Source organism: Micromonospora craniellae (assembly GCF_014764405.1).
Classification (GTDB): Bacteria; Actinomycetota; Actinomycetes; order Mycobacteriales; family Micromonosporaceae; genus Micromonospora; species Micromonospora craniellae.
On the sequence record NZ_CP061725.1, the window covers coordinates 2,473,372 to 3,396,117 of the forward strand.

At 70.2% G+C, this 922,746-nt stretch carries 795 protein-coding genes, 10 tRNA genes, 42 pseudogenes, 2 CRISPR repeat arrays and 1 riboswitch (1 of these 850 only partly in view); of the genes and pseudogenes, 418 read left to right on the forward strand and 429 right to left on the reverse strand.

All coding sequences use genetic code 11. The features are described 5' to 3' along the window. Nucleotides 1-33 precede the first annotated feature (33 nt). Nucleotides 34-837, forward strand: coding sequence for an HAD family hydrolase (locus ID554_RS10975; RefSeq protein ID WP_117229681.1), 804 nt, complete (start codon nucleotides 34-36; stop codon nucleotides 835-837). Between the two features lie 20 nt (nucleotides 838-857). On the opposite strand, the gene ID554_RS10980 is transcribed toward ID554_RS10975, so the two are convergent. After that, complete coding sequence (locus ID554_RS10980) at nucleotides 858-1,604, reverse strand: oxidoreductase (protein ID WP_117229680.1); 747 nt, start codon at nucleotides 1,602-1,604, stop codon at nucleotides 858-860. Nucleotides 1,605-1,849: 245 nt separating this feature from the next. Here ID554_RS10980 and acs point away from each other — a divergent pair, with 245 nt between their 5' ends. Both acs and ID554_RS10990 read left to right on the forward strand, forming a co-directional pair. Next, nucleotides 1,850-3,844 (forward strand): acetate--CoA ligase, encoded by a 1,995-nt coding sequence (acs, locus tag ID554_RS10985; protein WP_117229679.1) that lies wholly within the window; start codon nucleotides 1,850-1,852, stop codon nucleotides 3,842-3,844. Between the two features lie 193 nt (nucleotides 3,845-4,037). Then, complete coding sequence (locus tag ID554_RS10990; RefSeq protein ID WP_117229678.1) at nucleotides 4,038-4,970, forward strand: alpha/beta fold hydrolase; 933 nt, start codon at nucleotides 4,038-4,040, stop codon at nucleotides 4,968-4,970. Nucleotides 4,971-4,978: 8 nt separating this feature from the next. Here the strand turns inward: ID554_RS10990 and ID554_RS10995 are convergent, their stop codons facing one another. Then, nucleotides 4,979-5,344 carry a hypothetical protein gene (locus tag ID554_RS10995; RefSeq protein ID WP_117229677.1) on the reverse strand — a complete coding sequence of 122 codons (366 nt, stop codon included), beginning with the start codon at nucleotides 5,342-5,344 and terminating at the stop codon, nucleotides 4,979-4,981. Next, nucleotides 5,341-8,394, reverse strand: coding sequence for an SseB family protein (locus ID554_RS11000; protein WP_223884534.1), 3,054 nt, complete (start codon nucleotides 8,392-8,394; stop codon nucleotides 5,341-5,343). Before ID554_RS11000 ends, ID554_RS10995 begins: the two co-directional genes overlap by 4 nt. Nucleotides 8,395-8,545: 151 nt before the next feature. On the opposite strand from ID554_RS11000, the gene mycP reads away from it, so the two are divergent. After that, complete coding sequence (gene mycP, locus ID554_RS11005) at nucleotides 8,546-9,778, forward strand: type VII secretion-associated serine protease mycosin (RefSeq protein WP_117229676.1); 1,233 nt, start codon at nucleotides 8,546-8,548, stop codon at nucleotides 9,776-9,778. A gap of 65 nt (nucleotides 9,779-9,843) precedes the next feature. Here mycP and ID554_RS11010 read toward each other — a convergent pair whose 3' ends face one another. Continuing rightward, a complete protein-coding gene (locus ID554_RS11010) occupies nucleotides 9,844-10,137 on the reverse strand; it encodes a WXG100 family type VII secretion target (RefSeq protein WP_117229675.1) in 294 nt (97 codons plus the stop codon). A 27-nt stretch (nucleotides 10,138-10,164) separates the two neighbouring features. Further along, nucleotides 10,165-10,488 (reverse strand): WXG100 family type VII secretion target, encoded by a 324-nt coding sequence (locus tag ID554_RS11015; RefSeq protein WP_223884535.1) that lies wholly within the window; start codon nucleotides 10,486-10,488, stop codon nucleotides 10,165-10,167. 198 nt (nucleotides 10,489-10,686) lie between these two features. Here ID554_RS11015 and eccE point away from each other — a divergent pair, with 198 nt between their 5' ends. The 4 genes from eccE (at nucleotide 10,687) to rarD (ending at nucleotide 14,548) form a co-directional block, all read left to right on the forward strand. Further along, the gene (eccE, locus tag ID554_RS11020) at nucleotides 10,687-12,561 is read left to right on the forward strand and encodes a type VII secretion protein EccE (protein ID WP_117229674.1); all 1,875 of its coding nucleotides are present in this window, start codon (nucleotides 10,687-10,689) and stop codon (nucleotides 12,559-12,561) included. 45 nt (nucleotides 12,562-12,606) lie between these two features. Continuing rightward, on the forward strand, nucleotides 12,607-12,993 hold the full coding sequence (locus ID554_RS11025) for a phage holin family protein (RefSeq protein WP_117229673.1): 387 nt from the start codon (nucleotides 12,607-12,609) through the stop codon (nucleotides 12,991-12,993). Nucleotides 12,994-13,118: 125 nt separating this feature from the next. Further along, the gene (locus tag ID554_RS11030) at nucleotides 13,119-13,616 is read left to right on the forward strand and encodes a GNAT family N-acetyltransferase (protein WP_117229672.1); all 498 of its coding nucleotides are present in this window, start codon (nucleotides 13,119-13,121) and stop codon (nucleotides 13,614-13,616) included. Then, a complete protein-coding gene (gene rarD / locus ID554_RS11035; protein WP_117229671.1) occupies nucleotides 13,613-14,548 on the forward strand; it encodes an EamA family transporter RarD in 936 nt (311 codons plus the stop codon). The genes ID554_RS11030 and rarD overlap by 4 nt, the downstream gene beginning before the upstream one ends. 33 nt (nucleotides 14,549-14,581) lie before the next feature. Here rarD and ID554_RS11040 read toward each other — a convergent pair whose 3' ends face one another. Then, the gene (locus ID554_RS11040; RefSeq protein WP_117229670.1) at nucleotides 14,582-15,277 is read right to left on the reverse strand and encodes an anti-sigma factor family protein; all 696 of its coding nucleotides are present in this window, start codon (nucleotides 15,275-15,277) and stop codon (nucleotides 14,582-14,584) included. Continuing rightward, nucleotides 15,274-15,768, reverse strand: a complete 495-nt coding sequence (locus tag ID554_RS11045) for a sigma-70 family RNA polymerase sigma factor (RefSeq protein ID WP_233527450.1) — start codon at nucleotides 15,766-15,768, stop codon at nucleotides 15,274-15,276. Before ID554_RS11045 ends, ID554_RS11040 begins: the two co-directional genes overlap by 4 nt. Before the next feature lie 96 nt (nucleotides 15,769-15,864). On the opposite strand from ID554_RS11045, the gene ID554_RS11050 reads away from it, so the two are divergent. After that, nucleotides 15,865-16,002 (forward strand): hypothetical protein, encoded by a 138-nt coding sequence (locus ID554_RS11050; protein WP_158573793.1) that lies wholly within the window; start codon nucleotides 15,865-15,867, stop codon nucleotides 16,000-16,002. Between the two features lie 117 nt (nucleotides 16,003-16,119). Here ID554_RS11050 and ID554_RS11055 read toward each other — a convergent pair whose 3' ends face one another. Next, nucleotides 16,120-16,902, reverse strand: coding sequence for an IclR family transcriptional regulator (locus ID554_RS11055; protein ID WP_117229707.1), 783 nt, complete (start codon nucleotides 16,900-16,902; stop codon nucleotides 16,120-16,122). Nucleotides 16,903-17,056: 154 nt separating this feature from the next. On the opposite strand from ID554_RS11055, the gene ID554_RS11060 reads away from it, so the two are divergent. Next, on the forward strand, nucleotides 17,057-18,244 hold the full coding sequence (locus ID554_RS11060; protein ID WP_117229668.1) for an MFS transporter: 1,188 nt from the start codon (nucleotides 17,057-17,059) through the stop codon (nucleotides 18,242-18,244). A gap of 48 nt (nucleotides 18,245-18,292) precedes the next feature. On the opposite strand, the gene ID554_RS11065 is transcribed toward ID554_RS11060, so the two are convergent. From ID554_RS11065 to mqnC, 20 genes are all read right to left on the reverse strand, one after another. Further along, entirely contained in the window at nucleotides 18,293-19,363 is a 1,071-nt protein-coding gene (locus ID554_RS11065; RefSeq protein ID WP_117229667.1) for a polyprenyl synthetase family protein, read from the reverse strand. A 104-nt stretch (nucleotides 19,364-19,467) separates the two neighbouring features. After that, the gene (gene nuoN / locus ID554_RS11070; protein ID WP_117229666.1) at nucleotides 19,468-21,018 is read right to left on the reverse strand and encodes an NADH-quinone oxidoreductase subunit NuoN; all 1,551 of its coding nucleotides are present in this window, start codon (nucleotides 21,016-21,018) and stop codon (nucleotides 19,468-19,470) included. A 217-nt stretch (nucleotides 21,019-21,235) separates the two neighbouring features. Next, the gene (locus ID554_RS11075; RefSeq protein ID WP_117229664.1) at nucleotides 21,236-22,768 is read right to left on the reverse strand and encodes an NADH-quinone oxidoreductase subunit M; all 1,533 of its coding nucleotides are present in this window, start codon (nucleotides 22,766-22,768) and stop codon (nucleotides 21,236-21,238) included. A 79-nt stretch (nucleotides 22,769-22,847) separates the two neighbouring features. Further along, complete coding sequence (gene nuoL, locus ID554_RS11080; protein WP_117229663.1) at nucleotides 22,848-24,806, reverse strand: NADH-quinone oxidoreductase subunit L; 1,959 nt, start codon at nucleotides 24,804-24,806, stop codon at nucleotides 22,848-22,850. 12 nt (nucleotides 24,807-24,818) lie between these two features. Beyond that, nucleotides 24,819-25,136, reverse strand: a complete 318-nt coding sequence (nuoK, locus tag ID554_RS11085; RefSeq protein ID WP_013731028.1) for an NADH-quinone oxidoreductase subunit NuoK — start codon at nucleotides 25,134-25,136, stop codon at nucleotides 24,819-24,821. Beyond that, nucleotides 25,133-25,900, reverse strand: coding sequence for an NADH-quinone oxidoreductase subunit J (locus ID554_RS11090; protein ID WP_117229662.1), 768 nt, complete (start codon nucleotides 25,898-25,900; stop codon nucleotides 25,133-25,135). Before ID554_RS11090 ends, nuoK begins: the two co-directional genes overlap by 4 nt. After that, a complete protein-coding gene (nuoI, locus tag ID554_RS11095) occupies nucleotides 25,897-26,538 on the reverse strand; it encodes an NADH-quinone oxidoreductase subunit NuoI (protein WP_117229661.1) in 642 nt (213 codons plus the stop codon). Before nuoI ends, ID554_RS11090 begins: the two co-directional genes overlap by 4 nt. Before the next feature lies 1 nt (nucleotide 26,539). Next, nucleotides 26,540-27,892, reverse strand: coding sequence for an NADH-quinone oxidoreductase subunit NuoH (nuoH, locus tag ID554_RS11100; protein WP_117229660.1), 1,353 nt, complete (start codon nucleotides 27,890-27,892; stop codon nucleotides 26,540-26,542). A 31-nt stretch (nucleotides 27,893-27,923) separates the two neighbouring features. Further along, nucleotides 27,924-30,419 (reverse strand): NADH-quinone oxidoreductase subunit G, encoded by a 2,496-nt coding sequence (locus tag ID554_RS11105; protein ID WP_117229659.1) that lies wholly within the window; start codon nucleotides 30,417-30,419, stop codon nucleotides 27,924-27,926. 58 nt (nucleotides 30,420-30,477) lie between these two features. Then, nucleotides 30,478-31,794, reverse strand: coding sequence for an NADH-quinone oxidoreductase subunit NuoF (gene nuoF / locus ID554_RS11110; RefSeq protein ID WP_117229658.1), 1,317 nt, complete (start codon nucleotides 31,792-31,794; stop codon nucleotides 30,478-30,480). After that, on the reverse strand, nucleotides 31,791-32,837 hold the full coding sequence (gene nuoE / locus ID554_RS11115; protein ID WP_117229657.1) for an NADH-quinone oxidoreductase subunit NuoE: 1,047 nt from the start codon (nucleotides 32,835-32,837) through the stop codon (nucleotides 31,791-31,793). Before nuoE ends, nuoF begins: the two co-directional genes overlap by 4 nt. Further along, the gene (locus ID554_RS11120; protein ID WP_117229656.1) at nucleotides 32,834-34,159 is read right to left on the reverse strand and encodes an NADH-quinone oxidoreductase subunit D; all 1,326 of its coding nucleotides are present in this window, start codon (nucleotides 34,157-34,159) and stop codon (nucleotides 32,834-32,836) included. Before ID554_RS11120 ends, nuoE begins: the two co-directional genes overlap by 4 nt. Nucleotides 34,160-34,214: 55 nt before the next feature. Continuing rightward, nucleotides 34,215-34,949 carry an NADH-quinone oxidoreductase subunit C gene (locus ID554_RS11125; protein ID WP_117229655.1) on the reverse strand — a complete coding sequence of 245 codons (735 nt, stop codon included), beginning with the start codon at nucleotides 34,947-34,949 and terminating at the stop codon, nucleotides 34,215-34,217. After that, nucleotides 34,946-35,623, reverse strand: coding sequence for a NuoB/complex I 20 kDa subunit family protein (locus ID554_RS11130; RefSeq protein WP_117229654.1), 678 nt, complete (start codon nucleotides 35,621-35,623; stop codon nucleotides 34,946-34,948). The genes ID554_RS11125 and ID554_RS11130 overlap by 4 nt, the downstream gene beginning before the upstream one ends. 13 nt (nucleotides 35,624-35,636) lie before the next feature. Then, complete coding sequence (locus ID554_RS11135) at nucleotides 35,637-36,002, reverse strand: NADH-quinone oxidoreductase subunit A (RefSeq protein WP_117229653.1); 366 nt, start codon at nucleotides 36,000-36,002, stop codon at nucleotides 35,637-35,639. Between the two features lie 109 nt (nucleotides 36,003-36,111). After that, the gene (locus tag ID554_RS11140; RefSeq protein WP_117229652.1) at nucleotides 36,112-37,386 is read right to left on the reverse strand and encodes a geranylgeranyl reductase family protein; all 1,275 of its coding nucleotides are present in this window, start codon (nucleotides 37,384-37,386) and stop codon (nucleotides 36,112-36,114) included. Nucleotides 37,387-37,553: 167 nt separating this feature from the next. After that, entirely contained in the window at nucleotides 37,554-37,760 is a 207-nt protein-coding gene (locus ID554_RS11145) for a hypothetical protein (protein WP_117229651.1), read from the reverse strand. A gap of 74 nt (nucleotides 37,761-37,834) precedes the next feature. Continuing rightward, nucleotides 37,835-38,542, reverse strand: a complete 708-nt coding sequence (locus ID554_RS11150) for a demethylmenaquinone methyltransferase (RefSeq protein ID WP_117229706.1) — start codon at nucleotides 38,540-38,542, stop codon at nucleotides 37,835-37,837. A 150-nt stretch (nucleotides 38,543-38,692) separates the two neighbouring features. After that, nucleotides 38,693-39,874: an LPXTG cell wall anchor domain-containing protein gene (locus tag ID554_RS11155; RefSeq protein WP_117229650.1), complete on the reverse strand. Its 1,182-nt coding sequence runs from the start codon at nucleotides 39,872-39,874 to the stop codon at nucleotides 38,693-38,695. A 293-nt stretch (nucleotides 39,875-40,167) separates the two neighbouring features. Then, nucleotides 40,168-41,358 (reverse strand): cyclic dehypoxanthinyl futalosine synthase, encoded by a 1,191-nt coding sequence (gene mqnC, locus ID554_RS11160; protein ID WP_117229649.1) that lies wholly within the window; start codon nucleotides 41,356-41,358, stop codon nucleotides 40,168-40,170. A gap of 190 nt (nucleotides 41,359-41,548) precedes the next feature. On the opposite strand from mqnC, the gene ID554_RS11165 reads away from it, so the two are divergent. Next, nucleotides 41,549-43,297, forward strand: coding sequence for an ATP-binding protein (locus ID554_RS11165; RefSeq protein WP_158573792.1), 1,749 nt, complete (start codon nucleotides 41,549-41,551; stop codon nucleotides 43,295-43,297). A 152-nt stretch (nucleotides 43,298-43,449) separates the two neighbouring features. On the opposite strand, the gene ID554_RS11170 is transcribed toward ID554_RS11165, so the two are convergent. Continuing rightward, nucleotides 43,450-43,644, reverse strand: a complete 195-nt coding sequence (locus ID554_RS11170; protein ID WP_117229647.1) for a DUF397 domain-containing protein — start codon at nucleotides 43,642-43,644, stop codon at nucleotides 43,450-43,452. Nucleotides 43,645-43,651: 7 nt separating this feature from the next. Next, complete coding sequence (locus tag ID554_RS11175) at nucleotides 43,652-44,500, reverse strand: helix-turn-helix domain-containing protein (protein ID WP_117229705.1); 849 nt, start codon at nucleotides 44,498-44,500, stop codon at nucleotides 43,652-43,654. A gap of 132 nt (nucleotides 44,501-44,632) precedes the next feature. Between ID554_RS11175 and ID554_RS11180 the strand changes: the two genes are divergently transcribed. Continuing rightward, complete coding sequence (locus ID554_RS11180) at nucleotides 44,633-45,013, forward strand: hypothetical protein (RefSeq protein ID WP_117229646.1); 381 nt, start codon at nucleotides 44,633-44,635, stop codon at nucleotides 45,011-45,013. Between the two features lie 215 nt (nucleotides 45,014-45,228). Here the strand turns inward: ID554_RS11180 and ID554_RS11185 are convergent. The 6 genes and pseudogenes from ID554_RS11185 to paaA form a co-directional block, all read right to left on the reverse strand. Then, nucleotides 45,229-45,441 (reverse strand): annotated as a pseudogene (locus ID554_RS11185) (lipase); the annotation flags it as partial. Between the two features lie 107 nt (nucleotides 45,442-45,548). Further along, nucleotides 45,549-46,670: a 1,2-phenylacetyl-CoA epoxidase subunit PaaE gene (gene paaE / locus ID554_RS11190; protein ID WP_117229644.1), complete on the reverse strand. Its 1,122-nt coding sequence runs from the start codon at nucleotides 46,668-46,670 to the stop codon at nucleotides 45,549-45,551. Continuing rightward, on the reverse strand, nucleotides 46,667-47,143 hold the full coding sequence (gene paaD / locus ID554_RS11195) for a 1,2-phenylacetyl-CoA epoxidase subunit PaaD (RefSeq protein ID WP_117229643.1): 477 nt from the start codon (nucleotides 47,141-47,143) through the stop codon (nucleotides 46,667-46,669). The genes paaE and paaD overlap by 4 nt, the downstream gene beginning before the upstream one ends. Beyond that, on the reverse strand, nucleotides 47,140-47,865 hold the full coding sequence (gene paaC, locus ID554_RS11200) for a 1,2-phenylacetyl-CoA epoxidase subunit PaaC (RefSeq protein ID WP_117229642.1): 726 nt from the start codon (nucleotides 47,863-47,865) through the stop codon (nucleotides 47,140-47,142). Before paaC ends, paaD begins: the two co-directional genes overlap by 4 nt. After that, nucleotides 47,862-48,146 carry a 1,2-phenylacetyl-CoA epoxidase subunit PaaB gene (gene paaB / locus ID554_RS11205; protein ID WP_117229641.1) on the reverse strand — a complete coding sequence of 95 codons (285 nt, stop codon included), beginning with the start codon at nucleotides 48,144-48,146 and terminating at the stop codon, nucleotides 47,862-47,864. The genes paaC and paaB overlap by 4 nt, the downstream gene beginning before the upstream one ends. Continuing rightward, entirely contained in the window at nucleotides 48,143-49,198 is a 1,056-nt protein-coding gene (paaA, locus tag ID554_RS11210) for a 1,2-phenylacetyl-CoA epoxidase subunit PaaA (protein ID WP_117229640.1), read from the reverse strand. Before paaA ends, paaB begins: the two co-directional genes overlap by 4 nt. Nucleotides 49,199-49,561: 363 nt before the next feature. Here paaA and ID554_RS11215 point away from each other — a divergent pair, with 363 nt between their 5' ends. Further along, nucleotides 49,562-50,548, forward strand: a complete 987-nt coding sequence (locus ID554_RS11215) for a hypothetical protein (protein ID WP_117229639.1) — start codon at nucleotides 49,562-49,564, stop codon at nucleotides 50,546-50,548. Then, entirely contained in the window at nucleotides 50,548-51,486 is a 939-nt protein-coding gene (locus tag ID554_RS11220) for a serine hydrolase (protein ID WP_117229638.1), read from the forward strand. The genes ID554_RS11215 and ID554_RS11220 overlap by 1 nt, the downstream gene beginning before the upstream one ends. 89 nt (nucleotides 51,487-51,575) lie before the next feature. Here ID554_RS11220 and ID554_RS11225 read toward each other — a convergent pair whose 3' ends face one another. Next, complete coding sequence (locus ID554_RS11225) at nucleotides 51,576-52,427, reverse strand: menaquinone biosynthetic enzyme MqnA/MqnD family protein (protein WP_117229637.1); 852 nt, start codon at nucleotides 52,425-52,427, stop codon at nucleotides 51,576-51,578. A 71-nt stretch (nucleotides 52,428-52,498) separates the two neighbouring features. Between ID554_RS11225 and ID554_RS11230 the strand changes: the two are divergent. The 3 genes and pseudogenes from ID554_RS11230 to ID554_RS11240 all read left to right on the forward strand — a co-directional run. Then, nucleotides 52,499-53,155: pseudogene (locus ID554_RS11230) on the forward strand (AAA family ATPase); the annotation flags it as partial. A 354-nt stretch (nucleotides 53,156-53,509) separates the two neighbouring features. Beyond that, nucleotides 53,510-53,704 (forward strand): hypothetical protein, encoded by a 195-nt coding sequence (locus tag ID554_RS11235; protein WP_191088781.1) that lies wholly within the window; start codon nucleotides 53,510-53,512, stop codon nucleotides 53,702-53,704. Nucleotides 53,705-53,733: 29 nt separating this feature from the next. Then, nucleotides 53,734-54,576 (forward strand): DUF2637 domain-containing protein, encoded by an 843-nt coding sequence (locus ID554_RS11240; RefSeq protein WP_223884656.1) that lies wholly within the window; start codon nucleotides 53,734-53,736, stop codon nucleotides 54,574-54,576. Nucleotides 54,577-54,750: 174 nt separating this feature from the next. Here ID554_RS11240 and ID554_RS11245 read toward each other — a convergent pair whose 3' ends face one another. Together ID554_RS11245 and ID554_RS11250 are read right to left on the reverse strand one after the other, a co-directional pair. Further along, the gene (locus tag ID554_RS11245) at nucleotides 54,751-54,996 is read right to left on the reverse strand and encodes a DUF397 domain-containing protein (RefSeq protein WP_117229634.1); all 246 of its coding nucleotides are present in this window, start codon (nucleotides 54,994-54,996) and stop codon (nucleotides 54,751-54,753) included. Continuing rightward, nucleotides 54,993-55,937 (reverse strand): helix-turn-helix domain-containing protein, encoded by a 945-nt coding sequence (locus ID554_RS11250; protein ID WP_223884657.1) that lies wholly within the window; start codon nucleotides 55,935-55,937, stop codon nucleotides 54,993-54,995. The genes ID554_RS11245 and ID554_RS11250 overlap by 4 nt, the downstream gene beginning before the upstream one ends. 304 nt (nucleotides 55,938-56,241) lie before the next feature. Here ID554_RS11250 and ID554_RS11255 point away from each other — a divergent pair, with 304 nt between their 5' ends. Then, nucleotides 56,242-56,490, forward strand: a complete 249-nt coding sequence (locus ID554_RS11255) for a hypothetical protein (protein WP_117229633.1) — start codon at nucleotides 56,242-56,244, stop codon at nucleotides 56,488-56,490. Then, on the forward strand, nucleotides 56,487-56,867 hold the full coding sequence (locus ID554_RS11260; RefSeq protein ID WP_117229632.1) for a hypothetical protein: 381 nt from the start codon (nucleotides 56,487-56,489) through the stop codon (nucleotides 56,865-56,867). Before ID554_RS11255 ends, ID554_RS11260 begins: the two co-directional genes overlap by 4 nt. Nucleotides 56,868-57,532: 665 nt before the next feature. On the opposite strand, the gene ID554_RS11265 is transcribed toward ID554_RS11260, so the two are convergent. After that, nucleotides 57,533-57,700, reverse strand: a complete 168-nt coding sequence (locus tag ID554_RS11265) for a hypothetical protein (protein ID WP_191088782.1) — start codon at nucleotides 57,698-57,700, stop codon at nucleotides 57,533-57,535. A gap of 104 nt (nucleotides 57,701-57,804) precedes the next feature. After that, entirely contained in the window at nucleotides 57,805-59,055 is a 1,251-nt protein-coding gene (gene ltrA / locus ID554_RS11270; protein ID WP_223884536.1) for a group II intron reverse transcriptase/maturase, read from the reverse strand. A gap of 757 nt (nucleotides 59,056-59,812) precedes the next feature. Here ltrA (ID554_RS11270) and ID554_RS11275 point away from each other — a divergent pair. From ID554_RS11275 to ID554_RS11295, 5 genes are all read left to right on the forward strand, one after another. After that, the gene (locus ID554_RS11275) at nucleotides 59,813-60,637 is read left to right on the forward strand and encodes a transposase family protein (protein WP_191088867.1); all 825 of its coding nucleotides are present in this window, start codon (nucleotides 59,813-59,815) and stop codon (nucleotides 60,635-60,637) included. Nucleotides 60,638-60,941: 304 nt separating this feature from the next. Next, entirely contained in the window at nucleotides 60,942-61,613 is a 672-nt protein-coding gene (locus tag ID554_RS11280) for a hypothetical protein (protein ID WP_147333506.1), read from the forward strand. Between the two features lie 6 nt (nucleotides 61,614-61,619). Continuing rightward, on the forward strand, nucleotides 61,620-62,582 hold the full coding sequence (locus ID554_RS11285; RefSeq protein WP_117229299.1) for a phytanoyl-CoA dioxygenase family protein: 963 nt from the start codon (nucleotides 61,620-61,622) through the stop codon (nucleotides 62,580-62,582). Nucleotides 62,583-62,755: 173 nt separating this feature from the next. Continuing rightward, nucleotides 62,756-63,715: a hypothetical protein gene (locus ID554_RS11290; protein WP_158573782.1), complete on the forward strand. Its 960-nt coding sequence runs from the start codon at nucleotides 62,756-62,758 to the stop codon at nucleotides 63,713-63,715. Further along, nucleotides 63,702-65,405, forward strand: a complete 1,704-nt coding sequence (locus tag ID554_RS11295) for a non-ribosomal peptide synthetase (RefSeq protein ID WP_158573783.1) — start codon at nucleotides 63,702-63,704, stop codon at nucleotides 65,403-65,405. The genes ID554_RS11290 and ID554_RS11295 overlap by 14 nt, the downstream gene beginning before the upstream one ends. Before the next feature lie 45 nt (nucleotides 65,406-65,450). Here the strand turns inward: ID554_RS11295 and ileS are convergent, their stop codons facing one another. Further along, nucleotides 65,451-68,600 (reverse strand): isoleucine--tRNA ligase, encoded by a 3,150-nt coding sequence (gene ileS / locus ID554_RS11300; RefSeq protein WP_223884537.1) that lies wholly within the window; start codon nucleotides 68,598-68,600, stop codon nucleotides 65,451-65,453. Between the two features lie 521 nt (nucleotides 68,601-69,121). On the opposite strand from ileS, the gene ID554_RS11305 reads away from it, so the two are divergent. Further along, nucleotides 69,122-69,496 (forward strand): hypothetical protein, encoded by a 375-nt coding sequence (locus tag ID554_RS11305; protein ID WP_147333507.1) that lies wholly within the window; start codon nucleotides 69,122-69,124, stop codon nucleotides 69,494-69,496. On the opposite strand, the gene ID554_RS11310 is transcribed toward ID554_RS11305, so the two are convergent. After that, a complete protein-coding gene (locus ID554_RS11310; RefSeq protein WP_117229303.1) occupies nucleotides 69,422-70,390 on the reverse strand; it encodes a sigma-70 RNA polymerase sigma factor region 4 domain-containing protein in 969 nt (322 codons plus the stop codon). The two genes, ID554_RS11305 and ID554_RS11310, sit on opposite strands and share 75 nt — an antisense overlap. 786 nt (nucleotides 70,391-71,176) lie before the next feature. Between ID554_RS11310 and ID554_RS32390 the strand changes: the two genes are divergently transcribed. From ID554_RS32390 to ID554_RS11325, 3 genes are all read left to right on the forward strand, one after another. After that, nucleotides 71,177-72,913, forward strand: a complete 1,737-nt coding sequence (locus ID554_RS32390) for a replication-relaxation family protein (RefSeq protein WP_158573784.1) — start codon at nucleotides 71,177-71,179, stop codon at nucleotides 72,911-72,913. An 847-nt stretch (nucleotides 72,914-73,760) separates the two neighbouring features. Beyond that, complete coding sequence (locus tag ID554_RS11320; RefSeq protein WP_147333508.1) at nucleotides 73,761-73,970, forward strand: hypothetical protein; 210 nt, start codon at nucleotides 73,761-73,763, stop codon at nucleotides 73,968-73,970. Nucleotides 73,971-74,361: 391 nt separating this feature from the next. Next, complete coding sequence (locus ID554_RS11325; RefSeq protein WP_147333509.1) at nucleotides 74,362-75,417, forward strand: HupE/UreJ family protein; 1,056 nt, start codon at nucleotides 74,362-74,364, stop codon at nucleotides 75,415-75,417. A 108-nt stretch (nucleotides 75,418-75,525) separates the two neighbouring features. Here ID554_RS11325 and ID554_RS11330 read toward each other — a convergent pair whose 3' ends face one another. Continuing rightward, the gene (locus tag ID554_RS11330) at nucleotides 75,526-77,055 is read right to left on the reverse strand and encodes a recombinase family protein (protein WP_223884538.1); all 1,530 of its coding nucleotides are present in this window, start codon (nucleotides 77,053-77,055) and stop codon (nucleotides 75,526-75,528) included. 93 nt (nucleotides 77,056-77,148) lie between these two features. On the opposite strand from ID554_RS11330, the pseudogene ID554_RS11335 reads away from it, so the two are divergent. The 4 genes and pseudogenes from ID554_RS11335 to ID554_RS11350 all read left to right on the forward strand — a co-directional run. Further along, a pseudogene (locus ID554_RS11335) lies at nucleotides 77,149-78,567 on the forward strand (HelD family protein); the annotation flags it as partial. 73 nt (nucleotides 78,568-78,640) lie between these two features. Next, nucleotides 78,641-79,042, forward strand: coding sequence for an ATP-binding cassette domain-containing protein (locus tag ID554_RS11340; protein ID WP_223884539.1), 402 nt, complete (start codon nucleotides 78,641-78,643; stop codon nucleotides 79,040-79,042). Continuing rightward, nucleotides 78,976-79,467, forward strand: coding sequence for an ABC transporter permease (locus tag ID554_RS11345; protein ID WP_223884540.1), 492 nt, complete (start codon nucleotides 78,976-78,978; stop codon nucleotides 79,465-79,467). Before ID554_RS11340 ends, ID554_RS11345 begins: the two co-directional genes overlap by 67 nt. A 93-nt stretch (nucleotides 79,468-79,560) precedes the next feature. Continuing rightward, nucleotides 79,561-80,325 carry a VOC family protein gene (locus tag ID554_RS11350; RefSeq protein ID WP_117229371.1) on the forward strand — a complete coding sequence of 255 codons (765 nt, stop codon included), beginning with the start codon at nucleotides 79,561-79,563 and terminating at the stop codon, nucleotides 80,323-80,325. 161 nt (nucleotides 80,326-80,486) lie between these two features. Here ID554_RS11350 and ID554_RS11355 read toward each other — a convergent pair whose 3' ends face one another. The 4 genes from ID554_RS11355 to mqnE all read right to left on the reverse strand — a co-directional run bounded on the left by ID554_RS11355 (nucleotide 80,487) and on the right by mqnE (nucleotide 84,533). Continuing rightward, on the reverse strand, nucleotides 80,487-82,364 hold the full coding sequence (locus ID554_RS11355) for a M14 family zinc carboxypeptidase (protein ID WP_117229308.1): 1,878 nt from the start codon (nucleotides 82,362-82,364) through the stop codon (nucleotides 80,487-80,489). Between the two features lie 141 nt (nucleotides 82,365-82,505). After that, complete coding sequence (locus tag ID554_RS11360) at nucleotides 82,506-82,847, reverse strand: DUF4229 domain-containing protein (RefSeq protein WP_117229372.1); 342 nt, start codon at nucleotides 82,845-82,847, stop codon at nucleotides 82,506-82,508. 69 nt (nucleotides 82,848-82,916) lie between these two features. Beyond that, a complete protein-coding gene (locus ID554_RS11365; protein WP_117229309.1) occupies nucleotides 82,917-83,339 on the reverse strand; it encodes a hypothetical protein in 423 nt (140 codons plus the stop codon). 24 nt (nucleotides 83,340-83,363) lie between these two features. Beyond that, the gene (gene mqnE, locus ID554_RS11370; protein ID WP_117229310.1) at nucleotides 83,364-84,533 is read right to left on the reverse strand and encodes an aminofutalosine synthase MqnE; all 1,170 of its coding nucleotides are present in this window, start codon (nucleotides 84,531-84,533) and stop codon (nucleotides 83,364-83,366) included. Between the two features lie 273 nt (nucleotides 84,534-84,806). On the opposite strand from mqnE, the gene ID554_RS11375 reads away from it, so the two are divergent. The 4 genes from ID554_RS11375 (at nucleotide 84,807) to ID554_RS11390 (ending at nucleotide 90,175) form a co-directional block, all read left to right on the forward strand. Beyond that, nucleotides 84,807-86,363, forward strand: coding sequence for a C40 family peptidase (locus ID554_RS11375; protein ID WP_117229311.1), 1,557 nt, complete (start codon nucleotides 84,807-84,809; stop codon nucleotides 86,361-86,363). Between the two features lie 591 nt (nucleotides 86,364-86,954). Continuing rightward, nucleotides 86,955-87,758: a hypothetical protein gene (locus tag ID554_RS31555; protein ID WP_223884541.1), complete on the forward strand. Its 804-nt coding sequence runs from the start codon at nucleotides 86,955-86,957 to the stop codon at nucleotides 87,756-87,758. 191 nt (nucleotides 87,759-87,949) lie between these two features. After that, a complete protein-coding gene (locus tag ID554_RS11385; RefSeq protein WP_396888507.1) occupies nucleotides 87,950-89,488 on the forward strand; it encodes a DEAD/DEAH box helicase in 1,539 nt (512 codons plus the stop codon). A gap of 57 nt (nucleotides 89,489-89,545) precedes the next feature. Next, the gene (locus tag ID554_RS11390; protein ID WP_223884542.1) at nucleotides 89,546-90,175 is read left to right on the forward strand and encodes a putative glycolipid-binding domain-containing protein; all 630 of its coding nucleotides are present in this window, start codon (nucleotides 89,546-89,548) and stop codon (nucleotides 90,173-90,175) included. Nucleotides 90,176-90,188: 13 nt separating this feature from the next. Here the strand turns inward: ID554_RS11390 and ID554_RS11395 are convergent, their stop codons facing one another. Then, nucleotides 90,189-91,280, reverse strand: coding sequence for an L-cysteine desulfhydrase Cds1 (locus tag ID554_RS11395; RefSeq protein WP_117229314.1), 1,092 nt, complete (start codon nucleotides 91,278-91,280; stop codon nucleotides 90,189-90,191). 22 nt (nucleotides 91,281-91,302) lie between these two features. Further along, a complete protein-coding gene (locus tag ID554_RS11400; protein ID WP_117229315.1) occupies nucleotides 91,303-91,761 on the reverse strand; it encodes an Lrp/AsnC family transcriptional regulator in 459 nt (152 codons plus the stop codon). 269 nt (nucleotides 91,762-92,030) lie between these two features. Here ID554_RS11400 and ID554_RS11405 point away from each other — a divergent pair, with 269 nt between their 5' ends. After that, nucleotides 92,031-92,297 (forward strand): BldC family transcriptional regulator, encoded by a 267-nt coding sequence (locus ID554_RS11405; protein ID WP_117229316.1) that lies wholly within the window; start codon nucleotides 92,031-92,033, stop codon nucleotides 92,295-92,297. 32 nt (nucleotides 92,298-92,329) lie between these two features. Here the strand turns inward: ID554_RS11405 and ID554_RS11410 are convergent, their stop codons facing one another. Further along, a complete protein-coding gene (locus tag ID554_RS11410; protein WP_117229317.1) occupies nucleotides 92,330-92,959 on the reverse strand; it encodes a UbiX family flavin prenyltransferase in 630 nt (209 codons plus the stop codon). Nucleotides 92,960-93,133: 174 nt separating this feature from the next. Between ID554_RS11410 and ID554_RS11415 the strand changes: the two genes are divergently transcribed. Then, nucleotides 93,134-94,120 (forward strand): terpene synthase family protein, encoded by a 987-nt coding sequence (locus ID554_RS11415; protein ID WP_117229318.1) that lies wholly within the window; start codon nucleotides 93,134-93,136, stop codon nucleotides 94,118-94,120. 55 nt (nucleotides 94,121-94,175) lie between these two features. Here the strand turns inward: ID554_RS11415 and mqnP are convergent, their stop codons facing one another. Together mqnP and ID554_RS11425 are read right to left on the reverse strand one after the other, a co-directional pair. Beyond that, nucleotides 94,176-95,090 carry a menaquinone biosynthesis prenyltransferase MqnP gene (gene mqnP / locus ID554_RS11420; RefSeq protein ID WP_117229319.1) on the reverse strand — a complete coding sequence of 305 codons (915 nt, stop codon included), beginning with the start codon at nucleotides 95,088-95,090 and terminating at the stop codon, nucleotides 94,176-94,178. Next, a complete protein-coding gene (locus ID554_RS11425) occupies nucleotides 95,090-96,550 on the reverse strand; it encodes a menaquinone biosynthesis decarboxylase (protein ID WP_117229320.1) in 1,461 nt (486 codons plus the stop codon). The genes mqnP and ID554_RS11425 overlap by 1 nt, the downstream gene beginning before the upstream one ends. 97 nt (nucleotides 96,551-96,647) lie before the next feature. On the opposite strand from ID554_RS11425, the gene ID554_RS11430 reads away from it, so the two are divergent. Beyond that, entirely contained in the window at nucleotides 96,648-96,863 is a 216-nt protein-coding gene (locus tag ID554_RS11430) for a hypothetical protein (protein ID WP_147333510.1), read from the forward strand. A 76-nt stretch (nucleotides 96,864-96,939) separates the two neighbouring features. Here the strand turns inward: ID554_RS11430 and ID554_RS11435 are convergent, their stop codons facing one another. Together ID554_RS11435 and ID554_RS11440 are read right to left on the reverse strand one after the other, a co-directional pair. Then, nucleotides 96,940-97,131: a DUF397 domain-containing protein gene (locus tag ID554_RS11435; protein ID WP_117229321.1), complete on the reverse strand. Its 192-nt coding sequence runs from the start codon at nucleotides 97,129-97,131 to the stop codon at nucleotides 96,940-96,942. Further along, entirely contained in the window at nucleotides 97,119-97,568 is a 450-nt protein-coding gene (locus ID554_RS11440) for a DUF5753 domain-containing protein (RefSeq protein WP_147333511.1), read from the reverse strand. The genes ID554_RS11435 and ID554_RS11440 overlap by 13 nt, the downstream gene beginning before the upstream one ends. Nucleotides 97,569-97,750: 182 nt before the next feature. Between ID554_RS11440 and ID554_RS11445 the strand changes: the two genes are divergently transcribed. Beyond that, on the forward strand, nucleotides 97,751-98,035 hold the full coding sequence (locus ID554_RS11445) for a hypothetical protein (protein ID WP_117229323.1): 285 nt from the start codon (nucleotides 97,751-97,753) through the stop codon (nucleotides 98,033-98,035). A 43-nt stretch (nucleotides 98,036-98,078) separates the two neighbouring features. Here ID554_RS11445 and ID554_RS11450 read toward each other — a convergent pair whose 3' ends face one another. From ID554_RS11450 to hemL, 7 genes are all read right to left on the reverse strand, one after another. After that, nucleotides 98,079-99,560 carry an AAA family ATPase gene (locus tag ID554_RS11450; protein WP_117229324.1) on the reverse strand — a complete coding sequence of 494 codons (1,482 nt, stop codon included), beginning with the start codon at nucleotides 99,558-99,560 and terminating at the stop codon, nucleotides 98,079-98,081. Nucleotides 99,561-99,625: 65 nt separating this feature from the next. After that, nucleotides 99,626-100,687, reverse strand: a complete 1,062-nt coding sequence (gene ccsB, locus ID554_RS11455) for a c-type cytochrome biogenesis protein CcsB (RefSeq protein ID WP_117229325.1) — start codon at nucleotides 100,685-100,687, stop codon at nucleotides 99,626-99,628. Next, nucleotides 100,687-102,369 carry a cytochrome c biogenesis protein ResB gene (locus tag ID554_RS11460; RefSeq protein WP_117229326.1) on the reverse strand — a complete coding sequence of 561 codons (1,683 nt, stop codon included), beginning with the start codon at nucleotides 102,367-102,369 and terminating at the stop codon, nucleotides 100,687-100,689. The genes ccsB and ID554_RS11460 overlap by 1 nt, the downstream gene beginning before the upstream one ends. Next, complete coding sequence (locus tag ID554_RS11465; RefSeq protein ID WP_117229327.1) at nucleotides 102,369-103,229, reverse strand: cytochrome c biogenesis CcdA family protein; 861 nt, start codon at nucleotides 103,227-103,229, stop codon at nucleotides 102,369-102,371. Before ID554_RS11465 ends, ID554_RS11460 begins: the two co-directional genes overlap by 1 nt. Beyond that, on the reverse strand, nucleotides 103,229-103,807 hold the full coding sequence (locus ID554_RS11470; RefSeq protein ID WP_117229328.1) for a TlpA family protein disulfide reductase: 579 nt from the start codon (nucleotides 103,805-103,807) through the stop codon (nucleotides 103,229-103,231). Before ID554_RS11470 ends, ID554_RS11465 begins: the two co-directional genes overlap by 1 nt. Nucleotide 103,808: 1 nt before the next feature. Beyond that, entirely contained in the window at nucleotides 103,809-104,456 is a 648-nt protein-coding gene (locus ID554_RS11475) for a histidine phosphatase family protein (RefSeq protein ID WP_117229329.1), read from the reverse strand. A gap of 64 nt (nucleotides 104,457-104,520) precedes the next feature. After that, the gene (hemL, locus tag ID554_RS11480) at nucleotides 104,521-105,855 is read right to left on the reverse strand and encodes a glutamate-1-semialdehyde 2,1-aminomutase (protein ID WP_117229330.1); all 1,335 of its coding nucleotides are present in this window, start codon (nucleotides 105,853-105,855) and stop codon (nucleotides 104,521-104,523) included. A gap of 138 nt (nucleotides 105,856-105,993) precedes the next feature. On the opposite strand from hemL, the gene ID554_RS11485 reads away from it, so the two are divergent. Then, entirely contained in the window at nucleotides 105,994-106,329 is a 336-nt protein-coding gene (locus ID554_RS11485) for an STAS domain-containing protein (protein WP_117229331.1), read from the forward strand. 39 nt (nucleotides 106,330-106,368) lie between these two features. Here ID554_RS11485 and ID554_RS11490 read toward each other — a convergent pair whose 3' ends face one another. Together ID554_RS11490 and ID554_RS11495 are read right to left on the reverse strand one after the other, a co-directional pair. Then, the gene (locus ID554_RS11490) at nucleotides 106,369-106,929 is read right to left on the reverse strand and encodes a response regulator (RefSeq protein WP_117229332.1); all 561 of its coding nucleotides are present in this window, start codon (nucleotides 106,927-106,929) and stop codon (nucleotides 106,369-106,371) included. Continuing rightward, nucleotides 106,926-111,296: a hybrid sensor histidine kinase/response regulator gene (locus ID554_RS11495; protein ID WP_117229374.1), complete on the reverse strand. Its 4,371-nt coding sequence runs from the start codon at nucleotides 111,294-111,296 to the stop codon at nucleotides 106,926-106,928. The genes ID554_RS11490 and ID554_RS11495 overlap by 4 nt, the downstream gene beginning before the upstream one ends. Before the next feature lie 156 nt (nucleotides 111,297-111,452). Between ID554_RS11495 and ID554_RS11500 the strand changes: the two genes are divergently transcribed. Continuing rightward, entirely contained in the window at nucleotides 111,453-113,516 is a 2,064-nt protein-coding gene (locus ID554_RS11500; RefSeq protein WP_117229333.1) for a SpoIIE family protein phosphatase, read from the forward strand. Nucleotides 113,517-113,546: 30 nt separating this feature from the next. Here ID554_RS11500 and ID554_RS11505 read toward each other — a convergent pair whose 3' ends face one another. Further along, nucleotides 113,547-114,890, reverse strand: coding sequence for an FAD-binding oxidoreductase (locus ID554_RS11505; protein ID WP_117229334.1), 1,344 nt, complete (start codon nucleotides 114,888-114,890; stop codon nucleotides 113,547-113,549). Between the two features lie 82 nt (nucleotides 114,891-114,972). Between ID554_RS11505 and ID554_RS11510 the strand changes: the two genes are divergently transcribed. From ID554_RS11510 to ID554_RS11540, 8 genes and pseudogenes are all read left to right on the forward strand, one after another. Continuing rightward, nucleotides 114,973-117,069 carry a S9 family peptidase gene (locus tag ID554_RS11510; protein ID WP_117229335.1) on the forward strand — a complete coding sequence of 699 codons (2,097 nt, stop codon included), beginning with the start codon at nucleotides 114,973-114,975 and terminating at the stop codon, nucleotides 117,067-117,069. 546 nt (nucleotides 117,070-117,615) lie between these two features. After that, nucleotides 117,616-118,428, forward strand: a pseudogene (locus tag ID554_RS33020) (IS66 family transposase); the annotation flags it as partial. 19 nt (nucleotides 118,429-118,447) lie between these two features. Further along, nucleotides 118,448-118,843: an IS66 family transposase gene (locus ID554_RS31565; RefSeq protein ID WP_199489249.1), complete on the forward strand. Its 396-nt coding sequence runs from the start codon at nucleotides 118,448-118,450 to the stop codon at nucleotides 118,841-118,843. Nucleotides 118,844-119,164: 321 nt separating this feature from the next. After that, nucleotides 119,165-119,566 (forward strand): hypothetical protein, encoded by a 402-nt coding sequence (locus ID554_RS11520; RefSeq protein WP_147333512.1) that lies wholly within the window; start codon nucleotides 119,165-119,167, stop codon nucleotides 119,564-119,566. A 79-nt stretch (nucleotides 119,567-119,645) separates the two neighbouring features. After that, nucleotides 119,646-120,392, forward strand: coding sequence for an ATP-binding cassette domain-containing protein (locus ID554_RS11525; RefSeq protein ID WP_117229338.1), 747 nt, complete (start codon nucleotides 119,646-119,648; stop codon nucleotides 120,390-120,392). A gap of 50 nt (nucleotides 120,393-120,442) precedes the next feature. Continuing rightward, on the forward strand, nucleotides 120,443-121,684 hold the full coding sequence (locus ID554_RS11530) for a hypothetical protein (protein WP_223884543.1): 1,242 nt from the start codon (nucleotides 120,443-120,445) through the stop codon (nucleotides 121,682-121,684). Nucleotides 121,685-121,694: 10 nt separating this feature from the next. Further along, a complete protein-coding gene (locus ID554_RS11535; protein ID WP_117229340.1) occupies nucleotides 121,695-122,315 on the forward strand; it encodes a hypothetical protein in 621 nt (206 codons plus the stop codon). 340 nt (nucleotides 122,316-122,655) lie between these two features. Beyond that, the gene (locus ID554_RS11540; protein ID WP_117229341.1) at nucleotides 122,656-123,048 is read left to right on the forward strand and encodes a hypothetical protein; all 393 of its coding nucleotides are present in this window, start codon (nucleotides 122,656-122,658) and stop codon (nucleotides 123,046-123,048) included. A 57-nt stretch (nucleotides 123,049-123,105) separates the two neighbouring features. Here ID554_RS11540 and ID554_RS11545 read toward each other — a convergent pair whose 3' ends face one another. Further along, nucleotides 123,106-123,348: a flavin reductase gene (locus ID554_RS11545; protein ID WP_117229342.1), complete on the reverse strand. Its 243-nt coding sequence runs from the start codon at nucleotides 123,346-123,348 to the stop codon at nucleotides 123,106-123,108. A 188-nt stretch (nucleotides 123,349-123,536) separates the two neighbouring features. Between ID554_RS11545 and ID554_RS11550 the strand changes: the two genes are divergently transcribed. Continuing rightward, nucleotides 123,537-123,758 carry a helix-turn-helix transcriptional regulator gene (locus ID554_RS11550; protein ID WP_117229343.1) on the forward strand — a complete coding sequence of 74 codons (222 nt, stop codon included), beginning with the start codon at nucleotides 123,537-123,539 and terminating at the stop codon, nucleotides 123,756-123,758. Nucleotides 123,759-123,774: 16 nt separating this feature from the next. On the opposite strand, the gene ID554_RS11555 is transcribed toward ID554_RS11550, so the two are convergent. The 6 genes from ID554_RS11555 to ID554_RS11580 are packed head-to-tail and all read right to left on the reverse strand — an operon-like array spanning nucleotide 123,775 to nucleotide 129,360. Further along, nucleotides 123,775-125,310: a SpoIIE family protein phosphatase gene (locus tag ID554_RS11555; protein ID WP_117229344.1), complete on the reverse strand. Its 1,536-nt coding sequence runs from the start codon at nucleotides 125,308-125,310 to the stop codon at nucleotides 123,775-123,777. 1 nt (nucleotide 125,311) lies between these two features. Further along, the gene (locus ID554_RS11560) at nucleotides 125,312-126,661 is read right to left on the reverse strand and encodes an ATP-binding protein (RefSeq protein WP_117229345.1); all 1,350 of its coding nucleotides are present in this window, start codon (nucleotides 126,659-126,661) and stop codon (nucleotides 125,312-125,314) included. Further along, nucleotides 126,658-127,680 carry an ATP-binding SpoIIE family protein phosphatase gene (locus ID554_RS11565; RefSeq protein WP_191088784.1) on the reverse strand — a complete coding sequence of 341 codons (1,023 nt, stop codon included), beginning with the start codon at nucleotides 127,678-127,680 and terminating at the stop codon, nucleotides 126,658-126,660. The genes ID554_RS11560 and ID554_RS11565 overlap by 4 nt, the downstream gene beginning before the upstream one ends. After that, on the reverse strand, nucleotides 127,668-128,087 hold the full coding sequence (locus ID554_RS11570) for an ATP-binding protein (RefSeq protein ID WP_117229346.1): 420 nt from the start codon (nucleotides 128,085-128,087) through the stop codon (nucleotides 127,668-127,670). The genes ID554_RS11565 and ID554_RS11570 overlap by 13 nt, the downstream gene beginning before the upstream one ends. Then, complete coding sequence (locus ID554_RS11575; RefSeq protein ID WP_117229347.1) at nucleotides 128,084-128,500, reverse strand: STAS domain-containing protein; 417 nt, start codon at nucleotides 128,498-128,500, stop codon at nucleotides 128,084-128,086. The genes ID554_RS11570 and ID554_RS11575 overlap by 4 nt, the downstream gene beginning before the upstream one ends. Next, entirely contained in the window at nucleotides 128,500-129,360 is an 861-nt protein-coding gene (locus ID554_RS11580) for an STAS domain-containing protein (RefSeq protein ID WP_117229348.1), read from the reverse strand. The genes ID554_RS11575 and ID554_RS11580 overlap by 1 nt, the downstream gene beginning before the upstream one ends. 164 nt (nucleotides 129,361-129,524) lie before the next feature. On the opposite strand from ID554_RS11580, the gene ID554_RS11585 reads away from it, so the two are divergent. After that, nucleotides 129,525-129,881, forward strand: coding sequence for an STAS domain-containing protein (locus ID554_RS11585; protein WP_117229349.1), 357 nt, complete (start codon nucleotides 129,525-129,527; stop codon nucleotides 129,879-129,881). A gap of 10 nt (nucleotides 129,882-129,891) precedes the next feature. On the opposite strand, the gene ID554_RS11590 is transcribed toward ID554_RS11585, so the two are convergent. Next, the gene (locus tag ID554_RS11590) at nucleotides 129,892-131,208 is read right to left on the reverse strand and encodes an MFS transporter (RefSeq protein WP_117229350.1); all 1,317 of its coding nucleotides are present in this window, start codon (nucleotides 131,206-131,208) and stop codon (nucleotides 129,892-129,894) included. A 50-nt stretch (nucleotides 131,209-131,258) separates the two neighbouring features. Between ID554_RS11590 and ID554_RS11595 the strand changes: the two genes are divergently transcribed. The 4 genes from ID554_RS11595 to ID554_RS11610 all read left to right on the forward strand — a co-directional run bounded on the left by ID554_RS11595 (nucleotide 131,259) and on the right by ID554_RS11610 (nucleotide 133,282). Next, nucleotides 131,259-131,939, forward strand: coding sequence for a FadR/GntR family transcriptional regulator (locus tag ID554_RS11595; protein WP_117229351.1), 681 nt, complete (start codon nucleotides 131,259-131,261; stop codon nucleotides 131,937-131,939). A gap of 39 nt (nucleotides 131,940-131,978) precedes the next feature. Beyond that, a complete protein-coding gene (mscL, locus tag ID554_RS11600) occupies nucleotides 131,979-132,452 on the forward strand; it encodes a large conductance mechanosensitive channel protein MscL (RefSeq protein WP_117229352.1) in 474 nt (157 codons plus the stop codon). Nucleotides 132,453-132,533: 81 nt separating this feature from the next. Continuing rightward, the gene (locus ID554_RS11605) at nucleotides 132,534-132,773 is read left to right on the forward strand and encodes a hypothetical protein (protein ID WP_117229353.1); all 240 of its coding nucleotides are present in this window, start codon (nucleotides 132,534-132,536) and stop codon (nucleotides 132,771-132,773) included. Between the two features lie 134 nt (nucleotides 132,774-132,907). After that, complete coding sequence (locus ID554_RS11610; RefSeq protein ID WP_396888546.1) at nucleotides 132,908-133,282, forward strand: hypothetical protein; 375 nt, start codon at nucleotides 132,908-132,910, stop codon at nucleotides 133,280-133,282. Between the two features lie 22 nt (nucleotides 133,283-133,304). Here ID554_RS11610 and ID554_RS11615 read toward each other — a convergent pair whose 3' ends face one another. Then, entirely contained in the window at nucleotides 133,305-134,645 is a 1,341-nt protein-coding gene (locus ID554_RS11615) for a benzoate/H(+) symporter BenE family transporter (RefSeq protein WP_117229354.1), read from the reverse strand. A 60-nt stretch (nucleotides 134,646-134,705) separates the two neighbouring features. On the opposite strand from ID554_RS11615, the gene ID554_RS11620 reads away from it, so the two are divergent. From ID554_RS11620 to ID554_RS31580, 7 genes are all read left to right on the forward strand, one after another. Then, a complete protein-coding gene (locus ID554_RS11620; RefSeq protein ID WP_117229355.1) occupies nucleotides 134,706-135,248 on the forward strand; it encodes an XRE family transcriptional regulator in 543 nt (180 codons plus the stop codon). A 226-nt stretch (nucleotides 135,249-135,474) separates the two neighbouring features. Continuing rightward, entirely contained in the window at nucleotides 135,475-136,194 is a 720-nt protein-coding gene (locus ID554_RS11625; RefSeq protein ID WP_117229356.1) for a PP2C family protein-serine/threonine phosphatase, read from the forward strand. Nucleotides 136,195-136,287: 93 nt separating this feature from the next. After that, nucleotides 136,288-136,626, forward strand: coding sequence for a PadR family transcriptional regulator (locus tag ID554_RS11630; protein ID WP_117229357.1), 339 nt, complete (start codon nucleotides 136,288-136,290; stop codon nucleotides 136,624-136,626). Next, complete coding sequence (locus ID554_RS11635) at nucleotides 136,623-136,886, forward strand: hypothetical protein (RefSeq protein WP_199489250.1); 264 nt, start codon at nucleotides 136,623-136,625, stop codon at nucleotides 136,884-136,886. The genes ID554_RS11630 and ID554_RS11635 overlap by 4 nt, the downstream gene beginning before the upstream one ends. Further along, a complete protein-coding gene (locus ID554_RS33025) occupies nucleotides 136,844-136,969 on the forward strand; it encodes an ATP-binding cassette domain-containing protein (RefSeq protein WP_199489251.1) in 126 nt (41 codons plus the stop codon). Before ID554_RS11635 ends, ID554_RS33025 begins: the two co-directional genes overlap by 43 nt. Continuing rightward, complete coding sequence (locus tag ID554_RS31575) at nucleotides 136,966-137,244, forward strand: hypothetical protein (RefSeq protein ID WP_223884544.1); 279 nt, start codon at nucleotides 136,966-136,968, stop codon at nucleotides 137,242-137,244. The genes ID554_RS33025 and ID554_RS31575 overlap by 4 nt, the downstream gene beginning before the upstream one ends. After that, entirely contained in the window at nucleotides 137,245-137,658 is a 414-nt protein-coding gene (locus ID554_RS31580) for a hypothetical protein (RefSeq protein ID WP_223884545.1), read from the forward strand. Between the two features lie 90 nt (nucleotides 137,659-137,748). On the opposite strand, the gene ID554_RS11645 is transcribed toward ID554_RS31580, so the two are convergent. Further along, nucleotides 137,749-138,831 (reverse strand): NAD-dependent epimerase/dehydratase family protein, encoded by a 1,083-nt coding sequence (locus ID554_RS11645; RefSeq protein ID WP_117229358.1) that lies wholly within the window; start codon nucleotides 138,829-138,831, stop codon nucleotides 137,749-137,751. A 105-nt stretch (nucleotides 138,832-138,936) separates the two neighbouring features. After that, a complete protein-coding gene (locus ID554_RS11650) occupies nucleotides 138,937-139,356 on the reverse strand; it encodes an anthrone oxygenase family protein (RefSeq protein WP_223884546.1) in 420 nt (139 codons plus the stop codon). Between the two features lie 205 nt (nucleotides 139,357-139,561). Between ID554_RS11650 and ID554_RS11655 the strand changes: the two genes are divergently transcribed. The 4 genes and pseudogenes from ID554_RS11655 to ID554_RS11670 form a co-directional block, all read left to right on the forward strand. Next, a complete protein-coding gene (locus ID554_RS11655) occupies nucleotides 139,562-139,915 on the forward strand; it encodes a hypothetical protein (RefSeq protein WP_117229359.1) in 354 nt (117 codons plus the stop codon). Nucleotides 139,916-139,917: 2 nt separating this feature from the next. After that, nucleotides 139,918-140,567 (forward strand): annotated as a pseudogene (locus ID554_RS11660) (nucleotidyl transferase AbiEii/AbiGii toxin family protein). Between the two features lie 5 nt (nucleotides 140,568-140,572). Continuing rightward, the gene (locus tag ID554_RS11665; protein ID WP_158573786.1) at nucleotides 140,573-140,734 is read left to right on the forward strand and encodes a hypothetical protein; all 162 of its coding nucleotides are present in this window, start codon (nucleotides 140,573-140,575) and stop codon (nucleotides 140,732-140,734) included. Between the two features lie 25 nt (nucleotides 140,735-140,759). Continuing rightward, nucleotides 140,760-141,584 (forward strand): annotated as a pseudogene (locus ID554_RS11670) (IS30 family transposase); the annotation flags it as partial. Between the two features lie 418 nt (nucleotides 141,585-142,002). On the opposite strand, the pseudogene ID554_RS11675 reads toward ID554_RS11670, so the two are convergent. The 13 genes and pseudogenes from ID554_RS11675 to recD2 all read right to left on the reverse strand — a co-directional run. Next, nucleotides 142,003-142,146, reverse strand: a pseudogene (locus tag ID554_RS11675) (helix-turn-helix domain-containing protein); the annotation flags it as partial. 143 nt (nucleotides 142,147-142,289) lie between these two features. Continuing rightward, nucleotides 142,290-146,380: direct repeats of the CRISPR family, unit length 36 nt; unit sequence GCCTCAATGAAGGGCAGCTCCGTCGGGAGCTGCGGC. A 186-nt stretch (nucleotides 146,381-146,566) separates the two neighbouring features. Beyond that, nucleotides 146,567-146,869 (reverse strand): CRISPR-associated endonuclease Cas2, encoded by a 303-nt coding sequence (cas2, locus tag ID554_RS11680; protein ID WP_117229362.1) that lies wholly within the window; start codon nucleotides 146,867-146,869, stop codon nucleotides 146,567-146,569. Further along, entirely contained in the window at nucleotides 146,866-148,458 is a 1,593-nt protein-coding gene (gene cas1 / locus ID554_RS11685; RefSeq protein WP_117229363.1) for a CRISPR-associated endonuclease Cas1, read from the reverse strand. The genes cas2 and cas1 overlap by 4 nt, the downstream gene beginning before the upstream one ends. Further along, nucleotides 148,458-149,504: a hypothetical protein gene (locus tag ID554_RS11690; protein WP_117229364.1), complete on the reverse strand. Its 1,047-nt coding sequence runs from the start codon at nucleotides 149,502-149,504 to the stop codon at nucleotides 148,458-148,460. The genes cas1 and ID554_RS11690 overlap by 1 nt, the downstream gene beginning before the upstream one ends. Continuing rightward, nucleotides 149,501-152,245 carry a type I-G CRISPR-associated helicase/endonuclease Cas3g gene (cas3g, locus tag ID554_RS11695; protein WP_117229365.1) on the reverse strand — a complete coding sequence of 915 codons (2,745 nt, stop codon included), beginning with the start codon at nucleotides 152,243-152,245 and terminating at the stop codon, nucleotides 149,501-149,503. The genes ID554_RS11690 and cas3g overlap by 4 nt, the downstream gene beginning before the upstream one ends. After that, nucleotides 152,233-153,750, reverse strand: coding sequence for a type I-G CRISPR-associated protein Csb2 (csb2, locus tag ID554_RS11700; RefSeq protein ID WP_117229366.1), 1,518 nt, complete (start codon nucleotides 153,748-153,750; stop codon nucleotides 152,233-152,235). The genes cas3g and csb2 overlap by 13 nt, the downstream gene beginning before the upstream one ends. After that, the gene (gene cas7g / locus ID554_RS11705) at nucleotides 153,747-154,982 is read right to left on the reverse strand and encodes a type I-G CRISPR-associated RAMP protein Csb1/Cas7g (protein ID WP_117229367.1); all 1,236 of its coding nucleotides are present in this window, start codon (nucleotides 154,980-154,982) and stop codon (nucleotides 153,747-153,749) included. The genes csb2 and cas7g overlap by 4 nt, the downstream gene beginning before the upstream one ends. A gap of 330 nt (nucleotides 154,983-155,312) precedes the next feature. Further along, nucleotides 155,313-158,675 (reverse strand): ATP-binding protein, encoded by a 3,363-nt coding sequence (locus ID554_RS11710; RefSeq protein ID WP_223884548.1) that lies wholly within the window; start codon nucleotides 158,673-158,675, stop codon nucleotides 155,313-155,315. After that, nucleotides 158,672-159,337 (reverse strand): hypothetical protein, encoded by a 666-nt coding sequence (locus ID554_RS11715; RefSeq protein WP_117229368.1) that lies wholly within the window; start codon nucleotides 159,335-159,337, stop codon nucleotides 158,672-158,674. Before ID554_RS11715 ends, ID554_RS11710 begins: the two co-directional genes overlap by 4 nt. 1 nt (nucleotide 159,338) lies before the next feature. Then, the gene (locus ID554_RS11720; protein WP_117229369.1) at nucleotides 159,339-160,436 is read right to left on the reverse strand and encodes an endonuclease domain-containing protein; all 1,098 of its coding nucleotides are present in this window, start codon (nucleotides 160,434-160,436) and stop codon (nucleotides 159,339-159,341) included. Nucleotides 160,437-160,903: 467 nt separating this feature from the next. Then, nucleotides 160,904-162,184: direct repeats of the CRISPR family, unit length 36 nt; unit sequence GCCGCAGCTCCCACCGGAGCCGTCCTTCATTGAGGC. Between the two features lie 83 nt (nucleotides 162,185-162,267). After that, nucleotides 162,268-163,518: a group II intron reverse transcriptase/maturase gene (ltrA, locus tag ID554_RS11725; RefSeq protein WP_223884174.1), complete on the reverse strand. Its 1,251-nt coding sequence runs from the start codon at nucleotides 163,516-163,518 to the stop codon at nucleotides 162,268-162,270. A 747-nt stretch (nucleotides 163,519-164,265) separates the two neighbouring features. Further along, nucleotides 164,266-164,880, reverse strand: a complete 615-nt coding sequence (locus tag ID554_RS11730; RefSeq protein WP_191088785.1) for a hypothetical protein — start codon at nucleotides 164,878-164,880, stop codon at nucleotides 164,266-164,268. A 505-nt stretch (nucleotides 164,881-165,385) separates the two neighbouring features. Beyond that, complete coding sequence (gene recD2 / locus ID554_RS11735) at nucleotides 165,386-167,590, reverse strand: SF1B family DNA helicase RecD2 (RefSeq protein WP_223884549.1); 2,205 nt, start codon at nucleotides 167,588-167,590, stop codon at nucleotides 165,386-165,388. A 302-nt stretch (nucleotides 167,591-167,892) separates the two neighbouring features. On the opposite strand from recD2, the pseudogene ID554_RS11740 reads away from it, so the two are divergent. Beyond that, nucleotides 167,893-169,312, forward strand: a pseudogene (locus ID554_RS11740) (IS1380 family transposase). Nucleotides 169,313-169,423: 111 nt separating this feature from the next. Here the strand turns inward: ID554_RS11740 and ID554_RS32395 are convergent. Both ID554_RS32395 and ID554_RS11745 read right to left on the reverse strand, forming a co-directional pair. Beyond that, nucleotides 169,424-169,552, reverse strand: a complete 129-nt coding sequence (locus ID554_RS32395; RefSeq protein ID WP_263407332.1) for a hypothetical protein — start codon at nucleotides 169,550-169,552, stop codon at nucleotides 169,424-169,426. A 47-nt stretch (nucleotides 169,553-169,599) separates the two neighbouring features. Continuing rightward, nucleotides 169,600-169,878 (reverse strand): hypothetical protein, encoded by a 279-nt coding sequence (locus tag ID554_RS11745; RefSeq protein ID WP_147333591.1) that lies wholly within the window; start codon nucleotides 169,876-169,878, stop codon nucleotides 169,600-169,602. A 381-nt stretch (nucleotides 169,879-170,259) separates the two neighbouring features. On the opposite strand from ID554_RS11745, the gene ID554_RS11750 reads away from it, so the two are divergent. Beyond that, a complete protein-coding gene (locus tag ID554_RS11750) occupies nucleotides 170,260-171,765 on the forward strand; it encodes a TldD/PmbA family protein (RefSeq protein ID WP_117230873.1) in 1,506 nt (501 codons plus the stop codon). Continuing rightward, nucleotides 171,762-173,135, forward strand: a complete 1,374-nt coding sequence (locus ID554_RS11755) for a metallopeptidase TldD-related protein (protein WP_117230872.1) — start codon at nucleotides 171,762-171,764, stop codon at nucleotides 173,133-173,135. Before ID554_RS11750 ends, ID554_RS11755 begins: the two co-directional genes overlap by 4 nt. Here the strand turns inward: ID554_RS11755 and ID554_RS11760 are convergent. From ID554_RS11760 to ID554_RS11785, 6 genes are read right to left on the reverse strand one after another with little or no spacing between them, the layout of a single operon-like run. Then, nucleotides 173,119-173,901, reverse strand: coding sequence for a hypothetical protein (locus ID554_RS11760; protein ID WP_117230871.1), 783 nt, complete (start codon nucleotides 173,899-173,901; stop codon nucleotides 173,119-173,121). The genes ID554_RS11755 and ID554_RS11760 overlap by 17 nt on opposite strands. Continuing rightward, nucleotides 173,898-175,640: an ABC transporter substrate-binding protein gene (locus ID554_RS11765; RefSeq protein WP_117230870.1), complete on the reverse strand. Its 1,743-nt coding sequence runs from the start codon at nucleotides 175,638-175,640 to the stop codon at nucleotides 173,898-173,900. The genes ID554_RS11760 and ID554_RS11765 overlap by 4 nt, the downstream gene beginning before the upstream one ends. Continuing rightward, nucleotides 175,637-177,349 (reverse strand): ABC transporter substrate-binding protein, encoded by a 1,713-nt coding sequence (locus ID554_RS11770; protein WP_117230869.1) that lies wholly within the window; start codon nucleotides 177,347-177,349, stop codon nucleotides 175,637-175,639. Before ID554_RS11770 ends, ID554_RS11765 begins: the two co-directional genes overlap by 4 nt. A gap of 53 nt (nucleotides 177,350-177,402) precedes the next feature. Next, entirely contained in the window at nucleotides 177,403-178,623 is a 1,221-nt protein-coding gene (locus tag ID554_RS11775; RefSeq protein WP_117230868.1) for a DUF885 domain-containing protein, read from the reverse strand. Further along, nucleotides 178,620-180,308 carry an ABC transporter substrate-binding protein gene (locus ID554_RS11780; protein ID WP_117230867.1) on the reverse strand — a complete coding sequence of 563 codons (1,689 nt, stop codon included), beginning with the start codon at nucleotides 180,306-180,308 and terminating at the stop codon, nucleotides 178,620-178,622. The genes ID554_RS11775 and ID554_RS11780 overlap by 4 nt, the downstream gene beginning before the upstream one ends. Beyond that, complete coding sequence (locus ID554_RS11785) at nucleotides 180,305-181,642, reverse strand: aminotransferase class V-fold PLP-dependent enzyme (protein ID WP_117230866.1); 1,338 nt, start codon at nucleotides 181,640-181,642, stop codon at nucleotides 180,305-180,307. Before ID554_RS11785 ends, ID554_RS11780 begins: the two co-directional genes overlap by 4 nt. Nucleotides 181,643-181,778: 136 nt before the next feature. Between ID554_RS11785 and ID554_RS11790 the strand changes: the two genes are divergently transcribed. After that, on the forward strand, nucleotides 181,779-181,952 hold the full coding sequence (locus ID554_RS11790) for a hypothetical protein (protein WP_158573851.1): 174 nt from the start codon (nucleotides 181,779-181,781) through the stop codon (nucleotides 181,950-181,952). Nucleotides 181,953-181,997: 45 nt separating this feature from the next. Here the strand turns inward: ID554_RS11790 and ID554_RS11795 are convergent, their stop codons facing one another. The 10 genes from ID554_RS11795 to ID554_RS11840 form a co-directional block, all read right to left on the reverse strand. Further along, complete coding sequence (locus tag ID554_RS11795; RefSeq protein WP_117230865.1) at nucleotides 181,998-182,651, reverse strand: NHL repeat-containing protein; 654 nt, start codon at nucleotides 182,649-182,651, stop codon at nucleotides 181,998-182,000. A gap of 63 nt (nucleotides 182,652-182,714) precedes the next feature. Then, on the reverse strand, nucleotides 182,715-183,617 hold the full coding sequence (locus tag ID554_RS11800) for a homocysteine S-methyltransferase family protein (RefSeq protein WP_117230864.1): 903 nt from the start codon (nucleotides 183,615-183,617) through the stop codon (nucleotides 182,715-182,717). A 38-nt stretch (nucleotides 183,618-183,655) separates the two neighbouring features. Continuing rightward, entirely contained in the window at nucleotides 183,656-184,795 is a 1,140-nt protein-coding gene (locus ID554_RS11805; protein WP_117230863.1) for a trans-sulfuration enzyme family protein, read from the reverse strand. 22 nt (nucleotides 184,796-184,817) lie between these two features. After that, nucleotides 184,818-186,095 carry a cysteine desulfurase gene (locus tag ID554_RS11810; protein WP_117230862.1) on the reverse strand — a complete coding sequence of 426 codons (1,278 nt, stop codon included), beginning with the start codon at nucleotides 186,093-186,095 and terminating at the stop codon, nucleotides 184,818-184,820. A gap of 248 nt (nucleotides 186,096-186,343) precedes the next feature. After that, nucleotides 186,344-187,048: a winged helix-turn-helix transcriptional regulator gene (locus tag ID554_RS11815; protein ID WP_117230861.1), complete on the reverse strand. Its 705-nt coding sequence runs from the start codon at nucleotides 187,046-187,048 to the stop codon at nucleotides 186,344-186,346. Nucleotides 187,049-187,140: 92 nt separating this feature from the next. Beyond that, nucleotides 187,141-188,427: an ABC1 kinase family protein gene (locus tag ID554_RS11820; protein WP_117230860.1), complete on the reverse strand. Its 1,287-nt coding sequence runs from the start codon at nucleotides 188,425-188,427 to the stop codon at nucleotides 187,141-187,143. Nucleotides 188,428-188,431: 4 nt separating this feature from the next. Next, complete coding sequence (locus tag ID554_RS11825) at nucleotides 188,432-189,073, reverse strand: NHL repeat-containing protein (protein WP_117230874.1); 642 nt, start codon at nucleotides 189,071-189,073, stop codon at nucleotides 188,432-188,434. Beyond that, nucleotides 189,073-189,969: a 50S ribosomal protein L11 methyltransferase gene (locus ID554_RS11830; RefSeq protein WP_117230859.1), complete on the reverse strand. Its 897-nt coding sequence runs from the start codon at nucleotides 189,967-189,969 to the stop codon at nucleotides 189,073-189,075. The genes ID554_RS11825 and ID554_RS11830 overlap by 1 nt, the downstream gene beginning before the upstream one ends. A gap of 128 nt (nucleotides 189,970-190,097) precedes the next feature. Further along, nucleotides 190,098-191,300 carry a DUF6004 family protein gene (locus ID554_RS11835; RefSeq protein ID WP_117230858.1) on the reverse strand — a complete coding sequence of 401 codons (1,203 nt, stop codon included), beginning with the start codon at nucleotides 191,298-191,300 and terminating at the stop codon, nucleotides 190,098-190,100. Nucleotides 191,301-191,505: 205 nt separating this feature from the next. Then, nucleotides 191,506-193,410 carry a BTAD domain-containing putative transcriptional regulator gene (locus tag ID554_RS11840; RefSeq protein WP_117230857.1) on the reverse strand — a complete coding sequence of 635 codons (1,905 nt, stop codon included), beginning with the start codon at nucleotides 193,408-193,410 and terminating at the stop codon, nucleotides 191,506-191,508. A 116-nt stretch (nucleotides 193,411-193,526) separates the two neighbouring features. On the opposite strand from ID554_RS11840, the gene ID554_RS11845 reads away from it, so the two are divergent. Both ID554_RS11845 and ID554_RS11850 read left to right on the forward strand, forming a co-directional pair. Then, the gene (locus ID554_RS11845; protein ID WP_147333590.1) at nucleotides 193,527-193,730 is read left to right on the forward strand and encodes a hypothetical protein; all 204 of its coding nucleotides are present in this window, start codon (nucleotides 193,527-193,529) and stop codon (nucleotides 193,728-193,730) included. 49 nt (nucleotides 193,731-193,779) lie between these two features. Beyond that, nucleotides 193,780-196,263, forward strand: a complete 2,484-nt coding sequence (locus ID554_RS11850; protein WP_191088787.1) for an ATP-dependent Clp protease ATP-binding subunit — start codon at nucleotides 193,780-193,782, stop codon at nucleotides 196,261-196,263. Here the strand turns inward: ID554_RS11850 and add are convergent. Together add and ID554_RS11860 are read right to left on the reverse strand one after the other, a co-directional pair. Then, nucleotides 196,254-197,243, reverse strand: coding sequence for an adenosine deaminase (gene add, locus ID554_RS11855; protein WP_117230689.1), 990 nt, complete (start codon nucleotides 197,241-197,243; stop codon nucleotides 196,254-196,256). The two genes, ID554_RS11850 and add, sit on opposite strands and share 10 nt — an antisense overlap. Continuing rightward, a complete protein-coding gene (locus ID554_RS11860; RefSeq protein WP_223884550.1) occupies nucleotides 197,243-198,043 on the reverse strand; it encodes a helix-turn-helix domain-containing protein in 801 nt (266 codons plus the stop codon). Before ID554_RS11860 ends, add begins: the two co-directional genes overlap by 1 nt. A 358-nt stretch (nucleotides 198,044-198,401) precedes the next feature. On the opposite strand from ID554_RS11860, the gene ID554_RS11865 reads away from it, so the two are divergent. Genes ID554_RS11865 through ID554_RS11910 form a run of 10 tightly spaced genes read left to right on the forward strand, consistent with a single transcriptional unit; the run spans nucleotide 198,402 to nucleotide 211,819 of the window. Next, entirely contained in the window at nucleotides 198,402-199,373 is a 972-nt protein-coding gene (locus ID554_RS11865) for a DUF1702 family protein (protein ID WP_117230687.1), read from the forward strand. A 4-nt stretch (nucleotides 199,374-199,377) separates the two neighbouring features. Then, entirely contained in the window at nucleotides 199,378-201,330 is a 1,953-nt protein-coding gene (locus ID554_RS11870) for a CRTAC1 family protein (protein WP_117230686.1), read from the forward strand. Then, nucleotides 201,327-202,298, forward strand: coding sequence for an enediyne biosynthesis protein (locus ID554_RS11875; protein WP_191088788.1), 972 nt, complete (start codon nucleotides 201,327-201,329; stop codon nucleotides 202,296-202,298). Before ID554_RS11870 ends, ID554_RS11875 begins: the two co-directional genes overlap by 4 nt. Nucleotides 202,299-202,330: 32 nt before the next feature. Then, nucleotides 202,331-208,099, forward strand: coding sequence for a type I polyketide synthase (locus tag ID554_RS11880; RefSeq protein WP_117230684.1), 5,769 nt, complete (start codon nucleotides 202,331-202,333; stop codon nucleotides 208,097-208,099). A 1-nt stretch (nucleotide 208,100) separates the two neighbouring features. Continuing rightward, nucleotides 208,101-208,550 (forward strand): acyl-CoA thioesterase, encoded by a 450-nt coding sequence (locus tag ID554_RS11885; protein WP_117230683.1) that lies wholly within the window; start codon nucleotides 208,101-208,103, stop codon nucleotides 208,548-208,550. Next, the gene (locus tag ID554_RS11890; protein WP_223884551.1) at nucleotides 208,543-209,106 is read left to right on the forward strand and encodes a flavin reductase family protein; all 564 of its coding nucleotides are present in this window, start codon (nucleotides 208,543-208,545) and stop codon (nucleotides 209,104-209,106) included. The genes ID554_RS11885 and ID554_RS11890 overlap by 8 nt, the downstream gene beginning before the upstream one ends. Next, nucleotides 209,103-209,666 carry a hypothetical protein gene (locus tag ID554_RS11895; protein ID WP_158573832.1) on the forward strand — a complete coding sequence of 188 codons (564 nt, stop codon included), beginning with the start codon at nucleotides 209,103-209,105 and terminating at the stop codon, nucleotides 209,664-209,666. Before ID554_RS11890 ends, ID554_RS11895 begins: the two co-directional genes overlap by 4 nt. Continuing rightward, nucleotides 209,663-210,361 (forward strand): copper resistance CopC family protein, encoded by a 699-nt coding sequence (locus tag ID554_RS11900; RefSeq protein ID WP_158573831.1) that lies wholly within the window; start codon nucleotides 209,663-209,665, stop codon nucleotides 210,359-210,361. Before ID554_RS11895 ends, ID554_RS11900 begins: the two co-directional genes overlap by 4 nt. Before the next feature lie 26 nt (nucleotides 210,362-210,387). Beyond that, nucleotides 210,388-211,248 (forward strand): class I SAM-dependent methyltransferase, encoded by an 861-nt coding sequence (locus tag ID554_RS11905; protein ID WP_117230681.1) that lies wholly within the window; start codon nucleotides 210,388-210,390, stop codon nucleotides 211,246-211,248. Between the two features lie 28 nt (nucleotides 211,249-211,276). Continuing rightward, complete coding sequence (locus ID554_RS11910; protein WP_117230680.1) at nucleotides 211,277-211,819, forward strand: EF-hand domain-containing protein; 543 nt, start codon at nucleotides 211,277-211,279, stop codon at nucleotides 211,817-211,819. Nucleotides 211,820-211,874: 55 nt separating this feature from the next. On the opposite strand, the gene ID554_RS11915 is transcribed toward ID554_RS11910, so the two are convergent. The 5 genes from ID554_RS11915 to ID554_RS31590 form a co-directional block, all read right to left on the reverse strand. Beyond that, on the reverse strand, nucleotides 211,875-213,218 hold the full coding sequence (locus ID554_RS11915; protein WP_117230679.1) for a cytochrome P450: 1,344 nt from the start codon (nucleotides 213,216-213,218) through the stop codon (nucleotides 211,875-211,877). 85 nt (nucleotides 213,219-213,303) lie between these two features. Beyond that, nucleotides 213,304-213,849, reverse strand: coding sequence for a pyridoxamine 5'-phosphate oxidase family protein (locus ID554_RS11920; RefSeq protein WP_117230678.1), 546 nt, complete (start codon nucleotides 213,847-213,849; stop codon nucleotides 213,304-213,306). A 73-nt stretch (nucleotides 213,850-213,922) separates the two neighbouring features. Then, the gene (locus ID554_RS11925) at nucleotides 213,923-215,032 is read right to left on the reverse strand and encodes a DegT/DnrJ/EryC1/StrS family aminotransferase (protein WP_117230677.1); all 1,110 of its coding nucleotides are present in this window, start codon (nucleotides 215,030-215,032) and stop codon (nucleotides 213,923-213,925) included. Between the two features lie 955 nt (nucleotides 215,033-215,987). Then, nucleotides 215,988-216,194 carry a hypothetical protein gene (locus tag ID554_RS31585; RefSeq protein WP_199489289.1) on the reverse strand — a complete coding sequence of 69 codons (207 nt, stop codon included), beginning with the start codon at nucleotides 216,192-216,194 and terminating at the stop codon, nucleotides 215,988-215,990. Between the two features lie 327 nt (nucleotides 216,195-216,521). Continuing rightward, on the reverse strand, nucleotides 216,522-216,800 hold the full coding sequence (locus ID554_RS31590) for a hypothetical protein (RefSeq protein WP_199489288.1): 279 nt from the start codon (nucleotides 216,798-216,800) through the stop codon (nucleotides 216,522-216,524). A 24-nt stretch (nucleotides 216,801-216,824) separates the two neighbouring features. Here ID554_RS31590 and ID554_RS31595 point away from each other — a divergent pair, with 24 nt between their 5' ends. Continuing rightward, nucleotides 216,825-217,118 (forward strand): hypothetical protein, encoded by a 294-nt coding sequence (locus ID554_RS31595; RefSeq protein ID WP_199489287.1) that lies wholly within the window; start codon nucleotides 216,825-216,827, stop codon nucleotides 217,116-217,118. A 54-nt stretch (nucleotides 217,119-217,172) separates the two neighbouring features. Here ID554_RS31595 and ID554_RS11935 read toward each other — a convergent pair whose 3' ends face one another. The 5 genes from ID554_RS11935 to ID554_RS11955 all read right to left on the reverse strand — a co-directional run bounded on the left by ID554_RS11935 (nucleotide 217,173) and on the right by ID554_RS11955 (nucleotide 222,203). After that, entirely contained in the window at nucleotides 217,173-218,288 is a 1,116-nt protein-coding gene (locus ID554_RS11935) for a nucleotide disphospho-sugar-binding domain-containing protein (protein ID WP_117230676.1), read from the reverse strand. 101 nt (nucleotides 218,289-218,389) lie between these two features. Next, a complete protein-coding gene (locus ID554_RS11940; protein WP_117230693.1) occupies nucleotides 218,390-219,361 on the reverse strand; it encodes an NAD-dependent epimerase/dehydratase family protein in 972 nt (323 codons plus the stop codon). Continuing rightward, a complete protein-coding gene (locus tag ID554_RS11945; RefSeq protein WP_223884552.1) occupies nucleotides 219,358-220,110 on the reverse strand; it encodes a class I SAM-dependent methyltransferase in 753 nt (250 codons plus the stop codon). Before ID554_RS11945 ends, ID554_RS11940 begins: the two co-directional genes overlap by 4 nt. Next, the gene (locus ID554_RS11950; protein ID WP_117230675.1) at nucleotides 220,107-221,339 is read right to left on the reverse strand and encodes a class I SAM-dependent methyltransferase; all 1,233 of its coding nucleotides are present in this window, start codon (nucleotides 221,337-221,339) and stop codon (nucleotides 220,107-220,109) included. The genes ID554_RS11945 and ID554_RS11950 overlap by 4 nt, the downstream gene beginning before the upstream one ends. 39 nt (nucleotides 221,340-221,378) lie before the next feature. Beyond that, nucleotides 221,379-222,203 carry an SAM-dependent methyltransferase gene (locus ID554_RS11955; RefSeq protein WP_117230674.1) on the reverse strand — a complete coding sequence of 275 codons (825 nt, stop codon included), beginning with the start codon at nucleotides 222,201-222,203 and terminating at the stop codon, nucleotides 221,379-221,381. Between the two features lie 161 nt (nucleotides 222,204-222,364). On the opposite strand from ID554_RS11955, the gene ID554_RS11960 reads away from it, so the two are divergent. From ID554_RS11960 to ID554_RS11970, 3 genes are all read left to right on the forward strand, one after another. After that, entirely contained in the window at nucleotides 222,365-223,369 is a 1,005-nt protein-coding gene (locus ID554_RS11960; RefSeq protein WP_117230673.1) for an ATP-binding cassette domain-containing protein, read from the forward strand. Then, nucleotides 223,366-224,190: an ABC transporter permease gene (locus ID554_RS11965; protein WP_117230672.1), complete on the forward strand. Its 825-nt coding sequence runs from the start codon at nucleotides 223,366-223,368 to the stop codon at nucleotides 224,188-224,190. Before ID554_RS11960 ends, ID554_RS11965 begins: the two co-directional genes overlap by 4 nt. Before the next feature lie 70 nt (nucleotides 224,191-224,260). Then, a complete protein-coding gene (locus tag ID554_RS11970; RefSeq protein WP_117230691.1) occupies nucleotides 224,261-224,722 on the forward strand; it encodes an SRPBCC family protein in 462 nt (153 codons plus the stop codon). Between the two features lie 44 nt (nucleotides 224,723-224,766). On the opposite strand, the gene ID554_RS11975 is transcribed toward ID554_RS11970, so the two are convergent. Continuing rightward, nucleotides 224,767-226,158: an NDP-hexose 2,3-dehydratase family protein gene (locus ID554_RS11975; RefSeq protein ID WP_117230671.1), complete on the reverse strand. Its 1,392-nt coding sequence runs from the start codon at nucleotides 226,156-226,158 to the stop codon at nucleotides 224,767-224,769. Nucleotides 226,159-226,251: 93 nt separating this feature from the next. On the opposite strand from ID554_RS11975, the gene ID554_RS11980 reads away from it, so the two are divergent. Continuing rightward, on the forward strand, nucleotides 226,252-226,977 hold the full coding sequence (locus tag ID554_RS11980) for a DUF899 family protein (protein WP_199489286.1): 726 nt from the start codon (nucleotides 226,252-226,254) through the stop codon (nucleotides 226,975-226,977). 5 nt (nucleotides 226,978-226,982) lie between these two features. Here the strand turns inward: ID554_RS11980 and ID554_RS11985 are convergent. Both ID554_RS11985 and ID554_RS11990 read right to left on the reverse strand, forming a co-directional pair. Further along, nucleotides 226,983-227,708, reverse strand: a pseudogene (locus ID554_RS11985) (helix-hairpin-helix domain-containing protein); the annotation flags it as partial. 215 nt (nucleotides 227,709-227,923) lie between these two features. Then, nucleotides 227,924-229,240 carry an IS256 family transposase gene (locus tag ID554_RS11990; protein ID WP_191088637.1) on the reverse strand — a complete coding sequence of 439 codons (1,317 nt, stop codon included), beginning with the start codon at nucleotides 229,238-229,240 and terminating at the stop codon, nucleotides 227,924-227,926. On the opposite strand from ID554_RS11990, the gene ID554_RS11995 reads away from it, so the two are divergent. From ID554_RS11995 to ID554_RS12020, 6 genes are all read left to right on the forward strand, one after another. Next, nucleotides 229,230-229,676 (forward strand): AfsR/SARP family transcriptional regulator, encoded by a 447-nt coding sequence (locus ID554_RS11995; RefSeq protein ID WP_223884553.1) that lies wholly within the window; start codon nucleotides 229,230-229,232, stop codon nucleotides 229,674-229,676. The two genes, ID554_RS11990 and ID554_RS11995, sit on opposite strands and share 11 nt — an antisense overlap. Next, the gene (locus ID554_RS12000) at nucleotides 229,673-231,106 is read left to right on the forward strand and encodes a hypothetical protein (protein WP_191088789.1); all 1,434 of its coding nucleotides are present in this window, start codon (nucleotides 229,673-229,675) and stop codon (nucleotides 231,104-231,106) included. Before ID554_RS11995 ends, ID554_RS12000 begins: the two co-directional genes overlap by 4 nt. 88 nt (nucleotides 231,107-231,194) lie before the next feature. Beyond that, the gene (locus tag ID554_RS12005; RefSeq protein WP_113974894.1) at nucleotides 231,195-231,626 is read left to right on the forward strand and encodes a transposase; all 432 of its coding nucleotides are present in this window, start codon (nucleotides 231,195-231,197) and stop codon (nucleotides 231,624-231,626) included. A gap of 5 nt (nucleotides 231,627-231,631) precedes the next feature. Beyond that, nucleotides 231,632-232,648: an IS3 family transposase gene (locus ID554_RS12010; RefSeq protein WP_113974893.1), complete on the forward strand. Its 1,017-nt coding sequence runs from the start codon at nucleotides 231,632-231,634 to the stop codon at nucleotides 232,646-232,648. 28 nt (nucleotides 232,649-232,676) lie between these two features. Continuing rightward, nucleotides 232,677-235,523, forward strand: coding sequence for a WD40 repeat domain-containing protein (locus ID554_RS12015; protein ID WP_396888510.1), 2,847 nt, complete (start codon nucleotides 232,677-232,679; stop codon nucleotides 235,521-235,523). A gap of 140 nt (nucleotides 235,524-235,663) precedes the next feature. Further along, complete coding sequence (locus tag ID554_RS12020; RefSeq protein ID WP_191088791.1) at nucleotides 235,664-236,089, forward strand: hypothetical protein; 426 nt, start codon at nucleotides 235,664-235,666, stop codon at nucleotides 236,087-236,089. Between the two features lie 135 nt (nucleotides 236,090-236,224). Here the strand turns inward: ID554_RS12020 and ID554_RS12025 are convergent, their stop codons facing one another. The 7 genes from ID554_RS12025 to ID554_RS12060 form a co-directional block, all read right to left on the reverse strand. Next, a complete protein-coding gene (locus tag ID554_RS12025) occupies nucleotides 236,225-236,872 on the reverse strand; it encodes an ISAs1 family transposase (protein ID WP_223884658.1) in 648 nt (215 codons plus the stop codon). A 91-nt stretch (nucleotides 236,873-236,963) separates the two neighbouring features. After that, nucleotides 236,964-238,208 (reverse strand): IS110 family RNA-guided transposase, encoded by a 1,245-nt coding sequence (locus ID554_RS12030; protein ID WP_191088792.1) that lies wholly within the window; start codon nucleotides 238,206-238,208, stop codon nucleotides 236,964-236,966. 159 nt (nucleotides 238,209-238,367) lie between these two features. Beyond that, the gene (locus ID554_RS12035; protein ID WP_263407333.1) at nucleotides 238,368-238,880 is read right to left on the reverse strand and encodes a transposase family protein; all 513 of its coding nucleotides are present in this window, start codon (nucleotides 238,878-238,880) and stop codon (nucleotides 238,368-238,370) included. A 541-nt stretch (nucleotides 238,881-239,421) separates the two neighbouring features. Further along, nucleotides 239,422-240,225: a hypothetical protein gene (locus tag ID554_RS12040; RefSeq protein WP_191088793.1), complete on the reverse strand. Its 804-nt coding sequence runs from the start codon at nucleotides 240,223-240,225 to the stop codon at nucleotides 239,422-239,424. A 174-nt stretch (nucleotides 240,226-240,399) separates the two neighbouring features. Beyond that, the gene (locus ID554_RS12050; protein ID WP_113974893.1) at nucleotides 240,400-241,416 is read right to left on the reverse strand and encodes an IS3 family transposase; all 1,017 of its coding nucleotides are present in this window, start codon (nucleotides 241,414-241,416) and stop codon (nucleotides 240,400-240,402) included. 5 nt (nucleotides 241,417-241,421) lie between these two features. Then, nucleotides 241,422-241,853 (reverse strand): transposase, encoded by a 432-nt coding sequence (locus tag ID554_RS12055; protein WP_113974894.1) that lies wholly within the window; start codon nucleotides 241,851-241,853, stop codon nucleotides 241,422-241,424. Between the two features lie 58 nt (nucleotides 241,854-241,911). After that, on the reverse strand, nucleotides 241,912-242,427 hold the full coding sequence (locus ID554_RS12060; RefSeq protein WP_191088795.1) for an RNA polymerase sigma factor: 516 nt from the start codon (nucleotides 242,425-242,427) through the stop codon (nucleotides 241,912-241,914). 788 nt (nucleotides 242,428-243,215) lie between these two features. Here ID554_RS12060 and ID554_RS12065 point away from each other — a divergent pair. The 3 genes from ID554_RS12065 (at nucleotide 243,216) to ID554_RS12075 (ending at nucleotide 245,791) form a co-directional block, all read left to right on the forward strand. Then, nucleotides 243,216-244,109 (forward strand): IS982 family transposase, encoded by an 894-nt coding sequence (locus tag ID554_RS12065; protein WP_191088552.1) that lies wholly within the window; start codon nucleotides 243,216-243,218, stop codon nucleotides 244,107-244,109. 117 nt (nucleotides 244,110-244,226) lie between these two features. Continuing rightward, complete coding sequence (locus ID554_RS12070; RefSeq protein WP_191088796.1) at nucleotides 244,227-244,787, forward strand: GNAT family N-acetyltransferase; 561 nt, start codon at nucleotides 244,227-244,229, stop codon at nucleotides 244,785-244,787. An 86-nt stretch (nucleotides 244,788-244,873) separates the two neighbouring features. Next, nucleotides 244,874-245,791: an IS5 family transposase gene (locus tag ID554_RS12075; protein ID WP_191088674.1), complete on the forward strand. Its 918-nt coding sequence runs from the start codon at nucleotides 244,874-244,876 to the stop codon at nucleotides 245,789-245,791. A 34-nt stretch (nucleotides 245,792-245,825) separates the two neighbouring features. Here ID554_RS12075 and ID554_RS12080 read toward each other — a convergent pair whose 3' ends face one another. The 23 genes from ID554_RS12080 to ID554_RS12190 all read right to left on the reverse strand — a co-directional run bounded on the left by ID554_RS12080 (nucleotide 245,826) and on the right by ID554_RS12190 (nucleotide 270,301). After that, nucleotides 245,826-246,182 (reverse strand): hypothetical protein, encoded by a 357-nt coding sequence (locus ID554_RS12080; protein ID WP_191088797.1) that lies wholly within the window; start codon nucleotides 246,180-246,182, stop codon nucleotides 245,826-245,828. A 328-nt stretch (nucleotides 246,183-246,510) separates the two neighbouring features. Then, nucleotides 246,511-247,023, reverse strand: coding sequence for a flavin reductase family protein (locus ID554_RS12085; RefSeq protein ID WP_191088798.1), 513 nt, complete (start codon nucleotides 247,021-247,023; stop codon nucleotides 246,511-246,513). 4 nt (nucleotides 247,024-247,027) lie between these two features. Next, on the reverse strand, nucleotides 247,028-247,399 hold the full coding sequence (locus ID554_RS12090; protein WP_191088799.1) for a VOC family protein: 372 nt from the start codon (nucleotides 247,397-247,399) through the stop codon (nucleotides 247,028-247,030). 51 nt (nucleotides 247,400-247,450) lie between these two features. Then, nucleotides 247,451-248,371 carry a methionyl-tRNA formyltransferase gene (locus ID554_RS12095; protein ID WP_191088800.1) on the reverse strand — a complete coding sequence of 307 codons (921 nt, stop codon included), beginning with the start codon at nucleotides 248,369-248,371 and terminating at the stop codon, nucleotides 247,451-247,453. Then, nucleotides 248,368-249,594, reverse strand: a complete 1,227-nt coding sequence (locus ID554_RS12100) for an argininosuccinate synthase (RefSeq protein WP_191088801.1) — start codon at nucleotides 249,592-249,594, stop codon at nucleotides 248,368-248,370. Before ID554_RS12100 ends, ID554_RS12095 begins: the two co-directional genes overlap by 4 nt. A 5-nt stretch (nucleotides 249,595-249,599) precedes the next feature. Next, nucleotides 249,600-250,358, reverse strand: a complete 759-nt coding sequence (locus tag ID554_RS12105; protein WP_191088802.1) for a 2OG-Fe(II) oxygenase — start codon at nucleotides 250,356-250,358, stop codon at nucleotides 249,600-249,602. 12 nt (nucleotides 250,359-250,370) lie between these two features. Beyond that, nucleotides 250,371-252,800, reverse strand: coding sequence for a condensation domain-containing protein (locus ID554_RS12110; RefSeq protein ID WP_223884554.1), 2,430 nt, complete (start codon nucleotides 252,798-252,800; stop codon nucleotides 250,371-250,373). Then, a complete protein-coding gene (locus tag ID554_RS12115) occupies nucleotides 252,793-254,358 on the reverse strand; it encodes an amino acid adenylation domain-containing protein (RefSeq protein WP_191088803.1) in 1,566 nt (521 codons plus the stop codon). Before ID554_RS12115 ends, ID554_RS12110 begins: the two co-directional genes overlap by 8 nt. Before the next feature lie 10 nt (nucleotides 254,359-254,368). Next, a complete protein-coding gene (locus tag ID554_RS12120) occupies nucleotides 254,369-255,310 on the reverse strand; it encodes a hypothetical protein (protein ID WP_191088804.1) in 942 nt (313 codons plus the stop codon). After that, nucleotides 255,307-255,999 carry a 4'-phosphopantetheinyl transferase family protein gene (locus tag ID554_RS12125; RefSeq protein ID WP_223884555.1) on the reverse strand — a complete coding sequence of 231 codons (693 nt, stop codon included), beginning with the start codon at nucleotides 255,997-255,999 and terminating at the stop codon, nucleotides 255,307-255,309. Before ID554_RS12125 ends, ID554_RS12120 begins: the two co-directional genes overlap by 4 nt. Next, nucleotides 255,996-257,150, reverse strand: a complete 1,155-nt coding sequence (locus ID554_RS12130; protein ID WP_223884556.1) for an acyl-CoA dehydrogenase family protein — start codon at nucleotides 257,148-257,150, stop codon at nucleotides 255,996-255,998. Before ID554_RS12130 ends, ID554_RS12125 begins: the two co-directional genes overlap by 4 nt. Continuing rightward, complete coding sequence (locus tag ID554_RS12135; protein ID WP_191088806.1) at nucleotides 257,143-258,300, reverse strand: acyl-CoA dehydrogenase family protein; 1,158 nt, start codon at nucleotides 258,298-258,300, stop codon at nucleotides 257,143-257,145. Before ID554_RS12135 ends, ID554_RS12130 begins: the two co-directional genes overlap by 8 nt. Continuing rightward, on the reverse strand, nucleotides 258,297-258,539 hold the full coding sequence (locus tag ID554_RS12140; protein ID WP_089002193.1) for a phosphopantetheine-binding protein: 243 nt from the start codon (nucleotides 258,537-258,539) through the stop codon (nucleotides 258,297-258,299). Before ID554_RS12140 ends, ID554_RS12135 begins: the two co-directional genes overlap by 4 nt. A gap of 7 nt (nucleotides 258,540-258,546) precedes the next feature. Further along, nucleotides 258,547-259,797: a type III PLP-dependent enzyme gene (locus tag ID554_RS12145; protein WP_191088807.1), complete on the reverse strand. Its 1,251-nt coding sequence runs from the start codon at nucleotides 259,795-259,797 to the stop codon at nucleotides 258,547-258,549. Further along, nucleotides 259,790-261,289: a class I adenylate-forming enzyme family protein gene (locus ID554_RS12150; RefSeq protein WP_191088808.1), complete on the reverse strand. Its 1,500-nt coding sequence runs from the start codon at nucleotides 261,287-261,289 to the stop codon at nucleotides 259,790-259,792. The genes ID554_RS12145 and ID554_RS12150 overlap by 8 nt, the downstream gene beginning before the upstream one ends. Next, nucleotides 261,286-262,524, reverse strand: coding sequence for an acyl carrier protein (locus tag ID554_RS12155; protein ID WP_191088809.1), 1,239 nt, complete (start codon nucleotides 262,522-262,524; stop codon nucleotides 261,286-261,288). The genes ID554_RS12150 and ID554_RS12155 overlap by 4 nt, the downstream gene beginning before the upstream one ends. Nucleotides 262,525-262,534: 10 nt before the next feature. Then, nucleotides 262,535-263,866 (reverse strand): TrpB-like pyridoxal phosphate-dependent enzyme, encoded by a 1,332-nt coding sequence (locus ID554_RS12160; RefSeq protein ID WP_191088810.1) that lies wholly within the window; start codon nucleotides 263,864-263,866, stop codon nucleotides 262,535-262,537. Further along, a complete protein-coding gene (locus tag ID554_RS12165; protein WP_191088811.1) occupies nucleotides 263,863-264,132 on the reverse strand; it encodes a phosphopantetheine-binding protein in 270 nt (89 codons plus the stop codon). The genes ID554_RS12160 and ID554_RS12165 overlap by 4 nt, the downstream gene beginning before the upstream one ends. Continuing rightward, nucleotides 264,129-265,409 carry a glutamate-5-semialdehyde dehydrogenase gene (locus ID554_RS12170; RefSeq protein ID WP_223884557.1) on the reverse strand — a complete coding sequence of 427 codons (1,281 nt, stop codon included), beginning with the start codon at nucleotides 265,407-265,409 and terminating at the stop codon, nucleotides 264,129-264,131. Before ID554_RS12170 ends, ID554_RS12165 begins: the two co-directional genes overlap by 4 nt. Further along, on the reverse strand, nucleotides 265,406-266,146 hold the full coding sequence (locus ID554_RS12175; protein ID WP_191088813.1) for an SDR family NAD(P)-dependent oxidoreductase: 741 nt from the start codon (nucleotides 266,144-266,146) through the stop codon (nucleotides 265,406-265,408). Before ID554_RS12175 ends, ID554_RS12170 begins: the two co-directional genes overlap by 4 nt. Further along, nucleotides 266,143-266,868 (reverse strand): alpha/beta fold hydrolase, encoded by a 726-nt coding sequence (locus tag ID554_RS12180; protein WP_191088814.1) that lies wholly within the window; start codon nucleotides 266,866-266,868, stop codon nucleotides 266,143-266,145. The genes ID554_RS12175 and ID554_RS12180 overlap by 4 nt, the downstream gene beginning before the upstream one ends. Further along, nucleotides 266,865-270,056, reverse strand: a complete 3,192-nt coding sequence (locus tag ID554_RS12185) for a non-ribosomal peptide synthetase (protein ID WP_191088815.1) — start codon at nucleotides 270,054-270,056, stop codon at nucleotides 266,865-266,867. The genes ID554_RS12180 and ID554_RS12185 overlap by 4 nt, the downstream gene beginning before the upstream one ends. Further along, entirely contained in the window at nucleotides 270,053-270,301 is a 249-nt protein-coding gene (locus ID554_RS12190) for a phosphopantetheine-binding protein (protein ID WP_191088816.1), read from the reverse strand. The genes ID554_RS12185 and ID554_RS12190 overlap by 4 nt, the downstream gene beginning before the upstream one ends. 685 nt (nucleotides 270,302-270,986) lie before the next feature. On the opposite strand from ID554_RS12190, the gene ID554_RS12195 reads away from it, so the two are divergent. From ID554_RS12195 to ID554_RS12205, 3 genes are read left to right on the forward strand one after another with little or no spacing between them, the layout of a single operon-like run. Beyond that, on the forward strand, nucleotides 270,987-272,357 hold the full coding sequence (locus ID554_RS12195; RefSeq protein WP_191088817.1) for an MFS transporter: 1,371 nt from the start codon (nucleotides 270,987-270,989) through the stop codon (nucleotides 272,355-272,357). Then, complete coding sequence (locus ID554_RS12200; protein WP_191088818.1) at nucleotides 272,354-273,898, forward strand: amino acid adenylation domain-containing protein; 1,545 nt, start codon at nucleotides 272,354-272,356, stop codon at nucleotides 273,896-273,898. Before ID554_RS12195 ends, ID554_RS12200 begins: the two co-directional genes overlap by 4 nt. A 40-nt stretch (nucleotides 273,899-273,938) precedes the next feature. Next, entirely contained in the window at nucleotides 273,939-275,924 is a 1,986-nt protein-coding gene (locus ID554_RS12205; RefSeq protein WP_191088819.1) for an AfsR/SARP family transcriptional regulator, read from the forward strand. Here ID554_RS12205 and ID554_RS12210 read toward each other — a convergent pair. From ID554_RS12210 to ID554_RS12235, 6 genes and pseudogenes are all read right to left on the reverse strand, one after another. Then, nucleotides 275,893-276,288, reverse strand: coding sequence for a RidA family protein (locus tag ID554_RS12210; RefSeq protein WP_191088820.1), 396 nt, complete (start codon nucleotides 276,286-276,288; stop codon nucleotides 275,893-275,895). The two genes, ID554_RS12205 and ID554_RS12210, sit on opposite strands and share 32 nt — an antisense overlap. A gap of 830 nt (nucleotides 276,289-277,118) precedes the next feature. Next, a pseudogene (locus tag ID554_RS12215) lies at nucleotides 277,119-278,900 on the reverse strand (VirB4 family type IV secretion system protein); the annotation flags it as partial. Further along, on the reverse strand, nucleotides 278,897-279,868 hold the full coding sequence (locus ID554_RS12220; RefSeq protein WP_191088821.1) for a PrgI family protein: 972 nt from the start codon (nucleotides 279,866-279,868) through the stop codon (nucleotides 278,897-278,899). The pseudogene ID554_RS12215 and the gene ID554_RS12220, both read right to left, overlap by 4 nt. Then, the gene (locus ID554_RS12225; RefSeq protein ID WP_123111417.1) at nucleotides 279,865-280,779 is read right to left on the reverse strand and encodes a conjugal transfer protein TrbL family protein; all 915 of its coding nucleotides are present in this window, start codon (nucleotides 280,777-280,779) and stop codon (nucleotides 279,865-279,867) included. Before ID554_RS12225 ends, ID554_RS12220 begins: the two co-directional genes overlap by 4 nt. A gap of 5 nt (nucleotides 280,780-280,784) precedes the next feature. Then, nucleotides 280,785-281,165 carry a pilin gene (locus ID554_RS12230; protein WP_123111416.1) on the reverse strand — a complete coding sequence of 127 codons (381 nt, stop codon included), beginning with the start codon at nucleotides 281,163-281,165 and terminating at the stop codon, nucleotides 280,785-280,787. Nucleotides 281,166-281,905: 740 nt separating this feature from the next. Then, nucleotides 281,906-282,784, reverse strand: coding sequence for a hypothetical protein (locus ID554_RS12235; RefSeq protein WP_123111415.1), 879 nt, complete (start codon nucleotides 282,782-282,784; stop codon nucleotides 281,906-281,908). A 395-nt stretch (nucleotides 282,785-283,179) separates the two neighbouring features. On the opposite strand from ID554_RS12235, the gene ID554_RS12240 reads away from it, so the two are divergent. The 12 genes from ID554_RS12240 to ID554_RS12295 all read left to right on the forward strand — a co-directional run bounded on the left by ID554_RS12240 (nucleotide 283,180) and on the right by ID554_RS12295 (nucleotide 293,721). Then, nucleotides 283,180-283,611, forward strand: coding sequence for a transposase (locus ID554_RS12240; protein ID WP_113974894.1), 432 nt, complete (start codon nucleotides 283,180-283,182; stop codon nucleotides 283,609-283,611). A 5-nt stretch (nucleotides 283,612-283,616) separates the two neighbouring features. Beyond that, a complete protein-coding gene (locus tag ID554_RS12245) occupies nucleotides 283,617-284,633 on the forward strand; it encodes an IS3 family transposase (protein ID WP_113974893.1) in 1,017 nt (338 codons plus the stop codon). Between the two features lie 569 nt (nucleotides 284,634-285,202). Next, nucleotides 285,203-286,135, forward strand: a complete 933-nt coding sequence (locus tag ID554_RS12250; protein ID WP_117230774.1) for a hypothetical protein — start codon at nucleotides 285,203-285,205, stop codon at nucleotides 286,133-286,135. Next, nucleotides 286,119-287,009 carry a TRM11 family SAM-dependent methyltransferase gene (locus ID554_RS12255; protein ID WP_396824821.1) on the forward strand — a complete coding sequence of 297 codons (891 nt, stop codon included), beginning with the start codon at nucleotides 286,119-286,121 and terminating at the stop codon, nucleotides 287,007-287,009. The genes ID554_RS12250 and ID554_RS12255 overlap by 17 nt, the downstream gene beginning before the upstream one ends. Further along, nucleotides 287,006-287,872, forward strand: a complete 867-nt coding sequence (locus ID554_RS12260) for an adenine nucleotide alpha hydrolase family protein (RefSeq protein WP_117230775.1) — start codon at nucleotides 287,006-287,008, stop codon at nucleotides 287,870-287,872. Before ID554_RS12255 ends, ID554_RS12260 begins: the two co-directional genes overlap by 4 nt. Next, nucleotides 287,869-288,417 carry a DNA cytosine methyltransferase gene (locus ID554_RS12265; protein WP_117230776.1) on the forward strand — a complete coding sequence of 183 codons (549 nt, stop codon included), beginning with the start codon at nucleotides 287,869-287,871 and terminating at the stop codon, nucleotides 288,415-288,417. The genes ID554_RS12260 and ID554_RS12265 overlap by 4 nt, the downstream gene beginning before the upstream one ends. Further along, entirely contained in the window at nucleotides 288,386-289,162 is a 777-nt protein-coding gene (locus tag ID554_RS12270) for a hypothetical protein (protein WP_117230777.1), read from the forward strand. Before ID554_RS12265 ends, ID554_RS12270 begins: the two co-directional genes overlap by 32 nt. Then, nucleotides 289,155-290,330: a DNA-methyltransferase gene (locus tag ID554_RS12275; protein WP_117230778.1), complete on the forward strand. Its 1,176-nt coding sequence runs from the start codon at nucleotides 289,155-289,157 to the stop codon at nucleotides 290,328-290,330. Before ID554_RS12270 ends, ID554_RS12275 begins: the two co-directional genes overlap by 8 nt. After that, nucleotides 290,327-290,779: an XF1762 family protein gene (locus ID554_RS12280; protein WP_117230779.1), complete on the forward strand. Its 453-nt coding sequence runs from the start codon at nucleotides 290,327-290,329 to the stop codon at nucleotides 290,777-290,779. The genes ID554_RS12275 and ID554_RS12280 overlap by 4 nt, the downstream gene beginning before the upstream one ends. 209 nt (nucleotides 290,780-290,988) lie before the next feature. Next, nucleotides 290,989-291,465, forward strand: coding sequence for a hypothetical protein (locus ID554_RS12285; RefSeq protein WP_117230780.1), 477 nt, complete (start codon nucleotides 290,989-290,991; stop codon nucleotides 291,463-291,465). Between the two features lie 421 nt (nucleotides 291,466-291,886). Next, nucleotides 291,887-292,249, forward strand: coding sequence for a DNA-binding protein (locus ID554_RS31600; protein WP_223884559.1), 363 nt, complete (start codon nucleotides 291,887-291,889; stop codon nucleotides 292,247-292,249). Further along, nucleotides 292,246-293,721 carry a tyrosine-type recombinase/integrase gene (locus ID554_RS12295; protein ID WP_117230781.1) on the forward strand — a complete coding sequence of 492 codons (1,476 nt, stop codon included), beginning with the start codon at nucleotides 292,246-292,248 and terminating at the stop codon, nucleotides 293,719-293,721. Before ID554_RS31600 ends, ID554_RS12295 begins: the two co-directional genes overlap by 4 nt. Nucleotides 293,722-294,008: 287 nt before the next feature. Here the strand turns inward: ID554_RS12295 and ID554_RS12300 are convergent, their stop codons facing one another. The 5 genes from ID554_RS12300 to ID554_RS12320 all read right to left on the reverse strand — a co-directional run bounded on the left by ID554_RS12300 (nucleotide 294,009) and on the right by ID554_RS12320 (nucleotide 297,883). After that, nucleotides 294,009-294,464 (reverse strand): SitI3 family protein, encoded by a 456-nt coding sequence (locus tag ID554_RS12300; protein WP_117230782.1) that lies wholly within the window; start codon nucleotides 294,462-294,464, stop codon nucleotides 294,009-294,011. Between the two features lie 15 nt (nucleotides 294,465-294,479). Next, a complete protein-coding gene (locus ID554_RS12305) occupies nucleotides 294,480-294,881 on the reverse strand; it encodes a CdiA C-terminal domain-containing protein (protein ID WP_117230795.1) in 402 nt (133 codons plus the stop codon). Between the two features lie 161 nt (nucleotides 294,882-295,042). Beyond that, nucleotides 295,043-295,570: a DUF6244 family protein gene (locus ID554_RS12310; protein WP_117230796.1), complete on the reverse strand. Its 528-nt coding sequence runs from the start codon at nucleotides 295,568-295,570 to the stop codon at nucleotides 295,043-295,045. Nucleotides 295,571-295,743: 173 nt separating this feature from the next. After that, the gene (locus tag ID554_RS12315; RefSeq protein WP_223884560.1) at nucleotides 295,744-297,438 is read right to left on the reverse strand and encodes a hypothetical protein; all 1,695 of its coding nucleotides are present in this window, start codon (nucleotides 297,436-297,438) and stop codon (nucleotides 295,744-295,746) included. A 130-nt stretch (nucleotides 297,439-297,568) separates the two neighbouring features. Further along, complete coding sequence (locus tag ID554_RS12320) at nucleotides 297,569-297,883, reverse strand: hypothetical protein (RefSeq protein ID WP_147333581.1); 315 nt, start codon at nucleotides 297,881-297,883, stop codon at nucleotides 297,569-297,571. Between the two features lie 657 nt (nucleotides 297,884-298,540). On the opposite strand from ID554_RS12320, the gene ID554_RS33030 reads away from it, so the two are divergent. Beyond that, nucleotides 298,541-298,924, forward strand: a complete 384-nt coding sequence (locus ID554_RS33030) for a GNAT family N-acetyltransferase (protein ID WP_223884660.1) — start codon at nucleotides 298,541-298,543, stop codon at nucleotides 298,922-298,924. Between the two features lie 185 nt (nucleotides 298,925-299,109). Here ID554_RS33030 and ID554_RS12335 read toward each other — a convergent pair whose 3' ends face one another. The 13 genes from ID554_RS12335 to ID554_RS12395 all read right to left on the reverse strand — a co-directional run bounded on the left by ID554_RS12335 (nucleotide 299,110) and on the right by ID554_RS12395 (nucleotide 312,203). Next, nucleotides 299,110-300,234, reverse strand: a complete 1,125-nt coding sequence (locus ID554_RS12335; protein ID WP_117230785.1) for a tetratricopeptide repeat protein — start codon at nucleotides 300,232-300,234, stop codon at nucleotides 299,110-299,112. Nucleotides 300,235-300,263: 29 nt separating this feature from the next. Continuing rightward, nucleotides 300,264-300,995, reverse strand: a complete 732-nt coding sequence (locus ID554_RS12340) for a hypothetical protein (protein WP_147333582.1) — start codon at nucleotides 300,993-300,995, stop codon at nucleotides 300,264-300,266. A gap of 471 nt (nucleotides 300,996-301,466) precedes the next feature. Further along, nucleotides 301,467-302,258: a methyltransferase domain-containing protein gene (locus ID554_RS12345; RefSeq protein WP_158573845.1), complete on the reverse strand. Its 792-nt coding sequence runs from the start codon at nucleotides 302,256-302,258 to the stop codon at nucleotides 301,467-301,469. Between the two features lie 11 nt (nucleotides 302,259-302,269). Then, on the reverse strand, nucleotides 302,270-303,334 hold the full coding sequence (locus ID554_RS12350) for a hypothetical protein (protein ID WP_158573846.1): 1,065 nt from the start codon (nucleotides 303,332-303,334) through the stop codon (nucleotides 302,270-302,272). A 37-nt stretch (nucleotides 303,335-303,371) separates the two neighbouring features. Then, nucleotides 303,372-304,091, reverse strand: a complete 720-nt coding sequence (locus ID554_RS12355; RefSeq protein ID WP_117230789.1) for an ABC transporter ATP-binding protein — start codon at nucleotides 304,089-304,091, stop codon at nucleotides 303,372-303,374. Further along, on the reverse strand, nucleotides 304,075-304,872 hold the full coding sequence (locus tag ID554_RS12360) for an ABC transporter ATP-binding protein (RefSeq protein WP_199489294.1): 798 nt from the start codon (nucleotides 304,870-304,872) through the stop codon (nucleotides 304,075-304,077). Before ID554_RS12360 ends, ID554_RS12355 begins: the two co-directional genes overlap by 17 nt. Beyond that, complete coding sequence (locus tag ID554_RS12365; RefSeq protein ID WP_117230790.1) at nucleotides 304,869-305,945, reverse strand: ABC transporter permease subunit; 1,077 nt, start codon at nucleotides 305,943-305,945, stop codon at nucleotides 304,869-304,871. The genes ID554_RS12360 and ID554_RS12365 overlap by 4 nt, the downstream gene beginning before the upstream one ends. Next, complete coding sequence (locus ID554_RS12370) at nucleotides 305,942-306,805, reverse strand: branched-chain amino acid ABC transporter permease (RefSeq protein WP_223884561.1); 864 nt, start codon at nucleotides 306,803-306,805, stop codon at nucleotides 305,942-305,944. The genes ID554_RS12365 and ID554_RS12370 overlap by 4 nt, the downstream gene beginning before the upstream one ends. A 33-nt stretch (nucleotides 306,806-306,838) precedes the next feature. Next, complete coding sequence (locus ID554_RS12375; RefSeq protein WP_199489295.1) at nucleotides 306,839-308,047, reverse strand: ABC transporter substrate-binding protein; 1,209 nt, start codon at nucleotides 308,045-308,047, stop codon at nucleotides 306,839-306,841. 52 nt (nucleotides 308,048-308,099) lie between these two features. Then, the gene (locus tag ID554_RS12380) at nucleotides 308,100-308,711 is read right to left on the reverse strand and encodes a GTP-binding protein (protein WP_223884562.1); all 612 of its coding nucleotides are present in this window, start codon (nucleotides 308,709-308,711) and stop codon (nucleotides 308,100-308,102) included. Then, on the reverse strand, nucleotides 308,708-309,118 hold the full coding sequence (locus ID554_RS12385; RefSeq protein ID WP_117230793.1) for a roadblock/LC7 domain-containing protein: 411 nt from the start codon (nucleotides 309,116-309,118) through the stop codon (nucleotides 308,708-308,710). The genes ID554_RS12380 and ID554_RS12385 overlap by 4 nt, the downstream gene beginning before the upstream one ends. Next, nucleotides 309,115-311,364: a sensor histidine kinase gene (locus ID554_RS12390; RefSeq protein WP_191088823.1), complete on the reverse strand. Its 2,250-nt coding sequence runs from the start codon at nucleotides 311,362-311,364 to the stop codon at nucleotides 309,115-309,117. The genes ID554_RS12385 and ID554_RS12390 overlap by 4 nt, the downstream gene beginning before the upstream one ends. Before the next feature lie 473 nt (nucleotides 311,365-311,837). Further along, nucleotides 311,838-312,203: a helix-turn-helix domain-containing protein gene (locus ID554_RS12395; protein WP_117230799.1), complete on the reverse strand. Its 366-nt coding sequence runs from the start codon at nucleotides 312,201-312,203 to the stop codon at nucleotides 311,838-311,840. Nucleotides 312,204-312,516: 313 nt separating this feature from the next. Here ID554_RS12395 and ID554_RS12400 point away from each other — a divergent pair, with 313 nt between their 5' ends. The 4 genes from ID554_RS12400 (at nucleotide 312,517) to ID554_RS12415 (ending at nucleotide 316,038) form a co-directional block, all read left to right on the forward strand. Further along, nucleotides 312,517-313,023, forward strand: coding sequence for a DUF5919 domain-containing protein (locus tag ID554_RS12400; RefSeq protein WP_223884563.1), 507 nt, complete (start codon nucleotides 312,517-312,519; stop codon nucleotides 313,021-313,023). 92 nt (nucleotides 313,024-313,115) lie between these two features. After that, the gene (locus ID554_RS12405; protein ID WP_199489339.1) at nucleotides 313,116-314,543 is read left to right on the forward strand and encodes an IS1380 family transposase; all 1,428 of its coding nucleotides are present in this window, start codon (nucleotides 313,116-313,118) and stop codon (nucleotides 314,541-314,543) included. A gap of 366 nt (nucleotides 314,544-314,909) precedes the next feature. Continuing rightward, nucleotides 314,910-315,380: an NUDIX hydrolase gene (locus ID554_RS12410; protein ID WP_117231297.1), complete on the forward strand. Its 471-nt coding sequence runs from the start codon at nucleotides 314,910-314,912 to the stop codon at nucleotides 315,378-315,380. Between the two features lie 151 nt (nucleotides 315,381-315,531). Further along, a complete protein-coding gene (locus ID554_RS12415; RefSeq protein ID WP_117231296.1) occupies nucleotides 315,532-316,038 on the forward strand; it encodes an HD domain-containing protein in 507 nt (168 codons plus the stop codon). A 115-nt stretch (nucleotides 316,039-316,153) separates the two neighbouring features. Here ID554_RS12415 and ID554_RS12420 read toward each other — a convergent pair whose 3' ends face one another. Further along, nucleotides 316,154-317,038: a phosphotransferase gene (locus ID554_RS12420; protein WP_117231295.1), complete on the reverse strand. Its 885-nt coding sequence runs from the start codon at nucleotides 317,036-317,038 to the stop codon at nucleotides 316,154-316,156. 7 nt (nucleotides 317,039-317,045) lie between these two features. After that, nucleotides 317,046-318,413 (reverse strand): hypothetical protein, encoded by a 1,368-nt coding sequence (locus ID554_RS12425; RefSeq protein WP_117231294.1) that lies wholly within the window; start codon nucleotides 318,411-318,413, stop codon nucleotides 317,046-317,048. Nucleotides 318,414-318,948: 535 nt separating this feature from the next. On the opposite strand from ID554_RS12425, the gene ID554_RS12430 reads away from it, so the two are divergent. Then, nucleotides 318,949-320,022, forward strand: coding sequence for a hypothetical protein (locus tag ID554_RS12430; protein ID WP_117231298.1), 1,074 nt, complete (start codon nucleotides 318,949-318,951; stop codon nucleotides 320,020-320,022). Beyond that, complete coding sequence (locus ID554_RS12435) at nucleotides 320,000-321,616, forward strand: phosphoketolase family protein (RefSeq protein ID WP_147333638.1); 1,617 nt, start codon at nucleotides 320,000-320,002, stop codon at nucleotides 321,614-321,616. Before ID554_RS12430 ends, ID554_RS12435 begins: the two co-directional genes overlap by 23 nt. Nucleotides 321,617-321,620: 4 nt before the next feature. Here the strand turns inward: ID554_RS12435 and ID554_RS12440 are convergent, their stop codons facing one another. From ID554_RS12440 to ID554_RS12455, 4 genes are all read right to left on the reverse strand, one after another. Beyond that, complete coding sequence (locus ID554_RS12440; protein WP_191088637.1) at nucleotides 321,621-322,937, reverse strand: IS256 family transposase; 1,317 nt, start codon at nucleotides 322,935-322,937, stop codon at nucleotides 321,621-321,623. Nucleotides 322,938-323,078: 141 nt separating this feature from the next. Beyond that, on the reverse strand, nucleotides 323,079-324,095 hold the full coding sequence (locus ID554_RS12445) for an IS3 family transposase (protein ID WP_113974893.1): 1,017 nt from the start codon (nucleotides 324,093-324,095) through the stop codon (nucleotides 323,079-323,081). 5 nt (nucleotides 324,096-324,100) lie between these two features. Further along, nucleotides 324,101-324,532 (reverse strand): transposase, encoded by a 432-nt coding sequence (locus ID554_RS12450; RefSeq protein WP_113974894.1) that lies wholly within the window; start codon nucleotides 324,530-324,532, stop codon nucleotides 324,101-324,103. Next, entirely contained in the window at nucleotides 324,529-329,169 is a 4,641-nt protein-coding gene (locus ID554_RS12455) for a LamG-like jellyroll fold domain-containing protein (RefSeq protein ID WP_223884661.1), read from the reverse strand. Before ID554_RS12455 ends, ID554_RS12450 begins: the two co-directional genes overlap by 4 nt. Nucleotides 329,170-329,807: 638 nt before the next feature. Between ID554_RS12455 and ID554_RS12460 the strand changes: the two genes are divergently transcribed. Continuing rightward, nucleotides 329,808-330,119: a hypothetical protein gene (locus tag ID554_RS12460; RefSeq protein WP_147333657.1), complete on the forward strand. Its 312-nt coding sequence runs from the start codon at nucleotides 329,808-329,810 to the stop codon at nucleotides 330,117-330,119. Between the two features lie 266 nt (nucleotides 330,120-330,385). Next, nucleotides 330,386-331,888: a PIN-like domain-containing protein gene (locus ID554_RS12465; protein ID WP_147333658.1), complete on the forward strand. Its 1,503-nt coding sequence runs from the start codon at nucleotides 330,386-330,388 to the stop codon at nucleotides 331,886-331,888. A gap of 262 nt (nucleotides 331,889-332,150) precedes the next feature. Here ID554_RS12465 and ID554_RS12470 read toward each other — a convergent pair whose 3' ends face one another. Beyond that, nucleotides 332,151-333,308 (reverse strand): ISAs1 family transposase, encoded by a 1,158-nt coding sequence (locus tag ID554_RS12470; RefSeq protein WP_117230052.1) that lies wholly within the window; start codon nucleotides 333,306-333,308, stop codon nucleotides 332,151-332,153. 14 nt (nucleotides 333,309-333,322) lie between these two features. Between ID554_RS12470 and ID554_RS12475 the strand changes: the two genes are divergently transcribed. From ID554_RS12475 to tnpC (ID554_RS12510), 8 genes are all read left to right on the forward strand, one after another. Further along, nucleotides 333,323-335,290 (forward strand): non-ribosomal peptide synthetase, encoded by a 1,968-nt coding sequence (locus tag ID554_RS12475; RefSeq protein ID WP_117231406.1) that lies wholly within the window; start codon nucleotides 333,323-333,325, stop codon nucleotides 335,288-335,290. Between the two features lie 113 nt (nucleotides 335,291-335,403). Then, on the forward strand, nucleotides 335,404-336,321 hold the full coding sequence (locus ID554_RS12480; protein WP_113974896.1) for an IS5 family transposase: 918 nt from the start codon (nucleotides 335,404-335,406) through the stop codon (nucleotides 336,319-336,321). Further along, nucleotides 336,318-336,815, forward strand: a complete 498-nt coding sequence (locus ID554_RS12485) for a phosphopantetheine-binding protein (protein WP_117231300.1) — start codon at nucleotides 336,318-336,320, stop codon at nucleotides 336,813-336,815. Before ID554_RS12480 ends, ID554_RS12485 begins: the two co-directional genes overlap by 4 nt. Nucleotides 336,816-336,842: 27 nt before the next feature. After that, nucleotides 336,843-337,649 carry a phytanoyl-CoA dioxygenase family protein gene (locus ID554_RS12490; RefSeq protein WP_117231302.1) on the forward strand — a complete coding sequence of 269 codons (807 nt, stop codon included), beginning with the start codon at nucleotides 336,843-336,845 and terminating at the stop codon, nucleotides 337,647-337,649. Between the two features lie 252 nt (nucleotides 337,650-337,901). Then, a complete protein-coding gene (locus tag ID554_RS12495; RefSeq protein ID WP_191088825.1) occupies nucleotides 337,902-339,626 on the forward strand; it encodes an ABC transporter ATP-binding protein in 1,725 nt (574 codons plus the stop codon). Between the two features lie 113 nt (nucleotides 339,627-339,739). Continuing rightward, nucleotides 339,740-341,545 carry an ABC transporter ATP-binding protein gene (locus ID554_RS12500; RefSeq protein ID WP_117231299.1) on the forward strand — a complete coding sequence of 602 codons (1,806 nt, stop codon included), beginning with the start codon at nucleotides 339,740-339,742 and terminating at the stop codon, nucleotides 341,543-341,545. 350 nt (nucleotides 341,546-341,895) lie between these two features. Next, nucleotides 341,896-342,648 (forward strand): hypothetical protein, encoded by a 753-nt coding sequence (locus ID554_RS12505; RefSeq protein ID WP_147333639.1) that lies wholly within the window; start codon nucleotides 341,896-341,898, stop codon nucleotides 342,646-342,648. After that, nucleotides 342,617-344,065 (forward strand): IS66 family transposase, encoded by a 1,449-nt coding sequence (gene tnpC / locus ID554_RS12510; protein WP_191088826.1) that lies wholly within the window; start codon nucleotides 342,617-342,619, stop codon nucleotides 344,063-344,065. Before ID554_RS12505 ends, tnpC (ID554_RS12510) begins: the two co-directional genes overlap by 32 nt. Nucleotides 344,066-344,192: 127 nt before the next feature. On the opposite strand, the gene ID554_RS12515 is transcribed toward tnpC (ID554_RS12510), so the two are convergent. From ID554_RS12515 to ID554_RS12530, 4 genes are all read right to left on the reverse strand, one after another. After that, nucleotides 344,193-345,086 carry an IS982 family transposase gene (locus ID554_RS12515; protein ID WP_191088552.1) on the reverse strand — a complete coding sequence of 298 codons (894 nt, stop codon included), beginning with the start codon at nucleotides 345,084-345,086 and terminating at the stop codon, nucleotides 344,193-344,195. A 278-nt stretch (nucleotides 345,087-345,364) separates the two neighbouring features. Then, nucleotides 345,365-346,078: a hypothetical protein gene (locus ID554_RS12520; protein ID WP_223884662.1), complete on the reverse strand. Its 714-nt coding sequence runs from the start codon at nucleotides 346,076-346,078 to the stop codon at nucleotides 345,365-345,367. Between the two features lie 403 nt (nucleotides 346,079-346,481). After that, nucleotides 346,482-347,933 (reverse strand): APC family permease, encoded by a 1,452-nt coding sequence (locus ID554_RS12525; protein ID WP_223884564.1) that lies wholly within the window; start codon nucleotides 347,931-347,933, stop codon nucleotides 346,482-346,484. Next, a complete protein-coding gene (locus tag ID554_RS12530) occupies nucleotides 347,930-348,241 on the reverse strand; it encodes a hypothetical protein (RefSeq protein ID WP_191088827.1) in 312 nt (103 codons plus the stop codon). Before ID554_RS12530 ends, ID554_RS12525 begins: the two co-directional genes overlap by 4 nt. A gap of 829 nt (nucleotides 348,242-349,070) precedes the next feature. On the opposite strand from ID554_RS12530, the gene ID554_RS12535 reads away from it, so the two are divergent. Continuing rightward, nucleotides 349,071-350,414, forward strand: coding sequence for an IS701 family transposase (locus tag ID554_RS12535; RefSeq protein ID WP_223884565.1), 1,344 nt, complete (start codon nucleotides 349,071-349,073; stop codon nucleotides 350,412-350,414). Here the strand turns inward: ID554_RS12535 and ID554_RS31605 are convergent. From ID554_RS31605 to ID554_RS33040, 3 genes and pseudogenes are all read right to left on the reverse strand, one after another. Next, on the reverse strand, nucleotides 350,407-350,643 hold the full coding sequence (locus ID554_RS31605) for a DUF2220 domain-containing protein (protein ID WP_223884566.1): 237 nt from the start codon (nucleotides 350,641-350,643) through the stop codon (nucleotides 350,407-350,409). The genes ID554_RS12535 and ID554_RS31605 overlap by 8 nt on opposite strands. 57 nt (nucleotides 350,644-350,700) lie before the next feature. Further along, a pseudogene (locus ID554_RS33035) lies at nucleotides 350,701-350,946 on the reverse strand (DUF3322 domain-containing protein); the annotation flags it as partial. Next, nucleotides 350,832-351,347, reverse strand: a complete 516-nt coding sequence (locus ID554_RS33040) for a DUF3322 domain-containing protein (RefSeq protein WP_117231340.1) — start codon at nucleotides 351,345-351,347, stop codon at nucleotides 350,832-350,834. The pseudogene ID554_RS33035 and the gene ID554_RS33040, both read right to left, overlap by 115 nt. Before the next feature lie 198 nt (nucleotides 351,348-351,545). Here ID554_RS33040 and ID554_RS12545 point away from each other — a divergent pair, with 198 nt between their 5' ends. Both ID554_RS12545 and ID554_RS12550 read left to right on the forward strand, forming a co-directional pair. Beyond that, entirely contained in the window at nucleotides 351,546-353,222 is a 1,677-nt protein-coding gene (locus ID554_RS12545; RefSeq protein WP_117231339.1) for an Eco57I restriction-modification methylase domain-containing protein, read from the forward strand. A gap of 15 nt (nucleotides 353,223-353,237) precedes the next feature. Beyond that, complete coding sequence (locus ID554_RS12550; protein ID WP_223884567.1) at nucleotides 353,238-353,945, forward strand: PaeR7I family type II restriction endonuclease; 708 nt, start codon at nucleotides 353,238-353,240, stop codon at nucleotides 353,943-353,945. Nucleotides 353,946-353,984: 39 nt separating this feature from the next. On the opposite strand, the gene ID554_RS12555 is transcribed toward ID554_RS12550, so the two are convergent. Next, nucleotides 353,985-354,734: a YfbU family protein gene (locus tag ID554_RS12555; RefSeq protein WP_199489322.1), complete on the reverse strand. Its 750-nt coding sequence runs from the start codon at nucleotides 354,732-354,734 to the stop codon at nucleotides 353,985-353,987. Nucleotides 354,735-354,873: 139 nt separating this feature from the next. Next, nucleotides 354,874-356,190 (reverse strand): IS256 family transposase, encoded by a 1,317-nt coding sequence (locus ID554_RS12560; RefSeq protein WP_191088637.1) that lies wholly within the window; start codon nucleotides 356,188-356,190, stop codon nucleotides 354,874-354,876. Between the two features lie 502 nt (nucleotides 356,191-356,692). Between ID554_RS12560 and ID554_RS12565 the strand changes: the two genes are divergently transcribed. Together ID554_RS12565 and ID554_RS12570 are read left to right on the forward strand one after the other, a co-directional pair. Next, nucleotides 356,693-359,749, forward strand: a complete 3,057-nt coding sequence (locus ID554_RS12565; RefSeq protein WP_223884568.1) for a BTAD domain-containing putative transcriptional regulator — start codon at nucleotides 356,693-356,695, stop codon at nucleotides 359,747-359,749. 197 nt (nucleotides 359,750-359,946) lie between these two features. After that, on the forward strand, nucleotides 359,947-361,194 hold the full coding sequence (locus ID554_RS12570; protein ID WP_117231023.1) for a hypothetical protein: 1,248 nt from the start codon (nucleotides 359,947-359,949) through the stop codon (nucleotides 361,192-361,194). A gap of 502 nt (nucleotides 361,195-361,696) precedes the next feature. Here the strand turns inward: ID554_RS12570 and ID554_RS12575 are convergent. Genes ID554_RS12575 through ID554_RS12585 form a run of 3 tightly spaced genes read right to left on the reverse strand, consistent with a single transcriptional unit; the run spans nucleotide 361,697 to nucleotide 366,496 of the window. Next, nucleotides 361,697-363,757 (reverse strand): hypothetical protein, encoded by a 2,061-nt coding sequence (locus ID554_RS12575; RefSeq protein WP_147333601.1) that lies wholly within the window; start codon nucleotides 363,755-363,757, stop codon nucleotides 361,697-361,699. A gap of 34 nt (nucleotides 363,758-363,791) precedes the next feature. Then, nucleotides 363,792-365,789: a coiled-coil domain-containing protein gene (locus ID554_RS12580; protein WP_147333602.1), complete on the reverse strand. Its 1,998-nt coding sequence runs from the start codon at nucleotides 365,787-365,789 to the stop codon at nucleotides 363,792-363,794. 38 nt (nucleotides 365,790-365,827) lie between these two features. Continuing rightward, on the reverse strand, nucleotides 365,828-366,496 hold the full coding sequence (locus tag ID554_RS12585; protein ID WP_223884569.1) for a hypothetical protein: 669 nt from the start codon (nucleotides 366,494-366,496) through the stop codon (nucleotides 365,828-365,830). Between the two features lie 560 nt (nucleotides 366,497-367,056). Here ID554_RS12585 and ID554_RS12590 point away from each other — a divergent pair. From ID554_RS12590 to ID554_RS12605, 4 genes are all read left to right on the forward strand, one after another. Beyond that, nucleotides 367,057-367,599, forward strand: coding sequence for a Panacea domain-containing protein (locus ID554_RS12590; RefSeq protein WP_117231027.1), 543 nt, complete (start codon nucleotides 367,057-367,059; stop codon nucleotides 367,597-367,599). Next, entirely contained in the window at nucleotides 367,592-367,885 is a 294-nt protein-coding gene (locus ID554_RS12595; protein WP_223884570.1) for a hypothetical protein, read from the forward strand. The genes ID554_RS12590 and ID554_RS12595 overlap by 8 nt, the downstream gene beginning before the upstream one ends. Nucleotides 367,886-367,903: 18 nt before the next feature. Further along, entirely contained in the window at nucleotides 367,904-368,314 is a 411-nt protein-coding gene (locus ID554_RS12600; protein ID WP_117231028.1) for a hypothetical protein, read from the forward strand. A 92-nt stretch (nucleotides 368,315-368,406) separates the two neighbouring features. Further along, nucleotides 368,407-368,868, forward strand: a complete 462-nt coding sequence (locus ID554_RS12605) for a hypothetical protein (protein WP_147333603.1) — start codon at nucleotides 368,407-368,409, stop codon at nucleotides 368,866-368,868. A gap of 80 nt (nucleotides 368,869-368,948) precedes the next feature. On the opposite strand, the gene ID554_RS12610 is transcribed toward ID554_RS12605, so the two are convergent. Then, complete coding sequence (locus tag ID554_RS12610) at nucleotides 368,949-369,521, reverse strand: hypothetical protein (RefSeq protein WP_117231029.1); 573 nt, start codon at nucleotides 369,519-369,521, stop codon at nucleotides 368,949-368,951. Nucleotides 369,522-369,694: 173 nt separating this feature from the next. On the opposite strand from ID554_RS12610, the gene ID554_RS33045 reads away from it, so the two are divergent. Beyond that, nucleotides 369,695-369,835, forward strand: a complete 141-nt coding sequence (locus ID554_RS33045; protein WP_223884663.1) for a DUF5984 family protein — start codon at nucleotides 369,695-369,697, stop codon at nucleotides 369,833-369,835. 173 nt (nucleotides 369,836-370,008) lie between these two features. On the opposite strand, the gene ID554_RS12615 is transcribed toward ID554_RS33045, so the two are convergent. Beyond that, a complete protein-coding gene (locus tag ID554_RS12615) occupies nucleotides 370,009-370,518 on the reverse strand; it encodes a hypothetical protein (RefSeq protein ID WP_147333604.1) in 510 nt (169 codons plus the stop codon). Between the two features lie 251 nt (nucleotides 370,519-370,769). On the opposite strand from ID554_RS12615, the gene ID554_RS12620 reads away from it, so the two are divergent. Beyond that, nucleotides 370,770-371,657: a DUF5677 domain-containing protein gene (locus ID554_RS12620; RefSeq protein WP_117231031.1), complete on the forward strand. Its 888-nt coding sequence runs from the start codon at nucleotides 370,770-370,772 to the stop codon at nucleotides 371,655-371,657. 168 nt (nucleotides 371,658-371,825) lie between these two features. Here the strand turns inward: ID554_RS12620 and ID554_RS12625 are convergent, their stop codons facing one another. From ID554_RS12625 to ID554_RS12640, 4 genes are all read right to left on the reverse strand, one after another. Next, nucleotides 371,826-372,887 (reverse strand): hypothetical protein, encoded by a 1,062-nt coding sequence (locus ID554_RS12625; RefSeq protein WP_147333605.1) that lies wholly within the window; start codon nucleotides 372,885-372,887, stop codon nucleotides 371,826-371,828. Nucleotides 372,888-373,190: 303 nt separating this feature from the next. Beyond that, nucleotides 373,191-373,475, reverse strand: coding sequence for a hypothetical protein (locus ID554_RS12630; protein WP_147333606.1), 285 nt, complete (start codon nucleotides 373,473-373,475; stop codon nucleotides 373,191-373,193). Nucleotides 373,476-373,748: 273 nt separating this feature from the next. Beyond that, nucleotides 373,749-374,999, reverse strand: a complete 1,251-nt coding sequence (gene ltrA / locus ID554_RS12635) for a group II intron reverse transcriptase/maturase (protein WP_223884571.1) — start codon at nucleotides 374,997-374,999, stop codon at nucleotides 373,749-373,751. Nucleotides 375,000-375,608: 609 nt separating this feature from the next. Continuing rightward, entirely contained in the window at nucleotides 375,609-376,433 is an 825-nt protein-coding gene (locus ID554_RS12640) for a transposase family protein (RefSeq protein WP_191088888.1), read from the reverse strand. A gap of 56 nt (nucleotides 376,434-376,489) precedes the next feature. Here ID554_RS12640 and ID554_RS12645 point away from each other — a divergent pair, with 56 nt between their 5' ends. The 3 genes from ID554_RS12645 (at nucleotide 376,490) to ID554_RS12655 (ending at nucleotide 380,572) form a co-directional block, all read left to right on the forward strand. Then, a complete protein-coding gene (locus ID554_RS12645) occupies nucleotides 376,490-376,810 on the forward strand; it encodes a hypothetical protein (protein ID WP_191088828.1) in 321 nt (106 codons plus the stop codon). 379 nt (nucleotides 376,811-377,189) lie between these two features. Then, nucleotides 377,190-378,440, forward strand: coding sequence for a group II intron reverse transcriptase/maturase (gene ltrA / locus ID554_RS12650; protein WP_223884536.1), 1,251 nt, complete (start codon nucleotides 377,190-377,192; stop codon nucleotides 378,438-378,440). A gap of 773 nt (nucleotides 378,441-379,213) precedes the next feature. Beyond that, nucleotides 379,214-380,572 (forward strand): Hsp70 family protein, encoded by a 1,359-nt coding sequence (locus ID554_RS12655; protein WP_233527518.1) that lies wholly within the window; start codon nucleotides 379,214-379,216, stop codon nucleotides 380,570-380,572. Nucleotides 380,573-380,576: 4 nt separating this feature from the next. On the opposite strand, the gene ID554_RS12660 is transcribed toward ID554_RS12655, so the two are convergent. Then, on the reverse strand, nucleotides 380,577-381,893 hold the full coding sequence (locus tag ID554_RS12660) for an IS256 family transposase (protein WP_191088637.1): 1,317 nt from the start codon (nucleotides 381,891-381,893) through the stop codon (nucleotides 380,577-380,579). 845 nt (nucleotides 381,894-382,738) lie between these two features. On the opposite strand from ID554_RS12660, the gene ID554_RS12665 reads away from it, so the two are divergent. From ID554_RS12665 to ID554_RS12695, 7 genes are all read left to right on the forward strand, one after another. Further along, on the forward strand, nucleotides 382,739-384,955 hold the full coding sequence (locus tag ID554_RS12665; protein ID WP_147333570.1) for a hypothetical protein: 2,217 nt from the start codon (nucleotides 382,739-382,741) through the stop codon (nucleotides 384,953-384,955). Between the two features lie 579 nt (nucleotides 384,956-385,534). Beyond that, nucleotides 385,535-388,516: a BTAD domain-containing putative transcriptional regulator gene (locus ID554_RS12670; RefSeq protein WP_117230635.1), complete on the forward strand. Its 2,982-nt coding sequence runs from the start codon at nucleotides 385,535-385,537 to the stop codon at nucleotides 388,514-388,516. After that, complete coding sequence (locus ID554_RS31620; protein WP_223884572.1) at nucleotides 388,513-389,931, forward strand: hypothetical protein; 1,419 nt, start codon at nucleotides 388,513-388,515, stop codon at nucleotides 389,929-389,931. Before ID554_RS12670 ends, ID554_RS31620 begins: the two co-directional genes overlap by 4 nt. Nucleotides 389,932-390,314: 383 nt before the next feature. Beyond that, nucleotides 390,315-391,535 (forward strand): chymotrypsin family serine protease, encoded by a 1,221-nt coding sequence (locus ID554_RS12680; protein ID WP_147333571.1) that lies wholly within the window; start codon nucleotides 390,315-390,317, stop codon nucleotides 391,533-391,535. Nucleotides 391,536-391,592: 57 nt separating this feature from the next. Continuing rightward, nucleotides 391,593-392,171 carry a hypothetical protein gene (locus ID554_RS12685; RefSeq protein WP_223884573.1) on the forward strand — a complete coding sequence of 193 codons (579 nt, stop codon included), beginning with the start codon at nucleotides 391,593-391,595 and terminating at the stop codon, nucleotides 392,169-392,171. Between the two features lie 376 nt (nucleotides 392,172-392,547). Continuing rightward, the gene (locus ID554_RS12690; RefSeq protein WP_117230654.1) at nucleotides 392,548-393,933 is read left to right on the forward strand and encodes a hypothetical protein; all 1,386 of its coding nucleotides are present in this window, start codon (nucleotides 392,548-392,550) and stop codon (nucleotides 393,931-393,933) included. Beyond that, nucleotides 393,930-394,298: a hypothetical protein gene (locus ID554_RS12695; protein ID WP_117230637.1), complete on the forward strand. Its 369-nt coding sequence runs from the start codon at nucleotides 393,930-393,932 to the stop codon at nucleotides 394,296-394,298. The genes ID554_RS12690 and ID554_RS12695 overlap by 4 nt, the downstream gene beginning before the upstream one ends. A 319-nt stretch (nucleotides 394,299-394,617) precedes the next feature. Here the strand turns inward: ID554_RS12695 and ID554_RS12700 are convergent, their stop codons facing one another. From ID554_RS12700 to ID554_RS12725, 6 genes are all read right to left on the reverse strand, one after another. Beyond that, nucleotides 394,618-395,412, reverse strand: a complete 795-nt coding sequence (locus ID554_RS12700; protein ID WP_117230638.1) for a hypothetical protein — start codon at nucleotides 395,410-395,412, stop codon at nucleotides 394,618-394,620. A gap of 8 nt (nucleotides 395,413-395,420) precedes the next feature. After that, a complete protein-coding gene (locus tag ID554_RS12705) occupies nucleotides 395,421-396,683 on the reverse strand; it encodes an ATP-binding protein (RefSeq protein WP_147333572.1) in 1,263 nt (420 codons plus the stop codon). Nucleotides 396,684-396,832: 149 nt separating this feature from the next. Then, nucleotides 396,833-397,264 (reverse strand): DUF3085 domain-containing protein, encoded by a 432-nt coding sequence (locus tag ID554_RS12710; RefSeq protein WP_158573827.1) that lies wholly within the window; start codon nucleotides 397,262-397,264, stop codon nucleotides 396,833-396,835. Nucleotides 397,265-397,302: 38 nt separating this feature from the next. Next, the gene (locus ID554_RS12715; RefSeq protein WP_117230641.1) at nucleotides 397,303-398,475 is read right to left on the reverse strand and encodes an FAD-dependent monooxygenase; all 1,173 of its coding nucleotides are present in this window, start codon (nucleotides 398,473-398,475) and stop codon (nucleotides 397,303-397,305) included. 282 nt (nucleotides 398,476-398,757) lie between these two features. After that, nucleotides 398,758-400,350 (reverse strand): VWA domain-containing protein, encoded by a 1,593-nt coding sequence (locus ID554_RS12720; RefSeq protein WP_117230642.1) that lies wholly within the window; start codon nucleotides 400,348-400,350, stop codon nucleotides 398,758-398,760. Between the two features lie 22 nt (nucleotides 400,351-400,372). Then, nucleotides 400,373-401,527, reverse strand: coding sequence for an AAA family ATPase (locus tag ID554_RS12725; protein WP_117230643.1), 1,155 nt, complete (start codon nucleotides 401,525-401,527; stop codon nucleotides 400,373-400,375). 119 nt (nucleotides 401,528-401,646) lie between these two features. On the opposite strand from ID554_RS12725, the gene ID554_RS32405 reads away from it, so the two are divergent. Continuing rightward, nucleotides 401,647-401,781, forward strand: coding sequence for a hypothetical protein (locus tag ID554_RS32405; RefSeq protein ID WP_263407335.1), 135 nt, complete (start codon nucleotides 401,647-401,649; stop codon nucleotides 401,779-401,781). 148 nt (nucleotides 401,782-401,929) lie between these two features. Here ID554_RS32405 and ID554_RS12730 read toward each other — a convergent pair whose 3' ends face one another. The 22 genes and pseudogenes from ID554_RS12730 to ID554_RS12830 all read right to left on the reverse strand — a co-directional run. Next, on the reverse strand, nucleotides 401,930-403,030 hold the full coding sequence (locus tag ID554_RS12730) for a DUF4314 domain-containing protein (RefSeq protein ID WP_117230644.1): 1,101 nt from the start codon (nucleotides 403,028-403,030) through the stop codon (nucleotides 401,930-401,932). A 70-nt stretch (nucleotides 403,031-403,100) separates the two neighbouring features. Then, nucleotides 403,101-403,757, reverse strand: a complete 657-nt coding sequence (locus ID554_RS12735) for a hypothetical protein (RefSeq protein ID WP_117230645.1) — start codon at nucleotides 403,755-403,757, stop codon at nucleotides 403,101-403,103. 304 nt (nucleotides 403,758-404,061) lie between these two features. Then, entirely contained in the window at nucleotides 404,062-404,700 is a 639-nt protein-coding gene (locus tag ID554_RS12740; protein ID WP_117230646.1) for a hypothetical protein, read from the reverse strand. 143 nt (nucleotides 404,701-404,843) lie between these two features. Then, a complete protein-coding gene (locus ID554_RS12745) occupies nucleotides 404,844-405,884 on the reverse strand; it encodes a hypothetical protein (protein ID WP_117230647.1) in 1,041 nt (346 codons plus the stop codon). Nucleotides 405,885-405,927: 43 nt separating this feature from the next. Next, the gene (locus ID554_RS12750; protein WP_117230648.1) at nucleotides 405,928-406,284 is read right to left on the reverse strand and encodes a hypothetical protein; all 357 of its coding nucleotides are present in this window, start codon (nucleotides 406,282-406,284) and stop codon (nucleotides 405,928-405,930) included. Nucleotides 406,285-406,512: 228 nt separating this feature from the next. After that, nucleotides 406,513-407,091 (reverse strand): hypothetical protein, encoded by a 579-nt coding sequence (locus ID554_RS12755; protein ID WP_117230649.1) that lies wholly within the window; start codon nucleotides 407,089-407,091, stop codon nucleotides 406,513-406,515. Nucleotides 407,092-407,186: 95 nt separating this feature from the next. After that, on the reverse strand, nucleotides 407,187-407,822 hold the full coding sequence (locus tag ID554_RS12760) for a GGDEF domain-containing protein (RefSeq protein ID WP_117230650.1): 636 nt from the start codon (nucleotides 407,820-407,822) through the stop codon (nucleotides 407,187-407,189). A 95-nt stretch (nucleotides 407,823-407,917) separates the two neighbouring features. After that, nucleotides 407,918-408,745, reverse strand: a complete 828-nt coding sequence (locus ID554_RS12765; protein WP_117230655.1) for a MarR family transcriptional regulator — start codon at nucleotides 408,743-408,745, stop codon at nucleotides 407,918-407,920. Between the two features lie 152 nt (nucleotides 408,746-408,897). Beyond that, nucleotides 408,898-409,794, reverse strand: a complete 897-nt coding sequence (locus ID554_RS12770) for a ubiquitin family protein (protein WP_117230651.1) — start codon at nucleotides 409,792-409,794, stop codon at nucleotides 408,898-408,900. A 367-nt stretch (nucleotides 409,795-410,161) separates the two neighbouring features. After that, on the reverse strand, nucleotides 410,162-410,578 hold the full coding sequence (locus ID554_RS12775) for a hypothetical protein (protein WP_117230652.1): 417 nt from the start codon (nucleotides 410,576-410,578) through the stop codon (nucleotides 410,162-410,164). A 188-nt stretch (nucleotides 410,579-410,766) separates the two neighbouring features. Next, nucleotides 410,767-411,564, reverse strand: coding sequence for a hypothetical protein (locus ID554_RS12780; RefSeq protein WP_117230653.1), 798 nt, complete (start codon nucleotides 411,562-411,564; stop codon nucleotides 410,767-410,769). A gap of 491 nt (nucleotides 411,565-412,055) precedes the next feature. Next, the gene (locus ID554_RS33050) at nucleotides 412,056-412,334 is read right to left on the reverse strand and encodes a hypothetical protein (RefSeq protein ID WP_233527475.1); all 279 of its coding nucleotides are present in this window, start codon (nucleotides 412,332-412,334) and stop codon (nucleotides 412,056-412,058) included. Nucleotides 412,335-412,340: 6 nt separating this feature from the next. Continuing rightward, nucleotides 412,341-412,930: pseudogene (locus tag ID554_RS32755) on the reverse strand (replication-relaxation family protein); the annotation flags it as partial. A 206-nt stretch (nucleotides 412,931-413,136) separates the two neighbouring features. After that, nucleotides 413,137-413,970, reverse strand: a pseudogene (locus ID554_RS12790) (TraM recognition domain-containing protein); the annotation flags it as partial. Nucleotides 413,971-414,054: 84 nt separating this feature from the next. Then, nucleotides 414,055-415,305 (reverse strand): group II intron reverse transcriptase/maturase, encoded by a 1,251-nt coding sequence (ltrA, locus tag ID554_RS12795; protein WP_223884098.1) that lies wholly within the window; start codon nucleotides 415,303-415,305, stop codon nucleotides 414,055-414,057. A 379-nt stretch (nucleotides 415,306-415,684) separates the two neighbouring features. Then, nucleotides 415,685-415,903: a hypothetical protein gene (locus ID554_RS12800; protein ID WP_147333636.1), complete on the reverse strand. Its 219-nt coding sequence runs from the start codon at nucleotides 415,901-415,903 to the stop codon at nucleotides 415,685-415,687. Nucleotides 415,904-416,241: 338 nt separating this feature from the next. Then, nucleotides 416,242-417,927 (reverse strand): annotated as a pseudogene (locus ID554_RS12805) (helicase HerA domain-containing protein); the annotation flags it as partial. Next, a complete protein-coding gene (locus ID554_RS12810; RefSeq protein ID WP_191088829.1) occupies nucleotides 417,924-419,711 on the reverse strand; it encodes a VirB4 family type IV secretion system protein in 1,788 nt (595 codons plus the stop codon). The pseudogene ID554_RS12805 and the gene ID554_RS12810, both read right to left, overlap by 4 nt. Next, the gene (locus ID554_RS12815) at nucleotides 419,708-420,640 is read right to left on the reverse strand and encodes a PrgI family protein (protein ID WP_117231279.1); all 933 of its coding nucleotides are present in this window, start codon (nucleotides 420,638-420,640) and stop codon (nucleotides 419,708-419,710) included. Before ID554_RS12815 ends, ID554_RS12810 begins: the two co-directional genes overlap by 4 nt. A gap of 38 nt (nucleotides 420,641-420,678) precedes the next feature. Further along, a complete protein-coding gene (locus tag ID554_RS12820; RefSeq protein WP_117231277.1) occupies nucleotides 420,679-421,593 on the reverse strand; it encodes a type IV secretion system protein in 915 nt (304 codons plus the stop codon). 3 nt (nucleotides 421,594-421,596) lie between these two features. Beyond that, nucleotides 421,597-421,977: a pilin gene (locus ID554_RS12825; RefSeq protein WP_117231278.1), complete on the reverse strand. Its 381-nt coding sequence runs from the start codon at nucleotides 421,975-421,977 to the stop codon at nucleotides 421,597-421,599. A 594-nt stretch (nucleotides 421,978-422,571) separates the two neighbouring features. Beyond that, nucleotides 422,572-423,117, reverse strand: a pseudogene (locus tag ID554_RS12830) (hypothetical protein); the annotation flags it as partial. A 95-nt stretch (nucleotides 423,118-423,212) separates the two neighbouring features. Between ID554_RS12830 and ID554_RS12835 the strand changes: the two are divergent. The 9 genes from ID554_RS12835 to ID554_RS33055 all read left to right on the forward strand — a co-directional run bounded on the left by ID554_RS12835 (nucleotide 423,213) and on the right by ID554_RS33055 (nucleotide 431,278). Continuing rightward, nucleotides 423,213-424,645, forward strand: a protein-coding gene (locus tag ID554_RS12835; RefSeq protein WP_396888540.1) for an IS3 family transposase whose coding sequence is annotated in 2 segments (ribosomal slippage) — nucleotides 423,213-423,570 and nucleotides 423,570-424,645 — 1,434 coding nt in all. Because the reading frame shifts where the segments join, the coding sequence is not laid out codon by codon here. Nucleotides 424,646-425,106: 461 nt separating this feature from the next. Beyond that, the gene (locus ID554_RS12840; protein ID WP_117231147.1) at nucleotides 425,107-426,042 is read left to right on the forward strand and encodes a hypothetical protein; all 936 of its coding nucleotides are present in this window, start codon (nucleotides 425,107-425,109) and stop codon (nucleotides 426,040-426,042) included. Continuing rightward, nucleotides 426,026-427,018 (forward strand): TRM11 family SAM-dependent methyltransferase, encoded by a 993-nt coding sequence (locus ID554_RS12845; RefSeq protein ID WP_117231146.1) that lies wholly within the window; start codon nucleotides 426,026-426,028, stop codon nucleotides 427,016-427,018. The genes ID554_RS12840 and ID554_RS12845 overlap by 17 nt, the downstream gene beginning before the upstream one ends. A gap of 568 nt (nucleotides 427,019-427,586) precedes the next feature. Further along, entirely contained in the window at nucleotides 427,587-427,877 is a 291-nt protein-coding gene (locus tag ID554_RS31625; RefSeq protein WP_223884574.1) for a hypothetical protein, read from the forward strand. Further along, a complete protein-coding gene (locus ID554_RS12855; RefSeq protein WP_117231145.1) occupies nucleotides 427,874-428,425 on the forward strand; it encodes a DNA cytosine methyltransferase in 552 nt (183 codons plus the stop codon). Before ID554_RS31625 ends, ID554_RS12855 begins: the two co-directional genes overlap by 4 nt. Continuing rightward, nucleotides 428,394-429,167 (forward strand): hypothetical protein, encoded by a 774-nt coding sequence (locus ID554_RS12860; protein ID WP_117231144.1) that lies wholly within the window; start codon nucleotides 428,394-428,396, stop codon nucleotides 429,165-429,167. Before ID554_RS12855 ends, ID554_RS12860 begins: the two co-directional genes overlap by 32 nt. Then, nucleotides 429,164-430,336 (forward strand): DNA-methyltransferase, encoded by a 1,173-nt coding sequence (locus ID554_RS12865; RefSeq protein ID WP_117231148.1) that lies wholly within the window; start codon nucleotides 429,164-429,166, stop codon nucleotides 430,334-430,336. Before ID554_RS12860 ends, ID554_RS12865 begins: the two co-directional genes overlap by 4 nt. A gap of 328 nt (nucleotides 430,337-430,664) precedes the next feature. Further along, a complete protein-coding gene (locus ID554_RS12870; RefSeq protein ID WP_158573874.1) occupies nucleotides 430,665-431,111 on the forward strand; it encodes a restriction system modified-DNA reader domain-containing protein in 447 nt (148 codons plus the stop codon). Continuing rightward, nucleotides 431,015-431,278: an XF1762 family protein gene (locus ID554_RS33055; protein WP_325051155.1), complete on the forward strand. Its 264-nt coding sequence runs from the start codon at nucleotides 431,015-431,017 to the stop codon at nucleotides 431,276-431,278. The genes ID554_RS12870 and ID554_RS33055 overlap by 97 nt, the downstream gene beginning before the upstream one ends. A 291-nt stretch (nucleotides 431,279-431,569) precedes the next feature. Here ID554_RS33055 and ID554_RS12875 read toward each other — a convergent pair whose 3' ends face one another. The 3 genes and pseudogenes from ID554_RS12875 to ID554_RS32425 all read right to left on the reverse strand — a co-directional run bounded on the left by ID554_RS12875 (nucleotide 431,570) and on the right by ID554_RS32425 (nucleotide 434,997). Next, nucleotides 431,570-433,711, reverse strand: a complete 2,142-nt coding sequence (locus ID554_RS12875; RefSeq protein ID WP_147333614.1) for an ATP-binding protein — start codon at nucleotides 433,709-433,711, stop codon at nucleotides 431,570-431,572. Between the two features lie 240 nt (nucleotides 433,712-433,951). Continuing rightward, a complete protein-coding gene (locus ID554_RS12880; RefSeq protein WP_147333613.1) occupies nucleotides 433,952-434,323 on the reverse strand; it encodes a hypothetical protein in 372 nt (123 codons plus the stop codon). Nucleotides 434,324-434,603: 280 nt separating this feature from the next. Further along, nucleotides 434,604-434,997: pseudogene (locus ID554_RS32425) on the reverse strand (helix-turn-helix domain-containing protein). A gap of 80 nt (nucleotides 434,998-435,077) precedes the next feature. On the opposite strand from ID554_RS32425, the gene ID554_RS12890 reads away from it, so the two are divergent. Together ID554_RS12890 and ID554_RS12895 are read left to right on the forward strand one after the other, a co-directional pair. Continuing rightward, nucleotides 435,078-435,356, forward strand: coding sequence for a helix-turn-helix domain-containing protein (locus ID554_RS12890; protein WP_117231140.1), 279 nt, complete (start codon nucleotides 435,078-435,080; stop codon nucleotides 435,354-435,356). 92 nt (nucleotides 435,357-435,448) lie between these two features. After that, the gene (locus ID554_RS12895) at nucleotides 435,449-436,969 is read left to right on the forward strand and encodes a tyrosine-type recombinase/integrase (RefSeq protein WP_117231139.1); all 1,521 of its coding nucleotides are present in this window, start codon (nucleotides 435,449-435,451) and stop codon (nucleotides 436,967-436,969) included. A gap of 151 nt (nucleotides 436,970-437,120) precedes the next feature. Here ID554_RS12895 and ID554_RS32430 read toward each other — a convergent pair whose 3' ends face one another. Continuing rightward, on the reverse strand, nucleotides 437,121-437,252 hold the full coding sequence (locus tag ID554_RS32430) for a hypothetical protein (RefSeq protein ID WP_263407336.1): 132 nt from the start codon (nucleotides 437,250-437,252) through the stop codon (nucleotides 437,121-437,123). 263 nt (nucleotides 437,253-437,515) lie between these two features. Here ID554_RS32430 and ID554_RS12900 point away from each other — a divergent pair, with 263 nt between their 5' ends. Both ID554_RS12900 and ID554_RS12905 read left to right on the forward strand, forming a co-directional pair. Beyond that, complete coding sequence (locus tag ID554_RS12900; RefSeq protein ID WP_113974896.1) at nucleotides 437,516-438,433, forward strand: IS5 family transposase; 918 nt, start codon at nucleotides 437,516-437,518, stop codon at nucleotides 438,431-438,433. A gap of 870 nt (nucleotides 438,434-439,303) precedes the next feature. Next, nucleotides 439,304-440,227, forward strand: coding sequence for a hypothetical protein (locus tag ID554_RS12905; protein ID WP_147333618.1), 924 nt, complete (start codon nucleotides 439,304-439,306; stop codon nucleotides 440,225-440,227). 9 nt (nucleotides 440,228-440,236) lie between these two features. Here the strand turns inward: ID554_RS12905 and ID554_RS12910 are convergent, their stop codons facing one another. From ID554_RS12910 to ID554_RS12970, 13 genes and pseudogenes are all read right to left on the reverse strand, one after another. After that, entirely contained in the window at nucleotides 440,237-440,719 is a 483-nt protein-coding gene (locus tag ID554_RS12910; protein ID WP_147333619.1) for a hypothetical protein, read from the reverse strand. A 500-nt stretch (nucleotides 440,720-441,219) separates the two neighbouring features. Continuing rightward, complete coding sequence (locus ID554_RS12915) at nucleotides 441,220-442,041, reverse strand: GNAT family N-acetyltransferase (protein WP_147333620.1); 822 nt, start codon at nucleotides 442,039-442,041, stop codon at nucleotides 441,220-441,222. After that, nucleotides 442,038-442,919 carry a hypothetical protein gene (locus ID554_RS32435; protein WP_263407337.1) on the reverse strand — a complete coding sequence of 294 codons (882 nt, stop codon included), beginning with the start codon at nucleotides 442,917-442,919 and terminating at the stop codon, nucleotides 442,038-442,040. Before ID554_RS32435 ends, ID554_RS12915 begins: the two co-directional genes overlap by 4 nt. A gap of 15 nt (nucleotides 442,920-442,934) precedes the next feature. Then, entirely contained in the window at nucleotides 442,935-443,687 is a 753-nt protein-coding gene (locus ID554_RS12925; protein ID WP_117231162.1) for a class I SAM-dependent methyltransferase, read from the reverse strand. A 108-nt stretch (nucleotides 443,688-443,795) separates the two neighbouring features. Continuing rightward, nucleotides 443,796-444,224, reverse strand: a complete 429-nt coding sequence (locus tag ID554_RS12930) for a hypothetical protein (protein WP_117231163.1) — start codon at nucleotides 444,222-444,224, stop codon at nucleotides 443,796-443,798. 133 nt (nucleotides 444,225-444,357) lie between these two features. Then, entirely contained in the window at nucleotides 444,358-445,869 is a 1,512-nt protein-coding gene (locus ID554_RS12935) for an ATP-binding cassette domain-containing protein (protein ID WP_117231164.1), read from the reverse strand. After that, nucleotides 445,866-446,858 (reverse strand): branched-chain amino acid ABC transporter permease, encoded by a 993-nt coding sequence (locus ID554_RS12940; protein WP_117231165.1) that lies wholly within the window; start codon nucleotides 446,856-446,858, stop codon nucleotides 445,866-445,868. Before ID554_RS12940 ends, ID554_RS12935 begins: the two co-directional genes overlap by 4 nt. Continuing rightward, a complete protein-coding gene (locus ID554_RS12945) occupies nucleotides 446,855-447,733 on the reverse strand; it encodes a branched-chain amino acid ABC transporter permease (RefSeq protein WP_117231166.1) in 879 nt (292 codons plus the stop codon). Before ID554_RS12945 ends, ID554_RS12940 begins: the two co-directional genes overlap by 4 nt. A gap of 31 nt (nucleotides 447,734-447,764) precedes the next feature. Then, nucleotides 447,765-448,580, reverse strand: a complete 816-nt coding sequence (locus ID554_RS12950) for a class I SAM-dependent methyltransferase (RefSeq protein ID WP_117231167.1) — start codon at nucleotides 448,578-448,580, stop codon at nucleotides 447,765-447,767. Nucleotides 448,581-448,593: 13 nt separating this feature from the next. Continuing rightward, the gene (locus ID554_RS12955; RefSeq protein ID WP_117231168.1) at nucleotides 448,594-449,916 is read right to left on the reverse strand and encodes an ABC transporter substrate-binding protein; all 1,323 of its coding nucleotides are present in this window, start codon (nucleotides 449,914-449,916) and stop codon (nucleotides 448,594-448,596) included. After that, a complete protein-coding gene (locus tag ID554_RS12960; protein WP_223884576.1) occupies nucleotides 449,913-450,461 on the reverse strand; it encodes a GTP-binding protein in 549 nt (182 codons plus the stop codon). The genes ID554_RS12955 and ID554_RS12960 overlap by 4 nt, the downstream gene beginning before the upstream one ends. 41 nt (nucleotides 450,462-450,502) lie before the next feature. After that, the gene (locus ID554_RS12965; RefSeq protein ID WP_117231169.1) at nucleotides 450,503-450,919 is read right to left on the reverse strand and encodes a roadblock/LC7 domain-containing protein; all 417 of its coding nucleotides are present in this window, start codon (nucleotides 450,917-450,919) and stop codon (nucleotides 450,503-450,505) included. Beyond that, nucleotides 450,919-453,294, reverse strand: a pseudogene (locus ID554_RS12970) (nitrate- and nitrite sensing domain-containing protein); the annotation flags it as partial. The pseudogene ID554_RS12970 and the gene ID554_RS12965, both read right to left, overlap by 1 nt. Before the next feature lie 107 nt (nucleotides 453,295-453,401). Here ID554_RS12970 and ID554_RS12975 point away from each other — a divergent pair. Then, the gene (locus ID554_RS12975) at nucleotides 453,402-454,829 is read left to right on the forward strand and encodes an IS1380 family transposase (RefSeq protein WP_199489339.1); all 1,428 of its coding nucleotides are present in this window, start codon (nucleotides 453,402-453,404) and stop codon (nucleotides 454,827-454,829) included. Between the two features lie 984 nt (nucleotides 454,830-455,813). Continuing rightward, entirely contained in the window at nucleotides 455,814-457,274 is a 1,461-nt protein-coding gene (tnpC, locus tag ID554_RS12980; protein WP_117231431.1) for an IS66 family transposase, read from the forward strand. Between the two features lie 30 nt (nucleotides 457,275-457,304). On the opposite strand, the gene ID554_RS12985 is transcribed toward tnpC (ID554_RS12980), so the two are convergent. The 3 genes from ID554_RS12985 to ID554_RS12995 form a co-directional block, all read right to left on the reverse strand. Beyond that, the gene (locus tag ID554_RS12985; protein WP_191088831.1) at nucleotides 457,305-457,979 is read right to left on the reverse strand and encodes a hypothetical protein; all 675 of its coding nucleotides are present in this window, start codon (nucleotides 457,977-457,979) and stop codon (nucleotides 457,305-457,307) included. A gap of 267 nt (nucleotides 457,980-458,246) precedes the next feature. Beyond that, entirely contained in the window at nucleotides 458,247-459,128 is an 882-nt protein-coding gene (locus tag ID554_RS12990; protein WP_191088873.1) for an IS3 family transposase, read from the reverse strand. Next, nucleotides 459,125-459,418 carry a transposase gene (locus ID554_RS12995; RefSeq protein WP_191088698.1) on the reverse strand — a complete coding sequence of 98 codons (294 nt, stop codon included), beginning with the start codon at nucleotides 459,416-459,418 and terminating at the stop codon, nucleotides 459,125-459,127. The genes ID554_RS12990 and ID554_RS12995 overlap by 4 nt, the downstream gene beginning before the upstream one ends. Before the next feature lie 41 nt (nucleotides 459,419-459,459). Between ID554_RS12995 and ID554_RS33060 the strand changes: the two genes are divergently transcribed. Further along, complete coding sequence (locus ID554_RS33060) at nucleotides 459,460-459,786, forward strand: asparaginase domain-containing protein (RefSeq protein ID WP_396888515.1); 327 nt, start codon at nucleotides 459,460-459,462, stop codon at nucleotides 459,784-459,786. Here the strand turns inward: ID554_RS33060 and ID554_RS13000 are convergent. The 6 genes from ID554_RS13000 to fxlM all read right to left on the reverse strand — a co-directional run bounded on the left by ID554_RS13000 (nucleotide 459,683) and on the right by fxlM (nucleotide 467,432). Further along, the gene (locus ID554_RS13000; protein WP_223884577.1) at nucleotides 459,683-460,498 is read right to left on the reverse strand and encodes a hypothetical protein; all 816 of its coding nucleotides are present in this window, start codon (nucleotides 460,496-460,498) and stop codon (nucleotides 459,683-459,685) included. The genes ID554_RS33060 and ID554_RS13000 overlap by 104 nt on opposite strands. A 49-nt stretch (nucleotides 460,499-460,547) precedes the next feature. Continuing rightward, nucleotides 460,548-461,522 (reverse strand): thiopeptide-type bacteriocin biosynthesis protein, encoded by a 975-nt coding sequence (locus ID554_RS13005; RefSeq protein ID WP_117231156.1) that lies wholly within the window; start codon nucleotides 461,520-461,522, stop codon nucleotides 460,548-460,550. A gap of 80 nt (nucleotides 461,523-461,602) precedes the next feature. Continuing rightward, nucleotides 461,603-462,841 carry a lanthionine synthetase C family protein gene (locus tag ID554_RS13010; RefSeq protein WP_117231155.1) on the reverse strand — a complete coding sequence of 413 codons (1,239 nt, stop codon included), beginning with the start codon at nucleotides 462,839-462,841 and terminating at the stop codon, nucleotides 461,603-461,605. Continuing rightward, on the reverse strand, nucleotides 462,838-465,909 hold the full coding sequence (locus ID554_RS13015; protein WP_117231154.1) for a lantibiotic dehydratase: 3,072 nt from the start codon (nucleotides 465,907-465,909) through the stop codon (nucleotides 462,838-462,840). Before ID554_RS13015 ends, ID554_RS13010 begins: the two co-directional genes overlap by 4 nt. A gap of 66 nt (nucleotides 465,910-465,975) precedes the next feature. After that, a complete protein-coding gene (locus ID554_RS13020; RefSeq protein WP_117231153.1) occupies nucleotides 465,976-466,155 on the reverse strand; it encodes an FxLD family lanthipeptide in 180 nt (59 codons plus the stop codon). Between the two features lie 56 nt (nucleotides 466,156-466,211). Further along, nucleotides 466,212-467,432, reverse strand: a complete 1,221-nt coding sequence (fxlM, locus tag ID554_RS13025; protein ID WP_117231152.1) for a methyltransferase, FxLD system — start codon at nucleotides 467,430-467,432, stop codon at nucleotides 466,212-466,214. A 421-nt stretch (nucleotides 467,433-467,853) separates the two neighbouring features. On the opposite strand from fxlM, the gene ID554_RS13030 reads away from it, so the two are divergent. After that, nucleotides 467,854-468,723 (forward strand): phosphotransferase enzyme family protein, encoded by an 870-nt coding sequence (locus ID554_RS13030; RefSeq protein WP_117231157.1) that lies wholly within the window; start codon nucleotides 467,854-467,856, stop codon nucleotides 468,721-468,723. Here ID554_RS13030 and ID554_RS13035 read toward each other — a convergent pair. The 3 genes from ID554_RS13035 to ID554_RS13045 form a co-directional block, all read right to left on the reverse strand. Next, a complete protein-coding gene (locus tag ID554_RS13035; RefSeq protein ID WP_147333616.1) occupies nucleotides 468,717-470,087 on the reverse strand; it encodes a hypothetical protein in 1,371 nt (456 codons plus the stop codon). The genes ID554_RS13030 and ID554_RS13035 overlap by 7 nt on opposite strands. 465 nt (nucleotides 470,088-470,552) lie before the next feature. Continuing rightward, nucleotides 470,553-471,401, reverse strand: a complete 849-nt coding sequence (locus ID554_RS13040; RefSeq protein WP_117231150.1) for an endonuclease/exonuclease/phosphatase family protein — start codon at nucleotides 471,399-471,401, stop codon at nucleotides 470,553-470,555. After that, nucleotides 471,376-471,828, reverse strand: coding sequence for an aldo-keto reductase family protein (locus ID554_RS13045; RefSeq protein WP_117231149.1), 453 nt, complete (start codon nucleotides 471,826-471,828; stop codon nucleotides 471,376-471,378). Before ID554_RS13045 ends, ID554_RS13040 begins: the two co-directional genes overlap by 26 nt. Before the next feature lie 161 nt (nucleotides 471,829-471,989). Here ID554_RS13045 and ID554_RS13050 point away from each other — a divergent pair, with 161 nt between their 5' ends. After that, nucleotides 471,990-473,417: an IS1380 family transposase gene (locus tag ID554_RS13050; RefSeq protein WP_199489339.1), complete on the forward strand. Its 1,428-nt coding sequence runs from the start codon at nucleotides 471,990-471,992 to the stop codon at nucleotides 473,415-473,417. 109 nt (nucleotides 473,418-473,526) lie between these two features. Here the strand turns inward: ID554_RS13050 and ID554_RS13055 are convergent, their stop codons facing one another. Next, nucleotides 473,527-474,219 (reverse strand): aldo/keto reductase, encoded by a 693-nt coding sequence (locus ID554_RS13055; protein ID WP_117228323.1) that lies wholly within the window; start codon nucleotides 474,217-474,219, stop codon nucleotides 473,527-473,529. 529 nt (nucleotides 474,220-474,748) lie between these two features. Here ID554_RS13055 and ID554_RS13060 point away from each other — a divergent pair. After that, a pseudogene (locus tag ID554_RS13060) lies at nucleotides 474,749-476,256 on the forward strand (ISL3 family transposase). 476 nt (nucleotides 476,257-476,732) lie between these two features. Here the strand turns inward: ID554_RS13060 and ID554_RS13065 are convergent. Both ID554_RS13065 and ID554_RS13070 read right to left on the reverse strand, forming a co-directional pair. Then, a tRNA-Arg gene (locus ID554_RS13065) sits at nucleotides 476,733-476,805 on the reverse strand. A gap of 35 nt (nucleotides 476,806-476,840) precedes the next feature. Beyond that, a tRNA-Ser gene (locus tag ID554_RS13070) sits at nucleotides 476,841-476,931 on the reverse strand. Nucleotides 476,932-478,030: 1,099 nt separating this feature from the next. On the opposite strand from ID554_RS13070, the gene ID554_RS13075 reads away from it, so the two are divergent. Continuing rightward, on the forward strand, nucleotides 478,031-478,750 hold the full coding sequence (locus ID554_RS13075; protein WP_223884578.1) for a hypothetical protein: 720 nt from the start codon (nucleotides 478,031-478,033) through the stop codon (nucleotides 478,748-478,750). Nucleotides 478,751-478,902: 152 nt separating this feature from the next. On the opposite strand, the gene ID554_RS13080 is transcribed toward ID554_RS13075, so the two are convergent. Further along, complete coding sequence (locus tag ID554_RS13080) at nucleotides 478,903-479,673, reverse strand: CPBP family intramembrane glutamic endopeptidase (protein WP_117228322.1); 771 nt, start codon at nucleotides 479,671-479,673, stop codon at nucleotides 478,903-478,905. 155 nt (nucleotides 479,674-479,828) lie between these two features. Here ID554_RS13080 and ID554_RS13085 point away from each other — a divergent pair, with 155 nt between their 5' ends. Then, nucleotides 479,829-480,950, forward strand: coding sequence for a globin domain-containing protein (locus ID554_RS13085; RefSeq protein WP_117228321.1), 1,122 nt, complete (start codon nucleotides 479,829-479,831; stop codon nucleotides 480,948-480,950). Between the two features lie 148 nt (nucleotides 480,951-481,098). Here ID554_RS13085 and ID554_RS13090 read toward each other — a convergent pair whose 3' ends face one another. Further along, complete coding sequence (locus tag ID554_RS13090; protein ID WP_117228350.1) at nucleotides 481,099-482,613, reverse strand: peptide deformylase; 1,515 nt, start codon at nucleotides 482,611-482,613, stop codon at nucleotides 481,099-481,101. Nucleotides 482,614-482,890: 277 nt separating this feature from the next. On the opposite strand from ID554_RS13090, the gene ID554_RS13095 reads away from it, so the two are divergent. Beyond that, nucleotides 482,891-483,670 (forward strand): hypothetical protein, encoded by a 780-nt coding sequence (locus ID554_RS13095; RefSeq protein WP_117228349.1) that lies wholly within the window; start codon nucleotides 482,891-482,893, stop codon nucleotides 483,668-483,670. Nucleotides 483,671-483,673: 3 nt separating this feature from the next. Here the strand turns inward: ID554_RS13095 and ID554_RS13100 are convergent, their stop codons facing one another. Further along, a complete protein-coding gene (locus tag ID554_RS13100) occupies nucleotides 483,674-485,500 on the reverse strand; it encodes a hypothetical protein (RefSeq protein WP_117228320.1) in 1,827 nt (608 codons plus the stop codon). Between the two features lie 210 nt (nucleotides 485,501-485,710). On the opposite strand from ID554_RS13100, the gene ID554_RS13105 reads away from it, so the two are divergent. After that, nucleotides 485,711-486,421: a class I SAM-dependent methyltransferase gene (locus ID554_RS13105; RefSeq protein ID WP_117228319.1), complete on the forward strand. Its 711-nt coding sequence runs from the start codon at nucleotides 485,711-485,713 to the stop codon at nucleotides 486,419-486,421. Between the two features lie 94 nt (nucleotides 486,422-486,515). On the opposite strand, the gene ID554_RS13110 is transcribed toward ID554_RS13105, so the two are convergent. Continuing rightward, nucleotides 486,516-487,049 (reverse strand): YbhB/YbcL family Raf kinase inhibitor-like protein, encoded by a 534-nt coding sequence (locus ID554_RS13110; protein WP_117228348.1) that lies wholly within the window; start codon nucleotides 487,047-487,049, stop codon nucleotides 486,516-486,518. Between the two features lie 150 nt (nucleotides 487,050-487,199). Here ID554_RS13110 and ID554_RS13115 point away from each other — a divergent pair, with 150 nt between their 5' ends. After that, on the forward strand, nucleotides 487,200-487,355 hold the full coding sequence (locus ID554_RS13115) for a hypothetical protein (RefSeq protein WP_158573733.1): 156 nt from the start codon (nucleotides 487,200-487,202) through the stop codon (nucleotides 487,353-487,355). Nucleotides 487,356-487,461: 106 nt separating this feature from the next. After that, on the forward strand, nucleotides 487,462-487,590 hold the full coding sequence (locus ID554_RS13120; RefSeq protein WP_317985222.1) for a hypothetical protein: 129 nt from the start codon (nucleotides 487,462-487,464) through the stop codon (nucleotides 487,588-487,590). Nucleotides 487,591-487,684: 94 nt separating this feature from the next. On the opposite strand, the gene ID554_RS13125 is transcribed toward ID554_RS13120, so the two are convergent. Beyond that, nucleotides 487,685-487,771: transfer RNA gene (locus ID554_RS13125), tRNA-Ser, on the reverse strand. A 179-nt stretch (nucleotides 487,772-487,950) separates the two neighbouring features. Between ID554_RS13125 and ID554_RS13130 the strand changes: the two genes are divergently transcribed. Then, nucleotides 487,951-488,928, forward strand: a complete 978-nt coding sequence (locus tag ID554_RS13130) for an NAD(P)H-quinone oxidoreductase (RefSeq protein ID WP_117228318.1) — start codon at nucleotides 487,951-487,953, stop codon at nucleotides 488,926-488,928. Here the strand turns inward: ID554_RS13130 and soxR are convergent. Beyond that, nucleotides 488,925-489,377 carry a redox-sensitive transcriptional activator SoxR gene (gene soxR / locus ID554_RS13135; protein WP_117228317.1) on the reverse strand — a complete coding sequence of 151 codons (453 nt, stop codon included), beginning with the start codon at nucleotides 489,375-489,377 and terminating at the stop codon, nucleotides 488,925-488,927. The genes ID554_RS13130 and soxR overlap by 4 nt on opposite strands. Nucleotides 489,378-489,450: 73 nt before the next feature. On the opposite strand from soxR, the pseudogene ID554_RS13140 reads away from it, so the two are divergent. Beyond that, a pseudogene (locus ID554_RS13140) lies at nucleotides 489,451-489,762 on the forward strand (transketolase); the annotation flags it as partial. Between the two features lie 22 nt (nucleotides 489,763-489,784). Here the strand turns inward: ID554_RS13140 and ID554_RS13145 are convergent. Next, nucleotides 489,785-490,492 carry a glycosyltransferase family 2 protein gene (locus tag ID554_RS13145; protein ID WP_117228347.1) on the reverse strand — a complete coding sequence of 236 codons (708 nt, stop codon included), beginning with the start codon at nucleotides 490,490-490,492 and terminating at the stop codon, nucleotides 489,785-489,787. A 125-nt stretch (nucleotides 490,493-490,617) separates the two neighbouring features. Here ID554_RS13145 and ID554_RS13150 point away from each other — a divergent pair, with 125 nt between their 5' ends. Then, nucleotides 490,618-492,693: a phospholipid carrier-dependent glycosyltransferase gene (locus ID554_RS13150; protein ID WP_117228316.1), complete on the forward strand. Its 2,076-nt coding sequence runs from the start codon at nucleotides 490,618-490,620 to the stop codon at nucleotides 492,691-492,693. A gap of 67 nt (nucleotides 492,694-492,760) precedes the next feature. Here ID554_RS13150 and ID554_RS13155 read toward each other — a convergent pair whose 3' ends face one another. The 5 genes and pseudogenes from ID554_RS13155 to ID554_RS13175 form a co-directional block, all read right to left on the reverse strand. Continuing rightward, on the reverse strand, nucleotides 492,761-492,994 hold the full coding sequence (locus tag ID554_RS13155; RefSeq protein WP_117228315.1) for a hypothetical protein: 234 nt from the start codon (nucleotides 492,992-492,994) through the stop codon (nucleotides 492,761-492,763). After that, nucleotides 492,970-493,820 (reverse strand): annotated as a pseudogene (locus ID554_RS13160) (sensor histidine kinase); the annotation flags it as partial. The pseudogene ID554_RS13160 and the gene ID554_RS13155, both read right to left, overlap by 25 nt. Nucleotides 493,821-493,834: 14 nt before the next feature. After that, nucleotides 493,835-494,523, reverse strand: a pseudogene (locus ID554_RS13165) (response regulator transcription factor). 70 nt (nucleotides 494,524-494,593) lie between these two features. Continuing rightward, on the reverse strand, nucleotides 494,594-495,106 hold the full coding sequence (locus tag ID554_RS13170) for a hypothetical protein (protein ID WP_117228314.1): 513 nt from the start codon (nucleotides 495,104-495,106) through the stop codon (nucleotides 494,594-494,596). A 150-nt stretch (nucleotides 495,107-495,256) separates the two neighbouring features. Then, nucleotides 495,257-496,429 (reverse strand): thiolase family protein, encoded by a 1,173-nt coding sequence (locus tag ID554_RS13175; protein WP_117228313.1) that lies wholly within the window; start codon nucleotides 496,427-496,429, stop codon nucleotides 495,257-495,259. Between the two features lie 112 nt (nucleotides 496,430-496,541). Here ID554_RS13175 and ID554_RS13180 point away from each other — a divergent pair, with 112 nt between their 5' ends. After that, entirely contained in the window at nucleotides 496,542-496,976 is a 435-nt protein-coding gene (locus ID554_RS13180; RefSeq protein ID WP_117228312.1) for a PH domain-containing protein, read from the forward strand. A 40-nt stretch (nucleotides 496,977-497,016) separates the two neighbouring features. Here the strand turns inward: ID554_RS13180 and ID554_RS13185 are convergent, their stop codons facing one another. Together ID554_RS13185 and ID554_RS13190 are read right to left on the reverse strand one after the other, a co-directional pair. Next, nucleotides 497,017-497,928 (reverse strand): rhomboid family intramembrane serine protease, encoded by a 912-nt coding sequence (locus tag ID554_RS13185; protein ID WP_117228311.1) that lies wholly within the window; start codon nucleotides 497,926-497,928, stop codon nucleotides 497,017-497,019. Between the two features lie 142 nt (nucleotides 497,929-498,070). Next, the gene (locus tag ID554_RS13190) at nucleotides 498,071-498,601 is read right to left on the reverse strand and encodes a peptidylprolyl isomerase (protein ID WP_117228310.1); all 531 of its coding nucleotides are present in this window, start codon (nucleotides 498,599-498,601) and stop codon (nucleotides 498,071-498,073) included. 59 nt (nucleotides 498,602-498,660) lie between these two features. Between ID554_RS13190 and ID554_RS13195 the strand changes: the two genes are divergently transcribed. Then, nucleotides 498,661-499,473, forward strand: a complete 813-nt coding sequence (locus tag ID554_RS13195) for a hypothetical protein (RefSeq protein WP_117228346.1) — start codon at nucleotides 498,661-498,663, stop codon at nucleotides 499,471-499,473. Between the two features lie 54 nt (nucleotides 499,474-499,527). On the opposite strand, the gene corA is transcribed toward ID554_RS13195, so the two are convergent. Together corA and ID554_RS13205 are read right to left on the reverse strand one after the other, a co-directional pair. Further along, nucleotides 499,528-500,586, reverse strand: a complete 1,059-nt coding sequence (corA, locus tag ID554_RS13200) for a magnesium/cobalt transporter CorA (RefSeq protein ID WP_223884664.1) — start codon at nucleotides 500,584-500,586, stop codon at nucleotides 499,528-499,530. Between the two features lie 470 nt (nucleotides 500,587-501,056). Next, nucleotides 501,057-502,151: an aminotransferase-like domain-containing protein gene (locus ID554_RS13205; protein ID WP_117228308.1), complete on the reverse strand. Its 1,095-nt coding sequence runs from the start codon at nucleotides 502,149-502,151 to the stop codon at nucleotides 501,057-501,059. A 245-nt stretch (nucleotides 502,152-502,396) separates the two neighbouring features. Here ID554_RS13205 and ID554_RS13210 point away from each other — a divergent pair, with 245 nt between their 5' ends. The 5 genes from ID554_RS13210 (at nucleotide 502,397) to ID554_RS13230 (ending at nucleotide 506,170) form a co-directional block, all read left to right on the forward strand. After that, nucleotides 502,397-502,846 carry an NUDIX domain-containing protein gene (locus ID554_RS13210; protein WP_117228307.1) on the forward strand — a complete coding sequence of 150 codons (450 nt, stop codon included), beginning with the start codon at nucleotides 502,397-502,399 and terminating at the stop codon, nucleotides 502,844-502,846. Next, complete coding sequence (locus tag ID554_RS13215; RefSeq protein WP_117228306.1) at nucleotides 502,843-503,613, forward strand: hypothetical protein; 771 nt, start codon at nucleotides 502,843-502,845, stop codon at nucleotides 503,611-503,613. Before ID554_RS13210 ends, ID554_RS13215 begins: the two co-directional genes overlap by 4 nt. Nucleotides 503,614-503,686: 73 nt before the next feature. Continuing rightward, complete coding sequence (locus ID554_RS13220; protein WP_117228305.1) at nucleotides 503,687-504,418, forward strand: phosphocholine cytidylyltransferase family protein; 732 nt, start codon at nucleotides 503,687-503,689, stop codon at nucleotides 504,416-504,418. Further along, on the forward strand, nucleotides 504,406-505,473 hold the full coding sequence (locus tag ID554_RS13225) for an iron-containing alcohol dehydrogenase family protein (RefSeq protein ID WP_117228304.1): 1,068 nt from the start codon (nucleotides 504,406-504,408) through the stop codon (nucleotides 505,471-505,473). Before ID554_RS13220 ends, ID554_RS13225 begins: the two co-directional genes overlap by 13 nt. Beyond that, on the forward strand, nucleotides 505,457-506,170 hold the full coding sequence (locus ID554_RS13230; protein WP_117228303.1) for a CDP-alcohol phosphatidyltransferase family protein: 714 nt from the start codon (nucleotides 505,457-505,459) through the stop codon (nucleotides 506,168-506,170). Before ID554_RS13225 ends, ID554_RS13230 begins: the two co-directional genes overlap by 17 nt. Nucleotides 506,171-506,427: 257 nt before the next feature. On the opposite strand, the gene ID554_RS13235 is transcribed toward ID554_RS13230, so the two are convergent. After that, nucleotides 506,428-507,222: a GntR family transcriptional regulator gene (locus ID554_RS13235; RefSeq protein WP_117228302.1), complete on the reverse strand. Its 795-nt coding sequence runs from the start codon at nucleotides 507,220-507,222 to the stop codon at nucleotides 506,428-506,430. A 2-nt stretch (nucleotides 507,223-507,224) separates the two neighbouring features. After that, a complete protein-coding gene (locus tag ID554_RS13240) occupies nucleotides 507,225-507,755 on the reverse strand; it encodes a GntR family transcriptional regulator (RefSeq protein ID WP_199489192.1) in 531 nt (176 codons plus the stop codon). Nucleotides 507,756-508,178: 423 nt separating this feature from the next. On the opposite strand from ID554_RS13240, the gene ID554_RS13245 reads away from it, so the two are divergent. Further along, nucleotides 508,179-508,442, forward strand: coding sequence for a hypothetical protein (locus ID554_RS13245; protein WP_191088956.1), 264 nt, complete (start codon nucleotides 508,179-508,181; stop codon nucleotides 508,440-508,442). 53 nt (nucleotides 508,443-508,495) lie between these two features. Continuing rightward, a pseudogene (locus tag ID554_RS33370) lies at nucleotides 508,496-508,848 on the forward strand (helix-turn-helix domain-containing protein); the annotation flags it as partial. A gap of 351 nt (nucleotides 508,849-509,199) precedes the next feature. On the opposite strand, the gene ID554_RS13260 reads toward ID554_RS33370, so the two are convergent. Next, a complete protein-coding gene (locus tag ID554_RS13260; RefSeq protein ID WP_117228300.1) occupies nucleotides 509,200-510,480 on the reverse strand; it encodes a glycosyltransferase family 4 protein in 1,281 nt (426 codons plus the stop codon). 24 nt (nucleotides 510,481-510,504) lie between these two features. Between ID554_RS13260 and ID554_RS13265 the strand changes: the two genes are divergently transcribed. The 8 genes from ID554_RS13265 to ID554_RS13300 all read left to right on the forward strand — a co-directional run bounded on the left by ID554_RS13265 (nucleotide 510,505) and on the right by ID554_RS13300 (nucleotide 520,093). After that, entirely contained in the window at nucleotides 510,505-511,365 is an 861-nt protein-coding gene (locus ID554_RS13265; protein WP_117228299.1) for an Fpg/Nei family DNA glycosylase, read from the forward strand. Between the two features lie 324 nt (nucleotides 511,366-511,689). Continuing rightward, on the forward strand, nucleotides 511,690-513,201 hold the full coding sequence (locus ID554_RS13270; RefSeq protein WP_117228344.1) for a sugar transferase: 1,512 nt from the start codon (nucleotides 511,690-511,692) through the stop codon (nucleotides 513,199-513,201). A 39-nt stretch (nucleotides 513,202-513,240) separates the two neighbouring features. After that, a complete protein-coding gene (locus ID554_RS13275; protein WP_117228343.1) occupies nucleotides 513,241-514,467 on the forward strand; it encodes a sensor histidine kinase in 1,227 nt (408 codons plus the stop codon). Continuing rightward, on the forward strand, nucleotides 514,464-515,243 hold the full coding sequence (locus tag ID554_RS13280) for a LytR/AlgR family response regulator transcription factor (RefSeq protein WP_117228298.1): 780 nt from the start codon (nucleotides 514,464-514,466) through the stop codon (nucleotides 515,241-515,243). Before ID554_RS13275 ends, ID554_RS13280 begins: the two co-directional genes overlap by 4 nt. A gap of 244 nt (nucleotides 515,244-515,487) precedes the next feature. Next, complete coding sequence (locus tag ID554_RS13285) at nucleotides 515,488-515,856, forward strand: hypothetical protein (protein ID WP_117228342.1); 369 nt, start codon at nucleotides 515,488-515,490, stop codon at nucleotides 515,854-515,856. Next, nucleotides 515,857-517,497, forward strand: coding sequence for a sodium:solute symporter family transporter (locus tag ID554_RS13290; RefSeq protein ID WP_117228297.1), 1,641 nt, complete (start codon nucleotides 515,857-515,859; stop codon nucleotides 517,495-517,497). A 158-nt stretch (nucleotides 517,498-517,655) separates the two neighbouring features. Next, on the forward strand, nucleotides 517,656-518,420 hold the full coding sequence (locus ID554_RS13295) for an ABC transporter ATP-binding protein (protein WP_117228296.1): 765 nt from the start codon (nucleotides 517,656-517,658) through the stop codon (nucleotides 518,418-518,420). Further along, nucleotides 518,405-520,093 carry an ABC transporter permease gene (locus ID554_RS13300; RefSeq protein WP_117228295.1) on the forward strand — a complete coding sequence of 563 codons (1,689 nt, stop codon included), beginning with the start codon at nucleotides 518,405-518,407 and terminating at the stop codon, nucleotides 520,091-520,093. Before ID554_RS13295 ends, ID554_RS13300 begins: the two co-directional genes overlap by 16 nt. Before the next feature lie 972 nt (nucleotides 520,094-521,065). Here the strand turns inward: ID554_RS13300 and ID554_RS13305 are convergent. Both ID554_RS13305 and ID554_RS32760 read right to left on the reverse strand, forming a co-directional pair. Next, on the reverse strand, nucleotides 521,066-521,272 hold the full coding sequence (locus ID554_RS13305; protein ID WP_117228293.1) for a DUF397 domain-containing protein: 207 nt from the start codon (nucleotides 521,270-521,272) through the stop codon (nucleotides 521,066-521,068). Further along, nucleotides 521,269-521,741: pseudogene (locus ID554_RS32760) on the reverse strand (Scr1 family TA system antitoxin-like transcriptional regulator); the annotation flags it as partial. The pseudogene ID554_RS32760 and the gene ID554_RS13305, both read right to left, overlap by 4 nt. Before the next feature lie 46 nt (nucleotides 521,742-521,787). Between ID554_RS32760 and ID554_RS13320 the strand changes: the two are divergent. From ID554_RS13320 to ID554_RS13375, 12 genes and pseudogenes are all read left to right on the forward strand, one after another. Then, nucleotides 521,788-522,432 carry a flavin reductase family protein gene (locus tag ID554_RS13320; protein ID WP_223884665.1) on the forward strand — a complete coding sequence of 215 codons (645 nt, stop codon included), beginning with the start codon at nucleotides 521,788-521,790 and terminating at the stop codon, nucleotides 522,430-522,432. A gap of 216 nt (nucleotides 522,433-522,648) precedes the next feature. Next, nucleotides 522,649-523,021: pseudogene (locus tag ID554_RS13325) on the forward strand (DUF485 domain-containing protein); the annotation flags it as partial. Beyond that, entirely contained in the window at nucleotides 523,008-524,675 is a 1,668-nt protein-coding gene (locus ID554_RS13330) for a solute symporter family protein (protein WP_117228339.1), read from the forward strand. The pseudogene ID554_RS13325 and the gene ID554_RS13330, both read left to right, overlap by 14 nt. 116 nt (nucleotides 524,676-524,791) lie before the next feature. Beyond that, entirely contained in the window at nucleotides 524,792-525,766 is a 975-nt protein-coding gene (locus tag ID554_RS13335; protein WP_117228291.1) for an NAD-dependent epimerase/dehydratase family protein, read from the forward strand. 68 nt (nucleotides 525,767-525,834) lie between these two features. Next, entirely contained in the window at nucleotides 525,835-527,055 is a 1,221-nt protein-coding gene (locus ID554_RS13340; RefSeq protein ID WP_117228290.1) for an LCP family protein, read from the forward strand. A gap of 235 nt (nucleotides 527,056-527,290) precedes the next feature. Further along, nucleotides 527,291-528,484: an LCP family protein gene (locus ID554_RS13345; RefSeq protein WP_117228289.1), complete on the forward strand. Its 1,194-nt coding sequence runs from the start codon at nucleotides 527,291-527,293 to the stop codon at nucleotides 528,482-528,484. A gap of 76 nt (nucleotides 528,485-528,560) precedes the next feature. Next, a complete protein-coding gene (locus ID554_RS13350) occupies nucleotides 528,561-529,616 on the forward strand; it encodes an LCP family protein (protein ID WP_449560073.1) in 1,056 nt (351 codons plus the stop codon). A 48-nt stretch (nucleotides 529,617-529,664) separates the two neighbouring features. After that, entirely contained in the window at nucleotides 529,665-530,000 is a 336-nt protein-coding gene (locus ID554_RS13355; RefSeq protein WP_117228288.1) for a rhodanese-like domain-containing protein, read from the forward strand. A gap of 5 nt (nucleotides 530,001-530,005) precedes the next feature. Beyond that, entirely contained in the window at nucleotides 530,006-530,797 is a 792-nt protein-coding gene (locus ID554_RS13360; RefSeq protein WP_117228287.1) for a glycerophosphodiester phosphodiesterase, read from the forward strand. A 51-nt stretch (nucleotides 530,798-530,848) separates the two neighbouring features. Beyond that, the gene (locus ID554_RS13365) at nucleotides 530,849-532,306 is read left to right on the forward strand and encodes a PAS domain-containing sensor histidine kinase (protein ID WP_117228286.1); all 1,458 of its coding nucleotides are present in this window, start codon (nucleotides 530,849-530,851) and stop codon (nucleotides 532,304-532,306) included. A 36-nt stretch (nucleotides 532,307-532,342) separates the two neighbouring features. Continuing rightward, a complete protein-coding gene (locus tag ID554_RS13370; RefSeq protein ID WP_117228285.1) occupies nucleotides 532,343-532,789 on the forward strand; it encodes an ATP-binding protein in 447 nt (148 codons plus the stop codon). A 60-nt stretch (nucleotides 532,790-532,849) separates the two neighbouring features. After that, complete coding sequence (locus ID554_RS13375) at nucleotides 532,850-533,734, forward strand: DUF5926 family protein (protein WP_117228284.1); 885 nt, start codon at nucleotides 532,850-532,852, stop codon at nucleotides 533,732-533,734. Nucleotides 533,735-533,799: 65 nt separating this feature from the next. Here ID554_RS13375 and ID554_RS13380 read toward each other — a convergent pair whose 3' ends face one another. Next, a complete protein-coding gene (locus ID554_RS13380) occupies nucleotides 533,800-535,011 on the reverse strand; it encodes an arginine deiminase (RefSeq protein ID WP_117228283.1) in 1,212 nt (403 codons plus the stop codon). Between the two features lie 163 nt (nucleotides 535,012-535,174). Between ID554_RS13380 and ID554_RS13385 the strand changes: the two genes are divergently transcribed. From ID554_RS13385 to pheA, 5 genes and pseudogenes are all read left to right on the forward strand, one after another. Next, entirely contained in the window at nucleotides 535,175-535,915 is a 741-nt protein-coding gene (locus tag ID554_RS13385) for a hypothetical protein (protein ID WP_117228337.1), read from the forward strand. A gap of 165 nt (nucleotides 535,916-536,080) precedes the next feature. Continuing rightward, a complete protein-coding gene (locus ID554_RS31640) occupies nucleotides 536,081-536,539 on the forward strand; it encodes a hypothetical protein (RefSeq protein WP_223884580.1) in 459 nt (152 codons plus the stop codon). Between the two features lie 17 nt (nucleotides 536,540-536,556). Next, a complete protein-coding gene (locus tag ID554_RS31645) occupies nucleotides 536,557-536,697 on the forward strand; it encodes an ACT domain-containing protein (RefSeq protein ID WP_396888519.1) in 141 nt (46 codons plus the stop codon). Nucleotides 536,698-536,726: 29 nt separating this feature from the next. Beyond that, a pseudogene (locus tag ID554_RS13395) lies at nucleotides 536,727-537,344 on the forward strand (hypothetical protein); the annotation flags it as partial. Between the two features lie 118 nt (nucleotides 537,345-537,462). Next, nucleotides 537,463-538,419 carry a prephenate dehydratase gene (gene pheA / locus ID554_RS13400; protein WP_117228336.1) on the forward strand — a complete coding sequence of 319 codons (957 nt, stop codon included), beginning with the start codon at nucleotides 537,463-537,465 and terminating at the stop codon, nucleotides 538,417-538,419. Nucleotides 538,420-538,429: 10 nt separating this feature from the next. Here the strand turns inward: pheA and ID554_RS13405 are convergent, their stop codons facing one another. From ID554_RS13405 to ID554_RS13415, 3 genes are all read right to left on the reverse strand, one after another. Further along, entirely contained in the window at nucleotides 538,430-539,146 is a 717-nt protein-coding gene (locus ID554_RS13405) for an AIM24 family protein (protein WP_117228281.1), read from the reverse strand. Between the two features lie 66 nt (nucleotides 539,147-539,212). Further along, complete coding sequence (locus tag ID554_RS13410; RefSeq protein ID WP_117228335.1) at nucleotides 539,213-539,551, reverse strand: metallopeptidase family protein; 339 nt, start codon at nucleotides 539,549-539,551, stop codon at nucleotides 539,213-539,215. Between the two features lie 121 nt (nucleotides 539,552-539,672). After that, entirely contained in the window at nucleotides 539,673-540,104 is a 432-nt protein-coding gene (locus ID554_RS13415) for an OsmC family protein (RefSeq protein WP_117228280.1), read from the reverse strand. 160 nt (nucleotides 540,105-540,264) lie between these two features. On the opposite strand from ID554_RS13415, the gene ID554_RS13420 reads away from it, so the two are divergent. From ID554_RS13420 to ID554_RS13430, 3 genes are all read left to right on the forward strand, one after another. After that, the gene (locus ID554_RS13420) at nucleotides 540,265-541,002 is read left to right on the forward strand and encodes a hypothetical protein (protein WP_117228279.1); all 738 of its coding nucleotides are present in this window, start codon (nucleotides 540,265-540,267) and stop codon (nucleotides 541,000-541,002) included. A gap of 293 nt (nucleotides 541,003-541,295) precedes the next feature. Next, nucleotides 541,296-542,117 carry an HAD family hydrolase gene (locus tag ID554_RS13425; protein ID WP_117228278.1) on the forward strand — a complete coding sequence of 274 codons (822 nt, stop codon included), beginning with the start codon at nucleotides 541,296-541,298 and terminating at the stop codon, nucleotides 542,115-542,117. Then, on the forward strand, nucleotides 542,117-542,929 hold the full coding sequence (locus ID554_RS13430; RefSeq protein ID WP_117228277.1) for an HAD family hydrolase: 813 nt from the start codon (nucleotides 542,117-542,119) through the stop codon (nucleotides 542,927-542,929). The genes ID554_RS13425 and ID554_RS13430 overlap by 1 nt, the downstream gene beginning before the upstream one ends. A gap of 56 nt (nucleotides 542,930-542,985) precedes the next feature. On the opposite strand, the gene ID554_RS13435 is transcribed toward ID554_RS13430, so the two are convergent. After that, on the reverse strand, nucleotides 542,986-543,597 hold the full coding sequence (locus ID554_RS13435; protein WP_117228276.1) for a bacterial proteasome activator family protein: 612 nt from the start codon (nucleotides 543,595-543,597) through the stop codon (nucleotides 542,986-542,988). Nucleotides 543,598-543,693: 96 nt separating this feature from the next. Between ID554_RS13435 and ID554_RS13440 the strand changes: the two genes are divergently transcribed. Together ID554_RS13440 and ID554_RS13445 are read left to right on the forward strand one after the other, a co-directional pair. Beyond that, complete coding sequence (locus tag ID554_RS13440) at nucleotides 543,694-544,491, forward strand: alpha/beta hydrolase family protein (RefSeq protein ID WP_117228334.1); 798 nt, start codon at nucleotides 543,694-543,696, stop codon at nucleotides 544,489-544,491. 78 nt (nucleotides 544,492-544,569) lie between these two features. Next, nucleotides 544,570-545,775 (forward strand): ABC transporter substrate-binding protein, encoded by a 1,206-nt coding sequence (locus ID554_RS13445; RefSeq protein ID WP_117228275.1) that lies wholly within the window; start codon nucleotides 544,570-544,572, stop codon nucleotides 545,773-545,775. A gap of 51 nt (nucleotides 545,776-545,826) precedes the next feature. Here ID554_RS13445 and ddaH read toward each other — a convergent pair whose 3' ends face one another. Then, nucleotides 545,827-546,660 (reverse strand): dimethylargininase, encoded by an 834-nt coding sequence (gene ddaH, locus ID554_RS13450; protein WP_396888520.1) that lies wholly within the window; start codon nucleotides 546,658-546,660, stop codon nucleotides 545,827-545,829. A 59-nt stretch (nucleotides 546,661-546,719) separates the two neighbouring features. On the opposite strand from ddaH, the gene ID554_RS13455 reads away from it, so the two are divergent. From ID554_RS13455 to ID554_RS13465, 3 genes and pseudogenes are all read left to right on the forward strand, one after another. Further along, nucleotides 546,720-547,178 carry an Lrp/AsnC family transcriptional regulator gene (locus ID554_RS13455; RefSeq protein WP_117228273.1) on the forward strand — a complete coding sequence of 153 codons (459 nt, stop codon included), beginning with the start codon at nucleotides 546,720-546,722 and terminating at the stop codon, nucleotides 547,176-547,178. 45 nt (nucleotides 547,179-547,223) lie between these two features. Beyond that, a pseudogene (locus tag ID554_RS13460) lies at nucleotides 547,224-548,984 on the forward strand (beta-propeller domain-containing protein). Nucleotides 548,985-549,001: 17 nt separating this feature from the next. Beyond that, nucleotides 549,002-549,439, forward strand: coding sequence for a zinc-binding dehydrogenase (locus ID554_RS13465; RefSeq protein ID WP_158573732.1), 438 nt, complete (start codon nucleotides 549,002-549,004; stop codon nucleotides 549,437-549,439). Between the two features lie 8 nt (nucleotides 549,440-549,447). On the opposite strand, the gene ID554_RS13470 is transcribed toward ID554_RS13465, so the two are convergent. The 3 genes from ID554_RS13470 to mobA form a co-directional block, all read right to left on the reverse strand. Further along, on the reverse strand, nucleotides 549,448-550,530 hold the full coding sequence (locus ID554_RS13470; protein ID WP_117228271.1) for a T3SS (YopN, CesT) and YbjN peptide-binding chaperone 1: 1,083 nt from the start codon (nucleotides 550,528-550,530) through the stop codon (nucleotides 549,448-549,450). Between the two features lie 91 nt (nucleotides 550,531-550,621). Continuing rightward, the gene (locus ID554_RS13475; RefSeq protein WP_117228333.1) at nucleotides 550,622-550,879 is read right to left on the reverse strand and encodes a DUF6457 domain-containing protein; all 258 of its coding nucleotides are present in this window, start codon (nucleotides 550,877-550,879) and stop codon (nucleotides 550,622-550,624) included. After that, nucleotides 550,876-551,499, reverse strand: a complete 624-nt coding sequence (gene mobA, locus ID554_RS13480; protein ID WP_117228270.1) for a molybdenum cofactor guanylyltransferase — start codon at nucleotides 551,497-551,499, stop codon at nucleotides 550,876-550,878. Before mobA ends, ID554_RS13475 begins: the two co-directional genes overlap by 4 nt. 172 nt (nucleotides 551,500-551,671) lie before the next feature. On the opposite strand from mobA, the gene fdhD reads away from it, so the two are divergent. Further along, a complete protein-coding gene (gene fdhD, locus ID554_RS13485) occupies nucleotides 551,672-552,526 on the forward strand; it encodes a formate dehydrogenase accessory sulfurtransferase FdhD (RefSeq protein ID WP_117228269.1) in 855 nt (284 codons plus the stop codon). Nucleotides 552,527-552,534: 8 nt separating this feature from the next. On the opposite strand, the gene ID554_RS13490 is transcribed toward fdhD, so the two are convergent. From ID554_RS13490 to ID554_RS13505, 4 genes are read right to left on the reverse strand one after another with little or no spacing between them, the layout of a single operon-like run. Further along, complete coding sequence (locus ID554_RS13490) at nucleotides 552,535-553,245, reverse strand: GAP family protein (RefSeq protein WP_117228268.1); 711 nt, start codon at nucleotides 553,243-553,245, stop codon at nucleotides 552,535-552,537. 22 nt (nucleotides 553,246-553,267) lie between these two features. Continuing rightward, complete coding sequence (locus ID554_RS13495) at nucleotides 553,268-554,602, reverse strand: MFS transporter (RefSeq protein WP_117228267.1); 1,335 nt, start codon at nucleotides 554,600-554,602, stop codon at nucleotides 553,268-553,270. Continuing rightward, a complete protein-coding gene (locus ID554_RS13500) occupies nucleotides 554,599-555,174 on the reverse strand; it encodes a helix-turn-helix domain-containing protein (RefSeq protein WP_117228332.1) in 576 nt (191 codons plus the stop codon). Before ID554_RS13500 ends, ID554_RS13495 begins: the two co-directional genes overlap by 4 nt. A 48-nt stretch (nucleotides 555,175-555,222) precedes the next feature. Continuing rightward, the gene (locus ID554_RS13505; protein ID WP_117228266.1) at nucleotides 555,223-556,254 is read right to left on the reverse strand and encodes a DUF4192 domain-containing protein; all 1,032 of its coding nucleotides are present in this window, start codon (nucleotides 556,252-556,254) and stop codon (nucleotides 555,223-555,225) included. Nucleotides 556,255-556,449: 195 nt separating this feature from the next. Between ID554_RS13505 and ID554_RS13510 the strand changes: the two genes are divergently transcribed. The 7 genes from ID554_RS13510 (at nucleotide 556,450) to ID554_RS13540 (ending at nucleotide 565,561) form a co-directional block, all read left to right on the forward strand. Further along, a complete protein-coding gene (locus ID554_RS13510) occupies nucleotides 556,450-557,364 on the forward strand; it encodes a fructosamine kinase family protein (protein ID WP_117228265.1) in 915 nt (304 codons plus the stop codon). Continuing rightward, the gene (gene moaA, locus ID554_RS13515) at nucleotides 557,361-558,374 is read left to right on the forward strand and encodes a GTP 3',8-cyclase MoaA (RefSeq protein WP_117228264.1); all 1,014 of its coding nucleotides are present in this window, start codon (nucleotides 557,361-557,363) and stop codon (nucleotides 558,372-558,374) included. Before ID554_RS13510 ends, moaA begins: the two co-directional genes overlap by 4 nt. Continuing rightward, nucleotides 558,371-558,625: a MoaD/ThiS family protein gene (locus ID554_RS13520; RefSeq protein ID WP_117228263.1), complete on the forward strand. Its 255-nt coding sequence runs from the start codon at nucleotides 558,371-558,373 to the stop codon at nucleotides 558,623-558,625. The genes moaA and ID554_RS13520 overlap by 4 nt, the downstream gene beginning before the upstream one ends. A gap of 13 nt (nucleotides 558,626-558,638) precedes the next feature. Beyond that, nucleotides 558,639-559,931 (forward strand): metallophosphoesterase, encoded by a 1,293-nt coding sequence (locus tag ID554_RS13525; protein ID WP_117228331.1) that lies wholly within the window; start codon nucleotides 558,639-558,641, stop codon nucleotides 559,929-559,931. Between the two features lie 61 nt (nucleotides 559,932-559,992). Further along, a complete protein-coding gene (locus ID554_RS13530) occupies nucleotides 559,993-563,199 on the forward strand; it encodes a UvrD-helicase domain-containing protein (RefSeq protein WP_117228262.1) in 3,207 nt (1,068 codons plus the stop codon). Between the two features lie 178 nt (nucleotides 563,200-563,377). Then, complete coding sequence (locus tag ID554_RS31650) at nucleotides 563,378-564,175, forward strand: LppU/SCO3897 family protein (protein ID WP_117228261.1); 798 nt, start codon at nucleotides 563,378-563,380, stop codon at nucleotides 564,173-564,175. Between the two features lie 147 nt (nucleotides 564,176-564,322). Continuing rightward, entirely contained in the window at nucleotides 564,323-565,561 is a 1,239-nt protein-coding gene (locus ID554_RS13540; RefSeq protein WP_117228260.1) for an ATP-binding protein, read from the forward strand. Nucleotides 565,562-565,697: 136 nt separating this feature from the next. Here ID554_RS13540 and ID554_RS13545 read toward each other — a convergent pair whose 3' ends face one another. Beyond that, the gene (locus ID554_RS13545) at nucleotides 565,698-566,243 is read right to left on the reverse strand and encodes a GNAT family N-acetyltransferase (protein WP_117228259.1); all 546 of its coding nucleotides are present in this window, start codon (nucleotides 566,241-566,243) and stop codon (nucleotides 565,698-565,700) included. A gap of 150 nt (nucleotides 566,244-566,393) precedes the next feature. Between ID554_RS13545 and ID554_RS13550 the strand changes: the two genes are divergently transcribed. Then, nucleotides 566,394-566,939: a DoxX family protein gene (locus tag ID554_RS13550; protein WP_117228258.1), complete on the forward strand. Its 546-nt coding sequence runs from the start codon at nucleotides 566,394-566,396 to the stop codon at nucleotides 566,937-566,939. A gap of 225 nt (nucleotides 566,940-567,164) precedes the next feature. Then, on the forward strand, nucleotides 567,165-568,607 hold the full coding sequence (locus tag ID554_RS13555) for a glycosyltransferase 87 family protein (RefSeq protein WP_117228257.1): 1,443 nt from the start codon (nucleotides 567,165-567,167) through the stop codon (nucleotides 568,605-568,607). 47 nt (nucleotides 568,608-568,654) lie between these two features. On the opposite strand, the gene ID554_RS13560 is transcribed toward ID554_RS13555, so the two are convergent. The 5 genes from ID554_RS13560 to ID554_RS13580 form a co-directional block, all read right to left on the reverse strand. Beyond that, nucleotides 568,655-569,074 (reverse strand): molybdenum cofactor biosynthesis protein MoaE, encoded by a 420-nt coding sequence (locus ID554_RS13560; protein ID WP_117228256.1) that lies wholly within the window; start codon nucleotides 569,072-569,074, stop codon nucleotides 568,655-568,657. Continuing rightward, on the reverse strand, nucleotides 569,068-570,327 hold the full coding sequence (locus tag ID554_RS13565) for a molybdopterin molybdotransferase MoeA (RefSeq protein ID WP_117228255.1): 1,260 nt from the start codon (nucleotides 570,325-570,327) through the stop codon (nucleotides 569,068-569,070). Before ID554_RS13565 ends, ID554_RS13560 begins: the two co-directional genes overlap by 7 nt. 22 nt (nucleotides 570,328-570,349) lie before the next feature. Next, a complete protein-coding gene (locus ID554_RS13570; RefSeq protein ID WP_117228254.1) occupies nucleotides 570,350-570,820 on the reverse strand; it encodes a MogA/MoaB family molybdenum cofactor biosynthesis protein in 471 nt (156 codons plus the stop codon). After that, complete coding sequence (moaC, locus tag ID554_RS13575; RefSeq protein WP_117228253.1) at nucleotides 570,817-571,308, reverse strand: cyclic pyranopterin monophosphate synthase MoaC; 492 nt, start codon at nucleotides 571,306-571,308, stop codon at nucleotides 570,817-570,819. Before moaC ends, ID554_RS13570 begins: the two co-directional genes overlap by 4 nt. A gap of 64 nt (nucleotides 571,309-571,372) precedes the next feature. Next, nucleotides 571,373-572,521, reverse strand: coding sequence for an AfsR/SARP family transcriptional regulator (locus tag ID554_RS13580; RefSeq protein ID WP_158573731.1), 1,149 nt, complete (start codon nucleotides 572,519-572,521; stop codon nucleotides 571,373-571,375). A gap of 445 nt (nucleotides 572,522-572,966) precedes the next feature. Here ID554_RS13580 and ID554_RS13585 point away from each other — a divergent pair, with 445 nt between their 5' ends. Genes ID554_RS13585 through ID554_RS13600 form a run of 4 tightly spaced genes read left to right on the forward strand, consistent with a single transcriptional unit; the run spans nucleotide 572,967 to nucleotide 577,854 of the window. Beyond that, the gene (locus ID554_RS13585) at nucleotides 572,967-575,471 is read left to right on the forward strand and encodes a putative bifunctional diguanylate cyclase/phosphodiesterase (RefSeq protein WP_117228251.1); all 2,505 of its coding nucleotides are present in this window, start codon (nucleotides 572,967-572,969) and stop codon (nucleotides 575,469-575,471) included. 13 nt (nucleotides 575,472-575,484) lie between these two features. Beyond that, entirely contained in the window at nucleotides 575,485-576,810 is a 1,326-nt protein-coding gene (locus ID554_RS13590) for a glycosyltransferase family 87 protein (RefSeq protein WP_117228330.1), read from the forward strand. Continuing rightward, on the forward strand, nucleotides 576,807-577,439 hold the full coding sequence (locus ID554_RS13595; RefSeq protein ID WP_117228250.1) for a phosphoribosyltransferase: 633 nt from the start codon (nucleotides 576,807-576,809) through the stop codon (nucleotides 577,437-577,439). The genes ID554_RS13590 and ID554_RS13595 overlap by 4 nt, the downstream gene beginning before the upstream one ends. 19 nt (nucleotides 577,440-577,458) lie before the next feature. Beyond that, nucleotides 577,459-577,854 (forward strand): TFIIB-type zinc ribbon-containing protein, encoded by a 396-nt coding sequence (locus tag ID554_RS13600; protein WP_117228249.1) that lies wholly within the window; start codon nucleotides 577,459-577,461, stop codon nucleotides 577,852-577,854. Nucleotides 577,855-577,929: 75 nt separating this feature from the next. On the opposite strand, the gene ID554_RS13605 is transcribed toward ID554_RS13600, so the two are convergent. Continuing rightward, nucleotides 577,930-580,632: a replicative DNA helicase gene (locus tag ID554_RS13605; protein ID WP_117228248.1), complete on the reverse strand. Its 2,703-nt coding sequence runs from the start codon at nucleotides 580,630-580,632 to the stop codon at nucleotides 577,930-577,932. 371 nt (nucleotides 580,633-581,003) lie between these two features. Here ID554_RS13605 and ID554_RS13610 point away from each other — a divergent pair, with 371 nt between their 5' ends. Next, complete coding sequence (locus ID554_RS13610; protein ID WP_117228247.1) at nucleotides 581,004-582,638, forward strand: hypothetical protein; 1,635 nt, start codon at nucleotides 581,004-581,006, stop codon at nucleotides 582,636-582,638. Nucleotides 582,639-582,725: 87 nt separating this feature from the next. Here the strand turns inward: ID554_RS13610 and rplI are convergent, their stop codons facing one another. The 4 genes from rplI to rpsF all read right to left on the reverse strand — a co-directional run bounded on the left by rplI (nucleotide 582,726) and on the right by rpsF (nucleotide 584,375). Next, the gene (rplI, locus tag ID554_RS13615; RefSeq protein WP_117228246.1) at nucleotides 582,726-583,172 is read right to left on the reverse strand and encodes a 50S ribosomal protein L9; all 447 of its coding nucleotides are present in this window, start codon (nucleotides 583,170-583,172) and stop codon (nucleotides 582,726-582,728) included. 14 nt (nucleotides 583,173-583,186) lie between these two features. Beyond that, complete coding sequence (gene rpsR, locus ID554_RS13620; RefSeq protein ID WP_007073789.1) at nucleotides 583,187-583,426, reverse strand: 30S ribosomal protein S18; 240 nt, start codon at nucleotides 583,424-583,426, stop codon at nucleotides 583,187-583,189. 41 nt (nucleotides 583,427-583,467) lie between these two features. Further along, nucleotides 583,468-584,004: a single-stranded DNA-binding protein gene (locus tag ID554_RS13625; protein ID WP_191088832.1), complete on the reverse strand. Its 537-nt coding sequence runs from the start codon at nucleotides 584,002-584,004 to the stop codon at nucleotides 583,468-583,470. A gap of 80 nt (nucleotides 584,005-584,084) precedes the next feature. Beyond that, complete coding sequence (rpsF, locus tag ID554_RS13630; RefSeq protein WP_117228245.1) at nucleotides 584,085-584,375, reverse strand: 30S ribosomal protein S6; 291 nt, start codon at nucleotides 584,373-584,375, stop codon at nucleotides 584,085-584,087. Nucleotides 584,376-584,964: 589 nt separating this feature from the next. Between rpsF and ID554_RS13635 the strand changes: the two genes are divergently transcribed. Then, a complete protein-coding gene (locus ID554_RS13635) occupies nucleotides 584,965-585,756 on the forward strand; it encodes a deoxyribonuclease IV (protein WP_117228244.1) in 792 nt (263 codons plus the stop codon). Next, nucleotides 585,753-587,894 (forward strand): hypothetical protein, encoded by a 2,142-nt coding sequence (locus ID554_RS13640; protein ID WP_117228243.1) that lies wholly within the window; start codon nucleotides 585,753-585,755, stop codon nucleotides 587,892-587,894. The genes ID554_RS13635 and ID554_RS13640 overlap by 4 nt, the downstream gene beginning before the upstream one ends. Before the next feature lie 14 nt (nucleotides 587,895-587,908). On the opposite strand, the gene ID554_RS13645 is transcribed toward ID554_RS13640, so the two are convergent. The 3 genes from ID554_RS13645 to ID554_RS13655 form a co-directional block, all read right to left on the reverse strand. Next, nucleotides 587,909-589,423 (reverse strand): glycosyltransferase family 87 protein, encoded by a 1,515-nt coding sequence (locus ID554_RS13645; protein WP_117228242.1) that lies wholly within the window; start codon nucleotides 589,421-589,423, stop codon nucleotides 587,909-587,911. Nucleotides 589,424-589,576: 153 nt separating this feature from the next. After that, nucleotides 589,577-592,465 (reverse strand): transglycosylase domain-containing protein, encoded by a 2,889-nt coding sequence (locus ID554_RS13650; RefSeq protein ID WP_117228241.1) that lies wholly within the window; start codon nucleotides 592,463-592,465, stop codon nucleotides 589,577-589,579. A 196-nt stretch (nucleotides 592,466-592,661) separates the two neighbouring features. Further along, nucleotides 592,662-593,117, reverse strand: a complete 456-nt coding sequence (locus ID554_RS13655) for a DUF5318 domain-containing protein (protein WP_117228240.1) — start codon at nucleotides 593,115-593,117, stop codon at nucleotides 592,662-592,664. A 174-nt stretch (nucleotides 593,118-593,291) separates the two neighbouring features. Here ID554_RS13655 and ID554_RS13660 point away from each other — a divergent pair, with 174 nt between their 5' ends. Together ID554_RS13660 and ID554_RS13665 are read left to right on the forward strand one after the other, a co-directional pair. Further along, the gene (locus ID554_RS13660; protein ID WP_117228328.1) at nucleotides 593,292-593,930 is read left to right on the forward strand and encodes a PadR family transcriptional regulator; all 639 of its coding nucleotides are present in this window, start codon (nucleotides 593,292-593,294) and stop codon (nucleotides 593,928-593,930) included. Nucleotides 593,931-593,953: 23 nt separating this feature from the next. Further along, nucleotides 593,954-595,033: an inositol-3-phosphate synthase gene (locus tag ID554_RS13665; RefSeq protein WP_117228327.1), complete on the forward strand. Its 1,080-nt coding sequence runs from the start codon at nucleotides 593,954-593,956 to the stop codon at nucleotides 595,031-595,033. A 150-nt stretch (nucleotides 595,034-595,183) separates the two neighbouring features. On the opposite strand, the pseudogene ID554_RS32765 reads toward ID554_RS13665, so the two are convergent. After that, nucleotides 595,184-595,445: pseudogene (locus tag ID554_RS32765) on the reverse strand (hypothetical protein). Further along, on the reverse strand, nucleotides 595,445-595,759 hold the full coding sequence (locus tag ID554_RS13670; protein WP_117228239.1) for a hypothetical protein: 315 nt from the start codon (nucleotides 595,757-595,759) through the stop codon (nucleotides 595,445-595,447). Before ID554_RS13670 ends, ID554_RS32765 begins: the two are co-directional and overlap by 1 nt. Between ID554_RS13670 and ID554_RS13675 the strand changes: the two are divergent. After that, a pseudogene (locus ID554_RS13675) lies at nucleotides 595,746-596,096 on the forward strand (Scr1 family TA system antitoxin-like transcriptional regulator); the annotation flags it as partial. The gene ID554_RS13670 and the pseudogene ID554_RS13675 overlap by 14 nt on opposite strands. A 4-nt stretch (nucleotides 596,097-596,100) precedes the next feature. After that, a complete protein-coding gene (locus ID554_RS13680; RefSeq protein WP_117228237.1) occupies nucleotides 596,101-596,337 on the forward strand; it encodes a DUF397 domain-containing protein in 237 nt (78 codons plus the stop codon). A gap of 121 nt (nucleotides 596,338-596,458) precedes the next feature. On the opposite strand, the gene ID554_RS13685 is transcribed toward ID554_RS13680, so the two are convergent. The 3 genes from ID554_RS13685 to ID554_RS13695 form a co-directional block, all read right to left on the reverse strand. Next, nucleotides 596,459-596,938 (reverse strand): methylated-DNA--[protein]-cysteine S-methyltransferase, encoded by a 480-nt coding sequence (locus tag ID554_RS13685; protein ID WP_117228236.1) that lies wholly within the window; start codon nucleotides 596,936-596,938, stop codon nucleotides 596,459-596,461. A gap of 85 nt (nucleotides 596,939-597,023) precedes the next feature. After that, complete coding sequence (locus ID554_RS13690; RefSeq protein WP_117228235.1) at nucleotides 597,024-599,102, reverse strand: S8 family serine peptidase; 2,079 nt, start codon at nucleotides 599,100-599,102, stop codon at nucleotides 597,024-597,026. Nucleotides 599,103-599,351: 249 nt separating this feature from the next. After that, complete coding sequence (locus ID554_RS13695) at nucleotides 599,352-600,812, reverse strand: CCA tRNA nucleotidyltransferase (protein WP_117228234.1); 1,461 nt, start codon at nucleotides 600,810-600,812, stop codon at nucleotides 599,352-599,354. Between the two features lie 125 nt (nucleotides 600,813-600,937). Between ID554_RS13695 and murJ the strand changes: the two genes are divergently transcribed. The 7 genes from murJ to ID554_RS13730 all read left to right on the forward strand — a co-directional run bounded on the left by murJ (nucleotide 600,938) and on the right by ID554_RS13730 (nucleotide 609,401). Then, nucleotides 600,938-602,683, forward strand: a complete 1,746-nt coding sequence (gene murJ / locus ID554_RS13700) for a murein biosynthesis integral membrane protein MurJ (RefSeq protein WP_117228233.1) — start codon at nucleotides 600,938-600,940, stop codon at nucleotides 602,681-602,683. A 431-nt stretch (nucleotides 602,684-603,114) separates the two neighbouring features. Next, entirely contained in the window at nucleotides 603,115-604,713 is a 1,599-nt protein-coding gene (locus ID554_RS13705; protein WP_117228232.1) for a protein kinase family protein, read from the forward strand. 40 nt (nucleotides 604,714-604,753) lie between these two features. After that, the gene (gene sigM, locus ID554_RS13710; RefSeq protein WP_117228231.1) at nucleotides 604,754-605,470 is read left to right on the forward strand and encodes an RNA polymerase sigma factor SigM; all 717 of its coding nucleotides are present in this window, start codon (nucleotides 604,754-604,756) and stop codon (nucleotides 605,468-605,470) included. Continuing rightward, nucleotides 605,467-606,543, forward strand: coding sequence for a hypothetical protein (locus ID554_RS13715; RefSeq protein WP_117228230.1), 1,077 nt, complete (start codon nucleotides 605,467-605,469; stop codon nucleotides 606,541-606,543). Before sigM ends, ID554_RS13715 begins: the two co-directional genes overlap by 4 nt. A gap of 175 nt (nucleotides 606,544-606,718) precedes the next feature. Further along, nucleotides 606,719-607,669, forward strand: a complete 951-nt coding sequence (trxB, locus tag ID554_RS13720) for a thioredoxin-disulfide reductase (protein ID WP_117228229.1) — start codon at nucleotides 606,719-606,721, stop codon at nucleotides 607,667-607,669. A 31-nt stretch (nucleotides 607,670-607,700) separates the two neighbouring features. Next, nucleotides 607,701-608,024 (forward strand): thioredoxin, encoded by a 324-nt coding sequence (gene trxA / locus ID554_RS13725; protein ID WP_117228228.1) that lies wholly within the window; start codon nucleotides 607,701-607,703, stop codon nucleotides 608,022-608,024. 210 nt (nucleotides 608,025-608,234) lie between these two features. Next, nucleotides 608,235-609,401 carry an N-acetylmuramoyl-L-alanine amidase gene (locus ID554_RS13730; protein ID WP_117228227.1) on the forward strand — a complete coding sequence of 389 codons (1,167 nt, stop codon included), beginning with the start codon at nucleotides 608,235-608,237 and terminating at the stop codon, nucleotides 609,399-609,401. Nucleotides 609,402-609,418: 17 nt separating this feature from the next. Here ID554_RS13730 and ID554_RS13735 read toward each other — a convergent pair whose 3' ends face one another. Then, nucleotides 609,419-610,084 carry a GNAT family N-acetyltransferase gene (locus tag ID554_RS13735; protein WP_117228226.1) on the reverse strand — a complete coding sequence of 222 codons (666 nt, stop codon included), beginning with the start codon at nucleotides 610,082-610,084 and terminating at the stop codon, nucleotides 609,419-609,421. A 292-nt stretch (nucleotides 610,085-610,376) separates the two neighbouring features. On the opposite strand from ID554_RS13735, the gene ID554_RS13740 reads away from it, so the two are divergent. Beyond that, a complete protein-coding gene (locus ID554_RS13740; protein WP_117228326.1) occupies nucleotides 610,377-611,690 on the forward strand; it encodes an aminotransferase-like domain-containing protein in 1,314 nt (437 codons plus the stop codon). Between the two features lie 8 nt (nucleotides 611,691-611,698). Further along, on the forward strand, nucleotides 611,699-612,688 hold the full coding sequence (locus ID554_RS13745) for a D-alanine--D-alanine ligase family protein (protein WP_117228325.1): 990 nt from the start codon (nucleotides 611,699-611,701) through the stop codon (nucleotides 612,686-612,688). Between the two features lie 208 nt (nucleotides 612,689-612,896). Here the strand turns inward: ID554_RS13745 and ID554_RS13750 are convergent, their stop codons facing one another. The 9 genes from ID554_RS13750 to rpmH form a co-directional block, all read right to left on the reverse strand. Next, entirely contained in the window at nucleotides 612,897-613,952 is a 1,056-nt protein-coding gene (locus ID554_RS13750) for a hypothetical protein (protein ID WP_411710946.1), read from the reverse strand. A 1,804-nt stretch (nucleotides 613,953-615,756) separates the two neighbouring features. Further along, nucleotides 615,757-616,764 carry a ParB/RepB/Spo0J family partition protein gene (locus ID554_RS13755; RefSeq protein ID WP_117228225.1) on the reverse strand — a complete coding sequence of 336 codons (1,008 nt, stop codon included), beginning with the start codon at nucleotides 616,762-616,764 and terminating at the stop codon, nucleotides 615,757-615,759. Nucleotides 616,765-616,791: 27 nt separating this feature from the next. Next, nucleotides 616,792-618,090, reverse strand: coding sequence for a ParA family protein (locus tag ID554_RS13760; RefSeq protein WP_117228224.1), 1,299 nt, complete (start codon nucleotides 618,088-618,090; stop codon nucleotides 616,792-616,794). Between the two features lie 379 nt (nucleotides 618,091-618,469). Beyond that, nucleotides 618,470-619,222 carry a 16S rRNA (guanine(527)-N(7))-methyltransferase RsmG gene (gene rsmG, locus ID554_RS13765; protein WP_117228223.1) on the reverse strand — a complete coding sequence of 251 codons (753 nt, stop codon included), beginning with the start codon at nucleotides 619,220-619,222 and terminating at the stop codon, nucleotides 618,470-618,472. Nucleotides 619,223-619,303: 81 nt separating this feature from the next. Next, complete coding sequence (locus ID554_RS13770; protein WP_117228222.1) at nucleotides 619,304-619,891, reverse strand: Jag family protein; 588 nt, start codon at nucleotides 619,889-619,891, stop codon at nucleotides 619,304-619,306. Between the two features lie 212 nt (nucleotides 619,892-620,103). Beyond that, nucleotides 620,104-621,096, reverse strand: coding sequence for a membrane protein insertase YidC (yidC, locus tag ID554_RS13775; protein WP_117228221.1), 993 nt, complete (start codon nucleotides 621,094-621,096; stop codon nucleotides 620,104-620,106). Beyond that, nucleotides 621,093-621,386 carry a membrane protein insertion efficiency factor YidD gene (gene yidD / locus ID554_RS13780; protein WP_117228220.1) on the reverse strand — a complete coding sequence of 98 codons (294 nt, stop codon included), beginning with the start codon at nucleotides 621,384-621,386 and terminating at the stop codon, nucleotides 621,093-621,095. Before yidD ends, yidC begins: the two co-directional genes overlap by 4 nt. Further along, nucleotides 621,383-621,796, reverse strand: a complete 414-nt coding sequence (rnpA, locus tag ID554_RS13785) for a ribonuclease P protein component (RefSeq protein ID WP_117228219.1) — start codon at nucleotides 621,794-621,796, stop codon at nucleotides 621,383-621,385. Before rnpA ends, yidD begins: the two co-directional genes overlap by 4 nt. Before the next feature lie 31 nt (nucleotides 621,797-621,827). Further along, entirely contained in the window at nucleotides 621,828-621,965 is a 138-nt protein-coding gene (gene rpmH, locus ID554_RS13790; protein WP_067300964.1) for a 50S ribosomal protein L34, read from the reverse strand. Between the two features lie 627 nt (nucleotides 621,966-622,592). Between rpmH and dnaA the strand changes: the two genes are divergently transcribed. From dnaA to ID554_RS13815, 5 genes are all read left to right on the forward strand, one after another. Further along, complete coding sequence (dnaA, locus tag ID554_RS13795) at nucleotides 622,593-624,422, forward strand: chromosomal replication initiator protein DnaA (protein ID WP_117228218.1); 1,830 nt, start codon at nucleotides 622,593-622,595, stop codon at nucleotides 624,420-624,422. Nucleotides 624,423-625,201: 779 nt separating this feature from the next. Further along, the gene (gene dnaN / locus ID554_RS13800) at nucleotides 625,202-626,335 is read left to right on the forward strand and encodes a DNA polymerase III subunit beta (RefSeq protein ID WP_117228217.1); all 1,134 of its coding nucleotides are present in this window, start codon (nucleotides 625,202-625,204) and stop codon (nucleotides 626,333-626,335) included. Nucleotides 626,336-626,374: 39 nt separating this feature from the next. After that, a complete protein-coding gene (gene gnd, locus ID554_RS13805; protein ID WP_117228216.1) occupies nucleotides 626,375-627,247 on the forward strand; it encodes a phosphogluconate dehydrogenase (NAD(+)-dependent, decarboxylating) in 873 nt (290 codons plus the stop codon). Between the two features lie 15 nt (nucleotides 627,248-627,262). After that, nucleotides 627,263-628,396 (forward strand): DNA replication/repair protein RecF, encoded by a 1,134-nt coding sequence (recF, locus tag ID554_RS13810; RefSeq protein ID WP_117228215.1) that lies wholly within the window; start codon nucleotides 627,263-627,265, stop codon nucleotides 628,394-628,396. Beyond that, a complete protein-coding gene (locus ID554_RS13815) occupies nucleotides 628,386-628,976 on the forward strand; it encodes a DUF721 domain-containing protein (RefSeq protein ID WP_117228214.1) in 591 nt (196 codons plus the stop codon). The genes recF and ID554_RS13815 overlap by 11 nt, the downstream gene beginning before the upstream one ends. A gap of 58 nt (nucleotides 628,977-629,034) precedes the next feature. Here ID554_RS13815 and ID554_RS13820 read toward each other — a convergent pair whose 3' ends face one another. Further along, complete coding sequence (locus tag ID554_RS13820; RefSeq protein ID WP_117228213.1) at nucleotides 629,035-629,616, reverse strand: hypothetical protein; 582 nt, start codon at nucleotides 629,614-629,616, stop codon at nucleotides 629,035-629,037. Between the two features lie 538 nt (nucleotides 629,617-630,154). On the opposite strand from ID554_RS13820, the gene gyrB reads away from it, so the two are divergent. The 7 genes and pseudogenes from gyrB (at nucleotide 630,155) to ID554_RS13845 (ending at nucleotide 637,503) form a co-directional block, all read left to right on the forward strand. Further along, on the forward strand, nucleotides 630,155-632,101 hold the full coding sequence (gene gyrB, locus ID554_RS13825) for a DNA topoisomerase (ATP-hydrolyzing) subunit B (protein WP_117228212.1): 1,947 nt from the start codon (nucleotides 630,155-630,157) through the stop codon (nucleotides 632,099-632,101). A 127-nt stretch (nucleotides 632,102-632,228) separates the two neighbouring features. Continuing rightward, nucleotides 632,229-636,005 (forward strand): intein-containing DNA gyrase subunit A, encoded by a 3,777-nt coding sequence (gene gyrA / locus ID554_RS13830; RefSeq protein ID WP_117228211.1) that lies wholly within the window; start codon nucleotides 632,229-632,231, stop codon nucleotides 636,003-636,005. Nucleotides 636,006-636,009: 4 nt separating this feature from the next. Continuing rightward, a pseudogene (locus ID554_RS33075) lies at nucleotides 636,010-636,198 on the forward strand (DUF3566 domain-containing protein); the annotation flags it as partial. A gap of 174 nt (nucleotides 636,199-636,372) precedes the next feature. Continuing rightward, nucleotides 636,373-636,936, forward strand: a pseudogene (locus ID554_RS33080) (DUF3566 domain-containing protein); the annotation flags it as partial. Between the two features lie 208 nt (nucleotides 636,937-637,144). Beyond that, nucleotides 637,145-637,218: transfer RNA gene (locus tag ID554_RS13840), tRNA-Ile, on the forward strand. Between the two features lie 43 nt (nucleotides 637,219-637,261). Then, nucleotides 637,262-637,390 carry a DLW-39 family protein gene (locus tag ID554_RS31655; RefSeq protein WP_223884585.1) on the forward strand — a complete coding sequence of 43 codons (129 nt, stop codon included), beginning with the start codon at nucleotides 637,262-637,264 and terminating at the stop codon, nucleotides 637,388-637,390. 40 nt (nucleotides 637,391-637,430) lie between these two features. Then, nucleotides 637,431-637,503: transfer RNA gene (locus ID554_RS13845), tRNA-Ala, on the forward strand. Between the two features lie 175 nt (nucleotides 637,504-637,678). Here ID554_RS13845 and ID554_RS13850 read toward each other — a convergent pair. The 3 genes from ID554_RS13850 to ID554_RS33085 form a co-directional block, all read right to left on the reverse strand. Next, nucleotides 637,679-638,953, reverse strand: a complete 1,275-nt coding sequence (locus ID554_RS13850) for an ATP-binding protein (RefSeq protein WP_117231440.1) — start codon at nucleotides 638,951-638,953, stop codon at nucleotides 637,679-637,681. Between the two features lie 146 nt (nucleotides 638,954-639,099). Next, nucleotides 639,100-639,642, reverse strand: a complete 543-nt coding sequence (locus tag ID554_RS13855; protein WP_158573719.1) for a hypothetical protein — start codon at nucleotides 639,640-639,642, stop codon at nucleotides 639,100-639,102. Continuing rightward, on the reverse strand, nucleotides 639,575-639,859 hold the full coding sequence (locus ID554_RS33085; protein WP_117227908.1) for a TetR/AcrR family transcriptional regulator: 285 nt from the start codon (nucleotides 639,857-639,859) through the stop codon (nucleotides 639,575-639,577). Before ID554_RS33085 ends, ID554_RS13855 begins: the two co-directional genes overlap by 68 nt. Before the next feature lie 89 nt (nucleotides 639,860-639,948). Here ID554_RS33085 and ID554_RS13865 point away from each other — a divergent pair, with 89 nt between their 5' ends. The 3 genes from ID554_RS13865 (at nucleotide 639,949) to ID554_RS13875 (ending at nucleotide 641,149) form a co-directional block, all read left to right on the forward strand. Beyond that, the gene (locus ID554_RS13865) at nucleotides 639,949-640,425 is read left to right on the forward strand and encodes an ABC transporter transmembrane domain-containing protein (protein ID WP_325051132.1); all 477 of its coding nucleotides are present in this window, start codon (nucleotides 639,949-639,951) and stop codon (nucleotides 640,423-640,425) included. After that, a complete protein-coding gene (locus ID554_RS13870; RefSeq protein WP_147333445.1) occupies nucleotides 640,422-640,775 on the forward strand; it encodes an ABC transporter ATP-binding protein in 354 nt (117 codons plus the stop codon). Before ID554_RS13865 ends, ID554_RS13870 begins: the two co-directional genes overlap by 4 nt. 188 nt (nucleotides 640,776-640,963) lie before the next feature. Next, complete coding sequence (locus ID554_RS13875; protein ID WP_117227911.1) at nucleotides 640,964-641,149, forward strand: hypothetical protein; 186 nt, start codon at nucleotides 640,964-640,966, stop codon at nucleotides 641,147-641,149. 100 nt (nucleotides 641,150-641,249) lie between these two features. Here the strand turns inward: ID554_RS13875 and ID554_RS13880 are convergent, their stop codons facing one another. Beyond that, nucleotides 641,250-641,996 (reverse strand): VOC family protein, encoded by a 747-nt coding sequence (locus tag ID554_RS13880; protein WP_117227912.1) that lies wholly within the window; start codon nucleotides 641,994-641,996, stop codon nucleotides 641,250-641,252. A 171-nt stretch (nucleotides 641,997-642,167) separates the two neighbouring features. On the opposite strand from ID554_RS13880, the gene ID554_RS13885 reads away from it, so the two are divergent. Then, nucleotides 642,168-643,154: an L-threonylcarbamoyladenylate synthase gene (locus tag ID554_RS13885; protein WP_117227913.1), complete on the forward strand. Its 987-nt coding sequence runs from the start codon at nucleotides 642,168-642,170 to the stop codon at nucleotides 643,152-643,154. Between the two features lie 3 nt (nucleotides 643,155-643,157). Here ID554_RS13885 and ID554_RS13890 read toward each other — a convergent pair whose 3' ends face one another. Beyond that, nucleotides 643,158-647,552 (reverse strand): cation-translocating P-type ATPase, encoded by a 4,395-nt coding sequence (locus tag ID554_RS13890; protein WP_117227914.1) that lies wholly within the window; start codon nucleotides 647,550-647,552, stop codon nucleotides 643,158-643,160. Nucleotides 647,553-647,703: 151 nt separating this feature from the next. On the opposite strand from ID554_RS13890, the gene ID554_RS13895 reads away from it, so the two are divergent. From ID554_RS13895 to ID554_RS13920, 6 genes are all read left to right on the forward strand, one after another. Then, complete coding sequence (locus ID554_RS13895) at nucleotides 647,704-647,964, forward strand: hypothetical protein (protein WP_117228040.1); 261 nt, start codon at nucleotides 647,704-647,706, stop codon at nucleotides 647,962-647,964. Between the two features lie 113 nt (nucleotides 647,965-648,077). Next, a complete protein-coding gene (locus tag ID554_RS13900; RefSeq protein WP_117227915.1) occupies nucleotides 648,078-649,526 on the forward strand; it encodes an MFS transporter in 1,449 nt (482 codons plus the stop codon). A gap of 69 nt (nucleotides 649,527-649,595) precedes the next feature. Then, nucleotides 649,596-650,225, forward strand: a complete 630-nt coding sequence (locus ID554_RS13905) for a GAP family protein (protein ID WP_117228041.1) — start codon at nucleotides 649,596-649,598, stop codon at nucleotides 650,223-650,225. A gap of 69 nt (nucleotides 650,226-650,294) precedes the next feature. After that, the gene (locus ID554_RS13910) at nucleotides 650,295-651,074 is read left to right on the forward strand and encodes an SDR family oxidoreductase (RefSeq protein ID WP_117227916.1); all 780 of its coding nucleotides are present in this window, start codon (nucleotides 650,295-650,297) and stop codon (nucleotides 651,072-651,074) included. 37 nt (nucleotides 651,075-651,111) lie between these two features. Then, the gene (locus ID554_RS13915; protein WP_117227917.1) at nucleotides 651,112-651,306 is read left to right on the forward strand and encodes a hypothetical protein; all 195 of its coding nucleotides are present in this window, start codon (nucleotides 651,112-651,114) and stop codon (nucleotides 651,304-651,306) included. Nucleotides 651,307-651,407: 101 nt separating this feature from the next. Then, on the forward strand, nucleotides 651,408-651,956 hold the full coding sequence (locus tag ID554_RS13920; protein ID WP_117227918.1) for a YbaK/EbsC family protein: 549 nt from the start codon (nucleotides 651,408-651,410) through the stop codon (nucleotides 651,954-651,956). Nucleotides 651,957-652,009: 53 nt separating this feature from the next. On the opposite strand, the gene ID554_RS13925 is transcribed toward ID554_RS13920, so the two are convergent. The 4 genes from ID554_RS13925 to ID554_RS13940 form a co-directional block, all read right to left on the reverse strand. Further along, complete coding sequence (locus ID554_RS13925) at nucleotides 652,010-652,645, reverse strand: DsbA family oxidoreductase (protein WP_117227919.1); 636 nt, start codon at nucleotides 652,643-652,645, stop codon at nucleotides 652,010-652,012. 74 nt (nucleotides 652,646-652,719) lie between these two features. Then, nucleotides 652,720-653,148, reverse strand: a complete 429-nt coding sequence (locus tag ID554_RS13930) for a SufE family protein (RefSeq protein WP_117227920.1) — start codon at nucleotides 653,146-653,148, stop codon at nucleotides 652,720-652,722. A 349-nt stretch (nucleotides 653,149-653,497) separates the two neighbouring features. Beyond that, the gene (locus ID554_RS13935; protein ID WP_117227921.1) at nucleotides 653,498-653,923 is read right to left on the reverse strand and encodes a CBS domain-containing protein; all 426 of its coding nucleotides are present in this window, start codon (nucleotides 653,921-653,923) and stop codon (nucleotides 653,498-653,500) included. 56 nt (nucleotides 653,924-653,979) lie between these two features. Continuing rightward, a complete protein-coding gene (locus ID554_RS13940) occupies nucleotides 653,980-655,740 on the reverse strand; it encodes a proline--tRNA ligase (protein ID WP_117227922.1) in 1,761 nt (586 codons plus the stop codon). 105 nt (nucleotides 655,741-655,845) lie between these two features. On the opposite strand from ID554_RS13940, the gene ID554_RS13945 reads away from it, so the two are divergent. Further along, complete coding sequence (locus ID554_RS13945) at nucleotides 655,846-656,607, forward strand: HAD family hydrolase (RefSeq protein WP_396888522.1); 762 nt, start codon at nucleotides 655,846-655,848, stop codon at nucleotides 656,605-656,607. Between the two features lie 6 nt (nucleotides 656,608-656,613). Here ID554_RS13945 and ID554_RS13950 read toward each other — a convergent pair whose 3' ends face one another. From ID554_RS13950 to ID554_RS32770, 3 genes are read right to left on the reverse strand one after another with little or no spacing between them, the layout of a single operon-like run. Continuing rightward, on the reverse strand, nucleotides 656,614-656,802 hold the full coding sequence (locus tag ID554_RS13950; protein ID WP_117227924.1) for a DUF397 domain-containing protein: 189 nt from the start codon (nucleotides 656,800-656,802) through the stop codon (nucleotides 656,614-656,616). After that, nucleotides 656,787-657,338: a DUF5753 domain-containing protein gene (locus tag ID554_RS13955; protein ID WP_317985227.1), complete on the reverse strand. Its 552-nt coding sequence runs from the start codon at nucleotides 657,336-657,338 to the stop codon at nucleotides 656,787-656,789. The genes ID554_RS13950 and ID554_RS13955 overlap by 16 nt, the downstream gene beginning before the upstream one ends. Next, a complete protein-coding gene (locus ID554_RS32770) occupies nucleotides 657,339-657,596 on the reverse strand; it encodes a helix-turn-helix domain-containing protein (RefSeq protein WP_317985223.1) in 258 nt (85 codons plus the stop codon). Between the two features lie 168 nt (nucleotides 657,597-657,764). On the opposite strand from ID554_RS32770, the gene ID554_RS13960 reads away from it, so the two are divergent. From ID554_RS13960 to ID554_RS13970, 3 genes are all read left to right on the forward strand, one after another. Continuing rightward, nucleotides 657,765-658,067, forward strand: coding sequence for a hypothetical protein (locus ID554_RS13960; RefSeq protein ID WP_117227925.1), 303 nt, complete (start codon nucleotides 657,765-657,767; stop codon nucleotides 658,065-658,067). A 237-nt stretch (nucleotides 658,068-658,304) separates the two neighbouring features. After that, entirely contained in the window at nucleotides 658,305-659,072 is a 768-nt protein-coding gene (locus tag ID554_RS13965; protein ID WP_117227926.1) for an SGNH/GDSL hydrolase family protein, read from the forward strand. Nucleotides 659,073-659,331: 259 nt separating this feature from the next. Further along, nucleotides 659,332-660,222, forward strand: coding sequence for a sulfurtransferase (locus tag ID554_RS13970; protein ID WP_117227927.1), 891 nt, complete (start codon nucleotides 659,332-659,334; stop codon nucleotides 660,220-660,222). Between the two features lie 102 nt (nucleotides 660,223-660,324). Here ID554_RS13970 and ID554_RS13975 read toward each other — a convergent pair whose 3' ends face one another. Beyond that, nucleotides 660,325-660,927 (reverse strand): TetR/AcrR family transcriptional regulator, encoded by a 603-nt coding sequence (locus ID554_RS13975; RefSeq protein WP_117227928.1) that lies wholly within the window; start codon nucleotides 660,925-660,927, stop codon nucleotides 660,325-660,327. Nucleotides 660,928-661,036: 109 nt separating this feature from the next. On the opposite strand from ID554_RS13975, the gene ID554_RS13980 reads away from it, so the two are divergent. The 12 genes and pseudogenes from ID554_RS13980 to ID554_RS14035 form a co-directional block, all read left to right on the forward strand. Then, nucleotides 661,037-662,218, forward strand: coding sequence for an FAD-dependent oxidoreductase (locus tag ID554_RS13980; RefSeq protein ID WP_117227929.1), 1,182 nt, complete (start codon nucleotides 661,037-661,039; stop codon nucleotides 662,216-662,218). 75 nt (nucleotides 662,219-662,293) lie between these two features. Beyond that, nucleotides 662,294-664,081 carry an HSP90 family protein gene (locus tag ID554_RS13985; protein ID WP_117227930.1) on the forward strand — a complete coding sequence of 596 codons (1,788 nt, stop codon included), beginning with the start codon at nucleotides 662,294-662,296 and terminating at the stop codon, nucleotides 664,079-664,081. Nucleotides 664,082-664,086: 5 nt separating this feature from the next. Continuing rightward, the gene (locus ID554_RS13990) at nucleotides 664,087-666,975 is read left to right on the forward strand and encodes a hypothetical protein (RefSeq protein ID WP_117228042.1); all 2,889 of its coding nucleotides are present in this window, start codon (nucleotides 664,087-664,089) and stop codon (nucleotides 666,973-666,975) included. A 91-nt stretch (nucleotides 666,976-667,066) separates the two neighbouring features. After that, nucleotides 667,067-667,693: a TetR/AcrR family transcriptional regulator gene (locus tag ID554_RS13995; RefSeq protein ID WP_117227931.1), complete on the forward strand. Its 627-nt coding sequence runs from the start codon at nucleotides 667,067-667,069 to the stop codon at nucleotides 667,691-667,693. A 152-nt stretch (nucleotides 667,694-667,845) separates the two neighbouring features. After that, nucleotides 667,846-669,183, forward strand: a complete 1,338-nt coding sequence (locus ID554_RS14000; RefSeq protein WP_117227932.1) for an acetyl-CoA carboxylase biotin carboxylase subunit — start codon at nucleotides 667,846-667,848, stop codon at nucleotides 669,181-669,183. A gap of 137 nt (nucleotides 669,184-669,320) precedes the next feature. Next, nucleotides 669,321-670,232 (forward strand): hydroxymethylglutaryl-CoA lyase, encoded by a 912-nt coding sequence (locus ID554_RS14005; RefSeq protein WP_191088895.1) that lies wholly within the window; start codon nucleotides 669,321-669,323, stop codon nucleotides 670,230-670,232. A gap of 132 nt (nucleotides 670,233-670,364) precedes the next feature. Then, nucleotides 670,365-671,897, forward strand: a complete 1,533-nt coding sequence (locus tag ID554_RS14010) for an acyl-CoA carboxylase subunit beta (RefSeq protein WP_117227934.1) — start codon at nucleotides 670,365-670,367, stop codon at nucleotides 671,895-671,897. 83 nt (nucleotides 671,898-671,980) lie between these two features. Continuing rightward, nucleotides 671,981-673,135 (forward strand): acyl-CoA dehydrogenase family protein, encoded by a 1,155-nt coding sequence (locus ID554_RS14015; RefSeq protein ID WP_117227935.1) that lies wholly within the window; start codon nucleotides 671,981-671,983, stop codon nucleotides 673,133-673,135. A gap of 168 nt (nucleotides 673,136-673,303) precedes the next feature. Beyond that, nucleotides 673,304-674,311, forward strand: coding sequence for a helix-turn-helix domain-containing protein (locus ID554_RS14020; RefSeq protein ID WP_117227936.1), 1,008 nt, complete (start codon nucleotides 673,304-673,306; stop codon nucleotides 674,309-674,311). A 113-nt stretch (nucleotides 674,312-674,424) separates the two neighbouring features. Continuing rightward, nucleotides 674,425-674,628 (forward strand): hypothetical protein, encoded by a 204-nt coding sequence (locus ID554_RS14025; RefSeq protein ID WP_117227937.1) that lies wholly within the window; start codon nucleotides 674,425-674,427, stop codon nucleotides 674,626-674,628. Continuing rightward, nucleotides 674,625-674,828 (forward strand): hypothetical protein, encoded by a 204-nt coding sequence (locus ID554_RS14030; protein ID WP_117227938.1) that lies wholly within the window; start codon nucleotides 674,625-674,627, stop codon nucleotides 674,826-674,828. Before ID554_RS14025 ends, ID554_RS14030 begins: the two co-directional genes overlap by 4 nt. 209 nt (nucleotides 674,829-675,037) lie before the next feature. Beyond that, nucleotides 675,038-677,497, forward strand: a pseudogene (locus ID554_RS14035) (ATP-binding protein); the annotation flags it as partial. Between the two features lie 342 nt (nucleotides 677,498-677,839). On the opposite strand, the gene ID554_RS14040 reads toward ID554_RS14035, so the two are convergent. Beyond that, complete coding sequence (locus ID554_RS14040; protein ID WP_117227939.1) at nucleotides 677,840-678,364, reverse strand: MarR family winged helix-turn-helix transcriptional regulator; 525 nt, start codon at nucleotides 678,362-678,364, stop codon at nucleotides 677,840-677,842. A 103-nt stretch (nucleotides 678,365-678,467) separates the two neighbouring features. On the opposite strand from ID554_RS14040, the gene ID554_RS14045 reads away from it, so the two are divergent. Then, complete coding sequence (locus tag ID554_RS14045) at nucleotides 678,468-679,049, forward strand: YceI family protein (RefSeq protein ID WP_117227940.1); 582 nt, start codon at nucleotides 678,468-678,470, stop codon at nucleotides 679,047-679,049. 304 nt (nucleotides 679,050-679,353) lie between these two features. Continuing rightward, nucleotides 679,354-680,832: a glutamate--cysteine ligase family protein gene (locus ID554_RS14050; protein ID WP_117227941.1), complete on the forward strand. Its 1,479-nt coding sequence runs from the start codon at nucleotides 679,354-679,356 to the stop codon at nucleotides 680,830-680,832. Nucleotides 680,833-680,835: 3 nt separating this feature from the next. Here ID554_RS14050 and ID554_RS14055 read toward each other — a convergent pair whose 3' ends face one another. Next, the gene (locus ID554_RS14055) at nucleotides 680,836-682,179 is read right to left on the reverse strand and encodes a hypothetical protein (RefSeq protein ID WP_117227942.1); all 1,344 of its coding nucleotides are present in this window, start codon (nucleotides 682,177-682,179) and stop codon (nucleotides 680,836-680,838) included. A 122-nt stretch (nucleotides 682,180-682,301) separates the two neighbouring features. On the opposite strand from ID554_RS14055, the gene ID554_RS14060 reads away from it, so the two are divergent. Together ID554_RS14060 and ID554_RS14065 are read left to right on the forward strand one after the other, a co-directional pair. Next, nucleotides 682,302-682,982, forward strand: coding sequence for a PASTA domain-containing protein (locus ID554_RS14060; RefSeq protein WP_117227943.1), 681 nt, complete (start codon nucleotides 682,302-682,304; stop codon nucleotides 682,980-682,982). 99 nt (nucleotides 682,983-683,081) lie between these two features. Next, a complete protein-coding gene (locus ID554_RS14065) occupies nucleotides 683,082-683,780 on the forward strand; it encodes a PASTA domain-containing protein (RefSeq protein WP_117227944.1) in 699 nt (232 codons plus the stop codon). 30 nt (nucleotides 683,781-683,810) lie between these two features. Here ID554_RS14065 and ID554_RS14070 read toward each other — a convergent pair whose 3' ends face one another. Together ID554_RS14070 and ID554_RS14075 are read right to left on the reverse strand one after the other, a co-directional pair. Continuing rightward, complete coding sequence (locus ID554_RS14070) at nucleotides 683,811-684,245, reverse strand: hypothetical protein (protein WP_117227945.1); 435 nt, start codon at nucleotides 684,243-684,245, stop codon at nucleotides 683,811-683,813. 100 nt (nucleotides 684,246-684,345) lie between these two features. Next, nucleotides 684,346-684,633 carry a hypothetical protein gene (locus tag ID554_RS14075; protein WP_117227946.1) on the reverse strand — a complete coding sequence of 96 codons (288 nt, stop codon included), beginning with the start codon at nucleotides 684,631-684,633 and terminating at the stop codon, nucleotides 684,346-684,348. Nucleotides 684,634-685,198: 565 nt separating this feature from the next. Here ID554_RS14075 and ID554_RS14080 point away from each other — a divergent pair. From ID554_RS14080 to ID554_RS14090, 3 genes are all read left to right on the forward strand, one after another. After that, on the forward strand, nucleotides 685,199-686,074 hold the full coding sequence (locus ID554_RS14080; RefSeq protein WP_117227947.1) for a helix-turn-helix domain-containing protein: 876 nt from the start codon (nucleotides 685,199-685,201) through the stop codon (nucleotides 686,072-686,074). Further along, nucleotides 686,050-686,271, forward strand: coding sequence for a DUF397 domain-containing protein (locus ID554_RS14085; RefSeq protein WP_117227948.1), 222 nt, complete (start codon nucleotides 686,050-686,052; stop codon nucleotides 686,269-686,271). The genes ID554_RS14080 and ID554_RS14085 overlap by 25 nt, the downstream gene beginning before the upstream one ends. 178 nt (nucleotides 686,272-686,449) lie before the next feature. After that, nucleotides 686,450-686,851: a hypothetical protein gene (locus ID554_RS14090; RefSeq protein ID WP_117227949.1), complete on the forward strand. Its 402-nt coding sequence runs from the start codon at nucleotides 686,450-686,452 to the stop codon at nucleotides 686,849-686,851. Here ID554_RS14090 and ID554_RS14095 read toward each other — a convergent pair. After that, nucleotides 686,819-687,421 carry a hypothetical protein gene (locus tag ID554_RS14095; RefSeq protein ID WP_117227950.1) on the reverse strand — a complete coding sequence of 201 codons (603 nt, stop codon included), beginning with the start codon at nucleotides 687,419-687,421 and terminating at the stop codon, nucleotides 686,819-686,821. The two genes, ID554_RS14090 and ID554_RS14095, sit on opposite strands and share 33 nt — an antisense overlap. A gap of 220 nt (nucleotides 687,422-687,641) precedes the next feature. Between ID554_RS14095 and ID554_RS14100 the strand changes: the two genes are divergently transcribed. Then, nucleotides 687,642-689,513 (forward strand): S8 family peptidase, encoded by a 1,872-nt coding sequence (locus ID554_RS14100; RefSeq protein WP_117227951.1) that lies wholly within the window; start codon nucleotides 687,642-687,644, stop codon nucleotides 689,511-689,513. 58 nt (nucleotides 689,514-689,571) lie between these two features. Here ID554_RS14100 and ID554_RS14105 read toward each other — a convergent pair whose 3' ends face one another. The 3 genes from ID554_RS14105 to ID554_RS14115 all read right to left on the reverse strand — a co-directional run bounded on the left by ID554_RS14105 (nucleotide 689,572) and on the right by ID554_RS14115 (nucleotide 691,632). Further along, nucleotides 689,572-690,369: a WecB/TagA/CpsF family glycosyltransferase gene (locus tag ID554_RS14105; RefSeq protein ID WP_117228044.1), complete on the reverse strand. Its 798-nt coding sequence runs from the start codon at nucleotides 690,367-690,369 to the stop codon at nucleotides 689,572-689,574. After that, a complete protein-coding gene (locus ID554_RS14110; protein ID WP_191088833.1) occupies nucleotides 690,366-691,481 on the reverse strand; it encodes an NAD-dependent epimerase/dehydratase family protein in 1,116 nt (371 codons plus the stop codon). The genes ID554_RS14105 and ID554_RS14110 overlap by 4 nt, the downstream gene beginning before the upstream one ends. A gap of 65 nt (nucleotides 691,482-691,546) precedes the next feature. Continuing rightward, nucleotides 691,547-691,632 (reverse strand) — tRNA-Leu (locus ID554_RS14115). A 227-nt stretch (nucleotides 691,633-691,859) separates the two neighbouring features. On the opposite strand from ID554_RS14115, the gene ID554_RS14120 reads away from it, so the two are divergent. From ID554_RS14120 to ID554_RS31665, 9 genes are read left to right on the forward strand one after another with little or no spacing between them, the layout of a single operon-like run. Further along, entirely contained in the window at nucleotides 691,860-692,654 is a 795-nt protein-coding gene (locus ID554_RS14120; RefSeq protein WP_117227953.1) for an FhaA domain-containing protein, read from the forward strand. A gap of 6 nt (nucleotides 692,655-692,660) precedes the next feature. Next, nucleotides 692,661-693,149 (forward strand): FHA domain-containing protein FhaB/FipA, encoded by a 489-nt coding sequence (locus ID554_RS14125; protein ID WP_117227954.1) that lies wholly within the window; start codon nucleotides 692,661-692,663, stop codon nucleotides 693,147-693,149. Further along, nucleotides 693,146-694,618, forward strand: coding sequence for a PP2C family protein-serine/threonine phosphatase (locus ID554_RS14130; protein WP_117227955.1), 1,473 nt, complete (start codon nucleotides 693,146-693,148; stop codon nucleotides 694,616-694,618). The genes ID554_RS14125 and ID554_RS14130 overlap by 4 nt, the downstream gene beginning before the upstream one ends. Before the next feature lie 27 nt (nucleotides 694,619-694,645). Next, nucleotides 694,646-696,136 (forward strand): FtsW/RodA/SpoVE family cell cycle protein, encoded by a 1,491-nt coding sequence (locus ID554_RS14135; RefSeq protein ID WP_117227956.1) that lies wholly within the window; start codon nucleotides 694,646-694,648, stop codon nucleotides 696,134-696,136. Then, on the forward strand, nucleotides 696,133-697,638 hold the full coding sequence (locus tag ID554_RS14140; RefSeq protein WP_117227957.1) for a peptidoglycan D,D-transpeptidase FtsI family protein: 1,506 nt from the start codon (nucleotides 696,133-696,135) through the stop codon (nucleotides 697,636-697,638). The genes ID554_RS14135 and ID554_RS14140 overlap by 4 nt, the downstream gene beginning before the upstream one ends. Nucleotide 697,639: 1 nt before the next feature. Beyond that, on the forward strand, nucleotides 697,640-699,061 hold the full coding sequence (locus tag ID554_RS14145) for a serine/threonine-protein kinase (protein ID WP_117227958.1): 1,422 nt from the start codon (nucleotides 697,640-697,642) through the stop codon (nucleotides 699,059-699,061). Continuing rightward, the gene (pknB, locus tag ID554_RS14150) at nucleotides 699,058-700,893 is read left to right on the forward strand and encodes a Stk1 family PASTA domain-containing Ser/Thr kinase (protein ID WP_117227959.1); all 1,836 of its coding nucleotides are present in this window, start codon (nucleotides 699,058-699,060) and stop codon (nucleotides 700,891-700,893) included. The genes ID554_RS14145 and pknB overlap by 4 nt, the downstream gene beginning before the upstream one ends. Continuing rightward, complete coding sequence (locus ID554_RS31660; RefSeq protein ID WP_223884587.1) at nucleotides 700,890-701,354, forward strand: SanA/YdcF family protein; 465 nt, start codon at nucleotides 700,890-700,892, stop codon at nucleotides 701,352-701,354. The genes pknB and ID554_RS31660 overlap by 4 nt, the downstream gene beginning before the upstream one ends. A gap of 20 nt (nucleotides 701,355-701,374) precedes the next feature. Continuing rightward, a complete protein-coding gene (locus ID554_RS31665) occupies nucleotides 701,375-701,587 on the forward strand; it encodes a hypothetical protein (protein WP_223884588.1) in 213 nt (70 codons plus the stop codon). A gap of 77 nt (nucleotides 701,588-701,664) precedes the next feature. On the opposite strand, the gene ID554_RS14160 is transcribed toward ID554_RS31665, so the two are convergent. The 4 genes from ID554_RS14160 to ID554_RS14175 all read right to left on the reverse strand — a co-directional run bounded on the left by ID554_RS14160 (nucleotide 701,665) and on the right by ID554_RS14175 (nucleotide 705,695). Further along, entirely contained in the window at nucleotides 701,665-702,315 is a 651-nt protein-coding gene (locus ID554_RS14160) for an aminodeoxychorismate/anthranilate synthase component II (protein WP_117227960.1), read from the reverse strand. Between the two features lie 5 nt (nucleotides 702,316-702,320). Next, nucleotides 702,321-702,623 (reverse strand): hypothetical protein, encoded by a 303-nt coding sequence (locus ID554_RS14165; RefSeq protein WP_117227961.1) that lies wholly within the window; start codon nucleotides 702,621-702,623, stop codon nucleotides 702,321-702,323. A gap of 2 nt (nucleotides 702,624-702,625) precedes the next feature. Beyond that, nucleotides 702,626-704,368 carry a class E sortase gene (locus ID554_RS14170; RefSeq protein ID WP_396888547.1) on the reverse strand — a complete coding sequence of 581 codons (1,743 nt, stop codon included), beginning with the start codon at nucleotides 704,366-704,368 and terminating at the stop codon, nucleotides 702,626-702,628. A 526-nt stretch (nucleotides 704,369-704,894) separates the two neighbouring features. Then, the gene (locus tag ID554_RS14175) at nucleotides 704,895-705,695 is read right to left on the reverse strand and encodes a DUF881 domain-containing protein (RefSeq protein WP_117228046.1); all 801 of its coding nucleotides are present in this window, start codon (nucleotides 705,693-705,695) and stop codon (nucleotides 704,895-704,897) included. 224 nt (nucleotides 705,696-705,919) lie between these two features. On the opposite strand from ID554_RS14175, the gene ID554_RS14180 reads away from it, so the two are divergent. The 4 genes from ID554_RS14180 (at nucleotide 705,920) to ID554_RS14195 (ending at nucleotide 711,287) form a co-directional block, all read left to right on the forward strand. Next, entirely contained in the window at nucleotides 705,920-706,183 is a 264-nt protein-coding gene (locus ID554_RS14180) for a cell division protein CrgA (protein WP_117227964.1), read from the forward strand. A 266-nt stretch (nucleotides 706,184-706,449) separates the two neighbouring features. Beyond that, nucleotides 706,450-708,651 carry a (Fe-S)-binding protein gene (locus ID554_RS14185; RefSeq protein WP_117227965.1) on the forward strand — a complete coding sequence of 734 codons (2,202 nt, stop codon included), beginning with the start codon at nucleotides 706,450-706,452 and terminating at the stop codon, nucleotides 708,649-708,651. A gap of 253 nt (nucleotides 708,652-708,904) precedes the next feature. Continuing rightward, complete coding sequence (locus ID554_RS14190) at nucleotides 708,905-709,918, forward strand: C40 family peptidase (RefSeq protein WP_223884589.1); 1,014 nt, start codon at nucleotides 708,905-708,907, stop codon at nucleotides 709,916-709,918. A 179-nt stretch (nucleotides 709,919-710,097) separates the two neighbouring features. After that, nucleotides 710,098-710,233, forward strand: a riboswitch (cyclic di-AMP (ydaO/yuaA leader). A 13-nt stretch (nucleotides 710,234-710,246) separates the two neighbouring features. Further along, nucleotides 710,247-711,287, forward strand: coding sequence for a C40 family peptidase (locus ID554_RS14195; RefSeq protein WP_117227966.1), 1,041 nt, complete (start codon nucleotides 710,247-710,249; stop codon nucleotides 711,285-711,287). A gap of 55 nt (nucleotides 711,288-711,342) precedes the next feature. On the opposite strand, the gene dcd is transcribed toward ID554_RS14195, so the two are convergent. Beyond that, complete coding sequence (gene dcd / locus ID554_RS14200) at nucleotides 711,343-711,921, reverse strand: dCTP deaminase (RefSeq protein WP_117228048.1); 579 nt, start codon at nucleotides 711,919-711,921, stop codon at nucleotides 711,343-711,345. A gap of 79 nt (nucleotides 711,922-712,000) precedes the next feature. Here dcd and ID554_RS14205 point away from each other — a divergent pair, with 79 nt between their 5' ends. Continuing rightward, nucleotides 712,001-712,534 (forward strand): pyridoxamine 5'-phosphate oxidase family protein, encoded by a 534-nt coding sequence (locus ID554_RS14205; RefSeq protein ID WP_117227967.1) that lies wholly within the window; start codon nucleotides 712,001-712,003, stop codon nucleotides 712,532-712,534. Nucleotides 712,535-712,602: 68 nt separating this feature from the next. Here the strand turns inward: ID554_RS14205 and ID554_RS14210 are convergent, their stop codons facing one another. Then, nucleotides 712,603-713,607, reverse strand: coding sequence for a zinc metalloprotease (locus ID554_RS14210; protein WP_117227968.1), 1,005 nt, complete (start codon nucleotides 713,605-713,607; stop codon nucleotides 712,603-712,605). 213 nt (nucleotides 713,608-713,820) lie between these two features. On the opposite strand from ID554_RS14210, the gene ID554_RS14215 reads away from it, so the two are divergent. Further along, a tRNA-Gly gene (locus tag ID554_RS14215) sits at nucleotides 713,821-713,894 on the forward strand. 55 nt (nucleotides 713,895-713,949) lie between these two features. Here the strand turns inward: ID554_RS14215 and ID554_RS14220 are convergent. After that, nucleotides 713,950-714,402 carry a hypothetical protein gene (locus ID554_RS14220; protein ID WP_117227969.1) on the reverse strand — a complete coding sequence of 151 codons (453 nt, stop codon included), beginning with the start codon at nucleotides 714,400-714,402 and terminating at the stop codon, nucleotides 713,950-713,952. Nucleotides 714,403-714,632: 230 nt separating this feature from the next. Between ID554_RS14220 and ID554_RS14225 the strand changes: the two genes are divergently transcribed. From ID554_RS14225 to ID554_RS14235, 4 genes are all read left to right on the forward strand, one after another. Beyond that, nucleotides 714,633-715,499, forward strand: coding sequence for a GntR family transcriptional regulator (locus ID554_RS14225; RefSeq protein ID WP_117228049.1), 867 nt, complete (start codon nucleotides 714,633-714,635; stop codon nucleotides 715,497-715,499). Continuing rightward, nucleotides 715,496-716,191 carry an HAD family hydrolase gene (locus ID554_RS14230; protein ID WP_117227970.1) on the forward strand — a complete coding sequence of 232 codons (696 nt, stop codon included), beginning with the start codon at nucleotides 715,496-715,498 and terminating at the stop codon, nucleotides 716,189-716,191. Before ID554_RS14225 ends, ID554_RS14230 begins: the two co-directional genes overlap by 4 nt. A gap of 128 nt (nucleotides 716,192-716,319) precedes the next feature. Beyond that, on the forward strand, nucleotides 716,320-716,730 hold the full coding sequence (locus ID554_RS31670; protein WP_199489177.1) for a hypothetical protein: 411 nt from the start codon (nucleotides 716,320-716,322) through the stop codon (nucleotides 716,728-716,730). Continuing rightward, nucleotides 716,685-717,404 (forward strand): transposase, encoded by a 720-nt coding sequence (locus ID554_RS14235; protein WP_199489178.1) that lies wholly within the window; start codon nucleotides 716,685-716,687, stop codon nucleotides 717,402-717,404. The genes ID554_RS31670 and ID554_RS14235 overlap by 46 nt, the downstream gene beginning before the upstream one ends. Nucleotides 717,405-717,737: 333 nt before the next feature. Here the strand turns inward: ID554_RS14235 and ID554_RS14240 are convergent, their stop codons facing one another. Together ID554_RS14240 and ID554_RS14245 are read right to left on the reverse strand one after the other, a co-directional pair. Beyond that, nucleotides 717,738-718,673: an inositol monophosphatase family protein gene (locus tag ID554_RS14240; protein WP_199489179.1), complete on the reverse strand. Its 936-nt coding sequence runs from the start codon at nucleotides 718,671-718,673 to the stop codon at nucleotides 717,738-717,740. A gap of 17 nt (nucleotides 718,674-718,690) precedes the next feature. Further along, a complete protein-coding gene (locus ID554_RS14245) occupies nucleotides 718,691-719,719 on the reverse strand; it encodes a helix-turn-helix domain-containing protein (protein WP_147333446.1) in 1,029 nt (342 codons plus the stop codon). 790 nt (nucleotides 719,720-720,509) lie between these two features. On the opposite strand from ID554_RS14245, the gene ID554_RS14250 reads away from it, so the two are divergent. From ID554_RS14250 to ID554_RS14295, 10 genes and pseudogenes are all read left to right on the forward strand, one after another. Further along, on the forward strand, nucleotides 720,510-721,352 hold the full coding sequence (locus ID554_RS14250; RefSeq protein ID WP_223884669.1) for an FAD-binding oxidoreductase: 843 nt from the start codon (nucleotides 720,510-720,512) through the stop codon (nucleotides 721,350-721,352). After that, nucleotides 721,352-722,056 carry an N-acetyltransferase gene (locus ID554_RS14255; RefSeq protein ID WP_223884590.1) on the forward strand — a complete coding sequence of 235 codons (705 nt, stop codon included), beginning with the start codon at nucleotides 721,352-721,354 and terminating at the stop codon, nucleotides 722,054-722,056. The genes ID554_RS14250 and ID554_RS14255 overlap by 1 nt, the downstream gene beginning before the upstream one ends. 170 nt (nucleotides 722,057-722,226) lie before the next feature. Continuing rightward, nucleotides 722,227-722,541: a hypothetical protein gene (locus ID554_RS14260; protein ID WP_117227973.1), complete on the forward strand. Its 315-nt coding sequence runs from the start codon at nucleotides 722,227-722,229 to the stop codon at nucleotides 722,539-722,541. Continuing rightward, nucleotides 722,505-723,994 (forward strand): annotated as a pseudogene (locus tag ID554_RS14265) (APC family permease). The gene ID554_RS14260 and the pseudogene ID554_RS14265 overlap by 37 nt, the downstream one beginning before the upstream one ends. Before the next feature lie 212 nt (nucleotides 723,995-724,206). Continuing rightward, on the forward strand, nucleotides 724,207-724,968 hold the full coding sequence (locus ID554_RS14270; RefSeq protein ID WP_223884591.1) for a hypothetical protein: 762 nt from the start codon (nucleotides 724,207-724,209) through the stop codon (nucleotides 724,966-724,968). Continuing rightward, nucleotides 724,965-726,164 (forward strand): histidine decarboxylase, encoded by a 1,200-nt coding sequence (locus tag ID554_RS14275; RefSeq protein WP_117227974.1) that lies wholly within the window; start codon nucleotides 724,965-724,967, stop codon nucleotides 726,162-726,164. The genes ID554_RS14270 and ID554_RS14275 overlap by 4 nt, the downstream gene beginning before the upstream one ends. A gap of 126 nt (nucleotides 726,165-726,290) precedes the next feature. Continuing rightward, nucleotides 726,291-726,887, forward strand: coding sequence for a deoxynucleoside kinase (locus tag ID554_RS14280; RefSeq protein ID WP_117227975.1), 597 nt, complete (start codon nucleotides 726,291-726,293; stop codon nucleotides 726,885-726,887). A 56-nt stretch (nucleotides 726,888-726,943) separates the two neighbouring features. Beyond that, nucleotides 726,944-727,972, forward strand: a complete 1,029-nt coding sequence (locus tag ID554_RS14285) for a zinc-dependent alcohol dehydrogenase (RefSeq protein ID WP_117228053.1) — start codon at nucleotides 726,944-726,946, stop codon at nucleotides 727,970-727,972. Continuing rightward, entirely contained in the window at nucleotides 727,962-729,083 is a 1,122-nt protein-coding gene (locus ID554_RS14290) for a DegT/DnrJ/EryC1/StrS family aminotransferase (protein ID WP_117227976.1), read from the forward strand. Before ID554_RS14285 ends, ID554_RS14290 begins: the two co-directional genes overlap by 11 nt. Then, a complete protein-coding gene (locus tag ID554_RS14295; RefSeq protein ID WP_117227977.1) occupies nucleotides 729,080-729,535 on the forward strand; it encodes an NUDIX hydrolase in 456 nt (151 codons plus the stop codon). The genes ID554_RS14290 and ID554_RS14295 overlap by 4 nt, the downstream gene beginning before the upstream one ends. Before the next feature lie 437 nt (nucleotides 729,536-729,972). Here ID554_RS14295 and ID554_RS31675 read toward each other — a convergent pair whose 3' ends face one another. Next, the gene (locus tag ID554_RS31675) at nucleotides 729,973-730,182 is read right to left on the reverse strand and encodes a PIN domain-containing protein (protein ID WP_233527417.1); all 210 of its coding nucleotides are present in this window, start codon (nucleotides 730,180-730,182) and stop codon (nucleotides 729,973-729,975) included. Nucleotides 730,183-730,374: 192 nt separating this feature from the next. Continuing rightward, nucleotides 730,375-730,572, reverse strand: a complete 198-nt coding sequence (locus ID554_RS14305) for a hypothetical protein (protein ID WP_117227978.1) — start codon at nucleotides 730,570-730,572, stop codon at nucleotides 730,375-730,377. Nucleotides 730,573-730,845: 273 nt separating this feature from the next. Here ID554_RS14305 and ID554_RS14310 point away from each other — a divergent pair, with 273 nt between their 5' ends. The 4 genes from ID554_RS14310 (at nucleotide 730,846) to ID554_RS14325 (ending at nucleotide 733,000) form a co-directional block, all read left to right on the forward strand. Next, nucleotides 730,846-731,163, forward strand: coding sequence for an antibiotic biosynthesis monooxygenase family protein (locus tag ID554_RS14310; protein ID WP_117227979.1), 318 nt, complete (start codon nucleotides 730,846-730,848; stop codon nucleotides 731,161-731,163). Between the two features lie 66 nt (nucleotides 731,164-731,229). Then, nucleotides 731,230-731,550, forward strand: coding sequence for a hypothetical protein (locus tag ID554_RS14315; protein ID WP_117227980.1), 321 nt, complete (start codon nucleotides 731,230-731,232; stop codon nucleotides 731,548-731,550). 113 nt (nucleotides 731,551-731,663) lie between these two features. Continuing rightward, nucleotides 731,664-731,993 (forward strand): hypothetical protein, encoded by a 330-nt coding sequence (locus ID554_RS14320; RefSeq protein ID WP_199489180.1) that lies wholly within the window; start codon nucleotides 731,664-731,666, stop codon nucleotides 731,991-731,993. An 86-nt stretch (nucleotides 731,994-732,079) separates the two neighbouring features. After that, nucleotides 732,080-733,000 carry an LLM class flavin-dependent oxidoreductase gene (locus ID554_RS14325; protein WP_117227981.1) on the forward strand — a complete coding sequence of 307 codons (921 nt, stop codon included), beginning with the start codon at nucleotides 732,080-732,082 and terminating at the stop codon, nucleotides 732,998-733,000. A 58-nt stretch (nucleotides 733,001-733,058) separates the two neighbouring features. On the opposite strand, the pseudogene ID554_RS31680 reads toward ID554_RS14325, so the two are convergent. Then, nucleotides 733,059-733,385, reverse strand: a pseudogene (locus ID554_RS31680) (ASCH domain-containing protein); the annotation flags it as partial. A 105-nt stretch (nucleotides 733,386-733,490) separates the two neighbouring features. Here ID554_RS31680 and ID554_RS14330 point away from each other — a divergent pair. After that, on the forward strand, nucleotides 733,491-734,006 hold the full coding sequence (locus ID554_RS14330) for an alpha/beta hydrolase (protein WP_117228054.1): 516 nt from the start codon (nucleotides 733,491-733,493) through the stop codon (nucleotides 734,004-734,006). A gap of 168 nt (nucleotides 734,007-734,174) precedes the next feature. On the opposite strand, the gene ID554_RS14335 is transcribed toward ID554_RS14330, so the two are convergent. Continuing rightward, nucleotides 734,175-734,720: a phosphoribosyltransferase gene (locus ID554_RS14335; RefSeq protein WP_117227983.1), complete on the reverse strand. Its 546-nt coding sequence runs from the start codon at nucleotides 734,718-734,720 to the stop codon at nucleotides 734,175-734,177. Between the two features lie 428 nt (nucleotides 734,721-735,148). Here ID554_RS14335 and ID554_RS14340 point away from each other — a divergent pair, with 428 nt between their 5' ends. From ID554_RS14340 to ID554_RS14355, 4 genes are all read left to right on the forward strand, one after another. Then, nucleotides 735,149-735,802, forward strand: a complete 654-nt coding sequence (locus ID554_RS14340) for a septal ring lytic transglycosylase RlpA family protein (RefSeq protein WP_191088835.1) — start codon at nucleotides 735,149-735,151, stop codon at nucleotides 735,800-735,802. Between the two features lie 98 nt (nucleotides 735,803-735,900). Beyond that, complete coding sequence (locus tag ID554_RS14345; protein WP_117227985.1) at nucleotides 735,901-737,028, forward strand: PP2C family protein-serine/threonine phosphatase; 1,128 nt, start codon at nucleotides 735,901-735,903, stop codon at nucleotides 737,026-737,028. A gap of 189 nt (nucleotides 737,029-737,217) precedes the next feature. Beyond that, entirely contained in the window at nucleotides 737,218-739,074 is a 1,857-nt protein-coding gene (locus tag ID554_RS14350; protein WP_117227986.1) for an acyl-CoA dehydrogenase, read from the forward strand. A 328-nt stretch (nucleotides 739,075-739,402) separates the two neighbouring features. Beyond that, on the forward strand, nucleotides 739,403-739,672 hold the full coding sequence (locus tag ID554_RS14355; RefSeq protein ID WP_117227987.1) for a DUF6458 family protein: 270 nt from the start codon (nucleotides 739,403-739,405) through the stop codon (nucleotides 739,670-739,672). A gap of 127 nt (nucleotides 739,673-739,799) precedes the next feature. On the opposite strand, the gene ID554_RS14360 is transcribed toward ID554_RS14355, so the two are convergent. Continuing rightward, nucleotides 739,800-740,342 carry a SixA phosphatase family protein gene (locus ID554_RS14360; protein WP_117227988.1) on the reverse strand — a complete coding sequence of 181 codons (543 nt, stop codon included), beginning with the start codon at nucleotides 740,340-740,342 and terminating at the stop codon, nucleotides 739,800-739,802. A 114-nt stretch (nucleotides 740,343-740,456) separates the two neighbouring features. Here ID554_RS14360 and ID554_RS14365 point away from each other — a divergent pair, with 114 nt between their 5' ends. Continuing rightward, the gene (locus ID554_RS14365) at nucleotides 740,457-740,741 is read left to right on the forward strand and encodes a DUF6458 family protein (RefSeq protein ID WP_117227989.1); all 285 of its coding nucleotides are present in this window, start codon (nucleotides 740,457-740,459) and stop codon (nucleotides 740,739-740,741) included. A 66-nt stretch (nucleotides 740,742-740,807) separates the two neighbouring features. Here the strand turns inward: ID554_RS14365 and trhA are convergent, their stop codons facing one another. Continuing rightward, entirely contained in the window at nucleotides 740,808-741,485 is a 678-nt protein-coding gene (gene trhA, locus ID554_RS14370; protein ID WP_117227990.1) for a PAQR family membrane homeostasis protein TrhA, read from the reverse strand. Between the two features lie 106 nt (nucleotides 741,486-741,591). Between trhA and ID554_RS14375 the strand changes: the two genes are divergently transcribed. The 3 genes from ID554_RS14375 to ID554_RS14385 are packed head-to-tail and all read left to right on the forward strand — an operon-like array spanning nucleotide 741,592 to nucleotide 744,141. Beyond that, nucleotides 741,592-742,482 (forward strand): 5-oxoprolinase subunit B family protein, encoded by an 891-nt coding sequence (locus tag ID554_RS14375; protein ID WP_117228055.1) that lies wholly within the window; start codon nucleotides 741,592-741,594, stop codon nucleotides 742,480-742,482. After that, nucleotides 742,479-743,408 (forward strand): biotin-dependent carboxyltransferase family protein, encoded by a 930-nt coding sequence (locus tag ID554_RS14380; protein ID WP_396888526.1) that lies wholly within the window; start codon nucleotides 742,479-742,481, stop codon nucleotides 743,406-743,408. Before ID554_RS14375 ends, ID554_RS14380 begins: the two co-directional genes overlap by 4 nt. Then, nucleotides 743,392-744,141, forward strand: coding sequence for a LamB/YcsF family protein (locus tag ID554_RS14385; RefSeq protein WP_117227992.1), 750 nt, complete (start codon nucleotides 743,392-743,394; stop codon nucleotides 744,139-744,141). Before ID554_RS14380 ends, ID554_RS14385 begins: the two co-directional genes overlap by 17 nt. Nucleotides 744,142-744,209: 68 nt before the next feature. On the opposite strand, the gene ID554_RS14390 is transcribed toward ID554_RS14385, so the two are convergent. The 8 genes from ID554_RS14390 to ID554_RS14425 form a co-directional block, all read right to left on the reverse strand. Next, nucleotides 744,210-746,045 (reverse strand): NHL domain-containing thioredoxin family protein, encoded by a 1,836-nt coding sequence (locus ID554_RS14390; RefSeq protein WP_117227993.1) that lies wholly within the window; start codon nucleotides 746,043-746,045, stop codon nucleotides 744,210-744,212. A 116-nt stretch (nucleotides 746,046-746,161) separates the two neighbouring features. Next, complete coding sequence (locus tag ID554_RS14395; RefSeq protein ID WP_117227994.1) at nucleotides 746,162-748,756, reverse strand: hypothetical protein; 2,595 nt, start codon at nucleotides 748,754-748,756, stop codon at nucleotides 746,162-746,164. Between the two features lie 341 nt (nucleotides 748,757-749,097). Beyond that, nucleotides 749,098-749,235: a hypothetical protein gene (locus tag ID554_RS14400; RefSeq protein WP_162854370.1), complete on the reverse strand. Its 138-nt coding sequence runs from the start codon at nucleotides 749,233-749,235 to the stop codon at nucleotides 749,098-749,100. 211 nt (nucleotides 749,236-749,446) lie between these two features. Then, complete coding sequence (locus tag ID554_RS14405) at nucleotides 749,447-750,916, reverse strand: dihydrolipoamide acetyltransferase family protein (protein WP_117227995.1); 1,470 nt, start codon at nucleotides 750,914-750,916, stop codon at nucleotides 749,447-749,449. 5 nt (nucleotides 750,917-750,921) lie between these two features. Further along, nucleotides 750,922-751,911 carry an alpha-ketoacid dehydrogenase subunit beta gene (locus ID554_RS14410; RefSeq protein WP_117227996.1) on the reverse strand — a complete coding sequence of 330 codons (990 nt, stop codon included), beginning with the start codon at nucleotides 751,909-751,911 and terminating at the stop codon, nucleotides 750,922-750,924. After that, a complete protein-coding gene (pdhA, locus tag ID554_RS14415) occupies nucleotides 751,911-753,086 on the reverse strand; it encodes a pyruvate dehydrogenase (acetyl-transferring) E1 component subunit alpha (protein WP_117227997.1) in 1,176 nt (391 codons plus the stop codon). Before pdhA ends, ID554_RS14410 begins: the two co-directional genes overlap by 1 nt. A 637-nt stretch (nucleotides 753,087-753,723) precedes the next feature. Then, nucleotides 753,724-754,317: a hypothetical protein gene (locus tag ID554_RS14420; protein WP_191088958.1), complete on the reverse strand. Its 594-nt coding sequence runs from the start codon at nucleotides 754,315-754,317 to the stop codon at nucleotides 753,724-753,726. A 121-nt stretch (nucleotides 754,318-754,438) separates the two neighbouring features. Continuing rightward, on the reverse strand, nucleotides 754,439-754,771 hold the full coding sequence (locus ID554_RS14425; protein WP_396888527.1) for a hypothetical protein: 333 nt from the start codon (nucleotides 754,769-754,771) through the stop codon (nucleotides 754,439-754,441). Here ID554_RS14425 and ID554_RS14430 point away from each other — a divergent pair. Beyond that, nucleotides 754,727-754,945, forward strand: a complete 219-nt coding sequence (locus tag ID554_RS14430) for a hypothetical protein (protein ID WP_147333447.1) — start codon at nucleotides 754,727-754,729, stop codon at nucleotides 754,943-754,945. The genes ID554_RS14425 and ID554_RS14430 overlap by 45 nt on opposite strands. Before the next feature lie 55 nt (nucleotides 754,946-755,000). Then, nucleotides 755,001-755,882 (forward strand): hypothetical protein, encoded by an 882-nt coding sequence (locus ID554_RS14435; protein WP_117228056.1) that lies wholly within the window; start codon nucleotides 755,001-755,003, stop codon nucleotides 755,880-755,882. Nucleotides 755,883-755,887: 5 nt separating this feature from the next. On the opposite strand, the gene ID554_RS14440 is transcribed toward ID554_RS14435, so the two are convergent. The 3 genes from ID554_RS14440 to ID554_RS14450 all read right to left on the reverse strand — a co-directional run bounded on the left by ID554_RS14440 (nucleotide 755,888) and on the right by ID554_RS14450 (nucleotide 760,681). Further along, nucleotides 755,888-757,108, reverse strand: coding sequence for a hypothetical protein (locus ID554_RS14440; RefSeq protein ID WP_117227998.1), 1,221 nt, complete (start codon nucleotides 757,106-757,108; stop codon nucleotides 755,888-755,890). A 70-nt stretch (nucleotides 757,109-757,178) separates the two neighbouring features. Beyond that, nucleotides 757,179-758,855, reverse strand: coding sequence for a GTPase family protein (locus ID554_RS14445; protein ID WP_117227999.1), 1,677 nt, complete (start codon nucleotides 758,853-758,855; stop codon nucleotides 757,179-757,181). A 5-nt stretch (nucleotides 758,856-758,860) separates the two neighbouring features. Continuing rightward, complete coding sequence (locus ID554_RS14450; RefSeq protein ID WP_117228000.1) at nucleotides 758,861-760,681, reverse strand: GTPase domain-containing protein; 1,821 nt, start codon at nucleotides 760,679-760,681, stop codon at nucleotides 758,861-758,863. 219 nt (nucleotides 760,682-760,900) lie between these two features. On the opposite strand from ID554_RS14450, the gene dnaK reads away from it, so the two are divergent. From dnaK to ID554_RS14475, 5 genes are all read left to right on the forward strand, one after another. Continuing rightward, nucleotides 760,901-762,805: a molecular chaperone DnaK gene (gene dnaK / locus ID554_RS14455; protein WP_117228001.1), complete on the forward strand. Its 1,905-nt coding sequence runs from the start codon at nucleotides 760,901-760,903 to the stop codon at nucleotides 762,803-762,805. A gap of 48 nt (nucleotides 762,806-762,853) precedes the next feature. Beyond that, nucleotides 762,854-763,615: a nucleotide exchange factor GrpE gene (gene grpE / locus ID554_RS14460; RefSeq protein ID WP_117228002.1), complete on the forward strand. Its 762-nt coding sequence runs from the start codon at nucleotides 762,854-762,856 to the stop codon at nucleotides 763,613-763,615. A gap of 85 nt (nucleotides 763,616-763,700) precedes the next feature. Then, nucleotides 763,701-764,879 (forward strand): molecular chaperone DnaJ, encoded by a 1,179-nt coding sequence (gene dnaJ, locus ID554_RS14465; RefSeq protein ID WP_117228003.1) that lies wholly within the window; start codon nucleotides 763,701-763,703, stop codon nucleotides 764,877-764,879. A 28-nt stretch (nucleotides 764,880-764,907) separates the two neighbouring features. After that, nucleotides 764,908-765,345 carry a heat shock protein transcriptional repressor HspR gene (locus tag ID554_RS14470; RefSeq protein WP_117228004.1) on the forward strand — a complete coding sequence of 146 codons (438 nt, stop codon included), beginning with the start codon at nucleotides 764,908-764,910 and terminating at the stop codon, nucleotides 765,343-765,345. A 157-nt stretch (nucleotides 765,346-765,502) separates the two neighbouring features. After that, nucleotides 765,503-765,775 (forward strand): hypothetical protein, encoded by a 273-nt coding sequence (locus ID554_RS14475; RefSeq protein ID WP_117228005.1) that lies wholly within the window; start codon nucleotides 765,503-765,505, stop codon nucleotides 765,773-765,775. A 170-nt stretch (nucleotides 765,776-765,945) separates the two neighbouring features. On the opposite strand, the gene ID554_RS14480 is transcribed toward ID554_RS14475, so the two are convergent. The 3 genes and pseudogenes from ID554_RS14480 to ID554_RS31685 form a co-directional block, all read right to left on the reverse strand. Next, nucleotides 765,946-766,374, reverse strand: a complete 429-nt coding sequence (locus ID554_RS14480) for a hypothetical protein (protein ID WP_117228006.1) — start codon at nucleotides 766,372-766,374, stop codon at nucleotides 765,946-765,948. A gap of 187 nt (nucleotides 766,375-766,561) precedes the next feature. Further along, nucleotides 766,562-767,271: pseudogene (locus tag ID554_RS14485) on the reverse strand (cation:proton antiporter). Between the two features lie 7 nt (nucleotides 767,272-767,278). Next, nucleotides 767,279-767,431, reverse strand: a complete 153-nt coding sequence (locus tag ID554_RS31685) for a hypothetical protein (protein WP_223884593.1) — start codon at nucleotides 767,429-767,431, stop codon at nucleotides 767,279-767,281. Nucleotides 767,432-767,611: 180 nt separating this feature from the next. Between ID554_RS31685 and ID554_RS14495 the strand changes: the two genes are divergently transcribed. Beyond that, nucleotides 767,612-768,307, forward strand: a complete 696-nt coding sequence (locus ID554_RS14495) for a hypothetical protein (protein ID WP_147333448.1) — start codon at nucleotides 767,612-767,614, stop codon at nucleotides 768,305-768,307. A gap of 11 nt (nucleotides 768,308-768,318) precedes the next feature. On the opposite strand, the gene ID554_RS14500 is transcribed toward ID554_RS14495, so the two are convergent. Further along, the gene (locus ID554_RS14500; RefSeq protein ID WP_117228008.1) at nucleotides 768,319-768,537 is read right to left on the reverse strand and encodes a winged helix-turn-helix domain-containing protein; all 219 of its coding nucleotides are present in this window, start codon (nucleotides 768,535-768,537) and stop codon (nucleotides 768,319-768,321) included. A 304-nt stretch (nucleotides 768,538-768,841) separates the two neighbouring features. Here ID554_RS14500 and ID554_RS14505 point away from each other — a divergent pair, with 304 nt between their 5' ends. From ID554_RS14505 to ID554_RS14545, 9 genes and pseudogenes are all read left to right on the forward strand, one after another. Further along, the gene (locus ID554_RS14505) at nucleotides 768,842-769,180 is read left to right on the forward strand and encodes a DivIVA domain-containing protein (protein ID WP_223884594.1); all 339 of its coding nucleotides are present in this window, start codon (nucleotides 768,842-768,844) and stop codon (nucleotides 769,178-769,180) included. Beyond that, complete coding sequence (locus tag ID554_RS14510; protein WP_117228010.1) at nucleotides 769,177-769,428, forward strand: hypothetical protein; 252 nt, start codon at nucleotides 769,177-769,179, stop codon at nucleotides 769,426-769,428. The genes ID554_RS14505 and ID554_RS14510 overlap by 4 nt, the downstream gene beginning before the upstream one ends. A gap of 187 nt (nucleotides 769,429-769,615) precedes the next feature. After that, nucleotides 769,616-772,207, forward strand: a complete 2,592-nt coding sequence (clpB, locus tag ID554_RS14515; protein WP_117228011.1) for an ATP-dependent chaperone ClpB — start codon at nucleotides 769,616-769,618, stop codon at nucleotides 772,205-772,207. Between the two features lie 48 nt (nucleotides 772,208-772,255). Beyond that, a pseudogene (locus ID554_RS14520) lies at nucleotides 772,256-772,468 on the forward strand (DUF4178 domain-containing protein); the annotation flags it as partial. Between the two features lie 158 nt (nucleotides 772,469-772,626). Continuing rightward, nucleotides 772,627-773,352, forward strand: coding sequence for a hypothetical protein (locus tag ID554_RS14525; protein ID WP_223884595.1), 726 nt, complete (start codon nucleotides 772,627-772,629; stop codon nucleotides 773,350-773,352). A gap of 77 nt (nucleotides 773,353-773,429) precedes the next feature. Further along, entirely contained in the window at nucleotides 773,430-774,104 is a 675-nt protein-coding gene (locus ID554_RS14530) for a hypothetical protein (protein WP_117228013.1), read from the forward strand. Nucleotides 774,105-774,112: 8 nt separating this feature from the next. After that, the gene (locus ID554_RS14535) at nucleotides 774,113-774,922 is read left to right on the forward strand and encodes an SDR family NAD(P)-dependent oxidoreductase (protein WP_117228014.1); all 810 of its coding nucleotides are present in this window, start codon (nucleotides 774,113-774,115) and stop codon (nucleotides 774,920-774,922) included. A gap of 170 nt (nucleotides 774,923-775,092) precedes the next feature. Then, nucleotides 775,093-775,623, forward strand: coding sequence for an orotate phosphoribosyltransferase (locus tag ID554_RS14540; protein WP_117228015.1), 531 nt, complete (start codon nucleotides 775,093-775,095; stop codon nucleotides 775,621-775,623). 57 nt (nucleotides 775,624-775,680) lie between these two features. Continuing rightward, on the forward strand, nucleotides 775,681-776,058 hold the full coding sequence (locus ID554_RS14545; protein ID WP_007454255.1) for an ArsR/SmtB family transcription factor: 378 nt from the start codon (nucleotides 775,681-775,683) through the stop codon (nucleotides 776,056-776,058). A gap of 52 nt (nucleotides 776,059-776,110) precedes the next feature. Here the strand turns inward: ID554_RS14545 and ID554_RS14550 are convergent, their stop codons facing one another. The 5 genes and pseudogenes from ID554_RS14550 to ID554_RS14570 all read right to left on the reverse strand — a co-directional run bounded on the left by ID554_RS14550 (nucleotide 776,111) and on the right by ID554_RS14570 (nucleotide 779,515). After that, the gene (locus ID554_RS14550) at nucleotides 776,111-777,043 is read right to left on the reverse strand and encodes a DUF368 domain-containing protein (protein WP_117228016.1); all 933 of its coding nucleotides are present in this window, start codon (nucleotides 777,041-777,043) and stop codon (nucleotides 776,111-776,113) included. Between the two features lie 96 nt (nucleotides 777,044-777,139). Further along, a complete protein-coding gene (locus ID554_RS14555) occupies nucleotides 777,140-777,274 on the reverse strand; it encodes a hypothetical protein (protein WP_117228017.1) in 135 nt (44 codons plus the stop codon). Nucleotides 777,275-777,281: 7 nt separating this feature from the next. Next, a pseudogene (locus ID554_RS14560) lies at nucleotides 777,282-777,668 on the reverse strand (AAA family ATPase); the annotation flags it as partial. A 74-nt stretch (nucleotides 777,669-777,742) separates the two neighbouring features. After that, nucleotides 777,743-779,057 (reverse strand): annotated as a pseudogene (locus ID554_RS14565) (3' terminal RNA ribose 2'-O-methyltransferase Hen1). A gap of 245 nt (nucleotides 779,058-779,302) precedes the next feature. Then, a complete protein-coding gene (locus tag ID554_RS14570) occupies nucleotides 779,303-779,515 on the reverse strand; it encodes a hypothetical protein (RefSeq protein ID WP_117228018.1) in 213 nt (70 codons plus the stop codon). Between the two features lie 173 nt (nucleotides 779,516-779,688). On the opposite strand from ID554_RS14570, the gene ID554_RS14575 reads away from it, so the two are divergent. Further along, nucleotides 779,689-780,072, forward strand: coding sequence for a phage holin family protein (locus tag ID554_RS14575; RefSeq protein WP_117228019.1), 384 nt, complete (start codon nucleotides 779,689-779,691; stop codon nucleotides 780,070-780,072). Nucleotides 780,073-780,296: 224 nt separating this feature from the next. Continuing rightward, complete coding sequence (gene fbaA, locus ID554_RS14580; protein WP_117228020.1) at nucleotides 780,297-781,322, forward strand: class II fructose-bisphosphate aldolase; 1,026 nt, start codon at nucleotides 780,297-780,299, stop codon at nucleotides 781,320-781,322. Nucleotides 781,323-781,435: 113 nt separating this feature from the next. Here fbaA and ID554_RS14585 read toward each other — a convergent pair whose 3' ends face one another. Continuing rightward, nucleotides 781,436-782,686 carry an LOG family protein gene (locus tag ID554_RS14585; protein ID WP_191088836.1) on the reverse strand — a complete coding sequence of 417 codons (1,251 nt, stop codon included), beginning with the start codon at nucleotides 782,684-782,686 and terminating at the stop codon, nucleotides 781,436-781,438. Between the two features lie 250 nt (nucleotides 782,687-782,936). On the opposite strand from ID554_RS14585, the gene ID554_RS14590 reads away from it, so the two are divergent. Next, nucleotides 782,937-783,365 carry a DUF3151 domain-containing protein gene (locus tag ID554_RS14590; protein WP_117228021.1) on the forward strand — a complete coding sequence of 143 codons (429 nt, stop codon included), beginning with the start codon at nucleotides 782,937-782,939 and terminating at the stop codon, nucleotides 783,363-783,365. Nucleotides 783,366-783,428: 63 nt separating this feature from the next. Here the strand turns inward: ID554_RS14590 and ID554_RS14595 are convergent, their stop codons facing one another. Next, complete coding sequence (locus ID554_RS14595; protein WP_117228022.1) at nucleotides 783,429-785,552, reverse strand: MinD/ParA family ATP-binding protein; 2,124 nt, start codon at nucleotides 785,550-785,552, stop codon at nucleotides 783,429-783,431. Nucleotides 785,553-785,622: 70 nt separating this feature from the next. After that, nucleotides 785,623-786,621, reverse strand: coding sequence for a diacylglycerol kinase family protein (locus ID554_RS14600; RefSeq protein WP_117228023.1), 999 nt, complete (start codon nucleotides 786,619-786,621; stop codon nucleotides 785,623-785,625). 125 nt (nucleotides 786,622-786,746) lie between these two features. Between ID554_RS14600 and ID554_RS14605 the strand changes: the two genes are divergently transcribed. The 8 genes from ID554_RS14605 (at nucleotide 786,747) to ID554_RS14640 (ending at nucleotide 799,777) form a co-directional block, all read left to right on the forward strand. Beyond that, complete coding sequence (locus ID554_RS14605; protein WP_117228024.1) at nucleotides 786,747-788,036, forward strand: adenylosuccinate synthase; 1,290 nt, start codon at nucleotides 786,747-786,749, stop codon at nucleotides 788,034-788,036. A 211-nt stretch (nucleotides 788,037-788,247) separates the two neighbouring features. Then, a complete protein-coding gene (locus ID554_RS14610; RefSeq protein WP_117228025.1) occupies nucleotides 788,248-789,183 on the forward strand; it encodes a type IV toxin-antitoxin system AbiEi family antitoxin domain-containing protein in 936 nt (311 codons plus the stop codon). An 89-nt stretch (nucleotides 789,184-789,272) separates the two neighbouring features. After that, on the forward strand, nucleotides 789,273-790,523 hold the full coding sequence (gene purD, locus ID554_RS14615; RefSeq protein ID WP_117228026.1) for a phosphoribosylamine--glycine ligase: 1,251 nt from the start codon (nucleotides 789,273-789,275) through the stop codon (nucleotides 790,521-790,523). A gap of 136 nt (nucleotides 790,524-790,659) precedes the next feature. Next, entirely contained in the window at nucleotides 790,660-791,163 is a 504-nt protein-coding gene (locus ID554_RS14620; RefSeq protein WP_158573723.1) for a sigma factor-like helix-turn-helix DNA-binding protein, read from the forward strand. After that, complete coding sequence (locus ID554_RS14625) at nucleotides 791,160-791,759, forward strand: hypothetical protein (protein ID WP_117228028.1); 600 nt, start codon at nucleotides 791,160-791,162, stop codon at nucleotides 791,757-791,759. Before ID554_RS14620 ends, ID554_RS14625 begins: the two co-directional genes overlap by 4 nt. 120 nt (nucleotides 791,760-791,879) lie before the next feature. After that, complete coding sequence (locus tag ID554_RS14630) at nucleotides 791,880-792,512, forward strand: OB-fold-containig protein (RefSeq protein WP_117228059.1); 633 nt, start codon at nucleotides 791,880-791,882, stop codon at nucleotides 792,510-792,512. Between the two features lie 175 nt (nucleotides 792,513-792,687). Further along, the gene (locus ID554_RS14635; protein WP_117228029.1) at nucleotides 792,688-794,709 is read left to right on the forward strand and encodes a flotillin family protein; all 2,022 of its coding nucleotides are present in this window, start codon (nucleotides 792,688-792,690) and stop codon (nucleotides 794,707-794,709) included. Next, complete coding sequence (locus ID554_RS14640) at nucleotides 794,702-799,777, forward strand: DNA repair ATPase (RefSeq protein ID WP_223884596.1); 5,076 nt, start codon at nucleotides 794,702-794,704, stop codon at nucleotides 799,775-799,777. Before ID554_RS14635 ends, ID554_RS14640 begins: the two co-directional genes overlap by 8 nt. Before the next feature lie 135 nt (nucleotides 799,778-799,912). Here ID554_RS14640 and ID554_RS14645 read toward each other — a convergent pair whose 3' ends face one another. Further along, nucleotides 799,913-801,127: an acyl-CoA dehydrogenase family protein gene (locus tag ID554_RS14645; RefSeq protein WP_117228030.1), complete on the reverse strand. Its 1,215-nt coding sequence runs from the start codon at nucleotides 801,125-801,127 to the stop codon at nucleotides 799,913-799,915. Nucleotide 801,128: 1 nt separating this feature from the next. Then, nucleotides 801,129-801,581, reverse strand: a complete 453-nt coding sequence (locus ID554_RS14650) for an SCP2 sterol-binding domain-containing protein (protein ID WP_117228031.1) — start codon at nucleotides 801,579-801,581, stop codon at nucleotides 801,129-801,131. Nucleotides 801,582-801,647: 66 nt separating this feature from the next. Between ID554_RS14650 and ID554_RS14655 the strand changes: the two genes are divergently transcribed. Next, the gene (locus tag ID554_RS14655) at nucleotides 801,648-802,289 is read left to right on the forward strand and encodes a TetR/AcrR family transcriptional regulator (protein ID WP_117228032.1); all 642 of its coding nucleotides are present in this window, start codon (nucleotides 801,648-801,650) and stop codon (nucleotides 802,287-802,289) included. A gap of 45 nt (nucleotides 802,290-802,334) precedes the next feature. Here the strand turns inward: ID554_RS14655 and ID554_RS14660 are convergent, their stop codons facing one another. The 7 genes from ID554_RS14660 to ID554_RS14690 form a co-directional block, all read right to left on the reverse strand. Beyond that, nucleotides 802,335-802,964, reverse strand: coding sequence for a DedA family protein (locus tag ID554_RS14660; RefSeq protein WP_117228033.1), 630 nt, complete (start codon nucleotides 802,962-802,964; stop codon nucleotides 802,335-802,337). A 25-nt stretch (nucleotides 802,965-802,989) separates the two neighbouring features. Continuing rightward, the gene (locus tag ID554_RS14665) at nucleotides 802,990-804,258 is read right to left on the reverse strand and encodes an adenylosuccinate synthetase (protein WP_117228061.1); all 1,269 of its coding nucleotides are present in this window, start codon (nucleotides 804,256-804,258) and stop codon (nucleotides 802,990-802,992) included. Nucleotides 804,259-804,338: 80 nt separating this feature from the next. Then, nucleotides 804,339-805,298 carry a hypothetical protein gene (locus tag ID554_RS14670; protein ID WP_117228034.1) on the reverse strand — a complete coding sequence of 320 codons (960 nt, stop codon included), beginning with the start codon at nucleotides 805,296-805,298 and terminating at the stop codon, nucleotides 804,339-804,341. Between the two features lie 10 nt (nucleotides 805,299-805,308). Then, nucleotides 805,309-806,283, reverse strand: coding sequence for a serine/threonine protein kinase (locus tag ID554_RS14675; protein WP_117228035.1), 975 nt, complete (start codon nucleotides 806,281-806,283; stop codon nucleotides 805,309-805,311). After that, complete coding sequence (locus ID554_RS14680; protein WP_117228036.1) at nucleotides 806,280-807,032, reverse strand: NUDIX hydrolase; 753 nt, start codon at nucleotides 807,030-807,032, stop codon at nucleotides 806,280-806,282. Before ID554_RS14680 ends, ID554_RS14675 begins: the two co-directional genes overlap by 4 nt. An 85-nt stretch (nucleotides 807,033-807,117) precedes the next feature. Further along, nucleotides 807,118-807,984 carry a MaoC/PaaZ C-terminal domain-containing protein gene (locus ID554_RS14685; RefSeq protein ID WP_117228062.1) on the reverse strand — a complete coding sequence of 289 codons (867 nt, stop codon included), beginning with the start codon at nucleotides 807,982-807,984 and terminating at the stop codon, nucleotides 807,118-807,120. Further along, nucleotides 807,984-809,357, reverse strand: a complete 1,374-nt coding sequence (locus ID554_RS14690) for a 3-oxoacyl-ACP reductase (protein WP_117228037.1) — start codon at nucleotides 809,355-809,357, stop codon at nucleotides 807,984-807,986. The genes ID554_RS14685 and ID554_RS14690 overlap by 1 nt, the downstream gene beginning before the upstream one ends. 53 nt (nucleotides 809,358-809,410) lie before the next feature. Between ID554_RS14690 and ID554_RS14695 the strand changes: the two genes are divergently transcribed. From ID554_RS14695 to ID554_RS14705, 3 genes are all read left to right on the forward strand, one after another. Then, the gene (locus ID554_RS14695) at nucleotides 809,411-810,703 is read left to right on the forward strand and encodes an acetyl-CoA C-acetyltransferase (RefSeq protein WP_117228038.1); all 1,293 of its coding nucleotides are present in this window, start codon (nucleotides 809,411-809,413) and stop codon (nucleotides 810,701-810,703) included. Nucleotides 810,704-810,763: 60 nt separating this feature from the next. Further along, on the forward strand, nucleotides 810,764-812,188 hold the full coding sequence (gene purB / locus ID554_RS14700) for an adenylosuccinate lyase (protein WP_117228039.1): 1,425 nt from the start codon (nucleotides 810,764-810,766) through the stop codon (nucleotides 812,186-812,188). Nucleotides 812,189-812,434: 246 nt separating this feature from the next. Next, nucleotides 812,435-813,352 carry an IS5 family transposase gene (locus ID554_RS14705; RefSeq protein ID WP_113974896.1) on the forward strand — a complete coding sequence of 306 codons (918 nt, stop codon included), beginning with the start codon at nucleotides 812,435-812,437 and terminating at the stop codon, nucleotides 813,350-813,352. Between the two features lie 120 nt (nucleotides 813,353-813,472). On the opposite strand, the gene ID554_RS14710 is transcribed toward ID554_RS14705, so the two are convergent. Together ID554_RS14710 and ID554_RS14715 are read right to left on the reverse strand one after the other, a co-directional pair. Beyond that, on the reverse strand, nucleotides 813,473-814,036 hold the full coding sequence (locus ID554_RS14710; protein WP_117229994.1) for a YbjQ family protein: 564 nt from the start codon (nucleotides 814,034-814,036) through the stop codon (nucleotides 813,473-813,475). A 23-nt stretch (nucleotides 814,037-814,059) separates the two neighbouring features. After that, complete coding sequence (locus ID554_RS14715; protein WP_117229993.1) at nucleotides 814,060-814,740, reverse strand: S1 family peptidase; 681 nt, start codon at nucleotides 814,738-814,740, stop codon at nucleotides 814,060-814,062. 453 nt (nucleotides 814,741-815,193) lie between these two features. Here ID554_RS14715 and purS point away from each other — a divergent pair, with 453 nt between their 5' ends. The 4 genes from purS to ID554_RS14735 all read left to right on the forward strand — a co-directional run bounded on the left by purS (nucleotide 815,194) and on the right by ID554_RS14735 (nucleotide 819,739). Next, nucleotides 815,194-815,457 (forward strand): phosphoribosylformylglycinamidine synthase subunit PurS, encoded by a 264-nt coding sequence (gene purS / locus ID554_RS14720; RefSeq protein WP_117229992.1) that lies wholly within the window; start codon nucleotides 815,194-815,196, stop codon nucleotides 815,455-815,457. Next, entirely contained in the window at nucleotides 815,454-816,137 is a 684-nt protein-coding gene (gene purQ / locus ID554_RS14725; protein WP_117229991.1) for a phosphoribosylformylglycinamidine synthase subunit PurQ, read from the forward strand. Before purS ends, purQ begins: the two co-directional genes overlap by 4 nt. Nucleotides 816,138-816,204: 67 nt before the next feature. Then, entirely contained in the window at nucleotides 816,205-818,982 is a 2,778-nt protein-coding gene (gene purL / locus ID554_RS14730) for a phosphoribosylformylglycinamidine synthase subunit PurL (RefSeq protein ID WP_117229990.1), read from the forward strand. 4 nt (nucleotides 818,983-818,986) lie between these two features. Then, entirely contained in the window at nucleotides 818,987-819,739 is a 753-nt protein-coding gene (locus ID554_RS14735) for a 2-phosphosulfolactate phosphatase (protein WP_117230002.1), read from the forward strand. A 76-nt stretch (nucleotides 819,740-819,815) separates the two neighbouring features. Here ID554_RS14735 and ID554_RS14740 read toward each other — a convergent pair whose 3' ends face one another. After that, entirely contained in the window at nucleotides 819,816-822,062 is a 2,247-nt protein-coding gene (locus ID554_RS14740; RefSeq protein WP_117229989.1) for a carboxypeptidase-like regulatory domain-containing protein, read from the reverse strand. 132 nt (nucleotides 822,063-822,194) lie between these two features. Between ID554_RS14740 and ID554_RS14745 the strand changes: the two genes are divergently transcribed. The 5 genes from ID554_RS14745 to amcA all read left to right on the forward strand — a co-directional run bounded on the left by ID554_RS14745 (nucleotide 822,195) and on the right by amcA (nucleotide 826,962). Beyond that, nucleotides 822,195-822,527: a sterol carrier family protein gene (locus tag ID554_RS14745; RefSeq protein WP_396888548.1), complete on the forward strand. Its 333-nt coding sequence runs from the start codon at nucleotides 822,195-822,197 to the stop codon at nucleotides 822,525-822,527. A 163-nt stretch (nucleotides 822,528-822,690) separates the two neighbouring features. Beyond that, nucleotides 822,691-824,244, forward strand: a complete 1,554-nt coding sequence (gene purF / locus ID554_RS14750; RefSeq protein ID WP_117230000.1) for an amidophosphoribosyltransferase — start codon at nucleotides 822,691-822,693, stop codon at nucleotides 824,242-824,244. A 64-nt stretch (nucleotides 824,245-824,308) separates the two neighbouring features. Continuing rightward, nucleotides 824,309-825,463 (forward strand): phosphoribosylformylglycinamidine cyclo-ligase, encoded by a 1,155-nt coding sequence (purM, locus tag ID554_RS14755; RefSeq protein WP_117229988.1) that lies wholly within the window; start codon nucleotides 824,309-824,311, stop codon nucleotides 825,461-825,463. A 190-nt stretch (nucleotides 825,464-825,653) separates the two neighbouring features. Then, nucleotides 825,654-826,772, forward strand: a complete 1,119-nt coding sequence (gene amcB, locus ID554_RS14760; protein ID WP_317985228.1) for a cyclophane-forming radical SAM peptide maturase AmcB — start codon at nucleotides 825,654-825,656, stop codon at nucleotides 826,770-826,772. Continuing rightward, entirely contained in the window at nucleotides 826,726-826,962 is a 237-nt protein-coding gene (gene amcA, locus ID554_RS14765; protein ID WP_117229986.1) for a multiple cyclophane-containing RiPP AmcA, read from the forward strand. The genes amcB and amcA overlap by 47 nt, the downstream gene beginning before the upstream one ends. 142 nt (nucleotides 826,963-827,104) lie before the next feature. Here the strand turns inward: amcA and ID554_RS14770 are convergent, their stop codons facing one another. Both ID554_RS14770 and ID554_RS14775 read right to left on the reverse strand, forming a co-directional pair. Beyond that, nucleotides 827,105-827,317 (reverse strand): DUF3073 domain-containing protein, encoded by a 213-nt coding sequence (locus ID554_RS14770; protein WP_111244996.1) that lies wholly within the window; start codon nucleotides 827,315-827,317, stop codon nucleotides 827,105-827,107. A gap of 298 nt (nucleotides 827,318-827,615) precedes the next feature. Continuing rightward, complete coding sequence (locus ID554_RS14775; RefSeq protein WP_117229985.1) at nucleotides 827,616-828,698, reverse strand: Glu/Leu/Phe/Val family dehydrogenase; 1,083 nt, start codon at nucleotides 828,696-828,698, stop codon at nucleotides 827,616-827,618. A 274-nt stretch (nucleotides 828,699-828,972) separates the two neighbouring features. Here ID554_RS14775 and ID554_RS14780 point away from each other — a divergent pair, with 274 nt between their 5' ends. Beyond that, nucleotides 828,973-829,812, forward strand: coding sequence for a hypothetical protein (locus tag ID554_RS14780; RefSeq protein WP_117229984.1), 840 nt, complete (start codon nucleotides 828,973-828,975; stop codon nucleotides 829,810-829,812). A 251-nt stretch (nucleotides 829,813-830,063) separates the two neighbouring features. Continuing rightward, nucleotides 830,064-830,273 (forward strand): BldC family transcriptional regulator, encoded by a 210-nt coding sequence (locus ID554_RS14785; protein WP_007073996.1) that lies wholly within the window; start codon nucleotides 830,064-830,066, stop codon nucleotides 830,271-830,273. A gap of 101 nt (nucleotides 830,274-830,374) precedes the next feature. Here the strand turns inward: ID554_RS14785 and ID554_RS14790 are convergent, their stop codons facing one another. Further along, a complete protein-coding gene (locus ID554_RS14790; RefSeq protein WP_117229983.1) occupies nucleotides 830,375-830,755 on the reverse strand; it encodes a PPOX class F420-dependent oxidoreductase in 381 nt (126 codons plus the stop codon). A 55-nt stretch (nucleotides 830,756-830,810) separates the two neighbouring features. Between ID554_RS14790 and ID554_RS14795 the strand changes: the two genes are divergently transcribed. Beyond that, on the forward strand, nucleotides 830,811-831,590 hold the full coding sequence (locus ID554_RS14795) for a class I SAM-dependent methyltransferase (protein ID WP_117229982.1): 780 nt from the start codon (nucleotides 830,811-830,813) through the stop codon (nucleotides 831,588-831,590). A gap of 76 nt (nucleotides 831,591-831,666) precedes the next feature. On the opposite strand, the gene ID554_RS14800 is transcribed toward ID554_RS14795, so the two are convergent. Then, the gene (locus ID554_RS14800; RefSeq protein ID WP_117229999.1) at nucleotides 831,667-831,963 is read right to left on the reverse strand and encodes a hypothetical protein; all 297 of its coding nucleotides are present in this window, start codon (nucleotides 831,961-831,963) and stop codon (nucleotides 831,667-831,669) included. Between the two features lie 192 nt (nucleotides 831,964-832,155). On the opposite strand from ID554_RS14800, the gene ID554_RS14805 reads away from it, so the two are divergent. Both ID554_RS14805 and ID554_RS14810 read left to right on the forward strand, forming a co-directional pair. Next, nucleotides 832,156-833,088, forward strand: a complete 933-nt coding sequence (locus ID554_RS14805) for a 3-hydroxyacyl-CoA dehydrogenase family protein (RefSeq protein WP_117229981.1) — start codon at nucleotides 832,156-832,158, stop codon at nucleotides 833,086-833,088. Further along, on the forward strand, nucleotides 833,085-833,831 hold the full coding sequence (locus ID554_RS14810) for an enoyl-CoA hydratase/isomerase family protein (RefSeq protein ID WP_117229980.1): 747 nt from the start codon (nucleotides 833,085-833,087) through the stop codon (nucleotides 833,829-833,831). The genes ID554_RS14805 and ID554_RS14810 overlap by 4 nt, the downstream gene beginning before the upstream one ends. A gap of 65 nt (nucleotides 833,832-833,896) precedes the next feature. Here the strand turns inward: ID554_RS14810 and ID554_RS14815 are convergent, their stop codons facing one another. Then, a complete protein-coding gene (locus tag ID554_RS14815; RefSeq protein WP_117229979.1) occupies nucleotides 833,897-835,237 on the reverse strand; it encodes an ABC transporter substrate-binding protein in 1,341 nt (446 codons plus the stop codon). Between the two features lie 154 nt (nucleotides 835,238-835,391). Between ID554_RS14815 and ID554_RS14820 the strand changes: the two genes are divergently transcribed. Beyond that, a complete protein-coding gene (locus ID554_RS14820) occupies nucleotides 835,392-835,781 on the forward strand; it encodes a hypothetical protein (protein WP_117229998.1) in 390 nt (129 codons plus the stop codon). 18 nt (nucleotides 835,782-835,799) lie between these two features. Here ID554_RS14820 and ID554_RS14825 read toward each other — a convergent pair whose 3' ends face one another. From ID554_RS14825 to ID554_RS14865, 9 genes are all read right to left on the reverse strand, one after another. Then, entirely contained in the window at nucleotides 835,800-836,312 is a 513-nt protein-coding gene (locus tag ID554_RS14825) for an SRPBCC family protein (protein WP_117229978.1), read from the reverse strand. 142 nt (nucleotides 836,313-836,454) lie between these two features. After that, nucleotides 836,455-836,528, reverse strand: a tRNA-Phe gene (locus ID554_RS14830). Nucleotides 836,529-836,631: 103 nt separating this feature from the next. Beyond that, nucleotides 836,632-836,705 (reverse strand) — tRNA-Asp (locus ID554_RS14835). 33 nt (nucleotides 836,706-836,738) lie between these two features. Then, nucleotides 836,739-836,811: transfer RNA gene (locus ID554_RS14840), tRNA-Glu, on the reverse strand. A gap of 153 nt (nucleotides 836,812-836,964) precedes the next feature. Continuing rightward, nucleotides 836,965-837,747, reverse strand: coding sequence for a polysaccharide deacetylase family protein (locus ID554_RS14845; protein WP_117229977.1), 783 nt, complete (start codon nucleotides 837,745-837,747; stop codon nucleotides 836,965-836,967). 156 nt (nucleotides 837,748-837,903) lie between these two features. After that, on the reverse strand, nucleotides 837,904-838,839 hold the full coding sequence (locus ID554_RS14850; protein ID WP_117229976.1) for a MerR family transcriptional regulator: 936 nt from the start codon (nucleotides 838,837-838,839) through the stop codon (nucleotides 837,904-837,906). After that, nucleotides 838,829-839,407 (reverse strand): isopentenyl-diphosphate Delta-isomerase, encoded by a 579-nt coding sequence (gene idi, locus ID554_RS14855; RefSeq protein WP_117229975.1) that lies wholly within the window; start codon nucleotides 839,405-839,407, stop codon nucleotides 838,829-838,831. Before idi ends, ID554_RS14850 begins: the two co-directional genes overlap by 11 nt. A gap of 16 nt (nucleotides 839,408-839,423) precedes the next feature. Beyond that, nucleotides 839,424-840,905, reverse strand: coding sequence for a phytoene desaturase family protein (gene crtI, locus ID554_RS14860; protein ID WP_191088837.1), 1,482 nt, complete (start codon nucleotides 840,903-840,905; stop codon nucleotides 839,424-839,426). A 14-nt stretch (nucleotides 840,906-840,919) separates the two neighbouring features. Beyond that, complete coding sequence (locus ID554_RS14865) at nucleotides 840,920-842,071, reverse strand: polyprenyl synthetase family protein (protein ID WP_117229973.1); 1,152 nt, start codon at nucleotides 842,069-842,071, stop codon at nucleotides 840,920-840,922. A 65-nt stretch (nucleotides 842,072-842,136) separates the two neighbouring features. Between ID554_RS14865 and ID554_RS14870 the strand changes: the two genes are divergently transcribed. The 4 genes and pseudogenes from ID554_RS14870 (at nucleotide 842,137) to ID554_RS14885 (ending at nucleotide 846,265) form a co-directional block, all read left to right on the forward strand. Further along, nucleotides 842,137-843,048, forward strand: a complete 912-nt coding sequence (locus tag ID554_RS14870) for a phytoene/squalene synthase family protein (RefSeq protein WP_117229972.1) — start codon at nucleotides 842,137-842,139, stop codon at nucleotides 843,046-843,048. Then, nucleotides 843,045-844,367, forward strand: a complete 1,323-nt coding sequence (locus ID554_RS14875; RefSeq protein ID WP_117229971.1) for a cryptochrome/photolyase family protein — start codon at nucleotides 843,045-843,047, stop codon at nucleotides 844,365-844,367. Before ID554_RS14870 ends, ID554_RS14875 begins: the two co-directional genes overlap by 4 nt. A gap of 54 nt (nucleotides 844,368-844,421) precedes the next feature. Further along, a pseudogene (locus ID554_RS14880) lies at nucleotides 844,422-845,075 on the forward strand (FAD-dependent oxidoreductase); the annotation flags it as partial. A 338-nt stretch (nucleotides 845,076-845,413) separates the two neighbouring features. Continuing rightward, on the forward strand, nucleotides 845,414-846,265 hold the full coding sequence (locus tag ID554_RS14885; RefSeq protein ID WP_117229970.1) for a Rieske (2Fe-2S) protein: 852 nt from the start codon (nucleotides 845,414-845,416) through the stop codon (nucleotides 846,263-846,265). Between the two features lie 51 nt (nucleotides 846,266-846,316). Here the strand turns inward: ID554_RS14885 and ID554_RS14890 are convergent, their stop codons facing one another. The 12 genes from ID554_RS14890 to ID554_RS14945 all read right to left on the reverse strand — a co-directional run bounded on the left by ID554_RS14890 (nucleotide 846,317) and on the right by ID554_RS14945 (nucleotide 855,382). Beyond that, nucleotides 846,317-847,435 carry a LysM peptidoglycan-binding domain-containing protein gene (locus tag ID554_RS14890; protein WP_117229969.1) on the reverse strand — a complete coding sequence of 373 codons (1,119 nt, stop codon included), beginning with the start codon at nucleotides 847,433-847,435 and terminating at the stop codon, nucleotides 846,317-846,319. A gap of 15 nt (nucleotides 847,436-847,450) precedes the next feature. Continuing rightward, nucleotides 847,451-847,876: a pilus assembly protein TadG-related protein gene (locus tag ID554_RS14895; RefSeq protein ID WP_117229968.1), complete on the reverse strand. Its 426-nt coding sequence runs from the start codon at nucleotides 847,874-847,876 to the stop codon at nucleotides 847,451-847,453. After that, nucleotides 847,873-848,340 (reverse strand): TadE/TadG family type IV pilus assembly protein, encoded by a 468-nt coding sequence (locus tag ID554_RS14900; protein ID WP_117229967.1) that lies wholly within the window; start codon nucleotides 848,338-848,340, stop codon nucleotides 847,873-847,875. The genes ID554_RS14895 and ID554_RS14900 overlap by 4 nt, the downstream gene beginning before the upstream one ends. Beyond that, nucleotides 848,322-848,768, reverse strand: a complete 447-nt coding sequence (locus ID554_RS14905; protein ID WP_191088838.1) for a TadE/TadG family type IV pilus assembly protein — start codon at nucleotides 848,766-848,768, stop codon at nucleotides 848,322-848,324. Before ID554_RS14905 ends, ID554_RS14900 begins: the two co-directional genes overlap by 19 nt. Nucleotides 848,769-848,771: 3 nt before the next feature. Next, nucleotides 848,772-848,966: a hypothetical protein gene (locus tag ID554_RS14910; protein ID WP_117229996.1), complete on the reverse strand. Its 195-nt coding sequence runs from the start codon at nucleotides 848,964-848,966 to the stop codon at nucleotides 848,772-848,774. Nucleotides 848,967-849,064: 98 nt separating this feature from the next. Beyond that, on the reverse strand, nucleotides 849,065-849,928 hold the full coding sequence (locus ID554_RS14915) for a type II secretion system F family protein (RefSeq protein ID WP_117229966.1): 864 nt from the start codon (nucleotides 849,926-849,928) through the stop codon (nucleotides 849,065-849,067). Next, on the reverse strand, nucleotides 849,925-850,827 hold the full coding sequence (locus ID554_RS14920; RefSeq protein WP_117229965.1) for a type II secretion system F family protein: 903 nt from the start codon (nucleotides 850,825-850,827) through the stop codon (nucleotides 849,925-849,927). The genes ID554_RS14915 and ID554_RS14920 overlap by 4 nt, the downstream gene beginning before the upstream one ends. Before the next feature lie 3 nt (nucleotides 850,828-850,830). Further along, nucleotides 850,831-852,360, reverse strand: coding sequence for a CpaF family protein (locus tag ID554_RS14925; RefSeq protein ID WP_117229964.1), 1,530 nt, complete (start codon nucleotides 852,358-852,360; stop codon nucleotides 850,831-850,833). Beyond that, nucleotides 852,350-853,150 (reverse strand): P-loop NTPase family protein, encoded by an 801-nt coding sequence (locus ID554_RS14930; protein ID WP_117229963.1) that lies wholly within the window; start codon nucleotides 853,148-853,150, stop codon nucleotides 852,350-852,352. The genes ID554_RS14925 and ID554_RS14930 overlap by 11 nt, the downstream gene beginning before the upstream one ends. A gap of 2 nt (nucleotides 853,151-853,152) precedes the next feature. After that, complete coding sequence (locus ID554_RS14935; RefSeq protein ID WP_117229962.1) at nucleotides 853,153-853,821, reverse strand: SAF domain-containing protein; 669 nt, start codon at nucleotides 853,819-853,821, stop codon at nucleotides 853,153-853,155. After that, complete coding sequence (locus tag ID554_RS14940; RefSeq protein ID WP_223884597.1) at nucleotides 853,818-854,816, reverse strand: hypothetical protein; 999 nt, start codon at nucleotides 854,814-854,816, stop codon at nucleotides 853,818-853,820. The genes ID554_RS14935 and ID554_RS14940 overlap by 4 nt, the downstream gene beginning before the upstream one ends. Next, entirely contained in the window at nucleotides 854,810-855,382 is a 573-nt protein-coding gene (locus tag ID554_RS14945) for a hypothetical protein (RefSeq protein WP_117229960.1), read from the reverse strand. Before ID554_RS14945 ends, ID554_RS14940 begins: the two co-directional genes overlap by 7 nt. Nucleotides 855,383-856,074: 692 nt before the next feature. Between ID554_RS14945 and ID554_RS14950 the strand changes: the two genes are divergently transcribed. The 3 genes from ID554_RS14950 to ID554_RS14960 all read left to right on the forward strand — a co-directional run bounded on the left by ID554_RS14950 (nucleotide 856,075) and on the right by ID554_RS14960 (nucleotide 858,542). After that, complete coding sequence (locus tag ID554_RS14950) at nucleotides 856,075-856,785, forward strand: prepilin peptidase (RefSeq protein ID WP_117229995.1); 711 nt, start codon at nucleotides 856,075-856,077, stop codon at nucleotides 856,783-856,785. Nucleotides 856,786-857,241: 456 nt separating this feature from the next. Beyond that, nucleotides 857,242-857,424 (forward strand): hypothetical protein, encoded by a 183-nt coding sequence (locus ID554_RS14955; protein ID WP_147333541.1) that lies wholly within the window; start codon nucleotides 857,242-857,244, stop codon nucleotides 857,422-857,424. A 323-nt stretch (nucleotides 857,425-857,747) separates the two neighbouring features. After that, complete coding sequence (locus ID554_RS14960) at nucleotides 857,748-858,542, forward strand: DUF4145 domain-containing protein (RefSeq protein WP_117229959.1); 795 nt, start codon at nucleotides 857,748-857,750, stop codon at nucleotides 858,540-858,542. A gap of 240 nt (nucleotides 858,543-858,782) precedes the next feature. On the opposite strand, the gene ID554_RS33375 is transcribed toward ID554_RS14960, so the two are convergent. Then, a complete protein-coding gene (locus ID554_RS33375) occupies nucleotides 858,783-859,757 on the reverse strand; it encodes a zinc finger domain-containing protein (RefSeq protein WP_449560074.1) in 975 nt (324 codons plus the stop codon). A gap of 41 nt (nucleotides 859,758-859,798) precedes the next feature. Here ID554_RS33375 and ID554_RS14965 point away from each other — a divergent pair, with 41 nt between their 5' ends. The 6 genes and pseudogenes from ID554_RS14965 to ID554_RS33095 form a co-directional block, all read left to right on the forward strand. Continuing rightward, nucleotides 859,799-861,517: a hypothetical protein gene (locus tag ID554_RS14965; protein ID WP_147333540.1), complete on the forward strand. Its 1,719-nt coding sequence runs from the start codon at nucleotides 859,799-859,801 to the stop codon at nucleotides 861,515-861,517. Between the two features lie 195 nt (nucleotides 861,518-861,712). Beyond that, entirely contained in the window at nucleotides 861,713-863,053 is a 1,341-nt protein-coding gene (locus tag ID554_RS14970; RefSeq protein WP_147333539.1) for a hypothetical protein, read from the forward strand. A gap of 90 nt (nucleotides 863,054-863,143) precedes the next feature. Continuing rightward, nucleotides 863,144-864,019 (forward strand): aminoglycoside phosphotransferase family protein, encoded by an 876-nt coding sequence (locus ID554_RS14975; protein WP_117229957.1) that lies wholly within the window; start codon nucleotides 863,144-863,146, stop codon nucleotides 864,017-864,019. Between the two features lie 385 nt (nucleotides 864,020-864,404). Next, a complete protein-coding gene (locus ID554_RS14980; protein WP_191088839.1) occupies nucleotides 864,405-864,647 on the forward strand; it encodes a CU044_2847 family protein in 243 nt (80 codons plus the stop codon). Nucleotides 864,648-864,706: 59 nt separating this feature from the next. Next, nucleotides 864,707-866,035: pseudogene (locus tag ID554_RS33090) on the forward strand (trypsin-like peptidase domain-containing protein); the annotation flags it as partial. Between the two features lie 1,413 nt (nucleotides 866,036-867,448). Next, nucleotides 867,449-869,641 (forward strand): annotated as a pseudogene (locus tag ID554_RS33095) (RelA/SpoT family protein); the annotation flags it as partial. 321 nt (nucleotides 869,642-869,962) lie between these two features. Here the strand turns inward: ID554_RS33095 and ID554_RS14990 are convergent. The 3 genes from ID554_RS14990 to ID554_RS15000 form a co-directional block, all read right to left on the reverse strand. Next, complete coding sequence (locus ID554_RS14990; RefSeq protein ID WP_158573803.1) at nucleotides 869,963-872,254, reverse strand: P-loop NTPase fold protein; 2,292 nt, start codon at nucleotides 872,252-872,254, stop codon at nucleotides 869,963-869,965. 618 nt (nucleotides 872,255-872,872) lie between these two features. Then, nucleotides 872,873-876,559, reverse strand: a complete 3,687-nt coding sequence (locus tag ID554_RS14995; RefSeq protein ID WP_325051142.1) for a YobI family P-loop NTPase — start codon at nucleotides 876,557-876,559, stop codon at nucleotides 872,873-872,875. 398 nt (nucleotides 876,560-876,957) lie between these two features. Then, the gene (locus tag ID554_RS15000; protein ID WP_117229952.1) at nucleotides 876,958-877,209 is read right to left on the reverse strand and encodes a hypothetical protein; all 252 of its coding nucleotides are present in this window, start codon (nucleotides 877,207-877,209) and stop codon (nucleotides 876,958-876,960) included. A gap of 95 nt (nucleotides 877,210-877,304) precedes the next feature. Between ID554_RS15000 and ID554_RS15005 the strand changes: the two genes are divergently transcribed. The 5 genes and pseudogenes from ID554_RS15005 to ID554_RS15025 all read left to right on the forward strand — a co-directional run. Beyond that, nucleotides 877,305-877,736: a transposase gene (locus ID554_RS15005; protein WP_191088728.1), complete on the forward strand. Its 432-nt coding sequence runs from the start codon at nucleotides 877,305-877,307 to the stop codon at nucleotides 877,734-877,736. A 5-nt stretch (nucleotides 877,737-877,741) separates the two neighbouring features. Continuing rightward, a complete protein-coding gene (locus tag ID554_RS15010; protein WP_117231444.1) occupies nucleotides 877,742-878,263 on the forward strand; it encodes a DDE-type integrase/transposase/recombinase in 522 nt (173 codons plus the stop codon). 63 nt (nucleotides 878,264-878,326) lie between these two features. Beyond that, on the forward strand, nucleotides 878,327-878,758 hold the full coding sequence (locus ID554_RS15015; RefSeq protein ID WP_191088728.1) for a transposase: 432 nt from the start codon (nucleotides 878,327-878,329) through the stop codon (nucleotides 878,756-878,758). A gap of 5 nt (nucleotides 878,759-878,763) precedes the next feature. Continuing rightward, a complete protein-coding gene (locus tag ID554_RS15020) occupies nucleotides 878,764-879,780 on the forward strand; it encodes an IS3 family transposase (RefSeq protein ID WP_113974893.1) in 1,017 nt (338 codons plus the stop codon). Between the two features lie 83 nt (nucleotides 879,781-879,863). Further along, a pseudogene (locus ID554_RS15025) lies at nucleotides 879,864-880,337 on the forward strand (transposase); the annotation flags it as partial. A 6-nt stretch (nucleotides 880,338-880,343) separates the two neighbouring features. Here the strand turns inward: ID554_RS15025 and ID554_RS15030 are convergent. Next, nucleotides 880,344-881,492: a hypothetical protein gene (locus tag ID554_RS15030; protein ID WP_117230668.1), complete on the reverse strand. Its 1,149-nt coding sequence runs from the start codon at nucleotides 881,490-881,492 to the stop codon at nucleotides 880,344-880,346. A 1,197-nt stretch (nucleotides 881,493-882,689) separates the two neighbouring features. Between ID554_RS15030 and ID554_RS15035 the strand changes: the two genes are divergently transcribed. The 7 genes from ID554_RS15035 (at nucleotide 882,690) to ID554_RS15065 (ending at nucleotide 892,572) form a co-directional block, all read left to right on the forward strand. Next, nucleotides 882,690-883,811 carry a methyltransferase gene (locus ID554_RS15035; RefSeq protein WP_223884598.1) on the forward strand — a complete coding sequence of 374 codons (1,122 nt, stop codon included), beginning with the start codon at nucleotides 882,690-882,692 and terminating at the stop codon, nucleotides 883,809-883,811. Between the two features lie 78 nt (nucleotides 883,812-883,889). Beyond that, on the forward strand, nucleotides 883,890-887,135 hold the full coding sequence (locus ID554_RS15040) for an amino acid adenylation domain-containing protein (protein WP_117230667.1): 3,246 nt from the start codon (nucleotides 883,890-883,892) through the stop codon (nucleotides 887,133-887,135). Beyond that, a complete protein-coding gene (locus tag ID554_RS15045) occupies nucleotides 887,132-887,971 on the forward strand; it encodes an alpha/beta fold hydrolase (protein ID WP_117230666.1) in 840 nt (279 codons plus the stop codon). Before ID554_RS15040 ends, ID554_RS15045 begins: the two co-directional genes overlap by 4 nt. 23 nt (nucleotides 887,972-887,994) lie before the next feature. Continuing rightward, on the forward strand, nucleotides 887,995-889,047 hold the full coding sequence (locus ID554_RS15050; RefSeq protein WP_147333574.1) for a class I SAM-dependent methyltransferase: 1,053 nt from the start codon (nucleotides 887,995-887,997) through the stop codon (nucleotides 889,045-889,047). Between the two features lie 94 nt (nucleotides 889,048-889,141). Then, on the forward strand, nucleotides 889,142-889,591 hold the full coding sequence (locus ID554_RS15055; RefSeq protein ID WP_199489285.1) for a RidA family protein: 450 nt from the start codon (nucleotides 889,142-889,144) through the stop codon (nucleotides 889,589-889,591). Between the two features lie 158 nt (nucleotides 889,592-889,749). Continuing rightward, nucleotides 889,750-891,261, forward strand: coding sequence for an asparagine synthetase B family protein (locus ID554_RS15060; protein WP_158573830.1), 1,512 nt, complete (start codon nucleotides 889,750-889,752; stop codon nucleotides 891,259-891,261). A gap of 81 nt (nucleotides 891,262-891,342) precedes the next feature. Further along, complete coding sequence (locus ID554_RS15065) at nucleotides 891,343-892,572, forward strand: ATP-grasp domain-containing protein (protein WP_117230663.1); 1,230 nt, start codon at nucleotides 891,343-891,345, stop codon at nucleotides 892,570-892,572. Nucleotides 892,573-893,300: 728 nt separating this feature from the next. On the opposite strand, the gene ID554_RS15070 is transcribed toward ID554_RS15065, so the two are convergent. Beyond that, a complete protein-coding gene (locus tag ID554_RS15070) occupies nucleotides 893,301-894,548 on the reverse strand; it encodes an MFS transporter (protein WP_117230662.1) in 1,248 nt (415 codons plus the stop codon). 1,158 nt (nucleotides 894,549-895,706) lie between these two features. Here ID554_RS15070 and ID554_RS15075 point away from each other — a divergent pair. The 7 genes and pseudogenes from ID554_RS15075 to ID554_RS15105 form a co-directional block, all read left to right on the forward strand. Further along, a pseudogene (locus tag ID554_RS15075) lies at nucleotides 895,707-896,117 on the forward strand (YrrC family ATP-dependent DNA helicase); the annotation flags it as partial. A gap of 364 nt (nucleotides 896,118-896,481) precedes the next feature. Next, nucleotides 896,482-897,375 carry an ABC transporter substrate-binding protein gene (locus ID554_RS15080; RefSeq protein WP_158573829.1) on the forward strand — a complete coding sequence of 298 codons (894 nt, stop codon included), beginning with the start codon at nucleotides 896,482-896,484 and terminating at the stop codon, nucleotides 897,373-897,375. Between the two features lie 109 nt (nucleotides 897,376-897,484). Then, nucleotides 897,485-897,733 carry an MbtH family protein gene (locus ID554_RS15085; protein ID WP_117230660.1) on the forward strand — a complete coding sequence of 83 codons (249 nt, stop codon included), beginning with the start codon at nucleotides 897,485-897,487 and terminating at the stop codon, nucleotides 897,731-897,733. Nucleotides 897,734-897,773: 40 nt separating this feature from the next. Continuing rightward, nucleotides 897,774-898,187, forward strand: a complete 414-nt coding sequence (panD, locus tag ID554_RS15090; RefSeq protein WP_117230659.1) for an aspartate 1-decarboxylase — start codon at nucleotides 897,774-897,776, stop codon at nucleotides 898,185-898,187. Further along, nucleotides 898,188-899,813, forward strand: coding sequence for a (2,3-dihydroxybenzoyl)adenylate synthase (locus tag ID554_RS15095; protein ID WP_117230658.1), 1,626 nt, complete (start codon nucleotides 898,188-898,190; stop codon nucleotides 899,811-899,813). 74 nt (nucleotides 899,814-899,887) lie between these two features. Further along, entirely contained in the window at nucleotides 899,888-909,811 is a 9,924-nt protein-coding gene (locus ID554_RS15100; protein WP_158573828.1) for a non-ribosomal peptide synthetase, read from the forward strand. A 44-nt stretch (nucleotides 909,812-909,855) separates the two neighbouring features. Next, a protein-coding gene (locus ID554_RS15105) for a non-ribosomal peptide synthetase (protein WP_191088841.1) crosses the window boundary here: on the forward strand, nucleotides 909,856-922,746 show its 5' portion. It continues 3,807 nt past the right edge of the window; 12,891 of the gene's 16,698 nt are visible here — the first part of the coding sequence; its start codon is at nucleotides 909,856-909,858; its stop codon lies beyond the right edge, outside the window.

A 922,746-nucleotide genomic window follows, 5' to 3' on the forward strand; every position in this document is an offset into this window, starting at 1 on the left:
CGACGATAGACCATCGGGCTAGACTTTCGCGCCGTGGGCCGAAGTGCCGCTTTCTTCGATCTGGACAAGACCGTCATCGCCAAGTCGAGCGCCCTGGCGTTCGGTCGGCCGTTCTACCGGGACGGTTTGATCACCCGGCGTGACGTGGTCAAGTCGGCGTACGCGCAGCTGATGTTCCGGCTGGGCGGCACCGACGAGCAGACCATGGCCAGGACCAGGGACTACCTCGCCGCCCTGTGCAAGGGATGGCAGGTGGAGCAGGTCCGCCAGATCGTCGCGGAGACATTGCACGAGTTGATCAACCCCTACGTGTACGCCGAGGCCGCCGCCCTCATCGAGGAGCACCAGGCCGCCGGGCGGGACGTGGTGCTGGTCTCCGCCTCCGGCGAGGAGATGGTCCGCCCGATCGGCGTGCTGCTCGGGGTCACCGACGTGATCGCCACCCGGATGGGTGTGGTGAACGGGCGGTACAGCGGCGAGGTCGAGTTCTACGCGGCCGGTCCGAGCAAGGTCGAGGCGGTCAGCGAGTTGGCCGAGGCGCGCGGGTACGACCTGGCCGACTCGTACGCCTACTCCGACTCGTACACGGATCGGCCGTTGTTGGAGTGCGTGGGGCATCCGAGCGTGGTCAACCCGGATCGGCAGTTGCGCAAGCTCGCGGTGGAGAACGCCTGGCCGGTGCTGGAGTTCCGGCACCCGATCCCGCTGGGTCGGCGGCTGCGGGAGCGACCCGGCGTCCCGGTGGCCGCGGCCGCGCTCGGCGTGGGTGTCGGGGTGGCGATCGGCATCGCCTGGTACGGCCGGCACCGCCGGACCCGCGCCGCAAGCTCCGCCTGATCCTCGCCCGCAGTGCCGCGTCAGGCGGCGGCCAGGACCTCGTCGCCGATGGCGGTGAGCTGTTCGGCGCCCACCTCGACGGCGGACATGTAGTGGCGGAGCCACGAGCGGAGCCCGTCCGGCGTCCCGGTGGCGAAGGCGCCGGCCGCTCCGACGTACTCCGGCTCGCGTTCCCGGTGCCCGACGTCGACCGGCAGCAGGCCGCGTGGGTCGACGCCGCTGGCGAGCAGCACCAGGCGGGCCGCGCCCCGGGCCACCACGCTGGAGGGGCCGGCAAAGGGGCGCAGGTTGAGTAGTTCCCCGTGCACCACGGCGGCCAGCACCATAGGGGTGACCTTGGTGCCGCCGGCCACCAACGCGGCCAGGGCGTCGAGGCGGGCGGCGACCACCGGGTCGTCGACCGGGCGGCCCAGGTCGGGCTGGTCCACGATGTCGCGGGCGGCGAGTACGTGCAGCTTCGCGAGGGCCTGCCGGGGCGCTCTCGGCCAGAGGTCGGTCAGCCCGGGCAGCGCTCCGGCGACGCGCAGAGCGCCTTGGAGGACCGGTTCGGTGACGGTGCCGGCGCGTACCGCCTCACGCTCGTGGGGCCGGCCTTCCAGGCCGGCGCTGGCCACCGCGGACCGCAGGCCGACCTCGGCCGCGACCTGGCCGCCGTGACGGCGCAGCGCGCGGTGGCCGAGTGCCTGGTCGAATCGGGCGCGGGCGCGCGCGACGGCGTCGGCGACGTCGGCGAGGTCGAGTAGCGGCGCGAGCGGGTCGGCGGTCACCCCGTCACGCTATCGACCCGGCGATCCGCGCCGGGCACGAGTCGGCGGCGGCGGGGGTTCCGCAGGTGTTAGCAAGGGACCCTTCCTATGCACGAGGCGTTAATAAGGTGCCCTTCCTTACATCTCGGCGCGTGGGAGGGGCCGTTGGGCGACGAGGGCGGGCGGGATCGGTCGCCTGGGCCGCCCGCCCCGGCTAACCTGCCCGGAAGAGAGGCAGGTCACCCCGAGCGACGAGGAGTCACCGCATGAGCGAGGCATTGGCCAATCTGCTGAACGAGACGCGCCAGTTCCCGCCGCCAGCCGAACTCGCCGCCGCCGCCAACGTCACCGCGGACGCGTACATCGAGGCGCAGACCGACCGGCTGGCCTTCTGGGAGCGCCAGGCCGGACGCCTGACCTGGGCGAAGCAGTGGGACCAGGTGTTGGACTGGTCGACCCCGCCGTTCGCCAAGTGGTTCGTCGGCGGGCAGCTCAACGTGGCGTACAACTGTCTGGACCGGCACGTCGAGGCGGGCCGGGGCGACAGGGTGGCGATCCACTGGGAGGGCGAGCCGGGCGACACCCGGACCATCACCTACGCCGACCTGCACCGGATGACGTGCCAGGCGGCGAACGCCCTCACCGACCTGGGGGTGGTCGCCGGTGACCGGGTGGCGATCTACCTGCCGATGATCCCGGAAGCGGCGGTCGCGATGCTGGCCTGCGCCCGGATCGGCGCGACGCACAGCGTGGTCTTCGGCGGTTTCTCCGCCGAGTCGCTGACCAACCGGATCCAGGATGCCTCGGCCAAGGTCGTGATCACCGCCGACGGCGGGTACCGCCGGGGCAAGCCCTCGGCGCTCAAGCCGACCGTGGACGACGCGGTGGCGAACTGCCCGTCGGTGGAGCACGTGCTGGTGGTACGGCGTACCGGCGAGCAGGTCGGCTGGTCGGAGCGGGACCACTGGTGGCACGAGACGGTGGAGCAGGCGTCGACCGAGCACGCCGCGCAGCCGTTCGACGCCGAGCACCCGCTGTTCATCCTGTACACCAGCGGCACCACGGCCCGCCCGAAGGGCATCCTGCACACCACCGGCGGCTACCTGACCCAGACGTCGTACACCTCGCACGCGGTCTTCGACCTGAAGCCGGAGAGCGACGTCTACTGGTGCACCGCGGACATCGGTTGGGTGACCGGCCACTCCTACATCGTGTACGGCCCGCTCTCCAACGGCGTCAGTCAGGTCATGTACGAGGGCACCCCGGACACCCCGCACAAGGGCCGCTTCTGGGAGATCGTCGACAGGTACGGCGTGACCATCCTCTACACGGCACCGACGTTGATCCGCACCATGATGAAGTGGGGCGACGAGATCCCCGCCGAGTACAGCCTCTCCACGCTCCGCCTGCTCGGCAGCGTCGGTGAGCCGATCAACCCCGAGGCCTGGATGTGGTACAGGCAGCACGTCGGGCGGGGCGAACTGCCGATCGTGGACACCTGGTGGCAGACCGAGACCGGCGCCATGATGATCTCGCCGCTACCCGGGGTGACCGCCGCGAAGCCGGGTTCGGCGATGACGCCGCTGCCGGGTGTGAACGCCGACGTGGTGGACGACCAGGGCCAGTCGGTGCCCAACGGCGGCGGTGGTTACCTGGTGCTGCGTGAGCCGTGGCCGTCGATGCTGCGCACCATCTGGGGCGACGACAACCGGTTCATCGAGACGTACTGGTCCCGTTTCGGGGCGGGGGTGAGCGGCAACGCCGACGACCCGTGGATCTACTTCGCCGGTGACGGGGCGAAGAAGGACGACGACGGGCACCTCTGGCTGCTCGGCCGGGTGGACGACGTCATGTTGGTCTCCGGGCACAACATCTCCACCACGGAGGTGGAATCGGCGCTGGTGTCGCATCCGTCGGTGGCGGAGGCGGCGGTGGTCGGCGCCACCGACCCGACCACCGGACAGGCGATCGTGGCGTTCGCGATCCCGCGCGGCAGCATCGACACCGCGGGTGAGGCCGGCGAGCAGCTCATCGCCGACCTGCGTAACCACGTGGCGAAGACGCTCGGCCCGATCGCCAAGCCGCGACAGATCATGTTGGTGCCGGAGCTGCCGAAGACCCGCTCCGGCAAGATCATGCGGCGACTGCTGCGGGACGTGGCAGAGAACCGTTCGCTGGGTGACGTCACCACGTTGCAGGACTCGTCGGTGATGGACCTGATCGCCTCCGGCATGAGCGGGGGCAAGTCCGACGAGGACTGACGGACAGGCGTACCACTCGACGGGTGGCGGTCCGACGCGGACCGCCACCCGTCGATGTCTGTCCGGACCTGCGCGGACGAAGCGGCACCCGGAGTTGCCCGACCACGACACCGACCGCGTCGCCCCTGCCGGTCCCGGGGGGGGCCGGTCGGCCCACCCGGGTCGGCGGCGGCGAGGTCATAGGCTGTCGGTCATGACCGAGCAGCGCGGCGATGCCATCGACGAATCCTGCGTCCTCACCGAGGGGCCATGGACGCATCGGTTCGTCGGCGCCAACGGCAGCCGGTTCCACGTCGTGGAGGCGGGCACCGGTCCGATGGTGCTCTTCCTGCACGGCTTTCCCGAGCACTGGTGGGCCTGGCAGCGGATGCTGCCGGCGGTCGCCGACGCCGGTTTCCGCGCCGTCGCCGTCGACCTGCGCGGCTACGGCGCCAGCGACAAACCACCCCGGGGGTACGACGGCTACACCCTCGCCGCCGACGTGGCTGGCCTGATCCGCGCGTTGGGCGAACGCTCGGCGACCGTGGTCGGCGCCGGTGCCGGCGGCATGATCGCCTGGACGGTGGCGTCGTTCCACCCCAACCTGGTCCGCCGGCTGGTGGTGCTCGGCGCACCGCACCCGCTGCGGCTACGCGCCGCGATCTTCGCCGACCCGCGTGGCCAGTTCGCCGCGTCCACACCCGCGCTGAGGTTCCAGCTACCCCGCTACGAGCACGTCCTCACCCGGGACGACGCACGGGCGGTGGAGGAGATCCTGCGCCGTTGGGGCGGTCCCCGCTGGGTGAGCGGCCCGGAGTTCGCCGGGTACGCCAGCCGCTACCGGGAGGCGATGCGGATCCCGCAGGCCGCGTTCTGCGCGCTGGAGGGTTACCGGTGGGCGTTCCGGTCGGTGCTGCGGCTGCACGGGTACCGGTTCGTCAAGCTGATGCAGCGCCCGTTGGTCACCCCCACCCTGCAACTGCACGGGGCGCTGGACGTGGCCTCGTTGGCGCGTACCGCGCAGGGGTCGGGACGCTACGTCAGCGCACCGTACGAGTGGCGGCTGCTGGACGACATCGGGCACTTTCCGCACCTGGAGTCGCCGGAGCTGGTGCTGGGCGAGATCCTGCGCTGGACGAAGTCCTGAGGCGGTGCTCAGATCCGCTGTTCGCGGACGTCGGTGACCTCACCTACAGGCACCCAGCCCTGATAGACCCCGAAGTCGAAGGTCTCCAGGCGCATCGCCTGGGCGACCGGCCACCGGCCACCGGTGTACTCGACCCGCAGCCATCCGTCGTGCACGGCGAGCACGATGAACGGCTGCCCCTGCCAAGTGCAGGTCGTCCGGACGTACGCCAACTCCTCGACCTCTGCCGCCGGGACCACCCGGACGTAGCGGCCGGAGCGGACCTCCTCGAAGCCGTCGGCCGCCTCCGGCCGGTAGAGCCGGATCTCGCCGCCGTCCGGGCTGGCCTGGTATTCCCGGCCGCGCCAGCGGGCCACGTAGCCGTCGCGCATCACCGCTCACCGACCTGCCGCCAGGCGAGCGTGTCGGTGTCGAGCACGGCGACCAGCCGTTCGCTGCCGTCCGCGCCGATACGCAGCAGTTGTGCGCCGTGCGGCAGCCGGACGCTGTCCACCTTGAACTCGGCCACCACGTCGGAACTCTCGCCGGGGGCGAAACCGTTGCCCCGGAACGGTGGACGCTCGATCACCCAGCCCTCCATCGCCCGCATGGCGGCCTCGTTCTGCCCGCCGTACGGGATCCGGTAGAGGCTCGGCCGGTACGCCGGCCACCGCAGCACGTAGATCTGCTCGGCGTCGGCCGCGAAGGGCGACTCGGGATGGTTCAGGCCGAGCGCACCGTACAACCTGGCCGGTGTGTCGAGATGGGCCAGCTCACCGGCCCGGTGCACGAAACCGGAGACCCGGTCGTAGCCACGCTCCAGGTAGTAGCCGAGCTGGCTGGGTGCGATCGCCTTCTGCATCACGATCGGCCGCGCCGGGTCGACGACCGGTGCAGCCTCCCGTGGGTCGCTGGACGACACGACCGGCTCACCCGCCGACTCGGTCTCCCGCTCCGGGTCGTCACCGAGCCCCAACTCGGCGGCCCAGTTGGCCAGTCCGACGATCTGCTCACCAGGCAGCTTGGCGCCCACCGGCGTACCCGGATTGACTGCGAACGACCACGACGTGTCCGGCCATCGACGGATCAGCTGGACGAAGCGGACCTGGAGCGTCTCGGCGGCGGCCGGATCGGTGTGGTCGGCGAGCCGCTGCGGCGAGGTGTACGCCACCACGAAGGTCTGGCCGTCCAGTTGCACGGTGGGCCAGACGAAGCCCGGGTCGCCGGGCCGGGTGCCCGCGACGGAGTCGGCCGCCATCGGCATGAGGACCCGGGCCAGCAGCAGCGTGGACAGGAACGTATCGGTGCTGCCGGCCTCCGCCGCCTCCAGCAGGTTCACCTCGACCTCGTTGGCCGGCGTGAACGTGGCGGCCGACGGCGTGGCGGGGGACGCCGCGTCCGGTACGGCGGTCGAGGCGCTCGCCGCCGGGCTCTCCACCGTCGGGCTCTCCACCGTCGGGCTCTCCACCGTCGGCTCGGATCCGTCGCCCGACCCGGATGTCCCGGCCTCCGCGAACGTGGGCGACGTCGGCGGGTTGATCACCTCGGTGTCGATCGCCGACTCTGGTGTCGTCTCCAGGATCGGCACGGTCGGCTCGGACCCGACCGACGGCACCTCAGCGGTCGGCTCGGCGTCCGGCAACGGCACCTCAGCGGTCGGCTCGGCGTCCGGCAACGGCACCTCAGCGGTCGGCTCGGCGTCCGGCAACGGCACCTCAGCGGTCGGCTCGGACCCGACCGTCGGGATCCACCCGGTCGGGTCCGCCGTCACCGTCGGCACCCACGCGGTCGGCTCGGCTTCCACCAACGGAACCGGCGCGGTCGGCTCTGCCCCAGGCACCGGGACGCGCACTGTCGGCTCCGCCTCGCCCGTCGGCACCTCGACTGTCGGCTCGGCCTCCACCGTCGGGATCCACGCCGTTGTCCCCGGCTCGACTGAGGAAAGCGGCGCGGTCGGTTCGGCTCCAACCGTGGGCACCCACGTCGTGGGCTCCGTCTCCACCAGCGGAACGTGCGCAGTCGGCTCCGCCAACGGAACTCGCACGGTCGGCTCCGCCTCCGGCACCGGGACCCGTACCGTCGGTTCCGCCTCGACCTGCGGGACACGCACGGTCGGTTCGGTGCTCGGGAAGGTGGCGGACTCGTGCGGCCGGTGCTCGGGACGGGACGGGGCGGCGTCGACCGAGCTGAGGTCGCGGGCCTCGATGATGGTGCCCTCGATGACGATCGGGGTGAAGCCACGGCGGGGCGCGGGCGGGCCGGAGACCGGTTCCGCGGCCGACAGCTCCTCCGTGGGCTCCGCCGGCCCGCGAGGGGGCAACGCCTCGGTGGGGTCGCTGCTGCCGGCGAGACCACCCGGTTCGGGGCGGGTGCCCGACTCGGCACCGGTGAAGTCGAAGGCGCGGGTCTTTCCTTCGGCGGACGGATCACCGGCCGCTCCCCGTCGGGGGAACGGCTGCCCGCCCCGGGAAGCCAGCCGGGACGGAGGTGTCGCCCGGTCGGCCAGCCGGTCGGCGCGCTGGCCGGTACGGGAGTTCGACGGCTCGAAGAAGGACCTGCGGGGCGTCTGGCCGCTGCCGGTGTCGGGCCGGCCGTTGGACGGCGGGCCGGCCCGTTCGGGAGCACTCGGCCAGGCGGGACCGCCGGTCACAGACTCCTCGCCGGGTGCCGGTGTCGGTCGACGCGGTGACGGACCGCCCGGCCCCTCCACCCGACCGCCGCCGACGGCACTGAGCCTGCTCCCGAGAGTCTCCTGGCTCGCACCGCGTTCCGGGGCGGCCGGGGTACCCCAACCCGGGTCCGGTAGGCCCGACGATCCGCCGCCGGGCTGCTGATGATGTGGCCCGGCCACCGTGCCGGGCGCCGCCACCGGGGACTCGGGCAGTTGGAAGGCCGCCGGGGCCACCGGTTGCGGCGAGGCCGAAGGCCCCGGGCCGCCGCCGGGCGACCGTGGGGGGCTCGCCGGAGCGGGCGGGGTGCTCTGCGCCCGGGCGTCACGCGAACGGTTGAGCGCCTCCACCCGTTCCAACCGGGCCCGCGCACCGACCGTGCGTCCGGGCAGCCGCACGTCGCCACGGGACAGCTGGGAGACGTACCAGGCGGGCAGGTAGCCCTCGATCGGCAGACCGGGATTGACGGCCAGCCACCACTCGTGGTTGGGCCAGCCGGCGGCCAACTCCGCGTACCCGGAGCGCCGGCTGGGCCCGGCGTGGTCACCGAGACAGGACCGCATCGCCTCGGCCGAGGTGAACGCCAACACGTGGGTGCGGCCACCGGTCGTCCAGGTGCCCCAACCGGCTGGCACCTGACCCGGAACGGGCTGCGCGGAGATCGGCAACAGCAGCTCGACCCGGGACAGGACGCGGAAGTACGACTGCTGGTCGTGGCCGCGCAGCGCGTCCCGCATCGCCGCCTCGGCCTCGGTGGCCGGCACCCAGTCGGTCACGGCCACCCCTCCTCCCGGGCAATGCCATAGGTATCGCTTACAACCTACAAGGTGTCCACAAGATCACAATGCCAGGCCGTCGCCGGTCCGCCCGGTTCGTCGAGGGGCGCTAACATCCCGTTCCGGTGTCGACACGATACGGAGGCGGTCGATGTCCCGGTACGTCCCGCGCCCACTCCTCGCGGGTGTGGCCGCCGCCCTGCTGGCCGGGCCGATGACAGCGGCACCCGCCTCGGCCACGCGACCTGCGACGGCCGGGTTCCCGGAGCTTCCGGCCGCACCGGGCTGTGCCGCGCCGCCGGCACCGGCCCGGCCGGTGGCCACCGTGCCCTGGCCGCAGGAGCGGTACGCTCCGACGCGGCTGTCGCCGCTGGCGAACGGGTCCGGGGTGATCGTCGCGGTGGTCGACTCGGGCGTGGATCGCCGTCATCCGCAGCTCGCCGGTCGGGTGCTCGACGGCATCGATCTGCTCGACCCCGGCGGTGACGGCACCCGGGACTGCGTCGGCCACGGCACCGGCGTGGCCAGCATCATCGCCGCGGCCCCGCACGGGGACGTCGCCTTCCAGGGCCTGGCTCCGAACGCCCGGATCCTGCCGGTGCGGGTGAGCGAACAGCAGGTCGTGGACGGCCGGGGATCGGGGCGTACGGTCGCTCCAGAGGAGTTCGCCACGGCGATCCGCTGGGCGGTCGACAACGGCGCCGACGTAATCAACCTGTCCGTGACGCTGTACGCCGACCGGCCGCAGGTGCGGGCGGCCATCGCCTACGCGGTCACCCGGGACGTGGTCGTGGTGGCCGCCGCCGGCAACCTGCACGGCGAGGGCGATCCGCGCCCCTACCCCGCCGGGTACGAGCCGGTGATCGGGGTCGGCGCGATCGGCGCCGACGGGGCACGGGCCGGGTTCTCCCAGATCGGCCCCTACGTCGACCTGGTCGCGCCCGGCGCCGACGTGCTGATCGCCGCACCCGGGCGCGGCCACCAACGGGCCGAGGGGACCAGCTATGCCGCGCCCTTCGTGGCCGCGACCGCCGCGCTGGTGCGCCAGTACCGCCCGGATCTGACCGCCGCCGAGGTGGCCCGGCGGATCCTCGCGACCGCCGACCCGGCTCCCGGCGACGGCTACGGCGCGGGAGTGCTCAATCCGTACCGGGCGGTCACCGAGGCGGGCGTCACGACGCCACGCGCTCGACCGGCGGTCGGGTTGGACGCGGAACGGACGGACCCGGCACGGGTGGCGCAGCAGACCCGCCGGGACGCCGTGCGCGAACGCGCGCTCCTGTTCGCCGCCGCCGGGCTGCTGGCGGTGACCGTCGTCGTGCTGGCCGCCGTCGTGGTTCCGCAGGGCGTCCGGCGGCGGTGGCGCTCCGCCGACCCCCGCTGAACCGACGGCACAGGTGACGGTTGACGCCGACCGCCACGGTCGGGGCGGCCGGCGTCAACCGTGCGTCACTGGAACAGACCGGCGTTACGCTTCTCGGTGTCGAGATAGTCGGTCGCGGACTCGTCCACCGCCACCTTGATGTCGCGCAGCATCGCCTGGAGGTCCTGCGAGGCGTTGCGCCACCGGGCCTGACGCTGCTCGTACGCCTGCTGCGCCTCGCCGGACCAGCTCGCCACCAGCGGAGCGGCGTCCTGCTCCAGCTGACCGAGCTGCGAGTCGAGCGTGTTCAAGGCCCGCTGGATGTCCGCGCTGGCCTGTTGCAGCGCGGCGAAATTGACGACCAGCACACCGTTCTCCATCGGAAGTCTTCCCCCTGGGGTCGTGGCCTAGAGCGGCAGCTGGATGCCGCCGCGGTTGGTGGCGGACACTCGGCTGGCCGCCTCGGTGTCCGACGCGTCGTACTTCGTGCCGGCGGTGCGGATCGCGCCCGCGGTCTCCCGGAGGGCCCGCTGCAGGTTCGCCTGATCCTGCGCCCACTGTTGCTTGACCTGCTCGAACGACCGGCCACCCGCCCCGCGCCAGGCCTGCTGGAGGATCGCCAGCTGGGCCATCAGTCCACTGAGCATCGACTGCAACGACTGGTCCGTCTGCTCGAACTTCGCCGCGGTCTGTTGCATCACCGCGGCCTCTGCCTGGGTCTGGGAGGACACCCCGACGTCACCTCGTCTCTCGATCGTGGCTGGCCCTACGGTGGACGCCACCACCCGCGTCGCTGGAGGGTGTGCGCGAAGCGGGACGGGCCAACGAGAACTCGTCGCTGACAGTAGCGATACCGTCGCGTTTCTGCTACCCCGGCTTGCTCCCCTGTGGACAACGCGGCAGCAGGCGGGCCCCTACGATGGACGTCGATGACGTCGCGGGGTGTGATCACCGAAGAGGCCACGGTGCCGACCACCGGCACCCTCCTACGCCGCCCCGCCGACGCCTCCGGCCCCGACCGCCGGGTCGACGGCCGGCACGGACCACAGTGGAGGCGGAACCTTCGGCACGCGTACCGGCCGGCGGTCGGTCAGATCGTCACCACGCAGGTGGCGGCGGCGGTGCTCGTCGCCGCGCCGGGCCGGGACGCCCTGCCGACGGCGGCCGCGGTCCTGACGGCCGGTGCCCTGCTGGTCGGCGCCTGGGGGCGGGTACGTCGACGGTGGCTACACGAATGGCTGCGGATCGGGGCGGGCTATCTGGCCCGCCGGCGCCGGGTGAACCGCCCGACGGCCCTGCTCGACCTGGTGGCCCCGGAGTCCGTCGTCCGGCCCGCCGAGCTGGCCGGGTCCGCGGCCGCCGCCCTGGACGACCCGGACGGCCTGGTGGCTCTGCTCGACATCGGCGATCCCGCCGACCTGCTCGGTGCCGGCGCCCGGTCGTTGCCGCTGCCCACCGCGCTGCTGCCGGCCCGGACCGCCGAGGCACCGCCGGTACGTGTGCAACTGCTGCTCACCGTGACGGCGGCACCGGCGGTCGCGGCAGGTGGCGGGCCGGTGGCCACCTCGTACCGGCAGCTCACCGACGGGCGACTGGCCGGTGGGGAGCGCGCGGTGCTGGCCGTACGGGTGACACGGGTGGCGGGCTGGCCCGAGGAGGTGCTCCGGCGGGCGCTCGCCGGCACCGTACGCCGGATCATGCGGCGGCTGCGACCACTGCCCGTGCGTCCGCTCGGCACGCAGGCGACGCTGCGGGTGCTCGCCGAACTCGCGCACCACGACGGCCGCCCGCCCCGGGAGACCTGGCAGGGCGTCCGGTGCGGCGGGCTGTTGCAGAGCACCTTCGGGCTGCGGCGCTGGCCCACCGAGCCGCTGCACCGGTTGGTGCCCCGGCTGGCCAACCTGCCGGTGACAGCCACCACGGTGTCGCTGCACGCCGACACCGAGGCACCGGACCGGACCGAGCTGACCGTACGCCTGAGCGCGGCGACCCCGGCCGAGCTGGCCGCCGCCGGCCGGACGCTGAAGCAGGTCGTGGCGACCGCCGGTGGCGTGCTCGTCCGGCACGACGGCGCCCACCTGCACGGCTTCGCCGGCACGCTTCCGCTGGCGCGACCGGCTCGGCCGGTGACGCGTCGCCGAGCCCCGTCGACGCCCGGTTCGGACGACACGGAGTCGACGCTGCCGTACGGCTCGGCCGGATTGATGCTGGGCACCAACCGGCACGGCGAACCCGTCACCGTCCGACTGTTCCGGCCGGAGAGCACCCGGGTGATGCTCGTCGGCGGGGTGCCCACCGCCCAGTTGGTCGCCGTACGGGCGATGGCGCTCGGTGCCCGGGTGGTGGTACAGACGACCCGGCCACACGCCTGGGAGCCCTTCGTGCGTGGTGTCGGCGTACCCGGCCGGGCGATCCCGCTGGTGCCGCCGGACCGTCCGGCGGAAAGTCCGCCCGCCACCCCGCTGGCCCCGGTGCTCGTGGTGCGGGACGCGCCCCCACCGCCTCCGGGCCCTCGTCCGGGTGCCGCCTGGCAGACCACCCTGCAGGTACGCGACGAGCTGACCCCGGCCGACGCGGACGCACTGGCCCGCGCCGACCTGGCAGTGCTGTCGCCGCTGAGCCGGGCCGAATCGGCGGTCGCGGGCGGCGCGCTGGGTCTCGGTGCCGCCGCGCCATGGTTGGCGCGGATCCGGCCCGACATGGTGGCGGTGGTCAACCGGCGAGCCCTGCGCTGGGCGCTGCTGGCCGTCACGCCGATCGAGGCGCAGCTCATCGAGGCGCCCGTCCGGACCCGTCAGAGTTGATCTCGTGGGTTTCGCCGGTTCGCCCACCATGGCAGCATGCCCGCCATGAGTTTTCTGAAAGGTCTACTGATCCGGGTCGGCGCCACGGCGGTGGCCTTCTGGTTGGCCACGGTGATCATCCCCGGCATCTCCCTGAACACCGAGTCGATCGGTGAGACGGTACTGACGCTGGTCCTCGTCGCGGTGATCTTCGGCGTGGTGAACGGGGTGCTCCAGCCGATCATCAAGACCGTCGGGTGCGGCTTCTACCTGCTCACCCTCGGCCTGATCGCACTGGTGGTCAACGGTCTGCTGTTCCTGCTCACCGGCTGGATCGCCGACCAGGTGGGGCTGCCCTTCGACGTGGACGGCTTCTGGCCCGCCGCGGTGCTGGGTGCGCTCTTCGTCGGCATCGTCACCTGGCTCCTCGGCGCCATCCTCGACCGCGACTGACTCCCGAACGGGCGGCTCGACCTCGTCGACCGCCCGACCGGCCGTCCACCGGGCGGTCACCGTCGACACCGATGGCGACCGCCCGGCTCACGAAGGGTGAACGGTCGGGTCCTAGGATCCCGAGGATGTTCACCCGGACCCGTCACGACAGCTACACGATCAGCACCTCGCCCGATCTGCTCGACCTGGATCTGGTGCACACCTGGCTCTCCACCGACGCGTACTGGGCGCTCGGGCGGGACCGCGCGACGGTGGGCGCGGCGTTCGCCGGCTCGCTCGGGTTCGGCGTATACCGCCCGGCGGACGGCCGACAGGTCGCCGTCGCCCGGGTGATCACGGATCGGGCCACCTTCGGCTATCTCTGCGACGTCTACGTGGACCGGGCCGAGCGCGGACACGGGTTGGGCACCTGGCTGGCCGGCGCCGTCCGCGACCATCTCGCCGAGATCGGCGTACGCCGGATCCTGCTCGCCACCAACGACGCGCACGGGGTGTACGCCAAACTCGGCTTCACCGGGGTACGCGCCGACCGGTGGATGGAGTTCGACCGCCGTGAGTCGACCGTGACGCCGCTCACCGGCAAGGATCCACAGGGCGATCCGCCCCTTACGGTGAACACGTGACACCGCTCCGCCTCGGATACCTCTACGGCCTCGTCGCGTACCTGCTGTGGGGGTTCTTCCCGCTGTACTTCAAGCTGCTGCGCCCGACCGGACCGCTGGAGATCCTGGCCCACCGCGTGGTCTGGTCGGTGGCGTTCGTCGCGTTGCTGCTCGCCGTGATGCGCAACATCGGTTTCCTGCGCTTCCTGCTGCGTCGGCCACGCGCCCTGGCCGGGGTCGGTGCCGCCGCCACCCTGATCGCGATCAACTGGTTCACCTACATCTACGGTGTGAACTCCGACCGGGTGGTGGAGACCGCCCTCGGGTACTTCATCAATCCGCTGGTGGTGGTGTTGCTCGGCGTCCTGGTGCTGCGGGAGCAGCTGCGCCGGGCGCAGTGGGCCGCGCTCGGCGTCGGCGCGCTGGCGGTGGCCGTACTCACCGTCGACTACGGCCGGCTGCCGTACCTCGCGTTGACGCTGGCCTTCACGTTCGGCGGGTACAGCCTGGTGAAGAAGCGGCTGGGGCTGCCTGCGGCGGAGGGCCTCTTCGTCGAGTCCGCCGTGCTGGCCGTGCCGGCGCTGGTGTTCCTCGGCTGGCTCGCGGCCAGCGGCGACGCCGCCTTCGGCCGGGTCTCGGCCGGGCACACGGTGCTGTTGGTGCTGGCCGGCGCGTTGACCGCCATCCCGCTGCTGCTCTTCGCGGGCGCCGCGAACCGGCTGCCGCTGACCGCCCTCGGCATGCTCCAGTACGTGGCGCCGATCCTTCAACTGGCCTGCGGGGTGCTGATCTTCCATGAGCCGATGCCGCCGGCCCGCCTGGTCGGCTTCGCGCTGGTCTGGCTCGCGCTGATCGTCTTCACCGCCGACGCCGTCCGCCACGCCCGGCGCAACCGCCGCTCGCGCCGGGACAGCGAGGTCGGTGCTGCGGCAGCGGTGCCCGCCCCACGCTGACCGACCAGCGCCGCGCTGACCGACGTCACCGCCTCAGCGGACGTCGTAGGCCAGGACGGCCACACCGTCGGCGCGGATGAGTTCCAGCCGGATCAGCTCGGCGTTGGTGAACCGGGTCGCGCCCGTGATCCGCAGGTCGTCGCCAGGCGCCGCACGCCACGAGCCAATCTGCTCCTGGGCGCCGTCCGGACCGTACGCCACCAGCCGGAAGGCGTGCGCCTTGCGGTAGCCGGTGTGCTCGTCGTACCCGCAGTGCATGGTCACCTCGGTGCCCCAGTCGGTGTGCCGGAGTCCGATCTCGGCATGCACCGGCACCGTACCGCTCACCGGCTCCATCGCGACCAGGCGCACCTGTGCCAGTGACGGCGTGCCCGGTTGCTCGCCGGGCAGCATCGTCGCCACGCCGAAGCCGACCAGCAGGGCGAACGCCGCCGCCGCGAGACCGGTCACCGCGTACCGCAGCCGGTTGGCCTGCCGCTCCCGGCGCCGGCGGTCCCGCGCGGCATTGAGCAGCTCGGGCACCCGGGGGTTCTCCGGCGGCGGGAGGAACTGCTCCAGGCTCGCCGGATCCAGCCGACCGAGCAGGCCGGGCAGCACGGCGATCTCGGACACCGACTGCTGGCAGTCGTGGCAGCCGACGAGGTGGCGTTCGTACGCCGCCCGGTCGGCGGGCGAGAGGGCACCCAGCACGTACGCGCCGTCGTCGAACGCGAAGTCGCAACGGCTCATCCGGTCACCCCCATCTCGGCCAGCACCAACCGTAGTGAGCGCAGCGCATAGTGGGTACGGGACTTCACGGTGCCCGGCGGCACCCCGAGCCGGGAGGCCGCCTCGGACACCGAACGGCCCTGGTAGAAGCACTCGACGAGGACGTCCCGGTGGGACGGGCTGAGCCGGTTGAGCGCCTCCGCCACGGTCCACGCCTCCACGGCGCGTTCCGTCTCGTCGACGACCTCGCTGGGCTCGGGCAGCTCGTCGGTGTAGACCTCGCCGACCCGGGTCGACCGTCGCCGCCAGGCGTCGATGGCGAGGTTGCGCGCAGTGGTGAACAGCCAGGCGCGGACCGAACCGCGCCGGGGGTCCAGTGACTCCGGGTGCCGCCAGGCCCGCAGCAGCGTCTCCTGAACCAGGTCCTCGGCGCGCTGCCGGTCGCCGTTGACCAGCCGCAACGCGTGCGCGTACAGCGCCTCGGCATGCTCGTCGTGCAGGGCGCGCAACAGGTGGGCGTCGTGGTCGCTGATGGTCCTCTCCTCGCTCTCGACCGAGCGGGCGCGGCGTTACGACGAGGGATACGTGCGGTCACGCCGATCGGTTCAGTGCCTGCTCGACCTGGGATTCCCGACGGCGGATTTCATCGCTGGTTCAACCCGGCCTCCACCTGGCCGGACGGCGACTACGCCAAACCGGGCGTAGTGGTGACCTGGCGGCTGGACGGCGGGCCGGTCGGTAGCTGACCCCGCCCCGGCGCCGCGCCGGCCGCTTTCCCGACGGCCCTCTTCCCACCGGGAAGGGGGCCGTCTCGCCGGGTCAACTCTCGGCGGGTCAGCTCTCGGCGGCTCGGTCGGCTCCGGTCAGTTCTCGGCGGCGAGGCAGTCGGCGATCGCGCGGGCGGTGGCGATCAGCTTCGTCCGGACCACCCGCGCGGAGGTCATCATCTCGCTGGCCGGCAGCGCGCAGGCGAGCACCGTACGCCGTTCCATGTCCTTGTCCGGGTTGACCAGGACGGCCGCGCAGGCCACGCCCTGCCGGAACTGGCCCAGTTCGAGCTGCATCCCGCGCCGTTCGCCGGCCGCGAGGTCGGCCTCGAACGCCTCCGGAGTGGTCAGGGTGGCGCTGGTGAACGGCCGCATGCCGTACTCCCGCAGGTAGCGGTGCCGCTGCTCGGCGGTAAGCGTGGCGAGCAGCGCCTTGCCGAGTGCGGTCGCGTGCGCCCCCTCGTCGAACCCGGGAACGAGATCCTCCAGGTACGGCGAGCGGTTTCCCTCCGCGACGGCGGTGACGGCGACCTGGCCGCCCACGAAACGACCGAGGTAGTGGCTCCACCCGGTCTCGACGGCCGCGCGACGCAGGTTCTCGCCCACGGCGGGCGAGCCCCGGAACGCGGCGACCAGCTCGCGGTAGCGGTCGGCCACCTCCAGCCCCACGATGTACGTGCCGTCCTCCCGGCGGATCACATAGCCCTCGTACGCGAGTGTGCGGACCAGGTGGTATGTCGTGGCCACGGTCAGCTCGCATCGCCGGGCGATCTGTTTCACCGTCAGCCCACGCGGGGCACGACCGACCGACTCGAGCACTCGAAGTGCGCGGGAGACGCTTCGGATCAGGTCCGAAGGTTCCGCCAGGGGGTCACGCACAACCACCTCCGCCACCGGGGACTTACACCATATGAAAAACCAGCCCGGCGCGAAATGCCTGATCGGGTGGAGGATCACCGTTCGCCGGATACCCGATGTGATGATTGCCGCACTTTCCGTTGCCGGAATGCGGCAGGCGTAGGTTGGCCCCACCATGACCCACACCGCCCCGTCCCGCGCCCCGGAGACCGCCACCCGACCCGTCCGGGCCGCCACCACCGCCGTGGCCGTCACCATCGCCTGTGTCCTGCCCGTCTTCCTGGTCGGCGGCCTCGCCGTGCAGATGCGCGACGAGTTGGGCTTCAACCCCGCCGGCCTGGGAATCGCCGTGGCGGTCTACTTCGGCGTCGGCGCCCTCGCCTCGGTCCCCTCCGGTGCGCTCGTGGAACGCTGGGGCGGCGGCGTGGTCACCCGTGCCGGCATCCTGATCTCCGCCGGCTCGATGCTCGCCGTGGCGACGCTGGCCCGCTCGTACCCGATGCTGCTCGTCCTGCTGGCCGTGGCCGGCACCGCGAACGCGCTGGGCCAGCTCTCCAGCAACCTGCTGCTGGCCCGGCACGTACCGGCTCGGCGGCAGGGCCTGTCGTTCGGCGTCAAGCAGGCGGCCATCCCGGTCTCCACCCTGCTGGCCGGAGCGGCGGTACCCACGCTCGCGCTCACCGTCGGCTGGCGCTGGGCGTTCGTGGCCGCCGCCGGTGCCGCACTGGCCACACTGCCGCTCGTACCGTCGGAAGGACCGCAACCGGTCCACCGGTCGAACCGCCCGGCCGGGAGCGCGACGGTGGGACTGGTCGTGGTCGGAGTCGCCGCGACGCTCGCGGCGGGCGCGGCCGGCGCGCTCGGCACCTTCCTGGTGGACGCCTCCGTGGACCGAGGTCTCGGTCCCGCCTTCGCCGGACTCATGCTGACCCTCGGCAGCGCGGTCTGCGTCGGCGCGCGGATCGGCATCGGCTGGCTGGCCGACCGCCGCTCCGGCGGGCACGTCACCGTGATCGCCGGCCTGCTGGCGGTCGGTGCGCTGGGGCTGGGCCTGCTCGCGGTGGCCGGCCCCGGGGCGCTCGTGGTGGGTGTCCTGCTCGGCTTCGGCCTGGGCTGGTCCTGGCCGGGACTGATGAACTTCGCCGTGGTCCGGCTGCATCCCCAGGCACCGGCCGCCGCCACCTCCATCACCCAGACCGGGGTGTACGCGGGCGGCTGTCTCGGCCCGCTGGCTCTGGGCCCACTCGCCGCCGCCACGGGTTACCCGGTGATGTGGCTCACCGCGGCCGCCGCCATGCTCACCGCCGCAGCCCTCATGCTCACCGCCACCCGGCTCCTGTCCGCCCGGCCCGCGTCAGCCTGACCCCAGGCGGCACGCGTCGGCCCGCGGTGGAACCTCCAGGCGGGATGGTCAGCTGGTGCGGTCGGCGATGTGGTCGCAGAGTGATTCCAGGGCCCGGCGGGCCGGTACGTCCGGCAGCGGCGCGAGTCGGGCGCGGGCGTCCTCGGCGTAACTGCGGACGGTCTCGCGGGCACGCTTGAGCGCGGGACTCTCCCGGAGCAGGCCGAGCGCCTCGGTGTGCAGGGCGTCGTCGGTCAGCGGGCCGGTGGCCAGGATCTCGCGCAGCCGGACCGAGGAGGCGTCCGCGTCGTCGGAGGCGAGAGCGTACAGCACCGGCAGGGTCGGCACCCCCTCCCGCAGGTCGGTGCCGGGCGTCTTGCCGGACTCCGCCGACTCGCTGGCGATGTCCAGCAGGTCGTCGGAGAGCTGGAAGGCGACACCGATGGTCTCGCCGTACCCGGCCAGCGCCGACACGTGCTCCGGGTCGGTGCCGCTGAACAGCGCACCGAAGTGGGCGCTGGTGGCGATCAACGAACCGGTCTTCTCGGCGATCACGTCCAGGTAGTGCCGCACCGGGTCGGCGTCGGCGCGAGGGCCGACCGTCTCGGCGATCTGGCCGTGCACCAGGCGGGCGAAGGTGCGCGCCTGGAGGCGTACCGCCTCGGGACCCAGCTCGGCGGCGACGTCTGCGGCCCGCGCGAAGAGGTAGTCACCCACCAGGATGGCCACCGAGTTGGTCCAGCGGGAGTTGGCGCTCGGCGCTCCCCGACGCACCGCGGCCTCGTCCATCACATCGTCGTGGTAGAGCGTGGCCAGGTGGGTCAACTCCACCACCACGGCGGCCGAGACGACCTCCGGCCGGGCCGGCTCGCCAAACTGTGCACCCAGGGCCACCAACAGTGGCCGGAAGCGCTTTCCGCCCGCCTCCACCAGGTGCCGGGCGGCCTCGGTCACGAACGGATCGGCGCTGGCCACGCTGGCCCGCAGCTCGACCTCGATGGTCTCCAGCAGGCCCCGCACGGATGCCTCGGTGTGTGGGTCGGCGAGATGCAGACCGAGCGGGCCGAACTGGCCCGCGTGCCGGCTCCGCCGGCCACCGGCGCCGGTGACACCTGAACGCTCGCCACCCCTAATCACCACTCCTCCACCATGCCACACGGGCTCTACCTGCAGCGGACCGGGGAGGCGCGGCGAGGGCCGGCCCACAACCCGTGGACCGGCCCCCGAAACGGAAGGTGACGTCGCTACCGGATGAAGTCCGCAGCGCCGGTGGCGAGGTCTAGCAGCGGCGCCGGGGCGACGCCGAGGACCAGGGTCGCGAGTACGCCGATCACCAGCGCCGCCGAGGTCATCGCACCCGGCACCGTGACGGTCGGGGTCGAGTCGCCCGGCTCGGAGAGCCACATCATCACCACGACCCGCAGGTACGGGAAGGCCAGCACCATGCTGGTCAGCACACCGGCGATCACCAGCCACACCTGACCACCGTCGAGCGCCGGAGCGAAGACGGCGAACTTGCTGGTGAAGCCGCTGGTCAGCGGGATACCCGCGAAGGCGAGCAGGATGAAGGTGAACACCGAGGCGTACCCCGACGAGCGGCGGCCCAGCCCGGCCCAGCGGGACAGGTGGGTGGCCTCCCCGTCGGCGTCCCGGACCAGGGTCACCACGGCGAACGCGGCGAGCACGGTAAAGCCGTACGCCACCAGGTAGAACATCGTGCCGGAGAGCCCCTCCTTGCCCGGGGCGAGCACACCGACCAGCAGGTAACCGGCGTTGGCAATGGAGGAGTACGCCAGCAGCCGCTTGATGTCGGTCTGGGTGACCGCCAGCACCGCGCCGACCAGCATGGTGAGCACCGCCACCGTGCCGAGGACCGGGGTGAAGTCCCACCGTGCCCCCTCGAAGGCGACGTGGAACACCCGCAGCAGGGCACCGAACGCGGCGACCTTCGTGCAGGCCGCCATGAAGCCGGTCACCGGGGTCGGCGCGCCCTGGTAGACGTCGGGCGTCCAGACGTGGAACGGCGCGGCGGCGGCCTTGAACAGCAGGCCGATGGCGACCAGCGCCATACCGGCGAAGAGCAGCACCGGGCTGGCCGTCGAGTTGGCCACGGCGGCGTGGAGGGTGGCGAAGTCCACGCCCGCCTGACGGTCGCCCAGACCGGCGCTGAAGCCGTAGAGCAGCGCCACACCGAACAGGAAGAACGCCGAGGCGTACGCGCCGAGCAGGAAGTACTTCATCGCCGCTTCCTGGCTCAGGATGCGGCGGCGACGGGCCAGCGCGCAGAGCAGGTAGAGCGGCAGCGAGAAGACCTCCAGCGCGATGAACATGGTCAGCAGGTCGTTCGCCGCCACGAAGATCAGCATGCCGCCGATGGCGAACGTGGTCAGCGGGTAGACCTCACCCGCGCCACCGGCCTTGGCCGCCTGCCGCCGGTCGTCCGGCGAGTCGGCGGTGATCGCGGCCTGGGCCACGAACGCGCCGCCCCGCTCCACCGCCCGCTCGCCCATCAGCAGCAGCGCCACGCCAGCCAGGGCCAGGATCGCACCCTGGAGGAACAGCGTGGGCCCGTCGATCGCGATCACCCCGATGGTGATCACCCGCTTGTCGGCGTTGAACACCACCATGGTCAACGCGGCGAGCACCGCCAGCAGGGCCAGCGGAAGCTGGACGGGGTGCCGCAGCCGACGCGGCACGAACGCCTCGACCAGCACCCCGAGCACCGCCGCGCCCATCATGATCAGGATCGGCGCGAGTGCCGCATAGTCGATCGGCGGCAGTACGAACTCGTTCACCGAGTCAACCTTTCGTTCGCGACTGCGCTGTCTTGTGCCCGCGACTGCGGGGCTCGCTCCGCTCTCTCCTCGCGCGGACGGCTGGAGTTCGCAAGCTCACTCCTCGCGCTCACCGAGCCACCTTCGTTCGCGACTGCGGGGCTCGCAAGCTCACTCCTCGCGCTCACCGAGCCACCTTCGTTCGCGACTGCGGGGCTCGCAAGCTCACTCCTCGCGCTCACCGGCTGGCCTCCTGGACGTTGCCTGCCGTCGGCGCCGGATCGGTCCGGCCGACGTCCTCCATGGTCGCCTGCACCGCGGGGTTGATCACGTCGGTGACCGGCTTCGGGTAGAAGCCGAGCAGCACGATCAGCACGATCAGCGGCGCGACCACGACCTTCTCGCGCAGGTTGAGGTCGCGCTTCATCGCGTCGATCTCGGTCAGCGCCGGATTGAGCGTGCCCTGCGTGGTGCGCTGCACCATCCACAGGACGTACGCCGCCGCCAGGATGATGCCGAGTGTGGCGATCACCGCGACCGGCTTGTTCACCGTGAAGGTGCCGATCAGCACCAGGAACTCGGAGACGAACGGTGCGGTGCCGGGCAGCGCCAGCGAGGCGAGACCGGCGAAGAACAGCACCCCGGCCAGTACCGGCACCAGCTTGCCGGCCCCACCGAAGTCACTGACCAGCGCCGAGCCCCGGCGCGCGACCAGCATGCCGACCACCAGGAAGAGCAGGCCGGTGGCGAGCCCGTGGTTCACCATGTACAGCACCGCCCCGGTGCCGGCCTGGGTGGTGAAGGCGAAGAGGCCCACGCCGATGAAACCGAAGTGCGCGATCGACGTGTACGACACCAGCCGCTTGAGGTCGTTCTGCCCCACCGCCAGCAGTGCGGCGTAGATGATGCCGATCACCGCGAGGCCCATCGCCCACGGCGCGAACCACTGGGCGGCGTCCGGGAACAGCGGCAGGCCGTACCGGATGATGCCGAAGGTGCCGACCTTGTCGAGCACCCCGACGAGCAGTGCGGCGGCACCGGCGGGGGCCGCGCCACCGGCGTCCGGCAGCCAGGTGTGGAAGGGGAAGAACGGTGCCTTGATCGCGAAGGCGATGAAGAACCCGAGGAAGAGCCAGCGCTCGGCGCCGGTGGAGATGTCCACCTGGGACAGCGCCACCCAGTCGAAGGTCTTGCCGCCGACCACCCACAGGCCGATCACTGCGGCCAGCATGAAGAGGCCACCGACCAGCGAGTAGAGGAAGAACTTGACCGCTGCGTACTGCCGCTGGTGACCGCCGTAGCTGCCGATGAGGAAGTACATCGGCACCAGCATGACCTCGAAGAACACATAGAACAGGAAGACGTCGGCGGCGGCGAAGACGCCGATCATCGTGCATTCGAGCACGAGCAGCAGCGCGAAGTAGACCGGCACCGACCGCTTCGACGACTCGGCGTCGTGCCAGGAGGCCAGGATCACCAGCGGCACCAGCACCGCGATCAGCATCAGCATGACCAGCGCGATGCCGTCGGCGGCGAAGGTGAAGTTCACGCCCCAGTTCGGGATCCACGGGTACGACTCGCGGAACTGGAACCGGTCGCCGTCCACCTGCCAGGTCACCCACATGACCACGGACAGCGCCAGCACCAGCAGCGACCAACCGAACGCGACCTGCTTGGCCAGCGTCGGCCGGCTGCGCGGCAGGAGGGCGACCACCACGGCGCCGACCAGCGGCGACACGGTGAGCACCGAGAGGAACGGGAAGTCGGACATTATGCGGCCTTACCTCCGTCGTCGATGCGCGGTCCGCCGACGACGGCCGCCTGAGAAGCTGTCGCCCGGGTGGGGTCGATCACGCGAACCACCCCGCCTGTACGGCCAGGAAGGCGGCCACGACCAGCAGCGCGCCGGTGAGGATCGAGGTGGCGTACGACCGGACGAAGCCGGTCTGCAGCCGCCGCAGTCGGCCCGAACCGCCGCCGACCCCGGCCGCCAGCCCGTTGACCAGCCCGTCGATGCCCCGGTTGTCGAGGTAGACCAGCGCCCGGGTGAGGAAGATGCCCGGCTTCTCGAAGACCGCCTCGTTCACCGCGTCGGTGTAGAGGTTCTTGCGGGCGGCGGTGACCAGCACACCGGCCGGCTGCGGCTCGTTCGTCGTCCCGTTTCGGAACAGGAACCAGGCCAGCGCGGCACCGAGCACGGTGACGCCCAGCGACAGCGCCACGATCGCCCAGTGCGGCAGCACCGCGTCGTGGTGCGCCTCGGCCGCGCCGAGACCGGCGGTGGCGGTCAGCCAGTCCGGTACGGAGGTGGCCAGCAGCCAACCCGCGCCGATCGAGCCGATGCCGAGCAGGATCAGCGGGATGGTCATCAGCGGCGGGGACTCGTGCGGGTGCTCGATGTCCGTGGTCCAGCGCTTGGGGCCGTGGAAGGTCAGCACGAACAGCCGCGTCATGTAGAAGGCGGTCAGCGCGGCACCGAGGACCCCGGCCCCGCCGAACAGCCAGGCCGTCCAGTCCTCCCGCGCGAAGGCGGCGGCGATGACCGGCTCCTTCGAGAAGTAGCCGGAGAACGGGAACATGCCGATGATGGCCAGCCAGCCCGCGCCGAAGGTGATCCAGGTGATCTTCATGTACTTCGACAGGCCGCCGAAGCGGCGGATGTCCACCTGGTCGGACATGCCGTGCATGACCGAGCCGGCGCCGAGGAACATGTTGGCCTTGAAGAAGCCGTGCGCCAGCAGGTGCACGATGGCCAGCGCGTACGCCGCGCCGCCCAGACCGACACCGAGGAACATGTAGCCGATCTGGCTCACCGTCGACCAGGCCAGCACCCGCTTGATGTCGTCCTTGGCGCAGCCGATGATCGCGCCGATCAGCAGAGTCAGCGCACCGACGCTGACCACCACCAGTTGCAGCGTGGCGTTGGCCGAGAAGATGATGTTGGACCGGGCGATCAGATAGACACCGGCGGTGACCATCGTCGCGGCGTGGATGAGCGCCGACACCGGGGTCGGACCCTCCATCGCGTCCGGCAACCACGCCTGGAGCGGGAACTGACCGGACTTGCCGGCCGCGCCGAGCAGCAGGAGCACGCCGATCACCAGCACCGTGCCGCCGGCCAGCGCGCCGACCCCGTTGAACACCTCGTCGTACTGGGTGGTGCCCAGGGTGGCGAACATGATGAAGATGGCGATGGCCAGACCGGCGTCGCCGACCCGGTTCATCAGGAACGCCTTCTTGCCGGCGGTGGCCGCGGCGGGCTTGGTATTCCAGAAGGAGATCAGCAGGTACGACGCCAGACCGACGCCCTCCCAGCCGAAGTAGAGCATCACGTAGTTGTTGCCGAGGACCAGCAGCAGCATGGCCGCGACGAACAGGTTGAAGTAGGCGAAGAACCGCCGACGACCCGGGTCGTGCGCCATGTACTCGACCGCGTACAGGTGGATAAGGAAGCCCACGCCGGTGATCAGCAGGACGAAGACCCCGGCCAGCGGGTCGAACAGCAGGCCGAAGTCGACGTTGAGGTTGCCGACCGCGATGAAGTCCCAGAGGCTCAGCTCCACCGACTTGTTCTCCAGCCCGCGCAGGTTGAAGAAGTAGGTCAGGCCGAGCAGGAAGGCGACACCCACGGCGGCCACACCGAGCCAGTGCCCCCACCGGTCGGCGCGCCGGCCGAGCAGCAGCAGGACCATCGCGCTGACCAGCGGGATCGCCACCAGCAGCCAGACGCTGCTCAGCAGCCCGTCGGCCGTCGCGTACGAGACGGTCTCGGCCGGAGCAGCCTGGGCGTACGTCACAATTTCGTCCACCGGTGGGCCCCTCTAGTACTTCAACAGGTTGGCGTCGTCGACGCTGGCGGAGCGCCGGGTGCGGAAGATCGCCATGATGATGGCCAACCCGACCACGACCTCGGCCGCCGCCACCACCATCACGAAGAACGCCATGATCTGGCCGTTCAGGTCACCGTTCATCCGGCTGAAGGTGACCAGCGCCAGGTTGGCCGCGTTGAGCATCAGCTCGACGCACATGAACAGCACGATCGCGTTGCGCCGGACCAGCACCCCGGCCGCGCCGATGGTGAACAGCACCGCAGCGAGGACGAGGTAGTAGTTCGGTTCGACGGAGAAGAAGTCGCTCACTTCTCAGTGCCCTTCAGGGTGGTCTCCTCGGCGGCCAGCTCACGCACCGGAAGGACGTCCGGCGTGCTCCGGTCACTCAGCCGGCCGTCCGGCAGACGTGCCGGGGTGGCCACCGACGAGGAGGTGGCGAAGACACCCGGGCCGGGCTTCGGGCCGGGGTAGTTGCCCGGCGCGAAGCGGGCCTTCATGGTGGCCACCTGGTCGCGCTTGTCCTCCTTGCGCCGCTCGATGTGCGCCAGGATCATGCCGCCGATGGTGGCGGTGATCAGCAGCGCGGCGGTGAGCTCGAAGGCGAAGATGTAGTCGGTGAAGAGCAACCGGGCGATGCCCTCCACGTTGCCGCCCGCGTTGGCCTCCTCCAGACCCACCGCGACGGTGCCCTGGGTGGCCCGGTAGACCCCGCTGCCGAGCAGGGCGGCGAAGCCGACGCCCAGCCCGACCGCGGCGATCCGCTGGCCCCGCAGCACCTCGATCAGCGAGTCGGAGGCGTCTCGCCCCACGAGCATCAGCACGAACAGGAAGAGCATCATGATCGCGCCGGTGTAGACGATGATCTGCACCATGCCGATGAACGGCCCGGCCTGGAGCACATAGAACACACCCAGGCTGAGCATGGTCAGCACCAGCCAGAGCGCCGAGTGCACCGCGTTGCGCGCCGCGACCATGCCGATCGCGCCGGCCAGCGCCAGCGGGGCGAGGATCCAGAAGGCCACCGCCTCGCCGCCGGAGACCGCACCCGCGGCGAGCACCGTCGACGTGGTCATGCCGTCTCTCCCTTGTCCGCCTCGGCCCGCTGGGCGGCCTGCTCGGCACCGGGGAAGGTGACGCCCGGGTGCTCGTCCAGCTGGTACCGCCCCGGCCCCATCGGCGAGCGCTCGGCGCCGGCCGAGGTGCCCGGGTTGGTCAGGCTGCCGACGTAGTAGTCCTTCTCGCTGTCGCCCAGACGCATCGGGTGCGGCGGCTGCTCCATCCCCGGCAGCAGCGGCGCGAGCAGCTGCTCCTTGGTGAAGATCAGGTCCTGCCGGTTGTCCCGGGCCAGCTCGTACTCGTTGCTCATGGTCAACGAGCGGGTCGGGCACGCCTCGATGCACAGCCCGCAGAAGATGCAGCGGGCGTAGTTGATCTGGTAGTTGCTGGCGTACCGCTCACCCGGCGAAAAGCGCTGCTCGTCGGTGTTGTCGCCACCCTCGACGTAGATCGCGTCCGCCGGGCAGGCCCAGGCGCACAACTCACAGCCGATGCACTTCTCCAGGCCGTCCGGATGCCGATTGAGGATGTGCCGGCCGTGGTAGCGCGGCGCCGGCTTCGGCGGGGAGAAGGGGTAGTCGGTGGTGACGACCTTCTTGAACATGTGCGAGAAGGTGACCCCGAAGCCCTTGAACGTTCCGGTGATCGCGCCCACGTCACACCTCCTCAGAGTCCTGGCCGGCGGGAACGTTGGCCGGCTCCCGCTCGGCGACCATGCGCCGGGTACGCGGGCTCGGGGGTACCTGCAGATCCATTGGCGGCAGCGGGAAGCTGCCCTGCGGCCGGTTCTCGACCTGCTCGGCGACGGTCGCCTTCGGCTGCGGCTTACGGCTCGGCCAGAACATCGCGGCCAGCAGCACGATCCCGGCCGGGATGCCGATGGCCCACAGGCGACCCGTGGTGTCCCAGTCGCCGATGGTGCGGTACCAGCCCAGGACCACGATCCAGACCAGGCTGATCGGGATCAGCACCTTCCAGCCGAGTCGCATGAGCTGGTCGTAACGCAGCCGGGGCAGCGTGCCGCGCAGCCAGACGAAGACGAACACCAGCAGGATGACCTTGCCGAAGAACCAGAGCAGCGGCCACCAACCGGAGTTGGCGCCCGACCACAGGCTGATCGGCCACGGTGCGTACCAGCCGCCCAGGAAGAGGGTGACGGTGAAGGCCGACATGGTCACCATCGCCACGTACTCGCTGAGCATGATCAGCGCGAACTTCAGCGAGCTGTACTCGGTCATGAAGCCGGCCACCAGCTCCGACTCCGCCTCCGGCAGGTCGAACGGCGGCCGGTTCGTCTCACCGACGATGGAGATGAAGAAGACGATGAAGCTCGGGAACAGCAGCAGCGCGTACCAGCCGGGCGCCGGGACGTCGAAGCCGAAGAGGTTCACCTGCGTGCCGTTGCCCTGCGCGGCCACGATCTCCGAGGTGGACATCGTGCCGGCGAGCATGAACACCGCCACGATGGACAACCCCAGCGACACCTCGTACGAGATGAGCTGGGCGGTGGAGCGCAGACCACCGAGCAGCGGGTACGTCGAGCCGGAGGCCCAGCCCGCGAGCACGATGCCGTAGACCGCCAGCGAGGACAGGGCGAGCACCACCAGCACCGCCACCGGCACGTCGGTGACCTGCAACGGCGTCTGGTGGCCGAAGATGCTCACCATGGGGCCGAAGGGGATCACCGACAGCGCGGTGACCGCGCAGATCACCGAGATGGCCGGCGCGAAGAAGTAGATGACCTTGTCCGCCGACTTGGGGAGAATGTCCTCCTTGAAGGCCATCTTCAGACCGTCGGCGAGCGTCTGCAGCAGACCGAACGGGCCGAGCTGGTTCGGACCTGGCCGCACCGCCATCCGGCCCACCACTCGCCGCTCGAACCAGACGCCCAGCAGCGTGCCGAGCAGGGCGACGAGGAAGGCAAAGACGATCTTGCCGAGGACCAGCCACCACGGGTCGTGGCCGAAGTCGGTCAGCGACGGCGCCTGGGCGTGGAGCGAGTGACTCACTGGGCCCACCTTTCGTTCCCGACTGCGGGGCTCACTGGTTACCCCCGGCGGAGTTGAGCAGCGGGCCCGAACGGCCGGCCGCGTCGGCGGCGACCGGCTCGGCCGTACCGGGGGCGGAGAGCCGGACCACCGAACCGGAGGTCGCGCCCAGGCTGCGCCGTACCGTCGAGCCGGGCGAGTTGGTGGGCAGCCAGACCACGCCGTCCGGCATCTCGGTGATCGCCGCCGGCAGAGTCAGTGCCCCCCGGTCGGTACCCACCGTCACCGGGTCGCCGTCGGCGATGCCGAGCGCCTCCGCGCTGCCCTTGCCCAGCCGGACCACCGGCGGACGGGCGGTGCCGCCCAGGTGCTCGTCACCGTCGATGAGGCTGCCCAGGTCAAGCAGTTGGTGCCAGGTCGCCAGGACCGCCTCGCCGGGCGCGAGCTGCCGGTCGGCGCCCGGCTCGACGCTCGGCGCGGTCGGCCGCGGCACCCGGGTCGCCGGCAGGCCGCCCAGCTCACGCCGCACGGAGAGCACGTCACCGGTGCCCAGCCGCACGTCCAGCTGGGCGGCGAGCGCGTCGAGCACCCGACCGTCGGTCATCGCGGCGGTGTTCAGGACCGCGTCGAACGGACGCAGCCGGCCCTCCCAGTCCAGGAAGCTGCCGGCCTTCTCGACCACCGGGGCGACCGGCAGGACCACGTTCGCCCGCCGGGTCACCGCGCTGGCCCGCAGCTCCAGGCTGACCAGGAACGGCACCGCGTCGAGGGCCTGCTCGGCCAGGCGCGGGTCGGCCAGGTCGGCCGGGTCGACGCCGGCCACCACCAGCGCGCCGATCCGGCCTTCGGCGGCGGCGGCGAGGATGCCGTCGGTGTCCCGCCCGGCCTGGCTCGGGATCACCCCGGCCGGGATGTCCCACGCCTCGCCCACCTCGGCCCGCGCCGTCGGTTCGGTGACCAGCCGGCCACCGGGCAGCAGGTTGGGCAGGCAGCCGGTGTCGACGGCACCCCGGTCACCGGCGCGTCGCGGCACCCAGGCCAGCTTCGCGCCGGTACGCGCGGCCACCTCGGCGGCGGCGGAGAGACCACCGGGCACCGAGGCCAGCCGCTCGCCGACGATCAGGATCGCACCCGGAGCGCTCAGCGCCTCGGCGACCGTGGCGTGCTCGGCGAGCACCCCGGCCTCCTCACCCGGCACCACTCGGGCCAGCTTGGCACCGAGCTTCTCCAGACCACGGGTGGCGAACGGCGCGATCGCGTACACCTTGAGCCTGTTCTTCAGGTACGCCTTGCGCATCCGCAGGAAGAGGATCGGGCACTCCTCCTCCGGCTCCAGGCCGACCAGCACCACGGCGGGGGCGTTCTCGACGTCGGTGTAGGTGACGTCGGTGCTGCCGGCGACGTTGCTGGCCAGGAAGTCGGCCTCCTCACGGGAGGCCGGGCGGGCGCGGAAGTCGATGTCGTTGGTGTGCAGCGCGATCCGGGCGAACTTCGCGTACGCGTAGGCGTCCTCGACGGTCAGCCGGCCGCCGGTGAGCACCGCCGAACCCTGGCCGCCGTCCCGAGCGGCGCGCAGCCCCTCGGCGGCGACGCTGAGCGCCTCGCTCCAGGACGCCTCGCGCAGCTCACCAGTGCGCTCGTCGCGGACCAGCGGAGTGGTCAGCCGGTCGGTGGCACGGGCGTACTGGAAGCCCCACCGGCCCTTGTCGCAGTTCCACTCCTCGTTGACCTGCGGGTCGTCGCCGGCCAGCCGGCGCATCACCTTGCCGCGACGCCAGTCGGTGCGCTGGGCGCAGCCGGCCGAGCAGTGCTCGCAGACGCTCGGGCTGGAGACCAGGTCGAACGGGCGGGCGCGGAAACGGTACTGGGTGCCGGTCAGCGCGCCCACCGGGCAGATCTGCACGGTGTTGCCGGAGAAGTACGAGTTGAACGGGACATCACCGGCGTCGCCTTCCTCGCCGTACTCCTCGTCCCGGTAAATGTTGATTTCCTCGGCGGACGACCGGTTCATCAGGTCGATGAACTTGTCGCCGGCGATCTCCTCGGTGAACCGGGTGCAGCGCTGGCAGAGCACGCAGCGCTCGCGGTCGAGCAGCACCTGGGTGCTGATCGGCAGCGGCTTCGGGTACTCCCGCTTGTGCTCGTGGAACCGCGAGTCGGTGCGGCCGGTCGACATCGCCTGGTTCTGCAGCGGGCACTCACCGCCCTTGTCGCACATCGGGCAGTCGAGAGGGTGGTTGACCAGGAGCAGCTCCATGATCCCCTCCTGCGCCTTCTTGGCGACCGGAGAGCTGAGCTGGGTACGGACGACCATGCCCTCGGCCACCGTCTGGGTACAGGAGGCGACCGGCTTACGCTGCCCCTCCACCTCGACCAGGCACTGGCGGCAGGCACCGGCCGGCGCCAGCAGCGGGTGGTCACAGAAGCGGGGGATCTCCGTGCCGATCTGCTCGGCGACACGGATCAGCAGCGCCCCCTTCGGGGCGGTGACCTCGACGCCATCGATGGTCAGCGTGACCGTCTCGGTCGACTTGGCAACGTCCGTCACTGTGCTCGCCTTTCGCTCGCGGCTGCGGGGCTCGCTCCGCTCACTCCTCGCACTCGCATCAGTGGGCTCCCACCAACTGCTTGTCGGACAACTTCGGCGCGGTCCGTCCCTCGATGTAGTCGAGGTAGTCCTGCTTGAAGTACTTCAGGGACGAGGTCACCGGGCTGGTGGCGCCGTCACCCAGACCGCAGAACGAGCGGCCGAGGATGTTGTCGCAGGTGTCGAGCAGGGTGTCCAGGTCGTCGTGGGTGCCCTGGCCGGCCAGGATGCGCCGGTAGACCCGGACCATCCAGTAGTTGCCCTCCCGGCACGGGGTGCACTTGCCGCACGACTCGTGGTGATAGAACTCCAGCCAGCGGTAGGTCGCGTAGACCGGGCAGTCCTGGTCGGAGAAGATCTGCGTGGCCGTGGTGCCGAGGATCGATCCGGCGCCGGCCACCCCCTCGAAGTCCAGCGGCACGTCCAGGTGCTCGGCGGTGAGCAGCGGGGTGGACGAGCCGCCCGGCGTCCAGAACTTCAGGTTGTGCCCGGGCTGCATCCCACCGGCCAACTCCAGCAGTTCGCGCAGGGTGATGCCCATCGAGCACTCGAACTGGCCGGGGTTGGCGATCCGGCCGGAGAGCGAATAGATCATCGGCCCGGAGGACTTCTCCGTGCCCATGGTCTTCCACCACTCGGCACCACCGAGCACGATGTACGGCACGCTTGCGATGGTGCCGACGTTGTTGACCACGGTGGGGCTGGCGTACAGGCCGTGGGTCGCCGGGAACGGCGGGCGCAGCCGGGGCTGGCCCCGGAAGCCCTCCAGCGAGTCCAGCAGCGCCGTCTCCTCGCCGCAGATGTATGCCCCGGCGCCCGAGTGCACCACCAGGTCCAGGTCGAAGCCGGAGCCGAGGATGTCGCGCCCGAGGTAGCCCTTGGCGTACGCCTCGTTCACCGCGTTGCGCAGCCGACGCGCCGCGTGCACGGCCTCGCCCCGGATGTAGATGTAGGCCCGGCTGGCCCGGATCGCGTACGACGCGATGATCACGCCCTCGACCAGCGAGTGCGGGTCGTGCGTCATCAGCGGCAGGTCCTTGCAGGTGCCCGGCTCGCCCTCGTCGGCATTGACCACGAGGTAGTGCGGCTTGCCGTCGCCCTGCGGGATGAAGCCCCACTTGAGCCCGGTCGGGAAGCCGGCACCGCCGCGACCGCGCAGCCCGGAGTCCTTGATGAGCTGGATCAGGTCGTCCGGGTGCGCCTTGACCGCCTTGCGCAGCGCGGCGTACCCGTCGAGCTTCTCGTAGGTGCCGATCCGCCAGGCGTCCGGCGACAGCCAGCGCTTGGTGAGCACCGGCGTCAGCTTGGCCAGGATCTCCGGCCGAGGCGTGGTCACTTCTGAGCCCCCTTGTCGTTCGCGGAGCCCTGGCCACCGCCGGACGACTCCGCCTCGCTGAGGTTGCGCTCCTGAGCCTCGGCGTCGTCGCCGGCAGGCTTGGCGTCACCGGCGGGCCGGTTGGCCGCCGCCCCGGCGGCCTCCGCCGCCCGGGCATCGCTCGACGTGGGCGCCGCCCCGTCCACCGGCACCTTGGTGCCGGGAGCGTCCGGCACGGCCGTCTTGGCGTCCGGCTGCCGGGTCTCGGCGGTACGCACCTGCGGCGACTTACGGTCCGGCGCGGGTACGTCGGGAGCCGTGGTGCCGGTCGGCGCGAACTTGGCCGGGGTGGCCGGGGCCGGCTTGTCACCGGCCTTGCCGCTGCGGATCGGGGTGTTCGGGTCGAAGCCCGGCACCGAGATGCCGTGCTGCTCGGCCAGCCGCAGACCGCGCAGGCTCGGCTCACCCGGCACGCCGTCGGCGACCGCACCCTCACGCTCGTCGGCGAAGCCGGCCAGTTGCACCGACATCTCCTTGAGCGTGCAGAGGCGGGCACCCCGGCTCGGGGTGGGCCGCCCACCGGCGCGCAGCTCGTCGACCAGACCGACCGCGCGCTGCGGGTCGACGCCGTCGAAGAAGTCGTAGTTGACCGTCATCACCGGGCCGTAGTCACAGGCGGCCAGGCACTCGGCGTGTTCGAGGGTGATCGTGCCGTCCTCGGTGGTCTCGTCGTGCCCGACACCCAGGTGCTCGGTGAGGGCGTCGTAGACCTCCTGGCCACCGAGGACGTTGCACATGGTGTTGGTGCAGACGCTGACCAGCCAGTCACCGGTGGGCCGGCGCTTGTACATGGTGTAGAAGCTGGCCACGGCACCGACCTGAGCCTTGTTCAGGCCGAGCACCTCGGCGCAGAACGCCACCCCGGCCGGGGAGACGTACCCCTCCTCGGACTGCACCAGGTGCAGCAGCGGCAGCAGCGCCGAGCGGGACCGGTCGGCCGGGTAACGGGCGATGATCTCCCGCGCCCGAGCCCGCGTCTGGTCCGTGAAAACAGTCGTGCTCACCGGTCACAACCTCCCATGACGGGGTCCAGCGAGGCGCCGCCGGCGATCACGTCGGCGATCAGGCCACCCTCGGCCATCGCCGGCAGGGCCTGGAGGTTGACGAAGCTCGGCTCCCGGTAGTGCACCCGGTACGGCCGGGTGCCACCGTCGGAGACCGCATGCACACCCAGCTCGCCGCGCGGCGACTCGATGCCGACGTACACCTGGCCCGGCGGCACCCGGAAGCCCTCCGTCACCAACTTGAAGTGGTGGATCAGGGACTCCATCGACTGGCCCATGATCTTGGCGACGTGCTCCAGGGAATTGCCCATGCCGTCGACGCCGATGGCGAGCTGCGCCGGCCACGCGATCTTCTTGTCGGCCACCATCACCGGACCGGGCTTGAGTCGGTCCAGCGCCTGCTCGACGAGCTTGAGCGACTCGCGCATCTCGGCCATCCGGACCAGGTACCGGCCCCAGACGTCGCCGTCGGGGTGCGTCGGCACGTCGAACTCGTAGTCCTCGTAGCCGCAGTACGGCATGGTCTTGCGCAGGTCCCAGGCCAGCCCGGCGGAGCGCAGCACCGGCCCGGTCACGCCGAGCGCGACACAGCCGGTCACGTCGAGCACCGCGACGTTCTGCGTCCGCTCCAGCCAGATCGGCTGCCCGGAGAGCAGGTCCTCGTACTCCTTGAGCCGCTTCGGCAGGAGCTTGAGGAAGTCCCGGATCTTGACAATCGCCTCGTCCGGCACGTCCTGGGCGACACCGCCCGGCCGGACGTACGCGTGGTTCATCCGCAGGCCGGTGATCAGCTCGAAGATCTCCAGGATGTACTCGCGCTCCCGGAAGCCGTAGAGCATCATGTTGATCGCGCCAAGTTCCATCGCCGTGGTGGCGACCCAGACCAGGTGCGAGGAGATCCGGTTCAGCTCCATCATGAGCACCCGGATGGTGGTGGCCCGCTCGGTCACGTCGTCGGTGATGCCGAGCAGCTTCTCCACCGCGAGCGAGTACGCCGTCTCGTTGAAGATCGGCGAGAGGTAGTCCATCCGGGTCACGAAGGTCGAGCCCTGGACCCAGTTGCGGTATTCGAGGTTCTTCTCGATGCCGGTGTGCAGGTAGCCGACGACGGAGCGGGCCTCCCGGACCGTCTCGCCCTCCAGCTCCAGGACCAGCCGCAGCACCCCGTGCGTGGACGGGTGCTGCGGGCCCATGTTGACGACGATCCGACCCTCGTTGATCGGGTCGACTCCCGAGACGAGATCGTCCCAGTCCCCGCCCGTGACGGTGAAGACCCGACCTTCGGTGGTCTCGCGCTCGGTGGCGTAGTTGGACGCGCTCACAGTGCCGACCTTTCGTTCGCGACTGCGGGGCTCCGCTTCGCTGCACTCCTCGCGTTCACTGGTACGACCTCCGCTTGTCGGGCGGCGGGATCTCGGCGCCCTTGTACTCCACGGGCACGCCGCCGAGAGGGTAGTCCTTCCGCTGCGGGTAGCCCTCCCAGTCGTCCGGCATGAGGATCCGGGTCAACGCCGGGTGGCCGTCGAAGACGACGCCGAACATGTCGTACGCCTCCCGCTCCTGCCAGTCGGCGGTCGGGTAGACCGAGGTGACGCTGGGCAGGTGCGGAGCCTCGACGGAGACCGCGGCCTCCAGCCGGATCTGGCGGCGGTAGGTCATCGAGGTGAGCTGGTAGACCACGTGCAGCCGGCGCTCGTCGGCACCCAGGTAGTCCACGCCGGAGAGCGAGGACAACAGCTCGAAGCGCAGCCCCGCGTCGTCCCGCATCACCTGGCACACCTCGGCGATCCGCTCGGGGCGGATGTGCAGGGTCAGCTCACCCCGGTCGACCACCACGTTCTCGATCGCCTCGCCGAAGGCTGGGTACGCCTCCTCCAGCGCGTCGTACACCTCGTCGAAGTAGCCGCCGAACGGCCGGGGCGAGTCCGCGAGCTGCGGGCGCGGGCGGACCAGGCCGCCGAAGCCGGAGACGTCGCCGGTGCCCTGGTTGCCGAACATGCCCCGGCCGGCGGGCGCGGCCGGCGGGAACTCGGCGGGCGCACCGCTGGTCGACCCGGCCGGCGTCACCGGAACCGGTACGCCGCCGCCCTCGGCTCGCTTGTCGTCAGTCACTTGATCCCCCCGTACGGGTGGAGGTGGTTCTGGGCCTTCATCCAGTTCTCGATCCGCAACTGCTCCTCGCGGCCCTCGCGGACGGCCTTCGTCCACTCGGCGCGGCGGGCCTTGTCGTTGCGGTACGACGACGGCATCGAGCCGTACGGCACCACCGGCACGTCACCGCGCGCCTCGCGGGCCGCCAGCATCTTGCGGCCGTTCGGGCCGAGCGGCTCGTGGCCGATCTTCTCGCGCAGCTTGAGGATCGCGTCGATGAGCATCTCCGGCCGGGGCGGGCAGCCCGGCAGGTACATGTCGACCGGCACGACGTGGTCGACGCCCTGCACGATGGCGTAGTTGTTGAACATGCCGCCGCTGCTGGCGCAGACACCCATGGAGAGCACCCAGCGGGGCTCGGCCATCTGGTCGTAGATCTGGCGCAGCACCGGGGCCATCTTCTGGCTCACCCGGCCGGCGACGATCATCAGGTCGGCCTGCCGGGGCGAGGCCCGGAAGACCTCCATGCCCCACCGGCCCATGTCGTAGTGCGGACCGCCAGCGGCCATCATCTCGATCGCGCAGCAGGCCAGGCCGAAGGTGGCACCCCAGACCGACGACTTGCGCGACCAGTTGACCAGCTTCTCCACCGAGGTGAGCAGGACGCCGGCGGGAAGTTTCTCCTCGATACCCATTGCCGTTCCTCCCTCAGTCCCAGTCCAGACCGCCGCGCCGCCACTCGTAGGCGTACGCGACGAAGACCGCACCGATGAAAATCAACATGGCGACGAATCCGAACACCGGCAGCATGTCGAAGGAGACAGCCCACGGGTAAAGGAAGATCATTTCCACGTCGAAGACGATGAAGAGCATCGCCGTCAGATAGAACTTGACCGGGAACCGGCTGCCGCCGATCGGCTGCGGGCTGGGCTCGATCCCACACTCGTAGGCTTCGAGCTTGGCCTTGTTGTAGCGCCGGGGACCGGCGAACCTGGCAGCCCCTATGGAGAACAGCGCGAAGGCCGCGGCGAGGGCGAACAGCCCAATGATGGGTACGTAAGGCGAGAGCGACATCTTCTTCTCCTGCTCGTCCTTCCCTGCCCTCGTTCGTTGGCGAAATTCACACTATTCACATCCCACCCGGCGATCGTCGGCGGGGGGTCGACCTGCCTGGTCCGCGCCCCTACACGGCGGGCGCGACCCGGGTCATCGCATTGATCACCCGGTCCATCGCGTCACCGCCACGAGGGTCGGTGAGGTTGGCCAGGAGCTTGAGCACGAAGCGCATCAGGGTCGGGTGGGGCATGCCGTGCTTGGTCGCCACGCGCATGATCTCGGGCCGGCCGATCAGCTTCACGAAGACCCCGCCGAGGCGGTAGTAGCCGCCGAACCGGGTCTTCAACTCCTGCGGGTACGCCATCAGCGCCCGCTCCCGCTCGACACCGGCCGGCCGGGCCAGGGCCTGCACCGCGACCTCCGCAGCCAGTTCGCCGGACTCCATGGCGTACGCGATGCCTTCGCCGTTGAACGGGTTGACCATGCCGCCGGAGTCGCCGACCAGCATGACCCCCCGGTTGTAATGCGGCACCCGGTTGAAGCCCATCGGCAGCGCCGCGCCGAGGATCGAGCCCTCGGCGTTGGCCTCGTCGGTCATCCCCCACTCCGGCGGCGTGTTGGCCAGCCAGTCGGTGAGCAGTCGCCGGTAGTTGGTCTTGCCGAAGGCCGACGAGGAGTTGAGGATGCCGAGGCCGACGTTGACCCGGCCGTCACCCAGGCCGAAGATCCAGCCGTACCCGGGCAGCAACGCGCCGGTGCCCTTGGCCCGCAGTTCCAGCCAGGACTCCAGGTAGTCGTCGTCGTGCCGGGCCTCGGAGCGGTAGTAACGGCGCACCGCCACGCCGATCGGCCGGTCCTCCCGCTTGGCCAGTCCGAGGGCGAGCGGGAAGCGGCCGGAGACACCGTCCGCGGCGACCACCAGCGGCGCGTGGAAGGTGGCCGGGGCCTTGTCCGGGCCGTCCTCGGCCGCCACCCCGATCACCCGGCCGGACCCGTCGAGCACCGGCCCGGTCACCGTGACGTTGGTGCGCAGCGTCGCCCCGGCGGACACGGCCCGCTGGACGAGCAGGTCGTCGAAGTCGAGCCGGGTGCGAACCAGCCCGTAGTTCGGGAAGCTGGCCAGGTCCGGCCAGTCCAGTTCGAGTCGGACGCCGCCGCCGATCACCCGCAGACCTCGGTTGTGCAGCCAGCCGGCCTCGGGCGAGGTGTCCACACCCATCCGGATCAGCTGCCGCACCGCGCGCGGGGTCAGCCCGTCGCCGCAGACCTTCTCCCGGGGGAACTCGGTCTTCTCCAGCAGCAGCACGCGCACGCCGTGCCGAGCCAGGTGGTACGCGGTCGCCGACCCACCGGGACCGGCGCCCACGACGATCACGTCGGCGTCGTTCTCCACCGCGGCCATTCGCGCCCCCTCCCGAGTGCTCGTGAAATGCTTCACAAGCCAGCCGGGACGAGTCTATGACCGACGCATTACGCTCGGTTTGTTAGGGCGACCTAACCTCATAGAAACAGGACGCTGGCGGAACTCCCGGACGCTGCGGTCATGCGATCCGGGACATTGGAGCATCCCTATGCAGTGGGGCTCGCGGCGTCCAGTCCCGCACGGATCGTCTCCGGCAGATGCTCCCGCAACGCGCCACCGGCGGCCCGGTCCAGCGCGGCGAGCACCTCGGACACCACCTGACGCACATCCGCCGGATCCGTGCCGGCCAGATCCCGGAGCTGGCCGGCCAGCTCGGCGGCATCATCGATGGCCACGTGGCTCACATCCGTCATGCCAGCCAGCCTAAGCGGCAAAAGATAACGAACTGCCCAATTCGCCTAAATGTTGGCGAGGTGGCGACGTCAGGTCAGCTCCGGGTGGCCCGGTGCAGTGCCACGATGCCGCCGGTCAGATTCCGCCACGCCACCCGACCCCACCCGGCGGTCGCCACCCGGGCGGCCAGCGCCGGCTGGTCCGGCCAGGCCCGGATCGACTCGGCTAGGTAGACGTAGGCGTCCGGATTGCTGGACACCGTCCGCGCCACCGCCGGCAGCGACCGCATCAGGTACGACAGGTACACGGTGCGGAAGGCCGGGTTGACCGGGGTGCTGAACTCACAGACCACCAGTCGGCCGCCCGGCCGGGTGACCCGCGCCAGTTCGCGCAGCGCCGCGTCGGTGTCGCTGACGTTGCGCAGCGCGAAGGAGATGGTCACCGCGTCGAAGCTCGCGTCGGCGAAGGGCAGCCGGAGGGCGTCACCGGCCAGCAGCGGCACCTGCGGACGGTCCTGCTTGCCCGCGTACAGCATGCCCAGCGACAGGTCGGCGCCGACCGCGTACGCCCCGGAGCGGGACAGTTCCTCGGTCGAGACCCCGGTGCCCGCGCCCACGTCCAGCACCTGGTCCCCGGGGCGCAGGTCCAGCGCGGCCCGGGTGGCCCGCCGCCAGAACCGGTCCTGCCCGAAGGAGAGGACGGTGTTGGTCAGGTCGTAGCGGGCCGCGACCCCGTCGAACATCGCGGCGACCTCGTGCGGCTGCTTGTCCAGGCTGGCGCGCTGGCCCTGCGGGGTGCTCACCCCTCCACTCTGCCAGCCCGGCGCCCGGCCGCCGGCGACCAGGGTCGCCGGTACCCGCAGCACACACAGTAGGGGCGGGATGGTCGCCCATCCCGCCCCTACTGCCGTGCGTTATGTGAACGGCCCGCGCGGGCCGATTGGGGACCTACCTCAAGAGCTGGACTTCTCGTCCCCCGGAGCCACCAGGACCACCCGGCGACGGCGGGACACCAGCAACATGGCCGCACCGGCGAGCACCACGCCCCCGCCGACGGCGCCGATCACGCCTGCCTGCACACCGGTGACCGGCAGGCCACCGCCACCGCCACCGCCGTTGCCGGTGGCCGCGACGATCACGGCGAAGTCGTCGGTGTTGTCGGACGGGTCGATGTCGGCGAACTCGCTGTCCTCGATCTCCCGCACCTCGGCCCGGTCGAAGTCGGGCTTGGTCGCCTGCTTGCTGATCCGGGCTTCCGGCTTCAGCGCGCCGTGCGCCACAGCCTCCAGCGAGCCACCGGTGAGAGCCACCGGTGCCTCGACGTCCTCGTCCACCACGACCGGCAACTCAAAGCGCAGCACAGTGTCCTGTTCGAGCAGGAAGTCCTTGTCGTCGCAGACCACGGTGCGCTCGGCGCCGGTCTCGCAACCGCCGAGCGGGAAGGCCAGGCTGACGTGCTCGGGCAGCCGGAAGGTCAGCTTGAGGCCCTGCGCGGTCAGGTTGCCCTGGTTGACGACCTCGCTGTACACGAGGGCGGTGTCACCGGGGTACAGCTTCTTGCCCTCGGTGCCGGAGTCGAAGTCGAAGCTGGTCTTCACGTCCGGGACGATGACGCCCAGGTCGACGCCGCTCTCCGGGGTCAACTCAACGTCGATCTTGATGCTGTTGTTGCTGTCGTCGGTGTCGTCCGGCGACTCGATGGTGATGGTGACCGGAGCGGTGTACGGCCCGCTGACGTCCTCGCCCTTCACCAGGACGACCGGCACCTCGGTGGTCTCGCCCGGCTTGGGGATCTCACCCTTGTTCAGCTCGCAGGTGAAGACCTCAAGCTTCGTCTCACCGGTGACGCTGCACTCGCCGTTGGTGATCGGAACGAAGATGAGCTTGTTGTCGTCCAGCTTGGAGACGTCGACCTTGATGAGGACCTTACTCGGGGTGCCCTCGCCCTGGTTGGCGATCTTGGCCCAGGCAATCTTGCCTCCGACCCCGTCGGTCATCCGGGTGCCGGCGGCGGTGATGGCGAGGTCGGTCTCGGTGCCGGCGGCGTGGGCTGGTACGCCGAAGGCGGCGACAGCGCCCGAGGCGAGCAGCGCGGCCGTGGCCAGGCTCGCGGCACGGCGAGAACGGAAGATCATTGAAGGGTCTCCCCGTTGGCTGGTGAGAAGCGTACGGCCGGGGACGTTAGCGGCCAGCGATCACACGCGCCACCCCGAAACACACCAGCCACAAGCTGCGCGGCTAATGGTCATTCAAGGTTTGTCCGGATTGATGGCTCTTGCTGCCCGAGGAAGCGCGAGCCTGCCCCACTCCGGCACAGCGCTTCGAACCAGATGGATGGCGAGGGAGAGCCGTTCGGATGATCAGCCGAACGTCCGCACCGTTGGCGAAACGTGACCCTCTCGGGGGTCACTCGTGACCTTGGGGAGACTCAGTTCGCCTCGACCAATGGGAGGGAGCGTCCGGCGCCGCCGCCGGGCAGGGCGATCGACGAGAAGTGCGACACCACCCGCTCGTCGGTCGGATCGTCGGCGGGGGTGTGGTGCACGGCCAGCCGCCGGTAGAGCGTGTCCCGTTGCGCGGGGATCCGGTCGGCGGAGCGGATCATCCCGATCAGCTCGTGCAGGTTGGACCGGTGCCGGGCACCCGCCGAGGAGATCACGTTCTCCTCCAGCATGATCGAGCCCAGGTCGTCCACACCCAAGTGCAGCGCGAGCTGTCCCACGTCCTTACCCGTGGTCAACCAGGACGCCTGCAGGTGCGGCACCGTCTCGAAGAAGAGCCGGGCCACCGCCACCAGGCGCAGGTACTCCAGCGTGGTCGCCTGGGTCCGACCCTTGAGGTGGTTGTTCTCCGGCTGATACGTCCACGGGATGAAGGACCGGAAGCCCTGGGTACGGTCCTGCACGTCGCGGATCATCCGCAGGTGTTCGATCCGCTCGGCGGCCGTCTCACCGGTGCCCATCATCATCGTCGCGGTCGACTCGACGCCCTGCCGGTGCGCCAGCTCCATGACCTCCAGCCAGCGCTCGCCCGACTCCTTGAGCGGCGCGATCGCCCGACGCGGGCGCTCCGGAAGCATCTCGGCGCCGGCACCGGCGATCGAGTCCAGCCCGGCGGTCTTGATCCGGGCGATGGCCTCGTCCAGGCTGACGCCGGAGACCTTGGCCATGTGCAGGATCTCACTCGGGCCGATCGAGTGGATGGCGAGCTGCGGGTACGCCTTCTTGACCGAGGAGAACAACTCCTCGTAGTACTCCACCCCGTAGTCCGGGTGGTGACCACCCTGGAGCATGACCTGGGTGGCGCCCAGCTCGACCGCCTCGCCGCAACGACGCAGGATCTCCTCGGTGGGGTGGGTCCACCCTTCCTTGTGCTTCGGAGCACGATAGAAGGCGCAGAACTTGCACGCCGTCACGCAGACGTTGGTGTAGTTGATGTTGCGGTCGATCAGGTACGTGACGATGTTGTCCGGGTACCACCGACGGCGTACCGCGTCCGCGGCCTCGCCCAGCGCGTGGAAGGGCGCCTCGGTGTAGAGCAGCAGCGCCTCCTCGGGCGTGATCCGCCCACCGTCCGCGCCACGCTGCAGGATGTCGTCGATCTCCCGGCTCGTCGTCACGCCATCGAGCCTACGTCGAGGTCCTGTGCTGCCGAGAGGCGACTGACGCGCCGTTGTTGCCGTCACACAACATCGGCTTGTGTTACTCCAAGGGCAACACAAGCGCCACACAACGAGCGTGTTACCGCACCACAGCTCTACCACAGTGTCACACTGGGCCGCACCAGGAACCCATCACCGGAGGTGGCCAGTGGAGGCATCGGAACTTCGAGAACTGCTCGAACGCCTTCGCCAGCTCCGCAACGACTACTCGACCTGCGAAGTCAAGAAGGCCCAGGGCGGACTGCCGGCCAGCATCTGGGAGACGATCAGCGCCTTCGCCAACGGGAGCGGCGGGCGCCTGATCCTCGGCGTCGACGAGCGCGACGCCTTCGCAGTGACGGGCGTGGCCGAGCCCGGTGTGATGGAGGCGAACCTCGGGGCGATCTGTGCTGATCTGGAGCCGGCGGTACGCGCGGACATCAGCACTGTCGAACTCGACGGTCGCCACGTCGTGGTCTGCGAGGTCCCGCAGCTGGCCCGCGACCAACGTCCGTGTCACAAGAGGAGCCTCGGTCCGTGGGCGGGTTCTCGGATCCGGGTCGGCGACGGAGACCGCCGCCTCACCGACTACGAGGTGGCGGTGCTGTTGGCCAACCGCACCGAACAACGGCACGATGTGGCACCGGTCCCACGTGCCACGCTGGACGACCTGGACGCAGAACTGCTCGCGGCATTCCTGGTCCGGATCCGACAGTCCCGTGCGGAGATCTTCCGGCGGCTGGACGACGAACAGGTACTGATCATGCTGAACGTCCTGACCCGCTACCAGGACGCCGTGGTTCCCACCCTGGCCGGGCTCCTCGTGTTCGGCACCTACCCACAGACCTTCGAGCCTCAGTTGGGGATGACCTTCGTGGCGTACCCCACGGCACAGCCGGGAGTTCCCGGCCCACGCGGCGAACGTTTCAGCGAGAACCGGTCCGTGGACGGTTCGATACCCGTGATGGTCGCGGAATGCATCCGGGTGCTGAAGCGCAACATGAAACGGCGCAATGTGATCACGGGCCTCTACCGAACCGAGGAGTGGGAGTACCCGGAAGAGGTACTGCGCGAGGTACTGGTCAACGCGCTCGTGCACCGCGACTACGCCGAGTTCGCGCGGGGCATGCAGGTCCAGATCGAGATGTACCCGGACCGTCTGGTGATCAGGAACCCGGGCGGACTCTACGGCCCGGTGGAGGTGAGCTCGCTCGGCACGACACCGGTCACCTCGTCCCGCAACCGGGCCCTACTCAAGATTCTCGAAGACACGCCCTTCGGCGACGGCCACATGGTCTGCGAGAACCGAGGCAGTGGGATCACCCGCATCAGGGTCGCTCTCACCGAGGCCGGCATGGAGCAACCCCGCTTTGCGGACGACATATCCACCTTCGCCGTGGAGTTCCCCAACCACACATTGCTGGACGAGGATGCCATCAAGTGGTTGGGGTCGCTCGGCCGAGGTCCGTTGAGCCGGTCCCAGATGGCCGCCCTCGTGCTGATGCGCAACGGGCGAGAGCTGTCCAACAGTTCGTACCGGGAAGTGACCGGCGTGTCCGACAGTCGCGCGGCCAGCCGGGAACTTCGCGAGCTCGTGGAACGTGGGCTGATCGCGCAGCAAGGCTCCCGGGGAGGCACGACCTATCGACTACTGACCGATGTCATCGCCGAAGCGCCTGATCTGTTCGCTCCCATGACCGCACCGGGCTCCGGTTCCCGACCTCCGTTGAACGCGAACGAGGACATCGTCCTGACGGCACTGGGCGTCGGCAGCCGCTCGCGGGCGGAACTCGAGACGGCCACCGGGCTACGGCCGCACCAGGTACAACGCGCGCTGCGCTCACTGCGGAGGCAGAACCTCGTGCAGATGAGCGGCCAGGAACGTTCCCGCAACGCCCGGTACACCGCCGTCCGTTGACTCCGTCGCCGCGCGATCTCCATCGGAGTGGCCGCAGCGGGATCTGACCGGGTGCAGGGAACGTCAAGTTGTACACCTCCTCCGCACTACGGAGCTGCCGACCCTGGCCGACTCCGGCAGGCTTCAGAGCAGTAGGCGAGGCGCGTGGGTGGTCATGGCCGCTTTGGAAGGCTGACGACGAAGGCGGACCAGGCCGTGTGGTCGAAGGCGAGCACCGGACCGGCCGGGTCCTTGGAGTCGCGTACGGCGACCGCCCGGATCAACTCGGCCACCTCGACGCAGTTGGCGTTCGTGCCGCTGCGGTTGGACTTGCGCCAGGTCACGCTAGACAGGTCAGGGACGATCATCGACGGCTCACTCCCGTTCGTGCTCCGTTGCCACCTGCGCAACGAGCCGCACCGACTCGGCGGGGCCCAGCGCCACTCCGGCAAGCCTATCCGCCTCGCCCCGGAAGTGCGCCACCTGCGGCGCCTCCTCCAGGAACAACCCGGCCAGCTTGTGGTCGAGATAGACCACGGATCGGTTGCGGGGAAAGTCGAGCAGCGCGAACGAGCCGTCGAGCCCGGTGTGCGCGCCGACCGACAGCGGCACCACCCGCAGCGTGACGTTCGGCCGCTCGGCGGCGTCGACGAGGTGCCGCAGTTGGCGGGCCATCACCCCGGGCCCACCGAGCGCCCGGCGCAACACCGCCTCGTCGAGCAGAACGTGCAGGGTCGGCGGGTCGGGCCGGCTCAGGATGGCCTGCCGGCCGAGCCGGGCGGCCACCCGCGACTGGGCCTCGGCCGCCGGCACCCCACCACCCTGCATCAACGCGTGGGTGTAGTCCGGGATCTGCAACAGGCCCGGCACCAGCAGCGGCTCCCAGTTCACGATGGCGGTCGCCTCGCCCTCCAGGCGGATCAGCGTCCGGGACTCGTCGGAGAGGCCGCCGATCACCTCCCACCATCCCGACTCGGCGGAGCGTTCGGCCATGCCGAGCAGCCGCTTGCGCTCGTCGCCGGTGACGCCATAGATGACCAGCAGGGACGCGACATCGGCGGCCGGGATGCCCTGGATGCCGGTCTCCATCCGGGACAGCTTCGACGGCTGCCAGCCGAGACGAATCGCCACCTGCCGCAGGGCCAGCTTGCGGGTTTGGCGCAACTCGCGCAGCTCACCGCCGAGACCCCGACCGACCACGGTCGGCTGGTTCGCCCTGGACATCGCCACCTCCGCTCACCCCATACAGGGCCGTCACACAGAAACGATCGGATCGTCGCATTGAGTATTGACTCGATCTCGTCGGTGCACAACCATGGCCAGCAATGTTGCTTCCGCTTGTTACCGGAGGGTGCCATGGAGTCGCAGATCCGGATTGCCCGCCAGCCGGCTTGGCTCCGGCCGTACGATCCGGCGGACTCGCCGGGGCCGATCCCGTCGGTCGTCGAGCACTTCCGCCGCCGCTACCAGGCGGAGGAGACGCAACCCTCGGAGGCGGAAATCGAGGCGGCCCGGTACACGGTCGTGTTGGTGTCGCCGGAGGCAGCGGAGGCGTTCGGCGACGACCGGGGCGAAGTCGGCCTGCACCTGTACCGCGACACCGACTGGGACCACTACCCCGCCCACCTCGACGACGCGGTCAAGACGATCGAGGAAGCCTGCGGCGCCCGCGTGACTCTCACCGAGCACCACTCCGACCTGACCTACTGGACCGCTCACCTCCGGAACCCGGATTAGAGCCGACCTTGGTACGACAGGGCCCTCGAAAGGGCAGCGCGGCACCAGGATCTCGGGTGGGTCGACAGCACAGGGCCGCCCGCGCGGGTGGCGGGCGGCCCCGGGTCGGCGGGTGGATCAGGAGCGATGGGCCGCCAGCAACATGGTGTACGCGGCGTGCCCTTCCGCGTTCGGATGGAAGGTCTCGGTGAGGCGGGTCAGGTGTACCCGCCGACGCTGGAGGCCAGCAACCTCGGGTAACTCCTCGGGCTGCGCAGGCATGCGCCACTCGCCGAGTCGTACGGGAACGCTCCGACGCCGGAGGCGTACGAGTCGCCGAGTGCCACGTACTCCTGGGGGGCTGCGGCGCGGGCGGGTGCACCGACGACCGCCTCCATGGCGACGAGCGCCATGGCTGCGGCGACCACCACCGAGGTGAACTTGCGCATGGCTTTCTTTCTGATCTGTGCAGCCGGACGCCACAGACGGTGCGAAGCCCGTGCATGTTCAGATCCCGCCCGGCGACCTTCGGCCGAGCGGGGGACGCGGGTGGAGGTCAGGCGTCGTAGTCGACGGTGACGGTGTCGGTGACCGGGCTCGACTGGCAGGTCAGCACGTAGCCGGCGGCCACCTCGTCGGGCTCCAGCGCGTAGTTGCGGGCCATCTCGACGCGGCCGGAGACCACCTTCGCCCGGCAGGTCGAGCAGACGCCGCCCTTGCAGGCGTACGGAAGTTCGCCGCGGACCTTCAACGCCGCGTCCAGCACCCGCTCGTCGCGGCGCATCGTGAAGCTCGACGACCGGCCGTCGAGCAGGATGGTGACCTCGGTGCCGGTGCCCGGCTCGTCGCCCGGGCGGCGGACCGGCTCCGGCGGCGCGTCGACGTGGAAGAGCTCGGTGTGCACCGCCGACTCGACGACGCCCCGCCCGACGAGCACCGTCCTGGCGTCCACCACGAGCCCGTACGGGCCGCAGAGGAACCATTCCTCGATCGCGTCACCGGGCACCACGGTGTCCAGCAGTCGCTCCAGTCGCGCGGCGTCGATGCGCCCGGAGAGCAGTGGCGACTCGCTCTGTTCCCGGGACAGCACGTGCACCAGGTGCAGCCGGGTCGGGTAGCGGTCCTTCAGGTCGGCCAGTTCCTCGGTGAACATCACCGAGTTGGCCGTGCGGTTGCCGTACACCAGGGTGAAGGTGCTGGCCGGCTCGACGGCCAGGGCGGTGGCGACCAGCGACAGCACCGGGGTGATGCCGGAGCCGGCCACGACCGCGCCGTAACGGCGGACCCTGTCCGGGTCGAACGCCGTGCCGAAGTGTCCCAGCGGCGGCAGCACCTCGACGGTGTCGCCGCGCCGCAGCACGCCGCAGGCGTACGCCGAGAACGCCCCGCCGGGGATCTCCCGCACCCCGATCCGCAGCCGCCCCTGCCGGGCCAGGTCCTGCGGCGTGGAGCAGATCGAGTACGACCGGCGCACGTCCTGGCCGGCGGCCCCGATCACGTCGGCGGGCAGCCGTACGGTGAGGTGCTGCCCGGCCCGGAAGGCGAAGGTCTCGCGCAACTCCTCGGGCACGTCGAAGGTGATCGCGACGGCGTCGGAGGTGAGCCGGTCCACCGCGATGACAGGCAACGGGTGGAACACCGGCCGGCGGCGAACCGGGCGGGTGATGGTGACAGTCACAGCGCCTTCACATGGTCGAAGGGTTCGGAACAGGCGCGACAGCGCCACAGCGCCTTGCACGCGGTGGAGCCGAAGCGGCTGAGCTGCTCGGTCTCCGGTGACCCGCACCGTGGGCACCGCACGGCGAGGGTCAGCGGGACCACGCCGTCGCGGGGTGCCGCCGAAGGTGGGGCGATCCCGGCGGCGGCCAGCCTGGCCCGGCCGGCGTCGCTGATCCAGTCGGTGCTCCAGGCCGGGCTGTGCACCGTACGCACCTCGGCGTCCGGATGGCCGGCGGCGGCCAGCGCACGCCGGATGTCGGCCCGGATGACGTCCATCGCCGGGCAACCGGTGTAGGTCGGGGTGATGGTCACCACGATGCGGCCGGTGGCCGGATCCTCCTCCACCGCACGCAGGATGCCCAGGTCGTCGATGGTGACCACCCGGATCTCGGGGTCCACCACCGACGCGACGGCCTCCCGAGCGCTGCTCACCAGCGCGCCCCGGGGTGGGCGCGGTGCAGCACCTGCATCTCGGCGAGCAGGTACGACAGGTGTTCGGTGTGCACTCCGTCCCGTCCGCCGGCCGGCGCCCAGGCCGACTCCGGCACGGTGAGGGTCGCCTCGGCGAGCACCTCCGCGACCGTCCGCTCGACGTCTCCCCGCAGGGTGGCCGGGTCGACCGGCGCGTCCGGCCAGGGGGTGAACAGCTCGTGGGCGTACGGCCAGACCTGGTCGATCCCGGCCTGCATCCGCCGATGCGACTCGGCCGTGCCGTCACCGAGCCGCCGCACCCAGAGCGCGGCGTGGTCCAGGTGGTAGGCGGACTCCTTGCGGGCCTTGCCACCGATCGCGGCCAGCCGCTCGTCGGCGCATCCGGCCAGCGCGGTATGGAGCGGAAGCTGGTACGCCGACAGCACGAGCAGCTTCGCCATGGTCACCGCGAAGTCGCCGTTCGGCAGCTCGACCAGCAGGCAGTTGCGGAACTCCCGGTCGTCGCGCAGGTACGCCAGCGCGTCCTCGTCGCGGCCCGCGCCCTCCAGTTCGCCCGCGTACGTCAGCAGCAGCCGCGCCGCGCCGAGCTGGTCGAGGGCGATGTTGGCCAGCGCGATGTCCTCCTCCATCTCCGGGGCGCGGGTTGTCCACTCGGCGAGCCGCTGCGCCGCGATCAACGCGTCGTCGCCGAGCGCCAGGGTGAAGGCGAAGGGACCGTTCACAGGTGCGCCACCCCGTCCGGCACCTCGTAGAAGGTGGGATGGCGGTAGACCTTGTCGGCCGCCGGGTCGAAGAAGGCGTCCTTCTCGTCCGGGCTGGAGGCGGTGATCGCCCCGGCCGGCACCACCCAGATCGACACCCCCTCCTGACGGCGGGTGTAGAGGTCCCTGGCGTTGCGCAGGGCCAACTCGGCGTCGGGCGCGTGCAGGCTGCCCACGTGAGTGTGCGACAGACCCCGTCGGGCCCGGACGAAGACCTCCCAGAGCGGCGAGGATTCCCTCACGCTGCTACCTTCTCGTTGGTCCGACGCTTCGCGGCGTACGCCTCGGCGGCCTCGCGTACCCATGCGCCGTCGGTGTGCGCCTGGCGCCGGTGCGCCATCCGCTGCCGGTTGCACGGGCCGTTGCCCTTGATCACCTGCATCAACTCGGCGTAGTCGGGCTGGGTGTAGTCGTACGCCTGGCGCTCCTCGTTCCAGCGCAGGTCCGGGTCGGGAATGGTGAGCCCGAGCGCCTCCGCCTGGCCGACGCACATGTCCACGAAGCGCTGCCGCAACTCGTCGTTGGAGAAGCGCTTGATCTTCCAGGCCATCGACTGGGCGGAGTGGGTGGAGTCACCGTCCGGCGGGCCGAACATGGCCAGTGACGGATACCACCAGCGGTCGACCGCGTCCTGCGCCATCGCCCGCTGGGCCGGGGTGCCGTGTGCCAGCACGTGCAGGATCTCGTAGCCCTGGCGCTGGTGGAACGACTCCTCCTTGCAGACCCGGATCATGGCGCGGGCGTACGGGCCGTAGGAGCAGCGGCACAACGGCACCTGGTTGACGATCGCCGCGCCGTCCACCAGCCAGCCGATGGCGCCGACGTCGGCCCAGGTCAGAGTCGGGTAGTTGAAGATCGAGCTGTACTTCTGCCGGCCGTCGAGCAGGAGCTGGACCAGTTCGTCCCGGCTCACCCCGAGGGTCTCGGCGGCGGCGTAGAGGTAGAGCCCGTGGCCGGCCTCGTCCTGCACCTTGGCGAGCAGGATCGCCTTGCGCTTGAGCGACGGCGCCCGGCTGAGCCAGTTGCCCTCCGGCTGCATGCCGATGATCTCGGAGTGCGCGTGCTGGGCGATCTGCCGGATCAGCGTCCGCCGGTACGCCTCCGGCATCCAGTCGCGCGGCTCGATCTTCTGGTCGGCCTCGACCACAGCCGTGAAGTACGTGGCCAGGTCCGTGCCGGGTGCGGCGGCCATCCGTCCCTGTTCCGCTGCGGCACGCAGCGCGGCCTCCGCCGCCTCGACCTCGCCGAGCAGGCCGCCGGGCGGGTCCTCGCCCGGGAAGTCGTTGCCATACATGGACTAAGTGTTACAGCTTGCGACCAGCGACACCAGAGGGGTGTCATAGAAATACGAGATGCCCGAGCGTTACCGCGCGCATGCCACGAGTAGCGCCCACCGCTGTGAGACGGGTCACAAACGAGCACCAAATCCTCGCAACAGCCGCGTAGCGGGTTCTTATCCCGCCCTAACCACGAGTTGGCCAGTGTCGGATCCTGGCGTAACGCAGATCCGGACGTAGACTTCGCAGGTCACACCGATCGGTGCAGAACGATCGCTCGCCTTCAGGGGCACCTCCCCCGCCTCCGCAAGCGATCCACACCGGTCAGTCCTGGCAACAAGCCGGTCCCCCCGGCCCTGACATCTGGAGCTCACCCGCTCATGCGATCTCGCGTGATCATGGTGTTCGCCGTCACGGCGGTGCTACTCGGCGGCGTCATGCTGGTGCCGGCCGCGTACGCCCGGCTCTCCGGCGACGAGGCGAACGCCGCCCAGGAGAGCGTCGCGGCGCCGCCACCCGCGGCGCCGCCGCCACCGACCCTCGCCGCAGGCAAGGTCTCGGTGAACTTCGAGGGCGAGTTCTTCTCGTGGGCACTGATGGACCGCGAGTCGGGCAAGATCTCCGGCTCGAAGAACATGGCCGCGACCAGCTCCACCGAGTCGATGATCAAGGCCTGGATCGTCGCCGACTACCTGCGCCAACTCGGCGACGAGGAGCCGCCGGCGGCGTTCAAGAAGGCGGCCAGCCGGGCCATCCGGGACAGCGACGACTCATCGACGAACGTCGTCTACCGGCAGGCCGGCGGCTCGTACGCGGTGCCGGCGGGCGGCCAACCGGGCCCGGTGATCAAGCGCGCGATCAGCATCTGCGACCTCACCGACACCAAGCGGGGCAACGTCAAGGGGTACGAGGGCTGGTGGAGCTTCACCAGGATGTCCCCGCGCGACGCGGTCCGACTCGGCGACTGCATCGCCGACGGCCGGGCAGCCGGCCCGAAGTGGACCGAATGGGTGCTCTCCGAGATGAGCAAGGTGCGCGGCACCACCGCCGACAAGGACCAGCACGAGGACGAGGGTTGGGGCGGTGGCCGGTGGGGCATCATCGATGGCCTACCTGAGTCGATCACCAGTCAGGGCCCGGTCGGTATGAAGAACGGCTGGACCAAGCTGTTCTACGACCGCAACTGGCACGTCAACTGCCTCGCGGTTACGGAGAAGTGGAGTCTGGCCGTGATGCTTCGCTATTCGTTCGCCAGCCACGATCTCGACTACGGCGCCGACGTCTGCGCCAGCGTCGCCGCCCAACTGGTGACCCCGCAGCCCGGCGGTGCGCTCAAGGTCCCGCAGCAGCCGGTCGGGAAGCTCTGATGGCCACCCGCAAGCGCGACCGGGAGGGCGGAACATCCCCGCTACGGCTGGTCGCGATCGCCTGCGTCCTGCTCGGGCTGGTCCTGGTCTCCCTGCGCCTGCTTCCCGGATCGCCCTTCGAGTCCCGCGCCGCCGCCGAGTGGGGCCGGTCCGATCCGCCGGTGTCCCGCGACGGCTCGCTCACCGACCGCCACACGCGTCCGTCGCTCTCGCCCAGCCCCTCACCGGAGCCCGAGCCGCTGCCGTTCGCGGCGAAGCAGCTCGACCTGGACATCGACGGCTGGTACGGCTGGAGCGTGCTCGACCGCCGGTCCGGCGAGATCATCGGCTCGGACAACATGGACGAGACCAACACCACCGCCTCGCTGATCAAGTCCTGGGTCGTCGCCGACTACCTGCGCCGCACCGCGAACGCGGGACAGACGCCGAGCGACGCGAAGCTCGACGACCTGACCAGGATCATCAGGGACAGCGACAACACCCGCACCGAGCAGCTCTACACCCAGATCGGGCGGACCGCGTCGATCAAGCGGTTGCTGTCCGTCTGCGACCTGACCGACAGCAAGGTCTCCAGTGACCTGGGGTGGAGCCGTACCGAGCTGTCCCCCCGCGACACCGCCCGGCTGGGCAACTGCATCGCCGACGGACGGGCCGCCGGCCCCGAGTGGACCAAGTGGCTGCTCAAGGAGATGCGCCTGGTACGCGGCGCCGGCGACTTCGGCATCCGCAAGGCGTTCCCGGCCGACGAGGCGAAGCGGATCGCCATCAAGAACGGCTGGGTGGACCGCACCCGGGAGCAGGAGATCCACGTCAACTGCCTGGCGGTCGGCGACACCTGGACGATGGGCGTGATGCTCCGCTACCCCATCGCCAAGGGCTACGAGTACGGCATGGACAACTGTCAGGAGATCACCGAGGCGCTGCTGACGCGTACCTGAGGGTGCGGGCGGTCAGCGGCCGACCGCAGTGCCGGCGGCGGCGCGCGGCGGGGGCTCGACAGCCGCGCTGCCGCCGGCTCGGGGTGCGGTCAGCGGGTGAAGAAGGCCGGTCCGCCGGCCGGCAACGCGGGCGCCTCGCCGATCTCGGCGGCCCGACGGGCGAACTCCCGGAGCCCGGCGACCTGACGCTCGCCGAGCGAGAAGTCCAGGGCCCGGAAGTACTCGGCGAGGGTGGCAGCGTCGAAGGGTTCCCAACGGGCCGCCGACTCGGCGACCTGGTCCAGCTCGGCCAGGCACAGGTCACGCGAGCGGAGGAACGCCTCGTGGACCTCCTTGACCAGGCCGGGATGGGCGGCGGCGAAATCGCGGCGGACCGCCCAGACGGCGAAGACCATCGGCAGGCCGGTCCACTCCCGCCAGGCCAGCCCCAGATCGGTCACGGTCAGCCCCTGTCGGGGCGCCTCGTACATCGCCCGCAGGGCCACGTCGCCGATGAGTACCGCGGCGTCCGCCTCCAGTAGCATCTGGGTCAGGGCCGGCGGGCAGCGGAAGTACTCCGGGCGGACCCCGTACCGCTCGCGCAGCAGCAGCCCGGCGAGCAGCACCCCGGTCCGCGAGGTGGAGCCGAGCGCGACCCGGGCGCCGTCGAGGTCGGTCAGCGGCCGGGTGCTGACCAGGTTGACCGACAGCACCGGGCCGTCGCTGCCGACCGCCAGGTCCGGCAGGAGCAGCAGCTCGTCGGCGTGCCGCAGGTACTCGACCAGGGTGATCGGCCCGATGTCCAGGTCACCGGCGACCAGCGCGGCGCTGAGCCGGTCCGGCGAGTCCTTGTGCAGGTCGACGTCGAGCAGCGCACCCGAGCGCATCAGCCCCCAGTAGATCGGAAGGCAGTTGAGGAACTGGATGTGCCCGACCCGGGGGCGGGCGACGCGCTCGACCATGCCCCGACCGTAACGCCGCCCTCCCTGATCTGCTCAGGGGGCCGACACCGAAGTGGCCAACCCCGCACCTCGTGATAGGAGGGGTCCCCTGTACTACACGAGGCGTTAGTTGGCAGTCCGACCTCGACGACGAGCTGGCCGCCGAACGGGCGCACCTGTCCCGGTCCCGGGAGGCGCTGCACCGGATGCGCGAACGCGCCGAGGCGCTCTTCGCCACCGGCGACACGGTGGCCGGTGACTCGTACACCGCCGAGCAGCTCGGGCGGCACCTCGCCCGTCGGGTGGCCGAACTGGCCGACGACCCGCGTACGCCGCTGTTCTTCGGTCGGCTCGACTTCGGCGACACCGACCCCGAGCACGGCGGACGGCGCTACCACGTCGGCCGCCGGCACGTCACCGACGAGCAGGGCGAACCGCTGGTGCTGGACTGGCGGGCCCCGGTGTCCCGGTCGTTCTACCGGGCCAGCGGCCGCGATCCCCAGGGCCTCGCCGTGCGGCGCCGGTTCGGCTTCGGCGACGGCGTGCTGACCAGCTTCGAGGACGAGCATCTGGACCGTGGCGAGGAGCTCGGCACGGCCAGCCGGATCCTCACCGCCGAGATCGAACGTCCCCGGGTCGGGCCGATGCGCGACATCGTCGCCACCATCCAGCCCGAGCAGGACGAGCTGGTCCGCGCCGACCTGGCCGACTCGATCTGCGTGCAGGGCGCCCCGGGCACCGGGAAGACCCATCCCGAAATGTGGCATACTTTTTTCGTCTACAGCCCAGTTTGACCGGGTAGCAGAGATCGGTGGCCGGTCAATGCAGCCGGTGACCGTGGACCCGGCCGCTGTCGCTGCCGGTGGGTTTGTCGTGCCGGTTGCGGTGCTCGCCTCCGTTGGGGAGGTGGCCCGATGAGTTGGTCGCAGCCTTCCGAAGGTCAACCTGCATCTTCGGGCCGTCGTACCGCCGCCGAGTCGGGTCATCCCGCCTGGTGTGACCGTTCCCGGTGTACGGCCGACCCGGCGAGCCAGGTCGACGGGTACCGGCCCGGTGTCGGCGGCGCGCACCGGTCGGCGCCGATCCGTCTCGATCTGACCACGGTGACAGCCCTCGCGCCGCAGATCGGGGAGGCGTATCTGACGCGGGCTGTCGCCCCGTGGCCGTGCGAGACCTACCTTCACATCCAGCACGGTGACAGCGATATCGCGATGGCGGTGCGGGACGCGTCGCCGTTGTTGTCCGCGCTGCGGCTGCTCACGACCGAGGCCGAGGCCGAGAGTGGGTGGTCGTGGTGAGGAGCCGTACGGATCGGATCTTGACGGCCGTGACCGTGGTGTGTGTCGCGGGGCTGGCCGTCGTCGCCGGGACGATCTCTTTCGCGCACATGCACGAGCTGGCGACCGCGCACGACCAGCACGGATGGAAGGCATTCGCGTTCCCGATCAGCGTCGACGGGCTGGAAATCGTCGCCGCCCTGTACATGGTGGTGCAGCGTCGCGCGGGACGGCAGACGGGGTGGTTGCCGTGGATCGCCTTGGTGGTCGGCACCGCCGCGAGCCCGGCCGAGAACATCGCCGTCGGCGGTGACAGCGTGGTCGGCAAGGTCCTGGCCGGCTGGCCAGCTTTGTCTATGCTCGTCTCGGTCAAGCTGCTGTTCAGCATGATCGACCATGGCGAAGAGGATCAGCGGACCGTCCCGGACGATCTGCGGACGTCCGCAGATCGTCCGCTCGTCCCTGAGACGGTCCCTCAGATCGGCTCGGACAGCGGGCCGTCTGCTGGCCCGGCACCGGACCGGCGGGCTGGTCTCCCCGGTCCGTCCGCGACCAGCGGGACGGGCCGGAGTGTCGGGCTCCCATCGGGGCGGTCGAGCGGCCGTGCTAGCGCGCCCGTGCCGGTCGACGTCCAGCCAGTGGCGCACCTGCTTCCGGCTGCGAGGGTCGCCGCCCGCGAGGCACTGGCGGCCACGGGACGTCCACCGTCGCGGGACAGGTTGGCCGATGCACTGCGTGATGACGGGTATGGCGTGTCAAACGAGCGCGCCTCACTTCTGCTGAAGATCCTCAAGGCGGAGCAAGATGTGCCGACGATCGGCGCGGGGTCCGTCAGACCCTGGCCGGATGATCTGGACACGCCGCCGGCGGCGGCGGCGCAGCTTCCGCTGTGAAGCGTCGATAACGAGGGGTGCCCGTTACCCCCGACGAGCAGGGGCACCCCTCGCTATCGACGCCATCGCGATCACCGGATAACTCTCGGTGACGGTACGTAGAAAGCAAACAGCGACCCCCTAGGTGATGGGAGTCGCCTGTCCGTCCTATTGCCTCAGTCGGTCATGGCACGCCTAGTCGAAGAAGTCGAACTCGCCTTCGCGGACTCCCCCGACGAACGCTTCCCACTCGGCCCGGGTGTAGATGATCACGGAGCCGTCAGGGTGGTGGCTGTGCCGTACGGCGACCCGGCCACTTCCATCGGCGAGCGGACCAGCCTCGACGCAGTTCGCACCGCCGTTGTCGCTCTTGGTGCTGATGTGCCAGGCGACGCCCGCGAGATCCGGGCGGCCCGGCGCGTGCGTCTCTACTGCCTTCACGGTGTCTCCTTTGCTGCGGCCGAGATCCGCTCAGCCGATTCTTCCGGTGAAAGGGTCACGCGCTGTAACCGATCGTACGTCTGGACGAACCGCTCGGCACCAGGAGTCTCGACGAAGATCGCACCGCCGAGCGTCTCGGTGTACGCGACATCGGGGTACGGCTCCACCAGCGTGAACACCTTGAACGCGCCCGCCGGACTGGCGTGTGCGTCCACTCTGAATGGTAGTACCCGGATCTCGACGTTCGGCTTCTGGGCGCAGTCGCCCAGGTGTCGGAGCTGATCACGCATCGTCTCGGGGCTGTGGACCGTGCGCAGCAACAACGCCTCGTCGAGGATCGCGTGAAGCTGCGTCGGGCTGTCCCCGGTGAGCACCTGCTGACGCTTGATTCGGAGCTCGACCGCGCGCTTGACCTGCTCGTCTGCAAGGTCCGGATCGGCCGCGCGGATCGCCGCCTCGGCGTACCGGTTGGTCTGGAGAAGACCAGGTAGAAGAGTGTCATCGAACGAGTGGATCGCCTGGGCTCGCGACTCCAGCCACACGTAGTCGATGAACCGCCGGTCCACCGCGTCGGCGAATCCGTCCCACCACCCCTTCTGCCACACCTCCTCACGCAAGTTCAGCAGGCCCTCGCGACGCCGTTGGTCACTGACCGAATAGAAGTCCAGCAGCGCGAGGAGGTCGGCGCGTCGGATCGGGTACTCGGCCGACTCGAACCGACTCACGGTCGATGGGTCGCGCTCCAGGTACTCGCCCGCCTGCTTCAGGGTGATTCCAGCGGCTTCGCGGAGTTCCTTGATCTGTTGTCCAAGCCACTGCGCCCGCAGCGTCGGTCCCGGCCTCGTCGTCACGCTACCCATCGTCCGGCACGTGATTGGTGGGTGCAACCGGATGATCAGCACTGCATGCAGCGGACAGTTCGGTGTCATACAAGATTGCATGATCCACAAACTTGTGTGACACGGGTGTGCGTGCCATTCTGGACGTGTTGGGCTTCCGCGACACGGTTAAGCCGGTGCGTACCGGCTTGTCCTGGGTGCCCAGATAGCAGGCCGGGGCGGCTCAGCTCCTGCGAGCACGTCCGCCCTGGCCCCCTGATCTGCGAAGGGGGTGCGGTGTATTGATCGTTGCCGCGTTGATGCTGGGATACCTCACCGGGTTGTGGTCGTTCAAGATCAAGGTCTGGTGGTGCCCTCGATGCAGTGCCCCGACAAGTGATCTGACCCGCACGCCTGCCGGGCGGGCATGATGGCCACGCTCAAGATCGGCACCGTCATCGACGTTCACGATCGCGACTACAGGTACGGCACCGGGCGGCTGATCCTTCGGGTAACGACGATCGGCAACAAGCAGTCGCTCGCGGACGGCGAGTGGATCGATCTTGACGGGCTCTCGCTACGTCCGGACGGCACGCAGATCAGCGAGCAACCCCGTCATGCCCTCGTCCGCGTGAACGCCCTACGCCTTGGCCAGGACCCGGAGGCACGGCCATGACGACGACCTACCTCGCCAGAACCGCGCTGGACGAACTCGACCACGCACAGGCTGAACTCGAACGCCACCTGGCGGTGCAACCCAACGGCGTGTGCGCCACCTGCGGCGAGGTCGAGCCGTGCGCAGGGCGACGCGCGGCCGGAATCACATTCGACAGGTACGGGCTACTGCCGCGTCGTCGGCCCGGCGTCGCCGGCGTCCGACCATCCGGCCCCAACCCGGCGGACACCGAATCGCACTCATGGTTCGGCACGCCGATCCTCGCCGATGACTCGGAGGAATACTCCGGCATGCGCAGCGGCCCCACACACAACGTGGCGGACGGGTCCACCGTAACGCCGTTGCACGGGCGAGAACGGGCGCGGACCGCGTCCTGATTTCCGAGCACATATCAGACGATTGGAGGTCTTGCTCATGACTGAAACGGAGACGCCTTTCGATGAGGTACGCAAGGGGTCCACCGGGACCGGGCTGCGGGCGTCAGATGTCGGCTGCGCTGCTGAACGGCTCGTAGCGCAAGTCGCCAGTATCGCCGCGACACACATCGCCGACGACGACGGAGCCTGCGCCGGCTGCCGAGCCGTCTGGAACCGCTGGGTGCCGCACCCTTGCACACAAGCCGAGTGGGCGACGGCGACCCGGGCGGCCAGCTCCAGCGATCGACGTCGCGCGACCACACCCGGCGGTAACGACAGAAGTCAACGCGGGTTGCGGCCCACGTCATGACCAACGTCGAAACCCGATCCCGGGGCAGACGGGCAGAGCTACGACAGCACGTGCCCCAGGAGAAAACACGAATGCAAGCACCCGATTACCTTACGCGATAAGGGGCGATCACGCCCTCAGGCGTTCTCGCAATCCGCGCGTGGAGGATACAATAGTGTCAAAGGCTGACAACATGCATCCACCCTGGTGTCACCCGCATGAGTGCACGGCGGATTTCACGGAATTCCATCCGGACTCCTCACCACCCACCCATGGGAGTCAGTGGTACGACTGCAACCCGTCGGACCAGCCACAGTCGATCGAAATCGAGATGCAACTAGTTCAATACATTGACGACATCGACCCGAGAACTTTCATTCGCGTCGCTCGAAGTGACTTTGAAGACCGGCAGGTCTTCCACGTCACCATGGAACAAGGCCACGCCATCTACAAGGCGCTGGCCGAGATACTCACCCGCAACGACAAGGACCAGGAAGTAATACACACGGGGTCAGCCCAATGCCGGGTAGACGGCGGGAGTCTCACCCGCCGTCCCCCACAGATCCGGACGTGAACCTCTCGACTCATCCGGCTCGTGCCGTTCGGTTGTCAGGTCGTGTACCGCAGCGTCCAGTGCGCGAACAGGCCGGGTTTTCGTTTTCGGACCTCTTGTAACCATGCACGCGTACGGGCTTGGCTGGGTTTGAGTCGCTTGTACTTCCACCTTGCCCAGCGCATCAGATGACGGTCGACGCGCTTGCCGATCGGGATGACCGCGCTCGGATAGAACGCGGTGAAGTAGTTCAGCCAACCACGTAGGGCTGGGTTCACTTCTTCCGCGAGATCGTTCAGGTTCCAGGTCGTGTGTCGATGTAACCGCCAGGACGCTACCTTGCGGCTCATATCGGTCAGCTTCCCCGGGGCCACCGCCGGCAGGAACCCTGTTCGCCGACGTTGCCGTATCTTGTCCCAGGCCTTACGGGGACGAAACGCGTACCCGCAGAACGCGAACGTCACCAGCTCATAGTTCAGCCGGCGGCGGTCGTCCTTGCAGTACACAATGCGCGTCTTATCAGGATGCAACTGCAACCCGATATCCGCAAACCGACGACCGATCGCCCGGCGCACATACTGTGCCTGACTTTCGGTCACGCAATGGACCACCACATCGTCCGCGAACCGCTCGAACCCGATCCGGGGAAACTCCCGGACCATCCAGGTATCGAAGCCGTAGTGCAGGAAGACGTTAGCGATCAACGGAGAGATCGGCCCGCCCTGCGGGGTTCCCTTTTCCCGATGAGCCAAAGTTCCGTCGGGCATCAGCATCGGCGCCTTGAGCCAGCGCTCCACATACAACATGACCCACGACTGGGTCGTATGCCGCGCCACCGCCTTAAGCATCAAATCCCACCGCACGGAGTCGAAAAAGGCCTTGACGTCCAAATCGACGACCCAGTCCTTCTTGAAACACCGCTGCCGACACACCCGAATCGCATCAATCGGGGACCGTCCGGGACGATATCCGTAGGAGTCGTCGTGGAACACCTTCTCCACCTCCGGCTCCAACACCAGCACCGCCACCGTCTGCGCCACCCGGTCAACCACATTGGGAATGCCCAGAATCCTGACCCCACCCTTCTTCGGGATCTCCACCGCCCGGACCGGGCCGGGGAAATAGCTGCCCGACGACATACGGTTCCACAGCCGGTAGAGGTTGTCAGCCAACCTCGTTTCGAACTGTTCGATCGTCACTCCGTCGGCCCCGGCCGCTCCGCCATTACCTTTCACCTTCAACCACGCGGCCCAGATCAGCCGCTTTGGGATATCGTGCGACTTGCCTGTCAACCCTGGCTGACTCACGCGGTTCCTCCCTCACGGTTGACCGCACAAACCAGCCTGAACGACCCCGCCCCTTCGCTCCCCGACCCACTGCGATACGCAGGCGGTTCACAGCTACTACGGGCGAGTCCGCCAGCGGCCCCGCATCGGTACTCTGCTCCTCGCGGTCTCCTCCGCTTGGAGTCCTCCCTCTCGCCGCCGGTCAACCGACGGACAGTATCGGGGTCCGCCTTCACACGTTCCGTATGAGAGCCTGGACCGGGCTCATGCTGCCTATATGCCGGACACCACCTGGGCAGTAAGCGGATATCCCCCAGGCTCATCCCGAGACTCACCTCCGGCCTCGGTTCTGATGTCGTCTGACTGAGTTTCGACACGTCAACGGCAGAGAACTCGACGTTCATCGCTCATCTTCCCGGTCCATACCTGACGCGATCACAGTCACGCCTTCTCCAACGACGCTCAGGACGACGGTCTTCAGCCAACGCCCCTCGTGGTGGTTTGAAGCCTGCTTCCGCAAGCCGGCTCCGGAGGGCCAAACAACCTCCATCTCCCATACAGCACCGCAGTCCACGAGACCGTCATCAATCTTTGCCTCGCTTTCCACGTTCGTGTTCACAAGAGCTGATCTCAGCGACGCGAATGTGTTGATTGGTGCGACACGGGCGAAGCTGTTGAGATCGGACGGTGCTGGAAGAGGACGCGGAGTCCTCGGTAGGTAGTTCTCACCACAAGATCACCTACACCATGAGGACTCCGCGTGATCGCCTATCGTGCCATGATCGATGTCCCCAGGGAACTCGTGCAGTACCTCGGCCGGCTGCTGGCCGCCGAACGCCGAGCCCGCGGAACCCGGCGTGACACCCGCGCCCTGACCTGCTTCCACCAGGCACTTCTCGTGCTCATCTGGTTCCGCAAAGCCGAGGACCTGACCCTGCTGGCCGCCGGATTCGGGATCTCCCGGGCCACCGCCTACCGCTACCGCGACGAGGGCGTAGCCGTACTCGCCGCCCAGGCGACCGACCTGCACACCGCTCTGCGTCGGGCCGCCGCCGACGGCTGGTCCCACGTGATCCTCGACGGCAAACTGTTCGACTGCGACCGGCTCACCGAGACCACCCTGTCCGTCAAGGGCGAGACCATCGACGCCTGGTATTCGGGAAAGCACCGCGACTTCGGCGCGAACATCCAAGCCGTCATGCGCCCGGACGGGCTACCGATCTGGACATCGGCGGCGATGCCCGGGCATCTGCATGACACCAGCTGCGCCCGCGAACTCGGCGTCACCGCCGCCCTGAACTGGTCCGCCGCCGAACTCGACCTGCCCGCCCTGGCCGACTCCGGCTACGAAAGCACAGGCCACGGCATCAAGACCCCGATCAAGCAGCCCACCGACGGCAGCCGGCTCGCACCCGACAACCGCGCCTACAACCGACTGCTCCGCGGCCTGCGATGGCAAGGCGAACGCGGCTTCGCCATCCTGATCGGACGCTGGAAGACGCTCCGCCACACGAACATCAGCCCACGCCGAATCGGCGACATCGTCGCCGCCGCATTACACCTGACCCACTTCGAATACAAATACCTATCCGAATCTTGTTGAGATAACTTCAATAGGGCGACAGCCAACCAGGGGTGCTCTCCCGCTCAACGAATGCGATGCTTCGCCTGGTAGCGCCGCACCAGGGAACCTCCATGGCACATCGTCCAGGGCACCGCTTGCTGGTAAAACAGCGCTCGATGGCCGCCGCGGACGGAGCCTCAAATTGATCAACAATCCGATGAGCATTACCCAGAGTTACCCTCTTGACGCGGGAAGTAGTACATGCCATGCTTCATAAGCGTCAATACCAGATGACGACCCGCCTTTAGCCGTGGGGTTTCACACCAATCAGAGGAGTCGCAAGATGGCAAAGAGCGTACCTGTTTCCTGGCACCTCAAGGGGGACGTGAACTCGCACAGTTTCACCCTCGCCGGTGCGGGAACGGCCGATTTGGCAACCGGTTCCACCGAGCTTCGCCTCAAGATCATGCCCAGCCTTCCGGAGGGGTACGACCCAGCACTGTCCCACATGATTTGCAACTTCACACTGGCAGGCTATGCAGCGGTACCAGAAGTCGCAGTCAGTATGCGTGACGCCATCGACACCAAGGCGTTTGTGCGCCCCCGGCGGCACATCATCATCACCGACGCTGCGGGTGAGCAGGTGACGCGACTCGAAGCGCTGACGACGATGGAGATCACCGAGGCTGGCATCTCGGTCACCAATCACATGACGGGATTCTCGCGGCTGCCTTCGGCCGTGTCCCGCGTGATGGGCGAGGAGTACCTGGTCCCCGGTCTGGGGGGTACTGCGACCGGCGTTGCCCGCTACGCAGTCGTTCTTGAGGACGGGACCGTCCTCGACGGCATGACCGTGGTTCCGTACCGTTTCGACCGGCAGGATGTCGAGGTCACGCCAGCCCGGAGAGTGCTTGCCGACCAGAGCTGCGAGTGGGCGGCGGCGGATGAGATCACGCTGCGGGCCACCAGCCGGTGGCTGACGTTGTCGCGCGTGGACGAGACGGCAGGAGCCTGACAAGTCATGGTGGATGTTCCTGCCACCGACATCGCCGAAGTTGACGTGGCGGTGTCCGGGCGGGAGGGCATCACGGCCGCCGTGGAATCACTGCGCTCAGACGGCGTGGTGATTCTGCGGCGTGCCGTCGATCCGGCCCTTCTCGCAAGCGTCAGCGACATGGTCATTGATTGGCACGAACGGTTCCTGAGCGGCGCGGTTCACAACTACTCACTTGGCGAGGAGACAGCGACCAGAATACCGGACATCTGGCAGGACGCCTTCACTGAACCCCGCGAGTTGCAGGGCTTCCGCAAGTGGAACGTCGCGGGAATGGACTCCCGATTCATTCCGTTGGTGGACTGCGAGCCGCTTTACAGCATTATTCACGGCTTTATCGGGCCAGACCTGAGTGTCACCAAGACACAGATGCTCGTGTTGCCTCCGGGCTGCCTCGATTCACCGTTCCTGCACACCGACGCCGGCTCGCTAGCCGACGTTGTCGAACACATGGACGCTTCGCCTGTAATGGTGTCTGCACAGGTGTTCCTCACCGATCTACCGAGCCCAGGCATGGGTAACTTCACGTGCGTTCCTGGGTCGCACGGGAAGCGGTATCCGTGGTCGCCAGACAATCCAACCCGATCCCAATTGGGCGGCCCCCTCGGGGAAGATATCCCGATGGACATTCGCCGGCAGGCAATTGTACGGGCGGGTGATGTCGCCGTATTCATTCACTCGCTGTGGCACGGCGCGACAAGTAACGCCTCGCCGGTACCGAGACGCAGCCTAATTCTCTCTTATGCGAAATCTTTCGTGCGCCCCTACGACTACGAGTCGACGCCGGACATCGTGCTTCGTCATGGAACATCTCGACAGCGTCTCCTGTTCGGAGATCTCGGCGCTTGGGCTTTTCGGCCTGGATGTTTCTATCACTATCCTGACGACTATCTGAAGATGCTAGCCTCTGATCCCGTTGTTGGACCATGACGGATACAAAGGCCAAGTCCACCGGATGCACTGCGCCGTGGGCGAGCGGTCCCCCCAGCGGCACCCCGTGTGCGCTGTTCGACCTTGATGGATTGGATAAACGTCTTCAGGTCTGTGCCGCTGGGGCTGCGGCCCGGGGAGTCACTCTGGCCTACAGCATCAAGACGAACCCGATGCCTGCCATTCTGAGGCGGGTTCGCGCAGCAGGGTTCGCCGCTGAGGCGATCAGCGGTGCCGAGGTCGCGGCTGCCATTGACGTTGGGTTCCGTCCGGACCAAATTGTCCTCGGCGGTGCCGCTAAGTCATGGCCAACCGGCACGGTAGTGCCGGGATTGCTCGCTTTGCTCGACGACACGCTTGACGGTTTCGCCGTTGCCGCGCGTGCATCGTCCGGCCACCGGCACCATTGTGTACGGTTGCGATTCCCTGGAGTCGGTTCGAGGCTGGGGTTTGACACCGCAAGTCCCGAACAACGCGAGAAACTGGCCGCTGCCTTGCTGTACGCGAGCGAGAATGGGGTTTCGGTGGGACTCGCGACCCACGAGCACAATGTGCCTGCGGCTCGATCTGGTGTCTGGCTGGCTGGCATCTACTCAATGCTAGATGGTTTGAACGATGCACATCCGGGCATTCTCGCATCCATCGAGTGCCTCGACCTCGGCGGCGGGTACGAGGCAGCTTGTCTCGATGACATGATCTGGGGCGATCTCGGCGAGGATCTTTTGGAGTACGTCCACGATCGGCTGCCACGCTGCCGCACGATCATCCTCGAACCGGGAAAGTCGCTTGTTCAAGCTTACGGCGCGGTCATCGGCACCGTCCTCGCGTGCTATCCGGAGAACGAGGTGTGTGTTGACGCGTCTATGGCAGAGTTGCCTTGGCCGACACCGCGCCGTCCCGTTTCGGTATGGCGTAGCGACCGCTGGGAGCAGCTCGGCGAGGGCGATGGAAGGATCGCCGGCAGGTGTACGGCTGAGACCGACATCCTTGCAACCTCGGTCGACATCGGCAGCCTCGCGCCGGGAGACAAGCTGCTATTCGCTGATGCGGGCGCTTACGACTGGAGTATGCGCAATATGTTCGGCACGGCCACAGTTGTCGAGACGAGTGGAGACGAGTATGCCGCTGCATGAGCATATTGAGGACCTGGCCGACCGATGCCCGGACCGTGTCGTCCTGTCTGCCGGGCCGGAGACGTTGAGTGCTGCCGAACTCGATCAGTTCGGTAACCGTATCGCGTGGTCTCTATCCGATCGCGGAGTTCGGCCCGGTGACCTCGTCGCGGTTGCGCTTCCGCGCGATATCACACTCGTTGCGGCGCTGCTTGGCGTGCTCAAGTCCGGCGCGGCCTATGTGCCCATCGACCCCCATCTGCCGGCTGCCCGGATAAGATCCATGCTCGACGACTCGGGCGCGCGCTACGTCCTGGTGAGCAGTGCTTGGGCGCACGCGGACCCCTACGGATCGAGAACGTGTCTCGATCCGCGCGACCCGGACTGGCTGCGCGCCGAGGGCAGGCGGCCACAAGTCGATGTCCACGGCTCAGACGCCGCATATGTCATCTATACCTCTGGAACGACGGGCCTCCCGAAGGGCGTGATTGTCGAGCATCGCAATGTCGACAACCTCGTCAGCGGCTGGTCAAACGCGATCTCGTTCCCTCGCGGCGCAACAATGAGTTCGCTAGCAACCGTCGCTTTCGACATCTTTCTGTCCGAGACCATCCTTCCAATGGTCTATGGCCTGAGGGTAGCGCTCGCCACGGATGAGGACGTAAGCACCCCGTCTGCCATCGCTGATTTTTTGGCTCGTCACAATGTGACCGCGATACAGGCCACCCCGTCTCGACTGGCTTGGCTTCTGGCCGACAACCGGGTCCGAGCAGAGCTAGCCAAAGCCGAGTTACTTATTGTCGGTGGCGAGGCATTTCCGGCGCCGCTCCTGGCCGAGGCACGCAGATACACCAAGGCCGCTATATACAATGTCTACGGGCCAACTGAGGCTACTGTATGGACATCCGCCAAGCTGCTCGCCGACGATCAGCCCATAACGATAGGTCAACCTATCCAAGGCGTGGCCTACCATTTAGTGGATGAGTCCGGAATCGAGCCCTCGCTAGGCGAACTGGGTGAACTGTGTATCAGCGGCGAGGCGCTGGCACGGGGCTATTTCGGGGATCCGGTCAAGACGCGCGATCGATTCGGGACAGGGTCTCGTCGCTACCGCACGGGCGACTTGGCCCGCCGGTTGAACAACGGCGAGGTTCAGGTCTCAGGACGGACAGACCAACAGATTAAGATCGACGGCTATCGTGTCGAACTGATGGAGGTCGAGACGGTTCTAGCCGAGGCTGCTGGCGTCGCTGCTGCGGTTGTCGTGCTCCTCGACGGCGAGATCAGCCGGACGCTCGTCGCCGCAGTGATGCCAGCATCTGTCGATCCGGACGCAGTCTGGGCGCATGCAGCCCGGCGGCTTCCGCGATACATGATGCCATCGACCATCGTCGCGGTCGCTTCCCTGCCGCTGAGTCATTCCGGGAAGGCAGATCGTCGCGCTGTCGAGACAATGCTGCGCGAGCACATACGTACAGAGGAAGACCCTTTGGATTATGTGTACGCGATGGTCACACGGTGGCTAGGTAGTCCTGTCGATCCGGACTGCGGCAGCTTACTCGATCTTGGAGTCGGATCGCTCAACACAGCCCGTCTCATTGCGGAGATCGCCTGCCGCTATGAGGTGCGTCTCGAACTATCTGACGTGATCGCCGTGCGGTCGCTTCGGCACCTCGCTGACCGGATTCGCCGACACGTCACCACCGCCTGATCGGCGGGACGGGAGTTGACCTTCTGCTCCCGTCCCGCCTCGGATTCATGACCGGGCAACCCGGACCAGGATCTCGTCACCGGCCCCTACGGTTCCTGGGAATCCTTCGGAGAGCGCATCCATCAGCGCCACCGAGTCCGCGAGCGTCTCATGAGCGATGAGCTCCTGATGGCGGCGGATCACAGCCAGAATCTGTGCTGGTCCCGCTACCGACAGAGCGATCCGGTCTGAGACGTCGAGGTCGGCATCCCGCCGTGCTTGTTGCACGACGCGGACGACGTCCCGGGCAATACCCTCAGCCTCTAGCTCTGGGGTGATCTCTGTATCCAGTGCGATCGTCACGCCACGCTGCGACTCGACCACCCAACCGGTACGTGGCAGCTCCGAGATGAGGACGTCGTCCGCGCCGATGGTGATCTCCTCGCCGCCGGCAGAGAGATGGAAGACTCCCGAGTCTCTGATGCCATTGACGAGCACGCGTGGATCGGTCGCGAGGACTGCCTTGGCTACGACCTGGGTCTGCTTCCCGAACCGCTTGCCGATCTCTCTGAAGTTCGGTTTGACCTGCACATCGATGACCTCGCTGCCTGCGTCGAGTGGCTCCAGAAGCTTGACGTTCAACTCGTCTCCAACATCATCGAGCAACGCCTGCGCCAATGCCGTGCCGGACGGCAGACCCACAAGCGCCCGGCTCAACGGCTGCCGAATCCGCATACTACTCGCCTTCCGCGCTGCACGACCTGCCTCGGCAAGGGCACGGGCAGTGGCGACCTGTGCGGACAACTCGGGGTCGATGAGGTTGGCGTCGGGCTGCGGCCACGTCGCAAGGTGCACCGAATCCGGCGCGGACGGATTCCCCGGTCGAATGATTTGCTGCCACACCTCCTCGGTGATGAACGGGACGAACGGCGCGAGGAGCCGGGTCAGACCATCCAGGCACTCGTAAAGCGTGACGAGTGCGTCTTGATCGCCTTCCCAGAACCGCTGCCGTGACCGCCGCACGTACCAGTTCGACAGATCGTCGACGAAGTCGGCGAGCAGCCTTCCGGCGCGCGCAGTATCGTAGTTTTCCATCCGCTCATCCACGGCCGCAGCGAGCGCGTGCAACTCGCCCAGAACCCAACGGTCGAGGATGGGCCGGTCTTCAACGGGGTGGGCGGTCTTCGGTGCCCACGTCGAGTGGGACGCGTAGAGCGAGAAGAACGACGCGGTGTTCCAGTAGGTCATGAGCACCTTGCGGACGATGTCGTCGAGTGGTCCGGGACCGACGCGGCGCTGCGCCCAAGGCGAGCCCGAGCAGGCCATGAACCAGCGCAGCGCGTCCGCGCCGTGCGTGTCCATGAGTGGGATCGGCAGCAGGATGTTTCCCAGGTGCTTGCTCATTTTGCGGCCGTCCTCGGCCATGATGTGCCCGAGGCAGACTACGTTTTCGTACGGGGACCTGTCGAAGACAAGCGTGCCGATGGCCATCAGGGTGTAGAACCATCCGCGTGTCTGATCGATGGCCTCGCAGATGTACTGGGCCGGATAGGTCTTCTCGAACGCTTCCTCGCTGCCGGGTACGTGCGGGTAGCCGAGCGAGGCGAACGGCATCGCCCCGGAGTCATACCATGCGTCGACCACCTCCGGCACCCGCGTGGCTGTTTCGCCGCATTCCGGGCAGGCGAATGTAACAGCGTCGATGTACGGGCGGTGCGGATCGAGGCTGGACAAATCCTCGCCGGCCAACTCTCCGAGTTCGGCCCGGGAGCCGATCGCGGTGATGTGGTTGTTGCCGCAGCGCCACAACGGTAGTGGCGTGCCCCAGTAACGGGACCGCGACAGAGCCCAGTCGATGTTGTTGTTCAGCCAGTCGCCGTACCGGCCGTGCTTGATGTGCTCCGGGTACCAGTTGGTGCGCTCATTCTCTCGCAACAGCGCGTCGCTGACGGTCGTCGTCCGGATGTACCAGGACGGCTGGGCGTAGTACATCAGCGGGGTGTGGCAACGCCAGCAGTGGGGATACGAATGCTCGAAACGCTCGTAGCGAAAAAGAAGGCCAGCGCGCTTCAGCTCCTCGATGAGGATGGCGTCAGCATCCTTGAAGAAGACGCCGCCGACCAGTCGCACCTCATCGAGGAAACGGCCGTTGGGCGCTACCGGGTTGATCACGGGCAGCCCATTGGCGCGGCAAACGGCAAGGTCCTCAGCCCCAAAAGCTGGCGCCTGGTGAACCAAGCCAGTGCCGTCCTCCGTCGTGACATAGTCAGCGAGCACAACCCGATGGGCGTCCGGGATGTCGACAAGGTCGAAGGGACGCTGATAACGCAACCCAGCGAGTTCGGTTCCGGGCACCGACGCCAGCACCTCGACGTCATCGCCGAGAACCCGGCCTAGCAGCGGCTCGGCCACGATAAACGTGCCCTTTTCTGCACGGGCGACGACGTAGGTCACCTCAGGATGGGCCGCCACCGCCGTGTTCGACACGAGCGTCCAGGGCGTGGTCGTCCAGACCAGCAAATCCACACCAACGTGCCCCTCGACCGGATGATGCAGCGGGAACCGTACGTAGACGGAAGGGTCGGTCACCGTCTCGTATCCCTGAGCGACCTCGTGGTCAGACAACGTCGTACCGTCACGGGTGCAATACGGCGCGACCCGGAAATCCTCCACCAGGCGACCATCGGAGTGGATGTGCTTCAATGACCACCACACACTATCCACATACTCGGGCGACATCGTCTCATACGGGTGCGATAAGTCGATCCAGTAGCCCATTCGCTCCGTTAGTTGCTCAAATTCGTCCACATGACGAAGCACGGACTCACGACATCGGGCGTTGAACTCGGCGATGCCTACCTTCTCGATGTCCGGCTTTCCGCTGAGGCCCAACTCCTTCTCCACAGCGAGTTCAACCGGCAGGCCGTGGCAATCCCAGCCCGCGCGGCGAGGCACCGAGTAGCCCTTCATCGTCCTAAAGCGCGGGAAGACATCTTTGAAAACCCGCGCTTCCACATGATGGGTTCCCGGCGTGCCATTGGCAGTCGGCGGACCCTCATAGAACACCCACAGCGGGCCATCGGCGGTCTGAGCCAAACTACGAGCGAAAACGTCGTTAGCTTGCCACCACTTGATAATACGGCGATCCAACCCACCCAGATCGACCTTAGCCGGCAACGCCGCAAAGGGCGACTTGACCGGCTCCATGTCCGTCATCTCCAGCACTCTCCTCTGACTCCGTCACATCTCGCACGGGCACTGGTCATGCGCCCACGCGGGGACGAAGCGCCGGACGCTGGCAAGCCCGGACTCCGCGGTACCACCCCGCTTGCGCTCCACGTTGCGAGCGCCACTCATTCCGCCGCGTAACGTGCGACCTGACGTCCGGCTCTACTAGGACACGCCACCTGGCCTGCCTGTTCTTCCGGAGGCTCCCCGGTGATGGCCGGATCAGCGCCTGTACCGGAAATTGTAGCGGCTCGTCTGCGACCGCGTGACCGGCGAGTCGCTGAGTCGCCTGGAGCACGTTGCCGCTAGGGTTTGCAGGGCGAGACTCGCGTGGCAGCTCTGAGGGTGTCAAGCTGTGTGGGTGGACCGCACTGGCAGTGGGCACGCCACAGGAGCCGGCGTTGGTTGATGTCGACCGGTGGCGGGCTGCTGAGGGGCGTCGGCGGAGGTTGGCGGAGCGGTTGGCGTGGGAGTTGGCGCATCCGGACCCTGACGCTCCGCGTGATGGGTTGAGTGATTTCGTGGCGGCTGCGGCGGTGCGGGTGCGTTGGGCTTCCGCTGTTGACGCTCAGGTTGCCTTCGACCATGCGCCGCGTGTGATCGCCCTCGGTGGCCGGTTCGGTCGTGTCGCCGGGCGTGGCGGTGTGGTGCTGTACGTGCATTGCTTCGAGGGCGGGATGGACGACTGGAGCCTTGTCGTTCCGTGGGAGCCGTTCGCCGGGCCGGTGTTGGTGTGCGTGGACGACCTGGAGGATCACTGTATGTGGATTTCCGAGGATGATCCGCCGGCGCGGGAGGCTCTGTCGCTGTTACGCACGGGGATCGAGTTGGCGTTCGGCACCAGGGCGGCGCTGACCGCCGACGGTGGCCTGCCTCCGGATTGACCTGCGGGTACCGAGGCGACTATGGCCGCTCCGGCGGGTGGTGTCGGGCAGCCGGGCCTGTGGGTGTGGGGGTTCGGTGAGGTCGTGTCGGCTGAGGAGTCTGGCGATGGTGGTGGCGGCGCGGGTGCGTTGTTTGGAGGCGCTGGGTTCGCTGAGGTGCAGGTCGTCGGCGACCGCGCGTAGGGTTTCGCCGTTGAGGTAGGTGCGGCGGATCAGGGTGGCCTGGGTGTCGCTGATCGTCTGCCGGCCTGTGCGGGTGTTGGCCTGGGTGACGAGGCGGTTCAGGACGTCGTGGACGGTTTCCTGGTTGGCGTCGTCGAGGTGGGCGTCGTGTTCGGGGTTGCCGTGCTCGGAGCGGGGGATGCGGTCGTCGGGTAGCGCGTCGAGGTCATACAGGGGTGGTGGGTGTTGTCGTTTGCGTCCGCTGGCGTGGGTGTAGGCGGCGTCGGTGAGTCGGGGGAAGAGCTGCGGTGTGGTCAGGTCGAGGCGGTGCAGGGCGAACAGGAACTCGATGGCGAGGGTGTAGTGGGCCTGGGCGGCCGGGCCGGGGGCGAGGTACGCGGTGAGCTTGTTGGCCTGGGTGCGGAGTTTCGGGTAGGCGACGCCGAGCGCGTACAGGTTCCAGTCGCTGCGGTGGGCGCGGGCGGTGTCGGCGAGGTGCCGCCAGGCCCGGTCCCGAACATGCCCGGGGGCGCGCATGACGTGGAGGCGGAAGTCGACCATGGGCAGCGGGGTCGGCAGTGTGTCCGGGTCGATGACGTTGCTGGGGACGGTCAGCGTGATGCGGGTGCGGGCCTGGGCTTCGATCTGGCCGAGGACGGTGAGGTCGGCCCGTCGTCGTGGTGGTCCCAGTCCGGCGTTGGACAGTGGGGTCGGCTGGTGCGGGGCGGGCACAGGGTATCCCTGTCAGCGACGCCGGTTGCCGCTGCAGCGCGGTGATCCCATGCCGGGGTGCCCCGTTCCTACCGTCCGCCGCCGGAGCGGACTGCGCTTCTGGCCGTGGTCACGAGCCTACGCGCGCCGGTGGTCAAGATTTTTCTCGCGCGAACGGAAAGTTCGACCACCTTCGCTTCCCCTCTATAGGTAGAGGACACCGGTCCTTCCACGGCGGGTGATGGTCGGCGCGTACCGGGATGAAGCCGACGGATCGCATCTCAGGTTGAAGGGCTGTGGCCTGGGGTTTTCCAATCGGCGGCCCGGATTTGTAATCCCATTGGTGAAGGGGTACCTCGCCCCTCGCGGCGCGCGCCGGGGCTGTTGTCCACCCAACAGACACCCACCACCTCACCCAACACCCGATCCCGTTGCGGCGGTGGCAGTGCGGGGCTGTCCAGCTCCTGACGGTATCTGTCACCACCGTGCCTGACAGAAGTCCACCACCGATAGAGAGGTGTCTGATTCGTAGTTGAACAGGATGATTCGAGGTTGAACAGCAGCCTTCGCAGGGTTCGACCCGGTCCAGGCGCTGACAGAAGGTGCCCGGTCCGGGTGTCGGTCCGTGCCCGGCGCGGTGCGGCTGTCAGGGGTTGCGGACTGCTCTGCACCCGATCCGCAACCCAACACGGCGTGAACACGCAGGCCAAGCCCACTTCGGCCGTTCTTTACGGACCGGCGACTGACATAGATGTCAACTCTTCCCCGGGGATGCGCTTATCAGCGCGACAGCGAAAGGAAAAGCTGATGTCGTCCGGAACCACCCTACGGCTGCGGGCCTCCGGCGGCCCCAGCGAACAACTCCTGCTCCTGCTCAACGACCACCGGGTCATGACCACGGACCAACTCGCCCGCGCCACATCGACTCCGGCCCGTACGGTGCTGTACCGGCTCGAACAACTCCGTGCCGCCGGCATGGTCGACTACGACCGGCCCGGCCGCCACACCGGCAGCGCACCCCACCACTGGTGGCTCCGCCCCGCCGGAGCACGCCTGATCACCGGCACCGCCCTGGCCGACGGCCGCCGACCCTCGGCCATGTTCTCCGCCCACGCCGCCACCATCACCGAGGTGTGGCTCGCCCTGCGCGACAACGGCCCACCCGCCGGACTCACCATGACCGGCTGGGCCACCGACCGGGCCGGCTGGCAGGAATGGGACGGCCCCACCTCCGCATGGGGCGGCACCACTACCAAGCGCCTCACGCCCGACGCCGTGTACGAAGCCGTCCTGCCCGATGGGAGGGCGACGGCGGCGTTCGTGGAGATCGACCTCGCCTCCATGACCCACACCCAGCTCAGAGCCAAACTCGACCGGTACCGCGCCTACACCCGCGACCAAGCATGGCGCGGCAGGTTCCCGCACTGCCCACCCCTGCTGCTGTTCACCACCACCGCCCACCGGGCCGTCACCTTCACCCGCAACGCCGCCAAACACCTCCGCGAAGACCACACCCCCAGCCGCTACCGGCGAAACGCTGTCACCGACTTCGACCTAATCGCCGAACACGGCCGGCTCATCGTCGCCGCGACCGGCCTCGTCCGCGACCCCGCCCGCGCCGTCACCGCCCACGCCTGGAACCTCACCGACCTCGAAGCCGCCGAAACCACGATCACCGCGATCCTCACGGAACGCGCCACCGTCACCGCCGCCGCCCAACCCGCCTACCGGCGGGAACGCGCCGCCGAACTCGCCCGCCGACGCTCCCACACCCTGCGCGACCTGGCCCGCCACCCACAGCAACTCGAATCGAGCCTCGGCCCCGCCGCCGTCGACCTGCTGACCTACCTCTTCGACCGCGACCACGACCCCCGCAACCCGTTCACCCCCGACCTCGACACCAGCAGCGTTCTGGCCGCGCTCGCCGACTGGTGGCGACACCACCCCGACGACACCACCACCGCTAAGACGCTGCGCACCGCGCTCACCCGGGCACACCACACCGCCTGGTCCCACCAGGTCCACCACCTCGCCCACCTCGCCAACGGAGGCGACGACCGGCCCGCCTGGTACACCGCCGCCACCCACCTCACACGACAACGCCTACTCACCCCCACCGAACACCACCGGCTCGACCACGCCCACACCCGCGAACAAGCCCAAGCCGACGTCTGGCGCGACTGGCAACCCCCCAACCGCCACTACGGCACCCGGCTCACCTACCCGCAGTGGCGCGACGAACACGTCGACCAGCGGTGGCGCGCACTGTCCTGGTGGCAACGCCACCACACCCACCGCGACACCCTCACCGCCGCGTTCGACGACAAACACCTCACCGCCTGCGCCCGCTGCGCCCTCACCCTGCCCACCAACGACACCGGCAACTGCCCTGGCTGCCACCACCACCAACGCCTACCCCACACCCAGCGACACTCGATCACCCCACTGACCGACCTCATCACCGCACTACTCGCCAAGACGGCCGACGACCCCTCACCGCCACCCGGCACCACCGGAATCTCGACCGCGCCCGGTCGAGATTGATAAGCAAACGCCATATCTCGCTCCGCGAGATTGGCGGCCATTTCCCATATCTTGCTACGCGACCGGATGGCGCGTACGCGAGATCTGGTAACCGGTCACTACAACTTGCTGCCCCGGCCCGGCCTTTACGGGAACTGTCACCGTAACCGTGCTACGGGCACGGATCAACCCGTACGGAACGGTACAGCACAGCACGGCCGGCGTGAAGCACCACGGCGCGGTGACACGCTGTGTGCCTGGTGTCGGTGGAGCTTCCGCCTCGCCGCCACCAGCCTGGTAACCCCTACTCCGGGCGTTACCAGCCGCTACCCGTAGCGCCGTAGCACCCACCCGGGAGCGGTAACGCCTCTGTGGGGAAACCGCATCGGCGCGAATGAGGCGGAGTGCATGTGTCAGCTTCCTCACACCCTATTCTCCGGCTTGTGCCGGATCTGATCGTCCCGTTCCGCCTGGTGCCGGAAACGGCCGTTACCAGGCGGAACGGGTAGCACGGGTGGTAACGCCACCGCGTCATTATCAATTCACGGAAAGGCGAAAGCGATGACCGCAGCGAACCGGAAACCAGCGGAACCGACCGTGGAGGACGATGGCCACAAGCCAGACGACACCTGACCCACGCCGTCGCCCACGAGGCGACCGGTCGCCGGACCTGGCCACTCCCGGCCGAGACGGCGACCCCACCCCCGCCGACCACCCACGAGGCCAGCCCAACGCCAGGGGGACGTTACCGCTGGCCACCCCTCCACCCCGCACCCGGACAACAGCCCGCGTCAGCCGACCGGACCCGCCAACCCCACCCCACCACGACCACGAGCAGGACAGCGACCCCTCGGAGGTGAAAGCGATCATGCGGGAACGCCTCGCCGCGATGGCCGCGCCCCGCGACACCGACGACCCCGAACTCGCGGCACTCCGGGCCATCCTCCGCGACCAGACACTGATGGCCCACGTCACCGCCAACGTCGACCAGTGGCCGCCGCTCACGAACGAGCAGCGCGCCACCGTCGCCGCGCTGCTCGGCCGACGGCGAACGCGACGTGGTCTTGATTTTGGATGAAGGCAAGTCTCGCGTGGAGGGGTACCCCGGCCCGCCGGGGTGCCCCTTCGGGGCTGCCGCCTAAACCGTTCGGGTACACGACGCAGTCGTCGACCTTCACTTATGGTCTACTTCGAGATAGCTCGGATTGATAATTGGCTTATCGGTAGCCTCGATCCTTGGTCGAACATCGACCTCGCGATTGAGGCCCGCTCGGCTTCGTCGATCTTTGTTCCCGTGCGGTGTCCGGTACCTGGTGGCCTTCCCGATCCTGAGTCGATTGCTCGTCGGCCCCCGTCCGCCCCGCCCGCCCGGTCGGATCTCATGGGAACTGAGCGGGCTTGTTGAACGACTATCAGGTGGGTGACAGCCGTCCCGGCTTGTCCAGCCAGTGTGGAGGAGGGTGACGGAGATGGCTGTGGCGCGGTGGGCCGTGGTGGTGACCGCTGCGGCAGCGGTGGCAACGTTCACTATGCCGGGGGCGGCGTCCGCACATGGTGTGGGCGGGTCCAGCGAGACGGTCGGTGGATTTGTGTGGTTGGGCACCAAACACATGCTCGCCGGCTGGGATCACCTACTGTTTGTCGGCGGGGTCCTGCTGCTGGCCGGTGGGGTTCGCCGCGCGGCGAAGTTGATCTCGTTGTTCGCACTCGGGCACAGCGTCACCCTGTTCACCGCCACGGTGGCTGACTGGCACGTCAACCCGGTCATGGTCGATGTCGTGGTCGGGCTGAGTCTGGTCTTCGTGGGCGTGGTCGGGTTGCGAGGCCGGCCAAAGAACTGGACGTGGTTCGCCGTGGCGGTACTGACGTTCGGACTGATCCACGGTCTGGGCCTGTCGACCCGTTTGCAGGAGGTCGGCCTGCCCGACAGCGGAGTCATCCCCCGGGTGCTGGCGTTCAACGTCGGGGTGGAGATCGGGCAACTCGTCGCCGTCGTCGGAATGTTCATCATCGGCGACGTGCTTCGGCACTACGTGCCGAAGCTACGCGACACGCGGCTGTCGCACGGAGTCCTCATCGCGGCCGGGCTTGTAGCCGCTTCCGTGCTGGTCATCACCTCACCCGGCGAGGTGCTGCGCCCATTGCGGCCCGAAGCTGCGGTCGGTGTCTGCGCCGTCCGGGAACGAACCGAGACATTCCCGTTCGGCACCAGCCACCCGGCGAAGCAGTTCTACGAACCGTACGAGGAAGTGCCAGCGACCTCATTCGGCCATGTCATCACCGATGGCTACATTATCGTCACCTACCGGCCAGACCTTCCCGCTGACCAACTCGACCAGGTACGTGCCTACGTGGCGGACCCCGCCGTCGGTCGGGTCGTCGGCGGCCACGCCGCAGACCAAGGCGAGGCGATCAAGGCCGTGCACGCCTACCAGACCCTGGTCTGCGACACCGTGGACACCGACGCGATGCGCCAGTTCAGCAGCGGCTGGTTCGCCGACCCCCGGTCCAAGCCCGCAGAATAGTCTGCGGGTCAGTCGCGCTCTGGCGCACCGGACACGTGGTGCGCCACGGCCCGCACCAATCCTCCGGCTCGGGCGACGATCACAGGCAAAGCACTGAAACAACTCCGGCTAGCCGAGGGTGGGAGCGCCGAGTCCGTGTTTGGGTTCGATGCGCACCGTGGTCGGGTCGAACCCGCGTCCCTTCCGCCCGGACGGCAGAATCGTGACCGTCATCAGCCGGTCGATCACTACCCGCTTGTCAGCGAGGGGTGCGTCGCGCCACGCCGTCACCGGGTCCGGGGCGTTCACCAACGGCGACAACGGATCACTACCCACGTTCGCGTGCAGCTGGGCGTCGATCTCGGCGACCATCGCGGCGGCCTCACGCCGGGCGTCCCGCGCGTACTCGCGGGTCTCCAACCCCCGCAACTCATCCGCCAGAATCCGCTTCACACGCTGCTGGATCGCGGCCCGCTGCGCCCGCAGCCCCTCCACGTCGACCTGCGGGGCCGGCTCGGCCAGCAACTCGAACGCACGCGGGTGCGTCACCGCGTACACCACGTGCGCGAACACCGCCGCGTCCACATGCGCCTGATTACGGGCCAGATGGTTGCGCGCCTTGCATGTGTACCGAGGCGCACGCCCCGCGACGGTGACATGAACCGTCACCGCACGGCCCGTCTCCACACCCGGCGGGGTGCACACCCCGCACCGGTAGATCCCCGACCCCACCCACCGGGGGGCCGCTCCCGGCCCTACCCGCCGGGACGGATCGGTCAACAGATCCCGCACGGCGAAGAACACCGCCGGATCGACGATCGGCTTCCACGGCGCGACCACCCCCTCCAGGATGTTCCCGCCGTACACCATGAACCCGGCGTTACGCGGACGCAGCAGAATGTCCCGCAACCCCTCGGCCGACCACGCCGCACCACTCACCGTCGACACCGACCCCGCCCGCAACTCCGCAGCGAGGGACCGCAGGGACGCCCCCTGCAGCAGCCGCTGCGAGCAGTCCTCGATCACCGCCGCCTCCACCTCGACACGCGTGACACCGCTCTGGCAGTCCCGGCCCCCGTGCCACGGGCACACGTACCGGCCGGGGTCACCGGCACCGACCGGCGGCGGACCACCACAGAACCCGAACGGACGCCGACCCCCACCCCACTGACCGTGCATCGCCTGCCGCAACCGCTCCCCACGGACCCGACGCCCCGTGTCCCGGCTGGCCTTGTTCGCCATCGTCACCATCACCCGCGCCAAGGTGATCTCCGAGTCCGTACCCCCATCGGTGAACCGCAACGACCCCGACAACGACTGCGCGTTCGCACCCGTCTCCTGAACGACATCGATCATGTCCTCCAAATCCCGAGGGTCACGCACCGTCCGGTCCAGGTCCACCGCCAACACCGCCTGCGACCGGCGCTGCCGCACCCGGTCCAACAACCGGGTGAACCCCGGCCGGATCACCCGCAACACCGTCGACCCGTCCGGCAGCCGAATCTTGCGCCGCTTGAACGCCGACGCCGGTTTAGGCTTGCCGTTGACCATGTCGTTCTCGACAATGACCTCACCGACCGTCCACCCGAGCTGACCCGCACGGTCCCGCAACAACCGCTCGTGTTCCACGAGCCCCTTGCTCTCACCATCGCTGTTCAAGTCCTCGACCCGCAGGTCAGACAAGCGAAGGTACAGATCCACAACCGTTGGAGGAGTATCAATGCCCATGCACCAACTATGTGCTAGAACCGGGGACCGGGCAAGACAGCGGTCGGGCTGCACCGCGCGGCGTACCTGCTCTATCTGCACCGGGAACGGCTGCGCCGGTCGAAGGTGCTGGTCGTCGGCCCGAACCAGGCCTTCCTCGGCTACATCGCGGCGGTGCTGCCCGCACTCGGCGAGGTGGAGGTCGCGCAGGCCACCGTGGAGGACCTGGTCGACCGGGTGGGGGTGCGGGCGGTGGACCCGCCGGACGCGGCGAGGATCAAGCACGACGCCCGGATGGCCGAGGTGCTGCGCCGGGCCGTCGACGCGTACGTGGGCGAGCCGACGGAGCCGATGACCGTATCCGACGGCTCGTACCGTTGGCGGATCGGGCTGGAGCCGCTGCACCGGCTGGTCCGCGAGACGCGCGCGGAGGGGCTGCCGTACGCCGTCGGCCGGGAACGGATCCGCGCCCGGGTGGTCGGGCTGCTGCAACGACAGGCCGAGGCCCGGCGGGCGGAGTCGCCGAGCGAGGCGTGGCTGCGCCGGACCGGCCGGTCGACACCCGTCACCACATTCCTGGACGCGGTCTGGCCGGCGCTCACCCCGGACGGGCTGGTTCATGCGCTGCTCGGCGACGCCGCCCGGCTCGCCACCGCCGCCGACGGCCTGCTCAGCCCCGAGGAGCAGGCCCTGCTCACCGGCCGGAAGCTGGGGCGTACGCCGAAGGCCACCCGGTGGAGCACCGCCGACGCCGTCCTGATCGACGAGGCGGCGGGGCTGATCGAGCGCCCTTCCGGCTACGGGCACGTCGTGGTGGACGAGGCCCAGGACCTCTCCCCGATGCAGTGCCGGGTCATCGCTCGGCGCAGCGAGCACGGCTCGCTCACCCTCCTCGGTGACCTCGCCCAGGCGACCGCGCCGTGGGCCGCCACCGACTGGCGGGAGACCCTGCGGCACCTCGGTAAGCCGGACGCGACGGTGGTGCCGTTGACGGTCGGCTTCCGGGTGCCAGCGGACGTGCTCGCCTTCGCCAACCGGCTGCTGCCGGCGCTCGCCGTCGACGTGCCGCTGGCCGAGTCGATGCGCCGCGACGGCGAGCTGACGGTGCGTACCGTGACCGATCTTCCCGGGGCGACGGTGGCCGAGGTGCGCGCGGCGCTCACGCACGAGGGGTCGATCGCGGTGATCGCCGCCGACGAGGCGGTGGACCGGCTGCGCGCGGCGCTGGCGGCGGCGGGGATCGCCACGGCGACCGTCGACGAGCCGACGGCGGACACCCGGGTCTCCGTCATGCCGGCCACCACGGTCAAGGGCCTGGAGTACGACCACGTCGTCGTCACCGAGCCGGCCGCGATCGTGGCGGCCGAGCCTCGCGGCCTGCACCGCCTGTACGTGGTGCTCACCCGGGCGGTGTCCCGGCTCTCGGTGGTGCACGTCGCGTCGTTGCCCGCTCCACTCGGCTGATTGCGCGGTTGCGCCGACCCGATAGACCGTTATATACGGAGCAACGTGGAAGGAGCCGCCGTGATTCTCGCCCGTGCCTACCAGGTCAGCCGCCGCTACGGCGAAGTACTCGCACTGGACCGGGTCGACCTGGAAGTCCGTGCGGGCGAACTGGTCGGCCTGCTCGGGCCGAACGGCGCCGGCCACGCTGCGCGTCGGCGAGGTGGTCGACTTCGTCTCCGCCCACTACCCGGACCCGATCCCGCGCGGCGAACTGCTCGACCGGTTCGGCCTCACCGAGCAGGTCCGGCGGCAGACCGGCGGGCAGAAGCGCCGGCTGGCGGTGGCCCTCGCCTTCGTCGGTCGCCCCCGGCTGGTACTGCTCGACGAACCGACGACCGGGCTGGACGTGGAGGCCCGACACACGCTGTGGGAGGCGATCCGGTCGGTCCACGCCGACCACGCTTCGCCGGCCGGGTACTGGCCGAACTGCTGATCACCTACCTGTCGCTGATCCCGTTGGTGGTGATCGCCGCGACGTTGACCGCGGCCGAGATCACCCCGGCCCGCTTCCTGCTGGCCCTGGCCACCGTGGGGGTGATCGCGGTGCCATTCACCCTGCTGGGGCTGGCCATCGGGTACACGCTGCCGAGCAAGGCGGCGATCGTGGTGGCCCAGGTCGTCTTCTTCCCGATGGCCTTCGGCGGTGGGTTGCTCTCCGCTCCCGGCGACGCGCCCGGCTTCATCGAGGCGATCGCGCCGTTCCTGCCCACCCGCGGCGCGGTGGAGCTGATGTGGGCGGCCGTCGGCGACTTCCAGATCAGAACGTTGTCGCTGGTCATGCTCGGCGTCTGGGTGGTGGTGCTGGCCTCGCTCGGCGGATGGGCGTACCGGCGGGACGAGGGTCGCCGGTTCAGTTGACGTTCCGGCCGTTTCCCCCGGGCGGCGGCCGGGCGGTGCCACGATGCCGGTGAGGCGGTCGAGTGGCGAGCGCCCGAGCCGAGAGGGGTGGCCGTGGTCAGCGTCCCGCCGGGCACCCCTTGCTGGGCTGATCTGGCCACCCCGGGCCTGGACGCGGCCCGACGGTTCTATCCCGAGCTGTTCGGCTGGACCGGCCGGGTCGCCCCCGAACCGGAGGCGGGCGGTTACACCGTCTTCCTGCTCGGCGGGCGGCCGGTCGCCGGCGTGGGGCCGCCGGCCGTACCGGACCAGGTGCCGATCTGGTCGACGTACGTGGCCACCGACGACGCCGACCTGGTCGCCGGTCGGGTGGAACGGGCCGGCGGGCAGGTGGTGGTGCCGCCGTTCGAGGTGTTCGACCGGGGTCGAATGGCGGTGTTCAGCGATCCGGCCGGTGCCGCCTTCAGCGTCTGGCAGCCGATGACCTTCACCGGGGCCGACGTCTTCGACGTGCCGGGCGCGATGAGCTGGACCGAACTGGTCACCCCCGATCCGGACGGGGCGCGGATCTTCTACGAGCTGGTCTTCGGGTGGCAGCCCGAGGAGGAGCCGATGGGGCAGGTCGCCTACACCGGCTGGCGGCTGGGTGACCGTCTGGTGGCCGGTATGATGCCGCCGCTGGGCGCCGAGTTCCCGGCCGACTCACCGGCGTACTGGACGCTGTACTTCTCGGTCGCCGACGCCGACGCCACCGCCGCCCGCGCCGCCGAACTCGGCGGCACCATCCTCGTCCCGCCCCGAAGCATCCCCGCCGGCCGCGTAACCGCCCTGCGCGACCCCCAAGGCGCCCTCTTCTCCCTAATAGCCCGGACCCCCTGACCGACACCTACCCCACCGCCGCACGGCGGGACCGCGACCCGGTGAGCAGGTCGCGGTCCCGGTCAGGGGCCACCACCGGTAGCCCGTCGAGTTCCCTGTTTGTCTGTTTGACCCCTGGGACGGGGCCCTGCGCGAGGGGGTGTGGCAGGGCCCCGCCGGTTTCAGGAGGCGGTGATGGTGACGTTGTCCACAGCCGCCTCGACCAGGCTGGCCGTCGACGCGTCGGCGGCCTCCACCAGGATGCGGACGGACTGCCCGGCGTACGGGGTGAGGTTGAGGTTGGCCTGGGTCCAGGCGCCGTTGCGGTTGCTGGCCGCACCGGCCTGGGTGAGCAGTGCCGTGGTGCCGCCGTTGTGCACCACGCTCACCCGCAGGTAGTCGGCCGACGACGAGTTCGATCCGTGTGCCAGATACCAGGCCAGCGACAGGGTCAACGTGCCGCTGGACGGCAACGTGACCGCCGGTGATCGGGCGCTGGTCACGCCGCCGTCCACGTCGTGGTCCCCGGCGGCACTGCCGGCCAGCCGGCCGGTGACCAGGTCGTTGCTTCCGGCGAACGGGGTGAGCTGCTTGGCCCCGCTGGAGTTGGTGGCCTGCGCGGCGCCCCGCTCCCACTGCCCCGAGGTCGCGGTGTCGGTGCCGTTGGGGTTGATCGTCCAGCCGGTCGCGGTCTCGAAGGTGTCCGACCAGACCGTGGTCCCGCCGCCGGTGCCGCAGTACTGCGACTGCTTGCCGATGGCCCGGTAGGGGCAGTCGGCGTACTCGGAGAGGATCAGCACCGCCTCCCGGTTGCGCGAGGTCTGCGCCGGGATCACCTCGTCGGGCGGGTAGAAGCCGCCGCCTGCGGCCGAGCCCGGATACAGCTCGAAGGTGTACGCCCAGATGCCGTGCGTCGCCCACATCCAGTCGATGCTGCTGCCGTCGGTGACGTAGAGGTCACTGGACTGCTGCGGGGTGAAACCGTTGGTCGCCGCCATCTGCTGGCCGATGGTGGCGAAGGTGTTGTACTGGTCGGCGGTCATCCCCGGCGCGGTGTTGCTGGTCGTGAAGCCGTACGGCCAGAGCACCAGCTCGGAGTAGGTGTGGAAGTCGATGTTGGCCTTGATCTGCTGCACCCCGCCGACCACCCGGCTGTTGACGAAGTTGCGCAGCGCCTGCGTCTCCGGGGCGGAGAACGCCGACGGGCCCCGGTAGGTGTCCGAGGAGGTGGAGCCGGACGAGCCGCCGCAGCACCCGAAGTTGTAGCTCCAGTTGCGGTTCAGGTCGGTGCCGACGTACGACGAGCCGCTGTTGGGTTGGCGGTTCTTCCGCCAGGACCGGTAGGAACCGGTGGCGATGTCGTACTCGCTGCCGTCGGGGTTGACGGTCGGCACGATCCAGATCTCCCGGTTGTTGACCAGGCTGGTGATCCGGGAGTCGGAGCCGTAGTTGTCGGTGAAGAGGTTGAGCAGATAGATCGCCATCTCGACGGTCAGGTGCTCACGGGCGTGCTGCTGGGCGTTGAACAGGATCTCCGGCTCGTTCTCGTCGGTGGCGACGTTGTCGGAGATCTTCACCGCCACCAGGTCCCGGCCCTCGTAGGAGCTGCCGATACTGATCTTGCGGGCGATCGACGGATGGTCCGCGACGACCTGGTTGACCACGGCGGTCATCTCCGCGTAGTCGTGGTAGTTCGCGTCGGCCGGCGGGAAGGCCAACGCGCCGGCCTGTCCGTCGGCGGCGCCCCGGTCAGTGGGCAGGGCGGCGATCGCCTCCAGCCGGAACCCGAGGCGGGTGATCGCGGCGGCCTCGGCACGGGTGGCCGAGACGTGCAGCACCCCGTGTTCGGAATAGTCGATCGCGGCACCGGTGCCGGCGATCGCGTTGCGGTCGGCGAGCGTCTTCGGGCCCAGCACCCGGTAGGGCACGGCGGCCGGCTGCTCGTCCCGGCTCGGCGCCGGCTCGGCGGAGACCGGTGGCGCGGAGATGGTGAGCAGGCCGAGCCCGGCGGCGATGATGAGCGCCAGCGCACGGCGGACGGGGATGGATCGGAAGGCCATGGACAACCTCCTGGAGGCGCGGGGTTCCCCGCTCGATGGCGGACAGCCCACCACCGGTCACATGGTCATATCAACATCTATCGCTATGTGGCTCATCCCAGCCGGATCCTCATGCCCACGACATGACCCCGTCGCCACGGGTCAGGACGAGGGGCCGCGTCCCTGCTCGGCGGAGGGGCCGGACTGGTCCGGCGTCCCGCCGTCGGCCTGGCCGCCGGAGACGGTGTCGGCCTCGGCCTGGTCCTCTCCGGCCAGGGCGGACCGCAGTCGCTCCTTCTCCGAGCGGCGACGCTCGGCGGCGGCGGCCATCTCCTCGGCCATCTGGTCGCGTACGCCCTTGAGCAGGAAGAAGGAGACTGCGGCGGAGAACAGCAGCGCCAGGATCAGCTTGAGGAAGATGTCCATGTCGACCGGCCAGAGGGCCAGCATCACGACCACGAACAGGCCGATCCGGCCGAGGGTGTACTTGGCCGCCGCGCTCACGTCGTACTCCATTCTCCGCCGGGGGCGGCATTTCTCAGCTCCTGCGTACGGCCGCGCCGCACGGCGACCTCAGGTCGTCCGGTCGACCAGCCAGCGGACACCAGGGAACCAGACCAGCGCGTACACGACGGTGAACGTCACCGCCGCCAGGCCGCCGGAGAGCAGCGGCGGCAGCCCGGTCACCACGCCCGCCACCAGCAGCCCGGAGACCACCGCCATCGCCAGCGCCACCAACCCGGCCACCACCCGGGGCGCGCCGAACTCCCAGGCTCGGAAGTCCTCCCAGAACAACCAGACGGCCAGGATCACCGCCAGCCATCCGTTGGCCTGGCCGAAGTCACCGGCACCGAACCAGGCGAAGGCGGTGTCGAAGATCACCAGCACCAACATCCCGATGACCACCCCGGCCAGGCTGACGCCGAGCAGGTCACCCAGGAACCGGATGCGCCCGTCGTCGTCCCGGCGGGGGAACGCGCTCTGCTGCTCGCTCATCGTCGTGCCAGGGTACGCGTCGACTCAGGCCCAGACCTGCTGCGGCTCGGAACGGCGCTCCGCCATGCTCGGCGCGGCGTCGTACTCGCGGACCACCTCGTAGCGGGTGTTCCGCTCGACCGGGCGGAAGCCGGCGTCCCAGATCAGGTGCAGCAGGTCGTCCCGGTGCATCGTGTTCGGCGTCCCGTACGAGTCCGCGTCGTGGGTGATCTTGTATTCGACGACCGAGCCGTCCAGGTCGTCCACGCCGAAGTTGAGCGAGAGCTGGGCCACCGAGAGCCCGTGCATCACCCAGAAGCACTTGACGTGCGGCACGTTGTCGAACAGCAGCCGGGAGACCGCGAAGGTCTTCAGCGACTCGGCCGGCGAGGCCATCGTGGTGCGGGCCTGGATCCGGTTACGGACCTTGCCGTCCGCGGAGTCGACGAAGTCGTGCTGGTAGCGCAGCGGGATGAAGACCACGAAGCCGCCGGTCTCGTCCTGCAGCTCCCGCAGCCGCAGCACGTGGTCGACGCGGTGCCGCGGCTCCTCGATGTGGCCGTAGAGCATGGTCGACGGCGTCCTCATGCCCTTGCTGTGGGCCAGCCGGTGGATCCGCGACCAGTCCTCCCAGTGGCAGGCGTGGTCGACGATGTGCTGGCGGATCTCCCAGTCGAAGATCTCCGCGCCGCCACCGGTCAGCGACTCCAGACCGGCCTCCATCAGCTCGTCGAGGATGGCGTCGGCGGTCAGCCCGCTGATCTTCTCGAACCACTGGACCTCGGTGGCGGTGAACGCCTTGAGCTTGACGTTCGGCAGCGCCGCCTTCAGCTCGCGCAGCACCTTCGGGTAATAGCGCCAGGGCAGTGTCGGGTGCAGGCCGTTGACGATATGCAACTCGGTGAGCTGCTCGTCCTCCATCTCCTTGGCCTTGCGGACCGCCTCGTCGATGCGCATCGTGTACGCGTCCTTCTCGCCCGGCTTGCGCTGGAAGGAGCAGTACGCGCAGGAGGCGGAACAGACGTTGGTCAGGTTGAGGTGCCGGTTGACGTTGAACATCACCCGGTCGCCGTTGCGCTCGGTGCGCGCGTGGTGGGCCAGTCGCCCCAACCAGGTCAGGTCGTCGCTGGAGTAGAGCGCGATGCCGTCCTCACGGGTCAGCCGCTCCCCGGCGTACACCTTCGCTTCGAGCTCGCGCTTGAGTCCGGCGTCCATCGAAAGCCCGTCCCTTTCCCCTGCGTCCGCGACCGTTACCGGCCGCAGTCAGAGCCTACGTCGCACGCCCGGGCTGCTCACACCGTGGTCCGTCGGTGACCCGGGTCTCCCGAACTCTCAGTTTCCTTTAACCCGCCCAAACGTCGACACCACGCACCATGTGAGGTAAGACAAGATGGGGCACGCGTCACCTGGCGATTGCGACACCCGGTGGTAGCGTCCCCATCCGCCGCGGACCCCTCGCGCGGCGTTGGATGGCCGAATGGGAGCGTAATGGTCGACAGCCTGGACGGACGGCGGCGACGGCGACGGAGTCCGATGATCTCGCCGGTGCTGCGGCCGATGCTCTGGTCCGCCCTGCTCGGCGCCGTCGCCAGTGCCGTCCTCGCCGCTCCCGCCTACGCCGAGCCGGGTATCCCGGTCACGGTACCCGACACCGGGTCCCGCCCGGCCGTCGCCGGCCAGTTCCAGTTGCCCGGCGGGGCACCGACCGACGGTACCCCCGGCGTGACCGCCCCGACCGCCACCCCGGCCGGAAACGCGCTCGAAGCCCAGATCGCCGCCGTCGAGGCACGGATCGGCGAACTCGGCACCCAACTACTCGACCTGCAACAACAGCGCACCGAGGCAGAGACCCAGCACACCGCCGCCGGACGCACCCTGGAGTTCGCCCGGGCCGCCGTCACACAGGCTGCGCAGCGCGCCGACCAGGTCGCCGCCGAGGCGATCAAGGTCGACGCGGCCCAGCCGCCCGGCGACTGGGCCGCCACCCTGCGGGACCTGGAGCGGCTGCACCGGGCCAACCGGGGCGAGCGCAGCGAGGGCGTCACCGGCCCGGCCGCCGGCCAGGTCACCCGCGCCCGGGCCGACGAGCAGGTGGCCACCCAGGCGTACACCGCCGCCGAGCAGCGGCTGCGCGGGGTCCAGCAGCAGTACACCCTCACGCAGCAGTCGCTGCGCGAGGAAGAGGCCAGGCTGATCAAGCTGCGCGAGGAGAACTCCGCGCAGTTGATCGCGCTGGCCCGCCAGCAGGAGGCCGCCGAGCAGCGGCTCGGTGCCGACTACGTCGACCAGTCGGCCGACGGGCTGGTCGCGCACCCCACCGCGTTGGCAGCCCTCGCGTACGCCCGCCGTCAGCTCGGCGACCCGTACGTCTGGGGTGCCACCGGGCCGAACTCGTTCGACTGCTCCGGCCTGATCTGGTCGGCGTACCGGTCGGCCGGCTACTACAAGCTGCCCCGGGTGTCCCGCGACCAGTACTACGCGACCCGGTCCCGCACCGTGCCGCGCAACGCGCTGCTCCCCGGCGACCTGGTCTTCTTCGCCTCCGGCAGCAGTTGGCGGACCATCCACCACATGGGCATGTACGTCGGCGGCGGCAAAATGATCCACGCACCGACCACCGGCGACGTGGTGAAGATCTCGACCGTCCGCTGGTCCCGGTTGTTCGCCGCGACCCGGGTGGTCGGTGGGGTACCGGGCCCGACCGCCTCGCCCACCCCGTCGCAGCCGCCAGCGCCCAAGCCCACTCCGAAGCCGACCTCGAAGCCCACCACCAGTCCGACGCCGACGCCGACGCCACGACCGACGTCGCCGTCCCCCTCGCCATCGGGCTCGCCGACGCCGACGCCGACCGGTTCCCCCTCGCCGTCGGTGACTCCGTCGCCGTCCACCTCGCCGACGCAGAGCCCGTCGACCTCGCCCACGCCGAGCACCGAGAGCAGCAGCCCCGCCCCGACCAGCAGCAGCCTCGCTCCGACCACGGCGGCGAGCAGCACCGCTGCCGAAGAGAGCGCCTCGGCCACCCCGTCCGCCGTCGGCGGTCGCTGACCGGACGCCACCCGCCGAGGCGACCTCCGGCCCGTCCCGCGCGTACACGAAGGACACTGTGCGGGCTACGGCTGTGCCAGCCGGTCGGGATGTGGCACGGTGTCACACAGGCACTGCCGGTCCGGTGGTACGGATCCGGATGCGAGCGTGGCACGGAGGACGAGGATGACCGAGCACGAGGTTCCGGCTCCCAATTCGTCACCGGCAGTTCCTGCCGGCGGTGACCGGCCAGCGGCACGGGGCCGGGCGGGAGTCGCCCGCGTTCCCGTCCCCGCCGGTTCGGCAGGCGCCGGCACCGGATCAGCCGCACCGGTCACCGGCGGCCCCGGGTCCGTCGCTCCGACGACGGGTGGCGGGACCACGTACCGTGCCGGCGCCCCGGCGACACCCGGTGCCGACCGGCCACCGGTGATCGCCCGAGCGCAGGTCAGCGTGGCCGGCGACGCAGCGGGCACGACCGGCACGGGCACAGACGGCAGCGCCGGCGGCACGGGCCTGAACGGGGCTGCCAAGGCCGCTGTGCCGGGGCCGCGGGAGCCGGGGCCGTCGACTCCGGCACGTGCCAGCGTCCGGGTCGCCGGGGTGAGTCAGGTGAGCGCGGCCGAGGCCGCAGCCGCCGGTGGCGGTGGCGGTGGCGGTGTCCGGGCCGCCGGGGTCTACCGGTCGGCGCCGGTCGCCCCGGAGTCGTCCGAGCCCGCCCGCCCGTCCGAGCCTCTGCAGCCCACCACGCCCGAGCCGGTGCCGGATCCGGCGACACCGGAGCCGGGTCCGCCGACCCCGCCGCCCGGCCCGATGCCCGCACCGCCGTTCCCACCGCCGCCGGCCACGGCCACCACGGCCACGTCGGCCACGCCCGTCTCCGCGTCGCCGTCGCCGGTGGTGCCCGCTCCGGCGCTGCCGGTCTGGCCACCACCGACCACTCCGAGCGGGCGCCGCGACGAGCAGGTCTCCGGCTCACCGGGGGTCGCACCCTGGCCTTCGGTCCGGCCGGGGCTGCTTCCGACCGAGCCGCCGACGGCCCCGATCGGCACCGCCCCGGACCTACCGTCGGCGACCGGCCCACCGGAAGCGGCCGGTCCCGGCCCCCGCTCGAACGCCTCCCGTGAGGCCGGATCGGCGACGCACCGCCCCGGCGGATCCGATCTGAGCGCCTATTACACGGGCGGGTCGGGGGCCAACACCGTGGCCTTCCCGATCGGCGAGGAGAACTCAGGGTCACTGACCGGTCACATCCTGGCCCAGGGTTGGACGGAAACCCCGGCCGAGCGGTCCGGGAACACCCTGCGGGTGGTGATCGTGTTGGCGGTCGCGCTGGGCCTGCTGGTGGCGTTCAGCGCGCTCGTGGTCCTGCTGGCGAACGACGCCCTGAGTGGTCTGACCGGCGCACTGCCGTAGCGAACGGCGGGGTGAGTCCGCCCACTACCCCCATCCGGTCCGCGCGCGGGAACGGCACTCGCCGTACACTTGTGGGTGATCACTGACCTGGCGCGCGACCGCGCGCCCATGGGCGTTCTTGCGGACGGATCCGGCGGCGGTAGTGCCGTGGCGGGACATCGCGAAGGTGCGCCCCGCTTGAAAGGCATTTCTTGACCACCTCCGCTGCCTCTGGCATGCCCCTGTCCGCCTCTGACTCCTCCACCGATCTGCCGGCCGACGTCGGCGGTCCTAACCAGTCGATCGACTTCGGCGCGTTGGGGTTGCCCCAGCCGCTCGTGCGCGCCCTCGCCCGGCAGGGCATCACCACACCCTTCGAGATCCAGCGCGCGACCGTGCCGGACGCCCTCGCCGGGCGCGACGTGCTCGGCCGGGGGCAGACCGGCTCGGGCAAGACCCTCGCCTTCGGGCTGCCGCTGCTGGCCCGGGTCGCCGAGGGCGGCCAGGCCCGTCCGATGCGGCCGCGTGCCCTCGTCCTGGTGCCCACCCGGGAACTCGCCATGCAGGTCAACGACGCGCTGCTGCCGTTGGGCAAGGCGGTCGGCTTATTCCTGAAGACCGCCGTCGGCGGAGTGCCCTACGACCGCCAGATCGACGCCCTTCGCCGGGGCGTCGAGGTGGTGGTGGCCACCCCGGGTCGGCTCGCCGACCTGATCGACCGGGGCGTCTGCCGCCTCGACGACGTCGAGGTGACCGTGCTCGACGAAGCGGACCAGATGGCCGACATGGGCTTCCTTCCCGAGGTCACCGAGTTGCTGGCGAAGACTCCCGCGAACACGCAGCGGCTGCTCTTCTCGGCCACTCTGGACACCGACGTGGACGCGTTGGTCCAGCGGTTCATGACCGACCCGGTGACCCACTCGACCGCGCCCGCGACCGCTGCGGTCTCCACCATGGACCACCACCTGCTGCTGATCCCGCCGCAGGACAAGTTCCCGGTGACCGCGTCGATCGCGGCACGGTCCGGCCGGACCATCGTCTTCGCCCGTACCCAGCTCGGCGTGGACCGGCTGGTCACGCAGCTCGCGGCGGTCGGCGTACGCGCGGGTGGGCTGCACGGCGGCAAGACCCAGCGGATGCGTACCCGCACCCTGGCCGAGTTCCGTGAGGGCCGGACCAACGTGCTGGTGGCGACCGACGTGGCGGCCCGGGGCATCCACGTGGACGGGGTCTCGCTGGTGCTACACGTCGACCCGCCGAAGGACCCGAAGGACTACCTGCACCGGGCCGGGCGCACCGCACGGGCCGGCGAGACGGGTGCGGTGGCGACCCTGGTGCTGCCGAAGCAGCGCCGCACCACCCTGGCGATGCTGGAGAAGGCCGGTGTGGAGCCGGAGCAGACCCGGGTACGCGCCGGTGACGCCGCCCTGGCCGAGCTGACCGGAGCCCGCGAACCGAGCGGCGTGCCGGTGCGGGAGGAGCGGGAGGAGCCGCGTCGGCCCGGCCGGACGACCGTCGGCCCGCGCCGCTTCGGTGACCGTCCCGGCGGCGACCGCCGGTTCGGCGATCGTCCGGGCGGGGAACGCCGGTTCGGTGACCGCGCCTACGGCGACCAGCCACGCGGGGAACGCCGCTTCGGCGACCAGCCACGCGCAGAGCGCCGGTTTGGTGCCGACCGGGGCGGGCGCTCGGAGGTGCGGGGTGAGGAGCGTCGCGGTACGGTGGGGCGGCCCCGGTCACACACCTACTGATCGGTCCCTTCGGCGCATGGCGTGCCGGGTCGGGCCCGGTGGCGTAACGTCCGATTCATGTCGACCATGCGGAAGTCGCTGCTGTGGACCCGGTCCGACACACCTGGGTCCGAACACGCCCTGGTCGCTGACGGGTCCGGGCTGACCGCGCACGGCACCCAGATCGCCATCGACCCGGTGCCCTACACCTGCCGCTACCAGGTGGCCACCGACTCCGAGTGGGTCAGTGTCCGCCTGGAGGTGGAGGTCGAGGGTGCCGGGTGGCGGCGGAGCGTACGCCTGGAACGGGCGACCGGTCGGTGGCGGGTGACCGCCGCCGAGCAGGGTGACCTGGACGCGGTCCTGACTGCCGCCGGGCGTGCCCCGGCCGGGCTGCCCGGCCTGGAGGACCCCGATCGCCTGGCCGATGCTCTCGACGTCGACCTGGGCGGCTCGCCGCTGTTCAACACGCTGCCGGTGCGTCGGCTCGGCCTGATCACCGCGCCCGCCGACACCACGCACCGGATGACCGTGGCCTGGGTGCTGCCGCCGAGCCTGACCGTGCTCCCCGCCGAGCAGGTGTACACCGGACTGGGCCCGCACCGGTTCCGGTACGCCAGTGACGGTTTCAGTGCCGAGGTCGACATGGACCAGGACGGGTACGTACAGCACTACCCCGGCCTGGCGGAGCGCCGGACGCCCCGCTGAGTCGCCGGTCGGCTCAGCCCGGCCAGGAACCGTCGGCCAGGAACCGCTCGACGGTCGCCAGGTGCGGGGTCAGGTCGAGGCCCTGCCCGGCGACCCACTCGTCGGCGTAGTACGTGTCGGCGTACCGGTCACCGGCGTCGCAGATCAGGGTGACCACCGAACCGGTGCGCCCGGCGGCGCACATCTCGGCGATCAGCCCGAAGGCACCCCACAGGTTGGTGCCGGTCGACCCGCCCACCCGTCGACCGAGTACGGCCGAGCCGGCCCGCATGGCGGCCAGCGAGGCGGCGTCCGGTACCTGCACCATCCGGTCCACCACCGCAGGCAGGAACGACGCCTCGACGGTCGGGCGGCCGATCCCTTCGATGCGGGAGCCCCGGCCGGTGCGCACCGACCAGTCGGCCGCCTGCCAGGCCGGATAGAACGCGGAGTTCTCCGGGTCCACCACGCAGAGTTTGGTGGGCAGTCGCCGGTAGCGGGCGTACCGGCCGATGGTGGCGCTGGTGCCGCCGGTGCCGGCACCGACCACCACCCAGGCGGGTACGGGGTGGCGTTCCAGGGCAAGCTGCGCGTAGATCGACTCGGCGATGTTGTTGTTGCCCCGCCAGTCGGTGGCCCGTTCGGCGTAGGTGAACTGGTCCATGAAATGTCCGCCGGAGTCCTCGGCGAGCCAGCGTGCCTCGATGACCACCTTGGCCGGGTCCTGCACCAGGTGGCACCGGCCGCCCTGGAACTCGATCTGGGCGATCTTCTCCGGCGACGTCGAGGCGGGCATCACCGCGATGAACGGCAACCCCAGCATCCGGGCGAAGTACGCCTCGGAGACCGCCGTGGAGCCCGACGACGCCTCGACGATGGTGGTCTCCGGCCCGATCCGGCCGTTGCAGAGCCCGTACAGGAACAGCGAGCGGGCCAGCCGGTGCTTGAGCGAGCCGGTCGGGTGCACCGACTCGTCCTTGAGATAGAGATCGATCCCCCACGACCGGGGCAACGGAAAGGGCAGCAGGTGGGTGTCGGCGGACCGGTTGGCGTCCGCCTCGACGGCGGCGATCGCCTCGGTCACCCACCGCCGGCTTGCCTCGTCGCACCGGTCGAGATGAGTCACGCTCGGAAAGGTAGCAAGCCGCTCAGGGCGACGTCTGCGCCACCGGCTGGGGCCGGTTCTCCCACTTGGTCGACAGGGCGATGCCGGTACGGGTGGAGGCCACCCCGGGTGTCCGGTTCAGCCGTACGATCAGCCGCTCCAACTCGGCGATGGTGCTCACCCGGGCCTTGAGCAGGAAGGATTCGACTCCGGCCATGAAGTAGCAGGACTCGATCTCCGGTATCGCCCGGAACGCTTCCAACACGTCGTCGGTGTCCGCGCCGGAGTCCTCGACGATGCCGATCAGGGCGGTGACGCCCAGCCCGACGGCCTCCGGCTCGACGTCGGCGCGGTACGCCCGGATGACCCCGCCGGACTCCAGCTTTCCGACCCGTTCGTGCACTGCCGGCGCGGATAGACCGACCTGGCGGGCCAGTTCGGCGTACGACAGGCGGGCGTTGCTCCGGAGCAGGTCCACGAGGCTGCGGTCGATGGCGTCCACGGACTGTAGACCCTAGTCGGCGACGGGTGACACCGGGACGCCGGCATCCGTTGGGCATGGCAGTGGGTGACAGTTCGCATACCCAGGGTCCGAAGGGCGTGCCGCCGGCACCATTTACTAACTTCCCACTCAGTGCGTTTTTCGCGTTTGGCGGACAGGCCAGTTCGCTGGTGCTGTAATTGCCATACGTCCCTCATGACGGCTCTGGGCTCGCACCGGCCGGGGGCAGTGTGTTCAGCCGGGGGCTTCGTCGATGCGAGGAGGGGGCTGTGGACACTGGAGATCGCCTGCTGACACCGGGTGAGGTCGCCGCGCTGTTTCGGGTTGACCCGAAGACCGTGACGCGATGGGCGGCAGCGGGCCGGATCGGCAGTATCCGGACTCCAGGAGGGCACCGCCGGTTTCGGGAATCCGAGGTGCGGGCCCTGCTTGAAGGAGAGGGCATGCTGGAAGAGGCGGACGAGATGGGCAGACCGCGCAACAACGGCTCAGCCGCCTCGACCGGCCCAGGTCCGGCCAACGCCGGCATGTACTGAGTGGTGCGGGTCGGGACGCGGACCGGTCGCCGTCAGGTCCGGTCCGCGTTCAACTTCCCCGCCCACCTGTGGAACAGGGTGTGCGTTACACCGAGGGCGTCGAGCACCTTGCCGGCCACGAAGTCCACGAGCTGCGTCGCCGAGGCGGCGGCTCCCGCGCCGTAGAAGCCGGGACTGGCCGGCAGCACCACCGCCCCGGCGTCGTGCAACGCGATCAGATGCTCCAGGTGGCTACGGGTCACCGGGGTCTCCCGGGGCACCACCACGACCCGTCGGCGCTCCTTGAGGTTGACCTCGGCTGCGCGCTGCAACAGATCCTTGGACAGGCCGATGGCGATGCCGGCGCAGGCAGCCGTGCTGGCGGGCACCACCGCCATGCCACGCACCGGGTACGAGCCGCTGCTCGGTCCGGCAGCCAGGTCACCGGCCGTCCAGTGCCGCACGTCCGCGCCGTCGAGGTCGCGGCCGAGCCAGGCGCCCAGGTCGTCGGCCCAGTGCGCGTCCCGGAACGACCTGCCGGTCTCGTCCAGGACGGTCAGCCGGGCGGCCCGGGAGACGATCAGGTCCACCGGCTCACCGGCGTCGAGCAGCCCGCGGACGACTGCGGCCGCGTACGGCGTGCCGGAGGCCCCGGAGACGCCGACCACCCATGGTTCACGCATACCTCAAGCCTGCCTGGTCACCGCCGACGCCGGAGCGGCACCCCCGGGACCTGACCCGATCCGGCGGGACTGCGGCGTTACGCGACCGATGTCCGATCGGAATGCGGGGACCGACGCGACCTGGCATGCTGCCTGGTGCCGCACGGCGATACGGCGCCCCAGGGGAGGATCGGGATGAGCCAGGATGTCCTGCCCTCGCTGCGGGACGCGTGTCCGATCCCATCGCGGCTGTCGCCGTACGCCGACGACGTGCAGGAGTGGTTGATCCACTGGTTGCCGCAGACCGGCCTGACGGTGGACCGCGCAACCGGCCGGCGGTTGGCCGGGGCCCGCTTCGCCCGCTACGCCGGCCGGCTCTACCCGGACGCCAGCGAGCCCGACCTACGCGTACTCACCGCACTGTTCACCTGGTTCTTCCTGGTCGACGACGCCTGCGACAAGCCCGGCCGGTTCAGCCCGGCCGAGATCCGTGGGCTGCGCGACGGCGTGCTGGCGTTGCTGCGCGGACAGGATCGGCCGCAGCACACCGGGCTGGCCGGTCCGTTGCGCCGGCTGCTGGTGACCGCGTGGCGGGAGCCGAGCCGCCGGATGCCGGCCGTCTGGCGGGCACGGTTCGCCGACGCGGTCGCCCACCATCTCGACGGGGCCGGGCAGGAGGCGACCAACAAGGCCGGCGGCCACCGGCCCGGCATCGCCGAGTACGTCGAGCTGCGCCGCGCCACCTCGGCCGCGTACGTGTCGTACCCGCTGGTCGAGTTCGTCACCGGCCGACCGCTGCCCGATGCGATCTACCATCACCCGCTGCTGAGTCGATACCGGGACCTCGGTAACGACCTGCTGTCCTGGTACAACGACATCGCCTCGCTGGACCGCGACGAGGCCACCGCCGGTGGACACAACCTGGTGCTGGCGACGGCCGCCGAACACCGGCTGTCCCGGGCGGCCGCGATCGAGTCGGTGATCCGGCGCTGGCACGAGACGATGCGCGAGTTCGTCGACCAGCGGTCGCGGGTGCCGTCGTTCGGTCCGGCGCTGGACGAGGCCGTCACCGCCCATCTCGACGGGGTGGCCCGGGCCGTCCGCGGCACCATCGACTGGACGCTGGAGAGCACCCGCTACGCGGGTAAGGAAGGGCCCCTTACTAACGCCTCCGGTAGATGAAGGGTCCCTTCCTAACGCCCGGACCCGGCCGGCATCCGGCGTGCGGTCGCACGGTTCAGGGGCGCAGGCCGAGCCGGACGACCAGGTCGAACACGGCGAAGGCGAACAGCGCGATGCCGACGAAGCCGTTGGCGGTGAAGAACGCCCGGTTGACCCGGCTCAGGTCGGTCGGCGTGACCACCAGGTGCTGGTAGCCGAAGGCGACCGCGGTGAGCAGCAGACCGATCCACCAGAGCCAGCCGAAGCCGACCAGCACGCCGAACCATCCGAACAGCGCGAAGGTCACCACGTGCGCCACGGTGGAGGCGTGCAGCGCGAAGCGCAGGCCGTACCGGGCCGGCACGCTGTGCACGCCGATCTCGCGGTCCACCTCGGCGTCCTGGCAGGCGTAGATCAGGTCGAAGCCGCCGATCCACAGGCCGACGGCCGCGCCGAGCAGCCAGGCCGGCCCGGAGCCGGCGAAGGTGCCGGTGACCGCCAGCCAGGCGCCGATCGGCCCGACCGCCTGGGCGACCGCCAGGATGGCGTGCGGCCAGTTGGTGAACCGCTTGCCGTACGGGTAGACCACCAGCGGCACCACGGCCAGCGGCGCGAGCATCAGACAGAGCGGGTTGAGCAGGGCGGCGGCGGCCAGGAAGACCACCAGGGCGACGCCTGCGCCGGTCCAGGCCGTCCGCGGACTCACCGCCCCGGTGACCAGCTCCCGGTTGGCGGTACGCGGGTTCCGCGCGTCGATCCGGCGGTCCAGGATGCGGTTCGCGGCCATCGCGAACGTCCGTGCCCCGACCATCGCCACGGTGATCAGCAGCAGGTCGAGCCACCGCACCCACCCACCGTTGACCTGCATCGCGGTCAACGCCGACAGGTACGCGAACGGCAACGCGAACACCGAGTGCTCGATCGCCACGAGCTTGAGGAAGGACTTCACTCGCCCCGGGCGTTCGGCCGGCTCCACGGCGGCGGTCGCCATCAGATGCCGTACTCCTTCCAACGCTTGTCGACCAGCGAGACGACCTCGGGCGACATGGTCATCTCCTCGGGCCAGCCCCGGGTGTAGCCCTCGGTGGGCAGCTTGCGGGTGGCGTCGATGCCCGCCTTCCCGCCCCAGAACTGCTGGTAGGAGGAGTGGTCCAGGTGGTCCACCGGCCCCTCGGTGAGCAGCAGGTCGCGGGCGTAGTCGACGTTGCCGAAGGCGCGGAAGGCGACCTCGCGGTAGTCGTGCACGTCGCAGTCCTCATCCACAATCACGATCAGCTTGGTCAGCGACATCATGTGCGCGCCCCAGATCGCGTTCATCACCTTCTGGGCGTGCTTCGGGTACCGCTTGCGGATCGACACGATCGCGCAGTTGTGGAAGACCCCGGCGGCCGGCAGATCGTAGTCGACGATGTCCGGGATGAGGAAGCGCAGCAGCGGCGCGAAGATCCGCTCGGTGGCCTTGCCGAGACCGTGGTCCTCCTGCGGCGGCTTCGAGGTGACGATCGTGTGGTAGACCGGGTCCCGCTGCATGGTCATCGCCTCGACGTGCAGCACCGGGAACGGCTCGACCGGGGTGTAGAAGCCGGTGTGGTCGCCGAACGGGCCCTCCGGCAGGCGCTCACCCGGCTCCAGGTAGCCCTCCAGCACCACCTGGGCGTGCGCCGGCACCTGCAACGGCACGGTCAGGCAGTCGACCATCTCCACCCGCTCGCCGCGCAGGAACCCGGCGAACAGGTACTCGTCGATGTCGGCGGGGAGCGGCGCGCTGGACGCGTAGCTGACCACCGGGTCGCAGCCGATGGCGATGGCGACCGGCAGCCGCTGGCCCAGCCGCTCGGCGACGGCGTGGTGTGCGGTGGAGTTCTTGTGGATCTGCCAGTGCACGCCGACGGTGTTGTGGCTGTGCTGCTGGAGGCGGTAGAGCCCGAGGTTGCGCTTGCCGGTCTCCGGGTGCTTGGTGTGGGTCAGCCCGAAGTTGTGGAAGATGCCGCCGTCGCCCGGCCACACCTGGAGCCCCGGCAGGCGGTTCAGGTCGACATCGTCGCCCCGGTAGACCACCTGCTGGCACGGCGCGGTCTTGACCTTCTTGGGCGGCATCGACTTGAGCTGCATCACCTTGCCCAGGCCGCCCATCATGCCGGAGAAGCCCATCGGCAGCTCCGGCTTGAGCATCTCGCCGATCCGGTTGCCGATCTCGTCCAGCGACTCGACGCCGAGCGCCATCGCGGTGCGCTTCTCGGTGCCGAACAGGTTGATCGCCACCGGCATCTCGCCCCGGGTGGGCCGCTCGAAGAGCAGCGCCGGCCCGTCCGCCCGAACGGTCCGCGTGACGACCTCGCTGATCTCCAGCGTCGGGTCGATGGGTACGCCGACACGCCGTAGCTCGCCCGCGCGCTCCAGCGCCGCCAGGAAGTCCTTCAGATCGGTGTACGGAAACCCACGAGCCGCCATGCAGCAAGTCTGTCCTACGCGCCGTCGTCGTGCCCACGCCGGGTACCCGCCCTCGCTGTGGCACGGCCCACCCTCGTTCCGTCCGGAAGGGGCGAGTGTGCTGGTCGAGCCCTTTCGAGCTGATCGCAAAAGCGGCTCGCCACAGGTCACCGCGAATCGGCGAATCTTGCCACCCTTGTGCCGTGCGGGCCGTGCCGACCCGGACACCTTCGGCCTCAGCGTGACCGGCGAGGCCGGCTGGTGGTCGGATCAGCGGCTACGCGTCCCGGCCACCGTCCGCAACGACCTCCGCCACCGCGACGAACCGATCTGACCTCTCCGGCATGGCCAGGGGCGGCCGGTGGTCGATTCGCCCACGGGGCGACGGACGGCAGGTCAGGGACGGCAGGTCAGTGGCGGCGGGCCAGCGCCACGAACGCGCGCCAGGCGGCCGGGCCGAAGATCAGCACCTCGCCGTCACGGTCCTTGCTGTCGCGTACGGCGACCACGCCGGGAAGATTGTCGGCCACCTCGACGCAGTTGCCGCCGTTGGTGCTGCTTCGGGTACTGGTACGCCACCGGGCACCGGTCAGCTCCGCCATGACTCCGCCACCTCCGTCAACAACTCGATCGACTGCCGGGGCGGCAGCGCCTCGCCCTGGATCGCCTCCCAGGACGCCCGGATCGCCAGCACGTCCTCGGTGTCGTCGATGACCTGACCCTTGAGTTGGTCATCCAGGTAGGCGACGTCCTCCCCACCGGGAAGGGTAGCCAGCACGAAGGCCCCGGCGACACCTGGATACGCGCCGACCGAGGCGGGCACCACGTGCAGCCGCACCCGGGGCTGTTCGGTGGCCAGCTTGACCAGGCGGCGCAACTGCTCCCGCATCACCAGCGGGCCGCCGACCGGGCGCCGCAGCACGTGTTCGTCCAGCACCGCGACGAGCTGCGGCGGTCGCTCGCCGGTCAGCACCGCCTGCCGCTCCAGCCGGGCCGATGCCCGCTGCTCCACCTCCTCCGGCAGTAGTCGCCTCCTCACCAGACTGTCCCCATCGGAACCGTCCGGATCCGACCCGAAAGGACGGGCGGAACCGAGGCGAGGCCGTCCGGCACGTCGGCGACGGACGGCCCCGCTTCCACCCACGAGGGAGGCCCGCGTCCGCCCCGGCAAGCCGGAACGCGGCAGCCGGCCCCACGTGACACCCGTGAAGGGAGACGCCGATGAGTTCGGTGCCGCACGTTCACGTACCGCTCCGGCCGCTCTGGCTGTGCCGGGCCTGCGGTATGCCGTGGCCCTGCGCGACCGCCCGGCTCACCCTGCTGGCCGACTACCGGGAGAGCCGCGTCGCCCTGTCGATCTACCTGGCCGGGATGCTGTACGACGCCGTGGACGACCTGTATCGACTCGATCCACACAACGTGCCGAAGCCTGCGTCGCTACACGAACGCTTCCTCGGCTGGGCCGCCCCGCGCACACCCCGTCCGCCCGAGACCTCAGCCCGTTGAGCCCACAACGCGTCGACGATTGAGGCGACAAGCGGCAGCCGGTTCACTCGCCGGAGTAGAGCCGGGCGGCATCGACCAGGACCACGTCCGGCCGGTTGACGGCTAGCTGCCGCAGCTCGTCGGTGAATCCCGCAGCGCTGGCGAGCAACAACCGCGTGTGATCCAGATCGAGACCGGGCCGCCCCCGCAGCAGATCACGTGCCCGGACCAGCCGTTCGAGATCTGAGCGGCCCAGCGTACGACCCCACTTGGCCTCCCCCAGGGCCAGCAACGGCCGTGGGCCGTCACCTGCCGGCAGTTCCCCGAGCGCCACCAGGTCGAGTTCCTGACTCGTCCGGCTCGCCGGGTCGGTCAGCACCGCCGCCTGCACTTCGGCGGCGATGCCACCCAGCGTTTCGGGGGCGACGAAACGCAGCGTCCACTGCCGGACCAACTCCTCGAAGCCGGGGCCCAGCACCGCGCTCGCGTATCGCTGCTGGGATCGGCGCCAGACGTCCGCGCCACGGCGCTGCTCCAGAGCGGTCCATGCGGGACGCATCAGAGCCTGGTAGAAGGTGATCAACGGCTCGGCGATCCGGTACCGGCTTCGCCCGCTACGCAGCGGGTCAGGCTCCCGCACGAGCAGCCCGGCGTCTTCCAGGACCGTCAACGGATGCTGCAAGTCGGTGGCCTTGCGCCCGATGAAACCGGCAATGCCGCCCCGGGTGGCGCTGCCCTCGGCGACCGCCGCCAACACCGAATGGTAGAGCGCGGTGTCGCGCAGATCCGGGTCCTCGGCGAGCAGGTAGCGCGCCTCGCGGAAGAGTGGCCGGGCCGGATTCAGCACGGCGCGCATCACCCAGTCGTCGAAGTCGTCAGGCCCCTCCGGCGCGTCGTCCTGGACGTACTCCCGCCGGTAGGCCGGCGTGCCGCCGACGATGGCGAACACCTGGACGGCGAGTCGCGGGTCGCCGATACCCCAGAACTCCGCTGCGGCGCGGTAGTTCAGCGGCGCGATCGGCAGTTCGAGCCCGGCCCGGCCCCGCAGCGGTGCGGAGCCGGCCAACAAGCCGCCCATGAAGGAGAGCGCCGATCCGCACAGGAGAAGACGGGTACGCGAGCCGGTGCGCTCAGGTCGGCCAGGGGTGAGTGCGTGCTGGATGATCGATGGAAGATCCCGGCTGGTCCTGGCCAGGTAGGGGAACTCGTCGATCACCACGGTGACGGCACGCTCCTTGCCCAAGGCGAGCAGGGCGTCAACGGCATGCTGCCAGTCCGACAGTTGCACCGGGCCCGGGCTGCCGGCGTACCGGCCGAGAGCCTCACCGAGTCGCCGAAGGGACTCGGCCGGAGTCGCCTCGGTCGCCCCGAAGTAGAACCCGCGGGTGGCCTTTGCCAACTCGTACAGAAGCAGGGTCTTGCCCTGGCGGCGGCGCCCGCTGACGACTCCGAGCGTTGCACCTGGGCGAACATCGGTCGCGAAACGGGTCAGCTCGGCCCATTCCGCGTCGCGGTCGAAGATCTCGACAGGCTTCGCCAGCCTCATGGCGGTCCACCAAAATGTAGAACTACAGTTATAAGAAGTGTAGTTCTACATCCTGGGTTCTGTCCTCACAGACCGCCGTATGAGTGCAGGCCCTCGAAGAAGATGTTCACGCCGAAAAGGTTCATCATCACCGTCAGGAAGCCGAGGATGGCCAGCCAGGCGGCCACGTTGCGCTTCACGCTCGGCGTCGCGCGGGCGTGCAGGTACCCGGCGTAGATCACCCAGGAGATGAACGACCAGGTCTCCTTCGGGTCCCAACCCCACGGCCGGCCCCAGGCCGCCTCGGCCCAGATCGCCCCGGCGATCACCGCGAAGGTGAAGAGCGGGAACGCGAAGGCGTGCAGGACGAAGGTGAGCCGCTCCAGGCTGGCCGCCACCGGCAACTTCTTCGCCAGCGTGTACGGGAAGCTGCGCTTGCCGCGTTCGTAGCCGGCCCGCATCAGGTACGTCGCGGCCGGCACCGAGCCGAGCAGGAACAGCCCCGAGGCGAACACCACGGTCGACACGTGCACGATGAACCAGTACGAGTTGAGCGCCGGCACCAGCGGCACGATCGGGGTGTAGAGCACCAACTCGGCGGTGGCCACCAGCAGCACCATGACCAGGGTCAGGAACAGCCCGAGGCGGCGCAGCGACGGCACCTTCCAGAGCACCACCAGCCAGGCGGCGACGCCGATGAACGAGACCGTGAGCACGAACTCGTACATGTTGCCCCAGGGCATCCGCTCGGCGGCGATGCCCCGGGTCACCAGCCCGACCAGGTGCAGGGCCGCGCCCACGCCGGTCAGGGCCACCGCGATCCAACCGGCGAGTGCGGCCTTCCGCGCGGTGCGCTCGGCCGAGGTCCGTCCCCCACCACCACCGGCTGTCCCGCCACCGGCCCCGGCCACGCCGTCGGCCGTACCCGTCGAACCGCCGTCCTCGGCCGCCCCCGTCGCGTTGCCGCTGCCCGCTGCGCCCGTCGCGCCGGAGCCACCGCCGACCGCCGCGCCGACCAGCTCGCGGGCGGGGGTCGCCGCCACCTTGGCCCGCGAGTTGCCGAGTGCGTACTCGACCGCGTGGCTGATCATCGCCAGCAGGTACACCAGGGTGGCGATCGACACCACCTGGTCGGATAGTGCGGACATCACTCGGCTCCTTCTCGGGACCCGGCCCGCTCGTCCGGGTCGGTGGCGGCCTCGCCGGTCCGCCGGTCGTCGCCGATTGCGGCGACCAGTTGGCTGAACTCGGCGGCGAACCCCGGATGTTCGGTCCGGGGCAGGCCAGCCACCTCGACCAAGCTACTACCGTCCGTCGGAGATCCACCCTCGGGGGGCCCGGAACCAGCGAGCCCAGGCCCGGGGGGCCCCGAAACGGCCGGCAGCACCCGGACGAAGATCCGGCGTCGCCGGACGAACAGCGAACCCATCAGCCCGAGCACCAGGCCGATGGAGCTGACCAGCAGCAGCATCGTGCCCGGGTCGTGCCGCACGGACAGCACGATGTAACGCTCGGTGCCGACGAACTCGACCGTGGTGCCGTCGTCAAGCGTCCAGCTCTCGCCCTTGCGCAGCTCCTTGGAGCCGATCTCGGTGAGCCGGCCGTTGCTGATCTGCCGCTGGTCGAGCTGGTAGACCGAGCCGGGGATGCCGCCGTCGAGGCCCAGGTTGCCCCGATAGGCGATCAGGCCGAGCAGCGGGTTCTGCTCCGTCGGGTACTCGGAACGGGTGAACGGGGGCTCCTGCGGCGCGGTCGGCAGGTACAGGCCGGAGAAGGCCATCTGGAGGTTCGGGTTCCGCTCGCCGGTCGCCGGGTCGACGTTGGCGTCCGGGAAGGCCGCCAGGCCCTCACTGGTCAGCCCCATGTCGCCGGTGGTGAGGAACGGCACCGGACTGGTCTGGGACTTGCCGAACCGATCGGTGTAGCGGATCAGCGGCACGTAGCCGTGGCCGAGCAGATAGACGTTCGCCCCGTCGAGACGCAGCGGCGAGTTGACCGAGAACTCGGCCGCCCGGGGCGCACCGCCGTCCTCATCGACCGTGACCTTCGCGTTGAAGAACGAGGGCTGACCGCTCGGCAGGAACTCGGCCTCGAACTCGTCGAGCCGCATGCAGAACCGGGGCAGGTCGTCGCCGACACGCGGGCCGAGCTTCACCTCCGCGTACTGCTGGCGGGTGTTGCAGAAGACGCCGTCCGGGCCGGAGACAAGGAGCCGGTTGCCGTGCCAGCCGTACCAGGAGCCGAGCGCGACACCGACCAGCAGCAGCACCATCGAGGAGTGGAAGATCAGGTTGCCGGTCTCCTTGAGGTAACCCTTCTCGGCGGAGATCTCGTCGCCGCGTACCGCCACCCGCCACCGGCGGCGCCGCAGCGTCTCGGCGATCGCCGCTGCGCCACCGGCGGGCGCCGGCACCACCGCGTGCTGGGGCAGCCGCTCCAGCCGCTTCGGTACGGCCGGCGGCCTGGCCCGCAGCGCCCGGACGTGATCGCGCAGCCGGGGCGTGATGCACCCGATCAGCGAGGTGAACAACAGCAGATAGATCGCCGAGAACCAGACCGAGCTGAACGCCTCGAACGCGCCGATCCGATCCAGCACCGGAGCGAGCTGCGGATTCGCGGTGTAGAAGTCCCGGACGTCCTCCGGGTTGACGCCACGCTGCGGCAGCACCGAACCCGGGATCGCGGCGACCGCGAGCAGGAAGAGCAGCACCAACGCCGTACGCATGCTGGTGAGCTGCCGCCACGAGTTGCGCAGCAGGGCGATCAGCGCGTGGGGGCGGCGCCGGGGTGACTCGGCCGGGGCGGCAGGTCGTTCGTCCACCGCGGTCATCAGATGCTCACCTCGAAATCGCCCACCCCGACGGTCGTCTGCAACCAGATCACGACGTTGGCCCATCCGCCGGTGAGCAGGGCCAGCCCGATCAGGATCAGCAGCACGCCGCCGACCCGGGTGACCCAGCGGCTGTGCCGCCGGATCGTGCGGAAGACCCCGAGCAGGCGGCTGAAGCCGAGCCCGAAGACGATGAACGGTATGCCCAGCCCGAGGCAGTACGCCACGGCGAGCACCACCGCGCGGTCGGTCTGCCCGCTGGTGGTGGCCATGCCGAGCACCGCGGCCAGCGTCGGGCCGGTGCAGGGGACCCAGCTCAGGGCGAACACCGCGCCGAGGACGGGTGCGCCGAGCAGGCCGGCGTTCGGCAGTCGGTTGATCCGGAACTCGCGTTGGAAGCCGGGCAGCACCCCGAGGTAGCCCAGCCCGAGCACCACGATCAGCCCGCCGACGACGATCTCCAACGTCCGCTCGTAGTCGAAGAAGACCCGGCCGATGCTGCTGAACAGGATCGCGGTGGCGGTGAAGACCACGGTGAAGCCGGCGATGAAGAGCAGCGTCCCGGCGAGTACGCGCCCCTTGACCGCCGGACTGACCCGGGTGCGCTCTCGCACCGCCGTACCCCCGCCGGACGTGTTAGGAGGGGACCCCTCCTCTACACCAGGCGTTAGTACGGGGCCCTTCCTTACATCCCGGCCCTCCAGGTCGGCGCCGGCCAGGCCGGTCACGTACGACAGGTAGCCCGGCATCAGGGGCAGTACGCACGGGGAGAGGAAGCTGACCAGCCCGGCCAGCGCCGCCGCGCCCACCGCCAGCAGCAGTGGACCCGAGACGGCGACCTGACCGAACGTCTCGCCCATCAGCGAGGGCCGGACGCCGCGGTCGACTCGGCGGCTATCCGCTCGACGATGGGTTGCAGGCCCTCCTGGCGTACCGCCGCCCGGATCACGGTCGCGATCCGGCCCTCCCGGTCGAGGATCACGGTGGCGGGGATGGTGTTCGGCGGAATGTCCAGGTCGAGGGCGAGGCGGCTGCCCGGGTCGAAGAGGCTCGGGTAGCTGATCCCGTAGCCCTCCTCGAAGGCGATCGCCTTGTCCCGGCTGTCCTGCACGTTGATGCCGAGGAAGGTCACCCCGGAGTCCTTGGTCGCCTGGTAGGTGTTCTCCAGGTCGTCGGCCTCGGCCCGGCACGGCGCGCACCAGGAACCCCAGAAGTTGACCACGACGACCTGGCCCCGCTGCTGCGTCACGTCGTAGGAGCCGCCCTCCAGCAGCTCACCCGCGAGGCGCGGCGCGTCGGAACGCTGGTCCGGGGCACACTCCACGATGCCGCCCACGTTGTCGCAGTCCGCCTCGCGGCCGCCGCCGCTGCACCCGCTCAGCACCGTCGTGGCGGTCACGGCGGCGAGCAGACCCACCGCCCACCTGCGGGTACGCATCTCAGGCTCCCTTGGCGGTCCGCGCGGTCGGCGAGATCGCCACCAGGTGCGCGGCCGGCTCGGAATAGCCGATCCCGACGATCTTGGCATCGTCAAAGTGGAACGTGGTCAGCGAGGCCAGCCCGCACTGCCGGCGGCGCGGGTCGTGCCAGAGCCGCTTACGTTCGACGTGACGACGCAGCGTCCAGATCGGGAGCTGGTGCGACACCAGGACGGCCTCCCGCCCCTCGGCGGCAACCCGGGCGGCGTGCAACGCGGCGAACATCCGCTCGGCGATCACCCGGTACGCCTCGCCCCAGGAGGGGGTCACCGGGTCACGCAGCACCCACCAGTTGCGCGGGTCGCGGAAGGAGCCGTCACCGGGCGAAACCTTCTTGCCCTCGAACCAGTTGGCGCTCTCGATGAGCCGTTCGTCGACCCCGACGGGAAGACCGAACTGGGCGGCGATCGGTTCGGCGGTCTGCTGGGCGCGTTCCAGCGGGCTGGCGACCACGTGCACGACCTCGCGTTCGGCGAGCCCCTGCGCGGCGGCCTTGGCCATCTGGACACCCAGCTCACTGAGGCGGAACCCCGGGAGCCGGCCGTAGAGGATGCCGTCCGGGTTGTACACCTCGCCGTGCCGAAGCACGTGAACCACCGTTTTGCTCACTGCTGTGCCCCCTCTGTTCGCGACTGCGGGGCGCGCAAGACCGGCGCACTCCTCGCGCTCACTGCTACCCCCCTGTTGTCGCTGCCGCCGCATCGGCCGCCACCGGCAGAGCAGCGGCGATCTGTTCCAGGGCGGCGTCGTCGATCGCCGCCGACACGAACCAGGACTCGAACGCGCTCGGCGGCAGGTAGACCCCGGCCGCGAGCATCGCGTGGAAGAACGCCTTGAACGCGGGCACCTGCTGGGTGCGGGCGCTGTCGTAGTCGACCACGTCGGCGTCGGTAAAGAAGATCGAGAACATGTTGCCCGCGTACGACAGCCGGTGCGGGACCCCGGCGGCGGCCAGCGCGTCGGCGGCGAGCTTGCCCACGACGGCGGCGGTGTCGTCCAGCCGGCGGTACAGCGCCTCGTCGGCCAACCGCAGGGTGGTCAGACCGGCCGCGCAGGCCAGCGGGTTACCGGAAAGGGTGCCGGCCTGGTAGACCGGGCCGGCCGGGGCCAATCGCGACATGATCTCCGTGCGCCCGCCGAACGCCGCCGCCGGCAGCCCACCACCCATGACCTTGCCGTACGTCCACAGGTCCGCGTCGACCGGATCGAGGCCGTACCAGCCGGAGCGGGACACCCGGAACCCGGTCATCACCTCGTCGACGATGAGCAGCGCGCCGTGCGCGTGCGCGATCCGCGCCAACTGGCCGTTGAAGTCGTCACGGGGCGCCACCACGCCCATGTTGCCCGGCGCCGCCTCGGTGATCACGGCGGCGATGTGCTCGCCCTCGGCGGCGAACGCCTCCTGCACCGAGGCTAGGTCGTTGTAGGGCAGCACGATGGTCTCGCCGGCCGCCGCGCCGGTGACGCCGGGCGAGTCGGGCAGGCCGAGGGTGGCCACGCCGGACCCGGCCGCCGCCAGCAGCGCGTCCACGTGCCCGTGGTAGCAGCCGGCGAACTTGATGATCTTTGAACGTTCGGTGTATCCACGGGCCAGCCGGATCGCCGACATGGTCGCCTCGGTGCCCGAGTTGACCAGCCTGACCTGCTCGACCGAGGTCCGCGCGACGATCTCGGCGGCCAGGTCGACCTCGCCCGGGGTGGGTGTGCCGAAGCTGGTGCCCTGCGCGGCGGCGGCCTGCACGGCCGCCACCACCTCGGGATGGGCGTGGCCGAGGATCAGCGGGCCCCACGAGCAGACCAGGTCGACGTAGCGTCGCCCGTCCGCGTCGTAGAGCCACGGTCCCTCGCCACGGACCATGAAGCGTGGTGTGCCCCCGACCGCCCGGAAGGCGCGCACGGGGGAGTTCACCCCGCCCGGCACGATGGCGCGGGCGCGGTCGAACAGGGCCTCTGAGGCCGGCGCGTCGACCGGATAGCGGTCGGTTCCGGCGGGAAACACCTCGGTCACGATGCCGCCATTGTGTCAGCGCCCGACGGCGGATCGGCAGGCACCCCGGACCAGGGTTATCCGGCTCACCTACGGCACGCTGGGCGTAGGCGTTCGCCTCGACAGGCCGGGTGCCCGAGATCGCGATAGGCTGGCCCGGTGGATCGTGCCGAACTGTCCATCACCGTACACCGGACTGGCGACGAAGCAGTGCTTCGCCTGACCGGTGAGATCGACATGCTCACGGCCGCCCAGCTGTCGACCATCGTCAACGAAGTGCTCACCGAACCTCCGCCCCGGATCGTGCTCGATCTCGGCGGGGTCACCTTCTGCGACTCGCAGGGGTTGGGGACGCTCGTCGTCCTCAGCCGTAAGGCCAGCCACGCGCAGAGCCTGCTCCTCCTGACCAACGTGGGGGAGTTCCTGCTACGCGTACTGGACATCACGGGCCTCCGCAGCGCCCTGATGATCCGCAACGACGCCCCCACCAGCTGAGCCATCCCGTTTCATCCCGTGCCGCACCCGGCCACGGCGTCAGGTGGTGGTGCCCCAGCGGGCCTGTTCCAGCAGGGCCACCGCCCGCGAGACGGCGTCGGGGTCCTTGTCGGCAGCACGCAGCAGGGTGCTCGCCTCGTCGACCGCGTCGGTCAGCAGTCGCCACTGGGCGTCCCGTTCCCGCACCATCTCGGACTGCGCGGTGAGCTGCCGGGTCTTCGTCCACAGCTCCACGAAGACCGAGACCTTGGCCCGCAGCACCCAGGGGTCGAAGGGCTTCGTCAGGTAGTCCACCGCGCCGACCGCGTAGCCACGCAACGCCAGTTGGGCGTCCCGGTCGGCGGCGGTCAGGAAGATGATCGGTACGTGCCGGGTCCGTTCCCGCCGCTTGATGTGACTGGCCGTCTCGAAGCCGTCCATGTCCGGCATCTGGGCGTCCAGCAGGATCACCGCGAAGTCGTCCACCAACAGTTGCTTCAGGGCCGCCTCGCCGCTCTCCACCGCGACCGTCTGCACCGGCAGGCCCTGGAGGATCGCCTCCAGTGCCATCAGGTTCTCCCGGCGATCATCGACCAGCAGCGCCTTCGCCACCTGCGTCATGAGCCCTCCTCGGTGCGGCTGCCACTGATCGAGCTGGTCATCAGTTCGATCAGCTCGTCCAGGTCGACCGGCTTGGTGATGTAGTCGCTTGCCCCGGCCGCGATCGCCGACTCCCGGTCACCGGGCATCGCCTTGGCGGTCAGGAAGACGATCGGCAGGTCCACGAAACGGTGGTTCCGGCGGATCTGCCGGGTCGTCTCGTACCCGTCCTGGTCGGGCATCATCGCGTCCATCAGGACGATGTCCACCTCCGGGTGCTCCGCCAGCAGGCGCACCCCGTCGCTGCCGTTGTCGGCGTACAGCACCGTCATGCCGTGCAGTTCCAACGCGCTGGTCAGGGCGAAGACGTTGCGGACGTCGTCGTCGACGATCAGCACGGTGGCGCCGTCGAGCTGACGGGTCTTGGGTGCCTCCGGCCGCTGCGGCAGCAGCTCCACCGGCGGCATCAGCAGCGATGACGGCAGGCCGGCCCGCTGCGGTGACGGTGGCGACGGCGCCACCACCGCGTCCGGCGCCAGCACGTCGGGCAGGTACAGCGTGAACGTCGAGCCCTGGCCCGGCGCCGAGGTGACGGTGATCGTGCCGCCGATCAGGCGGGCCAGGTCCCGGCTGATCGACAGCCCCAGGCCGGTGCCGCCGTAGCGGCGGCTGGTGGTGCCGTCCGCCTGCTGGAACGCTTCGAAGATGAGCGACAGCTTGTCGTCGGAGATGCCGATACCGGTGTCGATCACCGTGAACGCGACCACCTGCCGGGCGTTGGTCAGCGCCGGTACGTCGAACACCACGTGCTCCGGAGCACGCGAGATGCGCAACGTAACCGCGCCGTTGTCGGTGAACTTGACCGCGTTCGAGAGCAGGTTACGCAGGACCTGCTGGAGCCGCTGCGCGTCGGTGACCACCGCCGCCGGCAGGTCCGGCCCGACGCGTACCTGGAAGTCCAGGCCCTTCTCGTCGGCCTGCGGCGCGAACGCCTGCTCCACGTAGTTGCGGATCTCCACGAACCGGATCTCGGTCGGCTCCACGTCCATCCGACCAGCCTCGATCTTGGACAGGTCGAGGATGTCGTCGATCAACGAGAGCAGGTCGGAACCGGCGCCGTGAATGGTCCGGGCGAACTCGATCTGCTTCGGGCTGAGGTTCTGCTCCGAGTTCTCGGCGAGCAGCCGGGCCAACAGCAGCAGCGAGTTCAGCGGCGTACGCAGCTCGTGGCTCATGTTCGCCAGGAACTCCGACTTGTACGCCGAGGCCCGGGCGAGCTGCTGCGCCTTCTCCTCCAGGCCGAGCCGAGCCAGCTCGATCTCCCGGTTCTTGGTCTCGATGTTGCCCTTCTGCTCGGACAGCAGGGTGGCCTTCTCCTCCAGCTCGGCGTTGGTGCGCTGCAACTCCGCCGACTGCTCCTGCAACTCGTGGGCCAGCCGCTGCGACTGGGCCAGCAGTTCCTCGGTACGCCGGTTGGCCTGGATGGTGTTGACTGTGATGCCGATGATGGAGACCAGCCGCTCCAGGAACGCCAGGTGCAGCTCGGAGAAGGGGGTGACGGTGGCGAACTCGATCACGCCGAGCAGTTCGCCCTCGAAGAGGACGGGCAGCACCACCAGGTCGGCCGGTGGGGTGTCGGCCAGCCCGGAGCGGAGCGTGATGCGGCCGTCCGGCACCGCGCCGACCCGGATCGTGCGCCGGGAGATCGCCGCCTGACCGACGAGTCCCTCACCGGGCCCGAAGGTGACGTCATGTCCCCGGGATACGTAGCCGTACGAGGCGGTCAGCCGCAGCCGCATCACCCCTTCGGAGTTGTCCGCCAGGAAGAACGCGCCGAGTTGCGCGTCGACCAGCGGAGTCACCTCCTGCATGATCATCCGGCAGACCTCGCCGAGATCGCGCTGGCCCTGCAACAGACCACCGATGCGGGCCAGGTTGGAGTCGAGCCAGCCCTGCTCCGCGTTCTTGTGGGTGGTCTCCCGCAGGGTGACGATCATCTGGTTGATGTTGTCCTTGAGCTCGGCGACCTCGCCCTGTGCCTCGACGGTGATCCGCTGGGTCAGGTCGCCACGGGTCACCGAGGTGGAGACCCGGGCGATGGCGCGGAGCTGGGTGGTCAGCGTCGAGGCGAGCTGGTTGACGTTCTCGGTGAGGTCCCGCCAGGTGCCGGAGACGCCCTTCACCTGCGCCTGACCGCCGAGCTTGCCCTCGCTGCCGACCTCACGGGCCACCCGGGTGACCTCGTCGGCGAACGACGAGAGCTGGTCGACCATCGTGTTGACCGTCGACTTCAGCTCCAGGATCTCGCCCTGCGCGTCGACCGTGATCTTCTGCGACAGGTCACCCTTGGCCACCGCCGTGGTCACCGACGCGATGTTCCGCACCTGACCCGTCAGGTTCGACGCCATCGAGTTCACGTTGTCCGTCAGGTCCCGCCACGTTCCCGAGACCCCCTTCACCTCGGCCTGACCACCGAGCTTGCCCTCGGTGCCCACCTCACGGGCCACCCGGGTCACCTCGTCGGCGAACGACGACAACTGATCGACCATCGTGTTCACGGTCGACTTCAACTCCAGGATCTCGCCCTGCGCGTCGACCGTGATCTTCTGCGACAGGTCGCCCTTGGCGACGGCGGTGGAGACCTGGGCGATGTTGCGGACCTGGGCGGTCAGGTTGGACGCCATCGAGTTGACGTTGTCGGTGAGGTCCCGCCAGGTGCCGGCGACGCCCTTCACCTGCGCCTGACCACCGAGCTTGCCCTCGGTGCCCACCTCACGGGCCACCCGGGTCACCTCGTCGGCGAACGACGACAACTGATCGACCATCGTGTTCACGGTCGACTTCAACTCCAGGATCTCGCCCCGGGCGTCCACCGTGATCTTCTGCGACAGATCACCCTTGGCCACCGCCGTGGTCACCGACGCGATGTTCCGCACCTGACCCGTCAGGTTCGACGCCATCGAGTTCACGTTGTCCGTCAGGTCCCGCCACGTTCCCGAGACCCCCTTCACCTCGGCCTGACCACCGAGCTTGCCCTCGGTGCCCACCTCACGGGCCACCCGGGTCACCTCGTCGGCGAACGACGACAACTGATCGACCATCGTGTTCACGGTCGACTTCAACTCCAGGATCTCGCCCCGGGCGTCCACCGTGATCTTCTGCGACAGATCACCCTTGGCGACGGCGGTGGACACCTGCGAGATGTTGCGGACCTGACTGGTCAGGTTGCCGGCGAGCTGGTTGACGTTCTCGGTCAAGTCGCGCCAGGTGCCGGAGACGCCGCGTACCTGGGCCTGGCCGCCGAGCTTGCCCTCGGTGCCCACCTCACGGGCCACCCGGGTCACCTCGTCGGCGAACGACGAGAGCTGGTCGACCATCGTGTTGACGGTGTCCTTGAGCTCCAGGATCTCGCCCTGGGCGGCCACCGTGATCTTCTGCGACAGATCGCCCCGGGCCACCGCCGTCGAGACCTGCGCGATGTTGCGGACCTGGGCGGTCAGGTTCGACGCCATCGAGTTGACGCTGTCTGTCAGGTCCTTCCAGGTGCCGGCCACGCCGGGCACCTCCGCCTGGCCGCCGAGCTTGCCCTCGGTGCCCACCTCACGGGCCACCCGGGTCACCTGCTCGGCGAAGAGGCGCAGCGTGTCGGTCAACGAGTTCATGGTGTCGGCCAGCGCCGCCACCTCGCCCCGCGCGCTGACCGTGATCTTCTGCGACAGGTCGCCCTTCGCCACCGCCGTCGCAACCTGCGAGATCGACCGCACCTGGCCGGTAAGGTTGGAGGCCATGGTGTTCACCGAGTCGGTGAGGTCCTTCCAGGTGCCGGCCACCCCGCGTACGTCGGCCTGGCCACCGAGCTTGCCCTCGGTGCCCACCTCACGGGCCACCCGGGTCACCTCGTTGGAGAAGGACGAGAGCTGGTCGACCATGGTGTTGACCGTGCGGCCGATGCGCAGGTACTCGCCGCGCAGCGGGCGACCGTCCATCTCCAGCGCCATGTGCTGGGAGAGGTCGCCGTCGGCGACCGCCACGATGACCCGGGCGATCTCGGTGGTCGGCCGGCCCAGGTCGTCGATCAACGAGTTGACCGCGCGCTGCCCCTCCGCCCAGGAGCCGTCCAGCCCCTCCTCGTCCAGGCGTTCGGTCAGCCGACCGTCGCGTCCCACGACCCGGCTGATCCGGCGCAGGTCGAGATGCTGCCGCTCCTGGAGCGACACCACGTCGTTGAAGGCGTCGGCCACCTCGCCGGCCGCCCCCGAACGCCGGGGCAACCTGACCTTGAGATCGCCACCGCGGACCCGTCGCAGCGCCTCGGCCAGCTCGGTGAGGACCGCCTCGTGGTCGGCGGCGGAGGTGTCCGCAGTCGCCGACTGTTTCGCCGTGGTCATCATTCCTCGCACTCGCATCGGGATACACCGGCCCGCGCCGGCCACCCCATCATTGTCCCCGTGACCTCGAAACCGCCACGGCGCACCGCCGTCCGTATTCCGGACCCGACGCGTGATCAGCTTGGCACCGGGCGGGTGCCGGGGCAGGATACGAGGGTGTCAGCGGCGGTGGGGCCAACCAGGGACGGGGGCCCGGAGGAGCACATCCGGCGGGTTCGGCTGCCCGCCGACCGGCGTACGCCGGCCGCCGCACGGGCGGTCGTCCGGTCCGTACTGGCCGAGGCGAACCTGGACGGACTTCTCAATGAGGCACTCCTGCTCACCACGGAGTTGTCCACCAACGCGGTCGAGCACGCCCGGACCGAACTCGACATCGAGGTCAGCGCCGACTCGTCCGGGCTGACCGTGACCGTCTCGGATTTCGCCTCCGGCCCGGTCGACGAGCTGACCGTCGGCGTCCGGAACGTGGCGACCGACATCACAGAGGTCGCCGAACGTGGGCGGGGTCTGCTGCTGGTCGACCACTTCGCGAGCCGGTGGGGCACCACCTACCTGCCCAGCGGCAAGGGCGTGTGGTTCCGGTTGGAACGCCCCGGGCCGCAGCCCGCCCGACCGGACGATTTCGCCCCGCCGACCGGCCGTTCGGACGGCAGGCACGCCTCCGTGCCCAGCGCCGGGGCGATGAGCGCGCTGATGCAGATCAGCCCTGACCCGTACGCGGAGGATCCGCTGCCGGACTTCGCCACCAGCCTGCTCACCCGGGTGGCGGAGATGGTCGGCGCGGCCGGCGGGATGGTACGCCTCGATCGGGGCGACGGACACGGCCCGCAGGCCCTCGCCCGGTACGGCCGGCAGCCCCGCCCCGGCAACGACCTGCTCCGGGTGCCGCTGGCGGTGCATCGCCCGTACGCGGGTGAGCTGGAACTCGACGCCGCCCCCACCGCGTACGCCCGGCCGCTGGCCGTGCTGACCGCCGAGCGGCTGTCGCTGCACCTGGAGAACGACCGGCTGCGCCGCGCCGACGTCCGGCGGCAGGCGTGGCTGACCTTCCTCGCCGAGGCCAGCGAGCTGCTCGCCCAGTCCCTGGACGTGGAGCTGACCATGGCGCTCGTCCCGCAGCTCGTGGTGCCCCGGCTCGGGCAGTGGTGCGCCGTGCACACCACCGATGAGTGGGGTCGGCTCCGGCTGGCCGCAGCCAGTCACGCCGACGAGTCGATGCTGCCGCAGTTGCACGCCACGCTCCGCGAGGCGGGACCGGACTCGGTCCAGGCCCGGCTGCGCGAGGCGAGTCGCAACGGCACCCAGACACCGCTGGGCGCGCCGATGGAGGGCTTCGCCGTGCCGCTGATCGCCCGAGGTCAGCGCCTCGGCACGCTGGCCGTCGGCCGGCACCAGCGGCACCGGCACGATCCCGACGAGATCGCGGTGCTGGAGGACGTGGCCCGGCGCGCCGCCCTGGCGATCGAGAACGCCCGCATTCACGCCGAGCGCCGCCGGGTGGCGCAGACGTTGCAGCAGTCTCTGCTGCCGCCGGTGCTGCCCGTGGTGGACGGCATCGGCTTCGCCGCCGAGTACGTGCCGACCGGCGGCGACGCCGAGGTCGGCGGCGACTTCTACGACGTGGTGCCGATGCCGGACGACCGTTGGCTGGTGGTGATCGGCGACGTCTCCGGCAAGGGAGTGCAGGCCGCAGCGGTCACCGGGCTGGTCCGGGACGTGATCCGGGTGCTGGCCGGGGACGGCAAGCCCCTGCCCGAGGTGCTGTCCCGGCTCAACGAGACGCTTGTCGAGCGGGGTGCCGGCCGGTACTGCACGCTGGCCCTGGCGGCGGTCGGCCCGGGCGAGGACGGGCAGCTCGACGTCGGACTGCACCTGGCCGGTCACGACCGACCGGTGCTGGTACGCGCGGCGGGTGGCCCGGCCACGTTCGTCGGCACCGGCGGCACCGCGCTCGGTCTGCTCGACGCGATCACCTCGCCGACCCTGGACATCGCCCTCGACCCGGGCGACTGCCTGGTCTTCTACACCGACGGGGTGACCGAGCGACGTCGGGGCCGGGAGCTGTTCGGCACCGGCCGGCTCCGGGACGCCGCCGCGCCGCTCGCCGGCTACTCGGCGGACGTGGTGGCGGCGCGACTGCGGGCCACCGCGATCAACTTCTCGGTCGAGGCGCCTCGGGACGACATCGCCATCCTGGTCCTCCGCAACGACGCCGTCTGACCGCTGGGCCTGCTGAGACGCCGCCGGACCTCACAGGCCGCCGGGGAGGCGACCGGGGGCCAGCCGGTGGCCCGGATCGAGGTGCTGCTTGACGGCGCGCAACCGGGCCATGCCGGTCAGCTCGCCCCACAGGTCGACGGCCCGCCGGACGGCGGGCGGCGCGGAGAGCACCACACAGCGACCCCGTCGGGCGAGCAGCACGCTGCGCACCGCGACCAGGATCGACGCCACCCGGTCGGGGGCCATCGTGCCGGGCAGGGCGGCGTGCACCACACCGAGGCCGGCGGAGCCACGGACCGGCACCGGCGCGCCGGCCGCGTCCCGCAACGCGTAGACGGCGGCGTGCAGGTCGTTGATCGGCACCTCCAGCCGGAGCGCGGTGTCACCGGGGGCGAACGGGTAGCTGCGCCACCAGGACGGCGCGGACCGGGCGACGGTGGCCCGGGCGCCGAGCATCGACCTGAGCCGGTCGGACCGCTCCGCCACGTCGGACGGGCCGCCTTCCAGCAGCACCACCAGCGAGCCGGCACCCGCCGGGCCGGTCGACGGGCGCCCCGTCATGGACGGGTGACGCGCCATCGACTCGGCCCGGTGGTCCCGGGGCCGGGGTCCCGCGCCGGCCGGCAGGTCCATCTCGATGGCAGCCGGGTCGAGCCGGGCGGCGAGCACCGCCCGGACCAGGTCGTGCACCTCCAGTGGGGTCCACACCGGGCGGGTCACCCAGACCCGGCTGGCGGGCAGGGGCTGCACCCGCAGGGTCGCGCTGACCAGCACGCCGAGCGCCCCCTCCGAGCCGCACAGCAGCCGGGCCTGGGCCAGCCCGGCCGCTCCGCCACCGGCCTCGGCCAGCTCACCGTCGGCGGCCAGGTAGCGCAGGCCGACGAGCTGGTCGCAGGCGGTGCCGTGCCGGTGTCGCAGCGGACCGGCCTCGTCGGCGGCGAGCACCCCGCCGACCGTGGCGCCGGGCGAGGGCGCGTCCAGCGCCAGCCGCTGACCGGTGCGTTCCAGGCTGGCCTGCACCGCGCGCAGCGGCGTGCCGGCACCGACCTCGGCGGTGCCCTGGCCGGCCGGCTGGTGACCGATGCCGGCCAGCCGACCGGTGTCGAGCATGATGTCGACCCGCTCCGGCACGGCACCCCAATCGATCTTGGTGCCGGCACCGCGTGCCACCACCGTCAGGTCGTGCCGCGCGGCGAGCCGCAGCACCTCTGCCGCCGGGTGGGTGCCGCCGGGCACCGCGACCCAGCGGGCCAGTCGCCCGGCCACCTCGTCGGCCGGACCGGCGAACCGGGCGAAGCGTGAACCGCAGATCTCGGTGAGCCGACGGGCGATGTCGAGGGCACCGGACCCGCCGGTGGAACGCGCTGGCAGCATGGCTGCGATCGTACATGTGTTCGAACGGCGTGGTGGGGATTCGCGCCGCCCGAGACGCCCGGCCTGCCGGTAACGTGGCGCCGTGACCACCGAGACCCCCGTGCCCGTAGCCAGGCAGGTGCCGACCGAACGCGTCCACCACGGCGTTACCGTCGTCGACGAGTACGCCTGGCTGGCCACCAAGGACGACCCTGAGACGATCAACTACCTCAAGGCCGAGAACGCCTGGACCGAGTCGCGTACGGCGCACCTGGCCGAGCTGCGCACGGAACTGTTCGAGGAGATCCGCCGGCGCACCCAGGAGACCGACCTGTCGGTGCCGACCCGCAAGGGCAGGCACTGGTACTACTCCCGGACGGTCGAGGGCAAGCAGTACGGCGTGCACTGCCGCCGGCCGGTCCGCGACGGCGAGACCACGCCGCCGATCAGCCCCGACGGCGCCCCGCTGGACGGCGAGGAGGTGCTGCTCGACGGCAACCTGCTCGCCGAGGGCCACGACTTCTTCTCGCTGGGCGCCTTCGACGTGAGCCCGGACGGCCGGTTCCTGGCCTACTCGACCGACTTCTCCGGCAAGGAACGCTTCACCCTCCGGATCAAGGACCTCAGCACCGGCGAGCTGCTGCCCGACGAGATCCCCGACACCTTCTACGGCACCGCCTGGGCCGCCGACGCCTCGGTGCTGTTCTACGTCACCGTGGACGACGCCTGGCGTCCGCACCGGGTCTGGCGGCACGTGCTCGGTACGGCCGCCGCCGACGACGTGGTGGTGCACTCCGAGGACGACGAGCGGTTCTGGGTCGGGGTCGAGCTGACCCGCTCGGAACGCTTCATCCTGATCGACATCGCCAGCAAGATCACCAGCGAGGTACGCGTCATCCCGGCCGGCAACCCCACCGGCGAGCCGGCCGTGATCGCCCCCCGCCGGCAGGGCGTCGAGTACTCGGTGGAGCACCACGGGCACCGGTTCCTGATCCTGCACAACGACGGCGCGGAGGACTTCGCGCTGGCGTACACCTCGGCCGACGCCCCGGGCGACTGGGTGCCACTGATCGCGCACTCCCCCGGCACCCGTCTGGAGTCCGTCGACGCCTTCGCCGATCACCTGGTCGTCACGCTGCGCGCCAACGGGCTGACCGGGCTGCGGGTGCTGCCGGTCGGTGGCGGCGACGGTCACGGCATCGAGTTCCCCGAGCCGCTGCACACGGCCGGGCTGGACTCGAACCCGGAGTACCGCACCGGGCGGGTGCGGCTGCGCTACACCTCGCTGGTCACCCCGGACTCGGTGTACGACTACGACCTGGTGACCCGCGAGATGACGCTGCTGCGGCGGCGACCGGTGCTACCCGGACCGGACGGGCGGGAGTACCGGCCGGAGGACTACGAGCAGCACCGGGACTGGGCCCTGGCCGACGACGGCACCAAGGTGCCGATCTCGCTGGTCTGCCGCCGGGACACCCCCCGCGATGGTTCCGCGCCCTGCGTCATCTACGGCTACGGCTCGTACGAGGCCAGCATGGACCCCTGGTTCTCGGTCGGGCGGCTGTCCCTGCTGGACCGTGGCGTGATCTTCGCGGTGGCCCACATCCGGGGCGGCGGCGAGTTGGGCCGGAGCTGGTACGAGCAGGGCAAGCTGCTGGCCAAGAAGAACACCTTCACCGATTTCGTCGCCTGCGCCCGGCACCTGGCCAAGGCGGGCTGGACATCGTCGGACCGGCTGCTCGCCCGGGGCGGCTCGGCCGGCGGGTTGCTGATGGGCGCGGTGGCCAACCTCGCGCCGGACGCCTTCACCGCCATCGTCGCGCAGGTGCCGTTCGTGGACGCGCTCTCCACGATCCTCGACCCGTCGCTGCCGCTGACCGTCACCGAGTGGGAGGAGTGGGGCAACCCGCTCGCCGACCCGGAGGTGTACGCCTACATGAAGTCGTACACACCGTACGAGAACGTGGCCGACCGCGACTACCCGGCGATCCTGGCGATGACCAGCCTCAACGACACCCGGGTGCTCTACCACGAACCGGCGAAGTGGATCGCCCGGCTGCGGGCCCTCGCGCCGCAGGGCGAGTACCTGCTCAAGACCGAGATGGAGGCGGGCCACGGCGGGCCCAGCGGGCGCTACGACGCCTGGCGCGAGGAGGCGTTCGTCAACGCCTGGACCCTGGACCGGATCGGCCGCATCTGACCGCGTCGCCAGCGCAGAACGGGCCAATATCCCAGCCGGCTTGGTGTGTGTGCGACACCAAATATGTCGCACACACAACAACCTTCAGACCAGGACAACGTCCGGACCGGGCTGCTGTGCTGTGGCTCCGCGGTGGTCGGCCTGGCGATCGCCTGGTCCGCCGGCCTCTTTGACACGGGATAAGCCCGCGCACTACGGCTGGCCGGACGACCAAGGCATGGCTGGACATACCCGCGAAGGTGGCTCCAGCCGGCCGGGGTCGGCGTCGCCAGGTCACCAGCATCGGCGGCCTGACACCGGTCCCGCCGAACCACCTCGCCCATGCTCTGCGCCGCCCCGCCTTACCTGGAGCCGCGCCCCCTCGATCTCCGGCCCGCGCCGTACCCGCCAAAACCTGCAAAATCGGGGTGGAAATGCCTCATAGAACCAGTCGCCTGCTCCAGTAAACATTCAGGGCCACTCCGTGTGGTGATCTTGGGTGGCTGTGCGTGATCGACTGACTGGTTTGATCTTGACGGCGTGTCGATGCGTGGCCGGGTGCGATCGATGTGTTGTGATCGGTGGGTGTCTGGCCTGGAGGAGTTGTCGCGTGAGGAGTTGATCGGGCTCACGCGACAGCTGATCGTCCAGGTGGGACAGTTGACCCGGGCGAACCAGGAGTTGACCGATCGGGTCGCCCGGTTGGAACGCCTGGTGTCGCGTAACAGCGGGAATTCGGGGATGCCGCCGTCGAAGGATGATGATCCGGGTCGGAGGCCGCCGGCGGAGGCGTCCGCGTCGGAGCCCGCGGCCGGTGTCGGTAAGCGGAGCCGAGGTAAGCAGCGGGGTGCGCCGGGGGCTCAGCTGTCGTGGTCATCGGCTGCGGATGACACTGTGGATCATTTTCCCGGTGGGGTGTGTGGATGCGGTTCGGATCTGGCTTCGGCGGTTGATCTGGGGGTTTACGCCTCGCATCAGCAGGTCGATGTGCCGGTGATGACGGCGACGGTCACCCAGCATGATCGGCACGCGGTGCGCTGCGGGTGCGGGGCGATGCACGTCGCGGCCCGCCCTGACGGGGTGCCGGACGCGACCGTCTCGTACGGGCCGAACCTTGCGGCGTGGTGCGTCTATCTGATGGTGGTGCACGCGATTCCGGTGGCCCGGTGCGCTGACCTGGTCGCCGCGTTGACCGGCTCGCGTCCGTCGGACGGGTTCGTCCACGCGTTGATCGGCCGGGCCGCGGCGGGGGTGGCCGAGTCGAACCGGATCATCCGCACGCTGATCGCCCTCGCGCATGTGGTCTCCTGCGACGAGACCCCGATCCGGGTCGGTGCCCGCAAGGTCAAGAAGTACCTGCTGGTCGCCTGCACCCGCCTCTACACCTGGTACCTGCTCGGTGACCGTAGCCTCGCACATCGCCGACCCGCTGATCGACACCTACCGGCACGGGGCACGCGTCGGACTCAAGGAGGTCGCCCGGGTCGACGGCCGGAAACAGCCGAAACACCGGGCGCTGCTGGAAGACCTCCGCGACCGCGAGGCCGACATCCTGCGGTTCACCACCGACCTGCGCATCCCACCCACCTCGAACCAGGCCGAACGCGACCTACGACCAGCGAAGACCCAGCAGAAGATCTCCGGACGGCTCACCAGCGAGAAGGTCACCGAACACCGCTACTCCATCCGCGGCTACATCTCCACCGTGACCAAACACCACGCCGACGTCATCACCGCGATCCGCGACGCCATCCTCGGCCGACCCTGGACACCACCCGCCTGGACACCCGGCTAACCCACCACAAGCAACGACCGCCACCACCCATCACACACAGCCACCAACGGCTACATCATGGAGTGGCCCTGAATGCTTACCTGCTCCAGCAGCTCTGTCGCCTTGAGGCCACTGCCGCAAAGAGCGTCGGAATCAACATCAAACAATGATCAACGTGTTTGTGGCGACCAATAAGAAGCGCCACGAGCTACATCGCCTACATGCGACCCTACGCAACCACACCCTTAACAGCAAGCACAGGTTTCGCTACTCGACGTAGTGATGATCTATGGCTAGCGTCCATACTCGCCAAGACGGGGACGGCGGCCATCCGATCGCACAATGGGGCAGCTCTCCCCTAGAGTGCCGACCTATGGAGGTTTCAAGGTGCCCCCTGACCGATCCAAGCAATCCGGCCGCCTGGGCAAGCGCGTAGCACAGACTGCTGTCCTGGGTCTACTCGCCGCTGGCACCGCCGGGATGGTGGCCACGAGCCCCGCGTTCGCCGCCGGCACGTCCAGCAAGGTGTTTAACTGCTACACCGAGTGGTGGAACACGGCTTGGGCGCAGAAGTGCAGCGCTCCGGGCGCCACCTGGGCGGGGGCTTACGATTCGGGCGTAGCCTGCTCGGCACAGGCGGACAAGAGCATGCGCGTCGGTCGAACCCAGGGCAGCACGAACACCGTCAGCGGCACCGACTGTACGTTCGGGGCCAGCAACGGTTGGATCACCTACGTGAACTAGCCGCTGGTAGCGCTTAGCGAAGGAGTGTGGCGGAGAGCCGCACTCCTTCACCACGTGTTCGTGAAATGAGAGAGCTTGCATGAGTGTTGTACTCGACGCGCTGTCCCAGGGTTATGGGACGTCGACTGTCATCGACGGGCTCAGCGTGACGCTGCGACCAGGGATCACCGCCCTGCTAGGCCCCAACGGAGCTGGTAAGACCACCCTGCTCCGCACTTTGGCGACCGTGATGCCGCCGCGCAACGGCCGAATCTACATTGATGACGTCGAGATCTCTGGGGAACGGTCCGCGCGGCAGGTTCGTGACCGGATCGGCTATCTTCCGCAGGATTTCAGCTTCGAGCCGAAAATGACGGTCGCCGACTTCGTGACCTACGCGGCGTGGATGCGCGGGGTGCCGGCCACGCAGTGGCGACGGTCGGTCGACGAGGCGTTGGAGATGGTCGACCTGACCGACCGCCGACGGTCAAAGATGCGCAGCCTCTCCGGCGGCATGCGCAGACGCGCCGGTATTGCCTGGGCGGTCGTCGGGCGGCCTCGGCTGGTGCTGCTGGACGAACCCACGGTCGGCCTGGATCCGCGTCAGCGGCTGCAGTTCCGGAAGATCATCTCGGGGCTCGGTGAGACGGTTGTCGTGCTCAGTACGCACCTGATCGATGATGTCGGGGCGGTGTGTGACCGGGTGATCGTGATGCATGGCGGAGCCTCTCGATTCGACGGCACCGTCGCGGAACTGGAAGCACTGGGCCGTGATGACCTTCCGGGGCACTCCAGCCTGGAACGGGCGTACATGCACCTACTGCCCGAGGGGGAGCAGCAGTTGTGAGTGCACTGTGGCTACACGTTCGCAACTCCCCGATCCGGTGGGCTCTCCCCGTGCTCGTCGTTCTCGATGTGGCGGTGGTGTTTCTACGTAACCGATACTGGATCGGCGTCTGGCCGGAGACCGGTGCCGCAGCGCAGGTGCCCGCTTACCTGCTCGGGGTGGTCGGAGCCGGTGCGGCCGCCTGGGCAGCGAGCGCCCCTGTGCGTCATAGGCTTGAGGAGCAGCTCGGGGCGGCGCGGGTCCACCCGGCACGTGTCGAGGCGCATCGGCTCGCCGCAACTCTGGTGGTTCTGCTGATTCCGTACCTGATCGGTCAGGCAGTGGCCTTCACGGCGACCGCCCGCACGTTCCCGCCGGGGGTGCACCTCTGGCTGGGATATTTTGTGCTTGGCTTGTTCGGGATCCTGCTGTCGGTCGCGATCGGCTGGGCGTGCGGCCGGCTGCTCGGGCCCGTCTTCTCCGCTTTCACGGCGGCGTTGGGCTTCCTGTTCCTGACCGTGTTGCTGGACCGGGTCGAGTTCGTCGTGGTGTCCGGCCGGCCGGCGGTGGCGGTCGACCCACTGCCGATGGCCCTACGACTGGGTCTGGTTGTGGCTCTGCTGCTCGTCATGCTGTGGCTGCCCGGCGCCGCGGTGCCGCGGCAGCGTCGGTGGAGAGCGACAGCACTGCTTCCGGTGGCACTGTTCCTCCTGGTCGTCATGGGCACCACCAGCGTGGTGACCGACCGTCAACCGCCGGGCGACAGGGCGCTCTGCCTCGACGGCACGACGAGGCTGTGCATCTGGCCAGAGAGCGAGAAGTACCTTCCGCGATTGCAGGAGATCAACGAGCGCATCGACGAACTCCCGGCCACCTTCACCCGCCCACCGCTCATCAACGAGTTCGGCCTTCACCCGGTGAGATACATCGGACCCGACGGAGGAAAGTACATCGATGCCGACGCCGGCCCACCCACCTTCAACATCCTGGAGGGAAGTCCGTGGTCCTACGCGGGTAGCATCGGCACGGCGATCGTCAGCGAAACCTTTGGCTACCAGGACTTCCAGAGCTGCGACTGGACGAATCTCACCGGACCGGACTCGGCCCGGCTCTCAACCGTCGACAAATGGCTGGAGGCGTATCTAGTTGGTGGGGTCAGCCCCGACTACCACACCAATGCCCCGGAAGAGATGCAGCAGGCGTGGGCGAAGGGGCGCGCAGTCGCCGCAGATCGCTCCCGTGACGATCAGTTCCGGTGGGCCGAAGGTGAGGTGAGGGAACTCCGTGGCCGTTACTGCCAGCCGAGAAACTGACCTGCCTGCAATGACGAGCCCGCTCCGGCTGTTCCTCGCCGTCCGGCCAGCCCGGACCGTCCTGGCCGTCACCGTCCTGCTGGGCGCGCTCACCGCCTGGTTCGGCCTGGTGCAGACAACGATCCCCATGGCCGTCCAGGAGGGAAAGCCCACGATTCCCCTGTGGCGCATGATCGCCATGGGGGCTGCCGTCCTGCCGGTCCTCGCGCTGACCAGCCCGCTCGCCGACCTGGAACAGGTCACAACCCAACGACTAAGATCTATGCAACGCCGCTACCTCGCTGGCCTGAGTGTCGGCTGTGCTGCGATCTACCTGTTCATCTGCTCAATCATGCTGCATCCCGCAGTGCTCACGATCACTGCCCGCTCCTGGATCGCCTGGTTTGGACTCGCCCTGATTGCGGGAGCCATCCTCGGATGGCGACTGGCCTGGACACTGCCCTCGGGGACCGCCCTGGTGCTCTGGTACTGGGGATACAGCGGAAACCAGCATTACCAATGGTGGGAGTTCAGCGCACGACCCCACGACGACCTGCCCAGCCTCGTCCTCAGCGTCGCACTCCTCGCCGCAGGACTCGCAGCCTACGCAGCGACCCCATGGCGTCGTCGGCGCTGGAGCCGGCGCCGGTGAGGAACACTTCGGATCAACGAGCGTCCGTGCCGCTTGGATCAGACATTCGCTGACGCTGTGCACTCCCTTGATTACGGAATGTCCGCGATCGGCCGGCCGGGAATCAGGCCGGGTCGCGGCCGGTCACGGAGCAGGCGGGGCACATCCGGCAGGGCAGCGTCGACGGCCACCGGCTCCACGAAGACGCCCATCTACCGGGCCGTCGGTCCGAGCTGGCCGGCCAGCTCGTGCAACGCGGGCAGCATGCCGGTGTTGGCTCGTACGCCTGGCCGGTGGCACCGGACAGGTCTGCGGCATCCAGTTCCGGCCGGACGGCTTCCACCCGTTCTGGCGTCGCCCGATGGTGGAGCTGACGGGCCGACGCCGGTCGTTCGCGGACCTGGCCGACCACTGGCCGCCGGCCGCCGCGCCGAGCCCGGCGATCTGCGCCGGTACGGATGCCGCCCGCTGCCGCGCCCTGAACGACCTGCTGACCGGCTGGAAACCTCGACCCACCCCGGTCACCGACGAGGTGATGCGGCTGGCCGAGGCGATCCGGACCGACCGGAACGTACGGCGGGTCGACGGGTTCGCCCGCGACAACGGTCTCTCGGTCCGCCGACTGCAACGCCTCTTCCTCAGCCAGATCGACGCAGGATCGCGCGCGGCCCCCTGCACGGCGACACTGACCGCGTCGCCACTCCCCCGGCCAAGGCTTGCCATTGAATCTTGGTGCGAAACAACGGCCCCTTGAGGGGCGCGTTGGTACCGAGATCCACGAGGAAGCGGCCCAGCACGTCGAGCGGAGCGGTCATCGGGCCGGATTGCGGATCCAGCCGAGAAAGCGGACGTGGAAGTACATCGGTTCGGGTGGCGCTCCGAGCCGGGTCAGGTCGGCGGTCGCCTCCCTGAGCAGATCGGCCATGTCCAGCGCGAGCAGTCGACCGGGGCCGTAGTCGGCCGCGAGTTCGACTCGGGCCTGCGTACACGGCCAGCCGTGCGCGCAGGCGGCACAGAACCAGAGGGGCTTGACGGGGGCGTGCCGTTGCGTCATTCGGGGCTCCTCCCGGGGGCGAGACGGGCGGCGAGCCCTCGGCCGCCGGGCTCGGCCTCCAGCAGCCGAGGGGCCTACCCCATCCCAACCCGACACCCACCCCCCTGTCAATGTTGGCGCGCCCCTAAAGGCGTACCCACTCATGCGCGATCCTATTGACAGGCAAGCGTGCGCCTACCTTCCTTGGCATGGGCAAGGACCGTGGGCCTGGGCCTCTGGTGGCCGCTGGCGAGATCCTGGCGATGCTCGGCGTGGGTCGATCCCGCTTCCGCCAGATCGCCACGCATCCGAACTTCCCGCAGCCGTACCAGGTCCTATCGGTTGGCAAGATCTGGCTACGCGCTGACGTCGAGGAGTACATCCGCCAGTACCGACAGCCGCGTCCGCCCGCAGACGACGAGCAGGGGTAGACCGGCCCAGGGTTCCTCAGCGGCGGCGGAGGGCGACGACGGCGACGTCGTCCTGGATCTCGTCCGGGGCGAGTTCGACGAGCAGGCGCTCGCAGAAGCGGTCCAGATCGCCGTCCACCCGCGACGCGCTTGCGGACAGGGCGATCATCCCGTCGTCGATGGTGACGTCCCGCCGTTCGATCAGCCCGTCGGTGTAGAAGACGATCGTCGCGCCGGCCGGCAGTACGAACTCCAGGTCGGCCGGGCGGGGTGCGCGCACCCCGAGCAGCGGCGCGGAGTGCTGCACGTACTCGACCTTGCCGTCCTGACTGATCAGCGGCGGCAGGTGCCCGGCGCTGGCCAGCCGGACGTGTCCGGTGGACGGGTCCAACAGCAGCACGCAGATGGTCGCCAGCTCGTTGGGCAGCAGCGTCCGCATCAACTCGTTGACCCGGTGCAGGATCTCGCCCGGCTGGTGCCCCTCCACCGCGTACGCCCGCACCGCGTGCCGCAGCTCGGCCATCACGGTCGCCGCGTGCAGTGAGTGACCCGCCACATCGCCGATGGCCAGCAGCAGGTGACCGTCGAGCATCACGAGTTCGTAGAAGTCGCCGCCCACCTCGGTCCGGGCGCTGGCCGGCTCGTAGCGGACGGCCAGGTCGAGCCCGGCGATCTCGGGGATGCGGCGCGGCAGCAGGCTGCGTTGCAGGGTCACCGCGATCCGGTGTTCCTCGTCGAAGGAGCGCTGCGCCTCCACCGCCGACGCCACCGCCTGGGCGAGCTGGACCAGCACCGGCGAACGGGCGGTCTGGGTGGCGGTGGGAACCACGACGTAGATCGGGGCGCGGTCCTCGCGCAGCCGGGCGGCGGCCACCGTGAGCGTGTCGCCGGCCGGCCAGTCGGTGAGCGTCCAGCCAGCGGGGTCCTGCACGGTGACGACGGTGCCGGTCGGTACGCCGGTGTCGTCGACCGCCCAGGGCACGATGCCGCCCTCGGCGCCGGGACCGGCACCGACTCCGGCCAGGCAGTCGCCGTCGAAGGTCTCGGCGATCACCGCGGCCGGACTCTTGAATATCTCGGCGGCACCCGCCGCAGCCGCCTCCAGCAGCCGGGCGAAGTTCGGCGCGGAGTGCACCGCCAGGGTGGTGTCGGCCAGCCGGGTCAGCCGCTCGGCGAGCAGTTCGGCCCGTTGCCGCGCCTGGTAGTAGCGCAGCACCGCGTGGGCGGTGGCGACCAGCTCGTCCGGCTCGATCGGCTCCGCGAGATAGGCGTCCGCCCCACGGGTCAGCCCCTGGGTGCGGTCGGTCGCGTCGATCGCGTGGGCGGACACGTGGATCACCGGTAGCGCCGGGTGCGCCGACTTGAGCTGCTCGCAGACCTCGAAGCCGCTCATGTCCGGCAGTCGGACGTCGAGCACCACCAGGTCGATCGGGTCCACTCCGACCCGGCTCAACGCCTCGGTGCCGGTCTCGGCCTCCAGCACGGTGAAGCCGGCCCGGCTCAGCCAGCTCACCAGCAGGTAGCGCTTGGTCCGGCTGTCGTCGACCACCAGCACTGTCGCCGCGCCGTCCACGTCAGGTTCCGTCCGCCGGCAGCGAAACCGTGAAGGTGCTGCCCCGGCCGGGCTCGCTGACCAGGTCGAGGGCCCCGCCGAGCAGAGCCACCAGCCGCCGGGCGTACGGCAGGCCGAGGCCGGTGCCGCCGAACCGGGTCGGGCCGGGCGCCTGGTAGAACTCCTCGAACACCCGCTCGTGCAGCTCTGCGGGGATCCCCGGCCCGGTGTCCGATACGGAGAGTCGCCAGCCACCGTCGTGCCGCTCGGCGCGCATCCGCACCTCGCCCTCGGCGGTGAACTTCAACCCGTTGTGCAGCAGGTTGCGCAGCACCTGGGCGAGCAGCACCTCGTCGGTCCGCACCGTGGCTGGTGCCGGCGGTTCCTCCACCACCAGCGCCACGCCACCGGCGGTGGGCAGCGCCCGCAGGGTGCCCCGCAACTGCCCGAAGAGGGCCTTGAGGTCCACGTCCGCGATGGCCGGCTCGATCCGGCCGGACTCCGCCTTGGCCAGGTCAAGCAACTCGTTGACCAGGGACAGCAGATCCGAGGCGGAGTCCCGGATCAGGCCGACCTGGCGCTCCTGCTCGTCGGTGAGGGGGTCGGAGGCGGAATCGTCCAGCAAGCGGCCCAGCCCGATGATCGCGGTGACCGGGGCCCGCAGCTCGTGGCTGACGTTCGCCAGGAACCGCGTCTTGGACTCGCTCGCCGCGCGCAACTGCGCCGACTTCTCGTCCAGCTCCGCATAGAGCGCCACCACGCCCCGGTTGGTAGCCTCCAACTCGTCGGTGAGCTGGTGGTACAGCGCCATCACACCCTGGTTGGTCTGCTCTAGTTCCTCGTTGAGCCGGGCCAACTCGTCACGCTGGATGCGCACCTCGTCGAGAGCGGCGATGAGCTGCGAATTCTGGGTCGCGAGTTCCTCCTCGGCGGTGCCCGGCGCGCTCTGCGCGAGCTGGGCGCGCAGATGGGCGAGACGCTCGGTGGTGAGCGCCTGTGCGGTGGCCGGGATCCGTCGCGACATCCTCACGACCGTAACTTGCTTCTCGACAACCACATCGAGCGTGTCCACCAGACGCACCACCGCGGCGGAGCCAGGCCGGTAACGCCCATCCGGCAGTGGAGCCACCGGAACGAGGTCGATGCGCAGGTGGTGACGGCCGTCCACGGTGTCGGCGACGGCGAAAGCCATGTCCGCCCCGCCGACGGCCCGCAGCAGGTCCCGGGCCACCTCGCTGATCGCCGTGGCGATCCGGACCTGGTCCTGACGCTCCAGGCCGAGTGCGTCGGCCACCTCACGGCCCCGCTGGCGGGCCACGAAGATGTCCTGTTCGACCCGGAGCGCCATCTGCATCAGCGCAGCGGTGTTCATGACCAGGACCTCGCCACCAAGACCCCGGCGTCGTCACGGCGGGTGCCGGCGTCCCGCAGCAGGGTGGCGGCCGTCACCAACGGCGACCGTCCGACGAGACCGGGATAGTCCTCGATCCGCCAGCGGTCCACCACCCCATCGGAGTGCATCACCAGAAGGCTGTCCGGGCCGAACGGGTAGTCGTACTGCCGGATCGCGGGTCGCTGGTGTCCGGCGATGCCGGGCAGTGAGACCAGGCCGCGCCGCCGCCCGTCCGCGTCGATGACCACGCCGTTGATGTTGCCCAGCCCGGCGTACCGCAGCACTGCGCCCGCCGGGTCCGGCTCGGCCACCGCAAGCGCGGCGCCACGGGTGTGCGACAGCGACCGGTGCAGGTAGGCGACCACTTCGGCCGGGGCTGCGGCCGGGGCGCTGCGGAACGCGGTGAGCGCGGCGTCGGTCGCCGCCGCGGCCAGCGGGCCGTGCCCGAGACCGTCGGTGACCAGCACCTGCCGGCGATCGCCGACTATCCGCCAGGCGTAACCGTCCCCGCTGACCGTCTCGCCGGTCAGCGGCCGGGTCAGCCCGCCGACCCAGGAAGGGTCGGTGTCCGCGCCGTCGAATACGCGTACCGCGATGACGGTGCCCCGCCCCGGCCACGAGTACGCGTCGAACCAGCTCGCCTGTCGCACTATCGCGCCGAGGCCGATGCCGAGGGTGCCGGTGGTGGAGTGCCCGTCCCGGGCGGAGTGCGCCAGGTCGGCCATGCCGGGCCCGGAGTCCAGGGCGATCAGCTCGACGCCGGCGTCCAGCTCGCGGCGTACCGGCCGGAGCAGCAGTACACCGTCGTCGGCGTGCTTGATCAGATTGCTGGTCAGCTCGGCGGCGACGATGGCCAGGTCGGCGATCCGGCCCTCGGGCAGCGCCAGTTGTCCCCCCAGGCGCTCGGCCGCCCGCCGCACGGCACTGCCGGCGCTGCCGTTCTCCACGCGGTGCCAGGTGCCCCGGTCGGAGACCGGCGCGGCGGTCACCGGGACCACTTGGTGATCGTGATCCGGGTGCCCTGGCCCGGGGCGGTCTGGATGTCGAACTCGTCCACCAGCCGCCGGGCGCCGCTGAGGCCGAGACCGAGGCCGCCACCGGTGGTGTAGCCGTCAGTCAACGCGAGATCCAGGTCGGCGATGCCCGGGCCGTCGTCCGCGAAGACGATCGTGAGGCCGGACCGGCGACCGTTGTCGACGGCGGACACCTCGACCGTCCCGCCACCGCCGTACACCAGTGTGTTCCGGGCCAGCTCGCTGGCCGCGGTGACCACCTTGGTCTGGTCGACCAGCGACAGCTTGGCCGCCACCGCCACGGCACGCACCAGTTGCCTGACGCGTACCACGTCCTCGTCGCTGCCGACCGTCTGCGCCTGGGGACGCCCCAGGTCGACGCCGCTGGTCATGGCGACGCCGTCGGCTCGGGGTCCGGTCCGTCGTGGAAGTCGTCGTCGTGGTCGTCGTAGGCGCGGTCGGCCGCGATGAGTTCCATCCCGCGCTCGACGTTCAGGGCGGTCCGGATGCCGTTGAGCGACAGGCCCAGCTCGACCAGGGTGATGGCGACCGCCGGACGCATCCCGACCACCACCGTCTCGGCGTCGAGCACCCGGGAGATGGAGGCGATGGTGGAGAGCATCCGGCCGACGAAGGAGTCGACGATGTCCAGCGCGGTGATGTCGATGATCACGCCGTGACAACCGGTGGCGACGATCCGCTCGGCCAGGTCCTCCTGGAGGGCCACGGCCGTCTGATCGGACATGTCGAGCTGGATGGAGACCAGCAGGATATCGCCGATCTTGAGAATCGGCACCCGCTCCATCACGCCTCCCGGCGAGGCTGGCGTCGGTGCGCCTCGACGCCGGTGAGCCGCAGCACGTGACGCAGCGCGTCGGCGAGGCTCGCCTTGGTGGCGATGTCACCGAACTCGATGCCGAGCGCGACGATGGTCTGGGCGATCTGCGGCCGGATGCCGGAGATGATGCAGTCGGCGCCCATCAGCCGCGCCGCCACCACGGTCTTCAGGATGTGCTGGGCGACCTGGGTGTCCACCGCCGGCACGCCGGTGATGTCGATGATCGCGTACGGCGAGCCGGTGTCGACCAGGGTCTGCAGCAGCCGTTCCATCACCACCTGGGCGCGGGCCGAGTCGAGCGTGCCGACCAGCGGCACCGCCACCACGCCCTCCCAGAGCTTGACCACCGGGGTGGACAGCTCCAGCAACTGCTCGGCCTGGTCGGCGATCAGGCTCTCCCGGGTGCGGACGAAGGTCTCGAAGGTGAACAGGCCCATCTGGTCGACCAGCGCCGAGAAGGCGACGAAGTCACGCAGCGTCTCGGTGCGCTGGTCGGTTTCCATGACCGCGAGCAGGGCCTCCTTGAGGGCGAACACGCCGCTGGCGGTCTCGGTGGCGGTGAAGCCCTGCCGGGCCTGCCCACGGGACAACTCGCCGAGTACGGCGCGCAGCTCGGTGGCCTCCTCGGCGGCGAGGTCACCCATGCCCTTGCCGAGCGCGTCCACCAGCGCCCGGTGCAGTTCCTGCACCTGCCGGACCAGTTCGGCCTGACTGAGCCGGCCCCGCAACTGCGCGGCGACGACCTCGGTCCACCGCTGGACGACCTGTCCGGCCTGATTGGTGAGTAGGTCGGCCAGACGGCCACTCTCATCAGCGCTCAACGCCATCCCACTACCCCCTAGACCCGGACCGGCCGGACTCTATCACCGCAGACCCGCAAACTACTTGCCGCAGAGCAAGGGAATGGCGGTGGACACCTCATCGCGCTCCCGTTCTGCGTATCGGGCCCCGCGTGGGATACCGTTCCTCCGATAAACAGGAGGTCTGGCATATGTCCCTGACGGTGCACACGGAGCAACGCGGTGACGTGGTCGTGGTGTCGGTCGCGGGTGAACTGGACATGGCCACCGCACCGCAACTGCAGGACCAGATCACCGACCTGCTCGACAAGGGGCGCAGCCGCCTCGTGTTCGACCTGTCGGAGGTCTCGTTCTGCGACTCCACCGGTCTGTCGGTGTTCGTCCGCGCGAAGAACAGCTCCGACGAGGCCGGCGGAGTGGTCCGGCTGGCCGCGCCACAACGAGGCGTGTTGCGCATCCTCGAGGTGAGTGGCCTCGTGGAGGTCCTGCACACCTATCCGACGGTCGATCAGGCGGTCGCGGGGGAACCCACCCCGGCCTCCTCCTGACCGTACCGCGCTACCCACCGGCCACAGCGGGGCCTCGCTCGTCCTCGATGTATCGGGGGCGAGCGATGACGATTCCCGCCCCGGTCTGCACGGCGAGTGCGACCAGCAGGAAGCCCAGTGGCGCGGTCCAGCCGCCGGTGGATTCGTGCAGGATGCCGACCACCAGCGGCCCGAGCGTCGCGATGAGGTACCCGACACTCTGCGTGAAGGCCGACAACGCGGCCGTCCCGTCGGCCGTCCGGGCGCGCAGCCCGATGGTGGCCAGGATGAGCGGGAAGGCACCCTGCCCCAACGCCAGCAGCACCACCCACAGCACCGCGCCGCCACGCGGCGCGAACGCCAGCCCCAGATAGGCCACGCTGGAGGCGGCGGTCAACGCCAGCACCAGCAGCCGCAGGTCGCCCAGGCGGCCGGCCATCACCGGCATCAGCAGCGCGATCGGCACCCCGAGCGCGGTCACCCCGGCCAGCAGCAGGCCGGCGTCCTGCGGCCGGAAACCGGCGTCCCGGAACAGCACGGCCAGCCAGCCCATGATCGCGTACGCGCTCAGCGACTGCGCACCGAAGTACAGCGCCATCGCCCAGCCGAGCCGGGTCCGCCCGGGGCTGGTCCGGGCGCGGGCCCGGCCGCCGTGCCGACCCGTTCGCCGCGCGGCCCCACCGGTCCGCAGCGCCGCCGGCAACCACGGGAGTACGGCCACCGCCGCGAGCGCCGCCCAGACACCGAGCCCGGCGCGCCACGAGCCGGAGGCGTGCGCCACCGGCACCGCGACCGCGGCCGCCGCCGTCGCCCCCGCCGTCAACGTCATCATGTACACCCCGGTGACCAGGCCGGTCCGGTGCGGGAAGTACTGCTTGACCAACATCGGCAGCAGGATGTTCGCCACCGCGATACCGGCCAGCGCGAGCGCGCTGGTGACCAGGAACACCACGGCGGAGTCGGTGAGCACCCGCAGCACCTGCCCGATGGTGAGCGCGATCATCGCCAGCACCAGCAGTCGCGGCGCGGAGAGTCGCCGGACCAGCCACGGCGTGGTCGCACCCAGCCCCGCGAAGGCCACCGCCGGCAGGGTGGTGACGACGCCCGCCATCGTGCCGGAGAGCGCCAGTCCGACGCGTACCTCGTCGAGCAGTGCGCCGAGGCTGGTCATCGCGGCCCGCAGGTTCAGCGCCACCAGCAACATCCCGACCAGCAGCAGCCATCCGGTACGCGCCCGCTCCGCCCCATCCACCGACCCGTTCCCGGTCGGGTTGTCCCCGCTCGCGGCGGGTGCGGCGCCGGCGGTCGGTGCAGCGGTGGCGGGGGTGCCGGCGGTTGGCGGAGTCATGACCTCGAACCTACAATCATGGGATGAATTTCGGCGAGTGGCTGTAACCAGTGCCACCAGCGGTTGATTCCACCGTCCCGCCTCGGGGCCGACGGACGAACGAGACCATCACCCGGCTGCGGCGACGGATCATGGCCGGCGAATGGCCGGTCGGCAGCCGCATCCCGACCGAGCCGCAACTCGTCGAGGATCTCGGCGTGGGGCGCAACACGGTCCGCGAGGCGGTCCGGGCACTGGCCCACGCCGGGGTGCTGGAGTGCCGGCAGGGCTCCGGGACCTACGTGCTCTCCACCGATGAACTGGCACCCGTGGTGGCCCGCCGCCTCACCGACGACCGGATGACCGAGGTGATCGAGGTACGCCGCGCCTTCGAGGTGGAGGCCGCCCGGCTCGCCGCGCGCCGACGTACCGCCGAGGACCTGGCCGCCCTCGACGCCGCGCTGGCGGCCCGCGAGGCGGCCTGGCACGGCGGTGCGGTCGCCGAGTTCGTGGAGGCCGACGTCGCGCTGCACACCGCCGTCGTCGCGGCGGCGCACAACGGCATGCTCGCCGAGCTGTACGCCTCGGTCGCCACCGCCCTGCACAGCACCGTCGCGCAGGCCATGGGCGACACCCTGACACCGGACCGGCACGTCGACCACGGCCGCCTGGTGGCCGCCATCCGGGCCGGCGACCCGGATCTGGCGGCCCGGGAGGCCGGCGCTTTCCTGGAGTCCGCACCCAAGGCATAGGTTGTCCTCGACGAAAACCCGGACACCTCAGGAGTACGGATGCTCAAGGGCTTCAAGGACTTCATCATGCGCGGCAACGTCGTCGACCTCGCGGTCGGCGTCGTCATCGGTGCCGCGTTCACCGGCGTGGTCACGCAGCTCACCAAGTCGTTCCTGGAACCACTGATCCGCGTGTTCGTGTTGCTGATCACCGGGAGCAGCAACGGCATCGCGGGCACGGCGCCAGAGTTTCGGGGCGTTCCTTTCGACTGGATCGCCTTCGTCAACGCGCTGATCACGTTCCTCCTCACCGCGGCGGCGCTGTACCTCCTGGTCGTCTTCCCGATGAACAAGCTGGCCGAGCGCCGCAAGCGGGGCGAGGAGCCGCCGCCGTCGGCACCGAGCGAGGAGGTCAAGCTGCTCACCGAGATCCGGGACGCCCTGGTCGCCACCGGCCGGACCACCCCCGCCCAGCAGCGCGGCGCCCTGGACGACGTGCTCGGCCGCCGGGAGGAACCGCCCAACGGGCGCTGATTCCGGCACCCGCACATCGGCCCCTGTGGGAATCCCACAGGGGCTGCTCCATGTCGAACACATGTTCGATAGAGTCCGGCCATGGAGCAGCGAAAGCACTGGTGGAACGGGAAATGGGGGCGGCTGGCCCGACGGGACGTCTTCCTTCGAGCGGACGGCGACCGCTGGTACGTGGAACAACGTGCCGGCGGCGCCGAAGGCGCATCCCGGTTCTACGAGTACGACACCGTGGACGACGCCGAGGAGACGGTACGCGCGCTGCTCCAGGGCCCCGACACCTGGCGCGAACTCTCCCCCAGCCCCCGCGCATCGCCCCGTTGATCAAATCGCCCCGTTGATCAAGAGGTTTTCGCCCCGCCACCGCGCGAGCGCGACCCAAACTTCTTGATCAACGGAGTGGGGGGTGAGGGGTGGGGGTGGTTTAGGGGGAGTGGGGGGTGGGAACCGCGCGGGGTATGGAGCAGCAGGGCATCGATCAACAGGCCACCGTTTCGCGGGTCACCACCGGCATGCGGGTGGTGGACGCCGCCGGTCTCGACGTCGGCACGGTGGACCTCGTCCAGCGCGGTGACCCGAACGCCGTGACCGTGCAGGCACCCACCGCCGACCCTGGCAGCAGCCTGGACGAGTTGATCGAATCGGCCGCCACGGAGGAACCCGACGTACCAGCGGACCTGGCCGCCCGCCTGCTGCGCACCGGCTACCTGAAGGTCTCCACCGAACTGGTCCCCACCGGCGCCGTCTACGTGCTGGCCGACCAGATCAACGCTGTCACCGACGGCGAGGTCCGGCTCGACGTCCTCGCCGCCGACCTGCCCTCGGAAGCCTGAGCCCTCTTCATCTCTGCGCCGCTCACGACTGCCGGGCCGGACCGGACACAGCAGCCGGGGCGGGCTCGGCGATCGGCGCGGACTCCACGGCCGAAGCAGACCCCGACTGCACGACCGAAGCGGACCCGGGCGCCACGGTCGGTGCAGACGCGGCCGGCTTCCCGGCGGAAGCAGACGTGGCGGGCTCGGTGGCCGGGGTCGACGGAGTCGGCGCGGGGCGGCGGGCGTGGAAGAGGAGAAGCATCAGGCAGCCGGCCACCAGGCCCCAGAAGGCGCCGCCGATGCCGATCAGCGACACTCCGGAGGCGGTGACCACCAGGGTCACCACGGCCGCCTCCCGGGCCGTGGGGTCGGCCAGCGCCGCGGTCAGGGCGGTGGCCAGCGCCCCGAGCAGGGCCAGCCCGGCAACCGCCTCGATCAGTACGGGTGGCGCCCAGCCGACGAGCGTGGTGACCGCACCGGCACCCAACCCGAGGACGGCCAGCCCGATGCCGGCGGTCACCGAGGCGATCCAGCGACGGTCCGGGTCGGGGTGCGCGTCCGGTCCGGCGGCCAGTGCGGCGGTGATCGCCGCCAGGTTGACCGCGTGACCACCGGCGGGTGCCACGGCCATGCTGGCGAGCCCGGTGGTGCGGAGCGCCGAGCCGAGCGGCGGCCGGTATCCGTAGCCGACCAGGACGGCGGTGCCGGGCAGGTTCTGCGCGGCCATGGTCACCAGGAACAGTGGGAGCGCGACGCCGATCAGCGCCGACAGGCTCCACGCCGGCATGGTCAGCTCGAACACCGGACGCAGTCCGCCGGTGCCGCCTCCCGGGGTGGTCAGCGCGATCGCGCCGGCGGCGACCACCAACGCCCCGGGGACCGCCCAGCGTCGGGCGAAGCGGTGCAGCACCAGCCAGGAGGTCAGCACCGGGACGGCGAGGCGGGGCACGTCGACGAGGGCGCGTACCGGTGCGGTGCAGAGCGGCAGCAACACCCCGGCGAGCATTGCCCCGGCGATGGGTTTGGGGATCGCCGCGACGGCACGGCCGAGGATCGGGAACAGTCCGGCGGCGACGATGAGCAGGCCCGAGACGAGGAACGCCCCGACTGCGACCGGCCACCCGCCGGGGATCGGGCCGGTCGCGATGAGCAGCGCCGCGCCGGGTGTGGACCAGGCGATGCTCAGCGGCATCCGGTGTCGCAGGCCGAGCCAGGCGGCACAGAGCCCGGAGGCGACGCAGAGGACGAGCAGCCCGGAGGCGGCCTGCGCCTCGCTCGCGCCGGCCGCCCGCAGCCCGGCCAGCACCACCGTGAACGAGCTGGCGAACCCGACCAGCGCGGTCACCACTCCCGCGAGGATCGGCTGTGTCCGTCCCGCCATGACCTCACCCCCTCCCAACCGTTCCGTTTACGGAACAGCAGCGTGTAGCACCATAGCGGGGTGTCGCAGCCACCACCAGATTCGGACACCGCCGCGATCGGTCACCGGGTCCGCGCCCTCCGCGAGGCGCGCGGGATCTCGCTCTCCGCGCTGTCCCGGATGGCCGGCGTGGGAAAGGCGACGCTCTCCGGACTGGAGAACGGCGTCCGCAACCCCACCCTGGAGACGCTGTACGCGATCACCGCGCAGCTCGGCGTACCGCTGACCGCAGTGCTCTCCGGCCCGTCGGCCGGTCCGACCGTACGCGGCGCGGCGGTCAGCGCCACCCTGCTGGAGGTCTTCGACGACGCGGACGCCACGTACGAGCTGTACCGGATGCGGGTCGTGCCCGGCCCCGGTCAGCTCTCCCCCGCACACCAGCCCGGGGTGACCGAGCACGTCACCGTCTTCGCCGGGATTCTGCGGGCGGGCCCGGTCGACGCGCCGCTGACCGCCGCCGCCGGTGGTCACCTGCGCTGGACGTCCGACGTGCCGCACCTGTACGCCGCCGTAGGCGACGAGGAGGTAGCCGCCAGCCTGCTCCTGCGCTACCCCCGGATGTAAGGAAGGGACCCTTTCTAACGCCTGGTGTATAGAAAGGGTCCCTTCCTTACATCCCGGCGGGGGTGGGTTCGGGCCAGCCGGCGGCGTCGACCAGCCACGGTGGACCACGTCCGGCCCAGCTCAGCCAGCTCGTCGGCGCGCCCGACCATGGACACCGGCAACATTCCTCAACCCTACGCAGTAGTGCGTAGAGACGCGGGAAGGGTCTTCTTGGCAAGCTTGACCCATGACGCTGATCCTCCGCTCGGCCATCCTCAACGACATCGGCCTGGTCCGCACCAACAATGAGGACTCCGCGCTCGCTGGTGAGCGCCTCGTCGCGGTGGCCGATGGCATGGGTGGGCTGCCCGCCGGTGAGGTCGCCAGCGAGATCGTCATCCGGATCCTGGACGAGCTGATCCCGCCCACCGTCTCGGACGCCGCCGCCGACGCGCTGCGGGCCGTGGTGAGCACCGCCAACCAACGTATCCATGCGGCGATCGCTGCCGAGCCCGCCCGGGACGGCATGGGTACCACCCTCACGGCGGCCCTGCTCGCGGGCGACACGCTGGTGCTGGCGCAGGTCGGAGACTCGCGCTGCTACCTGCTGCGGGACGGCAAGCTGCGCCAGTTGACCCGGGACGACACGTTCGTGCAGGCGCTTGTCGATCAGGGGACGTTGACCCCGGAGCAGGCCCGGCATCATCCGCAGCGGTCCCTGGTGACCCGTGCGGTGCAGGGCGCGGACGCGCCGCCGACGATGGGGATGGTGACCGTCGCGGCCGGTGACCGGCTGCTGCTGTGCAGTGACGGGCTCTCCGACTACGTGACCGACGATGCGATCGCCGCCGCGTTGAGCCTGCACACCGACCGCCACCAGTGTGGTGAGCAGTTGGTGAAGCTGGCTCACCAGGCCGGCGCGCCGGACAACGTCACCGTGGTGATCTCCGACATCGTGCCGAGCTGAGTCGCCGTCGCCTCGGGACCGGGTGGTCCCGAGGCATCCCTGCACGCAACTAGGTAGTTGTGCCATCTAGATAGCACCACTAGTGTTCGGCGGGTGGATCCCGATCGTCGTGGGCAGTGGTTGCGCGGTGTGCTCGACCTCTGCGTGCTCGCCCTGCTGCGCGAGGGCGAGTCCTACGGCTACCAGCTCGCCCAGTCACTCGACGCCGCAGGCGTCGGGCCGATCCAGGGCGGCACGCTCTATCCGGTGCTGCTGCGGTTGCAGCGCACCGGCCTGGTCACCGCTCAGTGGCGGGAGGGCGGGTCGGGTCCGGCCCGCAAGTACTACCAGCTCACCGACGACGGGCGGGCGGCGCTGCACAATGGCGGTAACGCCTGGCTGACGTTCGTGGCGCCGGTGACCGGCATCGTCTCGAAGGGGGTCGAGAGGTGAACTTTGACGACTGGCTGCGGGCGTTCGCGGCCGAGTTGCACCAGCGCCGGGTGGCGACCGACGCCGCCCGGCACGTGGTCGCCGAGGCCGCCACACACCTGCGCGAGGGCGGAGGCGACCCGTGGCAGGTCTTCGGCCCACCGCAGGCGTACGCCGCCGCGATCGTGGAGAGCATCGGCACCGCGCCCGGAACCTCGGCTGGGACGCCGGGGGCACCGTGCTCGCCCGGCACCTCTCCGGCGGTACGCGCCAGAAGCTGAACCTGACCATGTCCACGCTCGCCCAACCGGACGTGCTGCTGCTCGACGAGCCGTACCAGGCGATTCGACCAGGTCGGGCGTGAAGCGGCTGGTCACCGTCGCCGAGATGACGTTGCGGGAGCTGGTGCGTCGTCGGGGCGTACTCCTGCTCCTGTTGTTGATGCCGTTGGTCTTCTGGATGATCCGGCGGGACTCGCACGTCGGGCAGTCGATCCGGGCCTTGTTCCTCGGCATCAGTTGGGCGGTCAGCACGGCCGCGCTCTTCGCCACCAGCGCCGCCCGCGAGCTGGAATCCCGGCTCCGGCTCGCCGGCTACCGGCCGCACCATCTGTACCTCGGCCGGATGCTCGGCCTGTGAGTGCTCGGGCTGGCCATCGCGGTGCCGTTCTTCCTGCTCACCGTCTTCGACACGACCAACCTGCGGTACGCCGGGATCGCCGTGGCGATGCTCTGCTGCGTGGTGGTGGCCGCGCCGTTCGGCATGCTGATCGGCGCCCTGCTCCCCCGCGAGTTGGAGGGCACCCTGCTGCTGCTCACCGTGGTGGCGATGCAGATGCTGCTCGACCCGGCCAGTTCGGGCGCGAAACTCACCCCGTTCTGGTCCAGCCGGGAGATCGCCACCTGGGCGGTGGACCACGTCGACGACGGCTACCTGGCCCGGGGCCTCCTGCACGGGCTGGCCGTCACCCTGTTGCTGACCGTGACCGTGGCGGGGGTGTTCAGTGTCCGGCTGCGCCGCCGCCGGCACCTGCACCACGTACCGGCCGCCTGAGTAGGTGCCACAACTCCATGATCGCGCGAGGCTGGCCGCTCGGCGTCGGCCGGCCCGTTCGGCCGCCCGACGTTGGGGGTGGGCGGGAGGTCAGTAGGGGTTGGGCTGGCCGGCGGGGCGGGCCTTGAGGAGGGCGGCGGGGCGGCCGGGGAGGGCGGGGGTGGCGGACAGCGGCGGGCTGGGTGTGTGGGCGCGTTCGGCCATGCCGGCCACCAGCTCCTTGAGGGCGGTGACCGCGTCCACCCGTGGCCGCCAGCCCAGCTCGGTCTCGGCCCGCTCGCTGGACATCAGCGGCGCGTTCAACGCCAGCTCCACCCAACCCGCGTCCACGGGTTGCAGCCGGGCCCGCCAGGTCAGCGAGGCAGCCGTCCGCAGCACCGGGGCGGCCACCGGCACCGTCCAGCCGTGAAAGTGCCGGGCCACCAGCTCCGGCGTCAACACTGGGTCCGCGGCGACGTTGAAGGCACCTTGGGCGTCACCCAGGATCGCCCGGGCGTACGCGTCGGCCACGTCGTCGGCGTGCACCACCTGCATCCGCAGCCGGCGGTTGGCCGGCACCAACGGCAGCCGCCCGTACCGGAGCAGCCGCACCGGCACCAGCGGCCCCAGGAAGTAGCGGCTGATCTCGGTACCCGCCACCCGCTGAAAGATCAACCCCGGTCGCAGCCGTACCACCCGCAAGCCTGGATGGGTCCGCTCGATCCCGTCGAGCATCTCCTCCACCGCCGCCTTGTCCCGGCTGTACGACGACTCGGCCACCCCGGTCGCCGGCCACCGCTCACTGATCGGCAGGTTCTTCGGCCCCGGCGCGTACGCCCCCACCGACGACGCGTACACCAACGCGGGCACGCCCGCCCGCAGCACCGCGTCCACCACCGCCCGGCTGCCGCCCACATTGGTACGCCGCAACGCCTGCCGGTCGTGGCTGGGCTGGATCTGCCAGGCCAGGTGCACCACCACGTCCGCCCCGGCGAACACCTCGGTCAACTCGTCGGCGGCACCAGCCCGCCCGATGTCGCACGAGTGCCACCGCACCCCCTCGTACGGCTCACCGGCTCCCGCGTGCGGCAGCCGCCGCGCCACTCCGACGATCTCCACGCCGCGCTCGCGCCACAACCGACGCAGCAGTGCCGTACCCATGTTGCCGCTCGCGCCCACCACCACGATCCGCATGTCCGGTCCGTACCCGGTCAGTCGCTTTCCACGCGTCCGACCTCGCTCCGGTGCGCGGACCCGGCGTCCCGCCGACGGCCGGGGCGCCCCTGGCGCCCGGCGGCGCTACCGTGCCAACAGCGCGCCGATCAGGCTGGCGAAGGCCCCGACCGAACTGCCCGTCCGGACCAGGTTCCAGCGCACCCACGGCCCCTCGAACCGACGCCGGACCGCCGCCAGGTCGGTGATCCCGTCGACCGGCCCGGCAGCGTCCAACTGATCATTGAGCGGCACGTTGCACCGCGCCGTTACACCAAACGTCACCAGGTGCAGCACAAACGCGGCAACCAACCACCCCAGCACCGCCCCGCCGTCACCGAAGTGCCCGACGACCGCCACCGCCACCAGCACCGGCCCACCGAGGAACACCGAGATGAACCAGCCGTTGACAATCTTCCGGTTGATCGACTGCATCGTGCCGACCAGCGTCCGATCGTCAGTCGCCGCCAACCCCGGCATGACCGAGCAGGCGTACGCGAAGAACAACGGACCCGACCGGACGCCCCCGGACAGTCCGACACGCAGGGGATGCTCGTCGCACGAGCAGCCACCGAGCAACCGCCGCAAGGCGGACCGACAGAGCACCGGGCAGCAACGATCGGACCACCATCGGCAAATCGTCTATCCGTTCGTACCGGTCTGCGCCGGCACGTGCCGGCCCCACCGTACGATCGGGTCAGGAGGTGGAGCGATGGTGAGGGCAGGTGGCGCGCCTGCTGGTTCGGGGTACGCGGACCAGCGGCACTACGTCGTACCCGCGAGTCTGGCCGACCTGCGTGGTCCGGTCAGCGGCGTGGTAACGCTCGACCGACGTCTCGACTGGTCCGGCGACGCAACGTATCACCTGGACGACCCCGGAGATCTCCAGGTGATGTACCAGACGGTGCTGAACCAGTCCGCCACCGCGGCCGACCTACGCCAGTGGCTCGACGGCGACACGCTACGCCGACTCTGGCCGGACCTGTGGCTCCCCGCTCGGCTGCGGGCGCTGTGGCAGGCCCGCTTCCCCGAGCTGGCCGCACCACCCCGGGCACTGGCCGGCTGAGGATAGATCCGGTTCACCTCCGGCTGGCGGAGATCGGACTCCGCGCCGCTGGCCGGTACGGCTTCTCATTGGCCGGCGGCTACGCCGTACAAGCCCACGGGATCCTGGACCGACCCAGCGAGGACGTGGACCTGTTCACCGCATGGGAGCGCCGAGACGACTTCGCCCTAGCCGTGGACGCCGTCGTCGACGCCTACCGCTCCGACGGCTATGCGGTCGAGATCACGCAAGGGTTCGAGACCTTCGCCCGGCTCGCCGTCACCGATCCCGCCACACCGGATCGACCGTACAAGGTCGAACTCGCCGCCAACTGGCGTGCCCGCCCGTAACGATGGACATCGGCCCCGTCCTGCACATCGACGACGTCGTCACCGGCAAGATGTCCGCCCTGTTCACCCGCGCCGAGCCGCGGGACTTCCTCGACGTCGACGCCGCCATTCAGACAGGCCCGTACACCCGAGAGCAGGTGCTCGAACTCGCCGAGCAGGCCGACGCCGGCTTCGACCCCAGGGTGCTCGCCGACCTGTTCGCGATGCTCCAGCGATATCCAGACCGCCGCTTCGCCGCCTATGGCGCCGACCCCCCGTACATCGCCGCGATGCGCGAGCGCTTCGCGCAGTGGCGCGAGGTGCTGCTCACCGACGAGAAGTAGTGCCTGTGAGTTCCACGGACGTGGCGATAGACGGCGGACTGGACCGGCTGCGCCGGGAGTTGGACCGATTGCGGGTCGAGAACGTCCGCCTGCCGCGCCTGCTGCTGCGGGGGTCAGGACACGGCAGGTTCAGCCGGTCGCAGCATTTGATCTTGCTGGTTCGGTGAGACGGGATGTCCCGCCGTGCGTGCGTTGTTGACCTTGGCGGATCGTGAAGTGATATCCCGTGGCCTGGCCGAAGGCTTGGAGTACAAGCAGATCGCGGTCCTGATCGGCCGGAACCCGTCGGTGGTGTCGCGGGAGGTCGCCCGGCACGGTGGCCGGGCCGGATACCGGGCCGCGGCCGCCGACGCTGCGGCGGCGGTAGCCCGGTGCAGGCCGAAGACGTGCGCGGTGGAGCGGGTACCGGGCCTGCGGGAGATGGTACGCGAGCGGCTGCAGTTGGGGTGGTCGCCGGCGTCGATCGCGGGTCGGTTGGCGTTCGACTACCCGGACGATCAGGCTTACCGGGTGTCTCATGAGGCGATCTACCAGTCGGTGTACGCCCAGCCAGTGTCCGCTCTGGCTCGGGAGTTGATCCGGCTGCGCACAGGCCGCACCGCCCGACGTGGCGGTGCCCGCCCTGCACCGGCACCACGCATCCGTGAGCCCCGCTACCTGGACGAACGCCCCGCCGAGGTCGAGGGCCGGCAGGTCCCCGGCCACTGGGAAGGTGACCTGGTCATCGGCAAGGCAGGCAAGAGCGCAGTGGCCACGCTGGTCGAGCGGACCTCCCGGTTCGTGGTCCTGGTCCCGCTGACCGGCCGGGACTCCTTGACCGTCGGCGACGCGATCCCCGCCGCCGGAACTCTCCCGCCGCAACTGGCCCGCTCGTTGACCTGGGACTGCGGGGCGGAGATGGCCGGCCACGCCCAAATCACCGCCGCCGGGCTGCCGGTGTACTTCGCCCGCCCGCACTCACCCTGGCAACGCGGCAGCAACGAAAGCGCCAACCGAATCCTGCGCGAGTACTTCCCGTGACCGCTGTCGGCGTACAGGTTCAAGTGCACAGGCGCGTACGGCTGAATGTGCAGAGCTCGCCGTACCAGCCCGGATCCCAGAAGATCATTCAGGCCATCGACGTCCATCAGCGTGGCCGCTGGCCCTGCCCCACGCAGTCCAGCTGCGGCGTGGAGCGTGTCCCCGTGGACAGGCTCGCCTGATCCGCCCGAGTGCCGGTGAGCGTGCTGCGGCGAATCGGGACCAAGCCGACCCGCACCGCAGCCGCGCAGCGGCGAGGAGGGGAAGCGGCGCGGTAGGGCCTTTCTGGGCCAAGCGGCTGCGACGGGCAGGACTGCGTGCGCCGCATCCGCGATCTTGAGCAGCGACCTGTGCAAGATCAGCTGTACCCAGCTCTGCACTCCAACGAGTACCCCGACAACCGCTGCGGCGGCACCGGCGCTGCCTCGCCCGCCAAATACTTCCGCACCGTCTTACGATCCAGCCCGGTGTCCCGAGCGATCTGCGACAGACTCAGCCCCGCCTCGTGCAGCGCACGGTACCGGCGCAGTTCCAGCCACCGCTCCGACCGCAGAACCATCGCCGCCCTCCACCCCAGCTCATACCGGGCGAAGCATTACTCATCGGACACCCCACCAAACCACCGCCACGCCGCGACCTGGCCACGTTCATCCGTACCTACCTGGGGAAACCAACCCGTACGCCGACAGACGTCGTCGACCTGCCTCAATGAAGGGCAGCTCCGTCGGGAGCTGCGGCTAGGGCCGCTCAGGCGTTCCAGGACATCGGTAGGAAGGCGCCTCAATGAAGGGCAGCTCCGTCGGGAGCTGCGGCTGGTCTGCCGGATGCGCCACACCTCACCGTCCAGGCCTCAATGAAGGGCAGCTCCGTCGGGAGCTGCGGCATGGAGGCGAGCACCAGCACCAGGGCGTTGAAGTCCCCGCCTCAATGAAGGGCAGCTCCGTCGGGAGCTGCGGGGGGATCGGCGCCGGGCGGGTAGCTGCCGCTGGGCGCGCCTCAATGAAGGGCAGCTCCGTCGGGAGCTGCGGCCTCTCCGTCGCCCGTGCGGCGGTGGCACTGGCCGGACACGCCTCAATGAAGGGCAGCTCCGTCGGGAGCTGCGGCAGGTGGACCCCGGCTACGCCACCATGGACAACGGCCTCCAGCCTCAATGAAGGGCAGCTCCGTCGGGAGCTGCGGCCCGATGTATCCGCTGATGCTCACCAGCCCCTGCGCACAGGTGCCTCAATGAAGGGCAGCTCCGTCGGGAGCTGCGGCAAGCGGTCGCGGTTGCTGATGTGGGAGGTCATCCGGCCTCAATGAAGGGCAGCTCCGTCGGGAGCTGCGGCGTGGAGGGATTCGAACCCTCTCAGCGTCACGCAACGGGCCTCAATGAAGGGCAGCTCCGTCGGGAGCTGCGGCTGGCGAAGAAGAACACGCCGTACGGCATCGACCCGAACGAGCCTCAATGAAGGGCAGCTCCGTCGGGAGCTGCGGCCCCACTGCTCGGCCAGGTCTCGTACCGCATCGTCGGCGCCTCAATGAAGGGCAGCTCCGTCGGGAGCTGCGGCGGCCTGGTACCAGCGCATGCCGGGCGCGAAACTGCGCCTCAATGAAGGGCAGCTCCGTCGGGAGCTGCGGCCTCCGGCCCAGTAGGCATACGGACGGCCAGTTCCTCGCGTGCCTCAATGAAGGGCAGCTCCGTCGGGAGCTGCGGCGAAGAGCCGACTCGGCCGTACGCGCCGTGTTTCATTAGCCTCAATGAAGGGCAGCTCCGTCGGGAGCTGCGGCAGGCTTGAACCCCTTCGAAGGCTTTCCAGTAATTCCGCCTCAATGAAGGGCAGCTCCGTCGGGAGCTGCGGCTCGATGCGTGGCAGGCGTTCGCAAGCGTCGCCAAGGTCGAGCCTCAATGAAGGGCAGCTCCGTCGGGAGCTGCGGCTGCGGCCCGTTCGTCGATGCGGGCCTTCACCGCCTCGCCTCAATGAAGGGCAGCTCCGTCGGGAGCTGCGGCCTGTCGATGACCGCTCTGCCGACCGCGATCCTGCTGGGGATCGCGCCTCAATGAAGGGCAGCTCCGTCGGGAGCTGCGGCGATGGCTCTCTTCGGTGCCGTGCTGGCCGGGATCGTCAAGCCTCAATGAAGGGCAGCTCCGTCGGGAGCTGCGGCGCAGATCGACGTTGTGGCCGGACGGCACGACGACCGGGCCTCAATGAAGGGCAGCTCCGTCGGGAGCTGCGGCTCCGCCGCCGTGTCGGCGGGCGCCTTGGCAGTGAAGCCTCAATGAAGGGCAGCTCCGTCGGGAGCTGCGGCGGCCGATGTCGCCCGCCGAGCTGGCCGCGCGCAAGTGGCCTCAATGAAGGGCAGCTCCGTCGGGAGCTGCGGCGTCGGCGTCGATGTGGTCTTCGGGTAGGGCGCAGACGCTGCCTCAATGAAGGGCAGCTCCGTCGGGAGCTGCGGCTGAAACGCGAACACGTCACCGTGTCGCACGGACGGATCATGCCTCAATGAAGGGCAGCTCCGTCGGGAGCTGCGGCGAAGCATCATGCCGTCAGCGCCCAGGACGGGGCCGCCTCAATGAAGGGCAGCTCCGTCGGGAGCTGCGGCTCGGGTCCAGGTCCACGGTGGTACGGACCGACTTGGCCTCAATGAAGGGCAGCTCCGTCGGGAGCTGCGGCTGCTGCTCCCGGCCGACGCCACCGCCACCGCCAGGGCCGAGCCTCAATGAAGGGCAGCTCCGTCGGGAGCTGCGGCGATCAGCGCCATCCCAGGCTGGTCCCAACCGCCACGGTGCCTCAATGAAGGGCAGCTCCGTCGGGAGCTGCGGCGTCATGATGTCCTCCGATTGTGTGGTGTGCCGTTCCGTTGCCTCAATGAAGGGCAGCTCCGTCGGGAGCTGCGGCGTTGGAGTGCATGCCAGCGCTCGACCTGATCGCCAAGCCTCAATGAAGGGCAGCTCCGTCGGGAGCTGCGGCCCGAAGCAGCCCCGCCCGTGGATGCACCTGACCCGGCCTCAATGAAGGGCAGCTCCGTCGGGAGCTGCGGCCCGCTCGGCAACCTGCCGACAGTGCGGGGTGCAGCACTACGCCTCAATGAAGGGCAGCTCCGTCGGGAGCTGCGGCCCAGCGTGGCAATGAGGGCGGCCAGGGCGGCCGTGGCGCCTCAATGAAGGGCAGCTCCGTCGGGAGCTGCGGCCGCAGCGCGTCACGGCGGCGGGCGGATGAGTCGATGAGGCCTCAATGAAGGGCAGCTCCGTCGGGAGCTGCGGCGGACTCGGCCAGGCTCGCGGCCACCCGGTCCATGTCGCCTCAATGAAGGGCAGCTCCGTCGGGAGCTGCGGCCACCGGCCACCCGCACCGGCAGGATCCCGCCGAGTGCCACCGCCTCAATGAAGGGCAGCTCCGTCGGGAGCTGCGGCGATCACCGGCCAAGGAGGGTCCGTTGTCCGGCAAGGGGCCTCAATGAAGGGCAGCTCCGTCGGGAGCTGCGGCCGGCCGACGCTTCCCGCTCCGCCTCGGCGGTGCGCTCTTGCCTCAATGAAGGGCAGCTCCGTCGGGAGCTGCGGCACTGACAAACCCGTCAGTTCGCGCAAAGCTGCTTGAAGCGCCTCAATGAAGGGCAGCTCCGTCGGGAGCTGCGGCCTGGCGTCCAGCGATGCCAGCAGCCCGCCGGGGTAGCCTCAATGAAGGGCAGCTCCGTCGGGAGCTGCGGCCCAGAACACCGGACCCGTCCAGCTTCGGTTCGGCGGAGCCTCAATGAAGGGCAGCTCCGTCGGGAGCTGCGGCAGTGGTACGACCTAGTCTGGACCCACGAGGCCGTCACGCCTCAATGAAGGGCAGCTCCGTCGGGAGCTGCGGCGAGTAACCAACACGCCCCCCCTAGGTAGGGGGTCGAGTTGCCTCAATGAAGGGCAGCTCCGTCGGGAGCTGCGGCCCGCCACCCAGCTCGCCGACGCCCAGGCCGCGTACACCGCGCCTCAATGAAGGGCAGCTCCGTCGGGAGCTGCGGCTCGCGTACTGAGAGGGGGGCCGATGACGATCTATTTGCCTCAATGAAGGGCAGCTCCGTCGGGAGCTGCGGCGGGCCTGGCGACGGGCAGGTCGAGACCGACGGCACGGTGCCTCAATGAAGGGCAGCTCCGTCGGGAGCTGCGGCGCCGGGGCGTTGGAGCTGCTGGACATGGTGTGCCCGGGCCTCAATGAAGGGCAGCTCCGTCGGGAGCTGCGGCCCGGCCACATCTCGTGGCACAACTCGACCGGGGCCTCAATGAAGGGCAGCTCCGTCGGGAGCTGCGGCGTCGAAGATGGCACCCGACGCGGGCGCCGGCTTGCCCTGGCCTCAATGAAGGGCAGCTCCGTCGGGAGCTGCGGCCTGCGCGACCCGTCGATCCGGCAGACCATCGACGACGAGCCTCAATGAAGGGCAGCTCCGTCGGGAGCTGCGGCCGGCGGACCGGCGATCACCATCGGCACGGCCACCGTCTCGCCTCAATGAAGGGCAGCTCCGTCGGGAGCTGCGGCCTGCCCGTTCCGAGGGCTCCCCCGCCTACATCGACCTGCCTCAATGAAGGGCAGCTCCGTCGGGAGCTGCGGCCTCCGCTGCGCTGCGTTCCTCGCACTCACCGGTCCGCCTCAATGAAGGGCAGCTCCGTCGGGAGCTGCGGCGTTCTTCTCCTTGTTGCGGTTGGTGAGTGGATCCGCCGGGTTGCCTCAATGAAGGGCAGCTCCGTCGGGAGCTGCGGCTCCAGCATCATGTCAGCACTCCCCGGTCAGGTCGGCCACGCCTCAATGAAGGGCAGCTCCGTCGGGAGCTGCGGCTGGGGCAAGATTTTAACCGCCCTGACCTGCACCTGAACCGGTCTGCCGCGAAGGGTGCGCTTCCTGCAAGGCGGAGTAGCACCTCAAGTCCATGAACCAGCGCGCACCTACACGTAGTGAGCTGGGATGACATCCTTGCGACGGGTCCGCGCTCAGAGGCGGGACGACGCAGGCTTCGCCGGTGGTTCAGAGGATCGCTGGGCCGTGGTCGGTGATGGTGCGGCTGCAGCCGATCACGTCGAGCGATCGACGGTTGTTCGCGCGGAGGGTACCCAGGTTGCAGAACAGGACGGAGTCTGTGCCCTCGTCGATCATGTCGGTGAGTTGGGTGCGGAGCCGTAGGAACTTTGCTGGCCGGGTGTCCACGATGAACACGCTGTACTGTACGCGGTCGCCGTATGATTCGAGTTTCTTGGCGACCTTCGTTCGGCGGACATCGTCGGAAATGTCGTACGCGATGAGGTAGCGCCGCACGTCATCAAGGCTCATCGGGTCTTGATGCCTTGGTATCGGGGCTGCGTTCCGTCGATCACTCCCAGGACGAGGCGTGCCTGGATCTCCATTGCGCGTCGCCAGGTCACGTCGTATCCGAAGATCGGGTGCCGGAAGGTGCCGGTGACGCGGCGTTCGTAGCCGGCGATGAGGGCCTTGCGGCCGCGTTCGCCGATTCGGGTCGTTCCGAGCGCGGTCGAGAAATCCCGCGTGCGGATCTCGCCGTTGTTGAATGCGTTCAGGACGACTGAGTCGGCTATCGGGGCCCGGAACTCCTCGACCAGGTCGAGTGCCAGTGCTGGCTTGTTGCGTCCGCTGCTGTGCAGGAATCCGGCGTGTGGGTCGAGTCCGCAGGCGACGACGGCCCGCAGGGTGTCAGCGGTCAGCAGACCGTAGCAGAAGTTCAACGCGGCGTTGATCGGGTCACGGGCGGGACGGCGGGTCCGCGTCGAGAAGGTCAGCCCTTCGGTTGCCACGACTTTGGGCCGGAGCATGGTGAGGAAGTGCTCGAAGTAGCGCGCTGCGGCATCACCTTCGATGCCGAAGAGGTCGGTCAATGACGGCGAGTCGAGGGCTTCCCGCTGTAGTTCCCGTAGCCGTGTCACGGCTGTTGGTGCATCGCCGTGTCGGCGCAGCAGTGTTGCCTGGTTGGCGACCTTCGCAGCCACGAACTGTCGGGCCAGATCGATGCGCCCGTGCTGGGATGCGACGTGTTGGAGCAGTCGCGGACCGCCGTTGGGTCCTTGGGCTGCCCTGGCCCATCCGGTGACTCGCCCCGAGCTGGTGCACCACACCACGGACAGGCTGCGCCACAACACCTCGCGGATGAGGCCGCTGGAGAGGTCGACGTTGCCGTGCACCACCACGCCCTGCACGCGTTCGATGGGGAATGTGCCGAGTTTCTCGCCGCTCTTGCTGACCTCGATCCGGCCCCGTGTGACGTACGCCCGCGAGCCCGGTGTGGTCAGGTGCAGGACCTGCGTGTCCGGATCGGCCACGATGATCCGGCGGGTCACCGGTGTGAGGGGACGTTCGTCCGGGAGGCAGACGGAGATGTGTGAGCAGCGGGAGCAGCGCCGGTCGTCTTCGAGTGGCGGCGGCGCCTGCTCGGCGGCGAGGGTACGCGCGGTGTCCGCCACCATGTCCCGTGCGAGTGCCCTGTCCGCCGGGGTGAGGGGTACGTCTACCCGGGTGTGGTGGTTGGTGAAGTAGATCGCCTGCCCGGAAACCGGGTAGCCCATGTCGGCCAGGGCTCCGGCCAGGAGGGCGACCTGGATCCGCATCGGGTCGGTGACCTCGGGGCGGCGACGGACCGGGGTGGCTTTGTGTTCCACGATCGTCATCGCGGCGTTTTCGTCGAGTTCGACGGTGTCGCAGCGTCCGGTCACGCCGAGGTCGTGGCTGATCACGTCGACCGCCCGGTAGCGGCGAGCGCGCGACCCGGTCGGGTCGTCGGCCGGCGTGTGAGCTTGCGTGCCGATCTCCACCTGGTGGGTGTCGGTTTTCTCCCCCATGGCTTCGAGCCAGGCCCGGCGTGGGCAGAACGCCTGGTGCGCCACCAGGCTGATGGGAATCAGCTCGGGCATCAGCGGCGACCGGTCTTGAGCAGTTCTCCGAGCATGGCGCGGCGTTCGGGTGCGCTGTCGCTGCCGAACCGGTGTACCGGGAAGCGGACGACTGCGGTGACGCCCCGGTGCGCCAGCCATTCACGGGCTGCCTCGCCGCGGGACGCTGCGTCGTCGGAGGTGCGCCCGAGGTCGCTCGGAGACAATCCGATCGCGGCGTACCGGGATAGCTGTCCGCTCGCGAGGACTGTCCGGATACGGGCGGTTGACCAGCGGCCATTCCAGACGGGTACGTAGAAGTAGCCGGCGGTGCCCCGGCCGATGTGGCCGCTCGTCGTGGCGAATCCGGTGCTGCGTGGGGCGATGGGGAATTGCGAGATGCCCCAGAGCGCGCACCAGGCCAGCGCGTTGTCGGTGGGCCCGGGGGCGGCTAACCCGGTCGGCGTACGGCTGTCTGGTCGATCTTTGCCGATCTCGTCGCGAACGGTGTGGCCGAGCAGTCCGTCGCTGACTGCGGCAGCGGTCCGGGCGGCGACCGCTGCGGCGAGTGGACGGATCCGGTTGCCGACGAACTCGGACCCCTGGTTGCGGGGCTGCATCTCCAGTCGGCTGGCGCCGTCGTCCTGGAGCCGCTGGCCCTGCCGGTTCTTTCTCCAGTAGCTCGGTTCTCCGAGGGCGGCGATCAGTCGGAGGTCGAGCAGTGCCCGCGCGTCCGTGAGTTGGTCGAGTACGTCGTGCCGCCGCTCTTGGAGCGAGTGCCAGCCTTCGCTGCTGGAGATGACGCTGATGCGGGGGCTCATCAGTGCTCGCTGCTCGCCTGCGCTGATCTGCCGGCTCGGCCAGCTTTGCGGGGTGTCGTGTCGGGCCGCATGCCGACGGACTATCTCGCCGATCGTCTCCGGATCGGCCTGCGGCGCGCTGAGCACCGGTCGGGATGACATGCCCGGGGTCCACGACAGCCGGACATCTTCCAGCCCGCCGTCCTCGACGATCGCGGCGAGCCCGTACAACGCCAGGTGCGACAGCATCGTCTTCGACTCGGCGGTCGTGAGTACGAAGTCGGTCATGATCCCTCCGCGGAGACCTGGCCGTCCGCGGCGCGGAGCAGCGCCTCCAGGTAGGCGCAGCCCCACACCCCCCAACGGATGTGTGTGCGTTCGATCAACTCGTCCCACCGTCCCTCGTCGTACAGGGCGATGGTGGTCTCGTCGGCGTTGTCCACCAGTTGCTGGCCGGTGTGTGGGAAGCCGGGGCGGCCGTTGCCGTGGCTTGTTCCGATGAGCCGGGCCACCAGTTCCCGGTGCCGGTCTCCGAGCATGGCCAGTGTGGGCCAGGCGTATGCCACCGAGAGCTGCTCGTGCCGCCAGCCGGTCGGCAGACCCGAGGCCGTGCGGAGCTGCTTGATCGTCCGAGTGTCCTGTACGCCGCTCTTGGCCAGCGGCTCCACAGAAGCCGGGCCGGCGCGCAGCGAACGCTGGAACCGGTCGTCTGCCTTCCCGTCGTCGTGGTGCAGGCCCGCGAGGCGCAACACCTCCACCAGCGCGGTGTTGAGGCCGAGGCGGGTGGCGACGGTCTCGGTCCGTTCCGCTACGGCTTCGGCGTGTCTACGGAGCGCGACGGGCTTGCGGCGCGGGGTCCACGTCTGCCGCAACTCCGCGTCGGTGGTCGCCGTGCGAAGGTCGACGACGATCAGCCGGACGAGTTCCGGCTGATCGTCGTGCGAATCGTGCCAGTGCAGGGTCACCTCGGCCTCGGCTGGCGCGTCGGCTGGCCGGTCGAGCAGGCTGGCCGCCGCGGCCACCATCGGGCGCGGCGCCAGCTTGTCGCGATGTACGCGGAGTAGCCGGGCGATTTCCACCGGGTCAGGTCCAGCCTGTTCGGAGGCGGCGGCGACGGCGTCGAGGAGTCGGCGGTGTGCGGCAGTGTCCCGCTCGATCCGGAGCACGACCTCTCCCGGCCCCGGTTCACCGGGTGCGTCGAGCACATCGTCGGCCCGGTCGTTGCCGTCCAGGTCGACGACGTCGGCGGTGAACAGCTCGGTGGTGTCGTCGATGACGATTTGGTCGCCGGGCCGGAGCCGGTCGTCGTCGATCAGTGGGCGCGGCGCATCGTCGCTGGGGCGGACCAGTATCGAACCCGGCTTCAGGCGTTCCCGGATCTTCGCCGCTTGCCGGATCGAGACCGGAAACGCCTCGTGCTGCCGGGGCGGAAGCTTCTCGATCAACCGGACAGCGTCGGCTTCGTCGGCCGGCAGCGCGCGCCGGACGACGAGGCCGATCTCGTGGTCGGGCTCGTCGAGGTTGTCGGAGAGCCAGAGGTCGAGGTCGTCCTGGTTGGCGGCGAGGTCGTCGCTGGTGCGGGCGAGGTGCCACGCCTGGGCCAGTTCCAGTCGTTGGAGTAGGTCCCGCCTCAGCGCGGGTGCCGGCGGCCGGGGCTCACGCAGGGCCCACGGAGCCAATCCGGCCGGATCGGTGGACTGCCGCTCCAGCCAGGTGAGGGCCGCCGCCAGATCGTCGCGCTGGTACGGCCCGGACTGGGCCCCGGCGGGCAGATCCGCCGCCGGCACCACCACGGTGACCTCGGTCGTGCGCGACCCGAGCCGGTTGACCCGGCCGGCCCGCTGGGCGATGGCACCGCCGGGTGCCAGCTCCGTCACCGCGGCGGCCAGGTCGAGGTCCACCCCGACCTCCAGGCTCTGCGTGCTCACCAGGACATCGACCTCGCGGTCGCCGGTGATGCTGAGCAGCGTCGACATCGGCGGCCGCAAGCGGGACACGTCGTGGGGCCGCAGCCGGCCGCAGACCAGCTCCGTCTTCATACCCCGCGCCCGCAGTTCCTCGGCGACGGCGGCGGCGACCGGGACAGTGTTGACGAAGCAGCCGACCGTCGAGTCGTACGCCTCGCGGAGCCGCACCGCCTCGTCCGCCAACGCCATGACGCCCGCCTTCCGCGCCGGGCCACTGTGCGGGATCGGCCAGGACGCGAGGGGCAGCAGGGTTACAGGCTTCGGTGCGGTCAGCCGCTGCCGCAGCGCCTCGTCCACGTCCAGGTCGTCGGGTTCGACGCCGACCGCCACTCCGGCGTCGGCGCGGGGCGTGGCGGTGGTCTCGACGACCTGGAGGACCGGCACACCGAGCGGCTCCTCGGCCACCGTGGCCAGTTCGCTGACCCGGCGGGCCGTGGTGACCAGTTGCTGGGACAGGTGCGCCTCGTCAACGACGGCGACCGTGTCGTATGCGAGCAGACCGGCCTCGCGGGGCCAAGCCTGCGCCCGCGACCCGTAACCGGACAGCAGCAGCCGGGAGCCCCACATGTCGGGCGTGGCGCAGAGCACCGCGCAGCCAACCGGGTCGTCCAACCACTGCCGGGACGGTGGCACGCCACCCCGCAGTAGCGCGGTCGACAGCGGACGGGCACCCGGTTTCCTGCGCCCGGCGCGAAGCGAGTCCAGCGCGTCGGCCGTCCGCGCGAGGACGGTCCGGCCGCCCCGGGCTTCCGCCAGCTTCTTCGCGATCGACGTCGCGTGCTCGTGCTGGTCGTCGACGAGGGCCCGGCGGTCCACCACGAGGGCCAGCCGGCGCGGCACCCGGACCGGGTGGCCGGAGGCCATCAGCGCCACCGCGAACACGTGTACGTCGACGACGCTGGTCTTGCCCGCCCCGGTCGGGGCGACGAGCTGGTCCGGCCACCGGCCGGTACGCAGAATGTGGTCGAGCAACCGCTCCTGCCAGCGGAACGGCCGGTGTCCACCACGGACTGAAGCGAAGAAGGCGCCGAAGTCAGCGCGGTCGACGCTCACCGGGCCCACCTCCGCACGATGTCGGACGGCAGGTCTCTCGGCACGAGCAGGCCACCGCCCAGGTGCCGACTCTGCCCGATGGCGGCGATCGTCCGAGGGCCGGTCAGGTCACCGAGGCTCAGCACCGCCCGGTACGGCTGAATCACCGTATCCGGGTTCACCTTGTGCACGTAGTGGCCGACATCCCTGTCCATCACCCGTACCGCCGACTCGACCCGGACCCCGCGCCCGGCGGCGGCCTCCGCCAGCGCGCGGTAGCGGACGTCGCCCCGACCTGGCGCGGAGAATTCGTGCCGCCAAACGAGCGCGACCGACAGCGCGGCGGCGTCGGCGAGGGACCAGCGACCACCACGCGGCGGCCGACTGTCGGGCACGGCGACCGGCTCGGTCTGCCACCACCGCTCGGTGCCGACGGCCGGCTCCGGCCAGAACGCGTCAGCCGGCACTTCCACTGGCGGCTTGACTCCGAACGGACCAGCCGCGACCTTGACGTGCCGCAGCCGCTGCACCGCCATCCGAATCAGGGTGAGGTCGACCTCGCTCGCCTCCCGCGGCAACAGCAACGCCAGCGCGGTACCGCCCACATGAGGCGCGTCGGGGCCGAGGAACTGTATCGCGCACCGGTTGCTCGGCCGTGACACGCCAGGCTCGTAGACGCCGGTCAGGACCGCGGGTGCGCCGTCACCGACGAGGGCGACGAGCGCACGGTGCACGGCGACCGCGTACCGCACCCGCAGCTGCGGCGGGATCGGCCGGTCGACCCGGAACAGCAGCACCGACGTCCACGGCGTCGGCGGGGGCGGCGGTTCCGGCCGGGCGTACCGGCCGAGTTCCAGGCCGGCCGTCACCACCGGCGGCGCGGTGGTCTTCTCACTCGACCGGTGTGCGTCGGCCCGCAACAACGGCGCGACCGACGTCTCGCGGTGCGCGGCCTCCAGCGCGTCCGCCCGACCTGTGGTGGCCACCGTGAGGTCTAGGCCCTCCCCGGTGAACAGGTCGGCGTCCCGGTCGAGGCGGTGGGTCGGGTCAGCGGCGGCCACCGCGAGCCGCACCGGAGACTCGCTGGTCCCCAGGTACGGCACCTCGGGGCAGAGCGCCCCCAGCGCGGCGGCCACCGGCTCGGGCGGATCCTGCTCCCATGTCCACGCGAACCGCCCGGCCACCGCGACACCGGTGACCGCCGGCTTACCGACCAACTTCTCCGACAACGGGCTACGGCCCTCCTTGACCACCAGCCCTTCCTTCCGGTACGCCGTCGCGGCGCCGCCGTTGGGCAGCGTCTCCGGTACGGCGATGCCGTCCGGCGGGTGCGCCTCCAGCCACCGCAACGCGTCACGATCGGCATCGCAGGGCCGCAGCCCGTCCCCGTCTGCGACCGCCCGCACACCCTGCGCCGCCGCACAGACCAGCGCGGCGTGCAGCCGGGCCGGCGACGGCAGTGGGTCGAGCTGACCGCCGCCCACCTGCCCCTTGTAGACGCCGAGGAGAGGCTCGGCGACGATCGCGAAGCTCACGCGTTGTCGTCCGTCTCGACCGCACCGGAGACGATGTCCGGGTTGCCGGTGACCCGCATCGCCAGGCCCGACCACTTGACGTCGGCGGCCTTCTCGGCGTGCGCGAGCGCCTCGCTCAGCAGCAGGTCAGCGGCGTCGATGCTGAGCGGCTCGACGTCCAGAAACGCGCCGCCCCGCTGATCGAGCCGGACCATTGGCATCTCCGCCTCGACCAGGTCGCAGTTCGCCCGCAGGTACAGCTCGGCATCGGAGCGGGCGAGCGCGTTGAGCGCCAACGCGGCCAGCAGCGCCCGGCACACGGCGTCCCCCTCGACACCGGCCCCGAACCGCATCTGACGCAACGTGGCGAAGGACAGAACATGGGTACGGATGATGGTGTCGCAGGCGACGCCGGCCAACTGGTCGAGCGTCGGCGGGATACCGCCCAGGCCGAGCGCGGACGCCGACTTCGCGTCGCCGGGCTTGATCCCGTTGGCGGCCTTGACGATGTCGCCGTAGGTTGCCGGGCTCAGCTCCGCCTGTTGCCGGGTGGCCGTCTCGGTCATCGCCTTCTTATTGAGGTTGATCTGCATGCCGACCGGGTCGACCCGTGCGCCGCCCCGCAGGGCCGGCGTGGGCTCCGCCAGCACACCGGCCTGGTCGCGGCTCGCCGCGACGAAGCCCACGATCTCCCCGACCAACGCGCTGCGCCAGCGCCCCTGCCGGCTGCGCCGGCTCGAATCCCAGCCACCGAAAACCAGCGTCACCGGACTCGTCTCCAGCAGGGCCCGAGCGTTGGCGGGGGTCGCGTCCCGGACCGCCCGGTACGCCTCCGTCTGCGTGGTCGGCTGCCCGTCGATCGCGCCGGCCCGGATGTGCCCGTCGAACACCCGGTGCGGCAGCGTGAGATCGTAGTAGTGCTCGACCGCCCCGTCCCGCTCGTAACTGACCCGCACGTGCGGCACCCGCGACAGCAGGGGATGCCGGTCCTCGACGGCCTGAGCTAACGCCACCTCAGCCCGGTTGAGCTGCGACTGCTTCGAGTCGACCACCACCGCGTACCGGCTCTCGTCACCAAGGTAACGCTGCTCGTACGCGTACACACCGCCCTTCTTGCCCCGCGCGGCGAACTTGGCCGGTGCCACCGACGTGTGCCGACCGCCAGCCGGCTCCAGCGCCGTGGTCGACGTGAGACAACTCGGCCCGCCGGCCGACCCGGCGGCAAGCAACGAAGCAAGATCCAACGAACGCACTCAGGTTCCTTCCATCGACAACTGACGGTGGTCTACGCGCCAACACGGCCCATTCCTGCTATGTAGTAGCTGTTGCCGTCCTGCTCTCCAGCAGTTACTAGAAAGGCCGGTCAACCATCGACGCAGCGCATCCACCATGTGGCGATAAGTCGTCGTCAATAGCAATACTGGAGTCGTCTTTTGGACACAGCGCGGCCGGTTCGCCGGCTGGAACGCACGTTACGGTTCGCGGGCCCGGACACGGCCGGGTTCGATACCTGCTGCCCAGCCGCACCCGGTTTGCTGGCCGTGGTTGGGTGGCCCAGACTGGCGGTCGGGGTGGGGCGCCCTTCATTGAGGCGTAGTAGCTTGCGCCGTCTCATGCACGGAAACACGCTGCGTCCCTCCACTTGAGGGAGCTGTCCGCTGAGCGCGGGCGATGACATCCTCGGCCGGCAGCGGGCTGGCCGGGTGATGGGTGAGGCAGAGCGGCATGCGGGCCTTGCGGAACGGCTGACCCTCGACCGCCACGTAGAACTGCCCGCTACTCAAGCGCGAGATGTCCGGCACGTCGCCGCCCTTGAAGCGAGCCATCTCGCGGGCCGCGTCGATGTGCACCGGCGCGTTGAGCAGCCCGAAGAACTGCGTGGCCGCGTTGCCCGGAATCTGGCTGTGCAGGCCTTTGGGTGCCTGGGTGGCGAAGACCAGGCCGAGGCCGTACTTGCGGGCCTGGGAGGCGAGCATCAGGGTGCTGCGCGTACTGGCCGTGACGGGACCGGATGGTGCCAGCGTCTGCGCCTCGTCCATCACCAGTAGTCCGCCCAGCGGCCGGTCGACGGCCGGATTGCGTTTGATCCAGGAGAAGAGGGCCATCTGGAGTTGGTTGACGAAACCCTGCCGCTTCTCGTCACCCGACAGTCCGATAAAGCTGATGACGGAGACACGGGCGCGCTTGCCCGGTGCGGGCGTGAGCAGCATGCCTGGGTCGGCTGTCTCCCCCGTGCCACCGAACAGCGGATCGTTGATCCGGGCGGCCTCCAGATTCTCCGCCATGTCGGCGGCGATCGTCGTGGCACCGGCCAGCTCACTCACCCCGTCGGGGAGGTCCCGCAGCAGGCCGATCAGGCCGGCCAGGCTCGCCGGCTCTCCGGTCCGGCCGTAGTGCCGCAATGCCTGCCGCAGCACCGCTTGGCCCCGCATCGCCTTCGCGGTGTTGGCGGCCACCTGCGCGCGTGGGGCCAGCGCATCGACCGCGCTGTCGACCGCCTGGGTGAACTCGTCAGGGTCCTCGCGGACGCCACCGAAGTCGGGCAGGGGTTGGAAGGTCAGCGGTCGTCCACTCGCTCGCCCCGGAGTCCAGACCACCACCTCCGTCGACTCGAAGTAGTCGGCTGCGGCCTGCGCGTCGGCGTCGCTCCAGGTGGTTGGGTCGTCCGGCCAGGCGTCTCCAAGACGGGCGAGGTCGTTGTTGGGGTCCAGGACGATCGCGGAGACACCAAGCAGCGCGCACTCCTCGATCAGTCGCCGGATCAGCACGGTCTTGCCAGATCCCGACCCGGCGAAGATCGCCACGTGCTTGCGTAACGCGGCCAACTCCACGTCGACGGGATCTTCTCGATCGAAGTCGACGCCCAACCGGAGGTACACCCCTGATGGTTCAGCCACAGTGACTGGCACCGTCGCTTCGTCCGGCTCCGTCGAACTCGCGATCCGCTCGCCGGCCGGTTCCGTGTCGGCCAGACCGACTGGTGTGATGTCCGTGCCGGCGGCCACAGCGTCGTTCCCGTCGGTCAGGGGTTGCGGGGGCCGAGCTTCCATACTGCGTGGCGGCGGTTCGATTGCTGGTAGGTGCCCGGTTGTCGTCGGATACTGCGTGGGTGGCTCGCGTCCCGCATCGGCGAGCGCGGTCGCCAGCAGGTTGGTACGCGAGGCCGGGCGTCGGTCTGCCAGCCATGCCTGGAGGCCGTCCGGCTCCTCGGCGAGCAGTGTTCGTAGCGCGACCAGGCTGCGCAGGTCGTCCTCGCCAAGCGGTAGCGTCCGCCCACCAGCCGCGACGAACTCCTCGACCGCTCTGCGCCGCTTGGGGCTGTCCGACCATTGCTCGTTGCGCAGGACGAACAGCTGGCGCTGGGCGATCCCGTGGGCCAGGCCGGCGGCCACACACGCGTTGCGCAGCCGGGCCAACTCGGCGTTGTAATGCTGCTCCGCGATAGCCCGGAACGCCCAGTGGGCCTCGTTCCCGGTCCCCTCGTCGAGAGTCCGCCGCAGCCGAGCGTGCAGCGCGGGCCTGCGCACCGGGATCGTATCCTGGTCGAAGTCGGCACCCAGGCCCTCCCTGATCCACGCGTCGAGAGCGGCGGCCAGCAGCGGCGGCACCTCCGTATCCTCGTTTGCGGAGTCGAGTAGACCCGCCACCTGCGCCTGAGCCCGCAACGCCGCGTACCGCTCATCCAGTAGCCGAAGTGACGAGCCACTTGTCGGCGCTGGCACCGACGCCGGTGTCTCGGCGGAAGCCGCAAGCGTGGTCATCTCGATGGCCTCGCGGTTGAGCACGCACGAGCGGATGTGTCGCTCGATGTTGATGAGCAACTGCCGCGGCGTGAAATCGACCGCATCGGCAAACGCCTCGGTACGCACCGGCCAGGTCGGGTACGGCGGCACGAATCCGACTTCCGCGTAGTGCCCAGCGAGTCGGCGCTCGACCAGAGCCCGGCCGACGCCAGCGTCGGGAATCGATTCGAGCGTGGCCGTCTCGCGGAACCGGTCCTGGACGGTGTCGACCGCGTTACTCTTGATCAACGCCCACGACACGGGCAGTAACGCGAGGACCGTCAGCGTACGCCGGGTCATCTCGCGCAGCTCCATCAGGCCGCTGGCGACCTGGTCGAGCAGGACGGCGGTATGCCAACTCTCCGGGTCGGTCTCGGCTGTCGCGACAGGGACGTGACTTCGATTTGCGACCTGCGCGATGAGTCCGTCGACCTGGTCCACCGCGATGACCGAGGGGCCGGTAAGGGCGAGCAGCGACGACACGTCCGAGACCGTCTCCTGCGGCAGCCGCCGGCCTGGTCGGATGCCCCATGCGGCACGTTCACCGGCTTCTGCCTCGTCGCCAGCAAGCAGGTACGACATCGCGATGTCCTGCACCCGGTGGTCGGCGCCAGCGAGCAGAACCAACGCGCGGGCGGTGTCGCGACAGCCGATCCCGATCTGTCGGCTCAAACCACCGAGGGCGGCGACGAACTCGTTCAATCTGTCCGCTGTCATTGGGGCCCGACCCGTCACCGCCATCCGGGTCACCACAGGAAGGTCGACCGCGTCGGCGAGGCGTTGCAGGAACGTGTGTAGCTGCGTCGTCCCTTCCTCGTCGACCGACTGGTGCAGACCGTCGACCATCGACACCGCGACGCTTCGCCAGAACGTGTTGGCGTCGAGCAGGTTGACCAGGAAAAAGTAGCCGCCCCTGAGCTGGGTCAGCTCGCGGACCCGGCTGAGCAGATGCGTCTTTCCGGCACCACGTTGACCCCGTATCGCGACGCCGATCGGGCTGGCATCCGGGCTTCGCTCCGCCGCGTACAAGCCGTCCAGGACGGTCGAGAGAACATCCGGGTGGAGGCCGTCGACGTGAAATCGTGGGCGGTGCCAGACGTCGTTCCTGGTCGGCGCATAGTTGAAGTGCAAGTGTGTGAGAGCCTTCAGCGCTGCCTCGGTCACGATGCCCCCATTGCAATCGAGTGTTTGGGCTGATCGCCGATCACCACCGCGGCGGCCCGAGTACGTGCATCGAGCGTCTTCTGGTTCGCTTCCGGGACGAGGGTGACGCCGCGCCGGCGGTGGAGCCGCCGCAACGCCGCATCGACATCAGCGGTGGTGAGATCGCCGACCATGTCACGCAGGTCGGCAAGGCTTACCAGGTCACCGGCGCGAGGGGCGAGGCTTGCGTACGCGGTACACACTCGCTCGTCCGCGTCCGGCCCGACCGGCGTCCGTCCGCCGGCCTGCGGACCGGTCACGGCGGGAGCGTTCGACACGGTGACGAACTCGCCGAGGCTGAGCTGTTGTGCAGCGAGGAAGCGACCCCAACGCCAGAGCACGGCGTAGAGCGCACCGCCGATGGCGCCGGAACCAGGCGGTGCCGATCCGGCGGCAAGCTGAGCATGACAATGCGCCCAGCCCTTCTCGCCCAGCGTCAGCACGAGCCGGCCCGAAATGCGTTCGACTTCGATGAGTTTCAGCCTTTCGAGCTTTTCCCGCGATCCCTTCTTGAGCTCGCAGCGGTGTTCCTGGGTCAACCTGACGTTGGCCACCGGGACTGCCTCGGCCAGGAGGATGAAGAGGGCCGCTGTCTCGACAGTCGTCAGTCGCTCGTCCGGCATATCAGCTTCCTTTCCGGGCTCGCCTGCGATTGGCGAGAAACTGCTGGAGGAGCGCAAGAACGTTCTCGATGTCGTCGGCAACCTGCGTGTTAGTGAAGCGGAGAACGGCGTAGCCGTTGAGTTGGAGCATCACATCACGGTTACGATCCTCGGCGTACTTGCCCGCCGATCTGTGATCGTCACCGTCGAGTTCGACGACACACCGCTCCCGTTTCCACAGCAGATCGACACGGACAGGGTTGACCAGCGGCCCCGGCCTGACCGTGTGATTCCACACCCGGCCGGTCGCCCACGCTCGCTTTGCAAGGGCGGATTCGAGCAGCACCTCTGTATAGCTCGTCGGGTGTGGCTTGCCGAGACGACTGGCACGACGTGATCTGCCGGCTGGTCGCTCCCGCCGCGAGTGCCCTTCGGCCGACATGCCCGATCGGCCGCTACCTCCGGCATCCGGCACGGAGCGTACGACCGGGGCTTCCCGGACGGGTCTAGCGAACACGACTTCCGGCATCCAGTCACCAGGCGCCAGTGATCCGCCGCAGATCCAGACAGCGAGCCGGCCGTGGTCGACGAGCCATTGGGCTGCCCGCACCAGAGCAAGCGTTCGGCCCTCGTCCAAGTTGTCAGGCGGCCGCAGGAGCAACGCGCATGCTGGCCGCCCGAAGCCGGCCGCGAGTACCCTTGACAGCCCGCGCGCCCGCACCTCGGGTTGATGCCTCTGCGTGTGCGGCCCTGCCCCGGTCAGGGTGCCGACCGCCAAGTCGACAAGGAAGGGACCATACTGCGCGGTGCCGGCGGCATGCGCGACCGCGAGCGACCTGACGGCGGCCAATGCACCACCGGCCGATGTCGTGATTCCTTCGGCACCTGGAAGCCAGGCAGGAAAAAGGTGGCCAGCAAGGGCCTCCATCTCGTCCAAGCTGGAGGTGATTGTCGTGCTTTGACTCAGAGATCCCGCTGTTCGCTGGAAAATGACCGCCGGAGCATCGGGCGGTGCGGCCGCCACCGCCCGGTCCAGGTCGTCCGGATGAAAGTGCTTGATCCATACCACTCGATCAGCGGGAACATCCGAGAGAGAGAAATCCAACAGTCCGCCCAACATGAGAAGTCGGCACCCATCCTGACAAGCCGGCGATTGGAGGTGCAATCACCCGGACGTGGATGCATCACCGCTGACCGACACCGGACGCCAGCCGATCAAGGCACTGGATCAGCCCGCAACCAGGATGGCGTGACCAACCTCCCGACTTCATCCCACGAGCGTTCGACGCACCAGCACCAATCGGAGGATGGCTGCAACCGACCGCCTTCTGATGCAATTCGATCAATGGATCGCGCAGCCGCAACCATTACCGGCCGCGCACCAGTGAATCTGTTGGCCCATGCGCCAGCGACGCCTCTGTCGTCCCGCCTCTGAGCGCGGACCCGTCGCCAGAGTGTCGGCCCAGCTCACATGCCGCATGGCGTGGGCGGAGTCATGGCCATGAGTCGCTCTCGACCTGGCAGAAAGCGCACCCTTCGCGGCACACCCGTTCAGGCGCAGCTCAGGGCGGTTAGAATTTTGACCCAGCCGCAGCTCCCACCGGAGCCGTCCTTCATTGAGGCCGAAAAGCGGACTTGGTGGTTGTCGCGGAAGCTGATGAAGCCGCAGCTCCCACCGGAGCCGTCCTTCATTGAGGCGACCCGCAGGATCTGCCCGATCAGCGCGTCGACGGGCCGCAGCTCCCACCGGAGCCGTCCTTCATTGAGGCCAGCCCTCCCGCACGCTGTCCGCGTCCCGCACGATCAACGCCGCAGCTCCCACCGGAGCCGTCCTTCATTGAGGCGCCGTCGCCGGAGCGGCGTCGACGAGGTGGACTGCCGCAGCTCCCACCGGAGCCGTCCTTCATTGAGGCACCCACGTCAAGGACGTCCGCCACAGAGATGACACGGCTGCCGCAGCTCCCACCGGAGCCGTCCTTCATTGAGGCGATATGAACGCCACGGAAGGTCCCCCTTGTCATAGCGCGCCGCAGCTCCCACCGGAGCCGTCCTTCATTGAGGCCCGTCGTACGTGCTGGTGGCCGTCTTCCGGTTCTGCCGCAGCTCCCACCGGAGCCGTCCTTCATTGAGGCCCTCTCCCCCGGCCGGTTCCGTGTTGGTGCTGGTCAGGCCGCAGCTCCCACCGGAGCCGTCCTTCATTGAGGCCGGTGACATACGCCAACGCCTTCCGGGGGGTCTGCCACGCCGCAGCTCCCACCGGAGCCGTCCTTCATTGAGGCATCGGCGGAGTCGCGGCGGGGTTGTCCACAGGCCCGGCGGCCGCAGCTCCCACCGGAGCCGTCCTTCATTGAGGCGCCCTTGACCAGTCGTGGCACATCGGGTGGTTGCTGGCCGCAGCTCCCACCGGAGCCGTCCTTCATTGAGGCCCCGAAGAGGGCATGACCTGGCAGGCCATGCCGCCCCGGGGCCGCAGCTCCCACCGGAGCCGTCCTTCATTGAGGCATCAGCGTGCACGCCTCACCCGCGCCGATCGCGCACGCGCCGCAGCTCCCACCGGAGCCGTCCTTCATTGAGGCGTCCAGGCGGCGGCGCTTGTCGGATCGGTGATGTCAGGCCGCAGCTCCCACCGGAGCCGTCCTTCATTGAGGCACCCGCGACGGCATCGCCGCCCTGATCCGGGAGCGGGAGCCGCAGCTCCCACCGGAGCCGTCCTTCATTGAGGCTCCACGACCCGCCGCGACGGCGTGGCCGTCACGTCGACGCCGCAGCTCCCACCGGAGCCGTCCTTCATTGAGGCGAGCGTGAGCAGCTGTGGGCACCGCCGTACCTCGGGCCGCAGCTCCCACCGGAGCCGTCCTTCATTGCCGGGTAGACGGCGGGAGTCTCACCCGCCGTCCCCCACAGATCCGGACGTGAACCTCTCGACTCATCCGGCTCGTGCCGTTCGGTTGTCAGGTCGTGTACCGCAGCGTCCAGTGCGCGAACAGGCCGGGTTTTCGTTTTCGGACCTCTTGTAACCATGCACGCGTACGGGCTTGGCTGGGTTTGAGTCGCTTGTACTTCCACCTTGCCCAGCGCATCAGATGACGGTCGACGCGCTTGCCGATCGGGATGACCGCGCTCGGATAGAACGCGGTGAAGTAGTTCAGCCAACCACGTAGGGCTGGGTTCACTTCTTCCGCGAGATCGTTCAGGTTCCAGGTCGTGTGTCGATGTAACCGCCAGGACGCTACCTTGCGGCTCATATCGGTCAGCTTCCCCGGGGCCACCGCCGGCAGGAACCCTGTTCGCCGACGTTGCCGTATCTTGTCCCAGGCCTTACGGGGACGAAACGCGTACCCGCAGAACGCGAACGTCACCAGCTCATAGTTCAGCCGGCGGCGGTCGTCCTTGCAGTACACAATGCGCGTCTTATCAGGATGCAACTGCAACCCGATATCCGCAAACCGACGACCGATCGCCCGGCGCACATACTGTGCCTGACTTTCGGTCACGCAATGGACCACCACATCGTCCGCGAACCGCTCGAACCCGATCCGGGGAAACTCCCGGACCATCCAGGTATCGAAGCCGTAGTGCAGGAAGACGTTAGCGATCAACGGAGAGATCGGCCCGCCCTGCGGGGTTCCCTTTTCCCGATGAGCCAAAGTTCCGTCGGGCATCAGCATCGGCGCCTTGAGCCAGCGCTCCACATACAACATGACCCACGACTGGGTCGTATGCCGCGCCACCGCCTTAAGCATCAAATCCCACGGCACCGAGTCGAAGAAGGCCTTGACGTCCAGATCGACGACCCAGTCCCTCTCGAAGCACCGCTGCCGGCACGCCCGCACCGCGTCCACCGGTGACCGGCCGGGACGATATCCGTAGGAGTCGTCGTGGAACACTTTCTCCACCTCCGGCTCCAGCACCAGCACCGCCGCGGTCTGCGCCACCCGGTCAACCACGCTGGGAATGCCCAGAATCCTGACCCCACCCTTCTTCGGGATCTCCACCGCCCGGACCGGGCCGGGGAAATAGCTGCCCGACGACATACGGTTCCACAGCCGGTAGAGGTTGTCAGCCAACCTCGTTTCGAACTGTTCGATCGTCACTCCGTCGGCCCCGGCCGCTCCGCCATTACCTTTCACCTTCAACCACGCGGCCCAGATCAGCCGCTTTGGGATATCGTGCGACTTGCCTGTCAACCCTGGCTGACTCACGCGGTTCCTCCCTCACGGTTGACCGCACAAACCAGCCTGAACGACCCCGCCCCTTCGCTCCCCGACCCACTGCGATACGCAGGCGGTTCACAGCTACTACGGGCGAGTCCGCCAGCGGCCCCGCATCGGTACTCTGCTCCTCGCGGTCTCCTCCGCTTGGAGTCCTCCCTCTCGCCGCCGGTAAACCGACGGACAGTGTCGGGGTCCGCCTTCACACGTTCCGTATGAGAGCCTGGACCGGGCTCATGCTGCCTATATGCCGGACACCACCTGGGCAGTAAGCGGATATCCCCCAGGCTCATCCCGAGACTCACCTCCGGCCTCGGTTCTGATGTCGTCTGACTGAGTTTCGACACGTCAACGGCAGAGAACTCGACGTTCATCGCTCATCTTCCCGGTCCATACCTGACGCGATCACAGTCACGCCTTTTCCAACGACGCTCAGGACGACGGTCTTCAGCCAACGCCCCTCGTGGTGGTTTGAAGCCTGCTTCCGCAAGCCGGCTCCGGAGGGCCAAACAACCTCCATCTCCCATACAGCACCGCAGTCCACGAGACCGTCATCAATCTTTGCCTCGCTTTCCACGTTCGTGTTCACAAGAGGCGTGTTCAACATGGGCGCGGGTGTCTGGAAGGACGGCCGCAGCTCCCACCGGAGCCGTCCTTCATTGAGGCACGACGACTTCCATCGACTTCGTCAGCGTCTCGGGCCGCAGCTCCCACCGGAGCCGTCCTTCATTGAGGCGATCACGCCAGCATCCCACCGGCGATCAGGTCCGCGTCGGCGTTGAGGTCGGCGCTGCCGTCGAAGGTCATGCCGGTCGTCACGGGCCCCGACGGCAGCCTGGGCAGCAGGCGTTCGACTGCCAGGTCCCGCATCGCGACCAGGTCGGTCACCTCCGCGTCGGTGGCCAGCGCCAGCAGGTCCGCCACGCCGCTCGACTCGGTGAGGCGCATCAGCCGGGAATGCTCCACCGACGGCGCCCGATACAGCTCCACGAGCAGCGCCAGGGCGTAACACACCCGCGCCCACCACTCATCACCACGCTCGGCGAACCCTGCCGGCCGCATCCGCAGTTCCACCCCGCCGTCGGCCACCCGGCGGGGCGTGTCCCCGGCCGAGAGGTCAGCGAGCAGTTCCCGACCGGCCCGCACACACGGCGCCCGCCCCGACAACAGCCCCATCAGCGGCAGCGCGATCGACGGGTGCGGGTCAACGAGCATCCGCAGCCAGAAGTCGATCGCCGCACCCTGCGTGCCTGGCGCGACCCCGGCCGGCATCACCACCCGCTGCGGGCCAGCTGCGAGCCGGAACTCCGCCTGGATCTCCTTGGCCTCCGGAAACGTCGTCCGCAGCCACACGCATACAGGACTCCGGGCGTCTTTCACCTCATACGTCAACGCAGACATGCACCGGAAGCTACAGAAAGCCACCGACACAAAGCTCAGAGTGTGCGACGGATGCAGGAGGAAGGGATCAGGCCACCCGTCGGGCTCGCCGTGCCGTAACCGTCGTCGTCGATAGAGCTGTCTCCTGCTCGGCGTTCGACTGGTTCCGAGCGAACCGCGCGCATGCTCGCTGCCGGCGACGCCACCAGTGCTACTCGGTGTCGGCGGGTAGGCGGGGCGGCTTGCCGCCGTTTGTGAGGAAGGCTGTCGCGATCTGGATGGCCGTTTCGGGCCGAATGTGAGGCAGTGCCGTTAGCGAGACAGCCCTCGAGCTGCGGCTACGCACCAAGGGCAGGGCGGGGGCAGGCCCTCCGGGATGTCGAGATTGCGGTGCTGCCTGCTGAGGATGGATCGGCACGAGCCGGAGCAGGCGGAGTGGCGCGGGGTGGTTGGGGGTGGCGCCGGGTCCGATCACGTCTCAGGTGAGGCGGTGGTCGAGGGCGGTGTGGCGGCGTCCGGCGCCGACGGTGCGGACGGCGGCGTGGAGGGCGCGGCGGGAGCCGACGAGGACGACGAGGTGTTTGGCGCGGGTGACGGCGGTGTAGAGCAGGTTGCGTTGCAGCATCATCCAGGCGCTGGTGGTGAGGGGGATGACGACGGCGGGGTATTCGGAGCCTTGGGAGCGGTGGATGGTCATGGCGTAGGCGTGGGTGAGTTCGTCGAGTTCGTCGAAGTCGTAGTCGATGGTTTCGTCCTCGTCGGTGCGCACGGTGAGGGTCTGTTCCTCGCTGGTGAGGGCGGTGACGATGCCGAGGGTGCCGTTGAAGATGCCGGCTTGGCCCTTGTCGTAGTTGTTGCGGATCTGGGTGATTTTGTCGCCGATTCGGAACACCCGCCCGCCCATGCGCCGTTCCGGCTGTCCCTCGCGGTGTGGGGTGAGCTTCTGCTGCAGCAGGCCGTTGAGGGCGCCGGCGCCGGCGGGGCCGCGGTGCATGGGGGTGAGGACCTGCACGTCGCGGCGCGGGTCGAGCCGGAAGCGGGCGGGGATGCGGGTGCAGGCGACGTCGACGGTCAGGGCGGCGGTGGCGTCGGTGTCGTCGCAGGCGAACAGGAAGAAGTCCGGCAGGCCCTGAAGGAGGGGTGGGCGGCCGGCGTTGATGCGGTGGGCGTTGGTGACCACGCCGGACTGGGCGGCCTGGCGGAAGATCTGGGTCAGCCGCACCCGGGGGATGGTGGGTGCGGCGAGCAGGTCCCGTAACACCTCGCCGGCGCCGACGGAGGGCAACTGGTCGACGTCGCCGACGAGGAGCAGGTGGGCGCCGGGTGGGACGGCTTTGATGAGCTTGTTGGCCAGGATCAGGTCGAGCATGGATGCCTCGTCGACGACGAGCAGGTCGACGTCGAGAGGGTTGTTCCGGTCGTAGGTGGCGTCCCCGCCGGGGCGTAGTTGCAGGAGCCGGTGCACGGTGGCGGCGGGGTGACCGGTCAGCTCGGACAGGCGTTTGGCGGCCCGCCCGGTCGGCGCGGCCAGCGTCACCTTTGCCTTCTTGGCGGCGGCGAGTTCGACGATGGAGCGGACGGTGAAGCTCTTGCCGCAGCCCGGCCCGCCGGTGAGTACCGCGACTTTCGAGGTCAGCGCGAGCCTGACGGCCTGCTCCTGCTCGGGGGCGAGGTCCGCGCCGGTGCGGGCCCTCAGCCAGGCCAGGGCCTTGGCCCAGTCGACACTTGCGAAGTGGGCCAGCCGGTCGGAGGAATGATGGAGCAGTCGCAGGAGCGAGGAGGCGAGGGACTGCTCGGCGCGGTGGAACGGCACCAGATACACCGCCCGCAGCGGCTCACCGCCGGCCGCGGGGAGCGTCTCGCGGACGACGCCCTCGTCGGCGACCAGGTCGCCGAGGCAGCGGGTGACGAGGTCGGCGGGCACGTCGAGGATCTTCGTCGCGTCGGCGACGAGGTTCGGTTCGGGCAGGTAGCAGTGGCCGTTGTCGGTGGCCTCGGACAGGGTGTACTGCAGGCCGGCCATGACCCGCTGCGGGCTGTCGTGTGGGATCCCCACCGACCGGGCGATGGTGTCGGCGGTCTTGAAACCGATGCCCCACACATCGGCGGCCAGCCGGTACGGCTCCTTCGTCACCACGTCGGTGGACGCGTCGCCGTACTGCTTGTAGATCCGCACCGCCAGGGACGTGGACACGCCGACGCCCTGCAGGAAGACCATGACCTCCTTGATGGCCTTCTGTTCCTCCCACGCCGCGGTGATCTTCGCGGTGCGTTTCGGGCCCAGCCCCGGCACCTCCACCAGCCGCGCCGGCTCCTCTTCGATGACCCGCAGGGTGCCCAGACCGAAGTGCGCGACGATCCGTTCGGCGAAGACCGGTCCGATGCCCTTCACCAGCCCGGAGCCGAGGTAGCGCTGGATGCCCTGAATCGTGGCCGGCAAGACGGTGGTGTAGGAGTCGACCTCGAACTGCCGGCCGTACTTCGGATGCGAAGACCAGCGGCCGTGCAGCCGCAAGCTCTCCCCGGGCTGCGCCCCCAACAACGCGCCGACCACCGTCGACAGGTCACCGCCACGGTCGGTGGCGACACGAGCGACGGTGTAGCCGGTCTCCTCGTTGACGTAGGTCAACCGCTCCAGCACCGCCTCCACCACGGCGAGCGGCGCACGGACAGGAACGGTCACAGCGACCATCGTGCCTCCCCACGATCCGGCGCCGACACTCACCCAACCGCTCGCCCAGGCCCGGCCGTCGCCGTGGCCCGGTCCACGCTGATCAACCGAGATCCGCAGGACCCGCCCGAGCAACGCGCACCACGCGACGCGACGACACCCCTGCGACGCCATGCCAGATCGGAGATGCGGGGCCCACTTCCCCGCCGGATGACTAGCCTGGGTGATTCACGGTGATCGTCAAGATGCGCTGTTCGCCGGGCGTGTAGATGAGCGGAAGTGCCTGCCCTGCAAGGGCAACTTGTGATTGCGACATCTACAGGGTTTCTCTTCGAGGGAGGCAATTCCAAGGTGCGCTTACGGCGTGGTCGCGGGATCTGCGGATCACCGCGGGTGGTTCGGGTGTGGTGTCGCACGTCGGTGCGGCGTTGCTGCGGTTGCTGGCTGATCGGGCCGGGTTGACCGGAGCGTTGTCGGCGGGGCTGGCACGGGCCGGTTGGTGGCCGGTGCATGACCGGGGTCGGGTGCTGGTCGACCTCGCGGTGATGATCGCTGACGGCGGGGAAGCGATCGCGGACATCGACATGCTGCGCCATCAGCAGGAGGTGTTCGGGCCGGTGGCCTCGGACACCACGGTGTGGCGGGCCCTGGACGAGATCGGCGCAGTGCAACTGCGGCGCATCGCCAAGGCCAGAGCGAAGGTACGCGCCCGGATGTGGCAGCTGTTCGGTGGTCCACCGGCGGCGAGGGCGGCCGGGCGGGACATCGGCGCCGGCGTGGTGGTCCTGGACATCGACTCCACGATCGTGATCGCGCACAGCGACAAGGAAGGCGCCGCGGCCACCTACAAGCACAGCTATGGGTTCCAGCCGATCCTGGCGACCTGCGACAACACCGCCGAACTGCTCGCCCTGAAGCAGCGGCCGGGCAACGCCGGAGCCAACACCGCCGCCGATCACCTCGACGTGCTCGCCCAAGCCATCGCGCAGGTCCCCGCCCAGCACCGCCGACACCTGCTCATCCCGCGGTGACTCCGCCGCGTCCACCCACACAGTGCTCGACTGGCTCCACGAGCAGGACAGCAAACGCGGCCGGCGGGTGGAGTACTCCCTCGGCTGGCCGATCGGCGAACCCGAACGCGCCGCCATCACCGCCCTACCCGCCCAGGCCTGGTCACCGGCGATCGACGCCGACGGTGGTGTCGGCGACGGCGCCACCGTCGCCGAACTAACCGGCCTGCTGCCTCTGCCCGGCTGGCCGGCCGGGATGCGAGTCATCGTCCGGCGGGAACGCCCCCACCCCGGCGCCCAACTCACCCTGTTCGAGCACCGGGACGGCTGGCGCTACACCGCCTTCGTCACCAACACCCAGGCAGGCGCCCTGCAGTGGCTGGAGGCCCGCCACCGGGCCCACGCCCGCGTCGAGGACCGGATCCACTGCGCCAAAGACACCGGCCTGGGTCGGCTGCCCTCCCGCGAGTTCGCTATCAACCAGGCCTGGTGCACCGCCGCCGCGATCGCCGTCAACCTGACCGCCTGGCTGCAGCTCATCGGCCTCGACAGCGACCTGACCAAAGCCGAACCGAAACGACTGCGATACCAGATCCTGCACACCGCCTTCCGCCTCGTGCACGGCCAACGCCGCCGCTGGCTACGCATCCCGTCCAGGTGGCCCTGGGCCGAACAGATCACCACAGCGTTCAACCGGATCACGGCCATCCCAAACCCCGGCTGACCAGCACAGCCGCTGCCCCAACAACCCGGAGGACCCCAGGAGACCACGCCCACCGCCGCGACAGACGGCCCACCACCATGCCCGACACCACGCGATATCGATCAATAGCAATCAGGCATGCCGGGCCGAAGGAGCCGGCGTCAGGCGCGAGTCATCGAGGTTAGTAGTCGGTGGCAGGTGGGCGGCGAACGCCACCACGGCGTCGAAACCGAAGGTGGCGGTCATCGCCAACGCCGCCATGGCGGACGGCGTCGCACTGTGATCGCACCGCCTGGGCGAGGTCAGGGCTAGCGTGGTTGATCGCCTCGGCGACCGGCTCGATCGCCCACACCTGCCGTAGCCACGCCTGCGCGGTCTCGACCGTCCCTCCAGTGGGCTCTGGCCATGCGGGCAGCGGGATCGGCGGGTGGGGCAGGCCCGCACCAGCGGGGGCCCGCGACCTGGTAGGTCAGCGGCACGGTCGTGGCCGGGCCGGCGAGCAGCGCCGTCGCGGTGGCGGCCACGACGGCGGCCACTGCGGTCACCGCCGCCAGGGCCGGGCCGGAGCGGGTACGGAGAATCGTCATGGGAAGTCCTTATGCGTCGGGCGGCGCGGCGCGGCGACGCGCTCAGGTGGCGGCGCGCCGATGCGCCACTGTGAGAAAGTCGGTACGGACGACCGACGTGCCCGGCTCGGGGTGGACCTGTCAGCCGCCGACGGCCCGGTCGTGTGGACCTCGGCGGCACCCGCCCTCAATCTATTGAGCGATGCCGATCAAATCAAGCGCACCGGCGCGGCCGTGGCCTTCTTTCCGATTGCTCTGTTGCGTGGCGACGGCGCTGGTCGGCCGCCCGGCCGCCGCGCGGGCCCTGTGCGGGGGCAGCACGCCGCACTAGTCTCCTCACCGCAACCCCCGGGCCGCCGCGCCACCGGCGCGGACGGCGGCACCCGGCGACCGGAGGCGCGTGTGCCCGACGAGATCGACGACTCCTTCCTCGCTCTTCCGCTGGCCCGCCTCGCCGACGCCGCCCTGTCCCGGGCCCGGCTACGCGGCGCGCGGTACGCGGCGCTGCGCGTGCAGCGGGTCCGCTCCGGACGCACCGTCGTGCACGACGGGGAGTTGCGGGCGAGCGAGGAGGAGACCGAGACCGGCCTGGCGGTACGGGTGCTGCACCGGGGCGCGTGGGGCTTCGCCGCCACGCCGGAGCTGACGCCCGAGGCGGCGGTACGCGCCTGCGACGACGCGCTGGAGCTGGCCCGGGCCTGCGCTGACGTGGGCGGCGCGCCGGTCGCGCTCGCGCCCGAGCCCGCGCACCCGGCGGCGACCTGGCGCTCGCCGTACCGGATCAATCCGTTCGAGGTGCCGGACAGCGAACGGGCGGAGCTGCTGAGCCAGTGGTGCGCCGGGCTGCTGGCGCACCGGTCCGTGGCGCACGTGCTGGCCCGCGTCAGCGCCGCCCAGGAGAACACGTACTACGCCGACCTGGACGGCACCGGCGTCACCCAGCAGCGCGTCCGGGTGCACCCGCAGGTGCTGGCGGTGGGCCGGCACCTGCGCGACGGCGGCGTCCAGACGCTGCGCACGGTCGGCCCGCCGGTGGCCCGCGGCTGGGAGTACCTGCACGGCGAGGGCTGGGACTGGGCCGGCGAACTTGCCGAGCTGCCGGCGCTGCTGGCCGAGAAGACGCAGGCGCCACCGGTGCGCCCCGGCCGCTACGACCTGGTGATCGACCCGTCGCAGCTCTGGCTCACCATCCACGAGTCGGTCGGGCACGCCACCGAGTACGACCGGGCGCTGGGCCACGAGATGTCGTACGCGGGCGGCACGTTCGCCACCCCCGACGCCGCCGGGCGGCTGCGGTACGGCTCGGCGCTGATGACCGTGGACGCCGACCGGTCGGCCACGCACGGACTCGCCACCGTCGGGTTCGACGACGAGGGTGTGGCCGCGCAGTCCTGGCCGCTGATCGAGGCGGGCGTGCTGGTGGGCTTCCAGCACGACCGCGCCTCGGCCGCGCAGGCCGGCCTGCCGCGCTCGTCCGGCTGCGCGTACGCCGAGTCGTACCGCCACACGCCGATGGCCCGGATGCCGAACGTGTCGCTGCGCCCGGCGGTGGACGGGCCGGACACCGCGGCCCTGATCGCGGGCGTGACCGACGGCTTCTACCTGGCCGGCTCGGACAGCTGGTCGATCGACATGCGGCGGCGGCAGTTCCAGTTCACCGCCCAGCGCTGGCACCGCATCCGCAACGGGCGGCTGGCCGGGCAGGTGTCCGGCGCCGCGTACCAGGCGGAGACGACGGCGTTCTGGTCGGCGCTGTGCGGGCTGGGCGGCGAGGGCACCTGGCTGCTCTCCGGTGCCGACATGTGCGGCAAGGGTCAGCCGGTGCAGGCGAGCGCGGCCAGCCACGGCTGCCCGGCCGCGGTGTTTCGCGGCATCAACGTCGTCGACACCGGAGGTCGGGACGGGTGAGCGGGATCCAGGACGCCCTGGAGGCGGCGCTGCGGCACCGGCGCGACGCCGACGAGCTGCTGCTGATCGCCGACGAGACGGCCGCCGCGCACCTGCGCTGGGCGGGCAACGCGCTGACCACCAACGGCAGCGTCCGGTCCCGCCGGGTGACGGCGGTGGCGGTACGCGACGGCGCGGCCGGCGTACACGTCGGGCTGGTCGGGCACGGCGGCGCGCTCGGCGACGCGCTGCCCGGCCTGGTGCGCGCGGCCGAGCGGGCCGCCCGCGACGCGCCACCCGCCGCCGACGCGGCGTCGCTGCCCGAGCCGTGGCGGACGCCGTCCTGGTCGCAGCCGCCCGGCGGCGCCTCGGTCGACGCGTTCCGGGACGTGCTGCCCGGCCTGGCCGACGCGTTCGCGGCGGCCGGACGGCGGCGGCTCTACGGCTACACCGAGCACCGGGTGGTCACCACCTACCTCGCCGCGTCGACCGGCGCCCGCCTGCGCCACCCGCAGTCCACCGGCCTGTTCGACCTGAGCGTGCGCGACGGCGACGACTCGGCCTGGGCCGGTGTGACGGCGCCCGACCTGACCGGGCTGGACGTGCCGGCGCTCGCCGCGGACCTGTCCGCGACGCTGGCGCGACCGGGCCGCCGGGTCGAACTGCCGCCGGGACGCTACGAGGTGCTGCTCACCCCGGGCTGCGTGGCCGACCTGATGCTGCACCTCTACCTGGCCGCCGGGGCGCGCGGCGCGCTGGACGGGCGCACCGCGTTCAGCCGCCCGGACGGCCGCCTGCCGCTCGGCGAGCGCCTCACCACGCTGCCGCTGACGCTGCGCAGCGACCCGGACCACCCGCTGCTGCCCTGCGCGCCGTTCACCGTCAGCCGGGGCACCGACGACCTGACCGCCGTGGTCGACAACGGGCTGCCGCTGCGTCCGACCCGCTGGATCGACGAGGGCGTGCTGACCGCGCTGGTGCAGACCCGGTACACCGCCGCGCGGACCGGCGCGCCGCTCACCTCAATGGTGGACAACCTGGTGCTGGAGGGCGGGCCGGACGCGCCGACGCTGCCCGAGATGGTGCGCTCCACCCGGCGCGGCCTGCTGCTCACCTCGCTGTGGTACCTGCGCGACGTCGACCCGGCGTCGCTGCTGCTGACCGGCCTCACCCGCGACGGCGTGCGGCTGGTGGAGGACGGCGAGATCGTCGGCACGGTGCACAACTTCCGGTTCAACGAGAGCCCGCTGTCGCTGCTGGCCCGGGCCACCGAGGCCGGGCAGCCGGTGCCGGCGCTGCCCCGGGAGTGGGGCGACTACTTCACCCGGATGGTGATGCCGCCGCTGCGGGTGCCGGACTTCCTGATGTCGGCGGTCAGCCCGGCGACGTAAACAGCGCGGCGAACCGGTCCAGCGTGCGCCGGTCGTACACGAGTTGCTTCTGCGGCGGGTACGGACGCCGTGGCGGCGGCACGTACCCGGGCTCGCCGCGCCGGGGCAGCGTCCCGTCCGGGCGGCGCAGGTGCGGCCCGTGGAAGAACCAGCAGAGCTGGCCGACCAGCTCGGCGAAGACCAGCGGGTGCAGGTCGGCCGGGTACATCGCGAGGTGGCAGCGGGTGGCCCGGAACTCGCCGCGCGGCCCGAACGTGTTGCCGAACAGGACGTGCCCGAGGACGTCGTGCACCGCCCGGAAGATGTCGTTGTGCAGCAGCTCCTCCCCGCCGGCCCGGACCCCGGCGGGGGCGCGCAGCGGATGCTCGCCGTCCGCGCCGGCCGGTCCGTGCCCGTGGCGGGTGAGGAAGACGTGCAGCAGGCCGGTCGAGCGGACCCGCGCGACCAGGTCCCGCGAGTCCCGGTACGGCTGACCCGGCCCGGCCCAGGGCAGCACCCGGATGCCCGCCTCGCCGATCAGCCGGAACTGCCGCAGGTTCTCCTCGGCCAGCCGGGCGTACCCGCGCTCCGTGCCCTCGGTGACCATCGGGGCGGCGTCGTAGCGGTCGGCCACCTCCCGGCAGAAGTCCTCGTCCAGGCGCAGCGGCTCGGCGGCCAGCCGGTCCAGCCGGACGGCGGGCACGCCCGCGCGCGCCGCCGCCCGGTCGGCGTGGTCCTGGGCCAGCTCGCCGAGACGTCCGGTGAGCCGGTGGTCGTCGCCGCTCATCGGTCCGGGCGTCGGTCCTCCCCCAGCCACAGGTTGGTCAGGTCGCCGTTGAGCACCGGGTACGGCAGCCAGTTGCGCACCCGGTGCCCGCGCAGCCAGTACTGGTAGGCGAAGAGGATCGGCACCACCGCGCAGTCGCGCAGCACCTCCCGCTCGGCGGCCCGCCAGTGCTCGTTCGCGGTCGTCTCGTCGGCGCAGCTCAGCGCCGCGTCGATATGCTCGTTGACGACGGGGTTGTGGTAGTGGCCGAAGTTCGACCCCCAGTCGTCGTTGTCGGAGACGCCGGAGCTGTCGAAGAGGGCCTGAAGGTAGACGCGGGCGTTGTTGCCGTGCCAGTCCGGCTCCCAGCCGGACAGCGCCACGTCCCACCGGCCCTCGCGGGCCCCGTCGGCCCGGCCGAGGTACGTGCCGAACAGCTCGGTGATGCCGGCCGGGACGAGGTCGAGGGTGATGCTGGCCCGGGCGGCGGCGGCCCGGACGACCCGCGCGGTCTCCGGGTGGATGTCCCGGTCCCGGTAGACCAGCTTCAACGTGAGCCCGTCCGGGTAGCCGGCCTCGGCGAGCAGCCGCCCGGCCCGCTCCGGGTCACCGGCACCGTCGTTCGCGGCGTACGGGGCGAACGGCCGGTGCGCGCGGCACAGCGGCGGCAGGATCTGCTCGGCGATGTCGTTGAGGCGCGGCCCGCCCCAGACCTCGGCCACTGTGGTCTTGTCGATCGCGTACTGCAACGCCTCCCGGACCTCCCGCCGGGCCAGCGCGCCGCCCTCGTTGGGGCTGAGCACGTTGATCACCAGGTACGGGCTGAACAGGCCGGCCGGGCAGACCTCCAGCCGCGGGTCCTCGGTGGCGAACATCTCCGGCAGCCGCTCGGTCAGCGGCTGGATGTCCCACATCATGTCGGCGTCGCCGGCGATCACCATGTCGTGGCAGGTCTTCTCGTCCAGCCCCTGCCGCACCTCGATCCGGTCCACGTGGGCGGCCCGGACCGGGTCGGTGGCCGGGTCCCAAGTGCGGCTGCGTTCCAGCGTGATCCGCCGGTCCGGCTCGTAGCCGGTGATCCGGTACGGTCCGATGGAGCCGATCCGCTGGTCCAGCTCGGGGCTGCCGGGCACGAACCACAGGTACTCCGCCGGGGCCGGGGAGGCGAACGGCAGCGCCAGGATGTTGAGGAAGTCCGGGGTGGGGCGACGGGTGGTCAGCTCCAGCGTCCGATCGTCGAGCGCCCGCAGACCGGGCACCTCGGCGGCCTCCAGGTAGGGCGCCACCACGTTGAGGTCGCGGGGCAGCGTGAGCAGGTCGTCGCGGAACTCGGCGAGCCCGTCGACGGTGCTCAGGTAGTAGGACAGGCCGGGGCTGGGCGCCATCGGATGGGCCAGGCGTTTGATGCCGCGTACCACGTCGGCGGCGGTCAGCGGCCGGGGCCCGTTGGGCAGGTCCCAGCGCAGCCCGTCGCGCAGCGTGAACCGGTAGCGGCGGCCCTCGGCGTCGTACGGCCCGTCCGCCGCCACCGCCAGGTCCGGCACCAGGTCGCCCGCGCGCCGGTGGTCGCGGGTCGCCGGGTAGGTGACCAGCTGCCGGGTGTACGCGCGGATGATCCCCCGGGTGACCGTGTGGTACGCCAGCGCCGGGTCGAGGTGGTCGACGTCGCCCGCGCCGACCAGGGTGAGCGTGCCGCCGCGACGCGGTCCGGCCCCGCCGGAGGTCTGCGCGGCGGTCGTCGGCGTGCCTGCTGCGGTCATGCGGACTCCTCCAGCCAGAGGTTGGACAGGTCGAACCAGCGGTCCACCGTGGGCATGGCGATGGCGTTGCGGACCCGCCGGCCCTTGCGGTGCGGGATGGTCGGGGCGTGCACGAGGATCGGCACGATCGCGGCGTCCCGCATGACGTGCACGTCGACCTGGTGCCACAGCTCGGTGGCGCGGGCCCGGTCGGTGGCGCCGAGCGCCTTCTCGATCAGCCGGTCGACCTCCGGGTTGCTGTATCCGCCGTAGTTGCTGGTGCCGCGGGACGTGTTCGTCTGGAACATCGGCTGGACGTATGTGCGGCCGTTCGGGCCGAACCAGTCGGGCGTCCAGGACGGCGCGGAGATGTCCCAGGCGCCAGCGCGGGCGTTGGCCGGGTCGCGCAGGAACTGGTAGTACTCGGCGTGGCCGAGCGCGACCAGGCGCACGCTGATGCCGCCCTTCTCCAGGTCGGTGGCGTAGGAGCGGGCCACCTCCGGGTTGGCGTCCACGTCCCGGTGCACGGCGGTGAGCGTGAGCCCGTCCGGGTAGCCCGCCTCGGCCAGCAGCGCCCGGCAGCGCTCCGGGTCGCCCCGGTCGCCGGGCGTCGGGTACAGGTTGAAGTCGACGTGCCCGTCGTTGCCCGGCGGGATCGCCGTGTGGCCGGGCAGCATCACCGTCCCGGCCTCCAGGTCGTGGTAGATCTCGGCGATCGCGGCCTTGTTGATCGCATACGCGACGGCCTGGCGCACCTTGAGCTTGCTCATCGCCCGGTCGGCGTTCGGGCTGAGCAGGTTGAACACCAGGTACGGGTTGAGCGCGTAGCCGAGGTCGTTGCCCGGGTCGGTGGGCGGCACGTCGTACGGCTCGGTGATCGGTGACGCCCAGGACAGGTCGGCGCGCCCGCTGTCGATCACCTCCCCCACCTGCTGCGGAGTGGCGACCTCCATGGTCACCGCGACGCCGTCCAGGTACTGCTGGCGCACCGGGTCGGACGCTTTGCGCCACACCGGGTTGCGCGCCAGCCGCACCGACTCGCCGTGCACGTAGTGGGTGACCCGGTACGGCCCGTTGGAGCGCACCCGCCGCCGGAACTCCGCGCTGTCCGGCAGCACCTCGTCGTACTCGACCGGGGCGGCGGAGGCGACGTGCAGCGCCAGGATGTGCAGGAAGTCCACCGCCGGGCGGATCAGGTCGAACACGATCGTCCGGTCGTCGACGGCCCGTATCCCGGCGATCTCGTGGCTGTTCTGGAACGCGGCCAGCTCGGCGGCGGTCGGCTCGGCCGAAGTAATCGCGGCGTCGTACGCGTCGCAGTACTCGGCCATCCCACGGATGGTGCTGGTGAAGTAGCCGATCCCGCCGGCCCGCAGCACCGGGTTGGTCATCCGCTTGAAGCCGCGTACGAAGTCCCTGGCGGTCACCTCGCGCGGCGGGTCGGTGTCCCAGTACACGCCGGGGCGCAGCCGGATCGTGTAACGGGTATGGTCGGCGCTGATGCCGCCGTTGTCCACTGTCGGCACCGCCTCGGCCACGTCGGGCACGGGCGTGACGGCCGACGGGTCGCGCAGGTCGGCCACCGGCCGGTAGGTGAAGAGCTGCCGGGCGAACAGCCGGATGATCTGCCCGCCGAGCATGTAGTAGGCGCAGGCTGGATCGAGATGGTCCATGCTGCCGGGCCCGTAGAGCCGCAGGATTCCCCCGTACCGGGGCTGGCCACAGTTCATCGACACACACCTTTCGTCGTCTCGGGGTAGCTGCTGCCGGTGCCGGGTGCTGGTCAGGTGGGCGCGAGCGCGGTCCGCGCCACGTCGGCCCGCAGCTGCGACGGCAGCAGCGGCTCCCGCAGCAGCGTGGTGAAGCGGTCGGCGAGGCTGGTGCCGGGCTCGCGGGCGGCCAGCCAGGAGTCGACCAGCCGGCCTCCCTCGGAGTACGTGACCGAGTACGCGCGCCACAGCGAGTCGGCGAGGAACGTGACCATCTGCTCGGCGCGCTCGGGCGGCAGCAGCATCCACCGCCGCAGGTACGCCAGCGCCTGCGCCCGGTCGCCGCCCTCGTCGTGCAGGAGCAGGGCGGCGTCCACCCGGGCCGGCAGGAGGCGGACGACCAGGCCGCGCATCCGTTCGACCCGCTCGCCCTCGACGTGGACACCCTCCCCGGCGAGGATGCGCGCGGTCCACTCCCCCCAGCCGGGGCCGAGCACCGCGTCCACCGCCGCCTCGGCCAGGCCCTCGGTGACCAGGCAGCGGGGCGTGTCGACCAGGGCGATGGTGTGCTCGTCCTGGCCGCCGTCGCGGACCAGGCCGGCCTCCTTCAGACAGTGCTCGGTGTGGTGGCCGGGGTACGACTCGTGCGCCACGATGATCGGCAGCGCGGCCACCGACCGGCCGCTGGCCGCGTTCAGCGCCACCGCGGAGCGGAAGCCGCCCAGGTAGCGGTTGTACGCGTTCCACGGCGCGTCCCGGACCACCGTGTACTCGACGCGTTCGGTCGCAGGCAGGCCGAACCGGTCCCGGGTGCGCTCGCGCAGCGCGTCGGAGACCGCCTGCACGCAGCGGTGCAGCCGCTCCGGGGGGACGGTGTTGCGCCGGTAGAACTCCTCCACCCGGTCCACCAGCGGCCCCGGTCCGGGCAGCAGCGCGTCAATCTCGTCGTGCACCGCCGCGTACCGCTCCGGCTCGGCGCGGGTCACTTCGACGTCGAAGTAGGCGCGCACCTCGTCGCGGAAGGACATCGGCGTGCCGGCGACCCGGTCGGCGACCGCGCGCAGCGCGGCGAGCTGGGCGGTGAGGTGCCGGCGGCGGGCCGGTTCGAGGTCGCTGTCGGCGACGGCGGCGAGTGTCCGGCCGGCCTGGCGGGACAGCTCCCGGGGGTCGGCCGGCGGTTCGGCGGCGACCTGGTCGCGCAGCGCCGGGTCACCGTAGTAGCAGTCGACGAGCCCGTCCACCAGCCGGCCCAGGCGCAGGCCGAGCAACAGGTAGTCGCGTACCAGGGGGTTCACCCGGTCACCTCCGGGCGGGCGGCGGTCAGGTCCACGGCGTATCCCTGCGGGGGCAAAGGCATCAGGCCGTCGACCCGGTCCGGTCGCCTGGGCGCGGCCACCGGCGCCCGATGCAGGATCGGCACCACCGCCACGTCGGCGACCGCGCGGTCCGCGGCGGCCTGCCAGGCGGCGTCGGCCCGCCACGGCTCCGCCGCGTCGAGCGCCCGCTCGATCAGCGCGTCCACCTCGGGCGCGGCGTAGCCGCCGTGGTTGGCGCCGCCGGGCACCGGGCCCGCCTGGAGCATCGCCTGCGCGAAGACCCGCCCGTTGTGCTCCAGCCATTCGGGCACGCGGGCCGCCACGGCGAGCTGCCAGCCGCCGGCGGTGGCGGGCGCGCGCAGCGCCTCGGTGTACGCGGCGTCGGCGAGCCCGACCGCCCGGGTCGGCAGGCCCGCCCGGGTGAGGTCGGCCGCGCAGGCGTGCGCCACCTCGGGCCCGAGGCCGGACTGCGGGTGGATCAGGACCAGCGGCGGGCCGTCGGCGTGGCCCGCCGCGGCGAGCAGGTCGCGGGCCCGCGCCGGATCACCGGTGGGGCGCGGATCGGCCGGGTCGTGCCCGGCGTTGCCCGGCGGGATCAGCGAGCCCGCCACCCGTACCGGCACGCCGGGACGGTGCCGCCGGTATAGCTCGGCCACGGCGGCCTTGTCCACGGCGAGCGCCGCGGCCTGCCGTACCCGGAGGTCGGCCCAGACCGGGTCGCGCAGGTTGAGCACGAGGTACGGGTCGAGCGCCCAGCCGAGCGCGCCGTCGCCGTCGACCGGCCCGGCGGCCGGCAGCCCGCCGACGGCGGGCGCGACCGGCACCTCGACCGGTGCGTCGTCGGCGCGGCCGGCGCCGTCGCTCAGGCGCAGCTCCACCCGGTCGGCCTCGGCCCGCCGGTACGGGTCGGCGGCCGGTTCCCAGGCCGGGTTGCGAACCAGCTCGACCCATTCGCCGGGCCGGTGCCGCCGCACCCGGTACGGCCCGTTGGCGCGCAGGTGGGCCGCGGCCCCGGGGCTGCCGGGGACGAACGCGTCATGCTCGACGGGCACCGCCGAGGCGGCGGGCAGCGCGAGCATGTGCACGAAGTCCAGCGCCGGCCGGGCCAGCTCGATGACGAGCGTGTCGTCGTCGAGCGCGAAGACACCGGGGATCTCGTGCGCGTTCTGGTACGCGGCCAGCGTCGCCGCGTCCCCGGCCCGCCGGGTGGCATCCGCCGCCCAAGCGGTGGCGAAGTCGGCGAGGCCGCGCACGGTGCTCGCGAAGTACGCGAGCGACGGCGAGGGCCGGACCGGGTTGCACATCCGTTTGAAGCCGCGGACCACGTCGTGCGCGGTGACCGGACGCCGGTCGGGGGTGTCCCAGCGCACGCCGGGGCGCATGTGGAACACGTAGCTGCGGTGACTGGCGCCGAGCCCGGCGTTCCAGGTGGAGGGGACCTCCAGGGCGAGGTCGGGCACCGGCGTGACGGCCTGCCAGTCACGGACGTCCCGGGCGGTCTGCCAGGTGACGAGTTGCCGGGTGTGCAGCCGGACGAACGGGGCCGTCGACGCGGGGGCGCAGCTGAGGTCGAGCGGGGCGGCGTCGGTGGGCGCGACCACCCGCAGCACGCCGCCGGGGCGGCGCGGGACGGTGGTGTCCGGCCGGTACGGGGCGACGTTCATGACAGCTCCCGGACCAGGTCGGCGATGGCGTCGACGGCGAGGTCGACTTCCTCGGCGGTGTTGTAGAGGTGGGTGCAGATCCGGGCGGCGTAGTACTGGTGGGGTGAGCCGGCCACGTCGAACTCGGTCCACCGCGTCCAGATCCGGTGCCGGCTCTCCAGCTCGTCGACGAGGCGGGCGAACTTGGTGATGTTCCAGCCGTCGGCCCGGTCGGGGAACGGGTTGAACGCGACCAGCGGCGCGGTCAGCCGGTCGTCGGTGAGCGGCGAGTACAGGGACTCGACGCCGAACCGCTCGACGATCCGGGCGCGGGTGTGCGCGCCGAGCGCCACCGCGTGCCGCTCGATGCGGTCCCGGCCGATCCGGTCCCACAGCTCGCACGCCTTCGCCAGCGCGGCACCCCGGGCGATGCTGGCGCTGCCGGCGCTCTGCAGGTAGTCGCCCATGTTGTAGCTCTCCACCCGGGTGGTGGTACGCGGCGGCGGGGCGCCCATCATCGGGTACCAGGTGGAGATGACCGGCCAGAACGTGGGCAGCGGCAGCGGATTGTGCTCGGGGTGGACCTTGTTGCGGACGTACAGCAGCCCGGTTCCGAGCGGTCCGCACTGGAACTTGGAGCCGGAGCAGGTGACGAAGTCCGGTCCGAGCGCGCGCAGGTCGGTGTCGAACAGGCCGGGCAGCAGCGCGCCGTCGACCACCGTGGTCAGGCCGTGCCGCTGGGCCAGGTCGCAGAGCTGGCGCACCGGCATCCGGGTGCCGGTGAACAGCGTGACCGCGGCGAACGCCAGCACCTTCGTCCGGGGCGTGATCGCCCGGGCGAACATGTCGACGATCTCCTCGGCGGTGACGTCCGGCCCGACCGGCGGGGTCAGCACGGTGAGCGTGATCCGGTGCCGGTTGCGCAGCAGGTTGAAGTTGGACAGCACCGAGTAGCACTCGTGGCTGGTGGTGATGACCTCGTCGCCCTCGTGCAGGTCGAGCCCGTTGATGACCCGGGCCACCCCCTCGGTGGCGTTGTGGCAGATCACCATCTCGTCCTGGTCGACGCCGAACGCCCGGCCGATGGCGGCGCGGTGCTCGGGGTACATGCCGGGCGGGTAGACGTTGCGCAGCCCGCCGTTCCACTCCCGGGTCACCCGGTCGTTGACATCCAGCACCTCGTACGGCATCACGCCGATGGTGCCGGTGTTGAGGTGGACCGCGTCCGGCTCCCTCGCGAACAGCGACCGCAGCTCCGCGAAGGAGGCGGTGCGCAGCGGGTCGGCCGGTGCGGTCGGCCCGCCGGTACGGGAGGCCGTCGTGATCGCGGGGTCGTCGGTCGCGCTGACGTGCATGGCGTCCCTCCTGTCAGGAGCTGGCACCCACCAGCGAATTTACCATATGATTCTCAAGTAAATAGCGGTCCACTGCCCGCCCGTCCGACCGCGCCGGGCTCTCCGGCGCGTCACCTCCGCAGAGCAGGGAGAAGCGATGAACGCGTGCCACACCGGCGGCTGGCCGGACACCGAAGCGCCACAGCGGACCGAGCGGGCCGTCCCCTCCGGCTGCTCGTGCGGCTGCGCCGGCCGCTGCCGGCCGCCGTCGGACGCCGACGACCGCGACCGCCGGCAGGACCAGTTCGACGCGCGCGACCGGGTGCCCTGACCCCGGCGCGGGTGGGGGCGGCCGGGACCGCCCCCACCAGGCCGGTCATCCCCCGAGCACGTCCGGCAGCCGGACCGCCTTGAACCGCCGGTCCGCGAAGTCGCAGTACCAGACCAGCTCGCCGTCCCAGGCCAGCCCGGTCGGATGCCCCGGCAACCGCACCGTGGCGACCAGCCGGCCCGACTCCGCGTCCACCGCGTGCAGCAGGCCGTCCTCGAACTCGGCGTAGAGCACATGCCCCTCGGCGTACGTGAGGCCCGAGGGCGATCCCACCACCGGGTGTTCCCGCTGCACCGTCATGGTCTCGAAGTCCCGCAGCTGGATCACCGCGGGCGCGCGCAGGCAGAGCCACACCCCCTCCGGACCGGTCTCCATCCCGGTGACCCGGCCGTTGGAGGGCCGCACCGGCTTCGACCCGATGGTCTGCCCGGTGGCCGGGTCGATCAGCAGGATCCGCTTCGGCCGGCCGCCGATCTGGCACAGCTTCCCGTCGGCGTACCCCAGGTCAGCCCGCACGTCCGGGTACGCGAACCACCGGCGTACCGCGCCGTCCGCCGCGTCGATGGCGAATATCCGCGCGGCGTCCTGGTCGGAGTGCCAGAGCCAGGTGCCGTCCCAGGTCAGGCCGCACATGTAGCCGGCCGGGCCGGGCAGGCTGCGCACCACCTCGACGGGCGGTGCGATGGTCGAGCCGCTCACCGTCTCGTTCTCCCTTCGTTGGCTGACCCGGCCCGCGCCGGGCCGGCGGACCTGCGGGCGGCGTCAGTCGACGGCCGCCACCGGGGTGTTCAGCCGGGCCGCCAGCGCGGCGATGTGCGCCGGCGACGCGCCGCAGCACCCGCCGGCCACGGCGAGCCGGTACTCCACCGCCCAGCGGGCGACCAGGTCGCCGAACTCCGCCGGGTCGAGCAGCGGTCGCGGCCCGGGCGCGCCGTCGCGGCGGTCCTCCAGGTTCGGGTACGCGCCGATCGGGCCGTCGTCGGCGTCGCGCAGCGCGCGCAGGCACCGCTCGGTCGCCTCCGGCCCGGTGCAGTTGACCAGCACCACCTCGGCCCCGGCGGCGCGTACCGCGCGGGCGGCGTCCACCAGGGAGTCGCCGGACAGCAGCCGGCCCTGGTCGTCGCAGACGAAGCCGGCCCAGGCCCGGACGCCCACCTCGCGTACCTGCTCCACCGCGATCCGTGCCTCGCGTGCGGTGTTCATGGTCTCCACCAGCACCAGCTCCACCCCGGCCCGGACCAGCTCCACCGCCAGCCAGCGGTGCTCCTCGCGCAGCTCGTCGTCGGCCGGCACCAGGTCCGGCCGGTAGCAGTCCTCGACCGGAGCCATCGACGCGGCGATCCGGGTGCTGGGCGCGCCGGCCGCGTTGCGGGCGGCGAGCGCGACGCCGACGGCCGCGTGCACCATCCAGCCGAGGCCGGCGTCCTCCAGCCCGGCGCGGCGCAGCGCCCGCAGGTTGCAGCGCAGCGTGTTCGCGGTGAGCACCTGCGCCCCGGCGGTTAGGAACCGCTCGTGGACGTCGCGCAGCACGCGCCGCCGGCTGTCCGCCAGCAGCGCCGCGGTGCCCCACCACGGGGCCTGGTACGGCAGCCTGGCGCGCTGCAACTCGGTGGCGAGTCCTCCGTCGAGCACCAACGGGGCGCCGCCGGTCGAGAATGCGGACATGTCTCCTCCTTCGCGGGGCGGGAATGGCGGTCAGCGGGTCAGGCGCCGTCGCGCAGCGCGGTGACCAGGTCCTCGACCAGGTCGGCCGGGTCTTCGATGCCGGGTGAGATCCGGATCAGCCGGTCGGTCAGCCCGAGTCGCCGGCGCACCTCGGGCGGCACCGGGCGGTGGGTCATCAGCGCCGGGCACTCGATCAGGGAACGGACGCCGCCGAGGCTGACCGCGGCGGTGAACAGGCGTACCCGGTCGAGCAGCTTGGCCGGGTCGCCGCGGTACTCGAAGGCGGCGAGCGCGCCGGGCGCGGTCATCTGCCGGGCCGCCACCGCGTGCTGCGGATGCGCGGGCAGGCCCGGATAGCTCACCCGGGCCACGCTCGGCTCGGCCAGCAACGCCGCCACCACCGCGCGGGTGTTCTCCACCTGCCGGGCGGTGCGCAGCGACAGCGTCTTCAGGCCCCGGTGGGTGAGGTAGCAGTCGAAGCCGCCGGGGGCGTTGCCGGCCACCGTGCGGTACGCCAGGAACCGCCGGTGCAGCTCCTCGTCCTGGTAGACGAGCGCGCCGCCGAGCACGTCGAGGTGACCGGCGACGGACTTGGTGGTGCTGTAGAGCGTGACGTCCGCGCCGTGCGCGAGCGGTCGTTGCAGCACCGGCCCGGCGAGCGTGTTGTCCACCACGACGAGCGCGCCGTGCCGGTGCGCGAGGTCGGACACCGCGGCGATGTCGGCGACCTTGAGCAGTGGGTTGGTGGGCGTCTCCAGCCACACCATGGCCAGTTCCGGCCCGCACTCGCCGAGCGCGCGGTCCCGCTCGGCCGGGTCGGCGAGGTCTACCTGCCGTACCGTCACGCCGCGCTCGGCGGCGGCGGCGAGCAGTTGGTGGGTGCCGCCGTACACGTCGTCGGAGGCGAGCACCAGCCGGCCAGGCGGCACCAGCGACAGCGCCGTGGTCGCGGCGGCCTGCCCGCTGGTGTAGACGGTCGCGTGCCGGGCGTCCTCAAGCGCGGCGAGGCACTCCTCCAGCGCCTCCCGGTTGGGTTGCTCGCCCCGAACGTAGAAGTAGCGCGGCGGGTCCTGGGCGGTGCGGTCGTAGGTGGTGCTGAGGTGGATCGGCGGCACCACGTCGCCGGTGCCGGGCACGGGTTGCTGGCCGACGTGCACCAGCCGGGTGTCGAACCTCATGACGCTCCCTTCCGGGCGCTGCTCAGAGGAACCGGACGTCGGGGTGGTCGGTGGTCCAGGGGCCCGGTCGTACGCCGGCGAGCAGCTCGCCGACGAGGTCGATCTCGGCGGTGGTGTTGTAGACGCCGAAGGAGAGCCGGACCGTGCCGAGCAGCCCCAGCTCGTCGAGGAAGGTGCTGGCGCAGTGCACGCCGCAGCGCACCGCCACGCCGTGCCGGTCCAGGTGCGCCCCGACGTCGTACGGGTGGATGCCCTCCACCACGAACGAGACGATCCCGCTCGGGTCGGCGGCCGGGTCACCGACCACCCGCACCCGGTCGACGGCGGTGAGCACGTCCACGGCGTGCCGGACCAGCGCCCGGTCGTGTCGGCGGATCGCGTCCCAGCCGAGGTCGCGCAGGTAGTCCAGGGCGGCGGCGAGCCCGACCGCGCCGGCCACGTGCGGAGTGCCGGCCTCCCACCGGGCCGGCCCGTCCAGGTAGCGGACCGGCCGGTCGGCCGCGACGCCCTTCACGGTACCGCCGCCCACCTGGTACGGCGGCAGCCCGGCGAGCAGGTCCCGGCGGCCGTGCAGCACGCCGACGCCCATCGGCCCGTACGCCTTGTGCCCGGAGAAGCAGTAGAAGTCGGCGTCGAGGTCGCGCACGTCGACCGGGCGGTGCGGTACCGCCTGGGCGCCGTCGACCAGCACGAGCGCGCCGGCCCGGCGGGCGGCGGCGGCCATCTCGCGTACCGGGTTGACGGTGCCGAGCACGTTCGAGACGTGACTGACCGCCACCAGCACGGTGTCCGGACCGAGCGCGGCGGCGAACCGGTCGGCGTCGATCCGCCCGTCGGGTCCGGCCGGCACCACTGTGAGCGTGGCGCCCGTACTGTCGCAGAGCCGGCGCCAGGGCAGCAGGTTGCTGTTGTGCTCCATGCCGGTGACCACGACCCGCCGCCCCGGCCCGGCCACCCGCCGCCCGGCGGTGTCCGCGACCAGGTTAACCGCGGCGGTGGTGCCGGCGGTGAAGAGCACCTCCTCCGGTTGCGCCGCGCCGATCGCCCGCGCGACGCCCTCGCGGGCCTGCTCGTGGCGCTCGGTGGACTCCAGGCCGAGCCGGTGGTAGCCGCGCCCGACGTTGCTGTTCGCCCCGGTGTAGTAGTCGGTCATCGCGTCTAGGACGACGCGGGGCTTCTGCGTGGTGGCGGCGTTGTCCAGGTAGGCGACGAGGTCACCGGCCCGGCGGGCCAGCAGGGGGAAGTCGGCCCGTACCGCCCTGGGCAGCGCCTCCGGATCGTGTCGCACCGTGTCCGTCATGCCGGCTCCTGTCGCTTGACGGCCGGTCGTCGGTGCCGGCGTACGCGCCGCTCGTGGTCGCCCCCGCGACGCGCACGGACGCCGGCAGGCGCTCGGGCGACGGAGGGCGGACCGGTCGTCCCCGTGGGAGCACAGTGCTCGGAAGGTGCCGCACGGGCGCGGCGTGCCGGACGACGACGGGCCCCGACGGACGCCGAGGCTAGTTCAGAATAATGTAGTGATCCGGTCCCGTCACCCCCTGGCGCGGGTCAGTGACCGGAGGTGGCCTGAGCGGCGGGCGCGGCGCCGGCCTCCAGGCCGAGCAGCTCGCAGCAGCGCAGCACGGCGTCGATGTCGCCCTCCAGCTTGAGCTGCCCGCCGACCATCGCCATCAGCGGCGTGACCCGCCCGGCGCCGATGCAGACGAACGTGGCCGCGTCGGTGGTCGCCACCATCGCCGGGTGGTCGGCCGGCCCCTTCGCCACGCGCGGCACCCCGCCGGCGACGTCGATGCGGAAGACCTCGTCGTCGACCTGGAACTGGTAGCTCTCGTCGATCGGGGAGACCTTGTCCCACTGGAACATCGCCTCCACGGCGAGGAAACCCCAGTGCGGGCGGACGGTGTCCTCGGCGCTCAGGTCACCGACGAACTCCAGGCCCCAGTGCGCGAGCCCGAGCACCATCGGCCGTAGCGCCTGCCCGGTCGGGGTCAGCTCGTAGGAGAGCCGGCCGCCGGTGCCGTGCACGTCGACCTGCCGCAGCACGCCCGAGTCGACGAGGAACTTGAGCCGGTCGGCGAGCAGGTTCGTGCCGATGCCGGGCAGATCCGCGAGCAGCTCGCTGTAGCGCCGGGGGCCCATCAGCAGCTCCCGGATGATCAGCAGCGTCCAGCGTTCGCCCAGCACGTCGAGCGCGGAGGCCAGTCCGCAGTACTGGTGGTAGGAGCGCTTGCCGGCGAGGCCAGTCTGTGCCATTCCGCTATCGTATATTTTAGTCGGCTGTTTGCGCAGGTGGGCCCGCGCTGTCGAGGCGACCGGCTAGGCCCGGCCGACCGTTGGGACGGTGCTCAGGCGGCGGCCCGGCGGCCGAACAGTCCGCGCATCAGCACCGGCTTGGCCAGCTCCTGGAAGTCGAGGTCGGGGTCGAGTTCGCGTACCGTCCCCTCGATCACCAGCAGCGAGAGCAGCGGGAAGACGAGTTCCGGCGCGGCGTGCACGCCGTAGCGGCGTTGCAGGTCGAACATCTCCGCGGCGAACGCGATCAGGCTGAACTCGCGGGCCGGCAGCCCGTGGCTGCGCTCCACCAGGTCGGCCATCTTCACCAGGAACGTCTCCACGTCGGCGTCCGGGCGCAGGCCGGTGCCGCTGCGCACCACGATCTCGGCGCAGTACCGGCCGCGTCCGATCGACATGTTCATGAAGAACTCGGCGAAGAGCCGGCGCAGCTCCTCGGTGAGCTGCACGCTGAACCCGGCGTCGAGCACCACCACCTGGGCGCCCCGGGTGAAGTAGAGGTTGCCCGGGTGCATGTCGCAATGGACGAAGCCGTCCACGAACAGCATGTGGTAGATCGCCGTCATCGCGGAGGTGGCGAACCGCTTGCGCACGGCCGCCGACATCGTCCGCGCCACGTCCACGTCGAGGTCGGGCATGAACTCCATGACCAGGCAGCGCGGCCGGCAGGCGTCGTCGCGTACCGCGGGCACCCGGACCCGGGGCACCACGGCGAGGTTCTCCTTGAGCCGGCGCAGGTTCTCCGCCTCCCGGTCGAAGTCCAACTGGCCGAACACCGCGCCGCACATATTCCCGACCACCTCCCGCACCGGGACGCCGCGCAGCATCGGCAGCCGCGCCATCACCCGGGCGCCGCGCCGCATCAGCGCGAGGTCGAGCGCCATCGTCGACTCGATTCCGGGACGGCGCAGCTTGAGCGCCACCTCGGCGCCGTCGGGCATCCGGCCGCGGTAGACGCAGGCGACGCTGCCGCTGGCCACCGGCGTCGGGTCGATCTCCGCGAACTCCGCGGGCGCCTCGCTGCCGTACGCCTCGGCGAGCGCCCGGTCGGTCTGCTCGGGCGTCATCGGGTCGCCCCGGTCCTGGAGCACCGACAGCTCGTCGCAGAGCGCGGCCGGCAACACGTCGCGCCGGGTGCCGAGCACCTGCCCGGCCTTGACGAACGTCGGGCCCAGTCGCATCAGCAGCGTGGTGAGGCGGCGGTACAGCAACCGGCGGGCCGCCGCCCGGTCACCTCGGGCCGCCCTGACCAGAGCCGGCGGCAGCACCGGCAGCAGGTGAACGGCGCCGACCGCGCCGATGCGGGTGGAGCGGGCCAGCAGAGCGCGCGTGGACACCATGGAGTCAACCCTTCGTGATGCCCGGCACCTCGATCGCCCGGAGTTGCAGGGTGGTGAAGTCGCAGTACCAGATGCGGCGGCCGTCCCAGGTGATGCCGGTCGGGTTGCCCGCGACCGAGTAGGAGGCCACCTCGCGGCGGGCCGCCACGTCGTACAGGTTGATGGCGGCCGCGTCATGGTCGGAGTAGACGAGATAGCTGTCGGAGACGGTCACGCCGGCGATCGGGTGCCGGACGGGGAACGTGTCGATCAGCCCGAAGCCGTCCGGGTCGCGCAGGTCGACCTGGCGCAGGTCCTCGTAGCCTAGCCAGAGCCCGTGCCGGGTCGCCTCCAGCCCGCACAGCACGTTGCCGGGACGCGGGTTGCCGAACTCGCCGAGCAGCTCGCCGTCCTCGGGGTCGACCAGCCGCAGCACGCGGTCGTCGCCCGCCACCTGCAGCAGCCGCCCGCCGATCGTGGTCAGGTCGGTGCGGACACCGGGGCAGTCGAGCCGGCGGACCACCTTGCCGCTGATCGGGTCCAGCGACGCGATCTGGCTGGAGACCGCCTCGGAGAACCAGAGGCACTCCGCGGACCAGGTCAGGCCGCAGAGCTTGAGAGCGCCACGGACGGGGATGTCGCGAACGGTACCCACCGCGAAGGGCATCAAGACCTCCTCTGCCGGGACAGGCCGCACTCCAGCCGCCAGTCGGTCACGGCGCGGACGTCGCGCCGGGCCGGGCGGCGCAGGGCGACGGACAGCTCGTCGCCCTCGGCCACGTCGGTGTGCCGCAGCGGCCACACCCAGACCGCCCAGTTGCAACCGGGGTACGACGGAAAGTTCGACAGCGTGACGTCGTCGGTGAAGTCCGCGGTGAAGAAGCCGAGCACGGCGTGCAGCCGTCCCGGCGCGGTGACCGGCAACCGCTGCCGCAGCGTCTGCCGGGACGGCGACCGGCCGTCGAGCGCCTGGTCGAGCACCACCGTGGGCTCGGTCAGCAGCTTCGGCGGACGCTGGAAGAAGTGCAGCTGGGCCGCCGGAGCCACCAGCTCCTGCACCGGGTCGAGCCGGTAGCCGTAGAAGTCGGTGCCCCACAGCCCCCAGCCCTCGTCGGTGAACTCGGCCGCGGCCAGACAGGTCCGCAGCCGCCGGGGCACCATCCGGCCGCCGGGGCGCAGGTGCCGGCGGGCGATCACGTGCAGCGCCTCGGCCATCTCCTCCTCCGGGCCGAGGTTGCCCATCATCTCGGAGACCAGCACGTCCGCCTTGCGGGGCAGCCGGACCGTGCGGGCGTCGCCGGTGACCAGGGTGAGCCGTCCCTTGAGGTCGTTGGCCTCGATGATGCGGGCGGCCGCCGCGGCGGTGGCCGGGTCGGCCTCGACCGCGTACACGTGCTCGGCGCCGTGCCGCAGCGCCAGCAGGGAGAGCGCGAGCAGACCCGCGCCCACGTCCACCACCACGTCGCCGGGGGTGACCGCCTCCTCCAGCGCCCTGTCGTACGCCCGCAGCCGGGGCGCGTCGCCGAGCATCATCTGGTGCATGAGCAGCAGCCGCTGGTCCACGCGGTACCCCCCTGAGCGCGCGTCCCTCCCGACCGCCGTAACAGCCGGGAGGGACATCGTGACGGTACGTTGCTACTGGTTTTACCAGTAGAACCTCTGGCCGGCAGGCCCGTCAAGCGGACCCTCGGTCAGGCGTTCACCGCGGCGTGCTCGCCGACCAGCGCGTCCCGCATCACCAGGTTGACGCCGGTGAGGCGGGCCTTCGGCTGCTCGTCCACGGTGACCAGGGCGGTGTCCGAGCCGTCCAGCTTGAGCTCGGTGCCGGTGGCCTCCATGCCGCGCATCTTGCCGTTGACGTGCACGGAGTTGGCGGCGTAGAGCGTCTCGTGCGGCGTGACCAGCTCGAACTCGGCGTCGATGTGCAGGTCACCGGGGAACTTGAGCCGGCTGAGGCTGTCCTCGTTGCCCTCGCCCAGCGTGCCGCCGGAGACCCGCGGCCAGCTCGCCCGCAGCATGACCCGGCCACCCAGCTCCGGGCTGTGTCCGACGACCGCGACGCGAGCCAGCTGGGCGAGCACGCCCGGGCCCTCGTCGTGCTTGTCCGGGCCGAAGAGCAGCACCTCGGCGCCGGCCGCCTTGCGGTAGTCCCCGGCCAGGTCGACCCGCACCGTCTTGCCGTTGACCTCGACCTCGATCTGCCCCTCCAGCGAGGTCTGCATGATCATGGACGGGTCCACCAGCATGGACATGCACGGGCCGGCGCTGGGCGCGAAGAACAGGTTCGGCGTGATGCCGACCGGCTGGTTCTCGTCGTTGGCCGGGTACCACGCCTCCGGCAGCGTGGTGCCCTTGACGACGTTCGGCGCGGCCATCACGTCGAAGGGACCGTCACCGCGCGGCTTGCCCAGGTAGGGGCCGGTCAGCGGCTTCTTGAACGGCGGTACGCTGTCGACCACGCCGTAGATGTCGATGACGTTGCGGTGGGCGAGCCGCAGCGTGCTCGACTCCAGGATGCCGAAGCGGCGGATGTAGAACTCGGCCGGGAAGTTCTTGCCCGGCACGATCTGCCGCACGTGCCCGCTGTTGGGCAGGAACGGGTTGGACAGCACCTGGATGCGGTCGTCCAACTCGTAGCTGAACCCCTTGATGCCCACCTCGGGCGCGCTGATCAGCTCGGTCGCGAACTGCGCGTAGCCGTCCTCGTCGACCTTGTGCTCGAAGCCCGGCATGGGCCACTTGTTGAGCTGCACGAAGCCGGACAGGTTGATCGTCTCGCGGCGGCCCGAGTAGTAGTCCTCGCCGAAGACCACGGTGGCCGCGGCGAGGATGTGCGGGCGGATCGGCTTGGGTTCGAGGTTCAGGGACTCGTAGGTCTCTCTGGTGGAGCTCAAGCCAGACACCTCCAATGTCTGTCGGCAGGGGTCAGCGGCGGTCTGAGGGCCGCTGGTGGACCGGACCCGACCGGTCCCGCCGAACTTCAAGCTATGTGTTTTTAAAGCGTACTGTCAATGCCTGGGGCATCGTCAGGTGCCACCGTCCCGAGAAACCCGACGGCCCGCTCCCCGGCGGGGAGCGGGCCGTCGGGGCGGCCGCCGGTCAGTCCGGCACAGCCGCCACAACCGCCGGCAGCAGCGACCGGGACAGCGACAGGGGCAGGTCGGCGGCGCGGGTCGTCACCGCCTCCGGGGCGTCCGTCTCCAGCGCCAGCCGGCGCAGCAGGCCGAGCATCCGGTACCGCCCGCCGGTCGTCCCGACCGGCATCACCAGGGACTTGTCCACCAGGGCGGCGAGCACCACCCGCACGTCCGTGGGACCGGACGGATGGGGCCGCCAGAACCGCTGGGCGGCGGCCAGGTCGAACACCCCCGGCAACAACGCGACGCGCTGGAACAGACATCGCTCGACCACGTCGAGGCGCTGGACGCTGCGGTCGAGCATCGCCCGCAGCGACGTGTGGCGCGGCTCCGGTCCGACGGCGGGCGGGCGCAGGCCGTCCAGTGGTCCCTCCAGCTTGCGCAGCACGCCGTCCAGGCTGTCGGTGGACAGGCAGGCCGCCGCCATCTCCAGGGCGAGCGGCAGGCCGTCGAGCCGGCGGCAGATCTCCACCGCGACCTCCGCGTCCCGCCGGTCGAGCCGGAACCCGGGGCGGGCCTGGGCCGCCCGTTCCGCGAGGAGGGCGACGGCCGGATTGGACAGGACAGACGGCCACCCGCCCGGCTGCGGCACCGGGAGCGGATGCAGGCGCTGGACCCGCTCGTACGGCAGCCCGAGCGGCTGGCGCGAGCCGGTCAGCACCACCACGTTCGGGCACGCCATCAGCAGCCGGTCGGCGACCACGGCGCACGCGTCGACCAGGTGCTCGGCGTTGTCCAGCACCACGAGCGTCGGCTGGTCGCGCAGCAGATCGACCGGGTCCTCGGCACCGTTGCCGCCGAGCATCCGGGCCAGCCGGCGCTCCAACTGCCGCCGGTCACTGAGGTCGAGTGTGTCCACGGTCAGGACCCCGCCGGTGAAGACGCGGGCAGCCTGGTGCGCGGCGCGCAGGGTCACCGCCGACTTGCCGCAGCCGGGCGCGCCGGTGACCGTCACCGCACGGTCCTTCGCCAGCAGGGCCGCCAGCTCGGCGATGTCGTCGGCCCGCCAGTGCAGCGGTCCGGAGATCGGTCCGCAGCCGGGCCTGAGCCGGGCGGCGGGAACCGCCGGCGCCGGCCGGGGCACCGGTGGGCGTCCGGCCGGGCGGATCAGGGCCCGGTGCACCGCCCGCAGCTCCTCCCCCGGGTCGACGCCCAGTTCGGTCCGGAGTCGCTCGGTGATCTCGGCGTACCGGTGCAACGCCACGGTCCGGTGCCCATTGCTGCCCAGCACGGCCAGGTAGTCGGCCTGGATCGCCTCGTGCAGGGGCTCCAGCCGGGCCAGCCGGGTGGCGGTGTCGAGCACCGCGGCGGCGCGTCCCAGCCGCAGCCCCAGACCGACGTAGCTGTGCGAGGTCGCCACCCAGGCCGCGCCGAGGGCCTCCACCTCGATGTTGTCGTGCAGCAGCGAGCGCAGCTCACCGAGGGTCGGGCTGCGCCACAGGTCCAGCGCCTTGCCGAGCAGGTGGAACGCCTCCTCGCGGCAGCCCTCACCGATCCGCTTCTCGGCCTCGGCGACGTGGCGCCGGAACCGGGCGACGTCCGTCTCGACGGCCTCGGCGCGCAGCGAGTACCCGGAGACGGTCGAGGCGATGACCCGTACCCGGCGCCGTGGCGGTTGCTCCGGTTCGAGGACCTGGCGCAGCCGGGCCACGTACGTGTGCACGAGCGACCGGGCGCTCGGCGGGACCACGCCGCCCCAGACCGCCTCCTCCACCTCGCTCACCGGGACGCTGTCGCCGAGGCGCAGCGCCAGCAGGGAGAGGATCGCCCGCTGTTTGGCCGGGCCGGGCTCCAGTGGATGCCCTTTCCGCCGCACGTGCAGCGGACCCAACAGGTCGACTCGGTAACAGGCACGAGTCTCCGTCATCTATCCCCCCAGGCTCAAGAGTGAGCCCGAGACTGGCACATCCGGTTACCACGCTGCCACACTCAGCTACTACACAAGAAGCTCGGCAGGCCAGGTCACCGACCCGCCCGAGCAGCGTGATCACCGCCTGGGACGTGCGAAAAGGCCGCCGGGCAGGGCACCGGCAGCCGAAAGTTCTTTTTCATATGGCGAAGCTATTGATGGAAGTTGCGATCTACGCCGGGTTGCCGGATCCAGCCCTGATGAAGGCGCACGCCGTAAGGCTGCCGCCCATCAGCATGGCCGCGCCGCTCGCCCGCGATGGACAGAATCCTATATGAAATCTTAGTATTCCTGTGGCCGGATGACTCAGGTGAGGAGCACGAGGGCATGTTCGAGCGGTTCACCGACCGAGCGCGACGGGTTGTCGTCCTGGCCCAGGAAGAGGCCCGGATGCTCAATCACAACTACATCGGTACGGAGCACATCCTGTTGGGCCTGATCCATGAGGGTGAGGGCGTTGCGGCGAAGGCCCTGGAGAGTTTGGGGATCTCGCTGGAGGGCGTCCGCCAGCAGGTGGAGGAGATCATCGGCCAGGGTCAGCAGGCGCCGAGCGGGCACATCCCGTTCACGCCGCGGGCGAAGAAGGTGTTGGAGCTGTCGCTGCGCGAGGCTCTGCAGCTGGGCCACAACTACATCGGTACGGAGCACATCCTGTTGGGCCTGATCCGTGAGGGTGAGGGCGTGGCTGCGCAGGTGCTGGTGAAGCTGGGCGCGGACCTGAACCGGGTTCGGCAGCAGGTGATCCAGTTGCTTTCCGGTTATCAGGGCAAGGAGCCGGCCGCTGCCGGCACTGCCCCGGGTGAGGCGGCCCCGTCGACCAGTCTGGTGCTGGACCAGTTCGGGCGGAATCTGACGCAGGCGGCTCGGGAGGGCAAGCTTGATCCGGTGATCGGGCGGGAGAAGGAGATCGAGCGGGTGATGCAGGTGCTCTCCCGCCGGACGAAGAACAACCCGGTGCTGATCGGTGAGCCTGGCGTCGGTAAGACGGCTGTGGTGGAGGGCCTGTCGCAGAAGATCATCAAGGGTGAGGTGCCGGAGACGCTCAAGGACAAGCAGCTCTACACGCTTGACCTGGGTGCGCTGGTGGCGGGTTCCCGCTACCGGGGTGACTTCGAGGAGCGCCTGAAGAAGGTGCTCAAGGAGATCCGTACCCGGGGCGACATCATCCTGTTCATCGACGAGATTCACACCCTTGTCGGTGCCGGGGCGGCGGAGGGCGCGATCGACGCGGCGAGCATTTTGAAGCCGATGCTGGCCCGTGGTGAGTTGCAGACCATCGGTGCGACCACGCTGGACGAGTACCGTAAGCATTTGGAGAAGGACGCCGCGTTGGAGCGTCGTTTCCAGCCGATCCAGGTGGGTGAGCCGTCGCTGGCGCACACCATCGAGATTTTGAAGGGTCTGCGGGATCGGTACGAGGCGCACCACCGGGTGAGCATCACGGATGCGGCGTTGGTGGCGGCGGCGACGCTGGCCGACCGGTACATCTCGGATCGGTTCCTGCCGGACAAGGCGATCGATTTGATCGATGAGGCCGGCGCGCGGATGCGGATCCGTCGGATGACCGCGCCGCCGGACCTGCGTGACTTCGATGAGCGGATCGCTCAGGTGCGTCGGGACAAGGAGTCCGCGATCGACGCGCAGGACTTCGAGCGGGCTGCGCAGCTGCGCGACAAGGAGAAGCAGCTGTTGGGTCAGAAGGCGCAGCGGGAGAAGGAGTGGAAGGCCGGTGACCTGGACGTCGTGTCCGAGGTCGACGACGAGCAGATCGCCGAGGTGCTGGGCAACTGGACGGGCATCCCGGTCTACAAGTTGACCGAGGAGGAGACCTCGCGCCTGCTGCGCATGGAGGACGAGCTGCATAAGCGCGTCATCGGCCAGGAGGACGCGGTCAAGGCGGTCTCGAAGGCGATCCGGCGTACCCGCGCCGGCCTGAAGGACCCGAAGCGTCCGTCGGGGTCGTTCATCTTCGCCGGTCCGTCGGGTGTCGGTAAGACCGAGTTGTCCAAGGCCCTCGCGGAGTTCCTGTTCGGGTCCGAGGACGCCCTGATCCAGTTGGACATGTCCGAGTTCCACGACCGGTACACCGTGTCGCGGTTGGTGGGTGCGCCTCCCGGCTACGTCGGGTACGACGAGGGCGGGCAGCTGACCGAGAAGGTGCGGCGTCGGCCGTTCTCCGTGGTCCTGTTCGACGAGATCGAGAAGGCCCACCCGGACGTGTTCAACACGCTCCTGCAGATCCTGGAGGACGGTCGGCTCACCGACGGTCAGGGTCGGATCGTGGACTTCAAGAACACGGTCATCATCCTGACCACCAACCTCGGCACCCGGGACGTGGCCAAGGCGGTCTCGCTCGGCTTCCAGCAGTCGGAGGACTCCGAGTCCAACTACGACCGGATGAAGCAGAAGGTCAACGACGAACTCAAGCAGCACTTCCGGCCCGAGTTCCTCAACCGCATCGACGACACCATCGTCTTCCACCAACTGCGCCAGAACGAGATCCTCCAGATCGTGGACATCATGATCGCCCGGATCGAGACCCAGCTACGCAACAAGGACATGGGCCTCGAACTCACCGACAACGCCAAGAAGTACCTGGCGGTCAAGGGCTTCGACCCCGTCCTCGGCGCACGGCCGCTACGCCGCACCATCCAACGCGACATCGAAGACAACCTCTCCGAACGAATCCTGTTCAACGAACTCACCCCCGGCCAGATCGTCGTCGTGGACTGCGAAGGCGACCCCAACGACATCGACAAGTCCACACTCGTCTTCCGGGCCGGCAAGCCCGTACCGACGAGTCAGCCGTAGGCCCGCCGGCCCACCGCCGCCAGATGATCACGCGTCGCGTCTTCGCAGAGCGCCCCGGCCACCCCGGCGGCGTACGCCCGCTCGGGCCCCAGCCCGAGACGCGCCGCCAGCTCGTGCTCACGACCCAGGTCGGTGCCGAACATCGCCGGATCGTCGGTGCCGACCGAGCAAGACAGACCAGCCGCGACAAGACGGGGCAACGGATGCGTGGCCACGGACTCCACCACCCGGGTCCGCAGGTTCGACGTGGGACACACGTCCAGCACCACACCCCGGTCCCGCAGCTCGACGAGCAGGTCGTCGTCCTCGGCGGCCCGGATGCCGTGCCGGATCCGGGCCGGAGCCAGCTCCAGCAGGTCGCGGACCGAATTCGGGCCGCCCGCCTCGCCGCCGTGCGGGACGAAGGCCAGACCGCCGTCGCGGGCGATCGCCACCGCCCGGGCGAACGCCTTCGCCGGCGCGGCCAGCTCCGGCCCGCCCAGACCGAACCCGACCACGCCTCGGTCCCGGTACCCCACCGCCCGGCGGGCGCACTCCTCCGCGTCCGCCGGCGGCAGCTCGCGGTCCACGTCGGGAGTCAGCAACACCCGTACGCCGTGCCGCTCGTACGCCTCGGCCGCGCCGTCGGCGTACCCCTCGAAGATGTCCGTCCAGCCGACGCCCCGGCGCACCCGCTCGGCCGGCGAGAAGATGCCCTCCAGGTAGACCGCGCCGTGGGCGGCCGCCTCGGCGGCGTACGCCACCACGATGCGCCGGAAGTCGTCGGCCGTCCGCAGGCAGTTCGTGGTCAGCACCCAGGTCCGGACGAAGTGGGCGAAGTCGGTGAACTCGTAGAGCGGACGCAGACCCTCGACCGTCTCCGCGGGCAGCCGCTCCCCGTTGCGCCGGGCGATGACCAGCAGCGTCTCCGGCCGTACCGTCCCCTCGAAGTGGACGTGCAGCTCGATCTTCGGGGACGGCCCGGCCCCCGGCGCGGCCATCAGGCGGTTCGGAGCGTGCGCCGCTCGGCCGTCACCGGCGCCCGCCCCCGCCAGCCCGCCTGCGACACGCCCAGCAGCCAGCGCAGCGGCGTGGCCGAGAGCAACGGCGGATCGGTGATCCGCACCTGCCGCACCGGCACCGTGAGCGTCGGCCGCGGGTCGGGCCGGACGTCGCCCACCTCGGCCGGTACCCGCAGCTCCGTGTCGCCGATCAGGAAACTGTCCGGCGCGCCGTCGACGAGCGCCGAGGTGGCGTCCCGGTCCGGGCGCAGCAGCAGGACCCGGGCGCGGTGCGCGCCCGGCGGCACGGTGGCGGGCAGCGCTGCCGGCAGCGGGCGCGGCGCCGCCGTCCACCATTCGTTGCGTCCCCCGTCGTGGGGCGCCACTACGGCGAGCAGCAGCCCCGGCAGGTCCACGGTGTCGAGGTGCATCAACGCCCGGGGCCCCTGGCCGGCGACGATCGCGCGGCCCCGGATCACCGGCAGCAGCGCCGCCACCGACACGCCCGCCAACTGCCGGGAGAGCTGGCGGAAGCGCTCCGGGGGCAGGCTCACCCAGCGCCGGAACTGCGTGGTGAACGTGCCGACGCTGGAGTACCCGACCTGGGCGCTGATCGTCGTGACGGTGAGCGAGGAACGCAGCAGCAGCCGTCGCGCCTCGGCCATCCGCAGCGCCGCCAGGAAACGTGCCGGTGTCATCGAGGTGGCCTGCTTGAACACGCGATGAAAATAGAAGGGGCTGAACGGGGCCAGACGCGCCAGCGTTTCCAGCGGCAACGGCCTGCCGAGTTCTCTTTTCATGTGCTCAATCACCCGGACAATAGCGGCCAGCCGGCCGTCATGTTCCTTGCAGGCGGCACCTGAAAACTGCCCCATGGCCCCTCCATCGCTACGCGGAAACCGTGACCAATAGTGCTGTGCGACTCTTGAACGGGTCTTGATTGGCCGCGCGACGGCAGCTCCGGAGCCCTCGGAGGCTGTCGATACGCCCCCGGGCCGAACCGGGTCGGCCGATCGCCGGAGGCAACACAGCAACCTGCGAGAAGACAGTCGCCGAGGCGTTCCGTAAGTATTGGCCAGAGCGGGCACGCCAATCGAAGGACTTCTCTGCAGGCGAGCAGGATCCGCATGCGTACACCCACGGCGAATTGGACTTGCCATGGCCCGAAAATTGTTGGCACTGCGACAACGAATCCTGACGCCGGATAAGCGCGAGGCGTTGTTGGACGTACGCGGCTTCCATGTCAAGAACGACGCCGCGCGGCAGGCCCTGGAAAGTGCCGGGCAGAGTTTCATCGGCGGTTTCGGTGACGCCGCCGGTACGCCCTCGCCGCGGGCCGCCGAGGAACTGCTGGAACGCCGGCCGGCGCCGCTGCGCGGCTTCGCCTACGAGGGCGCCGCGATGGCGTACGCCCTGATGGACGGCCTCCGCCCCGGCGGCGGCCGGGGCCTGGCGCGGTTCCTGGCCGGGCGCGGCGCCGCGCACGTCTACATGGCGCACGTGGGCGCCGGCTGGGCCATGCCCCGGCTGCCCCGCTGGCGCTGGCCCGCGATCCTTCCGGCCGACCCGTTGCTGCGCTGGCTCGCCCTCGACGGCTACGGCTTCCACCAGGCCTACTTCCACACCGGCCGGTACGTCCACGACCGGCACCGCGACCCGGCGCACATCTGGCCGGCGGAGCTGCGGCACTACGCGCCGCACGCGGTGGACCAGGGCATCGGCCGGGCGCTGTGGTTCGTCGCCGGCACCGACCCGACGGAACTGCTCCGGCTGCTCCGCGGGTTTCCCGCCGACCGGCACTCCGACCTGTGGAGCGGGGTCGGCCTGGCGGCCAGCTACGCCGGCGGCGCCGAGCTGACGGAACTGCGGACGCTGCGCGAGGCGGCCGGCGAGCACCGGGCGGCACTCGGCCAGGGCGGCGCGTTCGCGGCCAAGGCCCGGATGCGCGCCGGACACGTGCCGACGCACACCGCGGTCGCGGTCGGCGCGTTCTGCGTCACCAGCATCGAGCAGGCCGCCGCGATCACCGATGCCGCCCTGACCGATCTGACCGACTCGGCGTCGCTGCCCGCCTTCGCGGTGTGGCGTCAGCGGATCGCCGACCATCTCGTTCTGCTGGGGAGGTGCTGACCGGGTGTCCATGATCCTGGGTTGGGGCCGACGTCATCTCGCCGGGCTGACCGCCCTGCTGCTGATCGTCGTCCTGTTCCTGATCGCCAAGCCGGCCACTGCTACCGACGAGGAACGGCGACGCGTGGCCGAGGGCTACCGGTTCACGCCGATGTCCATCGCGATCCCGGGTGGCCTGCCGCAGCAGAGCATCCGCCGGGTCAACAAGGAGTACACGCACATCGACGCGTGGATCTCCTCGGTGGGCGCCGGGGTCGCCATGAACGACATCGACGGCGACGGCCTGGCCAACGACCTCTGTGTCACCGACGTGCGGATAGACCGGGTGGTGGTCACCCCGACGCCCGGGGCGCGCCAGGAGCGCTACCAGCCGTTCGTGCTCGACCCGGCGCCGCTGCCGATGGGGCCGCACATGGCGCCGATGGGATGCGCGCCCGGCGACTTCAACGAGGACGGCCGCACCGACCTGCTGGTCTACTGGTGGGGCCGGACGCCGGTGATCTTCCTGGCCCGCCCGGACGCCACCGGCCTGTCCGCGGCGGCGTTCCAGCCGGTCGAGCTGGTCCCCCGGCCCGCCGCCGCCGACGGCGGATACACCGGGCCGCGGTGGAACACCAACACGGTGAGCGTGGCGGACTTCGACGGCGACGGCCACGAGGACGTGTACGTCGGCAACTACTTCCCCGATGGGCCGGTGCTCGACCACACGGTCAGCGGCGGCGTGGCGATGAACCGGTCCATGTCGGCCGCGTACAACGGCGGGCGGGACCACGTCCTGCGCTGGACCGGCGCGACCGCCGACGCGGTCACCTTCGCCGACGTGCCGGACCTCTTCGACGACGACGTCTCCCGCGGCTGGTCACTCGCGTCGACCGCGACCGACCTCGACGGCGACCTGCTGCCCGAGCTGTACGTGGCGAACGACTTCGGCCCCGACCGGCTGCTGCACAACCGCTCCACGCCGGGCCAAGTGCGGCTGGTCCTCGTCGAGGGCGAGGGCAGCCGGCTGACCGTGCCCAAGTCGAAGATCCTCGGCCACGACTCCTTCAAGGGCATGGGCGTGGACGTCGGCGACCTGGACGGCGACGGCCTCTACGACATGTACGTCGGCAACATCACCACCTCGTTCGGCATCCAGGAGAGCAACTTCGCCTTCGTCAACCAGGCCCGGGACACCGAGGACCTGCGGCAGCGGCTCGCCGACGGCCGGGCGCCGTTCGTCGACCGCAGCGCCCCGCTCAACCTCGCCTGGAGCGGCTGGAGCTGGGACGTCAAGATCGCCGATCTGACCAACCGTGGCCGGCCCGACATCGTGCAGACCAGCGGCTTCGTCAAGGGCGAGGTGAACCGGTGGGCGCAGCTGCAGGAGCTGGCCACCGCCAACGACACGCTGCTGGAGCACACCTCGTCGTGGCCACGGGTCCGGGAGGGCGACGACATCGCCGGCGGCCAGCCGCTGCGCCTGCACGCCCAGATGCCCGGCGGCGGCTACGCCGACATCGCCGGCCGGCTCGGCATGGCGGTGCCGATCCCGACCCGGGGCATCGCGCTCGGCGACGCCGACGGCGACGGTCGGCTCGACATGGCGGTGGCCCGGCAGTGGGACGCGCCGGTGTTCTACCGCAACGACAGCCCCGGCACCGGATCGCAGCTGACCCTGAAGCTGAACCGACCGCCGGTCGGCGACGCCGCCACCGGCTCCCCGGTGATCGGCGCGGACGTCACCGTCCGCACCCCCGACGGTCGTGTGCTGCGCGGCCGGGTCGACGGCGGCAGCGGCCACTCCGGCCGGCGCAGCTTCGACGTGCACGTCGGCCTCGGCGACGTCACCGGGCCGGTCCAGGTCGACCTGGCCTGGCGGGACCGCACCGGCGCGCCACGCGCCCAGACGTTGACGCTCACCCCCGGCCGGCACGCGCTCACCCTCGGCACCCAGGCACAGGAGGCGAGTTCATGACGAAGCCACGCGACCCGCGAGTGACAGCGCTGCGCCGCTTCGCGATCTCGATCACCGTCCTCAACATCCTCGGCTACACGGTCCTCGGCTTCGAGCAGCCCGCGCTCTGGCCGGTGTACGCCGTGCTCACCGCGTACGCCGCCGAACTGCTGCTGGAGGCGGTGGGCGCGCGGGGCGAGGGCCGCGCCCCCCGGTACGCCGGCGGCGTGCGCAACCTAATCGAGTTCCTCTTCCCCGCGCACATCACCGCGCTGGCGGTGAACATGCTGCTCTACACCAACGACCGGGTGCTGGTGATGCTCTTCGGCGTGCTGGTGGCGATCAGCGGCAAGTGGCTGCTGCGGGCGCCGGTCAACGGGCGGCTGCGGCACTTCATGAACCCGTCGAACTTCGGCATCGCGATCGTGCTGCTGCTGTTCCCTTGGGTGTCCATCGCGCCGCCGTACCACTTCACCGAGAACCTCTCCGGCCTCGCGGACTGGGCGATCGTGGCGGTGATCCTCGTCCTGGGCACGATGCTCAACACGAAGCTCACCCGCCGGATGTGGCTGATCGCCGGCTGGCTGTCGATCTTCGTGGTGCAGTCGGTGGTCCGCGGCCTGGTGCTGGACACGTCGATCGCGGCCGCGCTGGCCACCATGACCGGCACCGCGTTCGTCCTCTTCACCAACTACATGATCACCGACCCGGGCACCACACCGAGCCGGCCCGCCGCCCAGTTCGCGTTCGGCGGCGGCGTGGCGCTGGTGTACGGCGTGCTGACCGGCGCCTCGGTGACGTACGGGCTCTTCTTCGCCACCGCGATCGTCTGCCTGGTCCGCGGCGTCTACCTCTGGTCGCTGCACGCCTCGCGCGGCGAGCAGCGGCGCCGCGAGCAGGAGCGCCCGGCCCCGCCCGCAGCGCCCGGGACACCGGCCACCGCCGGTCCCGTCTCCGCGGACAACGGCAAGCGGCCCGTGCCCGCCTGATCCGCGCATCGCACAACCCCAGGAGTGACGACATGAGCAGAATCGCGGTCGTCGGCATGAGCTGCCGCTACCCGGAAGCCGATTCGGTGGCCGACCTGTGGCGCAACGCCCTCAGCGGACGCCGCGCGTTCCGCCGGCTGCCGCCGGAGCGGATGAGCCTGGAGGACTACTGGGACGCCGACCCGTCCACCCCGGACCGGTTCTACAACCGGCACGCCGCCGTCATCGAGGGGTACACGTTCGACCGGATCCGGCACCGGATCGCCGGCAGCACCTACCGCTCCACCGACCTCACCCACTGGCTGGCGCTGGACGTGGCCGGCGAGGCGCTCGCCGACGCCGGCTGGCCGGATGGCGCCGGGCTGCCCCGGGACCGTACCGCGGTGGTGGTCGGCAACACCCTCACCGGCGAGTTCTCCCGCGCGAACGTGCTGCGGCTGCGCTGGCCGTACGTGCGCCGGGTGCTGGCCGCCGGGCTGCTCGAGCAGGGGTGGCCCGACCGGCGGATCGCGGAGTTCCTCGCGATCACCGAGGAGCGGTACAAGAGCCCGTTCCCGCCGATCGACGAGGACACGCTCGCCGGTGGTCTCTCCAACACCATCGCCGGGCGCATCTGCAACCACTTCGACCTGGGCGGCGGCGGCTGGACGGTGGACGCCGCCTGCGCCTCCAGCCTACTGTCGGTGGTGACCGCCGCGCGCGCCCTGGCCGTCGGCGAGGTCGACGTGGCGGTGGCGGGCGGGGTGGACCTGTCCATCGACCCGTTCGAGATGGTCGGCTTCGCCAAGGCCGGCGCGCTGGCCCGCGACGAGATGCGGGTGTACGACGAGCGGTCGCAAGGGTTCTGGCCGGGCGAGGGCTGCGGCATGGTCGTGCTGATGCGCCACGACGACGCGGTGGCGCAGGGGCGCCCCGTGCACGCGACGATCGCCGGCTGGGGCGTCTCGTCCGACGGGCGCGGCGGGATGACCCGCCCCGAGGCGCACGGCTACCGGCTGGCGCTGGACCGGGCGTACCAGCGGGCCGGCTTCGGCATCGGCACGGTCCCGCTCTTCGAGGGGCACGGCACCGGCACGGCCGTCGGCGACGCCACCGAGCTGCGCGCCCTCTCCGCCGCCCGGCGTGACGCCGGGGCCACCGACCCGGCCGCCATCGGCTCGATCAAGGCGCTCATCGGGCACACCAAGGCCGCCGCCGGGGTGGCCGGGCTGATCAAGGCGACCATGGCGCTGCGGCACGCGATCGTCCCGCCGACCGCCGGCTGCGCCCGTCCCCGCGCGGAGCTGACCGCAGCGGACCGTACGCTGCGCGCCGCGCCGGTGGCCGAGCCGTGGCCGGACAGCGCGCCGCTGCGCGCCGGGGTCACCGCGATGGGCTTCGGCGGGATCAACACCCACCTGGTGCTGGAGGCCGGCCCGTCCGCCGTGCCGGAACGCATCCGGCGGCAGCATCTGCGGCTGGCCCGGCACACCCAGGACGCCGAGCTGCTGCTGCTCGACGCGGCCGACCCGGCGGCGCTGCGGGAACGGGTGGCCGCGCTGCTGCCCCCGCTGGCCCGGCTGTCGTACGGCGAGCTGACCGACCTGGCCGGCGCCCTCGCCGGTGAGGTACGCGGCCGGCCCGTGCGGCTCGCGGTGGTCGCGACCTCCCCGGCGGAGGCGGTGGACCGGTTCGAGCGTGCCCTGGCGGCGCTGGACCGGGGCGAGGAAGAGCTGTTCGCCGACGGGCTGGCGCTGCGGCGTACGCTGCGCCCGGCCCGGCTCGGGTTCCTCTTCCCCGGTCAGGGCTCCGGCCGTGGCGTCGACGGAGGCGCGCTGGCCCGGCGTTTCCCGGCCGCCGCCGAGGTGCACCGCCTGGCGGCGCTGCCGGCCGACGCGGACCCGGTGGCCACCGAGGTGGCCCAGCCGCGCATCGCCGCCGGCTCCCTGGCCGGCCTGCGGGTGCTCACCGAACTGGGCGTCGAGGCACGGGTGGCCGTCGGGCACAGTCTCGGCGAGATCACCGCGCTGCACTGGGCCGGCACCGTCGACGCGGAGGCGCTGCTGCGGATCGCCGCGGCGCGCGGCGCCGTCATGGCCGGTTGCCGGGAACCGGGCACGATGGCCGGCATCGCCGCCGCCGACACCGCCACCACCCGGCTGATCGGCACCGAACCGGTGGTGGTGGCCGGTTACAACGGGCCCCGGCAGACGGTGGTCGCCGGCCCGTCCGGCGCGGTCCGGCGGGTGTGCGAGCGGGCCACCGAGGCCGGTGTGCACTGGGCGGACCTGGCCGTCTCGCACGCGTTCCACTCCCCGCTGATGGCGTCGGCGGCCCGCGAGTTCGGCGACTGGCTGGAAGGAGTCCGGTTCGCCCCGCCGCGCCGGCCGGTGGTCTCCACCGTCACCGGCGCGGAGCTGACCTCCGGCACGGACCTGGCGGCGTTGCTGCGCCGGCAGATCACCGAACCGGTGCGCTTCGCCGCGGCGGTCACCGAGGCCGGCAAGCGGGTGGACGTGCTGGTCGAGGTCGGCCCCGGCCAGGTGCTCGCCCGGATGGCCCGGGAACTGGTCGACGTGCCGGTGTTCGCCACCGGCACCGACGCGCCGACGCTCGCCGGGTTCCTCGGCACTGTCGGCGCGCTCTGGACGCTGGGTGCGCCCGTCGACCACGCCGCGCTGGTCAGCGACCGTCCGATCCGTCCGCTCGACCTGGCCGCGCGGCGACGCTTCTTCGCCAGCCCGTGCGAGGCCGCGCCCGCGGTCGTCGTGGCGGCGGCCCGGGCCGAGGGCGGGACCACACCGGCGGCCGGCGACACCGGGCGACCCGCGACCGGCGACGCGCAGGCCGGGCCGGCCGCCGATCCGCTGGCCGTGCTGCGTCGGCTGGCCGCGTCCCGCGCGGAGCTGCCCGCCGAGAGCGTCGGCGCGGACACCCGGCTCCTGGACGGCCTGCACCTCAGCTCGATCGCGGTGGGACAACTGGTCAACGAGGCCGCCCGGGAACTCGGGCTGCCGGCGGTGCAGGCGCCGACGAACTTCGCCACCGCCACGCTGCGGGAGATCGCCGACGCGCTGCGGGAACTGGACCCGGCCACCGCGCCCGCCGACCGGCGGGTGGACGGCGTCGCCGCGTGGGTGCGCGGCTTCACCGTCGAGCTGGTCGAGGAGCCGGTGGAGCGGATCACCGCCGGTCCCACCGGAGCGGGCGGCTGGCGGTTGTACACGCCGGCCGGGCACCCGTACGCGGAGGCGCTGCGCGACGCGCTGGCCGGGGCGGGCGTCGGCGGCGGCGTGCTGCTCTGCCCGGGCGAGGAGGTGGACCCGGACCTCGCGCTGCGCGCCGCCCAGGCGGCGGTGGCCCAGCCGCCGGGCAGCCGCCTGGTGGTCGTCCAGCACGGCCGGGGGGTCGCCGGGCTGGCCCGTACCGCCCGGCTGGAGGGTGACGACCTGCACGTGACGCTGGTCGAGGCCGCCCCCGTCGACGACCTGGTGGACCGGGTGGCGCGCGAGGTGGCGGCCACCGACGGGTACGCCGAGTGCCACCTCGGCCCGGACGGCCGGCGGCGGGTCCCCCTGCTGCGGCCGCTGCCGCCGCCCGGCCCGGCACGCCCGGGTTCGGACGGCCCGCCGCTGCGGCCGGACGACGTGCTGCTGGTGACCGGCGGCGGGAAGGGCATCACCGCCGAGTGCGCGCTCGCCCTGGCCCGGGACACCGGGGCGCGGCTGGCGCTGCTGGGGCGGGCGGACCCGGCCGCGGACCCGGAGCTGGCCGCGAACCTGGCCCGGATGCGGGAGGCGGGGGTGCGCCTGCGGTACGTGCGCACCGACGTCACCGACCCCGAGGCGGTACGCGCCGCGGTGGCGGAGGTCCGCCAACACCTGGGTCCGGTCGCCGGGATCCTGCACGGTGCCGGGGTCAACCGGCCGGCCGCCCTCGGCGCGTTGGATGCACGGACCCTGCGCGCCACCGTCGCGCCCAAGGTGGACGGCCTGGCCAACGTGCTCGCCGCGGTCGAGCCGGACGGGCTGCGGCTGCTGGTGGCGTTCGGCAGCGTGATCGGGCGCGGCGGCCTGCCCGGGGAGGCGCACTACGCGCTGGCCAACGACTGGCTGGCCCGGCTGACCGCCGAGGCGGGCCGGCGCTTCCCCGGATGCCGCGCGGTCTGTCTGGAATGGTCGGTGTGGTCCGGCGTCGGCATGGGCGAACGGCTCTCCGCCGTCGAGTCGCTGCTGCGCGCCGGGATCACCCCGATCCCGCCGGACGAGGGCGTCCGCCTGCTGCGCCAGGTACTGGCGCTGCCCCGGCTACCCGCCTCGGTGGTGGTCACCGGCCGTACCGACGGGCTGGACACGCTGCGCCACGAGCGGCGGGAGCTGCCGCTGCTGCGCTTCCTGGAACGCCCGCTGGTGCAGTACGACGGCGTGGAGCTGGTGGTCGAGGCGGACCTGTCGGCCGAGAGCGACCCGTACCTCGCCGAGCACGACCTCGACGGCAACCTTCTGCTGCCCGCGGTGCTCGGCATGGAGGCGATGGCGCAGGTGGCCACCGCGCTCAGCGGCGCCACCGGCGTGCCGGTGCTGACCGGCGTCAGCTTCCCCCGGCCCGTGGTGGTGGCCCGCGGCGGGCGCACCACCGTCCGGATCGCGGCCGTGCAGACCGAGCCGGGCGTGGTGGAGGTGGCGATCCGCAGCGACGAGACGGGCTTCGCGGCCGACCACTTCCGGGGCACCGTCCGCTTCGAGCCGGACGAGGGCGACCGGGAGGCGCCGGGCGTGACCGGCGGGCTGCCGCCGGTGCCGCTGGAGCCGCGCCGGGACCTCTACGGCGACCTGCTGTTCCAGGGTGACCGGTTCCGCCGGCTGGTGTGCTACCACCGGGTCGCGTCCCGGCGGGCCGAGGCGGACGTCGCCACCACCGAGGATCTGCGCTGGTTCCACGCGTTCCTGCCGCAGCGGCTGCTGCTCGGCGACGCGGGCGCCCGGGACGCCTTCCTGCACGGCATCCAGGTCTGCGTACCGGACGCGACGCTGCTGCCGGTGGGGGTGGACCGGGTGGAGCCGGCCGGGCCGAAGCTCGCCGCCACCGAGCAGGTCCGCTTCGTGGCGGTGGAGCGGGAGCACCGCGACGACACCTACCGGTACGACGTAACGGTCCTCGGCGCGGCCGGGGTGGTGGTGGAACGCTGGCTCAGTCTGCGCCTGCGCGCGGTGCGTCCCCGCCCGGCCGGCCTGCCGTGGCCGCCGGCGCTGCTCGGACCGGCGTTGGAGCGGCGGCTCGGCCGGCTGCTCGACGCCGACCTGGCGGTGGTGGTGGAGCCGCGTCCGGACGGGAGCGGCGGGGCACGCCGGGAGGTAACCGCCACCGCCGTCGGCCGGGCCGTGGGACGGCCGGTGCGGCTGCGGTACCGGCCGGACGGTCGGCCGGAGGAGGTCAACGGCCGGCACGTCTCCGCCGCCCACAGCGAGGGCGCGAGTCTGCTGGTGGCCGGCACCGGGCCGCTCGCCTGCGACCTGGAGGTGGTCCGGCCACGGCCCGCCGAGGTCTGGGCCGACCTGCTCGGCCGGCACGCCGGGCTGGCCGGGCAGATCGCCGCCGACCTCGGCGAGGACGCCGACGTCGCCGCCACCCGGGTCTGGTGTGCCAAGGAGTGCCTGGTCAAGGCGGGGCTGCCGGTGGACGCCCCGCTCACGGTGACCGGTGCCGACGGCGAGTGGGTGCTGGTGCGCAGCGGCCGGGTCACGGTGGCCACCGGCACGGTCCGCATGACCGGCGAGCCACAGCTGGTGGTCGTCGCCGTCCTCACCGCGACGGGGGTGTGACGTGTCCGCCTGGTACGAGTACCGCCACGTGGTCGGCTTCGAGGAGACGAACCTCGTCGGCAACGTCTACTACGTCAACTACCTGCGCTGGCAGGGCCGCTGCCGGGAGATGTTCCTGCGCGAGCACGCCCCGGCGGTGGTGGACGACCTGCGCGCCGGGCTGAAGCTGTTCACGCTGCGGGTCGACTGCGAGTACCTCGCCGAACTCGACGCGTTCGACGAGCTGCGCATCCGGATGAGCCTGACCGAGCTGACCCAGACGCAGCTCGGCCTGGCCTTCGACTACCTGCGCGACGGCGCGGGCGGGCTGGTCCCGGTGGCCCGGGGCCACCAGCGGATCGCCTGCATGCGGGAGGTCGCCGGGCAGGTGGTGCCGACCCGCGTGCCGCCGCCGCTGGTGCGGGCGCTGGCGCCGTACCGGGCTGCCGAGGGGGTGTCCGGCCGTGCCTGAGCGGGCCGTGGACATCCCGCCGGCCGCCGCGGCGCTACGGACGGTGCTCGGCGAGTTCGTCACCGGCGTGACGGTCCTGACCGTGGGCGGTCCGCTGCCGCACGGGATGACGGCGAACTCGTTCACCTCGGTGTCGCTGGACCCGCCTCTGGTGCTGCTCTGCGTGAGCCGGGACAGCCTGATGTCCGCCTGCCTGGCCGACGCGGACGGGTTCGGCATCTCCGTCCTGGCCGCCGGGCAGGAACACCTGGCCCGGCACTTCGCCGACCGGCGCCGGCAGCCCGGGCACGCGCAGTTCACCAGCGTCGGCTGGTCGCCGGGCGAGCGGACCGGCGCGCCGCTGCTGCACGGGGCGCTGGCCTGGCTGGAGTGCCGGCCGTGGCGCTGCCACGACGGCGGCGACCACGTGATCGTGGTGGGCCGGCTGGTCGCCGCGCGCACGGCCGCCGACAGCGACGCCCTGATCTTCCGGCGGGGCCGGTTCGACAGGTACGGGAACCCCCGCCCGGCCGCCGGCCGCCGGCACATCCAACCGCTCCTGAAGGAGGCGCAGTGACCCTGTCGGAGAAACGCGACACCGGCGCTTCGGGGCTCGATCTGAACGGCAGCCGGCACCGTGCGGCCCTGCAGATCTTCCTCGTCATCGTCATCGCCCACTGGGCCGAGCACCTGGTGCAGGCCGCCCAGATCTGGGTGTTCGGCTGGTCCCGGCCGGAGGCCCGGGGCGTACTCGGCATGCCGTTCCCGTGGCTGGTGGAGAGCGAGTGGCTGCACTACGGGTACGCGCTGGTCATGCTCGCCGGTTTCTGGCTGCTGCGCGGCGGCTTCGTCGGCCGTGCCCGCACCTGGTGGACGGCGGCGCTGCTGATCCAGGTGTGGCACCACCTGGAGCACCTGCTGCTGCTGTTGCAGTCGCTGACCGGCAGCAACCTGGCCGGGCAGCCGGTGCCGACGAGCCTGCTGCAACTGGTGGCGCCCCGGGTGGAGCTGCACCTGTTCTACAACGCGGTGGTGTTCCTGCCGATGGTGGTGGCGATGTACCTGCACCGCACGCCGCTCGCCGACGAACTGGCCCGGATGCGGTGCAGTTGCCGCCGGGTGGCCGAAGTCCGGTGAGGCGCCGGCCGGGGCTGAGGTGGCTGGCGGCGGGCCTGCTCACGCTGCTCGCGCTCGGCCTGGCCGCGCTCACGGTGGCGGCGCAGCTGCGGCCGGCGCGGTTGGTGAGCACCGACCCGCCGGCCGGCGCCCGGCTGACCACGGCGCCGACGTCGGTGACGCTCACGTTCAACGGTCCGCTCGACGGCGAACGCACCCACGTCTGGCTGGTCGGGCCGGGTGGGGCGTTCGCCGCGACGGGCGCGCCCCGCTACCGCGGCGACGGCGTCGAGCTGCCGGTCACCGTCGCCGGTGACGGGCGCTACCGGGTCGGCTACCACGCCCAGCTCGCCACCGGGCAGACCGCCACCGGCGTGGTCCCGTTCACCGTCGCCGCCGGGCTCGTCGCGCCGCCGCGGGCGGCCCCGGCCGTGTCCCCGCCGGTCACCGCGCCGCCGGACGGGTCCGCCGGGGGCGGCCACCACGCGGGTACGGGCGGAGCGGCCGGACTGGCCCTGTTGCTGGCGCCGGTGGTGACCGGAGCGGTCCTGCTGGTGCTGATGGCGCGGGGACGGCGTGACCGGCCCGCCGGCGGCTCGCCCGGGTCGGCGGCCGGTTCCCGGCCGGGCGGGCGACGGCGGGCCTGGGTGCTGCGGGAACCGGAGGACGCCGACGACCGGCCGGCCGACCGCGAGCCGGCCCGGCCGGGCGGGTGACCTGACGGACCACAGGAGGAGGAGCGATGTCCGTATCGACAGATGCCGCCGCCGTGAAGGCCGAACAGCGGCGGACCTGGGACGCCGTCAGCGACGGCTGGACCCGCGAGTGGGAGACGTTCGAGCGGGGCGGTGCCGCGCTCACCGCGCGGCTGCTGGCCCTGGGTGGCGTACGGCCGGGGCACCGCGTCCTGGACGTCGCGACCGGTCCCGGGGAGCCGGCGCTCAGCGCCGCCGACGTGGTCGGCCCGGCCGGCACCGTCACCGGAGTCGACCTCTCCCCCGCCATGCTCGCCGTGGCCCGCCGCCGCGCCGCGGGCCGGCGCAACGTCAACTTCCTCGTCGCCGACCTGGAGACGGTGGAGCTGCCGCCGCGCGCGTTCGACGTGGTGCTCAGCCGGCTCGGCCTGATGTTCGCCGTCGACCCCGGCGCCGCGTTCGGCCGGATCGCCCGGCTGCTCGTCCCGGGCGGCGTGCTCGCCGCGGCGGTGTGGGCGTCACCGCCGCGGGTGCCGCTGATGTCGCTCGGGTACGGCGTGCTCGCGCGCCGGCTGGACCTGCCGTCCGGGCCACCGGACGCGCCCGGCCCGTACCGCCTCTGCGGCCCGGAGGCGCTGGCGGCCGGGCTGACCGGCGCCGGCCTGCGCGACGTGACCGTCGAGGAGTGCCCGGTCCCGTTCCGGTTCCACGACCCGGCCGAGTACGCGCGGTTCACCCGGGCGGTGGCGCCGCCACCGGTACGCCGACGGGTCGACGCGCTCGACCCGGCCGGGCGGGACGCGCTCTGGGCGGAGGTGGCCGCCGCCGCGCGGGAGCGCGTGGGCCCGGACGGACCGGTCGACCTGACCTCGACCGCGCTCACCGTCCGCGCGGTCGCCCCGCACTGACCGATTTCACGCGAAGAAAGGGACCGAGATGACCACCGAACTGCAACGCCGCAAGCTGGAGAAGGTCTTCGCCTCGTATGACGCCGACGGGGACGGCGTCATCGACGGGCTGGACATCACCGCGATGGCCCAGATGTGGTGCGACACGTACGGCGTCGCGCCGTACTCGCCGGGCTGGCGGCGGATCCACGGCGCGGCGGCCCGGATGTGGCGCGGGATGCGCGGCAGCGACGGGCCCGACGGCGAGAAGCGGGTGACGGTCGCCGAGTGGGTGGCGTGGGCCGACAAGCCGGAGTTCCCGGAGTTCGTGACGAGCGCGGCGGTGCCGTTCAGCCTGGCCGTGTTCGACGTGGCCGACGCCGACCGGGACGGGCGCATCAACCACGCGGAGATGTTCGCGGCACAGAGCAAGAGCGGCATGCGGTCGGAGGACACCCAGCGGATCTTCGACCGGCTCGACACCGACCGGGACGGCTACCTCACCAGCGAGGAGTACGGCCGGGCGGCGCACGAGTTCTACCTCAGCGCCGACCCGGACGCGCCGGGCAACGTGATCGCCGGGGAACTCTGAGCCGCCGGACGCCCGGCCGCCGGTCCCGGTGGGCCGGTGGCCGGGCGTCGTCCGGTCAGCGGGTACGGCGGCGTGCGGTCATCGGCAGCGCGTCGACCGGCATGGTCATGGCCGGCACGGGCTTCGGCTCGTGGCCGGGCACCGGCTCCAGCCGCCAGCGGGCGGCGATGCTGGCCAGCGAGACGATCATCTCGGTCCAGGCGAACTGGTCGCCGATGCAGCCGTGCACGCCGGTGGCGAACGGCATGAACGCGCCGCGTGGCAGCCCCCGGGCCCGCTCCGGCAGCCACCGGTCCGGGTCGAAGCGCTCGGGCTCGGGGTAGATGCGCGGGTTGTGGTGCACGGCGTGGAAGCTGTAGAGCACGTCCGAGCCGGCCGGGATGAGGTAGCCGCCCAGTTCGGCGTCGCGGGCGGTGACCCGGTTGTTGAACAGGCCCTGGGTGCGCAGCCGCAGCGTCTCGGAGAGCACCTGGCGGGTGTACTCCAGCGACGCCACGTCGGCGTAGCCGGCGGCCCGTCCGTCGAGCACCCGGTCGACCTCGGCGTGCAGGCGTCGCTGCACCTCGGGGTCGGCGCCGACGTGGTGCAGCGCCCAGCAGAGCGTGTTGGCGATGGTGTTGCTGCCGGCGATGAAGAACGTCATCACCTCGTCGTGGACCTGCTCGTCGCTCATCGCGGGCCGGCCCTCCTCGTCGCGGGCGAAGAGCATCATCGACAGCAGGTCGCCGTGGTCGGTGCCGGCCGCGCGGTACTCGGTGATGACCCGCCGGATGGTGGCCCGCAGGTACTCGGCGGCGGCGTCGTAGTCGCGGTTGGCCTGGGTGGGCAGGCGGGTCAGCACGCCGGTCACGTCGGTGATTCGGCGGAACAGTCCGCCCAGGACGGTGGTGGTCGCAGCCATGAACCGGGCGCGGTCGAGACGCGGGTCACCGGCGAAGACGACCTCGACGACGTTGCTGAGGGCCAGCTCGTCCATCTCCGTCTCGACCGCGAGGCGCTGGCCGTCGCGCCAGGAGTCGAGCTTGCCGGCGACCGTCCGGCTCATCAGCTTGGTGTAGTGGATGACCTTGTTGCGGTGGAAGGCGGGCTGGATCAGCGCCCGCTGCCGGCGGTGGAACTCGCCCTCGGAGATGCCCAGGCCGTTGCCGAACATGGACCGGAAGCGGTCGGTCATCGGCCCGCCCCGGACGAAGGTGTCGCCGTCGCGGAGCAGCTCGCGCATCAGGGTCGGGTCGTTCACCACGTACGCCGGGCGCTTGCCGAGCGCGATGGTGACGACCGGCTCGCCGGACTGGAGTTCGAGCAGGAACTCGGCGGGTCGTCGTTTCATCTGCAGGCCGTGCCCGAGCACGGGCAGGCGGCCGGGCGCCGACGCGGGTGTGCGCAGGGTGCTGGTCATGGTGCGTTCCCTCGGTGTCGGGCCGCGCGGTTCGCCGCGTCGGCGGTGACGGGCCGGCCCGGGTGCTACGGCGGCCCGGTCGGGATCAGCGGGAGAGCAGCGCGCCGGTGGACGCGGGCCGTCCGGCGGTGTGCCAGACCCGCGACGAACTGATGGTCTGGCCGTTGGCCAGGTCCTGAAGGGTGATCTGGACCCGCCAGGGGTCGAACTGGAGCACCTCGAAGCCGGCGTCGGTGGGGCCGTCGGGCCAGACCGCGTACGGGTCGAAGCCGCGCTGGGTCGCCTCGGCGGCGACCAGGTCCCAGACGTGGCGTTTGGTGTCGCCCGGCTCCAGCCAGGTGGCGCGGCAGTCGACGAAGACGGCGTCGTGCGCGGGCGTCCAGTAGCTGCACGAGACGTACGGGTTGCGGGCCAGGTGGGCGGTCTTGACCGGGGTGCGGGAGGTGCTGACCCAGCCGGTCGGGCCGGCGTCGCCGACCTCCCAGGAGACGTGCATGATCCGGCTGCGCGGCCGGTCACGTCCGTCCACAGTGGTGACGGTGCACCAGCCGATCTCGGTGGTGAGCCGCAGGAAGTCGTCACGGAGGTCGGCGAAGTCGCCGACCGGGGTGCTGAACGTGGAAGGCTCCATGTCGAGATGGTAGATCCGCAGGAGCGCGGTTTGCTAAATGATTCTCAATTCTTGCGGTGCCCGGCGTGGGACTTCAGCCGGCCCGCAGGACCTTGCGCAGCGCGTCGATCACCCGGTCCTGGGTGTCCGCGTCCAGCGACGGGTACATCGGCAGCGAGAAGATCTCCCCGGCCAGCCGCTCGGTGACCGGCAGTGACCCGTCGGAGTAGCCGAGGTGGGCGAAGCCGCGCATGGTGTGCACCGGCCAGCGGTAGCTGACGTTCAGCTCGATGCCGTGCGGGCGCAACTCCTCCAGGATCTCGTCGCGCCGCGGGTGCCGCGCGACGTAGAGGTAGTGGACGTGCTCGTTGCCGGGCGCGGTGACCGGGAGGGTCAGTCTGGTGCTGGCGAGCCCGTCGTCGTAGCAGCGGGCGATCGCGCGGCGGGCGGCGATGTAGCGGTCCAGCCGCCGCAGCTTGCGGCGCAGGATCTCCGCCTGCACCTCGTCCAGGCGGCTGTTGCGGCCGGGTGTCTCCTCGACGTAGTAACGGTCCTCCATCCCGTAGTACCGCAGCCGGCGCAGGCGCCGCTCCACGTCCGGGCCGGCGGTGATCGTCGCGCCGCCGTCGCCGTACGCGCCGAGCACCTTGGTCGGGTAGAAGGAGAAGGCGGCGGCGTCACCGAGCGACCCGACCACGCGGCCGTGGTGGCGCGCGCCGTGTGCCTGCGCGCAGTCCTCCAGCACCGCGAGGCCGTGCGCGGCGGCGAGCGCCCGCAGCGGCACCATCTCGACGCACTGCCCGTAGAGGTGCACCGGGAGCAGCACCCGGGTCCGTGCCGTGATCGCGTCGGCGACCTGGTCGACGTTCATCAGGCAGGTCGCCTCGTCCACGTCGACGAAGACCGGCACCGCGCCCACCGCGTCGATGGCGAGCACCGTCGGCGCGGCCGTGTTGGCGCCGGTGACCACCTCGTCGCCGGGGCGTACGCCTAGCGCCCAGAGGGCCAGCGAGATGGCGTCGGTGCCGTTGGCCACCCCGACGCAGTGCGGTACGCCGTGGTAGGCGGCGAACTCCCGCTCGAAGCCGCGCACGCTGTCGCCGAGCACCAGCCGGCCGGAGGAGAAGACCTGTTCCACGGTGCCGAGGACGTCCTCGCGCTCACTCTCGTACTCGGCCAGGTAGTTCCAGACTCCGACGGTCATGGCGGCGGACCTCCCCGGGGGCGTCGTCGCCGCGGTGCCTCGCCCCGGCAGTGGCGCCACCCCGGCGGGGTGCGCGAACACCCTTGCCCGGAAAGCCTTCGGAGCCTGCCTGACCTGCCAGGACATCGGCAGTTGTCGACCATCCCGGCGCCTTCCGCCATCGATGGAAATTGCACGGAGTGGATCTCCCCACAGTCGATTCCTTGTCAATTGACAATTGCAATTCGCATAGTAGGCCCGCTGCCGCAGGCCCCGCTCCCCGGCACTCGCCGTCCCCCTGGACCGCGACGCCTGACGTGTTCCGGCCTCAATCCCGCACGTGACCATGAGGACGTCCATGCCCCGTCGACAACTGCGTGGCCCGCTCCGGCGGGCCGCCCACATCGGAGTGGTCGCGCTCGGCGCCGTCAGTAGCGGCCTGGTGCCGCCCCCGGCCGCGGCCGGGGCGTCCGTGCGACAGGTCACCTCCACCGTGACCGGCAGCGACGGCCGGCCGTACCGGATCACCAATCACCTCACCCACACGGCCCAGGCCGCCGAGCGGGCGGGCGCGCCCGCCCGCCAGTGGCTGCTGGTCTGGACCGGCGACGCCGCGCCCGGCTCCGACGGCAAGCCCGACCCGGACTCCCTCGCCGTCGTGGACGCCACTCCCGGCGCCCCCGACTACGGCCGGGTGGCGAACACCGTCACCGTCGACTCGGTCTTCGGCAACGAGCCGCACCACATGCAGTACACCTGGCGCAAGGGCGACAAGGTGTACGCGGGCGGCCTGCTCAGCGACACCGTCTTCGACGTCAGCCGGCTACCCCGGGGTCTCGCTCAGCGGCGTGACGCTGCCGCAGGACACCCCGTGCGGCTCGGTTCCCGACACGTTCACCGTCCTGCGCGACGGCACCGCGTACGGGTCGTACATGGGCGGGCCCGACGTCAGCGGCCCCTGCACCTACTCCGACGGTCAGACCCGCGTCGGCAACGGGTTCGCCGGCTCCCCCGGCGAGGTGGTCCGGCTCGGCCCCGACGGCCGGGTGCTGGCCGAGATGCCGGCGGCGAAGAAGGGGGCCGAGGACCCGGAATCCTGCCCCAACCAGCCGGCGCTGCCGGTGCCGACCTGCGCCAACCCGCACGGCATCGCGCTGCGCGAGGACCTGAACCGGCTGGTCACCAGCGACTTTGTGGAGGTGCGGCACGTCGTCGCCGGCCTGGTGACCGACCCCAACCTGCAGCGCCGCACGGTCCGCACGTACGACATCAGCGACCGCAACCGGCCCCGCCTGCTCTCCCTGTCGTACCTGCCCGACGGGCACCGGGTCGACGACGAGTTCAGCCGGGAGGGCCTGCTGGCCATGGAGCCCGCGGTGACGAACAAGCCTCGCAACCGCGGCGCGTTCGTGGCCACCGGCATGGGCGCGGTCTACTACACGCCGGACATCACCAAGCGGGAGCTGACCTGGCGGCAGGTGTTCGACGACGCGACCGCCTTCCGCCGGATCTACCCGCGCGACACCCCGACCAGCGCGGCCGACGGCGGGAGCTGGCTCATGGTGAGCCCGGACGACCGCTTCCTGTTCCACACGGTGATGTTCGGCGGCAACAACTCACCGGCCGTCAACGCCGAGTCCGGCATGGTGTACGTGCTGGACATCCGCCGGCTCCTGGCCGCCGGGAGCCGGACCTCGTGCCAGATCGACACGATCGCCGAGACCGTACGCGGCGGCGCCGAGCCGGACTGTCCCGCGCTGGTCAGCGCGCTGCCGATCGTGGACACCACGCTCGGCGGCCCGCACTGGGGGCGATGGACACGTTCCGGCCGGTGGCGGGCGGGAAGCACTTCCGCCAGACCGACCAGGTCTCCCGGGTGGTCACCTCGAACTACTTCGTGGCGCCCACCGGCCTCGACGGTGACGCCCGGATCTGCGAGGCGCTGGTCGACCCGGCGGGCCGGCTCACCGAGGACCGCGCGTTCCGCGACGAGCACACCGGCCGGCGCTGCGTGGGCTTCTACCGAACGAGCTGGCCGCACGGCGACACCGGCAAGGCGAACCCGCACGGGCTGCTCTTCGCGGTGGCCGACGCGCACCTGCGCTGAGCGGGAGCGACGGCGGGCGACGACGAGCCGCCCGCCGCCGCGGGGCGTCCAGGCTCACGCCGCCGCCGCCAGCCGGGGCACCACCTCGGCCGGGGACGGCAGCGCCGCGATCTCGGCCCGCACCTCCCCGGTCACCCGGCCCAGCTCCGCGTCGGTGAGCAGACGGCCGATCGCGGCGGCGTCCAGCTCGTCCACCGAGCCCAGCACGTGCGCCAGCCCTCGGGCGCGCAGCAGCTCGCCGGTGACCAGCTCGTCCGGTGAGCCGGGCAGCACCAGCTGGCGGACGCCGAGCGCGGCGCAGGTCAGCGTCGTGCCGTCCCCGCCGTGGTGAATCGCGGCGGCGCAGCCGCGCAGCAGCTGGTTCAGTGGCACCCAGCCGGTGGTACGCACGTTCGGCGGCAGGACGGCCGGGACGGCCGACTCCCCGATCGCCAGCACGAACTCGGCGTCCAGCCCAGACGCGGCGGCGAGCACCCGCTCGATGCCGGCGGCGAACCGGTCCGGCCCGCCGAGCGTGCCGAAGGTGACGGCGATCCGGGGCCGGTCGACCGGCGACCGGAGCCAGTCGGGCAGCACCCCGCCACCGTTGTACGGCACGTAGCGCATGGAGGTCTCGGCCGGCCCGCCCTCGACCAGGCTGGGCGGCGCGATGTCGACGGTCGGGATGCCCTCGGGCAGCGTCACGCCGTGCCGGCGCATCGCCACCGCGCCGGGCAGCTCGCGCAGCAGGTCGGGGGTGAACCGGGCCAGCCCGAGGCTGTGCGCCACCGCCGGCACCTTCAGCCGGGCGGCGACGACCGGGCCGACCGCGAAGATCGGGTCGTACACCACCAGGTCCGGCTGCACCCACTCGCCGAGCGCGACGTGGGCGTCCACGAACGGGTCCCAGGCCGAGACGATGTACGGCTTGCGCTCCTCCATCTCTCCGATCGGGTCGGCGCCGATCGGCTCGAAGAGGCGCGGCACGTCGCGGATGAACTGCGCCTGCATGTCCGAGGTGGTGCGTCCGGGCACGGCGTCCAGGACCGGCAGCCCGGCCCGAGCCACCGCCAGCGCGTCACCGGCGGTGACGAAGACGACCTCGTGCCCGGCGGCGCGGAACGCCCACCCGAGCGGTACCAGCGGGAACGCGTGGCCGATGGCCGGACCCGGCATGAACAGTACGCGCATGACTCCTGCCCTCCCTGTCGCCGAGGCGGCACGGCCGACGCCGTACCGCCGAGCGGTGACGCCGGTCGCGCCACCTGCCGATTCGCCGCCCCGCACCGGCGTCACCGCGCCCGCTGTCGCGGCGTCCCCGCCGCCGCCGGCTCCCCGGGTTGCCGGCGCAGCTCGTCGTGCCAGAAGTCGGTGACCGCCCGGCGCAGGTCGCGGCGGGGCCGCCAGCCGAGCGCGGCGGCGGCGGGCGCCGGGTCGACGTACGACCACCGGGTGGCGGCCCGCCAGCCGGCCGGGCCGGCGTGTTCCACCACCGTCGTGGGCACGCCGCTGACCTCCACCAGGAGCCGGACCAGTGTCCGCACCGGCACCGCCTCGCCGCGGCCGATGTCGAGGACGCGGCCGGTCACCGGGCGCCCGGCGGCGGCCAGCACGGCCTCGGCGGCGTCCCGGACGTCGACCACGTCGCGGCGGGCCTCCAGCGGGGCCAGCGTCACCCGCGCGGGAACGCCGGACCGCGCGGCCGGCGCCAGCGCGGCGGCGACCCGGCCCAGCAGGCTGGTCGCGGGCAGGCCCGGGCCGAGCGCGTTGACCACGCGCAGCACCACCGCGTCGACGTCACCGGCGTCGGCGGCCGCGAGCACCGCGCGGGTCGCGACGAGCTTCGCCCGGCCGTACTCGGTGTCCGGCGCCTGCGTACGGCGCGGATCGGCCAGCTGCGGGCCGTACTCCAGCACCGAGCCGAGGTGCACCAGCCGGGGGCGGCAGGCGGCGTGGCGCAGCGCGTCGAGCAGCAGCGCGCTGAGCCGGGTGCAGCGCTCCGCCATCCGCCCGGGCTCCAGTCCCCAGCTGCTGCCGGTGGCGTCGACCACGGCGGCCGGTTCCTCGGCGTCCAGGAGCCGCGCCAGCGTCTCCGGATCGGTGCCGCCGAGGTCCAGCGCGGTGAACCGGTGTCGGCGGCCGGCCGGGGCACGGCGGGCCACCGTGAGCACGTCGTGACCCGCGTCGGCGAAGGCGTCCGCGACGTGTGCGTCGACGAACCCGGTGCCGCCGAGCACGACCGCCCGGGGCCGGTGCCTGGTCATCGGGCGTCCGCCGGCCGGGCGATCCACAGGCCCCAGCGGAACGGCGGCGCCGTGACGTGCGAGGCGGCGAGCCCGGCGCGGGCGAACGCGGCGGCGAAGTGCTCCGGCCGGAACAGCGTCAGCTCGGTCGTCGCGGTGTCGTGCCGGATGCCCGCCTCCGGGTCGGCGTACGCCTGGTGCACGGTCATCCGGATGCGGTCGCGCGCGTCGTCGAGCCACGTCGAGTGGGACAGCCGGACCACCACCCGGTCCTGCTCCTGCACCATGTCACGGGCCACGTAGCCGGGGACGAGCGCCTCGGGCGTGTACCAGGGCTCGACCACCAGCACGCCGCCCGGCGTCAGGTGGGCGCGCAGCCGCGCGACGGTCCGGTCCAGTTCGGCGGCGCCGCGCAGGTGCGGCACCGCGAAGAGGCAGACCACGACGTCGAAGGCCGCATCCAGGTTCAGCTCGCGCATGTCGCCCTCGTGCAGGGCCACGTCGGGCACCCGGGCGCCGGCGCGGGCGAGCATCTCCGCGGACAGGTCCACCCCGGTCACCGGCGCGAAGTGGGTCCGCAGGTGCTCCAGGTGCAGCCCGGTGCCGCAGGCCACGTCGAGCAGCGAGGCGGCGGCAGGGTTCCGCCGCCGGACCGTCCGGGCGAGCGTGGCGGCCTCGGCCGTGTGGTCGCGGCCCCGGTGCCGCATCACCAGGTCGTAGATCTCCGGGTATCCGGCGCGGTAGAAGCCGCGCGCCACCGATGCCGTCACCGTACGCGCACGGTGGGCACGTAGTGGATCCACCGGCCTCCGGCGGCCCGGAAGCCGGTCTCCTTCGCCATGATCTCCTCGGCGTGGTTCCAGGCGAACAGGACCGCGTAGTCCGGGTACGGGTCGGCGAATGCCTCGGGCGGGCGGACCGGGATGTGCGCGCCCGGGGTCAGCCGGCCCTGCTTGGTCGGGGTGGTGTCACAGACGTACGCGATCAGGTCCGGCCCGAGCCCGCAGTAGTTGGTGACGGTGGCGCTCTTCGCGGTGGCCCCGTAGGCGGCGACGGTGCGGCCCTCCTCCTTCAGCGAGCGCAGCAGCGCGACCAGGTCGGCCCGGGTGCGCGCGACGGCGTCGGCGAACCGGCGCAGCGCCGGCACCCCGGTCACACCGAGTTCCCGTTCCTGGCGCAGCAGGTCGGCGACGGCCGGGGACGGGGTACGCGCCCCGGCGTGGGCGAGCGTGTAGCGCACCTCGCCGCCGTGCACGGGCAGCCGGCGCACGTCCACGAGTTCCAGTCCGAAGCGGGCCGCGGCGGCCCGGACCGAGTGGGCGGTGAAGTAGTAGAAGTGCTCGTCGTAGATCTGGTCGAAGGCGGTCCTGGCGAGGATGTCGCCGAGGTACGGGTCCTCGAAGACGAGGACGCCGCCGGGGGCGAGCAGCAGCCGCGCCCCGCGCAGCACCGAGTCCAGGTAGGGCAAGTGGCAGATCGTGTTGGCAGCGTAGACGACGTCGGCCGGCCCGTCGGTGGCGAGTACGTCGGCGGCGGTCTTCTCCTCGAAGAAGTCGGTACGCACCCGTACGCCCTGCCCACGGGCCAGCTCGGCCACCCCGGCGGACGGTTCGAAGCCGAGGTGGCGTACGCCGGCCTGCGCCACGGTCCGCAGCATCACCCCGTCGTTGCAGCCCAGCTCGACGCAGAACGCGCCGGGCCGGGTCAGCTTGGTGGCGAGCAGTTCCCGGCCGGTGCCGGTGAAGTGCGCGCGCATCACCGACGACAGCGACGAGCGGTACGGGTAGTCGTGGTGGAACATCCGCTCGCGGGGCACCTCCTCGACGAGCTGGACCATCGTGCAGTCGGCGCACCGGCCGAGCGCGAGGCGATAGAAGAACTCGTCGGCGACGTCGGCCGGGCGGGGGAACGCGTCGGAGAGGGGTTGGCGGCCGAGGTCGAGCATCTCGGTCACCGGGCCGCCGCAGATCCGGCAGCCGCTGACGGCGAGGGCGGTCATCTGCCTGTTCCTTCGGTCACCGGTGCGCCGCGGGCCGGTTCAGCGCGGCTTGTGCGCGGCGATGACGACGCAGCCGACCTTGGTGCGCAGGACGTCGAGCACGGCCGGCATCTCGGCGAGGAAGGCGTCGATCTTCTCGGCTCCGTGCGCGGCGGCGAGCGTGTCGCGCCGCTGCTGCACCCGCTCGTGGTACGCGGGGAACGAGCGGCTGATCTTGTCGCCGCAGCTGAGGAACTCGTCCACCACGAAGCCGGCGTCGCGGACCAGGTCGAACGCGGCCATCGGCGGGCCGGGCGGGGCGAGGGTGAAGTCGGTGAGGATCTGCCGGTCCCGTTCGGTGAGCGGGGCGTCCTCGGCGAGGTCGGTGAACACGAGTCGGCCGCCCGGCTTGAGCACGCGGCCGATCTCGGCGAGCCACTGCCGGCGGTCCTGGGCGTGCACCAGGGACTCGAAGGCGAGCACCTTGTCGAAGGAAGCGTCCGGGTAGCTCAGCGCGGCGGCGTCGCCCAGCTCGAAGTGGACCTGGCCGCGCAGCCCGGACTCGTTCACCCGTTCCCGGGCCCGCTTGAGGTGCTCGGTGCTGTTGGTGATGCCGGTGATGTCGGCGTCGCTGCGCTGGCCGAGCCGGATCGCCGGCTCACCGGCGCCGCAGCCGACGTCGAGTAGCCGCTCGCCCGGGCGCAGCGCGAGCCGGTCGCCGACGATGTCGGTGAACCGGTTGATGGCCTCCAGGAAGGGGGTGCGGTCGTCGTCGTCCTCCCACCATCCGAAGTGGATGTTTCCGCCGAGCACCTCGACGGCCCAGGCGCCGTCGTCGTAGATCTCCGCCACCTCGTCGATGTCGGTCAGCTCGCGTGTGGACACGTCCGCTCCTCACTCTCGCGGCAACTTCTTGCTTGAGAATGCTATAGCTGTCGACCGGCAGGTGTCCATGCGAGGATCACGGTGCGGTAGAACGCGCGCGACGCGCGGATCAAGAGCGTGACCGGAGCGAAACGTCCTGCTACTATATGTTTGTGAACACAATGTCGCGTACGGCTGGCTTGTCCACACAGCAGACCGACAGTGCCGCCATCGAGGTCACCAGATTGCGCAAATCCTACGGCGAGGTGCGCGCGCTGGACGGCGTAGATCTGCGCGTGTCGGCCGGAAGCGTGTTCGGGGTGCTCGGCCCCAACGGCGCCGGCAAGACGACGATAGTCCGCACGCTCGCCACGCTCGTCCCGCCCGACAGCGGCGAGGTCCGCGTGCTCGGCCACGACGTGGTGCGCGAGGCCGGGGCGATCCGCGACCGGATCGGGCTGACCGGGCAGTACTCCTCGGTCGACGAGGAACTGTCCGGCCGGGACAATCTCGTCCTGCTCTCCCGGCTGCGCGGCTTCTCCTGGGGCGCGGCACGCCGCCGCGCCGAGGAGCTGCTCGCCACGTTCGACCTGGAGGACGCCGCCGGCCGGCTGGTCCGGACCTACTCCGGCGGCATGCGCCGGCGGCTCGACATCGCCAGCAGCATGGTGGTGACACCCGACCTGATGTTCCTCGACGAGCCGACGACCGGGCTGGACCCGCACAGTCGCAACCAGGTGTGGGAACTCGTCCGGGGCATGGTCGGCGAGGGCGCGACCGTGCTGCTCACCACGCAGTATCTGGACGAGGCCGACCAGCTCGCCGACCGGATCGCGGTCGTCGACCACGGCCGGGTCATCGCCGAGGGCACGCCGGTGGAGCTGAAGCGGTCGGTCGGTTCGAGCGTGCTGCGGGTGCGGCTGCGCGACGCCGCGCAGCGGGAGGCGGCCGAGCGGACGCTGACCGGCGCGCTGGGCACGACGGTGCACGCCGGGGCCGTCCCGCTGGAGCTGACCGCGCAGGCGTCGGCCGAGGAGGACGCCACCCGCGCGCTGGCCGCCCTCACCGGGGCCGGCGTCGGGCTGGCCGAGTACGCCTTCGGCCACGCCACCCTGGACCAGGTGTTCCTCGCCCTGACCGGGCACCGGGCGGACGACTCGCGGACCGAGACCGAGGAGGCGGCGTGAGCAGTCTGGTGGAGGCCGGCCCCGGCCGTGGCGTGTCGGCGCGGGCGACGGAACGGCCGGCGCGTCCCGGCGCGCTGTCGTCCACGCTGACCTTCGCGTGGCGGGCGGTGCAGAAGGTCCGCCGCGACCCGACGCAGATCCTCGAGGCGCTCGGCGTGCCAATCATGTTCACGCTCGTCTTCGGCTTCCTGTTCGGCGGCGCCCTGGCCGGCTCGACGTCGAGCTACATGCAGTTCTACATCCCGGGCATCGTGGTGTTCACCGGGATCATGATCAGCATGCGGATCGGCGCGGTGGTCAACCTGGACAACTCCCGTGAGGTGACCGACCGCTTCCGCGCGCTCGCCATCTGGCGTCCCGCCGCGATCGTCGGCACGCTGCTCGGCAACAACGTGCTCTACGTCGTCGGCTGCGCGGTCGCCGTGGCGGTCGGGCTCGCGGTCGGCTTCCGGCCCGACGGCGGCGTGCTCGGCGTCCTCGCCACGATCCTGATCACCCTGGTGTTCGTCTTCTCCTTCTCCTGGGTGTACGTGGTCTTCGGGCTCGCCCTGAAGTCACCGACCGCCGCGCTGAGCGCCTGCCAGGCGATCGTCTTTCCGGTGTCGTTCGTCAGCAACTTCTTCGTGCCGCAGGAGACGCTGCCCGGCTGGCTGCAGGCGGTGGTCGGCCTGAACCCGTTCGCGTTGACCATCACCGCCGCGCGCGGCCTGGCCCACGGCACGGCGACCGCCGGTGAGGTCGGCGCGGCGCTGGCCGGCTGCGCGGCGCTGGTGGCCGTCTTCGCGCCGCTCTCCATGTTCCTGTACCGCCGGCGGGCCTGACCCGCCACCGTTTTGTACCAGTGCCGATGACACGAGAAGGGAACACGGCTACCCCGTGGACAGCGACCGTTTGACACAACCGCCTGCCGTCACCGCGCAGATGCTCATCCGCAAACCTGTCGCCGAGGTCTTCCAGGCGTTCGCGGACCCGGCGGTGACCACGAAGTTCTGGTTCACCAGGAGCAGCGGCCGGCTCGAACCCGGCGCCACGGTCACCTGGGACTGGGAGATGTACGGCGTCTCCACCGTGGTGACCGTCAAGGACGTCGAGGAGAACAGCCGCATCCTGGCCGAGTGGGACCCGGAGTCCCCCACCCAGCTCGAATGGCGGTTCCTGCCGGGCGAGGGTGACACGACGCTGGTCCGGATCACCGAGACCGGCTTCACCGGCACCGCCGACCAGGCCGTGGCGAAGGCGATCGACTCCATGGGCGGGTTCACCATGGTGCTCTGCGCCTGCAAGGCGCTGCTGGAGCAGGGTGTGCTGCTCAACGCGGTGGGCGACGCCCACCCGGCCGGCTTCGGCGACTGACCGCCGTGACGGCGGGCGGACCGGGAGCGGCCCGGTCCGCCCGCTCAGCCGGCGTCCAGCAGCCCGCGCAGGCAGGCGATCAGGCTGCGGGCCGAGACGTTCACGTAGTTGCTGTGCCGCAGCAGTTCCGAGAGCTGGTGCAGCGTCACCCAGCGGTACTGGTCGCTCTCCAGGTCAACGTCGTCGGTCTCCACCACCAGATAGCTGCTGCGGGCACGGTAGAGCCGCCCGCCCTCCTCCGAGAGGACCGCACGGAACCGGACCCGTTCCGGCGGCGCGTCGAGCACCTGGTCCAGGAAGGGCGGACGCGCCGCGGCGGGCAGGTAGTCGAGCGTGGCGGGCGTGCACTGGACCGTCGGTGCCAGCTCCACCACGTCAACGAAGCCCGCTTCGACCCGGGCGTGCGCCAGCACGTGCAGCACACCGTCGAGGCGGGTGGCCAGGAACGCCACCACCCCCTGCCCGCAGGGCCGCAGCATCGGCTGCGACCAGCTCGCCACCTCGCGCCCCTCGGCGTCCACGTCCACGCCGATGACCTCGAAGAACAGCCCGCTGTCGTGACGCAGGGAGACCTCGCCGAGATGCCACGCCGCCCGTCCGCGCAGCGCCGTGCGGTCGGCGCCCACCTCGGTCCGGCTGCGGACGTCGGTGATCCAGTGCAGCAGCTCGCCGGTGCGATGCCGGCTGCCCGTCCCGGGCCGGCAGGAGCGGCGCAGCGCGGCCGTGAAGGCGTCCCGCGCCGGGGCGGCCGTCCGGGCCGTCAGCTCCGCCGGCAGACACGAGAGCACGGTACGGATGTCCATGTTGACCAGGTCGTCGTGGCGCAGGAGCCGGTGCACCTGGGCCAGGCTGAGCCAGCGGAACCCGGGCGGCGGCACGATGTCCTCGTCGGTGAGCACCACCATGTTGCGGTTGCGTTTGCGCAGGAACCAGGAGCCGTGCTCGGACTGGCGGACGTCCACGATCACCCGGCGCGGGTCCGGGTCGCGGAAGTGGTGCAGGAACGGCACCGGCCGACCGCCGTGCACACCGGTCCAGTTGCTGCGGGTGGCCTGGACGGTGGGCGCGAGCTGGTGGCCATCCTGGTTGCCGGGCTCGGCCTTGGCCTGCACCAGCACGCGCAGCGTGTCGCCGTCGCGGCGGGCCAGCAGGCCGAGGATGCCCACTTCCGGCTGGTGCAGCACCGGCTGGTCCCAGCGGGGCACGGCCGCGCCCGGCATCTCGACGGAGAGCCCTTCCACCCGGAAGAACCGGCCGCTTCGGTGGGCCAGGACTCCGGTGTCGGCGTCCTGGCGCCAGCCGCGCAGGCCGGCCAGCGGCACCACGTCCACGCGCATCCCGGCCCGGCGGCGCCAGTCGGCGAGCCACTCGTGGACGTCGGCGGTGGCGAGCGGGTCGTGCTGCGGCAGCCATGTTGGCGCGGTCGTCTCCGTCACGCGTGCCCCCTTCGTCGACGCCTACCCGCAATTCACTTCTATATCCTATAGCGAATGCCCGGCGTTGGTACGGGTCGAGGAAGGACGACGAGAATGACCGATGACGCGACCCGGCCGCCGCTGCCGATGTGGCCGGACGGCGCCGACGCCGCATACGTGGCGGCGCGGCTGCGCCTGGCCGAGGCCGAACGTCGCCTGAGCGACGAGGTCGAACGGGTCGCCGCGGCCCGGCGGGAGCTGCCGCTCGGCGCGCCGGTGGCCGACGTCGCGCTCACCGAGGGACCGGCCGACCTGACCGCGCCCGGCCCGCTGCGTCCCGTCCGGCTCTCCGCGCTCTTCGGCGCGCACCGCACGCTCGTCGTCTACCACCTGATGTTCCACCCGGACGCCGACGCCGCCTGCCCGATGTGCTCGTTGTGGGTGGACGGGTTCCACGGCGTCAGGCACCACATCGCGCAGCACGCCGCGTTCGTGGTGGTCGGCAAGGCCCCGGCGGCGAAGCTGCGCGCCTGGGGCGCCCGGCGCGGCTGGGACGGCCTGCGGCTGCTCTCCAGCCACGGCACCGGCTTCAACGCCGACCTGCGCGCCGAGCACCCGAACGGCGACCAGCGCCCGATGATCAGCGTGCTGGTCCGCGACGGCGACGGCATCCGGCACTTCTACAGCCAGCCGGCCAACTTCGTCGACGGCTCCGAACGCGGCATCGACCTGCTCTCTCCGGTGTGGAACGTGCTCGACCTGCTGCCGCAGGGCCGCGGTGACTGGTACGCCGCCAACACGTATCCCCCGGTGGCCGCCCCGACCGATCGAGCCGTGTGAGCACCGAGGAGGCACGAATCGTTGTCGGTGGCCTCGGACAGGGTGTACTGCAGGCCGGCCATGACCCGCTGCGGGCTGTCGTGTGGGATCCCCACCGACCGGGCGATGGTGTCGGCGGTCTTGAAACCGATGCCCCACACATCGGCGGCCAGCCGGTACGGCTCCTTCGTCACCACGTCGGTGGACGCGTCGCCGTACTGCTTGTAGATCCGCACCGCCAGGGACGTGGACACGCCGACGCCCTGCAGGAAGACCATGACCTCCTTGATGGCCTTCTGTTCCTCCCACGCCGCGGTGATCTTCGCGGTGCGTTTCGGGCCCAGCCCCGGCACCTCCACCAGCCGCGCCGGCTCCTCTTCGATGACCCTCAGGGTGCCCAGACCGAAGTGCGCGACGATCCGTTCGGCGAAGACCGGTCCGATGCCCTTCACCAGCCCGGAGCCGAGGTAGCGCTGGATGCCCTGGATCGTGGCCGGCAAGACGGTGGTGTAGGACTCGACCTCGAACTGCCGGCCGTACTTCGGATGCGAAGACCAGCGGCCGTGCAGCCGCAAGCTCTCCCCGGGCTGCGCCCCCAACAACGCGCCGACCACCGTCGACAGGTCACCGCCACGGTCGGTGGCGACACGAGCGACGGTGTAGCCGGTCTCCTCGTTGACGTAGGTCAACCGCTCCAGCACCGCCTCCACCACGGCGAGCGGCGCACGGACAGGAACGGTCACAGCAACCATCGTGCCTCCCCACGAACCGGCGCCGACACTCACCCAACCGCTCGCCCAGGCCCGGCCGTCGCCGTGGCCCGGTCCACGCTGATCAACCGAGATCCGCAGGACCCGCCCGAGCAACGCGCACCACGCGACGCGACGACACCCCTGCGACGCCATGCCAGATCGGAGATACACGGGGGTCTGTCAAGTTAACGGTGTAACTGGGGTTGGTTGATCTTCTACTTGCGGCCGGCGGACAGGCGTCCGTCGAAGGTGATGTCGAAGGCGTTGAGTGCGCTCTTCCAGCGGGTGGCCCAGCGTTTGCGGCCTTGCCCGGTCGGGTCGAGGCTCATCACCGCGAGGTAGACGCACTTGAGGGCGGCTTGCTCGTTGGGGAAGTGTCCGCGGGCGCGGACGGCGCGGCGGATGCGGGCGTTGACGCTTTCGATGGCGTTGGTGGAGCAGATGATCCGGCGGATCTCGGCGTCGAAGGCCAGGAACGGCACGAACTCGGCCCAGGCGTTCTCCCACAGCTTCACGATCGCCGGGTAGCGGCTGCTCCATGCCTCGGCGAACTCGAGGAATCGTTCGGTAGCGGCGGCCTCGGTCGGTGCGGTGTAGACCGGTTTGAGTGCCTTGGCAATCGCGTCCCAGTGCTGGCGGGCCGCGTAGCGGAACGAGTTCCTGAGCAGGTGCACCACGCAGGTCTGGACCACGGTGCGGGGCCAGACCTCTCCGATGGCATCCGGCAGGCCGGTCAGTCCGTCACAGACGGCCATGAGCACGTCGTCGACGCCCCGGTTCTTCAGTTCGGTGCAGATCTGCAGCCAGAACTTGGCGCCCTCCCCGCCGTCGCCGGCCCACAGGCCGAGGATGTCTCGGTGGCCGTCGGCGGTGACCGCGAGAGCGACGTAGATCGGCCGGTTGGCGACCTTCCCGTCCCTGATCTTGACGTTGATGGCGTCGAGGAAGACCACCGGGTAGACCGGATCGAGGGGCCGGTTCTGCCACTCGGTCATACCGTCCATCACCTTGTCGGTGATGGTGGAGATCGTCTGGCGGGAGACCTCGGCGCCGTAGACCTCGGCCAGATGCGCGGAGATCTCGCCGGTGGTCAGGCCCTTCGCCGACAGCGACAGCACCAGGTCCTCCACCCCGGACAACCTGCGCTGACGCTTCTTGACGATGGCCGGTTCGAACGAGCCCGCTCGATCGCGTGGCACGTCGATCTGCACCGGCCCGACATCGGTGAGCACCGTCTTGGACCGGTTGCCGTTGCGGGAGTTGCCGGAGTTCGCGCCGGCCTGGTCGTGTTTGTCGTAGCCGAGGTGGTCGGTGATCTCACCATCGAGGGCCGACTCCAGCACGATCTTCGTCAGCTGCTGCAGCAGCCCACCCTCACCGGACAGCTGCAGCCCCTGCTCACGAGCCTGGGTCACCAGCTGTGACACCAGCGCCGGGTCGACACCCCCTGGCGTCGTCTTCGTACGCGGCCGCTTGGCCTTCTCGTCACCGGGCACAGCGGCAGTGTCCACCGCATCGGTCGTGATCGTCATCAGGTGCTACTCCCTTGATCGGAGTTACACCGTTGTTTTTACAGTCCCCGCCTACGGTGGCGCACTCGCCGACGGCTTCGACTACGAGTGGATCGAGGTCCACCGCGAAGGCATCCGCCGCCAAGCCCTCGACGCCCACCTCGCCCTCGCCGCCACGACCACCGACCCCGCCGAAGCCCTCACAGTGCTGGACACCGCGATACGCCACGACCCATACGCCGAGCCCCTCTACCAACAGGCGATGCGCACCCACGCCGCACTGGGACACCTCAACGAGATCCGCGCCCTGCACCGGACCCTCACCCGCCGGCTCGACGAGATCGACGCCGACCCCAGCGAGGACACCATCGACCTCGCCGAACGGCTCATCGCCGGACTGCGGCAGCGCCAGCCAGCCGGGCAACCGCAACCCCGTGACAGCGGACGACGCGCATGACACTCCACCCACCGGGATACGAGACGACCCGCGGCAGTCGTCCCGATCAGCCCGCGCCCGGCCGCGACGGCGTGCAAGCGGCGAACGCCGGCCACAACAACACCGCGTGGCCGTCCAGAGCGACCATCCCCGGCAGCAATATCCCACCGGACAGCGACCGCGAGATGGGCGCGACGAGTCGTCGCGCCACGTCCCCCATGACCCGCGACGCGCTCGACGCCGACCTGATCAGAGCCGTCCGGCACGCGGCATGGACGCGCCAGACGTTCTACGTCCTGGTCCTGCTGGTCGCCCTCGTCGGCCAGGTCACCGGCGCCGTCCACACGCTGGACGTCCCCCTGATCGTCGCGGCCCCGGCCGTCGCGGCCCTCGAACTCGGCGGCGTGGTCGTGATGGCCAACGCCGACGTACGACGCCGCCTCGGCGAACAGGCGATCGCCTCCCGCCTGCTGTCGGCTGCCATCGCCGCCGGCGCCGTAGCCTTCAACTGGGCCGCTCACCCCGACCACCTAGTCGGCGGCTTCTTCTCAGGCATGTCCGCCCTCGGCTACCTCGTCTGGATGATGCACACCGGCAACCAGCGCCGCGACCGGCTGCGCCTCACCGGAGAGCTGCCACCCACACCGCCCACATACGAGGTGCTCGGGCACTGGATCCGCCACCCCATCATCACCTCCCGGGCACGGTCCATCGCCAAGGCCGACAGCCTCGACCTGTACGAGTCCCTGAAGGCGGCCCACGCCGCGACCGCCCGCCAACGCCGCGACGCCGCGATCGCCAAAGTGCTCCACCGCAAAATCAAAACCGCAGTCGACCCGACCACCGCCGACATCGCAGTGCAGGTGTACGACCTGGACGAGATCGCGGCGCGCCTCGCAGCCAGCGCCGACTACAACGGGCTGACCACGCTCCTCGCCGCAGACCTCGCCCCGGAACGGATCATCACGGCACACAGCTCCAGTCGCCGCCGCCGGTTCAGGCGAGATGGCTCCGCCGACCCTCCCCCGGTGCCTGAGTCCACCCCGTCTGCGGCAGACGCGCCAGGCACCGGCCAGCAGAAGCCACAGCCCGCCCCGAACGATGTTGCACACGTGCCACCGCTGGAAGGACCAGTCGTGGCGGACTCGGCAGGCGAGAGCGAGAACGACACAAACGCTGCCGGCGATGGCGACAACGACGAGATGAACGACGATCAGGACGCCGTCGGCGGCGAGGTCGACGACGACAGAGACTCGGAGGCGCCCAAGGGAACCGCAGAGGCAGTGGCCTACTGGTTACGCAAAGAACCCAACCTGGACCCTGAACTGCTAGCCGAGAGAATCGGCAAGTCGCTGCGTTCGATCTACCGGCACCTGCCGCAGGACTACCCCCGACGACCGGGGATCGCGAGGGCACGGACACGACGGCAGCCCACGGGCCGGAGCAAGTGACGTCAACCCCTCCCTGTCACGCTGATGTGAGACAGCCCGTCTACCAGGGGATACTCTTCCTGGACGGCCCTGAGGAGAGCACATCAGCATGACGTCGAGGCCCCATGAGAGTCTGGATCCGGACGCCCGGCCCCAGCGGCGGACATTCACCGCGGAGTTCAAGGCGAGGATTCTGGACGAGTACGAGTCGGCGCCGGATGCGGCGGCTCGCGGGGCGATTCTGCGCCGGGAACGGCTGTACGGTTCACACCTTCTCGACTGGCGCAAGGCGCGGGATGCCGGAGCCGCGGCCGGCCTGACGGACCGGCGGCAATCGGCTGCGCGGGCGGCGAAGAAGGCCGAGAACGCTGAACTTTCCCGTCTTCAGCGGGAGAACGCCCGCCTGCAGGCCGAGTTGAACAAGACCCAGACCGCGTTGTCGATCATGGGAAAAGCTCACGCGCTCTTGGAACTGCTCTCCGAGAGCGCGGATGCCGTGGCGATGCCGAACTCGTCCTCGCCGAGGCGCAGGCGGCGCTGACGCCGTTGTGGGGCATCGCGCCCGCGTGCCGGCTGACCGGCCTGTCGAGGGCGACGCTGTATCGCCGTAGTGCCCCGCCGCTGGTCTCCCGGCCACGGGCGCCGCGTAAGCCGCCGCCGTCCGCGCTGACCGAGCCTGAACGCCGGCAGGTCCTGGACCTGCTCAACAGCCCGCCATACGTGGATCTGGCCCCGGCGCAGGTGTGGGCCCGCGAACTCGACGAGGGCCGCTGGTGGTGCTCGGAGTCCACGATGTACCGGATCCTGCGGGCCGCCGGGCAGACCGGCGAACGCCGCAGCCAGGCCACCCATCCGGCCCGGACCAAACCCGAACTGGTCGCCGACGCCGCGAATCAGGTGTGGTCGTGGGACATCACGAAGCTGCGCGGCCCGGTCAAGGGCGTCTGGTTCCACCTTTACACGGTGATCGACATCTGGTCCCGCTACGTCGTCGGGCACATGGTCGCCGCCCACGAGGACGGCCAACTCGCCGAAGCGCTGATCGCCGACGCCGCCGCCCGCGAACGCGTGAACCCCGATCAGCTGACCGTGCACGCCGACCGCGGCGCCGCGATGACCAGCAAGACCGTCACCCAGCTGCTGACCGATCTCAAAATCGGCCGCAGCCACAGCCGGCCCAAGACCTCCAACGACAACCCGTACATCGAGGCCAGCTTCAAGACACTCAAGTACGACCCCACGTTCCCAGAGCGGTTCGGATCGATCCAGCACGCCCGACAGCACTGCGAAGCGTTCTACAGCTACTACAACCACGAACACCGGCACTCCGGGATCGGCCTGCACACCCCGGCATCGGTCCACCACGGCACCGCCGGACAGATCCGTGAACAGCGGCAACGCACCCTCGACGCCGCCTGGGCCGCACATCCCGAACGGTTCGGACGCCGCCGTCCCCAACCACCCCGGCTACCGGACCGGGCATGGATCAACAAACCCGACAACAGCCACCCGGAACAGGCCGTGACCTCGGCCGGAGCCCCTCTTCCACCAGCACAAAGCTAAACAAAATCAAGAAATTGTCTCAGTTGACTTGACAGGTTCCGGGCACCGAGTCGCTCACGACCCGGGTGCGCTGCCCCTGCTGTCGCACACCCTCTCCGCGATGTACCTGAACAGCCCCGATCGTCGCCTGACGGCGGAGGGCTATCGGCAAGTCGGCGGAATTGACGGCGCAGTGGCCGCCACCGCCGACCGTGTCTACAACGAGCTGACCAGGGAGCAGCAAGACCTCGCCCGCTGCCTGTTCCTGGACCTGGTCCACGTAACCATCGACGCCGTCGACACCCGCCGCCGTGTACCCGTCGAGCATCTGATCGGCGGTGCCGACGCGATTGTGCAGCAGCAGGTGCTCGACCGGTTCGTCACGCAGCGGATCATCACCGTCGACACCGGCACAGTGGAGATCAGCCACGAAGCTGTGCTGACTGCCTGGCCGCAGCTTCGGGGGTGGCTCGACAGCGACCGGGCCGGCCACATGGTCGGCCAGCAACTGGTCGCCGACGCGGCTGCCTGGCGTGACCACCCGGATCCGTCGGCGCTATATCAGGGTAGCCGGCTCGCCGCCGCCCAGGAGTGGATCGCCGACCGGCGCCGCCGAGTACCAAGCGCCACGACCGAATTCGTCGCAGCGAGCCTGCAATACGGCCGGCGGCTCACCCGCCGCCTGCAGCGCACCATCGCCGCCCTAGCGGCCATGCTGGTGCTGGTGGCAGGGCTGTCGGTGTTCGCCTTCGTCCAGCGCGGAGAAGCCCTCGCTCTCCGCCATGCCGCAAACCAGCAGCGCGACCAGGCCCAGTCACGCGCCATCGCCGTGCGGTCCGCCGATCTGCGGACCAAGGACCCGACGGCCGCCCGGCAATTGGCCGTGGCGGCCTACCGCGCCGCACCAACAGTTGAGTCGCGCTCTGCGCTGCTCGACGCCTCCGCCATGCGTGCGGCAACTCGGCTGCGGGGCAGCGACAGCGACGGCATTATGTACGCGGCCGCGTTCGACCCCACTGGTCGGGTGCTTGCCGCCAGCACCGAAACCGGGGTGAGACTTTGGTCGCTCGATGGTGACCACCCAACCCGCCTTGTCACTCTTCCGTCTGGATCGGATGCCAAGATCTATAACGTGGCGTTCAGCCACGACGGGCGGCTGCTCGCCGCAGCCGGTGCCGACGCTCGGATTCGGCTGTGGAACACTGCCGAACCCGCAGCACCGGTAGCCGTTGACCCGCTTACGGGTTTCGACGGACGGGTCTACTCACTCGCGTTCACCGCTGATGGTGCGCTCCTGGCCGCCGCAACGTCCGGCGGGGACGTACACCTATTCGTCCGTGACGAGGCAGGCCAGTTCATCCCTGCCGGTTCGCCGCTGACGGTCTCGACGCAGGCTGCCAAGTCGGTGGTGTTCCGCGACCCGACCACGCTCGTGGTGGGGTCGGCCGACGGAAAGGTGACCCTCTGGAACGTCGCGACGCCCGCGAGCCCGGTGCGCACCGCGACGCTTGCAGGCCCGACCAAGGAGATCGGCCAGGTCGCGGCCAGCCCCAACGGCCGGTTGGTCGCCGCCGGCAGCGCCGACACGAACGCCTACTTGTGGGCGAGCACCGGCCCGCCCGCAGCCACCGTGCTGGCCGGGGTCAGTAGCTGGATCAACTCGGTCGCCTTTAGCCCCGACAACGCAAGCCTCGCCGTTGCCAGTTCCGACGCCGAATCTGGCGTACGGGTCTTCGACGTGGCCACCGGCACGGTCACCGCCACCCTGCCGCATCCGGTACCGGTGACCGCCGTCAAATTTGCCCCCGACGGCAAGACAATTGTCACCACCGCCAACGACGGCTACGCCCGGCTGTGGCCTATCGCCGCGCCGACGCTGGAACTGCCCGGAACGGTCAGCGCCACTAGGTTCAGCCCTGACCGGCGCCTGCTTGCCGTCGGCAGCGACGACACCCGCCTCTACGACGTCGCCGACCCCGACCACCCGGCCCTGCTCGGTCCTGGTTTATCGAACCCCGACTCCTTCAATTCCGCCCTGGCGTTCACGCCCGACAGTCGCACCCTGGCTACCGGGCATGGCCGGTCGGGCACCATACGGCTGTGGGACGTTACCGACCCGTCCCGGCCCAAGGCACGTGGGGTACCAATCACTGCCCACAACCACCAGATCGAAGCGCTCAACTTCAACCCCGACGGCCGAGTCCTCGCCACCGGCAGCCGCGACACCTTCGTGAAGCTCTGGGACACCGCCGATCCGGCGCGGATCACTCTGCTGGCCACGCTCACCGGCTTCACCGGCACCGTCTTCTCCGTCGCGTTCAGCTCTGACGGGCGCTATCTTGCCGCAGCCAACTCCGACAAGACGGTCCGCGTCTGGGACGTCACCGACCCGCGCAAGGTAACGCCCGTGGGCGGCCCGATCGCCGCCGCCAATCACTACATCTATTCGGTGGCATTCAGCCCTGACGGGCGCATGCTGGCGTCGGGTAGCGCCGACCGGACGGTCCGGCTCTGGGACGTCACCACGATCGACCATCCCGTGCCCATCAATCCGCCGCTGCGAGGCCCGACCAACTATGTGTACCAGGTGGCGTTCAGCAGCGACGGCACCACGCTGGTCGCCGCCATCACCGACGCCACGGTGTGGATGTGGGACGTCCGCACTCGCGAACGCATCGCCACGTTGACCCTGCCCAACGATGCGGTCTACACCACCGACGTCCACCCCGACCGGCACACCGTGGTCGCCGGCGGCGCAGATCAACGCGTCTACTTGTGGACGACCGACCCCGAGCGAGCCGCCGTCCGGATCTGTGAAACCGTCGGCGACCCGATCACCGCAGAGGAGTGGGCCACTTACATCCCCGACCGTCCGTACGCGCCGCCATGCCGGTGAACCCGTACGAGTGGCGTATGGCTGGTCCATCTTCGTGTCCAGGCAGTGTACGGCGTTTCCTCAGGCCCTTCTGCAGGAACCCGATAGCGCGCTGAACTGATCGGGCGGCACTTCGGCCGCCTTCACTAAGGAGCGTTGTAATGACCATGAACGAGGCACTGCCGCGACGCATTACCACCGCGTTCAGCATTGGCGCAGCCCTCGCCATCGCGACCGCTGTTCTCGGTACGCCTGCGTCGGCGGCCTCCACCGCCACCGACGCACGCGCCACCGACGCCCTGCAGGCGGCGTGCTGGTACGCCGCCCACGCCCCCAACAAGGACGGCGGCATCGTGCGCGGCTGGGGGGAGAAGTGGGACTGCGGTGACCAGACCTTCTGGACCATCACCGTGCAGCGCCACCGCGGCGGTGCCTGGTGGCAGAACGAGGCGACAAACAACCACACCGGCAACAACTGGGTGTCTGCCGGTGCGGGCTGTGTGCCCGGTACCTGGACCTACCGCACGATCCTGGAGTCGAACTCCGGCCACCAGATGGTGAGCACTCACCGCACGATCACCTGCTGATCAGCCAGGGCTGATGGGCCGGGCCTCGTCCCGGCCCATCAGCGCTGACGCTCGTCGGGCCTACCTCGCCAACGACCCCAGACCAGCGTGGTCACGAAGGCCCAGGGCTCCGGCAAGGTAGTCATATGCCGGATTTCAGGTGAGTCCGAGGAGTTGTAGCGGTCGGTAGGGGTTTCGGCTGTTGCGGCGGAGGGCTTGGGCGATGGTGGTGATGCCGGCGAGGCGGAGCAGGCTGATCGCGGTATTGCGCAGGGTGGCCATTGCGCGGGGTGCGTTGCCGGTGCGCAGGCGGCTGGCGTCTTCGCCGTAGGTGGTGTCGCGGATGTGGGGCAGCGTTTCGATGGCCCAGTGTCCGCGTAGCCCGTCGGCCAGGTCGGCGGGGCTGGCCTGGGCGGCGGTCAGGTTGGTGATGGCGTAGACGGTGACGGTGGACCAGCGGCCGGTGGTCAGGTTGAGTCGGCGGCGGCGGATCCGCAGGGCTTGGACGGCGTGTGGGAAGTCCAGTGCGAGCGGCCCGGTGCAGGTGACCGCTTGTAGACGGCGGATGTCGTAGCGGCCGTGGCCGCGTTCGCGGGTCTGGTCTTGGACCGGGACCTTCGTCCAGGGCAGGGCTTTGAGCTGCCGGTACAGGCGCGGCTGGTTGTTCTTCACGGTGAACAGGTAGCCGGCGTGCTTGGTCTCGGCGAGCCAGCGGGCGTGCTCGCGTTGGGTGTGTAACGCATCAGCGGTGACGAGTGCCGCGCTCAGGTCGAGGGCGGCCAGCAGCGGTGCGAATCGGGTGATCTGGCTCGAAAATGGTCAGTAGGCGGGCGTGGCGAGATGGACCCGGATGGCCCTGAGCCGCCGGGTCGGTATCGGAGATCTTGATGTCAGGTCATCCGGTAGCGACGAGGTGACTGGTGTCGACGCCGAGTTCGGTCAGCTCGTGCAAGAGTCTGCGTTTGCGTCGTTCGATCTGTTCGGGGCGGCGGTGGAAGTAGTCGAGTCCGAGGTCGTGGTAGGGCATGTCGTGGCTGAGCATGTGCCAGACCGCGGTGAGGATCTTGTGCATGACGGCGACGAGTGCCCGTCGTGGTCCGCGTCGTTTGACCATCCTCTTGTAGTAGCTGTTGAGGTAGGTGTTTCTGGTTCGGGCGGCGGCTGCAGCGGCGTCACCGAGCGCGGCGAGCAGCCAGCGGTTGCCGTGGGTGGTGCTTCCCGACAGGTTCTTGCCTGCGGATACGTTGTTCCCTGGGGCGACTCCGGCCCAGCTGGCCAGCGCGGCAGCGGTACGGAATCGTGTCATGTCGCCGCCGGTCTCGGCGAGGATGACCTCGGCGATCCGGTCCGAGACGCCTGGGATGCTGACCAGTAGCTCTCGCTGGCGTGCCTGCTCCTGTGTCAAGTGCTCGATCTGGGCAGTGAAAGCCGCGATACGGGCGTCCAGGTAGTCGATGTGGTTCAACGCCTGCCCGGCGAGGAAAGCGTGATTGTCGTCGAACCGGCCGATCAACGCTTCACGGAGTTGCACGATCTTCGGCCGGGCCTTGCCCAGCGCCAGGTCAGCCAGCACGCGGGGATCCCGTTCGCCGGCGACAAGCGCCTCGATCATGAGCCGCCCGGACATGGTGAGGGTTCGGCTCATCACCGTGGACATCTTGATCCCAGCGTCCTCGAGGACGCTCTCCAGCCGATGCAGCGCACGTACGCGCTCTCGGACGAGGTTGACCCGCTGCCGGGTGAGGTCCCGGAGCCTGCGTATGGCCGGCGGGGGCACGAATGACGGCGAGACCAGCCCGTGCTGCGCCAGCTGGGCGAGCCACTCGGCATCTTTGACGTCGGTCTTGCGTCCGGGGACCTTCTTGACGTCACGAGCGTTGATCAGCCACACGGTGAACCGCTCTTCAAGCACGTAGAACACGGGCTTCCAGTAATCGCCGGTCGCCTCCATCACGACCAGCTCGACATGAGACTCGGCCAGCCAATCCGCCAACACCATCAGCTGACGCGTCATCGTGGCGAACGTGCGAACCTCCTGCCCGTAACGCCGGCCTGCTCCTTGCCGGGGAGAGCGGACGCAGGCCTTCACGTCAGCCTTGCTGACGTCCAGGCCGGCGACCCGTTCCACGATCACATCCATGAACTCACCACCTCGTCCAGCCGCCTCGATCCGTAGCGGTTGGCCTGGTGAGGGCACAGCTCAACAAAGAATCTGGCTCACGTGCTCACCGGCAACAATCCAGGGCGCCTGCCCCAAGCCCTCGCGCCAAGCTCATTCACGGGCTCTCCCGCACCAAGATCACACGGCGTCGACCAGGCCGACCGACCCACATCTTCCAACCAACCAGAACGTCGCGCGAGACCTGAACAGCTCATTGGTCTTGCCGGCCACGTCGACTTGGGCGAGGACCGCCCCTGTGCGTTGGTCCAGTACGGCCAGCAGGTGCACCTGCGCTCCGGCCGGTCCGCTGCCCCGCAGGGTCTTGCCGTCCACGCTGTATACACGCCGGCCGGTCGGGGTTCCTGCCGCCGGCCTGGACGTGATGAGCCACCGGCCGACCACGTCGTCCAAAGCGTCGGCGTCGACGCCAGCCAGGATCCGCCGGAATGTGGACTCGTCCGGCGCCCGATACACCCCGGTGAGCGGGTCTCGGAACACGCCCAACTCGGCGAGGACCTGCTGCGGGACGTCACCGGCCCATTCGGCGACGGCCGCCGCGGACCGGGCGCCGGTCAACACCGCCGCGACCGCGGCGGCCAGGACCCCGGGCAGCGCATGGACGACACCGCGTGGGTCTCGCCGGTCCGGCACCTGCCTCAACGCCGTGACCAAGCTCGTCCGGCAGCCTGTCAACGGCTCGTCAAGGCGGTCCGCGTGCACAGCCAACACGTCAATCAGCGATGATGATCCCAACGGGCGCGGTCCTCTTTGATCTTCCCAGCTTCGACACCTGGATGATCAGCGAAAGGCCGCGCCTGTCTCTATACCGTCATGATCAGGAGCGTCTGCACTCAAACGGCCACACCGGTCATATCGCTACCTTGCCGGAGCCCTGGGGTGGGGGCTCTGGCGATCAGCCGTTCGAGCGTCGGTAGGTCGTCCTCCGCGGGGTCATCGGGCTCACGTGCGTGTCGCCGCTCAACGGGGCGATCCGTGAGTACGTCGATGCTGCCCCGTAGCGCCTCCAGTTGCGGTGGATCGATTGGTGGCTCCGGCATCGCCGCGGCCGACTCTGTGGCGTGGGGGCTCTACCGGTCACCCGCCGCTGCTGTGGATACCGCCGCAGTGACGGGCCACCCGGCCAGCCCGGTCACCGCTTGACGAAACCCAAGGGACAACCCCTGGGCCCGAGTCATCCCATGATGTCGACCAAGTCGTCCGAGGGGTCGAACAGACGTTGCACGGGTGCACGGAGTTGGAATGCCTCCTTGGACAGATCGAGCAGAGCCTGCTCGCAGTACCTGACGCCCAGTGGGAGCGGCGAGTCGCCAACTGTGCGGAGGTGCAAATGCCGCCACATGGCTTGGCAGGCGGTCCCCGTGCTTTCCACCACCTGCACCGCTTGTTCCCGCGTGACGAGCCGATCCTCGATGGCGTCTGGCAGGCCTTGCAGTCTCTCCGCTGAGCGACGCGCGAGAGACATGGCCTCGGCGTACGGGACGCTGTGGATGAGCGCAGCCGCGTCCGTCTGCCGGACCTCCTCGATGGTGGTGAGGATCCTGCCTGCCACGGAGCGGATCTGTGCAAGGGTGTCACGCGGAGTCGGGAGGGACTGGTGCATGACCTTCGCCTGGTACACCTTGTAGGTGCCGTTGCCTGTCACGACGAGGTCGATGGCGCCGTCGGTGGGCAGGGTTGAACCCTCGTTGACCCTGTCAGGCCAGAGTGGCGACGGTGGGCCGACGATCTCCGCCAAGCCGGCTTCGAGGTTGACCTTGCCCTCGTGGGATTCGACTGCCTGGTGGTAGTGCTCGGCGAGCATGATTTCCTGCAGCCCCGCCGTGACGTCCCACGTCTTCTCGAACTGGCGCTGGATTTCGTTACGGGCAGCACGGACCGCTGCATTGATGCCCTCGGCGTTCCAGATCTTCATGGGCGGCTTCAAATCAGCGGCTGCAGGGCGGCTATTCGGCGTTGGTGTGGTCCGGTTGTTCATGGTCGCCCCCTCGCTCACTGCTCGCCCGGGTCCTGCGCCCGCATGATCTCGGCGAGTTTGCGTCTTGCTTTCCACAGGCTGCTTCGCACCGCTTCTGGCGTCATGTTCAACTCCCTGGCGATTTCGGCCGGCTCGGAACCTGTCAAGTCAACTGAGACAATTTCTTGATTTTGTTTAGCTTTGTGCTGGTGGAAGAGGGGCTCCGGCCGAGGTCACGGCCTGTTCCGGGTGGCTGTTGTCGGGTTTGTTGATCCATGCCCGGTCCGGTAGCCGGGGTGGTTGGGGACGGCGGCGTCCGAACCGTTCGGGATGTGCGGCCCAGGCGGCGTCGAGGGTGCGTTGCCGCTGTTCACGGATCTGTCCGGCGGTGCCGTGGTGGACCGATGCCGGGGTGTGCAGGCCGATCCCGGAGTGCCGGTGTTCGTGGTTGTAGTAGCTGTAGAACGCTTCGCAGTGCTGTCGGGCGTGCTGGATCGATCCGAACCGCTCTGGGAACGTGGGGTCGTACTTGAGTGTCTTGAAGCTGGCCTCGATGTACGGGTTGTCGTTGGAGGTCTTGGGCCGGCTGTGGCTGCGGCCGATTTTGAGATCGGTCAGCAGCTGGGTGACGGTCTTGCTGGTCATCGCGGCGCCGCGGTCGGCGTGCACGGTCAGCTGATCGGGGTTCACGCGTTCGCGGGCGGCGGCGTCGGCGATCAGCGCTTCGGCGAGTTGGCCGTCCTCGTGGGCGGCGACCATGTGCCCGACGACGTAGCGGGACCAGATGTCGATCACCGTGTAAAGGTGGAACCAGACGCCCTTGACCGGGCCGCGCAGCTTCGTGATGTCCCACGACCACACCTGATTCGCGGCGTCGGCGACCAGTTCGGGTTTGGTCCGGGCCGGATGGGTGGCCTGGCTGCGGCGTTCGCCGGTCTGCCCGGCGGCCCGCAGGATCCGGTACATCGTGGACTCCGAGCACCACCAGCGGCCCTCGTCGAGTTCGCGGGCCCACACCTGCGCCGGGGCCAGATCCACGTATGGCGGGCTGTTGAGCAGGTCCAGGACCTGCCGGCGTTCAGGCTCGGTCAGCGCGGACGGCGGCGGCTTACGCGGCGCCCGTGGCCGGGAGACCAGCGGCGGGGCACTACGGCGATACAGCGTCGCCCTCGACAGGCCGGTCAGCCGGCACGCGGGCGCGATGCCCCACAACGGCGTCAGCGCCGCCTGCGCCTCGGCGAGGACGAGTTCGGCATCGCCACGGCATCCGCGCTCTCGGAGAGCAGTTCCAAGAGCGCGTGAGCTTTTCCCATGATCGACAACGCGGTCTGGGTCTTGTTCAACTCGGCCTGCAGGCGGGCGTTCTCCCGCTGAAGACGGGAAAGTTCAGCGTTCTCGGCCTTCTTCGCCGCCCGCGCAGCCGATTGCCGCCGGTCCGTCAGGCCGGCCGCGGCTCCGGCATCCCGCGCCTTGCGCCAGTCGAGAAGGTGTGAACCGTACAGCCGTTCCCGGCGCAGAATCGCCCCGCGAGCCGCCGCATCCGGCGCCGACTCGTACTCGTCCAGAATCCTCGCCTTGAACTCCGCGGTGAATGTCCGCCGCTGGGGCCGGGCGTCCGGATCCAGACTCTCATGGGGCCTCGACGTCATGCTGATGTGCTCTCCTCAGGGCCGTCCAGGAAGAGTATCCCCTGGTAGACGGGCTGTCTCACATCAGCGTGACAGGGAGGGGCTCGTACTCCTCGGATGCCCACAGCAGCATCTGGCGTTGGCGCGGAGGGAGTTGCTGCAGAGCTGCCCGGAAGTCGTGCAGGGTGTCCGAGGCGGTGTATCCGGAGGCGTCCGCCTTGCGCGGGATCCTCTCCTCGTTGTCCTCTAGTGGGAGCATCTTGTTCTCTGCCAGTCGCTGAACGCACAGCCGCGAGGCGGTCCTCCGCGCCCAGGCCTTGGGGTGCTCGATCGTGGACCACTTTTCGAACGCCAGGCGCATCGTCTCCTGCGCGATGTCGTAGGCGTCAGCCTCGGACGCCCAGCCGTGCAGGTATAGCCAGGCACCCAGCCGGGTCATAAACCCCTCGTAGAACGCGCTGAACTCCTGGCGGATCCGTTCTCGATCGCACACCGTAGCTTCGTCTGTCTGGGCGTATAGCGTCCGGTGGAGCGTCCAGGACCAGTTGCCGTGCTGCGCTGGCGGCTCGGCCCGCTCGGTGGTCTTGTCATCCACGAGGGCTCCCGGTGACGGATGCGGCGGGCACGGTAAGGGTGATGCATGACCCGTCGGCGCGTTGGTCACGGAGTCGGCCACCGTGGGGCAACGCCTCGGCGATCGCGATGAGCGAGTCACCGCGGGCCTTCTCCTGTCGTACGCGCCACCGGACGCGGATCCACAGTGCCAGCAACCCGGTGAGGCTGGCGACAGCGGCAGCCGCGAGTCCGCCCCAGTTGGATGCGTCCACTGAACCTCGCTTCACTCGTCGGGGCCGCGCTGGTGCACGGCACTGATAGGTAGAGGGCGAAACACAGGGCTGCGTGAACCGCCGGATCAAGATTTTCTTACCCGCAGCGCCGTCCGCTGATGACAGCATGCCCGTCACATTCGGCGGATATCGACCTTTATCCCATCAACGTCGATGTCGTGGGCGCCCCCTTACCCCCACACATCTCTCAATCGAAGTACATCGCATAGCAACAGAGCGATTATTCTCTGACAAGAGTCGCCGATGGGAGGGAGCTTGTGGTGGGTAAGCGCAGCAGCCGGTCTCGGCGCCGGGAGCCGATTCGGCGTCCGATCCCGGCAGCGCGGCTGTCCGCGTCGGCGGGCACGGACCTGACGGAGCAGCACCTGGTCGGCGGCTGGCGAGTAAGGGACAAGGTGCGAGTGCGGCTGGCCCGAGGCGCGGACATGGCTACGGTGGGTCGCCTCTCTGCGCTCGCGGGAGTTCATCTAGACGAGTAGTTCCGATGTCAGGGGTCGATGTCTGGGCATGAAGAGAGGGCATCCAAGATCGTGTTGTGACGCAAGACTTGGACACCCTCTTGACCGCACTGTACGTGAAGATCGACGACAGTATCCGGACGCCCCGGTGGCGTGGCAGGCCACCGCTGCTGACCGACTCCGAGCTGGTCTGCCTGGCCGTGGCGCAGGTACTGCTCGGCGCCCGCTCGGAGGCGCACTGGATTCGCTACGCCCGCATCCACCTGGCCGGCATGTTCCCGTACCTGCCCCAGCGGCCGGGCTACAACAAGCGGCTCCGCGCCGCCCTGCCGCTGGTCAAGAAGGTGATCCGGGACCTGGCCCGCGACAGTGACTTCTGGTTCGACAACCACTGGATCGTCGACTCCACCCCGATCCCGTGCGGCATGTCCCGCCCGACGGTGCAACGCTCGGACCTGGCCGGTTGGGCCGGGTACGGCTACTGCGCCTCGCACTCCCGGTTCTTCTGGGGGCTACGGCTGTACCTGGTGTGTACCCCGACCGGGATGCCGATCCTGTGGGCCCTGGCCAACCCGAAGATCGGCGAGCGGGAAGTCCTGGCCGCGATGCTGGAGGTCGAGGCCGGTGTGGTCGCCGAACACCAGGGCATCCTGCTGATCTCGGACAAGGGCTTCGCGTCCAAGACGTTCGAGAGGGACCTGGCCGTGCAGGGCATCGAACTGCTGCGTCCGTCACGCAAGCGGGAGAAGGCCCGCTACGGCGAGCCCATGTTGAAGAAGGTCCGACAGTTGATCGAGTCGGTCAATGACACCCTCAAAGGCCAACTCGACCTGGAACAACACGGCGGACGAACCTTCACCGGGGTCGCCGTACGAGTGGCCCAGCGTCTCCTGGCCATGGCAGCCGCGATCTGGCACAACAACAAGACCGGCGCGCCCGTCACCCGGTCACTGATCGCCTACGACCACTGACCGGAATTCGGAACAACTCGTCTAGAAGAGGCAGTCGCCGACGCGGTGGAGGCCGGTGTCGGTGGGACCGCATTGCGGGCCGGCCTAAACGGTGGTCCGGACATGTTCATGCGGCACATGGCTGAGACGTTCATCGGTCCGGGGGCCATGGATCTGCGCCGGCTGCTGCCGCCAACGACCCTGGTGTTGGTGGCCGAGCACGATGAGTACGGTGTCATCGGGGCGCTGGTTGCGTACCCGCCGGGCGGTGTGATCCAGCAGCTCGTCGAGCATCACCGGCGAACAGGGTTGACCGGTGAGCAGCTGTCCCAGCTGGTCATGGCTGGTGTGATGTGGATCGTGCGGGTCAAGGCGATCGCGGTTGATGAGGCGATGCGCGGTCACGGGATCGGCAGTGCGTTGCTATACCGCTGCCAGCAGATGTACGCCCGTTGCGGCTACATGATTACGTACGGGCAGATGGCCGACAGCCCGGCGCTGGAGCGGTTCTACCGCAACCACAGCTTCGAGGTGCTTGAGCGTGACAGCGCGTTCGACCCGTGGGTGGTTCTCGGGGTGCACACCGAGATCCGACCCAACCCGGGTGAGCGCACGTTCGTCCGATATCAGGAGGCCGGCCCGGACCGACGGCGGCCTAGGCCGTGTGTCATAAGTGCCCGTGGCCCTGCTGTGAGGTGATCGGCTGGGTGTGTCGGTGATCGATATGCGGTGAGGTCTCCGGTAGATGGGTTATCGACCAAGACAACCATCTGCACGGAGACCTCGTGGCCAGCGTAGTGGTGACGAGGCGGCACGACCTGACCGACGCGCAGTGGGCGGTGCTGGAGCCGTTGCTGCCCGGGCGGAAGAAGCCGGGTCGGCCGCCGAAGTGGAGCAAGCGGCAGCTCATTGACGGGATCAGGTGGCGGGTCCGTACGGGTGCGCCGTGGCGGGACGTGCCGGACTGCTATGGGCACTGGCGGACGGTGTACGGGCTGTACCGGCGCTGGCAGCGGGCGGGGGTGTGGGCGGGGATCCTGGCCGGGTTGCAGGGTAGGGCCGACGCGCTCGGGTTGATCTCCTGGGACGTGAGTGTGGACTCCACGATCGTGCGGGCGCATCAGCACGCCGCCGGCGCCCGCCGGGGCAGTCACACGCAGGTCGAGCCGCCGGGCGGCAGCAGCGCCGCCGAGCCGGCGGATCACGCGCTGGGCCGGTCCCGGGGCGGTCTGACGACCAAGCTGCACCTGGCCTGCGAGCAGGGCCGCATGGTGCTGGCGTTCGTCATCACCGGTGGGCAGCGCGGCGACAGCCCGCAGTTCACCACTGTGCTGGACCGCATCCGGGTGCCTCGTCTCGGTGTCGGCCGGCCCCGGTGTCGGCCGCAGCGGGTCCTGGCGGACAAGGCGTACAGCAGCAAGGCCAACCGCGGCTACCTGCGGCGCCGTGGTATCGGCTGTGTCATCCCGGTCAAGGCCGACCAGGCCGCGAACCGTCGTAAGAAGGGCTCGGCGGGTGGCCGGCCACCCGCCTTCGACCCCAGCGCATACCGGCAGCGTCACGCCGTGGAGTGCGGCATCAGCCTGCTCAAACAGCACCGTGCCGTGGCCACCCGCTACGACAAACTCGCAGTGCGCTACGAAGCCACCGCCACCATCAGCATGATCGACAACTGGCTCCGGCGCCTCGAACGGCACTTATGACACACGACCTAGTACTGCAACGGCGGGTCGTGCCTTATGGCGGTTCGAGTCGTTTACGGTAATGGGAGGCTTTCGCTTGAGCTTGCCGGCGGCGGCGCCAGGTTGACCAGTGCAGCACGTGCTCAGCTGCGGTACGCCCGATGAGGACGAGGTGGGCGAACAGGCGGCGGATCTCGTTGCTGGTCAACGGGATCAGGCTGCCTGCGTCTGCGGTGATGCCCCCTTCGAGGCTTCGGCGGCGCGGGTGACGACCAGGAACGCGGCGGCGGCCATCGACGATCAGCGTGCCCGCGCCGCCGTCGGACGACGGCGGCGCGGCGCTCGCCGCGGCCGGCGTGACCACGGCGGCCGCCGCCACGATGAGGCTCACCAGCAGGGTGCGAACCTTCATGTCCTGGATCTCCCTCCACCACCGGGACTCGACTCGGTGGTGAATCGAACCCTAGAAGCGGCACCAGTGTGCATGCATCTCTATATTGACGTACTTCGACGATTAGCCACCCTGCCATCGGCATGCCCATCGCCGTCGTGTGTGGGCCGCGGCCCGGTACAGTGGCCGCTTGGCCACGGTGCGGAATGGATCGGCATGAATACCGCATAACCGACAATCCGGCCATAGCGTGATCTTGCAAATGCCCTGGCTGTGCCTCCAGGGCCCCGGCAGAGTCGTGAGGGTGGTGAGCCGTCGTACGCCACCGCCGAGCCGCCGTCTCCACCCGCTACGCGGCAGGCATCGACGCGATCGACCGGTACGACCCGTGCAGGAACAGCAGCGGCGCCCTGGTCGGGTGCAGGGCGCCGTAGGACACCGCCTCCCCGATGACCACCGAGTGGTCGCCCTGGTCCGAGAGGTCACGCACCCGGCAGTCGAAGTAGGCCAGTCCGTCGCTGAACACGAGGCAGCCGGTCGCCGGCGCCCGGTGCACCCGGACGCCGGAGAACGCGGCAGCGCCGGAGGGCCGCCGGGCGTCGGCGAACCACCGGGCGACGTCCCGTTGGTCCGCCGCCAGTACGGTGACCGCGAAGATGCTGGAGTCACGGATCTGGGCGAGCAGTCGACTCCGGTGCTTCAGGCAGATCAGAACCAGGGTGGGGTGCAGCGACACGGTGGTGAACGAGTTGACCGTCATCGCCAGCGGAATGTCGTCGTGCACGCTGCTGACGATGCCGACGCCGGTGGCGAAAGCACCCGCGGTACGGCGGAACTCCACCGCCTGGTCCTGGTTGGCCATGGCGTTAGTCCTGACCCCACACCAGGCAGAACGGATGCCCCACCGGGTCGGCGTAGACCCGGAAACCGTGGTTGCGGCTCCCGCCGCCGCGCAGCAGGCTGGCGCCGAGCCGGAGCACGGCCTGTTCGGCCTCCTGGATGTCGTCCACCTCCACGTCGAGGTGGGCCTGCTGCGGGAAAGTCGGATCCGGCCACTGAGGCGGCTGGTAGTCGGCGACGCTCTGGAGGCACAGGCGGGGATGCCCGTCCGGGCCCTTCAGCGTCACCCAGTACCCGTCGCTGTCGGCCCATTCCAGGCCGGTCAGCTCGACGTAGAACTCCGCCAACTTTTCGGCGTCGGGACAGTCCAGCACCACCGAGTGCAGTCGACCGATCATCCGACCTCTCCCGTCATCGTCGCGTGATGACCGGCGACCCCGGTCACCGTCTCAGTGAAGGTACTCGCCGAATGTGGTGAAGTAGTCGAGGGCGCGCACTGGTGGGCCGGTCTCGGTGCGGACCTGGAGCAGCACCACCCCGCGGTCGTCGCCGTCGCCTGGGCCGCCGCTGGCGACGACCACGCCGCCGTAGTGGGCCTTGACGATCCGGCCGGGAGTGCCGCCGTAGGCCCGGGTCGGCCGGGTGGCGGCCTTGACCCAGAGCTGGAGCCCGCGGTGCGTTGTCCACGCGTTGACGAACGGGTCCGACTGGCCTCGTACCAGGTTGCAGATCGCGGTGGCGCTGTCCCGCCAGTCGATCCGGGTGTCCTCGATCCCGATCCGGTGGTAGAACGACGCTCCCTCGGGTGGCTGCGGCTCGCCCCGGCGCCCCTCGGCGACCCGGTCCAACGCTTCCAGCGTGACCGGCACGTACTCCGCGAGGAGCCGGTCGAGGATCTGCCCGGCGGTGTCGTATGGGCCGATCTTCACGCGGGTCTGGGTGATCACTGGCCCGGTGTCCAGCTCCTCTGCCATGTAGTGAACGGTGAGGCCGGTCTCCTCCTCGCCGTTGCGGATCGCCCAGTTGACCGCGCCGAACCCCGCGTACGCGGGCAGCAGCGCGTCGTGCGTGTTGACCGCGCCACGTTCGGGGATCCGCAGCACCTCCGCCGGCACCCGGGTCCGCCAGTTGGTGGAGACGATGACCTCCGGCGCGAGTTCGCGCAGCTGCTCGTGCAGGTCGGACTCGCGGGCGTTGGTCGAGTAGCGCACCCGCAGTCCCAGATCGGCAGCGGCCAGCTCCACGTCCGGCTCGCCGAGGCCGCTGAACTCGGCCCGGTGGGTCAGCACGAGCAGCACCTCGTGGTGCGGGGCGATGCCCCGCAGCACGGTGGCACCCAGCTTGCCGTAGCCGAAGAAGACGATCCTCATGGCTTCGCCGTCCCGGTGGCCCGCCCTGCCCGGAAGCGGACGGTGTTGACCCGCAGCCAGCCGGAGGAGTCGCGCTGGTCGAACACGTTGTCCGCCTCGAAGGTGGCGAACGCGGTGTCGTAGCGGCTGTGCGGGGAGCGGCGGCCGATCACCTGGACGGTGCCCCGGTGCACTCGCAGGATCGCGTCGCCGGTGACGTTCTGCTGGCTGAAGTCGATGGCTGTCTGCAACATCAGCCGTTCGGGGGCGAACCACAGGCCCCGGTAGACCAGGGCGGTGTACTTCGGCATCAGCTCCTCCTTGAGCTGCGCCACCTCCGGGTCGAGCACCAGCGACTCCACCGCCCGGTGAGCGTGCCAGAGCAGGCTGCCCGAGGGCGCCTCGTAGATGTTGCGGGTCTTCATGCCGAAGATCCGGTTCTCCACGATGTCCAGGCGGCCGATCCCGTGCCGGCGGCCGATCTCGTCGAGCGCCTCCAGCACGGCGCTCGCTGACAGGGGCGTGCCGTTGACGCCGACCGGGTTGCCGCCCTGGAAGTGGATCTCGACGGTCTCGGGCTCGTCCGGGGTGTCGGCGATGTCGCGCACCCGGAACAGCAGGCCCTCCGGCGCGGGCTGCGTCGGGTCCTCCAGCGCCTCGCCCTCGTACGAGGTGTGCAGCAGGTTGCTGTCGATGGAGTACGGCCGCTCACCACTGCTCAGGTCCAGCTCGATGCCGTGCCGTTCGGCGTAGGCGAGCAGGTCGCTGCGGGAGGACAGGTCCCACTCCCGCCACGGGCTAATCACTGTGAGGTCGGGGCGCAGCGCGGCGAAGGTCATCTCGAAGCGGACCTGGTCGTTGCCCTTGCCGGTGGCCCCGTGCGCAACGGCGTCGGCCCCGACCTCCTCGGCCACCCGCACCTGTGCCGCGGCGATCAGCGGCCGGCCGATGGAGGAGCCCATCAGGTACTGCCCCTCGTAGAGGGCGTTGGCCCGGTACATCGGGAAGGCGTAGTCCCGGGCGAACTGCTCGCGTAGGTCGACCACCCGCACCTCGTCCGCGCCGAGCTTCTCGGCCTTGCGGGCGGCGGTGTCCAGCTCCTCGCCTTGGCCCAGGTCGGCGATGAACGCGGTCAGCCGGCACCGGTAGCGCTCCTTGAGCCACACCAGGGCCACCGAGGTGTCGAGCCCGCCGGAGAAGGCGAGCACGATGTGCTGGGGGGCGATGTTGTTCCGAGCCGACATGGCGGTCACACCTCTCCGGCGGGCGCGGTGGCCCACAGCTGGTCCATGGTCTCGTGGGTGAAGTCGCGGGTCAGGTCGGACGTGGAGGCGTACCCCATGTTGATGATCTTGCGACGACCCTTGCGGACCGGGGCGACCCGGTGCAGCGTGGTGTTGGTCCGCATCAGGTAAAGGTCACCGGGGAACAGCTCCATCGAGTAGATCGGGCGGCTGATGAACGCACGGTTGACCTCCGGGCGCTGCTTGTTCCAGGTGGTGCCGGGCACGCACTGGACGAAACCGCCATGCTCCACCGGCGGGCACTCGATCACCCAGACCAGGGCGAAGGTGAAGTCGTCCCAGTGCCAGCCGTGGGTGTCGCCGTCCTTCTCCAGGCAGGTGATGACGAACTGCTCCGGCTCGTACGGGCACGGGTGCACCGGCTCGCCGGCCACCTCCGACAGCATCCGCAGGATCGGCTCCGCCGTGTAGATCCCGCTGATCACGGTGCCCAGGTCGGCGATCTCGGCCCGTGTCACGTTGCGCATCCGGCGCGGCGTGTAGTCGGTCTCGGCGAACCGCAGGTCACGTCGCGTGCCCGCCTTGTCGATCAGCTCATTCACCTCGTCGGCGACCGCCTTCTTGACGCTGTCGGGGGCGATGAAGGAGACCTTCGTGTGCCCCAGGTAGGAGAAGTCGCGGCGGGCCGTGGCGATGTCGTCCGGCGCTACCTCGCGCTCCACGTGCTCCCGCAGCTCCTGGTACAAAACCTTCGAGTCGAACACGGATCCTCCTTCTTAACCTCGCGTCGCCACGACGCGTGCGAAATCGATGACGGTCGCTGCTACCTGCGCCACGGCGGCGGAGTGCAGCACTCCGAAGTGGTCAGTGTGAATCCGGTGGGACTGTGCTGTCCCGACGCGGGCTGTCCACTGGTCGAGCTGCGCGTCGAGCAAATCCGCGCTGATCACCAGCGCGGGGGTGTCGACCGGGTCGTCGTGGACGTACCCGGCACTGGCCCGCAGGTGACGCTCGTAGCTGTGCCATCGGTGCGCCAGCAACGCCGTCGGCACGGGCTGCCCGACGGCCGCCAGGCAGGCCGCGAGTGCTCCGATCGCCAGCCGCTCGTCGAAGCCGGCCGGCTCCGCGGCGACCGTAACCCGGGGCCTCGGGGTGTCCGGCTCCAGGCCGAGAGCCCGGTAGGCGTTCTCCGTGAAGGTCTCGAAGCGTTGCCGGACGCCGTCGGCCGGCAGCTCATACCCGACCGGCGGGGCGGAATCCAGCAGCACCAGCGCCGAACGCCGCCCGACCTGGTCGGCGGCCATCTGGTAGGCGACCTGACCACCGAACGACCACCCGCCGAGAAGGTCCGGGACCAGGCTGGCGGCGTCCAGGTCGGCCCGGTAGCGGCGGGCCAGCTCCGGCACCGTCGGCAGTTGCGCGCTGTCGCGGGAGGCCGTCACAAGCCAGTGCTCCGGCAGCTCCGCCAACAGGTCCTGGTAGTCCTGCGGGCTGCCCCCGGCGCCGTGTACCAGGTGCAGGTGCGGGCCCGAGCCGTCCCGCAGCCGCACCAGCGTCGACTCCGCCGAGACCGGCTCGGACTCACCGCCCAGCAGGTCGACCAGCCGTTGCGGGGTCGGCTCGCCCAACCATCGCACGACGTCCACCGTCGGCCTCCCGTCGGCGGCCAGCGCGTCCACGAGGCGCAGGGCGCTCAGCGAGTTGCCGCCAGCGGCGAAGAAGTCGACGTCCGGCCCGGCCGGCGGAGCGCCGAGCACGTCGGTCCAGGCGGCGGCGACGTGGCGCCACTCCGCCGACTCGGGCAGCGGACCGACCGCCGGGTCGCGGTCATCGGTGGCCGGGGCCTCGCGGCCGGCGCGGGCGCGGGTGGCGACGTCGAACGAGCCGACCGTACGCTGCGGCTCGGCGCCGCCCTCGGCCAGCACCGCGTCCAGGTCGTGCAGCAGCGCCAGCACGCTGCTCTCCCGGTAGCGTCCGGTGTGGTACTCGATCTCGGCGAGGTAGCCGCCGTCGGCCTCCCAGACCGACATCGCCACGTCGGCTCGGGCGGCCCGGTTGGGGCTGGACAGCAGCGTCGCCGGGACCGGGCCGATCCGCAGGTCAGTACCGATCGGGCCGAGGTAGCTCAGGAGCAGCGGCGCGGGGTCGCCAAGGGCCGCCCGCGTCTGCTGGGGCAGCGCCCCGAACACCACCGGGTACGGCACCGCCTGATGGGTCAGCATCTGCCACATGCCGTCGCGGGCCGCACCCACCACCGCGGCGACGGTGTCCGCCTCGGCGACCCTGGCCCGGGCCACGCAGAGGTTCGCGGTGTAGCCGAGCAGCGCCTGGTCGCGGGCGGTCATCCGGTTCGCGGTTACCACGCCCACCGCCACGTCCGGCCCGGCTCCGGCCCGGGCGAGCACGAGTTGGGCCGCAGCGAGGACGATCGCGAATGGGGTGGCGAAGGTGACCCTGGCCAGCGCCGCGATTCCGGCGCCCGCCTCGGCGCTGAAGCCGTAGCGCAGGATCGCGCCGGGTGCGCCGCTGGCCACCACGCCCGGCTGGTCGGGTTCCAGGACGGCGGAGGCGGCGCCGGCGAGCGCGTCGCACCAGTACGCCAGGCTCTTGTCCCACCGGCCGTCCGCGCGGGCCGCGGCCTGCTCCCGGGCGTACGTGCTGAACGGCACCGGGTCGGCCGGGAAGCTCACGACACGCCCCTCCCGCACGGCCGCGTACGCCTCGGACAGCTCGCTGACGAGCAGCTGGACCGCCCAACCGTCGAGCACTATGTGGTGCACTGTCAGCAGCACCTCGTGCCGATCGTCGACCCGGACCAGGGTGATCCGGGCCAGCGGCGCCGCCTCCGGGTCCACCGGCGCGGCGTGCACCTCCTCGGCGACGAGCCGCAGCAGCGTGCCCGGGTCGGCGTCGCCCGGGTCGTCCACCTCCAGCCGGTGCAGGCCGACGACGACGCGGGACGCCACCACCAGCGTGACGGCGTCCGCCTCCCGCACCACCGAGGTCCGCAGCGCCTCGTGCCGGTCGACCATCGCCTGCCAGGCGGCGGCCAACGCCGCCTCGTCGAGCGGCTCGTCCACCCCGAGCCGCCAGGTGAGGTGGTAGACGGACCGGTCGCGGGCCCGCTGGTGCACCCACCACAGGGCCTCCTGCATCGCGGTGGCCGGAACCGGTCCGAGGACGGCCCCGGCGTCCTGCTCAGCCACGGGTGGCGAGCAGCTCGGAGGCCAACCGCTTGCGGTCGACCTTGTCCACCTCGGTCAGCGGGATCTCCGCCCGGTGGTGGAACGCCCGTGGCCGCATGTACGGCGGAAGGTGCCCCACCAATCGGGTGAGGTCATCGTCAGCAAGCGACGCGCCCGTGTAGACGGCGTGCAGGTCCAGCTCCCCGTCGTCGCCGGCGACGGTGAGCACCACCGCCTCCACCACGTCGACGTGGGCACGCAGCGCGGCCTCAATCTCGGCCAGCTCGACGCGGTTGCCGCGTACCTTCACCTGGTGGTCGATGCGGCCCTGGTGCACGAGTTCGCCGAACTCGCGGCGGACCCGGTCGCCTGTGCGGTACCAGTGTGCGGCGGTCAACGGCTCGGTGCCGTCGTAGAGGCGGGCCCGCTCGCCGTCGAAGGAGACGAAGCGGCCCGCGTTCTCGGCCGGGTCCAGGTAGCCGGGGAAGCGCTGCTCGCCGCGGACACACAGCTCGCCGTCGTCGCACGGGCGCAGGTCCTCGTCGAGCAGCACGTAGTCGAGGTGCGGGTAGATGTCCCCGATCGGCACCGAGCGGTTCGACGACTCGATCCGCGCGGCCGGGTCGGCGGGCACCTCGTACGCGGTGACGATGACCGTGGTCTCGGTCGGGCCGTAGCAATTGATCACGGCGGTGTTCGGCGCGGCGGCCGTCCAGTCGTTGACCTGCTCGATGGTGAGCGGCTCCCCGCCGAAGGAACTCAACCGCAGGGTCGGCATGCTCTCCGGTGCCAGGGCCCGCAGCCGCTTGGCGAACGAGATCAGCGACGGCACCGACAGCCAGTGCGTGAGCCGCTTGGTGTTGATGAAGCGCACCGGCGTCAGCACGTCCCCGCGCTGGGCAACGCACAGGGTGGCCCCAGTGCCCCACGCGCCGAACATCGCCAGGATCGAGCCGTCGAAGCACATCTCGAAGGTCTGCGAGACCCGCGACTCGGGCCGGAACCGGTACCGCTTGATCACTTCGGTGAGGAACGAGTCGACGTTGGCGTGGGTCGCCGGCACGCCCTTGGGCTTCCCGGTCGTCCCGCTGGTGAAGATGATGTACGCGAAGTCGTCGCGGCCCCGCTCCACGGCCGGCGGGATCTCCGACGTGTCGCCCGGGGCGAGGTACCGGCGCCAGCCCTCACCGGTCAGGTCGAGGACCCGGACGGTGGTCTGCGAGCGGAACTCGGCCAGCCCGTCGCCGGAGGTGTCGTCGACCATGACGAGGTCGAGGTCCGCCTCGTCGGTGATGGCGAGGTTGCGGGCCGCCGGGTTGGCGGGGTTGAGCGGAACCACCGTCGCGCCCAGCCGCAGGGCGGCCAGGTAGGCGATGTAGCCGACGAGGCTGCGGGAGGTGAGCAGTCCGACCCGGCGCGGTGGCCGCCCCGGCACCCCCTGCATGGCAGCCGACAACCGCCCGGCCGCGGCCCGCAACTCGGCATAGGTCAGTGCGTCCGAGGCGACCTCGATCGCCACGTTGTCCGGGTGTTGCCGGGCCGACGTACGGAACCAGTCGTAGAGGGTACGGGTCTGCATCGCACATCCTTCACAGGGTCTGCCGGTGCGGGCGTTCCGCCGCCGGCGCTGGGGCGGCTGGCCGGTCTCGTTCCAGCCGCCGCAGGTGGTCGAAGGTGGTCCGCACCAGCGCGGACCGGGGGCGCCCTCGGCGGGCCGACTCCACCGCGAAGCGCAGCGCCCTGGGCAGGTCCGCCCAGCCCCGCGCCGCCTCGTCGTCGCCGAGGTGGCGGTACCGGAACGTCCGGTGCTGGGCGACGGCCCAGAGGTCGTCCAGGTGTGGCCCGGCGGCCTCCGGGTGCGCGACGACGTGGTCGCGGAGGAACTCCAGAGCGGCGTCCTCGTCGAGCAGCCAGTCGCCGGGCAGCTCCGGCTCATTCCCGGCGGCATCCGTACGGACCAGCCACTGCGGCTGCGCGCCGGCCGGCGGGGGCCGCCAGAAGCCGAAGGCCAGCGCGTTGCGTCGGTCCTGTTCCGGGCACCACGACGGCGGCGGGGCCATCGCGGCGAGCAGGCCGGCGGTGCCGAGCCAGCCGGCGTACGGCTCCTGCTCACCGGCGGGCAGCAGCCCGCTGAAAGCGTCGACCACGTGCCAGTTGTCGCCGCGCCGGTCGTCGACCAGCAGCCAGTGCGGTGCGTGCGCGGTGCCGTCGGCCGAGGGGGACCAGGGCAGCGCCGCGTTGTCGGCGACCACCAGCACCCGACCGTGGCGCCGCAGCTCCGCGTCGACGCGGTCGACGACGTCGTCGGCCGGGGCGGTAGCCCACGCCAGCCGGGTGCCGTCCGGCAGCCGGTCGAGCGGCACCCGGTGATGGGAGAAGGCAAGCTCCCGCTCCGGCAGGTCCGTGCGCACCGCGACGCGTACCGAGTCGGCGAAACGGTCGGGGGTGTCGGCGAACTCGCCGGCCTGGTAGGCGGCCAGGTTCGCGGTGTAGCAGCTCAGCCCGGCGAACCGGGGGTCCGGGGCGGTCATCGCGTACCCACCCCGTGCGCCACGCTCGCCGGGACCCGCGTGTGCCCGCGCAGGCTCACCCACCGCAGGCCGGCCCAGCAGCCCGTCCGCCGTCCCGCCGGCACCGCGATGGCCCAGGGCCGACCGGCGAGGCCGGCTCCGGTCGCCTTCACGCACGCCTCCTGTACCGTCCAGATCCAGGCGAACTCGCGGTCCCGCGCCGCCTCGGGCAGCCGGTTAAGGGCGGCCCGCACCGCCGGGTCGCAGCAGCGCCGCAGCAGGGCCGGCGGCACGGTCACGGGTACCTGGACGTCGACGCCGACCGGTACGCCCCGCCCGAGCGCGGCGGCCACCGTCCCGGCGTCGTGGGACAGGCTGACGCTGACCTCCGGCCACTCGGGGAGGTGGGGCTGGCCTCCGTCGTGGGCGGCGATCGGCGTGGCCCCGGCCGTCCGGCCCAGCTCAGCGGCGAGCAGCAGGCGCAGCAGCGCCCGCGCGGCCAGCCGCTCGGCGCGCGGGCCGGCGGGTAGATCGCCGACGGTCGCCAGGTCGGACGGGGCCGGTGGAAGGTGGGTGAGCAGCCGCTGCTCGGCCACCGCCACCCGCACCCGGGCGCCCAACCGCAGCCGGACGACGCCGCCGTGGCGGCCCGTCGTGGCCCGCCGCGGTCGCGCCCGGCAGGCCAGCGCCGCCCGTTGCCGTGCCGTCACCACGGCCGGTCCCGGAGCAACTCGGGCGCGTGCTCGGCGATCCCGGCGAGCATCGCCCCGGTGGCGCCGCCGGCCGTGGCGAACATCCCGGCGGCGGCCCGCAGCTGCGCCAGCCCGCCCTCGGCGTACGCCTCCGCACCGAGCAGGGCGGCGCACTCGCCGAGCACCACGTCCAGGCCCTGAGCCACCGAGACCTTCAGCAGCATGCTGGTCACCAGGGGCTCGCCGCTCTCCCGGTGGATGTCGCAGGCGGCCTCGATCCGCCAGGCCTCCACCACGCACCGGGCGAACCGCTCCCGGATCGCCGGGTTGTCCCAGGCCCGGCCGGCACCGAGGGGACGCTCGACGAGCCGACGGTGGGTCTCGGCGAGCACGCGCCGGCACATCGCGGCGGCCCACACGCCACCGGCGAAGCGTTCCGTGGCGATGTGCCGGGCGAAGCTGACCATGCCCCGGCCGGGGCGGCCGACCAGATACGACCGGTCCAGGCGTACCTGGTCGAAGTGCAGGTCGCCCAGGCCGGCGCCGCTCAGCGGGGTGCCCCGGGTGACCGACACCCGCACGCCGGGTGCGTCCGTGGGCACAAGCACCCACACGAAGCTGGTGAAGTGCCGCTGCGGACGGTGCCGGGCCAGCACGAGCGCGTACGCGGCGGTGTGGGCGTTGGTGATCCACCGCTTCCCGCCGTCGAGCACCAGCGACCGGTCGTCGAGGCGTACCGTCGTGCCCAGCTCCATCAGGTCGGAGCCGGCGCTGTCGCGGTCCGTCGCGGCCAGCGCGAGCGTCGCGCGACCGGCGACCGCGTCGCGGTACGCGGCCCGCACCGGCCCGTCCTCCGGCACCGCGTCGACCTGTTCGCGCAGGATGGGCAGCGCGCTGGCGACCTGGACGCAGACCGACAGCACCACCCCGACCGGGCAGTGCGCGTCGAGGGTGCCGAGCAGCCCCGGCAGCTCGGCCGGCGCGAGGTCACGCAGCAGGCCTCCCCCGCCGAGCGCCCGCCAGACGGCCCGGGCGTCGCCGGCGGAGGCCAGCCCGCGCAGCGCCGCTGCGGTACGCGCGGCCACGTCGGCGCCGGGCGCCTCCGGGCCGGAGGTCGCCGGGTCGGGCACCGCGGGGGCCGCCGCCGGTACCATCCGCAGCTCAGGCAAGGTGCACCTGCCGGTCCCGCAGGGTCAGCGCCCCGTTGACCAGCAGCAGCCGGTCGTTGGCGTAGTTCAGCGAGGCGGAGCGGAGGTCCCGGAAGACCCGCTCCAGGTACAGCGGCGACGACCTGAGGTAGCCGTGCCGCAGGCCGACCAGCTCCACCATCTCGTCGGCGGCGGCGAAGCACTGCTCGGCGGCGTGCACCTTCAGGGAGTTCACCAGCAACTGGGTCGACGGGTCGGCCACGTCCGGGCTGCCCTGCACGGCGGCGACGGTGTGCCGCAGCAGGGCGTTGACCAGGTCGAGCCGGCCCCGGATGCGGGCCAGCCGGGTCAGCAGCAGCTCTGAGGAGGGATCGAACTGACCCCGGCCGGCGTCGCGGATGTGGTGCAGGATCCGCGACAGCGCGCCGGTGGCCGCGCCGAGCCACGCCGCCGACCAGCCGATGTGCGCCAACGGGCCGAAGGTGGGGGCGACGATCTCGCGGAACTTCCCGGAGGCGCCGATCACCTGGTCGGCCGGCACCCGCCCGGTCAGCCGCATCGGCACGCTCTGGGTGGCCCGCATGCCCAGCGGCTGCCAGCCGCCGCGCACCTCCAGCGTGAGCTGGTCGCGGCGGGCGTACACCAGGGAGACCTGGGCGGGCGAGGTGGCGTCCGGCGCCAGCGTGGTGATGAGGTACGCGTCGGCGTGCTGGCCGCCGGTCACGATGGGGGCGTCCCGGTCGATCGTGAGGGTCCCGGCGTCCTGCCGGACCGTCGACTCCGAGCTGAGCAGGTGCCCGCCCTTGCCGTGTTCGGTGGTCACCGAGGCGAGGTAGACGTCGCCCTTGCCGAGCTCCGGCAGGAGCCGCTCGGCGAACGGGCCTTCGGCATGCCGGACCACCACCACGACCTGCTGGCAGTGCATCGCGAAGATCAGTGCGACGGACATGTCCACCCGGGCCAGCCGCAGGGTCACGTCGACGAGGTCGTCGAGCCCGCCGCCCCCGCCGCCGTGCTCCGCCGGCACCAGCAGGCCGAGCAGGCCGGTGGCCCGCATCGCGTCCAGCGCCGCCGTGGGGAACTCCGCCGCCTCGTCGGCCTGCTCCGCGTGCGCGGCGGCGGCGGCCAGCACCTCCTCCAGCGCGCTCTCATGGCCGGTCGCGGTGCTCACGCCGCCCGCCCCCGCAGCGACTCGATGGTGTTCCAGAGGCTGCCGGCGGTGGCGAAGGTGCTGTCGGTCAGCAGTTCGTCGGGCATCGACACCCCGTAGGTGTCCTCGATGGTGAACAGCAGCTCGATCGCGCGCATCGAGTCCAGGCCCAGCTCGTTGAGCGAGGCCTCGGCGGTGATGGGCTGCGTTCCCGCGTACTTGAGGAACGGCTTGAGCAGGTCCGGAAAAGCGGCGTCCATTGTCAGATCAACCCCTGTCGCTGCCGATAACGGTGTGCCGGGTGAGTTCGAGCCGGGTGACGCCGGTGATCCGGCCCCCGGCGAGGGTGACCTCGACCGGCATGGGATGCGCGAGGAAGGCCACCAGGCTGGCGTAGAGGCCGTACGCGCCCACGTTCTGCACGGCGACCAGCTGGCCCGGGACCAGAGGCGGGAGGGCGGCGGCGCGGGCCCACGTGTCCAGCGGCGTGCACAGCGGCCCGGTGACGATGGTCCCGGGCACCGGCGGGCCGGCCGCCGCGTCCACGGTGAGCAGGTCCGGCACGATCGGTGGCAGCCGGCGCAGGCCGGACATCCCGCCGAGGTGGTGGATGCCCGACTCCAACACCACCACCGTGGCGCCCTGCGACCGCTTCACGTCCAGGACCCGGGTGACCAGCGTCCCGCAGGTGCCGACCAGGTACCGGCCCGACTCGAAGGCCACCCCCGGCCCGCGCTCCGGCCAGCCCGGGAAGGCGTCGGCCAGCAAAGTCGTCAGCCGGTCCGCCAGCTTCGGCAGGTCCGGCCGGTCGCCGGCCCGCGCGAAGGGCGCCCCGAAGCCGCCGCCCAGGTCGATCAGTTCCGGCTGCGTTCCGGCCGCCGCCGCCAGCCGCCGTACGGTGTCGACGGATTGGGTGAACTGGGCGACCAGGGCGTCCTCGCCGTCGACGTTGCTGCCCATGTAGAGGTGGAATCCGACCGTGGCTACGTTCCGGCGCGGCCCGAACAGGTCGGGCCGGTCCAGCACCCAGCGCACGTCCGCGCCGAATTGTGAGGCGACGCCGGTCATGGTGAGGCCCTGCCCTGGGGCCGGGGTGTCGTCGTTGATCCGCACCAGCGCGCGTACCTCGACGCCGTGCTCGCGGGCCACCCGGTCGAGCTGGTCCAGCCCGTACGGTGAGTCGACCGAGAACAGCCCGACCCCGGCCCGTACGGCCCCGACCAGGTCGACGTCCCGCTTGCCCGGCCCGGTGTAGAGGACCTCGGCCGGGTCGCAGCCGGCCGCCAGCGCGACGCGCAGCTCGCCGGGAGAGCACACCTCCGCCCGGCACCCGGCGGCGTACAGGTCGGCGACCACCGTCGGGTGCGGGTTGGCCTTCAGCGAGTAGAACAGCTCGGCGGGTCCGGGTAGGGCTGCCCGCAGCGCCGCGTACGATCGGGCCAGCTCGTCCAGGTCGTAGAGGTACGCCGGGGTCTGCGGCGCGTCCGGTCGCTCGAAGAGTTCCGCCAGCTCAGACACGTGCGTGCTCCGACCACACCCGGTACAGCTCGGCCCGGTCGACCTTGCCGTTGCGGGTTAGCGGGATCTCCGGCACGACGAGGCAGGTCCGGGGCGTCTTGATCTCGTCGAGTTCGGTACGCAGCGCGGCGAGCACCTCCGGCGCGGTCAGCTCGGTCACCGCGAACAGGGTGGCCGAGTCGCCGCCGTCCTCGGCTCGGGGCGGCAGCACGGCGGCGGCCTGCACCTGCGGTATCCGGTACGCCGCCGCCTCGACCTCGGTGACGCTGACGCGGATGCCGCGTTCCTTGTAGATGTCGTCGCGCCGGCCGACGAAGTACAGGTAGCCGTCGGCGTCGAGCCAGCCGTGGTCGCCCGTGCGCAGCTGGGGGAAGAGCCCCTCGACTCGGGGGAAGCGCTGCGCGGTGAGTTCCGGGCGACGCCAGTAGCCGGCCATCACGTGCGGGCCACGGACCACGATCTCGCCGACGGTGCCGGGCGGCACCACCGCGCCGTCCGCGTCGACGATCAGGATCTCGGTGTCGGGCAGGGCCCGCCCGGAGGCGCCCGGCCGGCGCAGGTCCTCGTCCACCGGCATGATCGTCGCCCGCTTGCACTCGGTGAGCCCGAACATCAGCTGTACGCGCAGGGTGGGGATCCGGGCGCGCAGGTCGCGCAGGACCTCGGGCGGCATCGCGGCACCGGTGTTGGTGAGCAGGCGCAGCGCGGGCACGGTCGCGCCCGGGCGGGACAGCATCCGGGCCAGGCCCCGGGCGAGCGCGGGCACGGCAGGCAGCACCGTCGCGGCGCTGTTCACCAGGTGCCGGGGCAGCGTCGGGCCGGTGTCGGCGGTGGCGGCCAAGTGCAGCCGGGCGCCGGCGAGGGTGCTGAGGAAGATCTGGTACATGCCGTAGTCGAAGGAGAGCGGCAGCGCGCACCACACGACATCGTCGGCCCGGTACGCGAGCTGGGAGGCGATGGCCCCGACGGCGAAGACCACCTGCGCGTGGGTGGACACCACCGCCTTCGGCATGCCGGTGCTGCCGGAGGTGTAGATCAGGCAGACCGGGTCGACGGCCAGCGGGGACGCCGCCGGCTCGGCGTCCGGGCCGTCCCGTACGACGTCGCGCAGCTCCGCCGTGCCGACGGTCGGCACCCCGTGCCCGGCGGCCACGGCGAGCGCCCGGGGGTTGTCGGTGACGAGCAGCGCCGGCTCGGCGTCGGTCAGCACATGCGCCAGGGCCACCGCGGGGGACTGCTCGTTGACGACGCTGAACACGGCGCCCGCCCGGGAACAGGCGTACAGCAGGGCCGGCACCAGTGGGCCGGTGGGCAGGCAGACGACCACCCGTTCGCCCCGGCGGACACCCCGCCCGGCCAGCCAGCCGGCGAGCCGCCGGCTGACCGCGTCCAGCTCCCCGTAGGTTTGCACCAGGCCGCCGTGGGCGATCACCGGCGCCTCCGGCCGGGCGGTCGCGGTACGGTCCAGCAGGTCGTGCAGCAGTCCGGTCACCGGCCCGACACCCCCTGCGCCGCCGGGCGGGCGCGGTCGAACACGGCGCCCAGCGAGTCGAGGTCGTGCAGGGCCGTCCCGGTGAGGTCGTCCGGGTCCAGCTCCACCCCCAGCCGGGCCTCCGCCCGCTCGATCACCTCGACCAGCCGGAACGAGTTGAAGCCGGACAGCGTCTTCAGTGGACGTCCCGCGACCGGCACCTCCGGGCCCACCCCGAGGACGGCGCGCACCTCGTCGGCCAGGACCGCGCGGATGCGGCCCGGGTCGGCGGCCGGCCCGCCCCGCGGCGGCGGCACCGGCCCGGCGTCGGCGAGCCGACCGGCGAGCGCCACGTCGTCGTGCAGCAGGCCGTCGAGCCGGTCGAGGACGGGGGCGGGGAAGACGCCGCCCCGGCGGACCCGGCGCATCGCCACGTAGCTCTGCCCGGCCAGGGCGAGCCAGGCGTCGGCTTGACCGGCGGCCTCGCGCGCCGCGTCGGCGGTGGCCGGGTCGCCGGCCAGCCAGGCGGCGTGCAGTGCCCGGGAGCGGCCGAGCAGCCACACGTCGAGCACCAGCTGGGCTGCCGCCTCCGCCTCGCCCGCCCGCCGCCGGACCGCCGCCAGGTAGTCCTTGATCCGGTCGACCCCGGCGCGCAGCGCCGCGGCGTTCTTCCTCAGGACCGCCGCCCGGTCGAGCACCGGGGCGCCCTCGGCGGCGACGGTCATCGCGGTCGCCCGGGGCACCGCCGCGTCGAAGTCGGCGGCCGACATCCGCCACACTCCCGGTCGTGCTTCGCCCCACTGAGTGGAGTTGTGGTAGCCGTCGACCACCACACACTGCTCGCTCGCGTCGACCAGCAGGAAGCTGTGCTCCATGTGCTGGTTGCCGGCGTACGGCAGCCAGCTCATGGTGAACGTGTCAGCGACCACGTAGAGCGGCGATCGCGTCGCGAGCAGCTCGCGCAGCCGTGCGCCGGGCACGTCGTCCCAGCGCCGGGTGACCCGCAGACCGAGCAGGTCGGCGGCCTCGGCGAGCCGCTGCGCCACCGACGCGGTCACCGCCGGCGTCCCGGCGGGACCCTCTGCGGTGTCGAACCGCAGGGTGGCGCCGAGCGCCAGGTGCGCCTCGGGCCGGTAGGCCCGATCCGCCAGCGCGGCCAGGTTCACCTGTACGCAGTCCAGCAGGTCGGCGCGGAGACCGGTCAGCACCGGGGTCCACTCCCGGCTGCGCGTCGGCACCGCAGGCACAGTGACCATGTCACGCCCTTCACGTCGGGTGGACCGCGCGGAGCGACGCCGTCGCCGCCCGCAACGCGTCCGCGTCGGCCGGCCGGTCCTCGGGCAGACCGGCGAGAAGCTTGTCGTACGCGGCCAGGTCGAGCAGGCCGTGCCCGCTGACGCAGACCAGCACCCCGTGCCGCGCCGGGTGCCCCGGTTCGCGGCCGGTCGCCACCCGGGCGGCGGCGGCCAGCGCGTGCCCCGACTCCGGCGCGGGCAGCACCAGCTCGGTCAGGGCGAACGTCCGGCCGGCGGCCAACGCCTCCCGCTGACCCACCGCCAGCGCCGAGACCTGGTCCCGGTGCCGCATGGCGGAGATGAGCTTCGCCGCACCGTGGAAGCGCAGCCCCGCCGAGTGCGACGCGGGGATCGCGTACCCGCTGCCGATCGTGTACATCGCCTCCATCGGGCCGGTGCCGGTGGAGTCGGTGTGGTCGTAGGCGTACACCCCTCGGGTCAGCTTCGGGGTGGCGCTGGACTCGACCGCGATCAGGTCGGCGGGCACCTCCCGCTCGCCGGCCGCGTCGGCGGCGAAGAACGGCAGGGCCAGCCCGCCGAAGTTGCTGCCGGCGCCCACGCAGCCGATCACCGCATCCACGGTGGCGTCGAGGGCGGCGAGCTGGTCGATGGCCTCCAGGCCGATCACCGACTGGTGGATGATGCTGTACGTCTCGCCGCTGCCGATGCAGAACGCCCGCTTGGGATCCGCCCGGGCGTACTCGACGGCCTCTCCGATGGCCAGCGCCAGGCTGTTTCCCTGCCCCGGCCGCTCGGCGGCGGCGCGTCCCACCTCGGTCAGCGGGCTGGGGCTGGCGTGCAACTCCGCGCCGTAGAGGCGCATCAGGCTGCCCCGGTACGGCTTGTCGCGCAGGCTCCCGCCGACCATGAAGACTGTGCAGGCCATGCCGAACGCGGCGCACGCGGCGGCGAGGGCGCTGCCCCACTGCCCGGCGCCGGTGCCGGTGACCAGCTCCCGGAAGCCCGCGCGGTGGTAGTAGTGGGCCTGCGCCAGCGCGGTGTTGAGCTTGTGGCTGCCGGATATGTTACCGCCTTCGTACTTGACGTAGACCGGGACGGTGGCCCCGATCTCGGCCTCGAAGCGGCGGGCCCGCCACAGCGGCGCTGGCCGGTAGGTCCGGTAGCGCTCGGTCACCGGCTCCGGGATCGGCCAGAACTCGCGGGCCGACACGCTCTGCCGGATCAGCTCCAGCGGCAGGGTGGCGGTCACCGGGCCGCCGGTGTCCGTCGGCGTCACGTCCGCGGGCAACTCGTAGCCGAGGTGCGGCAGGACGCTGCGCCAGGCCCGGGGTGTCTCGGTCACGACTCCTCCTTCACCACGTCCGCGACGACGTCGACCAGGTCGGCGACGGTCGTGAAGACCCGCCCGGCGAAGACGTCGTCCGGCAGCGTCACGTCGAGTTCGTCCTCGAGCCGGATGAGCATGCCGAGGAAGCCCAGCGAGTTGACCCGCAGCAGGTCGCCGTTGAGCGGTTCGAGGTCGTCGACCGTGGCGGGGTCGACCGCGAGCCGCGACTCGCGTATGACCAGCCGTTTCACCGCCTCGTTGATCCGGGCCCGGTCGGTCATGCCTCATCCGTCCCGGCGCCGCGCAGCCGGCCTCCGGCGTCGACGACCCAGCTCCAGGTCAGCAGGGCGGACAGGTCGACGGGGCCGCGTACGTGCAGCCGGCCGGTGGCGATGGACAGCTCCGGTCCCAGCCCCATCGTCGGACCGTCGTGAAGGCGCAGGGAGCCGTTGACCACCAGCGCGGCGGAGTCCACCCCGGCCAGGAACGCGTCCACGACGGCCGGGTCGGCGGCCACCACGCCCTCGGTGTGCCGGGAACCGAAGCGGCGGATGTGGGCCACCGCCTCGTCGAGGCCGGCGACGGGCCGGATACCGATCGCGCGTTCCAGGAACTCCCGGCCGTCGTCGTCGGCGGTCAGCTCGGCCACCGGTGCCCCGGCGGGCACGACGGCGCTCAGCCGGGGGTCGACCCGCAGCAGCCACGGCACGGTCAGCCCGGCGCCGGCCCGCAGCAGGGCCCGGGTCAGCTCCTCGGCCACGTCCGCGTGGGCCAGCACCAGTTCGAGGGTGTTGCAGGCGGTGGGCTCGCCCAGCTTGCTGTCGAGGGCGATCCGGGCGGCCAGCTCCAGGTCTGCGCTGCGGTCGACGTAGAGGTGGTTGACGCCGCCGCCGCTGGCGACGACGGGGATGGTGGAGCTGGTCAGGCAGTAGTCGATCAGGGACGGGCTGCCCCGGGGGATCAGGACGTCGACCGCGTCGTGCCGCTTCAGCAGGGCCCGCACCAGCCGCCGGTCGGGGTCGGTGACGACCCGTACCGTGCCGGCGGGCAGCCCCGCGTCCGCCAGCGCCCCGCCGACGACGAGGGCGAGGGCCCGGTTGGTGGCCGCGATCTCCGCCCCGCCGCGCAGGACGGCCACGTTGCCGACCGCCACGGGCAGCAAGGCGCCCTCCACCGTCACCGTCGGCCGTGCCTCGAAGATCATCAGAACCACGCCGAGCGGCTTGGGTAGCCGGCGTACGGTGGCGCCGTTGCCGGCCCGGTGCCCGGCAGCCGGGGCAATCACCGCAGGCAGGGCGGCACGGGTGCGTGCGATCAGGTCGACCAGCGCGTCGAGGTGGCGCTTGCCGACCGCCAGGCGGTCCACCAGCTCGGGACCGAGACCCGCCTCGGTGGCCCGTGCCACGTCGGTGGCGTTGGCCGCCAGCACGTCGGGCCAGCTGGAGCAGAGCCGGTCGGCGAGGGCATCGCAGTACTGGTCGTAGCGCCCGTCACCGGGCGGGGGCAGCTCGGCCCGGGCCCGCGTCGCGCCGTCCAGGATGTCGTCCACATCGGTCACCACATGAACTGCCCACCGTCCACGATCAGCTTCTGCCCGGTCAGGTATCTGCTCGCCGGCCCGACGAGGAACTCCAGGGCGTCGGCGATCTCCTCGGTGGTGCCGATGCGGCCCCCCGGGATCTCCGCGACCACCTCCGCCCGGGCGGCCGGGTCGTCCAGCCGGAACCGGGTCACCAGCTCATCGGTCTCGGTCATGCCCGGGATCAGGCAGTTGACCCTGATCCGGGGCGCCAGCTCAAGCGCGAGGCACTTGGTGAGCTGGAGCAGGCCGGCCTTGCTGGCGCAGTAGTTCGCGCCGTTGCGGCGGGGGCGGATGCCGGTGGTGGCGCCCACGTTGACGATCACGCCGTCGCGCTCGGCCGCCAGCATCGCCGGTGCGAATGCCCGGGTGAGGTAGAAGACTCCGGAGAGGTTGGTGTCGAGCACCCGTCGCCAGTCCTCGTTCGACATCTCCAGGAACGGCCGGTCGACGTTGATGCCCGCGTTGTTCACCAGTACGGTCGGCGGGCCGTGCTCGGCGAGCAGCGTCTCCACGGCCGCGCCCACCGCCTCGGCGTCGGCGACGTCGAGCCGGACCGGATGGAACGCGTCGCCGAGTTCCTCCACCGCCGACGCCGCCGCGACGGCGTCACCCTGGTACGGGGCGACCACCCGGTGCCCCAGCTTCACCAGCCGGCGGCTGAAGGCGAGCCCGATGCCCCGGGTGCCGCCGCTGACGACCGCCAGCGGGCTCATCGCAGCATCGCCCCGGAGGCCCGGCCAAGGAACGGCGTCACCTCGTCGACCAGCTGCGGCAGGCGCTCGGGGTCGAAGACGTCGAAGTGCCCCGCGTCGAGCCGCCCGGCCCTCAGCTCCGGCGCCAGTTCCCGCCACCGGGCCTCGGCCGCGGCGCGGAACGCGAACTCCTCGTCGGTGCACATCAGCATCAGCACCCGGCCGGCATACGACCGGTCGGCCCGATAGTCCGCAAAGGCGGCGACCTGCGTGTCGAAGACCCGCCGGACCCGCTCGACGGTCGCCGGGTTGGGACGCGGCCCGAGCATCCCGACGATGGTCTCGCGGACGCGGGCGTCCTCCTCGGCCGTGGCGCGGTGCGGCAGCGGCGAGGCGTCCACCAGCACCAAGTCGGGCAGATGCCCCCGCTCGGCCAGCCGGACGCACAGCTCCCAGGCGACCGAGCCGCCGAGGGACCAGCCGAAGACGGCCGCCGGGACCGTGCCGGCCGCGTCCAGCGCATGCGCCGCTGCGTCGGCCATCTCGGCGATGCTGAGTTCCGGCTCCTCGTCAGGTAGCAGGCCGGACGCGCGTACGGCCACGACGTTGTGGGTCTCGCCGATCGCCGCCGCGAGCCGCAGGTAGGACTGCAGCCCGCCGCCGGCACCCGGCAGCAGTACGCATGCCGGTCGGGCGCCCCGCCGCAGCAAGGTGACCAGCCGGCCGGGCAGCCTGGTCGTCACGGCGTCACCGCCGCGTCGCCGTTCCGCGCCCCGCGGACGAGCCCGGCCAGGGTGGCCACCGTCGGCGCGGCGAAGAAGTCGACCAGGGGCACGGCCACCCCGTAGCGTTCCTGCACCTCGGCGAGGGTGGTGAAGATGTTCAGCGAGTGGGCGCCGTACTCGATGAGGGGGCGGTCCGGCCGGATGCCCTCGACGTCGAGCACCTCGCCCCACAGCCCGGCCAGCTCGCGCTCCAGCTCGTCGGCGTACGTGACCTCGGTGGTGTCGGCGCTCTGCTGCTCGACCAGCAGCTCGTCGGCGATCCGCAGCAGCGCGTCGCGGTCGGTCTTGCCGGTCGGTGTCGTCGGAACCCGGTCGACCGGAAAGATCCACAGTGGGCGCATGTAGACCGGCAGCGCCGTGGTGAGCCGCTGGCGGACATGCTCCGAATCGACGGTGCGGTCCGCGTCGGGTCGGACGAAAAGCACGAGCTCCCGGTCGGCGCCGGCGCCACGGACCACCGCGACCGCCTGCCGTACGCCGTCGACCTGGTTCGCGACGGTCTCGATCTCGCCCAGCTCGATCCGGTATCCCCGGATCTTGACCTGGGTGTCCATCCGGCCCAGGAAGACCAGGTCGCCCCGGTCGTCGCGCACCACGAGGTCCCCGGTGCGGTACATGGTGCCGCCGGAAGTGCCGGAGAAGCGGTCGGGCACGAACCTCTCGGCCGTGATCTCCGGGTCGTTGATGTAGCCGTCGGCGGGGCAGTCCCCGCCGAGTAGCAGCTCGCCGGCGACGCCGGGCGGGGCGAGGTGACCGGTGGCGTCGACCACGTACGCGTTCACCCCCGGGTACGGCTGGCCGATCGGCACGTGGGTCGGCCACACCGCGTCCCGGTACGACAGCCGGTGCGACGTGACCGCGTGGGTCTCGGTGGGGCCGTACAGGTTGACCAGGGTGCAGTGCGGGTGGGCGAGGAAGAAGTCGCGGATCTCGTCGTCGACGGTGAGCTGCTCGCCGGAGACGCAGAGGTAGCGCAGCGCGGACAGCCGGGTGCCCCGGGCGGCGGCGGTCTGCACCAGGGGACGCAGCGCCGCGACCGGTAGGTAGACGTGCGTCACCTCGGTTGTGGCGATCCGGTTGAGCACGGCGGTGAACATCCGCCGGTCGGCCGGCTCGCGGGAGACCACCGTCCCGCCGGCGGCCAGGGTCGGCAGGATCTCCTGGAAGGAGACGTCGAAGCCGAGCGGGGCGTACTGGAGAAAGCGGGTCTCGGCGTCCATGGCGAGGGCCGCGATCTGCCAGCTCGTGAGGTTGGCCAGTGGGCGGTGCCCCATCTGCACGCCTTTGGGCTGCCCGGTGGAGCCCGACGTGTACATGACGTAGATCGGGGCGGCGAGGTCGGCCAGCGGGTCGGGCACCGGCTCCGCCGTGGCGGCCAGGTCCGCCACCGCGACCGTCGGCACGTCGGGCACCAGCGCCTCGCCGACGACGAACTCACAGCCGGCCCGCCGGACCATGTACTCCAGCCGCTCGGCGGGCAGGCCCGGGTCCAGCGGGAGGTACGCCGCGCCCCGGCGGAGGATTGCCAGGATGGCGGTCACCGTGTCGCAGAGGGTCGTCGCGGCCAGGCCCACCACGGCCCGGGGGCCGACCCCGTGCGCGGCGAGCCCGGCGCTGATCCGCTCGGCCTCGGCCAGCAACTGGCGGTAGTCGAGCTGGCGGATCGGGTCCTCGATCGCCGGGGCGTCGGGCCGCCGCCGGGCCGCCGCTGACACCCAGTCCCACGGCGTGTCACCGGTCAAGGGGCTGGTCCAACCGTCGGAGCGGACGCTGGCGGCGACGGACGCGTCGGCGAAGAGGTCACCGAGCCGGCGCGAGCCGTCGGAGACCGCCCCGCGTACGGCGTAGCGCAGGGAGGTGAGCAGCCCATCGGCAATCACCGGCGCGATGAGCTGCCGGTCGTACTCGAGTTCGAGCAGCCAGCGGCCGTCGACCGGGGTGGCGCCCAGCCAGAGGTCGAACTTGGCGGTGCCGTTACCGGGCTCCAGGACCCGCAGCACCGCTCCGCCCGGCTCCGGCGTGAAGGTGTCCTGCATGGCGAGCATTGCCGAGAACAGCGGGTTGCGGTTGCTGGACCGGTCGGGCCGTACGTCGGCGACGAGGCGGTTGAAGGTGACGTCGACGTTCGCGCGGCAGAAGTCGATGGACTCCCGGACCACCTTGCCGAGATGCTCGTCGACGGTGCGGTCCCACTCGACGTCGACGGTGACCGGCAGCGTGTTGACGAAGAAGCCACCGAGGTCGAACGCGCCGATCGTGCGGCGGGCCATGAACGGGCTGCCGACGAGGACGCTGGACACGTTGGCGTGCCGGGCCAGCACGGTGCCGTAGATGCCGGAAAGGAAGACGAACGGGGAGATCTCCAGCCGCCGGCAGGTCTCCGACAGCGCTGCCGTCTCGGCCTGGTTGAGGTACCAGCGCACCCGGTCTCCGGTGAACTCCGTCTGCGCGGGGCGACCGGGCAGGGGCACCAGCACCAGGGGCGGGACCTCCCGCAGCCGGGTCGCCCACTCCCGGGACCGTTCGACGACCCGGTCGGACGTGGCGGTGCGGTTCTGCGCCGCCAGCTCCTTGACGAAGGCCCTCTCGCGGGCGGCGCGCCGCTGCTCGACCTCCGCCCCGGCGAGGCGCCCGGACAGCGCGTCCTGAAGGTCGCGGACCAGGGGACCCATCGACACGCCGTCGAGGATGATGTGATGGTCGCACATGAGGACGGCCACGCGGGGCTCGTCGAGGCAACGGACGATGGCGAACCGGTACGCGGGGCCGTTGGCCAGGTCGAACTCCGGTCGGCCGATGCGCCGCTGGGCCGCGCCGATCGCCTCCTCGAAGTCGCGCCGACGGGCCGTGACCCGTTCGAGCGGGAAGTCCTCCGCGCGTGGCGGCGGGGTGATCCGGGCGTGCATCTCGGGCAGCATCCCGAAGACCTGACGCATCGCCGGCTGGACGGCGACCACCGTGGCGAGCGCTCGCTCGATCGTCTCGTCGGGGATCGACGGGTCGATGTCGAACCGGACGAGCTGGTTGTAGACGGCACGCCCGGGTGAGCGTTCGTTGACGACCAGCAGCCCCTTCTGCGATTCGGTGATCGGCAGCCGCTCCGGGGCGGTCTCCGCCGCGAGCTGCGTCCCGGCTGTCGTGGTCACCGTGCGCCTCCGCTCTCGGCGCCTACGGCGCTCAGCTCGCGGAGCCACTGCTTGAGGTCACCCACCGTGCGCAGGTCCACGAGGCGGGTGGCGTCGATCTCGGCGTCGTCGTCGATGGCGAGCTCGACGGCGAGCCGCAGCAGGGACAGCGATTCGAGTCCGGCCTCCAGCAGGGGGGTCGAGTCGTCGAAGGCCACCGATGCGTATTTCGCGATCGTCGTGTCGAGGTCAGCTGGAGTCGTCATCCCTGCTTCCCGTTCACCTGAGTCGGCCGCGCCGGAGGATCGGCAACCGGATGAGCAGTGGTCGTCGATCAAGGGGGTCGACTGAATTTGCACTTACAAGTTCCACGGGTCCGAGCATCCGTGCCCCGATGTTTGCTCGATGTTCCTGACATAGAACGTCGTTGGTCGCTGTTGGACCGGCGGCGGGACCGCCGTGTCGGGGAGGGGTTGCGCAAAAGGGGCGTCGACCGAACGGTGGGCGTATATCTCGTTCAATCGCCTCAGATGCGACAGGCCCGATCGGGCTGCCCGCCGGGCGAACCGGGCTCGGACCCTGTCGACGTGAGGATGGACACACCCTCGCCGATGACCTATGGTGCAACCAGTGCAACGCAGAGTATCCGCAAAGAGGTGCGAAAGGGACTTTACACGATTATTGGAGCCGCCTGTCGATGCCCGTACGCCCACACCGTCCACACACGGAACCCGATGACCCGCCACTCCCTGCCGCCCGTCGACCGATCTGACCAGAATTGCCGGCACTGACGGGCGGCTTGCGCGGGATCGGTTGACCACCGTCTGGTTCACCTGTCATCTAATTGTCAAGTGCGACCAGCTGAATGGTCCGTTACCGTCTGTTAGCGGTGTGCAATTCGCGGCGAAGCCGCATTTACTCTCATAGTTGAAGACCGTGTGAGGGATTGTCGTGGCCACAGCTCAACCCGCAGTGCAGACGGATTCGCTCGGATCCAGGCGAAACGAATGGATTCTGGTCACCTTCACGGGCACCACGAACATCGCCGACGCGGTGGCCCGGATCGCTCTCCCGTTGCTCGCCGCTCAGATCAGCCGCTCACCCGTCGTGGTCACCGCCGTCGCGGCCATCATGAGCCTGCCGTGGCTGGTAGCCGCGCTGCACGTCGGGGTGCTCGTTGACCGGATGGACCGGCGGTCTCTGCTGATGGGCGCCGAGATCGCCCGAATGCTCTCCATCGGCGCGCTTCTCGTCGCCGTGCTCGCCGCAAGCCCGACCCTGGCGTTGATCTACGCCGCCGCCCTGGTCATCGGCCTGGCTGACGTGGTGGCCGGCATCGCCGGAGTCTCAATCGTCCCGTCGGCCGTGCCGAAACACCGGTGGGAAACCGCCAACGCGCGGATCACGGCCCTGGAATACCTGTTCAACGGCTTCGCCGGGCAGCCGATCGGCGGCTTCCTGGTGGCAGTCGGATTCGGCCTGGCACTCAGTGTCACCGGCTTCGCCTACGTGGCCGGCGCGGTCTTGCTGCTCCTGCTGGTCGGTAACTTCAAGGTGGCGGCCACCACCCGCAAGCGTTCGGTCAACGAGGACATCCGCGACGGCCTCCAGTACCTCTGGCGGCACCGGCTGCTCCGGACGATGGCGCTGCTCATCGCGATCATGGCCGGCTGCTGGGCCGCCTGGCTCGCCCTCATCCCGGTCTACGCCGTCGGCGGCCCGCTGGGGCTCGACGAACGGCAGTACGGCTTCCTGCTCACCTGCCTCGGCGCGGGCGGGGTGATCGGCACCGTCATCGTCGGGCCCGTCAACCGGTGGATCGGCCGGCGCTGGTCGATGTTCACCGACATCGTCGGTGCCTTCGCCCTCGTGGCGGCCCCCGCGCTGCTGCCCGCCGCGCCGTCCAGCGCCTGGGTTATCGGCGCTGCGGCGTTCATCGCTGGTGCCGGCGGCACGATGTGGACGGTCAACGCGCGGTTCATCACGCAGTCGCTGGTGCCGGCCGACATGCTCGGTCGATTCAGCGCGGCGAGCCGCCTCGTGGCCTGGGGAATGACTCCGGTCGCCGCAATCCTCGCCGGCATCCTCGCTCAGGTCTTCTCCTACCAGGTGGCGTACGGCTTCTTCGCGGTGCTCTGCGTATTGCTGATCTACCCGTTCTTCAAGGTGGTCACCCGTGAGCGGATCGCGGAGGTCGACGGCCCGGCCGAGCCGGCCGACGCCCCGGTGCCCCGCGGGGGCCCAGACGGGGATGGCAGCGCAGGCACTGCCGACGACGGCGGGGACCTGCCGGAGGCGGCAACGACCGGCGGCTCCCGGTGAGCACGGCCAGCCCGACTCTCTACCAGGGGTTCACCGACACCGTCCGCCGGCATCCCGACGCCCCGGCCCTGCGTGTCGCCGGGCACGAGCTCACGTACGCCGAACTCCTGGACCGGGTCGAGCGGCTGGCCGGCCGGCTGGTCGACCTGCACGGTCACCCGCCCCGGGTCGTCGGGCTCTGTGCGTCGCGCAGCCTCGCGGCGTACGTCGGCTACCTCGCCACGCAGCGACTGGCGGCGACCGTCGTACCGCTCGGCCCCGACACGCCGGCGGAACGGATCCGGCGCACCTGCGCCCACGCCGGGGTGGACGCCCTGCTCGCAGACGACGCCGGCCGGCGGGTGGCCGACGAGGCGGCCGAGCCCATCCGTGTCCTGCATCTGCCCGACACCCCTGAGCACCGCTGGTACGACGTGCCGGCCGAGCGGTGGACGCAGGCGTACACCGGCGGCCCCGACGACGTCGCCTACACCCTGTTCACCTCCGGCTCCACCGGCACGCCCAAGGGGGTGCCGGTCCGGCACCGCAACCTGATTCCCTACCTCGCGCACTCCGTCGAGGTCTACCAGGTGGGCCCGGGCTCGCGGTTGTCGCAGACCTTCGAGCTGACCTTCGACCCGTCGGTGTTCGACATGTTCGTCGCCTGGCTGTCCGGGGCGCTGCTGGTAGTCGCCGCGCCCAGCGACGCCCTGGCCCCCGTCCGCTACGTCAACGACAACGGGCTCACCCACTGGTTCTCCGTACCGTCGGTGGTCTCCCTGGCCCGTCGCCTGCGCAGCCTGCGGCCCGGCAGCATGCCGGGTCTGCGCTGGAGCCTCTTCGCCGGCGAGCAGCTCACCCTTACACAGGCGCGGACATGGGCGGACGCCGCGCCGGGCAGCATCCTGGAGAACCTGTACGGGCCGACCGAACTCACCGTCACCTGCACCCGCTACCAACTCCCCGCCGATCCGGCGCGCTGGCCTCGCACCAGCAACGACACCGTGCCGATCGGGCGGATCCACCCGCACCTGGAGGGGGTTCTGCTGGCAGCCGCCGGGGACGACGGCGAGCTCTGCGTACGGGGCAGCCAGCGGTTCGACGGCTACCTCGACCCCGCGCAGAACCACGGCCGGTTCGTCGAGCACGACGGTCACCGGACGACCTCGGTCGACGGCCCGCCCGGCCCGATGAGCTGGTATCGGACGGGGGACCGTGTCCGACGGGAGGACGGCGAACTGGTCCACCTGGGCCGGCTCGACGACCAGGTCAAGATCCACGGATACCGGATCGAGCTGGGCGAGATCGAGTCCGTCCTGCGCCGGCATCCGGGCGTGCACGAAGTCGTCGTCCTGGCGCTGCCCACCGTCGCCGGGGAGGTCGAGCTGCACGCGCTCTACACCTGCGACACAGTGACGGAGCCGGAGCTGGCCGCGCTGGTGGCCGACCACCTGCCGCCCTACATGGCGCCGGCCCGGTACCACCGGGTTGAGTTCTTCCCGGTCAACGCGAACGGCAAGGTCGACCGTCGGCGGCTCGCAGACGACGTCGGGCTGGTTTGAGCGGCAGCGCCCCCGAAGTTCACGAATCGAGAGAGCAGAGATGCCCATCCCACGGCACGCACCACCCGCCCGCCTACGTTTCCGGTTGATCGGGCCGGTGGAGTTCCACGATGGTGTCCAGTGGCGGGGGATCGGCTCGGCGAAACAGCGCGCCCTGCTGACGATGCTGTTGCTCAAGGCCGACCAGGTGGTCTCGCTCGAACAACTGGTCGCCGAACTCTGGGACGACCAACCGCCGGCCTCGGCCAGCGGCCTCGTCGCCGGTTACGCGTGGCGGCTGCGCCGCGCCCTCGACGACCGCGACGGCCAGTTCCTGACCACCCGCAGCCCCGGCTATCGGCTGGTGGTCGCCCCGGAGACGATCGACATCGGCGAGTGCGAACGGCTGATCCGGCAGGCCCACGCCGATCTCGCGGCCGGCCTGCCGGAAGCCGCCGTCGAAGGGTTTGACGCGGCGCTGGCGCTGTGGCGCGGCGTCCCACTGGCCGATGTCCGGCCGACTCCGCTGGTGATGGCCGAGGTGGCCCGACTGGAGGAGACCCGGATCGCCGCGATCGAGGCCCGCATCGGTGCCGAGCTGGAACTGGGCCGGCACAGCATGCTGCTGCCGGAACTCAAGGTGCTCGTCGGCCAGCACCCCCTACGGGAGGGCCTGCACGCCCACCTGATGACCGCCCTGTACCGCGACGGGCAGCAGGCGGTCGCCCTGGGCGCGTACCGGGACCTGCGTCGGCTGTTGGTGGACGAGCTGGGCATCGAACCCAGCGAGTCGCTGCGGGAGCTGGAACAACGGATCCTGCGCAACGACCCGTCGCTGCGGCTGCACCACCCCGGGGCCCGTCCGCCTGCCCGAGTCGCCACGTCGAGCCCGCAGGCCTCCCGGATCCCCGCTGACCCGGTGACTTTGCACGGGCGGGGCTCCGAGCTGGCGCGGCTGGTCGGCGGGGTGCGGTCCGGGCGGCTCGGCGTGGTCCAGGGCCTGGCCGGCGCGGGGAAGACCGCCCTGGCCGTACGCGCCGCCTACGAGTTGGCTGCGGAGTACCCGGACGGGCTGGTGTTCGTACCCATGGGCGGGGGGATGCCCGACGGGCCGGCGGAGGCCGCCTGGGCGGTGCGGGTCCTTGCCGAGACGATCGGACCTTCACCGACGAGCAACCACCCCGCGTGGAGCTGGTCGACCTTGCTGACCGGCCGTCGGGTTGTGGTTGTCCTCGACGACGTGGCGACCGCCGCGCAAGTAAGTGTGCTCGGGCCGGTGCCGGCCGGCAGCGCCCTGATCGTCACCTCGCGATCCGGGATGACCACTCTCGACGGTGCCGTCCGGGTCTCGGTCGGTTCGCTCGACCTCGAGGACGCACTCGACATGCTCCGCTACCACCTCGGCACCGAGCGGGTGGACGCCGCGCCCGAGGCGGCACGGACGCTGGTGCGGCGCTGTGACGCGTTGCCCCTGGCCCTGCGGATCGCGGCCGCCCGGCTGGCGACCCGGCACAACTGGTCCCTCGCGGCCTTCGCCGCCCGGCTGGCCGATCCCGCTGGTCGCCTCGACGCTCTGGTCTGCGAGTCGATGGCGATGAGGGATTGTCTCGCCTGCGCAGTGCGGGTCCTGGCCCGATACGGCGACAGCGACGGTCTGGCGCTGCGTGCGCTGCGCCTGCTCAGCCAATTGGACCGGTGCACGGTCAGTGTGCCTAACCTCGCCGCGCTGTTGGGGCTGCCTCCGGCCGTCGCCGAGGTTGCCGCCGAACGCATGGTCGACGCGGGTCTCGCTGAGGCACTGCCGGATGGCCGTTACCGCACCACCGAAGTCGTCCGGGCCTATGTCCGTGAGCTGGGTGGCGGCCCGGAGTGTGAGCGGGCCGTCGCTTCGTCGCCCAACTGCCCGCCGCGATCGCCCGGCAGCGCCGGTGTTCCCGGGGCATCCGCCCACGGCAGTGGTGACGTGGGGCCCGGTCAACGGCCCGTGGTGCAGCGGCCTGGATTTCGGCCGCCGGTCAGGCGACGGCGATCGCCTCGATCTCGATGATCCACTTCGGGTCGAAGATTCCGGCGACGATCACCGTCAGGGCCGGATGGTGCGCGCCGAGCACCTCGTTGCGGACCTTGGTGTTGACCTCGGCATGCTGGCGGTCGGCCAGAAAGGTAGTGACCTTAATCAGGTTCTCGACACCCATGCCGGCGTCGGCGAGCACGGCCCGGATGTTGTCCCAGACCAGTCGGCACTGCGCCTCGGGGCTGGACGGGACCTGGCCGTCCCTGGTCTGGGGAATCTGCCCGCTGATGAACAGCATCCGTCCGGCGGTCTGCACCTCCAACGCGTTGTGGTAACCGCCCGTGGCCTCCGGTACCGACTCGGGGTTGATCGGCCTCATCTGCATGGTCTCGATCACGGTGAAGTCCTTTCGATTGTCCGCGGATTCCGGATTTCGGCCTGTGACTTTAGTCTACGGGTCGGTCCGGTGGTCCCGATCCCGGTCGGTCAGGGTGCGCGTCGTTCAGGCCCCTCACCGGTACCCGGACGGGGGTGGGCGTACCCGCGGGGGTATTGGCGTCGAGCCGCCTGGCGCAGTCCGCGGGCGTCCACTCGGGGCCGATTCGGTCAACTGCTGAGTCGGCTGTTGCGCACGGCGGGGGCCGACGTTGTGTGCGGCCCGGGCGGTTGGCTGTGGCCCTGGTCGACGCAGGTCGCGTGTATCCGGTCGAGTGCTTGCGTCATGGCAGTTTGTGCTGGGTGCCGCGGTGAGCGGCGGCGGTCTCATCGCGTGGGCGTCCCGCGCGGCCCCGGGCTGCACTGTACGGCCTGAACGGCGCGCCGTTCCTGTCAGCGCCCGTTGTCGCCTTCGGCGGTGTGGTCACCGCTGGTGTGTGGGGCTGGACCTCAACCCACAGCATCAACGCTGACTCTGTCAGAGGAGGGCGGCGAGCGTCACGGTGTGCTCGTCGTAGGTGTCGCGGACACCAACGGCGGTGCCGCCCAAGCGGCGCCGCTGCCAGCCGGATCGCCCTGAAGCGCCGCGTGCGTCGATCTGGGCTCGCCACGCGCCCGTCGTCCAGGTGGTCGGGTGCCGCAGTGGTCCCAGAACGCGCCCCGCTCGTCATCGTCGCGCCAGGCCGTCCAGATCTCAGTCGCCAGCACGGGCGGTCCGGACGGACGAACCAGGTCGTCGACTGAGGGCCCCAGTGGCCCACCCGCACCGAACGCCCCATAATCGTACAGGTCGTCTTCTTCCTCGTCGAGGTCGGCCAGTTCGGCCGGGTCGGTGGTGCACAGGGCGTGCTCGGCGTCGGAGGAGATCGACTCGAAGCTGGTCCTGTTCACCCCGGAGATCAACAAGCCGTGGCCGCGGCGGGCCGCCAGCAGCAGCCGCCGCTCGCCGTCGGTGAGCCCGAAGGCCTCGCCGACGGCGTCGATGGCCTGCGGTGCCTGCCGCAGCAGCACCTGGGTGGCGGCGTTGGACACCACGGCCTGGCCGAGGTCGGTGCCCAGCACGTCGGCGGCGTCCTGGGTGACGACGGTCAGCCCGGCGTTGCGCTTGCGGGCCGCCTTCGACATGCGGAACAGGAAGCGGGCGCCTTCGCCGTCGCGCATCAGCAGCCACGCCTCGTCGACCACCACGAGCCGCCGCCGCGTGGGGCGGTGCGGGGCGTCGACCGTGCGCCAGATCGCGTCCAGGGCGAGCAGGGTGCCGACGGTGCGCAGTTCGTCGGGCAGGTGCCGCAGCGACCACACGACCAGGTGCCCGACGGGGGCCTGGGTGGTGGGTGCGTCGAACAGGTCGGCGAAGCTGCCCTGCACCCACGGCGCGAGCCGGGCGGCCAGCGTCGCGGCGGCAGGGTCGTCGTCGGCGCGCAGCGTCGCGGTGAGGTCGCGCAGCAGCGGCGCGGGCCGGTGGTGGGTGGCCGGGTCAGCGGTTATCCCGGCGGCCCGGTAGGTGGCGAGGATCGCCCGGTCCAGCGCGGCGCGTTCCGCCGGTGGCGGCTGGTGGCCGAGCAGCACGCTGATGAGGGTGTGCAGGAACAGCCCGCGGCGGGTCAGGACGTCGGGGCGCCGGTCGCCGGCCGGCAGGTCGAGTGGGTTGATCTTCACGCCGGGCAGTCCCAACCGGACGATGCTGCCGCCGACCGCGTCGGCGAGTCGCAGGTACTCGTCCTCGGGGTCCACCACCGCGACCTGCACACCCTGGTAGAGGTTGCGCAGGACCTCCAGCTTGACGAAGTACGACTTCCCGGCCCCGGAGCGGGCCAGGACGATCGAGTTGTGGTTGTCCTGCGTCCAGCGGTCCCACCAGACGATCCCCGAACTGTCGGGGTTGACGCCGTAGAGGACACCGCCGGTGGCCGGCGGGTCGCCGGGCAGCGGAGCGGGCAGGTCCGGGCTCGACAGGGGAAAGGCGGCGGCGAGGGCCTGGGTGTCCATGGTGCGCAGCATCCGCAGCCCGTCCGTGGCCAGGGGCAGGGTGGTGGTCCAGCCGGGAAGCTGCCGCCAGGTCGCGGGCTGCACCTCCAGCAGGGTGGACGCGGCGGCGGCCCGGACCTGCGCGCACGCCTGCAGTAGTTCGTCTTCGGTGCGGGCGTGCACGGTCAGGTACAAGCCGACGCGGAACAGCTTCGCCGCGCCTCGGGCCAGCCGCTCGGCCAGGTCACCGGCATCCGCAGCGGCGGCATCGACGTAGGGGTCGGCCAGCTTGCCGCGCTCGGAGTCGGCCCGCCGGGACGACTCCAGCCGTGCCCGCTGCTTGCGCAGCCGCACCGCGGCGATCGGCGCCGGCAGCGGCTCGATGTACAGCGCGAGGTCGAGCCGGCCCGGCCAGGACAGCAGCGGCTCCAGCCACGCAGGTCCCACCTCGGCCGGGTATCCGGTCACGACGAGGGTGGCGGCGAAGCCGTCGCCCACGCGCAGCCACCGGGGCGTGACCTCGACGGTGGCCGGCGCGACCGCCGACGCCAGCGAGCCCCGCTGGGACTGTGCGCTGTCGCCGCCAGACCTTCTCTTCCTGATCATGGGCTCTTCCTCCTGGTGCGGGTGCGGGTGGGTGCGGCGGCGGTGATGACGGCGTCGGGTCCGGCCAGGCCGCCGGGACGCGGAGGCCGGTACGGGTCGGCCGCGGAGGCCAGGGCGGCGGTGACCGCAGTGCCGTCGAGCACCCGTGGGGTAACCCCGAGGCCGGACAGGGCGCGCACGGTGTCGTCGGCGCGGCGCCGCGCGGCGTGGTGGCCGTGCTCGCCCGCGGCGGTGCGCGTAACGATGAGGACCTGCCGGCGCAGCGGGTCGCGGCGGGCGGCGAGGTCGCCGAGGAACGCGGCGTGATCGCCGCACGCCGCCCGCAGGTGCGGGTGCGGCTGGGCGTGCGCGGCGGCGGCGAGGGCCCGGCTGTGGGAGGCCAGGTCGACCGGTTGCGCGGACACGACGATCTGCGTCGGGGTCGACAGGCTGTTGAGCCACCGACCCCAGCCCTCGATCAGCGCCGCCTGCTCACCGGGGGTGCGCAGCGCGAGGTTCACGGTGGTGGTGCCGACGATCGCCGCCCGCGCACCGCCGAGGCTGACCTCTCCGTCCTCGTCGATGGCGTCGGCGGGCAGCCGCAGCGGCGCCGGCAGCGGCGCCCGGCCGGCCTTGGGGGTCTCGATCCAGTCCGGCGGTGCGCCAGCGTCGGTCGATGCGGCGGTGGACAGTGATCGGGGTGTGCGGGTGTGGCCGATGGCGTGCAGCAGCCACACATCCATGGACAGGCCGTCGCGGCGGCCGAGCGCCAAGCCGGTGACCAGCCCGCCGAGCACCACACCGGCGCCGATCAGGACCGGCGCCGGCACGACGCCGTGCAGCGTGCGCCACGCGGCGTAGAAGCAGAGCGCGCCAGCGGCGACGATCGCCAACTGGTGGAACGTCAGGCCGTAGGCGACCTTGTCGGGGGCGTCGACGTCGGCGTGCACGCGTGCCCTGATCGGCGCTTCGGATTCGGCTCGGGTCATCTGATGGTCCTCCGTAGGGTGTTCAGGCCGGGGATGGTGCGGGCGATCTGCTGCACCACGACGACGCGCACGACCGCGCCGAGCATGGTGCTCGTGCCGCGTCCGGTCTGGCCCGCCCAGCGGGCCATCAGCCCGGGGATCTTGACGGTGGTCCAGAGCAGCACCACCACGACCAGGAGGTTCAGCGTGCCGCCCGGGTCGACGGGCAGGCCGAACACGGGCAGCATGGTCGCCGGGTCGAGCAGTGTCTGCTGCCCCGCGGTGAGGAAGAACGCCTGCGCCACGGGTATCGCCAGGCATCCGGCGTAGGAGCGCCACCAGAGCCGGGCGAGGCCGTCGGTCTGCGGCAGCGCGTGGCAGGCCAGCGCCAGCGGCGCGATGCTCGTCATCACCAGCAGCGCCACGAACCGGCCGATCAGCTGGAACGCGGCCGTCACGACCAGGACGGTGATGAGGAGGATCAGGACCAGGAACAGCAGCGGGACGGTGCGGTCCTGTGCCGCCGCGAGGTGGGTGCGGATCGCGGTGAATGCGCCGTCGCCGTCGTAGCCGCCCTCGCTGATCGCCGCGGTCAGGGCGTTGGCGAGTTCGATGAGCTGATCGCAGGCCAGCTGGGAGAAGTGCGCGGCGGTGAACCCGACGACCAGTCTCGGTAGGAGGTCCTTGACCGTGTAGCGGGACTGTTCGCCGCCGCCGGCGACCATGACGAGTACGCCGGCGGCGACGAACGCCAACACGAAGACGGTGTCCACGATCCAGACCGACCGGCCGGTGAGCGCCTGCACCTGCGGCAGCCCGGTGACCTTCGGTGTGGTGAGCAGGATGCCGGTGATGAGGTCGAAGATGGTGTTCAGGCTGGCCAGGATCGCTGTGGTGAGCCAGTCAAGGGCCTGGTCGAGGAACCATCCCATGATGATCAGCCCCCGACGATGCCCTGGATGACCTGCAGCAGGATCGGTGCGAGGACGGCCAGGCCGTAGCCGATCAGCGCGTTGCGCAGGGCGAGCTTGGCCTTCTCGACCTGCGACGGGTCGCCACCGGCGGTGGCCCAGTACACGCCGGCCAGGACGAGGAAGAGGGTGGCGATGGCGGCCAGGATGCCCATGACCCAGTTCTGCAGGTTGGCGATCACCACCGGCAGCGAGTTCGCCGCCAGGTAGACGGCGCCACCCGGATCGGCGTACGCGGCGGCCGGCACGGCGAGCGACAGGCCGACGCCGGCCAGCGGCACGGCCGCACGCAGGGCGAGACGAACGGCTCGCGGGATTCGGAGAGTGCGGTGTGGGGTGCGGGACATTGCGGTTCACCTCCCGCCGCGCCCCGGCCACGAACAGGCGTGGCCGGGGGGCGGCGATTGCTCGAAGCGGTCCGATGGGACCGCCGCCGGGCGCAGGCGAGGAGCGCGCGAACCGCATGAAGCCCCGGGAGGAGCTCGTCCTCCCTCATGGGTGGGTTGCGGTCATCAATGTGGTGTCAGCGCATCAAGTGGCGCGGCACCCGAGGCCCGCGGATCGCGGCTGCTCGTGTCGCCCGGCAGCGGGCGGGACCGGCGAGCGGTACGGCTCGCGAAGAGTCCCGCACCCCCAAACCGGGATTTGTGAGCCCTCGCGAACACTTCCCCCGCCCACACCGCTCCGGTGCGGTCTCACATCGCAGGTCAGGGCTTGTCTCCCCGACGGCAGCGCGCCAGGCAGGCGAGGGCTCACAGCCGGATCGGAATCGCATGCCTGGGAGCGGTGTGAGCGCCGCCGACGCTCACAGCTCTTGACACCGCCGCCTCGGTCCCCCCTGAGCCGAGTGCTCCCGACGATGTCGGACAGGTCCTCACCGCGGAAGCGGACGGGGCCGAACGGGCGCTCCGCAGGACGTGGCTGCGGGGCAGCTCGACTGGGAATCCGGCGCTGTCCTTCCCGCGTCAACCTGCTCCAGCGCGGGCCCTGCCTTCGCAGCAGCTGCGCCGCGAGCGGCACCGGGCATACGAGAACGGCCGCGGCGCGACGTTGCACGTCGGGCCACGGCCGTTCTCGGCCAGCGGGGTCAGGCGGCTGCTGCGGCGTGCTGCCGGGCGGCTTCGCGGCGGGCGGCCGCGGCACGTCCGGCCCGGCGCCGGCCGCGCTGCTCGGCCCGCTGCCGCAGCCGCTGCGTGGTCTCCGGCGACGCGACCCCGGTCAGCAGGCCGTCGGCGAGGGCCTCGGCGATGCGGCTGTCGATGCGCGACAGCCGCATGCGCAGGGCGTCGACGCTGAGGCCATTGCTCGCGGCGATGGGCTCGATCGCCCGTCGCCCGAGCCGCACGTCGATGTAGGCCTGCTCGTCCTCAGGATCGAGGACCCCGAGAGTCACCGCGCGGCGGACCAGCAGGTCCGGATGCCCGTACGGCACCCGCGGGGTGCGCGGGCCGGGGGCGATGTGCTCGATGTCCTCCACCGGCACGTACTCCTGCTGCTGCAGCCGCAGATCCCGACCGGCTCGCCACGCCGCCTTGCACAGGCTCGCGTACGGCGCGGGTTTGGTCAGGTCCGCCCGGTCGCGCAGCGCGGCCAGGAACCCGGTCAGGATCTCGGCGTCGATGTCCGCCGGGTCGCCGTCGTAGCCCTCGCACAGCTGGCCCGCGTACTGCTGCAGCGCCGGCAGCGCCATGCCGACCGCGGCGACGACCCAGTGCGGCCCGTCGAGCCGGGCGCGGCGGATCAGCTCCCGCCACACCTCGTCACGCGCCGTGTAGGCGCGGGGGTGGCGCAGCAGCCAGTCCCGCAGCGCCGGCAGCGGCATCACCGGCTGCGGGAGCTTCGTGTCGGAGAAGAACGCCGTGCAGTCGAGGACCAGCGGGGCGGGCTCGCAGGTCAGAGCGGCGAAGGCGGTCTCCGCCGCGTCGAGGGCGGACGTCGGCCAGTTCGTAGCGTCGGACGCGCTCATGTCAACACTCCTGTGACACCGAAGGGATGCGATGCCGTCGCCGGCGATGTCGCGGCGATCGGTGTCATCGATTGCGCCACAGAGGGCTCACAAGGAACTGACAGAGCTGCTCAGGGCGCTGTTCGTCGCCCTGACCCCCCGGCCTCTGTCAGTGGCCCGCCGCGCGACGCGGCACCGCCTGTGACCGTCGGCCGCGAGTCTGACAAAGGCCGGTTGACCTGCCCTGTGACACGCCTGACAGAGCCCGTCACCGGGCGGTTCGCGGGCGCTGGCACAGGCGCGCGCCGCGACCGTGTGAGACGGCGTCCGCGATCCCCTCCCTGTCACGCTGATGTGAGACAGCCCGTCTACCAGGGGATACTCTTCCTGGACGGCCCTGAGGAGAGCACATCAGCATGACGTCGAGGCCCCATGAGAGTCTGGATCCGGACGCCCGGCCCCAGCGGCGGACATTCACCGCGGAGTTCAAGGCGAGGATTCTGGACGAGTACGAGTCGGCGCCGGATGCGGCGGCTCGCGGGGCGATTCTGCGCCGGGAACGGCTGTACGGTTCACACCTTCTCGACTGGCGCAAGGCGCGGGATGCCGGAGCCGCGGCCGGCCTGACGGACCGGCGGCAATCGGCTGCGCGGGCGGCGAAGAAGGCCGAGAACGCTGAACTTTCCCGTCTTCAGCGGGAGAACGCCCGCCTGCAGGCCGAGTTGAACAAGACCCAGACCGCGTTGTCGATCATGGGAAAAGCTCACGCGCTCTTGGAACTGCTCTCCGAGAGCGCGGATGCCGTGGCGATGCCGAACTCGTCCTCGCCGAGGCGCAGGCGGCGCTGACGCCGTTGTGGGGCATCGCGCCCGCGTGCCGGCTGACCGGCCTGTCCAGGGCGACGCTGTATCGCCGTAGTGCCCCGCCGCTGGTCTCCCGGCCACGGGCGCCGCGTAAGCCGCCGCCGTCCGCGCTGACCGAGCCTGAACGCCGGCAGGTCCTGGACCTGCTCAACAGCCCGCCATACGTGGATCTGGCCCCGGCGCAGGTGTGGGCCCGCGAACTCGACGAGGGCCGCTGGTGGTGCTCGGAGTCCACGATGTACCGGATTCTGCGGGCCGCCGGGCAGACCGGCGAACGCCGCAGCCAGGCCACCCATCCGGCCCGGACCAAACCCGAACTGGTCGCCGACGCCGCGAATCAGGTGTGGTCGTGGGACATCACGAAGCTGCGCGGCCCGGTCAAGGGCGTCTGGTTCCACCTTTACACGGTGATCGACATCTGGTCCCGCTACGTCGTCGGGCACATGGTCGCCGCCCACGAGGACGGCCAACTCGCCGAAGCGCTGATCGCCGACGCCGCCGCCCGCGAACGCGTGAACCCCGATCAGCTGACCGTGCACGCCGACCGCGGCGCCGCGATGACCAGCAAGACCGTCACCCAGCTGCTGACCGATCTCAAAATCGGCCGCAGCCACAGCCGGCCCAAGACCTCCAACGACAACCCGTACATCGAGGCCAGCTTCAAGACACTCAAGTACGACCCCACGTTCCCAGAGCGGTTCGGATCGATCCAGCACGCCCGACAGCACTGCGAAGCGTTCTACAGCTACTACAACCACGAACACCGGCACTCCGGGATCGGCCTGCACACCCCGGCATCGGTCCACCACGGCACCGCCGGACAGATCCGTGAACAGCGGCAACGCACCCTCGACGCCGCCTGGGCCGCACATCCCGAACGGTTCGGACGCCGCCGTCCCCAACCACCCCGGCTACCGGACCGGGCATGGATCAACAAACCCGACAACAGCCACCCGGAACAGGCCGTGACCTCGGCCGGAGCCCCTCTTCCACCAGCACAAAGCTAAACAAAATCAAGAAATTGTCTCAGTTGACTTGACAGGTTCCGATCTCACAGGGGACTCGCAAGGTCTGTTGTGACAATCCGGTCGGCTCACAGCGCCGCTGTCACAGCCCGGTCGCCGACGGCCCGCCCGAGCGGCAGTGCCCGTGACAGGCGCAGGCGCCCTGTCACGGCCTGGACACCCCGCACCCTGTGACAGGCGGCGCCGCGCCGGTGACATCGCCCCCGGCACGCGGCGCTCGACGACGTCTCACAGTGCTGGCCACAGCGCTTGTCCACCTCAACGTCCGAAGCGTTCTCCGCACCGGCGCCGGCACCCGTCAGCACCTTCTGTCAGTGACACAGCGTCACTGACAGAAGGCGAGTGGGGATCGAGCCGGTTCCGTCGCGCTAGGGCGGCTGCCATGGCTGTCGTCACGTCGCGCGCGCCAGACAACGCAACGGAAATCAGGACAAGCTGGTGCCGGGGCGCCCGCTGTGTGCACCTGTGGGTTCGGCAAGTGTTCGCCAGGGCTCACAAAACCCGGTTTGGGGGTGTCAGCGCTTCACGGCGCGGCGCGGAGCCGACACCACATGAGCGAGCACACGCCGCACCCGCACCACCAGGACGGCCACACCGAATCGGCCGACTCCACTCTCATCGACCTGGTCGCCGGCGACCCGCCGGTCCCGATCACGGTCTGGCGCACGGCCCGCACCGACGCCGAAACCCACACCAGCCTGCCCACCCGTCTGGCCTACCGCCTCGTCGCCGCGTACAGCCGGCCCGGGGAGGCGGTCGTCGACCTCACCACCGACCACGCCCTGGCCCCGGTCTGCGCCCGAGGCGGGCGCCAGCACCACCGCGCCTGGTTCACCGACAGCTCCACCCTGGTCATCGGACCCGCCGCCACCGGCCAGCCGGCGGCCACGACCGTGACCGACCCGCTCACCGCCCCCGGCGAGGCGGAGGCCGGCGACACGCAGGACCCGCCCGAGCTGGTCGACTGGTTCGGCGACGACCTCACCGACCCCGACCTGCCCGGCGCCGACGCCGCGGTCGTCCGGCCACCCGACGACGGTCCGCTCGACGCGGCCACCAGCCTGGTGGTCGCCACCTGGCCGCTACACGAGGCCGACACGACCGCCCGGGTCCGCCTCGCCTGGCTCCTCGCCGCCTGCGCGCGGCTGCTGCGCCCCGGTGGCTGCCTCGTCCTCGTCGTCGGCGTACCCGCCGGCACTCAGCCCACGCCGGAGGACTTCGGCCCGCTCGTGGCCGCAGCCTCCCGGGCCGGGCTGGGCTACCTGCAGCACATCGTCGCCGTCGAGGCCGACACCGACGGCGACCAGTTCGTCTACCACGTCGCCGACAAGGAACTGCTCACCCTGGCCCACGCCAGCCCCGAGCAGTGGTCCGTCGCCCACCTGCGGGTGCACGCCGACCTGATGGTCTTCACCCCGCACCCGGCTCCCGCGGCCGAGTCGCGGCGGCGCCGCGACCGCGACGGCGGTGAGCGCCGTGCCTGAGCACACGAACCGCGAGGCCGACGGCCTGTCGGTGTGGGCCACCGCCCAGTCGACCGGGCCCGTGCAGCGACGCGGCCGGTACGTGCCGGAATCGGTCAAGCACCCCGCCCGGATGCTTCCCGCGATCGCCGCCCACGCCATCGCCGCCTACACCCAGCCCGGTGACCTGGTCCTGGACCCGATGTGCGGCATCGGCACCACCCTGGTCGAGGCCGTCCACGCCGACCGCGACGCCTTCGGCATCGAGTACGAGCCGCAATGGTCGAACATCGCCGACGCCAACATCCGCCACGCCCACGACCAGGGCGCCAGCGGACGGGCATCGGTCATCCGCGGCGACGCGACCCGACTGATGTCCCTCGTCCCGAAGGCCCTCACCGGGCAGGTGGCGCTCGTGGTCACCTCGCCGCCGTACGGCCCGACCGTCCACGGCCTCGTCCGACCCACTGCCGATGGGGTCGTCAAGTACGACGACCGCTACGGCGAGGACAAGGGCAACCTCGCCTACCGCGACCTGACCGGCCTCGCCGACGGCTTCGCCCAGATCCTGCGCGGCTGCGCCACCCTGCTGCGACCCGGCGGCGCCGTCGTGGTCACCGCCAGGCCGTGGCGCAAGCGCGGCGAACTGGTCGACCTGCCCAGCGCCGTCATCGCCGCCGGCCTGCGCGCCGGACTCGTGCCGACCGAGCGGTGCGTCGCCCTCCTGGCCGCGGTCCGCGACGGGCAGCTCGTCGCCCGCCCGTCGTTCTTCCAACTCCAGCAAGTCCGCAAGGCCAGGGCCGGCGGCATGCCGATGCACCTCATCGCGCACGAGGACGTCCTGATCTTCGCCAAGCAGGCGCCGCCGCAGGACGGAACCGGGGTGGTCGCGTGAGCGCGCCCACCCACCGCTACCTGTCCCTGGGCGCCGGCGTGCAGAGCTCCACGCTCCTGCTGCTCGCCGCCCAGGGCACGATCCCCGGGTTCGGCGCGGCGATCTTCGCCGACACCGGCTGGGAGCCGGCAGCAGTCTACCGGCACCTGAACCGCCTGACCGGCATCGCGAAACAAGCCGGCATCGAGGTCGTGCGCGTCAGCACCGGTGACATCCGGGCTGACGCGCTCGACCCAGGCCACAGGTTCGCCTCCATGCCCCTGTTCACCCTGGGACCCAACGGCGAGCGGGGCATGGCCCGCCGGCAGTGCACCGGCGAATACAAGATCAAACCGATCAAGGCGGAGGTGCGGCGCCGGCTGGGCTACCCGCACCCCGCGCGTGTCCCGGCCGGGGTCCGGGCGGAGATGGCGATCGGGATCAGCCTCGACGAGATCGGCCGGGCCCGGGACTCCGACGTCGCCTACATGCGCAACGTGCACCCGCTGCTCGACCTGGGCTGGCGACGCACCGACTGCCTGCGCTTTCTGGCCGGGCACGGCCTCGCCGACACCCCCAAGTCGTCGTGCGTGGGATGCCCGTTCCACGACGACGGCTTCTGGCTGGGCCTGCGCGAGCGCAGCCCGCAGGAGTGGGCGGACGCGGTCGCCTTCGACCGCGCCATCCGCAACGGCTCCGCGCGGGCCAACGCCGACGGGCACCCGCTGCGCGGCCAGTTCTTCCTGCACCGGCAGCGGGTGCCGCTCGACAAGGTGGTCCTGCGCCCGCGACCACAGCCGGCGGATGCCCCTGGTTGTGGTCCGTGGACCTGCCCCCACGACGAGCCGGCGACAGCCGGCCCCGGACGCGGGGAGGTGGCGTGAGCATTGCCCACACCACCGCCCCGCGCATCGGATCGGTCTGCACCGGATACGGCGGACTCGACATGGCCGTCGAACTGGTGCTCGGCGGCCGGCTCGCCTGGTACGCCGAGACCGACCGGCACGCCGCCACCGTCCTGGCCCACCACTGGCCGCACGTCGCCAACCTCGGCGACATCCGCACCGTCGACTGGACCCGCGTCGAACCTGTCGACGTGCTTACCGCCGGGTTTCCTTGTCAGGACATCAGCAACGCCGGAAAACGCGCCGGCATCACCGGCGAGCACTCCAGCGTCTGGAACCACGTCGCCGCCGCCGTTCGCGTCCTTCGACCGCGGCTGCTCTTCGTGGAGAACGTCGCCGCGCTCCTGCGGCGAGGACTCGACGTCGTTCACGCCGACCTGGCCGCGATCGGGTACGACACGAGCTGGCTATGCCTACGCGCATCCGATGTCGGCGCCGCCCACCGCAGAGACCGGCTGTTCCTGCTGGCCACCCCCACCACCACCGGAGGGGGTGCGGACGTTGCCGACACCGTGCGCCCGTGACGGCAAGGGCCCCGGCCACCCGTACGGCCTGCCGGACCTGGTCGAGCCGACCGGCACCCGCCACGGCCTGCTGCCGACGCCGACCGCGGTGGCCTACGGGTCGAACATCTCCCCCTCGGTGGGGGCGGCCCGCCGGCCGTCCCTGGCCGGCATCGCCTCGCGGCTGCTGCCGACGCCGAGAGCCAGCGACACCGGCACCCAGGGCCGGCGGGCCGGCGCCGGATGGCGACCGCCGCTGTCGCAGGTGCTGCTGCCCACCCCCAGGGCGACCGACGGCACCAAGGGCTGCCCCGGGCAACGCGGGTCGCACGGCGACCTCACCCTGCCGTCGGCAGCCGTGCAGGTTCCGGTCCGGACGCTGCCCACTCCGCGCGCCTCCGACGCACACGGGCCGGGCAGGCACGGTGACGGTGGCGCGGACCTGCGCACCACCGTGGCCGGGCTGGGCCAGCCCGACGCCGACCGGTGGGGGGTGTACGCCGCGGCGGTGGCCCGGTGGGAGCTGCTGCTCGGCCGCCCGGCGCCGGAGCCGACCCAACCGGGGCGGCACGGCAAACCGGTCCTCGCGCCGCCATTCGTGGAATGGCTGATGGGCCTGGACACCGGCCACGTTACCGACCCCACGCTCGCGGTGCCGCGCACCGCCGCGCTGCGGGTCCTCGGCAACGGCGTCGTCCCCCAACAGGCAGCCGTCGCGCTGCGGCTGCTGCTGTGCCCACACCGGTGGGCGGTGCGGCATGACTGATGCCACCGCGCTGGAGCACTACCGGTACCGGCGGCTCGGCCCGGTCGAGCTGTATCTCGGCGACGCCCGCCAGGTGCTCGCCGCGATGCCCGACGCCAGCGTCGACTCCATCGTCACCAGCCCGCCGTTCTGGTCGCTGCGCGACTACGGCACCGGCAGGTGGCACGGCGGCGACCCCGCCTGCCACCACCCGCTACCGGCGCCACGGCGGGTCGACGGGGCGTCCTGCGGCCTGTGCGGCGCGACGTGGGGCGACCCGCAGTACGGGCTCGAACCGACGGTGAACGAGTACGTCGACCGCCTCGCGGCCGTGTTCGACGAAGCCATGCGAGTACTCGACCCGGCCGGAACGCTGTGGCTCAACCTCGGCGACAGCTACACCGGCGGCAGCCGCCGCGCGTACGACACCCGCAGCGGCATCGCCGGCACCCGCCAGCTGCCCGCGGTCCGCAACGGCTCGCCGTTGCCGGCGAAGAACCTGATCGGCGTGCCCTGGAGGGTGGCGTTCGCGCTGCAGGCGCGCGGATGGTTCCTGCGCAACGCGGTCATCTGGTCGAAGACGAACCCGATGCCCGAGTCCGTGCGTGACCGCCTGTCCACCACCTACGAGATGGTGTTCCTGCTCACCAAGTCCCATTCCTACTACTTCGACCTCGACCCGATCCGAATACCGCTGGCTCGCCCGGAAGCCGCCGACGGCACCCGGATCATCGGCGGGGCAGGCAAGGGCCGCACGGGCGGGATCGGCGCCACCGCCCGCCGCCGGGGCGCCACCGCCTACGGCAGCGGCAAGTACGCAGCCGAGCAGACCGGCGCCGAGCCGCGAGCCGGTCGGGGCAACCTCGTCCCCCTCGGCCACGCCCACACCGCCGCCCACCCCAAGGGGCGAAACCCCGGGGATGTGTGGCGCATTGCGACCCGCCCCTACCGGGGGTCGCACGTGGCGCCGTTCCCGATCGACCTGCCGCTGCGGGCGATCGCGGCCGGCTGCCCGCCCGGCGGACGGGTTCTCGACCCGTTCTCCGGCGCCGGAACGACCGGACTCGCCGCGCTCCGCCTCGGTCGGCGCTACCTCGGCGTCGACGTGCGCTCCGAATTCCACGAAGAGACGATCATCCGGCTGCGCCCGTACCTGCCCGACGACACGTCGCGGGAGGAGGGCGGGTGAGCCTGCGGACCGTGCCCGTCACCTTCGCGCAAGCATGCGCGTTCGTGCAGGACTGGCACCGACATCACCGGCCGCCACGCGGCCACAAATTCAGCATCGGAGCAGCCCGCCAGGACAACGTCCTGGTCGGCGTCGCCGTCGTCGGCCGCCCCATCGCGCGGATGCTCGACGACGGCCTGACCCTCGAGGCGACCAGGGTCGCCACCGACGGCACCCGCAACGCCAACTCGCTGCTCTACGCCGCAGCCTGGCAGGCGACCCGAGCCCTCGGCTACCGACGCCTGGTCACTTACACCCAGCACGGCGAATCCGGAGCCAGCCTCCGAGCGGCCGGGTGGCGCGTCGTCGCCACCCGGCCGCCCGCACCCGGCTGGTCACGCCCCAGCCGCCCCCGCGCCGATCACGGCACCGCGCACATCGGCCGCCAGCGGTGGCACGCCCCGAACTGAACGCCCTCGTCCCCGGCCTCCACCCATTTCCCCGACCACCCTCGCCCGGGCGGGCGGCACGCCGTCGGCTGCCGCCCGCCCGGCTCATCTCATGGTCACGAAGGAGAGACACCATGTCCAGCAACCCGCCTCATCAACCGGCTGCCACCTCGACACCGGGCAGGCGCGCGCCCTCGCGCCCGCGCCGCCGCCAACGACGGACCTTCCCCGTGTTCATCGTGCGACCCGCGACGATCCCCACCCCGCCCTTGACAGCCGCGCAACGTAACCGACGTCGGGCAGCCGACCAACTCGCCAGCGAGCTGACCGACGCCGCCCGGCAGGGCCGACAGTGCCACTACAGCGAGCTGGCCTTCGTCGCACCGATGAATCTCATTCCCGAAACGCCCACGATCATCGCCGAGGCATCGCAGGTTGCCGCCGCACCGCCGCCCGCCAGCCTGCGGGTAGGCCGAAACCTACGCGGCGAGCCCGTCGCGGTCGTGCTGCACGGCGACCGATGGAGCCTGGTCGTGCAACCTAACCGCGCGGCGGCAGACCGGCCCGCAACCAGCTGGGCCTTCCTCGACGGCTACGGCCAGGCTTTCGACATGGCCTACCTCGTCTTCTGCTTCGACGACGACCCCAGCGTCCTCGGCGTCACCTGGACCGACATGATCAACCACGTCCTGGCGCTGGCCTCCTGAATCACCTCCCAGAGCAGCCTGTCCACCACACCCACCCTGCTCATCCCCAGCCTGCCCGCCACCGCGCCGGCAACGCGGAGGCGGGCAGGCGCCGGATGTGGTCCGAACCGCCACCCTCGGCCGCCACGCTCGCGCAGGACCCGCCGACGGCCCGAAGTCCGCACCGGGGGCAGCCGGGGGTGACGTCGCCGCTGCTGGTTTCCGTACCCGCCTGAGACAACAAGCGCCCACGCGCGCGCAACGTCTGACGGCTCCCCCTGCCAACGGCCACCTGTTTCTCCACGGGCGGCCAGTTGTTCTCCCCGCTGTCCGCCACGTCTTCTCCCTGCCGGCGGCCACGAGACATCACCGTGCGCAGACCCAGTCGAACCGCGTCCAGCTCGCTCAATGACCGTCTGAGAAATGTCAGGAGTACCCGTCCGTGAACAGCGGCAACACCAACCGCAGCGACACGCCCGACATCCGCGACCCTCGTGGCGAGGTGTGGACCGAGGAGCGCATCCGCGCCCTCGGCGCGATCACCGACCTGCCCACCGCCGGCCGCGTCTTCGGCCTGGGCCGCGCCCTGTCCTACGAACTCGCCCGCACCGACAGCTTCCCCGCGCCCGTCCTGCGCGTCGGCGCCCGCTACAAGGTGCCCGTCGCCGGCATCCTCACCGCCCTCGGCCTGCAGCCCCCGCCCGGCGACTTGACCCCGGGCGGCATGCGAAGCGTCGATCACCAACGGCAAATCAGCAGCATCCGCCCGCCGCACAACGGCGTCGACAGGAAGGCCGAACCGTGACCCGCGCCCGCAGCCCCGAAGGGGCCCTCACCAAACGCTGCACCTGCACCGACCCCGACACCGGCAAGCGACTCGGCAGCCGGTGCCCGAAACTACGCCGCCCCGGCGGCGGCTGGCACCCCACCCACGGCGCGTGGGGATACCAGATCGAACTGCCCATCCGGCTCACGCAGCCGCGCCGGCAACTGCGCCGCTCCGGCTTCGACAGCCGCGACACCGCCACCGCCGAACTGCGCCACGCCCGCGCGCTACTGGACCTCGCCGACGGCGACCACGACCTCGCCATCGAAGTCGCAGACCTGCTGCACGCCTGCCGGCCCGGCACCCCGCTGCCCGACCGCGAGACCGTCGCCGCCCGCATCCGCGCCGGCGTGCCCGCATCCGTGCCCACCACCACCGGCGAATACCTGACCGCCTGGCTGCAAGGACGGCGCGGGCTGGCGGAGAAGACCGTCCGCGGCTACTCCGACCACATCCGCCTGTACCTCGTCCCTCACCTCGGGAAGATTCCCATCCAGAACCTGCGCACCGCCCACATCGAGGCCATGTTCACCGCGATCGGCCACCAGCAGGACGCCATCCGCGCCGCCCGCGCCAGCACCGACCCCGACATACGCGCGAGCGTCAAAGGCGTGCGGCCGATGGAAGCCGCCAGCACCCAGCGGCTCTACGCCACCCTGCGCAAAGCCCTCAACGACGCCGTCGTCCGGGCCAAGCTGATCCCCACCAACCCCGCCCTCGGCGTCGAACTACCCACGGCCAAGCGACCCAAGGCGCGGGTGTGGACTGTCAAGGCAGTCGAGCACTGGCAGGCCACGGGCAAACGGCCGAGCCCAGTGATGGTGTGGATGCCCGCACAGGCCGGGCGGTTCCTCGACTACACCGAACGACACGACATCGTCCTCTACGCGATGTTCCTGCTCATCCTGCACCGCGGCCTGCGCCGCGGGGAGGCGTGCGGCCTGCGCGACCACGACGTCGACCTCGACGCCGGCTACCTCACCGTCGTCGAACAGATCACCACCGTCGGCTACACACCCATCACGCGACCCGTCAAGAGTGACGCCGGTGACCGGATGGTTCCCCTCGGCCCCAAGACCATCGCCGTCCTGCGGGCCTACCTCAAGATGCGACGCCGCTGGCAGAGCGTCAGCGGCGACGACTGGCCCGACACCGGCCTGTTCTTCGTCCGCCCCGACGGCAAGCCCTGGCACCCCCAGACCATCAGCGACCGCTTCGACCACCTCATCGCCAAAGCCGGGCTGCCGCCCGTGCGGCTGCACGACCTGCGCCACTGCGCCGCCACCTACCTTCGCCACGGCGGCGCCGACATGAAGGAGGTCCAGGAAACCCTCGGCCACTCCACCATCGGCCTGACCTCCGACACCTACACCAGCGTCATCCTCGAACTCGAACGCGGCAGCGCCGACGCCGCTGCCGACCTCATCCCCCGCGACGACCGAGCCGCCTAACGGCAGCAACCCCGCTACCGGCCGGAGGAGCCGACGCGCCACTGCACCGTGCGCCGACGACGAAACCGGCCCCTCCCGCCCCCGGGAGGGGCCGGTTTCATCCGTTGCCGAGCACGGCAGGTCATCCGGCCATCCTCAGAGTCAGATCAGGCCATCGGGGAGCGCGAGCGCCGTCCCGGCGGGCGCGCTGGAAGATCACCGGTCACGTCGCGGACGAATTCGTGACCGTCCCGCTCGCCGCTGGGCGGGGCTATCGCCCCGTCAGCCGCTCTGATGCACGCGTTGCTTCACGCGCCCGGAAGGACGCCGTCGAATGCCTCGTCGTACCAGAGGGCCACGTTGTGCTTACGCAGGATGCCGTCGACGCGCGTCAAGAGCAGCCAGTTGCCGTCCTGCACGAGTGCGGCGTCCTCGGGCCGCTCGCGCAGAATTCGGGCGATGGTCGCGAGCATGGTCGGGATCCCCTTGTCGCTCGTGTCGTCGGCGCGCATGCGGAAGCCGATGTTGACGTAGGTGTCTGGTTCCCACTCCCAGCGGGAGTCGTCGTCGTCCTCGGCGTCGTAGTAGCCGTTGCTGCCCGCGGTGATGCTGACCGCGTACCCGCACTGCTCGTAGAGGTCGGCGCTGAGCAGTCGTGTGTGACCGGGGAGCGCCGGCTTCTCGGTGGCATCGGGAGCGGCGAGTTCGGCCACCCGGTCCAGCGGGATGTCGCCCGCCAGGGTCAGTCGGAACTCGATAGCCATCGTGCGCTGCCTCCTTCAGTCCCGGCGTACGATCTGCACGATCTCACGGCTCGGGGTCACCGCCACCAGCTCCTTCAGCCCTGGTATGGGCCAGTCGTCGAACTGCTTGCGCAGGGCCGCGGGGTCTCCACGCCAGTCCTGGAGGTTCAGCACCACCCGCTGCGTCTGCTGCTCGTCGACCTTGTGGGTGACCTCGCTCCAGATGCCCCGGACCGGCTTGGACGCGGTGGGAGAGTAGCAATCGAAGACGTGGCCTTCGATCAGATAGTCAGGATTCTTGTCCGGGTCTCCCGTGTCGCGTGTGTCGGCCCGGGCGTCTGCGACCTCCTGCTTGGTGGGGTTCTGGTGGAGGCGGTAGCCCTTGCCAGCAACAGTGTCGGCGCACTCGTTCTCGAGCTGGACTGAGCGTTGCGCCACCACGGACTTCTGGTTGCGGGAGATTCTTGTCTGCGGCCCGGTCGGCGATCCGCCTGGGACACCGGTCGGCTTCCTGCTCCAGGATGTCGGTGCCGTGTCAACGGCCGCAGTACCGTGGTGGTGAGGTGTAGGGCTGGCCGGTATTGGACCGCCAGCCCCCCTCAGTTTCCCGAGGACCCTAGCTGTCGCGCGTCGGCGATCGCCGCTTCGGTGAACTGCCGCGTAGCACTGGTGCGTTGAGCGACCAGCACCAGGACCTGCTTGATGCTCTCCAATGCCTGCAGCAGCGGCCCCGGCTGCCCGCCCTGCAGGACCATGGCGACGAGCTGCTGCGCCTCGCGGACCTGGGCGATGGCACCTGTGGTTGCGTCACGGGCGCTGTCAGCCGCGCTCACCACGGGTGCCAGCGCGGCAATCGTCTCCTGCGGGGTGGCCTCGCGGGGCACCGCAGCGGTTGCCTTCGCCGCCTCACCAACCGACCCGGTGAGGCTACCCAGGCCGTCCTGGATCCCGTTGATCGCCTTCCGCACCCGGACCATGCCCGCAGCTACTGCGGCGAAGCCCGCGCCCGCGGCCCGCACTGTGACCTCTTGGGCCTGACTGTCAGCGGCGGCTGCGAGTCCCCGCGCGCGCTCCACGCCGGCCATCAGTGCGCGGAACTCACCGGCGATCTTCTCGATGTGCGACACGAAGCACACTCTCCCAGTCGGAGACAGCGAAGGTCTTCGACCGCTGAAGCTACCGGGGCGCCCTCGGGGTTACCAGATGCTGCTGGGATGCGGCTGCCGGGGCCCGGGGTGGTTGTTGAACCGACCGACTCAGTGTGGTGGCTTTTCGTCGCGCCGCTGGGTCGGTGTTCTGGTCAGGGCTGAAAGTCGTCGTGGACGGTGACCCGGGACAGCTCGTAGCTGTCGGCGGTGCGCCAGTAGTGCATGCGGCGGGCGGAGGCGGTGCCGCGTTGCAGGGCGACGCGCCAGCAGGTCGCCCCGTCCGGGCGGGTGAGGTAGGGGCTGCCGTTGCTGCCGGTGCGCAGTTGGTGCAGGTCCCGGCCGGCGAGGTGCGGTGCCTGGCCGGTGAGGACCTCGACGACGACGGACACCACCTTGGCGCGGCTGACGCCGTGCAGGGTGTTCAGGGAGGTGAGAAAGCCGGGCGCGAGGCGGTAGTCGGCCAGCGGCTTGTCGGCCTTCTCGGCGGCGGGAATACGTCGTGCCCACTCGGTGTAGACCTCGTGGCGGAACTGGTCCTCGTCTTGGAGGAACGCCGGACCGTCACTGCCAGGGTGGTCGCCGACCTGGTCGCTGCGACTCTGGTGGCCGCGCAGCTGCTTGACCGCGTGTTGGCGGGCCAGGTCGGCGGTGCGGTAGCGGGTTTGCAGATTCTCGATGCGCTGGTGTGCCCGGGCGAGTTCGTCCTGCAGGCTTGCGGCGTGCACCCGCAGTGCCTCCAAGTCCCGCTCGGCGTTCTCCCGCGCCGCCCGCTCGGCGTGCAACGCCGCGCGGTCGGTTGCGGCACGTGTCAGCGCGGCGGGACCCGGCACGGCGGCCGCGGGTGTGCCCGCCGGACCAGCCGGCGGGGGCACCGGTGAGTGACCGCGCGCCAGGTCCAGGGGTGTGGCCTGCCGCGGCACCCCGGCCACCGGGGGAAGCGGGGCCGCAGCGCGCGTCTGGGCGCGGGCGACGGGCATCTCGTTCGCAGGTGGCGGCAGCCAGGGCGGCCCGTCCGGCAGCAGGCTGGGCGCGGGCACGGGCGCCTCGCCGTCGACGGTGTCGACCCGCAGCCTCAGCTCGGCGGCGTCGAGGGCGGTGATACGGGCCGCCACGGTCTCGCCGGTGGTGAACAGCTCGCCCATCGAGTCCTGCGGATTGGCGGTGACCGCGTCCCGGTGCACCTCGACGGTGACGCCCGGCAGTAGCCGCAGCGTCACCGTGTCGGCGGTGACCGCGACGACGTCGGCCCAGACCACGTCCCCGACCCGGTAGGCGTCGACCACGGCGGCGCGCGCCACAACGGGGGAGGCAAAGCGCAGCCCCGCGCGCAAGTCGAGACGCCGCGACGCCAGGTCGTAGAGCCCGGTGACGTGCTGCCCCTTGGTGAGGACGCGGTGCAATGGCACACCGGCAACGGTCAGCTCCTCCCACACCGAGGCCATCATCGCGTCGTCCAGCCGGACCAGTGCCCGGGAACCGACGATCCCCTCCACCGTGCCGCTGCGCTGCTGGGCCTGCTGGCCGGTGGCCAGCGGCCCCAGGCCGGCCGCCGCCGCAGCGGTGAGGGCGTCGCCGACGAGTTGGCCGGTGACCCGTTCCCGGTCATCACGGGAGTAGGCGAACCGCAACCGGGCACGACCGGGGTCTGTGATCCAGTCGCCGCTGACCGGATACACCCGCCCGGCACCCCCGTACACCTGGGTCGAGGGCGGCATCGCGTGGGAGAACGCCCAGGACAGGCCGCTGGTGGGCAGCACCACGACCTCCGCCAGACCGCTGACCGCCTCGGCGACGGCGTCGGGATCGCCGAACGGCTCCGTCTGCCCGGATGGGATCGTGACCACCACCACCGGCCAGCCCCGCCGCGCATTTACCAGCCAACCCGCCAGTTGCGCTGCTTCGGCTTCCGACCTGATCCGACGCACTCGCGACGGTGGTGTCCTGACGGCGGTGGTCATGGCCGCGCTCCGCGCGCGGTCACCGCGGCTCGAGAAGCAGCCTTCGCACCCGCAGGTCCGCGACGTGCGCCTCCGGCGGCGATTGGGGGTCGTAATCCGCGCGGAATGGCTGCCCGCCGGCGCCGAGACGCAGTGGCGTCTGCACCAAGGGCGCCCAGATCCGAGGGCCGCGGACCTGCACCTCGTCGACTAGGGCGGCGCCAACCGCGCCGGCGACGCCGGCTTTCGCGGTGGCCCCCGCCTCGGTGGGCTGTCCGACGCGGGAGAGCACGTAGTGTGGGCGCGCGACGCGCACCGCTGCGGCAGGCGCCGCCGGCCCGGAATAGTCGCTCACGCCACACAGTCTGTGACCCCTACGCCACCGACACCAGTCATTGCGGCTTACGGCATCCCCGCCACCTCTCGCGACCGCAGTGCAGCCGTGCGGGCGCGGAAGTTTGTGGAGCGATCTTTTCCGATCTGGACACGCCAGAGCGTCCGTGATCGAGTGAGCACTTCGAGCAGAATGGAGACGCCGGTGGAGCGACTCAAGGGTTGGGCTGCCTACAACGCCAGTAGCGAGCCAGGCCGACAATGGCAGCTCGGAAACCCCGGATCCATGGCGCGGCACGACCAAGTACAGGACGCCGAGAGCAAGCACTCTTCGGATGAATACAACGTCCTGTTCCTTCCCGGCGGGGCTCCAGCCGACCAGATCGGCAACCTGGTCGCATGGTGCCCAAGGCTTGATTCGGTTGTCGTTCTCAAACGCGGAACGACACTCCGGACTGCCCAGGCAGCCATGCTGACACCGGAGCCACGCCTTGGGACGTTGCAGGCGATCTTTAGTTCCCTCGAATCCACCGACTCGCCCCCGCTGCCCTAGTGCCGCGTCAGGCAAGGTTTGCCTCGTTCCTGTCAGACTGCTCAGGTGATCGTCAGACTTGCGGGAGAGCAAGACTTCCATGGCTTCCTTGATCTGGCGGCCCAGGTCGAGTGCTGCTTCGGTCCGATGGTCGAGGATCTCGCCTTTCATGACGCTGTGCGCAAGCACGTTCGTCGGTCCACGGCGCTCGTCGCTGTTTCCTCGGAGCCGGATCTCCTGGGTGGGCTGTTATTCGCGGCGAAGGCCCCGTCCTACCACGTCCACTGGCTTGTCGTGTCGGAGCGGTCACGGGGGAAGGGCGTCGGTCGTGCGCTGATGGCGGACGCAATGCGCAGGTTCGTGCGGGGCCCAGGCACCGTTGAGGTGGTCACCTTCGGGGCCGATCACCCTGGTGCTTCCGTCAGCGGTGCACGCATCTTCTACGAACGCCTCGGTTTCGCCCCTGCCGAGGCTGTTGATCCGGGTCCGGAAGGTGGTTCCCGGCAGGTCTTCCGCCTGGCCGCCACCTGAATCATGCGACGCTGGCCCGGTGACGACGTTGTGCAGGCGCTCGTCGGCGGTGTGATTGTTCCGCCAGATGATGTAACGGCGGATCATGCTGCCCTGGGCCTTGTGGCTGGGGTGGCCGGTGCCGTCGAGGGTGAAGTAGCGCAGGGCGGCGAGCGTCTGGTGCAACGACTGGCTTGCTGCGCCTGTCACCGGTCCTCACGGGCATGCACATGTTGGCGCGCGGCGCAGTCCTGCCATATCCGCCCGAGGTGGCTGATCATCCGGGCTGTCGCCGGATGCCCGGGGTGGGCACGGCGGTGAGCGGTGATGGTGTCGGCGAGCAAGTCGCGGGCGCGGGTGCAGTGACCAAGGTCGTGCAGGACGACAGCGAGGCTGGCCTGGGTGGCGAGGGTGGGGTGGGCGTCGGGGCCGGCGGTGGTCGCGAGTTGCTCGGCGAGGTGGCGGTACAGGTGGTATGCCCTCTGGTGGTGACTTGCGAGCCGGTGGGCGGTGGCGAGGGTGTGCAGGCCGGCCAGGGTCGCAGCGGCGGTGGGGCCATGCAGGTGGGTGTGGGCTTGGTGGGCGTAGGTGGCCCAGCGGATCGCCGCCGTGGGGTGTCCGAGGCGGATGAGCACCTCGGCGTGCAGGTGGGCGGCGTCGGCGTGTACCGGGTCGGCGGGAGCGGTGGTGGGGTCGACGGCGGAGAGGACCGCGTGCAGCAGCTCTCGGGCGTGCGCGGGATTCGTGGCGGTGAGGGCGCGGGCGAGGTCGAGGTGTTCGGTGAGCGGCGCCGTGCTGGCGACGACGGGGCGCCAGGTGATGCGTAGGTCGGCGGGGTGGCGGCCGGCGGTGACGCGGCTGATGATCCTGCCGGCGCAGGCAGCGGCCGTCTCGGTGTTGTGGGGATGTGCGACGGCGGCGGGCACGATGTGCGGTGCGTTGCGCAGCACGGCGCGACCAATCATGTCGACGATCCGCGCGGCGGGCAGGGCTGGGCGGTGGCAGTCGGGTGGGCAGTCGTAAGCCACCTTCGCGTCAAGCGTGAGTACGGCGGTCATGGGCCGGCGGCAGATTCCGCACCACAACAGGCCTGGCGGTAGTGACAGTGCGTGGGGGTCGTCGTTGTCGGCTCGCTCGTCGGTCGCGGTGGCGATCGTGGTGGTGGTCGCGGGGCGGGCGTTGGTGACCCACTGCTGCACGAGCCGGCGGTGCAGGTTGAGTTCCTGGGCGACGGCGGTGACGGCGCGGTGGCTGCCGGCCGCGCGCTGTTGCTGAACGCGGGTGACGGCGGAGTCGATCAGTTCTTGCGGGTACTTGCGGGGGAACGGCATGTCGGCGGGGTCCTCGGGCAAGGTGTAGGTCAGCTGCTCGGGTAGAGGTTCGGCGTCGCACTGTGCGCTGTTGGCCGGTGGGTGCAGACTGCCTCGTGGTCGTGACGGGGCGGCCGGGTCGCCGCATGCTGCACCTGCTGGCGCAGCGGGTCGGGGTGGGAACGGGCCAGGTGCAGGGCTTGCCGGTAGTGGTCGGTGGCGAGGTGGGGTTCGGCGCAGTCGCGGTACATTCCCGCCAGCCGGGTGAGCATCCGAATCGTCAAGTCGTCGGCGTCGCCGACGTGGCCGTGGCGGGTGCGCCAGGCGTCGGTGAGTTCGCCGTGGGCGGTGGCGCAGAACCCGGCGCGGTGCAGCGCGGCGGCGAGGTCGGCTCTGGCGGCGAGGGTGCGGACGTCGTGTGCACCTCCGACGGAGGTGAGCACAGCGGTCAGGTCGCGGTAGCAGGCGGCAGCGGGGCGGGGACGGCCGCAGGCGAGTAGCGCTGCGGCGAGGACGCCGAGCGCGCGTACCGTCGTCGGGTGCTCGGGGCCGTGGTGGTGGCGGCTGCGGGTGTGCGCCCAGCCGGCCCAGTCGGATGCTGCGGCGGCGTGGCCGGTGCCGGTGAGGGCGTGGGCGTAGAGGACCGCGGCGTCCACGGCTGCCGCGGGGACCGCGCCGGGGCGGACCTGCGCCAGCGCGGGTCGTAGGAGCGCCGCGACCGCCCCTAGGTCTCTAGCGGCGGCGAGATCCTCGGCCCGCACGATCACTTCCTGCAGTGGCACGATTGCTGTCACCGGGCGGATGCCTGCCTCACGCGCCGCCGCTGCCCCGGGTCGGGGCGTGGACCGCGGTGGCGGCACGACAGGCGGTTGTAGGCGGCTTGGGGGCAGTCCCTGGGCACGAGGCCGCGGTTGGGTCCCTGTTCGGCGCGTCTCTGCGCCGCGGTGATGGCCTGGTTGTCCCCGCCGCTGCCCACGGCACCGGCGTGAGCTGCTGGGGCGGCGTTGCGGGCGGGCGGACGCGTCCAGCGCATGGCGTCCCTTCTCCTTGGTGGGGCTGGGAGATGGCCGGCGGCGGCGAACGGGGGATGCGCCGCCGCCGGCCACGCCGGCTTCCCGCCCTCCCCTTGCGGGCGGTCGACCGGCTCGGCAGCCTGGTGGTGCTCGGCTGCCGTCGCCCGCCGCTGACGGCTGACGAGGCCGTGCGGTGGGCGGGTTCGCGGGCCGGGCGTGCCGTCGCCCGGTCCGGTGAGGTCAGCGAAGTTTGCGGGCGGTGGTGCAGGCGAACTCGTAGCCGCGTACCACCACGGTCGGGTCGGCCATCAGCTCGGCGAACCGGTCCAGGTCGCGGGCGACGAAGTCGGCCTTGAGGAGCTGTTCGCGCAGTTGCCGGGCGTTGTCGGCGTACAGGCGGCAGCCGGGGCTGCCGCCCGTCCAGGTCTGCGCGAGCCAGCGGGTGTGAACCTGCTCGAGGCCGGCGTTGAGCAGCAGGGTGGGGGTTTTCTCGCCCCAGTGCAGGTCGACGCCGCGGTCGGCGAGGACATCGAGGATGCCGTGCACGACGCGCACGATCAGCTCGGCGTCGCCGCCTGTGGGGGCGTGCGGGACGGTGGTGCGGGCGTAGACGATCTCGCCGAGGACGATCCGGCCGCCGGGCCGCAGCGCGGTGATCATCTGCTCGAGCAGCAGGTGGCGGTTGGGCAGGTGCTCCAGCACGCAGCGGGCGTTGACGACGTCGATGCTGCCGGGTTCGACGGGTAGGGGCTCGGTGCGCAGGTCGCGCTGGTAGACGTCGAGGACCGCGGTCGGCGCGAGGAAGGTGGTGTCGAGGTCGACGGCGATGACCTTGCCGGTGGGGCCGACGAGGTCGCACAGGTGCCGGGCGATGGAGCCGGCTCCGGCGCCGACGTCGAGGGCGTGCTGCCCGCGCGTGATGCCGCCGCGGTTGAGGTTATCGACGGTGATCGGGTCGAGCATCTCCTGCAGCGGGTGCAGCTGGGTGGGGGTGTTGCGGAACTGGTAGCGCTTCGCCGCGGTGGTGGTCATGTGGCGGTTCCTTACTGTGCGGTTGGGGGTTCGGGGGTGCAGGGCTGGTGGGCGTGGACGACGTGGCGGCCCTGCTGGCGGGGCATCATCAGGTTCGCCGGCTGCGCCGTCTCGAGGGCGTCGGCGGTGGTGGGTGGTTCCCACCAGCGGCGCTCGGTGTGGGTACGGGTCAGCAGCAGCAGGTAGGCCGACGGCTGCCAGCCCGAGGGGGTGCGGGTGGCGCGCTCGTAGGCCAGGACCTGTCCGGTGGACGGGTGCAGGATCAGCAGGTGCCGCTGGATGGCGTCGCCGTTGGTGGTGGTGGCGACGCCGATGCCGGTGCGGCCGGCCCGGTCGACGGTGCGGGGGTAGGCGACCAGCCCGGGTGTGTGCGCCAGTTCTGTCACGGCGAGTGCCCGCCCTGATGGTGCGGGGCTGTGCCAGGTGGCCAGTGCGGCGAGACCGGTGACGAGTCGGCCGTCGCCGTCGAGGTCGCTGGTGTGCAGACCGGCGTTGTAGCGGAAGAAGTCGCCGCTGATGAACGCCTTCGACAGGTTGCGGTGGCTGAGCCATCCGGGCGGCCAGAAGTCGTGCGTGACGCCGGGCCACGGGTCCGGGTATTCGCTGGTCAGGGCTGCGCCGGAGTCGTCGTCGTGGTACCAGCGCACCACGTCCCGTGTCGTCTGCTCACCGTTGTCGAGGTGCCAGGCGCGCAGGCGCACCACGTCGAACCGGCCGCTGACCGGGTCGCAGGCGTCGGCTGTGATGCGCTGGGCCAGAGCGTTCAGGACAGGTCGGGCCGCGCGCGGGTACGCCACGACGGTCGCCGACGGCGCGGCGACCGTGGCGGCCAGCTCGGCAGATGGTGCCGGTTCCGGGACCGCGCAGCTGTTGTCGGCGGCGACCAGGGCTGGCATGTGCAGCTTCGGCGGCGCCGAGATGCCGGCGAGAGTCAGCGTGGCGGCTACTGCGGCGACGCCCGCGGCGGCGACGCCGCAGCGCCGCGGGGCTGTGGTGGGTGCGAGCCGTCGCAGCGGGTTGCTGGTGTCGACGCCGCCGCAGTAGCCGTCGACGGGTGGCGCGGCGCGGTGCCGCATCGGGCGGTGGATGGGTTGGCGGGTGTGCATGCTGTCCCTATTCGGCGCGCGGGCTGGTGAGGGTGAGGTGGTCGCGGATCAGGCGTTCGGCCTGTCCGCTTCCCGCATCGAGGGGCTGGCCGAGCCGTCCGGCGGTCAGCACGTGCACGCTGTCGGCGAGCGTGGCGGCGGCGCGGATGTGCGGGAGGGTGACCAGCACGGTGACACCGCGTTGGGGTAGCCGCCGCAGCACGTCGGCTACCTGACCAGCCACGGTGGGGGCGAGTCCTTCGGTGGGCTCGTCGGCGAGCAGCAGCCGGGGGGCGGTGCGCAGCGCGCGGGCGATGGTGAGCATTTGCTGTTCCCCGCCGGAGAGCTGATGGCCCCGGTGGTGCAGCCGTCCGGCGAGCGCGGGGAACAGATTCAGCACCTCGTCGATGCCGAAGGCGGGTCCGCGGTGGTGGCGGGCGGGTCGGGTGACGGTGAGGTGCTCGGCGACGGTCAGCGACGGCCACAGCCGCCTGCCCTGCGGGGCGAGGGCGACACCGGTGCGGGCGGCGTGGGTGGGCCGCCAGCCGCTGATGTCGCGGCCGTCGCAGAGCACCGTTCCGGCGGTGGGGCGTAGGTGTCCGGCGAGGGTGTGCAGCAGGGTGGTCTTTCCCGCGCCGTTGGGTCCGACGATCGCGTGCACGGTGACGGCGGTGAGGTCCAGGTCGATGCCGTGCAGGACCGGGGTGTCGCGGTGGTAGCCGGCGGTGAGGTCACCGGTGCGCAGCATCGTCGCCTCCCGCTCCGAGGTAGAGGGCGGCGACGGCGGGGTCGGCGCGCACGGTGTCGGCGGGGCCGTCGGTGTGGCGGCGGCCGTGGTGCAGCACGGTGATCCAGGTGGCCAGGGCGGCGACGACGTCCATGTGGTGCTCGACGAGCACCACTGCCATCCAGCTCGGCAGCCCACCGAGGATGTCGAGCAGGCGCGCGGTGTCGGTGTCGGTGAGGCCGGCGGCGGGTTCGTCGAGCAGCAGCACGCGGGGTTGTCCGGCGAGGGCGACGGCGAGGTCGAGCATGCGGCGGTGCCCGTGGGACAGGACCGCGGCTGGATGGTCGGCGTGGTCGATCAGGCCGACGAGGTCGAGTACTTCCAGGGGGGTGCGGTCGGGGTGGTGGCGGTGGTGCCAGCCGCCCATGCGCACGCAGTCCAGGACGGTGACGTCGGGGTAGACGGCGGGGTGTTGGAAGGTGCGGCCGATGCCAGCCCGGGCCCGCCAGGCGCCGCTGCGGCGGGTGATGACCTGCCCGTTGTAGGTGATCGTCGCGGTCTGCGCGCGGGTGGTGCCGGCGAGGAGGTTGAGCAGGGTGGACTTCCCGGCGCCGTTGGGGCCGATGACCGCGTGCCGGTCGCCGGGGGCGACGGTGAAGGTGTCCAGGTCCAGGACGATCAGCTTCTGGTAGGCGTGGCGCAGGCCGGTGGCGACCAGGCCGTTGCCGCGGGCGCGGTCGACCTCGGTGGCACTGCGCTGGGAGGGGGCCGGCTCGACGGCGACGCGGTGGACGGTTCTCACGGGGTGCTCCTGACGGCGGGTCGGGCCGCGCCGCTGCCCGCGGGCAGGTCCTGGTGGCGCTGACGGCGCAGACGGGTGGGCAGGATCCGCTGACGGTGCAGACGGTGGGGCAGGGCGGTCAGGCCGCCGGGCAGCAGGTACACCGCGGCGACGAACAGGGCGCCCAGGAGCAGGGGCGCGTGGCCGGGCAGGTCGGCGGCGGCGACATCGCGGACGGTGAGGACCGCGACCGCCCCGGCGGCGGCGCCGGGCAGCGAGGTCGCGCCGCCGATGACCACCGCGAGCAGGGCGAGGGCTGCGGTGGTGAACCCGACGTCGGCGGGGGTGATCCAGCGGTGGGTGTGGATCAGCAGCGCCCCGCCGGTTCCGGCGAGCGCTCCGGCGCCGGTGTGTACCGCCCACAGGTAGGCGTACACGCGGTGGCCGCTGGCGGCGGCGCGTGCCTCGTTGCCGCGCACGGCCGCCAGCAGCATCTGTCGGTTCCCGCCGAGCAGGATCACTGCCGCGGCGGTGGCGGCGATTGCCACCGCGGCGGCGTAGAGCAGCACGGCCCGGTCGGCCAGCAGCGGCGGCAGGCCGGGTAGCAGCCGAGGTGCGGGGATGCCGGCGAGCCCGTCGGTGCCGCCGCTCACGCTGCGCCACTGCGCGGCGGTGGTGGCGGTCAGCTCCGCGGCGGCGAGGCTGAGCATCAGCACCACGGTGCCCCGGTGGCGGACCAGCACCACCCCGAGCAGCCCGGCCAGGGCCGCGCCGGCGGCGGCTGCGGCGAGCAGGTGCAGCAGCGCGAGGTCGACGCCGGCCAGGGCGAGGCGGGCGGTGGTGTAGGCGCCGGCGGCGTAGGGGGCGACTTGGGCGAGGGTGGGCAGGCCGGCGTGCCCGGTCACCACGGCGACACTCGCTGCCAGCACGGCGAGGGGCAGCATCCTGGCTGCGGTGGCGTGCAGGTATGGATCTGCCGACGCCGCGACGGCGCAGAGGACCGCGACGGCGAGGCTGGCCGGCGCCCACGACCGCCACCGCGCCGCCTGCGAACCGAACCACGGCGCCGCGGATCCCCGCGCGGCGGTGCTCACGGGCGTGCCTGCGCGGGCAGGCCGGTGCGACGCGCGAGGAGCACCGCGGCCATGGCGCCTGTCAGCAGGTAGGGGGCCACCGTCGGGAAGGTGGTCACGCCGAGGGTCTGCACGACGCCGACGGCGAGGGCGGCGGCGACCGCGCCGGGCACCGAGCCGAGCCGGCCGCAGACCACGACGATCAGCGACAGCAGCAGCACGGTGTCGGCGGTGCCCGGCCCGACGCCGAGGATCGGCGTGGACAGCGCTCCGGCGAGCCCGGCCAGTGCCCCGGCGGTGACGAGGACGCTCGCGTCGACCAGCCGGGGGTTGACACCGATGCCGGCGACCATGGCCCGGTCGTCGACGGTGGCGCGGACGAGCCGGCCGGCGCGGGTGCGGTGCAACAGCACGTACCCCGCGGCGCAGACGACGACGGCGATGCCCAGGACCGCGAGCCGGTCGACCGGGTACCGGTGCCCGCCGACGGTGACCGTGGCCTGCAGGACGGCGGGCAGCCGGGGTCGCAGGGTGTCGGGGCCGTAGACGGTGGTGAGCAGGTCACCGCCGGCCAGGGCGAGGCCGAAGGTGAGCAGCGCCTGGTCGAGATGCCCCCGTCCGCGCAGGGCGGCGGTCGCCGCGGCGAGCACCCCGCCGCCGGCCGCACCGGCAACGGTCGCGGCGAGGACCGCGAGGACGAGGCCGGTCCAGGTGCCGGAGCTGGTGGCGGCGGCGACGTAGCCACCGGCCGCGATCAGGGTGCCGTGCGCCAGGTTGAGCACGCCGCCCGCGCCGAAGGCGACGGTCAGCCCGGCGGCGGCGATGGCCAGGAGCAGCCCGTAGGCGACCCCGTCGACCGCGGGTATCAGGTAGGCGTCCACGCACGGCACCCCTCTCGATGTGGCTGTTGAGGCTCAGCTGGCGGGCAGGGTGGTGAGGTCCTGCACGAGAACGTTGGACAGCACCGGCCCGTCGGCCTTGACCTCGCGCAGGTACCAGCGCTGCACCGGCCGGTGCTCGGTGGGCTCGAACTGCCAGTCACCGCGCGGGCTCACGATTCGCCCCACCTCGCCGATAGCTTTGTTGAGCTCCTCACCGGTCACGTCGCCGTCGACTGCGGCCAGTGCCCGGTCGAGAACCGCGGCGGCGTCGTAGGAGGCCATCGCGAACGTGGTCGGCTGCCCGGTGTGTCCGGCGGCCGACCACGCGGCGACGAACTGCTGGTTCGCGGGGTTCGGCAGGGTCGGCGAGTAGTTCAGGACGTTGCGGATCCCGGTGGCTGCCGGGCCCTGCGCGGTCAACACCGACCCTTCGGTGAGGAAACCGGCCGCGTAGAGGGGGACGTCCTTGAGGTCGGACTGGGCGTACTGCTTGACGAACGCGACCGCCGCGGCGCCGGCGTAGAAGGTGTAGACAGCCTTGGGCTTTTCCTGCGCGGCCTTGTTCAGGTACGGCAGGAAGTTCTCCGTCGTGGGGAACGGGGTGAACACGGTCTTGCCGTCGGGGTTGGCGAGTTTCCCGCCGAGCTTTGTGAACGTGTCGGTGAAGCCGCGCAGTTCGTCGTAGCCGCCCTGGTAGTCCGGGCCGATCGCGTACACCTCGCCGTCGCCGACCTGCGCCTTGATGTGCGAGGCGATGGCGATGCCCGGCTCGTCGGAGTTGTAGGAGGTGTGCCACGTGTAGGTGAGGTCGCGGGCCTTCCCGCCGACCGGGGCGAACGCCGGCCGGGCGTTCGCGCCGACCAGGGGGATCTTCTTGGCGGTGGTGAGGGTCTGCACCTTGTCGACCGTCGCTCCGCCGACCAGGCCGGTCAGCGCGACGACCCGGTCGCGTTCGAGGAGTTTCTGCGCGGCGGGGACGGCGGTGGCTGGGCCGTCGCCCTCGTCGCCGACGATGAGGTCGACCTTCCGGCCGCCGAGCTTGCCGCCGTGGGTGTCGAGGTACAGCTTGAAGCCGCGCTGCATGTCCTCGCCGACGGTGGTGTAGGTGCCCGACAGCGACACCAACAACCCGACCTTCACCGTGCCCGCGTCGCCGGGGCTGTCGGTGCAGGCCGCGGCGGCGAGCAGGACAGCGGCTGCCGCGAGCGCGGCGATCCGGCGTCGCATCGATCTGGTCGTCATCATGTGCTCCTTGCCAGAGGGGTTCAGGGGATGGCGGGTTCGCGGGCACCGGTCAGGGGCTCGTGGCTGCGGCCCGCGTGGGATGGGACCGGGCGGTGCGGGCGAGGACGTGCTCGACGAGGGCGATGAGCAGGTCGCGCACGCTGTCGCGGTCGCGGGCGTCGATGGCCACCACGGGCACGTCCGCAGTGACGGCGAGGGCTTCGCGGACCGCGTCAACCGGGTAGGTGTGGCCGCCGGGGAACTGGTTGACGGCGATGACGAACGGCAGGTCGGCGTTGTCGACGTAGTCGAGGTGGCGGAAAGAGTCCTGCAGTCGTCGGGTGTCGACCAGGACCACCGCGCCGACCGCGCCGCGGACGATCGCGTCCCACATGAACCAGAACCGGTGCTGTCCGGGGGTGCCGTAGACGTAGACGGTGACGCCGTTGATCTCCAGCCGGCCGAAGTCCATCGCCACCGTGGTGGTGGTCTTCGCCGGGGTGTGCGTCGTGTCGTCGGCGGTGTTCCCGGCGGTCATCACCGCCTCGGTCGTCAGCGGCGCGATGTCGGACACCGCGCCGACGAGGGTCGTCTTCCCGACGCCGAACGGACCGGTCAACACGATCTTCAACCGGGGCGGCCCGGCGGGTGCCCGCACCGCCACCGCGCTGGGCGCGGTCACCGGGGGCCGTACCCGGCGGCGGCGAGGTTCCCGGCGAAGGCCGGGGTGAGCTGGTCGCGGACCTGATCGGCGAAGCGGTGCAACTCGCGGGTGACGAAGGCGATGTCCGCGCCGGGTTTGGTCAGCGTCAGCAGCGACGCGCCGCTGCTGACGGTGACCAGCATGAGGAACCCGTTCTCCAGGGTGGTGAGGTTTCCCTCGACCGCGCCGCCGGCGAGGTCACGGGCCGCGCCGTTGATGAGGCTGTTCATGCCGGCGGCGATCGCGGCGAGCCGTTCGGCGGCGTCCCGGTTGAGGGTGCCGGTGAAGGCCAGCAGCAGCCCGTCGGCGGACACCGCCACGGCCTGGCTGATCCCGGGTATCCGGGCGAGGTTCGTGCTCAGCAGCTGGCTCAAGTGATTGCTCATGCGTGACCTTCCGAAGGGGTGTGGCGGCCGAGGCCGCGTTGGTAGGCGGCTGCCGCCTCGGCCAGCCGCTCGGAGGGACGTCGAGGTGGCTCAGGGGCGGGCAGCGGCGGCGGCGTGAACGTCGCCATCGGCTGACGTACGGGCAGCCCGTTGAGCGTCGTCGCGGTACCCTCATCCGCAGGGGGATGCGGCGGTGTGGGGGCTTGCAGGTGGACTGTGGCGCCGTCCTCGAACCACGGCGACGGCGGGCGCCGCCGCGCTGCCTCGTCGAACACGGGGGTGGCCTCTCGCTCCACTGCCAGAGGCCGGCGTGTGATCGTCGGCAGCGGCTGGGTTGGGCTGTCGCCGACGCGCAGGGACTCGGGCCTGCGCGGTGCGGGAACGACCGCCGGTCGGCTCGTCGGGGCGGGGGTGGGCAGGGTGAGGGTGGAGGCGGGGGTGCCGCCGGGCGGGCGACGCCCGGCGATCGGGCCAGCGGGCAGAGCGACCGGTGAGGGGATCGTGACCAGCAGCCACTCAGCGGGGATCTCGACCTCGGCGACAGTGCCGTGTGGCTGCGCCGGCAACAGCCGCACCGCCAAGCCGTGGGATGCGGCGAGGACCGCGACGGTGGCCAGGCCCTGCCGGCGGATGTGGTCCACCTCGATCTGCGGGGCGGGCGCGGCCAGTTCCCGGTTGAGCCGCTCCAGCAGGTCCGGTGTGATGCCGGTGCCGGTATCGGTCACCTGAATGATCACCCGGTTGCCCAGCAGGTGCCCCGTGATCAGCGTTTCGCTCGGGCTGTAGCGGGTGGCATTATCCAGCAGCGACGCCAGCAGGTGCACCAGGTCGTCGATCATCGCCGGCGGCACCAGGATCCGGTCGTCGATGAGGCCCAGGTTCACCCGCCGGTACTCCTGGACCCGGCCCAGCGCCGCCTGAGCGACCGTCACCAACGGCGTCGGTTCGGGATGCACGGTGCCCACCGAGCGGCCCGAGAGCACCAACAAGTTCTGGACGAACTGCAGCAACTGCGCCGCGAGGTTGTCCAACACGAAGTACGTGTCAAGCGTCTTCTCGTCGGCCTCGTCGCGCTCGGCCGTGTCGAGGGCTTCCAGCAGGCGATGGGTCATGCCCTGGCAGCGCCGGCCCACCGCCTCGACCGCGGCGGACGCCACGCGCCGCTGCCGGGCCAGATCCCCTGCGATGCGGTAAGTGGTCAGCGCGAGGGTGTCGAACGCGGCAGTGACCTCGTCTACCTCGTCCCGGCTGCTGCGCGCTGGCGCCAACGCGGCCGGAGCCGGCGGCATCGACGACGGATTCGCCGGGTCGGCGTCCGAGACCCGCCGCACCAGCTCCGGCAGATCGTGCTCGGCCATGCCGGTCACCGCGTCGCGCACACGCCGCAACCGTCGCGCCAACGCCCTGCCCTGCCGCCACGCCAGCACCGACGCAGCTATGACCAGGGCGACCGCGACAGCCGACAGCACGCCCGTGGTCATCCACTGCTGCCTGCGCTGCCGTCCCACCTCGGCGTCGATATCGGCATCGACGCGAACCTGCACCGAGTGCAGCCGATCGCGCCGCTCGCCGCTGGCCGCCGCCCACCGCGACGCGTTCACCCGCAACCGCTGACCGACCTGAGTACGGGCCACCTCATCGTCGAGACGCTGCGCCTCGAGGACCTGCGGTCCGGACAACGCCTGGTCCAACCACGACTGCCACCGCGCCGACGACCGCTGCGATACCGCCAGCAGCGCCTCGTCATACCCGGCACGGTTCGCGGCCAACTCCCGCTGCACCGCCTGCGACACCACGGCGCCGTTGCCGGCAGCCACAGCAGCCTGCTGGATACCCGCGTACTGCCCCGCCTGCGACAACGCCGCCGCCACCCGCAGCTGATCAGCCACCACACCATCCGCGCCGCCGACCTGACCCACGGTCCCCCGCAGCGCCAGCCCCTGCGCGATCACCGCCCGATACCGCACCAACACCGCCGTCAACGACGTCGCCCTCGCCTTGACCTGCTCCCGAACCGCCGGCAGCAACCGCAACTGCTCATCGAACGGCTCCACCAGCTGCGCTACCACCGCGTCCGAGGCATCGAGCTCGCCACGGCGCTGGCGGTAGGCGTCCACCGCCCGATCGGAGGTCGCCACCTGCTCGAGATAACCGTTGAGGCCACCCGCCGGATCAGCAACCAGCCCAGCAGCGATTTGCCGCTCCCGGTCGAGTTCGTGAAGCACCCCACCCGCCGCTGCGGACACGGCTACCAGCGACTGCAGGTGATCGGCACTGCGCGCCTGACGGCTGGTCGATGCCACACCCCACGAGGCGAACACCAAAGTCGCCACCAGCGGGATCAGCAACAGAAGCGCAAGCCTCCGGGCAACAGGCACAACGTTCCTTCCTGGTTCGAGAGCTTGAATGGGCGTAGCCAGAGGCATGAGGCAGGCGAGAACCTCGTCACGTCAGTCGGAAGCGAGGGCTGCGTAGCGGTGCACCCGCCTCGGGCCGTCCGTCGAACTGGGTTGGACCCGGCTCAGGGCATTGGAGGCCCGTCTCGCAGCGCCTCGGCAATCGGTTCGGCACGGGCGGCCGTCCATGTACTTGTGGACGTCGATGATCGCGTCGCCATCGAGTCAGAACTAGCTCCACCGTGGCGGGTCACGATGAGCCCTCACAGTGGCAGGACTGGTGACAACCGGCTGCAGGATTCCGGTGTTCCGGTCGACGTGCATCACGGCACGTATGCGAGCCCCATCAGGCCTCGCGGGATATCCAGCCTTTCGGCGATCCGTTCGAGCACGTCATATGAGGTGACGCGCTGGCGCCCCTGGATCACCGCTCGGACCTGGTTCTCGGTGGTTCCGGTGGCTGCGGCGACCGCCGCCTGGCTCCATCCTCGCGATTTGAGAAAGCGGAAAAGGGAAGAAATGTCACGCTGCCGTAGTACCTCGGCGAGCGACCGGCCCTCGAAGTGTTCGTTGATCCACCAGTCTGGATCGGCACGGTTGTGTGCCCGCCACCCGGGGAGTCCTGCAAACTGCGACCCGGACTGCGACTCGGACAAAGCGGTGGTGGCGGTACGGGCGTTCATAGCCATGATGGTCACGGCGCTCTCCCCCTGAACGTGTGAGGTGATGCCAACGCGTCAGCTCCTGTGAGCGGGCCGCTGGGATGACCGAGGCTCTTCCCCGGCGATCACCCTCGCCTCGACATCCGATCGCCGATCGTGGGGATACGGCCACCCCCGGTCAGGGACTGTCGCGGACGTCTCGGTAGGGTATAAACGCCCCTATGCGTCCCTCGCCAAGTCTCGACCTCTGATGCCGAACGATCGTCTACGGGGAGCCGGGTCAGCGAAGGGGCTGACCACTCAACGGTGCGCGGAGCTGATTGGAGTCGACCCGAAGACGGTGGAGCGCTGGATCACCCGCGATCGCGTCCCGCACCGCGCTCACCGCGTCGCGGCTGCGGACCTGTTGGGCGTAGACGAGACATATCTGTGGCCTACGGTCGTGGACGACCCCAGGACGGTTTCCGCGGGGCGGGCCGAGATGGTCGAGTTCTACCCGTCCCGGTCGGCGGTGCCGCTGGAGCTGTGGAGGTCGCTGATCCAGCGGGCGACGGAGTCGGTCGACATCCTCGTCTACGCCGGGCTGTTCCTGCCTGAACTCCACGACATCACCCAGCTCGGTGAGCGTGCCCGCCAGGGCTGCCGGATACGGGTTCTGCTGGCCGACCCGAACGGTGCTGCAGTACGTCGCCGCGGAGAGGAGGAGGGATTCGGCATTGGGCTCGCCCACCGGGTGCTGCTGAGCCTTCGTTACTACGAGCCGATCTTGGCCATCCCCGGTGTACAGGTTCGGCTGCACGACACGACGTTGTACGCGTCCATCCTCCCCGAGTCAGAGGCGATTTGACTGATCGAGGGCGATAAACGAAAGGTGCTCCTGACCTGCAAGGATTTGGGTGTCGAGTCCATGTCCACAGCAGAAGCGGGTGCACCTTTCTGGTGAGTAAGGGTAGCGGGTGGGATCAGCGGCTGGTCGTCGGCGCGGGCGGGAAGGGTCTGGTCGGTCACGCGGGTGCGGTCCTGCTGCGCAAATGCGCAGATCGGACCGGTCTGACCAGCGGTTTGAACAAGGTGCTACCGCGCGGCAAGGGCCCTGGGTGGTGGGATCGCGGCACGGTCCTGGTCTCACTCGCGGTCGCGATCGTGCTCGGCGCCACGAGCATGTCCGACATCGCGGTCCTCGCCCATCAGGGATTGGTCTTCGGTGATCGGCCGTCGGAGCCAACCGTCCGGCGAGCGTTGGCCGGTCTCGACGAGACCGCGCTGAAACGGATCGGCAAAGCGCGGGCGAAGGTCCGCGCTCACGTATGGGCCCTGCTCGCCCGCCGCCCGCAAGGGTTCCCGTGGCTGACGGTGGCGGGCAAGCTGCTGTCCGGGTGGGTGGTCATCGATCTGGACGCCACCCTGATCACCGCTCACTCACCGAAGCAGGGTGCGGCGGCCACGTTCAAGAAGGGTTTCGGGTTCCATCCGCTCGGTGCGTGGTGTGCGAACACCGCGGAATGCCTGGCCATGCTGCTGCGGCCCGGCAGTGCCGGCTCGAATACGGTCGCCGATCACATCCGGGTTCTCGGTGAGGCGATCGCTCAGTTGCCGGTCGCCTACCGGCGCAAGATTCTGATCAGGGTCGATGGGGCCGGTGCCACCCACGACCTGCTCGAGCACATCGAGGCGATGAACCGGCTGTGGCGCAGCGTGAAGTTCACCGTCGGCTGGACGATCACCGACGCCGACGAGATCGCGATCGAGCAACTGCCTGCTGAAGCGTGGACCGACGGCCTCGCCCAGGACGGCACGGCCGTCGACACCGCGCATGTCGCGGAACTGACCGGCCTCAACCAGCGCCTGGAGAACTGGAACGGCCGGCTACGGCTGCTCGTGCGGCGCACGAAGCCGTCGGCCCGGCACGCGAAGAATCTCACCGCGCTGGAGAAGCGGACCGGCTGGCGGTACGCGATCGTCGCCACCAACATCAGCCGGATCGCCGGGGTGCCGGGCTCGCACCAGCCGCAATGGATCGACGCTTTGCATCGTTCGCACGCAGGAGTGGAAGACAAGGTGCGCACGAACAAGGCCATGGGCCTGCGGAACCTGCCGTCGAAGGCCTGGACCGTCAACCGCGGCTGGGTCCTCGCCGCCAACATCGCCGCGGACATCACTTCCTGGACCCGGTTGCTCGGCCTGCACGACCAGGACGACCTCGCCCACGCCGAACCCGCAACACTGCGTTACCGGCTGCTGCACCTGCCCGCGAAACTGGCCGCCCACGCCCGCCGGCGTGTCCTGTCCATCCCCGAGACCTGGCCGTGGGCCGACGCGTTCACCCTCTGCTGGCAGCGCCTCACCCTGCTACCACTGACAACCTGACCCTGGACCCCTGTACCTACCAGTAGAAAGACCGTGACCGAGGGCCCGGAGAACTCGCGCTTCCACAGCGACACGTGGCGATATCACACCCAAACCGGGTGGACAAAACGGTCAAGCCGAAACGGTCAGGCAGGGAGCAAGACCCTCTGACGGATCGAGGCCATCTTCCGAGTGGACGAGAGCATGCTGGTTAACACCCACGTATACGGATCCACTGCTGCCCACAATCCGGTGTTACATCTCCGGCGCGTACCTGGTGGCCGGGTCGTTGATCACTACCTCACCAGCTTCGACCGGGTCTGGACCCAGGCCGAACCCACCTCGGACATCAATGCGGCGATAGCCGCGTTCGACGGGAGATGATGGATGCCACGCCGGGACTTCTTCAACGACCCTGAGTCCCCCGAAGCCAATAGCGTGGTGCCGTCGGTCGTCGCGGCCGTTCGTAACGAGCACGGCGAGTTGTTGATGATCCACCGCACCGACAACAACCTGTGGGCTCTTCCTGGCGGTGGTCACGACATCGGTGAGTCGATCTCCGACACTGTGGTGCGGGAGGTTCGCGAGGAGACGGGCATCGAGGTGGAGGTCACGGGCTTGGTTGGTACGTACACCAACCCCCACCATGTGATGGCCTACGACGACGGTGAGGTGCGCCAGCAGTTCTCGCTGTGCTTCACCGCCAGACCTGTCGGTGGGAATCTGACGACCTCCAGCGAGTCACGTCAGGTTCGCTGGGTAGACCCCGCCGAACTCGACCAGTTGGACATCCACCCCTCAATGCGGCTGCGCATCGACCACGCCCTCGACGGTCGGACCGCACCGTACATCGGCTGACGTCGGAGGGGCGTTTCCTCGGCTCGGGGACGTCCCAACCGTCTCGCCGAGCCGGTAGGGCGGCGGCCCGCTGTGCGGCTACGTTCGGGGGGTGTCTGACCTAACGGCCAACGCCAAGGACCTTGCTGGCAGTCTGCTCGACTCCCCAAAAATGGCCCGGCGCTGGACCCACGTCCAGGGTGTCGGCCGGCGGGCCACGGAACTGACGAGCACGGTGGCGCCGGCTGATCGTGACCTGCTGGTGGCAGCCGCCTGGCTGCATGATGTCGGTTATGCGCCGGACCTCGTGGACACCGGCCTTCACTCCCTCGACGGTGCCCGATACCTCCGACGTAACGGCTACCCGCTGCGGCTAGTCGGGCTGGTCGCCCATCACACCTGCGCCCGCATCGAGGCGGCTGAGCGCGGCCTGGCGGACCAACTCGCGGCCTTTCCGCTCGAAGAGGGACCCCTGATGGACGCGCTCGTCACCTCCGACCTCACGGTCGGACCGTGGGGACAACGTCTCGAGGTCGCCGAGCGCATCGAGGAGATCCTCCACCGATATCCTCCGCAGAGCCCCGTTCATCGGGCGATCCAGCGAGCAGAGCCGCTCCTCATGGCGCACGTCCGCCGAACACTGGATCGGCTCGACGTCGACGAGCAATCCGCTGCATGACATTCGACGCGCCTGCTTGGTCCAGCCCCCTGACCTGTATCGCCGGCGCCTGAAGGCGGAACGGCTGCCCCGGTGGCCCCGCTCTGACTGTCTGACCGTCAGCCGGCCGGGAAAGTTAAAGGATGCGCCACTGGAGAAGTTCCTGGTCGCCCCGTCTGAGGGCGCTGATGCGGCGGAGCACCTCGGCCTCGGCCTCGGTGCCGGGACGGGACTTGCGGGCGTTGGTGGCGATCATCTGCAGTTCGCGGAGTTGGCACAGCTCCTCGAAGCCGCGCCACGGGGTGACGTCCCAGCCGTACGCGGCGGTGAAGTCGGAGAAGGCGGCATTGCCCGGTGGGGTGAACCGGCGACAGTGCACAGCGACGGTGGCCAGGTCCCATTCCCGGGGACCGACGGCGGCGCCGTCCCAGTCGGCAAGTACCGGCGTGCCGTCGAAGCGGCGCAGTGCGTTGCGGGTCTGGGGATCGGACTGGATCAGGCTCGCGCCCCGGGGAAAGCTCATCTCGAGCCAGCGGGCCGCGAGCGGTTCGAGACGCTTCAGCAGCAGGCCACGATCCTCAGCGGTGAGGATCATCGACCTCTGCACTGACCGCCGGATGTTGTCCACCGGCTCCAGAGTCGGCAGACTCACCGGAGGAGCCGGCAGGGCGTGCAACTGCCGCAGCAGCGTGCCCAGCTCCCCCATGGTGACCGGACTGTCGTTCGCCGGATCGAGCCGCTGCCAGACCGTCACGGCATGCTCGCCCACCAGCAGGGGCTGTGGCAGGCGCGAGCTGAGGCCAACAGTCGGGAACCCCCGACCGACCAGCCATCGCACGACGGCCACCACGGCGCTTATGCGCTCCACGCCGAAGTCCGCCGGAGCGATCTTGACCACCACGTCGCCGACCGCGTACACCGCGTTCGTGTGATGCCGTATCAGGACAGCATCGGCGTCGGACAACTCCAGACGACGACACACCTCGGCGAGTGCCGGACGTGTGCGCGCTTCGACGAACATGGTGCCCCTAGGGATCGAGCGCGGCAGTTCCGGCAGCAAGCGTACGGGTGCGCTCCCGGCAGGCTCGCACATAGTCCGTCAACTCGGTGATCTCGCTGCCGCGATGTCTCACCGGAATCGCCGAGACCACGTCGCTCGCCCTCGTCAGGACGATCTCCGTGCGCTGCGCCTCGGGCAGGGTGGCGACGGCGTCGCGCGCTGACGCAGCAGCCTCGGTCGTTCGTCGGTCACGCACCAGGCACATCGATCGGTCGAGCGCGAGGAGAGCCGGATCGATCGCCACGGAAGGGGACGGCCCGTAGAGCCGCAGGGCCTCGTCCTGCACCCGGTAGGCCTCGTTCGTGTCGCCCAGCCAGGTGCTCGCTCCAGAGAGGTAGAACAACATGCGCTTCATCGGAAATCGGAAGGCCGTGTCAGTGTCGTCATCGCCGACCTGGTCGAACATGTGCCGAGCCTGGACGATCGCCTGCCGCGCCTGCTCCGCCGATCCGAGCCGGGCGAGCGCCCTTGCGCGCCCCGCCGCAGCAAGCGCCGCCGAGGACGACGGCGTCGCGGTGACCGCCAGCGCTGCGTCCGCCAGGACGACCGTCTGCCGGGGATCACCGAAGTAGTAGGGCAGCATCGCCGCTTGGGCGCGGACCAGCACCCGTAGACGGCTGTCTGAGCTGTCATCTGCGGCGTGGATCGCTGTCCGATACCACAGCCGTGCCTCGTCGACGTCCCCGAGGCGCATGAGCGCGTCGGCGCACATGGTCGCCAACAGAGCCGCCGTGCCGGAGAGCCGCGCCTGAACCGCCGCCGGCTGTCTACGCCGGGACAGAGTTTGCACCTCGACACACTCGGCGGCCAGCCGCGACAGCATGACTCTAGGCGGGGCTGCTGGATAGCTCCGCATGTGCTCGCTGGCCGCTTCCTCGATCAAATCAAGTTGTCGCGGAGCGACGGTCGATGAGGCAAGCGCTTCGTCTAGCCCAGTACGAAGCCGGGCGAGCGCGGTGATCGCTTGATCGGGCCAGCCTACTGCTGGTCGCCCGGCTGGTGGGAGGTGCGCTGAACCTTCGATTTCCCGGTCGAACGAGGGCCTCGCATCACCCGTCCCGTCCTGACCCAAGCCCATCCACGCTCGGGGAATACCGAGTCCGACCGCGATGCGTTCGAGGACGTCGTAGGCCGTTACCTGGCGGGTGCCCTTGGTGATCTCGGCGGCTCGATTCGGGGACACGCCGACCAACGCGGCGATGGTGCCGTAGGAGACCCCGCGGGCATGGAGGAATCGGAACGTGGCGGCGATGTCACGGCGCTCCAGGAACTCGCGGATCGGTCGCCCCTCCCAGACACCCGACGTCCACCAGGACGGATCGATCTGGACGCCCACGACAACCTCCCGTTGATCGAAGCGGTCCTGATCAATATGTCACCACTTCCGCGCGTCGGCGACAAGCCGGTTCGACACCTCGCCGAAACGACGGTGCCTGAAATAATCCTCGCAGCGGCGGCGGCTGCTACCCCCCATCGTGGCCCCCCATCATGGGAGTCGACGGCTAGCCACGCTTCCCGAGAGAATTGAGCGGCGGCTGTCGATGACGTTAGGAGCGGCATGGGGCGACGCGCTGCAGCGGACTGGCCAGGACAGTTCCCGAGAACCGTCGGGCGTGATCCGCGGGTCACCCGGCATCAATGCTGGAGAGACCCTTCGGGTAAGGCCCCGGCTTCCGAAACGTGCAATACCGCCGTCCGCGCGTGCGACCCATGACGGTATGAAACTGCTGATCCGTAGAGATCGATTCAGAGAGGCTCCTTTTGTCACGGCTGGCCTCGCAGCCAGGATCAGAGGTCCGGGAAGTTCGGCCGGCCGCAATGCATGTGGGACTCGATCCACGATTCGAAGGCAGGTTCGGATGCCTATAGCGATGCCCAACACCAAGCTGGAGATTGATGAGGTAATCGGGCTAGCCGCTCGTTATGAGGTGCCGGTCGAGGATGCTGTGTTGATTGCACTGAACCTATACGGGATCTCGTCGGATCACCGTCAGCACCGAGCTCGGCTGGACGTAAAGATTGGCTCGGTGCCGAGTGTGTCATGGAAGGTGATCGTACCCCTGAACGCGGTAGAGTCGCCGTTCCGTCTCGTGGATCATGATCTGCATTTGGGGCCGCATTGCATCGGTACCGTCCAGCGGATCGATGCCGACGAGGCGGTTGGCGGCTACTTCCGAGATGGCGGCAGGGCCGCGACGTTGAACCCAAACGCCCGAAGCCGCTGTGTGGGCTGCGCGTTCTGTCCGAACACGCTAGAAGCTGCCGCCGATCCACGTTTCTCGGAGGAGCGGGAGCTCACCGAACTACTATCGGCGATGGTTGAGCAGCACCCGCGCCGGAACTTGAGCGAACTCCGCGAGGTGACTGTCTCGACCGGTTGCTTCGAGCGGGAAGACGCCGCCGTTGCTCACCTGGTGGGCCTGCGCACCGCGCTCGGTTCACAGGGTATCGCCGCCCGGATCGGCTTCCTGACGTCGGTCATCCAGTCAGACACCGCCTTTGCCGATCTCGCTGCTCGCGTCGCGCCGTTCGTGCTGCGCTTGACCGCCGAGTGCTTCACCCGGCGTGACCTGCTATTGAAGAAGAGCAAGGCACTGCTCCGGCGAGCTGAGATGCCCGACTTGCTCCGTCGTGCCCGCCAGGCGGGACTCGGCACCTCGTTTACCTACATCGTGGGCCTTGACCCACTCACCGAACTGCGGGCCGGTGTGGCCGCACTTGGCGAACACGTGACCGAGTTCCCCAACTTCCAGGTGTACCAGGCCCACAACTCGATCATGGCGGGTTTGCGGACGCCGGGCGCCGAGCAGTTGGAGTTCTATCTGCAGGCCAGGGCATGGATCGAACAGATTCTGGGTGGACGTGGGTTGCAGCCGCAGGCGTGGGAGTGCTATCGGCCGTTGTGGTATTCCACCTTCGCGGGTGAACGACTGGTGGGAGTCTGAAGTGCCGCTGGATGCCGCCCACTGCGCGGATGCCCTTTGGCGGGCGCTCACGTACCTGTCGGTTGCGCAGCTCCACCTCCGATCGAACGTGCTCGCTGTCGACTACCTTGACGAGTCCGACGTTAAGCCGCGCCCGGTAGGTCATTGGGGCACGGTACCCGGCACGGCATGGGTGCTGGCGCATGCCGGCCTCGCCGCAGGCTGCGGCATCGGTGTGCCGATAGTTCCAGTTCTGGGTGCCGGCCATGCTGGTGTTGTCCAGCGCGCGTTGGCCTGGATGACCGGCGACATCGCCAAGATGGATCCACGGTACGAGCGAGACGCTGCTGGGCTGGCGGCACTGGCTGCCGCGTTTCCAGACGGCGACGCGCTCGGCTCGGAGGTTCATCCCGAGTTGCCGGCCGGCGCGTACATGGGCGGGTGGCTCGGCGGCGCGTTCGCCTTCGCCCAGGGCATGGCACTGGACTCCTCTAACCGGGTCGTCATGCCGATCATCGGTGACGGCGAATGCGAGACTCCAGTCACGGCAGCCTCCTGGCTGGCCCAGCGCGCGCTTGCCGACACCAGGGTGCTGCCGGTCGTCCATCTCAACGGCCATCGAATGGGCGGCCCGTCGCTGCTGGGTGGCATGAGCGACGAGGAGGTGAGCGCTTATGCCCGCGGTCTGGGCTGGGAGCCGGTCGTCGTAAAAGTCGGGACAGGCGCCGGGTTGGACGAGCATGCCGAGTTCCAGGGTGTCCTCGTGGCCGGCGTCGAGGCAACCGCCAACGGAGCACAGCGTGTGGTGTTCTTACGCTGCGTAAAGGGCTGGTCCGGCCCAATCAGGGCGCACAAGACACCGCTCACGAACCTGGCCGGCGATCCCTGTCAGCTGGCGGCGCTACGTGCTTGGCTGTCGTCTTACCGGCCCAGCGAGCTGTTCGACGCCGACGCGCAGCCCCTGGGTGCGCTCGCGTCCGCACTGGCTCTCATTAACTTTGGGAGCGTGGTACCGGACGCTTCGCCGTTGCCTCCGTCAATACCGCCGACCGGCCGGGGTTTCACAACGGAGGTAACCGCGGTTCTGCGGGCGCACGCCGCAACCGGCGACCTCAAGGTCTTCAGCCCCGACGAACTGCGGTCGAACCGTCTCGGCGACCTGCATGGCGAAGCGTGGGCACATGAGGTGCTTGCTGAGGAAGTGCTCCTCGGCTGGGTTGCCGGGTGGACAGCGGCAGGCCGTCGCGGCCTGATTATCTCGTACGAGGCATTCGCACCGTTGTTGCTGACCGGGTTGGTCGGACAGCTCAAGCAACGGCGGCTCATCAAGGATGCGTTGCCGAGCATCAACTTGCTCCTAACCTCGTATGGCTGGCACAACGTGTACAGCCACGGGGATCCCTCACTGATCACCGCGCTGCTAGGGACGGGCGACCCGGCCGTACGCGTTTTCACACCCGCCGACTCAGACCGGGTCGCTGTCGCGCTCGATGACGCATTGCGATCAACCGGGCGCGTCAACGTCATCGTCGCGGGCAAGCACACCACCGTGACACACCCCCGCGAGACGATCGATGGGGTCTGTCAAGTTAACGGTGTAACTGGGGTTGGTTGATCTTCTACTTGCGGCCGGCGGACAGGCGTCCGTCGAAGGTGATGTCGAAGGCGTTGAGTGCGCTCTTCCAGCGGGTGGCCCAGCGTTTGCGGCCTTGCCCGGTCGGGTCGAGGCTCATCACCGCGAGGTAGACGCACTTGAGGGCGGCTTGCTCGTTGGGGAAGTGTCCGCGGGCGCGGACGGCGCGGCGGATGCGGGCGTTGACGCTTTCGATGGCGTTGGTGGAGCAGATGATCCGGCGGATCTCGGCGTCGAAGGCCAGGAACGGCACGAACTCGGCCCAGGCGTTCTCCCACAGCTTCACGATCGCCGGGTAGCGGCTGCTCCATGCCTCGGCGAACTCGAGGAATCGTTCGGTAGCGGCGGCCTCGGTCGGTGCGGTGTAGACCGGTTTGAGTGCCTTGGCAATCGCGTCCCAGTGCTGGCGGGCCGCGTAGCGGAACGAGTTCCTGAGCAGGTGCACCACGCAGGTCTGGACCACGGTGCGGGGCCAGACCTCTCCGATGGCATCCGGCAGGCCGGTCAGTCCGTCACAGACGGCCATGAGCACGTCGTCGACGCCCCGGTTCTTCAGTTCGGTGCAGATCTGCAGCCAGAACTTGGCGCCCTCCCCGCCGTCGCCGGCCCACAGGCCGAGGATGTCTCGGTGGCCGTCGGCGGTGACCGCGAGAGCGACGTAGATCGGCCGGTTGGCGACCTTCCCGTCCCTGATCTTGACGTTGATGGCGTCGAGGAAGACCACCGGGTAGACCGGATCGAGGGGCCGGTTCTGCCACTCGGTCATACCGTCCATCACCTTGTCGGTGATGGTGGAGATCGTCTGGCGGGAGACCTCGGCGCCGTAGACCTCGGCCAGATGCGCGGAGATCTCGCCGGTGGTCAGGCCCTTCGCCGACAGCGACAGCACCAGGTCCTCCACCCCGGACAACCTGCGCTGACGCTTCTTGACGATGGCCGGTTCGAACGAGCCCGCTCGATCGCGTGGCACGTCGATCTGCACCGGCCCGACATCGGTGAGCACCGTCTTGGACCGGTTGCCGTTGCGGGAGTTGCCGGAGTTCGCGCCGGCCTGGTCGTGTTTGTCGTAGCCGAGGTGGTCGGTGATCTCACCATCGAGGGCCGACTCCAGCACGATCTTCGTCAGCTGCTGCAGCAGCCCACCCTCACCGGACAGCTGCAGCCCCTGCTCACGAGCCTGGGTCACCAGCTGTGACACCAGCGCCGGGTCGACACCCCCTGGCGTCGTCTTCGTACGCGGCCGCTTGGCCTTCTCGTCACCGGGCACAGCGGCAGTGTCCACCGCATCGGTCGTGATCGTCATCAGGTGCTACTCCCTTGATCGGAGTTACACCGTTGTTTTTACAGTCCCGATCGATGAAGAGCGTCACTGCGGCTTGGCGGTCTGGCGCCACCTGAGCGACCGGAACCTGTCAAGTCAACTGAGACAATTTCTTGATTTTGTTTAGCTTTGTGCTGGTGGAAGAGGGGCTCCGGCCGAGGTCACGGCCTGTTCCGGGTGGCTGTTGTCGGGTTTGTTGATCCATGCCCGGTCCGGTAGCCGGGGTGGTTGGGGACGGCGGCGTCCGAACCGTTCGGGATGTGCGGCCCAGGCGGCGTCGAGGGTGCGTTGCCGCTGTTCACGGATCTGTCCGGCGGTGCCGTGGTGGACCGATGCCGGGGTGTGCAGGCCGATCCCGGAGTGCCGGTGTTCGTGGTTGTAGTAGCTGTAGAACGCTTCGCAGTGCTGTCGGGCGTGCTGGATCGATCCGAACCGCTCTGGGAACGTGGGGTCGTACTTGAGTGTCTTGAAGCTGGCCTCGATGTACGGGTTGTCGTTGGAGGTCTTGGGCCGGCTGTGGCTGCGGCCGATTTTGAGATCGGTCAGCAGCTGGGTGACGGTCTTGCTGGTCATCGCGGCGCCGCGGTCGGCGTGCACGGTCAGCTGGTCGGGGTTCACGCGTTCGCGGGCGGCGGCGTCGGCGATCAGCGCTTCGGCGAGTTGGCCGTCCTCGTGGGCGGCGACCATGTGCCCGACGACGTAGCGGGACCAGATGTCGATCACCGTGTAAAGGTGGAACCAGACGCCCTTGACCGGGCCGCGCAGCTTCGTGATGTCCCACGACCACACCTGATTCGCGGCGTCGGCGACCAGTTCGGGTTTGGTCCGGGCCGGATGGGTGGCCTGGCTGCGGCGTTCGCCGGTCTGCCCGGCGGCCCGCAGGATCCGGTACATCGTGGACTCCGAGCACCACCAGCGGCCCTCGTCGAGTTCGCGGGCCCACACCTGCGCCGGGGCCAGATCCACGTATGGCGGGCTGTTGAGCAGGTCCAGGACCTGCCGGCGTTCAGGCTCGGTCAGCGCGGACGGCGGCGGCTTACGCGGCGCCCGTGGCCGGGAGACCAGCGGCGGGGCACTACGGCGATACAGCGTCGCCCTCGACAGGCCGGTCAGCCGGCACGCGGGCGCGATGCCCCACAACGGCGTCAGCGCCGCCTGCGCCTCGGCGAGGACGAGTTCGGCATCGCCACGGCATCCGCGCTCTCGGAGAGCAGTTCCAAGAGCGCGTGAGCTTTTCCCATGATCGACAACGCGGTCTGGGTCTTGTTCAACTCGGCCTGCAGGCGGGCGTTCTCCCGCTGAAGACGGGAAAGTTCAGCGTTCTCGGCCTTCTTCGCCGCCCGCGCAGCCGATTGCCGCCGGTCCGTCAGGCCGGCCGCGGCTCCGGCATCCCGCGCCTTGCGCCAGTCGAGAAGGTGTGAACCGTACAGCCGTTCCCGGCGCAGAATCGCCCCGCGAGCCGCCGCATCCGGCGCCGACTCGTACTCGTCCAGAATCCTCGCCTTGAACTCCGCGGTGAATGTCCGCCGCTGGGGCCGGGCGTCCGGATCCAGACTCTCATGGGGCCTCGACGTCATGCTGATGTGCTCTCCTCAGGGCCGTCCAGGAAGAGTATCCCCTGGTAGACGGGCTGTCTCACATCAGCGTGACAGGGAGGGTTGCGCCACTCCACCACGAACGACCGGTTCGGTGCCGTCCCCTGCGTCTGCGTACGGACACTCGCTGCGGCGTCCACCTCGAAGTCGTCCCAGAACGGCGCGACCACCGCGTTGGGTGCCGCGGGCGTCGGCATCGTGGGGTTGACCCAGGTGTCCGGCTCACCCGACGCCGGACCGAAACTCACCAGACCGTTCGTGTGCACTCGCCCGGAGGTGTACGACTCCCCGTGGAAACGCACCGGGAACGGCAGCGGGACCATGGTCGCCGCGTCGTCACCGGTCAACGCCAGAGTGGTCGAGGCCGAGACGAACGCGGAGGTCCCAGTGCTGCAGGCGTATCCCATGCCGCCGTAATCCGGCCCGAGCCTGAGGTCACGCACCACGTCGGCGAACAGCTCGACCTGGCTGCGGGCCACCGAGCCGCACCGACCCACCATCTGCACGCTGACTGTGTAGCTGTCGGCGACCAAGCCGGTGAAGCTGTACGTGCCGCCCGTGCCGGTCGTGGTGCTCACCCCGCTCGGGTCGAGGGTGACCGTCGCGCCGGCCACCGCGGCACCGGTGGCGTTGGTGAGCGTGCCGGACAGGTCGTGCAACTCCAGCTCGCCCTCGGAGTCAGGGCGAACGAAGGTGATCGCCTGACTGTTCGCCAGCACCGGCTCGGCGGACGAGTAGCGCAGCCGGTCCTGACCGTCCTCCGCCTCGATACCGACGATCGCATGGCCACCTCGCTCGGCGGCGTTGTCGAGCTGGTCGTAGTTGGTCGTCACCGTGCCGTCGGGAGCGAGGACCGTCGCGAAGGACACCCGCTGCCCGGTGTTGCCCTTGCGGTGGACATTGCGCCACTCCACGATGAACCGCTGCCCAGCGCCCGAGCCGGTGGTCGCGGTACGCACGCTGGCCGAGGCGTCGACGACAAGGTCGTCCCAGAACGGGGCCACCGCTGCGGCCGGGGAAACCGGGGTCGGCTGCTGGCCGGTGTAGGGGTGCGAGCCGCCGGGGTCGGTGAATGAGAGCAGGCCGTTGGTGTCCACCCAGGCGTTGCGGTAGGCGCCGCCGTAGAAGGGGAACGCGAACGGCAGTGACACCGTGGTGACGGCGTCATCGCCGGTCAGCGCCAAGGTGGTGGATGCCGTCGTGAACGCGGCGCTCTGTTCGGAGCAGGTGTGGCCGAGGTCGTCACGGAAGGCGGCCAGGAAGATGTCGAACGTCATGCCCTGACCGTCGATCAGCAAGGGCGAACTATAGGACAGGCCGCACCGACCGCCGAAGGTGGCGGTGAGGGTGTAGGAACCCGGGGTGAAGCCGGTCATGGAATAGGTGCCGTCGGCGTCGGAGGTTACCTGATGACCGCCTGGCTGCAGCTGGATCACCACACCTGCAAGCGGCAGAAAGAACTCGTTCCACACGGTGCCGGACAAGAGGGCGGATGGTGCGACGGTGAACTCGGCGTCCATCTTGTCGCTGACCCGGTTCCCGTCGTCTACAGCGGCCACGTAGACGGGTCGGACACCGCGGGTGTTACCGACGTCAAAGGTGACGGTGGCCGTGCCGCCGGCGGTGGTGGCGTTGACCGTGTTGTTCAGGCCAGCATCGCCGACGCTGTACCGGAATCTGGTGACGTTGTTGTCTCCGCCAGCGTCGAACTTGACGGTCAACTGCCCGCCCGCGGTGACCTGGCTCCCGTTGGGGAAGGTAACCAGCGGCGGCAGGGGCACCGCGAGCTTCGTCAGGTTGGCCGAGGTCTCGACGAAGTTGTAGAACCGCACGTCATCAACGACGCCGGTGAAGTAGCTGTCGTAGCTGCCATTCCACTTCCGTCGGCCGACGGAGAAGTCGCTGGCCGCGTTGAAACCGCCGGTCAACGTGACGGTTTCGGTCTGCGCTGTCCCGTTGACATACAGGGTCAACTTCTTGGTCGCCCCGTCGTGAACGGCGGCCAAGTGGGTCCATTTCCCTGCCGTTGGCGCGGCGTTCGAATGCACGCTCACAGAGGCGGCGTTGTCGGTGTCCGCCGTCGCCATGGTGAACCGCCACCGTTGGACGCTACCCGCGTAGCCGAGGTGGTAGGCCGGCATGCGAGAGCCGTTAGCACTCACTACCGTCTGCACGCCCGTACCGGACACGGAGCTGATCTTGACCCAGGCCGTGACGGTGAAACTCGCATCGGTCCTCGCCGGGGTGGATGCGCCGGTATCGGGATGAGGACTGTTGATGGTGCCGGTCCGGCTCGCCGCGGTCGCCCCAGGCAGCGACAGCGCCGTACCGATCCCGGCGCGGCCTGCGACACGCGTTCCCGACGCACCGATGGTCAGCGCATTACCGTGGCCGGAGTCGTCGGTGGCCGTGCTACCCGTGTCTTCGAACGTCCACTCTCCGGCGGGGCCGGAACCGGCCCGAACCACGAAGGTGTACGTCACCGGGGTGGAGAAGCGCCCAGCGTGGTCCTTCGACCACACCCAGAGCATGTTCGCGCCGTCGTGTCGAGGGGGCAAGCTGATCGAGGCGCCGTAGTCCGTGGTCCGCGCCGGCACCGTCTTCGCCGCGGTCAACACACCGGACTCGAGGCTGTAGGCGTACTCCTTCACCTCGTGTGGGCGGGTCGACGGCGCGGTCACGGTGAATGTGCCGGGCACGCCGACGCCGCCTCGCGGAACTCCGTCCGAGGTGTAGTTGGTCGAGGTCACCGAGGCCGGCGGCGGGGGTGGTGTCGCGTCGACGGTGAACTCGCAGGTGCCGGACCACTTGCCGTGATGCGAACCGTCCCAGGTGCGGGCCTGCCACACGTAGCTACGCCCGTCGGTCAACCTGCCGGAGGGGATGGCCCTTGAGGCGATCGACGGGTTACCGGCGGCGAAGGACACCCGGTCGGTGTCGTTGCGCGAACCACCGACCGGCCACCAGTGGAAGTAGGTCGTCAGTGACTGCTGGTCCTCGTCCGGGTCCGAGTGCTTGACGGACAACTCCGGCGTGGTCGTGAGCACGTATGGCCGCGACGCACCGGTCACGCATGCCTTGCCGTCGGATTTCCGGTCCGCCGGCGCGTTGGCCTCCGTGTTGAACGTGATGGCGAGCTTCGGGGAGGAGTGGTTGAACCTCTTCCAGTGGTTCTTGGTGCCCTCGTCGACCGCACGCAGACCTACCGTCAGGTCCGACTTGCCGCTCTTGGCCGCCTCTTTCACCATCGTGGTGACGTTGAACTCGATCGCGCCGGAGCCGCGGCAGCCGTGCGCTGCCCCGTGCTTGCGGTCCCCGCGCACCTGCGCCGTGCGACTGCTGTCCCAGGTCGGTTGGTTGTTCCAGGTCGTACTCGACGAGATCGCCCCGGTCTTCCACAACTTCGCGTTACTCACGGGACTACACGTCCACGCGTGCTTCTGTTCGATCCGAAACTCGGCCTTGCTGACCTCCGTGCCCTTCACTCGCGCGATGTTCATCCGAAACAAGGACCGGATGATGTGATCGGCACAGCCAGAGCAGTCCTCCGTCCGGCCTGCACCAGCGGCCCCGTACGTCGAACCGTTGTTCAGCGCGGACGAGTTCTTCCAGAACGAACTCGACTTGTGCTTGCTCCACACCGACGTCCACGCGTTACTGGCGACCCCACCCGTCCACGACGGGTCGATGTAGATCGGCAACTTCGATCGGGGATCGGACAACATCGCCTTGTCGGGCACGAGCGTCATCTCCTGACCATCGACCCGCACCGGCATCACCGCGCGTCGTACGAACTCACGCGCGCCCGGCCGGAGCGACTCCGCCTGAACCGAGGCTTCCTCATCCAGATGCCGCTGCTGTTCAGCCGTACTCGGCTTGCGCTGCGGGCCTACCTCGCTCGAACGCTTCTGCGCCGTTCCGGCCGGCGAATCGACCTCCGGCGCGTCCGAGGAGTCCCACATCATCGGTGCCGGCGCGGCGAACACGGCAGCGCCCTCGCCGTCGCGTGCCGCGAGTCCACCCCAGCCGGTCGTGCCGACCGTGACGCCCTTGGTCTCCAACCCGAACTTCAGTAACGCCAGTCGAGGGCTCGCCGCCGCCTGACGAGACCGCACCACCAACACCTCGGAGAAACCCATCGGTTGCGCGGTGACCCGCAGGTCCACGTCCGGCAGGACGCCGCGGTAGATCGCGGTCGCACCCTCCAACACCGGCGTCGGTAGACGACCCGGCCAGGTCATCGCCAATTCCCGCTCACCGTCGCGAAGCCGTGCCAACGGCGCGTCACCACCGGGTGAGAAGACCATCGGCAACACCGTCGCGCGGGGAGTGACCCCCTCCGCGGAGACCTTGAGCGTGGTGTCCACCGGCGCCCAGGACCTCCCCCTGCGCACCCGTGTCGGCTCGATGCTCTGCTCCAACGTGCGCGAACCGTCGACGTTCACGAACGTCTGCGACCACTCGGTACGTTCGGCGAGGATCTCCACCCGCCGACCACACGTCCCGACCATCCGCCCTGCGGAATCGGCGTCCGGCTGCTCGTCCTCACAGGCCACCGCCGACTTCGGCGCAGCCGCCTCGACCCGGGTGGGCGCGACCAGCGCCGACGTCACCAACATCGACACCAATGCCGCTATCCACCAACGCCCCGCCGTACCCATGCAGACGCCAGCCACCCGGCCACCCCCGTGATCAAGCCAGTCGATGCCCGAACTGTAAGGATGCCGAACCACCGATGTAAAGGTCGGTCACAAGCTGCAACCACAAACCAGACATCGTCACCCGTTACACACGCGAGCCTCACTGAGGGTGAAGAATGGTCTGCTGGAGCTGCCGCTTCAGCAGACATATGCAGACCGGGCGAGTCCGACTGCGTAGTTGCTGCCAAAGCCGCCGCTGGCGCGGGAGTCACCGGATCGGGCGACGCAGCGCTGCCCACGGCCTACGGAACGGGGCCACCGACCGGGCTTCGTCATGCCATGATTCGCCGGTGATCCCACCGGTTGCCCGGCGGCACGTCGCCGCGCTCGTGCTCTCGTTCTCTCTCGCCGGCTGCGCAGACCCGGCTACGCCGGTGCGAGCCGAGCCGATGCCCCCGTCCTACGAGCTGGTAGACGACCTGTGTGAGCGCCTCGACCACCAATGGATGACCGATCTCGCCGGCACATCCCCCAGGTTCAGGTACATCCCATCGCTACCTGAGGGCCAAGACCACCGGCGGTGTTTCGCGACGGTGTTCAGCAAGGAACAACGCACCTTGATCCAGGTACAGATCGACACGTCGACACCCGCGGACGGTCAGGCCACCCTGCCCGGATCCGCCCAACCCGTCGCCGGCCTGGGAGACCAGGCACAGATCCAACACGGGCAACCGGTCACCGGCCCGAACGAACACCTCGGCGGCCAGATCACCACCCGCATCGACCGCATCGCCGCCGTCCACTCCACCGCGAAGGTCTGGGTGACCGTCACGATCCACGCGCCGACCGCCCCCGACGAACCCGCGACCCGAACCGCCATGACCGCCTACGTGAACCAAACCCTCACGCTCATGACCGTCGGCCAGTAACGGCTTCGAAGCAACCGAACGCCCAGTTAGAGATCGAGCTTGCCTGGTAGGTCTCTTTGACCAGCGCTGGAGTTGTTTCTGGTCCGGAAGCTCGCGCTTCCCCAGGTAGCCGAACCGCACCGCGTACACCCGACTAATGCGACAGGTGTGGCGTGCACGCGCGACTCGCCGATGGACGTGCCGGGATGAAGGCAGATGCTCGAGGCCGTGAGCTCTATTGCGGACGCCTCCGCCACAATGGAGCCCCCATGATGAGGAGGCTCCCTATGACGGGGTTGTTCGACGGGTTCGAGGGCTACCGCGTCGTAAGCGAAGCCGAGTCGCGTGAGGCGTTGACGAGCGCGTTGGTCGCAGTCGATGCCAACGTTCTGCTTAACCTCTACCGATACAATGCCCGGACGACGGCGGACCTTCTGAAGATCTTCGAGAAGCTTGGTGAGCGCCTCGTCGTGCCCCACCAAGCGATGCGCGAGTTCCACCGCAACCGGCTCAAGGCGATCGGCAATCCCGATCAGGCGACCGGCGAGGCCCGCGCCGCCTTCGACAAGAGCCGCGCCGGCACGGTGCGCGCGTTGGAGACATGGTCCAAGCACCTGGCCATAGACGACGCCGAGGTGCAGCGCCTGCAGAGCGATATCAATGCGGTGTACCAGCGCCTGCAGGAGGCGATCGATCGTGCGACACCGGACCGGGTGCATCCCTCGACGTCCGCAGATGAAGATCCCGTGCTGAGCAGGCTGTCGGACCTGCTGGCCGGCAGGGTGTTGCGGCGTCCCGCCGAGGAGACCTGGCAGGCGTTGATCGACGAGGGCAAGGAGCGCGTGGACCGTCTCGTGCCACCTGGGTACCTGGATGCGGAGAAAGGCGATCAGTACCCGGAGGGCGCCGCTGGCGACTTCCTTGTGTACACGCAAGCCAGTCATGAGGCCAAGACGCGCCAGATGGACCTCATCATCGTCACCAACGACGAGAAGGAGGACTGGTGGTGGCGTCGCGGCCAGGACCTCATCGGCCCGCGCCAGGAGATGACGAAGGAGTTTTTCGACCGGACCGGCCAGCGCCTGCACCTGATGCGTCCCAGCGATCTGCTCGATCGCTCCCCGGCCCTCGACGTCGAGGTCAGCCCCGAGTCCGCCAGGGACGCGGACATCAGGCGTTCGGACATCGACGAAATCGGTCTGTGGACGGCCGAAGCGCTCGACATGCTGCTCCAGCGTCTACTCGCCGAGGGGCGACGTGACCTCGCTGACGTGATCACCACCGCGGCGGCCGAGGGCGGCACGATTGGACGCGACGAGATCTATGCCGTGTGCGGCTACCAGGACGACCGGATGCTGCGCGGCATCACCCGGCCCACTGCACGGATCACTGCCGACCTGCAGTCTTCGAAGCTGCTGCCGCCGTCGGTGATGCCGATGCTGACGCCGCTGTACCACGGTCCCGGACCGTTACATGCGATACGTATACCGTCTGAGGTCGCGGAGATGCTCGGCCAGACGGCGCCCCTCGGCTCGGAGTCGGACTCCGAACCGACCGGCAAGTATCAGCCGCTCACCGCGTACCTGGCGGCGCTGGACACCGATGCGGAGTCGATGACCTTCGGCGATATCGAAGACATCCTCGGCGACACGCTGGCGCCGTCCGCCCGCAAGCACCTGCCGTACTGGTACTCGTCCCACAACTCGCTCGGGAAGGCCATCGCGGCTGCGGGCTTCAAGGCTCGCGGCGTCCGGATAGAGACCGAGACGGTCGAGTTCGTCCGACGCTAGACAACTCCCGAACCGGTGGTGGGTTGCGTCCACGGTGCCGCCGACGGACTCCCACGTGCGGGCCTTACGCTCTTTGAGCGCCTTGTGGGTGTCGATCTCGGGTTGGTGCTCTGGGTGCGGTGAGCGGTCATCCTCGTTGTCGATTTCCGAAGTCGTCTGCACGGATGTCTGTACTCCTCTGCACGCGGTGAGTGGGGCGGGATCCGGCCGGTACAGCTCGGGATCCCGCCCAGGGCGTTCGCAAGGTCGAGGTATGTCCGTTCTAGGTGAGTCCGAGTATTTGTAGGGATCGGTATGGATCTCGGCTGTTTCGGCGCAGGGTTGCTGCGATCGAGGTGGCGCCGTTGAGGCGGAGGAGGCTGATCGCGGTGTTGCGAAGGGTGGCCAGGGCGCGAGGCGCGTTGCCTGTGCGTAGCCGGCTGGCGTCCTCGCGGTAGGTGGTGTCGCGAATATGGTGAAGGACCTCGATGGCCCAGTGTCCGCGTAGCCAGTCGGCCAGGTCAGCGGGACCGGCCGCGGCTGCGGTCAGGCTGGTGATCGCGTACACGGTGACGGTGGACCAACGTCCGGTGGCCGGGTTGTGTCGGCGGCGCCGGATACGCAGGGCCTGGGCCGCGTGTGGGAAGTCCAGCGCGAGCGGCCCCAGACAGGTGACCGCCTGCAACTCCCGGATGTCGTAGCGGCCGTGCCCGCGCTCACGGGTGGCGTCCAGGGCGGGGATCTTCCCCCAGGGCAGGGCCTTGACCTGTCGGTAGAGCCGTGGCTGATTGCGCTTGACGACGAAGACGTATCCGGCGTGTTTGTCCTCGACCAGCCAGCGGGCATGCTCGCGCTGGGTGTGCAGCGCGTCCGCCGTGATGACCGCCCCGGCCAGGTCCAGACCGTCGAGCAACGGCTGGAACCGGCTGATCTCATTCGTCTTCCCATTAACGTCGATCTGCGCCAGGACGATCTGCTCGGCCTGGTCCAACGCGGCCAGCAGGTGCGCCTGAGACCCGGCCGGGCCGCTGCCACGCAGCGTCTTGCCGTCAACGGCGATCACCCGCCGACCCCGCCCGGTCACACCGGCCCGGCCGAGCAGCCAGCGACACACCGCGGCATCCAACGCGTCGGCGTCGATGCCGGCCAGCACCCGGCCCAGCGTGCCGTCATCAGGCACCCGCCGGGCCCCGGTCAAGGCGTCGCGGGCCGCGCCGAGACGGTCCCACACCGCGTCCGGCAGATCCGCAGCCCACTCGACGATCTCCACGACCCGGCTGGATCCCGAGAGCACCGCCGCGATCGCCATCGCGAGCAGCCCCGGCAGCGCATAGATCCGACCCCGGGCATCACGCGGGTCCGGCACCTCGGCAAGGACCTGCAGCAACCCCGGCGTGTCCCGCTCCGACAACGGCGACACGCCACCCAGGCGTGCGGACAACCCGCCGATCAACAATGATGCTTCCACGAGCGCGGTCTTCCTCGATCATCCAGTCTAGACACCTGAATGATCACCAGAAGGCCGCGCTCTCTCACGTACCCGCCGGAACCGGCGTGACTACCCCACAATCGGCAATCCGGTCATCTCACTACCTTGCGAACGCCCTGGACCTTGCCGCCTTCGCACACCAGGACCTGCCGTTCGAATCCCTGGTGGAGGCGCTGAATCCGGCCCGATCACTCGCACGTCACCCGCTTTTCCAGGTGTTGCTGGTCGCGCAGAACAACGAGACACCGGCATTCGGGCTTGACGATCTCGCGGTCACCGTCGACGAGTCCGGGCCCGACGTCGCGAAGTTCGACCTATCGTTCAGCATCACCGAGCGGCACACCCCCACGCGCGCCGTGCAGGGGATCGACGTGCTTGTCGAGTACTCCATCGACCTGTTCGATCACACCACCGTCGAACGGCTGACCGGGTACTTCGTGGAGCTGCTACGGGCCGCCGTGACCGACCCTGATCGACCGATCGGTTCCCTGGACCTGATGCCGGGCGCTGAACGCCACCGGGTGCTGTTCGGGTGGAACGACACCGCTCGGGCGGTGACCCGTGATCGGTTGCCCGAACTCTTACGAGACCAGGCAGCCCGGACCCCGGACGCGGTGGCGCTGCGGTACGAGGACGAGTCTGTCACCTACGCCGACCTGGACGCGCGGTCGCACCGGATGGCGCGCCTTCTCGCGGCGCGTGGCTGCGGACCGGAGCAGACGGTGGCGTTGGCGGTGCCGAGGTCGGTGGACCTGGTCGTCGCGCTGCTGGGTGTGGTCAAGTGCGGTGCCGCATACCTGCCGCTCGGCCCCGACTACCCGGCAGAGCGGATCGAGTACATGCTGCGCGACAGCGCCCCCGCCTGCGTGCTGACCACTCAGGCGATGGCCGCGCGGATACCACGCGAAGCGCCCCGGATCCTCCTTGACACCACCCAGGTGGCGGAGGAACTGGCCGGGTGGTCCGACGCCGAGTTCACCGACGCGGACCGTACCGCACCGCTGCAGCAGACCCATCCGGTCTACATCATCTACACCTCGGGTTCCACCGGCCGCCCCAAGGGAGTCGTATTCCCCTCCGAAGCGTTGGTGAACCTCCTCGCCTGGCATGCGGAGATCATGCCCTACCGGCCCGGGTTGACCACGGCACAGTTCGCCTCGCTCAGCTTCGACGCGGCGGCACAGGAGATCTTCTCCGTGTTGACCTCCGGCAAGACGCTCGCCATACCAAGGGACGACGTGCGCAGAGACACCGAGGAACTCGTGCGCTGGCTCGACCGGTACGCGGTGAACGAACTGTTCGCGCCCACCTCCGTGGTCGAAGAGATCATCACGACCGCGCTGGCGCTGGGGATCGAGCTAACGGACCTCGTCGATGTCGCGCAGGCCGGTGAGGCGCTGATCCTTCGCCAGCCGCTGCGCACCTTCTGCGCGGCGCGGCCAGGCCGACGGCTGCACAACTACTACGGTCCCACCGAGACACACGTCGTCACCGGCTGGACCGTCCCAGACGACCTGTCGACGGGCGACGTCTCGCCCCCGATCGGGCCGCCGATCTGGAACTGCCGAACCTACATTCTCGACGCGTCCCTGCAGCCGGTCCCGGCCGGTGTGGTCGGCGAGCTGTACATCGCCGGTGAGCAGGTCGCCCGGGGCTACCTGAACCGGCCAGGGCTCACCGCGCAGCGGTTCGTGGCGAATCCGTACGGTGCCGAGGGGACCCGGATGTACCGCACCGGGGACCTGGCGCGCTGGCGTCCGGACGGGGCGATCGAATTCCTCGGACGTATCGACTTCCAGGTCAAAATCCGGGGACTCCGGATAGAGCTGGGGGAAATAGAGGCCGTGCTGGCCGGGCTGCCCGAGGTGGCCCGCGCGATGGTGCTGGCCCGCGAGGACCGGACCGGGGACAAACGACTAGGCCGTGTGTCATAAGTGCTCGTGGCCCTGGCTGTGAGGTGATCGGCTGGGTGTGTCGGTGATCGATATGCGGTGAGGTCTCCGGTAGATGGGTTATCGACCAAGACAACCATCTGCACGGAGACCTCGTGGCCAGCGTAGCGGTGACGAGGCGGCACGACCTGACCGACGCGCAGTGGGCGGTGCTGGAGCCGTTGCTGCCCGGGCGGAAGAAGCCGGGTCGGCCGCCGAAGTGGAGCAAGCGGCAGCTCATTGACGGGATCAGGTGGCGGGTCCGTACGGGTGCGCCGTGGCGGGACGTGCCGGACTGCTATGGGCACTGGCGGACGGTGTACGGGCTGTACCGGCGCTGGCAGCGGGCGGGGGTGTGGGCGGGGATCCTGGCCGGGTTGCAGGGTAGGGCCGACGCGCTCGGGTTGATCTCCTGGGACGTGAGTGTGGACTCCACGATCGTGCGGGCGCATCAGCACGCCGCCGGCGCCCGCCGGGGCAGTCACACGCAGGTCGAGCCGCCGGGCGGCAGCAGCGCCGCCGAGCCGGCGGATCACGCGCTGGGCCGGTCCCGGGGCGGTCTGACGACCAAGCTGCACCTGGCCTGCGAGCAGGGCCGCATGGTGCTGGCGTTCGTCATCACCGGTGGGCAGCGCGGCGACAGCCCGCAGTTCACCACTGTGCTGGACCGCATCCGGGTGCCTCGTCTCGGTGTCGGCCGGCCCCGGTGTCGGCCGCAGCGGGTCCTGGCGGACAAGGCGTACAGCAGCAAGGCCAACCGCGGCTACCTGCGGCGCCGTGGTATCGGCTGTGTCATCCCGGTCAAGGCCGACCAGGCCGCGAACCGTCGTAAGAAGGGCTCGGCGGGTGGCCGGCCACCCGCCTTCGACCCCAGCGCATACCGGCAGCGTCACGCCGTGGAGTGCGGCATCAGCCTGCTCAAACAGCACCGTGCCGTGGCCACCCGCTACGACAAACTCGCAGTGCGCTACGAAGCCACCGCCACCATCAGCATGATCGACAACTGGCTCCGGCGCCTCGAACGGCACTTATGACACACGACCTAATCGCGTACGTGGTCGCGCACCCCGGCAGCGATCCGGATCCGATCGAGCTGCGGCGAGCGAGCGCCAGGACGCTGCCGCAGTACATGGTCCCTTCCGTGGTGGTGGTACTCGACTCCATCCCGTTGACGCCGAACGGCAAGGTGGACCGGGCGGCGCTGCCCGCACCGGACTACCTGGCGGCGGTACGGGGCCAGGCTCCCCGGGACGCCCGCGAGGAGGTGCTCTGCCGCCTCTTTGCCGACGTGCTCGGTGTCGCCCACGTGGGTACCGACGACAACTTCTTCGAACTCGGCGGGCACTCCCTGCTGGCGACCCGTTTGATCAGCAGGATCCGCGCCGAACTCGGCTGCGATCTAGGCATCGGCGATCTGTTCGACGCGCCCACGGTGCTGGGCGTGGCGCAACGGTTGACAGCCGGACCCTCGTCCCGCCCGGCCCTGCGCCGGATGCGACCTGTCGCCGGTACCGGCGGCCACCAGTAGCACCGCGTCACCAGGAAGGACTTGCTCATGTTGTCGTACGAGAGTATCGACCTGTATCGCGAGGACGGGTTCCTGTTCGCGGATCCCCTTACCGAAAAGGAGACAGACCTTCTACGCGAACAGGCCGATCGTGAGTTTCTGCGGGATTCTCCCGGCCGGATGTTGGAGAAGGACGGTTTCACGGTGCGCGGGGTGCACGGGTCGCACGTGGTGAACAGCACGTTCGCCCGGCTGGTACGGCACCCGAAGATCGTCACACCGGCCACGCAGCTACTGGGTGGCCCCGTATATGTGCACCAGTTCAAGATCAATGCAAAGAAGGCGCTAACCGGCGATGTGTGGCCCTGGCACCAGGACTACATCTTCTGGAACCTGGGTGACGGAATGCGTCGCCCCGACGTGGTGAACGTCGCCGTCTTGCTGGATGAGGCGACCGATCTGAACGGTCCACTGCTCGTCCTGCCCGGCTCACACAAGTGCGGGTCTCTGGAAGTGGCGAGGCGGACGACCGTCGGTGGCGACGGGGCGTGGCGGTCCGACATCTCCGCAGATCTGGTCTACGCCATCGACGCGCCGCTGCTGTCCGAGCTCACCGAGACTACAAAAGTGACCGCCATCAAAGGGCCGCCCGGCTCGATCCTCCTCTTCGATCCCCTGCTCGTACACGCCTCGGGCGTGAACATGGCTCCCTACGATCGGCGCATGATCCTCGTCACCTACAACCGGGTGGACAATCCACTCGGGGAGGTGCCCAGCCCTCGACCGGACTTCCTCGCCGCCCGGGACAACACGCCGGTCAGGCCGCTCGACCCCGGCGCCGACCTTTTCGCCTGATCGACTAGGGGTTTCGCCGTACGCTTATAGCGTAGAGGATCGTATTGATAGCGGTGGTAACGGCAATCAAAATGTTCGTGCACCGTCACCAACGGTGTGCCAGGCAGATCCACTCCAGGTCGTTCGTGCTCGCGGTCCCATAGCGGGGCGTCACCCAGCTGCGGCTCAACGCACAGCGACGTCAGTAAGGAGCGCGTCCTGACAACCGTAAAGACTGTCGGCCGCCCGACCAAGGTAGGCCTCGCCACCCTGGTGCGACTGCTCGCCACACGCGCGCGGCCGTACCGGAACACCGTGATCGCGGTGGTCGTCCTCCAGGCTCTCCAGGCTGTCGCCCTGCTCTTCCTACCGCTTCTGAACGCCGACATCATCGACAACGGCGTCCTGAAGGGCGACACCGGTCACATCATTCGCGTCGGCTCCCTGATGATCGCCGTGACCGTGGTGCAGGGATTGGCCACCGTCTACGCGGTCCAGCTGAGCGCCCGGGTGGCGATGGCCGTCGGCCGGGACCTACGGGAAGCTGTCTACCAGCGAGTGCAGCGATTCTCGGCCCAAGAGATGCAGCGGATCGGCGTCCCCTCGCTCATCACGCGGACGTCCAACGACATCCAGCAGGTGCAGACATTCCTGCTCTCGACGCTGACCCTGGTCGTCACCGCGCCCGTCATGGGCCTGGGTGGAATCGCGCTCGCGATGGCCCAGGACGTTGCCCTGGCCCTGGTGCTGGCGGCGCTGCTCCCGCTCCTCGGCCTCATCGTCGCGCTGCTGATCCGGCGGATGCGCCCACTGTCGGCGGCTATGCAGGTCCGGATCGACGGCGTCGGCCGGGTGCTGCGCGAGCAGATACCGGGCATCCGCGTGACGCGGGCCTTCGTCAAACACGACTTCGAGCAGGCCCGCTTCGCGCGCGCCAACCAGGAGCTGACCGACGTCTCGGTACGGCTCGGGCGGGTGAGCACATTGCTGTTGCCGCTCGTGGTGAACACGGTCAATGTCTGCGGCGTCTTCCTCGTCTGGATCGGCGGCTTCCGGGTGGAGAGCGGCGCGATGCAGATCGGGGCGTTCGTTGCGCTGCTCACCTACCTGGTCATGGTCCAAGGGGCGGTACTGACCGCCGCCTTCGTGGCGATCGGCCTGCCGCGTACCGAGGTATGTGCCGGTCGGATCGACGAGGTGTTGTGGACGCAGCCGAGCGTCATCCCGCCTGCGGAGCCCGTCAGGACCTTCCGCACCCCCGGCCACGTCTTGCTCGATGGGGTGTCATTCCGGTACCCGTCAGCCGAAAGGGACGTTCTGCACAACGTCGACCTCGTGGCCGGCCCAGGCACGACCACCGCGATCGTCGGCTCGACCGGCAGTGGCAAATCCACCCTGGTCAGCCTGGTCTGCCGGTTGTTCGATCCGACCGGGGGCCGCGTGCTGGTCGGCGGGGAGGATGTGAAGACACTCGACCCCGGACTGCTCACCACGGCCATCGCCGTGGTGCCGCAGCAGGCGCACCTGTTCTCCGGCACGGTGGCGTCCAACCTCCGCTACGGACGACCCGACGCAACGGACGAGGAACTCTGGCACGCCCTGGACATCGCACAGGCAAGCGACTTCGTCTCGGCTCTCGACGGCAAGCTTGAGGCTACTATCGCCCAGGGCGGGACAAACCTCTCTGGCGGGCAGCGACAGCGGCTGGCAATCGCGCGCGCCCTGGTGCGGCGACCGCAGATCTACCTGTTCGACGACTGCTTCTCCGCGCTGGACCACAACACCGACACAGCGCTGCGAAAGGCGCTGGCATCGCAGATCGCCGACGCCACCACCATCATCGTCGCGCAGCGCATCAGTACGATCGCGCAGGCCGAGCGGATCGTGGTGCTCGACGAGGGCAAGGTTGTCGGTGTCGGCACACACGAGGAGTTGTTGCGGCACAGCCCGGTCTACCAGGAGATCATGCAGTCGCAGCACGGAGAGGCTCCACAGTGACCGCACAGACCTCAACAAGGACGCCGCGGCAGACATCCAAGGCCGAACCGTCGCAGAACCCAGTGGCAGAGACGCCAGCCGGTTTCCGGCAGACATCGCGTCGACTAATCGCGATGCTGCGTCCGTACCGCAGGCTCGCCGGAGTCGGGGCGCTCGGCCTCGGTAGCATCGTGCTGAACGTGAGCGGGCCCTGGCTGCTGGGCCAGGCCACAAACCTGATCTTCGCGGGCTACCTCGGTCAGCGGTTTCCATCAGGCGGGACAAAGGAAGAGATCGCCGAGCGGCTCCGCGGAGAGGGCGCCGACGTCCTCGCCGCACTAGTCGGTACGGTGGACTTCACACCCGGCCGCGGCATCGACTTCCGCGCGCTGGGTCTGACGCTCCTCGCGGTCTTGGCGGCGTACGTGGGCTCGGGCCTGTTCTGGATCATGCAAGGCCGCCTCACCACGAACCTTGTCCAGCAGGCACTCTTCGGCCTACGCCAACAGGTGGAGGCGAAACTCTCCCGACTGCCGCTGTCCTACTTCGACCAGCGGCCCCGCGGTGAGGTGCTGAGCCGCACGACGAACGACATCGACAACATCGCCCAGGGCCTGCAGCAGACGATCAGCCAGATCACCAACTCGCTGCTTCTCTTGGTAGGGGTACTGGGGATGATGGTGTGGATCTCCCCACTGCTCGCCGCGGTGGCTCTCATCGCAGTGCCGATGTCGATCTACCTCACGAAGGTGATCGGCAAACGGTCGCAGGCACAGTTCGCCCAGCAGTGGAAAACCGCGGGAGACCTTAACGCCCACGTGGACGAGGTCTACACCGGCTACGCGCTGGTCAAGATGTTCGGACACGAGAAGGAGAGCCTGGCTGCTTTCCGGACGCACAACGAGCGGCTCTACCGGTCATCGACTCGGGCGCAGTTCATCAGCGGCACCATCGGGCCCGTGACGACCCTGATCGGGAACGTCAGCTACGTCCTGATCGCTGTGATCGGTGGCCTGCAGCTGGCCTCGGGCGCGCTGTCGGTGGGTGCGGTACAGGCGTTCATCCAGTACTCCCGCCAGTTCACCCAACCGTTGATGGCTCTGGCGAACCTGTCGAGCCTGGTGCAGTCCGCGGTCGCCTCGGCGGAACGGGTCTTCGTATTCCTGGACGCCCCCGAAGAGACTCCTTCAGCAGCGACGGAAGAGCGGCCGACCCAGGGCCGAGTGTGTTTCGAGGCGGTCTCATTCCGGTATCAAGACAACAAACCATTGATCGAGAGCCTCTCGCTGACCGTCGAGCCGGGCCGATCGGTGGCCATCGTCGGCCCGACAGGTGCCGGCAAGACGACGCTGGTGAACCTCCTCATGCGGTTCTACGATGTCACCGCCGGCCGGATCAACATCGACGGCGCCGACATCCGGGATATGGACCGCGACCAGCTCCGGTCCGCCATCGGTATCGTCACCCAGGACCCGTGGCTGTTCGGCGGCACGATACGCGAGAACATCGCCTACGGACGCGACTCGGCGACCGATGACGAGATCGTCGCCGCGGCACGAGCCGCACACGTCGACCACTTCGTACGGACCCTTTCTAACGGCTACGACACGGTGATCGATACCGAGGGCGGGGGAGTGAGTGCCGGCGAGCGACAGCTGATCACGATCGCCAGGGCGCTCCTCGCCGACCCGGTGATCCTGGTCCTAGACGAAGCGACCAGCTCGGTCGACACCCGCACCGAGTTGCTGATTCAGCAGGCCATGGCCCGGCTCAGCACGGGCCGGACCAGCTTCGTGGTGGCACACCGACTCTCCACCATCCGCGAGGCCGACCTCATCCTGATGATGGAAGACGGCGCGATTGTCGAGCAGGGCACGCATAGAGAACTACTGGCCGCAGGAGGGCCGTACGCACGAATGCACGCCGCGCAGAGCGTCTAGTTGTCCGCTGCGGTCGGCACTGGGCACCGGTCACGTGCCCCCGTTTACCCCCCCGAAAACCCGTGCCAAGTGTCGGTCAGCAGCGGCAAGTGTTGATCAGTTGACGGTCATGTCTGTGCAGGTCAACAGACGGTTCCGACTACCAATGACAAACCTGGGGGGCGTGAACGAGACGTCCCCGGACAGCGGCGCAGGCGACGGATCGGTGATGAGGGTGGCAGACTGCGGCACGACGAAGCTCCGTTTGAACCAGATCTGTGAGAGGACCTGGTCTCAACGGAGCTTCGTCCATATCCGACACGCCACCAAACACATCGTCACTCCCCGCCACTATCGATCATGAAACGGCCGTGGTCGAGACCTCCGCCAACTCGGCGTCGAAAGAAGGCGCTGCCTCCGAGTTTCACGTTCTCCAGATGAACCTTTGCAATAGTGGGCTTGCCGCTTGTTACTCGAACGGGCATTCGCTCAGCAGCGCCACCTACTTGATCGCGACCGAGCGGCCCAACGCTGTGTTCGTCAGCGAAATCTGCGAGCCGGACCTATACACCCTCGCATATGGCGGAGTGGGAGACATCTATCCCGACTATCCTGCCACCTATTTCGTCCCGATCAGGAACTCTTCTGGAAACATCATTCAGTGCACAGGTGGCCGGGGAAGCTACGGCAGTGGAATCTTCGTAGACAACAACTACGCCTACACCTGGCAGGGGGGAAATTACAGTGCGCAGTTCGGATCGGGCGAAGCCCGAAGCTACGGGTGCGCGCGATTCAGTAGCTTTATCGGCTGCGTAACCCATCTTGAGTCCCGTTCGAAGTCGGTAGCGATGGCGCAGTGCAATGAGCTCATGAACACGAGGATTCCCCAGTTCAAGTCAACGTACAACCAGCCAGCCAGCGTTCCGGTAATCGCGTCCGGCGACCTGAACCTTGAGTACAACACAAGCGATCCGTACAACGTGCAGAACTGTGTTCCCTCTAGCTACTGGCGCAAGGGGAACGGCGGAGGTAACTGGATAGGTGTCGTTGATCTTTCAGAGGTGTTTGGCCGGGGTGGGTCGTTGACCGTTCGTGCCCGCCGATCCTTCGCAGCCGTCGTATGAGCAGCTGCTTGCGCTGAACGCGGACCTGTTCGCCCGGTTGGATCAGGCGCTCGGGCGGATCGCGGAGCTGGAGGCTGACCTCAGTACGGCGAAGTGCCGGATCGCTGATCTGGAAGCCCAGCTGAAGCAGTCGTCGAAGAACTCCTCGAAACCGCCGTCGACGGACGGGCTGGCCAAGCCGGCACCCAAATCTTTGCGCGGTAGGTCCGGGCGGGGGCCGGGGCGCCCGGCCGGGCAGCCCGGCACCACTCTGGAGCAGGTCGCCGACCCCGACGTCATCGTGCGGCACACCCCCGAGGTGTGCGCGGGCTGCGACAACGATCTGGCCGGCGCGGCCGAAGTGTCCGTGACCCGGCGGCAGGTGTTCGACATTCCGGAACCGACGGTCGTGGTGACCGAGCATCAGATCGTCACCCTCGCCTGCCCGTGTGGACATCGCACCACCGGCATCGGGCCCGCCGAGGCCACCGCGCCTGCCGTGTACGGGCCGCGGATCGCCGCGATCGGGGTCTACCTGCTGCACGGGCAGTTCCTGTCGATCGGCCGTACCGCCGACGCGCTGCGGGACCTGTTCGGCCTGCCGGTCGCGGCGGCCACGGTCACCGCCTGGGTCAAACGCACCGCCCTCGGCATCATCGAGCAGGTGCTGCCGGTGATCCGCGACCGGATCCGGCAGGCGCCGGTCGTGCACTTCGACGAGACCGGGATGCGCGTCGAAGGCCGTCTGGCCTGGCTGCACTCCGCGTCCACCGGCACCGACGTGCTCCTCACGGCGCACCGCAGACGCGGCACCGCCGCCATTGACGACGCCGGTGTCCTGCCCGGCTTCACCGGTGTCGCCGTGCACGACGCGTGGGCGCCATACGACACCTACACCAGCGCCAACCACGCCCTGTGCAACGCCCACGTGCTGCGTGAACTGGCCTACGTCACCGACACCGCCACCGGCCCCACCGCCGACCTCGCCACCCAAGCCATCAACGCGCTGCGCCGGCTCAACCGCCTGGCCGACGACGCCCACACCGGGCAGGACACAGCGAACCCGGACGCCCTACGCGAGCAGCAGCACCTGCTGCGCTCCGCCGTCGTGCTCGGCGCGCAGGCCACCGCCGGCCGCGACGGCAAACTCCAGCGCAAACACCACGCCCTGTTCGTCCGGCTCCGCGACCGCCGCGACGACTACCTACGATTCGTCACCGACCCGGCCGTCCCCTTCGACAACAACGCCGCCGAACAGACCATCCGTATGCCGAAACTACGGATCAAGGTCTCCGGAAGCATGCGCACCATGACCGGCGCCGAACACTTCGCCGCCATCCGCAGCTACACCGCCACCGCCATCCGCCAAGGCAACAACATGCTCGACGCCCTGATCCAAGCCGTCACCGGAAACCCCTGGATCCCCGCCACCACCTGAGCAAATCGGCGTACACGCATACCCGATGTTCCAGCACCTATCCAGTTACGCTATGACGATACTGACCGTAAGCGGCCGGGGGAGGCGCGGCATCCCGTAAGGCTAGACGAGTTGTTCCGAATTCCGGTCAGTGGTCGTAGGCGATCAGTGACCGGGTGACGGGCGCGCCGGTCTTGTTGTTGTGCCAGATCGCGGCTGCCATGGCCAGGAGACGCTGGGCCACTCGTACGGCGACCCCGGTGAAGGTTCGTCCGCCGTGTTGTTCCAGGTCGAGTTGGCCTTTGAGGGTGTCATTGACCGACTCGATCAACTGTCGGACCTTCTTCAACATGGGCTCGCCGTAGCGGGCCTTCTCCCGCTTGCGTGACGGACGCAGCAGTTCGATGCCCTGCACGGCCAGGTCCCTCTCGAACGTCTTGGACGCGAAGCCCTTGTCCGAGATCAGCAGGATGCCCTGGTGTTCGGCGACCACACCGGCCTCGACCTCCAGCATCGCGGCCAGGACTTCCCGCTCGCCGATCTTCGGGTTGGCCAGGGCCCACAGGATCGGCATCCCGGTCGGGGTACACACCAGGTACAGCCGTAGCCCCCAGAAGAACCGGGAGTGCGAGGCGCAGTAGCCGTACCCGGCCCAACCGGCCAGGTCCGAGCGTTGCACCGTCGGGCGGGACATGCCGCACGGGATCGGGGTGGAGTCGACGATCCAGTGGTTGTCGAACCAGAAGTCACTGTCGCGGGCCAGGTCCCGGATCACCTTCTTGACCAGCGGCAGGGCGGCGCGGAGCCGCTTGTTGTAGCCCGGCCGCTGGGGCAGGTACGGGAACATGCCGGCCAGGTGGATGCGGGCGTAGCGAATCCAGTGCGCCTCCGAGCGGGCGCCGAGCAGTACCTGCGCCACGGCCAGGCAGACCAGCTCGGAGTCGGTCAGCAGCGGTGGCCTGCCACGCCACCGGGGCGTCCGGATACTGTCGTCGATCTTCACGTACAGTGCGGTCAAGAGGGTGTCCAAGTCTTGCGTCACAACACGATCTTGGATGCCCTCTCTTCATGCCCAGACATCGACCCCTGACATCGGAACTACTCGTCTAGCTCTTCCACGGCGCCCTGATCACTCAGACCCACGTTCGGCTCCTGCTGCTGGTCACTGCCATCGTTGAAACGATCGTACGGAGTGGGCTCTCCGCGTCCATCAGCGACGGCAGGCGCCCTGAAGGTGTCTCTCCTCGGCGCCTCCGCTTGGCGGCACGTTCGCGCCGAGTCCGCGGACGCTCGCAGCTGGCGGGGCACACTAAGTGGACGTCACTGTGAACGCTTCCGGTGCAGGTGGGCCGTCAGGACCTCGTGCAGGGTGTCGAGGTGGTGCCACACCTGCCGGGTGTCGGCGTCGCCCTGCGCGGTGAGGTCGTGGTGCGGGTTGTGCCAGTGCCGATCCCAACGCGCTTCCAGGGGCTTGCTGCTGCGCACGCCCGAGCTGCCGACGCGGGCGTGCGGGTCACGATCGACCTTGATGGCCGTGCCGTCGACCAGCAGCGCATAGCACTCGCTCTTCAAGTCGAACGCCGACCTGACCGAGCCGGTCCCGGACGGGCTGCGCAGCGTGCGGGCGAGCTGCTGCCACGACCCGTCGACGGAGTCGAGGGTGCTCACCCCGACACCGACGTAGACCGCGTCGCCCGGCAGGGTCATGTCACCGCCGTTGACCATCGACCGCTCCGGACCCAACGGATGCCACCACCGTCCCCGCACCCTGCCATGGGCGATGTTGTCCAAAGCGATGGCAGTCAGGTCCGCCAGCAGCGCTACGACGTTCTCCGACTCGGGAGCCGCTAGGAACATCCGGTAGGCGGTGTGCAACCGGAATCCCTGAGGCTCCGTCGACGGCGGCGCGGCGAAGAACAGCATCACCGCGTGCGGGCCGAGGGCCTCCCGCGTCCCGTACCGCTCATCAGCGGCGAGCAGATGCCCCCCATTCAAACCCTTACACCGGTAGAGCACCTGGTGCCGCAGCTCCATCCACCAACGGCGGTCGGCGTCCGACTCACCCGCCGAGCCGCTCTCCGACTCTCCGGCTGCCGCAGTCGACGGCTCCGCCGCAGGCTGAGGCGGCTCCGGCGGAGGCTCAGGCGTCTGTGGCGGAGGTTCCGCAAGACGTTCGTACGCGACCGACGGTGGCCCGTACCCAGGCCCAGGCGGCGGTCCGTACCCAGGTGCGGGCTGTGGCCCGTAGCCAGGTGCGGGTGGCGGTCCGTATCCAGGTGCGGGTGGCGGTCCGTGGTCGGGCCGGGGTCGGTGGTCGGCGGGCGGCCGGTGCGCGGCGGGCGAGGGCACCTGGCGGTGCTCCGGGCTCCAGCCGGAATGCACGGGGTCGACCGGGCGGCCGGGAGGTCGTCGCGCGTGAGTCATCATCATCGGCCCGTCAGATCGAGATGTGGACGGCATCGGGCACCGCGTTCGGCTGCGGAGTACCGTCACCGATCCCGGCGTAGACCTCCGGCCGGGACTGCCGCACGTACTGGGCCCACATCCCACCCACGACCGCGGCGGCGATGATGATCGTGGGCAACAGCAACGGAAACGGGGATCCGGGCGCAGCCCCCAGCAGACTCCCGACGTTGAGAACCATCGCGGCCAGCACCACCGTCCCCGCGATCAGGCCCAGCACCGGAGCGATCCGCCACTCCCACACGCCGCCCCGCTCACCCCGCACCTCAGGTGGGGCGAGCAGCGCGGCCAGCGACGCGGCCAGCAACAGGCTCAGCAAACCCAGCGCACCCAACGTCGAGCACCAGGTGAACATCTGACCCACCGGATCGGCGCCAGCCACCGCGAACCCCGCCACCACCACACCGGCGACGACCGACTGCGTCAGCGAGCCGCCACGCGGCGCACTGACCCGCGTGCCGCCCTCGGCCCCCGCGAGCCGAGCCGGCAACACACCCTCCCGCGCCATCGCGAACACATACCGCGCGACCACAGCGTGGAAGGACAGCTTCGCGGTGAGAATCGCCAGGAGCAGCATCACCCCCGCCAGCGCCGCCACCGAGCTACCAGCCCGGCTCAGGATCGTGAACGGCAGATCGCCGTCCGCCGCAGCCATCTCACCGACGACGGCGGGGCCAACCGCCACGCCCATCGCCCACGCCGCCACCGCATACACCCCACCCAGGACGAGCGCGCCGACGACCGAGGCCCGACCGACCGACCGCCGGTCGACGGCCTCCTCCACGAACGACCCCGGCGTGTCGACACCCATCAGCGAGGCCACGCAGAACGCCACCGCCCCGCCGATACCACCGACCATCAACCCCGAGATGTCGAAACCCGCCCACACGTCACCGGCCGACGCCTGCCCCACACCGGCCAACACGAACATCGCGACGAGCAGCAGCGACACCACCAGCACGACCGCCAGCAGCCACGTCGACCGAACGATCGGCGCGCGACCGAACGCCGCGACCCCCACCAGGGCGATGCCCGCCCACACCCACCACGCCCCACCGACCTGAGCCGCCAGCGTTGCGCCGAGCAGCCCGTACAGACTGATCTGGATCGCGTTGTAGGCCACCAGCGCGACCATGCCCCCAGCCACACCCCAACCACGACCCAACCCACGGGCGAGAATCCCGTAATAGGCCGCCGGATGCCCCACCTGACGCGCCATCGCCGTGTAACCCACCGCCAACACCGCCACCACACCCGCGACCAGCACATACGTCAGCGGCAACGCGGTGACGCCTGTGGTCACGTAGATCGCGGGGATACCACCGACCAGAACAACCAACGGCGCCGACGCCTGCGCCCCGAACACCCACAACCCAAACGGCGTCACCGTCCGACGCGCCAACGCCACCTGCACTCCCGCCGTCACCGCACCTCACCCCGCTCCGGGGAGTCAGGGCACGACGAGTCACAGCAGCCGGACACCGGATGCCCGACCACCGCAGATGCGTTGGCCGCCACCACATACACCGCCGCCGGCCGCACCGGCCCAACACGCCAGAAGCCCCGGTCACGGGCCACGGCACGGTCGGCCATGTGCCGGTCGGCCGTGAACCCGAACAGGTCGTGGCGACCGTCACGCCACTCCCGACGCACCGCCCACCCCCACACCTCCTCACTCGATCCCGTTCCTCCGACCGTCGGGGTGCGGGGCACGACGACCTGCCGCCCCGACAACCCCGGTCCATCTGGTCTCCGAAACATGAACAGAGGGCGATGGCGTGTACGAACGGATTGCACGGCGGGTACTCCTTCGTCGTCGAGAGGGTGTGACAGGTGGTCCGGCATCGCCCCGGGGCTCACACACCAACGGATGATCACCGCCGTTCTGCGAGCCCCAGGGCGGACCGGGCGGTAATCCGAACCCGCGGCGCCTCCGTCTGAGGCGACCACGGCCTGGGCCGGTGCCGTCCGGCCCACGGCTGTTCGGATTCGCATCCCGCCTCCCCTATAAGCCGGTGACGCGAACGAGGAATCGCGTCACCGAGCTGCGGTCAGGCCGACTCCACAGATGTCGGGCCACCTGTCGTCACCGGGCCGTCAACGCCGCAGCAGTCGATGTCGTCGAATCAGTTATGACGGAATCCGGGACGGTCGAACACCGTCGACACGAAGAATCGACACGCCGCCCACTCTTTGACGGTCGTGTAGCTCGCCAGACGAGTGAACGGCGGTCACCCTCGGTGTTGAGGTGGCAGATCGCGCCCGGTCTACACCTCTCTAAACACGAGCTACCCACAGTTGACGTTGGTGCGATCGGGACATGCGACGTGCCGAGTTTCGGTGTCAAGGCTGTTCGACACGCACCCGCAGCGCTTCCAGAACAAGGACTCCCGCCGAAGTAGACAAGGCGACCTAATACGGCAGCCGCCATTAGGGCTTTGACCAGGTAGGACGCGTGGGCAGGGGTGGTGCAACGTGGACGCAGCCGCCTGTTGATCATGTGTTTGTGAGAACGACAAGATCGAAGGCGGCTGCTGCTGCCAGGGTAGCGGCTGACCGGGCGGTGCGCGCGCAGGGCAAGCTGTTGGAACGGGTGCGGTCGTGTTTCGTCCAGACGCGGACGTGGCGGCACGCGGGCCGGTACATCTCGGCGCTGGTCAGCAGGATGCCGAAACGCAACGGGTGGACCATCGCCGAGCATGTCGGGGATGTCACGCCGGACCGGACGCAGCGGTTGTTGAACCGGGCGGTGTGGGACACCGAGGGCGTGGCCGGCGAGGTGCGGCGGTTCGTGGCCGCCGGGTTGGACACCGCGGCGGCCGTCCGGCGGCGGCGTGGGCTGGTGGTCGGGGCGTTGGACGAGACCGGACAGCCGAAGCAGGGTACGGCGACGGCCGGGGTGAAACGGCAGTACATGGGCTGCGCCGGTCGGGTCGCCAACGGCGTCAACACCGTGCACCTGGCGTATGTGCGGGAGGGGACCGGCCATGCCCTGATCGCCGCCCGGCAGTGGATCCCCGCCGAGCAGGTCGGCGACCCGGACACCGCCGCCCGCACCGGGCTGCCCTCGGGGCTGGGGTTCCGGACGAAGGGGCAACTCGCGATCGACCTGTGCACCCAGGCGTACGCCGACGGCCTGACCTTCGACGTGATCTGCGGTGACGAGGTGTACGGCAACTGCACCGACCTGAGGGAGTTCCTCGAACAACGTGGGCAGGCGTACGTGCTGCGGGTCGCCTCCACGTTCATGATCCAGACGCCGTCCGGTGACCGGCTGACCTGCGCGCAAGCCGTCGGCCTGCTGGTCGGTGGGGCCGGTCGGGGCTGGCAGGTCCGCTCGGCCGGCACGGGGTCGAAGGGACACCGCTGGTACGCGTGGGCGTGGATCGGCACCGCCTCACCCCGGCGCCATCTCCTCGTCCGCCGGCACCTGGCCACCGGTGAACTGGCGTTCCACTACTGCTTCGTGCCCGAGGGACAGCCGGCGGTCGTGTCGCGGCTGGTCCGCGCCGCCGGCCTGCGGTGGCCCGTCGAGGAATGCTTCGAGTCCGGCAAGGACCACTTCGGCCTGGACCAGTGCCAGGCCCGCCTGCACACAGCGATCGCCCGGCACACCGTGCTGGTCATGGCCGCCCTCGCGGTCTGCGCGGTCACCGCCGCGCAGTTACGCCACCGCACCGACAGCCAGGCGCCCCCACCGACCACACCCGACCAGCCGCCACCGGCCGAGCCCGGACTGATCCCACTGACCGTGCCCGAGATCGGACGACTCCTCGCCGACGCCCTGCACCACCCACCACCACCCGACCACGCCATCGACTGGCTCACCTGGCGACGCCGCCACCAAGCCCGCGCCCGCTGGCACCACCAACGCACCCGCCTCAACCGCGACCACACCCTCAACTAGCAAATGGCGGCTGCCGTAGTAGGGCGGCGATCGTTCGCCCTCCGCGACCGACGCCCTCGACGCTGACGGCGCCGTCGAGCGCGGGGAAGTGGATGGCGGTGTCCTTGTTCTCGGAGATGATGACGACTCGTGGCTGGTACACCGGTTGCGCTCGGTCGCCGATGGTGACGGAGTCATGTCGGCGTCCGCCTGCGGCGAGGTGGGCGGGGTCGAGGTAGGTGAAATGCACTCGGGGTGGGTGTGGTGGCAGGAGTCCCAGGTCGTCTCGGGCTGATAGGCGGCGTACCAACTCGAGCCGGTGATTGAGCCACTTGGCGTGTAGCCCTTCGATCGGCACCTGTCTGGGGGTGAGGCCGGGTGCCTTGTGCTCGGCGAACCACGTTCCGGCTCGGCAGAGCAGCTCGAAGTCCGTCTCGCTCAGCTCGTCGACCGCGGTGAGCGTCGGGTGAGTGATCCGGCTTCGGCGAGGTGAGGGAAGCGTTCGGCGAGCAATGTGGCCCGTCGGCGTGCGCGTTCCAACCGTTGCGGCCAGTGCCGGGCGCAGAGTCGGGCGCCATGGTCGGGATCGGCGACGACGAGGTGGGTGGGGAGTTCCTGGTCGGTGTTGTGGACGCGCCGGGTGCGGGTGCGCAGTGGTGTGTCGTGCGCCGCGCTCCACGCGCGCCAACCGGCGGCCCAGGTTGCCGCGGTGGCGAAGTCTTTAGCGAGGTTGGCCGAGGTGGGTTGTCCAAGCGGGAAGTCGTGCGGCCAGGAGGCTGCGCGCGGACCGGGTTGCTCGGAGGGTGCCGGTGTCGTGGGCGATGCCCCGTCGTCCGCTGGTGCGGCAGCGGGCGAGGTGATCCCAGGGTGTCCGTGACGTAGTTGGCCCGGGTCTGCTGCACGGGTTTCGAATGGCTCGTAACGTTCCGGTCCATAGAAGTCACTGCCGTGCAGGCCGACGACGGTGGCGCCAGCTTCGCGGCCCTTGGTCTGGCACCGGGAGCGATCCGCAGCCGTTGCGGATCACGCTCCGGGACACGACGACCTCCGACACGTATGGCCCTCCCCATCGATGTCAGCCCCTCTGGGTAACCTGAGATCATCCGCTCGTCTACGAGCTGAAGTGATGAATCGGGCGAGCAGAGGGTGGCAGTGAGCGCAGTCGAGCAGGTGTTTCTGGAGCGCGACGCGGTCTCCCCAGTGAGTTACGGCGAGGTGTTCACCAGGCGATGGGTCGTCGAGGTGCTGCTCGACCTTACGGGCTACACGGTTGATCGCGACCTCGGCTGCCTCTACCTCATCGAACCGTCCTGTGGCTCGGGGGCATTTCTCGGGCCCGCCGTCGAGCGTCTGATCGCCTCCGCAAGCTCCCTTGGGCGGGACCTCGCGACGCTGGCTGATGCGATCCGTGCCTACGACCTCCAGCCCGAGCACGTTCGTACGTCGCGGGCTCTGTGCCGGGATCTCCTCGTTGCCGCGGGCGCAGCACAGGCGACCGCGACGTCGCTGGCCGCGACCTGGGTCCGGCACGCTGACTTCCTGCTCGACAATTTGGGGGGCCGCGAGGCCGATGTCGCGATCGGCAACCCGCCCTACATCCGTTACGACGACCTCGACGACGTGACCGCCGCCGCGTACCGCCGGACCTGGTCAACGATGCGCGGCCGTGGGGACATCTACGTCGGGTTCATCGAACGCTGCCTCGCCATGCTCAAGCCGGAGGGCCGCCTCGGCTTCATCTGCGCCGACAGGTGGATGCGGAACCAGTACGGCGCTACGCTACGTGAGCTCGTCGCGGCTCGGTACTCGGTCGAGCACATCTGGACGATGCACGACGTCGATGCGTTCGAGGCCCAGGTGTCCGCCTACCCGGCGATCACCGTCCTCGCGAACCGACCGCAGGGCCCTGCGGTCGTCGCGGATACGACCGCGGATTTCGGTGCGGCGCAGGCGTTCGCGCTCGTGAAGGCCGCCTCGGACAGTAGGTTTCACGACTTTCTTGACGCCGGTGTCAAGGCGCACCGACTGCCGCACTGGTTCAACAGCGGATCCTTCTGGCCGACCGGGTCCCCGGCCAGACTCGCCCTTATCGAGCTACTCAACGACCGGTTCGGCCCGCTCCATGACCCAGCTACCGGTACCAGGGTGTCTATAGGGATAGCGACCGGCGCGGACAAGGCGTACGTCACCAAGGATCACGACGCCGTCGAGCCGGATCGGATGCTCCCGCTCTCGATGCGACAGGACCTGATGACCGGCTCATTCGCGTGGCAGGGCAACTACCTGGTGAACCCGTGGGACGCCGACGGCCGGCTGGTCGACCTCGCCGACTACCCCCGGATGGCTGCGTACCTCCGGAAGCACCCGGGCCTGAAGGACCGCTTCGTCGCCAAGAAGGCACCGGGATCCTGGTATCGGACCATCGACAAGGTGAACGCCGCTGTCACGGACAGGCCGAAGCTGCTGATCCAGGACATGAAGACCAGCATCCATCCCGTCCTGGAGGCCGGCGGTCACTACCCGCACCACAACCTCTACTACGTCGTCTCCGACGCCTGGGACATGGAGGTGCTCGGAGGGTTACTGCTCTCCCGAATCGCGCAGGCGTTCATCGAGGCCTACTGCGTGCGGATGCGCGGGGGAACCCTCCGGTTCCAGGCGCAGTACCTCAAGCAGATTCGCGTGCCGGCACCCGACGCGATCCCTGGTGACATCGCCGAGGCGCTCCGTGACGCGTTCTGCAGACGCGACATCCTTGCGGCCACGGTGGCCGCGGCCAAGGCCTACGACATCGACCTCTCCAGCTACGAGCTCACCGAAGGACTCTGACCCATGGCCCGTGATGTGCAGCCGTTGCTGGAGAACTGGTGGAAGGCGAAGAATGCCGCCGTCGCCAAGCTCGCCGCCGACGGAAAGTCGGACACCGGGGCCCAGGCCCGCAACGCCAGGCACATGCAGAGCATCTCGGCGTTCGTCCAACAGATGTTCATCGACGCAGGGCTCCCCGAGCACGAGGTGACAATCGACAGCGTCGTCCCCGGCTACTTCCGCCGGTCGAAGAACTGGGACGTCGTGGCGATGCACAAGGGCCACCTGGTCGGCGTCGTCGAGCTGAAGTCGCAGGCGTCGAGCCCGGGCAACAACGCGAACAACCGCATTGAGGAGGCCATCGGCAGCTCCGTCGACGCCAAGACCGTCCAGGAGATGACCAAAGCCTTCGGCACGCTCGGCGTCTGGTCCGCCTGGTGCATGACGGTCAACCGCGACTGCGAGAGCGGCGTGCCGATCAAGCCGGTTCCACCGAGGCAGTTGCGCGTGCAGGCGATCGACCCCGCGTTCCAGGACATGACTTATGCGAAGCAGTACGCGACCGCCATCGAGCGGTTCATCTCGCAGAAGGTCTACGACGCTGGCTGGATGGTCGTCACCTGGGTCAATGCCGACCAGACCGTCGGATACGACGAGCCGATCTCGACGGCCACCGCGGAGACCTTATGGACGCAGATCGAGGCTCGTGTGAGGTTCGCCAAGCAGGCTCTGCGTAACGCGTAGCGCCGGCGTGCAGGCGCTCAGCGCTCCGCACCGTGCCGGTCAGCTCTGCGCCTTGCGACGGTTGGACGGGTGGATGCGCGCTGCGGCGATCTGCTCCAGCTCCTTCTGCGACAGCAGGTAGTCTCGGCGACCGAACCCTCGCTCGCGGCCGTCCATGATGCGACGGAACTCGGACAGCATCCGCAGGTACGTGTCGAGCACGCGCGAATGCGAGTTCCCGTTGTCGTTACGCTCCAGCTGGGGCTTGAGCTCCGTCCAGCGGTCGTCGCGCATCAGGAAGTCGACGTAGCTCGCCATGTGACCTTCCAGTGCATCGTTGTGATCGAACCCCCGGAATTCGAGTTCGAACGCCAGCTCGTCGTCGACAGGCGTCTCCTCCTTCGAGAGGTGGTCGATGCTGTAGGTGATGATGCGGAACATCTGGAGGATGTCCGACACTCGCCCGCAGTCCCGCCTCGACAGCTCGGTGTTGAACCCAGCGACCTCGTACCAGTACTCCCCGGTGTAGCCAGCCTCGAGGATGTTCGCCCGCATCAGCTGATACTCGCGATCACCGTCGACGTCGTTGGCATCCTCCGGCAGAACGCGGCCGAGGATCCGGTGGAGCAGCGAGAGCACCTGCCGGTCGACGATCCGCATGCTCTCCGGGGCGGGCTCGTCGCCGTGCTTGACCTCCCGCTTGTAGACGGGCACGACAGCTTCCATGATCAGGTCGCGGACGAATTCGCTGAGGGTCACGCCCTCGTCGTCCGCCATCTCCTTGAGCTGATCGCGGACTCGATCGTCCACTCGAATGTTAAGAACAGCCATGCCGCCTCCGTCATCGCGTATGACGAACACCGTATCACTGTCACACACATGTTCGCTTGCGTCTTGGCCCGGAAGAGGGTCTGTCAAGTTAACGGTGTAACTGGGGTTGGTTGATCTTCTACTTGCGGCCGGCGGACAGGCGTCCGTCGAAGGTGATGTCGAAGGCGTTGAGTGCGCTCTTCCAGCGGGTGGCCCAGCGTTTGCGGCCTTGCCCGGTCGGGTCGAGGCTCATCACCGCGAGGTAGACGCACTTGAGGGCGGCTTGCTCGTTGGGGAAGTGTCCGCGGGCGCGGACGGCGCGGCGGATGCGGGCGTTGACGCTTTCGATGGCGTTGGTGGAGCAGATGATCCGGCGGATCTCGGCGTCGAAGGCCAGGAACGGCACGAACTCGGCCCAGGCGTTCTCCCACAGCTTCACGATCGCCGGGTAGCGGCTGCTCCATGCCTCGGCGAACTCGAGGAATCGTTCGGTAGCGGCGGCCTCGGTCGGTGCGGTGTAGACCGGTTTGAGTGCCTTGGCAATCGCGTCCCAGTGCTGGCGGGCCGCGTAGCGGAACGAGTTCCTGAGCAGGTGCACCACGCAGGTCTGGACCACGGTGCGGGGCCAGACCTCTCCGATGGCATCCGGCAGGCCGGTCAGTCCGTCACAGACGGCCATGAGCACGTCGTCGACGCCCCGGTTCTTCAGTTCGGTGCAGATCTGCAGCCAGAACTTGGCGCCCTCCCCGCCGTCGCCGGCCCACAGGCCGAGGATGTCTCGGTGGCCGTCGGCGGTGACCGCGAGAGCGACGTAGATCGGCCGGTTGGCGACCTTCCCGTCCCTGATCTTGACGTTGATGGCGTCGAGGAAGACCACCGGGTAGACCGGATCGAGGGGCCGGTTCTGCCACTCGGTCATACCGTCCATCACCTTGTCGGTGATGGTGGAGATCGTCTGGCGGGAGACCTCGGCGCCGTAGACCTCGGCCAGATGCGCGGAGATCTCGCCGGTGGTCAGGCCCTTCGCCGACAGCGACAGCACCAGGTCCTCCACCCCGGACAACCTGCGCTGACGCTTCTTGACGATGGCCGGTTCGAACGAGCCCGCTCGATCGCGTGGCACGTCGATCTGCACCGGCCCGACATCGGTGAGCACCGTCTTGGACCGGTTGCCGTTGCGGGAGTTGCCGGAGTTCGCGCCGGCCTGGTCGTGTTTGTCGTAGCCGAGGTGGTCGGTGATCTCACCATCGAGGGCCGACTCCAGCACGATCTTCGTCAGCTGCTGCAGCAGCCCACCCTCACCGGACAGCTGCAGCCCCTGCTCACGAGCCTGGGTCACCAGCTGTGACACCAGCGCCGGGTCGACACCCCCTGGCGTCGTCTTCGTACGCGGCCGCTTGGCCTTCTCGTCACCGGGCACAGCGGCAGTGTCCACCGCATCGGTCGTGATCGTCATCAGGTGCTACTCCCTTGATCGGAGTTACACCGTTGTTTTTACAGTCCCCAGTCGTGCTGACCGATCGGTACAGACGGCGTCTCACCGCCGCCGGTCTCAGCCTCGACGGCCCGCTCGTGCCCGACGGCACCTGATCCGCTGAATCCGTCCCGTCCCCGCACCTTGCCGTTCCGCGCGGCTCCGGAGCCGGCCGTACTCGATCGGCCGGGTCGCGCCGAGAAGAGCAAGGTGGGCGGCCGGCGGCGTGGCGCGGTGGATCTGCGGCCTGTTGCCGGCGACCGCGATGTCTCTCGACGATGCAGCCTTCGTGACGACGACTCGTTCGGCAGTGCGGGGTCTGACCTGCGGTTGTGAGGTTGTGTAAGGCGGTGTGAGGTCTTGTCAGCCTCGCATCGGGTCTCCACCGCCCACCTTTCTCCTACGTTCGGTGCCACGACCGCATCGGTCGCCACGAATGCAGGACGCGGGGGAAGAGGGCAGCGTGAGAGCATCGTTCTCGACAGTGGGCATCGCAGCGTTCGTGCTCGCCGCAGCGCCACTCGTGCTGATCTACCTGGCGGACTGGCCGACGCCCACGATGCCGTCCAACAGTCAGTTACGCGCGTGGCTGCACCAGCCCCTGACCGCCGGGTTCCTCACCACGTTGCTGCAGACCAGCGGGTGGCTGCTCTGGGCCTGGTGCGCCACCACCGTCGCCAGCCGCGTCCACCGGCGTGTCTCGACTCGACTGCGATGGCGGATCGCGCTGCGAATGCCGGCACCGATGCAGGGTCTCGCGGCCGCGTTGCTGGGCGCCACCGCGGTAACCTCCACCGCGCTGCCCGCCGCCGCGCACGCCACCTCCACGGCCGACACATCGCCTGACAGCACACCGCGCGAAGATGCCCTCGCGCAGTGGCCCGCCGCCGACCGGCCCGCGCCGGACCGCATCGACGCGGACCGGTCGGCCCCGGTAGACCTCGGCCACGCCGCAGGCGACAGCGACCGCGTTCCGCAGCGCGCCGCTGGCCACAGTACGGTCGTCTCCTCCGACGCATCCCGCACGGCGAGAGGACCGTCGACGACACGGCGGGCGGACACCTCCGTCGACAGGGCCAGGTCCGTCTACACCTGCGTGGTGCGCGACGGCGACACCTTGTCGGCGATCGCGAAGCGGTGGCTCGGCGAGCCTGACCGCTGGCCCGAGATCTGGGCGCTCAACCGCGGCACCCACTTCGCCACCGTGGGAGGCACGTTCACCGACCCTGACCTGATCTACCCGGGCTGGACCCTGGCGCTACCCGCGGATGCGGCCCCGCCTGGCGCGGCCGGCCCCGCCCCCACAGGCCAGGCTGAGCCCGACCCATCTCGCACACAGGAACCGCCCTCGCCGGTCGGACCGACCGGGGATCCGGCCACCGGCGAGGGCAGCGACACGCCGCCGAGTCCCACCACCAGCGCCGCCGCACCGTCCGCCGCGGCCGGCACCCCGAGCAGCCGCGCTACCCGTACGCCACCGCCAGCCACCAGTTCGCCGGCTGAATCGTCCCGTCCTGAGGGCATCACGGTGGGGAGCGGGAGTTGGCTGGACCTCGGTCTCGCCACTGCGATAGCGGCAGCCGCCAGCCTGGTCTGGGCGTGGCGTCGGCGCCGCTACCAGCCGCGACCGCCTGGCCCGCACAGCCGATCCGGCGATCCCGACCTCACGCCGATGCCCCCGATCGTCACACGCGTGCGACGTGCCCTACGCCGGCCGGCCACCGACAACGCCCACGGCCTGGACATCCTCGACGCCGTCGAATCCGGGCAGGCAGCCTACGACAATGATCGGGTCGCGACCGACGACGACACGGCCGAGCACACGCCCGTCGACTGCCCCGAAGCGGCCGACCAGCCGCTGCCGCACGCCGCGCCCGTGGTTCCCGCGCAGGATCACCCATTGCGCGACGTGTGGCCTCCCGCCGGGCTCGGGCTGACCGGACCCGGCGCGGACGCGGCCGGGCGTGGTTTCCTCACCGCCGCCCTCGCCGGCGGGGTGAACACCTCCCACGCCGGCGGCCGGGTCGTCATCCCCGCGCCGACCGCAGCAGCCCTGTTGGGCACCGCCACGGCGCTTCCCGAGACTGGCCGTCTCACCGTCACCGCCGGCCTCGATGACGCCCTGAATGTCCTTGAGACGCAGACCCTGCACCGTAGCCGTCTGGTGTACCAGCACGAGGTCGACACCACCGCCGACCTGCGTCACACCGCCCGCCACGAGGAACCGCCACCACCCATCCTCTTCATCACCCACGCGTCAGCCCGCCACGAACGCGCCCGGATCGCCGCTCTCCTGGCCCAAGGTCAACGCCTCGACATTCACGGCGTCCTTCTCGGCGCCTGGCCTGACGGTGACACCGTCGTCGTCGCCACCGACGGCACCACCCACCGGCCCGACGGACAGAACCGCCACGGCGTTCATCCCGCCGATGTCGGCCGGCTGGCCGTGCTCACCCCGGAGGAGACGATCGACCTGATCACCACACTCGCCGAGGCGCACACAGGCGAGCGCCCCACGCCGACACCAGACGGACCCACCACCGCGACGACCACACAGTGCCCGCAGCCGCAACCGGATGCCATCCTCGACGCCGACAACCGCGCACCGCACGAACACACCGACGCCCCGATGCCCGCCGCCGGCGAGGTGCCGCCGACGTCGACGGATGATCCCGTCCCCGCCTCCGACACCACCGTCCCGCCGGCCGCGACGGACAGCCGTCACCGTCGCGAAGACGGGCCAGGAAGCGACGACCCACAGCCGCAGGAGCGCGTCGCGGTGCGGGTCCTGGGCGACGCGCGCATCGTCGACATAGACACCACCGTGCCGCTGCGCGCCAAGTCCCTCGAACTGCTCGTCTACCTCGTCGTCCACGACGGCGACGCGGCCCAGGACAACATCCTCGATGACCTGCTCCCCGACGCCCCCGCGGCGAAGGCCCCACACCGCCTGCACACCTATGTGTCCGCGCTACGCAAGACCCTCGCCCGCACCGGCGGGCCCGCCAGCTACGTCACCCACCCGTCCCGCCGCTACACCCTCCACCGGGAGGCGTTCGACACGGACCTGTGGCGTATGCGCGACGCGCTGCGCGACGCCGAGCGGGCCACCACCGACGCCGACCGGGCCGCCGCACTGCGCCGCGCCGTCAACGCCTACGGTGGCGCGCTCGCCGACGGCTTCGACTACGAGTGGATCGAGGTCCACCGCGAAGGCATCCGCCGTCAAGCCCTCGACGCCCATCTCGCCCTCGCCGCCGCGACCGCCGACCCCGCCGAAGCCCTCACGGTGCTGGACACCGCGATGCGCCACGACCCATACGCCGAGCCCCTCTACCAGCAGGCGATGCGCGCCCACGCCGCACTGGGACACCTCGACGAGATCCGCGCCCTGCGTCGGACCCTCACCCGCCGGCTCGACGAGATCGACGCCGAGCCCAGCGAGGACACCATCGATCTCGCGGACCGGCTCATCGCCGGCCTGCAACAGCGCCGGCCAGCCGGGCGACCGCGACCTCGTGACGGCGGACGACGCGCATGACACTCCACCCACCGGGATACGAAACGACCCGCGGCAGTCGTCCCGATCAGCCCTCGCCCGGCCGTGACGGCGTGAAAGCGGCGAACGCCGGCCACCACGGCGCCGCGTGGCCGTCCAGAGCGACCATCCCCGGCAGCAATATCCCACCGGACAGCGACCGCGAGGTGGGCGCGACGAGTCGTCGCGCCACGTCTCCCATGACTCGCGACGCGCTCGACGCCGACCTGGTCAGAGCCGTTCGGCACGCGGCATGGATGCGCCAGGTGTTCTACGTCTTGGTGCTGCTGGTCGCCCTCGTCGGCCAGGTCACCGGCGCCGTCCACACGCTGGGCGTCCCGGTGCTCGTCGCGGTCCCGGCCGTCGCGGCCCTCGAACTCGGCGGCGTGGTCGTGATGGCCAACGCCGACGTGCGACGCCGGCTCGGCGAGCAGGCGATCGCCTCCCGCCTGTTGTCGGCTGCCATCGCCGCCGGCGCCGTGGCCTTCAACTGGGCCGCTCACCCCGACCATCTGGTCGGTGGCTTCTTCTCGGGCATGTCCGCCCTCGGGTACCTCGTCTGGTTGATGCACACCGGTAACCAGCGCCGCGACCGGCTGCGCCTCACCGGAGGGCTGCCACCCACACCGCCCGCATACGAGGTGTTCAGGCACTGGATCCGCCACCCCGTCACCACCTCCCGGGCACGGTCCATCGCCAAGGCCGACGGCCTCGACCTGTACGAGTCCCTGAAGGCGGCCCGCGCCGCGATCGCCCGCCAACGCCGCGACGCTGCGATCGCCAAGGTGCTACACCGCAAAATCAGAACCGCGGTGGACCCGACCACCGCCGACATCGCCGTGCGGGTGTACGACCTGGACGAGATCGCGGCGCGCCTCGCGGCCGCCGCCGACTACAACGGGCTGACCATGCTCCTCGCCGCCGACCTCGCCCCGGAGCGGATCATCACGGCACACAGCTCCGGCCGCCGCCGTCGCCGGTTCAGGCGAGATGGCCCCGCCGACGCGCTGCCCGCGCCTGAGCGCACCCCGCCTGCGGCAGCCGCGCCAAGCACCGGCCAGAAGAAGCCACAGCCCGCCCCGAACGATGACGATCAGCAGCAGCCGGCCGAGAGCCACGACGCAGTTGCACACGTACCACCGCTGGAAGGACCAGTCGTGGCGGACTCGGCAGGCGGAAGCGAGAACGGCACAGACACTGCCGGCGATGGCGACAACGACGAGATGAACGACGATCAGGACGCCGTCGGCGGCGAGGTCGACGACAGGGACTCGGAGGTGCCCAAGGGAACCGCGGAGGCAGTGGCCTACTGGTTGCGCAAAGAACCCAACCTGGACCCTGAACTGCTAGCAGAGAGGATCGGCAAGTCGCTGCGTTCGATCTACCGGTACCTGCCGCAGGACTACCCCCGGCGACCGGGGATCGCGAGGGCGCGGACACGACAGTAACCCGCGGGCCGGAGCAAGTGACGTCAACGGGCGCGACGGCCACGTGTCGGCGTACGGGTTCCAGTGCAGACTCGGGTACGCCAGACGTACACAAGGTGGGTCGTCTGCCGCTTCGGTTGCAACCGTAGTGCCCGAAGTCCGCCACTCACGCTGAGTTATCAGTCGAGTCGTTTCGGTGCCCGGATCGCGGCATCAGCGGGCACCTCGCCCCTTGGACGGATAATCGATGGCATCCGCGTCCCTCCGCGTCCCCATACGGGGTTATGAGGTGTGTGCCGCCGACAAAGATCATTCACCGCTCACGATGGTGGGCATTCACCAGTCGCGCCACTCACCGGCCGCTTCATCGACGCCACGGCGCTCCAGGGCCGGTGTGCGGTCAGCCTGTGTGATTCGCTGCGCGGCGGCTGGGTGGATCACGTCAGCCGCTGGAACTGGCAGGGGCGGCCAGCGTCGGGACTCCATCCGGCTGACGCGTCCCATCAAGCGGATTTGACCAAGCCTACGTGCGGGGCGGGGCGGGCGTGGCGTGTGGCGTGGGTCTGACCGGCAGCCTAGCGATGACAATGCAGCGGGCGTCTTCGTCCGGACTGCGCCGCACGTGCTCTACCCACACGTTGGCGAAGAGGTCAGGCGTGCCGGTGCTGTGGTTGGTGAGGTCGAGGACCAGCAGGATGCCGAGGGCGGCGTCCGTTTGGGTGTAGGCGCTGGCCTGGCCGACGTACATGCGTAGGCCGTCTTTGCTGGCGTCGTCCTGTTCGCGTTTGCACTCCACGCTGAAGCTGGCGTGGGGGAAGTAGACGACGATGTCGGCTCGCCCTCCGCCTCGGTCAAAGACCTCGGCTCTGACCTGGTTGTAGAGAGGGCCTTGGTCGAGCCAGTCTTTGTAGTCTTGGTGCATTGGGCGTTCTTTCGCCGGGCGGCTGCCGGGGGTGGCGCGAAGGAAAGCTGTGCGATCGCCGCCCATTTCACCTCCGATGTCGAAGCGACTGTCGAGGTAAAGCAGCGTCTGACGGAGGAGGATCTTGAACGGGCCCGCGATCTGTGGGATCGCCCAGTCCGGGGCGGTCGAGAGCTCGCTGAGGAGTTCCTGGAGCTTGCGTTCCACCTTGATGTTGCCGCTCGATGCTTGTGCTACTTCCTCGTTCCATAGCAGTGTTTCCAGTTGATCTTGTATCTGTGGAGGTAGGTGGCGTAGTTGTTCATGCGCGTCGGTGACTCCCATCCGGTGCAATACCGCCGTGAGGCGGGTAGGTGCTTTTCCCTGATCACCACCACCACCCGGGTCTCGGCTGGTGATGCCCGCGGCTGACCGGTCCAATACACCATGAACGGCCTGGTGAAGGCTGCGGGCCGCTTCGTTGTCTGTGAATGCCGGGTCGTGTTCGAGGGCATGGTCGAGCAGCGTGAGTCGGTGTGTGTCGCGGACGAACGCGGCTTCGATGGTGGGTTTGACGAGGGTTTCGACGGCGTGGAGTTGGCCGGGCGACTGGGTGTGCGCGATGAAGCTGCGGCCGGCCTGGTAGGCGTCGAGCAGCGCGGCGATGGCTTGGCTGGGGTGGCAGTACCAGGCCTCGTGTGCGGGTTGCGCGGCGGTGGTGAGCGTCTGCGCGAGTTGCAGCCAGGCGATCTCTGCCTGACCTCGTGCCCAGTTCCAGGGCGGAGAGTAGGTGCGGCCGAGCCAGGCGTGGCGCTGCGTGACGGCTGCTTGCAGGCGGTCGGCGGCCTCGCGAAGCGGGGTGGTGTCGGATTGACGAAAGGCCATGATTGCATCGATGGCGGCGGCGTATGCCCGGGCGTCGTGGCGGTCTTCGTCGGCGGCCTCTACGGCGGCGAAGCCTTTGCGCGCGTCCATCAGGCTTGGCGCGATGGTCGCCTCGTCGGGAGCGTCGAGGGCGCGTCGGAGGTCGGCCATGGCGAGTTCGAACCCGGCGTCGGGTTCAGCGTCAGCTATGGACAGGAGTCGTTGTAGGAGGGTGACGAGTGTGTCGTCGCCGAAGTGCTCGTGGGCGAGGCCGGCCACCCGGGGTAGTCGGATGCACAGCTCGACGGGGGCGGTGGCGATGCGGTCGGTCAGGTCGGTCAGCACTGTCAGGAGTTGGTACGGCTTACAGACGCCGGTCGTGCTGAGGTGCAGGACGGTTTCTAGGGCGGTTGCGCCGATCGATGCCTGCGCGGGCTCGACGCCGGGCTCGGCGGCGGCTTCGGCTTGGGCGAGGAGCGCCTTCTCGAGTGGCCGGCCGAGTCGCTGGGCGAGCTGTGGGTAGGTCAGCAACCGAGCGGCGGCGCTGATGTAGGAAGAGTGCCGGTCGTGACCGGCGAAGCCCTCGACCACGGCCCTATCGATTCGGCGCCCGATATCGTCTCGGCCAGGTTCGGCATCATCGTTGCCGGCAAGATCGACCAGGTAGACGAACCAGGGGCTGGCCGCGAGTTCGTTCGCCGCGTCGGCGACGGCCGCCCGTCCACCTACATCGACGGGGGTCGGCCCGGCAATCAGGGACGCCTCGTCGGCGTTCTCGGCCCAGGCCAGGAGGGCGGCGACGGCTGGCTGCGCCACCATCTGCCCACCTCCTCCGCCTAGCCAATCCTGTCCGCTAGAACAGGTGCTGCTGATCGGGCCCGACGATCAGACGTTCCCCCGGGAACACGTCCCACACCGCCTCATGCATCGTCGCGATGACGACTTGCAGACCCTCGTCCTGCCCCAGGGACCGGAGCTGTTCCAGGAGGATCTTCATATCTCCTTTGACGATCTCGACGTCCGCGGGGGAGTCAATGACCAACAGACCGGGATGGGAGTGGATGCCGTGCTTGCGGCCAACGCGGATCAGGCTGACGATCACCGCGATACGCAGGCGCAACCGCTCTCCGGGGCTAAGTTTGGAGAACGAGGTTGGCTTGGTGTTGTCGGATTTCATCACGTTGACCCTGCCCGCGAGATCGAGCTTCACCGACCGCAGGTTCGTGACCCCCAGCTCACGAGCAAGCGTGACGATCTGGTGGTTCAGTTCAACGAAGAGATCCCGCGTTGTGGATGACGCGAGGTCCTTCAGGATCGCCGCAGCCGCAGCGAGGACTCGTTCGGCAGCATCATCGAGCGTCGGCGTCTGCCCGAGCTGCGACACGACGTCGAGCGCGCCCTTCAGTCGCTCGACGTGCGCTTCTGCGTCTCGCAACTCCGCAAGGTAGGCGGCCTGCCCTTGTTCTTGCTCAGCGGCTACGACCGCGTTCCCGGCTGCTGCCTGTGCCTCAGCGAGCTGACGTTCAAGGGCCGATACCGCGCTCTTCGCTGCCCGCTCCGCGTCTTGTGACGCGGCAAGCCGCTTCCGTAGCCCACTCAGCACCGCCTCGCGTTCGTCCTCGTCGACGCCCTCGACCTGCAACGGATTCGCACAGACCGCGCATCGGTGGTGACTGTCTTCCCGACTTCGCCGCTCGTCGCTGATGCTGGTCTCGCAGCGCGGGCAGGCGTGGGGATCCAGCGCGGCGAACAAGCTACGGGCAGCAGCCGACTCCGACGCGCGGCGCATGGAGCGCTCATCCTGGATGCGCGCTTGCCGGGCTTCTTCGGCAGTGGCCTTGGCGCGGCCCAGCCGGGTCTTGATCACCAGCAACGCCCGCGACGTGTCCTCCACTGCGGCGATCCGCGCCGGCAGGTCCGGCCGGGCCGCCCTTACCCGTTCCAGATTGCGCTGCGCCCTTGTCAGTTCCTCCTGTAACGGCTGCCAGCGCTGCTCGCGGGCGGCGGCGTCGGCCTTGGACCGGCGGATCACATGCCGGGTGCTCTGCCGGGAGTCCTTCGCGGAGATGTCTGCCGTCATCCAATCTGTCGTGAACGGCACGTCGAGGAAGACCTGCATCAACCGGGTCGGGAGCTGACCGATCGCGGTCCGGCCGAACAAGATCGAGTCACTAGCGGACGCGAGCGCGATAACCGAGAAGTAGGCTGGCCAGCCATGCACCTGAACCGAGCCATCCCGCTCTCCGGCTTCATCCGGTGCCCCAGTATCACTACTAAACATCTGCAACGGACGTAACCCCAGCCGCTGCATCATGAAGCGACCCACCATCGCCGTGTAGGCATCCTGGCTCTCGACCGTCTCGACAACGCGCACGCCCGGACCACTCTGCGACTCGCCTTCAAGACCAGTGAGCTGGCCGATGACGTCGGCGGTCAGCAGGACCCCCTCGCACAGTCCGTGCTCGTTCTGCCGGATCCGGAAAGAGACCGGCACGCTCGAGACCTCCGCATCCACCCGGATGTAACGGAACCACCGCCGAGTATCCGTGCGTAGATAGAGCTCATCTTGATCGCCTCGCAGCGCCCACGTCAACGCCCACATGATGCTGGACTTGCCGGCGGAGTTATTGCGGCTTGCGACCGCCCAGGCACCCGGCCCTAGGGGGATGTCCCGCTCGAACGGCCCGTCGGTGCCGTTCTCGGTGCCTGACTTCACGCCGGACACGTAGAGCCGGTGTGCCACCAGGCTCCGGTGCGCCGGTAGAGGAGGTGTCAGACTGACATCAGCCTCGACGAGCACCTCGCGCGCGACTTCCTCGGAGACCTCTGCCGCGGTGGCGATCGAGGTCATGAGGTCACTCTCGTTGGGTAGGCCGTCCACCATCTCGCTTATACCTCCACTGCCGACTTCAGCACATCGAGTCGCAGCCGCGCCCGGTCGGCGATCGAGGCGAACTCCTCGCCGATGCCGGTGCCCGCGTAGTCACGCTGCAGGTATTGCCGGCGCCGCAACGCCGTCCCGCTCATCCCAGTGCCCTGCGCCAGGGCGACCACCAACTTCGTACGCTGCCCATACCAGCCCAACTGCGGGAAGTCGGTCACCGCCGACCGAGCCGTGTCCCGCCCCCGCTGAGTCAGGTAGTAGTGATGCTCACGCACGCGGGTCTCGGTTCGTGTTGAGCGGACCACCACTAGGCCACTTGTGGCCAGGATGCTCATCGCCATATCCAGTGGCTCGTAAGCACCGAACTTGTACCGCAGCATGGGGATCGCCCGAAGCTCCGGCTCCTCCGACTCCAGAATCCGACCCGCGAACTCCAACAACACCGGCTCTCGACTCCGCTCGAACTCGTTGAGCAGCTCGTCCGCCAGGTAGTCGGGATACCGAAGCCAGAAATCGAGCTTCTGCAGCAGCGTCTGGGTGTTGAGCACCCCTACCGCAGTCTCCGGCGCTAACCGCACCCGGTCCTGAGGAACTGGCTGGACCGCAGCATCGAGCAATAGAAGAAGGCGGACCGCATCGAAGAACGGGTCCCCGTCACCGCCTGTAGCCGCCATGAACCGAAACGTAGTCGATCGACTGGTCGATGCCTAGACCACGCAAGGCGGTGATCCTCATCCGTACGATCGAGTCCCTAGTCGACTCGGACAGTCGGCGCCGACTGGGTGGGCAGCGACGGGGATGCCCTCCACGACCTGCGCTGGTACATGAACGAGTACGCCGACCCGAGGGATCTCGTGCCGTCGGACAGCTCGACGCTTGTGCGGCTACGGGAAGCGATCAAGGGCGCTTATCGAGCGGTGGGGGCCGAGAGCGGTTTGGGGGCGGACGACTGAGGCTGCTTGTGTGACGCGGCGCCTCACACCGTAATGAAGACCACCCGCGCCCCAGCCCACCGCAAAGGCATGAACGCCGACGGGCAGCCTGACGAGGAACATGTCGTGCTGGTGTGGCGGCAGCAAGACCACCAGAACGCGGCCTAACGGGTCGCAACCGCCGCCCGGCACCGTTGCGACGTCACAGCCAAGCAAAGCCGCAGTTCACAGCCCGTAACCGGCCCCGAAACGACATCGTTTCGACGTCAGCCAGATGTCACACCCGGCCGTAGACTGAGGCCATGCCCGCATCCGCCCACACCATCGCCGCCGAACTCCGCCGCCGGCTACCCGGCCTGGGCACCAAGAAACTGCACAAACTGCTCTACTACTGCCAAGGCCACCACCTCGCCACCTTCGACCGGCCCCTGTTCGCCGAAACGATCTCCGCGTGGGACATGGGCCCCGTCGTCGGCAGCCTCTGGCGGGACGAGAAGAACGGCGACACGCCGGAACCCGCCGCCGAGCTAGGCGAAGCCGAACTCAATACGATCGGCTACGTGATCTCCCGCTACGGCAACCTCACCGGCAACGACCTCGAACGGTTGACGCACAGCGAAACCCCGTGGCAGTGGGCCGACGCCAGCCGCGCCCCCGGCGGCAGCACCACCATCCGCCACGACTGGATCAAGAACTACTTCCAGACGGAAGGCGCCGCCATCGACGGGCCGGTCCTCGACACCGCCCAAGTTCGGGGCTGGCTACACGAGGCCGCCGCCAACCATCAGCCGGGCCCCGTGGACAGCGTGGAAGCCCTGCGGGCGAGGCTCACCGCGAGTGTCTGACCCCGCCCTGTGGGTGCTGCGCGGCTTCGACATGCACCTTGACCTGTGGATTGCCACGTTCAAACCCGACCAGGATTTGATCAACCTGGTAACGGCGTGGGTGCTGTCCCGATTCGAAGACCCGTTCCAGGGTGTCCGCCGCGAGGACGGCTTCGACAACCTGTGGTGGGGGCATGTGCCGCTGTCGCTGCGGGACGGCACGATGGTGGTGTGCTCGTATTTCGTCCACGAACGCGATCGCGTGGTGGCGTGCAACAGCATCGTTCCGCTGTCGCTGCCGACGTGAAGGGGGGGGGTGTAGGCGGTGAAGGTTCGTTACGCGGAGGGCTGGATCGCCGCCATCCTGGCACCACAGCCGTGGGCCGGTCAGGTGGCCCGCTGGTCGCCGGGCGGCGGCCCGAAACCTGTCGGCCTGAGCATCGGCCAGGTGCGGTTGCAGCTTGTGCAGGGCGGCACGATCGTCGGCAACCCTGCGCAGATTCCCCGCGACTGGGATGACAGTCCCGTGTCTGCGCCCGTGGTGGAAGCATCGCCGCGCACACCAGCCGAATGGGCTGACGCCCTCGCCCAAGCCATCACCGGCGCCAGCCACGACGGCGTCAAGAGCGTCGAAACCTACGCCCAGTGGGGTGGCAGCTCGAAGCCGGGCGGAGTCAGGATCGTGTGCGCCGACGGCATCGAGATCTTCGGATCGCTGCTCGACTCAAGCCAGTGACCCTTCAACATGGCGACGCCCCGCACCTGTAGGTAGGTCCGGGGCGTTTCCGTGATTCGGGTCAGGCGGCCCGCCAGCGCTTTCGCGAATCCGTGGCCGTCGTCGTGCACACCATCGGCTTACCGGTCTTCGTCACTCCGCGGGCACCCTGCCGCGAACAGAACGAACCCGGATGCACGCCCTTCGCCACATATTCGGTGGTGGCTTTCGGCTTCGGTTTCGTCGTCTTCGGGGCGGGCGTGGTGCGTTTCGGTGTCGGCGACTTGGTGGGTTTGATGCTGTGGGTCGGTGACGGCGTGGCGGTCGGGCTGCCAGCGGTCGCCGTTGCCACCGCCGGCTCAGGTTCGACGGCAGGTGTGGGTGTGGGCGCGGGTGGTGGGATTTCAGCGGCACGCGGCACGCTCGCCGAGGCGGCCGGTTGCCCAGGTTGCGGCTTCCTGTCGTCGTTGAATGCGGCGACAAGCCCACCGCCGCAGCAGAGTAGTGCGAGGGCTATGACGCCGCTGAGGAGGGCGCTGGGATTCCTTGTCGGCTTAGGTTTCGGGGTCGGGTAGAGGCTCACCCGTGGGAGTGTGCAGACCACCCGCGTTGATCGTTATTGGCCTATTGGTCGGCGCGGCTGTCAAGTAGACGACTAGCCACGGCGCGTGGCCGGCACCGGGTTGGGCTCCCCGTCCCGCTCGTGAGTCTTCGCGACCAGCGCATCGAGGCCAGCCCTCGCGTTCATGAATGCGATAGGCCGCAGAATGCGGGCATCCACAATCACCGCCATCTGCTGCGACAGATCGCGGATCAGGCACGCCTTGTCGTGCTGGGTGCGGGCCGACAACATCACGCCCTGCACGGTGGTGATGTACGACATCACCGACTCCATCACCCAGCCCGGGTAGGTGGCGGCGTGGCTATCCACAAGGTCAAACATCGCTTGCGCCTGGTCTCGCATCTGCTCGTGTTTGCGGGCACGCTCCGCCAGAAGCTGGGCTCGGACGTCGCCGGCCGCGTCTTTGGGCAGGTCTAACGCTAGGAACGCTGAGGTTACGGCGATGCCTCTGACTGCGACGGCAAGGTCACGTCGGGATCGGTGGGCGGCGAGGATGCGTTCTTTGCGGGCTTCGAGGCGCGGTTTGGCGGCGTATTCGACGGCGAGGGTGACGAAGATGGCGGTGGCTGCGGCGGTGGCGACGGTGTCCCAGTTGATCGACGGCATGGCGGGCAGTGTGCCGTCGTACCGGGCGGCTAGGTGGGCGCCGCGCCGTCTAGTCCGCCCGCCAGGCTGCGAACCCGATGGGCGGGCGTTGACGTACCGCTACGGCCATTCGGTGTACTTGCCGCAGGCGATGATGATCCCCGGACCACGCGACCGGTGAATGCCCGTCTCAACTGCGGCGGGAACACGAAGACCGCCGGCACTGGCTTGCCAAAAACCTTGACCGTTCCCCAAAGACCGACTGGAGGTTCATCCGCCACGGTGCCCGCCTGCTGCTCGGTGACGTCCAACGGGCCGACGCCCCGACGGGCTAAGCAATCATTCGAGCACTGCCCGGGACAGCATCCGCTCATCGGCAGTTCGGGACGTCGGCCGGACCGAAGTCCAGCCACGCAGCGTGAGGCGGCGGTCGGCAGGTAGCGCGCCCGCTCGGCGGCATGAGCGGATACCTGATGTGCGTCCGGAAGCGTAGCCGCTGTCCGAGCGCTCAGTTTCCGGTCGGTGGGTACGGCGGTTGGACGCGCCCCACCGCATTGACCCGTGCGCGGTCGCCCGGGAACTCCGGATCGAGACGCTCGGCCAAACAGGAACGGTGCGCTGCGAACGACGCGCATCCCGGCCCCTCGCTGCTGCGCACATCGACGGTGACGCCGTCGCCGCCGGGGCTCAGGTTCGTGGGCTGACCGCAGCATCCACACGGCCAGCGCAACTCACGTAGATCTGCAGCACACGTCGTAAGACGTATCCAGGCGGGCGGGTCGTACCGCTCGATCTCCAGCACGACCGCGTCGACCTGCTCACCGACGGGCGGGTACTCCGCAGTCAACGCCCGAGACGAGCCCGACGGGCTGTCGATGTATCGCGCGTCGGCCGACGCGCCCACCGACTCATGTCCGAGAACCTCGGCCATGACCCCCCAAGGCTCGTGACTGACGATCGTCGCGCGGACGGCGATGCCTGACACCAGATCACCGGCGACGCTGTCGAAACGTTGCACCAGCCGATCGTCGCGCAACCGCCTTGTCAGCAGCACAGCAGGGCATCACCGCTCAACGGGAAGTCAAAGGACCGCCCTTGTACAACTCCCCGCGGCAAAGTAGTGCTTGCCGGACTGCCGTCACATAATGCCGCGAAAGAGAATCTCGCGAAACGGCTCATTTCGCGCTACCAGGACCCCACCGTCGGCTCGTGAATGGGGCCGCGAACGTGCTTCGTTGTGAGCAGGCAGGGACATGTCATTATTTCTCGGTGGCTGTCAATGAGGACGTCGACGTCGAAGCGCGGGTGGCGGCCGTCGAGGCGTGGATCGCTGCGACGAAACAGGCGCTCATCATCGGCGACCTGACCTGGGATGCAGCCTGGCCCGACCTTCGCCGCATTGCCGTCAACTACATCCTTCGGCGTCAGCTCGAAGCGCTTGACGCCACCGTGGTGCTGGCCAAGGTCGGGCTGGGTCATCTGGCGGTCGGGTTTGTCCGGCCTGCGCTCGATGAGTTGCTTTGGATGCTGTGGGTGAAGGATCTGCCGCAGCAGGATGTCCAGAATCTGCTTATGGCCATGGGGCGCTCCGACGGTATCCGCTCACTGCTCGCCCAACGTGCCTACGTCGGTGACGCTGTGATGCAGGAGCTATGGTATCCGGTAACGCTTTTAGACGCCCAGGAGCAGCAGCTAACTCGTGTCAACGACGAGCTGGCGAAGATCCGCGAGCAGTTCAATTGGTCGGGACGCCCGCTGCCGAGCGCGAGCTGGGTCGCAAAGCAGACCGGCCATAAGGACCTGTACGACTACTTGCATGCCGCGGCGAGTCGGGCTCTGCACTTCTCGATGGGCGAAGTTTTGCGCAACGGTTGGGGCGAGCCAGGCGGAAAGCTGGTCACCCTGAAACCAGAATTTCGCGAGTACCGGACCAGCTTCGCGCTTTACCAGCTACCCTTATTATTCCTCGAAACCGCGGACGCTTGCCATGAGTTCTTCGAACATGCGGGAATTACGGAACTAGAGGATGAGGCCCTAGAGAAGCAGATTCTCGCCGCAGCTCAGGCCCTCGGCAAGTTCGGGCGCGTACCGCTCGTCCACGCTCACGAATGGAATCTGACGCCGAATGGTCCGCTGGGCTTTACTGAGAAGAATTGACGTAGCCTGAGGTCACGAAACCGCATCAGCCGGGCAAGTCGGCGAATGGGTGAACGCCCTGACATCGGCACGTCCGGACGCCGAGGTGTCGATGACATTTTCGGTTACGAGCGTCTCGCGGCAGATGTGGACGCCAAGATCGCTGCACAAAATCTGATGGCCTTGGAGCTAGGAAGTTGCGCCAAGCTGACTCCACCAAGCGACAAGCGCCCCTTGAGTCATGTACTCAAAAGTAGCCAAGAGCATGGGGTAATCCACTGCGATCCAGGACGCATTATTGGCGCCAGACGCGAGACCGGAAGGCCGCTCTATCGGTACGCCGTCATCGAATTGCCTCGGCGCCTCGCACATTGGCTGAGGAAATGGCCGCCCTCCATGCAGTGCGATCGACCGATATTGGTATATCAATTTGAATGTCTCGTTTAGCGTTGTCCAGTCGACTTGGTCACCCTCGCTAGGACGCAGGTTCGGAGGCGGGGGGCAATACAATTCAAGAAAGCGCAGGAACTTTCGTGTCGAACCAATCAGCGGAGCAATTGACTTGGCGATATTCTCCGCAATCTCTTCATCGAGTCCTTCGAGCGTCTTGGCGAAGTCCGGCAGCAGGTCTCGCGCACGCTCTACGTACGGCTGCTTGGGAGCTTTGACTTCATTGGCCGCGACCTCAAGCGCGCCGACAAGCCGTATCCATGCCAGGTTTGGGTCCTCGTTCGCCACCCACATTCCCAGCTGATACTGCCGGGCCGCCTTCATGACCGCGACGCTCTTATTCTCCGTCAACGTTGGATAAGCGGCGATGAGCGACGCCGCACCACTGACATCTCGCTGACCCGTGAGCCGGGGAAGCACCTCGTGGCCACGTGGGTGAAGAGGCGAGGTTGGCTGAGGGTGGTCCATTGAGAATGGCGGGTCTTCGAGACCGCCCGATCCGATGCCGTGAGTCCACCAGCGTCCGCCCGGCTTGCATCGTACTCGTAGTGCAAGTGACAAAAGTGCTGTGGCCTCGTCCGCCATATCTCCGCCGTGATAGGCGGTAAAGTCCGTGGCAGCGAGCTCGCCAGAAGCTATCAAGTCGGGCGGTGTCCAGTAGATATCGGTGCGCATAATTGGGCATTCATTACTCTGCGGGTCGACGAATTCTTCGTTGTGAGAAACGCGTAGCGGTCCGGCCTGAAGTTTGCCTACAAGGGTGGCATCGCTCGCGACTGTGAAGTACATACGTTCGACCAAGTCGACTCCGGAGTCGTGTGCACGCCAATTGTGCCAAAGAGCAGTTCCCATGGCTGTCCTCATCCTCCAGAGGCTCGGTCGCGCGCTGCAAGACGTCCAGACCGTGAGAACGCATGCAAATGAACGGAAGCGAGCGCGGACACGCGACGTCGCAAGCATCGCCGGTTATATGTGAGTTTGCGCAGCGAGTTGGTGGTGACAGTTCGCCTGCCACAGCCTCAGAGACAGCGGCAGTTGTCGGGGACGATCGAAGTTCCGTACCAAATAGGCGCACTCCTGTAAGTCGAACGTGGCGAGGAGTGATCATGAAGAAGTCGACGCCGAATGGGCCGCTGATGAAGTGGCGGCCGGCGGCTGCACCTGGGCGGGTGGAAACGTTGCAAGTTGGAGAATGCGCAGAGACGTCGTGTTGATCCCACTGCAGACGATGTCAAAGCTTTGCGCCGTGAAGATCTCGGCGAGCGGCTTACGCTGAAGCCCACCAGAGAGAAGCGAGAACCACGTCTCACCATGAGCGAGACTGCTGGACGCGTTCCACAAGAGCTGCATGGCGGACGATGCATCATCGATTCCGTAGTAGGAATTCACGTCACTACCAAGCTCGCGGATCAGTTATTCGTCGCCTGGCTGGTTCTCCGGCGTTACCGAGACGAGGCTGGCAAGAGAACCGGAACTCCGATCGAATTTGCTTGCCACTTCCCCGAACTCAGCCTCGATCCACCGATGAAGTTCGGCTTGGCAAGACCCCGGATATAGAAAGTGCCCTCTGAACTGCCGGGTAGACGGCGGGAGTCTCACCCGCCGTCCCCCACAGATCCGGACGTGAACCTCTCGACTCATCCGGCTCGTGCCGTTCGGTTGTCAGGTCGTGTACCGCAGCGTCCAGTGCGCGAACAGGCCGGGTTTTCGTTTTCGGACCTCTTGTAACCATGCACGCGTACGGGCTTGGCTGGGTTTGAGTCGCTTGTACTTCCACCTTGCCCAGCGCATCAGATGACGGTCGACGCGCTTGCCGATCGGGATGACCGCGCTCGGATAGAACGCGGTGAAGTAGTTCAGCCAACCACGTAGGGCTGGGTTCACTTCTTCCGCGAGATCGTTCAGGTTCCAGGTCGTGTGTCGATGTAACCGCCAGGACGCTACCTTGCGGCTCATATCGGTCAGCTTCCCCGGGGCCACCGCCGGCAGGAACCCTGTTCGCCGACGTTGCCGTATCTTGTCCCAGGCCTTACGGGGACGAAACGCGTACCCGCAGAACGCGAACGTCACCAGCTCATAGTTCAGCCGGCGGCGGTCGTCCTTGCAGTACACAATGCGCGTCTTATCAGGATGCAACTGCAACCCGATATCCGCAAACCGACGACCGATCGCCCGGCGCACATACTGTGCCTGACTTTCGGTCACGCAATGGACCACCACATCGTCCGCGAACCGCTCGAACCCGATCCGGGGAAACTCCCGGACCATCCAGGTATCGAAGCCGTAGTGCAGGAAGACGTTAGCGATCAACGGAGAGATCGGCCCGCCCTGCGGGGTTCCCTTTTCCCGATGAGCCAAAGTTCCGTCGGGCATCAGCATCGGCGCCTTGAGCCAGCGCTCCACATACAACATGACCCACGACTGGGTCGTATGCCGCGCCACCGCCTTAAGCATCAAATCCCACGGCACCGAGTCGAAGAAGGCCTTGACGTCCAGATCGACGACCCAGTCCCTCTCGAAGCACCGCTGCCGGCACGCCCGCACCGCGTCCACCGGTGACCGGCCGGGACGATATCCGTAGGAGTCGTCGTGGAACACCTTCTCCACCTCCGGCTCCAACACCAGCACCGCCACCGTCTGCGCCACCCGGTCAACCACGCTGGGAATGCCCAGAATCCTGACCCCACCCTTCTTCGGGATCTCCACCGCCCGGACCGGGCCGGGGAAATAGCTGCCCGACGACATACGGTTCCACAGCCGGTAGAGGTTGTCAGCCAACCTCGTTTCGAACTGTTCGATCGTCACTCCGTCGGCCCCGGCCGCTCCGCCATTACCTTTCACCTTCAACCACGCGGCCCAGATCAGCCGCTTTGGGATATCGTGCGACTTGCCTGTCAACCCTGGCTGACTCACGCGGTTCCTCCCTCACGGTTGACCGCACAAACCAGCCTGAACGACCCCGCCCCTTCGCTCCCCGACCCACTGCGATACGCAGGCGGTTCACAGCTACTACGGGCGAGTCCGCCAGCGGCCCCGCATCGGTACTCTGCTCCTCGCGGTCTCCTCCGCTTGGAGTCCTCCCTCTCGCCGCCGGTCAACCGACGGACAGTGTCGGGGTCCGCCTTCACACGTTCCGTATGAGAGCCTGGACCGGGCTCATGCTGCCTATATGCCGGACACCACCTGGGCAGTAAGCGGATATCCCCCAGGCTCATCCCGAGACTCACCTCCGGCCTCGGTTCTGATGTCGTCTGACTGAGTTTCGACACGTCAACGGCAGAGAACTCGACGTTCATCGCTCATCTTCCCGGTCCATACCTGACGCGATCACAGTCACGCCTTCTCCAACGACGCTCAGGACGACGGTCTTCAGCCAACGCCCCTCGTGGTGGTTTGAAGCCTGCTTCCGCAAGCCGGCTCCGGAGGGCCAAACAACCTCCATCTCCCATACAGCACCGCAGTCCACGAGACCGTCATCAATCTTTGCCTCGCTTTCCACGTTCGTGTTCACAAGAAGTGATCTCAACGACTTTCTGGTAGGTATTTGTACTCGAAGTGGGTCAGGTGTAATGCGGCGGCGACGATGTCGCCGATTCGGCGTGGGCTGATGTTCGTATGGCGGAGCGTCTTCCAGCGTCCGATCAGGATGGCGAAGCCGCGTTCGCCTTGCCATCGCAGGCCGCGGAGCAGCTGGTTGTAGGCGCGGTTGTCGGGCGCGAGGCGGCTGCCGTCGGTGGGCTGCTTGATCGGGGTCTTGATGCCGTGGCCTGTGCTTTCGTAGCCGGAGTCGGCCAGGGCGGGCAGGTCGAGTTCGGCGGCGGACCAGTTCAGGGCGGCGGTGACGCCGAGTTCGCGGGCGCAGCTGGTGTCATGCAGATGCCCGGGCATCGCCGCCGATGTCCAGATCGGTAGCCCGTCCGGGCGCATGACGGCTTGGATGTTCGCGCCGAAGTCGCGGTGCTTTCCCGAATACCAGGCGTCGATGGTCTCGCCCTTGACGGACAGGGTGGTCTCGGTGAGCCGGTCGCAGTCGAACAGTTTGCCGTCGAGGATCACGTGGGACCAGCCGTCGGCGGCGGCCCGACGCAGAGCGGTGTGCAGGTCGGCCGCCTGGGCGGCGAGCACCGTGATGCCCTCGTCGCGGTAGCGGTACGCCGTCGCCCGGGAGATACCGAAGCCGGCTGCCAGCAAGGTCATGTCCTCACCCTTGCGGAACCACACGAGCACCATCAGGGCCTGGTAGAAGCAGGTCAACGCACGAGTGCCACGGCGAGTGCCGCAGGCCCGGCGCTGCACGTACAGCAGCCGCGCGAGATGCTGCACGAGTTCCCTCGGGACGTCGATCATGGCACGATAGGCAATCACGTGGAGCCCTCTCGAAGACGTGGATCTGTCGCAAGGACATGTCTATCGATGGCTCCACGCCTGTCTCCACTGCCGCCCGACTCGCCGCCTTCGCCCGTGTCGCGCCAATCAACCCATATGCGTTGCTGAGATCAGCTCTTGTGAACACGAACGTGGAAAGCGAGGCAAAGATTGATGACGGTCTCGTGGACTGCGGTGCTGTATGGGAGATGGAGGTTGTTTGGCCCTCCGGAGCCGGCTTGCGGAAGCAGGCTTCAAACCACCACGAGGGGCGTTGGCTGAAGACCGTCGTCCTGAGCGTCGTTGGAGAAGGCGTGACTGTGATCGCGTCAGGTATGGACCGGGAAGATGAGCGATGAACGTCGAGTTCTCTGCCGTTGACGTGTCGAAACTCAGTCAGACGACATCAGAACCGAGGCCGGAGGTGAGTCTCGGGATGAGCCTGGGGGATATCCGCTTACTGCCCAGGTGGTGTCCGGCATATAGGCAGCATGAGCCCGGTCCAGGCTCTCATACGGAACGTGTGAAGGCGGACCCCGACACTGTCCGTCGGTTGACCGGCGGCGAGAGGGAGGACTCCAAGCGGAGGAGACCGCGAGGAGCAGAGTACCGATGCGGGGCCGCTGGCGGACTCGCCCGTAGTAGCTGTGAACCGCCTGCGTATCGCAGTGGGTCGGGGAGCGAAGGGGCGGGGTCGTTCAGGCTGGTTTGTGCGGTCAACCGTGAGGGAGGAACCGCGTGAGTCAGCCAGGGTTGACAGGCAAGTCGCACGATATCCCAAAGCGGCTGATCTGGGCCGCGTGGTTGAAGGTGAAAGGTAATGGCGGAGCGGCCGGGGCCGACGGAGTGACGATCGAACAGTTCGAAACGAGGTTGGCTGACAACCTCTACCGGCTGTGGAACCGTATGTCGTCGGGCAGCTATTTCCCCGGCCCGGTCCGGGCGGTGGAGATCCCGAAGAAGGGTGGGGTCAGGATTCTGGGCATTCCCAATGTGGTCGACCGGGTGGCGCAGACGGTGGCGGTGCTGGTGTTGGAGCCGGAGGTGGAGAAGGTGTTCCACGACGACTCCTACGGATATCGTCCCGGACGGTCCCCGATTGATGCGATTCGGGTGTGTCGGCAGCGGTGTTTCAAGAAGGACTGGGTCGTCGATTTGGACGTCAAGGCCTTTTTCGACTCCGTGCGGTGGGATTTGATGCTTAAGGCGGTGGCGCGGCATACGACCCAGTCGTGGGTCATGTTGTATGTGGAGCGCTGGCTCAAGGCGCCGATGCTGATGCCCGACGGAACTTTGGCTCATCGGGAAAAGGGAACCCCGCAGGGCGGGCCGATCTCTCCGTTGATCGCTAACGTCTTCCTGCACTACGGCTTCGATACCTGGATGGTCCGGGAGTTTCCCCGGATCGGGTTCGAGCGGTTCGCGGACGATGTGGTGGTCCATTGCGTGACCGAAAGTCAGGCACAGTATGTGCGCCGGGCGATCGGTCGTCGGTTTGCGGATATCGGGTTGCAGTTGCATCCTGATAAGACGCGCATTGTGTACTGCAAGGACGACCGCCGCCGGCTGAACTATGAGCTGGTGACGTTCGCGTTCTGCGGGTACGCGTTTCGTCCCCGTAAGGCCTGGGACAAGATACGGCAACGTCGGCGAACAGGGTTCCTGCCGGCGGTGGCCCCGGGGAAGCTGACCGATATGAGCCGCAAGGTAGCGTCCTGGCGGTTACATCGACACACGACCTGGAACCTGAACGATCTCGCGGAAGAAGTGAACCCAGCCCTACGTGGTTGGCTGAACTACTTCACCGCGTTCTATCCGAGCGCGGTCATCCCGATCGGCAAGCGCGTCGACCGTCATCTGATGCGCTGGGCAAGGTGGAAGTACAAGCGACTCAAACCCAGCCAAGCCCGTACGCGTGCATGGTTACAAGAGGTCCGAAAACGAAAACCCGGCCTGTTCGCGCACTGGACGCTGCGGTACACGACCTGACAACCGAACGGCACGAGCCGGATGAGTCGAGAGGTTCACGTCCGGATCTGTGGGGGACGGCGGGTGAGACTCCCGCCGTCTACCCGGCACTGGACGGGCCGCTTACGCTCGGAGTTCGACATAATCGACTCGTGCAGGCTCCGCCTGGAGATCGCCCGACCCGGATATGACAATCGGAAAACCTGGCCCGACGTGCACGCGTACGCCAGCTGGCCGCCGCCATCGCCTCGGCCTGGCCGGATCCGACCGCGAATGACCCTCCGTCATCGACGCGGCCGATTTGCAGGCCGGTGGTCTCCCGGGAAGGCATGGTCACTGCCGGCGCCGCCGATGCCAGCCCGGGTTCGGTAACGGGTGGCGGAGAAGAGCCGTGCCGCCCGAGGGACGCTGGGAATGAAGCGGCGTGCCGACGCCGAGGGTGTGCGGCGCTGCTTCGTCGATGTGGGCTCGGCTCGCATCCTGAACCCGATGGCTGCCGCTGCGTAGTTATGCCCTCACGTGATTACGTGATTCATGTTTGACTATGGCGCATGCGATCGGGGCAGGTACGGCTGGCGATCGACTGCGGAAGTGCCAGCACAACCGGGGTGGTGGCGTGGACGGACGGGTCGTGGTCGCCGCTGTCGTTCGACGGCGAGCCAGGACTACCGAGTGCGGTGCTGGTCGCCGACGACGGGTCGGTTGTGACGGGGCAGCAAGCATGGCAGGCGGCAGTGAAGCAGCCGCAAAGATTCGTTCCCGTCCCCCGTCGCCCCGCCGATGAGCAAGTCAGCGTGGCCGGTAGGGAGATAGCGCTGGCGGATCTGGTGGCGGCGACGCTGCGGCGTGCCGCTGACGAGGCACGACGGCTCGCTGGCGGCGAGGTCGAGGATGTGCGGTTGGTGGTGCCGGCGGGGTGGGGGCCGCGGCGTCGTACCTGGCTTCGTCACGTGGCGCATCGGGCGGGTCTGCCGCAGCCGCGTTTGGTGGAGGCGCCGGTGGCGGTGGCCTCGCATCTGCTCGCCGGAGGTGTGCCTCTGCCGGTGGGTTCGGTCATCGTGGTGTGTGACCTGGGTGGCGGCGCCGAGGTGAGCGTGGTCCGCCGCAGTGCGGTCGGCTTCGAGATCCTCTCCACTCTCGCGGACCCGGATGCCGGTGGTGACGCCATCGACGCGGCGATGACTGCCGCCCTGTCCCCTGTCCCGGTCGCTGCGGGGACCGGTGAGGAGGTGGCGTTGACGGCGAGTGTCCGGACGGCGAAGCATGCCCTGTTCGCGCATGCGGCGGTGACGGTTGCGGTGCCGTCCGGTCCGGCGGTGGTGGTCAACGACCTGGTGTTGACGCAGGCGGCCCGTCCGGTCCTGGAACGCGCGGCCGATTTGGTCCGGGATGCGGTGGACGCGGCGGAGGTCGACCCAGCGACGGTGGCGGGGTTGTGGTGTGCGGGTGGGACGGCGCAGATGCGACTGGTGGCGGAGGTGCTGGCCACCGACACAGGTCTCACGCCGTTCCTGGTGCAGGATCCGCCGCTCGCGGCCGCGCAGGGGGCGGCGGACGCCGGCGCGCGGAGTCCGGGCCAGGGCCCGGAGGTGGTGGTGGAGCCGTTGCCGTCGGTGGGGCGGGCGCTGGCGGTGGCGGTGTCGGGGTTCGCGTCGTTGGCGTTGGTGTCGCACATGCTGTTCACCCCGGTGTGGAACAGCGCGGCGATGGGGAAGTGGGCGACGTTGAACTGGGGCGAGCTGGCGATGGCGTCGGTCTTCGCGATGCTCGCCTGTCTCGGTGTGGGCACGGTTCTGGGTGCGGCGTTGGCGTCGCGTACCGACACCGGGTTGCCGTTGTCGCCGGGGGCGCAGGTCGCCACCGGCATCCTCACCGCCTCCTGGCTGGGTGTCGCCGTGGCGTGTATGTACGCGGTGGTGGGCAGCCAGTACATCGGTATGGAGCTGGGGCCGTTCCTGCGCTGGTCGGTGGTGCCGATCGTGCCGATCGTGGTGGTGGCGGCGGTTCTCGCGGTGATCGCCATACGCGGGTGGCGTACGCCGGTGGGTGGCTGGTCGCGGTTCCTGGCGTTCCCGGTGTCGTCGGTGGTGACGGCGACGGTGGGGATGCTGGTGCGGGTCTGTCAAGTTAACGGTGTAACTGGGGTTGGTTGATCTTCTACTTGCGGCCGGCGGACAGGCGTCCGTCGAAGGTGATGTCGAAGGCGTTGAGTGCGCTCTTCCAGCGGGTGGCCCAGCGTTTGCGGCCTTGCCCGGTCGGGTCGAGGCTCATCACCGCGAGGTAGACGCACTTGAGGGCGGCTTGCTCGTTGGGGAAGTGTCCGCGGGCGCGGACGGCGCGGCGGATGCGGGCGTTGACGCTTTCGATGGCGTTGGTGGAGCAGATGATCCGGCGGATCTCGGCGTCGAAGGCCAGGAACGGCACGAACTCGGCCCAGGCGTTCTCCCACAGCTTCACGATCGCCGGGTAGCGGCTGCTCCATGCCTCGGCGAACTCGAGGAATCGTTCGGTAGCGGCGGCCTCGGTCGGTGCGGTGTAGACCGGTTTGAGTGCCTTGGCAATCGCGTCCCAGTGCTGGCGGGCCGCGTAGCGGAACGAGTTCCTGAGCAGGTGCACCACGCAGGTCTGGACCACGGTGCGGGGCCAGACCTCTCCGATGGCATCCGGCAGGCCGGTCAGTCCGTCACAGACGGCCATGAGCACGTCGTCGACGCCCCGGTTCTTCAGTTCGGTGCAGATCTGCAGCCAGAACTTGGCGCCCTCCCCGCCGTCGCCGGCCCACAGGCCGAGGATGTCTCGGTGGCCGTCGGCGGTGACCGCGAGAGCGACGTAGATCGGCCGGTTGGCGACCTTCCCGTCCCTGATCTTGACGTTGATGGCGTCGAGGAAGACCACCGGGTAGACCGGATCGAGGGGCCGGTTCTGCCACTCGGTCATACCGTCCATCACCTTGTCGGTGATGGTGGAGATCGTCTGGCGGGAGACCTCGGCGCCGTAGACCTCGGCCAGATGCGCGGAGATCTCGCCGGTGGTCAGGCCCTTCGCCGACAGCGACAGCACCAGGTCCTCCACCCCGGACAACCTGCGCTGACGCTTCTTGACGATGGCCGGTTCGAACGAGCCCGCTCGATCGCGTGGCACGTCGATCTGCACCGGCCCGACATCGGTGAGCACCGTCTTGGACCGGTTGCCGTTGCGGGAGTTGCCGGAGTTCGCGCCGGCCTGGTCGTGTTTGTCGTAGCCGAGGTGGTCGGTGATCTCACCATCGAGGGCCGACTCCAGCACGATCTTCGTCAGCTGCTGCAGCAGCCCACCCTCACCGGACAGCTGCAGCCCCTGCTCACGAGCCTGGGTCACCAGCTGTGACACCAGCGCCGGGTCGACACCCCCTGGCGTCGTCTTCGTACGCGGCCGCTTGGCCTTCTCGTCACCGGGCACAGCGGCAGTGTCCACCGCATCGGTCGTGATCGTCATCAGGTGCTACTCCCTTGATCGGAGTTACACCGTTGTTTTTACAGTCCCCACCCGAACGCGGTCCCTTCTTACGACTCATGACCCCATCCTCGGCCACGGCCATGTCAACAGCAGTAGTCAACGCTTCTCGATCCTCAACTCGCCCTGTCCGGCGGACTTGCTATGAACCGCTGGCCTCAACTCACCCTGGCAGACAGGGCTACACCAACGGGCCGTGGACATCCTCAGCCACTTGGGCGAGCATGCGGCCGCCGCCGATCTGTCCGACCGCTACACGCGCCGACTCACCACCGCCGGCCTCACACTCGACCTCCTACCCAGCACCACTCGGTATAGATACCACTGCCAGTGAGGATGTAGCGGGGGACTGGCTGTGGGTAGGCCTCAGCGACGGTTCATATCGGCGGCCCACCGGCACGCCACTCACGCAAAGACCCCCGGGCTATTCACGGCCTTTACGGCTGCTGCCCTCGCGGCGGTCGCGTAGCTGTGGCAGGTACGGCCGCCGTTGACGTGAGCGCACTGCACCACCCCGGATCTTGTGAGGACTTGTCCGGAATCGGTTGCGTCAACAGAGAAGATCATTCTCGCCTCCCGAGACATCCTTACTCGGAGGCATGTCTTGGCGACCTGCGTTGAAAGAGACGCGGACTCTTGGGGATCACGTTGAAACGACCGTTGTGGTCGCTCACCCGACAGTGAACGTCTCCGATACCTGACATCATCGCGGGCATCACTTATCCGAATGCATGAGGTCTAGTTTTGGCAGACGACCTGACGGTTGAAGCTGCGGGTATCATGCGCTGGCGAGCGCGGCGATGTGGATAGTATCCGCGCTGAACGCCATGCTGTCGGTGGAAAGATCGACGATGCTCCGGCGCACGATTCTGTCGGTCGTGATCGTTTTGCTGGCCACGGTCGGACTCGCGGCCAGCGGTAGGCCGGTGCCGACCCGCCTACGGGTGGCGATCACCGGGCTGCCGCCCGGTGTGGTGGCGCACGTCGGAGTGGCCGGGCCGGCAGGGACCCATTACACGCTCACCGCCACTGACGAGCGGCGCGTGCCTGCGGGGGTGTACAGGGTCACGATCGAGTCGGTCCGCAGCGTTGACACCACCTTCCACCCTGCTGACGAGCGGCACGAGGTGTTGGTAGAGCCGGGGCGCACCACGCTCGCCGCCGCGCCGTACCGGGTCGCCATCCCGGACACAACCGAGGTGCTCGACCCGGACGACCCGGGCATCCTGGAGATCCGTGGCCTGCGGGTGGTGTTCGCCGCAGGCTCCCCTCAGGCGGCAGCCCTTCAGCCGGGCGACCATCTCATCTCCGGCATAGGCACCCGCGTACCCCACATGCTGGTACGAAGGGTCGCGGCGATGCACTACGACGGTGACCGGGTCGTGGTGGACACCCAGCCGGCTACCTTCGACGAGGCGCTGCCCGCCGGAGTCATCCGGCTGGATTTGGTCGACGGGCTCACGCTCCTCCGCCCGGCGGCGTTCGCGCACGGTGACGAGCCTGAGCCGCTCGTGGAGTTCAGCCGCACACTGAGCTTTGAAGATTCTGACTGCTCGCCGGCTGAGAACCCGCCGGGGCGCTCCAGCGGCGAGCGGAGCAGTGCCGGCAGCCTCGCCTACAAGCTCGACACAGTCGACCTTGACCTTGACGGCGAGTTCGCCTGGGACGGCATTGTCAATCCGACCGTGTCGACCTTCATCGGTGCGGCGATGACTTTGGAGGGCCGGTCGGAAGCCGAGTTCACCATGGCGGTCAAGTGCTCGGTCAAGAGTGAGCACGACATCCAGATTGGCTGCGCCAGCGTGCTAGCGCGAATCGTCCGAATCGGACCGATACGGTTGGGTTGCGACTTCAAGGTCGTCGGCGAAGCGTTCGCGGCGGCCGAGGGCAGCTGGAAGTCCGAGGCCATGCGGTCGCGGACCTCGCTCGGGTTCGAGGTCGGTTACCGCTCCGAAAGCGGCGGCTTTCACCGTGACCGGTTCCTGGTCGGCGAAGAGTTCGCCGAGAAGCCGACCGCCCCGCAGGTAGAGTTCTCGTTCGGAGTGAGCGCCGGGCTCAGCGCGGAGCTGACCGGCAAGGATCCTTTCGGCATCGCCGAGTTGACGGTTGCTCTGGATGTGAAGGTCGGGCCGACGGTCATCAGCGATTCGGCCGGCTTCCGTGGCGACTTCAAGGCAGTCCCGACCGTCGCCGTCGGCGCACGGCTTGGCCGCGGGTTCCTCAAGTGGGAGGGCGAGGCGAAGGTGCCCCTGCCCGGCCTGGAACTCAACCTCTGGAGTATCGAGCGTCCTCCGGCACCGCCGTCGGCCTCCCCGTCGGCCTCACCGTCGCCCGCGCCATTGTCGCTGTCGCCGACGGTCGGCGACCGGATGTCTACTGAGCGGCAGCGGAGGGCGTTTGAGACTTGGTTCATCGCACAGCATCTCGACGACGGGCTCGGGGTACGTGCCGACGACCTCGATTTCGACGTCGTCGTGGCCGATGACCTCGACGGGGACGCGTTGCTCGACTTCATCGTGCTCGACAGGACGGTTCTGTACTGCGGCTCCGCGGGCTGCTGGACCACTGTGTACCTCACCCAGTCGCTCGGCTCCTACACCAGTGTCGGCATGTTCGGCGTGGGGGATGAGATGGCGAAGGCGACTGTGAGGACACGTTCAGGCAGCGGCAGCGCCAAGGACGTCATCGTGACGGAGAAGTTCGTCAGCCAGGAGCCGCTCTACTCCGTCTACACGATGCGGCAGGGTAGCTACTCGTTTTCCCACTGGGAGTATTGCGCCGGAGACGTCTTCGAGACGTGTCAGCCCGTCGTGATCACGCCACTGCGGTCGGCGCGGGGCACTGTGGCACCGGGTACTACGCCGCTGGAGCGGCCTTCACATGACGCGAAAGGCATCACCGTCGGGCTGGATGGTCAACCTTACGAAGAGTTCGTCGGGAAAGACCTTGCCCCGATTGGCGTGTTGCTAGACGGCGAATGGTATCTAGTCGACGTGTGGAAGGGCTTCTCAGGCTTCGTACCCGCTTCGGCGGTCGAGCGCTAGGGGTTGGGCAACACGACGGTCAGCGTTTCCCGGAGTGGGTGTAACCGAGGGCTTGCAGCCGGCTAGGTGGAGCTCCCGTGGGCGGCCCAGTTCTGACACTGCGGAGGGCAAGGAGGGCCGTACATGTGGTCGGCGGCGGTACAGGCCGCCCGTATCGGTGCGCCGATGCCACATCATCGCCCGGCTTCACGAAGTCAACGACCTCGTCGAGTTCGGGACGGTAGCCGTCGCTCGTGTCACCTCCTGACCGAGCGTGGACATCGGCGCGGAGGTTGGTAAGCCGACAGCCAGTGGCACAGGCTGTTCCTCGGACGGCGACACCTGTCCGTGAACCTGCGCCTGCTTCAGTAGCGGCACCTGTCCGCGCAGCGGTCGTTGCTCTATCGCTCCAGCCAGCCGGCCGCGGAACTCGGCCGCCCTGCAGTGGCCTCCCAGCGCTGACCTGCTGGTGTGAGGTCGTGTCAGGTGGTGTGAGGTGCTGTCAGCAGCGGAACCCTGCCCATGGTTCCGTCTCGCTCCTACGTTCGGTGTCATCACCGCTGCGGCCGCCGATGGGGCGTCCGGGGAGGAGGTGGCGGGATGAGAGCACGGTTCTCGGCGGCGGTCGTGGTCGCGGCAGCACCCCTGGTGGTGCTGTATCTGGTAGGTGGGCCGGTTGTCTCGGTACCGACGGTCGGGCAGGTGCGCGCCTGGATGCATCAGCCGCTGACCTCGGGGTTCCTCATGGTGGTCTTTCAGGCCGCCGCGTGGATGCTCTGGGCATTGCTCGGCGCCGTCGTCACGCACCGAGCACGTCGGCGTCTCGCGGCTCGGCTGCGGTGGCGGTTCGCGGTGCGTCTGCCCGGTCCGATGCAGGGGCTTGCGGCGGCAGTGTTGGGCGCCACTGCCGTCACGTCTGCTGCCCTGCCCGTCGCCGCACACGCCGCCCCGGCCGCCGACACGAACCCTGACGCACTATCGACCGAGGGCACCACTGAGGCGCAGCAGAACCAAGGCACGGCGGTGCCAGTCGCGACCCGTGCGGGCATGGCAGTTCCGACGCAGCCCGACCAAGCCTGGGCTGACGGCGGCCTCTCCTCGGACGGAACATCCGGCCTCATCGGCACCGTCGCCGCCGACGGTTCCCGTACAGCTGACAATCTCTCGTTCACGGCGCGGCCTGCTGCCAGCAGCTCGACCGAGAGGACGTCCGAGCCGGGCGACACCTGCGTGGTGCGGCGCGGGGACACGCTGTCCGCGATCGCCAAGCGACGGCTGGGTGACGCCGATCGCTGGCCGGAGATCTGGGCGCTCAACCGCGGCAGGCACTTCGCCACGGTCGGCGGCACGTTCACCAGCCCCCACCTGATCCACCCCGGCTGGACCCTGGCCCTACCTCACGACGCGATCCCCCCAACCGCCATCACACCCCAACCTTCCAGACCCGACGTCGACCCGCCCGCCCCAGGGACGTCCGAGCCGGGCGAACCCGCCGCCACGCCGAGCCCACCCGCCGACCCACCGAGCGACGACGATGGCGCGGACTCCGGCTCCACGGCAGCGTCCCCGTCGGCGCCGTCCGTCTCAGGCACGCCCGCCACCAGCCCGTCGCCGCCGGGCAGCCGTTCAGGCCCAGCAGACGAGGGCATCGCGGTGGGGACAGGGAGCTGGATGGACCTCGGCCTCGCCGCCGCGATCACGGCAGCCGCCGCCCTGGTCTGGGCCCTGCGACGCCGCCGCTACCGGCCACAGCCGCCCGGCTCGCAGCGGCGGGGCGACGTCGACCTCGCGTCGCTTCCCACCGTCGTCACCCAGATTCGACGTGGCCTACGCCAGCGGCACACCGCAGACGACGTCGACATCCTCGGCACCGATCCCCCCAGGAACGATCTGACAGACGACCGGTCCACCTCCTCGGCGGGCGCTGACCGTCCAGCGTCAGCCGGCACAGACGGTGAGTCGACCGGCAAGGAGGATCTCGCTGGCGGACGGGGGCCGGTGGTGCCCGGGCGGGACAACGCGGTGGCGGCGGCATGGCCACCGGCAGGCCTCGGCCTGACCGGCCCCGGCGCACCGGCGGCCAGTCGAGGGTTCCTCACCGCCGCCCTCGCCGTTCACGGCGGCGGCACGGTGGTCATCCCCGCGACCACCGCCGCCACCCTCCTGGAGACCTCGGTGCTGCCGGATAGTCCCCGTTTGACCGTCACCGACGGACTCGCCGCCGCCCTGGACCTCTGCGAGACGCAGGCACTGCACCGCACCCGGCTGCTCTACCAGCACGAGGTCGACACCGTCGCCGACCTCCCCGACGCCGGCCACGAGGAACCGTTGCCGCCGGTGCTGCTCATCGCCGACGCGGCAGCCCGCCACGAACGCGCCCGCGTCGCCGCGCTCCTGGCCCAAGGGAACCGCCTCGACATCCACGGCGTCCTGCTCGGCCGGTGGCCCGAGGGCGACACCCTCGTCGTCGACACCGACGGCACCACCACCGCCGACGGCACCAGCCGTCACGCCACCGGCCCCGCCGATCTCGGCCGGCTCACCGTGCTCACCCCCACCGAGACGGTCGACCTGATCACCACCCTCGCCGAAACGCACACGGGACAACCCCCGTCGACCTATTCGGTCGACCTCCCCGCCGCCCCGACACCGACACCCGGCCCGCGCGCCGACAGCACCGCAGAAGCTGTGCCCGACGACGGCCACGCCTGCACCGCCGCAGCCGGCAGCGCCTACTCGGCACCAGAAGGCGCCGAGTTCCCCAGCGGCCGACAGGCAGTAGCGCCGTCGAGAAACAGCGATCAACCCGACACGACGCAGTCCGGCGGCCGCGTGGCGGTATGCACGCTCGGCACCGCCCGCATCGTCGAGATGGACACCACGATCCCCCTGCGCGCCAAGGCCCTCGAACTGCTCGTCTACCTCGTGGTCCACGACGGCGACGCCACCCAGGACGCCATCCTCGACGACCTGCTACCCGACGCCCCACGATCGAAGGCACCGCATCGCCTGCACACCTACGTGTCGGCCCTGCGCAAGACCCTGACCCGCACCGGCGGACCCGGTAGCTACCTCACCCATCCCGCCCGCCGCTACGCCCTCACCCGCGACCTGATGGACGTCGACCTGTGGCGCATGCGCGACGCCCTGCGTGCCGCGCACCGCGCCACCACCCCCGACACCCGGCTCGCCGCGCTGCGCACCGCAGTCGACGCCTACGGCGGTGCTCTCGCCGACGGATTCGACTACGAATGGATCGAGGTCCACCGCGAGGCGATCCGCCGCCAAGCCCTCGACGCCCACCTCGCCCTCGCCGCCGCCACCGGCGACCCGGCGGAAGCCGTCACCGTGCTGCAGGCCGCGATCCGCCACGACCCCTACGCCGAACCCGTCTACCAACAGGCGATGCGCGCCCACGCCGCGCTGGGACACCTCGACGAGGTCCGCGCCCTGCGCGAGACCCTCATCCACCGGCTCGACGACATCGACGCCACCCCCAGCAAGGACACCCTCGACCTCGCCGACCAACTCACCACCAGCCCTACACACGCTCGATCCGACAACGGCGGGCGGCGCTCATGACGCGGCACTCCCCAGCGGCATCCGGCGCTGTCCGCGGCACCTCCGACCAGACCGCCGCCGGCATCGGCGCCAGCGCGTACACCGCCCCCGCCGGCAGTAGCGGGGACACGACCGCGACGACGGCCTCCCCGGTGGGCGGTGGCACCGCACCGGAGTTCGGCGGTCGGTCCGCGTCGTCGAGACGTCACAGCACCGACGCGATGTCCCGCGACGCGCTCGACGCCGATCTGGCCACCGCTGTACGTCGCACGGCTCGCATGCGGCAGGCCTTCTACGTCCTGGTGCTCCTCGTCGCCCTCGTCGGACAGGTCACCGGCAGCGTCCACACCCTCGACATCCCGATCCTCGTCGCGATCCCCGCCGTCGCCGCACTCGAACTCGGCGGTGTGGTCGTCATGGCCAACGCCGACGTCCGACGCCGCCTCGGCGAACGCGCCCTGGCATCCCGGATCCTGTCCGCCGTCATCGCCGCCGCAGCCGTCACCTTCAACTGGATCGTCCACCCCGACCATCTCCTCGGTGGCTTCTACGCCGCCATGTCCGCCCTCGGCTACCTCGTCTGGCTCATGCACGCCGGCAACCAACGCCGCGACCGCCTCCGCGCCACCGGAGACCTCCCACCCACCCCACCCGCCTACGAGCTGTTCGGCCACTGGCTCCGCCACCCCGCCATCACCGTCCGCGCCCGCTCGATCGCCAAAGCCGACGGCCTCGACCTGTACGAATCCCTGGATGCAGCCCGCGTCGCGATCTCGCGGGAACATCGCCAGCACGCGATCGCCGCCGTGCTTCGTCGCAAGATCCGCAGGGCCGTGGATCCGACCACCGCCGCCATCGCCGTACACGTCTACGACCTCGACGAGATCGCGCAGCGGCTCGCGGCAACCGCCGACTACGCCGGGCTGACCACGCTCTTCGCCGCGGACCTAGCACCTGAAACGATCATCGCGAGACAGCATGCCGGTCGCCGCCGCCGATGGTGGGACCGGCGCCCCTCAGCGACGCCGACTACGGTGCCGCCGCAACGTGCGCCAAGCGCGCCAGGTCCTGCCGAGCAGAAACAGCAGCCCGCGACGGATACCCATCCGACATCGGCACCAGACGACAGGAAGTCGGTGCCCACACCCTGTCCCAGCACGTCGACCGGGCCGAGCACCGCTGGCGGGCCCGCCAGCGACCACGGAGAACCCACGAGCACAGCGGAGGCGGTGGCCTACTGGCTACGAAAGGAACCAGACCTTGCACCTGAAGCCCTCGCCGAAAAGATCGGCAGGTCACTGCGATCGGTCTACCGACACCTGCCAGCCGACTATCCCCGGCGGCCAGGTGTCGCGCGAGAGCATGGACGCCCTGTGGGTTCCGGACGGCGCGAGGGCCCGCCGGCTGACATGCCTGCCAGCCGGCGGCGCCCATAGCAAGGAGGCGGTCGGCGAAGCCGCAGCAGACGGCGGGTAGGACCGGGCTGCCGGCGTAGGGCAGGGTCGAATGGCAGTTGATGCAGCCCTCCCAGTCCATGGTCCAGGCCGTACCTGCGGCAACGGATAGGAATTCGAGGACACGGACGAGCCGCAACATGGCCAGAAGTTTGGCTCACGGTAGTGAAACCGCTACCGATAGGCATTGACACTCGTCGTATCGATCGGTAGAAACGAGCCATCCTGGTGGTCGGTACTTACCGCCACCGCCGATGAGCGAGGCGGAAGCTCCAGCAACGTGCTTGGGGCTTCATCGCTGTGACCCTGGGGAGGTCAGAAACGTGCGGAAGCGTTCCCGGAGGCTCGTTCCAACTATCGCAGGCGTGCTGGTGGCGGCACTCGCCGCCGCAGCCCCTGCGGCAGCCGATCCCGGCGGCCGTCCGCTGCCCTCCGAGGTTCGATCGACGGAGGAGAGGCAGCTAGTCGATGAACTCGGGGTTCAGCCACCCGACGTGGACGCCAAAGTACTGCGAGCATCCAGCGTGGCTCGGCAGATCCAGCAGGTCATCGACGAGGGCCACGATCAGGGGTTCGGTTCGTTGCAGCTGGTTCGCGACACCGGCGCGGTGGAACTGCGCTGGAAGGGCAACCTACCCGCAGCGGTCGACGAGGCCGTCAGGGCAGGACGCCGTGACGTGCCGGTCGCGGTGGTCGGCAGCAAGTTCACGCTGGCCGAGCTGACTGCGGAGATCCATCGCCTGTTCAAGGCTCCAGCCTCACAGCTTGGCGGTGAACTGGTGACTGCGGCACCACTGCCAGACGCGAGCGGGCTCAAGCTCTCTGTCGCTGGCACCACGAGCGTCGCCGCGGTTACCAGCAACCTACGCGCGAACAGGATTCCCGTTCAGGTGACAGCCGGATCGGCGATTCAGCCGGCCGGACGCTGGGACGATGTCACGCCGTTCTGGGGCGGCAGCGTCATCTGGACAGGCACCGGCAGCCTCTGCACCGCCGGGTTCGCAGCCAGAACGTCCACTAACGCCCAGGTAATGATCACCGCACGGCACTGCGGAGCGAACACCAACTGGTACACCCCGCTCTACCAACTCTACGTCGGGCGCTCCAACAGTGGCTCAGCGGCTCTCGATGCCATGACCATCAGCGAGCAGACCTACCAGGGCGCCGTCTTCACCGGCCCCTTCAACTCCAACTACGGCGTACCGATCGTAGGTTGGGCCAGTGCCGTCCTCAACGACGTGGCCTGCACCTCCGGTGGCCTGAGCGGCAACGACTGCAACACCAGAATCACGGAAACCAACATCTACTTCAACCTGAACGGAAACGTCACTGGCCCAGCGTTTGTCACCGAACACTTGGCAGGGGTTGCATCCGTCGGTCAGGGTGACAGCGGTGGGCCGACGATCGGCTATGACACCGGCGGTTTCAGGGCGTTGGGCATCATCAGCGCCGTCGCGACCGGGCAGCAGTTCGAGGGCACCTGCCAGGGGTATGACTACACCGGGCGCGTGTGCTCGCGGGTCGCGTTGCACATCAATATCGGCAGCATTCTGTCGCACTTCAACCTGACCATCGCCACCAGCTGACCCTATGACCTGCTGTCGGGCCACACATCGATGTGGCCCGACGGCAGGTCCGCAGCTATGCTGAATCTTGCCATGCGTATACAACGAATCGGCTTGGTCGCAGCAGCCAGCTTCCTGGCGGCGACAGCAGGGTGCGCCGGATCCGAAGCCAACGATCCTGGACAACCGGCGGGGCCAAAACCGGCCCAAAACCGGGAACTTTTGACGACGCCCTCCACGACTCTCGGTGACACACCGCGAGAACTGCTGATCCGGGACGCCGAACGCACCTATCCCACCAACTCGTACTCAGGCATGAGCGCCGACGGAGCGGCGCTGGTGATCCACCGCGTGCCAGTGCCACGAGTGGACAAGATCGACACCGATCTGCGCCTTCGACACCCGGAGGTCCAGTTGGCCTTCGCCGACGCGCAACATCCACGCACCGTGCTCAACGAGGTGTCGGACAGCATCAAGAAGGACATCCCGTACTGGCAAATCGAAGGAGTGGCCATCGCGGTCGTGGCACCCCGCGCCGACGGATCCGGCGTCATGGTCATGGTCGACCAACCGACCGCGGACCTGGCCGCTGCCATGCGGGAACGATACGAGTTCCCGAACCTCAAGCTGACCCAAGGCGAGATCGGCGCCGCCTGACGCCCCTTCGTCCTCATGCAGATCAACCTGGCACCAATTCGGGACGTGGCCGGGCCGCCGCTGCGGCGTCAGTGCCGCGTTGCGGAATGCGGTCGCTCGGTCGGCGCGAGGGCGACAGAATGGCCGCGACCATGGTGATCGGGCGGTGGGGACGGGGCGTCGGTGGGCGGGGTGTCGCTGGGAACGACGTTGCGCCGGTGGCTGCGCAACATGAGTGTCGGCTCGAGCGAGTTGCCTGAACGTGACTATCTGCCTGAGCTGCCGCCTGCCGCCTGCCGAGTGGCTGTGGGCTGGGGCTGGCGGCTTCGATCGACGTGTTAGTCCAGCGGAGTTCTCTGGCGGGTTGCTGACGGTGGCCCGCGATGGCGAGCCGGGTATGCGGGCCGCGGCCGTGGATGCGCTTGGTTCCGCCGAGGCGCGGTGGTGGTTGGCGGTGGATGCAGGGCTGCGGGAGCAGTGGTGGTCGGCGCCGCGCTGGTCGCGGAGCCTCGCGGCGGATTTGGCTGACGGCGAGGCGGAGCTGCTGCACTTGGTCATAGCCGGCTGCCACCGTGACGGGCGGATCCGCGAGGCGGCGGTCGCTCATCTGGCTGATCACGCGCACCCGGCGGCGCTGGCGGTGCTGGCGATTCGGACGGTCGACTGGGTCGCTGAGGTGCGTCAGCGGGCACGCAGTGCGGTGCAGGGTTGGTTGTCGTCATCGCAGGGGTCGTTGGCCCAGCTCGCGGAGATGGCGTTCGCCCTGCGCGGTCGGGGTGAGGGCGCCTGGTTGGCCGAGCGCGTCGAGGGTGTCCTGCGGGACCTGCCGTTGGATGGCTTGGAGCCGTTGCTGATGGCGCGGGATCGACGGACCCGGCGGGCGGCGTACCGCGCTGCGACAACCGGGGGCCTGTTGGGTTTGCGCTGGTTGACAACGGCCGCGATGAAAGACGACGACCTGCCGATTCGGGCCCTGTGCGCCCGGGCTGCTGTGGAGTCCGCGACGAGTCCGGCTCAGCTGCGTGGGCTGCTTGTCAGCCGTACTGCGCTGGTTCGGGCTGAGGCGCTGCAGGCCGTGACCGCAGTCGGTGATCTGAGGGCGGCTGAGGCGGCTCTGCCTGATCGGCATCCCCTGGTGCGGGCCATCGCTCAGGCCGTGCTCCGCCGCAGCGGCGCGGATCCGGCAGAGTCTTATCGCACGCTCGCCGGGTGGGAGCTACCGGCGCCGGGGGCGATTGCGGGGCTGGGCGAGACCGGTGACGCCGAGGACGCCCGCCTGGTTCAGCGGTGGCTGGCGCATCCACGTTCGCGTGGTCGGGTCGAAGCGGTCCGAGCGTTGCGTCGCCTCGGCGTGACTCCGTCGGCTGAACTGGTACCACTGCTGCGCGACGAGTCTGGAGCGGTGACCCGCCAGGTGGTGGTCGCCCTGCGACACGATCTCGGCATCCTTGACCCGGGAAGGCTGCAGGCGCTGCTCGGTCCGGGCAACCCGGCTCATGTCCGGTTCGCGGGCTATCGGCTTCTGACGGCGGGGAACGCCTGGCAACGGCTGGTCACCAACCTGCGGCTGATCGATGATCTCGACGACCGGTTGCGTGGCAGTGCGCGGGCGGACCTCACCGGGTGGCTCGATCGGCAGGCGGCCACGATCTACCACGGGCCGTCCCGCGAGCGTGCGGCCGAACTCGACAAGCTGATCGAGCATGCTCGCCCGATCCTGGGCGAGCACAAGGTCCGGTTGCTGCGGTTCCACGCCGGTCTGCCTCACCAGGCGGCGCTGTGACCAGCGGCGACATGCCTCGTCCGCTCAGTGACATTGAACGAGGCGTCATCGCGCGTCTGCTGGCGGTGCCGTTCCCTGGACGCGATGAGCTGCGCGCCCAGTTGCCGTTCGCGACTGTTGAGGGTCAGTGCCGCTGCGGCTGTGCGACCGTCAACCTTGTTGTGGCCCACACCGCAGCGCCGGCCCCGGTACTGTCCGGTGCGCCGGTGTCGGCTGACCTCAGTGACGGCGAGTTCTACGCCGGCGTCGTGCTACTCGTCGATGGTCAGGGCTATCTGTCCTGCTTGGAGACCTACTCCATCGGCGACGAACCCGTTCGGCAGTTCCCGCCCGTTGAGCAGATCAACGCTCGTCCGCAGCGGTGACCGCCGGCCTTCGTGCGGCTGGGGTTGGTGGTGGACGGCGATGTCGGCGGCGAGCAGCCATAACAGGGCGTCGGTGACCGGGCGTGGTATCGCGCGGCGGTGACGGGCCATGAGCGCGAGCCCTCTTTCCGGGTTGACGGTGGGCAGGGTGGTGGCCCGTCACCGCCCGAGGCCGGCGGCATGGGTCGACGCGGTCGGGTACGCCGCGGGCGGTGGTGGGCCGGGTGCAGTGACGCTCGACTTCAGGCATTGATCAAGTCGTTGCCGTGGCCGGGGCGGCGACGCTGCTGTGCGCGGTCCCCGCGACGCGCATTGCGGGTCAGGGCTTGTCGAGGTTGAGGCGTCGGCGTTCGGCGGCGAGGAGCGCGCGGGCCGGTTGGTGCCAGGTGTCGTCGTCGAGTGGGGCGGGGACGGTGCCGTCGGCGAGTGCCTGCAGCGCGGGGATGTGTGCGGCGTACGGGTCGCCGAGTGCGGCCAGGTCGGTGCAGGCGCGCGCTATGTCGGTGCGGATCTTCGCCGTCCATGGGCCGGGTCGGCCCCAGGTGTCGCGGCGGCGTCCGCGGATGGGTCTTTCGCACAGGTGGTAGGCCAGCCACACCACGGGTGGGTGCACGCCGCTGGCCTCGGCGAGGAGGGCGACCTTGTCGTAGTCGCCGGCCTGGTCGCCGCGGAACGGGCGGTGGCCGACCGGGCGGGGGTTGGTCAGCAGGCGCCAGTAGCCGGGATACACCGCGGTGGAGGCGACCAGTTCCTTCGCCGAGCGAAAGCCACCATCGGTCAGCGCTTGGGGAAGCTGGTCGAGCAGGAGGTGGGCTAGTTCCCGGCGCACGGCGGGCACGCTCGGGTCGTCGGCCCGCCAGTTGCGGTCCCGGCCGGCACGTCGAGCGGCGGGGGTGGGGTCGATGTGCGGCAGCGTGGTGCCGTCGGCGAGCATGCCGAGCAGCCGGGCGGCGAAGTCGCTGAGGAGGTGTTCGAATCCGCGGCTGCGGTCGTGGTAGTCGGGGATCGGTGTCCAGTGGCCGCCGCCGCGGTGCCCGACCCGGTGCGCGGATTCGTGGAGCAGCACCAGCAGGGTCTGGTGTCGGTCGGCGAGCACATCGCGGTGGATGGCCACGTGTCCGGTCAGCGGCCGGTAGAGGCCGTCGGCGCAGGGGACTCGTCGCTGTGGTCGTACACCTTCACGTGGTGCAACGCGAACGGGCCGATCGCGGAGCGCACCAGCTGGCAGCACTCGTCGAGCAGGGCGCGTTCCGCGTCGGTCAGGGCTTTCTGGCTGACCCAGTTGGTCCGGTTGCGGTTGCGGGCGTGGTGGCGTCTCTGGCGGGCGCGGGCCGCCTCGACGCCGAGGAGATTCATGACGGCCATCTGTTCGTACCTGCCCAGGCCGGTGGTGGCCAGCTCAGCGTGGCCGGTGTCTTTGAGGTCCAGTGCCGCCTCCTCACCGCCCGGCACGCTGAAGTAGGTCTGCTCGGGCAGGTGGGTGCGGCCCCAGGCCCGCCACGCGGCGCGGGGGCGGGGCAGCCGCACCGCGTCGAAGAACTGTTCCTGTTCGCGTAGCTTCCCGCCGCCGAGCAGATGCCGGGCGAACAGGTCGATGGTCTGTGGGTCTTCGCTGTCGGCGAGGATGCGGCGCACGGCGGTGCGTAACGCGGCGGCTTCCACGAGGGTGCGGTCGCGGTTCTGCAGCGCCTTGTGGTTTAGGGACAGGTCGTAGGAGGCGAGGAAGCCTGGCATGCGGGTGACGAGCACTCCGCCGATCCATACCCGTCCCGGTTGGCCGTCGCGTACGCACACGCCTGGTGCTGGGGGCGGCTGGTAGCCGGGCTCGGCCAGGGCACGGAAGCGTCCGATGGCCTCCTGCGCCAACTGCTGGGGGCACTCGACGGTGAAGGTGGTGCGGGTGTTGGGGTGGAAGCGGTAGACGAGGACTTCGCTGCCCTGCGCGGAGCGCGACGGGATCAGACCGCCGAGGAGCTTGCGGCGTTCGACGGTGGGGACGAAGCCGTATCCGACGGTCTCGCAGCGCACGCCGCCGATCTGCGGACTGCGGGCCAGCACGAGGCAGGCGAGTTTCTTGCCCTCGCCGAACTGGCCGATCTGTTCGGCGGACTTGGTCGAGACGCCCAGGATGAGGCCCTCCTCGGGGATACCCGGTCCCCCGTCGGCGATGGTCAGCGTCCCTTCGGCCCAGCTGACCTGGGCGTTCGGGTCTTCGTCGAGCGCGTTCGCGATCAGCTCGGACAGCGCCCGTACGGGCGTCCACGACTGCACGTACTCCGGCGAGATGGGGTAGGCCAAGCTGTCGGTGTCCGCAGCGGCTCCGCCCACGGAATCCGGGCTGGTAACGGGATCCTGGGCGCTGGTGGCGCGATTCGTGTTGGACACGGAACTCCTCAGGAAACGGCGACACCGCGACCGATGCCGGTCGCGGTGTCGGAAGGCGGGGATGAGGACCCGTACACGGGATGTCGGGTCGATGTGCAGGCCCGACGGCCCCGCCTCGCGGTGCGGGCGGGGCCGTCGGGTGGCGGGGCTCAGTCGGGGCGGCGGGTACGGGCGACCCGCACCTCGAAGGTCTCCGCGCTGACGACCAGGTCCAGCCACCGAAAGCCGGCGGCGTGTGCGGCGCGCAGTTCCTCGATCAGCGGGGCGGGTTCCTCGGTGAGGTGCAGATGCTCGACGAAGTCGTCGCCACCGAGGTCACGGTCAGCGCGGTGGCCGTCGACGCGGGGGTTCCAACCGTGGGCGTGGACGGTCAGGTTCGCCCCGGGCCGGTCGGGGTCCTGCAGTCGGGGCAGGCCGTTGGACATCAGGTACACGCCGTCGTCGTGAACCCACTCCAACGCCCCCGCGCAGGAGGTCTGGTCCTCTCGTTCGGTGAAGGAGGGGACGTGCTGGTCGGCGGCGACGGCGTGCTCGGCCAGTCGCAGCGTGGCGGTGAGATCGAAGTAGAGATGCAGTGCCATCGGTGGGCTCTCCTGTGGTGAAGGGGTTGTCGGGCAGGTCAGGGGTGGTTGCCGAGGTGCGCGCCGAGCGGTGGCCCTTGCCGCACGGCGGTGACGGCGTCGGGTAGGCAGCGGCGTTGCCATCCGTGCAGGGCTGTCGGGAGGTCGGCGTCCCACCGGTGGTGTTGGGTGAAGACGGCGGTGAGGGCGGCGGCCTGTTCGATGCCGTTGTTGGCGCCCCGGGCGGTGTGTGGCCGCACGGGGGCCAGGGCGTCGCCGAGCAGCACCGCCCATCCGGCGCCGACGGGCCAGACCATGCGGGTGGGTGCGTCGATGTCCATCACCGGCACGGCCATCCGGGTGGTGGTGGCGTGCACGGTGGCGGCGTGCGGGGCGGGCAGGACCTGGGCGGCGCGGATGTCGACGTGTGCGCGGGCGGCGGCGCTGACGTGGTGCGGCATCGCGAACATCCGTCGCTGCGGCGGCGCCCCGAAACGGTGGGTGTAGTCGGCGGGGCTGCAGTCGAGGTACAGGGTCCAGTCCAGTCCGTCGGGGACCGGTGCGACGTTGTACTGGCAGCCGGTGCCCGCCTCTAGGCGCAGGAAGTCCCGCATGGTCCCGGATCCGGTGGGGGTGTGTCCGCGGTGGGCGACGTAGCCGGCGTAGTGCAGTCGGCGGCGCGGGTCGAGCAGGCGACGGCCGGTGGAGGATCGGCCGTCGGCGAACACCACCAGGTCCGCCAGGGCGTGGGAGTCGTCGCCGAATCGGAGTCGTGGCTGCCTGTGGTGCTGGTCGAGGTGGGTGAGGCGTCGGCCCGTCTGCAGGACGCCGTCGGGCAGGCGGCGGGTGAGCGCGTGGTGCAGCAGCGACCAGGTGGTGGAGCGCCCCGGATACCGCCGTCGGGTGGTGTGGATGGGCTGGCGGGCGCGGACGGTGACCTCTATGACGGTCTCGGAGGTGTTGGTGATGAACTCGCTCTGGTCGATGCCGAGGCGGTCGAGGACGTCGAGGGCGGGGTGTTCCAGGCCGATGAGTCCGCCACCGCGCGGTGCCGCGGCGGGGGCGGCTTCGTAGACGGTGATGTGGTCGAAGCCGGCCTGTAGTAGGAGCAGGGCGGTGGTGGCGCCGGTGAGGGAGCCACCGACCACGGCGATGCGTGGTTGCGGCCCTCGCGGGTGGGACGCGTAGGTGGGGCGCGGCGCGTGGCCGGGTGGGATGTGCGGCTGTGACATCCGGGTGTCCTTCCGATAGGCAGAGAAGCCCGGGCACGGCCGTACGGCCGTGCCCGGGGTGCGCTGGTGCGCGGGTGGCCGGGCATCGGCCGTGGTGGGTGCGGTGTAGATCAGGTCAGGTCAGTGCCCTGCCTCGCCGGAGGCGGCGACGGCGGGACGGGCCTGGGTCGACGTGGCGGCTGCTGGTCGCTCGGGTGAGTGGCGGCAGCATGCGCGGCAGCGAGCGCAGCAGGTCGAGAACCTCGCTGGCGCCCTGGGCGGGAGCCGGGGCGGGTGCTGGGATCACGCCTGTTCGAGTGCGGTGACGGCGGCGTCGGCGATGGCGTCGACCGCGTGGACCGGGTCGTCGACCAGCAGCGTGGTGGTGTGGGTGAAGGTGTGCCCGGTCAGGGCGGCGGGTCGCAGCCACAGCACCGCGCATCCGGACTGGTGCAGGGTGGTGATGAGCCGTTGCGCGGAGTCGAGGTTGGGTAGGTCGCCGTCGGAGACGACGGCGAGCATCCGCACTCGGCCGGGTTGCCGCAGGTGCAGGAGTTGGTCGGCGAGTTTGACTGCGTCGAGGAACGCGGTGCTCCCGCCGCCGATCCCCATCTCCAGGACTTCGGTGGGGTGGCGGCGGGGCGGGACGAGCAGGGTGGCGCCGGTGCTGAAGCTGATCGTGGTGGTGGTGGCCTGGTTGGTGCGGGCGGCGTGGGCGAGGATCCATCCGGCGGAGGACATGGGTGCGGCGTAGGCGTACATGGAGCCGGAGGTGTCGACGAGTACGCCCAGGTGCAGGTGTGGCTTGGGTGGCGGTGTCTGGGTGCGCCGTTGCCACGGTGTGGCGGTGGGCATGCTGCTGGCGGCGATCTGTGCCTTCGCGGTGATGGCATGGCGGGTGCGTAGCCGTCCGGGCGGTGTCGGGCTGGGGCGGGTGTCGGGTTCGGGGACGTGGGTGCGGGCTCGGCGGAGCCGGGCGGCGAGGTGGTGGGCGGCGGCCCGCTCGGTGTCGGTGGGTTCGCGGCGGGTCCAGGTGGTGGGGGCGCCGTGTCGGGACTGGATCTGCTGGTCGGCGTACTGGGCGGGGGTGAGGCCGAGGGCGTGGGCGAGGTAGTCGGCCATGGCGTGGGCGAGGTGCCCGGCGAACTGGCCGGGGTCGGGTCGTGGGGGTTGTGGACGCTGGTGGGGGTCGATGCCGAGGATGTGGCACCACCGCCACGCCAGGTCGATCATCGTGGCGGCGTCGGTGTCGTCGACGGTGTGCGCTTGCCGCCATACGTCCCGCAGCTGCCGCAGGGTGGTGCGGCCCAGGACGGTGGTGATGGCGGCGCGGACGCCTTTGACGTCCTTGGCGGTGACGATGCGGGCGTCGACCCGGGCCAGGAGGAGGCCGGCGAGGTGAGCGGCGTGCCATGCGTCGTCCACCGGGGTGTCGTCCGGTTGCAGCAGGGTCGTGGCGGCGTGGCGAAGCCACTTTCGGTCACCGCGACGTCTGCTGCGGTGGCGGTTCTCGGCGCGGGACTCTTCGAGTACGGCGGCGACGTCGGCGACGACCGGCGGGGTGTTCGTGGGGGTGTCCCACAGGCTGTGGGTGGCATGGGCGGCCTCGTGGACGAGTAGCCCGTAGGCGGTGGGCACGACCCGTTTGTGACCCGCTTTGTACGGGTTGGTGATCTCGGGTGCGCCGATGTGGGTGGCGTCGACCTCGATGCGGCGCGCGCCGGGCAGGAAGCGGGCGGGGGCTGCGCCGCCGGCGCCGGGGGCGACGGTGACGGTCAGGTCGTGGCGGCCGGTCAGGGTCGGCAGGTGCCGGGTCCAGGCGTCGCTCCACGGCCGCCAGTCCGGGTCGCCGGCCGTTGCGGGGCCCGTGGTGCGGTGGGTTGAGGGATGCGGCATGACGGTGGCCTCTCTGATGGGGTTAGCGCTGTTTGCCGAGGGTCAGTGGGGTGATGTCGCCGTTGAATCGCTGACGCAGGGCGGCGAGGACGTGGTCGCGGTCCTCGGCGGGGGCGCGGCCGGCGAGGTTCGCCACCGCGGCGGCGGGACCGAGGGTCTTGCTGACGCGGGTGAAGCCGAGCAGTTCGCGTAGCTGCGGTGCCCAGCTGATCCGGCCGGCGGCGAGGTCGCCGTTGAGGGCGACGGCGGTTTCGACGGCGGGTCGGGACACGCCGAGGTGACGGGCGAGGTCCCAGTCGGTGGTGACCTCGATGTGGACGTCGAAGCGGGAGGCGAGGGCTTCGGTGAGGATCGCGCCGTGCACGCCGGGGTTGTGTCCGGCGATGACGTAGAACCCGTCGACGGCCTCGCGTTCGTTGCGGTAGCCGGGAATGGTGATGACCCGTCGGCCGTCCATCGCCGGGTAGAGCACGGCGAGGACCTTGGGTGGGATGAGGGTGGCGTCGTCGACCAGCAGCGCCCTGCCCTGCCGCATCGCGGTGACCAGCGGTCCGTGGACGAATTCGAACCCGCCGTCGGGCAGCGGGATGAAGTTGCCGAGGAAGTCCTCCACGACGGTGTCGCCGGTGCCGGCGACGGTGAGCAGGTCGGTGTAGGCGGCCTCGATCAGGGCGGTCTTGCCGGTGCCGGGCGGGCCGTAGAGCAGCACCGGGATGCGTTTGTCCCGCAGCCGACGTAGCACGTCCACGTCGGTGGCGCCGGCCAGCTTGCGGGGGAAGTACAGCTCGCCGTTGGGGCGGGTGACCGGCTGCCGTCGGCCCGTCCCGCGTGGTCCGTGCCGGGCTGCGCGTGGGGCCGGTGGTGGCATCGTCCCGGCGGCGTCGATACCGGCCTGGGTGATCTGGAAGCGGTGCGGACCGGTCAGGTGCGTGGCGTGTCCGGCGGCGGCCATCTTCTTCAGTGCCTCGAACACCGCGCCGGAGGACGGTGCGCCGATCGCCCGGGTGATCTCGCCGACCTTGAGGATGTCGTCGGGGTGACCGGCGAGGTGCAGGGCGACCGCGCGGTAGAGGTAGCCGGACCGGCCGGAGGCGGCATCGGGGGTCGGCGTGGCGCCGGTGCTCGCCGGGACGTCGGGTGAAGCGGCGGGCGGTGTCGGCGGGTGTGGTGTGGTCATGTGGTTGCCTCGATTCGCAGGTCGGGCCCGCGCACCCGTCTCCGGGTGCGCGGGCGGTGGGTGCCGCACAGCGGAGACGGGTGGGGCCAACCCCTGGCGGCCTTGTTCGGGCCGGGCAGATGGGCGACCAAACCCCGGTGGTGCTGGTGGTGTTCAAGGGTTACGGCGACGCGCAGGTTCGCCGCTGGTGCGTGCTGGTCGGGGGCGGCGTCGCGCGGGCGGTGTCAGCGCCGACGATGCAACACCTTGAATAGATTGATCAAGTCGGATGGGCGTCGGGTGTGGAACGGGGAATCGTGGTCACCGTGACGGCCGTGCGGGGCTGCCGTTTCCGGCGATGTGCTCCTGTCGCTGCCCGTCGGCGCGCCGCGTTGGCAGCCCTGTGGGTCGCGCTGTCCTGCGTCAGCCATCCGAGCGAGGGTTCGGGTGGTCCGGGAGGTCGCCGACGATCCGGTCGCAGTCGTACGGGTCGACGGCCTCCCAGCACCAGCTGTAACCCATCACCACGTAGCGGCCGTCGGCGTCGGGGGTGATGCGGTCGATGGCGTCCGGGTCGTCGAACATGGCGCGTTGGTCGGCGACGATGACGTCGCCGTCGAAGGACAGGTCGGCCAGCGTGGTGTCGACTCGCCCGTCCAGTTCGTCGGCCGGTACGCCCTCGTCGCGCAGGTGCCGGCGGTGCTGGTCGCGGTGGCGTTGTTGGTCGTCGACGATCGCCTCGGCCGCCGTGCGGGTGCAGGAGAACACCGCCCACCCGTTCCAGTGGTCGATGAGGGTGCCGACGAACCCGACGGCGACGCGGTCGCCGCCGTCAGGGCCTTCGGTGTGCGCCCAGTCGCCGGAGAACACGCCGACGTCACCGAGGCGGATCTGGTCGGGGTGGAGGTGGGACACGTCGCGGCCGGTGGGGCTGGCCGCGAGGCGACACAGGTCGGCGGCCCGGTCGGCGGCGGCGGTGTCGAAGGCGTCGCGATAGACGGTCATCGCCTCGTCGCGCTGTGGGATGCGCAGCCCGAACCAGCCGGAGACGTCGCCGGTGGCGTCGGCGAACAGCTCCCATCCGCTGGTGTCGACCGAATCGTCGATCGTGAAGTGGGGTAGGGCGTCGAGGACTGCCGGGTCGCCGTCGGCGATGCCGGCCAGGATTCGGCGCGCGGCAGGGCGCCTGTCGCCGCCGGCGCGGGCGCCGATGGTGTGCTGAGCCCATCGTTCGGCGGCGGTCTGTCCGGCCTCGGTGCCGGCGGCGCGCATCCGCTGGAGCGTGGCGGCCCATGCGGTGGCGTCACCGACGGGGTCGCCGGGAGGTGGTGGGTTCGTGGTCGGTGTGAGGCGGTCGCCGTCGTCGAGGCACATCGACAGCGTGGAGCCGCTGTCCCAGGTGACCTCGACGATGTGGTGCCGCTGGTCGTGGCGGCGGACGGTGCCGGTGTCGCCGGGCCGCAGCAGGGTGTGCGGGTCGCTGGTGTGGACCAGGGCGACGCGCTGGCCGGGCTGGTAAATCACGGTGCTCTCCGATCGCAGCGATGGACAGGCTGCCGCCGCTGAGGCGAGACGGCGCTTGAGGTGTGGAAGGTCATCGGGTGTTGTCCGGTGTGGGGTGGTGCGGCGGCCAGGGCTTGCGGGTGACGTGGTCGCCGAACATCGGGTCGGTGGCGACCGAGGAGCCGCAGCGGGTGCAGCAGGTGACGGTGTCGTGGCCGTAGCCGGCCATGGACGGCACCGTGATGTGGTCGATCTCGTCGACCGCGCCGCAGGCGGTGCACACCGTCATCTCCGCGCCGCCGTCGTCGAGGGCGGGTGCGGTGACGAACAGGTCCTCGGCCGGGTCGAGATGGTGGGCGCTGTGCCGCAGCCACCGGCTGTGGATCGTCGCCTCGTACACCACGAGTCGCCGCTGGTCGAGGTGCAGCAGGTACAGCCATTCGAGGGCCCCGGCGACGGGTTCGCGCAGGGAGCCCTTGCGGGGGTCGGCGTCGGTGTCGGCCGGGTAGCCCAGTCCCGGCACGGGCGGCTGCCGGTACCACCGGCGGGGCTTGGGTGTGGCGGTGAGGGTCCACCAGTGGTGGGCCAGCAGCGCGGTGGCCATGGCGTCGGTGTCGCGGCCGAACGTGTCGGTCCAGATCCGGCGCAGCAGCGGTATCAACTTCTCGGGTTCCTCGCCGAACTGCAGGTAGCGGGCGGTGTAGGCGCCGCGGAACGCGGCGACGCCGATCAGGGTGGGTGTGCTCACGTGCTGTTTCCTCTCAGGGACTTGTTGGTGGATGGGGTTGCGGAGGTCGTCCCGGGCGAGGGCCTGCCGTCAGGTGGTGTGCTCCGCGGAGCCGCATCGGGCCTCTGTGGTCGGGTGGGCGGCGGCCCGTGGGGACTGCGGTGACCGGTGCCGTGACGGAGAAGGGCCCCTACGTGGCCGTCGACGCGACGCGGACCGTGTCCTGCCGCGGTGGTGCCGGGCTGGTGCGCCCAGGTCTGGTGGTCCGCGCGGGAGGGTGTCGCAGGGTGGTGGCCTGTCAGGCGTGTGCAGGTGTCGACCTGGGTCATCTGATGAGGGGCGCGACGCGGTGCCACGTGTCGTGACGCCATATCTGCCAGCCTCTGCAGCACGGGCTGGTGGTGGCCGTCGCCAGGTAGATCGCGAGGCCGGCCCGCCCGGTGGGCTGGTCGAGTCGGTCGAGGTCGTCGGTCTCGACGGTGACGATGTCACCGCAGTAGTCGCCGTCGATGTCGACTGTCCTGGCCATGGTGGAGTTCGGTGTGAGGGTCGCGAGGCGGGTGTCGAGGTCGTATTCCGCGACCAGGCGGTCCAGGACCGTCTCCTCGTCGGTCGGTTGGCGCCGGTATCGGCAGTCGCGGACGAACTCGTGCATGTCGCGTTCGGTGAACCGGGCCGGGTCGTGGCATCGCAGCCGGGTCGCCGCGCCGTCGCCCTCGTTGCGGATCTCCCCTACCGGGGTGCCGTCGAGGCAGAGCGTGGCGGTGAACGCGACGTAGTGGTCACCGTCCCGCTCGTCGAGGCTGGTGACGGCGAGTCGGTCGTGGGGCAGGTGCAGCGGGCTGTGCCGCAGCGGATGGCCCGAGGGCGTCTGCCTGGTGGGTGGCGTGTCGGCGGGGTGGTCGTTCGAGGCGGTCGTGTCGAGGTGTTCCGCACGGTGCGGGTCGGGATCCTGTTGGGGCATGGCCTTCCTCCGAGGGTCTGCGCGTGGTCGGGGCGGGGTGGTGACGGCGGGCGGTGAGGCGCTGGGCGCGGGTGGGGTGTGGGCGTGGATGACCGCGCGGCCGATGGGTAGGCCGCGCGGTCATCGGTGTCGGTGGACGGGTGTCAGCGGGCGAGGACGGCGACCTTCTCGCCGTGTAGCAGTGGGGCGTCTTCCGGGCCTTTGAGGTGGGCGTGGATCCAGATCCGGTAGGCCTGTCCGTGTCTGTCGAGCAGGCGACGCCAGTGGCCTCGGACGACGAACCGGACCCGGTAGTGCCATCTGGCGGGTCCGGTGGCGGGTTCGGTGAGGGCGGAGGTGCGGCGCAGCATCACCACGCGGGTGTCGTGGGTGATCGAGGCGCGTGCGGCGCGGCGGCGGGTGGGGCGGTCCAGGGGTGCCGGGGTGGCGACGGCGATGGGTTGGGCTTGGATGCGCCAGAACGCGTAGGCGATCGCCGCGAACACGCGGGTGCGGGCGGTGGCGTCGGTGATCAGGTAGCGGCCGTCGGGTGCGGTCTCCCAGTCGCGGTCGGGTTCGTCGATGTCCGGTTGAATAGTGGTGGGCACGGGCGTGGCGATGGGGAGCAGGTTCACGTCGGTGAGGACGTAGGGGCCGAGTCGGGACAGCAGGGTCGGGTCCTGCCGCGCGTAGTCCTGGATGCGGGCGGCGTGGGGGTCGTCGGGGTCGTCGCGGTCGGCCCAGCCGCAGATCAGCCATGACCTGCCGGTGGGTGAGGAGATGGTGTTCCAGGTGATCGCGGCGATTCCGCTGACCTGGCCGGACAGGGCGCGGTGATAGATCGGTTCGGGCAGGAAGAGAACGCCGCGGTCGGTGGGGGCGGCGTCGGCGGTGAGCAGGTCACCGGTGAGGTCGAGTGCAGCAGCGGCGGCGGCGACGATCGCGGTCATGGCGGGGGCGAGGACGTAGGCCTCGCCGTGAGCCCACGCGTTGCTGGCGGTGCGGTCGAGGACGTCGACGAGTCTGTGGTGCGGATCGGTGTCGTCGGTGCCGTCGACGGGCGGGATGCCCGTCCAGTGGGTCTCGACGAACGCGCGGTGATACTCGCGTCCGGCGATGCTCGCGCAGTACTCGTGCATGCGGGTCTTGATCGTGACGGCGGCTCGCGCGTAGCCGGCGAGCGTGTTCTCGGTGCGGAAGGTCATGGGTCCTCCTGAACGGGGGCCGGTGAAGCGGTCGGATGGGGGTCTAGGCGGCGTGGGCGGCGGTGTTGGCCGCGCCGGGGATCCGGTCTGGGAGTCGCTGCGGGATCCGCGATCGCAGGTGCGTGGCGGTGGCGGTGAACCAGCCGATGAACCGCTCGGGGACGCGGGTGACGCGATGCGGTGGGGGTGCGGGCGTGGTGCGGGCGGCCCGCATCGCCCGGTGGGCGCGTCGGGCCGGGACGCAGGGTCCGGCGTGGTCGGCGCATTGCAGGTTGACGCAGCGGTCGTCGGGTCCGGTCGGGTGGGCGGTGAGGACGTCGAGGGCCAGTCGCCACAGCAGCGGGTCGGTGACATCGCGTGGGAGGAGGGCCTGTCGTGAGGGTCGGTTGCGGTCCGGCATGGCGGGATGGCCTTTCGTTCGGGTTTCGGGCAGGGGTCACCGTCCGGACCGGGGTGGGGTGTTGTGCCTGATGGCCGGCTCGACCGATGACCACGTTGATCGACGCTCATCTGTTGATGAAGGTCAAGTCGTCGGGGCGGGGGCGGTGAGGCAGCGCGGCCCGATCAGGCTTCGAGGCGGGGCCTCGGGGGGCTGCCGAGGGCTGTGGTTGTTCGTCGCGACTGGCGGTCAACCGGTTGTCGGCGCGCGCGGGTCAAGGCGGGTGGTGTCGACGAGGGTGGCCAGCGCGGCGTGGATCGCCTGGCTGGTGTCGTGTTCGTCGATGTCGACGGTCGGGTGGGGTTCAGTGCGCCATCGGGTGACTTGGTAGCGGCGGTGATCGCTGTCGACGGCGTCGATACGGCGGATCTCGTGGAGCCTGTGGGGTTCGATGAGCACGTCCTCGTAGTCGAGTGCCCAGGCCAGCAGGCGCACGCCGGGGGTGGGGTCGGTGAGCAGGGTGGTGATCAGGTGCAGGTCGACGCAGGCGGCCAGGGTGGGCCGGGCGGGTGGGCGGCCGGCGGGCAGCGCGTCGGTGAGGTCGGTGAGGAAGTCGGCGAGGCCGGCGCGGTATCGGCCGAGGCGGGCCGGGTTGAGCGGGAGGTGGACGGTCCGCATCTGGCGTCTGCCGCACCGGGGTTCCGCCGGGGCGGGGCGATCGTGGACGAGGAGCAGGCGAGATGGGCGTCCCCAGCCGAGGCGATCGACGCGGGCGTCGACCGCCAGGAGGCTTTCGGTGAGCGTGTGGACGGCGTTGAAGGACAGCACTGCGGTCTCCTGTCGGGGTGGACACAGCGGAGGGACCCCGCAGCCGGGGTGGCTGCGGGGTCGTCCGGCGGGGGGGACTTCGGGCGAGGGTGGGGTCAGTGGCGCTGGCGGTCGCGGCTGCGGACCGTCGGCGTGCGGTGGGGCAGGTACTCGCGCACCCGGGTACCGCCGGCCTTGGCCTCGTACATGGCGCTGTCGGCCTCGGTCAGCAGTCGCCGGATGCTGGTGTCGGGGTAGCGGTTGTGGGTGTGGCCGACTGAGGCGGTCACGGGCAGGGTGGCGTTGACGACACGGATCGGCGCGGCGGCGATCACCTGCCACGCGGCGTGGGCGGCGGCTTCGGTGTCGTCGCGGTCGCCGTGCACGAGTAGGGCGAACTCGTCGCCGGAGAGCCGCGCCACGGCACGCACCGGTGCGGTGAGGCCGGCGAGGCGGCGGCCGATCTGGTGCAGGAGGTCGTTGCCGACTTCGTGTCCGAGGGTGTCGTTGACGGTCTTGAACCGGTTGAGGTCCAGCAGCACCACGCCGACCGCGGTGTCGTCGTCGAGGGCGGCGCGGAGCCGGTCGAGGAACATCCTGCGGTTGGGTAGTCCGGTGACCTCGTCGTGGGTGGCGTCGTAGCGGGCTGCCCGCAACGCCTGCCGTTGGCGCCACAGCGCGGTTGCGGCGAGGGCGAGGCCGGCGAGGATCCCGCCGACGCCGGCGAGCATCTGTTGCACGGTTTGCGACACTGATGTGGCTCCTTTGCATGAAGGAGCACCGGGGGTGGGCGGACAGCGGTCAAACTTGACGCCCGCCCCCGGGCTGCTCACGGATTGGGTGCCGGCTACTGCTCGGCGGGGGCGAGTTGAAAGGTGGCGGGCCGCTCGACGGTCCGCACGGCCTTGCCCTGGTTGACCAACTTGTCGGCGGCGTTGACGACCGCACCTGCCGATGCCTTCTTGGCGTCGGTGCCGGCGTTCGCGGCGTCGATGAGCTTGCACAACTCGCTGACCTTGTATGCCCGGTCGGGGTGGGCTTCGAGGACGTCGAGCACCGCCCCGGCCAGAGACCCCTTGCTGCGTCGACTCTTCGCATCCGTGACCGGCTCATCGGCGGCAGGTGCATCCCGCTCGGGCTCGTCCGCAGTGGGTCCTTCCCGCTCGGGTTCGTCGGCGGTGGGCGCGTCACGTTCGGGCTGGGCGGCGGGCGGCGGGTCCGTCTGGTCGTCGGCGGCGGCCATAGCGTGCCCGTGGACGTCGGCGGTGTCGGAGGAGTCTTCCTCGGCCGCCGACGTGGAGGCGTCCGCCGCGCCACCGGCTGTCGGCGTCTGCGAGGCGACGGTGGGTGGCCCGTCGGCGTTCTCCTCCTGCGGGGGATTCGTCGGCTGTTCAGAGGTCGGGGCGGAGGTGGCGGGCTGGGGTGGCGGGTTCTGGTGCGCGCCGACGGTGGCGACGCCGTCGGCGGTGAGGCGCCATACCGCTACCTTGCTGTCGGTGTGGACGCGCTCGGCCTTTCCGGTCGACTCCCACGCCCGCAGCTTCGCGGTGGCGGTGGAGTAGCCGAGGCCGGCGGTGTCGGCCACGGCGGCGGCGGTGGCCTCACCGAGGTCGGCGAGGGCGGCGAGGACCTTGAACATCGCGTGAGCCGGTACCGGCTCCGTCGTATCGGTCATGAGGTGGGTCCCTTCTGCGGTCGAGGTGGCACTGATCCACGCTTCGTTCGGGGCGTCGATCAAGTGCGATGCCCGGATGTCGGGATGGCACCCGGGGGGCGGTCCGGTGCAGGCCGTCAGGCCAGGTGTGGGCCTGCGGTGTCGCGTCACCGCTAAGGTCGGCGGCGGGTGGTGGTGCGCTCGCGGAGGCGGCCGGACAGCGCGGTGGTCTCCAGGCGAAGCCGGTCGCGCACGGGCATCCGGGTGGCCCGGCCTGGGGTGGCGGGCGCGGGGAGCCAGAGCCACCGGTAGGCGCCGATGCTGTAGTAGCCGTCGCGGTCGGGGTGGCAGCGGTCGTCGACGGTCAGGTCGACGGTGTCGCCGAGGTCGGTCTCTTCCAGCAGCACCAGGGTGGTGCCGTCGAAGCGCGGCAGCGGGTACTCCCCCGGCATCGTGGCGGCACGCCACGGCCCGGACAGGTGATCGACGATGCGTCGTGCGGTGCGCGGGTCGAAGCGGCAGATGAGGTGGTTGTCGTCGCCGGTGTCGTAGCCGTCGGCGACCAGCGCGGGATAGTCGAGATGGTCGACCTGCGGTGAGGTGACCATGCCCGGTCGCCAGCGCGTTCCCGGCGGGGTGATCTCGCCACGGTGGTCGGCGAACTCCACCTGCGCGAGACCGATCGTGGCGTTCGGTGGCACGTCGGTGTCGATCGCCATCCAGGAGTGTCCGAGGTCGGCTGCGGCGCGCAGCACGTCGATCAGTCGGCGCCCCTGCGGGTCGGGGTGTCGCAGGGGCAGGAAGAAGTGCTCGTCCGGTGCGGTGGGTTCGTCGACGCGTCGCCACGACGCGCCGTCGGCGACCTGCTCGACGCCGTAGGAGGTGAACCAGACGGGAACGCCGTTGGATCGCAGGTCGCCGCTGCTGCCTCGACGGCGCAGCGCCAGTGCGGGGGTGTTGTGTTCACCGGCCATGAGCTGAGCGCGCGTGAGGCGGCGGGTCGGGCAGGCGAGGGCGTGCTCCGCCAAGGGCAGCACGTCCTCGACGCGGAACCACAGTCGTGGGGACATGGTGGATAGACCTCCTCGAGTGGAAGGGGGAAATGGTGGGAAGAGGAACAGAGCGGCCTGTCTCAGGCCGTGGTGCAGTGGGGCACCCCTGGCCCGGGGCGCTCGGCCGTGAACGACTCTGTGGCCGGGCAGGCGGATGCGACCGCGCCAGGGCGGTCGGGCGTGGTGGGGGTGGGGAAGGTCTCCCGGTCAAGTGGCGGGCCCGGCATCTGCGGGTCACGGTGCGAGCCCCAGCGCGGCTGTGGGCGGGAGCGGGCTGTGGTCGAGGCGGGACACGCGCTTCGTGGCGTCGGACGAGAGCACCGGACGGCGCCCCTGGGGTCTGTGGGGTTTCGAGGTCAGGGGTGCCGTCCGGGCGGCGGGTGGTTCAGCGCGGGGCCCGGCGTGCGCGCAGGCGGCCGACGCCGACGGTGAGCGTGTTCGGGTCGACCATGATCAGGTTCGCGCCGTCGGTGACGCCTCGCGTGATGAGGTCCATCAGCTGCGGTCCGTCGCTGTCGAGCAGCGGCAAGTCCTGCGGATCAGTGATCTCCGGCAGTCGGACCGCGGGAACGGTCAGGTGGTGCAGCGCCCTGGCCAAGGCGGGTGCCGGATGATGCGCGCGGTCGAGGCCGTTACCGGCGAGCCAGACGAATCCGCCGTGGCGGAACAGTTGCAGCGCCGGCTCGGCGTCACGGCGACCACTCGCGCCCGTGCCCCGGGTGGGCTGGTTGCGGTCGGCGAGAACGGCATGCTGGGCGTGGGCGGCGACGGCGGGCAGGTCGAAGTACAGGAAGCGGGACATGATGCTCCTTCCAGCGGGGTGCGGGGAATGGGGCGGATTCCGGACGAGGCGGCACCCGTGCCTTTCGTTTGCGAGGCGCAGGTGTGTCGGCCTCTCCGGATGCGGTCGTGGCACAGGCTTGGCTCGAGCGGGTGGCTCGCCGGCGCTCCGGTAGGCGGGGGTTGGGTGAGCCACCGCGTCGAGTGCGGTTACGGCGTTCGCAGGTCGATGGCGAACAGCTGCTGCGTGCCGTGCAGGGACTGCAGGTGGTGGTGGGCCTGCTGCAGGTAGGTGATCCGGTCGGCGAAGAACGCGCTGGCCGGGTGCAGCCGGTGGCCGTCCTCGGTGAGCAGGGCGTCGGTGCATGACGCCCACAGGGCGTGGTAGTTGGCGTAGGCGCTGGCGCCGGCCTGGAAGATCTCCAGGTCCGCCACCTCCAGGCCCGGGCCGTACGCGGTGGCGTTGTGCATGCGCATGGCCTGCACCCGCGGCTGCCGGTGGAACTCGGCGGTCGCGAGGTGCATCGGGTAGTCCGACGGGTCGGTCAGGTGCCGTTGGAGGAACACCGCCCACGGGGTGGCCGGCCGGGTGCCGGCGACGACGTGGGACCACTGTTGGTGGCGTAGGACCGCGCCCATGTGCGCGGCGTGTCCCATGCCGGTGAGGTCGAGCAGACGCACCGGGCCGCCAGCGCAGCACTGCGGGCCCGTCGTGGCCTTCTGCCAGTCGATGAGGTGGCGGCGCTGCCAGGGCCGCAGAGTCGGGGTGGCCCAGAACCTGCGGCAGCTGGTGCCGCCCACGCCGAGGTGACGGTCCAGGTTGCGGGTGCTGGCGTGCAGGACCGCGGTGAGGTCGTCGGAGACGCAGACGATCATCTGGCGGATGACCGCCTGCGGCACGACCACGGGACGCGGGTTCGTCTTCTTCGGTCGCTCGGCGGGCGGTGGCGTGAGGCGCTGCACGCGGCTGCCGTGACGGGTCAGCGCGGTGCCGTTGGCGTGGGACATGAAACCTCCAGGTAGGGGTTGTGGGCATGACGGCGGCCCGGCCCACCGGGGGTGCGTGGGTCGGGTGATCGACAGGACCGAGTTGCGCGCAGGGCGCGGGGGTGACCGCGTCCACCGGGTACGTGGGGCGGGTCGGTGATGCCGGCGCGTACTGCGCGCCGTGGAGCGGGTGGTTGGTGCGACCTCGGGGTCGCCGCGCGGTGTGCTGCCGACCGGCGTGAGCGGGTGGGCGGGACGCACCGGAGGGTGCGGCGGGGATCCCTGAGGTGGGACCGAACCGGGGTGGAGAAATATGGAGGTGTGGTTGGTGCCGTGAACGGTAGCGGCCGGTTCTGTCAGGCCGGTCCGGCGAGTTGATCGCCGACTAGTGGGGCTGACCTGCGCTGTGAGAGCAAACGGCGCTTGTCTCGCGGATGTCGGCAGGGTCGCTGTGAGACTCCGCGACTCTCACAAATGATCTCGTTCTGGGTAGACGTGGGCAGTAGGCCGTTCTACAGGTCGTCGAAGCGCTGTGGGTTGGTGACCGTGTCGGGTCCGTGGTCCGACGGCAGTTCGTGCAGGTGCCGCCGGTGGGTGGGGTTCGAGACGAGGGTCCAGACTCTGCCGGCGGGGTCGGGGCAGTGCACGGCGGTGGCGATCGGGCTGGCGCTGCGCAGTCCGGCGAGGACATTGAGCAGGCTGGCCTCGCGGCGGCGGCTGGGCACCCAGAACAGCACGGGGTAGCGGGGACCGAAGGTGGTGAGGCGTTCGTAGCCGCGGAGCTTGGCCACGACCCGGGCCAGGTTCTCGGTGTCGTTGTCGTGCTCCAGGAAGAAGCCCGTCGAGGTGCCCGTCGTCGTCCAGATGCCGTGCCCGTCGGGGCGGATGCCGGCCTGGGCGTAGACGGTGGTGGCGTGCTGCTCGGACCACCACCGTGACAGGTCGGCGTCGGCGCGGCGGCGGGCGGTGGCGATCAGGTCGGTGAAGAACTGGTTGACGCCGAGCAGGTGGTTGACCTGGCCGCTGGCGGCGATCCGCTTGCTGCGTTCCAGGGAGCTGCGGGGCGGTTTGCCGCCGATGCCGGCGGGGTCGTGGTAGGCGCTCGGGTGTAGTTGCAGGCCGACGGGCCGAGGGTGTAGAGCAGCGATCCGTAGCGGCCGTGGGCGCCGCTGCGGCCGAAGCGGTGCAGCACGTCGAGGCGGTGCAGGATCGTGAGCCGCCGCTGGGCGGTGCGACGGCCGTCGAAGAGGGCGTGGGTGATCTGGTCGGTGGACAGCAGGTAGTGCTCGGCCAGCAGGGCGAGCAGGGCATGGTCGCGGGGGACGATACGACCGAAGACGGCGAGGGGATCAGGTTTGCTGGAGGCGGACGGAACACGGGAGTACACGGTTTGCTCCTAGGCAGGAAGGGTTCCCCTCCCGATCGGGAGGGTGTCTGGCAGAGAGGAGGGCGGTGCGGAGGGTCTGTCAGGGGGCGTGTGCGGCACTGACAGCCCAGGTCAGCACTGTTCGGCTGGCATCCGGCGGTCACCGGTGACGATCCCCGTGACGAGCCGGTGCGCGACCCGGGCGACGCCACCGGCTGACCGATGAGTCAGGCGCGGTCACTCTTCGGCCGGGGCCGCCGATCGTCGGGCTTACGGCTGAGCCGCTCGACGAGGTCGTCGACAGCGCTGGTGTCCTGACTAGGTACCGCCGCCGCTGCTGCCTGCCGGATGGCGGTCGCCTCACCGACGACCGGCCTCGGCGGTCGGGTCCGCATCGTGAACGCCGGCGTCTGCCGGCCATCGACGACCAGACGCGCCGCCGCGGTGTACGCGTCCAGGTGGGCGAGGTCGTGCTCACCCAGCTCGGGCACGGTGTGCCGGGACAGCACCTTCGCGTCCTCCGGCGCCACCGTGAAGTAGACCTTGTTACGGGCGTTCGCCGACGCGGCGGCGAGCAGGTCGCGTGGAAACTGCGCCAGGTCCTGGTGGGCGAGCACCAGCGAGAGCCGGTACTTGCGTGCCTCGGCGAGCATCGTGTCCAGGCTGTTGGCGAGGGTGAGGAAGTTCTGCGCCTCATCAATGATCAATGTGGCATCATGTCGCCGGTCGGGGGCGGTGGCGGCGCGGGCGGTGGCGGCCTGCCACACCTGTGCGAGGACGAGGGAGCCGAGCAGCCGGCTGGTGTCCTCGCCGAGGATGCCCTTGGGGATACGGACGAGCAGCACGCCGCCGTCCAACACGCGGCCCATGTCGAAGCTGGACTTCGGGTACCGCATAGTCCGCTTCACGAAGTCTCGCAGCAGGAAGGACCGCAACCTGGCGAGGACCGGCCCGATGACCTGTGAGCGCAGGCTGTCGTTGAGGCTGTCGTACCACTGCCAGAAGCCGCTGAGCCCGGCCGGGTCGTCCAGGTCCACTGTCATCGCGCTTCTGAACTGCCGGGTAGACGGCGGGAGTTTCACCCGCCGTCCCCCACAGATCCGGACGTGAACCTCTCGACTCATCCGGCTCGTGCCGTTCGGTTGTCAGGTCGTGTACCGCATCGCCCAGTGCGCGAACAGGTCGGGCGACCGTTGCCGGACGTCTCGTAGCCATACTCGAGCTCTGTCGTCGCTGCGTTTGAGTCGCTTGTACTTCCACTTCGCCCAGCGCATCAGATGACGATCGATGCGCTTGCCGATCGGGTAGACCGCGCTCGGGTAAAACACGGTGAAGTAGTTCAACCAGCCCCGAAGGACAGGGTTGACCTCTACGGCGAGGTCTGCCAGGTTGCCGGTCGTGCGTCGATGTAGCCGCCAGGACGCGACCTTGCGGCTCATATCGGTCAGCTTCCCCGGGGCAACCGCGGGTAGGAACCCGGTCCGGGCCCTTCCGCGGATCTTGTCCCATGCCTTCCGGGGACGAAACGCGTACCCGCAGAACGTGAACGTCACCAGCTCGTAGTCGAGACGGCGCCGGTCGTCTTTGCAGTACACGATGCGCGTCTTGTCGGGGTGCAACTGCAACCCGATGTCCGCGAACCGACGATCGATCGCCTGACGCACCTGTTGCGCCTGACGTTCGGTCACGCAGTGGACCACCACATCGTCTGCGAACCGCTCGAACCCGACCCCGGGAAACTCACGGCCCATCCAGGTGTCGAAGCCGTAGTGCAGAAAAATGTTGGCGATCAACGGGGAGATCGGACCACCCTGCGGTGTCCCCTTGTTCCGATGGGTCAGGGTCCCGTCGGGCATCAGCATCGGCGCTCTCAACCAGCGCTCCACATACAGCATGACCCACGGGTGAGTCGTGTGACGCGCCACCGCCTTGAGCATCAAATCCCACCGCACGGAGTCGAAAAAGGCCTTGACGTCCAAATCGACGACCCAGTCCTTCTTGAAACACCGCTGCCGACACACCCGAATCGCATCAATCGGGGACCGTCCGGGACGATATCCGTAGGAGTCGTCGTGGAACACCTTCTCCACCTCCGGCTCCAACACCAGCACCGCCACCGTCTGCGCCACCCGGTCGACCACATTGGGAATGCCCAGAATCCTGACCCCACCCTTCTTCGGGATCTCCACCGCCCGGACCGGGCCGGGGAAATAGCTGCCCGACGACATACGGTTCCACAGTCGGTAGAGGTTGTCAGCCAACCTCGTTTCGAACTGTTCGATCGTCACTCCGTCGGCCCCGGCCGCTCCGCCATTACCTTTCACCTTCAACCACGCGGCCCAGATCAGCCGCTTTGGGATATCGTGCGACTTGCCTGTCAACCCTGGCTGACTCACGCGGTTCCTCCCTCACGGTTGACCGCACAAACCAGCCTGAACGACCCCGCCCCTTCGCTCCCCGACCCACTGCGATACGCAGGCGGTTCACAGCTACTACGGGCGAGTCCGCCAGCGTCCCCGCATCGGTACTCTGCTCCTCGCGGTTTCCTCCGCTTGGAGTCCTCCCTCTCGCCGCCGGTAAACCGACGGACGGTATCGGGGTCCGCCTTCACACGTTCCGTATGAGAGCCTGGACCGGGCTCATGCTGCCTATATGCCGGACACCACCTGGGCAGTAAGCGGATATCCCCCAGGCTCATCCCGAGACTCACCTCCGGCCTCGGTTCTGATGTCGTCTGACTGAGTTTCGACACGTCAACGGCAGAGAACTCGACGTTCATCGCTCATCTTCCCGGTCCATACCTGACGCGATCACAGTCACGCCTTTTCCAACGACGCTCAGGACGACGGTCTTCAGCCAACGCCCCTCGTGGTGGTTTGAAGCCTGCTTCCGCAAGCCGGCTCCGGAGGGCCAAACAACCTCCATCTCCCATACAGCACCGCAGTCCACGAGACCGTCATCAATCTTTGCCTCGCTTTCCACGTTCGTGTTCACAAGAGATCACCTCAGTAAGCGGATATCCCCCAGGCTCATCCCGAGACTCACCTCCGGCCTCGGTTCTGATGTCGTCTGACTGAGTTTCGACACGTCAACGACAGAGAACTCGACGTTCATCGCTCATCTTCCCGGTCCATACCTGACGCGATCACAGTCACGCCTTTTCCAACGACGCTCAGGACGACGGTCTTCAGCCAACGCCCCTCGTGGTGGTTTGAAGCCTGCTTCCGCAAGCCGGCTCCGGAGGGCCAAACAACCTCCATCTCCCATACAGCACCGCAGTCCACGAGACCGTCATCAATCTTTGCCTCGCTTTCCACGTTCGTGTTCACAAGAGGCGAGTTCAGCAACGGCGGGATGTGTTGCAGGGTCACGTTGTTGTGGCGTAGCAGGGTCAGGCAGGCGACGCGCATGACGTCGTCCATTCGCGGCCCCCACGCCTTGGCGAAGATGTTCCCGAAGATCGACACGAGGTTGTCGACCACGAGGTCCGGGTCCTCGCCCTCAAGAGGATTCAGCGTGGGCGGGTTGTCCTGGTCGGGGTCGAAGAGCACGACGCGGTCGCCGACGTCGGCGGGGAGCCGGTCGAGAATGTCCAGCACCAGGTCGCCGTGCGGGTCGATGACAACGGTGCCCCGCCCCGCCTTGATGTCGTCGAGGGCCATGTTGACCAGCAGGGTGGTCTTGCCGGAGCCCGTCGAACCGATCACATGCATGTGATACCTCGCATCCGGCACCGACAGCCCCACACTGTGGCCACCGATTTCGGCGTCGCCCAACATCTTCACGCCACGCCCACCACCGGGAACCGCGACCGGCGCCGGCATCGACGCGGCCCGCGCCCGGTCCAGGCCGGGAACGGCGAGATCCTGCGGTAGCGCCGCGAGTGCCGCGAGTTCCGGGGCGGAGGTGAGGAACCCCGGACCGAGCCGGCGGGCGGCGAGGACGGTCACCGGCGCGGACATCCGGGCCCGGTGGGAGAGCCGGTTGCGGCCGGTGTAGATGGCGAACGCCGACGCGAGGGTGTCGGCGATGCCCCGCAGCCGACCGGACGGGTCAGCTGCGGGCCGGCGGCTGGTGGTGGCGACCCCGTACCGGATACCGGTCTGCCACAGCGGGTGCGCCGTCTTGTCGAGGATCGCCCGGACGTCCCGTTCCACGGTCGGATCTCTGCGGGAGACCGGTGACGTGGCGCGGCCGGCACCGCCGCCGGGCAGGAACGCGTCCAGCAGCCACAGCACCGGCGCGGCCGGGTTGATCGCCGGTACGGCGGTCTTGCCGGCCCGCAGCCGCCCGGCCGCCCGGCGGGCCCGTGCCGCCCTACGCGGGGTGGCGGGACGGGCCAGGATCTGCACGCAGGCGTACTCGCCGGGTTTGAGCTGGGCGCCGGCGGACATCAGCGGGCGTAGCGGGTCGGTGTCGTGGTCGGTGGCCAAAGGAAGCCACTCCGCGTACACCGGCAGCAGGTGTCCGCCTACGGCGGGACGCGCGTCCAAGGGGATCGGCGGTTGCGGATGGTCGTCGGTGGTGGTGGCCGAGCTGGGCCACGCCGCTCGCACCGCCGCCTCGACCGCCCCGGGCGGAACGGTGCCGGGTACCCAGATCGAGATAAGCAGTTGTCGGCCGAGCCAGGTGTACTGCCACACGACGTGCGGGGCGCCGTAAAGCAGGCGCCGCCGCCGGGACGGGGTCAGCACTCCGGCGAGGTTCGCCCACAATGCGGCAGCGCTGTGCGGGTCGACCTGCGGCGGCGGCGCGATCGTCACGAGGCGTGCACCGTGAGCGTGGTGGCGGTGCCGCCAGATCTCCACCAGGTTGCGGCCAGCCACCCAGACGGCGAGCAGGCCAGCGGCGACACCGGCCAGCCACGGCCGCTGTGTAACCCACACGGCGGCGTCGACCAGGGCGGCGCCGGGTCCTGCGGGTGGCGCAACGGAATCGGCGCCCGGCCCGAACGTGGGGCTGGGCGTCGGTGGCAACGAAGCGAGAACCGCTCGGAACGCTTCGGTCGTTGGTGTCACAGGTCGTCCTCCTCGTCGAGGTCGGCCAACTCGGCTGGGTTCGTGGTGCACAGCTCGTGCTCTGCCTCCGAGGAAATGGATTCGAAGCTCGTTCTGCTCACCCCGGAGATCAACAATCCCTGGCCGCGGCGGGCCGACAGCAGCAGCCGCCGCTCGCCGCCGGTGAGGCCGAAAGCCTCTCCGACGGCGTCGATGGCCTGGGGCGCCTGCCGCAGCAGCACCTGCGTGGCGGCGTTGGACACCACCGCCTGGCCGAGGTCCGTGCCGAGCACGTCGGCGGCGTCCTGGGTGACCACGGTCAGGCCCGCGTTGCGTTTACGCGCCGCCTTCGACATGCGGAAGAGAAACCTTGCGCCCTCGCCGTCACGCATCAGCAACCAGGCCTCGTCGACCACGACGAGCCGCCGCTGCGGCGGGCCGACCGGCGCGTCGACCGTGCGCCAGATCGAGTCCAGCGCGAGTAGCGTGCCGACCGTGCGTAGCTCGTCGGGCAGGTGACGGAGGGACCACACGACGAGGTGCCCGAGCGGGGTTTGGGTGGTCGGCCCGTTGAACAGGTCGGCGAAGCTGCCCTGTACCCACGGCGCGAGCCGGGCGGCCAGAGTCGCGGCGGCCGGGTCGTCGTCGGCGCGCAGCGTCTCGGCCAGGTCGCGCAGCAGGGGCGCCGGTCGGTGATGTGTGGCCGGGTCCGCCGTGATGCCGGCGGACCGGTAGACGGCGAGGATGGCCCGGTCCAGGGCGGCCCGCTCCGCTGGGGGCGGCTGATGCCCGAGCAGCACGCTGATCAGCGTGTGCAGGAACAGCCCACGGCGGGTGAGCACGTCCGGACGCCGGTCGCCGGCCGGCAGATCCAGGGGGTTGATCTTCACGCCGGGGAGGCCGAGGCGCACGGCGCTGCCGCCGACCGCGTCGCACAGTCGCAGGTACTCGTCCTCGGGATCGACGACCGCGACCTGCACACCCTGGTAGAGGCTGCGCAGGATCTCCAACTTGACGAAGTACGACTTCCCCGCCCCACTTCGGGCGAGGACGATGGAGTTGTGGTTCTCCTGCGTCCAGCGGTCCCACCAGACGATCCCGGCGCTGGCGGGGTTGACGCCGTAGAGGACGCCACCGGTGGCTGGCGGGTCACCGGGCAGCGGCGCGGGCAGATCCGGTGACGCCAGCGGGAACGAGCTGGCCAGGGCTTGGGTGTCCATGGTGCGCAGCATCCGCAGCCCGTCGGAGGCCAGCGGCAGGGTGGTGGTCCATCCGGGAAGCTGCCGCCAGGTCGCGGGTTGTACCTCCAGCAGGGTTGATGCGGCGGCGGCCCGGACCTGCGCGCACGCCTGCAGTAGTTCGTCTTCGGTGCGGGCGTGCACGGTGAGATACAGGCCGACGCGGAACAGCTTCGCCGCGCCCCGGGCGAGGCGTTCGGCCAGGTCGCCGGCGTCGTGCGCGGCGGCGTCGACGTAGGGGTCGGCCAGCTTGCCCCGCTCGGAGTCGGCCCGCCGGGAGGACTCCAGCCGGGCCCGCTGCTTTCGCAGCCGGGACGCGGCGATCGGTGCCGGGAGCGGCTCGATGTGCATGGCGAGGTCGAGCCGGCCCGGCCAGGACAGCAGCGGTTCCAGCCACGCCGGGCCGACCTCGGCCGGGTAGCCGGTCACCACCAGGGTGGCGGCGTATCCGTCGCCGACGTGCAGCCAGCGGGGGGTGACCTCGACCGTGGCCGGTGCGACCGCCGACGCCAGCGAGGCCGGCGGGGCTTCCACAGCCGCGCCGCCGGAGCGTCTCCTCCTGATCATGGCTTCCTCCTCTTCCTGGGGTTGCGAGCGGGGGCGCTCGCGGTGATGACGGCATCGGGTGCGGCGAGGCCGCCCGGGCGCGGTGGCCGGTAGGGGTCGGCGGCGGAAGTCAGAGCGGCGGTCACTGCCGCGCCGTCGAGCACCCGGGGGCTGACGCCGAGCCCGGCCAGTGCCCGAACGGTGTCGTCGGCGCGGCGCCGCGCGGCGTGACCGGTGCGCTCGCCTGCGGTCGTGCGGTGGACGACCAGGACCTGCCGGCGCAGCGGGTCGCGCCGCGAGGCGAGGTCGCCGAGGAACTCGGCGTGATCGGCGCACGCCGCGCGAAGCTGCGGATGCGGCTGGGCATCCGCGGCGGCGGCGAGCGCACGGCTGTGAGACGCCAGATCGACCGGCTGCGCCGACACGACGATCTGCGTCGGCGTGGACAGGCTGTTGAGCCACCGTCCCCAGCTATCGATGAGGGCCGCCTGCTCGTCGGGGGTGCGCAGCGCGAGGTTCACCGTGGTGGTGCCGACGATCGCGGCGCGGGCGCCCCCGAGACTGATCTCCCCGTCGTCGTCGATGGCGTCGGCGGGCAGCCGCAACGGCGCCGGCAGCGGCGTCCGGCCGCTCTTCGGCGTCTCGACCCAGTCCGGCGCACCGGGATCCGTCGCGACGTCAGCGGCGGCCAGCGACCGAGGGGTACGGGTGTGACGGATCGCGTGTAGCAGCCACTCGTCCAGGGGCAGGCCGTCTCGGCGACCGAGCGCTAGACCGATCACCAGCCCGCCCAACACCACACCAGCACCGATGAGCACCGGTACCGGGACCACCGTGTTCAAGGCTTGCCATACGCCGTAGTACAGAAGCGCTCCGGCGGCGACGATGGCCAGTTGGTGGAAGGTCAGGCCGTAGGCGACCTTGTCGGGGGCGTCGACGTCGGCGGGCATGCGCGTGCGTGCGGGGCCGGTGTCGGGTTCGGGGGTGCTCATCTGACGGTCCTTCGCAGGTTGGAGAGTCCGGGGACGGTGCGGGTGAGCTGCTGCACCACGACGACGCGGGCGGCGGCGCCGAGCATCGCGGTGGTGCCGTGTCCGTTCTGGCCCGCCCAGCGGGCCATCAGGGCGGGGATCTTGACGGTGGTCCACAGCAGGACCACGACGACCAGGAGGTTGAGGGTGCCGCCGGGGTCGGCGGGCATCCCGAACACGGGCAGCATGGTCGCCGGGTCGAGCAGGACCTGTTCTCCGGCGGTGAGGAAGAACGCCTGCGCGACGGGTATGGCCAGGCAGCCGGTGTAGGCGCGCCACCACAGGCGGGCCAGTGGGTCGGTCTGTGGCAGGGCGTGGCAGGCCAGGGCCAGTGGGGCGATGGCGGTCAGGACCAGTAGAGCGACGAACCGGCCGATGAGTTGGATCGCGGTCGTCGCGATGAGGATCGTGATGATCAGGGTGAGGACGAGGAACAGTAGGGGCACGGCACGGTCTTGGGCGGCGGTGAGGTGGGTCTGGATCGCGGTGAACGTGCCGTCGCTGTCGTAGCCGTCGGCGACGGCTGCGGTCAGGGCGTTGGTGAGGTCGATGAGCTGGGCGCAGACCAGTTGGGAGAAGTGCGCGGCGGTGAATCCGACGACCAGTCGGGGCAGGAGGTCCTTGGCCGTGTAGCGGGCCTGTTCGTCGCCGCCGGCGACCATGATCAGGATTCCGGCGGCGACGAACGCCAACACGAACACGGCGTCCACGATCCACACCGATCGGCCGGTGAGCGCCTGCACCTGCGGCAGCGCGGTGACTCTCGGGGTGGTGAGCAGGACACCGGTGATGAGGTCGAAGATCGCGTCGAGGCACGCCAGGACCGCGGTGGTCATCCAGCCGAGGATCTGGTCGAGCATCCACACCGTCATGGGTCAGCCCCCGACGATGCCTCGGACGACCTGCAGCAGGACTGGCGCGAGGACGGCCAGGCCGTAGCCGACCAGCGCGTTGCGCAGGGCCAGCTTCGCTTTCTCGACCTGGGACGGGTCACCGCCCGCGGTGGCCCAGTACACGCCGGCCAGGACGAGGAAGAGGGTGGCGAGCGCGGCGAGGATCCCCATGATCCACATGCGGAGGTTGGTGATGACGGCGGGCAGCGAGTTCGCCGCCAGCTCCACGGCGACGCCGGGGTCGGCGTGCGCGGCGACCGGGAGGGCGAGTGTCAGTGCGAGGCCGGCCAGCGGCACGGCAGCGCGTAGCGCCGCGCGTGCGGCGGGCTTTCTCAGAAGGGTGCGCAGTGGGGTGCGGGACATTGAGATTCACCTCCCGCCGCGCCCTGGACGCGCCGAACGAACGGCGTGACCGAGGCGTGGCGATTGCTCGAAGCGGTCGGAAGGGACCGCCGCCGGGCGCAGGTGAAGGAGCGGACGAACCGCGTGAGCCCCGGGAGGAGCTCGTCCTCCCTCATGGGTGGTTTGCGGTCATCAATGTGGTGTCAGCGCATCAACATGGCGCGGCACCCGAGGCATGCGGATCGCATGCGCTCCTCGTGTCGCCCGGCGGCGGGCGGGACCGGCGAGCGGCATGGCTCGTAGAGGTCCCGCACCCCCAAACCGGGATTTGTGAGCCGTGGCGAACACTTGCTGCGCTCACGAGCCGCTCACACAGTGCGGCGACGGCTCACAGCGCAGGTCAGGGCTGGTTCTTGCGCACAGCAGGCGTGTTCGAAGGACGAGGGCTCACAGCGGTGGGAACCGCGCGGGTGTCGTCGTTGTGTGCGTGTTGGCGGGGCTCACAGCCCTCGACAGAGATCGGCAAGTACCACCGCCGGTCTTCAACAGAAACGGCTGTGGCCCGACGTGGTGCACGTCGGGCCACAGCCGCTGGAGTCGGTCAGGTGGAGGTCGTCAGGCTGCCGCCGTGCCCGGGGCCTGCGTGGCGGCTTCGCGGCGGGCAGCGGCACGGCCCGCTCGCCGTTGGCTGCGCTGCCCGGCCTGCAGCCGTAGCTGCGCCACCGTCTCCGGCGACGCGACCCCGGTCAGCAGCCCGTCCCCGAGGGCTTCGGCGATGCGGCTGTCGATGCGGGACAGGCGCATACGGAGGGCGTCCACGCTGACGCCGGACGCGGCGGCGATGGGCTCGATCGCGCGGTGCCCGAGCCGCACGTCGATGTAGGCCCGCTCGTCCTCCGCGTCGAGGACTCCCAGGGTCACCGCACGGCGGACCAGCAGGTCTGGATGCCCGTACGGCACCTTCGGCGTGCGGGGACCGGACGTGACGTGCTCGATGTCCTCCACCGGCACGTACTCCTGCTGCCGCAGCCGCAGGTCACGCCCGGCCCGCCACGCCGCCTTGCACAGGCTCGCGTACGGCGCCGGCTTGGTCAGGTCCGCCCGATCGCGTAACGCGGTCAGGAAGCCGGTCAGGATCTCGGCGTCCACGTCCGCCGGGTCCCTGTCTGCCAGGGTGAGTTGAGGCCAGCGGTTCATAGCAAGTCCGCCGGACAGGGCGAGTTGAGGATTGAGAAGCGTTGACTACTGCTGTTGACATGGCCGTGGCCGAGGATGGGGTCATGAGTCGTAAGAAGGGACCGCGTTCGGGTGGTCCGCGTGCCCGCCGGTCGTTCACCCCGGGTCAGAAGTTGGAGCTACTGGCCGGATACGAGAAGGCCGTCGCGGCCGGTGACGGTGGGGCGTTCCTGCGGCGTGAGGGCTTGTACTCGTCGTTGATGTCGGAGTGGCGCCGGGCCCGTGACGCCGGGTTGTTGCAGGGCAAGCCGGCTGGGCAGACGGTAGGGCGGCCGTCGGCGGAGCAGGCGGAGATCGCCCGGTTGCGCCGTGAGCTGGAACTGGCGCAGGCGAAGTTGGCGCGGACGGAGACGGCGTTGACGATCATGGGAAAAGCGCGCGAGCTCTTGGAGGACATCTCCAGGAGCGAGCCGGACGGTCCGGACGTGTTCGGGCTCGGCAGACGCTGATGGACACCTACCACCAGCTGACCAGCGCGAAGGTCCCGACGCGGGAGGCGAAGCGGCTGACCGGGATCGCTCGGTCCAGCGCGGATCGGGACCGGCGGCGTCCGACACCGGCCCGGCCGATGCGACGCACGCCAGCGAACGCGCTCACCCTGGCCGAGCGGGAGCATGTGCTGCGGCTGGTGAACAGCCCGGAGTTCGTCGACGCGGCCCCGGCGCAGATCTACGCGGCGCTGCTGGATCAGGGTGTGTACGTCGGCTCGATCGCCACCATGTACCGGATCTTGCGCGAACACGAGCAGGTCCGCGAGCGTCGCCGGCAGGCCCGGCGCCCGGCCCGGCAGCGCCCGGAGCTGGTCGCCGACGCGCCGCGGCAGGTCTACACGTGGGACATCACGAAACTCGCTGGCCCCGTGAAAGGGATCTACTACGACGCGTACGTGATGATCGACGTCTACTCCCGGTACATCGTCGGCGTCCGCGTGCACGCCCGCGAGTCCGGCCCGCTTGCCGAGAACATGATGCGCGAGGTGTTCGACGTCCACGGCGTCCCCCACGTGGTCCACGCCGACCGGGGCACGTCTATGACCTCGAAATCGGTCGCTGACCTGCTCGAAGACCTTCAGGTAGCCCGCTCGCACTCGCGGCCCAAGACGTCCAACGACAACCCGTACAGCGAAGCATGGTTCAAGACGTTGAAGTACGCGCCGGTCTTCCCCAACCGGTTCGCGTCGCTCGCCCACTCCCGAGCGTTCATGAACGACTTCGTCACCTGGTACAACCACGCCCACCGGCACTCCGGAATCGGCCTGCACACCCCCGCCGACGTCCACCACGGCCGCCACCACCAAGTCCACGCCGCACGCCTCGACACTCTCGCCGCAGCCCGCGCCGCGCATCCGGAACGGTTCGGCGCCACCACCCGGACCACACCAAAGATCCTCGACCTGCCCGAACAGGTCTGGATCAACCAACCCCAGCCCCAGCCGCAACAACAAGCCGCTTAACTCCCGTTGGCCTCAAACCCTTGACACGTTCCGGTGCGCCGCGCACCAATGACAGTCGCGGACCCTCGGTCACCGCTGACACGACGAAACCTGCGACAGACACGCGTGCCGGCGCCATCGGCTCGAACCCTTCGACACTCACACATCTCTCACAGCGCTGGTCAACGCGACGATCCACACACCTTCAAAGAGGTCGCGACCGCCCCCGCCCGCCGCTTCTGTCAGTAACACACCGTGACTGACAGACGTACCGGGGCTTTAGGAACACCTCGCAGGCGCCCGGTGCCTGCGGCTGCTCGTCCCCCACATCGAGCAGGCGGAGAAACCCATACCAACCGGGGCGATCCGCCGTCGAGCCCGTGCCTGTGAGCGGCTGTGAGTGCGGCAAGTGTTCGCCAGGACTCACAAACCCCGGTTCGGGGGTGTCAGCGCTTCACGGCGCGGCGCGGAGCCGACAGCACATGAGCGAGCACACGCCGCACCAGCACCACCCGGCCGACCACATCGAGCCGGCCGAGGCCACACTGATCGACCTGATCGCCGGCGACCCGCCGATACCGATCACGGTCTGGCGCACGGCCCGTACCGACGCCGAAACCCACACCAGCCTGCCCACCCGCCTCGCCTACCGCCTCGTCGCCGCCTACAGCCGGCCCGGAGAGGCGGTCGTCGACCTCACCACCGACCACGCCCTGGCTGCGACCTGCGCCCGGGGCGGACGCCAGCACCACCGCGCCTGGTTCACCGACGGCTCCGGCCTGCTCATCGGCCCGGCCACCACCGGCCTGCCGACGGCGACCGAGACCACCACCTCGCACGAGCCAGAGGCCGGCGACGGCGACGGCGACGGCGACGGCGAGGAGCCGCCCGAGTTGACCGAATGGTTCGGAGACGACCTCACCGACCCCGACCTGTCCGGCACCGACACCGCGGCCGTCCGGCCGCCCGAGGACGGCCCCCTCGACGCGGCTACCAGCCTGGTGGTCGCCTGCTGGCCGCTACACGACGCGGACACCACCGCGCGGGTCAGGCTCGCCTGGCTGCTGGCCGCCTGCGCGCGGCTCCTGCGTCCCGGCGGCTGCCTCGTCCTCGTGGTCGGCGTGCCCGCCGGTACCCGGCCCACGCCGGAGGACTTCGGTCCCCTCGTGGCCGCCGCCTCCAGCGCAGGGCTCGGCTACCTGCAGCACATCGTCGCGGTGGAGGCCGACACCGACGGGGACCAGTTCGTCTACCACCTCGTCACCGACGAGGAACTGCTCACCCTGGCCCACGCCAACCCCGAGCAGTGGACGGTGGCTCACCTGCGGGTGCACGCCGACCTGCTGGTGTTCACACCCCACCCGGCCCCGGCGCACGAGTCGGGACGACGCGGCAACGGCGGTGGTCGCCGTGCCTGAGCACACCTCGCCCCGGCAAACCGGCCCGCACGAGCCGGACACCACCAGCCCCGCCGCCCGCCAGAACTACCCGGGCCGGCATCGGGAGTACGAAGGCCGCCACCGCGCCGACCCCGATGGTCTGTCGGTCTGGGCCACCGCCCAGTCCACCGGCCCCGTGCAACGACGCGGCCGGTACGTGCCGGAGTCGGTCAAGCACCCGGCCCGGATGCTGCCCGCGATCGCCGCCCACGCGATCGGCGCCTACACCCGCCCCGGTGACCTGGTCCTGGACCCGATGTGCGGCATCGGCACGACCCTGGTCGAGGCGGTCCACGCCGGCCGCGACGCCTTCGGCATCGAGTACGAGCCGCAATGGTCGAACATCGCCGACGCCAACATCCGCCACGCCCACGACCACGGCGCCACCGGACGCGCATCGGTCATCCGAGGCGACGCCACCCGCCTCACCATCCTCGTCCCCGCCGCGCTGACCGGGCAGGTGGCGCTCGTGGTCACCTCCCCGCCCTACGGGCCGACGGTGCACGGCCTGGTCCGTCCCAGCGCGGACGGGGTCGTCAAGTACGACGACCGGTACAACGACGGCCACGACCGCGGCAACCTCGCCTACCGCGACCTGACCGGCCTCGCCGACGGGTTCGCCCAGATCCTGCACGGCTGCGCCACCCTGCTACGCCCCGGCGGCGTCGTCGTGGTCACCGCCCGGCCGTGGCGCAAGCGGGGCGAGCTGATCGACCTGCCCAGCGCCGTCATCGCCGCCGGCCTACGCGCCGGCCTCGTCCCGATCGAGCGGTGCGTCGCCCTGCTCGCTGCCGTCCGCGACGGGCACCTCGTCGCCCGCCCGTCGTTCTTCCAACTCCAACAAGTCCGCAAGGCCAGGACCGGCGGCGTGCCAATGCACCTCATCGCCCACGAGGACGTCCTGATCTTCGCCAGGGGAACCTCGCCGGAGGACGGCACCGAGGTGGTCGCGTGAGCGCGCCCACCCACCGCATCCTCTCCCTCGGCGCCGGGGTGCAGAGTTCGACGCTCCTGCTGTTGGCAGCCCAGGGCGAGATCCCTGGGTTTCACGCGGCGATCTTCGCCGATACCTCGTGGGAGCCGGCCGCAGTCTACCGGCATCTGGACCGCCTGACCGGCATCGCCGAGCGGGCCGGCATCGAGGTCGTGCGTGTCAGCACCGGTGACATCCGGGCGGACGCCCTCGACCCCAGGCACCGCTTCGCCAGCATGCCCCTGTTCACGCTCGGACCGAACGGCGAGCGGGGCATGGCCCGGCGACAGTGCACCTCCGAATACAAGATCAAACCAATCAAGGCAGAAGTGCGGCACCGTCTCGGTCATCCCCATCCGCGGCGGGTGCCCGCCGGAGTCGTCGTCGAAATGGCCATCGGTATCTCGGTCGACGAGGTCCACCGCGCCCGCGACGCCGACGTCGGCTACATGCGTAACGTCTTCCCGCTGCTCGACCTGGGCTGGCGACGAACCGACTGCCTGCGTTTCCTGGCCCGGCACGGTCTCGCCGACACCCCAAGTCGTCGTGTGTGGGGTGCCCGTTCCACGACGACGCCTTCTGGTTCGCGCTGCGTGAGCACAGCCCGCAGGAGTGGGCCGACGCGGTCGCCTTCGACCACGCCATCCGCGACGGCTCCGCCCGCGCCAACGCGGACGGGCACCCGCTGCGCGGGCAGTTCTTCCTGCACCGGCAGCGGGTGCCGCTCGACCAGGTGGTCCTGCGCCCACGCTCCCGGCCAGGTGACACGCCGGGTTGCGGGCCGTGGACCTGCCCCCACGACGCGTCGACGACCGGCCACGGGCTCGGGGAGGTGGCGTGAGCGGTGCGCAGACCACTGCCCCACGAATCGGATCCCTGTGCAGCGGGTACGGCGGTCTCGACCTGGCCGTCGAGCTGGTGCTCGGCGGCCGACTCACCTGGTACGCCGAAACCGACCGGCACGCCGCCACCGTCCTGGCCCATCACTGGCCCGGCGTCGCCAACCTCGGCGATATCCGCACCGTCGACTGGACGCGGGTCCCGCCGGTCGACATCGTCACCGCCGGTTTCCCCTGCCAGGACATCAGCAACGCCGGCCGCCGCGCCGGCATCACCGGCGCACACTCCAGCGTCTGGAACCACGTCGCCGACGCCGTTCGCGTCCTTCGACCCCGGCTGCTGTTCGTGGAGAACGTCGCCGCCCTCCTGCGGCGAGGACTCGACGTCGTCCACCGTGACCTGGCCACGATCGGGTACGACACGAGCTGGCTATGCCTACGCGCATCCGACATCGGAGCCGCTCACCGACGCGACCGGCTGTTCCTGCTGGCCACCCCCACCCCACCGCGGGGAGGAGGTGCCGACGTTGCCGACACCCTGCGCCCGTGACGGTAAGGGCCCCGGCCACCCCTACGGTCTGCCGGACCTGGTGGAGCCGACCGGCACCCGCCACGGCCTGCTACCGACACCGACCGCGGTGGCCTACGGGTCGAACATGTCCCCCTCGGCGGGGGCGGCCCGCCGGCCGTCCCTTTCCGGTGTCGCCTCGAAGCTGCTGCCGACGCCGAGAGCCAGCGACACCGGCACCCCCGGCCGGCGGGCCGGCACCGGGTGGCGGCCACCGTTGTCGCAGGTCCTGCTGCCCACCCCCAGGGCGACCGACGGCGTCAAGGGCTGCCCCGGGCAACGCGGGTCCCACGGCGACCTCACCCTGCCCTCGGCGGCCGTGCGGGTTCCGGTCCGGACGCTGCCCACGCCACGTGCCTCCGACGCGCACGGGCCCGGCAGGCACGGTGACGGTGGAGCGGACCTGCGCACCACCGTCGCCGGACTGGGCCGGCCCGACGCCGACCGGTGGGGTCCGTACGCCGCGGCGGTGGCCCGGTGGGAGCTGCTGCTCGGCCGTCCGGCACCGGCGCCGACCCAATTGGGGCGGCACGGCAAACCGGTCCTGGCGCCGCCGTTCGTGGAATGGCTGATGGGCCTGGATGCGGGCCATGTGACCGATCCGACGCTCGCGGTGCCGCGCACCGCGGCGCTGCGGGTGCTCGGTAACGGCGTCGTCCCTCAACAGGCGGCCGTCGCGTTGCGGCTGCTGCTGTGCCCGCACCGGTGGGCGGTGCCGGCATGACCGAACCCAGCACCCTGGACGACTACCGGTATCGGCGGCTCGGCCCGGTCGAGCTGTACCTCGGCGACGCCCGCCAGGTGCTCGCCGCTATGCCCGACACCAGCGTCGACTGCGTCGTCACCAGCCCGCCGTTCTGGGGGTTGCGCGACTACGGCACCGGCGCCTGGAGCGGCGGCGACCCGGCCTGCCCGCACCCGCTCGGCCGGACCCGCCGCACCGACGGCATCACCTGCCCGGCCTGCCGCGCCCGGTGGGTCGACCCGCAGTACGGACTCGAAGCCACCCTGGACGACTACCTCGACAACCTCGTCGCGGTCTTCGAGCAGGTCAAACGAGTCCTCGCGCCGACAGGGACCTGTTGGGTCAACCTCGGCGACTGCTACAGCAGCGCCGCGCGCGGCCTCAAGGGCGGCCGGCCGCAACCCGGCGGACGTCGACCGCCAAAGCCCCGTATCCAGGACGCTCTTGCTCCGAAGAACCTGGTCGGGGTGCCCTGGCGGGTCGCCTTCGCCCTGCAGTCGCGCGGGTGGTGGCTGCGCAACGCGGTCATCTGGGCCAAGAGCAACCCGATGCCCGAGTCCGTCCGCGACCGCCTGTCCACAAGCTACGAACTGCTGTTCCTACTCACCAGGTCCCACTCCTACTACTTCGACCTCGATCCGATTCGGATCCCGCTGGTCAGACCGCAGTCCGCTGACGGGACCCGGATCATCGGCGGGTCCCGCAAGGGCCGCACCGGCGGGATCGGGGCGACCGCACGCCGCCGCGGTACCACCGCCTACGGCGCCGCCAAGTACGGCGCGGAGGAGAGTCGGGTCGAGCCTCGGGCTAGGCGGGGAAACCTCGTTCCGCTCGGCCACGCCCACACCGCCGCCCATCCGAAGGGACGCAACCCGGGCGACGTGTGGCGGATCGCGACCCGCCCCTACCGGGGATCGCATGTGGCGCCGTTTCCGATCGACCTGCCGCTGCGGGCGATCGCGGCCGGCTGCCCGCCCGGTGGTGTGGTCCTGGACCCGTTCTCCGGCGCCGGCACCACCGGTCTCGCCGCGCTGCACCTCGGCCGCCGGTACCTGGGCGTCGACATCAGCCCCGCGTTCCACGACGAGGCGCTACACCGACTCACCCCGCACCTGCCCCACGACACGCCGAGCGAGGACGGCGGGTGAGCCGCCTACGAACCGTGCCGGTGTCCTTCGCCCAAGCCTGCAGCTTCGTCGAGGACTGGCATCGGCATCACCGGCCGCCGCGCTTACCACAAGTTCAGCATCGGGACCGCCGTCGTCGGGCGTCCGGACGCACGGATGCTCGACGACGGCCTGACGCCAACCGCAACCGGGAAATTCGAACCTGAGGAATGCCCGCACGCTGTTGCAGCGGGCCGGCAACGGATGTCGCGGCGGACTTGCCTATCCCCGTGAGACGAGCGTGAATGGGACCGGTCCCGATCCATCGGCGTCGGACCCTGCACGCTGTTCAAGGGAAAGGACGGCCGCCGTGCACCAGATAGACATCGACAATCAGGTCCATGCGACGCTGCGTGAACTGGGCCGCACGGGGGACACCTTCAACGATGTCCTACGCGGTGTCTTGAACCTGAATCAGGAGGGACCGAGGCTCATGCCGGGTGGGCACCGACGGGCCTGGAATTCGAAGCCACCGCTCGGCGCGCTCGTACGCGCCGGAATATTGCAACCCGGTCAGCGTCTGATCTGGAACCGGCCACGCATCGGTGAGCAGCACACCGTCACTGTCGATGTCCACGGCAACCTCATCACCGCGCAAGGCCGTATTTGCCCCACGCCGGACAGCGCCACCAGGGCGATCGTCGGCTATCCCGCCGCCGGCTGGCCAGCCTTCCGCACAGAGGACGGCGTCAGCCTCCAGCAGCTACGGGAACAGCACACTGCGAGACCTGGCGACGGGGGCCACTACCGCTCGTAGCCGCAGCACACACCCGGGTCGAAGTGACCAGGGTCGCCACCGACGGCACCCGCAACGCGAACTCACTGCTGTACGCGGCGACGTGGCGGGCCGCCCGAGCGCGGGGCTACCGGCGCCTGGTCACCTACACCAGAAAGGTCGTGAGTTCGCGATTTCCGAAGTGCTGAGAGCCATGAACTGAAGTGGCGTCAGCAGTCGCTGACTCTACATCGAGGCGCCGTTCCGGGACCCTGCGAAGGGGCGCAGCGTGCCTTGGGCCGCACGGCACTTCCTGCTCCGCCGGGTGCTGAGCTTCGTGATGGCGCGCTGAAGGGTGCCCCGGGTGTGTTGACCGCATTTTCAGGGCGCCCTTCGTCTACAACGGCGATGTCGCCGCCAGAGGTCTGGTCAGACAAGGCCAGCAACGCTTGGTGAACAGCCTGCGCGCTGCGACCGACGTGCTGGGCTAGGCGAAGAAATCAGCTGATCGCGTCGATTTCAGCCGCCAGCTCGGCGGCCTCGGCCGCGCCGAGACGCCGGAAGATCTCTAGAGCCCGTCTCATGTCGGCGATGCCGTTGATGACACTGGTGGCGACCGCACATCGACCGATGCCCGCCAACGCCCGCGCCTCGTCGAGGGGACTTCCTGCCTCACGGGCCAGTCGAAGTGCTTGGACGTGACATGCTCGCGCTGGCTCAGAATTGCCCGAGCTCCGCAACAGGTCTCCCTGATAGTTGAGCACCTCGGACTCAGTCTGGCGGTCGCCGAGATCCCGGGCAGTAGTCAGCGCCTTCTCCAGCAGCGCGGTGGCCTGCGGGTAGTCACCAGTGAGCCGCCGCAGATTGGCCAGCTCGCAGAGGACCCAGGACTCTCCGTTGCGGTCACGGAAGCCCCGGAAGACGGCAAGTGCACGCTCCAACAGGGCAGCGGCCTGGAGGTAGTCACCAGCCAGCCGCCAAATTCTGCCCAGCTCGGCGAGGGTCCAGGCCTCGCCGTGGCGGTCAGCGATATCCAGGCGAATGGCCAGCGACTGCTCCTGCAGGGCGGTGGCCTGCGGGTAGTCACCAGTGAGCCGCCGCAGATTGGCCAGCTCGCAGAGGACCCAGGACTCTCCGTTGCGGTCACGGAAGCCCCGGAAGACGGCAAGTGCACGCTCCAACAGGGCAGCGGCCTGCAGATAGTCACCAGTCAACCGACGAAGGCAGCCCAGCTCGGTGACGGTGTACGCCTCGCCGTGGCGGTCACCAATGTCCAGATGGATGGTCAGCGCACGCTCCAGCAGGACGGTGGCCTGTGGGTAGTCACCGGTCGCCACCCGCAGGTTGCCCAGCTCGCTGAGGGTCCAGGCCTCTCCGTTGCGATCACCGAACCCCTTGACGATGGTCAGGATGTCGGTCTGGAGGGCTATGCCGTCGGTCCATGGACCGTCTTGGCGGAGGAAAGCGGCGAAGCTGGCGGCCAGGTCGACGGTGCGGGCGTGTTGGCTGTGCCGGCGGGTGTAGGCGACGCAGGCGGCCAGGTTAGCGCGTTCGGCGCGGAGCCATGCGGTGGCTTGAGCTTGGTCGGGTAGGTCTGGTACGGGGCTAGTGCATGCAGGAGTGGTGGTGTGGTGGGGCGTCGTGCCCCGGCGACGGATTCGCGTCGCGGCGATGGCGGCAGTGTGCTGGTAGAAGTCCAGCAGCCGGCCGGCGGCCGCGTCGGCTTCGTCGGTGATGGTGTGGGCGCGGGCGTAGAGGTTGATCAGATCATGGAGCCGGTAACGGTGGTGAGCGGGTTGCTCGGCTAGGTGATGGGTGTACAGGTCCCGCAGATGCCTCTGGACTGCGGTGACCGGCAGATCGGTGAGGGCGGCTGCAGCGTAAAGGTCGATATCGGTGCCCGGGGTGAGGCTCAGCAGCCGTAGAACACGTTGCTGTTCTGCGGTCAGCCGCTGGTAAGACAGGTCGAACACGGCGGCAACTCCGAGTTCCAGGCTGTCGCGGTACTCGTCGATGCTGGCGAGACGGTCCTGAGTGACTTCCAGGTCGGCCAGGACATCGGTGATCCCGCTGGTCTGCCCATCGGTGCCGATACCGGAGGCGAGGACAGTGATGGCCAGCGGCAGGTAGCCGCAAAGGCGAACCAGGCGGACCACTGCGGCCTGCCCGGCAGCATCGAGCCGGTGGGGGTGGACGCGGGTGAACAAGGCGACAGCCTCGGATTCGGGCAGGACTTCGAGGGGCAGAATTGTGGCCCCGTAGTCGCGGCGCAGCCTGGCCAGCCGGCGGCGGCTGGTGATCAGGACGAGACAGCCCGCTGAGCCGGGTAGCAGCGGGGCGACCTGTTCGCCGGTGGCGGCGTTGTCCAGGACGAGTAGCAGCCGCTTTCCTGCCATCCGGTCGCGCCACCGGTCCGCGCGGGCCGACGTGCCTTCGGGGATGTGTTCGGCGGTCAAGCCGGTGGCGGCCAGCAGCCCGGCGAGGACGTCGCCCGGCTCGGACGGGGCCCTGTCCGGGCTGTGGGCGTGCAGGTCGACGAACAGTTGCCCGTCCGGGAATCTGTCAGCCACCAGGTGCGCGACGTGGCGGGCCAGCGCGGTCTTACCGACCCCGGGCATGCCGTCGACCGCGTGGATGGCCACCACGCCGCCGGTGAGGGGGGGTGATGGAATCGGTGATTTCCCGGATTTGCTCGCCGCGGCCGGTGAACGTGGCAATGCCTGGGGGCAGGCCGTGCACCACCTGAACCGGAGCTGGTCCAGACTCCGCTGCGTGCTGGTGGTGATGGACGGTGACGGGGCCGCGGAAGGTTCCCTGTGCGCCGAAGTTGACGTTCGTGGAACGCTGGGCCAGTTCGGTCGGTGCGCCGGGGGTGGGTGACCCTACGCCATACCCGGCTGGGCTGGGGGGATCGAAGTGGAGCCGAAGCTGACCTGGGCGTGGAACTCGCCCGTCGCTCCCAAGTTGTTGGTGACCTGATTGATGGTGTCCCCGACATGCCCGCCGCTGATCGTCGATGTTCCTATCCGGTATTTGCCCGCCTGCCACCCGGCCGGATCGGCTGCGGCCAGGAGCGCCTGTGCAGCGGCGAGGACCCGAGGGTCCTCACCGGCGCGGGCGATGGTGAGGGCCTCGCTGACGTCGCTCTGCCAGGCGCCGGGCTCCGCCTCGACCGCCTCCAGCACCGCATCCGACCGACCTTCCCGGACAAATGCCCGGCGTAGCAGTTCCCGCAATCCGGTGTAGGCGTCCACGACCACGGATTGTGCGGCCGAGGTCACTCCGGCCGTCGTGCCGGCTGCCGCGCCGACCATCAACGCACTTAGGATCAACTCAACGTCAGACATCAAGCTCACCCTCCGTCGACCGGACTGGTCGATTGTGTCACATCTGGTCGAAAGATCGACATCGACGAGCAGTCCCGCAGCCAAGACCCGATCCGGCAGGTGTGCCTACGGCTGGGCGTCCGGCGCCGGGCAAACCGTCCCGTTCTGCGCATGGCCACCGGCGGCTGCCAGCAGACGGTGCAACGGGTCAGGCGCGCAGCGTGGACGCTGGGCGGCGCCGTCGTGCCGGCGGCAGGGATCGATGACGGCCCAGCCGCGGTACGACCTGACTGCCGGTCGGCGCGATGTCGGCGTTGGCGGCCCGTTTGAGCTCGTCACGGCGGGCCTTCACCTGCTGCGGCTCGTACAGCAGCAGCTCCGCCGGGGTGCAGTTCAGCACGGCGCAGAGCACGTCGAGGTCGTCTAAGCGGATCGACGTCGGCGTGGTCGTCCACAGCGCCGACATCTGCCCGCGGTGATCTCCAGCCCGTGCTCCGCCAGCAGCCGGCGCATCTCCGTGGACTCCAGATCCCGCGTTCAGCAGCCTTCCGCCGCATCCGCGGGCGGCGCACGGCTGGCGCCGCCGACCTCGATTCCGGCATACCGACTGATCCTCGGGGCTGGCCCCGTTCTGGGCGCGCCAGATCCCCGACCGACTTTCACTGCCATTCAAGGAGTAGTCATGTCATCCGACCGACCCTCGACCTCTTCATCGACTACATCGACGTCGGGCAGTGGCGCGTGGAGCCTCGACAAGGTCCGCGCGCTCGGCACGACCACCGACGTCGCCACCGCAGGCGCCATCTTCGGTCTGTCGCGGTCCAGCGCCTACGAGCTGGCCCGGTCCAACAGGCTGCCGATACCGGTCATGAAGATCGGCTCCCGCTACCGGGTGTCCGTGCCGGCCATCATCGCCGTCCTCACCGCCACCAAGCTCGACCGCCCACCGCAGGTGACTTGACCCGCTCCCCACGACCGAGCGTTGATCACCATCCAACGACACCCGACAATCCGATGCCCGCTCGGCATCGGCACGAAGGAGACCTTGTTCCGATGGCCGATGGATCCATCACCAAACGCTGCGGCTGCCGCCACAACGGCAAACGCCTCGGCGTGAAGTGCCCCAAGCTGCGCCGCGGCAACGGATGGAACCCCCACCACGGCATGTGGGCGTACCAACTCGAACTCCCACCCGACACCACCGGAGCCCGACGGCAGTTACGGCGGGCCGGGTTCGACACCCGCGACGCCGCCGCCACCGAACGCGACCACGCGCAGGCGCTGCTCGACCTCGGCGGCACCGACAACCTCCTGCGCCGCCACGTCGCCGACCTACTGCACCGCCTCCGGCACGGCGAACCGCTACCCGACCGCGACACCCTCTCCCGCGACCTCCACACCACCCCAGCAAGCGGCGGCACGGGCGCACCCACCGCCGGTACCCCGTTGACCCTCGGCGTCTACCTCACCACCTGGATCACCGACGTCACCGGCCTCGCACCGGCCACCCTGCGCAGCTACCGCGATCACCTCAACAAGTACTGGATCCCCAAGCTCGGCGACGTACCGCTGCACACCCTCACGGCCGGGCACATCCAGTCGGTGTTCGCTGGCATCGAGGCCCGCAACGCCGAGATCCTCACCGCCCGCCAAAGCACCCAGCAGTCCGTACGTGACAGCGTCAAAGGGGTACGGACGGTCGGACCAGCGAGCATGCACCGCATCCTGGCCACCCTCCGCAAGGCACTCAACGACGCCCGCCGCCTCTACCGGCACAGACTCGTCGACCACAACCCGGCGGAGTCGGTGATCCTGCGCTCCGGCGCCCCACCCAAGCCCAGACTCTGGACCACCTCCGCCGTCAACCGGTGGCGGCACACCGGCCGACGTCCCAGCCCCGTCATGGTGTGGACCCCACAGCAGGTCGGCGAGTTCCTCGACCACGTCGACGCCCACGACCCCGAACTGTCCGCCCTGTTCGACCTCGCCGTGCACCGCGGACCCCGCCGCGGTGAACTCGCCGGACTCCACGACTACGACATCGACCTGACCGCCAACGAGTTGACCATCGTCGACCAACGCACCAGCGTCGGCTACAAAGTCATCGAGAAGACGGTGAAGTCCGCCGCGGGTGACCGGGTGGTGCCGCTGGCCAAGGAGACGGTGGCGGGGCTACGCGAGTACCTCACCCGGCGCGCCGCCTGGAAACTCTCCGCCGGAGACCGGTGGCATCACAGCGACGTCTTCTTCGTCCGCCGCGACGGACGCCCATGGCACCCCGAACTGATCACCACCCGCTTCGACCGGCACGTCAGCAACGCCGGACTCCCACCCATCCGGTTCCACGACCTGCGACACACCGCCGCCACCCTCATGCTCGCCGCCGGAGCCGGCATCAAGGAAATCCAAGACACCCTCGGACACGCCAGCTACAAACTGACCGCCGACACCTACACCAGCGTCCTCCAGGAACTCAAACACACCACCGCCGAAGCCACCACCAAACTCATCCCCCGCCGCCGCCACCGCGGCGGCGACCCCGAGGCAGGGGGCGGACACCGCACCGCCGCATGACCACCCCGCGGTCGGCGGGAGCACCCGTCGTGTACGAGAGTCGACGGTGCAGCGCCTTGCCATGGCGTGTATGCATCGATCTGGTGCCGCAGTGGGAGTTCGTGGTGGGCCGTGCCGGACGAGTCGATGGACCCGTCCGGCACGGCGGTCATCATCGGCGCCCGAAGTAGACGCCCACGGCGGTGGCGGCCGCTGCGCCGATGCCGGCCACGGCCGTGAACGCCATGTCGGCAGCGCCGTTCAGGGCCAAGGCGACGCAGGCGAGTACAGCTGTGCCCGCCACGCAGGCGGACAGGAATGCGATGCGGTCGCGGGCCGAGACAGGTGCCCTCGTCGCGGACGTCACCCGGCCGGGCTCTTGGCGCCTGGAAGGTCTGGCGGCCAGGTGCTTTCGGACTTCGGGGTGGGCCCGGCCGCTAGGCCGTGTGTCATAAGTGCCCGTGGCCCTGCTGTGAGGTGATCGGCTGGGTGTGTCGGTGATCGATATGCGGTGAGGTCTCCGGTAGATGGGTTATCGACCAAGACAACCATCTGCACGGAGACCTCGTGGCCAGCGTAGCGGTGACGAGGCGGCACGACCTGACCGACGCGCAGTGGGCGGTGCTGGAGCCGTTGCTGCCCGGGCGGAAGAAGCCGGGTCGGCCGCCGAAGTGGAGCAAGCGGCAGCTCATTGACGGGATCAGGTGGCGGGTCCGTACGGGTGCGCCGTGGCGGGACGTGCCGGACTGCTATGGGCACTGGCGGACGGTGTACGGGCTGTACCGGCGCTGGCAGCGGGCGGGGGTGTGGGCGGGGATCCTGGCCGGGTTGCAGGGTAGGGCCGACGCGCTCGGGTTGATCTCCTGGGACGTGAGTGTGGACTCCACGATCGTGCGGGCGCATCAGCACGCCGCCGGCGCCCGCCGGGGCAGTCACACGCAGGTCGAGCCGCCGGGCGGCAGCAGCGCCGCCGAGCCGGCGGATCACGCGCTGGGCCGGTCCCGGGGCGGTCTGACGACCAAGCTGCACCTGGCCTGCGAGCAGGGCCGCATGGTGCTGGCGTTCGTCATCACCGGTGGGCAGCGCGGCGACAGCCCGCAGTTCACCACTGTGCTGGACCGCATCCGGGTGCCTCGTCTCGGTGTCGGCCGGCCCCGGTGTCGGCCGCAGCGGGTCCTGGCGGACAAGGCGTACAGCAGCAAGGCCAACCGCGGCTACCTGCGGCGCCGTGGTATCGGCTGTGTCATCCCGGTCAAGGCCGACCAGGCCGCGAACCGCCGTAAGAAGGGCTCGGCGGGTGGCCGGCCACCCGCCTTCGACCCCAGCGCATACCGGCAGCGTCACGCCGTGGAGTGCGGCATCAGCCTGCTCAAACAGCACCGTGCCGTGGCCACCCGCTACGACAAACTCGCAGTGCGCTACGAAGCCACCGCCACCATCAGCATGATCGACAACTGGCTCCGGCGCCTCGAACGGCACTTATGACACACGACCTAGACGGCTGCACACGCCGACGCCCAGGCTGATTCGGAAGGGTGAGAGCGGCGCCCCCTTTCGGGGGAGTCCGTCCTCCCTTCCTGTTCGTTAGCCTCATTGAACCTGCACTTTCTCCAGTTGGTTGCAGGTCAGGGGGCGGCACCCGCTGCAACGGTTTGTGCCGCCCCTGCCCCACCGAGCTGTTCCGCTCGTTCTTGTCAGGTAACGACGGTGGGGCGAAACAGACGTCCGCGCTTCTCCTACCCGAAGACGGCAGTCGCACAGAATCTGTGCGTTTTGCTTAGCCCGCTATGTCTTTCTTGTCGCTTTCGCAATGCCCTCAAAACGCATCGATTCGGGCGCATGCAAGTTGCAGGAGGCAAGGAAGCAAATAGACATCAGCCTACGCACCTTGAGGGCCATCCACCGAGTGTGGTACCAAAGTGGCTGGCCAGACCCCCGGAAGCATCGGAGGTGGTCTACCTAGATGCCGGTAACGGAACAATCGTTAAGTGACTCATGTCACAGTCCAGTCGTACAAGCCTCCCGCTGAAGCGAGGTTGGATCGCTGGTCCAGCACGGTGAGCAACCGGCTACAGACGGCGAACACCACCACCCCGAGCTTGCGGGGCGCGTGCCGCCCCGTCGGGCAGCTCGGCACGGCCCGGCGTCACGGCCACCGCGAGGGTGTCACCGAATCTTGCGGTCCACCTGAATCCGTACTCCCACCGGTGGACTACATGAAAGCAATCATCGCGGCACATCTCACTGAGTGAGTACTGAGTGACCTCCGGTCATTCTGGCCTCCGGCGCCACATGTCCAGGATTCTCAGCATCGCGGACCGTCACGGATGGATGCTGCGAACCGGGGGAAGAATCATGTGGCTACGGAGACTGCTCGATAGCGCACCGGCTCGTCTCGCAGGACGCAGCTCTGACCTGCTTCAACTCGCCGTTCTCAGCGTCACCGCCCTTGTAGCCCTGCATGGCGTCGCGGCCACCTGGCTGATCTCGGACCATGTCGCGACAACCGCGATCGTGGCTGTCCCAGCGGCCGTCGCCAGCGTCACGGTCGTCATCTACGTCAGGTACGTCCACACGCCCACAGACTTCGTTATTGAAGAGCTCAACGGGCTTCTCATCGTCAACCGGGTCAAGGGTGAGTGTGGCCGGGACTACCACCGATACACGTACAGCCGTCGACAACGTATCCGTGCCGTCCGGCACAACCTCCGACTAGTCGGAATCCGTTCACACTGGAGCGGACAAAGCCGCACGGTGAAGCAGGTGACGTCGTTGTTCCCGGAGCATCGATTATTCGATCCTGCCCTCGCGGAAGAGGACGGGCGGGTTCACCGATGGCTATACCTACATGGGCCGATCGGACGGGGCCGACAGCTCGATGTCGGCATCATGCACGTCTTCGAGGACGTCTACGCGCCGATGAAGCCGTACTACCGCGAGAGCGGCGAGGATCGCCCTGTCGGCCGGCTGTCGGTACGGGTCCGGTTCGACCTCGACGACGCACCGGTCGAGGCCTGGCAGGTCGTCTGGAAGCGTTCCAAGGCTGGTGCAGCCCGCCAGGAAGTGGCACGTGTCGAGTGCCGACCCGTCGATGACCTCCACACCGGTTCGGTCATCTACGAGCTCCTCGAGAACCGACCGGAACCAGGCTGCGCGTACGGCATCTGCTGGCGGTGGCAGGCGGGCAGCTCTCGGGATCTGGCGGCCGGGCTGGCGATGCCTCCAGCGAGCCTGGGTGCCGCACGCTCTGGTGTGATCTACCCGGCGGGGCCCCGGTAGGACGGCCGGTCAGGGCGCAGAGCGGCGGATGAGACGCCACAGTGCGGTGCCGATGGTGGGCAGGACGGCGACGGTGCGCCACTCGGGGCCGGCGGCGGGAGTGAAGCCGCGGGTCCGCAGGCCGGTGTCGATGCCACGGACGTGGACGGTGCCCCAGATCATGACGACATCGCGGTCGGCGGCGTCCACGCCTTGCAGTGCGGTGCGGTCGCGGGCGTCGACGAGGATCTCGTCGCCTGACGTGTAGGGGATCTTCTTGGTGCCCCGTGACGCGCCGATGCGGAGTCCGATCGCGGCCTGGAGGGCGAACATCGCGGCTGCTCGCGGTGTGCGGATCTGCCAGTCGTCGGTGGCCCACGCGAACCGGCGTTGGTGTTGGGCGACCTGGGCGCCGATCACGGCCGGCCCTGCGAGGCGGATGATCTGCAGTGGGTCGAGGTCGTGTTCCTGCCAGGACGGCGGGATGTCACCGAAGGCCTCACGCTGGTGCACCCACCCCAACGTGGCGATGGCGCGATCCTCACATCGTCCGCCGCCCTCCATCGTCTCCAACACGTGTCTCTCTTCCTCGGTCACATCCGACGGGATGGGGTGCTGCCGGATGAACTCGGTGTGCACCACCGCCGCGGGGGCAGGACCAGTGCATGGCGATCAACCAACCGATCACCGAATCCGCCCATTGAAGCTCATCCAACACCACAATGATCCACAGCGAGTGACATTCAGGTGACCAGCGATCACCAGTGATCGACGTCTGTCATAGTACCGAAGCGGAGCGCGGGCTATCTCAGGGCCGGATGAGGCACCACAGTGCGCGCCGCCCGGCACGTGTTCGGCGATGCGTCATCGGCTCCGTTCTCCGTACTCCGATACCCGAGCGGTCGCGGCCTTTGACTGCTGCCTGCGCAGCACGGTGCTGACAGCGACGCGGTGGGCGCGCGGAGCCGAGGAACTGTCCGGCAGCGAGGACGCGCATGGTGTCGGCAACCGCCTCATGGCCTCTCCACGGCGCGGCCTGGCTGATGGTCTGCCGTCGGAGCCCGGACCGGCCAGGCACCGGTCGTCGTGGTGTCACGGTGCGCAGGGCGGTGCATCTGGTGCAGGGTGAGTCCGTCGGCGGGTGTGATCGCGTTTGCGGGCTGGTAGCCGTTGCGGGTGAGCAGGCGCTGCCCGGCCGCGAGCGTGACGGTCCAGCAGGGCATGGTGAGGTGATCGATGCGGCTGTGTACCTGCGCCATCAGTGCCTGGCCTCGGCCGGTTCCTTGGAACGGTGGGCGTACGGCGAGGTAGGCGAGGTGGTGGTGTGCCTCGTCGGGCTGAGCGGCAGCGAGCAGATCGTGCACCGCCGCGAAGCGGTCGGTGTGCGGGCCGGCGGCCTCGGCGAGACGCGCGGCGTAGTCGGCCGGGGGCGGCAGCGGCCCGTACCGGCGTAAGCAGACGCTGGCGGCGCTCCAATCGTCGACGAGGTGGACCTCGCCGTAGAACATGGCGTGCTCTACCCATATCGCGGCGACTGCGGCCAGGACGCGGGCCCGCCGCGCGTCGTCGGGCACCAGCCACTCGGCGAGCGGGCTGGGATGCAACGCCTCGGCGATCACCTCTGCGGCATCAGCCCTTTCCGTCCATCTGGCGGCCCTGATCCGGTACCCCACCTCGTTCTCCTTCGCTGTCGTCGGTCCGCCGCGAGACGGCGTGCTGGTGTGGGTGGCCGGCGGCAGCGCAACGGGGGCGGTCCGCTGCCGCAGGCCGGGAGACCAGCCGTCGCCTGCTGCTCGGGTCCAGGTGCGGCGGCTGGTCAGGTCTTCACCCGTCACCTGGCGGCGGGTGGTGTGGCGGTGTCGGTGGTGTGGCCTCGCGTCAGGATGAGCACGTGCGAGAACAGGCCCGGCTTGATGCCGCTGATGCGTTCGTGCGCGGCGAGCAACTCCCCCGTGCTCGGGTCGATGACCAGCACGGTGGTAGATCCCTCGGCGGTGACACGAAACGCCAGGCCGGTGCGGCCGGCGAGGTCGGTCGTTGGGCCGCCGTAGGTGATGCCGGGGATCCGCGCGAGCACGCGTAGTGCCGTGGCCCGCTGGGCGTGGTTGAGGTGTTGGCTGGTGGCCAGGCCGATGACACCACCGGCGAGCAGTCTCGGGTAGGCGGGCTCGCCGGCGAGCTCGGCTGGCACCAGCAGCCTGGCCAACCGTGCTGGGTCGGCCGGGACCGGCTCGGGGAGATACGGGTGCATGCCTTGGGGCGGGTGTCGGTGTGTGGTCGGGGTGGCGTGGTCGAACAGGGATCGCTCATCGGGTCGTGGTTGGTGCTCCACACCCGCCAGGTCCGGTGCCCGACGGGTGACCTCACGGCCGGATCCGTCCGCGTGCCGCCACCGTCGGACGTCGCTGCGGACGATCCTGTTCGTCGCGCGGGCCCACATTTGCAGGTGCAGGTAGGTGTAGGGCAGCTCGGTGGTGGTGTCGTCGGGTGTCGCGCTGATGGTGGTGGCGAGCAGGTCCAGGCGTTGCTGGGCGGTGAGACCGGCGGTGGTGGCGGCCGTGGGTGGGAAGGTGGCCGGCTGCGGTGACGCTGGCGGGGTGGTGTCCGGTCCTGAGGGTGCGGTGCCGTTGTTCAGGCATGCGGTGAGCAGGACGAGGCTGCCGCCGAGTAGCGCGGTGAGCAGGCGGCGGGCCGGGAGGATCAGGTGGGTCATGGTGGGTCGTGCCCTTCAGGTGCGCTCGCGGGCGTGGATGACCCGGGATTCGTAGCGGCCCAGTAGTACGCGGGGGTCGGTCATGAGGTGGGCGAATCGGTCCGCGTCCGCGTCCGTGATGTCCAGGTGGGGGCGCAGGTGGGTGACGATGTCGGCGAGCAGTCGGCATCCGGGGCCGGCGCCGGTCCAGGTTTCGGTGCCGGTGTGGATGCAATGCTCCGCGAGGCCGTGGCTCATCAGCAGAGCGCCAGGGTCGGCGGTCCAGGTCGCGCCGTGCGGGCCGGTGAGGGCGTGGTGGACCTGCTGCATGACGGCGTGGATCAGGGTGCCGGCCTCGTCGTCGGGGGTCCGGTGGATCCGGGGCGGGGTGGGGGTGATGTCGGCGAGGACGAGCCAGCCGCCCGGGCATAGGCGGACGATCATCTGCTCGATGACGTCTGCGGGGTCGTGCAGGGTGCCGTGGGGCCAGCGGGCGATGATGTGGTCGTATCTGGCGGCCTGGCCGGGCAGGAGGTCACGGTTCGGGTCGCGTCGCTGGACGTCGACGACGGGGGTGCCGGTGAGGCGGCTGGTTTCGGCGTCGACGGCGGTGACGGACCCGTAGCGGCCGACGAGCTCGGCGAGGCGGGCGGTGATCTCGCCGGCACCGGCGCCGATCTCCAGCACCCGTTGGTTGGTTGTGATGTCGAGGCGGTCCAGGACTGTGTCGATGCATGGGATGAGCAGTTGTTGCGGCGGGCTGGAATGGGTCGGCAGCGTGGTTGTCATGGAGTTCCTCCTGCGATGGGTGATGCCGGCGGCATCAGGTGCGGGCAGTGGTCGTAGCGGGGCGGTCGGCTTGTCGCTGCGGCGGGGCGGTGGTGGTGGTTGTTCCGGTCATGGCTGGTAGACCGCGGCGGCGGGTACCGGGGGCCGCCAGCGCAGCTCCAGGTGGTGAGGTGTGTGGACGAGGGCGTGGTCGACCATGCGGAGCAGGTGCTGACGCAGGTCGGCCCGGGTCGACTGGTGCCACCGGTGGTAGGTGATGAAGGGCCGTTCGGTGGCGGTGCGACGGTCGTACGCGGCGGCGTGCCCGACGACAAGGGCCTCCAGGTGCTGCGCGTCGTAGAGGGTGAAACAGAAGCAGACGTAGAAGCGTCGGCGTGCGCAGGTGTGGGGCTGGAGGAGTTGCCAGCAGGTAGTGCAGCGGGCCAGGTCGGTAAGTAGCCACAGGCTGGTGTCGTCGTCGGTCACGGCGTCACCGGCGGGTGGGCGGTGGTGGGTGGGGTGGTTGGCGACGGTGTTCGGGTCAGCGTCGCCAACCACCCGCCGCCACCCGCGGCGCGGTGTGCGGTGCGGGTGGCGGTGTCCACCGGGCGCGGCCGGGCCGTCGCGCCGGGCGGACGGTGGCGAGGCTCGGGGGTGACCTCGCCGAGCCGGTGATGATCTTCGAAGTAAGTCATGACGGTGTCGGTGTGGCGGTCGGGACGGTGAGCAGGTCGTGTAGGTCGGTGGGGTACTCGCGGATGTCGGCCGTGATGACGTGGCGGACGACGCGAGCACGGTCCAGGACGGCGATGTCATGGGCGACCTGGCAGGCCAGGGCGAGGTTCTGCTCGGCGAGCAGAACGGCGGTACCGTCGGCGGCGAGGCCGGTGATGATCGCGGCGAGCTGCCCGACGACGGCGGGGGCAAGTCCCTCGGACGGCTCGTCGAGCAGCAGCACGTCGGGGGCCGCGAGTAGTGCGCGGGCCAGGGCGAGCATCTGCTGCTCGCCGCCGGAGAGCTGGTGGGGCCGGTGATGGCGTCGCTCGGCCAGGGCGGGGAACAGGTCGAGTACCTGCCGGGCGTCGACGGCCCTGGTGCGGGTGGGGTGCGGTCGGGGCAGTGCGAGGTGCTCGTCGACGGTGAGTCCGGCGAACAGACGGCGGCCTTGGGGGACCATGCCGAGGCCGGCGCGGGCGCGGCGGCGGGTGTCGCAGCCGGTCAGGTTCTGCCCGTGTAGGACGATGTCAGTGCCAGGCTCGGCGGGGTGCAGGCCGGCGATGGTGTTGATCAGGGTGGTTTTGCCGGCGCCGTTGCGGCCGACGACCGCGGTCACCCGTCCGGCCGGCGCGTCGAGGGTGATGTCGGTGAGCACCGGCGCGCCGGTGTAGCCGGCGCTCAGGTTGCGCACGCGCAGGACCGGCGTCCCCGTCACGGCGGCCGTGGTGGTCGAGCTGGCGGGTGCGGGGCTGGTGGGAGCGTCGGCGCCGAGGTAGGCACGGCGCACGTCGGGGTGTTCGCGGATCGCTGTGGGGGTGCCGGTGGTGATGTGCTGGCCGTGGTGCAGGACGGTGATGGTGTCGCAGGTGGCGGCGACGAAGTCGAGGTTGTGGTCGACCAGCAGCACCGTGATGTCAGCCGGGAGGGTACGGATCAGTGCGGTGAGGTCGGTGATCTCGCTCGTGGAAAGGCCGGCGGAGGGTTCGTCGAGCAGGAGCAGCCGGGGCCGGGCGGCGAGCGCGACGGCGATCTCCAGGCGGCGTTGATCGCCGTAGGCGAGCTGGCCGGCGGGCCGATCGGCGTGCGCGGTGAGGCCGACCTGGGCCAACGCCTCGTACGCGGCGGCCATTGCGCGAGAATCGGTGCGTAGGCCGGCCAGGCGCTGGCCGGGCACCGCGAGCAGCACATTCTGTAGGGCGGTGAGCGGGCGGGCCAGCGCCGGGTGTTGCCAGGTGCGGGCGATCCCGGCCCGGGCGCGGCGGTGCGCCGGCCAGCGTCCGATGTCGTGTCCGGCGTAGTGGACGCGGCCGGAGGTGGGGCGCAGGGTGCCGGCGATGAGGTGCAGCAGCGTGGACTTACCGGCGCCGTTGGGGCCGATGACCGCGTGTCGGGCCCCGGGATCCAGGTCGACGCTGACGTCGTCGACGGCCCGTCGGGCGCCGTAGGAGCGGCTGACGGTCTCCAGGCGGAGGAGCGCGCTGGTCATGTCCGCCTCCTCGGGAATCGGGTGGTGAGGCCGGTGAGGCGGTGCCGGGGCAGGTAGGCCAGCAGGAGGAAGGCCAGGCCGAGCAGGGTGGGTCCGTGGCCGCCGAGCAGTCCGCCGACCCAGTCCCGGGCCGCGACCAGGAGGATCGCTGCGGCGCAGGCGCCGGTCATGCTGCCGGTTCCGATGAGCGCGGCGGCGAGGGCGAGGGCGGAGACGCCCATGGCCGCGTCGGCGGGCGAGACGTACCGGGTGACCGCGATGGCCAGGGCTCCGGCCGCCCCGGCGATCCCCCCGGCGATCGTGTACGCGGCGAGCAGCAGCCGACCGGTGTGCTGCCCGGCTGCCTGCACCCGGGGTTCGTGGGCGGCGATGCCGCGCAGCAGCAGGGCGAAGCGGGTCCGGACGACAACGGCGACGGCCGCGCCGATGAGCAGGGTGCAGGCCAACACGTAGAGATACACCCAGCCGGGCCGCACCATCGCCGGTAGGCCGGGCATGGCCACGACGGGCGGGGCGTGGACACCTTCGCTGCCGCCCGGCGCCCACTGGTTCGCGGCGGCGTGGATGAGCTCACCCAGACCGAAGGTGACCATGAGGAACGTGGTCCCCCGTGCCCGCACCGCCAGGACGCCGGTCATGGCTGCCGCGACTGCCCCGGCGGCGGCAGCCGCGAGCAACTGGACCGGGCCGAGGCTGGTCAGTGTGGCGACGTTGGCTGCGGTGTAGGCGCCGACGACCAGGTAGGCGGCCTGGCCCAGCGGCGCGAGCCCGGCGAGGCCGGCCAGGAGTTGGGCGCTCATCGCGAGGACGGCCATGACCAGTGCGGTGGCGGCAAGCGAGACGAGGTAGGCGTTGACCAGCCACGGCAACGCCACCGCCGCCGCCAGACCCACCGCCCCGGCGGTGGGCAGGCTCCAGGACGGCAGGAGACCTGGGCGACGGGTCGGGGTTCCCGTGGGGACGGGTGTGGGGGTGAGGGTGCTGGTCATGCGGGCCGTCCCGGGAGTGCGGTGCGCTGCCGGATGGTGAGCGCGGCGAGCATGGCGGCAGCGAGCAGGAACGCGGCAGCGCCAGGGACGAGGGCGACGCCGAGGGTGAGGGCCTGTCCGACGCCGAGTGCGGCGAGCAGCGCGCCGCGGATGCTGCCGAGTCCACCGACGACGCAGACGATCAGCGAGTACACCAAGATCGTGGTGTCCACCCCTGGTGCCGGGCCGATGACCGGGGCCCCGAGGACCCCGGCGGTGACCGCGAGGACTCCCCCGCCGACCATCACGCCGGTCCGGACGATGCCGGTGCGTAGGCCGGTGGCGGCGGCCATGCCCGGGTCGGCGACCACCGCGCGGAGGACCGCGCCGGTGCGGGACCGCTCGACGAGCCAGAACATCCCCACCACCATCGCGAGGCCGACGGCGATGAAGCCCAGCCGGTAGACCGGGTACTGGTAGTCGCCCAGGCCGACCGACCCGGCGACCGCCCGGGGCGGGTCGACCATGCGCGGCTCGGCGCCGAACACCAGGCTGAATTGGTCGGCGGCGATGTAGGCGATACCGAGCGTCGCCAGCACCTGATCGAGTGGCCGGTCGGTGAGGGGGCGTACGGCTGCGGCAAGTCCCGCTCCCCCGAGGACGCCCACCGCCAGAGCGACGCCGAGGGCGAGGGCGAGGCCGGTCCAGGCGTCGTCGGCGAGGTGCCAGGCGAGGTAGGCGCCGGCGAGGTAGAGGGTGCCGTGGGCCATGGAGAACACCCCGGCCACGCCGAAGATCAACGTCAGCCCGGCGGCGATGACGAACAGCAGCAACCCGTATGCGACGCCGTCCAGCGCGGTGATCGTGTAGGGATTGACGAGCCTGTCCCAGCCCACGACACCCTCCCTTCTTCGTCTCGGGGATTGGTCAGGCGGTGGTGGGGCGGCGGCCGGTGGTGGTGTGCATCAGGTAGCCCGACAGCATCAGCTCCGGGTCCATCAGCACCTTCCGCAACTCGGCCAGATCCTCACGGCTCATGCCGGCGGCGAGGAGTTGCGGCTCGCGTTGGATCGAGTTGGAGCGGTGCAGCAGGCAGATACCGGTGCCGCCGCGCCACAACCGGGACTCGATACGGCTGTCCACGTCGACCAGACCGGCGCGCCGCATCGCCTCCGGCGCCCGCTTCGCCCAGCCCATGTCCGCGCCCCGCGACTCACCGAAGGCCAGCAGGGCGTCCTGGAAGCGTTCGATCAGGGCGGTAGCGCGAGGGCTGGGGCTGGCGCGGATCATGTCGCGCCAGGTGCAGTCCCAGTCCGCCACCACCAACACCCCACCCGGCGCCAACGCCGCCATCAGCTGAGTGAGAACCTGGTCGCGTTCGGGCAGGTGCATCAACACCAGACGAGCCACGATCGCCTGCTGCGCCCCCTCCACCTTCATCTGCCGAATGTCACCGGCCCGCACGGTCACGGTCGAGCCGGCGGTGATGTGGCGGGGGTCGAGGTCCACGGCGGTGACGTGTCCGCTCGGGGCGACCTGGTCGGCCAGCCAGGCGGTCAGCGTGCCCGCCCCGGCGCCGATGTCGGTGACCTTCCAGCCCGGTCCGATGCCCAGCTCGAACAGGGTCCGGCGGGTGCCCGGGTCGAGGACCTCACCCAGATGGCGTAACTGGTGGGCGGCTTCGTCGGTGGCGTTGTCGAACATGTATCCGGCGGTCTGCCCGTCGGCGGTGGTCGTGGTCATGATGGATCTCCGTTCAGGAGCCGAGGGTGGTGAGGGTCTGCACGGTGCGGTTGACCCACACCTGCCCGTCCTGGGCGACCTCGCGCAGGTAGTACGCCTGCACGGGGGTGTGGTTCGCCGGCCCGAACTGCCAGCTCCCGCGTGGCGAGTCGATGGCTCCGACCCGCGACAGGGCCGCCGTCAACGACTGCGACGTCAGTTCACCCGCGACACCGCTCGGGGCGTCCGGTGACGGTGCTGTGCTGCTCGCCTGCGGGTTGCCCTCGGCAGCCGGCGGCGTGGCCGCAGATGCGGCGTCGGGTTGGGTGATCGCTTCGGCGATGGCCTTGTCCAGTACGAGGGCGGCGTCCCAGGCGCACACGTGGTAGATGTTCGGTAGTTTCCCGTCGTTGGCCGCCGTGTAGCGGCGTACGAAGTCCCGGTTGGCCGCGTTGTCGAGGGTGGTGGAGTAGTTCAGGGCGGTGTAGATGCCCTTGGCCTGCTCCCCCAACGCCGCCAGCGGCGCGCCTTCGGTGAGGAACCCGGAGGCGTACAGCGGGATGGTGACGCCGTACTGGCGGTACTGCTTGACGAACTCGACCGCGCTGGCGCCGGCGTAGAAGGTGTACACCGCCGCCGCGCTGGAACCCTTGATCTGCGTGAGGTACGGGGAGAACTCGGTGGTCGGGGCCGGCGCCCACGGCGTCCAGGTCGGTTTCCCGTCGGGGTTGGCGAGCTGGCCGCCGGCTTTGCGGAACGCGTCGACGAACCCGTTGATCTGGTCGTGGCCGCCGATGTAGTCCGGGCCGATCACCCACACCCGACCGTCGCGCACCTTCTCGTGCAGGTAGTGGGCGATCGAGGCGCCGGTCTCCTGACTCAGCCACGACGTCGACCACAGGTAGGTGGGGTCGTCGACGGTGGAGGGCCGGCCGCCGATACCGATCAGCGGCACTCGCGCTTCGTTGAGCAGTGGGTAGAGGGTCTGGACCGTGTCGGCGGTCGCCCCGCCGACCAGGGCGAGGACCTTGTCCTGCTCGATCAGCTTGCGCGCCGAGGCCAGGGCGGTGGCCTTGCCGTCGCCCTCGTCGGCCTCGATCACGCGCACGGGACGGCCCCCGAACCGGCCGCCGAGCTTGTCCAGGGCCAGGCGCCAGCCGGCGGCCTGGTCGTCGCCGATGGCCTTGTAGGGGCCGGACTTCGGCACGATCAGACCGATGCGGATCTCGTCGCCGCCGCTGTCCGGGTCGCCGAGGCTGGACCCGGAACATCCGGAGACGGCGAGCAGCACGACGGCCACAGCAGCGGCGATGGTCAGCCGCCATCGGGACCGGCGGGCGGGTAGTGGAGGAATCACGGGATGGGGAGTCCTTTCGAACGGTGACCAGGAAGGGAGAGAGGTCGGTGTTGCGGCGGGTGATCGGTGGGCTCGGGCGTGACGAGGTGACGCAGCACGGCCAGCACGGATTCGGGTTCTGTGGCGTCGCAGGTCAGCACCGGGACCTGCGCGGTGACCCGCAGGGCGTCGCGGATCTCGTGGCGGTTACGGGCACCGCCGAGCGGCCGGTTGATCGCCACCAGGTACGGCAGACGACACGCGTCGAGGTAGTCCAGGACCGGGTACGACATGGCCAACCGGCTGGTGTCGACCAGCACCACCGCCCCGCGCGCCCCGGTCGTGAGGTGGTCCCACATCCACCACCAACGCCGCTGGTCCGGGGTGGTCCGCAGCGCGACGGTGACACCGCCGGGCAGCGTGGCGAAGCCGATCTCCCACACGCTTCCCGGCCGACCCGCCAGCACCGCCTGGCCGTGGCAGGCAGCCCGCAGGAAGCAGGTCTTGCCCACGCCCGGTCCTCCGGCCACCAGTACCTTGGCCAGCGAGGGGCGCCGGCCAGGCATGCGAGGCTCTGATTCCATGGTCGACATCGGTGGGCACGCGGTCAGCCGGCCGTGCGGGGGCCTGGCTTGACCGCCTCACCGATACGCGCCGCCAACGCCGCCAGCTCGTAGGCCACAGCGGCCGGATCGCAGTCGGCGCGGGCCAAGGCCGCCAGCGACGACCCGTCCGACACCTGCTGCACCACCAAGATGCCGTCGTGCATCATCAGCATCTGGAACTGCACGCCACCGGTCTCCAACAGATCGGCGGTGCCGCGCGCCAAGCTGACCAGACCAGACACGATCGCCGCGAGCTGATCACCCCGGTCGCCGTCCAACGCGGCGGTGCTGGCCAGCAGCAGACCGTCACCGGACACCGCCACGACGTGCGCCACGTCGGGCATCTGCCGGGCCATGCCATCCAACACGACCGACAGCTGGGGATTGCGGGCATTCGCGGTAGAGGTGATGACGCTCATCAGCGTTCTCCTGTCGAAAGGGGAGGAGTCAACGCGGCTTTCAGGCCGCGCATCGTGCCGGCGACCTGAGCCCGAATCGCCGCCGGATCTATCGGTGGAGCAGCCCCAGCAGACGGGCGGGGCGTCGGTGACCCGCCCGGCACCACATGCGCCTGCGGACGTCGCCGAGGAAGACCCGACGCGGTCCGCCCATCGGTGGACGGGTCGGCGGCCGACGCCGCCGCCTGCCACCCCGCGTCCGCACCGGTGTGGAACCCGCCGTCACCAGTGCCGTCGCCGCGAACCGGCCACAACCACGGCGACTGAGCCGAGAGCTGCCGGAACATCGGCGGCTCACCCGGCTCCGCCGCCCCTGGCGGCAGCGGCAGAGGCCCGCGCTGACGAGGCACCGCCGGCAGTTCCATCGTCGCGTCGGACGGCACCGGCCGCGCCCGCGGCGGCACCACCGGCGCTGGTGCGCTCGGGCCCGCCCAACCCGTGCCGGTCCGAGGCATCGACGAGACAGCCGGCGGCGCCGATACCGGATCAGGTCCGGCCGGACGGGGAGCCTGGCCCGGCACCACGATCTCCCGCACCCGCACCCGCGTCACATACATCGCCGGCACCACGACCTCAGCGGTCACACCAGTGGGTCGGGTCGCGTTCAGCCGTGCCCGCACCCCGAACTCGCGCGCCAGGCGGGAGACCACCACCAACCCCATCTGGTCGGTGACCGCGACCTCCACCTCCGGACTCGCCAACAACGCGTTGGCCCGCGCGAACTGCTCCGGCAGCAACCCCAGGCCGGTATCGACGACGAGGATCTGCACATCGTGTCCGGCCCACACCCCGAACACCTGCACCTCACCGGCGGAGAACCGAGTGGCGTTGTCCAACAACTCCGCCAGGATCGACTTGACCGCATCCACCGCACGAGCGTCGATCTCCACCTCGACCAGCCGCCCCACCCTGATCCGGGCGAACCCCTCAGTCTCCGACAACGCCGCGTTGACCAGATCAGCCAGCACCACCGGCTCCCGCTGCGACTGCCCAGGACCCCCACCGGCCACGATCAGCAGGTTCCCCCCATACCTGCGCAACCGGGTCGCCTGCTGATCCGCGGTGAACACCCGCGCCAACCGGTCCGGGTCCTCCTCGTCACGCTCCAGCAGATCGATGCTGCCCAACAGTTGATCGGTCAACGTCTGCACCCGCCGCCCCACCGACGTGATCATCGCGCTGACCACGGCACGACTCCGCGCCTGACCTGCCACCGCATCCACAGCGGCCTTCAACACCTGGTTGAACGCTCCCGCGACCTGACCCACCTCGTCACGGCCGACGACCGGCACCGCCACCCCACCAGCGCCCTCGGCCACCTGCCGCGCCACCGCCGGATCCGACGTCGCCCGCAACCGCTGCACCAACGCGGGCAACTCCACCTCCGTCACCCGCCGCGCGCCCTGCTCCAACGACGACAACTGCGCGACCAACGACCGCGCCACCCGCACCGCCGTCACCACGGCAACCAGCACCATCACCACCAACACCACGGCCTGGACCACCGCCGACCGCACCTGCACCAACCACAGGCCACGAGCAGCAGCCGAGATATCGGCATCAACAGACCTCTGCACCTGCGCCAGCAGATCGGCCCGGCTGGTCATCACCCGAGCCCACTGCTGCGCACCACCCGGCAACCGCACCGGCTCATACACCCCAGTGCCGGACACCACCCCGTCCAGCCGCACCGCCGCCAACACGTCCTCACCGGTCAACGTGCGGCCCAACCGCGCCCGCCACGACGGCCGCGCCAGGCCATCGAACTCGCGTAACGCCTCATCCTGCGCAGACCGCGCAGCCACGATCTCGGCATGCAACGCCGGCGTCAGCCGCCGCGCCGCCACCGCCTGCAACACCGCCACCTGCTGCTGACCCACCGACTCACGAGCCCGCGACAACGCCGCCGACGCCCGCATCTCATCCGCCAACTCCGGCGTGACGCCACTCTGCGCCGCCGTAGGCAGCAGGTCATCCAAGTCGGCAATGACGCCCCGATAGCTGAACGCCACCGCCGACATCGCCACCGGACTGTCCCCACGCACTCGCTGCCGCTGCGCGCTGACGTCAACTAAGCCGCTGTCCACCCGAGTCAGCACCGCACGCACACTCTCCGGGAGCCGACTGATGCGCATCCGCAGCTCACGGAACCGCGACACCGCGTGCCCCGTTTCCTGCACGGCCCGCTCGAAGTCGGCGGGCGTCACCCGCGAGCCCGGTAGCAGCAGCCCCAGCGCAGCAGTCCGCTCAGCCTGCAAGCGCTGCGTTACCTCCCCAGCAGCCGCACTCACGCCGAACACGTTCCCCGCGCGCTGGGCAGTACTGGCCTCCCCGAGTCAGAGGCGATTTGACTGATCGAGGGCGATAAACGAAAGGTGCTCCTGACCTGCAAGGATTTGGGTGTCGAGTCCATGTCCACAGCAGAAGCGGGTGCACCTTTCTGGTGAGTAAGGGTAGCGGGTGGGATCAGCGGCTGGTCGTCGGCGCGGGCGGGAAGGGTCTGGTCGGTCACGCGGGTGCGGTCCTGCTGCGCAAATGCGCAGATCGGACCGGTCTGACCAGCGGTTTGAACAAGGTGCTACCGCGCGGCAAGGGCCCTGGGTGGTGGGATCGCGGCACGGTCCTGGTCTCACTCGCGGTCGCGATCGTGCTCGGCGCCACGAGCATGTCCGACATCGCGGTCCTCGCCCATCAGGGATTGGTCTTCGGTGATCGGCCGTCGGAGCCAACCGTCCGGCGAGCGTTGGCCGGTCTCGACGAGACCGCGCTGAAACGGATCGGCAAAGCGCGGGCGAAGGTCCGCGCTCACGTATGGGCCCTGCTCGCCCGCCGCCCGCAAGGGTTCCCGTGGCTGACGGTGGCGGGCAAGCTGCTGTCCGGGTGGGTGGTCATCGATCTGGACGCCACCCTGATCACCGCTCACTCACCGAAGCAGGGTGCGGCGGCCACGTTCAAGAAGGGTTTCGGGTTCCATCCGCTCGGTGCGTGGTGTGCGAACACCGCGGAATGCCTGGCCATGCTGCTGCGGCCCGGCAGTGCCGGCTCGAATACGGTCGCCGATCACATCCGGGTTCTCGGTGAGGCGATCGCTCAGTTGCCGGTCGCCTACCGGCGCAAGATTCTGATCAGGGTCGATGGGGCCGGTGCCACCCACGACCTGCTCGAGCACATCGAGGCGATGAACCGGCTGTGGCGCAGCGTGAAGTTCACCGTCGGCTGGACGATCACCGACGCCGACGAGATCGCGATCGAGCAACTGCCTGCTGAAGCGTGGACCGACGGCCTCGCCCAGGACGGCACGGCCGTCGACACCGCGCATGTCGCGGAACTGACCGGCCTCAACCAGCGCCTGGAGAACTGGAACGGCCGGCTACGGCTGCTCGTGCGGCGCACGAAGCCGTCGGCCCGGCACGCGAAGAATCTCACCGCGCTGGAGAAGCGGACCGGCTGGCGGTACGCGATCGTCGCCACCAACATCAGCCGGATCGCCGGGGTGCCGGGCTCGCACCAGCCGCAATGGATCGACGCTTTGCATCGTTCGCACGCAGGAGTGGAAGACAAGGTGCGCACGAACAAGGCCATGGGCCTGCGGAACCTGCCGTCGAAGGCCTGGACCGTCAACCGCGGCTGGGTCCTCGCCGCCAACATCGCCGCGGACATCACTTCCTGGACCCGGTTGCTCGGCCTGCACGACCAGGACGACCTCGCCCACGCCGAACCCGCAACACTGCGTTACCGGCTGCTGCACCTGCCCGCGAAACTGGCCGCCCACGCCCGCCGGCGTGTCCTGTCCATCCCCGAGACCTGGCCGTGGGCCGACGCGTTCACCCTCTGCTGGCAGCGCCTCACCCTGCTACCACTGACAACCTGACCCTGGACCCCTGTACCTACCAGTAGAAAGACCGTGACCGAGCCCGGAGAACTCGCGCTTCCACAGCGACACGTGGCGATATCACACCCAAACCGGGTGGACAAAACGGTCAAGCCGAAACGGTCAGGCAGGGAGCAAGACCCTCTGACGGATCGAGGCTGGCCTCATCGGCTGAAGACCAGAGGCCAAATCCAGTCGAGACCACCGCAGCCAGCGCCGTCGGCACCACAATTAGTGCCGCCTTCAGCCGCACCGGCATATCCGCCAACCGGCGTGCCCAAGTTCGGTGCCTTGCGGTGCTCTCCAACCCCGTCACTCCTGTCCTGGATCCGCTGGCATTGAGCTCTGCTGGTCTGGCTGTTTCGGATACTGGCAGGCAGGCGGGGCAGCGCCTAGGCTGCTACACCGACCGCACACGCTCGGCAATTCCGGTAGCTGACACCCCAGCCACTCGGACCGACGACAAGACTGGCCGGGACCGCAATCGCCAATATCGGCAGGCATCGTCCCTCGATACTCGGCGATCACGGAGTGGCAATCTCGATGACCAGGATGACCTGTTTCCCATTCACGGAGATCATGCCGCTGCATGGCCTATTCTGGGAATGCCGACCTTCGGTTCGACCTGGTGTTCCGACTTGCGGTCCGACCGGCACCCGAACTGGCGAAACGGCGATGCCAGTCATGCACAGCATAGACGCACTCCGGATTAGCGGGGTTACAGTGACCTCACCCGCAGCTGAACCATCGGCCGGGCATGAGTGGTCCTGGAGGCTGCCGGCGAGTCGACCTAGTCCGTATGTCCGCCGGCGATGGCTCGGGCGTGAGATTCGTCGTCTACGTGAAGAGCACGGTGTGACGGGTAAACATTCAGGGCCACTCCGGGTGGTGGCCGTGAGTGGCTGTCTGTGATTGACGGGCTGGGTCGATCTTGACGGTGTGTCGATGCGCGGCCGGGTGCGATCGATGTGTTGTGATCGGTGGGTGCCGGGCTTGGAGGAGTTGTCGCGCGAGGAGTTGATCGGACTCACGCGACGGCTGATCGTTCAGGTGGAACAGTTGACCCAGGCGAACCGGGAGTTGACTGATCGGGTCGCGCGGTTGGAACGCCTGGTGTCGCGTAACAGTGGGAACTCGGGGATGCCGCCGTCGAAGGATGATGATCCGGGACGGACGCCGCCGGCGGAGGTGTCCACGCCGGTGCCGGCAGCCGGTGCTGGTAAGCGGTCGCGGGGTAAGCAGCGGGGTGCGCCGGGTGCGCAGCTGTCCTGGTCACCGTTTCCGGACGGCATTGTGGATCATTTTCCGGGCGGGCCGTGTGGATGCGGATCGGATCTGGCATCGGCGGCTGATCTGGGGGTTTACGCCTCGCATCAGCAGGTCGATGTGCCGGCGATGACGGCGACGGTCACCCAGCATGATCGGCACGCGGTGCGCTGCGGGTGCGGGGCGATGCACGTGGCGGCCCGCCCCGAGGGGGTGCCGGACGCAGGCGTCTCGTACGGGCCGAATCTTCAGGCGTGGTGCGTCTATCTGATGGTGGTGCACGCGATTCCGGTGGCCCGGTGCGCTGACCTGGTCGCCGCGTTGACCGGCTCGCGTCCGTCGGACGGGTTCGTCCACGCGTTGATCGGCCGGGCCGCGGCGGGGGTGGCCGAGTCGAACCGGATCATCCGCACGCTGATCGCCCTCGCGCATGTGGTCTCCTGCGACGAGACCCCGATCCGGGTCGGTGCCCGCAAGGTCAAGAAGTACCTTCTGGTCGCCTGCACCCGCCTCTACACCTGGTACCTGCTCGGTGACCGCAGCCTCGACACGTTCAAGGTGTTCGTCCTGCCGGACCTGACCGGGGTGGTCGTGCACGACCGTTACCAGAACTACGACGCGAAGATCTTCGCCCACCTGGTCCACCAACTCTGCGTAGCCCACCTGATCCGCGACTGTCAGGACGCCGCCGAGACCTACCCCGACGCGCACTGGCCGATCCAGATCCGCCAGGCGCTACAGGGACTCGTCCACGCCGCGAACCTCGCCCGCGCACAGAACCTGCCCGCGATCGGCGAACACATCGCCGGCCCGCTGATCGACGCCTACCGGCACGGCGTGCGGATCGGGCTCAAGGAGGTCGCCCGGGTGGACGGCCGTAAACAGCCGAAACACCGGGCACTGCTGGAAGACCTCCACGACCGAGAAGCCGACATCCTGCGATTCACCACCGACCTGCGCATCCCACCCACGTCGAACCAGGCCGAACGCGACCTACGGCCCGCGAAGACCCAGCAGAAGATCTCCGGACGGCTCACCAGCGAGAAGGTCACCGAACACCGCTACGCCATCCGCGGTTACGTCTCCACAGTGACCAAACACGGCGCGGATGTCATGACCGCCATCCGCGACGCCATCCTCGGCCGACCCTGGACACCACCCGCCTGGGCACCCGGCTAACCCACCACGAGCAACGACCGCCACCACCCATCACACACTGCCACCAACGGCTACGTCATGGAGTGGCCCTGAATGCTTACTGTGACGGGCGAGTTGATCGCTCGCGCAGTAGGATTTCCTCCTCAGAGTATGAGCGCTCCGGAAAATGGGCATCTCGGCCCCGACGTCGACCTTGTCAGCGGGATCTGCGACTACCTGGTAGTCGGCGCGAACCGGCGAGCGGCAATCATGGAAGCCGCAGCGGAGTGCTCGGATGATGTCCTGCCGCAGGTGCACCGCTTCTTCGTTGCGGTCACACAGCAGCAGGACCTTGAACGGGACGACCTTCCCCCTCCGGTTGCCCGAGCGGGCTGACCCAGTGGTGGATTCGCGCTCGGCGAGCAGGTCGAGGCCCAAAGGAGCAAGCGAGATGAGTGGTAGAACCACCTCGGGACAGGTCAACCGCCGATTCGCCGGGATGAGGCCGAGGTGCGGGCCAAGGTGGGGCGGGTGCCGCGCAGAGGCACCGACACTGGTGTCGCCGTAGCCGAAGTGGATGGTCGCGACTACCCTCAGTGCGTGGGGTTGCTCGATAACCAGGAGTTGTCTGCCCTCGTTGGGTTGGCGCTCGTCTTCGGACTGCTGTACTTGCTGCCTGGCTACTGGATGCGCGGCGTACTTCTCATCTCCGCCGCCGCTTTCATCCTCTCTTCGCTCGCTCAGCACGGGGACTACCGGCGGTCCGCCTTGATTCTCACAGCCAGCGCACTCGCCGTTCTTGTCGGGATATCAATCTTTTGGGCTTGGACTGGCTCACGCCCCGGCTGGCTGATAAAGCTATTCATCGCAGCTTTGGCCCTCACATCGCTCTGGATCTGGTTGCAACGAGGTGCCCCTTCAAAACTTCTGGTCCTTCCGGCCGTGTCGGTTGTCGTTGGGGCGTGGATCTGTGACGTGATCCGAAAAATCCGGACTCGAACCAAATGCAATCTATCATGCGACTTGACGATTAGCAAACCATTCATCGAGAACTTCGGCCGGCGGTCTATAGCCAAGGCCGGAATGCAACCGACGCCGGTTGTAGAAGCCCTCGATGAACCGGATGATCTCGCGGCGTGCGTCAGCCCGGGTAGCGAACACACGATGATGTACCCACTCGGTCTTCAGTTTCCCGAAGAACGACTCGGCCATGGCATTATCGAAACAGATGCCGGTCCGCCCGACTGATTGCCGAATCTCGTGTCGGGCAAGCGTGGCCGCGAAGTCGCCGGACGTGTACTGGCTGCCGCGATCGGAATGAAAAACAGCCCCGTCCGGCAGCGGAACACGCCGCGCTGCCATGTCCACGGCAGCGCACACCAAAGAAGCCGGGTAACGCTCGTCGACCGCCCACCCGATAACACTCTTCGAATAGCAATCGATAACCGAAGCCAGATACAACGGCCCCTCGCCGGTATCGATCTGGGTGATGTCGCCGACCATCTTCACGCCCGGCACCGTCGCGGTGAAGTCCCGGCCGACCAGGTCCGGGATCGGCCCCGCAGCACGGTCCGGCACGGTCAGCCCTCGCCGCCGCTTCACCTGCACCGGCACCAGCCCCTTCGCTCCCATCAGCCGCCGCACCAGGTCATCGTCGACCTCGACCCCACCGCGGACGAGCTCGGCGTGCACACGCCGATACCCGTACGTGCGGCCCGAGCCGATAAACACGGCTTCGATCATCGCGGTCAACTCCACACGACGTCGCTCTCCGGCCGACGGCGGCCGATCCAGCCATTCGTAGAAACCGGACCGGGAAACACCGACCAGGCGGCACATCATCGTCACGTCGAAGGCAGCCTTCTCCGCAGCGACAAGCGCGTAACGCTCGCTTATCGTTGTTCTCTCGCGAAGAAGGCCGCAGCTTTTTTCAAGAAAGCGTTCTCCTGCTCCAGCTCACGGATACGCCGTTCCATCTCCGCGACCCTCGCCCGATCGATCGCATCCCGCGTCTCGTCGGTCTGCCCAGGATTACGCTTCTTCTCGGCGATCACCCAGTTCCGGACTGTCTCGGCGACCAGACCGAAATCACGCGCAACCTCAGCATAGGTACGCCGACCCTCGACCACCGAACGCACCGCTTCTGCCCGCAACTCAGGCGAATACTTCGCAGGTTTCTTGCTCACGTACTGTTCCTCCCGGACTCCTCGTCACCCTACTTGGGGACGTGTCCGGAGTTCTCGGGTCACCTCAGTGGTGGACTTCCGCCGCCGTCCCGGGAGCATCCCTCACCTTCGCCGACACCACCGCACTCGCCACCGCCGCGACCCGCGAACTCGCCGCAGGCGCAACCGGAGTGGTCGTCACCCAAGGCACCGACACGATCGGGACGAACGCTGGCGGTCTGGCTCACCTGCGGCATAGATGGCTGTGTCACCCGAAGGCCGCGGTCACGGCCACCTGGGTTGGTTCAGCAATACGGCGGCGCGATGGCGGAGCGGTTCGACGAGTGCGGGATTGGTTCCTTGGCTGGCCGCGTGCAGGAGCTCGGTGATCACCGCCAGTTCGGCGTATCGGCCGGTGGCGGTGTGGAGCCAGGGGGCCAGTTCGTGAGTGATGTCGGCGGCCGTGTCCGGGGAGAGCAGGCTGTAGCTGTGCAGCATGGCGGCGTCGTAGCCGGCTGGGGCGAGTCCCCAGCCTTCCCAGTCAAGGATGTGCAGTTCGGGGGCGCAGAGGTTCGCGAAATGGAAGTCGCCGTGCGCGGTCGTCCACGGATACCTGGTGTAGTCGCCGGCTGAGATGCCGAGGTAGTGCGGCATTGCCCAGGCCAGGAATCCGGGTTGGATGGTGACGCGGGTGGTGTTGACCGTGGCGATGGCCTCCAGCGCTGTACGCAGGGCGGTCCACCAGCGGGGCGGGATGTTCGGTGGGGTGGTGATGACCGCGTGGGCGGCGACCGCCTGAACGCTCACGTACTCGAACAGCTCGCTGCGATATGTCCAGCCGCTGTCGGTCCAGTCGTGCCAGCGCTGGAGGTGTGGTCGTGGGATTGATGAGGAGAGCACCCGTTGTGCCTCGATGGAGCCGTTCCAGAAGGTGTCGATGATCTGGTCGGTCGGGGCGCTGGCCACCCTGAGCCATCCTGGTCCGTGGGTCGTGGTGACGGGCTTGCCGAGTGTGCGGCCGTGCCAGCCCCATGCCTCATGGGGGTTGGCGGTCAGGTCGGCGTGGAGGAGCGTGCGGGCGTGGATGTGCGCTGCGCGCATTCGGCAAACGACGGTGGGATCGTCAGGCTCGGGCCACATCGGCTTCGTCCTAAGCCGGGGTGCCGTCGGTGAGGGGCAGGATGACGGTGGATGCGCTGTGAGCGAGTACCGCCTGTGCAGCGGTGGTGAGGCCGAATCGGTTCCAGTGAAAGATCAGGTGGTGGGCAAGTACGTCGCGAAGCCCTCGGCGTAGGGCGCCGGAACGCGCGAGGTCGCGCAGCGCCGCGCCGGTTTCGTTCGCGGCGGCGAGCCACGGCTGTACCGGGTCGAGCAGGGCGTGACCTTCGCCCGACAGGGTGGTTCGTTCTGTATCGAGGGTGAGGATGCGGTGGACTTTGCCGGCCGTGTTGCGCAGCCGGTCCTTCGGGATGTCGGGGCCAAGGGGGCGCATCTGCTGCACGCGATGCCAGACGTCTCCTTGTTCGTGCCAGTCCTGGTCTGCGGCGCGCAGCAGCGCGGTGCAGACCAGCAGCGACAGTTCTCGGCGGCCGAGTACAGCCGGTTGTGGGTCTCGCTGGACGAGGATGTGGTCGAGGTGAGAAAGGATGTGGTTGCTGTCGGCGTGGAAGAATCGGTGAGCCACGTCCATACCGGCGGGGCCGCCGAATGCCCAGGTCTCGGGCTCGTAGATGGCCGTTGACCAGGTCGTGATCAACCTTTGTGCTGCCAGCGGGTCGAGTATGTCTGCGGTGAACCGTCGTAGCTGCTCGCGTTGGTGTTGCTCCGCGCGAAGCCGGAGGCGCCAGTACGGCGTCTTGCGGATGTACCACCACGATGCCGTGGTGCCTGCTGCTTCTGCCTGCCGCAGTTTCGGGCCGATAAGCCTTGCCATGGTGTGCTCGGCGGTGTGCCGGTCAGGGAAAGTGAGGTTGGCTTGGTGCCAGTTGTCGGCTGCTGCGCTGTAAGTGAGAGCAATACGTCCAGCGGCCTGGTACCGCTCGGCCACTTCGACGAGTTCGGCGACGGGGACCGCGGCGCGGGCGGCTGCCAGCGTTGCCGGCGTTCCGGTGAGGAGGGCCAGCACCGCCGACTCCGGGACCCCAACACCGGACCCGGCCCCTTGTCGGAATGCCTGTCGGCACTCTCCGATCTCTACGTCGGTTGTTACGTGATCAGTAGACATGTATCCCATCCGGAGACAGATGGTTCGCCGTGTGCGATGGCGGCCAGGGCGAGGGCGGTGCCCGCGCGGCCCTCCAGCAGTCCGTCGCCGAGTTCCTTCGTCTCGTTGTGCTGGAGCAACTGGCCTATGAGGTGCGGTAGGTGCTCGGTGATTGCCGGGGTGGCCGCGTCAGTGGCTGTCCGCCAGGTTGTCGTGAGTAAGCCGGCCCAGCCGTGACAGAGGCTGACGTCGCTGATCTGTTCGAGCTGTCGCGGGTCAGCGACGCAGGATACGAGCGCCTGTTCGGCGAGGTGCCGGCGATTGCTGTCGCCGGTTGCGAGTCCGGCGAGTTGCTGGGCTCGGGCGATTCCGGGGGTGCCGTAGCACCAGGAGGGGCGGAGCGGGCCGGGTTGGGTCGGTCGGCCCGTACGGCGGTCTTGGTGGGTGACCCACTGGGGCCACCAGGGGCCGGTGTCGTGGTCTTGGCGCCAGGTGTCCAGCCAGTCGCAGATGTGCTCGATGGCGTCCAGGTGACCGTCGACGACGATGCCGCGTCGCTTGGCGTGGGACAGCAGCGCGAGTGGACCGGTGATGCCGTGGGCGAGACCGAGGTTGGCGTGGCCGCCGGGAAAGGCGGGTGAGGTGGCTGCGTGCGGGTCCTGCGCGGTCCACCAGCCTGGCAGCGTCATGCCGTTCTGGCGTACTGGCTCGGTGAGTCGGACGAGATAGAGCAGGATGCGTTGGAGGGCGCCGTCGTCCCGATCGTGGCGGAGCAGGTGGGCGCCTATACCCGTCAGCCCGGAGATGATGTCGTACTCCGCCATCGTCGGCAGCTCTCGACGGGTGATGCGGTGGAGCGCTAGGTCGACGCGGCGGTGCGCAAGCACGGCGACCGCCTGATCGAGTGTGCGTTGGGCCTTGGCGTAGCGGTTGCTTCGGTCCTGGTTGGTGAGGTGAAGCGCGAAGGCGATGGCAGGTGCTCCGTGGTAGAGACTGCTGTCGGTGTTGGCGAGTACGCCGGCGCGTACGGCCGCGTTCAGCCAGCGGTGGGCGGTGTCCCATTCGCCGGTGCCGGCGAGAGCGCGTTCGATGTGGAACAGCGTGATACCGGCAGCTCCGTGGGCCAGGGACTGGGCGTGCTCCGGCCGGGGTGGTGGGGTGGGCGGTGCCGCGAGGCGGTTGGCGACGGCTGCGATCTCGTTGGCGATCCGCAACGCCGATGGCGGGATTGCGGGGTTCATCGCGGCCTCATGGGATGGAGGGCGCACCACCGTAGCGCGGCGGCCCGCGCCAGCCGGCGACCCAGGCGTTCGCGGTCGGGGTCGATGCCGTGCAGGCGGATGCTGTGCAGGTGCAGTAGGGAAGGTAGGACGGATAGCGGGTCGCGTTGCGGGGCGAGTTCGTCCCGGTAGTCGGCGAGCACGGCACGGCGCTGCTGCCAGACGTTCAGCACTGTGTTGGTGTGGTCGGCGGTGCGGAGGGCCGCCCAGTCATCGGTGGGGTCGGCCACGCGGACGGCGGTGGTGTGGACGGCGCGTGAGGCCGGCGTGGGCTCGTGAGGCAGGTGGGTGGTGAGCCACCGCATTCCGGTGGCGGTGTCGCCGGTGAAGGCGACCGCGATGTCGACGAGGCTGGCGGCGGCGAGCGCGTCCAGCGGCAGCCTGGTTGTGGCGGCCTGTTGCTCGGCCAGGGCGGCAATGGAATCGGCGGCGAAGACCTGTTCGGCGGCGGTCATCGCCGGGCCGTGGCCGTACCGTCCGGTCTCGGGGTAGTAGGTGTCCAGTTGTAGCCGGCCGAGGAGTCGATGGTGCCGCAGTCGGACGGCCCAGGAAGCGACCCGGGCGGCGGCGGGGCCGTAGTCGTCAGCGGTCTGTAGCCGGATTCGTAGCCGCAGATGAGCTTCCGGGTCACGGTAGGGCAGGTACCACCAGTCGACGGGACCGCTCCAGCCAGCGAGCAGCTCAGGTACTCGGCGAAGGATCTCCACGGTCCGCCCCGTGTACAGCTTCGCGTACAGCCATGCTGCGGCCCCGGGCAGGTGTCCGTCGTCGTGCTGTGCGGTCTGGACGCGGATCACGGGTGGTGCTGCCGTGGCCGGGGCGGTGGACGTCAACGGGATGGTGACCTCGTGGGCGTGACCGTCCAGCCACTGGTAGGCGTGCCGGGACGGGGCTTCGTCCAGCCGGGCGTGGCCGTGCCGGTCAAGATGTGTGCGGAGAAGGTCCTGGTGCAGGTTCTCGGTGAGGTCCAGCGGCAGAAGGTTGTCCGCTTCCACCAGATACACCCGGTCAGGCAGGCGGAACCGCTGCCGCCACCCGGCGAGCGCGTCCTTCCACTGAGGCCAGGGCGCGGCTGACGGTGGCAGATCGTCGGCGGCGAGGTTCCACCGGGCCGGGGAAAGTACGGTGCGGCCGTATCGGATGCGGGGCAGGAACGGTAGCGCCGCTGCGGCGCCCCACGAAAACGGCATGTAGACCGCCGCCCGCGCCCGCGGCAGCTCGCAGAGGAACCGGGCCAACGGATGGCTGAAATGGCGGAACTCGACAGCGTTGAACACCGTGGGCTCGATCAGTCGGCGGTGGCGAAGCGACACCAGGAACAGTCCGTCGGTGTCGCCGCCGACCGCGAGGTCCTCGACACGAATCCCCTTGTCCCCGTCGACGAACTCGCCCGCAGACAGAAGCATCGGCAGCATCGGCGGTGCACAGGCGAGGTGGTCGGAGGATGCCTGCGCTGGCGGGAACGACAGTTGGGCAGCAGCCGCTCCGGCGCGCACCGTCGCGACGGCCGAGTAGGCGTCCCGGAATCGGGCCTGCTCGACTGGGTCAAGCAGATGCAGGAATCGGCCGGTGGTTGACCCGACGGCGCGGGCCGCGCCGGAGACGACCAGCGTGTACCGGTCCTTGCGCAGTGCCGCCGGGCTGTCCGCGTGGATCTGGACGAACAGCTCCACGTGCGGCGGCACCTGCACCGGGTTGTCGGGGCCGGCGAGGTCAGCGACGATTCGCTCGTCGAGCGTGATCTCGTCACCGCCATCCATCGTCGCTTGCTGCGCCAACCTCAGCAGGCCCCGGTCCCGCTCGCTGACCGGGGCGGCGACGACCGATCGGTCTGATCCTCGGTAGGTGGCGGGCAGGCCGAGTCCGATCGCCGGGTCGACCACGTCCGCGAGTGGGACGACGGCGCCGACGCCGTAGCGCTCCAAGAACGCGGCGTGGTACTCCTGCCATGGCGGTAGCCCTTGCGGATACGGCGTCAACCGGGTCAGCACCTCTGCGGCTGTGCGGGCGTGCCGGATCAGCGTCTCCGGCAGCGTCATGGTGCCGTCGAGCCGCAGATCTACCGCGACCGGCTGGCCCGAGCCGGCGCGCATCTGGTTCATCTTCTCGACCAGCGCGGAGGAGCGGGCCACACCACCGTCGGCCTGCGCGCCGTCATCGTGGCTTCGCATCGTGTCCGCGACTGCCCACAGCGCCTGGACGGTATCCGCCACCTCCGGGATCGCTTCCGCGTCAACGGCCGCGAGCTGCGTCAGCAGATGGCCGAGACCGTCGGTGGCCGTCATCGGTGGCTGCAATGCCGTGAGCAGCACCCGCATCTGGACCAATCGCGTGACTGCCGTCTCGGCTGACGATGCTGAGCCGTTCGGAAAGTCACTGCGGAGCTTGTGAATCAGGTTGGCGACCACGATCGGTCTACGCGCGTAGGTGATCAGGGCCGTGACCGCTGCGGTGCGCCGAACTGACACGTCAACCATGCGCGGTGCGCCGCCACACGGGTCCTGGTGGGTGGAGGGCCGCTGACACGGCACGAGCACGCGGTCCTCACGGACGTCGGCGAGGTCGTTGAGCATGACGGGCAGCCGGCGCAGCAGCTCCGGGTAGCCCTCCAGCAGAGTCGTCACTGCGGCGAGCCATGCACCGTCGGCTCGGGTCACCGGCTGGTGCCGCCGGCCCCACCGCACCCCGGGTACGGTACCCAGGGCTACCGGAGCAACTCCGGCGAACAGCGCGAACGGCGTGCTCCGGCCGGTCATCCGGAGCAGGTACCGCGAGACCGACGCCACCGTTCGGCGGAGCTGACGCGGGTCACGACACTGGCCTGAACGGATTCGCTCGACCTGCTCGGCCAGCGTCGGGCTTGCGGTCGTGATGGCGTTCGCAAGTTGCTCACGGCTCCACACCGCGGTCAGCCAGTCACTCACGACCTCGGCGTGGAGGCCGTCGCTGAGGTTCGGCCAGGGATGAAGGTCGTAGGCAGTGGAGTGGGTGGACGCGCGGATCATGAGCGCGTCGAGGACCTGGTACACGGTGCCCCTCCCGCAGGGGTACCGGTGGGTCCGGCGCCGTCGGTGCCGAACCCACCGCTGATCGAGTCAGGACTTGCAGCTCGTGCAGGCCGACGCGCAGGTCTTGCCACAATTGTCGCTGGTGCTGCGCATCAGCTCCGGGATCACCGGCCCGGACTCGATGAGGCTGATGTCGAGATCGAACAGGTCCTCTTCGGTGTCCGTCTCGCCGGTCGTGGCGGGTGCGGTCAGGGTCGTGGTGGGCATGACGTAGTTACTCCCCTTGTGCTCGGCAGTGGGACGCCTGGACCTGCCATCGCCGGTCAGGGCCAGGAGATCGTGACGGTCGTATGCCGTTTCGGGACGACCCGCACACCGGGCACCCGCGCGACCGGCACCGACGCGGGGTAAATGGTGAACTTCGCGGCAGCACCGCGCCGGTGCTCGTGATCCCACAAGCGGATCTGCTCGATCAGCGTCGCGGCGAGGCCCTCCGCGTCCACACCATGCGCGTAGACACCGAACTCATAGGTCTGCGTCTGCGGATCGACCTCACGGAACGCGACATACGCGAAGCCGTCTCGGCTCAACAGTGTTGGCGTGGCGATCGGCGACGCCGGATCAACCAAGCCGCGGGCAGCATCGGTGCGCGCACGGCTGAGCAGGCAGAATCGGTCCAGGCTGGTGGCCAGCCACAGGAACAGCCCGTCGAAAGGCTCCATGCCGCCGAACGTCACCCCCGACCATGCCTGCACCCTGGGCAGACGCAGCGCCTCCCGCAGCCCCTCGGCCTCCACCGGCTGGTCATCGTCGAACCGCAGGCCCACCTCCTCGCCGTGCAACGTCACCAGTCGCTCGGCCCGCGCTCCGACACCCTGCACCGCGACAAAGCCGGCCATCTCGTGCCCGACACTGACGAGATGATCGCCATCACGGACCAGCGCCAGCGAACGGCTCAATCCTCGAACCCGCAGCGGCACGACGATCCGGCCTCCCTCCGCCAGCTGAGTCCACCACGCAGGCGGCACGTCGAACACGCCAACCGTCACGATGATCCGATCGAACGGCGCATGCTGCGGGACACCGTGCTCGGCATCGGCCAGCACGACGTTGACGTGCCCGTACCCGGCGGTGTCCAGAAACCGGCGAGCCCGGTCGGTCACATCGGCGTCGATGTCGACCGTCGTGACCTCACCATCCGGCCCGACCAGCTCCGCCATCAACGCCGCGTTGTAACCCCCAGAACCGATCTCCAGGCATCGCATCCCCGGGCCGATCTGCGCTTGTTCCAACATCACCGCCTGCAACCACGGCGCCGAAACCGAGCTGATCGTCACTCCATGCTCATCGCGCTTCGTGCGGACGATGTCGTTCGCGTACGCCTCTTGCAGCGGCACCTCGGGAGCGAACAAGTGCCGGGGTACCGTCCGGAACGCTGCCGCCACCTCCAACGATGCGATCGAGCCCGCAGTCACAAGTTCCTCGACCAGTGCATGCCGCAGAGCGTCTGCCTGTGCCGAGTCAGCAACGGCCGCATTCGCCACTACAGATCCTCCCGTACTTAAGGTCACCGAAAGTTACGACCATAGCGATCCTGGATGCCGCAGCGAGGCCACGGAGCAGCCGAGGACCGCAGGGACGTAGATGGTCGGAGGCGATGACCAGGCAGATCGCCCCGCCGCGCCATCACACCCGTCCAGGTAACCGACTGCCGCATAAACCATTACAGAACGCGATGGGCGCGGGAATACCGACCTCCGGTCCGACCTCGCATGCCGCTCGGGGGTCAGTAGTGGCATCGAGTGGGCCAGAGGTACCGGACCTTCGCCCTCCAGGCTTACAGCCGATGGGTTGCCGTTGGCAGCGGGGCGATCGCGGTTCGTCGTACCGGCGAGCCGCCAGGCGACACGGATGATCGAGCACCCGACCAGACGGCTCGGCGAGCCAAGGAAGGAGAATAGGGCGGTGCGCGCGGAAGAGGCGATCAACGTAGTGAGATCAGCAGCCACCAGGGCTGGCATCCCGGCTCATGATGCCGCAATAGTGCGAGTTGGCGAGAACGGCGTGGTCTTGCTGCCAGCCGCCGGCGTGCTGGCAAGAGTGGTGCCAATTCGGACCATCGGAACAGAATTTCGCCGTGAGACCGACGTCGCTGCCTGGCTGGCAGAACAGCAGGTGCCCGTGGTTCGCCCCGTACGACCGGAACCCATCACCATCGGACAGCATGTGGTGTCCTTATGGGAGTACCTTCCCGATAGCCGGCCGGCCGACCTGGTCACGCTCGCCGAATCCTTGCGTCACCTTCATTCCGTCCCCCTGCCGACGAATCTGCTACCCCAACTGACACCGTTTGATAGGTTCGAGGAGCGGCTAACATCAGGAGTCGACCTCGATCCCAACGACCATGCCCTTTTGTGCCAACTTCGCGACGAACTCTCGACACAGTGGGCACTTACAGTATTCGCTATCGGGGACGCCGTCCTGCATGGCGACGCTCACATGGACAATCTTCTGGTCACGGACAGCGGACGGATAGCGTTCGTGGACCTGGAAACGGTGTGTATCGGGCCGCCAGAATGGGACCTGACCCTGACCGCCCTCTACTATGAGTGCGGATGGTACTCGGAGGAGGATTACCGCAGATTCGTCCTAACGTACGGATTCGACGTTCGCCGCAGCCCATCGTGGCCGATGCTGCGGCTGATTCGCATGCTGAGGATGACCCTTTGGCTCGCCCAGTCGGCAGACAATGACCCGCAGCGACGGCGTCAGCTAAGACACCGCATCAACACGCTGCGAGACGGAAGCGCACCTACCGGCTGGACCGGCTACTGAAGCTGCGCGCTCACCGTCGTCGCCAAGTGCGCCCGCACTGCCGAAAGCTCATCCGCAAGGTTCGGCCCCGGATCGGCTTCCGCGAGAATCGAATCAAGGACCCGAAGGTCATCGCGCAGTCGGGCGGAGTGAACACCATCAGCGTCTGCCAGACCCACCCGTACCGACTTCAACGCCTCGCTCAGGCTTTCGCTACGCACCTGCAAGCAGGCAATTCGAGTCATAGTGAGGGCCCGCGATCTGGCAGTCTCCACCGGATGCAAAAAGTACGCCGACTGCAACCGGTCTATCGTCTCGGCCATCTTCTTGCGGTCATTGCCCGTCACAAAAATATCAAACAGGGCATGTCCGGCATCGCCAAGAATCTGGCCGGCATCAGCGTAATAGCCCCACACAGGATCTTTGATCCCGGCCGACGGGCTTGCCGAGAACTCCTCATCACATTGCCCTACGGCTCGGACACAGGCCGGCCCATCATGATTCCTCGCGTAGGCACGAGCCTCCACGATGTGAACCGCAGCGCGTCCAAGCGGAGGAAGATCACGCCAATCTGGCCGAACGAGTTCGATTACCTCAAGAGCATCGGATACCTGTCCACGATAAGACAGATGCCTGCTCAGCGTAGTGGCAGTGTGGGCCCGCTGCTGCACATCCCCAGCCTCGCTGGCAAGTTGGATCGCAGTGATCAGATATCGCTGGGCAATATCAGGCTCCTCGCCCGAGTCGAAGCACGCCCACCCGGCAAGGTCGCCAAGTCGGGCCGCCATCGAAAGCCATGCCTGATGCACCGACTCAACGGCGAGCGCCTGGCGGGCGACTCGGCAGGCCCATTCGAGTTGCCCGGCCATCGCCGCACGAGCGAGTCCACCCCCATGCTGATGGTCCCAGTCCTCAAACAAGGCGATGCTGCGTTGCAGCGCCTCGACATGAGGCCACTCGATCTTGGCCGGTGCCCGCAAGCCCAACATCCACGGTCCCGGCAGGTCCCCGAGGCCCCCGGCCCCACGACCGAGCCATGCAGCCGTCAACTGCCCGAGATCGGACTTAGGACCGTCGGTACGCCGAGGGCTGTAGAGGCCAAGGTCGACGTCGGTAGCGGCTGACAGAACATGCCGCAGCGCGGCCCGACGCTCCTCGCTAGGCCACCGGTGTTCCCCACGCTCCAGCTTGCCCACCCAGCGGTGATCGACGTACTGGGGAGTTAGGTTCTGCTTCGGATACAGAGCATCGAGCGCTACGTTGGTGGCATCGGCCAACTCGGCTCGAGACATACATTGCCCGAGCCGCCTGGGTGACGGCAGCCGTTGACGGGCTTCAGCCAACAGCGTGTTGGGCATGATCAGCGTCTCCGGATGACGAGGCACTGACTCTCCTCCCTGCGGGCCCGACGAGGGACCCGAGCCGACAGCGATGTCTGTAGGGACCCGATCTCTAGGCTTAAGAACCTATGGGGTCGATCTGTCTGCTACGACGCAAGGTTCTTGTGCGCGGCGTGGCGGGGTCCCTGCCCGGGACATAGCACGGTGTAGGTGCGTAGCCAGCTGCGATGTAGAGCCGGAGCGCACGGTCATCGTGCCGAACGGTTTCCCACTGGATGGGCCGGGACCCCCGTCGGTCTGAGCGTTCCGTTCGAGCTGTCGCAGGATACTGCGTCCTAGCTATGTAGCCCGTAGCCGCGCAGTTCCGGGCGGACGTACATGCATTTGATCTTTGCATGGCCAGCGTCGGTGCGGCGCCATCCGCCGCAGTATCGAGGAGCCCTTGGTGCACGGGATCAGACATCGACTACTCCCATAGTCCACGTGCTGGCGTGGTCACGGTTGAGTTGGTTAGCTGACCGGAGGTAGACGCAGGGTTGCGGCGAGGGCCGAGTGGTCGGACAGGGCCTGAGTACGGGGGGCGTGGAGGTAGTGGCAGTTGAGCAGGCCCGGCAGGTCGTGGGTGGTGCAGAAGAGGTGGTCGAAGCGGTAGCCGAGACCGGCGCGACCGAACCAGGAGTGCTCGTCGGCGTCAGGGTGTCGATGACGGAAGCCGTCTGAGAATCCCGCGTCGGTGAACGCTCGGTAGAAGTCGTACTCCCAGACGCCGAACACGCGGTGGTGGGGTTGGTGGCCGGGTTCGAGGACGTTGAGGTCGCCAGCGATGAGGACCGGCAGGCCGGTGAACGCGCCGCGAAGGTGTGGCAGCAGGGTCGCGATCTCGGTCTGGAAGGCGCGCTTGGCGACGTTGCGGTGGGCTTTCGGGCCCCGGGAGGGCACGTACAAACCGGCTATGGCTAAGGCAACACGGCCGGAGAGAGCGATGCTCGCGGTAACGAGTCGACCTGGGTAGGCGCCGCTGTACAGGTGGTCGGCGGCGGTCAGCGTCCCGACTCGGGTCGCGAGCAGCGTGCGATAGTCGCCGGTCGGTGCGGGACAGAGCACGGCGTAGCCGTGGTCGGCCAGCAAGGCAGCGTGCGCGTCGCCACTGGCGGGTACCTCGGTGAGGACCACGATGTCGGCACCGTCGCGCGCGGTGAGCCAATCGATCTGCCGGCGGGCCCGAGCAGCGGAGGCGTGCTGAACGTTCCAGGTGATCAGGCTGACGACGTCGGTCCGCGCCGGCAGGCGGGTACGAGTCTGAGTGAACAGCGAGGGTTGGTAGGTCACCGGCTTACCGCCCTCCGTCGGCGGCTTCATCGAGGAACACCTGTCCGGTGCTGTCAAGGCGTCGTTGGACCCTCCCCATCACCGCGCGGGCGGCGGTGAGGATGTCCTCGTCGGGTGGTTGGGGGCCGAGACAGGTCAGGTTTCTTAGCACCTGGTCGGGATGGGTGAAACCGACCAGCACCGCCGCCTGCTGCGATCGTGAGAGGCACGACCAGAGCGCGACTCGGATGAAGTCGCGCGGTCCGACCGGGCTGTCGGTCCAGGGGCGAGTCGGGTCGCGGACGAGTAGCGTGCGTAGTTCGTCGAGGCCCTCGTTGATCGCCGCGGTGGCGTTCGGGTCGGTGAACCAGCGTTTGCGGGTGCGATGGTCACCATCGCCGAACGTGCGCTGCCCGCTACGCGGGTGAGCGCCGGTGAGCAGGCCCTGACCGAGCGGCTTGTTGATCAGTACACCCACCTGATGAGCTTCGGCGAAGGCGAAGAGACCCGCCGAGCGATCAGCCTCCCCGAGTCAGAGGCGATTTGACTGATCGAGGGCGATAAACGAAAGGTGCTCCTGACCTGCAAGGATTTGGGTGTCGAGTCCATGTCCACAGCAGAAGCGGGTGCACCTTTCTGGTGAGTAAGGGTAGCGGGTGGGATCAGCGGCTGGTCGTCGGCGCGGGCGGGAAGGGTCTGGTCGGTCACGCGGGTGCGGTCCTGCTGCGCAAATGCGCAGATCGGACCGGTCTGACCAGCGGTTTGAACAAGGTGCTACCGCGCGGCAAGGGCCCTGGGTGGTGGGATCGCGGCACGGTCCTGGTCTCACTCGCGGTCGCGATCGTGCTCGGCGCCACGAGCATGTCCGACATCGCGGTCCTCGCCCATCAGGGATTGGTCTTCGGTGATCGGCCGTCGGAGCCAACCGTCCGGCGAGCGTTGGCCGGTCTCGACGAGACCGCGCTGAAACGGATCGGCAAAGCGCGGGCGAAGGTCCGCGCTCACGTATGGGCCCTGCTCGCCCGCCGCCCGCAAGGGTTCCCGTGGCTGACGGTGGCGGGCAAGCTGCTGTCCGGGTGGGTGGTCATCGATCTGGACGCCACCCTGATCACCGCTCACTCACCGAAGCAGGGTGCGGCGGCCACGTTCAAGAAGGGTTTCGGGTTCCATCCGCTCGGTGCGTGGTGTGCGAACACCGCGGAATGCCTGGCCATGCTGCTGCGGCCCGGCAGTGCCGGCTCGAATACGGTCGCCGATCACATCCGGGTTCTCGGTGAGGCGATCGCTCAGTTGCCGGTCGCCTACCGGCGCAAGATTCTGATCAGGGTCGATGGGGCCGGTGCCACCCACGACCTGCTCGAGCACATCGAGGCGATGAACCGGCTGTGGCGCAGCGTGAAGTTCACCGTCGGCTGGACGATCACCGACGCCGACGAGATCGCGATCGAGCAACTGCCTGCTGAAGCGTGGACCGACGGCCTCGCCCAGGACGGCACGGCCGTCGACACCGCGCATGTCGCGGAACTGACCGGCCTCAACCAGCGCCTGGAGAACTGGAACGGCCGGCTACGGCTGCTCGTGCGGCGCACGAAGCCGTCGGCCCGGCACGCGAAGAATCTCACCGCGCTGGAGAAGCGGACCGGCTGGCGGTACGCGATCGTCGCCACCAACATCAGCCGGATCGCCGGGGTGCCGGGCTCGCACCAGCCGCAATGGATCGACGCTTTGCATCGTTCGCACGCAGGAGTGGAAGACAAGGTGCGCACGAACAAGGCCATGGGCCTGCGGAACCTGCCGTCGAAGGCCTGGACCGTCAACCGCGGCTGGGTCCTCGCCGCCAACATCGCCGCGGACATCACTTCCTGGACCCGGTTGCTCGGCCTGCACGACCAGGACGACCTCGCCCACGCCGAACCCGCAACACTGCGTTACCGGCTGCTGCACCTGCCCGCGAAACTGGCCGCCCACGCCCGCCGGCGTGTCCTGTCCATCCCCGAGACCTGGCCGTGGGCCGACGCGTTCACCCTCTGCTGGCAGCGCCTCACCCTGCTACCACTGACAACCTGACCCTGGACCCCTGTACCTACCAGTAGAAAGACCGTGACCGAGCCCGGAGAACTCGCGCTTCCACAGCGACACGTGGCGATATCACACCCAAACCGGGTGGACAAAACGGTCAAGCCGAAACGGTCAGGCAGGGAGCAAGACCCTCTGACGGATCGAGGTCAGAGGGGGTCAGCAGGTTGTCGCGTACGGCAAGAATGTCGGGACGGATCACACCGAAGAGGCGGTGAAACCGTGCGATCTTGTCATCGCGCTGGTCGGGTGCAGTGGTGAACCGGTCGAGAGCATAGCGATGAGGACCACGCATCCCCACCGCTCGGATCAGCCCCTCAGCGCGAAGCTCACGCATCATCGCCGCCGCAGCTTCCAAATACTGATCATCCGGCCCGAAGCTGTTGTGGTGCAGGAAGTAGATGTCCAGGTAATCGGTGCCGAGGTTGTCAAGACTCTGCGCCAACTGGCGGCGCATATGTCGTGGCTCATAACCGTGCGCTGCGGTGCCCGCGAAGTAGCCGACCTTGGAAACGAGCACCAGGTCCTCTCGGCCCACCTCTGACACCAGACCACCGAGAAGGCGTTCGGAATGACCATGCCCATAGACATCGGCGGTATCGAACAACCTCGCCCCCAGCGCGTATGCCCGCCGAAGCCCCTCTACGGAGGCGGCGTCGGTGCCGGTGGACCAGCCCATGGGAAGACCGAGGTTATGGTCGGGTCCACCGATCGCCCAGCAGCCGATGCCAAGGGCAGGCACGGCCATACCGGTGCGACCAAGTATCCGCTGCGGCAGTGCCGTGAGGTCCATACAGCCTCCGAAGGAAGCGGGCCGCAGTTCGAGGGCCCGAATCGTAGCAGTGGACGGCATCACCGTTAATTAGCAACGACCTCTGCCGTCGAGCCTGCTGGCAGAGTCCGGCACTTAACACTGCCGCACCCGAGCAGCGTCCCTGCGGTACAGCGGACGACTCTCGTCCGATCCCCAGTGATGTGATTCTGCCTCCGAGGGGTGCGGCTGGGAACGCCAAGACGTACAAGTTCTGTGCTGGTCCTGTACTACCCCCGAGCCAAATGGAGCACCGGGAATCGGCCGCAGGGCTCTCCTACAGTGTAAGGCTCCTGTGCATGGCACGGTTGATGGCAGGATCCCGGCCCGGGACATAGGACGCTGTGGGTGCATAGCCGGCTGCGGCGTAGAGCCGAAGGGCGCGGTCGTTATGTCGGCCGGTTTCCAACTGGGGGACTGTAAAGACAACGGCCCTGTCTCACATTCGGTGGCTACCGAAGGTGGTCGATTTCATTGAGATCATGTGTGCAAGATCGATGATCTTACGAAGATGGTGTTCTCAGGGCTTTCCCCGCTGGTAATCGATGACATCGCGGACGAGGGCGAGCGGATCGTGGTGCGGGCACGGACTCCGCAGGGAGCTGCGTTCTGTCCGGTGTGCGGGGCGTCGTCGGGGCGGGTGCACGGGTTTCACCTGCGGACGGTGGCCGATGTGCCGGTCGATGGACGGCGGGTGGTGGTCCGTGTGCGGGTGCGGCGTCTGGTGTGTCCGACGCGCGGCTGCCGGCAGACGTTCCGTGAGCAGATGCCGGGAGTGCTGGAGCGTTACCAGCGGCGCACGGCCCGCCTGTCCAGGCACGTCAAGGCTGTGGTCAAGGAGTTAGCGGGCCGGGCGGGTGCACGGTTGCTGGCGATACTCGCGGTGGGCCTGTCTCGCCACACGGCCCTGCGCGCCCTGCTGCGTATCCCGTTGCCCGCTGGGCGGACGCCCCGTGTGATCGGCGTTGACGATTTTGCTCTGCGCCGACGGCACCGCTATGCCACCGTGGTGATCGACGCCGAGACACATGAGCGGATCGACGTGCTGCCCGACCGCACCGCCGACACCCTCGAAGCGTGGCTGCGCGAGCATCCGGGCGTCGAGGTCGTGTGCCGTGACGGCTCCGCTACCTACGCTGAGGCCATCCGCCGGGCCCTGCCCGACGCGGTGCAGGTCGCGGACAGGTGGCACCTGTGGCACAACCTGTGCGAAGCCGCCCGCAGCGAGGTGAAGGCACACAGCACCTGCTGGGCCGCCGTGCTGGACGCGCCCCTGTTCGACGGGCCCCGCGCGCAGACGACCCTGGACCGCTGGCACCAGGTCCACCGTCTACTCGACCAGGGCGTGGGCCTGCTGGAGTGCGCCCGCCGCCTGCAACTGGCACTGAACACCGTCAAACGCTACGCGCGAGCCGACCGGCCCGAGCGGATGCTCCGCGTCCCCAAGTACCGGGCCAGCCTCGTCGACCCCTACCGCGAGCACCTGCGCACCCGCCGGACCGAGGACCCCGCCGTCCCCATCAAGCACCTCTTCGACGAGATCAAAGCCCTCGGCTTCACCGGCTGCCTGAACCTTCTGCACAAGTAGATCAACCAAGGCCGCGCAGACGCCGACCGCAGCCACATCTCCCCCGCCGGCTCGCCCGAATGATCCTCACCAGGCCCGACAACCTCAAACCCGAACATCGGAATCTGCTGGCACGGCTCACCGCCGCCTGCCCCGAGATGACCACACTGGCCGCCGTCGTCGGACGCTTCGCCAAACTCCTGACGCCTCACGCGGGGAACGCCGACAGGCTCTCGCTCTGGATCGACCAGGTCCGCGCGGTCGATCTGCCTCACCTACACGCCTTCACCCGAGGCCTGGAGCGAGACCTCGACGCCGTGAACGCCGCGCTCACGCTTCCGTACAGCAACGGCCCCACCGAAGGCGTCAACACCAAAACCAAACGGATCGCACGCCAAATGCACGGACGAGCAGGCTTCACCCTGCTCCGCCACCGCATCCTCCTCGGATGACAGCACGCTCCGTCACCACCGAATGTGAGACAGGGCCGTTAACTCAGACCCGCTCCTGCCACTGGCCCGAGCAGAGATCAGCGCTGTGGGAAGCGCCGTGGTACATGTCAGAAGGTGGCTTCGCGGCGGTCACTGATCGGATCTAGTCGCGGCCCATGTCTAGTCACCGCGACTGGAGGTCGAGTTGGGTGATCACGATCGGGGCTGGCAGCTGCTGTAGTGCGTTGCGCGGAATCACGCCCTCAACCCACCGCACCCCTCCACGCATTCGATCAATTTTTGTGGATGGATTGAGGATGGGTGGAAGTTCGGCATCGTCAAGCTCGCACGGACCCGACCGGACGCCCCCGGACAGTCCGACACGCAGGGGATGCTCGTCGCACGAGCAGCCACCGAGCAGCCAACCGTCCCTCATGGACAGAAACAGACAAGGCCCCGACCCGCCGTTATGGCAGGTCAGGGCCTTGTCGATCTTGTGCGCCCGAAGGGACTCGAACCCCTAACCTTCTGATCCGTAGTCAGATGCTCTATCCGTTGAGCTACGGGCGCTGGTGCTCGGCCAGTCTACACACCCGGCCTTCGCGCGGAGACTCCGGGATTCGAACCCGGGAGGGGCTTTAAGACCCCAACCGCATTAGCAGTGCGGCGCCATAGACCAGACTAGGCGAAGTCTCCCAGGTGGCCCGCAGACCACCGCGCCCGAGGATACAGGCCCCGCCCGTCCGGGGGCAAAGCGACTACCGGAACCCGCCGACCCGCAGACGGGCGAGGGGACTTCTTCCGCTGTGCGTCGCCGTGATCGCGACTACGCTCCATCGACATGCAGGAGGAGTCGCCACGCGAGCAGGACCGCCGGGAACCTGCTCGGGAAGCCCGCCGCCGCTCACCGAAGGCGACGTTCGCACCGCCTCCGGCGACCGCTCCGCCGAGCGACGCCGCGCCGCAGGAGGACAAGGGCGGGGGTCGACCTCGCCGGGCGAAGGCCGCGCCGAGGGTGATCTTCCAGCCGCCACCTGTTCCGGAGCAGCCACTGCCTCGCCAGGCTCGTCCCGCTTCGTCCAGGACGCCGTTCGCCGCCACGCCCCCGTCCACGACTCCGCCGCCTCGGGACACTGACGAGGCCGGGCAGGCACCCGTTGAGGAAGTCCGGCCGAGCCGGGGCGATGCCGGTGAACGAGACTTGGTGCCTTCGGAGACCTCTGCGCCCACGCGTCGGAAGGCCGCCGCGAAGAAGGCACCCCGATCGAACCCTCTGCAGGCCACACCGGCATCCGGCGACACTGGCCCCGCCGATACCTCCGAGGCGTCGGCGACATCGACAACGGAGGCGTCCGCCTCGCCGGCGACCAGTACCGAGGGCAACGACGCGACTGCGGCGGCGCAGGCGGGTCCGGCCCGAAAGGTGGCCAGAAAGGCCACGCCGAGGAAGGCCGCGACGGCTGAGGCCGGGTCCGCTGGCTCCACCCCCGCGAAGAAGACGGCGAGGAGGGCGACGGCGAAGGCCGCGCCGGCTCGGAAGGCCGCGACGAAGGCGGCCGGGGGCGCCAGCAAGGACGGACCCGACGATCCCGCACCCCAGGCGAAGGAGGACACCCCAGCCCGGACCGACACCTCTCAGGCCGAAGAGACCGCCGAACCCACCTCCGCCGAACCGACCCTGACCCAACCGATCCCGGCCGTGACAGCCCCGACCAGACCGATCTCGGCCGAAACAGCCCGAACCGATCCGGCCGAGTCGGAACCGACCCGGCCTGGACCGCCCCCGACCGAGCCGATGACCACGGCCACGCAGCCCCCGGCAAAGCCGACCCCGGCCACGCAGACACCGGAGGGCGGGATCGGGGCGGAGCTTGCCGGGCGTACGCCGGATCTGCGGATGCTCGTAGCGCGGGTGCTCGACCACCCAGGCTATGCCCCGGAGTTGCTCGCCCTGACCGCGGTCGAGGCGCTCGGCCCCGGGGCGGCGGCGTGGGCGCGGCGGCTGTGGCAGAGGTACCCGGAGGCGGACGGCGATGGTCTGGCCCGGCTCGCCAGCCGGCGGTTCGTCAGGCAGGCGGGGGTCGGCGGGGCGAGCGCCGCGCTGGCCGGCGTGTTCGCGCCGGTGGTGGAGTTGGCTGCGGTGCTCTGGACGCAGGCGAACCTGGTGCTGCACCTGGCGGCGGCGTACGGCCGTGATCCGGCGGATCCGGAGCGGGCGGTGGAGTTGCTGGTGTTGGCGCAGGTGCATCCGGACGAGGCGAGTGCGCGGTCGGCGCTGGCGGCGGCTCGGGCGGCGGAGGGGCCGGGTGAGCAGCCGGGGCCGCGGGCCGCCGAGGCGGCCTGTCGGCTGGCGGTGCCGCTGGCCGCGCAGGTGAGCGGCTGGTTGGCGTTGCGGTGGGCCTCCCGGTTGCTGCCCGGCGCGGCGGTGGTGACGGCGGCGGTCGGTGACTCAGCGGCGGCGCAGCGGCTGGCCTCCCGCGCGGTCGCCGCCTACCGCCCGCCCCGACGTCGCTGACCACGGCCCGCCGGACCCGACCTCACGGCAGCCCGCGCCCCCGACGGAGGCCAGCGGGCCATCGGAAGCGCGACCGCCACCGGACGAGGGGCCTGAGCTCCCAGAGCGGTAGCGCGCCCGGCGACCGCCACCGGACCAGGGACCTGGGGCGGTCAGAGCCAGTCGAACCATTCCTGGGGCAGCAGGCTGTAGCCGACGAAGGCGAAGATGTCGAGCAGCGCGTGCGCCACGATCAACGGCATGACCCGGCGGGTACGCAGATAGAAGAGGCTGAACACGACGCCCATGATCGCGTTGCCGATGAACGCGCCGAACCCCTGGTAGAGGTGGTAGGAGGCGCGGACCAGCGCGCTGGTGGCGATGATCGCGCCGACTCGCCACTGGAGTTGCCGTAGCCGGGTCATCAGGTACCCGACCACGATGACCTCTTCCAGGATCGAGTTCTGGAAGGCGGCGAGGATCAGCACCGGCACGGTCCACCAGAGGTCGGGCAGCCCGGCCGGCACCACGGTGGCGTTGATGCCGAGTTGCGCCGCCGCCCAGAACAGCACCAGGCCGGGGAGTCCGATCAGTGCCGCCAGCCCGGCTCCCTGGGCGAGGTCGGCCCAGGGCCGCCGGGCGTCCAGGCCGAGGGTGCGGACCGGGTCGCCGGGGTCCCGGGTGAGCAGGTGTACGGCGAGCAGTACCGGCACCAGCGCGAAGACGATGCCGAGCAGTTGGTACGTGAGGTCGAGGTACGGCCGGGTCGACGCGGAGGTGTTCAGCGCGGCGGTCTGCCGGGAGAGTCCACCTTCGGCGGTCAGCTTCGCGATGATCGAGACAGTGGCGTAGACGGCCGACTGGCCGAGCGAGAGGCCGAGCACGAGCATCGTCTCGGTGCCGAGCGTCCGACGGGACATCGGGCGGGTGAGCTCTGCGGTCACCGCACCACTGTGCCCGACCGTCTGCGCTGGTGGCATCCGGGCGCCACTGAGCGCCCCTCACGTCGGGTCGCACATTCTGTGCGACCTTCATACACGCTCCGTGGACATTCTATCGGTGTCCCCGATCCCGCCGGCAGAAGAAGGAGCGCCCCCAGGTGGACAACTTCGCGCGGCTGCTGAAGGAGAGCTGGACCCTGGTCGAGGAGGATCGGGTCCGGCTGACCGACCACTTCTACGCGCGGGTCTTCCTCCTCGACCCGGACTTGCGCAAGCTGTTCCCGGTGCAGATGTCCGGGCAGGGCGACCGGCTCCTCGAAGCGATCATCACGGCGATCCACACCGTCGACGACCCGGAGGGGTTCGACGAGTTCCTGCGGGCGCTGGGCCGGGACCACCGTAAATACCACGTTGACGCGACGCACTACGACACGATGGGTGTCGCGTTGTTGGACGCGTTGCGCAGCACCGCCGGGGACGGCTGGAACCTGGAGTACGACCAGGCGTGGCGGGACGCGTACGCGGCGATCGCCGAGAAGATGCTGGCCGGGGCGGCGGCGGACGACAATCCGCCGTTCTGGCACGCGGAGGTGTTGACCCACCAGCGGTACGGCTCGGACACCGCCGTCTTCACCTGCCGCGCGCTGCAACATCCGCTGCCCTGGAAGGCCGGGCAGTACGTCAGCGTCGAGGTGCCCCGGCACCATCCCCGGGTGTGGCGGACGTACTCGGTGGCGAACGCCCCGAACGACGACAACGTGTTGGAGTTCCACGTCCGGACGCCGTCGGAGGCCGCCGGCTGGGTCTCCGGTGCCCTGGTACGCCGGATCAAGCCGGGTGACCTGCTGCGGGTGGCTGCGCCGATGGGATCGATGACGCTGGACCGCGCATCGGAGCGGGACATCCTCTGTGTGGCCGGTGGTGTCGGGCTGGCCCCGGTGAAGGCCCTGGTGGAGGAGTTGGCCGGCTACAACCGGGCGCGCTGGGTGCATGTCTTCTACGGTGCCCGCACCGAGGCTGACCTGTACGGACTCGACCGGTTGCGGGAACTGGTGGCGGCTCATCCGTGGCTGTCGGTGACCCCGGCGTGCAGCGACGACCCGGACTTCGACGGCGAGCAGGGCGACATCTCCGACGTGGTGGCCCGCTACGGGCCGTGGACCGCGCACGACTGCTACGTATCCGGTTCCGCCTCGATGGTCCGGTCGACGTTGCGGGTGCTCGCCGCCGACGACGTTCCGCCTCAGCACACCCGGTACGACACCTTCGGCAACCTGTAGAGCTTTACTCCCCCCGAGCCGGGGCGCGTGCCCCTGCCCCCTGGGGCACGCGCCCCGGTCCCCCCTGATCGGGCGGACCGGCACCGCCCGCGCCACCCCGCCCGTCCGGCCGTCGTTCCCACGCGGTCGGGCGGGGTGGCGCCACAGGTCAGTAGCGCCAGGGGTGTCCGGACTCGCGGTACTCCTCGACCGGCACCAACGGCACGCCGGGCGCCATCCGGTCGACGTAGAGCCGGCCCTCCAGGTGGTCGATCTCGTGCGCCACCAGACGGGCCATGCCGAACTCGAACGAGGTGATCACGCGTCCGCCGTCGAGCTGCGCGTGCTCGACGTCGATCCGCAGCGCTCGGGGCACCAGCCCGCGATGGTCGAAGAAGGAGAGGCAGCCCTCGTACTGTTCGTCGGTGTCCGGCGCGGCCTCGACCACCCGGGGGTTGAGCAGCACGACGGGCTCGGCCGTGCGGTCGGGTGGGCGGACCACGGCCACCGCGCGACCGATGTCGAGTTGTGGTGCGGCAATGCCCACCCCCTTGGTGAACGGGTGGATCTCGTCCAGCCGGGCCAGCGCGGTGACCAGCCGGTCGACGATCTCGCGGGCGGTCTGTTCCTCGCGCGGCAGGTCGAACGGCCGGGCCGGCTGCCGGAGCAGGTCGGTGCCGCGCTGCGCGATGCCGAGCCCGCGCATCCGGTCGGACGGCCGGACCCGGCCGCCTTCCGGCTCGGTATCCGGCTCGGCGCGGAAGCGCCACTGCATCCGGTAGCGGGCGTTCAGCGGCGGCTCGTCGGTCGCCCAGTCGAAGATCGCCCGGTCGTCCGCGTCACGCCGGGTCACCGCCGTGCGCAGCGGCCCCTCCTCCGCCGAGAGCGAGGTCTCCGCGCCCCAGACCTGCGGATCCAGCGCCGCCGGCAGATCCAGGCGTACGGCGAGCTGCCGGGTCGGTACCCGGACCGCACGCTGGAACCAGGGGCCCCACTTGTCCCGCCCGACGGTGTACGCGTACTCGATGGTGGCGCGGTGCCCCGGATAGAGCGGGAATCTTCGGTCGGCGTTCTCGAAGAGCAGCCAGATCTCCTTGAAGGCGTCCCGGTCGTGCTTGGCCCGCCAGTGCATGGCCTCCCGCTCGCCAGCCTCCTCGCGGTACGCGCTCAGTTGCAGTTCGGCGAAGGTGAGCGGGTGTTCCCGGTGGTGCCGGTTCGACCGGCCCGGATCGTTCGGATAACGGTCGACCGCGATGCGGATCAGGTAGCGGGTGACCGGTTCGGTGCCGGCGTTGTACAGCTCCCGGCGGATAACGCAGTGGTAGGAGTCGTCGGTGTGCGTGAGGGTCGCCATCTCGCGTTCGACGATCAGTCCGGTGCCCGGCGGCATCCACTGGCCGGGGAGGACGGGTTCCCGGTGGCCGCGCTCGGCACGGGCGTGACGCAGGTCGTCGTACTCCCGGAAACGCTGCCAGATCGCGCCGCTGGCCTCCAGGACCGCCTCGGCGCGACGGGCGAAGTCCTCGGTGGGCCGGTGCCGCCGCCCTTCCACGTGGCTGACGTACGACGGGTCGAAGCCCATCATGGTGGCGAGTTGCTTCTTGGACAGCCCCCGCTCCGTCCGGTGCCGTGCGAGTTCGGCGGCGAACGAGTCGGCAGCCCGATCGAGCGGTGAGGTCGTCATCAGCTTCCTCGTGGCCGGGTGCATCAAGTTTCACGTTGCGTTGCCGATCACGCACACAACTGGCACCTTCTCGACAGGACTCTTGACCGGTGAGTGTTTTCTACCGATACTCCGCCGAGTCTCCGGTGCGGCACGCTGCGTGACCAACCACCGTCGAGTGAATCGAGCCTCTCGCTTTTCCTCTTTCTCCACGTTTCCCGGTGCCAGGGGTGTGGTTAGGCTAGCCTTAGTCATGCCAGTGGGATCTCGGACGGGGGTGGAACAGGTGACAGCCGTGCTGCCCGTCCACGCTGCCTCCGCCGCACCGCTGGATCCGGTCACCGCAGCCTTGCGGGCCATGTTCGGCACCGACGCGCTGCCCGGCCTGGCCGCCGGGCTGATCGTGCCGGACGAGGCGGGCTGGGCCCCGGCGACCACGCTGACCAGCGGCGCTCAGGTACCGGAGCTGCTCGACTCGGCCGTCCGCCTCTGGGGCGGCACGCCGCATGCCTCCGCCGCGGTCGCCTGGAAGGCGTACAGCTACTGGGCGGCGCTGCCGGTGGTGCTCGGCTGGGCCGTCGCCCGACGGGTGCCGCTGCTCGACGCCGACGCCGCCCTCGTGCACTTCGCCGACCCGCGCACCCTGATCACGCTGGGACTGCGCCGGTCCACCCCGATCGCGGTCCTGCCCAACGACCCGCTGGCGGTGGCCGGGCTGCCCCAGGTCCGGGTGCTGGCCGACGAGCAGTCCCTGCTGACCGCGCTGCGCGGCACGCTGCTGGACGCGCACCTGTCGCCGGTGATCACCGCGATCCAGGGTGAGGTCCGGATCGGTACGCGTACCCTGCTCGGCTCGGTGGCCTCCGGCATCGCGCACGGGGTGCTGCGGGCCGCCGACAGCCTGCCCGGCTCGGCGGTCGAGGCGGTCGACACCCTGCTCGGCGCGCTCGACCTGGCCGACCTGGTGGAGCTGGTGCCGGGCCGCAACGGCGAGCCGACCGTGCAGCGCCGCACCTGCTGCCTGGCGTTCACCCTGCCTACGCCGAAGGTCTGCCAGGGCTGCTGCATCCGCTCCTGAGCGTCAGTCACCGAGCAGCGGCCGGATATCCCACAGCCACACCCCACCGGTGTACGTGGGCTCGACGCCGGTCAGTTCGGTCATCCCGGTACGCAGCGCCTCGGCCTGCCCGTGCGGGCCGAGGACCACCACGCCGGCCCGCCAGTACCGCAGGTCCGCCACCGCCTCCCGCCGGTCCTGATCGGTGATCGGCGGCACCTCACCGGTCCGCCGGATCCTGCCGAAGAAGGTGCTGGTGGGGCGCGGTGGCGCGGTGAACAGGGCGACCCGGTCCCGGCCCGGCCGGGTGTCCGGCCCGAGGAAGTAGCCACGGGCGATCGGCATCTGCAACCGGGTCTGCGCCGACCAGCGCAGCGGCTCGGCGTACTCGGTGTCGGGCAGCGGCAGGGTCACCAGGCTGCGCCCGCCGGCCAGGTAGGGACGCCAGGCGCCGGAGGTGACGAACTCCGGGGTCGGTTCGAGACGCTTGGTCGGCAGTGGGGTGGGCAGCACCGGCACCAGAGCCATCGCCAGCACGGTCACCGTGCCGAACCGGATCTGCGTACGCCGGTCCGGGTGCCGGGCAGCGACCTGCCGAACCCGTTCGGCGCCGTAGGCGAGCAACAGGCCGACGATCGGCGTGATCGCCAGCGACCAGCGGGTCGGCACCACCGAGTGCAGCACCGGCAGGTCCTCCAGCGCCGCCCAGGGCCCGGGGATCCCGGTGCCCCGTCCGTCGAAGCGGATCTCCCGCCCGAGGGAGAGCACCGCGAAGATCAGCCCCAGCCCGGCCAACGCGATCACCACCGGGTTGCGCCGCAGCCACCACACCACCGCCGCCACCAGGATCACCAGCGGCCAGCCGAAGAAGGCGTTCTCCTCGGTGGGGTTCTTGACCAGCCGGGCCGCGCTGAGCGGGTCGCCGCCCACCGACTCCCGGGCGTAGGTGAAGAACGAGGCCAGGTCGGTAGAGTAGCCCCGGATCAGGCGGGACAGGCCGTTGTACGCGCCGGGCCCGAAGAACTGCACGTAGAGCGGGTACGCCAGCAGCACGACCGCGATCACGGCGGCGACGCCGAGCCCGGCGAGGAAGGGACGCGCCCGCCGGCGCAGCTCGGGCCGGGCGACGGCCAGCACCACGACGACCACGCCGAGACCGATCGCGGTCATCAGCAGGATCTCCAGGTTCAGGAACGCCTGCCAGACGATCACCAGGGCGAGCAGGGCGCCGTTGCGCACCCAGCGGCCGGGCTCGGCGAGCCGCACGGTACGCCAGACGATCAGGGGCACCACGAACTGGGACACGATGTTCGGATGCGCGTTGGCGTGCGAGACCATCGCCGGGGCGTACGCGCAGAAGGCGGCACCCAGCCAGGCCGGGCCGCGCGAGCCGACGAGGACCCGGGAGAGCACGAAGTACCAGGCGGCGGCCGTGGCGATCATCCCGAGCGTGAGGAAGAGCAGGAACGACGTACGGGTGCCGAACAGCAACGTCACCGGTGTCATCGGCAATGAAACGGATAAGACCGAGGTGTTTGCCACCAAATTGACGGATTCCGGCACGTTCATCCGATCCGAGGAGAACGGGTACGCGAATTCCGTAACCACCCGCGCACCGTGAGCCATCATCCACTGAAATTGGGCCATATCGGTCTGATTGTCGCGGATCCCGTCGGCCGGGTTGAGCCACATTCGAGCGGTGACCCAGAGGCCGAGCACCACGAAGCCCACCACGGCGGCGACGTCCTTCCACCGCTCTGAACTGGGCCGACGCCCGCCATCCGGCGACTCGCCCGGCACCCCTGCCACCCCGGACTCCTCGGCGGGGCGGCCCGATTCAGGAGTAGTCATGGTAATTCGGAGCGTAGTCGGCGTATCGGGCCATCGTGCGGCCTTCGGGCCACTGGCGTAACATCTTCCGAGTTCGCTGACCACCACCGATCGTGCAGCTACCCGACCGTAATTCGGCCACCGCGGGCCCCGATATTCCCGCCCTCCAGGCGGATGGTTCACTCAGTCGGTCCTGGCGCGGGGTCGAGTCATATCGTGAGGAATCGACGCATGGCAGAAATCACTGGGGATCAGCGTGTGCAGTCCGAGGTTCTGGAGGGCCTCGCCACCGCGGTCAACCACCGACGCTGGTTCGTCGAGCTGGCCGTTCCCTACCTGGGCGACAACCCGATCGAGATCGGTAGCGGCCTCGGCGACTACGCACTGGAGTGGGCCGAGCATTTCCCCCGGTTCACCGCCACCGAGGCCGACCCGGACCGGCTGGTCGCGCTCAAGGAGCGCCTGGCCGACCAGCCGTCCATCGAGGTACGCCAGATGCTGCTGCCCAACACGGAGCGGAGCGACTACAGCGCGGCGGTGTCGTACAACGTGCTGGAGCACATTGAGGACCACGTCGAGGCGCTGCGCACCATGGGCCAGCTGGTCCGCCCGGGCGGAGCAGTGGTCATCATCGTCCCGGCGTTCCAGTTCGCGATGAGCCCGGCCGACATCGCCACCGGCCACGTACGCCGCTACACGAAGAAGACCCTCTCCGCCGCGATGACCGAGGCCGGCCTGCGGGTCGAGAAGATCCACTACGCGAACGCGCTGGGCCTGATCGGCTACTTCATGGCCACCAAGGTCTTCCGCCTGATGCCGAAGGAGGGCCCGATGGTGAAGGTCTACGACACCCTCGTCCTCCCCGCCACCAAGGCCGCCGAACAGATCGCCCGCCCACCCTTCGGCCAGTCCGTCTTCGCCGTAGCCCGAACCCCCTCCTGACCCCCCGGGTTCGCCGCGTTGATCAAGAAGTTTGTGCCATGCCCAGTCGGGATCGGTGGCGAAAACCTCTTGATCAACGCGGCTCGCCGGACGGTCAGCCGGTGATCTGGTAGGTGGGGCGGATGGTGGCTCGGGCGAGGGTGTGGAAGGTCAGGTTGAAGCCGACGTAGGCAGGTGAGGCGTCCGGCGTCAGGTCCAGGTTCTCCACGTCGAGGGCGTGCACCGCGAAGACGTACCGGTGCGGGCGGTCACCGGCCGGCGGCGCGGCACCGCCGAACCCCTGCGCGCCGTAGTCGTTCCGGACGCTGAACGCCCCCCGGAGGTCGCCCTCGGCGACACCACGCGGCAGCTCGGTCACGTCGGCCGGGAGACCGACCAGCACCCAGTGCCAGAACCCGCTGCCGGTCGGTGCGTCCGGGTCGAGACAGGTCACCGCGAAGCCCTTGGTCTCCGCCGGGAAACCCGACCAGGCCAGGTGCGGCGACACGTTGCCCCCACCGGTGCTGTCATGGGCGTGCGCCGCGTCCATCGGCTCACCGTTGCGCACGTCGTCGCTGGTCAGCGTGAACGAGGCAACGGTCGGCAGCAGCTCGTACGGGTCCGGGGCGATGGGTCGTTCCAGGGTCATCGACACAGGTCCTTCCGGTGGAAGTGGTGTTCTGCGTCCCCCTTCATACCCTGTCGCGCGGTGCCAACCGGGAAAACGCGAGGTGTCCGCCGTAACCGAAGGCCGCTCACGCGGGTTGTCAGCCTGGCACCCATCGAGCGAGGGAGATCCGTGGCCGGCATCTGGCGCGACTTCGTCACCGCGGCCGTTGACGCCGTACGTGAGCGCGACGAGCAGCCCCGACCCGACGAACGCCGCCGGGCCCTGGACCGACTCGCCACCCAGAAGATCCGCGAAAGTCAGCGGGTACGCCCACCGGAGCGCTGAGGCACCGACACGTCACGACGGTTTCGCCGCTTCGTCGGCCCCGTGTCGCTCTGGCTCAACACCGGAGTGCCGGCTACCCAGGTTGTCCCAATGGGCCGGGCACAGCGTGCATGTGCTGTTGAAGGTCTACGCCTCGTGCATCGACGGCCAGGACGAGGCCGCCCGCAAGCGGATCGAGGGAGCGTTGGGCACCGACGACCAGGCCGAGATAGCGCCGGGTGACGCCGACACGTAGACGACACGACCAGTGAGACTGATTCACCCTCGATAGACGCGCCCCCTGACCGGCGTTCGCGCTGGTCAGGGGGATTTTTTGCTGTCCCGGTGAGCGGAGGGTGTGGGATTCGAACCCACGAAGACATCGCTGCCTTACCGGTTTTCAAGACCAGCGCCATCGGCCACTAGGCGAACCCTCCCGGGGCCACGCGCCGCGCGGCCGTGCATAGTCTGCCACGTCCGGCGGATCGGCGAAGGGGTGAGCCACCCGAGTTGCGCGGTCGTCGCGGCGGGTGTCGACAGGGCTCCACAGTGTCCGACCGGCGCGGATTCCGGGTCCGGGGCGTGGACGGGCGGGCGGATCGGGTAAGACTGGGCCATGCGTGCGATCGTCATTGCCGAGCCCGGTGGGCCAGAGGTGCTGAGCTGGGACGAGGTGCCCGATCCTGAGCCGGGGCCGGATGAGGTGATCATCGACGTGCGGGCCAGTGCGGTGAACCGGGCCGATCTGCTGCAACGGCAGGGGCACTATCCGCCGCCGCCGGGCGCGCCCGCGTACCCGGGATTGGAATGCTCGGGTGTGGTGAGCGCCACCGGTGCGGACGTCTCCGGGTGGCGGGTCGGTGACGAGGTCTGCGCGTTGCTGGCCGGCGGCGGGTACGCGGAGCGGGTGGCCGTGCCGGCGGGGCAGCTGCTGCCGGTGCCGGCGGGGGTGGACCTGGTCGACGCCGCCGCGCTGCCCGAGGTGGCGTGCACGGTCTGGTCGAACGTGGTGCAGGTGGCCCGGCTGTCGGCGGGCGAGACGCTGCTGGTGCACGGTGGCGGCAGCGGCATCGGCACGTTCGCGATCCAGCTCGGCACCGCGCTCGGGGCCACGGTGGTGGCGACCGCCCGGGCGGCCAAGCATCCCCGGTTGCGTGAGCTGGGCGCGGTCCACCTGGTCGACTACCGGGAGCAGGATTTCGTCGAGGAGGTCCGGCGGATCACCGACGGGCGGGGCGCGGACGTCGTGCTCGACATCATGGGCGCGTCCTACCTCGGCCGGAACGTGGCCGCGCTGGCCCCGGACGGGCGGCTGGTGGTGATCGGGATGCAGGGGGGCCGCAAGGCCGAGCTGGACCTGGCCGCGCTGCTGGTCAAGCGTGGCACGGTGGCGGCCACCGCGCTGCGGTCCCGCCCGCTCGATCAGAAGGCCGCCATCGTTCGGGGGGTACGCGACGAGGTCTGGCCGCTGGTGGAGGCGGACCGGGTACACCCGGTCGTGGACCGGCGGCTGCCGATCACGGAGGTGGCGCAGGCGCACCGGCTGGTGGAGTCGAACGAGCACCTCGGCAAGGTGCTGCTCACCGTCGGCTAGCGGGAGCAGCCTCGACCTGGCAGCGCCAGTCGTGGGCCGGGGCCCTCCGCGCCGAGCCGGTCGTCGAGGTTGTTGAGCGCGCAGCGCTGGAGCGACAGGCACCCACAGCCGACGCACCCGTCGAGATCGTCGCGGAGCTTGGCGAGCAGCGTGATCTTCTCGTCCAGCCGGTCCCGCCACACGGCGGAGAGCCGGGTCCAGTCCTCGGCGGTCGGCGTACGGGAGGCGGGCAGCGAGTCGAGCGCGGCCCGGATCTCGTCCAGCGAGATGCCGACCTGCTGCGAGATCCGGATGAACGCCACCCGGCGCAGTTCGCCACGGTGGTACCGGCGCTGGTTGCCGCCGGTGCGGTCGGCCCGGATCAGCCCCAGCCGCTCGTAGTAGCGCAGGGCTGACTGCGCCACTCCACTGCGGGCAGCGAGCTGACCGATGGTGAGGGCTTCCTGCATCACACCGCCTTGAATTGAACCTAACTTGAGGTTTCAGGGTATCGGCATGACCACTCTCGCCACCACCGCCCGCGTCGCCGAGGCCGCCGAGCAGATCAAGCTCGACCTCGACCACCAGGCGGCGCACGCGGTGCTGGTCAGTGTGGGCGCCTCGTACGACCGGACGGCTGCCGGACGTACCCACCTGAGCCCGGACGACGTCGCGCTGTTCGACACCCTGTCCGGCCGGACGGTGCACGTGCCGGGGCACCCCGCCGAGGTGCCCGGACTGCTGCGCGCCACGGTCGCCGGGGACACCCCGGCGTACCTGCGGTTGTCGACGCTGCGCAACGAGCGGCCGTACGCCGGACCCGGCGCGCCGCTGCTGGTCGCGGTCGGCCCGTCGTCGTCCTCGACCGGATGCCGCGTCAGGAGGCGGGGCCGTTCCCGGGGCGGCGGCGGGCACGCTCGCGGCCGAGAATCCAGATCGCCTCGACACCGTCCCGCCAGGTGATCTTCTTGCCCTCCTCGCGGCCCCGGGCCCGGTAGCTGATCGGCACCTCGTAGGGCCGGATCCGGCGGCGCAGCAGCTTGCCGGTCACCTCGGCCTCCATGCCGAAGCCCCGGGACCGCACGTCCAGCGAGCGGTAGAGCGCCACCGGCATCAGCTTGAAGCAGGTCTCCAGGTCGCCGATGTAGGAGTTGAACAGCACGTTCGCCGCCATGGTGACGCCCTTGTTCCCCATCACGTACCAGAAGCTGTAGGCGCTGTGGCTGCCGAAGGTCCGATTGCCGTAGACCACGGTCGCCCGGCCGTCGAGCACCGGGGCGAGCAGCGTGGGGATGTCCTGCGGGTCGTACTCCAGGTCCGCGTCGAGGATGACCATGTACTCACCCTCGGCCTTGGCGACCGCCGTCCGGATGGCCGCACCCTTGCCGGCGTTGCGCTGATGCGTGATCACGCGCAGGCGCGCGTCGTCGGCCCGGCCCAGGATCTCCCCGGTGCCGTCCCGGCTGCCGTCATCGACCACCACGAGTTCGATCTCGCACGGGTACTCGACCGCCAGCGCCTGCTTGAGGGCATCCGCGATGCGTTCTTCCTCGTTGTAGACCGGCATGAGGATCGACAGCTTCACGGGAATCTCCACGAGGGCGGCAGTGTGTCGGCCATAGCGTAGCGCCGACAGGTCGATCCTGTGGTGGCGACCGCCTCAGGAAATCGACCGTCGGGCACTCAGGCCGATGGTGTTTACTTCCGGCCATGTCGGCCGCCGGCGTCCCGTTCGTCCTCGCTCCCGTCGCCGCTGTCCTCCTGTTGACGGTGGTGCTGCGGCCACGGCCCGTGCGGCACACCGCACCACGACGACTGGCCGTGATCCGAGCGAGTCTCACCGTCGGTGCCTTCGCGGTGCTGACCGTCGAGGTCCTGGGCGCACTGGAGCTGTTGACCGTGCCCGCGTTCGCGGTGGCCTGGCTTCTCTTCCTGGCGGGTGCCGGGGTCGCCGCCGCGCGGCGGCGGGCGGTCACTGCGGACGACCCGGCGACGGCGTCCGGCACGGACGCCCCACCGGCGGAGGCGGGCTGGCGCGCGTCCGTCACCGGTTTCTGGCGTACGGCGAGCCGGGGCGAGCGGTGGCTGGCCGGTACGGTCGCCGGGCTGCTCTTGGTCGAGCTGCTGGTCGCCCTGCTCGCCGCGCCGAACAACTTCGACTCGCAGACCTACCACCTGCCCAAGGTGGAGCGTTGGGTGGCCCAGGGCGACCTGTCGTTCTGGGCGACCGCGATCCACCGGCAGGTCACCATCCCGCCGGGCGCCGAGTACCTGCTGCTGCACCTGCGCCTGTTCACCGGCGGCGACGCGCTGTACCACCTGGTGCAGTGGGCCGCCGGGGTCCTCTGCCTGCTCGCGGTCGCCCGGGTGACCGCCCAGCTCGGCGGCAGCCGGCGAGCGCAGTTGCTCACCGTGTTCGTGCTGGCCACCACCCCGATGGTGACGCTACAGGCGACCAGCACCCAGACCGACCTGGTCTGCGCCGCCTGGGTGGTGTGCGCGGCCACGGTCGCACTGGACGGGCTGCGTCGCCGCGCCGGCTTCGGCGAGCTGCTCGCGCTCGGGGCAGCCACCGGGCTGACCGCCGTGACCAAGACCAGCGGCCTGCTCGCGGTCGGCCCGCTGCTGGTGCTCTGGGGGCTGGGCCAGCTCCGCCTGGCGTACGCGGACCGGCCGGGCGTGGGCCGTCGGCTCCCGGTCGCCCCGACCGTCCGGACGGTCGGCGCCTCGGTGCTGATCCTGCTGGTCGCCGCCACCGTGGTCGGTCCCTTCCTGGGCCGCGTGTACGCCGAGTTCGGCCACCCGCTCGGGCCGGAGCGGCTGCGCGAGTCGGTGCCGATGGAGCGGCACGACCCACTGTCGGTGGTGGTGAACGCGCTCCGCATCGGACACACCGCGTTGGACACCCCGCTGGCCCCGCTCCGGGACGCCTCCGCTGCGGCGATCATCGGCGCGGCCGGCCTGATCGGGGTGGACCCGCAGGACCGCGCGATCACCTTCGGGCGGGAGGTCTTCCCGGTGCCGTCCTGGTATCCGGCCGAGGACCGGGTGGCCTTCCCGTTGGCCGGCGCGCTGGTGCTGATCGGTGCCGTGGCGGCGCTGCGCCGTCCGGCCCGGATCAGCCCGGAGGCGGCCGGCGCGCTGCGCGCGTACGCGTCGGTGGTGGTGGTCGCGGTGGTGCTGCACACCGCGATGATCAAATGGCAGCCCTGGGGCAACCGCCTGATCCTCTACGCCCTGGCCGCCTCGGTGCCCCTGGCCGGGCTCTGGCTCGACGCCGTCCTGCGCCGGTCGCGCCGCACCGGTGACGGGCGGAGTGCACGGCGGCCGATCGCCGCGACGCTCGCGGTGACGGTGCTGGCCACCTGCGCGCTGGCCGGTGTGCTCGCGGTGTCGTACGGCTTCCCGCGTCGGCTGGTCGGGGAGGGCTCGGTCTTCACCACCTCCGACTGGGAGAGCCGCTTCATGCGACGTCCCCAGTGGGCGGAGGAGTACCGCTGGGCGGCCGACGCGGTGCGGGCCGCCGAGGCACGCCGGATCGGCCTGTCCCAACGCAACAACGACTGGGAGTATCCCTGGTGGCTGGTGCTGCACGACGCCGATGGAGGGCCGCCGGAGCTGCTGGCGCTCCAGTCGGTCCTGGACCATCGTCCGGCGGCCGACCCCGCGGCGATGGACGCGATCGTCTGCACCGGCAGCCGCAAGCTCTGTGCGGATCTCGTGCCGCCCGGCTGGCGGTTCGCATTCCGTGACTACGTGGGCTACGCCCTGCCGACGGATCGCTGAACGGGACGCGCGCGGTCCCGCCCGGTGTAACGGTGGAGCGGCCGTCAGGGCGGAGGGCCGCTCCCGCTCACTTGCGTACCGGCACGACGATCAGTCGGGCGGTCGTACTGTCGCCGGCCTTGGCACCGGCCACCCCGAGTTCGGTGCCGACCTCGACGTCCGAGGACGGGATCGTCCTGCCGCGTTCCACCACCCGCAGACCATCGCCGAAGGTCCAGTTCAGGGTGAACCCGTCGGCCGACTTCACGGTCATCCCGCCGCCGCCGTCGACGGCGGTCACCACACCGCGCTGCACCGCCACGGTCCGCGTACCCCCGTCTCTGGTCTGCACCACCGCCTCACCGTGCAGGCGGTCCCGCCCACCGGGGCGTGCCCGGCGGTGATCTCGCCGCCCGACCGGCGGACCAGGGCGGCGGCCAGCGCCAGTCCCAGCCCGCTGCCGACCTTGCGCACCCCCCGGTAACGCTGGTACAGCGCGCCACGCTCGAAGGCCACCGCCAGGTCGTCGTCGGTCAGTCCGGGTCCGCCGTCCCGGACCTCGACGACACCCCCGGCCGCCGGGACCGGCCCACCGGGCCGGACCGCGAGCACCACCGGCGCCCCGGCGGCACCACCCGGAGGGCGTTCTCCAGCAGACCGTCGATCACCTGCCGGATCCGTTCCGGATCGGTGTACGCGGGTACGGGCGACTCCGGCGTCTCGATCCGGAACGGGACGCCGACCCGGGCGCAGCGGTCGGCCCAGGTACGGGCGGCGTCGGTGGCGAGCCGGACCATGTCCACCGGCACCGGCTCGGCCGGCGACTCGACCGGTACCCGGACGGACCGGTCACCTGCGCCCAGCCGGGCCGCCGCGTCGGCGGCACGCCGGATCGGCCGGGCCAACCGGCGGGCGAGCAACCAGCCGGCGACCGCCCCGGCGATCAGCCCCGCCGACAGCGGCAGCCAGCGACCGCGCGCCACCTGACGCCAGATCCCGACGCCCGCCGGACGGGCCAGCACCACACCGTCGCCACCGGGCAACGCCCGCCCCTCGACCAGAGACCGTTTCCCGGCGACCAGCCGACGACCGGAGACATCCCGTCCGGCGGCGACCCGGTCGACCACCTGGGCGGGCAGGCCCGGACGTACGGCCGGGGCGGTCAGCCATCGGCGGCGTACCCGACGCCACGATGGGTGCGGATCACACTCGCCGCGCCCAGTTTGGCCCGTACCTGCGCCATGTGCACGTCGACCGTACGGGTGCCGGCGTGTGCGGCGTACCCCCACACTCCGGCCAGTAGCTCCTCCCGGGTGAACACCCGTCCGGGCCGGGCCATCAGCCGGGCCAGCAGGTCGAACTCGGTGGAGGTGAGCTGCACCGGGTCACCGTCGACGGTGACCGACCGACGGCCGGGGTCGAGGGCTACCCGGCCGAGCACCACCGGCCGGCCGCGTCCGGCGGGCCGTCGACGCGGCGCAGCACGGCGCGTACCCGGGCGATGAGTTCCCGCGGGCTGAACGGCTTGGTCACGTAGTCGTCGGCCCCCAGTTCCAGACCGACGACCCGGTCCACCTCGTCGTCGTGTGCGGTGAGGAAGATGACCGGTGTCCAGTCGCCGGCTGTCCGCAGGCGCCGGCAGACCTCGGTGCCGGTCAACCCCGGCAGTGCGATGTCCAGTACGCAGGCCACCGGCCGTAGCCGGCGGGCCGCGGCCAGACCGGCATTGCCGTCCCGCTCGACGTGTACGCCGAAGCCGTCCCGGCTGAGATAGAGCCGGACCAGGTCGGCGATGCTCGGCTCGTCCTCCACCACCAGGACCGGACCGCGTCGCGGGTTCTCGACGGTCACCGGGCCATGACTGCCGATCGGCGGGCCATCGGGGCCCCCGGCGATGTTCGGGTTGGGTAAGAAGGTGCGGTCAGCGGGCCACGGCCGGGTGCAAGGTGGCCGGTCGGGTGGCGGTGGGCGCCTCGGCGACGGTGGCCACGACCCGGGGCAGCGCGCTACGTACCCGAGTGCGGAAGGCGTGGTTGAGCAACGCGTCGAGCTGCCACACCTGCTTTGGGAACTGGGTGCGGATCAGGAACCGTTCGCGGATCCCGTCGATCGCGGTGGCCGCCAACTCCACCGAGTGCAGCCGGGGGTCGGGGCTCCAGGTGACGTGGCTCAGCTCGCGCAGTTCGGCGTTGAGGTGCAGCCGCAGCCGGTGCAGCACCGGCGTCTGGCGGGTCACCACGAGCCGCCGGTGGGTGAGTAGGAGCAGGTACTCCCCGGACATCGGCCGATCGGGTCGGCCGCACCGGGAGACCAGGATGGTGGCGTCGCCGGAACCCACACAGCGACGGAACACCGGCATGTGTCGCGTGGCGGTCTGCACCGCCAGGCCAGCCTCGGAGGCGGCCGGGAGGAACGTTCGGGAGAAGACGTCCATGACGTGCCCAACGACGATGTTCGCTGGGTGACGTGGCTCACGAACATGCTTTTTGCAAATTCCACGTTACGTGTCGCGGGTGGTCGAGCCCCTCTCGAAAGGCACGCTAGTCCGCGCCCGACTCGACCCGCGACGGGTTCACCGGACGGATCAGAGGAGTTCGACGATGGTCGCGTTGGCCATCCCGCCGCCCTCGCACATGGTCTGCAGGCCGTAGCGCACCCCGTTGTCGCGCATGTGGGCGAGCATCGTCGTCATGATCCGGGCACCGGACCCGCCGAGCGGATGCCCGAGTGCGATGGCACCGCCCCGGGGGTTGAGTCGCTCCGGGTCCGCCTCGGTCTCCGCCAGCCAGGCCAGCGGCACCGGGGCGAACGCCTCGTTCACCTCGTACACGCCGATCTCCTCGATGCCCAGCCCGGCGCGGCGCAGCGCCTTCGCGGTGGCCGGGATCGGCGCGGTGAGCATGGTGACCGGGTCGGCGGCGGCGACCACGGCGATGTGCACCCGGGCCAGCGGACGCAGGCCGTGCCGGCTGGCCCACGCGCTGGTGGTGACCGCGAGCGCCGCCGCGCCGTCGGAGATCTGGGAGGCCGAGCCGGCGGTGACCACGCCCTCCGGGTGGAACGGGGTGGCCAGCTCGCCGAGCTTCTCCAGCGAGGTGTCCCGGCGGATGCCCTCGTCGGCGGTGAACTTCCCGCCGTCGGCCAGCGGCACCGGGGCCAGCTCGGCCTCGAACGCCCCGGCGTCCTGGGCGGCGGCGGCCTTCTCGTGGCTGGCCAGCGCGAACTCGTCGAGCTGGGCCCTCGACAGCCGCCAGCGCCGGGCGATCAGCTCCGCGCCGACGCCCTGGTTGAACGGCAGCGGCGAGTCCTCGGCGATCCCCTCGACGCCCCGGTAGCGGGCCAGGATCTGCCCGCTGAACGGCAGCCCACCCGCCGCGCTGGAGCCCATCGGCACCCGGGTCATCGACTCGACACCACCGGCCACCACCAGGTCGGCCTGCCCGGAGAGCACGGTGGCGGCGGCGAAGTGCAGGGCCTGCTGGCTGGAGCCGCACTGCCGGTCCACCGTGGCGCCGGGCACCGACTCGGGCCAGCCGGCGGCGAGCACGGCGTTGCGGGCGACGTTCCACGACTGCTCGCCGACCTGGGAGACACAGCCCCAGACCACGTCGTCGACGAGCGTCGGATCGATGCCGGTGCGTTCGGCGAGGGCACGCAGCACGTGCGCCGACAGGTCCACCGGGTGGACCGTGGCCAGGCTGCCCTTGCGCCGCCCGACCGGGGTACGCACCGCGCCGACGATAACCGCGTCACTCATGTCTACTCCCCGGTAACCTGGGCTGCTCCCGATCCTACGCCGCCGTCGCGGCGACGTCGCCGCCCGTGGGCACCGGCATGCCGGTCACCTGCCGCGCTGGCATGCTGGTCGGGTGACGTTCGAGACGGTCGCCCGGGAGTGGCGGGTACGCCCCGCCCTGCCGATCCTCAAACTGGTCGGCGCGGTCGGCCTGTTCGCCCTGGGACTGCTGCTCGCCGACGGTGACCTGCTCCGGCCGGCCCTCGGCGTGCTGACCGGCGCGGCCCTCGCCGCCTGGGGCGTACGCGACCTGGTCGCACCGGTCCACCTCGCTGTGGACGCCGACGGCGTCACCGTGCCGACCGGGTGGTGGACCGGGCGACGGCACCTGCCCTGGTCGACGATCGAGACCATCGAGGTGGACCGCCGGGCCGGGCGCGGGGTGGGCGGGCCGGTGTTGGAGATCGACACCGGCGAGTCGCTGCACCTGTTCACCCGGCATGACCTCGCCGCCGACCCCGACGAGGTGGCCGACGCCCTCCGCGCCGCCCGCCCGGCGACCGGCTGAGCCGACGACCTCCCCGCCGAACAGGGTACGGCCGGCCCGCTCAGCCGAGCAGGGTGAAGGTGCGGAACAGGGCCAGCACCAGCAGCATCACCAGGAGGAACGCGCCTCCGGTGACCTGCACCAGCGTCCGGTTGGACCGGGGCGCGTAGGCCAGCACCAGGGCCATCAGCGCGCCGAAGACCAGACCGCCCAGGTGACCGGCGATCGAGATCTGCGGCACGGTGAACGTGAAGATCAGGTTGATCACCAGGATCGGCACGATGGCCGAGGTGTCCCGACCGAGCCGCCGCATGATCACGAAGGTCGCGGCGAACAGGCCGAAGATGGCGGTGGAGGCACCCGCCGACATCTGGTTGGGGGCGCTGAACACGTAGACCGCGACGTTGCCGCCGAAGCCGGCGATGAAGTACAGCGCGATGAAGCGCAGTGGCCCGAGCACCGCCTCCAGGGACCGGCCGAGGACCCAGAGCGCCCACATGTTGAGCAGCAGGTGCACCACGCCGTAGTGCAGGAACATCGCGGTGACCAGGCGATACCACTGGCCCTCGGCGACGCCGCCGATGCTGCCGTCGAGGAACATCGCCCGGCCGAGCACCGCACCCCACTCGGTCAACGGGGTGCTCCCGCCGAGCAGACCGCCGAAACCGGCGCCACCCGCCGCCGCGTCCCCGCCCCGGTCCGAGGCGATGGAGATCAGCATCACCACGAGGTTGATGCCGATCAGCGTCTTGGTCACGTGCCCGAGCCGACCGGTCTCGCCACCGCCGAAGGCGGTCCGCGCCGGCCGGATGCTGCGGCGTCCCTGCGCCACGCACTCCGGGCACTGGAACCCGACCGACGCCTCGTTCATGCAGTCCGGGCAGATCGACCGGTCGCACCGGGTGCACCGGACGTACGTCTCCCGGCCCGGGTGGCGGTAACAGACCGGGGTGGTCGGCGGGGATTCGCTCACCGGGTGCCCCCGGTGCCCGAGCGCTCAGTCATGCGAGCAAAGGTACCTTGGCCCACCGATCGGACGGGTCAGGCGACCGTACGGCCGGTCGGTGCCCGCCGCGCCCGGGCCCGGGCGGCGGGCACCACCTCGACGGCCGGTGTCAGGCCGACTGCCGCTCGATCTCGATGCGCTCGATGACCACGTCCTGCAACGGCCGGTCACTCGGCCCGGTCGGCGTGTTGGCGATCGAGTCGATCACCTTCGCGGACTGCTCGTCGGCCACCGCACCGAAGATGGTGTGCCGGTTGTTCAGGTGCGGGGTCGGCGAGACGGTGATGAAGAACTGCGAGCCGTTGGTGCCGGGCCCGGCGTTCGCCATCGCCAGCAGGTACGGCCGGTCGAACCGCAGCTCGGGGTGGAACTCGTCGGCGAACGTGTAGCCCGGGCCACCGCGACCGGTGCCGGTCGGGTCACCCATCTGGACCATGAACCCGCTGATCACGCGGTGTGAGATGGTGCCGTCGTAGTACGGGCCGTTGCCCGGCTTGCCGGTCCGCGGGTCGGTGTACTCACGCGTGCCCTCGGCCAGGTCGACGAAGTTGCGAACCGTCTTCGGCGCGTGGTTCGGGAAGAGTTCCAGCCGGATCGGGCCGGCGTTGGTGTGCACGGTGGCGTAGACAGCCTCGGCCACGGGTACTCCTTACTCGTTGGTCAGTTCCTTGCGGATCCTCCCATGTGCCCGATCTGGACATGCGGAGGCATCCGAAGGTGGAGGATGAGACGAAGCAACTCCCAGGAGGTGGGACCGTGTTTGGAATCGGGCGCCGCAGGACTGAGGGGCAGTTGGCCCGAGCCGAGCTCAATCAGGGGATCGGTCACCTGAGGCTGGCCGCCACGCATGCGGCGAAGGGAGCCGGATCCACCGTCGGCCCACGGGTTCAGACGGCCCGCGACGCGGTGGCACCGACCGCGGTGATGGTCCGGGACCGCGCCGCGAGCGGCCTCGCCGCCACCGCCGCCGCGATGGCGCCTCTGGCCCTGGCCGTGCGCCACGCACAGGCCGAGGCCGCCGGCCGGGCCGCAGCAGGCAGGAAGGCCGTCGCCAAGCAGGCCGCGGCCGCCAGGAAGGTCAAGGCGAAGAACATGAAGATGAAGCGGAAGAAGTCTCGCCGCAGCGGGACCATGATGGCCGGACTGCTCGCCGCCGGCGTGGTGGCCGGGCTGGCCGGTGCGGTCGCCCTGCGACGCCACCGTGAGCAGCGGGAGTGGACCGAGTACGACGCGCGCACGACGCTCGAGCCGATGCGCGACGAGGTGGAGACCGTCGAGGTGCGTACGGCTGCCCCGGCGGGTGCCGCGAAGGCGTCGACCGGATCCGGCAGTTCGGCGGTGGCCGCCGGTGACAGCGCGTCGACCACCGCACCGGCCAAGCCGTCCCCGGTGACGCCGACGGACAAGGTGCCGTCGGTCGCCGAGGGTGCCCGGACCACCAGCGGTCGTCCCGCCGACGACCTGAGCACCGCCCTGAGCAAGGCGCCCAGCAAGTCCAACGGTCGCGCCTGATCTCGCGGTCCCGTCTCCGCCCCGCCACGTCGGCGGGGCGGGCGGGCTGCGGGGTCAGAGCCAGTCGTTGCGGCGGAACCACCGGTAGAGCGTCAGCGAGATGGTGAGCATCAACGCCAGGACCACCGGGTAGCCGTACACGATCTTCAGCTCGGGCATGAACTCGAAGTTCATGCCGTAGATGCCGGCGATCGCCGTCCACACCGCCGCGATGGCGGCCCAGGCGGCGATCTTGCGCATGTCATTGTTCTGGTCGACGGTCACCTGGGCCAGTCGGGCCTGGAGGATCGAGTTCAACAGGTCGTCGTACGAGTTGACCTGCTCGACGGTACGGCTGAGGTGGTCCTGCACGTCACGGAAGTAGCGGCGGACCTCCTTGGGCACCTCGCGGTTCATCTGCGCGGTGAGGGCGAGCAACGGCCGCTGCAACGGCATCACCGCCCGCTTGAACTCCACCAGTTCCCGCTTCATCTGATAGATCCGCTGGATCCGGCCACTGGCCTGCCGGCCGAAGACCTCCGTCTCCAGCACGTCCATGTCGTCCTCAAGCTGGTCGGAGACCTCCAGGTACAGGTCCACGACCCGGTCGGTGATCGCGTACGCCACCGCCCAGGGACCGTGCAGCAGCAACTCCCGCCGGGCCTCCAGCTCCTCGCGGACCGGCGCCAGCCGGCAGGCGTCGCCGTGCCGGACGCTGATCAGGAAGTGCGGGCCGATGAAGAGCATCACCTGCCCGGTCTCCACGACGTCGGTCTTCTCGGTCAGCTCGGTGTGCTGGCAGTAGCGCGCGGTCCGCAGCACCAGGAAGCTGACCTCGCCGAAGCGCTCCAGCTTGGGCCGCTGGTGCGCCTTGACCGCATCCTCCACAGCCAGTTCGTGCAGCCCGTAGGTGGCGGCGATCTCGGTCATCTCGGCCAGCTCCGGCTCGTGCAGCCCGAGCCAGACGAAGCCGTTCTCGGCGCGTCGCGCCTCGGCGAGCGCTTCGGCGTAGCCGCAGTCGCCGCCCTGCCGTCGCCCGTCGAGATAGAGCGCGCAGTCGACCACCGCGCTGCGCCGTGGACCGGCCGGGGCCTCCATCCGCTGGGACCCGTCGGGGTTGAGTCGGCGGGTCACCGCACGCACCGGTGACCAGTTGCGCGTACGCGGCAACCGGGCGAGCGGCGGCGGGACAGGCTGGGGATCGGCCTGCTCACGGCCGGTGGAGGCGGTCCCCTCCCGCGGTATCCGCTCCGTCATCACGCCCCCGTCCGCGCTCGGCTGCGGCTTGCAGGGTACGCCGCCGTACCGATCATGGCGGCGGCCCGGCGGCGGAGGGGTGGCGCCGGACGGACCGGATCGCATCGGGGGGTGAGGGGGCGACCCGGCCCGCCCGGCGCCGTGGGGGCGGGGGGTTGTGCTGACCGCGTCACACCACACCGCAGCCGGACGGGCCGCACCGCGACGTCGGCGTCACGCCGGCCGGAACCGGCGTGACCTGCACGACATGTGGTGAAGGACGCTCGCAGCATTGTGGGCCGCCAGTCGCCACAGCGGGAGCCCCGGGCAGGCCGGCATCGCCGTCCTGTCGGAAACCCGACAGATTTTCACCCCCGGACTGCCTCCATCGCCTCGGCCAGCCGCCGCACGCCCTCGTCGATGCGGTCGGCGGTCACCGCCGAGTACGCCAGGCGAAGCGCATGCCGGCCACCGTCCACGACGAAGTCACTGCCCTTGACCACCGCGACGCCACGCTCGGCAGCCGCCGGGGCGAGCTTGTCGACGAGGACGTCCTCGGGCAGCTCGACCCAGAGGAAGTAGCCGCCGTCCGGCTCCACGAACCGGGCCTCGGGGATGTGCCGCCGCAGCGACTCGCCCAGCGCACCGGCCCGCTCGCCGAGCGCCGCCCGGACCGTCTCGACGGACCGCGAGATGTCGCCGGAGACGCAGAACTGGTGCACGATCGCCTGCGCCACCATGCCCGGCGAGATATAGAGGTTGGTGGCCTTCTTCGCGATGTCGGCGATCAGGTCGGCCGGACCGACCAGGTAGCCCACCCGCACGCCCGGGCAGACCGTCTTGGTGAAGCTGGAGGCGTGCACCACGACGTTCCGGGTGTCCATCGACAGCATCGACGGCAGCGGCTCGCCCCGGAACCGGATGTCGGCGTACGGGTCGTCCTCGAAGATCGTGAACTCGTACTCGGCGGCGAGGTCGAGCAGCTCACGCCGCTTGTCGAGGGAGAGCGTCACGCCGGCCGGGTTCTGGTAGTTCGGGATCACGTGCGCCAGGCGGGGACGCACCCCGGACTCCAGCAGCTTGCGCAGCTCGGCGGTGTCCAGACCGTCCGGCTGGATGGTGACGCCGTGCACCTCGCTGCCCATCCGCTGCAGGTTGAGCAGGGTCCGGTCGTAGGTCGGCCGCTCCACCACCACCGCGTCACCCGGCCGGACCAGGTGGTCGAAGAGGAAGGCGTCCGCCTGCAACGAACCGTTGGTGATCAGCACCTGCTCGGCCGTGACCCCGTGCTTCTCCGCGATCCACCGGCGCAGCGGCAGGTAGCCGACGGAGGTGCCGTACGCGGTCACCCCGGCGGGATCGGCGTCGAACGCGCGGACGGCGGCGGCCTTGAGCCCTTCGACATCGACGATGTCCAGAGAGGGGGCGCCACGGGCGAAGGAGATCAGCTGCTCGGCGGTCATGGCTGTTCAGCGTACGGGCGGCGGCCGGGTGAGCGCGTACGGCACGGCGATGTCCGCATCCTGAGCCACCGAGTCGGGTGAACCGGTGCAGGCCACGTCCCGCCGCATGTCGACCTCCTCGCGTGCGTGTCTCGGCCCGCGCCCGCACGGAATCCATACCTCTGGTCCGGCCGGTCCACCCCAGCGGACAAGTTCGCCCAAGCGGACATCGCCGCAGCTCGGCACCGGCGGCTAATGTTCTTGGGGTGTCCACCGAGCCGCTACGCTGCGCCGGAGCGCTGATCGTCGACCCCGACGGGCGCATCTTCTTCCAACGCCGCTCGCCGCACCGCCGCCTCTTCCCGAACAGTTGGGACATCGTCGGCGGACACCTCGAACCCGGCGAAACCGTCGAACAGGCGCTACGTCGGGAGGTCACCGAGGAGACCGGCTGGCAGGTCTCGGAGATCATCGGCCCGGTCGGCGAGTACCGGTACGTCGGCGACGACGGCCTGGCCCGGGTCGAGAGCGACTGGCTGATCCGGGTCGACGGCGACCTGACCGCGCCGGTCCTGGAGGTCGGCAAGCACACCGAGTACCGCTGGCTCGGCCCGGCCGACCTCGACCTGCTCGACGAGGACCGGGACGTCAACGACGGGCTGATCCGGCGGATCGCCGAGGAAGCCTTCGAGATCCTGGGTCCGACCGGTTCGTGAGCGACAGCGTCGGGCTCGCCGCGCACCGGTACATGGCGCTGGTCGCCCCCGCCCTCGACCGGGTCGTCCGCGCGGCGATGCAGGCCGGTCAGGACGGCGGTGGAGCGGAACTCAGCCAACGGTACGGCGGCGTGCCCGCCACCAGCTTCCTGGTGGAGCTGCGGACCCGCCTGGCGGCGCCGGGCGGGTTCGTCGACGGTGCCGGATTCGCCGCGATCACCCGGTACCGGGACCCGATCGCCTGCCAGCGGGCGCTGGACCGGCACGTCGCGTACGGGATGTCCCACCGGCGGCCGGACGGCGGGCTCACCGCCACCGAACGCGGCACGGCGTTCCTCGCCGAGCTGTACCAGGTGCACGCCGAGGTGACCGAGGAACTCTGGGCCGGACACGACGACCGGGTCGAACGGCTCGCCGACACCGCCGGTCGGCTGCTGACCGCCGCCCTGGCGCCCCGAGGCGACGAACCGGTGCCCGGCCCCGGCGCGTTCGACGCGGTCGCCCCACCGTACGAGCCGGACGGCACCCCGTCGGGCGTGCTGCTGCTCAACCGGCTCGGCACGCTGCGGTACCACCGGGCCGACGCGCACACCGACGCCTGGACGGCCGCCGGGCACACCCCGGCGAGCATCGTCGAGCTGACCGACGGGACGCAGTGGCGGGCCATCGAGCAGGAGACCGACCGGCGGGCGGCCGGCCCGTACACTGCGCTCACCGCCGAGCAGCGACTGCTCTTCCTCGCCGACCTGGCGGCCCTGCCAGGCTGACCCCCGACAGCCGGCCGACGGGCGGCGCTATCCTCCTTCGGTGGATGCCGTACGAACAGGAACTGATGTCGGCATGGTCGGGATGGTGCTGGCGGCCGGGGCCGGCCGCCGCCTGCGCCCGTACACCGACACACTGCCCAAGGCGCTGGTCCCGGTGGACGGCGAGATCACCATCCTCGACATCGCGCTGCGCAACCTCGCCGAGGTGGGGTTGACCGACGTCGTCGTGGTGGTCGGCTACGCGGCGGACGCCGTCCGCGAACGCCAGGCCGACCTGGAACGCCGCCACGGCGTGAGGCTCACCCTCGTGCACAACGACAAGGCCGAGGAGTGGAACAACGCGTACTCGCTCTGGCTGGCTCGCGACTGGTTCGCCCGGGGCGTACTGCTGGTCAACGGCGACACCGTGCACCCGGTGAGCATCGAGAAGACGCTGCTGGCCGAGCGCGGGCCCGGCGTGCTGCTCGCGGTCGACACCCTCAAGCCGCTGGCCGAGGAGGAGATGAAGACCACCTTCGACGCCGCCGGTCAGCTGACCCGGATCACCAAGCTGATGGACCCGGCGCAGGCGTACGGCGAGTACATCGGCGCGACCCTGATCGAGCCGCAGGTGGCCGGGGCACTCGCCGACGCGCTGGAGGCGACCTGGCGACGCGACCCGAACCTGTACTACGAGGACGGATACCAGGAGTTCGCCGACCGTGGCGGCGAGGTACGCGCCGCACCGATCGGTGACGTGTCCTGGGTGGAGGTCGACAACCACGACGACCTGGCCCGGGCGCGGGAGATCGCGTGCCGCTACTAGCCCGCACCGTCACCACACCGCTGTCGATCGAGGTCCGCCGGGGGGCGGTGGCCGACCTCGGCGCGCTCCTGGCCGACCGGCGGATCTCCGGCGGCGGCGACGTCGCGGTAGTGGTCGGCCCCGGACAGGGCGAGAAGATCGCCGACCTCTGCCGGCCGTCGCTCGGCTCGGCCGACATCTTCACGGTGACCGGCGGTAGCGTCGACTCCGCCACCGAGCTGGGCGACCAGCTCCGGCGCCGACACTACGACGCGGTCGTCGGCATCGGCGGCGGCAAGACCATCGACACCGCCAAGTACGCCGCCACCCGCTACGCCATCCCGATGGTCACCGTGGCGACCAGCCTCGCCAACGACGGCATCGCCTCCCCGGTGGCGTCGCTGACCCACGAGGGCGGCAAGGGCTCGTACGGCGTGCACATCCCGATCGCCGTCCTGGTCGACCTCGACTTCGTGGAGAACGGGCCGGACCGGCAGACCCAGGCCGGCATCGGCGACGCGGTGAGCAACCTGAGCGCCTGCGCCGACTGGGAACTGGCCCACCGGGTACGCGACGAGCCGATCGACGGGCTCGCCGTGACGCTCGCCCGGACCGGGGCCGAGGCACTGGTCAACCACCCCGGCAAGATCACCGACGACGCCTTCCTGACCACCCTGGCCGAGGCGCTCATCCTCGGCGGGATCTCCATGTCGATCTGCGGCTCCAGCCGCCCGGCCAGCGGCGGCGACCACGAGATCTCGCACGCCATCGACCACCTGTACCCGGGCACCGGCTCGCACGGCGAACAGGTCGGCCTCGGCGCGTTGTTCTGCACCTTCCTCCGGGGCGACCTGGAACGCTTCGGTCAGCTCAGCAGCTGCCTGCACCGGCACGGCCTGGCCGTCCGGCCCGAGGAGCTGGGCCTCACCGACGAGCAGTTCGTCGAGGCGGTCGCCTTCGCACCGCGCACCCGACCGGACCGCTACACCATCCTCGAACACCTCGCGTTGTCCGCTGACGACATCCGTACCCGGCTGGGAGACTACGTTGACGCCCTCCGTGAGCACCTTGGCTGAGCCTTCACACCCCACGGTCGCCGACTTCCACCGGGTGAACCGGGGCGGTGGCCTGTTCAGCGAGTCGGTGAGCCAGTGGATCGGCGCCGTCTTCGCGCTGGTCGCCCAGCGACTCGGGCTCCGGCCCACCGCGCTGACCATCACCAACCTGGTGCTCGGCCTGGCCACCTCGGTCACCGTGGTCGCGCTCGCCGGCCCGGTCGCCGCCGGGGACGTACCCGCCTGGGTGGTCGGGCTGCTCGCGCTGGTCGGCTGGCAGATCGCGTACGCCCTGGACTGCGCCGACGGTCAGCTCGCCCGGGTGACCGGTCAGGGCAGCGCCGCCGGTGCCCGGGTCGACGTGCTCTGCGACGTGGCGGCCCAGATCGCGCTGGTCGCGGCGCTGGGCGCAACCGCCGTGACGCAGGTGCCGTCGACGCCGGTGTGGTTGGTGGCCACCTTCGCCGGCACCTGGATGGTCAACCTGGTCACCTCGGTGATGCAGTCCGGCCCGAACGCGGCCAGCATGGTCACCTCCACCAGCCTGCCGGTACGCCTGGCGAAGCTGGTCCGCGACTACGGCGCGGTGATCTTCGCGGCCGCGTTGGTGCTGGCTTTCGCTCCGGCGCTCGTGTTCTGGGTGATCGTGGCGTTCACCGTCGTCAACGGCGGGTTCCTGCTCGCGAGCATCGCCTTCTCCGCCCGCGCCAGCTTGTAAGGAAGGGCACCTTATTAACGCCTCGTGCATAGCAAGGGCCCCCTATTAACGCGGCCAGCCGACCGGCCACCTAACGCGGCAGCCGACAGACCGCGCCCCGCTCTCCAAGATCGCGCTCGATCCGGGGTCGAGTGGCATCCAAGCGCCGCGATAACCACTCGATCCGGGATCGAGTGGTTATCGTGTTCTCGGAGCAGCGTGCCTGCTCGTCCGTGCTGCCTCGGGCGGCCCTTTCCTGCTACGCCAGGCTCCTGCGGTTAGCCCTGAGAGGGCTCTACCCCGGAGGTTGGGTTCACGACCTGGTAGTACTGCAACTCGTACATGTGCCCGGCCTTCACCATGACCGTCGCTTCGATCGGGCGGCGGCCCTGCGCGTAGACGACACGGAACGTCCGCATGATCGAGACGTCCGGCGGTAGCTCCAGCGCGAGGAACTCCTCAGGGGTCGGGGGACGCGTCGACACCTGGTCGACAAACTCTTGGGGAATTATCCCCAGGTCGCTGAGGGCGCGCGGCGTGCCGCCCTTGATGCGCCGCTTCTCGGCGAGCGGGGTTCCCCGCGCGATGTCGACCGGATAATAGGAGTGCACCAGTTCGGCGGGTTCGTCGTCGAGTTGCATGAGCTGCTTGCGCAGCACAGCCACGTCGCTATCCGCGAGGCCGAACGCGAGTCGAACCTGAGCGGGAGGGGTCACTTCGGCGACGTGCAGCAGGTCAACCGACCCCTTCAGCCCACGCCGTTCGGCCTCGCTGAGCCACGGATACGGCTGCCCGGCCGGCGGAGGGGTGATGAAGGCTGCTGGCGTGACGATGTGCTGAGGTCGTTCACGGACGAACACGCCCTTGCCCGGCGAACTGTCGGCGTAGCCCTCGCGCTTGAGGACAGCGACGGCGTTCTGCACGGTCTGGTTAGGGACGCCGTACTCCTGTTGTAGCTGCGCGGTGCTCGGCAGCTTGCTGCCCGGCGGCAGGTCCTTGGAAAGGATCATCGCCCGCAGGTCGGCGGCCATCTGCTGGTGGCGGGCACGCGGGTCCTTGATGGGTCGAGGCATGTTCACGCCTTGGTCTGGTAGCGGAGGTGGCGGCCGGCGGCAGTCATGGTCATAACGCTGTATTCAAACGGCGTGCCGTTGGCGGCGAACGTGAGCCGGGTAAGGACGATCACCGGGTCTCGCTCGGAGATATGGAGTTCATGCTGCTCCCTGAGGGTGGGGAGACGCGCGGAGATCTCGTCTACCGCGCGGTCGGTGGTGTATCCGAGGTTCGCGAGCAGGGTGACGGAGCCGCCGGGGATTCTGGCGCGGTCAGCCAACGGTGTTCCGGTGGCAATGCTGCTCGGGTAGTAGGAGTCGGTGAGTTCGACGACATGACCGTCCAGCAGCATTACACGCTGTCGGAGCACAACACGCGCGTTCGGCGCTAGACGCAGGGCGTCGGCGACCTCTGGTGGTGCGGAAGTCTCTTCCGCTGCGGTGATGCGCTGAGTTCCTTGCTTGCCTGTCGAGGCTGCTTCGTTGGCCCACGCGTCGCCGCTACCGGGGGTCATGTAGCGGTCTGACGTGCTGTTTTGCTGCTGGCGACTCACGCGACTTCTCCCTCCTCACGTGAGAACGACTCTACTGCCTTACTTGACAACGTCACCTCGCACGATGATTGCGCCATACTAGGTATGGCAGTATGGTGGCGTCGAGCACCGAACCCAATCAGCAGACCAGCCATGCCAATGCAGGCCGCTCCAGCGGTCGGGCCGCGCATCTCTGTTGACAGCGAGGGACGGAGACACATGAAACAAGCAGGCCTGGTACGTCCTCGAATACCACCGCCATCACCGCTGCCCAGACTGCACGGCCAGCGCATGGTGTCCGGACGTTCAACTCGCGCGAACCCGGATCGCGGCATGGCATCGATACCCGCAGCGTTAACCGGGCTCAGGGCCGGGGACCTGCTCCACCTCACCCGAGCTGCCAGCATCCAGTTCGGAACGTCGATCACTTTCCGCCTCATCCGGGTGCTCGATCTGCCGACGTACCAGGGTTGGTCGTGGCTCGACGGCTACCACGCGGACAAGTCCAGCGCCTCCCACGACGGCATCCGTAAGGGGATGGCGATGATCAGACGTGTCCCCAAGATCTCCGACCGGCCGACCGGCGCCGAGGTTCAGGCCGCCGAGCACGAAGCCGCCAAGCAGCGGATTCTCGCTCAGGCCGAGGCTGAGCGGACGCCGCTCGACGACACTACCCAGGTCGTACCTGATCGGCGGGGCCGGCGGTGAGGGACGACCTGCCGGTCGGTCGACGGGTGGCGTACTGGCGGGCGCGGCGGAAGATGTCGCAGCAGATGTTCGCCGACCGGCTCGGCAAGTCCAAGTCGTGGGTCGACAAGGTCGAGCGGGGAGTACGTCGACTCGACAAGTGGTCGGTGCTGCGGGAGATCGCGGACGCGCTCAACGTCGACCCGGACATCTTCCTCGGCGACGCCGCCTCGCCCGCACCCGTGCGGCCTGCCGACCTGCGCATCCAGTTGTACCGGCTCACTGCGCAGGTCACCGTGAAGCTGGGCGCAACGGAACTGGGGTGGCTGGCTGCCGATCGGGCTTGGTCTTGGCCACGGCCGCCGACGATCCGATGCTGGAAGCGGTCGCGGCCATGCCATTCGGTCAGGCGTTGCGGGCCGCCGGCTGCCAACGCGCAGCCTTCGAGACGGCGATCACCGCCGCGCAGAAGGTCGCCCCGCTCACCGACGACTCGGGTACGGCTGCCGAGCGGGCGGCCTGCGCGGCGCTGCTCGTCCAAGCCGCCCTCAGGTCGGCGACGCTCCCGGGGCATCTCGGGTGCTACTGGACGCCGACCGGCTCGCGCCGACGGAGGTACAGGTACGGCCAGCCGGTCGAGCGATGCTGGCCGAGGTGCTGGCCGGGTCACCATCCCCGGACCCACGCCTGGTGGCGATAGCCGAAGCCGCGAGGGTGCGTGGCGCATGGCGACAGTGCTGCATGCGGCTGGCCGAGATGATTCCGGCGGGCAGGGCGATCAGCTGAGGGAGGCGTACACGTCGATGAGGCGTTTGGTGACCACGTCGGGGTGGAAGGTGCGGTCGTAGCGGGAGCGGGCGGGAACGGCCAGGGCGGCGGCTCCGGCGGCGGCCACCGGCAGCGCGGCGGCCAGGGCCGCCGGATCCGGCGGCACGACCCAGCCGGCTTCCCCGGCCAGGATCCCGGCCGGCAGGGCACTTGCCCGACCGACGGGGTCAGCCGGGCCGCCGGGGCTGGGCGGGGCGGCTGCCGAGGCGGCCACGGCCGGGCCGGTGCCGGCGGGTTCGCGGGGGGTGTCCGCGCCGACGAGGTACGGGATGCCACCGAGCGCGGTGCCGAGCACCGGCCGCCCGCTGGCCAGCGCCTCGATGATCACGGTGGGCAGCACGTCGTGCCAGGTGGAGGTCGCCAGCACCACGGCGCTTGCGGTCAGCGCGTCGCGGACTCCGGCCCGGTCGAGCGGGCCGAGGAAGGTGACGTCGGCGCGTTCGGCCGCCGCCGCCTCGACCAGCGGGCGCAGTTCGCCGTCACCGGCCACGCGGAGCGGACCCAGCGCGCCGTCCGGGTGCCGGCGCCACGCCTCCAGCAGCAGGTCGAGCCCCTTCTCGGGGGAGAGCCGACCGAGGAAGAGGAAGCCCTGACCCAGCGGTGCGGGGGTGCCCGGGTCCGGGATGGCGTTCGGCTTGACCACGATCCGGTCGTCCGGGATGCCGTAGTCGCGCAGGTGGTCGGCGACGGCGCTGGTCAGCGCGATGAACCGGTCCACCGACTTCCAGGTGCCCCGGTGCACGGCCAGGGTGGTCGCCATCAGCGCGCTCTGCGCCCGCGACCCCCGGTAGCAGCGGTGCACCACCGCCGGCACGCCCAGTGTGCGGCCCCGGCAGTCCTGGCAGATCACACCGTCACGGAAGTACAGGCCGGAGGAGCAGACCTGGCGGTAGTTGTGCACGGTCTGCACCACCGGCACGCCGTGCCGGTGCGCGGTCCGCACCACCCAGGGCGACAGCAGCGGGTACGGGTTGTGCAGGTGCAGCACGTCCGGACGGTGCTCGGTGAGCAGCCGGCTCAGTTCCTGCTGCGCCCGGGGGGCGTAGATCGGAGAGATCGGCAGCAGCGCCTTCGCCGCCTTCGGCATCGACGGGATCTCGTCGGAGCTCCGCAGGAACGGCAGCACTTCCACGCCGGCCGCCGCGAGCTGGGAGATCTCCACGTTGACGATGGTGTTCTCGCCGGACGGCTGGGCTACCCGGTACCGGTTGTGCGCCACCACGATTCTCACGGCAAAGAAGGTTACCGTTGAGCTGTGCCCGAACTACCGGAGGTGGAGGCGCTCGCAGGCTACCTGCGGCAGCGCGCGGTGGGCCGGCGTGTCGACCGGCTGGAGGTCGCCGCGATCAGCGCCCTGAAGACGTACGACCCGGCACCGACCGCGGTCGTCGGCCGGACGGTGACCGACGCCCGGCGGCACGGCAAGTTCCTCGACGTCGTCTTCGACGGTGGCCTGCACCTGGTGGTCCACCTGGCCCGCGCCGGCTGGCTGCACTACCGGGAGGCGTTCGCTTCGACCGTCCCGCTCCGTCCCGGAAAGGGACCGATCGCGCTCCGGGTACGCCTCGACGACGGTTCCGGTTTCGACCTGACCGAGGCCGGTACCCAGAAGAAACTCGCCGCTTATCTGGTCACCGACCCACAGGCGGTCCCCGGGGTGGCCAAGCTCGGTCCGGACGCGATCGCCGCCGACCTGAGCACCTTCGCCGGGGCGTTGCGCAGCCGCCGGGGCCAGGTCAAGGGGGTGCTCACCGACCAGTCCGTGCTGGCCGGGGTGGGCAACGCGTACTCGGACGAGATCCTGCACGCCGCGAAGCTGTCGCCGTTCGCGCTGACCGACCGGCTCAGCGACGACCAGATGGCCGCGCTGCACGCGGCGACCCGGCGGGTGCTCGGCGACGCGGTGACCCGCTCGCTGGGACAGCGCGCTGCGGAGCTCAAGGGCGAGAAGCGGTCCGGGCTGAAGGTGCACGCCCGCACCGGCCTGCCCTGCCCGGTCTGTGGGGACGCCGTCCGGGAGGTCTCGTTCGCCGATTCGAGCCTCCAGTACTGCCCGACCTGCCAGACCGGCGGCAAGCCGCTGGCTGACCGACGGTTGTCTCGACTTGTACGGTGAGCGACGTTGCTCATCGACTACGGAGCGGAATCGGGCGCGGGTGCCGAACCACCGCTCGGACGCTCTACCCGGGTCACAATCCATCGGTATAGTGGCCCGGTCCCCGGCTTCCGGATGGTGTGAAGTCGGCCAGATCCCAGGCGAACACGAGTCTGTCGCGCAATGTCCTTCGGTCCGCGACGGGTGCGGATACGCATGGGAAGCTGGAACGGTGGGCGACGCGGGTCCTCACGGCGAGTGAGCGGCACGTGTCATGCGGGAGGACATGGTGAGGTGACGACTAGCCTCCAGCGCCCGGTGACCAACGAAGGCCGGAGCAGATTCGTGCGGCACGTCGACAGCTTCGAGATCCAGCCGCCGACCCCGCCCTCCACCAGCGGCGTACCGCGATCGGCATGGGCGCGGGCACGGCGACGTGTCTCCCGTTGGCACCGCCCGTACACGGCGATCCTGGTGCTGCTGGACTTCGCCGCAGTGGCCTTCTCCAGCTACACCGCGATCCGCACCTTCGACCAGGCGACCGCCGGCTTCCACGAGGCCGACACCGACCCGACCTGGTTCTTCACGGTCGCCTTCCTGCTGTTGCCGCTGGGCTGGCTGGTCATCCTGTGGTTCAACGGCGCCTACGACCGGCGCTGTCTCGGGCTCGGGCCGGACGAGTTCAAGCGGGTGATCCGGGCCGGCGTGGCGGCCTGCGCGGCGGTGTCCTTCGTCGCCTTCGCCACCAAGACCGACCTGTCCCGGTTCACCGTCGGCACCGCCCTGCTGCTGGCCCTGCTGCTGATCATGTTGGGCCGGATCCTGGCCCGCTTCGTGCTACACGTGGTCCGCCGCAACATCCAGCAGGCGGCGCACCGGATGGTGCTGGTCGGCACACTGCCGGAGTGCCTTGAGGTCTACACGGCGGTCACCCGCAATCCGTCCGCCGGGCTGGTCCCGGTCGCCATCCACATCACCGACGGTTACGCGGCGGCCAAGGGCGTGCAGACGCCCGTCCCGGTGTACGCCGGCCGCGACGTGCTGGCGCTGGTCCGCGAGGTGGGCGGTGACACCATCGCGGTCTGCGGCTCGGCCAGCTCCGAGCCGGGCGAGTTGCGCCGGCTGGCCTGGCAGTTGGAGGGCTCCGGGGTCGACCTGGTGGTGGCCCCGCAGTTGACCGACATCGCCGGTCCCCGGGTGCACATCCGCCCGATCGAGGGTCTGCCGCTGCTGCACGTCGAGGAGCCGACCCTGTCCGGGCCGGCGCTGCTGGCCAAGAACATGATGGACCGGGTCGCCGCCGGCCTCGGCCTGCTGATGCTGGTGCCGGTCTTCATCGCCATCGCCATCGCGATCCGGATCTCCGACCCGGGTCCGGTCTTCTTCCGCCAGCCCCGGGTGGGGCACGAGGGGCGCACGTTCCGGGTGTGGAAGTTCCGCACCATGTACGTCGACGCCGAGGACCGGCTGGCCAGCCTGACCGACCAGAACGAGACCGACGGCATGTTGTTCAAGATGAAGCAGGATCCCCGGGTCTTCCCGGTGGGCCGCTTCCTGCGTGCCTCGTCCCTGGACGAGCTGCCCCAGTTGATCAACGTGCTCAAGGGTGAGATGTCGCTGGTCGGGCCGCGCCCGCTGCCCGCCGACGACGGTGACTTCCTGGGCGACGTACGCCGCCGGCTGCTGGTCCGTCCCGGGATGACCGGCCTGTGGCAGGTCTCCGGCCGCTCGGACCTGTCCTGGGACGAGGCCGTCCGGCTGGACCTCTACTACGTCGACAACTGGTCGCTGGCGTACGACCTGAGCATCCTGTGGCGCACCGTGGGTGTGGTGGTGGCCCGCAAGGGCGCGTACTGACTCTTGGCCCGGCGGGCGGAACCGGTCAGGATCGTCGGCGTGGGTGGCAACCTCTCCGCCGTCGTCGGCGTCATCTCCCTGGTCGCGGTGCTGGCCGGGGCCCTGTACGCCGTCGGTCTGCTGCGCGGCCGGCGCGGCATCGCCACACCCGGCCAGCGGGCCACCTACGAGGTGCTGCACACCGCCGGGCTGGCCGCCGAACCGCTGCGCGCCGGACTGAATCCGGCCGGTGCCGCGAAGGCCGCCCGCCACCTGCGCACCCTGGTCGGGGCGGAGGGGCTGGCGTTGACCGACACCGACGACCTGCTCGCCCTGGACGGGCGGGGCGCACACCACGGGGACCAGCTACGCGCGGCGGCCCAGCGGGTGGTGGCGTCGGAGCGGTCGACGGTGCTCGGCGAGGCGGAGCTGTTCTGCGACCGCGTCGACTGCCCGGTCCGAGGCGCGGTGGTGGCCCCGCTGGCCGGCGCGGAGGGCCGGATAGCCGGTGCCCTGGTCGCCGTCACCGACGGTGTCCCCGCCCCCGGTCTGGTGCAGGCCACCCTGGAGACCGCGCACTGGGCGGGCAGCCAACTCGCCCTCGCCGAGTTGGACTCGTCCCGGGAACGGCTGGCCCGGGCCGAGGTACGGGCGCTGCGGGCGCAGATCAGCCCGCACTTCATCTACAACGCGCTGACCGCGATCGGCTCGTTCGTCCGCACCGACCCGGAGCGGGCCCGGGAGTTGATCCTGGAGTTCGCGGAGTTCACCCGGTACTCCTTCCGGGCGCACGGGGAGTTCACCACGTTGGCCGAGGAGCTGCGGTCGATCGACCGTTACCTGACCATCGAGCGGGCCAGGTTCGGCGACCGGCTCCAGGTCCGGCTCCAGATCGCCCCCGAGGTGCTGCCGGTGACCCTGCCGTTCCTGTGCCTGCAACCACTGGTGGAGAACGCGGTCCGGCACGGCTTGTCGCGCAAGCCCGGCACGGGCATGGTGAGCATCGAGGCCCGCGACGCGGGAGCCGAGTGCCACATCACGGTGGAGGACGACGGAGTGGGGATGGATCCGGCCACGTTGACCGCCGGGATCGCCGAGCTGGCCGGTGCCACCGGCGACCCGGGCGACGACCCGGGCCAGCACGTCGGCCTGTCGAACGTCGACGAGCGACTCCGGTCGGTCTTCGGGGACGGCTTCGGCCTGGTCGTGGAGACGGACCTGGGCTCGGGTACGAAGGTGAGCATGCGGGTGCCCAAGTTCCATCCCGGCGTACGGGCGGGCTCGTGACCGGCAACGGCGGCCCGGCCGCTCCCGGTTTCCTGCGCGTCCTCGCGGTGGACGACGAACCGCCCGCGCTGGACGAGCTGGCGTACCACCTGCGCACCGATCCCCGGGTGGCCCGGCTGCACACGGCCGGCGACGCCACCGAGGCGCTGCGGGTGCTCCGCGACGGCGAGATCGACGTGGTCTTCCTGGACATCCGGATGCCCGGTCTGGACGGCATGGAGCTGGCTCGGGTGCTGCGCCGGTTCGCCCGGCCACCCGCGATCGTCTTCGTCACCGCGTACGACGACGGTGCGGCTGACGCCTTCGACCTCGGTGCCACCGACTACGTCCGGAAGCCGGTCCGGTCCGAACGGCTCTCCGAGGCGCTGCGCCGGGTGGTCGGCTCGCGGGTGGTGCCGTCCCATCCGGCCGCGCTGGCCCGGGCCGAGGAGGATCCGACCATCCCGGTCGAGTTGGCCGGTAGCACCCGGATGCTGCCCCGCTCGGCGGTGCGGTGGGTGGAGGCGCAGGGCGACTACGCCCGGTTGCACACCGTGGACGGCGCCCACCTGGTCCGGGTGTCGCTGGCGACGCTCGCCGAACGTTGGGCCGATGCCGGTTTCGTCCGGATCCACCGGTCGTACCTGGTGCAGCTCCGGCTGATCGCCGAGCTGCGGCTGGTCAACTCCGGGTACGTGGTGGTGGTCGACGGGACGGAGCTGTCGGTGAGCCGGCGGCACATCCGGGAACTCAAGGACAAGCTGGTCCGCGCCGCGAAACAGGAGTGGAGCCGCTGACGGTGTGACCGCCGTCCACCGGGTTATCCACAGGCTGCACCAGTTGTCCACAGGTTGTGCACAGCCCTCTTGACATTCCCGTCCGGCGGACGAGACTGCCGTGGTGGCCGCTGCCGACGATCCCGTCCCGGCGCCCGAGGCGGCGGCACGGCCCGGGGCGCAGCCCCGCCACGCCGACTTCGGTCGGGTGCCGCCGCAGGGCGGGCCCCCGACACCGCCGCAGGGCGGGCACTCCGCACCTGAGGTGCCGCCGCGTACCCGGGTGGTGCTGGCCGAGGTGTCGCGGCGGCAGCGCCCGTCCGCCGGTACGCACACCGAACTCACCCAGCAGACCCGGGTCGGTGAGGCCCTGGTCCGTGGACTGGTACGCGCCCAGTTGGCGCTGGCGTTGCAACTGTCGGCGGTGGTGCTGGTCGGGCTGGGCGGTCTGCCGTTGCTGTTCGCCATCGCGCCGTCGGTCGGGCGGCTGACCGTGCTCGGCGTCAACCTGCCGTGGCTGCTGCTCGGCGTGCTCTCCTTCCCGTTCCTGGTCGCGGTCGGCTGGACGTACGTGCGGCTGGCCGAGCGCAACGAGCAGGACTTCACCGACCTGGTCCGGCGGCCGGAGCGCTGAATGGGCAACGACCTCGTCGTACCCGCGATCGTGGCGGTCACCCTGGTCACCCTCGGGATCGGGTTCTACGGGTTGCGGCTGGCCCGCACCACCTCGGACTTCCTGGTCGCCTCGCGGGTGGTCAGCCCGACCTGGAACGCCGCCGCGATCGGCGGGGAGTACCTGTCGGCGGCCAGCTTCCTCGGCGTCGCCGGGCTGGTCCTCAAGTACGGCGTCGACGTGCTCTGGTACCCGGTCGGCTTCGCCGCCGGCTACCTGGCCCTGCTGCTGTTCGTGGCCGCACCGCTGCGCCGCTCCGGGGCGTTCACCCTGCCCGACTTCTGCGAGCTGCGGCTCGGCTCCCGCCGGTTGCGGACACTGGCCACCATCTTCGTGATCTTCATCGGCTGGCTCTACCTGGTGCCGCAGTTGCAGGGCGCCGGGCTGACGCTGGCCACGCTGGCCGGCTCGCCGTACCCGGTGGGTGCCCTGGTGGTGGCCGCGGTGGTGACCGCCAACGTGGCGCTCGGCGGGATGCGCGCGGTCACCTTCGTGCAGGCGTTCCAGTACTGGCTCAAGCTGACCGCGCTCGCCGTACCCGCGATCTTCCTCGCCCTCCAGTGGCAGGCCGACGGGCGTCCGCCGGTGACCCCGCCCGACGGGCCGACGTTCCGGACCGCGACCACCGTCGTGGTCGAGCACCGCGCGGTGCTCACGCTGCCCGACGGCGAGACCCGGGAGGTACGCCCCGGCGACGAGTTGACCTTCACTGCCGGTGAGCCGGTGCCGGAGGTCTCCGGGGTGGCGACCGGGTCCGCCGAATGGCTGCTGCCCAGCACCGCCGCCGACGACGACCGGGGGTTGTTCGCCACGTACTCGCTGATCCTGGCGACCTTCCTGGGCACCATGGGGCTGCCGCACGTCCTCGTGCGCTTCTACACCAACCCGGACGGTGCGGCCGCCCGCCGGACCACGCTCGTGGTGCTGGCGCTGGTCGGGATCTTCTACCTGTTACCCACGATCTACGGCGTGCTCGGCCGGATCTACACCCCGCAACTGCTGGTCAGCGGGCAGACCGACGCGGTGGTGGTGCTGCTGCCCGAGGCGGCGCTCGGCGCCGGGACCACCGGACGGCTGCTGGCCGCCCTGGTCGCCGCCGGTGCCTTCGCGGCCTTCCTGTCCACCTCGTCCGGCCTGCTCACCAGCGTCGCCGGGGTGATCTCCACCGACGTGCTCGGGCGTGGCTCGGTACGCGGCTTCCGGCTGGCCACGGTGATCGCCGGTGGGGTGCCGGCGGTGCTCGCGTTGAACGTCTCCGGGCTGGACGTCTCGCAGGTGGTCGGGCTGGCGTTCGCCGTCGCCGCGTCCAGCTTCTGCCCGCTGCTGGTGCTCGGCATCTGGTGGCGCGGGCTCACCGACGCGGGTGCGGCCGCCGGCATCCTGGTCGGCGGCGGCGCGGCGGTGTCGGCGGTGCTGGTCACCGTGCTCGGCCCGCCGCTGTCCGGCTGGCCCGCCACCCTCACCGCCCAGCCTGCCGCCTGGACGGTGCCGCTGGCCTTCACCGTGATGATCGCGGTCTCGCTCGCCACCCGCCGCCGCGCCCCGACCGACATCGCCCGCACCATGCTGCGCCTGCACGCCCCGGACGCCCTCCGGCGGTAAGGAAGGGCCCCCTACTAACGCCTGCGGTATAGGAAGGGTCCCCTGCTAACGTCCGTCGGCTTGCAGGGGCGGCTGGCGCGACGTCCGACTCGCGGATGAGCCGTGAATCGTCCTCCGGTCGGGCGGTGTGCTGGTCAGGACCGGATACGGTCGGGCTCATGACTGGTGAGCACCCGGCGCTGGCGCTGCGCGGCCTGGCGAAGAGGTTCGACAGCAAGATCGCGGTAGGCGGCGTGGATCTGGACGTGCCGACCGGTTCGTTCTACGGCCTGCTCGGCCCGAACGGCGCGGGCAAGACCACCACACTGTCGATGGCGGTCGGGCTGCTGCGACCCGACGCGGGCGGCGCCCAGGTGCTCGGGCACGACGTGTGGGCCGATCCGGTCACCGCGAAACGGCTGCTCGGCGTGATGCCGGACGGCGTACGCCTCTTCGACCGGCTCAGCGGGGCGGAGCTGCTGGCGTACCACGGCCTGCTGCGCGGCATGGACCCGGCGGTGGTCGACCAGCGGGCCGGGGAACTGCTCGACGTGCTCGCTCTGGCCGACGCCGGTCGCACCCTGGTGGTGGACTACTCGGCCGGTATGAAGAAGAAGATCGGGCTGGCCTGCGCGCTGCTGCACGGGCCCCGGCTGCTGGTGCTGGACGAGCCGTTCGAGGCGGTCGATCCGGTCTCGGCCGCGTTGATCCGCGACATCCTCCAGCGGTACGTGACCGGCGGCGGCACGGTGGTCTTCTCCAGTCACGTGATGGAGGTCGTGCAGCGGCTCTGCACCCACGTGGCGATCCTCGCCGAGGGCGCCATCAAGCGGGTCGGCACGCTGGAGCAGGTACGCGGCGAGCGCTCGTTGGAGGAGGTCTTCGTCGAGGTGGTCGGCGGGCGTACCGCCACCGGTGAGGAGCTGGCGTGGCTGTCTCAGTGACCGCCCCGGCGAAGCCCGTACGGGCCGTCTCGGCCCGCCACTTCGTCCGGCTCAAGCTGCGGGTGATGGCCAACAACTTCCGTGGCCAGGGCTGGCGGGTGGCGCTGTTCCTGATCGGGTCGCTGTTCGGGCTCTGGATCTCGGTGGGTGCCTTCTTCGGCCTGGCCGCCCCCGGGCTGGTCGGCGACGACCGGTACGCGCTGCTGATCGCCGCGCTCGCCGGCATCCTCACCGTGCTCGGCTGGCTGCTGCTGCCACTGGTCTTCTTCGGCGTCGACGAGACGCTCGACCCGGCCCGTTTCGCGTTGCTCCCGCTGCGCCGCCGCACCCTGGTCAAGGGGCTGTTCGCGGCGGCGCTGGTGAGCGTACCGGCGATCGCCGCCCTGGTCGCGTTCTCCGGCCTGGTCGTCACCGCCGGTGTCTTCGGCGGCTGGTCCGCCGCCGTGGTGGCCGCCATCGGGGTCGTCCTTGGGCTGCTCGTCTGCGTCGCCGGCGCGCGGGCGGTGACCAGCGCCTTCGCCACCATGCTCCGCTCCCGGCGGGTCCGTGACCTGGCCGCCGTCCTGCTGGCGGTGCTGGCCGCGATGCTGGGGCCGTTGCAGATCGCGGGTGTGGCCGCGCTCGGCGAGGTCGACTGGGACCGGTTCCTCCCGGTGGCGACCGTGCTCGGCTGGACCCCGCTGGGCGCACCCTTCACGGCCGGCATCGACCTGGCCCAGGGACGGGTCTGGGCCGCCCCGCTGAAGCTGGTGATCGCCGTGCTCACCGTCCTCGCCCTGCTGGCGTGGTGGTCACGGTCGCTGGAGTCGGCGATGGTGGGCGCGGCCAGCACCGGACCGGCCCGCGTTCAGGCAGGACCGACCGGCGGCGTGGTCGCCCAGTTGTTTCTTCGCGCGGCCGGCTGGCTGCGCCGGGACCAGTTCGGCGCGTTGGTCGCCCGGGAGGCCCGTTACTGGTGGCGGGACGCGCGGCGGCGGGCCAACCTGATCACCATCGCGGTGGTCGGCCTCTTCGTGCCGGTCATGGTCAACTTCGGCGCGCAGGGCTTCTCGTACGACGGCGAGCAGGGCTTCTCCGTCGGCGACTCGTCACCGGTGCTGGTCAGCGTCTCGATGCTCTTCGTAGGGCTCCTCGCCGCGGTCACCCTGGCCAACCAGTTCGGCTTCGACGGCAGCGCGTTCGCCGCGAACGTGGTGGCCGGTGTACCCGGCCGGCAGGAACTGCTCGCCCGGATGACCGCCTTCTCGCTCTACGTGCTGCCGATGCTGGCCGTGGTCGCGGTGGTGATCGCACTGGTCCTCGGCGAACCGGCGTGGATCGGGTTCATGGCGGGCGCGCTGGTCGCCACGTACGGCGTCGGGCTGGCCGTCAACTCGTTCATCTCGGTGCTCGGCGCGTACTCGCTGCCGGAGACGAGCAACCCGTTCGCCATGAACAGCGGCGCCGGCGTGGTCAAGAGCCTGCTGACGCTGCTGTCGATGGTCGTCACCGCCGCACTCGGCGTACCGATGGTGGTGGCCGCCGCGCTGCTCGGCGACACGTGGCTCTGGCTGGGCCTGCCACTCGGCGCGGTGTACGGCGTGGGTGCGGCGCTGCTCGGCGCGTACCTGGCCGGTGACACCCTGGACCGCCGCCAGCCCGAACTGCTGGCCACGGTCACCCCGCGCCGCTGAACGACGGTGGGACGTGGCCCCGGGGTCGTACTCCACCCCCACCCGATAGCGCGGCCAGGCAAGATCGAGGCGAGCGACGAAACGGCCTTGGTCCGACACGACCCACTGGGTACGAGGCGGGGGCAGCCCGGCCAGCACCAGCCGCACCCGGGTCCGGGACTCCTGGGGCGACTCGGCGCCAGCGTCCGCGAGGTCGACCGCCCGGAGCATCGCCCGCCAGCCACGGCGACCCGCCCTCGCGAGCGCGTACCCGCGTAGCGCGGAGACGTCGGTGAGTCTGCGTGCCAACAACGCGTCGATGACCACCACCGCCTCCACCAGGTCGAGCCAGAGTGCCAGGTCCCAGCAGGTACGCACGGGGGACGTGACAGCCGTGCCCGCGCGATCGAGGACGTCCCCCGGGTCGATGGGCCCGCGATGGATGTGCACCAGCTCGTCGAGGGCGACCTGGGCGCACCCGCGGTGTGCCGTAGCGGATCGACCGGCGATCGCCCCGGCTGGCGGGATCAGCCACCGGCCGGCAGCAGTGCACCTGGTCCGGTGAGTGACGGGCACCTTGGCGTCCGCGTACACATCTCGGAAGAGCGGACGCCAGGCGGAACTGCGGAGATCGTTGCGGGTGAGCAGGCCACTTGTGGTCGCGTGAGACCCGCGGAAGATGCGCCCCCGCAACTGCGGAGGCCGACGAGGCGATCTGGACATGCCATCGACGATTGCAGTCACCATGCCCCGCGTGCTGCCCCTGTGGATAACGCGGCCACCCGTGCCGCCACCTGTCGGCAGCCCCACCCGATCACGAACGGCCCGCATGACCACGGACCGCCCGCACGATCGCACTCGATCCGGGATCGAGTGGCTCACGAGCAACGACGAGACCACTCGATCCTGGATCGAGCGCGATCTTCCGAGGGGGTCGCACGTCGCGCGCGACTGGCGCTCCGGGGGGTGTCGCACGTCCCGGCAGGGGGTCGGTCAGCAGGCAGCGGGGGCCGATGCCTCTCGGGCCAGGTCGAGGAAGGATCGCCAGGCGGTCGGTGCGAAGGTGAGCGACGGGCCGGAGCGATCCTTGCTGTCCCGCACCAGCACCACCCCGGGCAGGTTGTCCGCCACCTCGACACAGTTGCCGCCGGAATCGGTCGAGCGAGTCGACGTGCGCCAGCGAGGTCCAGCAGCGTTCATGGCGTGACCTTCAGCTTTCGGATCAGGTCCAGCGAAGTACTCGTGGACAGCGCTTCGCCGAGCAGGCTATCCCACTTCCGGTCCATCAAGCGGACCGTGTCGGGGTCGTTGATCACGTGTCCGCGAGCAGCATTCTCCAGGTAGATCGCCTGCTCGCGGTCGGGAAGTTCGACCAGCACGAATCCGCCACTGGCGGCTATAGCCCACCGGCCGAGATGACGGCTCGGGCGTACTCCTCGGTCTGGAGCAGGCCCGGCACCAGACAGGGCTCGAAGGCGCGCAGCCTGGTCGCCTCCTGTTCGTAGCCGCGCCACGCCGCGAACCAGGAGGGACCGCGTTCCCGGTCGGCCTCCTTGAGGAGTTCGGCGAGTAGGCCACCGGTTTGCAGCGCCTCGTCGGAGGCTACGGCGAATTCCATCGTCGGTCGGCGGCGGCCGGTCTCGATGGCGGCGATCAGCGAGGTGCTCCACTACCGCGAGGATCGAATCGCGCTCCTGGTGTATCTCGGACTGCTGATGACGGAAGCCCACGCCCAGCTCAGTCAGCTCAACGGGCAGCTGCACCACACCGACCTGCACGACCGGTTCCTGACCTGGGCACGGGCCCGTGAACCGGCCGGGCGGGTCACAATGTTTCACGTGAATCATCAGCCGGGTGCCCAGATCCACCACACCGATCCGTTCGCCGTACCGACCAGCGACCGTTCGCCCGTACGCCGCTTCCGGGGTCGGCTGGCCGCGCCGGTGACGCTCTGGACGGCGTCCGGGCCGGCCGGGCTGACCGTGTCCTCCACGCTCGTGGCCGAGGGTGAGCCGGACCGACTGCTCGGCCTGATCGACGCCGAGTCCGACCTGTGGGCGGCGGTCGAGGAGGCCGGTCGGTTCGCGGTCGCGCCGCTCGGCCCACCGCATCGGCAGCTCGCCGACCGGTTCGCCGGCCTCTTCCCGTCGCCGGGCGGCCTGTTCGCCACCGGCGACTGGACCGACACGCCCTACGGCCCGGTGCCCGCCGACGCCGGCGGGTGGGCGGGGTGCCGGCTCGACAGCGCGAGGGAGTACGGCTGGAGCCTGCTCGTCGAGGCGACGGTCGAGCAGGTGGAACTCGGCGACGACATCGCGCCGCTGCTGCACCACCGGGGTCGCTACCGCGAACTGGGCTGACCGGCCCACCGCCGGGTGCCGCCTGGCTGCCCCTCGGCGGACGAACCTGGACGGATCACACCTACCGCTCAACGGAGTGAGCTGGGTCACTCGGCGCAGCGATGCCGCCGTTCGGCGCAGCCGTCGACCGGCACCGATATGAGCCTTCTCCGGCGGGGAGTGCGCTCCTTACCGTGCGCGAAACTCCTGACGCCTGTGAAGGTGGTGATCCACAAGATGTCCACGGACACACCCGCGACCGCGCCGACCGATTCGACGCCCGAGCGGTACCTCGCGGTCCAACGGTCGGACGAATTCGCCGGGCTGCGCCGCACGCTGCGCGGATTCGTCTTCCCGATGACCATCGCATTCTTCCTATGGTACTCGCTCTACGTGATCCTCTCCGCGTACGCGCGAGACTTCATGGGCACGCGACTGTTCGGCAGCAACATCAACGTGGCGCTGGTCTTCGGCCTGCTCCAGTTCGTCTCGACCTTCCTCATCGCCTGGCTCTACAGCCGGTACGCCGACCGGAAGATCGACCCGGTGGCCGACAAGATCCGTGACGAGTTGACCGGAGGCGAGTCGTGACCACGATGGTCCTCGCGGTCGAGGCGGGCAACACCACAGCCCGGAACCTGACCATCGTGCTCTTCCTGGCCTTCGTGGCCGCCACCCTGGGCATCACGATCTGGGCCAGCCGGCAGACCAAGACCGCCACCGACTTCTACGCGGGTGGCCGGTCGTTCTCCGGCTTCCAGAACGGCATGGCGATCGGCGGCGACTACATGTCCGCCGCGTCCTTCCTGGGCATCGCCGGCATCATCGCCCTCTACGGCTACGACGGCTTCCTCTATTCGATCGGCTTCCTGGTGGCCTGGCTGGTGGCGCTGCTGCTGGTCGCGGAGCTGCTGCGGAACTCCGGCCGGTACACGATGGCCGACGTGCTGGCCTTCCGGATGCGGCAGCGTCCGGTGCGTACCGCGGCGGCGGTCTCCACCATCACCGTGTCGATCTTCTATCTGCTGGCCCAGATGGTCGGCGCGGGCGCTCTGGTGGCGCTGCTGCTCGGCATCCGCCCCGGCACCACCTTCCTGGGCATGGACGCCAGCACCGCCAAGGTGGCGACCATCATCCTGGTCGGCACCCTCATGATCATCTACGTCACCGTGGGCGGTATGAAGGGCACCACCTACGTACAGATCGTCAAGGCGTTCCTGCTGATGAGCGGCGCGCTGCTGATGACGCTGCTGGTGCTGGCAAAGTACAAGTTCAACCTGTCGTCGCTGCTCGGCGACGCGGCGGCGAGTTCCGGCCACGGCAGCGCGTTCCTGGAACCCGGTCTGCGGTACGGCGTCGAGGTCGCCGGCAACGCGACACAGACCTTCTACAACAAGGTCGACCTGCTCTCCCTCGGTATCGCCCTGGTGCTCGGCACCGCCGGCCTGCCGCACATCCTGATCCGCTTCTACACCGTGCCGACGGCGAAGGCGGCCCGCAAGAGCGTGCTCTGGGCGATCGGCATCATCGGCTCGTTCTACCTGCTCACCCTGGCCCTCGGCTTCGGTGCGGCGGCGTTGGTCGGTGGTGATGCCATCCGGGAGCAGGACGCGGCCGGCAACACCGCCGCACCACAGCTCGCCGAGGCGCTCGGGATCGAGTTCTTCGGCGACGAACTCGGCGGCGCGGCGATGCTGGCGATCATCGCGGCGGTCGCCTTCGCCACCATCCTCGCGGTGGTCGCCGGGTTGACCCTGGCCTCGTCGTCCAGCCTGGCACACGACTTCTACGCCAACGTCATCAAGCGGGGCAACACGTCGGAGCGGCAGGAGGTGAACGTCGCCCGGATCTCCGCACTGGTGATCGGCGCCGTCGCCATCGCCCTGTCGATCTTCGCGCAGAACCTGAACGTGGCGTTCCTGGTGGCACTGGCCTTCGCGGTCGCCGCCTCCGGCAACCTGCCGGCGATCCTCTACAGCCTGTTCTGGAAGCGGTTCAACACCTCGGGCGCGGTGTGGGCGATCTACGGCGGTCTGCTGGCGGCCGTACTGCTGGTGTTCTTCTCGCCGGTGGTCTCCGGAGCCCCGACGGCGATGTTCCCGGACCACGACTGGCAGTGGTTCCCGCTGTCCAACCCGGGCATCCTGTCGATCCCGTTCGGCTTCCTCTGCGGCTGGATCGGCACCCTCGTCTCCAAGGAGAGCGACGAGGACAAGTACGCCGAACTGGAGGTGCGTTCGCTGACCGGCGCCGGCGCGCACTGACGACCCACCGGCGGGCACTGAGCGTCGAACGGCGCGTAGTGCCCGCGGAGTGTTAGCAGGGGTCCCCTGTACTACGCGAGGCGTTAGCAGGGGTCCCCTCCTTTACTCTGGTCGGCGTGAAGGTTGAGCAGCGTTTTAGTCCCGGTCACCGCATCCTGGTCACCGGCGGTGCCGGTTTCGTCCCGTCGCACCTGGTGGATTCCCTGATCGGTCGCGGTTGCACGGTGGTCGCACTGGACAACTTCGTCACCGGGTCGAAGGAGAACGTCGCGCATCTGCTCGACAAACTGTCCTTCACGCTGGTGGAGGCGGACATCTCCGACGGGCTGCCGGATCATCCCGCGCTGGCCGACCGGTTCGACGCGATCCTGCACATGGCGTCCCCGGCGAGTCCGACGGACTTCGAGAAGCTGCCGGTGGAGATCCTGCGGGTGGGCTCGGTGGCCACCCTGCACCTGCTGGAGCGTGCCGCCGCCGACGGCGCCCGGTTCCTGCTGGCCTCGACCTCCGAGGCGTACGGCGACCCGAAGGAGCACCCGCAGCGGGAGACGTACTGGGGCAACGTCAACCCCATCGGCATCCGCAGCGTGTACGACGAGGCCAAGCGCTTCTCCGAGGCCGCGACGATGGCGTACCGGCGCAGTCGGGGCGTGGACACCGCGATCGTGCGCATTTTTAACACGTACGGTCCGAGGATGAGGCCGGACGACGGGCGGGCCATCCCGACCTTCGTCTCCCAGGCGCTGCGCGGCGAGCCGATCACCGTGCACGGCACCGGTAACCAGACCCGCTCGATCTGCTACGTGGCGGATCTCGTCCGGGGCATCCTGCTGCTGCTCGACTCGACCGAGAGCGGGCCGGTCAACTGCGGCACCGAGCACGAGATGAGCATGCGGCAACTGGCCGAGACGATCGTGTCACTCTGCGGGAGCAGATCCGAGGTGACCTATGTCACGCGCAGTGCGGACGACCCGGAGATGCGGCGTCCCGATCTGACCCTCGCCCGTGAGGTGCTCGGGTACGAGCCCTCCGTCGCGCCCGAGGTGGGCCTGCGACGCACGATCGAGTACTTCCGCGAGCGGATCAGGTAGGACCGGCCCCGGCCCCCGCCGGGTTTCACGACGGGCGACAGTGGCGGGGCCTGCGTACCCTGAGTTACATGTCAGCCACCAACTCCGCCGCACTGCCGGCCCTCCACCTGCACCGCAGCGCCGGGCGCGCGGCGGTTCCGGCCGGTTCGGGCCGGGGCGGACGCGCTGCCCGAGCGTACGAGACGAGCCGGTTCCCGGCGTACGACGAGGCTCCCGGTGGCCCGGGCGGTCCGCGCGGTCCCGTGGGGCCGGGCGGGCCCGGCGGCCCTCCGCCGCCCCGTGGCCGCCGCCCGCGGTGGGGCCGGATCGCTCTGCTGACCGGCGTCGTGGTGCTGGTGCTGGCGCTGCTCGGCGGCGTCGGCGCCTGGTTCTACGCCCGCAGCCTGGACAACAACATGGCCCGTACCGACCCGTTCTCGGAGATCACCGGCGGTCGGCCGGCGAAGGCGGTGGACGGCGTGCTCAACATCCTGATGGTGGGCACCGACTCACGGGACCCGGACGCGCCGATGGACCAGGCCGGTGAGTGGCGTGCCGACACGATCATCGTCATGCACATCCCCGCCGACCACCAGCAGGCGTACCTCGTCTCCATTCCCCGGGATCTGTACGTGCCCATCCCGGAGAGCGCCGGTGCCTCCTGTGACTCCGGCCAGCGTCGCAAGATCAATGCGGCGTTCGCCTTCGGCGGCCTGCCGCTGGCCGTACGCACCGTCGAGTGCTTCACCGACGTGCACATCGACCACGTGATGGCGATCGACTTCGCGGGCTTCAAGCAGGTCACCGACGCCCTCGGCGGCGTCGAGCTGGAGGTCGAGCGGACCATCACCTCGATCCACAAGCCCTACCGCAAGTTCACCAAGGGCACCAACCAGATGAACGGCGCCGAGGCGCTTGACTGGATCCGGCAGCGGAAGCAGTTCCCGGACGGCGACTTCGCCCGGATGCGTCACCAGCAGGAGTTCCTGCGGGCGCTGATGGACAAGGCGGCGAGCAGTGGCACGCTGACCAACCCGAAGAAGCTCAACGCGTTCCTCCGGTCGGTCACCGACGCGGCCACCGTAGACCAGGACTTCTCGCTGACCGACATGGCGGTGCAGTTCCGCAACCTGCGGGGCGAGAACCTGACCTTCGTCACCAGCCCGCACCTGGGCAGCCAGACCATCAACGGTGAGTCGGTGGTCGTCTCCGACCGGGAGAACGCCCTGGCCATGTACCGCGCGATGTCCGGCGACACCATGGCGGACTGGTTCAAGGCGAATAAGGAGTCGCGAGCCGGTAACGGCTGATCACGCCACAGGCCAGAAGTCGGGCTCTTCGCTCACCGTGCGTGACCGGGAGGCCCGACTTCTGCTGCGAGAAACCTGAGAGCCAATAGTCGATCGTTCATTTACTTCTACCCGTTTGTCCATTTCCGCAGGATGACGTGACGGCGAACGGTAACTGAGCGTCAGACGAACTCGCCACGGCGGGATTGCGTCCGTAAAGTGTTCCCGCCCCCCACATTCACGAACTGGAGCACGCATGCCGGTTCAGAGCCCCTCCTTGCTCGATCCGCCTGGCGCATCGAACCCCTCGTCCTCCTCGGCCGGCAAGAAGAAGTCCGGTAAGAGCGGCAAGAAGGGGCGCACCCGGCGGAAGGACCCCCTCTGGGCCAAGGCCACCCTGGTCTTCGGTGCCGCGCTGATGATGACCAGCGGTCTCGCGATCGTCGGCAGCAAGGCCGTGATCGGTCAGGCCACCGGCAGCATCTCGCAGCGCAACCTGCTCGGCGAGGCGGGCAAGACGGTGGACGAGGGCGGCAACAACCTGGAGGGCCCGATCGACATGCTGCTGCTGGGCGTGGACGCCCGGGAGCGGTGGGCCGCCGACGACGTACGCGCGGACAGCATCATCGTGCTGCATATCCCGGCCACCCATGACCAGGCGTACCTGATCTCGATCCCCCGGGACACCGAGGCCCGCATCCCGGCCTTCCCCGAGACCGACTTCCCGGGTGGCACCGACAAGATCAACGCGGCGTTCCAGGCCGGCGCGCGCAACGGCGGCGGCTGGGAGGGCGGCGCCCAGTTGATGGCCCAGACCATCAAGGGCATGACCGGCGTCGGCTTCGACGGCGCGGCGATCATCAACTTCGGTGGTTTCAAGAACGTGATCGACGCCCTCGGCTCGGTGCGTATCTGCCCGAAGCAGGAGGTCAAGTCGACCCACATGTCGTACGTCGACGGCAAGCCGATGTGGAACGCGGACGCCAAGAAGACCGGCAAACAGCGGACCCCGGTGGTGCACAAGAAGGGCTGCCAGGAGATGGAGGGCTGGGCCGCGCTGGACTTCTCCCGGCAGCGGTACGGCCTGGCCAACAGCGACTACGACCGCCAGCAGAACCAGCAGCAACTGATCAAGGCGATGGCGAAGAAGGCCAGCCAGAGCGGCACGTTGACCAACCCGCTCAAGCTCAAGGAGCTGATCGAGGCGGCCGGCAAGGCGTTCATCCTGGACACCGGCGGCGTGTCGGTGGAGGACTTCGTCTTCACCATGCGCGGGGTCACCGGCAATGAGTTGATCATGCTGAAGACCAACGGCGGCACGTTCAACGGCACGGACAGCGGCCGGGAGGCGCTCAGCGAGCAGACCCTGGACATGTTCCACGCGATCAAGCAGGACAAGCTGGCCGAGTTCGTGTTCTACAACCCCGAGGTAATCTCCAACCGGAAGTGACCGGCGCGAATGCCCGGAAACCGCCGTCAGGCCGCACTCACCGTCCGTAGCCTGAGATGAAGAAGATTCATGTCAGGTGGACGGGGAGGACGTCACGGCCAGGACGGCACGCGACGGCGGACGGCGGGCATCGGGCGACGGCGCCGGGCAGCCGCGCTGGGCGCGCGTACTGCTGGGGATCGGGCTGGCGGTGTTGCTGCTGGCCACGGTCGCTGTGGTCGGCCTCCGGATCCTCGCTGACCGGTACGACCGCACGATGACGCGAGCCGAACTGCTCGACCCGACCGCCCGCGCCGACCGCACCGACCGGGACGGCCCGCTCAACTACCTGCTCGTCGGCTCCGACCGCCGCCCCGACGACACCGGGCCGGAGCAGCGCACCGACACCATCCTGATGGTGCACGTACCGGCCGGACTACGCGAGGGCTACCTGGTCTCCGTACCGCGCGACCTGCTGGTCGACATCCCACCTTCGGCTGGCTACCCGGGCGGGAAGGACAAGGTCAACGCCGCCTACGAGCACGGCGGCGGCGGTGAGGCCGGCGCGCGGCTGCTCTCGGCCACCCTGGCCCGACTCACCGGCATCCGATTCGACGGCGCCGCCCTGGTCGACTTCGCCGGTCTGCGCAGCGTCATCGACCTGCTCGGCGGGGTCACCATGTGCGTACGGACCGAGGTGCGCTCGATCCACACCGACCGGGTCTTCCCGCCCGGCTGTCAGCGGATGGACGGCGCCCAGGCGCTGGACTACGTCCGCCAGCGCTACGACCTGCCCGGCGGCGACTACGACCGACAGACCCACCAACAGCAACTGCTGGGGGCGATGCTCCAGCGGGCGGGGGAGACCCGGCTCCGCGAGAACCCGGTCCAGTTGCACCGGCTCATCCAGGCCGTCGGCGGCTCGCTGACCGTGGACACCAACGGCGTACCCGTGGAGGACCTGCTGCTGGCGCTGCGCGGCCTCTCCACCGACGCGCTGCGCGGCGTGCAGGTGCCCTCCTACCCGCAGACCATCGACCAGGTCTCCTACGTCGTGCTCGACAACGGCGGGGAGGGACTGTTCGAGGCGGTCCGGGGCACCCGGATGTCGCAGTGGGCGGGCGCCCATCCGCACTGGGTCACCCGGCTCTGACCCGCCGGTCGACGCAACCACCCCGACGGCCCTCTAGGCTTGGTAGCCGTGTTCGGATCCCACGTACCCACCATGACGGTGACCGAGATCGACGACGAGACCCACCTGCTCGACGTCCGGGAGGACGACGAGTGGGAGGCGGGTCACGCGCCCGACGCCCACCACCTGCCGATGATGGAACTACCGGCGCGCCTCGCCGAGGTGCCCACCGACCGGGACGTCGCGGTCATCTGCCGCTCCGGTGGACGGTCCGCCCAGGTGGTCGCCTACCTCATGCACAACGGCTGGGAACAGGTGCGCAACGTCGAGGGCGGGATGGGCGACTGGGCGGCGGCCGGGCGGCCGGTGGTCGACTCGGACGACCAACCGGGCCGCGTGCTGTAACGGCCGTGGACAGCCCGCTCGTCTTCGCGCACCGTGGCGCGTCGTACGACCTGCCGGAACACACCCTCGCCGCCTACCTGCGCGCGCTCGACGAGGGCGCCGACGGGCTGGAGTGCGATGTCCGGCTGACCCGGGACGGGCACCTCGTCTGCGTGCACGACCGCCGGCTGAACCGCACCAGCAACGGTCGCGGCCTGGTCAGCGCCCGTACCCTCGCCGAGCTGGAGGAACTGGACTTCGGCTCCTGGCACCCGGGCTGCGTACCGGCTGACGGGGACGAGGTACTGGACGACTCGCGTACCCGGCTGCTCACCCTCGAACGGCTGCTGGAGGCGGTCCTCGCCGCCGGGCGGCCGGTGCGGCTGCTGGTGGAGACCAAGCACCCGTCCCGCTACGGCGGCGACGTGGAGCGTCGACTGGTCACCCTGCTGCGCCGGTACGGCCTGGCCGATCCACGCCCCGCCGACCCGGTACGCGTGACCGTGATGTCCTTCTCCCCGCTGGCCGTACGCCGGATGCGGGCGCTGGCCCCGGCGCTGCCGACCGTACTGCTGCTGGAGGTGCTGCCCCGCTGGCTGCGCCTGGGTCGGCTGCCCTTCGGTGTCGGCATCGCCGGCCCCGGGATCGGCCTGGTCCGGGCGCGCCCGGCGCTGGTGCCGTCGCTGCGGGCCGCCGGCAACCAGGTCTACGTCTGGACCGTCAACGATCCGGCGGACCTGGATCTCGTGCTGGCCGCCGAGGTGGACGGCGTGATCACCGACCGCCCGGCGCAGACGCTGGCCCAGTTGAGGGGCTAACCCACCGGCAGGGGTGCCGGAGAACGCGAAGGTGGGTGCACACTCGGGGACATGACGGACCGTACCGATTACTCGGCTCTCATCGCCGGGCACACCGTCGTCATCGAGATGGTCAACTCGAGGGACGCGGGCCTTCCGGTACTGACCCAGCTCCTGCGGGTGGCGCAACCGGCACTCGGCGCCGCCGGTATGGCCTTCGTCGAGTTCGCCCCCAGCGGCGGGCGGGTGATCGCCGCCACCGGCGCCGCCGAGTGGACCATCGGACGTCCCCTGCCCCCCAGCGACCCGATCACCGCCTGCCTGCTCGCCGGCCCCCGGGTGCAGTGCGTACGAACCGACCGGCTCGGCAGCCAGCTCGCCGACGAACTGGACGATCGCGGCCTGCGCCGGATGGTCGTCTCCCGGGCGGAGATCGGCGGGCACGCCGTCGGCAGCCTCCAGGCCCTGTACCGGGCCGGTGACGACGAGCCCGGCCCGGAGCAGCGGAGCGTGGTCGGCTTCCTGGGTGCCTGCATCGCGCACATGTACGGCGACCAGAGCGGCCTGCCCGTACACGGCGACGGCCCGGTGGTGGCAGCGCTCGCCGACGGGCTGGCGGTCGTCGACCGGGACGCCCACGTACGGCTCTGGAATCCGGCCGCCGCCGAGGTCACCGGCAGGTCCGCAGCCGAGGCGATCAACCAACCGCTGCCCTTTCCGGTCCCCCCGTCCGGGCAGGTCCTCGACCACCGCCTGCCGGACGGGCGCTGGCTGCGGATCACCTCCGGCGAGCTGCCCGGGCCGGGCAGCCTGCGGGTGGTCACCTTCCGGGACATCACCGACCAGCAGCGGCACGACCACGAGCGGGACCTCTTCGTCGCGGTGACCAGTCACGAACTACGCACCCCGGTGACCGTCATCAAGGGGTACGCCGACACCCTGAACAACCACTGGGACTCGCTGAGCGACGCCGACCGGCGCCAGGCCGCGCAGGTCATCGGCCAGCGCGCCAACGAGCTGGCCCGGCTGCTCGACCGGCTGCTCTCCTCCGCCGCCGAGACCTGGCCGGACGACGGGCCGGCGGTGCCGTTCGACCTCGGCGAGACGCTGCGTGGGGCGGTCGCCAACCTGCCCGGGGAACTGCGCCGCCGGACCACCCTCCAGTTCCCGGACGACCTGCCCCGGGCGATCGGGCGCCGGCAGAGCCTGGTCACCGTGCTGACCGAGCTGGTCACCAACGCCGGCAAGTACTCCCCTCCAGGCTCGCCGGTCGAGGTAAGCGCGGCCTCGGACGGGCCGACCGTCCGCATCCGGGTCAGCGACCGGGGCATCGGCGTACGCCCTGAGCACGTCGAACGGGCCTTTGACCGGTTCTGGCAGGGGGATTCCGGTGACAATCGTCGCTATCCGGGCACCGGACTCGGTCTCTATCTCGTCCGCCGGATCGTTGAACAGCAGAATGGATGGGTATTCCTCCGGCCGAGAACTGGTGGAGGTACGGTCGCAGAGGTGCGGCTGCCCCGTAGGTGATCGTGGGGGTCACCAGGGGCGGAAGAGGGGCGGGACGTGTCGACGGGAGCGGTCGAACGGGCGTGGTGTGTGGTCGTGCCGCACCACGCCAGCGGTGCGCGCGCCGCCCGGCACCGGCTCGCCGCCGAACTGGCCGAGGTGGTGTCCCCGGCGGTGCTGGCGGATCTCGTCGCGGTCCTGGCCGAACTGGTCGGCAACGCCGTCCGGCACGCGGACCCGCTGCCCGGCGGGGTGGTCCGGGTGGCCTGGCGGCTGGTGACGACCGTCGACGGGGAGCACGTCCGGCTGCGGGTCACCGACGGCGGCGCGGTCGGCATCCCCCTGATCCGCCCGGCGGACATCGACGCGGCCGACGGCCGGGGTCTGCACATCGTCTCCGGCCTGGCGAGCCGCTGGGGGGTCGAACGGGACGGTCTGGGGCAGAGTGTCTGGGCCGAGTTCGATCCGGCTCCCGAACGGACGGACCTGGTCGTCGCCAGCTGAGCCTCTCGCAGGGCGGGTCCGGCACCCGGCGTCATGTCCGGGCCTCTAGGCTGTGTCGCCGTGAGCAAGCGTCGAAAGAACCAGCGGGCCGCCACGCCGACCGCGAAGCGGGAGAAGGTGCGGGACGTCTTCGTCACCCGGCCCTTCGAAGGGCTGACCGACGAGCCGGAGTGGATCGCGCTGCGGGAACTGGTCCCCGCCGCCTCCGCACCGCTGCGGCTCACCCCCGATCTGGTCGAGGAGTACGGCGACCGGCCGGTGACGCTGGCCACCGTGCTGCCGATGGCCGCCCCCGCGATGAGTCGCGCCGACGGGCAGGTGTTCGTCGGGCTCCAGCGGCACCAGCAGTCCGGTGACGTGTCCCGGGACCTGGCCGAATCGCTGCTCTGCGCGCTGCGTACCGAGCCGGGTGCCCCGGTCCAGGTGCCGCCGCTGCCCGGCCCCGGGCCCCGACTCCAGGACATCCTGGTCGACGGCCCGTTGACCGTCACGCTGCACGAGGGCTTCGAGTTCTGGCTGGTGCCCGAGGCCGTCGGCGACCCGACCGTGCAGGCATCCCTGGAGCGGGCCAACGCGGCGGTCTACCCGACCGTACGGCTGGCGGCGGCGCGGTCCGCGTACTGGTGCCAGGTTCCGGAGAAGGCCCACGTGCGCTGGGTGCTGCCCGAGGCCGAGGAAGCCGCGTTGGACGCGTTGGCCCGGCTCGGTGCGGCCGGCTCGCTGACTCTCGGCGAGGGGACGAAGTTCGCCGGCATGTTCCGTGCCCACGGCCGGCTGGTGCCGGTCTGGGACCTGCCCGAGGACACTCCGGCCGCCGAGTGGGAGACCCCGGTCGCCGATTTCGCCAAGCGGTACGCCGAGACGCTGTCGGCCGGCGAGCCGCTCGACGCCGCCGCTCGCCGGGCCCGTCAGGGGCTGCTGGGCCGCCAGCTCACCCTGCGCTGACCGTGCCCTCTGGATGTTAGGAAGGGCCCCCTGCTCTACCGGAGACGTTAGAAGGGGGCCCTTCCTTACCCGCGCAGCGGGGCGCGCACCAGCGGGCACGACATGCACCGCGGTCCGCCCCGCCCCGATCCCAGCTCGGAGCCGGCGATCGGGACGAGTTCGATCCCGGCCCGTTCGAGCTGGGCGTTGGTCTCGACGTTGCGTTCGTAGCCGACGCAGAGCCGGGGCGCGAGCGCCAGCGTGTTGTTGCCGTCGTCCCACTGCTCCCGCTCGGCGGTCACCGGGTCGAGCCCGGTGTCGATCACCCGGAGCTGGTCGAGATCCATCGCGTCGGCGGCGGCCCGCAGGAACGGCGCCGGGCCGTCCACCCGTGGGTCGTCGCCGTCCGTCCCGGCGATCACCGTGTACGCCGACAGCGTGTGCGCGACGTTGGGGTACATCAGCACCGCGTCGACGTCGACCATGGTGCAGACGGTGTCCAGGTGCATGGTCGCCCGTTCCTGGGCGATCGGCACGACCAGGATGGTGTGCGCCAGCCCGGCCGCGAAGACCCGGCGGGCCAGCCGCTCGGCACCGGCCGGGGTGGTCCGCTCGCCCACCCCGACGGCGAGCACACCGGGCGCGAGCAGCAGCACGTCGCCGCCTTCGAGGTGTTCCAGGTCGGGCCGGTAGACGAACTCGGTGCCGGCGAAGCGGGGGTGGTGCCGGTAGATCGCGTCGGTCAGCGTGGTCTCCCGCCGTCGGGCCGGCATCGCCAGGCTGGTCACGCCGACCCGTGTCCCGATCCACAGTGACGAGTCGCGGGTGAACAGCAGGTTCGGCAGTGGTGCGATGACGAAGTCGTGCCGGTCCATCAGGGTGTAGACCAGGCCGCCGCGCCGGTCGCCACCGAGCCTCAGCTCCTCGTGGGCGAGTCCGGCGACGAGGACGCCGGCGAGCGCGGCGGGATCGAGGTAGGTCAGGTGCGCGGCGACCCGGGCGCGCAGAGTGTCGCCGAGCCGGGGCGAGGCGAGGACCTGTTCGGTGAGTTCCGCGCGGGCGTCCGCGACGGCCAGGGTGTCGGTGAGCAGATCAGTGAGATAGAGCACCTCGACACCGCGCTCGCGCAGCGCGCCGGCGAAGGCGTCGTGCTCCTCCTGAGCACGACTCACCCAGGGGATGGCGTCGAACAGCAGGGAGTCGTTGTTGCGCGGGGTCAGACGGGCGAGTTCCGGCCCCGGCCGGTGCAGCAGCACGGTGCCGAGCCGACCGACCTCACTGTCCACGTAGTGGGTCACTCCCGAAGCCTAGGGCAGGGTTTGGCGGCATCCGGTAAAACGACTGTGGGTGAATATGGCATTCATCCGTAGTCATTCCGGCGTTCCGGCTTGCCGACTACCGGGACCCGCAACGTAGGGTAGTGAGAACGTAACTTCGAGGGACCTTTTGCCGGAGGTCGCGATGACTGTCTTCTCCGCTCGTCGAGCCGTACCGTCCGCCCGGGCGCTGCCGCAAGCGGCGGTGCCCCACCCTCGGGTCGAGGCGCCGGGGGTGGTCGGGGCCCCGCGTCCGTCGCCCTTGGAGTGGGCCCGCCGACGCCGGGCCGAGCGGGGCGCTCGTCGGCTGGAGGCGGCCGGCGCCCGCGCGCTCGGCCAACTCGACCATCTCGGTCCGGCGTGGCATGTGATCGACTGGCCCCGCACGGACGCCACCGAAGCCCTGCTCGACGAGAGCGACGACAACCGGGCCGGTTTCCTCGCCATCGGTCCGAGCGGACTCTTCGCCGTCACCATCGCCGACCACGGGCGGGCCCGCGTCCTGGTCGCCGGTGACGTGGTGCAGATCAACGGCAAGCGACCGCCGTACGTGGCCGAGGCCCGCCGCGACGCCCGGCGCGCCAGCAAGGCGCTGACCTCGGCGGTCGGTCACCCCATCCCGGTGACGCCAGTGCTCACCTTCGTGGGTTCCGGCGTCATCAGCGTCTACGGCCTGCCCAAGGACTGCCTCATGGCCACCCACCGGGAGCTCGACCGGCTGCTCGTCGCCGCCGGCAACCGGATCAGCCCGGCCACCGCCGAGAAGCTTTCCCGGGTGGCCCAGCACCCCGGGACGTGGATGAGTGGCGGCTATCCGCCAGCAGCCGACTACCGGTGGTACGAGGACGGCCGAATGGCCGCTGACAAGCCGGCCACCCGGCGGTAACGTCTGCGACGACGCCACGCGGCCGGGCCCGGCACTCCACACCCGCCGGCCGCGCCGTCGCAGACCGGCAGCGCTCAGCACCGATGGCGTGGATACCAACGCGGTCAGCGGTGGCCGAGACGACCGGCTAGCGTGGACGTTCCGTCGGTGTGCATAGGAGGCGCGGTGGCCCACGTCGAACTCTCGCTCTCGGAAGTGTTCGCGCCCGACCCGGGGACACCGACAGAGCTGGGGTACGACAACTTCGGCCGATGGTCGGCCACTGTGTCCAGTGCAGACGAACCCTGCCTGCTGATCGACGCCGGGACCCGGGTGGTGGCCGTCTCCGCCGCCGGTTGCGACCTGCTCGGCCTCGGCACGCCCGAGGGTGTCATCGGGCTGCCGCTGCTCGACGGCGGCCTACGGCTGCTCGACTTCACCGCGTACCGGGGCGAGCTGGCCGAGCCGGACATCGACAAGATCCCGCCACTTCTGGCGCTCGCCTCCGGCCGGATGGCCCGTGGCCTGTTACGGATCATGGCGACCACGGAGGGCGTGTCCGACGCGACCGTCGACGCCATCTCCACGCCGGTGCTCACGGACGGGGCAGTCGCCGGCTCCCTCACCTTCTTCTCCGAGCTCTGACCGGCACCCTGACCGCCGTGGTCGCCCCGCTGGACGAGGCCCGGGTGAGTCTCGTCGCCTACTCCACGTACGACACGGACTACGTGCTCGTGCCCGCCGTACGCCTCGCCGAGGCGACCGCCGCATTGGTGCGCGCCAGGCATCGCGTACTCGATTGACCTTCTCCTCGGCGGCGGATACTCCTACCATGGGCTCGGCCGCCCGCCACTCCCGACGCTCGCCCCCATCGAGGATCATCCCCTTGCCACCCACCCCGATCCGTCGTGCCGACCCCGGCAGCAGGCCAGTCCGACGCACGCGCCGGTGCCGGACCCGGCTGCCCGCAGTCGTGGGGCTGGCCGTACTCCTCCTGGCCGGTTGCGGCGAACCGCCGGACCCGCGCGACGGCTCGGCCCTGCCGACGCTGCCGCCCACGGCGGCGCCGACCGGGTCGGCCACCCCGACACCACCACCCTTCGGCGAGCCGCCCAGCGCCGTCCCGACCGGCGCGCCGACCGACGCCGGTCTGGTCGCGGTCGCCTGCACCGGCCAGCCGTCCCGGCAACGGATCGTCGACCTGGTCCGGGGCCGCGACGGGCTGCTCCCCCGCAACGCGCGGGTGCAGGTCGCCAGTGGGCCGGTCTGCGCCGCCGGCTGGCATTTCACCAGCATCGACGTCACCGGATACGAGCCGCTCCAGGTGGTCACCCGGGACCAGGCCGGCACCCTGCGGCTGGTCACCGCCGGCACCGACGTCTGCTCGGTCGAGGTACGCGTGGCCAGCCCGGTCGGGATCAGGACGCTGGCCTGCGGTGACGAGGGATCGGTGCCGGCGCCGGTACCACCCGTGCCTTCCCCGCCGCCGGTGGCCACGCCGACGCCGTCCGGGCAGTCGCTGACGCCATCGGCGTCCACGTCGTCGCCGGGTGCGTAGGCTGTTCGCCATGCCGGGAACGCCGCCGACCCGTTTCGTCTACCTCGGGCCCGAGGGCACCTTCGCCGAGCAGGCGTTGCGTACAGTGCCCGCTGCGGAGCGGGGCAGCCGTACGCCGGCCCGCAGCGTCGGCGAGGCCCTGGAGGCCGTACGCACCGGGGAGGCCGACGCGGCGCTCGTGCCGTTGGAGAACTCCATCGGCGGCGCGGTCGGGGTCACGCTGGACGAACTGGCCGAGGGCGAGCCACTGGTGATCACCCGCGAGGTGATCCTGCCGGTGCAGTTCGTGCTCGGCGCGCGGACGGGCACCCTGCTGCCGACGATCCGCAGCGTGGCCGCCCACCCGCAGGCGTCGACCCAGTGCCGGGGTTGGCTGCGGGCACACCTGCCCGACGCGGTCGTGGTCGACGTGCTTTCCAACGGCGCGGCAGCGGCCGGCGCCGCCACCGGTGAGTACGACGCGGCGATCTGCGCGCCGATCGGCGCGACCCGGCACCGGCTCGCCGTGCTGGCCGACAAGATCGCCGACCATCCGGACGCGGTCACCCGGTTCGCGCTGCTCTCCCGCCCCGGCCCGCCTCCGCCGCCCACCGGCGACGACGTGACCTCGCTGGCGGTGTACATCGCCCACGACCGGGTGGGTGCGCTGTTGTCGGTGCTGATGGAGTTGGCGGTGCGCGGCGTGAACCTGACCCGGATCGAATCCCGGCCGACCGGTGAGGCGCTGGGCCGGTACGTCTTCTTCCTCGACTGCACGGGCCACGTCGCCGACAACCGGCTCGGTGAGGCCCTTCAGGGGCTGCGGCGGGTCTGTGCCGACGTCCGCTTCCTCGGTTCGTACCCCCGGCACCGGTGGGACGGCACGGCCCGCGAACGTCCGGTGCCGGCCCCGGCCGGTCTCTCCGACGCCGACTACACCGACGCCGCCGCCTGGCTCGCCCGGCTACGCGCGGGCGAGCTGGGCTGACCGGCCGGGTTCACCGGAACAGGCCGCCGAGCACCCCACCCTGCTCCTGCTGGCCGCTGCCCATGACCGGCGGCTCCTCGGACGGCTGGACGACGACGAAGCCGTGCCCGGCGAAGCTCATCGTGTACGCCTCGCCGGTGGTACGCCCCAGCAGCGTGCCGAGCCCGAGCTGATCGGCCCGGTGGTAGCCGGTCTGCAGGCTCGCCGACCAGCAGACAGCGGCCTGCGGGTCCACATAGGTGGGGGCGTCGACGCTGAGCACGACCGGGGTGCCCCGGGTGGTGACGGCGATCCGGCCGTGACCGGAGAAGACACAGTTGAACAGGCCGGTCGAGGCCATGCCCGCGCCGCCGACCATCTTGATGTCGTAATGCAACGTCGAGTCGAAGGCCAGCACGCTGGACCCGTTGATGGACAGGGCATCGCCCGGCTCCAGGTCGATGACGTGCACATCCTTGGCGAAGTCGGCGAGGAAGACATCGCCGTGACCGGTCAGCTTCATCAGCGGCACACCCTCACCGGTGAGCTTCTGCTTGAGGAAGTTGCCGAGACCACCGGAGCCGAGCGCCTGAAACTCCACCTGCCCCTGGTACGCGACCATCGAGCCGACGCGGGCCATCGCCTCACCGTTCAGCTCGATCTTCAACATCTTGGCGTTCTGCAGCCGCATACCGGGCTGCGCGGACTCCTTCTCCAGGTTCGCCGCCGAGAACAGCTCGCTGCGCAATGGATCCTCCCGTACTCGCCGTGTCTGGCCGAGACGGTAGGGCAGCAGCGCAAGAGGCCGGGCCGGTCAGCCCCAGCCGAGGTCGTGCAGGCGCGCGTCGTCGATGCCGAAGTGGTGGGCGATCTCGTGCACCACGGTCACCGCCACCTCGTCGATGACGTCGTCGTCGGTGTCGCAGATCCGCAGGATCGGGTTGCGGTAGATCAGGATGCGGTCCGGCAGGACACCAGCGTAGTCCCAGCCCCGATCGGTCAACGCGTGTCCCTCGTAGAGGCCGAGCAGATCCTCGCCGGGGGGTGGGTCGTCCTCGACCAGGATCACCACGTTGCTCATCAGCGCCAGCAGTTCCTCCGGAACCTCGTCCAGCGCCTCCCCCACCAACTCCTCGAACCGCTCACGCTCCATCTCGACCGCCACGCCCTCATTGTTCCTCACCCGACGCGCGATCTCGCGCCTCCGAGGCTCGGGAACGGGCGAAGCAGGCCGGTTCGCGGACGCCGGAGACGCGAGATCCGCGCGGGAGCGGTCAGGAGGTGAGGCGGGCGGTGAGGGTGATCTCCGCGCCGGGCGAGAGCAGGCGCGAGATCGGGCAGTTCTGCTTCGCGGTCTCGGCCAGCTTCGCGAACTGCGCCTCGTCGATGCCGGGGACCTCACCGACGGTGTCCAGCTCGATGCGGGTCACGGTGAAGCCGGCGTCGGTCTTGTCCAGGTGCACCTTGGCGGTGGTCTCCACCGAGGTGGCGGTGGTCCCGGCGTCGGCGAGCGCCTTGGAGAAGGCCATCGAGAAGCAACCGGCGTGCGCGGCGCCGATCAACTCCTCAGGGTTGGTGCCCTCTCCCTCCTCGAAACGGGACTTGAAGGAGTAGTTCCCCTGCAACCCGCCCTTGCCGGTACGGATCGTGCCGGAGCCCTCGGGAAGGTTGCCCTGCCAGCGTGCGGAAGCGGTACGGATAGGCATGCACCTGACGCTAGTCGACGGGACGCCGGCAGGCGACCGACCAGCGGGGCTCGCCGCCGGGGAACCCGACGTCACCGGCCCGCTGTGGAATGATTCACGCGGACCCGCCGTCCTGGTCAGCGCCCTCCGTGGCGTCCAGGTCCCGAGGAGAGGGCGAACGATGACCAACGACCTCCCCATCCCTCGTCAGGACGAACGCGCCGACGGCGCCAGCGTCGTCGAGTGGGGTGCGGCGGACCAGCCGGAGGGCGGACACCGCCTTCGTCGGGCCGTGGCCGGTCTCGGGTCGGACCACCGGGTGCCGGTGCTGCTGGCCGCGCTCGGCGCCGTCGCCGCCGTCGCCTCGCTGCTCGGCGAGTGGGTGACCATGACCATCCCCACCGGCCCGGATCCCACCAGCCCGCTGGAGGTGACCAACGGGGTCGCCGAGATCGGCGGAATGGGCACCGGCTACCTGGTCGGTCTCCTGGTGCTCGGAGGCGCGGTGGCGCTCGCGCTACGCGGCACCAGGGCGGCGCAGGTCAACGCCCGGGTGGCCGGACTGGCGCTCGCGGCCGGCATGATCGCACTGCTCGCGGCGACCACATCGTCGCTCGGCGACGCGACCCGTCGGGGCCTGATGTACTACTCCGGCGACGAGTCCTTCCGCACCGAGCACGGGCGTGGCCTGTTCATGGCCTTCGCGGCCACCCTGCTGTTCGCCGCCGCGCTCGTCCGGATCGCACCCGCCGGGGCGGAGGTGGCCCCGCACGACGAGCCGGGCGGCCCGGACGACGCCGCCCCGGAGTCGAGGTCCCGGCGACGGCCCGACCAGGTGGATCCGGACGAGGGACGTCCACCGGCCGACATCACCGTCAGCCCGACGGTCCCCTTCGCCCGCGAGGCGCCACCCGACTGAGCCGCCCGCCCCGCGTGTAAGGAGGGGTCCCTTTCTAACGCCTGGCGTATTAGAAGGGTCCCTTCCTAACATCTCTGCGCCGAACGCCGAACGCCGAACGCCGAGCGGCGACCGAGCGACGGCGGTCCTGACCGAACGTCACCTTCGGTGCGCCGTCCGTTGACATCCGATTCGCCAGGAAGCCATGGTTGCGACCGGTTTCCCGAGGTACGGTTGCTGCCCGCCGTCACGCCGGGTCGCCTACCCGGCGACCAGCACGGCTGGCCGCGACGGCGGCGGGCGAAGGAGGAACGATGACCCGCCCGGGCCTGCCCAAGCTGATCGCCACCGACCTCGACGGGACGCTCGTCCGCAGCGACGACACCGTCTCGGCGTTCACCCACGAGGTTCTCGACCGGGTGCGTGCCGCCGGCATCCCGGTGGTCGGCGCCACCGGTCGGGGTCCCCGGTTGACCGAACTGACCCGCAACGACATCCGCGCCGCGGACTTCCTGGTGCTGGCCGGCGGCGGCCGGGTGGTGGACCAGAGCGACCCGGCCGGGCCGGTGGTGCTGCGCGACGAGCGCCTCGCGAGCGGGGTGCTGGCCGGCCTGCTGGCCGACCTGGAGGTCGCGGTCGGCCCGCTGACGGTGATGGTCGAAGCCTCCGACGAGCACGAGGCACCGCTCTGGGGCGACTACCACCCGGCCTGGCCCTACCAGGACCGGTTCGAGGTCCGCACCCGCGCCGAGTGCCTCGCCGGTGACGTGATCAAGGCGTTCGCGCGTACCGCCGACCACCATGTCGACGAGTTGCTGGCGGTCGCCCGGGAGATCGTGCCGCCGCACCTGGCCACGCTCACCCAGGCCGGGCTCGGTTTCATCGAGATCTGCCCGCCCGGGGTGGACAAGGCCTCCGGCCTGAGCGTGGTCGCGCAGTCCCTCGGCGTGGACCCGGCCGAGGTGCTGGTCTTCGGCGACATGCCGAACGACCTGCCGATGTTCGAGTGGGCCGGCTGGGCCCGGGTGGCCGTCGCCAACGCGCACCCGAGCGTGCATACCGCCGCCGATGACATCACCCTGCGTAACGACGACGACGGAGTCGCGGTCTACCTCGACCGGCTACTGTCCAGGTGATGGACGCGACGCCCGGCCTGATCGCCACCGACATCGACGGCACGCTGCTCCACGACGACCGTACGCTCAGTGCGCACACCGCTACGGTGCTGGCCCGGATCTCCGCCCGGGGCACGCCGGTCGTGCTGGTCACCGGCCGTCCGATCCGTTGGCTCAGACTCGTGTACGACCAGCTCGCCGAGCCGCTGCCGGCGGTCTGCGCCAACGGCGCGGTGGTCTACGACCCGGTCGACGACCAGGTGCTGCGAGCCGACCCCCTGGCTCCCGAACTGCTCGCCGAGGTGGCCCAGCGCCTGCGGGCGGAGGTGCCGGACGTGAGCCTCGCGGCGGAGATCGTCGACAGCCGGGAGATGCGGCACGAGGCGCACTATCCGCTGCGCTGGGAGGCCGGTGACGCAGCGACCCGGGTCGTGCAGAACCCGGCGGAGCTGCTGTCGGTGCCGGCGGTGAAGCTGCTGGCCCGGGCCGGTGAGCAGGATCCTGACCGGTTCACCGAGTTGATCTCGGCCGCGTTGGCGGGGTTGGCGGAGGCCACGCACTCGTCGAACTCGGGGCTGGTGGAGATCTCGGCGGCCGGCGTGACGAAGGCGGCCGGGCTGGCCTGGTACTGCCACCGGATCGGGGTGGACGCGGCCGACGTGCTGGCCTTCGGCGACATGCCAAACGACGTACCCATGCTGACCTGGGCCGGCCGAGCGGTGGCGGTGGCCAACGCGCACCCCGCCGTCCTGGCCATCGCCGACGAGGTCACCTCGACGAACTCCACCGACGGCGTGGCCGCGTACCTGGAGAAGGTCTTCGGGGTCGACTGAGCCCGGCCGGAGGACGCGACGCGCGACCCTGCCGGGTCGCGCGTCGCGCGCGGTGCTCAGAGGTACTGACCGGTGCTGTGTCCTTCACCACCGCCGCCCGGCTGGCCCATGCCGGGCATCCCGGGCAGCACCGCTCCGCCGCCAGGGCCGCTGGGCAGCGCCTGCCGGCCGGAACGCATCTGTTCGAGCTGCACCCGGGCGGCCATCTGCTGGGCCACCAGGGCAGCCTGGATGCCGTGGAACAGCCCTTCCAGCCAGCCGACCAGCTGGGCGTGGGCGATCCGCAACTCGCCCTCGCTGGGCGCCTGGTCCTCGGCGAACGGCAGCGAGAGCCGTTCGAGCTCCTCGCGCAGCTCGGGGGCCAGCCCTTCCTTGAGCTCGACGATCGACCGCCCGTGGATCTCCCGCATCCGGTGTCGGCTGGCGTCGTCCAACGGGGCCGCCTTGACCTCCTCCAGGAGCTGCTTGATCATGCTGCCGATCCGCATCACCTTGGCGGGCTGCTCGACCAGGCGCGCAGGATCCTCACCGGGGCCGTCATCGGTCTGCACGGTGCCGACCGGCCGGCCGTCCGGCCCGACCACCACCACCGTGCCGGAGTGCCCGGCACCGTCCCGGCCAGGCTCGTCGTTCTGTCCAGCTGAGTGTGCTTCGGTCATGGCACCCATCTTTACCCAGCGCCCGCCGTGAGTGCCCGTCGGTCCGGTGCGTGGTGCACCGCACGTCTCACCCAGGTCCGGCGCGTACCGCGCTACGGTCGGCCGATGACCTCCGACCCGCGCGCCGTGCTGACCCGGCCCGCTCCCGCTCCGGACGTCACCGTCGCCTATGGCGAGCACCCCGACCAGGTCGCCGACCTGCGCCGGCCGTCCGGCACCGGAGCGCCCAGGCGGTTGGTGGTCGTGGTGCACGGGGGCTTCTGGCGCCACGAGTACGACCGGCGGCACACCGACCCGCTGGCCGCCGCACTGGCCGCGCTCGGTCACCCGGTGGCCCAGGTGGAGTACCGGCGTACCGGGCAACCCGGCGGCGGCTGGCCCGGTACGCCCGACGACGTACTGGCCGCGGTGACCGCACTGCCTCGGCTGGCAGCCGAGGCCCTGCCCGGTGTGGTGATGCCGACGCCAGCGGTCCTGGTCGGTCATTCGGCCGGTGGCCACCTCGCCCTGCACGCGGCGCGACACGTGCCGGATGCGGTGGCCGGGGTGCTCGCTCTCGCGCCGGTCGCCGACCTCGCCGAGGCGTACCGACTCGACCTGGACGGGGGTGCGGTGGCGACGCTTCTCGGCGGTGGACCGGCCGACGTGCCCGACCGGTACGCGGCTGTCGACCCGCGATCCGTGGTACCGCTCCCGACACGCACCGTAGTAATACACGGCACTCTCGACGAACAGGTTCCGATCGCCATGAGCAGGGCGTACGTGGCCGCAAATCAGGCAGCAGGGGCCGATATGCGCCTTGTAGAGCTTTCGGGATGTGAGCATTTCGGACTGATCGACCCCGAGGCACCGACCTGGTCCAAGGTAACCAGCGCGTTGCGGTCTTTCGGTGAAGATCATTAATCATTGACGCAGCGTCGCGGAGCAGGTAGAACGCCGATGGGCGCACCCGCCCAGGCAACGCGTGTTGAAGGGAACCCGGTGTCGCAGATGAACCGCAGGCGAGCACTCCAGTTGCTGGCCGCGCTCGGAACAGGGGGCCTCGTCGCCGCATGCGGTACGGACAGCGACGAGGGGACCACCAACGCCACCAGCGGCCGTCCGATCAAAATCGGTCTGATCGCGCCGCAGGCCGGACCGAACAAGGCCATCGGCGACGAACTCACCAACGGCTTCCAGCTCTACCTCGACCTCAACGACCGGAGCCTCGGCGGTCACCCCGTCGACCTGGTCGCCGCCGACGAGGGAGACACCGTGAAGTCCGGCCAGGCCGCCGTGAACAACCTGCTCGAACAGGGCGTGCTCGCGATGACCGGTGTCGCCAGTTCCGCCGTGATGTTCGGCATCCGGGACGCGGTCGAGCAGGCCCGGGTACCGCTGATCGGGTCCAACGCCTCACCGCCGAGCCTGCAGAGCGTCGTCTACATCTGGCGTACGTCGTACGTGCTCGACGAGGCGGGTCGGGCGCTCGGCCGCTACCTCAAGGACGAGCTGGGTACGGCCGACCGGGTCGCCATCATCCTTCCCGAGGGCGGTGGCGGTGGCGAGGACGTGCTGCGCGGATTCCGTCAGGAGTTCGGCGAGACCGACCCGAGGATCTCCGACCCGGTGATCTGGACCACCGGCAGCCCCAACCCCGGCAAGACGGCCTACGTCAACGACATCAACCAGGCGCTGAACCGCAGCCCGTCGACGGTCTTCTGCTTCTACTCCGGCACGGCGGCCGTGGAGTTCGTCATGCAGTTGCGGGACGCCGGGTTCCGGGGCCGGATCTACGCCCCGGGTTTCCTCACCGAGGGCACCGTCCTGGAGAGCATCCGGCCGGCCAACGACGCGCTCGGCATCCGGACCGCCCTGAACTACTCCGCCGACCTGAACAACGCGGCGAACCGCCGCTTCGCGTCGGCGTACCGCAAGAAGCACAACGCCTCACCCACCACGTACGCGATGGCCTCCTACGACGCGGCCAAGGTGCTCGACCAGGCGATCCGGCTGGCCGGTACGACTGCGACGGCGCAGGACGTGAACCTGGCGCTCGGTCGGATCGGGCAGATCGACAGTCCACGTGGCGCATGGCAGTTCAACCAGCCGCGTACCCCACAGCAGAAATGGTACCTGCGCGAGGTCCAGCGCGACGGCCAGTTGCTGTCCAACGTGCTGGTCAGCGAGCTGGCCACGCTCGGCTGAGTCGACGCGCAAGGGCCGGCCCGGTGCGACGGCCGGCCCCGGAGCGTCGGATCAGGGCCGCAGTTCGGCGACGCAGCACTTCACGCTGCCGCCGCCCTTCTTGAGTTCGGCCAGCTCCACCGGCACCGGCGTGTAGCCGGCCGCCTTGAGCCGACCGGCGAGCCGGGTCGCCTCGTTGTTGAGCACCACATTGGCGCCGTCGCTGACCAGGTTCAGCCCAAACGACAGCGCGTCGTCGTCGTCCGCCACCACCGCGTCGGGAAAGAGTTGGGCGAGCACCCGCTGACTCGCGGCGGAGAACGCCCCCGGGTAGTAGGCGATGTTGCCGTCGTCGATCGAGGCGAGCGCCACGTCCAGGTGATAGAAGCGCGGGTCGACCAGGTGCAGCGACACCACCGGCCGACCGAGCGCCTCCTGCGCCTCGGCGTGCGCGGGCAGCTCCGTGCGGAAGCCGTACCCGGCCAGGACCAGCCCGCCGTGCGCCTCCGGCAGGTACGCGAAGTCGCCCTCACCCTCGTTGGTCTCGTTCGGCGCGATGAACCGCCAGCCCCGCGACTCGTAGAACGCCCGGTGCACGGCGGCCTCGGCGGTCCGCTGCGGGTGCTTGAACCGCGCCCCGTAGACCGTGCCGTCCACCGTGAACGCGCCGTTGGCGGCGTACACCATGTCGGGCAGGCCCGGCTCGGGAGCCAGCAGGTGCACCTCGTGGCCGAGGCCCACCAGGGTCTCCCGCAGGCGGTCCCACTGCTTGACCGACAACTCCGGGTCGACCGAGGCGGTCACGTCCATCCACGGGTTGATCGCGTACTCGACCGCGAAATGCTCGGGCGAGCACATGAGATATGTCCGCTTTCGCGGTACTCGCTGCTGGTTCACGGTGACCAAGGGTAGGTAGGCTGCCACTTTAGTAATAGCCGTAGACATTGCTTCTCAGGAGCGGAACATTGCAGATCGACGCCGTCGACCAACGAATCATTGCGCTGCTCGTTGCAGACGCCCGCGCCTCGTACGCCGACATCGGCACCCGGGTGTCACTCTCCGCTCCGGCGGTCAAGCGACGGGTCGACCGGCTGCGGACGGCCGGAGTGATCCGTGGATTCACCGCCATCGTCGACCCGGCCGCCGTCGGGTGGACCACCGAGGCCTTCGTCGAGCTGTTCTGCGCCGGCCGCACCACCCCCGCCCAGCTCGGCGCGGCGGTCCGCCGCCACCCCGAGGTGGTCGGGGCGTACACGGTCTCCGGCGAGGCCGACGCGCTCGTTCACCTGCGGGCCGCCGACATCGCCCACCTTGAGGAAGCGCTGGAACGGCTGCGGGCCGAGTCGTTCGTCACCTCCAGCCGCAGCACCATCGTGCTCTCCCGGCTGGTGGAGTCCCCCGGTGTCGGCCCCTCCACGACCTGACGCCGGTCGGGGAACCGAACAGCCGAACGCCGCGTCGAACCGCGCATGACACGGGGAATCAAGGCCACTGCGGCCAGCGGCACGCTGATCGCGCTGGCGCTGCTCGCCGGCAGCATGTCGGCGGCACCGGCCGTGTCGCCACCCGTCGGGACCGACGAGCCGCAGATGGTGCCGGTCGGCCTGGTCTCCTTCGACTCCTGCGCGGACGCCCTCGCCGAACTGCGCGCGGCAGCCGCCGCCTCGGTCGGCCCGTACGGCTTCGGCGGCGGCTGGCGCACGTTCAGCGACCGGGGCGGTGCCCTCGGGTCCGGCACCGACGCCGTGGCGAAGGCCGCCGAAGGCGGTGCCGCGCCGGCGGGTGCCGCGCCGGCGGGTGCCGCGCCGGACCACTCGACGACCAACAACCACGAAGCCGGCGTCGACGAACCGGACCTGGTCAAGACCGACGGCCGCCGGATCGTCACGACCACCGGCGGCGTGCTGCGGGTGGTCGACGCGACCAGTCGACGGATCACCGGTGAAGTCGAGCTGGCCCCCGGCGACCAGCGCCTGCCCTGGACGGAGCAGCGGTTGTTGCTGCTCGGTGACCGGGCGCTGGTCCTGACCGAGGCCATGCGCGAATCGGCCACGGACCCCGTGGGCCGGATCCGGGGCCCGGTCGGTGACGCCCGCCTGATCCTGGTCGACCTGTCCGGCGCACCCCGGGTGCTGGGGACGTACCGCGTCCAGGGCAGCACCGTGGACGCCCGGCTGACCGGCACGACCGCCCGGGTGGTGGTCCACTCGACGCCCCACCTGGAGTTCCCGTCCGACAAGACCGGCAGCGACCGGCAGCGGACCGCACGCAACCGCGACGTCATCGCCCGGGCCGGCATCGAGACATGGCTACCCGAGTACGAGTGGACGACGGGCACCGAACGGCACACCGGGCGGGTCGGCTGCGACCGGCTGAGTCGCCCGCAGCGGATGACCGGCACGTCCACGCTGACCGTTCTCAGCTTCGATCTCACCAGCGACCGCCTCGGCGACGGCGACCCGGTCGGCGTGGTGGCCGACGCGAGCACCGTCTACGGCACCACGACCAGCCTCTACCTCGCCGGTCCGCGTCCACTGCCGCCAGCCGGCACGGCGCGGTGGCGGCCGTCGACGGCCGACGAGGTGACCGAGATCTACCAGTTCGACACCGGCATGCCTGGGCACCCCCGCTTCGTCGCCTCGGGCGTCGTGCCCGGCTGGCTGATCAACCAGTAAGCGCTGTCGGAGTGGGACGGTCACCTGCGGGTGGCCACCACCACCGGTGACGCCTTCGGCGAGGGCCGGACCTCCGAGTCGGCGGTGCGGGTCCTGCGCCGCGAGGGCGGATCGCTATACCTACACCCGCTGCCCGAGGGACGACTGCTCGGGGTCGGACAGGAGGCCGACTCGCGGGGACGGACCCAGGGCGTACAGGTGTCCCTCTTCGACGTACGCGATCCGGGCCGCCCGTACCGGCTGGACCAGTGGCACCTGCCCCGGGGATGGTCCGGTGCCGAGCACGACCCGCACGCCTTCCTGTACCGGCCGGACAGCGGCCTGGTGGCCCTGCCGGTGGACGCCGGCATCCGGCTGCTCCGCGTCGGTGGCGACACCATCCGCGAGATCGGCGAAGTGACCCACCCGGCGACGGACCGCGGGGGTCGGCGGATGTGGGCTCCGGTACGCCGGTCGCTGGTGATCGGTGACGTGCTCTGGACCGTCTCGGACGCCGGGCTGCGCGCCACCGACCCGGCCACCGCGCGCAGCGTCGGCTGGATCGCGACGACCTGAACTTTCCTCCCACGCGGGTGGGGCCCGGTTTCTCGGGGTTTCCGGGCCCCACCCGCCTTGGCCTGATACCGGGTCCGGGTGGGGACTGTGACGAGCGGATACGGTCCGTCGTCGGCGCGGTCGACGTCGTCCTCGACGGCCTGGGCGGTGCGACCGGAGACAAGGCCGTCGACCTGCTCGCCCCGGGCGGCCGGCTACTCAGCTTCACGCTGGTCGGCGACGAGTGGACCAGCCTACTGGCCGTGCCGGCCGCCGACGGCGGGGACATGAAGGCCCCGCCGAAGTCCCGGTCGACACGGCAGCGGGCGTACGCGGAGCGGGTGTTGGCGGAAGCTGCGGCCGGACGGCTGCGCGCGGTGATCGGGCAACGGTTCCCGCTGGACCGGGCGGCCGACGCGCACACCGTGGTCGGTGCCCGGCGTACGGTCGGCAAGACCGTGCTCGACGTGCGCTGACCCCGCCCTCAGAGGTACATGCCGGTGCGGTGCTCACCCCGTCCCGGCTTGTCCCCCTCGCCGAAGAAGCGCTTGCCACCGAACTCGCCGTGCAGGCGGTCGTCCAACTCGTCCGCGAGGCCGGTCATCACCTGCACGGCGAGCATCAGATGGGTCGGCTGGAAGTTGCGCCCGAAGACCGGGATCGAGGCCCACACGGTGTCGTCCGCACAGTAGAGACGACCGATCGGCATCCGGTTGGTCAGCTCGGAGAGTTTGACGTACAGCCGCTCGGTGGGCTCGACCCCGGTCAGGACCGGAGAGAAGACGTCGACCAGCGGCGGATTGTCCCGCACCCGGACGAAGACCATCGCCGAGCCCGCGCGGATGTTGATGTCGCCGTCGGAGTCGACCTGGACCCGGTCCGAGTCCGACTTGAGCATGGTGGAGACGACCGTGCGTACCCGCTCGGCCAGGTCCAGCACCTCGGTCTCCGGGCTGTCCCCACCGGCGGCGGCCAGCGCCTCCTCCAGCTCGGTGCCGATCTCCCGCACCAGGCCGAACTCGCTGCGCGCCGTACCCAGCGGGGCACCCGCAAGCGGCTCACCCTCGGTGTCCTCGATCTGATAGACCAGGAACGCGGGATGCGGCGCACCATAGATGTCCCGCAGCGTACGGGAGAGCACCGCAGCCACCCGGGTGGCCTCGTCGACGCCGCAGTGCAGGCCGAACTGGTCACCGGAGCCCTCCACCACCCCCGGCGGCGACCAGCCCAGCGCGACCATGTCGGCGACGGCCGCGCGGTCCAGCCGGTACCCCTGCGGCAGGGTGGCGTTGCCGACCGCGCGCGCGTTGAGTCGGCCGTCCGTGCCGACGTCGGCCCCGACGGAGTAGATCGCGTCGTCCGTGCCCGAGGCGGTCGGGTCGAGCGTCAGCTCCACGCGCGCCCCCACCGGCAGGTCGACCAGCCGGTCGGCCAGCGCCCTCGCGAACTCCCGCCACGCCTGGGTCACCTTCGCCCGCAGGTCGGCCGTGGTCGGCTCGTCGAGCAGGATCGACTCGTGGTGATGCGCCGGCGTGCCGGGTGGTGCCGAGGGGTGGTCTGCCGTCATGATCGCCTCCGTCCGTTCCGGTCACCCTACCCAGCCGCCGTATCGGTCGGCGCGGCCCGGACCGTGATCGGACAGCCCCCCTCGGTTGCGGTCAGTCGGCCGGCCGGCCGCCGCCCAACTCCACCGGCCAGGTGCCGGCCAGTTCGGCGAGCCGGGACGCCGCCGCGACGGGATCGGCGCCCTGCCCCACAGCCAGCCCGAGCAGGTACGCGGTGACCGGGGCACCCGGACGCACCACCTGGTGGGCCACGTCCCGGGCCAGGTCGAGCACGGTCGGCACCGGCACCGGGGCCGGGTCCAGCCCCAGTTCCGCGCAGACCGCCGTGACCCAGTCGTCCAGCACCGTCATCGCGCCCACTCCTCCGCCCGGCGTACGTCACCGTCAGTGTCGCAGTCGAACCACGGCGGCGGGCCGCCACCTGACCAGCTCACCTCGCGCACAGCGAGCCCGGCGAGCAGCTCCCGCAGCGGCGCTCCGGAGTGCCGTCCGGCGAGCCGGTCCAGCGCCGCACGCAGGGCGTCGGTACGCCACACCCCGCACAACGTCTGCCGCCGTCCCGAGGCGTCCACGAAACACACCCCGTCCACCTGCGGCGGCATGTCCAGCGGCGTACCCGGTGGGGTGTTCGGTGGCGTGTCCAGCTGGCGCAACAGGTCACCGACGGCGGGTCGGGTCAACAGCGGCAGGTCGGCGGCGAGCAGCGCGACGACCGGTACCCCCGGTTCGATCAGGGCCAGTCCGGCTGCGGTGGCGGCGACCGGCCCGCCACCGGGCGGCGACTCCCGGGCCGGGAGCACTCCCGCCGGGGCCGGCCCGGGACCGACCAGGATGCGGGGCGTCGCGTCGGCGACGGCCGCGAGCACCCGCTCGCGCATCGGTACGCCACCGACGGGCAGCGCCGGCTTGTCCCGCCCACCCATCCGGCGCGCCGCCCCACCCGCGAGCACGATCGCCGCGTACGCCGTCACCGGATCACGGTAACTCGCACGGCTCGGCCCTCTCCGCCGCTGCCGCCCGCCAGAGGTCGCCGGGCGGGGTGGCCAGACGGGGTGGCCGTTTCCGGCGCTGCCGCCCGCCAGCCGGGTCGCCGGGTGGAGCGGTCGGATGCGGTGGGGTGTGCAGGCGGGGCAGGATGGCGGGGTGGGACGGGCCAGTGACCGACGCGGGGTGCTCCGCGTCGACCTCGACGCGACGGACACCGGAAGGATCCGGGTGCGCCGACCGGACACGCTCGTCGCCGAGGAGCCGCTGGAGATCCGGGTCGGGCCGGCCGGGCCGGAACGACGCCGCCCGCTCTCGGTCACCATGCGGACCCCCGGCGCCGACCTGGATCTGGCACTCGGCTTCCTCTTCACCGAGGGGCTGATCCGCTCGACGGACGACGTGTCCACCGCGCAACTCTGCGCCGGCGCCGATACGCCGAACACCTACAACGTGGTCGACGTGACGCTGGCTCCGGGCGTGCCGTCGCCCGGCGCCGACACGACCCGGCACTTCCACACCACCAGTGCCTGCGGGGTCTGCGGCAAGGCGAGCATCGACGCGGTCCGTACCCGGTCCCGGTTCGACGTGGCCGCCGACCCGCTCGCCGTGGCGGCCGAGATGCTGGCCGAACTTCCGGAGCGGCTACGGGCCGGTCAGCGGGGCTTCGACCGCACCGGCGGGTCGCACGCGGCGGGGTTGTTCTCCGCCGACGGCGAGTTGCTGGTGCTGCGCGAGGACGTGGGCCGACACAACGCGGTGGACAAGGTGATCGGCTGGGCGGTCCGTGAGCGTCGGCTGCCGCTGGCCGGGCACCTGCTGCTGGTCTCCGGCCGCGCCAGTTTCGAGCTGACCCAGAAGGCGTGGATGGCCGGGCTGCCACTGCTGGCGGCGGTGTCGGCGCCGAGCACGCTCGCGGTCGACCTGGCCGCCGAGGCCGGACTCACCCTGGTCGGCTTCCTGCGCGGCCGGACGATGAACATCTACACCGGCACTCAGCGGGTGACCGGCTGATCCGGCGTTCAGCGATTCGCCAGCAGCTCGAACAGTTCCAACCGGACGGCGGCGTCCCGGACGATGAGGAAACCCGCGATGCCCAGCACCCACCCGAGCATGCTGCCCGACGACCGGACGATCCAGGCGTTGAGGCGGGCGAGCAGTGGCTCGATCCGCCTCGGCCAGGCCACACGCGCGCCCAGCAGCACCAGCGCCGGCAGGACCATGACCAGGCAGTACCCCGCCAGCAGCGCGATCACCTGCGGCACGCCCAGGTCCGAGGTGGTGAGCAGACCCAGGGCACCGAGGTACGGCAGCATGGTCGCCACCTCCGCCAGCGCGGCGAACACCGCCAACCCGACCAGCCAGCGCGGCGACGAGTCACCAGACGTCGCCCGGTCCCGCCAGCGCAGCACCCGACCGCCACCACCGCCGCGCTTGCCGTCGTAGCGAAAGCTCAGCACGAACAACCCGACACCGAGCGCGAGCTGCCCCCACAGCGCCGGCCGGTTGTCCAGCGCGCCGCCCAACATCTCGGCCAGCCCGCTGCCGCCGAAATAGAGCAGCAGCCCGACCAGGAAGTAGAAGCAGGCGATGGTGCCCAGGTAGGTCGACACCCGCCCGAGGCGAACCGGGCCCGGGGCGAGCAGCAGCCAGACCGGGATGAACAGGGTGCCGATGCTGGTGCTGTCGACGAGCGCCAGACCCGCGAGGGACAGCAGTAACGCGACGCTCATGCCGGGCCTAGGGGACGCACGCTCATACGGTGATTATCCGGGTGTCCCGATCCGACGGCTGCCCTGGCACCGGGGCCTGTCGAGCCTTCGGGACGGTTTCCTGAGGTGGGTTCGGGGGACGGTTCATGGTGCGCCACGGGCCACCGAGGAGCGGGGTGAGGACCACCAGGAGGTAGCCGGCGCCGGCCGCGACGAGGGTGGCCGTGGTGCCGGCATGTTCGCTGGCGAAACCCGCTGCGAGCGCGCCGAGCGGGATGGCGGCCCAGGCCACCGCGCCGATCACGCCGTACACCCGAGCCCGCATCCGGGCCGGTACGCGTTCGAGCTTGATCGCGCCGATCATGGGGTTGATCGCCCCGGCGGCGAAACCGGCGCTGGCGAACACGACGAGCAGGACGGGCAACGGCAGCCCGGCGGCCATCGCCCAGAACGGCGGTGGACCGGCCACTGCGAAGGCCACCACGAAGGTGGCCCGGCGGGGCAACCGGTGACCGACGGCGCTGAACACCAACGAGCCCGCCAGCGCACCACCGCCCATGGCACCGACGAGCAGCCCGAGGGCCGCCGCTCCGCCGAGGTCCCGGTGCGCGACGACGGGCAGCAGCACGTTGCTCTTGGTCGCGTCGAAGAAGTTGGTCACCAACACCAGCAGGACCAGGACCCGCAACAGGGGCTCGGCGAGCAGAAACCGCACGCCGGCGGCGAACTGGCGCCAGTAACCGGTGTCGTGGCTGGTCGCTGGCCCGTCGACGGTCGCGGCCTCGTCGGCACCGGGCTGGAGGTTCGCCGGCACCAGCACGGCGACGACCACTGCGGACAGCACGAACGTGGCCGCGTCGAGGACCAGCACGGGCAGCGCCCCCAGGGTGGCGACCAGCAGGCCGGCCACCGGTGCACCGATCAGTCGGGCACCCCGCTCGGTCGCCTCGAACCAGCCGATCGCCCGCTCGGTCGGCAGGCCGGCGGCGGTGGCCGCCTCGGGCAGCAGGGCGACCCGGGCGGTCTGGCCCGGCGTGTCGAGCAGACCGCTGAGGAAGACCAGCGCGAGCAGCGCCCAGAACGGCAAACCGACCGTGGCGTGCAGGAGGGGGATCGCGGCGACCGTCAGGCAGGAGACCAGATCGGCGAGCACGCTCGCACGGCGGTAGCCGATCCGGTCGACCAGGACTCCGCCCAGTGCGCCACCGAGCACGATCGGCGCGGTCGCGACGGCAGCGGTGAGGCCGGTGGCGGCCGGCGAGCCGGTCTCGGCGAGTACGTAGAGCGGCAACGCGATGATCGTGAGCATGTTGCCGGTCAGCGAGACCGTATGCCCGACCAGCAGACCGATCAGCGGCGTGCGGGACGGGCGGCTCATTCGGGCCGCCGGAACGCGTGATAGATCATCGTGACCGGGCGGGCGTCGGCGCGGGCCGGGTCGCTGCGCTCCTGCCAGCGCGCGGCCAGCGCCTCCAGGTCGGCCCGCAGTTCCCGCAGTTCGGCAGCGGTGAGGTGGTAGGCGTTGTCGCTGCTGGCGGTGCCGCGTACCCACTCCGGCTCAAAGGTCGCCTCGGCGGCTAGGTAGCCGTTCAGGGCCGCCTGGTACCGCTCCAGCACGGCACGCCGCAGCAGGTCGGAGGCGACCTTCCGCTCCGGGTCGTCGAGTGCCTCCAGTGGCTCCCAGGAGGTGGTGGCGTGCGCGGCTCGCCACCACCGTTCCCGACGGTTGCGCGCGCACTCCGAAGCCTCCCGCACAAAGCCGTGCTCGGCGAGCTTGCTCAGGTGGTAGCTGACCGAGCCGACCGCCTCGTCAACGACGTCGCTGAGCATCCCGACGCTCTGCGGCCCCCGCAGCCGCAGTTCGCCGAGGAGCCGGAGCCGGGTGGGGTGGGCGAGGGCCCGCATGGCACGGGGGTCGGTCAGGTGCAGCACGGTCTCGTCGTTCGACATGTCGCCACCATAGACGTACAAGAAATGACGTACAAGATTTCTTGTCGATCATCGCGGGCGGCGACCGGACCGACGCCTGCCCCGCCGCAGCGCCTTCGGCGACCTCGGCCAACCGTCCAGACGCGACGGCGGCACGCCCCGACGGAGCAGATCGTCCAGCAGCAGGGCGAGCGAGTAGTCCGCATGCTCGGCCAGCACCCGCTCCAACGTCACCGCCGCCAGCGCGCCCTGCCCCGCGCGCCAGGCGGCGAACGCCAGCAGGGCGCCGGGCGCGGCGGACAGGTCCGGCTCGGTCCGGCGCATCATCTCGGTCCAGAACGCCACGTCCTCGTCCCGGCCGTCGGTGCGTTCCCAGGCGTGGTCCCGCACCGGCAGATGGGTCAGCAGCAGGCAGAGCCACGCCACCTCGTCGTCGGTCAACGGCTCGCCGTCGCGGTGACGGCGTCTGGTGGCCCGCAGCGCCGCCACCCCGGCCGTCCGCAGCGCCCGACCGCCGAGCAGGTCGGCCGGAGGCGCCTCCGCCAGCAGGTCGGCGAGTCGCCGGTCGGCCCGTTCGGCGGCGCGCCGCATCTCCGGCCCGTCGACCGGGGCCACCGCCGCGGCGAGAGCGGCCCGGTCAGGCAACGCGACCTGGCCGGCGAAGACCGCCGCGGCCGGCACCACACTGGCCCTCGGGTCGTACGGGGTGCCCTCGGGCGGGCAGCACTCCGGCTCCTGACAGACGTACGACCACCACCGGTCACCGGTGACCCGTAACGCGTCCAGGACGGTGAGCCCGGCCTCGGCCAGCGCGATCCGGACCGCGTCCACGGCCGGAGTCACCCGGGCGGCCGGACCGTATCCGATCGCGGTGGCCGAATCGGCGCCCTGCCGCGCGGTCACCGCGGCGATGTGCTCCGCCGACTCGCGTGGATCGCCCTCCCCGGGCAGGTCCATGCGGGCGGCGAAGACGATCCGCGAGCCCGCCAGCGCCACCACCACGATGCTGTCGGTGGGATGGAAGCCGAGCAGGTACGGCACGGCCGCGATGAGGTCGGCGGGCGATCTGACGGTGAGCCGGGGCAGGTCCGTGGAGTTCATGAGGGCAGCTTGCGAGCCGTCCGGTTCCCACCGCTGCCCCTGTGGACGACACGCGGGTTATCCACAGTCACAGCGCGTATCCGACCAGCTCAACGCGATACGTCCAGCCCCCTCGGATGGAAGGAAGGGACCCTTCCTATACACGAGGCGTTAGTAGGGGACCCCTCCTTACATCCGAGGGGATACCTTGCGGGGATGGATCTGGCGTACCTGCGGGGGCACCCGGAGCAGTTGCCGACCTTCCTGACCCATCAGCGGATCCGGGAGACGCCGGTGAGCGGCGGCGACATCTGCGCCGCCGCCCGACTGACCCTGGACGACGGGCACTCGGTGTTCGCCAAGACCTGGCCGGAGCACGCCGACCGGCCGGTGCCGGACGACTTCTTCGCCACCGAGGCGGCCGGGCTGCGCTGGTTACGGGAGGCCGGCGCGGTCGCCGTACCGGAGGTGCTGGTGGCGCTGCCCGACCTGCTCGCCCTGGAGTGGGTACAGCCGGGCGAGCCCCAGCGGGCAGCGGCCGACCGCTTCGGGCGTGAGCTGGCCGGGATGCACCGCGCCGGGGCGCCCGCCTTCGGGGCACACTGGCCGGGCTTCATCGGCGCGCTGCCTGCGGACAACACCCCGCACGACGGTCCCTGGCCGACCTGGTTCGCCCAGGCCCGGATCGTGCCCTACCTGCGACGCTCGGTCGACGGAGGTGCCCTGGACGCCACCGCCGCCGCGCTCGTCGAGCAGGTCGTGGCCCGCATCGACGAGTTCGGCGGCGACGAACCGCCCGCCCGCATCCACGGCGACCTCTGGCCGGGCAACCTGCTCTGGGGCGCCGACGAACGGGTCTGGCTGGTCGACCCGGCCGCGCACGGTGGGCACCGGGAGACCGACCTCGCCCAGCTCACGCTCTTCGGCGGCGCATCGTACGCGGACCGGATCCTGGCCGCGTACGACGAGACCTGGCCGTTGGCCGACGGCTGGCGGCATCGGGTGCCGCTGCACCAGTTGCACCTGTTGCTGGTGCACACCGCCCTGTTCGGCAGCGCGTACCGGGAATCGGTCGTGCACGCCGCTCGGACGGCCCTGAGCGGGGCCGAGCGCGCTACGGTCGACGGGTGACCGTCGCCCCGCCGACCGCCGGCGCCCTTGTCGACCGGTACGGCCGCGTCGCCCGGGACCTGCGGGTCTCCCTGACCGACAAGTGCAACCTGCGCTGTACGTACTGCATGCCCGCCGAGGGGCTGCCCTGGCTGGCCGGCCCGCGACTGCTCACCGACGACGAGATGGTCCGGCTGATCCGGGTGGCGGTGTGCCGGCTCGGCGTGACCGAAGTCCGGTTCACCGGTGGCGAACCGCTGATCCGCCCGGGTCTGGTCGACATCATCTCGGCCGCCGCCGCACTAGACCCCCGTCCCCGGCTCTCGCTGACCACGAACGGCATCGGCCTGCACCGGCTGGCTCCGGCGCTACGCGAGGCCGGGTTGGACCGGGTGAACGTCTCCCTGGACACCCTGGATCGGGAGCGCTTCACCCGGCTCACCCGGCGCGACCGGCTCTCCGACGTGTTGGCCGGGCTGGCCGGCGCCGCCGACGCCGGATTGACCCCGGTCAAGGTGAACGCGGTGCTGATGCGGGGGGTCAACGACGACGAGGCACCGGCGCTGCTCCGCTTCGCCCTCGACCACGGCTACGAGTTGCGGTTCATCGAGCAGATGCCGTTGGACGCCCAGCACGGCTGGGACCGCGCCGCCATGGTCACCGCCGAGGAGATCCTGACGACGCTGCGCTCGGCGTACGCGCTGAGCCCGGACCCGGCCGAACGCGGCACCGCGCCCGCCGAGACCTGGCTGGTCGACGGCGGCCCGGCGCGGGTCGGCGTGATCGGCACGGTGACCCGGCCCTTCTGCGGCGACTGCGACCGGACCCGGCTCACCGCCGACGGCCAGATCCGCAACTGCCTGTTCGCCACCGAGGAGTCGAACCTGCGCGACGCGATGCGGGCCGGGGCCGACGACGACGAGGTGGCCCGCCGCTGGACGGCGGCGACCTGGGGCAAGCGGGCCGGGCACGGCATCGACGACCCGACCTTCCTGCAACCGACCCGGCCGATGTCGGCCATCGGAGGGTGACCGTGGCGACCGTGACCGTCCGCTACTTCGCCGGGGCCCGGGCCGCCGCCGGTCGCGCCGAGGAGACCACCGTCGCCGGGCGGTCGCTGGACGAGGTGCTGGCGGAGTTGTCGGACCGGCACGGCGCGCCACTTGTGCCGGTGCTCAAGGTGGCGAGCTTCCTGGTTGACGGCGTCACCTGTCATGATCGTAAGAAGCCGCTGCCGGCCGGAGCGACGATCGACGTCCTGCCACCCTTCGCCGGTGGCTGAGGGGGATCCACACGTGTTCGCGGTACTCGGCTTCGTGGCCACGCTCGCCCTGATCACCGGGCTGATCCACCTCTACCTCTGGAAGCGGTTGGTCAAGGACACCACCACCGCCGCCGGGCGGTGGCGGCGGATCGGCACGGTCACCGCGGTGGTGCTGGCGGTACTCGTACCGGCGACCATGGTCGGCACCCGGTCCGGGATGTACTGGCTCGCCTGGCCGGGCTACCTCTGGCTCGCGGTGATGTTCTACCTGCTGGTCATCCTCGTCGCGCTGGAAGTGCCGATGCTGGTGACGAAGCTGGTGCTGCGCCGCCGGGCGGCGGCCGTCGCACCGGAACCGGCACTGGTCGGCACCGCCACCCCGGCCGAGGCGCCCGGCGCCGACGACACCGCCGCCTCGCCGGCCACCCCTTCGGCCGACGAGGCGGCGCAACCGCCGTCCGCCGGGGCGGTCGGACCGGACCACGACCCGTCCCGCCGGCTGCTGCTCGCCCGTGGCGCGGCGATCTTCGCCGGACTCACCGCCACCGGCCTGGTCGGCTACGGGGTACGGACCGCGATGGGTCCACCACGCCTGGACCGGGTGCAGATCCCGCTGGCGAAGCTGCCACGCAGCATGGACGGCCTGCGCATCGCCACCGTCGCCGATATTCACCTCGGCCCGCTGATCGGCCGTATGCACACCGAGCGTATCGTCGCCGCGATCAACCGCATGGACGCCGACATCATCGCCGTGGTGGGTGATCTGGTCGACGGTACGGTTGCCGAGTTGGCTGACGCCACGGCGCCGCTACGCGACCTGCGGGCCCGGCACGGCAGCTACTTCGTCACTGGCAACCACGAGTACTACTCCGGAGTCGAGGAGTGGGTCACCGAGGTCGACCGACTCGGGTTGCGCGTACTCCAGAACCAGCGGGTGGAGATCGCGGCCCGGGGTGGCGTGCTCGACCTGGCGGGCGTCAACGATGTCAGCGCCGTGGGCGAAGGGGTCTCCGCACCGCCCGACTACGAGGCCGCACTCGGCGGCCGCGACACGTCACGTCCGGTGGTACTTCTCGCCCACCAGCCGGTGGCCGTGCTGGAGGCGTCGAGGTACGGCGTCGACCTGCAACTGTCGGGCCACAGCCACGGTGGCCAGATCGTGCCGTTCAACCTGCTGGTCCGGCTGGAACAACCGGTGGTATCCGGATTGGCCGAGGTGAACGGGACCAAGGTCTATGTGACCAACGGAGCCGGCTTCTGGGGCCCGCCGGTGCGGGTGGGCGCGGAGCCTCAGGTCACCCTCGTGGAACTGCGTTCGGCATAGCGAACCTCACGCCCGAGCGTGGCGGCGCGCACGGGCGTGGCCGGGCGTGGCAGGATGCGGCGTGCCTCCGTTCAACGCCGTACCCCCCGGTGGCCGCCCGCCCTTCGTCGCTGATCTGCACATCCACTCGAAATACTCGCGGGCCTGCAGCCGTGACCTGACCCTGCCGAACCTCGGCTGGTGGGCGCAACGCAAGGGCATCGCGGTGCTCGGCACCGGTGATTTCACCCACCCCGCCTGGTATGACCACCTGCGGGAGACGTTGCGTCCCGCCGAGCCGGGCCTGCACCGGTTGTCCGTCGACGCCGAGCGGGACATCGCCCGCCGGTTGCCGCCCCGGCTGTCCAGTCACGCCGAGAGCGTCCCGGTCCGGTTCATGCTCAGCGTGGAGATCTCGACGATCTACAAGCGGGACGACCGCACCCGCAAGGTCCACCACCTGATCTATCTGCCGGATCTGGACGCGGTGGGCCGGTTCAACGCCGCGTTGGGGCGGATCGGCAACCTCGGTTCGGACGGCCGACCGATCCTCGGTCTGGACTCCCGCGATCTGCTGGAGATCACGCTGGAGGCGAGCCCGGACGGCTACCTCGTGCCGGCGCACATCTGGACGCCGTGGTTCTCCGCGCTGGGCTCGAAGTCCGGCTTCGACGCGATCGCCGACTGTTACGCCGACCTGGCCGAGCACATCTTCGCCGTGGAGACCGGGCTCTCCTCGGACCCGGCGATGAACTGGCGGGTCGGCAGCCTGGACTCCTACCGGCTGGTGTCCAACTCGGACGCCCACTCGCCGCCCGCGCTGGCCCGCGAGGCGACCGTCTTCGCCTCGGAACGGGACTACTTCGGCATCCGGGACGCGCTGCGTACCGGTGACGGGCTGGCCGGCACGATCGAGTTCTTCCCCGAGGAGGGCAAGTACCACGCGGACGGCCACCGGCTGTGCGGGGTGAACTGGGCACCGGAGCAGACCCGGGAGGCTGGCGGACGTTGCCCGGAGTGCGGCAAGCCGCTGACGGTGGGTGTCCTCAGCCGGGTCGAGGACCTGGCCGATCGACCCGAGGGATACCGCCCGGAACACGCGCCCGAGGTGACCCACCTGATCCAGCTCGCCGAGATCCTCGGTGAGATCAACAAGGTCGGCCCACGGTCGAAGAAGGTCGAGGGGAAGCTCACCAACCTGGTCGCCGCGCTCGGCTCCGAACTGGACATCCTGACCCGCACCCCGCTGGACGACATCGGACGGGTCGGCGGTGAACTGCTCGCCGAGGGCATCGGCCGGCTGCGCCGCGACGAGGTCCGCCGGGTACCCGGCTACGACGGCGAGTACGGCGTGATCACTCTCTTCGACCCGGCAGAACTGGGTGCCGGTGCGGCGTCGGGCGGGCAGGAGACGCTGTTCGACGTACCGGTGCAGGTGCCGACGCAACGGCGGCCGGCCGATTCGGCCGGCGGGCCGGACCCGAAGGCGAAGCGGCCGGTGGCCAAGGCGGAACCGAAGCGCAAGGCGGCACCCACACCGGCACCGCCGATCGCGCCGCCGCCGTCCCCGCACGAGCCGTTCGAGCCGATGCTCGCGGGCATGGAGGAGGTGGGCAGCGGCCTGCTCGACCGGCTCGACGCCATGCAGCGGGTGGCCGCCTCGGCACCCGGCGGTCCGTTGCTGATCGTCGCCGGACCGGGCACCGGCAAGACCCGTACGCTGACCCACCGGATCGCGTACCTCTGTGCGGAGCTGAACGTCTTTCCCGAGCGCTGCCTGGCGATCACCTTCACCCGACGCGCCGCCGAGGAACTACGGCACCGACTCGACGGGTTGCTCGGCCCGGTCGCCGAGGACGTCACCGTGGGCACGTTCCACTCGCTCGGGCTGACCATCCTGCGGGAGAACACGGCCGGCACCGGCCTGCCGGACGACTTCCGGATCGCCGACGACGCCGACCGGACGGCGGCCCGCGCGGAGGCCGGAGACGACCCGGCACGGTACACGTCGCTGCTGCGCAAGCAGGGCATGGTCGACTTGGACGACCTGCTCACCCTGCCGGTGGCGCTGCTGCGCGACGACCGCAGGCTGGTCCAGCGCTACCGGGACCGCTGGCAATGGATCTTCGTCGACGAGTACCAGGACGTCGACGCGGTGCAGTACGAGCTGCTACGCCTGCTCAGCCCCGCCGACGGAAACCTCTGCGCGATCGGTGACCCGGACCAGGCCATCTATTCGTTCCGGGGCGCCGACGTCGGATACTTCCTGCGCTTCTCCCAGGACTTCACCGACGCCCGCCTGGTCCGGCTGAACCGCAACTACCGGTCGTCGGCACCGATCCTGGCCGCCGCGGTGCAGGCCATCGCGCCGTCGTCGCTGGTCCGCGGGCGCCGGCTCGACCCGGCCCGGCTCGACCCGGAGGCCCCGCTGGTCGGACGGTACGCCGCAGCGTCCGTCGCCGACGAGGCCGACTTCGTGGTACGCACCGTCGACGAACTGGTCGGCGGCCTGTCCCACCGGTCACTGGACTCCGGGCGCATCGACGGCCGGTCGAGCACACTGTCCTTCTCCGACATCGCGGTGCTCTATCGCACCGACTCGCAGGCCGCACCGATCGTGGATGCCCTTGCCAGGGCCAACGTGCCGGTGCAGAAGCGATCGCACGACCGGCTGCGGGACCGGCCCGGCGTGATGGCCATCGCCCGCGAGCTGCGGCACGTCACCGGCGTCGACGGTGCCCTGCCCGCCCGGGTACGCCTCGCTGGACAGTCGCTCGCGGAGCGGTTCGCCACCCCCACCCTCGACGGCTCGCACGGGGTCCGGCCGGAGGACGTCCGTACCGCGGTCGACCTGCTGACTCCGCTGGCCCGCCGATGCGGTGACGATCTGGAGGTGTTCCTGTCCCAACTCGCCACCGGCGCGGAGGTGGACGCCCTAGACCCCCGTGCCGAGGCGGTCACCCTGCTGACCCTGCACGCCGCCAAGGGCCTGGAGTTCCCGGTGGTCTTCCTGGTCGGGACCGAGGAGGGGCTGCTGCCGTTGCGGTGGCCGGGCACCACCCCGGACGACGAGGCGATCGCCGAGGAGCGACGGCTGTTCTTCGTCGGGCTGACCAGGGCACAGGACCGGCTCTACGTCAGCCACACGGCACGCCGGGTCCGGCACGGGTCGGAACGCGACTGCCGACCGTCACCGTTCCTCGACGTGATCGACGCCGGCCTCTTCGAACGGCTCGGCGACACCGCCGGACCTCGTCGACCGAAGGACCATCAGCTCCGGCTCATCTGAGTGTCCGCCGTCCCGCTCGGCGGATGGGCGCGCGGCAGGCGGGCGGGCGGCAGGCGGGCGGCAGTGACCGGTCCGTGATCGCGTACGGACGATCGGTGATTCGGTCACGCGCTACGGTGACGTGGGCGACGGCCGGCACCGGCCCACCGTTTCCACCCACGGCCCCAGGAGTGCGTGCATGGCGAACTACGGACCATCGGGCGGCGGCCCTGCGCCGTGGCACGAGCCGGGCCACGGCGAGCGACCGCCCGCCAGTCCGCCGCCCGCCCTCCACCGCTCCTACGGCACGGGCCCGTCGCCCGACGACAGCCGGTCCTACGACGACAGCCGATCCTACGGGGGTGGCCAGTTCTACGGGGGTGGCTACGGTCCGGGGGCGGGCGGGCCGCAGTACCCGCGCGGTGGATACGACGCGGGCCACGGATCCGACTCGCAGGACACCGCGACCTACCCGGCCTATCAGGAGGGCGCGGCGGAGACCGCGTACGCCGGACAGCCGGTGCCGCCGCCGGAGCGCGGGCGCGGTCGGGGCCGGATCGTCGCGGTGATGGCGACGGTGTTGGTGCTCGTGCTCGGTGGCGCGACCGCGTTCTACCTGCTCGGGCAGGACGAAGAGACGCCGACGCCGGTGTCCGCCCCCACTCCGGAGGCGGCGGCGGTGACCCCGGTCGGGCCGGACGACGAGGACGAGGCGCCGGCCAGCTCGCCGTCGGACACCTCGTCCACCGATCCCCGGTTCGTCGAGCCCGGCCAGTGCGTCCGTAACGAGGGGCCGGCCGGCGGCAAACCCAAGCTGGTGATCAGCGACTGCGTGCCGAAGTCGTACGAGGTGTTGCGCCGCTTCGACGGCAAGACCAGCGGGGAGCGGGATGCCGAGGCGAAGTGCGCGCCGGTCGACGGCTACACCAACTGGTACTTCTACGACAGCGAGCTGGACTCACTGGACTTCGTGCTCTGCCTCGAACAGCGCGGCTGACCCGGCTCGCGTCGACGATCGGCAAAACTAGTGCTGTCTAGCGTCCACGCTAGACAGCACTAGTTTTTGCTCGACCCGGCAACACGCCGGTAGCCCCGTCTATCCGTGTCTAGCCTCCCGCCTAGACGGCCCGATACTGTGCGATTCGTGGATCCGGTCCGCAACCCGTACGCCCCGGGCGCTGGTCAGCGCCCGCCCGAACTGGCCGGGCGGGGGCGGGAGCTGGACGTCTTCGACATCGTGCTGGAACGCATCGCCCGGGGACGTCCGGAGCGGAGCCTGATGCTCACGGGGTTGCGGGGCGTCGGCAAGACGGTGCTGCTCAACACGCTGCGCTCCCAGGCGATCAACAGCCTCTGGGGCAGCGGCAAGATCGAGGCCCGCCCGGACCAGTCGTTACGCCGGCCGATCGCCGCCGCCCTGCACATGGCCGTCCGGGAACTGGCCCCCCGGCATCGCGCACCGGACCGGATCGACGCGTTCCTCGGGGTCCTCAAAGCCTTCGCCCAACGGGGTGCCCCGACGGGTCGCGCCGGTGCCGCCAAGCTGCGCGACCGGTGGCAGCCCGGCATCGACGTACCGGCGGCCACCGGCCGGGCCGACTCCGGCGACATCGAGATCGACCTGGTCGAGTTGCTCACCGACGCCGCCTCGGTGGCCAGCGACGTCGGCACCGGTGTCGCCATCTTCATCGACGAGATGCAGGACCTCGGGCCGGAGGACGTCTCCGCACTCTGCGCGGCCTGCCACGAACTCTCCCAACTCGGCGCGCCACTCATCGTGGTCGGTGCCGGCCTGCCGCATCTGCCGGCGGTGCTGAGCGCCGCCAAGTCGTACTCCGAGCGGCTGTTCCGCTACCAACGCATCGACCGACTCGACCGCATCGCCGCCGACCAGGCACTCTGCGCGCCAGCCGAGCGAGAGAACGTGGAGTACGAGGCGAAGGCCCTCGACCTGCTCTACGAGAAGTCCGGCGGGTACCCGTACTTCGTCCAGGCGTACGGGAAGGCGACCTGGGACCACGCCCCACGATCCCCGATCACCGCAGCCGACGTCCGGGTCGCCGCCCCGGAGGCCGAGGCCGAGCTGGCGGTGGGATTCTTCGGTTCACGTTTCGAACGGGCCACCCCCGCCGAACGCGAGTACATGCGGGCGATGGCGACGCTCTCCCTGGTCGAAGGGGCGACCGACGGCGGTGGCCGGGACGACATGGACGCCGCCGTGCCGACCGCCGAGATCGCCCGAGCCCTCGGCCGCAAGCCCGCCAGCCTCTCCCCAGCCCGGGACGCCCTGATCAAGAAGGGCCTGATCTACTCCGGCGAACGCGGCACGGTCGCCTTCACCGTCCCCCACTTCGGCCGCTACCTACGCACCCAACCCACCTAACCAAGCCCCGCCCCCCACCCCGTCGATCATGGACTTGTGGTTGACGATCTGTACAGATATCGGGCGTTTTCCGGGTGCCACAACTCCATGATCGGCGAGTAAGTCGCCACGGGCAGGGGGTGGGGGGGTTGGGTGGTTAGACCTTGGACCAGGGGGGTGGGAAGACGACGTCGCCCTGGGGTGGGGGTGGTTCGTTGCTCGTCGTCGGGGGGAGGACCAGTGCCTGCCATGGTTCGCCCAGGCCGGACCAGGGGCTGGTCAGGCCCATTCGGTCGGCTCGGCTGAAGCCGAAGCGCCGATAGTACGCCGGATCGCCGAGTACGACGATCAGCCGCTCGCCGAGTTCCGTGGCCGCTTCCAGGGCGGCCTGCACCACCGCGCCGCCGAGCCCGATCCGCTGGCGGTGCGGCGCCACCGCCACCGGGCCGAGCACCAGGGCCGGGGCGTTGACCCCGTCCGCGCAGACCCTGACCCGGGTGAGCAGGGCGTAGCCGACAATCTCACCGCCGTACTCGGCGACCATGGCCAGCTTCGGGAGCCAGGCGTCACCGGCCCGCAGTTCGTCGACGAGGCGTACCTCTGGTGGGGTGGTCACGTCGGGGCGGGCGAAGGCGGCGGCCAGTACCCGGCGGACCGCGCCGGTGTCTGCCGGGTCCTCGGGTCGGAGCCGCAGCGTCGTCACGCCCGGAGGTTACCGCGCGTGGCTCATCCATCAGTGATGGTCGCTGGAATCGGCGTGGCGTGGCCGCCACCTGAGCGACGCCGCCACCCGATCGATCGAGATAGGCCGTTGCGGGGCATGTCGAAGTCACGGACGGGGTATGACTGTTCCATGACGCCCGTACGATCCCTCGCCCGCGCCATGTTGAGCGGCATCTTCGTGGTCAGCGGCGCCCGCAACCTCGCCAACCCGCAACGTCTGGTGCCTGCGGCGCAGCCGGTCACCGATCGGGTGGCGCCGCTGCTGCAACGGGCCGACGCCCGCATCCCCACCGACACGGTGACGCTGATCCGTGCCAACGCCGCCGTCCAGCTCGGTGCCGGGTTGATGCTGGCCACCGGGAGGTTCACCCGGCCGGCGGCTCTGGCGTTGGCCGGCACGCTGGTCCCGGTCACCCTCGCCGGGCATCCTTTCTGGCGTAACGACGACCCGGCGGCGCGGAGCAACAACCAGATTCACTTTCTGAAGAACCTCGGCCTTCTCGGCGGGTTGCTGCTCGCCTCGGCGGACACCGAGGGGAGGCCGGGACTGCGGTGGCGGGCCGGTCACCGGATCGGCCACTCTCGACGGTCGGTACGCCGTGCCGTCCGGACTGCACGCCGCGAAGCCCGGATCGCCGTTCGCTCGGCGGCAACCGCGCGTCGGATCCCCGGCTGAACCACCGTCACCCCTCGCTGAACTGCGTTTATCCCACCCCCAGTCTGGCTAAGGCCGCGAATCACCTGAACCGCCCGGTAGGCGTTAACGCGGTTGAAATGTCAAAAGATGGTGTGGGATCGGACACGGTCGCATAACGCGGGAGGCACTGACGTGAGGCGCCGTTCTAGGCTCCCTACCGGACCTGGACGGGTAGGACGACCTTGGTACGGGGGTGGCCGAGCCATGCCGACGAGTGTCGGTAGAAGGCTGGACCGCCTCGCCGCAGTCCGCCGCGTAACGCGTGGGATCGATCGTAGGACAGTCGTACGGGCCGGCATCGTCGCCGCCGTCGCCTATGCCGCATGGCTTGCCATCGGCGCTTTCGGGCGTCCGTACAACTTCTTCGACATGAAGATCTACCACGGCGCGGTGGTCTGGTGGGCGAGCGGTCACGAGCTGTACGAGTTCGTCGCGCCCGACACCACCCTGGGTTTCACCTACCCACCCTTCGCCGGGCTGGCGATGCTGCCCATGGCGCACCTGCCGGTGACCGTGGCGGGGCTGGTGAACGCGCTGGTCAGCATCGCCGCGCTGGCCGTGGTGCTGGCCGCCCTGCTGCGGCCGATCGTGGACCGGCTGGGCTGGCCACTGTGGTACACGGTGGCCATCGCCACGCCGCTCGCCATCGCCATCGAGCCGACCCGGGAGACCCTCGGCTACGGGCAGGTCAACCTGCTGCTGTTCGCCCTGATCATGGCCGATCTGGTGGCACTGCGCTGGCGGTCCCGGCGCGGCACCCACCAGGCGGAGAACGACGGGCCCCTGCTGCGGTTCGTCTACGGTGGCGCCTGGGCCGGCGTGGGCATCGGCCTCGCCACCGCCGTGAAGCTCACCCCGGCGTTGTTCATCTTCTACCTGATGATCACTCGCCAGTGGCGGGTGGCCGCGACCGCGATCGGCACGACCGTCGCCGTGACCATCGGCAGCTTCGGCATCGTGGGAGCCGAGTCCCGGACCTACTTCGGCAACGTGCTGTGGCAGACCGAGCGGGTCGGTGCCGCCGACATGACGCCCAACCAGTCGCTGGCCGGTCTGCTGGCACGGCTGTACGACTCGATCGAGACCCCGACGCTGCTCTGGCTCGCCTTCGCGGTGCTGGTGCTGGCGCTGGGCCTGTCCCGGGCCTCCCAGTCGCACGCCGACGGCGACGAGCTGACCGCCTTCACCCTGGTCGGCCTGACGGCCAACGTGATCAGTCCGATCTCCTGGACGCACCACCTGGTCTGGGTGATCCCGGCGATCATCGTGCTGGCCGACGGGGCAATACGCCGCCACGACGCCAGCCGAGGTCCGGCCCGGCGGGCCACCTCCGGGGCGTACGGCGGCCCGCCGGGCGTCTCCACGCTCCGCCCGCCGATCTGGTACCCGACGTTGACCGGGCTCCGGCACGGCATCGCCGCGATCGGGCTCTACCTGCTCTTCCTGATCTCGCCGATCTGGCCGTACGAGCACCAGCTTCCCGAGGTCTCGCACTACGAGAACGGGCTGTTCGGCGCGCTGATGGAGAACTCCCTGGCGCTGGCCCTGATCGTGCTGGTCGCCGCGCTGCCCTGGCGGCCGGGCGCGGAACCCGCCTTCTACACCGACCGGATGGCCCGCACCGCGATGCTGCACCACCGGCGCTGAACCCCGGCACCGACGGTGCCGGGTCGGCGTGGCCCGGCACCTGACGGTCACGGGCAGTTGACCCACTCCTCGGTGCCGTCGGCGAAGACCTGTCGCTTCCAGATCGGCAGCCGGGCCTTCACCTCGTCCACCAGCTTGGCGCAGGCGGCGAACGCGGCTGCCCGGTGCGCGGTGCTGACCGCCGCGACCAGCGCCGCGTCGCCGATGGCGAGCGGGCCGATCCGGTGCGACACGGCCACCGCGTACACGTCGGGATCGGCGGCGATCTCGGCGGCCACCTCCCGCAGGATGGTGGCGGCGCTCGGATGACCCTCGTACTCCAGGCTCACCACCGCGCGGCCGTGGTCGTGGTCGCGTACCACGCCGGCGAAGGAGACCACCGCGCCGGCCCGCCGGTCGGCGACGGCGGCCTCGTGCGCCGCAAGGTCCAGCGGCTGCTCGGTGACGTCCCCGATCGTGATCACCACGCGCGCTCCCCGGGTAGCAGCGGCAGCGGGACCACCGGCACCCGGTCCCCGACCGCGCCGGTGCTGCCGGGCCGGATCACGGCGAACCCGTCCGCGCCGGAGAGCCCGCGCAGCATCGCCGACCCGACGTGCTGGACCGGGCGAGCCGTCCCGGCGACCCGGTCGAGCCGGACCAGCGCGAGGTGGGTGTGGTCGCCGCGTCCCGGCACCGGCTCCGCCAGCGTGACGTGCGGAAGCACCGGGGCCGCCCGGCCGACGAGACCCGTCAGCAGCGGCGCGACGAGCGAGACCAGCGCGACGACGGCGGACTGCGGGTTGCCGGGCAGCCCGGCGACGAACCGGACCCGGCCGTCGTCGCCGACCACCCGGGCCAGCAGCATCGGGAAACCGGGGCGTACCGCGACGGTGTTGACCACGTAGTCCGCGCCCAGTTCGGCCAGGGCCGGATGCAGGTGGTCGACCGGCCCGTGCATGGTGCCGCCGGTGGTGCAGACCAGGTCGGCGTGGGTGAGCGCGGTACGCAGCGCGGCCACGTGGTCGGTCAGCGTGTCGGCCACCGGGCCGACCACATCGGCCGGGCGGAGCTGACAGCCGTACCGGCGCAGCCAGCTCGGTACCGTCGGGCCCAGCGCGTCGCGGACCCGCCCGGCGGCGGGCGGACCGGCGGTGAGCAGTTCGTCCCCGAAGACCAGCAGCGCGGCCCGGGGCTGCCGGCGCACCCGCAGGGTGTCATGGCCACAGGAGGCGGCCAGGCCGATCACGGCCGGGTCGACCGGGGTACCGGCCGGGAGCAGTTCCTCACCGGCCGCCGCCTCCTCGCCCGGGCGCCGCCACTCCGGCCCGCTGCGCGGCACGCCGTCGACCGACCCGTCCGCGGTACGCGTCGACTCCTCGACCCGCAGCACTGCGGTGGTGCCCGACGGCACCATCGCGCCGGTGGCGATCTCGACGGTCGTCCCGTCCTCGGTCAACGGGGCCGGTGTGCCGCCGGCCAGCACCCGCCCGACCACCCGCCACGGGCCGGTGCCCCGGACCGCCCAGCCGTCCACACTCGACGTGGGAAACGCCGGCAGGTCCGTCCGGGTGGTGAGAGGTTCGGCGAGGGTGTACCCGTCGATGTCGGCGAGCGGACGCTCGACCGCAGGCAGCGCGGCGGCTAGGCCCACCGCGTACACCCGGGAGCGCGCCTCCTCCCAACCGGCCGGCAGCGACGCGGCGGCGCCCTCGGTGGCGGGTGCGGTTTCCGTTCTCACCCGGCCGAGCCTATCGGTTCGCCTAGTGGTCGCCACCGCGCAACTGGTCGACGGTGTGCGCGAGGATCGGCCCCAGCACGGCGAGACCGTCCCGCGCGCCACCGGTGGAGCCCGGCAGGTTCACCACCAGGGTGCGACCGGCCACCCCGGCCACCCCCCGCGACAGCACCGAGGTGGGCACCCGGTCACGGCTCTGTGCGCGCAGCGCCTCGGCGATGCCGGGAATCTCGTAGTCGAGCAGTGCCCGGGTCACGTCGGGGGTGCGGTCGGTCGGCGTGACTCCGGTCCCGCCGCTGGTGATCAGCACGTCGACACCGTCGGCCAGTGCCGCTCGGATGGCCTGACCGACCGGATCGCCGTCCGGCACCACCACCGGGTCGTCCACAACACATCCGAGCTCCCGCAGACCGGCGGCGAGCAGCGGACCGCTGGTGTCGGCGTAGACGCCGGCGGCGGCGCGGTTGGACGCCACCACCACCCGGGCTCGGATCACGGTCGGTCCTCCGGGCGCTCCCACAGGCCGGTCTTGCCGCCCTCCTTGCGCAATACCCGGACCGACTCGACGCTGGCCGCCGGATCGACCGCCTTGACCATGTCCACCAGGGCCAACCCGGCGACGGCCACCGCGGTCAGCGCCTCCATCTCGACGCCGGTACGGTCGGCCGTGCGGGCGGTGGCGGTGATCTCGACGCTGTCCGTGGTGGGCACCAGGTCGACCGTGACGCCGTGCAGCGCGATCGGGTGGCAGAGCGGGATCAGGTCGGGAGTGCGCTTGGCACCCATGATCCCGGCCAGTCGGCCGACCGCCAGCGCGTCTCCCTTGGGCAGCCCGTCCCGGCGGAGCAGCTCGATCACCTCGGGTGTGGTGCGCAACCGGCCGGCCGCGACGGCCACCCGGCCGGAGACCTGCTTGGCGGAGACATCGACCATACGCGCCGCACCGGCCGCGTCGACGTGGGTGAGCTGGGCGGGTTCGGTCACGCTGGCGAGCCTATCCCGCCACGCCGACGAGCCCGGTGCACGGTGCTCGCGGAAGGAGTGGCGCTCACGCGCCGCCCCTTCCGCGCCCTGCCGTGGTATCTGGGAGGTACCGGTGGCAGGTGTCGCGACGAGATCCGTCCGTCTTCTCCGCACGGTCGTGCCCCTTGAGATCGATGAACAGCCCGCCGTCCGGATAGTGCTCCCGCAACTGTCCGCCCACGTGGACCGCCAGCGAGGTCTTGCCGCTGCCGGCCATACCGTCGACGAGATGCACAACTGGGGCGTGTCCTCCGACCCGGTGCGTCTCTGTCAGCAGGTGTTCGACCGCGGCATCCCGGCCCACGAAGTCCGGGACTGCGCGTGGCAGCCAGACCAGACCGCGCCCCGGGGCCGAGCCGGAACGCGGCTGCTCACCGGACTCGGATGTGACGGCTGACGAGGCGGGGCCCAGGTCCGGGTTCCGGTGCGACCTGCGCTCCCGCTCGACGATGTGCTGGTAGAGATTCCGGAGTTCCGCCCCGGGCTCTATGCCGAGGCGTTCTCGCAGTACGCGCCGAGCCTCGCCGTAGGCGGCGATGGCACCGGCGTGGTCGTTCCTGAGGTATAGGGCGCGCATGATGAGCAGTTGGGCCCGCTCCCGCAGCGGTTCCCTGGCAAGCAGTTCCCGAAGTAGCGGCAGGACGGGTTCGTAGCGACCGAGCCGGATCTGCAGCTCGGCCAGGAGCTCGGCTGCCAGCATCCGGTCCTCGGTCGCCGAGGCCACGTGCGCCAGCAGGGCCGGCCCGAGGGCCACACCGGTGAGCATGGGTCCCTGCCAGCGAGCCAGAGCCTGGTCGAGCAGCTTCGCCGCCGCTTCCTCATCCGTCCCGGTGAGTGCACGTGCCGCCCTGACCTCCGACCGGAAGGCGTAGACGTCCACCTCGGTCCGCTTCACCATGAGTCGGTAGCCGTCCCCGGCACGGACCAGAGCCTCACGCCCGGGGAGCATCGACTCGAGCCCACGACGCAGGTTGGCGGCGTACGTCCGGACGTTCGGCACGGCGGAGAGGGGCGGATTCTCCGGCCACAACTCATCGACGAGCTGATCGACCGAGACCAGATGCCCGGGGTTGCACGCGAGCAACGCGAGCACGGTCTGTTGTTTCGGCGTGCCGAGGGTGAGCGTGACCGAGCCGAGACGGACGACGAGCCCACCGAGGACCTGAACCTGCACTTGCCTCTCTACCGCATCCACCTGATCACCGTGTGCAGTTTAGCGACCACCACCCGGACAGATACCCCGCCCTGATGCAGCATGCTGGCCGAAGCGACGATGATATGACCAGGCACTTCGGCCACCCTTGTCGAAACGGAAAGCGCGACATCACCCACGCGGAGGGCTACGAGTCGACCAGCTTCGACATTTGGACCCTCCGTCAGGAGGGTGAGACAGAACGTTACATAACACCATCTTGTTGGCCCATTCTGCGCAATACGACATTTATTATAGCTAAATTGAGCAATCGCCCCCTAGTGTTTCGGTCATCAAGCAGGCCGGAAACAAGCCAGGGGGTAGAGATGAACTCGCACGAGTGGAAGTGATCCGCCTTCTTCTGCGCCAGCGTCGACACAAGTACGATTGCAGAGCGCAGTCCCTCGGTAACGAATGAGGACGAGGTTTGGCTCCACAGCAACGACAGACCGGGACCGATCGGCGGCTACGCCCGCTAGTCGGTCTCGTCGTCGTTGCAGCCGGGCTGACAGGTGCCGTGGCAATCGCCCATCTGCCAAGCTACGGTGGCCGAGAGGCCACCATCGTCTGGGCCACGTTGATCTCGCTAGTCGCCGTCGCCTTCACCGTCACGGTCAGGATCCGAATTCGCTCCACAAGTCACGAGATCGCCTGGACCGAAACCGCCATCGTGATCGGCCTCGCCGTGGCACCGGCCCCGGTGGTGATTCTGGCCACCGGCCTAGGCATCGCCATCGCCACGACTCCGACACGGCTGACGCCACTAAAGAGAGTCTTCGGCATCAGCAAGAACATGCTCGTGGCCGGCGGCGCAGGACTCGTTCTGAATGTCCTTGAATGGTCACCGGACAACCCGGGCGTCACGCAGACGGTCATTCCACTGGCAGCCGCCTACCTGACCGCAGTACTGCTCGACGAAATCATCACCCTGCCGGTGATCGCGATGGCGGCCGGCGCCTCGCTACGAAAGCTATTCCGCGAGGACTGGGATCTCCGCCTGACCGCAGCGCTGACCCGCCTCCTCGTCATCGTCGGCACCGTCCTCACGATCAAGATCGACATTCGACTACTGCTCGCGGTACCACCCCTGGTGCTCAGCCTCCACCTGCTCTACTCGAGCAGAGTGCGCACCCGCACCGAGCAACAAGCCTGGCAGCGGCTCGCCCAGACCACCGACGCGCTCAGCGTCGTCGAACTCGACGAGGTGCTCACCACGGCGGTCACCCGCGCCGCCGAGCTCTTCTCCGCCGACGAGGTCGAGATCGAACTGCGCGAGGACGGTCGGGTGGTACGCGGCTCCACCGAGAGCGTCACGTACGACGGCCCCATCGGCGAACCCACCGAGGTGCACGGCGCCACCGTCCCCGTACGCCTCGAAGGACACGACAAGACCGTCGACGTCGGCATGCTGCGACTGCGCTTCCGCGGCCCGGTACGACTCTCCGAACGGGAGCGGTACACGCTGCACACCTTCGCCTCCGCTCTGTGCACGGCAGTCCGCAACGCCCAGGCGTACGCCGAACTCGGCCGAGTGGCGCAAGCCCACGCACACGCCGCCGCACACGACGCCCTGACCGGGCTGGCCAACCGACGCCACCTGCTCGAAGAGGGCAACGAACAGCTGCACCACCGGCACGCCGACGGGGTCACCGCCCTGGTACTCATCGACCTGAACCACTTCAAAGAAGTCAACGACACCCTCGGTCACGCTGCCGGTGACCAGATGCTGATGCAGGTCGCCGAACGCCTACGGGCCGCCGCCCGCGCCGACGACCTGGTCGCCCGCCTCGGTGGCGACGAGTTCGCCGTACTCCTGCGGGCGCTGCCCGCCCCCGCGGTCGCCGCACACCGGGCCGAGACCCTGCTGGCCACCCTGCACGAGCCGTTCGACATCGACGGCATGCGGATCAGCGTGGAGGCCAGCGGCGGCATCGCCGTCGCCCCCGCCACCGGCGGCATGGTCGAACTGCTGCGGCGCGCCGACGTCGCCATGTACCAGGCCAAACGGAGCGGCCACCGGATCGCCACCTACGCACCCGCCCGCGACACCGCCGACATCGGCCGGCTCACGCTCGGCGGCGAACTGCCCCGTGCCGTCGCCGACCAGGAGTTCACGGTCAACTTCCAGCCCATCGTCGACCTCGGCACCGGTGAGGTCATCGCCGCCGAGGCACTCGCCCGCTGGCACCACCCCACCCACGGCATGATCGACCCACTGCGTTTCCTGGAAGCCGTCGAACGCTCCGGCCTGCTGCCCGCGTTCGCCGAAGCGATCCTCGACCAGGCCCTGGTCGCCGCCGGCACCTGGCGCGACGCCGGCTTCGACGTCCCGGTGGCCGTCAACGTCTCTCCCCGCAGCCTGCTCGACGCCCGCTTCCCCGGATCCGTGCTGGCCCGCCTGCGCGCCCACGACCTGCCACCCGACCGGCTGGTACTGGAGCTGACCGAAACCCTCACCCTCAGCCAGCTCGACGTGGTCGACCAGGGCCTCACCCGGCTGCGCGACGCCGGAATCCGACTCGCCCTCGACGACTTCGGCACCGGATACTCCTCGCTCTCCCTGCTCTCCAGGATCCCGGTCCACGAACTCAAGATCGACCGAAGCTTCGTCACCGCCATGGAGTCCTCCACCGAAGCCTCCGCCATCATCCGTTCCACGCTGGACCTCGGCCGCAGCCTCGACCTGTCCGTGGTCGCCGAGGGAGTCGAACGCGAGGCACAACGCCGCGCCCTCTGGGAACTCGGCTGCACCGCCGGGCAGGGCCACCTCTTCGCCCGCCCCCTCGCCGCCGGCACACTGCTCGCCGCCCTCCAGCGCGGTGCCGGCGGCCGGCCAGGAAGCCTCGCCGCCCCACTTCACGACGCCGGCTCCGTCGTCCGGCTGCCCAAGGGGCGCCGGCAGGGGGGCCGGGGCCACCACCAGCCCGCCTGACACACTGGCCGACGTGAGCGCCGCCACCTCGACCTCCCACCGCCCCGGCAGGTGGCACCGCCTCGACACCGCCGCCGGCGGCCTCGCCCTCGACCTCGGCCTGTACGCCGCCGCAGCGGCCTTCGCCGCGATCACCGCCGCCACCTCCACCCTCCTGCCGCACCGAGCCTGGGGCGGCATCGCCGCAGTGGCCTACCTCGCCGCCGCCATCGCCGTCACCGGACAACTCCTCCTCCGACGCCGCCGGCCACACTCGGCGCTGGTCGGGCTGCCCGGCCGCACGCTGGTCACCACGCTCGCCTGGGCCGGCACCGCTCTACTGCCCCTGGTCACGCAGAGCGTGCAGCGCGCGGCCGGACGCACCGACCGCGCACAGGAGGAGGTCCTCGTCATCGAGGACTCCGGGGCCCGCCTCGTCGACACCGGAACGCCCTACCTGGGGCCCGACGCCATCGCCGCACTGCACCCCGACGAACAACTCCTCGGCTACACCCCCTACCAACCGGGCATGGCTCTGTTCGGGGTACCCCGGGCACTCGTCGACGCCTGGTGGACCGATGCCCGGGTCTGGTTCGCCGTCGCCACCGCCGTGGTGCTGCTGCTCGCCATCCGCATCCTGCGACCATCCACGTCCCAGACCCACCGGACCCGGCACGACGCGATCCTGCTGCGCGCCGTGCAGGCCGCCACCGTCCTGCCCGTCTGCGCGCTCACCCTGGCCACCGGCGGCGACGACCTGCCCGTACTCGCGCTCTGTCTGCTGGCGCTCGCCTTCGCCGCCACCGCCCGGCCCGGCTGGGCCGGCGTCGCGGTCGGGCTCGCCGGGGCACTGAAACTCTTCGCCTGGCCGGTCGCCGCAGTGCTGGTCATCTGGGGGCTCACCCGCCGCGCCGGTCTGCGCGTCGCCGCCGGGGCCGTCGGGCTGCCCGCCGCCGCACTGCTCCCCGCCCTCCTGGTCGACCGGAACGCGCTGGTGGAGAACGTCCTGCGCTTCCCCCTCGGGCATGGCCTGGTCTCCAGTCCGGCGGCCAGCCCGTTCCCCGGATACCTGATCGCGAGCGCGCTGCCCGCCGGCCGCGTCATCGCCGCCGCGCTGCTGGTCGCGGCCGGTGTCACCATCGCCGTCCTCCTCGCCCGCCGCCCGCCCCGCACCGCCCGCAGCACCGCCCTGGTCTGCGGGTACGGCCTCCTCGTCGCGATCCTGCTGATGCCCGCCACCCGGTTCGGCTACCTGCTGTACCCGATCGCGTTCCTGCTCTGGGCCCCCGCACTCGACCTTCTCGGGATCCGGCAACCGGCGGGCGCAGACGACCGGCAGGGCGTAGACCTGAACACATGACCACCTACCGCGACCGCACCGAGGCAGGGCAGGTACTCGCCGACCGACTCACCGGCCTGATCAGCGAACCGGACCTCATAGTGCTGGGCCTGGTACGCGGCGGCGTACCGGTCGCCCAGGTCGTCGCCGAACGCCTCGGCGCTCCCCTGGACGTGCTGGTGGTCCGCAAACTCGGCGTGCCGTGGGCACCCGAGGTCGCCTTCGGCGCACTCGGTCCCGGCGGCGAACGCGTCCTCAACGAGGTGGTCGCCGGCCGACTCAGCCCCGACGACATCGCCGACGTGCAAAAACGCGAACAGGCCGAACTGGATCGGCGGGAACAGCTCTACCGGGCCGGTCGGCCGCCACTGGACCTCACCGGGCGTACCACCCTGATCGTCGACGACGGCCTGGCCACCGGCGCGACCGCCCGAGCCGCCGTCCAGGTCGCCCGCCACCTCAGGGCCCGTCGCGTGGTGGTCGCCGTACCGGTCAGTGCGCAGGAGGCCCACGACATGCTGGCCGCCGAGGCCGACGAGGTGGTCAGCGCCATGCGCCCCGCCGGCTTCGGCGCGGTCGGCGCCTACTACGACGACTTCCACGAGGTCTCCGACGACGAGGTCACGGCGGCGCTGACCACTACCGGGTGACCCGACCAGGTACCTTCGGATTATGAGCCTGACCTGTCCCAAGTGTCGTGGAGAAATGCGCCAGTACGAGCGCAGTGGGGTCGTCATCGACCAGTGTGGCGAGTGCCGCGGGATCTTCCTCGACCGCGGCGAGCTGGAGAAGCTGTTCGAGGCGGAGGCCAACTGGAGCGCCGCCCAGCAGCCCCCGACCGCTCCTGCGCACGCCGCACCTCAGGGTGGCTACCAGCCACCGCCGCCGCCCCCGGCACCCGCGCCGCATCAGCCGGGCTACGGCGCCGTCCCGCCGCCTCCGCCCCCGCCGCACGGGTACCCGGCACCGGTGCCCGCCTACGGCCACTCCCAGCAGCACTACGGCTACCACGGGCACTACCGGCGCAAGAAGCGCAAGAGCTTCCTGGACGACATGTTCGGCTGAGCCGCCCCGGCGACCGGGCCGCCACCTCGGCCGGGCCCGGTCAGACCGGGCCCGGTCAGACCGGGCCCGGACGGCTCAGACGATGGCCATGTCGACGAATCGCGACAGATGCAGTTGGGCTGCCACGGTCACCGTGTCGGTCGGACCATTTCGATGCTTGGCAACAATGAAATCCGCCTCCCCGGCCCGGGGTGACTCTTTGTCGTAATAGTCGTCGCGATGCAGCAGGATGACAACGTCGGCATCCTGCTCGATCGAATTGTGAGCGGCGATGCCGTTCGCGACGAAGTTGTGCGTACCAAGCACGGTCGCGTCGAAGACGTCCTGCTCACCGATCGACTCAATGGACGCGATCTCGTCCCAGAAGACATCATTCGTGGCGTGCAGGTCGAGGTCGGCCGCATCGAGGACCTGAGCGATGTTCGCGAGCCGAGAACGGCTCGGCGCGTGCTTCCAGAGCGTGCTTCCGCAGAACTGGGTGCCGACCGCCTTGGCGAAGTCACGATGGCTCATGCCGTTCTCGACCAGAATCTCGCGGACCCGACCCCAGACCTCGCGCGGAACGGTGTCGACGTTGGTGTTGGCGGTGGTCTCCGCCAGGACGGCGAGGAGAGCGTCGCACCTCGCCGACCGGTCCCCGTGCACACCGATCTCGCGCAGGAACCGCAGTTGGTCGTCGCGTCCGGAGATGTCGAGGGTGTACTGCGGGCGATACCGGGTCACCGGCACCGTCTTCAGACGGGCGGTGATGCCGTACCTGAGCAGGAGACGGGAGAGGTCCTCCAACATCCGCCGACTGGTCGACGCGTAGTAGACCCGCCCACCACGGCCGGACTTGTTGACGTGGACGGACCCGTCGGTCGCCCAGATGTGGCGAAGGAAGAGGGTGACCTGCTCCTTGGGCAGGTTGAACAGGCGCTGCGGCACGAACTTCTCGTGCGACCTGAGCCCAAAGAGCCCGAACCCGTCCAGCCACTCGGCGATGGGATTCCGCCGGCCCCGAGCGAGGGGGTAGGGAGCGGGGAGTCGGAGAGTCGTGACCCGCGCCGCCGGATAGTCGTCGCGTACCGCCGTGATGCCGAAGTACTTCGCAGCCTCCGACACCGCCTGCAAGTTCGCCTCGTCGACACTCGCGTAGCGAATGGGCTGACGTCGTACGAAGGAACCGTCGCCCAGCAGGTGCGCCAGCAGCACCACCTCTTCCTCGGCCATCGGTCGGACGGCCAGAGGCGAGGGTAAGTGTCGAGGCGTCGCGAGACGCGTCCCGGGAGTCAACTCCCCGAGCGGAACCCAGCCCGCGAACGTGAGGAACGGATGATTCGCTGTGGCGTCGACCTGTTTGCCCGACGTCAGCGTCAACCGGAACACCTCCCGACGGCCACTCGGGAAGACGTGCGTCATCGTTCGTGGCGTGTACCGCAGACTCTCGTCGAGTGCCCAGACGGGAATGTCCCTCGTACCGTCGGCCAGCAGTTGACCAAGCGTGACCTCGGCGTTGTCGTCGGCCCGGATCAGCCTCGTCTCCGCTGTCAGACAGCCACTTTCCCGCAGGTCAGACAGCTGTGGGCGCTTGTCGGTGCGCTGTTCGGGGCCACGGTTCAGCTGGCTGACCGCGATGACCGGGCACTCGACCTCCTTGGCCAGCAGCTTCAGGCCCCGGGACAGGTCCGCGACCTCCTGCTGCCGACTCTCCGTGCGTTTCGGCGACGTCATCAGCTGGAGATAGTCGACCACGATCAGCTTGAGGTCGTGGCGCTGCTTGAGCCGGCGGGCCTTGGCCCGGATCTCCATCAGGTTCATGCTCGGTGTGTCGTCCACGAAGAGCGGCGCCTCGCTGATCTCCCCCATGCACCGGGCGAGCTTCGTCCAGTCGTCGTCGGAGAGTTGCCCGCTACGCAGCACGTGCAACGGCACCCGCGCCTCGGCCGAGAGCAGTCGCATCACGATCTCGACCTTGCTCATTTCCAGGGAGAAGATGGCCGAAGCATGATTTGCCCGAATTGCCGCATTTCGGGCAAAATCCATACTTGCAGTAGATTTTCCCAAACCAGGGCGGCCCGCCACAATGATCAATTGGCCGGCGTGCAGGCCGTTGAGCAGGCGGTCCAGGTCGGTGAAGCCGGTCGGTACGCCGGTCATCACGCCGCCCTGCGCGCCGACGGCCTCGATCTCGTCCAGGGTCGGTTGGAGCATGTCCGCCAGGACGGCGAAGTCCTCGCTCACCCGGCGCTCGGTCACGTCGTAGACGGCCTGCTGGGCCAGGTCGACGACGTCGTCGACATCGCGGCTGCCGCCGCCCCCGGTGCCGTATCCGAGTTGGACGATCCTGGTGCCGGCCTCGACCAGCCGTCGGAGCACCGCCCGCTCGCTGACGATGCGCGCGTAGTACGCGGCGTTCGCCGCGGTCGGCACGCTCGCGATCAGCGTGTGCAGGTACGGGGCACCGCCGATCCGGGCCAGGTCGCCGGAGTCGGCGAGCGCCGCCGCGACGGTGATCGCGTCGGCCGGTTCGCCTCGGCCGTAGATCTCCAGGATGACGTCGAAGATGGTGGCGTGCACCGGCCGGTAGAAGTCGTTGGTCTTGAGGATCTCGACGACGTCGGCGATGGCGTCCTTGGACAGCAGCATCCCGCCCAGGACGCATTGCTCGGCGGCCACGTCCTGGGGTGGCGTCTTGTCGAACTGGCCGTCGCGCGGTGGCGGGCCGGAAGGCTGCCCTCCGCCGGGAAACGACTCGGTCCGCATGTCATCCGTGACCGACACCGGGCCCCCCTCCACTGCGTCGGATCGTTCCCAGGCTTCCGCCCGGGTGCGACAGTCGACCGGCCGTCGATCGGGGGCATCTGGCGGCGGGTCGGGGGCTAACGATACGGAACCCGAGGTCAGCCACTCAACCAGACCGGTGGACGAGCCTCGGGACAACCTGTGGATGGCGGTGGACAAGCATGTGCGCAGCGTGTGCACAGCATGTGGATAACTTCTGGGGAACAGTGGGGCGTACGCCGCTGAACTGGGCAGGCTTCGTCCCCAGCCTGTGGATGGGAATTTCCGGGTAGGGCTTTGTCCTGAACGTCCCGTAGGATCGGTGCCCTACGGCTACACCTGGACAGCGGATTGCGCTTTCGGTTGAGAAGGGTCACGCTCCGGCCGTGAGTTACCGGGACTGGGTACGCGGGGAGGACGGCCCGCGCGAGCGGCCGACCGCCTCGTGGGCCGAGCCCGTGGAACGGGACCCGGACGAGCGGTACGACTCTGCGGTCGAGCGGTACCGCACTCCGAGTCGACGCCGGGCCTTCGAGCGTGGCCAGGATGAGCCGGCGGAGCCGTACCTTCCGCGGTGGGCGCTGGAGTCGGGCGTGCGCAGCGTCGACGGCGGCGGACGGCACGCTGCTCCCGATGACGATGACGACGTGGAACGGCCGCGGTACGCGGGCGGTCGGCGCTCGGCCGAGCGTGGCCGGGGTCGCAGCGCCGCTGAGTCGAGCCGGCGCGACACCCCGTCACGGGCCGCCCTGCCGGAGTCCGACCACACCCGGGAGTGGACGTTCGACCGTCCGCAGGAAGAGGGGTACGTCGGCAGTCGGCGCGCCGAGGACGACGACCCGGTGTCGGGTGTGACACCGCAGAGCCGGCCGCGCCGGGCCCAGTCGCGGCGTCGCCAGGTCACCTGGTCGGAGCTTGCGGCGGAGGACGACGCCGCTTCCAGCTCGGCCGAGCCCACCGCCGAGCCGCCCAGTCGACGGCGGCGTCGCGCGGCGGAGCCTTCGACGCCGCCGGCCGACCCGTGGCAACGGGGCAGGGAGCGGGCCGCCGAGCCTGAGTACCAGCAGCCGGCGGTGGACCCGTGGGACGCGTCCGGGCTGCATGCGTGGAACCGGTCGGCGGGTGACGATCGCCGCGCGGATCCCGCGTCGGCCGATCCCTGGGATGCGGACAGCACGAGTCAGTGGCTTCAGGCGGCCGGTACGGATCCGTGGCTCGAGCCCGACAGCACCGGCCAGTGGGATCGCTTCTCGGAGCCGGAGCAGCGGGATCGGGAGCGGGCCCCGGAGCGGTGGTCCGGTTACTCCGAGGCGGACCGGTGGGATCGGACGGAACCGCCTCGTTCGGGAGCGGCCCCGGCGACCTCGGGTGCCGGGACCTCGGGTGCCGGGCAGTGGTCCAGCGCGGAGCCGGAGGCGGCGCGGGAGCGTTTCTGGCCGGGTACGCGTCTGGCAGGCGACGATCCCCGGTGGGTGGACGCGCCCGATTCGGCGCCTCGGTCGCCGGTGGTCGGGTACACCGCGCCTCGGCCACGGTCCGCGCCGCGACGACGTTCGTCGCCGGCTCCCGCTCCGGCGCGTCCGGTCGGCATGGCGGCCGTACGGCGGCGGATCGAGGCCGTCGGATCCGGGGGCTGGAACCGCCGGCTCGAGGACGACCTGCTCGATCCGGATCTGGGTGGTCCATGGCTGCCGCTGCTCTACACCGCGGCCTGTTACCTGCTGCCGGCGGCGGTGATCTTCGTCTGGCTGTTGACTCTCGACGGAGCACCACCGGCCGGGTGTGTGACCGACATCAGTGGTGGCGGGTGTGACTCGCCGCGGGCTCGGGCGTTCGGCGCGATGGTGGGCGGGTTGCCCCGCTTCGGGCTGGCGTTGGTGAGCAGTTTGGCGATCGCGATGCTGCTGCGCCGGGTGGGTACGACGTGGCGGTCGACCACCGTGGCGCTGGCCGCTGCCGTGGTCGGTGGTGGTCTCTCCACGGTGATGATCAGTGCGGTGACCGGCCAGCCGATCGGGTGAGTATCCGACGGATGGCTGTCGGGTACGCGTATGCGACAGGGCCCGCACCGTTGACCGGTGCGGGCCCTGTCGCGTTGCCGGCGGGGCTCAGCCCTGCACGACGTTGAGGTTGAACGTGGCGGTCACCTCGGGGTGCAGCTTGACCCGCACCGGGTGCGACCCGATCGACTTGATGTGACCGGGAAGCTCCAGCCGACGCCGGTCGAGTGCCGGGCCGCCGGCCGCCTTGACGGCGTCGACGATCTCGGCGGAGGTGACCGAGCCGAAGAGCCGGCCACCGTCGCCGGCCCGGGCCTTCAGGTTGACCTTGAGACCCTCGAGCTGGCCCTTCACCTCGTTGGCGTGGCCGAGATCGCGGATCTCCCGCGCCGAGCGGGCCCGCTTGATGAGCGTGACCTGCTTCTCCGCGCCCTTGGTCCAGGCGATCGCGAAGCCCTGCGGGAGCAGGTAGTTACGGCCGTAGCCGTTCTTGACCTCGACGATGTCGCCCGGGGTGCCGAGCCCGGACACCTCCTGAGTCAGGATGATCTTCATGGCGGCGCCTCCTCTCAGCGGGCCGTGGCGGTGTACGGCAGGAGCGCCATCTCACGGGCGTTCTTGACCGCACGGGCGATCTGCCGCTGCTGCTGCGAGGTCACGCCGGTCACCCGCCGAGCGCGGATCTTGCCGCGGTCGGAGATGAACTTACGCAGCAGCGCTGTGTCCTTGTAATCGATATAGGTGATCCCGTCCTTGTCGAGCGGGTTCACCTTCTTCTTCGGCTTGCGCAGTGCCGCAGCCTTCGCCATTGCTCTTGCTCCTGGTTTACGATCACGGGCGCTCGGCGCCATTAGAACGGAGGCTCCTCGTCGAAGTTGCCGCCACCCGAACGGGAGGGGGCTGGTGCGGCCGAAGCCCAGGGGTCGTCGAAGTTGCCTCCGCCGCCGCCCTGGCCACCACCGCCGCCGCCGCTACCGCCGAAGCCGCCGCCGCTACCGCCGGAGCGGGACATCTTCTGCACCTTCGCCGTGGCGTAGCGCAGAGACGGGCCGATCTCGTCGACCTCCAGCTCGATGACGGTGCGCTTCTCGCCCTCGCGGGTCTCGTAGGACCGCTGGCGCAGCCGGCCCGACACGATCACGCGGGCACCGCGCTGCAACGACTCCGCCACGTGCTCCGCGGCTTGCCGCCAGACGGTGCACGAGAGGAACAACGGCTCGCCGTCCTTCCACTCGTTGGACTGCCGGTCCATGTACCGGGGCGTCGAGGCGACCCGGAACTTGGCGACGGCCGCCCCCGAGGGGGTGAACCGCAACTCGGGGTCATCGGTCAGGTTGCCGATGACCGTGATGGTGGTGTCTCCTGCCATGACCAACTCCTCGCGCACTCAACCGTCGTGCCGTACAGGTTCTCAGAACCCTCCGACAGCACGGGTGAGGCTGATCCGGGTGGGGCTTGGTGGATTGGTTAGCGCATCTCCGGCCGGATGACCTTGGTGCGCAGCACGGACTCGTTGAGCCGCAGCTGGCGGTCCAACTCGGCCACCGCCTCAGGCGATGCCTGAAGGTCGACGACGGCGTAGATGCCCTCGGCCTTCTTGTTGATCTCGTACGCGAGGCGCCGGCGGCCCCACACGTCGGTCTTCTCCACCGAGCCACCCGCAGTCCTGATCACGTTCAGGTACGTGTCGAGCGACGGGGCGACGGTGCGCTCCTCGAGGCTGGGGTCGAGGATCACCATGATCTCGTAATGACGCAAGACGTGCTCACCTCCTGTGGGCTAAGCGGCCACGGTCCTTCCGTGGCAGGAGGTCGTGCGTCGTGGCCCGTCCCGCACCGGGGGAACCCGACCGGGAGCGGACAACCGGACCAGGATACCCGGCCCGGACGATCACCATCACCGAGGTGACCGGCACAGCGAACCGGGGGTCCGCGCCGACGTCGCTGTCGACCCGGACCCCCGGTCACGGGACCGCGGGGCGTCCCGTCCGCATTCCTTGGGTGGGACCTGGGGAGGAACGACCACACCGATGAGGTTGGACCGAAGACGCCCCGCGGAGCTTTATCACGTTGTTATCTGACGATATCCCGGAAGTCGGCGGTTCATGGGGCAAATCCCAGAATTACCGACATTTTTCTTTGTCGACGCCCGTCAACGCCCCGCCGCTGCCGACGCACCCGGCCGGTTCCGGCCGGACATCGACAGGTTGCCGGTCCGTCGACGCCGCGATCAGCGGTGTCCGAAGCGCCGGATCCATCGGTATCAACGAGTTCCGACGGGTGCGGTGACGCGACCGGGCCGGTGGGCGTCACCCCGGCCGTCGGGGGCGCGACGTAGGCTCCCCTGCATGCGTATCGGAGCCCACGTCGATCCGACCGACCCGCTGGCGGAGGCGACCGCCCGAACGGCCGACGCCGTGCAGTTCTTCCTCTCCGACCCACAGGGTTGGAAGGCGCCACAACCCCGCGCGGACGCGGATCGGCTACGCGCGGCCGAGGTCGACGTCTACGTGCACGCGCCGTACATCGTCAACGTCGCCACCGGCAACAACCGCATCCGCATCCCGAGCCGGAAACTGCTGCTCGCGCACGCCGAGGCGGCCACCGCGATCGGCGCCAAGGGACTGGTGGTGCACGGCGGCCACGTCAACGCCGGCGCCGATCCGGCCAGCGGCATCGAGAACTGGCGCAAGGCACTGGCGTACGCGGCGGACTCCGGGGGCTTCGGGCTGCCGGTGCTGATCGAGAACACGGCCGGCGGTGAGAACGCCTGCGCCCGTCGACTGGACGCGCTCGCCCGGCTCTGGGACGTCATCGGCGAGTACGAGGTCGGCTTCTGCCTCGACACCTGCCACGCGCACGCGGGCGGGGAGGAACTCCTCGGCCTGGTCGACCGGGTGAAGGCGATCACCGGGCGGATCGACCTGGTACACGCCAACAACTCCAAGGACGCGTTCGACTCGGGCCGGGACCGCCACGACAATCTGCGCGGCGGCACCATCGAACCGGACCTCCTGGTGGCCGTGGTCCGGGCGGCCGATGCCCCGGTCATCGTGGAGACCCCCGGCGGCGCCGAGGGACAGTGCGGCGACATCGCCTTCCTACGTGGACACCTCGCCCCGGAGACGTCGGCGGTATGACCCCGGACCAGTCCGCCACCGGCGGCCCGCAGCCGACCCCGCAGGACACGACTGCGGCCGAACCACCCACGTCCACCGCGCCGACCGAGGCGCCTACCGCCCCTGCCGTCCCGGCGGCCACGGACCCCGACACGCGCGCGACCGGCCCGGACAGCACCGACAGCAGCGGCAAGGGTGCCGCCGTCTCGGAAAGGCCCGCCCCCGCGCGGGGGACCGAGGCCGAGTCGACCGGCACGACCGGCGAAGCGACCGCCGGTAGGGACGCCACCAGCGGTAAGAACACCGGCGACGGAACGAGCACCGGCGAGGACACGAGCGCTGGTGCTAAGGCCAGCCATGGCGCCACCGGCGACGGTGACGGCAAGCCGGACCCGTGGGCCGCCTTCGGGCCGGCTCCCGTGCCGGTACCCACCTGGTACGGGCGGCGCGGTCGCCGCCTCGGCCGGATCGCCATCCACGAGTGGACCCTGGCCGCTCTCGGGTCGCTGGCGCTGGCCGTCCTGATGACGTGGCCGACGCTGCGCTATCCACGGCACACCCTGCCGCAGGACTACTGGGACCCGAGCCTGCAAGCCTGGCAGATGGCCTGGTCGGGGCACATCCTGAAGACCGACCCGGCCCAGCTGTGGCACGCCAACACGTTCTTCCCGGAGCGGTGGAGCTTCGCGTTCTCCGACACCCTGCTCGGGTACGCCCCGGCCGGCATGATCGGGACCGGCCCCGAGCACGCGCTCCTGCGCTACAACATCATGTTCGTGCTGGCCCACGCACTCGCCACGTTCGGCGCGTACGTGCTGGCGCGGCAGCTCGGGGCGAGCCGGATCGGGGCGGCGGTGGCCGGGGTCAGCTACACCTACGCGCCGTGGTTGCTGGCGCAGGCCGGTCACCTGCACGTGGTCTCCAACGGCGGTATCCCGCTGGCGCTGGCCATGCTCGCGCGGGGGCACGGCTGGTCGCTGCGGCACGGCTACCGGCCCGAACGCCGCAACCCCGGTTGGGTGTACGCAGGCTGGCTGGTCGCCGCCTGGCAGTTGAGTCTCGGCTTCGGCATCGGCCTGCCGTTCGCGTACGCCCTCGCCGGCACGGTCGTCGTCGCGGCCGTCATCTGGTACGCGAAGCGGATCTTCTGGCGGGTGAAGCGGCCCTTCGGTCAGCGGCTGCTGACCGCCGACCTGGTCGGGGGTCTGATCTTCGCCGGTGTCGGCATCCTGTTGGCCATCCCGTACTTCACGGTGACCCAGCTGCACCCGCACGCGGAGCGCTCCATCGCCGACATCGCCGTCTTCTCACCTCCGGCGACCGGCTTCGTCACCGCTCCCGGCGAGTCCCGCGTCTGGGGCGAGCTGCACGAGGGCGCTCGGGCGATCCTGACCTGGCACCCGGAGATGACGCTGTTACCCGGCTTCGTGCTGTACGCGTTGGCTGCCGGTGGCCTGTTCTTCTCGATCTGGACGGCCCGCCAACGCGTGCTGCTCCTCCTCGGGGCGCTGGTAACGATGGTGTTGGCGATGGGCACCGAGTTCTTCGGCGGCCGGTTCACCTACGTGCCGCTCTTCGACTACCTGCCCGGCTGGAACGGCATCCGTACGCCGGGGCGGCTGATGATCTGGACCACCCTGTTGCTGGGGCTGCTCGCGGCGGGCGCGGTCAGCGCGTTCGCCGTACGGGTGCGGGAGATCGCCGCCGAGCGCATCCCGTCCTGGCCGAGCCCGTGGCTGCGGTTGGCCACGCTGGTCCCGCTGGTGCTGGTCCTCGCTGAGGGGACGAACACCACCCCACAACCGGTGGTGCCCCCGCAGCCGGCCGCCATGCGTGAGGTCGACGGTCCGCTGCTGGTGCTGCCCAGCAGTCAGAGCCACGACCAGCCGGTGATGCTCTGGTCGACCTCGCGGTTCCAGGAGGTCGTCAACGGCGGCAGCGGCTTCGTGCCTCGTCAACTGGACGACGTCCGCCGGGTGACGATGGCCTTCCCGGACCAGACCAGCGTCGACTACCTGCGCACCCTGGGCGTGCAGAACGTGCTGATCCTGCGGGATCAGGTCGTCGGCACGCCCTGGGAGATCAGCATCGACGCGCCGGTCGACGGGCTCGGCATCACCCGTGAGGAGATCGGCTCGGTCGTCGTCTTCCGTCTCTGAGTCGGCGGTGGCCGTCAGGTGGCGGTGGGGACGGGGGACGGGGCGGAGTCGGTGGCTTTTCGGCGGCTTCGCCATCGGTCCAGCCAGGGCGCGTCGGGTGCATCGTCGAGCAGGCCGCCATCCGGATCGTCCGGGTAGGTGTTGCGGACCACGTCCCGTTCCGGGTTCAGGATCTCCCGGATCACCAGCACGCACAGGACCACCACCGTGGTCAGTCGCAGGCTGGCGGCCAGTACGAAGACGCCCTCCGGGAAGACCGGCCGGCCGGTGGAGGCACCGAGCAGTTGGCCGTAGAACGCGACGAAGTAGCAGACCTCGGCGGCCTGCCAGACGAGGAACGCTCCCCACTTGGGCCGGGCCAGCACCACCAGCGGCAGCAGCCAGAGGACGAACTGCTGCGACCAGACCTTGCTGAAGATCAGGAAGGCAGCGACCACGAGGAAGGCGAGTTGGCCGAGCCGGGGCCGGCGCGGTGCCAACAGCCCGAGCGCGCCGATGCCGAGGCAGGCCAGTCCGAAGAGTACGTACGACAGGTTATTGAGGGTGGGAATGTTGGCGTCGAGCCACTGGAAGGGGCCCATGCTCGCCGGATCGCCGACCTTGCCGTCCAGGTAGCGACCGATGTACCACAGTGTGCCCCAGTCGATCGGGCGCTCGGTGTTGAGTTCGAAGAAGCGCAGCCAGCCGTCCCGGGTGGCTTCCGGGAGGGCCACCGGCAGGTTCACCGCCAGCACGGTGACCACCGCCGCGCCGATCGCCTGGAACGCGGCTCGGAGCCGGGCCGTACGGAAGGCAAGCACCAGGATAGGGCCGAGTATGAACAGTGGCCACATCTTCGCCGCGCCGGCCAGCCCGAGCAGGATCCCGGCCAGGACGGGTCGACTGCGTGCCCAGGCCAGCAGCCCGAACGCGCCCAGTCCGATGGCGAGCAGGTCCCAGTTGACGGTGGCGGTGATCAGCAGTGCGGGGGCCAGGGCGAAAAGTGCCGCGTCCCATGGTCGTCGTCGGCGTAGCGACAGCAGCACCGCCACGGTGGCCACCGCGAGCGCCCCGAGCACGAGCGCATTCAGGTTGTAGAACCACTGCCCCTGGTTGATCTGCGGGTTGCCGTCGCCCACCGCGTGCACGGGCAGTCCGAGTGCCCCCATGAAGTACCCGGTCAGCACCGGGTACTCGACCGGGTGGTCCCGGTAGGGCACGGCACCCTCGTGGAGTCGCTCCGCGTAGTAGAGCGCCAGCACGTCGGTGTAGCAGAAGCGGGTGTACTGCTTGTTGTCCACCCATGCGCCGTCCTGGCAGGGCGACTTCTGCACCCAGTGCAGGGCCAGGGTCAGGCAGGTCAGCGCCAGGACGATGCGTACCGCCGTCCAGAACCGGCGTTCCGCGCCGCTCTGGCGGTCGCGCGCGGTGGCGTGGTCACCGAGCGGACCACCGATCAGCCCGGAGAGACCCCGCACGAAGCCGTCGGAGCGGGACGGGTGGTCGGGGACACCGGGTTCATCGATGCCTGGCGTCGACTGGGTGCTCATGACCGTGCATCCTGCCGTATCAGTTGACCGCGCAGAAGTCGAACCACGGCTACGCCTCCGGATCCTTCGTCGACGGGTACCGATCCACCGGGCCTATGAAAGCCGGGTGGGCGGCCCGAACAGGTTCGGACCGCCCACCACGTCGACCGGACGTCAGTTCCGGGTGCTTCTCGGTGGCAGCAGGCCACCGCCACCACCGCCCGATCTCTCACCGTTGGGCGGCGGATTGAACGGGTTGTTGCCGCCGTTGTTACCACCGCCCGGGCCGTTGTTGCCGCCACCCGGGCCACCGTTGCCGGGGCCGTTGTTGCCGCCACCCAGCAGGCATCGAATGTCCGTCGGGTCGCAGTCGGCCGGGCCCGACGGCGGCGCGGTCGGCGCGGGCGGCGGCGGTTCCTCACCGTTGCCTGCTTTGTCGTCGCCGACGCCGGTCACGTCCGGCAGACCGGCCGGGTCGAAGCCCTTGAGCGCGTCGTCCATGTACCGCTTCCACAGGGCAGCCGGCAAGCCGCTACCGCCGACGTTCTTGCCGTTCTTGTCGACGATGGCCGGCTTCTTCGGGTCCTTGCTGCCGACCCAGACGGCGGTGGCGACGTTCTTGTCGTAGCCGACCATCCAGGCATGCGCGTTCTTGTCGGTGTTGTTGTGCTCCCAGGTACCGGTCTTGCCGGCCGCCTGCCGGCCGTTGCTCAGTCCGGCGTTGCTGCGGCCCGGGATCTCCTTGAGCACGGCGGTCACCTCGTCGGCGACCTCCGACCTGATCACCTGCGTGCCGCCGCCCTTCGTCAGCTTCTCACCGGCGATCTTGTCCCACTTGCCGGTCGCCTTGTTCTGCTTCTCCACCACCCGGACGAAGTGGGCCTTGTTGTACTTGCCGCTGTTGGCGAGCGTGGCCAGTCCGTTCGCGTGGTCGAAGACGGTGATCGGGTACTGCCCGAAGCCGATCACCCGGTCGAACGTCTTCTTGCCGAGTTCCTCCGGCTTCTTCTTGGTCAGGTCGTGCGGTGCCGGCGGGTCGACGGACCAGATGGTCCGGATGCCGGCCCGGCGGGCGATGTCGATGACCTTGTCCTCGCCGACCTGCTCGGCGATGTGGAAGAACGGCACGTTGTACGACAGCACGGTCGACTCCTGCAGCGTGCAGGACTTGTTGCAGTTCTGCCGGACGTCCCGGCCAGCGTTGATGATTTCGTTGGCGTAGCCCTCGGGCTTGAACGGGGTCGCGTCCCAGAGCGACTTGACCGAGATCCCCTCGTCGATCGCCGCCGCCAGCGTGTACACCTTGAACGACGAGCCCGGAGGGTGGCCGCCGACGATGTCGCCGTTGCTGTTGGTGTTCATCCCGGCGTAGTCGAAGTCGGCACCGCTGTTGCCGCCGTAGTAGGCGAGCACCCGCCCGGTCTTCGGGTCGATGGAGACCGCCGCCGCCATCAGGTTCTTCGGCTGCCCGTTGAGCACCGAGCCCTTGCGGTCCGGCCGGGCCGCCGCTTCCAGGGCCTTCTGCATCTTCGGATCGATGGTGGTGGTGATCCGGTAGCCACCCTCACGCAGTTCGGTGACGCAGTTCGGCATGTCCGGCGCGCCGGAGTTGGAGCAGATACCCCATTCCTCCATCTCCTTGCGCACGTAGTTGACCACATTGCCCTGCGGAGTGGCGACGCCGAAGCCGTTGTCCTTCTTGGACTTCTGGACCTTCGGGTACTCGGTCGGCCGCTCGGGCTTGCCGGGAACGCCCAGCCAGCCCTCCGCGACCATGCCGTTGATGACGTACTCCCACCGGGACTTGGCGTCGACCTCGTTGACCTCCGGGTCGTACCCCTGGTGGGTCGCGCTGGCAACGGGCTGCTTGATCAGCGAGGCGAGCACCGCCGCCTGCGCCGGGGTCAGCTTCTCGGCGGTGGTCTTGAAGAACGTCTGTGCCGCCGCCTCGATGCCGTACGCACCTCGACCGAAGTAGATCACGTTGAGGTAGTTCTCCATGATCTGGTCTTTGGTGAAGTTGTCGTTCAGCTTGGAGGCGAGGATCGCCTCCTTCACCTTCCGGCCGTAGCTGTCGTCCTGGAGGTTCTCGTAGGCGTTGCGGGCGTACTGCTGGGTGATGGTCGAGGCGCCCTGTCGGTCACCGCCGGAGAGGTTGTTCCAGGCGGCCCGGGTGATGCCCTTGTAGTCCACGCCGGAGTGCCGGTAGAAGTTGCGGTCCTCGGCCGCCGCGACGGCGTTCCGCACGTGCTCCGGAATCTTGTCGATGGTGACGAAGGTGCGGTTCTCGTTGCCTAGCTTGGCCACGACGCTCTTGCCGTCCTTGGCGTAGACCGTGGTGGAGAGCGGCAGCGGGATCTCCTTGGGCAGCACCACGTTGGTCGAGTAGTACGTGAACCCGACGACGCCGATACCGGCCAGCATGATGAACACCGCGAAGCTGGCGATCATCAGGTTCATCCGCTTGCGCTTGCGGGCCCGGGACGCCGCGACCGGGTCGCGACCCCCGCGACCGGGACCTCCCGGGCCGCCCGGCCCCCCGGGTCCGCCCGGCCCCCCGGGACCGCCGACACTGGCCCGGGCCACCGCTGCCCGGCCACCGGCGACACCCACGGACGCCGAGCCGACGCTCGCCCGGCCGCCCGACGCCGAACCGACGGAGGCACGCCCGGCGGGCCCACCCGGCGCCGGACTCACCGGCACCGAAGCCCGCCCGGACCGACCGGGGGCGGGTGAGACGGGAACCGAGGCGCGGCCGGGTGCGGCCGGCGAGACCGGCACCGAGGCCCGGCCGGGACCGGCGCGACCGACGGAGGCGGAACCGACCGACGCCGAGCCGGCGGCACCGCCACGCGGTGGCACGCTCGCCGACCCGCCGACCGAGGCCCGACCACCGACCGAGGCGCGGGCCGACGGGCCGGACGATTCCGGGCCGCTCGACCAGTTACCTTCGCGCGGTTCACCACCCGGGTAGCGGTACGCGTCGTCCGCCTGCCCCGAGTCGTCCTGGCCCGGTATCCGGGCCCGACCGCGCGAGGAGCTGGGATCGCCGTACGAATTCATTCCTCACACCCTGCCGTCGCGGTGGGGCGCACTCGCACCGCCACCGGTTTGCCGTGAGTTGAGGCACCCGCCACTGGGGCACGGGGGTGCCGCCACGCTGATGCCACATCCGAATCAATCGGACTATTCAGACCTACAAGCCGTCGGTCGCCCCGATCGCGTGCAGTACGGCCGGGGCCGGCCGATCGAGCTCGAATCACCGTTGCGCCTCTCGCCTTCGCCGGGCACCTGCTCCACTGGCGGCGGCCACTCCACCCGGCGTCTCCTGCTCCGACTCGCCACCGGTCAACCCGTCCCGCCCGAGCAGGTACTGCTCGACGAGATGGTTCCAGTCACAGCCGAGACACACCTCCACCACGAAGACCTGGAACTCACGCAGCGTCATCGCCAGCACGGACAACTCTGTCACCGTACGGGCCTGGCCGGCAGACTGCTTGAGCTCGTCACCATAAATGTAGTGGACGTGCGTGAGGTTCTCGCTCCGGCAGATCGGGCAACGCTGGTCGGTGGACTCGCCGTGAAAGCGAGCGGCGTTCTTCAGGTAGGGAGACGCGTCGCACAGGTCATAGGTGCCGACGCGACCGGCGAGGAGTTCACGCAGCAGCGCTCGCTTCCGGAGCGAGTAGTCGACGACCTGGCGCTGCGTACGCATGCGGCAAAGGGTACGCGGTCTCGTCTGACGGGGCGACCACCGTGACGATCCGTGATGTGGGGACCCCGGAGCGAGGAGTTTGCCCGCCGGGGCGTGAGACGCTACGGTTCGATGTATCGGCCCGATACATCGCGGCGGTTGGCGCTCCACGCACAGGATAAGGGAAGGGTGGCCGTGCTCGAACTCGCCATCCTCGGCCTGTTGCAGGAGGCCCCGATGCACGGCTACGAGCTCCGCAAGGAGCTCACCGCCAAGCTCGGGGCGATCCGAGCTGCGATCAGCTACGGCTCGCTCTACCCGACCCTGCGCCGGCTGCAGGCGGCAGGGTGGATCGCCGAAGCCGCCGAGACACCCGCCACCGCCGAGGAGGTTCCCGCGCTGACCAGCCGACGAGGTCGGGTGGTCTACACCATCACCGCGGAAGGAAAAGAACGCTTCGCCCAGCTCATCGCACAGACCGGGCCGGAGACCTACGGCGACACCGGTTTTGGTGTGCACTTCGCGTTCTTCTCCCGAACCGACCGGGCGACCCGACTCCGAATCCTGGAAGGTCGGCGCCGCACGATCGAGGAACGTCGCGAGGGCCTACGCGACATGCTGGGCCGGGCGGCCGAGCGCCTCGACGCGTACACCCTGGAGCTGCAACGCCACGGCCTGGAGGCTTGTGAGCGTGAGGTCCGGTGGCTGGAGGAGCTCATCGCCAACGAGCGCTCCGGCCGTGCCCCGACGGTCCCGCAGGACGGGACGGCCGGTGGCCGACGAGAAGACAACAGCCCGCCTCCGCCTGGAGAGACCAGGACAGAGCGGCCGTGACCAAGAAGAAGGAGGCACACGCGATGGGCTCCGTCCGCGTCGCCATCGTCGGTGTGGGTAACTGCGCCTCGTCCCTCGTGCAGGGCGTCGAGTACTACCGGAACGCCGACCCGAACGACCGCGTCCCGGGTCTCATGCACGTCACCTTCGGCGACTACCACGTCTCTGACGTGCAGTTCGTCGCGGCGTTCGATGTCGACGCCAAGAAGGTGGGCATGGACCTCGCGGAGGCGATCGTCGCCAGCGAGAACAACACCATCAAGCTCTGCGACGTGCCGCCGACCGGTATCACCGTGCAGCGTGGCCCGACCTTCGACGGCCTCGGGCAGTACTACCGCGAGATCATCAAGGAGTCGGACCTTGAGCCGATCGACGTGGTCAAGGCGCTGCGCGACGCGCAGGTCGACGTCGTCGTCTCCTACCTGCCGGTGGGCTCGGAGCAGGCCGACAAGTTCTACGCCCAGGCCGCCATCGACGCCGGCTGCGCGTTCGTGAACGCCCTGCCGGTCTTCATCGCCTCCGACCCGGAGTGGGCGCAGAAGTTCACCGACGCCGGCCTGCCGATCGTCGGTGACGACATCAAGAGCCAGGTCGGCGCGACCATCGTGCACCGGGCCCTCGCGAAGCTCTTCGAGGACCGGGGCGTCGAGCTGCTGCGCACGTACCAGCTCAACTTCGGCGGCAACATGGACTTCATGAACATGCTGGAGCGCAACCGCCTGGTGTCGAAGAAGATCTCGAAGACCCAGTCGGTGACCTCCCAGGTGCCGCACGAGATGGCCAAGAGCGACGTACACATCGGCCCGTCCGACCACGTGCCGTGGCTGGACGACCGCAAGTGGGCGTACATCCGCCTGGAGGGTCGCTCGTTCGGTGACACCCCGCTCAACGCCGAGCTCAAGCTTGAGGTGTGGGACTCGCCGAACTCGGCCGGCGTCATCATCGACGCCGTCCGGGCCGCGAAGATCGCTTTGGACCGCAAGATCGGCGGCCCGATCCTGTCGGCCTCGTCGTACTTCATGAAGTCCCCGCCCGTGCAGTACGCCGACCACGAGGCGCACGCCGCCGTCGAGGGTTTCATCACCGGCGAGGTCGAGCGCTGACGCGCTGACCACCAGCACCGTCGAGGGCCGGGCCCGGATGGGCCCGGCCCTCGCGTCGTCCCCAGCCCTGACCTCTTCCGGTACGGCGTCAGCCGCAGCGCAAGCCGCTGCATCGAGTCGACCCCGCCGCTGACCACCACCCACTCGGCACTACTTGCCAGTCTCGTCTGTGGTCAGTCGATCGAGCAGGTCTCGCCGGCTTGCTCCGGTGTTCATCCCAAGGGCAGCCAGGAAGCCACGCTCCACGAGCCGGCGAGCAGGACACGGGAACGGGGCGCCACACGTACAGCGGCCATCGTCGGCGAGCTGGTGGCAGCGGTGCAGCCGGTGACTCAGGCCGCCAGACGGTCGGCGACACGCACTCCGCTGGCGGCTCGTCCGGCGGATCCTCGGGGTCGAAGCTCAGCCGCATCACCCCACCGCCGACCCGAACCGCCACTGCCAGGCCCAGGTGAGCAGTGGGGCCGACCGCGACCGGCCCCGCCGGTGCGGAGCGAGCCAGCGCCGCAACACGTCACGACGCCGCGCCGGCAGCACCGGATCGAGCACCGGCAGGCCCAGCTCAACCAGCCGGTTCGCCGCCGCGTTGGCGGGCCGGCAGGGTCCGGCGACCAGGCACACCCGGCACAGTCCGCAATCATGGTCGGGGATGTGCGCGGCGATGATCTCGTATGCAGTGCGACTCTCCGACCTCGCCCGACTCTCGATCCGACTTTCCGTGATCATCGACGAGGGTGCGCTGCGCCGGATGGTCGGCGGTCCCGAGGTGATGCGGGCACAACTTGTCCACCTCCGCACGCTGGCTGCCTGGTCGGATGTCGAGATCATGGTCCTGCCGCTCGCCGCAGGTGCCCATGCCAGCCCGAACGGCTCGTTCGATGTCTTCAGGATGCGTCGGCCGTATCCACCCGCCGGCTGCATCTCCACGGTCGTCGGGACCGTCGTGGTCGAAGGAGAGAAGGCCGCTTCGCTGCACCAGCGCTACGATCGTCTACGCCGGGCGGCGCTGCGCAACGGTGCCGTGCAGCGAGTCCTCTTCGATCTGGAAGCGCGTCTGGAGTGAGCACATGGCATCCGCCGACCGACCCACCAGCACCGGGCTGCCGGTGGCCTGGCACGTCAGCACCCGCAGCGGCAACGGCGACGGCAACTGCGTCGAGGCCGGGCCGGTGCTCGACGGCAACGATCGGTTCGCCGTACGCGACTCCAAGGATCGTTCCGGCTCGGTCCTCTTCTACCCTGCCGCAGATTGGGTCAACTTCGTCGCCGGTCTGCGCGCCGGCAGCTTCGACCCGCCCTCCTGAGCGGGCGCTGCCTTCTCGGTCGGCACGACCGATTCCGCCATTCGACGCGGGACCCGCGAGATCTTGGACAGTTCCCGTTCCTGCGTAACGGAAACTGTCCAACATTCATGTTGCCCGGCGGTCAGGACCAGGCGCGCTGCAGGGCGACGCGTGCCTCCAGCTCCAGCAGCTTGACCTTGCGGTCCAGACCGCCGCCGAAGCCGACCAGCTTGCCGCCGGCACCGATGATCCGGTGACACGGCACGATGACCGGGATCGGGTTGCGGTTGCACGCCACCCCGACCGCGCGGGCGGCACCGGGATCCCCGAGCCGCCGGGCCACCTCGCCGTAGGTCAGCGTCTCGCCGTACGGAATGAGGGTCATCTCCCGCCACACCGCCCGCTCGAACTCGGACCCGCGCGGCACCGTCACCGACACGCCGAACTCGGTCGACTCACCGGCGAAGTACGCGCGCAGCTCCGCCACCGCCCGCTCGGACACCTCGTCGACCGGTTCCCTCGGCGCGCCCGCCACCGCCGCGAAGTGCGTCCCGCACACGCTGTCACCCTCGGTGGCCACGGAGAAGTCCCCGATCGGCGAGTCCAGCACGGTCCAACGCATCCCACCATTGTCCCCCCCAACGGCCGGTGCCCGCCGAAGCGTCCCCGGTCGGGGTGCTCCGGCGGGCGCCGGGTGGTACGAGAGGTCAGGCGACGGCGAAGAAGAACCTCTCGCCGTTGCCGAGGCCGAGGTCGGCCCTGTTCCAGTTGATGTTCCTGTTCGAGATCAACTGCTTGTTGCCGGCCTTGCCGGCGGAGACCGCCTGATGATCCTGGGCGCCCAGGAAGATCGTGCCGTCCGGGTTGTACTCCAGGAAGTCGAACGTCTGCCAGGTACCCGTCGACTTGCTGTTGGCGATCAGCGGCTTGGTGCCCTTGCTCGCCGCGATCACGTACCGGGTGTTGGCCAGGGCCTTGAGATAGAAGAAGCCGTTACTCCGGTTGACCATCTGGAACTTGGCCGACTTGGTGACCGACTTGCTGGTGGCGATCAGCGGCTTGCTGCCGGCCACAACGTACCTGTTGCTCGCCTTCGACTTGATGCTGACCACCGGTGCCGGCGCGTCGAAGGTGAACTTCTCCGAGGTGCCGACGGTGGTCTTGCTCGCCTTCAGCGACGACTTGCCGGACTTCGGCGCGGTGACGTACTTGCCGTTGGCCCTGGCCTTGAGGCTGACCGAGCCGTCGGTGTGGTTCACGATCGTGAACTTGGCCGCCGTGACGATCGTCTTGTGGCTGGCGATCAGCGGCTTGGTGCCCTTGCTCGGCGCGACCACGTACCGGCCGGTGCTCTTGGAACGCAGCGCGACCAGCCCGCTGCCGGCGTTGACGACGTCGTACCGCTGCGCGGTGCCCAGGCTCGACCCGTTGTTGACCAGTGCCTTCCTGGTGCTGGCCGCGGTGACGAACTTGCCGTTGGAACGGGCCTTCAGGCCGTACGACTTCCGGGTCGGGGTGACCGAGCCGACGGTGAGCAGCCGGTCCATCGAGCCCTTCGGGTCGTAGACAGCGCCGGCGATGCCGGTGGTGACGATCCGGTCGCGGACCTGGTTCGGCTTCCACGTCGGGTTGGCGTGCAGCAGCAGAGCCGCGGCACCCGCCACGTGCGGGGCGGCCATCGAGGTGCCGTTCATCCCGACGCTGCCGGTGTTGTTGTCGTGCCGGGCCGAGACGATGCTGACGCCGGGGGCGAACACGTCGAGGCACTTGCCGTAGTTCGAGAACCACGCGCGCATGTCGATCCGGTCGGTGGCACCCACGGTGATGGCGTCCGGCACCCGGGCCGGCGACACCTTGCAGGCGTCCTGCGACTCGTTGCCGGCCGCGATCGCGTAGGTGACGCCCGAGTTGACGGACTTCTGCACGGCCGCGTCGATCGCCGCTGACACGCCGCCACCGAGGCTCATGTTGGCCACGGCCGGCTTCTGCGCGTTCTCGGTGACCCAGTTGATGCCGGCGATGACACTGTCGGTGGTGCCGGAACCGTTGCAGTCGAGCACCCGTACGCCGACGAGCTTGACCTGCTTGGCCACGCCGTACCTGGTGCCGCCGACAGTGCCGGCCACGTGCGTGCCGTGGCCGTCGCAGTCACCGTTCGCGGCGGGCACCACCGGCTCGGTGGGCTCCGGATCCGGCCCGGGGTCGGCGGGCGGCGGGGCGAAGGCGTCGAACCCGATGCTGGCCCGGCCGCCGAAGTCCTGGTGCTTGGTGTTGATGCCGGTGTCCAGGATGTACGCGGTGACCTTGCTGCCGGTGTTCGGGTACTTGAAGCTCTTGTTCAGCTTCGCGGACGCCTGGTCGAGCCGGTCGAGTCCCCAGGACGGCGGGGTGCTCTGGGTGCCGCTGGCCGACAGCCGGCGGACCGGCTCCACGTAGGCCACGGCCGGGTGACCCGCCACCTTGTCGGCCTGCTGCTTGCTCATCGAGGCCGAGTAACCGCTCAGGGCCTTGTCGAACACCTGCCGGACGCTGCCTCCGTTGGCCCGGGCGAGCGCGGCGGCGGTGGCCCGGACCGAGGTGTAGGTGGCCCGCTGGTCCTTGAGCACGACGATGTAGCGGCCCGGCACGATGTCGGTGCCCTCGGTGCCCCGCACCTCGGCCCGCACGGGCTCGGGGGGAGGGGCCGCCAGCGCGGCCTGGCCGGTGGCGACGGTGATGATGGAGGAGGCGGTCGCGAGGGCGAGCCCGGCCGCCGCCGAGCGGCGCAGTACGCCACGGCGTTTCACTAAATGATCTCCCCGTAGTGTCGACCGTGCCGATCGGCAGGTCGGACGGACAGCGGAACGTCTCGCTTCGGCAGAGGAAACAGCGAGCGAAGAGACGTGCCAACATCATGTCCGACCGACGCAACGACCTGTCTCCACCTTTCGGTCGAAACGTCGGCGTTTCGTCGTAGCGTCCGTCCCGACGGGACGTGCCACGATGGACGTCAGGTCACGCGGCGTGCTGTCCCGGCTGTGGCGGGACGAGGGCGGTCAGCCGACGATGCCCTCCGCACGGGCCCAGCGCAGCAGCTCGGCCTCGGCGGTGTCGCGGTCCAGCGGCCCCTTTTCCAGACGCAGGTCCTTGAGGTGCTTCCACGCGCGCCCGACGATCGGCCCCGGTGGCACGCCGAGCAGCTCCATGATCGCGTTGCCGTCGAGATCGGGCCGGACCCGGGCCAGGTCCTCCTCGGCCTCGATCCGGGCGATCCGTTCCTCCAACGCGTCGTAGTCGGCGGCGAGCTGCGCGGCCTTGCGCCGGTTGCGGGTGGTGCAGTCGGACCGGGTCAGCTTGTGCAGCCGGGACAACAGGTCACCGGCGTCGGTCACGTACCGCCGTACCGCCGAGTCCGTCCACTCGCCCCGGCCGTAGCCGTAGAAGCGCAGGTGCAGCGCGACCAACGCGGTGACCTTGGCGGTGACGTCCTTCGGGTAGCGCAGCGCCTTCATCCGTGCCTTGGTCATCCGGGCGCCGACCACCTCGTGGTGGTGGAAGCTGACCCGCCCGTCCGAGCCGACCGACTTGGTGGCCGGCTTGCCGACGTCGTGCATCAGCGCGGCCATCCGCAGAATGAAGTCCGGCCCGTCCTGCTCGTACGAGATCGCGTTGCGTACCACCGTGAGGGTGTGCTCGTAGACGTCCTTGTGCTGTGCGTGCTCGTCGATCTCCAGCTTGAGCCCGGTCAGCTCCGGCAGGAAGCGCTCGGCCAGCCCGGTGTCGACCAGCAGCCGCAGCCCGGTGATCGGGTCGGCGCCGGTGAGCAGCTTGGTGAACTCGTCGCGGATCCGCTCGGCGGTGATCCGGTCCAGGTCGGCCGCCATCCGGCTCATCGCCGCGTACGCGTCCGGGTGGACCGCGAACCGGAGCTGCGCGGCGAACCGGGCGGCCCGCAGCATCCGCAGCGGGTCGTCGCCGAACGACTCGGCGGGCGTGCCAGGAGTACGCACCACTTTCGCGGCCAGGTCGGCCAGCCCGCCGTACGGGTCGGTGAACCGGTGCTCAGGCAGGCTCACCGCCATCGCGTTGACGGTGAAGTCCCGCCGTCGCAGGTCCTCGGCCAGGCTGGTGCCGTACTCGACGACCGGGTTGCGGCTGACCTGGTCGTACGACTCGGCGCGGAAGGTGGTGATCTCCAGCCGCAGGCCGTCGCGCTGGCAGCCGATCGTGCCGAACTCCCGGCCGGTCTCCCAGATCGCCTCGGCCCAGCCACGGACGACGGCGAGCGTCTGGTCCGGGTGGGCGTCGGTGCAGAAATCGAGGTCCTCACCGAGTCGGCCGAGCAGGGCGTCGCGTACCGAACCGCCCACGAGGTGCAGTTCGTGGCCGGCGGCGGCGAACCGGCGACCCAACTCGTCGGCGACCGGGGAGACCCGGAGGAGTTCGGCGACGGCGTTGCGCTGCGCGGCGGTGAGTTCGCGGCGGTCGGTGGTGTGGGATGCGGCGGCTTCGGACATGGGACCAGCAGCCTATCGGTCCCGATCGGCATCTCCTCCGCCGGGCGCGGGTAACGGGCCGGGGTTGACTAAGGTCTGTGGCGTGCGGGCCGGTACGGCTCCGGCGTACCCCTGGGAGGCACAGCATGAGCGGCGGGCTCTACCGCAGCGCGAACGCCGCGCAGGGCGGCGCGCCCGGCGGGCGGCCGGGCGACGGCGCCACGTTCATCTCCGCCGACCCGCTGAACCAGCCGGCCGCCGAGTCGGTCGCGCCACCTCAGGAACAGGTCGCCGAGACCAGCGCCGCGACCGACAGCGCGGTCATGGCGATCGGCAGCCTGGTCAGCCGGGGTACGGGTTTCATCCGGAATCTCATGATCGGTGCGGCCCTCGGCAACCTGGTCGGCAACGCGTTCACGACCGCCATCTTCCTGCCCCAGCAGGTGTACGAGTTCCTCCTCGGCGGCATCTTGACCAGCGTGCTGATCCCGGTGCTGGTCCGCCGGCGCAAAGCCGACCCAGACCAGGGACAGGCGTACACCCAGCGACTGTTGACCTTGGCAGTGATCACGCTCGCCGTAGCCGCGCTGATCGCGGCGGTCGCCGCACCGTTGATCACGAGCATCTACGCCAGCGGCAAGGACGCCGACTACACGGGCCTCGTCACCAAGCTCTCGTACCTGATGCTGCCGATGCTGTTCTTCACCGGCATCAGCGCGCTGATCGCGGCCGTGCTGAACACTCGGGGCCACTTCGCCGCACCGATGTGGGCGCCCATCCTGAACAATCTGGTCGCCATCTCCACCTTCGGCCTCTACATCCTCTTCTTCGGTGCCCAGGCCCGGCAGCCCGGGGAGGTGGGGCTGAACCAGATCTTTCTGATCGGCGGGGGAACCCTGCTCGGCGTGGCGGTGCAGGCCGCTGGCCTGCTTCCGGCGCTACGCAAGGTCGGCTTCCGGTGGAAGTTGAGGTTCGACTTCCGGTCACTCGGGCTGGGCGAGTTGGGCAAGCTCGGCGGCTGGATGTTCTGCTATGTGGCGGTCAACCAGCTCGGCCTCTTCGTGGTGGTCAACCTGCTCAACCGGGCCGCTGGCGAGGACAACGCCGGTCTGCTGATCTACAACAACGTGTTCCTGTTGCTGATGATGGCGCACGGCATCATCGCCGTCTCGATCATCACGGCGCTGATGCCGCGGATGAGCGCCGCCGCAGCCGACGCCCGGTTCGGCGATTTCACCAAGGATCTGAGCCGGGGCACCCGGATGGTCACGGCCGTTCTCGCGCCGATCGGAGTCTGCTACGCCGTGCTGGCCGCACCGATTTCGGTGCTGGTGTTCCGGTACGGTGCTTTCACCGAAGACAACGCGTCGGCCACGTCGACCGTGCTGCTGGTAGCCGCGATCGGACTGGTCCCGTTCGCGATCAGCCAGCTGTTCACGTTCGCCTTCTACGCGCTGCCGGACACCCGCACCCCGGCACTGATCAACATCCCGGTGGTAACCCTCCGCGTCATCGTGCAGATTCTGCTCTTCCTCGCCTTCTCGGCGAGCTTCGCGGGTGCCGGGATGATGATCGGCAACACCGTCTCCTACCTGGCCGCCGCCATCATCTCCGCCTGGCTGCTGCGGCCCCGGGTGGGTCGCATCGGGCTGGGCGCCATCCTGCGGACCCTCGGCCGGGTGGCGGTCGCCGCGGTGGGAGCGGCGGCGGTCGGCCTGCTGGTGGTCGCCCTGCTGCCCGGGGACGACACGCCGACCCGGCCGGAGGCGATCGTGCAGCTCGTGGTGGGTGGCGCGGTGATCGGCGGTACGTACCTCGGGCTGGCCACGGTCCTGCGGATCTCCGAGATCACCGAGGTGGTCGGCATGGTCCGCCGCCGCCTCGGGCGCTGATCATCGACGATCATGCCGGTGCACTCAGCGTGATCGGGGATCACCGGGCTGGGGATGCACCTGTGGATAACTCCGCGAGTCGCCGCTCACCTACCGGATCGGCCTGTGGATAACCAACTGGAAGGCCGAGCATGGTAAGCCGTTCGACGGGAACCCCGCTGCTGTCGCACCCGCTACCGCCCCTGCGACAGCCGATTCCGGACGACCTCTAGATTGGCTAGTACACGTGCCAGCAACATGGCTGACAGCGGTCGCAACGGGACGAGTCCGCCTGACTGCGAACTCCCCGGTCGGCGACGGCGGGAAGTTGACATGTCGGGGAGCGGGCCAACCCAGGTAAGGTCGCTCTCGACGGGTACGGCAGGAACCGGCGCGCGTGACGTCGCGGGACCGGTCCGTCCGGGCCACACGAAGGCGGAGCGGGAAGTCAGATGCCCAGCAGCGCGGGTCCATCGATCGGCACGATCACCGAGGGAGGACGGGTGACCCAGGTCGGCGAGGGTCAGGACGCGGACGAGACCACTCCGCCGGTCATGACCTTCGGTGCTCCGACGGCCGGTGAGATCCTCGCCGAGCGGTACGAACTGGTCGAGCACATCAACAACGACAGCGCCGGCCGGTTGGTCTGGCGTGGGGTCGACGTCGTGCTCCGCCGCCCCGTCGCGGTCGTCATGCGCTACCCGGGCGGCACGTCCGCCACCGAGATGCTCCAGGCCGCAGTCGCCGCGAGCCGGGTCATCCACCCCAACCTGACCGGTGTCTACGACGCCATCGACGAGGCTGATCGGGCCTACGTGGTGCGCGAGTGGGTCGACGGGCGATCGCTGCGGGAACTTGTCGCGGACGGGCCGCTGGACGGTGCCCGGGCCACCGCCGTCGGCAGCGCGGTCGCCAGCGCGCTGGCCGCCGTGCACGCCACCGGCATGGTGCACGGCAACGTGCACCCGGGCACGGTGATGATCAGCGACGACGGCCGTGTGGTGCTGGCGGACGCGCGGACCGACGGCGACGACAGCCAGGAGAGCGACGTCCGCGCGGTCGGTGGTCTCCTCTACTACGCGCTGACCGGCTACTGGCCGCACACCGAGGCACCGCTGCGGGGCGCCACCGCCGGGCACGGTCGGGCGGCCATCCCCGACGCGGTACGCGACGCCAACGGCGTGGTGGCGGCTCCCCGTCAGGTACGGGCCGGGGTTCCGGCCTACCTCGACGACCTCACCACGGACCTGCTCGACGGCGGGATCGCCCCGCCCTCGTCGGACGTGCTGGCCGCCGAACTGGCCCGGCTGGACGTACCCGCCGAGGACGACTACCTCGACAACAGCGGCCCGCTGCGCTTCGCCGCCGAGTCCGGTGACGAGCCCTCGCCGCTGGCCGCCGCAGGTGGTCGGAAGGTCGCCCTGGGCATCGCCGGTGTACTGGTGGTGGCCCTGGTGGGGCTACTCGTCGGGATCAGCGCTCTCGGCGGCGACGACGAGAGCCCACGGACCGACCCGGTCGCCGCGCCCACGTCCAGTGCCCCGGTCAGCGAGGAACCGCCACCGCCCGCCCGGGATCTCCAGATCAGCGCCGCCCGGATCATCGACCCGGACAGCGGCAACCGCTCCGAGGTCCGCGACGCCGAGAAGGTCTTCGACGGGGACCGGGACGAGGGCTGGTCGACCGAGACGTACAACCGGAGCAATTTCGGCAATCTCAAGGAGGGCATGGGGGTCTGGATCGACCTCGGCACCGAGCGGACGGTCAAGTCGGTGCAGGTCCACCTCTCCAGCACCGGCGCCTCCGCACAGCTGCTCACCGGCACCATCGACGCACCCTCGTCCAGTGCCGGTGACCGCCAGGTCGTGGACGCGTACAAACCCGGCGTGATCGGGCAGCCCTTCGAGGAGCACGACGGCACCACGATGACCTTCAACGGCTTCGACGCCGACCAGAAGTACCGGTACCTCATGTTCTGGATCACCGAACTGCCCTCGAACAACGGTGGCTTCAAGCTCGGCGTCCAGGAGATCACGGTCCAGGGGTCATGATCTGGTCTCCACCGGAGCGGCACACCCAGCGGACCTGGTGATGGAGGTACGCGGCCGGGACGCGGCCGGCGTACCCGTGGACGGGGCCGCCAGCGACATCGACCTGCTCCGCGCGCACGCCGACGGTGACCGGGACGCGTTCGCCACGCTGTTCCTGCGGCACCGGGACCGGCTCTGGGCGGTCGCCCTGCGTACCCTCAACGACCGCGAGGAGGCCGCCGACGCACTCCAGGACGCGATGTTGTCGGCCCACCGTGCCGCCGCCCGGTTCCGGGGCGACGCCGCGGTCACCACCTGGTTGCACCGGATCGTGGTGAACGCCTGCCTCGACCGCATCCGCCGTCGACAGGCTCATCCCACCGTGCCGCTGCCCGACGGTACGCACGACACGGACGCCGGTGGCGGCACCGGTGGCACCGAGCCGACCGCCCCGGTACGCGACCACGACACCGCAATGGTCGTCCGGGACGCCCTGGCCGCCCTGCCGACCGAGCAGCGGGCGGCCCTCGTCCTGGTGGACGTGCAGGGCTACCCGGTCGCCGAGGTCGCGCGGATCCTCGGTGTCGCCGAAGGGACCGTCAAGAGCCGGTGCGCCCGAGGTCGCGCCCGGTTGGCACTCATGCTCGGGCACCTGCGTACCGGCAGCGAACCTGCCGGCGAGGTGCCGCGGATCACCCGGGGGAACCCCCGAGCCCCGCAGGGCGTCCGATCGAGGTCGGGACGTCATCACCCGGATGCCAACCAGGAGGATGCGTGAGTACCGGGGAGTTCAGCGGGGTCGACCTCGACCTGCTCGCCGATTACCTCGGCGGCGCGCTGGACGGCACCCCGGAACAGGCCGAGGTCGCCCGCCTCGTCGACCAGGACCCGGACTGGGCACGGGCACACGCCCGACTTGCCCCGGCGGTGGACGAGGTCCGGGACGAGTTGGTCGACTGGGGCGCGCCACCGGTCGAGATGCCGCCTGCGGTCAGCGATCGGATCCTCGCCGCGCTGCGCGACGCCGACCTCCCGATGGCCGTGCCCTCGGTCGGCGTACCCGAGGAGGACGTCGGCTCGTCGGGCGACACCGACGACGCGGCGACCACGGATACCGACGACCACTCCACGACGATGCCCTCGCCGGTGCCGGCCCAGCCGCTCGGCGGTACCCGGCGGCCCGGCGGCAGCACACGGCCGGAGCGCGGCGTCCCGAGCCACCCGGGTCGGCGTCGGCGCCGTTGGGCCCGCCTGGCCGGACCGGTCGCGCTGGCCGCCGCAGCGGTGGTCGGCCTCGGCGCCCTGCAGCTGTCCCGTCCGCAGCAGGGGGATGACTCGACGGCCGGCACGGCCCTGAGCGATCGGGGAACCAGCCCGGCCATGCCGCACGCGTACCCGGAGGGATCCGCCGAACAGGCACCGCAGGCGAATTCGCCGGACCGTGCCGCCGCCTCGGCACCCGCCCCGTTCCGGATCGCCAGTCCACCGTTGCGCACGGGGTCCGACTACACGCCGGAGAGCCTCACCGGGCCGACGGTGATGAAGGACCCCGGGAGCGGCGCGGAGCCCACGCACAGCACGGAGAGCGACAACCGGCCCGCCGTGCCCGGCGAACTCGGCCGGCTGGGCGACCAGGCGGCGTTGAGCGCCTGCCTGGCCGAGATCGGTGTCGAGCACGGTGATCAGCCGCTGGTCTTCGACGTCGTCGACTACGCCCGCTTCGGCGGGCTCCCGGCTCTGGTGGTGCGTTTCACCGACGCCTCCGGCGACCAGTGGGCCTGGGTCAGCGGGCCCGAGTGCGGAATCCCCGGATCCGGCTCGGACACCCGCTTCCGATCGCAGGTAGGGTGAATCGCGGCCACCGGACGTTTGGCCGACCAAGTGACGTGACCCACCGGATGACCGGCTCGGGAATCTCCGCTTCGTACGATGACGTTCTGCAGGTCAGAATGCCGCCGCGTCGGCACTCGATTCGGCATCGGCGGATGACGCCGGTGGCGACGCTCAACACGATTGGGAGATGGCAGTGGACGAGGTCCGCAACCTGATCATCATCGGCTCCGGGCCGGCGGGTTACACCGCAGCGGTCTACGCGGCGCGGGCGAACCTCAAGCCGCTGGTCATCGAGGGCGTACAGTCCGGCGGCGCGTTGATGACCACCACCGAGGTGGAGAACTTCCCCGGCTTCGCGGACGGCATCCTCGGTCCCGAACTGATGGACAACATGCGCAAGCAGGCGGAGCGGTTCGGTGCCGAGTTCCTGACCGACGACGTCACCCGGGTCGAGCTGACCGACACCGGCCACCCGGGGACGGTGAGCACCGTCTGGGTCGGTGAGACCGCCTACCGGGCCTCGGCCGTCATCCTCGCCACCGGGTCCGCCTGGCGCCCGCTCGGCGTACCGGGTGAGCAGGAGTACCTGGGCCACGGCGTCTCGTCCTGCGCCACCTGCGACGGCTTCTTCTTCCGCAACCAGCACATCGTGGTGGTCGGTGGTGGTGACTCGGCGATGGAGGAGGCCAGTTTCCTGACCCGCTTCGCCGAGTCGGTGACCATCATCCACCGCCGCGACTCGTTCCGGGCCAGCAAGATCATGGCAGAGCGCGCGCTGGGCAACGACAAGATCAAGGTCGAGTGGAACACCGTGGTCGAGGAGGTCGTCGGCGCGGACGGCAAGGTCTCCGGGGTGCGGGTACGCAACGTGCACACCGGCGAGGCCAAGGTCCTCGACGTCACCGGTGTGTTCGTGGCGATCGGGCACGACCCGCGCAGCGAACTGTTCCGGGGCCAGGTGGAGATGGACGACGAGGGCTACGTGAAGGTTGAGGCCCCCAGCACCCGGACCAGCATCCCGGGCGTCTTCGCCGCCGGCGACCTGGTCGACCACACGTACCGGCAGGCCATCACCGCGGCCGGCACCGGCTGCGCCGCCGCGCTCGACGCGGAACGCTTCATCGCCACGCTGCCCAAGGGCTGAACGAGACACATCCCGGAGGAGGGGTCACACAGTGGGAGCAACCAAGTCGGTTACCGACGCTAGTTTCGCCGCAGACGTACTCAAGTCCGACAAGCCGGTCCTGGTGGATTTCTGGGCCGAGTGGTGCGCACCGTGCCGCAAGGTGTCGCCCTTGCTGGAGGAGATCGCCGGCGAGATGGGCGACCAGGTCAGCATCGTCAAGCTCAACATCGACGAGAACCCGGAGACCGCCCGCGCCTACCGGGTGATGTCGGTGCCGACGCTCACCGTCTTCAAGAACGGTGAGCCGGTGCAGTCGATCGCGGGCGCCAAGCCCAAGGGCGAACTGGTCAAGCTGATCGAATCGGCGCTCTGACCCCAACAACGTGATCGCACCGACCCCGTCTGGGCAGCACCGGGACGGGGTCGGTGCGTTTTTTCCCGCCCGCACCCGCACCGAACGCCCAGCGCCTAACCTCGAACTCGGGGCCGAGGGACGCCGGTGAGCACCTGGGTCCCCGTCGCGGTGCCACGTGTGCCGACCACAGGGCCAGGTAAGCCACCGATCGTTGAGGGGAGGCCGTGCGTGCGTCCGATCCGTCCCGGTGACCGGGGACCTGCTGTGATCGAGATCCGAGCGGTGCTGACCAGCCTCGACCTTCTCTCCAAGGCGACCGGTCCGTTCAGCGACGAGTTCGACGCCGCCACCGAGCGGGCGGTACGAGCGTTCCAACAGTCCCGTGGGCTCAGCGTCGACGGTCGGGTCGGTGCCGAGACCTGGCGGGCACTCGACGCGGCCCGCTGGCGCCTCGGTGCCCGCACCCTCTATCACGCCGTCCCGGTGCCGCTCACCGGCGAAGACGTCCGGTCGTTGCAGGAACGCCTGCTGGAGATGGGGTACGACACCGGCCGCGCCGACGCCATCTACGGCATCCGCACCTCGCGGGCGATGGCCCAGTTCCAGCGCGAGGTGGGGCTGGCACCGGACGGCACCTGCGGCCCGCAGACGATGGACGCGCTGCGGCGGCTCGGCCGCAAGGTGGTCGGCGGCCGCCCGCAGTGGCTCCGCGAGTCCGACGCGATCCGGCAGTCCGGGCCGACCCTGGTCGGTCGCACCGTGGTCATCGACCCGGGGCACGGCGGCAGCGACCCGGGCGTGGTGGTGCCCGACGGCCCCTTGCGCTGGACCGAGGCGGACCTGGTGCACGACCTGGCCAGCCGGCTCGAAGGGCGACTCGCCGCATCGGGCGTACGGGTGCAGCTCACCCGGGGACCGGCGTCGGAGACCTGCCTGCCCGACATCGACCGGGCGCAACTGGCCAACTCGCTCGGCGCGGACGTGTTCATCTCGCTGCACGTCGACGGGCACGCCAACCCGGAAGCCGAAGGCGTCGCCACATACCACTACGGCACCGACAACGGGGTGACGTCGGCGACCGGGGAACGGCTGGCCGGGCTGGTCCAGCGGGAGATCGTCGCGCGTACCGGGCTGCGGGACTGCCGTACCCACGCGAAGGCGTGGGACCTGTTGCGGATCACCCGGATGCCGGCGGTACGCGTCGAGGTCTGCTACCTCACCTCACCGGCCGACCGGGCGCGGCTGATCGACCCGCGGTTCCGCGACCGGGTGGTCGAAGCGATCGTGGCGGCGGTGCAACGGATGTACCTGCCGATCGAGCGGGACGTGCCGACCGGCTCGATCGACGTGAGCGAGCTGAGGGCGGCGGTCGCCGCGGGCACCGTGGTCGACTGACCGCCCGGTGCCCGCCCTCAGCCGGCCGTGGAGCGGGTGGCCGGGGCCGGGCGGACCGGGCGCAGCAGCGACTCCGGGCTCATCGAGCCGAGCAACTTCTCCAGCGCGTACTCGACGTCCGACTTCCAGCTCAACGCCGTCCGCAGTTCCAGCCGCAGGCGGGGGTAGCGGGGGTGCGGCCGGACGGTCTTGAAGCCCACCGAGAGGAAGAAGTCGGCGGGCGCGACACAGGCTCCGGCGGGATCGGCGGCGTCACCGAACTTGGCGTCGCCGAACGCCTCGATCGCCTTGATGCCCCGCTTGGTCAGGTCGCGGGCGACCCCCTGCACCAGCATCCGGCCCAACCCGCCACCGGCGAAGGCCGGCACCACGTTCGCGGTGGTCAGCAGCGCCGCGTCGGCCGACACCGGCGAGGTCGGAAAAGCCATCGAGCGCGGCACGTAGGCGGGCGGGGCGTACATGACGAAACCGGCGGGCAAGCCGTCGACGTAGATCAGCTTGCCGCAGGAGCCCCACTCCAGCAGCGTCTGCGAGACCCACGCCTCCTTCTCCAGGCCCGGGTCACCGGCGGCGCAGGCGCGATCGGCGGAAACCGGATCAAGCTCCCAGTAGACACACTGCCGGCACGGACGGGGCAGGTCCTCCAGCGTGTCCAGGGTCAGACTGACCAGACGTCGCGACATTGGCGCTTCCCCACACTAGGCTCGGACTCGGGACCGACCCGGACGGCTCCGCCGCATCCCTGCCCCCCGACGAGCGATCGTACGCCGCCGATCGGCGACGCGGGAGGGGACGCGCGAATGCTCTCCTCAGGCACGGTCGACACCGGTCCGGCATGTGGACGCGCGGTAATCGAGGGCGCTCGTGGCGGTGTCTGGCAGCTACCATCGACACTCGGCGCGCCGTGTCGCCATGGTCGCCGGTGTCCTGGGTATCCCCGGACGGGAGCTGTCCGAGCAGTATCGAGGTGATGTCATGACCGGCACGACACTCGACGACTACACCGACCGGTACGCCCGCCGGGTGCGGGGGATGACCGCCTCGGAGATCCGCGCACTGTTCGCGGTCGCCAGCCGGCCGGAGGTGGTCTCGCTCGCCGGCGGTGCCCCGTACATCGCCGCGCTCCCGCTGGACGCCGTCGGCGAGATGCTCGGCCGGCTCGCCGCCGAGCACGGCACCACCAGCCTGCAGTACGGCATCGGTCAGGGCACGCTGGAGCTGCGCGAACGGATCTGCGAGGTGATGGCCCTCTCCGGGATCGACGCCGCCTGCGGCGCCTCGCCGGAGGACGTGGTGGTGACGGTCGGCGGCCAGCAGGCGCTCGACCTGGTGGCCCGACTCTTCCTCGACCCGGGTGACGTGGTGCTCGCCGAGGGGCCGACCTACGTCGGCGCGCTCGGGGTGTTCCAGGCCGCCCAGGCACAGGTCGTGCACGTACCCATGGACGACGACGGCCTGATCCCCGAGGCGTTGGAGATCGCCATCGCCGAGCAGGCCCGGGCCGGGCGACGGGTCAAGTTCCTCTACACCATCCCGACCTACCAGAACCCGGCCGGCGTGACGCTGAGCGAGGAACGCCGGGATCGGGTCCTCGACATCTGCGAGCGGGCGGGCCTGCTCGTGATCGAGGACGACCCGTACGGCCAGTTGGGGTTCGAGAGCGAGGCCCCGGCACCTCTGCGTGCGCGACGCCGGGACGGTGTCTTCTACCTCAGCACGTTCTCCAAGACGTTCGCCCCGGGGTTGCGGGTCGGCTGGATACTCGCCCCGCACGCCGTCCGCGACAAGCTGGTAATCGCCAGCGAGGCGCAGATCCTCTGCCCCAGCGCGTACGCGCAGGCCGCCGTGAGCACCTACCTGAGCAGCATGCCGTGGCGGGAGCAGTTGAAGGTCTACCGGGAGGTCTACCGGGAACGGCGGGACGCGATGCTCACCGCCATGGCGGACCTGATGCCGGCCGGGACGAGTTGGACCGTACCCGGTGGCGGTCTCTTCGTCTGGGCCACCCTGCCCGAGGGCCTGGACTCCAAGGCGATGATGCCCCGGGCGATCGCCGCCCGGGTGGCGTACGTCCCCGGCACCGGCTTCTACGCCGACGGCACGGGCAACGGTCACATGCGGCTCAACTTCTCGTTCCCGCCCCCGGAGCGCATCCGCGAGGGAATTCGCCGGCTGGCCAGCGTCATGGAGCAGGACATCGCCATGCGGCGGGTGTTCGGGGCGGTCGGCGCGCCGGACGCGCGGCGAGGCCGGGCCGGCTCCGACACCCCGGGACCTGACTTGGCATGATGCCCGGCATGGGTGCCACCGCTGCCGCAGAATCCGTCGTGTCCGGTCCCGCCACCACCGACCTCCACGTTCTCGTGCTCGCCGGTGGTCTGTCGTACGAACGGGACGTGTCACTGCGTTCCGGCCGCCGGGTGCTCGATGCGCTGCGTTCCGTCGGGATGGAGGCCGAGCTGCGCGACGCGGACGTGGCCCTGCTGCCCGCGCTGGCCTCCGACCCGCCGGACGCCGTGGTGATCGCCCTGCACGGCGCCACCGGTGAGGACGGCTCACTCCGTGGCGTTCTCGACCTCTGCGGCGTGCCGTACGTCGGGTGTGACGCCCGCGCCTCGCGCCTCGCCTGGGACAAGCCGTCGGCCAAGACGGTGCTGCGCGAGGCCGGCATCGCCACTCCGGACTGGGTGGCGCTGCCACACGACCGGTTCAGCGAGTTGGGCGCGGTGGCCGTGCTGGACCGCATCGTCGCCCGGCTCGGACTGCCGCTGATGGTGAAGCCCGCGCAGGGTGGTTCCGGCCTGGGCGCCGCCGTGGTCCGGGACGCCACGTCCCTGCCGGCCGCCATGGTCGGTTGTTTCGCGTACGACTCGACCGCGCTCGTCGAGCGGTACGTGCCCGGCATGGACGTGGCGGTCTCCGTCATCGACCTGGGCGACGGTCCGCAGGCCCTGCCGCCGGTCGAGATCGTGCCCCGCAACGGGGTGTACGACTACGCCGCCCGCTACACCGCAGGCCGGACGACCTGGCACACGCCGGCCCGGCTGGACGCGGCGGTGGCCGCTGCCGTGGCAGAGGTGGCGCTGGCCGCCCACACGGCACTCGGCCTACGGGACCTCAGCCGGGTCGACCTGATCGTCGACCCGGCCGGACAGCCGCACGTCCTGGAGGTCAACGTCTCCCCGGGGATGACCGAGACGTCGCTGCTGCCGCTCGCCGTGCAGGCCGCCGGGCTGGATTTCGGCAAGGTGATCGCCGACCTCGTCGCCCGAGCCGCCGCCCGCTGAGAGCCTCCTGGCGGCTCTACCGGCACCGTCGACGTCGGGCTCCGCTGACCAGCCGTGCGGCTCTCCAGCGCCCGCTCGTGGCCCTACCGATGGCGCCACACCTCGTGCCCTCCCCGACGACGGCGAGGTCGGGAGGGCAGGGTCAGCACTTCCTGGATCCGGCGGTCAGGCAACGCTGTTTCATGACGTGGTGACGGCTGGCAGGTGATCACTTTGCCGGTGGGGTTCCCTCGTTGCCGGAGGCTGGTTCGGGTGCTGCGGCCGAGGGTGTTTCCTCCCCCACAGAATCTGACTCCACCGCCACCGCCACCGTCTCGGCGCCCGACCCCCTGGACTCCTCCTGATGCACACCCGGGCGTTGTGCGGCCGGATCGGCGACCGCAGCCGCCTGCTCGACGTTCCTGAACCCGACGGGGGCGTCCTCGGCCGCTGTCGTCTCGACGTCCGGCTCCTCGACGGCCTGCTCGGGGAGCGTCGTACCGGGCGGACCACTCGGTCGACCGGCGGGCAGCTCGTCGTCGCCCAGCGGAACGTCCGGCGGTTCTGCCGTCTCCCCGATGGCATCCAGGAGTGATCCGCCCTCGGTCGGCTGACTCTCCTTGGCGGGTGCCGCCTGAGCAGCGAGGCTGGACGGCGCCTGCCACTGGATCCGGGGCGGCTCGGCCAACGGCCGCCCGCCGAACTCCGCGAGCCAGGCGGCGACCAGGGCCAGATTCTCCCGCCACTTGTCCTCGGAGATGGGCGGCAGGATCGAGTCCCAGAGGCTGAGGAACGTCCCGCGCAGTTGGAGCCGCCCGTACGGTCGGGCGAGGAACCAGAGGTGCAGGTGCGCGGATCCGTCACCCCAACGGTTGACGTGCACCCGGGCCACCCCGTCCAGCGACCGGATGGCGCGCTCCAGCCGGACCGTCATCACCCCCAGTTCGGCCGCGAGCAGGTTGGGCAGATCACCGAGATCGAGGTGCGACCGAGACTCCAGGATGAGGACCATCGGCAGACCGGTGGGACGATCCATGGCCCGTACGCGCCACCTCTCACCCACCCAGATGTACGCCTCGTCGGGTGCCTGGCATGCGGTGCATTCCCGGTGCGCCTCACCCTTGCGGGGCGGCTCCACCAAGACCGGTTCGTCGAGTCGCTTGACTTGCAGGTCACCTTCGAAGGGGAAAGACGGCCACTGGGTGAAGTCCGGGACTGAGGGAGGGGTGTCGTGCACGAGGCTGACCCTAACCGAGTCCGGCACCAGTGTCCCTACCCGAAGCATCTTCGATTCCACGGCGGCTCGGATCGCGGGACAGCAGTACGCCCACCCGCTTTCCCCAGAGTTATCCACAGGCTTGCCTATAGGCGCGTGGTCGCCGTCTTCCCCAGTTCGACAAGGGTTTTCGGCCGCTGTTTCACGTGAAACATCGCACGCCTGTGGACAACCGGTGTGGATAACTCGCGCTCCGAACCGACCGCCGCCAACGTCGCCCGTGTCACGTGAAACAGAGGGGAGTTCATGGGTCGGCTGTGCGGTGCGGTCTGAGCAAGTCGGCGTCACCGGCGGCGGGCGGGGCCTCGAAGCCGCGATGCCAACCGTCCCGCACCCCTAGCTAGGCCCCGCGTCAAAGCCCCTCGCCAACCTGCGGTGGACCCAGGCGACGTTGGCGCTTGGTCCAGACACGACACCCGCATCCGGACCAGGCGCCGCCTTGCCGGACCACCGCCTGGACTCAGCCTCGGCTCAGCCGAGGACTTCGACACAGTGACTGGGCGCCCATCAGCCAAGTACCGGTGTCCGGCGGCCGGTTAGCGACGTCCCCGGAAGGCGCGGACGCCGGTGACCACGTTGACCGCCTGCACCCGGACGTCCTGATTTGGTCACGGCACCTTGGCCTTCACTGGCGGCGGGCCGCGTCGACAGCGGTGGCGGGTGGGAGTCGGTCGAACCGGTGGTGCCCAAGGGATCGCGAGCACGGCTGACCGAATCGCGATCATCGGTGGATAGGCGTGACAGCAGCGATGCTGTTGAGCCGTCGGCGGTCTCGCACCGCTCGGGCCAAGGACCGACCTCAGCCCCGGTGCCCGAGCGCTGTAGCTGGCCATCGGCAGATGTCAGCCCGTTTCGCTTCTCGGGTCAGGGTCGACTGTCGGGGCTTCATGAGACTGGTGAAGTTGTGCCTGCGCGGGTTGTCGGTTCCCGTCCCTGGCGAGCCCCGGTTGCCGCGCCGGCGCTGGGTAGGGCTCGGACGGCCCGTTTCACGTGAAACGGGCCGCGTAGCACACGAGGCCACCGGACGGGCTGACCGACGTTCGGCTGACGTCCCGCTTGCCGGACCTGCAGTCCCGATCGAGAGGACGTGGCGGTCGGAGCAGTACCTGGTGGACAGGCGGTCCTCCGCTGATCTCCACACGGCTGCGGGCGTGGCGGAAGCGGAGATCGGATTCCTCGCAGCGGGCCGCGTCGCTCGATCAGTCTCCGGGGGTGGAAGTTGGTGTGCCGGCTCAGCGGCACACAATCTTGTGGACGCTGGCGGAACCCGACGCAGGCCCCCGACATCCGTCGAGGTGCTTCCACCCGTAACGCCCACCGCGACCACTTCCACCGGTCCATGGTCACGGAATCGGGATCGGGCCGCTTGGGCGTACCACTGCGCATCGCCTACCACCGACCCGGCCGTTGGGCCGCCGGCACGAGGGCAAGCGATCAGCCGCCCGGCCGGCCTGCGGCACCACCGCCTCACCGACGGGCCGACCGGGTTTCCCCGCCGGGGCCGGACGGCCGAGGTACTTCCCGAGGCACGGGGTCGGCCTGAGACGCGAATCGACCTAAGGCACGGATGAGCCCCAGCCGCAGATCTGCCCGAGGCGGGCGCGGTATGGGCCCTGGCGGCGACGCCACAGACCGGCAACCGCCGACCGATGGCAACTGTTTGGCAGAGCATCAGTGGAGCCAGGGCGTAAGCGGCACACCGACGTCAGGTGACCTTCAGGCGGCGGTGCCGCGTGGTGTCCTGGCGGCCCGGTGGCGACGAGAACGGCCGCGCCCACTCGGGACGCGGCCGTCGGATGAAGGCAGCCGGGGTTCAGTCCTGCGCTTCCTCGGCCTCGACTCCGATGATGCCGACGATTCGCTCCAGGTCGTCGACCGTGGCGAACTCGATCGTGATCTTGCCCTTGCTCCGCCCGATGTCGACCTTCACCCGGGTGTCAAAGCGATCGGAGAGCCGGTCCGCGAGGTCGTCCAAGGCCGGGGCGACCGGCTTGGAGCGGCGCTTGGCGGACTCCTTCCTGCTCGGGCCCTCACTGAGGGCCAGCGCGACGATCTCTTCGGTGGCGCGGACGGACAGCCCTTCAGCAACGATTCGCAACGCGAGCTGTTCCTGCGTTTCCGCGTTCTCCAGGCTCAGCAGCGCCCGTGCGTGACCGGCGGAGAGCACTCCAGCCGCCACCCGCCGCTGCACCTGGGCTGGCAGATTGAGCAGACGGATGGTGTTCGAGATCTGCGGACGGCTGCGCCCGATACGGCGGGCCAACTCCTCGTGGGTCGCCCCGAACTCCTCCAGAAGCTGCTGATAGGCGGCGGCCTCTTCCAAGGGGTTGAGGTTGGCCCGGTGGATGTTCTCCAGCAGGGCGTCCCGCAGCATCGCGTCGTCACGGGTGTCGCGCACGATTGCCGGGATGCTGTCCCGGCCGACCGCCTGGGCGGCTCGCCACCGCCGCTCGCCCATGACGAGTTCGAACTTCTCGTCGTCGAGCTGCCGCACCACGATCGGCTGGAGGAAACCCACCTCCTGGATCGAGGTCTTCAGCTCCTCCAGCGCCTCCTCGTCGAAGACCTGCCGGGGTTGCTTCGGATTGGGCACGATCGAGTCGACCGAGATCTCGGCGAAGCGGGCACCGGGCACCGGGCTGAGGACCGGGTCGGGCGTGACCGGAGGGAACGGTACCTCTGGCACGGGCGGCACGAGCACGTCCGGTGCTCCGTTGGAGCCGTTCGTGATGGCGTCGGCGCCACCCGACTCCTGTACCGGTCCGGTCGGGATGAGTGCCCCCAGGCCCCTTCCCAGACCACCCCGAGGACGGTTCTTCATGCCACGCCTCCCAGCGCCTCTTCCGCACTACGCATTCCGGCTCACCGGCTCCTTGACGCCCCGCTCGGCGATCTCCTGTGCGGCCTCGAAGTAGCTCGTCGCGCCCCGCGATCCGGGATCGTAGGTCACCACCGACTGGCCGTAGCTGGGTGCCTCGGAGACCCGTACGTTGCGCGGGATCACCGCCTGGAGCACCTTGTCGCCGAAGTGGTTCCGGACGTCCTGCTCGACCGCGTCAGCCAGGCGGGTACGCCGGTCGTACATGGTGAGCAGGATCGTGGAGACATCGAGCCGCGGGTTGAGGTGCTGGCGGACCAGGTTGATGTTGTTGATGAGCTGGTTCAGCCCTTCGAGTGCGTAGTACTCGCACTGGATCGGGATGAGCACCTCCTGCGCCGCCACCAACGCGTTCACGGTCAACAGGCCGAGCGAGGGCGGGCAGTCGATGAAGACGTAGTCGAAGTGGCCCGGGTAGGCGGTGATGGCCCGGGCGAGGCGCGACTCACGAGCCACCACCGAGACCAACTCGATCTCCGCACCGGCCAGGTCTATCGTGGCCGGTACGCACCAGAGATTGGGGATGCCCTCGACCGCCTGCGCCACGTCCTCAAGCGGAACCGAGTCGATCAAACAGTCGTAGACATCCGGCACGCCGGTGTGATGCGGCACGTTCAGCCCCGTGGAGGCATTGCCCTGCGGGTCGAGATCGACCACGAGCACCCGGTTGCCGTGCAGGGCCAATGCCACCGCCAGGTTCACCGTCGTCGTGGTTTTTCCTACGCCGCCCTTCTGGTTCGCGACGCACATGACCCGGGTCCGCTCCGGCCGAGGCATGGTCACCTCGCCACTGGGGTTCAGGATCTGCACGGCGCGCATCGCCTCCATTGCCAACGGTGGATCATCCTCTTCGCGCATCGGGGTTTCACGTGAAACGTACGCGGCCTTGGTGTCGGCCGGCTCGTAGGGCACGGCCGCAGGGGCAGGCGTGTCGGGAGCCGGACGGGGGTCGGGCACCACTCCGGGTGCCGGTTGATACGTCGCAGCCTCGAACCGCGCGGCGGCCGAGGTGTTGCGGCGGATCGGAATCACACGGGCGTCCGGGGTGGCGTTCACGGGTCGTCCGGTCCCGTCCGACGTCTCCCGACCGGACGAGAATTCCGGACTCGGAGACCACGGTACGCCAGACGTCGGCCCCTCCCGCATGGACTCCGGCGGGTCTTGCGCGGCCTCGTGGGAGCGCCAGCTCGGGTAGTCGGTTTCACGTGAAACAGGGTCACCCGCTGACCCGGTCACGCGCGGATCGTCATACCTGCCGTCGTCATGCACCTGTCATCCCTGCCCGCTTCGGATGGTCGGTCTGCACCCGTCACCCGGGCCTCTCGCGCTGTCCCCGCAGAGGTACCGCCCGGCGGGAGCGGCCGGCCCTCGGAGGAGGACCATCACCGCCCGCTCCACACTATCGACGCGCGGTCAGCCTACGGCGCATGGGCGTGGCGGGTCCACGTCGGGTTCGCAACCCGCCGGTCACGGCAGCGCGGCGCAGGGGCAGATATCGGGCCCCTGGACGCGCCGACCGACGTGAGCCCACCGGCTTCACCCGCCGCCCATCGACTCACCGGGCGCGTTCACCCCGCTGCCGGGCGTGTTAAGAGGGGTCCCCTCCTATGCGCCAGACGCTAGGAGGGGACCCTTCCTTAACCCAAAATCAGCGGCGGCGGGAGCGGGACTTCTTGGTGGCGGCCTTGGTGGGTGGGGCGGCCATCCGTTCGCGGACGACCTCGACCACAGTGGTCGGTGGTGTGACGACGTCCTCGCCGCAGCGGCGCAGCACCGGCTCCCCGCCGCCGAGGCGGTGCACCGCCTCGGCGTGCTCGGCGATCTCGTCGGTGGCCGAGGCACCCTTGAGGGCGACCAGGCGTCCGCCCGGCTCGGCCAACGGCAGGCACCAGCCGGCGAGTCGATCCAGCGGCGCGACCGCCCGGGCGGTGACCACGTCAGCGGGGGACAGCTCCGGTTCGGCGACGGCCTCCTCAGCCCGTCCCCGGAACACCCGGACCGAACCGGTCAGTCCCAGTGATTCCACGGCCTCGTCGAGGAAGACGGTGCGCCGGGCCAGCGGCTCGACCAGCGTCACCGTGAGGTCGGGGCGGGCGATGGCGAGCACCAGACCGGGTAGGCCGGCACCCGATCCGACGTCGACGACTGTCGCACCTTGCGGAATCAGCTCACCCACCACGGCACAGTTCAACAGGTGGCGGTCCCAGATCCTGGGCGCCTCGCGAGGGCCGATCAGACCTCGCACCACGCCGTCGGTGGCCAGCAGTTCGGCGTAGGCGGCGGCGAGGTCAAGCCGGTCACCGAAGAGGCGGCGAGCCGCCTCGGCACGTTCGGGCGGCAGCACCGCCACCGCAGGGTCGGGACCGTCGGCTCCGGCCGCTGCCGTGGACGGGTAGGGCATGGGGGGAACAGCCGTCGGCCCGGGCGGCGTACCACCCGGGCCGCACGGGGCAACGCCCCTGGCGTCGTCTGCGGTCACCCGTCAGCCTGCGGGCCGGACGACGATACGACGGCTGGGCTCGACACCCTCGGATTCGCTCTCCACGCCGTCGATCGCGTTCACCACGTCGTGGACGCACTTGCGCTCGAAGGCCGACATCGGCTCCAGGCGTACCGCCTCGCCGTGCTCCTTGACCTTCTCGACCGCGTTGCGCGCCACCGCGCCGAGTTCCTTGCGCCGGTTGGCGCGGTAGCCGCCAACGTCGAGCAACAGCCGGCTCGGCGATCCGGTCTGCCGGAACACGGCGAGCCGGGCCAGTTCCTGGAGTGCCTCCAGGGTGGCGCCGCGCTGGCCGACCAGGTTCTGCAGCCGGCCACCGACGACCTCCACCACCGGACGGCCGCCCGACACCAGCTCGTCGATGTCGCCGTCGTAGTCGAGGATGTCGAGCAGCCCTTCGACGTAGTCGGCTGCGATCTCGCTCTGCCGGAAGAGGTCGCCCTCACCGGCGGCCTTGCTCGGCGCCTTCTCGGCGTCGGTCTCCTCCGGCTCGCCGTCGACCGGAGCCGCCGTCGTCGGCTGCTCGTCGTCCAGGGGCTGGTCGGCGCGGGGGATACTGGTGTCGGTCACGGTGTCATCTCCGTACTCGCTCGGCCGGACCTCGGGGTCCGCTGGTTCCCCGCGGCCGGCGGGACGTCGCCGGTGCCCACGGGCACGTCTGTAGGGCAGTGTCGCCCGTCCGCCACGTCGCACGCGGCGCTTCGCGCTTCGGCGCCGGCCTCTCGGCGGCAGCACGTCGCGCAACGGGCCGCCGTCGGGAGACCGGCGGCGGCCCGGACGATTCAGCCCTGCCGCTTGGCGGGGCGGCCCTTCTTCGGATTGGCCGGCTTGGCACCCGGCTTCGGGCCGGCGACCTTCGGCGCGGCCGGCGCGGGCGGCGCCTCGGCCGGCTTGCTGCGGCCGAACAGGCCACGGTTCTTGGCCGGCTGCGCGCCGTTACGCGCGGCGGCCGAGGTGGCCGGCTTGCTGGTGGCGGTCACCGGCGGCGGGAACTTCCGCAGCACCCACTGCTGCTGGCCGAGGGTGAAGAGGTTGTTGGTGACCCAGTAGATGATCACACCGATCGGGAAGATGGCACCGGAGATGAGCAGCGACAGCGGGATACCGTAGAGCATCAGGCGCTGGATCATGCGCTGCTGCGGGTCCTCGGCCCAGCCGGTCTTGAGGATCATCTGACGGCTGGTGAGATAGGTGGTGCCCATCATCACCAGCACCAGGACGCCGGCCATGATCTTCACGACGGTGCCGTTGGCGCCGAGCTGCGCCAGCTCCGCCGCGGTGGAGCCGAACTTGCTGGCGATCGGCGCGGTGAAGAGAGTCGCGTCGGACGCGCTGTTGAACTGGTCGACCGTCCAGCCGTAGATGTCCTTGTTGTTCTTCGCCGGGTCCGGGTTGAGGCGGCGCAGGACGTGGAACAGGCCGAGGAAGACCGGGATCTGGAGGAACATCGGAAGGCAGCCCATCAACGGGTTGGCCTTTTCCTTCCGATAGAGCTCCATCATCTCTTTCTGGAGCGTCTCCCGGTCACCCTTGTGCTTCTCCTGCAGGGCCTTCACCTGCGGCTGGAGTGCCTGCATGGCCCGCTGCGACTTGATCTGCTTGACGAAGATCGGGAACAGGATCACCCGGACGGTGACCACCAGGAAGACGATGGCGAGAATCCAGGCCCAGTTGGTGCCGACGACCGTGGCGTCGGGAATCCCGATGGCCTCCCAGGCCGAATGCCAGGCCAGCAGGATCCACGAGATCGCGTAGTAGATCCAGTCGAGACTCAATTCTCGGCTCCAGTCACGTCGGCAGGTCGGCGGCCGCCCGGCTCCGGTACCGGGTCGTATCCACCAGGATGGAATGGGTGGCAGCGCGACAGTCGCCGGACCGTCAGACCGGCTCCCCGCAGCGCGCCGTGCCTGGCAATCGCCTCCAGGGCGTACGCACTGCACGACGGGTAGAACCGACAGCGGGCCGGCAACGCCGGACTTATCCACCGACGGTACGCGATGACGGGCAGGGTCAGCACCCGGGCACCGGTGGTAGTGGGGCGAGGCGACCTGGGCTCCGAGCTCATCGCGGCCGCCGTCCCCGGCCGGCGCGGGCGGCGGCGAGCGCCGCGTCCAGATCCGCGCCGAGCCGCTGGTAGGTCACGTCGGCGGCGGCCGGCAGGGCGCGTACCACGAGAGTGCTGCCAGCCGGCAGGGCGGCGAGCCGTTCCCGGATCAGATGCCGCAACCGACGACGGACCCGGTTACGCACCACCGCGGGCCCGACTGCCTTGGAAACCACGAAGCCGGCGCGGGACACCGGCACGGAGTCTTCCTCCGCACCGCCCCGCGCCGGCTCCGGCGCTACGTCTGCGGCTCCGGGTGTGACCGGCAAGGTCAAGTGCACGACAAGCGTGCCCCGACCGACTCGGCGGCCACCGCGAACCGCTGCGGCGAAGTCGATGCTGCGCCGCAGTCGTTGCGCGGCCGCCAGCACGACTGCCGTCCCGGAGCGGACCCTGTCGGCCTCAGGCCGACAGGCGGGTGCGGCCCTTGGCGCGGCGGGTCGAAAGGATGGCGCGGCCGGCCCGGGTGCGCATGCGCAGCCGGAAGCCGTGGGTCTTCGCGCGCCGGCGGTTGTTCGGCTGGTAGGTGCGCTTGCTCACGTCAGGCTCTCCGTTGTCGGACGCCCGGACACGTGGATCGTCCGGGTCGTGGTGGTCCAGGCCGCCGCTGCGGTGGCCCCGATCGGCGCTGCCCGGGCGGCGCGTCACCCCGGCGATACGGGGCGCGACCACGGGCAGCAAGCACCCATCACCCTAGCAGAGGGCGTGAGAGCAGCCCCTCCAGCCTAGGTCGGGGGGCAATCACCGTCAAACCGGCGCAGTCGGGCCGTCACCTGCGGCGACAACCGACCGGAAGCGGGGGATTTCGCTGATGCCGACAACGTGCCAGGCGCGTCGACGGTTGATGATGCGGCGACATCGCTGTTACCGTGCCCGATTGCGGTCAGCGTCTCCAGTTCCGGGATGTCGCCGCCAGGCAAGACCGGACACGGTGGTGAATCGTTCGGCACGGTGAACCCGCTTCAGCGCCCGGCCATGGCAGGGGGCAGGTCCAACCCGCGCCGGCGGGCGGCCACAATCGGTCGGTACACAGGCTGTGGATAACTTGTGGAGGACGACCGGTGCGGCGTCCGGGTGGGTGTGAGGTCACACCGCTCGGTACCAGGGCATCCGGCCAGCCGGGGGACGGTGGCGTCCGGGGAGCAGAGGCGAGGGGGTGGCACGACGGTGGCCGGTACGACTGACCTTGCCGCGGTGTGGACGGCGACGACGGACGAGCTCGCCGACGAGATCATCTCCGCGCAGCAGCGGGCATACCTGCGGCTGACCCGGCTGCGGGCCATCGTCGAGGACACCGCGCTGCTCTCGGTGCCGGACGCGTTCACCCGGGACGTGATCGAGTCACGGCTGCGCCCGGCCATCACCGAGGCGCTCACCCGCAGGCTGGGTCGGCCGATCCAGGTCGCGGTGACCGTCCGCGTACCCGAGGACGGGCAGCCGACCGGCACCGTCTACCGCAGTCCCCCGGAGACCGGTACCCAGGACGGCCCGGTCGACTTCGACGCTCGGGGGTCGGACGTCGGCCCCGCCGGTGACCCGGGCCGGCAACAGCTCCCGCTGATTCCGGAACAGCCGCAGCCGGGCCGGTTCGACCGGCCGATGGCGGAGGTGTCACCGGCCGACGGCGGTGGGCGTACCGGCCCTGCGGTGGTCGACGGCCAGGAGATGCTCTTCGGCCACGCCTTCGGCGAGCCGGCCAGGCCGCACGACCGACCGACCGAGGTGCCCCGGCGGCCCGCCGACCGGCTCGGCTTCACCGAGCAGGCCGGCCGTCTGGACCCGCCGCCCAGCGGCCCGCGTGGCTTCCCCGGTCGGTACGGCGAGGACCACGGCGTCTCCCCCCGCGACCAGCACGTCATGCGGGCGATGCCCGACAGCGGCACCGACAGCGGGCCCGGCCGGGGCAGCGCCGACCACCGTCCGGTCGGACGTGACGACCGCCGACTGCCGGCCGGCGCGGACAGCGGCGGCAACCGCCTCAACCCGAAGTACATGTTCGAGACGTTCGTCATCGGTTCCTCGAACCGGTTCGCGCATGCGGCGAGCGTGGCGGTGGCCGAGTCACCGGCGAAGGCGTACAACCCGCTCTTCATCTACGGCAGTTCGGGGTTGGGCAAGACCCACCTGCTGCACGCCATCGGGCACTACGCCACCACGCTGGGCAACGCCCGCTCGGTCCGGTACGTCTCGACCGAGGAGTTCACCAACGACTTCATCAACTCGCTCCGGGACGACAAGACCAGTGCGTTCCAGCGCCGCTACCGCGACGTCGACATCCTCCTGATCGACGACATCCAGTTCCTGGAGAACCGCGAGCGCACCCAGGAGGAGTTCTTTCACACCTTCAACACGCTGCACAACGCCAACAAGCAGATCGTGATCACCTCCGACCGCTCGCCGAAGCAGTTGGCGACGCTGGAGGACCGGCTGCGGACCCGGTTCGAGTGGGGCCTGCTCGCCGACATCCAGCCGCCGGATCTGGAGACCCGGATCGCGATCCTGCAGAAGAAGGCGGCCCAGGAGCGGCTGTACGCCCCACCGGACGTGCTGGAGTTCATCGCCTCCCGGGTGTCGAACTCGATCCGGGAACTGGAGGGCGCCCTGATCCGGGTCACCGCCTTCGCCAGCCTGACCCGGTCGAGCGTGGAGCTGGCGCTGGCCGAGGAGGTGCTGCGGGACTTCATCCCGGACGGCGCCGGCCCGGAGATCACCGCCGACCAGATCATGGTGGCCACCGCCGACTACTTCGGCGTCAGCCTGGAGGACCTGCGTGGGCACTCCCGCTCGCGGGTGCTGGTCAACGCCCGACAGGTGGCCATGTACCTGTGCCGGGAACTGACCGACCTGTCGCTGCCCCGCATCGGGCAGGCGTTCGGAGGTAGGGACCACACCACGGTCATGCACGCCGACCGCAAGATCCGTCAGCAGATGGCCGAACGGCGCTCGCTCTACAACCAGATCGCCGAGCTGACCAACCGGATCAAGCAGAACACCTGAGGCGTACGCCCCGCCCCACACAGCGGTGTCGACGACCCGACCGGAGCCTCGGCCGGGTCTCTTTTTGGTCTCGACCGTGGACCCTCGACGAGGTGTAGACCACACCATCGAAGGCGTGTCCGCTCCGGCCCGCGCTCGTTGGCCACAGCTCGTTGTCCACCGCCTGTGGACAACCACGCACGGTCGATGCCCGGTTACCCACAGGCTGTGGAGAAACCCTGGGGACAACGCTGTGGACACCTGTGGACGACTGGGGAAAACTCGTAGCTCTGTCCACCGACGACGGTCCGCCTGTGGGAAACCTGTTGAAGGTTCTGGGGATGACGGTGTCCAAGGCGGTCGCGGCTGTCCACAGGACTGGGGACAAAGTCGGTGGATAACCGGTGGATAACCGGTGGACGACGGTGGACAACGAGGTGCACGACGACCGCCTGTGGACCGGTGGGCGAGTTTTCCCCGGGTTATCCACAGCGAAACCACCGGTGGATAAACACCCTGACCTGCGCCGATGCGAGTTCTCCACAGTTTGCACAGGTGCGATGAAGACGATGAGTTATCTCTTCTGAAAGAACGAAAACCAATCATCACCGTTGGACTTCCTGTGGATCGGGCCGAAGCTGTCGGAGGCACCCGTCAGCATCGACTCGATCGCCGGGGTCGGGCGCACAGCCGATACCCTCGCGCCCTAAGGTTCGATGGGTACCCGCACGCCAGGTGGGTCGGTGGGTAGCGGCCGGCATGAGAAAGTTGACGACGTCGACGTCGACGCGGAGGCATTGATGAAGTTCCGAGTGGAGCGCGACGCGCTCGCCGAGGCCGTGGCATGGACCGCGAAGAGCCTGCCCAGCCGGCCGTCCGTACCGGTGCTGGCCGGGGTGCTGCTCCGGGTTACCGAGGGCAGCCTGCAGGTCTCCGGCTTCGACTACGAGGTCTCCAGCCAGGTGACCGTGGAGGTCCAGGGTGACGCCGACGGCGCCGCGCTGGTCTCCGGCCGCCTGCTCGCCGAGATCACCAAGGCGTTGCCGGCCAAGCCGGTGGACATCGCCGCAGTCGGCGCCCACCTCGAACTGGTCTGCGGCAGCGCCCGGTTCACCCTGCCCACCATGCCGGTGGAGGACTACCCGGCCCTGCCCGAGATGCCGGAGAGCGCCGGCACCATCGCCGCCGCCGCCTTCGCCGCCGCCGTCGCCCAGGTGGCGATCGCCGCCAGCCGGGACGAAACGCTGCCGATGATGACCGGCGTACGCGTCGAGATCTCCGGCGGCACGCTGGCCATGCTCGCCACCGACCGCTACCGGCTTGCGCTGCGCGAGATGGAGTGGAACCCGGACGACCCGGACATCAGCATCAACGCGCTCGTGCCGGCACGGACCCTCAACGACACCGCCAAGACCCTCGGGCCCCTCGGCGGCCAGGTCGTCCTCGCCCTCTCCCAGGGCTCGGCCGGCGAAGGCATGATCGGTTTCTCCGGCGGCACCCGACGGACCACCAGCCGCCTGCTGGACGGCGCGAACTACCCGCCGGTGCGGTCCCTGTTCCCGGCCAACCACAACGCTGACGCCCGGGTGGCCGTCAGCACGCTCATCGAGGTCGTCAAGCGGGTCGCCTTGGTCGCCGAGCGGACCACGCCGGTGCTGCTCAGCTTCAGCACCGACGGGCTGGTCGTCGAGGCCGGCGGCACCGAGGAGGCACGGGCCAGCGAGGCCATGGAGGCCACCTTCACCGGCGAACCGCTCACCATCGGCTTCAACCCGCAGTACCTGATCGACGGGCTGGCAAACCTCGGGTCCCAGTTCGCCGTCCTGCAGTTCGTCGACGCCTTCAAGCCCGCGGTGATTTCCCCCGCGGGTGAGGATGGCGAGCTCGTCCCTGGGTACCGGTACCTCATCATGCCGATCCGCGTGTCCCGCTGATCGCAGAGCACACCCGAAACCCACGAAAGGTAAGAACCGATGCAGCTCGGCCTGGTAGGACTCGGCCGGATGGGCGGCAACATGCGCGAGCGGTTGCGCAGTGCCGGTCACGAGGTGGTCGGCCTCGACCACAACCTGGAGCTGAGTGACGTCACCAGCCTGGCCGAGCTGGCCGAGAAGTTGGATGCGCCCCGGGCGGTCTGGGTGATGGTGCCCGCCGCCGTCACCGACGCCACGATCGACGAGGTGGCCGAGGTGCTCGGCGAGGGCGACCTCATCATCGACGGCGGCAACTCGCGGTTCAGCGACGACGCGCTGCGGGCGGAGCGACTCCACGAGCGCGGCATCGGCTACGTCGACGTCGGGGTCTCCGGCGGGGTGTGGGGCCGGCAGAACGGCTACGGTCTGATGGTCGGCGGCGCCGAGGAGCACGTCGAGCGGCTGAAGTCGATATTCGAATCGCTCAAGCCGGAGGGCGATTTCGGCTTCGTGCACGCCGGCCCGGTCGGCGCCGGTCACTACGCCAAGATGGTGCACAACGGCATCGAGTACGGCCTGATGCACGCCTACGCCGAGGGCTACGAGCTGATGGCCGCCTCCGAACTGGTGACCAACGTGCCGGGCGTGATCAAGTCCTGGCGCGAGGGCACCGTGGTCCGCTCCTGGCTGCTGGACCTGCTTGACCGGGCGCTGGACGAGGACCCGGAGCTGAACCAGCTCAGCGACTACACCGAGGACACCGGCGAGGGCCGCTGGACGGTCGACGAGGCCGTCCGGCTCGCCGTACCGCTCAACGTCATCACCGCGTCGCTCTACGCCCGGTTCGCCTCCCGGCAGGACGAGTCGCCAGCGCTGAAGGCCGTCTCCGCGCTGCGCCAACAGTTCGGCGGGCACGCCGTCCGTAAGCGCTGACCGGCGCCCGGCCCCGTGTACGTCCGCCGGATCGAACTGGTCGACTTCCGCTCGTACGAGCGGGTCGGCGTCGACCTCGAACCGGGGCCGAACGTGCTGATCGGCACCAACGGCGTCGGGAAGACCAACCTGGTCGAGGCGCTCGGCTACGTGGCGACGCTCGACTCGCACCGGGTCGCCACCGACGCGCCGTTGGTGCGGGCCGGTGCCGCTGCCGCGGTGATCCGCTGCGCGGTGGCGCATGAGGGCCGGGAACTGCTGGTCGAGTTGGAGATCGTGCCGGGCAAGGCCAACCGGGCCCGACTCGGCCGCTCCCCGGCCCGTCGCGCCCGCGACGTGCTGGGCGCACTGCGGTTGGTGCTGTTCGCCCCGGAGGACCTGGAACTTGTCCGGGGTGACCCGGCGGAACGCCGCCGCTACCTCGACGACCTGCTGGTGTCCCGCCAGCCCCGGTACGCGGGGGTCCGCGCCGACTACGAGCGGGTGGTCAAGCAGCGCAACGCCCTGCTGCGGACCGCGTACCTGGCCCGCAAGACCGGTGGCTCCCGGGGCGGTGACCTCAGCACCCTGGCCGTCTGGGACACCCACCTGACCCGACACGGTGCCGAGCTGCTCGCCGGCCGGCTGGAGCTGGTCGCCGCGCTGGCGCCGCACGTGACCAAGGCGTACGACGCGGTGGCGGCTGGTCACGGCGCGGCGGGGATCGCGTACCGGCCTTCGGTGGAGCTGACCGAGCCGACCACCGACCGGGACGCCCTGGCCGAGGTTCTGGCCGCTGCGCTCGCCGAGTCCCGATCTGCCGAGATCGAGCGGGGCACCACCCTGGTCGGTCCGCACCGGGACGAACTCGCCCTCACCCTCGGCCCACTGCCGGTGAAGGGGTACGCGAGCCACGGCGAGTCGTGGTCGTTCGCGCTCGCGCTCCGGCTCGCCGGCTACGACCTGCTGCGCGGCGACGGCATCGAGCCGGTCCTGGTGCTCGACGACGTGTTCGCCGAACTGGACGCCGGACGGCGCGATCGGCTGGCCGAACTGGTCGGCAGGGCCAGCCAACTGCTGGTGACCTGCGCGGTCGCCGACGACGTGCCGCCGACCCTGCGCGGCACCCGCTACGAGGTGGCCGAGGGCACGGTGCGCCGTGTCGGATGAACCGAGCCCCGACGCTGGACCTGCCCGTGCCCGGGGGGCCGACGAGGACGCGGGGACCTTGCCGGCCGGCTCCGACGAGGTGTCCGGGCCGCAGCTCGCGCGGGCCGTGCTGGACGCCGCGAAGGCCCGCCGGGAGTCCGCCGCCAAACCGCGCCGACGCGGTGTCACCGGCGCGGGTACGGGTGAGCGGCGGTTACGCGGCTACTCCGGCCCGGGCCCGGACCCACGCGATCCACAACCGCTCGGCGCGGTGCTGTCACGGCTGGTGAAGGCACGCGGATGGCAGCAGCCGGCCGCGGAGGCGACCGTCTTCGGCGCGTGGGAGCGGGTGGTCGGGCCGGAGGTGGCCCAGCACAGCCGGCCGATGAAGCTGGAGAACGGCGAGTTGACCGTGGAGGCGAGGTCCACCGCCTGGGCCACCCAGCTCCGCCTGCTCGCCGGGTCGCTGCTGAAACAGATCGCCCGGGAGGTCGGCCACAACGTGGTGCGCAAGCTGCACATCCACGGCCCGGCCGCGCCGTCCTGGTCGCGCGGCCCACGCCGGGTACGCGGCCGTGGCCCCCGGGACACGTACGGCTGACGACGCCCGCGAGTGTGGCGTACGCCGCACCTGCGCGAGGTGCGGCGTACGCCTGCGGTCAGGAGTGCCCGGCGCGGCGCGGTGCGGCCGAGTCGGCGTAGACGGCGAAGCCGCGCTCGGCGCAGCGCCGGTAGAAGGCCGCGACCACGCTCAGCTCGGCGCAGGTGAAGGTCCACTGCGGCGGCGCGCCGCTCTCGTCCAGCAGGGCGTCCAGCCGGCTGTCCAACCAGCGCAACTGCTGTTCGGCCAGGCGACCGTCGGCGAGCAGCGAACGCAGTACGGTACCGACCGACTCGAAGGTGACCGCCTCACCGTGCGGACGGTGTGCGATGACGAAGCGCTCGATGCCGCCCGCGATCCAGGCGCAGCCGTCCGGGTCGATGACCGGGTCCTCGTCCTCGGCCGCCGCATCTGTGGCGTAGAGCACACCGTCGAGTCCGAGGATCAGGTCGACCACCTCTGTGTACGCGGTGGCCCGGACCGTACCTGTCTTCGCGATCAGTTCGGCGAGCGCGGCGGTCGGCGCCGAGATCCCCGGGACGTCGACGATCTCGCCGAAGTCGACGAAGTCGGCCGGCGCGACCGGATCGTAGAACTGGCCGGTCCGCGGCCACTGGACCGCGACGTTGTCCAGCCCCATCTTCGTGTCACCTCTCAACAGGCATGGTGGGTCAATCGGGTCGATCGTCCGGTTCCGGCCCGGAAAGATCAAGGCCGGCCCGCCAACGTGAACGGACGGCATCGCCCATGGTGGGCTATACCGGGGGGTAGCGCCGCAGGGCCACCACCCGGGCCGCGTCGCCGTCACGCGACGGATCCGGCCATCATGCCCTTGCGTGTAGGGGGAGTCGCAGACAGCGCGGTTCGGCCCGCTCCGTAGATCTGAGCCGCCGTGAAGGGGTGCCGAGTGGTGGTTCTGTCGCCCGCGCACAGTAAGATTGGTGTGAGACGAAGGCCCGGTGCGGAGCGACGGGTCACGGGTCCGACACGGGCCCGCGATCATTGTCCGACTCGGGTCGAGCCGATCGCGATCCGCGGGCAACCGCGGCGACCGGCGCGTTCGACCCGTACCCCGGATTCTGCCCCCGGTGCCGGTCTGCGTGCCGACGTCGCGTCTGTCCGCCGAACCCGCGCCGGGCGTGCCTGACGGCGCGTACGGCGCGAGAAAGTGGCCGAGGGTGGCAGCGCAGGACAATCAGCAGTACGGCGCCGAGTCGATCACCGTCCTCGAAGGTCTGGAGGCGGTCCGCAAGCGGCCCGGCATGTACATCGGGTCCACCGGCGAGCGGGGCCTGCACCACCTCGTGTGGGAGGTCGTCGACAACGCGGTGGACGAGGCGCTGGCCGGTCACTGCGACACGATCGACGTGGTGCTGCTCGCAGACGGAGGCGTCCGGGTCACCGACAACGGGCGCGGCTTCCCGGTCGACCTGCACCCCAAACTCAAGAAGCCGGGCGTCGAGGTGGCGCTGACCGTGCTGCACGCCGGCGGCAAGTTCGACGGCAAGGCGTACGCGGTCTCCGGCGGTCTGCACGGCGTCGGCGTCTCGGTCGTCAACGCCCTCTCCACCAAGATGGCGGTGGAGATCCGCAAGGACGGCTTCGTCTGGCGTCAGCAGTACCACCACTCCAAGCCCACCACGCTGGAGAAGGGCGAGCCGACCGACACCACCGGCTCGGCGGTCTCCTTCTGGCCCGACCCCGATGTCTTCGAGACGGTCGACTTCGACTTCCAGACCATCTACCGACGCCTCCAGGAGATGGCCTTCCTCACCCGTGGCCTCAGAATCCACCTGCTCGACGAGCGGGTCGCCGAGGGCGAGGAGGGCAAGCTCCGCGAGGTGACCTTCCAGTACGAGGGCGGCATCGCCGACTTCGTCCGGCACCTCAACGCCTCCAAGAGCCCGATGCACAAGACGGTGATCGAGTTCGGCGCCGAGGAGGAGGGCATGTCGGTCGAGATCGCCATGCAGTGGAACGAGTCGTACGGCGAGTCGGTCTACACCTTTGCCAACAACATCAACACCCACGAGGGCGGCACCCACGAGGAGGGCTTCCGGGCTGCGCTGACCAGCGTGGTCAATCGGTACGGCACCGACAAGAAGCTACTCAAGGGCGACGAGAAGCTTTCCGGTGAGGATATCCGTGAGGGCTTGGCCTCGATCATCTCGGTCAAGCTGACCAATCCGCAGTTCGAGGGTCAGACCAAGACCAAGCTCGGCAACACGCCGGTGAAGAGCTTCGTGCAGCGGGTCTGCAACGAGTGGCTGGTCGACTGGCTGGACCGCAACCCGGCCGAGGCGAAGATCATCATCACCAAGGCGTCCCAGGCTGCCCGCGCCCGGATCGCCGCCCAGCAGGCGCGCAAGCTGGCTCGACGCAAGTCGCTGCTGGAGTCCGGCTCGATGCCGGGCAAGCTGGCCGACTGCCAGTCGACCGACCCGCGCGAGTCCGAGGTGTTCATCGTCGAGGGCGACTCGGCGGGCGGCTCGGCCAAGCAGGGCCGCGACCCGCGTACCCAGGCGATCCTGCCCATCCGCGGCAAGATCCTCAACGTGGAGAAGGCCCGGATCGACCGGGTGCTCAAGAACAACGAGGTGCAGGCGCTGATCACCGCGCTGGGCACCGGCATTCACGACGACTTCGACATCGAGAAGCTGCGCTACCACAAGATCGTGCTGATGGCCGACGCCGACGTCGACGGTCAGCACATCCAGACGCTGCTGCTCACCCTGCTGTTCCGCTTCATGCGGCCGCTGGTCGAGCTCGGTCACGTCTACCTCGCCGCCCCGCCGCTCTACAAGATCAAGTGGAACAAGAAGGGCGACGACGCCCAGTACGCGTACTCCGACCGGGAGCGCGACGGGCTGATCGCGCTGCGTCAGCAGAAGAAGCCGAACGCCAAGCCGGACGACATCCAGCGGTTCAAGGGCCTCGGCGAGATGAACTACCCGGAGCTGTGGGAGACCACGATGAACCCGGCGACCCGGACGCTGCGTCAGGTCACCCTGGACGACGCCGCCACCGCCGATGAGCTGTTCAGCGTGCTGATGGGCGAGGACGTCGAGGCGCGCCGCTCGTTCATCCAGCGCAACGCCAAGGACGTCCGCTTCCTGGACATCTGACGGGCGCGCCTGCCGGGCCGGGCTCCGGTCCGGCAGGCCGGTCCACAGAGTTATCCACAGCTTGGACGCTATCCACAGCAGTTATCCACAGGCACAAAAACGACTCTCAGTCTGATAAGGGTTAACAGTGACCGATTCCCCCGAGTCCACACCGAACGAGCCCGAGGTCCCCGAGGTGCCGGCTGCGGTGGTCGCCCACGACCGCATCGAGCCGGTCGGGCTCGAGGTGGAGATGCAGCGCTCCTACCTCGACTACGCGATGAGCGTCATCGTCGGGCGGGCGCTGCCGGACGTCCGGGACGGGCTCAAGCCGGTCCACCGCAAGATCCTTTACGCCATGTTCGACTCGGGCTACCGACCGGACCGTGGTTACGTCAAGTGTTCGCGCGTCGTCGGCGACGTGATGGGCCAGTTCCACCCGCACGGGGACTCGGCCATCTACGACGCCCTGGTTCGGATGGCCCAGCCCTGGTCGCTGCGCTACCCGCTGGTGGACGGCAACGGCAACTTCGGTTCGCCCGGAAATGACCCTGCTGCGGCTATGCGTTACTGTATCGCCGCAGATGTCCGTATTCGTACCGCTGGCGGCAGCGTGCGGATCGGCGACGTGGTGCCGGCCGCGGCGTCGAGCAGCGAGACCGACATCGACCTCAAGGTCCGCGACCGCAACGGCGACCTGGTCCGCGCCTCGGCGTTCTTCCACTCCGGCGAGCACCCGACGCTGCGGTTGCGCACCCGCGAGGGGTACGAGCTGACCGGCACCCACAACCACCCGGTGCTCTGCCTGGTGGACGTGGCCGGCGTGCCGACGCTGCTCTGGAAGCTGCTCGCCGAGATCTCCCCCGGTGACCGGGTGGTGCTCCAGCGCAGCGTGCCGGACGAGATCGGTTACCCGATGCTGGAGCACGTCGAGGCCGCCGTCCTCGCGGGTGCGCTTGTGAGCGAGGGCTGGATCTCGGATGAGTGGGTGGAATTCGCCAACACCGACCGCGAGTTCTTCACACGCACGGTGGCAGCCTTCGATCTTGCCGTCGGCGGCAAGCGTTGGTTCGGCGAGGAGGTCATGCCCTCCGGTAAGACTCTGTACCGGGTTCGCGCCAGCGTTCGGCAGTTCGCGACGACGGCCCTCGGTGAGATGGTCGGTGCGCGCAGCGCTGACAAGTTCGTGCCGGAGTTCGTCTGGCAGGGGCCGGCCGCGATCAAGCGGGCCTTCCTCCAGGCCCTCTTCGAGGGGGACGGCTTCTCCTCGCTGCTGCCGCGCAACACCATCCAGATCTCGTACTCCACGCGCAGCGAGCGGCTCGCCCGCGAGGTGCAGCAGTTGCTGCTGGAGTTCGGTGTCGTCAGCCGCCAGTGCCGGTACGACGACGGCGAGATCAAGGTCGTGGTGACCAACCGTCGGGACGCGCGGATCTTCGCCGCCCAGGTCGGCTTACTCGGCCGCAAGCAGGCCAAGCTGGAGTCGGAGTTGGCCTCGGTCCCGGCGAGCAGCACGGCGCTCTCCAGCGACCACGTGCCGCTGGTCGGTGACTTCATCCGCGAGCACGGCGCCAGCCGCGGGACCGAGCGGGACTGGCTGCGCCGGCACAACGTGGACCGGATCGAGCGCTGGGAGCGCGATCGCGACGAGATCGCCGCCCGGATCACCGAGTCCGAGGTGCTCGACGTGGTCGAGCCGTTGGTGGACGGTCGCTTCTACTATGCCGAGGTGGCCGGGGTCACCGACGCGGGTGTGCAGCCGGTCTACAGCATCCGGGTGGACACCGACGACCACTCGTTCGTCTCCGACGGGTTCGTCAGCCACAACACCGAGTGCAAGCTCGACCCGCTCGCCATGGAGATGCTGCGGGACATCGACGAGGACACCGTCGACCTGCAGGACAACTACGACGGCCGGGCCAAGGAGCCCACCATCCTGCCGTCGCGGATCCCGAACCTGCTGATCAACGGCTCCGAGGGCATCGCGGTCGGCATGGCGACCAAGATCCCGCCGCACAACCTGCGGGAGATCGGCGCGGCGGTGCAGTGGTGCCTGGAGAACCCGGAGGCGGACGAGGCCACCACGCTTGAGGCGCTGTTGGAGATCGTCAAGGGTCCGGACTTCCCCACCCACGGTCTGATCGTCGGCCAGTCCGCCATCCAGGACGCGTATCGCACCGGTCGGGGTTCGATCCGGATGCGCGCGGTGGTGGAGGTCGAGGAGGACAAACGTGGCCGGCCGGCGCTGGTGGTCAGCGAGCTGCCGTATCAGGTGAACCCGGACAACCTGGCCGAGCGGATTGCCGAGCTGATCAAGGAGGGCAAACTCGGCGGGATCGCTGACATCCGCGACGAGTCCTCCGGGCGTACCGGCATGCGGATCGTGCTGGTGCTCAAGCGCGACGCGGTCGCGAAGGTCGTGCTGAACAACCTCTACAAGCACACCCAGCTCCAGGAGACCTTCGGCGCGAACATGCTGGCGCTGGTCGACGGGGTGCCGCGCACGCTGAACCTGGCGCAGTTCATCCGCTACTACGTCGAGCACCAGATCGAGGTGATCCGGCGGCGGACGGCCTTCCGGCTGCGCAAGGCCGAGGAGCGGGCGCACATCCTGCGCGGTCTGGCCAAGGCGCTGGACGCCCTGGACGAGGTGATCGCCCTGATCCGGCGTTCGCCCACGGTCGAGGACGCCCGGCAGGGCCTGATCCGGCTGCTGGAGATCGACGAGATCCAGGCGACCGCGATTCTGGACATGCAGCTTCGCCGGCTCGCCGCGCTGGAGCGGCAGCGGATCCTCGACGACCTGGCCAAGCTGGAAGTCGAGATCGCCGACCTCAAGGACATCCTGGCCAAGCCGGAGCGACAGCGGCGGATCGTTTCGGAGGAGTTGGGCGAGATCGTCGCGAAGTGGGGCGACGACCGGCGTACCCAGATCATCCCGTTCGACGGCGAGGTCTCGATGGAGGACCTCATCGCCCGCGAGGACGTGGTGGTGACCATCACCCGCACCGGGTACGCCAAGCGGACGAAGGTGGATCTCTACCGCTCGCAGCGGCGCGGCGGCAAGGGTGTCAGCGGTGCCACGCTGCGGCAGGACGACATCGTCAGCCACTTCTTCGTTTGCTCGACGCACGACTGGATGCTGTTCTTCACCAACAAGGGGCGGGTGTACCGGGCCAAGGCGTACGAGCTTCCGGAGGCCAGTAGGGTGGCCAAGGGCCAGCACGTGGCCAATCTGCTCGCGTTCCAACCGGACGAGCAGATCGCACAGATCATCGAGATCCCGAATTACCAGGTGGCGCCCTACCTGGTCCTGGCGACGAAGAACGGCCTGGTGAAGAAGACGCGGCTTGAGGAGTTCGACTCCAACCGGTCCGGCGGAATCATCGCGATCAACCTGCGCGATGAGGACGAGCTGGTCGGCGCTGCGCTGGTCGACCCCGGCGAGGACCTGCTGTTGGTCTCCAAGAACGCCCAGGCGATCCGCTTCAACGCGACCGACGAGGCCCTGCGGCCGATGGGCCGGGCCACGTCGGGTGTGATCGGCATGCGCTTCAGCGACGAGGACGAGTTGCTGGCCATGGAGGTCGTTCGCGAGGGGCTGGACGTGCTCGTCGCCACGAACGGGGGATACGCGAAACGTACCCCGATCGAGGAATACCCGGTCCAGGGCCGGGGAGGTAAGGGCGTACTGACTGCGAAGATCACCGAACGGCGCGGTGGTCTGGTCGGTGCTGTGGTGATCGACCCGGACGACGAGCTGTTCGCCATCACCAGCAACGGTGGCGTTATCCGGACTCCGGTGAAGCCTGTACGCCGTACACGCGACCGGAACACAATGGGGGTCAAGCTGATGGACCTCCCGGATGGCGTGACTATCGTGGCGATTGCTCGCAATGCCGACGAGCCTGACGAACAGGACTAGTTGAATGACGGAGACACAGGCGAAGTCGGGGAACGCGGGGACCTCGGCCAACCCGGTCGACGAGGACGCCGCGAAGACCGGCACGCCAGCGACCGGCCGCGCGGCCGTGGGCCGGGCGACTGTCCCCGCCGACGCGCCTGCCCCGAAGTTCACTCGGGCACCCGGTATGGCTCCGCCGCCCGACAAGCCCACAGACGAGAAGGACGCCGAGGCGTCCGGCGACAAGCCCGGTGCTGAGGCCACCGCCTCCCCGGGCACACCGACAACTGCCGCCAGCGTCGCCGGCAAGCCGTCGACCTCACCGCCGACCGGACCTCGTCCAGGTCAGTCCTTGCCGGGCGCCACCGGCGTGCTGCCGGCGGTGAGCACCGGAACGACAGGTACCCAGCCACGGATCAGCGGGCTCGGAGCGAAGCCGGACACCACCCGTCCGCTCGGCACGGGTCGTCCGACGAACGGGGGCGGCCTGCCTCCGGGAGTCGGCACGCCGGCCGTCGGTGCCGCGCGGGTGGGCGAGGCGGTACGCGCCGCGCGTACGTCGGTCAGCTCGGCCGCGTCGCGCGGACCGCGCCGGGCCCGACTGAACCTCAAGCGGATCGACCCGTGGTCCGTGATGAAGTTCGCGTTCGCCGTGTCGGTGGTGCTGTTCATCGTCATCGTGGTGTCGACGTCGGTGCTCTACCTCGCGCTGGACGCGATGGGCGTCTTCACCAGCGTGAACGACAGCCTGGCCGACCTGGTCAACGCGGGTGGTGGGCAGAGCACCAATGGCTTCCAGATCACCGCACGCGGCGTGATCTTCAGTTCGGCGCTGATCGGCCTGGTCAACGTCGTCCTGTTCACCGCGCTGGCCACGCTCGGAGCGTTCGTCTACAACGTCTGCGCCGACCTGGTCGGCGGTATCGAGTTGACGCTCGCCGAGCGTGACTGACGCCCCAGGGACACCGCCTCCGGGCCGGCCGCTCTCCGCGGCCGGCCCGGTTGCCGTTTCCGGCTCCGACGCGGGTCGTCCCGGTATCTCAGTGGGCTCGTCACCAGCTCTCGGGTAGGTTCGAGGACGACGCTGTCGGGGCAGCCCGAGGGCCTACCCCGATTTGGGGCGGCGTGAGCGGATGGGTTAACCTTGCTCGTCGCTACGCGGGGCTATAGCTCAGTCGGTTAGAGCGCAGAGCTGATAACTCTGAGGTCGCTGGTTCGATTCCAGCTAGCCCCACCGCAATGGTCCGACGGCACGTCGAGCGTAAGGGGCAGGCCCCATGTTCAAGAAGCTGTTGATCCTGGCCGGCGTCGTCGGTGTGGCCGCCGTGGTGGCCATGAAGATCAAGGAAGCGAACGACGAGCGCGCGCTCTGGCACGAGGCCACCACCTCGCCGGACCTGCGCTGACCGTCACCGTTCCGACCGGCGGGCGACCTCGCCCGCGTACGGGGCCCTAGCTCAACTGGCAGAGCACTGCCTTTGCAAGGCAGGGGTTAGGGGTTCAAGTCCCCTGGGCTCCACCCTTAAGTAGCAGGTCAAGGGCTTGTTCGCTGATCGTGGCGAGCGGGCCCTTGATCATTTGACCCCCGTTCGACCTCGGACGGGGATCCATGACCCGGCAGAAGTGGCCATGTGACGGCTGTCGCTCCTTCTGCCCCAGGTGGATCGTGGGGTGGACGGGATGGCACGGGGTTGTCAGGGTTCGAGCAAGCAGAGCGGGATCACCGCGATTCCGTCAGCGCGGCGGTATGCCTCAGGCCCGGTGGTGATGACCGCCGCATCGAGTAGGTCGTCGCCGAGTTGTCCACGCAGCCAGGTGAGGTGACGGACGTCGTCGTCGCTCACCGACGGGGACAGCTTGACTTCGAGTGCCACGATTCGTTGATCGGCGCGTTGGATGATGAGATCCACCTCGTGGCGACTGTCCCAGGTACGTAGGTGATGAACCGTGGCTTCGGCTGCCTGCGCGTAGACCCGCACGCTGAGTGTCACCAGCGACTCGAACAAGGCGCCCAGCAGGGGACCGGGCCGGCGGACGGGTGTGTCCGGTGCTGAATCGTGGAGCAGTGCGGGTACGTCCACACCGAGGAGTCGGGCGGCGAGGGCCGGGTCGGCGAGGTGGTGTTTCGGTGCGGCGCCGAGTCTGCTGAAGGCGCTGCGGCTGGGCAGCCAGCCGGGCACGGGATCGAGCAGCCACAGTTGCGACAGCACGTCGCGGTACACGGTCGTTGTCGTCTTGGCGGGCTTGTTGGTCTCGCCCGGGGTGGCTGCGTCCAGGATGGCGTTGTAGGAACTGGTGGTTGCCGTCGCGGCGGCGTACGCGGCCAGCCACCCGCGCAGGGTGTCGGGTCGGCGTACCAGGTGGCCTTGCTCGGGGAAGTCTCGTTCGACGATTCGGTTCAGGTAGCCGTCGAGCTGTGCCCTGCGAGCGCGGGGCGGCAGTTGGCGGATGGCGGGGAATCCGGAGCGCGCGATCTCTTCGGCGTAGTCGACCAGGCTCAGCGCGCTGCCTCCGCTCACGGCCAGCCGCCGTCCGGTAAGCAACTCCCGAAGACTGACCGTCGGCTCGGCCAGGGCCCGCTCGGCGAGGCTCATCGGTCGCATCCGGAGCTGGACGATGCGCCCGGCTCCGGAATGTGTCGGCGCGGACGTGGGGGTGGCGCTGCCGGTCAACAGGAACCGGGCCGGTACGGGATTACGGTCGACGCTGCGCCGCACGAAGTCCCAGACCGCCGGTTCGCGCTGCCACTCGTCGACGAGGACCGGCGCCGGGGCTCGGTCGAGGCGCTGCGGATCGGCGGTGAGCAGCTCCCGCTGTGTCGCGTCGTCCATGGCGAAGACGGTGGCGGCGCGACGCTGGGCCGTCGCGGTTTTCCCGACGCCCTTCGGCCCCTCGAGACTGATGGCAGGCAAACCGCCGAGCAGCTCATCCAGCTCTTGATCGACGGACCGCAGCTGATACGGCAGCATACTGCAACGCTACCGCAGAAGCATCCCGAAGGCTACCGTTCACACATCTGCCATGCTCCCGTACCGGCACGACTCCGGGACTCCCAACGGTGGGCCGGCCCCACCCGGCCCGACACCGACCAGCCAGCTTCGATCCCGCTGGATGGTCATGCCACCCGCAGGAACGCCTGATGGTCCCTGTCCGGGCTGGCGTGGCGACGGTAGACGCGGTCCATGCTCGGATGTCGGTTTCCAGTGCCTGGACGCTTTTGTGCGCGCCACGGCGGATCTTCTGGCCGGTTCTGGCCGGGGCCGTTGACGCTGATCGGTAAGGTGGTGGAACCAGCGGCTGCCGTACTAGGAGAGCGTGCGGCGGCGAGCTTCCAGTCCGTCGAGCACAGCGTCGAGGAGAGCACGTAATAGGCGTCCTGCGCCCGCTCGGACTCTTCGTTGTGGTAGGTGAAGGGCTCAACGAAGGAGACCATCTCTCTGGCGCTCCGAGTGGGCGCGGCGCTCCGGAGTACCTCGATGATGGCGGCGTGGTCTCGCGCCCCGTCGTCGCTGTGCGCCCGACGTTCGTCGGCCATCATGATGGTGGTCATCACACTGTTGAACACGAGTGCGAAGACGAGCGGTGCGTCGTCACCGAAGCCGATCCGGCGGAGCATTCCCAGTGAGTCGTCGAGGGCCTCGGGGTTGTCCCCAGTCACCGTCACCTCGCCGGTCCGCGTCGACGGCGATGACGTCGAAGTCGTCAGGTTCCTCGATCATCTTCAGGACCGCTTCGACGACTCGTCTACACAGGGCATCCCGCCCGCCGACGCGCCGATACACCACGGTCGGCGACGTACCGACAGCCGCCACCAGGTCGCGGATCGACCAGCCGTAGAGCCCTCGCTCACGTGTCAAGGTCATGGCGGCGTCCATGATCTGCTCTGACGTGATGCCCGTGCGGGGCCCGAACGACCTTCTGGCATCTGGCGAGACCGGTCCGGGGCTCGGTCTGGCTCGCCGGCCTGCTCAACGCCTTGGGTGCGGTGACTGGCCTGCTCCCCGTGATCTTCGCAGTCGAACTCGCTCGCGCTGTGCTCCCACTGACGCAGGGAATCGAGATCGACGCTGCGCGTGTGTGGTTGCTCGTCGGTGGGCTTGTCGTCGGGGTCGTCGTCGGCTCGATGCTCTCCGGGTGGGGGTACGGTGTCAGCCACGACGCCGACGCGAAACTGTCGGAGGATCTGCGGCAACGACAGGTCGGTCACCTGTTGACGCTGCCCCTGAACTGGTTCACGCGGACCTCTTCGGGGCGCGTGAAGAAGGTCGTGCAGGACGATGTCGCCAAGACCCACCAGTTGATTGCTCACGCCGTGCCGGATATCACCAGCGCAGTCGTGGTGCCCGTGGCGAGCTTGGGCTACCTGTTCTGGTTGGACTGGAGGATGGCCTCGTCGCGTGCATACCCGTGGTTGCCTGCCTGGTCACTGCGCCGTTCATGATGCGCGACGCCGATGCGCAGTTCCAGAGGTACGAGGCGAGCCTGCACGAGATCAACACGGCGATCGTCGAGTTCGTCCGTGGCATCGGCCCGATCAAGGTGTTCGCCACGGATGACAAGGGATACCAGAGGTTCCATAATCGGTCGCGCGAGTTCGCCAGGTTCTACCTCGACTGGGTTCAATCGACCGTACGTGCCCCGGCTCTGCTGCTCGTCTTGACCTCGCGTGGGTTCGCGCTCGCCGTGTCGGGGCTCGGAGCAACTCTGCTGATCGTGTACGGCGGCCTGGATCCGATCGCCCTGATCCCTGCGCTACTGCTGTCGGCCAACATCGCCGGTCCAGTTGAGTAGTGCCAAACACCTACAACGCACGACGAGCCAAGCCCACTCACGCATGAGCACGTCGATCTTCGCCTCGCTGCTCGTGATCTTCGGCCTCGCGACGTGGCTGGTCGTGGCTGAGCAGATCGCTGCTCCCACCTACATCGGCGTGTTGACGCTGACGGCGAGGACTGCGGGACCTGGCCGGGGACAAGACCATGATTGTGATCGCCCACCGCCTACAGACCGTGCTCAACGCCGATCAGATCGTCGTCCTCGACGGTCGGGGCGGCATCGAGGCCACCGGGAGCCACGCCGACCTGTTGAGCTTCAGCCCGACCTACCAACGGTTCTGGAGCGAGAAGAACGCGAGCCTCGGGTGGAGGGTCGATGTCGGCAACTGACACCAGCGGGCGTCCAGACTGGTCGAAGAACCTCGTCTCCTTCGCTGGATCTGCCACGACTACGTGGATGTGTCGTGACGCGGAAGTTTTGCCGTCACCGTCAGCTTTCCGAGACCACGGTCATTCCCGCCACCTTGGTCGGCTCAGCCGCCTGGTCGAGACCACGAACCACGATGCCGTAAAGGCCGGTCGGGGTGCCTTCCTCGAAACGCACCTCGGCACCGGGTAGAGCGACCGTGGAACCGACTGCGGGACAACCAACGAGGTCGGCGAGGAGACGCGCCTCGGCGTCAGGATCGTGGGTCCGGATCAGGAGGGCGATCAGGTCGGGACGCCCCTCGAAGGTGATGCCCTCGGCTGCCCGGTGCGCAGCACGCATCCGGGCGATCTCTGCACGCAGGGGATCGTAGGTGATGAAGAAAGGAAAGTACGTTGGCGCGTCGCGGACGAAGACCTCGACGAACCCTGCGTCGTGCTCCTCGAACCGCACCTCGATCTCGTCCACCTCCCGGCCGGCTTCGCGCAGTCGGGCTGCAATCGCCCGCGCGTCGGGCACGTCAACGGCGAAAGTCAACAACCCGGGCCCATCGAGCGCGTCGATGCCGGACCTGAGGAGCTTCAAGCTCCCCGCGTACTTTGAGGTCGCTACGGCATCCCAGTCATCCACCGTGGCCAGTTCGACGTACCGTTCATCGTCCACGCCCCAAGCAGCGTTCCGGAAGCCGGGCATGGTGAGTGCTACCTGGGTCGGCAGACCGATGGCGTCGTACGACGCCATGGTGGCGTCGAGGTCACCGACCCAGTGGATGAGATGGTCGAAGGCGGCGGCGTGTTCTGACCTCAGCATCGGTCCACCCTATGCGCCAGTGGCGACAGGGGAAGCGCTCCATCCCGTCAAGGCCCTCGCCCGGCAGGTCACCGCACCCGGGACCTGGATCAAGGTCGGTGGTTGTGCCACCGATGAGGGAGGCGCTGACCGGCTCGCGTGACCCAGCTCCTGACGGTTAGCGTCGACGGTATGAGCACTGGATCTCCGCGTGTCCTGCCCGCCGGCGGTGACCTGACCGAGGCCGCCTCGGTGCTGCGTACCGGCGGGCTGGTGGCCTTTCCCACCGAGACCGTCTACGGCCTGGGGGCGAACGCGTTGGACGCGCGGGCGGCGGCGCGGATCTTCGAGGCGAAGGCGCGACCGAGCTTCGATCCGTTGATTACTCATCTTGCCGACGCCGCTGACCTGGAGGCGCTGGTCGGGGCGGTCCCGGCGGACGTGGCGGCGCTGGCGGGCCGGTTCTGGCCGGGCCCGTTGACGCTGATCGTGGACCGGCCGGAGGTGATCCCGTCGATCGTCACCTCCGGGTTGGCGACGATGGCGGTACGCGTGCCGGACAACGAGTATGCGCGGCGGCTGATCGCCACGGCGGGGGTGCCGGTGGCGGCGCCGAGTGCCAACCGGTTCGGTCAGCTCAGTCCGACCCGGGCGGAGCACGTGGTACGCGGGCTGGGTGGCGCGGTGGACGTGGTGCTCGACGGTGGGCCGACCCGGTGCGGGATCGAGTCGACGATCGTGGACGCCCGGGGCGACCGTCCGGTGGTGTTGCGTCTGGGCGCGTTGCCGGTCGAGGAGTTGGAGAAGGTCACCGGCCCGGTGACGGTGCGTCAGGGGAGTTCGGGGCAGCCGGTCGCGCCGGGCACGTTGGCCGCGCATTACGCGCCGCGTACGCCGCTGCGACTGCGCGACGCAGGAGCGCTGCCGGCGCAGGACGGTGTTCGGTGTGGTTACCTGGCGTTCCGGGACCGGCCGGCGGACGGTTGGGCCGCCGTGGAGGTGCTGTCGGCCACCGGTGACCTGACCGAGGCGGCGTCCCGACTCTTCGACGCGCTGCACCGGCTGGACGCCGCCGGGGTCACCGAGATCATCGCCGAGCCGGTGCCGGAAAGCGGGGTGGGGCGGGCGGTCAACGACCGGCTCCGCCGCGCCGCCGCCACCTGGCACGTTACGAACTGACGGTCACGACTCCTGCGGCCCGGGGTCGATCTGCGGTAGGCGGGCGACCAGCTTGGTGAGGGCACCGTTGGCGAAGGTTGCGCCGAGTGCGGAGCCGGTCGCGATGGTCCAGCCGACCGGCCCGAGCGGGGTGCATCCGAAGAACTGGCTCAGCCCGGGAGTCTGCACCACGGCGGCCAGGACACCGACCGAGGCGGCGGTGGAGGCGAGGACGGACGGGCTGGTGCCACCGGCCAGCACGGTCTGGCCGAGCTGGGTACCGACCAGGGAGACCAGGGCTACGGTGCCGGCGCGTCGACGGCTGCCGATACGGCGGGCCAGCGTCCAGCCGGCGGTGGCGCCGAGGGTGGTGGCGGCGGCGCGTAGCCCGATCTCGCGGGTCATGGTCTCGCCGAGGGAGGTGTCGGGGCCTTCGCGGAGCAGGCCGTCGGTGTGGTCGCCGTCGCCAGGTGGGCGGACGGCGATGGCCAGTGCGGGAGCCATGTCGGTGAGCAGGTTGACCAGCAGCAGTTGGCGTCCGTTGAGGGCGGCCTGACCGGTGGCGGCGGCGGTCAGCACGCTGAACGCGATCTCGCCGAGGTTGCCGCCGACCAGGATGCTCAGCGCGTGGCGTACCGAGGACCACATCGCCCGGCCTTCGACCAGGGTGGCGATGATGGTCTCCAGCCGGTCGTCGGTGACCACCAGGTCGGCGGCGGCGCGGGCCGCCGGGGTGCCCCGTTGGCCGAGGGCGATGCCCACGTCGGCCAGCCGAATGGCGGGCGCGTCGTTGGCGCCGTCGCCGGTCATCGCGACGGTCCGGCCGCACTTCTGCAACGCCTGGATGATCCGGACCTTGTGGGCGGGGGTGCAGCGGGCCACCACGTCGGTGGCGGCGAGCCGGTCGGCGAGGGCGTCGTCGTCGAGCGTGTCGAGTTCGGTGGCGGTGACCACGCGCTGGGCGTCACCCGCGCTGATGGTGGCGGCGATGGCCTCGGCGGTCGCCGGATGGTCACCGGTGATCATGATGGTGTGCACGCCGGCCTGCCGGATCCGGCGGACGGCGGGGGCGGCGCTGTCGCGTACGCCGTCGGCGATGGCCAGGAAGCCGGTGAAGACCAGGCCGCGTACGTCGTCGTCGGTGAGGTCGGGGTTGCTCACGCCGCATTCGGCGACGGCCAGGATGCGGTGTCCGGCCCCGGCACGCTCACCGAGCAGCCGGTGCAGTTCGGCCCGGCCCGCGTCGTCCAGTGGTTCGTCGCGGCCGTTCGTGCGGCGGGTGGCGCAGCGGGGCAGCACGCTCTCCGGCGCGCCCTTCACGTTGAGCAGTGTCCGCCCCTCGGTCTCGCCCACGGTGGCGTGGTAGCCCCGGGACGGCTCGAACGGCAGGCCGCCGATCGCCCGCCAGCCCGGGGCCGCGTACTGCTCGGGGATGTCGGCGGAGGTGGCACCGCGCAGCACCGCGCGGTCGGTCTGCATGGACAGGTCCTCGGGATCGTCGGCGGCGGGGGTGGCGCGTAGCGCGGTGGCGAGGATCCGCCGGAGCCGGTCGTCGAGTCGGTCGGCCGGGGCGTACCCGTCGGCGTCGCCCACCCCCGCCAGCAGCAGGTGTCCCTCGGTGAGGGTGCCGGTCTTGTCGAAGCAGAGAACGTCGACCCGGCCGAGCGCCTCGATGGTGCGCGGGTTGCGGACCAACGCGCCGTGTTCGGCGAGCCGCCGGGCGGCGGCGAGTTGGGCGGCGCTGACCAGGAACGGCAGACCCTCCGGTACGGAGGCGACGGCCAGGTTCGCGGCGGTGGCGGCGGTCTGCGCCAGGGGTACGCCGCGTAGCAGCCCGGCACCGACGACGGCCAGGGCCGACCCGGCGGCCAGCGGGACCGCGGCCCGGGTCAGTCGTCCGAGCCGGGCCTCGACGCCGCTGGCGGGCGGGGCCTGCCGGGCGAGGGCGAGGCTGCGTCCGGCCTCGGTGTCGGTGCCGGTGGCGACCACCACGGCGACGCCGCGTCCGGCGGCGATGGTGGTGCCCTCGTAGAGCATCGACCGGCGGTCGGCGACGGCGGCGGCCACCACGGGTTGGTCGGTCTTGGCGACCGGCAGCGACTCGCCGGTCAGGGAGGACTCGTCGGTCTCCAGACCGACGCTGTCCAGCACCCGGCAGTCGGCGGGTACGGCGTCGCCGGATTCGAGCACGATCACGTCTCCGGGCACGAGGTCCTCGGCCGGGATCACCCGTTCCGTGCCGTCCCGGCAGACCCGGGCGGTGACCGCCGAGCGGGACAGCAACGCGGCCAGCGACTTCTCGGTGTTGCGCTGGTGTACCGCGCCGACCAGCGCGGACGCGCCGACCACGCCACCGACCAGGGCGGCGTCGACGAGTGAGCCGAAGCTTGCGGAGAGGACCGCTCCGGCGGCGAGCACCGGTGTGAGCGGGTTGGCCAGTTCGTCGACGAAGGCCCGTAGCAGCCCGCCGGGGCCGGAGGTCTCGCCCGGTCCGGCGGCGCGTCGGCGTTCGGCCTCGGTCTCGGTCAGTCCGCCGCGACCGGTGCCGAGCTGGTCGAGGACGGTCGGGACCGGCATCAGGTGCCAGGCGGTGATGGCCGGGGCCGCCGATTCGGTGCGGGCGGAGAGTCGGCCGGCGCGCCACATGCCGTGCGCGAAGGCCAGTGCCGCCGCGCCGTTGACCGAGGCGAGGGAACGGCCGGGCAGTAGCGCGGGGTCGGCGGTGAAGGCCGCGAGTGCGCCGAGACCGCTGCCGGCCAGCCCGATGCGCATGTTCTGGGCGGTCATCCGGCGGGCCACCCCGGCCGCCTCGATGATCAGTGCGACCGATCGCAGGTCGGTGCCGACCAGCAGGTGTGCGCCCCAGGGTGGGGTGGCCTCCGGGTCGGCGACGCCCAGTCCGCAGTCCGCCGCAGCGAGCGCCGCGCGGTCGCCGGAGACGACCATCACCACCGCTCCCTCGCGTTGCAGGGTGCGGACCGATTCGGCCAGCCGGTCGTCGCCGGGCAGCAGCGCGTCGGCGGAGGCGTACCGCTCGGTGCCGTCGCCGGCCACGACGAGCCGCAGGCCGGCCTGTCGGGCGACGGCGGGCAGGGTGTCGACGCCGGGCGCGGGTTCCGGTTCCACCCGCAGTACGGACGCCAGGGTGTCGCCCTGCACCAGGCCGAGCAGCGTGCCGCCGCGTTCGCGCAGCCGGCGGCTGTCGTCGGTGTCGCCGGGATCGTGGACGTCGAGGTGGTCGAGGGGGCCGAGTCGCCACCCGTCGAGTCGGCGTACGTCGGTCGGGGCGGCCGGTTCGAACAGGGCGAACGCCCGTGCCGTCACCTGGGAGGTGTCGGCGCCGGGCAGCGGGGCCAGGTCGGCCAGGATCCCCCGGTCGGAGCCGAGCACCCGGGCGTCGAGGACCAGCGTGTCGATCCGGTCGAGTTCGCGCAGCACGCTCCGGTCCATTGCGATGACGCCCCGCCGGGCGAGGATGCGGCCGAGGTGGGCGGCGTACCCCTCACGGCCGCTGCCGGGTGCCTTGGGCAGCGTGGAGAGCCCCAGCGCGGCGGCGCGTTTCGGACCGACGACGGGTGTGGCGGCGGCGAAGGCCGCCGCGCCGGTGCCGAGCATCCGGGTGACGTACCGCTCCGGGGCGCCGTCCGGTTTCGGGCAGGGACGTTCGCCGACCGGCGAACGGGCCACGGCCCGGTCCGGCTCACCGGTGAGCCGAGGTTCGGCCTTCTCCCAGGCGTGCAGCTGGGCGAGCCCCTCGCCCCACTGGACGATGCGCTGGGCACCGTCCAGCACGATGCCCGTCCAGCCGCCGGTGAGGCCCTGCACCACCGCTTCGGCGAGCGGGAAGATGACCTCGGCGCGGGGGTCGCGGCGTAGGCCGAAACCGGCGAGGGCGTGCAGCTTCGGGTGCAGGTCGATGGCGCTGAGCAGGCCGGAGACCTCGGCGGGCACCGGGGTCACGGGCAGGATCCGGGTGGCCGCGGAGATGGTCAGGCCGAGCGCGTCGGAGGCGAGCGCACCGAGGGTACGGGCGGTACGCGGCCCCTCCTCGGGTGGGTGCGGGGGCGGGATCTCCGGGTCGGGCTCGTGTGGGCAGGTGCGTTCGACCCGGGAGATGGTGGCGATCAGCTCGCGTACCTTCGGCCCGGGTGTGTCGACGGCGACGACCACCCGTCCGGAGGGAGCGTTGACCCGGGCCCAGAGCACGCCGGGCATCCGTTCCAGGGCCGCCTCGACCTGCCGGGCCAGCGTGTCGCCGCCGTCCTGGCAGACGCCGTGCACCTCGATGTGGTGGCGTCCCGGCCGGGACCACACCCGACGGCTGGACAGACCCACGGCCCGGGCGAACCGGGTGGCGGCGGCACCGACGCTACGCGAGGCGTCGCCCACCAGCGGCGGTACGGACACGGTTCGCCGCATCTAGCCTCCTACCGGTCGGGCCCGGCGGCCTGGCTTCCCGGCGGGGCGTCCCTTATGCCCGTCGGCGCGGGGAAGTTTCTCGGCTCGACGGGCATAGACGGCCTCGACGGTGGAATCCGGGGTGCGCGTCGTCGTCCACGGGGAGGCCGAGATGAGTGCGTTGACACGAGAACTCAGCGGGACGGAGGAGACGCTGCGGGCGTTCACCCACCGGGTGGAGATCCCGTGGCTCGGCATGGTGGCCGTACCACCGCCGGACAAGCTCGCCTACTATGCGGGAATCGGGGTGCTCACCGCGCTCCAGGTGATCGAGTGGCCGCTGGCGCTGGTGATCACCGCCGGGCACCTGCTTGCCGATCAGCACCTGTCAGGGCTGGCGAAGGGCGTCGGGGAGGCACTGGAGTCGGCCTGAGGTAAGCGGCGTCACCCTTGACCTGAACATGGGTTGAGGTCGCAGGCTCAGGTCATGCTGATCGTCCCGTTCCGGCGTTGCGTCGGTGTTCCGTCCTGCCATGGGGACGTCCGGTGACCGCCACCGCCTCGGCTCCGGATCGGGCGACGGTGGAGACGATCTTTGCCGCTCGGCTGCGGGCGATGACGGTGGGCAGCGTGGCGCTGGTCTCGTTGCTGGCCTTCGAGGCGCTCGCGGTGGGCACCGCCATGCCGACTGTGGCCCGTGCCCTGGACGGTCTGGCCCTGTACGGGATCGCCTTCGGTGGCCCGTTCGCGGCGGGTGTGGTGGCCATGGTGATCTCCGGCATCTGGTGCGACGCCCGGGGACCGCGCTGGCCGATGTGGTCCGGTCTCGGTGGCTTCGTCGTCGGGCTGCTGCTCGCCGGGAGCGCGATCACGATGGGCACGCTGGTGGTGGGCCGGATCGTGCAGGGATTCGGCGCCGGGCTGCTGTCGGTCGCGTTGTACGTGATCGTCGCGAAGGCGTACCCGGAACACCTGCACCGGCGGATCTTCGCCGCGTTCGCCGCCGCGTGGGTGGTGCCGTCACTGGTGGGGCCGCTGCTGGCGGGCCTGGTGGTGGAGCACGTCGGCTGGCGGTGGGTCTTCCTGGCGGTGCCGGTGGTGGCGGTGCCGGCGGTCCTGCTGGTCCATCCGGGCCTGCGGTCGATCGGCGCGGGCCGGGCTACCGTAGCGGGCCGTTCGCCGGACGGGCCGGAGCCCGGCGTCGACGGTCCGGTGCGTCCGAGGCGTGACCCGTCCGGTCCGCTGACGCGGATCGGCTGGGCGTGCGGGGCGGGGGTGAGCGCCGCACTGCTGCACATCGGGGGTCAGCAGCGCGGCGCCACCGCCGTGGCGTTGGTCGCGTCGGCCCTGGTCGGTCTGCTGGTCTGCGCCCCGCGCCTGCTGCCCGGCGGTTTCCTCCGGGCCGGGCGGGGCCTGCCCACCGTGGTCGGGCTGCGCGGGCTGGCCTCCGGCGCGTTCGTCGGCGCGGAGGTGGTGATCCCGCTGATGCTCTCCCGGGAACGCGGATTCTCGCCCACCGCAGCCGGCCTGGTGCTGACCACCGGTGCGGTCGCCTGGTCGTTCGGCTCGTGGCTACAGGGCCGGGTCCGCGCGCCACGCAGCCGTGCCACCCTGCCGAGAACCGGCCTGGCCTGCATCACCGTCGGTGTCGCGGTGGTGGGCCTGACGGTGCTGCCGGCCGTACCGGTCGGGGTGGGCGTGGCCGGCTGGGCGGTGGCCGGGACCGGCATGGGTCTGCTCTATCCGTCGCTGTCGGTGCTGACCCTGGAGTTGTCGGCCCCCGGCGAGCAGGGGCGCAACAGTTCGTCGTTGCAGTTGTGCGACTCGCTCGCCGCCGCCGCCGTGCTGGCGCTGACCGGTGCGGTGCTGGCGGCGGGCGCGGCACCGGGCCCGGGCAGCTACGGGGTGACCCTCGCGGCGGCGGCCGGGCTGGCGTTGGTCGGCGCGCTGCTCGCCGGTCGGGTGGTGCCCGGCGTACGGGTCGGGGCCGCCTGAGCCCGACTGACAAGCGCATCCGCCGAATCCGGAGTGCGGGCCGGAGGCAGCCGGGAGGATGGTCACGCGATGAACTTCCTGACTCTCCTGCCGCTGGCCGTGGTCATGATCGCCGGGACCCAGTTGGTGGCGGCGGTCTTCTTCGCCTCCTCCGACCGGCCCCGGGCCGCCTCGCTGGGCTACCTGGCCGGCGCGGCCATCGTGGTGTGCGGTGGCACGACATTGGCCTGGCTGGTCACCCACCTGTTCCGGATCAGCGTCGACGACCATGGCGGCCGGTTCGAACGGATCGTCGACTGGCTCGTCCTGGTGCTGCTGGCCGTCCTGGCGGTGGTGGTGTTCCTGCGGCGCCACTCCGGGCCACCCACCTGGATGGGTCGGCTCCAACACGCCACCCCCCGGTATGCGCTCCGAGTCGGCGTGCTGCTCTTCCTGGCCATGCCGGCGGACGACCTGACCATGCTCACGGTCGGTGCCAGCGCCGCCCGGCACGGTCTGCCGTGGTGGCACCTGCTGCCGTTCATGCTGCTCACCCTGACCCTGCTGGCTCTGCCCCTGCTGGCGTTGCTGCTCCTGGGCCGTCGGGCGGCGGCGGTGCTGCCCCGGATCCGGGACTGGGCCGACAGCCACGCCTGGCTGGTCAGCGAGGCGGTGATCGTGTTCTTCGTCGTACTCACCGTGCTGGACCTGGCCCGGTGAGGTGGCCCATAACTGTCACGCCACCCGGTCCTCGACCCGTCGTCGGAGTAGTCGATGAAGGAGGTTGACATGCGGGTACTGGTCACCGGAGCGGGCGGCCGACTCGGCGGGGCGGTGCTGCCCCGGCTGGTCGCCGAGGGGTTCCAGGTGCGGGCCACCAGCCGGCGGGCGCGTACCGGATCGGGTGTCGAGTGGGTGGTGGCGGACCTGGCGACCGGCGCGGGCGTCGCGGCGGCGGTGGCCGGGGTGAATGCGATCCTGCACCTGGCGTCCTCGCCGACCCGGCGTACCCACGAGATCGACGTGCTCGGCACCCGCCGGCTGGTCACTGCGGCGGCCGGGGCGGGCGCGGCCCACCTGGTCTACATCTCGATCGTGGGCGTGGACCGCGTGCCGTACGTGTACTACCGGCACAAGCTCGCCGCCGAGCAGGTGGTGGCCGCCGGTGGGGTGCCGTGGACGGTGCTGCGGGACACCCAGTTCCCGCAGTTCCTCGACGAGCTGCTGCAGACGTCGAGCAAGCTCGGCCCGGTGATCGCCGACCGGGCGGTGGTGGCCCAGCCGGTCGATCCCGGTGAGGTGGCGGACAAGCTGATCGAGCTGCTGCGCGCCGGTCCGCGCGACGACATCGTGGAGTACGGCGGCCCCGAGGTGCTGCGGTTCGACGACGCGGTACGCACCTGGCGGCAGGCGCGGAAGTCCCGCCGACCGATGCTGCCGGTGCGGTTCCCCGGCCGCCTCGGTCGCGAACTGCGCGACGGTGGACTGGTCACCGAGGCCCACCCGACGGGCCGACGGACCTGGGCGGACTACCTGGCCGACACGTACGGGGGAACGACGACAAGATGACGCTCGCTCTCGTTCACGTTCGCCCTACCGTCGGCTCATGCTCACGTTCGTCGTCACCTGCCTCCTGTACGTCTGCGGCTTCGTCTTCCTCTACGGGGTGATCCGGCTCGCGGTCCGACACGCGTTGGAGGACATCGAGGCGCGCCGCGTGCAGGCGGAGCGGGCGGAGGAGATGGCCGTCGCCCGGGACCGGGCGATGCTCCAGGAGCACGGCTTCCTCACCAACGGCTGACCGGCTATGGGACTGGCGTGTCCCGTTGCCGGTCGCTCCACGGCTGACCGGGGCCCTCGGTGACCAACGCACCCGCCCCGGATGGGACGATCGCACCCGTGATGGGAACCTTGCACACCGAGCCCGCCCGTGGTCGCCCCGACCTGGTGGCCGCACCGGTCGCCGACGCGCTGGCACAGTGGCCCGCCGACGCGCCAGTGGACGTCGACGCGGTCGTGGTCGCGGCGATCGACGCCGAACTCGCCGACACCGCCGCCTTCTGCGACGCGTACCAGGTGGGGCTGGACGAGTCGGCGAACTGCGTGGTGGTCGCGGGCAAGCGGGAGGGCGTCGTCCGGTATGCGGCCTGCGTGGTGCTGGCCACCACCCGGGCCGACGTGAACGGGGTGGCCCGGCGGGCGCTGGACGTACGCAAGGCGAGCTTCGCTCCGATGGCCGACGCGGTCGAGTCGACCGGCATGGAGTACGGCGGCATCACCCCGATCGGGTTGCCGCCGGAGTGGCCGATCCTGGTCGACGCCCGGGTGGTGGCCGCACCTTACGTGATCATCGGGTCGGGTGTGCGGCACAGCAAAATCGCCCTGCCGGGCCCGGCGTTGGCCGCGTTGCCCGGCGCGCGGGTGGTGGAGGGCCTGGCCAAGTCGGTCTGACTGTCGAACGGCGTCGATGTGGTTGCACGTGAAACATCGCCGCCGTCGATGGGTCAGGAGTCGGCGGCCTCACGCTCCGCGACCTCGGTGAGCGCGGCGAGGAGGGTGGCCGGTTCCTGGGCGCCGGAGACCGCGTACTTCCCGGCGAACACGAAGGTCGGCACGCTGGCGATGCCGAGCTGCCGTGCCTCGGTCAGCTCCGCGTCGAGCGTGGCGATGCCCTCGTCGGAGTCGAGAAAGCGGCGGGCTTCCGCGCCGTCCAGCCCGACACCGGCGGCGATCTCGGCGAGCGCCTTTCGGTCACCGATGTCGACGCCGTCGGTGAAGTGCGCCTTGTGCAGGGCGTTCACCGTCTCGGTGCCGCGACATCGCTCGGTCGCCCAGTCGATCAGCCGGTGCGCCTCGAACGTGTTGGCCGCGATCGCTCGCGAGAAGTTCAGTTCCAGCCCGACGCTCGCCCCGATCTCGGTGACCTGGGCGGCCATCTGCTGGGCCCGCTCCGGACCGCCGAACTTGGCGGCCAGCGCGTCGAGCAGCGGCACCGGCGCGGCCACCGGGGACGGGTCGAGCTGGAAGGGGCGATGCCGGACGGTAACCTCACCGTCGTACGAGCCGAGGGCCTCCTCCAGGCGGCGCAGGCCGATCCAGCACCAGGGGCAGACCACGTCCGCGTAGATGTCGATCTCCATGACCGGGGACAACCCGCCGGTACGCCGATCTGTTCCCGCACCTGGCGGGTGAGCGAGTCGACCTACCGGCGTGCTCAGCCGGCCTGTTCGCGGACCTGGCGCTTGAGGCGGGCGAGGATGGCGTTGCCGCCGCGTACCCGCAGCGGGCTGATCGCCTGCGCCAGACCCATCCGTTGGTACAGGTCGTCCGGGACCGCGAGCACCTGCTCCGGGCTCGCACCGGCCAGCCCTTCGGCGAGGATGCCGGCGAACGCGCGGGTGGTGGGCGCCTCCGGCGGGCAGTCGAACAGGGTGCGTACGGTGCCCTTGGGCGTCACCTCGGCACGCAGGAAGAACGACGTCTGGCACTCCGGCACCTGCTCCATGCCCTCGTGTCCGGTCTGGTCGGCGGGCAGCGGCGGCACGGCGTCGGAGTACTCCAGCAGCATCTCCAGCACCACGTCACGGGGCGCGGAGGCGAACTCGTCGACGATCTCCGCCAGCTTGCTCGGCATCTCGGGCATTCCGCCAGGCTACCGGCGGCGTGCTCGGCGCTGCGGTCGCGGCCGGAGTACGGCCGCGACCGCGGTGGCGGTGTGGTGCGGTGAGCGCGGTCGCGCATGGTTCCGTGCGCGTGTCGCGCTCGGTGCGCGGGCGTGAGCGCGGGGGCGGGGGTGCGTGGATGCGCGGTGCGGCTCACGGTGCGCGCGGTGCGCGGGCGCGGGCGCGGGCGTGGTCGCGCGGTGCGTGGTCGCGGGCGCGGACGTGCGGTGCGCGGATGTGCGGTGCGGCTCGCGGTGCGTGGTGGGGTGTTAATAGGGGACCCCTTCTCTACCGTAGGCGTTAAGAAGGGGCCCTTCCTTACACCGGCCCCTACACCTGGGGGGCCTGTTCGCTGATCTCGCTGAGGGCGGACGTGGGGTCGAGCTGCATCGCCAGGTCGCCTAGGGAGACGATGCCGACCAGCTTGCGTTCGTGGTCGCAGACGAGGATGCGGCGGATGCCGCGTTCGCGCATCAGGGCGGCGGCCTTCGCGGCGGTGCAGAACTGCTCGATCATCACGACTTCGCGGGTGAGGATCGAGCCGATGGTGGCGGTCGTGGCGTTGGCGTTCTCGGCCACCGCGCGGACCACGATGTCGCGGTCGGTGAGGATGCCGGCCAGTTCGGCGCCGTCGGTCACCACCACGTCGCCGATGTCGGCGTCCCGCATCACGCGGGCGGCCTCGTCCAGTGTGGTCTCCGCCGGCAGGTAGATCACCTGCTTGGTCATCACGTCGACGACCCGATACTCGGTCATGAGAGCCTCCAGAACACCATCTGCCGATCGGGATGCCGTACCCCGTTACGTGACCGCTACACCACGTTCCTGCCTACCTCCTCGACGAGACGGTCCGCCAGGTTTTTCACCAGGATCTCGGCACGTTCCCCGGTGGAACGGTCGCGCAGCTCGACGTACCCGTCGGCCAGGCGGCGGCCGACCACGATGGTGCGCGGGATGCCGATCAGTTCGGCGTCGGTGAACTTCACCCCGGCGGAGACTCCGGCCCGGTCGTCCACCAGCACCCGCAGGCCGGCTGCGGAGAGTCGGGCGCCGAGGTCGAGCGCCGCCTCGACCTGCGGACCCTTGCCGGCCGCCACCAGGTGTACGTCGCAGGGCGCGATCGCCGCCGGCCAGACCAGTCCCCGGTCGTCGTGGTGCTGCTCGGCGATCGCGGCCACCGCCCGGGACACCCCGATGCCGTAGCAGCCCATGGTGGGGCGCACCGGTTTGCCCTGCGGCCCGAGGACGTCCACGGCGAAAGCGTCGGTGTAGCGGCGGCCGAGCTGGAAGATGTGTCCGATCTCGATGCCCCGGCGCATGGTCAGGCTCCCGCCGACGCAGGCGGGGCAGGGGTCGCCGGGGCGGACGTCGGCGGCCTCGACGGTGCCGTTCGGGGTGAAGTCGCGGCCACAGACCACGTTCGTGGCGTGCCGTCCCGGCTCGTTCGCCCCGGTCAGCCAGGCGGTGCCGGGCACCACCCGGGGGTCGACCAGATAGCGGATGCCGAGTTTGTCGAAGACCTGCGGCCCGATGTAGCCCCGGACCAGGTCGGGGCGCTCGCCCCAGGCGTCGAAGACGTCCACGGTGGCCGGTGCCAGCACCGCGGCCAGCCGCTTGAGGTCCACCTCGCGGTCACCGGGCACCCCGACGACGAGCAGTTCGGTCTCGTCGACGCCGGGTCGGCGTACGGTCAGCACGACGTTCTTGAGGGTGTCGGCGGCGGTCCAGTCGTCACGTCCGGCGAGGCGCCGCTCGTTGGCCAGCGCGACCAGGGTGGCGATGGTGGGCGTCTCCGGGGTGTCGTGCACCCCGACGGGCGGCCGGGCCAACGGGTCACCGGCCGCCGGGGCGGGCGTCGTCACCGCCTCGGTGTTGGCCGCGTAGTGACAGTCCGTGCAGCCCACGAAGGTGTCCTCGCCGACCGGCGCGATGGCCAGGAACTCCTCCGAGGCGGAACCGCCCATCGCCCCCGACGTCGCGTGCACCACCGTGTACGCCAGGCCCAGCCGGTCGAAGACCCGCCGGTACGCGTCCCGGTGCCGGTCGTACGCCGCGCGCAGCCCCGCCTCGTCCAGGTCGAAGGAGTACGCGTCCTTCATCAGGAACTCGCGTCCGCGCAGCAGTCCGGCGCGCGGCCGGGCCTCGTCGCGGAACTTGGTCTGGATCTGGAACAGCGTCACCGGGAAGTCGCGGTACGAGGTGAACAGGTCCTTCACCAGCAGCGCGGCCAGCTCCTCGTGGGTGGGGGCGAGCAGGTGCTCGGCGCCACGCCGGTCGGCCAGCGTGAAGATGTCGTCGCCGTACTCGGTCCACCGTCCGCTGGTGCGGTACGGCTCGGCGGGCAGCAGTGCCGGGAAGTGCACCTCCTGGTCACCGATCGCGGTCATCTCGGCTTGGACGATCTCGGTGACCCGGTCCAGCACCAGCTTGCCCAGCGGCAGCCAGGTGTACCCGCCCGGGGCGGCTCGGCGCAGGTAACCGGCGCGCAGCAGCAGCCGGTGACTCGGCACCTCCGCGTCGGCCGGATCCTCGCGCAGCGTCCGGATCAGCGTGGTCGACATGCGCAGCAGCATTGCCGCAGCGTACGACCCGAGGTGTGGGACAGCGATCCGAATAGGGTCGCTTGAACACCGCACCAGGTCCGTCGCCCGATCCGGGTCTGGGCGAGGATGGGGGGCATGATGCGGGCACCAGGCGGGCTGTTGCTGGATTTCGGGGGCGTGCTGGCGGACGCACCGGGGAACGGATGGGCGGCACCGGACGTCGTCCGGCGGATGTCCGAGGTGATCGACGGTGCCCTGCCGGACGAGCGGATCGCGGCCGACCTGGCCGAGGGCGCGCGGGCGTACGGGCGGTGGCGGGACGAGACCGGCGTCTCGGCCGAACCGGTCGAGCTGACGCACGACCGGGTGTGGGGGGACTTCGTCACCCACACCTGGCCCGAACCGGCCCGCGCCGCCGTCGCGCGGCAGGCCACTCCGCTGGCGTACGCGTCGACGTGGCGCACCGAGTGGCAGGTGCGGCCCGGAATCCCCGAGGCGTTGGCGGCCGCCGCTGAGGCGGGAGTGCCGATGGCCGTGGTCAGCAACGCCCTCTGCGGTGCCGCCCACCGTGACTTCCTGGCCGCCGCCGGACTGTCCGGCCGGTTCGTCGCCGAGTTCTACAGCGACGAGACCGGGCTGCGGAAACCGAACCCGCGCTTCGCCGAGCTGGCCGCCGACGCCATCGGCGTACCGGTGCAGGAGTGTTGGTTCGTCGGCGACAGCCTGCACCGGGACGTGGCCTGCGCCCGGCGGGCCGGGATCGGGGCGGCGATCCTGATGCGCTCGCCGCGCACCGACCGTGAGCCCGACGCGCCCGAGCTGTCGCCGGACGCCTGGATCGAAGACGGTCACGGGCTGCTCGACCTGCTGCGGGGTAGCCGCGACGCGGGACTCTAGCGCGGGTCAGGGGCGCTTGGCCTCGGCGATAAAGGCGCACCAGGCGGATGGGCTGAAGGCGAGCGCTGGGCCGGTGACGTCCTTGCTGTCGCGCACGCCGACGACGCCGGGCAGATTGGCGGCGACTTCGACGCACTCACCGCTGCCGCTGCGGGTGGACTTGCGCCAGTCTGCGCCCGTCAGATCGTGGACCATGACTCCATCACTTCCTTCATCAGCAGCTCTGACGGTCCCTTAGGGAGGGCGACGCTGCGGACGCTCTCCCACCTCGTGAGCAGCGTAGCGATTTCCTCGTCCCTGTCGATGGTTGTGCCGCCGATGTGGTTCTCCAGGTGTCCTAGCCAATCACCATCGGCGCCCCGGGCCAGAGTGAGCGGGCTGATGAGCCCAACATGTACGCTCACCTCGGCCGGAATCAGATGCACCAGCACGCCCCCGCGCTTGACGCATTCGAGCAGGTGACCGATCTGCTGAGTCATGACGCCTCGGAAACCCTCGTCGGCCCGGTGCAGCGTGGTCTCCTCGATCACCGCGACGAGGATCGGCGGGTCCGGTCGGGTCAGGATCGCCTGACGATCCATCCGTACCGCCAACCGCCGTTCGATCTCTTCGTCGTTGAGCATGTCGTCGGACTGGATCACCGCGCGGGCGTAGTGCTCGGTCTGGAGCAGGCCGGGGATCAGCGTCGGGTGGTAGCAGCGCAACTGCCGCGCGTTGCGCTCGGCGTCCAGCTAGGGGCGTAGCCAGTTCGGCTGGCCGTGCAGTTCGGCGATGCGCAGCAGCCCCGACAGCAGGCCGTCGCTGTTCAGCACCTCGTCGGCCCGCTTGAGGAAGAGTCGGTCGAACGGGCGTTGCCCCAGCTCGATCGCGGAGATCTGCGAGCCGGAGAAGTGCACCAACTTGCCGAAATCCTCCTGGGTCAGGTCGGCGGACAGCCGCAGCCTGCGCAACTGGGCCCGGATCAGTTCGGCGGTCGGCTCGGATTCCACGCTGCCTCCACGAATTCTCGGCCGCTCGGATGGCTGCCCGGCCCGGCGTCACCATCGCCACGGCCGGTGTCGATGCCTTCCAACGGTAGTCGTCCGATCAGCACACTGTCACCCGGCGGTCCTGCTCCCATCCACCGGGGACGGCCCCACCCGGAGGCGGAGGTCGAGATGTCCCACCCGAAGTCGTACCCGGTGCCGCGTCGTGGCCCGGTGGCCGAGCGGCCCCGGCAGCACCCGATGTCCGGCCCGCAGCATCTGCCGCTGCGCCCGCTCTGGCTGTGTCGGGCCTGCGGCCACTCGTGGCCCTGCGCCGAGGCGCGGCTGCTGCTCCGTGTCGAGTACGACAACCGCTGGCTCGACCTGGCCGTCTACCTGTCCGGGCTGTACTTCGAGGCGACACATGACCTGTTCCGGCTCGACCCGGACGGCGGCCCGACACCGCCTGAGCTGTTCGCCCGGTTTGTGGCCTAAGGGCCGTACCGTCGATCGGCGGTTGACCCGACACGCGCCTGTACCGGCCGTTGCCGCCTGCCCGCCGCGTCGCCGGAGGGATGACGTCTGCCACGTTCGGCCAGCGCGGGGCAGACCGGTGAATGCGGCCGGTGCCAGACTCCCAGGTGTTAGGAGGGGACCCCTGCTATACCGCAGGCGTTAATAAGGTGCCCTTCCTTACACCGCAGCCTTACCCGCAGCTTCGAGGAGTGAGCAGTGCGCTGGCGCAGTTACGTCGCGGTCGGGGACAGCTTCACCGAGGGCCTGGACGACGCGTACCCGGACGGCACGTTCCGGGGCTGGGCCGATCTGGTGGCCACCCGGTTGGCCGCCGAGGCCGGCCCCGAGTTCCGGTACGCCAACCTGGCCATCCGCGGCCGACTCTTCCCGGGCGTGGTGGCCGAACAGGTGCCGGCCGCGCTGGCCATGAAGCCCGACCTGATCAGCTTCGCTGCCGGTGGCAACGACGTGCTGCGCCGCAACTTCGACCCGGACGCACTGGTCAGCCGCTTCGACAAGGTCGTCGGCGAGCTGCGCTCGGGCGGTGCCGACGTGGTGCTGTTCCGGTTCGCCGACGTGATGGCCCGACTGCCGGGGCAGCGGCTGATCGCACCCCGGGTCGAGTTGCTCAACCGCGCCGTCGGCGAGACCGCCGAGCGGCACGGCGCGATCCTGGTCGACCTGTACGCCGACGACACGTACCTCAATCCGCTGCTGTGGAGCACCGACCGGCTGCACCTGTCGCCGGTCGGCCACCGCCGGGTCGCCGCCCAGGTGCTCGGTGCACTGGGCGTCGGCTGCGACGAGGAGTGGCTGCTCGTACCGCCGAGGCCGACGCCGAGCCCGTGGCTGGCCGCCCGTACCGCCGACCTGCGCTGGGCCGGCCAACACCTGGCCCCCTGGCTAAAGCGCCGCCTCACCGGCCGCTCCTCCGGCGACACCTGCACCGCCAAACGCCCCACCCTCAGCCCCCTCCCCGACTGATCCCCACCCTGCCCAGCCCCATCCCGCTCAGCCCCGTCGATCATGGAGTTGTGGTCGACAGTATGGGCGGATAAGTGGCTTTGGCCGCACCACAATTCCATGATCGACGGGCAAAGGCCGACTGGGTGCTCCAGGCGGTGCTGCCGCTCGCTGCATGTTTGTTAGCAGGGGTCCCCTGCTATGCCGGAGGCGTTAGCAGGGGACCCCTCCTTGCACACAACCCCGCGCGGACGCGGCTGCTCGGCGTACCTTGGGGCTCATGTCTGTGCCCAGTGATCCCGATCCCCGACTCCAGTCGTACGCGGACCCGCAACGGCTGGTGACCACCGAATGGCTGGCGGAGCGCCTCGGCGACGAGGGTCTCGTCGTGGTCGAGTCCGACGAGGACGTGCTGCTCTATGACACCGGCCACATCCCGGGCGCCGTGAAGGTCGACTGGCATCTGGAGCTGAACGACCAGGTGACCCGGGACTACCTGGATGCCGAGCGGTTCGCCGAGTTGTGTGCGGCCAAGGGCATCGGCCGCGACGACACGGTCGTCTTCTACGGCGACAACTTCAACTGGTGGGCCGCGTACGCCCTCTGGGTCTTCACGCTCTTCGGCCACCGGGACGTGCGGCTGCTCGACGGCGGCCGGCAGAAGTGGATCGCCGAGGGGCGGGAGCTGACCCGGGACAAGCCGGTCCGGCCGAGGGCGGAGTACCCGGTGCCGCAGCGGGACGACGCGCCGGTGCGCGCGTTCCGGGAGGACGTGTCGGCGCACGTCGACGCCGACCGGCCGCTGGTGGACGTGCGGTCGCCGGGTGAGTACACCGGCGAGATGCTGCACATGCCGGACTACCCGCAGGAGGGTGCGCTGCGCGGCGGGCACATCCCGGGTGCGGTGAGCAAGCCGTGGAAGTCCGCCGCCAACGACGACGGCACGTTCAAGTCGGCCGACGAGCTGCGGACGATCTACGCCGACCAGCTCGGGTTGAGCCCGGACGACGACGTGATCGCGTACTGCCGGATCGGTGAGCGGTCCAGCCACACCTGGTTCGTGCTGCGTCACCTGCTGGGCTACCCGCGCGTCCGCAACTACGACGGCTCGTGGACCGAGTGGGGCAATCTGGTCCGGGCTCCCGTCGTCAAGGGCCCCGACCCGAAGTGAGCCGTCGACCGGGATGATCAAGAAGTTTGGTGGCTCCCACCGTCCGATCCTGACCAGTACTTCTTGATCGACTTGGCGATCGGGGTGCCCGCCACCTTGGGATCAGCGGGGGGTCGGGTCGCGCAGGTAGCGCTGGATGGTGGGGGCCAGCCAGGCGGCCAGGGCGGGTGGGGAGAGGTCGACCATGGGAGGCAGGCGGAGGACGTACCGGGTCAGGGCCACGCCGAGTAGTTGGCTGGCGACCAGGCCGGCTCGGTGCGGGGCTTCCGTCGGGTCGGCGACCACCCGGGCCACGGCCGTGCCGAGCTGGGTGGCGAAGATGTCGCGTACCCGCTCGGCGCCGCTCGGGTTGGTGCTGGCCGTGCGTAGCAGCGCTGGCAGCGTGGTGTCTTCCTCCCAGCGGGTGAAGAAGAAGCTGACCAGTGTCTCACCGAGGCGGTCGGCCGGTGTGCCGCTCAGGTCCGGTAGCCGCAGGTCGAACTCGGCCGCCGCCGCGAACAGGCCCTCCTTGCTGCCGTAGTAGCGCATCACCATGGACGGGTCGATGCGCGCGTCGGCGGCGATGGCCCGGATCGTCGCCCGGTCGTAACCGTCGGCCGCGAAGCGCTCGCGGGCGGCCCGCAGGATGGCCGCGCGGGTCGCGTCCGCGTTGCGCGGCCGGCCGCCGCCGGGTGTCGGCTCGGTCTGCGGCACGCCTTCCGTCATGTGCACGACGGTATGCCAACACGTGTTGACTTCTCCGATCGGGGGCGCGTAGCGTTGCCAACAAGCGTTTGCCAACAGTTGTTGGCAAAGAGGAACGGGGGAGGCCGTCATGCTGCCCGGAACCACGGACGTCCTGATCGTCGGAGCCGGTCCGACCGGCCTGACCGCTGCGCTCACCCTGGCCCGCCGGGGGGTCGACGTCACCCTGGTCGAGCAGCGGGAGACGCCGGCGGTGACCTCACGGGCGGCGGTTGTGCACGCGTACACCCTGGAGGTGCTGGACCGGGTCGGCGCGGGTGCGCCGCTGGTCGAGCGGGGCCTGCGGTCGGCCCGGTTCAGTGTCCGCGACCGGGACCGGGTGCTGATCACCGTGCCGTTCGACCGGTTGCCCAGTCGACACCGGTACGCGTTGATGGTGTCCCAGTCGGTCACCGAGGAGGTGCTCACCGAGCGGCTGGCCGAGGCGGGCGGGCGGGTGCTGCGACCGTACCGGCTGACCGGGCTGCGCCAGGAGCCCGACGGCGCGGTGGCGCAGTTCGGTGACACGACCGTCCGGGCGCGCTGGGTCGTCGGCGCCGACGGCATCCGCAGCACCGTCCGTGAGCTGGCCGGTATCCCCTTCACCGGCCCGGACGGGTCGGCGGAGTCGTTCGTCCTGGCCGACGTACGTGTGGACAGCGCGCTGCCCCGCGACGGCGCGTCGATCTTCCTCGCCCGGGGTGGTCCGCTGGTCTGGGCCCCGCTGCCCGACGACCGGGTCCGGCTGGTCGCCACCGTGACCGACCCGCCCGCCGAGCCGGACCTGCCCTACCTGCAACGACTGCTCGACGAGCGGGGCCTGCGACGGGAACCGGACCAGGTCCGGGAAGTCCTCTGGTCCTCGCGGTTCCGGCTGCACCGCCGCGTCGCGGAGACCTTCCGCGCGGGCCCGGTGCTGCTCGCCGGGGATGCCGGGCACGTGCACAGCCCGGCCGGCGGGCAGGGCATGAACCTCGGCATCTGCGATGCCGTCGACCTCGGCGAGACCCTGTCGGCGGTGCTGGCCGGGGGCCCCGACACCATCCTGGACGAGTACGCGGCGCGGCGTCGCCCCCTCGCCCACGAGGTGGCCGGTTTCGCCGACCGGCTGACCCGGCTCGCCACCGTGCCGTCCGCCGGGCGTCCCGCCCGGGACGCGTTGCTGCGCCTGGTCTCGGCGCTGCCACCGGTACGCCGACGGGTCGCCCTGCGGCTGTCCGGGCTCAGTCAACGGCCGTCCGATAGGGTGTCCCACCCGGCGACGTCTCGCTGAGAAACCGGGCAGGCAGATGTCGGTCGTGGCCGGTACGGTGAGCGCCGGCATCCGGGAGCGGGGAGCGGACAAGGCGTGGACCGTACCTTCCAGGTGGACCTGCGTGGCGTGGTCGACCTGCTCAGCCATCACCTCTATGGCAGCCCACGGGTCTATGTCCGGGAGCTGATGCAGAACGCGGTGGACGCGATCACCGCGCGTCGGAACGCCGAGCCGGACGCGCCGGCGCTGGTCCGGATCGAGCCGCCCGAGTTGACCGGCGACGGCACGCTGCGCGTGCACGACACCGGCATCGGGCTGACCGAGGCGCAGGTACACGAGTTGCTGGCCACCATCGGTCGTAGCTCCAAAAGGGATGTACTGGGCTTCTCCCGCCACGAGTTCCTCGGCCAGTTCGGCATCGGGCTGCTCTCCTGCTTCCTCGTCGCCGACGAGATCCGGGTGGTCACCCGCAACGGCGACCACCCCACCGTGCACTGGACCGGCTACGCCGACGGCCGCTACGCGGTGCGCCTGGCCCCGCCGCAGGAGGCACGCGCCGAGGTCGGCACCACGGTCACCCTGGTGCCGCGCCACGACGCCGACCAGTGGTACGCCACCGCCACCGTCACCGAGCTGGCCCGCCTCTACGGCAGCCTGCTGCCGGTGACCGTCCGGGTCGGCAGCGTGGTGACCACCGCCGGGGAACCGCCCTGGCCGACCAGCCCCGGCGCGCCCGTGGACCGCGCCGCCCTGATCGGGTACGCCCGCGAGACGCTCGGCGTCGACCCGTTCGACGTGGTGCCGCTGCGGGTGCCGGAGGCCGGGCTGACCGGGGTGGCGTTCATCCTGCCCACCGCCGTGAACCCGGCCGCCCGCGCCGGCCACCGGGTCTACCTCAAGCGGATGCTGCTCACCGAGCACGCCGACGGCCTCCTGCCGGACTGGGCCTTCTTCGCGCACTGCGTGGTCGACACCAGCGAGCTGCGGCCCACCGCCAGCCGCGAGGCGCTGTACGAGGACTCCCTGCTCACCAGCACCCGCGAGTCGCTCGGCGCACAGATCCGTGGCTGGCTGGTCCGGCTCGCCAAGCACCAGCCGGGCCGGCTGGCCGAGTTCCTCCAGGTGCACCACCTGGGCGTCAAGGCGCTCGCCCTGCACGACGACGAGATGCTCAACCTGGTCGACCAGTGGTGGCCGATGGACACCAACGTCGGCACGCTCACCCTCGCCGAGTTCCGGCAGCGTTACGGACTGGTCCGGTACGCCGCCAGCCTGGACGAGTTCCGCCAGCTCGCGGCCGTCGCCGCCGCGCAGGACCTGGCCGTGGTCAACGGCGGCTACACGTACGACAGCGAGCTGATCGAGCGGCTGCCGACGGTGGACCGTACGGTGCTCATCGAACGGCTCGAACCGAGCGACCTGACCACCCGCTTCCACGCCCTCGAACCGCACGTCGAGTTGGCGCTGCGACCGTTTCTCACCGCCGCCGGCCGGGCCCTGGAACGGCTCGGCTGCGAGGTGCTGATCCGGGCCTACGATCCGGCCTCGCTACCGGCGCTCTACCTTCTCAGTCGCTCGGCCGCGTTCACCGACCAGCTCACCGCCAGCCGGGACAAGGCCGACGAGCTGTGGGGCGGCGTACTCGACGCGCTGGCCGCCTCCGCCCCCGCGGACCGCCCGCAACTCGTGCTCAACCATCGCAACCCGCTGGTGCGTCGGATCACCGCGCTCGGTGACCCGGAGCTGGTCGGGCTCGCCGTCGAGGCGCTCTATGGCCAGGCGCTGCTGCTCGGGCACCACCCCATCCGGGCGGCGGACGCCGCCCTGCTGAACAGTTCCTTCCTCGGCCTGCTGGGTCGGGCCGTCCCTGGACAGGAGTGAGCGTCGTGGCCGACGAGGACCTGTGGCGGATGCTGCGCCAGACCGGCGAGATGCCGTACGGCATCGGTCAGATCGCCGCGCTTGAGCAGTTGCTGCGCCGGGCGGACGCCGGTGACGATCGACACCTCGCCTTCGCAGTCCGCATCCAGGGCATCACCACGTACATCTACGGCGGCGAGCCGGCCAAGTCGTTCGTCGTCTTCGCCTGGTGCCTGGCCGAGTTCGACAAGGACCCGCAGCCCTACCACCAGCGGTACGCCCAGCACCTGCTCTGGCACTTCAAGCACATGGTCAACGGGATGCTGACCTTCCCCGAGGTGCCGTTGGACCGCACCCACGCGGTGCTCGACGACATGGAACGGCGCTACCGCGAGGGCGGGCACAGCCTCCAGGCCGTGTACAAGTACCGCTACCGGGTGGCCGACCACCTGGGCGACCGCGAACAGGCCGGGGAGTGGTACCGCCGGTGGCTCACCACGCCCCGCGACCAGCTCTCCGACTGCGCCGGCTGTGACCCGACCACCCAGGTCAACCACCTGAGCCGGACCGGCCGCCACGACGAGGCGGTGGCGCTGGCCGAGCCGGTGCTGAGTGGGCGGCTGAGCTGCACCGAGCAGCCGCAGGGGATCCTCACCGCGCTGCTGCCGGCGTATCTGCACAGCGGTCGGCGGGACGAGGCGCGCAACGCGCACCGGGAGGCGTACCGCCGGCACCGGGGCAGCATCGCCGACCTGTGGGACGTCAGCGAACACATCGAGTTCTGCACGTTGACCGGCAACGAGGCACGGGCGCTGGAGATCGTCGAGCGGCACCTGGACTGGCTGGACCGGGCCCCCTCGCCGGGTGCCGCGATGCACTTCGCCACGTCGGCCGCCGCCGCGCTGCGCCAGGTGGACGACCAGACGCTGACCGTGCACCGCCGCGCCTTCGGGGAGCGGCCGGCCGCCGAGGTGACGCTGGGTACGCTCGTCGCCGAGCTGACCGAGACGGCGACCGCGATCGCCGCCCGGTTCGACGCCCGCAACGGCAACAGCCACCAGTCCGAGGGAATCGCCCGGCGACTGGCCGTGACGCCGGTCGGCGACCACCTGCCCCTCTCGGCGAGCCTGCGGCGTCGCCTGGTGCCGGCCACCCGCCCGGCCCCCGCTGACGGGTCGGAGTCCGAGGCCGTTCCGGCGCGCGAGGTCACGGTGCCCGGACCACGCCGGCCGGCTGAGTTCGTCGTACCGGCCGAGGCGAGCACGGAGGAACTGCTGGAACTGGCCGAGCAGCGGTGGGCCGCCCACGATCGGGCGGGAATGCGTACGGCGCTGGCCGCCTTCGACGAGCGGTACGGTGCGGTGGAGCTGTCGCCCCGCCAGCGTGCCCGCCGGCTGGAGCTGCGTGCCACCGAGCTGATCGACGCCAACGACGTCGCCGGGGCGGTGACGGCCAACCGGGTGGCGATGGCGGCGTACGAGGAGTTGCCCGACCCGGCCCGCGTCCAGGTCATCGCCAGCCGACTCGGGGTGCTGCTCGATGAGGTCGACGAGCCCAACGAGGAGGGGTTCGCGCTGGTCCGCGCCGCTGCGGAATTCCTCGACGTGCACGGTGACGACCGGCAGCGGTCCGCCGCCTACGACCGGCTGGCGGTGGCGCTGACGACCCGGGAACGCTGGACGGAGGCGCTGGCGGCGTCCGATCGGGCCGCCGCTGCCACCACGGACCGATTCCTGACCGCCCGGATCGCGTTGCATCGGGTGCACATCCTCGAACACCTGGACGACCATGAGGATTTCCTGTCCGATGTGGAGCGGGCCCGCCAGCTCGCCCGCGAAGCGGGGGCGGACGATCTGATCGTCGCCACCGCTTTGGTGTACGCGGGTGCCGTCGAGGATCCGGCCGAAGCGGTCGGCGCCTGCGACGAGGCGTTCTCCCACGCCACCGAACCGTCGCTCCTGGCGGTTCGTGTCGCTCGCGCCCGCGCGCTGGTGACAGCCCGACGGGCCGAAGAGGCGGTGGAGGACTACGCCGAGGCGGTGGCGCTCTGCGTCGAGCGGGGCGAGGCCGGAGACGCCTACCTGCGCTGGGAGTTGGCCAACGCGTACCGGATGGCCGGGCGGCTCGGCGAGGCCGCCGAGGTGGCCGAGGAGGCGGTGACCGGTCTGGACCGGCTCGGTCACCAGGCGGACGCCGACGCGGCCCGACACCTGCTGGCCGGCATCTACCAGGGGCTCGGCGAGATCGATCCGGCGCTCGCCCTGCTGGACCGGCTCGCCGAGAACCTCGACGGTCCGGACAATCTCCCGCACCGGGCGCAGGTGCTCGAAGACGCCGGGGACATCCTCTACCAGGCCGACCGGGACGCGGCGGCCGCGCAGAAGTTCGCGGCGGCCGCCTCGGCGTACCAACTCGCCGGTCGGCACCTGGACGAACTGCGGGCGCGTCGTCGGGAGGCGTCCGCGCACCACTACGCAGGCGAGACGGCCAGTGCGCTGCGCGCGGTCGAGGTGACCGACCGGCTTGCCGGTGAGTTGACCGCCACTGCCGCCGACGAGCCGCCGGTGATCTACGAGGTGTCGCTGGCGGCCGAGAATGCGGCGCGGGTGCTGGCCGGAGACGATCGGGAGGACGAGGCGCTGGACCGGCTGGCCGGGGTGGCGCACCGGCTGCGGTCCGTGGAGGCGTTCGGCGAGGCGGCGCAGGTGGAGATCCTCACCGGCGAGCTGCTGCTGCGGCGGGGACGCCCGGCCGAGGCGGAGCCGGTGCTGCGCGAGGTCCTGGGCGGTCTGCCGGCCCGGTCGAGGCCGTCGGCCCAGACCGCCTGGCTGCTCGCCCGGGCTCTGGACGAGCTGGGTCGTTCGGCGGAGGCGACCGACCTGCGGCAGCAGCACGGCCTGGACCACGACCACTGACGAACTGCGGAAACGGGGGCCGTTCCCGGTAATCGGACTGGCGGGTAACCGAGGGTCCACGTCCCTTCCCCCGTGGGTCTACGCTGGCCCGGTGACGGTGGAGCAGCAGGCCCGGGGCGGGAGCAGCGGGGCCACGGGGGCGGGGCGGCGCCGGTCCCGCAAGGACGAGATTCTGGAGATCGCGGTGGGGCTGTTCGCCTCCCGCGGCTACCACGGCGTATCGATGGACGACATCGGCGCGGCCGCCGGGGTGACCGGCCCGGCGCTCTACCACCACTTCGCCGGCAAGGAGGCGATGCTGGTCGCCGCGCTGGTGCCGGTGAGCGAGGGTCTGCTGGAGGGCGGCCGGCAGCGGTCCGCCGCGCACCCCGGCGACCCTCGGGCGGTCCTGGAGTCGCTGATCGACTTCCACGTCGACTTCGCGTTGGCCAACCCGGCTGTCATCGCGTTGCACCTGCACGAGCTGGACCGGTTGCCCGAGGAGCCTCGGCGGCGTATCCGGCGACTCCAGCGCCTCTATGTCGAGGAGTGGGTCACCGTGCTGATCGCGCTGCACCCGGGCCTGCCGGCAGGCGAGGCGCGGGTTCTCGCGCACGCCGCCTTCGGCCTGATGAACTCCACCCCGTTCCTCGGTGGTGAGGTCGACCGTCGCCGCCGGGCCGAGTTGCTGCGCGCCGCCACCCTGGCCGCCCTGCTCGCTCCGACCGACCCGGCCTGAACCGCACCCTCGCGCACCCCGCGTCCTTCTCCGGCCTGGATGTTAGGAAGGGTCCCCTGCTATACCGCAGGCGTTAGCAGGGGACCCTTCCTTACATCCAGGGCGGCGTGGTTGGCTTGCCCGCGTCCCACAAGATGGAACGCGGAGGAAGCATGATCGAGTCGTTGCTGGTCGCCAACCGGGGTGAGATAGCTCGCCGGATCATCCGTACCGCCAAGCGGCTCGGGGTACGCGCGATCGCGGTGCACTCGGAGGCCGACACCGACCTGCCGTTCGTCACCGAGGCCGACCAGGCGATCTGTGTCGGACCGGCCAACCCGGCGCAGAGCTACCGCAACGCCGAGGCCATCCTCGCCGCCGCCGAGTCGACCGGTGCGCAGGCGATCCACCCCGGCTACGGCTTCCTGTCGGAGAACGCCGACTTCGCCCGTACGGTCGAGGCGGCGGGTCTGATCTGGGTCGGACCCGGCGCGGACGCGATCAGCGCGATGGGTGACAAGATCAACGCGCGGAACCTGATGGCCGCCGCCGGTGTGCCGGTGGCGCCCGGCACCACCGAGCCGGCGGCGGACCTGCCGGCGGCGCGCGCCGCGGCGGCCGAGATCGGCTACCCGGTGATGGTGAAGGCCGCCGCAGGTGGCGGCGGCATGGGCATGGGCGTGGCCGCCGACGAGGCCGTGTTGGACACCGAGTACGACAAGGTGCGCGCGTTCGCCGAGCGGATGTTCGGCGACGGCTCGGTGCTGATCGAGCGCTACTTCCCCCGGGTACGTCACGTCGAGGTGCAGATCCTCGGGCTGGCCGACGGCCGGGTGGTGGCGTTGGGCGAGCGGGAGTGCTCGGTGCAACGCCGCAACCAGAAGCTCGTCGAGGAGTCGCCGTCACCGGCGGTCTCACCGGAGCTGCGTACGCGCCTGCTGGCAGCGGCGGTACGGGCCGGCGAGGCGGTGAAGTACCGCAACGCGGGCACGGTGGAGTGCCTTCTCGATCCTGCTTCGGGGGAGTTCTTCTTCCTGGAGATGAATACCCGGCTTCAGGTGGAGCACCCGGTCACCGAGCTGGTCTACGGCCTCGACCTGGTCGAGGAGCAGCTCAGGGTGGCCGCCGGTGTGGCGCCGACCTTCGACCCGGACGCGTCGACGCCGCGCGGGCACGCCATCGAGCTGCGGATCAACGCCGAGGACCCGAAGCGTTTCCTGCCCGGCCCCGGAGTGGTCAAGACCTGGGTGGAGCCGACCGGTGCCGGAGTACGCGTCGACTCCGGCTACGTCGCCGGCAACACCGTGACCCCGTTCTACGACAGCCTGATGGCCAAGCTCGTGGTCGACGCGCCCACCCGCGCCGAGGCGATCGACCGCGCCCGGGCCGCGGTGGCCGGTTTCGAGCTGGCCGGGCCGAAGAACAACCTGCCGTTCTTCGCCGAGTTGCTGGAGAACCCGGAGTTCGTCTCCGGCGACTACGACACCGGCATCGTCTCCCGGATGCGCTGACCCCGCCGGTCCCGAGGTGCCCCGCCGGACGCCGGGGGCGGGTACCTCGGGACCGTTGCGGTCACCGCCCGACGTGACACACTTGGACGGTCAGCGACAGGAGCGTGTCACAGTGAGGTGATGCCGTGATGGCGGAGCTGCCGAAGTCCGTGTCCATCCGCGAGGTCGGACCGCGCGACGGACTCCAGAACGAGGATCCGATCCCGACCGAGGCCAAGGTGCGGCTGCTCGACGCGCTCTCCCGCACCGGCGTGCGGCGGATCGAGGCGGTGTCGTTCGTGCACCCCCGGGCGATCCCGCAGATGGCCGACGCCGACGAGGTGTGGCAGCGGGCGGCGAAGGTCGACGGGGTCCGCTACTCGGCGCTGGTGCCCAACTCGAAGGGTGCGCAGCGCGCCCTGGCCGCCGGCTTCACCGAGATCGAGGTGGTCGTCTCGGCCAGCGACACGCACAACCGCCGCAACGTCAACCGGGGCACCGACGAGTCGTTGGACGACATCGCCGAGCTGATCGACCTGCTGCACCAGGCCGGAGCCACCGCAGAGGTGATCATCGCGACCAGCTTCGGCTGCCCCTACGAGGGGGACGTCGACCCGGCCCGCGTCGCCGCCATCGTCGACCGCGCGGTCCGCGACGGCGCCGACCGCGTCGCGTTCGGCGACACCACCGGCATGGGCACGCCCCGACGGGTCCGTGGCCTGATCACCGCCGTGCGCGACCGCGACGCGGACATCCCGGTGCTGCTGCACTTCCACAACACCCGGGGCACCGCGCTGGCCAACCTGCTGACCGCCCTGGAACTGGGCGTCACCGAGTTCGACGCCAGCGTGGGTGGTCTGGGCGGGTGCCCCTATGCGCCCGGTGCCAGCGGCAACCTGGCCACCGAGGAGGCCGTGCACATGCTGCACGACATGGGCATCGACACCGACATCGACCTGGACGCCCTGATCGAGGTGGCCGAGCTGGCCGAGGAACTGACCGGTCGACGCCTGCCCTCCGGCGTGCTGCGCGCCGGCCCGCGTACCCGGCTGACCGCATCCTCGGGCTGACCGGCTTCCGGTGGCTCCGCTTCCGGTGGCTGCCAGGTCGCCGGTGCCGCCCTCGATGCGCTAGCCTAACGATCGTTCAGGCTGGTTGCCTGCGCCGGAGTGCCGGCGTCGGGATGGCGGCGAGGGGGCGGCGTGACGCTCGACGGTGAGGCTCTGGAACAGCTACGCAAGCGGGTCCGGGCCGGTGGCGCGGAGAGGTACCACGCGGCGAACGCGGCCAAGGGCAAGTTGTTCGCCCGGGAACGGGTCGCACTGCTGGTGGACGAGGGATCGTTCGTCGAGGACGGGCTCTACGCGAACGCGCTCGCCGATGGCCTGCCGGCCGACGGCGTGGTCACCGGCACCGCCACCATCGACGGCCGCCAGGTCTGCCTGATGGCCAACGACTCGACGGTGAAGGCCGGCAGTTGGGGCGCGCGGACCGTCGAAAAGATCATCCGGACCATCGAGCGGGCGTACGACACCGGCGTGCCGATGGTCTATCTGGTCGACTCGGCCGGCGCCCGGATCACCGACCAGGTCGACCTGTTCCCGGGCCGACGCGGCGCAGGCAAGATCTTCTGGAACCAGGTACGCGCCTCCGGCTCGATCCCGCAGGTCTGCGCGCTGTTCGGGCCGAGCGCGGCCGGCGGTGCCTACATCCCGGCGTTCTGCGACGTGGTGGCGATGGTGGACGGCAACGCCAGCATGTACCTCGGCTCCGACCGGATGGTCGAGATGGTCACCGGCGAGAAGACCACGCTGGAGGCGATGGGCGGGGCCAAGGTGCACTGTGCCGAGTCCGGTGTGGGGCACTTCCTCTGCAAGTCCGAGGCCGAGGCGCTCGACGTGGTGAAGCGCTACCTGTCCTACCTGCCGGCGAACTGGACGCAGCGCCCACCGGCCGCCGAGGCGGTCGAGGCACCCGCGAAGGCGGACCTGGCCGCGCTGGTGCCGGCGAGCGAGCGCCAGGCGTTCGACATGCGGCGGTACGTCAAGGGACTGCTCGACGACGGCTCCTTCTTCGAGATCCAGGCGCTCTGGGCCAAGGAGCTGACCATCGGCTTCGGCCGGCTGAACGGCGAGGTCGTCGGCGTGGTCGGCAACAACTCGATGTTCAAGGGTGGCGTGCTCTTCGTCGACTCGGCCGACAAGGCGACCCGTTTCGTGCAGCTCTGCGACGCGTTCAACGTGCCGCTGCTGTTCCTGAGCGACGTACCCGGCTTCATGGTCGGCAGCGCGGTGGAGAAGCAGGGCATCATCCGGCACGGCGCGAAGATGATCACCGCGATCTCCGAGGCGACCGTACCCAAGATCTGCGTGGTGGTCCGCAAGGCGTACGGTGCCGGGCTCTACGCCATGGCCGGTCCGGGCTTCGAGCCGGACGCCACCATCGCCCTGCCCACCGCGAAGATCGCGGTGATGGGAGCCGAGGCCGCGGTGAACGCGGTCTACGCCAACAAGATCGCCGCGATCGAGGACGAGGCCGAGCGGGCCGCCTTCGTCGCCGCGAAGCGCGAGGAGTACGAGCGGGACATCGACATCGTGCGGCTGGCCAGCGAGCTGGTGGTCGACACGATCGTGGAACCGCATCAGCTCCGCGCCGAACTGGTCCGCCGGTTCACCGCCGCCCGGGGCAAGGAGCGGCACTTCTCCCGCCGTCGGCACGGCGTCACCCCCGTCTGAACCGTCGCACCGGCACCAGCCAGCACCGGCACCGCCCCGGCGTCACGAGCGCCCGGCGGGCACGTCCGCACAGGAGGAACCCGATGGACTTCCGGCTCACCGAGGAACACGAGGCGCTGCGCGAGAGCGTGCGGGAATTCGCCCGCGAGGTGGTCGCGCCGGTCATCGCCGAGCACTACGAGCAGCACACCTTCCCGTACGAGGTGGTCCGGCAGATGGGCAAGATGGGCCTGTTCGGCCTGCCCTTCTCCGAGGAGTACGGCGGCATGGGCGGCGACTACTTCGCGCTCTGCCTGGCCCTGGAGGAACTGGCCCGGGTCGACTCCAGCGTGGCGATCACCCTGGAGGCGGCGGTCTCCCTGGGCGCGATGCCGATCTACCGGTTCGGCACCGCCGAGCAGAAGGCGCAGTGGCTGCCGAAGCTGCTCAGCGGTGAGGCACTGGCCGGCTTCGGGCTCACCGAGCCCGGTTTCGGCTCGGACGCCGGTGGCACCGAGACCCGGGCGGTGCTGGACGAGACGGCCGGCGAGTGGGTGATCAACGGCTCGAAGGCGTTCATCACGAACTCCGGCACCGACATCACCGCGCTGGTCACCGTCACCGCCGTCACCGGCACCCGCCCGGACGGCGCGAAGGAGCTCTCCACCATCATCGTGCCGAGCGGTACGCCGGGCTTCACCGTCGCGCCGGGCTACTCGAAGGTGGGTTGGAACGCCTCGGACACCCACGAGCTGACCTTCGACGACTGTCGGGTGCCGGCGGAGAACCTGCTCGGCGAGCGCGGCCGGGGCTTCGCCCAGTTCCTGCGCATCCTCGACGAGGGCCGGATCGCGATCGCCGCGCTGGCCGTCGGGCTCGCTCAGGGCTGCGTCGACGAGTCGGTGAAGTACGCCGCCGATCGGCACGCCTTCGGCCAGCCGATCGGCAACTACCAGGCGATCCAGTTCAAGATCGCCGACATGGAGCTGGGGGCGCACACCGCCCGCCTGGCGTACTACGACGCGGCGGCCCGGATGCTGGCCGGTGAGCCGTTCAAGCGGCAGGCCGCGATCGCCAAGCTGCACGCCAGCACCGTCGCGGTGGACAACGCCCGGGAGGCGACCCAGATCCACGGCGGCTACGGCTTCATGAACGAGTACCCGGTGGCCCGGTTCTGGCGGGACTCCAAGATCCTGGAGATCGGCGAGGGTACCTCCGAGGTGCAACGCATGATCATCGCTCGCGACCTGGGCATGTGAGCGCCGACGCACCTTTGGGGCGTGTCACCGTCTGACCGCTACGACCCGAAGGGGTACCCCACTGTGCGGGTGCCCCTCGGCGTGTCTGCGGCGTACCGTCGAGGTCGAGCGGTCCGCCGGTTATTGCGGCCAGCGGACCGCCACCCAGACCGCTACCTGGGAGCACCGATGCCGCCACGCGCACACACTCTCGTTGACCCACGATTCCCCGCCGAGTTGGCCCGGATGCGCCGTGAGCGTGGCCTGTCGCTGCGCGACGTGGCACGACTGGCGTACGTCGGGAAAAGCTACGTACACGACCTGGAGACAGGCCGGACGAAACCCTCTCGGGAACTCGCTGAGCACCTGGACGGTGCCCTGCGCGCTGGTGGGACACTTGCGGCTCTGGTTGTCGCCGTGCCGAAGGTGACCACTCTCGACGACGATGAGCGACTCGCGTACGTGGTCGCCGCGCCGTCCCGACTCGACGCCTCCACGGTGCGGATCCTGGGTGACGTGCTGGCCGCGCAGCGGCGTCTAGACGACGTGCTGTCGGCATCGGTCACCCTGCCCGGGGTGGTGGCGCAGTGGCGCACGGCGCACATGCTCGCCGAGCAGGCCGGCGGACCACACGCCGACCTGCTGCACGAGGTGGTGGCGGAGTGGACGCAGTTCGTCGGCTGGCTGCACGCCGAGGCCCGCAACGACGGTGAGGCGGTACGGGTGCTGACCGAGGCCGCCGACCAGGCCGACGCCGTCGACAGCGGACCTCTCGCGGCGCAGGTGGAGAATTTCCGTGGCTACCTGGAACGCCAGCGAGGTAACCCGCGCGGCATCGTCAGGCACTTCCTCGCCGCCTACCAGACCCCGGGTGCGACGGCCCTGCAACGAGTCGGGGACGCCGTGCAGGCAGCCCATGGGTACGCGTTGCTCGGCGACCGGGACGCCGCCGCGCGGCTGCTCGGTGAGGCGAGCGACCTCACTGAGGCGGCTGAGAACGAGCAGGCGCCGGTGTTGGCCTACTGGTTGACGCCGACCTTCAGCAGGATGGGTCTCGGGCTGGCCTATCTGGCTCTCGGCGACACCACGGCTGGCATCGACAACCTGCGGGCCGGGCTGGCCGGGTTGCCGCCGGACCAGCAGGATGCGCTCTGGGCACAGGAGTACCGGTCCGCGTTGGCGGTCGCCGCCGGCTGACGTGTCCGCGACCGGTTCCGGACGGGATGCCGGACACCTCCGCCCTGCCCTGGTGACGGACCGCAACCACATGATGCTCATGAGTGGTGGCGATCGCCGCTGGGAGGTGCGTGATGCGGGTGTGGCCGTTCAACCGTCGCCGCGAGGTGACGCCCATCGACCGGACGGGGGCGGCCACCCGCTTCCATAACCAGGCGGGGGCGTTCCGTTCCGTCCCGACCGGTGAGCCGGAAGCGCGGGCCGGGCACCGGTGGTACGCCGACACACAACTGCTGCCGTTCTACACACCGGCGCAGAATCGGCGGAGTGGCTGGTGACCGACGTACGCGAGTGGTCGGCGCCGCCGGTCGTGACGGTCGCGGCCATCACCGTGGAGGTGCATGGGCTGCGCTGCGCCGACTGCACCCCCGACGGCTGCCCCCGCATCGGATGGGCGTCGGTGGTGCTCGACGAACACCGGGCGGCGCGTCGGGCCTGGTTGGAGGCGCATGGTGTGGACACTCGCGCAGGTTCGTGACCGGCTGATCCTCGCCGCCCGCGTCATCATCACCGACCACCGGTCGCGGGACAGGAGCCGCGCATTGTGACCGTTGCCGGTGACCTCGATCAATGGCCGATCGTCCAGTGCTGTCGGCCGGTCGGTCGCTGTCGGCTTTCTTCGCGGTCGGGTCGGGTGGCCGACGATCCCGTGTCCAGTGTCGGGTGTGGCCCGTAGTGTCCGTGGCCATGCCTCCGGGTCATGATCGTCGGGTCGGGCCGGCCACGCACGCCGGTCTCCCGGAACTGTTGCGGTCGCACCGCCTGGCCGCCGGCCTCACCCAGGCCGAGCTGGCGGTACGCGCCGGTGTCGGCATCCGGACGGTTCGTGACCTGGAACGGGGACGATCCGTACGCCCGCAGCGCACCACCGTCGAACTGCTCGCCGGAGCGCTCGAACTGACCGGTGACGCCCGCGCCGCGTTCCTGACCGCCGCGCGGAGGACGGGCAACACGAGCGCGCCACCCGACCCGGGTCCGGCTCTGGGTCTGCCGCCTCCTCCGGACCTGATCGGCCGGGAGCCGGATCTGGCCGAGTTGACCGCGATGTTGACCGATCCGCGCGGCCCTCGGGTGATCAGCCTGGTGGGGCTGGCCGGGGTCGGCAAGACGGCACTGGCGTTGGCGGCGGTGCACGCCGTCGCACCGGCCTATCCGGGTGGTGTGGCCGGTGTGCTCATCGGTGCCGGGTCGGACGTCACCGACGTGCTGGCCGCCTCGGTGGCGGTCTTCGGTGCGGCTCGGCTCACGGAACTGGCCGCCCGGCTCGGCGACCGGCGGGCGGTGCTGCTGGTCGACGCGGCGGAACGGGCACCGGGCCCGGTGACGGCCACCCTGCAACGGCTCGTCGCTTCGGTGCCGTCGCTGCGGGTGCTGGTCACCGGCCGGCATCCGGTCGGGCTACCGGGGGAGCGGGTGCGCCCGGTGTCGCCGCTGGACGTACCGCCGCCGGGCGACACCGACCCCGGGACGCTGGCCACCTACCCGGCGGTCGCGTTGTTCACCGCGCGGCTGGCCCAGGTGCGCCCGGAGCCGCCGTCCGACGCCGAGCTGCCGGCGCTGGCCGCGCTGGTCCGCCGGCTGGGCGGACTGCCGCTGGCGATCGAGTTGATGGCGGCGCGCGGACGGCTGCTCGATCTCACCGAACTGCTGGACCGGTACGGCGACCGGGTGCTGGACCTGGACACCTCGGGCGCGGCGCGTGGTGGGTGGGAGGCGGGGCCGAGCCGGGGCGACGACGTGCGGGCGGCCGTCGCGGAGACACTCCGCGACGCGGTGGCCACCAGCTATCGGCTGCTCGCCGCCGAGGAACGGGCCGCGCTGCGCCGGTTGGCCGCGTTCGGCAACCGCTGGTCGGTCGAGATGGCCGAGGAGATGCTCGCCGGCACCGGGGCCACCTCCGATCCGGTGCCGCTGCTGAACCGCTTCCTCGATCTGGGGCTGCTGAGCGTACGCGGCACCGGGGCGTTCCGGTTCCGGCTGGTCGACGCCGTTCGTGACTACGCGGTCGAGCAGGCGTCCGGTGCCGGTGAGTCGACCGTGATCCGTCGCCGGCACGGCCGGGTGGTGACCCGGCTGGTGGAGCGGACCGTCCCGGCGCTCAGTGGTGCCGGTGCGACCGTCGCGGCACACCGGCTGGACGAGGTCACCGGCGACATCAGTTCGGCACTGGCCTACGCGGCGGTGGACGACCCGCTGACCGCACTGCGCCTGGCGGCGGCGCTGTCCCGATGGTGGCGGCTGCGAGGTCGGGACGTCCTGGGGCGGCAGTGGCTGCTGCGGCTGCTCGCCGATCCGCGTACCGCCGACGCCGATCCGGCGTTGCGGGCGTGGGCGTCGCTCGGCGTCGCGATGCTGGCCGGTGAGCACGGCGCGGCGGCTGAGGAGCTGCCGACGGCGCAGGCCGCCCTGGCGGCGTTCCGGCGTCTCGGTGACGTGCCGGGCGAGTTGGAGGCGCGGAACGTGCTGGGTGCGCTGCTGTCCGCGACGGGCCGGCCGGGGCAGGCCCGGGAGCAGGCGGAAGCGGTGCTGGCGGTGGCGACCGAGGCCGGTCTGGTCCGGCAGATGGCGATCGCGCAGCACCACCTGGCCTGGCACGAGATGCGGGTGGCCGACCTCGCTGCCGCCCGGCGGCGACTCGCCACTGTGGACCGTCTCGGTGGGCAGTGCGGGGAGCAGCGGCTCCGGGTGCTGGCCCGGGGCACGGTCGCGGAGGTGTTCCGCCTGGAGGGCCGGTACGCCGACGCGGTCGACGAGGCCCGGCGGGTCCTCGCGGCGCTGGCCGACGTGGGGGTGCCCCGGCACCGCCGTCGGGTGCTGGGCACGCTGGGACTGGCGCTCGCTCAGGACGGCCGCGCGACCGAGGCCGCCGAGGTGCTCGTCGAGCTACGGCCGTTGGACGGGACCGGTGCGCTGATCGAGGGGCACCTGGCCCGGCACCGGGGTGACCGGGAGGTCGCGGTGGAGTGGTTCGCCGCCGCGGCCGAGATGAACGGGGAGGACCAGGACCGGCGCCGGGTGGTGGAGGCGTTGGTCGGGCTCGCGGCGAGCACGGCGGACCCGGAGGTGCTCGATCGACTGGACCTCGCCTGCCGCGCGGGCGGCGTCCGGCTGCTGTCGCAGGAGCAGGAACTGCTGTACGCGTTGTCGGCCGGCCGTCGGGCGTCGACGGCGAGCGGGAACGGCACGGACGGTGCCGGGAAGCACGGCGGGCCGGGCACGTGGCCCGGCCGACCGGCGGCGGAAACAGGGGTGGCGCGGGCGAGGAAGCCCCCTGTTACCACCCCTCGCTCATCGCCCGCGCCGATTCCCCCCAATGCGCCCCCGCTGCAGCGAGATTAGCGAGCGACCACTGCGAGTTCTGTCTGCTTTGCGGCGCTATCGCCGGTTGCCCGCATGGTTCTGCCGGTCCTTCTGCCGGTGGGCGTCACGCTCGGGTGTGCAGACCGGCACCGAGGGTCGGGCGGGTGTGTTCGGCGGTCGCCGCGCCACTCAGCACCGGGTGGATTCGGCCGTTTTCGGGGCCGGCTCCTCGTCCGGGGCGGTGTCGCTGCTGCCGGCGGTCGCGCACGGGTGGACGGCGTCGCGTACCCGGCGCAGGCCGTCCAGCAGTGCGTGCAGCGCCGCCGGGTCGAGTTGGCCGGTGAACCAGTCCTCGATGAGTTGGAGATGGCCGGGCAGGCTCTCGTCGAGCCGGCGCAGGCCGGCGGGGGTAACCACGGCGTACGAACTGCGTCGGTCGGAGGGGCAGGCGCGCCGGGTGATCAGACCGTCGCGCTCCATCCGGTCCACGACCCGGGTGACGCCGCTGGTGGAGAGCGACGTCTGCGCGGCGAGGTCGGTCATCCGCAGCTGGTTGCCGGGCGAGCGGGTGAGCCGGGTCAGCACCTCGAACTCCACCGCTGACAGCCCGTGCTCGTCGAGTTGCGTGGCGAAGCGTGCGGAGAGTCCCGCATGCACCTCGAAGAGCAGGCCGACGGCGGTGATCCGAGGGTCGTCGAACACGTTCGGGTTCACCGGCCCATCCTATCAGTACTTGACACACGGAATATTGTTGTGACTATAGTTTCTGTCGCAGTCGTTGGGCTGCTAAACAATCTCTTCCGGAGGGCAGTCTCTCATGACCAGCAGCACCGAGCCGGTTACCCGCGAGTGGAACGGCCTCACCATCCCGGCGGCCGGCACCTACCTGCTGGACGCGGCGCACAAGCGCGTGGGCTTCGTCGCCCGGCACATGATGGTAAGCAAGGTTCGCGGTGAGTTCGCCGACGCCGCCGCCACCGTCACCATCGCCGAGGAGCCCCTGGAGTCCACGGTCAACGCCACCATCCAGGCCGCCAGCATCAACACCGCGCAGGCCGACCGGGACGCGCACCTGCGCAGCTCGGAGTTCCTCGACGCCGAGCAGTTCCCCACCCTGGAATACCGCAGCACCGGCGTGAAGTCGCACGAGGGCAACGAGTTCGTGCTCACCGGTGAGCTGACCATCAAGGGCGTGACGCGTCCGGTGGAGCTGACGGTCGAGTTCGAGGGCGTCGGGCGCAGCCCGTTCGGCCAGGACATCTTCGGCTTCTCGGCGAGCACGGAGATCGACCGGGAGGACTTCGGTCTGACCTGGAACGTCGCCCTGGAGTCCGGTGGCGTGCTGGTCGGCAAGAAGATCAAGATCGAGATCGAGGGCGAGGCCATCCGCCAGTCCTGATCCCCGTATACGTTGACGGGCCCGCGCACACCGCGCGGGCCCGTCAACGTTCCGGTGACGATCGCAATGCGGTTTGTCACAGGCTGTTCGCAGGAGCGCGGGTGGCGCGACGGACCCTTCCGGGTAGGAATGCCCACGGGAGCGGCTCACCCGCCCTGTCGATGGGTCCGACCCGCCCGCAAGGCGGGTGGACTGCGGCAACGGACCGATCTTCGGGCCATCCGGTTCGGCGCTTTCACCGAGTATGGTTCACACTGCGCTGCGGAACGGCACCGTTCCGTCGCGTCGCGCGCCGGGAGGAAACATGGGCAGGGACGTCGGCCGAGCCGCCTTCTCCCGTGAGGATCGGATGCGGTACCGCCAGAAGGTCCGCCGGTGTCTGGACGTCTTCGCGTTGATGCTGGACGACTTCGGATTCGACGCCGACCGGCCGATGACCGGACTGGAGATCGAGCTCAACCTCGTCGACCCGCTCGCCGAGCCGGCCATGCGCAACGAGGAGATCCTCGCCGCCATCGCCGATCCGCTGTTCCAAACCGAGTTGGGCCAGTTCAACCTGGAGTTGAACGCCAACCCGCGACTCATCTCCAACGGTGGGTTCGCCGACTACGAGCGGGACCTGCGCGGCAGCCTGGACCGGGCGGACGAGCGGGCGGCCCGCTCGGACACCCGGATCGTCCTGGTCGGCATCCTGCCTACGCTGACCGAGCGCCACCTGATCGCGGACAACCTCTCCACCAACGAGCGGTACCGAGTCCTCAACGACCAGATCGTCGGTGCCCGGGGCGAGGACATCGAGCTCGACATCCGGGGCGTCGAGCGCCTGCGTACGCACACCGACTCGATTGCGCCGGAGGCCGCCTGCACCAGTCTCCAGTTCCACCTCCAGGTCGCGCCGGACAGCTTCGCCGACTACTGGAACGCCTCACAGGCCATCGCCGGAGTGCAGGTGGCGGTGGGTGCCAACTCGCCCTTCCTGTACGGCCGCCAACTCTGGGCGGAAACCCGGATCGCCCTGTTCGAGCAGGCCACCGACACTCGGCCGGACGAGCTGAAGGCGCAGGGCGTACGGCCCCGGGTCTGGTTCGGCGAACGCTGGATCACGTCCATCTTCGACCTGTTCGAGGAGAACGTTCGCTACTTCCCGCCGCTGCTGCCAATCTGCGAGACCGAGGACCCGGTGGAGGTGCTGCACGCGGGCGGCGTACCGGAGCTTGCGGAATTGCGCCTGCACAACGGCACCGTCTACCGATGGAACCGGCCGGTGTACGACATCATGGACGGCCGCCCTCATCTGCGGGTGGAGAACCGGGTGCTGCCGGCCGGGCCGACCGTGGTGGACATGCTGGCCAACGCGGCCTTCTACTTCGGGCTGGCCCGTGGCCTGGCCGAGGCCGACCGGCCGATCTGGAGCCAGCTCACTTTCAGCTCCGCCGAGGAGAACTTCCACGCCGCTGCCCGCCGGGGCATGGACGCCGTGCTGCACTGGCCACGGCTCGGTGAGGTGCCGGTGACCACGCTGGTGCTGGACGTGCTGCTGCCGATCGCCGCCGCCGGGCTCGACGGGTTCGGGGTCTCCCCGGCGGAGCGGGACCGGCTGCTCGGCATCATCGAGCAGCGCTGCCGCACCGGACGCAACGGCGCGGTCTGGCAGACCGCGGCGGTGTGGGCCGCCGAACGGCAACACGGCCTGGACCGGGCCGCCGCCCTGCACCACATGCTTCAGCGCTACGCGGAGTTGCAGCGCACCAACGAGCCGGTGCACACCTGGCCGATCGACTGACCGTCAGCGGCTGCGGCGGTTCCGCCGGCTGCCGGTTTCCCCCGGCGAGGTGTCGGTGCCGGCCGAGCCGTCGTCCGTCGGTGACGTGGCGGAGGTGAGTGGCGTCGATGCGCCGCCGGGGGTCGGTGAACCGCCCGTGGGTGCCGGAGCGGCGGGCGTGCCGTCGTCACCGACAGCGCCACTCGGCCCGGCCGCGCCGGTGTCGCCCATGGCCGGTGCGGTGCCGGGGTCGTCGGCCGCCCCGCGCTGCCGGGGCAGCCGGGGCGTCTCCCCGCTGGGCGGCAACTCCTGCCTGCGCCGAGCCGCCCGCTGGGCGAGCGCCGCGACCAGGACTGACCCGCCGATTCCGACGATCACCGCGTACGGGGCGATGAGGTGGGCCGACACCTGCTCCGGGCTGATCGCGGTCAGCCTCGGCACGGCCAGGAAGTAGGCGACGGCCACCAGCAGAGGTCCGGCGGCGCCGGAGGCGGTGGCACCGACCCGCCGGTCCGCCGGGCGTACGCCGTGGCGGGCGGCCAGCACGCCGATCAACAGCGCCGAGCCGAGCGAGAGGACCGCACCGGGCCAGTAGAAGTAGTCGCGGATCCAGAACTGTGCGTTGTCCGAGCTGAGTTGCCAGATGCCGAGCTGGGCCGTGGTCAGTCCGCGACCCGCGAGCACCGAGTCGACCACGGCGACCACCGCGAGCAGCCAGAGCCAACCGGCGGTGGCGATGACGTTGGTCGCGGCGGCCCGGCATCGCAGGGCCCAGACCGCCACCAGCGCGCCGACGAGTACGCCGATCGCGGCGTACGCGGCGGCCATGTCCCGTGGGGACGGAGTGTCCGGCACCACCGCCATCCGCGCCGGCACGGCGACCAGCAGCACGGTGATCAGTGCACCCAGACCGGCGGCACCGGCGAGCGCGATCAGCCAGAGGCCACCGCCGTCACCGACCTCCCGGCGGGCATCGGTCGACATGGCGGCACCCGGCCGGGCGGTGCCGGACCGGGCGGTGTCGGTCTGTGAGGCGTTGGCGGCCGACGGGACGGGGTCGGCCGGCAGGGCGGGGTCGGTGGGCCTACCGGCGTCGGAGGGTGCGACGGTCGGACCGGCCGCCGGGGGCGGGTCGGTGCGGCGGTCGCGCAGTCGTTGCGCGCAGACCGCGCCGACGATCGTGGAGGTGGCGGCGATCCAGGTGGCCCAGATCAGGCTCGCTACCCAGGCTGCGGTGCCGGCGGTCGCCTGGGTCGGTGCCCAGTTGAGGATGCCCAGGCCGTACCCGAAGCCCAGTTGGGCGGCCCCGGCGCCGGCTGCCACGCCAGCCGCGGTGGCGATCGATCCTCCCCAGCCCTGTCTGGCCATGCCGGGCAGCGTAACGTCCTGTGGTCGGTGCGGCGAGTCGTGTGCGGCATCGGGCGGCAACGGTGACGGACGGTGCTTGGCGTCGGTGGCTACGGTCGCCGGTGATAGGGCGGTGGGCGGAGATGACGGACGGAACCACGGACCGGGGCGAGGTGCGCGTCGGCACCGGCCCGGACCGCACGAGGGTGGTGATCGGCGGCGGGCTCGCGGCGGTGCTCCTCGCCGTCGTCGGGGCGGCCGGTGGATGGATGCTTGCCGGCGATCAGGAACCGCCCGGCACCACGACACTGGACGCGAGCGGCAGTCGGGCGCCGACGTCCGAAGGCGAGCCGACACCACGCGAGAAGCCGACGACGGCTACCAGCAGCCAGCCCGCCCGACCCGCGCCGAACCGCACCGATCTGACGGTGCCGGAACTCGTCGGCATGGACTTCGAAGAGGCCCGGGAGGAGCTGCGGGATCGCGGACTGCGTTGGGAGTTCGTCTTCGGCACCGGCGACAGCTCCAGCGTGCGCAGCACCGAGCCGGCCGGCGGGTCACCGGTGAAGCGCGGGACCAGCGTGAAGGTCACCGTGGCCGGCGCCGCACCGGAGAGTTCGGTACCGGACCTGGTCGGCGACTCGTGCGGGGAGGCACAGGACGAACTCGCCGACGACGGCTTCTATCCGCGCTACCCCACCGGTAAGTCCGGCACGGTCACCACCCAGCAGCCGACCGCCGGCACCGTCGGGCGATGGAACGACGTGGTCCAGATCTGGTGCGGCACGACCCCGAGCCCGGAGTCCAGCGACGAGCCGGAGTGACGCGCGTCCGACACGCTGATGCCGGCCGATGGCCCGACGAACCGTTAGGTTGACCGTCGAGGGCCATGCCGCCCGCCGGACCGGCGGAAAGGACGTGCGATGAGCGACGACCGCCAGCAGCCGCCTGAGGACGGGTCCGACGACCGGACCCGCCACATTCCACCGGCCACCGGACGACCCGACGAGACCGCTCCGTTGCCTCCGACGCAGCGGTCCGGATCGGCGGCGTGGTCGGGGCGCGCGGAGGTGCCGTCGGTGCGGCCGGGTTTCGACGGCGAGCCGGCCGGCGGCGACTGGTACCCCGACGAGCAGCCGAACCGGCGCTGGTGGCTGCCGATTCTCTGGGGTGTCGTCCTGCTGCTCCTGCTCGCGCTGCTCGGTGTGGGCCTGTGGCTGGCCCGGCAGGCGCTGGACGAGGACGGGTCTACGCCGCCGTCCCCGCAGCCGACGACGCAGGCCCCACCGACCACCGCCGCGCCCTCCCCGACCACCCGGTCACCGTCGCCATCGCCGACCACCAGCGCCGCCCCGCCGCAGATTCCGGTGCCGCCGTTGACCGGGCTCTCCGAGGCGGCGGCGCGGACGCTGCTGGACCAGCTCGATCTCGAGTACGAGGTGGAGTACCGGCCGTCGGACCAGCCCTCTGGCACGGTGATCGCCACCGAGCCCGGTGGGGGTGAACTGGTCGAGGCGGGCAGGGAGATCAGGCTGGTGGTGGCGGAGGCCAGCCCGAGCCCGTCGCCGACGACCGGTGCGCCGACCACCGAGCCGACCGTCACGGTGAGCCCGACCGCCTGAGGCACGGTGAGCCCGACCGCCTGAGGGCGGTCACCACAACCGGCGTCTGGTGCCGACCAGTCCCAACCCGGCCAGCGAGATCGCCAACCCGAACACGCCGGACCAGAACAGCGAACGGCTGAGTTCCTGGCGAGGATCCGCTCCGGTGGCGTGGGTTGTCGGGACGGTGTCCCCCGACGGGTCACCGCCGTTCGCGGAGGCCGGGTCGTCGCCCGGCTGGTCGGCCGTGCCGTCGGGGCCGAACTCGTGCCAGCCGCCGGTCACGCCGTACGGGCCGACCGGGTCGGTCTCCACCACGGTGATCTCCGGTGCCGGTACGGGCTCGGCCAGCCGGGTCGAGGACAGGGCGGGGTCCCGGACCAGCACCAGCATGGTGGCGGCGGCACCAAGTAGCGCCAGGACTCCGAAGGCGTAGGTGATACGGGATCGGTGGGGCTGTCGCGCGGGCAGATTGACCATGGCCATCCCAGGTTCGGGGCCCAGGACGCGCGGGGTGGAGACTTGCCGGGGTGGGCATACCGATTCTATGGCGTCGGCATGCCCCCACGGCGGCTGTTCGAGATGCTCAGCTCACCCGGACCGGAGTTCGGGTGACCGGCCGGCGGGCCGAGCGCACGGTGTGCGGACGAGGCTGCGGAGCGGCCTGGATCTGCTCCAGACCCGCTCGCTGGACGAAGATCGAACGCCGGTTGACCGCGTCCCCCGCCGTGTTCAACTCGTAGCCTTCGAGCCACAGCCAGCCGTCGTAGGTGGGTCGGTCGAGTACCCGGATCACCCGGAACTGGATGGGCTTGCGGAACTGGACACTCGCCGCGCGAGTCACGTGCAGTACGTCACCGGAGCGGGGAAGCACATGGGCTCCTGGGAGGGTTGGCCGGCGGGGAGGCCGGCGGGACGATCGGGGGGAGATGCCGCTCCGGCGACGAGGTCGTGTCTCGTGTGCCGGTTCGTGGCGCGGGCATTGGTCGGTGCCGGGAACGCTGGTGGCGTGCCGCTCGACCGGTGCGGGCTCAGGTGGTGTCGCCGGAGCCGCCGCCGGGGGTGGGCGGCCGGTTCCCGCGCGGGGAATCCGGGCCCGTGGCCGACGGTCGGGTGTACGCCCCGTCCGCGCCTCCGCCGTAGAGATCACGGGGGGAGACGGCGTAGGGACGATGCGTAACCCAGGTCATACGGACAGAGTGCATCAGAGGCGTGCTGCATGCAAGTTGCACGTAGACTTTTGCCGATAAGTGAGCGGCTCGCACGAAAGGGCGCTTGAACGTGCCCATACCCGAGCGGCACACTGAGGAACGGTTTCGCCCGCCGCGGCCGGCCGACGACCGGCGCCACCCCTATGCCGCGAACGCTCGCCAGCCCCGACGGTCGCGCCCGAGGCGGGTGTCGAATCAGCGGCGCGTCGAGGTGAAAGGTGACATCGGGTGAGCGAGCGCCGCAGTCCGACCATCCGGCGGCGCCGGCTCGGCGCGGAGCTGCGCCGCCAACGCGAGGCCGCCGGCATCACCATCGAAGCCGTCGCCGACCAGTTGGAGTGCTCCGCGTCGAAGATCTCCCGCATCGAGACGGGCCACACCTCCGCCACGCCGCGCGATGTGCGGGACATGCTGCGGATCTACGGGGTGGTGGGCGCGGAGAGTGACGAGCTGGTGCAGATCGCCCGCGAGGCGCGACAGAAGGGCTGGTGGCACCCGTACAGCACGGTGTTGGTCGGGGCGTTCGTCGGCCTGGAGGCGGCGGCCAGCTCGGTCCGTGCGTACGAACAGCAGGTGATACCCGGGCTGTTGGAGACCGAGGATTACGCCAGCACGATGATCAAGGCCGCCCGTCCGGACTTCACCCCCGAACAGGTACGACAACGAGTGCGTGTCCGACTCGGCCGTCAGTCGTTGTTGACCCAGGATGATCCGGTCGATCTGTGGGTGGTGCTCGATGAGGCGGTGCTGAGCCGTCCGGTTGGCGGGGACACGGTCATGCGTGACCAGCTCAAACGGTTGGCGGAGGTAGCCCAACTGCCGAACGTGACGCTCCAGGTCCTGCCGTTCGAGGTAGGGGCGCACGCCGGAATGGACGGCACCTTCACGATCCTCAGCTTCCCCGAACCCGGTGATCCGGATGTCGTGTACGCGGAGAACGCCACGGGTGGGCTCTTCCTGGAGAAGAGCGACGAACTACAGAAGTACAGCTTCATCTTCGATCACATTCGAGCAGCGGCCAGGCGTCCGGAGGAGTCCGTCGAGTACATCGCGAGACTGGCAGAGGAGCCGTTGTGGAAGTGGCGACGCAAGGATTCCCCGTAGACCTGACGCGGGCGACATGGTTCAAGAGCTCGAAAAGTGGCCCGAACTGTGACAACTGCGTGGAGGTGGCGTACGTGACCGGGGCGATCGGCGTCCGGGATTCGAAGGACAAGGCCGGTCCGGCCCTCGTCTTCGCCCCGGGTGACTGGCACGCCTTCGTCGCCGGCACCAGGGACGGCGCATTCGGCCGGAGCTGATTGGCGGTAAGCGGTGTCGATCGGTCCCCGTCCGGCCAGGCCGGACGGGGACCGTGCGTTGCGTTGCGGCCCTCCGGCTGCCGTCGCCACATCGATCCCGTCTCGTTGTACCTCTCGGTACGCGCTGGTCGACATCCCCCCGGCAGGGCGGGTAACCGAGCGAGGCAGGCGAGACGGAATGACGAGTATCGGTTCAGAGAACATGAGCAACGGCCCGGCAAAGGCCGAGCGGTTCGGCGGGCAGTACCGCGGCGCCCGCAGGGACAGCATGTTGACCGAAGTGCCGGCGGAGGGTGAACGCGGCGGGCGGGACGTCAAAAGCACGGCCGAAGCGGCCCCGTCGCAGCACGTGCCGCCGTCGCTGGACCCGAATCCGCTCACCGAGGGGGCGTTCCCGCCCCCGGGGTGGCCGATGGCGGAGAACAACTCCCTGGTGGGCCACCCGCTGCTGCACGGTCTGATGATGGAGTTGCCGCCGAGGGGCAGTGTGCCGCCGCCCGGCTGGCTGGACCGTTGGTTCGAGGCGACCAGGGCGATCCTGGAACTGCTATACGTGCAGGGCTCCGGCCGGTTGCGCTGAGGTCGCCCGCCGTTCCGGCATGGCCAACTCGGCGAGCCGGTTGTGTCGCAGCGCATGACGTACGCCGATGGCGGCGACGCCCAGCGCCCCGGCGGTGACCGCCGGCCCGGCCATCCCGGGCCCGAAGAGCTGACCGGCGCCGCTCGCCGCGATCAGGGCCGGCAGCAGGGCCAGCCCGGTCACCTGCAACGGCAGGCCGATCAGCGGGTGTGCGGCGGCGGCCCGCAACCCGTGCGGGGCCGGAGTCCGGGAGGCCGTGGCGAGCGCGCTGGCCCCGGCCAGCAGCCGGCGCACCCGGCGGACCGTGCAGATCGCCACCACCGCGACGGGGACAGCGGCCAGCGTGAGTCCGCTCGCGGCCCGGTCCGCCAGGGTGGCACCACGGGTGATCAGCCCGGCGATCGGCAGCGCCGCCGTCAGGGCGAGTCCGGCCCCGGTCAGGCCGAGCAGCCAGCCGGTGTGCCGGCGCAGGCCACGTGCGTGGGTCATCCGGGGCAGCCCGTCCGCGAGGTACCCGGCGACCCACCAGACGGTGGCGACCGGGAGCAGGAGGGCGAGATGGCTCTGCATGACCATCAGCCTTGCCCGATTTCCGCTCTCGCGAATCCGGGACCGCCCCCCGCTCGTCCCGTACCTGGTCCCCGTAGGGGGTCATCGCACCGATGTGATGGGAGATCCGGCATGTTTTTCTGCCTCCGGGCGTCCAACTACTCTCACCTCGATTGGCATTCATCGATCAATCTGCCACGAGTGGGTAGACGGTCGGTGCCGGTCGGAGGGAGGTAGGAAGATGGCTTTTCCACACAGGTCCGTACTCGTCGGCCTGGCCGCGCTGGCCATGGTCGCCACGGCCACACCGGCCATGGCGGCCGAGCCGGTCGGCACGATCAGGAGTGCCGGCGGCGCCACTGCCGTCGAGGGCAGCTACATCGTCGTGTTCAAGAACGCCGAGGTGGGCCGCAACGCCGTCGGATCCTCGGTGGACCGGCTGCTGCGCCGACACGGCGGCAGCACGGCCCGTACCTACACCACGGCGTTACGTGGCGCGGAACTGCGGGTCAGCGCCACGGCCGCCGCGCGGATCGCCGCCGACCCGGCGGTGGCGTACGTCGAGCAGAACCACACCGTCACGATCAGCGGCACCCAGGCGAACCCCCCGTGGGGCCTCGACCGGATCGACCAGCGGAACCTGCCGCTGAACAGCTCCTACACCTACCCGAACACCGCCTCGGACGTCACCTCGTACGTCATCGACACCGGCATCAGGACGACCCACTCCGACTTCGGCGGCCGGGCGACCTGGGGCACCAACACCGCCGACACCAACAACACCGACTGCAACGGCCACGGCACCCACGTCGCCGGCACGGTCGGCGGTACGGCGTACGGCGTCGCCAAGGCCACCCGGTTGGTGGCGGTCAAGGTGCTGAACTGTCAGGGCAGCGGCACCAACGCCGGAGTCATCGGCGGCATCGACTGGGTGACCGCGAACGCGGTCCGGCCGGCCGTGGCCAACATGAGCCTGGGCGGCGCGGCCAACAGCGCGATCGACAACGCGGTGATCAACTCGATCAACACCGGCATCACCTACGTGGTGGCCGCCGGTAACGGCAACCTCCTCGGCCAGCGGCAGAACGCCTGCAACTACTCGCCGGCCCGGACGGCTCCGGCGATCACCGTCGGGGCCACCCAGAACAACGACGCCGCCGCGAGCTTCTCGAACTTCGGCACCTGCGTGGACATTCTCGCTCCGGGCGTGGGCATCACGTCGGCCTGGCACACCGGCGACACCGCGACCAACTCGATCAGCGGTACGTCGATGGCGTCACCGCACGTGGCGGGCGCCGCCGCGCTGGTGCTGTCGGCCAACCCGTCGTGGAGCCCGCAGCAGGTCCGGGACTACCTGGTCACCAACTCCACCCCCAACGTGGTGACGAACGTCGGTACCGGAACCCCGAACCAGCTGCTCTACGTGGTCAACGGCGACACCCCGCCGCCGACCAACGACTTCTCGGTGTCGGTGTCGCCGACCTCCGGTTCCACCGCGCCCGGCGGCTCGGTGACCGCGAGCGTGGCCACCGCCACCACCAACGGGTCCGCCCAGTCGGTCAGCCTTTCGGCCAGCGGCCTGCCGTCCGGGGCGACCGCCTCGTTCAGCCCGGCCACCGTCACCTCCGGCGGGTCGTCGACGCTGACCGTCACCACCTCGGCCAGCACCCCCGCCGGCACGTACCCGGTGACGGTGACCGGCAGCGCCGCGTCCGGCAGCAGGACCGCGACGTACTCGCTGACGGTGACCGGCAGCGGCAGCGGCGGCTGCTCGGGCACCAACGGCACCGACGTGGCGATCCCGGACGCCGGCTCGGCGGTGACCAGCTCGATCACGATCTCCGGCTGCAACCGGAACGCCGCGTCGACCTCGACCGTCGCGGTGAACATCGTGCACACCTACCGTGGTGACCTGGTCGTCGACCTGCTCGCCCCGGACGGCTCGTCCTACCGGTTGAAGAACAGCAGCATCTTCGATGGCGCGGACAACGTGAACACCACCTACACGGTGAACATCTCCAGCGAGGCGGCGAACGGCACCTGGCGGCTCCAGGTGCGGGACGTCTACGGCGGAGACACCGGCTACATCAACACCTGGACGCTGACCCTCTGACGTCCGCAACGGCACCGGGCCCCCGGCATCGCGCCAGGGGCCCGGTGACCGTATCGGGTCAGACCGCGAACGTGCTCGGACGCTCGGTGGCCGGGGCCGGCGGCCTCGCCTTCCACAGCCCGGTCTTCTGCGCGAACAACCGGCCGAGGTACGCCGGGTTGAGGATCACGTAGCGGCGCCAGAGCCGCTTCGGTTCCAGACCGAGCCGCCAGAACCACTCCAGCCCGGCCCGCTGCATCCACGGCGGCGGCTGACGCAGCAGCCCGGCGTGGTAGTCGAAGGCCGCCCCGACCGCCATCAGCGGCATGTCCAGCAGCGGGCGCATCGCGTACGCGAAGACCTCCTGGCGCGGGCAGCCCAGGCCGACCAGGACGAGCCGGGCGCCGCTGGCCCTGATCCGGTCGGCGATCTCGACGTCCTCGCCCGGCTGCACGGCGCGGAACTTCGACGCCTCCACTCCGGCGATCTTCAACGCCGGGAACATCCGCTCCAGCTCCGGGATCAGCCGGGCCAGGGTCTCGTCGGTGGAGCCGTACAGGTAGACCGGCAGGCCCTCGTCGGCGAAGCGGGAGAGTACGTGCAGGGTCAGCAGCGGCCCGTACACCCGGTCGGTGAGGCCGGCGCCGTGCAGCAGGTTCAGCGCCCAGCGCACCGGCTGGCCGTCCGGGGTCACCACGTCGAACGAGTTGAGTCGCGCGTTGTGCGGCGGGTCCAGCACGCCGGTCATCACGCCGTGCACGGCCAGCGCGGTCAACGCCATCGGGCGGCGTTCCTGCGCGGCGGCCACCACCCGCTCGGTCGCCTCGGCGTAGTCGGTGGCGTCGACGAGGACGCCGAGGACGTTCTTCTTGGTCATGCTCCCGGCACCCACTTGTCCACGTTGGCCTCGTAGATCTCACGCATGATCATGGGTACGTCGTAGACCTGCTTCCAGTCCGGGTAGTCGGCCTGGAACGCCTCGTTGGAGCCGATCCACCACTTGTGGTCGCCGACCCGGTTGGCCTCGACGTACTCCGAGATCATCTCTTGCCCGGTGATCCGCTCGGACTCGGTGAACGCCTCGCGCATGGAGGTGTTCGAGTGCCGGCCGCCGCCGAGGTTGTACACCGCTGCCGAGCGCGGGTTGCGGAAGAACGCCTCGAACGCGGACACCACGTCCGAGCTGTGGATCGCGTCCCGCACCTGCTTGCCCTGGTAGCCGTAGATCTTGTACGTCCGGCGCTCCATGTTGCAGCGCATCACGTACGCCAGGAAGCCGTGCAGCTCGGTCGCCGAGTGGGCCGGGCCGGTCAGCGTCCCGCCCCGGAAGCAGGCGGTCCGCATGTCGAAGTAGCGGCCGTACTCCTGCACCATCACGTCCGCGGCGACCTTGGAGGCGCCGAAGATGGAGTGCAGGCAGGCGTCGATCGACATGTCCTCGCGGATGCCCTGCTCGTACGGGTGGCCCGGCTCGATCTCCCAGCGGGTCTCCTGCTCGACCAGGGGCAGGCTGTTCGGCCGGTCGCCGTAGACCTTGTTCGTCGAGCAGTGGATCACGGGCGCCTCCACGCAGTGCTCCCGGACGCTCTGCAGGACGTTCAGGGTGCCGGCGGCGTTCACGTCGAAGTCGGTGAACGGGTCGCGCACCGCCCAGTCGTGCGAGGGCTGCGCGGCCGTGTGGATCACCACGGCGATGTCCCGGCCGTACCGCTGGAACAGCGCGCCGAGCGCACTGCGGTCGCGGATGTCGATGCTGTGGTGCGAGTACCGCTCACCCAGCTCGTCGGTCAGCCGGCGGACGTTCCAGGCGGTGGACGCCTCCTCGCCGAAGAACTCTTGCCGCATGTCGTTGTCGATGCCGACGACGTCGAGACCGAGGCCGGCGAAATGCCGGACCGCCTCGGAGCCGATCAGCCCGCCCGAACCGGTCACGAATGCGACACTCACATGCCACTCCTGGTGCGTCGGAGGCAGAAACCATCGGAGCATAGCGTGACGTTTGGTACGTCTCGATACGGAGCGAGGGCCCCGCGTCGCCGCGAAGCCCTCGTCTGTGGTGGGGAAGGGGGGAGTTGAACCCCCACGCCCTTTCGGGCACACGGACCTGAACCGTGCGCGTCTGCCATTCCGCCACTTCCCCGTGGCATGACCTCGGACAGCGTAGCCCGAGTGGTCTCCACCGTCTCCGGCGGACCTTGGCAATGCTACGTGACCTGTGGTCGTGACCGCGAATGGCATTCGCTGCTTCCAGCGGTTACCGTTCGTGGCGGACGAAAGAGTAGCACGACGATCCGAGGCCGTCCGAACGGGCCGTGGCCTGCCGGCCGAGCGGCGTGTGAGCTGCGTGCGCTCTGGACGGATACCATCATGTCCTCGGGACCCGAGGAGGAGCCGGTGAGCGTGCTGCAACGCTTCGAGAAGCGTCTGGAAGGCCTGGTCGAGGGGGCCTTCGCCAAGGTCTTCAAGGGGGTCGTGCACCCCGTGGAGATCCTCAACGCCATGCAGCGGGAGGCCGAGGCGCACAAGGCCATCCTGGCCGGTGGGCGCACGTTGGTGCCGAACCGCTACGTGATCGATCTCTCGCCCTACGACCACAGTCGGTTGGCGCCGTACGCCGCCGCGCTGGCCCAGGAGTTGGCCCAGTCGCAGGCGGAGTTCATCGGCGAGCAGGCCTGGACGGTCTACGGCGACGTGATCGTCGAGATCGAGCGCGGTGAAGGGCTGGACACCGGCATGTTCCGGGTCACCGCCGAGGTCTACACCGGTGGCGAGGTCGCTCCGGTCTCGGCGCCCGGCGGCGGGTACGACGCCGGTCCGCCCGGATACCCCTCGTACGACCAGGGCGGCGGCTACGGCCCCCCGCCGGGTCACGGCGGTGGCCGCAACGTCCGGCTGGTCTCCGGCGACGGCCGCACCTACCCGCTCCAGATGGGCTCGACCGTGATCGGTCGGGGCGACCAGGCCAACCTGCGCCTGCCCGACGTCGGCATCTCCCGGCGACACGCCCGGCTGGACTTCGACGGCGGCCAGGTCGTGCTGACCGATCTCGGCTCGACCAACGGCACGATGGTCAACGGCCAGCGGGTCTCCGCCGTCGCGCTGAACCCCGGCGACATGATCCAGCTCGGTACGACCACCCTGACCTTCCGCGTGGACGGCTGACCCGCCTTGCCGGAACTCGTCATCACCGTTGCCCGGTTCGGATTCCTCGTTTTGCTGTGGATCTTCGTGTTCACGGTGGTCGGCGTCATCCGTCGGGACCTGTTCGCGGGGGCCCGTTCGGGTCGGCTGGTGGCCGCGCCCCGGGCGGTCGGCGCGTCGACCGGCCAGGCGACGGCGAAGCCGGCGAAGGTGAAGCGGGGACGGGCGGCACACCAACTGGTAGTGACCGCAGGACAGTTGGCCGGCACCAGGATCACGTTGGGCGAGGCGCAGATAACCATCGGCCGGGCCGAGGACTCCACCCTCGTCATCACCGACGACTACGCCTCCGCGCGACACGCCCGGCTCGTACCGCGCGACGGGCAGTGGTTCGTCGAGGACATGGGTTCGACTAACGGGACGTACCTCGATCGCGCTAAGGTCACCGGACCGACCCCCGTTCCCCTCGGCGTGCCGATCCGGATCGGCCGCACCTCTCTCGAATTACGGCCATGACTCTGACCCTGCGCTACGCGGCCCACAGCGACCGCGGTCTGATCCGTGACGGTAACCAGGATTCCGTCTACGCCGGACCGCGGCTACTCGCCGTCGCCGACGGCATGGGCGGCATGGCCGCCGGTGACGTCGCCAGCAACATTGTCATCGGTGCCATGGCGCCGCTCGACGAGGACGTCCCCGGTGACGCCCTGGTCGACGCGTTGCGTTCCGCCGTGGGTACCGCCAACCAGCAGCTCCGCGAGACCGTGGAAGCCAACCCACAGCTGGAGGGGATGGGCACCACGCTCACCGCGACCCTCTTCTCCGGCAGCAAGCTGGGTATGGTCCACATCGGTGACTCGCGGGCCTACCTCCTGCGCGACGGTGAGTTCGCGCAGATCACCAAGGACGACACCTACGTCCAGATGCTCGTCGACGAAGGCCGGATCAGCCCGGAGGAGGCGAGCAGCCACCCCCAGCGCTCGCTGCTCACCCGGGCCCTGGACGGCCGGGACATCGACCCCGAGTACTCCGTGCGCCAGGTGCTCACCGGTGACCGCTACCTGATCTGCTCCGACGGACTCTCCGGCGTGGTCAGTGCGGAGACCATCGCCGAGACCATGCGTGAGTACACCGACCCGCAGCAGTGCGTCGAGCGACTCGTGCAGCTCGCCCTGCGCGGTGGCGGCCCGGACAACATCACGGTGATCATCGCCGACGCCACCGACCGGGACATCGTCGAGGCGGCACCGATCGTCGGCGGCGCGGCGGCCCGCGACCGTGGCATGGCGACCTCCGCCGACGTCTCCACCCCGGCCGCCCGGGCCTCGGCGCTCTCCGCCCCCCGTCCGCCCGTGCCGGAGGAACCCGCCGGCAACGCCGACGACGAGCCGGAGGCCCGTCGTCGCCCGCTGCGCGCACTGGCGATGACGACCGCCCTGGCGGTGATCCTCGGCGGCAGCCTCTACGGCGGGTACACCTACACCCAGCGGCAGTACTACGTCGGCGCGACGCAGGACGGCCAGGTGGCGGTGTTCCGCGGCATCCAGGGCCAGATCGCCGGGATGGACCTCTCCACCGTCCACTCCGAGAGCAGCGCCCAGCTCGACGATCTCACCCTCGCCGCGCAGGAGCAGGTCAAGCAGGGCATCCCGGCCCGGAGCGAGCCGGACGCGGAGCGCCGGCTGGCCGAGCTGACGATGGACAGCCCGACCAACGTCAACCTCAAGCCCATCTGCCCGCCCACGGCGAGCCCGACCCCGAGCCCGACCCCCGACGCGGACGGGCCCTCGCCGGCACCGAATGCGTCGGCCGGCTCGCCGACTCCGGTCGGCAGCGCGTCGGTCTCCGCCACGGGCGGCGCCGCGACCCCACCGGTGCGCCCGTCCGACAACGGATCGGCGGTCGCGTCCACCGACACACCCGACAGCCCGCCCGACACCTTCCCGCCCACCGTCGACCCGGCGGCCTGCCGGTCGCCCGAGTAGGCACCGGCACTCGAACCGAGGACGATCGTGACCGCAGCGGCCACCCCGGCAACCTCGCCCGCCAACGCGGGCGAGCGTTCCGGCGTACGCCTGGCCCGGTCCCGGCGTAATGCCGAGCTGTCGCTGCTGTTGCTGGCGATGGCCCTGGTCGCGGCGTACGGGGCGATGGTCGAGGCGAACGTGCTCGACACGGTCACCCCGACCTTCTGGGTTCCGGCCGCCGCGCTCACCGCGGTGTTCCTCGGCATGCACCTGGTCATCCGGTTCCTGGCACCCTTCGCCGACCCGGCCCTGCTGCCGGCGGTGGCCCTGCTCAACGGGCTCGGCGTCGGCTTCCTCCACCGGCTGGACCTGGCCCGGTCGGCCCCCGAGGAGCGGGTCGACATGGCCACCTTCGCCGGCACCGGCGGGCGGCAGTTGGCCTGGACGCTGATCTCGGTGATCCTCGCCGCCGGGCTGCTGGCCCTGATGCGGGACCACCGCTCGATCTCCCGGTACGCGTACACCCTGGGCCTGGCGGGCATCGTGCTGGTCATGCTGCCGGCGGTGCTGCCGGCCAGCATTTCCGAGATCAACGGCGCCAAGCTCTGGGTCCGCATCGGCAGCTTCTCGATCCAGCCCGGCGAGTTCGCCAAGCTCGCCCTGCTGGTCTTCTTCGCCTACTACCTGGTCCGCAAGCGCGAGGTGCTCTCGCTGGCCAGTCACCGGTTCCTCGGCATCGACTTCCCGCGCGGGCGTGACCTCGGCCCGGTGCTCGTGGTCTGGGTGATCAGCCTGTTGGTGCTGATCTTCGAGAAGGACCTGGGCACCTCGCTGCTCTACTTCGGCATGTTCGTGGCGACGGTGTACATCGCCACCGAACGGGTCAGTTGGCTGCTCATCGGTCTGGTCCTCTTCTTCGGCGGCGCCTACCTCGCGTACGTGCTCGGGGAGGCGGTCGGTGGACCGTTCGCGAACTTCTACGTGCGGGCGGAGATCTGGCTCGACCCGTTCGCCGAGCCGTACGACTCCGGTTACCAACTGGTGCAGGGGCTGCTCGCGCTCGGCACCGGCGGGATGTTCGGTGCCGGGCCGGGCGGCGGCCAGCCGCTGCTGCTCCCGGAGGTGCAGAACGACTTCATCTTCGCCGGCCTCGGCGAGGAGATCGGCCTGTTCGGCCTCTCCGCGCTGCTGGTGATCTATCTGCTGATCGTGGAGCGCGGGCTGCGGGCCGCGATCGCGGTACGCGACTCCTTCGGCAAGCTGCTCGCCGGTGGCCTGGCCTTCACCCTCGCGCTGCAGGTCTTCGTGATCGTCGGTGGCATCAGCGGGCTCATCCCGCTCACCGGTCAGACCACCCCGTTCCTCTCCGCCGGTGGCTCCTCGCTGATGGCGAACTGGCTGCTCGTCGCGGTGTTGCTGCGAGTCTCCGACGCCGGGCGCCGCCCGGTGACCGGCGTCGGCGGCAAGGTGAACCGTCCGTCCGGCGGGCCGCCCGAGCAACTGCACGGTGCCCCCACGGAGGTGATCAAGCCGTGAACGCACCCCTGCGCCGGGTCGGCGTCGTCGTCATCGTTCTGTTCGGCATGCTCTTCGCCAACCTGAACTGGATCCAGGCGTACAAGGCCGACGAGTACCGCACCAGCGACTACAACGGCCGGGTCCAGGTCGCCGAGTACGAGCGCCGTCGCGGCAACATCGAGGCGGGCGGCACGGCTCTGGCGGTCAGCAAGGAGACCGACGGCGAGCTGAGGTTCCTGCGGACCTATCCGGGTGGGGCGAAGTACGCCCACGTGCTCGGCTACAAGCCGGTCAACCTCGCCGACACCGGGATCGAGCGGTCCGAGAACGACTTCCTCGCCGGCACCAGCGACCAGCTCATCGCCAACCGGATCAAGGACATGTTCACCGGCGACCGCACCGCCGGCGGCAACGTGTTGCTCACCCTCTCCCGGCGGGCCCAGGACGTCGCGTACGACCAGATGCGCACCAACAACCGAGGGGTGAGCAAGGGCGCGGCGATCGCCATCGACCCGAAGACTGGGGCGGTGCAGGCGCTGGTCTCCATGCCCAGCTTCGACCCGAACCCGCTGGCCAGCCACAGCACCAGCGAGGCGAGCAAGGCGTACAACGAGCTGGAGCAGGACCCGCAGCGTCCGCTGCGCAACCGGGCGCTGGCCGAGGTGCTGCCGCCGGGGTCCACCTTCAAGATGGTGGTGGCCGCCGCCGCGCTGGAGAACGGGATCGGCAAGGACACCAACATCCCGGCGGGTCCCAGCTACACTCCGCCCACCTCTGGCGAGGCGATCACCAACGCGGTGCCGTCGATCTGCCCGCAGTCCGAGGTCACCCTGATGAGGGCGGTCACCGACTCCTGCAACACGGGTTTCGCGAAGCTCGGTGTGCAGCTCGGCCCGGACGTGATCAAGGAGAAGGCCCGGCAGTTCGGGTTCGAGCAGGAGGATCTGACAGTCGGCCGGCTCGGCGAGGGCGGCCAGCCGGTGGCGGCCAGCCGTACCGGCGACATGCAGAACCCCGACGGCGGGGCCGACCCGGCGGCGCTGGCCCAGTCCTCCATCGGGCAGCGCGACGTACGGATGAGCCCCCTGGAAGGGGCGATGATCGCCGCCGCGGTCGCCAACCAGGGCAGCCAGATGCGGCCCTACCTGGTACGCCAGCTTCTCGGACCGGACCGCACCACCGTCTACGACCCCGCTCAGCCGCGCGAACTGCGCCGCTCGGTCAGCCGGGAGGTCGCCGCCGACCTGCGGGACATGATGGTCAGCGTGGTGGAGAACGGCACCGGCCGTAACTCGCGGATCAACGGTTACACCGTGGGCGGCAAGACGGGTACCGCCCAGTCGGCGCCCGACCGGCCCGACCACGGCTGGTTCATCGGCTTCGCCATCGACTCCAACGGGGAACCGGTCTCGGCGGTATGCGTACTGCTCGAAGAGGCCGGCAGCGGCGGCAGCGCCGAGGCGGCCCGGATCTCCGGGCAGATCATGCGCGCCGTCATCGCCGACCGTGGGGGGCGTTGACATGCTCAGTCCGGGAGTTCAGCTCGGTAACCGCTACCGTCTCGACGAGCGGATCGCCAGCGGTGGCATGGGTGACGTCTGGCGCGGCCTGGACCAGGTCCTCGGCCGTACGGTCGCGGTCAAGAGCCTGCTCCCGGCACTGCTGGACGAGCCCGGTTTCGCCGAGCGCTTCCGGGGCGAGGCACGCACCATGGCGACGATCAACCACCCGGGTGTGGTCGACGTCTACGACTTCGGCAACGACCAGGAGATCGCCTTCCTGGTGATGGAGTACGTGGAGGGCGACCCGCTCTCGGCCACGCTGAGCCGGGTCGGTCGACTCACCCCGGCCCGCACGATGGCGTTGGTGGCGCAGGCCGCCGACGCGCTGCACGCGGCCCACCTCAAGGGGATCGTGCACCGGGACGTGAAGCCCGGCAACCTGCTGGTCCGGCCCAACGGCACGCTGGTGCTGACCGACTTCGGCATCGCCCGCTCGGAACTCGTCGGGCAGCTCACCGCCGCCGGTTCGGTGCTCGGCACCGCCTCGTACATCTCGCCGGAGCAGGCCACCGGCCAGGTCGCCACCCCCGCCTCGGACGTGTACGCCCTCGGCGTGGTCGCGTACCAGTGTCTCGCCGGGCGTCGACCCTTCGAGGGCGACAACCCGCTCGACATCGCCATGCGGCATGTGCGGGAGACCCCGCGACAGTTGCCGTCCGACATCCCGCCGCAGGTCTGCGCCCTGGTGGAGCGGGCCATGGCCAAGGATCCGAAGGACCGTTGGCAGAGCGCCGCCATGCTGGCGGGGGTGGCCCGGCAGCTCAAGACGGCGCTGTCCCAGCAGGCTCGCGCGGCCGGGCAGCAGGCCAACCCGATCTCGGCCGCCCCCGCGTCACCGGCTCCGGGACGCGCTCAGGTGCCGACGCCGCAGCCGCCGCGTCCCCCGGCGGCACCGCACTCGACACCGCCCGGCCGCCCACCGGCGGTGAGCCACCGGCCGCCGGTGTCGCCGATGCCGCCGCGTCCCCCGGCGGCGCAACCGCTCCGCCCGACGACCGTCGCCCCGGCCGTGCCGGCGATGCCGGCCGGTCGACCGATGCCGCCGCCCAACAACTACCCGCGTGCTGCCGCCGTGCCGCCCGGCTACGCGCCACGACCAGCACCACCGCAGGCGGCGCCTGGTAGGTCACGTTCCGGAGTGCTGTTCCTGGCGGTGATGCTGGGCGTGCTGGTCCTGCTCTGTTCCGGCGTGATTTCCTACAACATGCGGCTGAAAAACAGCGCCCACCTGCCGGTGGGGGTCTCCGTGCAAGCGGTGTCGTCCGTCGTGCCGGGGCTCGACGGGCGAGACGATCCGGCCGGTACGGCGTACCGTCGACTGGATCAGCCCGGTGCGGGCAGCCACGAGACGACGACGAGTGAAGGACGACGGACGCGATGACAGCGCAGGCCCGCCTGCTCGGTGGCAGGTACCAGGTCGGCGAGCTGCTCGGATATGGCGGCATGGCCGAGGTGCATCGCGGGCGCGACCTGCGGCTCGGCCGGGATGTCGCGATCAAGATGCTCCGGACCGATCTGGCCCGGGACGCCACATTCCAGATGCGTTTCCGTCGGGAGGCGCAGAACGCCGCCTCGCTCAACCACCCGGCCATCGTCGCGGTCTACGACACGGGTGAGGAACAGGCACCGACCGGCGAAACCCTTCCGTTTATCGTGATGGAGTTCGTCAACGGGCGCACCCTCAAGGAGGTGCTCGGCGCCGAGGGCCGTCTCCAGCCCCGGCGGGCGCTGGAGATCTGCGCCGACATCGGCGCGGCGCTGGAGTTCAGCCACCGGCACGGCATCATCCACCGCGACATCAAGCCCGGCAACGTGATGCTCACCCAGACCGGCCAGGTCAAGGTGATGGACTTCGGTATCGCCCGGGCTCTGGCCAGCGGCGCCACCACGATGACGCAGACCAGCGCGGTCATCGGCACGGCCCAGTACCTCTCGCCGGAGCAGGCGCGCGGCGAGGCCGTGGACGCCCGCTCCGACGTGTACGCCGCCGGCTGCGTCCTCTTCGAGTTGATCTGCGGCCACCCGCCGTTCGTCGGCGACAGTCCGGTCAGCGTCGCGTATCAGCACGTGCGGGAGACTCCGCCGACGCCGAGCGACCTGAACCCGGACGTCAACCCGGCGGTCGACGCGATCGTGCTCAAGGCGCTCTCCAAGAACCCGCTCAACCGTTACCAGAGCGCCGGGGAGATGCGCGCCGACATGCTCCGGGCGGCGGCCGGTCGTCCGGTGATGGCGACGCCGGTGATGCGCGAGGACGAGACGGTCGCGATGGCGCCGTCCCCGGGCTACTCGTCGGGTGCGGCAGGTGCCACGCAGACGCGACAGATCCCCGCCCGGGTGGGCGACCCACGCCAGCGCCGTGCCTCGTCCTGGCTGATCGCCATGTTCGCCGCGCTCGGCGTGCTCGCGGTGATCGCGCTGGTCGCCGCGTTGTGGCTGGGCCAGCGTGATCCCGAGGACATTCCGGTGCCCACCCTCACCGGGCTCAGCCAGCAGGACGCGGTCGCTGAGATCGAGCAGAACGGCCTCACAGCGGAAGTCAACCCGGTCTTCACCTCGGACTGCAAAGAGGGCACCGTGGTGACCCAGACCCCAGCTGCCGGTGAGCGGGTACAGCCGAACAGCGCGGTGACCGTGGAGGTCTGCGGCGGCAAGCCGGACGTGGAGATCCCGAACCTCGTCGGCAGCACTCGCGACTTCGCAGAGGCCGAGCTGGAGAAGCTCAAACTCAAGGTAGAGGTCGAGGAAGTGGACAACGCCGCGCCCAAGGGGCAGGTGTTGGAGATCGACCCGGCTGCGGGAGAGTCGGTGGCGGAGGGCACCGAGGTCGAGATCACGGTGTCGCGAGGCAACGTCGTGCCGGTGCCGAACGTGCAGGATCTCACCGAGGAGGCGGCGAAGCAGGCGCTGGAGAACGCCGGCTTCAAGGTCGACGTCGATCAGGGCCGCGAGGTGCCGGCCGACCAGGCCGGTCGGGTACTCGACCAGAGCCCGAACGCCAACACCCAGCGGACCAGGGGCAGCACGGTGAAGATCGTCGTCTCGGTGCCGGAGGCGGAAGACCCGGATCCGGACCCGACGACGCAGACGCCGCCGCCCGGTACCCCGACCACACCGCCGCCCGACGAGGACGACGACGGTGGCGGCAGCGGCGGCGGTGGCCAGGTTGTGCCGACGCCGGGCTTCCCGCCGTTCCGCTTCCCCGGCGAGTGACCGACCCGGCCCCCGCCGGTTCACCGGCAGGGTGGCGACGCCGCCTGATCCGGGTCACCGCCCTCATCGCGGTCGCGCTGCTGCTGGTGAGCGTGCCGTGGCTCTGGACGACGGTGTCCGCGCGTGGACACGTGTACTCCGCAGCCGACGCGCCGACCGCCGACGTGGTGATCGTCCTGGGCACGGCGGTCACCGAGAACGGACAGCGGCCCGGCATCCGGCTCGCCGGACGGCTGGAGACCGCCGCCGAACTGGTGCACAGCGGGCGGGCCCGGGTGGTGCTGGTGTCGGGTGACGGTGGCGGGACGTCCGGGGACGACCCGGCGGCGATGGCCGCCCACCTGACCGGGCAACTCGGCGTCGACCCGCAGCGCGTCGTCGCGGACCCGCACGGCCTGGACACGTACGACAGTTGCCTGCGGGCACGGGACGGGACGTCTACGGGATCGAACGGGCCCTGATCGTCACCCAGTCCTACCACGTGGGTCGTGCCGTGACGCTCTGCCGGCACCTCGGCATCGACACCGACGGGGTGACCGCGCGCTGCACGGGCTGCGGATTGACCCTGCTCGCGCAGAAGGCGGCCCGCGACTACCTGGCCAGCGGCAAAGCGGTCCTGGACGCGATCCGCCGTCGACCGCCCGCCGTCAGCTCGCCCGCCGACCCGAGCGTCACCGAGGCGCGGCGTCGGTGACGTCCCAGTGGGCGGGGTGACCGCTTCGGTGGGTCCGGGCGGCCGGTGACCGCCCCGGCGGTCCGGGCGAGTCGGTGTCAGGTGGTGGCGAAGGCGGCTCGGCGACGGGTGTCGACCTCGGCGGCCAGGGCGGGGGCACGGTCCAGCGCTTCCCGGTGGCCGCAGCCGGCCAGCCAGTTGGCCAGCATCAGGTGGCCGCCCTCGGTGAGCACCGACTCCGGGTGGAACTGCACACCCTCGATCGGCAGTGTCCGGTGCCGCATCGCCATCACCACGCCGGATCCCGTCCAGCCGGTGACCTCAAGCTCCTCCGGCAGCGTCTCGGGCAGGACGGTGAGGGAGTGGTAGCGGGTCGCCGTGAACGGGTCGGGCAGACCGGCGAGTACGCCGACCGAGTGGTGGCGTACCTCCGAGGTCTTTCCGTGCAGCAGCTCCGGGGCACGGGCGACGGTGGCGCCGTACGCCTCGCCGATCGCCTGGTGACCGAGGCAGACGCCGATGATCGGGATCTCGCCCGCGTACTGGCGGATCACGTCGAGGCAGATGCCGGCCCGGTCGGGACTGCCCGGCCCTGGTGAGAGCAGGATGCCGGCGGCACCGACCCGCCCCACCTCGGCCACGTCGATCTCGTCGTTGCGCCGCACCTCGCACTCCACGCCGAGCTGACCGAGGTACTGCACCAGGTTGAAGACGAACGAGTCGTAGTTGTCGATCACCAGAACGCGCATCGGCCTCACTCGTCTTCGTCCGGCGGCGGGGTGTTGTTGCGGTCGGTGTCGTACGGCAGGTCGTGCTCGTCGCCGGGCGGGGCGTCGTCGGACGGGTCCTCGCCGGGCACCACGTCGCCGCCGGGTGCGCCGGGGCCGTCGTCCTGCTGGGTGACCTGGACGTCCTCGCCGGTGAACGGGAGCAGCGGTCCGGCCCAGGGAAAGACCACGTACCAGAGCAGCGCCACTGCGGTGGTGGCGAGCAGCAGGCTGCCGACGAGCTTGCCGGGCAGCCCGAAGGGCAGCTTGCGCCAGATCCAGGCGTACATCGTCAGGCTCCCAGCTCTGCCGGGCGTCCCTCGGCCTTCGGCTGCGTACGGGTCAACTCGGCGTGGATGATCAACCGCTCGTAGTTGTCGAACTTGGGGTTGCAGGTGGTCAGGGTGAGCATCCGCTTGGACGGCCGGGCCCCTGGTCGCCCCGGCACGGGCGCGACCACCTCCACCTGCGACGGCTTCACGATGTGGTTCTCGGTGACCTGGTAGACGTACCACTCGGTGCGGCTCTCGACGACGATCGCGTCACCGTCGCGCAACTCGTCCAGCCGCCAGAAGGTGGCCCGGTTGCGGTGCCCGGCCACGGAGAAGTTGCCCACCTGACCCGGCAGGGCGCTGTCCGGGTAGTGGCCCGGCGCGTACCGGATGTCCTGCTGGCGGACGCCCTCGACGACGATCCACTCCTTGTCGAACTTAGGGATGTAGAGTCCGGCGATCGGCTTGCCGCTGACCGCCGGTTTCGGAGACGCGGACGGCGAGGCGGCGCTGGCCGAGGGGGCCACCGTCGGGTCGCCCTCGGAACCCCACGCCTGCGCGAGCTGCTGGCTCAGCTCTCCCTGGTGTGCGTCGACGATCGCCGACTTGCCCCAGATCTCGTAGCCGGCGAAGAGGAGCACCACCAGGCCGAACGTGATCAGCAGCTCGCCGCTGAAGCGCAGGCCGGTGCGGATCCGGGACCACGCGGACGGCCGGGTCAGCTCCGAGTAGACGCTCTTGTAACCCTCGCCGGTCTGGTGCGGCCGGAGCTGCACCACCCGATCGCCCCGTCGCGGCTTGGGCGGCTCGGCGCCCGGGTCGGCACCGTCGGCCGGCTCCTCGGTCTTCGGCGGTCGGGGCACGGCGCCCATCAGGGCGGTCGATTCCATCGCGGGCGGGGTGCTCGGCCGGGTGCCGGTGACCGCCGGGATGAGGGCGGTGGCGGCCGGGTCGATCGGCCGACCGCCGTCCGGCCGGGAGCCGGTGTGAGCACCGCCGGTCGGCGACAACGCCGGGGTGTTGCCGGTCGGCGACGATGCCGAGGCGCCGCGCGTCGGCGGCGAGGGCGTGCTACCCGTCGGAGACGGCGTGGAAGCCCCCGATGGGGGCGTGCCGCCGGTCGGGGAGGCGGCAGAGCGGGCCGGGCCGCCGATCGCCGGCATCAGCGCCGTCGGCCCCTCACCCGACCAGCCCTGGTCGGTGGGCTGTCCCGAGGGCGGGGCGTCGCGGCCGTCCCGGCTCTCCGTCCGCCATGCTGCGGGAGGCTGCGGGCCGGTGGGCTGCGATGCAGGGTGCGGCGATGTCGGGTGCTGCGTACCGTGCCGCGCCTGCGTCGGGTCGAGACCGTGCCGGGCGTACGGCGGCTGTCCCGGCCCGGCGGGTGAGGTCCGGGTCGGTGGGTGATCCGGTTGCGGCGTGGCCGGCCGCACCGGGCTGGCCCACGGCAGTGTGGATCCGCCGCCCGAGGGTGCCGGGCCGGGCATTTCCGGCCGCGCGGACCTGGGCCCCTGCGGCGGTGACCCGGCGTCCGGCCGGACCGGCCCGGTGGCCGGTCGTCCCGGACCGCCGCCCGGCGGCGCGGAAGGTGACGACTGCCCGCCGGGCCAGGGCGGGGGCGTGCCCGGGCCGGTGCCGTTCGCCTGCGGTCCTGGACCGCCGGGAGCGGTGCCGACGGGCTGGGTGGGTGCGGTGGTACGTCCGGTATCGAAGGCCCCGCGCCACGGGGTCGGCTCGACGGGGATGTCCGGCTCACTGGAGGGCAGCGGTACGCCGTTCCACTGACCAGCACCGGCCGGGCTCTGCCGTCGACCGGAGCCACCGACCGGCGGCACGCTCGGCGACGGGCCCCACTGACCCGGCGTCCGGTCCTGGCTCGGTGTCCGGTCCTGGCTCGGCGCGGCGTCCCAACGACCGGGTGCTCCGGAGCCACCCTGGCCGGCCGTTCCGCCGAAGCGGGGGTCCGGCCCGCTTCGCGGCGGGTCGGAGGTGTCCCACCGGCCGGGCGTGGTGTTCCAGCGACCGGCCGGGCCGGCGGGTTCCCCGGGTCGGGTGTCGGGGGTTCCCGACGGCCGGGTGCTGGGCGAGACCGGCGGACGGCGCTCGGGCCCGGCCGACGACCGCGCGTCGGACGGCACCTGGCGGGTGTCGGGCGCGTGGCGGCCGTCGGGGGGCGCCGTGTGGCGGGTGTCGGGCGTGGCCGGGTCCGGCCGCTCGACCTTTGACAGGAAGGCGGTGGGCTCGTCGGCCTGATCGCGGTGCCGGCCGTCAGGGTGCGGGCTCACTGCGGCCTCACTGCGGCACCGTGGCCGATCGCAGGGTGGTGGAGTCCTCGAAAGCAGGCACGGTGACGGTGCCGGGGACCTCGTTGTAGCCGAGCTGATAGTTGTCGACCGCGTCCCTGAACCACCGGACTCCCTCGGAAGCGGCGAGGGCCTGCCGCAGTGCGGCGGGGTCGCCAATTGCTACGATCTTGAACGGAGGGGAGTACACCCGGCCGTGCAGCAGCAGGGTGTTACCCACGCAGCGTACCGCGCTGGTCGCCAGGACGCGGACGTTCATGATTGACATGGCTTCGGCGCCACCGGCCCACAGCGCGTTCACCACCGCCTGGACATCACCCTGGTGTACGACCAGGTCGTCGTTGCTGGCCCCTTCGGGCGGGTTGCTGAGCCGGGGCGCGTCGTCGAGCTCTACGGTCATTCCCTGACCGGTCAACTCGGTGAAGCCGGCGGTGGAGAGGCTGGCGGTGGCGCGCTCCTGCTGCTCCCTGATCGGCTCGTCCGAGCCGGCGAGGTCGGCCGTACGGCTCTCGACCTCCTTGCGCAGCGTCGCAGCGCGCTCCTCGTTCGCCGCCACCTGGGCGCGGCGGTCCTCGATCAGCTCGGCGAGCTGCGGGCGTCGGTCCTCGCGCAGGATGGTGCCGCCTGCCGTGGTGGCGGTGGTGGTGAAGAGCAGGCCGGCTGCGGCGGCGATCAGCGGTACCCCGATCGACCAGCCCGGACGGCGCTGACGCGGCCGGCGGGGCAGCAACCCGGCGACGAGTCGTCGCAGCGCCTTCCGCCACGACGCCGCGCCGGACGTGTACTCCACGGGCCGTTCCCCCTTGTCCTCCGGCTCCGGCACCCCTGGGTGCGGCGGAGCGAACAGCCGCCCAACCCTCCGATTCCAGGGTGCCAGGCATCGGTCTGGCCCCATTCGTGGATTGGACGGGCCTTCCGGACTACGCTAGCTGTCGGAACATTATTGGCCATGGACCGTCGCCCCCGCGCCCGGTTGTCAGGCCGGACGAGGTCGTAACCCCTCTGGAGAGCGTCGTGCCCAAGTCTCAGGTCCGCAAGAAGAAGGTGTACACCCCGCCTACGGACGTCCGCCCGACGACGGCATCGACGTCCCGCAAGCCGAGCCCGGTCTGGCTGCCCGCCACGGCCGTGTCGCTGATCGCCTTCGGCATCGCCTGGCTGGTGGTCTACTACCTGTCCGAGCAGGAGTACCCGGTCATGGAGCTCGGGTACTGGAACCTCGCGGTCGGCTTCGGCGCGATGGTCGCCTCGCTGATCCTGCTCTCGCGCTGGCGCTGATTCCCCAGCTCAGGACCACCCGTCCCGGGCCCCGACCGAGCGGATTCGGCGGCGGCCTCCTAAGGTGTGCCCAGGGCGGCGTGGCCCAGGTGCGAGAAGTCTCACGTTACTGCTGAGTAACCTTGCGCGTAAGCTGCATCGCATGACCGAGTGGACCGAGGTCATCGACCGATCCGGGTCGAGGTGCGGCACCCAGGCGTGACCAATCGCACCCCGACCCCGGTCGCTGAGCCGCTCGACAGGCAGCAGACCGGGAGGCCAACGCGATGGGCAGCGTCCAGATCGTCACCACGATCCTCGCGGCCGCCATCACCGCCGTGGCGGTGTGGCTTGCGGTGCGCGCGGTCTCGAAGTTGTTCGCCGTGATCCGGCTGGGTCAGCCCGACCCCTCCCGCTCCGGCGACCACCTCGGGCGTACGAAGACGATGCTCGCGGAGACCGCCGGGCACACCCGGATGCTCCGCTGGAGCGTGGTCGGCGCTGCGCACTGGTTCGTGATGGTCGGTTTCCTCGTGCTGTCGCTCCTGGTGCTCGAGGCGTACTTCGAGGTGGTGTCGCCGACCGCCGGGCTGCCGCTGATCGGTGGCTGGGCGCTCTACGGACTGGTCACCGAGTGGATCGGCATCCTCGGTGTCGTCGGCATCGTGGTGCTGATCGCCATCCGGGTGGCCAACCGGCCGAGCCAGGCCGGACGCCGGTCGCGGTTCACCGGTTCCACCATGTGGCAGGGCTACTTCGTCGAGACGGTCGTCCTCGCCGTTCTGGTCATGGGCTTCCTGATCCGTGGTTTCAAGGTCGCCACCGACCACTTCGAGTACCCGACCTGGGCCACCCCGCTGAGTCACGCGGTCGGCTCGGCGCTGCCGGACTGGGAGTCCGGGGTCAGCATCGCCGCCCTCATCAAGATCGCGATCTCGATGACCTGGCTCATCGTGATCTCGCTGAACGTGACCATGGGCGTCGCCTGGCACCGCTTCCTCGCCTTCCCCAACATCTACTTCAAGCGGAAGCCGGGTGCGTCCGGCTCCGGTCTCGGGCCGCTGCGGCCGATGATGAGCGAGGGCAAGCCGCTCGACTTCGAGGAGGCCGATCCGGAGTCCGATCAGTTCGGCGTCGCGCACGTCGAGCAGTTCACCTGGAAGGGCCTGCTGGACTTCAGCACCTGCACCGAGTGCGGCCGGTGCCAGTCGCAGTGCCCGGCCTGGAACACCGGCAAGCCGCTATCGCCGAAGCTGCTGGTGCTCAGCCTCCGCGACCACGCGTACGCCAAGGCGCCCTATCTGCTGGCCGGCGGCGGCAAGGACCTCACCGGCGAGGAGAAGGCCACCGCCGCGCAGCTCGCCCACGTCGATGTGCTGGCGCTCGCCGAGGCGGAGAAGCCGCTGATCGGCGACGCCGAGGCGGGCGGCGTGATCGACCCGGACGTGCTCTGGTCGTGCACCACCTGTGGTGCCTGCGTGGAACAGTGCCCGGTGGACATCGAGCACGTCGACCACATCGTGGACATGCGTCGCTACCAGGTGTTGATCGAGTCGAACTTCCCCTCCGAGGCCGGCGTGATGCTGCGCAACCTGGAGAACAAGGGCAACCCCTGGGGAGCGCCGCAGAACACCCGGGAGGACTGGACCAAGGGCCTCGAATTCGAGGTGCCCCGGGTCGGCGAGGTCGAGGACTTCGAGTACCTGTTCTGGGTGGGCTGTGCCGGTGCGTTCGAGGACCGGGCGAAGAAGACCACCCGGGCGGTCGCCACGCTGCTGAACGAGGCCGGCGTCTCGTTCGCCATCCTCGGTGAGGGCGAGACCTGCTCCGGCGACCCGGCCCGCCGGATCGGCAACGAGTTCGTCTTCCAGATGCTCGCCCAGCAGAACGTGGAGACCCTCAACGAGGCGTTCGAGGGCCGCGAGAAGGCCAAGCGGAAGATCGTCGCAACCTGTCCGCACTGCTTCAACACCCTGGGCAACGAGTACGGCCAGCTCGGCGGTGAGTTCGAGGTGGTGCACCACACCCAGTTGCTGGCGCACCTGGTCGCCACCGGCAAGCTGACCCCGGTGCAGCCGGTCGACGGCGGCGTCACCTACCACGACCCGTGCTACCTGGGTCGGCACAACCGTGTCTTCGCCCCGCCGCGCGAGGTGTTGGGCAGCGCTGTCGGCGCCGAGAACGGCCTGGTCGAGATGCCGCGCAACAGTGAGCGCTCCTTCTGCTGCGGCGCCGGTGGCGCGCGCATGTGGATGGAGGAGCGGATCGGCAAGCGGATCAATGTGGATCGGGTCGAGGAGGCCATGTCCACCGGTGCGAAGACCGTCGCGGTCGGCTGTCCGTTCTGCTCGACGATGCTGAGTGACGGAGTCAACGGCAAGGGCGCCGGCGACCAGGTCGAGGTGGTCGACGTGGCCAGCGTGCTGCTGCGGTCGGTCAAGCCCGAGCAGGCCCGGGGCGCCGAGGAGGGCGAGCCGGCCGCCGGGTGACCAGCGCGTACGTCGGGGCGTGTCGGCATCCGTGCGGATGCCGACACGCCCCGATTTTTGTATTGGCGTAGATAACTGTAACGAATTGGTCGACACCCTTTGTGTGCGGTCGGTCGCGCAAAGGTGAATGAGCCGTTGGTCGCCTTGATTCCGCTCCGCGCGTTCCCCTAATGTGGGGCACCGGCCGCCGTGGGTCGTCTGTCTCGCCCCCTACCGCTCGCGGGACGCCCGGTGGTCGGTCGCAAAGGAGTCGGTGCCGGTGGCAACCATGCCCCTCCATCGTCACGCGTCGGGACGGTCCACCCCCGCGCGCGGGCTGCGCAAAGCCGTACGCGGCCTGGTCGTCCTGGTCGCCGCCGCCGCGGTCGGTGCCGGTCTGCTCGCCGCGCCCGCGTACGCCGAGCCGTCGGTGGACGAGATCGAGCGCCAGATCGACAAGCAGTGGCAGCAGCTCGAACCCACCATCGAGCAGTTCAACAAGGTGCGCTCGGAGCTGCGGGTCAACCGCGAGAAGTCCGAGAAGCTGGAGAAGAAGATCCAGCCGCTGGCGCTGGAGGCGGAGCTGGCGATGAACCGCGTCGCCGGCCTCGCCTCTCGGTACTACATCACCGGCCCCTCGCAGGAACTCGGCGCGGTGCTGCTCAACGCGAAGCCGGACCAGCTCGGTGAGCAGATGGCCCTCCTCGACCGGCTTGCCTGGGATGAGCGCCGCCAGCTTGAGGGCGTGATGAAGATCCGGAAGAAGTACGACGACCAGAAGGCCACGCTCGACACGCTGATCGTCGACCAGGAGGCCAAGCAGAAACAACTGGCGGCGAAGAGGAAGCAAATCGACGCCGAGATCAAGCGGCTGGAGCGGTCGCTGCCGGTGACCACGGTCAAGACCACCAACTGCCCGACCATCAACGGTGTGGTCAGCGACGCGGCCCGGACGGCCATCCGGACGGCCTGCGCGCAGGTCGGCAAGCCGTACGTCTGGGGTGCCACCGGGCCGAACTCGTTCGACTGCTCCGGCCTGACCCAGTACGCGTACAAGGCGGCGGGTATCCACCTCACCCACTTCACCGGTGCCCAGTGGCGGGAGGGCAAGGCGATCTCCCGGGCCGACGCCCGCCCCGGTGACCTCGTCTTCTTCCGCAGCGACGTGAGTCACGTCGGGCTCTATCTGGGCAACAACACGATGGTCCACGCCCCACGGGCCGGTAGACCGGTCAACGTCTCGCCCATCACGACGATGCCGGTCGCCGGCTTCCGCCGCCCCGGCTGACGCCTGAGCGCGTACGCAGGAACGACAGAAGGCCCCCGGTCAAGCGACCGGGGGCCTTCCCTGTTGTCGGATAACTGCACCGAGAGTGACGGTGTGGACGTGTTGCGTATCGACGCCGGTCGTCCCTACGCTGGGCAATCGTCGGCCCGCTGGCAGGATCGCCCATCCCGGGCGGTGACGGTCCGACACCGCCGAGTCGCAGTCCAAGCGAGCCGGGGAACCAGGTTTTCCGGGGTGAGTCCGCGATGGTCGCGGTAGGGCGTCCCGGGTGCCCGAACCCGTCAGCTAACCCGGTAGGCGGTCTGGGAAGAATGGAGTACGGAGCCCGGTGGCACACCATGCCCCGCGGCCACCGTCGCGCCGGCCGGCGAAGCCCGGCCCGACGACGGCTGCGTCGCGATCCCGCTGGTACCGCTGCACCACCGCACTCGCCGCACTCGCCGCGACCGCCGTCATGCTGACCGGTGGCGCGACGGCGGCCCACGCCGACCCCACGGTCGACGACATCGAGCGCCAGATCGACGAGGACTGGAACCGGCTCGAAGCCGTCATCGAACGGCACAACGCCACCCGGCAGGACCTGGCCGGCACCCGCCGCGAGGCGGACGCCCTGACCGCCCGCATCGCCCCGCTGCAACAGCAGGTGGACGAGGCGATGAAACGGGTCGGCGCGCTGGCCGCGCGGGCGTACCGGGGCGAGCCGGTGCGCGCCGTGAACACACTGCTGGGCAGCCGGTCGCCGGGCGAGGTCGTCGCACAGCTCGGTTTGCTCGACCGGTACGCCCGCTTCCAGCGGGAGGACGTACGGCAGGCGAGTGAACTGCGCGACGAACTCGCCGCCACCCGGGCCGGGCTGGACCGAACCATCGCCGAGCTGAACCTGACCTCGGCCGACCTGGCCGTGGAGCGGCGGCAGATCGACACCGAGATCGAGCGGTTGCAACGGTTGCGGCTGCGCGCGTACGACGACGGTGGGGGTGGTCCGCTGCGGCCGGCGCCCTGTCCGGCCACCTACCCGGGCGGCCCGGCCGGTGAGGCGGTCAGCTTCGCGTGCGCCCAGATCGGCAAGCCGTACTCGTGGGGCGCCGAGGGGCCGCACGCGTACGACTGCTCGGGGTTGATGCTGGCCTCGTGGGCGCGGGCCGGGGTGGCGCTGCCGCACAACGCGGCGCGCCAGCGGCAGGTCACGGCCTCGGTCGGTCGCGGCGACCTGCGTCCGGGTGATCTGGTCTTCTACTACCGCGACCTGCACCACGTCGGCATGTACGTCGGTGGCGGCTGGGTGGTGCACGCCTCCCGCGCGGGCAAGCCGATCACGATGAAACGGATGGACAGCAGTCCGATCCACAGTTTCGGTCGACCCGGCTGAGTCGTTGGGCGGACGACCACGGGCCCGCGTCTGCGCAGCGCAGGCCCGCCGGTCGTCAGCGGGTCGGCCAGGTACGCCAGTTCCGCCAGGCGCGGCTCGGCGTCGGGCCACGCTGACCCTGGTAGCGCGAGCCGTAGACGAGCGAGCCGTACGGGTGCTCGGCGGGCGAGGAGAGCCGGAAGATGCAGAGCTGGCCGATCTTCATGCCGGGCCAGAGCATGATCGGCAGGTTGGCCACGTTGGACAGCTCCAGCGTGACGTGACCGGAGAAGCCGGGGTCGATGAAGCCTGCGGTGGAGTGCGTCAGCAGGCCGAGGCGGCCGAGGCTGGACTTGCCTTCGAGTCGGCCGGCGAGTTGGTCGCCGAGCGAGATCAGCTCAAGCGTGGAGGCGAGCACGAACTCGCCCGGGTGCAGCACGAACGGCTCGCCGTCGGGCACCTCCACCGGCGAGGTGAGGTCGTCCTGCTGGGTGGCCGGGTCGATGTGTGTGTAGAGGTGGTTGTTGAACACCCGGAACAGCTTGTCCAGGCGGACGTCGATGCTGGACGGCTGCACCAGCGTGGGCTCGAAGGGCTCCAGCGCCAGGGTGCCCGCCTTGATCTCGGAGACCAGGTCGCGGTCGGAGAGCAGCATCGCCACACCATAGCTGTCGGTATGCGTGACCTGCGTGTCGGACTACCTGCTTAGAACGTATGTTCTATAGGGTGTCGGCATGGCTTCCTGGTCCGAATTCACCGCTGACGAGCCTCGACTCGCCGACGGGATCCGCCTTCTCCTGCAGCAGTACGGCCCGGGCTTCGGCTACCTGGCCACGGTCCGCGCCGACGGCGGGCCCCGGGTGCACCCGGTCTCCCCGGTGATCACCGCCGACGGTCTCTTCTGCTTCGTGATCGACTCGCCGAAGCGGCGCGACCTGGAACGCGACGGGCGGTACGCGCTGCACTCGTTCCCGGCGGAGGAGAGCGACGACGAGGCGTACGTCGCCGGCCGCGCCCGACCGGTCACCGACGACGCCACGGTGGCCCGGCTGGCGCTCGCGGCCCGCGCCGCCCCGCACGCCGACTGGCGTCTGTTCGAGTTCACCGTCGACGTGGCGATGCTCGCCCGCCACGAGCGCGCCGCCACCGGCGGGCTGGTCGGCCAGCCAGCCGTGCAGGTCTGGCTCGACCCGGCCGGTGCCACCCCGCAGGCCGCCCGGCCCACGCCCCACCCGACCCGCACGGCCCGACATGTCCGCGCGGCCTGAACCGACCGGTGCCGGCCCCGCCTGACGATGGGACCGGCACCGGGGGGTACGCCTCGACGACTCCCGCGCTACGCGCGGTAGGTGTTCCACGCATTGATCATCCGGGTCGCCTGGCCCGGGGTGAACTGGTACATGCAGGTGTCGTACGTGTAGTCCATGAAGTTGGTGATCGGGTCCAGCCCCGTGCTGGAGCAGGTGTCCCGCCCGGTCGGGCACTGGTAGGCTGGCGACGCCTCCGCCGGGGTGTCGGCGACCTGGTCCCCGCTGCCGGCGCAGCCGCCCTGGAAGGTGTGGTAGAGGTTCAGCCAGTGGCCGACCTCGTGGGTGCCGGTGTCACCCTGGTTGTAGTTGGTGGCGGTGCCGCCGGGCAGCGACTCGCTGAGCACCACCACGCCGTCCATCACGTTCAGCGTGGTCTGCGGGAAGGTCGCCCACCCGAGCAGGCCACTGCTCAGCGCACCGAGATAGACGTTGAGCGTGCCCTTGGTGCCCTGGCGGAGCTGGGTCTTCATCTGCCGCTCGGCCGTCGAGCCCTGCCGGATCGGGTACCACGACGTGTTGGTGACCCGGTTGATGCTCTGCAACTGGAATGCGAAGGCGGTGGCGGCACCGCCCGTCGACCCGGCGAACGACGGGTTCAACACGTTGATCTGCGACTGGATCATCGAGTCGGGGATGTTCCCGCCGGCCCGGGTGGTGTCCCTGCGGATCACGTGCACCACCACCGGGATGGTGACCGAGGCTGCGGCGGCCTCGGCGTTCAGCGCACGCTGACCGACCCGTTTGGCCCGTTCCTGCAACAGGTCGGCGAACTCCGCCTCCCGCTGGTGCACCTGGGCGATGGTCAACTCGTTCGGGTCGTGCTTGACGACCGCGTCACCACGGACCCGGGCCGCCGTGCCCGTCGGGTCCTCACACACCTCGTCGGCGGAGACGGCGGCAGCCGTCGGAATGGCGGCCGTGGTGGCCGCCGGCAGCAGACCGACCGTGGCCACACTGAGCGCCACCGCCAGCGACGTCGATGCGATCCCGGCGATCCGCCGGTTCAGCAGGACGGCGGGACGGAGCCCCATAAGCCCACCTCTTTCTGTTGACGCGACCGGGGGTTGTGTCGCGCCGTGCGGGAAACATGGGCCAGACGTTACGACGTATAGACACATTTGAGAATGCTTATGTGTTGCCGGCATGCAACTTCTTGCGGAGCATGCGGAGGCGGGCCGGGCGGGGTGGTCGGCGGGGGTGGCTGGGTGCACCGGGGCGACGGCTCAGGTACAGTGGTGCCGCTTGCGGGTGTAGTTCAATGGCAGAACATCAGCTTCCCAAGCTGACAGTGCGGGTTCGATTCCCGTCACCCGCTCCAGCGTGAAGCCCAGGTCAGGATGCGCTCTCGACCTGGGCTTCATTCATGCCGACCGCTATTCGGGCGTGCTGTGCACGCTGCGTGTCAGGGCGCAGAGCAGTCGATAGGCGAGGTCGACGGCGCGTTGCTCCCGTCTACGTGAGCCCCAGATTCGGTTGATGGTGGCCAGCTCGACGCGGACGTCGGCCGAGGCGTCGCGGCGGATCTTTGCGCAGTAGGAGGTGTTCGCCGCCCGTGTCTCGTCGTTGATGCGGCGGACCTCCGTCCGGCCGAGGCGACGGATGCCGGTAACCGCGAAGGCATTGATCGCGTCGATCGACAGGGTGGTCACGTCCGGCGGGATACCGGCGGCGTGGATGGCGACAGCGAGTTGACCGTTCGACAGGCGGCTCAGGCGGGCTGCTGTCAGCGATGAAGGGATGACCGGTGCCGCGATGTGGCCGGGAGCGAGGGTGACCTGCGCCGGGGTGCGTCTGGTGGCGGCTTCGTCGGTAGGCTGAAGAAGCATCGTGTTCCTTTCGCGAGGGCGATGCGTCTGGCCTCGGCGGGCCGCAATCCCGTCGGGGCCTTCGCTTTGCGCGTCCGAAGAAGTCCTCGTAAGGGCGGTCGCGCGTCGATCCATAGGGGAAGCTGGGCAAGCATTGAGGACCTGAATCGACCGTAGATTTGCTTGACTAGCCAAGCCAAGGATCTGCGGTAAACTTTTCTGGCCTGGCTAGCCACCGTTAGGGTGTTGTGGTGAGCGAGAGTCCTGACTTCCTCGGTCAGCTTGATCCCGACGACCCGAAACAGGCGTCCCAGCAGATCGCGAACAAGCTGCGGGCTGCCATCCTCACGCGTCGACTCGCGCCGGGCGACAAGCTGCCGTCGCAACCCGAGTTGGCCACCCGCTACGGCGTGGCCCGAGAGACGGTCAAGCGAGCCCTGGACCTGCTCCGGGCCGAGCGGCTGATCGTGTCCCGTCAGGGCAGCGGTGTGTTCGTCCGAGCGCAGACGCAGCGGGCCGTCGAACTACGCCCGCACGTCGAAGCCGCGTTCGAGCGGCCCCACGTCACCATCGACTTCGCCGGATTCTCCGGCGAGACACTGCGCGACGCGCTCGCCGAAACTCTCGACAAGGTGCGCGTCGGTCGCCTCGCGCCCGAGACCATCGCCGTGCGCATCCTGATCTGCGACATGACCGCACCGATGGCACTGCCCACGCGGGCCGACGCACAGACCGACGACCCAGCGGTACGCGAACGCGCCGAGCGAATTACCCGCCGAGCCGTAGACGCGATCATCGATCAGGTCACCGAACTTGGCGACCTCGGCCTGATCCGGTCGGCCACCGTCGAGGTGCGGCTACACCGGGCATCACCGCAGTTCAAGCTCTACATCCTCAACAACGAAGAGGTCTTCTACGGCTTCTCTCCCGTCACCGAACGCACCGTATCGATCAAGGGCGAGCCGATGGCCATCTACGACCTGATGGGCAAGGACGTGCCGCTGTTCCACTACGCCGTAACCGACGACGACACCTCCCACGGCACACAGTTCGTGGAAGCGTCCCACCAGTGGTTCGACTCGGTGTGGTCGACCATCGCCTACCGGTACGACGCATGAACGCCGACCTCAGCCGACTGCTCGGCGACATCGACGCACTGCTACTCGACTTCGACGGCCCGGTGTGCAGCATCTTCGCCGGATACCCCGCGCCGCAGGTTGCCGCCGAGCTGGTCGACGTACTCCGGCAACACGAGGTCGACGTGCCGCCGGACCTCACTAGCGAGCCGGACCCGCTTGAAGTGCTACGCCGTACCGGCGCGGCGGGTGACCAGAGCGTCACACGGGCGGTTGAGGACGCGCTCTGCGCGGCCGAACGCCGGGCCGTCAAGACTGCCGAACCCACGCCATACGGCCGGGAGGTCATCGTGGCAGCCCGGCAGGCCGGGCTGCCGGTAGCTGCCGTCAGCAACAACTCTGCCGGCGCGGTGAGCGCGTACCTCGTGGCGCACCGGCTCGCCACGTATGTGTCACCAGTGGTCGGCCGCGCATACGCCGACCCAAACCGCATGAAGCCGAACCCGGAACCGATCCTGCAAGCCGCGCGGGCCGTCGGCGAGCCACCGAGCCGGTGCGTTTTGGTCGGTGACTCGCTCTCTGACATCGACGGAGCGCGCGCCGCCCGAGTACGGGTGATCGGCTACGCGAATCGGCCGGCCAAGGTCGGGCCGTTCCGGGCCGCCGGGGCCGATGTGGTCATCACGAGCATGGGCCAGCTGGCAAGTGTGTTGGTTGACCGCATCGGTAACTGAAAGGCGCACTAACCTCGGCTATTCAGACCGGATTCGTCGCATCGAGGTGATGGAGGAAAGGTGCACCTGACCTGTAAGGATGTGGGTGTCTATGCCATGTCCACAGCAGAGCAAGGTGCACCTTTCTGGTGAGTAGGAGTAGTGGGTGGGCTCAGCGGCTGGTCGTTGACTCCGGCGGAAAGGGCCTGGTCGGTCACGCGGGTGCGGTCCTGCTGCGTCGGTGTGCTGATCGGACCGGTCTGCCCAGCGGTTTCAACAAGGTGCTCCCCCGTGGGACCGGGCCGGGCTGGTGGGATCGCGGCACGGTCCTGGTCTCTCTCGCGGTCACGATCGTGCTCGGTGCCACGAGCATGTCCGACATCGGCTTACTCGTCCATCAGTGCCTGGTCCTCGGTGACCGGCCGTCGGAGTCGACCGTCCGGCGAACCCTCGCCGGCCTCGACGAGAGCACACTGAAACGGATCGGCAAAGCTCGGGCGAAGTCCGCGCTCACGTGTGGGCACTGCTCGCCCGACGCCCGCAAGGCTTCCCCTGGCTGACCGTCGCCGGGAAACTGCTGACCGGGTGGGTGGTCATCGATCTGGACGCCACCCTGATCACCGCCCACTCGGCCAAGCAGGGCGCGGCCGCGACCTTCAAGAAGGGTTTCGGGTTCCATCCCCTCGGCGCCTGGTGTGCCAACACCGCGGAATGCCTGGCCATGCTCCTTTGGCCCGGCAACGCCGGATCGAACACCGTCGCCGATCACATCCGGGTCCTCGGCGACGCGATCGCCCAGCTCCCAGCCGGTCACCGGCGCAAACTGCTGATCCGCGTCGACGGCGCCGGCGCCACCCATGAACTCCTCGAACACCTCGAAGCGATGAACCGGGCATGGCGCAGCGTGAAGTTCACCGTCGGCTGGACGATCACCGACGCCGACGAGACCGCGATCGACCGGCTCCCCGCCGACGCCTGGACCGACAGCCTGCACCAGGACGGCACCGTCACCAGTACCGCGCACGTCGCGGAACTGACCGGCCTCAACCCTCGCCTCGCCGGCTGGACCGGCACCCTGCGACTGCTCGCGCGCCGCGCCAAGCCATCGGCCCGGCACGTCAAGAACCTCACCGAACTTTCCCACTCGTCACCGACGATCTCGCGGACCCGGCCGGTCAGGTCAGCGAGCCGGTCAGCCGGGAGTCCTGTCATACTGGCGCAGCGCGGCGGCTGACCCTCGATCATCTTCCACACAAAGTTGATCTATCCGGGATTCAGCCGCCGCGTCCATTCAGGACGCCGTGCGCTGCGTCACACCCACCCCCAACGGTCACGCATCGTGACATCCGCGAGCGTCAACTTACTTTTGAATGGCCCTCCAAGTCCGCGGTTTGAACCGGTGACGACAGCGACGCGCTTGGCCTCACTCATACAAGCAGACTATGCGCGCCGCTCGTCCTGCGTCTGTAGGGCTGTGCCCTGTCGTGTGGAGAAATGGGCCATCGCTTAACTTCTTCCTCAGCCCCCTGCGGTGCGACCCTTTCGGATCCGCAAATCGTCGAACGCCTCATTGGGATAGATCTAGGTGGCTCAGGATATCCCAGGCCAGCTCATACGTGCCGGCGGCAACAAATCTCTGCCTTCGGTTCATCGCTCGCGCGATATCGGGCAATGACTGCAAGTTGTAGTCCAGGGAGATTGGCTCACCTGCAAGGTCGAGCACGGTGCCACCGGCCGACTCTAGGATGTAGTGCCCCGGAGCCAGGTCCCAGATAGCGAATCCTTTGGCGAACTCCAGTACACCTTCGGTGAATCCTGCGGCGATGTGGCAGAGGCTTACTGAGCCGAAGTCAACCCCGATCCTACCTCGACGCTTGCCGTCCTCAGCCGCCTGGTCCAAGGCGCTAATCAAGCGTTCTTGGCGACTCAGGGGAAGAAGGCGTTCGCCTGGGCGCATGAGGAAGTTTGTGAGTAGCGACTCTGGCAGACTCTTCCGGGCTGGCTGGCTCAGCCTGTAAAAACCTCCGTCTGCGGTGTACGCGTAAGCGTAGTCCCTGCCGTCGTCGTGCCGAGCCGCGACGTAGAGCCGGACGTGGTGATAGATATCGCCGACTACTGACACAATCGGCCGCGCCAGTGAGCGCGAGTAGATCATCACATGCGTATATCCAAGAAGTCCACGTACGGCCAACTCACTGGTGTCGAGTGGGTCGACAAGGACGCACAGGTCCGGATCCCTCTCGTTGCCGACTACCTGTGGATCTGCCTCCTCGGATGCATACACGAACGAGTCGATGTGATGGGCCATCAACTCGCGATACCTATCATGCATCCACATGTCATGAACTGAAAGGAAATTGTCAGAGTGGCGTACATTATCGCTCTCTCCGGCATTTCCGGAAAAGGCGGCCTCCATCAGCTTGGGGCGAATCTCAAGGATGAGAGTTTCCACTACATCCGCTGCGCTCTTGGCAAGCTCAGGCAGGTGGGCTGCGTTACTCACGACACCTCCGACGATGGTCAGCGTAGTTCGAGGGGTGGCTCAATGCCGGGTGGGCTCATCGTTGCGGCTATGAACACAGCTGAAAAGTCGGCCGCCCGCATGATCTGTGCGCCCGTTAGGTCGTCGAAGCTCGTCACTTCCAGGTCCGCGCCTTTGGTCATTGCACCGAACACGGCAAAGTAAAGCAGGGCGCCCGGGTGCCTTCGCCGAATTTCGCTGGCGATGAATCCGACCACGTCCGCATGCTTAACTTCGAAGTCGCAGATGAGAATCGTAGGTGCTTCACCGGCCTCCGGATACGAAGAAGTTGGGTCAAGGGTAATGCTGTCGCGTACCTTGTTGCAACGAAGGTAACCTATAGGGCAGCGGGAAAACTGGGCGGAAGCAAGGAAGGTGGCCATCACCAGGCCTGCCTCGTTGACACCAAAGCAGATATCCACCTCAAGGCGTCTTCCCAGGTTCTTTATTTGCCTTATAAGCCTCTCGATCCCGAAACCGAAAGTGCTCCAGTCGAGATCTAGCAGGTTTCCGGGATGGGGGTTCGGTAACGAGAAGACACAGATCTCAGGGTTTCCGTAGTCGACGGTAGGGGCGACGAGGTTGAAGTCGGGGCCAACGCTCTGACTTGGACTGTCAGTCTGCCGGATAGGGTGGAAGGCTGGACCGATGTTTGAATTCGGAGATCCCTTCTCTTTCGCCGAGAAGCTCTTTAGTGAAAGCTGATCCTCTGGAGGGAGTCGTTCGTATGCCTCCGAGATCAGATCGCTGGGCGAGATCTTCTCGACAGCCACCCCGAGCGGTCCCCGGCCATATGCTTCGGCGAGGACTAGAAGACTGGAGAAGGTCGGCGGCGAGCCCGCCCCCCGGCTGCGTGCCCAGGTTTCCCACGCATTGATGGTTGTTCCGCCGAGGGTTGTCTGATAACCGGTCATCTCGTTATAGCGAAGTGCCGCCTGGTCCTGGGACAGCCCGGCCGCATAGCGGTACGCCTGAATGCTAGGAATCTCTGGATGTCGACTCATCAACTCGGCAGCTACCGTCTTCACGGATGCCGTTTCCTGCCACAGCTGCTTGCCAAGGCGGGCCAACTCGCGACCGCGCGACTGAGGGCTGACGGCTTGACCAGTAGATGTAGAAGTGCCCATGTTGCTCCCTCCTGGCAGGTGCGGGGCGCTAGCGATGGACGACGATCCAACGCACCATACCCATCCGGATGGGCAAGACGGGCGCGCTGACGCGTTTGTGCTGTTCAGCGTTGCCCACAGACCAGTCCGGCTATGGCCACCGAAACAGGTGTGTCGCGCATCCACGAGCTGAAACCCTGTCCTCCACGCCGTCAGGGGCGATGCGGTTGACGGATAGCAGCTCCAGCGGGCAGGGCTGCGTGAAGGGCGGATGCGATGGACGAGAGGGGTGGGCTGACCGGCAGCCGACCGTCCTGGATGCGCTGTGTTCAAGGGCGGCAAGATGCCTGACCTTGAGCCACTACAGGCTTCTGCACCCGAAACGCATCATCGTGCGGCCGACTACTTCTGGTCTCACCTTGAGGACCGAAGCGTGCGCTTTCTTCCGTCGGGCTTGGCGCCGATGTTCTTCTCGACGTTTTCGCAGCTTGTCGCTGGGACGGGCGATCCGTCGGGGAGGCGGGCGGCGCTTGCGGTACTGGGTCGAATGTATCGACGGTTTGGTCTTCAGCCGTACCACGAAACCTGTGTCGCAGCGGCGATGGTGGATACGGTGCGTCGGTTCGCAGATGACAGGTGGGACGCAGCTCTGGCCGTCGCGTGGGATCGAGGTTGTCGGCGAGCGTTGCGGTTGGCGGAGCGGGCGGCGGACATGGTGGGGGATGGGCCTCAGGTCGCGGTCGGTGAGGTTGAGGCCCGGGTCTCATGGTCCGACGGTGTGGCGGTGTTGACGGTGCGGCCGATGCGGCGGTTGCGGTATCTGCCTGGTCAGGCGTTGCCGGTGTGTACGCCTCGCGTGCCGGGGGTGTGGCGGTGGTTGTCGCCAGCAAATGCTCCTCGCCCGGATGGAACGGTGGAGTTCCACGTCCGGTCGGTGGCGGATGGCGCGGTGTCGCCGGTGCTGGTGGATCAGGTTGCGCAGGGGGAACTGCTGTGGTTGGGGCCGGCATGCGACCTCGGGCTGTCGCTGGCGGATTCAGCGGGAGCTGATCTGCTGTTGGTGGCTGGAGGGACAGGGCTTGCTCCGTTGCGGGCGTTGGTGGAGCAGGTGGCGGCAGCACCGACCGGGCAGCGGGTGACCTTGGTGGTCGGATCACGCACTCTGCTCGACCTGTACGACGCGGTGGCGTTGGACAAGCTCGCGTCCGCGCATCGCGACTGGTTGACCGTGGTGTTGGCATTCTCCGACGATCGTGACGTCGAGCCTGCCGCGCAGGGCGACGTGTTGAGCGTGGCGGTGTATCACTACCGGAGCGGCCAGGCGGTCTATGTCTGCGGCCCACCGCAGATGATCAAAGCTGCCCGGCAGCGGCTGCTGCTGACCGGGGTCGCCGGTGACCGTCTGCACCTGGCTACCACCTTCGATCGCGCCCTCGATTCGGCGGTGTGGGTGAGCCGTCAGCGGGCCGCGTCGCGCGGGCCGCTGGCTGCCCGGGACGACGACGCGGAAGGCGATGGTGTTCAAGGATCTTCGGGGGAGCTGTCATGCGATTGATGAACTCTGGTGTCCGTCGCGCGACGGACGACGATTTTGAGGGATTGTCGGCGCTTGTGGGCGACGCGCTGTTGACCAGCCGGTTGAGTGCCTGGCTGGTGTCCGATCCGATCGAACGGCCGAGGGTCGTGCGGCGGTACGCGCAGCTTGTCGTGGCGCAGGGGTTGGCCCACGGCATGGTCGAGACGACCGATGACCTTGCTGGAGTGGCGGTGTGGTACTCGCGGCCCGCGCCACCGCCGCCGTCGGCGGCGTGGATGTATGACCTCCATCGGATGCTCGGCGTGCACGCTGCCCGGTTCGGTCTGCTGCACGCGTACGTCGACGCGGTGCACCCGTACACCGCGCATCACTACCTGGCGCACCTGGCGGTGACTCCCGGCCGGCGGCAGACGGGTGTGGGTGCGGCGTTGCTGGCCCGCCACCACCGCCTGCTCGACGCGGAGCAGTTGCCGTCGTATGCGGAGGTGAGTACCGACCGCCCTCGGGAGGGGCTGCTCGCCGGGCTGGGCTACGAGCCGCGATCACCGATTCTGCTTCAGCCGGGTGGTCCGGTGCTGTGGCGGATGTGGCGGCAACCCGTGCGCCCTGGACAGCCGGACGAGGCGGGCGGAGATGGGTTGCCGCGACGGGTCCGTGTCCAGCGCACCGCGATGCCGTTTCGCGGCGCGGTGAGGCTGGCGGCATCACCGCGTTCCCCGTGATCCACGTGTTCTGACATCACCTTGTTCACCTGCTGGCGCGTCGTCTGTTCGCCCAGCGGGGCAGTGCGTCGTACCCAATTTTCGACAGGAGGGTTCTGCTCATGCTGACCATGACCAGCCGTCCCGCTGCCATGTCCGCCCGGCGACGGCGGCCTGTCAGGTGGCGGGCCATGCGCCTTGGCGTTTCGAGTGCCGCCGGTGCCGTCCCGGAGACGGGAGGCGGCACCTCGACGGAGTGCCTGTGGGGTTACGCGATCCGTCGTGAGTGGCCCGGCGGCGAGCATGACCTGTTCGGGTTCACGGCCGACAAGGACACCGCGCAGCGGAACCTTGCCCGCGACAAGAGCTACTGGCATCACGGCCCGGTGCGGCCAGCGGCGGTGTCCGTCGTGCCGGCCACCGCCGCCGACGTGGAGCGGCATTCGGTGGACGGCTGCCGCAGCTCGTGGTGCCCGAACCAGCCGGGGCGGGGGGAGTCGCGGTGACGGCGCAGGTGCAGGTGGCGCTTGCGCGTCGGACGCTGACACCGGTCGGGTTGTGGGTGTTCGGGGCGGCGGCGTCGGCCCGATGGTGGTCCTCGCCGGCGGTATCCCCGCGATCTACGCGACTACGGGTGTGATCGCGGTGCCGTTGACGTTTGTGCTGGTGGCGTGCGTGGTGGCGTTGCTGGCGGTGGGGTACACGGCGATGGCCCGTCAGGTCGGGCATCCCGCCGCCTACTACGGCATCCTCGCTCAAGGGCTCGGCCGGGGTTGGGGTGTGGCCGGCGGCGTGGTGGCTCTGCTGGCCTACAACGCGATCCAGATCAGCCTGTACGGCCTGCTCGGGGCGACCCTCGCCGCCCAGTTGGGCGGGGCCTGGTGGGTGTGGGCGGGTATCGCCGTGGCCCTGGTCGGGGTGCTGGGAGTACGGGCGATCGTGCTGTCGACCCGGGCCCTGGCGGTGGTGTTGGCGGTGTCGCTGCTGATCGTCGCAGTGTTCGTGGTGGCAGGTGTGGGACGGCCAGCAGATGGTGGCATGTCGTGGGCGGGCTTCGACGCCTCCGGGCTGATGGTCGGCGGTGTGGGCGGGGCGGTCGCGTTCTGCGTGGCGGCGTTCACCGGTATCGACGCGCCCGGCTCCTTTGTCGAGGAGGCCGTCGATCGGCGTGCGGTCGGCCGGGCCACGATCGTCGGGGTGCTCGTACTGGGTGGGGTGTATGCCGTCGCCGCGTGGGCGATGGGGGTGGCGGTCGGTCCGTACGCCGTCGCCGAGCTGGCCGCCCAGCCGGACAGTGACCTGACATCGGTGATCCTCGGACGGCTCGGTAGCGGGTGGGTGGCCGTGGCGGGCGTGGTGTTGATCTTCGCGATCGTCACGTCGAAGCTGTCGTTCCACTCGGTCATCGCACGCTACGTGTTCGCCATGGCCCGGGAAGGAGTGCTGCCCACCGGCCTCGCGGGCGCGGACAGCGGCACGCGGGTTACCGCACCGCGTGGCGGTTCGGCGGCGCAGACGGTCGTCGCCTCGGTGGTGGTGGCGGGGTTCGCGGTGGCCGGGGCCGACCCGGTCACGCAGGTGTTCACCTGGCTGTCGAGCCTGGGCGCGCTGGGTTTGCTGTGTCTGCTGCTGGCCGCGTCGCTGGCGGCGCTGGCCGCCCCGGACCGGGTCCGGGGTGAGCGGGCCGGGGTGTGGCAGTGGCGGGTCGCGCCGGTGATGGGCGTGGTCGCCGGGTCGGTGGTGCTGGTGGCGATGGTCGGCAACGTCGGGCCGCTGCTGGGTGCCGCGCCCGGGTCGCTGTTCCCGCTGCTGCTACCCGCGATCGTCGGTGCCGCAGCAGTCGTGGGTGGGATGTGGGCCGCGCATCTGCGCCAGGCCCGGCCGGACGTCTACGCCGGTATCGGGCGCGGCACACCGGTCACGAACGCCGTTCCCGACGCCATCCACGTCTCGATCTGACAAAGGGGGCGACGATGATGACCTACGCACGACGACCGGCCGGACCCTACGGTCCGCCAGATCCGTTGCACCCCGGATGGCGGCCGGAGTCGACCGCCGACCTGCGGCCTCCCGCCGGGTATGAGCCGCCGCCCGGCTACGGTCCCCGCCCTTCCGGCTACCAACGCCCACCGGACCCGCCGCCGCCCGCACCCCCGCCCCCGCCCCCGCCTGTGGGCGAACCGGACGACGAGGCGGTTCGCCGAGCCAACGCGCGGTGGGCGGATCTGCGCAAGCAGGTGGTGTTCCGGTCCAAGCGCCTCAGCTCCGGGCACCTCATCGAAGCCGACCAGCGCTACGGCACACGACACGCCCTCGGCCCGCACGCCGTCATGCTGTTCTTCACCACCCCGGTGCCGACCGAGCCGCAGGGGTACCGGCTGCACACCGCGTGGCGGCTGTTCCTGTCCGCACCCGAGTCCGACGACCTGCCCCGGATGCTCGCCGACCTGACCAGGATCGCCGCGACCAACATCGCCCACACGGCCGCCACCGGCCATCGGTGGCATCCACTCGGGCCGGAACGGTCGATGGTCAACGGCGGTGACATGGCCATCGGCCCCGACGCCGCCTACGTCGGTGTCGGGGTAAGCACCCTCGACTCCGACGACGGCCGCTGGTATCAACTCGCCCGCACCCTGCGAGAGCCGTCCGCCACCGGCCACCGCCGGTCAGCCTTCGACCTCAAGGGCCGCTGCTACCTGCTGCTGACCGACGGCACCGCCATCGACATCGACCGCAACCCGCACGCACCGCTGCACTACGACGGCATCCGCAGCAGCAAACCCCTCGATGCGGACCGGCCGACCCACTGGCACAACCCGCACGCAACCCTGACCGAGCAGGGCGACCACACCACCCGCGAGGTGTGGCGGCACCTCACCGCCCTGCACCACACCCTCACCGGCCACCTCGACCGAGGGCCGGCAACGTGACCCACACCCACACCTTCGACCTGGCCGTCGCCGCGGACCTCAGCCGGACACCGATCGACGTCACCGCCGTCCTCGACCACCTCATCCACACCGCCGACACCGCCGCGGCGACGAGTATCGGCTACCCGGGCGCCGTCGACCTCGACCACACCGCCGTCATGACCCGCCTCGGCCACTGGCTGTGGAACAACATCGGCGACCCCAGCGACACCGGGGGAGTAGCACACACGCGGGTCCTGGAACAGGCCGTCATCGCCTGGGTCGCCGATCTGCTGCGCATGCCGGTCGAGGACCGGTGGGGTTATGTCACCACCGGCGGCACCGAGGGCAATCTGTCCGCTCTGCACGCCGCCTACCGGCGGTGGCCGACCGCCCGCATCTACTACTCCACCGCCGCCCACTACTCCGTACCGAAGATCGTGGACATGCTCGGCGCCTACAAGGTGGTCGTGGCGGCCCGCCCGGACGGGGAGATGTGCTACGACGACCTGGCCGCGCAGCTGCGAAAACGGCGACGCTGGCCGGCGATCGTGGTCGCCACGGCTGGCACCACGTTGACCGAAGCTGTGGACGACACCCGCCGCATCCGCGCGATCCTCACCGAGTACGGCATGGCGGGGCATCTGCACGTCGACGCCGCCCTGTCCGGCATCCCGCTCGCCCTCGACGGGCAGCTACACCTCGATGATGCCGGCGGCATCGGCTCCATAGCGATCAGCGGCCACAAGTTCCTCGGTGTCCCCACCCCCTGCGGAGTGGTGCTCATCCGCGACAGCATCCGCACACCAGCCCGGCCGCAGGTGGCCTACACCGCCGCTACCGACACCACCATCACCGGCTCCCGCTGTGGGCTGGCCGCCGCGCTGCTGTGGCACGCCATCGCCCTGCATGGCCGCGAAGGGCACTGGTGGCGGGCCGCCGAAGCCCGCAGCACCGCCGCGTACGCCGTCGAACAGATCCGCGCGACCGGCTGGGCCGCCTGGCGGTGGCCGCACGCCTTCACGGTCGTTCTACCCACCCCACCGGAATCGATCCGCCGCAAGTGGCTCCTGGCCACGGACGGCACGGTCAGCCATCTCATCTGCATGCCCGGCATCACCCGAGGCCAGATCGACGCGCTCGCCGCCGACCTCGCCACCGCCATCACGACACCCATCCCACGCCCCCGCACCCCCAACGTCACCACCATGCCCTGACCACCGGACCGACGCTCACGGAGGCGAGGCGACATTCCATGGCGACCGGCTACGTCCATTACGCCCGCCGTCGGCCCTGGCCTGAACTGGCCGCATCGCTGACATCCCGCATCGAAGGGGATCCCGTTGTTCATCGCGATCACTGGCCCTACTGGAGTCGGAAAGACCACGCTCGCCACTCGTCTGGCCGCCCGGTTGGACGCGACGCTGATGCTCGATCCGTTCGCCGACAACCCCTACCTGCCGCAGCTGTACGCCGAGGCCGAGCGCGCCCCCGATGATCTCGCCCTGAAGGTGGAACTCACCTTCATCGCCCTCCGGGTCGCGCAATTGCGCCAGATCGAGATGATCACCCGGGCTGGTGGTCGGGTCGTCGCCGATTGGTCGATGGTGCAGCAACGCATCTTCGCCGCCGAAACGCTGCCCGCCGCCGACGCGGGCCGGGTCGCACAAACCTGCGGCATCTGGTCCACCGACAGCCCGAGCCCCGATGTGGTGATCGGGTTGACCGCGCCTCCATCGACGCTGTTGCACCGCGTCAAGCAGCGAGGCCGAGACATGGAGACCGCCGTGTCCGAAGCCGATCTCGCTGCCCTCAACGAGGCGTTCCAGCGCGCCTTCACTCCTCACGTCATCCACCGCGACGGCAGCACGTTCGACGCCCTCAACGACGCGGACCTCGACGAGCTGATCGCCCAACTCACCGGATCGGAGAAGCCGTGACCCAACCCGCTCTCGCACACCAGGGCATCGCCGTGTGCCCGCCCACCACACGCCTGATGATCACCGGACCCGGCAACGTCGAGTTGATCTCGGAGAACCTTCCGCCGCTCGGCCCGACCGACGTGTACGCCCAAGCCGTCGTGTCCGGCATCAGCCACGGTACCGAAATGGCCTGGGTGCGAGGCTCGGCCGCTGCCCTGCACCGCTCGTGGCTGCCCGAGCAACGCCTGTTCACCAGCGGAGCGGGACGGGACTACCCAGTAGCACCCGGCTACGAGACCATCGCCCGCGTCACAGCGGTTGGCAGCGCTGCCCGTGATCGGATCGCGGTGGGAGACCTGGTAGCGCTGGACCGCCCACACGCCACCGGCCATGTCGTCAGCGTCGACACCGCCGAGGCGGGTCGCCTACCTGCCGGCATCGACCCAGAACGGGCCGTGTTCTTCATCCTTACCCGCGTCGCGCTCGGCGGCGTCCACGACGCCGGCATCCACATCGGTGACACCGTCGTCATCGTCGGCCTCGGCACGGTCGGCCTGATCGCCGGGCAACTCGCGTATCTGGCCGGCGCACGCCGCGTCATCGGCATCGACCGCTACCCCATACGCCTGGAAGCCGCCGAATCACTTGGCATGACCGCCATGCACACCGACACCGAAGCCGACGTCGCCCACCTGGTCCGCAAGCTGACCGGCTCCGCCGGAGCCGACGTAGCCATCGAGGCATCCGGCTCCTACGCCGGGTTACACGAGGCCATCCGCTGCGTCCGCGTCGGTGCGACGGTCTCCACCGTCGCCTCGTACCACGGCGATCAGGGCGGTCTGCGGCTCGGCGAGGAATACCACCGCAATCGCATCACCCTCGTCTCCTCCATGACCGTGAACGGCTGCCCCCAGCGCACCCACCCCGCCTGGGACCCTCCGCGGCTCAGCGCCACCGCCCGACAGCTCGTCACCGACGGACACGTCCGCGTCGACGGGCTTATCACCCACCGCATCCCATTCAGCGACGCGCGCACCGCGTACGGCCTCATCGACACCCGACCCGAGGAGACGATCAAGGTGGTGCTCACCTATGACCACTGACACCGCCTACGACCTGGACCACCCGGTCGACGACCGGTACTCGCCACCACCCTGCGGGGAACTGGAGGAGATCCGCGCCGTCCTCGACGACGGCCGCCTCTCCGGCGGCGCCCAAGTCCTGCCCCTCTACGAGCGCGCCCTCGCCGCTCGCTTCGGGGCCGCCCGCGCCATCGCCGTCAACTCCGGCACCTCAGCCCTCCACGCCGCACTCGTCGCGTTCGACGTCCGCCCCGGAACTGAGGTGCTCGTCCCCGCTACCGCCCCGCTGCCCACCGCGATGCCGATCCTCACCTGCGACGCCACCCCCGTCCTGGTGGACACACTCCCGAACTCCCTCGCTCTGGACCCCACCGATCTCCAACGGAAACTCACACCTCGCACCCGCGCGGTGATCACGCTGCCCCTATGGGGCTACCCGAACGACGAACGAGCCATCACCGGCCTGCTCGCCGACGCGGGCATACCCGTCATCGAAGACGCCGCGCAGGCCCACGGCACCCGCATCGCCAACCAGCACGCCGGCACCCTCGGCCAGGTCGGCTGCTTCTCCACACACGACCGCAAACTCCTGTCCACCGGCGAAGGCGGCTTCGTCCTGACCAACGACCACGACCTCGCCGACCGCATCGACCACTACACCCACCTCGGCCACCTACGCGGCGGCCACGGCGTCAACTACAAACTCGCCGGTCCCCTCGCAGCCATCGGCCTACGTCGGCTGGCCCGCCTCGACGCGCAACTGGCACAGCGCCGCCGCAACGTTGAACGCATCCTCACCGCCCTACCCGCCGCAGGACTGCTGCGCGAACTGCCCTACGGCGTGCAGGACAAACCCAACTACTACAACCTGGTCCTCATCGCGACCGCACGCCAGGCCGAGATCGCGGACGCCTTCCACCGCGCAGGGCTACCCCCGGACTCAATCCGGTGGCGCTACCAGCCCCTCTACCACCAACCCCTATTCCAGCCCTACGCCACGGCCTGCCCCAACGCCGAACACCTCGCAACAGCCACCATCCAACTCCCCGTTCACCCTCAACTATCGGAGGCGACGGTAGCGTGGATCGCCGACCAAACCGCCCGAATCACCCAGGGAGAAACCCCAGCATGATCCGGCACTTCACCAGCTCAGCGATCGTCTTCAACAGCACGGGACAAGTCCTCCTCGTCCACCACAACAAGATCGGACTGTGGCTGTACCCGGGCGGACACATCGACCCCAACGAAGACCCCGCCGAAGCCGCCCTCCGCGAAGTCGTGGAAGAAACCGGCGTCGAAGCAGAGATCCTCGCACCCGAGCCGTTCCGCCACCCGGCCGTACGCAGCATCCCCCCACCCTTCGCGATCATTGAAATGGACATCGATGATCGGAAGGTCGGTCCTCACCGGCACATCGACTTCGTCTACATCTGCCGCACCCACAACGACACCCTCAACGCCCAAGTCGAAGAAGTCGCGAACGCCGCCTGGTTCGACGTAGCAGACGTCGCCGAACTCACCGCCCCAAAGGAACTGCCGTCCCTCATCGCCGAGGCCGCCCGACGAATGCCGCAACTCGTCTGACGCGGTACCTCGACATGAAGTGCCCTGGCGTTTAGAGAGGCCAGGGCACTTCGCTGTAGTGCGATTCGCCTATATAGCGCGTGCCCGAACATCCGCGGCCGGGAGCCTTCTACCCGCGATGCCGCCTACGGCTCGCCGAGCGGCTGACGGGTTGTTTCGCCCGGCACAGCCTCGAAGACGGTCAGTAACGATAGCCCTGACGGTCCATGGGCGTGTGCTGGTTCGAGGGTTGGGCGTGGAGCCTTCCTGGACTATCTTGAGCACGGCGGCCCACGCGGACGCGGCCGGTCTGATCATGTGGGATGTCAGCGTGGATTCCAATCGGGTCGATCGACTACTGCGCCGCTTCGCGGCTTCCCACCGGGTAAGCGGTCCGCCCAGTTGACGGCCAGGACCAGCCAGTGCAGTTCGGCCATGTCAGGCCGGGAGCGGTGGAGCTACGAGACGTCGAACAGGCGTAGGCCGTCGTACTCGGCGAAGTCGGCGTAGTCCTTGCTGTTGAAGGTTGCCAGCGGCAGGCGGTCGACCAGGCAGCAGGCTGCGATCCAGGGGTCGTTCGTCGGGCGGGGGCGCCCGCGATGCTGCGCACGCGCCTGGAGGTGCCCCCAGGTCGTCGCCACCGACTCATCGAAGGGCAGCACCACCACGCCGGATCGCCACTGTGCGAGGTCGGCCAGCTTGCGCGGCCCCCCAGCTCCGCAGCGCGGTCCACTTGGTCAACTCCCCGAGCGTGACGAACGTGATGCACAGGGTCTTACCCGCTAAACGGGCACGAAGCCGGTCGTGCAGCCGACCTCTCACGATTGCCGACGCAACGTCGGTGTCCAGGACGACCGGGCTCACGCCGCGCTGGCCCGCCGAGAGGCGTACAGGTCGGCCAGGAATTCGTCCAACTCGTCGTCGGACTCGAACAGGTCCGGCCGAGCCAGGTCATCGACGGAGGCGACCGGCCGCACACCCTGACGACGGGCCAACTCCTCCACCGGCACATGCTCAGCGGTCGGCCACTCGGGCATCCGCTCCGCATTGCTCGACATCACGACTCACCTCCTCCTCCACCACACACCGCCACTCATTGTCGCACGCTTAGCACCGACACCACCCTCACTCAAACGCGCGGAAGGCCAGCGACAAGGCAAGGCGGCCCGCAAGCGGGCCGGGCCGTACGGAATGTCCGGGTGTAAGAACTAGGGGTCGGCACCAGCGTGAGCATTTCATCGGGGTGAGGTTTTTGCTCCGAGCTGCTGATCTCAAGTCGGGTTGAGGTTCTAGGCTCGGTCTGACCGATTTTCGGCACGAAGGAGGGCGGCATGACCGTCGTCTATCGAGTGGACAAGTTCGACGTCCCGGAACCCGCACGCACGGAGTTCTGGCGACACGTACGACGGACTCACGCGATCCTGCGGGATCAACCGGGATTCCTCGACGATGCCCTGCTGGAACAGCACTCCGGCCCGGGTCGCTTCAACGCAGTCACCATCGTGCGGTGGTCGTCCGCGGACGATCTGCCCTCGGCCCGTGCTGCCGTGCAGGCGGCGCATCGCGCGGAGGGGTTCGAGCCGGCTGCCTTCTTCACGACGGCCGGTATCGAGGCGGACCTGGCGAACTATGTGGAGACCGAGGCCTGATGCGCGACGCCGGGCCGGGAAAGCAGTGACGATCATGGGATGTGGCGGACTTCTACGCTGCCGTCCATGACTGATGGCGAGATCTGGCGGCTGATTCACCGGGACGAGGTGGTCGCCGAGATCGAGGTGCGGAGCCGTGACTTCCCGTGGACGTATGGGCGGCTTCGTCCGCTGGCGGGGTTCGAGCAGCTCCGTCCGCTCTTCGTGGCGCGGAACGCCGCTCTCGACGCGGACGACGACGAGGCCATGATGCGGATCGACGACGAGATCGGGGCTGCCCTCACCCTGGCCCGCCCGGATGGCAGACGGGTCGCCGAGTTCCTGTTGAGCGTCGAGGGCGACGAGGCCGGGTTCCGCTGGCTGGACGAGCCTGTCACGGACGAGTAGACGTACCTCCCGGTGCTTGTCGGGTTGTGGTCTTACGGTGGGCGCATGGTCGAGATTCTGCTGTTCCACCATGCGCAGGGGCAGAAGCCGGGGTTCCTGGCGCTGGCCGACCGGTGGCGGGCCGCCGGGCACACCGTGCACACCCTGACCTGTACGACGGTGCCACCTTCGGCACTGTCGACGAGGGGGTCGCGCACGCCGAGTCGATCGGGTTCGGGGAGATCATTCGGCGCGGGACGGCGGCGGCTGAGGCGCTGCCCGAGCGGATCGTCTACGCGGGCTGCTCGCGCGGGAACCTGCCGGCGGATATCGACGGCGCGGAGCTGTATCTCTACCCCGGTGCCGGGCACCTCTTCGCGGATGCGGGCGGCGTCGACTACGACGAGCCGGCCGCCGAGCTGCTGATCGGTCGCACGCTGGACTTCCTCGCCCGGCTCGGCTGAGCCCGCACGCTCGCCCGGCTCGGCTGAGCCCGCACGCTCGACCGGCTCGGCTGAGGCCGCAGGCCGGTCGCCGTACTCTGGCGATCATGAGATTCGGCATCGTGATCCTGCCCGACCAGCGGTGGTCGGTCGCCCGCCACCGGTGGCAGCAGGCGGAGGAGTGGGGCTTCGACCACGCCTGGACGTACGACCACCTGGGCTGGCGGGATCTGGTGGACGGCCCGTGGTTCGACTCGATGGGTACGCTGACCGCCGCCGCGACGGTGACCTCGCGGATCCGGCTCGGCACGCTCGTCGCCTCCCCGAACTTCCGGCATCCGGCGGCCTTCGCCCGGCAGGTGACCTCGCTCGACGACGTGTCCAACGGGCGGGTGCTGCTCGGGCTCGGCGCGGGCGGCATCGGCTTCGACTCGGCGGTGCTCGGCGGCGAGACGCTGCCGCCGCGACAGCGGGTGGAGCGGTTCGCCGAGTTCACCGAGCTGCTCGACGCGATCCTACTCAAGGACGGCACGACCTGGCAGGGCGACTGGTTCACGGCGGTGGACGCGCGGAACAACCCGGGCTGCGTACAGGAGCCTCGGGTGCCGTTCGTGCTGGCCGCCAACGGTCCCCGGTCGATGCGGCTGGTCAGCCGGTTCGGGCAGGGCTGGGTGACCACCGGCCCGGACGCCGACGACCTGGGTGAGTGGTGGGACGGGGTGGCCGCGCTGGTGGCCCGGATGGACGCCCGGCTCGCCGCCGACGGGCGTGACCCGGCCAGCCTGGGCCGCTACCTCTCGCTGGACTCGGCACCGGTCTTCTCGCTGAGCAGCGCGCAGTTCTTCGCCGACCAGGTGGGCCGCGCGGCGGAGCTGGGCTTCACCGAAGTGATCACGCACTGGCCCCGGGAGAGCAGTTGGTACGCGGGCGACGAGGCGGTGCTTGTCGACGTGGCCAACCGCCTGCTGCCCGAGCTGCGCGGCCGAGGCCGCTCTGTGTCCCGTACGCGCCCTCGTCGCCTCGGCTGACCAGCCGGAAGCGTACGCAGACGATCTCGGTGTCGTCGGTGACCGGCGTGCCGAGCCGGGCCCAGTAGGCGGCGTGCCCGGCCCGCCACTCCTCGACGGAGCGGTCGCCCTCCCCCTCGGAGCGGGCGAAGTCCCAGGTCACCTCGGCGAAGCGGGTCACCTCGACACCGGTCACCTGGACCACGGCCACCAGGGAGTCCTGGTCGTCGACCACGACCAGGCGTTCGCCGACGTGCTCCAGTTCTTCGCGCTCCTCGGCGTACTCGGTGAGCAAGCCGGCGGTGGCGGTCTTCACCCCGCCCAGGACCAGGGTGTTGAGCCTCGCGCGAAGCTCGCCGGGCGTGCCGAGGGCGAGGGTACGTAGTCCGCCGACGCGTGGCCACATGACGCGAGGTTACCGGCCGGGGTGACGGGTTCCGGTGGGTTCTCGACGGGTGGAGAGTCCGCGTGGGAGCGGTACGGTCGATGCCCGACGAACGAGGAGATGTCGATGGCGGACCGACGCGCGGTGCTCATTCCCGGACGCGGCTACGACACCCGGTATCCGCTCTTCCTCTATCTGGGCGAGGCGCTGCGTCGACTCGGTTTCGGGCTGCACGGCATCGCCTGGCAGGTGCCGGAGGACTTCGATCCCAACACCATCGGCCGGTGGGTCTGCGACGAGGTCGCGCCGACGCTGACCGAGCGCACCGACCTGCTGGTCGGCAAGTCGCTCGGCTCGCTGGCCGCGCCGCTGGCGGTCGAGCGGCGGCTGCCCGCCGTCTGGCTCACGCCGCTGCTGCACCGGGGCGAGGTGGTCGACGCGCTGCGCCGGTCGACCGCGCCGTTCCTGCTGGTGGGGGGTACGGCCGACTCGTCCTGGGACGGTGGGATCGCCCGCCGGTTGACCCCGCACGTGCTGGAGATCACGGCTGCCGACCACGCGCTGATGGTGCCCGGGCCGCTGGCCCGGTCCGCCGAGGTGCTCGGCAAGGTCTGCACGGTGGTCGAGGATTTCGTCCGCTGACCCTCCCGGGCCGGCGGCGGGTGCCGGCTTCCGGCGGCTGGTGCTCGGCGGTGGCGGCTGTTCGCCGGCTGGTGTTCGGCGGTGGTTTCCCGGCGGCGGCGCGGCGGGGTTCGGTTGCTAGCAGGGGACCCCTGCTATGCACGAGGCGTTAATAAGGTGCCCTTCCTTTCACAAGTCGGTGCTGGTGAGCAGGCCGGTTACGCGGAGTTCGGCGCTCAGCGCCGGTGCGCAATCGACCACCACCGCAGAGGTGCCCACCGGTTCGGCGCCGCGCTTGGTGCAGATGTCGTAGAGCGCGCGGACCTGGGCGGCGGTGGCCACCCAGTCGTCCACGACCAGCACGCGGTCGCCGTGGCCGAGGTGCCGGTCGCGGACGGCCAGGTCGACCTGCCGACCCCGGAAGTCGGGCGGGCTCTGCGCCCAGGTCAGCGGCCCGGCGGGCAGCCGGCCGTCGCCCGCTTTGTGTGCCGCCACGAACCCGACGCCGAGCGCGGTGGCGGCCAGCGGCCCGAGCAGGAATCCGGTGACGGCCGGGGAGACGACCACGGTGGGCCGCGCGGACCGGAACGGTGCGACGAGCGCGGGACCGAGAGTGGCGAGTACGTCGGGGTCGCGCCACCAGCCGGAGATGTCACTGACCAGGTGGCTCGCCCCCGGACCGGGGTCGATCCAGCGGAACAGCTCGACCAGGCGGGCTCTCAACTCGGCGGACATCCCCTCATCCTGCGGCACACCGTGCCGACGAAGGCAGCGCCAGCCCGTGCCGACGAAGGCAGCGCCAGCCCGTGCCGACGAAGGCAGCGCCAGCCCGTGCCGACGAAGGCAGCGCCAGCCCGTGCCGACGAAGGCAGCGCCAGCCCGTGCCGACGAAGGCAGCGCCAGCCCGTGCCGACGAAGGCAGCGCCAGCCCGTGCCGACGAAGGCAGCGCCAGCCAGTCGCGGCGGGACCAGCGCCAACGCGCCTGCTGAGAGGTCGGCGCCAGCCCGTGACTGCGGGGGCCGGCTGGCCCACCTCGGATCGGATGATCGGCTTCACGTATCGCCTCAATTGCGGTCATACCAGCATGATCACGTTGACGTCGGATGTGCTTCTCTCGTTAGGGTCCGACCCGATTTGCTCTGCCGAGGAAAGGACCGGGCCGGTGACTGGTAGGCACTCTCGTAACCGCAGGATCACCTCGCCGGCCGGGTTGACGGCCACGGCGGTGCTCGCCGTCGCCCTCGCCGTCGGCGGGACGGTCGGTGCGGTGCGCCTGTCCGGCGACTCGGAGCCGGCCCGCCCGACCGCGATAGACCTCCCGACCATCCCGGACGCCACCGACCCGGCGACCGGCTCGCCGAGCGCGTCGCCGAGTGCCAGCCCGAGCCCGAGCGCCAGCACCAGTGCCTCGCCGAGCGCCACGGCGAGCCCGACGCCGGCCCGGACCACGCAGGCGCCGTCGCGGAGCAAGTCGCGTACGGCCAGCCCGACACCGAAGCCGACGGCCACGAAGACGACCGCCCGCCCGGCGGTGGACACCGGCTCCTGCGGCGCCTCGTTCTACTGGCAGGGCCAGATGACCGCCAACGGTGAGACGTTCAACCCGGAGGCGATGACCGCCGCGCACAAGACGCTGCCGTTCGACACCCGGGTACGCGTGACGAACCCCGCCAACGGCAAGTCGATCACCGTACGCATCAACGACCGGGGGCCGTTCATCGAGGGGCGCTGCCTGGACCTGTCCCGTGCCGCGTTCGCCAAGATCGCCTCGCTCGACCTCGGCCACATGCAGGTGCGCTACGAGGTGCTGGGCTGAGCCCGACCGGGCGGCGATCGGTGCGCGAGGTGATCCTCGCGGCCAGATCATTCTCGTCCGACGGGTCAGGTTCATTTTTTCGTTCACGTCCATCGGGCATGCTGTCCGGTGTACGCACGCAACTCCTCCAGCCGGGCCGCAGCCGGCTGAGCCCCGGATCCCGCGCCGGCCTCGGCGCGGCCCTTGTCCTGCTCGCGCTCGTCTCCGCCGTCGAGTTGGCGGACGGCCGGGCGGCGAACTACATCGCGTTGATGGTGGCCGCCCCGTTCCTGGCCGCGGCGCTGGCGTCCTGGCGGATCGTGCTCGGCGTCGGTGCCGCAGCCTCCGTGCTCGGTGCTTCGTTCGCGCTGGCCGAGGAGAACGTCTCGCTCTCCACGGCCGTTGCGGTGGCCGGTATCGCGCTGGGCACCGGGATCGCCGCGGCGGTGGCGGCGGTACGCCAGCGACAGGCCGAGCAGATCGCCGAGCTGTCGAAGCTCGCCGCAGTGGCCCAGCAGGCGGTGCTGCGTCCGCTCGGTCCCCGGGTGGGCACCCTGTCGGTGGCCGGGCGGTACATCTCCTCCACGGCGAAGGCGGAGATCGGTGGCGACCTCTACGAGGCCATCGACACCCCGTACGGCGTACGCATGATCATCGGGGACGTACGCGGCAAGGGTCTGGAGGCGGTCCGGCTGGCCAGCATCGTGCTGGGCTCCTACCGGCACGTGGCGTACGAGCGGTCGGACCTGCGCGGGGTGGTCGCGGACCTGGACCGGGCGGTGGCCCGCAGCGTGGGTGACGAGGACTTCGTCACCGCCGCGCTGGTGGAGGAGCGGGGCGGCACGCTCACCATCGTGAACTGTGGACATCCGGCGCCGTTGCTGCTGCGCCGGGGCGCGGTGATCCCGCTCGAACCGCCCGCACCGGCACCGCCGTTGGGCTTCATGCCGGTGGTCCGGCCGAGGGTGGAACGGCTGGAACCCGGCGACCGCCTGCTGCTGTTCACCGACGGGCTCGGCGAGGCCCGCCGGGACGGCGAGTTCTTCCCCACCGCCGACCGGGCGTGGCGGCTGCTCGGGCACGGCACGGTGGGCGACGGTCTGGCCTCGCTGGAGACCGCCCTGGTGGAGTGGGTGCACGGCCGGCTGGACGACGACATCGCCCTGGTCCTGATGGAGTACACCGGCTCGCCCGGCGGGGCGACTGCGGCGGTGCCGAGCTGGGAGGTCGGGGCGGCCGAGAGCTGACCCCGGTCGGCGGCGTCCGGCCGGGACCTGAGCTGGCCTCCGAGGTCGGGCGACGACGTCTGGCCGGTACCTGAACGGCAGGTGTGTAATCCCTGTCACTTCGGTATGTGGGTTGTCGCTGCCTACCTGCGAGTAATAGAGTCAGTGGTTACTGATCGGTAACACCTGTCCGGAAGCGGGGCCAGCGACATGACCCACTACAAGAGCAACCTTCGGGACCTCGAGTTCAACCTGTTCGAGGTGTTCGGGGCGGACCGGTCGTTCGGCCAGGAGCCGTACTCCGAGCTCGACGTCGACACGGCGCGGAGCTTCCTCGCCGAGATGGACCGCCTGGCCCGCGAAGACCTGGCCGCCAGCTACACCGACGGTGACCGTAACCCGCCGGTCTTCGACCCGGCCACCCACACCGCTCCGCTGCCGGAGTCGTTCAAGAAGTCGTACCGGGCGTTCATGGAGTCCGAGTTCTGGCGCCTGGACCTCCCCCCGGAGCTGGGCGGCACCAACGCCCCCCGGGCACTGTGGTGGGCGCTCGCCGAGCTGGTGCTCGGCTCGAACGCCCCGGTCTGGATGTACGCCTCCGGCCCGTCCTTCGCGCACGTGCTGCACGTCGAGGGCACCGGGCAGCAGAAGAAGTGGGCCAAGCTCTTCATCGACCGGCAGTGGGGCTCCACGATGGTGCTCACCGAGCCGGACGCCGGCTCGGACGTGGGCGCCGGCCGCGCGCGGGCCATCCCCCAGCCGGACGGCTCGTGGCACATCGAGGGCGTCAAGCGCTTCATCACCTCCGGTGACCACGACCTGAGCGACAACATCGTCCACTACGTACTGGCCCGTCCGGTCGGCGTGGAGGGCGTCGGCGGCCCCGGCACCAAGGGCCTGTCGCTGTTCGTGGTGCCGAACTACCACTTCGACGGGGACAGCGGCGAGCTGGGCGAGCGCAACGGCGTCTTCGCCACCAACGTCGAGCACAAGATGGGCCTCAAGGTCTCCAACACCTGCGAGCTGACCTTCGGCGAGCACGGCGTACCGGCCAAGGGCTGGCTGCTGGGCGACAAGCACGACGGCATCCGGCAGATGTTCATGATCATCGAGTATGCCCGGATGCTGGTCGGCACCAAGGCGATCGCCACCCTCTCCACCGGCTACCTGAACGCCCTGGAGTACGCCAAGAACCGGGTGCAGGGCGCCGACCTGGTCCAGCAGTCCGACAAGAGCGCCCCCCGCGTCACCATCACCCACCACCCGGACGTCCGCCGCTCGTTGCTGCTGCAGAAGTCGTACGCGGAGGGGCTGCGCGCCCTGGTGCTCTACACCGCCTCCTGGCAGGACAAGGTCGCCCTCGCCGAGTCGGCCGGTGACGAGAAGGCCACCAAGCTGGCCAAGCGGGTCAACGACCTGCTGCTGCCGCTGGTCAAGGGCGTCGGCTCGGAGCGGGCGTACGAGATGCTCGGGCACGAGTCGTTGCAGACCTTCGGTGGCTCCGGCTTCCTCCAGGACTACCCGTTGGAGCAGTACGTCCGGGACGCCAAGATCGACACCCTGTACGAGGGCACCACCGCCATCCAGAGCCTCGACCTGGTCTTTCGGAAGATCGTCCGGGACAACGGCAAGGCGCTCATGGTGGTCGCCGGGGAGATCCAGGAGTTCATCGCCACCGAGGCCGGCAACGGTCAGCTCAAGGAGGAGCGGCAGGCGCTCGGCAAGGCCCTCGCCGAGATCCAGACCATGCTCGGTGTGATGACCGGCTGGCTGGGCGAGGCGCAGGGCGGCGACGCCCGGTCCCTCTACAAGGTGGGGCTGAGCAGCCGCCGGTTCCTGCTGGCCCTCGGCGACGTGGTGGTCGGCTGGCTGCTGCAGAAGCAGGCGGACGTGGCGCTGAAGGCGCTGGCCGGCGAGGTCTCCGCGACCGACAAGGCGTTCTACACCGGCAAGGTGGCCGCCGCCCGGTTCTTCGCCCGCGAGGTGCTGCCCCGCGTCGGCGCCGACCGGCGCATCGTCGAGGGCACCGACCTGGACATCATGGACATCCCGGAGGAAGCGTTCTGATCCGGGTCGGCACCGTGCGGTGACGCGAAGCCGCAGCAAGGAGACAGCCGGTGGGGAATGTGCCCCACCGGCTGTTCCCGTTCGCGGCACGTCTCCTGCCCTCGGCGGGTCGCGGGGCCGCGGCCTTCGCGGTGCCAGGTCCGGGTGTCCCCACCCCGCCCAACGGACGCATCGGGACGGTCCTCGCGTCCGGGATTACCGGACCACCGCGCCGTGTGCCGGGTCGTGTTCACCGGTCGGCGGCGCGGGTAACCCCGCGGCGGACGGGTAACCGTCGCTGACCAGTCCGAGTACGCCCAGAGCAACCGCACGGGGGAGTGCCGCGCACATGGGCATTGGTAGTGGAATCTTCCTGATCGCGATCGGTGCGATCCTGACGTTCGCCGTCAGGGCCAACGTCTGGTGGGTCGACCTGCGGGCGGTCGGCTGGGTCTTCATCCTGGCCGGACTGACCGTGCTGCTCACCACGCTCTGGTTCTGGCAGGACCGCCGCAAGCGGGCCCGGACCCTGATCGTGGAGGAGAACCGGCTCTCCCATCCGACCGCAATGATGCCGCCGCCTCCCGACCCGCCGCCACCGACCGCGCCGCCGAGCTGATCGGTCCGCCGACCCGAGCCGGCGTCACCCCGACGGGTGGCGTCGGCTCAGGCCCTGTGTAAAAGCCCCTGGCCGGCCTGCGGCGGGCGCAGCCGACGACCGGCCGCATTGGGGATTCACGCAGGGCCTAGCCGCGCGCGGTGTGCCGGAGGTCGATCGGGGCGGTACCGCGTCCCAGTTCCGCCCAGGAGGGCACCGTGGGCCGGTGCCGCACCAGGTCGCTGGTGCGCAGCCCGTCTGGGTAGGCACCCTGCGGGTCGAGGGAGTCGGACAGCAGCGAGATACCGGGGTTGTGGGCGATCAGCAGGACGGTGCCGATGGACGGCTCGACCCGGCGCAGCAACGTCAGCAGGTCCTCCGGATGTGCCTCGTACGCGTCCGGTTCGTAGCGGACGATCGGGAACGGCCCGGCCGGACCGCCCTCCGCCGGCGAGCCGGTCATGCCCATCTCGACGTGGTGCCAGGTCTGCCGCGTCCGCAGCGCCGCAGAGCAGATCACCAGCTCCGGCAGCAGCCCGTGCCGGGCGAGCCAGGCGCCGGCCGCCGCCGCGTCCGCGCGTCCCCGCGCGCTGAGCGGCCGCTCGATGTCCGGGCCGTCCGCCGTGGGCTGTTCGGCCTTCGCGTGCCGTAGCAGCACGAGCATGCGTTGCTGTCCCGAGGCGTCCGTCATGCCACCAGCTTGCCCGATTGGCGATCTCCGTGCCGGGGTAAGTCCCTTGATGCCGCAACCTTATCCATGGCCGCGGCGGAGTGGATTGCAGCTTCGAGCCAAGGAGACGACGACATGGGTATCGGTGGCAGTATCTTCCTGATCGCGCTGGGCGCGATCTTCGCGTTCGCCGTGGAGGCGGAGATCGGCTGGCTCAACCTGAGCGTCGTCGGCTGGGTGCTGATGCTCGCCGGTGTGGCCGGCCTGATCGTCACCCTCTACTTCTGGAACTCGCGGCGCCGTCCGGTCGTCGCGCCGGTACGCGAGGAGCGGGTGGTAGCCGAGCGCCCCCTACCGGTGCAGGACAACCGGGTGGTGCAGGAGTACCGCGAGGTGCGCCGACCCGACCCGATGGTCTGATCTGCCCGAGACACAGCGGGGTGGCGGAACGATCTGCCACCCCGTTGTCGTTCCGCCCGCGTTCGCTCAGGCGAACAGCGCGAAGTAGATCGCGATGTGGTGGCAGATCGCCGCGACCAGCGTGCAGGCGTGGAAGAACTCGTGATGACCGAAGACCGTGGGCCACGGGTTCGGCCGGCGCAGCGCGTAGAAGACCGCCCCGACGGTGTAGATGCCACCGCCCACGGCGAGCAGCACCAGGGCGGTGACTCCGCCGTGACGCAGAATGTCCGGCAGCATTCCCACGGACACCCAGCCGAGCGCCAGGTAGAGCGGAGCGGAGAGCCAGCGTGACGCGTGCGGCCAGATCAGTTTCAACGCCACCCCGCCCAGGGCGCCGCCCCAGACCACCGAGAGCATGATCACGGCGGCGCGGGTCTCCAGCAACAGGACGCAGAACGGTGTGTACGTACCGGCGATGAACAAGAAGATCATCGAATGGTCCATCCGGCGCATCACCTGGTATCCGCGTGTCGACCACACTCGACGGTGATACAGCGCGCTGGTGCCGAAGAGACCGCAGACGGTGAGGCTGTAGACGGCGGTGCTGATCAGAGGTGTCCAGCCGGGGCGGGCAGCGGCGATCGAGCAGAGCACGATGCCGCAGACCAGTGCGACGAAGAACGCGTACGTGTGCAGCCAGCCGCGCATCCGGGGTTTCCCGATGTCGACCGGCTTGAGCCGGGGCCGTGCTGAGGTGGTCACGGCATCAGGTTACGACACCGTAGGTTACCTTCGGGTAGTGCAACGCGTCACGCCGTCCCACCAGCAGTCGACGCGCTGGTGGGTGACCGTCGGACAGGATGGCGACATGCGGATCAGACCGGTCGGCGCGCACGCCCTCCTGCTCGACCTCACCCCACCGCCGACACCCAGTCCCGGCGACGCCACAGCCCCGGGCGGCAATGCCGACGGCGGGACGGTCGCCGGGCTGGTCGAGGCGTGGCGAGCCGAGCTGTGGCGTCGTCGCGCGCAGGGCGACCTAGTCGCCACCGAGATCGTGCCCGCCGCCACGACCGTCCTGCTCGACGGCGTGCCGGACCCCGGGAGCACCGCCACCCGAATCGCCCGCTGGACCCCCACCCTCCGCCCCGAGCCCACGCCCGGCGCGGCCTACCCCACTCCACCCCGTCGATCATGGAGTTGTGGCTGCGACAAAGAGTCACACAACAAGACAAAATCTCGACCACAACTCCATGATCGACGCAGGGAGTCCGCGGCGGACCTTGCGGTGGAGCTCGCGGAGGACCTCGCAGCGGCGAGGTCCTCGGCAGGGGGCGGGGCGGGGGACGGGGACGCGGTGGGGGCTAGTAGCGGTGGTGGGGGGCTGGTTGAGGTTCCGGTCAGCTTCGACGGGGAGGATCTGCCGCGGGTCGCCGAACTTTGGCGGGTGGACGTACCGGCGGTGGTGCACCAGCTGCGGGAGACCGAGTTCCGGGTGGCGTTCTGTGGCTTCGCGCCCGGCTTCGGGTACCTCACCGGGCTGCCCGCCGAACTGGCGGTGCCCCGGCTGGCCACCCCCCGTCCCCGGGTACCGGCCGGTGCGGTCGGGCTGGCCGGGCCGTACGCCGGGATCTATCCGAGCGCTTCGCCCGGCGGCTGGCTGCTGGTCGGACGGACCGGGCTGACCCTGTTCGACGTGACGGCCGATCCGCCCGCCCTGCTCACGCCCGGCACCCGCGTCCGGCTGGTGCCGGCGTGACCGGCGGCCCGCCACCCGCTGGCGTGACCGGCGGCCCGCCACCCATCGGCGATTTTTCCGCTGCGCCGCCGCGAGGGGAGATCGAGGTGCTGCGGGCCGGGGCGTTGACCACGGTGCAGGACCAGGGACGTGTCGGCTGGGCCCACCTGGGGGTGCCGCGTTCCGGTGCACTCGACCCGGCGGCGCTGCGGCTGGCCAACCGCCTGGTCGGCAATCCGGAGTCGGCGGCCGGACTGGAGATCACGCTCACCGGCTGCGACCTGCGGGTGAACCGGGCCACCACGGTCGCGGTGGTGGGCGCCGAGGCCGACGTGTGGATCGGTCCGCGGCCCGGCGACACCGGTCGCCCGTTGGCCGTACCCGGCGGGACGGTGCTCCGGATTGGCCCCGCCCGACGGGGTCTGCGCTGCTGGCTGGCGGTGGCCGGAGGCATCGCGGTCGACCCGGTGCTGGGCAGCCGGTCCACGGACACGCTCGCCGGGCTCGGGCCGGCACCGCTGCGCGACGGTGACCTGCTGCCGCTGGGTGTCGCTCCCGGACCGCCCGCGCCGGTCGATCTCACCGTGCCACCGTCGTTCCCGGCGGAACTGCGCCTCACGGTGCGCCTCGGTCCTCGGCAGGACTGGTTCACCTCGGCGGCGCTGGACCGGCTGCTCGGCACGGCGTACCAGGTGAGCCCGTTGAGCAACCGGGTCGGTGCGCGACTGGCCGGCGCGCCGCTGCCCCGCGCGGCGGCCGGGGAACTGCCCAGCGAGGGCATCGTCCTCGGCGCGGTGCAGGTGCCGGCGGACGGCCAACCGTTGGTCTTCCTCGCCGACCATCCCACCACCGGTGGCTATCCGGTCATCGCGGTGGTGGACGACGTGACCCTGCTCGCGCAGGCCCGTCCAGGCACTACGGTGAGATTTTATGGACCTGAACGCTGACCTCGGTGAGGGATTCGGTACCTGGCGCCTCGGCGACGACGAGGCACTGCTGGACCTGATCACCTCCGCCAACGTCGCCTGCGGCTTCCACGCCGGGGACGCGCCCACGATACGCCGGGTCTGCGCCACGGCGGCGCAGCGCGGTGTCGCGATCGGTGCCCAGGTCGGCTACCGGGACCTCGCCGGCTTCGGCCGGCGGGCGATCGCGTACGAGTTCGCCGAATTGCGTGACGAGGTGCTCTATCAGCTCGGCGCGCTCAACGCGTTCTGCCGGGCGTACCGCACCGGGGTCCGCTACCTGAAGCCGCACGGGGCGCTCTACCACGCGGCGGCGGGCGAGGAGATGCCGGCGGCGGCAATCGTCGCGGCGGTCGACGACTTCGACCGGGACCTGCCGCTGCTCTGCCCGCCCGGCTCGGTGCTGGCCCAGCTCGCCCAGGGTGCCGGGATGCGCGTGGTGGCCGAGGGGTTTGCCGACCGCAACTACCTGCCCAACGGGAGGCTGGTGCCACGTACCTCGGCCGACGCGCTGGTCACCGACCTGCAGGAGGTGGCAAACCGGGCGGTTCGGATGGCCACCGAGCGGGCGGTGATCGCGGTGGACGGGAGCACGATCCCGTGCGTCGTCGAGTCGATCTGCCTGCACGGCGACAGCCCCGGGGCGGTCGCCGCCGCGAAACTCGTCCGCGCTGCCCTCATCGACGCCGGAGTGACGCCGACCGCGTTCAGCTGAGTGATGTTAGGAGGGGTCCCCTGCTATACCGCAGGCGTTAACAGGGGGCCCTTCCTTTCACCGAGGTGTCAGCCGGCGTCCATGCCGCGCAGGACCAGCGGGAGGCGGGTGGGGCCGTCGGCGACCACTCGAAGCGGGACGCCCCAGTCCTGGCGGGTCAGGTGGCAGGCCGCGTGCTCCACGTCCGCGTCGCAGGTCGCCGCCTGGGCGGTCACCTGGAGCACGCCGTCGGTCACCGAGCCGTCGACCACCAGGCGGCGGGACAGCTCGGTGCCGGTGCCCGCCCCCTCCACCAGCAGCTCCGGCGGTGACGCGGAGACGACCAGCCGGGTCGACGGGCCGTACGTCTCGTCCAGCTTCTGCCCCGGCGCCGGAGTGAAGACGACGTCCAGCACGACCTCCCCGGCGGCCAGGTCGGTCGGCTTGCGCTCAGCGCGGTGCCGGGGGCCGTCAACGGTGTCCGCGCCGGCCGCCGAGAGCGCACCCGGGGCCAACAGGGTGATCCGGTGCGCGGACGACTCCACCACCAGCACCGCGCCGTCGGGCGTGAGCACCAGGTCGCTCGGTTCGCCGAGTCCGGTGGCCACCGTGGAGACCCAGTCGGCCGCCGGGTCGTAGCGGCGCACCGCGCCGTTGTAGGTGTCGGCGATCAGCACCGACCCGTCGGGCAGCGCGCAGACGCCGAGCGGATGCTGGAACAGCGCCTGCGCCGCCGGCCCGTCCACGTGACCGAAGTCGAACAACCCCTGACCCACGGCGGTACCCAGGACGCCGTTCTCGACGTACCGGACGGCGCTGGTCTCGCTGTCGGCGATCCAAAGGCGGGTGCCGTCGGCGGAGACCGAGAGGCCGGACGGCTGCGCCAGCCACGCCTCGTCCAGCGGCCCGTCCCGCAGCGCCTCCACGGTGGTGCCGGCGTACATGCCGACGGTGCGCTTGATCGGGTCGAACCACCAGAGCTGGTGGATGCCGGCCATGGCGATCACGATCCGGTCGTCGTACCAGGCAAGATCCCAGGGGGAGGAGAGGTCGATGGAGAGCGCGTCGTGCGCGTGGTCGTCGACCGTGGAGCGCCACTGCCGGCCGGTGCCGGCCACGGTGACCACCTCACCGCTGGCCAGCCGTACGCCGCGCAGCAGGTGGTTGACGGTGTCGGCGACCACCAGGTCGTAACCGGCGACCTCGGCGACGTGCTCTGGCAGCAGGCACAGGCCCTGCGGCTCGGAGAAGGTGGCGGCCCCGGCCGGCCCGTCGCCCCGGCCCCGACTGCCGGTGCCGATGGCGCGGACCACCGTCTCGCCGTCGTCGGCCAGCTCGACCACCCGGTGCCGGGCCGAGTCCGACACCAGCAGGCCGCCGTCGGGCAGGGCCACCGCCTTGCCCGGGAAGCGCAGGGTCGTCCGTGGCTCGGCCGGCGGCACGTACGGGCCGTCGCCCCGGCGCAGCGTGCCCTTCGCCTCGTGGGTGGCGATCAGGTCGTCGATCAGTCGGGCCAGCCCCTCGGCGTGGCCCTCGCCGGCCATGGTGGCCACCACGTACCCCTCCGGGTCGACGACCGCGAGGGTCGGCCAGGCGCGGGCCGCGTACTGCTGCCACATGTCCAGCTCGGGGTCGTCGAGCACCGGGTGATGCACGCCGTACCGCTCGACGGCGGCGGCCAGGGCGTCCGGGTCCTTCTCGTGCTCGAACTTGGGTGAGTGCACGCCGATCACGACGAGGACGTCGGCGTACTTCTCTTCGAGCGGGCGCAGCTCGTCCAGCACGTGCAGGCAGTTGATGCAGCAGAAGGTCCAGAAGTCCAGGATCGTGCAACGACCCCGCAGATCCGCCAGACGCAGGTGCTTGCCGCCCGTGTTCAACCAGGCCCGCCCTCGAAGCTCGGGTGCCCGTACGCGTGCACTCATGGACCCCATCGTGCCCTACCGGCGGGCACCGACCGGCCGGACCTCGCCCGTCTGCTGCGGATCCGAACACCGAGGGCGGGGCACGGTCAGTGTGCCCCGCCCTCGGTGTGACGCGATCAGCTCTCGGTTGCCGGCTTCAGGCAGAGGAACGGGTTCGTCGAGACGCCACGGAGCTCCACCAGCGGCATGGCCGGGTCGGGGCAGCTGTCCTTCGACTCGACCTTGGACACCACGGTGAACGCGTCCGTCTCGCCACAGTTGGCGGACACCGCGCTGTTACCGGACCGCTTGACACAGGAACCGACCGCCGGGTCGAAGTTGCCCGCCTCGTTCGATCCGCCGATCTTGCCGAGAAGCAGTAGCAGGCCGAGCGGGATGGCGAGGATGAGCACGGCGGCGACCAGCACCGCGGCGAGGACCCGACCGTTGCGGACCTTCGGCGCCGGGGTCTCCGGAGCCGGCTCGGCGACCGGCTTGAAGGAGTCGAAGCGACCCTGTTCCGAGTCGGTCGACCCGGAGTCGGTGCCGGTGTTCGCGCCCCACTGCGGCGGGGCCTGCCCCGGCGGCGGGAACGCCGCGGTGTGGTCGGTGCCAGGCTCCGGACGTTTGGTGCCGTAGGTGCCCCCCGGACGCTCGGACGGACCGCCGAAGCGGTCACCGCCCGGACCGCCGAAGGGGTCGCCACCGGGCGGACCGCCAAAGCGGTCACCGGGTGCGCCGCCGAAGGAGGGGGCAGCGCCCGGGCCGCCGAACGGGTCGCCACCGGGGTGGTCGCCGAAGCGGTCGCCGCCGGGCGGGCCGCCGAACGGGTCGGCGGGGCGTTCCGGCTCCGGGTGCGGCTTGGTGCCGTTGACCGGGCGGTTGGTCGGCGGCGAGTCGGCGAAAAAGGGCATCCCTGCTGGGAAGGCCGGTGGCGCCACCGGTGGGCCGGGAGCAGCGGACCCGGAGAAGGCGTTCGGCCCGCCGGCCGGTGGCTCGCGGTCGGCGAAGTGTGGCTCCGGGCTCTGGTCGAACCGGGGTACCGGTGGCTCGTCCCGCTCCGGGGTCGACTCGCCGGGCTGGTCGGTGTGGGCAGGGCGGCCGTACACCCGCGACTGCGGGGAGGATGACCCGCCAGGGTGTGCCGAGTGGTCGGCGGGTGGCGTCACCCGGCTGGCCAGCGGCACTGACGCGCTCGCGGAGACCCCGCCGGGGGCGGCCGCCGGCGGGATCGCCCGGCCGGCCTCGGGGGAGGTGCGGGGCGCGGGGATGACCGGCGCGGCAGCCGACTGCGGGTCGTCGTGCCGTGGCTCGGGTTGGCCCCAGGCCACGCCGCCGTCCGGCTGGTCGCCGGGGCGGTTGCTGGGCCCGGCCTGGTCGATGCCGTACGCCGCCGGCTGGCCGTAGTCGGTGGGCTGGCCGTAGTCGGCGGGCGGCGCGGCGGCCAGGCTGGCCCCGGGCACCCGCTGCTCCTGCGGCGGCAACGGCACCTTGTTGTTCGGGGAGATGCCCGGGGCCGGCGCCGGCTGGTAGATCGGGGTGTCCCCGGCCCGGCCCGGGGCTGCGACGTCGGCCCGGCCGGAGCCGGCCTCTGCCGATCCTCCGCTGCTGCCCCACGCCTCGCCGGGCGCCCACGGCTCCACATCGGTCAGCGCGGGTCGGTCGGCGGTGGTACGCGAGGGCAGCGGCTCTCCGCCGGGTGCCCAGGTCGGTGGCGGGCCGGCGTCGGCGGGGCGGGCCGATCCGCTGGCGGATTCGGCTGGGGCCCACGCCGGGGCGGACTGCTCCGCCGACGCCGGCGACCACTGCGGTCGCTCCTCGGCCGCCGCGCGGGCGCTTGCCCAGTCGGCCGGCGCGTCCGGCTGGGGGGTGGCCCAGTCGGGCTGTGCCGGGCGGTCGCCGCCCTGGTGCCAGCTCTCGGCTGGCTGGTCGCCGGGCCAACCGGAGGCGGGCTCCCGCTGTTGGCCGGTGGCCCAACCGGGCTGTTCCTGCTGCTCGGACTGCCACGCGCCGGGTCGGCCCGGCTCGTCGACACCGGGCTGGTGCGGTGCCGGGGGGTGGGGTTGGGGAACCTGTGCGGTGGCCCGGGCCGGGGGTTCTGCGCGTCCCGCTGCCGGCGGGTCGGCCGGCGCCCAGTCGGGCTGTGCCGGCTCGGCCGAGGGCGCGGCACCCCATCCGGGGGTGTGATCGCCGCCTCGTGGTGCGGCGGCCCACTCCGGCTGCTGGCCGGCACTCCAGCCGGTGGGCTGCCCCGTGGGCGGCTGCGCGGCGGCCCAGTCGGGCTGACCGGACGTGGGCTGGTGGGGCGTCCACTCCGGCTGCTGGGGAGCGTCCGATGTGGTGGGGCCGCCCCAGGTCGGGTTCTGCTGTCCGCCGGTGGCCCAGGCGGGCTGGTCCGGAGTGGACTGCGCGGCGGGCGTGGCCCAGGTCGGTGGGGCCTGGTCGGCCTGGCCGGGCCACTGCTGCTGAGCCTGCTCCCAGTTGCCGGGGGGCGGGGAGTCCGCCTGTCGGGTCGCCTGCGCGCTGCCCCACTGGGCACCCTGCTGGTTCGCCCAGGAGGGTGCGGGTGCGTCGGGTCGCAGGGGCGGTGGGGGAGCCCAGCCGAGGTCGGGGGCGGTTGCGCCGTACCCGCCGTCCGGCTGAGCCGATCGGTCGCCGTACGGCACCGGTCCGCCGCCCGGCGGCACCTCGTCCGGCTCCTGGCCGGGGCGGTGCGGGCCCTCGGACGTCATGTGTGCGCCTCCTCCATCACATGTCGGCCGCCGTCGCCGATGGTTTCGGCAGGCAGCCGGCGGGTGCCGGCGTACCGGCCGTGCCGGCTCCCCGCACCGTATCCCGGTGGCCGCCGAAGGGCTCTCGGGGAGCGTCCGTCGTCACCGTCCGTCGCCGATCGGTGTCGAGGTGCTTCTATCGCCTCGACCTCTCTCGGCCGTGGACGACGACCGTGCCCCACCGTACCGGGCGCTGCGGCGGGGCGGTATCCCGGTGTCAATGGCCGGTCGAACGCCGACGACCCGCCCGGGTCACCCCGGCGGGTCGTCGATCTGGAGGAGGTGATTAACGTCGTGTGGCGTCAGTGCATGTGACGCTGGGCGATGACAAGGATCTCGTCGCGGACCGCAGGCGAGTTCGCGGAGCGTAGGGCCCGCTCGATGGCGCGGGCGCGGCGGCTGGCGTCGCGGCGGCTACGGATTCGCTCGATCATGCTCATGGGGGTTCTCCTCCTGCTATTCGGTTGTCGGCCCCTCGATGTCCCTATTGAACCTCATGCTCGGCGGAACATCCAGCGATTCTTAGGTGAGCTGTGCCACCAGCCTACGAATCTAAGGTCGCCTGCCGTAGTGATGAATTTTTCTTCAACAAACGGCAACGGCCGGTGTGCCGGGCGTTGACCCGTGGCACACCGGCCGTCGCGGAGCGGATCAGGTCCAGGCGAGCAGCGCCGCCTCGGGGTCGGCGAGGAAGTCGCCGATGTCGCGCAGGAACTTCGAGCCCAGCTCACCGTCGATGATGCGGTGGTCGAAGGAGAGGCCGAGCGTGGTGACCAGGCGCGGCTTGACCTTGCCCTTGTGCACCCAGGGCATTTCCCGGACCGCGCCGAAGGCCAGGATCGCCGACTCTCCCGGCGGCAGGATCGGCGTACCGGTGTCCACCCCGAACACCCCGACGTTGGTGATGGTCAGGGTGCCGCCGGACATGTCGGCCGGTGAGGTCTTGCCGGCCTTCGCGGTCTGCACCAGGTCGGTCAACGCGTCGGCCAGCTCGCGCAGGGTGAGTCGACCGGCGTCCTTGACGTTCGGCACGATCAGGCCCCGCTCGGTGGCTGCCGCGATACCGAGGTTGACGTACTCCTTGACGACGATCTCGTCACCGGCCCAGGTCGAGTTGACCATCGGGTGACGTTTGACCGCCAGCAGCACCGCCTTGGCGACCAGCAGTAGCGGTGAGACGCGTACGTCCCGCCACTCCCGCCGGCCGCGCAGCCGGTCCAGCGCCTTCATCGCCCGGGTCACGTCCACGGTCAGGAACTCGGTGACGTGCGGGGCCGTGAAGGCGGAACGGGACATGTTCTCGGCGGTGAGCTTGCGTACCCCCTTGACCGGGATGCGCTGCTCGCGGTCGGCGCCGAAGCTCGCCGCCGCCGCGAGCGCCGCGGTGACCGTCAGCGGCTCCGCCACGGCCGGTGCCGCCGCCCGCTGCACGTCCTCGCGGGTGATCGAACCCGACGGGCCGGACCCGGTCAGCGTGTTCAGGTCCACGCCGAGATCCTTGGCGAGCTTGCGCACCGGCGGCTTGGCCAGCACCGCGCCGGCGAGCCGCCCGTTGCCGTTCACCGCCGGAGCGGGCGACACCGGCGCGACCGGAGCCGATGCGGGTGTGGCCGGAGTCGATGCGGGCGCGACCGGTGCCGCAGTGGCCTGGGCCGGGACGGCGCCCTTGCGGGGGCGGCGCTTGGCCGCAGTGGTCCGTGGGCCGTAACCGACCAGGACTGCGGTGCGGCCACCCGGCGCCGGACCGCCGATCAGGCCCGGCTCCACCGCGCCCTCGGCTGGCGCAACCTCGACGGCCGCCAGCGAGGCCGCCGAAGGGGTGGGCAGGTCACCGGCGGGCGTGCCGGTCGTCGAGGACTCGATCGGCCCGGCCCCCGGATCGGTGTCGATCGCGATGATCGGCGTACCGACCTCGACCGTGGTGCCCTCCGGGTGGAAGATCGCGTGGACCTGACCGGCCCACTTCGCCGGGATCTCCACCGCCGCCTTGGCGGTCTCCACCTCGACGATCGGCTGGTTCAGCTCGATCGTGTCGCCCACCTTGACGAGCCAGCCGAGGATCTCGCCCTCGGTCAGGCCCTCGCCCAGGTCGGGCAGGTTGAACTCCTTGATCCGGGACATGCCGCTCACCAGCCGAAGGTGCGGTCGACGGCGTCGAGCACCCGGTCGAGGTCGGGCAGGTACTCCTCCTCCACCCGGGCGGCCGGGTAGGGGGTGTCGAAGCCGGCCACCCGCAGCACCGGGGACTCCAGCGAGTAGAAGCACTCCTCGGTGATCCGGGCCGCGATCTCCGCACCGAGACCCACGTTGGACGGTGCCTCGTGCACCACCACCGCACGGCCGGTGCGCCGCACCGACTCGTAGACCACGCCGAGGTCCAACGGGGAGAGCGTGCGCAGGTCGATGATCTCCAGCTCACGGCCGTCCTCGGCGGCGGCGGTCGCCGCGTCCAGGCAGGTCCGCACCATCGGGCCGTACGCCAGCAGGGTGACGTCGGCACCGGCCCGCGCCACCCGCGCCGAGTGCAGCGGGTACGCCTCGGAGATCGGGGCGTCCAGGTCGACCTGCCCCTTCTCCCAGTAGCGCCGCTTCGGCTCCAGGAACACGATCGGGTCGTCCGAGGCGATGGCCTGCTGGATCATCACGTACGCGTCCTGCGGGTTGGCGCAGGAGACGACCTTCAGCCCGGCGGTGTGCGCGAAATACGCCTCGGGAGACTCCGAGTGGTGCTCCACCGCGCCGATGCCGCCGCCGAACGGGATGCGGATCACCATCGGGATGTTCAGCTTGCCGCGCGAGCGGTAGTGCATCTTGGCCACCTGCGACACGATCTGGTCGTACGCCGGGTAGACGAAGCCGTCGAACTGGATCTCGCAGACCGGGCGGTAGCCACGGATGGCCAGGCCGACCGCGGTGCCGATGATGCCGGACTCGGCGAGCGGGGTGTCGATCACCCGCTGGTCGCCGAAGTCCTTCTGCAAGCCGTCGGTGATCCGGAAGACGCCGCCGAGCTTGCCGACGTCCTCGCCCATGATGACGACCTTCGGGTCGTTCTCCAGGGCACGGCGCAGACCGGTGTTGAGGGCCTTGCCGAGGGTGAGCGTCTCCGTGGCCATCAGTGCGCGCTCCCCTCGAACGACTCCAGGTACCGGCTGAACTGCGCGCGCTGCTCGTCCAGCAGCGGCGACCCGTTGGGGTAGACGTGGTCGAAGAGGGTGGTGGGCTCCGGGTTCGGCATGGCCAGCACCCGCTCCCGCAGGTCCACGGCCTCGCGGCGGGCCTGCTCGTCGATCTCGGTGAAGAAGCCGGCGTCGGCGATCTTCTCGCGTTCCAGGAACGCCTTCATCCGGGCGATCGGGTCCTTGGCCTGCCAGGCCTCGACCTCGCTGGCGATCCGGTAACGGGTCGGGTCGTCGGAGGTGGTGTGCGCACCCATCCGGTAGGTGTACGCCTCGATCAGGCTCGGGCCCTGCCCGTGCCGGGCGTTGTCCAGCGCGTGCCGGGTCACCGCGTACGTGGCCAGCACGTCGTTGCCGTCCACCCGGATGCCGGGGAAGCCGAAGCCGGCGGACCGCCGGTAGAGGGGGATGCGGGTCTGCCGCTCCAGCGGCTCGGAGATGGCGTACTGGTTGTTCTGGCAGAAGAACACCAGCGGGGCGTTGAACACGCCGGCCCAGACGAACGACTCGTTGACGTCGCCCTGGCTGGTGGCGCCGTCACCGAAGTACGCGATGACCGCCTCGCCGTCGTCGGTGCCGGTCTTGCCGTCCATCGCGACGCCCATGGCGTACCCGGTCGCGTGCAGGGTCTGCGCCCCGATGACGATCGTGTACATGTTGAACTTGAACTCGTTCGGGTCCCAACCGCCCTGGTCGACCCCGCGGAACAGGCCCAGCGGCATGATCGGGTCGATGCCCCGGCAGTAGAGCACGCCGTGCTCGCGGTAGGTGGGGAACGCCATGTCCTGGGTCCGCAGCGCCCGGCCGGAACCGACCTGGGCCGCCTCCTGGCCGAGCAGGCTCGCCCAGATGCCCAGCTCGCCCTGCCGTTGCAGGGCCGTCGCCTCGGCGTCCAGCTTCCGCACCAGCACGAGGTCGCGGTAGAGGCCGCGGTACTCCTCGTCGGTGAAGTCGACGCGGTACTCGACACCGTCCGGGCCGGTCACGCTGTCGATGCGCGCACCCTCCGGGGTGAGCAGTTGTACCAGTTCCGGGTCGCCGGTCACGGCTTTCCTGGATCGGGGTGCGGCTCGCCGGCCGCGGGGGCCGGCCCCCGGGTCGCCCTTTGCCATCCGTCTCTCCCTGTCGTGTCTGCGTCGGCACCGGGGGGTCACCCGGCCACGCGACTCGTGCGCCCGCCCCGGCTGGTGCCGGGATCGGTTTCTGGCGGCCACGCATAGCCCCGGTAGGGGTTGCCGCGTGGCGTGAGCCGGATTCATGGCCGAACCCGGTTCGGGAGCGCCGGCGCCCAGTCGCGCCTACCGCGTGGGTGCGCGGAGGTCCCGGCTGCGCTGCCGTCGTGGCTCCATATTCGCATCAGAGGTGAGCCCTCCCACACTCCACCTGCGCCGCATCCCGGTACCGGTCCGCTTCGTTACCTGAAATGCCGGTGTGCCGGGTCGAACGCCGCGCGACCGATCCGGTGATGGTTTGCCACCATTCGGCCAGATAAGCATGTCGACACGCGGTGTGGGGTTGGCTGACGGAGAGTCACTGAACCACGCTGTTCGCGCGGGCCCCGAACCAGCTCAGGCGGTCCGCCGGGGCTGCGTCGGCGGCCCCGGCCAGGGTCGACGACGAGGAGTGCGCGGTGTCCGAACCAGGTGAGGGTCCCGGAGGGCCGTTCCTCGGCCGGCACCCGGCACCCGGCGGTTACCGCCGGGTGGTGGGCGCCCACCGTGCCGCGCGTACCGCCACGCCGTCGCGGGGCTACCTGCTGACCGTGGCGCTGCTCGCCGGGACGGCCTCGATGCCGGTGCTCGCCGCGATCAGCACCGGGTCGGCGACGGTCGGCAGCACCGCGCTGCCGGGCAGCAGCACACCGCCGTTCATCCCGACGCCCTCGATCGGCCCGGTGGTGATCCCGCCACCGCCCGGCGGTGCCCCGACGACCGTGGCGCCGGCGCTGCCGTCGGTCGGCCCGGCCGCCCCGCCCACCGGCCCCGAGCCGGCGCGGCGTCCGATGCCCGCCGCACTGCCGTTCGCGCCGCCGCCGGGCCACCGCCCGGAGCCGCCGGCCCCGCGCCCCGCGCCCCGACCGCCCGCCACCAAGCCGCCCCCGGTGCCGTCCCCGGCTCCGACACCGAGTCGTACGCCGAGACCCACCCCCTCGCCGAGCCCGCCGCCGACCGCGTCGCCCTCGCCGTCGCCGACGGACCCGCCCTCCTCCCCGACGGCCTCGGCCGACCCGAGCATCTCCACCGACCCGGGCACCACGCCGGATCCGTCGGAGTCCACCGGCCCGACCGCCTCGGGTGGACCGACGGAGTCGACCGGCCCGACCACCTCGACCGGCCCGACCACCTCGACCGACCCGCCGTCCGAGCGCTGAGAGCCCGGGGCTTCAGCCCTGGCTCGGGCGCGGCGGGTCGGGTCGCAGCATCGGTGGAGCGGCCCGCCGGCACCAGGAAGCCCGGCGTGCTGGTCACCTTGCGATGGAAGTTGCGCGGGTCGAGGACGGTCCCCAGACCGTCTCGTAGACCGCCCGTAGCTGGGCCACCGTGAACTCGGCCGGGCAGAACGCGGCGGCCAGCGGCGTGTACTCCAACTTGGCCCGGGCCCGCTCCAGGCCGTCGGCGAGGATCCGCTCGTGGTCGAAGGCGAGCTGACCCGGGTCCAGCCGCGCCAGCGGAAGCCACTCGGCCGAGGCGGCGTCCGTGCCGCCGCCGATCAGGCTCGCGTGCTCGCTGCCGCCGAGGCCGAGAAGGACCGGATGCTGGCCGCCGCGAAGGCCGAGGGCGTACGCGCCGTCGGGCACGCCGAGGCCGAGGCGGAGGCGGCCCGACTGGCCGCGTACGCGGAGCTGCCGCCGGACGTGCTGCGAGCCCTGACCGTCCGGGAAATCGCCGGTCAGTTGCCGCAGATCGGTCAGCTCACCGTCACTCCGGACATGCTGACCGACCTGCTCGGTCGGCTGGAACCCGGCCGATGAGCGCCGACCGGGCCCCGACAGGTGGGCCGGGCCGGGATTGGCCCCCCGCGTGGTGATGGTCAGCCGTCGCAGCGAGCTGGACGAGCTGCTGGCCCGACACGGCACCCGGGCAGCCGCCGACTGGTACCTGGCCGCCCGGGGACGGTCGCTGGCCGAGGTGGTCGACCGGCACGAGGCACTGGCTGCGGCGCTGACCACGGTCGGCGCCACCGTGCCGGCCGACTGGCGGCGCGGCGCGGTGGACCGCGACGACCTGCCGCGCTTCCTGTTCGCGCCGGAGGACATCGTGATCGCCGTCGGGCCGGACGGACTGGTCGCGAACGTGGCGAAGTACCTGACCGGGCAGCCGGTGATCGGAGTCGACCCGGAGCCGGGCCGCAACGCCGGGGTGCTGGTCCGGCACCGGGCGGACGGGCTGGCCGCGCTGCTGCCGGCGGTGGCGGCGCAGCGCGCGGTGACCCGCTCCCGGGTGACGGTCCGCGCCGCGCTCGACGACGGGCAGCAACTTCTCGGCCTCAACGAGGTGTACATCGGCCACGCCTCCCACCAGTCCGCCCGCTACCTGCTCTCGGTGCCGGTGGACGGGCGCGAACGACGGGAACGGCACTCCTCCTCCGGCGTGGTGGTCGGCAGCGGTACGGGGGCGACCGGCTGGTGCGCGTCCATCGCACGCGACCGTCCGGGGGCACCGCGCCCGCCCGCGCCGGAGGAGGCGGCGCTGTGCTGGTTCGTCCGGGAAGCTTGGCCGTCCCCGGTGACCGGCGTGGGTCTCACCGCCGGCCGCCTCGACGACGGCGACCGGCTGGAGTTGACCGCCGAGTCCGACGGTCTGGTGGTCTTCGCCGACGGTCTGGAGGCCGACCGGCTCACGCTCGACTGGGGGCAGCGCCTCACCGTCGACGTCGCGCCCCGCCGACTCACCCTGGTCGAGTCGTGACGCGTTCAGCCGTCGTCGGCGAGGCGGTGCCGGTTGGCCTCGATCCAGGCGTCCAGGGCGGCCGGGTCGTCCGGGTCGACGCCGTCGGCCATCAACTGGGCGACGGCGGCGGTCGCCGGGCTGCGCCGCTCACCGGTGGCGTAGAGCCGGACGAACTCCGGCACCATCTCCTCGATCGCGGTGTCCGTCGCGGTCGCCGCCGACTCGGGCAGTCCGCGCTTGCGGGCCGCGTACCCGGCGAAGGCGCGCAACACCCGGGGCAACATCGCCGCGTCGTCCATGTCCAGTACGGCCCGCCGGTGCACCCAGTCGAGCAGGAACAGTCCGGCCACGGTGGGGCTCCAGCGCAGCGGGTCGGCGTCCGGGAAGGTGGCCGCGTGGTCGAGCACCAGGCCCAGGCAGAAGTGCAGGGAGGCGAGGTCCCCGCCGTCGATGCTGTCCAGTCCGGCCCGCGCCGCCTCCGGCGAGGCCAGGAATCGCCGGACCAGGTCGGACCGCTCGGCCTCCGGCAGCGGTTCGCCGTCCGTCCGGTCCGGTGCCGACGGTGTGGTCGGTAGCACCGCCAACCGGGCCCCGACCAGGGCACGGTCGGTGGCCAGCGAGCCCGCGCCCGGCAACTGCCCCAGCCGGTCGGTCAGCGCCAGGTGCCGGCTCACCTCGTCGCGCATCCGGGTCGGGTCCTCCTCCCGGAACCAGGTCAGCTCGTCGTCGGCGCAGAGCTGCCGGACCTGGTCGAGGATCCGCGCGGCCGGCCCGCCAACGAAGACGTCCTTGGTGATGCCGATGTTGTGGTCGACCAGGGCCACCAGCGCGTGCTCCGGGCCGCCGGTGGCGTCGTCGTAGGCGAAGGTGGCCAGGTAGGAGGTCTGGTCGCCGTACACGTCGCCGTACGCCCAGGCGCCGGTGAGGTGCACCTTGCCGAGCTGCCCGGACCAGGCCGGTGCGGTGGCGCCGGGGCGTACCCGGTCGGCGCCGGTGGCGTCCGGCACCAGGGCGGCGAAGACCGCGCGGACGGTGGTCGCGGCGGCGGCCCGTCGTCGCGAGGTGGCGGCGAGGAACCCGCCCACGAACTCGCGTATCGCCGTCTCCCGGTCGGTCTCCGCCACCTCGTAGACGCTGCCCAGGAGGGCCGCGCCGAGCATCTCCGCGTCCAGCGCCGAGTCGAGCTTGGTCACGTCGCGAGCGGCGTGCAGCACCGCGTCGTAGGGGGTTTGAGGCGTGGCCATGACCCGACACTACGCCGCCGGCCGCGCAGTCACGTGCCGAGCGGACCGACCGGCGTGGTCGTGCCGGGGCTCAGCGGTGCCGGGCCACCTCCAGCACGGTCCGGGCGTCGGCGTGCGCGGCGATCACCGCCCGCACCGGTGACAGCACGAACTCCTCGCCGACCTGGCCCATCGCCCCGGCCAGTCGGGCCTCGGCCCGTCGGCGCGCCCGCCCGGCCGCCCACCGGCTGATCGGCCGGGTCAGGGCGGCCAGCAGCAGTCCGGCCAGTGATCCGCCCAGCAGCAGCAGCGTCGGCACCGGCACCTCGCCGACCATCGGATGTTGCAGCTCGGGCAGCCCCAGGAACCGCAGCGCGTAGCCGAGGAACAGCCAGCCCAGACCGGCCACGGCCGCGACGGTCACCAGCCATTGCAGTCCGCCGACCAGCCGCCACCAGGTGCGGGGGCGGTTCAAGCCCAGGTCGGTGCCGGCGAGCGCGCGGTCCAGCGCGTCCGGCAGGTCGGCGAGGCGCGAGCGGGCCGCCGCGCTCACCGCCGCCGGCCAGGCGCTCGGCAACCCTTCACCGGCCCGTTCGGCCACCGTACGCAGCGCCAGGGCCAGCGCCGACTTGTCGGCCGCGCCGGGCTCGGGTACGGACGTCGCGGCGGCCAGGGCCTGCGCGGGGTCGTCCGAGTGCTGTGGACCGGGCAGGTGCAGCCGGCGCAGCGGATCGGGTCGCAGCCGTCGCCAGAGCCGCACCAGCGGCCAGCCGGTACTCGACGCGGCCCGGTGCCGGTACGCCTGCTCGACCGCGGTGAGCACCGTCGGCACCCCGGCCACCGCACTCAACGCCCGGTCCAGCTTGGCCACCGCGGGGTCGTTCGCGGCGAGGGCGGACCGGGGTGCCCCGACCATCTCGTCCAGCGCGTCGACCACCGCGTCCAGGTCGCCGTTGAGCCGGCGCAGTACCGCCTGCCGCTCGGCGACCGTACGTTCCAACTCCGCCCGGAGCACCTCGGGACCGCTCGGGTCGACGATCGTGGTGGCCAGCAGCGGCACCCCGTCCAGCCCGTCCGCGTCGAGTAGTCGGCGCAGGTCGGCCAGCACCCGGGGCACCTCGGGCGGGGGCAGCCGGTCGGCCTGGTTGAGCACGACCAGGGTGACGTCCCGGTGCCGTTGGAACTCGCGCAGGTAGGCGCCGTGCACCACCCGGTCGGCGTACTTCTCCGGGTCGACCACCCAGACCACCAGGTCGACCAGGCCGAGCAGCCGGTCCACCTCCAGGCGGTGAGTGTGCTGCACCGAGTCGAAGTCCGGCAGGTCGAGCAGGATCAACCCGTGCAGGGTGGACTCGTCGTCGCCGTCCAGCAGGCTCTCCCGGACGAACCGGTGCTTGGGCAGCACGCCGAGCCAGTCCAGCAGCCGGGTGCCGCCGTCGAGCGGTCCCCACACGCAGGCGTGGGTCACGCCGGTGGTCGGGCGGCGTACCCCGACCGGCGACAGGTCCATCCGGGCCATCGCGTTGAACAGGCTGGACTTGCCGCTGCCGGTCGCCCCCGCCAGCGCGACGACGGTGTGGTCGCGGGAGAGCGACAACCGGGTGCCGGCCCGTTCGACCAGGGTGCGTGCCGGGCTCAGCGGGGTGTCCGGCAGGTACCCGTCGACGATGCCGAGGAAGCGGTTCACCGCCTCCAACCGGGCGACCAACTGGTCCGCGTCCACCCGTCCGTCGCTGATCCGCAACGCCTCCCGCAGGCGTCCCCCCATGCCCGTCACGCCGCCGCCCCACTGTGGTCCTCCGTGGCGAAGCCGCTGCGCGCCCGGGCCGCCTCCACCTGCGCGGCCGCCTCGCGCAGCGCCGTCGCGTGCCGGGCCGCCGGCCGGGCCTGGTCGGTCCGTTCCAGATACCGGGCGGCCTCGGTGTCGAGCAGCGCGCGCACCCGGTCCAGCAGGTCCTCCCGGGCCTTGGTGGCCAGCGTACGCACGGCCTGGTCGCCGAAGATCGCCTGAAGCACTGCCTGCCCGGCGACGGTGGTGCCGGCCCCGGTGGCGACCTCCAAACCGGTCGGGATGAACGCCGTCGAGGCGAACACCGCGATCATGACGGCCAACCCGGTGGCGTTGACCGCGTATGCGGCCGTCCGGGCCACGAAGCGCCGGTCCCCGCCCTCGGCCCGGACCAGCTCCAGCACCCCGCGTTGCCAGTCCCGGACCAGCCGCTCGGCCCGCTCGGGCAGGTCGGCCGAGTGGTGCGCGAGACCCGGCGTGAGTAGTGCGGCGCCGGCCGGATGCGCCTTCCACCCGGTGTACGCGTGCTCGGCCGCCTCGGCGGCCACGCCCCGCAGCAACGTCGTCAACTGGGACTCGATGGCGTCGCGCAACTCGACGGCGGGGGCCGGGCGGCGGCTGAACGTCGCCGTGAGGCGGTCGCGCAGCCGCCCGATCCTCGCCTCCAGGCTGCGGAAGAAGTCGCTGGTGCCGATGAACTCCTGCCATCGGGCGAGCACCTCGCCCCGGAGCAGCCGCCCGTCGCGCAGGCCCTGATCGACCATCCGGTTCGCGGCCCGGTAGGCGGCCAGCACCCGTTCGTCCAGGGCGTCGGCGGCGGTGACCTGCTCGTCGGCGGCGACGGCCAGGCTCTCGACCGACGGTGCCAGCGCCGCCAACGCGCCACCCAGGGTCTGCCGGACCACCGCCGCGCGGGCGTCCGCGTCGGCGGCCAGCCGGGCGAACCAGTCCGCCAGCGGCGCGGTGATCCGGTCCGGCAGCAGCCCCTGGCCGTCCACCCAGGTCTCCGGCAGGACGAACAGGGGCGCCGCCCCGAGATTCTGCTCGGCGAGCATCTCGGCGAGGTGGGCGGCGACCTCGTCGGTGGCCTCGGCGGGCACCCGGTCGAGCACCAGCGCGATGACCGCGCCCCGGGCCTGCGCCCCGTGCAGCAGTTCCCACGGCACGGCGTCGGCGTACCGGGCGGCGGTGGTGACGAAGAGCCAGAGGTCGGCGGCGGCGAGCAGTTGGTTGGCCAGCGCGCGGTTGGCGTCGACCACCGAGTCGATGTCGGGGGCGTCCAGGAACGCCAGCCCGGGGGCCAGGGCCGGGGCGGTGACCAGATGCAGCGAGCGCGGATCGTCGGTGGGCTGGTTGGTGCGGGTCAGCCCGGGCAGCAGCTCGCCACGACGGAACCAGGGCGAGTCGGCCGGATTGCAGACCAGGACCGGGGACCGGGTGGTCGGCCGCAGCACTCCGGCGGCGCTGACCCGCGCTTGGACCAAGCTGTTGACCAGGGTCGACTTGCCGGCCCCGGTGGACCCGCCGACCACGACGAGCAGTGGCGCGTCGAGGCGGGAGAGCCGGGGCAGCAGGTAGTCGTCGAGCTGGTCGGCGAGGGCGGCGGCCGTCCGGCCGGAGGGCTCCGCCGAGGGCAGGACCAGCGGGAAACGCGCCGCTCCGATCGCGGCCCGCAGGCTGGTCAGCGCGGCGGGCAGGGCGTCGTCCCCGATGGCCGCAGGCCGGTCCTCCCCGCCGGTGGAGCCGGTGCGGGCTGCGACGGCGGGCGTGCCGAAAGGTGAGGCGGAATCGCCGTTCGTCGTCACCGCTAAAGCGTGCCCGACCGACACAAGGTAAGACAACCAGTCGGTATTGAACGGTGACTTGCGCCAACCCGACTCAACCTTGACTTGACGTTTCCGGGGAGCATGGCACTATTGAGTCAAGTTCACTCAACTTGAGGTGGGGTCGCTGTGGGTGACACCGCCGGTCAGGGCGACGGGGGGCCCGTCACCTGCTCAACGTTACGAAGCGAGGAAGCGAAGATGGCACGTGCGGTCGGTATCGACCTCGGCACGACGAACTCCTGCGTCAGCGTCCTGGAGGGCGGTGAGCCCACCGTCATTGCCAACGCCGAGGGCTCGCGGACGACCCCGTCGATCGTCGCGTTCGCCCGCAACGGCGAGGTGCTCGTCGGCGAGGTGGCCAAGCGGCAGGCGGTGACGAACCCGGACCGGACGATCCGTTCGGTCAAGCGGGAAATCGGCACCAACTGGTCCGTCGACATCGACGGCAAGAAGTACACCCCGCAGGAGATCTCGGCCCGGACGCTGATGAAGCTCAAGCGGGACGCCGAGGCGTACCTGGGCGAGCAGATCACCGACGCGGTGATCACCGTTCCGGCGTACTTCAACGACGGCCAGCGTCAGGCCACCAAGGAGGCCGGCGAGATCGCCGGCTTCAACGTGCTGCGGATCGTGAACGAGCCGACCGCGGCCGCTCTGGCGTACGGCCTGGACAAGGGCTCCAAGGAGCAGACCGTCCTGGTCTTCGACCTCGGTGGCGGCACCTTCGACGTGTCGCTGCTGGAGCTGGCCGAGGGCGTCATCGAGGTCAAGTCGACCAGCGGTGACAATCTGCTCGGCGGCGACGACTGGGACCAGCGGATCATGGACCACCTGGTGAAGACCTTCCGGGGCGAGCACGGCATCGACCTGTCGCAGGACAAGATGGCGATGCAGCGGCTCAAGGAGGCCGCCGAGAAGGCCAAGATCGAGCTGTCCGCCGCCACCACCAGCAACATCAACCTGCCGTACATCACCGCCGGCTCCGCCGGCCCGCTGCACCTGGACGTGACGCTCAGCCGGGCCGAGTTCCAGCGGATGACGCAGGACCTGCTGGACCGCTGCAAGGGCCCGTTCGAGCAGGCCGTCAAGGACGCCGGGATCAAGGTCTCGGACGTCGAGCACGTGATCCTGGTCGGCGGCTCGACCCGGATGCCGGCCGTGACCGAGCTGGTCAAGCAGCTCACCGGCCGCGAGCCCAACAAGGGCGTCAACCCGGACGAGGTCGTCGCCGTCGGCGCCGCCCTCCAGGCCGGTGTGCTCAAGGGCGAGGTCAAGGACGTCCTGCTGCTCGACGTGACCCCGCTGAGCCTGGGCATCGAGACCAAGGGCGGCATCTTCACCAAGCTGATCGAGCGCAACACCACCATCCCGACCAAGCGGTCCGAGGTGTTCACCACCGCCGACGACAACCAGCCGTCGGTGCTGATCCAGGTCTTCCAGGGTGAGCGTGAGATCGCCGCGTACAACAAGAAGCTCGGCACCTTCGAGCTGACCGGTCTTCCGCCGGCCCCGCGGGGCGTGCCGCAGATCGAGGTCACCTTCGACATCGACGCCAACGGCATCGTCAACGTGCATGCGAAGGACCTGGGCACCGGCAAGGAGCAGAAGATGACCATCACCGGCGGCTCCTCGCTGCCGAAGGATGACATCGAGCGGATGCGCCGGGACGCCGAGGAGCACGCCGAGGAGGACAAGCGCCGTCGCGACGAGGCCGAGAGCCGCAACGTCGCCGAGGCCCTCCAGTGGCAGACCGAGAAGTTCCTCGCCGAGAACGGCGACAAGCTGCCCGCCGAGAACCGCGACAAGCTGAACGAGGCGCTCGGTGAGCTGCGCGGCGCGCTCGGCGGCAGCGACATCGATAAGATCAAGTCGGCGCACGAGCGGTTGGCGCAGGTCTCCCAGGAGGCCGGCTCGCTGCTCTACGCGCAGCAGGCCGAGCAGGCCCAGGGCGGCGAGGCGGGCGGCGCGGCCGGTGCCGGTGCCGGTGCCCCTGGTGCTGGCGCCGCTGGTGCGGCCGGTGCCACCGGCGGTCCGGCCGGTGGCGCGCGGCCCGGCGCGGACGATGTGGTCGACGCGGAGATCGTGGACGAGGACAAGAAGTGACGGTCCCGGCCGAGTCGATCTCCACGGGCAGAGGGATGAGGTAGTCGCATGACGGAGAAGCCACGAGCCGCTGACCCGGGCGACACCGGGTCGGCGCCGGGTGGCTCGGCGTCCGAGCCGGCCGCCGGTGAGACGCCGCGCGTCGTCATCCGCAACAACCGCAAGATCAGCCAGACCCGCGAGCCGGAGGGGACGGCGACCGACGCCGGCTCCGCCGTACCTGCCGAAGGGCTGGTCGAGGACGCCGAAGTCGTGGTCGACGCGATGGAGGTCGAGGCCGAGGCGCTGAGCGAGCCGACCACTGAGGGCCCGCCGGTGGTGGACTCCCCGGCCAAGCCGGTCGGGGAGCCGTCCGAGGCAGCCGGTCGCGGGCTCGGTGCCGAGGTGGAGGCGCTCCGCGTCGACCTGGAGGAGCGCACTCGGGACCTGCAACGGGTGACCGCCGAGTACGCCAACTACCGCAAGCGGGTAGAGCGGGACCGTGGTCTGGTCACCGAGCAGGCGACCGGCTCGGTGCTGGCCGCGTTGCTGCCGATCCTGGACGACCTGGACCGGGCCCGGGAACACGGCGACCTGGTCGGTCCGTTCGGTTCGGTGGCCGAGCAACTCACCACCGCGCTGGGCAAGTTCGGGCTGACCCCGTTCGGCGAGCAGGGCGACCCGTTCGACCCGACGCGGCACGAGGCGGTGGCGCACCAGACCTCGGCCGACGTCACCGAGCCCACCTGCGTGCAGGTGATGCGTCGGGGCTACCAGATCGGTGAGCGGTTGTTGCGGCCCGCGATGGTCGCGGTCGCCGACCCGGAATAGTCCACGACGGTGACCGGGCCGTCCCACCCGCCGACATCCGGTGGGTGGGACGGCCCGGAGCCGGAGGTGGGGAGGAGGTGGACGGTTGAGTTCCAAGGACTGGATCGAGAAGGACTACTACGCGGTCCTGGGTGTGGCGAAGACCGCCTCCGCTGACGAGATCAAGAAGGTGTACCGGAAGCTCGCCCGCGAGTCGCACCCGGATCACAACCCCGGCGACCCCAAGGCCGAGGAGCGCTTCAAGTCGGTCTCTGAGGCGTACGCGGTGCTCGGTGACGACGCCAAGCGCCGCGAGTACGACGAGATGCGCTCACTGTTCGGCTCGGGCGCGTTCCGGCGCGGCGCCCGCCAGGCGGGCCAGCCCGGCGGCATGCCGTTCGACGTCTCCGACCTGTTCGGCAACGCGCAGTCGGCCGGTGGTGGCCGGTTCGCCGGTGGCGGCATCTCGGACCTGTTCAGCTCGATCTTCTCGGGCGGCGCGGGTGGCGGGGGTGCTCCCGGTCCGGCCCGGGGCCGCGACATCGAGACCGAGGTGGCGCTCGACTTCGACGACGCGGTCCGAGGGGTGACTCTGCCACTGACGCTGCGGGCGCCCGGGGTCTGCGACACCTGTCACGGCAACGGTGCGAAGCCGGGCACGGTGCCGAGGACCTGCCAGGTCTGCCACGGCGCCGGGGTGACCCACCGGAACCAGGGTGCGTTCAGCCTCGCCGAGCCCTGCCGAAACTGCCAGGGCGTCGGGACTGTGGTCGACGAGAAGTGCCCGGAGTGCCAGGGCACGGGCGGGGTCACCAAGACCCGTACGCTCAACGTCCGTTTTCCGGCCGGGGTGGCCGACGGGCAGCGGATCCGGCTGGCCGGCCGGGGCGAGCCGGGTGAGCGCGGCGGCCCGGCCGGTGACCTGTTCGTGCACGTCAAGGTACGGCCGGACGAGCTGTTCGGGCGCTCCGGTGACGACCTCACGCTGACCGTGCCGATCACCTTCGCCGAGGCGGTGCTCGGCACCGATCTGCGGGTGCCGACGCTCGACGGCGCGGTGACCCTGCGGGTGCCGGCGGGTACGCCGAGCGGGCGGATCCTGCGGGCCCGGGGCAAGGGCGTGAGCCGCCGGGACGGCCAGACCGGGGACCTGCTCGTCACGCTCGACGTGGTGGTGCCGGCCCGGGTCTCCGACGAGGCACGTGCGGCCCTGGAGGCGTTCGCCGCGCAGACCCCGCCACCGGCGCGGGAACATCTCGACGCGCGGGTGCGTCGGAGCGGATGATCGGTGAAGCGGTGCGGAGGTGAACGGGATGGACGGATTCGTCGGTTCGGATGACCCCACCTATGAGGCCAAGGTGCTGATGATCTCGGTCGCGGCGCGGATGGCGGGGATGCACCCGCAGACGTTGCGGCAGTACGACCGGCTGGGCCTGGTGCAGGCCGGCCGGGCAGCCGGTGGCGGTCGCCGCTACAGCGTGCGGGACGTGGTCCTGCTGCGCGAGGTGCAACGGCTCAGCCAGGACGACGGTGTCAACCTGGCCGGGATCAAGCGGATCATCGGCTTGGAGCGGCTGTTCGAGCAGGCCCAGCAGCGGGTCGCCCAGTTGGAGGCCGAGCTGGAGGCCGCGTACCGCCGGATCGCCGAGCTGGAGTCGCTGGCCCGTTTCCCCGGGCGCGACCTGGTGCCGACCAACCAGACCTCCACCGCCCTGGTGGTCTGGCGTCCCCGCCGCAGCCCCGGCCGCTGACGATCGATCCGGCCCCGGTGCGGTGGAGACCGCGCCGGGGCCGTCTCGTGTCCGCAGGCCGGACCCGCCGAATCCACCCCGTCCCGCGCCCGTCTCCACTACCCTGAAAATCACGTGCAAACGACTCAATTCGGACTTCGATGCTGGCGAGGGAGCCATGACGGACGCGGCGAGGAAGGTAGCCGAACAGGCGGAACGCCGGCTCGACCGGTTGTCCGAGAACGTCCAACGGCGGTTCGACCGGATCACCAAGGGGCGCTTCGCCGACCAGATCCGCAGCGGCCGGTTCAGCGGCCAGGGAGCCCGATCCACCGGCCCGGCCCCGTCGGGCGGCCGGTCCGCCGGCCCGGGTCAGGGGCGAGCAGGTCACGGCGCCGGACGGGTACGCACCGACCAGCACCGCCGGGAACACGGCGGCCCACCCCGCTGAGGACCGCGCACGTACGGGCCGGGAGCCACGGGGGTTCCCGGCCCGTCCCCGTCCCACCCGCACGTAACGGCACTTCGCCTACCGCAAGCGGCACCCCCGCCCGGCCCCGCCGACAGACGTCAACCCTCCCGAGGCCGGCAGGCGACGGCACACCCCCCACGACGACCCGATCAGAGCCGCCGCCCCTCGCGCACCAACCCACCCTCGCACCACTCCCGATAGACGAACAGCTCCGGCCGGGACAGCAGTACCCGGCTGTTGTGCGCCCAGGTGCGCATCATCTCGTCGCCGTTGCGCTCGGCCTGGTCCACCAGCTTGCGGAAGCGGCGCTTCGGGTGGGCCCGGAAGCTCGTCCGGATCCCGTCGGCGGCATAGATGTAGAGGCAGTGCAGCGCGAACCGGCGGGCCGGACAGTGTGCGTCCATCGCCAGGTCGAACAACGTCATGATCAGGCGGTCGCCGGAGACGAGCAGGTCCCAGTCGGGTGGCATGGACGTCAACGGCACCGAGTCGGGCTGGTACGCCCACGATCGCAACTCCGCCGAACTCGGGTCGACGGGGTTGGCGAAGCCGTGGAACGTTGATTCCTGCACGCTCACCGGCCAACCTTCCGCTCGCGTCGGCGCCGAGGCGTCCGCCCCCCGCGAACCCCGGCTGCTGGGGCGAAACGGTAACGCGGTACCCGTGAGTATGGGTAGCCCCTACGGAAAGCAATTCGGCATCGGTTGCCTGGCTGGGATGGCTCCCACGGCCTGTGATCACTTTCAGTCAGGTATTCGTTACCCATCATGGTCGATCCGGCGCGGCCGCCCCGGTTTGTTGCCGCGCCGCACGTTGTCGCGACCAGCGCCTGAACCAGGTGGCGTCAGGCAGTCGGGCCAGTGCAGGCCCGGTCACCACCGTGATCAATACGTACGTGGCGGCCAGGGCGGCCAGCTTCGGCGAAACACTGCCGGCGCTCACCGCGAGGCCGGCGATGACGATGGAGAACTCCCCTCGGGGTATCAGGGTCAGTCCGGCCCGCCAGCGTCCCGGCTCGGTGATGCCGACCCGCCTCGCGGCCAGGTAACCGGTCGCCGTCTTGGTCGCCATGGTGACCAGGGCGAGCAGTACCGCGGGCAGCAGCACCGGAGGGATGTGCCGAGGACCGGTGGCGAGCCCGAAGAAGACGAAGGAGACGGCGGCGAACAGGTCGCAGGGGCGTCAGCAGTTCGGTGGCGTGGTGGGCCACCGGCCCGGAGAGCGCGATGCCGACCAGGAAGGCACCGACCGCCGCCGAGCATCAGCAGCAGCAGGATCACGCCGATCTCCGCACCGATCGCGAAGAACTCCTCGCTGGCGTGCAGCTCCAGTACGCCACCGTGGCCGAGGACCAGACCGGCCAGCAGGTACAGCGGGATCGGGGAGAGCCCGATCCGTCGGCCGAGCCGACCGAGCAGCCCGAGCAGGAACAACAGCGCGCCGACCTGGATCAGCAGCGTGGTGAAGTCGTGCATCCGAGGCTCAGACGACCGCTGCGCGTACGGCGGACGACCGGGACGCGCCGAGGACGTCCCGGCGGCGGGAGGGTGCCCCCAACGAGCGGCCGAGTTCCGTCATCATGTCGTGGCGTACGCCGGTGCCCGGTTGAGCGGTCTGCTCGACGCGTGCTCGCACGGGCTCAGGCTACTCTCGCGACGGAGGCCGCATGACTGCCCGACGAACTCGTTGCCTGGCAGCTCTCCCGCTGTTCACGCTGCTGGCGGGATGCGCGATCGGCGACATCCGACGCAGCGCCCCGGCCCCCGAACCGCCGCAGGGCTCCTGGCCCTGCACGCCCCGCAGGTGGGATGGTGGATGTCCACTGATCGCGGAGACACCTTCCGAAACACCCTCGGTGAGGCCCCGCCCCGGGAGTGGCAGGCGGCCCAGGGACGCTTCCAGCTCATCGAGAGTTCGGGAAAGGTGGGCTGCTGGACGGGACGCACACTCCGCCCACTACGTGCCCAGCCGAAGCTGCCCGTGGTGCAATCGGTGGTCGAAACTGACTGGAAGTTTAACAGCAAGGAAAACTCGGGGCCGTTGGTGGCAGCCGGAGCCGACGATGACGGCCGGCCGTATGTCGCGATCTCCGTTGACGAGGGACGGAGTTGGCGGCCGACCCCGGTGGAGTTCCACGGGGCAGTGGGTGTGCTCCGGGTGGTGCGCGTACAGAGTGACCTGTGGTTGCTCGGCGAGCGGCCCGATCGCACCGGGTTTCCGGCAGTGTGGCGGCATGGTCCCGCCTGGGAGAGGGTGCCTGCCGAGGGACACCCGGAGACGGGCCAGGCCGTCCCGCTGACCGACGGAGTGGTGGCGGTGCTCAGCCCGCGAGGTGCGGGCGCGCTGGTCGGCGGCCAGTACGTAGACCTGCCCTGGCCGCTGACCGACAAACATCACCTGCGGATGCTCCCCGACGGCACGGCCTTCGCCACAGGGCCTGAGGGCGTCCTGCTCGGCACGGGCTTCATCGGCGACCAGGTCTGGACTGCGGTGACCATCGAGACGGAGTGACCCACCAAGACCTACTGTTCTTCGGCTACGAAGACGCCGACACCCTCCAGCGTCTCGGTGAGTCCGGTCGCGCGCAGGATCATCATGGCCTTGCCGACCACGGTGTCCGAGACGCCGTACTCCTTGCAGAGTTGGGCTCTGCTCGGCAGCTTCGTGCCGGGCGGCCACTCACCTGATTCGATTTTGCTCCGCAGTTCGTCTGCGAGCACCTGGTACTGCTGCTTGGGCATACACACTCCCCGGATGGCATGCCCATTCGATCACGCGGGGACCACCGATTTCAAGCAATCGGAGGTCGGTCGTTGATCTACAACTGGTACCGATTGTAGGTTGCCTGTGAACGCTTCCGGATGGCACTGGGGCGCTCGTCTGGCCGAGGCGGGTATGCCCGTGGCTCGCCTCGGCCTACTCGCGGGCCCTGCTGTCGTACTGCCGAATCGGGCTGCGGTGGTGGGGCGGGGCGGTCCGGTCGATCGACGGTGCCGGGCCGGGCCGCCCATCCAAGTCTCGGGCACCGTGGAGAGGTGGGGTCACGTGCTGAGGACGTTGCTGCGACCGTTCCTGCGCCGTCGGGGCGGGCGTCAGCCGACGCATCGGGTCGGCGTCGGAGCGTCGACGAGTCGTCCGAGGGGTGGGTCCTACCGCTCGGACGCGTACCTTCCGCTGCGGTCGGGGCAGGTGCGGACCCGCACCTTCACGATGCGTCGGCGCGGTGCGGACCCGGCCGAGGTCGCCGCGTTCCTCGACCGGCTCGCGAACGACCTGGATGCGCTGTACGCGGCGCTGGCCGACAGCCGGGGTGAGGTCGACCGGTTCCGGCTGGCGCTGCGCGACTGGCAGTCGCAGTTGGCCCGCGCGAAGCACCTGTCGTGACCGGGCGGTTCGTGATTCACCTGCCGGTCGCCGCCGCCGACCTGGGTCGGGCCAGGATCCTCGCCCGGGTGGCCGGGCGCGCACTGCGATTCGTCGCGCCGATCGAGCTGGGCGGCATCACCGTCTCCGCCGAGGACGAGCAGCACGTCCGGCACTGGGTCTTCTGCGACCGTCCGCTCGACGGTGGACGGCGCTGCGTCCTGCACACGGACCATCGCAGCCCCTGTGTGGCCCGTCTGCCGCGTTGACGGCACAGGCGGTTCAGCTCGACAGGGCTCCCGGCACACGTTGACCAGCGGCGGAGGTTCAGGACGTGAACAGCGCCCGGCGCCCACCGCCCGGAGGAGTGGTGGATGTCACACCTCTGATGTTGAGTGGAATAGGCTCAACTCTGGTTCTGTCGGTACCAGTGGACACACCGATCCAGGGGAGCCCATGAACACCGAACGCCTCACCACCAAGAGCCGCGAGACCATCACCGGTGCCGTCGCCCTGGCCAACCAGCGTGGGCACGCGACCGTGGAGCCGTGGCACCTGCTGCTGTCGCTGCTGGACACCGAGGGCTCGACCGCCGCCGGCCTGCTGCGCGCCGTCGGGGCCGACCCCGCCGAGCTGCGCCGGGCCGCCCAGCGGGCGGTCGACGCGCTACCCGCCGCGCGGAGTTCCAGCATCGCGGAGCCCACCCTGGCCCGCGAGTTCGTCAACGCCATCGGGGCCGCCGAGCAGATCGCCCGGCCGCTCGGCGACGATTACACCTCCACCGAGCATCTGCTGGCCGGGCTGGCCCGGGTCGGCGGCGCCGTCTCCGGTGCGCTCAAGGCCGCCGGTGCCACCGAGGAGAACCTGGTGGCCGCGTTCCCGACGGTGCGCGGCGGGGACCGCCGGGTGACCACCGCCGACCCGGAGCAGACCTACCAGGCGCTGGCCAAGTACGGCGTCGACCTGACCGCGAGCGCGCGGGACGGCAAGATCGATCCGGTGATCGGGCGGGACTCCGAGATCCGCCGGGTGATCCAGGTGCTGTCCCGGCGCACCAAGAACAACCCGGTGCTGATCGGCGAGCCCGGTGTCGGCAAGACCGCCATCGTCGAGGGCCTGGCCCAGCGGATCGTCGCCGGTGACGTACCCGAGTCGTTGCGCGACAAAAAGCTCGTCTCGCTCGACCTCGGCGCGATGGTCGCCGGTGCGCAGTACCGGGGTCAGTTCGAGGAACGCCTCAAGTCCGTCCTGGAGGAGATCAAGAACTCCGACGGGCAGGTCATCACGTTCCTCGACGAGCTGCACACCGTGGTCGGCGCGGGCAAGGGCGAGGGCTCGATGGACGCCGGCAACATGCTCAAGCCGATGCTGGCCCGGGGCGAACTGCGCATGGTCGGCGCGACCACGCTGGACGAGTACCGCGGGCACATCGAGAAGGATCCGGCCCTGGAGCGGCGCTTCCAGCCGGTGCTGGTCGGCGAGCCCACCGTCGAGGACACCGTCGGCATCCTGCGCGGGCTCAAGGAGCGCTACGAGGTGCACCACGGCGTACGCATCACCGACGCCGCCCTGGTCGCGGCCGCCGCGCTCTCCGACCGGTACATCACCGACCGGTTCCTGCCGGACAAGGCGATCGATCTGGTCGACGAGTCCGCGTCCCGGCTCCGGATGGAGATCGACTCGCGGCCGGTCGAGGTGGACGAGATCGAGCGGGCGGTACGCCGGCTGGAGATCGAGGAGATGGCGCTGGCCAAGGAGCCGGACGCCGCCTCCGCCGAGCGTCTGGAACGGCTGCGCAAGGAGCTGGCCGACAAGCGTGAGCAGCTCACCGCGCTCTCCGAGCGGTGGCACCTGGAGAAGAGCCACATCACCAAGCTCTCCACCGCCAAGGAGGAGTTGGAGCGGTTGGGTGGCGAGGCCGAGCGGGCCGAGCGCGACGGCGAGCTGGAGCGCGCCGCCGAGCTGCGCTACGGGCGCATTCCCGCGCTCCAGGCCGACCTGACGAAGGCCGAGGAGGAACTGGCCCGGTTGCAGTCCGCCGGCGCGATGCTCAAGGAGGAGGTCGGCGCGGACGACATCGCCGCGGTCGTCGCCTCGTGGACCGGCATCCCCGCCGGGCGGCTGCTGGAGGGGGAGACCGCCAAGCTGCTCCGGATGGAGGAGCCGCTGCGCGAGCGGGTCGTCGGCCAGGCCGAGGCGGTCGGCGCGGTCTCCGACGCGGTACGCCGTGCCCGGGCCGGTGTCGCCGACCCGGACCGCCCGACCGGCAGCTTCCTCTTCCTCGGCCCGACCGGGGTGGGCAAGACCGAGCTGGCCAAGGCGCTCGCCGAGTTCCTCTTCGACGACGAGCGGGCGATGGTCCGCATCGACATGAGCGAGTACGGCGAGAAGCACTCGGTGGCTCGCCTGGTCGGCGCACCGCCCGGCTACGTCGGCTACGAGGAGGGCGGCCAGCTCACCGAGGCGGTGCGTCGCCGGCCGTACTCGGTGATCCTGCTCGACGAGGTGGAGAAAGCCCACCCGGACGTCTTCGACATCCTGCTCCAGGTGCTCGACGACGGCCGGCTCACCGACGGGCAGGGTCGTACCGTCGACTTCCGCAACGCGATCCTGATCCTCACCTCGAACCTCGGGTCGGCGGTGATCAGCGATCTGACGCTCGCCGAGGAGCAGCGCCGGGAGGGTGTACTCGCGGTGGTCCGGTCGCACTTCAAGCCGGAGTTCCTCAACCGGCTCGACGACATCGTGGTCTTCGCCGCACTCCAGGGCGACGACCTGCGCTCCATCGTGGACATCCAGTTGGCCCGCCTGCGCAAGCGGCTGGCCGACCGCCGGTTGTCGCTGGACGTCACCGACGCCGCGCGGGGCTGGCTCGCCGAGCACGGGTACGACCCGATCTACGGTGCCCGCCCGCTGCGTCGCCTGGTCCAGTCGGCGATCGGTGACCAGCTCGCGAAGGCACTGCTCGCCGGCCAGATCCGCGACGGCGACACGGTGCGGGTCGAGCTCGCCGACGCCAAGGACGGCCTGTCGGTGACGGCTGCCTGACCGCCGTCCCGCCGGTCACGGTTACGGTCATCACCGACGCACCTGGGGTACGTCTGGCACGAGTCCGGCCAGGCCCGGTACACCGTGACCGGGGTGACCGGGCTCGCCCCGAGCGGGACCGTGCGCTACCACGACTACCGGGCGCCGGGCGGAGCGCGACTCACCTTCGAGGCGTACGGCGAGGCGGGCTGGGAGGTCGCGCACGGCAGCCGGCTGGATCAGGGCGACGTGACCGTGTACCCGCAGGGACGCGGATTGTGAGGGCGTAACCGGTTCAGCTCGACAGCGCCGCCGGACGACATCACCGAGGACGGATCTGGGTATACCGTGCGGCGGGGACGCGCCGTCCAGACGGCGTCGTGTCGTGCCGGGTTGGCCAGTTGCCGATACGGTGAGTCGCGTTCCAGGGAGGGAGAAAGATGGTCGACCCGCAGAACACCCCGGCCCGGCAGCGGCCGGGTGTGGTGACGATATCCACCTACTTGCTGCTGCTCTTCGCAGTCTGCCAACTGATCAGTGTGATCGTCTCGCTGACCACGATCGGCACCGTCCGCGAGGTGATGGACGAGGCATACAGCGGCTCCACCGTCGAAGGAGCGGAGAGCCTTGGCAACCTTACAGTCGTCATGACCGTCGCCACCGCCATCTTCCTGCTGGTCGTGGCGCTGGCGCTGTTCGGTCTGGGCCTGCTGAACCTGCGCGGCAAGAACGGTGCCCGGATCGCCACCTGGATCGTCGGCGGCATCATGTTCTGCTGCACCGGGTTCAGCCTGCTCAGCGGGCTGGCCAGCGGCATGAGCATGCCCGGCGGTGAGACCAGCGGCGACATGCCGAGCGCCGAGGAGATCCAGCGCCGGCTGGAGGAGGCGCTGCCCGGCTGGGTCACCCCGGTCAGCCTCCTGCTCGGTGTGATCAGCCTGATCGCGTTGCTGGCCGCGTTGATCCTGCTGGCGCTGCCGAAGGCGAACGAGTTCTTCCGCAAGCCGACCCAGCAGTGGGAGCCGCCGATGCCCGGCGGCAGCTACCCCAACCAGCCGGGCTACCCGCCGGCGCCGGGCTACCCGGGTGGCGGCCCGAGCGCACCGCCTCCCGGTGCTCCGGGACAGCCCGGCGATCAGCCGCCGTCGACCGATCGGCCGAACTGACCGCCGGTGAGTTGAGCGCGACTGTGACGGTCCCTCCGAGTAGGTTGCAACCCGAACGCCTACCGGAGGGACTCGTCGTGTCGTACCCCGATCAGGCACCGCCCCGCCGGCCCGCCGTGGTCGTGACGGCCGTGGTGGTGCTGGCGGTGATGGCGGTGGGTGCGCTCGGGTACGCCGTGGCCGGCCTGAGCATCGTCGGCGGCACCGTGTCCCGGTTCCGCGCGGCGGCCGTGGGTACGTCGGCCGACACCGCCCAGGTCGACGCGATGGTGGCCCTGCTGCGGGGCGCGGTGGCGGGGGCGGCTGTGCTGAGTGTGCTCGCGGCCCTGCTCCTCACCGGTCTCGCGCTGGGCCTGGCCCGTGGACGGCCCGCCGCCCGGGTGTCCACCTGGGTGGTTGCCGGGCTGGGCGTGCTCCTCGGTTGCTGCGGCATCGGGACGCTCCTGGTCCAACGCACCGCACCCCTGGACTTCGGTGACGACCGGGCTGCCGCCGAACTCGTCGCCCTGGTGGCGGACACCTACCCGGCATGGTGGATTCCGGTCACCACGACCCTTTCGGTCGGGCAGGTGCTCGGTTACCTTGTGGTAGCCGTGCTGCTGGCGATGCCGTCCGCCAACGCCTGGTTCCGTCGCCGCCCGGTCACCCCGTACCACCCCCACCCGCCGGCCGCGTACCCGCCGCCGGTCGCGCCGCACCAGACCTATCCGCCGCCCGGGGCGCCTTCGTCGTCCCCGTACCCGCCGAGGTGAGCAGACCCGTGACGCCCGACCAGCCGAGCAGCGAACGATGGGCGTTGATCACCGGGGCGACCGCAGGGATCGGTGCGGCCTTCGCCGACCGTCTCGCCTCCGACGGATGGCACCTGGTGCTGGTCGCCCGGGACGGTGCCCGACTCGCCGCGCAGGCCGCCGAGTTGACCGGTCGGCACGGCGTCGAGACCGAGACGGTGGCGGCCGACCTGTCCACCGACGACGGCTGCGCCGGGGTGGAACGATGGCTCGCCGCCGGCCCGCCGGTCGAGCTTCTGGTCAACAACGCCGGGATCAGTCTGAACAAGCCGTTCGTCAGGTCGACCGTCGAGGACGAGAACCGACTGCTCCGGCTCAACGTGCACGCCGTGATGCGGTTGACACTGGCTGCGCTGCGTACGATGGCCGAGCGGCGCAGTGGGGCAGTGATTAATGTCTCTTCCGTGGCGGGTTTCGGTGCGATCATGCCGGGATCGACGTACTCCGCCAGCAAGGCGTGGGTCACGAACTTCAGCGAGTCCGTCGGCCAGTCCGCCCGCCCGTTCGGCGTACGCGTGATGGCGCTCTGTCCCGGGTACACCCGGACCGAATTCCACCAGCGAGCTGGCATCGACATGTCGAAAACTCCCGAGTGGTTGTGGCTCAGTGCGCCGGCCGTGGTCGCGGAAGCCTTGCGTGACCTGCGAAAAGGCAAGTTGGTCAGCGTTCCTTCGTGGAAGTACAAACTGGCCGTTGCCGGTCTGCGGCACGCCCCGCGCGGGTTGCTCGACCGGGTTGCCCGGGACACCCGTGGACGCATCGGCCGCGATCGCGGCTGACTGCGACACGTCGTCGACCGGCATGGCGGCGGTGAGCACGACATCACTCGATCTGGACCGCTGATCGACGTAGCGTAGTCGGACATTGCCATGCATCTGTCCCCCGGAAGGGTTGCCCGGGGTGGCCCGTCCCCCCCGACACACAGACTTGCGCAGTACCCTCTATCGCCATGGGGGACCACGACGACCTGCGTAAATTCATCTCTGATCTGGCTGTGGTCCACGGCCGGGTAGTGCTCTCCTCCGGGCAGGAGGCCGACTGGTACGTCGATCTGCGTCGCATCACGCTCCATAACCGGGCGGCCCCTCTGGTCGGTCGGGTGATGCGGGAGTTGACCACCGACTGGTCGTATGACGCGGTCGGTGGCCTGACATTGGGCGCCGACCCGATCGCCATGTCGATGCTGCACGCGACCGGCCGTCCGTTGGACGCGTTCGTGGTGCGTAAAGCGGGCAAGGCGCACGGGTTGCAACGCCGGATCGAAGGTCCCGACGTGACCGGGCGTCGGGTGCTGGCGGTGGAGGACACCTCCACCACTGGCGGAAGTGTGATGACCGCCGTCGAGGCCCTTCGCGAGGCCGGGGCCGACGTGGTGGGGGTGGCGGTTATCGTTGATCGTGGCGCCGGCGACGCGGTGCGAGCCGCCGGACTGCCCTATCGGGCGGCCTATACGTTGGCTGACCTCGGCCTTGTGGCGTAAAAGTCTGCCGATTCGGATCTGCTGATATGCAGCCGGATCGATGCTGCTGGTGGAAGGATGGAATACGTGGGAACTGCGTTGGCCGAAATGACTATGCCTCAGATCTCGCCGCTTGCCGGCGAGCCGATCGAACGTGCCGACGCCGAGCGGCTGGCAGGGGTTCTCAAGGCCCTTGCCGACCCCGCCCGGCTGCGGCTGCTCAGCCTGATCCAGTCGGCGCCCGAGGGCGAGGCGTGCGTGTGCGACCTGACCGCACCGCTCGGTCTCTCCCAGCCGACCGTCAGCCACCACCTGCGTATCCTCACCGAGGCCGGCTTGCTGGAGCGGGAGAAGCGCGGTGTGTGGGCCTACTACCGGCTGGTTCCGAGCGCGATCGCGACGATCGCCGACCTGCTGACTCCGCCGCGCAAGCGGGCCACCAAGAAGGCTCGCTGAACCGGAACCGCTTGGTGGCCGCCCAGCCCGGGCGGCCACCAAGCGGTGGACGTCAGCGCACCTGCGTCGGCTCGTACGCCTCGGTGAGCATACGGGCGGCCCGGTTCAGCCGACGCCGTTCGGCGATCACCATGGCCAGGACCACGGCGAAGCCCAGCAGGAACAGCGCGGTGATAGGCAGGATGCCGTCACCGGGCGCCTGCAGGGCCCGGTCGTCGGACTGCCACGGCCACAGTGAGCGCAAGCTGCCGATCAGCAGGCCGGACATCACCGCCAGAGTCATCCGGCGATGCCTGTCCAGCAGCCACTGGAGCAGCTTGACGAAGAGTGCCAGGCCGATGACCATGCCTGCGGCGAAGATCGCCAGGTAGCCGAAGTCCCGGTCGTTGACGGCGGCGATGGTCGGTTCGTAGAGACCGACGGTGAGTAGCAGGAACGACCCGGAGACACCGGGCATCACCAGCGCGCAGACCGCGAACGCCGCCACGATCAGCACGATCAACGGGTGTGGTTCGAGGGCGGCCTGCGGCAGGCCGGTGAGCGTGAACGTGGCCGCCGCAGCGACCACAAGGCCGACCACCTCCTTGATGCGCCACGGCTTGCCGACCATCGAGACTGGCACCAGCACCGAGGCGAGCACCAGGCCGAGGAAGAGGCCACGGGTGTGTTCGGGGTACTCGGCCAGCAACGGTTCCAACAGCTTCGCGGCGAGCAGCAGGCCCGGCACCATCCCGATCATCAACGGGATGAGTACGTCCCAGTGCGCCTGCCGCAGTTGGTGTCCCGCCCGCGTCCAGCCCCGTCCACGCGGTACGTCCGACGCCGTGTACCGGACCGCGTTCACCACGTGGCCGGCGGACACGATCAGCCGTTCGTACACCCCCGTGACCAGCGCGATAGTGCCACCGCTGACCCCTGGCACGGCCTCCGCCACGCCGATGGCCCCACCGCGTAGGACGTGGCCCACCCGTTCGCCCAATGCCATTGAGAATCCGTCTCCTGCCTCGCTCGCCCGGTCGCCGGATCGGCGCCCGCCACGGCCGACCAGGCTACCGGGGGCGCGAGTGACGCCCCGGCCGCGTCAGAGGCGGGGGTCCACCGGCTCGGATTCACACGCCAGGATCGCGAAGACCAACTCGTGCCGACGCCACAGCGGGGCACCGTCGACCAACGCGTCCAACGCGGCCAGCCCGAGCCCGTGCTCACGCAGCGCCATCCCGCGTTTGCGTCCCAGGGACCGCTTCCGCAGCGCGGCCAACTCCTTCCCAGGCCAGCGCCTCCGGCACGTCCAGCACGATCGCCACCGGCAGCACGTCGTGTTCCCGGGCCACCCGGACCAGGGCAGCCCGGGCGTGCGGCTGGAGGTTGGTGGCGTCGACCACGGTGAGCCGACCGGCCCGCAGCCGCTTGGCCGCCACGTAGTGCAGCGCGTCGAAGGCGTCGGCGGAGGCGGACTGGTCGTTCTCGTCGTCGGCGACCATCGCCCGGAACGCGTCCGAGGAGAGCACCTGGCTCGGCGCGAAGTGCCGGGCGGCGAACGTGGACTTGCCGGAGCCCGAGACTCCGACAAGCGCCACCAGCGCAAGTTCGGGAACGTCCAGGACGGTCATGACCACTCCTGCTCGGTGGTAAGGAGGGGCACCTTCTTAACGCCTCCGGTAGAGCAAGGGCCCCTTGTCAACAGTCAGATCCGGCTGAACACGGCGAGTTGGGTGGGCGCACCCACCTCCGGGTCGTCGTCGCCGACACCGGATGAGGCGGCCGTGTAGCCGTACGTCGCGCAGATTCGGCGTACCCAGTCGGCGAACTCGGCGCGGGACCACTCGAACCGGTGGTCGGGATGCCGGAAGGCGCCCGCCCCCAGCCCCTCGTACCGCACCTTGTGCTCGCCGTTGGGCGTGGTCACCACGACCGTCGCCGGTCGGGCGTACCCGAACACGCTGTCCTCCAGCGCCGGCAGCCGAGGCGGATCGACGTGCTCGACCACCTCCATCAGCACCGCCGCGTCGTACCCGCGCAGCCGGTCGTCCCGGTAGGTCAACGCGGACTGCCGGAGCGTCACCCGGTCGCGCTGCCGCTCGGGCGGCCGGTCCAGCCGCAGCCGCCGGGCGGCCGACGTGAGCGCCTGGACGGAGACGTCGGTACCGACGATCTCGGTGAACCGGCGGTCCCCGATCAGCGTGGCCAGCAAGGCGCCCCCACCGCAACCCAGGTCCAGCACCCGGTGCGCACCGGCCTCCACCAGCGCGGCGTGCACCGCCGTCCGGCGGCGCGCGGCCAGCGACGCCCGGGTCCCGGCCCGGTGGGCCGACACGTCGTCCGCGTCGTCGTCCACCGCCGGCTCGTCGGCGGGCCGCTGGGCGGCCAGCCGCTCCAACGCCGCACCGGCCAGCGCGCGCCGGTGCGCCAGGTAGCGGCGGACGATCAGCGCCCGCTCCGGGTGGTCACCGAGCCAGCCCACACCGGCCCGCAGCAGCTTGTCGACCTCGTCCGGAGCCACCCAGTAGTGCTTCGCGTCGTCCAGCACGGGTAGCAGGACGTACAGGTGATTGAGCGCGTCGGCCACCCGCAGCGTGCCGGTGAGGATCAGATCGACGTACCGGCTGTCGCCCCACTCCGGGAACTCCTCGTCGAGCCGTACCGGCCAACTCCGGACGGTCCCGCGACTCGCCGCGCAACGCCGACCGGAACACCCGCGACAGTGCCGAGGCGAGCAGGCTGGACGCGGCGTACTGCCGGTCGTTGACGTACCGCCCGAGGGTGAAGGTCTCCGGCGTGGTGGCCGAGTGCCGGCCCCGGCCCCGACCCTGCGCGGCGAGCTTCGACGGGTCGACGTCGAGGAGCAGCGCGGCGGTGCAGCGCTGCTCCTCGGCCTCGGGATAGAAGACGTGCGCGGTGCCGACGGGCACGTCGAAGGCGTGCGTCCGGTCGGGGTGCTTCACCAGCAGGTGCCCCAGGTCGGTGGCGGGGCGGTGCGTGGTGGTCAGGGTGAGCAGCACGCGGCTCATGGTGCCAGGTTCGTCGGTCTTGCGCTGTTTGGTTTTGCGGGGTGGTTGCGGTGGGGCTCCCCGGAAACCTGACGTGCGCACGCGCCGTCGGAGGATTCGGGGGATCGCGTTGCGCGGGGGAGCGGGGAGGGCGTGCTGCTCAGAGGGGGGAGCTTGCAGGCGGCTGCGGCTCGGGGGAGCTTGCAGGGTGGGCGGCTGCTCGGCGGGAGTGTCGGGGGAGGGAAGGTGCGGGAGGGTCAGCGGTAGTCGTCTTCGTCGGGGGCTACTACCCGGGCCTGCTCCATGGCGTCCCAGTCGTCGACCTCCAGGCCGCGGTGCGGCTCGTCCTCGACCTCGGTGGGGTTGACCACCGTGGCCTGCTCGACCGCGTCGGCCGGCTCGGCCTCGGGGTCGCGTTCGTCAGCGCTGAGGTGGTCGCCGGGGGCGAAGTCCTCGCCGGGCTGGCCCATTCGGTGCCTCCGGGATGTCAGTGGACGGTCGGTACCCGGTCCAGGGTACGGGCTGTGCCGGTGCCTCGCTGGGAACCGGCGCGCCGCCCGGCGGGGCGGAGGGTACGCCGGGGGTGCGGCCGAGTCGGGCGAATCGACCCACCGGCGGCTCGCCCCGATGCCAGGATGGTCCCGTGGGCTTCCTCATCCGGCTGGTGACGACCGCAGTCGCACTGTGGATCACCACGCTGATCGTGCCCGGGGTCGAGGTGACCGGGCGGAGCGGCTACGACACCGTGTTCACCCTGTTGATCGTGGCGTTGATCTTCGGGGTGGTCAACGCGGTGCTCAAGCCGTTGATCAAGGTGGTGGGCTGCGTCTTCTACCTGCTGACCCTCGGCCTGTTCGCGCTGGTGGTCAACGCGCTGTTGTTCCTGCTGACGGACTGGATCGCCGGCACCCTGCGCCTGCCGTTCCACGTCGACGGCTTCTGGCCCGCCTTCTGGGGAGCCATCGTGATGGCGGTGTCCACCTGGCTGATCAGCGTCGTGGTGCCGGATCGCGCGGACCGGCGGTGAGCCGTCCGGCACCGGGCCGGTTGTGCCCGGCCGGTCCAGCTACGGGATACTTCCCGCGGAGGACAGCGCGGTCCGGCGCACCAATGGAGATCAGGCGGCCAACTGGCCGACCCCCAACGGAGATTCACGCGGCTGCCCGGCCGACCGTCAACAGGCGGCCGAACGGCCGGCGCAAGGAGAACGGCGGCCGTACGGCCGTCAGCGGCAAGTAAGGAGCGTTCGACATGCCCATCGCTTCCCCCGAGGCTTACGCCGAGATGCTGGACCGCGCCAAGGCCGGCCGGTACGCGTACCCGGCGATCAACGTGACGTCGTCGCAGACGCTCAATGCGGCGCTCAAGGGCTTCGCCGACGCGGAGAGCGACGGCATCATCCAGGTCTCCACCGGTGGCGCCGAGTACCTTTCCGGCCCCTCGGTGAAGGACATGGTCACCGGCGCGGTGGCGTTCGCCGCGTACGCGCACGAGGTGGCCAAGAAGTACCCGGTCAACATCGCGCTGCACACCGACCACTGTCCCAAGGACAAACTGGACAAGTTCGTCCGGCCGCTGATGGCCATCTCGCAGGAGCGGGTCAAGAACGGCCAGGAGCCGCTGTTCCAGTCGCACATGTGGGACGGCTCGGCCGTGCCGGTCGCGGAGAACCTGGAGATCGCCGAGCAGCTTCTCGCCGAGGCCGCCAAGGGCAAGATCGTCCTGGAGATCGAGGTCGGCGTCGTCGGCGGTGAAGAGGACGGTGTCGAGAACGCCATCAACGACAAGCTCTACACCACGGTCGAGGACGGTCTCGCCATGGTCGAGGCGCTCGGCCTAGGCGAGAAGGGCCGCTACATGGCCGCCCTGACCTTCGGCAACGTACACGGCGTCTACAAGCCGGGCAACGTCAAGCTGCGGCCCGAGGTGCTGAAGCAGATCCAGGACGCCGTCGGTGCCAAGTACGGCAAGGATAAGCCGCTCAGCCTGGTCTTCCACGGTGGTTCCGGCTCGCTGCTCTCCGAGATCCGTGAGGCGCTGGACTACGGCGTGGTGAAGATGAACATCGACACCGACACCCAGTACACCTTCTCCCGTCCGGTGGCGGACCACATGTTCCGCAACTACGACGGCGTGCTCAAGGTCGACGGCGAGGTCGGCAACAAGAAGCTGTACGACCCCCGGGTGTGGGGCAAGGCCGCCGAGGCCGGCATGGCCGTCCGGGTCGCGGAGGCCTGCGAGCACCTGCGCTCGACCGGCACCACGATGACGAAGTGACGTCCTGACGTCGCCGACGAGGGCGGCCGGTTCCTTCACGGAGCCGGCCGCCGTCGCGTGTGTGTAAGGAAGGGACCCCTACCAACGCCTGGTGTATAGGAAGGGTCCCTTCCTTACACCCGGACGAGCAGGCGGACCGCCTCGTGCACGTCGTCGGTGAGGTGCACGGCGCCGGACAGATCGCCGAACGGTGACGTGGCCAGCAGCGGCCGCAGCAGCGACTCCACCGGCAGTTCCGTCGTCCAGTACTCGCGGTCCAGGAACACGTACGCCCCGCTGGCCCCGTCCGTGCCGTAGTAGGTCTTCGTGGCCGCCTGGAACACCTCCTGCACGGTGCCCGCGCGGCCGGGGGCGAAGACGATTCCGCCCCGGGCCAGCCGCAGGATGGTGTCCTCGCGGATGGCGTTCGAGAAGTACTTGGCGATCCGGCCGGCGAACAGGTTCGCCGGTTCGTGGCCGTAGAGCCAGGTCGGCACGGCCAGCCCGCCACAGTTCGCCCAGTCCAGGTCACCGGTGGCCAGTGCGGTCGAGTCGGCTCGGTAGGCGACAGCCGGCTCCGCGCCGTTCTCCGGAGGCGTGACGGAGCGACCGAACAGCTCCCGGACCCGCAGCGCCGCCGCCGTGTAGCGGTCGTGGTCGGTGAAGTCCGGCGCGGTGGCGAGCAGGTCGATGGCGGCGGTGAGGTCCTCGGCCGGTCGGGTCGACAGGTACGCGCCCAGGTTGGCGGCCTCCATCACACCCGGGCCGCCACCGGTCACCACCAGGCGGTGGGCCCGCGCCAACTCCCAGCCCAGCACGGCGGCCGTCCGGTACGGCGCGCTGCCCCGGCGTACCGCGTGCCCGCCCATCACCCCGACCACCGACTGCGGCCCGTGCGTGGCCAGCCAGGCCCGGGTGGCATCGGCCAGCGCGTTGTCCACGCCGTGGTCATGTAACCGCTGGCCGAGCGCCTCCCGGACGTCGGGCAGCGCTCCGCCGTGCGCGCGGAAGTGCGCGTACACACGGCTGTCGTACATCGCCTCGAAGCCGCCCTCGGTGAAGCCGGCGGCCAGTTCCTCCGGGGTGTAGAGGTGTGGCGGCTGGGTCGGGTACGGCAGCCCGGAGAAGGGCGGCACCACGTTCGCGCCCCGGCGGACCAGGTCCGCGCCGACCTGCCGGGAGGCGAATCGGCAGCCGACGAAGAGAGTTCCGGCGACCTCGATGCCGCTGAGGTCGGGGACCGGGCCCAGGTCCAGCCGGAGGCCCTGGACGGTCAGCCCGACCAGGCTTCCGTCGGCGAGCCGCCGATCGAGTTCGGCCCGGGTCTGGATCTCGTTCAGCCAGGTGTGAGGCTCGATGACGTCCGCGGGAGGTGGGGTCGGCACCCGGTCATCCTGCCCGGCCAGCGCAACCGCGCCCGAGCGGGCCCCGACCCGGTGGAGAAGGGGCGGGAGCCCGGCGGCCTGGCCGAGCTCCCGCAACTCCGGTTCCTGGGGAGGCTCCGGACTCCCAGTTGTAGTGGAAAGGGCTTGGCGGCGGCATGGGCCGCATGCGTGACGGACCTCTCGGCCGTTCAGCCAGCCGGCTCGCCGGACCCCCTCGCGGGCCGTGGCCGGAAGCGGGTTGAATGGGACGATGCAGAACCTCTTGCCGGAGCCCCCGGCCACGCTCCTGCCCGCACACGACGAGGCCGACGCCACGCTGGCCACGGCCGAGCAGGACGGTGGCGACGAGGCGTTTGCCGCGGTGGCCGCCCGGTTCCCGACGCACAGCGCCGCCTGGGCCGCGTTGGCCGCCCGGGCCTTCGCCGAGGGCCAGGTCGTCTCCGCGTACGCGTTCGCCCGCACCGGTTACCACCGGGGACTGGACCAGTTGCGCCGCAGCGGCTGGAAGGGGCACGGGCCGGTGCCCTGGTCACACGAGCCGAACCGGGGTTTCCTGCGCTGCCTCTACGTGCTGTCCCGAGCCGCCGACGCGATCGGCGAGGCGGACGAGGCCGCCCGCTGTGCCCAGTTCCTCCGCGACTGCGACCCGGCCGCCGCGGACGCGCTGGCCAGCAACTGACCGTCCGCCGAGCCGCCGGCTCGGAGCAGGTGCTCCGTGGGCCGGCGGTTCGACGTGACGTGGCTAGAGCCCCTCGGCGACCGAGGCGGCGATCTTGAGCCATGCCTCCCGGGTCGCCGCCGAGAGTTGGGCGTACCGGAGCGGCTCGCCGGTGTCGATGAGCCGCTCGTACGGCGCGAGCAGCACCGCCCGGGTACGCGCGGCGAAGTGCTCCTGGATCGCGGGCAGGTCGATCTCCTTGCGGGACGGGGGCATGGAGACCACCGTGACCGCCTGCCGGACCAGCCGTTGCCGACCGCTCTGCTCCAGATGGTCGAGCATCCGGGCGGCGGTCTCGGCCGAGTCGTTACGGGCCGACATGGTGACCACCAGTTGGTCGGTGGCATCCATGGCCGCCTGCCAGTTCTGCGCCCGGACGTTGTTCCCGGTGTCCACGAAGATCAACTTGTAGAACCGGCTGACCACCTCACGGATCTCGCCGAAGGCCGAGGCGGTGAGCATCTCACCACCGGTGGCCGACTCGTCGGAGGCAAGGACGTCGAACATCCCCTCGCCCTGCGAGCGCACGTACTGCGACAGGTCGCCGACCCGCCCGTGGGCACCGTGGAACTGCCCCAGGTCACGCAGCAGGTCCCGCACCGTACGCGAGTGGAAGTCCTGCTGGGCACGCATGCCGAGGGTGCCCTGGGTCTCGTTGTTGTCCCAGGCCAGCACGTACCCGCCGCGCTTCTGACCGAAGGTCATCGCGAGCAGCAGGATGGCGACGGTCTTGCCCGCCCCGCCCTTCGGGTTGACCACGGTCACCTGCCGGAGCCCGCCGAAGTTGCGGCGTACCGTCTCGATGTCCCGCTTGAGTTCCAGCTCCTGCCGACCGGGTGGCAGCTTCACCAGGCCGGTCTTGTTGACCACCGCGCGTACGCCCATGGTGGCGACCGGATCGACCGGGCGGACCTGCCGCCGCCGGGCGAAGTCCTCGGCAGTCGGAGGGACGCCCACCTCCTGGTTCCAGGTCGGCTCCGGATAGCTGGCGGGCGCGGGGTTCGCGGCCGGGTAGGGCGACTGCGGCGCCGGGGGTGCCACCGGCGGTGGCGCACCCTGCTGCCAGCGCGCCGCGTTCCAGGCCGGCTGCGGCGGGAACGGTCCGGGGGGTGTCTCTGCCTGGTGCGGTACCGGGCCGGGTTGGTGCGGTACCGGGCCGGGTTGCGGCGGCGGCATCGGAACGCCGTGCTGCGGCGAGGGCGGTACGGCGGCAGTGCCCTGATACTCAGGGACCGGACCGACCTGCGGCGGCGGTACCGGGGTGCCGTGCTGCGGCGCGGGCACAGGGTACGTCCCGGCCTGCGGTGGCACCGGTCGTCCGGGCCCCGAGGGCACCGGCGGGAGCGGCTGCATACCCGTGGCCCAGCTGGGACGCGGCGGGCGGTCGGCGTGCTCGGACGGGTCGGTCGGGCCGGCGGTGGAGCGCTGCGGTGGTTGTGCCCAGGGCGACTTCGTCGACGGCCAGGTCGGCGGGGTCCCGTCATCCTTGCGGTGGTCTCCGCCGTTCGTCGAGGTCTCCGGCATCGCCGCCTCGGGGTCGCCGTCGAGTTGCGGCCCACCGTCGTCGTCGGCCGCCGGGCCGGTGTCGGTGGAGGGACCCGGGCCGGGGCCGGGCGTCGCGTCCGGCTGCGGGCCCGCGTCGCCGGGCGTGCCGTCGCGCGGCGGAGCTAGCGAGGTCGGCCGGTCGAGGGTGAACGGCAGGTCCAGGTCGACCCGTCCGTGCTCCGGCTGCGGAGTCGGAGCCTGCGGAGTCGGCACGGGTGCCCAGCCGGTGGGCGGCGGCACGCTCGCCCGCCCGCCGACGACGGGCGGTGGCCCGGGCGCCCATCCGGGGCCCGGTGTCGCACCCGACTCCCCACCGGCACCGGTAGGTCCACCGGCGGTCAGCGACGGGTAGTCGGCGGGCGAGGGCGGCCCGACCGGCTGACCGGTCGGCGGCAGGTGATCCGGCTGACCGGCGGTCGGCGGCACCGGCTGGGCCGAACCGCCCGGTGGCGCGGGTGGTGTGGTGGGAGGCGTCGGCGGGGTCGCCCACGCGGGCGTGCCGAAGCCTTCGACCTGGTCCGGTGGCCAGAGTGGTTCGATGTCCCGTTCCGGCGCCCCTTGCTGGCCGGGCACGTGCGCCCGGTCGGCGTTCTCGTCCACCACGGTTCCTCCCCCATTCCCTCTGCCGAGGATAGGCCCACGGGCCGACCTCGGCCGCCGACGCGGGGCGAGGTCAGACTGCCCAGACCGCCCAGGCGCCCGACTCGGTCCACCAGGACCGCTTACGGGTCAACTGCCCCTCCACGCCGTCGTCCAGATACGGCAACGCACCCCCGTCCCGGGGCAGCACGGACACCGCCCGCCCCCGGGCCCGGCGCACCTCCAGGCGTACCCGTCGGCGACCCAGCCGCGACCGGGTCACCACCGGCACCGCCACCGCCACCTCGACCAGTCCGTCCGTCGGGTCGGGAGCGGCGAGCAGGGTGACGTCGTCGAGCCGGGCGTACCCGGCGGCGTTGCCGATCGCGCAGGCCAGCAGCGGGTCGTCCCCGTGGGAGAGCACCGCGTCGTCCACCTCCACCCGACCACGCCAGTGCAACGCGCGCCCATCCTCGGCGGCGGCCCCCAGCAGCGCGCCGTCCAGGGTCACCGAGCCTCCGTCGTTGCGCAGCAGGTCCAGCCGACGGGGCGTGCCGTCGAGCACCGCGGCGGCCACCGCCGCCGGATCACGGGGCAGGCCGAGCTGCGCGGCGAGGTCCCGGTGCGTCGTGCTGCGGGCCGGGTCCAGCGGCAGTACGCCGACCGGTGGCAGGTCCGGCACGGTCCGGCCGTCGGCCAGGTCGGACGGACGGCGACTCGGCGGTGGAGCGTACCGCCGGACCAACCGGCGTATCACGGCCCGCAACTGTGCGTCACCGGCGACCGCCACCACGAGGCGGATCTTGGAGTCCGGATCGGGCCAGGTGAGCTCGTCCGGACGGGGCGGTGCGTCCAGTCGGGCCAGCACCTCGTCGATCTCCGCGTCCGACCGGGCGGTCACCGTCTCGACCCGCGCGCCTCGGGCGGTCAGCGCATCCGCGCAGGCCAGAACCGGTACGCGCGGAGTCTCGCAGCGTTCCGGCCGATCCTGGACAGCCTCGGTGGCGCCACCGCAGCAGGCTCCGTCGCTGCCGCACCCGGCCCCCGGAGCGTCCCGCTCCGAGCCGAGGGCGAGCAGCACCACGTCGTACACGGGTAGGGCCCCTCCTGCCTCTCGGCGCGACCCCTGCCGGTCGTGCCGTCACTACTTGTTAACCTGACACCCCGGGCTCGCTGACCGGTCGCCATCTGGCACCCGAGCCTTCTGGAGGCGAAGAGATGCCAGCGATCGTGCTCATCGGCGCTCAGTGGGGTGACGAGGGCAAGGGCAAGGTTACCGACCAACTGGGTGAGCGAGTCGACTACGTCGTGCGCTACTCCGGCGGCAACAACGCCGGACACACCGTGATCACCCCTGACGGCCAGAAGTACGCGCTGCACCTCATGCCCTCGGGCGCACTCTCCCCGAACGCCGTGATCGTCATCGGCAACGGCGTGGTGGTCGACCCGAAGGTGCTGCTGAGCGAGATCGACGGGCTCGCCGAGCGGGGCGTGGACGTCTCCCGGCTGCGCATCTCCGGCGACGCGCACCTGATCATGCCGCACCACCGGGCGCTGGACCGGGTGGTCGAGCGTTACCTGGGCAGCTCCCGCATCGGCACCACCGGCCGGGGCATCGGCCCGGCGTACGGCGACAAGGTCGCCCGGATGGGCATCCGGGTCCAGGACCTGCTCGACCCGGGCATCTTCCGCAAGAAGCTGGAACTCGCGCTGCGGGAGAAGAACCAGGTGCTGTTCAAGGTCTACAACCGCAAGGCGATGGACGTCGACGCCACCATCGAGGAGTACCTGGAGTACGCGGAGCGGCTGCGGCCGTACATCGCGGAGACCCGGTCGATGCTCTGGGACGCGCTGGACCGTGGCGACACGGTGCTGCTCGAAGGCGCCCAGGCCACCATGCTCGACATGGACCACGGCACGTACCCCTTCGTCACCTCGTCGAACCCGACGGCCGGTGGCGCGTGCGTGGGCGCGGGCATCCCGCCGACCGCGATCACGAAGGTGATCGCGGTGAGCAAGGCGTACACCACCCGGGTCGGTTCGGGTCCGTTCCCGACCGAGCTGTTCGACGACAACGGCGCGCACCTGCGCAAGGTCGGCCACGAGTACGGCACCACCACCGGCCGGGAGCGCCGCTGCGGCTGGTTCGACGCGGTGGTGGCCCGGTACGCCTGCCGTCTCAACGGCGTCACCGACCTGGTCGTCACGAAACTCGACGTGCTCACCGGCCTGGCGACCGTGCCGATCTGCGTCGGCTACGAGATCAACGGCAAGCGCGTCGGCGACATGCCGATGACCCAGACCGACTTCCACCACGCCACGCCGATCTACGAAGAGCACGACGGCTGGTGGGAGGACATCACCAAGGCAAGGACCGAGGAAGACCTCCCCGAGAACGCCCGGCGCTACATCGCCCGCATCGAACAGCTCTGCAACACCCGCGTCAGCGTCGTAGGCGTAGGCCCCGGCCGCGAAGAAAACGTAACCCGCCACCCCCTCCTCCCCTAACCACCCCACCCCACCCCCACCCCACCCCCACCCCCACCCCACCCCCACCCCACCCCTCTCCGCGTTGATCAAGAAGTTTTGGTCGCGGTGAGGGCCCCGGGTGACCCAAATCCCTTGATCAACCCCGCTGGTGGCGGAGGTTGTCCACAGGGGGTGGTGGGGTTATCCACAGGGGTGGAGGAGTGGGGGGTGGGAGCGGTGGGGTGGGGGGATGGGCGACACGGGTGAGACGGGTGAGTCGGGGTTCGGGAAGCAGGCGGGTGTGGTGACGGTGGGTCAGGCGCTGTCGGCGGGATTCAGTCGGGGGCAGATCCGTCACCTGGTCCGGTCGGGGCGCTGGGTGAGGCTGGCCCGAGGGCGCTTCGCGCCGTCCCCCGAAACTGACCCGTTGGCGCTACGGCGCGCCCGGGTCCGGGCGGCGGTCGACAGTCTGGGGCCGGGGGCGGTGGCCGTGCTGGGGACCGCCGCCGAGGTGCACGGGATCGCCGGGCTGCGCGCCACCTCCGAGATCCACGTCTCGGTGCCGGTGCAGTGCCCGCGCCCGCAGCGGCGCACCGATCCGGAACTCGTCGTACATCAGTTGACGTTGGGTCCGGGCGATGTCGACGTGCTGGCCGGTGTGCCGGTCACCACCGCCGTGCGTACCGCCGCCGACGTCATACTGCGCGCGGACCGGTATCCCGCCGTCTGCGTCCTGGACTCGGCGCTCAACCGGCGGCTGCTCACCGAGGCGGACCTGGCGTCGATCCCGGCCCTGATCGCCGGACGGCGCGGTGCCGTCGCCGCCAGGCGTCGGCTCGCCGAGGCGGACGGCCGGGCCCAGTCGCCGTTGGAGACGCGCGCCCGGCTGCGGTGCGTCGACGGCGGTGTCCCGCCGGACGTGCTCCAGGTCGAGGTGCGTGACGAGGACGGCTGGCTCCTGGGGGTCGGTGACCTGGGTTGGCGCCGGGCCCGCCTGATCGCGGAGGCGGACGGCCGAGGTCCACACGACGGACCGCAGGCGGTCTACGCGGACCGGATGCGACAGAACCGCCTGGTCAACGCCGGCTGGCGGATCCTCCGCTTCACCTGGTCCGACACCCTCCACCCCGACTACATTCCGCACACCGTCAAACAAGCCCTCCGTAACCCCCGAACACCCGGTTGATCAAGAAGTTTGAGCGTCAACACGCCGGATTTGGGACGCGAACTTCTTGATCAACAGTGGCGGGGAGGGCGGTGGGTAGGATGCCGGCTGTGCGTGTTCTGTTGCTGGGTAGTGGGGGACGGGAGCACGCGCTTGCGCTGCGGCTCGCCGAGGATCCGACCGTTGAGCAGGTGATCGCGGCACCGGGGAATCCCGGGATCGCGGGCGTGGCCGAGCTGCGGGAGGTCGTGGCGACGGATCCCGAGTCCGTGGCGGCGCTGGCGGTCGAGGTGGGTGCCGACCTGGTCGTGATCGGGCCGGAGGCCCCGCTGGTGGCCGGAGTCGCCGACGCGCTGCGGGCCAAGGGCGTCGCGGTGTTCGGTCCGTCGGCCGAGGCGGCGCAGCTGGAAGGCTCCAAGACGTTCGCCAAGGACGTGATGACGGCCGCCGGTGTGCCCACGGCCCGCGCCCACACCTGCACGGACGAGGCGGGTACGGCAGCCGCCCTGGACGAGTTCGGGCCGCCGTACGTGGTGAAGAACGACGGGCTCGCCGCCGGCAAGGGCGTGGTGGTGACCGAGGAGCGCGATGTCGCGCTGCGGCACGCCGCCGAGTGCGGTCGGGTGGTCGTCGAGGAGTACCTGGCCGGCCCGGAGGTCTCGCTGTTCGTGGTGACCGACGGCGACGCTGCCGTACCGCTGCTGCCGGCCCAGGACTTCAAGCGGGTCGGGGACGGCGACACCGGCCCGAACACCGGCGGCATGGGCGCGTACGCCCCACTGCCCTGGGCACCGTCCGACCTGGTCGACGAGGTGATGCGCGACGTCGTGCACCCCACGCTGGCCGAGATGCGGCGTCGGGGTAAGCCCTTCTCCGGCCTGCTCTACGTGGGGCTGGCGATCACCGCATCCGGCCCCCGGGTGATCGAGTTCAACGCCCGCTTCGGAGACCCGGAGACTCAGGTGGTGCTCGCCCTGCTGGCGACTCCCCTGGCCGGTCTGTTGCACGCTGCGGCCACCGGCACGTTGGCCGAGCACCCGCCGCTGCGCTGGCACGACGGCGCGGCGGTGACCGTGGTGGTCGCCGCCGAGAACTACCCGGCCACGCCGCGTACCGGTGATGTGATCACCGGCGCGGACCAGCCGGGCGTCATCCACGCCGGCACCGCCCGCCGGGCCGCCGACGGTGCCCTGCTCTCCGCGGGCGGCCGGGTCCTCTGCGGTACGGCCACCGGCTCCGACCTGGCCGCCGCCCGCAATGCCGCCTACGAGCTGGTACGCGGCATCACGCTGGCCGGGTCGCACCATCGAGGTGACATCGCGTCGTCCGCGATCGACGGCAGGATCACGCTTCCCTCCTGAGCCATGCCGCCCGGCCACGCCGGCTGCGCGCGCTGCCGACGCGGTCGGGCACCGATGGCCGAACGGTCGGCGGTTCTGGTCGACGGGCCGCAACGCAACCACCTCCCCACCGCGTATTAGTGGCGAGGGAGGTGGGATGGAAGCCGACGAGTTCGAGACGTTCGTCCGTCAGTCCACTCCGGCGCTGCGCCGGTACGCACGTGCGGTGGCCGCCGATCCGGACCGGGCGGAGGATCTCCTCGAAGAGACCTACGTCCGGGTGGCCTGGGTGTGGCCCCGCCCGCTCGCCGACGGCAACCCGCTCGGGTACGCGAAGATCGCGATGATCCGCCTGCACACCAGTTGGTTCCGGACGCTGGTCCGCCGGCTCCGGATCACCTCACCGGCGTCACCGCTGGGCCCCGACGGCGGGTCCGGCGACGGCAGCGACCTGCTGCGCCGACTGCTGGCGGGCCTGCCACCCGCGCAACGGGCGGTGCTGGTCATGTCGTACCTCGACGATCTTGACGATTCGACGATCGCCGAGGCCGTCGGGCGGAGCCCGGCAACCGTCCGGTCCCTGCGCCACCGGGCCGTCGGCGCGATCCGCGCGGGGGTGCCGGCCGTCCGTTCCGGAGTCGATCGGGAGGTGGCGGGATGACCGACATTCGGCGTGCTCTCGGCGAGGTCTGGCACGCCGAGCCCGGCGGAGGTCGGTCCGGCCCGGATCCGCTCCCGGCGGTGCGGGCCCGCCTGCGGCGTCGTCGCCGCGTCCAGGCAACCGCTGTGGCGTCGGCGGTGTGCACGGTCCTCGGTCTCGGGGTCTTCACCGTGGTGGCGGCGGGTCGACCGGCATCACCGCCGCGTGTCGCGGCACCGTCCGGCTCCGCCGCGTCCGAGCTGCGCGGCCTGCCGGTCTACCTGCGGCCGGCCGACCCCACCGAGGCGGTGCTGCGGATGGCCCGACCGCAGGTGGTGCCGAACGGCGACCGGGTGGCGTACGAGGGCGCCGGCCCGGTGACCCGGGTGGTCGCGGTGTTCGACTTCGAGGCGGCGCTGGGGCTGCCCGGGGTGCCCCGCGAGGTGACCGTGGCGACTGCGGCGCAGGTGTTGGCCACGGACGACCTGGCGACCTCTACGGCGTACCTGTCGGCGTGGCGGTCCGACGGGCGTACCCTCTTCGTCTCGGTGACCGGGGACACGCCGCAGGTACGTACGGCGGCGCTGGACGCTCTCGTCGAGGCCAACCTGCACTGATCTTGGCCGGTCAGGCCGGGTGGACCGGCCGATCGGCCCTGACCGCGCGGTTGACATCCCATGTCACGATCATCGTGCCGGTGGCCGGCTCGGGCCGCCGGGGGCGGGGAGGAGGACATCGTGACCGGCTTTCTCGGTACGGCACTCAGCTTTCCCACTGTGCTGTTCAGCTTCCTGCTCGTGGTCGTCGTCGGCTACTGGCTGCTGGTGCTGACCGGGGTGCTGGATCTCGGCGACGACCTGGACGTCGACGGCGGAGCCGGCACGTTCCTCGCCGGTGTCGGGCTCGGCGGCGTACCCAGTGCGATCATCTTCTCCCTTCTCGTCGCGGTGGCCTGGTTCGTCAGCCTGGCCGGCACCGTGCTGCTCGACGGCCTCGGGCTCGGCGCCGGCACCCGGATCGCGGTCTCGATCGGCGTGCTGCTGGTCGCCGCGTTCTGCGCGTGGGTGGTGACCCGGTTGATCGCGGTGCCGTTGGCGCGTCTCTTTCCGACCGACACGGCATCCAGCCGGCACACCTTCGTGGGCCGCCTCTGTGTGGTGCGGACCGGTACGGTCACCGCCGACTTCGGTCAGGCCGAGGTGACCGCGGCGGACGGCTCGTCGGCGGTGGTGCAGGTCCGGCAGCCGGGGGACGAGAAGATGACCGTTGGCAGCTCCGCGTTGATCTATGACTACGACACCGAGGGTGAGTTCTTCTGGGTGATGCCCGCCGGGCCCACCTTCGACCCCCTGAGACATCCCCCCGAGTAATCGCCCCTGGTGAGTCCGCATCCGCGCGAATCACCCCGACCTCATCCGAGGCTGCCGGCGCGAACCCCCTTCGTCCGGTCCGCCTCCCTCGCTGCCTCTGACACCCCTCGAAAGGAGGATGCGCGGCGTCCCGCCCCGGCCCCGTCGCCGGCTGCCGCCGTCCGCGCGCCCAACCATGGATGTGATCACCACCGGAATCGGTGTACTCCTCGCCGTCGTCCTGCTCGTCGCGCTCGGCGTGGTGTTCATGGTCAGTCGGCTGTTCCGCAAGGTCGAGCAGGGCAAGGCACTGATCATCTCCAAGATCCGGCGGGTCGACGTGACCTTCACCGGCGCGGTGGTGATGCCCGTGCTGCACAAGGCCGAGATCATGGACATCTCGGTCAAGACGATCGACATCGAACGGACCGGCAACGAGGGTCTGATCTGCCGCGACAACATCCGGGCCGACATCCGGATCACCTTCTTCGTCCGGGTGAACAAGACGATCGAGGACGTCATCAAGGTGGCGCAGGCGATCGGCACCGCGCGGGCCAGCGACCGGGAGACCCTCCAGGAACTGTTCAATGCGAAGTTCTCCGAGGCGCTGAAGACGGTCGGCAAGCAGCTCGACTTCGTCGACCTCTACACCAAGCGTGACGAGTTCCGCGACCAGATCATCCGGGTCATCGGCACCGACCTCAACGGCTACAGCCTGGAGGACGCGGCGATCGACTTCCTTGAGCAGACGCCGATGTCGCAGCTCGACCCGAAGAACATCCTCGACGCGCAGGGCATCCGGAAGATCACCGAGCTGACCACGCAGGAGCACGTCCGGACCAACGAGTTCCGGCGTAGCGAGGAGAAGGAGATCACCCGCCAGAACGTGGACGCCAAGGAGGCGATCCTCGAACTGGAACGTCGGCAGGCCGACGCCGAGGCCAAGCAGCAGCGCGAGATCGAGACCGTGCGGGCCCGCGAGCAGGCCGAGACCGCCCGGGTACGCGCCGAGGAGCGGCTGCGGGCCGAGACGGCGAACATCCGTACCGACGAGCAGTTGGGCATCCAGCACGAGAACCGGGCCCGGGAGATCGCGGTCGCGGAGAAGAACCGCGAGCGGGTCATCGCCATCGAGACCGAGCGGATCGAGAAGGACCGCATGTTGGAGGTCATCGGCCGGGAACGGGAGACCGAGCTGAGCACGATCGCCAAGGACAAGGAGGTGGAGGCCGAGAAGCGGGCCATCGCCGAGGTCGTCCGGGAGCGGATCGCGGTGGAGAAGACCGTGGCCGAGCAGGAGGAGAACATCAAGCGGCTGCGCGTGGTCGAGGAGGCCGAGCGGACCCGCCAGGCGCTGGTCATCCAGGCCGAGGCCGAGGCGCAGGAGAGCCTGGTCAAGGACATCAAGGCGGCGGAGGCAGCCGAGGCGGCGGCAAAGCACAAGGCCCGCGAGGAACTGGTGCTGGCCGAGGCCCGGCAGCAGGCCGCGGAGCTGGACACCCGGGCGAAGATCCGGCTGGCCGAGGGCATTCAGGCCGAGTCGGCGGCAGCGGGCCTGGCCGAGGTGCAGGTGCAGGAGCGCAGTGCCGAGGCGATCGAGAAGGTCGGCCGGGCCGAGGCCGCCGTGGAGCGCGAGAAGGCGGTGGCTGCCGCCGAGGCGGTTCGCGAGAAGCTGAAGGGCGAGGCCGAGGGTCTCACCGAGAAGGCCGCCGCGATGGCCGCGCTGGACGACGCGACCCGCGAGCACGAGGAGTACCGGCTGCGCCTGGAGCTGGAGAAGGAGGTCCGGCTCGCCGGGCTGGACACCCAGCGCCAGGTCGCCGAGGCGCAGGCGACCCTGGTCGCCACCGGCCTGGAGAAGGCGAACATCGACATCGTCGGTGGGGACAGCGTCTTCTTCGACCGGCTGCTCAGCTCGATCTCGTTCGGCAAGAGCGTGGACGGCTTCGTGGCCCACTCGGACGTGGCGAAGAACCTGGCTCAGCCGTGGCTGGACGGCAGCGCCAGCCTCACCGACGACCTGACCCGGATGATCGGCTCGCTGAACACCGCCGACGTGCAGAACCTCACGCTCTCGGCTTTCCTGGCGCAGCAGATGCGCTCAGGGGGCGCCGACAAGGGCAAGCTCCAGGAGCTGCTGAAGGCCGCGCAGCGCCTGGGTGTGGCGGACACCCCGGTCGCCGCCCTCACCGGTTCGCGGCAGTCCGCCGGTGAGTGAGCCGACCGCCGGTCCGGCGACCACCGGGCGGACGCCCGGTGCCGTCGGGCCGGCCCCGGTGGGCCGGGCCGACGGCGGACCCGACCCGGCCGAGGTCGAGTCGGACGGCGCTACCCGGCCCGGGCTGGACGACGGCAGCTACGAGGTGCTGCGCAAGCGGCTCGCCGGGCAGGCCGCCGAGCTGGCCCGGCGGGCCGAGTCGCTCAACGCCCGCCGGCTGGAGGTCTTCGGCGGCACCGAGCTGCGGCTGCTGAGCACCGAACGGATCCGTACGGAGCACAACTGCGTGCCCCGCGACCTCGTACCGGTCGGCGGGCTGATGCTGTTCGGTTACAACGTCTTCATCGGCCTCAAGCCGGAGACGACCGTCGACGACGTCTTTTCGCTGCACCGCTTCACCCGTGAACAGGGCGAGGGCGAATCGGAGGAGGTCGCTTTCCGGTTCGACGAGGCCGGTCACGACGAGTTGCCCGGCCTGCTGCGTCACCCGCAGTTCGTTCGCGACTTCAGCGAGTTGTACCGCTACTACCGGCAGGCGCGCCTGCTGCAACTGCGCCGGGTCGACGCCCGGCTGCTGGCGGTGTTCCAGACCGGGCCGCGTACCGAGGACATCCGGGTGCTGCGCTGGCAGGTCGGCGTGGACGGGATCCCGGAGTACCTGGACAGCCGGGGGGAGCGGGACCACGTCTTCCCGCCGAGCCACGACTTCGAGTGGACCGAGACGACCCGGCAGGACCACGTACTCGGCCGGCATCCGCACATCGACATCGACGGCGAGCTCTTCGTCGAGACGGTGGGCGGCACGCTGACCGTCAAGGTGGAGAACAACACCGAGGTCGGCGAGGGCATCTACAGCGAGCCGGTGGACGAGCCGTTGCAGAGCCTGGCCGACGCCGACGTGCAGTGGACCCGGGTGGGGCCGCTGATCCTGCTGCGGATCCTGCCGTACAAGGAGACGCAGTGGCGGCACCTGGTCTTCAACACGCTCACCCGGGAGGTGGTCCGCCTCGACGGCATCGGGGTGGCCTGCCAGCGGCTGCCCGAGGACCACGGCATCATCTTCCCGGGCGGCTACCACCTGGCCACCGGCGTTACCCGCACCTTCGACACCGAGGTCGCCGACCTGGAGTTCGAGCGGGTGGTGCGGTCGCCGAACGGCGAGGACGTGCTCTACGTCTTCCACGCCCGGGCCGAGGGGCGCACGTTGCTGCTGCCGTACAACGCGATCCGCAAGGAGGTGGCCGCGCCGATCCCGTGCCACGGCTTCTCCCTCTTCGACGACGGCACGCTCGTGGTGTTCCGGGCCGTCTCCGAGGAGCCGACCCGGGTCCACCCGATGCAGATCTGGCAGACGCCGTACGTGTCGGACGCGTACGCGGCGGCGCAGCCGGCCGGCACCGGTCCGCTGGAGCGGGTCGGCAACGCCGACCTGGTACGCGGCATCTCGGACTGCCTCTCGGCGGCGCGGATGGTGCAGGGCAGCGCCACCGCCGGGGTGTACGAGGCGTTGATCGCTGCCTGTGCCCGGATCACCGACCACTACCACTGGCTCGGCGAGGACGAGCTGGGTGACCTGGCCACCCCGCTGAGCGGGCTGCGGCGTACCGCCAGCTCCGTGCTGGAGGAGCACGAGAAGGTCCGTATGCTCACCGAGCAGGCCCGCGCGGAGCTGGACGAGAGCGCCGAGCAGATCGCCTCGCTGGCCCGCCGGGCCCGGGGCGAGGCGCCGCTGACCGCCGACGACTGGGTCACCCAGCTCGGTGGGCTGCGTCGGGCGCGCGGGCACCTGGAATCGCTGCGCGAACTGCGGTACGTCGACCACGACCGGATCGACGAGCTGGCCGCCCGGCTGGACGAGGAACTGTCGGTGGCCGGTCGGCGCGCGGTGGAGTTCCTTCGCCGCGACGAGGCGTTCACCGGCTACCAGCAGGAGGTCGAGCGACTCGCCGCGCGGGCCGCCGAGATCGGTACGGTCGCCGAGGCCGGCACCGTCCGCGACGAGCTGGCCGCCCGCACCGACGGCCTGCAGACCATCACCGACGTGGTGGGCGGGTTGGACATCGCCGACGCGACCGTCCGGACCGGCATCCTGGGCCGGGTCGGTGAGGTGCTGGGCGCGGTCAACCGGGCCCGGGCGGTGCTCGACAAGCGGCGTCAGGAGCTGGCCGCGGCGGAGGGCCGGGCCGGTTTCGCCGCCGAGTTCGCCCTGCTCGGGCAGGCGGTGACCGGGGCGCTGGCGGCGGCGAACACCGCCGAACGCTGCGACGAGCAACTCGGCCGGCTGCTGCTGCGGGTGGAGGAGCTGGAATCCCGGTTCGGCGAGTTCGACGACTTCCTCACCGAGCTGGCGACCCGGCGTACCGACATCTACGAGGCGTTCTCGGCACGCAAGCAGGCGCTGCTGGACGAGCGCTCCCGGCGGGCCGACCGGCTGGTCGCCTCGGCCGAGCGGATCCTGGTCAGCGTGCAGCGGCGGGCCGGCACGCTCGGCTCGCTCGACGAGATCAACACCTACTTCGCGGCCGACCCGATGGTGGGCAAGCTCCGCTCGGTGGTGGAGGAGCTGCGTACCCTCGGCGACGCGGTGCGGGCCGAGGAGCTGGACGGCCGGATCCGGGCCGCTCGCCAGGAGGCCGGGCGCGGTCTGCGCGACCGCCTCGACCTGTACGCCGACGGTGGCGAGACGATCCGTCTGGGTCGGCACCGTTTCGCGGTGAACACCCAACCGATCGACGTGGCGGTGGTGCCGGCCGAGGGCCGGATGGTGGTGGCGGTGACCGGCACCGACTACCGCGCGCCGGTGCGTGACGAGGAGTTCCAGCAGACCCGGCGGTTCTGGGACCAGCTGCTGGTCTCCGAGTCGGCGCAGGTCTACCGGGCCGAATACCTGGCCACCGGGATCCTGGCCGCCGCCGAGGCGGGCCGCGACGGGCTCACCCTCGACGCGCTGCACACCGCGGCGGTGGACGCCGACGGGCTGCGGGAGCTGGTCCGGCAGACCGCCGAGACCCGCTACGACGAGGGGTACGAGCGCGGCGTGCACGATCACGACGCGGCCGAGATCCTGCGGGTGCTGCTGCGTCTGCACGCCGGTGCCGGGCTGCTGCGTTATCCGCCGGCCGACCGGGCCGCCGCGCAGCTGTTCTGGCGGTACGGCACCGACGAGCCGACCCGGTCCGCCTGGACCGCCCGGGCCGCCTCGCTGGCCCGCGCCCGGCAGCGGTTCGGCCGTCCGGACGGCGAGGACGCCGCCGACCGCCTCGGCGCGCAGATCGCCGAGGCGGCCGACAAATTCCTGCGCGGCGCCGGACTACCGGTGCCGTCCGGCGGGACCGCGCTGGCCGGCGAGTACCTGTTCGAGGAGCTGTCTTCGCCGCCGGTGCGGTTCGTCACCGGCGGCGGGGCGCGGGCCCTGCTGGACCGGTTCCGCCGGGCACTCGGCGGTCCGCAGTCGCGTTCGTCCCGCGAGTTCGACGACGACCTGCGGGCCCTCGGTGACGACCTCGCCGGCCGTCACCAGCTGATGGAGGCGTGGCTGACCGCGTTCCTGGCCACCGACGACGGCAACCTGTCCGGGTACGACCTGCCGGAAGCGGTCGCCGTCGAGTTGTGCGGTGCGGAGCCGGCCCGGCAGGACAGCACCGCGACGATGACCGAGTCGGTCGGCGGGCTGCTCGGCGCGCACCCGCGCATCGAGGGCTCCACGCTCGACGTACGGCTGGACGAGATGCTGGCCCGGACCCGGGCGTTCCGCACCGACCTGGTCCCCGCGTACCGGGACTACCAGCGGCGACGCAACGCCCTGGTGGACGCCGAGCGGGACCGCCTGCGGCTGGAGGAGTACCGGCCGAAGGTGATGAACGCCTTCGTCCGCAACCGGCTGCTCGACGAGGTGTACCTGCCGCTGATCGGCGACAACCTGGCCCGGCAGCTCGGCGCCACCGGCGACGGCAAGCGGGTCGACCAGTCCGGCCTGCTGCTGCTGATCTCACCGCCCGGTTACGGCAAGACGACCCTGATGGAGTACGTGGCCAGCCGCCTCGGCCTGGTCTTCGTCAAGGTCAACGGGCCGGCCCTGGGCACCAAGGTCACCTCGCTGGACCCGGCCGAGGCGCCCGACGCCACCGCGCGGCAGGAGGTCGAGAAGATCTCCTTCGCCCTGGAGCTGGGCAACAACGTGCTGCTCTATCTGGACGACATCCAGCACACCAACCCGGAGCTGTTGCAGAAGTTCATCTCGCTCTGTGACGGGCAGCGCCGGATGGAGGGTGTCTGGGAGGGCCGCACCCGCACGTACGACCTGCGCGGCAAGCGGTTCGCGGTCTGCATGGCCGGTAACCCGTACACCGAGTCGGGGAAGCGGTTCCGGATCCCGGACATGCTCGCCAACCGGGCCGACGTGTGGAACCTCGGTGACGTGCTCTCCGGGCGGGAGGAGGTGTTCGCGCTCAGCTACATCGAGAACGCGCTCACCGCCAACACGGTGCTGGCACCGCTCTCCGGGCGCGACCGTGGCGACCTGGAGCTGCTGGTCCGGATGGCACGCGGGGACGACTCGGTCCGCGCCGACCAGCTCTCCCACCCGTACCAGCCGGTGGAGCTGGAGCAGATGGTCTCGGTGCTGCGCAAACTGCTGCGGGTGCAGCAGGTGGTGCTGGCCAACAACCAGGCGTACATCGCCTCGGCGGCCCAGTCCGACGACGCCCGCACCGAGCCGCAGTTCCAGCTACAGGGTTCGTACCGGAACATGAACAAGCTCGCCGAGCGGGTCGTGCCGGTGCTCACCGACGAGGAACTGGAGGCGGTGATCGACGACCACTACCTGGGCGAGGCGCAGACGCTCGCGGCGGGCGCGGAGGCGAACCTGCTCAAGCTCGCCGAGCTGCGTGACCGACTCACCCCGGAACAGGCCGCCCGGTGGGTCGAGGTGAAGGACGCCTTCCAGCGCTCGAAGGCCCTGGGCGGGGGCGGCGACGACCCGGTCGATCGCGCGGTGGGCGCGCTCGGCCTGCTCGCCGACCGGGTCGGCGGAGTCGCCGCCGCGATAGGCCGCGCCTCCGAACGCTGAGTTCGGTGTAAGGAAGGGTCCCCTGCTAACGCCTCCGGTATAGCAGGGGACCCCTCCTAACGCTCTTCCCACCGGGACTGCACCAGCACCAGCCGGGTGCCGTCGTGTCGTCGGTGCAGTCCGTGCCGGAAGGTCTCAGCGGATCTGCATCCCGGAGATCGCCCGGGAGATGACCAGCCGCTGGATCTCCGAGGTGCCCTCGAAGATGGTGTAGATCTTGGCGTCCCGGTACCACCGCTCGACCGGGTGGTCACGGAGGAAGCCGGCACCTCCGAGCAACTGGACCGCCTTCTCTGTGACGGACACGGCCACCTCGCTGGCCTTGAGCTTGGACATCGACCCCTCGCCCGCACTGAACGGCCGGTTGTTGCGGCCCATCCAGGAGGCCCGCCAGACCAGCAGCCGGGCGGCGTCGATCTCCGTCTTCATGTCGGCGAGCGCGAAGGCGACCGCCTGGTTGGTGATGATCGGGCGTCCGAACTGGACCCGTTCCCGAGCGTAGTCCAGGGCGTACTCGTAGGCGGCCCGGGCCACGCCGAGTGCCTGCGCGCCGACGGTGGGCCGGGACAGCTCGAACGTCCGCATCGCGGCCTGGCCGGAGGCGCGCTGCCCGGACCGGGCCCGGGCCAGCCGCTCCTCCAACGCCTCCCGGCCGCCGAGCAGGCACCGGCCGGGCACCCGTACGTCGTCGAGGAAGACGTCCGCCGTGTGCGACGCCCGCAGGCCCAGTTTGCGCAGCTTGCGGGTGGCGGAGAGGCCGGCCGTGCCGGGCGGTACGACGAATGCGGCCTGACCGCGCGAGCCAAGCGCCGGGTCGACCGCAGCGGTCACCACGTGCACCGCGGCGATCCCGCCGTTGGTGGCGTACGCCTTCTGGCCGCGCAGCACCCACTCCTCGGTCGCCTCGTCGTACTCGGCCCGGGTCCGCATCGCGGAGACGTCCGAACCGGCCTCCGGCTCGGACGAGCAGAACGCGGCGACCGCCGGCGAGTCGACGTCACCGAAGCACTGCGGCACCCACTCGACGAGTTGGTCGGGCGTGCCGCTGCCGTAGATGGCGGCGACCGCGAGCGAGGTGCCGAAGAGGCTCAGCCCGATCCCGGCGTCTCCCCAGAACAGCTCCTCGCTGGCGATCGGCAGGGAGAGCCCGGTGGGGTCGGCCCAGCAGGTGGCGAGGAACTCGAAGCCGTACAGGCCGATCCTGGCCGCCTCGCCGATGATCGGCCAGGGAGTCTCCTCCCGGGCGTCCCACTCGGCGGCGGCGGGGCGCACGGCCTCGATGGCGAAGCCGTGCACCCAGTCGCGCAGATCCCGCTGTTCCTCGTTCAGGTCGAGCGAGAATTCGACCATCTCAGGCCTTGGGGATGTCGAAGAGGTTGGCGATGTTGGCGGCCAGCCCCAGGTCACCCTTTGCCTTGAGCTTGCCGGTCATGAACATCATGACCGGGTTGGCGCCACCCGAGACGATCTTCAGGAACTCGACCGGGCCCAGCGTCAGGGCCAGCCGCGGCTCGTGCTGCGGGGTCTCGTTGACCGTGCAGGTGCCGTCGGCGATGACCACCTCGTAGGTGTCGGTGCCGCCGTCGGGGGCGCCGGTGATGTTCCAGTGGATCACCGCGTTGGTGGAACCGGCCCGGTCCGCGCGGAAGATCTGCGGCATCCGGCCGAAGACCTCGCCGAGGATCTTGCCGCGCAGTTCACCCGACATGATCTCGGCGAGCTTGCTATCCGGGGTGCTCTTGACGAGCTGGGCGAACTCCTTCGGGCCCAGGTTGGCGAAGTTGGCCGGGTCGAAGTCAGTCATGGAACGCACCTCTCGAACAGTGGTTACTCAGGCGTAACCCTACGCACCAGTAGGTATGCTCGCAAGGTGTCCGCGACACCCGCCTTCAAACGCCTTCCCCGGGCCGTACGCGAGCAGCAGATGCTCGACGCCGCCGTGCGGGTCTTCTCCCGACGCGGCTACCACGGCGCCAGCATGGACGAGATCGCCGAGGACGCCGGCATCTCCAAGCCCATGGTGTACGCGTACCTGGGCACCAAGGAGGAACTCTTCGTCGCCTGCCTGCACCGCGAGGGCACCCGGATGATGGAGGCCATCGCCGGGGCGGCCGTCCCCGACCTGCCCGCCGACGAACGACTGTGGCGCGGCCTGCGGGCGTTCTTCGGATTCGTCGGGGCGCACCGGGACGGCTGGTCGGTGCTCTACCGGCAGGCCCGGGCCGAGCAACCGTTCGCCGGGGAACTGGCCGAGATGCGGGCGAGGATGGTCGAGGTGGTCGCCGGGATGCTCGACCACGCCCTGCGCGCCGAGGGACGTATGGCCGCCGAGACCGAGTTGGAGGTCGTCGCGTACGCCCTGGTCGGGGCGACCGAGTCGCTGGCCGACTGGCTCGCCGACCACCCCGAGGCCGACCCGGAGAAGACCGCGACCCGGATGATGAACGCCGCCTGGCTGGGGGCCGGGCAACTCCTGCGCGGCGTGAGCTGGCACCCGCCCGAGGCGGTGTAAGGAAGGGCCCCTTTTTAACGCCTGCGGTAGTAGCGGGGTCCCTTTCTAACACTCGGGGTTCGCGCCGCTCGCGGCCCGCCGGTGCGCCCGGTGGCGGAGCCAGCGGATCGACTCCACCAGCAGCGTCACCGAGATCGAGAGCCCGATGCCGGCCAGGATTCCGTGCAGCGGGTGCTGTTCGAAGGCGAGTCCGCCGAAGATGCCGAGCAGCACGCAGTACAGCGCCCACGAGCCGCCGCCGATCAGGTCGAAGAGTAGGAACCGGCGCAGCGGATAGCGGACGGCGCCCATGGTCAGGGTCACCGCCGTCCGCCCGCCGGGGACGTAACGGGCGGCGATGAGGATGACGCCGCCGCGCCGGTCGACCGCCCGCCGGGCCCACTCCGATCCGGCCCGGCGTCGGCTGTCCACTGGCGAGTGGTCCAGCCGGCGCGATCCGCCTCCGCGCCCGATCCCGTACGAGACGTGGTCGCCGATGGTCGCGCCGAGCGTGGTCGCCACGATGATCAGCAGCAGGTTCGGCTCGCCGCCGGTGGCGAGCACGGTGACGGTGATGACCGCCGCCTCGGAGGGCACCAGCGGGAAGAACGCGTCGACCGCGGTGAGCCCGAAGATCAGCAGGTACACCCAGGGTGAGGTGAGTGTCTGCCGGAGCAGGTCGAGCGCTGTCTCCATGCCTCCATGCTCAGGGCACGGGCTGTTAGGAAGGGGCCCTTCCTATACACCAGGCGTTAATAAGGTGCCCTTCCTTACGAACGGTCTTGTCTGCGGAGGTGGGGCCGTGCGAGGTGAGGAGCACGGGAGCACCGAGCGCCGCACCGACCGCCTCGGGCCAGTCGGTCGCAGCGACGTCGTCGTAGCGAGGGCGCGCCCGCAGCAGGCGGGCGGTGAGCGCGGCCTGCCGGTCGAGGTCGCCGGCCGGGCCCGGGACCAGCCGGTCCAGGGTGTCGTAGCGGCGGCAGATCCGCAGGTCGAGGCCACGGTCGGCGAGGTCCAGGTGGGTCAGCGCCAGGCCGTCGACCCCGCCCGCGACCGCCAAGGCGTACGCGTGCGCGACCGCGTCGAAGTGGCCGAACCGGAAGCGGCCCTGCCAGGGGTTCGTCGGGTTGTGCGGGTCGGCCAGCGGCAGGGACGGGTCCTCGGTGACCAGTGGTCCTGGACCGTGCCGGGTGGTGACGGTACGCAGCACCCCGATCCGGATCGCCGATCCGTTCAGCCCGGCCTCGGCCAGCAGTGCCTCGGCGTTGGCGAAGGTGGTGGTGCTCCACGTGGTGTACGGGTGGAAGCCGTGCCACTCGTCCAGCAGCACCCCCTGGGCGCCCTCGAACACGCACGGGCCGGCCCGCAGCGCCCCGGCCAGCCAGGAGCCGTCGACGATCGCCACCCGCTCGGCGAACGCAAGGCACGCCGGCAGGCAGTCCGCGACCGGCGGGGCGTCCAGCGGGCCGAGTTCGGCGGTGAGCCGGTCCCGGAGCGCGGTCAACCGGCGACGCAGCACCTCCGGGCTGCGGCAGTCCGCGACCCGGGGTGCCTCGTCGGGGTGGGCGAGCCCGTACGCGACGGTCTCGCCCACCCCCTGCCCGCAGGAGCCGTGCCGGTCGGCTCCCCGGGCCGTCTCCCGGGCCTGGTTGGCGGCCCGGTGGTACGGGGTGGCCAGCAGCGCCGCCCCGTCCACGGTCAGCCGGTCGAACGCGTCGGGCACCCCGACGGCGGCGAGGTGGTCGGCCTCGGCGGCGAGCGCCAGCGGGTCCACCACGACGTACCGGGACAGGTGGGTCCGTACGCCGGGGTGGAAGGTGCCGGCACCGAACTGCGCGAACGTGTGGTGTCGGCCGTCGGGCCGGACGACGTTGTGCGCCGCCTGCGCGCCCCCGTTGAACCGGACCACGGTGTGCACCGGCCGGTTGGCGCAGAGCCAGTCGACCACCGTGCCCTTGCCGGCGTCGCCGTACCCGAGGTCGACCACGATCGCGTGCTCCGGACGCGACCCGCCGGCCGGGCCGCGCCCGGGTGCCGCGACACCCGGGCGCGCAGCGGTCACCAGTTCGCTCACAGCCGCACGACCCCGCCGCCGGTGGTCCGGCTGGCCGGCAGTTCGGCCACCTCGGCGCGGCGTGCCCCGTTCAGCCGGGCCAGCGCCTTGGACACGGTGCGGGTGGCCGTCGAGCCGGTCCGGTCCAGGTCCCGCAGGCCGGTGTCGAGGTCGATCGCCTGCTCGCCGAGGCCGACGGTGAGCGCGATCGTCTCGCAGACCGCGTCGAGGTCGTCCAGCTCCAGGGCGTTCTGGCCGAGCAGGCCGCGCCAGAAGTCGAGCACCTTGCGGTTGCCCGAGTAGTGGCTGCCGGCCGGAAGCAGGTAGTACGTGTCCCAGCGGCGGGTCACCTCGTCGACGATCTGCCGCACCGGCACGTCCTCGCGCGGGTCGCCGCCGATCAGGCGGGCGACCTCGGCGGCCTTGACCGCCGGGTACGCCAGCTCGTCGCCGATGATGAAGAGGTAGCCGCGTCGGCCCCGCTTCTCCCAGCTGTCGGTGACCGTCCGCCGGGCCATGAAGTAGAGCGCCATCTCGTAGGACTCCATCATCTGGCCGCCACCGCCGCCCTCCAGCACGATCCGCCCGAGGTCGTCGTCCATCCGGTTGTCGGACTCGAACTGGCCGACCTGCAACGGCACCCGGTCGCAGGTGGCGTCGCCGATCGCGCCGAACATGATCTGCGGGTCGCGGGCGTACCCCTGGCGCAGCAGCAGCCCCAGCAGTTGCGGCAGCTTGGCCTGGAGGGTACGGGGCACGTGCCCCATCGAGCCGGTCACGTCGAACAGCACCGCGACCGGTGTCGACTGCGGGTGCTCGGCCGAGTCGCGGCTCTCCCGCGTCGCGTCGCGCGGGTCCAGTTGCGGGTGCACCACCTTGGCGCCGCTGTCGCTGTACGAGAACGCGCTCTTGCCGGTGGCCCGGCGGTACCGGTCGGCGGCGGTGTACACGTCGGTGGACCACATTCCGCTGCCCATGGCAGCCTCCTTAGGGGTTGAGGGTGAAGGGTCGGAAGGTGCGCGGCCCGTAGAGCCGGTGCAGCACCTCGTCGAGTTCGGCGAGCAGCCGCCAGGCGTCGTCGGGGCGGTTCGACAGCGACCGCTGCCGGCAGCCCGCCGCGAAGGCGAGCAGCTCGTCCGGGGCGTGGTGCCCCATCAGCCAGGTCATGCACCGGGCGGCCATGGCGACATCGGTGCCCGGCCCGCAGGGACGCCGCTCGGTGACCTCGGCCGGGTACCACTCCTGGTGGTCGGGGACCAGCGCGGGTACGACGCCGCCGGGCTCGGTGGCGAAGCACCAGTCGACCAGCACCACGCCGTGCGCGTCCGGCTCGATCAGCACGTGCGGCGGCAGCACCGCGCCGTGCACCACGCCGGCCCGGTGGGCCAGGCCGAGCGCGACCAGCAGCCGTCGCCACATCCAGGCCACGTCGCGGGCGTCCAGCCCGCCCGGGTACGCCCGCCGCACGTCGACCAGGCTGCGCAGGCCGGGTGCGGTGGCGAGCACGGTGACCTGGCGTTCCGCCCCGGTGGCGGGATCCCGGTGCGCGAACGTGTCGACCAGCCGGGGCACGTACGGCAGCCAGCGTGGGTCGCCATGGTCGGCGATCCGGCGCAACGCGCGCTGCTCGCGGATCATCAGGTCGTTGTCGCTGGCCTCGCGGGGCAGCTTGAGCAGCCGGTCCGCGCCGACGTCGTACAGGTCGGCGAGGTCCCCCGAGTGCGCCGGTGCGCCGCAGCGGTAGCCGTGCAGCACGGTCATCCGGCGGGCGCGCCAGCGGGTGGTGACCCGGACGAACGCCTCGGTGGCCTCGGCGCGTACGCCCGGGGCGGCCCGGTCCAGCCGGTCGGGGTGCAGGGCGGCGACCAACTCCCGGTAGCGGCGTTCCGGCGCGTCGGCGCCGAACAGGTCGTGGTCGTCGCGGGCGGCGGTGACCAGGTGGATCGCCTCGTCGGTCCTCATCGCACCGTCTCCTCCCGGGCGGGCCGCAGCAGCGCCGGGTGCAGCAGCCGGGCGTCGCCGGCCCGGTAGAGCCGGGCACGGGGGCCGCCCCGGCTGCCGCCGCGCTCGGTGTTGGCGCCGGTGCTCTCCACGAACCCGGGCACCGAGAGCACCTTGCGGTGGAAGTTGCCGGCGTGCAGCGGGTGACCCCAGACCGTCTCGTAGACGGCGCGCAGCTCGCCGATGGTGAACTCGGGTGCGAGGAAGCGGGTGGCCAGCGGCGTGTACTCCAGCTTGGAGCGGGCCCGCTCCAGCCCGTCGTCGACGATCCGGCGGTGGTCGAAGGCGAGTTCGCGGCCGGGCAGCTCGGCGACCGGCACCCAGTCGGCCTCGTCGGCGTCGGTGCCGGCGGTGGCGTCCGGCAAATCGGGGGCGAAGGCGAGGTGGGCGACGGAGACGATCCGCATCCGCGGGTCGCGCTCGGGTGCGCCGTAGCTGGCGAGCTGTTCCACGTGGACACGACGCAGGCGGTCCCCGCCGAGCCCGGTCTCCTCGGCCAGCTCCCGGCGGGCGGCGGTGGTCAGGTCCTCGTCCGGGCGGACGAAGCCGCCGGGCAGCGCCCAGTGTCCGGCGTACGGCGGCTCGGCGCGGCGGATCAGCAGCAGGTGCAGCGCGTTGTCCCGGATGGTCAGCGCGACCACGTCGGCGGTGACCGCCACGGCCGGGTAGGCACGCGGGTCGTAGGAGGCGAGGAAGTCCTGCTCGTTCACGTTCGATCACTCTCGCTCTGAGAACATCTCTATATGAGAACAACTTAGCGCGAAACAGAGGGCCGGGCAAGTGCCCGACCCCCACTCAGCGGATCGTGCCCACCAGATGCGGTCGACCTCGCTGGTCGTGCAGGGCGAAGTCCCACCCGGCCCCGGCCGCCGTGTCGCTGAACGCCACCGTGCCCGGCAACGGCACCGGCAGCTTGAACGCCACGTCGACCGTGTACGCCTCGGGCAGCCGGTTCTCCAGTGCCGCCAGGCAGCGGGCCTTGCTCCACATGCCGTGCGCGATCGGCCGGGGGAAGCCGAACAGCCGCGCGCCAAGCCGCGAGGTGTGGATCGGGTTGTGGTCGCCGGAGACCCGCGCGTAGTCCGTACCCACGCGGGGCTCGACCCGCCAGCGCGCGGACGCGGCCGGCGGCGCGGGACGGTCGCCCCGGTCGCGCCGCTCGCCGCCGCCCGGGGTACGCTGCCGCCCCAGGTACGTCGAGACGCCGCGCCAGACCTCATCCCCGTCCACCGAGCCGACGAGGACCACGTCGACCTGGCGCCCCCGGTCGTGCGGGCGCAGGTTCTCCGCCCACGTGGTGAAGTCCAGCCGGTCGGCCACGGTGACCGGCCGGTGCACGGTGATCCGGTTCGCCACGTGCACCACCCCGGTCAGCGGGATGGGGAACTCCGGCGCAGTGATCAGGCGCAGCGCCAGCGGGAAGCCCACGACGTGCGGGAAGGTCGCCGGCAGCCGGTCGGCGAGCCGGTACCCGCACACCCGGTCGTAGTCGGCCAACCGGTCCGGGTCCACGGCCACCTGATCGACGGCCAGCTCCACCGCCGGCACCTCGTCCGTCCGCTGCCCGCCGCGCCCCGGCATCGCACCCAACAGGGCCCGCCGGTACAGCGGCCCGGCGGCCGGCAGCGCGGGCAGCGTCACCCGCTCCCGTTGCGTGGCCATCACGCCCCCAGCAGGCTCTGGCCGCACACCCGGACCACGTTGCCGCTGACCGCGCCGGAAGCGGGCCAGGCCAGCCAGCCGATGGTCTCCGCCACGTCCACCGGCAGCCCGCCCTGGGATAGGCTGTTCATCCGGCGGCCCGCCTCGCGCAGCACCAGCGGGATCCGCGCGGTCAGCCGGGTCTCGATGAAGCCGGGCGCGACCGCGTTCACGCTGATCCCCCGGTCGCGCAGCGCCGGAGCCAGCGCGTCGACCAGCCCGATCACGCCGGCCTTGCTGGCGGCGTAGTTGGTCTGGCCCCGGTTGCCGGCGATCCCGGCGATCGAGGAGACGCCGACGATCCGCCCGCCGTCCGGGATCAGGCCTCGGTCCAGCAGCACGTCGTTGATCCGTTCCTGGCTGGACAGGTTGACGTCGATGACCTGGTTCCAGCGGTCGGCGTCCATCCGGCCCAGGGTCTTGTCCCGGGTGATGCCGGCGTTGTGCACCACCACGTCCACCCGGCCGTGCCGCTCGGCCAGGTGATCGGCGAGCCGGGCCGGCGCGTCGGCGGCGGTCAGGTCGAGTTGTACGGCGCTGCCGCCGATCTCGTTGGCGACGCCGGCCAGCGCGTCCCCGGCAGCCGGTACGTCCAGCGCCACCACGGTCGCCCCGTCCCGGGCCAGCACCCGGGCCAGTGCCGCGCCGATGCCCCGGGCCGCGCCGGTGACCAGCACCACCTGCCCGTCCAGCGGCCGGTCCCAGTCCACCGGTGCGCTCGCCCGCCCGGCACCGACCCGGATCACCTGCCCCGACACGTACGCCGAACGGCCGGAGAGCAGGAACCGCAGGGTCGCCTCCAGGCTGGTCCAGGTGCTCTCGTCGGCCTCCCGCGTGACGTGGACCAGTTGGGCGGTGATACCCCGGCCGAACTCCTTGCCGATGCTGCGGGTCAACCCCTCCAGGGCCCGCTGGGCGGTCGCCTCGCGCGGCGTGTCGCACTCGGCGGGCGGGGTGCCCAGCACGATCACCCGGCCGCTGGGCTGCACCGCCCGCGCCTGCGGGTGGAAGAAGTCGTGCAGTTGCCGCAGCCCGGTCGAGTCGGTGATGCCGGTGGCGTCGTAGACCAGGGCGGAGCTGGTCGGCGTACGGCCGGAGGTGGGATCCGGTGTGGCGGTGGCCGGGTCGCGCAGGGCGAGCCCGGCGGCGGCCAGGATCGTGCCGACCGGCTCGGCGAGCCGGCACCCGGTGGAGGTGCCGAGCAGGGCCGGCCCGGGGAGGATCGGCTCACCCGGCGCGTGTCGGCGAAGTCGTGGCGGATCGGGCAGCCCGAGGCGCTTGACCAGTACCCGGCCGGCACCCGACTGGACAAAACTCGCGTACCTGTCGGTCATAGGCGTAGCCTACTGGCGGGTAAGGTACGGCGACACTCCTGAGGAGGCGGATCGTGCAGAAGGTTCGACGGGTCGCGGTCATCGGCGGCAACCGGATCCCCTTCGCCCGCTCCAACTCGCGGTACGCCGACGCCTCCAACGCGGACATGCTCGGCGCCGCCCTGGACGGGCTGGTCGCCCGGTTCGGCCTGGCCGGGCAGCGCGTCGGCGAGGTGGTCGCTGGCGCGGTGCTCAAGCACGCCAAGGACTTCAACCTCACCCGCGAGGTGGTGCTCGGCTCGAAGCTCGACCCGCGCACCCCCGCGTACGACATCCAGCAGGCCTGCGGCACCGGCCTGGAGGCCGCGATCCTGGTCGCCAACAAGATCGCCCTCGGTCAGCTCGACGTCGGCATCGCCGGCGGTGTCGACACCACCTCCGACGCCCCGCTCGCGGTCAACGAGGACATGCGCCGCACCCTGCTCCGGCTCAACTCGGCCCGGACGCTGGGCGAGCGGCTGCGGATCGCCGCCAAACTGCGCCCGGCCCAGCCCTTCAAGCCGGAGGTCCCGCGCAACGCGGAACCGCGTACCGGGCTGTCCATGGGCGAGCACGCCGCACAGACCGCGCTGCGCTGGAACGTCGACCGGCAGGCCCAGGACGAGCTGGCGCTGCGTTCGCACCAGCGGCTCGCCGCCGCGTACGAACAGGGGTTCTTCGACGACCTGATGACGCCCTACCTGGGGCTGACCCGCGACGCGAACCTCCGCCCGGACACCACGCTGGAGAAGCTCGGCGCGCTCCGGCCGGTCTTCGGCGCCAAGGGCCCGGACGCCGAACGGGCCACCATGACCGCCGGTAACTCCTCGCCGCTCACCGACGGCGCCTCCACCGTGCTGCTGGCCAGCGAGGAATGGGCCGCCGCGCACCAGTTGCCGGTGCTGGCCTGGTTCACCTGGTCGGAGACGGCGGCGGTGGACTTCGTGCACGGCGACGAGGGACTGCTGATGGCCCCCGCGTACGCGGTGCCCCGGCTGCTGGCCCGGGCCGGGCTCACCCTTCAGGACTTCGACTACTACGAGATCCACGAGGCGTTCGCCTCACAGGTGCTGGCCACCCTGGCAGCCTGGGAGTCCCCGGAATTCTGCGTGGACCGACTCGGCCTGGACGCCCCGCTCGGCGCCATCGACACCGACAAGCTCAACGTGCACGGCTCCTCGTTGGCCGCCGGGCACCCGTTCGCGGCCACCGGCGGCCGGATCGTGGCCACCCTGGCGAAGCTCCTCGCCGAGAAGGGCAGCGGCCGTGGACTCATTTCTATCTGCGCGGCCGGCGGCCAGGGCGTGACCGCGATCCTGGAACGCTGACCTCCGGGAATCAGACGTACCCGGTCGGGCGGGCGGCGACGGTATCGGGAGAATGGCGAGGTGACGACGATCCCGAACGTGCTCGCCAACCGGTACGCCTCGCCCGAGCTGGTCGCCCTCTGGTCGCCGGAGGAGAAGATCCGGCTGGAACGGCGGCTCTGGCTCGCCGTGCTCCGGGCCCAGCGGGACCTCGGCCTGCCGGTGCCCGACGGGGTGGTCGAGGCGTACGAGCGGGTGCTCGACGACGTCGACCTGAACTCGATCGCGGCCCGGGAGCGGGTCACCCGGCACGACGTGAAGGCCCGCATCGAGGAGTTCAGCGCGCTCGCCGGGCACGAGCACGTGCACAAGGGGATGACCTCGCGGGACCTCACCGAGAACGTCGAGCAGCTTCAGGTGCGCCGGTCGCTGGAGCTGATCCGGGACCGGGTGGTGGCGACGCTGGCCCGGCTGGCCTGGCACGTCCACGAGTACGCGGACGTGGTGATGGCCGGGCGCTCGCACAACGTCGCGGCGCAGGCCACCACGCTGGGCAAGCGCTTCGCGTCCGCCGCCGAGGAACTGATCATCGCGTACGAGCGGCTGGAGGACCTGATCGCCTGGTACCCGCTGCGGGGGATCAAGGGTCCGGTGGGTACCGCCGCCGACCAGTTGGACCTCTTCGACGGCGACGCCGAGAAGGTGGCCGAGCTGGAGCGGCGGGTCGCCGAGCATCTCGGCTTCCAGCGGGTGCTGGACAGCGTGGGGCAGGTCTACCCGCGGTCGATCGACCTGGCCGTGATCTCCGGGCTGGCGCAGGTGGCCGCGGCACCCTCGTCGCTGGCCACCACGATCCGGCTGATGGTCGGTCAGGAACTGGCCACCGAGGGCTTCAAGCCGGGTCAGGTCGGCTCCAGCGCGATGCCGCACAAGATGAACACCCGCTCGTCGGAGCGGGTCAACGGCTTCGCCGTGATCATCCGTGGTTACCTGTCGATGGTCGGCGAGCTGGCCGGCGACCAGTGGAACGAGGGTGACGTCTCCTGCTCGGTGGTCCGCCGGGTGGCCCTGCCGGACGCGTTCTTCGCCGCCGACGGGCTGTTCCAGACGTTCCTCACCGTGCTGGACGAGTTCGGCGCGTACCCGGCGGTGATCAACCGGGAGTTGGAGCGCTTCCTCCCGTTCCTGGCCACCACCAAGATCCTGGTGGCGGCGGTGCGCCGGGGCGTGGGCCGGGAGACCGCGCACGAGGCGATCAAGGAGCACGCTGTCGCCGTGGCCCTGGCCATGCGTGAGCAGGGTGCCCCTGACAACGACCTCTTCGACCGCCTGGCCGCCGACCCCCGGCTGGGCCTCACCCGCTCCGAGATCGACGCCCTGGTCGCCGACCGGGCCGCCTTCGTCGGTGCCGCCCCCGCCCAGATCCAGGCGGTGACCACCCGAATCTCCAAGATCGTCCAGTCCCACCCCAACGCCGCCACCTACACCCCACCCCCCATCCTCTAGCCCCACCCCCACCCCCACCCCCTCGTCCACGGCGTTGATCAAGGAGTTTTGGGCGCCGAGGAGTGGTCTCCAGGGCCCAAACCTCTTGATCAACGCTGCCAACGCCGCCAACGCCGTTAGGCCGTGTGTCATAAGTGCCCGTGGCCCTGCTGTGAGGTGATCGGCTGGGTGTGTCGGTGATCGATATGCGGTGAGGTCTCCGGTAGATGGGTTATCGACCAAGACAACCATCTGCACGGAGACCTCGTGGCCAGCGTAGCGGTGACGAGGCGGCACGACCTGACCGACGCGCAGTGGGCGGTGCTGGAGCCGTTGCTGCCCGGGCGGAAGAAGCCGGGTCGGCCGCCGAAGTGGAGCAAGCGGCAGCTCATTGACGGGATCAGGTGGCGGGTCCGTACGGGTGCGCCGTGGCGGGACGTGCCGGACTGCTATGGGCACTGGCGGACGGTGTACGGGCTGTACCGGCGCTGGCAGCGGGCGGGGGTGTGGGCGGGGATCCTGGCCGGGTTGCAGGGTAGGGCCGACGCGCTCGGGTTGATCTCCTGGGACGTGAGTGTGGACTCCACGATCGTGCGGGCGCATCAGCACGCCGCCGGCGCCCGCCGGGGCAGTCACACGCAGGTCGAGCCGCCGGGCGGCAGCAGCGCCGCCGAGCCGGCGGATCACGCGCTGGGCCGGTCCCGGGGCGGTCTGACGACCAAGCTGCACCTGGCCTGCGAGCAGGGCCGCATGGTGCTGGCGTTCGTCATCACCGGTGGGCAGCGCGGCGACAGCCCGCAGTTCACCACTGTGCTGGACCGCATCCGGGTGCCTCGTCTCGGTGTCGGGCGGCCCCGGTGTCGGCCGCAGCGGGTCCTGGCGGACAAGGCGTACAGCAGCAAGGCCAACCGCGGCTACCTGCGGCGCCGTGGTATCGGCTGTGTCATCCCGGTCAAGGCCGACCAGGCCGCGAACCGTCGTAAGAAGGGCTCGGCGGGTGGCCGGCCACCCGCCTTCGACCCCAGCGCATACCGGCAGCGTCACGCCGTGGAGTGCGGCATCAGCCTGCTCAAACAGCACCGTGCCGTGGCCACCCGCTACGACAAACTCGCAGTGCGCTACGAAGCCACCGCCACCATCAGCATGATCGACAACTGGCTCCGGCGCCTCGAACGGCACTTATGACACACGACCTAACGCTGCCAACGCGGGGGGAGGTGGGCGGGGGGCCGGGGGGGGGGGGAGTCCTTGTCGCTCCGCTACGCGAAGCGGCCCTAATCGGGAGGAAGTAGGTCTACTTCCGAGTTAGTCGCGGGTGGGGGTTTCGGCGGCGGTGCTGAGGTTGGGGGCGCTGGCGGGTTCGGCGATGCCACCCGGGGACTGGGCGAAGGCCGGGTCCTGGGCGGTCTCGGCCGCGACGAGGGGCTGGTCCGGAGGCATGACGTCGGGCACTGTCGGTGCCACGATCACGGCGGTGCCGTAGGCGCAGATCTCCATCCACATCTCGCCGCAGTCGCGGCTGTCGAACCGCATCCCCACGACCGCGTTCGCGCCGATCCGCCGGGCCTCCTCGCCGAGCCGCGCCACCGAGTCGGTACGCCATCGGGTGAGGTTGTCCGGGGCCGACGGGTCGTACGCGCCACCGCGCAGGTTCTTCACCCCCTCGCGGTAGGGGTTGCGGGTCCTGGCCATCGAGGAGACCACCTCGCCGAGGATCTGGCGGATCTCGTAGCCGGGAAGTTGGTCCGTCGTCACGACCAGCACGGTTCTGATGCTGGCAGCCGGTGCGGCCGGTGAATGTGAGGGTTGTTCACCTGATCGGATGCTGAAAAACGACGCGGCGCGGACGGCGGGCGCGAAGCCCACCATCCGCGCCGGCCGGGCGCTAATCGTCAGACACCGGCCACCGAGGTGATCCAGGCCCGGTTGAATGCGACACTGCCGTAGTTCTGGATGTTCACGCCGTTGGCGGTGGAGGCGACGCCGACCTGCTGGCCGTTGTAGAACTGCGGGCCGCCCGAGTCGCCCCGCCACGCGTTGCCGTTGATCCGGGTGCTCCGGATCGCCTGGCCACCGTACGCGTCGGTGACGCTGTTGCTGGTGACCTGCACCGACGCGGTCTTGAGCTGAGGCGAGGCCGAGCAGCCGCTGTAGCAGGTCATGCCCCAGCCGAAGATCGTGTTGGTGGAGTTGATCGGCGGGTTGCTGGTGGCCAGCGTGACGTAGCTGGTGCTCACCGAGCTGGACAGGCGCATCAGGGCCAGGTCGTAGCGGCCGTAGGTGGCGCTGACCGTACGCGTGACGCCGCCGGAGGAGCGCTGGACGCTACCCACCCGGACGGACATGTTGCTGCCGATGCAGTGCTGGGCGGTGAGCACCCACTGCGGCGCGATGATCGTGCCGGAGCAGGTGAACGAGCCGTTGCTGAACACCGCAGCCGCCCACGGCGCCGAGGAGACGGTGCTGCCGCCGATGATGTACGGGCTGACGGGGGAGGCGACGGCGCCGGAGCTGGCGCCGACGACGCCAACCATGGCTGTGGCGAAGGCCACGATCAGGGATCGGATGCGCATCGGTAGGGCTCCTTCGGGGTTTGGTGACCCGGGTTAACCGGGTCGGTCTGCGCTGGCGGGAGGGGGTGAACCGCCGCCGCGACGTCTGCGAATCGACGTCTGACGATGTACGGTAGGGCCCGGTGAGGTGTTTCACAAGAGGTTCATCGAAACAATCGGATGTAACAGTCGGATTTCCCGGCGTCGCGGAAGAGGGTGCCGGATCGGGGCGATCGGTGCGTCGTCGCCTGCGCCAGGGAGGATCAAACCCACCCGGACCGGACTTCCTGGCAACGAACCCGTATCGGGACTGCAACGAACCCGTATCGGTCCCGAAGACCCCGCGCGGGCACGGTCGAGTACCGCCCGGACCGCGTCCGGCCGGTGCGTCTGATGCCGTATCTGCCAGGTAGGCTGGCTGCGCTCGCCCGTTGTGGGTCGGCACCCAACTGCGTACACAGTCAGGAGTGCCCAGTGCCTCGCGTCGTCGTCGACGTCATGCTCAAGCCCGAGATCCTCGATCCTCAGGGCCAGGCCGTCGCAAACGCGCTGCCCCGGCTCGGCGTCAACGACGTCGCCTCGGTACGGATCGGCAGGCGGATCGAGATCGACTTCACCGGTGAACCGGACCTGGACCGGGCCCGGGAGATCGCCGACAAGTTGCTCGCCAACCCGGTCATCGAGGACTTCACCGTCCATCTGGGCGAGGCCGACGAAGCCGCGGACGCCCGCTCGTGACCGCCCGGGTCGGTGTGGTGACGTTTCCCGGTTCGCTCGACGACGGGGACGCGGCCCGGGCCGTCCGGATCGCCGGCGCGGAGCCGGTCCGCCTCTGGCACGGGGATGCGGAGTTGCACGGGGTGGACGCGGTCGTCCTGCCCGGCGGCTTCTCCTACGGTGACTACCTGCGCTGCGGCGCTATCGCCCGGTTCGCCCCGGTGATGGAGAAGATCGTCGACGCCGCTGCCGGCGGCCTGCCGGTGCTCGGCATCTGCAACGGCTTCCAGATCCTCTGCGAGGCGCACCTGTTGCCCGGCGCGCTCACCCGCAACCAGCACCTGCACTTCCGCAACCGCGACCAGGTCCTGCGCATCGAGGCCACGGGTACGGCCTGGACGAACGTTTTCCAGCCCGGCCAGGAGGTGCTGATCCCGGTCAAGAACGGCGAGGGTCGCTACGTCGCCGACCCGGCGACGCTGGACGAGCTGGAGGCCGAGGGGCGGGTCGTCGCCCGGTATCTCGGCGGCAACCCCAACGGGTCGCAGCGTGACATCGCCGCGATCACCAACCCCGCCGGCAACGTGGTCGGCATCATGCCGCATCCCGAGCACGCGGTGGAGGCGCTCACCGGCCCCTCCCTCGACGGCCTCGGCTTCTTCACCTCGGTGCTCAAGCATCTGGTGGGGACGCCGGCGTGACCGTCGGCTGCGGGATCAACGGTCGGCTCACCCGCCCTCACGGCGGCGAGCGCAACGAGGAGATGTCATGACCACGCATCCGGACCCGGTACGGGAGACCCCGGAGGCATTCCCGGCCGCGCCGGTCCAGCCGGAACCGGCTGCCACCGCGCCCTCGGTCGCCGCGCCCCGGCACGCCGCCGCGCAGGAGGCCACCGGCTGGGCCGACGGGGTGGACACCGTCCCGCGCGCCGACGGCAGCCCGGACGAGCTCCAGCCGTACGCGGAGCTCGGGCTCCGCGACGACGAGTACGACCGCATCCGGCACATCCTGGGCCGCCGGCCGACCCAGTCCGAGCTGGCGATGTACTCGATCATGTGGAGCGAGCACTGCTCCTACAAGTCCAGCAAGGTGCACCTGCGGCAGTTCGGTGAGAAGGCCCCGCCCAGCGATCGACTGCTGGCCGGCATCGGCGAGAACGCCGGTGTGGTGCAGATCTCCGACGAGCTGGCGGTGACCTTCAAGGTCGAGTCGCACAACCACCCGAGTTTCGTCGAGCCGTACCAGGGTGCCGCCACCGGCGTCGGCGGCATCGTCCGCGACATCCTGGCCATGGGTGCCCGCCCGGTGGCGGTGATGGACCCGCTGCGCTTCGGTGCCGCGGACCACCCCGACACCGCCCGGGTACTGCCCGGCGTGGTGGCCGGCGTCGGCGGATACGGCAACTGCCTCGGCCTGCCCAACATCGGCGGCGAGGTCGTCTTCGACCCCTGTTACCAGGGCAACCCGCTGGTCAACGCGCTCTGCCTGGGCGTCCTGCCGGTGAGCCGCCTGCAGAACAAAGCCGCTGTCGGCCCCGGCAACGTCGTGGTGCTGATGGGTGCCAAGACCGGCCGCGACGGCATCGGCGGTGTCTCCGTCCTCGCCAGCGCCACCTTCACCGAGGGCAGCGAGCAGCGCCGCCCGTCGGTGCAGGTCGGTGACCCGTTCATCGAGAAGCTGCTGATCGAGGCGTGCCTGGAGCTGTACGACGCACAGCTCGTCGCCGGTATCCAGGACCTCGGCGGCGCCGGGCTGACCTGCGCGCTCACCGAGACCGCCGCGGCGGCCGGCACCGGCATGCGGGTGTGGCTGGAGCGGGTGCCGCTGCGTGAGCCGTCGATGGAGCCGCACGAGATCCTGGCCAGCGAGTCGCAGGAGCGGATGCTCCTGGTCGTCGAGCCGGACAAGCTCGACGCGGTGCTCAAGACCTGCGAGAAGTGGGGCGTACTGGCCACCGCCATCGGCGAGGTCACCGCGCCGCAGCCGGACGGTCAGCCCGGCCGCCTGCTGATCACCTGGCGGGACCACCTGGTGGTCGACGTGCCGCCGGGTTCGCTGGTGGACGACGGCCCGGTCTACGCCCGCCCGATGCGGGAGCCGGCGGACCTGATCCTGCTCCAGGCCGACCGGGCCGAGACGCTGCCCCGGCCGACCGACCCGGACGCGCTGCGCGAGACCCTGCTGCGCATGATCGCCTCGCCGAACCTGGCCGACAAGACCTGGGTCACCGAGCAGTACGACCGCTACGTGCTGGGCAACACCGTGCTCGCCCAGCCGGAGGACTCGGGCGTGATCCGGATCGACGAGCGGACCGGCTTGGGCGTGGCGCTCTCGGTGGACGGCAACGGCCGGTACGCTCGGCTCGATCCATACCACGGCGCCAAGTTGGCGCTGGCCGAGGCGTTCCGGAACGTGGCGGTCACCGGTGCGACGCCGATCGCGGTCACCGACTGCCTGAACTTCGGCTCGCCGGAGGACCCGGGCGTGATGTGGCAGTTCGCCGAGGCCGTACGCGGCCTGGCGGACGGCTGCGCAGAGCTGGGCATCCCGGTGACCGGCGGCAACGTCAGCTTCTACAACCAGACCGGGGCGGCGGCCATCCACCCGACGCCGGTCGTCGGTGTGCTCGGCGTGCTGGAGAACGTGGCCGAACGGGTGGCGTCCGGCTTCGTCGCGCGCACCAGCAACGACCACGACCAGCTCTTCCTGCTCGGCGAGACGCACGTGGAGCTCTCCGGCTCGGAGTGGGCCTGGGTCACCCACGAGCACCTCGGCGGGGTACCCCCGCAGGTCGACCTGGCGCGGGAGAAGCAGCTCGCCGGGCTGCTGGCCGCCGCCGCCCGGGTCGGGCACCTCAGCTCCGCGCACGACCTCTCCGACGGCGGTCTCGCGCAGAGCCTGGTGGAGTCCTGCCTGCGCCACGGCGTCGGCGCGCGGATCGCGGTGCCGGAGCGGTTCGAGGGTGGCTCCATGCCGTTCGTCTTCCTGTTCAGCGAATCCGCCGGCCGGGTGCTGGTCTCGGTGCCGCGCGGTCACGAGAAGGCGTTCACCGCCCTCTGCGCCGAGCACGGTGTGCCGTGGGAGCTGATCGGCGTCACCGACTCCACCGCCGGTGCGCTTGAGGTGCACGGCCAGTTCCGGATCGAGCTGGACGAGCTGCGCGAGGCGCACACCGGCACCCTGCCCAAGCTCTTCGGGGGTGTGCAGCCGTTCGAGGTGACCGCCCCGGACACCGTCGCGACGCCGGCCGAGGGCAAGGTCGCCCCGAGCGCCGAGGCGGCACCGCTCGCCGACGCGACGCCGGAGCCCGCCGACCCGGCGGGCGAGGTGCCAGCGGTGACCGGCAGCCCGGTCGCCGAAGCCGAGGTGCCGGCGACGCCGAGCGCCGAGGAGGAGACAGCGGCCGAGCGGCCGTCCGGGTGGGCGACGCCGCCGGTCCGGGCGACCGCCGACGGTGAGAACCCGGCGGACGCTCCGGCCGACCGGGCCGAGGCTCCGCAGCCCGGTGCCACCGAGCAGCCTGCCGCGCCCGACGAGCGCTGAGGCGGTGGCCTCGGCCGTATTCGCCCAACCCGGATCGGGAGCCCGGTTCGACTGGGGCCTGGCGGGGGCGGCCGAACTCGGCCGGGTCTGTGCGGCACTGGTGGTGGTGGACGTGTTGTCGTTCACCACCACCGTCGAGGTGGCCGTCGGGCGGGGGATGCGCGTGCACCCCTTTCCCTGGGGCGCGCAGGCCGCCGATTACGCACAGCGGGTCGGCGCGGTGGTCGCGACCGGCCGCCGACAGACCGTGCAACACCCGTGGTCACTGTCGCCCGCCGCGTTGAGCCGGGCACCGTTCGTCGCCGAGCTGGTGCTGCCCGCTCCGAACGGATCGGCCATCAGCGCCGCCGCCAGCGCCACCGGAGTGCCGGTGGTGGCGGCCAACCTACGTAACGCCCGCGCCGTCGGGAGCTGGCTGCTGCGCCAGGGGTACGGCTCGACCACCGACCCGATCGGGGTCGTCGCCGCCGGCGAGCAGTGGCCGGACGGTTCGCTCCGGCCGTCGGTGGAGGACCAGCTCGGCGCGGCCTGCGTACTGGACGCCATCTCCGGAGTTTCGGGCGGCCTCTCGGTGGAGGCGGCCATGGCGCTCGCCGCGTTGGCCAGCACGCCCGACGTGCCCGCAGCGGTCCGGGGCTGCGTGTCCGGCCGCGAGCTGATCGAGGCCGGTTTCCCCGACGACGTCGAGATCGCGGTTCGGGTCGGCGACTCCGACGTGGTCCCGTTGCTGCGGCAAGGCGTCTTCTCCGCCGCCTGACCCGTGCCCCCGCAGTGTCCATGATCGACGAAAAGCCGTGGACCGCGATCGGTCCACGGCTTCTCTCGTCAGTGCGTCAGTCGTCCATCCAGTCCAGCCGACGCCCGCCCCGCTCCTGCCCGGGGCCGTCCGGTCGACCGCGACCGGTCTGCGCCGGATCGCCGTAGTAGCCGCCGTCCTGCTGTTGCTGCTGCTCGTAGCTGTTGTCGTAGCCACCGCGCTGGCGCGGTGGCTCCTGGCCGTAACCGCCACCCTGCCCGTAGCCACCCTGCTCGTAGGCGTTGTCGTAGCCGCCACGCTGCTGGGGTGGCTCCTGGCCGTAACCGCCGCCCTGGCCGTAGCCACCCGGGGCGTAGCCGGTGGGCTCGTGGTAACCGGCGTTGTCGTAGCCGCCGCGTTGCTGCGGCGGTTCCTGGCCGTAACCGGTGGGCTCGTTGTAGCCGCCGGTCGACTCCGTGCCGCGGCTGTAGCCGCCGGTCGGCTCGCCCCGGCCGTAGCCACGGGCCTGGTCGCCCTGCCCGTAGCCACCCGGCTCGTTCTGGCCGTAGCCGCCGGTTGGGTCACTCTGGCCGTAGCCACCCGGGTCGCCCTGCCCGTAGCCACGGGTGGCGTCGCCGCCCTGGCCGTAGCCGCCGCCGGACTCGCCCTGACCGTAGCCGGCACCGCCGGGCTCACCCCGGCCGTAACCCTGGCCGCCGTCCGGCTGGTAAACGCCGGTCGCGTACGGGTCGGCGGGCGCCGGGTAGCGGGTGGCGTCGCCCTGGTAGCGGGTACCGTCGCCCTGGTAGCGGCCGGTCGGCTCGTCGTACCGCTCGCCGTAGCCACCGGCACCGCCCGGCGGATAGTCCGACCCACCGCTGCCCGCACCGTAGTCACGGCTGCCGTAGCCGCCCCCGGAGGACGGGCCGGTGCCGTAGCCGCCGCCCGAGGAGGGAGCGTTGCCGTAGCCGCCCCCGGAGGAAGGCGTGTTGCCGTAGCCCGGGCCACCGCCGTAGCCACCGCCCGGTTCGTCGCCGTAACCGCCCGACCATGCCTGCTGCCCCGGCCCGCCGGGCGCGCCGTACGGCTGCGGAGGCGCACCGTACGGGTCCGGCGGGACGTCGTCGACCACCGGCTGGTGCATCATCGTCGGCGCGTTGGCCAGCCCCGGACCGCCCACCATGGTGGGGTCCGGTGCGGAGCCGACCCGGTTGACCACGCGGGTCTGGTCGTCCGCCCCGGCGAACGAGCCCCGGGCTGCGGGAACCGCGCCGGCCGGCGCCGCCCCGGTGGGCTCACCGTCGGGATCGGCGTCCTCGTTCTCCCTGCGCTTCATCCAGAGCAGCACGATCGTGCCGACACCGATCGCCACGAAGAGACCACCGAGCAGGATCAGCAGCCAGTTGCCGAAGCCGCCGGAGCTCTCGTTGCCGGCCGGTGCCTGTGCGACGGGGGTCTCGCCGGGCGTCGTCGCCTCGTCGGTGGCCTCGTCCTCGAACGGGTCCTCCGTCGGCTCCACCGACTCGCTCGCCGAGGGCGTGGCACTCGGGCTGGCCGAGGACTGGATGGCGAGGGTGATCCTTCGCCCGGTGATGCTCTGGCCCGCGTTGGCCGTGAAGCTCACCGTGGCCCGGATGTCGTCCTTGCTCGCGCCGACGTCGATCCGGCCGGGCGCGATGGGGTTGCCGCTGTTGCCGGTGAAGCGGAAGTTGCCGTTGCCGTCGCTGTTGGTCTCCCGCTGGCGGCCGGAGCTGTCCACCAGCAGCACGTATGCGTTCGGCACCGCCTCGCCGGAGCGCGCCACGACCTTGCCCGCGACGGACCGCACCGACTGCGGCGCCTGGGAGGTGGGCGGGGGGTTGGGCCCGCGTACCGTCATGTCGCGCTCGTCGCCGCCCTGGTCGCCGCCGAAGCGGGCGGAGACCCGCACCCGACCGGAGCGCTCCTGACCGGCGGCCACGTCGCCCGCGACCAGGTTGACCGTGATCGACGCCTCTTCGTTGGCCCCGATCACGCGCGCGGGGATGTTGCACTCGCCCTGGCAGCTCAGCCCGTTGAAGGTGCTGACGGAGATGCTGAACGGGGTGGGCGCTTCGTTGTTGTTCTTGACGCGGAACGTCATCGACGTCTGCTGACCGGACTGGAGAGTGCCGTTCGGCAGGTTGGTGATCTGAACGTCCGGGTTGTCGGCGAGTGCGGGTGTGGCGGGGACGGCGAGCAGGGCACCGACAATCAGCGCTACGACCACACCGGCCCGCTTCTGCCAGGCTCGTCGGTGTGTTGACACGTCCACCGCCTTCCGGACTGACCTCCTCGCACCGGCGAGTGCCGGCCGAAGGAACATCACGGTATGAATACGCCGTCGGCAACTATGCCTTGTCGGGGCGGATCGGCGCGACCCAGGGCCATCGTGACGCGCTGGGCGGCCACGCCGTATCGTCCCGTCGTGTCCTCTCCGTACATTAAGTCCGCCGCGGTGGCCGCAGCGCTGTCGGCGCTTGACGAGGGGCTCGCGCCCGAACGGCTGGTGCTCCGTACGGCGGTCAGGACCCTGTTGGCCACTCTCGCGGAGCGTGCCCCCGGCCGATCGGTGGAGGTGCGTGTCCCACCTTACGGTGCAGTTCAGTGTGTTCCGGGGCCGCGACACACCCGCGGTACTCCTCCGAACACGGTGGAGATGGATCCGCAGACGTGGGTCGCCCTCGCCGCCGGTCGGCTCGACTGGGAGCGGGCCGTCACGGAGGGTCGCGTACGGGCGAGTGGTGCACGGGCGGACCTGTCCGCGTACCTGCCGCTCGAACTGGAGTGACGCCTGTTACGCGATGACACTGTGTCGCGCCAGTGTGACTTTATGTGGCGATATGGATTCGCGTACACTGTCAGGCGACGACAGTGTGGTTCTGGCCGATGCGGCACGGAGCGGCCCCGGTGGCTCCGCCAGGCCAGTCCAGACCAGCAAGAGGGAGCGGCAGGTGCCCCGAGGCGACGGCCGGCTGAGCCACGACCTTGATCCCCAACGACCAGGCCCTCAGGACGCGTGCGGCGTCTTCGGTGTCTGGGCGCCTGGGGAGGAGGTCGCCAACCTGACCTACTTCGGGCTGTACGCGTTGCAGCACCGGGGGCAGGAGGCGGCCGGGATAGCGGTCAGCGACGGCTCCGGCGTGGTGGTCTACAAGGATCTTGGCCTGGTCGCCCAGGTCTTCGACGAGCCGACGTTGGCGAGTCTGCGCGGTCACGTCGCCATCGGTCACACCCGATACTCGACCACCGGTGCCTCGACCTGGGAGAACGCCCAGCCGACCATCCGAGCCACCAGTTCGGGCACCACGATCGCGCTGGCCCACAACGGCAACCTGGTCAACACCGCCGATCTCCAGCGTGAGGTCGCCGAGCGTGGCCTGGGCACCGACGGCTCGACCAACGACACCTCGCTGGTCACGATGCTGCTGGCCAGCCGCCCGGATCTCTCCGTCGAGGCCGCCGCGCTGGAGGTGCTGCCCCAGCTGCGAGGGGCGTTCAGCTTCGCCTTCATGGACGAGTCGACGCTGTACGCCGCCCGTGACCCGCACGGGGTGCGTCCGCTGGTGCTCGGCCGCCTGGAGCGGGGCTGGGTGGTGGCCAGCGAGACCGCGGCGCTGGACATCGTCGGTGCGAGCGTGGTCCGCGAGGTCGAGCCCGGCGAGCTGATCGCGATCGACGCCGAGGGGCTGCGGTCCATCCGGTTCGCCGCGCCCGAGCCCAAGGGCTGCCTCTTCGAGTACGTCTACATCGCCCGCCCGGACGCCACCATAGCCGGGCGCAACGTGCACGCGGCTCGGGTGCAGATCGGCCGCCAGTTGGCCAAGGAGCACCCGGTCGAGGCGGACATGGTCATCCCGGTGCCCGAGTCGGGCACGCCGGCCGCCATCGGCTACGCCGAGGAGTCCGGCATCACCTACGGCGCCGGCCTGATGAAGAATCCGTACGTCGGGCGCACCTTCATCCAGCCGTCGCAGACCCTGCGTCAACTCGGCATCCGACTCAAGCTCAACCCGCTGCGCCAGAACGTACGCGGCAAGCGCCTGGTCGTGGTCGACGACTCGATCATCCGGGGTAACACCCAACGCGCGATCGTCCGGATGCTCCGCGAGGCCGGCGCGGTGGAGGTGCACGTCCGCATCTCTTCACCGCCGGTCTCCTGGCCCTGTTTCTACGGCATCGACTTCGCCACCCGCGCCGAGCTGCTCGCCAACGGCCTCGACAACGAGGGCATCCGGCGTTCCATCGGCGCTGACACGTTGGGCTACGTCTCGCTGCCCGGTCTGATCGCCGCGACCGAGCAGCCGAAGACCCGGCTGTGTCGGGCCTGCTTCGACGGGGAGTACCCGATCGAGCTGCCCGTCGGCAACCTGATCGGCAAGCACGTGCTCGAAGGAATCAGTCGTCGGGTCGCGAACCGGGTCGACGACGACGTCGATGCCGACGAGCAGGCCGGCACGACGTCCCGCACCGACTTGAAGATGTCGGCGACCACACACCGCCCGTAGCACCATCCGGCTGCGGCGCCGGTCACCGCCGACGCGGCCGCCGAGAACCACTAAGGGGAGAACCGTGACGCACGTGTCCGAGCGCAGCGGCGCAGGAAGCAGCCCGACCGGCGCTGGCGGCGACCGCCAGCCCTGGACGGCCGGCACTGGCCGCCCCGCTCGCAAACGCTCGGTCTCGTACGCGGACGCCGGCGTGTCGATCGAGGCGGGCGACCGCGCGGTCGAGCTGCTCAAGTCCAAGGTGAAGCAGACCCGCCGGCCGGAGGTGATGGGCGACCTGGGCGGTTTCGCCGGCCTGTTCCGGCTGGACACCACGAAGTACAAGAACCCGATCCTGGCCTCCTCCACCGACGGTGTCGGCACCAAGTTGGTGATCGCGCAGCAGTTGGACATCCACGACACGGTCGGCATCGACCTGGTCGCGATGGTCGTCGACGACCTGGTGGCCTGCGGCGCCGAGCCGCTGTTCCTGCTGGACTACATCGCCACCGGTGAGGTCGTGCCGGACCGGGTCGCCGAGATCGGCGCCGGCATCGCCGACGGCTGCCGGTACGCGGGCTGCGCGCTGCTCGGCGGTGAGACCGCCGAACACCCGGGTGTGCTGCGCCCCGACGAGTACGACATCTCGGCCACCGGCGTCGGCGTGGTGGAGGAGAGCCAGATCCTCAGCTCGGAGCGGGTCGAGGTGGGCGATGTCGTGATCGCCATGCGCTCCTCCGGCCTGCACTCCAACGGCTACTCGCTGGTCCGGCACGTGCTGCTGGGCGCCGGCCGGATGCGGTTGGACGTGGTGATCGACGACTTCGGTCGGCAGCGCACCCTCGGCGAGGAGCTGCTGACCCCCACCAAGATCTACGCGCAGGACTGCCTCAAGCTCATCGCCGAGGCGGAGGTCCGGTCGCTGGCCCACGTCACCGGCGGCGGTATCCCCGGCAACCTGGTGCGTATCCTGCCCGAGCACGTGGACGCGGTGGTCAACCGCTCGACGTGGAAGCCGCAGCCGATCTTCGACCTGGTCCAGTCCAAGGGGCGGATCGACGACCCGGAGATGGAGGCGACCTTCAACATGGGCGTCGGCATGTTCGCGATCGTCTCGGCCGAGGACGCGGACCGCGCGCTGGCCACGCTGACCGGCCGCGGGGTGGACGCGTGGCAGGCCGGCGAGATCATCGAGGGCACCGGTGAGGTGCAGATGATCGGGCAGCACACTCGCGGCTGATCATCCGACGCCGATCGTCCAGCTACCTGGTCAGGGGTTCACCCAAGTGGCCGTCGCGGCCTAGCCTTAGGGCTACTTCGCCTTGCGAGGCTGCTTCGAAGCTGTGGGGGTGCGCCCGTGCCGGGGTGTGCCCGGCAGCCGCCAACCGGTGAGGAGGGCGATGGCTGCACGGGGACGGTCGTTGCGTGGGATGCGGGGCCTGGCCGGCGTCCCGTCGTACGTCGTGATGCAGCCCACCACACTCTGCAATCTGGATTGCGCGTACTGCTATCTGCCGTTGCGGGCTGCGGACCGGCGGATGCCGGTCGCGGTGGCGGAGGCGGTGGCCGCCTCGGTGAACCCGTGGGCTGCCTCGGGGCGGTTCTCCGTGGTCTGGCACGGCGGGGAGCCGCTCGCGGCGGGTCGGGAGCGGTTGGCCGCACTGATGGCCCCCTTCGCTGCCGAGGTGGAGCACCACGTGCAGACCAACGCCACGCTGATCGACGACGCGTGGTGCGAGTTCTTCGCGGCGCACCGCATTCGGGTGAGCGTCAGTGTGGACGGGCCCCGGGCGCGCAACGGTGACCGGGTCACCAGGGCGGGACGCCCGGCGTACGACCGGATCGTGCGTGGGATGGCCGCGCTGCGCCGGCACGGCCTGCCGTTCTCGGCGCTGGCGGTGGTGAACGATCCGTCTCCTGCTCGGGCGGCCGAGCTGTACGCCTACTTCCTCGACCTCGGGTGCGAGGTGCTCGGGGTGAACATCGAGGAGACCGAGGGCGTCAACACCCGGGACAACGCTCACGAGGCCGCTGCGGTGACCGGGTTCTGGGCCGAGCTGGTCGCGGCCTGGCGGCGCGATCCACGGATCCACCTGCGGGAGGTCGAGTGGTCGCTGCGGTACGCCGCCGCGGTCCTCGACGGTACGGCGGACGGCCTGCTTCCGGAGAGCCTCGACCCGATTCCCACCGTGGCCCACGACGGTGCGGTGGTGGTGCTCTCACCGGAGCTGGCCGGCTTCTCCGATCCGCGGCACGGCGACTTCAGCAGCGGAAACGTCCTCTCCACGCCGCTGCACGAGATCCTCGCCGGTGCGGCCGGCACGGCCTGGGTCGGCGAGTTCCTGTCCGGGGTGGAAGCCTGCCGCTCGTCCTGCCCGTACTTCGGCTTCTGTGGTGGAGGCCACGCGGCCAATCGCTACTTCGAGTTGGGCCGTTTCGACGGTACGGAGACCGAGCACTGCCGCAACAGCAAGATCCGCCTACTGGAGGGAGTGTTGGATCATGCCCGAGACCACAGGTCACCGGGAGCCCGAGCGGGCGACGGGTAACGAGGCCGACCGGGTCACCGACCGGGTGCGGGAGGCCGCTGCCGGGCTCACCGCCCTGCTTCAGGAGGCAGAGGCCGCACGACGGCTACGGGCGGAGGTGACGGGTGGCGACGGGACGAGCGCGGTCTGCGCCTGGAACCACTTCGAGAACATCCCGACGTTCTACAACTGGAACAACCGGCCTCGCTGACCGGCCGGAGTCGAGGGCCCGCCACGTTCCCGGATTGTCTCCGGGCGTGGCAGGCCCTTGAGCGTCGGGTGGTACGCCGCCGCGTACCGGGCACATACGTGAGCACGCGGGGAGTTGCCGCGTGCTCGGATGTGACCGGGGGTCAGCGGGTGGGACGGACCCAGGTGTCCGGGTCGTCCTCGGCGTGGTCCTCGTCATCGTCGACGTACTCTTTGTAGTCGTCGTCGAAGTTGCGGTCCGACTTGCCGCTGCCGCCGAGTTCTCGCTGCAAGGCGGCGAGGTCGGTGTTCGGGGAGTGATACTTCAGCTCCCGGGCCACCTTTGTCTGCTTGGCCTTAGCACGGCCGCGCCCCATGGCTCGACCCCCTCGCACAGAATGCGGGGCAGCCCGAAGGCGGGCCCCGATGACGTCAGGCATCTCTCGTGGCTCTTACGGTACATGGGGATGCCACCGTTCGGCACCTCGGGTTACCGTCGACCGCCGCCGCGCGTGGCGGTCAACCGGTCGTCACCCATTGTACCCGGTAAGGGGCGATGCCGGGTGCGGTCCTGACGGGGGGCAAATTCCCACGAACGTGTCTTATCTTCAGTTTAGCCGGGAACGCCCGTTAAGGGCGGGAGCAGCGGGGCCCCGCCCTTAACGGGCGTCAGGGTCAGCGGAGATGAATGGTGCGCAAACGGCCGATGTCGGCCATCCGTCGCTCCGCCAGCCGGTCGGCGGCCACCGCAGGCGGGACGCCGTCGGTGTCGGCGAGCCGAAGGATCTCCCGGGTGGTGTCGAAGATGCGGGTCGCGCGCAGCTTGGCGCGGTTGAAGTCGAAGCCCTCGATCTCGTCCGCGACCTGGATCACACCGCCGGCGTTCACGACGTAGTCCGGGGCGTAGAGGATGCCCCGGTCGGCGAGCAGCTTCTCGACACCCGGGTGGGCGAGCTGGTTGTTGGCCGCCCCGGCGACCACCTTCGCCCGCAGCGCCCCGACCGTGTCGTCGTCCAGCGCGCCACCCAGCGCGCAGGGCGCGTACACGTCGATGTCGGCGGCGGCCAGCGCGGAAGCGTCCTCGACCAGCGTCACCTCAGGGTGGGTGGTCCGCGCCCAGTCCAGCGCGCGGGGGCTCACGTCGGTGGCCACCACCTCGGCGCCGTCCTCCAGCAGGTGGCCGACCAGGTACTTGCCGACCTTGCCCAGGCCGGCCACGCCGACCCGCCGGCCGTGCAGCGTGGGGACACCCCAGACGTGCTCGGCGGCCGCCCGCATGCCCTGGAAGACACCCCAGGCGGTGAGGATCGAGGAGTCGCCGGCTCCGCCGTGCTCGACGCTGCGGCCGGTGACGTAGCGCGTCTCGCGGGCGATCACGTCCATGTCCGGCACGTACGTGCCGACATCGCAGGCGGTGTAGTAGCGTCCGCTCAACGACTCCACGAAGCGGCCGTACGCGCGCAGCAGCGCCTCGCTCTTGATCTGCTCGGGGTCACCCCAGATGACTGCCTTGCCGCCACCCAGGTCCAGCCCGGCGAGAGCGTTCTTGTACGCCATACCGCGGGACAGGTCGAGCACGTCGGCGAGGGCGTCCTCCTCGCTCGCGTACGGGTAGAAGCGGGTTCCACCGAGCGCCGGACCGAGCGCGGTGGAGTAGATCCCGATGATCGCCTTCAGGCCGGTCTGCTTGTCCTGGCAGAACACGACCTGCTCATGGCCCGTGGATTCCGGGTCGTCGGAAGTGGCGAATACGCCCATGACTGGCTCCTGTGTCGGCGGGCGTCCTTGTGGGACGCGGACCTCGGTCGAGCCGGCGGGGATGCTGCCGGTGGTGCGAGCCTAGTATCGGCGGGCGTTCCCCGGCCTCTCCCGGGCGTCCGCATCCCGTCCAGCGGGCGGACGCACCGGGGGTCCCGACGCCCACGCCGTAGGGCGCGACGAGGGCGCCGGACCCCCGTTTCGGCTCGCCACGCGGCACCACCCGGGTGACGCCGAGCAACGCTCGGCTTGCCGTTCGTGGGAGGATCGCGCCGTGCCGTCGCTCTTCGCCTCATACCTGCGCGTGTACGAGCCGCTGACCGCCTTCGATCGCGATCGCCAGGCGTACTGGCGGCGCTACGTCGAGCAGGGGCGGGCGGTGGCGCCGGTGGAGGGGCCGGTTCGGCAGCGGACCTCGGTGATCGAGGCGCTCGGTGCGGGCTGGACCCGGCTGCCCGACCTGCCCGACGAGGCGTATGTCCTGGAGACGGACGAGACCCTCCTGGTGTGCCCGTGGAACCTGCGTATCCGGGTGGCCGAGGCCGCGTTGAGCGCCCGGGACGGGGTCCCGCCGGTGCTGGCCGACGCGTTCGTGCCGCCGGTGCTGGCTGGGCAGGCCAAGGCCGTGGTGGAGGACTGGCGCAGCGGGGCCCGGGTGCTGGAGCACGGTGTGCCCCGGGTGCACGAGCAGATCGCCACCTGGGGTGTGCCGCTGCGCTGGTTCGTGCTGTTCGAGGCGCAGGAGCGTCACCACGTGACGGCACCCGAGCGTCGCTCGCTGCGTCTCCGGACGGAGATCTCCAAGGCCCGCCGCCGGTCGTCCCGGGCGCTGTCGGTGCTGCGCAAGTCGGTGGGGGACGCGCCCATCACCGAGGCGGTCGAGGAGGCCGCCCGGTGGCTGGAGGAGTTCCACCCCCGTTCGGTGGTGGAGTTGGACTACGGCGGTCTGGTCGAGTTGCTCTCCGACGAGACGCTCGCCGAGGACGACTCGGCGGAACTGGTCGCCGCCGGACTCGCCGGACTGTCGCGCGGCGAGGCGGAAGAGGCGTCTGCGGCGTACGACAAGCTCGTTGCGCGCTGGCGGGCCGTGCAACTTCTGGAGCGCTGCAACTAGTTCGCTTTGCCCAAATTTCGGGCTGTAACATGAGGCAGTCTCGTAGTTGTTGCGTCACGAACCGTTACTATGAGTCCGAATAAGGTACTTTCTAGCGTGTAAAAGTCGTATAAATCGGGCATGGTTCATCCGTCCGTCTAGGGACGTTCGGCCGTTCGGCCCATGTCGGACATCGGGGACTAGCCGGACCATGGGAGACGCGTCGGCCGGCGGGACCCCGGCCGATGTCTCTACATGTGGAGGAGTGACCGATGGCATCGCGAACGCACGAACCAGAGCCGCTACTCACACCGGCCGAGGTGGCGTCGATGTTCCGTGTCGACCCGAAGACGGTGACCCGCTGGGCGAAGGCCGGCAAGCTGAGCGCCATCCGGACCCTGGGCGGACACCGCCGGTATCGCGAGTCCGAGGTCAGGGCACTGTTGCAGGGGCAGATCCCGCAGCAGCGCCAAGGGGACTGACTGGCCGGTCGATAGCGAGAGACACCACGAAGGGCGACGGACGTTCGAATCCGTCGCCCTTCGTCTTGTCCTCCATCCGGTGCGGCCCCGTCGGCACCCGCTCAGCCGGTCAGCTCGACCCGGATCCCCACCGTGCCGCCGGTGCCCCGGCGCAGCCGGCTGCCGAGCAGCGTCAGCCGCCCGATCACTCGGTACTTCTGCTTGATCAGCCCCCGGATGCGGTCGGTCGCTCCGGGGTCGTAGAGGCTCGCCCGGGCGGGCACCGCCTCGCCATGGGGCCGACCGCGCACGTCGCACGGGGCCACCGTGACATCCCCACTACGGCGGATCCGCTTCACCTTGCCGGCGTCCGCCGCAGACCACACCGCAAGCGCGTCGCCGTCGCGTACCGCCCAGACCGGGGTCGGCACCGCGCGGCCGTCCTTGCGGAAGGTCGTGAGGAGTATGTACTTCTCCGCCGAGAGGCGGTCCAACGTGGTCACGTCGCCCAGGATACGGGCGTCGGACCTGACGGAGCAGCCCGTTAGCGTTAAGCACGTGACGGGGGAACCAAGGATCGGTGACGTCTTCGGGGAACTGCTGCGCGACGCGCTGGCGGTGGCGACCGGAGTCGGCCCACGGCCGCTGGCCGGCGGGCGGCTGCCCCGACCGGTCATCGAGATCATCGAACGGGACGACGGGCTGGTCAACGGGGCACCCGCCGCGCACTACCTGGCCGGTCCGCAGGAGTGGCAACCACACGACCACCGGGCCGTGGACCGGGCTCGCGGCGCGACACTGGACGTCGGCGTCGGCGCCGGCCGGATCGCGCTGCTGTTGCAGGAGCGTGGCGTACCGGTGACCGGGCTGGACGTCTCGCCCGGCGCGCTCGCGGTGTGCCGTCGTCGGGGCGTACGCGACCTGGTGCACGGCACGGTCGACGAGCACTGCGCCAGCGGGCGGCGCTACGACACGTTCCTGTTGCTCGGCAACAATCTCGGTCTGTTCGAGGGCCGGGAACGCGCACCCGCCTTCCTGGCGGCCCTCGCCGCGATGGCCAACCCAGGGGCGCAGGTGATCGCGCACGGCACCGACCCGTACGGCACCACCGATCCGCTGCACAGCGGCTACCACGAGCACAACCGTCGACGGGGCCGCCTCGGCGGGCAGCTCCGCCTGCGACTGCGCTACCGCGAACTCGGTACGCCCTGGTTCGACTACCTGGTCTGCTCGCCGGACGAACTCGTTGAGCTGGTCCGGGGCACCGCCTGGCGACTGACCGACGTGGACGACCGGGACGCCCCGTACTACCTCGCGACGCTGCGCCTGGACGCTTGACGCATCCTGCGGATGTTAGGAAGGGTCCCCTGCTATGCCGTAGGCGTTAGCAGGGGACCCTTCCTTGCACGAAACCTCAGACCTGGATGGTCGGCGGGAGCTGCTCGGGCGGCAGGCCGCCGTCGCCGTCGACGACCTCGTCTGGCTGGCCGTCCTCGTCGATGTCGACCATCGTGACGTCCACCTTGCCGTCGCCGTCGGTGTCGAACTGGAACAGGTCGGCCTTGCCGTCACCGTCGGTGTCGACCACCCAGACGTCGGTGCGGCCGTCGTTGTTGGTGTCGGCGCGCAGCAACTCGATGCGCTCGTCGCCGCGCGTCTCGACGGTCTCCTCGGCGCCCGCGCCGCCCGTGGTCTCCGGTGCCTGGCTCATCTGCTCGTCCTTCCCTTGGCTGTCGGCGGTCTGTACCCGATCCCGCCCGCCCCCACGCATCGGGTCCGGTCGGTGCTGCATAGGGTCGCAGCATGACTGAGCGGAGCGTACGGGCCGGTTCCGGCGTGGCGGCGATCCCGCGCGTCGACGGCGCCGGAGAGCGTGTCGTCGTCACCCTGCGGTGGTGGCATCGTGACTGAACGATTCGTGGTGGTGGGTGCCGGCACCATGGGTCTCGGCATCGGGTACGTGGCGGCCGGTGCCGGCCACCCGGTGGAACTGGTCGAGGTGGACCGGGATCGCGGTGCGGCGGCCATGACCCGACTCGCCGACCTGTGGGACCGGGGCGTGCGGCGCGGCAAGCTGACCGTGGCACAGGCCGCCGCGAACCAGGAACGCGTCACGCTGCGGGCAGGGCTCGCCGAGGTGGCTGCGGAGCCGCAGGTGATCGTGGAGGCGGTGCCGGAACGGCTCGACCTCAAGCGGGCCGTGCTGGCCGAGGCGGAGGCGCTGCACCCGGCCCTGCTGGGCAGCAACACCTCCAGCATCCCGATCGCCGAGCTGGCCGAGGGACTGACCCGGCCCGAACGCTTCTGCGGGCTGCACTTCTTCAACCCGGTCTGGGCGATGGCGCTGCTGGAGATCGTGGTCGGGTCGGCCACTGCGTCGGAGACCACCGCCGCCGCCGTCACGCTCGCCACCCGGCTCGGCAAGGACCCGGTCGTGGTACGCGACATGCCGGGCTTCGCCACCTCCCGGCTCGGGGTGGCGCTCGGCCTGGAGGCGATCCGGATGGTCGCCGACGGGGTGGCCGATCCGGCCGACATCGACAAGGCGATGGTGCTCGGCTACCGGCACCCGGTCGGGCCGTTGGAGTTGACCGACCTGGTGGGCCTGGACGTACGCCTCGACATCGCGCGTACCCTCCAGGCCGCGTACGGGGACCGGTTCGCGCCGCCACCGCTGCTGGTGGAGATGGTGGCTGCCGGTCGGCTGGGCAAGAAGTCCGGGCAGGGCTTCTACCACTGGGCCGACGGCGTACGCTCCGGCGGCACGGCGCAATCCGAGGCGGGCGACGGCACGCCGGGCGGTGCCTCCGCCGACCGGACGGGGACGGCCCGATGAGCGGCGGGCTGCGGGCCGAGGAACGCCCGGATCGGCTGGTGGTCACCCTGGACCGGCCGGAGAAGCGCAACGCCATCGACGCCGACCTGATCGCCGCGCTGCACGAGGTCTGTGCCGAACTGGAGGCCCACCCCCGGATGCTGCTGCTGACCGGCGGCACCGACGGGATCTTCGCCGGTGGCGCCGACATCGGCCAACTGCGCGAGCGGGGCCGCCTGGACGCGCTGGCCGCGATCAACTCGGCCGCGTTCGCCCGGATCCGGTCGTTGCCGATGCCGACGGTGGCGGCCGTCGACGGTCCCGCGCTCGGCGGCGGCGCCGAGCTGGCGTACGCCTGCGATCTGCGGGTGTGCACCGAGCGGGCGGTCTTCGGTCAGCCGGAGGTGCGGCTCGGCATCCTGGCCGGTGCCGGCGCGACGCACCGGCTGCCGACGCTGATCGGCGAGGCGCGGGCCAAGGAGCTGCTGTTCACCGGTCGCCGGGTGGACGCCGCGGAAGCGTCCCGGATCGGTCTGGTCAACCGGGTGGTGTCCGGACCGGAGGAGTTGCTGCCGGCCGCCCACGAGCTGATCGACGAGATGGCGAAGGGTTCGGCGCTGGCGCTGCGGCTGACCAAGCTCGCCGTCGACGCGCCGCCCGCCGCCCACCCGCACCTGGACCTGGTCAGCCAGGCGGTGCTCTTCGAGGACGACGAGAAACGTCGCCGGATGACGGAGTTCCTGGAACGCCGCCGCGGACGCTGAGAACGACCGTGGACACCACGACGGCCGCACCGGAGGATCCGGTGCGGCCGTCGATGTCGGGCGGGTCAGCGGCCCAGCGCGGCCAGCGGCACGTCGGCGTCGGCTAGGGCCCGGATCACCGCGGCCGACTCGCCGAAGCCGATGATGAGTACGGCGTCGGCACCGAACTCCTTGATCTGCCGGGCGCCGTCGCTGAAGTTGATCGGAGCGGCCTCGGCGCTTTCGCCCGGCTCGTAGCCGAGCAGCTTCACCTTGTCGCCGCCGAAACCGGCCCGTTCCAGCTCGGCCCGGACGGCGTCCTGAAGCCCCTCGCCGTAGGCGTCCGCACGGGCCACGATGGCGATCTTCTGCGGCCCGTCGCGGAGGATCACGTCGGCCAGCGCCCGACCCTGCAGGCTGTCCGGCGGCGCGGTGCGGAAGTAGAGACCGTTGTCGTCCGCGTCGGTCAGCGACGCGGCGGTGTTCGACGGGGAGAACAGGATACGGCCGGCCTTCACCACGTCCGGCAGGACGGCGGTGGAGATACCGGAAGCACCGGCTCCGATGATCACGTGCACCCCGGCGTCGACGTGGTTGGCGATCGTCCGTCTGGCCACCGTCGGGCTGGTGCCGTCGTCGCCGTCGATCCAGACCACGTCCTCGCCGAGCACACCGCCGGCCGCGTTGATCTCCTTGATCGCCAGCGCCGCACCGGCCGCCATCGGCGGATACGCCAACGCCAGGTCGCCGGTCTTGGGCAGCAGGCCGCCGAGGACGAGTGGATCGCTCCGCCCGGGCTGGCGGTTGCCGCGCGGCGGCGCCTTCGTGCTCGCGGCGGACTCGTCTCCGGCGCCGACGAACTCCGTCTTGGCATCGTTGAGCTGCTGGTTGTCGAAGTGCAGGGTGGCGTAGCTGGCGGTGGCGGGTTCACCGGCGTCGGTGAACCCGGCGCGGGTGATCGAGACGCTGCGGTACTCGATGTCGTCGCCGTCGCGGGCCAGCCGCAGACACTGGGCAGGGGTCTCGCAGCGGGTGCCGTCGTTGGTGACGCCGACGATCTGCCGGGCGATGGCCGCCGGGTTGGTGCTGCCGGCGAGTTCCGTCGCGAGGGCGCTGATCACCACCGCGTCGTACGCCTCGGCGGCGTAGAGGAAGTCGGTCAGCCCTGCGTCGACGGACCGTAGCCGGTTCTTGAAGTTCTCCGGCAGCGGTGTCAGGGGGGTGGTGCCCTTCATGCCGTCGACCAGGTTGGCGCGATCCTTCAACTCTTCCGGGTACGAGTTGAGCATGTTGCCGTCCGTACCGTAGAGGCGCACCTGGTTGGCGCTCGCCTCCTCGGCCTGGTCGTTCCCGCATGCGCTGGTGGCGAGCAGGAGGGTGGCGCAGGTGGCCAGGATTGCCGCCCGCGTGCCGCGTGACATGTGCATCGTCGTCCTTCCTACGGCGAAGGTCCGCTGCGCAGACTAACGTGCCGTGACGCGCGACGGGACCGTGGAGGCATGTCTATCCGCAGGTCGCCCCCGCCGACTACGGAGAGTAGCCCTCGATGGTTGCTTGACCCGGCCCCCTACCGTGCGGTGGGTGACCGACTCGCCACAGCAGACGTACGACGATGCCGCCGCCATTCTGAGTTCGGCGCTCGACGGCAACTCCGACGGTGTGGTCGGGACATTCGACGCGGTGGTGGACCGGGCCGGTCTCGTCGGGGCGTACGACGTAGCGTGGTGCCTGGCCGCGACGATGGTCGGTGATCCGGTGCCGCCCGGCGCCTGTGCGCTCGAATTCCCCGACATCGACCAGGCCGAGTACGACGCCCGCTGGGTGGCCCGCTTCGTCAGCGCGTACGCCAACTCGGACCTCGACACGGCCCGCGCCCTGTTCGGTGCGGCGGTGGCCGACGGGCTGCTGCCGGAGTGCCTGCTGACCTTGGCCGGCTCGACGGTGGCCACCCTGCGGCACCGGGCCGCCTGACCCGACGGGCCCGCCGCCTCACGTCCTGGACTGCACCACCGTGGTGGCGTACCGGGACAACAGCTCGTGCCAGCCGGCGGTCAGCGCCTGCCGGTAACCCTCGGCAGCTTGGCCGTGCCGGTCGAAGTGCCGGTGCGCGACCTCGACCAGTGTGCCGGAGCCTTCCGGCGTGAACAGCACCTCGACCTCGCTGGCCTGCGCGGGGTCGGGCACCGGCGCGCGGTCCGCGCCGATCTGCCAGGTGAACACCAGCCGCCGGGGCGGATCCCAGGTCAGCACCCTGCCCCAGTCGCTACGGAAACCGTAGGGGCCGATTTCGTAGAGCATGCCGCCGGGCCGCTGCTCCATCCCCAGCTCGGCCAGGGCCTCCGGGCCGGACCAGGTGTACTCCGTCACCCACCAGTCGGCGAGTCCGTTGGTGAACACCGCGTACGCCTGCTCGGTAGTGGCGGGGACCACCAACGCGTTCTGGATGGCGAAACGCTCGTGATCCTGTCGGATGTCGATCGGATCGGTAATCCCCTGTCCCATAGGCCCGGACCATACCGGCTCATGCCCGCGTGCGCAGCTTCCGGCAAGGTCGAGGAACTGGCGACAGCGGGAGAAAGGGAAAGCAGAACGCCGACCGGCGAATCCGCTGGTCGGCGTTGCTGTAGCCCGGCGAAAGGCTATGTGGCCAGGGGCGGGGTCGAACCGCCGACCTTCCGATTTTCAGTCGGACGCTCGTACCAACTGAGCTACCTGGCCGTGGTGCTCGGCTCATGCTACCCGTCCCACCAGGTTCCCGCCGGGAAGGGTCACATGCCCCGGTACGCAGAACGCCGCGCGAATTGCGCGGCGTCAGCGCTTGCGGTCCTGACGGGACTTGAACCCGCGACCTCCGCCTTGACAGGGCGGCGAGCACTCCAACTGCTCCACAGGACCTAGCTGGTGTTGCAGCCGGCCGAAGCCGGACCGTGCCCCCAACGGGATTCGAACCCGTGCTACCGCCTTGAAAGGGCGGCGTCCTGGGCCGCTAGACGATGAGGGCGGCCCCGCTATCATTGCACATTCGCAACGTGAGCGGACTTGCTCCCATCCGGCCCCGCCGGAGGCTTGGAAAGCATACGTGATGTCCGACCGGTCGACCAAACCGGTATGGCTCACGCCGCCACGTTTGGTGAAACCGCAGCTCAGGGTGGGTCTAGCTGAGCTGCTTGATGCCGAGGTCGCGCTTCAGACCGGCGATCATCTTGGCGCAGGCGGCGAGGGTGGCGGCCCGGTTACCGCCTCCGTCGTGCAGCAGCACCACAGCGCCGGGCTTGGCGGTGCGCATCACCCGCTTCTCGATCGTGGCGGCGGTCGGCCTGGCCCAGTCCTTCGGATCCACCGTCCAGTGCAGCGACCGCATGTCCAGCCGTTTGGCGACCCGGACCACCTCGGCGGTCCACCGGCCGCCGGGCTGGCGGTAGAACGGGATCTCCGCGTCGGGCACCGCCCGCCGGATCTCCCTGGTCGTCCGTACCAGGTCGGCGCGGATCTCGGCGATCGGACGCCGGGCGAGGTCGAGGTCGTGGTTCCAGCTGTGGTTGCAGAGCTGGTGCCCCTCCCGGACGATCCGCCGGAGCAGGTCGGGATGCTTGCGGACCTGGACGCCGACCACGCAGAAGGTGGCGGTGACGCCGGCCTCTTTGAGGCGGTCGAGCACCTTCGGCGTCCAGGTGGGATCGGGCCCGTCGTCGAAGGTGAGTGCCACCTCCTCGGTCCCGGTGGTGCGGATCAGCCCGGCCGGCAGCTTCGCCGGCAGCGCCCGCAACGGGGGCTTGGTCGGTGCGAGCGTCGGTGACGGCGACGGCTCCGGCGGCAGTGCGGCCGACGGAGGAGGGCTGGACGGGGCGGTCGCCTCGGGCGACTTTCCGCCATCGCCGCAGCCGGTCACCAGCAGGACCAGGCTCGTGGCACACGCGAGCAGGACACGGGTACGCATCGTTCGCTCCCGAGAGGGGTTCGGGTTCGGCGGACTGCCCGACGCTAGTTCACCCGGTTTGAGTAGACAAACGCCGGGTCAGGACGCCCCCGCTTTCCGTGCCGACCGAAAGCCCTGAACGCATACAGAAGCCCGCAAAGGCACCCGAAATTTCGATCAGGATGCGGCCGGATGGTCGAGCGAGTCGCGTACGGCGACGACGAGCGACACCGCCTCGGTCAGGTCGATCGGGCGGATCACCCCGGCCGGCAGGCTCTCGGCCCGCCAGCCCGGACCGGCCGCGAGGACCAGCAGTGGCCGACGGGGAGCGGTGAGCAGGGCGCTGAGCTGGGCGGGGTCGGCCGTGGCCCGGGTGTGCGACCAGACCACCACGGCGGCCGGTCCGGTCCGGTCGATCGCCTCCAGCAGTGCCGCCACCGGAACCCGGGCACCGAGCAACCGGTGCCCGACACCGATCTCGGCCAGCGCGGCTGCCAGCGCCTCCAGCGGCAGGCTGTGCTGCTCCTCGTCGGCGCAGGACAACAGGATGCGAGGTGACCCGAGGGCGGGACGGGTGGCCGTGGTCGCGGCGAACGCCGCCGAGACGCAGCGCGACATCAGGTGCTCCACCTCGATCAGCGCGGCGGTCGCGGCGTGCCGCTGCCCGATACCGGCCAGCACCGGACGCAGCAGCTTGTCCCAGGTGTCGATCACACCATCGCCGGCCAGGCTGCGGGAGATCGTCTCGTCGATCGCGGCCGAGTCCAGCCGCATCGCGGCGCGGGCCAGACCGCGCGCCGCCGGACCGGCGCGGCCCACCGGGATGGTGTGGCCCCCGCCGTCCCGCGCGGTTCTCGACCGGGCGACGCCGTTCGCCGTCGTGACGGGGGTCTGCCGGGCCCAGCGGGCCGCCTCAGCCGGACTGACCCCTTCACAGGTGAGCCGTCGCATGACCTCCAGCCGCGCCAGGTCGGCCGGCGTGTAGCGACGGTGGTGTCCGGGTACGTGTTCGCTGGGCCCGAGGCCGTAGCGTTGGTGCCAGGTGCGCAGGGTGGTCACCGCGACGCCGAGTCGCCGGGCGACCGCCCCCGCGCTCAGCGCCTCATCGGCCACCTGACCGCTCCGACGCGTCGCCGACCGTGACCGAGGGATTCAGCAGACGGTCGACCACTCCGGCCAGCCACGGCGCGTACGCGTCGGGGTCGCGGACGAGCTGGGTGGTCAGCGTCACGGGGTCGACCCAGCGCAGCTCGGCGACCTCGCCAGGCTCGGGGGTCAGTGGTGCGTCCGGCGAGAACTCACCGCGCAGGACGTGGTCGTACTCGACTTCGACCCGTCCGGTGGCGGGATCCTCGGCGCGGTACACATAGACCCCGACCTCGGTGAGCGTCACCGGGGCGACGCCGAGTTCCTCGCGCAACCGGCGGTTGGCGGACTCGGCCACGCCCTCGCCTGGTCGCGGGTGACCGCAGCACGAGTTGGCCCAGCGCAGTGGGAACCGTGTCTTCGCGGCGGCGCGGCGTTGGAGCAGGACCCGGCCGTCCGGCGAGACGAGCAGCACCGAGAAGGCGCGGTGCAGTAGACCGGGTGCCTGGTGGGCGGCGGCCACGGTCGCCGACCCCGTCCGCCGGCCCGCCTCGTTGACCAGTTCGACCAGGTGAGCTTCCCGCGACAGTGACATCAGAGCCATCCTTCGTTCACCGGTCACCACCGGTGATGCGACCGGCGGTCAGCTTGCCCGAGATGAGCACCATAGGGACTCCGACGCCGGGCTGGGTGCCCGAGCCGACGAAGACCACGTTGGACAGCGACGGGTGCAGGTTGGACGGGCGGAACGGGCCGGTCTGGAACAGGGTGTGCGCGGCGGCGAACGGGGTGCCGGCCGCCATGCCCTGCTTCGCCCACTCGGCCGGGGTGATCGCCCGGAGCACCTCGACGCCCGCGCCGAAGCCGACGTAGCCGCGCTCCTCAAGGGTGGCGACGAGCTGGTCGGTGTACCGGGCGGTGAGGTCGCCGCGCCAGTCGAACGGCGCCCGTTCCAGGTTGGGCACCGGGGCGAGCACGTAGTAGGTGTGCCGCCCGGTGGGGGCCACCGCCGCGTCCGTCCGGCTCGGGTTGGTGACCAGCAGGGACGGGTCGCTCATCAGCTCACCGCGCCGGATGACCTCGTCGAACGTGCCCTTCCAGGAGCGCCCGAAGTGGATGTTGTGGTGCGCGATGCGCCGGTAACCCTGGTTCGAGCCGACGTGCAGCACGACGCAGGACGGCGAGTAGGTCAACCGGCGTTGCCGGCTCGCTGGCAGCAGGTCGCGGTAGGCCACCGGAAGGTCGGGGTTGAGAACCACCACGTCGGCGGGGACGAACTCGCCGTCGGCGGTCAGCACGCCGGTGGCCCGGCCGTTGGAGGTCTCCACCCGGGTCACCGTGGTGCCGTACCGGATCTTGACGCCGTGCTTCTCGGCGGCGCCGGCCAGCCCGCGCGAGACCGCGTGGACGCCGCCGCGCGGGAAGTAGACCCCGGCCACCGAGTCGAGGTACGCGATGACCGCGTAGATGGCCAGCGCGTCGTGCGGGGCGAGACCGGCGTACATCGCCTGGAAGGAGAAGATGCGCCGGGTCCTCGGATCGCGGAAGAATTGGTCGATCTTGGTCTGGAGGCGCCGGAAGGCGCCGGTGGCGACCAGTTTGAGCAGGTTGGCGGTGAGCAGGTCGGTGGGGGCGTCGAGGTTGCGCTCGATGAAGTCGGCCCGCTCCAGCCGCCACAGGTTGCGGGCGAAGTCCACGAACCGCAGGTAGCCGTCCGCCTCCCGGGGACCGCAGACCCGGGAGATCTCCGCCGCCATCCGGGCGGTGTCGGTCACCACGTCGAGCGTGGAGCCGTCCGGGTAGTAGGCGCGGTAGGCCGGGTCGAGCGGCATCAGGTCGACCCAGTCGGACAGTTCCTCGCCCACCGCGCCGAGCGCCTCGGCGATCAGGTCGGGCATGGTGAGCACGGTCGGGCCGGTGTCGAACTCGTAGCCGTCCACGCTGAGCCGCCCGGCTCGTCCGCCCGGCACCGGCTCGCGTTCCAGCAGGGTCACCTGCCGTCCGCTGCCGGCCAGGTGCAGCGCGCAGGCCAAACCGCCGAGGCCCGCCCCGACGACCACCACCCGATCCGTGCGCCCGTCCACAGTCCGCACCGACGACCTCCCCATCATGCCCTCCGCGCAGTGGCCAACGCCGCGAGACCGGCCAGGGCCACCCGCGCGGTCTCGTCCACGGCGGCCGTGTCGAGCGCCGCCAGCGCCTCCTCGACCCGCTCGTCGATCATCCGCTCGATCCGCTCCACCGCGCCGGTGTCGACGACCACCTCCGCCAGCCGGGCGACCTCCGACTCGCCGACCGGGTCGCCGGTGCCGTCCAGCTCCCGCAGCTGCGCCGGAGTGGCCATCTGTCGAGCCAGCACGAGCAGCGCGGTCGGCTTGCCGGTACGCAGGTCGTCGCCGGCCGGCTTGCCGGTGGTGACCGGGTCGCCGTACACGCCGAGCAGGTCGTCGCGGAGCTGGAATGCCTCGCCGATGCAGAGGCCGTAGGAGGTGTACGCCGCGGTCAGGCGGGCGTCGTCGGTGACACCGGCCAGGCTGGCGCCGAAGATCAGGGGGCGCTGGACGGTGTAGCTGGCGGTCTTGTAGCGGGCCACCCGCAGCGCCCGGTCGACCGACCAACTCGCCGGGTCGGCCTCGCCGAGGATGTCGAGGTACTGCCCGGCGACCGTCTCCACCCGCATCCGGTCGTACCCGCGGCGTACCGCGAGGAGTCGGCCCGGGGGGAGGGCGGCGCGGGACAGCAACTGGTCGGCCCAGACCATGCAGAGGTCGCCGATCAGCACCGCGACAGCCTCCCCGAAGCGGCGCGAGTCGCCGTTGCGGCCGGCGGCGGCGTGCTGGGCGGCCAACGCCACGTGCACGGTGGGGCGGCCGCGACGGGTGGCGGACGCGTCCATCACGTCGTCGTGCACCAACGCGAAGGTGTGCAGCAGTTCCAACGTGGCCAGTGCGGGCAGCACCGGGGCCAGGGGTTCGTCGCCGACGGCGCCGCGCCATCCCCAGTAGGCGAACGTGGGGCGGACCCGCTTGCCGCCGGCGAGGACGTAGTCACGTGCGGTTGCGGCGAATCCGCCCATCGCCGCGTCGATTTCGGTCAGCGCGTCGACCTCAGCGGCCAGGAAGTCGGTGAGGGTCTCATCGACGGCGGTGATGAGATCCCGGGTGTAAGCGGCCAGAACGGCCCGGATCGGATCATCGTTTCCGACCGGCTGCTCAGGCCCCACGCGAAGCAGGTTACCGGTAAGTCGGTCGCTGGCCATGCGGCTGAGCGTACCCTAAGGTTTCAAGTTGCGTCGATTGGTGCGTCGATTCTTGAGGAGGGCCCGTGGAAACGGATCTCACTGCCGCCTACGAGAGGTGTCGTGAGCTGCACAAACACCACGGCCGCACCTACTATCTCGCCACCCGCCTACTACCCGCATGGAAACGGCGGCATGTGCACGCCTTATATGGATTCACTCGGTACGCGGACGAGATCGTGGACCGGACAGAGGCGTTGCCGCCGCCGGCCCGTGCCGCCCGACTGGACGACTGGGGCGGCCGGTTCATCGCCGGTCTGCACGGCGAGCAGGTCGACGACCCGCTGCTGCCGGCGGTGCTGCACACCATCGCCGTGTTCGACCTGGACCGGGAGGACTTCGCCGCGTTCCTCAAGAGCATGGCGATGGACCTGACCGTGGCCTCCTACCGTACCTACGACCACCTGCTGGACTACATGGAGGGCTCGGCGGCGGTCATCGGCACGATGATGCTGCCCGTCCTGGGCAGCTCCGCCCCGGCGGCGGCCCGGGAGCCAGCCCGTCAACTGGGCTTCGCGTTCCAGCTCACCAACTTCATCCGGGACGTCGCCGAGGACCTGGACCGTGGGCGGACGTATCTGCCGGAGGAGGACCTGGACGCCTTCGGGGTGACCCACGAGGACCTGGTGGCCTGCCAGGCGGCGGGTCGGAGCAACGAACCGGTGCGGAAGTTGATCCGGCACGAGGTGGCCCGCGCCCAGACGCACTACGCCGCCGCCGCACCGGGGGTGCTCCTGCTCGACCCCGCCTCGCAGGCATGCATCCGCACCGCGTACGCGCTGTACGGCGGAATCCTCGACGAGGTCGCCGCGCAGGACTACGACGTGTTCGTCCGGCGGGCCACCGTGCCCCGGCGGCGTCGGCTGGCGGTCGCCTCCCGTGCCCTGCTCACCCCGGCCGGAACGCCGGTCGAGCTGCCCGGGCCCCGGCTGCGGTGAGCGGGCGTACCGCCGTCGTGCTGTTCACCCGCGACCTGCGGGTGCACGACCATCCGGCGCTGGCGACGAGCTGCGCCGCCTTCGACCGGGTGGCGCCGCTGTACGTGCTGGACCCGGCGTTGACGCGGCTGTCGTCCAACCGCACCCGCTTCCTGCATCAGAGTCTCGCCGACCTGCGCCACGCGCTGCGCCGGCTCGGCGGTGACCTGGTGCTGCGGCACGGCGACCCGGTGGCCGAGACGGTCCGGTTGGCCGGGGAGCTCGGTGCCGAGGCCGTGGCGTTGTCGGCCGACGTCTCGCGGTACGCCGCCCGGCGGGCCGACCGGCTGCGCGCCGAGTGCGCCCGGCACCGGCTGCACCTGCGCTTCTTCCCCGGCCTTACGGTGGTCGAGCCGGGGGCGTCGACGCCGAACAGTGGTGACCACTACCGGGTGTTCAGCCCGTACCACCGGGCCTGGAGTGGGCAGCGGTGGCGCGACGAACTGGCGGTGCCGTCGCGGGTGGTGCTGCCGGACGGGGCGCGGGTGGGCCGCCTCCCGGCGGTGCCCGGCGGTGAGTCGCCGGAGGCGGCGGTGGGCGGCGAGACGGAGGCCCGGCGCCGGCTCGACCGGTGGGTGCCGCACCTGGCCGACTACGGCGACCGGCACGACGACATGGCCGGTGACGCCACCTCCCGGCTCAGCCCCTACCTGCGGTTCGGCTGCCTGTCGCCGCTGACCGTGGCGAACCGGGCCGGTGACCGCGCCTCGCCGTTCGTCCGGCAGCTCTGCTGGCGGGACTTCTACTACCAGGTCACCGCCGCCTTCCCGGACATCGCCCGGACGGCCTACCGGCGGGGCGCCACCGAGCAGTGGCGGTACGACGACGACGCGATCGCGGACTGGACGGTGGGCCGCACCGGCGTGCCGATCGTGGACGCTGGGATGCGGCAGCTGCGGGCGGAGGGCTGGCTGCACAACCGAGCCCGCCTGATCACCGCCGGCTACCTGACCAAGTCGCTCGGCCTGGACTGGCGCACCGGGCTGGCGGTCTACTCCCGGTGGCTGCTCGACGGGGACGTGGCCAACAACTCGGGCAACTGGCAGTGGGTGGCCGGTACCGGCAACGACACCAGGCCGTACCGGGGGTTCAATCCGATCCGGCAGGCCGAACGGTACGACCCGGAGGGCGAATACGTGCGGCGGTGGGTGCCGGAGTTGGCGGCGGTGTCCGGCAAGGCGGTGCACCAGCCGTGGCGGCTGCCCGAGGCGCTCCGCCGGAGCCTGGACTACCCGCCGCCCTCGGTGGCGCGCACGGTGGATCCAGTCTGGTTGCGCTGAGGCGCTCCGCGTGGCCGGGTGGTCGGTGGACGCGTGGTGCGCGATGCTGACGGCATGGCGGAGCCGGAAGTCGTGGACGTGGTCGTACTCGGGCTCGGCGTCGGCGGTGAGGAGGTGGCCGGTCGACTCGCCGAGGCCGGTCTCACCGTGGTCGGCGTCGAGCGGAACCTGGTGGGCGGGGAGTGCCCGTACTGGGGCTGCATCCCGAGCAAGATGATGATCCGGGCGGCGAACGCGCTGGCCGAGGTCCGACGGGTCGAGGGGCTGGCCGGCACCGCCCAGGTCCGGCCGGACTGGGCGCCGGTGGCGCAGCGGATCCGCGCGGAGGCCACCGACGACTGGGACGACCGGGTCGCCGTGGAACGGTTCAGCGGCAAGGGCGGGCGGTTCGTCCGGGGCAGCGGCCGGCTCGACGGGTCGGGTCGGGTACGCGTCGGTGACCGGGTCTACCAGGCCCGGTACGGGATCGTGCTGGGCGCCGGCACCGCGCCGTCGGTGCCGCCGATCGACAGGTTGGCCGGTACGCCGTACTGGACGAACCGGGAGGCCGTCGAGGTCGCGGAGCTGCCCGAGTCGCTGCTGGTGCTCGGCGGCGGGGCGATCGGCCTGGAGCTGTCCCAGGTGTTCGCCCGTTTCGGCGTACGCGTCACCGTGGTCGAGGCGTACGACCGGGTGCTCGCGGTGGAGGAGTCGGAGGCGTCCGGGGTGGGCCCCGCACGCCGAGGCGGGGTCCACCCACGCCGCAAGAGCGCCACCCGGTAACGCCTCTCCACATCCCGGAAGAAGGTGTCGATCCCCCATGTCCAGACTCCGTACCCGGCTGACCGCCGTGCTCGTCGCGGTCGGCCTCGTCCTCACCGCGGCCCCCGCACCGCCGGCCATTCTTGAGGTTGGCGTCCGGTCGACTGAGGTCGATCGTTTCTGCGCATGCTCACCGAGCTCAGAAAACAGGTTCCCGGTGGACCGTCCGGGACGACCTGCCACCTCGCCGACGGTTCGTCCCAGACGACCGGTTTGCGACGGCATACGGCGGGAAGTCGGTACGGGTGCGAGCGTTGTTGACGAAGATCGAGCAAGCGTCCGGGCTGGACCGTTTCGGTGACCGGTTGCAGCGAGCGGTGCAGGGCACCCTGCGCGGGCAGCGGATCAGGGACCTGCTGCACGGCGTCTGGCTGGGCCATCCGCTGCACCCGGCGATGGTGCAGGTGCCGGTGGGATCCTGGATGAGTGCAGCGGTCCTGGACCTGATGCCCGGGCAGCGGCGGGCCGCCACCACGCTGACCGCCATCGGCACGGTGAGCGTGTTGCCGGCGGCTGTCGCCGGGCTCAACGACTGGGCGGCGCTCTCCCGTGACCAGCGTCGGGTCGGCCTGGTGCACGCCGTGTCGAACAGCGTCGCGCTGGTTCTCTACACCGGCTCGGTGGCCGCGCGGCTGTCCGGCCGCCACCAACTCGGCCGTACGCTCGGCTGGCTCGGGCTCGGTGCCGCCGGTGCCGGTGCGTACCTCGGCGGACATCTGGCGTACAAGCAGGGTGCCCAGGTGAACGTGAGCGTCTCCGACCTGCACCTGATCAGCGACGGCTGGCACTCGGTCGCCGAGATGGCCACGCTGCCGCAGCGGCAACTGGTGACCCGCAAGGTGGACGACGTCTCGGTGATCCTGTACCGGCACGGCGACGACGTCACGGTGATGCTGGAACGCTGCCCGCACCAGAGCGGCCCGCTCGGCGAGGGCGAGGTCACCGAGATCGACGGCCACGCCTGCGTGGTGTGCCCGTGGCACGGCAGCACCTTCCGCCTCAACGGCGGCGAGGTGGTGCACGGCCCGTCCTCCAACGATCAGCAGACCCTGCCGACCCGGCTGGTCGAGGGCCGGGTGGAGGCCCGGCTGCCGTGAGGCGCGGTGCCGACCGGCGACGGCCGGCCCGGCAAGGGGCGGTGGGTCCGGTCAGTCCTTGCGGTGGCGGCCCGCCGGAAGTTCCCGGGGCTGACCGCGCCGTACCGGCTGCCGGGGGACGGACACGGCGACCGGCCGGCACCGCAGGCCCAGCACCGCACCGATCTGCGCCCCGACGATGCTGGCCACGGCGAGTACCGCGGAGATGGCGAGCGGACGGTTCACCCGGTCGGGTTCACCGGCCCGCGCCGCACCCACCGTCACCACCGGCGGGTGGTCCTTTGGCGCCTCGTCGTGCGGTGCCGGCCGCCCCTGCGGGGTGGCGGCGGGAGGCGGCGGCGTGGGCGCGGCCGACTCCGGCTGCTCCACGTCCGGCTTCGACGGCGTCGGACGCGACTGCTCCGGCGTGGGTCCGGGGCGGGCCTGCTGACCGACCAGCCGGCCGGTGGCATGCGGCCGGGCACCCTGGTCGTTCGCGTCGGTCGGCAACGTGATCAGTTGACCGGGGCGGATCCGGTCCGGATCCCGCAAGTTGTTGAGCGCGGCCAGCTTCCGGTAGTCCTCGAAGTCGTCGAGATACCGGTCGGCCACCTTGCCGAGGTAATCGCCCTTTGCCACCTTGTAGACCGGCACATCGGACGTCGCGCGTTCCGCCCGCGCCACCACCGGCTCGAACGCCGTGGCCGGCCCGGACAGCGTCGTCGTTGCCGGCCGGGCGAGCGTCGCGGTGGCCGCCACCGGCGCGGAGTAGGTGGGGGCGGTGTATGCCGTGGTGGCGGCGGTGGCCGCTGGGCTGGCGGCAATGATCAACGCGACCGAGCCGACCAGGGCCGCCGCCGCCCGTTGCTGCCGACCCATCCCGGGCAGCCGGGGCGCCGGGCGGCGCAGCGACTGCGCGCCCAACTCCACGAGCACCGACAGGGCGAAGGTGGCCCAGCCGAACCAGCCGACGATCGCCAGCGCCCGCAGGAAGAGCTGCCCGTCGTCCCGGCTGGTCAGCGTGGTGCCGATCTCCGCGAGTGTGGGCACGTGGTCCGGCAGTGGATTGCCGGCGAACGCCAGCAACGCGATCGGACCGCCGACCAGCAGGCCGATCAGCACCACCAGTGCGCCGAATCCGGTCAGCACCCGACCGACCCGCCGTACGGCGGTGCCACCCGATGCGGCCATGGCTACCTTCCTTCCCTAGGGAGCCCCGGTCAGCGCCCGCGCGGTCGCCTCACCGGAGACGGTGACGGTGTTGGAGAAGCCGAAGAGGCCGAGCATCGCCCGGCGGTAGGTGACGGACACCCGTACCCGGATGACGGTCTCGCCGTCGACCACCGGGAAGGTCACGGTGTGGCTGGTGGCCCCGGCTGCGGCGAGGTAGTCCGCGACGGCCGCACCGGCCTCGGTCTGGTTGATCCGCTTCGGACCGCCCTCGATGGCGGTCGCCCGGTCGATGGCCTGGCCACCGGTCCGGGCCGCCTCGGCGGCCAGGTTCTCGGCGCGTTGCAGCGTGCGGAGCTGCCCGGCGCCGTCGAACGCCATGCCGATGATGCCGAGTACGCCGATCATCGCCACGGCGAGGAAGATGCTCACCCGCCCGGCGTCACCCCGCCCGGCCGTCATCCCCGGCTCCGGTAGCGGTCCAGCGGCGAGGTGAACGACACGGTGACCCGGTTGCCGTCCGGCATCCTCAGCGCGGAGATCTTGATGTCCTGGTAGGAGACCAGGCAGCTGATCTGCACGGTGACCGCTGCGTCCTGCCCGACGGAGCTGCGGAACGCCTCGTCGAGGGTGGTGGAGCGGCCGTCGACGGAGCCGCTGAACTCCACCTCCGGCAGGCGGGAACAGGAGACCTGCCGCCAGTCGAGCTGGCGGCGTGCCGCGTCCCGGGCCTCCGCGCGGGCGGTGTCGGCGTTCCGCGAGATCGAGGCCGCCCGCGCGGCGTCGTGCGCGGCGGCCTCCAGCGCCTCGCTCGCCACCGCGGTACGCCCGGCGACCCCGCCCAGCACCATCAACGCCACGAAGGCGGGTGCCAGCACGGCCACCTCGATCGACACCGAGCCCCGGCTCACGGCGGGGTGGTCCATCGTTCCGCGGTCCCGTGCGCGGTCTGCCGCACCGAGAAGCTGACCCCCGGCACGATCGACAGCGACCGACCGGTCACCGTGCAGGTCACGTCGGTTTCCGTGACGGCACAGTCCGGTCCGGGGTCGTCCCAGTCGACCAGCCAGTCACCGGCCTGGGCGAGGAAGCGCGCGGCGCGTTCCTCACCGGCACCCGCCGGGGCCTGGTAGAGCCGCTCGGCGTTCACCCCGCTCTGCGCCGCGTTCAACGCGGTCGAACGGGCCACGAACACGGCGGCGACCTGGATCGCGGCGAAGACCATCAGCAGGATCGCCGGCAGCGTCACCGCCAACTCGACCGGATTTCCGCCCCGCTCGCCGTCGCCGGGCAGCCGACGGTGCCGGACGGCCGCGACCATCCGGCACCCGTCGGCGAACAGGGCACGACGCATCGGTCAGGGCGCCGTCGGGTTGGTGTGCTTCGGGATGTTGCTCATCCAGTCGTTGGCCGCACCGAGGGCGGCGGCGGTCACCGCCATCGCCACGGCCACCAGGCCGAAGATGATCACTGCGGTCGGGACCGGGCTGTCGCCGCGATCGCCGCGCAGTTCGGACAGGCGGATCCGGAGTGCGACGTGCGCGCGGGTCAACCGCGTGCCCAGCGTGTCGTTGAGGTCGGTCAGCCGCGTTCCCAGCGCGACGTCCCGGTTCGGGTGGACGGACATCGGGGCTCCTTTGGTCGGGCGTGCTACAGGCGGGCGAGGAAGGGATAGATGGCGAAGCCGAGCAGGACGAAGACCAGCAGCGCGCCGGGAATGTCGAGCCGGCTGGTCACCCCCTCGGCCCGGGCCAGGTTGTCGGTGCGGATCTGGTCTCGCAGCGAGTCGGCGCGGCTGCGCAGGGTCTCGTGCACCTGGGCGCCCTCGCGGCCCGACGAGCGCATGATCGCACCGACGTCGCCCAGCTCCGGGATGCCGATCCGGTCGGAGAGGTCGCGGAGCTCGTCCCAGGGCGAGTGCATCTGCATCTGGGCCATCCGCAGCGCCTCGGAGATCCGGTCGAAGACCCAGCCCTCACAGATGGCGGCGGCCCGCTCCAACGACTGCACCGGACCGTGCGCGGCGGAGAGCTGCAACGCGACCAGGTCCAGATAGGTGCAGACCGCCTGCCGGAACTCGTCCCGGGCCGCCTCGGCGCGGGCGATCATCGACCGGTGCGCGACCAGCGCGCAGAGCAGCGCCAGACCGATGCTGCCCAGCACCGGCACGGTCAGCGGCAGCGAGACGCCCACGGCGAACAGCGTGAAGCCGAGCAGAGCCGGCGCGGCGAGCCCGATCAACGCCGACAGCAGCAGCGAGAGGGCGTACTGCTCGGGGGTGCGGTCGAGCAGCGCCAGTTGCCGGTGCGGCGGGCGCAGCCAGCGGGCCAGCCCGGTCAGCCAGTCCAGCCGGCGGTCGGCCGGGCTGAGTCGGGCCGCCCCCGGCGGCTGGTGCAGCCGGCGCAGCGCCGGACCGAGCGCCGGGGTCGCCGGCACCAGTTCGCGCACGATCAGGAAGACGCCCAATCCGACCACGGCACCGCCGAGCACGGCGATGGTGAGGTGCAGGTTCACGCCACCACCTCCCCGGGATCGGGGGCGGGCAGGAAGCGGGCCGGTCGGGGCGGCTGGCTCATCGAGCGCACCCAGGCCAGCAGGCCGACGAAGGACGCGCCGAGCACCGCCATCACCACCTGGCCGAACGGCGTGTCGTACGGCTGGACGTACTCCCGGTTGAGCAGGCCGTACGCGATGGTGGCCAGGGTCATCCCGGTCAGGAAGCGGACCGCGAACCGGGGCTGGGTGCGCTTGGCCTCGATCTCGCGCCGGGTGGCCACCTCGGCGGACGCCGCCGAGGCGATCGAGCCGAGCACGTCGCCGAGGCGTTCGCCCCGGTCGGTCAGGTGCAGGATGAGCGCCGCCACCACCTGGTCGCAGACCGGGTCACCGATCTCGTCGGCGAACGCCAGCAGGGCGGAGCGGGCCAGCCAGCCGGCCTGGAGCCGGGCGGCGAGCAGGCGTACCTCCTCCTGGATCTCCTCCGGGGCGGTGCCGACGGTGCCGATGATCGCCTGCTGGAGACCCTGCCCGGTGGAGGAGACGTCCTTGAGTCGGCGGGTCCACTCGCCGACCGCCTCGATCCGGGCGATCGCCCGCCGTTCCGCCCGACCGACCGAGAACAGCCACGGCGTGCCGGGCACCGCCACCGCGACCAGCAGGCCGACCACCGGCAGCCCGGTCAGCAGGAAGGCCAGCGCGCCCGCGACCACCGCGCCGATCAGCAACGCCTGGTGGGTCTGCTGCTCGCGCAGCGTGGTGCCGGAGCCGCGCCACAACCGGCCGAGCCCCGGACCCGCGCCCGGTGCCGGACCGGGCGGGCGGTTGGTGCCGACCAGCGCGACGACCGTGAGCACCAGCCCGGCCACGCAGGCCGCCCCGGAGACCACCGCGATCAGTTGGATGTTGTCGAGCACCGCTCACCGCCGCCCGAGTCGGGTCTGCTTGGGGCGTCGCCAGGCGCCCTGGCCGGCCTCGATCCACCGGCTCAGCAGCCGGGCGTCGTAACCCACCCGCAGCAGTTGGTCGCGGATCCGTTCGGGCAGGTGCCGGGGGACGGCACGGTCGTCCGGGCCGGGGCCGAACACCTGGGTGGTGGTGATCCGGCTGGCCTCGCCGACGCCGAGGACCTCCTCGACGTGCGAGACGAACCGGTGCTTGCGGCCACCGATCCCGGTCTCGTCCTCCACGTTGACATAGACGATGAGGTCGAGGGCGTTGCCGGCCATCCGGCGGGCCTGGTCGACGGTCATCTCCCGGCCGTGCGCCAGCGCCAACTCGATGATCCGTTCACTCACCCCGCCGGGGGTACGCGCGTGGATCGTGCACATCGAGCCCCGGCTGGTGGTCATCGCCTGGAGCATCGGCACGATCTCCCGGGACCGCACCTCGCCGACGATGATCCGCAGCACGCCCATCCGCAGCGAGACCGGGATCAGGTCGGCGATGCTCACCTCGCCGGCCGGGCGGCCGTCCGGCCCGCGTTCGCCGTGCCCCTCCCGGGCCTCGAAGCTCATCACCGCCCGGTGCCGCGCGCCGCGCCGGGCCGGCAACAACTCCCGGCTCTCCTCCAGCAGCACGTACGGCTCGTCCGGCGGGATCTCGCTCATCAGCGCCCGGATCACGGTGGTCTTACCGGCCCCGGCCAGCCCGGCGACCATGATGTTCAGTCCGGCGCGCATCGACGCGCGGAGGAAGTCACGCAGCAGCGGGTCGATCATCTCGTCCAGGTCGCCCCGCGCCCCGGCCAGGTCGTCCAGGGTCACGTCGAGCGTGTTGTGCTTGCGGATCACCGCGTACGGGCGGTGGCTGACCAGGAACACCGCGGCCAACCGGCTGCCGTCGGGCAGTTGCAGGTCCAGGGTGGGCTTCGAGGTGGACAGCGACCGCTCGGTGGCACCGGCCCGGCGGGCGGCCGCCTGGAGGATCTCCACCAGCTCGTCGTCGCTGTCCGCGATCGGGTCCGTCCAGTCCACGCCGCCGCCGTGCCGGGTGACGCGTACCTGGTCGCAGCCGAGGATGTGCACCTCTTCGATGCTGTCGTCGACGAGCAGCGTCTGGAGTCGGCCGAGACCGGCCAGCTCGGCGGTGACCTGGTCGAGCAGCAGCCGCTCCTCGCCTGCGGCCATCGGCGTGCCGGCCCGACGCACCGAGTCGGCGTACTCGGCGACCAGTTCGACCGCGACCCGGGCCCGCTCGGTGTCCTCCTCGTCGACGCTGAACTCCCGGCCGCGCTGCCAGCGGGTGAGCCGCTCGCTCAACTCCCGACGCAGCTCGCGGACGACCTGGAAGTCCACCCGGGGCCGGGGCGGCGGCTCGGGAGCCACCGGCGCGACGGGCACCGGCATCGGGGGATGGGGCCGCCCGTTGACCGGTGGCAGCGGCGGCGCGGTCGAGGTCGCGCCGGGTGGCAACCGGCGGGGGTCCGAGGAGACCGGCTCAAACCGCATCCGGCACCCCCTGGGACACCGGCCACGCCAACCGGGCCCGCCGCCGTTCCAGCAGCGCGCCGACCGGTACCTCCAGGCCACGGGCCGCGCGCAGGAGCGGCCGCGACGCCCGGACGGTGCCGCCCAGGCTGAGCACCTCGGCGGTACGCGGATCGTGCGGCAGCCGGGCGATCACCGGCGTGTGCAACGCCTTGCTGATGTCGGTCTTGCCGTGGCCGCCGCCGACCAGCAGCAGCCGGAGCGTGCCGGGCTGCACCCGGTGCTCGGCGAAGTCCCGCTCGATCGTCTGGAGCATGGCGCGGGCGCCGGACAGATCGGGCAGGTGCGCCCGGCTCACCACCAGCACCACCGACGCGGCGCGCAGCAACGGCCACGGGGTGCCGACCACGTGCAGCCGCCCACAGTCGACGATCACGTCGTACGGTGGGTCGCCGTGCTCCAGCCCGCCGAAGTAGTCGGCGAACCGCTGCCAGAGCGGGATGACGCTGCCCGCCTGGGCCGGGTCCACGACGCCGGGCAGCAGCAGCCGCTCACGCCGGGGCGCGTCCAGGTCGACCAGTTGCGACCAGAACGTCGACTCCAGGCTGCCGTCGCGCAGCTCCCCGACGGCAAGCTCGCCGATGCCCCGTGGGCCGTCCAGCGCGCCGCCGAGGTAACCGGCGAGCACCGAGCCGCCGGCCGGGTCGCATTCGGCGAGGACCAGCCGTCGATGCCAGCTCAACGCGCAGGCCAAGGCCGTGGTGGTCACCCCCGGCGAGCCCTTGGCCGAGACCAGCGCGATGATCGCCATACTCAGGCCGCCTTGGTCAGCACGACCGCGATCCGGTCCTGGGCGGCCAGCGCCACCACCGCCGGTACGTCCCGTACGGCCAGGGCCAGGTAGACCACGACCTCGTCCCGGCCCTCGGTGCTGACCGCGTCGGTGACGGTGGCGGTGAACCGGGTGGCGCTCGACGAGCCACCGCCGCTGCTGTTGCCGTCTCTGTTGGGGGTGCTCACCAGCAGGACCTGATCGCCGGGGCGGAGTTTCGGCGCGGGGACCTGTGCCGTGCGCAGCCCGAGGGCGAGCTGCTGCTGCCCGGGGCCGAGCAGCGGATCGTCGGTGAGCTGTGCCATGGTCAGCAACGTCCCCGGGGCGAGCGAGACGGCCGCCCGCATCCCGATCACCTCGGTGAGCCGGCCGGACGGCACCGGGTCGAGCCCCTGCCCGCCGGCCACCTGTACGGCCACCAGGTCGTCCGCGCCGATCACGCTGCCCACCTCGACGGTCTGCGCCACCGCCAGGTAGCTGCCGGTGGCACGGACCGAGGTGATCGCGAACGCCGAGCCCAGCCCGCCGAGGGCGATCAGCAGGACGGCCAGGCCGAGCAGGCCGGGGCGTACCCGACGCTGCCGGACCACCCGGGGCGGGGCGACCGGCGCGTCCACCGAAGGGTTGCCGTTGCGGGTCGCCACGCTCATCGGGTCACCACCTGAAGCTCGTTGATCTGGATCTCGACCACACCGGTGGTGCGGGTGACGTTGGGGATGGTGCCGCGCCGGTTGCCGCCCTCCCACGTCACGTTCCAGTGCGTCGTCGCCTGCACCCGATACGTGTCGGCCTTCGGGTAGCCGCTGTCATAGCCGCAGTCCGGGGACTCCTCGCCGCTCCGGTCGTACGGGGTGCCCGGACCGTCGCAGATGACCTCGGTGCCGTTGCCCATGTCCCAGACGACCTTGTCGACCTCGGCGTGGATGCTGACCGTCAGGCCGCGATCCGAGGCGGAGGCGGTCAGCGGGCCGAACTGGTTGGGGCCGCGCTGGGCCCACATCCAGACCGGCAGGCCGACCAGGCCCGGGCCGACGGACTTGCGGGGGGCGACCCTGGCCCGGGGAGCGACGAGGCTGATCGAGGCGAACGCCCGGCGAGCCAACTCCTCCGGGTCCGGCGGGGCCCCGAAGCCGGGTGGCGCCTCGGGCAGCTGGACGATCTCCACGGCGCCGAGATCGCCACCGTTGCAGGCGCGTGTGTACCACCGGTGGCCCTCATCGGCCTCCGGATGCGGCTCGCGGAACTTGTAGTAGCAGCCGTCGTTGCTGTTGAACCAGCCCAGTTGGTCCGTGTAGCAGGGGATGGTGCGTCCGTTCCACTGGCAGACCCCACCGCCACCGCCACCGCCACCGCCGCCGTTGTCACCGCCGCCGTTGTCACCGCCGCCGTTGTCACCGCCGCCGTTGTTGCCGCCGTTTCCGGGGGTGCCGGGGTCGTCGTCCCAGACGTTGCAGTTCGGCTGGGCGGGCGGGCATTCGGCACCGGGGTCGGCGTGGGCCGGCACCGCCGGTCCGGTGGTCAGCAGCAGGGCCAGGGCGCTGCCGAGCAGCGCGCGGCGGACCAGCCGGCGACCGGGACGTGGGTGCCCGCTGTCGTCCCGGGAGCGGCGGGCCCGGATGGCTCGGGTCGCGTCCCCGGTCAGCATGGCTGGTCCCGGTGGGCGGCACCGGTGCTGATCAGCCAGCGACCGTCGGGGTAGCGCTCGGCGGTGGCGGTGGCCAGGTGACGGGAGCCCCGGGTGCCGGGCACCGTCTTCTTTCCGGCGGAGCGGTAGACCAACCGGTAGCCGGTCGCGTCGAGGCAGTCCTGGATCTCCACCGTGGGCGGTTTGGAATCTAGGTTGACCGAGGTCACCGTGGGATCGGAGCGGATCGTGCCGGCGCTGACGGCACCGTTGTCGCGGGCCTTGACCAGACTCAATCGGACCCGGGTCAGCAGCGGGTCACCGAGGAAGCGGGTCAGCTCCGGATGTTGCGGGTCGCTCTGGCGGCTCGCCGTACGTGAGGCGGCGAGATAGCCGGCGTAGGCGGTCAGCGCCGCCTTCTCGGCGGCCTTCTCCTCGGCGATCCGCTGCGTGTTGGTCGGTGTCCTGTGTCGCTCGGCCCCGGTCGTGGTGGGCGCCTCCTGAGCGCCGCCGCAGGCGGTGGTCGTGCCGACCGCCGCCACCGCGACCAGACCGGCCGTCCAGCGGCTGAGCTGCCGTGCTCGCACCTTAGTGCCCTCCTCGGTGCTGATCCGGCGACCGCCGTCGCCGGCGTTGCCCAGGCGTGCGGTAGTGCGACCGGAGGGGCGCCCCCGGTCTTGCCGAATCGCAGCCACATTTACCTGTCTGAATCTGCACACATGCACTGCCTGGCTGGTCGTGGCCCGTGGACATGGGTTGCGCCACGTCCAAGGGGCGAGCATAAGCTGACGCCGGCCGATGCGACAGAGGCAATTCAACCGAACACGCTGAGTCATGAATGGTGGTGGTGCCGGGTGGTTGCCGGTAGGTTGCGAATGTCGGTGACGGCGGCCGGAGCGTCGGGTGGGCACGGGCGGTCGGCCGCGCCGGTACGTCGTTCGTCGAGTGGTCAATCAGCCGTTCGTCATGTGATGGGAAATGGCATGTGGCCCGATCTGTCCCCAGGCATATCGGGCTCGAATAGGCGGCAATTGCATTACATGGGAATTGCGCGGATCGGTCCGGCGCGTTTCGGGCGACACTCCGCGAGAGCCGGAGGAACCCCGGCTCGACGTTCGTTCCACCACCCGGACCGAGCGGACACACTACGTTCCGTGGTGGGCCCAACCGTGAAGTCTGCCGCATGAGCCGGCGCGACCTCCGACCGTCGGTCCACGACCGGGCCCCGGCCGACCGCCGGCCACCGCCGGCCACCCCCACCCGCCGGCCGGGCCGGCGCATGCTGGCCCTGCTGGCGATCACCCCGTTGATGCGGTACGCGGTCGCGCGGTACGCCGCGCCCGCCGAAGTCGGCAGCCGCTCCGGCTGCGACGCCTGCGGCAGCCCGATCAGCCTGGACCGGCCGTGGCCGGCGCTGGGCCCGATCGCCCGCTGCCACGGATGCGGTACGCGGGTCGGTGCGCCATCGGGCACCGTCGAACTGGCCGCCGTGGCCGCCCTCGCCGCGCTGCTGCTGACCCGGCCGCCCGCCGCCGAACTCGCCGCCGCCGCGTGGTGGCTGGCCTTCGCCATTCCCCTGGTCTTCGTCGACCTCGCGGTGCATCGGCTGCCCGACCGCCTCACCTGGCCGGCCGCCGCCGGCACCTGGCTGCTGCTCGGCGTCGCCGCGCTGACCGGTGCCGGGGCGGCACCCTGGTGGCGGGCCACCGCCGCCGGGCTCGGGTTGGCCCTCTTCTTCGCGGTCACCACGCTGCTGCTCGGTGCGCGCGGATTCGGCATCGGTGACGCCAAGCTCGCGGTCAGCGCGGGCGCGCTGCTCGGGTGGTACGGCTGGAGCCTGCTCGTGGTGGGACTGCTGCTCGCGCTGGTCCTCTCCGGTCTGGTGGCGCTGGCCCTGCTGATCAGCGGCCGGGCCCGCTGGTCGAGCCACCTGCCGTTCGGGCCGTACCTGGTGCTCGGCACCCTGGGGGCGCTGCTGCTGGTGTGGTGAGCGGGTCGGCGGGGAATTAAAAGAACACAGGATGGGCTATGCCCTCCCAACCGTACTCTTACTGAATATCACACTGACCTGCGAAAACGCAACCGAGAGGCACGACGAGCACCAGCCACTATGGACCCTGGGTGCTCCCCGGGTGCTCGTCTGACCGACATAACCCCTGTCCAGCGCGTGATCGTACGTCCGAGACGACCCCGGCGAGTCCAGATCGGGCTCGCGGTCGCGGTCGTAGGCCCGACCCGCTTCGGCCGCCGCCTGCTTCGGTTATTCGTAGGCCGGCCCGTGTTGCTCGGGCCGGCGCGCGGTGACCGTCGTCCCGGCCGGACTCGGTGTTGTCGTCTGTCCACGTCTGGTGCGTTCTGGGCATTGTCGGACATAACATAATTTTTCTCCGGCAGGGGACACGCGATCGTGGGGCTCTGACCAGAAAAGCTGGTCAAGGAGGTGATCATGAACGGTGACGGAGCTACTGGCGTATACCAAGACATGCTCGGCCACACCAGCTACGCCTTCACCGCCGACACCTACACCACCGTCCTCCCCGAACGAGCCAGACAAGCCGCCGAAACCACCGCCCAAATCATCCTTAACGCCCAACACAAACTCGCCAAAACCAAACCCCAACAGATATAGGCAGCGCTTCGGTTGACGTCCAGACATTCTGACCGATCCCGGCGAGGTAAGGGGTGCTGCGCGGCGATGCGCGAGAGGGCCAGCAACCGCCGTCGTCCCCGGCCTCACCCAACCCTGAAACTCATGCCCGGTCGTGGGCCGCCTGATCTCCGCGCTGCCCACTTACCAGCGGCTCGGCGCGCTGAGTCTGCTGGCTCGATGGGTCGACGAATGCGACTTGATCGAGGCCACACCTCAAGAAGGCAGCGGATAGGCCAGCGCCTGCCTGGAGACCGTCCAAATCGGCACGCGGATGCTCGGTGAGGGCCGGTACGGTACCCGGCATGCCTCACCCGCTGCTGGCCCTGGCCGATGAGTTCGTCGACCTGCCGGATCTGATCTGCCCGACGTGCCGGATCGGGCGTCTGACCGTACCGAAGCCGTGGGTGACCGGCGGTGACGCAGCGACGACCGAGGCGCGGCGCCAGCGACCTGATGACTTCGAGCCTGACTGGATCACCGGCGTCTTCACCGGGATCTTGGAGTGCCCACGCGACACCTGCCAAGAGCGGATCGCCGTCACTGGTGGCTGGCGCCTCGCGATCTCTCCGGACGCGGCGGGCCCATACCTTGACGTGGTGCGGTTGACCTACGCGCGGCCGGCGCTGATCCTGGTTGACTGCCCGCCGGGCACGCCCGACCGGGTGACTGCGGCGTGCCGCGCCGCTGCGGAGATCGTATGGGTTGATCCGTCCGGTGCCGCGAACAGGCTCCGGGTCGCCGTCGAGGAACTGCTGACCGCACAGGGCGTTCCACGGACTGCCAGTCCGCGCAGCCCCGGCGGGAGACGTCGGCGGATCAAGACCCATGAACGGATCGAGCTTCTCGCCAAACGAAAGCCGAAGAAGGCCCACGACGCCGTCCACGTGCTGATGGCGGTCAAGTTCATCGGAAATGCCGGCAGTCACGATTCCTCACTGACCATCAAACAGGTTCTGGAGTGCGCGGAGATGCTCGGCCTCGCGCTGACGCTGCTTTACGACCCCACACAGGCAACATTGATGCGCCGGGTACGAGCGGTCACCCGCAAGCACGGCTGGCTGCCCTCGACATCGAGATCACCCACTGCGGCCGGGTAACCCTCGACATCGTCATGACTCTCGGTATCACCGTCGGTCACGGCGGCGGCGGCGGAATGTCATGGCGGGCTCTTGGGCAGCAGGGTGTAGGAACCGACTGCTTACCAGGAGCCCGTCTTCTATCGACGGCCGCCACGCCGACCACTGGCACCCGTACCAGACGACCAGCCACATAGATCAGAAACAGGCTCTATATCCTGAACTTGCTCCTTGTGGACCGAGGTGCCCCGGCTCGAGTACTCACCAGTACTGATCTGAATGATCTTGCCATCGTTCGGCATGGGGAGCAGTGCATAGCCGTCCAGAGTTGGTACGGCACTTGTGGTCAGCGGGTGCGTGGCAGCGGGGACATGAGCAGTCTGACCATGTCCAGATCAGGAGTGCCGTGGTGGAGTCGGCCTGCTTGCTGTGATGGGTGAGGTGACGGGTCAGGGCGGCGCGCTGCTCATCGAGGTCGTAGGACGATTCGCTGTACTCGAGCCAGGTCGAGGGTTCGCGAGGATCGGCGGTCTGGCCAGGATGGTTTGGGCAGTATGTGCACACGGCGTAGTAGAGGCGGCCGGCCGAGCGCTGGATGTGTGGCTCGGCTACGCCCGTCTCCGGATTGGGGCCGTCGCAGTCGACGATGGGGTAGGTGGGTAGGGCTTCCGGCACTTGCCGGGTAGCCGGACCGGCGACCGCGTCAGCGATGCGCTCCACTGCCTCCGCGATACGTCGAAGGTTGTCGTCCCCACGGCCGGGATCGTCGCACCTAGGAAAGGCCGAGTAGGGATGCGCCTGCCGGGGGTAGCTCACCGGATTCAGCGTAGCCAAAGGGGCTGCGAGTCCGCGCCAACGGCGCGACAGCAGGGCGCCCGCAATTGTTGCCACCGGACGCGGTCTGCGGCGAGGTCTGGCAGCTACTTTGGTGTCTGTTAGCGCTCCGTTGATGTGTCGGGGGTCGGAGATCCGTGGGTGCTCGGACGTCGGGGAACTGACACGAACTCCTTGGACTGGAAGCCTGTCGAAGCCGTTTGGCGGTGTTAGGCGAGCACCGGTTCCGCCCGTTGTGCGAAAACTCCCGGCGATGGTGGTGGCGCTGAGCGCCGAGAGCGCACGATCGGACGACTTGGTCAGATGCCGGCGCAGACGGCAGCCAGCCTGCGTGATCAGTGCGACGCCCGAACCGGATCGCCGTGGTCGATGCACCGGAGATCCGGTATGGCGCTGCCGCATTCGGCAGGTCGTGTCGGTCCCATGTGGTTGTCTGTCGAGCTATGGCCACCGTCAACTGGGAACGTGAGCCCGGAGAGAAGATCGAAGAGTTTGTGGCAGCACTACTGCTACTTCGACACGAGCATGCCAATCACATAACTCCGGCCCGAGGCGACCGCGGGGTGGACATCCAGGTCTGGAACCCGGACGGGTACGACTTCTACCAGGTCAAGCGCTACCCGCGGCCGCTGACTGCCCGACAGGCAACCAAGATCCAGGAGTCGTGGGAAACATTCGTTCGGGAGACCGTGCCGTTGCTTCCAGTGAGGTCGTGGACGCTGGTGACGCCTTGGAACCCGAGCAACCCACGGCTCGACTGGCTCCGGGAGTTGACGGCCGGCCAGGGATTCCCGACCCATTGGATGGGCGGCCGGACGCTCGACGCCATGGCCGCCGACAGGCCCTCCCTGGTCGACTACTTCTTTGGCGACGGTGGCGAGCGTCTACAGCGCCTCATGGCCAGTGCTCTGCAGGGTGGCCGAGACATCGCCCCGGGCGTCGTCGGCGAGGATCTCCTCGACGCGATACTCGCCCGGCACCGTGGCCTCGCCGACGCCCTCAACGACGTTGACCCGTTCTACCGATATGAACTGGACATCCGGACGGGCGGGCTGGGTGACCTGCCCTGGGACATCGACATACGGCCGGGATCGCCGGTGGCAATGGTCCAGTACCGACAACTGGACGCTGAGCGCTACCAGGTGATGCGCATCCTGCCGCGACACCCTGGCGTGATGCACCTGCGGCCCATCACCGGGACATTACGGTTGGAGGTCAACACCGGCTCACCAGAGCACCTGGCACTGGAGGAGTTCAGCCGCTTCGGTGCGCCATTTCAGGATATTCCGGGGACCGTCATCGAAATGTCAGGTCCTTCCGGCCTCGCACGACGGACAGGTGCCGGACTGTTCACATTCCTGGCAGCACCGAACTCCGGAAATGGTATTCCCGACCTCGACGTCCGTCTCGTCAGCACTGACGGACGAGTTCTACACACGCTCGAACTCGTCGAGGTGGAAGCGGCCAGGGGTGCCGACGGTGGGCCGGGAACGTGGATCTGCGGCCGGGACCGCAGCGGCGCCCTCCAGTTCCGCTTCTTCTTACACGGACCCGACGGGCATGAGATTCGCATCCTGACTGGGCCGTTAACAGGCAAAACTCCGGCCGAAGCGCTACCGGCGGTGCGGATGGCAGCGGAACTCGTCGACGGAAACGAACTCCTCCTCGCGGTCCGAGGAGGCAGGCCGATCACATGTGGCTGGGCAGTTTCGGACTCCGCCGTCCGGGCCAACGCTCGATGGCACGTGAGCCTTCTCGAAGCGCTGGCGGCCATTCAACGCTTCACCTGGGAGCGGGTGACGATCCCCGATGTGGACGCGCTGTCCGATGGGCACATCGAGGAAATCCTGCGCACGGGCAGACTCCTGCAAGGCGAGCGGATCGAGACCACCTGGACCCAGGTGACGTTGACCGTGGCCAGCCGCGAACGCCTTCCCACACCTGGCGTCGAGGCCGCCCTCATCGCCGAGACGCCCATCATCGCCCGCGTCGGCGACCGTGAGATCCCACTCGACGCCAAACGCCGTGTCATCTATCGCACCGCACGGATAGCTGACCCGGCGGAGGTCACTTCAGCTCAAGCCGGGGACACCATCAGGCTACTGCCAGGCTCCACCGACCACGCGCTGATACTCGCCATACCGACCGAGCACGAGCAATAGAGCGGGACCCGGAATCCCGATGTCTAGTAGCGGCACGTGCCGACGGTCCGAGCGGGGCGGTATCCCACAGATCGGTAGAAGCGACAAAAGGTTGAGTCGGAGAAAAACGTGAGAGCCATGCCGCCATGTGCCTGTGTCGTACCGCATCCGAACGCCGCTCCTATGGCGGATCGACACTGGATGTCGAGGTAGGGCATGACTTACGTGCTTGCCGTCGCGCTACTCCTCGGCATCATCGTCATAGCGGTCGGCTGGATGGTTGCCGCCTCTGCATTCGCTGGAAGCCTCCTGTGGATCGCACAGCGGGACGTGGCATCGTCCCACTCGTTCGCCTGGGTTCGCCGCTACGGACTGCTCAAAGGAGCATGGATACTGATACGCGTGATGCGCCGACGGCGAACCATCGCCCGTCGCCTGCTCACGCCCAGTGCGCGCCGCCGACTAATCACGGTCCTGGCGCTACCCAGCGCGGGGTTCATCGCCCCCACAGGCCTCCTCTACATCGTCAGCCTTCTCCTGCACAAACCGGCAATGGAGGGCGAATTCGCCGACGAACTGAACAAGGTTATTCTGCTCACCGGATCTCCCGCCTCCGCAATAGCTGTCGTCCTCTTTGTCCGAGGACTATGCTTCATTGCTGAACCCGACAAGCAGCGTCGCGGGCTGCCGCAGCTCCATATTCCCCAAGGGCTCAGTCGTCAGGGGCGTGATCGCCTCGCTCTCAACGTGTTCTGGTACGAAACGTCGCCCATCGTCGGCGCAGTTGCCGCCGTATACTCGGTCACCCTCCTGGTTTCATTTGTGTCGACACTGGAGCCGGCCTCCACTGACTCGACCTACTTCAGTGAGTCAGCACCGCCACTGGTCGTCATACTCTTCCTCGCCCTGACACTTGTTCCCGTCATAGCCCCAGCACAGTTCGCCGCTGCCGTTCTGCGGCGTCGCCTCGCCGCATGGCGCCTGCCTGTCGAGATTTGCGAACTACTTACTCCCGCCCAAGTCGACGAGTCGGCAAAACCCCTCGAAGTGCCGGAGGCAATTCCCGGAACGACGGAGCCTCGTCGAGCGCGTCTCATACGCGTCGCCGAGTTGCTAGTCGAAGCCGCTGCCCGGGTGGACGCCCGGCAGCCGCGTGGATTCACGCCGCATCCCACCGCAACGCTGCTTCGTGCCGTCAGCGGTTCGGTTCGCCAGCACCTGCAAGGTCCCGCCTCGTACGAGAGGACGCTCCCACCCCAGACGCAGGAGACCTTACGGATCGTGCTGAGGCTCCTTGCGGAGCCGCCGACCGCACCAACCATCACCGAGCTCGCCCGGCGAACCCGCGCATTCGACGAAGAGGGCCGGCCTGCCGTCGAATCCTTCGCCAAACCACCCGGTCGCCTATCAGCGGCGGTGGCAAGGCTGACCACCAGCGTGCAGCGGACCGCTACCGCTCTAGCCGCAGTGGCTGGTATCGCCGCTACCCTCCTTGCTGTCTCACTTGCCATAGTGGGAAAGCTCGACTCTGGAGCACTCCTTGGTCATCTGAAATAGGGTGCCGGAAACCTAATCCTGCGGAACGTCGTGCCTGGTTGAGAAAGGCCCTTGTATCAGTATGCGTCATGCCTCTGTACCGATGCGGTGATGGCCCGCGACGTGCCAGCTGTGCGCACGGCTTTGCACAGCCGAGGCATTGCCGTGTGTCGGGTCGCCCCCGTGCCCGGGGGATGGGGTGGGCTGAACTTCCGCGCCGACACCTCTGCTGGCCCGCTGATCGTCAAGGTCCGCCGGGATGTGCGCCCGTTGTTGGTGGCCAAGACCGCCGCCGGCATCCTGAGCCTGCGTGGCGTGCCGCACCCGATGGTCGTGCTGCCGCCGACCCCCGTCGCCGAGGGCTGGATGATGGCGCACCGATGGGTCGAAGGTACTGCACTCGACGCGGCTGGCCTCGGCGACTGGGACGAAGCCGATGCGTCGCGCCTCGGAGCCGATCTCGGCGTCTGGCTACGCCGCCTGCACAGGATCGAGCACCGTGGTGGCGGCTGGTCCCGGGCCGCACAGCGCCGCTTTGCGGACAAACTGCATCGCTGCCTGGAGCTAGGCATCATCGACGCTGATCTGGCAGACGCGGTACGGCGGCGGTGGGCGGCGGACGCTGCGGCACTGGATGCGGTGACGCCCACGCTCATCCACCGCGATCTGCAGCCCGGCAACATCGTGGTGCGCTCCAGGCACCTGGCCGCAGTGATCGATTTCGAACAGGCGCGCATCGCCGATCCGCTCTACGACCTGGTCAAGCTCTCCGAGTGGATCTTTCCGCTGCATCCCGCTGTGGCGCCAGCGCTCGACGAAGCGTACGGGCTCGACCGAACGCACGCTGGAGTCCGCTCCCGACTGAGGGTTGTGTCGATGTTGGAGCACCTGTCTGCTCTGGTGTACTTCGCCAAGCGCAACGACGTGGCAATGGTCAACGGCCAGCGCAACCTGCTCTCCCGGGTAGCCGAAGGGGCCACGACATGACTGGCGCAGCCGCTGCTGCGCTGGTGGTGCTCATAGCTGTGTCGGTGCCCCGAATCGTGCACACCGCCCTCGCCGGGACTGTACAGCCATAGATGGGCTGATCGACTGATCAAAGGGGAGGCGCCGGTAGACGGCCGAGATCGCCTCGGGGCGTGAGCCGGCCGTCAGGCCCGGCTCCAAGATCCTATTGCGCTTCAGGTGATGGCGGTCAGTCTGGCTCGGCAGGCCTTGCTTGGGGTGGCTACTCTTCGCATGTGCAGTGTTACTGGTGGGTGGGGGGAGTGTTGTGGACGAGGCCGTAGCTGCCGCCGAGCAACGAGTCATGGTGCCTCTCAACGTAGATGGCCACCTCGTATATCTGGCTGGCAGCGAGATGTCTCCGGGGATGACCAGTGATGAGACGGAGGTTGCTGCCCGTCCTGCCGATTTCGACGAGGCACTTGCGGCGCTCGCGGCCTTCGCTACCAAGGTGGGTGATCACCTGAAGTTGGCCGGGGTCAACCGCATGGCCGTCGAGTTCTCCTGCGAGTTCGGTGTGGAGTCGGGGACGTTCGTGGCCATCGTCGGTAAGGCGTCGTCCACGGCGGGTGTCAAGGTGAGCCTCGAGTGGGACCGCACGCAGCTCTAGTGACATCAGCGAGCGCCGGCTGGGAGGAGCTTCTTCAAGCAGCCACCGTGGCCATCGAGGTGCCCTCACCGTCCGGAAACGCACCGCCTGCCCGCGGTACTGGATTCCTGATCGCTCCGGGTGTCGTCGCCACCTGCGCGCACGTGCTCTCAGCGAAGGGGGCTGCCCTACCGGAGGTAGTCAAAGGGCGTGCTGTGGCCGTCGGCGCTCAACTGATGTTGAAGGCGGACCCGCAGAGGTGCTTCCGTGTGTCCGAGGGGCTGGACCTGGCACTGTTGGAGCTCAGCCACAGTTCCGTGGACGTAGACATCTCGCCGGTGTTGCCCTCTCCGGTCGTGGCTGTCGGCGATGCCCTTTGGACTTATGGACATCCAGATGGGATGTTCCGCGCGGGTCAACCTGCAAGCCTCGTTTACGAGGGAGCGTCCCGCCTTGGCGAGATGGATGCGCTGCGGATGCTGCGAGCTCAGGGAACCCCTCTGACGAAGGGCTTCAGCGGAAGCCCGGTGGTGAATCGACGCACCGGTGCCGTGTGCGGCATGGTGTGCACCTCGAACACGACCGGTGGTGCTCATATGCTTCCGATCGCCGAGATCATCACCCGCTGCGAGCCCGCGAGGCTTGCGCTGGCCACGGCGCAGGTGGAACACCGCCAGTGGCTTGGCGTGCTCAATGACGAGCAAGTCACCGCAGGGCAGTGGCGCTTCCCTGGACCTCAACTGCGCGCCTATCTGACCCTCGCCGCGCGTACCGCCGCGACTCATCCGTACCAGATGTCACCGATGCTACCCATGCCACCGTTGTCCGCCGTTTATGTCCGGCAGGCTGCCCGGCGAGAGGCGGATTCCTACGCTGTCGCCGCTGCGGCGCCACCTCAATCCGCAGAGATCATCTTCGACGGTGACCACGATGCTGTGCTGGTAGCCGGTGCGGGAGCAGGCAAGTCCAGCCTCTTCCAGAACACCGTCGGTGACATTGCCCGGCGCCAGCGAGACGGCGAGATCACGGACGTGCCTGTCCGGGTACAGGCCACTGACGTGCTCTCTACTGCCAGCCTCGGTGAGGCCATCGCCCGAAGCGTCCGCAGCGACTACAGCCCGCTCCACGGCAAGGGGGCATGGCCGCCAGAGTTCTTCGCCGAGCGGCCCATCCTTAACGGCAGGTGGCTTGTGCTGGTCGACGGCCTCGACGAGATCATGGATCCGCGCAAGCGACAACAGGTTCTCGCTGCTCTACGCGCGCGTCACGGCGACCCCGATTGCCCTCACCGCTTCATCATCGCGACTCGTCCCGGAACCACGTTCAACGGCGGGTTCGAGGGTTCATGGGTGCTCCTGCAGTACGAGCTGCTGCCCTTTGATGAGGAGCAGCGGCGTCAGTTCGCGCAGACCTGGTTCATACGGGCGGAGATCACTCACCCCGCCGAGGCGGCCGCTAGGTTCCTCAAGGAACTTCGTCGGCTGAGCCTTGAGGAGTTGGCGCGTAACCCGCTGATGGCCACCATGCTGTGCCAGCTGTTCGTCGCGAATCCCGAACGCCGGCTGCCGCCTGGCCGCTCCCGAATCTTCCGCGACTTCGTTCACCTCCTGCGCGACCGGCACTACAGTGACGCTGACGGCGGCGTGCGTTACCAGTTGCGTCGCGCGCTTCAGCGATACGGCGCGGATGCCGAACAGGCCGGAGAACGCCTGATCGCCATCGGTGACACGCTGATCGGGCGGCTGGCCGCCGATCGCCTCGACGGTGATGCCACTTCAGCGGTCGACAAGCTCGAGCACTGGACAGCAACGCTACGAGGCAGCTCGGTGCCGGAGGCCGTGTGGCGTGAGCTACTTGCGGACTACCTGCGCGGAAGCGGCGTGGTGGTGGCCCGCGCAGACGATTACGTGTTCTTGCACCAAACGATCCAGGAGTACCTGGCCGCGCAGTATGTTCCCAGCGACCCGGACCGCGCCGACGCTGCCTTCTGGGACCTGTTCGGGAGAACGGCCAGCGGTAGAGCGGTCGCGCCACCGGCATGGCGGCAGTCTTACGCCCGGTTCCTCGTGGCTGCCTGGACTCAGCCCGACCAGATGGCATCTGCCCTTCGATCGATGGCTGCCACCGGCGGACTACCGGGGGCCCTCTTCGTCACGGCCGTCATCGAGGACGGCGCCGAGCCGGATGACACGACAGCCGAAAACGCGGTCAGGACGTTGTCCGCGTTCGCCCGTGACTCGCGTGCGACCGATGACGACCGCTATCTCGCCCTGACCACGTGTCTGCGGCTGGACCGTGCGAAGGGGCTGCACTTGGCGACGGTCATCGCCACAGATCGTCGACAGAGCAGCGCCTTTAGGGCCACCACACTGCGGGCCATGGCCGCCTTGACCACCACCTCCGCCGATGTCAGCTCAACCGCAGGCGACCAGTGGATCATGAATCAGTTGGCGTGCCTCGACGGCATCGACGCCATACTGATCCTGACCTCCGTGGCTAAAGACCAGGGATTCGAGGCGACGCAACGAATCTGGGCCGCAGAAGCTCTCACACAGATCAACCAGAGCCTGGGCCGGCGCCACCTCGTCGATCTCGCCAGAGACGAGAAAATCAACTCGGCTCAGCGCCGCGCCGCAGCCACGGCACTGCACGCCGCCAAAGACCCGCGAGGCGCGTCCCTGCTACACAAACTGGCACGCGATGAGTCCGCACTGGCTGCCGAGCGCCAACTCGCGGCGCGGACTCTCACGCAGACCCCGCAAACCCGGTCTCCACTACGGCGGATAGCCCACCGTCTCAGGCTACCGAAGATCATCGACACCTCGCCGGCGGTGAGTGAGGTACTCGAGCCCTTGGTGACCTCACTGCGTGAGAACCACCCTCGGGCGGATGTGAGGGGCATCCAGCAGGCGTTCGACGCGGCGGCCCGCTGGCACTCCGGTCAATTCCGCAAGTCAGGCGACCCGTACATCACCCATCCGCTCGCGGTGGCGACCATCCTGGCTTATCTAGGCATGGAATCAGAGACGGTCATGGCCGCGCTGCTGTCTGGAACGGTGCACGACGCGGCCTACAGCGTCGAGCAGATGTACGCCGACTTCGGTAGCGAGGTGACGCTGTTGGTCGACGGCGTGGGAAAGATCGACAAAGTTGAGCTGGACAACGTCGCCGAGACGAAAGCGATCCGCAACGTGGTCGCCGTCGCGGCGAAGGATCCACGTGTCCTGGTGATCAAGCTCGCGCAGCGTCTACACAACATGCGAACCCTCGCCTATGTCGCTCGCGGTGAGCAGGAGCGCCTCGCCCGGGAAACCCTGAACCTGTGGACGCCACTGGCACACCGTGTCGGTCTCAACGTCCTGAAGTGGGAGCTGGAGGATCTGGCGCTCTGGACGTTGTTCCCGAAGCGGTTCGAGGAGATCAACCGGCTGATCGGGGAGCACCAGCCGCAGCGTGAGGCGTTGCTGCGGCAGGTGACGCAGAAGGTGCACCCTGAGTTGAGGGCGGCAAACATCAAGGCGGAGGTTACCGGGCGGCCGAAGCACCTGTACTCGATCTACCAGAAGATGATCGTGCGGGGCCGCGAGTTCAACGATATCTACGACCTGGTGGGTGTGCGGATCCTGGTCGACACGGTGCGGGACTGCTACGCGGCGTTGGGTGTGATCCACGCGAACTGGCAGCCGGTGCCGGGGCGGTTCAAGGACTACATCGCGATGCCCAAGTTCAACATGTACCAGTCGTTGCACACGACGGTGATCGGGCCGACCGGCAAGCCGGTGGAGATGCAGATCCGGACGTACGCGATGCACCGTACGGCGGAGTTCGGTATCGCGGCGCACTGGAAGTACAAGGAGAAGGGCACCCAGATCGTCGGGCCGCCGGCGCACATCGACGAGATGACGTGGCTGCGGCAGTTGTTGGACTGGCAGCGGGAGGCGGCGGACCCGGGCGAGTTCCTGGACGCGTTGCGGTTCGACCTGTCCAGCCAGGAGGTGTACGTCTTCACCCCGAAGGGTGACGTGATCCCGTTGCCGACGGGGTCGACGCCGGTGGACTTCGCGTACGCGGTGCACACCGAGGTGGGGCACAAGTGCATCGGGGCGCGGGTCAACGGCAAGTTGGTGCCGTTGGAGTCGACGCTGTCCAACGGTGACGTGATCGAGATCTTCACCTCGAAGTCGGAGACGGCCGGCCCGACGCAGGACTGGTTGGGCTTCGTCAAGAGCCCCCGGGCGCGGACGAAGATCCGGCAGTACTTCAACAAGGAGCGTCGCGAGGAGGCGATCGAGGAGGGCAAGGACGCGATCGTCAAGGCCATGCGCAAGCAGGGCATGCCCTTGCAGCGGATGCTCACCTCCGACAACCTGATGGCGATCGCCCGGGACCTGCACCTGGCCGACGTGGCGTCGCTGTACGCGGCGGTGGGGGACAGCCAGGTCTCCGCGCAGTCGGTGGTGCAGAAGCTGATGGCCACCTATGGCGGCGAGGAGGGCGCGGCCGAGGACATCGCGGAGACCGCGGTGGCCACCCGGCCGCCGCGCAGCCGGGCCTCCAGCCACGACCCGGGTGTGGTCGTACGGGGCGTCAGCGACGTCTGGATCAAGCTGGCCCGCTGCTGCACCCCGGTGCCGCCGGATTCAGTGTTCGGCTTCGTCACGAGTTCCGGTGGGGTGAGTGTGCACCGTGACGACTGCGCCAACTCCGAGGACCTGCGCGCCCAGGGCGAGCGGGTGGTCGAGGTGAGTTGGAAGCTGACCTCTTCCTCGACGTTCCTGGTCGCCATCCAGGTGGAGGCGCTGGACCGTCGACGGCTACTCGTTGACATTGCCCGAGCGATCTCCGACGTCCAGGTCAACATTCTCTCCGCCACCGTCACCACCACCCGAGACTTGGTGGCGGTGAGCCGGTTCAGCTTCGAGATGGCCGACCCCAAGCACCTGGGGCATCTGCTGGCCGCCGTCCGCAAGGTCGACGGGGTCTTCGACGCCTACCGGGTCACATCGGGAGCCTGATTCACACCTGACCCAATTCGCGTACAAGTTCCTAATCGGAAAGTCGTTGAGGTCAACCCGTTCTGAACAGCAGGCCGGGCGTCCGAGCCAATTAGATTCAGCTCCCGAACGATCGTGACGCCAGCGTCGATCATCTTGCAAGTGCGTAGCGTGCGACGGTACTTGTCGAGTCCTAGCCGCAGTTGGCGTACATCCGGTCGGGCCTGTGCCGGGCCGGTAGGGTGAGGCGCGATGAACATCCTCCCGAGGAGCACTCAGCCCCTCTAAGCTGGGATGTCCGCCAACCTGGTCAGGCCCACAGCCACCGGTAAGGTCTGCACTCTATTCTGCAGCGAGGTGCCCTTGAACTTGGCGTAGCTGCTGCAGCGCCATCGGCGGATCGACCGCGAGCTGCTCATGAGCGTGGGCCAGGTCGACGGCGAGTGGATCCTTGTCGGGGTTCGACTGCCCCCAACTGGCCAGAATCTGCGAATCGTGGCGGAAGACCTCTAGCACGACCGAGTAGTAGAGCAAGGCGGCGGCCAGCGCCGTGGATGCCTCGGTCGGCTCCGGATCGGCCAGCAACTCATCCGCTGCGGTCCGTAGTCCGTCGATAGTGATGTCGGGCCACTGCGGGTCGGACATCAGCTTCACCAGCTTCGGATCCCCATCGTCGGTTGCGTCGCGAGCTACCCGCTGCTGGAAGCCGCGCTTCACTGCCTGCGCCTCGAGGGTCACCAATTGGGCGGTCACCGCATCGAGATCCTTGCCCACGTTTGAACCGCGGTGCAGCCCGATCATCAATCGAGCCACCCGCAGCACGTCCCGGGGCATGCCGCCAGCCAGGCAGTGGCAGAGCATCCAGAAAGACGACGGCACACCTGACAGCCGGTGCCGCAGCAGAGCGACGGATTCGGCTATGAGCATCGGGCGCAGGTGAACGACATGGTCGAAGGCGCTGTCGAAGACCGTCCGGGTGCGTACCACTCGCCGCTCGAAGTTGACCAGCGCCTCCTCTGAGACCGACACGAGATAGGCGCAGCGCTCCACTCCGAAGATGGCCTTGATCTCGTTGAGGAACCGCTCCGCCAGCTCCGGCTCGGCGATCCGGTCCAGCTCATCGATCGCAATGATCAGATGGCCGTGCCCGTCGGTCTCGTCACGCCACCACGCCGCCACCTTGCTGGTGAACTCGCGATAGGCGGCCACGACGTCAGGCAGGCTCAGCGGCTGTTCGGCCCACTGCCGGCCCCATTTCCAGCCGAGTTGCACCGACCACGGCGCCGCCTGGCCAGAATGCTCAACCGAGAGCGTCTGCAGGAACCGGATCTGCCGTAGTCGCCGGGTGGCCTCTGCGGACAGGCCCAATCTTTCGGTCTGATCACCTGCCCAGAGACGGCGAGCCAGTAGGAAGATTGCGACACCGAGTACGAGATAGGTCCCGGCGAGTTGGGGTAGCGGGTGCCCGTCAACCACCAGCCGGCGGGTCCCCGGAAAGACCATCGCCAGCAGGCAGATCACGACCGCGAGGCTGAGCAGGGTGATGGTGAGTCGGCGGAGCGCACGCAATCCACGCCGTCTCAGCGTCGGCGGTCTCTGCCGGCCGATTCGGTGCACCACCGCCTCACACAACTGGGCGTAGAGGTGCAGCATGAAGTCCCGAGGTTCGTAGCGCACCGGTGCCGAGATCATCAAGCCGAACGTGTCCGGGTGGGGCGACTCTTCGGTCAGCGAGCGCAGCATCGTGGTCTTGCCGACGCCTCGCGAGCCGCTGATCGCCACCGCGTGGGCACCCAGGAAGAACACCTGATCCCGGATCTGCTCGATCTCGGAGCGGTCGACAAGTCGGTCGGCGCTGACGTCGGCCAGAGTCGGCGAGATTGGCATGCTCGGCAGCACTGCCATATGCCCCGGCTCGTTGGCGTGTGCCTCGAAGGCGGCGCGTAGCCGGTCCTGGATCAGCGTGTGACTGGCGGTGCTCCACTGCATCGCGGGCTTGATCCAGGATACGAGCCAGCGCGGTGTGCCCCGAACCAGTGCGACGGCCGCGATTATCAGGAGCCCCAGCAGCAGGTAGAAGTCGAGTTGCGGCAGGTCCGTCGCGCGCACTGCAGCCGTCCAGCGCCCGGTCACGTCGGAGGGCATCACGGTGCCCTGGTAAAGGGCTCGGCAGAGCCGAGCCACAGGCTCTGCCAGCGAGATAGCGACGGTGCAGAGTAGGACGAGCAGGAGGCTGGACCGGATCAGGCCTCGGGCCCCGGCGCGCCGGTAATCGCTGAGCGCTCTGAAGACGTCAATGGGCGGCTCCGTCGTGGCCCACACGGCCTGCTCCCAGAAGTTTGGGTACGCCGCCCGTAGCCGCTGGAACTCGTGTTTGCCACCCTCACGCTCCGCCGTTTCCGCGTAGTGCGATCGGAGGAACTCGGCGACGTTATGCTGCAGCCGGAGCCAGATGCGTTCCAGTCGGGACCGGATGGCCTCCAGGATCCTGTCCACATCGTCGACCGTCGCCATCGCGGTGATCGTCAACGCCGCCAGAATGGTGGCTATGCCCAGGAGCACGCCGAGAGAGATAGCGGCCACGGTCGAGTAGGCGCTGGCGAACGACCACGCGAAGAGTGCTGCGAAGAACAACGGGCCAGCGCCGAGCAGCCAAGTGAACCGACCCGAACCCAAGACCGCAACCCTCCCCGGTTGTCCGTCCGCAGTCTCTCGCATCGATCGAAGGCAGGCAATCACCGCGGCGCGGTGTTGCTCCCGCAGCGCGCTCACGGACACGGAGGACTGCGCAGTAAGGAGGCGACTCTCGTGGCGGTTGGCGCCAGCACGATGTTCGGGCTCGCCCGCCCGTCAATCGAATGGCATCAGCTTCCTGTCTGTCGATCGAGGGCTGCCATTTCGGGGTTGCTGTCGACGGATTCCATTTCCCGAATCAACGTTCGCAGGGGCTTGGCGCGGCGGCAGGACGGTCAACGCCAGGCGGGGGCTAGGTGGCCGCCGTCGGGCGGCGGAGACGATCGCCGCGCGTGCGGTACGCGTCCGGGCGGTGGACGCGTCGAGCAGAGTTGTCATTATCTGGGGCGCCCTTAGCGGGCCATTAGACGCCGTCTTCTACTGCATGCCAACTGGCAGTGCCCTCTCGTTGTCCAGCCCGGGCCGTGAATGAGCCACCCCTATAGCGGGGGTGGCAAGAGCGGCGCCGAGGCTGCGGCCATGCCGAGGGCCAGCGAGGGGCGGTGCTACCCGTGCGTGTCATTGGCGCATGCTGACCCGGATGCCTCCGCGCGTCGATGGGCGGTACGAGCTGACCCTGTGACGGTTCTGTAGTTCCTTGAGTAGTTCGTCGGTCCCGGGTAGTTCCTCCAACCTGGGACGACGACGGCCGAGCGTGGTGAGGATCTCGTAGTCGCCGCCGAGCGCCCGAAGAATCTGGTCCAGCGCCGGTTGCTCGATGCTGGTGAGGTGGGGTTTCAGCAGATTCAGGATGTGTTCGGCGGGTGCTCCGGCTTCGCTGAGTGTGACCAGTAGCTCCACGGTGACAGTGTTGCCCGTGGCTGCCCATTCGCAGATGGCGATGGCGCTGGAGGTGGACAGATGGTCGGGTTCGCGCTCCGGGTCCTCGGCGATCGCGCGCTTGACGTCCGTCGCCACGCGAGGACTCCGGAGGATTCTCGGTAGGTCGTCGCCTGGAAGTGGAAGTTCGCACACGTAGGTCGCGAGTAGTTTCGACTTGGCGAAGTACTCCTCGCGGACCTCGAACGAACTATCTACCAAGCGCGCATACGTCTCCGGGCTGTCGGGCACCAGGTCGGCCTCCAGTAGGGCCGGCAGCAGCGTGAGTCCGCCGCCGGTCACGTGTTCCGGATTCAACGCGCCGGGAAGCTGGAGCTGCTTCACCAGCCGGACCCGCGCTACCGGGGCCAGGTTCTCCGCATGGACCAGCGCGTATCCGAGGTCGTATCTGGATGTCTCCTGGACCGCGCCGACGTGGGTGAGGTCGTGTCTGCTCAGGATCTTCGCGAGGTCCCCGCTGACGCCGAGCTTGGCGACGTACTGGTTGACGTTCGAGACGGTCGGCGCGAGTCTGCTCGCCGCCACCACCGCAGCCCACGCCGAGGCGTCGAGTTCCTCCAGGCCGGCTACCTCGCACCCCGGCGACGCACCCTCCGCCACCGGCAGCACCGCCGACTCGGAGGCGCTGACGACGTCGTTCAGCACCGAGACGAACGCCTCCGAGGCTTCGACGGTCATCTCGTCTTCCTCGCGGGTGTGGAGGTAGCTGTCCAGGTTGTCGAGGACGTGCTGGTAGACGGTTGTGTTGGTGGCCTTCACCACGTCGAGGGCCAGCAGGGTGTCCTCACCGAGTGCCGCCAGCAGGTTCGCCCTGGTGACCGGGTACAGGCTGGCCGCCACCACCGCTTCGCGCTGTGCGTCCCCGAGCACCGTCAGGTCGCTGACCTGGGCGCCGAAATGAGAAGCCAGTGCTGCGACGCAAGCTGCCTTCGAGGTCTCCACCGTGGCGGTGAACGCCCGCATCTCGGCGTAATGCTCCGCTAGGAACTCTGCCACCTGGCCCGAGGAGTCGTAGTCGACCTCGCGATCCGCGCTTTGAACAGCGGCGTCGACGAGCGCGACGGCCGCCGCGATGTCGATCGGGGTGTTCTCGACCAGATGGACGAAGGCACCCTTCCAGCGAGGAGCCAGTCGGCTTACGAAGACGTCGCGGAACGTGCCGTCCGCGAGGTACGCGTCGAGGAACGAGGCGTCGGTTCCGGCGCGCATGACGAGTTTGTCGAGTGCGGTGTCGAGCTGCTCAGGGTGTGTGGGCAGGTAGTGATCGAAGACCTCGATGTTGAAGACGCTCTTGCCGTCGAGGAATCGGGAGCCCATCTCCGCCTCGACCTTGTCGATGGAGGCAGGCTCGTCGAAGCGGAAGCGGTGGTCTTCACGGTCGGGCTGGACGCAGTGGAGGATGAAGTTCATCGCGCTGACGCTGATGGCGATGCCGTGGTAGTCAGAGCAGTAGAGGGTGAAGTTCTCGTCGATGTAGCCCTTCGCGAGCAAGTCGTGGGCCACGGGCGACACGAGGCCGGCGACGATGGCGTCAAGATTGTGGCAGGCGTCGCCGCCGCTGGGCATGACCAGGTCCTGACGGGCCATGAGCTGCGCCATCGTGGCCTTCGCCACGAACTCCTTGGTGTTCAACGCAGCCCGTGAGGCACGCAGGAGGCCAGCGCCATCGGCCTCGACGGCCTGATCTAACGCAGCAGCCCCTTCCCCGACCAACGCGATCAGGTCACGGAACGACAGGTCCATGCCGTGCTCTCCGGGCTGAGCGAGCCGCACGCTTTGAGGAGTCGTCGTGTGCAGCGTCCTCCAGAAGTCGCCAGACGTAAGCTCAGAAAAGGGGTACTGCTCCGACTGGAGGTACAGGACGGTCCGACGACTCGAACGCCCGATCACCCGACAAAGAACAGGCAGCACCTGTTGGAGCCGTTCGCCGGCGGCCTTCGCGTGCTTGTCCCACAGGGCGTTCGACGCGACCTTGTCCAGTGCCTCCTTGCTGGCCGCTGCCTGGCGCACCGTCTGATGCGTGACCATGTCGCGGAAAGCCCGGTAGGCCGCGTCGATCTTGCTTTCGCCAAGTCGGATGGCCTCGAAGTCCTCCAGATGGAGGTTCTTGTAGACCATCATCGCGAACAGCCGGTCCGCGGTGAGGCCCTGGAGGCCCTTCTTTCTGAGGATCGAGACGCGGTAGATCTCGAACTCGTTGCGGATGTTGCGGATCAGGCGCATGTCGGTCAGATGCCCACCGACCAGGGTCATCAACGCGGCCGAGGGCCGTTCGTCCGATTCGGTGAACTCCGCCGCCAACAGGTCGCGTGACGATCGGTGCGTGAGGAACGGCACCATCGGAACGACCAGGTCGAAGAACTTCGTCCTGTTTGCCGACGGGGCGCTCTCCCGAGCCGACGGACCACGCGCCGTCGCACCGGCATCGGGGGTCTCGTCACCGCCGGGGGTGGCGTCGACGTTGAGTTGTTCGAAGATGCTGTCGCGGACCGCGTACACGAACTGGACCGGCCGTGACTTGATCTGCTCGGAGTTGTTCAGGACCGTGTTCAGCTCGCGCAGCGTCTCGAAGATGTGCGGGTCCCGGAACCGGTCCAGGTCCTCGAAAATGGCGACCTGGGTCTTCGTCCGTTGGAAGAAGTAGACGATCTCGTCGAGGTACTCATCGAAGTACGAGTTCTCCTTGGCGCTGAGCGTGACGGCTGCTCCGCCCGCGGACACGCTCTCCACCCGCACCCGGCTCCGCAGACCACGCCAACCCCAGAAACAGATCACGCCCACGAGCACGCCGAGCCCACCGACGACGGCCCACGGCACCCAGCCACGACCGTCGACCAGGGCCCGAGGTGCCACCGTCTCAACGCGATTCACCAGGCCGGACAGGACCGCGATCACGAAGAACACCACCCCGGCCAGGGCGCTCCCGAAGGCCACCGGCCAGAACCTGAACGAGTCGATGCGGAAGTACCTCGACCCCGGCATGTCCGGGGGCGCCTTCCGGTAGAGCAACTGCTTGACGATCTCCTTCTGAATGAGGTTCGTCAGTGGGGGAAGAGACCCGTCAGGCTGGATGCGAGCTCGCGCCGTGTCGTCGATGCCCAGGCTCGACAGCGACAGGTTGATCCAGTTGATCTTCCTCATGTCCAGACCCTGCTGGACGCCGAGGATGACACTGCTCTTCCCGCTGCCGTAATGCCCCGTGACCGCGATGTTCGTCGCGGGGCGCCCGGACCTGTCGGCCAAGGCATCAAGGAGGACCGTCGCGTGCCGTCCGTGCAGGTCTTCATCGAACGTGGGCCCGAGACTCCGAAGGACCGGCACGTCGGGATGGGATGCGGACTGCCGGAACGGCCACCCTCGCGACATGGACGAAATCCTACGAGCGAGGTCTGACGTGTCCCCGGCATGTCGATGGACCAGGTAGCCGCACGGCCCAGCACACTCTCGGGCCCCCGATGTGACTGGGCCGCAGCAGATGCCCTACCGGGGCTGACGGTGAGGTCCCGCAGGACGACAGACCGCCGTCGGCTTGATCGGCGACCGCCCACGAGGTGTGCCGCCTATTTGGCTAAAGGTAGTGTTGCCTGACCGCTCGATGTGTCGATGGGTGCCTTCCGGGCGGCGTCGTCGGTCGATCTCCACGTCGTCGGTGGGCGGTCGAGCAGGCTCGATGAGCAGCCCGGCGACCAGGGGTAGACCCTCCACATGCGGAGGGACAGGGCATCGGTGACGCCGTGCGCGGTAGTCCAGTGGGCGGACTCGCATCAGCCTCCCGATTCGCCGAGGATCATGCTGTTGAAGTCGGTGACGCTGGGAAACCCGTCGTGGACGGCGCGGAGGAGTCCGTGCCGGCACAGGTCGTATGCCAGAGCGCGGGTCTTGCCCATCTCCTCGGCCGTCGGGAACTGCTTGCCTCCGTGTACCAGCGCGCTGCGGACGCCGTACAGGTGATTGAGGTGACGCGCGGTCTCGCGGCGGCTGGCACCGGCTGGGGTTAGGTAATGCGCGCCGTGCATGCGAAAGCGGTAGGCCCTCCCTGTCACGCTGATGTGAGACAGCCCGTCTACCAGGGGATACTCTTCCTGGACGGCCCTGAGGAGAGCACATCAGCATGACGTCGAAGCCCCATGAGAGTCTGGATCCGGACGCCCGGCCCCAGCGGCGGACATTCACCGCGGAGTTCAAGGCGAGGATTCTGGACGAGTACGAGTCGGCGCCGGATGCGGCGGCTCGCGGGGCGATCCTGCGCCGGGAACGGCTGTACGGTTCACACCTTCTCGACTGGCGCAAGGCGCGGGATGCCGGAGCCGCGGCCGGCCTGACGGACCGGCGGCAATCGGCTGCGCGGGCGGCGAAGAAGGCCGAGAACGCTGAACTTTCCCGTCTTCAGCGGGAGAACGCCCGCCTGCAGGCCGAGTTGAACAAGACCCAGACCGCGTTGTCGATCATGGGAAAAGCTCACGCGCTCTTGGAACTGCTCTCCGAGAGCGCGGATGCCGTGGCGATGCCGAACTCGTCCTCGCCGAGGCGCAGGCGGCGCTGACGCCGTTGTGGGGCATCGCGCCCGCGTGCCGGCTGACCGGCCTGTCGAGGGCGACGCTGTATCGCCGTAGTGCCCCGCCGCTGGTCTCCCGGCCACGGGCGCCGCGTAAGCCGCCGCCGTCCGCGCTGACCGAGCCTGAACGCCGGCAGGTCCTGGACCTGCTCAACAGCCCGCCATACGTGGATCTGGCCCCGGCGCAGGTGTGGGCCCGCGAACTCGACGAGGGCCGCTGGTGGTGCTCGGAGTCCACGATGTACCGGATCCTGCGGGCCGCCGGGCAGACCGGCGAACGCCGCAGCCAGGCCACCCATCCGGCCCGGACCAAACCCGAACTGGTCGCCGACGCCGCGAATCAGGTGTGGTCGTGGGACATCACGAAGCTGCGCGGCCCGGTCAAGGGCGTCTGGTTCCACCTTTACACGGTGATCGACATCTGGTCCCGCTACGTCGTCGGGCACATGGTCGCCGCCCACGAGGACGGCCAACTCGCCGAAGCGCTGATCGCCGACCCCTCCCTGTCACGCTGATGTGAGACAGCCCGTCTACCAGGGGATACTCTTCCTGGACGGCCCTGAGGAGAGCACATCAGCATGACGTCGAAGCCCCATGAGAGTCTGGATCCGGACGCCCGGCCCCAGCGGCGGACATTCACCGCGGAGTTCAAGGCGAGGATTCTGGACGAGTACGAGTCGGCGCCGGATGCGGCGGCTCGCGGGGCGATCCTGCGCCGGGAACGGCTGTACGGGTCACACCTTCTCGACTGGCGCAAGGCGCGGGATGCCGGAGCCGCGGCCGGCCTGACGGACCGGCGGCAATCGGCTGCGCGGGCGGCGAAGAAGGCCGAGAACGCTGAACTTTCCCGTCTTCAGCGGGAGAACGCCCGCCTGCAGGCCGAGTTGAACAAGACCCAGACCGCGTTGTCGATCATGGGAAAAGCTCACGCGCTCTTGGAACTGCTCTCCGAGAGCGCGGATGCCGTGGCGATGCCGAACTCGTCCTCGCCGAGGCGCAGGCGGCGCTGACGCCGTTGTGGGGCATCGCGCCCGCGTGCCGGCTGACCGGCCTGTCGAGGGCGACGCTGTATCGCCGTAGTGCCCCGCCGCTGGTCTCCCGGCCACGGGCGCCGCGTAAGCCGCCGCCGTCCGCGCTGACCGAGCCTGAACGCCGGCAGGTCCTGGACCTGCTCAACAGCCCGCCATACGTGGATCTGGCCCCGGCGCAGGTGTGGGCCCGCGAACTCGACGAGGGCCGCTGGTGGTGCTCGGAGTCCACGATGTACCGGATCCTGCGGGCCGCCGGGCAGACCGGCGAACGCCGCAGCCAGGCCACCCATCCGGCCCGGACCAAACCCGAACTGGTCGCCGACGCCGCGAATCAGGTGTGGTCGTGGGACATCACGAAGCTGCGCGGCCCGGTCAAGGGCGTCTGGTTCCACCTTTACACGGTGATCGACATCTGGTCCCGCTACGTCGTCGGGCACATGGTCGCCGCCCACGAGGACGGCCAACTCGCCGAAGCGCTGATCGCCGACGCCGCCGCCCGCGAACGCGTGAACCCCGATCAGCTGACCGTGCACGCCGACCGCGGCGCCGCGATGACCAGCAAGACCGTCACCCAGCTGCTGACCGATCTCAAAATCGGCCGCAGCCACAGCCGGCCCAAGACCTCCAACGACAACCCGTACATCGAGGCCAGCTTCAAGACACTCAAGTACGACCCCACGTTCCCAGAGCGGTTCGGATCGATCCAGCACGCCCGACAGCACTGCGAAGCGTTCTACAGCTACTACAACCACGAACACCGGCACTCCGGGATCGGCCTGCACACCCCGGCATCGGTCCACCACGGCACCGCCGGACAGATCCGTGAACAGCGGCAACGCACCCTCGACGCCGCCTGGGCCGCACATCCCGAACGGTTCGGACGCCGCCGTCCCCAACCACCCCGGCTACCGGACCGGGCATGGATCAACAAACCCGACAACAGCCACCCGGAACAGGCCGTGACCTCGGCCGGAGCCCCTCTTCCACCAGCACAAAGCTAAACAAAATCAAGAAATTGTCTCAGTTGACTTGACAGGTTCCGGACGCCGCCGCCCGCGAACGCGTGAACCCCGATCAGCTGACCGTGCACGCCGACCGCGGCGCCGCGATGACCAGCAAGACCGTCACCCAGCTGCTGACCGATCTCAAAATCGGCCGCAGCCACAGCCGGCCCAAGACCTCCAACGACAACCCGTACATCGAGGCCAGCTTCAAGACACTCAAGTACGACCCCACGTTCCCAGAGCGGTTCGGATCGATCCAGCACGCCCGACAGCACTGCGAAGCGTTCTACAGCTACTACAACCACGAACACCGGCACTCCGGGATCGGCCTGCACACCCCGGCATCGGTCCACCACGGCACCGCCGGACAGATCCGTGAACAGCGGCAACGCACCCTCGACGCCGCCTGGGCCGCACATCCCGAACGGTTCGGACGCCGCCGTCCCCAACCACCCCGGCTACCGGACCGGGCATGGATCAACAAACCCGACAACAGCCACCCGGAACAGGCCGTGACCTCGGCCGGAGCCCCTCTTCCACCAGCACAAAGCTAAACAAAATCAAGAAATTGTCTCAGTTGACTTGACAGGTTCCGAGGAGAGATCTCCGTGCCGGGTGTCGGCGTCGTACGGCAGCAGCAGCGCTTCCAACGCCACCGTGAAGTCGACGATCGCATCGGCGCTGCCGGCCCGCGCGATCCCCAGTTGGAACCGGTGTAGTGCCAGGTCATGCGTGTTACCTGGGGCTGCGATGTGGCGATCGTCGAGGTGACGGGCCGTGGTGACGGCGTCGGTCAGTGACTCGACCGTCAAAGTCACCGGATCCTTTGATCCAACCGGGGCCTGAATCGGACTGCTCCACCGTCCCGAACCGTGCCAGGCGGGCACCCGTGCCCCGGCGGCGATACTTGCGCCGACTTCATGCCCGTGCAGGGCTAAGGCGAGCAGAAGCCGTTCCACCGACTCCCGGGGTGGGAAGAACCAGTTGTTTCGCGGCCCGATGGACGTGATCTCCAGCAACGCGGTGGGTGGTTCCGCCGTGGCAGATCCGGTTCGCCACATCCGGTAGTCCGGGTTGTTGGGATACCACTGGTGCTGCTCGACGCCGTCCAGCATCCTGACGGTCACCGTGCCGACCGTCAGCGGCCCACCGTCGGTTGTGACCACGTTGACCAGTGGGGACTGGGTGCGGTAGCGAAGCGCAGTGTCGGCGGCTACGTCGAGTACCTCGTCGGCGAACCGTGCTGCTGTCTCGGTTACGGCGTCCCCGCGTATGAGGTGGTGGCGTAGTGCCGGGTAGATCAGCATCCGAGCCACCCAGTCAGGCCCATCGACGGCGAAGTCCGGTGGGTGGCCCGCGTCGTCTGCCGTTCGGATGAGCGGCCAGTTCCGGCCACCTGACGGGGAGTAGAACGGCAACGTCGACGAATGTTCGGTGAGCAGTGCCTCCGCGACCTGGCCCAGTGCCTGGACGTCGGCGGGCGTCACCCATGGAGCATGGCGGCGTTCGATCGAGTAGTCGTGCAGCGGGCTGCGGGCAGTACGGTACGACTCGACGCTCCACGAGTCCTTGGCACGCACCACGGCGTACCCGGTGGCCGCCTCCATGGGCGGCAGACCCAGCTCGCCGAGCTTGCCGGCGACGCTGGCGGCACAGGATCCGTAGAGGTCGATCAGCCTGGTCCGGAGGTCAGGGGCTGCGCTGGTCACCTCGACACGATCTCAAGCGATTCCGCGCGGCTCTAGCACCAACGCCGTTCAGTTGAGGCAGTGACTGGTTGGTCAAGGCTCAATGGTGATGACGTCGATGCTGGTGGTGGCCTTGTAGGTGCGGTGATCGATGTTCGGTCCGCGGGCCAGCCCGGTCGGACGCACCCGATCGACCGCGAGTTGTATCTGCCCGCAGTTGGTGCGACGATCCCGCCCGCCGTACCGAAGCCGGCATCGTGGCGGGGGGCGGGTTCGCCACGAACCGGCCCTGAGGTTGCGGATGCTGGAACGCGGCATCACCGCTGGCCTGCCGGCGAGGTAGTCACCGCGTACGAGGCCTACGGGCAGGACTCCGAGTTCCGGACCCGGTTGCTTCGGGTTGCGGCGGGACATCGGAATCGTTGCGGGGTAGGACAGCATGGCGAGGCTCCCGGTCGGGACCTTGAGTCCTGGTCGACAGACTGTCCTGCCTAGAGCCTCGCACCTATCGACTAGCGGGCCTACCGGACCCGCGCCGAGCTGCAAGATCATCTTCGAAGGGGCTGCTCTATCCAGCTCGGTCGCGCCCCACCGTGGCTAAGGGGCGGCGCGGTGATTCGCTCGTTCGGTGCGGGCCGAGGTGGGAACGCTAGTGTCCAGTTCATCACGCTTAGTAATTCTGCCAGAGAATTTTGGACCTGCATCGGTGGTGCCGGGCGGTGCCCCGACTCCGGTTGCGCCATGCCGGGTATGGCGCATCGGCTGACCTCGCGTTGGCAGCCCTCGGCCGGACTGCGGGAGGGGGTGGGGGCTGACCTTCCCGCGCGCAGATCTGTCGTCGGAGGGTGGCGCGAGCTTTCGTTACTCACCGAGGTCGATGTTGACACGAGCCGCCATGCATGTTTCGCTCTAGTTGAAGCCAGATAGCATCGACGTTCACAAAATCGGGGGATTCATGAAACGTCTCGGCACTTAATAAAATTTTCTGGGCAGGCTGCGGCCATTCGCCGAGCCCTCGCCATTGTAGGCCAGGGGTGGAGCCCGTGCGCAGCGACAGCTAAGCGGACGCCCGGCTCGTCTTCTTGTCGCTCAACATCTTCGCCCGTGCGAAGAATGAGGCGTATTCAACGCTGCACAACCCGCTCCCGGGTGGCTATGGCCCCCGCACGCGAAAGTCTGTGGCCAAAGCAAGAATGCCGCAGCTTAAGGTGCGTCGCGATGATCGCGATCATATATCTGACCCACTGTCCCAGCCTGGAGGTTTATCTCACCGTGAGCACTGATTCGATCCCCGCCGCAGCGGCACCCTCCGACCTGACCATGGACGACCTTGCCCGGGTACTGTTCGGACACGCGGCATTTCAGTACTTGAATGCCGCGTGTGAGCTGGGGTTGTTGGACCTCCTGCTCGACGACCCCAAGCTGACGAAGCCGGAGATCGACCTACGTCTTGGCCTCGACGAGCGGGCCAACGACATTCTTCTCCTCGGCTGTACGGCGCTCGGCATTACCAAGAAGAGCGACGGCCGGTACGAGACTGCACAGGTCTTGACCGACATGCAGGAGGGTGGTGATCTGCAGCGCTTGAAGGACACCGTGGCCTTCGAACAGTACATCGTCTACGAGGGGCAACTCGACTTCACGGAGTCGCTGCGGCGCAACCGGAACGTGGGCCTGCGCCGAGTGCGTGGCACCGGTGCCAACCTCTACCATCGCTTGTCGGAGAACCCCGAGCTCGAGCGGGTCTTCTACACCTACATGCGGTCCTGGTCGGAGCTTGCGAACAGGGAGCTCACCAGGGAACTCGACCTGAGTGGGGCGAAGCACCTGCTCGATTGCGGTGGCGGCGACGCCGTCAACGCCATCGCCCTCGCGAAAGCGAACCCGCATCTCCAGGTCACGGTCATGGAGATTCCGGCGACGGCGCGAATCACCAAGCGACGGATCGCCGACGAAGGACTCAGTGGCCAGATCGACGTAGTCGCGGGCGACATGTTCAACGATCCGTTCCCTAGTCAGTGCGACGTGATTCTCTTCGCCCACCAGATGGTCATCTGGACGCTTGAGGAGAACACGCATTTGATGCGTCGGGCCTATCAGGCGTTGCCTGACGGCGGCCAGCTGGTCATCACCAACTCGATGTCGAACGACGAAGGTGATGGACCGACGGTGGCCGCTCTCGACAGTGTCTACTTCGCGTCCCTGCCCTCGGAAGGCGGCATGATCTATTCGTGGGAACAGCATGAAAACTGTATGCGCGAGGCCGGCTTCAAGAACATCAGGCGCAAGCAGTTCAGTGGCTGGACGCCGCACGGGATGATCACGGGCCAGCGGTCGTAGTTGGCGGTTGACCTGCCGAGGTGGCATTGGGTCCGGACCGCAGAAGCTTCCACCGTGCCTTGGGGAAGGAGGTCGTCCATGAGTTCCGCGCCGCACGACGATCAGCATCATCCGACGGAACAAGCAGGAGGCGGTCGCGTCTATGACCGGCATAGGCACGGTGTCCACAATCTTCAGCGAGCGGAAGTGATCGCGGACCCTTACCGCTACATTCAGCAGCTCCAAGAACTGGGCCCAGTGTTCTACGACGAAACCAGTCGGGTCTGGGTCTGCACTGGCTACGAAGAGTCGGTGAAGGTGCTCACCCGTCACGCCACGTTCTCGTCCGCCAGACTAATTGGCTCCGAGGAGTTGCAGAGCAGAGGGCTGGGGGAAGCCGCTGACGTCGTAGGGATGCTGCAGAAGCAACTCCTCTTCAAGGACCCGCCTGCTCATACCACGGTCCGCGAAGCTCTCCGGGAGCACTTCTCCGGCCCCCGTGTCCGCGCCTGGGGCCACGTCATGCAGGACATCGTTCGCCGGGCACTGTCAGGTCTACCAGCACACGGAAACGCGGACATCATCGCCGACTTCGCCGCCAACCTCTCCACGCCGCTCATCGCCGCCCTGCTGGGGATGGAGGGGCGGGAGAGCGAGATATCCAGGTGGGCGGACGCTTACGAGACCCTCCTCGGCAGCGTCTCCGCCCTGCCTGACGTACGCGACAAGACAGTCATACCGGTGCTCGCCGACGCACTGGCAGCCCTGCAGGCGGCCGGCCGTGACCGGCTGGACGGCGAGCAGGAGGACCTCCTCAGTGCGCTGGTCCGAGCAGGGCGTCCGCACGAACTCGATAAGTCTGGTGTCGATGAGCTCCTGTACGAGGTCGCGGCGAACTGTGTCGTCCTGGCCGGTGGCGGCTACCAGACGTTGACCCATCTGGTATCGACCGGGTTGCGCCTGTTCGACCGATACCCCGAACAACAACGGCTCCTCCGCGAGGTCCCCGATCTCATCGACTCGGCCGTGAACGAGATATTGAGGTTGGACGGCTCAAGCCAGTACCTCGCACGGCGCGTCACCGAGACGACACTCCTCGGCGGTCACGAGATCGCGGCCGGACAGAGTGTTCTCGTCCATCTCGGAGCAGCGAACGTGGATCCACGGAAGTTCACGGATCCACTGTCTTTCGACATCCAACGCAGGGAGGCCCGACACTTGGGCTTCGGTCTCGGTCGCCACTACTGCATCGGGGCACCGTATGCCGAGCGTCTCGCCGGGATAGCGATTCTCCAGTTCCTGGAGAAGTATCCTGATTACAGCTTTGACGATGATCCTGAGGCCTTGCGTTGGGGCCCCCACCCCAACACCCGCTGTCTGGCGACGGCGCCGATCCGACTCGGCCGGCATGAGGGCCAGCCTGCGGATTCTGCTCCTGCTTCTCGCACAGACGGTCTTGCGGACCGACCGCGGAGCGGAGCCGCGGAGGCCTCAGCCACCCTGCGTTGGAGCGGCACCGTCCGAGGTCAAGCCGACCACGATCCCTGGCACGTGAAATTCTCTGCACAGGCGACGCTGCAGCCGGACAGCATCGCGGTGGAAGCCGAGACCGAAGCTCTCACCTATCGCGAGCTGGACCGTCGAAGCAACACACTCGCCTATCAGTTGCGTAGCTTCGGCGTGCAGCCGGAAACAGTCGTTGCCATCGTGATGGAACGGGGGACGGACTTCGTCTGTGCCGTGCTCGCCGTCGCGAAGGCGGGTGGCGCCTTCGTCCTGGCCGACGTCACCTGCCCCCGAGACCGACTTGCCGGAATGCTGGACGAGTCGAAAGCATCCCTGGTGTTGACCGACGCCGCATCGTTCGTCGAGTTTCAAGCCTTCTCGCTACGCACGCCTACGGTAGTCGTCTCGACCTCACCGGACCACGAGTCGGCGCCGGTCACCGGAGTCAACGTAGGAAACACCGCCTATGTCGTCTTCACGAGCGGATCGACTGGCCGGCCGAAGGCGATCGCCATCAGCCACGAGGGTGTGTCGAACCTGTACGAAGGACTGAACGACATCTTTCGGCTTGGCCCCACCGACCGGGTGCTGCAGTTCCTGTCGCCGAACTTCGACGGGTGCATCTCAGACATCGCCCTGACCCTCCTGTCAGGAGCGACCCTCGTGTTCGCAGACAGCGCGAAGCTACAGGTGGGCCCACCGTTGGCCAGGACGCTGAAGCGCCGAAGGATCACCTCCGTCATCATGACGCCGTCGGTGTGGTCGGGCCTGCCGTACACCGACCTTCCGGACCTCAGGATCGCAGCTGCGGCCGGCGAACGACTAGCCTCACCCATCGTTCGAAAATGGCGTGGCCAGCGTCGGCGATTCCTGAACATCTACGGTCCGGCGGAAGCGGCGGCGCTGACCGCGTGGCATGAGTGCGGCGACAGTGACGATAGGCCGCCCATTGGCCGGCCGGCGACGAACAGACGGGTATACGTGCTCGACGGCGACCGTCCCGTGCCCGTCGGGGTAGAGGGAGAGCTGTGTGTCGGTGGCATCGGCTTGGGTCGTTATCTCAATCGCCCTGACCTAATGGAGGAGCGGTTCAGAGCGGACCACTTCGTTGACAGGCCTGGCCAGCTCATCTATCGCACGGGCGATCGTTGCCGGTGGCGACCGGACGGAACCTTGGAGTTCATTGGACGAGCCGACCGGCAGGTGAAGATCCGAGGTCACCGAATCGAGCTGAACGAGGTGGAGAACGTCATCGCCGAGTTCGCACAGATCGCCGCCTGCACCGTCTATGAGGCAGACGGGCAGTTGAAAGCCAATGTCGTGGTCACCGAAGGGACCCTCGACGAGGAGGGGCTTCGGCGATTTCTTTCGCCGCGGTTGTATCCTCCGATGATTCCGTCCGTGTTCCAGCAGGTCGAAGACAGCGGGCGCACGATCAACGGCAAGGCCGACTGGCAGATCCCTCAGGCCAGCGGCCTGAAGGTTCGCTCCACCAGTAGCGCTCCGGGCACCCTGACGTGGCAGTCAGCGGAGCAACCCGACGGCGCGGACACGGCGTGGAACCAGGCCCGTGTGACCTGGGCCGTGGCCCAGTTGTTCGCCCAGTGCCTGCGGCTGCCGCTCCACCGGGTCAAGAGCCATTCCGACTTCCACTCACTCGGCGGGGACTCACTCTCCACCGCTGAGCTCTTCAACCTGATCAATGGGAGGTTCGGGATCTCAATCGAGTTCGAGTCCCTATTAGACAACTGCACGCCGGAAGTTCTGACTGTGGAAATCATCCAACAGATGCCGCCACAGCGCTCCGCCGCGCCACCCTCGACGCGGGTCGCCGCATGAGCGGCGAGCGGGGCCCGGACACACCTCAGCTTCGGGTGAAGGTCGGGGGCCCGGCCGATGCCACCGAGGGCAGCGTGCTGTACGTGCACGGCACACTGGACTCGTCGGCGAGCTTTAGCCGGGGCTCACGCAGATACCTTCCCCAGTGGCGCTCACTCGCGTACGACCGTCGTGGGTGGGGCCACTCGCGCCAGCCCGGGCACGCCACGTGTGGACTGGGTAGGCATGTGGCCGACCTGCAGGACATCCTGGCCAGGCACCAGCCCGACATCGTCGTCGGTCACAGCTACGGTGGCCTGGTCGCGCTCAATGCTCTCGGGCAGTCGCCAGCGCTGGCCGGTGCGCTCGTGGTTTACGAGCCACCGATCCGCTGGCTCCCGTGGTGGCCTGACCTGGCGCCCTGGGAAGCGCTCGTCCGAGAGACGGGCGCCGAGGACCCGACCGAAGCCGTCAGGGCACTGCGTGCCGCAGTGCTGGGGCGAGAGGTCACGAAGGGTACCGGCCGACCAGACGCTGACCTCGAGGACGGCCGGGCACTACTAGCCGAGATGTCCGACGCTGAACTCAACACCGTGGGATTCGAGCCGCTCACTTTCGGTGTACCGACTGTTGCAGCGGCCGGCGTGGACTCGCTGGAGCACGATCGCCGCACAACTCGTGGCCTAGCCGAACTCGTCCTGCGTGGCGTGTATGTCGAGCTTCCACGTACGGCGCACATCGCACACATCACGGATCCAGAGGCGTTCTTTGGTCTCGTACGACGCGCAAAGGAACTGCGGCGCCAGGCGGAGCCTGCGGGATCTGATCACCACCTGACGTTGTCAGACCAGACGTGACACGTGCACATAGGGAGCCTGCAGTGACCTTCGATCTTGCCGCACAGTACCTGCCTGGGATGTCGATCAGTGACTTCGAGCGGAGCTTTCGGGCCCGCTTTCCGCACATGGCATCGACGCTCTGGCTGAGTCGTCCGGGACGAAACGAAGTGCTGGGGCCGATGTTCGCGGAGCCAAACGAGTTCGAGTCCGACAGCACCGGCCGCGGAGACTCCTACCGCCAGGCTCACCAGCAGAGCATGGTGAAGGCGGTTGGAGTCGCGCAGCTTCTGGAGCTGGCGTCCGGCGAGTCGAGTGCCGCCGGGCTGCCGCCGGATTACCTTCTGCTGGACGTCCTTGGTGGTGACGGAACCGTCGCCCGGGCGGCGAGTCAGCTGCCGAACTGGTCCAGCCCTCGCCAGTGGATCCTGACCGGCGATCTATCGGGGCAGATGATCCGACAAGCTCTGGCGTACGAGCTCCCGGCGGTTCGACTCGCTGCGCAGTTCCTCCTGTGCCGCGACGAGACGTTCGGGGGCGTGCTCTTCGCCTACGGATCCCACCACATACCTGTGCATCAGCGAATTGCCTCCTACGCGGACGCCTTCCGCGTACTCCGGCCAGGCGGGCGTCTGGTCGTCCATGACTTCGAGATCGGCGCACCGACTGCGAACTGGTTCGAGACCGTAGTAGACACCTATTCGCCGAACGGACACAAGTACACGCACTTCAGCCGCGCCGAACTCGAGGCGGGGATGGCGGCGGCCGGATTTGCGGACATCGCGGTCAAGCCGATCTACGACCCGATCGTCGTGCATGCACGCGACGCTCACGACGCGCGACTGGGCATATTGAACTATCTCTCAGATTCCTACGGCCTGACCTGCGACGAGCAGGACGCCGGCTCTACCGTGGACTGGGTCGAGGACCAAGTGGCCAAGTGCATACAGTACGGGTCATATGGTCTGGAGCAGTTCGGCTCGATCGTGTCCTCGCCCGTGCGTGACAGCGGGACTCTGTCCGTGTTTGAGACAGCAGACGGCTGGGTTGGCGAGTTTCCCCGCACCGCCCTTGTTGGGGTCGGACGTAAGGATTGATCTCGAGCGACCTCGCAGCCCTCCGGTTCTTGCGCTGTCGGGCTGCGTACGGAACAACAACAACTTCCCCAGATCGTCGAACCGGGAGGCCGTGATGACTGAGCCTGAGATTTCGAGCCCCATCAGGAAAGACGGCAAGCAGCTGGTCTTCAGCCCATCGCGGTATGAGCCACAGATGGGTTACTCACGGGGCATCCGCGTCGGCAACCAGATATTCGTCGCCGGCACCACCGCTATCGACGCGAATGGAAAAGCGTGCGCCGAGGATGTGGGTGCGCAAACCGACTACGTCATCAGGAAGATCCAGGCCACGCTCCGCCAGTTGGGAGGAGAACTGCACCACGTCGTCAGTACTGTGACGCACCTGACGGACCTCAGCTACTTCGACGACTACGCACGAATGTTCCAGAAGTACTTCGGGGACATCACGCCCGTGAACACCACAGTCCAGGCGCCGCTTCTCCGACCGGACCTCCTTGTCGAGATCACTGCGACCGCAGTTCTCGTCCAGTCGAGCGATTTCACGAGCTCGAGCACCAGCTAGCGTCGCGGTACCGGAAACGATATCTGTAGCGACCCCTCGGACCTGCCGCGAGGCTGCCCGGTGGGTGATCCGGAGCAAAATGCCGGTCGGTGTGCCGGAGCTGGCGCCCGATCTCGAGCTTGCGAATGAGAGGTAACAAGGTGTGTGGGATCGCCGTCGTGGTCGATCGCGAGTTGGTGCCGCAGAACGATGACCGTGCCACGGCTCGGGACAACGAGCTGACCCGTATGTTGGAGATGATCCGGCATCGTGGGGACGCAGATCATTTCGGGGAGCGGGGTTCCGGAGCTGGCTTCTCGATGGGGACTAACCGGTTGGCCATCGTCGACCGCACGCATGCGGCCCAGCCTTTGTCCGACGAGGCGGGACAGGTCTGGCTGGTGTTCAGCGGCGAATTGTACGGCTTCCGAGACATCCGACAGGAGCTGGAGCAGCTCGGCCACACCTTTCGCACGGACTCCGACACCGAGGTAGTACTTCGCTCCTACCTCGAGTGGGGAATTCCGTTCCTGCGGAAACTGAACGGCATGTTCGCGTTCGTCATCTGCGACAGCAGGGACGGATCGTTCCTCGCGGTGCGGGACCACGTCGGCATCAAACCACTGTACTATCAGCTTCAGGACGGGGTCTACCGGTTCGCGTCGGAGCAGAAATGTCTGCTCAATCATCCTGCGCTCATTCGCCCGGTTCCACCCGGGACTTATGTCCAGAACGGCGAAGAGGTTCGCTACTTCGAGCTGGACGAGCCGCAGGTATCGACCACGAGCTCCGCGGCTTCCCGCCGGTACCGGGAGCTCTTCGAGGCTGCGGTTCGTAAGCAGGTCGACACTGACCTTCCGCTTGCCGTACCGTTCAGCGGCGGCATCGACAGCGCGGCGGTCCTGCAAGCGGCGCGGAGGTACCACCACGACGTCACCGCCTTCACTGTCGGCTTCGAGGGAGCCGCGGACGTGGAGGTCGCGAGACGCTACTGCGAAGACTTCGGTGTCAAGCAACACATTGTCTACTTGAAACCCTCGGATCTCATCGACATCATTCCCCGGATAGTTCACGGAGCTGAGTTGTTCGAGGTCGTCGACATTATCGACGCCTGCACGCAGTTCCTTGTCTATCAGGCCGTCAGGAGACGCGGGATCAAGGTCGCGATCTGTGGGGACGGAGCTGACGAGGTGTTGGCCGGGTATGACCTGTTCAAGACGCATGCGGATCCGGTCGGATTGATGAAGTACCGGGTGGGGAACCTCCACCGCACCGATCTGCAACGGGTGGACCGGTCGAGCATGTTGAACTCGGTCGAGGCGCGTGTGCCGTTCCTGGACCGCCATCTTCTCGAGTTCGCCTATTCTCTGCCGATGGATCTGAAGATCCGTGATGGCGTCGAGAAGTGGGTTCTTCGGGAGGCTATGCGCGACCGGCTGCCCGCCTACATCGTTGACCGGCCCAAGATCCGCATGCCAGACGGCAGTGGCATCAAGAACGTCGTCATCGATCACGCCCGTCAGCATGTTGACGTGGACGACCGGGTCGCTCGCGGGCTCGGCATCACCAGCACGGAAGGTGCCTATTTTCTCGACATCTTCCTGAAGGCGGGCTTCCCGCCGCCGACCGAACGGTTCAAGCGGCCCGTGGACGACTACGCACCGAACGGTTACTTCGAATTCATTTCCTAGTAGGCCGTTGCGTCAGTGGCCGGGCCCTGCAGCTGGGATGCGTCGAAGCTGTGCACAGTGTCTTCTTGGAGGAGTTCTCAGATGTCATACCTGGACCCCGCGATCGCGGTCATAGATCCGGTTGCAGCGGCCGGACCTTACGGCCGGGAAGGCACCGCCATCGGCTTCAGAGTGATCTGTGTCCTGACGCAGGAATACCGCACCCCGTACGTGACGCAGACGTTCGATCCGGCGGACTTCAGCGAGGTCTACCAACACTCCTGTATTGACGAGACGGTGGCCTTTCTGAAAAGCCGCAGTGTCGTCGCGGTTGTGCCGGGAGCTCCGCCGTCTCTCAAGATCGTAGACGTGTTGGCTGAGTCGCTGGGGCTCATTGGCAATCCGACCGAGAGTCTGGAGGCACGAAGGAACAAGCGCGTGATGAAGGAGTACTGGACACGGCACGAGGTCCCGTGTGCTGCGTTCCACGAGTCAGGCGATCTGGAGTCCGTCATCTCCTGGGCTGACGGGCGCGGCTATCCGGTGGTCCTCAAGCCAAATGCCTCGGTCGGAGGCGTTCACGTCTTCGTGTGTGCGAACCGGCAGGAGGTCGTCGATGCCTTCAACGTGATCGTGAGTCGGGCAGACCCCTACCACCAGCAGTTTTCGACGGTGCTGGCCGAAGAATACCTTGACGGCGACGAGTATTTCATGGATCTAGCGCATACCGGCGGCGGCGAGGCCATGCCGGTCGCCTTCGCCAAGTACGAAAAGATCCAGCGAAATGGAAACGCGAGCATCTATAAGAACATGTTTTCACTTCCGTTAGACGATCCGATAGCCCTAGCGGCTCTGCCTTACGTGCGGTCGGTCAACGACGCGCTCGGAGTGCGTTACGGCATCAACGACACTGAGTTCAAGATGACGTCACGTGGCCCGCGGGTCGTTGAGGTCAACAACCGCCTTCCGGGTGCCAGCGTTCCGTTGATGATCCAGAGGTGCTCAGGCCTCAACGTCTTCCAGGAGAACATCAGGATCTTCGTCGATGGACGCCGCACCTCCGGGGACTATCACTTTGAGCGCCACTACAACATCTGCTGCCTGATCAACGACCAGCCTGGTGTGGTCCAGGGCTATGCCGGGCTCGACGAGGTCAGGGAACTCCTCTCGTACGACGGCGAGAGGATGATCGCTCCGCAGGGCGTCCACTGGCCGGTCACCCGAGACCTGGACGGCTGCTGGGGGTTGATCCGCCTCGTACACGAGGACCGTGAGCAGTTGTCCCGCGACGCGGAGGCTGTGCACGCCATGATGCGACTCTTGGTTGCCTAGTACTCCAGCCGCATCTGGTGGATTCGGAGTCTTCGCTGGTAGCGGGCTGTTCTAGCGCGGTACTGGTGTCGTCGTGATCGTGACCATCGATCGAGGTGGTCGAAGGGGCGGGTGGTGGTGATCAGGTGTGCCAGGAGACGTCGGGCCTCGTCGAGGGTGAGGAATGAGGCCATCGTCAGATCCGGCGTCCCCTTCTCGCTTGTGCGGCGGTGACGGCGCGACAGTCATAGGCGGACAGGACGAGGGCTGGTCGAAGACCGTGCTGACCGACGCGACCTGGCCGATGCAGATCGACGTGCCGCGCGACCAAGCCGGCGCCAGGTCCTCGAGCCGCAGATCTCCGTCGACGGCAGTGGCGCCTGTTTCGGAACCGGAGAGGTGGTGTGGTCGCCGTATGCGAAAGGTTGACCACGGGGGAGATCTCGGCACACTTCGCGGAGATCCATATGCCTCGGTCAGCAAGGAGGCAAACTCCCGGGCCCCGAAGAAGGTGATCGAGGAGATGGCCTATTGGTCCCACCGACCTCCCGACGTAATCTTCGCCGCGATCGGTCACCCCCGACGGGGTGAGAACGTCCTCGGCCTATGGGCCTCCGGCAGTGAAGGGCGCGACTTCTTGATGAGCGTGCCCACCGGCCTGCGCAACTGGAGCGTCAAGGACGTGTTCATACTCGTTTGCGACGCCCCAAGGGAGGCCGTCCGACGCGGTCGGCCGTCCGAGCCAGTCGTCATCCCTGGACCGATGCTCGAGTAGAGGCGGGATCGTGCGGGGGGCTGGCGGTGTCAGTGAGGTTGACTTGGGCATCGTCGGACCGCCGGTGACGCAACTCGGCCGGTAGCATCGCTAGTGCGATCAGCGCGCCGAGCAGGCCCGTCGCGGCGAAGCCCCAGGCTGGTGCGGAGGCATCGATTGCCGCCCCGGCCAGCGGGGTGCCGAGGGCCACTCCCACCACCATCGCCGAGCCGTGTAGGCCCATCGCCTCACCTCGTACGCTCGCCGGTGCCAGCCGGCTCACCGCGTCGGCAGTAGCGGCGATGGTCGGCGCGGTGAGCGCCCCGGACGGCAGCAGCACGAGGGCCAGCAGCCACCATTCGCCGCTGCCCAGACCGACTGGAATGGTGACCATTCCGAGTAGTAGGGCAAGGATCAGCGATGGCACCGGGCGAGATAGCGTGCCGTAGGTGAAGCCGCCGACCAGCGAGTATGAGGCCCAGAGTGCCAGGACCACGCCGGTCCATTCAACCTGACCGGCGTCACGCAGCACTGCCACCACCGCTACTTCGGTGCCGGCGATCACCAGCGTGCCGGCCGCACCGCCGGCGAGCAGCCCGATCAACCGTGGGGTCAGCCACTCCTTGCGGGGCAGCGGCTGCGCCGGCGTCGTCACCTCGTCTTGGGCTCGGGTCGGTGGATTGAGCACCAGCAGGGTGAGTCCGGCCAGCACTATGCCGCCGCCGACGGCGTACAAGGTCAGGGTGGGCGAGACACTGGTGGAGAGAGCCACCGCCGCCGCCGGTCCGATCATGAAGCTGAGTTCGACCGACATGGAGTCCAGCGCGTAGGCCTGACGCCGTCGGGTCGGCGGGACAAGTGCGGCGATCGACTGGCGGACCACGGAGAAGACCGGGAGGGTGAGTAACCCACCGACGAGCGCGGCGCCGAGAAGCACCGGGTAGGGCAGAACCGGCGCCGTGCCCCAGAACAGCGCCGATACCGCTGTGGTCAGCAGCAGCATCGGCCGTAGGCCCCGCCGGTCGACCAGTCGGCCGAGTAGCGGTGCGCCGAGCGCCGAACCGACCGTCATCGCGGCCCCTACCAGCCCGGCGGCGAAGAATCCGCGACCCAGATCGAGTACGTACAGCGTCATCGCCACCGCCGTGGCCGCCACCGGGACCCGGGCGAGGATCGCGACCAGCAGCAGGGGTCGTAACCCCGGAAGCGCGAGCGTGTCCCGGTAGGGCTTCACATTCAACATGACCCATGCCTTCCACGGTGAGCAGCTAAGACGAATGATTCCTGTGTCATTCGCAAACATGGCACGAACGGAGAAATGTAAGGACTCGCCCTACGCGACGATCATTCAGTATCGAGGGGTGTGTGCGGCCGGAGTTCCCTGCTGACCAACCAGGATTTCTCCGGTAACGCGTCGAGCGTTACTGCGAAGATCACCGGATGTAGGTGATTGAGGGGCGTCTCACTGGACTACGGTCGGCATCGCGAACACCTCTCCCCGGGAGGTGCCGCCCGTACGTTCTCTATTGACTTCCGAGGCAAGGTGCATGCAGGGCAGAGGGAATGAAAATAGGGTCCAGATTCAAAGCAGGCCCTCAGGTCAGTGGCCGCTCACGTATACGCCCGGAGCCCCCCATCGTCGTGACACTCGACAAAGGTCGCGCGCCGGGCACGTGGTCGGTAGTAACGGCTTTGGCATGCAGACGACGGTAGGGTCTTCTCGGTGAATCGGCCAGCCGCCTGTACGTGGCACCCAACAATGCTCAGAGGCCGATGCAGCGCAATGGCCGCCGCTCCCTACGGAAGCTAGAGGCGGAGGCCCCGGTCCGCTCCAGTGCCACACCGGGGTCCTCAATGAGGACTCTCAGTGAGAGGAGGGCCTCAGTCGGCACTGATTCAGACCTACAGTCTCGTGATGTGCGTCACATCCTTGTGGTCCAGGTTCGGCTGTCGATGCTGGCCGCGCTCATTCAGATGAGAGTGGCCGAATCTCGGCTATGCCGTGGTCGGTCAGCGACCGCACAGACGCGCCAGCCATGCACTGCTCTCATCGGACCCGACAGGGCGATCTTCGCCGGCTGCCCTTCCGCGAGTTCGCGATCAACAGGAATGGTGAGTTGCCCGCCGCGATCGCCTCCGAACTACCGGGGGAACCTCAGTGGCAGCACTACTGCTGCTTCGGCACAAGCATGCCAATCACATGACTCCGGCCCGAGGCGACCACGGGGTGGACATCCAGGTCTGGAACCCGGACGTGTGCGTCTTCTACCAGGTCAAGCGCTACCCACATCCGCTGACCGCCCGACAGGCAACCAAGATCCGGCCAGTACTATGCCGCCGCCGACGGCGTACATGGTCAGGGTGGGCGAGACACTGGTGGAGAGGGCCGCCGCCGGTCCGAGTGTTGGAGGCGGTGCTGGAGCGGCTGACCTACGTCAACGACGAGACCGGCTACACCGTCGCTCGCGTCGCCACCGACCGTGGCGGTGACCTGTCGACGGTGGTCGGCGCGTTGTTGGGGGCGCAGCCCGGGGAGAGTCTGCGGCTACACGGTCGCTGGTCTTCGCATCCGAAGTACGGCCGGCAGTTCGAGGTCGACTCCTACACCACCGTCTTGCCGGCCACGATCCAGGGCATCCAGCGCTACCTCGGCTCCGGGCTGGTGAAGGGAATCGGACCGGTCTTCGCCGAACGGATCGTCGCGCACTTCGGTCTGGACACCCTGCGAGTCATCGAAGAGGAGCCGGCGCGGCTGGTGGAGGTGCCGGGGCTGGGCCCGAAACGCACCGCGAAGATCACCGCGGCGTGGCAGGCGACCCGCAGCCGGTTCGGCCCCGTCGGCGCTGAACCCTCGATTGACCAGGTCTGGTGCCAACTGTGTTGTAGATCCTGGCGGATGGAGCCGCTGCACCAGCCTCGACGTAGGAACAGGCGGGCGTGTCGTGGTCACTAGGCGTTTTCGCGGCTTTCACCAGACCGTAGGGCCCTGACCTGCACCTTCATGCCACGGCCCCGGTTATTTCGCACTGAGCTGCAGTGCGCGGGTCATTCGCACGCGCTGGTCCATCGCCGGAAGCTGAAGTTCGCCTCACCAATGTCGGACACGGACTCCGTCTTGCCTTCGATCCGATGTGTAGCTTAGGTTAGGCTCACCTAAGCCGACCATGAGGTGCTCGATGTCCATTTCCCCTCCGTCCGTCCGTCACGCCGTCGCGGCAGGCGTGGCCCTGGTGGCCGGATGCGGCAGCGAGTCTGGCGACCAGGGCCAAAGCACGTCGTCCGCGTCGACTGCGGCCGGCTTTCGCGTGACACTCACTCACAAGGTCGGCAGGGCCGAGGTCGAGGTGCCCCCGCAGGGGGTGGTGGCGCTTCTCGATGCCGACCTGGACGCCCTGCTGCTGCTTGGCGTGCAACCCGTTGGCTCTTCTGAGTCGTCCGTCGAGGGTGGCGTCACCGGTTGGGCCTGGCCGCTGCGCGTGAGCAAGCCCGAGGTGCTCGTCACGGGGGACACCGGCTTCGGCGCCGAGAAGATTGCCGCGCTCGCCCCCGACCTGATCCTGACCGGTGACTATTGCTTCGACGACGAGTACGCGAAGCTCAGCAAGGTCGCGCCGACCATGGGGTACGAGACCACCGGCGCCTTCGAGGATGCCTCGCAGGGTGCCCTGCGACAGGTCGCCAAGGCGGTCGGCCGCACCGTGAGGGCCGAGCTGGTTCATCACCGAGGTCGAGGGCAGGATCGGCAAAGGCCAAGACCGACCTTCCGGCACTGGCCGGCAAGGAGTTCACACTCAGCCGGATGTGGGAGGCCGGCCCGATCAGGCGCGCTGCGCTCCGACAAGGACGCCAGCGAGAAGATCCTCAACGACTTCGGCCTGAAGCTGGCACCAGAGGTGGCCGCGATCCCCGGCGACGAGTTCGCCGTGCAGCTCAGCCTCGAGAAGGTCACCGTGCTCGACGCGGACGTCACGCCCGTCTACCACGCCGACAAGACGCTGCAGCCCACGCTCGAGGGAAACACTTCTTCTAGAACCTCGTGCCGGTCAGGAGCAAGTCCCTTGTGGCCCTGATTGATCCGCAGTTCTCGGCTTTGCGCACCCCGACACCGCTGTCGGTGCAGTACATCATCGCCAACGTCCTCCCGGACGTCGCGACCGCTGTTTCGTAAGGAGAGGGAACATGCCTCAGAACCCGTTCGACGACGACACTGGCACCTTCTTCGCCCTCGTCAACCACGAGGAGCAGTACTCCCTCTGGCCCACCTTCAAGCCTGTGCCCAGCGGCTGGACGATCGTGTTCGGCGGGCCCGGCGGCGCTCCCCGAAAGGAGGTCCTCGACTGGATCGACAAGACCTGGACCGACCTGCGGCCCAAGTCGCTCCGTGACTTCATCGCGGAGCAAGAGGCCCTGACCACCTCCGGCAACTGACCAGTTCCCCCCCTTCTGCTTCGACCTCAAGGAGAGCAGCGTGCTACGAACCGTCCTCGGCGGAAAGATTCACCGTGCCACGGTCACGCAGGCCGATTTGCATTACGTGGGCTCCATCACCATCGATGAGGATCTGGTGCGGGCCGCGGGTCTGGTCGAAGGGGAAAAAGTCCAGGTCGTCGACATCACGAACGGCGCCCGCATCGAGACGTACGTGATCACCGGCGCCGCCGGCGGAGGACAGATCTGCATCAACGGTGCCGCCGCGCATCTGGTGCGGCCGGGCGACCTGGTGATCATCATGTCTTACCTGCTGGCAGAGGACGCCGCATTGATCACGTACGAGCCGCAGGTGGTGCACGTCGACGCCGACAACCGCATCGTCAAGCTGGGACACGACCCGGCCGAGCCCGTGCCGGGCGCGGTCGACCAGTTCTCGTCCAGGCAGCTCTAGATGGCTGCTCTCGAGCCGCTCGTCACCGATGGTTTCGTGCCCTACCCGGAGGACATCGCCGCTCGCTACCGAGCCGAGGGCTGGTGGACAGATGAGACGATGCCGGAGCCGTTGTTCGCCACGGTCGCCCGGGTCCCGGGCAAGATCGCGATCATCTCGGGCGACACGGTGCTCACCTACGCCGAGCTGGGCGACCGCATCCTGCAGCTCGCCGCAGGCCTGCGGCACCTCGGAGTCAGCCGCGGCGACCGGGTGGTGGTCCATCTGCCGAACATTCCCGAGTTCATTGCTTTCGTGTACGCCTTCTGGCAGATCGGCGCCATCCCGGTGTTCGCGCCGGTGGCCCACCGGCGTACGGAGATTGAGCACTTCGTCCAGGTCACCGAGGCCCGGGTCTACGTCACCGTCGCCAAGCACGACGGCGCCGACCTGGCCACGCTGGCGGCCGAGCTGAAGGCGGCCTGGCCCAGCCTGGAGCACACCGTCGTGCTGGACGAGGCCGGTGGTGGCGCCGACCTGGATCGCCTGCTGGAGCACGATCCGCTGCCGCACGAGCGGCGGACCCTGCCGGCCGACGTCGCCCTGCTGCAGATGTCGGGCGGCACCACCGGACGGCCCAAGCTCATCCCACACACCAGCGAGACGTACCTGCACTCGGTGCGGCAGAGCATCCCGATCTGCGGCATCACGGAGAACTCGGTGCAGCTGACCGCGGTGCCGATCTGCCACAGCATGTCGGTGCGGTCCCCAGGTTTCCTGGGCGTTCTTAGCGTCGGCGGAACCGTGGTGCTGGCCCCGAACGGCAGCCCCGACGTCGTGTTCCCGCTCATCGAACGGCACGGGATCACCCAGTCGTCGATCGTGCCGCCGCTCCTGCTGGCCTGGCTGAACTCGTCGCTCAAGCAGCAGTACGACCTGTCCAGCCTGGAGAGCCTGCACGTCGGCGGCGCACGGCTCAGCGTCGAGGCGGCCCGCCGGGTGAAGCCCGAGCTCGACGTCATCCTTCAACAGGGCTTCGGGATGGCCGAGGGCCTGGTCAACTACAACAGGTTCGACGTCGATGAAGAGACGAGCCTGCGCTGCCAGGGCCGTCCCATCTCGCCCGGCGACGAACTGCTCCTCCTGGACGACGCCGGCGATCCGGTGCCTCCCGGTGCGCCGGGGCACCTGCTGACCCGCGGGCCTACCACGATCCGGGGCTACTACCGCGATCCCGAGGAGAACGCCCGCAGCTTCACCGCGGACGGCTTTTACCGCACCGGCGACATCATCGAACGGTACGAAAACGGCTACCTGGCCGTCGTCGGACGCTCGAAGGACCAGATCAACCGGGGCGGCGAGAAGGTCGCGCCGGAAGAGGTGGAAAACCTGATCCTGGCGCACGGGAGCGTGCACGACGTGTCCGTCATCGGCATCCCCGACCAGATCCTCGGCGAACGGGTCAAGGCGTTCGTGGTCCTGCGGGCCGGCGCCGACCCGGCCACGCTGAAGCTGAGCTCCATCCGCGCGTTCCTCCGGGAGCGCGGCCTCGCCTCCTACAAGCTGCCCGACGCCCTGGAGGTGGTCGCAGAGTTCCCGCAGACGGCGGTCGGCAAGGTCAGCAAACGGCGGCAGCGGAGTCAGTAGGAGTGGTCCGCCCGCGGCGTCAGCGTTGCCCGTCCGCAGGCGGATCTCCCATTCTCGAGAGGACCGAACTTCCGGTGAGCACTGACGCGCGGGTGGCGCTGTCAACCAGTCAGCGTGGCATCTGGGCCGCACAGAAGCTGTTCGCCGAACCTGGCGCGTTCCGCGCGGGCGAGATCACCTGGCTGCCGGGCGCGATCGACACCGCCGCGTTGGCCGCCGCGGTGAGCCGAGCCTTCGCGGAGGCCGACGCGCTACGCGTGCGCTTCCACGACGACGAGGGCACGCCGTTCCAGGTGGTCGACGCGTCGCGGAGCCTCGAGACGGCCGTCGTGGACGAGCCGCACAGCGACAGGGCGATCCGGGACCTGATGCGCGCCACGTTCTCCGCACCGATGATAGCCCCGGAGCTGTCGACGACCTCCGTGTTGATAAGGCGTACCGACGGGAATTGGGCCTGGTTCTTCGCGGCCGACAACATCCTCCTGGACGGATACAGCGTCACCCTCTTCATCCGGCGCGTGGCCGAGATCTACACGGCTGCTGTCCGCGGCGAACCCGTGTCGGACGCCTGGTTCGGGCGGCTCGCGGACGCCACGGCCGATCCTGTCGCGCCCCCGGAAGCAATGGATTTCTGGCGAGCATTGCTGGATGTGGACTCGGAGCAGGCGCCGGGGACGGTCGCCGACCTCTTCTCGTTCTCCTACCGGCCGGTCAGGGTGGCGCTGCCCGACGGTGGATATGAACGGCTTCGGGCGTACGCGCGGGGGATCCGGGCGAACTGGACGGACCTGCTCGTCGCGTACTGGGGACTCTACAACTCCCTCGCCGGCCGGCGGGACGAGATCGCGGTGCGGGTGCCCTTCATGATGCGGGACGGCCGTGCCCTCCTGCGCACGCCGAGCGCACTGTCCCGCGTGCTGCCGGTCGTGGCCACGATCGGCCCGCGCGACACCCTCGCCGAAACGGTCAAGGCCGTAGGGCGGCAGTCGCAGCAGGCGCGGGCACACTCCGCAGTGGAGGACCACCAGATCACCCGGTGCTGGCCGGGAAACGATTTCTCATACTTCACGCTGCCGTCCATCAACATCAAGATCTTCGACTACACCGCGCGGTTCGACCAGGTCGTCGGCACGGTGGAGACGCTCAACCCCGGCCAGATCGGAAAGCTGGACCTGTCGGTCTACAGCGATCCCGCCGACGGGCTGCGGCTCGAACTGGCCGGCCACGAGTCGGTCATCGGGCAGGCCGAGGTGCAGCGGCACGCCGCTGCCTTCGCCCGATTCCTCACAAGGGCGCTCGAATCCGCGCCGGACGTAACCCTGCACGAGCTCGCCGAGGCCGCCTTTCCCGCCTCCGCAGCCGTGGACGCCGCCGAAAGGGCAGCCCTGGCGGACGGGTCGCCCTCCCCATCCGCGAACGGCTCGACGCTCATAGCCGCGAACCGGCCCGGTGGCTTGGTGGACGGGTTGCTGCGCGGAGCAACTCCCGGAGCGACGGCGGTGGTCGCCGACGGGGAAAGGTTGTCCTTCGCACAGCTCGACGCCCGGGCGGACGCATTCGCTCGCGTCCTGGCGGATGCGGGAGTGCGGGCCGGGAATCGGGTGGCGGTGACGCTGCCGCGGTCGGTGGAACGGGTCGTCGCGATCGTCGGTGTGCTCCGGGCTGGCGGGGTGTGCGTGCCCGTCGACCCTAACTATCCGGCCCGCCGTCAGCAGTGGATTCTCGAGGATTCCGGTGCGGTGGCGGTGGTCGGCCCCTCGGGTGTGGAGGCGACCGGCCTTCGTTCCGGGCCGGCGGACGGTGCGGCGTTCGTCATTTTCACGTCGGGCACCAGCGGGCGGCCGAAAGGTGTGGTGCTGTCGCATCGGGCGGTGGCGAACCGGCTCGTGTGGGGCGCTGCGACGCTCGAACTCGGTCCCGGAGCCGTGGCTCTGGCCAAGAGCAGCGTCGGATTTGTGGACGCTATGACCGAGCTGCTCGTGCCCCTGGCCGCGGGCGCGACTGTTGTGGTTCTCGACGACGAGGCGGCCGGTGATCCACTGGCGCTGGCGGATGCTGTGCGTCGTCATGGGGTGACGCACCTGCTGACGGTGCCGGGGCTGGCCGACGTGCTGGCCCGGGCCGGCGGCGGGCCCAGGCCTGATGCCACCGCCCGGGTTCCTGGTGCGATGGGGTCGTTGCGGTCGTGGGTCTGTTCCGGTGAGGTGTTGGCGCCGGCCACGGTGGAGGCGATGCGGGTGGCGGCGCCTGATGCGGTGCTGCGCAACTTTTACGGCTCGACCGAGGTCACCGGCGACGCCACCGCGGGTGTGGGCGCCGGCATCGGTCGTGCGGTGCCCGGTACCCGCGTGCGTGTGCTCGACACGTGGCTGCGGCCGGTCGAGCCTGGTGTCGTCGGCGAGCTGTACGTCGGCGGGATTCAGCTGGCCGAGGCGTATGCGGGTCGTGGCGCTCTGACGGCGGAGCGGTTCGTCGCCGGCGACGACGGCGATCGGTGGTACCGGACGGGCGACCTGGTCCGGTCCGACCCGCAGGGCTCCTTGGAGTTCGTGGGCCGCGCGGACGACCAGGTGAAGATCCGAGGGTTCCGGATCGAGTTGGAAGAGGTCCGGAACTGCATCGAGCGGCACCCGGCGGTGACCGGCGCGGCGGTGGTGGCACTCGACCATCCGGGAGGGGGCAAGTATCTGGCTGCCTATGTCACCGGGGAAGCCGGCGAGCTCGCTGCGCACGTCGCCGCGTCCCTGCCGGATTACATGGTCCCGGCCAGCTTCACGGTGCTAGACGCGTTTCCGCGTACGCCGAACGGGAAGCTGGACCGGCGCGCCTTGCCCGCGCCCGATCTGGGCAGCGCGGGTGGACGTGCGCCGGAGACCGAGACCGAGCGGGCGCTGGCCGGGATCTTCCGCGACGTGTTGCACCTCGACGTCGAGGTCTCGGCGGATGACGACTTCTTCCGGCTCGGTGGCGACTCGCTGCTGGCCACGCGGGTGATCGCGCGGCTCGGGTCCGGGCTGTCGCTGCGGGATCTGTTCGACGCCCCGATAATCGCGGCACTGGCGCGGGTCGTCGACTCCCGCGGCGCGAAGGGGCCGGAGTCGCTGCGGCTGGGATCGATTACCCGGCCAGCGGTGGTGCCGCTTTCCCATGGACAGCAGGCGTTGTGGGTGATCGACCAGTTCGGCGGGCCCCGATCGCGGTATGTGGTGCCGCTGGTCCTGCGGATCTCGGGCGAGCTGGTCGAGGCCGCCCTGGCAGCCGCGGTCCGGGACGTGGTGTCCCGCCACGAGGTGCTGAGGACCTTGCTGGTGGAGCAGGACGGCGAGCTGCGGCAGGTCGTCGTCCCGGTCGGGGACATCTTGGAGGTAGAGGACTTCGCCGAGGGGCGGGTCGCCGAGATCGTCCGGGCCGGATTCGATCTGGGGTCGGAGCTTCCGATTCGTGCGGTGCTGCTGCGGGTCGCCGCCGCGGAGTGGGTGCTGGTGATGGCGGTGCATCACCATGCCATCGACGAGTGGTCGTTCCCGTCCCTGCTGGGTGACCTGTCGGAGGCATACAGGGCCCGGGCAATGGGGGGGCGGCCGGCGTGGAAACCGTTGCCGGTGCAGTACGCGGACTATGCCGTGTGGCAGCGGGCGTCGGACCCGGCCGTACATCTGGACTTCTGGCGTGACGCACTGGACGGTGCTCCGCCCGAGTCGGGGATCAGCACGGACCGGTCGCCGGGTGCGGAACCGTCGCACGTGGGTGCGGACATCGATTTCGCGCTGGATCCGGCCACCGCGGAAGCGTTGCGGGGTTTGGCCGCAGCGCAGGGCGTGACCACATTCATGGCGGTGCAGGCGGCGGCCGCGTTGGCGGTGTCGGCGCTGGGCGGCGGGGACGATGTGGTGATCGGTTCGCCGGTCGGCGGGCGGACCGAGGACGGTCTTGAAGACATGGTCGGCTACTTCGTGAACACCGTGCCGTTCCGGCATCGGATCGGGCTGGGTGACCGGTTGGCCGATGTGCTCGGGCGGGCTCGTGAGGTGGTGCTGGACGGGCTGGCGCATCAGGCGGCGCCGTTCGAGCAGATCGCGGCCGTGGCCGGGGTGAACCGTGCGGTGAACCGCAATCCGGTGTTCCAGGTGCTGCTCACCTATCGGCATCTGGCCGACCACGGCGTTCTGGAGCCGGCGTTCCCGGGCTTGCAGGCCCGGTTGGAACGGGCATCGCTGGGCGCGGTGAAGACCGACCTGGACATCTATCTGACCGAGACGCCGGTGGCGGTGACCGGTTTCCTGACGTACGCCGTCGAGCTGTTCGACGCGGCGACGGCTGAGCGGTTCGTGGCCGTGTTCCTGCGGGTCCTCGAATCGTTGGCGACCGCCCCACAGGCCCGGGTGGCCGATCTGGACCTGGTGCAGGCGCCCGCACCCGTGGAGACGCCGGCCGCATCCGTCGACGCATCGGTGGACGAGTTGCTGCAACGGGCTGACCCGGACGCGACCGCAGTGGTCACCGACGGGGAAACGTTGTCCTTCGCCGAGCTGGGCGCACGGGTGGACGCGTTCGCCCGCCTCCTGGCGGATGCGGGTGTGCGGGCGGGGAACCGGGTGGCGGTGATGCTGCCGCGCTCGGCGGATCGAGTCGTCGCGATCCTGGGTGTGCTCCGGGCCGGGGCCGCGTGTGTGCCGGTGGATCCGGACTATCCGGCCCAGCGCGTGCAGTGGATCCTCGAGGATTCCGTCGCGGTGGCGGTGGTTGGTCCCTCCGGCGTGGAGGCGACCGGCCGAGTTTCGGGGCCGGCGGACGACGCGGCGTTTGTCATCTTCACGTCGGGCACGACCGGGCGTCCCAAGGGCGTCGTGCTGTCGCATCGGGCGGTGGTGAACCGCCTCACGTGGGGCGCGCAGGTGCTCGACCTCGGCCCCGGCGCTCGAGCGCTGGTGAAGAGCAGCGTCGGTTTCGTGGACGCGATGACCGAGCTGCTCGGCCCCCTGGCCGCAGGAGCCGCCGTGGTGGTCGTGCCGGACGAGGTCGCGGGCGATCCCATCGCGGTGACCGACGCGGTGCGCCGTCACGGTGTGACGCATCTGTTGACGGTGCCGGGCCTGGCCGATGTGCTGGCTCGGGTTCCTGGTGCGATGGGGTCGTTGCGGTCGTGGGTCTGTTCTGGTGAGGTGTTGGCGCCGGCCACGGTGGAGGCGATGCGGGTGGCGGCGCCGAGTGCGGTGCTGCGCAACTTCTACGGGTCGACCGAGGTCACCGGCGACGCCACCGCATCGGAGGGGACCGGCATCGGCCGTGCGGTGGCCGGCACGCGGGTGCGGGTGCTGGACGCGTGGTTGCGGCCGGTGGCTCAGGGCGTCGTCGGTGAGCTGTACGTCGGTGGTGTTCAGTTGGCCGAGGGCTATGCGGGTCGTGGCGCTCTGACGGCCGAGCGGTTCGTCGCCGGTGACGACGGTGAGCGGTGGTACCGGACGGGCGATCTGGTCCGATCGAATGCTTCGGGTGAGTTGGAGTTCGTCGGGCGCGCGGACGACCAGGTGAAGATCCGAGGCTTCCGGATCGAGCTCGAAGAGGTGCGCAACAGCATCGAGCGGCATCCGGCGGTGACCGGTGCCGTCGTGGTGGCATTGGACCATCCGGCCGGCGGGAAGTATCTGGCCGCGTACGTCACCGGTGAGGCCGACGATCTGCGAGGTCACGTCGCCGGACTGCTGCCCGACTACATGGTCCCGGTCACGTTCACGGTGCTGGACGCGTTTCCGCGTACGCCGAACGGAAAGCTGGACCGGCGAGCCCTGCCGGCGCCCGACTTCGGCATCACAGGTGGGCGTGCGCCGGAGACCGAGACCGAGCGCGCGCTGGCCGGGATCTTCCGCGACGTGCTGCACCTCAACCACGACGTGTCGGCAGATGACAATTTCTTCCGGCTCGGTGGCGACTCCCTGCTGGCCACGCGGGTGATCGCCCGCGCGGGCACGGGGCTGTCGCTGCGGGACCTGTTCGACGCCCCGACGGTCGCCGGGCTGGCGCGGATCGCCGGGGGCGCCGAGCAGCCGGAACGGGTGCGGGTCGGCGATGTTCCGCGGCCGGCGGCGGTGCCGGCCTCGTACGGCCAGCAGGCGCTCTGGCTCGTGGATCAGCTCGGCGGGCCCGGCGGGCGTTACGTCGTCCCGGTCGTGCTGCGGCTGTCCGGAAACCTCGACGAGGCCGCGCTGCGCTCGGCGGTCCAGGACGTGGTGTCCCGCCACGAGGTGCTGCGAACCCTGCTGGTGGAGCGGGAGGGATCGCTGCGTCAGGTCGTCGTGCCCGCCGCGGACATCCTGGTCGTCGACGATTTCACCGACGCGGGCGTAGCCGAGATCGTGCAGGCCGGATTTGCGCTGGGGTCCGAGATTCCGGTTCGCGCGGCGTTGTTGCGGGTGGCCGCGGCGGAGTGGGTGTTCGTGCTGGCGGTGCACCACCATGCCATCGACGAGTGGTCCCTGCCGGTGCTACTCGGTGACCTCACGACCGCCTACCAGGCCCGGATTTCGGGCGATCGGCCGTCGTGGGCGCCGTTGCCGGTGCAGTACGCGGACTACGCCGTCTGGCAGCGGGCGTCGGACCCGGCCAAAGACCTGGATTTCTGGCGTGCCGCCCTGGAAGGCGTTCCACCGGAGTCGGGGATCAGCGCGGACCGGATGCCGGGCCCGGTGCCCTCGCACGCCGGTCTCGACATCGAGTTCAGCGTGGACCCGGCGACAATCACGGCCCTGCGGGCACAGGGCGTGACCACATTCATGGCGGTGCAGGCGGCGGCCGCGTTGGCGGTGTCGGCGCTGGGCGGCGGGGACGATGTGGTGATCGGTTCGCCGGTCGGCGGGCGGACCGAGGACGGTCTTGAAGACATGGTCGGCTACTTCGTGAACACCGTGCCGTTCCGGCATCGGATCGGGCTGGGTGACCGGTTGGCCGATGTGCTCGGGCGGGCTCGTGAGGTGGTGCTGGACGGGCTGGCGCATCAGGCGGCGCCGTTCGAGCAGATCGCGGCCGTGGCCGGGGTGAACCGTGCGGTGAACCGCAATCCGGTGTTCCAGGTGCTGCTCACCTATCGGCATCTGGCCGACCACGGCGTTCTGGAGCCGGCGTTCCCGGGCTTGCAGGCCCGGTTGGAACGGGCATCGCTGGGCGCGGTGAAGACCGACCTGGACATCTATCTGACCGAGACGCCGGTGGCGGTGACCGGTTTCCTGACGTACGCCGTCGAGCTGTTCGACGCGGCGACGGCTGAGCGGTTCGTGGCCGTGTTCCTGCGGGTCCTCGAATCGTTGGCGACCGCCCCACAGGCCCGGGTGGCCGATCTGGACCTGGTGCAGGCGCCCGCACCCGTGGAGACGCCGGCCGCATCCGTCGACGCATCGGTGGACGAGTTGCTGCAACGGGCTGACCCGGACGCGACCGCAGTGGTCACCGACGGGGAAACGTTGTCCTTCGCCGAGCTGGGCGCACGGGTGGACGCGTTCGCCCGCCTCCTGGCGGATGCGGGTGTGCGGGCGGGGAACCGGGTGGCGGTGATGCTGCCGCGCTCGGCGGATCGAGTCGTCGCGATCCTGGGTGTGCTCCGGGCCGGGGCCGCGTGTGTGCCGGTGGATCCGGACTATCCGGCCCAGCGCGTGCAGTGGATCCTCGAGGATTCCGTCGCGGTGGCGGTGGTTGGTCCCTCCGGCGTGGAGGCGACCGGCCGAGTTTCGGGGCCGGCGGACGACGCGGCGTTTGTCATCTTCACGTCGGGCACGACCGGGCGTCCCAAGGGCGTCGTGCTGTCGCATCGGGCGGTGGTGAACCGCCTCACGTGGGGCGCGCAGGTGCTCGACCTCGGCCCCGGCGCTCGAGCGCTGGTGAAGAGCAGCGTCGGTTTCGTGGACGCGATGACCGAGCTGCTCGGCCCCCTGGCCGCAGGAGCCGCCGTGGTGGTCGTGCCGGACGAGGTCGCGGGCGATCCCATCGCGGTGACCGACGCGGTGCGCCGTCACGGTGTGACGCATCTGTTGACGGTGCCGGGCCTGGCCGATGTGCTGGCTCGGGTTCCTGGTGCGATGGGGTCGTTGCGGTCGTGGGTCTGTTCTGGTGAGGTGTTGGCGCCGGCCACGGTGGAGGCGATGCGGGTGGCGGCGCCGAGTGCGGTGCTGCGCAACTTCTACGGGTCGACCGAGGTCACCGGCGACGCCACCGCATCGGAGGGGACCGGCATCGGCCGTGCGGTGGCCGGCACGCGGGTGCGGGTGCTGGACGCGTGGTTGCGGCCGGTGGCTCAGGGCGTCGTCGGTGAGCTGTACGTCGGTGGTGTTCAGTTGGCCGAGGGCTATGCGGGTCGTGGCGCTCTGACGGCCGAGCGGTTCGTCGCCGGTGACGACGGTGAGCGGTGGTACCGGACGGGCGATCTGGTCCGATCGAATGCTTCGGGTGAGTTGGAGTTCGTCGGGCGCGCGGACGACCAGGTGAAGATCCGAGGCTTCCGGATCGAGCTCGAAGAGGTGCGCAACAGCATCGAGCGGCATCCGGCGGTGACCGGTGCCGTCGTGGTGGCATTGGACCATCCGGCCGGCGGGAAGTATCTGGCCGCGTACGTCACCGGTGAGGCCGACGATCTGCGAGGTCACGTCGCCGGACTGCTGCCCGACTACATGGTCCCGGTCACGTTCACGGTGCTGGACGCGTTTCCGCGTACGCCGAACGGAAAGCTGGACCGGCGAGCCCTGCCGGCGCCCGACTTCGGCATCACAGGTGGGCGTGCGCCGGAGACCGAGACCGAGCGCGCGCTGGCCGGGATCTTCCGCGACGTGCTGCACCTCAACCACGACGTGTCGGCAGATGACGATTTCTTCCGGCTCGGCGGGGACAGCATCCTCGCTGCGCGCATCGTGTCCGCCGCTCTCGGCCACGACCTGCCGCTGACGCTCCGTCATGTCTTCGAGCAGCGGACCGTGGGTGGGCTGGCCCGCATTCTTCCTGTGGCCGCACCGATTCCGGTGCCGGTGTCGTCGGTTCTCGAACGGCTCCGGGAGTCCGGCGCCGACCCGAACGCCTGGGTCTACACCGAGACCTTCGAGGTTCCCGGACATCCGGCGCTCGGCGAGCGGTACGCCGCCCTCGTCGCGGGCACCGACGCGCTGCGGCTCTCGGTGCAGTGCGTCAGCCGGCGCCTCTGGCTGACGCAGATCGAGCCGGTTGCGTCGGTGGCAGTCACCGAGACAGCTGGGGCACTGCGATCCGCGGCCAGGGATCTGGTGGACGTCACGAACGGGACGCCCGCCGCGCTGGCCTTCGCGAGGACTCCGACGTCCACGGTGGTTGCCCTCGCTGTCCACGCTGTGGCGGCCGACCGGGCTTCGGCCCGTCGTCTCGCCGACGCTCTGCGCTTCGGGACGAATGGCGCTCCGGGGCATCTCGGGCCTGCGCTCGAAGCCGTGGAGGCGGCGGGAGCGGCTGTGCCCGACTCGGCCCTGGGCGGCTGGCAGGACCTGCTGAGGCACGTCACACCTCCTGACGAAGCAAGCTTCGAGTCCGGCCGTGCCGAGACGTTCCGCTGGGAGGGCGCGCACACCGACGACGCCGTACGGCTGACGCTCCGCCGGGCAGCCGGTGGCCTGATCAGTCGCGGCGGTCACGTCGGCCTCGTCGACGAGGAGGTCGCGCTGGCCGCCGGGACCGGCCCGTTCACGGCTACCGCGCCCGTGCCGGCCGACAGCGAGGACCGCACGGCGAGCGCCGAATTCCCCCTGTTACGCCACCACAACCAGGCCGGCCGGCGCGCCCTGCGACGCGCGCCGGTGCCGCACGTGCTCATCACCCGCGTGCACGGACCGGCGGACGATCGGCTCGAAGGCGTCGAGACGCTCTACCGGGCCGTCATCCGCTATCAGCTCGACCCGGACGCCGCCACGATCACGGTTCTCGGGCTCGCCGCCCCGGCCGCCGCGGTCGTGCGTGACGCGCTGACCGGCGCGGTCGCGGCCACGCCGAACTGAACCTCGTACCGACCGCACCTTGAATGTGATCCTGGAGGATTTTGATGACTGGCCGACCTGTACCGCTGTCCCGGGCTCAGCACGGAGTGTGGGCGGCGCAGCGGCTGGTTCCCGAGGCGACGGCGTTCCGGGTCGGGCAGATCGTGTGGCTGGACGGCCCGATCGACACCGCTGTCTTCTCAGTGGCGGTCGGCCGGGCTTTCGCCGAGGCCGAGGCGTTGCGAACCCGGTTCGCCGAGATCGACGGCGCGGCGTTCCAGACGGTCGACGAGGCCGCGTCGATGCCGACCTCGGTCGTCGACGAGGCAGCCGGTGACGACGCCGTCCGGCACCGGGTGCGGGCCGCCTACGACGCGGTCATCGACGTCACCGAGCCGTCCGCCCGTTCCGAGTCTGTCCTGTTCCGGCGCGACGGCGGGTCGTGGGCCTGGGCCTTCACGACACACCACCTCGTGCTGGACGCGTACGGCCTGTCGCTGTTCACCCGCCGGGTCGCCGAGATCTACACCGCACTGCTGCAGGGCGTCGAGCCCGCGCCGCGTTGGTTCGGCAACTGGCCGGAGATTGCCGAGGCGGGGTCCGGCGGTGAGGCGGCGAGCCTTCCGGACAGTTGGACCGCGCTGTTCGCTGAGGCCGAGCCGCTCGGCCACGCGGTGAACGCCACCGTCGACCAGCTGTTCGCGATCTCGCACCAGCAGGTCACCGTCCCCCTGCCGTCCGCCGCGTGGGAGCGGCTGCAGGAGCGCGCCCGGCAGTCGCGAGCGAGCTGGACGGGCTACCTGACCGCGCTGTGGGGCCTCTACGCCGCTCTGGGCGAGAGCCGCCGCGAGCTGATCGTCCGGGTGCCGTTCATGACGCGCGACGACGCCGCTGCCCTTCGTACGCCCGGAATGCTGGTGAATTCGCTGCCGGTAGTGGCGGAACTGTCCGGCACGACACCGCTGGACGAGATCGTGGGCAGCGTGGCGCGGCAGCTCCGCACGACGGGCCGCGACCGCAGCCTGACCGAGGAGCAGGTGGCCCGCAGCTGGCCGGGCGGCGAGTTCGACTGGCTGTGCCTGCCGGTCATCAACATCAAGGCGTTCGACTACACGGCCGTGTTCGGCGAGCTGAGCGGTCGGCAGGAGACCGTCAACGCCGGGCCAGTCGGGCGTCTCGAACTGACCGTCTACTCGGACCCGGTGCACGGGTCGCGGCTCGAGCTCGCCGGGCATGAGTCGCTGATCAGGCCCGACGAGCTGGCGGGGCACGCGGAGCGGTTCGCGAGGTTTGTGTCGGCCGTTCTCGAGGTCGGCGGGGAAACCGCGATCGGGGCGTTGCCGGCCGGGCTCACGCCCGCCGACCTGGCCCGGGGCGTGGGGGATGCGCTCGAGGTCCCCGGCCTGACCCTGGACGGGCTGATCCGTTCGCAGGTATCGGCGACGCCGGGCGGGATCGCTGTGGTGGCCGACGACGACTCGCAGCTGACCTACACGGAGTTCGATGCGCGGGTGGAGGCGACCGCGCGGGCGTTGCAGGACCGGGGCGTGAAGGTCGGTGACCGCGTGGCGGTGCAGTTGCCGCGATCGATCGACCTGGTCGTGACCCTCGCAGCAGTGATGCGAGTCGGTGCGGCTTTCGTGCCGATCGACACCGCGTATCCGGCTGCTCGGGTGCAGACGATCCTGGCGGACGCCGTTCCGGCTCTGCTGGTGTCGGAGCCGTTGGCGGGCGCTGACGGCCCGGTGGTGTTGCCACGGTCGTTGTCGCCTCTCGATGTCGCGTATGTGATCTTCACGTCGGGCACGTCGGGCCGGCCGAAGGGTGTGGCGGTTTCGCACGCCGCGATCGTGAACCTGATCGTGTGGCGGCAGGAGATGTTTCCGGTCGGGGTGTCGGATCGGGTGTTGCAGAAGACGTCGGTTGGTTTCGATGTGGCGGTGCCGGAGTTTTTCTGGCCGTTGACGGTCGGTGCCGCAGTGCGGTTGGTCAAGCCTGGTGGGGAGCGGGAGCCGGAGTATCTGACGTCGATTCTCCGTACCGAGCCGGTCGGGTTCGTCGAGCTGGTGCCGACTGTGCTGCAGGCCATGCAGGACGTGGGGTTCGAGGTAGCCGGGTCGAGGGTGCGGCATCTGTCGCTCGGTGGGGAGGCGCTCCCCGCGGAGCTGGGCCGCCGTCTCAAAGCCGTCAGCGGTGTGAATGTGTGGAACACCTACGGGCCGACCGAGGTCGCGGTGGACTCGACGGGCGTAAGTCTGTCCGATGTTGACCTGGACGGTGTGCCGGTCGTGCCGATCGGTGGGCCGGTGGCCAACGTGCGGGCCGTCGTGCTTGATTCGTGGCTGCGCCCGACTCCGCCGGGTGTGGTGGGCGAGCTCTATCTGGGTGGCGTGCAGCTGGCCGACGGCTATGTGGGCCGTCCCGGGCTGACGGCCGAGCGTTTCATCGCCGACGGACACGGGGAGCGGCTCTACCGGACGGGCGACCTCGTCCGGTGGAACGGGCGCGGCCAGTTGGACTTCCTGGGCCGCGTCGACGACCAGGTGAAGATTCGTGGTTTCCGGATCGAGCTGGACGAGATCCGCAACGTCCTCGAGGGCCACGAAGCGGTATCAGCGGCTGCGGTCGTCGCGCTCGATCACCCGGCGGGCGGGAAGTTCCTCGCCGCGTACACGATTGCCTCAGCGTCGGCGGACGAGTTGCGGGCGTTTGTGGAGGCGCGGCTGCCGGAGTACATGGTGCCGGCATCGTTTACCCGGCTGGATGCCCTGCCGGTGACGGCGAACGGCAAGCTCGACCGGCGCGCGCTGCCGTTCCCGGAACTCGGCGACTCGTCCGGCCGGGCTCCTCGTTCGCGCACCGAATCGGTGCTGGCCGAGGTCTTCCAAGAGGTTCTGCAGGTGCCCTCTGTGTCGGTGGATGACGATTTCTTCCGCCTCGGCGGGCATTCTCTGCTCGCGACTCGGGCCGTCTCCCGGGCCAACGCCCGCCTCGGCGCCTCCCTCACGCTGCGGGACGTCTTCGATCGCCCCACGGTCGCCCGGCTCGCCACCGCGGCCAGCGACACGGCGACGCCGCTGCCGTTGGTGGGCGAGGTTTCACGGCCCGCCGCGCTCCCGGCATCGTACGGGCAGCAGTCGCTCTGGCTCATCGAGCAGCTCGGCGGGCCGGGATCGCGCTACGTCGTCCCGTTGGTGTCACGGCTGACCGGCAACCTGGACGAGGCGGCTCTCACGGCGGCGCTGCGTGACGTGGTGGCCCGGCACGAGGCGCTGCGCACGCTGATCGTCGAGCAGGACGGGGAACTCCGGCAGGTCGTCGTCTCCGCCGCGGAGGCGACCCCCCGGGTCACCCTGACCGTGGATACGTTTACCGACGCCCGGGTCGATGAGGTCGTCCAGAGCCGGTTCGACCTAGGCGCCGACCTTCCGGTGCGCGCCGCGCTGCTCCGTGCCGACGACGCCGCATGGGTGCTCGTGCTGGCGTTGCACCACCACGCGGTCGACGAGTGGTCGTTCCCGCTGCTGCTCGGCGACCTCTCCACCGCCTACCGGGCCCGGCGCAACGGCACGGCGCCGGCGTGGGAGCCGCTGCCGGTGCAGTACGCGGACTATGCCGTCTGGCAGCGGGAGGTGCTCGCCTCCGAACTGCCGGAGCACCTCGACTACTGGCGTGCGGTGCTCGACGACGCGCCGTCCGAGTCGACGATCGCGCTCGACCGGCCCCGCCCGGCCGAGCCCACCCACCGGGGCGTCGACGTCCGGATGACGATTACTGCGGACACGCTCGCGGGTCTTCGGGCGGTGGCGGCCGAGCAGGGCGTCACCATGTTCATGCTCGCCCACGCGGCGACCGCGCTGACCGTCTCGGCGCTCGGCGGCGGGGATGACATCGTGATCGGCTCCCCGGTCGCCGGCAGGACCGAGCATGAACTCGAACGCGTAGTCGGCTACTTCGTGAACACGCTTCCGGTACGGCACCGGCTCAACCCCGCGGACACCGTCGCCGACCTGCTCCGGCGCACCCGGCGGACCGTGCTGAACGGGTTCGCCCACCAGGCCGCGCCGTTCGAGGAGGTCGCCCGGGTCGCGGGGGTCGAGCGGGCGCCGAACCGGAACCCGCTCTTCCAGGTCATGCTCACGCACCACGCCGACGGCCAGACCGACGACATCGTGCTTGACGGCCTGGCGTCCGAGAACCTGCCGGTCACCCTCGCCGCCGCGAAGACCGATCTCGAACTCGACCTCGTGGAGACGGCGACCGGCCTCGACGGTCTCCTCACGTACGCCTCCGACATCCTCGAACGGGCCACGGTCGACCGGTTCATCGCGGTGTTCGAAAGGGTGCTGGCGACGATCGCCGCGACCCCGGGCGTACGGGTGGCGGACCTGTCGGCCGATGGCGTCGCCGGTGTGGTCGGCGAGCCCCTCGACGTCCGTCCGCTCACCCTGGACGGCCTGATCCGTTCGCAGGTGGAGGCGACTCCGGGTGGGATCGCGGTGGTGGCGGACGATGGCGTGCAGTTGACGTATGGGGAGTTCGATGCGCGGGTGGAGGCGACCGCGCGGGCGTTGCAGGACCGGGGTGTGAAGGTCGGTGATCGGGTGGCGGTGCGGTTGCCGCGATCGATCGACCTGGTCGTGACCCTCGCAGCAGTGGTCCGGGTCGGCGCGGCGTTTGTGCCGATCGACACCGCCTACCCGTCCGCCCGGGTGCAGACGATCCTGGAAGATGCCGCCCCGGCGCTGCTGGTGTCCGAACCGTTGGAAGGCGTTGACGGCCCGGTGGTGTTGTCGCGGTCGTTGTCGTCTCTCGATGTGGCGTATGTGATCTTCACGTCGGGCACGACTGGCCGGCCGAAGGGTGTGGCCGTGTCGCACCAGGCGATCGTGAATCTGATTGCGTGGCGGCAGGAGATGTTTCCGGTCGGGGTGTCGGATCGGGTGTTGCAGAAGACGATGGTTGGTTTCGATGTGGCGGTGCCGGAGTTCTTTTGGCCGTTGGCTGTGGGGGCTGCGGTGCGGTTGGTCAAGCCGGGTGGGGAGCGGGAACCCGATTATCTGGCGGGGATTCTCGATGGTGAGCCGGTCGGTTTCGTCGAGTTGGTGCCGACGGTGTTGCAGGCGATGTTGGACGTCGGTTTCCAGCCGACGCGGGTGCGGCATTTGTCGGTGGGTGGTGAGGCGTTGCCGGCGGAGCTGGGCCGCCGTCTCAAAGCCGTCAGCGGTGTGAATGTGTGGAACACCTACGGGCCGACCGAGGTCGCGGTGGACTCGACGGGCGTAAGTCTGTCCGATGTTGACCTGGACGGTGTGCCGGTCGTGCCGATCGGTGGGCCGGTGGCCAACGTGCGGGCCGTCGTGCTTGATTCGTGGCTGCGTCCGACTCCGCCGGGTGTGGTGGGCGAGCTCTATCTGGGTGGCGTGCAGCTGGCCGACGGCTATGTGGGCCGTCCCGGGCTGACGGCCGAGCGTTTCATCGCCGACGGACACGGGGAGCGGCTCTACCGGACGGGCGACCTCGTCCGGTGGAACGGGCGCGGCCAGTTGGACTTCCTGGGCCGCGTCGACGACCAGGTGAAGATTCGTGGTTTCCGGATCGAGCTGGACGAGATCCGCAACGTCCTCGAGGGCCACGAAGCGGTATCAGCGGCTGCGGTCGTCGCGCTCGATCACCCGGCGGGCGGGAAGTTCCTCGCCGCGTACACGATTGCCTCAGCGTCGGCGGACGAGTTGCGGGCGTTTGTGGAGGCGCGGTTGCCGGAGTACATGGTGCCGGCGTCGTTTACTCGGCTGGATGCCCTGCCGGTGACGGCGAACGGCAAGCTCGACCGCCGCGCCCTGCCGTTCCCGGAACTCGGCGCGGGCCGAGCAGAAGGCCGCGCCCCGCAGACCCCCACCGAGCAGATCCTCGCCGGTGTCTTCGAGGACGTCCTGCAACTGTCGTCGGTGTCTGCGGACGACGACTTCTTCCGCCTCGGCGGGGACAGCATCCTGTCCATCCAGGCGGTCTCGCGCGCCCGCCGAGCCGGAGTGATCGTCACCGCCGCGGACGTGTTCACGGCCCGCACCGTCGCCGCCCTGGCCCGCCTGGCCAAGCAGGACGCCGACGCCGTACGCCTCCCCGAACGCACCAATTCCGGACTGTGGCCGATCGCCGCCGCCGAGGTCGACCTCCCCGGATTCGGCGCGTTCACCCAGTCGTACACGTTCGTCACCCCGCCCGGCCTCACCGAGCCGGCCCTGCACCGGATCCTCGGCCGCGTGATCGAGCGGCATCCCGCCCTGAGCGGCCGCCTCGTCTGCGGCGACCGGTGGCGCTTCGAGACTCGTGCCGCCGGACCTATCGCCGCGCAGATCTCCGTGGAACAGGAGTGGACGGACTCCGCCGTGGCCGAGCTGTCCGAGTCGCTCGACCTGGAGGCCGGAGTGCTCTGGCGGGCACGCTGGTACACGGATGGCCGGCTTCTCTGGGTCATCCACCACATGGTCGTCGACGGCGTCTCCTGGCGCATCCTCGGCGACGACCTGCGGCACGCGTGGGAGCTGGAGACTGGCCGGACCACCGAGCCCCTGTCACCAGCCGGGACGAGCCTGCCCGCGTGGTCGCACGCCCTCACCGCCCGCGCGGCCGACACCGACATCACCGACCAGCTCGCCTACTGGTCCGACGTGGTCGCGACCGACGACCCGCTGATCGGTTCGCGCCCGCTCGACCCCGCGCGCGACACCGAGGCGACCGCCGGCACGGTCGAGGTCCTGGTGCCGGTCCAAGCTGTGCTCACCGACTTGCCGAGCCTGCTGTCGGCGGAGGTCGACGACGTCCTCTTGGGCGCGCTCACCATCGCGATCGGCGCCTGGCGCGACCGCAGGCGAGTGCTCGTCGGCCTGGAGGGTCACGGCCGCCAGGAGTCCCTGATCCCCGGGGCAGACCTCTCCCGTACGGTCGGATGGCTCACCACCTGGTACCCGGTCGCACTGTCCAGTGACGACATCGACCCGGCCGCCGCCCTCCACGACCCGCAGGCCGCCGCCGACGTTGTGCTGCGCGTCAAGGAACAACTCCGCCGGGTGCCCGGCCGCGGCATCGGTTACGGCCTGCTACGCCACCTCAACCCCACCACCGCCGCGCAGCTCGCCGCCGGCGCCGTCCCGCAGATCGGGTTCAACTACCTCGGCCAGTTCCGCGACGACGAGCCGGCGCAGGCCCTTGCCTGGTCCGGCAGCCTGGACGGGTACGCCCCGGGGGAGCTGCCGCTCGCGGCGGCCGTCGACATCAACGTCGCCGCCGTCCCCGGCGAGGACGGCCTCGTGCTCGACGGCACGGTCTCCTTCGCCGAGGGCATTTCCGATGTACGGGAACTGGTCGACCTCTGGTCCACGGCGCTCGCCACTCTGACCCGCTACGCTGGCTCGGCGAGCCACACCCGCCGCTCCCCGTCCGATCTGACCGCCCCGGCCCTGACTCAGGCGGACGTCGACACGTGGGAGGCGCGCTACGGCGAACTGACCGACGTCCAGCCGCTCACCGCCCTGCAGCGTGGCATCGCGTTCGAGACGCTTCTCGGCACGGACGACGGCGCGGTGGACGTCTACGTCACCCAGACTGTCCTGCACCTTGACGGCGACGTCGACCCCGAGCGGCTGCGGGTCGCCCTCGCGCGGGTGCTCGAACGTTTCCCGAACCTGCGGGCGGCCATCACGCCGACCGGCGCCGGGGAACTCGTCGCCGTCATCCCGGCGGCCGTCGTGGCACCGTTGACCACGATCGGGACCGACGTCCCGCTCGACGCGGTGCTCGACCAGGATCGAGCGGCGCCGTTCGAGCTGCAGTCCGCCCCGCTCACCCGCGCCACGCTGCGAACCGCCGCCCCCGGACGGCACACCCTGATCTGGACGATGCACCACGTCCTAGCCGACGGCTGGTCCAGCCCACGCCTGGTCGAGGCGCTCTTGAAGGCGTACCGGGATCCGGCTGCTCTGGCCGAACCGGACCGTGTCTATCCGGCCTTCCTGTCGTGGCTGGCGGCCCGGAACGAGCGCGCGTCCCTGGATCGGTGGTCGCGGGTTCTCGCGGAGGTGGACGAGCCGACGCTCGTCGCCCCCGGCGCATCGATCACCTCCGCGGTGTTCCCCGACGAGATCGAGCTGGAGATCGGCGCGGAGCGGCACGCGGCGCTTCAGGCCGCCGCCCACGCCGCCGGCGCCACCCTCAGCACCCTCATGCAGGCGGCCTGGGGCGTCCTGCTCAGCAGCATCACCGGACAGCAGACCGTCGTGTTCGGCGCCGCCGTCTCCGGGCGTCCCGCAGAGGTCGACGGCATCGAGGACGCAGTCGGCCTGTTCATCAACACTGTCCCGGCGCCCGTCACCCTGACCGGCAACCCCACCCTCGCCGAGGTGATCGCCCGCGTCCAGGCGCAGAACACTGACCTGCTCGACCACCACCACGTCCCCCTTGCGGAGGTGCAGCGGGAAGCCGGTTTCTCCCCGCTGTTCGACACCCTCCTCGTGTACGAGAGCTACCCCGTCGACGATGACCAGCTGGCGGAAGTCCAACAGGACGTGGGGATCGCGCTGCGCGAGGTGGACGGGCGGGACGCCACCGCGCACCCGCTCGCCCTCTCGGTCACGCCCGGACCGGACTCGGCGGTTCTCGAACTTTCGTACCGGCCGGATGTCTTCGACCGGGCCACGGTCGAGCGGTTCATTGCGGTGTTCGAGCGGATCCTGACGGCGATGGCGGAGACGCCGGGCGTGCGGGTGGCAGAGCTGGCGTTCGGTGGCGTCGCCGAGGTCGTCGGCGCGCCGTTGGAAGTCCGTCCGCTGACGTTGGATGGGTTGATCCGTTCGCAGGTGGAGGCGACTCCGGGTGGGATCGCGGTGGTGGCGGACGATGGCGTGCAGTTGACGTATGGGGAGTTCGATGCGCGGGTGGAGGCGACCGCGCGGGCGTTGCAGGACCGGGGTGTGAAGGTCGGTGATCGGGTGGCGGTGCGGTTGCCGCGATCGATCGACCTGGTCGTGACCCTCGCAGCAGTGGTCCGGGTCGGCGCGGCGTTTGTGCCGATCGACACCGCCTACCCGTCCGCCCGGGTGCAGACGATCCTGGAAGATGCCGCCCCGGCGCTGCTGGTGTCCGAACCGTTGGAAGGCGTTGACGGCCCGGTGGTGTTGTCGCGGTCGTTGTCGTCTCTCGATGTGGCGTATGTGATCTTCACGTCGGGCACGACTGGCCGGCCGAAGGGTGTGGCCGTGTCGCACCAGGCGATCGTGAATCTGATTGCGTGGCGGCAGGAGATGTTTCCGGTCGGGGTGTCGGATCGGGTGTTGCAGAAGACGATGGTTGGTTTCGATGTGGCGGTGCCGGAGTTCTTTTGGCCGTTGGCTGTGGGGGCTGCGGTGCGGTTGGTCAAGCCGGGTGGGGAGCGGGAACCCGATTATCTGGCGGGGATTCTCGATGGTGAGCCGGTCGGTTTCGTCGAGTTGGTGCCGACGGTGTTGCAGGCGATGTTGGACGTCGGTTTCCAGCCGACGCGGGTGCGGCATTTGTCGGTGGGTGGTGAGGCGTTGCCGGCGGAGCTGGGCCGCCGTCTCAAAGCCGTCAGCGGTGTGAATGTGTGGAACACCTACGGGCCGACCGAGGTCGCGGTGGACTCGACGGGCGTAAGTCTGTCCGATGTTGACCTGGACGGTGTGCCGGTCGTGCCGATCGGTGGGCCGGTGGCCAACGTGCGGGCCGTCGTGCTTGATTCGTGGCTGCGTCCGACTCCGCCGGGTGTGGTGGGCGAGCTCTATCTGGGTGGCGTGCAGCTGGCCGACGGCTATGTGGGCCGTCCCGGGCTGACGGCCGAGCGTTTCATCGCCGACGGACACGGGGAGCGGCTCTACCGGACGGGCGACCTCGTCCGGTGGAACGGGCGCGGCCAGTTGGACTTCCTGGGCCGCGTCGACGACCAGGTGAAGATTCGTGGTTTCCGGATCGAGCTGGACGAGATCCGCAACGTCCTCGAGGGCCACGAAGCGGTATCAGCGGCTGCGGTCGTCGCGCTCGATCACCCGGCGGGCGGGAAGTTCCTCGCCGCGTACACGATTGCCTCAGCGTCGGCGGACGAGTTGCGGGCGTTTGTGGAGGCGCGGTTGCCGGAGTACATGGTGCCGGCGTCGTTTACTCGGCTGGATGCCCTGCCGGTGACGGCGAACGGCAAGCTCGACCGGCGCGCGCTGCCGTTCCCGGAACTCGGTGACACGACCGGGCGCGCTCCCCGGACCCGGACCGAGCTGGTGTTGGCGGAGGTGTTCCAAGAGGTTCTGCAACTGTCGTCGGTGTCCGCGGACGACGATTTCTTCCGCCTCGGCGGGCACTCGCTGCTCGCCACGAGGGCCGTCACCCGCGCCAACGCCCGCCTCGGCGCCTCCCTCACCCTGCGAAACCTCTTCGACCGCCCCACCGTCACCGGCCTCGCCGCGCTGCCCGAAGCCTCGGCGGCTGCGGCCACCCCGTCCCTGCGCTTCACCGACGTGACCCGTCCCGAGGCGATCCCGGCCTCCTACGGCCAGCAGGCGCTCTGGCTGACCGAACAGATCTCCGGCGGTAGCGCCTACCGCGCCGGCGACGCCTTCCAGTTCCGTGGCCAAGTCGAAATCACCGCCCTCGAACGGGCTCTCCGCAGACTGATCGAGCGGCACGAGGTGCTACGGACAACCTTCACCTTCGACGGAACCGGCGCGCTGACCCAGGTCGTCCACCCGGCGCCCGTCGACAGCGTGCTGCGGGTGGAACAGGTCGAGTCCGGCGCGGTCCAGGAGCGGATGGCGGCCCTGCTCGACGAACCCGTCGACATCACAACCACGCACGGGATGCGGTTCACCCTGCTGCGGACCGGCGCGGCCGACATCCTCGCGGTGCATGGCCACCACATCGTCACCGACGAGCAGTCCAGCACGCCGATGCTGCGCGACCTCGACGCGTTCTACACCGAGGAGACCGGCGGTGCCCCGGCCGATCTCCTCCCGCTCAACGGGCAGTATGCCGACTTCGCCGTGTGGCAGCGGCAAGTGCTCGGCGAACGCGACGACCCGAGTTCACTGTTCGCCGCCGAAATGGCCCACTGGCGGGAGACCCTCGGCGGGCTGCCCGCCGAGACCTCGCTGCCCCTCGACCGCCCGCGCGCCGGCGTCGAGGCGCCGACCGTGCGTTCGATGTCCGTCGAACTTGCCGCCGACGAGATGCGCGACCTGCTCGACCTGCTCGCGGAGCGGGCGGCCACCCCGTTGCACGCGCTCGTCGGCGCGCTCGCCCTCGCCCTTTGGAGCGAGGGCGCGGGCGCGACGATCCCGGTGGGCACGCCGGTCGACCTGCGCGACGACCCCGGCCTCGACGACCTGATCGGCTACTTCGTCAACACGGCCGTTGTGCGGGCGGACATCGCGGCCGGCGGCGGCTTCGAGCAGACCCTGCGGGCCGTTCGCGATCGCGCGATCGAGGCTGGCGAGCACAAGCTCGTGCCGTTCGAGAGCATCGTGGAGGCGGTCAACCCGCCGCGGCTGCCCGGGGTGAGCCCGCTCTTCCAGGTGATGGCTGCGTTCTTCGACCTCGGCGACGAGTCGCAGGCCGCCGCGGGCGAGCACCTCGTGCCCTACACGCCGGGCGACGCGGCGTACGACGAACTGGACGACGACAACGCCCCGCCGGCGCTATTCGACCTGGTCTTCGCCCTGGCGCGGGAGTCCGGTGGCACGTACCGCCTGCACCTCGACGCCGTCCGTGAGCTGCTCTCGGCTGAGACCACCCGGCGCCTGCTGGCGACCGCGCGGCTGTTCCTGGTGCTCGGCGGCCGTCACCCGGCCCTCCCGGTGGTGCAGCTCGCCGAACTGGTGCGGCTGGCCCGCGACGCCGCGCCCGTCGAGCAGGCAACACCGGCCTACCGGCGTCCGATCGAGGGTCTCGACATCACCGACGCGCCGCTGTGGCGGGCCGCCGCCGAGCACCTGTCGCTCGCCCTGCCCCGTGCCGGGCAATTGGCCGTCTGCATCGACGACGATACCGGCCTCGGCTGGCTCGCCGGAACGGGTCCCAACCCCGAGGTGCTGGACTCTCTGACCCCAGCCGCCGCACGCCTGGTTGACGCATACCTGACCGGCACGGTTCTCACCGTCCGGCCGGGCGCGCAGCCGGTGGAGATCGGCGACCTGCGTGCGGTGCTCGACGACCCGTTCTGGGACGACCACCTCGACGCCCTCGCCGACGCAGAGCCCTGGCAACCGGAGATCCAGAGTGGATTGACGGCGACCGCGACCGCCGAGGGTGAGGCGCTGGTGCGTACCGGTACGCCGGGCGCCGCCCGCGCACGGATCGCGGCCGCGGTGGTGCGGGCGCTCGGCATCGGCGACCGCGAGGTCGTGATCGAGTTCGCCGAGGCGGGCCCGGACGGCGGCGGGGTGCGGCGCCTCCCCGCAGTCGTCACGGGCGATGAGGCGGTGCTGGACTGGGATCCGCGGCACGCCGACGAATACGAGGCGCTGCAACGCGACGCGACCCTGAGTCGCTTCCTCGACGACGTGCCCGAGCCTGCGGTGCGGATCAGCCTGTTCCGCACCGAGGCCGAGCACCTCCCGCAGGCCACGTCGTCCCTGTCGGCCACCGTGCTCGTCGCCCCTGGCGGCCGGGTGTCGGTGCACACGATGGGAATCGATGCCGACGCGGTACTCGAAGACCTCGTCACCAACGGGGTCGTCGTCCCCGACGCCGTGCCCGTCCTGCCCGTGCTCCGGCGCGCCGACCGGCTGCCGCTCTCGGCCGCCGAAGCCGGCCAGGTGCGGGTGCGCTACGGCAACGACGCCGAGCTGATGCCGCTCTCGCCGCTGCAGAGCGGCCTGCTCTACCACATGGTCCGCGCTCGGGAGACCGACGACCACAACGCGTACGTCTCGCAGGTCACCCGGGATCTGTCCGGT

Excerpts from the sequence above, each read along its gene's own strand:
- acs (WP_117229679.1), top strand. The coding sequence starts at position 1,850 with ATGAGCGAGGCATTGGCCAATCTGCTGAACGAGACGCGCCAGTTCCCG.
- ID554_RS10990 (WP_117229678.1), top strand. The coding sequence starts at position 4,038 with ATGACCGAGCAGCGCGGCGATGCCATCGACGAATCCTGCGTCCTCACC.
- mycP (WP_117229676.1), top strand. The coding sequence starts at position 8,546 with ATGTCCCGGTACGTCCCGCGCCCACTCCTCGCGGGTGTGGCCGCCGCC.
- ID554_RS11010 (WP_117229675.1), bottom strand. The coding sequence starts at position 10,137 with ATGGAGAACGGTGTGCTGGTCGTCAATTTCGCCGCGCTGCAACAGGCC.
- eccE (WP_117229674.1), top strand. The coding sequence starts at position 10,687 with ATGACGTCGCGGGGTGTGATCACCGAAGAGGCCACGGTGCCGACCACC.
- ID554_RS11025 (WP_117229673.1), top strand. The coding sequence starts at position 12,607 with ATGAGTTTTCTGAAAGGTCTACTGATCCGGGTCGGCGCCACGGCGGTG.
- ID554_RS11030 (WP_117229672.1), top strand. The coding sequence starts at position 13,119 with ATGTTCACCCGGACCCGTCACGACAGCTACACGATCAGCACCTCGCCC.
- ID554_RS11040 (WP_117229670.1), bottom strand. The coding sequence starts at position 15,277 with ATGAGCCGTTGCGACTTCGCGTTCGACGACGGCGCGTACGTGCTGGGT.
- ID554_RS11060 (WP_117229668.1), top strand. The coding sequence starts at position 17,057 with ATGACCCACACCGCCCCGTCCCGCGCCCCGGAGACCGCCACCCGACCC.
- ID554_RS11075 (WP_117229664.1), bottom strand. The coding sequence starts at position 22,768 with ATGTCCGACTTCCCGTTCCTCTCGGTGCTCACCGTGTCGCCGCTGGTC.
- ID554_RS11090 (WP_117229662.1), bottom strand. The coding sequence starts at position 25,900 with ATGACCACGTCGACGGTGCTCGCCGCGGGTGCGGTCTCCGGCGGCGAG.
- ID554_RS11130 (WP_117229654.1), bottom strand. The coding sequence starts at position 35,623 with ATGGGTATCGAGGAGAAACTTCCCGCCGGCGTCCTGCTCACCTCGGTG.
- ID554_RS11135 (WP_117229653.1), bottom strand. The coding sequence starts at position 36,002 with ATGTCGCTCTCGCCTTACGTACCCATCATTGGGCTGTTCGCCCTCGCC.
- ID554_RS11140 (WP_117229652.1), bottom strand. The coding sequence starts at position 37,386 with ATGGCCGCGGTGGAGAACGACGCCGACGTGATCGTCGTGGGCGCCGGT.
- ID554_RS11145 (WP_117229651.1), bottom strand. The coding sequence starts at position 37,760 with ATGACGGATGTGAGCCACGTGGCCATCGATGATGCCGCCGAGCTGGCC.
- ID554_RS11155 (WP_117229650.1), bottom strand. The coding sequence starts at position 39,874 with ATGATCTTCCGTTCTCGCCGTGCCGCGAGCCTGGCCACGGCCGCGCTG.
- ID554_RS11170 (WP_117229647.1), bottom strand. The coding sequence starts at position 43,644 with ATGATCGTCCCTGACCTGTCTAGCGTGACCTGGCGCAAGTCCAACCGC.
- ID554_RS11175 (WP_117229705.1), bottom strand. The coding sequence starts at position 44,500 with ATGTCCAGGGCGAACCAGCCGACCGTGGTCGGTCGGGGTCTCGGCGGT.
- ID554_RS11180 (WP_117229646.1), top strand. The coding sequence starts at position 44,633 with ATGGAGTCGCAGATCCGGATTGCCCGCCAGCCGGCTTGGCTCCGGCCG.
- paaA (WP_117229640.1), bottom strand. The coding sequence starts at position 49,198 with ATGTATGGCAACGACTTCCCGGGCGAGGACCCGCCCGGCGGCCTGCTC.
- ID554_RS11215 (WP_117229639.1), top strand. The coding sequence starts at position 49,562 with ATGCGATCTCGCGTGATCATGGTGTTCGCCGTCACGGCGGTGCTACTC.
- ID554_RS11220 (WP_117229638.1), top strand. The coding sequence starts at position 50,548 with ATGGCCACCCGCAAGCGCGACCGGGAGGGCGGAACATCCCCGCTACGG.
- ID554_RS11225 (WP_117229637.1), bottom strand. The coding sequence starts at position 52,427 with ATGGTCGAGCGCGTCGCCCGCCCCCGGGTCGGGCACATCCAGTTCCTC.
- ID554_RS11250 (WP_223884657.1), bottom strand. The coding sequence starts at position 55,937 with ATGCAATCTTGTATGACACCGAACTGTCCGCTGCATGCAGTGCTGATC.
- ID554_RS11255 (WP_117229633.1), top strand. The coding sequence starts at position 56,242 with ATGATGGCCACGCTCAAGATCGGCACCGTCATCGACGTTCACGATCGC.
- ID554_RS11260 (WP_117229632.1), top strand. The coding sequence starts at position 56,487 with ATGACGACGACCTACCTCGCCAGAACCGCGCTGGACGAACTCGACCAC.
- ID554_RS11275 (WP_191088867.1), top strand. The coding sequence starts at position 59,813 with ATGATCGATGTCCCCAGGGAACTCGTGCAGTACCTCGGCCGGCTGCTG.
- ID554_RS11280 (WP_147333506.1), top strand. The coding sequence starts at position 60,942 with ATGGCAAAGAGCGTACCTGTTTCCTGGCACCTCAAGGGGGACGTGAAC.
- ID554_RS11285 (WP_117229299.1), top strand. The coding sequence starts at position 61,620 with ATGGTGGATGTTCCTGCCACCGACATCGCCGAAGTTGACGTGGCGGTG.
- ID554_RS11290 (WP_158573782.1), top strand. The coding sequence starts at position 62,756 with ATGCCTGCCATTCTGAGGCGGGTTCGCGCAGCAGGGTTCGCCGCTGAG.
- ID554_RS11295 (WP_158573783.1), top strand. The coding sequence starts at position 63,702 with ATGCCGCTGCATGAGCATATTGAGGACCTGGCCGACCGATGCCCGGAC.
- ileS (WP_223884537.1), bottom strand. The coding sequence starts at position 68,600 with ATGACGGACATGGAGCCGGTCAAGTCGCCCTTTGCGGCGTTGCCGGCT.
- ID554_RS32390 (WP_158573784.1), top strand. The coding sequence starts at position 71,177 with ATGTCGTCCGGAACCACCCTACGGCTGCGGGCCTCCGGCGGCCCCAGC.
- ID554_RS11320 (WP_147333508.1), top strand. The coding sequence starts at position 73,761 with ATGCGGGAACGCCTCGCCGCGATGGCCGCGCCCCGCGACACCGACGAC.
- ID554_RS11325 (WP_147333509.1), top strand. The coding sequence starts at position 74,362 with ATGGCTGTGGCGCGGTGGGCCGTGGTGGTGACCGCTGCGGCAGCGGTG.
- ID554_RS11355 (WP_117229308.1), bottom strand. The coding sequence starts at position 82,364 with ATGGCCTTCCGATCCATCCCCGTCCGCCGTGCGCTGGCGCTCATCATC.
- ID554_RS11365 (WP_117229309.1), bottom strand. The coding sequence starts at position 83,339 with ATGAGCGAGCAGCAGAGCGCGTTCCCCCGCCGGGACGACGACGGGCGC.
- mqnE (WP_117229310.1), bottom strand. The coding sequence starts at position 84,533 with ATGGACGCCGGACTCAAGCGCGAGCTCGAAGCGAAGGTGTACGCCGGG.
- ID554_RS11375 (WP_117229311.1), top strand. The coding sequence starts at position 84,807 with ATGGTCGACAGCCTGGACGGACGGCGGCGACGGCGACGGAGTCCGATG.
- ID554_RS11390 (WP_223884542.1), top strand. The coding sequence starts at position 89,546 with ATGTCGACCATGCGGAAGTCGCTGCTGTGGACCCGGTCCGACACACCT.
- ID554_RS11410 (WP_117229317.1), bottom strand. The coding sequence starts at position 92,959 with ATGCGTGAACCATGGGTGGTCGGCGTCTCCGGGGCCTCCGGCACGCCG.
- ID554_RS11415 (WP_117229318.1), top strand. The coding sequence starts at position 93,134 with ATGAGCCAGGATGTCCTGCCCTCGCTGCGGGACGCGTGTCCGATCCCA.
- mqnP (WP_117229319.1), bottom strand. The coding sequence starts at position 95,090 with ATGGCGACCGCCGCCGTGGAGCCGGCCGAACGCCCGGGGCGAGTGAAG.
- ID554_RS11425 (WP_117229320.1), bottom strand. The coding sequence starts at position 96,550 with ATGGCGGCTCGTGGGTTTCCGTACACCGATCTGAAGGACTTCCTGGCG.
- ID554_RS11435 (WP_117229321.1), bottom strand. The coding sequence starts at position 97,131 with ATGGCGGAGCTGACCGGTGCCCGGTGGCGTACCAGTACCCGAAGCAGC.
- ID554_RS11445 (WP_117229323.1), top strand. The coding sequence starts at position 97,751 with ATGAGTTCGGTGCCGCACGTTCACGTACCGCTCCGGCCGCTCTGGCTG.
- ID554_RS11450 (WP_117229324.1), bottom strand. The coding sequence starts at position 99,560 with ATGAGGCTGGCGAAGCCTGTCGAGATCTTCGACCGCGACGCGGAATGG.
- ccsB (WP_117229325.1), bottom strand. The coding sequence starts at position 100,687 with ATGTCCGCACTATCCGACCAGGTGGTGTCGATCGCCACCCTGGTGTAC.
- ID554_RS11460 (WP_117229326.1), bottom strand. The coding sequence starts at position 102,369 with ATGACCGCGGTGGACGAACGACCTGCCGCCCCGGCCGAGTCACCCCGG.
- ID554_RS11465 (WP_117229327.1), bottom strand. The coding sequence starts at position 103,229 with ATGGGCGAGACGTTCGGTCAGGTCGCCGTCTCGGGTCCACTGCTGCTG.
- ID554_RS11470 (WP_117229328.1), bottom strand. The coding sequence starts at position 103,807 with ATGCGTACCCGCAGGTGGGCGGTGGGTCTGCTCGCCGCCGTGACCGCC.
- ID554_RS11490 (WP_117229332.1), bottom strand. The coding sequence starts at position 106,929 with ATGACGCAGGTGGCGAAGGCGCTGCTGGTCGATGATCGCCGGGAGAAC.
- ID554_RS11495 (WP_117229374.1), bottom strand. The coding sequence starts at position 111,296 with ATGACCACGGCGAAACAGTCGGCGACTGCGGACACCTCCGCCGCCGAC.
- ID554_RS11505 (WP_117229334.1), bottom strand. The coding sequence starts at position 114,890 with ATGCTGCCAGCGCGTTCCACCGGCGGGTCCGGTGCCCTCGACATCGCC.
- ID554_RS11520 (WP_147333512.1), top strand. The coding sequence starts at position 119,165 with ATGGGGCAGCTCTCCCCTAGAGTGCCGACCTATGGAGGTTTCAAGGTG.
- ID554_RS11525 (WP_117229338.1), top strand. The coding sequence starts at position 119,646 with ATGAGTGTTGTACTCGACGCGCTGTCCCAGGGTTATGGGACGTCGACT.
- ID554_RS11535 (WP_117229340.1), top strand. The coding sequence starts at position 121,695 with ATGACGAGCCCGCTCCGGCTGTTCCTCGCCGTCCGGCCAGCCCGGACC.
- ID554_RS11540 (WP_117229341.1), top strand. The coding sequence starts at position 122,656 with ATGGTGGAGCTGACGGGCCGACGCCGGTCGTTCGCGGACCTGGCCGAC.
- ID554_RS11545 (WP_117229342.1), bottom strand. The coding sequence starts at position 123,348 with ATGACGCAACGGCACGCCCCCGTCAAGCCCCTCTGGTTCTGTGCCGCC.
- ID554_RS11550 (WP_117229343.1), top strand. The coding sequence starts at position 123,537 with ATGGGCAAGGACCGTGGGCCTGGGCCTCTGGTGGCCGCTGGCGAGATC.
- ID554_RS11560 (WP_117229345.1), bottom strand. The coding sequence starts at position 126,661 with ATGAACACCGCTGCGCTGATGCAGATGGCGCTCCGGGTCGAACAGGAC.
- ID554_RS11570 (WP_117229346.1), bottom strand. The coding sequence starts at position 128,087 with ATGACCAGCGGCGTCGACCTGGGGCGTCCCCAGGCGCAGACGGTCGGC.
- ID554_RS11575 (WP_117229347.1), bottom strand. The coding sequence starts at position 128,500 with ATGGAGCGGGTGCCGATTCTCAAGATCGGCGATATCCTGCTGGTCTCC.
- ID554_RS11580 (WP_117229348.1), bottom strand. The coding sequence starts at position 129,360 with ATGGCGTTGAGCGCTGATGAGAGTGGCCGTCTGGCCGACCTACTCACC.
- ID554_RS11585 (WP_117229349.1), top strand. The coding sequence starts at position 129,525 with ATGTCCCTGACGGTGCACACGGAGCAACGCGGTGACGTGGTCGTGGTG.
- ID554_RS11590 (WP_117229350.1), bottom strand. The coding sequence starts at position 131,208 with ATGACTCCGCCAACCGCCGGCACCCCCGCCACCGCTGCACCGACCGCC.
- mscL (WP_117229352.1), top strand. The coding sequence starts at position 131,979 with ATGCTCAAGGGCTTCAAGGACTTCATCATGCGCGGCAACGTCGTCGAC.
- ID554_RS11605 (WP_117229353.1), top strand. The coding sequence starts at position 132,534 with ATGGAGCAGCGAAAGCACTGGTGGAACGGGAAATGGGGGCGGCTGGCC.
- ID554_RS11610 (WP_396888546.1), top strand. The coding sequence starts at position 132,908 with ATGGAGCAGCAGGGCATCGATCAACAGGCCACCGTTTCGCGGGTCACC.
- ID554_RS11615 (WP_117229354.1), bottom strand. The coding sequence starts at position 134,645 with ATGGCGGGACGGACACAGCCGATCCTCGCGGGAGTGGTGACCGCGCTG.
- ID554_RS11625 (WP_117229356.1), top strand. The coding sequence starts at position 135,475 with ATGACGCTGATCCTCCGCTCGGCCATCCTCAACGACATCGGCCTGGTC.
- ID554_RS11645 (WP_117229358.1), bottom strand. The coding sequence starts at position 138,831 with ATGCGGATCGTGGTGGTGGGCGCGAGCGGCAACATGGGTACGGCACTG.
- ID554_RS11655 (WP_117229359.1), top strand. The coding sequence starts at position 139,562 with ATGGTGAGGGCAGGTGGCGCGCCTGCTGGTTCGGGGTACGCGGACCAG.
- cas2 (WP_117229362.1), bottom strand. The coding sequence starts at position 146,869 with ATGAGCCTTGATGACGTGCGGCGCTACCTCATCGCGTACGACATTTCC.
- cas1 (WP_117229363.1), bottom strand. The coding sequence starts at position 148,458 with ATGCCCGAGCTGATTCCCATCAGCCTGGTGGCGCACCAGGCGTTCTGC.
- ID554_RS11690 (WP_117229364.1), bottom strand. The coding sequence starts at position 149,504 with ATGACCGACTTCGTACTCACGACCGCCGAGTCGAAGACGATGCTGTCG.
- ID554_RS11715 (WP_117229368.1), bottom strand. The coding sequence starts at position 159,337 with ATGCCGGACGAGCGACTGACGACTGTCGAGACAGCGGCCCTCTTCATC.
- ID554_RS11720 (WP_117229369.1), bottom strand. The coding sequence starts at position 160,436 with ATGTTGGGCGGACTGTTGGATTTCTCTCTCTCGGATGTTCCCGCTGAT.
- ID554_RS32395 (WP_263407332.1), bottom strand. The coding sequence starts at position 169,552 with ATGGCGGCGTTGGCGATGACCGCCACCTTCGGTTTCGACGCCGTGGTG.
- ID554_RS11745 (WP_147333591.1), bottom strand. The coding sequence starts at position 169,878 with ATGACGATTCTCCGTACCCGCTCCGGCCCGGCCCTGGCGGCGGTGACC.
- ID554_RS11760 (WP_117230871.1), bottom strand. The coding sequence starts at position 173,901 with ATGAGCGGCGACGACCACCGGCTCACCGGACGTCTCGGCGAGCTGGCC.
- ID554_RS11765 (WP_117230870.1), bottom strand. The coding sequence starts at position 175,640 with ATGACCGCAGCAGGCACGCCGACGACCGCCGCGCAGACCTCCGGCGGG.
- ID554_RS11770 (WP_117230869.1), bottom strand. The coding sequence starts at position 177,349 with ATGAACTGTGGCCAGCCCCGGTACGGGGGAATCCTGCGGCTCTACGGG.
- ID554_RS11780 (WP_117230867.1), bottom strand. The coding sequence starts at position 180,308 with ATGAACGTCGCCCCGTACCGGCCGGACACCACCGTCCCGCGCCGCCCC.
- ID554_RS11785 (WP_117230866.1), bottom strand. The coding sequence starts at position 181,642 with ATGCACGTCAGCGCGACCGACGACCCCGCGATCACGACGGCCTCCCGT.
- ID554_RS11790 (WP_158573851.1), top strand. The coding sequence starts at position 181,779 with ATGAACGCGTGCCACACCGGCGGCTGGCCGGACACCGAAGCGCCACAG.
- ID554_RS11800 (WP_117230864.1), bottom strand. The coding sequence starts at position 183,617 with ATGTCCGCATTCTCGACCGGCGGCGCCCCGTTGGTGCTCGACGGAGGA.
- ID554_RS11805 (WP_117230863.1), bottom strand. The coding sequence starts at position 184,795 with ATGAGGTTCGACACCCGGCTGGTGCACGTCGGCCAGCAACCCGTGCCC.
- ID554_RS11810 (WP_117230862.1), bottom strand. The coding sequence starts at position 186,095 with ATGACGGACACGGTGCGACACGATCCGGAGGCGCTGCCCAGGGCGGTA.
- ID554_RS11815 (WP_117230861.1), bottom strand. The coding sequence starts at position 187,048 with ATGGCACAGACTGGCCTCGCCGGCAAGCGCTCCTACCACCAGTACTGC.
- ID554_RS11820 (WP_117230860.1), bottom strand. The coding sequence starts at position 188,427 with ATGGTGTCCACGCGCGCTCTGCTGGCCCGCTCCACCCGCATCGGCGCG.
- ID554_RS11825 (WP_117230874.1), bottom strand. The coding sequence starts at position 189,073 with ATGCCCTTCGCGGTGGGTACCGTTCGCGACATCCCCGTCCGTGGCGCT.
- ID554_RS11840 (WP_117230857.1), bottom strand. The coding sequence starts at position 193,410 with ATGACGGAGACTCGTGCCTGTTACCGAGTCGACCTGTTGGGTCCGCTG.
- ID554_RS11850 (WP_191088787.1), top strand. The coding sequence starts at position 193,780 with ATGTTCGAGCGGTTCACCGACCGAGCGCGACGGGTTGTCGTCCTGGCC.
- add (WP_117230689.1), bottom strand. The coding sequence starts at position 197,243 with ATGGCCGCGCCGGGGGCCGGGCCGTCCCCGAAGATCGAGCTGCACGTC.
- ID554_RS11860 (WP_223884550.1), bottom strand. The coding sequence starts at position 198,043 with ATGAAAAGAGAACTCGGCAGGCCGTTGCCGCTGGAAACGCTGGCGCGT.
- ID554_RS11865 (WP_117230687.1), top strand. The coding sequence starts at position 198,402 with ATGGCCCGAAAATTGTTGGCACTGCGACAACGAATCCTGACGCCGGAT.
- ID554_RS11875 (WP_191088788.1), top strand. The coding sequence starts at position 201,327 with ATGACGAAGCCACGCGACCCGCGAGTGACAGCGCTGCGCCGCTTCGCG.
- ID554_RS11880 (WP_117230684.1), top strand. The coding sequence starts at position 202,331 with ATGAGCAGAATCGCGGTCGTCGGCATGAGCTGCCGCTACCCGGAAGCC.
- ID554_RS11905 (WP_117230681.1), top strand. The coding sequence starts at position 210,388 with ATGTCCGTATCGACAGATGCCGCCGCCGTGAAGGCCGAACAGCGGCGG.
- ID554_RS11910 (WP_117230680.1), top strand. The coding sequence starts at position 211,277 with ATGACCACCGAACTGCAACGCCGCAAGCTGGAGAAGGTCTTCGCCTCG.
- ID554_RS11915 (WP_117230679.1), bottom strand. The coding sequence starts at position 213,218 with ATGACCAGCACCCTGCGCACACCCGCGTCGGCGCCCGGCCGCCTGCCC.
- ID554_RS11920 (WP_117230678.1), bottom strand. The coding sequence starts at position 213,849 with ATGGAGCCTTCCACGTTCAGCACCCCGGTCGGCGACTTCGCCGACCTC.
- ID554_RS11925 (WP_117230677.1), bottom strand. The coding sequence starts at position 215,032 with ATGACCGTCGGAGTCTGGAACTACCTGGCCGAGTACGAGAGTGAGCGC.
- ID554_RS31595 (WP_199489287.1), top strand. The coding sequence starts at position 216,825 with ATGGACACGTTCCGGCCGGTGGCGGGCGGGAAGCACTTCCGCCAGACC.
- ID554_RS11935 (WP_117230676.1), bottom strand. The coding sequence starts at position 218,288 with ATGCGCGTACTGTTCATGCCGGGTCCGGCCATCGGCCACGCGTTCCCG.
- ID554_RS11940 (WP_117230693.1), bottom strand. The coding sequence starts at position 219,361 with ATGACCAGGCACCGGCCCCGGGCGGTCGTGCTCGGCGGCACCGGGTTC.
- ID554_RS11950 (WP_117230675.1), bottom strand. The coding sequence starts at position 221,339 with ATGACCGCCCTCGCCGTCAGCGGCTGCCGGATCTGCGGCGGCCCGGTG.
- ID554_RS11960 (WP_117230673.1), top strand. The coding sequence starts at position 222,365 with ATGTCGCGTACGGCTGGCTTGTCCACACAGCAGACCGACAGTGCCGCC.
- ID554_RS11980 (WP_199489286.1), top strand. The coding sequence starts at position 226,252 with ATGACCGATGACGCGACCCGGCCGCCGCTGCCGATGTGGCCGGACGGC.
- ID554_RS11990 (WP_191088637.1), bottom strand. The coding sequence starts at position 229,240 with ATGACGATCACGACCGATGCGGTGGACACTGCCGCTGTGCCCGGTGAC.
- ID554_RS12000 (WP_191088789.1), top strand. The coding sequence starts at position 229,673 with ATGACACTCCACCCACCGGGATACGAGACGACCCGCGGCAGTCGTCCC.
- ID554_RS12005 (WP_113974894.1), top strand. The coding sequence starts at position 231,195 with ATGACGTCGAGGCCCCATGAGAGTCTGGATCCGGACGCCCGGCCCCAG.
- ID554_RS12020 (WP_191088791.1), top strand. The coding sequence starts at position 235,664 with ATGACCATGAACGAGGCACTGCCGCGACGCATTACCACCGCGTTCAGC.
- ID554_RS12030 (WP_191088792.1), bottom strand. The coding sequence starts at position 238,208 with ATGGATGTGATCGTGGAACGGGTCGCCGGCCTGGACGTCAGCAAGGCT.
- ID554_RS12040 (WP_191088793.1), bottom strand. The coding sequence starts at position 240,225 with ATGAACAACCGGACCACACCAACGCCGAATAGCCGCCCTGCAGCCGCT.
- ID554_RS12055 (WP_113974894.1), bottom strand. The coding sequence starts at position 241,853 with ATGACGTCGAGGCCCCATGAGAGTCTGGATCCGGACGCCCGGCCCCAG.
- ID554_RS12070 (WP_191088796.1), top strand. The coding sequence starts at position 244,227 with ATGGCTGAGACGTTCATCGGTCCGGGGGCCATGGATCTGCGCCGGCTG.
- ID554_RS12080 (WP_191088797.1), bottom strand. The coding sequence starts at position 246,182 with ATGAAGGTTCGCACCCTGCTGGTGAGCCTCATCGTGGCGGCGGCCGCC.
- ID554_RS12085 (WP_191088798.1), bottom strand. The coding sequence starts at position 247,023 with ATGGCCAACCAGGACCAGGCGGTGGAGTTCCGCCGTACCGCGGGTGCT.
- ID554_RS12090 (WP_191088799.1), bottom strand. The coding sequence starts at position 247,399 with ATGATCGGTCGACTGCACTCGGTGGTGCTGGACTGTCCCGACGCCGAA.
- ID554_RS12095 (WP_191088800.1), bottom strand. The coding sequence starts at position 248,371 with ATGAGGATCGTCTTCTTCGGCTACGGCAAGCTGGGTGCCACCGTGCTG.
- ID554_RS12100 (WP_191088801.1), bottom strand. The coding sequence starts at position 249,594 with ATGTCGGCTCGGAACAACATCGCCCCCCAGCACATCGTGCTCGCCTTC.
- ID554_RS12115 (WP_191088803.1), bottom strand. The coding sequence starts at position 254,358 with ATGCAGACCCGTACCCTCTACGACTGGTTCCGTACGTCGGCCCGGCAA.
- ID554_RS12120 (WP_191088804.1), bottom strand. The coding sequence starts at position 255,310 with ATGACCGCCCCGGACCCCCGGTTCGCCGGGCTGAGCTGCTACACCGCG.
- ID554_RS12140 (WP_089002193.1), bottom strand. The coding sequence starts at position 258,539 with ATGGACGCCGCTTTTCCGGACCTGCTCAAGCCGTTCCTCAAGTACGCG.
- ID554_RS12155 (WP_191088809.1), bottom strand. The coding sequence starts at position 262,524 with ATGGTCACTGTGCCTGCGGTGCCGACGCGCAGCCGGGAGTGGACCCCG.
- ID554_RS12165 (WP_191088811.1), bottom strand. The coding sequence starts at position 264,132 with ATGACCGACCGGGCCCGGATCAACGAGGCGGTGAAACGGCTGGTCATA.
- ID554_RS12175 (WP_191088813.1), bottom strand. The coding sequence starts at position 266,146 with ATGAGCCCGCTGGCGGTCGTCAGCGGCGGCACCCGGGGCATCGGGCTC.
- ID554_RS12190 (WP_191088816.1), bottom strand. The coding sequence starts at position 270,301 with ATGACGACTCCAGCTGACCTCGACACGACGATCGCGAAATACGCATCG.
- ID554_RS12205 (WP_191088819.1), top strand. The coding sequence starts at position 273,939 with ATGCCCATCCCACGGCACGCACCACCCGCCCGCCTACGTTTCCGGTTG.
- ID554_RS12220 (WP_191088821.1), bottom strand. The coding sequence starts at position 279,868 with ATGACCCGAGCCGAATCCGAAGCGCCGATCAGGGCACGCGTGCACGCC.
- ID554_RS12225 (WP_123111417.1), bottom strand. The coding sequence starts at position 280,779 with ATGGGATGGTTCCTCGACCAGGCCCTTGACTGGCTCACCACAGCGATC.
- ID554_RS12230 (WP_123111416.1), bottom strand. The coding sequence starts at position 281,165 with ATGTCCCGCACCCCACACCGCACTCTCCGAATCCCGCGAGCCGTTCGT.
- ID554_RS12235 (WP_123111415.1), bottom strand. The coding sequence starts at position 282,784 with ATGAGCGCGTCCGACGCTACGAACTGGCCGACGTCCGCCCTCGACGCG.
- ID554_RS12240 (WP_113974894.1), top strand. The coding sequence starts at position 283,180 with ATGACGTCGAGGCCCCATGAGAGTCTGGATCCGGACGCCCGGCCCCAG.
- ID554_RS12250 (WP_117230774.1), top strand. The coding sequence starts at position 285,203 with ATGAGCGAGCACACGCCGCACCCGCACCACCAGGACGGCCACACCGAA.
- ID554_RS12275 (WP_117230778.1), top strand. The coding sequence starts at position 289,155 with ATGACTGATGCCACCGCGCTGGAGCACTACCGGTACCGGCGGCTCGGC.
- ID554_RS12300 (WP_117230782.1), bottom strand. The coding sequence starts at position 294,464 with ATGGCTATCGAGTTCCGACTGACCCTGGCGGGCGACATCCCGCTGGAC.
- ID554_RS33030 (WP_223884660.1), top strand. The coding sequence starts at position 298,541 with ATGGTCGAGGATCTCGCCTTTCATGACGCTGTGCGCAAGCACGTTCGT.
- ID554_RS12335 (WP_117230785.1), bottom strand. The coding sequence starts at position 300,234 with ATGCCGTTCCCCCGCAAGTACCCGCAAGAACTGATCGACTCCGCCGTC.
- ID554_RS12345 (WP_158573845.1), bottom strand. The coding sequence starts at position 302,258 with ATGACCACCACCGCGGCGAAGCGCTACCAGTTCCGCAACACCCCCACC.
- ID554_RS12350 (WP_158573846.1), bottom strand. The coding sequence starts at position 303,334 with ATGCGGCACCGCGCCGCGCCACCCGTCGACGGCTACTGCGGCGGCGTC.
- ID554_RS12355 (WP_117230789.1), bottom strand. The coding sequence starts at position 304,091 with ATGCTGCGCACCGGTGACCTCACCGCCGGCTACCACCGCGACACCCCG.
- ID554_RS12375 (WP_199489295.1), bottom strand. The coding sequence starts at position 308,047 with ATGACGACCAGATCGATGCGACGCCGGATCGCCGCGCTCGCGGCAGCC.
- ID554_RS12385 (WP_117230793.1), bottom strand. The coding sequence starts at position 309,118 with ATGAGCAATCACTTGAGCCAGCTGCTGAGCACGAACCTCGCCCGGATA.
- ID554_RS12395 (WP_117230799.1), bottom strand. The coding sequence starts at position 312,203 with ATGGCTATGAACGCCCGTACCGCCACCACCGCTTTGTCCGAGTCGCAG.
- ID554_RS12410 (WP_117231297.1), top strand. The coding sequence starts at position 314,910 with ATGCCACGCCGGGACTTCTTCAACGACCCTGAGTCCCCCGAAGCCAAT.
- ID554_RS12415 (WP_117231296.1), top strand. The coding sequence starts at position 315,532 with ATGGCCCGGCGCTGGACCCACGTCCAGGGTGTCGGCCGGCGGGCCACG.
- ID554_RS12420 (WP_117231295.1), bottom strand. The coding sequence starts at position 317,038 with ATGTTCGTCGAAGCGCGCACACGTCCGGCACTCGCCGAGGTGTGTCGT.
- ID554_RS12430 (WP_117231298.1), top strand. The coding sequence starts at position 318,949 with ATGCCCAACACCAAGCTGGAGATTGATGAGGTAATCGGGCTAGCCGCT.
- ID554_RS12440 (WP_191088637.1), bottom strand. The coding sequence starts at position 322,937 with ATGACGATCACGACCGATGCGGTGGACACTGCCGCTGTGCCCGGTGAC.
- ID554_RS12450 (WP_113974894.1), bottom strand. The coding sequence starts at position 324,532 with ATGACGTCGAGGCCCCATGAGAGTCTGGATCCGGACGCCCGGCCCCAG.
- ID554_RS12455 (WP_223884661.1), bottom strand. The coding sequence starts at position 329,169 with ATGTTGGTGACGTCGGCGCTGGTCGCGCCCACCCGGGTCGAGGCGGCT.
- ID554_RS12465 (WP_147333658.1), top strand. The coding sequence starts at position 330,386 with ATGACGGGGTTGTTCGACGGGTTCGAGGGCTACCGCGTCGTAAGCGAA.
- ID554_RS12475 (WP_117231406.1), top strand. The coding sequence starts at position 333,323 with ATGATGCTTCCACGAGCGCGGTCTTCCTCGATCATCCAGTCTAGACAC.
- ID554_RS12485 (WP_117231300.1), top strand. The coding sequence starts at position 336,318 with ATGACACACGACCTAATCGCGTACGTGGTCGCGCACCCCGGCAGCGAT.
- ID554_RS12490 (WP_117231302.1), top strand. The coding sequence starts at position 336,843 with ATGTTGTCGTACGAGAGTATCGACCTGTATCGCGAGGACGGGTTCCTG.
- ID554_RS12500 (WP_117231299.1), top strand. The coding sequence starts at position 339,740 with ATGCTGCGTCCGTACCGCAGGCTCGCCGGAGTCGGGGCGCTCGGCCTC.
- ID554_RS12520 (WP_223884662.1), bottom strand. The coding sequence starts at position 346,078 with ATGGAGCTGCGGCACCAGGTGCTCTACCGGTGTAAGGGTTTGAATGGG.
- ID554_RS12560 (WP_191088637.1), bottom strand. The coding sequence starts at position 356,190 with ATGACGATCACGACCGATGCGGTGGACACTGCCGCTGTGCCCGGTGAC.
- ID554_RS12570 (WP_117231023.1), top strand. The coding sequence starts at position 359,947 with ATGACTCGCGACGCGCTCGACGCCGACCTGGTCAGAGCCGTTCGGCAC.
- ID554_RS12575 (WP_147333601.1), bottom strand. The coding sequence starts at position 363,757 with ATGGTGGCGCAGCCAGCCGTCGCCGCCCTCCTGGCCTGGGCCGAGAAC.
- ID554_RS12580 (WP_147333602.1), bottom strand. The coding sequence starts at position 365,789 with ATGACCTCGATCGCCACCGCGGCAGAGGTCTCCGAGGAAGTCGCGCGC.
- ID554_RS12585 (WP_223884569.1), bottom strand. The coding sequence starts at position 366,496 with ATGGCGGCTACAGGCGGTGACGGGGACCCGTTCTTCGATGCGGTCCGC.
- ID554_RS12590 (WP_117231027.1), top strand. The coding sequence starts at position 367,057 with ATGCCCGCATCCGCCCACACCATCGCCGCCGAACTCCGCCGCCGGCTA.
- ID554_RS12610 (WP_117231029.1), bottom strand. The coding sequence starts at position 369,521 with ATGCCGTCGATCAACTGGGACACCGTCGCCACCGCCGCAGCCACCGCC.
- ID554_RS12640 (WP_191088888.1), bottom strand. The coding sequence starts at position 376,433 with ATGATCGACGTCCCGAGGGAACTCGTGCAGCATCTCGCGCGGCTGCTG.
- ID554_RS12645 (WP_191088828.1), top strand. The coding sequence starts at position 376,490 with ATGTCTATCGATGGCTCCACGCCTGTCTCCACTGCCGCCCGACTCGCC.
- ID554_RS12660 (WP_191088637.1), bottom strand. The coding sequence starts at position 381,893 with ATGACGATCACGACCGATGCGGTGGACACTGCCGCTGTGCCCGGTGAC.
- ID554_RS12665 (WP_147333570.1), top strand. The coding sequence starts at position 382,739 with ATGCTGTCGGTGGAAAGATCGACGATGCTCCGGCGCACGATTCTGTCG.
- ID554_RS12670 (WP_117230635.1), top strand. The coding sequence starts at position 385,535 with ATGAGAGCACGGTTCTCGGCGGCGGTCGTGGTCGCGGCAGCACCCCTG.
- ID554_RS31620 (WP_223884572.1), top strand. The coding sequence starts at position 388,513 with ATGACGCGGCACTCCCCAGCGGCATCCGGCGCTGTCCGCGGCACCTCC.
- ID554_RS12685 (WP_223884573.1), top strand. The coding sequence starts at position 391,593 with ATGCTGAATCTTGCCATGCGTATACAACGAATCGGCTTGGTCGCAGCA.
- ID554_RS12690 (WP_117230654.1), top strand. The coding sequence starts at position 392,548 with ATGCGGGCCGCGGCCGTGGATGCGCTTGGTTCCGCCGAGGCGCGGTGG.
- ID554_RS12710 (WP_158573827.1), bottom strand. The coding sequence starts at position 397,264 with ATGGCACTGCATCTCTACTTCGATCTCACCGCCACGCTGCGACTGGCC.
- ID554_RS12715 (WP_117230641.1), bottom strand. The coding sequence starts at position 398,475 with ATGTCACAGCCGCACATCCCACCCGGCCACGCGCCGCGCCCCACCTAC.
- ID554_RS12720 (WP_117230642.1), bottom strand. The coding sequence starts at position 400,350 with ATGCCGCATCCCTCAACCCACCGCACCACGGGCCCCGCAACGGCCGGC.
- ID554_RS12725 (WP_117230643.1), bottom strand. The coding sequence starts at position 401,527 with ATGACCACACCACACCCGCCGACACCGCCCGCCGCTTCACCCGACGTC.
- ID554_RS32405 (WP_263407335.1), top strand. The coding sequence starts at position 401,647 with ATGGGCGACCAAACCCCGGTGGTGCTGGTGGTGTTCAAGGGTTACGGC.
- ID554_RS12740 (WP_117230646.1), bottom strand. The coding sequence starts at position 404,700 with ATGCCCCAACAGGATCCCGACCCGCACCGTGCGGAACACCTCGACACG.
- ID554_RS12745 (WP_117230647.1), bottom strand. The coding sequence starts at position 405,884 with ATGACCTTCCGCACCGAGAACACGCTCGCCGGCTACGCGCGAGCCGCC.
- ID554_RS12750 (WP_117230648.1), bottom strand. The coding sequence starts at position 406,284 with ATGCCGGACCGCAACCGACCCTCACGACAGGCCCTCCTCCCACGCGAT.
- ID554_RS12765 (WP_117230655.1), bottom strand. The coding sequence starts at position 408,745 with ATGACCGATACGACGGAGCCGGTACCGGCTCACGCGATGTTCAAGGTC.
- ID554_RS12770 (WP_117230651.1), bottom strand. The coding sequence starts at position 409,794 with ATGTCCCCACGACTGTGGTTCCGCGTCGAGGACGTGCTGCCCTTGGCG.
- ID554_RS12775 (WP_117230652.1), bottom strand. The coding sequence starts at position 410,578 with ATGTCCCGCTTCCTGTACTTCGACCTGCCCGCCGTCGCCGCCCACGCC.
- ID554_RS12780 (WP_117230653.1), bottom strand. The coding sequence starts at position 411,564 with ATGTCCCACGCCAACGGCACCGCGCTGACCCGTCACGGCAGCCGCGTG.
- ID554_RS12810 (WP_191088829.1), bottom strand. The coding sequence starts at position 419,711 with ATGATCAGGAGGAGACGCTCCGGCGGCGCGGCTGTGGAAGCCCCGCCG.
- ID554_RS12815 (WP_117231279.1), bottom strand. The coding sequence starts at position 420,640 with ATGCCCGCCGACGTCGACGCCCCCGACAAGGTCGCCTACGGCCTGACC.
- ID554_RS12820 (WP_117231277.1), bottom strand. The coding sequence starts at position 421,593 with ATGACGGTGTGGATGCTCGACCAGATCCTCGGCTGGATGACCACCGCG.
- ID554_RS12825 (WP_117231278.1), bottom strand. The coding sequence starts at position 421,977 with ATGTCCCGCACCCCACTGCGCACCCTTCTGAGAAAGCCCGCCGCACGC.
- ID554_RS12840 (WP_117231147.1), top strand. The coding sequence starts at position 425,107 with ATGAGCGAGCACACGCCGCACCAGCACCACCCGGCCGACCACATCGAG.
- ID554_RS12865 (WP_117231148.1), top strand. The coding sequence starts at position 429,164 with ATGACCGAACCCAGCACCCTGGACGACTACCGGTATCGGCGGCTCGGC.
- ID554_RS12890 (WP_117231140.1), top strand. The coding sequence starts at position 435,078 with ATGTCATCCGACCGACCCTCGACCTCTTCATCGACTACATCGACGTCG.
- ID554_RS12895 (WP_117231139.1), top strand. The coding sequence starts at position 435,449 with ATGGCCGATGGATCCATCACCAAACGCTGCGGCTGCCGCCACAACGGC.
- ID554_RS12905 (WP_147333618.1), top strand. The coding sequence starts at position 439,304 with ATGTGGCTACGGAGACTGCTCGATAGCGCACCGGCTCGTCTCGCAGGA.
- ID554_RS32435 (WP_263407337.1), bottom strand. The coding sequence starts at position 442,919 with ATGACCCACCTGATCCTCCCGGCCCGCCGCCTGCTCACCGCGCTACTC.
- ID554_RS12925 (WP_117231162.1), bottom strand. The coding sequence starts at position 443,687 with ATGACAACCACGCTGCCGACCCATTCCAGCCCGCCGCAACAACTGCTC.
- ID554_RS12935 (WP_117231164.1), bottom strand. The coding sequence starts at position 445,869 with ATGACCAGCGCGCTCCTCCGCCTGGAGACCGTCAGCCGCTCCTACGGC.
- ID554_RS12940 (WP_117231165.1), bottom strand. The coding sequence starts at position 446,858 with ATGACCAGCACCCTCACCCCCACACCCGTCCCCACGGGAACCCCGACC.
- ID554_RS12950 (WP_117231167.1), bottom strand. The coding sequence starts at position 448,580 with ATGACCACGACCACCGCCGACGGGCAGACCGCCGGATACATGTTCGAC.
- ID554_RS12960 (WP_223884576.1), bottom strand. The coding sequence starts at position 450,461 with ATGCCTGGCCGGCGCCCCTCGCTGGCCAAGGTACTGGTGGCCGGAGGA.
- ID554_RS12965 (WP_117231169.1), bottom strand. The coding sequence starts at position 450,919 with ATGAGCGTCATCACCTCTACCGCGAATGCCCGCAATCCCCAGCTGTCG.
- ID554_RS13000 (WP_223884577.1), bottom strand. The coding sequence starts at position 460,498 with ATGCGCGCAGCGCACATCCACGCCCGCACGCTCCTCCACGCCGACCTG.
- ID554_RS13010 (WP_117231155.1), bottom strand. The coding sequence starts at position 462,841 with ATGAACCCCGCAATCCCGCCATCGGCGTTGCGGATCGCCAACGAGATC.
- ID554_RS13020 (WP_117231153.1), bottom strand. The coding sequence starts at position 466,155 with ATGCCCACCACGACCCTGACCGCACCCGCCACGACCGGCGAGACGGAC.
- ID554_RS13040 (WP_117231150.1), bottom strand. The coding sequence starts at position 471,401 with ATGAAGCCGCCGACGGAGGGCGGTAAGCCGGTGACCTACCAACCCTCG.
- ID554_RS13055 (WP_117228323.1), bottom strand. The coding sequence starts at position 474,219 with ATGGACCTCACGGCACTGCCGCAGCGGATACTTGGTCGCACCGGTATG.
- ID554_RS13075 (WP_223884578.1), top strand. The coding sequence starts at position 478,031 with ATGACCACGGCCACGCAGCCCCCGGCAAAGCCGACCCCGGCCACGCAG.
- ID554_RS13090 (WP_117228350.1), bottom strand. The coding sequence starts at position 482,613 with ATGACGACCTCACCGCTCGATCGGGCTGCCGACTCGTTCGCCGCCGAA.
- ID554_RS13100 (WP_117228320.1), bottom strand. The coding sequence starts at position 485,500 with ATGACTACTCCTGAATCGGGCCGCCCCGCCGAGGAGTCCGGGGTGGCA.
- ID554_RS13105 (WP_117228319.1), top strand. The coding sequence starts at position 485,711 with ATGGCAGAAATCACTGGGGATCAGCGTGTGCAGTCCGAGGTTCTGGAG.
- ID554_RS13110 (WP_117228348.1), bottom strand. The coding sequence starts at position 487,049 with ATGACCCTGGAACGACCCATCGCCCCGGACCCGTACGAGCTGCTGCCG.
- ID554_RS13130 (WP_117228318.1), top strand. The coding sequence starts at position 487,951 with ATGCGTGCGATCGTCATTGCCGAGCCCGGTGGGCCAGAGGTGCTGAGC.
- soxR (WP_117228317.1), bottom strand. The coding sequence starts at position 489,377 with ATGCAGGAAGCCCTCACCATCGGTCAGCTCGCTGCCCGCAGTGGAGTG.
- ID554_RS13150 (WP_117228316.1), top strand. The coding sequence starts at position 490,618 with ATGTCGGCCGCCGGCGTCCCGTTCGTCCTCGCTCCCGTCGCCGCTGTC.
- ID554_RS13170 (WP_117228314.1), bottom strand. The coding sequence starts at position 495,106 with ATGGACGTCTTCTCCCGAACGTTCCTCCCGGCCGCCTCCGAGGCTGGC.
- ID554_RS13175 (WP_117228313.1), bottom strand. The coding sequence starts at position 496,429 with ATGAGTGACGCGGTTATCGTCGGCGCGGTGCGTACCCCGGTCGGGCGG.
- ID554_RS13195 (WP_117228346.1), top strand. The coding sequence starts at position 498,661 with ATGCGGAGGCATCCGAAGGTGGAGGATGAGACGAAGCAACTCCCAGGA.
- ID554_RS13205 (WP_117228308.1), bottom strand. The coding sequence starts at position 502,151 with ATGACCGCCGAGCAGCTGATCTCCTTCGCCCGTGGCGCCCCCTCTCTG.
- ID554_RS13220 (WP_117228305.1), top strand. The coding sequence starts at position 503,687 with ATGGTCGGGATGGTGCTGGCGGCCGGGGCCGGCCGCCGCCTGCGCCCG.
- ID554_RS13235 (WP_117228302.1), bottom strand. The coding sequence starts at position 507,222 with ATGCCTCGACCCATCAAGGACCCGCGTGCCCGCCACCAGCAGATGGCC.
- ID554_RS13290 (WP_117228297.1), top strand. The coding sequence starts at position 515,857 with ATGGGCAACGACCTCGTCGTACCCGCGATCGTGGCGGTCACCCTGGTC.
- ID554_RS13295 (WP_117228296.1), top strand. The coding sequence starts at position 517,656 with ATGACTGGTGAGCACCCGGCGCTGGCGCTGCGCGGCCTGGCGAAGAGG.
- ID554_RS13305 (WP_117228293.1), bottom strand. The coding sequence starts at position 521,272 with ATGAACGCTGCTGGACCTCGCTGGCGCACGTCGACTCGCTCGACCGAT.
- ID554_RS13320 (WP_223884665.1), top strand. The coding sequence starts at position 521,788 with ATGACGGAAGCCCACGCCCAGCTCAGTCAGCTCAACGGGCAGCTGCAC.
- ID554_RS13330 (WP_117228339.1), top strand. The coding sequence starts at position 523,008 with ATGGTCCTCGCGGTCGAGGCGGGCAACACCACAGCCCGGAACCTGACC.
- ID554_RS13340 (WP_117228290.1), top strand. The coding sequence starts at position 525,835 with ATGTCAGCCACCAACTCCGCCGCACTGCCGGCCCTCCACCTGCACCGC.
- ID554_RS13345 (WP_117228289.1), top strand. The coding sequence starts at position 527,291 with ATGCCGGTTCAGAGCCCCTCCTTGCTCGATCCGCCTGGCGCATCGAAC.
- ID554_RS13365 (WP_117228286.1), top strand. The coding sequence starts at position 530,849 with ATGACGGACCGTACCGATTACTCGGCTCTCATCGCCGGGCACACCGTC.
- ID554_RS13385 (WP_117228337.1), top strand. The coding sequence starts at position 535,175 with ATGACTGTCTTCTCCGCTCGTCGAGCCGTACCGTCCGCCCGGGCGCTG.
- pheA (WP_117228336.1), top strand. The coding sequence starts at position 537,463 with ATGCCGGGAACGCCGCCGACCCGTTTCGTCTACCTCGGGCCCGAGGGC.
- ID554_RS13410 (WP_117228335.1), bottom strand. The coding sequence starts at position 539,551 with ATGGAGCGTGAGCGGTTCGAGGAGTTGGTGGGGGAGGCGCTGGACGAG.
- ID554_RS13415 (WP_117228280.1), bottom strand. The coding sequence starts at position 540,104 with ATGCCTATCCGTACCGCTTCCGCACGCTGGCAGGGCAACCTTCCCGAG.
- ID554_RS13420 (WP_117228279.1), top strand. The coding sequence starts at position 540,265 with ATGACCAACGACCTCCCCATCCCTCGTCAGGACGAACGCGCCGACGGC.
- ID554_RS13425 (WP_117228278.1), top strand. The coding sequence starts at position 541,296 with ATGACCCGCCCGGGCCTGCCCAAGCTGATCGCCACCGACCTCGACGGG.
- ID554_RS13430 (WP_117228277.1), top strand. The coding sequence starts at position 542,117 with ATGGACGCGACGCCCGGCCTGATCGCCACCGACATCGACGGCACGCTG.
- ID554_RS13435 (WP_117228276.1), bottom strand. The coding sequence starts at position 543,597 with ATGGGTGCCATGACCGAAGCACACTCAGCTGGACAGAACGACGAGCCT.
- ID554_RS13440 (WP_117228334.1), top strand. The coding sequence starts at position 543,694 with ATGACCTCCGACCCGCGCGCCGTGCTGACCCGGCCCGCTCCCGCTCCG.
- ID554_RS13470 (WP_117228271.1), bottom strand. The coding sequence starts at position 550,530 with ATGACGGCAGACCACCCCTCGGCACCACCCGGCACGCCGGCGCATCAC.
- ID554_RS13475 (WP_117228333.1), bottom strand. The coding sequence starts at position 550,879 with ATGACGGTGCTGGACGACTGGGTCACGGCGGTCTGCGCGGAACTGGGG.
- ID554_RS13490 (WP_117228268.1), bottom strand. The coding sequence starts at position 553,245 with ATGAGCGTCGCGTTACTGCTGTCCCTCGCGGGTCTGGCGCTCGTCGAC.
- ID554_RS13495 (WP_117228267.1), bottom strand. The coding sequence starts at position 554,602 with ATGAGCCGCCCGTCCCGCACGCCGCTGATCGGTCTGCTGGTCGGGCAT.
- ID554_RS13500 (WP_117228332.1), bottom strand. The coding sequence starts at position 555,174 with ATGTCGAACGACGAGACCGTGCTGCACCTGACCGACCCCCGTGCCATG.
- ID554_RS13505 (WP_117228266.1), bottom strand. The coding sequence starts at position 556,254 with ATGAACTCCACGGACCTGCCCCGGCTCACCGTCAGATCGCCCGCCGAC.
- ID554_RS13510 (WP_117228265.1), top strand. The coding sequence starts at position 556,450 with ATGGATCTGGCGTACCTGCGGGGGCACCCGGAGCAGTTGCCGACCTTC.
- ID554_RS31650 (WP_117228261.1), top strand. The coding sequence starts at position 563,378 with ATGGCGAACTACGGACCATCGGGCGGCGGCCCTGCGCCGTGGCACGAG.
- ID554_RS13550 (WP_117228258.1), top strand. The coding sequence starts at position 566,394 with ATGACGCCCGTACGATCCCTCGCCCGCGCCATGTTGAGCGGCATCTTC.
- ID554_RS13555 (WP_117228257.1), top strand. The coding sequence starts at position 567,165 with ATGCCGACGAGTGTCGGTAGAAGGCTGGACCGCCTCGCCGCAGTCCGC.
- ID554_RS13595 (WP_117228250.1), top strand. The coding sequence starts at position 576,807 with ATGACCACCTACCGCGACCGCACCGAGGCAGGGCAGGTACTCGCCGAC.
- rplI (WP_117228246.1), bottom strand. The coding sequence starts at position 583,172 with ATGAAGATCATCCTGACTCAGGAGGTGTCCGGGCTCGGCACCCCGGGC.
- rpsR (WP_007073789.1), bottom strand. The coding sequence starts at position 583,426 with ATGGCGAAGGCTGCGGCACTGCGCAAGCCGAAGAAGAAGGTGAACCCG.
- ID554_RS13635 (WP_117228244.1), top strand. The coding sequence starts at position 584,965 with ATGCGTATCGGAGCCCACGTCGATCCGACCGACCCGCTGGCGGAGGCG.
- ID554_RS13640 (WP_117228243.1), top strand. The coding sequence starts at position 585,753 with ATGACCCCGGACCAGTCCGCCACCGGCGGCCCGCAGCCGACCCCGCAG.
- ID554_RS13645 (WP_117228242.1), bottom strand. The coding sequence starts at position 589,423 with ATGAGCACCCAGTCGACGCCAGGCATCGATGAACCCGGTGTCCCCGAC.
- ID554_RS13650 (WP_117228241.1), bottom strand. The coding sequence starts at position 592,465 with ATGAATTCGTACGGCGATCCCAGCTCCTCGCGCGGTCGGGCCCGGATA.
- ID554_RS13655 (WP_117228240.1), bottom strand. The coding sequence starts at position 593,117 with ATGCGTACGCAGCGCCAGGTCGTCGACTACTCGCTCCGGAAGCGAGCG.
- ID554_RS13665 (WP_117228327.1), top strand. The coding sequence starts at position 593,954 with ATGGGCTCCGTCCGCGTCGCCATCGTCGGTGTGGGTAACTGCGCCTCG.
- ID554_RS13670 (WP_117228239.1), bottom strand. The coding sequence starts at position 595,759 with ATGATCACGGAAAGTCGGATCGAGAGTCGGGCGAGGTCGGAGAGTCGC.
- ID554_RS13680 (WP_117228237.1), top strand. The coding sequence starts at position 596,101 with ATGGCATCCGCCGACCGACCCACCAGCACCGGGCTGCCGGTGGCCTGG.
- ID554_RS13685 (WP_117228236.1), bottom strand. The coding sequence starts at position 596,938 with ATGCGTTGGACCGTGCTGGACTCGCCGATCGGGGACTTCTCCGTGGCC.
- ID554_RS13695 (WP_117228234.1), bottom strand. The coding sequence starts at position 600,812 with ATGTCCGAAGCCGCCGCATCCCACACCACCGACCGCCGCGAACTCACC.
- murJ (WP_117228233.1), top strand. The coding sequence starts at position 600,938 with ATGAGCGGCGGGCTCTACCGCAGCGCGAACGCCGCGCAGGGCGGCGCG.
- ID554_RS13705 (WP_117228232.1), top strand. The coding sequence starts at position 603,115 with ATGCCCAGCAGCGCGGGTCCATCGATCGGCACGATCACCGAGGGAGGA.
- sigM (WP_117228231.1), top strand. The coding sequence starts at position 604,754 with ATGGAGGTACGCGGCCGGGACGCGGCCGGCGTACCCGTGGACGGGGCC.
- ID554_RS13735 (WP_117228226.1), bottom strand. The coding sequence starts at position 610,084 with ATGTCGCGACGTCTGGTCAGTCTGACCCTGGACACGCTGGAGGACCTG.
- ID554_RS13740 (WP_117228326.1), top strand. The coding sequence starts at position 610,377 with ATGACCGGCACGACACTCGACGACTACACCGACCGGTACGCCCGCCGG.
- ID554_RS13745 (WP_117228325.1), top strand. The coding sequence starts at position 611,699 with ATGGGTGCCACCGCTGCCGCAGAATCCGTCGTGTCCGGTCCCGCCACC.
- ID554_RS13750 (WP_411710946.1), bottom strand. The coding sequence starts at position 613,952 with ATGCTTCGGGTAGGGACACTGGTGCCGGACTCGGTTAGGGTCAGCCTC.
- ID554_RS13755 (WP_117228225.1), bottom strand. The coding sequence starts at position 616,764 with ATGAAGAACCGTCCTCGGGGTGGTCTGGGAAGGGGCCTGGGGGCACTC.
- rsmG (WP_117228223.1), bottom strand. The coding sequence starts at position 619,222 with ATGCCCTACCCGTCCACGGCAGCGGCCGGAGCCGACGGTCCCGACCCT.
- yidD (WP_117228220.1), bottom strand. The coding sequence starts at position 621,386 with ATGAGCTCGGAGCCCAGGTCGCCTCGCCCCACTACCACCGGTGCCCGG.
- dnaN (WP_117228217.1), top strand. The coding sequence starts at position 625,202 with ATGAAGTTCCGAGTGGAGCGCGACGCGCTCGCCGAGGCCGTGGCATGG.
- gnd (WP_117228216.1), top strand. The coding sequence starts at position 626,375 with ATGCAGCTCGGCCTGGTAGGACTCGGCCGGATGGGCGGCAACATGCGC.
- ID554_RS13820 (WP_117228213.1), bottom strand. The coding sequence starts at position 629,616 with ATGGGGCTGGACAACGTCGCGGTCCAGTGGCCGCGGACCGGCCAGTTC.
- ID554_RS31655 (WP_223884585.1), top strand. The coding sequence starts at position 637,262 with ATGTTCAAGAAGCTGTTGATCCTGGCCGGCGTCGTCGGTGTGGCCGCC.
- ID554_RS13850 (WP_117231440.1), bottom strand. The coding sequence starts at position 638,953 with ATGCTGCCGTATCAGCTGCGGTCCGTCGATCAAGAGCTGGATGAGCTG.
- ID554_RS33085 (WP_117227908.1), bottom strand. The coding sequence starts at position 639,859 with ATGGACGCCGCCATGACCTTGACACGTGAGCGAGGGCTCTACGGCTGG.
- ID554_RS13870 (WP_147333445.1), top strand. The coding sequence starts at position 640,422 with ATGATGCGCGACGCCGATGCGCAGTTCCAGAGGTACGAGGCGAGCCTG.
- ID554_RS13875 (WP_117227911.1), top strand. The coding sequence starts at position 640,964 with ATGATTGTGATCGCCCACCGCCTACAGACCGTGCTCAACGCCGATCAG.
- ID554_RS13880 (WP_117227912.1), bottom strand. The coding sequence starts at position 641,996 with ATGCTGAGGTCAGAACACGCCGCCGCCTTCGACCATCTCATCCACTGG.
- ID554_RS13885 (WP_117227913.1), top strand. The coding sequence starts at position 642,168 with ATGAGCACTGGATCTCCGCGTGTCCTGCCCGCCGGCGGTGACCTGACC.
- ID554_RS13890 (WP_117227914.1), bottom strand. The coding sequence starts at position 647,552 with ATGCGGCGAACCGTGTCCGTACCGCCGCTGGTGGGCGACGCCTCGCGT.
- ID554_RS13895 (WP_117228040.1), top strand. The coding sequence starts at position 647,704 with ATGAGTGCGTTGACACGAGAACTCAGCGGGACGGAGGAGACGCTGCGG.
- ID554_RS13905 (WP_117228041.1), top strand. The coding sequence starts at position 649,596 with ATGAACTTCCTGACTCTCCTGCCGCTGGCCGTGGTCATGATCGCCGGG.
- ID554_RS13910 (WP_117227916.1), top strand. The coding sequence starts at position 650,295 with ATGCGGGTACTGGTCACCGGAGCGGGCGGCCGACTCGGCGGGGCGGTG.
- ID554_RS13915 (WP_117227917.1), top strand. The coding sequence starts at position 651,112 with ATGCTCACGTTCGTCGTCACCTGCCTCCTGTACGTCTGCGGCTTCGTC.
- ID554_RS13920 (WP_117227918.1), top strand. The coding sequence starts at position 651,408 with ATGGGAACCTTGCACACCGAGCCCGCCCGTGGTCGCCCCGACCTGGTG.
- ID554_RS13925 (WP_117227919.1), bottom strand. The coding sequence starts at position 652,645 with ATGGAGATCGACATCTACGCGGACGTGGTCTGCCCCTGGTGCTGGATC.
- ID554_RS13930 (WP_117227920.1), bottom strand. The coding sequence starts at position 653,148 with ATGCCCGAGATGCCGAGCAAGCTGGCGGAGATCGTCGACGAGTTCGCC.
- ID554_RS13935 (WP_117227921.1), bottom strand. The coding sequence starts at position 653,923 with ATGACCGAGTATCGGGTCGTCGACGTGATGACCAAGCAGGTGATCTAC.
- ID554_RS13940 (WP_117227922.1), bottom strand. The coding sequence starts at position 655,740 with ATGCTGCTGCGCATGTCGACCACGCTGATCCGGACGCTGCGCGAGGAT.
- ID554_RS13945 (WP_396888522.1), top strand. The coding sequence starts at position 655,846 with ATGATGCGGGCACCAGGCGGGCTGTTGCTGGATTTCGGGGGCGTGCTG.
- ID554_RS13950 (WP_117227924.1), bottom strand. The coding sequence starts at position 656,802 with ATGGTCCACGATCTGACGGGCGCAGACTGGCGCAAGTCCACCCGCAGC.
- ID554_RS13960 (WP_117227925.1), top strand. The coding sequence starts at position 657,765 with ATGTCCCACCCGAAGTCGTACCCGGTGCCGCGTCGTGGCCCGGTGGCC.
- ID554_RS13970 (WP_117227927.1), top strand. The coding sequence starts at position 659,332 with ATGTCTGTGCCCAGTGATCCCGATCCCCGACTCCAGTCGTACGCGGAC.
- ID554_RS13975 (WP_117227928.1), bottom strand. The coding sequence starts at position 660,927 with ATGACGGAAGGCGTGCCGCAGACCGAGCCGACACCCGGCGGCGGCCGG.
- ID554_RS13980 (WP_117227929.1), top strand. The coding sequence starts at position 661,037 with ATGCTGCCCGGAACCACGGACGTCCTGATCGTCGGAGCCGGTCCGACC.
- ID554_RS14000 (WP_117227932.1), top strand. The coding sequence starts at position 667,846 with ATGATCGAGTCGTTGCTGGTCGCCAACCGGGGTGAGATAGCTCGCCGG.
- ID554_RS14015 (WP_117227935.1), top strand. The coding sequence starts at position 671,981 with ATGGACTTCCGGCTCACCGAGGAACACGAGGCGCTGCGCGAGAGCGTG.
- ID554_RS14020 (WP_117227936.1), top strand. The coding sequence starts at position 673,304 with ATGCCGCCACGCGCACACACTCTCGTTGACCCACGATTCCCCGCCGAG.
- ID554_RS14025 (WP_117227937.1), top strand. The coding sequence starts at position 674,425 with ATGCGGGTGTGGCCGTTCAACCGTCGCCGCGAGGTGACGCCCATCGAC.
- ID554_RS14045 (WP_117227940.1), top strand. The coding sequence starts at position 678,468 with ATGACCAGCAGCACCGAGCCGGTTACCCGCGAGTGGAACGGCCTCACC.
- ID554_RS14050 (WP_117227941.1), top strand. The coding sequence starts at position 679,354 with ATGGGCAGGGACGTCGGCCGAGCCGCCTTCTCCCGTGAGGATCGGATG.
- ID554_RS14055 (WP_117227942.1), bottom strand. The coding sequence starts at position 682,179 with ATGGCCAGACAGGGCTGGGGAGGATCGATCGCCACCGCGGCTGGCGTG.
- ID554_RS14060 (WP_117227943.1), top strand. The coding sequence starts at position 682,302 with ATGACGGACGGAACCACGGACCGGGGCGAGGTGCGCGTCGGCACCGGC.
- ID554_RS14065 (WP_117227944.1), top strand. The coding sequence starts at position 683,082 with ATGAGCGACGACCGCCAGCAGCCGCCTGAGGACGGGTCCGACGACCGG.
- ID554_RS14070 (WP_117227945.1), bottom strand. The coding sequence starts at position 684,245 with ATGGCCATGGTCAATCTGCCCGCGCGACAGCCCCACCGATCCCGTATC.
- ID554_RS14090 (WP_117227949.1), top strand. The coding sequence starts at position 686,450 with ATGACGAGTATCGGTTCAGAGAACATGAGCAACGGCCCGGCAAAGGCC.
- ID554_RS14095 (WP_117227950.1), bottom strand. The coding sequence starts at position 687,421 with ATGCAGAGCCATCTCGCCCTCCTGCTCCCGGTCGCCACCGTCTGGTGG.
- ID554_RS14100 (WP_117227951.1), top strand. The coding sequence starts at position 687,642 with ATGGCTTTTCCACACAGGTCCGTACTCGTCGGCCTGGCCGCGCTGGCC.
- ID554_RS14105 (WP_117228044.1), bottom strand. The coding sequence starts at position 690,369 with ATGACCAAGAAGAACGTCCTCGGCGTCCTCGTCGACGCCACCGACTAC.
- ID554_RS14110 (WP_191088833.1), bottom strand. The coding sequence starts at position 691,481 with ATGCTCCGATGGTTTCTGCCTCCGACGCACCAGGAGTGGCATGTGAGT.
- ID554_RS14120 (WP_117227953.1), top strand. The coding sequence starts at position 691,860 with ATGTCCTCGGGACCCGAGGAGGAGCCGGTGAGCGTGCTGCAACGCTTC.
- ID554_RS14130 (WP_117227955.1), top strand. The coding sequence starts at position 693,146 with ATGACTCTGACCCTGCGCTACGCGGCCCACAGCGACCGCGGTCTGATC.
- ID554_RS14145 (WP_117227958.1), top strand. The coding sequence starts at position 697,640 with ATGCTCAGTCCGGGAGTTCAGCTCGGTAACCGCTACCGTCTCGACGAG.
- pknB (WP_117227959.1), top strand. The coding sequence starts at position 699,058 with ATGACAGCGCAGGCCCGCCTGCTCGGTGGCAGGTACCAGGTCGGCGAG.
- ID554_RS14160 (WP_117227960.1), bottom strand. The coding sequence starts at position 702,315 with ATGCGCGTTCTGGTGATCGACAACTACGACTCGTTCGTCTTCAACCTG.
- ID554_RS14165 (WP_117227961.1), bottom strand. The coding sequence starts at position 702,623 with ATGTACGCCTGGATCTGGCGCAAGCTGCCCTTCGGGCTGCCCGGCAAG.
- ID554_RS14185 (WP_117227965.1), top strand. The coding sequence starts at position 706,450 with ATGGGCAGCGTCCAGATCGTCACCACGATCCTCGCGGCCGCCATCACC.
- dcd (WP_117228048.1), bottom strand. The coding sequence starts at position 711,921 with ATGCTGCTCTCCGACCGCGACCTGGTCTCCGAGATCAAGGCGGGCACC.
- ID554_RS14205 (WP_117227967.1), top strand. The coding sequence starts at position 712,001 with ATGGCTTCCTGGTCCGAATTCACCGCTGACGAGCCTCGACTCGCCGAC.
- ID554_RS14210 (WP_117227968.1), bottom strand. The coding sequence starts at position 713,607 with ATGGGGCTCCGTCCCGCCGTCCTGCTGAACCGGCGGATCGCCGGGATC.
- ID554_RS14220 (WP_117227969.1), bottom strand. The coding sequence starts at position 714,402 with ATGCTTCTTCAGCCTACCGACGAAGCCGCCACCAGACGCACCCCGGCG.
- ID554_RS14230 (WP_117227970.1), top strand. The coding sequence starts at position 715,496 with ATGAACGCCGACCTCAGCCGACTGCTCGGCGACATCGACGCACTGCTA.
- ID554_RS14250 (WP_223884669.1), top strand. The coding sequence starts at position 720,510 with ATGGTGGGGGATGGGCCTCAGGTCGCGGTCGGTGAGGTTGAGGCCCGG.
- ID554_RS14255 (WP_223884590.1), top strand. The coding sequence starts at position 721,352 with ATGAACTCTGGTGTCCGTCGCGCGACGGACGACGATTTTGAGGGATTG.
- ID554_RS14260 (WP_117227973.1), top strand. The coding sequence starts at position 722,227 with ATGCGCCTTGGCGTTTCGAGTGCCGCCGGTGCCGTCCCGGAGACGGGA.
- ID554_RS14285 (WP_117228053.1), top strand. The coding sequence starts at position 726,944 with ATGATCACCGGACCCGGCAACGTCGAGTTGATCTCGGAGAACCTTCCG.
- ID554_RS14290 (WP_117227976.1), top strand. The coding sequence starts at position 727,962 with ATGACCACTGACACCGCCTACGACCTGGACCACCCGGTCGACGACCGG.
- ID554_RS14295 (WP_117227977.1), top strand. The coding sequence starts at position 729,080 with ATGATCCGGCACTTCACCAGCTCAGCGATCGTCTTCAACAGCACGGGA.
- ID554_RS14305 (WP_117227978.1), bottom strand. The coding sequence starts at position 730,572 with ATGTCGAGCAATGCGGAGCGGATGCCCGAGTGGCCGACCGCTGAGCAT.
- ID554_RS14310 (WP_117227979.1), top strand. The coding sequence starts at position 730,846 with ATGACCGTCGTCTATCGAGTGGACAAGTTCGACGTCCCGGAACCCGCA.
- ID554_RS14315 (WP_117227980.1), top strand. The coding sequence starts at position 731,230 with ATGACTGATGGCGAGATCTGGCGGCTGATTCACCGGGACGAGGTGGTC.
- ID554_RS14325 (WP_117227981.1), top strand. The coding sequence starts at position 732,080 with ATGAGATTCGGCATCGTGATCCTGCCCGACCAGCGGTGGTCGGTCGCC.
- ID554_RS14330 (WP_117228054.1), top strand. The coding sequence starts at position 733,491 with ATGGCGGACCGACGCGCGGTGCTCATTCCCGGACGCGGCTACGACACC.
- ID554_RS14335 (WP_117227983.1), bottom strand. The coding sequence starts at position 734,720 with ATGTCCGCCGAGTTGAGAGCCCGCCTGGTCGAGCTGTTCCGCTGGATC.
- ID554_RS14345 (WP_117227985.1), top strand. The coding sequence starts at position 735,901 with ATGCTGTCCGGTGTACGCACGCAACTCCTCCAGCCGGGCCGCAGCCGG.
- ID554_RS14350 (WP_117227986.1), top strand. The coding sequence starts at position 737,218 with ATGACCCACTACAAGAGCAACCTTCGGGACCTCGAGTTCAACCTGTTC.
- ID554_RS14355 (WP_117227987.1), top strand. The coding sequence starts at position 739,403 with ATGGGCATTGGTAGTGGAATCTTCCTGATCGCGATCGGTGCGATCCTG.
- ID554_RS14360 (WP_117227988.1), bottom strand. The coding sequence starts at position 740,342 with ATGACGGACGCCTCGGGACAGCAACGCATGCTCGTGCTGCTACGGCAC.
- ID554_RS14365 (WP_117227989.1), top strand. The coding sequence starts at position 740,457 with ATGGGTATCGGTGGCAGTATCTTCCTGATCGCGCTGGGCGCGATCTTC.
- ID554_RS14375 (WP_117228055.1), top strand. The coding sequence starts at position 741,592 with ATGCGGATCAGACCGGTCGGCGCGCACGCCCTCCTGCTCGACCTCACC.
- ID554_RS14385 (WP_117227992.1), top strand. The coding sequence starts at position 743,392 with ATGGACCTGAACGCTGACCTCGGTGAGGGATTCGGTACCTGGCGCCTC.
- ID554_RS14390 (WP_117227993.1), bottom strand. The coding sequence starts at position 746,045 with ATGAGTGCACGCGTACGGGCACCCGAGCTTCGAGGGCGGGCCTGGTTG.
- ID554_RS14395 (WP_117227994.1), bottom strand. The coding sequence starts at position 748,756 with ATGACGTCCGAGGGCCCGCACCGCCCCGGCCAGGAGCCGGACGAGGTG.
- ID554_RS14400 (WP_162854370.1), bottom strand. The coding sequence starts at position 749,235 with ATGAGCATGATCGAGCGAATCCGTAGCCGCCGCGACGCCAGCCGCCGC.
- ID554_RS14405 (WP_117227995.1), bottom strand. The coding sequence starts at position 750,916 with ATGTCCCGGATCAAGGAGTTCAACCTGCCCGACCTGGGCGAGGGCCTG.
- ID554_RS14410 (WP_117227996.1), bottom strand. The coding sequence starts at position 751,911 with ATGGCCACGGAGACGCTCACCCTCGGCAAGGCCCTCAACACCGGTCTG.
- pdhA (WP_117227997.1), bottom strand. The coding sequence starts at position 753,086 with ATGGCAAAGGGCGACCCGGGGGCCGGCCCCCGCGGCCGGCGAGCCGCA.
- ID554_RS14430 (WP_147333447.1), top strand. The coding sequence starts at position 754,727 with ATGCTGGCCGCCGCGAAGGCCGAGGGCGTACGCGCCGTCGGGCACGCC.
- ID554_RS14435 (WP_117228056.1), top strand. The coding sequence starts at position 755,001 with ATGGTCAGCCGTCGCAGCGAGCTGGACGAGCTGCTGGCCCGACACGGC.
- ID554_RS14440 (WP_117227998.1), bottom strand. The coding sequence starts at position 757,108 with ATGGCCACGCCTCAAACCCCCTACGACGCGGTGCTGCACGCCGCTCGC.
- ID554_RS14445 (WP_117227999.1), bottom strand. The coding sequence starts at position 758,855 with ATGGGGGGACGCCTGCGGGAGGCGTTGCGGATCAGCGACGGACGGGTG.
- dnaK (WP_117228001.1), top strand. The coding sequence starts at position 760,901 with ATGGCACGTGCGGTCGGTATCGACCTCGGCACGACGAACTCCTGCGTC.
- grpE (WP_117228002.1), top strand. The coding sequence starts at position 762,854 with ATGACGGAGAAGCCACGAGCCGCTGACCCGGGCGACACCGGGTCGGCG.
- ID554_RS14470 (WP_117228004.1), top strand. The coding sequence starts at position 764,908 with ATGGACGGATTCGTCGGTTCGGATGACCCCACCTATGAGGCCAAGGTG.
- ID554_RS14475 (WP_117228005.1), top strand. The coding sequence starts at position 765,503 with ATGACGGACGCGGCGAGGAAGGTAGCCGAACAGGCGGAACGCCGGCTC.
- ID554_RS14495 (WP_147333448.1), top strand. The coding sequence starts at position 767,612 with ATGTCCACTGATCGCGGAGACACCTTCCGAAACACCCTCGGTGAGGCC.
- ID554_RS14500 (WP_117228008.1), bottom strand. The coding sequence starts at position 768,537 with ATGCCCAAGCAGCAGTACCAGGTGCTCGCAGACGAACTGCGGAGCAAA.
- clpB (WP_117228011.1), top strand. The coding sequence starts at position 769,616 with ATGAACACCGAACGCCTCACCACCAAGAGCCGCGAGACCATCACCGGT.
- ID554_RS14525 (WP_223884595.1), top strand. The coding sequence starts at position 772,627 with ATGGTCGACCCGCAGAACACCCCGGCCCGGCAGCGGCCGGGTGTGGTG.
- ID554_RS14540 (WP_117228015.1), top strand. The coding sequence starts at position 775,093 with ATGGGGGACCACGACGACCTGCGTAAATTCATCTCTGATCTGGCTGTG.
- ID554_RS14545 (WP_007454255.1), top strand. The coding sequence starts at position 775,681 with ATGGAATACGTGGGAACTGCGTTGGCCGAAATGACTATGCCTCAGATC.
- ID554_RS14550 (WP_117228016.1), bottom strand. The coding sequence starts at position 777,043 with ATGGCATTGGGCGAACGGGTGGGCCACGTCCTACGCGGTGGGGCCATC.
- ID554_RS14555 (WP_117228017.1), bottom strand. The coding sequence starts at position 777,274 with ATGGCGCTGCGTGAGCACGGGCTCGGGCTGGCCGCGTTGGACGCGTTG.
- ID554_RS14570 (WP_117228018.1), bottom strand. The coding sequence starts at position 779,515 with ATGGGCCAGCCCGGCGAGGACTTCGCCCCCGGCGACCACCTCAGCGCT.
- fbaA (WP_117228020.1), top strand. The coding sequence starts at position 780,297 with ATGCCCATCGCTTCCCCCGAGGCTTACGCCGAGATGCTGGACCGCGCC.
- ID554_RS14590 (WP_117228021.1), top strand. The coding sequence starts at position 782,937 with ATGCAGAACCTCTTGCCGGAGCCCCCGGCCACGCTCCTGCCCGCACAC.
- ID554_RS14605 (WP_117228024.1), top strand. The coding sequence starts at position 786,747 with ATGCCAGCGATCGTGCTCATCGGCGCTCAGTGGGGTGACGAGGGCAAG.
- ID554_RS14610 (WP_117228025.1), top strand. The coding sequence starts at position 788,248 with ATGGGCGACACGGGTGAGACGGGTGAGTCGGGGTTCGGGAAGCAGGCG.
- ID554_RS14620 (WP_158573723.1), top strand. The coding sequence starts at position 790,660 with ATGGAAGCCGACGAGTTCGAGACGTTCGTCCGTCAGTCCACTCCGGCG.
- ID554_RS14625 (WP_117228028.1), top strand. The coding sequence starts at position 791,160 with ATGACCGACATTCGGCGTGCTCTCGGCGAGGTCTGGCACGCCGAGCCC.
- ID554_RS14635 (WP_117228029.1), top strand. The coding sequence starts at position 792,688 with ATGGATGTGATCACCACCGGAATCGGTGTACTCCTCGCCGTCGTCCTG.
- ID554_RS14645 (WP_117228030.1), bottom strand. The coding sequence starts at position 801,127 with ATGGTCGAATTCTCGCTCGACCTGAACGAGGAACAGCGGGATCTGCGC.
- ID554_RS14650 (WP_117228031.1), bottom strand. The coding sequence starts at position 801,581 with ATGACTGACTTCGACCCGGCCAACTTCGCCAACCTGGGCCCGAAGGAG.
- ID554_RS14660 (WP_117228033.1), bottom strand. The coding sequence starts at position 802,964 with ATGGAGACAGCGCTCGACCTGCTCCGGCAGACACTCACCTCACCCTGG.
- ID554_RS14670 (WP_117228034.1), bottom strand. The coding sequence starts at position 805,298 with ATGGGCAGCGGAATGTGGTCCACCGACGTGTACACCGCCGCCGACCGG.
- ID554_RS14675 (WP_117228035.1), bottom strand. The coding sequence starts at position 806,283 with ATGAGGACCGACGAGGCGATCCACCTGGTCACCGCCGCCCGCGACGAC.
- ID554_RS14685 (WP_117228062.1), bottom strand. The coding sequence starts at position 807,984 with ATGGCCACGCAACGGGAGCGGGTGACGCTGCCCGCGCTGCCGGCCGCC.
- ID554_RS14690 (WP_117228037.1), bottom strand. The coding sequence starts at position 809,357 with ATGACCGACAGGTACGCGAGTTTTGTCCAGTCGGGTGCCGGCCGGGTA.
- ID554_RS14710 (WP_117229994.1), bottom strand. The coding sequence starts at position 814,036 with ATGGTGGGCTTCGCGCCCGCCGTCCGCGCCGCGTCGTTTTTCAGCATC.
- ID554_RS14715 (WP_117229993.1), bottom strand. The coding sequence starts at position 814,740 with ATGCGCATCCGATCCCTGATCGTGGCCTTCGCCACAGCCATGGTTGGC.
- purL (WP_117229990.1), top strand. The coding sequence starts at position 816,205 with ATGACCACGCATCCGGACCCGGTACGGGAGACCCCGGAGGCATTCCCG.
- ID554_RS14740 (WP_117229989.1), bottom strand. The coding sequence starts at position 822,062 with ATGTTCCTTCGGCCGGCACTCGCCGGTGCGAGGAGGTCAGTCCGGAAG.
- amcB (WP_317985228.1), top strand. The coding sequence starts at position 825,654 with ATGCGGGGCCTGGCCGGCGTCCCGTCGTACGTCGTGATGCAGCCCACC.
- amcA (WP_117229986.1), top strand. The coding sequence starts at position 826,726 with ATGCCCGAGACCACAGGTCACCGGGAGCCCGAGCGGGCGACGGGTAAC.
- ID554_RS14770 (WP_111244996.1), bottom strand. The coding sequence starts at position 827,317 with ATGGGGCGCGGCCGTGCTAAGGCCAAGCAGACAAAGGTGGCCCGGGAG.
- ID554_RS14775 (WP_117229985.1), bottom strand. The coding sequence starts at position 828,698 with ATGGGCGTATTCGCCACTTCCGACGACCCGGAATCCACGGGCCATGAG.
- ID554_RS14785 (WP_007073996.1), top strand. The coding sequence starts at position 830,064 with ATGGCATCGCGAACGCACGAACCAGAGCCGCTACTCACACCGGCCGAG.
- ID554_RS14800 (WP_117229999.1), bottom strand. The coding sequence starts at position 831,963 with ATGAGCCAGGCACCGGAGACCACGGGCGGCGCGGGCGCCGAGGAGACC.
- ID554_RS14810 (WP_117229980.1), top strand. The coding sequence starts at position 833,085 with ATGAGCGGCGGGCTGCGGGCCGAGGAACGCCCGGATCGGCTGGTGGTC.
- ID554_RS14815 (WP_117229979.1), bottom strand. The coding sequence starts at position 835,237 with ATGCACATGTCACGCGGCACGCGGGCGGCAATCCTGGCCACCTGCGCC.
- ID554_RS14825 (WP_117229978.1), bottom strand. The coding sequence starts at position 836,312 with ATGGGACAGGGGATTACCGATCCGATCGACATCCGACAGGATCACGAG.
- ID554_RS14845 (WP_117229977.1), bottom strand. The coding sequence starts at position 837,747 with ATGCGTACCCGTGTCCTGCTCGCGTGTGCCACGAGCCTGGTCCTGCTG.
- idi (WP_117229975.1), bottom strand. The coding sequence starts at position 839,407 with ATGTCACTGTCGCGGGAAGCTCACCTGGTCGAACTGGTCAACGAGGCG.
- ID554_RS14865 (WP_117229973.1), bottom strand. The coding sequence starts at position 842,071 with ATGGCCAGCGACCGACTTACCGGTAACCTGCTTCGCGTGGGGCCTGAG.
- ID554_RS14890 (WP_117229969.1), bottom strand. The coding sequence starts at position 847,435 with ATGGCCGCATCGGGTGGCACCGCCGTACGGCGGGTCGGTCGGGTGCTG.
- ID554_RS14895 (WP_117229968.1), bottom strand. The coding sequence starts at position 847,876 with ATGACGGCCGGGCGGGGTGACGCCGGGCGGGTGAGCATCTTCCTCGCC.
- ID554_RS14900 (WP_117229967.1), bottom strand. The coding sequence starts at position 848,340 with ATGGACCACCCCGCCGTGAGCCGGGGCTCGGTGTCGATCGAGGTGGCC.
- ID554_RS14905 (WP_191088838.1), bottom strand. The coding sequence starts at position 848,768 with ATGCGTCGTGCCCTGTTCGCCGACGGGTGCCGGATGGTCGCGGCCGTC.
- ID554_RS14925 (WP_117229964.1), bottom strand. The coding sequence starts at position 852,360 with ATGCGGTTTGAGCCGGTCTCCTCGGACCCCCGCCGGTTGCCACCCGGC.
- ID554_RS14930 (WP_117229963.1), bottom strand. The coding sequence starts at position 853,150 with ATGGCGATCATCGCGCTGGTCTCGGCCAAGGGCTCGCCGGGGGTGACC.
- ID554_RS14935 (WP_117229962.1), bottom strand. The coding sequence starts at position 853,821 with ATGAGCGTGGCGACCCGCAACGGCAACCCTTCGGTGGACGCGCCGGTC.
- ID554_RS14940 (WP_223884597.1), bottom strand. The coding sequence starts at position 854,816 with ATGCTGACCGGGGACGCGACCCGAGCCATCCGGGCCCGCCGCTCCCGG.
- ID554_RS14950 (WP_117229995.1), top strand. The coding sequence starts at position 856,075 with ATGCTGGCCCTGCTGGCGATCACCCCGTTGATGCGGTACGCGGTCGCG.
- ID554_RS14955 (WP_147333541.1), top strand. The coding sequence starts at position 857,242 with ATGAACGGTGACGGAGCTACTGGCGTATACCAAGACATGCTCGGCCAC.
- ID554_RS14960 (WP_117229959.1), top strand. The coding sequence starts at position 857,748 with ATGCCTCACCCGCTGCTGGCCCTGGCCGATGAGTTCGTCGACCTGCCG.
- ID554_RS33375 (WP_449560074.1), bottom strand. The coding sequence starts at position 859,757 with ATGCGGCAGCGCCATACCGGATCTCCGGTGCATCGACCACGGCGATCC.
- ID554_RS14965 (WP_147333540.1), top strand. The coding sequence starts at position 859,799 with ATGGCCACCGTCAACTGGGAACGTGAGCCCGGAGAGAAGATCGAAGAG.
- ID554_RS14970 (WP_147333539.1), top strand. The coding sequence starts at position 861,713 with ATGACTTACGTGCTTGCCGTCGCGCTACTCCTCGGCATCATCGTCATA.
- ID554_RS14975 (WP_117229957.1), top strand. The coding sequence starts at position 863,144 with ATGGCCCGCGACGTGCCAGCTGTGCGCACGGCTTTGCACAGCCGAGGC.
- ID554_RS14980 (WP_191088839.1), top strand. The coding sequence starts at position 864,405 with ATGACCAGTGATGAGACGGAGGTTGCTGCCCGTCCTGCCGATTTCGAC.
- ID554_RS14995 (WP_325051142.1), bottom strand. The coding sequence starts at position 876,559 with ATGTCGCGAGGGTGGCCGTTCCGGCAGTCCGCATCCCATCCCGACGTG.
- ID554_RS15000 (WP_117229952.1), bottom strand. The coding sequence starts at position 877,209 with ATGCACGGCGCGCATTACCTAACCCCAGCCGGTGCCAGCCGCCGCGAG.
- ID554_RS15005 (WP_191088728.1), top strand. The coding sequence starts at position 877,305 with ATGACGTCGAAGCCCCATGAGAGTCTGGATCCGGACGCCCGGCCCCAG.
- ID554_RS15015 (WP_191088728.1), top strand. The coding sequence starts at position 878,327 with ATGACGTCGAAGCCCCATGAGAGTCTGGATCCGGACGCCCGGCCCCAG.
- ID554_RS15035 (WP_223884598.1), top strand. The coding sequence starts at position 882,690 with ATGATCGCGATCATATATCTGACCCACTGTCCCAGCCTGGAGGTTTAT.
- ID554_RS15040 (WP_117230667.1), top strand. The coding sequence starts at position 883,890 with ATGAGTTCCGCGCCGCACGACGATCAGCATCATCCGACGGAACAAGCA.
- ID554_RS15045 (WP_117230666.1), top strand. The coding sequence starts at position 887,132 with ATGAGCGGCGAGCGGGGCCCGGACACACCTCAGCTTCGGGTGAAGGTC.
- ID554_RS15055 (WP_199489285.1), top strand. The coding sequence starts at position 889,142 with ATGACTGAGCCTGAGATTTCGAGCCCCATCAGGAAAGACGGCAAGCAG.
- ID554_RS15065 (WP_117230663.1), top strand. The coding sequence starts at position 891,343 with ATGTCATACCTGGACCCCGCGATCGCGGTCATAGATCCGGTTGCAGCG.
- ID554_RS15070 (WP_117230662.1), bottom strand. The coding sequence starts at position 894,548 with ATGTTGAATGTGAAGCCCTACCGGGACACGCTCGCGCTTCCGGGGTTA.
- ID554_RS15080 (WP_158573829.1), top strand. The coding sequence starts at position 896,482 with ATGTCCATTTCCCCTCCGTCCGTCCGTCACGCCGTCGCGGCAGGCGTG.
- ID554_RS15085 (WP_117230660.1), top strand. The coding sequence starts at position 897,485 with ATGCCTCAGAACCCGTTCGACGACGACACTGGCACCTTCTTCGCCCTC.
- ID554_RS15095 (WP_117230658.1), top strand. The coding sequence starts at position 898,188 with ATGGCTGCTCTCGAGCCGCTCGTCACCGATGGTTTCGTGCCCTACCCG.